General features: G+C 41.2%; 827 protein-coding genes, 43 tRNA genes, 9 rRNA genes, 1 other RNA gene, 2 pseudogenes, 5 riboswitches and 1 other annotated feature (1 of these 888 running past the window's edge). Of the genes and pseudogenes, 690 read left to right on the top strand and 192 right to left on the bottom strand.

Annotation, left to right across the window (positions count from 1 at the left end; genetic code table 11):
- Nucleotides 1-436: 436 nt before the first annotated feature.
- The 19 genes from rpmH to rpsR all read left to right on the top strand — a co-directional run bounded on the left by rpmH (nucleotide 437) and on the right by rpsR (nucleotide 15,678).
- On the top strand, nucleotides 437-574 hold the full coding sequence (gene rpmH, locus MHH58_RS12390; RefSeq protein ID WP_026859410.1) for a 50S ribosomal protein L34: 138 nt from the start codon (nucleotides 437-439) through the stop codon (nucleotides 572-574).
- Nucleotides 575-689: 115 nt separating this feature from the next.
- Nucleotides 690-1,025: a ribonuclease P protein component gene (gene rnpA, locus MHH58_RS12385; protein ID WP_167753384.1), complete on the top strand. Its 336-nt coding sequence runs from the start codon at nucleotides 690-692 to the stop codon at nucleotides 1,023-1,025.
- A 15-nt stretch (nucleotides 1,026-1,040) separates the two neighbouring features.
- A complete protein-coding gene (jag, locus tag MHH58_RS12380) occupies nucleotides 1,041-1,883 on the top strand; it encodes an RNA-binding cell elongation regulator Jag/EloR (RefSeq protein WP_135097318.1) in 843 nt (280 codons plus the stop codon).
- A 14-nt stretch (nucleotides 1,884-1,897) separates the two neighbouring features.
- Nucleotides 1,898-3,274 carry a tRNA uridine-5-carboxymethylaminomethyl(34) synthesis GTPase MnmE gene (gene mnmE / locus MHH58_RS12375; RefSeq protein ID WP_341346072.1) on the top strand — a complete coding sequence of 459 codons (1,377 nt, stop codon included), beginning with the start codon at nucleotides 1,898-1,900 and terminating at the stop codon, nucleotides 3,272-3,274.
- Nucleotides 3,275-3,291: 17 nt separating this feature from the next.
- The gene (gene mnmG, locus MHH58_RS12370) at nucleotides 3,292-5,175 is read left to right on the top strand and encodes a tRNA uridine-5-carboxymethylaminomethyl(34) synthesis enzyme MnmG (protein WP_341346071.1); all 1,884 of its coding nucleotides are present in this window, start codon (nucleotides 3,292-3,294) and stop codon (nucleotides 5,173-5,175) included.
- The gene (gene rsmG, locus MHH58_RS12365) at nucleotides 5,172-5,885 is read left to right on the top strand and encodes a 16S rRNA (guanine(527)-N(7))-methyltransferase RsmG (RefSeq protein ID WP_341346070.1); all 714 of its coding nucleotides are present in this window, start codon (nucleotides 5,172-5,174) and stop codon (nucleotides 5,883-5,885) included. Before mnmG ends, rsmG begins: the two co-directional genes overlap by 4 nt.
- A 16-nt stretch (nucleotides 5,886-5,901) precedes the next feature.
- Nucleotides 5,902-6,714 carry a ParB/RepB/Spo0J family partition protein gene (locus MHH58_RS12360; protein ID WP_115885573.1) on the top strand — a complete coding sequence of 271 codons (813 nt, stop codon included), beginning with the start codon at nucleotides 5,902-5,904 and terminating at the stop codon, nucleotides 6,712-6,714.
- A gap of 101 nt (nucleotides 6,715-6,815) precedes the next feature.
- On the top strand, nucleotides 6,816-7,589 hold the full coding sequence (locus MHH58_RS12355; protein WP_341346069.1) for a ParB/RepB/Spo0J family partition protein: 774 nt from the start codon (nucleotides 6,816-6,818) through the stop codon (nucleotides 7,587-7,589).
- A gap of 18 nt (nucleotides 7,590-7,607) precedes the next feature.
- Entirely contained in the window at nucleotides 7,608-8,531 is a 924-nt protein-coding gene (locus tag MHH58_RS12350) for a mechanosensitive ion channel family protein (RefSeq protein WP_341346068.1), read from the top strand.
- Nucleotides 8,532-8,537: 6 nt separating this feature from the next.
- A complete protein-coding gene (locus MHH58_RS12345; RefSeq protein ID WP_115885576.1) occupies nucleotides 8,538-8,723 on the top strand; it encodes a DUF951 domain-containing protein in 186 nt (61 codons plus the stop codon).
- Between the two features lie 13 nt (nucleotides 8,724-8,736).
- Nucleotides 8,737-9,837: a redox-regulated ATPase YchF gene (gene ychF, locus MHH58_RS12340; RefSeq protein ID WP_341346067.1), complete on the top strand. Its 1,101-nt coding sequence runs from the start codon at nucleotides 8,737-8,739 to the stop codon at nucleotides 9,835-9,837.
- 424 nt (nucleotides 9,838-10,261) lie between these two features.
- Nucleotides 10,262-10,564, top strand: a complete 303-nt coding sequence (gene rpsF, locus MHH58_RS12335; protein WP_115885578.1) for a 30S ribosomal protein S6 — start codon at nucleotides 10,262-10,264, stop codon at nucleotides 10,562-10,564.
- A 26-nt stretch (nucleotides 10,565-10,590) separates the two neighbouring features.
- On the top strand, nucleotides 10,591-11,103 hold the full coding sequence (ssb, locus tag MHH58_RS12330) for a single-stranded DNA-binding protein (RefSeq protein ID WP_341346066.1): 513 nt from the start codon (nucleotides 10,591-10,593) through the stop codon (nucleotides 11,101-11,103).
- Between the two features lie 224 nt (nucleotides 11,104-11,327).
- Nucleotides 11,328-12,206 carry a molybdate ABC transporter substrate-binding protein gene (gene modA, locus MHH58_RS12325; protein ID WP_341346065.1) on the top strand — a complete coding sequence of 293 codons (879 nt, stop codon included), beginning with the start codon at nucleotides 11,328-11,330 and terminating at the stop codon, nucleotides 12,204-12,206.
- A gap of 116 nt (nucleotides 12,207-12,322) precedes the next feature.
- Entirely contained in the window at nucleotides 12,323-13,111 is a 789-nt protein-coding gene (modA, locus tag MHH58_RS12320) for a molybdate ABC transporter substrate-binding protein (RefSeq protein ID WP_341346064.1), read from the top strand.
- On the top strand, nucleotides 13,092-13,781 hold the full coding sequence (modB, locus tag MHH58_RS12315; RefSeq protein ID WP_341346063.1) for a molybdate ABC transporter permease subunit: 690 nt from the start codon (nucleotides 13,092-13,094) through the stop codon (nucleotides 13,779-13,781). The genes modA (MHH58_RS12320) and modB overlap by 20 nt, the downstream gene beginning before the upstream one ends.
- A gap of 405 nt (nucleotides 13,782-14,186) precedes the next feature.
- Complete coding sequence (locus MHH58_RS12310; protein ID WP_341346062.1) at nucleotides 14,187-14,513, top strand: PadR family transcriptional regulator; 327 nt, start codon at nucleotides 14,187-14,189, stop codon at nucleotides 14,511-14,513.
- A gap of 1 nt (nucleotide 14,514) precedes the next feature.
- On the top strand, nucleotides 14,515-15,300 hold the full coding sequence (locus tag MHH58_RS12305; protein WP_341346061.1) for a hypothetical protein: 786 nt from the start codon (nucleotides 14,515-14,517) through the stop codon (nucleotides 15,298-15,300).
- 138 nt (nucleotides 15,301-15,438) lie between these two features.
- Nucleotides 15,439-15,678, top strand: coding sequence for a 30S ribosomal protein S18 (rpsR, locus tag MHH58_RS12300; protein ID WP_035810211.1), 240 nt, complete (start codon nucleotides 15,439-15,441; stop codon nucleotides 15,676-15,678).
- Nucleotides 15,679-15,811: 133 nt separating this feature from the next.
- Here the strand turns inward: rpsR and MHH58_RS12295 are convergent, their stop codons facing one another.
- Both MHH58_RS12295 and MHH58_RS12290 read right to left on the bottom strand, forming a co-directional pair.
- Complete coding sequence (locus tag MHH58_RS12295; protein WP_135097300.1) at nucleotides 15,812-16,546, bottom strand: class I SAM-dependent methyltransferase; 735 nt, start codon at nucleotides 16,544-16,546, stop codon at nucleotides 15,812-15,814.
- A gap of 60 nt (nucleotides 16,547-16,606) precedes the next feature.
- Nucleotides 16,607-17,194 carry a general stress protein gene (locus tag MHH58_RS12290; protein WP_135097298.1) on the bottom strand — a complete coding sequence of 196 codons (588 nt, stop codon included), beginning with the start codon at nucleotides 17,192-17,194 and terminating at the stop codon, nucleotides 16,607-16,609.
- A 125-nt stretch (nucleotides 17,195-17,319) separates the two neighbouring features.
- Here MHH58_RS12290 and MHH58_RS12285 point away from each other — a divergent pair, with 125 nt between their 5' ends.
- The 3 genes from MHH58_RS12285 to MHH58_RS12275 all read left to right on the top strand — a co-directional run bounded on the left by MHH58_RS12285 (nucleotide 17,320) and on the right by MHH58_RS12275 (nucleotide 18,901).
- Entirely contained in the window at nucleotides 17,320-18,063 is a 744-nt protein-coding gene (locus MHH58_RS12285) for a helix-turn-helix transcriptional regulator (protein ID WP_341346060.1), read from the top strand.
- A 145-nt stretch (nucleotides 18,064-18,208) separates the two neighbouring features.
- The gene (locus MHH58_RS12280) at nucleotides 18,209-18,340 is read left to right on the top strand and encodes a hypothetical protein (protein WP_341346059.1); all 132 of its coding nucleotides are present in this window, start codon (nucleotides 18,209-18,211) and stop codon (nucleotides 18,338-18,340) included.
- Complete coding sequence (locus MHH58_RS12275; RefSeq protein ID WP_341346058.1) at nucleotides 18,341-18,901, top strand: YfbU family protein; 561 nt, start codon at nucleotides 18,341-18,343, stop codon at nucleotides 18,899-18,901.
- A 16-nt stretch (nucleotides 18,902-18,917) separates the two neighbouring features.
- Here MHH58_RS12275 and MHH58_RS12270 read toward each other — a convergent pair whose 3' ends face one another.
- Entirely contained in the window at nucleotides 18,918-19,298 is a 381-nt protein-coding gene (locus MHH58_RS12270) for a hypothetical protein (protein ID WP_341346057.1), read from the bottom strand.
- Between the two features lie 260 nt (nucleotides 19,299-19,558).
- Between MHH58_RS12270 and guaB the strand changes: the two genes are divergently transcribed.
- The 3 genes from guaB (at nucleotide 19,559) to MHH58_RS12255 (ending at nucleotide 23,711) form a co-directional block, all read left to right on the top strand.
- Nucleotides 19,559-21,028, top strand: a complete 1,470-nt coding sequence (guaB, locus tag MHH58_RS12265) for an IMP dehydrogenase (RefSeq protein WP_341346056.1) — start codon at nucleotides 19,559-19,561, stop codon at nucleotides 21,026-21,028.
- Between the two features lie 14 nt (nucleotides 21,029-21,042).
- A complete protein-coding gene (guaA, locus tag MHH58_RS12260) occupies nucleotides 21,043-22,587 on the top strand; it encodes a glutamine-hydrolyzing GMP synthase (RefSeq protein WP_135097288.1) in 1,545 nt (514 codons plus the stop codon).
- Nucleotides 22,588-22,715: 128 nt separating this feature from the next.
- Entirely contained in the window at nucleotides 22,716-23,711 is a 996-nt protein-coding gene (locus tag MHH58_RS12255) for a D-cysteine desulfhydrase (RefSeq protein ID WP_341346055.1), read from the top strand.
- 27 nt (nucleotides 23,712-23,738) lie between these two features.
- On the opposite strand, the gene nhaC (MHH58_RS12250) is transcribed toward MHH58_RS12255, so the two are convergent.
- Nucleotides 23,739-25,214: a Na+/H+ antiporter NhaC gene (gene nhaC, locus MHH58_RS12250; RefSeq protein WP_341346054.1), complete on the bottom strand. Its 1,476-nt coding sequence runs from the start codon at nucleotides 25,212-25,214 to the stop codon at nucleotides 23,739-23,741.
- A 161-nt stretch (nucleotides 25,215-25,375) separates the two neighbouring features.
- On the opposite strand from nhaC (MHH58_RS12250), the gene MHH58_RS12245 reads away from it, so the two are divergent.
- The gene (locus MHH58_RS12245; RefSeq protein ID WP_341346053.1) at nucleotides 25,376-26,299 is read left to right on the top strand and encodes a DMT family transporter; all 924 of its coding nucleotides are present in this window, start codon (nucleotides 25,376-25,378) and stop codon (nucleotides 26,297-26,299) included.
- Nucleotides 26,300-26,471: 172 nt separating this feature from the next.
- Complete coding sequence (locus tag MHH58_RS12240) at nucleotides 26,472-27,158, top strand: phosphoribosylaminoimidazolesuccinocarboxamide synthase (RefSeq protein ID WP_341346052.1); 687 nt, start codon at nucleotides 26,472-26,474, stop codon at nucleotides 27,156-27,158.
- A gap of 410 nt (nucleotides 27,159-27,568) precedes the next feature.
- On the opposite strand, the gene MHH58_RS12235 is transcribed toward MHH58_RS12240, so the two are convergent.
- The 6 genes from MHH58_RS12235 to MHH58_RS12210 form a co-directional block, all read right to left on the bottom strand.
- Nucleotides 27,569-28,195 (bottom strand): hypothetical protein, encoded by a 627-nt coding sequence (locus tag MHH58_RS12235; RefSeq protein ID WP_341346051.1) that lies wholly within the window; start codon nucleotides 28,193-28,195, stop codon nucleotides 27,569-27,571.
- A 26-nt stretch (nucleotides 28,196-28,221) separates the two neighbouring features.
- Nucleotides 28,222-30,366 carry a DNA topoisomerase III gene (locus MHH58_RS12230; RefSeq protein ID WP_341346050.1) on the bottom strand — a complete coding sequence of 715 codons (2,145 nt, stop codon included), beginning with the start codon at nucleotides 30,364-30,366 and terminating at the stop codon, nucleotides 28,222-28,224.
- A 108-nt stretch (nucleotides 30,367-30,474) separates the two neighbouring features.
- Entirely contained in the window at nucleotides 30,475-31,215 is a 741-nt protein-coding gene (locus MHH58_RS12225) for a hypothetical protein (protein ID WP_341346049.1), read from the bottom strand.
- Between the two features lie 197 nt (nucleotides 31,216-31,412).
- A complete protein-coding gene (locus MHH58_RS12220) occupies nucleotides 31,413-32,153 on the bottom strand; it encodes a hypothetical protein (RefSeq protein ID WP_341346048.1) in 741 nt (246 codons plus the stop codon).
- 28 nt (nucleotides 32,154-32,181) lie between these two features.
- Nucleotides 32,182-32,853 (bottom strand): hypothetical protein, encoded by a 672-nt coding sequence (locus MHH58_RS12215; protein WP_341346047.1) that lies wholly within the window; start codon nucleotides 32,851-32,853, stop codon nucleotides 32,182-32,184.
- A 96-nt stretch (nucleotides 32,854-32,949) separates the two neighbouring features.
- Nucleotides 32,950-33,669 carry an LCP family protein gene (locus MHH58_RS12210; protein ID WP_341346046.1) on the bottom strand — a complete coding sequence of 240 codons (720 nt, stop codon included), beginning with the start codon at nucleotides 33,667-33,669 and terminating at the stop codon, nucleotides 32,950-32,952.
- Between the two features lie 84 nt (nucleotides 33,670-33,753).
- On the opposite strand from MHH58_RS12210, the gene MHH58_RS12205 reads away from it, so the two are divergent.
- From MHH58_RS12205 to MHH58_RS12165, 9 genes are all read left to right on the top strand, one after another.
- Nucleotides 33,754-34,566, top strand: a complete 813-nt coding sequence (locus tag MHH58_RS12205; protein WP_341346045.1) for a gluconate 2-dehydrogenase subunit 3 family protein — start codon at nucleotides 33,754-33,756, stop codon at nucleotides 34,564-34,566.
- The gene (locus MHH58_RS12200; RefSeq protein WP_341346044.1) at nucleotides 34,566-36,320 is read left to right on the top strand and encodes a GMC family oxidoreductase; all 1,755 of its coding nucleotides are present in this window, start codon (nucleotides 34,566-34,568) and stop codon (nucleotides 36,318-36,320) included. Before MHH58_RS12205 ends, MHH58_RS12200 begins: the two co-directional genes overlap by 1 nt.
- An 83-nt stretch (nucleotides 36,321-36,403) precedes the next feature.
- Nucleotides 36,404-36,706: a cupin domain-containing protein gene (locus MHH58_RS12195; RefSeq protein WP_341346043.1), complete on the top strand. Its 303-nt coding sequence runs from the start codon at nucleotides 36,404-36,406 to the stop codon at nucleotides 36,704-36,706.
- 69 nt (nucleotides 36,707-36,775) lie between these two features.
- Nucleotides 36,776-37,804, top strand: coding sequence for a M42 family metallopeptidase (locus tag MHH58_RS12190; RefSeq protein ID WP_341346042.1), 1,029 nt, complete (start codon nucleotides 36,776-36,778; stop codon nucleotides 37,802-37,804).
- A gap of 302 nt (nucleotides 37,805-38,106) precedes the next feature.
- A complete protein-coding gene (locus tag MHH58_RS12185) occupies nucleotides 38,107-38,343 on the top strand; it encodes a hypothetical protein (protein ID WP_341346041.1) in 237 nt (78 codons plus the stop codon).
- Between the two features lie 58 nt (nucleotides 38,344-38,401).
- On the top strand, nucleotides 38,402-38,785 hold the full coding sequence (locus tag MHH58_RS12180) for a hypothetical protein (protein ID WP_341346040.1): 384 nt from the start codon (nucleotides 38,402-38,404) through the stop codon (nucleotides 38,783-38,785).
- Nucleotides 38,786-39,060: 275 nt separating this feature from the next.
- Entirely contained in the window at nucleotides 39,061-39,729 is a 669-nt protein-coding gene (locus MHH58_RS12175) for a pentapeptide repeat-containing protein (protein ID WP_341346039.1), read from the top strand.
- 32 nt (nucleotides 39,730-39,761) lie between these two features.
- On the top strand, nucleotides 39,762-40,472 hold the full coding sequence (locus MHH58_RS12170) for a DUF998 domain-containing protein (RefSeq protein WP_135097259.1): 711 nt from the start codon (nucleotides 39,762-39,764) through the stop codon (nucleotides 40,470-40,472).
- A gap of 33 nt (nucleotides 40,473-40,505) precedes the next feature.
- On the top strand, nucleotides 40,506-41,513 hold the full coding sequence (locus MHH58_RS12165) for a WD40/YVTN/BNR-like repeat-containing protein (RefSeq protein WP_341346038.1): 1,008 nt from the start codon (nucleotides 40,506-40,508) through the stop codon (nucleotides 41,511-41,513).
- A 55-nt stretch (nucleotides 41,514-41,568) separates the two neighbouring features.
- Here MHH58_RS12165 and MHH58_RS12160 read toward each other — a convergent pair.
- Nucleotides 41,569-41,641: transfer RNA gene (locus MHH58_RS12160), tRNA-Ala, on the bottom strand.
- A 212-nt stretch (nucleotides 41,642-41,853) separates the two neighbouring features.
- On the opposite strand from MHH58_RS12160, the gene MHH58_RS12155 reads away from it, so the two are divergent.
- Together MHH58_RS12155 and MHH58_RS12150 are read left to right on the top strand one after the other, a co-directional pair.
- Entirely contained in the window at nucleotides 41,854-43,464 is a 1,611-nt protein-coding gene (locus MHH58_RS12155) for a M20/M25/M40 family metallo-hydrolase (RefSeq protein ID WP_341346037.1), read from the top strand.
- Between the two features lie 93 nt (nucleotides 43,465-43,557).
- On the top strand, nucleotides 43,558-43,983 hold the full coding sequence (locus MHH58_RS12150; RefSeq protein WP_341346036.1) for an OsmC family protein: 426 nt from the start codon (nucleotides 43,558-43,560) through the stop codon (nucleotides 43,981-43,983).
- Nucleotides 43,984-44,045: 62 nt separating this feature from the next.
- Here MHH58_RS12150 and MHH58_RS12145 read toward each other — a convergent pair whose 3' ends face one another.
- Complete coding sequence (locus tag MHH58_RS12145) at nucleotides 44,046-44,648, bottom strand: class I SAM-dependent methyltransferase (protein WP_341346035.1); 603 nt, start codon at nucleotides 44,646-44,648, stop codon at nucleotides 44,046-44,048.
- Between the two features lie 145 nt (nucleotides 44,649-44,793).
- Between MHH58_RS12145 and MHH58_RS12140 the strand changes: the two genes are divergently transcribed.
- The 4 genes from MHH58_RS12140 (at nucleotide 44,794) to MHH58_RS12125 (ending at nucleotide 48,463) form a co-directional block, all read left to right on the top strand.
- Nucleotides 44,794-45,078: a metal-sensitive transcriptional regulator gene (locus tag MHH58_RS12140; RefSeq protein WP_115885607.1), complete on the top strand. Its 285-nt coding sequence runs from the start codon at nucleotides 44,794-44,796 to the stop codon at nucleotides 45,076-45,078.
- A gap of 109 nt (nucleotides 45,079-45,187) precedes the next feature.
- Nucleotides 45,188-46,291 carry a DsrE/DsrF/DrsH-like family protein gene (locus tag MHH58_RS12135; protein ID WP_341346034.1) on the top strand — a complete coding sequence of 368 codons (1,104 nt, stop codon included), beginning with the start codon at nucleotides 45,188-45,190 and terminating at the stop codon, nucleotides 46,289-46,291.
- A gap of 31 nt (nucleotides 46,292-46,322) precedes the next feature.
- Nucleotides 46,323-47,684: an MBL fold metallo-hydrolase gene (locus tag MHH58_RS12130; RefSeq protein WP_341346033.1), complete on the top strand. Its 1,362-nt coding sequence runs from the start codon at nucleotides 46,323-46,325 to the stop codon at nucleotides 47,682-47,684.
- Entirely contained in the window at nucleotides 47,684-48,463 is a 780-nt protein-coding gene (locus MHH58_RS12125) for a sulfite exporter TauE/SafE family protein (RefSeq protein WP_341346032.1), read from the top strand. Before MHH58_RS12130 ends, MHH58_RS12125 begins: the two co-directional genes overlap by 1 nt.
- Before the next feature lie 146 nt (nucleotides 48,464-48,609).
- On the opposite strand, the gene MHH58_RS12120 is transcribed toward MHH58_RS12125, so the two are convergent.
- The 3 genes from MHH58_RS12120 to MHH58_RS12110 form a co-directional block, all read right to left on the bottom strand.
- Nucleotides 48,610-49,179: a hypothetical protein gene (locus MHH58_RS12120; protein WP_341346031.1), complete on the bottom strand. Its 570-nt coding sequence runs from the start codon at nucleotides 49,177-49,179 to the stop codon at nucleotides 48,610-48,612.
- A gap of 24 nt (nucleotides 49,180-49,203) precedes the next feature.
- The gene (locus MHH58_RS12115; RefSeq protein ID WP_341346030.1) at nucleotides 49,204-50,199 is read right to left on the bottom strand and encodes an acrylyl-CoA reductase family protein; all 996 of its coding nucleotides are present in this window, start codon (nucleotides 50,197-50,199) and stop codon (nucleotides 49,204-49,206) included.
- Between the two features lie 66 nt (nucleotides 50,200-50,265).
- Nucleotides 50,266-51,078 (bottom strand): hypothetical protein, encoded by an 813-nt coding sequence (locus tag MHH58_RS12110; RefSeq protein ID WP_341346029.1) that lies wholly within the window; start codon nucleotides 51,076-51,078, stop codon nucleotides 50,266-50,268.
- Between the two features lie 219 nt (nucleotides 51,079-51,297).
- Here MHH58_RS12110 and MHH58_RS12105 point away from each other — a divergent pair, with 219 nt between their 5' ends.
- On the top strand, nucleotides 51,298-52,440 hold the full coding sequence (locus MHH58_RS12105; protein ID WP_341346028.1) for a glycerate kinase family protein: 1,143 nt from the start codon (nucleotides 51,298-51,300) through the stop codon (nucleotides 52,438-52,440).
- Here the strand turns inward: MHH58_RS12105 and MHH58_RS12100 are convergent.
- Nucleotides 52,437-53,201, bottom strand: a complete 765-nt coding sequence (locus tag MHH58_RS12100; protein ID WP_341346027.1) for a sulfite exporter TauE/SafE family protein — start codon at nucleotides 53,199-53,201, stop codon at nucleotides 52,437-52,439. The genes MHH58_RS12105 and MHH58_RS12100 overlap by 4 nt on opposite strands.
- Before the next feature lie 117 nt (nucleotides 53,202-53,318).
- On the opposite strand from MHH58_RS12100, the gene MHH58_RS12095 reads away from it, so the two are divergent.
- A complete protein-coding gene (locus MHH58_RS12095) occupies nucleotides 53,319-53,867 on the top strand; it encodes a superoxide dismutase family protein (RefSeq protein WP_341346026.1) in 549 nt (182 codons plus the stop codon).
- A gap of 582 nt (nucleotides 53,868-54,449) precedes the next feature.
- On the opposite strand, the gene MHH58_RS12090 is transcribed toward MHH58_RS12095, so the two are convergent.
- From MHH58_RS12090 to MHH58_RS12065, 6 genes are all read right to left on the bottom strand, one after another.
- Nucleotides 54,450-55,097 (bottom strand): DsbA family oxidoreductase, encoded by a 648-nt coding sequence (locus MHH58_RS12090; protein WP_341346025.1) that lies wholly within the window; start codon nucleotides 55,095-55,097, stop codon nucleotides 54,450-54,452.
- The gene (locus tag MHH58_RS12085) at nucleotides 55,097-55,252 is read right to left on the bottom strand and encodes a hypothetical protein (RefSeq protein WP_341346024.1); all 156 of its coding nucleotides are present in this window, start codon (nucleotides 55,250-55,252) and stop codon (nucleotides 55,097-55,099) included. The genes MHH58_RS12090 and MHH58_RS12085 overlap by 1 nt, the downstream gene beginning before the upstream one ends.
- A gap of 85 nt (nucleotides 55,253-55,337) precedes the next feature.
- The gene (locus tag MHH58_RS12080) at nucleotides 55,338-55,574 is read right to left on the bottom strand and encodes a glutaredoxin family protein (RefSeq protein ID WP_341346023.1); all 237 of its coding nucleotides are present in this window, start codon (nucleotides 55,572-55,574) and stop codon (nucleotides 55,338-55,340) included.
- A gap of 104 nt (nucleotides 55,575-55,678) precedes the next feature.
- Nucleotides 55,679-56,941 carry a cytosine deaminase gene (codA, locus tag MHH58_RS12075; RefSeq protein WP_341346022.1) on the bottom strand — a complete coding sequence of 421 codons (1,263 nt, stop codon included), beginning with the start codon at nucleotides 56,939-56,941 and terminating at the stop codon, nucleotides 55,679-55,681.
- Nucleotides 56,931-58,211 (bottom strand): cytosine permease, encoded by a 1,281-nt coding sequence (codB, locus tag MHH58_RS12070; RefSeq protein WP_341346021.1) that lies wholly within the window; start codon nucleotides 58,209-58,211, stop codon nucleotides 56,931-56,933. The genes codA and codB overlap by 11 nt, the downstream gene beginning before the upstream one ends.
- 286 nt (nucleotides 58,212-58,497) lie before the next feature.
- Nucleotides 58,498-60,492 carry a catalase gene (locus tag MHH58_RS12065; protein ID WP_341346020.1) on the bottom strand — a complete coding sequence of 665 codons (1,995 nt, stop codon included), beginning with the start codon at nucleotides 60,490-60,492 and terminating at the stop codon, nucleotides 58,498-58,500.
- 199 nt (nucleotides 60,493-60,691) lie between these two features.
- Between MHH58_RS12065 and MHH58_RS12060 the strand changes: the two genes are divergently transcribed.
- From MHH58_RS12060 to MHH58_RS12030, 7 genes are all read left to right on the top strand, one after another.
- Nucleotides 60,692-62,092 carry a YfcC family protein gene (locus MHH58_RS12060; protein ID WP_135097233.1) on the top strand — a complete coding sequence of 467 codons (1,401 nt, stop codon included), beginning with the start codon at nucleotides 60,692-60,694 and terminating at the stop codon, nucleotides 62,090-62,092.
- A gap of 66 nt (nucleotides 62,093-62,158) precedes the next feature.
- Nucleotides 62,159-62,599 carry an SRPBCC family protein gene (locus tag MHH58_RS12055; RefSeq protein ID WP_135097231.1) on the top strand — a complete coding sequence of 147 codons (441 nt, stop codon included), beginning with the start codon at nucleotides 62,159-62,161 and terminating at the stop codon, nucleotides 62,597-62,599.
- Between the two features lie 158 nt (nucleotides 62,600-62,757).
- Nucleotides 62,758-63,654 (top strand): RluA family pseudouridine synthase, encoded by an 897-nt coding sequence (locus tag MHH58_RS12050; protein WP_341346019.1) that lies wholly within the window; start codon nucleotides 62,758-62,760, stop codon nucleotides 63,652-63,654.
- 15 nt (nucleotides 63,655-63,669) lie between these two features.
- Complete coding sequence (locus MHH58_RS12045; protein WP_341346018.1) at nucleotides 63,670-64,134, top strand: pyrimidine dimer DNA glycosylase/endonuclease V; 465 nt, start codon at nucleotides 63,670-63,672, stop codon at nucleotides 64,132-64,134.
- 459 nt (nucleotides 64,135-64,593) lie between these two features.
- Complete coding sequence (locus tag MHH58_RS12040) at nucleotides 64,594-66,240, top strand: BCCT family transporter (RefSeq protein ID WP_135097225.1); 1,647 nt, start codon at nucleotides 64,594-64,596, stop codon at nucleotides 66,238-66,240.
- Nucleotides 66,241-66,350: 110 nt separating this feature from the next.
- The gene (locus MHH58_RS12035; RefSeq protein WP_341346017.1) at nucleotides 66,351-66,863 is read left to right on the top strand and encodes a cupin domain-containing protein; all 513 of its coding nucleotides are present in this window, start codon (nucleotides 66,351-66,353) and stop codon (nucleotides 66,861-66,863) included.
- Nucleotides 66,864-66,894: 31 nt separating this feature from the next.
- Nucleotides 66,895-67,290, top strand: a complete 396-nt coding sequence (locus MHH58_RS12030) for a hypothetical protein (RefSeq protein WP_341346016.1) — start codon at nucleotides 66,895-66,897, stop codon at nucleotides 67,288-67,290.
- Nucleotides 67,291-67,333: 43 nt separating this feature from the next.
- Here the strand turns inward: MHH58_RS12030 and MHH58_RS12025 are convergent, their stop codons facing one another.
- The 4 genes from MHH58_RS12025 to MHH58_RS12010 form a co-directional block, all read right to left on the bottom strand.
- Nucleotides 67,334-67,789, bottom strand: a complete 456-nt coding sequence (locus MHH58_RS12025) for a hypothetical protein (RefSeq protein WP_135097219.1) — start codon at nucleotides 67,787-67,789, stop codon at nucleotides 67,334-67,336.
- A gap of 4 nt (nucleotides 67,790-67,793) precedes the next feature.
- Nucleotides 67,794-68,591, bottom strand: a complete 798-nt coding sequence (locus tag MHH58_RS12020) for a DUF3100 domain-containing protein (protein WP_341346015.1) — start codon at nucleotides 68,589-68,591, stop codon at nucleotides 67,794-67,796.
- Nucleotides 68,592-68,608: 17 nt separating this feature from the next.
- Entirely contained in the window at nucleotides 68,609-69,787 is a 1,179-nt protein-coding gene (locus MHH58_RS12015) for a M20 family metallopeptidase (protein ID WP_341346014.1), read from the bottom strand.
- Between the two features lie 129 nt (nucleotides 69,788-69,916).
- Nucleotides 69,917-70,819: an SAP domain-containing protein gene (locus MHH58_RS12010; protein WP_341346013.1), complete on the bottom strand. Its 903-nt coding sequence runs from the start codon at nucleotides 70,817-70,819 to the stop codon at nucleotides 69,917-69,919.
- 96 nt (nucleotides 70,820-70,915) lie between these two features.
- Between MHH58_RS12010 and MHH58_RS12005 the strand changes: the two genes are divergently transcribed.
- The 7 genes from MHH58_RS12005 (at nucleotide 70,916) to MHH58_RS11975 (ending at nucleotide 77,424) form a co-directional block, all read left to right on the top strand.
- Nucleotides 70,916-71,263, top strand: a complete 348-nt coding sequence (locus MHH58_RS12005) for a DUF2200 domain-containing protein (protein ID WP_341346012.1) — start codon at nucleotides 70,916-70,918, stop codon at nucleotides 71,261-71,263.
- An 81-nt stretch (nucleotides 71,264-71,344) separates the two neighbouring features.
- Entirely contained in the window at nucleotides 71,345-71,614 is a 270-nt protein-coding gene (gene rpsN, locus MHH58_RS12000) for a 30S ribosomal protein S14 (RefSeq protein ID WP_115885630.1), read from the top strand.
- 94 nt (nucleotides 71,615-71,708) lie between these two features.
- Nucleotides 71,709-72,839, top strand: a complete 1,131-nt coding sequence (locus MHH58_RS11995) for an NAD/NADP octopine/nopaline dehydrogenase family protein (protein ID WP_341346011.1) — start codon at nucleotides 71,709-71,711, stop codon at nucleotides 72,837-72,839.
- Between the two features lie 29 nt (nucleotides 72,840-72,868).
- On the top strand, nucleotides 72,869-74,269 hold the full coding sequence (nhaC, locus tag MHH58_RS11990) for a Na+/H+ antiporter NhaC (RefSeq protein WP_341346010.1): 1,401 nt from the start codon (nucleotides 72,869-72,871) through the stop codon (nucleotides 74,267-74,269).
- Between the two features lie 139 nt (nucleotides 74,270-74,408).
- Nucleotides 74,409-75,896 carry an aldehyde dehydrogenase family protein gene (locus MHH58_RS11985; protein ID WP_341346009.1) on the top strand — a complete coding sequence of 496 codons (1,488 nt, stop codon included), beginning with the start codon at nucleotides 74,409-74,411 and terminating at the stop codon, nucleotides 75,894-75,896.
- Between the two features lie 27 nt (nucleotides 75,897-75,923).
- Complete coding sequence (locus MHH58_RS11980) at nucleotides 75,924-76,454, top strand: helix-turn-helix domain-containing protein (protein WP_341346008.1); 531 nt, start codon at nucleotides 75,924-75,926, stop codon at nucleotides 76,452-76,454.
- Nucleotides 76,455-76,542: 88 nt separating this feature from the next.
- Entirely contained in the window at nucleotides 76,543-77,424 is an 882-nt protein-coding gene (locus MHH58_RS11975) for a dihydrodipicolinate synthase family protein (protein WP_341346007.1), read from the top strand.
- A gap of 46 nt (nucleotides 77,425-77,470) precedes the next feature.
- Here the strand turns inward: MHH58_RS11975 and MHH58_RS11970 are convergent, their stop codons facing one another.
- From MHH58_RS11970 to MHH58_RS11950, 5 genes are all read right to left on the bottom strand, one after another.
- Nucleotides 77,471-78,676 carry an RNA polymerase factor sigma-54 gene (locus MHH58_RS11970; protein ID WP_341346006.1) on the bottom strand — a complete coding sequence of 402 codons (1,206 nt, stop codon included), beginning with the start codon at nucleotides 78,674-78,676 and terminating at the stop codon, nucleotides 77,471-77,473.
- 125 nt (nucleotides 78,677-78,801) lie between these two features.
- Nucleotides 78,802-79,986, bottom strand: a complete 1,185-nt coding sequence (locus MHH58_RS11965) for an NAD(P)/FAD-dependent oxidoreductase (protein ID WP_341346005.1) — start codon at nucleotides 79,984-79,986, stop codon at nucleotides 78,802-78,804.
- Nucleotides 79,979-80,314, bottom strand: coding sequence for a (2Fe-2S)-binding protein (locus MHH58_RS11960; RefSeq protein ID WP_341346004.1), 336 nt, complete (start codon nucleotides 80,312-80,314; stop codon nucleotides 79,979-79,981). The genes MHH58_RS11965 and MHH58_RS11960 overlap by 8 nt, the downstream gene beginning before the upstream one ends.
- Nucleotides 80,304-80,582 carry a (2Fe-2S)-binding protein gene (locus MHH58_RS11955; protein WP_341346003.1) on the bottom strand — a complete coding sequence of 93 codons (279 nt, stop codon included), beginning with the start codon at nucleotides 80,580-80,582 and terminating at the stop codon, nucleotides 80,304-80,306. The genes MHH58_RS11960 and MHH58_RS11955 overlap by 11 nt, the downstream gene beginning before the upstream one ends.
- Before the next feature lie 58 nt (nucleotides 80,583-80,640).
- Nucleotides 80,641-82,005, bottom strand: coding sequence for a sigma-54 interaction domain-containing protein (locus tag MHH58_RS11950; RefSeq protein ID WP_341346002.1), 1,365 nt, complete (start codon nucleotides 82,003-82,005; stop codon nucleotides 80,641-80,643).
- 139 nt (nucleotides 82,006-82,144) lie between these two features.
- On the opposite strand from MHH58_RS11950, the gene MHH58_RS11945 reads away from it, so the two are divergent.
- The 20 genes from MHH58_RS11945 (at nucleotide 82,145) to MHH58_RS11850 (ending at nucleotide 101,707) form a co-directional block, all read left to right on the top strand.
- Nucleotides 82,145-83,323: an NAD(P)/FAD-dependent oxidoreductase gene (locus MHH58_RS11945; protein WP_341346001.1), complete on the top strand. Its 1,179-nt coding sequence runs from the start codon at nucleotides 82,145-82,147 to the stop codon at nucleotides 83,321-83,323.
- The gene (locus MHH58_RS11940) at nucleotides 83,320-84,321 is read left to right on the top strand and encodes a proline racemase family protein (RefSeq protein ID WP_341346000.1); all 1,002 of its coding nucleotides are present in this window, start codon (nucleotides 83,320-83,322) and stop codon (nucleotides 84,319-84,321) included. Before MHH58_RS11945 ends, MHH58_RS11940 begins: the two co-directional genes overlap by 4 nt.
- 13 nt (nucleotides 84,322-84,334) lie before the next feature.
- A complete protein-coding gene (locus MHH58_RS11935) occupies nucleotides 84,335-85,084 on the top strand; it encodes a hypothetical protein (protein ID WP_341345999.1) in 750 nt (249 codons plus the stop codon).
- An 18-nt stretch (nucleotides 85,085-85,102) separates the two neighbouring features.
- Complete coding sequence (gene nhaC, locus MHH58_RS11930) at nucleotides 85,103-86,536, top strand: Na+/H+ antiporter NhaC (protein WP_341346112.1); 1,434 nt, start codon at nucleotides 85,103-85,105, stop codon at nucleotides 86,534-86,536.
- 37 nt (nucleotides 86,537-86,573) lie between these two features.
- Nucleotides 86,574-87,044, top strand: a complete 471-nt coding sequence (locus MHH58_RS11925) for a nucleoside 2-deoxyribosyltransferase (protein WP_115885648.1) — start codon at nucleotides 86,574-86,576, stop codon at nucleotides 87,042-87,044.
- Nucleotides 87,045-87,154: 110 nt separating this feature from the next.
- Nucleotides 87,155-87,709, top strand: coding sequence for a helix-turn-helix domain-containing protein (locus tag MHH58_RS11920; protein WP_341345998.1), 555 nt, complete (start codon nucleotides 87,155-87,157; stop codon nucleotides 87,707-87,709).
- Nucleotides 87,710-87,736: 27 nt separating this feature from the next.
- The gene (locus MHH58_RS11915) at nucleotides 87,737-88,444 is read left to right on the top strand and encodes an AzlC family ABC transporter permease (RefSeq protein WP_135097177.1); all 708 of its coding nucleotides are present in this window, start codon (nucleotides 87,737-87,739) and stop codon (nucleotides 88,442-88,444) included.
- Nucleotides 88,444-88,770: a branched-chain amino acid transporter permease gene (locus MHH58_RS11910; RefSeq protein ID WP_341346111.1), complete on the top strand. Its 327-nt coding sequence runs from the start codon at nucleotides 88,444-88,446 to the stop codon at nucleotides 88,768-88,770. Before MHH58_RS11915 ends, MHH58_RS11910 begins: the two co-directional genes overlap by 1 nt.
- Before the next feature lie 152 nt (nucleotides 88,771-88,922).
- Nucleotides 88,923-89,462, top strand: coding sequence for a helix-turn-helix domain-containing protein (locus MHH58_RS11905; protein ID WP_115885652.1), 540 nt, complete (start codon nucleotides 88,923-88,925; stop codon nucleotides 89,460-89,462).
- 18 nt (nucleotides 89,463-89,480) lie between these two features.
- The gene (locus MHH58_RS11900) at nucleotides 89,481-91,517 is read left to right on the top strand and encodes a hydantoinase/oxoprolinase family protein (RefSeq protein ID WP_341345997.1); all 2,037 of its coding nucleotides are present in this window, start codon (nucleotides 89,481-89,483) and stop codon (nucleotides 91,515-91,517) included.
- A gap of 1 nt (nucleotide 91,518) precedes the next feature.
- On the top strand, nucleotides 91,519-93,198 hold the full coding sequence (locus MHH58_RS11895; RefSeq protein ID WP_341345996.1) for a hydantoinase B/oxoprolinase family protein: 1,680 nt from the start codon (nucleotides 91,519-91,521) through the stop codon (nucleotides 93,196-93,198).
- A 6-nt stretch (nucleotides 93,199-93,204) separates the two neighbouring features.
- A complete protein-coding gene (locus MHH58_RS11890; protein WP_341345995.1) occupies nucleotides 93,205-93,531 on the top strand; it encodes a cupin domain-containing protein in 327 nt (108 codons plus the stop codon).
- 13 nt (nucleotides 93,532-93,544) lie between these two features.
- Entirely contained in the window at nucleotides 93,545-94,861 is a 1,317-nt protein-coding gene (locus MHH58_RS11885; RefSeq protein ID WP_341345994.1) for a purine-cytosine permease family protein, read from the top strand.
- A gap of 479 nt (nucleotides 94,862-95,340) precedes the next feature.
- Nucleotides 95,341-95,937 (top strand): TetR/AcrR family transcriptional regulator, encoded by a 597-nt coding sequence (locus tag MHH58_RS11880; RefSeq protein WP_167753363.1) that lies wholly within the window; start codon nucleotides 95,341-95,343, stop codon nucleotides 95,935-95,937.
- Nucleotide 95,938: 1 nt separating this feature from the next.
- Entirely contained in the window at nucleotides 95,939-97,240 is a 1,302-nt protein-coding gene (locus MHH58_RS11875; protein ID WP_135097173.1) for a purine-cytosine permease family protein, read from the top strand.
- 6 nt (nucleotides 97,241-97,246) lie between these two features.
- Nucleotides 97,247-98,323: a DUF917 domain-containing protein gene (locus tag MHH58_RS11870; protein WP_135097171.1), complete on the top strand. Its 1,077-nt coding sequence runs from the start codon at nucleotides 97,247-97,249 to the stop codon at nucleotides 98,321-98,323.
- A gap of 3 nt (nucleotides 98,324-98,326) precedes the next feature.
- A complete protein-coding gene (locus tag MHH58_RS11865) occupies nucleotides 98,327-99,394 on the top strand; it encodes a DUF917 domain-containing protein (RefSeq protein ID WP_135097170.1) in 1,068 nt (355 codons plus the stop codon).
- Nucleotides 99,395-99,409: 15 nt separating this feature from the next.
- Nucleotides 99,410-100,963, top strand: coding sequence for a hydantoinase/oxoprolinase N-terminal domain-containing protein (locus MHH58_RS11860; protein ID WP_135097168.1), 1,554 nt, complete (start codon nucleotides 99,410-99,412; stop codon nucleotides 100,961-100,963).
- Nucleotides 100,964-101,195: 232 nt separating this feature from the next.
- Entirely contained in the window at nucleotides 101,196-101,390 is a 195-nt protein-coding gene (locus MHH58_RS11855) for a hypothetical protein (RefSeq protein WP_341345993.1), read from the top strand.
- Nucleotides 101,384-101,707, top strand: coding sequence for a hypothetical protein (locus tag MHH58_RS11850; RefSeq protein WP_135097166.1), 324 nt, complete (start codon nucleotides 101,384-101,386; stop codon nucleotides 101,705-101,707). Before MHH58_RS11855 ends, MHH58_RS11850 begins: the two co-directional genes overlap by 7 nt.
- Here MHH58_RS11850 and MHH58_RS11845 read toward each other — a convergent pair.
- Nucleotides 101,702-102,499 (bottom strand): carbon-nitrogen family hydrolase, encoded by a 798-nt coding sequence (locus MHH58_RS11845; RefSeq protein WP_135097163.1) that lies wholly within the window; start codon nucleotides 102,497-102,499, stop codon nucleotides 101,702-101,704. The two genes, MHH58_RS11850 and MHH58_RS11845, sit on opposite strands and share 6 nt — an antisense overlap.
- A 161-nt stretch (nucleotides 102,500-102,660) precedes the next feature.
- On the opposite strand from MHH58_RS11845, the gene MHH58_RS11840 reads away from it, so the two are divergent.
- The 8 genes from MHH58_RS11840 to MHH58_RS11805 all read left to right on the top strand — a co-directional run bounded on the left by MHH58_RS11840 (nucleotide 102,661) and on the right by MHH58_RS11805 (nucleotide 111,022).
- A complete protein-coding gene (locus MHH58_RS11840; RefSeq protein WP_341345992.1) occupies nucleotides 102,661-103,938 on the top strand; it encodes an O-acetylhomoserine aminocarboxypropyltransferase/cysteine synthase family protein in 1,278 nt (425 codons plus the stop codon).
- A 135-nt stretch (nucleotides 103,939-104,073) separates the two neighbouring features.
- The gene (locus MHH58_RS11835) at nucleotides 104,074-104,913 is read left to right on the top strand and encodes an NAD(P)H-hydrate dehydratase (RefSeq protein ID WP_341345991.1); all 840 of its coding nucleotides are present in this window, start codon (nucleotides 104,074-104,076) and stop codon (nucleotides 104,911-104,913) included.
- Nucleotides 104,914-105,001: 88 nt separating this feature from the next.
- Nucleotides 105,002-105,943, top strand: a complete 942-nt coding sequence (locus tag MHH58_RS11830; protein WP_341345990.1) for an agmatinase family protein — start codon at nucleotides 105,002-105,004, stop codon at nucleotides 105,941-105,943.
- A 22-nt stretch (nucleotides 105,944-105,965) separates the two neighbouring features.
- Complete coding sequence (locus MHH58_RS11825; RefSeq protein ID WP_341345989.1) at nucleotides 105,966-107,186, top strand: Nramp family divalent metal transporter; 1,221 nt, start codon at nucleotides 105,966-105,968, stop codon at nucleotides 107,184-107,186.
- Nucleotides 107,187-107,249: 63 nt separating this feature from the next.
- Nucleotides 107,250-108,068, top strand: a complete 819-nt coding sequence (locus MHH58_RS11820; protein WP_341345988.1) for an aspartate dehydrogenase — start codon at nucleotides 107,250-107,252, stop codon at nucleotides 108,066-108,068.
- Between the two features lie 101 nt (nucleotides 108,069-108,169).
- Nucleotides 108,170-109,198 (top strand): fatty acid desaturase, encoded by a 1,029-nt coding sequence (locus MHH58_RS11815; RefSeq protein WP_341345987.1) that lies wholly within the window; start codon nucleotides 108,170-108,172, stop codon nucleotides 109,196-109,198.
- Nucleotides 109,199-109,299: 101 nt separating this feature from the next.
- Entirely contained in the window at nucleotides 109,300-110,421 is a 1,122-nt protein-coding gene (locus MHH58_RS11810) for a sensor histidine kinase (RefSeq protein WP_341345986.1), read from the top strand.
- 1 nt (nucleotide 110,422) lies between these two features.
- Entirely contained in the window at nucleotides 110,423-111,022 is a 600-nt protein-coding gene (locus MHH58_RS11805; protein WP_341345985.1) for a response regulator transcription factor, read from the top strand.
- Nucleotides 111,023-111,037: 15 nt separating this feature from the next.
- On the opposite strand, the gene MHH58_RS11800 is transcribed toward MHH58_RS11805, so the two are convergent.
- Nucleotides 111,038-111,577: a VOC family protein gene (locus MHH58_RS11800; protein ID WP_341345984.1), complete on the bottom strand. Its 540-nt coding sequence runs from the start codon at nucleotides 111,575-111,577 to the stop codon at nucleotides 111,038-111,040.
- Nucleotides 111,578-111,747: 170 nt separating this feature from the next.
- Here MHH58_RS11800 and MHH58_RS11795 point away from each other — a divergent pair, with 170 nt between their 5' ends.
- Genes MHH58_RS11795 through MHH58_RS11785 form a run of 3 tightly spaced genes read left to right on the top strand, consistent with a single transcriptional unit; the run spans nucleotide 111,748 to nucleotide 113,460 of the window.
- Complete coding sequence (locus MHH58_RS11795) at nucleotides 111,748-112,230, top strand: RrF2 family transcriptional regulator (protein WP_341345983.1); 483 nt, start codon at nucleotides 111,748-111,750, stop codon at nucleotides 112,228-112,230.
- 51 nt (nucleotides 112,231-112,281) lie between these two features.
- Nucleotides 112,282-113,217: an LLM class oxidoreductase gene (locus tag MHH58_RS11790; RefSeq protein WP_445922978.1), complete on the top strand. Its 936-nt coding sequence runs from the start codon at nucleotides 112,282-112,284 to the stop codon at nucleotides 113,215-113,217.
- Between the two features lie 18 nt (nucleotides 113,218-113,235).
- Nucleotides 113,236-113,460 carry a DUF896 domain-containing protein gene (locus tag MHH58_RS11785; protein ID WP_341345981.1) on the top strand — a complete coding sequence of 75 codons (225 nt, stop codon included), beginning with the start codon at nucleotides 113,236-113,238 and terminating at the stop codon, nucleotides 113,458-113,460.
- Nucleotides 113,461-113,522: 62 nt separating this feature from the next.
- Here the strand turns inward: MHH58_RS11785 and MHH58_RS11780 are convergent, their stop codons facing one another.
- From MHH58_RS11780 to MHH58_RS11770, 3 genes are all read right to left on the bottom strand, one after another.
- The gene (locus MHH58_RS11780) at nucleotides 113,523-114,728 is read right to left on the bottom strand and encodes a CynX/NimT family MFS transporter (protein ID WP_341345980.1); all 1,206 of its coding nucleotides are present in this window, start codon (nucleotides 114,726-114,728) and stop codon (nucleotides 113,523-113,525) included.
- 21 nt (nucleotides 114,729-114,749) lie between these two features.
- Nucleotides 114,750-115,268, bottom strand: a complete 519-nt coding sequence (locus MHH58_RS11775; protein ID WP_135097141.1) for a GNAT family N-acetyltransferase — start codon at nucleotides 115,266-115,268, stop codon at nucleotides 114,750-114,752.
- Nucleotides 115,269-115,357: 89 nt separating this feature from the next.
- Nucleotides 115,358-115,879 (bottom strand): pyridoxamine 5'-phosphate oxidase family protein, encoded by a 522-nt coding sequence (locus tag MHH58_RS11770; protein WP_341345979.1) that lies wholly within the window; start codon nucleotides 115,877-115,879, stop codon nucleotides 115,358-115,360.
- A gap of 125 nt (nucleotides 115,880-116,004) precedes the next feature.
- On the opposite strand from MHH58_RS11770, the gene MHH58_RS11765 reads away from it, so the two are divergent.
- The 3 genes from MHH58_RS11765 (at nucleotide 116,005) to MHH58_RS11755 (ending at nucleotide 119,578) form a co-directional block, all read left to right on the top strand.
- The gene (locus MHH58_RS11765; RefSeq protein ID WP_341345978.1) at nucleotides 116,005-117,420 is read left to right on the top strand and encodes an FAD/NAD(P)-binding protein; all 1,416 of its coding nucleotides are present in this window, start codon (nucleotides 116,005-116,007) and stop codon (nucleotides 117,418-117,420) included.
- Nucleotides 117,421-117,484: 64 nt separating this feature from the next.
- Nucleotides 117,485-118,681 carry an MFS transporter gene (locus MHH58_RS11760; protein WP_341345977.1) on the top strand — a complete coding sequence of 399 codons (1,197 nt, stop codon included), beginning with the start codon at nucleotides 117,485-117,487 and terminating at the stop codon, nucleotides 118,679-118,681.
- A gap of 105 nt (nucleotides 118,682-118,786) precedes the next feature.
- Nucleotides 118,787-119,578, top strand: a complete 792-nt coding sequence (locus tag MHH58_RS11755; protein WP_341345976.1) for a VLRF1 family aeRF1-type release factor — start codon at nucleotides 118,787-118,789, stop codon at nucleotides 119,576-119,578.
- 48 nt (nucleotides 119,579-119,626) lie between these two features.
- Here MHH58_RS11755 and MHH58_RS11750 read toward each other — a convergent pair whose 3' ends face one another.
- From MHH58_RS11750 to MHH58_RS11740, 3 genes are all read right to left on the bottom strand, one after another.
- On the bottom strand, nucleotides 119,627-120,919 hold the full coding sequence (locus MHH58_RS11750; RefSeq protein ID WP_341345975.1) for a D-serine ammonia-lyase: 1,293 nt from the start codon (nucleotides 120,917-120,919) through the stop codon (nucleotides 119,627-119,629).
- A gap of 54 nt (nucleotides 120,920-120,973) precedes the next feature.
- Nucleotides 120,974-121,390 (bottom strand): hypothetical protein, encoded by a 417-nt coding sequence (locus MHH58_RS11745; RefSeq protein ID WP_341345974.1) that lies wholly within the window; start codon nucleotides 121,388-121,390, stop codon nucleotides 120,974-120,976.
- A gap of 102 nt (nucleotides 121,391-121,492) precedes the next feature.
- Nucleotides 121,493-121,867, bottom strand: coding sequence for a hypothetical protein (locus tag MHH58_RS11740; RefSeq protein ID WP_341345973.1), 375 nt, complete (start codon nucleotides 121,865-121,867; stop codon nucleotides 121,493-121,495).
- 98 nt (nucleotides 121,868-121,965) lie between these two features.
- Between MHH58_RS11740 and MHH58_RS11735 the strand changes: the two genes are divergently transcribed.
- On the top strand, nucleotides 121,966-122,436 hold the full coding sequence (locus MHH58_RS11735; protein ID WP_341345972.1) for a GMC oxidoreductase: 471 nt from the start codon (nucleotides 121,966-121,968) through the stop codon (nucleotides 122,434-122,436).
- 103 nt (nucleotides 122,437-122,539) lie between these two features.
- On the opposite strand, the gene MHH58_RS11730 is transcribed toward MHH58_RS11735, so the two are convergent.
- Nucleotides 122,540-123,475 carry a DUF2382 domain-containing protein gene (locus MHH58_RS11730; protein ID WP_135097123.1) on the bottom strand — a complete coding sequence of 312 codons (936 nt, stop codon included), beginning with the start codon at nucleotides 123,473-123,475 and terminating at the stop codon, nucleotides 122,540-122,542.
- 227 nt (nucleotides 123,476-123,702) lie between these two features.
- On the opposite strand from MHH58_RS11730, the gene MHH58_RS11725 reads away from it, so the two are divergent.
- From MHH58_RS11725 to rsmI, 19 genes are all read left to right on the top strand, one after another.
- Nucleotides 123,703-124,149 (top strand): YehR family lipoprotein, encoded by a 447-nt coding sequence (locus MHH58_RS11725; protein ID WP_341345971.1) that lies wholly within the window; start codon nucleotides 123,703-123,705, stop codon nucleotides 124,147-124,149.
- 121 nt (nucleotides 124,150-124,270) lie between these two features.
- The gene (locus MHH58_RS11720) at nucleotides 124,271-125,071 is read left to right on the top strand and encodes an ABC transporter ATP-binding protein (protein WP_341345970.1); all 801 of its coding nucleotides are present in this window, start codon (nucleotides 124,271-124,273) and stop codon (nucleotides 125,069-125,071) included.
- The gene (locus MHH58_RS11715; protein ID WP_341345969.1) at nucleotides 125,064-126,002 is read left to right on the top strand and encodes a carboxypeptidase-like regulatory domain-containing protein; all 939 of its coding nucleotides are present in this window, start codon (nucleotides 125,064-125,066) and stop codon (nucleotides 126,000-126,002) included. The genes MHH58_RS11720 and MHH58_RS11715 overlap by 8 nt, the downstream gene beginning before the upstream one ends.
- A 45-nt stretch (nucleotides 126,003-126,047) precedes the next feature.
- Nucleotides 126,048-126,314, top strand: an RNA gene (gene ffs / locus MHH58_RS11710) — signal recognition particle sRNA large type.
- Between the two features lie 118 nt (nucleotides 126,315-126,432).
- Entirely contained in the window at nucleotides 126,433-128,073 is a 1,641-nt protein-coding gene (dnaX, locus tag MHH58_RS11705; protein ID WP_341345968.1) for a DNA polymerase III subunit gamma/tau, read from the top strand.
- Nucleotides 128,074-128,142: 69 nt separating this feature from the next.
- The gene (locus MHH58_RS11700) at nucleotides 128,143-128,466 is read left to right on the top strand and encodes a YbaB/EbfC family nucleoid-associated protein (protein WP_135097113.1); all 324 of its coding nucleotides are present in this window, start codon (nucleotides 128,143-128,145) and stop codon (nucleotides 128,464-128,466) included.
- A complete protein-coding gene (recR, locus tag MHH58_RS11695; RefSeq protein WP_341345967.1) occupies nucleotides 128,467-129,063 on the top strand; it encodes a recombination mediator RecR in 597 nt (198 codons plus the stop codon).
- Between the two features lie 380 nt (nucleotides 129,064-129,443).
- Nucleotides 129,444-130,994, top strand: a 16S ribosomal RNA gene (locus tag MHH58_RS11690).
- A 214-nt stretch (nucleotides 130,995-131,208) separates the two neighbouring features.
- A 23S ribosomal RNA gene (locus tag MHH58_RS11685) occupies nucleotides 131,209-134,097 on the top strand.
- A gap of 81 nt (nucleotides 134,098-134,178) precedes the next feature.
- Nucleotides 134,179-134,293: ribosomal RNA gene (gene rrf, locus MHH58_RS11680) — 5S ribosomal RNA — on the top strand.
- Together the 16S, 23S and 5S rRNA genes form the textbook arrangement of a ribosomal RNA operon.
- Nucleotides 134,294-134,411: 118 nt before the next feature.
- The gene (locus MHH58_RS11675) at nucleotides 134,412-135,656 is read left to right on the top strand and encodes a hypothetical protein (RefSeq protein WP_341345966.1); all 1,245 of its coding nucleotides are present in this window, start codon (nucleotides 134,412-134,414) and stop codon (nucleotides 135,654-135,656) included.
- Nucleotides 135,653-136,282 carry a dTMP kinase gene (gene tmk, locus MHH58_RS11670; RefSeq protein ID WP_341345965.1) on the top strand — a complete coding sequence of 210 codons (630 nt, stop codon included), beginning with the start codon at nucleotides 135,653-135,655 and terminating at the stop codon, nucleotides 136,280-136,282. Before MHH58_RS11675 ends, tmk begins: the two co-directional genes overlap by 4 nt.
- The gene (locus MHH58_RS11665) at nucleotides 136,282-136,611 is read left to right on the top strand and encodes a cyclic-di-AMP receptor (RefSeq protein WP_026866209.1); all 330 of its coding nucleotides are present in this window, start codon (nucleotides 136,282-136,284) and stop codon (nucleotides 136,609-136,611) included. The genes tmk and MHH58_RS11665 overlap by 1 nt, the downstream gene beginning before the upstream one ends.
- A 1-nt stretch (nucleotide 136,612) precedes the next feature.
- Nucleotides 136,613-137,518, top strand: a complete 906-nt coding sequence (locus tag MHH58_RS11660; protein WP_341345964.1) for a hypothetical protein — start codon at nucleotides 136,613-136,615, stop codon at nucleotides 137,516-137,518.
- A 9-nt stretch (nucleotides 137,519-137,527) separates the two neighbouring features.
- A complete protein-coding gene (locus MHH58_RS11655) occupies nucleotides 137,528-138,337 on the top strand; it encodes a PSP1 domain-containing protein (RefSeq protein WP_115883831.1) in 810 nt (269 codons plus the stop codon).
- Complete coding sequence (locus MHH58_RS11650; protein WP_115883832.1) at nucleotides 138,337-138,648, top strand: initiation-control protein YabA; 312 nt, start codon at nucleotides 138,337-138,339, stop codon at nucleotides 138,646-138,648. The genes MHH58_RS11655 and MHH58_RS11650 overlap by 1 nt, the downstream gene beginning before the upstream one ends.
- Nucleotides 138,649-138,686: 38 nt before the next feature.
- Nucleotides 138,687-139,427, top strand: coding sequence for a tRNA1(Val) (adenine(37)-N6)-methyltransferase (locus MHH58_RS11645; protein WP_135099174.1), 741 nt, complete (start codon nucleotides 138,687-138,689; stop codon nucleotides 139,425-139,427).
- Nucleotides 139,411-139,668 carry a GIY-YIG nuclease family protein gene (locus MHH58_RS11640; protein ID WP_245954094.1) on the top strand — a complete coding sequence of 86 codons (258 nt, stop codon included), beginning with the start codon at nucleotides 139,411-139,413 and terminating at the stop codon, nucleotides 139,666-139,668. The genes MHH58_RS11645 and MHH58_RS11640 overlap by 17 nt, the downstream gene beginning before the upstream one ends.
- Nucleotides 139,669-139,670: 2 nt before the next feature.
- Nucleotides 139,671-140,483, top strand: a complete 813-nt coding sequence (rsmI, locus tag MHH58_RS11635; RefSeq protein WP_341345963.1) for a 16S rRNA (cytidine(1402)-2'-O)-methyltransferase — start codon at nucleotides 139,671-139,673, stop codon at nucleotides 140,481-140,483.
- Nucleotides 140,484-140,521: 38 nt separating this feature from the next.
- Here the strand turns inward: rsmI and MHH58_RS11630 are convergent, their stop codons facing one another.
- Nucleotides 140,522-140,800: an AbrB/MazE/SpoVT family DNA-binding domain-containing protein gene (locus tag MHH58_RS11630; protein WP_035810393.1), complete on the bottom strand. Its 279-nt coding sequence runs from the start codon at nucleotides 140,798-140,800 to the stop codon at nucleotides 140,522-140,524.
- A gap of 223 nt (nucleotides 140,801-141,023) precedes the next feature.
- Here MHH58_RS11630 and metG point away from each other — a divergent pair, with 223 nt between their 5' ends.
- The 7 genes from metG to MHH58_RS11595 all read left to right on the top strand — a co-directional run bounded on the left by metG (nucleotide 141,024) and on the right by MHH58_RS11595 (nucleotide 147,437).
- The gene (gene metG, locus MHH58_RS11625; RefSeq protein ID WP_341345962.1) at nucleotides 141,024-142,994 is read left to right on the top strand and encodes a methionine--tRNA ligase; all 1,971 of its coding nucleotides are present in this window, start codon (nucleotides 141,024-141,026) and stop codon (nucleotides 142,992-142,994) included.
- 16 nt (nucleotides 142,995-143,010) lie between these two features.
- On the top strand, nucleotides 143,011-143,775 hold the full coding sequence (locus tag MHH58_RS11620) for a TatD family hydrolase (RefSeq protein ID WP_341345961.1): 765 nt from the start codon (nucleotides 143,011-143,013) through the stop codon (nucleotides 143,773-143,775).
- Nucleotides 143,776-143,890: 115 nt separating this feature from the next.
- Nucleotides 143,891-144,445 (top strand): ribonuclease M5, encoded by a 555-nt coding sequence (gene rnmV / locus MHH58_RS11615; RefSeq protein ID WP_135099165.1) that lies wholly within the window; start codon nucleotides 143,891-143,893, stop codon nucleotides 144,443-144,445.
- On the top strand, nucleotides 144,445-145,329 hold the full coding sequence (rsmA, locus tag MHH58_RS11610) for a 16S rRNA (adenine(1518)-N(6)/adenine(1519)-N(6))-dimethyltransferase RsmA (protein WP_135099163.1): 885 nt from the start codon (nucleotides 144,445-144,447) through the stop codon (nucleotides 145,327-145,329). The genes rnmV and rsmA overlap by 1 nt, the downstream gene beginning before the upstream one ends.
- A 75-nt stretch (nucleotides 145,330-145,404) precedes the next feature.
- Nucleotides 145,405-145,671, top strand: coding sequence for a Veg family protein (locus MHH58_RS11605; protein ID WP_026860087.1), 267 nt, complete (start codon nucleotides 145,405-145,407; stop codon nucleotides 145,669-145,671).
- 111 nt (nucleotides 145,672-145,782) lie between these two features.
- Nucleotides 145,783-146,874 carry an LLM class flavin-dependent oxidoreductase gene (locus MHH58_RS11600; RefSeq protein ID WP_341345960.1) on the top strand — a complete coding sequence of 364 codons (1,092 nt, stop codon included), beginning with the start codon at nucleotides 145,783-145,785 and terminating at the stop codon, nucleotides 146,872-146,874.
- On the top strand, nucleotides 146,874-147,437 hold the full coding sequence (locus MHH58_RS11595; RefSeq protein ID WP_135099161.1) for an NADPH-dependent FMN reductase: 564 nt from the start codon (nucleotides 146,874-146,876) through the stop codon (nucleotides 147,435-147,437). The genes MHH58_RS11600 and MHH58_RS11595 overlap by 1 nt, the downstream gene beginning before the upstream one ends.
- Nucleotides 147,438-147,484: 47 nt before the next feature.
- Here MHH58_RS11595 and MHH58_RS11590 read toward each other — a convergent pair whose 3' ends face one another.
- On the bottom strand, nucleotides 147,485-148,048 hold the full coding sequence (locus MHH58_RS11590; RefSeq protein WP_115883841.1) for an NADPH-dependent FMN reductase: 564 nt from the start codon (nucleotides 148,046-148,048) through the stop codon (nucleotides 147,485-147,487).
- A gap of 175 nt (nucleotides 148,049-148,223) precedes the next feature.
- Between MHH58_RS11590 and MHH58_RS11585 the strand changes: the two genes are divergently transcribed.
- The 30 genes and pseudogenes from MHH58_RS11585 to MHH58_RS11440 all read left to right on the top strand — a co-directional run bounded on the left by MHH58_RS11585 (nucleotide 148,224) and on the right by MHH58_RS11440 (nucleotide 175,212).
- Nucleotides 148,224-149,129, top strand: coding sequence for a LytTR family DNA-binding domain-containing protein (locus MHH58_RS11585; RefSeq protein WP_341345959.1), 906 nt, complete (start codon nucleotides 148,224-148,226; stop codon nucleotides 149,127-149,129).
- 12 nt (nucleotides 149,130-149,141) lie between these two features.
- Entirely contained in the window at nucleotides 149,142-149,843 is a 702-nt protein-coding gene (locus MHH58_RS11580; RefSeq protein ID WP_341345958.1) for a hypothetical protein, read from the top strand.
- 172 nt (nucleotides 149,844-150,015) lie between these two features.
- Entirely contained in the window at nucleotides 150,016-150,861 is an 846-nt protein-coding gene (locus MHH58_RS11575) for an ABC transporter ATP-binding protein (protein ID WP_341345957.1), read from the top strand.
- Nucleotides 150,862-151,572 carry an ABC transporter permease gene (locus MHH58_RS11570; RefSeq protein WP_341345956.1) on the top strand — a complete coding sequence of 237 codons (711 nt, stop codon included), beginning with the start codon at nucleotides 150,862-150,864 and terminating at the stop codon, nucleotides 151,570-151,572.
- Nucleotides 151,573-151,784: 212 nt separating this feature from the next.
- Nucleotides 151,785-152,630 carry a 4-(cytidine 5'-diphospho)-2-C-methyl-D-erythritol kinase gene (gene ispE / locus MHH58_RS11565; protein WP_341345955.1) on the top strand — a complete coding sequence of 282 codons (846 nt, stop codon included), beginning with the start codon at nucleotides 151,785-151,787 and terminating at the stop codon, nucleotides 152,628-152,630.
- Nucleotides 152,631-152,692: 62 nt separating this feature from the next.
- Complete coding sequence (gene purR, locus MHH58_RS11560; protein ID WP_135099153.1) at nucleotides 152,693-153,523, top strand: pur operon repressor; 831 nt, start codon at nucleotides 152,693-152,695, stop codon at nucleotides 153,521-153,523.
- A 30-nt stretch (nucleotides 153,524-153,553) separates the two neighbouring features.
- Nucleotides 153,554-153,928, top strand: a complete 375-nt coding sequence (locus MHH58_RS11555) for a RidA family protein (protein ID WP_135099152.1) — start codon at nucleotides 153,554-153,556, stop codon at nucleotides 153,926-153,928.
- A gap of 80 nt (nucleotides 153,929-154,008) precedes the next feature.
- Nucleotides 154,009-154,311: pseudogene (gene spoVG, locus MHH58_RS11550) on the top strand (septation regulator SpoVG); the annotation flags it as partial.
- Nucleotides 154,312-154,559: 248 nt separating this feature from the next.
- Nucleotides 154,560-155,915, top strand: a complete 1,356-nt coding sequence (glmU, locus tag MHH58_RS11545; RefSeq protein WP_341345954.1) for a bifunctional UDP-N-acetylglucosamine diphosphorylase/glucosamine-1-phosphate N-acetyltransferase GlmU — start codon at nucleotides 154,560-154,562, stop codon at nucleotides 155,913-155,915.
- A gap of 16 nt (nucleotides 155,916-155,931) precedes the next feature.
- The gene (locus MHH58_RS11540) at nucleotides 155,932-156,909 is read left to right on the top strand and encodes a ribose-phosphate diphosphokinase (RefSeq protein WP_115883851.1); all 978 of its coding nucleotides are present in this window, start codon (nucleotides 155,932-155,934) and stop codon (nucleotides 156,907-156,909) included.
- A gap of 115 nt (nucleotides 156,910-157,024) precedes the next feature.
- Nucleotides 157,025-157,660 carry a 50S ribosomal protein L25/general stress protein Ctc gene (locus tag MHH58_RS11535; RefSeq protein ID WP_341345953.1) on the top strand — a complete coding sequence of 212 codons (636 nt, stop codon included), beginning with the start codon at nucleotides 157,025-157,027 and terminating at the stop codon, nucleotides 157,658-157,660.
- 66 nt (nucleotides 157,661-157,726) lie between these two features.
- Nucleotides 157,727-158,299 (top strand): aminoacyl-tRNA hydrolase, encoded by a 573-nt coding sequence (gene pth, locus MHH58_RS11530; RefSeq protein ID WP_341345952.1) that lies wholly within the window; start codon nucleotides 157,727-157,729, stop codon nucleotides 158,297-158,299.
- Complete coding sequence (mfd, locus tag MHH58_RS11525; protein WP_341346110.1) at nucleotides 158,292-161,762, top strand: transcription-repair coupling factor; 3,471 nt, start codon at nucleotides 158,292-158,294, stop codon at nucleotides 161,760-161,762. Before pth ends, mfd begins: the two co-directional genes overlap by 8 nt.
- The gene (locus MHH58_RS11520; RefSeq protein ID WP_341345951.1) at nucleotides 161,759-162,937 is read left to right on the top strand and encodes a MazG nucleotide pyrophosphohydrolase domain-containing protein; all 1,179 of its coding nucleotides are present in this window, start codon (nucleotides 161,759-161,761) and stop codon (nucleotides 162,935-162,937) included. Before mfd ends, MHH58_RS11520 begins: the two co-directional genes overlap by 4 nt.
- Entirely contained in the window at nucleotides 162,924-163,196 is a 273-nt protein-coding gene (locus tag MHH58_RS11515; protein ID WP_115883856.1) for an RNA-binding S4 domain-containing protein, read from the top strand. The genes MHH58_RS11520 and MHH58_RS11515 overlap by 14 nt, the downstream gene beginning before the upstream one ends.
- 75 nt (nucleotides 163,197-163,271) lie before the next feature.
- A complete protein-coding gene (locus MHH58_RS11510; protein WP_115883857.1) occupies nucleotides 163,272-163,661 on the top strand; it encodes an FtsB family cell division protein in 390 nt (129 codons plus the stop codon).
- An 81-nt stretch (nucleotides 163,662-163,742) separates the two neighbouring features.
- Nucleotides 163,743-164,123, top strand: a complete 381-nt coding sequence (locus tag MHH58_RS11505; protein ID WP_341345950.1) for a S1 domain-containing RNA-binding protein — start codon at nucleotides 163,743-163,745, stop codon at nucleotides 164,121-164,123.
- A gap of 68 nt (nucleotides 164,124-164,191) precedes the next feature.
- On the top strand, nucleotides 164,192-165,451 hold the full coding sequence (gene tilS / locus MHH58_RS11500) for a tRNA lysidine(34) synthetase TilS (protein ID WP_341345949.1): 1,260 nt from the start codon (nucleotides 164,192-164,194) through the stop codon (nucleotides 165,449-165,451).
- The gene (gene hpt / locus MHH58_RS11495) at nucleotides 165,435-165,977 is read left to right on the top strand and encodes a hypoxanthine phosphoribosyltransferase (RefSeq protein ID WP_228063490.1); all 543 of its coding nucleotides are present in this window, start codon (nucleotides 165,435-165,437) and stop codon (nucleotides 165,975-165,977) included. The genes tilS and hpt overlap by 17 nt, the downstream gene beginning before the upstream one ends.
- A 72-nt stretch (nucleotides 165,978-166,049) precedes the next feature.
- Nucleotides 166,050-168,137 (top strand): ATP-dependent zinc metalloprotease FtsH, encoded by a 2,088-nt coding sequence (gene ftsH, locus MHH58_RS11490; protein WP_341345948.1) that lies wholly within the window; start codon nucleotides 166,050-166,052, stop codon nucleotides 168,135-168,137.
- A gap of 144 nt (nucleotides 168,138-168,281) precedes the next feature.
- Nucleotides 168,282-169,154 carry an Hsp33 family molecular chaperone HslO gene (gene hslO, locus MHH58_RS11485; RefSeq protein WP_135099133.1) on the top strand — a complete coding sequence of 291 codons (873 nt, stop codon included), beginning with the start codon at nucleotides 168,282-168,284 and terminating at the stop codon, nucleotides 169,152-169,154.
- 69 nt (nucleotides 169,155-169,223) lie between these two features.
- Nucleotides 169,224-170,159: a cysteine synthase A gene (cysK, locus tag MHH58_RS11480; RefSeq protein ID WP_135099131.1), complete on the top strand. Its 936-nt coding sequence runs from the start codon at nucleotides 169,224-169,226 to the stop codon at nucleotides 170,157-170,159.
- A gap of 146 nt (nucleotides 170,160-170,305) precedes the next feature.
- A complete protein-coding gene (folP, locus tag MHH58_RS11475; protein ID WP_135099129.1) occupies nucleotides 170,306-171,100 on the top strand; it encodes a dihydropteroate synthase in 795 nt (264 codons plus the stop codon).
- A complete protein-coding gene (gene folB / locus MHH58_RS11470; protein WP_135099127.1) occupies nucleotides 171,093-171,467 on the top strand; it encodes a dihydroneopterin aldolase in 375 nt (124 codons plus the stop codon). The genes folP and folB overlap by 8 nt, the downstream gene beginning before the upstream one ends.
- A complete protein-coding gene (gene folK, locus MHH58_RS11465; RefSeq protein ID WP_115883867.1) occupies nucleotides 171,458-171,934 on the top strand; it encodes a 2-amino-4-hydroxy-6-hydroxymethyldihydropteridine diphosphokinase in 477 nt (158 codons plus the stop codon). The genes folB and folK overlap by 10 nt, the downstream gene beginning before the upstream one ends.
- A gap of 44 nt (nucleotides 171,935-171,978) precedes the next feature.
- The gene (gene lysS / locus MHH58_RS11460) at nucleotides 171,979-173,466 is read left to right on the top strand and encodes a lysine--tRNA ligase (RefSeq protein WP_135099125.1); all 1,488 of its coding nucleotides are present in this window, start codon (nucleotides 171,979-171,981) and stop codon (nucleotides 173,464-173,466) included.
- A gap of 173 nt (nucleotides 173,467-173,639) precedes the next feature.
- Nucleotides 173,640-174,617 carry a nuclease-related domain-containing protein gene (locus MHH58_RS11455; protein WP_341345947.1) on the top strand — a complete coding sequence of 326 codons (978 nt, stop codon included), beginning with the start codon at nucleotides 173,640-173,642 and terminating at the stop codon, nucleotides 174,615-174,617.
- Between the two features lie 322 nt (nucleotides 174,618-174,939).
- Nucleotides 174,940-175,015, top strand: a tRNA-Val gene (locus MHH58_RS11450).
- Nucleotides 175,016-175,044: 29 nt separating this feature from the next.
- Nucleotides 175,045-175,119 (top strand) — tRNA-Gly (locus MHH58_RS11445).
- Between the two features lie 19 nt (nucleotides 175,120-175,138).
- Nucleotides 175,139-175,212, top strand: a tRNA-Ile gene (locus MHH58_RS11440).
- 114 nt (nucleotides 175,213-175,326) lie between these two features.
- Here MHH58_RS11440 and MHH58_RS11435 read toward each other — a convergent pair.
- The gene (locus MHH58_RS11435) at nucleotides 175,327-176,649 is read right to left on the bottom strand and encodes a MurT ligase domain-containing protein (RefSeq protein WP_135099121.1); all 1,323 of its coding nucleotides are present in this window, start codon (nucleotides 176,647-176,649) and stop codon (nucleotides 175,327-175,329) included.
- Nucleotides 176,650-176,769: 120 nt separating this feature from the next.
- On the opposite strand from MHH58_RS11435, the gene MHH58_RS11430 reads away from it, so the two are divergent.
- The 3 genes from MHH58_RS11430 to MHH58_RS11420 all read left to right on the top strand — a co-directional run bounded on the left by MHH58_RS11430 (nucleotide 176,770) and on the right by MHH58_RS11420 (nucleotide 179,063).
- A complete protein-coding gene (locus MHH58_RS11430; protein ID WP_135099119.1) occupies nucleotides 176,770-177,579 on the top strand; it encodes a ZIP family metal transporter in 810 nt (269 codons plus the stop codon).
- Between the two features lie 72 nt (nucleotides 177,580-177,651).
- Nucleotides 177,652-178,185 (top strand): transposase, encoded by a 534-nt coding sequence (locus MHH58_RS11425; protein WP_341344835.1) that lies wholly within the window; start codon nucleotides 177,652-177,654, stop codon nucleotides 178,183-178,185.
- A gap of 8 nt (nucleotides 178,186-178,193) precedes the next feature.
- Nucleotides 178,194-179,063: an IS3 family transposase gene (locus MHH58_RS11420; RefSeq protein WP_341344834.1), complete on the top strand. Its 870-nt coding sequence runs from the start codon at nucleotides 178,194-178,196 to the stop codon at nucleotides 179,061-179,063.
- 70 nt (nucleotides 179,064-179,133) lie between these two features.
- Here MHH58_RS11420 and MHH58_RS11415 read toward each other — a convergent pair whose 3' ends face one another.
- Nucleotides 179,134-180,345 (bottom strand): NupC/NupG family nucleoside CNT transporter, encoded by a 1,212-nt coding sequence (locus tag MHH58_RS11415; RefSeq protein WP_135099117.1) that lies wholly within the window; start codon nucleotides 180,343-180,345, stop codon nucleotides 179,134-179,136.
- 215 nt (nucleotides 180,346-180,560) lie between these two features.
- Between MHH58_RS11415 and MHH58_RS11410 the strand changes: the two genes are divergently transcribed.
- The 4 genes from MHH58_RS11410 to MHH58_RS11395 are packed head-to-tail and all read left to right on the top strand — an operon-like array spanning nucleotide 180,561 to nucleotide 184,998.
- Nucleotides 180,561-181,028: a CtsR family transcriptional regulator gene (locus MHH58_RS11410; protein ID WP_135099115.1), complete on the top strand. Its 468-nt coding sequence runs from the start codon at nucleotides 180,561-180,563 to the stop codon at nucleotides 181,026-181,028.
- A 4-nt stretch (nucleotides 181,029-181,032) separates the two neighbouring features.
- Complete coding sequence (locus MHH58_RS11405; protein ID WP_341345946.1) at nucleotides 181,033-181,545, top strand: UvrB/UvrC motif-containing protein; 513 nt, start codon at nucleotides 181,033-181,035, stop codon at nucleotides 181,543-181,545.
- Nucleotides 181,538-182,548, top strand: coding sequence for a protein arginine kinase (locus tag MHH58_RS11400; RefSeq protein WP_341345945.1), 1,011 nt, complete (start codon nucleotides 181,538-181,540; stop codon nucleotides 182,546-182,548). The genes MHH58_RS11405 and MHH58_RS11400 overlap by 8 nt, the downstream gene beginning before the upstream one ends.
- A gap of 2 nt (nucleotides 182,549-182,550) precedes the next feature.
- A complete protein-coding gene (locus MHH58_RS11395) occupies nucleotides 182,551-184,998 on the top strand; it encodes an ATP-dependent Clp protease ATP-binding subunit (RefSeq protein ID WP_135099108.1) in 2,448 nt (815 codons plus the stop codon).
- A gap of 52 nt (nucleotides 184,999-185,050) precedes the next feature.
- Here MHH58_RS11395 and MHH58_RS11390 read toward each other — a convergent pair whose 3' ends face one another.
- Complete coding sequence (locus tag MHH58_RS11390) at nucleotides 185,051-186,529, bottom strand: anthranilate synthase component I family protein (protein WP_341345944.1); 1,479 nt, start codon at nucleotides 186,527-186,529, stop codon at nucleotides 185,051-185,053.
- 212 nt (nucleotides 186,530-186,741) lie between these two features.
- Here MHH58_RS11390 and radA point away from each other — a divergent pair, with 212 nt between their 5' ends.
- From radA to tuf, 25 genes are all read left to right on the top strand, one after another.
- A complete protein-coding gene (radA, locus tag MHH58_RS11385; protein ID WP_135099104.1) occupies nucleotides 186,742-188,121 on the top strand; it encodes a DNA repair protein RadA in 1,380 nt (459 codons plus the stop codon).
- A gap of 14 nt (nucleotides 188,122-188,135) precedes the next feature.
- The gene (locus MHH58_RS11380; protein ID WP_341345943.1) at nucleotides 188,136-189,194 is read left to right on the top strand and encodes a PIN/TRAM domain-containing protein; all 1,059 of its coding nucleotides are present in this window, start codon (nucleotides 188,136-188,138) and stop codon (nucleotides 189,192-189,194) included.
- A complete protein-coding gene (gene ispD, locus MHH58_RS11375; protein WP_135099100.1) occupies nucleotides 189,191-189,862 on the top strand; it encodes a 2-C-methyl-D-erythritol 4-phosphate cytidylyltransferase in 672 nt (223 codons plus the stop codon). Before MHH58_RS11380 ends, ispD begins: the two co-directional genes overlap by 4 nt.
- A 4-nt stretch (nucleotides 189,863-189,866) precedes the next feature.
- On the top strand, nucleotides 189,867-190,352 hold the full coding sequence (gene ispF / locus MHH58_RS11370; RefSeq protein ID WP_194194260.1) for a 2-C-methyl-D-erythritol 2,4-cyclodiphosphate synthase: 486 nt from the start codon (nucleotides 189,867-189,869) through the stop codon (nucleotides 190,350-190,352).
- Nucleotides 190,349-191,803 (top strand): glutamate--tRNA ligase, encoded by a 1,455-nt coding sequence (gltX, locus tag MHH58_RS11365; protein ID WP_167753411.1) that lies wholly within the window; start codon nucleotides 190,349-190,351, stop codon nucleotides 191,801-191,803. The genes ispF and gltX overlap by 4 nt, the downstream gene beginning before the upstream one ends.
- Before the next feature lie 246 nt (nucleotides 191,804-192,049).
- Nucleotides 192,050-192,706: a serine O-acetyltransferase gene (cysE, locus tag MHH58_RS11360; protein WP_341345942.1), complete on the top strand. Its 657-nt coding sequence runs from the start codon at nucleotides 192,050-192,052 to the stop codon at nucleotides 192,704-192,706.
- Nucleotides 192,690-194,084 carry a cysteine--tRNA ligase gene (gene cysS, locus MHH58_RS11355; protein ID WP_341345941.1) on the top strand — a complete coding sequence of 465 codons (1,395 nt, stop codon included), beginning with the start codon at nucleotides 192,690-192,692 and terminating at the stop codon, nucleotides 194,082-194,084. The genes cysE and cysS overlap by 17 nt, the downstream gene beginning before the upstream one ends.
- Entirely contained in the window at nucleotides 194,077-194,478 is a 402-nt protein-coding gene (locus MHH58_RS11350) for a Mini-ribonuclease 3 (protein WP_135099094.1), read from the top strand. Before cysS ends, MHH58_RS11350 begins: the two co-directional genes overlap by 8 nt.
- A complete protein-coding gene (gene rlmB / locus MHH58_RS11345) occupies nucleotides 194,475-195,218 on the top strand; it encodes a 23S rRNA (guanosine(2251)-2'-O)-methyltransferase RlmB (protein WP_135099092.1) in 744 nt (247 codons plus the stop codon). The genes MHH58_RS11350 and rlmB overlap by 4 nt, the downstream gene beginning before the upstream one ends.
- 2 nt (nucleotides 195,219-195,220) lie before the next feature.
- On the top strand, nucleotides 195,221-195,745 hold the full coding sequence (locus MHH58_RS11340; RefSeq protein ID WP_135099090.1) for an NYN domain-containing protein: 525 nt from the start codon (nucleotides 195,221-195,223) through the stop codon (nucleotides 195,743-195,745).
- A 60-nt stretch (nucleotides 195,746-195,805) separates the two neighbouring features.
- On the top strand, nucleotides 195,806-196,456 hold the full coding sequence (locus MHH58_RS11335; RefSeq protein ID WP_341345940.1) for a sigma-70 family RNA polymerase sigma factor: 651 nt from the start codon (nucleotides 195,806-195,808) through the stop codon (nucleotides 196,454-196,456).
- 10 nt (nucleotides 196,457-196,466) lie between these two features.
- Nucleotides 196,467-196,604, top strand: coding sequence for a 50S ribosomal protein L33 (gene rpmG, locus MHH58_RS11330; protein WP_115885265.1), 138 nt, complete (start codon nucleotides 196,467-196,469; stop codon nucleotides 196,602-196,604).
- A 17-nt stretch (nucleotides 196,605-196,621) separates the two neighbouring features.
- The gene (gene secE, locus MHH58_RS11325) at nucleotides 196,622-196,798 is read left to right on the top strand and encodes a preprotein translocase subunit SecE (protein ID WP_115885264.1); all 177 of its coding nucleotides are present in this window, start codon (nucleotides 196,622-196,624) and stop codon (nucleotides 196,796-196,798) included.
- Nucleotides 196,799-196,816: 18 nt separating this feature from the next.
- Complete coding sequence (gene nusG, locus MHH58_RS11320; protein WP_341345939.1) at nucleotides 196,817-197,356, top strand: transcription termination/antitermination protein NusG; 540 nt, start codon at nucleotides 196,817-196,819, stop codon at nucleotides 197,354-197,356.
- A 149-nt stretch (nucleotides 197,357-197,505) separates the two neighbouring features.
- Complete coding sequence (gene rplK / locus MHH58_RS11315) at nucleotides 197,506-197,931, top strand: 50S ribosomal protein L11 (protein WP_115885262.1); 426 nt, start codon at nucleotides 197,506-197,508, stop codon at nucleotides 197,929-197,931.
- Nucleotides 197,932-197,992: 61 nt separating this feature from the next.
- Entirely contained in the window at nucleotides 197,993-198,691 is a 699-nt protein-coding gene (gene rplA, locus MHH58_RS11310; protein ID WP_341345938.1) for a 50S ribosomal protein L1, read from the top strand.
- 42 nt (nucleotides 198,692-198,733) lie between these two features.
- Nucleotides 198,734-198,883 (top strand) — a sequence feature (ribosomal protein L10 leader region).
- A 26-nt stretch (nucleotides 198,884-198,909) separates the two neighbouring features.
- A complete protein-coding gene (gene rplJ, locus MHH58_RS11305) occupies nucleotides 198,910-199,416 on the top strand; it encodes a 50S ribosomal protein L10 (protein ID WP_135099086.1) in 507 nt (168 codons plus the stop codon).
- 44 nt (nucleotides 199,417-199,460) lie between these two features.
- The gene (gene rplL, locus MHH58_RS11300) at nucleotides 199,461-199,826 is read left to right on the top strand and encodes a 50S ribosomal protein L7/L12 (protein WP_115885259.1); all 366 of its coding nucleotides are present in this window, start codon (nucleotides 199,461-199,463) and stop codon (nucleotides 199,824-199,826) included.
- 88 nt (nucleotides 199,827-199,914) lie between these two features.
- Nucleotides 199,915-200,502 (top strand): class I SAM-dependent methyltransferase, encoded by a 588-nt coding sequence (locus MHH58_RS11295; protein ID WP_341345937.1) that lies wholly within the window; start codon nucleotides 199,915-199,917, stop codon nucleotides 200,500-200,502.
- A 237-nt stretch (nucleotides 200,503-200,739) separates the two neighbouring features.
- The gene (gene rpoB / locus MHH58_RS11290) at nucleotides 200,740-204,282 is read left to right on the top strand and encodes a DNA-directed RNA polymerase subunit beta (protein WP_135099082.1); all 3,543 of its coding nucleotides are present in this window, start codon (nucleotides 200,740-200,742) and stop codon (nucleotides 204,280-204,282) included.
- 39 nt (nucleotides 204,283-204,321) lie between these two features.
- The gene (gene rpoC / locus MHH58_RS11285; RefSeq protein ID WP_341345936.1) at nucleotides 204,322-207,942 is read left to right on the top strand and encodes a DNA-directed RNA polymerase subunit beta'; all 3,621 of its coding nucleotides are present in this window, start codon (nucleotides 204,322-204,324) and stop codon (nucleotides 207,940-207,942) included.
- A 401-nt stretch (nucleotides 207,943-208,343) separates the two neighbouring features.
- Nucleotides 208,344-208,763: a 30S ribosomal protein S12 gene (gene rpsL, locus MHH58_RS11280; protein WP_115885255.1), complete on the top strand. Its 420-nt coding sequence runs from the start codon at nucleotides 208,344-208,346 to the stop codon at nucleotides 208,761-208,763.
- Between the two features lie 69 nt (nucleotides 208,764-208,832).
- A complete protein-coding gene (rpsG, locus tag MHH58_RS11275) occupies nucleotides 208,833-209,303 on the top strand; it encodes a 30S ribosomal protein S7 (protein WP_026860143.1) in 471 nt (156 codons plus the stop codon).
- A gap of 59 nt (nucleotides 209,304-209,362) precedes the next feature.
- Nucleotides 209,363-211,444 (top strand): elongation factor G, encoded by a 2,082-nt coding sequence (gene fusA, locus MHH58_RS11270; RefSeq protein ID WP_135099078.1) that lies wholly within the window; start codon nucleotides 209,363-209,365, stop codon nucleotides 211,442-211,444.
- 126 nt (nucleotides 211,445-211,570) lie between these two features.
- Nucleotides 211,571-212,755, top strand: a complete 1,185-nt coding sequence (tuf, locus tag MHH58_RS11265; protein ID WP_135099076.1) for an elongation factor Tu — start codon at nucleotides 211,571-211,573, stop codon at nucleotides 212,753-212,755.
- Nucleotides 212,756-212,828: 73 nt separating this feature from the next.
- Here tuf and MHH58_RS11260 read toward each other — a convergent pair whose 3' ends face one another.
- Genes MHH58_RS11260 through MHH58_RS11250 form a run of 3 tightly spaced genes read right to left on the bottom strand, consistent with a single transcriptional unit; the run spans nucleotide 212,829 to nucleotide 216,372 of the window.
- Entirely contained in the window at nucleotides 212,829-214,007 is a 1,179-nt protein-coding gene (locus MHH58_RS11260) for a M20 metallopeptidase family protein (protein ID WP_341345935.1), read from the bottom strand.
- Entirely contained in the window at nucleotides 214,007-215,194 is a 1,188-nt protein-coding gene (locus MHH58_RS11255; protein ID WP_341345934.1) for an amidohydrolase, read from the bottom strand. Before MHH58_RS11255 ends, MHH58_RS11260 begins: the two co-directional genes overlap by 1 nt.
- Entirely contained in the window at nucleotides 215,185-216,372 is a 1,188-nt protein-coding gene (locus MHH58_RS11250) for a M20 metallopeptidase family protein (RefSeq protein ID WP_341345933.1), read from the bottom strand. Before MHH58_RS11250 ends, MHH58_RS11255 begins: the two co-directional genes overlap by 10 nt.
- A gap of 163 nt (nucleotides 216,373-216,535) precedes the next feature.
- Here MHH58_RS11250 and MHH58_RS11245 point away from each other — a divergent pair, with 163 nt between their 5' ends.
- From MHH58_RS11245 to tadA, 4 genes are read left to right on the top strand one after another with little or no spacing between them, the layout of a single operon-like run.
- On the top strand, nucleotides 216,536-217,726 hold the full coding sequence (locus MHH58_RS11245) for a glycine C-acetyltransferase (RefSeq protein ID WP_135098740.1): 1,191 nt from the start codon (nucleotides 216,536-216,538) through the stop codon (nucleotides 217,724-217,726).
- Between the two features lie 31 nt (nucleotides 217,727-217,757).
- Complete coding sequence (locus MHH58_RS11240; protein ID WP_341345932.1) at nucleotides 217,758-218,714, top strand: NAD-dependent epimerase/dehydratase family protein; 957 nt, start codon at nucleotides 217,758-217,760, stop codon at nucleotides 218,712-218,714.
- 33 nt (nucleotides 218,715-218,747) lie between these two features.
- Nucleotides 218,748-219,449: an HAD family hydrolase gene (locus tag MHH58_RS11235; protein WP_115885247.1), complete on the top strand. Its 702-nt coding sequence runs from the start codon at nucleotides 218,748-218,750 to the stop codon at nucleotides 219,447-219,449.
- A complete protein-coding gene (gene tadA, locus MHH58_RS11230; RefSeq protein ID WP_135098744.1) occupies nucleotides 219,442-219,909 on the top strand; it encodes a tRNA adenosine(34) deaminase TadA in 468 nt (155 codons plus the stop codon). The genes MHH58_RS11235 and tadA overlap by 8 nt, the downstream gene beginning before the upstream one ends.
- A gap of 118 nt (nucleotides 219,910-220,027) precedes the next feature.
- Here the strand turns inward: tadA and folE2 are convergent, their stop codons facing one another.
- The 4 genes from folE2 to thiD (MHH58_RS11210) form a co-directional block, all read right to left on the bottom strand.
- Complete coding sequence (gene folE2, locus MHH58_RS11225; RefSeq protein ID WP_135098746.1) at nucleotides 220,028-220,906, bottom strand: GTP cyclohydrolase FolE2; 879 nt, start codon at nucleotides 220,904-220,906, stop codon at nucleotides 220,028-220,030.
- Nucleotides 220,907-220,918: 12 nt separating this feature from the next.
- Nucleotides 220,919-221,593 (bottom strand): bacillithiol biosynthesis deacetylase BshB2, encoded by a 675-nt coding sequence (bshB2, locus tag MHH58_RS11220; RefSeq protein WP_135098748.1) that lies wholly within the window; start codon nucleotides 221,591-221,593, stop codon nucleotides 220,919-220,921.
- An 11-nt stretch (nucleotides 221,594-221,604) separates the two neighbouring features.
- Nucleotides 221,605-221,967, bottom strand: a complete 363-nt coding sequence (locus tag MHH58_RS11215; protein ID WP_135098914.1) for a DUF1806 family protein — start codon at nucleotides 221,965-221,967, stop codon at nucleotides 221,605-221,607.
- A gap of 73 nt (nucleotides 221,968-222,040) precedes the next feature.
- On the bottom strand, nucleotides 222,041-222,874 hold the full coding sequence (thiD, locus tag MHH58_RS11210) for a bifunctional hydroxymethylpyrimidine kinase/phosphomethylpyrimidine kinase (protein ID WP_135098750.1): 834 nt from the start codon (nucleotides 222,872-222,874) through the stop codon (nucleotides 222,041-222,043).
- Nucleotides 222,875-222,993: 119 nt separating this feature from the next.
- On the opposite strand from thiD (MHH58_RS11210), the gene MHH58_RS11205 reads away from it, so the two are divergent.
- The 7 genes from MHH58_RS11205 to MHH58_RS11175 all read left to right on the top strand — a co-directional run bounded on the left by MHH58_RS11205 (nucleotide 222,994) and on the right by MHH58_RS11175 (nucleotide 226,748).
- Nucleotides 222,994-223,659 (top strand): uracil-DNA glycosylase, encoded by a 666-nt coding sequence (locus tag MHH58_RS11205; protein ID WP_341345931.1) that lies wholly within the window; start codon nucleotides 222,994-222,996, stop codon nucleotides 223,657-223,659.
- A complete protein-coding gene (locus MHH58_RS11200) occupies nucleotides 223,652-223,894 on the top strand; it encodes a hypothetical protein (RefSeq protein ID WP_341345930.1) in 243 nt (80 codons plus the stop codon). The genes MHH58_RS11205 and MHH58_RS11200 overlap by 8 nt, the downstream gene beginning before the upstream one ends.
- A gap of 18 nt (nucleotides 223,895-223,912) precedes the next feature.
- On the top strand, nucleotides 223,913-224,194 hold the full coding sequence (locus MHH58_RS11195; RefSeq protein WP_135098756.1) for a DUF423 domain-containing protein: 282 nt from the start codon (nucleotides 223,913-223,915) through the stop codon (nucleotides 224,192-224,194).
- Between the two features lie 4 nt (nucleotides 224,195-224,198).
- A complete protein-coding gene (locus tag MHH58_RS11190; protein ID WP_135098758.1) occupies nucleotides 224,199-224,564 on the top strand; it encodes a DUF423 domain-containing protein in 366 nt (121 codons plus the stop codon).
- Nucleotides 224,565-224,825: 261 nt separating this feature from the next.
- A complete protein-coding gene (locus tag MHH58_RS11185) occupies nucleotides 224,826-225,197 on the top strand; it encodes a GntR family transcriptional regulator (protein WP_341345929.1) in 372 nt (123 codons plus the stop codon).
- Nucleotides 225,197-226,075 (top strand): ATP-binding cassette domain-containing protein, encoded by an 879-nt coding sequence (locus MHH58_RS11180; protein WP_135098762.1) that lies wholly within the window; start codon nucleotides 225,197-225,199, stop codon nucleotides 226,073-226,075. Before MHH58_RS11185 ends, MHH58_RS11180 begins: the two co-directional genes overlap by 1 nt.
- Nucleotides 226,076-226,079: 4 nt before the next feature.
- Entirely contained in the window at nucleotides 226,080-226,748 is a 669-nt protein-coding gene (locus MHH58_RS11175; RefSeq protein WP_135098764.1) for a hypothetical protein, read from the top strand.
- Between the two features lie 47 nt (nucleotides 226,749-226,795).
- On the opposite strand, the gene MHH58_RS11170 is transcribed toward MHH58_RS11175, so the two are convergent.
- On the bottom strand, nucleotides 226,796-227,668 hold the full coding sequence (locus tag MHH58_RS11170; protein WP_135098766.1) for a LysR family transcriptional regulator: 873 nt from the start codon (nucleotides 227,666-227,668) through the stop codon (nucleotides 226,796-226,798).
- A 119-nt stretch (nucleotides 227,669-227,787) separates the two neighbouring features.
- Here MHH58_RS11170 and MHH58_RS11165 point away from each other — a divergent pair, with 119 nt between their 5' ends.
- The 3 genes from MHH58_RS11165 to MHH58_RS11155 all read left to right on the top strand — a co-directional run bounded on the left by MHH58_RS11165 (nucleotide 227,788) and on the right by MHH58_RS11155 (nucleotide 229,994).
- Complete coding sequence (locus MHH58_RS11165; RefSeq protein WP_369891472.1) at nucleotides 227,788-228,543, top strand: YczE/YyaS/YitT family protein; 756 nt, start codon at nucleotides 227,788-227,790, stop codon at nucleotides 228,541-228,543.
- A 141-nt stretch (nucleotides 228,544-228,684) separates the two neighbouring features.
- On the top strand, nucleotides 228,685-229,665 hold the full coding sequence (locus MHH58_RS11160; RefSeq protein WP_341345928.1) for an acyltransferase family protein: 981 nt from the start codon (nucleotides 228,685-228,687) through the stop codon (nucleotides 229,663-229,665).
- A gap of 131 nt (nucleotides 229,666-229,796) precedes the next feature.
- Nucleotides 229,797-229,994, top strand: a complete 198-nt coding sequence (locus MHH58_RS11155; RefSeq protein WP_209307411.1) for a PLDc N-terminal domain-containing protein — start codon at nucleotides 229,797-229,799, stop codon at nucleotides 229,992-229,994.
- Between the two features lie 2 nt (nucleotides 229,995-229,996).
- Here the strand turns inward: MHH58_RS11155 and MHH58_RS11150 are convergent, their stop codons facing one another.
- On the bottom strand, nucleotides 229,997-230,719 hold the full coding sequence (locus MHH58_RS11150; protein WP_341345927.1) for an MBL fold metallo-hydrolase: 723 nt from the start codon (nucleotides 230,717-230,719) through the stop codon (nucleotides 229,997-229,999).
- A 442-nt stretch (nucleotides 230,720-231,161) separates the two neighbouring features.
- On the opposite strand from MHH58_RS11150, the gene MHH58_RS11145 reads away from it, so the two are divergent.
- The 3 genes from MHH58_RS11145 (at nucleotide 231,162) to MHH58_RS11135 (ending at nucleotide 233,914) form a co-directional block, all read left to right on the top strand.
- Nucleotides 231,162-232,142: a nuclease-related domain-containing protein gene (locus tag MHH58_RS11145; protein ID WP_341345926.1), complete on the top strand. Its 981-nt coding sequence runs from the start codon at nucleotides 231,162-231,164 to the stop codon at nucleotides 232,140-232,142.
- Nucleotides 232,143-232,553: 411 nt separating this feature from the next.
- The gene (locus MHH58_RS11140) at nucleotides 232,554-232,967 is read left to right on the top strand and encodes an HTH domain-containing protein (protein ID WP_341345270.1); all 414 of its coding nucleotides are present in this window, start codon (nucleotides 232,554-232,556) and stop codon (nucleotides 232,965-232,967) included.
- Nucleotides 232,874-233,914, top strand: coding sequence for an IS3 family transposase (locus MHH58_RS11135; RefSeq protein ID WP_341346092.1), 1,041 nt, complete (start codon nucleotides 232,874-232,876; stop codon nucleotides 233,912-233,914). The genes MHH58_RS11140 and MHH58_RS11135 overlap by 94 nt, the downstream gene beginning before the upstream one ends.
- 158 nt (nucleotides 233,915-234,072) lie before the next feature.
- Here the strand turns inward: MHH58_RS11135 and hemQ are convergent, their stop codons facing one another.
- A complete protein-coding gene (gene hemQ / locus MHH58_RS11130) occupies nucleotides 234,073-234,822 on the bottom strand; it encodes a hydrogen peroxide-dependent heme synthase (protein WP_135098774.1) in 750 nt (249 codons plus the stop codon).
- A 132-nt stretch (nucleotides 234,823-234,954) separates the two neighbouring features.
- Here hemQ and pta point away from each other — a divergent pair, with 132 nt between their 5' ends.
- The 13 genes from pta to aspA all read left to right on the top strand — a co-directional run bounded on the left by pta (nucleotide 234,955) and on the right by aspA (nucleotide 249,829).
- On the top strand, nucleotides 234,955-235,944 hold the full coding sequence (gene pta, locus MHH58_RS11125; protein ID WP_135098776.1) for a phosphate acetyltransferase: 990 nt from the start codon (nucleotides 234,955-234,957) through the stop codon (nucleotides 235,942-235,944).
- Nucleotides 235,934-236,749 carry a lipoate--protein ligase family protein gene (locus tag MHH58_RS11120; RefSeq protein WP_341345925.1) on the top strand — a complete coding sequence of 272 codons (816 nt, stop codon included), beginning with the start codon at nucleotides 235,934-235,936 and terminating at the stop codon, nucleotides 236,747-236,749. Before pta ends, MHH58_RS11120 begins: the two co-directional genes overlap by 11 nt.
- A gap of 51 nt (nucleotides 236,750-236,800) precedes the next feature.
- The gene (locus MHH58_RS11115) at nucleotides 236,801-237,985 is read left to right on the top strand and encodes an MFS transporter (protein ID WP_135098780.1); all 1,185 of its coding nucleotides are present in this window, start codon (nucleotides 236,801-236,803) and stop codon (nucleotides 237,983-237,985) included.
- Between the two features lie 71 nt (nucleotides 237,986-238,056).
- Nucleotides 238,057-239,352: an HD domain-containing protein gene (locus MHH58_RS11110; RefSeq protein WP_445922977.1), complete on the top strand. Its 1,296-nt coding sequence runs from the start codon at nucleotides 238,057-238,059 to the stop codon at nucleotides 239,350-239,352.
- An 11-nt stretch (nucleotides 239,353-239,363) separates the two neighbouring features.
- Nucleotides 239,364-239,885 (top strand): YwhD family protein, encoded by a 522-nt coding sequence (locus MHH58_RS11105; protein WP_341345923.1) that lies wholly within the window; start codon nucleotides 239,364-239,366, stop codon nucleotides 239,883-239,885.
- Nucleotides 239,886-239,946: 61 nt separating this feature from the next.
- Nucleotides 239,947-241,032: a glycerol dehydrogenase gene (locus tag MHH58_RS11100; RefSeq protein ID WP_341345922.1), complete on the top strand. Its 1,086-nt coding sequence runs from the start codon at nucleotides 239,947-239,949 to the stop codon at nucleotides 241,030-241,032.
- A gap of 197 nt (nucleotides 241,033-241,229) precedes the next feature.
- Nucleotides 241,230-241,628 (top strand): DUF1934 domain-containing protein, encoded by a 399-nt coding sequence (locus MHH58_RS11095; RefSeq protein WP_135098788.1) that lies wholly within the window; start codon nucleotides 241,230-241,232, stop codon nucleotides 241,626-241,628.
- A 2-nt stretch (nucleotides 241,629-241,630) separates the two neighbouring features.
- Nucleotides 241,631-243,277: an arginine--tRNA ligase gene (argS, locus tag MHH58_RS11090; protein ID WP_341345921.1), complete on the top strand. Its 1,647-nt coding sequence runs from the start codon at nucleotides 241,631-241,633 to the stop codon at nucleotides 243,275-243,277.
- Nucleotides 243,278-243,414: 137 nt separating this feature from the next.
- Nucleotides 243,415-244,281, top strand: coding sequence for a helical backbone metal receptor (locus MHH58_RS11085; protein ID WP_341345920.1), 867 nt, complete (start codon nucleotides 243,415-243,417; stop codon nucleotides 244,279-244,281).
- A complete protein-coding gene (locus tag MHH58_RS11080) occupies nucleotides 244,274-245,227 on the top strand; it encodes a FecCD family ABC transporter permease (RefSeq protein WP_341345919.1) in 954 nt (317 codons plus the stop codon). Before MHH58_RS11085 ends, MHH58_RS11080 begins: the two co-directional genes overlap by 8 nt.
- 93 nt (nucleotides 245,228-245,320) lie before the next feature.
- The gene (locus tag MHH58_RS11075) at nucleotides 245,321-247,291 is read left to right on the top strand and encodes a S9 family peptidase (protein WP_341345918.1); all 1,971 of its coding nucleotides are present in this window, start codon (nucleotides 245,321-245,323) and stop codon (nucleotides 247,289-247,291) included.
- Between the two features lie 16 nt (nucleotides 247,292-247,307).
- Entirely contained in the window at nucleotides 247,308-248,396 is a 1,089-nt protein-coding gene (locus MHH58_RS11070) for an aminopeptidase P family protein (protein ID WP_341345917.1), read from the top strand.
- A 23-nt stretch (nucleotides 248,397-248,419) separates the two neighbouring features.
- A complete protein-coding gene (gene aspA, locus MHH58_RS11065) occupies nucleotides 248,420-249,829 on the top strand; it encodes an aspartate ammonia-lyase (RefSeq protein WP_341345916.1) in 1,410 nt (469 codons plus the stop codon).
- Between the two features lie 105 nt (nucleotides 249,830-249,934).
- On the opposite strand, the gene MHH58_RS11060 is transcribed toward aspA, so the two are convergent.
- Entirely contained in the window at nucleotides 249,935-250,390 is a 456-nt protein-coding gene (locus MHH58_RS11060) for a hypothetical protein (RefSeq protein WP_341345915.1), read from the bottom strand.
- 470 nt (nucleotides 250,391-250,860) lie between these two features.
- Between MHH58_RS11060 and MHH58_RS11055 the strand changes: the two genes are divergently transcribed.
- The 3 genes from MHH58_RS11055 to MHH58_RS11045 all read left to right on the top strand — a co-directional run bounded on the left by MHH58_RS11055 (nucleotide 250,861) and on the right by MHH58_RS11045 (nucleotide 254,276).
- The gene (locus MHH58_RS11055) at nucleotides 250,861-252,213 is read left to right on the top strand and encodes an IS1096 element passenger TnpR family protein (protein ID WP_341345914.1); all 1,353 of its coding nucleotides are present in this window, start codon (nucleotides 250,861-250,863) and stop codon (nucleotides 252,211-252,213) included.
- A gap of 11 nt (nucleotides 252,214-252,224) precedes the next feature.
- Entirely contained in the window at nucleotides 252,225-253,007 is a 783-nt protein-coding gene (locus tag MHH58_RS11050; protein WP_341345913.1) for a hypothetical protein, read from the top strand.
- A 138-nt stretch (nucleotides 253,008-253,145) separates the two neighbouring features.
- The gene (locus MHH58_RS11045) at nucleotides 253,146-254,276 is read left to right on the top strand and encodes an alcohol dehydrogenase catalytic domain-containing protein (RefSeq protein ID WP_341346109.1); all 1,131 of its coding nucleotides are present in this window, start codon (nucleotides 253,146-253,148) and stop codon (nucleotides 254,274-254,276) included.
- Between the two features lie 220 nt (nucleotides 254,277-254,496).
- Here MHH58_RS11045 and MHH58_RS11040 read toward each other — a convergent pair whose 3' ends face one another.
- The 5 genes from MHH58_RS11040 to MHH58_RS11020 form a co-directional block, all read right to left on the bottom strand.
- Entirely contained in the window at nucleotides 254,497-255,336 is an 840-nt protein-coding gene (locus tag MHH58_RS11040) for a PPK2 family polyphosphate kinase (RefSeq protein ID WP_341345912.1), read from the bottom strand.
- 144 nt (nucleotides 255,337-255,480) lie between these two features.
- Nucleotides 255,481-256,569, bottom strand: a complete 1,089-nt coding sequence (locus tag MHH58_RS11035; RefSeq protein WP_341345911.1) for a tellurite resistance/C4-dicarboxylate transporter family protein — start codon at nucleotides 256,567-256,569, stop codon at nucleotides 255,481-255,483.
- Complete coding sequence (locus tag MHH58_RS11030) at nucleotides 256,550-256,828, bottom strand: hypothetical protein (RefSeq protein ID WP_135098812.1); 279 nt, start codon at nucleotides 256,826-256,828, stop codon at nucleotides 256,550-256,552. Before MHH58_RS11030 ends, MHH58_RS11035 begins: the two co-directional genes overlap by 20 nt.
- 202 nt (nucleotides 256,829-257,030) lie before the next feature.
- Nucleotides 257,031-257,972, bottom strand: a complete 942-nt coding sequence (locus MHH58_RS11025; protein WP_135098814.1) for an ornithine cyclodeaminase family protein — start codon at nucleotides 257,970-257,972, stop codon at nucleotides 257,031-257,033.
- A gap of 20 nt (nucleotides 257,973-257,992) precedes the next feature.
- On the bottom strand, nucleotides 257,993-259,321 hold the full coding sequence (locus MHH58_RS11020; RefSeq protein WP_135098816.1) for an MFS transporter: 1,329 nt from the start codon (nucleotides 259,319-259,321) through the stop codon (nucleotides 257,993-257,995).
- 161 nt (nucleotides 259,322-259,482) lie between these two features.
- On the opposite strand from MHH58_RS11020, the gene MHH58_RS11015 reads away from it, so the two are divergent.
- From MHH58_RS11015 to MHH58_RS10990, 6 genes are all read left to right on the top strand, one after another.
- A tRNA-Val gene (locus MHH58_RS11015) sits at nucleotides 259,483-259,554 on the top strand.
- Between the two features lie 136 nt (nucleotides 259,555-259,690).
- Nucleotides 259,691-260,413: an ABC transporter ATP-binding protein gene (locus MHH58_RS11010; protein ID WP_341345910.1), complete on the top strand. Its 723-nt coding sequence runs from the start codon at nucleotides 259,691-259,693 to the stop codon at nucleotides 260,411-260,413.
- A complete protein-coding gene (locus tag MHH58_RS11005) occupies nucleotides 260,410-261,486 on the top strand; it encodes an ABC transporter permease (RefSeq protein ID WP_135098818.1) in 1,077 nt (358 codons plus the stop codon). The genes MHH58_RS11010 and MHH58_RS11005 overlap by 4 nt, the downstream gene beginning before the upstream one ends.
- 21 nt (nucleotides 261,487-261,507) lie before the next feature.
- A complete protein-coding gene (locus tag MHH58_RS11000) occupies nucleotides 261,508-261,888 on the top strand; it encodes a VOC family protein (protein WP_341345909.1) in 381 nt (126 codons plus the stop codon).
- 40 nt (nucleotides 261,889-261,928) lie between these two features.
- Nucleotides 261,929-262,381: a GNAT family N-acetyltransferase gene (locus MHH58_RS10995; protein ID WP_341345908.1), complete on the top strand. Its 453-nt coding sequence runs from the start codon at nucleotides 261,929-261,931 to the stop codon at nucleotides 262,379-262,381.
- 73 nt (nucleotides 262,382-262,454) lie between these two features.
- The gene (locus MHH58_RS10990) at nucleotides 262,455-262,733 is read left to right on the top strand and encodes an amidohydrolase family protein (protein ID WP_341346108.1); all 279 of its coding nucleotides are present in this window, start codon (nucleotides 262,455-262,457) and stop codon (nucleotides 262,731-262,733) included.
- 415 nt (nucleotides 262,734-263,148) lie between these two features.
- On the opposite strand, the gene MHH58_RS10985 is transcribed toward MHH58_RS10990, so the two are convergent.
- Nucleotides 263,149-263,454, bottom strand: a complete 306-nt coding sequence (locus MHH58_RS10985) for a hypothetical protein (RefSeq protein WP_341345907.1) — start codon at nucleotides 263,452-263,454, stop codon at nucleotides 263,149-263,151.
- A 203-nt stretch (nucleotides 263,455-263,657) separates the two neighbouring features.
- Between MHH58_RS10985 and MHH58_RS10980 the strand changes: the two genes are divergently transcribed.
- The 12 genes from MHH58_RS10980 to MHH58_RS10925 all read left to right on the top strand — a co-directional run bounded on the left by MHH58_RS10980 (nucleotide 263,658) and on the right by MHH58_RS10925 (nucleotide 279,629).
- A complete protein-coding gene (locus tag MHH58_RS10980; RefSeq protein WP_341345906.1) occupies nucleotides 263,658-265,634 on the top strand; it encodes a site-specific DNA-methyltransferase in 1,977 nt (658 codons plus the stop codon).
- 5 nt (nucleotides 265,635-265,639) lie between these two features.
- Complete coding sequence (locus MHH58_RS10975) at nucleotides 265,640-268,171, top strand: DEAD/DEAH box helicase (RefSeq protein WP_341345905.1); 2,532 nt, start codon at nucleotides 265,640-265,642, stop codon at nucleotides 268,169-268,171.
- A gap of 203 nt (nucleotides 268,172-268,374) precedes the next feature.
- On the top strand, nucleotides 268,375-269,358 hold the full coding sequence (locus MHH58_RS10970) for a LacI family DNA-binding transcriptional regulator (protein ID WP_341345904.1): 984 nt from the start codon (nucleotides 268,375-268,377) through the stop codon (nucleotides 269,356-269,358).
- A 53-nt stretch (nucleotides 269,359-269,411) separates the two neighbouring features.
- A complete protein-coding gene (locus tag MHH58_RS10965) occupies nucleotides 269,412-270,848 on the top strand; it encodes an aldehyde dehydrogenase family protein (RefSeq protein WP_341345903.1) in 1,437 nt (478 codons plus the stop codon).
- Nucleotides 270,841-271,266, top strand: a complete 426-nt coding sequence (locus tag MHH58_RS10960) for a hypothetical protein (protein WP_341345902.1) — start codon at nucleotides 270,841-270,843, stop codon at nucleotides 271,264-271,266. Before MHH58_RS10965 ends, MHH58_RS10960 begins: the two co-directional genes overlap by 8 nt.
- Before the next feature lie 113 nt (nucleotides 271,267-271,379).
- Nucleotides 271,380-272,873, top strand: coding sequence for a sodium:solute symporter family protein (locus tag MHH58_RS10955; protein ID WP_341345901.1), 1,494 nt, complete (start codon nucleotides 271,380-271,382; stop codon nucleotides 272,871-272,873).
- A 14-nt stretch (nucleotides 272,874-272,887) separates the two neighbouring features.
- A complete protein-coding gene (locus tag MHH58_RS10950; RefSeq protein WP_341345900.1) occupies nucleotides 272,888-274,045 on the top strand; it encodes an iron-containing alcohol dehydrogenase in 1,158 nt (385 codons plus the stop codon).
- A gap of 20 nt (nucleotides 274,046-274,065) precedes the next feature.
- A complete protein-coding gene (gene hisD / locus MHH58_RS10945) occupies nucleotides 274,066-275,346 on the top strand; it encodes a histidinol dehydrogenase (RefSeq protein ID WP_341346107.1) in 1,281 nt (426 codons plus the stop codon).
- Nucleotides 275,347-275,417: 71 nt separating this feature from the next.
- On the top strand, nucleotides 275,418-276,353 hold the full coding sequence (locus MHH58_RS10940) for a 3-hydroxyacyl-CoA dehydrogenase family protein (RefSeq protein ID WP_341345899.1): 936 nt from the start codon (nucleotides 275,418-275,420) through the stop codon (nucleotides 276,351-276,353).
- Between the two features lie 7 nt (nucleotides 276,354-276,360).
- Complete coding sequence (locus MHH58_RS10935) at nucleotides 276,361-277,122, top strand: SDR family NAD(P)-dependent oxidoreductase (protein WP_341345898.1); 762 nt, start codon at nucleotides 276,361-276,363, stop codon at nucleotides 277,120-277,122.
- Between the two features lie 35 nt (nucleotides 277,123-277,157).
- Nucleotides 277,158-278,333 carry a M20 family metallo-hydrolase gene (locus MHH58_RS10930; RefSeq protein ID WP_341345897.1) on the top strand — a complete coding sequence of 392 codons (1,176 nt, stop codon included), beginning with the start codon at nucleotides 277,158-277,160 and terminating at the stop codon, nucleotides 278,331-278,333.
- A 120-nt stretch (nucleotides 278,334-278,453) separates the two neighbouring features.
- Nucleotides 278,454-279,629 carry a benzoate/H(+) symporter BenE family transporter gene (locus tag MHH58_RS10925; RefSeq protein WP_341345896.1) on the top strand — a complete coding sequence of 392 codons (1,176 nt, stop codon included), beginning with the start codon at nucleotides 278,454-278,456 and terminating at the stop codon, nucleotides 279,627-279,629.
- A 23-nt stretch (nucleotides 279,630-279,652) separates the two neighbouring features.
- Here the strand turns inward: MHH58_RS10925 and MHH58_RS10920 are convergent, their stop codons facing one another.
- Nucleotides 279,653-280,552: a diacylglycerol/lipid kinase family protein gene (locus MHH58_RS10920; protein WP_341345895.1), complete on the bottom strand. Its 900-nt coding sequence runs from the start codon at nucleotides 280,550-280,552 to the stop codon at nucleotides 279,653-279,655.
- Between the two features lie 115 nt (nucleotides 280,553-280,667).
- Between MHH58_RS10920 and MHH58_RS10915 the strand changes: the two genes are divergently transcribed.
- The 3 genes from MHH58_RS10915 (at nucleotide 280,668) to MHH58_RS10905 (ending at nucleotide 281,250) form a co-directional block, all read left to right on the top strand.
- A tRNA-Thr gene (locus MHH58_RS10915) sits at nucleotides 280,668-280,738 on the top strand.
- 23 nt (nucleotides 280,739-280,761) lie between these two features.
- Nucleotides 280,762-281,055 carry a hypothetical protein gene (locus MHH58_RS10910; RefSeq protein ID WP_135098849.1) on the top strand — a complete coding sequence of 98 codons (294 nt, stop codon included), beginning with the start codon at nucleotides 280,762-280,764 and terminating at the stop codon, nucleotides 281,053-281,055.
- A 69-nt stretch (nucleotides 281,056-281,124) separates the two neighbouring features.
- On the top strand, nucleotides 281,125-281,250 hold the full coding sequence (locus MHH58_RS10905; protein ID WP_265588377.1) for a hypothetical protein: 126 nt from the start codon (nucleotides 281,125-281,127) through the stop codon (nucleotides 281,248-281,250).
- Nucleotides 281,251-281,287: 37 nt separating this feature from the next.
- Here the strand turns inward: MHH58_RS10905 and MHH58_RS10900 are convergent, their stop codons facing one another.
- Entirely contained in the window at nucleotides 281,288-282,019 is a 732-nt protein-coding gene (locus MHH58_RS10900) for a YsnF/AvaK domain-containing protein (protein ID WP_341345894.1), read from the bottom strand.
- Nucleotides 282,020-282,136: 117 nt separating this feature from the next.
- Between MHH58_RS10900 and MHH58_RS10895 the strand changes: the two genes are divergently transcribed.
- Both MHH58_RS10895 and MHH58_RS10890 read left to right on the top strand, forming a co-directional pair.
- Nucleotides 282,137-282,910: a serine hydrolase gene (locus MHH58_RS10895; protein ID WP_341345893.1), complete on the top strand. Its 774-nt coding sequence runs from the start codon at nucleotides 282,137-282,139 to the stop codon at nucleotides 282,908-282,910.
- Between the two features lie 24 nt (nucleotides 282,911-282,934).
- Nucleotides 282,935-283,456, top strand: a complete 522-nt coding sequence (locus MHH58_RS10890) for a hypothetical protein (RefSeq protein ID WP_341345892.1) — start codon at nucleotides 282,935-282,937, stop codon at nucleotides 283,454-283,456.
- 238 nt (nucleotides 283,457-283,694) lie between these two features.
- Here the strand turns inward: MHH58_RS10890 and MHH58_RS10885 are convergent, their stop codons facing one another.
- Nucleotides 283,695-284,021, bottom strand: a complete 327-nt coding sequence (locus MHH58_RS10885) for a four-helix bundle copper-binding protein (protein ID WP_341345891.1) — start codon at nucleotides 284,019-284,021, stop codon at nucleotides 283,695-283,697.
- A 90-nt stretch (nucleotides 284,022-284,111) separates the two neighbouring features.
- A riboswitch (TPP riboswitch) is annotated at nucleotides 284,112-284,207 on the top strand.
- Nucleotides 284,208-284,296: 89 nt separating this feature from the next.
- Here MHH58_RS10885 and tenA point away from each other — a divergent pair.
- The 5 genes from tenA (at nucleotide 284,297) to MHH58_RS10860 (ending at nucleotide 287,727) form a co-directional block, all read left to right on the top strand.
- Complete coding sequence (gene tenA / locus MHH58_RS10880) at nucleotides 284,297-284,977, top strand: thiaminase II (protein ID WP_341345890.1); 681 nt, start codon at nucleotides 284,297-284,299, stop codon at nucleotides 284,975-284,977.
- A gap of 143 nt (nucleotides 284,978-285,120) precedes the next feature.
- Complete coding sequence (locus MHH58_RS10875) at nucleotides 285,121-285,303, top strand: hypothetical protein (protein ID WP_135098862.1); 183 nt, start codon at nucleotides 285,121-285,123, stop codon at nucleotides 285,301-285,303.
- Between the two features lie 118 nt (nucleotides 285,304-285,421).
- Nucleotides 285,422-285,604 carry a hypothetical protein gene (locus MHH58_RS10870; protein ID WP_135098864.1) on the top strand — a complete coding sequence of 61 codons (183 nt, stop codon included), beginning with the start codon at nucleotides 285,422-285,424 and terminating at the stop codon, nucleotides 285,602-285,604.
- 169 nt (nucleotides 285,605-285,773) lie between these two features.
- Entirely contained in the window at nucleotides 285,774-286,592 is an 819-nt protein-coding gene (locus tag MHH58_RS10865; RefSeq protein ID WP_135098866.1) for a metallophosphoesterase, read from the top strand.
- A 154-nt stretch (nucleotides 286,593-286,746) separates the two neighbouring features.
- Complete coding sequence (locus MHH58_RS10860) at nucleotides 286,747-287,727, top strand: nuclease-related domain-containing protein (protein ID WP_167753405.1); 981 nt, start codon at nucleotides 286,747-286,749, stop codon at nucleotides 287,725-287,727.
- Nucleotides 287,728-287,980: 253 nt separating this feature from the next.
- Here the strand turns inward: MHH58_RS10860 and MHH58_RS10855 are convergent, their stop codons facing one another.
- Entirely contained in the window at nucleotides 287,981-288,415 is a 435-nt protein-coding gene (locus MHH58_RS10855; protein WP_341345889.1) for an acyl-CoA thioesterase, read from the bottom strand.
- A 132-nt stretch (nucleotides 288,416-288,547) separates the two neighbouring features.
- On the opposite strand from MHH58_RS10855, the gene MHH58_RS10850 reads away from it, so the two are divergent.
- Complete coding sequence (locus MHH58_RS10850; RefSeq protein ID WP_341345888.1) at nucleotides 288,548-289,405, top strand: fumarylacetoacetate hydrolase family protein; 858 nt, start codon at nucleotides 288,548-288,550, stop codon at nucleotides 289,403-289,405.
- A 6-nt stretch (nucleotides 289,406-289,411) separates the two neighbouring features.
- Complete coding sequence (locus MHH58_RS10845; RefSeq protein ID WP_341345887.1) at nucleotides 289,412-290,122, top strand: MOSC domain-containing protein; 711 nt, start codon at nucleotides 289,412-289,414, stop codon at nucleotides 290,120-290,122.
- 89 nt (nucleotides 290,123-290,211) lie between these two features.
- Here MHH58_RS10845 and MHH58_RS10840 read toward each other — a convergent pair whose 3' ends face one another.
- Genes MHH58_RS10840 through MHH58_RS10825 form a run of 4 tightly spaced genes read right to left on the bottom strand, consistent with a single transcriptional unit; the run spans nucleotide 290,212 to nucleotide 293,629 of the window.
- Nucleotides 290,212-290,901, bottom strand: coding sequence for an ABC transporter permease (locus MHH58_RS10840; RefSeq protein ID WP_135098876.1), 690 nt, complete (start codon nucleotides 290,899-290,901; stop codon nucleotides 290,212-290,214).
- A gap of 1 nt (nucleotide 290,902) precedes the next feature.
- Nucleotides 290,903-291,832 carry an osmoprotectant ABC transporter substrate-binding protein gene (locus tag MHH58_RS10835; RefSeq protein ID WP_135098878.1) on the bottom strand — a complete coding sequence of 310 codons (930 nt, stop codon included), beginning with the start codon at nucleotides 291,830-291,832 and terminating at the stop codon, nucleotides 290,903-290,905.
- 10 nt (nucleotides 291,833-291,842) lie between these two features.
- Nucleotides 291,843-292,478, bottom strand: a complete 636-nt coding sequence (locus MHH58_RS10830; RefSeq protein ID WP_135098880.1) for an ABC transporter permease — start codon at nucleotides 292,476-292,478, stop codon at nucleotides 291,843-291,845.
- Entirely contained in the window at nucleotides 292,475-293,629 is a 1,155-nt protein-coding gene (locus MHH58_RS10825) for a betaine/proline/choline family ABC transporter ATP-binding protein (RefSeq protein WP_135098882.1), read from the bottom strand. Before MHH58_RS10825 ends, MHH58_RS10830 begins: the two co-directional genes overlap by 4 nt.
- A gap of 264 nt (nucleotides 293,630-293,893) precedes the next feature.
- Here MHH58_RS10825 and MHH58_RS10820 point away from each other — a divergent pair, with 264 nt between their 5' ends.
- The 11 genes from MHH58_RS10820 (at nucleotide 293,894) to lhgO (ending at nucleotide 306,252) form a co-directional block, all read left to right on the top strand.
- A complete protein-coding gene (locus MHH58_RS10820) occupies nucleotides 293,894-294,814 on the top strand; it encodes an AEC family transporter (protein ID WP_341345886.1) in 921 nt (306 codons plus the stop codon).
- 102 nt (nucleotides 294,815-294,916) lie between these two features.
- Nucleotides 294,917-296,095, top strand: a complete 1,179-nt coding sequence (locus tag MHH58_RS10815) for a M20 metallopeptidase family protein (RefSeq protein WP_341345885.1) — start codon at nucleotides 294,917-294,919, stop codon at nucleotides 296,093-296,095.
- Nucleotides 296,096-296,310: 215 nt separating this feature from the next.
- A complete protein-coding gene (locus MHH58_RS10810) occupies nucleotides 296,311-296,844 on the top strand; it encodes a thioredoxin domain-containing protein (protein WP_341345884.1) in 534 nt (177 codons plus the stop codon).
- Between the two features lie 57 nt (nucleotides 296,845-296,901).
- Nucleotides 296,902-297,174, top strand: a complete 273-nt coding sequence (locus MHH58_RS10805; protein WP_135098888.1) for a YciI family protein — start codon at nucleotides 296,902-296,904, stop codon at nucleotides 297,172-297,174.
- A gap of 18 nt (nucleotides 297,175-297,192) precedes the next feature.
- Nucleotides 297,193-298,530: an anthrax toxin lethal factor-related metalloendopeptidase gene (locus tag MHH58_RS10800; RefSeq protein WP_341345883.1), complete on the top strand. Its 1,338-nt coding sequence runs from the start codon at nucleotides 297,193-297,195 to the stop codon at nucleotides 298,528-298,530.
- Between the two features lie 189 nt (nucleotides 298,531-298,719).
- Nucleotides 298,720-299,739 (top strand): TAXI family TRAP transporter solute-binding subunit, encoded by a 1,020-nt coding sequence (locus MHH58_RS10795; RefSeq protein ID WP_341345882.1) that lies wholly within the window; start codon nucleotides 298,720-298,722, stop codon nucleotides 299,737-299,739.
- Nucleotides 299,732-301,684: a TRAP transporter permease gene (locus MHH58_RS10790; RefSeq protein WP_341345881.1), complete on the top strand. Its 1,953-nt coding sequence runs from the start codon at nucleotides 299,732-299,734 to the stop codon at nucleotides 301,682-301,684. Before MHH58_RS10795 ends, MHH58_RS10790 begins: the two co-directional genes overlap by 8 nt.
- On the top strand, nucleotides 301,638-302,372 hold the full coding sequence (locus MHH58_RS10785; protein ID WP_341345880.1) for a FadR/GntR family transcriptional regulator: 735 nt from the start codon (nucleotides 301,638-301,640) through the stop codon (nucleotides 302,370-302,372). Before MHH58_RS10790 ends, MHH58_RS10785 begins: the two co-directional genes overlap by 47 nt.
- 9 nt (nucleotides 302,373-302,381) lie before the next feature.
- Nucleotides 302,382-303,788 (top strand): FAD-binding oxidoreductase, encoded by a 1,407-nt coding sequence (locus tag MHH58_RS10780; protein ID WP_135098898.1) that lies wholly within the window; start codon nucleotides 302,382-302,384, stop codon nucleotides 303,786-303,788.
- Nucleotides 303,781-305,055: a (Fe-S)-binding protein gene (locus tag MHH58_RS10775; RefSeq protein ID WP_135098900.1), complete on the top strand. Its 1,275-nt coding sequence runs from the start codon at nucleotides 303,781-303,783 to the stop codon at nucleotides 305,053-305,055. The genes MHH58_RS10780 and MHH58_RS10775 overlap by 8 nt, the downstream gene beginning before the upstream one ends.
- Nucleotides 305,056-306,252: an L-2-hydroxyglutarate oxidase gene (lhgO, locus tag MHH58_RS10770; RefSeq protein ID WP_341345879.1), complete on the top strand. Its 1,197-nt coding sequence runs from the start codon at nucleotides 305,056-305,058 to the stop codon at nucleotides 306,250-306,252.
- Nucleotides 306,253-306,478: 226 nt separating this feature from the next.
- On the opposite strand, the gene MHH58_RS10765 is transcribed toward lhgO, so the two are convergent.
- Nucleotides 306,479-307,630, bottom strand: a complete 1,152-nt coding sequence (locus MHH58_RS10765) for an aminotransferase class I/II-fold pyridoxal phosphate-dependent enzyme (protein ID WP_341345878.1) — start codon at nucleotides 307,628-307,630, stop codon at nucleotides 306,479-306,481.
- 138 nt (nucleotides 307,631-307,768) lie between these two features.
- Here MHH58_RS10765 and MHH58_RS10760 point away from each other — a divergent pair, with 138 nt between their 5' ends.
- From MHH58_RS10760 to MHH58_RS10740, 5 genes are read left to right on the top strand one after another with little or no spacing between them, the layout of a single operon-like run.
- Complete coding sequence (locus MHH58_RS10760) at nucleotides 307,769-308,770, top strand: DctP family TRAP transporter solute-binding subunit (protein WP_135098906.1); 1,002 nt, start codon at nucleotides 307,769-307,771, stop codon at nucleotides 308,768-308,770.
- Nucleotides 308,763-309,233, top strand: a complete 471-nt coding sequence (locus MHH58_RS10755; protein ID WP_341345877.1) for a TRAP transporter small permease — start codon at nucleotides 308,763-308,765, stop codon at nucleotides 309,231-309,233. Before MHH58_RS10760 ends, MHH58_RS10755 begins: the two co-directional genes overlap by 8 nt.
- The gene (locus MHH58_RS10750) at nucleotides 309,233-310,516 is read left to right on the top strand and encodes a TRAP transporter large permease (RefSeq protein WP_341345876.1); all 1,284 of its coding nucleotides are present in this window, start codon (nucleotides 309,233-309,235) and stop codon (nucleotides 310,514-310,516) included. Before MHH58_RS10755 ends, MHH58_RS10750 begins: the two co-directional genes overlap by 1 nt.
- A gap of 13 nt (nucleotides 310,517-310,529) precedes the next feature.
- Nucleotides 310,530-310,865 (top strand): cupin domain-containing protein, encoded by a 336-nt coding sequence (locus MHH58_RS10745; RefSeq protein WP_135098910.1) that lies wholly within the window; start codon nucleotides 310,530-310,532, stop codon nucleotides 310,863-310,865.
- A gap of 55 nt (nucleotides 310,866-310,920) precedes the next feature.
- The gene (locus MHH58_RS10740; RefSeq protein WP_135098912.1) at nucleotides 310,921-311,661 is read left to right on the top strand and encodes a 2-keto-4-pentenoate hydratase; all 741 of its coding nucleotides are present in this window, start codon (nucleotides 310,921-310,923) and stop codon (nucleotides 311,659-311,661) included.
- Between the two features lie 42 nt (nucleotides 311,662-311,703).
- On the opposite strand, the gene pdxS is transcribed toward MHH58_RS10740, so the two are convergent.
- Entirely contained in the window at nucleotides 311,704-312,558 is an 855-nt protein-coding gene (pdxS, locus tag MHH58_RS10735; protein ID WP_115885155.1) for a pyridoxal 5'-phosphate synthase lyase subunit PdxS, read from the bottom strand.
- Nucleotides 312,559-312,652: 94 nt separating this feature from the next.
- Between pdxS and pdxR the strand changes: the two genes are divergently transcribed.
- The gene (gene pdxR, locus MHH58_RS10730; RefSeq protein WP_341345875.1) at nucleotides 312,653-313,981 is read left to right on the top strand and encodes a MocR-like pyridoxine biosynthesis transcription factor PdxR; all 1,329 of its coding nucleotides are present in this window, start codon (nucleotides 312,653-312,655) and stop codon (nucleotides 313,979-313,981) included.
- Between the two features lie 359 nt (nucleotides 313,982-314,340).
- Here pdxR and MHH58_RS10725 read toward each other — a convergent pair whose 3' ends face one another.
- Nucleotides 314,341-315,420, bottom strand: a complete 1,080-nt coding sequence (locus MHH58_RS10725) for a branched-chain amino acid aminotransferase (RefSeq protein WP_341345874.1) — start codon at nucleotides 315,418-315,420, stop codon at nucleotides 314,341-314,343.
- Between the two features lie 214 nt (nucleotides 315,421-315,634).
- Between MHH58_RS10725 and MHH58_RS10720 the strand changes: the two genes are divergently transcribed.
- The 9 genes from MHH58_RS10720 (at nucleotide 315,635) to MHH58_RS10680 (ending at nucleotide 325,595) form a co-directional block, all read left to right on the top strand.
- Nucleotides 315,635-316,744, top strand: a complete 1,110-nt coding sequence (locus tag MHH58_RS10720; RefSeq protein WP_341345873.1) for an NADH-dependent flavin oxidoreductase — start codon at nucleotides 315,635-315,637, stop codon at nucleotides 316,742-316,744.
- A gap of 144 nt (nucleotides 316,745-316,888) precedes the next feature.
- On the top strand, nucleotides 316,889-318,415 hold the full coding sequence (locus MHH58_RS10715; RefSeq protein ID WP_135099481.1) for an AbgT family transporter: 1,527 nt from the start codon (nucleotides 316,889-316,891) through the stop codon (nucleotides 318,413-318,415).
- A gap of 87 nt (nucleotides 318,416-318,502) precedes the next feature.
- A complete protein-coding gene (locus MHH58_RS10710) occupies nucleotides 318,503-319,672 on the top strand; it encodes a M20 metallopeptidase family protein (protein ID WP_341345872.1) in 1,170 nt (389 codons plus the stop codon).
- A gap of 107 nt (nucleotides 319,673-319,779) precedes the next feature.
- Complete coding sequence (locus MHH58_RS10705) at nucleotides 319,780-320,076, top strand: metal-sensing transcriptional repressor (protein WP_115885149.1); 297 nt, start codon at nucleotides 319,780-319,782, stop codon at nucleotides 320,074-320,076.
- A gap of 18 nt (nucleotides 320,077-320,094) precedes the next feature.
- Nucleotides 320,095-322,479: a heavy metal translocating P-type ATPase gene (locus MHH58_RS10700; protein WP_341345871.1), complete on the top strand. Its 2,385-nt coding sequence runs from the start codon at nucleotides 320,095-320,097 to the stop codon at nucleotides 322,477-322,479.
- Nucleotides 322,480-322,523: 44 nt separating this feature from the next.
- Complete coding sequence (copZ, locus tag MHH58_RS10695) at nucleotides 322,524-322,730, top strand: copper chaperone CopZ (protein WP_135099475.1); 207 nt, start codon at nucleotides 322,524-322,526, stop codon at nucleotides 322,728-322,730.
- Nucleotides 322,731-322,856: 126 nt separating this feature from the next.
- Nucleotides 322,857-324,095, top strand: coding sequence for a hemolysin family protein (locus MHH58_RS10690; protein WP_341346106.1), 1,239 nt, complete (start codon nucleotides 322,857-322,859; stop codon nucleotides 324,093-324,095).
- Between the two features lie 10 nt (nucleotides 324,096-324,105).
- A complete protein-coding gene (locus tag MHH58_RS10685; protein WP_228063511.1) occupies nucleotides 324,106-324,966 on the top strand; it encodes a metallophosphoesterase in 861 nt (286 codons plus the stop codon).
- On the top strand, nucleotides 324,963-325,595 hold the full coding sequence (locus MHH58_RS10680; protein WP_135099471.1) for a LysE family translocator: 633 nt from the start codon (nucleotides 324,963-324,965) through the stop codon (nucleotides 325,593-325,595). The genes MHH58_RS10685 and MHH58_RS10680 overlap by 4 nt, the downstream gene beginning before the upstream one ends.
- Nucleotides 325,596-325,663: 68 nt before the next feature.
- On the opposite strand, the gene MHH58_RS10675 is transcribed toward MHH58_RS10680, so the two are convergent.
- The 3 genes from MHH58_RS10675 to MHH58_RS10665 all read right to left on the bottom strand — a co-directional run bounded on the left by MHH58_RS10675 (nucleotide 325,664) and on the right by MHH58_RS10665 (nucleotide 329,578).
- Complete coding sequence (locus tag MHH58_RS10675; protein ID WP_341345870.1) at nucleotides 325,664-326,836, bottom strand: ArgE/DapE family deacylase; 1,173 nt, start codon at nucleotides 326,834-326,836, stop codon at nucleotides 325,664-325,666.
- A gap of 158 nt (nucleotides 326,837-326,994) precedes the next feature.
- Nucleotides 326,995-328,134 (bottom strand): o-succinylbenzoate synthase, encoded by a 1,140-nt coding sequence (menC, locus tag MHH58_RS10670; RefSeq protein WP_135099467.1) that lies wholly within the window; start codon nucleotides 328,132-328,134, stop codon nucleotides 326,995-326,997.
- A gap of 19 nt (nucleotides 328,135-328,153) precedes the next feature.
- Entirely contained in the window at nucleotides 328,154-329,578 is a 1,425-nt protein-coding gene (locus MHH58_RS10665; RefSeq protein ID WP_341345869.1) for a YfcC family protein, read from the bottom strand.
- Nucleotides 329,579-329,670: 92 nt separating this feature from the next.
- On the opposite strand from MHH58_RS10665, the gene MHH58_RS10660 reads away from it, so the two are divergent.
- Entirely contained in the window at nucleotides 329,671-330,783 is a 1,113-nt protein-coding gene (locus tag MHH58_RS10660) for an amidohydrolase (protein WP_341345868.1), read from the top strand.
- A 79-nt stretch (nucleotides 330,784-330,862) separates the two neighbouring features.
- Complete coding sequence (locus tag MHH58_RS10655) at nucleotides 330,863-331,747, top strand: SDR family oxidoreductase (RefSeq protein WP_341345867.1); 885 nt, start codon at nucleotides 330,863-330,865, stop codon at nucleotides 331,745-331,747.
- Between the two features lie 277 nt (nucleotides 331,748-332,024).
- Here the strand turns inward: MHH58_RS10655 and MHH58_RS10650 are convergent, their stop codons facing one another.
- From MHH58_RS10650 to MHH58_RS10635, 4 genes are all read right to left on the bottom strand, one after another.
- Nucleotides 332,025-332,615 carry a hypothetical protein gene (locus MHH58_RS10650; protein ID WP_135099459.1) on the bottom strand — a complete coding sequence of 197 codons (591 nt, stop codon included), beginning with the start codon at nucleotides 332,613-332,615 and terminating at the stop codon, nucleotides 332,025-332,027.
- Nucleotides 332,616-332,705: 90 nt separating this feature from the next.
- A complete protein-coding gene (locus MHH58_RS10645) occupies nucleotides 332,706-332,951 on the bottom strand; it encodes a hypothetical protein (protein ID WP_115885140.1) in 246 nt (81 codons plus the stop codon).
- Nucleotides 332,952-333,020: 69 nt separating this feature from the next.
- The gene (locus MHH58_RS10640; RefSeq protein WP_341345866.1) at nucleotides 333,021-335,660 is read right to left on the bottom strand and encodes an MMPL family transporter; all 2,640 of its coding nucleotides are present in this window, start codon (nucleotides 335,658-335,660) and stop codon (nucleotides 333,021-333,023) included.
- Complete coding sequence (locus MHH58_RS10635; protein WP_341345865.1) at nucleotides 335,644-336,114, bottom strand: MarR family winged helix-turn-helix transcriptional regulator; 471 nt, start codon at nucleotides 336,112-336,114, stop codon at nucleotides 335,644-335,646. The genes MHH58_RS10640 and MHH58_RS10635 overlap by 17 nt, the downstream gene beginning before the upstream one ends.
- A 157-nt stretch (nucleotides 336,115-336,271) precedes the next feature.
- On the opposite strand from MHH58_RS10635, the gene MHH58_RS10630 reads away from it, so the two are divergent.
- From MHH58_RS10630 to MHH58_RS10615, 4 genes are all read left to right on the top strand, one after another.
- Nucleotides 336,272-337,264 (top strand): hypothetical protein, encoded by a 993-nt coding sequence (locus tag MHH58_RS10630; RefSeq protein ID WP_341345864.1) that lies wholly within the window; start codon nucleotides 336,272-336,274, stop codon nucleotides 337,262-337,264.
- Nucleotides 337,265-337,386: 122 nt separating this feature from the next.
- Entirely contained in the window at nucleotides 337,387-338,310 is a 924-nt protein-coding gene (rarD, locus tag MHH58_RS10625) for an EamA family transporter RarD (RefSeq protein ID WP_341345863.1), read from the top strand.
- A 69-nt stretch (nucleotides 338,311-338,379) separates the two neighbouring features.
- Nucleotides 338,380-339,153, top strand: coding sequence for a hypothetical protein (locus tag MHH58_RS10620; RefSeq protein ID WP_135099439.1), 774 nt, complete (start codon nucleotides 338,380-338,382; stop codon nucleotides 339,151-339,153).
- Between the two features lie 240 nt (nucleotides 339,154-339,393).
- A complete protein-coding gene (locus MHH58_RS10615; protein ID WP_341345862.1) occupies nucleotides 339,394-341,079 on the top strand; it encodes an IS1182 family transposase in 1,686 nt (561 codons plus the stop codon).
- A gap of 589 nt (nucleotides 341,080-341,668) precedes the next feature.
- Here MHH58_RS10615 and MHH58_RS10610 read toward each other — a convergent pair.
- Nucleotides 341,669-342,595, bottom strand: a complete 927-nt coding sequence (locus MHH58_RS10610) for a VOC family protein (RefSeq protein WP_341345861.1) — start codon at nucleotides 342,593-342,595, stop codon at nucleotides 341,669-341,671.
- A 74-nt stretch (nucleotides 342,596-342,669) separates the two neighbouring features.
- On the opposite strand from MHH58_RS10610, the gene MHH58_RS10605 reads away from it, so the two are divergent.
- Nucleotides 342,670-343,308 (top strand): alpha/beta hydrolase, encoded by a 639-nt coding sequence (locus tag MHH58_RS10605; RefSeq protein WP_135099435.1) that lies wholly within the window; start codon nucleotides 342,670-342,672, stop codon nucleotides 343,306-343,308.
- Here the strand turns inward: MHH58_RS10605 and MHH58_RS10600 are convergent.
- Nucleotides 343,303-344,154 (bottom strand): Cof-type HAD-IIB family hydrolase, encoded by an 852-nt coding sequence (locus MHH58_RS10600; RefSeq protein ID WP_341345860.1) that lies wholly within the window; start codon nucleotides 344,152-344,154, stop codon nucleotides 343,303-343,305. The two genes, MHH58_RS10605 and MHH58_RS10600, sit on opposite strands and share 6 nt — an antisense overlap.
- Before the next feature lie 123 nt (nucleotides 344,155-344,277).
- Here MHH58_RS10600 and MHH58_RS10595 point away from each other — a divergent pair, with 123 nt between their 5' ends.
- The 10 genes from MHH58_RS10595 (at nucleotide 344,278) to MHH58_RS10550 (ending at nucleotide 350,930) form a co-directional block, all read left to right on the top strand.
- Complete coding sequence (locus MHH58_RS10595) at nucleotides 344,278-345,318, top strand: SEC-C metal-binding domain-containing protein (protein ID WP_341345859.1); 1,041 nt, start codon at nucleotides 344,278-344,280, stop codon at nucleotides 345,316-345,318.
- A 57-nt stretch (nucleotides 345,319-345,375) separates the two neighbouring features.
- Nucleotides 345,376-345,924, top strand: coding sequence for a chromate transporter (locus tag MHH58_RS10590; RefSeq protein ID WP_115885131.1), 549 nt, complete (start codon nucleotides 345,376-345,378; stop codon nucleotides 345,922-345,924).
- Nucleotides 345,921-346,451 (top strand): chromate transporter, encoded by a 531-nt coding sequence (locus MHH58_RS10585; protein WP_135099431.1) that lies wholly within the window; start codon nucleotides 345,921-345,923, stop codon nucleotides 346,449-346,451. Before MHH58_RS10590 ends, MHH58_RS10585 begins: the two co-directional genes overlap by 4 nt.
- Before the next feature lie 82 nt (nucleotides 346,452-346,533).
- Complete coding sequence (locus tag MHH58_RS10580; RefSeq protein WP_341345858.1) at nucleotides 346,534-347,040, top strand: GNAT family N-acetyltransferase; 507 nt, start codon at nucleotides 346,534-346,536, stop codon at nucleotides 347,038-347,040.
- Between the two features lie 70 nt (nucleotides 347,041-347,110).
- A complete protein-coding gene (locus tag MHH58_RS10575) occupies nucleotides 347,111-347,323 on the top strand; it encodes a hypothetical protein (RefSeq protein ID WP_341345857.1) in 213 nt (70 codons plus the stop codon).
- A gap of 48 nt (nucleotides 347,324-347,371) precedes the next feature.
- Entirely contained in the window at nucleotides 347,372-347,716 is a 345-nt protein-coding gene (locus tag MHH58_RS10570; protein ID WP_341345856.1) for a carboxymuconolactone decarboxylase family protein, read from the top strand.
- Nucleotides 347,717-347,733: 17 nt separating this feature from the next.
- Entirely contained in the window at nucleotides 347,734-348,582 is an 849-nt protein-coding gene (gene proB / locus MHH58_RS10565) for a glutamate 5-kinase (RefSeq protein ID WP_135099423.1), read from the top strand.
- Nucleotides 348,545-349,795, top strand: coding sequence for a glutamate-5-semialdehyde dehydrogenase (locus MHH58_RS10560; protein ID WP_341345855.1), 1,251 nt, complete (start codon nucleotides 348,545-348,547; stop codon nucleotides 349,793-349,795). Before proB ends, MHH58_RS10560 begins: the two co-directional genes overlap by 38 nt.
- Before the next feature lie 9 nt (nucleotides 349,796-349,804).
- Nucleotides 349,805-350,221 (top strand): OsmC family protein, encoded by a 417-nt coding sequence (locus MHH58_RS10555; RefSeq protein ID WP_341345854.1) that lies wholly within the window; start codon nucleotides 349,805-349,807, stop codon nucleotides 350,219-350,221.
- A 1-nt stretch (nucleotide 350,222) separates the two neighbouring features.
- Entirely contained in the window at nucleotides 350,223-350,930 is a 708-nt protein-coding gene (locus MHH58_RS10550) for an ABC transporter ATP-binding protein (RefSeq protein ID WP_341345853.1), read from the top strand.
- On the opposite strand, the gene coaW is transcribed toward MHH58_RS10550, so the two are convergent.
- Nucleotides 350,923-351,717 carry a type II pantothenate kinase gene (coaW, locus tag MHH58_RS10545; protein ID WP_135099417.1) on the bottom strand — a complete coding sequence of 265 codons (795 nt, stop codon included), beginning with the start codon at nucleotides 351,715-351,717 and terminating at the stop codon, nucleotides 350,923-350,925. The genes MHH58_RS10550 and coaW overlap by 8 nt on opposite strands.
- Before the next feature lie 78 nt (nucleotides 351,718-351,795).
- A complete protein-coding gene (locus MHH58_RS10540; RefSeq protein ID WP_341345852.1) occupies nucleotides 351,796-353,379 on the bottom strand; it encodes a BCCT family transporter in 1,584 nt (527 codons plus the stop codon).
- A 167-nt stretch (nucleotides 353,380-353,546) separates the two neighbouring features.
- Between MHH58_RS10540 and MHH58_RS10535 the strand changes: the two genes are divergently transcribed.
- From MHH58_RS10535 to fabZ, 30 genes are all read left to right on the top strand, one after another.
- The gene (locus tag MHH58_RS10535; protein WP_135099415.1) at nucleotides 353,547-354,377 is read left to right on the top strand and encodes a GNAT family N-acetyltransferase; all 831 of its coding nucleotides are present in this window, start codon (nucleotides 353,547-353,549) and stop codon (nucleotides 354,375-354,377) included.
- A gap of 73 nt (nucleotides 354,378-354,450) precedes the next feature.
- Nucleotides 354,451-354,957, top strand: coding sequence for a DNA-directed RNA polymerase subunit delta (gene rpoE / locus MHH58_RS10530; protein ID WP_135099413.1), 507 nt, complete (start codon nucleotides 354,451-354,453; stop codon nucleotides 354,955-354,957).
- A 129-nt stretch (nucleotides 354,958-355,086) separates the two neighbouring features.
- Nucleotides 355,087-356,703 carry a CTP synthase gene (locus tag MHH58_RS10525; RefSeq protein WP_115885120.1) on the top strand — a complete coding sequence of 539 codons (1,617 nt, stop codon included), beginning with the start codon at nucleotides 355,087-355,089 and terminating at the stop codon, nucleotides 356,701-356,703.
- A gap of 244 nt (nucleotides 356,704-356,947) precedes the next feature.
- Nucleotides 356,948-357,589, top strand: coding sequence for a fructose-6-phosphate aldolase (fsa, locus tag MHH58_RS10520; protein WP_115885119.1), 642 nt, complete (start codon nucleotides 356,948-356,950; stop codon nucleotides 357,587-357,589).
- A 34-nt stretch (nucleotides 357,590-357,623) separates the two neighbouring features.
- Entirely contained in the window at nucleotides 357,624-358,889 is a 1,266-nt protein-coding gene (locus tag MHH58_RS10515) for a UDP-N-acetylglucosamine 1-carboxyvinyltransferase (protein ID WP_135099411.1), read from the top strand.
- Nucleotides 358,890-358,980: 91 nt separating this feature from the next.
- Complete coding sequence (gene glpX, locus MHH58_RS10510; RefSeq protein ID WP_341345851.1) at nucleotides 358,981-359,946, top strand: class II fructose-bisphosphatase; 966 nt, start codon at nucleotides 358,981-358,983, stop codon at nucleotides 359,944-359,946.
- Nucleotides 359,947-360,264: 318 nt separating this feature from the next.
- Nucleotides 360,265-361,557, top strand: a complete 1,293-nt coding sequence (rho, locus tag MHH58_RS10505) for a transcription termination factor Rho (RefSeq protein WP_369891484.1) — start codon at nucleotides 360,265-360,267, stop codon at nucleotides 361,555-361,557.
- A gap of 116 nt (nucleotides 361,558-361,673) precedes the next feature.
- Entirely contained in the window at nucleotides 361,674-361,934 is a 261-nt protein-coding gene (locus MHH58_RS10500; protein ID WP_035810842.1) for a type B 50S ribosomal protein L31, read from the top strand.
- A gap of 99 nt (nucleotides 361,935-362,033) precedes the next feature.
- Nucleotides 362,034-363,113: a peptide chain release factor 1 gene (gene prfA, locus MHH58_RS10495; RefSeq protein ID WP_341345850.1), complete on the top strand. Its 1,080-nt coding sequence runs from the start codon at nucleotides 362,034-362,036 to the stop codon at nucleotides 363,111-363,113.
- On the top strand, nucleotides 363,100-363,954 hold the full coding sequence (gene prmC, locus MHH58_RS10490) for a peptide chain release factor N(5)-glutamine methyltransferase (RefSeq protein WP_135099405.1): 855 nt from the start codon (nucleotides 363,100-363,102) through the stop codon (nucleotides 363,952-363,954). The genes prfA and prmC overlap by 14 nt, the downstream gene beginning before the upstream one ends.
- Entirely contained in the window at nucleotides 363,947-364,996 is a 1,050-nt protein-coding gene (locus tag MHH58_RS10485; protein ID WP_318272369.1) for an L-threonylcarbamoyladenylate synthase, read from the top strand. Before prmC ends, MHH58_RS10485 begins: the two co-directional genes overlap by 8 nt.
- A 1-nt stretch (nucleotide 364,997) precedes the next feature.
- Nucleotides 364,998-365,399, top strand: a complete 402-nt coding sequence (locus MHH58_RS10480; RefSeq protein WP_135099403.1) for an arsenate reductase/protein-tyrosine-phosphatase family protein — start codon at nucleotides 364,998-365,000, stop codon at nucleotides 365,397-365,399.
- A 63-nt stretch (nucleotides 365,400-365,462) separates the two neighbouring features.
- Nucleotides 365,463-365,891 (top strand): ribose 5-phosphate isomerase B, encoded by a 429-nt coding sequence (gene rpiB, locus MHH58_RS10475; protein ID WP_135099401.1) that lies wholly within the window; start codon nucleotides 365,463-365,465, stop codon nucleotides 365,889-365,891.
- Nucleotides 365,860-366,408: a TIGR01440 family protein gene (locus MHH58_RS10470; protein WP_135099399.1), complete on the top strand. Its 549-nt coding sequence runs from the start codon at nucleotides 365,860-365,862 to the stop codon at nucleotides 366,406-366,408. Before rpiB ends, MHH58_RS10470 begins: the two co-directional genes overlap by 32 nt.
- A gap of 14 nt (nucleotides 366,409-366,422) precedes the next feature.
- On the top strand, nucleotides 366,423-367,658 hold the full coding sequence (gene glyA, locus MHH58_RS10465; RefSeq protein ID WP_341345849.1) for a serine hydroxymethyltransferase: 1,236 nt from the start codon (nucleotides 366,423-366,425) through the stop codon (nucleotides 367,656-367,658).
- A gap of 62 nt (nucleotides 367,659-367,720) precedes the next feature.
- Entirely contained in the window at nucleotides 367,721-368,350 is a 630-nt protein-coding gene (upp, locus tag MHH58_RS10460; protein ID WP_115885109.1) for a uracil phosphoribosyltransferase, read from the top strand.
- A gap of 19 nt (nucleotides 368,351-368,369) precedes the next feature.
- Entirely contained in the window at nucleotides 368,370-369,509 is a 1,140-nt protein-coding gene (wecB, locus tag MHH58_RS10455; protein WP_341345848.1) for a non-hydrolyzing UDP-N-acetylglucosamine 2-epimerase, read from the top strand.
- 125 nt (nucleotides 369,510-369,634) lie between these two features.
- On the top strand, nucleotides 369,635-369,997 hold the full coding sequence (locus MHH58_RS10450) for an ATP synthase subunit I (RefSeq protein ID WP_115885107.1): 363 nt from the start codon (nucleotides 369,635-369,637) through the stop codon (nucleotides 369,995-369,997).
- 4 nt (nucleotides 369,998-370,001) lie between these two features.
- Nucleotides 370,002-370,736, top strand: coding sequence for a F0F1 ATP synthase subunit A (gene atpB, locus MHH58_RS10445; protein ID WP_341345847.1), 735 nt, complete (start codon nucleotides 370,002-370,004; stop codon nucleotides 370,734-370,736).
- 47 nt (nucleotides 370,737-370,783) lie between these two features.
- Nucleotides 370,784-370,999, top strand: coding sequence for a F0F1 ATP synthase subunit C (atpE, locus tag MHH58_RS10440; RefSeq protein WP_026859255.1), 216 nt, complete (start codon nucleotides 370,784-370,786; stop codon nucleotides 370,997-370,999).
- A gap of 99 nt (nucleotides 371,000-371,098) precedes the next feature.
- Complete coding sequence (locus MHH58_RS10435) at nucleotides 371,099-371,617, top strand: F0F1 ATP synthase subunit B (RefSeq protein ID WP_115885105.1); 519 nt, start codon at nucleotides 371,099-371,101, stop codon at nucleotides 371,615-371,617.
- The gene (locus tag MHH58_RS10430; RefSeq protein WP_341345846.1) at nucleotides 371,617-372,159 is read left to right on the top strand and encodes a F0F1 ATP synthase subunit delta; all 543 of its coding nucleotides are present in this window, start codon (nucleotides 371,617-371,619) and stop codon (nucleotides 372,157-372,159) included. Before MHH58_RS10435 ends, MHH58_RS10430 begins: the two co-directional genes overlap by 1 nt.
- A gap of 15 nt (nucleotides 372,160-372,174) precedes the next feature.
- Nucleotides 372,175-373,683: a F0F1 ATP synthase subunit alpha gene (atpA, locus tag MHH58_RS10425; RefSeq protein ID WP_341345845.1), complete on the top strand. Its 1,509-nt coding sequence runs from the start codon at nucleotides 372,175-372,177 to the stop codon at nucleotides 373,681-373,683.
- 30 nt (nucleotides 373,684-373,713) lie between these two features.
- Nucleotides 373,714-374,589: an ATP synthase F1 subunit gamma gene (atpG, locus tag MHH58_RS10420; RefSeq protein WP_135099387.1), complete on the top strand. Its 876-nt coding sequence runs from the start codon at nucleotides 373,714-373,716 to the stop codon at nucleotides 374,587-374,589.
- Nucleotides 374,590-374,610: 21 nt separating this feature from the next.
- Nucleotides 374,611-376,026: a F0F1 ATP synthase subunit beta gene (gene atpD, locus MHH58_RS10415; protein ID WP_135099385.1), complete on the top strand. Its 1,416-nt coding sequence runs from the start codon at nucleotides 374,611-374,613 to the stop codon at nucleotides 376,024-376,026.
- A gap of 16 nt (nucleotides 376,027-376,042) precedes the next feature.
- Entirely contained in the window at nucleotides 376,043-376,447 is a 405-nt protein-coding gene (locus tag MHH58_RS10410) for a F0F1 ATP synthase subunit epsilon (protein WP_341345844.1), read from the top strand.
- A gap of 53 nt (nucleotides 376,448-376,500) precedes the next feature.
- Complete coding sequence (locus MHH58_RS10405) at nucleotides 376,501-376,731, top strand: DUF1146 family protein (protein WP_135099381.1); 231 nt, start codon at nucleotides 376,501-376,503, stop codon at nucleotides 376,729-376,731.
- Between the two features lie 70 nt (nucleotides 376,732-376,801).
- A complete protein-coding gene (murA, locus tag MHH58_RS10400) occupies nucleotides 376,802-378,094 on the top strand; it encodes a UDP-N-acetylglucosamine 1-carboxyvinyltransferase (RefSeq protein WP_135099379.1) in 1,293 nt (430 codons plus the stop codon).
- 12 nt (nucleotides 378,095-378,106) lie between these two features.
- Nucleotides 378,107-378,295 carry a DNA-directed RNA polymerase subunit beta gene (locus tag MHH58_RS10395; protein ID WP_026859246.1) on the top strand — a complete coding sequence of 63 codons (189 nt, stop codon included), beginning with the start codon at nucleotides 378,107-378,109 and terminating at the stop codon, nucleotides 378,293-378,295.
- Nucleotides 378,296-378,303: 8 nt separating this feature from the next.
- Nucleotides 378,304-378,747 (top strand): 3-hydroxyacyl-ACP dehydratase FabZ, encoded by a 444-nt coding sequence (fabZ, locus tag MHH58_RS10390; protein WP_341345843.1) that lies wholly within the window; start codon nucleotides 378,304-378,306, stop codon nucleotides 378,745-378,747.
- Nucleotides 378,748-378,793: 46 nt separating this feature from the next.
- On the opposite strand, the gene MHH58_RS10385 is transcribed toward fabZ, so the two are convergent.
- Nucleotides 378,794-379,219, bottom strand: coding sequence for a YwpF family protein (locus MHH58_RS10385; RefSeq protein ID WP_135099375.1), 426 nt, complete (start codon nucleotides 379,217-379,219; stop codon nucleotides 378,794-378,796).
- Between the two features lie 194 nt (nucleotides 379,220-379,413).
- Here MHH58_RS10385 and MHH58_RS10380 point away from each other — a divergent pair, with 194 nt between their 5' ends.
- The 8 genes from MHH58_RS10380 (at nucleotide 379,414) to yidC (ending at nucleotide 387,165) form a co-directional block, all read left to right on the top strand.
- Nucleotides 379,414-379,965, top strand: coding sequence for a single-stranded DNA-binding protein (locus MHH58_RS10380; RefSeq protein ID WP_135099373.1), 552 nt, complete (start codon nucleotides 379,414-379,416; stop codon nucleotides 379,963-379,965).
- Between the two features lie 457 nt (nucleotides 379,966-380,422).
- Nucleotides 380,423-381,265: a transglycosylase family protein gene (locus MHH58_RS10375; RefSeq protein ID WP_341345842.1), complete on the top strand. Its 843-nt coding sequence runs from the start codon at nucleotides 380,423-380,425 to the stop codon at nucleotides 381,263-381,265.
- Nucleotides 381,266-381,378: 113 nt separating this feature from the next.
- Entirely contained in the window at nucleotides 381,379-382,254 is an 876-nt protein-coding gene (locus MHH58_RS10370; RefSeq protein WP_228063504.1) for an ABC transporter ATP-binding protein, read from the top strand.
- Nucleotides 382,251-383,816, top strand: a complete 1,566-nt coding sequence (locus MHH58_RS10365; protein ID WP_341345841.1) for an ABC transporter permease — start codon at nucleotides 382,251-382,253, stop codon at nucleotides 383,814-383,816. The genes MHH58_RS10370 and MHH58_RS10365 overlap by 4 nt, the downstream gene beginning before the upstream one ends.
- A 42-nt stretch (nucleotides 383,817-383,858) precedes the next feature.
- A riboswitch (TPP riboswitch) is annotated at nucleotides 383,859-383,958 on the top strand.
- A gap of 69 nt (nucleotides 383,959-384,027) precedes the next feature.
- Complete coding sequence (gene thiD / locus MHH58_RS10360; protein WP_341345840.1) at nucleotides 384,028-384,819, top strand: bifunctional hydroxymethylpyrimidine kinase/phosphomethylpyrimidine kinase; 792 nt, start codon at nucleotides 384,028-384,030, stop codon at nucleotides 384,817-384,819.
- Nucleotides 384,820-384,824: 5 nt separating this feature from the next.
- Nucleotides 384,825-385,595, top strand: a complete 771-nt coding sequence (thiM, locus tag MHH58_RS10355; RefSeq protein ID WP_341345839.1) for a hydroxyethylthiazole kinase — start codon at nucleotides 384,825-384,827, stop codon at nucleotides 385,593-385,595.
- On the top strand, nucleotides 385,588-386,202 hold the full coding sequence (thiE, locus tag MHH58_RS10350) for a thiamine phosphate synthase (protein WP_135099361.1): 615 nt from the start codon (nucleotides 385,588-385,590) through the stop codon (nucleotides 386,200-386,202). The genes thiM and thiE overlap by 8 nt, the downstream gene beginning before the upstream one ends.
- A 99-nt stretch (nucleotides 386,203-386,301) precedes the next feature.
- Complete coding sequence (gene yidC / locus MHH58_RS10345) at nucleotides 386,302-387,165, top strand: membrane protein insertase YidC (protein WP_135099359.1); 864 nt, start codon at nucleotides 386,302-386,304, stop codon at nucleotides 387,163-387,165.
- Nucleotides 387,166-387,399: 234 nt separating this feature from the next.
- Here the strand turns inward: yidC and cls are convergent, their stop codons facing one another.
- Nucleotides 387,400-388,884, bottom strand: coding sequence for a cardiolipin synthase (gene cls / locus MHH58_RS10340; RefSeq protein WP_341345838.1), 1,485 nt, complete (start codon nucleotides 388,882-388,884; stop codon nucleotides 387,400-387,402).
- A 119-nt stretch (nucleotides 388,885-389,003) separates the two neighbouring features.
- Between cls and MHH58_RS10335 the strand changes: the two genes are divergently transcribed.
- Nucleotides 389,004-389,153: an Lmo0850 family protein gene (locus tag MHH58_RS10335; RefSeq protein WP_167753414.1), complete on the top strand. Its 150-nt coding sequence runs from the start codon at nucleotides 389,004-389,006 to the stop codon at nucleotides 389,151-389,153.
- A gap of 39 nt (nucleotides 389,154-389,192) precedes the next feature.
- Here MHH58_RS10335 and MHH58_RS10330 read toward each other — a convergent pair whose 3' ends face one another.
- Nucleotides 389,193-390,380, bottom strand: a complete 1,188-nt coding sequence (locus MHH58_RS10330; protein ID WP_341345837.1) for an FtsW/RodA/SpoVE family cell cycle protein — start codon at nucleotides 390,378-390,380, stop codon at nucleotides 389,193-389,195.
- Between the two features lie 94 nt (nucleotides 390,381-390,474).
- Here MHH58_RS10330 and MHH58_RS10325 point away from each other — a divergent pair, with 94 nt between their 5' ends.
- From MHH58_RS10325 to MHH58_RS10255, 15 genes are all read left to right on the top strand, one after another.
- The gene (locus MHH58_RS10325) at nucleotides 390,475-391,827 is read left to right on the top strand and encodes a UDP-N-acetylmuramoyl-tripeptide--D-alanyl-D-alanine ligase (RefSeq protein ID WP_341345836.1); all 1,353 of its coding nucleotides are present in this window, start codon (nucleotides 390,475-390,477) and stop codon (nucleotides 391,825-391,827) included.
- Nucleotides 391,814-392,527, top strand: coding sequence for an alpha/beta hydrolase (locus MHH58_RS10320; protein ID WP_228063502.1), 714 nt, complete (start codon nucleotides 391,814-391,816; stop codon nucleotides 392,525-392,527). Before MHH58_RS10325 ends, MHH58_RS10320 begins: the two co-directional genes overlap by 14 nt.
- 66 nt (nucleotides 392,528-392,593) lie before the next feature.
- Complete coding sequence (locus MHH58_RS10315) at nucleotides 392,594-394,105, top strand: DEAD/DEAH box helicase (RefSeq protein WP_115885082.1); 1,512 nt, start codon at nucleotides 392,594-392,596, stop codon at nucleotides 394,103-394,105.
- A 98-nt stretch (nucleotides 394,106-394,203) separates the two neighbouring features.
- Nucleotides 394,204-394,668: a PH domain-containing protein gene (locus MHH58_RS10310; protein ID WP_135099351.1), complete on the top strand. Its 465-nt coding sequence runs from the start codon at nucleotides 394,204-394,206 to the stop codon at nucleotides 394,666-394,668.
- A complete protein-coding gene (locus tag MHH58_RS10305) occupies nucleotides 394,661-396,238 on the top strand; it encodes a PH domain-containing protein (RefSeq protein WP_341345835.1) in 1,578 nt (525 codons plus the stop codon). Before MHH58_RS10310 ends, MHH58_RS10305 begins: the two co-directional genes overlap by 8 nt.
- The gene (locus tag MHH58_RS10300; protein ID WP_341345834.1) at nucleotides 396,183-396,668 is read left to right on the top strand and encodes a PH domain-containing protein; all 486 of its coding nucleotides are present in this window, start codon (nucleotides 396,183-396,185) and stop codon (nucleotides 396,666-396,668) included. Before MHH58_RS10305 ends, MHH58_RS10300 begins: the two co-directional genes overlap by 56 nt.
- Complete coding sequence (gene acpS / locus MHH58_RS10295; RefSeq protein ID WP_135099345.1) at nucleotides 396,665-397,012, top strand: holo-ACP synthase; 348 nt, start codon at nucleotides 396,665-396,667, stop codon at nucleotides 397,010-397,012. Before MHH58_RS10300 ends, acpS begins: the two co-directional genes overlap by 4 nt.
- A gap of 3 nt (nucleotides 397,013-397,015) precedes the next feature.
- Entirely contained in the window at nucleotides 397,016-398,167 is a 1,152-nt protein-coding gene (gene alr, locus MHH58_RS10290; protein WP_135099343.1) for an alanine racemase, read from the top strand.
- An 88-nt stretch (nucleotides 398,168-398,255) separates the two neighbouring features.
- Nucleotides 398,256-398,441, top strand: a complete 186-nt coding sequence (locus MHH58_RS10285; RefSeq protein WP_115885076.1) for a hypothetical protein — start codon at nucleotides 398,256-398,258, stop codon at nucleotides 398,439-398,441.
- Nucleotides 398,442-398,819, top strand: a complete 378-nt coding sequence (locus tag MHH58_RS10280) for a type II toxin-antitoxin system PemK/MazF family toxin (RefSeq protein ID WP_115885075.1) — start codon at nucleotides 398,442-398,444, stop codon at nucleotides 398,817-398,819.
- A 46-nt stretch (nucleotides 398,820-398,865) separates the two neighbouring features.
- Nucleotides 398,866-399,885 (top strand): SpoIIE family protein phosphatase, encoded by a 1,020-nt coding sequence (locus MHH58_RS10275; RefSeq protein ID WP_135099341.1) that lies wholly within the window; start codon nucleotides 398,866-398,868, stop codon nucleotides 399,883-399,885.
- 82 nt (nucleotides 399,886-399,967) lie between these two features.
- Nucleotides 399,968-400,294 carry an STAS domain-containing protein gene (locus MHH58_RS10270; protein WP_115885073.1) on the top strand — a complete coding sequence of 109 codons (327 nt, stop codon included), beginning with the start codon at nucleotides 399,968-399,970 and terminating at the stop codon, nucleotides 400,292-400,294.
- Nucleotides 400,295-400,297: 3 nt separating this feature from the next.
- On the top strand, nucleotides 400,298-400,771 hold the full coding sequence (gene rsbW / locus MHH58_RS10265; RefSeq protein ID WP_135099339.1) for an anti-sigma B factor RsbW: 474 nt from the start codon (nucleotides 400,298-400,300) through the stop codon (nucleotides 400,769-400,771).
- Complete coding sequence (gene sigB / locus MHH58_RS10260) at nucleotides 400,749-401,528, top strand: RNA polymerase sigma factor SigB (protein WP_135099336.1); 780 nt, start codon at nucleotides 400,749-400,751, stop codon at nucleotides 401,526-401,528. The genes rsbW and sigB overlap by 23 nt, the downstream gene beginning before the upstream one ends.
- 61 nt (nucleotides 401,529-401,589) lie before the next feature.
- Nucleotides 401,590-403,731: a Tex family protein gene (locus MHH58_RS10255; protein ID WP_341345833.1), complete on the top strand. Its 2,142-nt coding sequence runs from the start codon at nucleotides 401,590-401,592 to the stop codon at nucleotides 403,729-403,731.
- 52 nt (nucleotides 403,732-403,783) lie between these two features.
- Here MHH58_RS10255 and MHH58_RS10250 read toward each other — a convergent pair whose 3' ends face one another.
- Nucleotides 403,784-405,283 (bottom strand): catalase, encoded by a 1,500-nt coding sequence (locus MHH58_RS10250; RefSeq protein ID WP_115885070.1) that lies wholly within the window; start codon nucleotides 405,281-405,283, stop codon nucleotides 403,784-403,786.
- Nucleotides 405,284-405,598: 315 nt separating this feature from the next.
- Here MHH58_RS10250 and MHH58_RS10245 point away from each other — a divergent pair.
- The 13 genes from MHH58_RS10245 (at nucleotide 405,599) to MHH58_RS10185 (ending at nucleotide 416,975) form a co-directional block, all read left to right on the top strand.
- Nucleotides 405,599-405,673: transfer RNA gene (locus tag MHH58_RS10245), tRNA-Glu, on the top strand.
- Nucleotides 405,674-405,866: 193 nt separating this feature from the next.
- A tRNA-Leu gene (locus tag MHH58_RS10240) sits at nucleotides 405,867-405,955 on the top strand.
- A 27-nt stretch (nucleotides 405,956-405,982) separates the two neighbouring features.
- Nucleotides 405,983-406,056, top strand: a tRNA-Gly gene (locus MHH58_RS10235).
- Between the two features lie 165 nt (nucleotides 406,057-406,221).
- Nucleotides 406,222-407,772 (top strand): 16S ribosomal RNA (locus MHH58_RS10230).
- A 214-nt stretch (nucleotides 407,773-407,986) separates the two neighbouring features.
- Nucleotides 407,987-410,875: ribosomal RNA gene (locus tag MHH58_RS10225) — 23S ribosomal RNA — on the top strand.
- A gap of 81 nt (nucleotides 410,876-410,956) precedes the next feature.
- Nucleotides 410,957-411,071: ribosomal RNA gene (rrf, locus tag MHH58_RS10220) — 5S ribosomal RNA — on the top strand.
- A 111-nt stretch (nucleotides 411,072-411,182) separates the two neighbouring features.
- Nucleotides 411,183-411,644 (top strand): tRNA (adenosine(37)-N6)-threonylcarbamoyltransferase complex ATPase subunit type 1 TsaE, encoded by a 462-nt coding sequence (gene tsaE, locus MHH58_RS10215; RefSeq protein ID WP_135098720.1) that lies wholly within the window; start codon nucleotides 411,183-411,185, stop codon nucleotides 411,642-411,644.
- The gene (gene tsaB / locus MHH58_RS10210; protein ID WP_341345832.1) at nucleotides 411,625-412,266 is read left to right on the top strand and encodes a tRNA (adenosine(37)-N6)-threonylcarbamoyltransferase complex dimerization subunit type 1 TsaB; all 642 of its coding nucleotides are present in this window, start codon (nucleotides 411,625-411,627) and stop codon (nucleotides 412,264-412,266) included. Before tsaE ends, tsaB begins: the two co-directional genes overlap by 20 nt.
- Nucleotides 412,267-412,274: 8 nt before the next feature.
- On the top strand, nucleotides 412,275-412,700 hold the full coding sequence (gene rimI, locus MHH58_RS10205) for a ribosomal protein S18-alanine N-acetyltransferase (protein ID WP_135098732.1): 426 nt from the start codon (nucleotides 412,275-412,277) through the stop codon (nucleotides 412,698-412,700).
- Complete coding sequence (gene tsaD / locus MHH58_RS10200; protein ID WP_341345831.1) at nucleotides 412,693-413,715, top strand: tRNA (adenosine(37)-N6)-threonylcarbamoyltransferase complex transferase subunit TsaD; 1,023 nt, start codon at nucleotides 412,693-412,695, stop codon at nucleotides 413,713-413,715. The genes rimI and tsaD overlap by 8 nt, the downstream gene beginning before the upstream one ends.
- Nucleotides 413,716-413,985: 270 nt before the next feature.
- A complete protein-coding gene (abc-f, locus tag MHH58_RS10195) occupies nucleotides 413,986-415,443 on the top strand; it encodes a ribosomal protection-like ABC-F family protein (protein ID WP_341345830.1) in 1,458 nt (485 codons plus the stop codon).
- A gap of 114 nt (nucleotides 415,444-415,557) precedes the next feature.
- Nucleotides 415,558-415,995 carry a VOC family protein gene (locus MHH58_RS10190; protein WP_341345829.1) on the top strand — a complete coding sequence of 146 codons (438 nt, stop codon included), beginning with the start codon at nucleotides 415,558-415,560 and terminating at the stop codon, nucleotides 415,993-415,995.
- Between the two features lie 134 nt (nucleotides 415,996-416,129).
- A complete protein-coding gene (locus tag MHH58_RS10185) occupies nucleotides 416,130-416,975 on the top strand; it encodes an MBL fold metallo-hydrolase (protein WP_341345828.1) in 846 nt (281 codons plus the stop codon).
- Between the two features lie 322 nt (nucleotides 416,976-417,297).
- Here the strand turns inward: MHH58_RS10185 and MHH58_RS10180 are convergent, their stop codons facing one another.
- Nucleotides 417,298-419,214: an ABC-F family ATP-binding cassette domain-containing protein gene (locus MHH58_RS10180; RefSeq protein ID WP_341345827.1), complete on the bottom strand. Its 1,917-nt coding sequence runs from the start codon at nucleotides 419,212-419,214 to the stop codon at nucleotides 417,298-417,300.
- Between the two features lie 126 nt (nucleotides 419,215-419,340).
- Between MHH58_RS10180 and MHH58_RS10175 the strand changes: the two genes are divergently transcribed.
- The 10 genes from MHH58_RS10175 (at nucleotide 419,341) to MHH58_RS10130 (ending at nucleotide 429,669) form a co-directional block, all read left to right on the top strand.
- Entirely contained in the window at nucleotides 419,341-419,973 is a 633-nt protein-coding gene (locus tag MHH58_RS10175) for a redox-sensing transcriptional repressor Rex (RefSeq protein ID WP_135098706.1), read from the top strand.
- 11 nt (nucleotides 419,974-419,984) lie between these two features.
- Nucleotides 419,985-420,245 (top strand): twin-arginine translocase TatA/TatE family subunit, encoded by a 261-nt coding sequence (locus MHH58_RS10170; RefSeq protein WP_369891798.1) that lies wholly within the window; start codon nucleotides 419,985-419,987, stop codon nucleotides 420,243-420,245.
- Between the two features lie 44 nt (nucleotides 420,246-420,289).
- Nucleotides 420,290-421,042: a twin-arginine translocase subunit TatC gene (gene tatC, locus MHH58_RS10165; RefSeq protein ID WP_135098704.1), complete on the top strand. Its 753-nt coding sequence runs from the start codon at nucleotides 420,290-420,292 to the stop codon at nucleotides 421,040-421,042.
- A gap of 21 nt (nucleotides 421,043-421,063) precedes the next feature.
- Nucleotides 421,064-422,524 carry a glycoside hydrolase family 32 protein gene (locus tag MHH58_RS10160; RefSeq protein WP_341345826.1) on the top strand — a complete coding sequence of 487 codons (1,461 nt, stop codon included), beginning with the start codon at nucleotides 421,064-421,066 and terminating at the stop codon, nucleotides 422,522-422,524.
- A 127-nt stretch (nucleotides 422,525-422,651) separates the two neighbouring features.
- Nucleotides 422,652-423,488 (top strand): MurR/RpiR family transcriptional regulator, encoded by an 837-nt coding sequence (locus MHH58_RS10155; protein WP_341345825.1) that lies wholly within the window; start codon nucleotides 422,652-422,654, stop codon nucleotides 423,486-423,488.
- Nucleotides 423,489-423,640: 152 nt separating this feature from the next.
- A complete protein-coding gene (locus MHH58_RS10150) occupies nucleotides 423,641-424,774 on the top strand; it encodes an LPXTG cell wall anchor domain-containing protein (protein ID WP_341345824.1) in 1,134 nt (377 codons plus the stop codon).
- Nucleotides 424,775-425,025: 251 nt separating this feature from the next.
- On the top strand, nucleotides 425,026-425,619 hold the full coding sequence (locus tag MHH58_RS10145) for a WxL domain-containing protein (RefSeq protein WP_341345823.1): 594 nt from the start codon (nucleotides 425,026-425,028) through the stop codon (nucleotides 425,617-425,619).
- Nucleotides 425,620-425,716: 97 nt separating this feature from the next.
- Nucleotides 425,717-426,736: a DUF916 and DUF3324 domain-containing protein gene (locus tag MHH58_RS10140; RefSeq protein ID WP_341346105.1), complete on the top strand. Its 1,020-nt coding sequence runs from the start codon at nucleotides 425,717-425,719 to the stop codon at nucleotides 426,734-426,736.
- A 14-nt stretch (nucleotides 426,737-426,750) separates the two neighbouring features.
- The gene (locus MHH58_RS10135) at nucleotides 426,751-428,490 is read left to right on the top strand and encodes an Ig-like domain-containing protein (RefSeq protein WP_341345822.1); all 1,740 of its coding nucleotides are present in this window, start codon (nucleotides 426,751-426,753) and stop codon (nucleotides 428,488-428,490) included.
- Between the two features lie 123 nt (nucleotides 428,491-428,613).
- Nucleotides 428,614-429,669, top strand: coding sequence for a tartrate dehydrogenase (locus MHH58_RS10130; RefSeq protein ID WP_341345821.1), 1,056 nt, complete (start codon nucleotides 428,614-428,616; stop codon nucleotides 429,667-429,669).
- Nucleotides 429,670-429,812: 143 nt separating this feature from the next.
- Here the strand turns inward: MHH58_RS10130 and MHH58_RS10125 are convergent, their stop codons facing one another.
- Nucleotides 429,813-431,513 carry a M3 family oligoendopeptidase gene (locus tag MHH58_RS10125; protein ID WP_341345820.1) on the bottom strand — a complete coding sequence of 567 codons (1,701 nt, stop codon included), beginning with the start codon at nucleotides 431,511-431,513 and terminating at the stop codon, nucleotides 429,813-429,815.
- A gap of 165 nt (nucleotides 431,514-431,678) precedes the next feature.
- On the opposite strand from MHH58_RS10125, the gene MHH58_RS10120 reads away from it, so the two are divergent.
- Both MHH58_RS10120 and MHH58_RS10115 read left to right on the top strand, forming a co-directional pair.
- Nucleotides 431,679-432,278: a LemA family protein gene (locus MHH58_RS10120; RefSeq protein ID WP_115885312.1), complete on the top strand. Its 600-nt coding sequence runs from the start codon at nucleotides 431,679-431,681 to the stop codon at nucleotides 432,276-432,278.
- Entirely contained in the window at nucleotides 432,278-433,126 is an 849-nt protein-coding gene (locus tag MHH58_RS10115) for a TPM domain-containing protein (protein WP_135098693.1), read from the top strand. Before MHH58_RS10120 ends, MHH58_RS10115 begins: the two co-directional genes overlap by 1 nt.
- 444 nt (nucleotides 433,127-433,570) lie before the next feature.
- On the opposite strand, the gene MHH58_RS10110 is transcribed toward MHH58_RS10115, so the two are convergent.
- Complete coding sequence (locus MHH58_RS10110) at nucleotides 433,571-434,335, bottom strand: CPBP family intramembrane glutamic endopeptidase (RefSeq protein ID WP_135098691.1); 765 nt, start codon at nucleotides 434,333-434,335, stop codon at nucleotides 433,571-433,573.
- A gap of 189 nt (nucleotides 434,336-434,524) precedes the next feature.
- Here MHH58_RS10110 and groES point away from each other — a divergent pair, with 189 nt between their 5' ends.
- From groES to MHH58_RS10050, 12 genes are all read left to right on the top strand, one after another.
- Nucleotides 434,525-434,809: a co-chaperone GroES gene (gene groES, locus MHH58_RS10105; protein WP_135098689.1), complete on the top strand. Its 285-nt coding sequence runs from the start codon at nucleotides 434,525-434,527 to the stop codon at nucleotides 434,807-434,809.
- A 39-nt stretch (nucleotides 434,810-434,848) separates the two neighbouring features.
- Nucleotides 434,849-436,474 (top strand): chaperonin GroEL, encoded by a 1,626-nt coding sequence (gene groL, locus MHH58_RS10100; protein WP_341345819.1) that lies wholly within the window; start codon nucleotides 434,849-434,851, stop codon nucleotides 436,472-436,474.
- A gap of 157 nt (nucleotides 436,475-436,631) precedes the next feature.
- A complete protein-coding gene (locus MHH58_RS10095) occupies nucleotides 436,632-437,096 on the top strand; it encodes an HK97 family phage prohead protease (protein ID WP_341345818.1) in 465 nt (154 codons plus the stop codon).
- A 271-nt stretch (nucleotides 437,097-437,367) separates the two neighbouring features.
- Nucleotides 437,368-438,276: a DUF6731 family protein gene (locus MHH58_RS10090; RefSeq protein ID WP_341345817.1), complete on the top strand. Its 909-nt coding sequence runs from the start codon at nucleotides 437,368-437,370 to the stop codon at nucleotides 438,274-438,276.
- Nucleotides 438,273-438,725, top strand: a complete 453-nt coding sequence (locus tag MHH58_RS10085; protein ID WP_341345816.1) for a hypothetical protein — start codon at nucleotides 438,273-438,275, stop codon at nucleotides 438,723-438,725. Before MHH58_RS10090 ends, MHH58_RS10085 begins: the two co-directional genes overlap by 4 nt.
- 100 nt (nucleotides 438,726-438,825) lie before the next feature.
- Nucleotides 438,826-439,053: a helix-turn-helix transcriptional regulator gene (locus MHH58_RS10080; protein ID WP_341345815.1), complete on the top strand. Its 228-nt coding sequence runs from the start codon at nucleotides 438,826-438,828 to the stop codon at nucleotides 439,051-439,053.
- Nucleotides 439,054-439,112: 59 nt separating this feature from the next.
- Nucleotides 439,113-439,418: a DUF771 domain-containing protein gene (locus MHH58_RS10075; RefSeq protein ID WP_341345814.1), complete on the top strand. Its 306-nt coding sequence runs from the start codon at nucleotides 439,113-439,115 to the stop codon at nucleotides 439,416-439,418.
- A gap of 285 nt (nucleotides 439,419-439,703) precedes the next feature.
- A complete protein-coding gene (locus MHH58_RS10070) occupies nucleotides 439,704-440,129 on the top strand; it encodes a hypothetical protein (RefSeq protein ID WP_341345813.1) in 426 nt (141 codons plus the stop codon).
- A gap of 316 nt (nucleotides 440,130-440,445) precedes the next feature.
- The gene (locus MHH58_RS10065) at nucleotides 440,446-440,646 is read left to right on the top strand and encodes a helix-turn-helix transcriptional regulator (RefSeq protein ID WP_341345812.1); all 201 of its coding nucleotides are present in this window, start codon (nucleotides 440,446-440,448) and stop codon (nucleotides 440,644-440,646) included.
- A 281-nt stretch (nucleotides 440,647-440,927) separates the two neighbouring features.
- Nucleotides 440,928-441,095: a hypothetical protein gene (locus tag MHH58_RS10060; protein ID WP_341345811.1), complete on the top strand. Its 168-nt coding sequence runs from the start codon at nucleotides 440,928-440,930 to the stop codon at nucleotides 441,093-441,095.
- Nucleotides 441,096-441,740, top strand: a complete 645-nt coding sequence (locus MHH58_RS10055) for a hypothetical protein (protein WP_341345810.1) — start codon at nucleotides 441,096-441,098, stop codon at nucleotides 441,738-441,740.
- A gap of 758 nt (nucleotides 441,741-442,498) precedes the next feature.
- The gene (locus tag MHH58_RS10050) at nucleotides 442,499-443,770 is read left to right on the top strand and encodes a RidA family protein (protein ID WP_341345809.1); all 1,272 of its coding nucleotides are present in this window, start codon (nucleotides 442,499-442,501) and stop codon (nucleotides 443,768-443,770) included.
- A 49-nt stretch (nucleotides 443,771-443,819) separates the two neighbouring features.
- Here the strand turns inward: MHH58_RS10050 and MHH58_RS10045 are convergent, their stop codons facing one another.
- The 3 genes from MHH58_RS10045 to MHH58_RS10035 all read right to left on the bottom strand — a co-directional run bounded on the left by MHH58_RS10045 (nucleotide 443,820) and on the right by MHH58_RS10035 (nucleotide 445,758).
- Complete coding sequence (locus MHH58_RS10045; protein ID WP_341345808.1) at nucleotides 443,820-444,269, bottom strand: QueT transporter family protein; 450 nt, start codon at nucleotides 444,267-444,269, stop codon at nucleotides 443,820-443,822.
- A gap of 8 nt (nucleotides 444,270-444,277) precedes the next feature.
- Nucleotides 444,278-444,321: riboswitch (PreQ1 riboswitch) on the bottom strand.
- Nucleotides 444,321-445,094: an NRDE family protein gene (locus MHH58_RS10040; RefSeq protein WP_341345807.1), complete on the bottom strand. Its 774-nt coding sequence runs from the start codon at nucleotides 445,092-445,094 to the stop codon at nucleotides 444,321-444,323. It overlaps the preceding riboswitch by 1 nt.
- Nucleotides 445,081-445,758, bottom strand: coding sequence for an RluA family pseudouridine synthase (locus MHH58_RS10035; protein WP_341345806.1), 678 nt, complete (start codon nucleotides 445,756-445,758; stop codon nucleotides 445,081-445,083). Before MHH58_RS10035 ends, MHH58_RS10040 begins: the two co-directional genes overlap by 14 nt.
- Before the next feature lie 131 nt (nucleotides 445,759-445,889).
- Between MHH58_RS10035 and MHH58_RS10030 the strand changes: the two genes are divergently transcribed.
- Nucleotides 445,890-447,329 (top strand): phospholipase D family protein, encoded by a 1,440-nt coding sequence (locus MHH58_RS10030; RefSeq protein ID WP_341345805.1) that lies wholly within the window; start codon nucleotides 445,890-445,892, stop codon nucleotides 447,327-447,329.
- A 108-nt stretch (nucleotides 447,330-447,437) separates the two neighbouring features.
- On the opposite strand, the gene MHH58_RS10025 is transcribed toward MHH58_RS10030, so the two are convergent.
- Nucleotides 447,438-447,986, bottom strand: a complete 549-nt coding sequence (locus MHH58_RS10025; protein ID WP_341346104.1) for a cysteine hydrolase family protein — start codon at nucleotides 447,984-447,986, stop codon at nucleotides 447,438-447,440.
- Nucleotides 447,987-448,035: 49 nt separating this feature from the next.
- The gene (locus MHH58_RS10020) at nucleotides 448,036-448,926 is read right to left on the bottom strand and encodes a fructose bisphosphate aldolase (protein ID WP_341345804.1); all 891 of its coding nucleotides are present in this window, start codon (nucleotides 448,924-448,926) and stop codon (nucleotides 448,036-448,038) included.
- Between the two features lie 150 nt (nucleotides 448,927-449,076).
- Here MHH58_RS10020 and MHH58_RS10015 point away from each other — a divergent pair, with 150 nt between their 5' ends.
- Complete coding sequence (locus MHH58_RS10015) at nucleotides 449,077-450,015, top strand: aldo/keto reductase (protein ID WP_341345803.1); 939 nt, start codon at nucleotides 449,077-449,079, stop codon at nucleotides 450,013-450,015.
- A 48-nt stretch (nucleotides 450,016-450,063) separates the two neighbouring features.
- Here the strand turns inward: MHH58_RS10015 and MHH58_RS10010 are convergent, their stop codons facing one another.
- Genes MHH58_RS10010 through MHH58_RS09995 form a run of 4 tightly spaced genes read right to left on the bottom strand, consistent with a single transcriptional unit; the run spans nucleotide 450,064 to nucleotide 453,364 of the window.
- A complete protein-coding gene (locus MHH58_RS10010; RefSeq protein ID WP_162842307.1) occupies nucleotides 450,064-450,216 on the bottom strand; it encodes a hypothetical protein in 153 nt (50 codons plus the stop codon).
- A 49-nt stretch (nucleotides 450,217-450,265) separates the two neighbouring features.
- Nucleotides 450,266-451,396 carry an ABC transporter permease gene (locus tag MHH58_RS10005; protein ID WP_341345802.1) on the bottom strand — a complete coding sequence of 377 codons (1,131 nt, stop codon included), beginning with the start codon at nucleotides 451,394-451,396 and terminating at the stop codon, nucleotides 450,266-450,268.
- On the bottom strand, nucleotides 451,383-452,435 hold the full coding sequence (locus MHH58_RS10000) for an ABC transporter permease (RefSeq protein WP_341345801.1): 1,053 nt from the start codon (nucleotides 452,433-452,435) through the stop codon (nucleotides 451,383-451,385). Before MHH58_RS10000 ends, MHH58_RS10005 begins: the two co-directional genes overlap by 14 nt.
- A complete protein-coding gene (locus tag MHH58_RS09995; protein ID WP_341345800.1) occupies nucleotides 452,435-453,364 on the bottom strand; it encodes an ABC transporter ATP-binding protein in 930 nt (309 codons plus the stop codon). Before MHH58_RS09995 ends, MHH58_RS10000 begins: the two co-directional genes overlap by 1 nt.
- 114 nt (nucleotides 453,365-453,478) lie before the next feature.
- Here MHH58_RS09995 and MHH58_RS09990 point away from each other — a divergent pair, with 114 nt between their 5' ends.
- From MHH58_RS09990 to rbsK, 6 genes are all read left to right on the top strand, one after another.
- A complete protein-coding gene (locus tag MHH58_RS09990; RefSeq protein ID WP_341345799.1) occupies nucleotides 453,479-454,540 on the top strand; it encodes a sensor histidine kinase in 1,062 nt (353 codons plus the stop codon).
- Nucleotides 454,518-455,117 carry a response regulator gene (locus tag MHH58_RS09985; RefSeq protein ID WP_135098664.1) on the top strand — a complete coding sequence of 200 codons (600 nt, stop codon included), beginning with the start codon at nucleotides 454,518-454,520 and terminating at the stop codon, nucleotides 455,115-455,117. Before MHH58_RS09990 ends, MHH58_RS09985 begins: the two co-directional genes overlap by 23 nt.
- Before the next feature lie 15 nt (nucleotides 455,118-455,132).
- On the top strand, nucleotides 455,133-455,627 hold the full coding sequence (locus MHH58_RS09980) for a GNAT family N-acetyltransferase (protein ID WP_341345798.1): 495 nt from the start codon (nucleotides 455,133-455,135) through the stop codon (nucleotides 455,625-455,627).
- A 73-nt stretch (nucleotides 455,628-455,700) separates the two neighbouring features.
- On the top strand, nucleotides 455,701-456,645 hold the full coding sequence (locus MHH58_RS09975; protein ID WP_341345797.1) for a nucleoside hydrolase: 945 nt from the start codon (nucleotides 455,701-455,703) through the stop codon (nucleotides 456,643-456,645).
- On the top strand, nucleotides 456,638-457,573 hold the full coding sequence (locus tag MHH58_RS09970; protein ID WP_341345796.1) for a nucleoside hydrolase: 936 nt from the start codon (nucleotides 456,638-456,640) through the stop codon (nucleotides 457,571-457,573). The genes MHH58_RS09975 and MHH58_RS09970 overlap by 8 nt, the downstream gene beginning before the upstream one ends.
- Nucleotides 457,574-457,594: 21 nt before the next feature.
- On the top strand, nucleotides 457,595-458,479 hold the full coding sequence (gene rbsK, locus MHH58_RS09965) for a ribokinase (protein WP_135098655.1): 885 nt from the start codon (nucleotides 457,595-457,597) through the stop codon (nucleotides 458,477-458,479).
- A 110-nt stretch (nucleotides 458,480-458,589) separates the two neighbouring features.
- Here the strand turns inward: rbsK and MHH58_RS09960 are convergent, their stop codons facing one another.
- From MHH58_RS09960 to MHH58_RS09945, 4 genes are all read right to left on the bottom strand, one after another.
- Nucleotides 458,590-459,114: a hypothetical protein gene (locus MHH58_RS09960; RefSeq protein WP_341345795.1), complete on the bottom strand. Its 525-nt coding sequence runs from the start codon at nucleotides 459,112-459,114 to the stop codon at nucleotides 458,590-458,592.
- Nucleotides 459,115-459,592: 478 nt separating this feature from the next.
- Nucleotides 459,593-460,057 carry an S-ribosylhomocysteine lyase gene (locus MHH58_RS09955; protein WP_135098651.1) on the bottom strand — a complete coding sequence of 155 codons (465 nt, stop codon included), beginning with the start codon at nucleotides 460,055-460,057 and terminating at the stop codon, nucleotides 459,593-459,595.
- 257 nt (nucleotides 460,058-460,314) lie between these two features.
- Nucleotides 460,315-461,601, bottom strand: a complete 1,287-nt coding sequence (locus MHH58_RS09950; RefSeq protein ID WP_341345794.1) for a nucleobase:cation symporter-2 family protein — start codon at nucleotides 461,599-461,601, stop codon at nucleotides 460,315-460,317.
- A complete protein-coding gene (locus tag MHH58_RS09945) occupies nucleotides 461,601-462,182 on the bottom strand; it encodes a xanthine phosphoribosyltransferase (RefSeq protein ID WP_135098647.1) in 582 nt (193 codons plus the stop codon). The genes MHH58_RS09950 and MHH58_RS09945 overlap by 1 nt, the downstream gene beginning before the upstream one ends.
- 204 nt (nucleotides 462,183-462,386) lie before the next feature.
- Between MHH58_RS09945 and MHH58_RS09940 the strand changes: the two genes are divergently transcribed.
- The 13 genes from MHH58_RS09940 to MHH58_RS09880 all read left to right on the top strand — a co-directional run bounded on the left by MHH58_RS09940 (nucleotide 462,387) and on the right by MHH58_RS09880 (nucleotide 473,544).
- Nucleotides 462,387-463,127: a GntR family transcriptional regulator gene (locus MHH58_RS09940; protein ID WP_318272334.1), complete on the top strand. Its 741-nt coding sequence runs from the start codon at nucleotides 462,387-462,389 to the stop codon at nucleotides 463,125-463,127.
- Nucleotides 463,128-463,271: 144 nt separating this feature from the next.
- A complete protein-coding gene (locus MHH58_RS09935) occupies nucleotides 463,272-463,691 on the top strand; it encodes a phosphonate C-P lyase system protein PhnG (protein WP_135098645.1) in 420 nt (139 codons plus the stop codon).
- Between the two features lie 10 nt (nucleotides 463,692-463,701).
- Nucleotides 463,702-464,262, top strand: coding sequence for a phosphonate C-P lyase system protein PhnH (gene phnH, locus MHH58_RS09930; RefSeq protein ID WP_135098643.1), 561 nt, complete (start codon nucleotides 463,702-463,704; stop codon nucleotides 464,260-464,262).
- Nucleotides 464,263-465,342 (top strand): carbon-phosphorus lyase complex subunit PhnI, encoded by a 1,080-nt coding sequence (locus MHH58_RS09925; RefSeq protein WP_341345793.1) that lies wholly within the window; start codon nucleotides 464,263-464,265, stop codon nucleotides 465,340-465,342.
- Entirely contained in the window at nucleotides 465,339-466,190 is an 852-nt protein-coding gene (locus tag MHH58_RS09920) for an alpha-D-ribose 1-methylphosphonate 5-phosphate C-P-lyase PhnJ (protein ID WP_135098639.1), read from the top strand. Before MHH58_RS09925 ends, MHH58_RS09920 begins: the two co-directional genes overlap by 4 nt.
- Complete coding sequence (locus MHH58_RS09915) at nucleotides 466,177-467,019, top strand: ATP-binding cassette domain-containing protein (protein WP_135098637.1); 843 nt, start codon at nucleotides 466,177-466,179, stop codon at nucleotides 467,017-467,019. Before MHH58_RS09920 ends, MHH58_RS09915 begins: the two co-directional genes overlap by 14 nt.
- A 13-nt stretch (nucleotides 467,020-467,032) precedes the next feature.
- Nucleotides 467,033-468,208 carry a phosphonate metabolism protein PhnM gene (gene phnM, locus MHH58_RS09910; protein WP_341345792.1) on the top strand — a complete coding sequence of 392 codons (1,176 nt, stop codon included), beginning with the start codon at nucleotides 467,033-467,035 and terminating at the stop codon, nucleotides 468,206-468,208.
- 4 nt (nucleotides 468,209-468,212) lie between these two features.
- Nucleotides 468,213-468,917 (top strand): phosphonate C-P lyase system protein PhnL, encoded by a 705-nt coding sequence (locus tag MHH58_RS09905; RefSeq protein WP_341346103.1) that lies wholly within the window; start codon nucleotides 468,213-468,215, stop codon nucleotides 468,915-468,917.
- Nucleotides 468,914-469,732, top strand: coding sequence for a PHP domain-containing protein (locus MHH58_RS09900; protein ID WP_135098631.1), 819 nt, complete (start codon nucleotides 468,914-468,916; stop codon nucleotides 469,730-469,732). The genes MHH58_RS09905 and MHH58_RS09900 overlap by 4 nt, the downstream gene beginning before the upstream one ends.
- A gap of 95 nt (nucleotides 469,733-469,827) precedes the next feature.
- Nucleotides 469,828-470,895 (top strand): PhnD/SsuA/transferrin family substrate-binding protein, encoded by a 1,068-nt coding sequence (locus tag MHH58_RS09895; RefSeq protein WP_135098629.1) that lies wholly within the window; start codon nucleotides 469,828-469,830, stop codon nucleotides 470,893-470,895.
- Nucleotides 470,896-471,132: 237 nt separating this feature from the next.
- Nucleotides 471,133-471,900, top strand: a complete 768-nt coding sequence (phnC, locus tag MHH58_RS09890) for a phosphonate ABC transporter ATP-binding protein (protein ID WP_167753403.1) — start codon at nucleotides 471,133-471,135, stop codon at nucleotides 471,898-471,900.
- Nucleotides 471,901-471,910: 10 nt separating this feature from the next.
- Complete coding sequence (locus tag MHH58_RS09885) at nucleotides 471,911-472,723, top strand: PhnE/PtxC family ABC transporter permease (RefSeq protein WP_341346102.1); 813 nt, start codon at nucleotides 471,911-471,913, stop codon at nucleotides 472,721-472,723.
- Nucleotides 472,723-473,544, top strand: coding sequence for a PhnE/PtxC family ABC transporter permease (locus tag MHH58_RS09880; protein ID WP_135098625.1), 822 nt, complete (start codon nucleotides 472,723-472,725; stop codon nucleotides 473,542-473,544). Before MHH58_RS09885 ends, MHH58_RS09880 begins: the two co-directional genes overlap by 1 nt.
- 73 nt (nucleotides 473,545-473,617) lie before the next feature.
- On the opposite strand, the gene MHH58_RS09875 is transcribed toward MHH58_RS09880, so the two are convergent.
- Nucleotides 473,618-473,884 carry a hypothetical protein gene (locus tag MHH58_RS09875; RefSeq protein WP_115885366.1) on the bottom strand — a complete coding sequence of 89 codons (267 nt, stop codon included), beginning with the start codon at nucleotides 473,882-473,884 and terminating at the stop codon, nucleotides 473,618-473,620.
- 112 nt (nucleotides 473,885-473,996) lie between these two features.
- On the opposite strand from MHH58_RS09875, the gene MHH58_RS09870 reads away from it, so the two are divergent.
- The 7 genes from MHH58_RS09870 to MHH58_RS09840 all read left to right on the top strand — a co-directional run bounded on the left by MHH58_RS09870 (nucleotide 473,997) and on the right by MHH58_RS09840 (nucleotide 480,877).
- Nucleotides 473,997-474,836, top strand: coding sequence for an alpha/beta hydrolase (locus MHH58_RS09870; protein WP_135098623.1), 840 nt, complete (start codon nucleotides 473,997-473,999; stop codon nucleotides 474,834-474,836).
- Nucleotides 474,836-475,426 carry a nitroreductase family protein gene (locus MHH58_RS09865; protein WP_135098621.1) on the top strand — a complete coding sequence of 197 codons (591 nt, stop codon included), beginning with the start codon at nucleotides 474,836-474,838 and terminating at the stop codon, nucleotides 475,424-475,426. The genes MHH58_RS09870 and MHH58_RS09865 overlap by 1 nt, the downstream gene beginning before the upstream one ends.
- Complete coding sequence (locus MHH58_RS09860) at nucleotides 475,427-475,591, top strand: hypothetical protein (protein ID WP_162842315.1); 165 nt, start codon at nucleotides 475,427-475,429, stop codon at nucleotides 475,589-475,591. It begins immediately after the preceding gene.
- A 117-nt stretch (nucleotides 475,592-475,708) separates the two neighbouring features.
- A complete protein-coding gene (locus MHH58_RS09855) occupies nucleotides 475,709-477,061 on the top strand; it encodes a polysaccharide deacetylase family protein (protein WP_341345791.1) in 1,353 nt (450 codons plus the stop codon).
- A complete protein-coding gene (locus MHH58_RS09850) occupies nucleotides 477,058-478,353 on the top strand; it encodes a putative glycoside hydrolase (protein WP_341345790.1) in 1,296 nt (431 codons plus the stop codon). Before MHH58_RS09855 ends, MHH58_RS09850 begins: the two co-directional genes overlap by 4 nt.
- 280 nt (nucleotides 478,354-478,633) lie before the next feature.
- A complete protein-coding gene (locus MHH58_RS09845; RefSeq protein ID WP_341345789.1) occupies nucleotides 478,634-480,061 on the top strand; it encodes a purine-cytosine permease family protein in 1,428 nt (475 codons plus the stop codon).
- 111 nt (nucleotides 480,062-480,172) lie between these two features.
- On the top strand, nucleotides 480,173-480,877 hold the full coding sequence (locus MHH58_RS09840) for a DUF421 domain-containing protein (protein WP_341345788.1): 705 nt from the start codon (nucleotides 480,173-480,175) through the stop codon (nucleotides 480,875-480,877).
- Between the two features lie 72 nt (nucleotides 480,878-480,949).
- On the opposite strand, the gene MHH58_RS09835 is transcribed toward MHH58_RS09840, so the two are convergent.
- The 3 genes from MHH58_RS09835 to MHH58_RS09825 form a co-directional block, all read right to left on the bottom strand.
- A complete protein-coding gene (locus tag MHH58_RS09835; RefSeq protein WP_341345787.1) occupies nucleotides 480,950-482,182 on the bottom strand; it encodes a dicarboxylate/amino acid:cation symporter in 1,233 nt (410 codons plus the stop codon).
- Nucleotides 482,160-483,026, bottom strand: coding sequence for a prephenate dehydratase (locus MHH58_RS09830; RefSeq protein WP_341345786.1), 867 nt, complete (start codon nucleotides 483,024-483,026; stop codon nucleotides 482,160-482,162). Before MHH58_RS09830 ends, MHH58_RS09835 begins: the two co-directional genes overlap by 23 nt.
- A 320-nt stretch (nucleotides 483,027-483,346) precedes the next feature.
- Complete coding sequence (locus MHH58_RS09825; RefSeq protein ID WP_341345785.1) at nucleotides 483,347-485,065, bottom strand: ABC transporter ATP-binding protein; 1,719 nt, start codon at nucleotides 485,063-485,065, stop codon at nucleotides 483,347-483,349.
- 160 nt (nucleotides 485,066-485,225) lie between these two features.
- Here MHH58_RS09825 and MHH58_RS09820 point away from each other — a divergent pair, with 160 nt between their 5' ends.
- The 3 genes from MHH58_RS09820 to pepT are packed head-to-tail and all read left to right on the top strand — an operon-like array spanning nucleotide 485,226 to nucleotide 488,046.
- On the top strand, nucleotides 485,226-486,284 hold the full coding sequence (locus tag MHH58_RS09820; RefSeq protein WP_341345784.1) for a D-alanine--D-alanine ligase family protein: 1,059 nt from the start codon (nucleotides 485,226-485,228) through the stop codon (nucleotides 486,282-486,284).
- Between the two features lie 16 nt (nucleotides 486,285-486,300).
- Complete coding sequence (locus tag MHH58_RS09815; protein WP_135098607.1) at nucleotides 486,301-486,807, top strand: GNAT family N-acetyltransferase; 507 nt, start codon at nucleotides 486,301-486,303, stop codon at nucleotides 486,805-486,807.
- Between the two features lie 18 nt (nucleotides 486,808-486,825).
- On the top strand, nucleotides 486,826-488,046 hold the full coding sequence (gene pepT / locus MHH58_RS09810) for a peptidase T (protein ID WP_135098605.1): 1,221 nt from the start codon (nucleotides 486,826-486,828) through the stop codon (nucleotides 488,044-488,046).
- Between the two features lie 23 nt (nucleotides 488,047-488,069).
- On the opposite strand, the gene MHH58_RS09805 is transcribed toward pepT, so the two are convergent.
- Nucleotides 488,070-489,551, bottom strand: a complete 1,482-nt coding sequence (locus tag MHH58_RS09805; RefSeq protein ID WP_135098603.1) for an MDR family MFS transporter — start codon at nucleotides 489,549-489,551, stop codon at nucleotides 488,070-488,072.
- A gap of 72 nt (nucleotides 489,552-489,623) precedes the next feature.
- Nucleotides 489,624-489,800: a hypothetical protein gene (locus MHH58_RS09800; protein WP_162842317.1), complete on the bottom strand. Its 177-nt coding sequence runs from the start codon at nucleotides 489,798-489,800 to the stop codon at nucleotides 489,624-489,626.
- 118 nt (nucleotides 489,801-489,918) lie between these two features.
- On the opposite strand from MHH58_RS09800, the gene MHH58_RS09795 reads away from it, so the two are divergent.
- The gene (locus MHH58_RS09795; protein WP_135098601.1) at nucleotides 489,919-490,710 is read left to right on the top strand and encodes a class I SAM-dependent methyltransferase; all 792 of its coding nucleotides are present in this window, start codon (nucleotides 489,919-489,921) and stop codon (nucleotides 490,708-490,710) included.
- A gap of 331 nt (nucleotides 490,711-491,041) precedes the next feature.
- The gene (locus MHH58_RS09790) at nucleotides 491,042-491,191 is read left to right on the top strand and encodes a hypothetical protein (RefSeq protein ID WP_167753400.1); all 150 of its coding nucleotides are present in this window, start codon (nucleotides 491,042-491,044) and stop codon (nucleotides 491,189-491,191) included.
- Between the two features lie 57 nt (nucleotides 491,192-491,248).
- Here the strand turns inward: MHH58_RS09790 and MHH58_RS09785 are convergent, their stop codons facing one another.
- On the bottom strand, nucleotides 491,249-491,626 hold the full coding sequence (locus MHH58_RS09785) for a VOC family protein (protein ID WP_135098599.1): 378 nt from the start codon (nucleotides 491,624-491,626) through the stop codon (nucleotides 491,249-491,251).
- 141 nt (nucleotides 491,627-491,767) lie between these two features.
- Here MHH58_RS09785 and MHH58_RS09780 point away from each other — a divergent pair, with 141 nt between their 5' ends.
- The 10 genes from MHH58_RS09780 to MHH58_RS09735 all read left to right on the top strand — a co-directional run bounded on the left by MHH58_RS09780 (nucleotide 491,768) and on the right by MHH58_RS09735 (nucleotide 501,792).
- Nucleotides 491,768-492,505, top strand: a complete 738-nt coding sequence (locus MHH58_RS09780) for a methionine ABC transporter ATP-binding protein (RefSeq protein WP_135098597.1) — start codon at nucleotides 491,768-491,770, stop codon at nucleotides 492,503-492,505.
- Entirely contained in the window at nucleotides 492,498-493,184 is a 687-nt protein-coding gene (locus MHH58_RS09775; RefSeq protein ID WP_135098596.1) for a methionine ABC transporter permease, read from the top strand. Before MHH58_RS09780 ends, MHH58_RS09775 begins: the two co-directional genes overlap by 8 nt.
- Before the next feature lie 14 nt (nucleotides 493,185-493,198).
- Nucleotides 493,199-494,026 (top strand): MetQ/NlpA family ABC transporter substrate-binding protein, encoded by an 828-nt coding sequence (locus MHH58_RS09770; RefSeq protein WP_341345783.1) that lies wholly within the window; start codon nucleotides 493,199-493,201, stop codon nucleotides 494,024-494,026.
- Nucleotides 494,023-494,856 carry a MetQ/NlpA family ABC transporter substrate-binding protein gene (locus MHH58_RS09765; protein WP_341345782.1) on the top strand — a complete coding sequence of 278 codons (834 nt, stop codon included), beginning with the start codon at nucleotides 494,023-494,025 and terminating at the stop codon, nucleotides 494,854-494,856. The genes MHH58_RS09770 and MHH58_RS09765 overlap by 4 nt, the downstream gene beginning before the upstream one ends.
- Before the next feature lie 106 nt (nucleotides 494,857-494,962).
- Entirely contained in the window at nucleotides 494,963-495,919 is a 957-nt protein-coding gene (locus tag MHH58_RS09760; RefSeq protein WP_341345781.1) for an AAA family ATPase, read from the top strand.
- Nucleotides 495,909-497,117, top strand: a complete 1,209-nt coding sequence (locus MHH58_RS09755) for a DUF58 domain-containing protein (RefSeq protein ID WP_341345780.1) — start codon at nucleotides 495,909-495,911, stop codon at nucleotides 497,115-497,117. Before MHH58_RS09760 ends, MHH58_RS09755 begins: the two co-directional genes overlap by 11 nt.
- Nucleotides 497,114-498,310, top strand: coding sequence for a DUF4129 domain-containing protein (locus MHH58_RS09750; protein ID WP_135098587.1), 1,197 nt, complete (start codon nucleotides 497,114-497,116; stop codon nucleotides 498,308-498,310). The genes MHH58_RS09755 and MHH58_RS09750 overlap by 4 nt, the downstream gene beginning before the upstream one ends.
- A 93-nt stretch (nucleotides 498,311-498,403) precedes the next feature.
- Entirely contained in the window at nucleotides 498,404-499,555 is a 1,152-nt protein-coding gene (locus MHH58_RS09745) for a hypothetical protein (RefSeq protein WP_341345779.1), read from the top strand.
- An 18-nt stretch (nucleotides 499,556-499,573) separates the two neighbouring features.
- The gene (locus MHH58_RS09740) at nucleotides 499,574-500,797 is read left to right on the top strand and encodes a metal-dependent hydrolase family protein (protein ID WP_135098583.1); all 1,224 of its coding nucleotides are present in this window, start codon (nucleotides 499,574-499,576) and stop codon (nucleotides 500,795-500,797) included.
- A 101-nt stretch (nucleotides 500,798-500,898) separates the two neighbouring features.
- Complete coding sequence (locus MHH58_RS09735; protein WP_135098580.1) at nucleotides 500,899-501,792, top strand: YitT family protein; 894 nt, start codon at nucleotides 500,899-500,901, stop codon at nucleotides 501,790-501,792.
- Between the two features lie 204 nt (nucleotides 501,793-501,996).
- Here MHH58_RS09735 and MHH58_RS09730 read toward each other — a convergent pair whose 3' ends face one another.
- Genes MHH58_RS09730 through MHH58_RS09710 form a run of 5 tightly spaced genes read right to left on the bottom strand, consistent with a single transcriptional unit; the run spans nucleotide 501,997 to nucleotide 505,173 of the window.
- The gene (locus MHH58_RS09730; protein ID WP_341345778.1) at nucleotides 501,997-502,536 is read right to left on the bottom strand and encodes a hypothetical protein; all 540 of its coding nucleotides are present in this window, start codon (nucleotides 502,534-502,536) and stop codon (nucleotides 501,997-501,999) included.
- The gene (locus MHH58_RS09725; protein ID WP_341345777.1) at nucleotides 502,536-503,162 is read right to left on the bottom strand and encodes a lysophospholipid acyltransferase family protein; all 627 of its coding nucleotides are present in this window, start codon (nucleotides 503,160-503,162) and stop codon (nucleotides 502,536-502,538) included. The genes MHH58_RS09730 and MHH58_RS09725 overlap by 1 nt, the downstream gene beginning before the upstream one ends.
- A 9-nt stretch (nucleotides 503,163-503,171) precedes the next feature.
- Nucleotides 503,172-504,110, bottom strand: coding sequence for a phosphatidate cytidylyltransferase (locus MHH58_RS09720; protein WP_341345776.1), 939 nt, complete (start codon nucleotides 504,108-504,110; stop codon nucleotides 503,172-503,174).
- Nucleotides 504,107-504,712, bottom strand: a complete 606-nt coding sequence (locus MHH58_RS09715) for a CDP-alcohol phosphatidyltransferase family protein (protein WP_341345775.1) — start codon at nucleotides 504,710-504,712, stop codon at nucleotides 504,107-504,109. Before MHH58_RS09715 ends, MHH58_RS09720 begins: the two co-directional genes overlap by 4 nt.
- A gap of 32 nt (nucleotides 504,713-504,744) precedes the next feature.
- Complete coding sequence (locus MHH58_RS09710) at nucleotides 504,745-505,173, bottom strand: GNAT family N-acetyltransferase (protein WP_341345774.1); 429 nt, start codon at nucleotides 505,171-505,173, stop codon at nucleotides 504,745-504,747.
- Between the two features lie 143 nt (nucleotides 505,174-505,316).
- On the opposite strand from MHH58_RS09710, the gene MHH58_RS09705 reads away from it, so the two are divergent.
- The 17 genes from MHH58_RS09705 to MHH58_RS09625 all read left to right on the top strand — a co-directional run bounded on the left by MHH58_RS09705 (nucleotide 505,317) and on the right by MHH58_RS09625 (nucleotide 523,436).
- Nucleotides 505,317-505,742: a hypothetical protein gene (locus tag MHH58_RS09705; protein WP_341345773.1), complete on the top strand. Its 426-nt coding sequence runs from the start codon at nucleotides 505,317-505,319 to the stop codon at nucleotides 505,740-505,742.
- 33 nt (nucleotides 505,743-505,775) lie between these two features.
- A complete protein-coding gene (gene pxpB / locus MHH58_RS09700; RefSeq protein ID WP_341345772.1) occupies nucleotides 505,776-506,504 on the top strand; it encodes a 5-oxoprolinase subunit PxpB in 729 nt (242 codons plus the stop codon).
- Nucleotides 506,494-507,483: a 5-oxoprolinase subunit C family protein gene (locus tag MHH58_RS09695; protein WP_135098562.1), complete on the top strand. Its 990-nt coding sequence runs from the start codon at nucleotides 506,494-506,496 to the stop codon at nucleotides 507,481-507,483. The genes pxpB and MHH58_RS09695 overlap by 11 nt, the downstream gene beginning before the upstream one ends.
- Nucleotides 507,484-507,487: 4 nt before the next feature.
- Entirely contained in the window at nucleotides 507,488-507,913 is a 426-nt protein-coding gene (locus MHH58_RS09690; protein WP_135098560.1) for an acetyl-CoA carboxylase biotin carboxyl carrier protein, read from the top strand.
- Between the two features lie 2 nt (nucleotides 507,914-507,915).
- Nucleotides 507,916-509,262 carry an acetyl-CoA carboxylase biotin carboxylase subunit gene (locus MHH58_RS09685; protein ID WP_135098558.1) on the top strand — a complete coding sequence of 449 codons (1,347 nt, stop codon included), beginning with the start codon at nucleotides 507,916-507,918 and terminating at the stop codon, nucleotides 509,260-509,262.
- A 12-nt stretch (nucleotides 509,263-509,274) separates the two neighbouring features.
- Complete coding sequence (locus tag MHH58_RS09680; protein ID WP_135098556.1) at nucleotides 509,275-510,039, top strand: LamB/YcsF family protein; 765 nt, start codon at nucleotides 509,275-509,277, stop codon at nucleotides 510,037-510,039.
- 15 nt (nucleotides 510,040-510,054) lie between these two features.
- Nucleotides 510,055-511,266 carry an NRAMP family divalent metal transporter gene (locus MHH58_RS09675; RefSeq protein ID WP_135098554.1) on the top strand — a complete coding sequence of 404 codons (1,212 nt, stop codon included), beginning with the start codon at nucleotides 510,055-510,057 and terminating at the stop codon, nucleotides 511,264-511,266.
- Nucleotides 511,267-511,274: 8 nt separating this feature from the next.
- Nucleotides 511,275-512,042, top strand: a complete 768-nt coding sequence (locus MHH58_RS09670) for a putative hydro-lyase (RefSeq protein WP_135098552.1) — start codon at nucleotides 511,275-511,277, stop codon at nucleotides 512,040-512,042.
- Nucleotides 512,043-512,193: 151 nt separating this feature from the next.
- Complete coding sequence (purE, locus tag MHH58_RS09665) at nucleotides 512,194-512,676, top strand: 5-(carboxyamino)imidazole ribonucleotide mutase (RefSeq protein ID WP_341345771.1); 483 nt, start codon at nucleotides 512,194-512,196, stop codon at nucleotides 512,674-512,676.
- Entirely contained in the window at nucleotides 512,663-513,790 is a 1,128-nt protein-coding gene (purK, locus tag MHH58_RS09660) for a 5-(carboxyamino)imidazole ribonucleotide synthase (RefSeq protein ID WP_341345770.1), read from the top strand. Before purE ends, purK begins: the two co-directional genes overlap by 14 nt.
- Nucleotides 513,791-513,865: 75 nt before the next feature.
- Entirely contained in the window at nucleotides 513,866-516,034 is a 2,169-nt protein-coding gene (purL, locus tag MHH58_RS09655; protein WP_341345769.1) for a phosphoribosylformylglycinamidine synthase subunit PurL, read from the top strand.
- Nucleotides 516,013-517,431, top strand: a complete 1,419-nt coding sequence (purF, locus tag MHH58_RS09650; protein WP_135098546.1) for an amidophosphoribosyltransferase — start codon at nucleotides 516,013-516,015, stop codon at nucleotides 517,429-517,431. Before purL ends, purF begins: the two co-directional genes overlap by 22 nt.
- Nucleotides 517,432-517,433: 2 nt before the next feature.
- Complete coding sequence (gene purM / locus MHH58_RS09645) at nucleotides 517,434-518,456, top strand: phosphoribosylformylglycinamidine cyclo-ligase (RefSeq protein WP_341345768.1); 1,023 nt, start codon at nucleotides 517,434-517,436, stop codon at nucleotides 518,454-518,456.
- The gene (gene purN / locus MHH58_RS09640; protein ID WP_341345767.1) at nucleotides 518,446-519,015 is read left to right on the top strand and encodes a phosphoribosylglycinamide formyltransferase; all 570 of its coding nucleotides are present in this window, start codon (nucleotides 518,446-518,448) and stop codon (nucleotides 519,013-519,015) included. Before purM ends, purN begins: the two co-directional genes overlap by 11 nt.
- A gap of 2 nt (nucleotides 519,016-519,017) precedes the next feature.
- Nucleotides 519,018-520,493, top strand: coding sequence for a bifunctional phosphoribosylaminoimidazolecarboxamide formyltransferase/IMP cyclohydrolase (purH, locus tag MHH58_RS09635; protein ID WP_135098540.1), 1,476 nt, complete (start codon nucleotides 519,018-519,020; stop codon nucleotides 520,491-520,493).
- Between the two features lie 19 nt (nucleotides 520,494-520,512).
- Nucleotides 520,513-521,763 (top strand): phosphoribosylamine--glycine ligase, encoded by a 1,251-nt coding sequence (gene purD, locus MHH58_RS09630; protein WP_135098538.1) that lies wholly within the window; start codon nucleotides 520,513-520,515, stop codon nucleotides 521,761-521,763.
- A gap of 101 nt (nucleotides 521,764-521,864) precedes the next feature.
- Entirely contained in the window at nucleotides 521,865-523,436 is a 1,572-nt protein-coding gene (locus tag MHH58_RS09625) for a glutathione ABC transporter substrate-binding protein (RefSeq protein WP_341345766.1), read from the top strand.
- 50 nt (nucleotides 523,437-523,486) lie between these two features.
- Here MHH58_RS09625 and MHH58_RS09620 read toward each other — a convergent pair whose 3' ends face one another.
- From MHH58_RS09620 to MHH58_RS09605, 4 genes are all read right to left on the bottom strand, one after another.
- The gene (locus MHH58_RS09620; protein ID WP_341346087.1) at nucleotides 523,487-524,353 is read right to left on the bottom strand and encodes an IS3 family transposase; all 867 of its coding nucleotides are present in this window, start codon (nucleotides 524,351-524,353) and stop codon (nucleotides 523,487-523,489) included.
- Between the two features lie 11 nt (nucleotides 524,354-524,364).
- Nucleotides 524,365-524,898: a transposase gene (locus MHH58_RS09615; RefSeq protein WP_341344697.1), complete on the bottom strand. Its 534-nt coding sequence runs from the start codon at nucleotides 524,896-524,898 to the stop codon at nucleotides 524,365-524,367.
- Between the two features lie 68 nt (nucleotides 524,899-524,966).
- Entirely contained in the window at nucleotides 524,967-526,430 is a 1,464-nt protein-coding gene (locus tag MHH58_RS09610; RefSeq protein ID WP_341345765.1) for a sensor histidine kinase, read from the bottom strand.
- Entirely contained in the window at nucleotides 526,423-527,094 is a 672-nt protein-coding gene (locus MHH58_RS09605) for a response regulator transcription factor (protein WP_341345764.1), read from the bottom strand. The genes MHH58_RS09610 and MHH58_RS09605 overlap by 8 nt, the downstream gene beginning before the upstream one ends.
- A gap of 135 nt (nucleotides 527,095-527,229) precedes the next feature.
- On the opposite strand from MHH58_RS09605, the gene MHH58_RS09600 reads away from it, so the two are divergent.
- The 4 genes from MHH58_RS09600 (at nucleotide 527,230) to MHH58_RS09585 (ending at nucleotide 530,372) form a co-directional block, all read left to right on the top strand.
- The gene (locus MHH58_RS09600; RefSeq protein WP_341345763.1) at nucleotides 527,230-528,435 is read left to right on the top strand and encodes a DUF418 domain-containing protein; all 1,206 of its coding nucleotides are present in this window, start codon (nucleotides 527,230-527,232) and stop codon (nucleotides 528,433-528,435) included.
- 370 nt (nucleotides 528,436-528,805) lie between these two features.
- Complete coding sequence (locus tag MHH58_RS09595; RefSeq protein WP_341345762.1) at nucleotides 528,806-529,411, top strand: pyroglutamyl-peptidase I; 606 nt, start codon at nucleotides 528,806-528,808, stop codon at nucleotides 529,409-529,411.
- Between the two features lie 9 nt (nucleotides 529,412-529,420).
- Nucleotides 529,421-530,140 (top strand): glucosamine-6-phosphate deaminase, encoded by a 720-nt coding sequence (gene nagB / locus MHH58_RS09590; protein ID WP_135098532.1) that lies wholly within the window; start codon nucleotides 529,421-529,423, stop codon nucleotides 530,138-530,140.
- Nucleotides 530,141-530,192: 52 nt separating this feature from the next.
- Entirely contained in the window at nucleotides 530,193-530,372 is a 180-nt protein-coding gene (locus MHH58_RS09585; protein ID WP_135098530.1) for a hypothetical protein, read from the top strand.
- A gap of 67 nt (nucleotides 530,373-530,439) precedes the next feature.
- Here the strand turns inward: MHH58_RS09585 and MHH58_RS09580 are convergent, their stop codons facing one another.
- From MHH58_RS09580 to MHH58_RS09570, 3 genes are all read right to left on the bottom strand, one after another.
- Nucleotides 530,440-530,802 carry a DUF6176 family protein gene (locus tag MHH58_RS09580; protein WP_135098528.1) on the bottom strand — a complete coding sequence of 121 codons (363 nt, stop codon included), beginning with the start codon at nucleotides 530,800-530,802 and terminating at the stop codon, nucleotides 530,440-530,442.
- Between the two features lie 209 nt (nucleotides 530,803-531,011).
- A complete protein-coding gene (locus tag MHH58_RS09575) occupies nucleotides 531,012-532,214 on the bottom strand; it encodes an ABC transporter permease (RefSeq protein WP_341345761.1) in 1,203 nt (400 codons plus the stop codon).
- Nucleotides 532,207-533,106 (bottom strand): ABC transporter ATP-binding protein, encoded by a 900-nt coding sequence (locus MHH58_RS09570; RefSeq protein WP_135098524.1) that lies wholly within the window; start codon nucleotides 533,104-533,106, stop codon nucleotides 532,207-532,209. Before MHH58_RS09570 ends, MHH58_RS09575 begins: the two co-directional genes overlap by 8 nt.
- Before the next feature lie 99 nt (nucleotides 533,107-533,205).
- Between MHH58_RS09570 and MHH58_RS09565 the strand changes: the two genes are divergently transcribed.
- The 5 genes from MHH58_RS09565 to MHH58_RS09545 all read left to right on the top strand — a co-directional run bounded on the left by MHH58_RS09565 (nucleotide 533,206) and on the right by MHH58_RS09545 (nucleotide 538,107).
- Entirely contained in the window at nucleotides 533,206-534,945 is a 1,740-nt protein-coding gene (locus MHH58_RS09565; protein ID WP_341345760.1) for an ABC transporter ATP-binding protein, read from the top strand.
- A gap of 14 nt (nucleotides 534,946-534,959) precedes the next feature.
- Entirely contained in the window at nucleotides 534,960-535,508 is a 549-nt protein-coding gene (locus tag MHH58_RS09560; protein WP_341345759.1) for a VanZ family protein, read from the top strand.
- 32 nt (nucleotides 535,509-535,540) lie between these two features.
- Nucleotides 535,541-535,927, top strand: a complete 387-nt coding sequence (locus tag MHH58_RS09555) for a hypothetical protein (RefSeq protein ID WP_167753399.1) — start codon at nucleotides 535,541-535,543, stop codon at nucleotides 535,925-535,927.
- Nucleotides 535,928-535,996: 69 nt separating this feature from the next.
- Nucleotides 535,997-536,932, top strand: coding sequence for an ABC transporter substrate-binding protein (locus tag MHH58_RS09550; RefSeq protein ID WP_341345758.1), 936 nt, complete (start codon nucleotides 535,997-535,999; stop codon nucleotides 536,930-536,932).
- A gap of 56 nt (nucleotides 536,933-536,988) precedes the next feature.
- Complete coding sequence (locus MHH58_RS09545) at nucleotides 536,989-538,107, top strand: CapA family protein (RefSeq protein ID WP_341345757.1); 1,119 nt, start codon at nucleotides 536,989-536,991, stop codon at nucleotides 538,105-538,107.
- On the opposite strand, the gene MHH58_RS09540 is transcribed toward MHH58_RS09545, so the two are convergent.
- On the bottom strand, nucleotides 538,104-538,283 hold the full coding sequence (locus MHH58_RS09540; RefSeq protein WP_115885431.1) for a hypothetical protein: 180 nt from the start codon (nucleotides 538,281-538,283) through the stop codon (nucleotides 538,104-538,106). The two genes, MHH58_RS09545 and MHH58_RS09540, sit on opposite strands and share 4 nt — an antisense overlap.
- Nucleotides 538,284-538,363: 80 nt before the next feature.
- On the opposite strand from MHH58_RS09540, the gene MHH58_RS09535 reads away from it, so the two are divergent.
- From MHH58_RS09535 to MHH58_RS09505, 7 genes are all read left to right on the top strand, one after another.
- The gene (locus MHH58_RS09535) at nucleotides 538,364-538,669 is read left to right on the top strand and encodes a thiamine-binding protein (protein WP_135099194.1); all 306 of its coding nucleotides are present in this window, start codon (nucleotides 538,364-538,366) and stop codon (nucleotides 538,667-538,669) included.
- A gap of 66 nt (nucleotides 538,670-538,735) precedes the next feature.
- Nucleotides 538,736-539,062, top strand: a complete 327-nt coding sequence (locus tag MHH58_RS09530; protein ID WP_135099196.1) for a TIGR04104 family putative zinc finger protein — start codon at nucleotides 538,736-538,738, stop codon at nucleotides 539,060-539,062.
- 1 nt (nucleotide 539,063) lies between these two features.
- Entirely contained in the window at nucleotides 539,064-540,170 is a 1,107-nt protein-coding gene (locus MHH58_RS09525; protein WP_341345756.1) for an iron-containing alcohol dehydrogenase, read from the top strand.
- A gap of 18 nt (nucleotides 540,171-540,188) precedes the next feature.
- Nucleotides 540,189-540,608 carry a (deoxy)nucleoside triphosphate pyrophosphohydrolase gene (locus MHH58_RS09520; RefSeq protein WP_135099200.1) on the top strand — a complete coding sequence of 140 codons (420 nt, stop codon included), beginning with the start codon at nucleotides 540,189-540,191 and terminating at the stop codon, nucleotides 540,606-540,608.
- A gap of 16 nt (nucleotides 540,609-540,624) precedes the next feature.
- Nucleotides 540,625-540,795, top strand: a complete 171-nt coding sequence (locus MHH58_RS09515) for a hypothetical protein (RefSeq protein WP_162842321.1) — start codon at nucleotides 540,625-540,627, stop codon at nucleotides 540,793-540,795.
- 82 nt (nucleotides 540,796-540,877) lie between these two features.
- On the top strand, nucleotides 540,878-541,411 hold the full coding sequence (locus tag MHH58_RS09510; RefSeq protein ID WP_341344697.1) for a transposase: 534 nt from the start codon (nucleotides 540,878-540,880) through the stop codon (nucleotides 541,409-541,411).
- Entirely contained in the window at nucleotides 541,378-542,289 is a 912-nt protein-coding gene (locus tag MHH58_RS09505; protein WP_341346074.1) for an IS3 family transposase, read from the top strand. The genes MHH58_RS09510 and MHH58_RS09505 overlap by 34 nt, the downstream gene beginning before the upstream one ends.
- A gap of 47 nt (nucleotides 542,290-542,336) precedes the next feature.
- Here the strand turns inward: MHH58_RS09505 and MHH58_RS09500 are convergent, their stop codons facing one another.
- Nucleotides 542,337-543,272: a metal ABC transporter solute-binding protein, Zn/Mn family gene (locus MHH58_RS09500; RefSeq protein WP_135099202.1), complete on the bottom strand. Its 936-nt coding sequence runs from the start codon at nucleotides 543,270-543,272 to the stop codon at nucleotides 542,337-542,339.
- Between the two features lie 242 nt (nucleotides 543,273-543,514).
- Here MHH58_RS09500 and rpmG (MHH58_RS09495) point away from each other — a divergent pair, with 242 nt between their 5' ends.
- A complete protein-coding gene (rpmG, locus tag MHH58_RS09495; protein ID WP_035811226.1) occupies nucleotides 543,515-543,664 on the top strand; it encodes a 50S ribosomal protein L33 in 150 nt (49 codons plus the stop codon).
- Between the two features lie 108 nt (nucleotides 543,665-543,772).
- Nucleotides 543,773-544,645 carry a bifunctional 5,10-methylenetetrahydrofolate dehydrogenase/5,10-methenyltetrahydrofolate cyclohydrolase gene (locus tag MHH58_RS09490; protein WP_135099204.1) on the top strand — a complete coding sequence of 291 codons (873 nt, stop codon included), beginning with the start codon at nucleotides 543,773-543,775 and terminating at the stop codon, nucleotides 544,643-544,645.
- Nucleotides 544,646-544,647: 2 nt separating this feature from the next.
- Here the strand turns inward: MHH58_RS09490 and MHH58_RS09485 are convergent, their stop codons facing one another.
- The gene (locus tag MHH58_RS09485; RefSeq protein WP_135099206.1) at nucleotides 544,648-545,034 is read right to left on the bottom strand and encodes a YolD-like family protein; all 387 of its coding nucleotides are present in this window, start codon (nucleotides 545,032-545,034) and stop codon (nucleotides 544,648-544,650) included.
- Between the two features lie 116 nt (nucleotides 545,035-545,150).
- Here MHH58_RS09485 and MHH58_RS09480 point away from each other — a divergent pair, with 116 nt between their 5' ends.
- Both MHH58_RS09480 and MHH58_RS09475 read left to right on the top strand, forming a co-directional pair.
- Nucleotides 545,151-545,435: an alpha-amylase gene (locus tag MHH58_RS09480; RefSeq protein WP_341345755.1), complete on the top strand. Its 285-nt coding sequence runs from the start codon at nucleotides 545,151-545,153 to the stop codon at nucleotides 545,433-545,435.
- Between the two features lie 236 nt (nucleotides 545,436-545,671).
- Nucleotides 545,672-546,646 (top strand): nuclease-related domain-containing protein, encoded by a 975-nt coding sequence (locus MHH58_RS09475; protein WP_341345754.1) that lies wholly within the window; start codon nucleotides 545,672-545,674, stop codon nucleotides 546,644-546,646.
- A 17-nt stretch (nucleotides 546,647-546,663) separates the two neighbouring features.
- On the opposite strand, the gene MHH58_RS09470 is transcribed toward MHH58_RS09475, so the two are convergent.
- Nucleotides 546,664-546,789 carry a hypothetical protein gene (locus tag MHH58_RS09470; RefSeq protein WP_341345753.1) on the bottom strand — a complete coding sequence of 42 codons (126 nt, stop codon included), beginning with the start codon at nucleotides 546,787-546,789 and terminating at the stop codon, nucleotides 546,664-546,666.
- A 62-nt stretch (nucleotides 546,790-546,851) separates the two neighbouring features.
- Nucleotides 546,852-547,778 (bottom strand): manganese-dependent inorganic pyrophosphatase, encoded by a 927-nt coding sequence (locus MHH58_RS09465; RefSeq protein ID WP_341345752.1) that lies wholly within the window; start codon nucleotides 547,776-547,778, stop codon nucleotides 546,852-546,854.
- A 187-nt stretch (nucleotides 547,779-547,965) separates the two neighbouring features.
- On the opposite strand from MHH58_RS09465, the gene MHH58_RS09460 reads away from it, so the two are divergent.
- From MHH58_RS09460 to gatB, 13 genes are all read left to right on the top strand, one after another.
- Complete coding sequence (locus MHH58_RS09460) at nucleotides 547,966-549,417, top strand: nicotinate phosphoribosyltransferase (protein ID WP_135099214.1); 1,452 nt, start codon at nucleotides 547,966-547,968, stop codon at nucleotides 549,415-549,417.
- A 6-nt stretch (nucleotides 549,418-549,423) separates the two neighbouring features.
- On the top strand, nucleotides 549,424-550,242 hold the full coding sequence (gene nadE, locus MHH58_RS09455) for an ammonia-dependent NAD(+) synthetase (protein ID WP_135099216.1): 819 nt from the start codon (nucleotides 549,424-549,426) through the stop codon (nucleotides 550,240-550,242).
- A 25-nt stretch (nucleotides 550,243-550,267) separates the two neighbouring features.
- Nucleotides 550,268-550,924: a DUF2179 domain-containing protein gene (locus MHH58_RS09450; protein ID WP_115885445.1), complete on the top strand. Its 657-nt coding sequence runs from the start codon at nucleotides 550,268-550,270 to the stop codon at nucleotides 550,922-550,924.
- Nucleotides 550,887-551,099: an NETI motif-containing protein gene (locus MHH58_RS09445; RefSeq protein ID WP_135099218.1), complete on the top strand. Its 213-nt coding sequence runs from the start codon at nucleotides 550,887-550,889 to the stop codon at nucleotides 551,097-551,099. Before MHH58_RS09450 ends, MHH58_RS09445 begins: the two co-directional genes overlap by 38 nt.
- Nucleotides 551,096-552,391 carry an adenylosuccinate lyase gene (gene purB, locus MHH58_RS09440; RefSeq protein ID WP_135099220.1) on the top strand — a complete coding sequence of 432 codons (1,296 nt, stop codon included), beginning with the start codon at nucleotides 551,096-551,098 and terminating at the stop codon, nucleotides 552,389-552,391. Before MHH58_RS09445 ends, purB begins: the two co-directional genes overlap by 4 nt.
- A 1-nt stretch (nucleotide 552,392) precedes the next feature.
- Nucleotides 552,393-553,070, top strand: coding sequence for a M15 family metallopeptidase (locus MHH58_RS09435; RefSeq protein WP_135099221.1), 678 nt, complete (start codon nucleotides 552,393-552,395; stop codon nucleotides 553,068-553,070).
- 173 nt (nucleotides 553,071-553,243) lie between these two features.
- The gene (locus tag MHH58_RS09430) at nucleotides 553,244-553,909 is read left to right on the top strand and encodes a heptaprenylglyceryl phosphate synthase (RefSeq protein WP_135099223.1); all 666 of its coding nucleotides are present in this window, start codon (nucleotides 553,244-553,246) and stop codon (nucleotides 553,907-553,909) included.
- Between the two features lie 18 nt (nucleotides 553,910-553,927).
- The gene (gene pcrA, locus MHH58_RS09425; RefSeq protein WP_341345751.1) at nucleotides 553,928-556,096 is read left to right on the top strand and encodes a DNA helicase PcrA; all 2,169 of its coding nucleotides are present in this window, start codon (nucleotides 553,928-553,930) and stop codon (nucleotides 556,094-556,096) included.
- 5 nt (nucleotides 556,097-556,101) lie between these two features.
- Nucleotides 556,102-558,072 carry an NAD-dependent DNA ligase LigA gene (ligA, locus tag MHH58_RS09420; RefSeq protein ID WP_341345750.1) on the top strand — a complete coding sequence of 657 codons (1,971 nt, stop codon included), beginning with the start codon at nucleotides 556,102-556,104 and terminating at the stop codon, nucleotides 558,070-558,072.
- A gap of 3 nt (nucleotides 558,073-558,075) precedes the next feature.
- Nucleotides 558,076-559,284, top strand: coding sequence for a CamS family sex pheromone protein (locus MHH58_RS09415; protein WP_341345749.1), 1,209 nt, complete (start codon nucleotides 558,076-558,078; stop codon nucleotides 559,282-559,284).
- A gap of 71 nt (nucleotides 559,285-559,355) precedes the next feature.
- Nucleotides 559,356-559,658, top strand: a complete 303-nt coding sequence (gene gatC / locus MHH58_RS09410; RefSeq protein ID WP_341345748.1) for an Asp-tRNA(Asn)/Glu-tRNA(Gln) amidotransferase subunit GatC — start codon at nucleotides 559,356-559,358, stop codon at nucleotides 559,656-559,658.
- Nucleotides 559,659-559,673: 15 nt separating this feature from the next.
- Entirely contained in the window at nucleotides 559,674-561,152 is a 1,479-nt protein-coding gene (gene gatA, locus MHH58_RS09405) for an Asp-tRNA(Asn)/Glu-tRNA(Gln) amidotransferase subunit GatA (protein ID WP_341345747.1), read from the top strand.
- Nucleotide 561,153: 1 nt separating this feature from the next.
- Nucleotides 561,154-562,584, top strand: a complete 1,431-nt coding sequence (gene gatB / locus MHH58_RS09400) for an Asp-tRNA(Asn)/Glu-tRNA(Gln) amidotransferase subunit GatB (protein WP_341345746.1) — start codon at nucleotides 561,154-561,156, stop codon at nucleotides 562,582-562,584.
- Between the two features lie 191 nt (nucleotides 562,585-562,775).
- Here the strand turns inward: gatB and MHH58_RS09395 are convergent, their stop codons facing one another.
- On the bottom strand, nucleotides 562,776-563,528 hold the full coding sequence (locus MHH58_RS09395; RefSeq protein ID WP_135099237.1) for a hypothetical protein: 753 nt from the start codon (nucleotides 563,526-563,528) through the stop codon (nucleotides 562,776-562,778).
- A gap of 121 nt (nucleotides 563,529-563,649) precedes the next feature.
- On the opposite strand from MHH58_RS09395, the gene MHH58_RS09390 reads away from it, so the two are divergent.
- The 6 genes from MHH58_RS09390 (at nucleotide 563,650) to MHH58_RS09365 (ending at nucleotide 570,526) form a co-directional block, all read left to right on the top strand.
- Nucleotides 563,650-564,156, top strand: a complete 507-nt coding sequence (locus tag MHH58_RS09390; RefSeq protein ID WP_135099239.1) for a GrpB family protein — start codon at nucleotides 563,650-563,652, stop codon at nucleotides 564,154-564,156.
- 23 nt (nucleotides 564,157-564,179) lie between these two features.
- Nucleotides 564,180-565,127 carry a diacylglycerol kinase gene (locus MHH58_RS09385; protein WP_341345745.1) on the top strand — a complete coding sequence of 316 codons (948 nt, stop codon included), beginning with the start codon at nucleotides 564,180-564,182 and terminating at the stop codon, nucleotides 565,125-565,127.
- Between the two features lie 26 nt (nucleotides 565,128-565,153).
- Nucleotides 565,154-566,929 carry a 5'-nucleotidase C-terminal domain-containing protein gene (locus MHH58_RS09380; protein WP_341345744.1) on the top strand — a complete coding sequence of 592 codons (1,776 nt, stop codon included), beginning with the start codon at nucleotides 565,154-565,156 and terminating at the stop codon, nucleotides 566,927-566,929.
- Nucleotides 566,930-566,954: 25 nt separating this feature from the next.
- Entirely contained in the window at nucleotides 566,955-568,307 is a 1,353-nt protein-coding gene (gene rlmD, locus MHH58_RS09375; RefSeq protein WP_341345743.1) for a 23S rRNA (uracil(1939)-C(5))-methyltransferase RlmD, read from the top strand.
- 41 nt (nucleotides 568,308-568,348) lie between these two features.
- Nucleotides 568,349-569,176: an exodeoxyribonuclease III gene (locus MHH58_RS09370; RefSeq protein WP_341345742.1), complete on the top strand. Its 828-nt coding sequence runs from the start codon at nucleotides 568,349-568,351 to the stop codon at nucleotides 569,174-569,176.
- A gap of 132 nt (nucleotides 569,177-569,308) precedes the next feature.
- Nucleotides 569,309-570,526 carry a DUF819 family protein gene (locus tag MHH58_RS09365; RefSeq protein WP_341345741.1) on the top strand — a complete coding sequence of 406 codons (1,218 nt, stop codon included), beginning with the start codon at nucleotides 569,309-569,311 and terminating at the stop codon, nucleotides 570,524-570,526.
- A gap of 52 nt (nucleotides 570,527-570,578) precedes the next feature.
- Here MHH58_RS09365 and MHH58_RS09360 read toward each other — a convergent pair whose 3' ends face one another.
- Nucleotides 570,579-571,538: a threonine ammonia-lyase gene (locus MHH58_RS09360; protein WP_341345740.1), complete on the bottom strand. Its 960-nt coding sequence runs from the start codon at nucleotides 571,536-571,538 to the stop codon at nucleotides 570,579-570,581.
- Nucleotides 571,539-571,670: 132 nt separating this feature from the next.
- Here MHH58_RS09360 and MHH58_RS09355 point away from each other — a divergent pair, with 132 nt between their 5' ends.
- Genes MHH58_RS09355 through MHH58_RS09345 form a run of 3 tightly spaced genes read left to right on the top strand, consistent with a single transcriptional unit; the run spans nucleotide 571,671 to nucleotide 573,740 of the window.
- Nucleotides 571,671-572,372, top strand: a complete 702-nt coding sequence (locus MHH58_RS09355) for a GTP pyrophosphokinase (RefSeq protein WP_341345739.1) — start codon at nucleotides 571,671-571,673, stop codon at nucleotides 572,370-572,372.
- A 37-nt stretch (nucleotides 572,373-572,409) separates the two neighbouring features.
- The gene (locus MHH58_RS09350; protein ID WP_341345738.1) at nucleotides 572,410-573,426 is read left to right on the top strand and encodes a DUF4097 family beta strand repeat-containing protein; all 1,017 of its coding nucleotides are present in this window, start codon (nucleotides 572,410-572,412) and stop codon (nucleotides 573,424-573,426) included.
- A gap of 14 nt (nucleotides 573,427-573,440) precedes the next feature.
- On the top strand, nucleotides 573,441-573,740 hold the full coding sequence (locus MHH58_RS09345; RefSeq protein WP_341345737.1) for a TIGR04104 family putative zinc finger protein: 300 nt from the start codon (nucleotides 573,441-573,443) through the stop codon (nucleotides 573,738-573,740).
- A gap of 122 nt (nucleotides 573,741-573,862) precedes the next feature.
- On the opposite strand, the gene MHH58_RS09340 is transcribed toward MHH58_RS09345, so the two are convergent.
- The 4 genes from MHH58_RS09340 to MHH58_RS09325 are packed head-to-tail and all read right to left on the bottom strand — an operon-like array spanning nucleotide 573,863 to nucleotide 576,378.
- Nucleotides 573,863-574,585 carry a hypothetical protein gene (locus tag MHH58_RS09340; protein ID WP_341345736.1) on the bottom strand — a complete coding sequence of 241 codons (723 nt, stop codon included), beginning with the start codon at nucleotides 574,583-574,585 and terminating at the stop codon, nucleotides 573,863-573,865.
- Entirely contained in the window at nucleotides 574,572-575,447 is an 876-nt protein-coding gene (locus MHH58_RS09335; RefSeq protein ID WP_341345735.1) for an ABC transporter ATP-binding protein, read from the bottom strand. Before MHH58_RS09335 ends, MHH58_RS09340 begins: the two co-directional genes overlap by 14 nt.
- 27 nt (nucleotides 575,448-575,474) lie before the next feature.
- The gene (locus tag MHH58_RS09330; RefSeq protein ID WP_341345734.1) at nucleotides 575,475-576,068 is read right to left on the bottom strand and encodes a DUF2812 domain-containing protein; all 594 of its coding nucleotides are present in this window, start codon (nucleotides 576,066-576,068) and stop codon (nucleotides 575,475-575,477) included.
- Nucleotides 576,061-576,378 (bottom strand): PadR family transcriptional regulator, encoded by a 318-nt coding sequence (locus MHH58_RS09325; RefSeq protein ID WP_341345733.1) that lies wholly within the window; start codon nucleotides 576,376-576,378, stop codon nucleotides 576,061-576,063. The genes MHH58_RS09330 and MHH58_RS09325 overlap by 8 nt, the downstream gene beginning before the upstream one ends.
- Before the next feature lie 198 nt (nucleotides 576,379-576,576).
- On the opposite strand from MHH58_RS09325, the gene MHH58_RS09320 reads away from it, so the two are divergent.
- Nucleotides 576,577-577,797: an iron-containing alcohol dehydrogenase gene (locus MHH58_RS09320; RefSeq protein WP_341345732.1), complete on the top strand. Its 1,221-nt coding sequence runs from the start codon at nucleotides 576,577-576,579 to the stop codon at nucleotides 577,795-577,797.
- Between the two features lie 13 nt (nucleotides 577,798-577,810).
- On the opposite strand, the gene MHH58_RS09315 is transcribed toward MHH58_RS09320, so the two are convergent.
- Nucleotides 577,811-578,017, bottom strand: a complete 207-nt coding sequence (locus MHH58_RS09315; protein ID WP_135099267.1) for a hypothetical protein — start codon at nucleotides 578,015-578,017, stop codon at nucleotides 577,811-577,813.
- A 207-nt stretch (nucleotides 578,018-578,224) separates the two neighbouring features.
- Here MHH58_RS09315 and MHH58_RS09310 point away from each other — a divergent pair, with 207 nt between their 5' ends.
- The 4 genes and pseudogenes from MHH58_RS09310 to rlmD (MHH58_RS09300) all read left to right on the top strand — a co-directional run bounded on the left by MHH58_RS09310 (nucleotide 578,225) and on the right by rlmD (MHH58_RS09300) (nucleotide 582,049).
- Nucleotides 578,225-579,175: an ABC transporter substrate-binding protein gene (locus tag MHH58_RS09310; RefSeq protein WP_341345731.1), complete on the top strand. Its 951-nt coding sequence runs from the start codon at nucleotides 578,225-578,227 to the stop codon at nucleotides 579,173-579,175.
- A gap of 14 nt (nucleotides 579,176-579,189) precedes the next feature.
- Entirely contained in the window at nucleotides 579,190-580,218 is a 1,029-nt protein-coding gene (locus MHH58_RS09305) for an NAD(P)/FAD-dependent oxidoreductase (RefSeq protein WP_341345730.1), read from the top strand.
- A 276-nt stretch (nucleotides 580,219-580,494) separates the two neighbouring features.
- Nucleotides 580,495-580,566, top strand: a pseudogene (locus tag MHH58_RS12440) (hypothetical protein); the annotation flags it as partial.
- Nucleotides 580,567-580,654: 88 nt separating this feature from the next.
- Nucleotides 580,655-582,049, top strand: coding sequence for a 23S rRNA (uracil(1939)-C(5))-methyltransferase RlmD (gene rlmD, locus MHH58_RS09300; RefSeq protein ID WP_341346101.1), 1,395 nt, complete (start codon nucleotides 580,655-580,657; stop codon nucleotides 582,047-582,049).
- A gap of 55 nt (nucleotides 582,050-582,104) precedes the next feature.
- On the opposite strand, the gene MHH58_RS09295 is transcribed toward rlmD (MHH58_RS09300), so the two are convergent.
- Nucleotides 582,105-583,112, bottom strand: coding sequence for an NADP-dependent oxidoreductase (locus tag MHH58_RS09295; RefSeq protein WP_341345729.1), 1,008 nt, complete (start codon nucleotides 583,110-583,112; stop codon nucleotides 582,105-582,107).
- A gap of 550 nt (nucleotides 583,113-583,662) precedes the next feature.
- On the opposite strand from MHH58_RS09295, the gene MHH58_RS09290 reads away from it, so the two are divergent.
- Both MHH58_RS09290 and MHH58_RS09285 read left to right on the top strand, forming a co-directional pair.
- Nucleotides 583,663-584,076 (top strand): HTH domain-containing protein, encoded by a 414-nt coding sequence (locus MHH58_RS09290; RefSeq protein WP_341345270.1) that lies wholly within the window; start codon nucleotides 583,663-583,665, stop codon nucleotides 584,074-584,076.
- Complete coding sequence (locus tag MHH58_RS09285) at nucleotides 583,983-585,023, top strand: IS3 family transposase (RefSeq protein ID WP_341346092.1); 1,041 nt, start codon at nucleotides 583,983-583,985, stop codon at nucleotides 585,021-585,023. The genes MHH58_RS09290 and MHH58_RS09285 overlap by 94 nt, the downstream gene beginning before the upstream one ends.
- 154 nt (nucleotides 585,024-585,177) lie before the next feature.
- On the opposite strand, the gene MHH58_RS09280 is transcribed toward MHH58_RS09285, so the two are convergent.
- On the bottom strand, nucleotides 585,178-586,365 hold the full coding sequence (locus MHH58_RS09280) for an NADH-dependent flavin oxidoreductase (protein ID WP_341346100.1): 1,188 nt from the start codon (nucleotides 586,363-586,365) through the stop codon (nucleotides 585,178-585,180).
- A 186-nt stretch (nucleotides 586,366-586,551) separates the two neighbouring features.
- Between MHH58_RS09280 and MHH58_RS09275 the strand changes: the two genes are divergently transcribed.
- From MHH58_RS09275 to MHH58_RS09240, 8 genes are all read left to right on the top strand, one after another.
- Nucleotides 586,552-586,974: a hypothetical protein gene (locus MHH58_RS09275; protein WP_341345728.1), complete on the top strand. Its 423-nt coding sequence runs from the start codon at nucleotides 586,552-586,554 to the stop codon at nucleotides 586,972-586,974.
- Between the two features lie 182 nt (nucleotides 586,975-587,156).
- The gene (locus tag MHH58_RS09270) at nucleotides 587,157-588,203 is read left to right on the top strand and encodes an LLM class flavin-dependent oxidoreductase (protein ID WP_341345727.1); all 1,047 of its coding nucleotides are present in this window, start codon (nucleotides 587,157-587,159) and stop codon (nucleotides 588,201-588,203) included.
- Nucleotides 588,187-588,519: a glycine cleavage system protein H gene (locus MHH58_RS09265; protein ID WP_115885476.1), complete on the top strand. Its 333-nt coding sequence runs from the start codon at nucleotides 588,187-588,189 to the stop codon at nucleotides 588,517-588,519. The genes MHH58_RS09270 and MHH58_RS09265 overlap by 17 nt, the downstream gene beginning before the upstream one ends.
- Nucleotides 588,520-588,608: 89 nt before the next feature.
- The gene (locus tag MHH58_RS09260; RefSeq protein WP_341346099.1) at nucleotides 588,609-589,376 is read left to right on the top strand and encodes a protein-ADP-ribose hydrolase; all 768 of its coding nucleotides are present in this window, start codon (nucleotides 588,609-588,611) and stop codon (nucleotides 589,374-589,376) included.
- Between the two features lie 16 nt (nucleotides 589,377-589,392).
- The gene (locus MHH58_RS09255) at nucleotides 589,393-590,259 is read left to right on the top strand and encodes an SIR2 family NAD-dependent protein deacylase (protein ID WP_341345726.1); all 867 of its coding nucleotides are present in this window, start codon (nucleotides 589,393-589,395) and stop codon (nucleotides 590,257-590,259) included.
- Nucleotides 590,260-590,277: 18 nt separating this feature from the next.
- Entirely contained in the window at nucleotides 590,278-591,300 is a 1,023-nt protein-coding gene (locus MHH58_RS09250; protein WP_341345725.1) for a lipoate--protein ligase, read from the top strand.
- A 112-nt stretch (nucleotides 591,301-591,412) separates the two neighbouring features.
- The gene (locus MHH58_RS09245) at nucleotides 591,413-591,922 is read left to right on the top strand and encodes a hypothetical protein (RefSeq protein WP_135099286.1); all 510 of its coding nucleotides are present in this window, start codon (nucleotides 591,413-591,415) and stop codon (nucleotides 591,920-591,922) included.
- Between the two features lie 56 nt (nucleotides 591,923-591,978).
- Nucleotides 591,979-592,206 carry a hypothetical protein gene (locus MHH58_RS09240; protein WP_341345724.1) on the top strand — a complete coding sequence of 76 codons (228 nt, stop codon included), beginning with the start codon at nucleotides 591,979-591,981 and terminating at the stop codon, nucleotides 592,204-592,206.
- A gap of 26 nt (nucleotides 592,207-592,232) precedes the next feature.
- On the opposite strand, the gene MHH58_RS09235 is transcribed toward MHH58_RS09240, so the two are convergent.
- Nucleotides 592,233-593,279, bottom strand: coding sequence for an NAD(P)/FAD-dependent oxidoreductase (locus MHH58_RS09235; RefSeq protein WP_135099288.1), 1,047 nt, complete (start codon nucleotides 593,277-593,279; stop codon nucleotides 592,233-592,235).
- Between the two features lie 73 nt (nucleotides 593,280-593,352).
- Between MHH58_RS09235 and MHH58_RS09230 the strand changes: the two genes are divergently transcribed.
- From MHH58_RS09230 to map, 3 genes are read left to right on the top strand one after another with little or no spacing between them, the layout of a single operon-like run.
- Nucleotides 593,353-593,919: a DUF3267 domain-containing protein gene (locus tag MHH58_RS09230; protein WP_135099290.1), complete on the top strand. Its 567-nt coding sequence runs from the start codon at nucleotides 593,353-593,355 to the stop codon at nucleotides 593,917-593,919.
- Between the two features lie 47 nt (nucleotides 593,920-593,966).
- A complete protein-coding gene (dinB, locus tag MHH58_RS09225) occupies nucleotides 593,967-595,040 on the top strand; it encodes a DNA polymerase IV (RefSeq protein ID WP_341345723.1) in 1,074 nt (357 codons plus the stop codon).
- A gap of 49 nt (nucleotides 595,041-595,089) precedes the next feature.
- Nucleotides 595,090-595,845, top strand: a complete 756-nt coding sequence (gene map, locus MHH58_RS09220) for a type I methionyl aminopeptidase (RefSeq protein ID WP_135099292.1) — start codon at nucleotides 595,090-595,092, stop codon at nucleotides 595,843-595,845.
- A gap of 589 nt (nucleotides 595,846-596,434) precedes the next feature.
- Here map and MHH58_RS09215 read toward each other — a convergent pair.
- Genes MHH58_RS09215 through MHH58_RS09205 form a run of 3 tightly spaced genes read right to left on the bottom strand, consistent with a single transcriptional unit; the run spans nucleotide 596,435 to nucleotide 598,405 of the window.
- A complete protein-coding gene (locus tag MHH58_RS09215) occupies nucleotides 596,435-597,004 on the bottom strand; it encodes a beta-class carbonic anhydrase (protein WP_341345722.1) in 570 nt (189 codons plus the stop codon).
- A gap of 1 nt (nucleotide 597,005) precedes the next feature.
- The gene (locus tag MHH58_RS09210; protein ID WP_341345721.1) at nucleotides 597,006-598,034 is read right to left on the bottom strand and encodes a YihY/virulence factor BrkB family protein; all 1,029 of its coding nucleotides are present in this window, start codon (nucleotides 598,032-598,034) and stop codon (nucleotides 597,006-597,008) included.
- A gap of 53 nt (nucleotides 598,035-598,087) precedes the next feature.
- Nucleotides 598,088-598,405: a YtxH domain-containing protein gene (locus MHH58_RS09205; RefSeq protein WP_341345720.1), complete on the bottom strand. Its 318-nt coding sequence runs from the start codon at nucleotides 598,403-598,405 to the stop codon at nucleotides 598,088-598,090.
- A 183-nt stretch (nucleotides 598,406-598,588) separates the two neighbouring features.
- Here MHH58_RS09205 and MHH58_RS09200 point away from each other — a divergent pair, with 183 nt between their 5' ends.
- From MHH58_RS09200 to MHH58_RS09165, 8 genes are all read left to right on the top strand, one after another.
- Nucleotides 598,589-598,789, top strand: a complete 201-nt coding sequence (locus MHH58_RS09200) for a DUF1128 family protein (protein ID WP_115885488.1) — start codon at nucleotides 598,589-598,591, stop codon at nucleotides 598,787-598,789.
- A 4-nt stretch (nucleotides 598,790-598,793) separates the two neighbouring features.
- Nucleotides 598,794-600,026 (top strand): aminopeptidase, encoded by a 1,233-nt coding sequence (locus tag MHH58_RS09195; RefSeq protein ID WP_167753413.1) that lies wholly within the window; start codon nucleotides 598,794-598,796, stop codon nucleotides 600,024-600,026.
- A gap of 82 nt (nucleotides 600,027-600,108) precedes the next feature.
- The gene (locus MHH58_RS09190) at nucleotides 600,109-600,264 is read left to right on the top strand and encodes a hypothetical protein (RefSeq protein ID WP_162842324.1); all 156 of its coding nucleotides are present in this window, start codon (nucleotides 600,109-600,111) and stop codon (nucleotides 600,262-600,264) included.
- Nucleotides 600,265-600,324: 60 nt separating this feature from the next.
- Nucleotides 600,325-600,834, top strand: a complete 510-nt coding sequence (locus tag MHH58_RS09185) for an acyl-CoA thioesterase (protein WP_135099300.1) — start codon at nucleotides 600,325-600,327, stop codon at nucleotides 600,832-600,834.
- A gap of 5 nt (nucleotides 600,835-600,839) precedes the next feature.
- Entirely contained in the window at nucleotides 600,840-601,610 is a 771-nt protein-coding gene (locus MHH58_RS09180; RefSeq protein ID WP_135099302.1) for a RecX family transcriptional regulator, read from the top strand.
- A complete protein-coding gene (locus MHH58_RS09175; RefSeq protein ID WP_115885491.1) occupies nucleotides 601,603-601,929 on the top strand; it encodes a DUF1811 family protein in 327 nt (108 codons plus the stop codon). The genes MHH58_RS09180 and MHH58_RS09175 overlap by 8 nt, the downstream gene beginning before the upstream one ends.
- Nucleotides 601,929-603,416, top strand: a complete 1,488-nt coding sequence (locus tag MHH58_RS09170; protein WP_135099304.1) for a hypothetical protein — start codon at nucleotides 601,929-601,931, stop codon at nucleotides 603,414-603,416. Before MHH58_RS09175 ends, MHH58_RS09170 begins: the two co-directional genes overlap by 1 nt.
- Before the next feature lie 10 nt (nucleotides 603,417-603,426).
- The gene (locus tag MHH58_RS09165; protein ID WP_135099306.1) at nucleotides 603,427-604,188 is read left to right on the top strand and encodes an ABC transporter permease; all 762 of its coding nucleotides are present in this window, start codon (nucleotides 603,427-603,429) and stop codon (nucleotides 604,186-604,188) included.
- A 12-nt stretch (nucleotides 604,189-604,200) separates the two neighbouring features.
- Here the strand turns inward: MHH58_RS09165 and MHH58_RS09160 are convergent, their stop codons facing one another.
- Entirely contained in the window at nucleotides 604,201-605,178 is a 978-nt protein-coding gene (locus tag MHH58_RS09160) for a metal-dependent hydrolase (RefSeq protein WP_135099308.1), read from the bottom strand.
- Nucleotides 605,179-605,241: 63 nt separating this feature from the next.
- Between MHH58_RS09160 and mutY the strand changes: the two genes are divergently transcribed.
- From mutY to MHH58_RS09140, 4 genes are all read left to right on the top strand, one after another.
- Nucleotides 605,242-606,279, top strand: coding sequence for an A/G-specific adenine glycosylase (gene mutY, locus MHH58_RS09155; protein ID WP_341345719.1), 1,038 nt, complete (start codon nucleotides 605,242-605,244; stop codon nucleotides 606,277-606,279).
- Nucleotides 606,280-606,343: 64 nt separating this feature from the next.
- Entirely contained in the window at nucleotides 606,344-606,880 is a 537-nt protein-coding gene (gene ntdP, locus MHH58_RS09150) for a nucleoside tri-diphosphate phosphatase (protein WP_135099312.1), read from the top strand.
- A gap of 54 nt (nucleotides 606,881-606,934) precedes the next feature.
- On the top strand, nucleotides 606,935-608,671 hold the full coding sequence (locus MHH58_RS09145) for an ABC transporter ATP-binding protein (RefSeq protein WP_135099314.1): 1,737 nt from the start codon (nucleotides 606,935-606,937) through the stop codon (nucleotides 608,669-608,671).
- Between the two features lie 15 nt (nucleotides 608,672-608,686).
- Nucleotides 608,687-609,295, top strand: coding sequence for a DNA-3-methyladenine glycosylase (locus MHH58_RS09140; protein ID WP_341345718.1), 609 nt, complete (start codon nucleotides 608,687-608,689; stop codon nucleotides 609,293-609,295).
- Nucleotides 609,296-609,326: 31 nt separating this feature from the next.
- Here MHH58_RS09140 and MHH58_RS09135 read toward each other — a convergent pair whose 3' ends face one another.
- Together MHH58_RS09135 and MHH58_RS09130 are read right to left on the bottom strand one after the other, a co-directional pair.
- Nucleotides 609,327-610,436, bottom strand: a complete 1,110-nt coding sequence (locus tag MHH58_RS09135; protein WP_135099316.1) for an FUSC family protein — start codon at nucleotides 610,434-610,436, stop codon at nucleotides 609,327-609,329.
- Nucleotides 610,437-610,447: 11 nt separating this feature from the next.
- Nucleotides 610,448-611,740, bottom strand: coding sequence for a glutamate-1-semialdehyde 2,1-aminomutase (locus MHH58_RS09130; RefSeq protein WP_341345717.1), 1,293 nt, complete (start codon nucleotides 611,738-611,740; stop codon nucleotides 610,448-610,450).
- A 151-nt stretch (nucleotides 611,741-611,891) separates the two neighbouring features.
- On the opposite strand from MHH58_RS09130, the gene bcp reads away from it, so the two are divergent.
- The 3 genes from bcp to perR all read left to right on the top strand — a co-directional run bounded on the left by bcp (nucleotide 611,892) and on the right by perR (nucleotide 613,820).
- Nucleotides 611,892-612,338 (top strand): thioredoxin-dependent thiol peroxidase, encoded by a 447-nt coding sequence (gene bcp, locus MHH58_RS09125; RefSeq protein WP_135099320.1) that lies wholly within the window; start codon nucleotides 611,892-611,894, stop codon nucleotides 612,336-612,338.
- Nucleotides 612,339-612,343: 5 nt separating this feature from the next.
- Nucleotides 612,344-613,276 carry a D-2-hydroxyacid dehydrogenase gene (locus MHH58_RS09120; RefSeq protein WP_341345716.1) on the top strand — a complete coding sequence of 311 codons (933 nt, stop codon included), beginning with the start codon at nucleotides 612,344-612,346 and terminating at the stop codon, nucleotides 613,274-613,276.
- 85 nt (nucleotides 613,277-613,361) lie between these two features.
- Complete coding sequence (perR, locus tag MHH58_RS09115; protein ID WP_369892035.1) at nucleotides 613,362-613,820, top strand: peroxide-responsive transcriptional repressor PerR; 459 nt, start codon at nucleotides 613,362-613,364, stop codon at nucleotides 613,818-613,820.
- A 79-nt stretch (nucleotides 613,821-613,899) separates the two neighbouring features.
- Here the strand turns inward: perR and MHH58_RS09110 are convergent, their stop codons facing one another.
- Nucleotides 613,900-614,295, bottom strand: a complete 396-nt coding sequence (locus MHH58_RS09110; RefSeq protein ID WP_135099324.1) for a DUF2614 family zinc ribbon-containing protein — start codon at nucleotides 614,293-614,295, stop codon at nucleotides 613,900-613,902.
- A 634-nt stretch (nucleotides 614,296-614,929) separates the two neighbouring features.
- Between MHH58_RS09110 and MHH58_RS09105 the strand changes: the two genes are divergently transcribed.
- From MHH58_RS09105 to MHH58_RS08895, 43 genes are all read left to right on the top strand, one after another.
- Nucleotides 614,930-616,480 (top strand): 16S ribosomal RNA (locus tag MHH58_RS09105).
- Nucleotides 616,481-616,608: 128 nt separating this feature from the next.
- A tRNA-Ile gene (locus MHH58_RS09100) sits at nucleotides 616,609-616,685 on the top strand.
- A gap of 15 nt (nucleotides 616,686-616,700) precedes the next feature.
- Nucleotides 616,701-616,776 (top strand) — tRNA-Ala (locus tag MHH58_RS09095).
- A gap of 136 nt (nucleotides 616,777-616,912) precedes the next feature.
- Nucleotides 616,913-619,801 (top strand): 23S ribosomal RNA (locus tag MHH58_RS09090).
- Between the two features lie 81 nt (nucleotides 619,802-619,882).
- Nucleotides 619,883-619,997: ribosomal RNA gene (rrf, locus tag MHH58_RS09085) — 5S ribosomal RNA — on the top strand.
- A gap of 76 nt (nucleotides 619,998-620,073) precedes the next feature.
- Nucleotides 620,074-620,149: transfer RNA gene (locus tag MHH58_RS09080), tRNA-Val, on the top strand.
- A 3-nt stretch (nucleotides 620,150-620,152) separates the two neighbouring features.
- A tRNA-Thr gene (locus MHH58_RS09075) sits at nucleotides 620,153-620,228 on the top strand.
- Between the two features lie 12 nt (nucleotides 620,229-620,240).
- Nucleotides 620,241-620,313, top strand: a tRNA-Lys gene (locus tag MHH58_RS09070).
- An 11-nt stretch (nucleotides 620,314-620,324) separates the two neighbouring features.
- Nucleotides 620,325-620,409, top strand: a tRNA-Leu gene (locus MHH58_RS09065).
- A 32-nt stretch (nucleotides 620,410-620,441) separates the two neighbouring features.
- A tRNA-Gly gene (locus tag MHH58_RS09060) sits at nucleotides 620,442-620,516 on the top strand.
- A 6-nt stretch (nucleotides 620,517-620,522) separates the two neighbouring features.
- A tRNA-Leu gene (locus tag MHH58_RS09055) sits at nucleotides 620,523-620,611 on the top strand.
- Between the two features lie 21 nt (nucleotides 620,612-620,632).
- Nucleotides 620,633-620,706, top strand: a tRNA-Arg gene (locus MHH58_RS09050).
- A gap of 10 nt (nucleotides 620,707-620,716) precedes the next feature.
- Nucleotides 620,717-620,790 (top strand) — tRNA-Pro (locus tag MHH58_RS09045).
- A gap of 27 nt (nucleotides 620,791-620,817) precedes the next feature.
- Nucleotides 620,818-620,893: transfer RNA gene (locus MHH58_RS09040), tRNA-Ala, on the top strand.
- 43 nt (nucleotides 620,894-620,936) lie between these two features.
- A tRNA-Met gene (locus MHH58_RS09035) sits at nucleotides 620,937-621,013 on the top strand.
- A 6-nt stretch (nucleotides 621,014-621,019) separates the two neighbouring features.
- Nucleotides 621,020-621,096: transfer RNA gene (locus MHH58_RS09030), tRNA-Ile, on the top strand.
- Nucleotides 621,097-621,116: 20 nt separating this feature from the next.
- Nucleotides 621,117-621,209: transfer RNA gene (locus MHH58_RS09025), tRNA-Ser, on the top strand.
- A 21-nt stretch (nucleotides 621,210-621,230) separates the two neighbouring features.
- A tRNA-Met gene (locus tag MHH58_RS09020) sits at nucleotides 621,231-621,302 on the top strand.
- Between the two features lie 24 nt (nucleotides 621,303-621,326).
- A tRNA-Asp gene (locus tag MHH58_RS09015) sits at nucleotides 621,327-621,402 on the top strand.
- A 28-nt stretch (nucleotides 621,403-621,430) separates the two neighbouring features.
- Nucleotides 621,431-621,506, top strand: a tRNA-Phe gene (locus tag MHH58_RS09010).
- Nucleotides 621,507-621,511: 5 nt separating this feature from the next.
- Nucleotides 621,512-621,584 (top strand) — tRNA-Thr (locus tag MHH58_RS09005).
- Nucleotides 621,585-621,592: 8 nt separating this feature from the next.
- Nucleotides 621,593-621,673, top strand: a tRNA-Tyr gene (locus tag MHH58_RS09000).
- A gap of 7 nt (nucleotides 621,674-621,680) precedes the next feature.
- Nucleotides 621,681-621,751: transfer RNA gene (locus MHH58_RS08995), tRNA-Trp, on the top strand.
- A gap of 15 nt (nucleotides 621,752-621,766) precedes the next feature.
- Nucleotides 621,767-621,842 (top strand) — tRNA-His (locus tag MHH58_RS08990).
- Between the two features lie 4 nt (nucleotides 621,843-621,846).
- Nucleotides 621,847-621,918 (top strand) — tRNA-Gln (locus tag MHH58_RS08985).
- A 20-nt stretch (nucleotides 621,919-621,938) separates the two neighbouring features.
- Nucleotides 621,939-622,009 (top strand) — tRNA-Cys (locus MHH58_RS08980).
- A 16-nt stretch (nucleotides 622,010-622,025) separates the two neighbouring features.
- A tRNA-OTHER gene (locus MHH58_RS08975) sits at nucleotides 622,026-622,097 on the top strand.
- A 49-nt stretch (nucleotides 622,098-622,146) separates the two neighbouring features.
- Nucleotides 622,147-622,231: transfer RNA gene (locus tag MHH58_RS08970), tRNA-Leu, on the top strand.
- 231 nt (nucleotides 622,232-622,462) lie between these two features.
- Nucleotides 622,463-623,560, top strand: coding sequence for a carbohydrate kinase (locus MHH58_RS08965; RefSeq protein ID WP_341345714.1), 1,098 nt, complete (start codon nucleotides 622,463-622,465; stop codon nucleotides 623,558-623,560).
- Nucleotides 623,557-624,471 carry a pseudouridine-5'-phosphate glycosidase gene (locus MHH58_RS08960; RefSeq protein ID WP_135099071.1) on the top strand — a complete coding sequence of 305 codons (915 nt, stop codon included), beginning with the start codon at nucleotides 623,557-623,559 and terminating at the stop codon, nucleotides 624,469-624,471. Before MHH58_RS08965 ends, MHH58_RS08960 begins: the two co-directional genes overlap by 4 nt.
- An 89-nt stretch (nucleotides 624,472-624,560) precedes the next feature.
- Entirely contained in the window at nucleotides 624,561-626,264 is a 1,704-nt protein-coding gene (locus MHH58_RS08955) for an alpha/beta hydrolase family protein (protein ID WP_341345713.1), read from the top strand.
- Nucleotides 626,265-626,757: 493 nt separating this feature from the next.
- Nucleotides 626,758-627,060, top strand: a complete 303-nt coding sequence (locus MHH58_RS08950) for an urease subunit gamma (protein ID WP_341345712.1) — start codon at nucleotides 626,758-626,760, stop codon at nucleotides 627,058-627,060.
- A gap of 41 nt (nucleotides 627,061-627,101) precedes the next feature.
- The gene (locus MHH58_RS08945; RefSeq protein ID WP_341345711.1) at nucleotides 627,102-627,422 is read left to right on the top strand and encodes an urease subunit beta; all 321 of its coding nucleotides are present in this window, start codon (nucleotides 627,102-627,104) and stop codon (nucleotides 627,420-627,422) included.
- Nucleotides 627,422-629,140, top strand: coding sequence for an urease subunit alpha (gene ureC, locus MHH58_RS08940; protein ID WP_341345710.1), 1,719 nt, complete (start codon nucleotides 627,422-627,424; stop codon nucleotides 629,138-629,140). The genes MHH58_RS08945 and ureC overlap by 1 nt, the downstream gene beginning before the upstream one ends.
- A gap of 10 nt (nucleotides 629,141-629,150) precedes the next feature.
- Entirely contained in the window at nucleotides 629,151-629,606 is a 456-nt protein-coding gene (ureE, locus tag MHH58_RS08935) for an urease accessory protein UreE (protein WP_341345709.1), read from the top strand.
- Nucleotides 629,599-630,285: an urease accessory protein UreF gene (locus tag MHH58_RS08930; RefSeq protein ID WP_341345708.1), complete on the top strand. Its 687-nt coding sequence runs from the start codon at nucleotides 629,599-629,601 to the stop codon at nucleotides 630,283-630,285. Before ureE ends, MHH58_RS08930 begins: the two co-directional genes overlap by 8 nt.
- 51 nt (nucleotides 630,286-630,336) lie before the next feature.
- Nucleotides 630,337-630,957, top strand: coding sequence for an urease accessory protein UreG (gene ureG / locus MHH58_RS08925; RefSeq protein WP_341345707.1), 621 nt, complete (start codon nucleotides 630,337-630,339; stop codon nucleotides 630,955-630,957).
- Nucleotides 630,950-631,774, top strand: coding sequence for an urease accessory protein UreD (locus MHH58_RS08920; protein ID WP_341345706.1), 825 nt, complete (start codon nucleotides 630,950-630,952; stop codon nucleotides 631,772-631,774). The genes ureG and MHH58_RS08920 overlap by 8 nt, the downstream gene beginning before the upstream one ends.
- 64 nt (nucleotides 631,775-631,838) lie before the next feature.
- Nucleotides 631,839-633,431: an ABC transporter substrate-binding protein gene (locus tag MHH58_RS08915; protein WP_341345705.1), complete on the top strand. Its 1,593-nt coding sequence runs from the start codon at nucleotides 631,839-631,841 to the stop codon at nucleotides 633,429-633,431.
- Complete coding sequence (locus MHH58_RS08910; protein WP_341345704.1) at nucleotides 633,410-634,420, top strand: ABC transporter permease; 1,011 nt, start codon at nucleotides 633,410-633,412, stop codon at nucleotides 634,418-634,420. The genes MHH58_RS08915 and MHH58_RS08910 overlap by 22 nt, the downstream gene beginning before the upstream one ends.
- Nucleotides 634,421-634,423: 3 nt before the next feature.
- Complete coding sequence (locus MHH58_RS08905) at nucleotides 634,424-635,281, top strand: ABC transporter permease (protein WP_341345703.1); 858 nt, start codon at nucleotides 634,424-634,426, stop codon at nucleotides 635,279-635,281.
- A gap of 18 nt (nucleotides 635,282-635,299) precedes the next feature.
- On the top strand, nucleotides 635,300-636,781 hold the full coding sequence (locus tag MHH58_RS08900) for an ABC transporter ATP-binding protein (RefSeq protein WP_341345702.1): 1,482 nt from the start codon (nucleotides 635,300-635,302) through the stop codon (nucleotides 636,779-636,781).
- A gap of 112 nt (nucleotides 636,782-636,893) precedes the next feature.
- Nucleotides 636,894-637,331, top strand: a complete 438-nt coding sequence (locus MHH58_RS08895; protein ID WP_341345701.1) for a HicA family toxin-antitoxin system — start codon at nucleotides 636,894-636,896, stop codon at nucleotides 637,329-637,331.
- Nucleotides 637,332-637,527: 196 nt separating this feature from the next.
- Here MHH58_RS08895 and MHH58_RS08890 read toward each other — a convergent pair whose 3' ends face one another.
- Nucleotides 637,528-637,956: a MarR family winged helix-turn-helix transcriptional regulator gene (locus MHH58_RS08890; RefSeq protein ID WP_341345700.1), complete on the bottom strand. Its 429-nt coding sequence runs from the start codon at nucleotides 637,954-637,956 to the stop codon at nucleotides 637,528-637,530.
- Between the two features lie 104 nt (nucleotides 637,957-638,060).
- On the opposite strand from MHH58_RS08890, the gene MHH58_RS08885 reads away from it, so the two are divergent.
- Nucleotides 638,061-639,464 (top strand): DHA2 family efflux MFS transporter permease subunit, encoded by a 1,404-nt coding sequence (locus MHH58_RS08885; protein WP_341345699.1) that lies wholly within the window; start codon nucleotides 638,061-638,063, stop codon nucleotides 639,462-639,464.
- A 41-nt stretch (nucleotides 639,465-639,505) separates the two neighbouring features.
- On the opposite strand, the gene MHH58_RS08880 is transcribed toward MHH58_RS08885, so the two are convergent.
- The gene (locus tag MHH58_RS08880; protein ID WP_341345698.1) at nucleotides 639,506-640,306 is read right to left on the bottom strand and encodes a hypothetical protein; all 801 of its coding nucleotides are present in this window, start codon (nucleotides 640,304-640,306) and stop codon (nucleotides 639,506-639,508) included.
- 63 nt (nucleotides 640,307-640,369) lie between these two features.
- Complete coding sequence (locus tag MHH58_RS08875) at nucleotides 640,370-641,713, bottom strand: MFS transporter (protein WP_341345697.1); 1,344 nt, start codon at nucleotides 641,711-641,713, stop codon at nucleotides 640,370-640,372.
- Between the two features lie 111 nt (nucleotides 641,714-641,824).
- Between MHH58_RS08875 and MHH58_RS08870 the strand changes: the two genes are divergently transcribed.
- Nucleotides 641,825-643,072, top strand: coding sequence for a helix-turn-helix domain-containing protein (locus tag MHH58_RS08870; RefSeq protein WP_341345696.1), 1,248 nt, complete (start codon nucleotides 641,825-641,827; stop codon nucleotides 643,070-643,072).
- Nucleotides 643,073-643,470: 398 nt separating this feature from the next.
- On the opposite strand, the gene MHH58_RS08865 is transcribed toward MHH58_RS08870, so the two are convergent.
- On the bottom strand, nucleotides 643,471-644,775 hold the full coding sequence (locus MHH58_RS08865) for a Na+/H+ antiporter NhaC family protein (RefSeq protein WP_135099057.1): 1,305 nt from the start codon (nucleotides 644,773-644,775) through the stop codon (nucleotides 643,471-643,473).
- Between the two features lie 66 nt (nucleotides 644,776-644,841).
- Nucleotides 644,842-644,940: riboswitch (SAM riboswitch) on the bottom strand.
- Nucleotides 644,941-645,195: 255 nt separating this feature from the next.
- Here MHH58_RS08865 and MHH58_RS08860 point away from each other — a divergent pair.
- The 3 genes from MHH58_RS08860 to MHH58_RS08850 all read left to right on the top strand — a co-directional run bounded on the left by MHH58_RS08860 (nucleotide 645,196) and on the right by MHH58_RS08850 (nucleotide 648,294).
- Nucleotides 645,196-645,729, top strand: coding sequence for a YceI family protein (locus MHH58_RS08860; RefSeq protein ID WP_135099055.1), 534 nt, complete (start codon nucleotides 645,196-645,198; stop codon nucleotides 645,727-645,729).
- A gap of 180 nt (nucleotides 645,730-645,909) precedes the next feature.
- The gene (locus MHH58_RS08855) at nucleotides 645,910-646,902 is read left to right on the top strand and encodes an MsnO8 family LLM class oxidoreductase (RefSeq protein ID WP_341345695.1); all 993 of its coding nucleotides are present in this window, start codon (nucleotides 645,910-645,912) and stop codon (nucleotides 646,900-646,902) included.
- 63 nt (nucleotides 646,903-646,965) lie between these two features.
- A complete protein-coding gene (locus MHH58_RS08850; RefSeq protein WP_341345694.1) occupies nucleotides 646,966-648,294 on the top strand; it encodes an FAD-dependent oxidoreductase in 1,329 nt (442 codons plus the stop codon).
- 126 nt (nucleotides 648,295-648,420) lie between these two features.
- Here the strand turns inward: MHH58_RS08850 and MHH58_RS08845 are convergent, their stop codons facing one another.
- The gene (locus MHH58_RS08845; protein ID WP_341345693.1) at nucleotides 648,421-648,975 is read right to left on the bottom strand and encodes a Maf family protein; all 555 of its coding nucleotides are present in this window, start codon (nucleotides 648,973-648,975) and stop codon (nucleotides 648,421-648,423) included.
- A gap of 192 nt (nucleotides 648,976-649,167) precedes the next feature.
- Here MHH58_RS08845 and MHH58_RS08840 point away from each other — a divergent pair, with 192 nt between their 5' ends.
- The gene (locus MHH58_RS08840; RefSeq protein ID WP_135099039.1) at nucleotides 649,168-649,524 is read left to right on the top strand and encodes a DUF6176 family protein; all 357 of its coding nucleotides are present in this window, start codon (nucleotides 649,168-649,170) and stop codon (nucleotides 649,522-649,524) included.
- Between the two features lie 77 nt (nucleotides 649,525-649,601).
- On the opposite strand, the gene abc-f (MHH58_RS08835) is transcribed toward MHH58_RS08840, so the two are convergent.
- Nucleotides 649,602-651,104: a ribosomal protection-like ABC-F family protein gene (gene abc-f / locus MHH58_RS08835; RefSeq protein ID WP_341345692.1), complete on the bottom strand. Its 1,503-nt coding sequence runs from the start codon at nucleotides 651,102-651,104 to the stop codon at nucleotides 649,602-649,604.
- 295 nt (nucleotides 651,105-651,399) lie between these two features.
- Between abc-f (MHH58_RS08835) and queG the strand changes: the two genes are divergently transcribed.
- From queG to MHH58_RS08815, 4 genes are all read left to right on the top strand, one after another.
- Nucleotides 651,400-652,530 carry a tRNA epoxyqueuosine(34) reductase QueG gene (queG, locus tag MHH58_RS08830; protein WP_341345691.1) on the top strand — a complete coding sequence of 377 codons (1,131 nt, stop codon included), beginning with the start codon at nucleotides 651,400-651,402 and terminating at the stop codon, nucleotides 652,528-652,530.
- A 14-nt stretch (nucleotides 652,531-652,544) separates the two neighbouring features.
- On the top strand, nucleotides 652,545-653,012 hold the full coding sequence (trmL, locus tag MHH58_RS08825; protein WP_341345690.1) for a tRNA (uridine(34)/cytosine(34)/5-carboxymethylaminomethyluridine(34)-2'-O)-methyltransferase TrmL: 468 nt from the start codon (nucleotides 652,545-652,547) through the stop codon (nucleotides 653,010-653,012).
- A gap of 13 nt (nucleotides 653,013-653,025) precedes the next feature.
- Nucleotides 653,026-653,769, top strand: coding sequence for an oxygen-insensitive NADPH nitroreductase (nfsA, locus tag MHH58_RS08820; protein ID WP_135099033.1), 744 nt, complete (start codon nucleotides 653,026-653,028; stop codon nucleotides 653,767-653,769).
- A gap of 136 nt (nucleotides 653,770-653,905) precedes the next feature.
- Entirely contained in the window at nucleotides 653,906-655,582 is a 1,677-nt protein-coding gene (locus tag MHH58_RS08815) for a glutathione ABC transporter substrate-binding protein (protein ID WP_341345689.1), read from the top strand.
- A 69-nt stretch (nucleotides 655,583-655,651) separates the two neighbouring features.
- Here MHH58_RS08815 and MHH58_RS08810 read toward each other — a convergent pair whose 3' ends face one another.
- Nucleotides 655,652-656,356, bottom strand: coding sequence for a dihydropteridine reductase (locus MHH58_RS08810; RefSeq protein WP_341345688.1), 705 nt, complete (start codon nucleotides 656,354-656,356; stop codon nucleotides 655,652-655,654).
- 579 nt (nucleotides 656,357-656,935) lie between these two features.
- Between MHH58_RS08810 and MHH58_RS08805 the strand changes: the two genes are divergently transcribed.
- From MHH58_RS08805 to MHH58_RS08790, 4 genes are all read left to right on the top strand, one after another.
- Nucleotides 656,936-657,514, top strand: coding sequence for a hypothetical protein (locus MHH58_RS08805; protein ID WP_341345687.1), 579 nt, complete (start codon nucleotides 656,936-656,938; stop codon nucleotides 657,512-657,514).
- Between the two features lie 73 nt (nucleotides 657,515-657,587).
- A complete protein-coding gene (gene fumC / locus MHH58_RS08800; RefSeq protein WP_341345686.1) occupies nucleotides 657,588-658,976 on the top strand; it encodes a class II fumarate hydratase in 1,389 nt (462 codons plus the stop codon).
- Between the two features lie 10 nt (nucleotides 658,977-658,986).
- Nucleotides 658,987-660,513, top strand: coding sequence for a Ppx/GppA family phosphatase (locus MHH58_RS08795; protein ID WP_341345685.1), 1,527 nt, complete (start codon nucleotides 658,987-658,989; stop codon nucleotides 660,511-660,513).
- A 39-nt stretch (nucleotides 660,514-660,552) separates the two neighbouring features.
- Nucleotides 660,553-662,676: an RNA degradosome polyphosphate kinase gene (locus tag MHH58_RS08790; RefSeq protein ID WP_341345684.1), complete on the top strand. Its 2,124-nt coding sequence runs from the start codon at nucleotides 660,553-660,555 to the stop codon at nucleotides 662,674-662,676.
- Nucleotides 662,677-663,424: 748 nt separating this feature from the next.
- On the opposite strand, the gene MHH58_RS08785 is transcribed toward MHH58_RS08790, so the two are convergent.
- From MHH58_RS08785 to MHH58_RS08775, 3 genes are read right to left on the bottom strand one after another with little or no spacing between them, the layout of a single operon-like run.
- A complete protein-coding gene (locus tag MHH58_RS08785; protein WP_341345683.1) occupies nucleotides 663,425-664,240 on the bottom strand; it encodes an RluA family pseudouridine synthase in 816 nt (271 codons plus the stop codon).
- A 1-nt stretch (nucleotide 664,241) separates the two neighbouring features.
- The gene (locus tag MHH58_RS08780; protein ID WP_341345682.1) at nucleotides 664,242-664,745 is read right to left on the bottom strand and encodes a thioredoxin family protein; all 504 of its coding nucleotides are present in this window, start codon (nucleotides 664,743-664,745) and stop codon (nucleotides 664,242-664,244) included.
- A gap of 19 nt (nucleotides 664,746-664,764) precedes the next feature.
- Nucleotides 664,765-665,172: a disulfide oxidoreductase gene (locus MHH58_RS08775; protein ID WP_135099016.1), complete on the bottom strand. Its 408-nt coding sequence runs from the start codon at nucleotides 665,170-665,172 to the stop codon at nucleotides 664,765-664,767.
- A 103-nt stretch (nucleotides 665,173-665,275) separates the two neighbouring features.
- Here MHH58_RS08775 and MHH58_RS08770 point away from each other — a divergent pair, with 103 nt between their 5' ends.
- The 9 genes from MHH58_RS08770 to yhaM all read left to right on the top strand — a co-directional run bounded on the left by MHH58_RS08770 (nucleotide 665,276) and on the right by yhaM (nucleotide 675,960).
- Nucleotides 665,276-666,394: a GAF domain-containing sensor histidine kinase gene (locus MHH58_RS08770; protein ID WP_341345681.1), complete on the top strand. Its 1,119-nt coding sequence runs from the start codon at nucleotides 665,276-665,278 to the stop codon at nucleotides 666,392-666,394.
- Nucleotides 666,395-667,027, top strand: coding sequence for a response regulator transcription factor (locus MHH58_RS08765; protein ID WP_115883943.1), 633 nt, complete (start codon nucleotides 666,395-666,397; stop codon nucleotides 667,025-667,027).
- A 157-nt stretch (nucleotides 667,028-667,184) separates the two neighbouring features.
- Nucleotides 667,185-668,507: a dicarboxylate/amino acid:cation symporter gene (locus MHH58_RS08760; RefSeq protein ID WP_135099012.1), complete on the top strand. Its 1,323-nt coding sequence runs from the start codon at nucleotides 667,185-667,187 to the stop codon at nucleotides 668,505-668,507.
- A gap of 224 nt (nucleotides 668,508-668,731) precedes the next feature.
- The gene (gene xdrA / locus MHH58_RS08755) at nucleotides 668,732-669,178 is read left to right on the top strand and encodes an XRE family transcriptional regulator XdrA (protein ID WP_341345680.1); all 447 of its coding nucleotides are present in this window, start codon (nucleotides 668,732-668,734) and stop codon (nucleotides 669,176-669,178) included.
- An 86-nt stretch (nucleotides 669,179-669,264) separates the two neighbouring features.
- Nucleotides 669,265-670,395 (top strand): DUF445 domain-containing protein, encoded by a 1,131-nt coding sequence (locus MHH58_RS08750; RefSeq protein WP_341345679.1) that lies wholly within the window; start codon nucleotides 669,265-669,267, stop codon nucleotides 670,393-670,395.
- A gap of 53 nt (nucleotides 670,396-670,448) precedes the next feature.
- A complete protein-coding gene (locus MHH58_RS08745) occupies nucleotides 670,449-670,799 on the top strand; it encodes a YlbF family regulator (RefSeq protein ID WP_115883947.1) in 351 nt (116 codons plus the stop codon).
- Between the two features lie 90 nt (nucleotides 670,800-670,889).
- Nucleotides 670,890-672,074, top strand: coding sequence for a metallophosphoesterase family protein (locus tag MHH58_RS08740; RefSeq protein ID WP_341345678.1), 1,185 nt, complete (start codon nucleotides 670,890-670,892; stop codon nucleotides 672,072-672,074).
- A 7-nt stretch (nucleotides 672,075-672,081) separates the two neighbouring features.
- Nucleotides 672,082-675,009, top strand: a complete 2,928-nt coding sequence (locus tag MHH58_RS08735) for an AAA family ATPase (RefSeq protein WP_341345677.1) — start codon at nucleotides 672,082-672,084, stop codon at nucleotides 675,007-675,009.
- Between the two features lie 12 nt (nucleotides 675,010-675,021).
- A complete protein-coding gene (gene yhaM / locus MHH58_RS08730) occupies nucleotides 675,022-675,960 on the top strand; it encodes a 3'-5' exoribonuclease YhaM (protein ID WP_135099000.1) in 939 nt (312 codons plus the stop codon).
- A gap of 255 nt (nucleotides 675,961-676,215) precedes the next feature.
- On the opposite strand, the gene MHH58_RS08725 is transcribed toward yhaM, so the two are convergent.
- From MHH58_RS08725 to MHH58_RS08715, 3 genes are all read right to left on the bottom strand, one after another.
- Nucleotides 676,216-677,337, bottom strand: a complete 1,122-nt coding sequence (locus MHH58_RS08725; protein ID WP_341345676.1) for a foldase protein PrsA — start codon at nucleotides 677,335-677,337, stop codon at nucleotides 676,216-676,218.
- A gap of 111 nt (nucleotides 677,338-677,448) precedes the next feature.
- On the bottom strand, nucleotides 677,449-677,832 hold the full coding sequence (locus MHH58_RS08720; protein ID WP_341345675.1) for a YtxH domain-containing protein: 384 nt from the start codon (nucleotides 677,830-677,832) through the stop codon (nucleotides 677,449-677,451).
- Nucleotides 677,833-677,883: 51 nt separating this feature from the next.
- A complete protein-coding gene (locus MHH58_RS08715; protein WP_341345674.1) occupies nucleotides 677,884-678,315 on the bottom strand; it encodes an HIT family protein in 432 nt (143 codons plus the stop codon).
- Nucleotides 678,316-678,404: 89 nt separating this feature from the next.
- On the opposite strand from MHH58_RS08715, the gene MHH58_RS08710 reads away from it, so the two are divergent.
- Both MHH58_RS08710 and MHH58_RS08705 read left to right on the top strand, forming a co-directional pair.
- On the top strand, nucleotides 678,405-679,145 hold the full coding sequence (locus MHH58_RS08710; RefSeq protein WP_341345673.1) for an ABC transporter ATP-binding protein: 741 nt from the start codon (nucleotides 678,405-678,407) through the stop codon (nucleotides 679,143-679,145).
- Nucleotides 679,135-680,337, top strand: coding sequence for an ABC transporter permease (locus MHH58_RS08705; RefSeq protein WP_341345672.1), 1,203 nt, complete (start codon nucleotides 679,135-679,137; stop codon nucleotides 680,335-680,337). The genes MHH58_RS08710 and MHH58_RS08705 overlap by 11 nt, the downstream gene beginning before the upstream one ends.
- On the opposite strand, the gene MHH58_RS08700 is transcribed toward MHH58_RS08705, so the two are convergent.
- Nucleotides 680,334-680,873, bottom strand: coding sequence for a hypothetical protein (locus tag MHH58_RS08700; protein ID WP_135098990.1), 540 nt, complete (start codon nucleotides 680,871-680,873; stop codon nucleotides 680,334-680,336). The two genes, MHH58_RS08705 and MHH58_RS08700, sit on opposite strands and share 4 nt — an antisense overlap.
- A gap of 174 nt (nucleotides 680,874-681,047) precedes the next feature.
- Here MHH58_RS08700 and hemE point away from each other — a divergent pair, with 174 nt between their 5' ends.
- The 9 genes from hemE (at nucleotide 681,048) to MHH58_RS08655 (ending at nucleotide 690,152) form a co-directional block, all read left to right on the top strand.
- A complete protein-coding gene (gene hemE, locus MHH58_RS08695) occupies nucleotides 681,048-682,073 on the top strand; it encodes a uroporphyrinogen decarboxylase (protein WP_115883957.1) in 1,026 nt (341 codons plus the stop codon).
- A gap of 7 nt (nucleotides 682,074-682,080) precedes the next feature.
- Nucleotides 682,081-682,998 (top strand): ferrochelatase, encoded by a 918-nt coding sequence (gene hemH / locus MHH58_RS08690; RefSeq protein WP_135098987.1) that lies wholly within the window; start codon nucleotides 682,081-682,083, stop codon nucleotides 682,996-682,998.
- 17 nt (nucleotides 682,999-683,015) lie between these two features.
- Entirely contained in the window at nucleotides 683,016-684,389 is a 1,374-nt protein-coding gene (gene hemY / locus MHH58_RS08685) for a protoporphyrinogen oxidase (protein WP_341345671.1), read from the top strand.
- A gap of 72 nt (nucleotides 684,390-684,461) precedes the next feature.
- Entirely contained in the window at nucleotides 684,462-685,454 is a 993-nt protein-coding gene (locus tag MHH58_RS08680; protein ID WP_341345670.1) for a lipoate--protein ligase, read from the top strand.
- Between the two features lie 252 nt (nucleotides 685,455-685,706).
- Nucleotides 685,707-686,393 carry a FadR/GntR family transcriptional regulator gene (locus tag MHH58_RS08675; protein WP_341345669.1) on the top strand — a complete coding sequence of 229 codons (687 nt, stop codon included), beginning with the start codon at nucleotides 685,707-685,709 and terminating at the stop codon, nucleotides 686,391-686,393.
- Nucleotides 686,386-687,321: an HpcH/HpaI aldolase/citrate lyase family protein gene (locus MHH58_RS08670; RefSeq protein WP_341345668.1), complete on the top strand. Its 936-nt coding sequence runs from the start codon at nucleotides 686,386-686,388 to the stop codon at nucleotides 687,319-687,321. Before MHH58_RS08675 ends, MHH58_RS08670 begins: the two co-directional genes overlap by 8 nt.
- Nucleotides 687,314-688,516 carry a CaiB/BaiF CoA transferase family protein gene (locus MHH58_RS08665; RefSeq protein WP_341345667.1) on the top strand — a complete coding sequence of 401 codons (1,203 nt, stop codon included), beginning with the start codon at nucleotides 687,314-687,316 and terminating at the stop codon, nucleotides 688,514-688,516. The genes MHH58_RS08670 and MHH58_RS08665 overlap by 8 nt, the downstream gene beginning before the upstream one ends.
- Nucleotides 688,517-688,537: 21 nt before the next feature.
- Complete coding sequence (locus MHH58_RS08660) at nucleotides 688,538-689,896, top strand: TRAP transporter large permease subunit (RefSeq protein ID WP_341345666.1); 1,359 nt, start codon at nucleotides 688,538-688,540, stop codon at nucleotides 689,894-689,896.
- Nucleotides 689,897-689,912: 16 nt separating this feature from the next.
- On the top strand, nucleotides 689,913-690,152 hold the full coding sequence (locus MHH58_RS08655; protein WP_341345665.1) for a hypothetical protein: 240 nt from the start codon (nucleotides 689,913-689,915) through the stop codon (nucleotides 690,150-690,152).
- A 107-nt stretch (nucleotides 690,153-690,259) separates the two neighbouring features.
- Here the strand turns inward: MHH58_RS08655 and MHH58_RS08650 are convergent, their stop codons facing one another.
- The gene (locus MHH58_RS08650; RefSeq protein WP_341345664.1) at nucleotides 690,260-690,457 is read right to left on the bottom strand and encodes an IDEAL domain-containing protein; all 198 of its coding nucleotides are present in this window, start codon (nucleotides 690,455-690,457) and stop codon (nucleotides 690,260-690,262) included.
- Between the two features lie 211 nt (nucleotides 690,458-690,668).
- On the opposite strand from MHH58_RS08650, the gene MHH58_RS08645 reads away from it, so the two are divergent.
- From MHH58_RS08645 to MHH58_RS08635, 3 genes are all read left to right on the top strand, one after another.
- Nucleotides 690,669-691,262: a competence protein ComK gene (locus MHH58_RS08645; protein ID WP_341345663.1), complete on the top strand. Its 594-nt coding sequence runs from the start codon at nucleotides 690,669-690,671 to the stop codon at nucleotides 691,260-691,262.
- A gap of 130 nt (nucleotides 691,263-691,392) precedes the next feature.
- Nucleotides 691,393-691,467: transfer RNA gene (locus MHH58_RS08640), tRNA-Asn, on the top strand.
- Between the two features lie 3 nt (nucleotides 691,468-691,470).
- Nucleotides 691,471-691,559 (top strand) — tRNA-Ser (locus tag MHH58_RS08635).
- Nucleotides 691,560-691,633: 74 nt separating this feature from the next.
- Here MHH58_RS08635 and MHH58_RS08630 read toward each other — a convergent pair.
- The 4 genes from MHH58_RS08630 to MHH58_RS08615 all read right to left on the bottom strand — a co-directional run bounded on the left by MHH58_RS08630 (nucleotide 691,634) and on the right by MHH58_RS08615 (nucleotide 694,087).
- Nucleotides 691,634-692,713, bottom strand: a complete 1,080-nt coding sequence (locus MHH58_RS08630) for a tyrosine-type recombinase/integrase (protein WP_341345662.1) — start codon at nucleotides 692,711-692,713, stop codon at nucleotides 691,634-691,636.
- An 11-nt stretch (nucleotides 692,714-692,724) separates the two neighbouring features.
- On the bottom strand, nucleotides 692,725-693,174 hold the full coding sequence (locus tag MHH58_RS08625; RefSeq protein ID WP_341345661.1) for an ImmA/IrrE family metallo-endopeptidase: 450 nt from the start codon (nucleotides 693,172-693,174) through the stop codon (nucleotides 692,725-692,727).
- Nucleotides 693,175-693,273: 99 nt separating this feature from the next.
- Nucleotides 693,274-693,720 (bottom strand): hypothetical protein, encoded by a 447-nt coding sequence (locus MHH58_RS08620; protein WP_341345660.1) that lies wholly within the window; start codon nucleotides 693,718-693,720, stop codon nucleotides 693,274-693,276.
- Nucleotides 693,721-693,727: 7 nt separating this feature from the next.
- Nucleotides 693,728-694,087: a helix-turn-helix domain-containing protein gene (locus tag MHH58_RS08615; protein ID WP_341345659.1), complete on the bottom strand. Its 360-nt coding sequence runs from the start codon at nucleotides 694,085-694,087 to the stop codon at nucleotides 693,728-693,730.
- A gap of 277 nt (nucleotides 694,088-694,364) precedes the next feature.
- On the opposite strand from MHH58_RS08615, the gene MHH58_RS08610 reads away from it, so the two are divergent.
- From MHH58_RS08610 to MHH58_RS08390, 45 genes are all read left to right on the top strand, one after another.
- Nucleotides 694,365-694,562, top strand: coding sequence for a helix-turn-helix transcriptional regulator (locus MHH58_RS08610; protein WP_341345658.1), 198 nt, complete (start codon nucleotides 694,365-694,367; stop codon nucleotides 694,560-694,562).
- Nucleotides 694,563-694,584: 22 nt separating this feature from the next.
- Complete coding sequence (locus tag MHH58_RS08605) at nucleotides 694,585-695,358, top strand: phage regulatory protein/antirepressor Ant (RefSeq protein ID WP_341345657.1); 774 nt, start codon at nucleotides 694,585-694,587, stop codon at nucleotides 695,356-695,358.
- Complete coding sequence (locus tag MHH58_RS08600) at nucleotides 695,359-695,703, top strand: hypothetical protein (protein ID WP_341345656.1); 345 nt, start codon at nucleotides 695,359-695,361, stop codon at nucleotides 695,701-695,703.
- Nucleotides 695,704-695,824: 121 nt separating this feature from the next.
- On the top strand, nucleotides 695,825-696,328 hold the full coding sequence (locus MHH58_RS08595; RefSeq protein WP_341345655.1) for a helix-turn-helix domain-containing protein: 504 nt from the start codon (nucleotides 695,825-695,827) through the stop codon (nucleotides 696,326-696,328).
- Nucleotides 696,329-696,556 (top strand): helix-turn-helix domain-containing protein, encoded by a 228-nt coding sequence (locus MHH58_RS08590; protein ID WP_341345654.1) that lies wholly within the window; start codon nucleotides 696,329-696,331, stop codon nucleotides 696,554-696,556.
- The gene (locus MHH58_RS08585) at nucleotides 696,557-696,718 is read left to right on the top strand and encodes a hypothetical protein (protein WP_341345653.1); all 162 of its coding nucleotides are present in this window, start codon (nucleotides 696,557-696,559) and stop codon (nucleotides 696,716-696,718) included.
- Nucleotides 696,712-696,906 carry a hypothetical protein gene (locus tag MHH58_RS08580; RefSeq protein WP_341345652.1) on the top strand — a complete coding sequence of 65 codons (195 nt, stop codon included), beginning with the start codon at nucleotides 696,712-696,714 and terminating at the stop codon, nucleotides 696,904-696,906. The genes MHH58_RS08585 and MHH58_RS08580 overlap by 7 nt, the downstream gene beginning before the upstream one ends.
- A 117-nt stretch (nucleotides 696,907-697,023) precedes the next feature.
- Nucleotides 697,024-697,971, top strand: coding sequence for a YqaJ viral recombinase family nuclease (locus MHH58_RS08575; RefSeq protein ID WP_341345651.1), 948 nt, complete (start codon nucleotides 697,024-697,026; stop codon nucleotides 697,969-697,971).
- Nucleotides 697,972-697,973: 2 nt separating this feature from the next.
- The gene (gene recT / locus MHH58_RS08570; RefSeq protein ID WP_341345650.1) at nucleotides 697,974-698,786 is read left to right on the top strand and encodes a recombination protein RecT; all 813 of its coding nucleotides are present in this window, start codon (nucleotides 697,974-697,976) and stop codon (nucleotides 698,784-698,786) included.
- On the top strand, nucleotides 698,776-699,252 hold the full coding sequence (gene ssb, locus MHH58_RS08565) for a single-stranded DNA-binding protein (RefSeq protein ID WP_341345649.1): 477 nt from the start codon (nucleotides 698,776-698,778) through the stop codon (nucleotides 699,250-699,252). The genes recT and ssb (MHH58_RS08565) overlap by 11 nt, the downstream gene beginning before the upstream one ends.
- 34 nt (nucleotides 699,253-699,286) lie before the next feature.
- Nucleotides 699,287-700,189 carry a DnaD domain-containing protein gene (locus tag MHH58_RS08560; protein WP_341345648.1) on the top strand — a complete coding sequence of 301 codons (903 nt, stop codon included), beginning with the start codon at nucleotides 699,287-699,289 and terminating at the stop codon, nucleotides 700,187-700,189.
- A 23-nt stretch (nucleotides 700,190-700,212) separates the two neighbouring features.
- Nucleotides 700,213-700,689, top strand: a complete 477-nt coding sequence (locus MHH58_RS08555) for a hypothetical protein (protein ID WP_341345647.1) — start codon at nucleotides 700,213-700,215, stop codon at nucleotides 700,687-700,689.
- A 2-nt stretch (nucleotides 700,690-700,691) separates the two neighbouring features.
- Nucleotides 700,692-700,931 carry a hypothetical protein gene (locus MHH58_RS08550; RefSeq protein ID WP_341345646.1) on the top strand — a complete coding sequence of 80 codons (240 nt, stop codon included), beginning with the start codon at nucleotides 700,692-700,694 and terminating at the stop codon, nucleotides 700,929-700,931.
- Between the two features lie 11 nt (nucleotides 700,932-700,942).
- A complete protein-coding gene (locus MHH58_RS08545; RefSeq protein ID WP_341345645.1) occupies nucleotides 700,943-701,218 on the top strand; it encodes a hypothetical protein in 276 nt (91 codons plus the stop codon).
- Nucleotides 701,208-701,408 (top strand): hypothetical protein, encoded by a 201-nt coding sequence (locus MHH58_RS08540; RefSeq protein WP_341345644.1) that lies wholly within the window; start codon nucleotides 701,208-701,210, stop codon nucleotides 701,406-701,408. Before MHH58_RS08545 ends, MHH58_RS08540 begins: the two co-directional genes overlap by 11 nt.
- A 14-nt stretch (nucleotides 701,409-701,422) precedes the next feature.
- Complete coding sequence (locus MHH58_RS08535; RefSeq protein ID WP_341345643.1) at nucleotides 701,423-701,848, top strand: hypothetical protein; 426 nt, start codon at nucleotides 701,423-701,425, stop codon at nucleotides 701,846-701,848.
- 140 nt (nucleotides 701,849-701,988) lie between these two features.
- Nucleotides 701,989-702,180 carry a hypothetical protein gene (locus MHH58_RS08530; protein WP_341345642.1) on the top strand — a complete coding sequence of 64 codons (192 nt, stop codon included), beginning with the start codon at nucleotides 701,989-701,991 and terminating at the stop codon, nucleotides 702,178-702,180.
- A gap of 188 nt (nucleotides 702,181-702,368) precedes the next feature.
- Nucleotides 702,369-702,893 carry a dUTP diphosphatase gene (locus MHH58_RS08525; RefSeq protein WP_341345641.1) on the top strand — a complete coding sequence of 175 codons (525 nt, stop codon included), beginning with the start codon at nucleotides 702,369-702,371 and terminating at the stop codon, nucleotides 702,891-702,893.
- 80 nt (nucleotides 702,894-702,973) lie between these two features.
- Nucleotides 702,974-703,396, top strand: a complete 423-nt coding sequence (locus MHH58_RS08520; protein ID WP_341345640.1) for a RusA family crossover junction endodeoxyribonuclease — start codon at nucleotides 702,974-702,976, stop codon at nucleotides 703,394-703,396.
- Between the two features lie 7 nt (nucleotides 703,397-703,403).
- Nucleotides 703,404-703,826 (top strand): hypothetical protein, encoded by a 423-nt coding sequence (locus MHH58_RS08515; RefSeq protein ID WP_341345639.1) that lies wholly within the window; start codon nucleotides 703,404-703,406, stop codon nucleotides 703,824-703,826.
- 204 nt (nucleotides 703,827-704,030) lie between these two features.
- A complete protein-coding gene (locus MHH58_RS08510; protein WP_341345638.1) occupies nucleotides 704,031-704,747 on the top strand; it encodes a hypothetical protein in 717 nt (238 codons plus the stop codon).
- 138 nt (nucleotides 704,748-704,885) lie between these two features.
- Entirely contained in the window at nucleotides 704,886-705,329 is a 444-nt protein-coding gene (locus MHH58_RS08505) for a terminase small subunit (RefSeq protein WP_341345637.1), read from the top strand.
- The gene (locus MHH58_RS08500; RefSeq protein ID WP_341345636.1) at nucleotides 705,326-706,585 is read left to right on the top strand and encodes a PBSX family phage terminase large subunit; all 1,260 of its coding nucleotides are present in this window, start codon (nucleotides 705,326-705,328) and stop codon (nucleotides 706,583-706,585) included. The genes MHH58_RS08505 and MHH58_RS08500 overlap by 4 nt, the downstream gene beginning before the upstream one ends.
- A 12-nt stretch (nucleotides 706,586-706,597) precedes the next feature.
- The gene (locus MHH58_RS08495) at nucleotides 706,598-707,983 is read left to right on the top strand and encodes a phage portal protein (RefSeq protein WP_341345635.1); all 1,386 of its coding nucleotides are present in this window, start codon (nucleotides 706,598-706,600) and stop codon (nucleotides 707,981-707,983) included.
- Nucleotides 707,970-709,160, top strand: coding sequence for a hypothetical protein (locus MHH58_RS08490; RefSeq protein WP_341345634.1), 1,191 nt, complete (start codon nucleotides 707,970-707,972; stop codon nucleotides 709,158-709,160). The genes MHH58_RS08495 and MHH58_RS08490 overlap by 14 nt, the downstream gene beginning before the upstream one ends.
- Before the next feature lie 80 nt (nucleotides 709,161-709,240).
- Nucleotides 709,241-709,483, top strand: coding sequence for a hypothetical protein (locus MHH58_RS08485; RefSeq protein WP_341345633.1), 243 nt, complete (start codon nucleotides 709,241-709,243; stop codon nucleotides 709,481-709,483).
- Between the two features lie 411 nt (nucleotides 709,484-709,894).
- Nucleotides 709,895-710,473, top strand: a complete 579-nt coding sequence (locus MHH58_RS08480) for a phage scaffolding protein (RefSeq protein ID WP_341345632.1) — start codon at nucleotides 709,895-709,897, stop codon at nucleotides 710,471-710,473.
- A gap of 14 nt (nucleotides 710,474-710,487) precedes the next feature.
- On the top strand, nucleotides 710,488-711,459 hold the full coding sequence (locus MHH58_RS08475; RefSeq protein ID WP_341345631.1) for a hypothetical protein: 972 nt from the start codon (nucleotides 710,488-710,490) through the stop codon (nucleotides 711,457-711,459).
- Between the two features lie 13 nt (nucleotides 711,460-711,472).
- Nucleotides 711,473-711,754: a hypothetical protein gene (locus MHH58_RS08470; protein WP_341345630.1), complete on the top strand. Its 282-nt coding sequence runs from the start codon at nucleotides 711,473-711,475 to the stop codon at nucleotides 711,752-711,754.
- A 14-nt stretch (nucleotides 711,755-711,768) separates the two neighbouring features.
- Entirely contained in the window at nucleotides 711,769-712,071 is a 303-nt protein-coding gene (locus tag MHH58_RS08465) for a phage head-tail adapter protein (RefSeq protein WP_341345629.1), read from the top strand.
- Nucleotides 712,071-712,394, top strand: coding sequence for a phage head-tail adapter protein (locus tag MHH58_RS08460; RefSeq protein ID WP_341345628.1), 324 nt, complete (start codon nucleotides 712,071-712,073; stop codon nucleotides 712,392-712,394). Before MHH58_RS08465 ends, MHH58_RS08460 begins: the two co-directional genes overlap by 1 nt.
- Nucleotides 712,395-712,398: 4 nt before the next feature.
- The gene (locus tag MHH58_RS08455; protein ID WP_341345627.1) at nucleotides 712,399-712,794 is read left to right on the top strand and encodes an HK97 gp10 family phage protein; all 396 of its coding nucleotides are present in this window, start codon (nucleotides 712,399-712,401) and stop codon (nucleotides 712,792-712,794) included.
- Nucleotides 712,795-712,799: 5 nt separating this feature from the next.
- Nucleotides 712,800-713,255 carry a tail completion protein gp17 gene (gene gp17, locus MHH58_RS08450; protein ID WP_341345626.1) on the top strand — a complete coding sequence of 152 codons (456 nt, stop codon included), beginning with the start codon at nucleotides 712,800-712,802 and terminating at the stop codon, nucleotides 713,253-713,255.
- A 5-nt stretch (nucleotides 713,256-713,260) separates the two neighbouring features.
- A complete protein-coding gene (locus MHH58_RS08445) occupies nucleotides 713,261-713,794 on the top strand; it encodes a hypothetical protein (RefSeq protein WP_341345625.1) in 534 nt (177 codons plus the stop codon).
- 62 nt (nucleotides 713,795-713,856) lie between these two features.
- Nucleotides 713,857-714,351, top strand: a complete 495-nt coding sequence (locus MHH58_RS08440; protein WP_341345624.1) for a tail assembly chaperone — start codon at nucleotides 713,857-713,859, stop codon at nucleotides 714,349-714,351.
- Between the two features lie 59 nt (nucleotides 714,352-714,410).
- Complete coding sequence (locus MHH58_RS08435) at nucleotides 714,411-714,701, top strand: hypothetical protein (protein ID WP_341345623.1); 291 nt, start codon at nucleotides 714,411-714,413, stop codon at nucleotides 714,699-714,701.
- A gap of 23 nt (nucleotides 714,702-714,724) precedes the next feature.
- The gene (locus tag MHH58_RS08430; protein ID WP_341345622.1) at nucleotides 714,725-717,892 is read left to right on the top strand and encodes a hypothetical protein; all 3,168 of its coding nucleotides are present in this window, start codon (nucleotides 714,725-714,727) and stop codon (nucleotides 717,890-717,892) included.
- Between the two features lie 108 nt (nucleotides 717,893-718,000).
- Nucleotides 718,001-718,822, top strand: coding sequence for a hypothetical protein (locus MHH58_RS08425; protein WP_341345621.1), 822 nt, complete (start codon nucleotides 718,001-718,003; stop codon nucleotides 718,820-718,822).
- Nucleotides 718,823-718,931: 109 nt separating this feature from the next.
- Nucleotides 718,932-720,404, top strand: a complete 1,473-nt coding sequence (locus MHH58_RS08420) for a hypothetical protein (protein WP_341345620.1) — start codon at nucleotides 718,932-718,934, stop codon at nucleotides 720,402-720,404.
- Nucleotides 720,405-720,711: 307 nt separating this feature from the next.
- A complete protein-coding gene (locus MHH58_RS08415) occupies nucleotides 720,712-722,394 on the top strand; it encodes a phage tail protein (RefSeq protein ID WP_341345619.1) in 1,683 nt (560 codons plus the stop codon).
- Between the two features lie 37 nt (nucleotides 722,395-722,431).
- The gene (locus tag MHH58_RS08410) at nucleotides 722,432-722,773 is read left to right on the top strand and encodes a hypothetical protein (RefSeq protein ID WP_341345618.1); all 342 of its coding nucleotides are present in this window, start codon (nucleotides 722,432-722,434) and stop codon (nucleotides 722,771-722,773) included.
- Nucleotides 722,774-723,489: 716 nt separating this feature from the next.
- Nucleotides 723,490-723,747, top strand: a complete 258-nt coding sequence (locus MHH58_RS08405; protein WP_341345617.1) for a hypothetical protein — start codon at nucleotides 723,490-723,492, stop codon at nucleotides 723,745-723,747.
- 2 nt (nucleotides 723,748-723,749) lie between these two features.
- Nucleotides 723,750-724,028 carry a holin gene (locus MHH58_RS08400; protein WP_341345616.1) on the top strand — a complete coding sequence of 93 codons (279 nt, stop codon included), beginning with the start codon at nucleotides 723,750-723,752 and terminating at the stop codon, nucleotides 724,026-724,028.
- A gap of 62 nt (nucleotides 724,029-724,090) precedes the next feature.
- Complete coding sequence (locus tag MHH58_RS08395) at nucleotides 724,091-724,309, top strand: hypothetical protein (RefSeq protein WP_341345615.1); 219 nt, start codon at nucleotides 724,091-724,093, stop codon at nucleotides 724,307-724,309.
- A complete protein-coding gene (locus MHH58_RS08390; RefSeq protein WP_341345614.1) occupies nucleotides 724,302-725,885 on the top strand; it encodes a glucosaminidase domain-containing protein in 1,584 nt (527 codons plus the stop codon). Before MHH58_RS08395 ends, MHH58_RS08390 begins: the two co-directional genes overlap by 8 nt.
- A gap of 126 nt (nucleotides 725,886-726,011) precedes the next feature.
- Here MHH58_RS08390 and MHH58_RS08385 read toward each other — a convergent pair whose 3' ends face one another.
- A complete protein-coding gene (locus MHH58_RS08385; RefSeq protein ID WP_341345613.1) occupies nucleotides 726,012-727,013 on the bottom strand; it encodes an Abi family protein in 1,002 nt (333 codons plus the stop codon).
- Between the two features lie 303 nt (nucleotides 727,014-727,316).
- Between MHH58_RS08385 and MHH58_RS08380 the strand changes: the two genes are divergently transcribed.
- The 3 genes from MHH58_RS08380 (at nucleotide 727,317) to MHH58_RS08370 (ending at nucleotide 730,323) form a co-directional block, all read left to right on the top strand.
- Complete coding sequence (locus MHH58_RS08380) at nucleotides 727,317-727,754, top strand: hypothetical protein (protein ID WP_341345612.1); 438 nt, start codon at nucleotides 727,317-727,319, stop codon at nucleotides 727,752-727,754.
- A 532-nt stretch (nucleotides 727,755-728,286) separates the two neighbouring features.
- On the top strand, nucleotides 728,287-730,167 hold the full coding sequence (locus MHH58_RS08375; RefSeq protein WP_341345611.1) for a glycosyltransferase: 1,881 nt from the start codon (nucleotides 728,287-728,289) through the stop codon (nucleotides 730,165-730,167).
- A gap of 12 nt (nucleotides 730,168-730,179) precedes the next feature.
- Nucleotides 730,180-730,323, top strand: a complete 144-nt coding sequence (locus MHH58_RS08370) for a hypothetical protein (protein ID WP_341345610.1) — start codon at nucleotides 730,180-730,182, stop codon at nucleotides 730,321-730,323.
- 1,353 nt (nucleotides 730,324-731,676) lie between these two features.
- Here the strand turns inward: MHH58_RS08370 and MHH58_RS08365 are convergent.
- Both MHH58_RS08365 and MHH58_RS08360 read right to left on the bottom strand, forming a co-directional pair.
- A complete protein-coding gene (locus MHH58_RS08365) occupies nucleotides 731,677-732,222 on the bottom strand; it encodes a hypothetical protein (protein WP_341345609.1) in 546 nt (181 codons plus the stop codon).
- Nucleotides 732,223-732,431: 209 nt separating this feature from the next.
- The gene (locus tag MHH58_RS08360; protein ID WP_341345608.1) at nucleotides 732,432-733,196 is read right to left on the bottom strand and encodes a hypothetical protein; all 765 of its coding nucleotides are present in this window, start codon (nucleotides 733,194-733,196) and stop codon (nucleotides 732,432-732,434) included.
- 183 nt (nucleotides 733,197-733,379) lie between these two features.
- Between MHH58_RS08360 and MHH58_RS08355 the strand changes: the two genes are divergently transcribed.
- Nucleotides 733,380-733,655 (top strand): hypothetical protein, encoded by a 276-nt coding sequence (locus tag MHH58_RS08355; protein ID WP_341345607.1) that lies wholly within the window; start codon nucleotides 733,380-733,382, stop codon nucleotides 733,653-733,655.
- 103 nt (nucleotides 733,656-733,758) lie between these two features.
- On the opposite strand, the gene MHH58_RS08350 is transcribed toward MHH58_RS08355, so the two are convergent.
- The 4 genes from MHH58_RS08350 to MHH58_RS08335 all read right to left on the bottom strand — a co-directional run bounded on the left by MHH58_RS08350 (nucleotide 733,759) and on the right by MHH58_RS08335 (nucleotide 736,593).
- Complete coding sequence (locus MHH58_RS08350) at nucleotides 733,759-734,238, bottom strand: DUF4352 domain-containing protein (RefSeq protein ID WP_341345606.1); 480 nt, start codon at nucleotides 734,236-734,238, stop codon at nucleotides 733,759-733,761.
- Nucleotides 734,239-734,419: 181 nt separating this feature from the next.
- The gene (locus tag MHH58_RS08345) at nucleotides 734,420-734,668 is read right to left on the bottom strand and encodes a DUF378 domain-containing protein (RefSeq protein ID WP_135098973.1); all 249 of its coding nucleotides are present in this window, start codon (nucleotides 734,666-734,668) and stop codon (nucleotides 734,420-734,422) included.
- Between the two features lie 112 nt (nucleotides 734,669-734,780).
- Entirely contained in the window at nucleotides 734,781-735,500 is a 720-nt protein-coding gene (locus MHH58_RS08340; protein ID WP_341345605.1) for a sulfite exporter TauE/SafE family protein, read from the bottom strand.
- 49 nt (nucleotides 735,501-735,549) lie between these two features.
- A complete protein-coding gene (locus MHH58_RS08335; protein ID WP_341345604.1) occupies nucleotides 735,550-736,593 on the bottom strand; it encodes a C45 family peptidase in 1,044 nt (347 codons plus the stop codon).
- Between the two features lie 206 nt (nucleotides 736,594-736,799).
- Between MHH58_RS08335 and MHH58_RS08330 the strand changes: the two genes are divergently transcribed.
- Both MHH58_RS08330 and MHH58_RS08325 read left to right on the top strand, forming a co-directional pair.
- Nucleotides 736,800-737,516, top strand: coding sequence for a deoxynucleoside kinase (locus MHH58_RS08330; RefSeq protein ID WP_341345603.1), 717 nt, complete (start codon nucleotides 736,800-736,802; stop codon nucleotides 737,514-737,516).
- Between the two features lie 185 nt (nucleotides 737,517-737,701).
- The gene (locus MHH58_RS08325) at nucleotides 737,702-737,902 is read left to right on the top strand and encodes a cold-shock protein (RefSeq protein ID WP_115884025.1); all 201 of its coding nucleotides are present in this window, start codon (nucleotides 737,702-737,704) and stop codon (nucleotides 737,900-737,902) included.
- A gap of 39 nt (nucleotides 737,903-737,941) precedes the next feature.
- On the opposite strand, the gene MHH58_RS08320 is transcribed toward MHH58_RS08325, so the two are convergent.
- Complete coding sequence (locus MHH58_RS08320) at nucleotides 737,942-738,385, bottom strand: PH domain-containing protein (RefSeq protein ID WP_341345602.1); 444 nt, start codon at nucleotides 738,383-738,385, stop codon at nucleotides 737,942-737,944.
- Nucleotides 738,386-738,617: 232 nt separating this feature from the next.
- Nucleotides 738,618-739,481, bottom strand: coding sequence for a VOC family protein (locus tag MHH58_RS08315; protein WP_341345601.1), 864 nt, complete (start codon nucleotides 739,479-739,481; stop codon nucleotides 738,618-738,620).
- A 129-nt stretch (nucleotides 739,482-739,610) separates the two neighbouring features.
- Between MHH58_RS08315 and MHH58_RS08310 the strand changes: the two genes are divergently transcribed.
- Nucleotides 739,611-739,940 carry a winged helix-turn-helix transcriptional regulator gene (locus MHH58_RS08310; protein WP_135098961.1) on the top strand — a complete coding sequence of 110 codons (330 nt, stop codon included), beginning with the start codon at nucleotides 739,611-739,613 and terminating at the stop codon, nucleotides 739,938-739,940.
- 41 nt (nucleotides 739,941-739,981) lie between these two features.
- On the opposite strand, the gene MHH58_RS08305 is transcribed toward MHH58_RS08310, so the two are convergent.
- Nucleotides 739,982-740,542 carry a thermonuclease family protein gene (locus MHH58_RS08305; protein WP_341345600.1) on the bottom strand — a complete coding sequence of 187 codons (561 nt, stop codon included), beginning with the start codon at nucleotides 740,540-740,542 and terminating at the stop codon, nucleotides 739,982-739,984.
- 128 nt (nucleotides 740,543-740,670) lie between these two features.
- Between MHH58_RS08305 and MHH58_RS08300 the strand changes: the two genes are divergently transcribed.
- Entirely contained in the window at nucleotides 740,671-741,402 is a 732-nt protein-coding gene (locus MHH58_RS08300; protein WP_341345599.1) for a MerR family transcriptional regulator, read from the top strand.
- Nucleotides 741,403-741,423: 21 nt separating this feature from the next.
- Here MHH58_RS08300 and MHH58_RS08295 read toward each other — a convergent pair whose 3' ends face one another.
- Nucleotides 741,424-742,950, bottom strand: a complete 1,527-nt coding sequence (locus tag MHH58_RS08295) for an FAD-dependent oxidoreductase (protein ID WP_341345598.1) — start codon at nucleotides 742,948-742,950, stop codon at nucleotides 741,424-741,426.
- Nucleotides 742,951-743,131: 181 nt separating this feature from the next.
- Between MHH58_RS08295 and MHH58_RS08290 the strand changes: the two genes are divergently transcribed.
- The 7 genes from MHH58_RS08290 to MHH58_RS08260 all read left to right on the top strand — a co-directional run bounded on the left by MHH58_RS08290 (nucleotide 743,132) and on the right by MHH58_RS08260 (nucleotide 743,768).
- Nucleotides 743,132-743,203, top strand: a tRNA-Met gene (locus MHH58_RS08290).
- A gap of 22 nt (nucleotides 743,204-743,225) precedes the next feature.
- Nucleotides 743,226-743,301: transfer RNA gene (locus MHH58_RS08285), tRNA-Asp, on the top strand.
- A 20-nt stretch (nucleotides 743,302-743,321) separates the two neighbouring features.
- Nucleotides 743,322-743,394 (top strand) — tRNA-Phe (locus tag MHH58_RS08280).
- Between the two features lie 19 nt (nucleotides 743,395-743,413).
- Nucleotides 743,414-743,487, top strand: a tRNA-Gly gene (locus MHH58_RS08275).
- Nucleotides 743,488-743,496: 9 nt separating this feature from the next.
- Nucleotides 743,497-743,568 (top strand) — tRNA-Asn (locus MHH58_RS08270).
- Nucleotides 743,569-743,571: 3 nt separating this feature from the next.
- A tRNA-Glu gene (locus tag MHH58_RS08265) sits at nucleotides 743,572-743,643 on the top strand.
- A gap of 38 nt (nucleotides 743,644-743,681) precedes the next feature.
- A tRNA-Ser gene (locus tag MHH58_RS08260) sits at nucleotides 743,682-743,768 on the top strand.
- Between the two features lie 322 nt (nucleotides 743,769-744,090).
- Here MHH58_RS08260 and MHH58_RS08255 read toward each other — a convergent pair.
- Nucleotides 744,091-745,680 (bottom strand): DUF4041 domain-containing protein, encoded by a 1,590-nt coding sequence (locus MHH58_RS08255; protein ID WP_341345597.1) that lies wholly within the window; start codon nucleotides 745,678-745,680, stop codon nucleotides 744,091-744,093.
- A 625-nt stretch (nucleotides 745,681-746,305) separates the two neighbouring features.
- Here MHH58_RS08255 and fadX point away from each other — a divergent pair.
- The 7 genes from fadX to MHH58_RS08220 all read left to right on the top strand — a co-directional run bounded on the left by fadX (nucleotide 746,306) and on the right by MHH58_RS08220 (nucleotide 755,525).
- Nucleotides 746,306-747,871, top strand: a complete 1,566-nt coding sequence (gene fadX / locus MHH58_RS08250) for a fatty acid degradation protein FadX (RefSeq protein WP_341345596.1) — start codon at nucleotides 746,306-746,308, stop codon at nucleotides 747,869-747,871.
- A 17-nt stretch (nucleotides 747,872-747,888) separates the two neighbouring features.
- Nucleotides 747,889-749,403 (top strand): long-chain-fatty-acid--CoA ligase FadD, encoded by a 1,515-nt coding sequence (fadD, locus tag MHH58_RS08245; protein WP_341345595.1) that lies wholly within the window; start codon nucleotides 747,889-747,891, stop codon nucleotides 749,401-749,403.
- A 50-nt stretch (nucleotides 749,404-749,453) separates the two neighbouring features.
- Nucleotides 749,454-750,659 carry an acyl-CoA dehydrogenase FadE gene (fadE, locus tag MHH58_RS08240; protein ID WP_341345594.1) on the top strand — a complete coding sequence of 402 codons (1,206 nt, stop codon included), beginning with the start codon at nucleotides 749,454-749,456 and terminating at the stop codon, nucleotides 750,657-750,659.
- Nucleotides 750,660-750,704: 45 nt separating this feature from the next.
- Nucleotides 750,705-752,963, top strand: coding sequence for a 3-hydroxyacyl-CoA dehydrogenase/crotonase FadB (fadB, locus tag MHH58_RS08235; protein ID WP_341345593.1), 2,259 nt, complete (start codon nucleotides 750,705-750,707; stop codon nucleotides 752,961-752,963).
- A gap of 33 nt (nucleotides 752,964-752,996) precedes the next feature.
- A complete protein-coding gene (locus MHH58_RS08230) occupies nucleotides 752,997-754,181 on the top strand; it encodes a thiolase family protein (RefSeq protein ID WP_341345592.1) in 1,185 nt (394 codons plus the stop codon).
- A gap of 189 nt (nucleotides 754,182-754,370) precedes the next feature.
- On the top strand, nucleotides 754,371-754,781 hold the full coding sequence (locus MHH58_RS08225) for a hypothetical protein (protein WP_341345591.1): 411 nt from the start codon (nucleotides 754,371-754,373) through the stop codon (nucleotides 754,779-754,781).
- A gap of 276 nt (nucleotides 754,782-755,057) precedes the next feature.
- Nucleotides 755,058-755,525: a hypothetical protein gene (locus MHH58_RS08220; RefSeq protein ID WP_135098941.1), complete on the top strand. Its 468-nt coding sequence runs from the start codon at nucleotides 755,058-755,060 to the stop codon at nucleotides 755,523-755,525.
- Between the two features lie 105 nt (nucleotides 755,526-755,630).
- On the opposite strand, the gene MHH58_RS08215 is transcribed toward MHH58_RS08220, so the two are convergent.
- A complete protein-coding gene (locus MHH58_RS08215; protein WP_341345590.1) occupies nucleotides 755,631-756,218 on the bottom strand; it encodes a DUF5067 domain-containing protein in 588 nt (195 codons plus the stop codon).
- Nucleotides 756,219-756,293: 75 nt separating this feature from the next.
- Nucleotides 756,294-757,211 carry a 1,4-dihydroxy-2-naphthoate polyprenyltransferase gene (locus MHH58_RS08210; protein WP_135098937.1) on the bottom strand — a complete coding sequence of 306 codons (918 nt, stop codon included), beginning with the start codon at nucleotides 757,209-757,211 and terminating at the stop codon, nucleotides 756,294-756,296.
- A gap of 116 nt (nucleotides 757,212-757,327) precedes the next feature.
- Between MHH58_RS08210 and MHH58_RS08205 the strand changes: the two genes are divergently transcribed.
- The 5 genes from MHH58_RS08205 to menE are packed head-to-tail and all read left to right on the top strand — an operon-like array spanning nucleotide 757,328 to nucleotide 763,376.
- Nucleotides 757,328-758,722 (top strand): isochorismate synthase, encoded by a 1,395-nt coding sequence (locus MHH58_RS08205; RefSeq protein ID WP_341345589.1) that lies wholly within the window; start codon nucleotides 757,328-757,330, stop codon nucleotides 758,720-758,722.
- Nucleotides 758,685-760,352: a 2-succinyl-5-enolpyruvyl-6-hydroxy-3-cyclohexene-1-carboxylic-acid synthase gene (menD, locus tag MHH58_RS08200; protein WP_341345588.1), complete on the top strand. Its 1,668-nt coding sequence runs from the start codon at nucleotides 758,685-758,687 to the stop codon at nucleotides 760,350-760,352. The genes MHH58_RS08205 and menD overlap by 38 nt, the downstream gene beginning before the upstream one ends.
- Nucleotides 760,339-761,133, top strand: coding sequence for a 2-succinyl-6-hydroxy-2,4-cyclohexadiene-1-carboxylate synthase (menH, locus tag MHH58_RS08195; RefSeq protein ID WP_341345587.1), 795 nt, complete (start codon nucleotides 760,339-760,341; stop codon nucleotides 761,131-761,133). The genes menD and menH overlap by 14 nt, the downstream gene beginning before the upstream one ends.
- Entirely contained in the window at nucleotides 761,130-761,948 is an 819-nt protein-coding gene (gene menB, locus MHH58_RS08190) for a 1,4-dihydroxy-2-naphthoyl-CoA synthase (protein ID WP_115884044.1), read from the top strand. Before menH ends, menB begins: the two co-directional genes overlap by 4 nt.
- Before the next feature lie 57 nt (nucleotides 761,949-762,005).
- The gene (menE, locus tag MHH58_RS08185) at nucleotides 762,006-763,376 is read left to right on the top strand and encodes an o-succinylbenzoate--CoA ligase (protein WP_341345586.1); all 1,371 of its coding nucleotides are present in this window, start codon (nucleotides 762,006-762,008) and stop codon (nucleotides 763,374-763,376) included.
- A gap of 28 nt (nucleotides 763,377-763,404) precedes the next feature.
- Here the strand turns inward: menE and yidD are convergent, their stop codons facing one another.
- Nucleotides 763,405-763,638 (bottom strand): membrane protein insertion efficiency factor YidD, encoded by a 234-nt coding sequence (gene yidD, locus MHH58_RS08180; protein WP_341345585.1) that lies wholly within the window; start codon nucleotides 763,636-763,638, stop codon nucleotides 763,405-763,407.
- Nucleotides 763,639-763,713: 75 nt separating this feature from the next.
- On the opposite strand from yidD, the gene ytkD reads away from it, so the two are divergent.
- Entirely contained in the window at nucleotides 763,714-764,172 is a 459-nt protein-coding gene (gene ytkD / locus MHH58_RS08175) for an RNA deprotection pyrophosphohydrolase (protein WP_135098928.1), read from the top strand.
- A 358-nt stretch (nucleotides 764,173-764,530) separates the two neighbouring features.
- Here ytkD and pckA read toward each other — a convergent pair whose 3' ends face one another.
- Nucleotides 764,531-766,105 carry a phosphoenolpyruvate carboxykinase (ATP) gene (gene pckA, locus MHH58_RS08170; protein ID WP_135098926.1) on the bottom strand — a complete coding sequence of 525 codons (1,575 nt, stop codon included), beginning with the start codon at nucleotides 766,103-766,105 and terminating at the stop codon, nucleotides 764,531-764,533.
- 299 nt (nucleotides 766,106-766,404) lie between these two features.
- Nucleotides 766,405-766,508, top strand: a riboswitch (SAM riboswitch).
- Nucleotides 766,509-766,606: 98 nt separating this feature from the next.
- On the opposite strand from pckA, the gene metK reads away from it, so the two are divergent.
- From metK to MHH58_RS08150, 4 genes are all read left to right on the top strand, one after another.
- Nucleotides 766,607-767,791: a methionine adenosyltransferase gene (gene metK, locus MHH58_RS08165; RefSeq protein WP_135098924.1), complete on the top strand. Its 1,185-nt coding sequence runs from the start codon at nucleotides 766,607-766,609 to the stop codon at nucleotides 767,789-767,791.
- A gap of 29 nt (nucleotides 767,792-767,820) precedes the next feature.
- Nucleotides 767,821-768,729, top strand: coding sequence for a nuclease-related domain-containing protein (locus MHH58_RS08160; RefSeq protein ID WP_341345584.1), 909 nt, complete (start codon nucleotides 767,821-767,823; stop codon nucleotides 768,727-768,729).
- A gap of 70 nt (nucleotides 768,730-768,799) precedes the next feature.
- Nucleotides 768,800-770,179, top strand: a complete 1,380-nt coding sequence (locus MHH58_RS08155) for an NAD-dependent succinate-semialdehyde dehydrogenase (RefSeq protein WP_135098919.1) — start codon at nucleotides 768,800-768,802, stop codon at nucleotides 770,177-770,179.
- A 153-nt stretch (nucleotides 770,180-770,332) separates the two neighbouring features.
- Nucleotides 770,333-771,660 (top strand): IS3 family transposase gene (locus MHH58_RS08150; protein WP_341344799.1). Its coding sequence is split into 2 segments (ribosomal slippage): nucleotides 770,333-770,708 and nucleotides 770,708-771,660, totalling 1,329 coding nucleotides; the frame shifts between segments, so codons are not numbered across the junction.
- A gap of 251 nt (nucleotides 771,661-771,911) precedes the next feature.
- On the opposite strand, the gene MHH58_RS08145 is transcribed toward MHH58_RS08150, so the two are convergent.
- Entirely contained in the window at nucleotides 771,912-772,127 is a 216-nt protein-coding gene (locus MHH58_RS08145) for a hypothetical protein (protein ID WP_135098267.1), read from the bottom strand.
- 147 nt (nucleotides 772,128-772,274) lie between these two features.
- Here MHH58_RS08145 and MHH58_RS08140 point away from each other — a divergent pair, with 147 nt between their 5' ends.
- The 7 genes from MHH58_RS08140 (at nucleotide 772,275) to MHH58_RS08110 (ending at nucleotide 779,414) form a co-directional block, all read left to right on the top strand.
- Nucleotides 772,275-773,123 carry a patatin-like phospholipase family protein gene (locus MHH58_RS08140; protein WP_135098265.1) on the top strand — a complete coding sequence of 283 codons (849 nt, stop codon included), beginning with the start codon at nucleotides 772,275-772,277 and terminating at the stop codon, nucleotides 773,121-773,123.
- Between the two features lie 135 nt (nucleotides 773,124-773,258).
- Nucleotides 773,259-773,969 (top strand): threonine/serine exporter family protein, encoded by a 711-nt coding sequence (locus MHH58_RS08135; RefSeq protein ID WP_341346098.1) that lies wholly within the window; start codon nucleotides 773,259-773,261, stop codon nucleotides 773,967-773,969.
- A 12-nt stretch (nucleotides 773,970-773,981) separates the two neighbouring features.
- Nucleotides 773,982-774,440, top strand: a complete 459-nt coding sequence (locus MHH58_RS08130; protein WP_135098263.1) for a threonine/serine exporter family protein — start codon at nucleotides 773,982-773,984, stop codon at nucleotides 774,438-774,440.
- Nucleotides 774,441-774,452: 12 nt separating this feature from the next.
- On the top strand, nucleotides 774,453-775,028 hold the full coding sequence (locus MHH58_RS08125; protein ID WP_135098261.1) for a GNAT family N-acetyltransferase: 576 nt from the start codon (nucleotides 774,453-774,455) through the stop codon (nucleotides 775,026-775,028).
- A gap of 66 nt (nucleotides 775,029-775,094) precedes the next feature.
- Entirely contained in the window at nucleotides 775,095-775,772 is a 678-nt protein-coding gene (locus MHH58_RS08120) for a GOLPH3/VPS74 family protein (RefSeq protein ID WP_167753388.1), read from the top strand.
- Between the two features lie 177 nt (nucleotides 775,773-775,949).
- Nucleotides 775,950-777,767, top strand: coding sequence for a metallophosphoesterase family protein (locus MHH58_RS08115; protein ID WP_341345583.1), 1,818 nt, complete (start codon nucleotides 775,950-775,952; stop codon nucleotides 777,765-777,767).
- Between the two features lie 120 nt (nucleotides 777,768-777,887).
- Complete coding sequence (locus tag MHH58_RS08110) at nucleotides 777,888-779,414, top strand: Na+/H+ antiporter NhaC family protein (RefSeq protein ID WP_341345582.1); 1,527 nt, start codon at nucleotides 777,888-777,890, stop codon at nucleotides 779,412-779,414.
- Between the two features lie 135 nt (nucleotides 779,415-779,549).
- Here MHH58_RS08110 and MHH58_RS08105 read toward each other — a convergent pair whose 3' ends face one another.
- Both MHH58_RS08105 and MHH58_RS08100 read right to left on the bottom strand, forming a co-directional pair.
- Nucleotides 779,550-780,458 (bottom strand): aminoglycoside phosphotransferase family protein, encoded by a 909-nt coding sequence (locus tag MHH58_RS08105; RefSeq protein WP_135098255.1) that lies wholly within the window; start codon nucleotides 780,456-780,458, stop codon nucleotides 779,550-779,552.
- Complete coding sequence (locus tag MHH58_RS08100) at nucleotides 780,448-780,969, bottom strand: isochorismatase family protein (RefSeq protein WP_135098253.1); 522 nt, start codon at nucleotides 780,967-780,969, stop codon at nucleotides 780,448-780,450. The genes MHH58_RS08105 and MHH58_RS08100 overlap by 11 nt, the downstream gene beginning before the upstream one ends.
- Nucleotides 780,970-781,058: 89 nt before the next feature.
- Here MHH58_RS08100 and MHH58_RS08095 point away from each other — a divergent pair, with 89 nt between their 5' ends.
- The 8 genes from MHH58_RS08095 to MHH58_RS08060 all read left to right on the top strand — a co-directional run bounded on the left by MHH58_RS08095 (nucleotide 781,059) and on the right by MHH58_RS08060 (nucleotide 789,154).
- Nucleotides 781,059-781,799, top strand: a complete 741-nt coding sequence (locus MHH58_RS08095; protein WP_135098251.1) for a DUF429 domain-containing protein — start codon at nucleotides 781,059-781,061, stop codon at nucleotides 781,797-781,799.
- Nucleotides 781,800-781,871: 72 nt separating this feature from the next.
- Nucleotides 781,872-782,924, top strand: a complete 1,053-nt coding sequence (locus MHH58_RS08090) for a 2,3-butanediol dehydrogenase (protein ID WP_135098249.1) — start codon at nucleotides 781,872-781,874, stop codon at nucleotides 782,922-782,924.
- 105 nt (nucleotides 782,925-783,029) lie between these two features.
- Nucleotides 783,030-783,947 carry a deacetylase SIR2 gene (locus tag MHH58_RS08085; protein ID WP_135098247.1) on the top strand — a complete coding sequence of 306 codons (918 nt, stop codon included), beginning with the start codon at nucleotides 783,030-783,032 and terminating at the stop codon, nucleotides 783,945-783,947.
- Between the two features lie 3 nt (nucleotides 783,948-783,950).
- On the top strand, nucleotides 783,951-784,976 hold the full coding sequence (locus MHH58_RS08080) for a lipoate--protein ligase (protein ID WP_135098245.1): 1,026 nt from the start codon (nucleotides 783,951-783,953) through the stop codon (nucleotides 784,974-784,976).
- 53 nt (nucleotides 784,977-785,029) lie between these two features.
- Complete coding sequence (locus MHH58_RS08075) at nucleotides 785,030-786,265, top strand: M20 family metallo-hydrolase (RefSeq protein ID WP_341345581.1); 1,236 nt, start codon at nucleotides 785,030-785,032, stop codon at nucleotides 786,263-786,265.
- 57 nt (nucleotides 786,266-786,322) lie between these two features.
- Complete coding sequence (locus tag MHH58_RS08070; RefSeq protein ID WP_341345580.1) at nucleotides 786,323-786,562, top strand: DUF1413 domain-containing protein; 240 nt, start codon at nucleotides 786,323-786,325, stop codon at nucleotides 786,560-786,562.
- Nucleotides 786,563-786,655: 93 nt separating this feature from the next.
- Nucleotides 786,656-787,282, top strand: coding sequence for a chloramphenicol acetyltransferase (locus MHH58_RS08065; protein WP_341345579.1), 627 nt, complete (start codon nucleotides 786,656-786,658; stop codon nucleotides 787,280-787,282).
- Between the two features lie 276 nt (nucleotides 787,283-787,558).
- Nucleotides 787,559-789,154: a solute:sodium symporter family transporter gene (locus MHH58_RS08060; protein ID WP_341345578.1), complete on the top strand. Its 1,596-nt coding sequence runs from the start codon at nucleotides 787,559-787,561 to the stop codon at nucleotides 789,152-789,154.
- Nucleotides 789,155-789,374: 220 nt separating this feature from the next.
- On the opposite strand, the gene MHH58_RS08055 is transcribed toward MHH58_RS08060, so the two are convergent.
- The 7 genes from MHH58_RS08055 to MHH58_RS08025 all read right to left on the bottom strand — a co-directional run bounded on the left by MHH58_RS08055 (nucleotide 789,375) and on the right by MHH58_RS08025 (nucleotide 794,733).
- Entirely contained in the window at nucleotides 789,375-790,262 is an 888-nt protein-coding gene (locus MHH58_RS08055; protein ID WP_341345577.1) for a glycine betaine ABC transporter substrate-binding protein, read from the bottom strand.
- 51 nt (nucleotides 790,263-790,313) lie between these two features.
- Entirely contained in the window at nucleotides 790,314-791,153 is an 840-nt protein-coding gene (locus MHH58_RS08050) for an ABC transporter permease (RefSeq protein WP_341345576.1), read from the bottom strand.
- Complete coding sequence (locus MHH58_RS08045; RefSeq protein WP_341345575.1) at nucleotides 791,146-792,186, bottom strand: glycine betaine/L-proline ABC transporter ATP-binding protein; 1,041 nt, start codon at nucleotides 792,184-792,186, stop codon at nucleotides 791,146-791,148. The genes MHH58_RS08050 and MHH58_RS08045 overlap by 8 nt, the downstream gene beginning before the upstream one ends.
- Before the next feature lie 224 nt (nucleotides 792,187-792,410).
- Nucleotides 792,411-792,773 carry a fluoride efflux transporter FluC gene (locus MHH58_RS08040; RefSeq protein WP_135098229.1) on the bottom strand — a complete coding sequence of 121 codons (363 nt, stop codon included), beginning with the start codon at nucleotides 792,771-792,773 and terminating at the stop codon, nucleotides 792,411-792,413.
- The gene (locus MHH58_RS08035) at nucleotides 792,766-793,131 is read right to left on the bottom strand and encodes a fluoride efflux transporter FluC (RefSeq protein ID WP_135098227.1); all 366 of its coding nucleotides are present in this window, start codon (nucleotides 793,129-793,131) and stop codon (nucleotides 792,766-792,768) included. The genes MHH58_RS08040 and MHH58_RS08035 overlap by 8 nt, the downstream gene beginning before the upstream one ends.
- 18 nt (nucleotides 793,132-793,149) lie before the next feature.
- Nucleotides 793,150-794,136: a proline dehydrogenase family protein gene (locus MHH58_RS08030; RefSeq protein WP_135098225.1), complete on the bottom strand. Its 987-nt coding sequence runs from the start codon at nucleotides 794,134-794,136 to the stop codon at nucleotides 793,150-793,152.
- A 93-nt stretch (nucleotides 794,137-794,229) separates the two neighbouring features.
- Nucleotides 794,230-794,733, bottom strand: coding sequence for a gamma carbonic anhydrase (locus MHH58_RS08025; protein WP_135098223.1), 504 nt, complete (start codon nucleotides 794,731-794,733; stop codon nucleotides 794,230-794,232).
- A 79-nt stretch (nucleotides 794,734-794,812) separates the two neighbouring features.
- On the opposite strand from MHH58_RS08025, the gene MHH58_RS08020 reads away from it, so the two are divergent.
- Nucleotides 794,813-795,619, top strand: coding sequence for an alpha/beta hydrolase (locus MHH58_RS08020; protein WP_341345574.1), 807 nt, complete (start codon nucleotides 794,813-794,815; stop codon nucleotides 795,617-795,619).
- A 19-nt stretch (nucleotides 795,620-795,638) separates the two neighbouring features.
- Here the strand turns inward: MHH58_RS08020 and MHH58_RS08015 are convergent, their stop codons facing one another.
- Nucleotides 795,639-796,187: a class I SAM-dependent methyltransferase gene (locus MHH58_RS08015; protein WP_341346097.1), complete on the bottom strand. Its 549-nt coding sequence runs from the start codon at nucleotides 796,185-796,187 to the stop codon at nucleotides 795,639-795,641.
- A 51-nt stretch (nucleotides 796,188-796,238) separates the two neighbouring features.
- On the opposite strand from MHH58_RS08015, the gene MHH58_RS08010 reads away from it, so the two are divergent.
- From MHH58_RS08010 to leuS, 4 genes are all read left to right on the top strand, one after another.
- Nucleotides 796,239-796,991 (top strand): ABC transporter ATP-binding protein, encoded by a 753-nt coding sequence (locus tag MHH58_RS08010; protein WP_341345573.1) that lies wholly within the window; start codon nucleotides 796,239-796,241, stop codon nucleotides 796,989-796,991.
- Complete coding sequence (locus MHH58_RS08005; protein WP_341345572.1) at nucleotides 796,966-798,528, top strand: putative ABC transporter permease subunit; 1,563 nt, start codon at nucleotides 796,966-796,968, stop codon at nucleotides 798,526-798,528. Before MHH58_RS08010 ends, MHH58_RS08005 begins: the two co-directional genes overlap by 26 nt.
- A gap of 5 nt (nucleotides 798,529-798,533) precedes the next feature.
- Entirely contained in the window at nucleotides 798,534-798,995 is a 462-nt protein-coding gene (locus MHH58_RS08000; RefSeq protein WP_341345571.1) for a methylated-DNA--[protein]-cysteine S-methyltransferase, read from the top strand.
- Nucleotides 798,996-799,234: 239 nt separating this feature from the next.
- Nucleotides 799,235-801,649, top strand: coding sequence for a leucine--tRNA ligase (gene leuS, locus MHH58_RS07995; RefSeq protein WP_341345570.1), 2,415 nt, complete (start codon nucleotides 799,235-799,237; stop codon nucleotides 801,647-801,649).
- A 97-nt stretch (nucleotides 801,650-801,746) separates the two neighbouring features.
- On the opposite strand, the gene MHH58_RS07990 is transcribed toward leuS, so the two are convergent.
- Nucleotides 801,747-802,451 carry the 3' portion of a BaiN/RdsA family NAD(P)/FAD-dependent oxidoreductase gene (locus tag MHH58_RS07990; RefSeq protein ID WP_341345569.1) on the bottom strand. It continues 549 nt past the right edge of the window, so only the last 705 of its 1,254 coding nucleotides appear in the window; its start codon lies beyond the right edge, outside the window; it ends in the stop codon at nucleotides 801,747-801,749.

The following is an 802,451-nucleotide window of genomic DNA, read 5'->3' as shown; positions in this document are numbered from 1 at the left end:
AAAATAATCCTTTCTTATTCACAAATAACAGGCTGTGGATAACTCATATACACAGGTGTAGAAAAGTTATGCACAGCTTATGCACATTCTGTGGATAACTATCCAGAAGAACTTACTTATCCACAGCGATATGGGTAAAATTATAACTGATTTGCTTATGTATATCAATAGTTTTAAGAGTTATGCACATAATCAACAGTTTTCCACAAAATATTACATACAGCCTGTGGATTTGTGGGAGAAACCCTTTTTAAACTGTTGATAACTTTATCCTGCAAAAAAGTTATCCACATTTTATTATGGTTTTCCCGTAATCTCATAGAAGGAATATCAAATAAAAAGTTGAAAAGACAGCACATTTTTGGTATTCTTTAATAGTTGCAATTCTAAGAGAAGATAAAAGACAGAGATATATATTTAAACGGAGGTGTCATTAATGGTAAAACGTACCTATCAACCAAATAAACGTAAACGTGCAAAAGTACACGGTTTCCGTGAGAGAATGAGTACTAAAAACGGCCGCAAAGTTCTTGCACGCCGTAGAAGAAAAGGAAGAAAAGTTCTTTCTGCATAACCATTAGATCATCTGACGAGGATGATCTTTTTTTTTGCGCCAATACCGGATGTTTTATAAAATGAGTGCTTTTTAGTATAATAATTAATCATAGATATGAAAGAGCGTAATAATGATGAAAAAGCGATATAGAATTAAGAAAGAAAAAGATTTTAAACTGATTTTTAAAAGAGGAAAATCATATGCTAACAGGCAGTTTGTCGTTTACTTAAAGGACAACGATGAAATTCCGCATTTGAGACTCGGCATCAGTGTGTCCAAACGTCTCGGCAACGCGGTAAAAAGAAACCAGATAAAAAGGCGCATCCGAGCATTTTATCAGCTTCACAAAACAGAGCTGAAACCGCGTGAATATGTAGTTATCGCCCGAAATCCCGTCAAAGATATGAACTATCACGAGATGGAAAAATCATTATTGCATGTCTTAAAAATCGCGAAATGTATTAAATAATACGGGGGTAGTATTATGTACAGAATTTATACTGAAAAAACAGTAGATGATGCAGTCGCAAAAGGATTAGACGAGCTTGGCGTAACTGAAGACGATATTAAGATTGAAGTAATCGACGGCGGGAGCGGCGGTTTCTTAGGTTTTGGCAGACGCGATGCTGAAGTGAAACTGACAATCATCAATCCGGAATTAAAAACATACGGTTCCATCGATGCGATGCTTGAACAGCGGTCTCGGAAGGTGCAGAGACAGCTTGAAGAAGCTGAAGAACCGGCAAAGCCTGAACCTGCAATAACAGAAAAGATGCCTGAAAGAGCGGAAGCTCCAAACCAGGAAGCTCCGGCAGCTGAGTTTCGTCCTGAAACTGAAGACGGTGCCGAGGATGAAGAAACGCTGTACGAATCCTCGATTAATAGTGCGGCGGATGACACAGCAGCTTATATTTCCAGCGTCGTACGTGAAATGAATATTCCAAACGACATTGAAGTGAGTGTTAAAAACACAACGGTCACAATTGAATTTCATGCAGAGCTTGCAGCTAAAATTATCGGCAAACGCGGGCAGACTTTAAACGCGCTGCAGGAACTCGCGCAAAACTACTTCAATACGATATATAAAAGTTACGGCACAGTCCTTCTGGACGTAGAAAATTACCGTGCAAAACGGCGCGAAACGCTGGAGAGTCTCGCTATTAATATGTCGAAAAAAGCAATGCGCACGGGCGAACCGGTTAAAATGGAACCGATGCCTTCATTCGAACGTAAAATAATGCATCATGTCTTAAGCAGGGTAAAACATATAGATACGTATTCAGAAGGACGGGAACCGAACCGCTACGTCGTGATAACTAAGAAATAAAAGGAGTTTTTAACATGCAATTTGAAACGATCTCAAGCATCTCCACACCGGTTGGTGAAGGGGCGATTGCCATCGTTCGTTTATCAGGTGAAGATGCGATTGAAATTGCAGACCGTCTGTATAAAGGGGCGAAAAAGTTAAGCGATACTGACAGCCACACGATTAATTACGGACATATTATCGATCCGAAAACTGGTGAAACGGTCGAAGAAGTTATGGTGGCTTTAATGCGCGCACCGAAGACTTACACGAGAGAAGACATCGTGGAAATTAATTGCCACGGCGGTATTCATACAGTGAACCGTGTGCTGCAGCTGACGCTGAACAACGGTGCGAGAATGGCGGAACCTGGTGAATTTACGAAGCGCGCCTTTTTAAACGGCCGGGTAGACTTATCGCAGGCTGAAGCGGTCATGGACTTTATCCGCGCGAAAACGAACGAAGCATCTAAAGTTGCGAACCAGCAAGTGCAGGGACGCTTGAAAACGTATATTGAAGAACTCCGCCAGAGCATTTTAAATATTCTTGCCCAGGTCGAAGTGAACATCGATTATCCGGAATACGATGATGTCGAAGAAGCGACGACATCATTTCTGCTGTCTGAAGCGAAAAAAGTTAGTGATAATATCGATAAACTGCTGAAATCGAGTACAGAAGGTCGTATTTTACGCGAAGGTTTAAGCACGGTTATCGTCGGTAAGCCGAATGTCGGAAAAAGTTCTTTATTAAACTATTTAATTCAGGATAATAAAGCAATCGTTACTGATGTTGCGGGCACGACGCGCGATATTTTAGAAGAATATGTTAACGTCAACGGCATTCCGCTGAAACTCGTGGATACCGCAGGTATCCGCGAAACGGATGATATCGTTGAAAAAATCGGTGTGGAACGTTCGCGTGAAGCACTTAAAGACGCGGAACTGATTTTATACGTGATGAACAACAACGATGAGCTGACACCGGAAGACCTCGAACTGCTGGAATCTGCAGATGATAAAAAAGTCATCGGTATCGTAAATAAGCTCGATCTTGAAAATAAACTGGATATTAATTATCTGGAAGAACATTTTAAAATACCGTTAATTAAAACGTCCATTATAAATGGTGAAGGTGTCGACGATTTGGAAAACGAAATCCAGGAGATGTTTTTCGAAGGCAGCCTCTCATCGGCGGATTCGACTTACGTGTCGAATAATCGTCATATTAATTTGCTCGAGCAGGCAAAAACAGCGATTGAAGATGCAATCTCTTCAGCTGAACTGGACGTACCCGTGGATATTATCCAAATTGATCTTATAAAAACATGGGAACTGCTCGGAGAAGTTATCGGAGAAGACGTATCGGAACAATTAATAGATAAACTCTTTAGTCAATTCTGTCTAGGGAAGTAAATACAGGAGGTTAAATAATGACCGGCAATATTAAATATGATGTGATAGTTATCGGCGCAGGTCACGCTGGTGTTGAAGCGGGGCTTGCAGCAAGCCGTAAAGGATTAAAAACACTGATGCTGACGATTAATCTGGATAACATCGCATTTATGCCATGTAACCCTTCAGTCGGAGGTCCGGCAAAAGGAATCGTCGTGCGCGAAGTGGATGCACTCGGCGGCCAGATGGCCAAAGTAATAGACAAAACTCATATCCAAATGAGAATGCTGAATACAGGTAAAGGACCTGCAGTGCGTGCACTGCGCGCTCAGGCAGATAAAGTCCTTTATCAGCAGGAAATGAAATCGGTGCTTGAACAGGAGCCGAACCTCGACATACTGCAGGGGCTGGTTGATGAACTCATTATAGAAGATGACGTTATCCGCGGTGTGAAAACGAATGTCGGCACCGTATACGATGCTGATGCAGTAATTATTACAACAGGGACTTTTCTGCGCGGTGAAATTATTTTAGGTGATCTTAAATATTCAAGCGGACCGAATCATCAGATTCCGTCACTTGCGCTTGCAGATCAGCTGAAAGAGCTCGGTTTTGAAATTATCCGTTTTAAAACGGGAACACCGCCGCGCGTTAACGCGGATTCTATCGATTACTCGAAAACTGAAATTCAGCCGGGGGACGATGTACCGCGCGCTTTCAGCTTTGATACGACAGAATTCATTATGGATCAGCTGCCTTGCTGGTTAACATACACATCACAGGAAACACACGAAATTATTACAGCAAACCTGCACCTGTCTGCTATGTATTCAGGTGTGGTTCAGGGAACAGGTCCGAGATACTGTCCTTCAATTGAAGACAAGATTGTCCGTTTTAACGATAAACCGCGCCACCAGATTTTCCTCGAGCCGGAAGGCCGCAACACGAAGGAAGTTTACGTGCAGGGCTTATCAACGAGCATGCCGGAAAGTGTGCAGCGCGATATGGTAACGAGCATACCGGGACTTGAAAATGCACGCATGATGCGCGCAGGCTACGCAATTGAGTACGATGCATTAGTGCCGACTCAGCTGTGGCCGACACTTGAAACGAAGAAAATTAAAAATCTTTACACGGCAGGGCAAATCAACGGCACGAGCGGTTATGAAGAAGCGGCCGGTCAGGGTCTGATTGCGGGCATTAACGCAGCAAATAATCTGCTCGGCAAAGAAGAGTTAATTTTAAGCCGTACAGATGCATATATCGGCGTACTGATTGATGATCTGGTAACGAAGGGGACCAATGAACCGTACCGCCTCTTAACATCACGTGCAGAACACCGACTGCTGCTCCGTCATGACAATGCGGACATCCGCCTGACTGAAATCGGTTATGATAACGGTCTGATCAGCGAAGAGCGTCTGGCTCGATTCAATAAGAAAAAAGCAAACATCGACGCGGAACTGGAACGCCTGCAGAAAGTGCGCATTAAACCGAATGAGCACACGCAGAATATCGTTTCAGAGCGCGGCGGCACAGCGCTGAAAGACGGCATTCTCGCTGCGGACTTATTAAGACGTCCGGAAATGGATTACGCGTCAATCATGGAAATTTTAAATGAAGAGATTACGTTGAATCAGGAAGAATACGAACAGGTTGAAGTACAGATTAAATACGATGGTTATATTAAAAAATCATTACAGCAAGTCGATAAAATGAAACGTATGGAAGAAAAGGTTATACCTGAAAACATCGATTACGATGCAGTGCACTCAATCGCGACAGAAGCGCGCATGAAACTGAAAGAAGTTAAGCCGCTGAATATCGCCCAGGCATCCCGTATTTCAGGGGTTAATCCTGCAGATATTTCCATTCTGCTTGTCTATATCGAACAAGGTAATGTGAAAAGGGTAGAAGCATGAACGAAACAGAATTCATAAACACTTTAAAAGATAAAGGAATTGAGCTGTCCGCGGTACAGATCGGCCAGTTCAAGACCTATTACAAGATGCTTGTAGAATGGAATGAAAAGATTAACTTAACTGCTGTAACCGGATTCGAAGAAGTCTATTTAAAACACTTCTACGATTCCATTACACCGCTCTTCTACGCGGATATTGAAGAAGGCGCGAGCCTTTGCGATGTAGGCGCAGGCGCCGGTTTTCCGAGCATTCCGATGAAAATTATCCGTCCGGACTTAAAAATTACAATCGTTGATTCTTTGAATAAGCGCATTACGTTTTTAAATGAATTAACTGCTGTGCTCGGGCTCGATAAAATACACCTGGTCCACGACAGAGCGGAAACGTTCGGCCAGCACCAGGCGAGACATATGTTTGATGTGGTAACGGCACGTGCTGTTGCCCAGCTGAATGTCTTATCTGAGCTGTGTCTGCCGCTCGTCCGCACAGGCGGCCAGTTTATCGTGATGAAAGGTAAGAAAGCGCAGGAGGAGCTCGATGAGAGCAAATTTGCGCTGGACCTGCTCGGCGGAGAACTGACAAAGATTCATCAGCTGTCGCTGCCTGAGGAAGAAAGCGACCGTTATATTATGATCATCGACAAAAAGCGTAAAACACCTAAGAAATACCCGCGCAAACCGGGTACGCCTAACAAATCCCCATTAAAATAAAAGGATGGTGGAATGTGTGAAAAAACCATTTTCAAAATTATTTAATCTAATAGATAAAAGCGAAACGCGTTCTGATGATGATTCGCTGGTGACTGTGTCTGTAGAACATATCGTCCCGAACCAGTACCAGCCGCGTACTGTATTTAATCATCAGCGCATTGAGGAACTCGCACATTCCATCAAAGCGCATGGACTGCTGCAGCCGATTACACTGCGCCCTATCGAAGAGGGCATGTATGAAATTATTGCAGGCGAGCGCAGGTTCAGAGCCTTGAAACATCTCGGTTACGAAGACACTCAGGCAATCGTTAAGTATTTAACAGACCAGGAATCAGCAGCAATTGCCCTGATTGAAAATATTCAGCGGGAGAACTTATCGAGCATCGAAGAAGCGAGAGCTTATAAACAGCTGCTCGCAATGGATGATATTACACAGAAAGATCTTGCGGAGAGTATCGGGAAAAGCCAGTCTTTTATCGCGAATAAATTGCGGCTTTTGAAGCTTTCTAACGACGTTATAACGGCGCTCGAAAAAGATGATATCACCGAAAGACACGCGCGGGCACTGCTTATACTCGATAACGATACCCAATGCGACGTTTTAAAAAATATCGTTAAGGATAATTTGACGGTAAAAGAAACAGAGCTCGCTGTGAAGAACCGGAAGAAGGTCCGCATCGAGCAGATTAACTTTAATGACGATGTTGCTTTCATGCTGAATGACTTTGAGCGTGACATTAAGAAGCTGCAGGACAAAGGTATCGATGTAAATATTGAAACGTCTGAAACCGATGAGCTGCATGAAGTCACGATACGTATATACAAATAGTGCTCACACCTGACAGTGTGAGTTCTTTTTTGACTTACAAACAGTAAGGTTGCTGTTATAATTGAACTGTATTTTAACTATATAAAGTCGGTGAGATTACGGTGGAAATTATAGAACTGCCCCTTAAGGATATCCGCAAAAATCCATACCAGCCGAGACAGACTTTTGATGAAGATAAGCTGGAAGATTTAAAAAACAGTATTTTAATTCACGGCGTAATGCAGCCGATTACCGTCAGAAAGTCGGTAAAAGGCTATACGCTGGTTGCAGGAGAGCGGCGGCTCCGGGCCAGTATGAAAGCGGGACTAGAGAAAATTCCTGCGATTATTACCGGCATGTCCGATAAGGAAATGATGGAACTTGCGATTATAGAAAACCTGCAGCGGGAAGACTTAAGTGCGCTTGAAGAGGCGGAAAGCTACAGGGAACTTATGACCAAAGCAGAACTCACTCAGGATGAACTGTCGCAGCGGCTCGGCAAATCGAGATCTTATATCGCGAATATGCTCCGGCTGTTAAATTTGCCGGCTGCGGTAAAGAGGGCTATGAACGAGCAGAAGCTGAGCAGCGCGCACGGCAGAACCCTGCTGTCGCTGAAAGATCCGCTGTTAATGGAACAGGTGGCAGAGGAAGCGATTAAAGAGAATATGAGTGTACGGTCGCTCGAAGCGTATGTAAAAACGTTCGATAAAAAGAAAAAAATAAAAAAGACAGGTAAAAAGCTGAAATTTTTACAAGGTTATGAAAATCAGCTGAAAGAACATTACGGTACGAATGTGGAAATCAAAAAAGTAAAAAATAAAGGAATGATTCAGCTGGAGTTTACGTCTCAGGAAGAGTTTGAGAGAATCCTTGCGATGCTCCAGAAAAAATAAAGAAAGAGGCTTTAATATATGCGTTTTTTAACTTTACTTAATACAGCAGATTCTGAAGATCCGATAGGATTTGTACGGGAAATTATTGAGAATTTTAAGGATCCTGAGATATGGGCTACTATTGGCAAGAATATTTTATTTGCATTAATTTTTATAATTGCCGGATATATTTTAACTAAAGTTATGAACCGGCTGATTGATAATTTCTTTAAATATAAATCAAAATCCCGCCTGAAAGGTTCGGATAAGCGCAATCAGACCTTAATTAACGTGCTGCAGAACGGGGCCACCATTTTTATTTGGTTCTTCGTTATCGTAGGGGTGCTGGAACTGTTCAGCATTCCGGTTGCTACACTCCTTGCCGGTGCCGGGGTCGTTGGTCTGGCCATCGGTTTTGGTGCACAGAGCTTAGTGAAAGATATGATTACCGGATTCTTTATCATTTTGGAAAACCAGTTCGATAAAGGTGATTTCGTCAGGGTAAATACTTCCGGTACTACTGTTGCCGAAGGTGAAGTGTTATCATTAGGACTGCGATCATCCCGTATCCAGGGCTACGAAGGCGAATTGTATATGATTCCGAACGGCACGATTAACGAAGTCATTAACTTTTCACGCTATAATTCTATTTCATATCTCGATATGAACTTTTCTATTCAGGAGGATCTGGATAAGGTCGAAGAGACGATGAATAAGTATTTCGAAAGCCATTGGCGCGAAGAGGAAGTGCTCGTCGAGCAGCCGGCTATATTAGGCGTGCAGGATATTCAGCAGGGTGAGGCTACCATCCGAGTTATGCTGACCACTCAGCCTATGGAACATTTCGGTGCAACGAGACGCATGCGGAGACGCCTGAAACAGTATCTCGAATCACAAGGAGTATTTGTATCTGTACCTACTATGGACATTAACGATTTCGATCAAAATGATGCCGGGGAGTAAGTGATTATGGAGAAAAAATACGATTTAAATAATATTGTAGAGATGAAAAAACCGCATCCCTGCGGCACAAACAGTTTCCAGATTGTGCGGATGGGTGCGGACATAAAAATCAGATGTACGAATTGCGAACGGACGATTATGATGCCGCGCAGAGATTTTGATAAACGACTTAAAAAAGTAATTATAAACTAAAGGAGCAACTATTATGTCTTTAACTGCAGGAATTGTCGGATTGCCGAACGTCGGTAAATCAACACTCTTTAATGCAATAACGAAAGCGGGCGCACTCGCTGCCAACTACCCGTTCGCAACAATTGATCCGAACGTCGGTATCGTTGAAGTGCCGGATGAGCGTCTGAATGTTTTAACACAAATTGTCGAGCCTAAGAAAACTGTGCCGACAGCATTTGAATTTACGGATATTGCCGGAATTGTAAAGGGAGCGTCAAAAGGTGAAGGGCTTGGAAACAAGTTCTTAGCTAACATTCGCGAAGTCGATGCAATTTGTCAGGTCGTCCGCGCTTTCGATGATGACAATGTGACTCACGTCTCAGGTAAAGTCAATCCGCTGGATGATATTGAAGTCATTAACATGGAATTGATCTTTGCCGATCTTGAAAGTGTTGATAAACGTCTGCCGAAGGTGGAAAAAATGGCGAAGCAGAAAGATAAAGATGCGATGGCTGAAGCAAAAATTCTGACGAAAATTAAAGAAGGACTGGAAGAAGGAACACCTGTCCGCGCACTTGATTTTTCCGATGAAGAAATTAAATCAGTGAAGCATTTCCACCTGCTGACTCAAAAACCGACACTGTATGTGGCGAACGTTTCTGAAGATGATTTATCATCACTTGAAGACAACGAACATTTATCAGCAATTAAAAAATATGCTGAAGAAGAAGGTTCGGAAGTTATTGTGATTTCAGCAAAAGTGGAAGAAGAAATCGCAGTTCTTGATGACGATGAAAAAGAAATGTTCTTAGAAGAACTCGGCCTCGAGGAATCAGGACTTGATAAACTCGTCAGAGCTTCTTACGATCTCCTTGGTTTGGCAACATACTTCACTGCAGGAGTGCAGGAAGTCAGAGCCTGGACATTTAAAAAAGGTATGACGGCTCCGGAATGTGCCGGAATTATTCATACCGACTTCCAAAAAGGCTTCATCCGTGCTGAGACCGTTGGTTACGAAGACTTAGTAGAAGCGGGTAACGAAGCAAAAGCGAAAGAAGCAGGTAAAGTCCGCCTTGAAGGTAAAGATTACATTATGAAAGACGGCGACGTCGTTCACTTCAGATTTAACGTTTAATATAATAAGTGCTGCGGAATCTATTTTAGGATTCCGCATTTTTTTGTGGGCTCCGGATACATATGAATCTTTGTCATACCAACCCCATGAGCCCCGAATACATATGAGTTCGTGTCATGGCAACCCTGTGAGCCCCGAATACATATGAGTTCGTGTCATGGCAACCCTGTGAGCTCCGGATACATATGAATCTCTGTCATACCAACCCCATGAGCCCCGGATACATATGAATCCCGCTCATATCAACCCGCAGCAAAAAACACCCGCAAAAACCACATACACCGCAAAAATTTAAGGACAATTACAGCGTAACTATTGTAAAAAGCTTATTTTATTGCTATAATTTCTGATTGTGAGTAATGAAAATTATTCCTTGCTGAAAATGTGTGTTTTCGGCCGCAAAGACCATAAGGAGGTGCAGAAGATGAGATCATATGAAATTTTATATGTAATCCGCCCGGATATTGAAGAAGAAGCTAAAGCAACGTTAGTTAAACGTTTTGATGAGGTTCTTACTAACAATGGCGCGGAAATCGTCGAATCTAAAGAGTGGGGTAAACGCCGTCTGGCTTACGAAATCGAAGATTTCAAAGATGGATACTACCAAATCATTAAGTATAACGGTGACAGTGCCGCTGCTGATGAGTTTGACCGCTTAGCGAAGATCAACAATGACATTATCCGTCATATCGTTGTTCGTGACGAACAAGCTGAAGATAAAAAATAAGTTAAATATTGAGTGGAGTTGATTACATGCTAAACCGTGTAGTTTTAGTTGGTCGCTTAACAAGAGACCCTGAACTTAGAGTCAGTCAAAACAATGTTGCTGTCGCTACTTTCAACTTAGCTGTGAACCGTCCTTTTACCAGTGCGAATGGTGAGAGAGGCGCTGACTTTATCAACTGTGTCGTTTTCCGCAAACAGGCAGAGAATGTTAATCAGTATGTTAAAAAAGGCAGTTTAGTTGGTATCGACGGCAGAATTCAAACTCGTAACTACGAGAATAAAGACGGGCAAAGAGTATATGTAACTGAAGTTGTGTGTGAAAGTGTTCAGTTCTTAGAGCCTAAAGGCAGCGGTAATCAATCTCAAGGCAATAATGATTATAACTCTGCTGACTCTTACCAAAACGCATATGGAGGCAACCAGTCGACTGGCAATCAGTCAACAGGACGCAGCCAGCAGCGTCAGGATAACGCAGAGGAAAATCCATTTGCAAACTCTAAAGGTCCAGTAGACATCAGCGATGATGATCTACCATTCTAAATAAAATATAACAATCCAGACTTTGTTATCGTGTGTTTTATTAATGTGTGTGAAATGTGTGAAAAACCTGAGATACTGTATCTCAGGTTTTTATTTTAATTTTGGAGAAAATCATAATACATAAGCAACTTTTATCGTCTTTATAATTATATATTGGTGTAGTTTTGAGCTCATAGTGTTTATAATGAAATATATACAATTTTTTATGTAGGAGCGAAATCGCAATGATTAGAAAAAATGTCCTCGGATGGGCACTTTTACTATCGCTGTGCGTGATTTTAGCAGCTTGTAGTAATAATGACGAATCCTCTGATAATGACTCGGAAACTGAAGAAAGTACAGAGGAAGAAGCTGAAGATGCAGCAGAAGAGGCAGATCAATCTGTCGAAGAAGAGCCGGTCGCTGAAGAGGATGAAGTTGTACATATTACTGCCGAGCAGAGCCTTGAAGATGTAATGGATGAACTAATCGCCCTCTTTGAAGAAAATAACGAAGGTATTAAAGTTGATGTTCAATATGGTCATACAGAAAAACTGACTGAAGATTTAATTGAAGGCAATGACCGGGATATGGATATTTATTTCTCAAGTGATGATGCAGGGTACGAATCGCTCGTCGAAGCGGGTATTTTAAATCAGCTTGCAACTAAATATCTGCTCATCAATGAACTTGTACTTGTTACAGGAACTGATAATGAAGATATCAACCGATACAACGATATTTTTAATAATGATGATGTCTCACTGACAATTGTCGATCCGGAGCACTCTTTATCCGGCACCTATGCTGAAGAACTCCTTAGTCAGGAAGAGGAAAAAAATCTGAACGCCGAGAGCATCGAGACAGCAGCAGATGCAGAAACCGCTGCTAAAGACATAGCACAAGGTGATACAGATGCAGGATTCCTCCTCAGAACAGATATTTCAGACGATGATGGTCTGCGTATAGTTTCACGTGCGCCGCGTTCAATACTGGAACCGTTTGTTTACGGACTGGGCTTGTCCGACAGCGTTGAAGACGGCAGTGCTGCCCGTGCCTTCTACGATTATTTACAATCGTCAGAAGCTCTGGAAATCTTTACGAATTACGGATATATCGTTTAATATATAATGTTCAAACAGGATCTTTAGTAATAAAGGTCCTGTTTTTTAATGCGTTTACTTTTATAAACTAAAAGTCTAATATTGATTTAAATACAGGTTTTGAGAGGACAATCGACATGAATCATCTTAATAAAATGAGACTGGCTGTGTTTTTTTGTTCATTAGCAGTACTCATCATTTTGTCGGCGTGCGGCAGTGACGAAACAGACAGGCAGGAAGAATCTGTTACATTGACGATTTCAGCAGCAGCAAGTCTGACGAATGCACTCGAAGCAGCAGCAGATGTCTTTCATGAATCGCATCCTGAAATTAAAGCAGATTTTAACTTTGGCGGCTCAGGCGCTCTGCGGCAGCAAATCTCTCAAGGAGCGCCTGCAGACCTGTTCTTTTCTGCATCAGAAAGTGATTTTAATACGCTGATTGATAACGGCAGTATTGCTGAAGAGAACTCTGTCAATCTGCTGAGGAATGATCTTGTGCTGGTGACGCCGGCAGGCAGCGATAATGTCACGTCATTTAACGATATTACAAAAGCTGATCAAATTGCTGTCGGGACACCGGAGTCGGTGCCGGCAGGAAAATACAGTATGCAGACATTTAATTCTCTTGGAATTAAAGAAGATATTGAACCTTTACTCGTATATGCAGAAGATGTTCGTGCGGTGTTAACGTACGTGGAACGCGGTGAAGTTGATGCTGGACTGGTATACAGAACGGATGCACTGACGAGTGACAAAGTTGAGATTGCTGATACGGCAGAGAAAGATTTACATGAACCGATAGTTTATCCTGCAGGCTTAATTACTGAGTCGGAAAACGCTGAAGCGGCAGAAATATTTTACGAATTTCTGCAGTCGGAAGAAGCTTTAACAATATTTGAAGATTATGGTTTTACCCGTGAATAACTACGGCATCACAGCAGAAGAATTTCTGACACCGGTCCTTCTGTCGCTGCGGGTTGCGTTCATTGCGCTGATACTATCATTTATCTTTGGAACACTGATTGCGCATTTTATGACGCGGAAAAAATTTAAAGGAAAAATCATTTTAGAAACAATTATTATGCTGCCGATTGTGCTGCCGCCGACGGTGGTCGGCTTTATTCTTATTGTGATTTTCGGCAATAACAGCATCGCGGGTAATATTGTTGAATGGATCTTCAGTCAGTCGATTATTTTTACCTGGTATGCCGCAGTGCTTGCAAGTACGGTAGTATCATTTCCGCTGATGTATCAGGCGGCGAAAACCGGATTTTTAAGTATCGATAAAAATATAGAAGATGCAGCGAGAGTCGACGGGGCTGGAAACTTTCAGGTCTTCATGAAAATTACACTGCCGCTGGCATCAGTACCGCTGATGACCGGTGCTATATTGAGCTTTGCCCGTGCACTCGGAGAATTCGGAGCGACTTTAATGATTGCAGGAAATATACCCGGACGCACACAGACATTGCCGACTGCTATATACGTGGCGCTTCAGTCAGGCAATATGCAGCTCGCCTGGCTCTGGGTCATTACAATAATTGTGATCTCATTTATAATGCTGCTGTTTGTGAGGACGAAATCAGCAGATTGAATATTGATAGTGGGGAACCCGGCTCGGTGGAGCCGGGTTTTTCTTGTTTTAAGGATTTGGATACCTTCATGGATTTAGTGACGGGTTCCAGGCAGTGTCGGATTCCTTCACGGATTTGATGACGGGTTCCGGGTTATGTCGGATTCCTTCACGGATTTGATGACGAGTTCCGGGTTATGTCGGATTCCTTCACAAATTTAATGACGGACTCCAGGCTCTAGCCGATCCCTTCATGGCTTCCTCGAAGGAATCCAAAGATAAAAAAACAACTATCTTTTTATATAAGATAGTTGACGCAGCAAACAGAATATAGTATCTTTTATTACACGATAGTCAAGCAAGCGGCTGTCTTTTTAAATAACTAACTATCTTTTAATATAACATAGTCAGATGAGGAGGTCAGCGATGTCGGTCAGCGATCAGATAATGAAAGGCCTGTTGGACGGTGCAATACTGGGGCTGATTTCCCAGGGTGAGACGTACGGTTATGAAATTACGAAAAAGCTGGAAGATCATAATTTTCCGGATATCAGTGAAGGGAGCATTTATCCTGTACTGCTCAGGCTGAGTAAAAAAGGTTATGTGAATACAAGGATGGTCAAGTCGGACACCGGCGGGCCTAAAAGAAAATATTATTCCATCAGCGATACAGGAAGAGAAGAATTGAAAATATTTAGGGATAAATGGGAAAAACTAAACTCAGGCATGAATAGTCTGGTAAGAGGTGAGTAGTATGTTAAGTAAAGAAGCAGAAAAATTTTTAACAGAGTTTAGATTAGAAATGATGGCACATGGTAAACAGGATGAAGCGATTGATGATATGGAAGCAGAGTTGGAAGACCACTTGATTCAGGCGGGAAAGGACGGAAAATCAGTCAAAGATGTAACAGGCGGATCAGTTAAAGAGTATATTAAAAATATTTCTGGAGAGATGCCTGTTGTGAATAATATAAAACGGTATATTACTTTGTTTATCGTGTATCTTGCCGGCATATTGACAGTCCCTGGTTTAATCAGTGGTGATTTTGATTGGACGTTAAGTAATATTCTTTATTATGCAGCTATAATTATACTTGGACCCTTACTTATTTATTACGGTTTTAAATATGTACTAGTTAACTTTGCCAGCTTTAAGTCAGAGAAAGTTGAACTGAAAGGCACTATATTAATCTTTGTTTTCAGTTTCTTGTATATGGGACTTTTAGTCGGATCTCTATTGCTTGTACGGAATTATCCGCTCGTGACTTTCTTCGAACCATCAAGCAGATTTAACATTACAATTGGATTTATCCTGCTTGCAGTTCTGGTCATCGGTTCTTTAATTATGAAGCAGTGGTTCTACGCGCTTCTTGCATTCGGTCTGGCAGCACCGGAAATTATCGCACAGACACTTGCTGACGGCGGACCGCAGAGTGAGAGTTATATCATCATTTCCAGTATTGTATTGCTGGTCGTTGCAATAATACTATTCGGTGGAATGTATCTCAGAAACAGGAAGGATGCACAAAAAAACAATTGACTTTTTACCACAAAAGTTGTAATATATATCGTGCACATACACACATTATAAAACACACGTTTAGTAAATAACTAAGTTATGGATTATCAAATTCGATCCACACAGTCGAATACAATAATCTGTAGAGGAGGGCTTACTATGGCAGGTCCAAGAAGAGGCGGTCGTCGTCGTAAAAAAGTTTGTTATTTCACAGCAAATGGCATTACGCACATCGACTACAAAGAAGTAGAACTTCTTAAAAAGTTCATTTCTGAACGTGGGAAAATTCTTCCTAGACGTGTAACAGGTACTTCAGCGAAGTATCAGCGTCAGTTAACTGGTGCTATCAAACGTGCACGTCACATGGCATTATTACCATACGTTAAAGAAGAACAGTAAGAAATTACTGAACTCCTGATATCTCTGATATCAGGAGTTTTTCTTTTATACCGGGCTATGCTGTCAGTTCAAAGCTTTCCGCAATTAAATCTTTAATGCTATTAATACTGTTTACCTCATTTTCTTTAGTCGCTTATTTTACTTTGCGGCATTTTACTAATAAAAACGGCGGAAAAGTCTGGAGTTTCTGCACTCTTTCTTCTGAATAATTGTCAAAGACTTCAGGTGAATCTCCGAGATCTTTAACTGCCTCTATTGTTAAACCGTTCTGGATAAGACTGTTTAAAATTGTATCTATTTTATGATGATATTTTTTAATAACAATCCCGTTACGCCATTCGGAATCCCGAAGGCTTTCCTTAAAATAATGGTCAACACGCGCGTATATCCCATGCTTATCTTTCATGACAAGGTCTTCTTCAGTGGCGGTCTGAATCGGGTGTTCAATCGTAAACAGCAGATGACCGTTATCGTTAAGAAGGCTGTACAGTTTTTTAGCGAGAGCATCAAAATCCTCAATATAATGAAAAACTAGTGAAGAAACAACGACATCATATTTGCGGTTGAATACTGCCGATAAAATATCTCCCTGTATAAAGGTAACGTCCTTCAAATCATTATCTTTCCGGCAATGGGCTGTCATTTTTTCTGAAGCATCAAGACCTGTCATAGTCTTCGGTTCGAACCTTTGTATGTATTTTAATAGATGGCCAAAACCGGAGCCGATATCAAGAACGTGTTTATTGTGAAGAGCCGGCATATGGCGTTTAATTTCCGGAAACTCAACAATTTCATTATAGCTTAAAGGAGAATAGCGTATTTCTTTATACATATTAAAGAAAATTTCTTCATCGTACTGATCGTTCATTCTCATTCCTCCTTAAAAAATCTCCTATAAAATTTATAGGAGATTACGCTGTTGATCTTCTTATTTGCTGTCTTCTGTTTCCGTCAGCTCTTCCTTCAGGTTAACGATCGTAAATGATTTGCCTTCCAGTTCTACGGTGCGTCTGCTGCCGTCTTCATGAATAATCTGTGCAGCATCTGTATAACTGTCATGTTTTTTCTTCGCTTTGTCTTTCGTTTCTTCCGGTATTTTTTCAATTTGAAGCGGCTGTTCTGACTGCAGCCCGTAAGCTTTCATCGCTTCGCTCTGAGTTTCGATGTCGCCAGCCGCTGCTTCTTCCTGCTTCGCTTTCTCTTCTTCTGTACGTACGAGCAGTAATATTTCTCCATTGTCGACAGCGTTTCTGAACTTCGTATGGTCTTCTCCTGTCAAATTCAATTGTTCTGCAACGCGCTCTTTCGAGTTTTCATCTAAAAACTTCGCAGCAACCTTATCCCACATCGTACCGTCTGCTTTTTTAAACGGAACACGTGTGTATCTTAGAAATGCTGCGTCAAAACGATTTTTGGCAACGACCGTCATATTATTATCCTTCACACCTTCTGCACGGAGATTGTAGATTTTATCGCTGAGTTCATTGGTATTTGAATATATTTCAACTGTTGTCATACTCAATCCTCCATCACGTTCTTTTATTTTCTTTATACCCTAATTGAATTATGCAAAACTTTTATTGATATTCATTATTGACATATATTTCAAATTAACTATATTTGTAAATAAGGGGGAAATTTATGCAAATAAACAATTCAGCAATTATATCGCGCCGTATAGAATACGGTATGTCTCAAAAGTCTTTAGCACTAAAAACTAGAGTGCCAAGTTCAACGATTAGCCGGCTCGAAAAAGGGGAGAATGTCGGCTTTATCTACGTTGTAAAAATAATGACGGCACTGGACTTAACCATTGAAGATATAACCATTAAATTGACACCTGCTGTGGATATGAAAATAGTGAAAGAGCTTGATAGGATCAGAGATCAGTCTGCTCTGCATTTAATTGAGGGAGTGCTGAACAAATTAACGGTTCAGGAATGGCGGAGCAATCAGAAACTGTCTATCTATTACGACTGGCATAAAGCGATTTTATTTAAGCAGGAAGAAAAATATGAAGATGCACTTAAGTGTCTCGACAAGGCACTTACTTTGATTGAAAATAAAAGTTCTCTGGAATATTTAAAAGCGGATTTGTACATGGCGAAAGGGAATGTGTTCTACTGTTCTAAAAGAAGTGGACAGGAATATTACGTGAAGGCCGGTCAGGTATACAGCAAGAACATCGATAAAATACATTACAGAACCGGCGTCAAATTGTATACTAACGTCATGTGGGGATATTGTCAGACCAAAGAATACGATAAAATCTTATCCTATGCTTCAAGAGCTAGGTGCCTGCTTAAAAAGAATGAATCGACTTTTCTGCTCGATAAAATTGAAGAAATCGAAATGAAAGCTAAAAATGGCCTGGACAACGACTGAATTGTATAGAGAATCCAAACAATTTACCATATATGGGAACAGCTGTATATTTATATAGTATTCTGACAATTTAATTTAGTATAATTAAGCTACTCTGATACATACAGACGAAAACAGAGAAAAAAATATTAAAGAGGGTAAGGTAATGAAGAGTATTTTTAAAAAGACACTAATGTCACTCGGACTCATCGCACTTTTATTTTTTTCAAATACGGCAGCTGATGCTGAAGCATTTCTTCAGCATAATAAAGATGACTGCTTTATTATGGTATTTTAAATGGGCAGCGTGATGCCTCCTGACAGTCTGGACTTTATCAGTACGGCAGGAAAGATTCAGCTGATCAGTTTATTAGACAGTATGCAGCAAAGAAGTGCTGATAAAGATTATATCGTTTACTGTGAATACTGTCTCGATATCATCAGACAGGGAATAGAAATGAATTATGACGAGGTGCTGGATTTTATCGGGGCGACAGGGGAGCCTGTACCTGCTGACGTTTCGGTTGAAGTCATATTCTTAATGGAAATGTTCGACCATATTTCTCTGTCGATGTCTAGACTTCCTGCTGCAGATGCACATAATGTGTCACTCGAATGCTATACGAAGTTTTGCGGTTTTGAGCCGTCCTTATCCGCTCATTTAGCTTATTACATATTTCTCATCAGAACTAATAAGCACCGTGTGCCTGTTTTTAAAGAAGCACTGCCGTTAACCTTAAGTCATTACCGTGAAATGATGCTGAAGTATGAACGGTATAAAAGAAATATATACTTATCGCAGGAGATGATAATGGATATTTGTATACCTCGCGAGCAGCAGATTAAATTTATATTATAAAAAAATCCGGAGATAATCAGAGATTATCTCCGGGTCCTTTTTCTACGTCCGCCTCAGTACTGTTGCGGTTCATTTCGCGGTTTAGTGATTTATCGTCGAAAGCCAGCAGAAACTGTCCATCCTGGATTATCTTCAGATATGTTTCCACTAAGTCAGCATTGAGTCCCGAAGCATAGAGAAAATCTTCCGCTTTTACATTTTGTGTGAAAAAATCTTTAAAAGACAGATTGTTTGAATGAGGATTGTACGTGCAGCCCATGTAATCGGTCCAGTCCGGTTCAAGGTCTGCCAGACCTAAAATATTAAAGTCTTCTTCATAGTAGTTTTCTTCCTGTTTTAAAAGGTCAATTCTTTCTAAAATCTCGTCCAGTGAATTATACTTTTCAATGTATTGCATTACGTCCACCTCTAAATAAATAGTATGTTAATGATCTATTCCCCGGAGATAATTTCTCAAACTTTTGCTCTGTTATTAAATTCATAAAATTCCGAACATTAAGAGCGTCTTTCATATCTCATGATAGTGTTTTATAATAAGACATATTTATTAAGTTCACTTTATTGTTTGACAGTTCGTATTTTGTTATAATAGGGAAATTAATATTTTATACCAGATGCAGCATACGACAAATTATTATAACCAGGAGGCAGTTTTTTATGTGGGAAGATAAGTTTAAAAAAGAAGGACTTACATTTGATGATGTATTACTTCTGCCGGCTCATTCAGCAGTATTACCTAAAGAGGTTGATCTAAGTGTCGAATTGGCACCGAATCTGAAGTTAAACATTCCTTTAATCAGCGCGGGAATGGATACGGTGACTGAATCTCAAATGGCGATCGCAATTGCGCGCCAGGGCGGTCTTGGAGTTATTCATAAGAACATGTCTATCGAACGTCAGCGCGATGAAGTAGAAAAAGTTAAACGTTCCGAAAACGGCGTTATTAAAGATCCGTTCTTCCTGACGAAAGAAGAACAGGTATTTGCAGCTGAACATCTGATGAGCAAATACAGAATTTCAGGTGTGCCTATTGTTAATAATCCGCAGGAGAAAAAACTGATTGGTATTATTACGAACAGAGATATGCGCTTTATCGAAAACTTTTCGATGACAATCGACGAGGTTATGACCAAAGATAATCTGGTAACTGCGCCTGTCGGTACGAAACTGGAAGATGCAGGTCGCATTTTACAGCAGCACCGCATCGAAAAATTACCTTTAGTGGATGACAATTATGTACTTAAAGGGTTAATTACGATTAAAGATATAGAAAAAGTTATCGAATTCCCGAATGCTGCAAAAGACGATCAGGGAAGACTTCTTGTTGCAGCGGCAATCGGTATTGCAAAAGAAACAGAAAAACGTGCAGAAGAATTAATTGCAGGCGGCGCAGATGCACTTGTTATCGATACTGCACACGGTCACTCGCAAGGTGTGCTGGAGGCAATTAAAGATATCCGCAGCAAGTTCCCGGAAACGACTTTAATCGCAGGAAACGTCGCTACAGCTGAAGGTACACGTGCGCTGATCGAAGCGGGCGTAGATGTTGTCAAAGTTGGTATCGGTCCCGGTTCAATCTGTACGACACGCGTTGTTACAGGTGTCGGCGTACCGCAGGTTACAGCGGTGTACGATGCAGCGACAGAAGCACGCAAACACGGCAAATCGATTATTGCAGACGGCGGTATTAAGCTGTCAGGAGATATCGTGAAAGCCTTGGCTGCAGGCGGACATGCTGTAATGCTCGGCAGTCTGTTAGCAGGTACTGCGGAATCTCCGGGAGAAACTGAAATGTTCCAGGGACGCCGCTACAAAACATACCGCGGTATGGGCTCACTCGGTGCAATGGAGCAGGGTTCTAAAGACCGTTACTTCCAGGAAGACACTGAAGCGAAGAAATTTGTTCCGGAAGGTATTGAAGGACGCACGGAGTACAAAGGACCAGTATCAGAAACAATTTACCAGCTTATCGGCGGTCTTCGTTCAGGTATGGGGTATACTGGAAGTGCAGACCTTAAAGCTTTGAGAGAAGAAGCACAATTCATTAAAATCACAGGCGCAGGTCTGATTGAAAGTCACCCGCATAATGTACAAGTCACTAAAGAAGCACCAAACTACAGCATATAAGGAGTAATTCTTTCATGGAAATGGCTAAAGAGCAGGAACTTATTTTAGTAATTGATTACGGCAGTCAGTATAACCAGCTGATTACGCGCCGTATACGTGAACTTGGCGTGTACAGTGAACTGCACAACCCGAGTATTACAATCGAAGAAATTAAAGAACTTGAACCCAAAGGAATTATTCTGTCTGGCGGACCGCGTTCAGTATATGCAGACGATGCATTTACAGTAGACCCTGAAGTATTTGAACTCGGCATACCGGTCCTCGGTATCTGCTACGGTATGCAGCTGATGATGCAGCTGAACGGCGGAGAAGTCGTGAATTCAGATCAGAAAGAATCCGGCGTGACAGAAATGAACTTAAACAACGAAGTGGATATCTTTAAAGGCTGGGAGAAGATTGAATCAGTTTTAATGAGCCACGGCGACAAAGTTACACGACTCGGTGACGGCTTCTCGGTTATCGCTGAAACAGTATTATGTCCGAATGCTGCAGTTAAACACGATGAAAAACCATTTTATGGTGTTCAGTTCCATCCGGAATCAAAACACACGCAAAACGGCGAGCAGTTCCTGAAGAACTTTATCCGTGATATTTGTGACTGCACAGGAGACTGGACGATGGATAACTTTATCGATATCGAAATCGATAAAATCCGTGAAACAGTCGGAGACAAAAAAGTATTATGTGCGATGAGCGGCGGTGTAGACTCATCAGTAACAGCGGTACTTCTTCATAAAGCAATCGGCGACCAGCTGACATGTATTTTTGTTGACCATGGTCTTCTTCGTAAAGGTGAAGGCGACATGGTTATGGAGCAGTTTGGTGAAGGCTTCAACATGAACATCATCAGAGTAGATGCGAAAGACCGTTTCATGTCGAAACTTAAAGGCGTATCAGATCCGGAACAGAAACGTAAAATTATCGGGAACGAATTTATTTACGTATTCGATGACGAAGCATCTAAACTTACAGATGTGGACTACCTTGCACAAGGCACGCTGTACACTGACATCATAGAGTCGGGTACGGAAACAGCAACGACAATCAAATCGCACCACAACGTGGGCGGACTGCCTGAAGATATGCAGTTCCAGCTGATTGAACCGTTAAACACGCTGTTTAAAGATGAAGTACGTGAACTTGGTATTGAACTCGGAATTCCAGAACACTTAGTATGGAGACAGCCATTCCCGGGTCCAGGACTTGGCATTCGTGTTCTTGGTGAGATTACAGAAGAAAAACTTGAAATCGTCAGAGAAAGTGACTGGATTTTAAGAGATGAAATCGCAAAAGCAGGACTTGAAAGAGATATCTGGCAATACTTCACGGTGCTGCCGAATATCCGTTCAGTCGGTGTGACAGGAGATTACAGAACGTATGACTATACGATTGGAATCAGAGCTGTAACGAGCATTGACGGTATGACAAGTGACTTTGCGAGAATTGACTGGAACGTGCTTGAGAAAATCTCTAAACGTTTAGTTAATGAATCCAAACACATCAACCGCGTGGTTTACGATATTACGAGCAAACCGCCGGCTACGATTGAGTGGGAATAACTAGACGAGAGCCAAAAACCTTGATATAAGGTTTTTGGTTTTTTTATTTCATTTAAGAACTAACAGGGTATCGTACTATTAAATATATAGATGACATTATTTTAATAATAATATTGGAGGTCGTCAGTTTGAATTTAACAAGCATACCCAGAAGAAATTATTCCAACGGACCCACACCCATTGAATACTTAGAAAATCTTTCCAAGCTTTTAAATGGTCCTGATATTTATATAAAAAGAGATGATCAGCTCGGTTTAGACGGCGGAGGGAATAAAACAAGGAAATTGGAATTTTTGGTTGCTGATGCTTTAAAGAATAATGCTGATACTTTGATTACATGCGGTGCTGTGCAATCTAATCATTGCAGGTTAACTTTATCAGCAGCGAAGAAAGAACAATTAGACTGCCATCTTGTACTGGAAGAAAGAGTAGCTGGCAGTTACAATCCACAAGCGACTGGTAACAACCTTCTGTATAACCTGCTGGATGCAGATAGTAAAACTGTAGTGCCGGGCGGTTCGGATATGGTTAAAGAAATGGAGAAGGTTGCCAAGCAAGTAGAAGCAGAAGGTAAAAAACCTTATATCATTCCGATGGGCGGTTCAAACGAAATAGGTGCAACGGGGTACGTGGCCTGTGCAGAAGAAATCAATTCACAGCTGAGTGAGAATTCTTTAGACATTGATTACATTATTACGCCCACTGGCAGCGCCGGGACCCACGCGGGTCTGCTTACAGGAATGGGGGAGAGTAATAATAGCATTCCAATTGTGGGGATTAGTGTGAATAATGAAAAGCATGTGCAAGAAGAAAATGTTTATAAGTTAGTTGGAAAAACGTCTGATTATTTAAAGCTGCGAAACAAAATAGATAAAAGTTCAGTTAAAGTGCTGGGTGATTATATCGGTCCCGGCTACTCTTTGCCTACAGACGGTATGATAGAGGCTGTTAAGTTGTTATCTCAGAGAGAAGGTATTTTATTAGACCCTGTATATACAGGTAAAACGATGGCTGGTTTAATTGATTTGATTCGGCAGGGTTATTTCAAGAAAGAGGAAAAAGTTTTGTTTCTGCATACTGGCGGTTCACCGGCACTATACAACTACACTTCGTTATTTCAGTAAAAAACCTTGGCTCTTTGCCCAAGGTTTTTATGTCGTTGCAGGTTTTTCTTCTTTCGTTTCTTCAGGATAGTTCTCCGCAAGATAGGCATCTCGTTCCTCAGACGATATTTTAGCAATCCCAAATCCTGTCGCAGCCAATATGATTGCTATGACCGGCACTGTAAAGTTCAGAATCGCAAATGGTGCATATTCCCAGGCAGCTACGCCGAGTGTACCGTAAATGAAGACACCGCAAGTGTTCCACGGAATGAATACAGAAGTTAGTGTACCGCCGTCTTCAAGTGAACGGGATAAGTTTTTGGAGTGGAGTTTGTTTTCGATATAAGTTCTTAAAAACATTCGTGACGGCACAACAATTGAGATGTACTGCTCAGAACATGTAGCATTCGTTGCAAAGCATGACACGATAGTTGCTGTGATGATGCCAAATGTTCCTTTTGCGATTTTAAGTATCTGGTTCATAATTGCGCGGAGCATACCGGTATATTCCAGAATACCTGCAAATGTCATTGCGACAATGGTCATGGAAACTGTGTACATCATATCCAACAGACCGCCGCGGTTAAATAATTCGTCCACCATCTCGTTATTTGATTCAAGAACAAAACCATTCATTAAATATGACGCAGAGTCCGCAAGTGTCTCTCCCTGTACGAACAGGGCGCAGATTATACCGAGTAAAACCCCGATCACAAGTGCAGGCACAGCTGTGATTTTTAGGATAATGCACAGAATAACCAGACCTGGTACCAGTAACAGCCAAGGGCTGATGACGAAGTTATCACTCATCGATGTCATCATAATTTGAATGTCTTCGGGTGACGCGGTACTGCTGCCGATTACATTGATTCCGATAATGAAAAATGCTGACAAGGCAATAATCAATCCAGGGATAGTCGTATAAAGCATGTGCTTGATATGTACAAACAAGTCAGTGTTCGTGAGACCGGCTGCAAGGTTAGTTGTATCGGACAAAGGAGACATTTTATCGCCGAAGTAGGAACCTGAAATGACGGCACCAGCAATCATGGCAGGGTTAATTCCCATGCTCATGCCGATTCCCATTCCAGCTACACCGATTGTCGCCATAGTGGACCAGGAGCTGCCGATAGCGAGAGAAACGATTGAACAGATGATACAGATTGTTACGAGAAAATACTGCGGGCTGATAATCATCAATCCGTAATAGATCATCGTTGCCACAACACCGCCGCCGATCCATGAACCGATGATCAAGCCGACCAGCATAATGATGACGACTGCCGGCAAGGCAAGGCGGATTCCCTTGTACATCATTTCTTCCAAATCATTAAATTTGAAACCGCTGAAGACTGCTACAATTGCTGCTGTAATAGTGCCGATAATCAGCGGCAGGTGCGGATCCGTTTCAAGTACGACAATCGCATAAAGCAAAGTGATGACCATAACGGTCAAAGGTATCATTGCAAGAAAAAAATTAAATTCTTTTTTAGAGCTGTGTTCAAACAATTCTTTATTCGCCATAGTGCCCCCTCCTTAGTTGATTTAATTATACATAAAGAAAGCGTTTTCTCAATAGTTTATAATTTTCATCAGCAGCGTACCCCGTATTTATATCTTTCCTTGTCTTATAATTAAAACTATCAGTATGATATGTTTAATGAAATAAAAATGGTGGTGAATGTGTGAAGCAGCAGGGACTCTTGTTAACTTATGGACTTGTTTTTTTAATTACCGCAATTTGGGGTTTGAACGTTGTTTTCTTAAAAGTTCTCGTAGAAAACTTACCGCCGCAGACGATGACAGCTTTTCGTATTATGATAGCCGGTATTACAGCAATAATCATTGTTTATTTCGCTAAATCACTCAGGGGTTTAACGATAAAAGAGTGGATCTTCACACTATTCGGTATGATTTTCGGTGTTATTCTGCATCACCTCACACTGGCTTTGGGACTTGTAACAACAGCAGCTTCAACTGGGTCGCTGATTTTATCGTTAGTCCCTTTGGCAACCGCCATTCTCAGTATGATGTTTTTAGGTGAGCAGCTGACAAAAATGAGAGTTTTAGGTTTCATATTAGCATTGGCAGGCGTCTTTTTTATTCAGGGCGGCTCACTTTCAGGGCTTAAGTTATCGTCAGGTGAGATATTTCTGTTTATTTCGATGTTTTCTCAGGCAATCAGTTTTATTTTTATTAAAAAAGCGACTGCGACGCTGGACTCAAAAGCCGTCACAGCGATTATGAACTTAGCGGGATCAATCGGCCTGCTTCTTATTGCTCTTGTTTTAGAACCTGGAGGCTTATCAGAAATGACGACAGCTTCTGCAGGAGTGTATGTCGTGCTCTTTGCTTCGGGTATCTTTGCGACGGGAATCGGGCACATGGTATTTAACTCGGCAATTCAAAAGATTGGCGCATCAAAAACGGCAATTTTTAATAACTTTGTTCCGTTCTTTGGTGTCCTGTTCTCGGTGATTTTTCTAAACGAAGTGATTGAACCGTCCCAACTGATTGGTTTTGTATTTATCGTGGCGGGTGTGCTATTTGCTACAGGTTATTTGGAAAAAGTGTGGCTTAAAAATCAGCAGAAAAGAGTAAACCGCTGAAATATAAAAATCGTATATTATATGTGGAAATCTAAGTAATTATCATTAAAAACGTATGTAATCCGAACATTTTATAATTTATATAAAATTATATTCGTTATTTAGCTTGATTAACTCAATTTTAACAAGTAAAATATGAAACAAGATAAATTGATTATAGGAGTGTATTCAGTTGGATTTAATTTACCGGGGTAAGACCAAGGACGTTTATAAAGATAATAATGGCGAAACTGTTTTATATTTTAAAGATGATATGACAGGAAAAGACGGTGTATTTGATCCAGGTGAAAACCAGGTAGGACTAAAGGTTGAAGGATCGGGGAAAGCGGGACTTCAGATGACAAGCTTTTTCTTCGAAAAATTAAATGCAGCTGGTATCCCGACACATTATATTGATTCAGATGTAGAGAAACGTGAAATGCGTGTTAAAAAAGTATCTGTTTTCGGAGAAGGGCTGGAAGTAATTTGCCGTTTTAAAGCAGTAGGCAGTTTTATCCGCCGTTACGGAGATTATATTGAAGAGGGTGCTGAACTCCCTGCTTATGTTGAAGTGACTTTAAAGGATGATGAAAGACAGGATCCTTTTATTAATGAAGCAGCACTTGAGGCGCTGAATATTTTAAATACGGATGAGTACAAAGAAATCGCGGACTTAACAGTTAAAATCAGTGAAGTGATTAAAGAAGAGCTTGCTGAAAAAGGACTGGATTTATACGACATCAAACTGGAATTCGGCCGTGACGACGAAACCGGTGAAGTGCTGCTGATTGATGAAATTTCAGGCGGCAACATGCGCGTATATAAAGACGGGGAATATATTGAACCGTTGAAATTGAATGGTTATATGTTTGATAAGTAATATTGAACTTTACAGATTTAAATTTTTGGCTGGGGTTGGTGTGACATCGTTTCATGTGTATCCCAAACCTTTGGGGTTGGCATGACAGCCGTTCATGTGTATCCAAAACCTCTGGGGTTGGTGTGACATCGTTTCATGTGTATCCAAAACCTCTGGGGTTGGTGTGACATCGTTTCATGTGTATCCCAAACCTTTGGGGTTGGCATGACAGAGTTTCATATGTATCCCAAATCTTTAGGGTTGGCATGACAGAGTTTCATGTGTATCCCAAACCTTTGGGGTTGGTATGACACCGTCTCGTGTGCACCGCAATTGCTTCAGATACAATCACTATCTTAAAACTGACGAAAACTAAAATAAATACCCTTCAACTTTCACTGCTAAACGATTGTTGAAGGGTTATTTTTTGTTTATCTATCTTCCAATACCTCAAGATAATCTTCTACAAGATATTTATAACCGTAATTGGCTATATAATAAATTGTTTCTGCTTTTTTATACGGATCTTCTCCATCCTCAGTAGGGAACTTCTCTTCAAATGCCATATCTGCCATTTTCCTCAGCAGAATTTCCGGATTAAAAATTTTAAGGTTCACCCTTATATATTTTCCATCTGACCGGCTCGAATCCAGGACTGATATTTCATTATAAGATGGCCGCCAGTCGGTAATATTCTCATAAAACACTTTATATTCTTTATTATGGGTGTGTAATACAAAATATTCTTTGTTTTCCTGATAGGAAGTGTTATACGCTCTTTTCAGCACCAGAATAATCAGTGAGAAGAACAGCGTCATCACTCCAAATACAAGCATCATTTCTGTTTCCTGAATCAGGATACCCATGATTGTTCCCAGTATGGAAATGATATTAACACAAATAATGACAAACAATATTGCCCGTTCCCATTTACCGGGTTTTTGTACAGCGCCCTCATATTCAGGTTTGTATATTTTCTGTCTAAGCAGCTGAACTGATATAAATACAGCAAGCACAATAATCGGTATAACTGCAAAAGTGAATATCCCGCTGTTCATAACATTCTCTCCAGTATTAGCAGATATTAGTTATCCAGCTTCAGTTTCTTCAGCTGTTCTGCCAGTGCATTATTTATCGGTTCTTCTTTCTGATTCACATATTTATTAACCGTTTTCTTATCTACACGGCCTTTATTTTCTTTTTTCTTCCGCGCTTCAAAGCTCGACATTTTTTCACGGTGACCACAGACACATCTGAAAACCTGTCCATCGCCCGAGCCGCTCAGCGTCATTTTCTTCTTACATTTCGGACATCTAGCGTTCGTTATTTTTTCAACGTTGCGTTTATATCCGCATTCTCTGTCCTGACATACGTGCATCGTGCCTTTTTTGCCTTTGACCTCAAGAAGCGGCTTGCCGCATTCCGGACAGTCTCTGCCCGTCAGATTATCGTGCTTGAATTTCTTCTCGCTCGCCTTGATTTCTCTGACAATCTCTTTCGTATGTTCTTTCATATCTTCGATAAACTTCTGTCTGTTCATTTTACCTTTTTCAATCTGTTCAAGCTGTGTTTCCCATTCAGCTGTAGTGACAGGGGATTTTAAGATCTCAGGTGCCAGATCTAAAAGCTGTTTTCCTTTTGAAGTGAGTTTAATTGCCTGGCCGTTCTTCTCCAGATAGAAAGTATTGAACAGTTTATCGATAATATCTGCCCGTGTTGCGACTGTGCCAAGCCCGCCGGATTCTGCCAGTGTTTTCTTATGTTCTTTGTCCATCTGGAAGTATTTCGCAGGGTTTTCCATAGCTTGAAGCAGTGATGCTTCCGTGAAACGTGCAGGTGGAGTGGTTTCACCTGTTGTTTTCCTGATCTTGTTTACAGTCAGTTTATCACCTTGTTTTACATCAGTTGTAATGTCAGATGATTCTTCTTTATAAACAATTTTGAAGCCCTGATTTAATACTCTGTTGTATTTTGCTTCGAGCTGTTCGCCGTTGATTTCAGCAGTGACAGTTGTCACTTCATACTCATACGGCGGCAGCAGCACACTCATAAATCTCTGGACAACCAATTCATAAATCCGTTTTTCGCGTTCTGTAAAGTCAGCAAGGAAAACCGGACTTTCAGTTGGAATAATAGCATGGTGATCGCTTACCTTGCTGTCGTTGACGAAGGAGCTGTTTGTTTTAAGCGGTGCTCTTAAAATACGTGCGGCAACTTTACTGAACTGGCCGATACCGCTGACTTCGACTCTTTCTTTTAACGTATCCACGATATCTTCCGAAATAAATTTAGAGTCCGTTCTTGGATAGGTTAGTACTTTGTGACGTTCATACAGAGCCTGCATCGTCTGCAGTGTTTCTTTTGCAGACATGCCGAATATCTTATTGGCATCTCTCTGCAGTTCTGTCAGATCATACAGACCAGGAGCGAATTGTTTCTTTTTCTTCTTTTGAACGTCTTTAACAATTAATGAAGCAGCATTCAGCTTTTGGCTGACTTTATCGATTTGATTTTCATCGAAAGTCGAGTAGCCTTTGCCGTCTGTCCATTTAAAGGTCAGTTTATCCGTAACGACATCAAGTCCGTAGAACGTTTTCGGTTTAAAGTTTTTAATTGTCTCATCCCGCGCCTGAATAATTGCGAGTGTTGGTGTCTGTACACGGCCGCAGTTAAGCTGGGCGTTGTGTTTTGTCGTCAGTGCACGGGTCGCGTTTAAACCGACATACCAGTCAGCTTCACTTCTTGCAGCGGCTGCCTGATAAAGATTAATGAATTTGTTTCCAGGCTGAAGATTTTTAAATCCATTCGCAATCGCTTTATCAGTAACTGAAGAAATCCAGAGACGTTTTACCGGCTTATTTACTTTCGCATAATCGAGAATCCAGCGGGCAACGAGTTCACCCTCACGTCCGGCATCTGTTGCGATGATAATCTCATCAACATCCTGACGTTTCAGTTGCGATTGCACAGCTTTGAATTGTTTCGTTGTTTTAGGAATATGAGTCAATTTCAGCGGAGCAGGGAGCATAGGTAAATCGTTGAGTTCCCACTTTTGATATTTTGTATCATATTTTTCAGGGTCCTGGAGCGTGACTAAATGTCCAAGTGCCCAGGTTACAATATATTTACTGCCTTCTAAATAACCATTACCTTTTTTACTGCAGTTCAGCACACGGGCAATATCACGTGCTACTGAAGGTTTTTCAGCAAGTACAATACTTTTTGCCAAAAATATTCATCCTCTCGTTCATTCAATGTATCTGTTAATTATACATTTTATAAACAAAAAAACATACCGGAGAAAGCCCCGGTATGCATACAAACATAAATTTAATTTTTATTTATTATCTTTTTCCAGCGGTGTTTTAGTCCATGTCCAATACTCACCGTCTGATGCGAAGTGATAAACATAATTTTCATCCTGGATTGTGAAGCCATATTCCCCTTCGTACACTGGTTTTTCATTGAGTTTGTCAGGATCCACATTAGCAATATACATTAACTTCTGGTGTGTCAGACCTTCTTTACTGTTATCTTCTTCGATAGTCGTTTCATAAGACTGGCTGTTTAGAGGCGTTTTAGACCAGGTCCAGAACTGACCGTCTGAATAGAAATGATAAGCGTAATTTTCATCTTGTGCTGAAATATCGTAGGCACCTTTTTTGACCGGCTTTTCATCCAGGCTTTCAGGATCTACGTTAGCACGATGCATTAATTTCACATCTTCAATACTGTCGCCGCTGTTTTCTACAATTGTATCTTCATAATTAACATCGTCAGATTTTACCGGTTTTTTAGACCAATCCCAATTTTCACCGTCAGAATAAAAATGATAAATATAATTTTCGTCCTGGTTAGTAAAATCATACTTTCCTTCATAGACCGGTGCTTCATCTAAAGATTCAGGGTCCACATTCGCAAGGTATTGAAGTGCTGTATGATTTAAGCCTTCCCCGCGTTCCTGATAGTCTTCAGCGATAGGTTCAATTTCTTCATGTTCTCCTGCATTGGCAGTCAAACTGGTAAATGTTAATGAACCTGCAATTAATAATGAACTGATTACTGATATTTTTTTCAATCTAAACAATCCTTTCTTGATATAAAGGTTAGAAATGTTTTATGTCAGTAAAAATCACTGTCTAATGATGTCATGTTTTCAACTTAACACTTGGGAGATGCCGTATCAATTCAAATAAACGTAATATTAATGAAAGAAATGATAAAAGTGCATAAAAAAACCGGAGGATTTCCTCCGGTCTGCTTTAAAATACTTTTCTATTTCTCAAGATATTTCCATGTCCAGGTATCACCGTCATAAGTGAAAGTATAGACATACTCTCCATCTTCAAAGCTGAAATCGTACGGTTCCGCTTTTACAGGTCTCTCATCCAGCACTGCCGGATTATTGTGCGCGAGGTAAACGAGCTCCTCTTTCGTTAAAGGATCCATCACGCTGTCGTAGCTCCACGTCCAGTAGTCACCGTCATATGAGAAATGGAATTCATAATCACCGTAAACAAAGTTATAGTTGTAAGGTTCTTCCTGTACCGGTGCAGCATCAAGTGCAGCAGGTGAATACAGTGCCAGTTTAGCCAGATTTTCCTTTGTGACATCTATATCCATAGCATCAACTTTTTGATGAGGCACCATTGCTTGTGAGTTATTATCTGCATTAGCATCATCATTTGCATTTTCATTAGAACCGTCCATCTGACGTGCTTGTTCTATTTGGAAAATCTCTGCGACAGCCTCATTAAACTCTACCTGTGATATTTCTCCATTGTCTTTGGACTCTGCGAGACCATTAATTCTGTTCTGTCCTTCTTGTGACATCCAAGTAGGGTCAAACCCGGTATTTGCCCAGCCGTCACCATCCGGATCAGCGTCTGCAGGCAGCACTTCACCCCAGACAGTTTTGGCACCTTCTTCTTCATCCGCCTGTGCTGTGCCGCTTATTCCCGTGAATGTTAATGTCCCTGCTACTAAGAGTGAACCTAATAAAGTTACTTTTTTCATTGGAAAACACCTTCCTGAAATTTAACTGTTATTTATTCTCGTAAGACCATGTCCATTCTTTACCGTCTGATGCGAAATGATAAACGTATTTGTCATCTGATATTTTAAAGTCATAAGCGCCGTCTTTAACCGGTGCATCGTTTAAGACCTCGGGGTTATTGTGAACGAGATGAATTAACTCTTCATCAGTGTATTCTTTGTCTACTTCGTCATATCCCCATGTCCATGAGTTTCCATCATAAGAAAAATCGAACTCATATCCGTCGTATACAAAGTTATAGTTGTATGGTTCATCTTTTACAGGTGCCGCATCTAATGTTTTCGGTGCGTTAAATGCAACACTGGCCAGATTCTCTTCAGTTGTTTCAATACCGCCGTAGGGTCCGTTAATCAGTGCGTGTTCTTCATCAAAAATGTCTGTGACTATTTCGTTATATTCAACTTGTGTAATCTCACCAGCCTGACGTTGGTCTGTCAGTTCTGAAATTCTTTCTCTCTGGTTATCCGGCAGCCAGTCCAGACTGTATCCGCCGTTTGACCAGCCGTCGCCATTCAGATCGCTTTCTGCATCTACTACTGTTCCCCAAACGGTTCTCGCGCCATCGTATTCAATTTCGTCCGCCTGTGCTGTGTTATTGACTCCTGTAAACGTCAATGCGCCTGCGACTAATAATGAACTGAATAAAGTTACTTTCTTCATGAAAATCCCCTTCCTGAATATCTAACTTTATTTCTTACGGCCAAACTACCACAGGAATCTTACTATTGCAATTATGTTACATATATTTCATACATATTACTGAGCCTGGCCGGATAAAAAGTTTTGCAGTTGCTGCTTATTTTCCTCCAAATCAATATCCAGAACTGCCCCCGCACCGGTATATGCATTCTCGTATGAATAGTCTACTGGAATTCTTAGTGTTTCGATGGCCTGGTCTTTATCAGAAACTATTCCTTTCCCCATTGAAAGAAGCGTTTTACTATCAATATTTGTGTCGATATATGGATCTGCCATTCCCAGCAGTTTAGGCAGTTTGACGAAATTCTGTATGTTTACGGCTTCTTTCGTCAGTTTCGCAATCACTTCTTGCTGGCGTTCAACTCTTCCATAATCGTTATTTTCGTCTTTACGGAAACGGACGTAACCCAGCATCTTTTCACCATCCATCACTTCACGGCCCGGTCCGAGCGTCATACCTATACCTTCCGACATCTGGCGCGGAGTATTCACTTCAATTCCCTCAGGAGCAATTAAATCAGCAATTTTTGAAAATCCTTCAAAATCGACTACAGCATAGTAGTAAAGATCTATATCAAAATTATGTTTAATAGTTTGTCTGAGCAGCTCCGGGCCTCCATAAGAAAAGGCGATGTTAATTTTCTGCATTCCGTAGCCCGGAACTTCCACATATGTATCCCGCATGAGCGAAACAAGCTTCATTTCACTGCTGTCCTGGTTACATTGAGCTATCATAATGGTATCGGAAAGACCGGTACATTTTGCTTCTCTATTCAATTTTGACAACTTTGTGAATGCGTATTAAACTTGCTAAGAGATTACATTATATTTTTAATCAAAGAAAAGAGGGGGATAATTTCCATGGTCAAAGACACATCAGGTAATAATGGACAAAATGAAAAACAATTTTCACGCCGTGACTTCCTGAAGACGACAGGTGTGGCAGCCGGCGGGATTGCCGGAGGTGCACTTTTAGGCGGTTTAACAGGTTTCCAATTCGGTTCTGATCAGCAATCTGAAACAGCGGAAACGGATACTGGTGGAGACACTGCATCGGGCGGCGAAGGCGGCGCTGATGCACCTGAATTCGCAGCACGTACTTTCATCAGCAGGCAGGAAGATTTTGCAGCTCTTGCAGCAGCAACAGAGCGGATTTATCCGGAGGATGATAACGGGCCAGGTGCTATTGAACTCGGTGTTCCTTATTTCATCGACAGACAACTTTATGGTACATGGGGAACGAATGGAACGGATTACCGCATGGGGCCTTTCGAGCCAATGGCATCCGATACACACGGCCGTCAGGAGAAACTAACCCGCGGTGAAATGTTCATACTCGGAATCAGACGTTTAAGAGAATATGCAGTTGAAGAACACGACGAAGAGTTTGTGAAGCTGGATGGAGATACACAGGATGAAGTTCTGAAGGCATTCGAATCAGGAGATGTCGAAATTCCAGGCATGCGTGCGGAAGCATTCTTTTCCCTCCTTAGAAACACAACGATTGAAGGCGTCTATGCCGACCCGGTATACGGCGGCAATAAAAACATGGAAGGCTGGAAGATGATTCAGTATCCCGGGCCGCGTATGGGCTGGATGGATAAGATTACTTCTGAGGAGTTCGTAGAACTGGAGCCTGAAAGTCTGAGAGCATATCAAGGAGGCGGAATGTAATGGCCAAAAAACTCGAAAAAGTTGAAGCTGTTGTGGTCGGCATGGGCTGGGCTGGCGGTATAGTCAGTGCAGAACTTGCCAAAGCAGGTAAAAAAGTAGTAGGCCTTGAAAAAGGTAATCACGCAACGAGAAGTGACTATATCGGTGTAAAAGACGAACTGCGGTTCGATAACCGTTATGAAATCATGCAGCCATTACGAGGTGATACGGTAACATCACGAAATGAAATAGATGAAACTGCCCTGCCGGTCAGAACGATGGCAGATAACCAGCTGGGTGCAGATCTCGGCGGTGCGAGTGTACACTGGGCAGGAGCGTCTTACCGTTACTGGCCATATGAATTTGAAATTCGCAGCCAGACAATCGACCGTTATGGAGAAGATAAGATACCAGAGGATATGAACCTTCAGGACTGGGGAATTACCTATGAAGAACTGGAACCTTATTATGAGAAATGGGAAGATACGGCAGGAATTTCAGGTGAGCAGGATCCGCTGGCACCTGAACGAAATAAACCGTGGCCAAACCCGCCTTTAAATGAAACACCGTCTCTAAAAATTTTCAAAGACGCTGCGACAAATCTTGGTTTGCATCCATTCCAGATTGCAGCAGGGAACATGTCGCAAAACTATGAAAACCCGGACGGGGAAAAGTTAAATGCATGCATGTACTGCTCATTCTGTACGAGAGCAGGGTGTGACTTTGATGCGAAATCAGACCCTCTTGCTACGGTTATTCCAACAGCGATGAGACACGACAACTTTGAACTTCGCACACGTGCAAACGTGCGCCGTGTTCTTTATGACAAAGATACTAAAAAAGCTACAGGCGTCATGTATGTTGATGAAACAACAGGAGAAGAATATGAGCAGCCTGCCGACGTTGTTGCGTTGTGTGCGTTTGCATTTACAAATAACAGACTGTTAATGCTCTCCGATATCGGTGAACAGTACGATCCAAAAACACGCAAAGGGTTGATTGGACGCAACTTTAACGGACAGCACAACTCTGCTTTTCACGGGGTAAGAGGTTTCTTTGAAAATAAGAAGTTCAACCTTTATATGGGAGCAGGGGCATTAGGTGCTGCAGTAAATGACTACGCGGCAGATAACTTTGACCATTCAGATCTCGACTTTATCGGCGGCGGCGCAATTGAGCTTAGACAATACGGTTTCGCTGCGATTTCCAGCAGTAATAACTACACGAGAGAAGTATCGAACTGGGGTGCGGACTATAAGGCGGAATCGCTGAAATATGCCTACAGTGCACTCAGAATCTGGTATACAAGCATTGCGATGTCGTACTGGCACAACTACCTAGATCTCGATCCGACGTATAAGGATGAGTATGGAGATCCATTACTGCGTATCACATACAAGTTCGGTGCGAATGAGCATCCGATTGCACAATTCGGTGTAGACAGATGCCATGAAATCATGGAAGAAATGGGCGCTGACATCATTGAAGATGATGAAATCGCAGAAGAATTTGACCATGTATTTTCAGGCGGACACTATACAGGCGGTGTGGTAATGGGAGACGATCCGGAAACATCAGCGGTAAACAATTACCTGCAGATGTGGGATGTCGATAACTTGTTTGTTGTCGGCGGTTCAGCCTTCCCGCAATTTGGCGGACACCACCCGACACCGACAATCGGTGCGCTCGCTTACAGAGCAGCTGAAGGCGTTGAGCGCTTCCTCGACGAAGGCGGTCAGCTCGCAACAGCGAAAAGCAAAACGATGAAAGCATAAAATTCGAAGACTCCCTGACTGCATAGTCGGGGAGTTTTTTTCTGCTGTAATGTATAATGGCAGCTAAAAGGAGCGGATATTATATGGCAAAGCTGATTCATACTGAAAATGAACTTGCGGGTAAAGAAAAGTCACTGAAAAAAGTATTCGGACATGATAAATCGAATATCGTTAATATTCAGCTGAAAACAGGCGAAGTTATTCCAGAACACGACTCCAAAGACCCGATATTTATTATCGTGCGTAAAGGTGAAGTGAAATTCGATTGTTCCGGAGAAGAGTATATTTTAACATCCAGCGATATTCTTTTTATGGAAGCAAAAGAAAAGCATAGTGTTGAAGTGGTGACTGACACTGATTTTTTAGTCGTTTTTCTAAGAGGTTAAGGAGCAACGAAGCAGCAGAAATTAATGTATAATTGAGGGAAATACTTAAACACAAAGGGGATTTACAATATGTTTAAAAGAGACGGTACAATTTCATTCCTGACAAAGCTTTTATCAATTAACAGTCCGACAGGCTACACGACTAATGCGGTCAGCTTTTTACGGGAAACAATTGAAGACATCGGCTACGAGACACTTACGACACCGAAGGGGAACCTGATTGTTCAGGTAGACGGTGAAAATACTGAAGTCACTAGAGGTTTGAGCGCCCACGTGGATACTTTAGGTCTGATGGTCCGTTCAATTAACTCAGACGGCACTTTGTCACTGACTAAACTTGGCGGCCCTTTAACACCGACACTGGACGGGGAATACTGCGACATTATTACGCGCGATGACAAGGTATATACAGGCACGATTCTGTCTAAATCACCGTCAATTCATGTATTTAAAGACGCGGCTACAAAAGAGCGGGATATCGATAACCTCATTGTAAAATTAGATGAACGTGTTGAAAGCAAAGAAGACGTGCAGAATATCGGCATTCAGAATGGTGATATTATCGCTTATGATCCGAAAGTCGTCGTTACGGATTCAGGCTTTATAAAATCGCGTTTCTTAGACGATAAAGCATCAGTTGCAATTTTAGTCAGTATTTTAAAAATGATGAAGCAGGAAAATGTAACGCCGTCGACAAATCTGAAATTTATCTTCTCGACTTACGAAGAAGTGGGTCACGGTGCTGCATGGATTCCAGAAGATATTACAGAACTGCTGGCAGTGGATATGGGGTGCATCGGACTTGATCTTGAATGTACGGAATATGACGTGTCGATTTGCGCGAAAGACTCGTCAGGCCCATATGATTACGATATGACGACTAAACTGATTAATTATGCAAAAGATAAAGCATTGAGTTATGCCGTGGACATCTATCCGATGTACGGCAGCGACGCATCAGCAGCTATGAGCGGCGGTGCGAACATTAAAGCCGCACTTATCGGACCAGGTGTGGCAAGCAGCCATGGCATGGAACGTACGCATACCGAAGCGCTTGAAAATACTTTTGAATTGATAAGAGAATATATTCAGAATTAACGATATTGAAGGTAACCTCCAAAAGCAGGTGATTAATATATATTGGGAAGAGAAATTGTGGCCATATGGTGACGCTTTATACGATAAATTATGATATTACTTTTTACATTTGGGTATTAAATCATTAAATGATTCATAAGGTGCTGCTGCAGATGTTTAAAAATATATTTTTGTTGGGACCCTTGTACATCTCATATATTATATTAATTGCTACAGACTTCGTTAATGGAATTCCCTGGTACATTCAATTTGGGCCACTGTTTGTATTCGGCTCTCTTACTGCTGTTATTACTATCTGGAATATGGATAGAGAAGAGGACGAAACACTAGATAAAACAGCCGAAAAACCAAAGAATATTAATTTCATTCCGACTCTTATTCTGGTGTCTATTATACTTCTGATTGCGGGAATGAATATTTTTGTCGGAGCACCGAGACACGATATATTTAACATAACTGACTTTAGTTTTTGGATAGTTTTTATTGCTCTACCATTACTCGGCAATGTTTACAATAAAGTTAAAGAAAGAGAAGCTTAAATATTTCTCCCGCCCCAGGGTATTGAACCTTTAAATAAAAAAACAAGGTGTTGTTAGTGTGTCAAAAAGCAATTTTTTACTACTCTTAGTTATTATCTCATTACTGACTCTTATTATTACTGACTTTTTTCCCGGCACTGAATGGTACATTCAATATGGACCATTTATACTGACTGCGATAATTATTTTTATTATGGCTATTTTTGAGAAAAAAGAAGTGGAATCAAAAAAGATAGAATCTGCTGATGAGAAGAGGAAACGAAGAAATCACTTCCTGGTCTTTTTTGCTTTTATATGGTTAATCGTTATGGCAATGAATATCTTTGTTGGAGAGCCAGAAGGTAATATATTTAATATTAAAAATCCAGCATTCTGGATTTTAATGGTTATTCTTCCGTTACTTTCACAGTTTCATTATAAGAAAAGTACAGACGGAACTTAAAAAATCTTTAACCAGTTTTCTCAATATGAGGAAGCTGGTTTTTCTTGACCTGAAGCGCACTTTAGCATTTATCATCTAGATATAGGGTAAAGGATAACATTAATCAGATGTGGATTGGAGTACAACGCCATTTCGCCGTTGTCCTTGAATGGAGTTTGGAGTACAACGCCGTTGTATAAACTGGACAAGTGAGACCCAGCTTTAAAAATAAATAGAATGCTTTCAGAAGGACCATAACGCTTAATGTGTTATGGTTTTTTATAATGAGGGTATAAATGAAAATTATGAAGAGTGAGGAAGACAAAATGAAGTTAAAACCTTTGAAAATAGCAGGCGAATTAGAAATCGTTTCTTATGAAGCAATTGTGAATGATGAGGATCAGATATTTGATGGTATTGAAATTAACGATGCTGAATTTCTTGATACTGACCTTAGAAGATTAATCTCATATAACTCCGTAATTAAGAATAGTAATTTATCGAATAATGAATTTGATAATGCAGATTTAACTGATACAAGATTTGTTAACTGTGACTTTTCAAATACAGTATTTAGCGGTGCTTCTGTCCATAATGTTGAATTTGTTAACTGCAAAATGATTGGCGTCAGTTTCGATGAATCCAGAATTAAAAACGTTAAGTTTTCTGAATCACTGTTAAACTTATCGGGAATAAGCGAATCTAAACTTGAGAATGTGCTGTTTGAAAATGCGAGAATGGTTACAGCAGATTTCTTTAATAATAAATTTAAAAATATCGGTTTCGACAATTGTGATTTGTCAGAAGCCAGATTTGTTGATACGCCGCTTAAAGGTATTGATATCAGTTCATCTCATTTTGAATCATTAAGTATTAAACGCGAAGATTTGGAAGGATGCATCGTTTCGAGTGTGCAGGCGATTCAGATGGCAGCATTGATGGGACTGGTAGTGAAAGATGATTAAATAGAACTTGCAGCAGGTGCAGGGGGGAAGTCATGTCTTATATATTAATGGGCATCTTAACCGTGAGTATGTTCATTGCGGCATTAGCATTAAAAGATAAATGTGAGGTTACAAAAATTATTGGTGCGCTGTCCTGGATTACATTAAGTTTATATTTTATCGTTGAACTTTTGGTCATTAGAGCAAGTACTGTACCGTATAATTTCTTAAAACAGCCGATGAGTGATTTAGGTGTAACTATATGTGGAATAGATACATATGAGCTCGCTGCTTATGAAATTTGTTCACCAGCTCACTTGACGATGAACTGGACGTTTACTTTAACCGGAATAGCAGTTTTTACCGGTGCAATTTTTCTTCATAAATTTTGGTCGGATAACAAGAAAACCAAAACAGCGACTGTGCTGCTCGTTATTTTCGGAGTCAGCTACAGTTTTTCAGGAATATTCCCCGCTGATATAAACTTTTTAGTCCACACATTTGCTTCATTGCCGGGAATGTTTGTTCAAATACCTGCTTTAATTATTATTGGATGGGCAATTAGAAGTACAATGCCGAAATTATCAAAATGGACTTATTTCTGTCTGATGCTTAATTTACTGAGTCTGCTGTTTATATTTTTACAACTTGTGTTTCCTGAGCTGCCGGGAGGCTTAATTCAGAGGGCACTTTATGCTTCAATCTGGCTGTGGATGGTTGTTACAGGAGTTATGCTGCTGAATAAATCAATTAAACGTAAATAGGTTTTATGTGAGATTAATTAAGGAGGAATATTAATGACTTCAATTTATTTTACTTCAGGATCTAAAATTTTCAGGGTTTCAGGCAGAGAGCAGGACTGGTCGATTAAAGAGATAGAAACAGGTTATGATGATGTGCGTGCAGTGGCTGCTGATGAATTGTCGGAGACGATTTACATCGGGACTTTCGATGACGGTTTGTTTCGGAGCCGGGGTAACGGAGAGTCTTTTGAAGCGGTCGGAGAGGATGCATTACCGAAAAGAATCATGTCGCTTCATATTAGTCCTGTGTCTAAAAGACTGTACGTCGGAACCGAACCGAGCGAACTTCATTATTCAGCCGACGATGGTGAAACGTGGGCCGAAATGACTGCACTTCAGGATCTGCCGTCGAAATCCGAATGGAGTTTTCCGCCGCGTCCTGATACACATCACGTTAAAGATATAGCGAGCGGTATTATGGATGAATCATTTGTTCTGGCCGGCATTGAGCTTGGCGGTATTATGCGTTCAATTGATAATGGCGAATCATTTGAAGATCGTAAAGACGGCTCGCAGTTTGATGTGCATAATGTGATTATTCATCCTGATGATGATAATCTGCTGTATGAAGCAGGCGGAGGTGGTTATGCATGGAGTGACGATAAAGGCGAATCGTGGCAGACTGATAATGAAGGTCTCGGTGATTTTACGTATTTAGTGCATGTCGCAGCTGACCCGGGTGATAAAGACACTGTTCTTGTCTCCGGTGCAAGAGGACCGGCATCCGCTTATATGCCGGAAAGGGAAAAGACGGAAATGAAAATTTTCCGTAAACAAAAAGATGAACCGTGGCAGGAAGTCACAGAAGGGCTGCCGGACGGCAAAGGTACGATTGTGACTCACCTTTTAACATCATCTGATGTACCGAGTGTTTTTTACGGCGTTAATAATAAGGGTGTCTATCATTCAGTTGACCGCGGTAAAACCTGGATGAAAGTGCCGGTCGATTTCCCGGCAGAAGTCACAAAGAATAAAATTAACTCAGCCTGTCTGACTAATTAAACTGAACACAAAAACAGCCGTCTCATATTAATATGAGACGGCTGTTTTAAGTAAGTGGAGCCAAGGGGGCTCGAACCCCTGACCTTTGCACTGCCAGCGCAACGCTCTCCCAGCTGAGCTATGGCCCCTTAAAATTGCATTACATACATTGTAGGCTATCTTCAGCTTTTACTCAATATAATTCCTGAATTTTATTTTTCTCCGTCACCTTATCAAAGATTATACTATATATTTTCAATATTAAGACATTTAATATAAAGTAGAAGGAAAGCATGAATAACAAAGTTTCCCGGGAAATTTACCGGCTACGATTTTATTGTAAACAAAGGGAGTTATGTATATGGAACAGCAAGAATGTTTATGGGGGTCACCAGCGCAGCTTGAAACGCTGCTTTATGAGTTAACGGAGTGGAGAAGTTTATCGGGGACAGAGGGAGAGATTGATTTTCCTTATAAGCTGACGGAGAAATTTAAAGAACTGGATTATTTTAAATTCAACCCGGACGACATTAAATTATTTGATGCGAAAAAAGACAGGAATGCATTAACAGCTTTATATAAAACAGATAAAAGCTCGGATACTGTCGTGCTGATCAGTCACTTTGATACAGTTGGTATTAAAGAATACGGTCAGCTGCAGGGACTCGCATTCAGTCCTGAAAAACTGACGCAAGCCTTTTACGATAATCCCGATTTCTTAACACCGGATGCTAGAGAAGATTTATATACAAATCAATATATATTCGGACGCGGCATTATGGATATGAAAATGGGACTCGTGCTGCACATGCACTTACTTGAACAGGCAGCACGTGAGGAATGGCCGGTCAATTTACTGCTTGTAACTGTGCCTGATGAAGAAGTCAGTTCTGCAGGCATGCTCAGTGCAGTGCCCGGTATTCTCGAAATATCCAAAACACGCAAACTAAATATAAAATTGTTCTTAAACGGGGAACCATCATTTACACAAGAGCCGCATGACAAAAATCATTACATATATTCGGGTTCAATCGGTAAAATATTGCCGGCAGCACTGTTTTACGGTGTGCCGACTCATGCAGGTGAACCGATGAGCGGTATCACATCACATTTCATCGGTTCATATTTAACGAAAAAGATGGAATTCACGAATAAGTTTCAAGAAACTTTTGACGGTGAAACAACCCCGCTGCCGGTCTGCCTGCAGGCCAATGATTTAAAAGAGAATTACGATGTGCAGACATCTCATCACAGTTACGCCTTGTATAATGTGTTTACACTGTCTCAGACGGCAAAAGATGTCATGCTGACGTTTAAAGAAATTGCTGAAGATGCTATGCACGAGTGTAAGACGGACTATGAAAGAATATGTGAGGCTAATAATGTAAAAGCACTGAATTGCATCAGGGTGCTGGAGTATCACGAAGTGCTCGATTACTTTATCGATAAATACAGTAAAGATGAAGCGGATCAATTAATCCGGAAAGTGGTCGAAAGTAATGGTGCGGATGAGCGGAAGATTACCCTGCTGATTGCGGACCAGCTGATGGAGTATTGCCAGGAGCTGGCACCGGCAACAGTACTGATGTTTGCTCCGCCATATATGCCGGCAGTAAACTCTTCCGATGATGAATTAGTGAAAAAACTGATTGAAGCGGCTAAAAGTGAAATGCAGAGCAAATACAATTATGATGTAACGAGCAAACATTACTTCAACGGTATCTCAGATCTCAGTTATGTGAACTATAACCCCGAAGATAAGGGCTGGCAGTCATTTAAAAATAATGCGCCGCTATGGGGAGAAACATATTCAATACCTTTTGAAGCTATGCAGCAGCTGAGTGCCCCTGTGATGAATATCGGGCCGTACGGGAAGGACGCGCATAAGATGACCGAACGGCTGCATAAGAAAAATGCATTTGAAATGATGCCGGCAGTGCTCAGAAAAATTATAAATAAAGTTTTTAACTAATATCTTGATAATAAAGAGAGTAAAAAGAGGGTATATAGTCAGCAAGATTATTACGATATAAAATTAAAAACCACCCTAAAGGGGGCAGTATCTATGGCTCATTTAAAAACCGTATGGAATGGCAGTACAAAAGGAACAGGTACAATTACAGCTGACAAGATGGATACGCAGATTGCAATTCCGACAGTGTCAGGAGGAAGCGGAGAAGGTGCTAATCCGACTGAACTGCTGGCTGCTTCTGCTGCATCATGCTATGCAATGACACTGATTGCTTTGACTGCAGCACGAAATTTGCCGGTTAAAAATCTTACGATGGCAACGGATGCTGTTAACTCAAAAGATCAAGGGCTAAAAATTGTGCATTATCCCGAAGTGACCATGCCGGAAAACGCTACTGAAGAAGAGATTAAATTTGTAGAACGTGCATTTAATACAGCTGATATGGGATGTCACGTGGGTAATCTGCTTAAGAGAGCAGACGCTGAGATTAAAATCGAAGGTAAAATTATATTCGAGTAAAGAAAGAAAATCCTGAATGGATAACTCCATTCAGGATTTTTTTGTAAGCAGCGGCTGCCATTTTATAACTTTTTCAGCTGGCCCTGTATAACAGAAGCTTGTCCGTTATGGGCTGTACCTTCATTTCTTTCGGTGACGACTTCTTTCAGACTAATAACCTCCAAAGAAAAGTCTTCCAGGTAACTTTTGATTTCATCCACCTCATAAAGCATGGTTATATCCTTAGGCCCGCCGGTTTTATATTCCAGCTGGTTTACGGAATAGAATTCAAAGATAATTAAGCCGCCCGGTTTTACACATTCTATTAAATTAGCAAACATTTCATATTTACCTGACTCTGGAACATGACCGAAAATGCTTGCGCTGATATCGTAGCTCTCACGAGGCAATACATTTTTAACTGTTATATCCTGCAGGTGAGTATCGACATCAACGTCTTCGGATTCTGCCAGACGTTTTGTTTTTTCAATACCTTCTTTTGAGAAATCATAAGTCGTCACCTTATTTCCAAGTTTCGCGAGATAGACAGCATTCCGGCCTTCGCCTTCTGCAAGCAGAGCGATATCTTTATCTGTCTGTTCATTAAGGACCGACCGCAGCCATTCATTAGGTTCAACACCGTAGACATATTCATCAGTTTTGAATTTTTCATCCCAGTGATTCATACAAACACTCTATTCATATTAAGTTACTATTATCAGTCTAATAGAGACATTATGAAATTTCACGCAAAATACCTTGCGGGGTATTTGACTCTTTCATTTTTTTAATATAAGATATTGCATGAATAAAAGTGAAAAGAGGATGTATATGTCTGCTGAAGAGAAAAGTTATGTATATGATAAAGCGATTATTAATCGCATTAACCGGCTGCAGGGACAAATTAACGGTGCAAAAAAAATGATGGAAGATGGTGAAAACTGCAGAGATGTAGTAACCCAGCTGAGTGCGGCAAAAAATGCGCTCGACCGGACAATGAATGTTATCATCAGTGAAAACCTGGTCGAATGTGTGAAAGAAGCAATGGTACATCCAGATCAGAATACAGATGATTTAATTAAAGAAGCTGTAGAATTATTAAATAAAAGCAGATAAGATTCTGCTTTTAATTTTAAAATCTAATATACCCTGCAGGGTATTTGACAAAAATAACTGCGCTTGTTAATATACCCCTAGAGGTATTTAGAAGAGAGGAAGTTATAAATTGAAACAAACTGTTTATCACATGAATGATACGGATGAGCTGCTGAAGGCGGGAGAGTACCTGCTGGATGTCAGAGAGAACTTTGAATATGACATGGGTCATGTTTCACAGGCTAAACATATTCCGTTACAGGAACTCAGTCATCGTTTGGAAGAATTGCCGGCAGATAAGACTATATTTACTTATTGCAAAAGTGGAAGACGGAGTGAAAATGCAGCAGAGCTGCTGAAAGCAAACGGCTTTAATGCTGTTAGTCTGAATGGCGGATTTTCTGCTTACACAGGACAATTCAACAGTGCAGAAACTGAATCAGATTATTCTGCGTACAATTCCAAAACTGATCAGGAAGATATTAATCTCGACCCTGAAAGGTTAAAAATTGAAGCGTACGGGCTGCAATGTCCGGGGCCGCTGCTTAAAGTAAACGAAGTAATGGAAGATTTGGAAACAGGAAAACAAATGGAAATTAAAGTAACAGATCCCGGTTTTTCAACTGATGTTGAAGCATGGGCGAAAAAGAAAGGTCATGCAGTAGTAAAAAATGAATTAGCAGATGGTCATGTAACGGCAGTACTTCAAAAAAACGATGTACTAACGAAATCTGCTTCTGATGGTTATCAGATGAAAGAGACAAAAGACGGGGCGACAATGGTTGTATTCAGCGGAGACATGGACAAAGCACTTGCCTCATTTATTATCGCAAGTGGTGCCAGAGGTATGGGGAAAGACGTCACAATGTTCTTTACGTTCTGGGGATTAAATGTAGTTAAAAACCCACATGCAGCTAAAAAGAATAAAAAAGGACTGGATAAAATATTCAGTATGATGATGCCGAAGTCGGCATCTAAACTCCCTATTTCTAAAATGAATATGTTTGGTATGGGATCTAAGATGATTCAGCATGTAATGAAGAAGAAAAAAGTTGACGCTTTATCAGAAATGATTACAAAAGCAGATCAGCTGGGCGTTAAGATGGTTGCCTGCACCATGAGCATGGATATTATGGCAGTCGATAAAGATGAGCTATTACCGAATGTGGAACTCGGCGGAGTAGGGACTTATCTCGGAGATGCAGAAAACGGAAATCTTAATCTGTTCATCTAGAAATTTTAAATAAAAGAGGAGAGTATATAAAATGTATTTTAAACAATTTTACGATCAAAAACTTTCACAAACGTCATATATGGTCGCATGTCAGCAGACAAAAGAAGCTATTATCATCGATCCAAAACGTGTGCTTGATGAATATAAGGAAACAGCAGATGCAGAAGGATTTAAAATTACACAAGCGACAGAAACACATATTCATGCTGATTTTGCCTCGGGTCTCCGTGACACTGCCAGAGTTTTCGGCGCTAAACTGTACGTATCCGATGAAGGCGATGAAAATTGGAAGTATCAGAATGTCCCTGAAGAGACTGTATTTCTTAAAGAGGGAGATACTATCAACGTTGGTAAAGTCGAATTAAGTGTCATCCATACGCCGGGACATACCCCGGAGAGTATATCGTTTGTATTGACTGACAGCGGAGGCGGCAGTGAGGAACCAATGGGTATATTTACCGGAGATTTTTTATTTGTCGGAGATATCGGACGTCCTGACTTGCTTGAAGAGGCAGCGAACATGGAAGGAACCACAGAAGAAGGTGCAAATGCCATGTTTGATTCGCTGAAAAAATTGGATAACTATCCTGACTTCCTTCAAGTATGGCCGGGCCACGGGGCAGGCAGTGCATGCGGTAAATCCCTAGGTGCTGTACCACTATCTACGTTAGGCTATGAAAAGAAAAATAACTGGGTCTTCAAATATGAAGATAAAGAGGCATTTATCAACGAATTGACAAGTGACCAGCCGGAACCTCCAAGTTATTTTGCACAAATGAAAAAAGTGAATCAGGAAGGATTGCCTGAATTCAAAATAAGAAAAATAGATGTGGGTATACCGGAAGTATTACCGGGACAGCTGTTCGATTTAAGAAGTAAAGAAGAATTTAAAGAAGGATTCAAAAAAGGTGCAATTAATATTCCCTATAATAGAAAATTTCTTCAGTTTGCAGGATGGTACATCAATTATGATGAACCCATGACTGTTATTGCGGATCCAGACTTAAGTGAAACACTGCAGAAAGACTTTGCAGCCATCGGTTTTGATAATCTTCAGCTGATTGTGCCAAGCGATCAGGTAGAGCAGTACTTTAATGATTCTTATAAAAATATTGCACCGGAAGATTTTACTGAAAATGCAGAAGACAAATCTGTTCTTGATGTTCGTTCAACTGCGGAATACAAAGAAGGAAATCTTAATCAGGCAGAGCATATTCATTTTGGTCATCTGCAGGACAAAGAAATTCCATTTGATAGAGAAGAAGAAATATATGTTCATTGCCAAACGGGAGTCCGCTCAGCGATCGCAATGAGTGTGCTTAAAGCCCGCGGATTCGATAATGTTATAAATATCGAAAAAGGATATACAGGCATTAAAGAAGCGTTGAGATAATGGATATCACATTTATCATTGTCATATTCTTAATTGGTTTTATCGGTTCTTTTATATCGGGTATGGTAGGAATCGGTGGTTCTATTATAAAATATCCGATGCTGCTCTATATACCTGCCATGTTTGGATTCGCTTCATTCACACCCCATGAAGTGGCAGGTATCAGTGCTGTGCAGGTATTTTTTGCTACGATAGGCGGTGTCTGGGCCTATAAAAATAGCGGTTATTTAAATATAAAACTGATACTTTATATGGGCGTTGCAATACTGCTCGGCAGTCTTCTCGGTGCATACGGCTCCGGCTTTCTTACAGAAAGTCAGATTAATATCGTCTATGCGGTACTTGCAACAATTGCGGTTGTGATGATGTTTATGCCTAAAAAGGAAGTACCTTTTTCACCTGGAGACGACCTTCAGTTCAATAGATTTCTAGCTGCAGGACTGGCCTTTATAACCGGAACAGCTTCGGGCATTGTGGGGGCAGCAGGCGCCTTTATATTAGTGCCGATTATGCTCGTCGTTCTTAAAATACCGACAAGGATAACGATTGCAACGAGCCTTGCAGTAACTTTTATTTCTTCTATCGGGACAACAGCAGGAAAAGTATTTACCGATCAGGTCCTGTACGGTCCTGCAGTTATTATGATTGCAGCGAGTCTCCTTGCAGCCCCGCTCGGAGCGAAAGCCGGACAGAAAATTAATGTGACTATTTTACAATGGATTTTGGGATTGCTCATTTTAGGAACAGCCGTAAAAATATGGCTGGAAATATTTGTATAGCTAGAAAATCGAAAAATCTAATGTAACTGGTGAAGGAATATTTTATAGAAACTGCAAAAGACCTCTTAAAGCTTAGCTAAATGAAATGCCCCAAAAAGTTAAACTTTTTGGGGCATTTTATATTCTCGGGCTTCTTTCTTTTCATATCAATCATCAAATCGAAAGGCGTAATAATGTTTGTCGTTTAAGCCGAGATAGAAATATACGGCAATCCAACTGAATCCTATAGTGACAATGCCAAGAACAACCAGCAGAAAAGCCATTAATGGTGAAATGCTCTCACCGGTTTCTTTATTTATAAAACTTCTTAAAATAAAGAAACCGACAGCTGCGTTAACAATTATGCTGGCTGCATTAGTAATAATATCTAGAGCACTGCTGTCGATTGCAAGAACGTTAAACTCCAATAGTAATGAAAAAAGAAAAGCTCCAATAAACAGCAGAATAACATATGCGACTGTTGCTGAAGAGACAAAATTTCTTCTGACATCCTGGTATTTTACTGCTGGCATCGTGCCATTCAGCACTTGATCAGCTTTAAAGTAATCGTATACGAAGCAAAGCTGTTTATATATTGAAAGTATCGGCACAAAAGCCATCCACTTATTTCTGTATCCGGCTTTTCTTATAACAAAATAGAATGACAGACAGGTAATAATATAAAGTGCAGCTGTCACTAGTAAACCTGTGACAATCGTAAAGCTTCCCAACCCCATTTATCTTCACTCCTGTTGTATAAACTAGCTGTTTTTTAAGTTAACAATCGTGCGGCCTCTGACTTTTCCGTTGATAATATCTTGAAGCACCTGCGGCAGTTCCTCGAGACTCACTTCGTTGACGACTTCTTTTGTATGAATGTCCAGTTTTAAATCATTCGCTAATCTGTCCCAGACTTTTTTACGTTTTTCCATAGGATAAAAAACGGAGTCGACTCCGAGCCAGTGAATACCGCGTCCGATGAACGGTAGAACTGTTGTACGGACTTGAATGCCGCCGACAAGACCGAATGTTGCAAGTGCGCCTTCGGGTTTAAGGCTCTTAATAATATATTCTGTCGTCTTGCCGCCGACCGGGTCAACAGCTGCCTGATAGGCAGGTTTTACAACCGGTTTGCTATCCTGGTTAATCACTTCATCACGATGAATGATTTTTGCTGCGCCGATTGATTTTAAATAGTCTGCTTCATCCATACTGCCGGTGCTTGCAATAACATTGTAACCTGCTGAAGACAGCATATTAACGGATAAACTGCCTGTCCCGCCGGAAGCCCCGGCGACCAGAACATCACCGTTATCAGGATGCATGCCGGCTTGTTCGAGCTTTGTAATTGAAATGCCGGCTGTTAAACCAGCTGTACCGAGTTCCATCGACTCTTTTAAAGTTATGCCTTCAGGTAAGGGTACAACCCATTCGGCCGGAACACGTGCGATTTCAGAAAAACCGCCTGAAATTCCCGTGCCAATTTTGTAGCTCGTCGCGATGACAGCATCCCCTTTTTTAAACTTGTCATCCTTTGACTCAATAACCTCACCGGCAAGATCAATGCCCGGGATAATCGGGAAATACTCCGCAATTTCACCTTTTGCCGCCACCATGCCATCTTTATAATTGACGCTGGAATAGTGCACATCAATCAGCACGTCACCTTCGGTTAAATCTTCTATTTCGAGCACCTTGATGCTCATCTCAGTACCTTCGTCAGTTTTATCAGCAACTAAAGCTTTGAAAGAATCCATTGTAAGCCTCCTAAAAATACTTTGGTTAACAGTACCCTTAAATTAAATAAACTAATTACATAAAGCTTATTTGTACCATCTATATTTATAAGCTTTTTTAAGAAGAACAATACCAAGAATTATTGGAATAATAGAAGTTAAAGAAATGATTATACATATTGTTAATAATGACCAAGAAAAACTATTTGTAAATGAACTAAGTTCAATATAACCAAAAAAAATCTCGAAAGTATAAAATAATGAGAATATAATTATTATTTTTATTAACAACATTAATGAAACTCGTAGCCAACGAGGAGATTTACTTTTAATAAAATCTAAATCTTGTAGAATAATATTTTCAGAGGCATGTTGAAATATTAAAGCTTCTTCTTTTATATCAAATGCTTTTTCATATATGGTATCAAGTTTGTTTGGATCTTGATATTTGATTATTACCATGTTTTGTTCATTAATTTTACTAATAATCTTATACTTTCTTTGAGTATATGATTTTTTCAAAATTAAATATATTTCAGTTTTAAAATTTGAAAAGATTAGAAAAGCATATAAAGCTAAAATGATAGAGACAAATGAGTAAAATAGTAAAGCTGTAATATAAATATCATCTTTATTCGGAATACTTTCCCATTCATTATTGTGCGTTTGTATAAATTGAATGGATAAAGTAAAAAGGAAAAGTAAAATAAATAAAAATATAAAGAAAACATTTACAGTAGATTTTAGCAGTTTTTTAAAATTTCTACTCTTCTTGTTTAAGTCCATATCATCTACATGGAAAACTTTAAATATTTTAAAAATAAGTGGTATTAAAAGAGTGATTAATGGTAAATATAAATTTACTAAGTTTAAAGTTGAAAAAATATTATCGATATTCATGTTATTATCTCCTCGCAATTAGCATTGTATATTAATATAGTCATAAATAGTAATTACTTCAAACCACATATTTAATTGAAAAGAATAGGTACGATGTAATTACGTTGACAGAAGTCATGGGATTGATAGTGATTTAATTATGACTCGATATCCTTAGAATGTAATAAATGAAAACAGTATGTTTAAAACCAATTAAAGTTACTCTTGGAGGAAAACCAGATGAAAGTCATCACAGGTATGGATTCATTTAAAGGCAGTTTATCTTCTGTCGGCGCGAATCAGGCGGTTGAAAAAGGTATAAAGCAGGTGTTTCCGGAGTCTGTTGTAAAATCATTTGCTATGGCTGACGGTGGAGAGGGGACTGTGGAGACTCTGGTCGACGGTATGAATGGGAGCCTAATTGAAGTGTCTGTCACAGGTCCGCTTGGCTCGTCGGTTGATGCGTCTTACGGCTTAATTAAAGATGAAAATCTCGCAATTATAGAAGTCGCATCAGCATGCGGGTTAACATTGTTGTCTAAAGATCAGTTGAATCCGCTTATAACTACAACTTACGGTGTCGGTGAATTAATCAATCATGCTTTTAAACAAGGTGCGAGAAGGTTCATTATCGGTCTCGGCGGCAGTGCAACGAACGACGGGGGCGTCGGCATGCTTCAGGCGCTGGGTTACGAGTTCCGTGATAGTGAAGGTAAAGAGATTCACTTTGGCGGCGGGTTTTTATCTCAAATACATCCAATTAAACAGATCGCTGAAAGCCGCAAGTTTAAAGACTGCGAATTCAGAGTAGCTTGTGATGTTTCCAATATTTTATACGGCGAGCAGGGTGCATCATACATCTTTGGACCGCAAAAGGGTGCCAATAGTGAAATGCTGAAAGTGCTGGATGCGGGTTTAGTGCACTACGCTGAGCTGACACAAAAAGAAATGAATATCGATATCGCTAATATTGAAGGCGGCGGTGCTGCAGGCGGACTCGGTGCTGCTTTTCACGGCTATTTAAACGGTCAGCTGGAATCCGGCGTTGAGTTAATTATGGATGTCCTCGGCATTGAAGAGGAGTTAAAAACAGCGGATTTGATTATTACAGGTGAAGGTCAGCTTGATGCTCAGACATCGATGGGAAAAGTGCCTGCAGGTCTCGCCGCTTTAGCGGAGAAGTATACTATTCCGATCATTGCGGTCGGTGGCAGTCTGACCGAAGATGCCTATAACTTAAATCATCATGGAATCGATGCGGTGTTTTCAATACAACGTTCGCCCATTTCTGTTGAAGCCGCTATGGAACATGAACGGACACGTATTAATATTGAAAAAACCGTTGAACAGATTATGAGAGTGCTGAACGTAAAAATATATTAGAAAAACAGCTCTATGAATACTTGTGCAATAAGGATAAGAAATATCAGCGGAAGAATCAGACGGACCCACTTCATATTCAGTTTCGGCAGCAGCAGAATTCCAATATGGGAACCGATAATGGCACCGAGTGTCACTGGGATTGCTATATCCCACCGGACCAGACCTTGAATGTAGAACCAGATAAAACCTCCGAAACAGCTTGCAAAAATTATTACCCGGGAAAACTCAGCAGCTTTCTGATAGCCGTAACTGCGATGGAGATAATAGGTAATACTCATGGTCGCAGATCCCGGACCGAATCCTCCATCATATATACTGATAAAAAAAGGAGCGACTAACTTTGTGCTCTTCGGCTGACGGGAAGGGGTCATTTCATCCATATATTTTCTGCTGATTATAACGATGAAAAAAGCAAAAACAAGCAGCATAGAGGCAATAATATTCATAGTATGTTCCGACAGCTGTGTGGCAAAAAAAGCACCGCATACACCGCCTGCAATACCTGTGGTTATTTGTTTGGCAGTCATTTTTAAATCGAGACTCTTTCTGCGGTAAAAAGTCATGACATTGGTAAAGGCGGACAGGCCCGTAGCAAATTTATTGGCGGCAATACTGAGATGAATCGGGATTCCAACGATAAGCATGGCGGGAATTGTCACTAAACCGGCAGCCCCGAACATGGAGCCGATAATCGAGGACCCGATACCGATAATAAACAACAGCCAAAAATCAAAAGTTAAAACATATAAGATAGTCTCCATGAAAACATCTCCATATATTTGAGTATTTGAAATTTATCATATCACTCTTTGTTTTAGAATGAAGGTTTAAATGAGTTGAACAGGGGAACAGGTTTACAAAAAGCTGGAGGGATTATTATGAAGCGTTTGATGTACTTGCCAATGTTACTCGCGATTCTGGTACTCGCAGCATGCAGCGACGGTGAAGCGCCGACACAGGACCCATCGGAAGAAATTGAAGTCACCATGATAAACGGCGATGAAGAAGAGATAGGCACAGCAACTTTCTCTGAAGCGGATGATGGATTAACAATCGCACTGGAAGCTGAAGGACTTGAACCCGGAATGCACGGCATTCATATTCATAATGCCGGAATGTGTGAAGGACCTGACTTTGAAACGGCCGGAGATCACTATAATCCGACAGATGCAGCTCACGGCTTTGATCATGAAGACGGACCTCATGCAGGAGATTTAGAAAATATTGAAGTTGCAGAAGATGGTACGGTTTCAACGGAGATTAATGCTGAGAATGTTTCTATTTTAGATGAAAATCTGGAGAATACTTTGATGACAGAAGAAGGAACTGCATTAATCATTCACTCAGGTGAAGATGATTACATGACCCAGCCTTCAGGCGATGCGGGTACTCCGGTTGCTTGCGGTGTCATTTCAGAAGCTAAATAATTTTAAATGAAAAAAGGCCGGATAATCCTGAAGATGGATTATCCGGCCTTTCGTTAGGCTGAAGATAGTACTGGGGTTGGTATGATCGAATCTCATGTATATCCCAGGGAGCTGGGGTTGATATGATTGGGTCTCATGTGTATCCCAGGGCTCTGGGGTTGGTATGATTGGGTCTCATGTGTATCCCAGGGTTCTGGGATTGGTATGATTAGATCTCATATGTATCCCAGGGCTCTGGGGTTGGTATGATTGGGTTTCATGTGTACCCCAGGGTTCTGGGATTGGTATGATTGGGTCTCATGTGTACCCCAGGGTTCTGGGGTTGATATGATTGGGTCTCATGTGTATCCGGCGGCACTGGGGTTGGTATGATCGGATCTCATGTATATCCCAGGGTTCTAGGGTTGGCATGATCGGGTCTCATGTGTATCCCAGGGTGCTGGGGTTGATATGATTGGGTCTCATGTGTATCCCAGGGCTCTGGGGTTGGTATGATTGAATCTCATGTGTATCCCAGAGCTCCAGGGTTAGCATGACAGACTCTCATACCAACTCAAAATACCACCCCCAAAAAATCATTCCTTATTCAGCGTCCTGTCCTTCATGGTAAATCTTCTCTAATGCTTCTTCGAATAATTCGACAGGCTGCGCGCCTGAGATAGAATATTTATCGTTTACCAGGAAGAATGGCACGCCCTGTACTCCTAGTTGTGATGCTTGTGAGATGTCGACATTGACGTCCTGTTTATATTGATCGCTGTTGATGATACCGCGCACAGTATCACCGTCTAAACCGACTGATTCTGACAGACGGGCGAGTGTTTCTTCATCATTCAGCACCTCGCCGTTTGTGAAGTGTGCATCGTAGAGTGCTTTAAAGAAGTCAGTTCCTTTACCTTGTTCTTTGGCATACTGGAACACGCGGTGAGCATCGAATGTATTCGTTAATTTAGCGATATCATAGTTAATTTCAACGCCTGCTTTTTCTCCTGTTTCTATTACTTGTGAAAACATGCCTTTAGCGCGTTCTTCAGGAATGCCTTTCATTTTAGCAAAAGTTTCAGCGTACGTTTCACCCGGTGTGTATTCAGCATCCGGCATCAGCTGGAAGCTCTTGTATTCAATTTCAACTTCGTCTTTATGTGCAAATGTTTTAAGTGCGTTATCTAAGTTCGCCTGTCCGATAAAGCAGAATGGACATACAAAATCTGACCAGATTGTAATTTTCATTATTTTTTATCCTCCTTCTCTTCGTTGATTGGACCGCATACACCGGTCTCGAAGTCACATACCATACCTGAAGTGCCAAAATCTAAAGTCTCAATTCCTTTAATTTCTTTTGGCTCTTCTTTTGAGATATTGTTCTCATTTTCTTTTACACTCATGATTAAAGCTCCTTTCATGTAAAACGGATCTTTCACTGTCTTTAATTTTAACAGGGTGCATGAAATTACTCGATAAAACTGCCTGTTAGTCGTGCACCGCTTCAATGACTTTATCAGGATTGAAGCCGGAAATAACTTTGCCATTAATAATCGTCTGAGGTACTGTGAATTTACCTGTTTTCGCAATCAGTCTGACGGTCGAGACCGGATTGATATCGACTTTGATTTCTTTATATTCTATATCCATTGAATTTAAAAGATCTTTCGCCATGCCGCATACTGGACATGTCGCAGATGTGTAGATTACTGCTTTTTCAGTCATAATGTTTCCTCTTTCATTTTCCATTAGTTACTTAATTTTAACAAGATAGCTGTGCAATAACGAAAAAACTGCCTGCTGCAGAGCAACGGCAGTGGATAGTCGTCTTATCTTTCAAAATCAATTTTCTCTTCTGTACCGAGATTAATCATCGTTTCTGCAGGTTTTGTTCCCGCAATCAGTTTCCCGTTTCGGTATGAATGTGTCACAACTGCCTGTTTGCGGATAACGTCGTATTCATTATCGGCATTCAGCACGATAAAGTTTGCAGGTTTGCCTGCTTCTATGCCGTATTCTTCTTCAATGTGGAGAGTTTTTGCACTGTTTTTTGTAACCAGATCAATTGAGTTGATAATTTCTTCGTAACCCATTAATTGTGCTGCATGAATACCCATGTGAAGCACCTGCAGCATGTTTCCTGTGCCGAGCGGGTACCACGGATCAAAGATATCATCGTGGCCGAAACAGATATTCATGCCTGCTGCCTGGATTTCTTTCACTCTCGTGAGTCCGCGGCGTTTCGGGTACGTATCAAAACGGCCCTGAAGGTGAATATTAATCAGCGGATTAGAAACAAAGTTGATATTGGACATCTTAAGCAGACGGAACAGTTTAGCTGTATAAGCATCATTATAGGAACCCATTGCTGTTGTATGGCTCGCGGTCGTTTTATCGCCGTAGCCGCGCTGGTAGGCTTCATTTGCGACAACTTCCACGAAACGCGACTGCTCGTCATCGATTTCATCGCAGTGAATATCGACCAGCTTGTCGTATTTTTCTGCTAAATCGAAGGCGATTTTCATCGATTCCACCCCGTACTCTCTCGTGAATTCGAAGTGGGGGATGCCGCCGACTACATCTGCACCGAGTTTTACGGCTTCTTCCAGCAGTTCTTTGCCGTTCGGATACGATAAAATCCCTTCCTGCGGAAAAGCAACCAGCTGAATGTTTACGAACTCTGCAAGTTCTTCTTTTACTTCAATCATTGCTTTTAAGGCGGTCAGCTCCGGATCAGTAACATCTACATGTGTGCGGATGTGCTGAATACCCTGGGCAATCTGCCATTTAATTGCTTTTTTCGAGCGGGTTTTAACATCTTCGATTGTTAATGATTCCTTGCGTTCGGACCATCTCTGGATACCTTCAAATAAGGTGCCGCTTAAATTCCATTCCGGTTCACCGGCGGTCAGCGTCGTATCCAGATGGATATGCGGTTCAATAAACGGCGGCAGTACAAGTGATCCGTTTACATCTAGAGTATTCTCGGTGTCTTTAACTTTATCTTGTGTAATATTTTTAAATTTTCCATTTTCAATTGTGATGTTCCATAATCCTGTCTTTCCTCTGAGTGAAGCATTTTTAATAATCACGTACAATCTCATCCTTTGTTTTTATTGGAGTTTTAACTGAAACTGTTTCTTTATATGCTGCAAGTTTCATACCTGCAACGTAAATGACACTGCTTCCAAGTAAAGCGTTAAGCGGAGGAATTCCCGGTGCGAAATTTGCTAAAGCAATACCGGCAATCCAGGCGAAGAGAGCAACGCGGTTTAACGATTTAAATTCTACTATACTGTATGCTGCATATTTTCCGCGTCTGACAATAAAGTAATCTGCGAGTATAATTGCACCGATTGACGGCAAGGCAGAACCCAGCAGTGTTAAGAATCCGACAAAGTTATTGTACAGCCACATCGCTGCGATGGTTCCTAATATACCATTGAATACGACGATATATTTTTTAGGGAGCTTGAAAATATTTGCAAAACCCAGACCTGACGCGTAAAGTGCGCTGTCGTTTGTCGTCCAGATATTTAAGCCGAGTACAATAATGGCCGGAATCATTAGCCCTTGAAGCAGCATCACTTCTGAAATATCAGCAATACCAAATGCCATAGCACCGACTGCGCCGAACAGGAACATCAGTGAGTTCCCTAAAAAGAAAGCGACTATGCTTGAGCTGACTGCAGATTTAGCTGATTTTGCAAAACGTGTGAAATCGGGAGTCAGTGTTCCGGCACTGATAAAGGATCCTACACAGATAGTCAGCGCGAGAGCAATACTGATTGACTGTGAAGGTTCATAAGCAAAGAGAGCTTCCATGCCGCCCATTGAATTGACAGCATCGGTCACAGAATAAGAACCAAATATTGCGATAGTCGGCACACTGATAAAACCGAGAAGCGCGAGAGCTTTTAAACCGAAAATTGACGAGATAGTCATCAGCGCACCGAAGACCCCGATTAACACAAATACGTTAATCCCTGTAGCAATCGACACAGGTACAGCAAACATAGCAAGACCGACACCAAACCAGCACACCTGGGTGGATGCGAGCAGAAAAGAAGTAATATAAGAGCCTTGCTTACCGAAAGCATAACGAGCAAGAAGATGAGTCGATAACCCGGTTTTAGCAGCGATATAAGCGAGCGCGCCTGTGTATAAACCGAGTATTAAATTACCGGCAAGAACAATCAGAATAAAGCTCGTAAAAGACAGCCCTTCACCTAATGTTCCGCCTGACCACATACTCGCTGAGAAAAAGCTCAGTGAAAGCATAACGGCTAAAATATTCCAAAAACCTTTGCGACTTGACTGAGGCACTGCCTCAAGTGAGAATTCTTTGTCATGAGATGACATACATAACTCCTCCAGTATCTTTTGAATTTAAGAAACTGGCGCCGAAAAGGGCACTTCTCGTTATGGTTTCAGGCAAAAAGAAAGCTTCCTGCCAGAAACATGACAAGAAGCTTTTTCTATAATAAGGTACGGCAAACTTCCCTCGGCGAGGGCGTGTTTAACCGCACTAATATTACATCGCGCTGTCCTTGTCAGTCTCTCTGGACTGATTTAAAGGCACCAGTATTTAATTAATGACTAGTATTACACATAATATTTTTAATGTCACGCTTTTCAAGTCAAAAAATTATCTTTCCCACACTCTGTGACCTTTAACGTTGTTTAAGAAACCGTCGAAATCCTGTTCTATATCAGTGATTCCCGGATCATTTTGAGAGAATGACAGAGAATCAAATATATTTACTGAATCAGTGCCGAAACCAATTGCTTTTTTGTGTTTATAAGCGATTTCCAGATTTTCAATTGCCGGAGCGGGCAGAGGTTTTTCACCGCTTATGACAATTAGTGAATCGAACAGTACTGAGTGTACGGTATCGAAGGTCGCATCCAGCGTAATATCACCGATGTGGTAGATTTTATCTGAAATAAAGGTCAGCTGAAGTCCCTGTTCCTCAAGTTTCTGCTTAGTTTCTTTCAATGTTGTCTCAGCAACATCAGGCATAATAATGACTCCCACTGTACGTGTATTCAGAGAGAAATTAGTGTTCGTCATGCTGAGTGCTGGTGAACTTTTTTCATAAGTTGATTCATTTACTTCATCAGGGAGTTCAGCACCCACCTTATCGGCGACATATTCTGTCAGGTCGCGGTCAATATGATTTATCAGTTCTGAAATGACTTGGTTTCTAATTTCCATATCACACTTGCCGAGTTCGAAGCTGAAAGCGTCGTACAAGTGCTGTTTCTCGTGTGTTGATAATGAATTTAAGAAAAGTTTTGCCTGGCTGAAGTGGTCTTTAAAACTGTCGCTTCGTGCCTGAACTTTTCTGCCTTCTACTTTTTCATGATAATGCTCGTAACCGCCGTCATCAGCGCTTGCCGGTTCCGGCTGATTATCATTCATCTGGTTAATATGATACGACGTCTGTCCTTTATGAATAGACATCTGTCCATAACCGTCACGCTGGTTATTTGAAAACGGACATAGAGGTCTGTTAATCGGCAGCTGATGGAAATTTGGACCGCCGAGACGGATTAACTGCGTATCTGTATAGGAGAACAATCTGCCCTGCAGAAGGGGATCATTAGTGAAATCAATTCCCGGAACTACACTGCCGGGATGGAATGCTACCTGTTCTGTTTCTGCGAAGACGTTGTCAACATTCTGGTTGAGCGTCATCTTACCAACTATCTGTACAGGTACATCTTCTTCCGGCCATAATTTTGTCGGATCCAGGATATCAAAATCCATTTTGAATTCATCTTCTTCAGGAATAATCTGAAGCCCGAGCTCGAATTCTGCCGGAATTCCTTTTTCAACATTTTCCCACATAGTCTGGCGGTTGAAGTCGATGTTTTTACCGTTGATTATTTGTGCTTCGTCCCAAAGTACTGAATGCATGCCGTCTTTTGGTTTCCAGTGGAATTTAACAAAATGGCTCTTGCCTTCTGCGTTTACTAGTCTGAAGGCATGCACACCAAAACCTTCCATCATATTAAAACTTCTTGGAATTGCACGGTCACTCATCAGCCACATAACCATATGGGCACTTTCAGTGTTCATTGATACATAATCCCAGAAAGTATTGTGGGCCGAAGCTGCTTGAGGCATTTCATTATGAGGTTCAGGTTTTACTGCGTGGACGAAGTCCGGGAACTTAATAGCATCCTGCATGAAGAAAACAGGCATATTGTTACCGACTAAATCATAATTGCCTTCCTCCGTATAAAACTTAGTGGCAAAACCGCGTACATCACGTGGAATATCCATTGAACCGCGGCTTCCGGCAACTGTGGAAAATCTGACAAAGACCGGTGTTTTTTTACCTGGTTCTGTAAGGAATTTTGCTTTTGTATATTTTTCTAAGGATTCGTAAACTTCGAATTCACCATGAAAAGCAAAACCGCGGGCATGTACGACACGTTCCGGGATTCTTTCATGGTCAAAATGAGTCATTTTTTCACGGAAATGAAAATCCTCCATTAAAGTCGGACCGCGTTCACCGGCTTTTAATGAAAATTCGTCTTCGCTCACAGGCAGACCCTGATTCGTCGTAAGCGGCGCCTTCTTAGTGTTATCAATTGTATCTCGCTGATTCAGTTCGTCTTTCTTTTTAGACATTAAAGATCCCCTCCTGAAAATTAAAATACATATTATAAATACCCGTCTTTAATGTAATTAACCAAATTATAAAAGGTAATTGGAGCAGTACTTAATTTAAATGCATAAAAATACAATTTGCATAATTTATATCTATGGTAGTATAGTAATATATTTTTAAATTTATAGAATATTCAGACGTTAAAAGGGGTGTTGTTTTATGGTCAAAGAATCGGATAAAAGAAAGCGGAAGAAGCGGGAGTTTCCAGATACATATGTCATTGTTTTTGCGGTGCTGTTAATGGCAGCAGCAGCAACATATATTGTGCCGGCCGGAGCGTTTGACAGGGAGGAAACAGATGGGGTTACAACTGTAATCTCGGGGACATTTGAGAATGTTGAATCTTCGCCGGCAGGCTTCATGGATATATTTATGTCAGTCCAGACAGGGATGGTTGAAAGTGCCGGATTGATATTTCTGGTATTGTTTGCCGGCGGGATGTTCGAAATTATCAACAAATCCGGTGCGATACATACAGGAATCTATTCAGCAATCGACACGATGAAAGGGAAGGAATTTCTGCTGATTGCAACGATAATAATTTTATTTGCTTTGGGAGGAGCAGTGGGAGCTCTCGCGAACTCGGTAATTCCTTTTGTTGCCATAGGAGTGCTGCTCGTTAAAGCATTGAAACTTGATGCACTCGTTGCAGTCGCAATTACATTTAACGCGGCATTTGTCGGTTTTTCTGCAGGTTTTCTTAATCCCTATACAGTGGGAATAGCCCATAATATATCAGAACTTCCGCTGTTTTCCGGCATGGTATTCAGGCTAATTGCTTTTGTCCTTCTGGTTGGTGTGACAATCTGGTATACGTGGCGTTACTGTAAGAAAATATTAAATGACCCGTCGAGAAGCCTAATCGGTATAGAGCAGGATGGAGAAAGTGAACTGAATTTTGACGAAAATTTTTCCGGCCGGCATAAGCTGATTTTAATTTGGACTGGTGCAGCTTTAATATTTTTCGTCTTTGCGGTAGTTAAATTTCAATGGACAACAGATCATATGGCAGCATTTTTTGTTATTATAGGACTGATAGCAGGCATAATAGCAGGAATGAATTACAATACAATAGCTATTACATTTTTAGAGGGCTGTAAAAACCTTGTATATGGTGCACTGATTATCGGACTGGCCAGAGCTGTGCTCGTAATCATGGAAAACGGTCAAATCCTAGACACACTCGTGAATGCATTATCTGAGCCTCTATCGGCCTTGCCGCCGGTAGCAACAGCAATCGGAATGTTTATCATGAACTCTGTATTTAATTTCTTTGTACCCTCCGGAAGCGGGCAGGCAGCAATTATGATGCCGATTCAAACACCGCTCGCGGACATGATAGGTATTACACGTCAGGTCAGTGTTCTCGCCTTTCAGTTCGGTGATGGTTTTTCAAATGTATTATATCCGACATCAGGTCCGCTCATGGCCAGTCTCGCTGTAGCAGGAGTTTCATGGATTAAATGGGCAAAGTGGTTTTTCCCGCTGTTTTTAATATGGACGGGAATAGCGTTTGTGCTTCTGACAGTCGCCGTGCTGATTAATCTCGGACCATTTTAAATGACAGGGTAAAAAAACGAAAGATAGTCGTAACGAAAAGATAAATACAAAGGCAGGTGACAGCACATGGATATATACAGCTATCGTAATGACAAACTGGAAGCATCACCGGAAGAAGTATTTGCAGTCATAAATGATGACAGGCAATTAAAAAATATATTCAGTATTCTTAAAGATATTCAATATAGTACAAAAGGAAAACGTGCTAAAGGAACTAAATTCAGAATAACGCTCGGCGTTAGAGAGAAGACTTACCGTTTCAGAAATGAGATCATCGAATACGCTGATAACAATAAGATTATAATGAAAACCAGGTTAAAACAGGGCGTTATAACAACGTTATTTAACGTGGAATCCAAAGGTGAATACTCTGAACTTACCGTGAAATCATCTATAGAAAGCAGCGTAGGTGTCAGAATGTTTGTACTGACAGCGAAACCTGTTGTTAAATCAGTGATGAATAAGGAAATGAAGAAATTTGAAGAAGCAGTAATCAGTGAAAATTAAATAAAGTTAATTTATTTGGGAAAGCTTCCTGCCGAATTTAGACAGGAAGCTTTTAAATATGAATATTTTACTGTAATTAAGGAATATACGAAGTACAATAGAAGAACCGCTTAGTACCGTGAAAGCATTTAAATAAGATAAAGCAGAGGAATTTTAAGATGAAGAAAAAATCAAAAAATAAACCAAATACACCGCGTCATGAAGAGTGGACAGTAAAGGAACAGACTGAAGTCCTCGAATTTCTATTCAAAGTCATGCCGTCAAAAAGCCGTAACGCTGTAAAAGGTATTTTAAAGCGCGGCCAGATTGTGGTGAATGATAAACCGACTACTCAGTTTGACGATATCCTGAAGCCGGGAGATCTTGTGCAGATACGCACGCGTGTGGCTTCAGGTGTAAAATTAAAAGGTATGAAAGTACTTCATGAAGATGATGCTGTCATTGTTATCGACAAAGACAGCGGTCTTTTATCGATGGGCTCAAAGAAAGAAAAACAGATGACTGCTTACAGGCAGCTGATGGAATATGTTCAAAGTATTCATCCGAATAATCGTGTATTTATTGTACACAGACTGGACAGGGATACCTCAGGAGTTATGATATTTGCGCGCAGTAAAATGATTCAGCAGCGCCTGCAAAAAGCATGGACTGAAACAGTGCAGGAACGTTCATATATTGCACTTGTTGAAGGAACTGTAAAAAAAGACGGCACCATCACTTCCTGGCTGACAGAAGATAAGACATATATGATGCATTCGAGTCCGAAACCGAATCACGGGCAAAAAGCAATTACACATTATAAAATGTTGAAAACAAACCGCAAATTTTCATTATTAAAAGTAAACCTCGATACAGGCAGAAAGAATCAGATTCGCGTGCATATGCAGGACCTCGGCCATCCGATCGTCGGCGATAAAAAATACGGTTCTGCTATGAATACCATTAGCCGTCTGGGACTGCATGCGAATGCGATTAAATTTAAACATCCGGAGAGCGGCAAGATTATGAGATTTGAATCGGAGGTACCTGCATCGTTTACAAGAGGGTTTAAGTAGAAAGCGGAGGAAACCATGCAAATTTTCAGAGTACATGAAAATCATAAAATCAGTGCACAGTTTCTCGATAACCGGCGTTTATCTAAGCAGGTGCTTGAGATGTATCAGATTATCAGAGTATGTCTTGGTGAAATGAAAATTATTGAAACGAACACCCGCTATCTTTCTCATCCAATTGTAAAGTCAATTTATAATGAAGGTCACCCTTATCTAATTGATGCATATAAGTTTCTTACAATACTTGATGAAGAACATCAGCGGCGGGGCGGAAAGCGGTCGATTGAATTCAAAAAAGATTTGGAAATGCTCGGTGAGACAGTTAAAGAACATAAATCTCAATTTAAGTCTGATAAAATTCCTCCCTTCTTCGTTTATGGAGATGAAAAGTTAGAGGGTGAAGCAGTTTACGAGCATTATAAAAAATTATTATTTGCTAAGTGGCAAAAAGATAAAATCCCCCCTCGCTGCAATATAAAGTGAAATCAGATGGAAACTTTTTAAGTTTCCATCTGATTTCTGTAAAGAAGTGCTGCTGAACAGGTTTATTAGGAAAAAAACAGGGAAATATTTTTGTAAATATACACTGGTTGAAGATATAAAACGCATTCATACTTTTGTACCGTTTTAATTTAAAACTATCCATGTTAGCATTATTAGTTGTCCAATGCATTTAATGCACTGAAGTAATATCCATCCCCTTTGTCGTGCGGATTTATCTTTATTCGCAGAAAGCGCAGGTTTGACGAAAGTTTAAACCCTGTTACAATCATCTTTCAATTTTCTTTTTTTAGTGGAGATGTTCAGACATTTACCATCTTTTTTCTCACAAAAAAGCAGTGTGTTTTACAATTTTCAGTCGTCTGCAATATGGAGTCTGCTCTATATTTGTTTGAGTATGTCTTTGTACAGGACGTCAAAACTAAATCAGGAGGCTATTTCATGAAAAACAGAAGATCATCCGTTACTTCCGTCTTCTATATTTCACTTGTTATCGCATTTATATTTATTTTATGGGGTGCAATATTCCCCTCCAATGTCGAGTCGGTCTTAGGTGCTATTAACGATTTCATTTCTAATAGACTGGGCTGGGTATACATGCTCGCGATGACCGGTTTTGTTATTTTTGCACTTTATCTGGTTATCAGTCCTTACGGGAAAATCCGTTTAGGTAAGCAGGATGAGAAAGCGCAGTACAGTTATTTCACCTGGTTTTCATTCCTGTTCACAGCAGGTATGGGTGTCGGGCTTGTGTTCTACGGTGTCAACGAACCGCTGACACACTTCCATAATCCGCCAATTACAGAAGGCGGTACAGCTGCAGCGCAGCAGGAAGCACTTCAATTTACCTTGTTCCACTGGGGACTTCACCCGTGGGCAGTATACGCAGTAGTGGGGCTGGCTCTTGCGTACTTTAACTTCAGACATAATGCACCGCTCTTAATGAGCTCAGCGCTGTCACCATTAATCGGTGACAGATCAAAAGGCTGGATGGGTACCACAGTTGATGTAATTGCTGTATTCGGAACAATTTTTGGTATTGCAACTTCACTTGGTCTCGGTGCCACGCAGATTACAGCTGGGCTCAGCTACAGCTTCGATGCGATAGAAAATAACTTAATAACACAGATGATTGTCGTTATTATTATTACTATTGCCTTTATTGCATCGGCCGCAACAGGAGTTAACAAAGGTATCCGCTACTTAAGTATGGGGAACGTGGTCATTGCGATTGCCTTAATGGTGTTCGTATTTGTATTTGGTTCTACAGTATTAATGATCGAATCGTTTATGACAAATACAGGTAACTACTTGCAAAACTTAATCAGCATGACCTTTAATATGAACTCATTTGTTGGTGAAAGAGGATTTCTGAATGATTGGACACTGTTCTACTGGGCATGGTGGATCGGCTGGGCTGCTTTCGTCGGCAGCTTCATCGCACGTGTTTCACGAGGCAGAACTATCCGTGAATTCATCATTGGTGTAATGGGTGTTCCGGTATTATTCAGTGCAATCTGGTTCGCAATCTTTGGTGTTGCAGGTATTGAATCCGACAACCTGCTTGGCGGAGGAATATACAGCCTGATAGAAACGCAGGGGAACGAAGTTGCATTATTCGCCTTCCTTGAAAATTACCCGGCAGCACCGCTGATTATGGGTATTGCGATCTTACTGATTGCATCATTCTTCGTCACATCAGCAGACAGCGGTACTTTCGTACTGAGTATGCTGACAACAGGCGGTTCACTAAATCCGCCGCTGAAAGTTAAATTAGTATGGGGCGGTATTCTGGCTGGTACAGCAATGGTGCTGTTACTGTCAGGCGGACTTAGCGCGCTTGAAATGGCCATGCTTATTGCCGCCTTCCCGTTCACCTTTATAGTTATTATGCTTGCAATCTCGCTGTATAAAGCATTACGCAGCGAATACGGCATAATCAAGCTCGAAAAACAGCAGCTTGTTTATGAAGCGGGCTACAGAGAAGAAACTCAAAAAGAACTGGAAGAGAAACGGGAAGCATTTGAAGAAACACTTCCGGATGAACAGCCGCCGGAAATAGAAGCACAGAGCAAAGAAGATAATTAAACTAATTTTAATAAGTGGATGTCCGTTGCTGGACATCCGCTTATTTTTTATGATTACACAACCGGTAAAACGGGCAACTATAAGTATATAAATTTGCAGGAGGTCATATTTTGAGAAAAGCAGCAGATATTGAAATTACGTCTCTAAAATATGCAGACGATGGTATGATACCGAATAATGCAAGCTGTCCGTTGCTGCATTATAAAAATGTGATAGAAGAGCATGACGATACAGAAAAGATATTAAGTGCTAACAACTGGCGGGGTATATGGCAGGGCGGAGTGGCCCCTTACCATCATTATCACGGTATAACTCATGAAGTAATCGTTATAGACAGCGGTACTGCGACACTTCATCTCGGCGGTGAGGAAGGAACAAAAGTTAATGTGCGAGCGGGAGATGCTGTGATTATACCAGCGGGATTTGGTCATAAAAATATCGAGAGCAGCCCGGACTTTTCTGTCTTTGGTGCATACCCTGACGGAAAAGAATACGATTTCTGCTACGGTAAAAAAGAAGAGCGGGAAGAAAAACTGAAGAATATAAGAAAGGTCCCTATGCCTGATAAAGATCCTGTATTTGGCATTGACGGTCCTCTGTTTAAGTATTGGCAAGACGTATAAATTGTTCGGATTTAACAAGGAGTGTAATGACATGGGAATATTTGATTTCTTGAAACAAGATAACGACAAGAATGAAGCTGAACAGCCGCCGCAGGAGCCTTATACTGAATTGTCCACTGGTCTGGATGACTTTCAAAATCCGACATGGCCTCAGGTGGAAAGGGCAGTAAAAGATATAGTGGAAGAAGAAGACAGTTTTGCTACATTATCATTCAACAATTACGACCTTGAAGTAGATGTCATCCAGTGTATTAAAATAGAAGAAGGTTATACTTTCGAAGCACTGCCGGCGAGGGATTCCAAGGAACATGGATTAATTTATCACCTCGATGGACTCAGTTATGAGGACATTTTAAAACGGTTTAAAGAATTTTATGAGACTCAAAAAGTAACGGGATATAAAGAATTTTCTAAAGATAAATTTTAAAAAAGACAAAAGCAGAAATCTGCTTTTGTCTTTTTTGATGAAATTAAACAATACCCTGTATTCTTAAAATGATTTCAGCAATAATCGCTGAGCCTAAGTAAGTTCCTAATAAAACAAGCATACCGATAATAATAGTTTTCCAGCCCATCTTTGCAAAATCAGCCCAGGAGTTGCCGATAGAAATGCCTGCATAGGCAAGAATTGGAGTGGTTAGAGCAAGGAGGTTAACTTCAGCTGTCCACTCTGCTATTTTTTCTGCTCCGGGGACACCGGGAATAGTTAAAATAAAAGCCAGCAAGCCGATATAAGCAATGGCGGGCAGCCTTTTAAAAGGAAGCACTTCATGAATAATCATGCCGATTAGTACAATAACCATCAAACTGATAATACCGGGCAGGGCAGCAAGCGGCATTACTTCATAGCCGATAAAGTTACCGAGCAATGTCATTGCAGCAACAATGGTTAATGTTAGAGTCCAATCTATTAATTTTTCTAACATCATCTCACCCTCTTCTCTTAGATTTTAATTTAGTTACCCAGCTGTAATATTTTTCGGCCAGCGGTAAACCGATGAATATGCTCATATATAAACCGGTTACCGAGGTGAGAAGGTTGCTTGCTCCTGAATAAGCTGTAATCAGTTCGCTTTGTTCAGGATACATTGCGACAAGAGGTCCAAGAGAAGCTGCGGTCATGCTTCCGCTGCCTATTCCTGTTGCCATAGCAAAAGACAAAGGACTGATTGGCAAAATTGATGCAAACAGTCCGGACGTCACACCGAGAAATATTGCCCCAAAAATTGTTCCGAAAATATACATGGATACGACGCCTCGGCCTTCAGGAGAAGAAATACCGTATTTCTCAGATATTAATGCAAGATTTGCCTCTCTCCCGATAGAGTGGGTCATACCTATAGTTTCACGTTTTAAGCCCAGCATTATCGCAATGGGAAGGGCAACTAAAATTGTTGCCAGATTTCCAAACTCCTGAAAGATTAATGCAGGGCCGGCTTTAATTAATTCCGGCAAAGCGGGACCGGCCTGAACTCCAAATTTAGCAATCAGCAATGTGACTGACATGAACACTAAGGACTCAGCTTTTCTGGATTGTACTTTATTAATGAGCGGAGTAAAGAAAGCTGCAAGTCCGATAATCACTGCATAGAGCATAGGAAGCAGCAGGATTGCTCCGGCACCGACAGGTATTTCATGTGTCCCGATCAGTTCTGTAAGAATGACAATGACGAGAACTACCAGGTGCAGCCGCCAGTCTTTCCATAAATGTGTCGAAGTATTATCCATAAGTTTCTCCCTTGTGATTACTTATTTTTTGACATATATTCCATTGTTGATTTTGCCAGTATTTTCGCGGCAATCACCAATGATTTTTCATCAATATCAAACTTAGGATGATGATGAGGATACGGATTTTTTGTACCTTCAGGCTGTGCACCGGTAAAGAAATAAGTCCCTTTTACTTCCTGCAGATAGTAAGAGTAATCCTCGCCTCCCATAATCGGTTCAGTTTCTTTTATCTCCTGAACTTCCGGCACAGTTTCGGCAACTTCCATAACAAATTCAGTTTCTTCTTTATGATTAATTAAAACGGGGTAGCCGCGGTCATATTTAAATTCAAAATCAGCTCCGCTTAAATGACAGGTGCCTTCGATGACACGCTGCATTTCCTGTTCCATGAGTTCTCTCGTTTCTTCATTCAGAGTTCTAACAGTCCCTTTAATCTTAGCGGTATTTGCAATGACATTATACGGACCGATTGCCTCAAATGAACATACTGATAAAACAGCTGACTGAAGCGGGTTCACACGTCGGCTGACAATCTGCTGGAAATTATCGACGAGCTGTGAAGCAATTAAAATGCTGTCTTTTGTATCCTGAGGCATAGCGCCGTGTCCACCTTTGCCGAAAATAGTGACTTCGAAAGAGTCTGAAGATGCCTGCAGCTCGTCCGTTCTGTAATTAATCTCATATAAGGGCATTTGTGCCTGTAAGTGAGTGCCGAAAATAACATCTACACCATGAAGTGCACCATCTTCAATCATCGGTTTCGCACCGCCGGGCGGTAATTCTTCAGCATGCTGATGAATAAATACGACGGTGCCGTGGAGCTCGTCTTTATGTTTATTTAAAGCTTTGGCTACGCCAAGTAAAGTCGCTGTGTGACCATCGTGGCCGCAAGCGTGCATTACACCGTCGTTGACTGATTGAAATTCCAGATTTGTCTCCTCGTGAATCGGCAGAGCATCAAAATCTGCACGGAGTGCAACTGTCGGGCCTTCATGATCTCCTTTTAAATATGCGAGCACACCATTGCCGCCGACCCCTGTTTTAACTTCATGACCTAACTGCTCATGAAATTCAGCGATATACTTTGGTGTTTCGACTTCCTCAAATGACAATTCCGGATGCTTATGTAAATGTCTCCGTATTGAAATGATTTCTTCGTTCAGGTTATCTAATGTTGTAAATAAGTTATCCATTTTCCCATCTCCTTAGATTATTTAAAGCTTGGATAATGCAAAATTATAAGCTTAAATAATTATCAAGTCAAAATAATCTGAAAAAAATGATAAAAAAAAGACGCAGAATTTCTGCGTCTGTCTAAATAATCATTCTCTAGTTGGAGTTTCATCCAGGCCTTCTGTCAGTTTAATTTCAGCCTGTTCACTGCCGATAATATACCGGATGATGAACTGGGCAGCCAGTGTAATATGATTATCAGAATAAGGAAGTGTTTTTGCATGTTCCAGCAGTTTATCGTACAGCTCATTAATCGTAAATTGTTTCATGAGTAACATATTGCGGTACTTTTCAATCGTATAGTTATCAATATTAAAAAAAGAATTCTGTCCTGTACGGTTTTCAAGCTGCTGATATCTCTGGATGGACTGCAGAACAATCAGCATCGTAAACTGATTTAAATGGTACAGGCTCTTTTCAAGATCGTTCAGCTCACTGCTGTAGTAGTCGGCGAGCAAGTGATGACATTTAACCGCCTCATATTTGTTCGGTTTGTTGAGGTTCTCTGCAATTTTTTCTTCATGCAGTGCAATGATGATTTCAGAAGGAGTCATGTCCGGATGGTTCAGGTAGTAACTGTATGCTTCGTCAATGGTGACCGGTCCGTGAAGGTTGATATAATTTATGAACACAGTGTCATGCAGGAAGGTTTCGAAAGAATTATGAACAACATATACAGGGGTTAGCTTGAGTCCGGTTAAATCGATAAACTTCTGATGCTGTTTAACTCGTTCAATCAAATCATTTTTATTTCCTGAGACTTTAATGCCCGACTTTTTGAGTAAATCTTTTATAATGGGAACTGTGAACTTGGTTAAAGTAACGGAGAGATCCTGTGATTGATCAATGGCACCTGAATTAAGCAGAGAAGCAAGAAGCTCTGCCGGTTTTCTGTTATATTCAGTTAACCAGAAATCATGCTGAAGAGCTTCTTCTTCGGTTTTCCCATCTGCATAATGTAAAAACAGTACTTCAACCGCATCTAACTGCATTTGTCACACTCTCCTTGCGAACGTACGTTTGTTTTTAATTATAAATGAATCATTGAGACAAGTCAGTTAATAACTACTCCTAAGAGGTGAAGGATTATGGCAGGACATAAAATTTATAAAATGAGTTTCAGCAATGTATACCCGCATTATCTTGTGAAAGCGGAGCGTAAAAACAGAACAAAAGAAGAAGTGGACGAGATAATCCGATGGCTGACAGGATATTCACAAGAAGAACTTAAAGCGCAGATAGATAAAGAAGTGAATTTCGAAGAATTCTTTGACCAGGCGCCTGCAATGAATCCGGCGAGACGTGAAGTGAAAGGTGTCATTTGCGGTGTGAGAGTAGAGGAAATTGAAGAACCGCTGATGCAGGAAATCCGCTATATGGATAAAATGATTGATGAGCTGGCTAAGGGCAAGAAAATGGAAAAAATATTACGCTGAAACAATTAGTTTGAGGTCATTAAAGTCATATGTTATATTATAAAGCGTAATAATTACGATTTATCTATAAGGAGGGCTGTAATGGCCAAAAAATCAAAAGTTGTCAAAGAATTAAAGCGTCAGGAAATGGTAGAACGATACAAGAATCTTAGAGCGGAAATGAAGGCTAATGGTGATTATGAAGGTTTAAGAAAATTACCGAGAGACTCATCTCCGACGAGATTAACGAATAGATGCCAATTAACCGGACGTCCGAGAGGTGTCATCAGAGATTTTGGACTATCACGTATTAAGTTCAGAGAGCTGGCGCACAAAGGACAGATACCGGGCGTGAAAAAAGCGAGCTGGTAAATAATTTCTGAAATTCACGGACTGGATTAATCCAGTCCGTGAATTTTTTATTATTGATTTACCCCAATTGATAAATCGGCGGAGTGTGATATTCTTGAAATGTAATTTTAAAGAAGGGGATGTATTAACTATGACAGTTTCAAAAATAGCAATACTTGGAGCCGGTAATGGCGGCATTACTGCAGCAGCGGATTTATCTCAAAGGGGATTTGAAGTAGCGCTTTTTGAAAATGAATTATTCGCAAGCAACCTTGAAAAAATTGATGAAAATGGCGGTATTTTTCTTCAGGAAAAAGGAGAAGAGAACTTTATTGAAGTTCACCAGGTAACAACGGATATCAAAGAAGCAGTAAAAGATGCTGATGTGATTATGCTGACTGTACCGGGATTTGCGATAGAAAGTATGGCAGAAATGCTGGCCCCTGCTGTTAAAGAGGAACAGGTCATATTCTTAAATGGGGCCGGAGCGATGGGAGCACTCAGGTTTGTAAATAAAGCAAGGTCGCTCGGCATAGAGAAAAACTTTAAAATTGGGGAAACAAATTCTCTTGCATATGGAACCCGCGCATTTCCTGAAGAAGCTAAAGTGGAGCTCGGTCTCAGGGTGAAAAAATTATTTTTTGCAGCATATCCAGCTGAGGATACAGAAGAACTGCTTGAAATATGCCGTGAGCTTTACCAGTGTCTGGTACCTGCAGAGAATGTGCTGCATTCAACGATGGAAAATGGCAACCCTGAAGTCCATCCCGGACCGTCCTTGCTCAATGCAGGACGCATAGACTATTCGAATGGAGAGTTTTACTTATATAAAGAAGGCATTACGAAACATACAGTCAGATTGCTGCGAGGAATTGAAGCAGAACGAATAGCAATCGGCAAAGCTTTTGGTTTTGAACTGGAAGATGCAATTACGAGCAGATATAACAGAGGGTATTTCGAGACAAGTGAAGGTACACTTCAGGAACTGTTCAACAAGAGCGAAGTCTACGGTGCAATTAAAGGACCGACAGAAGTAGACTCCAGATACTTTACAGAAGATATTTCCGATGGTCTTGTACTCTGGTCTGAGCTTGGTGAAACAGCAGGTATTGCGACACCGAATATCGATGCGGTCATTACCATCGGCGGAACTATTCTGGAACGTGATTTTTACTCAGAAGGATTGACTTTATCCAAGCTGGGGCTAACAGAGGTATCTGTGCAGGAATTACTGAGAAAATTGTAGATCTTGAATAAAACAAAAGGGGAAATTTTATGAAGAGAGCACCGACACTTTTTGAAGCTGCATCTTGTTTCTTATTTTTGGCAGTTATTATTGGGGTGGGTTTCGGCTATTATGATATACCTATTCAGCCTTTGCTTTTATTATCAGCAGCATATGCGGCTTTTATCGCTTACAGGGTAGGCTTAACATGGGAAGATATGGAGAAAGGTATAGCAACCCGTTTAAACACAGCTATGCCGGCAATATTTATTATTTTTGCTGTAGGAGTTATCGTTGGTACATGGATTTACTCTGGCACTGTTCCAATGCTTATCTATTACGGTTTATTAATTATAGATCCGACTTATTTTCTTGTTACAGCCTTTGTAATTACTGCCGTAGTATCAGTTGCCACAGGAACTGCCTGGGGTTCATCAGCTACAGCAGGTGTCGCGCTGATGGGAATTGCAATTGAAATGAACGTTCCTTTAGGAATTGCAGCAGGCGCCATAATTTCCGGTGCTATTTTTGGAGATAAACTGTCACCTCTTTCGGATACGACGAATCTTTCAGCTTTAGTTGCTGAAGTCGATTTATATGACCACATAAAACATATGCTGTGGACGACGATTCCATCCTCGCTCGCGGGTCTGATTGTCTGGTTTATAGTCGGCATGAATCTGGATACAGGTACTGCGAGCTCCGATAATGTAATGGGCTTGACTTCAGAGCTGAGTGCGATATTTAACTGGAATATTTTTATGCTGCTGCCCTTTGTCATTATATTGTGGGGTGCTTTTTCAAGAAAACCTATTGTACCGGTTATGCTGTTATCGTCTGTTGCTGCAGTCTTTATAGGAATGTTCTCCAACGGCTTTTCTTTTGTAGACGGCTTCACAGCGATGGCTAACGGATTCTCAGTAGATATGGTAAATCCAAACAGTGAATTCTCTGAGACAGTATCATCATTATTAAACCGCGGCGGGATATTCTCTATGGTAACCATTGTAGTTACGATATTTTGCGGCTATGCCTTTGCAGGAATTGTAGAAGCAGCAGGATGTCTGGACCGGATCCTTGAATCATTTACAAGGTGGGTTCAATCATCATGGCAGATTGTAGGCTCTACAATTTTAGGCAGTATTCTGATTGTCTTTACAGCGGGTGTCGCTTCCATATCTATTATTATGATGGGAGTCCTGATGAAAGATGTCTATAAGAAGAACGGAATGGACGGATTAAACTTGTCGAGAACCCTGGAAGACTCAGGAACGATGATATTAGGATTTGTTCCATGGGGTGTTTCCGCAATTTACTATCTGGAAGTATTAGGCGTTGGAGTTGGCGACTATTGGATGTGGGCAATTCCATGCTACCTGTGTATTGTATTTGCGATGATCTATGCGGCAACAGGTATCGGCATAAAGAAATTGAAGGAAGCTGAAGGATAAATAAAAGACTGCGCTATTATATTATAGCGCAGTCTTTTTAAGATATTTTTTCACACAGAGTGAAAAAATATTGCATTATTAAATGATTGGTATTAGAATTGTCGTAAGAATCAAACTATTTAAGGGGGATTATTTTCATATGGCAATTGAAACTTTGAAGTCACGTGTGCAGGAATTTTTAGATGGGGATAAAGGGTTGTACATTAACGGAAGTTATGTTCCAGCGGGCAGCGGAAAAACTTTCGATGTATTGAATCCTGCAACAGAGGAAGTAATTGCTCAAGTATCAGAAGCAGATGAAAAAGATATAGACACAGCTGTAAAAGCTGCACGTAAAGCTTTCGATAATGGCGAATGGACGAAAATGGAAGCGGCAGAGCGTGCACATATTATTTACAAATTTGCAGACTTATTGGAAGAGCATCGTGAAGAATTGGCCCAGCTCGAAGCGCTCGATAATGGGAAACCATATATGCAGGCGCTTGAAGATGATGTTGATGGAACAATACAGCATTTCAGATATTATTCAGGGTGGGCAACAAAAATATCAGGACAGACGACAAATGTCTTAAACGGATATTTAACGTACACAGTCCACGAACCGGTTGGCGTGGTCGGACAGATTATTCCATGGAATTATCCGCTGGCGATGGCAGGATGGAAGCTCGGAGCTGCTCTCGCAGCAGGATGCACAATTGTAATTAAACCTGCTTCGGAGACTCCATTATCATTATTATATGCAGCTAAACTGTTTAAGGAAGCAGGATTCCCAGATGGTGTAGTCAATGTTGTACCCGGTTCAGGGAGTGTAGCGGGTAATGCACTTGTCACACATAAACAAGTCGATAAAGTTGCCTTTACAGGATCTACTAAAACAGGCAGTTCTATTATGAAAAATGCTGCAGAAGATATTAAAAGCACTACTCTAGAGCTTGGCGGCAAATCACCGGCAGTTGTTCTTGAAGATGCAGATCTCGATACAGCACTGGATGGAATTTTTGATGGAACGATGTATAACTCAGGTCAAAACTGCAGTGCGACGACGCGTATCTTTGTTCAGCGTAAAATTTACGATAATGTATTAAAAGCACTGAAAGAAAAGGCTGAAAAAGCAGTCGTCGGTCCAGGATTGGATAATGCTACGGAATATGGTCCGCTAGTTTCTGAAAAGCAGTTAAATACTGTGCTGGGACATATCAAAAAAGGTAAAGAAGAAGGAGCGAGACTGCTTGTTGGAGGATCGCGCAAAGGTGACAAAGGATATTTTGTAGAACCGACAATTTTTGCGGATGTAGAAGACGATATGACAATCGCAAGAGAGGAAATTTTTGGCCCGGTAATGTCTGTATTCGTGTTTGATGAAGTCGAAGAAGTAATCAAACGCGCTAATGACAGCGAATATGGTTTAGCAGCAAGTGTCTGGACAGAGAGTATTAAAAAAGGACATCATATTGCGAGTAAACTGCAAGCCGGAACCGTATGGGTCAATGACTTTGGCCTGGAACTGGAAACAATGCCGTTTGGCGGTTATAAAAAATCTGGCATCGGCAGAGAAATGGGTGGAGAATACGGCATTTCCAATTACGTTGAAGTGAAAAGTGTATTTGTAAATCATAAAGTAGATTAGCATATGGCGAGAGGAAAGAATGATGATATGAATGATTCATTTGGCAGCGAACTGAGAAAGGTTAGAAAAAGTAAAAAGATGACACTTCAGGAGTTGAGTGACCGAAGCGGTTTGTCAATCAGCTTTTTATCACAAATTGAAAGAAGTTTGCGAACGCTCACTTTCACTTCTTTAAATAAAATAGCAGATGCACTGGAAGTGGACGTAAACTTTTTCTTCGGCAGCAATAATTCGAATGTGAAAAAACAAGCAGGTCAAAATAGTATCGGTGAAAAAACCTTCTCTTACACGAGTCTCTCTGGTGATATGGCACATCCTGATTTTATACCAGCTGTGATTGAGTTAAAAGCAAGTGAGACGCAGCAAGTTCCATACCGTCATGCGGGCCAGGAATTTGTTTATGTGCTCTCAGGTCAGCTGAAAGTCGAATTGGATGGCAAAAAAGAAACTCTTTGTGCAAACGAATCAATTCATATCGATTCTTCGATAGCGCATCATTGGTATAACGATACTGATGAAGTAACAAAGATTTTGTTAGTATCTTCATCAAAAAATTAACTATATAAGCATTCTTTTAATTAATATTTTAAGAATGCTTATTATATAAATATAAATTTCACACACAGTAAAAAAGGAGATAATAATAATGACTAAAACATTTGAAGGAGCATTTCCAGTTTTAATCACACCGATGAACGAGGATTATTCAGTAAATTTTGAAGGTATGAAAGAAAATGTGCAGTATTATTTAGATCTTAAAGTGCCGGGAATTATTATAGTTGGAAGTACAGGAGAATTTGCATCACTCGATGATGAAGAGAAAGAGCAAATTGTTGAGCTCGTTGGTGAAATGGTAAAAGATTCAGAAACTCAGCTTCTGGTAGGTATCTCAGATGAGAGAACCAGCAAAGTACTGGAGTATGCAAAAGTTGCCGAGGCAAATCATGCAGATGGATTATTATTAATTAACTCATATTATCAAACACCGACAGAAGAAGAAGCATTTGAGCAATTTAAAGATGTTAATGATGCAGTCAGTTTGCCGATCATGATGTACAATAATCCATTCACAGCAAACGTGAATTTGGAAAATGAAACAATTTATAAAATCGATAAAGAGCTGGATAAAGTGCAGTATATTAAAGAGTCCAGCGGGGATATCCGCAAAGTTCGAGCGATTATTAATAATACAAACTTTGTATTTTTCTGCGGTTCAGATGATCTTGCATATGAATCTTTCGTTCTGGGAGCTACAGGCTGGGTATCTGTGGCGGCAAACATAGCACCGAATAGTGCGCAGAAATTATATGAACATGTGAAAACAGGTGAGTATGAAGCGGCGAGAAAGTTAAACAAAGATCTGCTGCCACTTTGTGAGTTTCTTGAAGACTCCGGAAAATACGTTCAGATTGTTAAAAAAGCAATGGATTTAAAAGGATTAAACGGAGGACCTTCACGTAAACCGAGATTAGGGTTAACGGAAGATGAAGTAAATCAACTGAAATCTCTCATGGAGAAACTGGATTAAATTTAAGAAGGTATAAAATCTTTAAGATTTTATACCTTCTTTTTATTTAGAATGAAATTTGTTTGAGTAACTGATTTTTATATTTATTGACGGTACGCCTGGAAATAGAAATTCCCTGCTCTTTTAATATAGTTGAAATTTTATTGTCAGACATTTTCTCGAAACCTGACAAGTTTTTTATAAAATGCATTACATAACTGACTGAAGCATTTTTAGAACATTTTTTTGACAGTAACGATTTTACAGGGAAGATACCTCTTGGAGTTGAGACAAATTTGTTATGCAGCAATCTGCTGATTGTCGCTGGACTGAGCGAAGTATAGTCTGACAGCATGTTTTGATCTAAAGTATTTAGAAAAGAAGTATTTCCAAGCAGATAATCATTCTGGACGTTCACAATAATCGTCAGTATATCCGCTAAGTAAACCTTCCGCGCATTTAATATGGATACGAGTTCTTCATAGTCTTTTTTGTAACTTTCAATTTTGTGCTTAAATTTTTGTCTGCCTGTATCCAGACTAATCGCTTCAAAGGTCACGGAATCTATTAAGCAGTCATTAATCTGGATGCTGAAGGTATTATTTTCATCTAATGTAATTGCTGCATCCGGTGATGTATATGATGAATTTTCTCCGCTAAGTGGAAATAACTCGCAAGAGTCTTTAATCAGTTCTACATAGGATAAAAACTCTGTCTTTTTAACATCAATAGATTTTAGAAATGAGTAATCGTGCTTTTGAATATCTTCTAAATGGGATGTGAAAATCGAAAATAAATTTTCATTATATACTTGTTTTAACTTTAATTGAAAGACTAAAAAACTGGTAATATCCTTACAGCCTATTCCTCTGTTGTCGTAATTTTGGAGCAGAATAATTAATTGTTCAACTATATCTTTTTTTGTCCTCATTAACAGAGCTATCTCATTTGTATCCGCTTCCAAAAAACCGTTGGAATTTAAGGAGTATATTAAATAATTCATAATTAATTGGTTTCTTCCGGAAAGAGTGCAATTAAAGTACTGAAAAAGTTCTGACAAGATATCATCCGGCTGATTTTTCTGTTTATAAGATAATACAGACAGAGGGATAGAATCTTCATCGATATAGATTAATGGATTGTCACGACATTTGTTCATAATATAGTTGTTTAGTTCTTCATTATTATACTTAAATAAGTTAATAGAATTATATAAAAAACTGTTTAAAGTAATATGCAGGTCGTCGGCTATAATGTTTTCAAGTTTAATCATTATATTCATCCTCTAATATTTTGCTTAAAACTATATTAACACAAGCCAAAAATGAAATTATAGTTATAAAGAAATTATTGTATTGTTTACATAGTGTAAAATTAGAGATAAAAAAGTTCACTCCGTTAGGAATGAACTGTGTTTTTATGTTCCTGCCATATAGCTTCCAGTTTCTCGCGGCCGGATAATAAGTCTTTATGAAATTTTACTTTTGCATTCTTTCTTTCATCATCAATGTGCCTTAAAGTGTCTGATAGTCCACCCCTATATCCTAATATATTAAAAGAGGCTGCCCTTCCTTGAAGCATAGCGACTTTAGCATTTTCAATTCCCGTAACATTGCCTGCTACATACAAATTTGGGAGTTCTGTTCGCATCGTTCTACTGTGCAGCGGCACGTAACCTCCGAGAGCTTCTGAGTACACGTGTTTTAAGTTCAGTAAAGAGCCAATTTCACTGAGTGGGGCAAGTCCGTCTGAAATACATACGAAGTCACAATCAATATTGTATGTACTATTTGGAATTGGTCTGCCTTCAGCATCAGTTTTTTGTATTGTAACGGATTCAACATTTTTAGAGCCGTTAATAGACAGGACTTGTTCTTTAATTGAAATAGGCAAACCTAATGCTTTTACGCCGGATGCGGGGAACATTTTTAAAGCAGTTTGATGCAGAGGTTTCGCTTTACCGGCAAGTACCGTACCGGCAGAAATTAATTTCGACGGGGCGGAACTGCCTAAAGAGAGCAGCGTTTCAAAGGCATCTTTAGGTGATTTTGTGTTTATAATATTGCGCTGCGGCATACAAATCTTGGCAACTTCAATATCAGCGTAACCAAACTCCATTGCAATAACCATAGATAAAGGATTAATGCCGATAATGACACCTTTATTGCCGGGTTTTACACGATTGAAGTTCGTGAGTATCTGCGCAGCACCAACTGTCATCACACCGGGCAGATCCCAGCCCGGCAAGGGATTCGACTTTTCTCTGGCACCAGTTGCGATGATTAAATTAACACTGTCGAATACACCTGCAGTTGTATGTACAGTATAATGTTTGTCATGCTCAACATCGTAAACCGAAGTATTGATGAGTATTTCGCTTTTCTTTTCAACTGCAGAAATTAATTCTTTGGCGATCCTCAGCCCGTTCCACCATTTTCCTTTCTCTTCTTCGTACAGCTGACCGAGCAGTCGTCCACCGGCATGGTAATATTCGTCAATTACCAGCACTTTTTGATCATCTTGAAGTATCTGGGCTGCAGATAAGCCTGCAGGGCCGGCGCCGATAATAATGGTATCAAACATAAGGGCTTCCCTCCTTGACAACGTAAGGTACTTCCATCTGCTGTTCTATGGCCATGTCTTTTAATAAAGGTGTCAGACAGGCTCTCTGATTTTTCTTGCCGTTTACAATAACCCGGCACTCTGAGCAGTGCCCGATATTGCAGTACATCCCGCGCGGCTGACTGTCTTTTTCATGTTCACGCAACTTACGGATATCATTTGCCAGAAGAGCAGCAGTAATGCTTTCCCCCTCATTACCGTACAGAACAGTATTGTTCCATGTGAACGGCACTGTGTTTAACTCTAAATCTTCTAAAAGTTTATGTTTAATAATTCTTTCAGTCATCATTATTCCCCCTTGCGAGATCCAGTAATGAAATTGTACGTATCGGTGGCTGTGATTTTAAATGAACGTAGTGGGGTAATTCATTGCTGTTGTCCCCTGTCATCGCTTCGAGAAGGGGTCCGCATGTCCGGGAGTTGCAAAAACCCATGCCTGCACGTGATTTTAATTTAAGTTCTCTGGAATTATTAGCACCGTCTTCCATAATTTCCAGTAAATCTGAGTAATACACGTTTTCACATCTGCATACTACAAAGTCATCCTCTTTTCTCATACTTAAGCACCTCTTTTTACTATATAAAAGTTATAAGAAAAAAACGTGCCATTATCTTTTACAAACCAAATTTCTTAACTTTGGCGTAGAGAGTGGGTCTGCTTATTCCAAGAACTTCACTGGATTGTTCAATATTATTATTATTATCTTCTAGAATATATTTAATATAGTCTGCTTCGACTTTCTCGATATAATCGCGCAGTGCGATTGCTTCATCATTAATTAGGTTTTTCGGGACGGTATTTTTCTCACCGACTTCATTTAAATATTGATAAAAAACCTCATTATTTAATGTTTCTTCATTGGAAAAAATTACAAGGCGTTCTATTACATTCATCAGTTCCCTGACATTGCCCGGCCAGCGGTATGCTTTCAGTTCATTTATCAGCTGTTTATTCGCGTATCTGACGGACATCCCGTATTTTTCACTTATATTGTATAAATAATAGTAAAATAATGCTTCTATATCTTCTGGACGCTCACACAGGGGCGGAATATGGATGTTGACTACATTAACTCTGTACAGCAAATCTGATCTGAACTCCTCAGAAGATAAGAGGTCTGATATTTTTTTGTTCGTTGCTGAAATCAAACGGAAATTAGTATTCATTTCTTTATTTCCGCCAAGTTTAAAATACTGTCTTTCCTGTAAAACTCTTAAAAATTTAACCTGCATATCAATAGGCATTTCGCCGATTTCATCAAGAAATAATGTACCATTTTCAGCCGATTCGATTTTACCCCTATTGCCGGCTCTGTTCGCTCCGGTGAAAGCCCCTTTTTCATACCCAAATAACTCTGATTCAAATAAGTGATGTGGTATTGCTCCGCAGTTAATCGGAACCAAATCGCCTTTTGCTTTGCTCGAACTGTGGACAGCCTGAGCAAACAGCTCCTTTCCGACGCCGGTTTCTCCGGTGATCAAGATGTTAGCATTTGTTTTCGCAGCCATCTCAATCTGGTTTTTCACACGTTCCATAACAGGACTCCTGTAAATGATATTCTTAAATTCGGAATTGTTGAGCTGCTGTACGCTGTCAGACAGAGAACTTACCTTATTTTTCAGCATTTCAATCTGTTCTTCCCGTTTAATCTTTTCTGTTACATCTACCTCTGATACAATCGCACCTTCTACTTTGCCATCTATATAAATAGGTATTGATTTTATATCAACATAAACATTTTCTGTCGCCCTGTGCTGTTGTCTTTGAATCACTTTATTTTCGCGCAGAGATTTAATCATAATCAGTTTATCTTCAGAAAAGATATCAGTAATTTTTTTACCGAGGACATAATCCTTAGGCATACCGAAGATTTTCGCAGCTCTGTCACTCCAGTAAATTACATTCTCTTCTTTATCAATGATTGTGAAAGAATCATTATGAAAATTAATTAAAATATTTATAATTTCTTTTTCCAACATATTTTCATCCCCTTACCTGTTAGATTATTCATAATAATTATATAGTTCTTTACAATTTTAAACAAAATTAATGATATTTCGCATTTTGATAATTGGCATACTTTTTTCTTATATATTAACAATGAGACGAGGTGGACTAATGAATAATAAAATTTACGATGTATTAATTATCGGTGGAGGTATCATCGGTGCAAGTGTCGCGTATTACACAGCTAAAACAGGATTGTCAGTCGCACTGTTGGAAAGTAAAACAGTTGCTTCGGGAACAAGTTCCAAATGCGATGGGAATGTTCTTCTTATTGATAAAGAACCAGGTTTTGACAGCAGGATGGCTATTAAAAGCCAGGACTTGATTAAAGAATTATCTGTTGAACTTGAAATGGAATTTGAATTCAGACACCCCGGCAGTATATTTCTTTGTGCTGATGAAGACGAATTAGAGCAGGGATACGATTGGGTTGATCGTCATAATAAAGAGAACGGGAAGGATAAGTTTTTTAAAAAGCTGACTAAAGAAGACTTGAGAAATGATTCGAAGCATTTCTCAGATCATTTGGTTGGAGGAATAGAATGCACTAACGACTCTACAATCAATCCTTACATGCTCGCATTTTCCTTAATTAATCAAGCGAGAAAGTATAATTTTTCATTATTTGAAATGACTCCGGTAACGGATATTCAATCTGTAAATCATGAAGAGTTTAAAGTGATGTCTAATGAAAAAGTGTTTAAAGCCCATAAAGTAATTAATGCTGCAGGGGTTTACTCTCCTCACGTAGGAAAACTTTTGGATATCGAGGTGCCTGTGTTGCCGAGAAAGGGACATATTTTAGTATCGTCGAGAGCAGAATTAATGGGTTCACGTAAAATACAGGAATTTGGTTATTTAATGACTAAATTCGGTAAGGAAAGACGGGCATCAAAAGAAATGAATGATTACGGTGTCGCACTGGTTCATGAAGCGACTCAGAGCCAGAATTTTTTAATAGGAAGCAGCAGGGAGTTCGCCGGCTACGACACTAATGTTAACCATAAAGTAATCAGACTGATTGCTGAACGGGCCATTGAATATTTTCCGGCGATGAAAGATATGAGTTTTATACGCAGCTACGCAGGGTTAAGGCCATGGACTCCCGATAGTCTTCCCATCATTTCCGAAACAAAAGTTCCAGGATTTTATATTGCAGCCGGTCATGAAGGGGACGGTATTGGTTTATCAGCAATTACCGGCTTGTGGATGTCGCAGATGATGACAGGTAAATTGGCGGATGACATCAGTCCGTTAAGTATTAATCGGTTTAAGGAGGCTAAAGTATGAATTTAAACAGTAAGCAGTTTATAACTATTGATACCCATACTGGCGGGAACCCGACGCGTACAGTTTTAGCGGGGATGCCGCGTCTGAAAGGAGACACTATACAGGAGCAGATGCTTGATATGAAAGATAACTATGATTATATCCGAAAATTTCTCGTTAATCCGCCTCGCGGTCATGATGTTATGAGTGGAACGATATTACTTCCTCCATTGAATAAACGCGCAGACTTCAGCGTTATTTTTGTAGAAACAGGCGGTTATTTGCCGATGTGCGGTCACGACACAATCGGTACATGCACAGCTCTCGTAGAGCTGGGCTATGTTGAGAGAAAAGAGCCGTTTACTGAAGTAGTGCTCGACACCCCTGCAGGTATAGTAGAAGCAAATTGCAAAGTGACTAACGGGAAAGTCACTGAGGTGACATTCAATAGCACCGCATCATTCCATTTAAAAACAGTAGAGGTAAATTATCGTAACCAAGTTATACACTGCGATATTGCATATGGAGGAAATTTTTACGGCATTATTAAAGCTTCTGATTTAGACGTGGCATTAGATGTTTCCCGTTCAGAAGAAATAGTTATGAAAGCAATGGAAGTGAGAGATATTATAAATGCTGAACATGAAGTGATACATCCGGAATACAGCTTTATTAATAAATTGACTCATATGGAATTATATGAGGAAGGAAAGGTCACCAGGAATGCTGTGATTGTGCCTCCAGGCGGCATTGACCGGTCACCTTGCGGTACAGGTACATGTGCAAAAGTGGCAACGCTGTTTAAAAACGGCAGGATGAATATTAATGATACTTTTACCCACGAAAGCATTACAGGTTCTCAGTTTAAAGCCCAGCTGCTCAAAACAGAAGAAAAAGAAGGGATTATTTACAATAAAGTTTCAATCACTGGATCAGCATGGCTGATGGCGAGACATGATTTCTATATGCATGACACTGACTCAATGAGTGAAGGATACTTATTGATTCCTGAAATATAAGGGGGACAGGAATATGATTGTGAAAACCGTTAATACCTATGATATTCAAATTAATGGACAACTATTGAGAATAGCTGACCAAGCAGAACTCAAAGTGGATATACCGCCGTATAAAATCAAAAATTTACTGCTGAATGAACCAAGAGGCAATAAGTACGTGAATCTAATTACTTATAATATAAATTGTGAAGAACAGATTTTAGAAGTTTTTCTGGATACTTCAAATATTATTGATAATAGAGATATTTTGCTTAAATCCTTTATAGCCTCTTTGGTTGACAGGGGACGAATTAATAAGAAGATGATGTATCAAATCCGATTAGACGGGGAGGAGATTTTATACAAACATGATGAATTACAGATATCATCTTTGTTCGAAGCACATAATAGCGGAGAGTTTTACACAATAAATGATAAAAAACTAAAAATAGAAGAAACCGTTCTAAATCTTGAAGTAAATAATCTGACAGAAATTAAATCTTCAATACTAGAAATATATCAGCCGGATCTTGATTATCTTATTTTGTATAACTCAGGAATATTTGCAATTGTAAATAAGAATGGAGACATTATTCCATACCCGGTTATAGAGGTCATTTCACTATTATATAAAAAGTATAAAGGGGAAGAACTGACTGGCTTAACCGGTAATAACATTGAAATTAATAATAACAGTTTTTTGTATAAATATTACTTAATAGCCAACTCACAATTTTATATTGATGATACAGATATTTACAGCGAAGGATTTATTATTAAATAAAAAAGGAGGAATTTTATGGTGAAAAAACCAAGATTACCAAGTGTCGCTATATTACTCTGCATCCTGGCCTTATTTGTAGTGATTATGTTTGGCAGTATTGTAATTCTGGAGTTACCTATTCAATTGGCACTTTTAGCTGTGTGGTTCATGATTATGGGGTTCGGACTGTACCTTGGCAACAGTTATTTAAAAATGGAGAAAGGTCTGCTGAAAGGTATCTATGAAGGTATGGGTGCCATACTTATTTTGATTGCTGTCGGGGCACTCATCGGCTCATGGATAGCGGGAGGTGTTGTGCCGACTATGATCTACTACGGGCTCGGTATAATCAGTCCAGGTATGTTTCTGATGGCAGCAATGATTATTTGCTCGATTACGGCAATCGCAACAGGTACATCATTTGGTGCAGCAGGTACTGCCGGCATTGCAATGATGGGAATTGGAGAGAGTTTTGGACTGCCAGTTTACTTAGTAGCAGGTGCTGTTATTTCGGGTTGTTATGTCGGTGATAAAATGTCACCCTTATCTGATACAACTGTAATGACAGCTTCACTATCCAAAGTGGACTTATTCAGACATATTCATTCTATGGCCTATGTATCGGTTCCTGCATTTATCATTGCAGCCATTGCATATTGGATTACAGGTTCAGTGATTTATGAGGGGACAGGTGATTTAACAATAGCGGAAAATACTATGGCAGGACTTCAGGAAACATTCACAATATCCTGGTACATGCTTGTCCCTGCAGCTGTTGTTATCATAATGCTTATATTTAAGTTGCCGTCAGTACCGGTAATTATATTCGGTGCTTTGCTTGGAAGTTTATGGGCTGCCTTGTTTCAAGGTTACGGATTTATCGAAGCAATTCAGACATTATATTCCGGCAGCAGCTATTCCACAGGCATCGACTTCATTGATATCCTGCTTGATCGCGGTGGTATTACTTTCATGCTTGAAGTTATTCTGTTAATTATTCTGGCTCTTGGAGTAGGCGGGTTGCTGCAGACAATTGGTGCATTTACCGTTATTGGGGATATATTTGCGAAATGGGCGACAAATACCGGTAATTTAACGCTGACTACAATGCTAGCATCATTTTTCGGAGTGTTTTTTGGAGGTGCAGCTTATGTATCTCTTTTAACAGGAACTAAAATTACCGAAGAGAACTATGACCGTAAAAAGATATCGAGAACTCTGTTATCCAGAAATGTGGAGGCTGGAGGAACGGTTACGACACCGATGGTTCCATGGTCCGATGGTGGTGTGTTTATGGCAACAACACTTGGTGTTGCTACTCTCACGTATATTCCATTCTTCTGGTACGGATTCCTGGTTATTATCATTTCTTTGATTTACGGATATTTTGGTTTATTTATACTTGAAAAAGATGATTATGAAAAAGCATTGGATGCAGAAATAGAAAAAGAAACTGATATAAGTAATTACTAATATGATATTCTTTAAATAAAAGAATGGGAGTTATCTAATGAAAATTTATTTGGCAAGTCCGTTTTTTGATGCTGAGCAAGTGGAGAGAGTTAAGAGAGTGGAAGCTGCCTTGGAACAAAACCCAACAGTGACTGAAGTATTTTCACCGCGTCTCCAGCAGGATGAACACCTTGAACACGGTTCGGATGAGTGGCGCGAGTTTGTTTATAACAATGATATCAAACATGTTGAATGGTGCGATGCAGTCGTAGCTGTACATGATTATATCGGAGAGCATGTTGACCCGGGTACAGGTTTTGAAATCGGCTACGGCAAGGCGCTGGGTAAATTTATCGTACTTTATCAGGAAAAAGATCCTGAGACGGAAGCTCCGGTAAATCTGATGCTGACGGATTCACTGGATGTCTACTTACAGGATATTGATGATTTGGCCAAATATGATTTTAATGAGAAGAAAAAAATCAGATTTGAAAATTATTATCATGCTCCGGTAGCTGAAGATAAATAAATTTTTTCACAGCATATTTTCAGAATATGCTGTTTTTTTATTATTTTTGTATGTTATAGCATATAAAAATATGTTATGGTGATTAAAATCTGATTGAGAGGTGAGTAATTATGAAAGAAAATGTAGCCTTTATCGGCAGTAATCTCCAAAAAATCCGCAAAGAACGAAATTTAAGTCTCGATAAAACTTCAGTGCTCACCGGTGTCAGCAAGGCGATGCTTGCGCAGATTGAAAGAGGTGACTCAACTCCGACGGTCACAACATTATGGAAAATAGCAGATGGTCTAAAAATCTCTTTTTCTTCCTTGATTACCCGTCCGCAAAAAGCTATGCAGGTAATCAGAAAAGAGGATACACAGCTTGTAACAGAAAATGATAAACGTTACCGCGTTTATAACGTCGTACCTTTTTCGCCGGAAAAATTGTTCGAAGTTTATAATGTAGAAATTGACCCCGGAAGCGGACACAGTTCAGATCCTCATACTCCAGGGGTGGAGGAGTATATATTTATAAATAAAGGACGGCTGACGATGGATATTAACGGGACTTCAACCTTCCTCAAGGAAGATGAATCAATAATATTTGACGGCAATCAGCCGCATGTTTATAAAAATGACGGAGAAGTTATGGTGAAACTGACGATGGTCATGCACTACAGAAAATAAAAATATAAATAAAAAAGGGTGACAGCAATGTCGTTTGAAAACCATATTGCAACACTGAAATACGCTTTTCCAAAAACTATACCGATTTTAGCAGGCTTTACCTTCCTGGGAATTGCTTACGGGATTTATATGAACTCACTTGGATTTGGCCCTGCCTATGCCATCTTGATGAGTATATTTATCTTCGCGGGATCGATGGAATTCGTTGCCGGCAGTATGCTGCTCGGAGCTTTCAACCCTTTAAGTGCTTTTTTGCTTACTTTAATGATTAATGCAAGACACTTATTTTACGGTATTTCCATGCTGGACAAGTTTAAAGGTATCGGCAAGAAGAAGTATTACTTAATCTACGGCATGTGTGATGAAACATTCGTTATTAACAGTACGGAAAAAGCACCTGCCCATATTAACTCCGGCTGGTTCATGTTTTATGTAACCATCCTGAATCAGCTGTACTGGGTCGGCGGCACAACAATCGGCAGCCTGTTCGGTTCAGCAGTAGCCTTCAATACAGAAGGACTGGAATTTGTTATGACAGCCTTGTTTGTTGTCATCTTTTTAGATCAGTGGATGAAAGAAAGATATCATGTCAGTTCAGTTGTCGGGATTGGTGCATCGATATTGAGTCTCGTTATTTTCGGTCCTGAGAACTTTATCATCCCTGCGATGGTAATTATTTTAATTGCACTGACACTGATTAGGAAAGTAATTGAGAAAAGAGAGGTGATCTCGTGATGACCTTAACCCAGCAGATTATTATCATCGGATGTGTAGTGCTTGGAACGCTAACAACAAGATTCCTGCCATTTATTATATTTAATAACGATAAAGAAACACCGTCTTACATAAAATACTTGGGCTATATGCTGCCGCCGGCTGTATTCGGTCTTCTGGTTGTGTATGCTCTCCGGGAAGTTGAGCTGACAACGGTGTCCGGCTTTGTCCCGGAGATGCTCGCTGTCGGATTGATAATTGTACTGCATTACTGGAAGAAAAATATGCTGCTGTCGATAGCCGGGGGCACTATATTTTATATGATTCTGGTGCAGATGGTTTTTTAAATGAATACTTAATGACAAGATGCTTATTTTTTATAGGCATCTTTTTAATTTATTTAAAACTTCAGAAAACTTATTGTAAACGCTTTTATTTTTCAGAATAGTATGATAAGATTTTTTTAATTACAGTAATACTGGAATTAAAAGGAGGTATTATGGAAAGCATACCCGTATCTATTAAATCTTTGCGTTTAGAAAAAAAACTCACCCTTAAAGAGTTGAGCAGTAAAACAGATTTATCTGTTAGTTTTTTATCACAAATTGAAAGAGGAGAAAGTTCACCTGCTATTACATCATTAAATAAAATTGCAGAAGCTTTAGATGTTGATATTACACACTTTTTTAATCCTCCCAAGTCAGAAGACTTTATGATTTCTTTTGAAACTGCAGAACCTTTTAAAGTAGAGCATTCATCTCAAACGATGTATCGCATGTCTAGTGATTTCGAAAATAGGACATTAGAAAACTACATAATTGAAATTCCCCCAGGAGCAAGAAATGAAAAAATGCGTCATGTCGGAGAAGAACTATACTACTTAATAGAAGGAAAACTTACAGTATACGTGAATGAAAAGATATATGAATTGAATCAAAATGATGTTATTCATTTTCCTTCTAATATCTCTCATTATTATGAGAATAATAGTGAGAATATAGCCAAGATTCTATGCGTAGTTACGCCAACACTATTTTAAATTGAAAGGAAGTTTTTTATGAGAGTTGCTACAGATATAGGTGGAACATTTACAGATTTAGTAGCAGTAGATGATAACGGGAAAATTATAGTCGGAAAGTCTGATACTACACCAAATAAATTTGAAAAAGGTATTTTTAATGTTATTGAACAAGCGAATATAGATTTAAAAGATATACAAATGTTCTTTCATGGAACAACAGTAGTCATAAACACACTAACGGAAAAAACTGGTGTAAAAACTGGCTTAATTACAACAAAAGGATTTAGAGATGTTTTAGAAATAGCAAGGGGAAACAGACCAGATTTATTTAATCTTAAATATAAGAAACCTGAGCCTATAGTAGAGAGACATTTGCGTAAAGAAATTTCTGAAAGATTAGACTATAAAGGTGAAGTGATTTCTCCCTTAAATACTGACGAGCTTAATGAGATACTAACTTACTTTAAAGAATATAACGTAAAAGCCATAGCAGTATCTTTGCTACACAGCTATAAAAATGATGAGCACGAAAAGCAAGTTCTAAATTATATTAGAACAAATTATCCAGAATTCAGTGTGACAATTTCTAGCGAATTAAGTAAAGAATGGCGAGAGTATGAACGTACTTCAACGGCTGCTTTTAATGCTTATGTGAAACCAATTGCCCACGATTATCTGACTAATCTAGAACAGAACTTGATTGATAAAAGCAGCTGCAAAAGAAATTACATCATGCAGTCTAATGGTGGTACGAGTACTTTTGAGATTGCCAAGAAAACACCTATAAATATGATTGAATCTGGACCAGTAGCTGGAATATTCGGGGCTTCCATATTAGGAGAAGTAATAGATGAAAATAATTTAATTGTATTGGATATTGGAGGAACTACTGCAAAATGTTCATTAGTGGAAAATGGAAATGTGAAAATTTCGACGAATTACCATATGGAGAAAACGGAACGCTATGCAGGTTACCCTTTGAAGGTGCCTGTCGTTGACATTATTGAAATTGGGAACGGTGGTGGCTCAATAGCCTGGATTGATGATAGTGGGTCTATAAAAGTAGGACCTAAATCTGCCGGAGCAGATCCTGGACCAATAGCATATGGGCGCGGGGGAAATAAACCTACAACAACTGATGCGAATGTCCTTTTAGGAAGGTTAGCTTTGAGGAACTTTGAGACAAGTACATCGCTTGAAGAGATCAAAAATAAATTTGAAATTAGTTTGGGCAAACAGCTAAATACAAAAACTGATGATTTAGCAATGGGAATTGTAAAAATCGCTAACTCAAATATGTTGAATGCCTTGAAACTAATTTCAGTTAGAAAAGGTTATGACCCAAGGGACTTCACGCTAGTAGCAATTGGCGGAGGAGGTCCGATGCATTCACAAGCATTGGCACGTGAGTTAGGAATTAAAAAAGTAGTTATTCCTTCAACATCATCAGTATTCGCATCGTGGGGAATGTTAATGTCTGATATTCGACATGACTACTCACAGACACTGTTACTACCAGCAAGAGGAATAAGTTATAAAGAAGTTAATTCTGTGTATGATGAAATTATTCGAAAAGCAGAAGAAACCTTGAATACTGAAGGTGTTGAAGCTAGTGATGTAGTTATTACAAAAAGCTTAGATATGAGGTATGAAGGTCAGGAACATACTGTAGAAATTCATGTTCCGTATGAGAATATTGATGAAAATAATATTGAGGAAATCATTAAAAATTTCCACGAGAACCATGATCGTATGTACTCATATACACTGCCAGAAAATGAATTAGAAATAGTAAATATAAAAATACAAGCTTTAGGTAAACTTGAAAAACCTAAAATGATTGAGACTGATACTGAGGAAGGCACAGCACTAAAAGGAGAGAGAGAAGTTTTTTATGAGGAAAGTGGCTGGATACATGTCTCGGTATATGATAAGAACAAACTTAAAGTAGAAGAAAGTGTAACTGGACCAGCTATTATCGAGGAACAGTCAACCTCAATAATATTACATGATGGAGACGTATTACAAAAAGATAAATATGGAAATCTAGTGATTGAGATAGGAGGTCAATAATATGAGATCTTATAAAACAAACCCATTTACTTATGAAGTAATTAAAGATGCACTTATTGCTACCGGAGAAGAAATGTTTATCGCACTAGCAAAAACATCTATGAGTCCAATTGTCTATGAAGTTTTAGATTATGCTTGTGGATTAACTAATCATAAAGGTGAACTCGTTACACAAGGGAATGGTGTAACAGGATTTATTGGTATGTTGTCATTTATGGTTAAAGATACGATTGAGAAACACGGCGATACTATAAAAGAAGGTGACATTTTTATTATCAATGATCCATATAAAGGCGGGGGGTCACATTTAAATGATGTTGGACTTGTGATGCCTATATTTTATAAAGGGCAATTAATTTCCTTTGTCGCCAACAAAGCACATTGGACAGATGTAGGAGGTAAAGATCCTGGCTCTATGTCTACAAACTCAACCGAAATTTATCAAGAAGGTCTGCAATTCGCTTGTTTAAGGTTATTTTCAGAAGGCGAAGTAAATGACCCACTACTTAAATTTATTGAAACGAATGTGAGACATCCTGAAATCTCTATCGGTGATTTATGGGCACAAGTAGCCTCATTACGGACGGGAGAAAAAAGACTTAAAGAATTATGCGAAAAATATGAAAGTGAAGTCATTATCGAAAGTATGGAACGATTCTTGGACCAGGGAGAAAGACTTGCATTAAAAGAAATTGAAAAACTTCCAAAGGGTACTTTTGAGTTGAGTGACTTGATTGATGATGATGGAATAACTGATGATCAGATTAATATTCAAATAAAAATTACAATCACAGAGAATGAATTCATCTGTGATTTCACTGGCACAGATACACAAGTGCAAGGCCCTATTAATAGTTCATATACAGGATTAGTATCATCTGTTAGAACAATTTTTCTTGCTATAACTAACCCCGCACAAGATATTAATGATGGTGCTTTTAGACCATTAACAGTAATTGCGGAAGAAGGTTCTGTAGTAAATACTTCTAGTCCAGCACCGACTTCAATGTATTGGGAATCTATGTTGTATGGCAGTGAACTTATCTGGAAGTCTCTCTCTCCATATCTTCCAGATAAACTAACAGCAGGACATCTTATGTCCGTTTGTACCGTTATCATGGGTGGTAAACATCCTGATAAAGATGGGGATTTTTTAATTGTTGAACCATCGGTTGGTGGTTGGGGAGCAGGAAATAATCAGGATGGAGACACAGGTCAATTTTGCATATTAGATGGTGAAACGTTTAATGTTCCTGTAGAAATTGCAGAGACAACTTATGGTGTCATCATCGATGAGTATTCTATGCGGACAGATGGGGCCGGGGCAGGAAAACATCGTGGAGGACCTGGGGTCATTAGAAGTTATCGTGCATTAACTGATAATCAATTTTTCACAGCGAGTTACGGACATCATAAATTAAATGTATGGGGCTCAGCAGGAGGAATGGACGGTTCTAATAATGAATTCCTTATTGAGAAAGCAGATGGGACTGTTGATGGTCCATTTGGTAAGTACAATCAATACAAATTAAATAAAGGCGATAAAGTAGTGCTAAAAACTGCAACAGGCGGAGGATACGGTGATCCCAAGGAACGAAGTAAAAAAGATGTAGAAAATGATATTCTAAATGGTTATATCACAGTCGAACAAGCGAATAGGTTTTATGGATATAGTAGGTGATTAGATATGAAAATTAGAAAATTAGCAGTAAATGACAATAAAAGTTCGTTGTTTATGCACTCTATGTTTGAAGATGTGTTACAAGAAAAAGGAATAAATGGAACTTTTAATTATGTGGAAATTTCAGGTAACACTAAACTACCAGAAAATGGTTGGACAAGTCATGATTTTGATGAATTTTCACTTGTAATAGAAGGAGAGATAGAATCAATTATTGATGGAAAGGTATATACAGTGGGTCCAGGAGATTACACATTAATAAAAAAAGGGACACCTCATCAGTCGTATAATCGTAATAATGAAACTTGTAGAATCATAAGTTTATTAATTTAGAAGGAGTGTTGAGATGTCTAAAAAAGAAGCCAGTGGTATGGGAAATGATAATCCATTAGAAAGTGTACCCTTAGGACGGAGAGAGAGATGGTTAACTCCAGCTGTAATATTTGGCGGTTTGGAGTTTACAATTCCAGTTTTAATGGTGGGTGCAACGCTTGCAGGAGCATTCGGAATAACTGAAATATTTTGGATAGTTATGATAGCAATGGTGTTAATCCAATGGATTGGAAACACTTTGAATGGATATATAGGGGCTAAAACTGGTAGACCTTCTTCTGTAGTGGCAAAAAATAGTTTTGGAGATTTTCAAGCCAGGATAATTGCCGGGGGCACAATTTTTTTAGCTTCTCTAGGCTGGTGGGCTTTACAAACTGCAGTAACTGCAAATGCTATTGCAGCAATGTTTGGAATTAACTATGAAGAAGAATGGGGGAAGTGGGCTCTTATAACAGTGGTATCCGGATTATTATTTGCAATACCTTCTATTATTGGATATAACTCGATGAAATGGACTGATTACCTGGCAGTACCAGCAGGATTATTATTGGTAGTAGGTGGAATATATTTTGCTTTGAAAAATACAGGATGGACAGAGATTCTATCCTGGAATCCGTCAGGTGAAATGACGATACTAGCAGCTATCAGTCTGATTATCGGAGCGAATGTTTCTCAATGGGTTATTGCAGCGGACTACACCAGATATGCTAAACCGCGCTGGAAAGATAACATTTTAATACCACTTGGAATAATCAGTGTGGGTGTTCCGTTATTCATGGTTGGTGCAGTCATGTCTGTTGGTGTTGGTGAAGCTGATATTGTAACAGTGATGCTCAATCTCGGATTTCCAATTTGGGGATTCTTAATTTTATGGCTAGCTACTTGGACATCTCAATTAGTAAACAACTATAGTATGGGATTAGCATTTTCAAATTTATTAAATGTTAATAGTAATATTGGACGTATGATTTTAACTTTACTGGGAACCTTGATTGCAATTGGTGTAGCACTTATGGGGATTCTTGAGTATTTTGAAGACTTTTTATATTTGACTGCCCTTGTATATCCAGCAATCGCAGGAATACTATTTGCTGATTTCTTTTTCTTAAGATCACAGGGATGGCAAAACATTAAGAAATGGAATTATATTGCAACAGTAGCTGTTATTATTGGTATTGCAGTTGGTTATTATACTCAATATGTGAATCCAGTTGGCCTACCTGCTGTACAATCATTATTCGCCTCTCTAATTTCATATTATTTAATGATGTTTATTAAAGGTAAAATAAAACCAGATGAGTTTACTCCTGAAAAGTGGAAAAATAAATAATAAAAGAATCGTAATCCGAGTGTCTCGGATTACGATTCTTTTATTATTTTAAACTTTTTCCGTTTGTTGTCAGAACCTTGTTTGTACGTTTATTCGATTCAGCAAGAACCAAATCAAAAGTATTAATAATCATTAACCTGTCTGATGTTTTCAAAATCATAACTTGAACTCCAAGTTTCAGGAAATTCGACAAGATTTGTGTGATTTAAATCTACCGAAGTAATTAGCTTATCCACTTTAATTGGAACCTTTCTGTTTCGCTGTCAGTAATTTGCAACTGAAAATATGCTGCTGTCGATAGCCGGGGGTACTATTTTTTATATGATTCTGGTGCATATGGTGTTTTAAATGAATGCTTAATGACAAGATGCTTATTTTTATAAGCATTTTTTTAATTTATTATTTTTAATTATCAGATTATATTTACAAGTCAGAATATTCGTGGTAATCTACCTATTAATCGTTAGGTGGTGAAAGTATTGAATACAAAGCAGCGAATTGTCAACGCGGCAATAAAGAATATCGCTTCATATGGTTATGATGGGGCGACTATGAAAAAGATAGCAGATGACAGTGAGATAAAAACTGCTTCCATATATTATTTTTTTAATAATAAACAAGCACTGATGCTGAGTGTGCTGGACAAAGTTCTGCAAAATCACTTTTCAGCAATGGTGGATGCTTATGAAAGCAGTAATAATCTAAGTCCTTTAGAAATAATGCAGGTGATGCTGGAAAGAATTGCTGAACATCATTTTGAGAACTCATCTGAAAGAAAAGTATATCTGGAGCTTCTGGAGAGCAGCGATGAAACTATAAAGACTGAGGTTGTAAGTTACCTGGAGCGATATAATTCATGGTTATATGAAAACTTAATGAATGAATTAAATACTTTATATGTATCGGAAGATGGAACGGAATTAAAACAAGTTTTAGATTATTTCTTATTAATTGGTAACGGTGTTTTTTGGGCTACAAATTTATACTCATATGAAGAAATGAAAAGTGAAGTAATTAATGCGAAATCACTAATGTACTATGCTTATAACGCTGTTTTGATAAATCGGGAGGAATAATATGGAACAAGTTGATCAAAAGAAATTAATAGAAGATTATGAGATAAAACCTGTACCACAGGAAGAACGTAAAAACTGGTTTTATTTAACGATGGTGTGGATTGCAGGGATTATAGCCTTATCAGCCACAGCTCTTGGCGGGGCTTTAGGTAGTGGAATGAGTTTAAATCAAGCGATATTTACCGCAGGAATAGGCTGTTTTTTATTAGCTGTTTTTAATGCCTTTTGCGGTATTGTCGGTAACAAAACAGGCCTGTCAACTGCAATGATATCGACATTTGCTCTCGGAAGATATGGCTCATTTATTGTCTCAATTGTAATCGCAATATCGCTGTTCGGCTGGTTCGGTGTGCAGCTGGATCTATTCGGGTCTAGTTTATATAACGTCATATACGACGTCTTCGGAATTGAGATAGGAAGAAAATGGCTGATGATTTTAGGCGGCGCTTTGATGACTATCACTTCCATGATTGGCTATAAAGGTCTGGAAAAACTTAGTGTTGTCGCAACACCATTATTAGGAATTTTATTGATTGGGTCAGCCTTTATAGTTCTCAGAGAATTTAATTTTAATGAATTGAACAATGCGGCTTTATCAATGGATCCAATTAGTATAGGTGGAGGAATCTCACTTTTAATCGGCTCTCTTGCCATTGGTGTAATCATTGCCCCGGATTTTTCAAGGTATTCAAAATCAAATAAAGATACAGTAATTGCTTCCTTTCTGAGTTATTTTTTAGGCTACGCCGTTGTACTCGTATTAGCAGTATTATTAGCGAAGGCAACGAGTGAAGTAGATGTCGTAGCAATCATGATTGGTATCGGCTGGGGGAGCGGAGCGATGCTTGTGTTAATTTTAGCGCAGTGGACGACCAATAATACAAACTTATACTCATCTGCTCTTGGGTTCTCTGTAGTTTTTAAAGCAGTGCCTAAATACATTATTACAATTTGTGCAGGAATTATTGGTACTACGTTCGCAGTGCTCGGTATTTATGATAACTTTATAACTTTCCTCAACATACTCAGTATTATGATTCCGCCGGTGGGTGGGATTTATGTTGCGGACTTCTTATTAAGAAGTCACCGCTATGATTTTTCCAGGATGGAATCAATCAGAAGTCTAAACATCATGAGTATTTTAGTTTGGGCTATAGCTATATTTACAGCATTTCTAACTTCTGCACCTCCGCTTGGTCTGGGAATACTGACAATTACTAATGCACCTGCAATCGATGCTTTCTTGGCAGCTTTTATTTTGCAACTGATAATCAGTAAATTCAACTTGGATAAGAGAGGATAGATAGCAATGAAAACAATTACCCAAAATGATATTGAAGATATCGCTCTGGGGGCTGCTCTCTTAGGTACTGGCGGGGGCGGAGACCCTTTTATAGGGAAACTAATGGCCTTATCCGCCATTGAGAAATATGGGGATGTAAAGCTGATCAATATAGATGAGTTGAAAGACAAACAAAAAGCTGCCACATTTTGCATGGTCGGCGCTCCTACTGTAGGCGTTGAAAAGTTACCAAACTTTGAAAGTTTAGAAAAGGCATACGAAGAATATCAAAAATATTACGGCAGTAATATTGAAGCTATTCTGCCAGCGGAAATAGGCGGAGTAAACTCTATGATACCCTTTGTTCTGGCAGCGATGAAAGGCATACCGATTATTGATGCAGATGGCATGGGAAGAGCATTTCCCGAAATGCAGATGGATACATTTTCAATTGCCGGTATACCTAACACGCCTTCTGTATTTGCAGATGAAAAAGGCAATTCGTTCATTATAAAAACCAAAGATAGCGAAGCAACAGAAAAAATCTCAAGAGCATTAGTGGACACGATGGGCGGATCATTAATTAATGGTGTTTACCTTCTCGATAAATCTGATTTAAATAAAAATGCAGTTCCAAATACAATTTCATTAGCGAAAAAAATCGGAAGAATTATCAGGACATCTAAAACAGCTGTCGATGAGCTGGTAAATGATTATGAGATGTTTCAGCTGTTCAATGGCAAAATTACAGATGTTGACCGAAAGACTAGTGGTGGATTTGTAAGAGGGACAGCAAAAATCGAAGGAATTGAATCCGACAAAAATAAAGTTTGTACTATTGAGTTTCAAAATGAGAATTTGATTTGTCTTGTTGATAATCAGGTCATGTGTACAACGCCTGATTTGATTACCTTGATAGATAAAGAGACGGCTAATCCGTTGACAACAGAAGGTTTAAAATATGGAATGAGATGCAGTGTTATTGCGAGTAAAGCAGATAACCGGTGGAGAACCGAGAAAGGTATTCGTACTGTTGGACCGAAATATTTTGGTTATGACTACGAGTATGTACCTGTAGAAAAATTAATTAGAGATAGGGTGTAATTTATGAGATTGATAGGTAAAGAAGAAATAGAAAAAATGGCAATAGGTGCTGCCCTCCTTGGAACAGGCGGCGGCGGAGATCCATATATAGGAAAACTTATGGCTTTACAGGCAATAGAAAAGCATGGTCCTGTAAAACTGATTTCAGCAGCAGAATTAGACGACGATGATTTGGTGGTACCTTCAGCTATGATGGGAGCACCGACAGTAATGGTTGAGAAAGTGCCTAGCGGAGAAGAATCGCTGGCGGCATTCAGTGCTCTGGAAGACTATCTGGGCAAAAAAATTACTGCAACGATGCCGATTGAAGCTGGCGGTGTAAACTCACTTTTGCCTCTGGCTCTTGCTGCCCAAACAGGGTTGCCGGTAGTCGATGCGGACGGAATGGGACGGGCTTTTCCTGAGCTGCAGATGGTGACCTTCTATCTTGATGATATAAACGCATCCCCTATGGTGTTGGCAGATGAAAAGAAAAATTCAATCGTTCTTAATGCTGTAAATGGCATGTGGACGGAAAAAATAGCACGCAGTGCAACTATGACTATGGGAGGCTCCCTTTTAAATGCTATTTATCCTATGACCGGCAAGCAAACAAAAGAGTCCTCAATATTAAACTCACTGACTTTGGAAGAGGAACTTGGAGATATTATCCTTAATTCCAAAAATCCGATTGAAGATCTTAAAACTAAGCTTAAAGGCTATATTTTATTCAATGGAAAAATTACAGATATCGAAAGAAAAACCGATGGAGGGTTTGTAAGAGGAAGTGCAAAATTTAATGGCATTAATCAAGACAAAGACAGTACGGCAAGCCTGGAATTTCAAAATGAGAACTTAATGTGTTTAGTCGATGGTCAGCCTAAGTGCATAACACCAGATTTAATTACAGTGCTAGACGCTGAAACAGGAATGCCTATTACTACCGAAGGACTAAAGTTCGGCATGAGGGTGGTTATTTTAGGAATGCCTGCTGATGAGAAATGGAGAACTGATAGGGGCATTGAAACGGTGGGGCCAAAATACTTTGGTTATGATTATGAATATAAAACAATCGAAGAACTAAATAAATAATAAGGAGATTTTGATATGGCATATAAATTGGGAATTGATGTGGGCGGTACGAATACAGATGGAGCAATACTGGATGAGCAGATGAATGTTATTTCATCTTTTAAATCTCCAACAACTGATGATATTGAATCAGGCATCAAAAATGTAATTGAAATGTTATTGGATGATATAGATTTTGACAAATCAGAAATTACTCATGCCATGCTCGGAACGACGCAGTGCACAAATGCAATAGTCACGCGTAAAGGTTTAAATAGTGTGGGTGTTATACGAACGGGAGCCCCAGCAGGAACTGCGGTTGAACCGCTTTACAGTATGCCTGACGATTTGCTCAGTGTAATTGGGGAGAATACTTTTCAGGTTAGAGGAGGACATGAGTTCAATGGTGAATTAATTGCTGAACTTGATGAAGAAAAAATTCGTGAAATTGCGAAAGAGCTTAAAGGCAAAGTATCCTCGATAGCGATTACGTCTATCTTTTCTCCTGTAAACAACGAACACGAAATAAGAACAAAAGAAATTATCGAGGAAATCTGGGATGAAGAAGTTGCATTCTCATTGTCTTCAGAAATTGGAAGTATTGGATTGCTGGAAAGAGAAAATGCGACAGTACTGAACGCTTCTATTATTGATGTTGCCAGAAAAACAATCATTGGCTTTGAAAAAGCCTTAGAACAAAATGGTATAAATGCTAATGTGTACTTCTGTCAAAATGACGGTACATTGATGTCGAAAGAATATACATTGAAATATCCAATTCTCACAGTAGCCTGCGGTCCAACCAATAGCTTAAGAGGTGCAAGTTTCTTATCCGATTTTAATAATGCAATTATAGTTGACATCGGCGGAACTACTACCGATATCGGCGTGCTGAATAATGGTTTCCCACGAGAATCATCATTGTCTGTAGAACTCGGCGGCGTACAGACAAACTTTAGAATGCCTGATATCTACTCTCTCGGACTCGGCGGCGGAACTATTGTGCAAATAAAAAATAATGATTTCCAAATTGGTCCTGACAGTGTCGGGTACAGACTGCCGGCTGAAGCGAAAATATTCGGGGGTGATGTCCTGACCGTTACAGATATTGCTGTAGCTAAAGGTGTTTTAGACCTTGGAGATAGAACATTGGTAGAAGATCTAAATACCAGGTTGGTAGATGAGATTTATGAAGAAATTTTAAAAATGATAGAGCGTTCTATTGAAAGAATGAAAACAAGCGCAGCAGATGTGCCAGTGATACTCGTTGGCGGCGGTAGTGCTTTAATCCAGGGAGATATTGAAGGTGCAAGCGAAGTAGTTAATCCTGGCAATGGAGGAGTAGCTAACGCCATTGGATCAGCGATTTCGGATATAAGCGGCGAAGTTGAGAAAATCTACAATATAGATCCGGGAGAACGGGAAAATACTTTGGCAGAGATTAAAAAAATAGCAATCAATGAAGCAGTCGAAGCAGGAGCGGATAAAGATAAAACTGAAATCATCAGTTTTGAAGATGTTCCACTAGCATATTTGCCAGGCAATGCGACTAGAATTAAAGTTAAAGCGGCAGGACCTCTTAGAAAATAGGTATAGATTGAATCCTTGGATAATATACGGTTATCCAAGGATTTATATTTTTATAAATTTACGTCTGCTGCCGATAGCCGGGGGTACTATATTTTATATGATTCTGGTGCAGATGGTGTTTTAGAAAAGAAATATAAATAGAGAAAAGGTGTTCAACTTGAAAAAAGCATACATTATACACGGTTATGCAGCAACGCCTGAATCGCACTGGTTCCCATGACTTGCCCGGGAATTGAAAAAATATAATTATGACACCGAAGTCTTTGCTTTACCGGGTTCAAGCGAACCTGAGCTGAAGAAATGGAGAGGTAAAATTGAATTAATTTCACCAGTATTAGACAGCGGCGCAATTTTTATCGGGCATAGTTTAGGTGTGCTTACCATTTTGGATCATTTACCAAAAATAAATACGGATTATTTTTGGTAGCAGGATTTAAAAACAGAACTGCAGCATTGCCGGAACTTGATCAATTTATAGAGGAGGCATATTTTAATAAGAAAAATATCCTGGCAGAACATATTATTTCTGGAGCTGCTAAAAAGGATGACAGGGTAGACAGCAGTCTATCGAAAGAATTATCCGAAGAACTGAATGATAAATTTATTGAAGTTAATCATGAGGGTCACTTTTTAGGTAAAGAAGGATACGACACATTTGAATTGCTGAGAGATGAGATATTTAAGAGAAATAACTTAAAAAGCTTATCTCCTTGTGCTGAAGACAAGGAGACAGCTTTTTTATAAATTCTTATACAGTTCTTTGCGTCTGCTTTTAAAAATCGGAATATCAGCACGCACCTGATCTATATAATTTAAATCCAGTTCTGCTGTCACGACTTCTTCCGTATCTGTATCCGCTTCAGCAAGAATCTCGCCAAAAGGATTAATAATCATTGACCGTCCTGCGAATTCAGCACCGTTGTTCTGTGTGCCGACAGTATTGCTGGCAACGATGTAGCATTGATTTTCAATGGCTCTTGCTTTCAGCAGTGTTACCCAATGTTCTGTACGTTCTATTGGCCATTCTGCAACGACGAAAATTATTTTTGCGCCTGACAGAGATAGGTCTCTGAATAATTCAGGGAATCTTAAATCATAGCAAATTACCAGACCGCACTCTTCTCCGCTGATTTCAAATACCTCTGCCGGTTTGTCTCCGCTGACGAGAAATTCCGGTTCATTTAACATTGGCACCAAATGCATTTTTGAATATTCATATATCAGTTTTCCATTATTATTTACCGTAAAAGCTGTATTATAGACCCCGCTGTCTCCGTAAGTATTTGGAATCGAGCCTGCAACGATAGTCACATTATTATCAGCCGCTAATTTCGAAATGAAGGTTTTCACCGGTTCGAGGTTATTGGCTGCATAATCCCTGATATTCTCAAGATCATAGCCTGATGTCCACATTTCAGGGAGCACGACAACATCGGTATGGTCTAAATCCGTTTCGTTAAACAGCTTGTTTACTTTATTTAAGTTTTTTTCTATGCTGCCATCAGTGATTTGAAACTGGAAGATTTTAATTCTCATAATATCTCTCCTTTAGCAGTTCCGGAATTTAACTCTACAGTATACATAGCCGAACTCTCTGTAAAGAAAAGTATTTCATTATTGCAAAAAACCTAGTGAGATAGTATGATTTTAATTATATTTAATATCAGAAAATTCAACCAATAAAATGGAGGATTAATATGACTAATGACAAGTGGAATTTAGAAACTTTAACGATACATGCAGGACAAACAGTGGATGATTCAAAATCACGCGCGGTGCCGATTACACAGACTACAAGTTATGTGTTCGACGATACTCAGCATGCACAGGATTTATTTTCTTTAGCGAAGCCGGGAAATATTTACACACGCATTATGAACCCGACACAAAACGTTTTTGAAGAGCGTATTGCGGCGCTGGAAGACGGCATTGGTGCATTAGCGACGTCTTCAGGACAGGCGGCTATTCATTTATCACTCTTAAATATCGTAGAAACTGGCTATGAGATTGTTGCATCTGCCAATCTGTACGGCGGTACATATAACCTTTTAAATGTAACGTTTAAGAAGATGGGAATTAAAGTTCATTTCGTCGATCCGTCAGATCCTGAAAACTTTAAAGCAGTGATTAATGATAAAACACGTGCGGTCTTTGCTGAAACGATAGGTAACCCGCGTATTGATGTTTTAGATATCGAAGCGGTAGCGGAAATTGCACACAGTCATGATCTGCCGCTTATTGTCGACAGTACTTTTGCAACGCCTTATTTACTTCGTCCGTTTGAACACGGTGCCGATATTATCGTGCATTCAGCGACTAAATTTATCGGCGGGCACGGCACTTCTATCGGCGGGGTTATCGTCGACGGAGGCAACTTCAATTGGGATAACGGTAAATTCCCGGGACTTGTTGAGCCGGATGAAAGTTATCACGGTGTTTCTTATGTAAATGATATTGGTCCTGCAGCATATATCACAAAAGCACGTGTTCAGCTGCTGCGTGATTTAGGCTCTGCAGTGTCTCCGTTTAATGTTCAGCAGTTCCTCTTAGGACTGGAAACATTACACCTCCGCATGGAACGCCATTCGGAAAACGCACTGAAAGTAGCGGAGTATTTAGAACAGCATCCTAAAGTGAAATGGGTCAATTACCCGGGACTTGAAAGTAATAAATATCATGAACTGGGTAAAAAATACCTGCCTAAAGGACAAGGTGCTATCCTGACATTCGGTATTGACGGTTCGGTGGAAGAAATTGCGAAGTTTGTCGACGGGCTTGGACTGTTCTCCTTAGTTGCGAACGTTGGAGATTCAAAATCATTGGTTATTCACCCGGCAAGCACCACACACCAGCAGCTATCAGAAGAAGAACAAATCGCTTCAGGAGTGCTGCCGGAGCTGGTACGTCTGTCAATCGGAACTGAAAATATTGATGATATTATCAGTGACTTAGAGCAGGGTCTTAAAGAAGTATAAGTGAAAAAATGAAGCCGTGAGAGGATATCTCGCGGTTTTTATTATTTAAAAGGCAAGTAAATATGAAAATAGATAATCTATTTTTAAAAAACAGGGTATAAGGAGGGGTGAATCTATATTTTGGAGGTAAAGTAAATGAATGTGAACAGCTGGTCGGAAAATCTTGTTATCGAACATTGGCCAAAACGAGATCCGAATTCTCATAAAGGTAACCACGGCAAAGTCGGTATTATTGCCGGCAGTCAGCTGATGCCCGGTGCTGCTGCTCTTTGTGCCGGTGCTGCAGTAGAAAGCGGGGCGGGTTTAACAGCAGTCAATACTGTAAGAACAGTAATTCCAATTGTTGCGGGACATGTTCCGGAAGCGACGTTTTATCACAGGGATGATGATTTAAACGGCTTTATGGAAGGAAAGGATGTAATTGCAGCAGGACCGGGTCTTGGACGTTTATCCGATGATATTATTGAAGATTTGATTACTAATTTTGATGGACCGCTGGTGATTGACGCTGACGGATTACATGAGCTGCGGAGCCATGAAGTGATGATTAGAAAACGGACGGCACCGCTTATTATCACACCTCACGCCGGTGAAATGGCCCGCATTATTAATGAAGACATTGAATATGTGACCGGTAATCGTTATAAATCAGCGGAAAAATTGGCTATGGATTACGGCATTTACGTCGTGCTTAAAGGCCCGGAAACGGTTATTGCTGAACCTGACGGCACATTGTGGGTGAATCACACGGGAAATGCAGGTCTCGCAAAAGGCGGTACAGGAGATGTTTTAACCGGGATGATCCTCTCTTTCATCGGCCGTTACGATGATATTCAGCCGGCTGTTTCCAGTGCAGTGTATATGCACGGCTATGCTGCTGATTATTTAATTGAGCATGATGAAGCAATTGAATCGGTGACTGCATCGAAAGTAATAAAGGCATTGAGCTCATCTTTCGAAAGACTGATAAATTAGAATTATCTAAAAATTAAATTGCGCTCTGGCAGCAAAAGAATATATAATGCAGTTGTATCTTGAATAAATAAAAAGGGGTTTTATATTTATGAAGGAAAATATTTATGGGAATGTTCCATGCTTTTTAGGTGCCGAAAATCTTGTGAAAAAGGGCTCTTATGATACAGATGTCATCTTTTACGGTGCACCTTTTGAAGGTGAAAGTACTTGGGGTGACTATACAGGGGTCGAACTCGGACCGAAACAGATCCGTTCTTCTTCAGCACGCTACAGCGGCTACTTACCGGAGCTCGATCACGTCGATGTTACCGAGCATTTATCGTTCGGCGATGCGGGGGACGTGCCTTTTGTCGCACATGATAATGAACAGTCTTATCAAAACATCGAAGATTTTTCAGCCGAGTTATGGAAGACAGGAAAGTTCCTTGTCGGTTTCGGAGGAGAACATGGTGTTACATATCCAATCCTGAAGTCTCTTGCTGACAGCGGTAAGAGAGTGGGCATCATACATTTAGATGCCCATTACGATAACATGCCTGATTATGAAGGAGAGCGGTATGCCCGCAATACTCCGTTCATGCGTTTGTATGAAACAGAAGGTGTGCGCAACGAATCGATTATTCATACGGGGATTCACGGTCCGCGTAACAAACCTGAAACAGGTCGCTACGCAAAAGAAAACGGTGCGGTAACGATTACGATTAACGAGATTAGGGAAGCAAAAGATTTACGTGCCTATGCTAAAGAAATTTACGATATGGCAGCAGAGGATGTGGATGTTGTCTATTTATCTATCTGCAGTGACGTGCTGGATTTTGCCTACAATCCAGGCGGCCCTGTCGACGGCAATGGTTTAACATCTTATGAATTACTTACTTTAATACATGAATTCGGTAAATATGGTCTCGCTGGCATGGATTATGTTGAAGTGTATCCGATGATGGATGCAAATCAGCATTCTGCACATTTTGTCAGCTACGCAGTACTGTATGTGCTTGCCGGACACTTAAAATATTTAGGCAAAATCTGATTGAACAAGGGATGGGATCTTGATGAACAGATTTAAGGAAATACTAAAAGCTCTGGGACCCGGTATGGTCATCACAGCTTCATTCATCGGTCCGGGGACAGTGACAACAATGACACGTGCCGGGGCTGGATTTGGCTACAGTATCTTATGGGCGGTTTTATTCTCCGTCATTGCAACAATCGTTCTGCAGGAAATGATTATCCGTCTGGCTTTAGTAACGAGGCGCGGTCTCGGGGAAGCTATTTATGATTTATTTAATCATACAGTGGGGAAATTTCTTGTCGTCTGGATTTCTATGCTGGCAGTTGCTATAGGCTGTGCGGCATACATGAGCGGAGACTTGCTCGGAACCTCACTCGGTCTTGGATATCTGCTTAATATACCAACGAATATACTTGCCCCGATAGTCGGAATAATAATACTGACAATTGGCTTACTGGGCAGTTACAAAATTATAGAAAAAATTATGCTCGGTCTGATGGTAATCATGGGTGCAACATTCATTACAACGATGTTCCTGGTAAAGCCGGACTGGGGCGAAGTGTTCAGCGGTGCATTTTTACCTTCCATACCCGATGGTTCCATTATTATGGTCATTGCATTAATTGGAACGACAGTTGTACCGTATAATTTTTTCCTGCACGCGACTGCGGTGCATGAAAGATTTAACGGTATGAAAGACTTGAACCTGGCACGCTGGGACACAATTATTTCAATCGCTATCGGCGGTCTTATTTCAGGTGCAATTTTAATTTCTGCCAGTGCTTTAATTTACGGACAGGAAGTAGATAACGTGGTTGCACTTGCAGGCCCTCTTGTACCGATTCTCGGTGAAACATGGGCGCCTGTCTTTATCAGTATAGGTTTGTTCGCAGCAGGATTCTCATCTGCACTGGCATCACCGATGGGGGCTGCTGCAACAGTCAGTTCTTTCTTCAAATGGGAAGGCGGAATGAAAGGCAAGAAATTTAAAATGGTGTTCGGTACCGTTATATTAATCGGTGTCGTCACATCGGCCATCGGTTTTGAGCCGCTTGAAGTGATTCTTATCGCCCAGGCGCTAAACGGTATTATTCTGCCTGTTATTGCAATTTTAATTTACATTATTATTAATAAAAAAGGGCTTATGGGACAGTATAAAAATGGCCCGGTATTAAATGTCATCGGATTTGCAGTGGTGGCAGTAGTGTCATTTTTAGGAATTTACAGCATGATTGATGCAGTGACAGCATTTTTCGGATAAAAAATTAAGAAACGGCTCCTGATACGGAGCTGTTTTTTTATAAAATTGCTTTCATCAGCGATCATGCTTAAGATAAATGGAATGGTAATTTTAACAGGAGGAGAAAGTTATATGAATATCGGTTTGGTCGGTTCCGGAGCAATCGGACAGTATTTGTTAAAAAATATTAACGGAAAAACTCACGAACACTTAAACATTAGAAGCGTCTTTGTAAGAAATTACGATAAGTATAAGCACCTTGAAGAACTGTATAATGTAGAACTCTTTACAGATCTGAAAAAATTTCTTGCTGCAGATACAGATCTTATCGTGGAAGCAGCCAATGTTGAGACGGTTAAAACCCTGCTTCCTGACATCATTAAAGAAAAGGACACAATGCTGATCAGCATCGGTGCCTTGGCGGATGAAGGACTGCTGAAAACAGTAACTGCTGAAAACAGTAAAACCCTGCACCTGCCTTCAGGCGGAATCGGCGGGCTTGATCTCGTTCAAAATGCCAGAGCACTCGGCAATCTGGAAAAAGTTACTTTAACGACCCGGAAACCTGCATCATCGCTTGTTGATGAACCGGTCAGCGCTGAAACCACGGTCTTTAAAGGGAGAGCCCGGGAGGCAATCGATAAATTCCCGAAAAACATGAATATATCGATTATTTTATCGTTAGCGGGCTTAGGTATTGATAAGACTGAAGTTGTTTTGATAGCAGATCCTGAGGCAGATAAAAATACGCATACGATTAATATATCCGGCGGATTTGGTGATGCAGAGCTGACTGTCAGCAACAATCCGCTGCCTGAAAATCCGAAAACAAGTGCGCTGGCAGCGCTTAGCGTGTATGCAACACTGGAAAGAATGGATGAAAATGTAAAAATCGGCTGCTGATATGACAAATGTCATGTGAATGTCCTGACAGTTTAGTCTATACCCTTAAATGACCATCATTCATACTTATATATGAATAGATATGGAAAAGAGGAAAGTATATGACTAAAGAAAAACAGGCAGCTCTTAGAAAAAGTGTTATGCCTTACGCAAAATCACAAACTAAAACAAGTGTCATACAGCTGTTGAATACGATACTGCCATTCTTCTTAGTATGGTTTTTAGCGTATCAGTCACTCAGCGTATCATTTTGGCTGAGCCTGCCGTTCTCAATACTGGCAGCGGGATTCATGATTCGCTCATTTATTATTTTCCACGACTGCACGCACGGTTCGTTCTTTAAAAATAAGAAATTAAATAATTTTTTCGGGAACTTAACCGGAGTTATTACACATTTTGCATATGAAAAATGGAAAAAAGAACATGCAATTCATCACGCGACGAGCGGGAATTTGGATAAACGCGGTGTCGGTGATATCTGGGTAATGACGGTGAAGGAATACGAAGAAGCGAGTAAGTGGGAAAGACTGCAATACCGCCTATACCGCAATCCGATTGTAATGTTCGGTTTCGGTCCATTGTACCTCTTTCTGATTGCCAACCGTGTGAATCGTAAAGCGGCGAAACGCCAGGAACGTATTAATACATATGTCCTTACATTGATTATCGTTGCGATTTACTTAATTATCGGTTTCACTTTAGGCTGGCACGTTTTACTGATGGTGCAGCTGCCGATTATATACGTTGCCGGTATGGCAGGCATCTGGCTGTTCTATGTCCAGCATCAGTTTGAAGATTCATACTTTGAAAATGAATCCGAGTGGGACTTCGTAAAAGCTGCGGTAGACGGCAGTTCTTACTACAAACTTCCTGCATGGCTCGAATGGATGACGGGAAGTATCGGTTACCATCACGTGCATCACCTGGCACCGCGCGTGCCGAACTACCATCTTGAAGAGGCGCATGAAAACACACCGCCGCTTCACAAAGCGACGACAATTACCTTGAAGACAAGTCTGGAATCGATAAAATTCCGTCTGTACGATGAAGAGAATAATACTTTCATCACATTTAAAAATATGAGGGAACGTCTGGCAGGGAAAACCAGCCAGAATCCCACTGCAGAATAAGAATCACCACCATCCTCCTATACAAACAGGAGGATGTTTCGTCTGTGCGGACTGTCGTTTGATATAATGGGCTGAACAGAAAAACGGAGGAGCAGAGAAAAATGAAAGATTGGTATCATATATTCCCGGCGAATACGGGACTGAGTCTTTATATCTGGATTATCTTTTGTGTGCTGCCTTTTTATTTCATTTTTCGTGCCACATCGCTCAGTGAAATAATTACCGGTATTGTAACAACGTTAATATTTTTTGCAGTATATTGGCTGACGTTTAAATCAAAAGGCGCGTTAATTTATATCGGAATCAGTGTCGAGATTATTATTAATATTATAATGACGATATTATTCAGTTATGTATATTTTGCCTTATTTATCGCAATTTATATTGGTAACATTAGAAAAAAAGCAGGTTTTATTACGATGTACGTCGTGTTGCTGGTGACTACGGTACTGGCGATAGTCTATGCTTCGTTCTTTAACTACATGATATTTTTAAATCATCTGCCCTTTTTAATTATGACGATTCTCGGAGTCATTTTAATCCCGCTGAATAAACGCAGCAGGCTCAAGCAGGAGGAACTGGAAGCTCAGCTGGAAGATGCCAATCAGCGCATTGCGGAACTCGCGATAAAAGAAGAACGCCATCGTATTGCCCGTGATCTTCACGATACACTCGGGCAAAGATTGTCGATGATCGGGTTGAAAAGTGATTTATCGAGAAAGTTGATTGACAGCCGGCCAGAAGAGGCAAAGGCCGAGCTTCAGGATATACAGAATACTGCGCGTCATGCTTTAAAAGAAGTCCGTGAAATGATCAGCGATATGAGACATGTCAGCTTTGCAGAAGAATTGAAAAACACAAAAATAATTTTGGATACTGCAGGAGTCAAACACCAGGAAATTTTAGAAACGGATTTTGACAATGTTCCTATACTGATAGAAAATGTGCTGAGCATGTGTTTAAGAGAATCCGTGACCAATATTTTAAAGCACAGCGATGCAACAGAATGCATGATTATTATGACAGAATCAGACAGGGATATATTTTTAAAAGTATCTGATAACGGCACGGGTGCGGACAGTTTTAATTACGGCAATGGCCTGCAGGGCATGAAAGAACGACTGCAGTTTGTTAACGGTGAATCGCATGTTCACAGCTCTATTAGCGGCTTTGAAGTGAATATGACAGTGCCGAAAGTATTGCGGCAAATAGAGGAGGGGTAGAATGATCAGCATTGTATTGGCTGAAGATCAGAATCTGCTGCTGAGTGCGCTCAGTTCGCTGCTGAGCCTGGAAGAAGATATTTCGGTAGTCGGCACGGCAGGGAACGGCAGAGAAGCACTTAAACTTGTTGAAGAAAAGCAGCCTGATATTTGTTTAATGGATATTGAAATGCCCGTCATGACGGGACTGGATGCTGCAGAAAAGCTCGCAGGGACCGCCTGCAAGGTGATTATACTGACTACTTATGCAAGGCCGGGATATTTTGAACGTGCCAAAAAAGCGAAGGTCAGCGGCTATTTGCTGAAAGATACGCCGAGCGAAACCCTCGCAGATTCAATCAGGCAGATTATGAACGGGAAGCGGATTTATTCCCCTGAACTGATCGATATCGCATTTGAAACTGATAACCCTCTGACATCACGGGAAATTGAAATTGTACAGCTGCTCGCAGATGGAAAGACAACGAAATCCATCGCCGAAGAACTGCATTTATCGGACGGAACTATCAGGAATTACGTATCAATTGTGCTTGAGAAGCTCGGCGTAAGTAATAGAATAGAAGCGATTAAAAAGGCTCTTGATAAGGGCTGGCTAAAATAAAAAGCAGCCTTCTGATTAACTTTCAGAAGACTGCTTTTCATCTGGTATAAAGACTTCCGACTCACTGTAAGGCGGATAATAATAACCTTCAGGCAAAGTTTGAAGTTCAATTAAACTGCCCCACGGCGTTTTAAAATAAACTGTACCGTTGCCTTCAGTATCTTCGAACCGGGTATTTGCATGAATATTTGACAGCGGCTGGCCGCCTGCCTCCTTCATCTGCTGATATGATTTTTTAATATCATCTGTATAAAAAGAGAGGTGTGTATAACCGTAATCTTCCAGACTTAACGGTTTTCTGGAGTGTACATTATAAAACTGGAACATTTCTATATTCGGTCCGTTGCCGATAGTCAGCATTCTTTTTTTGACTATATAAGAGTCTTCAGGAATGCCGAGCAGCTTTTCGACTAAAGGACCGCCTCTCGGCCGGTCATCAAGTGTCTGTGAATCATAAGCAATTTTCGCACCGAGGCTGTTTTGAAAAAATTGAGTTGCAATTTCTATATCCGGAACAGTCATTCCAATATGATTTATACCTCGAATCACACTCATCAGATTCACTCCTTCGCAATAAACTGTAGTAGTAGCTCTATTCCCTTATTATGCAGTGTCCTAAACCTCTAAACGGAGACGACATTCTTGATATCTCTTTTTACATGTGTTAATGTACTAACTCGGATAAAGATTATCCACGATATAAAAATAATTAAATGGTGATATAAATGCAGATGAAAACAGGTGTGGAACAAAGTGTGTATGCATTGATTTTGTTAAATATGCTGGAAAAGGGAGAATTGCTTCAGGGAGACTCTCTCAGCGAATGCATCGGAGCATCTCCGACATACTTTCAAAAATTACTGAGGAAACTTGTCGGTGCCGGTATTATATCATCGATGTCCGGCGTCAAAGGTGGCTTTAGGCTGAATAAAAACTCGGAAGAGATTACAGTTTATGATGTTTATCTCGCGGTGGAAGGACGCCAGTCCCTGTATTCTTCGAGTGGAATATTCAATGAAATGTTTCGTCTCGAAAACGCAAAAGAGCCGTGTCTGCTTGATGATTTAATGACTGAAGCGGAACAATCGTGGCAGAGAATACTTCAGAGTGAAACGATTTTATCCTTACATGAAAAAGTAAAACAGGGCCGGTATGCAGTGAAGTGCGAACAGCTGTATACATGGGTGGAAAACAATAAAGTGATTTAAAGGCGGTGATAATACGTGGCGAAATTTCAGGAGCATAAAGGTTTCAAACGTATGTTTAAAGAAGATAAATTGACATTGGGTTTAAGTTTTCCTCTGGAAGCTTATACAGGCAGCTTTCCCGAGATGAACTTGAAGGAACAGATGAAGCTTGCCAAAGAGGCTGAAGATTATGGTTTTGCAGCTTTAACTGTCCGTGATGCGCCGCTGTATGATCCGAATTTCGGAGATGTCGGCGGACTGTACGATCCATTTATGTTTTTAACATATGCAGCGGCTCATACGAAAAGTATTGCCTTAACAACCGGGAGCATTGTAACAACATTGCGTCATCCTTTTCATACGGCAAAATCCGCTGCAACGCTCGACAATATATCGGATCAGCGGTTTATAATGGGAATCGCAACAGGTGACCGGCAAATAGAATTCCCGGCTTTTAAAGTAGACCGGGATAATAAAGGTGAATTATTCAGAGAGTCAATTGATGTGATGAAACAGCTCTGGGCCGAAGAATTTCCGGTTATCCAGACGGAGCGGACAAACTTAACCGAAGGAGATGTCCTACCAAAACCCGACTTCGGAACAATTCCAGTCTTTGGTACAGGCTACAGCAGCCAGACGATAGAGTGGCTTGCTGAACATACAGACGGCTGGATGTTTTATCCGCAGAAATTAGAAGGACAAAAAGCGCTGATAAATAAATGGCGGGGGCTGACTGAAGAATTTAAACCATTTACACAGCCGCTGATGCTTGATTTGTCTGAGCGGGCAAACGAAGCACCGAAAACACTCGACATCGGCTTTAGAGCAGGACGCAATTTTATAGTGGATTACCTGAATGCCTATCAGGAAGCGGGCGTCAATCATATATCAATCGGGCTTAAAGGCAGCCGCCGCCCGGCAGCAGAAGTAATCCAAGAACTCGGAGAATTTGTTGTACCGAAGTTTCCGGTACACAGAGAGCAGAAATTTACATTTTTCAATCAATAAAAGGAAGAAGGGTCAAATATGATCGCAGGATTAGACAGAATAAATGAATTGGCAAAAATACAAAAAACAGTCGGTTTGACTGAAGAACAGAAACAGGAGCAGAAAGTCTTAAGAAAAGATTACCTTCGTCAAATTAGAGGGCAGGTACTTGATTCCTTTTCAGGACTGACAGTCGTCGATCCGCTCGGAAATGACGTAACTCCTGAAAAATTGAAAAGAGAACAGGAAAAAAATAAAATATAGTATTAAAAGAGGCTTTCGGCATATGTAAAATTCATATGCCGAAAGCCTTTTTCATTTATATATTACAGATTGCCTGAAACCTGTTTGTTCTTACCGGAAGCAACGCCCATGATGAGCATTACAATGGCAAAGAGAGCCATCATTGCCAGAGGCAGCGTCCAGCTGCCAGTAATATCCTGCAGGCCGCCGACCAGCACAGGGCCGACTGCAGCAAGCAGATAACCTAATGACTGTGCCATGCCGGACAGTTCAGCAGCTTCATAGCCGTCTTTAGTTCTGAGTGTAAAGAACATCATCGACAGTGAAAATGCGCTGCCGTTCCCGATACCAAGAAATACTACCCAGAGCATTGAAAGCTCTGACAGACCCGCCAAGAGCCCGATGATTCCTGCAAGAATCAGTCCGCTGCAGACAAAGGCAAGCATTACCTGATTTTTCATTCTGTCGGCTATAACGGGAATAATAAATGTAAAAGGAATACTTGCAAACTGGAAGATAAATACACCCCAGCCGGCAAGATGTATATCGTAGCCGTTAGCAGTTAAAATTGTCGGCAGCCATGTAATCAATGTATAAAATATTAAGGACTGGGCCCCCATAAAGACAGTAATTTTCCATGCAAGCGGGGACCGCAGCATGCCGCCGATTTTCTGGTTGTTAATTTTCTTTTTAGCATCGTGTTTTTTCATCAGCTGAGGCAGCCAGATAAGCAGTGTAATCAGCACAAGCCCGCTCCATATAACTAAAGAACCGCGCCAGCCAAAGCTGCCTGATGTAGCAATAGGAATACTTAAACCGGAACCGAGGGCACCGAACACGTTCATTACAATCGCATACAGCCCGGTCATCAAACCGATTTTAAACGGGAAATTCATCTTGATGATACCCGGAATTAAAACATTCCCGACGGCAATGCCAAGCCCGACCAGCAAGGTGCCTGTAAACAATAATTCAATAGCGCCTGCAGATCTGATGAGAATTCCTATAATAAGGAGTGCGAGGGAAATGGCGATCGTCCGCTCCATGCCGATTTTATTTGCAATTTTCGGTGCAAAAGGCGACAGCAGTGCAAATGCAATGAGCGGCAGTGTCGTAATTGCTCCAGCAAGGGCATTACTGATTCCGAAGTCATCGCGTATAAAAGACACCAGTGCGCCTGCAGAAGTCAACGGAACCCTGAGGTTGGCACCGACTAAAATAACACCGATAATTAACAGCCATCTTAAATTTCTGCTGTTCAATAAGGGCTGATCTATTCTATTATTCAATAGCAGTTTCTCCTTCTGTTTTTATGATAAAATTTTCTCGGCTATAATATCCGTCTGTTCATCATCACCCATAAAGAAAGAATGGGAACCTGATTTCTTAAAGCCCTGTTTTTTATAAAAACCGATGGCATTCTCATTTTTTTCCCAGACACCGAGCCAGATTTTGCTTTTATTAAGCTGGCGGGCAATATCGTGGGCATAGCTCAGCAATGCTTTGCCGAGCCCCTGTTTGTGATATTCTTGGAGAACGTAAATTCTTTCCACTTCAAGTGCATCCGGTCCCATGGGTTCGGACTGAGCGAAATTAATATTTACTTTTAAATATCCTGCAAGTGTCTCAGTACTGTAAATAAAATAAAAACGGGAATCCGGATGACTCAGTTCTTTCCGGATTTTTTCGGCCGTAAAGGCAGAATCTGAATAAGCCTTCATGTTTTCAGCTGTATTTTGAGCTTCAAATGCTTCATAGAAAGTACGATAACTTAATCTTAGCAGCGTATCAGTATCATTGACAGTACACTGTACTATATGCGGAATCATTGTGTCACCTCTACATTAATTTATTTCCTACTATACATGAAACAGAGGATTTAATCATGGTCTGCATAGTAAATAAAAAAGTGCGCCGGCTACAGCCAGTCGCACTTCCATGTACCGTTTATTGATTTATAAAGGAGACGGGCATAGCCGCCTTCATTTAACGCCTGATAAAATTCTATTTCCGAAGGCACAATTTTATAAGCATTTAAATCGCGCACAGCAGCGTCTAAATTATCAGCGACATGTGAAATATCCTCTGCTGCTTCAGCTGCCCCTTTAATGCGGATCTGTCTGCCTGCTTCTTTCCAGTAAAAGTTTAATGAAACACTGCTGTGATGTGCCAGCTGCTTTACTTTTTCCCGGGCTTTTCCAGTTTCAAAATAAAAGCCGTTATTATCCATTGCTTTTAACAGTACTACCCGTGAATCAGGGTTATTATCCTCATCAACAGTTCCGAGTACCATACTGCTGGGTTCGGCCGTACCATTTTCTAGTGCGTGAACGTACCAGGCAGCGAACCGGTCGAGTGGATTTTCATGTAATGTTTTATCCAGCTCCGGAAATGGTCCTGTCATAATCGCTGTATCTTTTAAAATTTTGTTAATCTCCATATCTACACCCCGGCGTTTACTTGTTAAATGTATTTTATCATATTACAATTTCAAAGTTGGCGGATTGCTCTCTTTATTTATATACTTAGAGAGAAAGTTAACTTCCAGAGGACAGTGGTGAAACTATGAAGATTAAAAGAATCGCGATTGCAGGTGCCGGAGTTGCCGGTATTTCAATCCTTAAATTTTTTGTAAATGATAAAAGATTCGGCAAACACTTGGAAATCGATATATATGATGCCCCCAACACTATGGGGAGGGGTTATGCTTACCAGCATGATGATGATCATTTAGTGATTAATCTGCCGGCTGAAGAGATGTCCCTGACTGCAGATTCTGATGATTATATAAAGTGGCTGGAGAAGACCGGCCATGAAGTTGAAAGTTTTACGAGCCGCAGAGTTTACGGAGAATACATGCACAGCATTCTAATGTCTTTTAGCGATGCACATGACAATATTAATATTATAAAAAAATATGCGGAAAATATTGTATTTAACGAAGAGAGCGGGACATATATGCTCCGTGCGGATAATGTGAGTTGTGATTACGATGCTGTGTTTTTAATGACAGGCGAATTGTCATACAGTGATCCATACAAACTTAAAGGTGACAGCAATTATTTTTATAATCCTTATCCCATAGAGGATAATTTAAAACATCTTACAGGCAGAATAGGAATTATCGGAAGCGGCCTGTCTGCAATTGACAGCTTCAGATATTTAATCCGGAACGGACATAAAAAAGTGTATGTTTTATCGAGAAGCGGAGAAATGCCTGCTGTGAGAGGTACACATTTTGATATTGAACCGCAGCATTTTACGCTGGAAGCAGCCCTGCAGTATGAAAGAGATGGACTGATACCGCTTGAGAAACTGCTTGGACTGTTCAAGCTGGAAATGGAAGCGCAGCAGGTGGACTCGTCCCTCTTCGAACGTAAGACGGACCGCCCTGAAATCGACTTGAAATATGACCTTGAACATCCGGACAGTGTAGGAAAACTGCAGTATTTAATCACCGATCTGGAAGATACATTTAAAATACTGTTTAAGTATTTATCGCGAAGGGATAAACGGACATTTTTAAAAGAATACCATCCTTATATCAGCGGCAATCACTCACCGATGCCGCCATACGGGGCAGCGGAGATTCTTAAATGGATTGATGAAGGAAAACTTGTCTTCATGCAAGGCATGGAATCCGCGTCGGCGGATAACGGATTTACCGTGACCTTTGACGATGGGAAATCAGAACACTTTGATATATTGATTAATGCTACAGGACCTGTTAAGTCTATTGAAAAGGATGATACGAAGCTGCTGCAAAATATGTATGATGCAATGCTGCTGGAAGAGGATGAATTCGGCGGAGTGCTGATTAATAAAAACCATGAAATCATCAGCCCGAGATTTGGGACCCTGGAAAATTTCTACACAATCGGCGCTCTGTCGGCAGGCTCGGATTATTTAATCAGAGGAGTTGGAATGCTGGCTTCGGAAACTGAAGATCTTGTGAACCACTTTTTTGAGCACGGACTATAGACAAAGCTTTCTGTTTAATGGAAAATAGAGAGATTCAATAAAATACTAAGGAAGTGCAATAACAGTGTCAGAAGTATATAAAGAGAGATTGTGGACGAAAGATTTTATCAATACATCAATTGTTAACTTTGCGCTTATGATGTCGCAGTATTTACTGCTTGTAACAATGGCTATGTACGCGGCTGAGGAATATAATGCCTCGGTCGGTATGGCCGGTCTTGTATCCAGTGCCTTTATTATCGGCTCGCTTATTGGGAGATTGTTCGGAGGCAAGCATATTACAGCGATGGGCGGTAAGAAGATGCTGATGATCGGTTCGGTGCTCATCGTTATACTGACCGCATCTTATTTAATTCCGATGGGTATTTACCCGCTTATTGTCCTTCGAATTCTGCACGGCGCAGCAATGGGTTATGCAATGACTGCAACAGGTACTATAATTGCGCAGATTATTCCGCCGAGCAGAAACGGCGAAGGCATCGGCTATTTCAGTATGTCGGTAGTTCTCGCGACTGCGGTCGGTCCGCTAATTGGTGTGTCTTTAATTGCAGCCTACGGATTTACGAGTATTTTTCTCTTTTCATTTGCCATGGCAATCATCAGTCTGGTAATCGGTCTGACAGTTAAGGCACCTCCGGGTCAGCCTTCCAAGTCGACGGACAGCGGCAAATTTAAAATCATGGATTTTTTCGAAAAACGCGCCATGCCGATTTCAGCAGTTATGTTTGTAATGGCATTCGCATATTCTGGAATTTTATCCTACGTGACCGCTTATGCGGAAAGTATCAGCCTGATTCAGGCCGGAAGCCTGTACTTTACGGTATATGGTATCACGGTGCTTCTGTCGCGGCCGATTACAGGACCGCTCCTTGACCGTAAAGGCGCAAATATTGTAATGTACCCTGCAATTATTATGTTTGCTATCGGACTCGCCGTTATCAGCCAGGCTTCTCTGACTATGGCCTTTCTGATTGCTGCAGCACTGATTGGTTTCGGTTACGGCAACATACAATCGGTTACCCAGGCGCTTGCAATTAAAGTAACACCCCCGGAACGTCTGGGCCTTGCAAATACAACGTATTTTATCGCGCTCGATCTCGGTCTTGGTTTCGGACCGTTTCTGCTCGGGTATATTGTGCCGTCACTCGGTTACAGAGGAATGTATATGACCCTTGCTTTTGTCGTTCTTGCCGGTATTATTGTGTATTATTTCCTGCACGGCAGACGCGATAAAGAAATTACAAAAAACAGCGGAGTTTAATCATATCACCTGCCGTTAATCCAGCAGGTGATATTTTTGTTTTGCAAAAAATTATGAGGGTAAGGTATTGAAACTATGTAATTCTGAAAGGGGAGTAAGGCAATAATGTCATTAGCAAAGATTATCGAGGAAATCAAAGGAAAACGCGATGAAACCGGAATACTGACTATCCACTTAAACACGGATGCGAGTTCAGGTAATCTTTCAAACGGTGAATGGAAGATACATTTAAAAAACGGTTTGAAAGAACTTAAAGAAGAAGTTAAAGAAAAAGATAATCAAACGGAATTGAAAGCGCTGAAAAAACTGCAGGATAAAGTGGAAAAAGAAATTGCGACACATCAGCGCGAGATGCGAAAAGGATTTATCCTGGTCGCATCCGCTGACGGCGAACTGTGGAAAGCAAGAATACTGCAAGTTCCGGTCACAACATCATTTCATTGGGGTAAGACTGCTGAAATGCAGCAGATTGAAGAACTTGAACAGCGGTATCCTGAAACAGCATTAGTTGCAGTACAGCAGGCTGATGTAACCTTTATCGAAACGTCACTTGGAATTATCAGGGACACGAGAAAATACAGCTGGGATGTCGAAAGTGAAAACTGGATAGACTATGAAGAAGCAACTACATCGCGGGCTAGAGGCGGCGGTAAAGATGAGTTCCAGCACCGGTTTGCAGAAAATCAGCATCGCTGGTATAAGAATTTAGCTGCGCAGCTGGATAAAGAAATTAAAGACCGCGGCTTGGAAGGCGCCTACCTTATTGGCAGTAAGGAATCGGTATCTGAAATAGAATCGAATATGAATTCTAAGCATGTTAAAGGTGTAATAACGAAAAATCTGGGTTCAAAACCGGATCATGAAATTTTAAATGAAGTATTCGACACATTAATCTAAATTTCACAAAAAAGAGAAGCTGCGGCTTCTCTTTTTTGTGAACTCGTACTATATCAAATTTTTTCCTTTACGGTAATACTCCTTATAGATATCTTCAGGAACCATATCGCCGCCGGTGCTCCATGCTATATGTGTACCTTCAGACTTTACAGAGAGGGGACCGATAACACCGGCAAGAGCAGATGGTTCCAGCTCAATATTTTCACTGTCATACATCAGAGCCAGCATTTTAAATAGGTTTTCATCGCTGACAGTATAGGCACCGCTTATCAGGTTTTCGAGAAGCTTTCCGACAAAACCGGAAGCTCGGCCGACAGCAAGTCCGTCAGCAGCTGTGATATTATCGATGCCGAAGTCCTGCACTGAAACTTTATCGTGGCAGCCGGTCATCATGCCGAGAGTCATACACGGCGAGTGTACCGGTTCGGCAAAATAGCAATTTACAACATCGCCGAAAATGACTTTGAGACCAAATGCAATACCTCCGGGGCCGCCCCCTACACCGCACGGCAGATATACGTTTAAAGGGTGTTTCTTATCTACTTTAATATTCTGCTCCTGGAGCTGGGCTCTCAGCCGGATAGCGGCAACCGCATATCCCAAAAATAAAGTTTTTGAATTCTCATCATCGATAAAATAACTGCGCGCATCTTTAAGGCTGTCTTTTCTGCCCTGAGCTACAGCTTTCGAGTAATCATCGCTGTGTTCGATAACCGTAACTCCTTTAGCTCTCAGCATATCTTTTTTCCACTGTCTCGCATCATCGGACATATGAATAATTACTTTAAAACCCAGTTCCGCGCCAATAATCCCAATGCTTAGACCGAGATTTCCCGTTGAACCGCAGACGAGAGAATACTCAGAGAAAAGATTTTTAAACTCTGTATCAGCAAATTTTTTATAATTGTCTTTTTCAGTAATAAGACCTTCCTGAAGAGCAAGACTTTCTGCAAAAGCAAGAACTTCATAAATGCCGCCGCGTGCTTTGATGGAACCCGAAATCGGCAGTCTATTATCTTCTTTTAAATAAAAAGCTCCGTCAATCTCCTTGCCGAACAGGTTTTTTAAACCGGTCTGAATATGAGTCAGCCGGGTCAGCGGAGATTCTATGATTCCTGCTCGGACTGCCGTTTCAGGAAAGGCATGAGCAATGAAGGGAGCAAAACGTTTTAAGCGCGCTTCTGCATCTAAGATATCATCTTCGCTGAGTATTAAATCCGGCAGAACAGTTTCTGCAGCTGACTGATTACTGTTCAACCAGAATGTCTCTTTATAATCGATTAAATCTCGAACTCCCGGAAATTCCTTGCACCACTGTTCAATCGTTTTGTTAAGTATCACTGCATTCGCTCCTTAAAAAAATAAGCAGGTCTGTAGAGACCCACTTAATAAATACTATAGTTCTTTACGATTATCATTAACTTGCTCCATATCAACGACTTCAGTATCCCGATCGTACGGCATATCTTTCATTTCGGATTTATATACCCCGTCTAAATCGGGATGGTTGATGTACAGAATGTACTGATGATGTTCGAGCGCGTAATTATAAGCTTCCTGCTGCTCATGTGTCAGCCCGAGGTCAGCCATACGGCGATCTTCCGGTTCACCTGCGGAGAAATAAGTAACAATCTTATCGCCGGCAGTACCGTCGATGGATTTCTTTTCAATATCTTCGTTCAGCTCGACACTTTCAAATGATGTATTCGAAAAAAGAGTCAGCTGATTATTGTTTACATCCATCTCTCTGCGCAGCTGATGAATACGATTCACTAAATCCTCTTCGTTAATATATGTTTCTAATCTGGCCAAATATATCCCCTCCTACAAGAGATTCATATAAAATATTTACCCTATCTTGGCTGAACAAAACAAAAACAGGACAATGTATTTTTATACATTGTCCTGTTTAATTTAATGACTTAAATATTCTTGATTCAGCTTTTTATAAAGCTGGTCTTCAAAATAATTGCGGTTTGCCTGGATATAAGCCTCGACAAGCAGGTAAGCGAAGAATGAATAATAAGCGCCGCCTAAAAGCACCCAGGTATTGCCTGAAGAAAAGTACATAATCATACTGAAGCCGAGCACCGCAAACAACAGACCGATGATAGCGACGAAACGGTACAGGTTGGACTGTCTGAGCTGGTCACGGACCTGATTTGTAATATCATCCATAAACGAATGGTAAGTATTCCTGTCCTGTGAATCTAAAGTGTCTGCACTATCGTCTGCAAGAAACTTTGTTACTTTTATATCCCCGCTGTAACGTTCTTCTCTGTACTTCACATCTACATCGGGATTGTGCCTGAATAAATAATTAAAAAACTCACTGAATGGGATGTTCATTTAAATCATTTACTCAATCATTATCATCACACGCTCAAATGATAACCTTACCGTATAAAAACAATTACTTATCACTGGATCCTACGTATAAAGACGATTATGGACGTCCGCTTTTAAGATTGACTTATGATTTGACCGACCATGACAGAGCAGTGCACGATTTCATCGGTCAGAAAATCGAAGAAATTCTGGTTGAGATGGGTGCGGTGGAAACAGACCGCAGAGAACTCACAGAGCATTTCGATATTTTCCCTGCGCACAATGACCACATTGTCGGAGGTACGATTATAGGTGCTGACCCTGAAACAAGTGTTGTGAACAATTACCTTCAAATGTGGGACGAAGATAACGTCTTTGTTATCGGCGGTTCAAATTTCCCTCATAACGGCGGTTATAATCCGACAGGAACTGTTGGTGCATTTGCTTACCGTGCAGCAGAAGGCATTAAAATGTATTTAGAAGATAACAGACAATTAGCTGAAGCAGGAGAAGTTGCAGGCGTTAATTAATGAAATGAGGACTGTCTCTTTTGGAGACAGTCTTTTTTGTGTTGAAAGCAGAAAGGACATAAAAAAATACCCGGAGGAAACTCCGGGTACATTCATAAATCATTTATTTTCTGAAATCGTTGTCGCGAAGACCGTCTTTTCTTAAGTTATCCTTATTGAAGTCATCTTCCTCAACATCTAATTCCTCACGGCGGACTTCTTCGGAAACATGTTCCACATCTTCGTGTTTTTCTTTTTTAATAGTAACTTCTTCATTCACTACATTTTCTTTATCCACGTTGACTCTTTCTTCGTTCACCGGAATGCGGACTTCGTCTACATCGTTAGTATCATCGAAGCTGCCTTTAGCCGGAACATCGTCAACCGGATTGCGTTCAATTACGACTTCTTCACGTTCTACTGGAATATCAAATTCCTGTCTGTCGGTTTCAACATGTTTATCAACAGTAACTTCACCAGTCTGAACGTTTTCTTTGTCAACATTAACCCGTTCTTCACGCAGCTGAATTCTTTCTTCTTCAGTAAGATCATTATCGCGATCTACTGCACGTGCGTCCAGCTCAGGGTCTCTGTCATATAAATTGTCATTGCTGACTGTATCATTATTGTAGCCGTCATTTACAGCTGCACTGCCTGCAAGGCCTGCACCTGTAGCGTTTGCTTTGTTATCGTAATCGTAAGTGTCGCGTGTTTCACCGTAATTCATAGTGCTGTCTGAATTAACATCAGGTGTATCAACATATACCAGCACTTCACCTGCATTTAATGAATTTCTATACTGGACCTGTTCTGACTGACTTAATCCTAAATCATTTAGCACTTTCTCTTCAGGATCATCCGGTGAGAAGAATGAAACGAACTTATCCCATGCAGAGCCTTCTGAATCTCTGAAGTTTACATCGGTATTGCCAAAAGTATCTTTGTTTACCGGCTGCTGTGATAATACTGTAATGTCACGATCTGCGACACCTTCTGCTATTAATTCTTCAACGCGCGTCAAGGCATCATTTTCTGTAACGTAATTTTCAATTCTACTCATTAATATTCCCCTCCATAGAGATAATTATTTACTTTAGATTTTTAATTTGAATCAGTTTTTCATGTCACAATATATAGTTACCCGGCCTATTTTTTCTAAAACATAAATGAAATATTTTTTCTGTTTATATTTTAAAATCAAGAGATTGTTGATGTATAAATAAGTAGTTTACCGGCTGCATTATAAGGTATGTATAATAGTAAAGAAGAAAAAAGGGGAAGGTTATTATGCGTAAAGCGTGGGCGTTATTTCTATTGACAGCTGTGATGATTATACTGACTGCATGCGGCAGTGAAGAGACAAGGACCTTTGAACTGAATGACCAGGGTGTGGAGAGTACGCTGGTTTATACACATAACGGTGATGAGGTTATCAGCCAGTCGACTGAGAACATTATTAATTATGAAGAACTTGGAATCGATAAAGCACAGGCTGAGGAAATTTTTGCAGGTTACTCAGATCAGTATCAGGATTTAGCAGGAGTAGAGCACAGTTTTGATTTTGGGGATGAAGAAGCGACGGAAAATATCTCTATCGTTTATGATGAAATTGATGCTGAAGAACTTGAAAATGTTGAAGGCATAGATTTTGAAGGAGACCCTTCTGACGGTATCAGCATGGAACGTTCTGCGGAAATGCTGCTGGATCAGGGTTATACTGAAGTTGAAGAGTAAAGTGATTTCCCGAGACAATTTATCGATTCTTATACATCGGTAAATATCCCGGGATTTTTAATGATACAGCCGGCTTTTTCCGGTTATAATGGTAAAGAATATATTATTGGGAGTGACAGCTGTGGAAAAAGTTCTTTCATTAAATAATATTATTTGGCGGCGTAACGGCGAAACGATATTAAACGATGTATCATTTGAAGTGAACAAGGGTGAACAGTGGGCGGTGCTCGGATTAAACGGTGCCGGAAAAACATCTGTACTTGATATCATTATGGGTTATAATTATCCGACGGACGGCAGCGCAAGGGTGGTCGGCACGGAATTCGGCAAGGCAAGCCTGCCCGAGATGAGGAAGAAAATCGGTTTTGTCAGCTCTAGTCTCGATAAATTCTATCAGACTCTAAACCGTGAAACCGGACTCAATATCGTCCTGAGCGGGAAGTTTTCATCCTTCAGACTTTATCAGAGTATCGATACAGCATCGAAGAGAAAAGCGGAAGATATACTGAAAAAACTGAATCTCAGCTACTTGTCAGATAGGACGTATAATACTTTTTCAGAGGGCGAGCGCCGCAGAATACTAATCGGCAGGGCGCTGATGGGTGAACCCGAGCTCTTAATCCTGGATGAACCATGCAGCGGTCTGGATATCCGGGCACGTGAAGATGTACTGAAGATAGTGAACGGGATTCCGCAGGAAAAGCGCCATCTGCTGTATGTCACGCATCACATTGAAGAACTCACGAGTGCGATTACCCATGTCTTGTTAGTTAAAGACGGCGGTATCGTTGCCGCCGGACCGAAAAAAGAAGTGCTGACAGGAAAGCTGCTGAGTGACACTTATAAAACACCGGTCAAAGTTTATTTTGAAAATGAAAGACCATGGCTTGTTATTGATAATGTGGAGGGTGACGATGATTAAGAAATATCTGGTGGCATTGATTGCAGTCTTAATAATATTTACCCCTGCCCATGCATTCGCGGTGGAGCAGGGTACTACTTTTGACGATGGAACCGGCGGAGGCACATATTACGAAGAACCTTGGCAGGAACCAGCGTACGATAATACATATGAAGAACCGGGTTATGAAGAGAACTTCCAAAATGATGGGTATCAGAATGACAGCGCTGAGGGAGAAGGTGCATGGGATAACGGTTATAACGGAGCGGAAGATAATACTTATAATGACGGCTACAGTGAGCAGTATGAAGAGCCGGAAGTGTATGAAGAACCCTATACAGAGCCTTATAGTGAAGTTTATGAAGAAGAGTATACAGAGCCGGAAATTTACACAGAACCGGCTGCTGAACCTGAAACGATTGAAGAACTTGAAGAGCCGGAAGAAACAGAAGAACTGTCAATTAACGCAGTTAAAGGTGAAGGACATACTGTCAGCGGTGTTGTAACAGAAGATGAGGCGCCGGCTGAGAATGTAAAACTTCTTTTATCTGCAGAAGACGATTCAATAGAAGCTGTCTCGAATGATAAAGGCGAGTTTACTTTTACAGATGTTGCGAACGGCACTTATACATTGAAAGCCGTGGACAGCGAAGCTTATGAGGCGGCAGCTGAACCCATCGAAGTCAAGGTGGAGAACCGCAATAAGCTCGGTTATGAAATTGCAGTAATACAGGTCGAAAAAGAACCGGAAACAGAAGAAGTACCTGAAGAAACAGAAGAGGCGGAAGAAGCGGACGAGGAGCTGCCGGCTGAAGCAGCAGAAACAGATCAGCAGGCATCCGAGACGTCAGACGGAATGTCGGCATTTGAACTGATACTTATTTCAGGCGGGACAATATTGCTGCTGGCTGCAATCGGCATTGCTTTATTCAGGAAAATATCCGCAAGATAAAAGAATTCTTGCATCACGATAAGTAATTTGTTATTATAAAACATACCGTGCTAAGCGGGGAGGTAGCGGTGCCCTGTACTTGCAATCCGCTCGAGCAAGGCTGAATTCCACTTTTGAGGGTTTGAAGTGTGAGGACTGCCTCGGGAGTTCCAGTGTTGAGATTGCGGTCCTATGCAATAGAACGTCATGAATCATGTCAGGTCCGGAAGGAAGCAGCATTAAGTGGCCCATTCTATGTGCCGTAGGGTTGCCGTGGTTGAGCTGGTCTCCCGAGTAACGCTTGTGCATCATACTCGACAAAGTGGTGCACGGTTTTTATTTTGACTTCATAATGAATGAGGTCTTTTTTTATGCCTAAAAACAGGAATATAAAGAAGCCTGTGTGTTATAATTATAGCTAGAATTTATGAAGAGTTGAGGTGCCATAATAATGGAGTACCAGGCGTTATACAGAGCTTTTCGGCCTCAAAAGTTCAGCGATGTAGTTGGCCAGCATCACGTCACAAAAACTTTGCAGAATGCCATTACGCGCAACAAGGAATCCCATGCTTATTTATTCAGCGGCCCGCGGGGGACAGGGAAAACGAGTATTGCCAAGATATTTGCCAAAGCATTGAACTGTCAGTTTGAGACGGACGGCGAACCTTGTAATGAATGTGAACTGTGTGTTTCCATTACAGAGGGCAGCGCTAATGATGTAATTGAAATTGATGCTGCAAGTAATAACGGTGTGGACGAAATCCGCAATATAAGAGATAAAGTAAAGTATGCTCCGGCAGAAGCGGAGTTTAAAGTATATATAATAGATGAAGTGCATATGCTGACAACAGGAGCATTCAACGCACTGTTAAAAACATTGGAAGAGCCGCCGGCTCATGCGATATTCATCCTTGCTACAACAGAGCCTCACAAAATACCCGCAACGATTATTTCCAGAACCCAGCGTTTTGATTTCAAATCGCTGGATTTAGAAGAAATTACAGAACGTCTCGAATTTGTAGCGCAGCAGGAAAACACTGCCTATGATAAAGAAGCTTTGTCATATATTGCGCGAATCGCAGAAGGCGGGATGCGCGATGCCTTGTCCATAATGGATCAGGTGATTGCATTCAGCAGTGATGAAATTACTATGCAGGATGCTGTAATGATTACAGGCGGTATCGAAAGAGATGAATTGAATGAATGGATGAAGTTTATCGAACAGAAGGACTCTGAAGCGGCTTTCAAGAAGTTTCATCAGCTGATTGATGAAGGGAAAGACCCGACGCGTCTTGTTCATGAACTTGTCTATTTTATAAGAGATATCATTCTGATGAAACATTCAGGAGAGATTTCAGAAGAGACTGCATTCGTACATGTGGAAGATGAACTTCTGTATAAGATGATCGATGTGCTGAACGATGCGATGGTCAGCATGCGTTTTTCTGTGAGCGTCAGTGTTCATTTGGAAATCGTTATCGTTAAGATGATCCGCGTGCTCGATGCACCGTTGCCGGCAGCAGCTGCAGGCGGTGCCTCATCGGAAGAGATTGCAGAATTAAAAGCGCAGCTCAAGCATCTCGAGCAGAAAATTGCTTCCGGTGCAGCAGCTGTAAAAGAAAAACCGAAAAGATCTTCTTCGGCTAGGAGCAGACAAGGTTTTTCTGTAGAAAAAATAGAACGTGTGCTGAATTCTGCTAACAAGGAAGATCTGGTTAAGCTGAAAGACGGCTGGCCGGGAGTATATCAGTATATAGAAGAAAAGGGACTTCAATCTCTTCGCGCACTGATAAAAGACTCGGTACCGGTCGCGGCAAGTGATACACATGTGCTGATTAAGTTTGATAATGATGTGCACTCTGAGCTTATAAATCAAAATGCAGAGAAGAAAGAAGAACTGGAAAATCTGATTCCTACTATTATAGGTAAAAAAGTGCAGGTTGTCGGTGTGCCGGATTCAAGCTGGCAGCAGGTTCGTCAAAACTATATCGACAGTCACCGCAATGATATCCAGCAAAAACAGCAGCAGGAAGAAAAGTCTTCGGATATCGCCCGGAAGATGTTCGGTGATATCGTAGAAGTTAATGACTGATAGTTTGTAAATCGAAGATAATCATATATAATATGTAAGTGATAAAATAATGTATCGGAGGATGAAAACATGCGCGGTGGTATGAATAACATGCAAGGCATGATGAAACAGATGCAGAAAATGCAAAAGAAGATGGAAGAAGAACAGGCTAAACTGAAAGAAGAGCAAATTGAAGGTACAGCTGGCGGCGGCATGGTCACAGTAGTAGTATCCGGACACAAAGAAGTGCTGGATGTTATTGTCAAAGAAGAAGTTGTAGATCCGGATGATGTCGAAATGCTGCAGGATTTAATCGTTGCTGCAACAAATGAAGCTTTAAACAAAGCGGATGAACTGTCAAGCGAACGTTTAGGCAAGCACACTAAAGGTTTAAATATACCAGGGATGATGTAGATGCATTATCCTGAACCGATATCCAAGCTCATAGACAGCTTCATGAAATTGCCGGGTATTGGGCCGAAAACAGCTCAGCGCCTGGCATTTTATATACTTAATATGAAGGAAGACGACGTAGTCGACTTTTCGAAAAGCTTAATGCAGGTGAAGCGGGAGCTGACTTTCTGCAGTATATGCGGACACATTACAGATGTTGATCCCTGCTATATATGTGAAGATAAAAATAGAGACCGTTCCACCATTTGCGTTGTACAGGATACGAAGGATGTTATCGCTATGGAAAAGATGCGCGAATATAACGGACTCTATCATGTGCTGCAGGGTGCCATCAGTCCGATGGACGGCATCGGCCCTGAAGATATAAATATACCTTCATTATTGGAACGTTTAAAAGATGAGGAAGTAAAAGAACTGATTCTCGCGACTAATCCTAATATAGAAGGAGAAAGTACCGCAATGTATTTAACGCGGCTTATAAAACCAATAGGAATCAAAACGACCAGGCTCGCTCACGGGCTGCCGATAGGCGGCGATCTCGAGTATGCCGATGAAGTGACGCTTTCGAAAGCTATTGAATACAGAACGGAAATATAAGAGCCGCAAGGCTCTTTTTATTTTTTCGAAATAAATTTAAATTAAGGGTTGCGCAAATATAGATTGTCCTGTATAGTTATCTCTTGTCGGGTTCGAAACAAGCACACAACAAAACACAACAAATAAATTAACAAAAAGAAACAAAAAAGTGCTTGCAATTGAAAACCCCACATGATATACTAACTAAGCAGTCAACGAGATTGACGCAAACAACACAAATCTTTACACAAAGAACATTGAAAACTGAATGACAATATGTCAACGTTTAATTCCGAATAAAGAAGTCTTCTATTAACTAGAAGCACACATTGAGGCGACCAATTGAAACGCAAACGAGATACTGTCAGCAGTATCAACAGAGCTTAAGTTTAAGTTCTCCAATCATGGAGAGTTTGATCCTGGCTCAGGATGAACGCTGGCGGCGTGCCTAATACATGCAAGTCGAGCGCGAGATTGAGGAGCTTGCTCCTCATGATCGAGCGGCGGACGGGTGAGTAACACGTAGGCAACCTACCCTTGAGATTGGGATAACTACCGGAAACGGTAGCTAATACCGGATACGACTTTTCTGCATAAGCAGTTAAGTTAAAAGGCGGATTTATCTGCCGCTCATGGATGGGCCTGCGGTGCATTAGCTAGTTGGTGAGATAGTGGCTCACCAAGGCGACGATGCATAGCCGACCTGAGAGGGTGATCGGCCACACTGGGACTGAGACACGGCCCAGACTCCTACGGGAGGCAGCAGTAGGGAATCTTCCGCAATGGACGCAAGTCTGACGGAGCAACGCCGCGTGAGTGATGAAGGGTTTCGGCTCGTAAAACTCTGTTGTTAAGGAAGAACACTTGAGGTAGTAACTGGCCTTGAGATGACGGTACTTAACCAGAAAGCCACGGCTAACTACGTGCCAGCAGCCGCGGTAATACGTAGGTGGCAAGCGTTATCCGGAATTATTGGGCGTAAAGCGCGCGTAGGCGGTAAAATAAGTCTGATGTGAAAGCCCCCGGCTCAACCGGGGAGGGTCATTGGAAACTGTTTTACTTGAGTACAGAAGAGGAGAGTGGAATTCCATGTGTAGCGGTGAAATGCGCAGAGATATGGAGGAACACCAGTGGCGAAGGCGGCTCTCTGGTCTGTAACTGACGCTGAGGTGCGAAAGCGTGGGGATCAAACAGGATTAGATACCCTGGTAGTCCACGCCGTAAACGATGAGTGCTAAGTGTTGGGGGGTTTCCGCCCCTCAGTGCTGCAGCTAACGCATTAAGCACTCCGCCTGGGGAGTACGGCCGCAAGGCTGAAACTCAAAGGAATTGACGGGGACCCGCACAAGCGGTGGAGCATGTGGTTTAATTCGAAGCAACGCGAAGAACCTTACCAAATCTTGACATCCTCTGACAGCCCTAGAGATAGGGTTTCCCTTCGGGGCAGAGTGACAGGTGGTGCATGGTTGTCGTCAGCTCGTGTCGTGAGATGTTGGGTTAAGTCCCGCAACGAGCGCAACCCTTAAGTTTAGTTGCCATCATTAAGTTGGGCACTCTAGACTGACTGCCGGTGACAAACCGGAGGAAGGTGGGGACGACGTCAAATCATCATGCCCCTTATGATTTGGGCTACACACGTGCTACAATGGACAGGTGACAAAGGGCAGCGACGCCGCGAGGCCAAGCGAATCCCATAAAACTGTTCTCAGTTCGGATTGGAGTCTGCAACTCGACTCCATGAAGCTGGAATCGCTAGTAATCGTAGATCAGCATGCTACGGTGAATACGTTCCCGGGTCTTGTACACACCGCCCGTCACACCACGAAAGTCGATAACACCTGAAGCCGGTGGGCCAACCTTTATGGAGGCAGCCGTCAAAGGTGGGATTGATAATTGGGGTGAAGTCGTAACAAGGTAGCCGTATCGGAAGGTGCGGCTGGATCACCTCCTTTCTAAGGATATTACGGACATCTCTTTTGAGATGAATATCGGAGCCGTTGACATATTGTATTCAGTTTTGAATGTTTCTTTATGAGATATTCAGTCATGTACATTGAAAACCGTATAGAAGTAAAGAGAAGAGTAAAACGATTTCAAATCGAGCAAACGAAATGAAAGCGAGAACGCAAACGTATCTATCAGATACACTCACACAAATTTCATTACGATTAAGTAGTGAAGGGCGCACGGCGGATGCCTAGGTACCAAGAGCCGATGAAGGACGGAACAAACACCGATATGCTTCGGGGAGCTGTAAGTAAGCTTTGAACCGGAGATTTCCGAATGGGGAAACCCAATACCGCGAGGTATTACCACAGCGTGAATACATAGCGCTGTTGGAGGACACCTGGAGAACTGAAACATCTTAGTATCCAGAGGAAGAGAAAGAAAATTCGATTCCCTAAGTAGCGGCGAGCGAACGGGGAAGAGCCCAAACCAGCTTCGGCTGGGGTTGTAGGACATTCACAACGGATCTAAAGACTTAGACGAATGGTCTGGGAAGGCCAACCGCAGGGGGTAAGAGTCCCGTAGTTAAAAGGTTGATAGATTTAGAATGTATCCTGAGTACGGCGGAACACGAGGAATTCCGCCGGAATCCGGGAGGACCATCTCCCAAGGCTAAATACTCCTTGGTAACCGATAGTGAACCAGTACCGTGAGGGAAAGGTGAAAAGCACCCCGGGAGGGGAGTGAAATAGAACCTGAAACCGTGCGCTTACAAGTAGTCAGAGCCCGTTAAAGGGTGATGGCGTGCCTTTTGTAGAATGAACCGGCGAGTTACGAATATATGCAAGGTTAAGCAGTAGATGTGGAGCCGCAGCGAAAGCGAGTCTGAACAGGGCGAATGAGTATATGTTTGTAGACGCGAAACCAGGTGATCTACCCATGACCAGGCTGAAGTTCAGGTAACACTGAATGGAGGGCCGAACCGACTTACGTTGAAAAGTGACCGGATGAGTTGTGGGTAGGGGTGAAATTCCAATCGAACCTGGAGATAGCTCGTTCTCTCCGAAATATATTTAGGTATAGCCTCATATTAGCATCGTGGAGGTAGAGCACTGTTTGGATGAGGGGCCCATCCCGGGTTACCGAGTTCAGACAAACTCCGAATGCCACAGATGTGATGTATGGGAGTCAGACAGTGGGTGATAAGGTCCATTGTCGAGAGGGAAACAGCCCAGACCACCAGTTAAGGTCCCCAAATATATGTTAAGTGGAAAAGGATGTGGCGTTGCACAGACAACTAGGATGTTGGCTTAGAAGCAGCCATCATTTAAAGAGTGCGTAATAGCTCACTAGTCAAGTGACGCTGCGCCGAAAATGTACCGGGGCTAAACATATTACCGAAACTGTGGATTAAAATTTATTTTAATGGTAGGAGAGCGTTCTAAGTGCGGCGAAGCATGACCGGGAGGACATGTGGAGCGCTTAGAAGTGAGAATGCCGGTGTGAGTAGCGAAAGACGGGTGAGAATCCCGTCCACCGAACGACTAAGGTTTCCAGAGGTAGGCTCGTCCGCTCTGGGTAAGTCGGGACCTAAGCCGAGGCGAAAAGCGTAGGCGATGGACAACAGGTAGAAATTCCTGTACCAGTTAGATTGCATTTGAGTGATGGAGTGACGCAGTAGGAAAAGATGAGCGCGCGGAAGGAAGAGCGCGTCCAAGGCACAAGGCTGCATGCCAGGCAAATCCGGCATGCGTGACGGCTGAGTGTTGACGGGGAGCCGAAAATAGTAGGCGAAGCATACGGACTCACACTGCCAAGAAAAGCTTCTAGCAAGTAATCAGACTGCCCGTACCGTAAACCGACACAGGTAGTTGGGAAGAGAATTCTAAGGTGAGCGAGCGAACTCTCGTTAAGGAACTCGGCAAAATGACCCCGTAACTTCGGGAGAAGGGGTGCTTATAGAAATATAAGCCGCAGTGAATAGGCCCAAGCGACTGTTTACCAAAAACACAGGTCTCTGCCAAACCGAAAGGTGACGTATAGGGGCTGACGCCTGCCCGGTGCTGGAAGGTTAAGAGGAGTGCTTAGCGCAAGCGAAGGTACGAATTGAAGCCCCAGTAAACGGCGGCCGTAACTATAACGGTCCTAAGGTAGCGAAATTCCTTGTCAGGTAAGTTCTGACCCGCACGAAAGGCGTAACGATTTGGGCACTGTCTCAACGAGAGGCTCGGTGAAATCATAGTACCTGTGAAGATGCAGGTTACCCGCGACAGGACGGAAAGACCCCGTGGAGCTTTACTGTAATTTGATATTGAATCTTGACTCCACCTGTACAGGATAGGTGGGAGCCTAAGAAGCATGGACGTCAGTCTATGTGGAGGCACTGGTGGGATACCACCCTGGTGTGGTTGAGATTCTAACCCGCAGCCGTGATCCGGCTGGGAGACAGTGTCAGATGGACAGTTTGACTGGGGCGGTCGCCTCCTAAAGAGTAACGGAGGCGCTCAAAGGTACCCTCAGAATGGTTGGAAATCATTCACAGAGTGTAAAGGCATAAGGGTGCTTGACTGCGAGACCTACAAGTCGAGCAGGGTCGAAAGACGGACTTAGTGATCCGGTGGTTCCGCATGGAAGGGCCATCGCTCAACGGATAAAAGCTACCCCGGGGATAACAGGCTTATCTCCCCCAAGAGTTCACATCGACGGGGAGGTTTGGCACCTCGATGTCGGCTCATCGCATCCTGGGGCTGTAGTCGGTCCCAAGGGTTGGGCTGTTCGCCCATTAAAGCGGTACGCGAGCTGGGTTCAGAACGTCGTGAGACAGTTCGGTCCCTATCCGTCGTGGGCGTAGGAAATTTGAGAGGCGCTGTCCTTAGTACGAGAGGACCGGGATGGACATACCACTGGTGTACCAGTTGTCGTGCCAACGGCATTGCTGGGTAGCTACGTATGGACGGGATAAATGCTGAAAGCATCTAAGCATGAAGCCCCCCTCAAGATGAGATTTCCCCAATAGATGCCTCAGAGACTATGAGGTTGATAGGTTTGGCGTGTAAGTGTGGCAACACATTCAGCGGACAAATACTAATCCATCGATGACTTATTCAAATAGTAAGACCAGAAATTTAAAGAGTGCGTTCACTCTTCTCGATACTTCTATCCGGTTTTGAATGTACAGACATTCAATAGTCTGGCGGCGATGGCGGAGAGGCCACACCTGTTCCCATGTCGAACACAGCAGTTAAGCTCTCCAGCGCCGATGGTAGTTGGACTGACGTCCCGCAAGAGTAGGACGCTGCCAGGCTGTACATAACATATTCAATATATGGATGCGATGAGCCGCATTGAGACCTTTATAGGTCTCTTTTTTTTGTTCTTTTTTCTATAGTATAATAATGCTATAACAACTATCGGAGGTATATATGTCTCTTATTAATAAGTTAAAAAGCTTTCATATTGAAGGTGCGGTTTCAATGCATGTACCGGGGCATAAAAATAATACAATCGGAAAACTGTCAGATGTCATTAAGCCGGGATATGATTTAACAGAAATACCGGGTCTTGATGATCTTCATGATCCAGCAGAAGTATTAGATCAGCTGAATGCAAAACTTGCGCAAAAAAGTGAAGGCTATCATGCACAAGCGATGGTAAACGGTACGACTAACGGAATCATTTCCAGCATCTATGCTCTGAATGAAAAAGTTTCTAATTTTTATATTATCGGAGAAGCCCATAAATCCGTATATCACGGTATATCATTAGTAAATGCTGCTTATACCGTGATTTCCGCAGAAGAGCTGTATGAGTCAGAACTCGGCAGTAGCTGTGTAATATTTACTTCTCCTGCATATACCGGCAGTTTGGTTAAAAATATCAAGCAGCATATAGAATACATAAGAAATAATAGCGGCTTCAGTATTATAGATGCAGCGCACGGTGCTCATTTATCGATTACTGAGAATTTTAAAGAGTCACTGCTGTTGGCGGAGGCGGATGTTGTCGTTGAGTCGTATCATAAAATGCTTCCTGCTCTGACGATGGCTTCTGTACTGTTTACGAAAGATATCCAGCTGCATCAACGGATAATGCATTATATTAATCATTTTGAAACTTCGAGCCCGTCGTATCTCGTACTGGCTTCTATCGAATACGCACAGCAATTTTATAATGAATATAATGACGAGACTTTTTTTAAGAAAAGAGCAGAACTGATACATTGGCTTAAAGAAGCTGAAATCGAAGTTGCTGAACAGGATGATCCTGCAAAACTTATGCTGACATGGAAAAGAGGAGCATACAACCTGGAGCTGAGTTTCCGAAAGACTGGTATATACTCCGAGATGGTTACCGATGAAGGGGTGCTTTGGTGTCTTCCGCTTTGGCATGAAGGCGACAGTTATCCCTTTAAAGAGCTGCTTCATAAAATTTCCAAATTAACTGCAGCCGTTTCCAGTGAAGGGACAGTTAAGGGTATAGATATACTTGAAGGTAAAATATGCGTAGCAAACATTGTTCCCTATCCTCCGGGAGTACCGCTTGTGTTAAAGGGTACTACAATTACAGAGCGGGATTTGAAAAGGGTAAAGCACTATCAAGTTAATCATGTTAAAATAGAGGGTATACAATATAACATTAACTATTATATGAATGAGGCAGAATTATGAGTTATTTCATCACTTTTGAAGGTCCCGAAGGGTCCGGGAAAACGACGGTTATAGAACATATCAGAGTATTGTTATCAGATTCGCATGAAGTCGTGAAAACACGTGAACCAGGGGGTATACCAATCAGTGAAAAAATTCGCGAAATACTGCTGACAAAAGAGCACGATATGGATGGCAGGACAGAAGCTTTGCTTTTTGCAGCATCCCGCCGGCAGCATCTTGTCGAACGTGTAATACCAGAACTTGAGGCAGGTAAAATCGTACTGTGCGATCGTTTTATCGACAGTTCGCTTGCTTATCAGGGTATCGCCCGCGGCATCGGTTTTGATGATATAATGGCAATAAACAAATTTGCTATCGATACCTATATGCCGGACTTAACAGTTTATTTAAAACTTGATCCGGAAATGGGACTCGAGCGAATACAGGATAATAATCGTGAAAATAACCGCCTGGATGAAGAAACTATAGACTTTCATAAAAAAGTAGTCTCGGGTTATAATGAGTTATCGGTATTATATCCGAACAGAATTAAAGTTGTAGATGCATCCCAGTCAGTTGACAGCGTTGTAAGCGATACATTAAATATTATAAATACTTATATACAATCTAGAGGTGAAGAATAATGAAAATGGTAATTGCTATTGTACAGGACCATGACAGCCAAAGATTAAATGACAAATTAACAAAAAATGATTTCCGAAATACGAAACTTGCTTCTACAGGCGGTTTTCTGCGTGCAGGGAATACTACATTCCTTTGCGGGGTTGAAGATGCTCGTGTGGACGAACTGCTTAAACTTATTGACGACACATGCGGTAACCGTGAGCAGACTGTAGCACCGGTAACCCCTATGGGTGGAAATGCTGATTCTTATATTCCTTACCCGGTTGAAGTTGAGGTTGGCGGCGCCACTGTTTTTGTTTTACCGATAGAACAATTTGAAAGATTTTAAGATGAATAACAGTATTGTACAGAAACAATTATTAAAAATTATCGAGAACAATAAGCTGAGTCATACTTATATGTTCGAAGGTGATGCAATAGAAACGCTGCGTAAATACAGCAAGTTTTTTGCGCTGCATATATTCGGCGAAAATACTCGGAATGAGATGCTGATTGATTCAGGCAACCATCCGGATTTATATTATTTATCGACAGCTGAAACGACGATTAAAAAAGAAGACATCGAACAGCTTGTCCGCCAGATGAACCAGAAACCAATCGAATCAGACTACAAAGTGTATATTATTGAGCAGTTTGAAAAACTCACTCCGCAAGCTGAAAACAGTATACTGAAATTTTTAGAAGAACCGCCTGAAAAAACTATTGCGATTTTATTAACGATAAATAAAAGCGGCATACTGCCGACGATACATTCGAGAAGCCAGCACATCCATATCCAGGGAGAGGACGGCGACCGCGAGGATTCGCTGCCGAATTTAAGTGAAGCTGAAACAGCGACTGTCAATGCTCTTCTGCTGAATGCCCGCCATGTCAACGAAATGGCTGATAAATTCAGTGAAATGCGGACGGAAGCTATCAGCTTTGGCACTCGCTGGATACATAATCATCCGCTTGTTTTAATCGATGCAAAAAAGATAGTCGATATTTGTGATGAACGAAAAGATTATGAACTGATGCTGCAGCTTCTTGCCGGATTTATCCGTCAAACATTGCATAAGACAATCGGTCTGGATAATTTTAGACCGTATGAATCAGCAATGCCGGAAGGTAATGATGTAAATACGGTAAAATTGACGCGGATGCTCGAAGAAATTCAAAAAGCGAACCAGCTGCTTTCATTTAATGTTAATCCAATGCTTGTTTTTGAAGGTATGGTCATAGGTGCGAAAGGTTGATGAATAAATATGCTTAAAATCATCAAGGTCACGCAACTTGATTATTACGATAACTTATACATCACATGCAGTGATGATTCCATAGAACGCGGTGATTATATCGTCGCCGAAACAAAAAGAGGTCTTGAACTGCTGAATGTAGTGAAAGGCACTTATGAAATCCCAAAAGATAATATTGTAGAACCCGACGGTAAATTTCTTCGTCTGGCAACAGAAGAAGATTTAATAAAATTCAAAACTAATGAAGAAAAAGCTGAAGCTGCATTAGAATTTTGTGCAAATGCAATTAAAGATGAAAAGCTTAATATGAATCTCGTGAATGCCAAGTTTACACTTGATATGAAAAAACTTATTTTTAACTTTACTGCAGATGACAGAGTAGATTTCAGATCACTTGTTAGAATACTCGCGACGCGCTTTAAAACACGTATTGAGCTCCGCCAGATTGGTGTCAGAGATGAAGCGAAGTATCTCGGGGGCATCGGTCCCTGCGGACGCGCTCATTGCTGTTCAACTTTTTTAGGAGACTTTGTTCCTGTGAGTATCCAAATGGCGAAGAATCAGGATTTATCGCTTTCTCCAAGTAAAATATCAGGAGCATGCGGACGCCTGATGTGCTGTTTAAATTACGAAGATGAATATTACGAAGATGCGCGTATAAAACTGCCTGATGTCGGTGCCAAAGTGAAAACACCGGCGGGCATCGGTAAAGTTATCGGTATTAACATACTGGACCTGGCCGTCAGGGTAAAGGGTTCCGATGATTATATCGAAGAATATGGCGAAGAAGATATAGATAAGCTAGAGGTTGTGAATTAATGGATCGTGAAAAACTGTTCCTTCATATTCAGCAGCTTGAGCGCAATATAAAAACCATGGATGAAGAAGTGCGTATACTGAAAGAACTTACTGTAAAACTGGTCGAAGAAAATGTCAGTCTGGAACTTGAAAAAGAGAATTATGAACAGCTTTTAAATGATAAAGAAACAGCAGATTCTCCCTTTAAAGAAAACTCACTGAAAAGTTTATACGATGAAGGATTTCATGTATGCAGTATTCATTTCGGCACACACAGGCACGGAGACGACTGCTTGTTCTGCCAGGCATTTTTTAATGAAAGACAAAGTTAAAGCAGCGATGAGCTGCTTTTCTTTTTGGAGTGAAATCAATGTTAAAACCATATGAACGCATAGATGAACTGTTCAGAGAAAATATGCGTATTATTCAAAGCAGTGAAACTTTTTCATTTTCTGTCGATGCACTGCTGCTTGCAAATTTTGTGAAAATAAATAAACGCGACAACAGAATCATGGACTTGTGCAGCGGTAACGGCATTATACCGCTGCTTTTGTCCAGCCGTGCTGCAAAGCCGATAGATGCTGTTGAAATACAGAGCCTGCTCGCAGATATGGCAGAACGCAGTATTGAAATGAATGGGAAATCAGACCAGATTACAATATATAATGCAGATATTAAGTCACTTAAAACTTCGATGAAACATTCCTCATATGATGTCATTACAGTGAACCCGCCTTATTTTACAAGCAACCAGCCTTTAAAGGACAAAGGACCGCAGAGCATTGCGCGGCATGAACTTCACATCGATTTAAAAGGCATCGTCGAAGCCTGCCGTTATTTAATAACGAATAAGGGCAGGCTGTATATGGTGCACCGTGCAGAGCGCAGCGCTGAAGTCTTTACAGAGCTGCATAACCAGGGTTTCAGGGTCAGACGTGCACAGTATGTCTACAATGATACAAACAGCAGGACAGCGATGTTCATAGTCGTAGAAGCGATTTTTAATTCAAATGCATATGCGGATATACTGCCGCCATTTTATATTTATAAGGCGGATCAGGTATATTCAGATGAGATGCTTGAGGTGTATTACGGTGACAACAGAGGATAGACAGTATTACGTTTATATTATTGAATGCAGCGACTGCAGTCTGTATACAGGTTACACAGCTGATATCGATGCGCGTATTACAAAACACAATGCCGGCCTTGGCGCGAAATATACCCGGGGCAGACTGCCTGTGACCTTGCGCTACGTCGAAGTGCTCGATTCAAAAAGCAGCGCCTTGAAACGCGAATACGCGATTAAACAGCTGACAAAGCAGCAGAAATTATCGTTAATAGGAGGATAATAATGTTATACATTACCGGGACACCGATAGGAAATCTGGATGATATGTCTTACAGAGCGATTAAAACGCTTGAAGAAGCAGATGCAATTTTATGTGAAGATACGCGTATTACCCGTAAATTAACCACACATTTTAATATTGACACGCCGCTTAAAAGCTACCATGATTTCAATAAAGAAGAAGCGACCGAATCTATTATAGAAGATATAAAGCATGGCAAAACCTATGCTCTTGTGACCGATGCCGGTATGCCTGTAATATCGGATCCCGGTTTTGAACTTGTCAGCCGCATGCAGGATGAAAAACTGCCGTACGCGGTTATTCCTGCAGCTTCTGCTTTTACGATGGCGCTTGTAGCGAGCGGGATTGCCAGTTATGAATTTACATATTTTGGCTTTTTGCCGAAAAGTGCATCGAAACAGAGAGAGAAATTATCTGAAATAATGCACCATAAGTTTACGTCCGTGCTGTATGAATCGCCGCACAGAATGAAGAGTCTGCTGACGGAGATAAATAAAATTGACAGCAGCAGAATTGTGAGTATATCGAGGGAAATCACGAAGAAATTTGAACAGCATGTCAGAGGCAGAGCGGACGAATTATTATCAAAACTTGATAAGGATATCCCGTTAAAAGGAGAATTTGTCGTTGTTATAGACAGATATGAAGAAGAACAGTCTGAATTTACCGGCACTCCAAAGGAGCACGTAACGGAACTTGTTGAAGAGGGCATGCGGCCGAAAGACGCCATAAAACTCGTCGCAGAGCTGCGCGGTTTGAAGAAGCAGGAAGTATATGATGTGTTTCATAAATAAAAAGCCACGAATGGTTATTCATGGCTTAATGCATTTGCTTATTTATCAATTTTCTTTTGAATTTCTTTAATCAGCTGATCGGCGCCTTCTTTGCTCAGGACTATTTTTCCGTCAGCCAGTGACATGTTGTCATCAGACACATCGCCGGTTACTGCGCAGGTCATGCGGGGCTGATATTTTTTCAAAATAATTTTATCATCATCTGTAAAAATTTCCAGAGCATCTTTAACTTCGATATCGAGTACGCGACGCAGTTCAATTGGAATAACGACGCGTCCAAGTTCATCGACTTTACGCACAATTCCAGTAGATTTCATTAGTAATTCCTCCTACATAGTTAACCAAAATATAATGGATTATATCCAATTTTCGAAATGTCTTGTGCAGAAAATGGAAAAATAAGCTGCGAAACTATTACCCGAAATTGGATATTCATGACTATAGCACAAAAATAATGGGAAAACTATTAAAAACTGTTCCGAATTGAAAAACATACATAAATTAGATATATTAGATAAGTATATTATAGGAGGATGTCCCATGACAAAACCAACATTTTATATCACTACGCCAATTTATTATCCCAGTGGAAAACTCCATATCGGGAATGCATATACTACAATTGCATGTGATGTAATGGCACGTTATAAACGCCTGAGAGGCTACGACGTATACTACTTAACAGGAACCGACGAACACGGTCAGAAAATAGAACAGAAAGCTGATAACATGGGGGTTTCACCTCAGGCCTACGTCGATGATATGGCGGAGAGCATAAAAGATTTATGGAAATCGCTCGATATTACGTACGATCAGTTTATTCGTACGACAAGTGATAAACATAAAGCTGCTGTACAGTACATTTTTGAGCGCCTGCTTGAGCAGGGCGATATTTACCTTGGTGAATACGAAGGCTGGTACTCGGTTCAGGATGAGGAATTCTTTACCGAAACGCAGCTCGATGAAGTATACCGCGATGAAGACGGTAAAATGATCGGCGGCAGAGCACCGAGCGGACATGATGTTGAACTTGTTAAAGAAGAGAGCTACTTCTTCAGAATGAGTAAATATGCAGACCGTCTTGTCCAGTATTACGAAGATAACCCCGACTTTATCCAGCCGGAAGCGCGTAAAAACGAAATGCTGAACAACTTTATAAAACCGGGACTTGAGGACCTCGCTGTATCGAGAACGACATTTAAATGGGGCGTGCCGGTTAAATCAGATCCGAAACACGTCGTTTACGTGTGGATTGATGCCTTGGCAAACTATATTACTGCACTCGGCTATTCTACAGACGATGACGAACTGTTTAAAAAATATTGGCCTGCAGACGTGCATATGATCGGTAAAGAAATTGTACGTTTCCATGCGATTTACTGGCCGATTATGCTGATGGCGCTGGATCTGCCTCTGCCGAAGAAATTACTCGGCCACGGCTGGCTTTTAATGAAAGACGGAAAGATGTCGAAATCCAAAGGGAATGTTATTTATCCTGATCAGATTGTAGAGCGCTACGGTCTTGACTCGCTCCGTTACTACTTAATGCGCGAAGTGCCTTTCGGTTCTGACGGCGTATTTACACCGGAGTCGTTTATCGAGCGCACTAACTTTGATCTGGCAAATGATCTCGGCAACCTGGTTAACCGTACAATCTCAATGATTAATAAATATTTTGACGGATATGTACCGGAGTATACAGGTGCACATACCGATTTCGATAAAAGCCTTGAAACAGCTGTTAAAGACAGCGTTTCAGAATATGAAACTGCCATGGAAAAAATGCAGTTCAGTCATGCTTTAAGAGCAGTATGGACAATTATCGGACGCTCGAATAAATATATTGATGAAACTGCGCCTTGGGTGCTGGCGAAAGATGAGGCAAACAAAGAAGCACTCGGCAACGTGATGGTGCATCTCGCAGAAAACATCCGTATTGCGGCTGTCCTTTTGAGCCCTTACCTGCCTCATGGTCCGAAAGAAATTTTCAAACAGCTGAATATTACTGATGAAAACCAGCAGACGTATGAATCAGTATTAAGCTATGGCATTATAAAACCTGCCGGCCAGCTGGCTAAACCGACACCAATTTATCCAAGATTGGATGTTGAAGAAGAAGTCACATATATTAAAAATCAAATGCGTCCGCCTGAAGCAGAAGAGGAACAGGAAGAAACAGAAGCGGCTGAAAAAATTACAATTGATGACTTTAGTAAAGTGGAAATTAAAGTCGCGACTGTTACTGCAGCAGAAGCAGTGAAGAAAGCGAAAAAGCTGCTGAAAATCCAAGTGGATTTAGGCACTGAAGAGCGCCAGATTGTTTCGGGGATACACGAGCATTATGAACCGGGAGATATTATCGGCAAGAAAGTACTTGTTGTGACGAATCTGCAGCCTGTAACCTTGCGCGGAGAGAAATCAGAAGGTATGATTTTAACTGCAGAAAAGGGCAGCCGTTTAACATTAATTGATGTGCCGGACGGCATAGAAAACGGCAGTATTGTAAAATAAATCAGGGAGTGATTATGTGTTAATCGATACACACGTCCATCTGAATGCGCACCAGTACGACGAAGATCTCGAGGAAGTAATCGCACGCGCGAGAGAGAACGGACTCGAGAAAATGGTTGTTATCGGCTGTGATCGTCCGTCGATTGAACGCACCATGGAACTCATTGAAGAATATGATGATATTTACGGGGTCATCGGATGGCATCCGGTCGATGCTGTCGATTGCACTGATGAAGATCTGAAGTGGATAGAAGAACTGTCCAAACATAAAAAAATTGTCGGCATCGGTGAAACAGGTCTCGATTACCACTGGGACAAATCACCGAAAGACGTCCAAAAAGAACTGTTCAGACGTCAGCTGGCATTAGCGAAACGCGTCGGTCTGCCGATTATTATTCATAACCGTGAATCGACGGAGGATTGTGTGGAAATTCTGAAAGAAGAAAATGCACAGGAAATCGGCGGCATTATGCACGCTTTCAGTGCCGATGAAAAGACAGCCGACGAAATTATCGATATGAATTTCTATGTATCACTTGGCGGTCCAGTGACATTTAAAAATGCGCAGCTGCCTAAAGACATCGCTGTTCATGTTCCGCTCGACCGTCTGCTTGTGGAGACGGATGCACCGTATTTAACACCGCATCCATACCGCGGCAAGCGCAATGAACCGGCACATGTAAAACTGGTAGCAGAAAAAATTGCAGAGCTGCGCGGTATGAGTTATGAAGACCTGGCCGCTGCAACGACTGCGAACGCAAAAAGATTATATAACATCTGAAATGAAAGTGTTTCACTTTGACTTTGGTTGAAGTGAAGCACTTTTTTAGTGCGCTGAAGATAAGAAATCTTAAAATATGGTATGATACTAAACGAAGTATAAGAGGTGGAGATGTATGGAAAAACCTGTAATTAAAGAAATTATTATTGTCGAAGGCAGGGACGACACACGCAGACTTAAAGAAGCGGTTATCTGCGAGACGATTGAAACGAACGGTTCAGCAATCAATGAACGGACACTTGAGGAAATAGAAGTTGCCTTGAATTCACGCGGAGCGATTATTTTCACGGATCCTGACTTTCCGGGTCATAAAATAAGAAATACAATTATTGAACGTTTCCCTGATATTAAAGAAGCGTTTTTACCAAAACATAAAGCACTTGGTCATAATAGTGTAGGCGTGGAACATGCCCGAATCGAAGATATACAAGCAGCGCTCGAAAACTGCCAGACGAGCCGGCAGGTTAAAGAGGAACTGATAACAATTCAGGATATGCAGTATTTCCGTTTATCGGGCAATTCACAAGCGAAAGAACGACGCGAGTATTTAACTGAACAGCTGAATATCGGTTATGCGAACGCAACTCAGCTGCGAAAAAAACTGAACCGCTACAGCATCTCACCTGAAAAAGTTGAAGAAATATTAAAAGGGCTGGAAGTGAATAACTGATGAAACATATTGCTACTATAGGGCGGACTAAAGAAATACTCGACAAGCACCATTTTACTTTTAAGAAAAGTCTTGGACAGAACTTTTTAATCGACTCCAATGTTATTAAAGAAGTCATTCATAAAGCGGATATTAATAAAAATACAGGTGTCATTGAAGTGGGACCGGGGATTGGATCACTGACGGAGCATCTTGCAATCAATGCAGGAAAAGTGCTGGCTTTTGAAATTGACCAGCGTCTGATTCCGGTACTTAATGATACGTTAAGCGATTATGATAACGTGACAGTCATCAATGAAGATATACTGGAAGCCGATGTCCCGGCCCGTATCGAAGAATTCTTAAGCGATTGCGATGATATCGTGGTTGTCGCAAACCTGCCGTATTATATTACGACGCCGATACTGATGAACTTCCTGACTGCACATCTGCCGATTTCACGTTATTACGTCATGATGCAAAAAGAAGTCGGAGAACGTATCAGTGCGTCACCGAACTCAAAAGCATATGGTTCTTTATCGATTGCGATCGATTATTATACAGAGGCTAAAACAGTTCAAAATGTTCCAAAAACCGTATTCATGCCACCGCCGAACGTCGATTCTATTATTGTAGAATTAAAAAACCGCACTCAGAAAAAAGTAGATATTGATGATGAAGAAACTTTTTTCAAGTTAACAAGAGGCGCATTTCTGCATCGCCGTAAAACAATACTGAACAACTATCAGTCATTGTTTGCTGACGGAAAGAAAAGAAAAGATGAAATCAGAACGCTGTTTGAAGAAGCGGGAATTGATCCGGCACGCCGCGGTGAAAGTTTATCGCTTGAAGATTATAAGGAAATTTACGATGCTTTCAAGAAAAGTGACTTGGATTTCGCTTAAAAATGTTGAGAAATTGGCTGATTTTTGACAGAATTATGTAAACTTGCTATAATGGACTTAGTGAGGTGGGGTATAATGCCAAAAACATTAATCGACATCAAAAAGATTCTTGATTGTCAGTTAGGAAATCCATGTGTGCTTCGCGCAAACGGAGGACGCAAGAAGTTGATTGAAAGAAAAGGTATTTTAAGAGAAACATATCCATCGATTTTCGTAGTTGAACTAGATCAAGACGAACATAATTTTGAGCGTGTATCTTATACATACACAGACGTGTTAACATCAAATGTAGAAGTTACTTTTTATAACGACGATTTTACAGAAGAATTTTTAATTCAATAACATATTAAAAACCATCCGAAAGGATGGTTTTTTTGTTTTATGAGCGTATGTTGAGCATGCAGGTATAAAGATATATATTATTAAAAATATATAATATACGGAGTGTGACTTATGAATACAAATAACCCTCATATCATGCCGGAAATCGATAAAAGCCAGGGGCTTGAATTTGGTCTGTATACCCTCGGAGATCATTTGCCGAATCCGCATACAGGACAGAGAATTCCTGCAAGCCAGCGTATTAAAGAAATTATCGAAACGGCTGAGTACGCAGAACAGGCGGGAATTGATACCTTTCAGATCGGTGAGTCCCATCAGGATTATTTCGCGTCTCAGGCTCATCTGATTATTTTATCGGCCATTGCACAAGCGACAAAGCAGATAAAAATTGCTTCAGGCTCAACGATTATCAGTACATCGGACCCGGTGCGTGTATTTGAAGATGCATCGACAATCGATCTTATTTCAGGCGGACGCATGGAAATTATTGCAGGCCGGGCTTCACGTGTCGGGCTCTATGATTTACTCGGCTACAGTCTGAATGATTATGAAGCATTGTTTGAAGAAAAGTTTGATCTTCTGTTAAATATAAATGAAAATGAGTATGTGAACTGGCAGGGAGAATTCCGTGCGCCTTTAAAAAATGCTCATGTCATTCCGCGTCCCGAGAATGATAAGAACGGACTGCCGATTTGGCGGGCGGTCGGAGGCTCAATGGCCTCTGCCCATAAAGCAGGTCTCGCAGGAGTGCCGATGTATCAGGCGCACCTCGGAGGGCCGGCTGAAGCCTTTAAGAGCCGTATTGATTTATACAGACAGACGGCGGAAGAAAGAGGCTACGATGTGTCTAAACTGCCTGTAGCGACTGCTGGATTTTTCTTTGCACATGAAGATAAACTTGAAGCATACAGAAAATACTACCCTCATATTAATGAAGGCATGAAAAAATCGAACGGTCAGGGCTTCCCGAAGCAGGGCTTTGCCGAGGGACAGGATTATCGCAGTGTAATTAACGTTGGCGATCCTGATCTGATTATTGAGAAAATTCTTTATCAGCATGAATTATTTAATCATGACCGTTATATCGCCCAGCTGGATTTCGGCGGTGTGACACTGGATGATATTAAACGTAATATAGACATTATTGGCGAAAAGATACTGCCTGCCATTAAAAAATATACAAAACCACAGGGGGAACAATAATGAAAGCAGTAATCATCAGCGGTTCAGTCGTCGGGAGCAAAACGCGGAAAGCGACGACGGCACTCAGAGAAAAGGTTGAATCATTAAACGTTCACGAAGTTGAATATATCGACTTAAAAGATTACGATATGCCGTTCAGCGATGGCAGAAATTATTTGGACTACGGCGGTGCGACAACTGAAGCACTGACTAAAATAATGGAAGCGGATGTCGTATTTATCGGCACACCGATATTCCAGGCATCCATACCGGGGCCTTTAAAAAACTTATTTGACTTGCTGCCGCCGGATGCTTTTCTGAATAAAACCATCGGCATGATTATTACTGCCGGCTCACTCAGACATTATCTGGTGGCGGAACAGCAGCTGAAACCGATTCTGTCATATATGAAAGCAAATATTGTTCCGGGATATGTATATATTCTGGATCAGGACTTCGGCTCAGAAGGAATCGAGAACGATGATATTCTGTTCAGGCTGGGTGCACTCGTGGATAATACATTTAATAATGCAGAAGCACACCAGGCGGTGCTTGAAAAATTTAACGATTCTTTCGGCTTTTAAATAAAAAACCTTTCAGGACAAAGTTCCTGAAAGGTTTTTTATCTGTCTTATCTGATTGATTTAAGTCCGTTAGCCCAGTTAACTGTAGTAGTGATTACAGCTTCAATAGTCGGATTGTGTATTTCAGCAGGTGCGAATTTAGACATTTCTTCAAAGTCAGTGAACAGGCTGAATGCACCGAAAGGTCCAACAGTTGCCACATTGAAGTTAGAAAGAATTTGACGCAGTGAAAGTGTTGCAGCAACACCTAAAGTTGAGCCGTAGCCAACGATTCCTGCTGATTTATTACCGAATTCAGGTCCGATGTAGTCAAGAAGGTTTTTCAGTGCCGGTGAAACAGCTTTGTTGTATTCAGGTGTAACAAAAATATAACCGTCAAGTGAATCAATTTTAGCTGACCAGTTATTGATTACATCAGAACCGTATTGTTTATTAGCCATTAACGGCGGTAAAGATTCTTTAAACAATGGTGCTTCGTAATCTTTAATATCTACGATTTCGAATTCAGCACCTGTATCTAATTTTTCAGCAAAGTCTTTAAGCCACTCTGCAACTTGTAAGTTAACGCGTGAGTCACGTGTACTTCCTGTAACAATACCAATTTTAGTCATTGTATAATTCCTCCGGAGTGTTCATTTATTATTAAGTTACATTTTGTAACTGATTATTAATATACAGTATTTCGAATTGAAAATAAAGACTTTTGCTTAATCTTTTCAGTGAAATTGTCATGATTACGTTTCCATGGTAAATTTAAAGAGATTTCATACGACAGGAGCAATGACAATGGATATAGAAATTCAAAAAATCACGGGCCGTCCGTCTAATGGAAAAATTAAAATGAAGGCCGGCAAAAGTCTTGCAGTGCAAATACCGTATGAGCTCGCTGAAACTTTTTCCGATACGATGGAGAAGGCAGGTGCCCATGTATTTTCAGGCGGCCTTTTATATTATAAACGGCTGAATTTAAAAGTGCATATTGAATATTTGAGAAAATGGTACAATAGTCCATTGAAAACAGAAGATTTAATCCGGCAGTTTAATATTACAGACTCCGTATCAAGCCTGTCAAAGTTGAACCGGACTGAAATTCAGAAACTGGCTTATATCCATGCTCTGCTCAGCAATAATCAGTATATAGTTTTTATCGATCCATTTTTAAATACAGTTAATGATAACATTCATCTGTTTCATAAAATGAAAGACCAGCTTATTCAGCAGGAGAAATCACTGTTGGTTGCATCGTCGAGACTGGAAGATGCCTTTATAGTTCAGCCGGATGTTATGAAATTAAGCGAACAGGGGCTCGAGACAGTTGAGACAACGGATAATACTGAAGATGACAGCTCTTCTAATGTGAGCAAAATTAAAGTGAAAGCACATGATAAAACGATTTTTGTCACTATAGAAGAGATTGAATATCTGGAAAGTCATGATGGTAAAGTATACATTAATCTCGGCTCGGAGAAATTTATAATGGAATCGACCCTGCAGGGGGCAGAAGAACAGCTCGAAGCTCACGGTTTTTACCGCTGCCACCGTTCTTATCTCGTTAATCTTCATAAAGTAAAAGAAATTATTACATGGTCTAAAAACACTTATTCTGTCATTATCGATAATTCGGAAAAGTCCAGAATCCCGTTATCCCGAACTAAATTCAACGAAATACAGGATAAATTACTAAAATTATAAAAAGGTGACCTTATGAATCTATTTAAAATACGGGCGACGATATATAGAGATATTAGAGAATATTTTACAAACTATGCAGTTCTGACAGTCTTGCTCATGCCTCCGATTATGGCTTTGATGTACAGTACACCGGCACGCAATGTCAAAGAGGATTTGCCGGATGTAATGATATTTATACTCCTCGGGACAGCACTTGCTTCAATAGCAACCAATGTTCCCTTAATGTTATACGCCGAAGAAAATGAACATGGTTTATTGAAGCTTGTCACACATAATGTATCGGATTTAATGAATGGTATAGCAGGCAGAAGTATACTGGTGTTATTTGTTACTGCAGCAGTTACTGTTATCTCGCTCCTTATTGCAGGACAAGTAGATGTGCTCAGCTGGCCTCTTGTATCAGGATTAGGTATTGCAGCTTTAGTATTCCTGAATTTAGGATTAATTGCGGGACTGCTTGCTAAACTGCAGTCGACTTCGACTGTTTACGGTGTGGTCGTCTTGTTTTTATTAGGAATGACACCTATTATAGAAACATTTTTTCTGAATGACAGCCATCTGTTAATGAAACTGGCTGAATGGACTCCTGTATATCAATTAATGGCGATACATAATAACGCTGGTGTAATGCCCTGCGTTATTATGCTGGTATGGTTAGGTTTGACGACCTTCTCAGTCTATTTAGCAGTGCTGAAACGTGCTAAAACATTGTAGTACAGTTCAGAGCTGTGCTGTACACTTCGGAAATTTAACAGCCCGGCGGATAGATATAGTACACAGTTCAATATTTATTTCCTACAACTCACCGTGATTATATCGCGGTGTTTTTATTTTGCGTCTAAACTTTAGTTAAGAGAGCGGAAGCAAAATAATTGGAGGTAATCATATGAGCATGATCCAGGTAAACGAACTTGAAAAGTCATTCGGCAATGAACGCGCCCTGCGCGGTATTACATTTAATGTGGAAGCGGGACAGATTTTCGGGCTGCTTGGCCCGAGCGGTTCGGGGAAGACCACAACTATTAAAATTATGACAGGTGAATTTAAACCGTCGGGCGGAGAGGTGAATGTTAATAGCTACAACTATAAACAGTTCGCGAAAAATGACTATGTCAGCAGCCTTGGGATTTTATCTGATAAAAGTTCTTTGTATGAAAGGCTGACAGTCAAAGATAATCTGGAGCTGTTCAGAAAACTGTACAATGCGCCGAAAGGGTCAGTTGAAAAAGTACTGAAAGATGTAGGACTGGAAAGTGAAATCGATAAAACTGTATCCAAGTTATCCAAAGGAATGAAGCAGAGAATTCTTTTATGTAAAGCGGTCATTCACAGACCGGCGATTTTATTTCTCGATGAGCCGACATCGGCACTCGATCCGACGACCACTGAAAAAATTCACGACATGCTTGAGGAGCTGCGTGATGACGGGACGACTATTTTACTCACGACACACAATATGGATGAGGCAACACGTCTATGTGATAAGGTCGCCTTTTTGTATCAGGGAATTATTCAGGATTCGGGGGCGCCATCTGACTTAAGGCATAAATACAAACGCGAGGAAGTCCATATTACTTATAACGACGGCACGATGAAAACAGTGGAGAAAAAAGAGGAAAACAGACAGCTGCTTAATAATGTACTGTTCAGCGAAGAAGTTGCCGATGTCAGAACAGATTTCCCGACACTTGGAGAAGTGTTTAAAAAAGTAACTGGTAAGGAGCTGGTTTAAATGAATATGACAAGAGCGATGGCAATATTTGAAAAAGACCTGAAAGAATTTATGAAAAATATGATGCTGTTTACATCGGTGCTGATTCCAATACTGATGGCGGTGTTCTTTTCAAGAGTGGGAATCGGCGCAGGGGCAGAAGGCGAAATGCCGCCGGAAATACTTGGGATTCTTGCAGGTGTCGTCTTTTCTGCCGTAATGTTCAGTGCGGTTATGACGATGATTGCTGAAGAAAATGAAAAAGATACGTTAAGAGGACTGCTGCAGTCGCCGGCGACAATTATCGATATTATTCTCGGCAAGAGCATGGTTGTGACGCTGATGACAATAATATCACTCGTTGCTTCAATTATAATTATTGGACCGGAAAACTACTGGACTGTGGAAAATATAATCAGTCTCGTGCTGACAGGACTGTTTTTCCTGAATGTGGGAATAGGGCTTGGCCTCGTTGTAAAATCAGTTGCGACGACATCGGTATATATTATTCCGATTATGTTCATCTTCGGTTTTACACCGTATATTGAAATGCTGGTTACAGATCCGGACAGCACAGCGGTCAAGATTGCAGAGTACTTTCCGATATATCAGCACATGTTTGTGCTTGAAGGCAGCGGCGGAGCAATGGAATTTATCATTCTGGCTGTCTGGGTCGCGGTGAGCTTCCTGCTCGTGCTGTGGGCATTTAATAAACGTAAAAATGATGAATAATATGTAAAAAGCACCGGAATCCTGCGGGTCCGGTGCTTTTTTAATGTATGGACGTCGCAGTTTTCGCAGCGGCGACACCCGGTAAAACCAGAACACCCTCAAGCTCACTCCTCAAGCCAATCTTTAAAAATATCATCAATATTTACCTTTGTTATATGATAAAATAACACACATATATATTTCGAAAAAAATCTGGCAAAGGACTATGAACTATGCATTATGAAATCGCACCAGCAAAAATTAATTTAACTCTGGATACGCTGTATAAACGCGATGATGGTTATCACGAAGTCAGTATGGTAATGACGACCGTTGATTTAAACGATAATTTATCGTTTGAAAAACGGAAAGACAGAAAAATCATCATTGAATCCGATCATCAGTTCGTGCCGACTGACCGGCGCAATCTTGCCTATCAGGCGGCTCAGCTGATGATGCGCCGTTACAAAATTAAAACAGGCGTCACGATTAATATCGATAAACATATTCCAATTGCTGCAGGTCTTGCCGGCGGTTCTGCCGATGCTGCCGCGACGTTCAGGGGAATGAATGCGCTGTACAATCTCGGTGTCGGACTCGATGAGCTCGCGGCCTTATCATCAGAACTCGGTTCCGATATTCCTTTTTGTGTATACGGCGGCACTGCGCTCGCAACCGGACGCGGCGAGATTATCGAACGGCTGCCAAGACCGCCGCATGCATGGGTGGTGCTGGCAAAACCGTCTGTCAGTGTGTCTACAAAGACAATTTACGGCGCACTGAAACCTGGAAAGAATAAGCCGGCATCGGAGTTAATGAAAAAAGCAATTATAGACGAGGATTACGAACAAATACTCGGAACATTGAAAAATGATCTTGAAGAAGTAACGGTGAAAAAATATCCGCAGGTCAGAAAACTGCTCGACAATATGAAAGAATCGGGCGCTGACGGTGCGCTGATGAGCGGCAGCGGGCCGACCGTGTTCGGCATCGTCAGAAAAGAACGCCAGTCTATTCATCTGTACAACGCAATGAAGGGGTGCTGCGCTGAAGTTTATCGAATTAGATTGCTGGGATAAGTATTAAAATCCGAACTTATATGGTAAAATCAATACCTATAATACGGTTTAGGAGTTAGACTATGAAATATAAACGCAGCGAACGGCTGGTCTACATGACCCAGCATTTAATTACGAATCCAAATAAATTGATACCCTTGACGACTTATGTCGATAAATTCAGCCAGGCTAAGTCTTCTATCAGTGAAGATATACGCATTATTAAAGATGTCCTCAATGCTGAGGGTCTAGGTGTGCTTCAAACGACGGCGGGCGCGAACGGCGGCGCGATGTTCATCCCTAAAATAAGTATAGAGCGTGCAGAGAATATTATCTCGGAATTTAAAACGGAACTCGAAGCGCGCGAGCGTCTTCTTCCGGGCGGCTACTTATACATGTCGGATATTATGGGCGATCCGAAGATGATGAATGATATCGGTGATTTGATTGCGACGATGTACGGTGAACTGGAAATTGATTCAGTCGTCACAATTGCGACAAAAGGAATTTCGCTCGCCAATGCTGTGGCGCGCAAACTGAATGTGCCGGTGGCCGTTATCCGTAAAGATAACAAAGTGACGGAAGGTTCTACAGTTTCGATAAACTACGTTTCCGGCTCAACGCGTAAAATTGAGACGATGGTGCTGTCAAAACGCACGCTTAAAGAAGGCTCCAACGTTCTTGTTGTGGATGATTTTCTCCGCGCCGGCGGTTCGATTACCGGTGTGACAAATCTGATGGAAGAATTCAACGCGACAGTGGTCGGTGTCAGCGTGCTGGTTGAAGCAAAAGAAGTTGCGAACCGCAGATTTAACGATTACACATCATTGCTTAAAGTATCAGAAATTGATGAATTTAACGAATCATTTGTAGTTGAAGAAGGAAACTGTTTAGATTACATTACAGGCAAGTAGATTTATTTTAAATTACGGAGGATGATTAAGATGCAGCCAATTAATTCTGACAAAGCACCAGCAGCAGTAGGACCATACAGCCACGGAGTGAGAACGGGGAATTTATTCTATTCTTCAGGCCAGGTGCCGCTGACATTGGAAGGGGAGATTGTTTCAGACGACGTCGCTGAGCAGGCAAGACAGGTTCTCGACAATATTGGAGCTGTACTGGAAGCGGCCGGTCTCGGCTACAGCAATATTGTAAAAACGACTATTTTTATCGCCGATATGAACGACTTTGGAGTGATTAACGAGGTTTACGCTAAGTACTTTACGGGTAAATTACCTGCAAGATCATGTGTAGAAGTTAGTCGTCTCCCATTAGATGCAAAAGTGGAGATCGAGGTCGTTGCATCTTTCGAGTAACTGTTGATTTGAGTGGGGTTCTAAGCTAGATAGGTTTTACACAGAAGATCTAAAACACAAATCTATGGAGGAACAGACACATGAAAATAACAGACGTAAGACTAAGAAAAGTCAACAATCAGGATACAAGAATGAAAGCTCTCGTTTCTGTAACATTTGATGAGTCATTTGTTATTCACGATTTACGTGTAATAGACGGTAATAACGGACTGTTCGTTGCGATGCCGAGTAAGCGTACGCCGGATGGAGAGTTCAGGGATATTGCCCACCCGATTAATTCCGGCATGCGTCAGCATGTACAGGAAGAGGTAATGCGTGTTTACGAGGAAACTGCTGACCCTGCTGAAGAAAAAGAGGAAAAGGCGAGTGAGCCGACTGTGGAATCAGACCCGGCTGATGATGAAGAAACACCGGAACACGTTGATGAAGAGACCGCCGACGATTCAAACACTGCTAAAGAAGAAAAAGTGAAAAATGAAGATTCTCCAAAAGTATCGGAAGATACTGCAGAAAATGATAAATAGACAGAGAAAGTCTAGGCCGGGCCGGTGTGGTCCGGCCTAAGTTTCGTCTTGAAAGATACCATGGACTGAAATATAATTAGAATATCGTATTATAATGGGGGTTAATTATGCAAACGAGAGTGATTATTGTTGCTGCAGGTGTCGGCAAGAGAATGAATTCAAAGAAACCGAAAGTATTGCATGAGGTCTGCGGAATTCCGATGATTACGAGAGTAATTAACACCGTGAAAACGGCGGGAATCAGTGATATCCGCGTCGTGTCAGGTTCAGGGCAGGATGCGGTTGCTGAAATTCTGCCGGAGGACGTTAAAATAACAGTCCAAAAAGAACAGCTCGGCACGGCACATGCTGTTAAGCAGACAGCACCGGAACTCAGCGAAGCTGAAGGCGAGACACTGATTATCTTCGGGGATACGCCGCTGATTTCCCCGGAAACGGTCAGAAATTTAATCGCTGACCATGAAAAAACGGGGCTGAAAGCAACAGTTTTATCAGCCTATGCAGATAATCCGACTAATTACGGCCGCGTGCTCCGTAAAGAAAACGGCACGGTCAAAGAGATACTGGAAGAAACTGAAATCACGCCTGAACAGGAAGAAATTAAAGAAGTCAGCGCAGGCGCTGCTGTTTTTAATAACCGTGAACTGTTTAAAGTGCTCGATAAAATTTCGAATGATAATCCTGAACAGGAGTATTATCTGTCTGATGCCATCGGTCTTTTGAGCAGTAAAGGTGCCCGCGTCGGTGCGTTTGTCACCCCGGATAAGAATGAAATTATTAATGTGGACAACCGTCTGCTTTTAGCACGTGCCTCAGAACTTTTAAGGCAGCGTATCAACGAGCGGCATTTGGAACAAGGTGTGACAATTATCGATCCTTCGAACACATACATCGATGAAAGTGTTAGAATTGGTATGGATACTATTATTTATCCTAACACTGTTATTAAAGGCGATACGGTAATCGGAGAAAATGCGATTATTTCGGCCAATTGTGAAATCAGCAACAGCGTAATCGGCGATAAGGCGGAAATTAAACATTCTGTAGTAACCGATGCAGAAGTCGGCAGCGGCACAACTGTCGGCCCATATGCGCAGCTGCGCCCGGGAGCAAAACTGGGAGAAGCTGTGAAGATTGGAAACTTTGTTGAAGTTAAGAAATCGGAGTTAAAAGACGGCGCGAAAGTATCGCACCTGAGCTATATCGGCGATGCGTTCATCGGCGAACGCGCAAATATCGGCTGCGGCGCGATTACTGTTAATTACGACGGGGTCAATAAGTTTAAAACGACCGTCGGAGCAGATGCTTTTATCGGCTGCAACACCAATCTCGTAGCGCCTGTATCGGTAGGAGAACGTTCTATTACAGCGGCAGGGTCGACGATTACGGACGATGTGCCTGATGACAGTTTGGCGATTGCACGAAATAAGCAGACGACAAAAGAAGGCTATTATAAAAAATAATACTTGGAGGATCAAAATGTTAGCTTCTAGTAATCAAAACAAAAATTCTAAGATGAAATTATTTACGTTGACAGGCAACGAACCATTAGCACGTGAAATTGCGGAACATATCGGTATCCCGCTTGGTAAATGTACTGTAAACCGCTTTTCGGATGAAGAAGTCCAGGTCAACGTTGAAGAAAGTGTGCGCGGCTGCGACGTATTCGTTATTCAGCCGACAAGCCAGCCGGTAAATGAAAACCTGATGGAATTGCTGATTATGCTTGATGCGCTGAAGCGCGCGTCAGCCAACACAATTAATGTTGTTATGCCGTATTACGGCTATGCCCGCCAGGACCGTAAGAGCCGTGCACGCGAACCAATTACAGCGAAGCTCGTTGCAAACATTATTGAAACTGCAGGTGCAGACCGTGTGATTTCACTTGATCTTCACGCCCCTCAAATTCAAGGATTCTTCGATATTCCAATCGATCATCTGATGGGAGTACCGATTTTAAGTGATTACTTCCTTGAACATGAAGGTATTGACCTTGAAGAAGTAGTTATCGTTTCGCCTGACCACGGCGGAGTGACCCGTGCTCGCCGTATGGCAGACCGTTTGAAAGCTCCAATTGCAATCATCGATAAACGCCGTCCGCGTCCGAATGTGTCGGAAGTAATGAACATCGTTGGAGAAATTAACGGGAAAACCGCAATTATTATCGACGATATTATCGATACAGGCGGAACGATTAAAACAGCAGCGCAAGCCCTAGTGGACAAAGGTGCCAAAGACGTTTACGCATGCTGTACGCACCCGGTGCTGTCAGGTCCGGCAATCGAACGCATTCAGGACTCTGTAATTAAAGAGCTTGTCGTAACCAACTCCATCCAGCTGCCGGAAGAAAAGAAAATCGAGAAAATTACGGAATTGTCTGTTGGCGAACTGCTTGCTCAGGCGATCGTGAGAGTTCACGAACAAGAATCAGTGAGCATTTTATTCGACCAAACATGATAATTTAGCAGTTTTTTTACAAACTGCTGTATTTTGTGGTATTATAATGCGTGGCTATGTGTTAGGATAGGCGTTATTATAATAGACTTGTATTAGATGAAAGGTGGAAATAATTATGGCTAAATTAGCCTCAAACAGAAGAGCTGAGAAATCAAAACAGTCAGAACTTAAAGAATTACGTCAAAATGGTAAAGTGCCTGCTGTCGTATACGGTTTTGAAACAGAAAATACATCATTATCAGTAGATGAGAACGAATTTATTAAAGTAATTCGCGAAGTCGGACGTAACGGGGTTATCGACCTTGAAGTTGCTGAAGGAACTACTCAGGTAATGGTTAACGATTATCAGTTCGATGCACTTAAGAACCAAATTACTCACATCGACTTCATTGCAATCAATATGCAGACTGAAGTAACGGTAGAAGTACAAATCGTTCTAGCGGGCGAAGCACCGGGACAAAAAGAAGGCGGCGTTCTTGAACAGCCATTATTCGAAGTGTCTGTAACGGCTAAACCGGCTGATATTCCAGAAACTATCGAAGTGGATATTTCTGAACTTAACATCGGAGATTCAATTCACGTTGAAGACATCCGTTCTAAAGGTAACTTCGTGATTGAAAACGAAGATACTGATGCATTAGTAATCGTAAGTGCGCCAACTGAAGAGCCGGAAGAAGATGAAAACGCTGAAGAAGAAAGCGTGGAAGTTGAAGCAACTGCTCAGAAAAATGATCAGGCGGACGAAGAGTAATAACAAGAAAAATAACAACGGCGGTGGACTTTCCATCGCCTTTTTTAACGTTGATGAGGTGATGGAATGAAATGTTTTATCGGTCTCGGAAATCCGGGTCCAAAATATGAAAAGACACGTCACAATATCGGATTCATGGCGATAGACAGATTGAGCAGTGATACTAACATCGATCTTGATAAAACGAAGTTTAAATGTCATTACGGCACAGGTTTATTAAACGGAGAAAAAGTGATGCTCGTTAAGCCGCAGACTTTTATGAATTTATCAGGTGAAGGTGTGCGTCCGCTCATTGATTACTACAATATTGAACTTGAAGATATCGTCGTTATTTACGATGATCTGGACTTGCCGCTTGGCCGGATCCGTCTGCGTCAAAAAGGAAGCGGCGGCGGGCATAACGGCATCAAGTCACTGACGCAGCATTTCGGAAGTGAAAAATATAATCGTATCCGTCTCGGTATTGAGCGGCCGCCCGCAGGTATGCCGGTAACGAACTATGTGCTCGGTAAATTCTCTGAAGCGGACTCGAAAATACTGGACAAGGTGCTCGATGTATCCAGTGAAGCCTGCCGGAGTTTTGTTACGGCACCGTTTTTAGACGTGATGAACAAGTATAATGGTGATGTCAATGCATAAAAAAATAAGCGCTAGAATACTAAACGATGAACGCGTCAAAGGCATTTTAAATTACAAGAGTGATAAAAATCTGCTCGTCACAGGTGTAAATGATGACTTTAAACCGGTCCTGCTGAAAGAACTGACACAGAATTCAGCGGAACCTCAAGTCGTTTTTGTTGAAAACAACCATCACATGGAGAAGCTCGCCAACAGTATGATGGACGTTATGGACAATGTATATACATTCCCTGTCGGCGATATTATGATTGAAAGTTTATCAAAGCAAAGCCCTGATTTTATGAAAGCAAGAATGACTGCATTATATGCACTTGCTCATGAGAAACCAGGGCTCTTTATCGTACCTGTACACGGGCTTTTAAAACCGCTGATGCCAAAAGACAAGCTGCTGTCTTATGAAAGAACGCTGCAGCTCGGCGGCACGGTAAATTACGATGAGCTGATAGAATTCCTCGTCAGCCTGGGATATAAGCGCATGAATCAGGCTCAGAACTTTGGTGAATTTGCGGTCCGCGGCGATATCTTTGATATTTACATGCATGACTCTTTTCTCCGCCTGGAACTTTTCGATGATGAAATTGATTCGCTCCGTCTGATTGACCCTGAAACACAGCGGTCTCTTCAGAATATCGACAGCATTACGCTGGAACCATATGCAGAGTATATTGTTGAGGCGAGCGAGCGCGAAGAGCTGCTCGGTAAAATTGATGAATTATACGAACAGACCGCTGAGGGGCTTGAAGGTGTAACGAAAGAAGCTCTGGAGGAATATTATGATGTTGTGACGCATCCGGATCAGCTGGTGAACCACCTTGCGCAGTTTGCGCATCTTTTGGAAGATCACGATAAATCGCTGCTTGACTATTTAACGCCCGCTCACCGGGTGTTCGTCGATGACGTCAATGCCGTGAAAACTTCTTATGATGCGGAGTTTGAAGCAGTGCATAACTATTTCGCTTCAGTGATGGAAGCGGGACAGATGTTCACCGGGGCAGCTAATTATCTGGAGGGTCAGTACGAGCGTCTGTTAAATATTAAAGGCGTGACATATTTTAATTTATTTATGAAGAGCATGCCTGTCGCTATCGGTGAAATGATTAAAATCTCTGTTAAACCGACGGAAATCTATTATGGCCAGTATGATATTCTCGCATCGAATTTAAACGGCATGCTGGACAACGATTATTTAGTCAACATTATACTGCGCGATGAAGATGAACTGAATAAGACGAAACAGCTGCTGGAAGACTTAAAGATACCGAGCTTTATTAACGATATCCCTGAAGATTCGGGAATAGTACTGACTACAGGCAGCATGGCGACAGGATTTATTCTGCCGTATATGAGCGCTGCGATTTTAACATCGAAAGAACTGTACAATAAAGTTCAAAAGCGCAAAAAGCGTAAACAGAAAATATCTAATGCTGAAAAGATTAAATCCTACCAGGAATTAAATGTCGGGGACTACATTGTCCACGTGCATCACGGGGTCGGACGGTATCTCGGCATAGAAACGCTGCAGGTCGGCGGTATTCACAGTGATTATATGAAACTGCAGTACAAAGGGACTGATCAGCTTTACGTGCCGGTGGACCAGATGGATCTCGTGCAAAAGTATGTTGCGAGTGACGACGGTTCGCCTAAAATGCATAAACTTGGCGGCGTGGAATGGAAAAAAACGAAAGCCAAAGTTGAAGCGAACGTCAACGATATTGCTGAAGAATTAATCAGGCTGTATCAGGAACGTGCACAGTCGAAAGGTTTCCAGTTCAGTCCGGACACCGAAATGCAGGAAGCGTTTGAAGCGCGCTTCCCGTATGAACCGACGCCGGATCAGCTGGCAAGCGTGCATGAGATTAAGAAGGATATGGAAGATCCGAAACCGATGGACCGCCTCTTATGCGGCGATGTCGGCTACGGTAAAACTGAAGTCGCAATCAGAGCTGCTTTTAAAGCGGTGCAGGATGGCAAACAGGTGGCATTTTTAGTGCCGACGACGATACTTGCCGCCCAGCACTTCGAAAGTCTGATTGAGCGGATTGAAGATTATCCTGTCAATGTTGCGATGATGTCGCGCTTCAGGACGGCAAAGGAAAACCGTGAAACAGCAGAGGGCTTAAAAGAAGGCCGCATTGATATCGTTGTCGGCACGCACAAAATACTCGGCAAATCGATTGAGTATAAAGATCTCGGCCTTTTAATTGTCGATGAAGAACAGCGTTTCGGCGTCAAACACAAAGAAGCAATTAAACAGATGAAAAATAATGTCGATGTGCTGACTTTAACGGCGACGCCGATTCCGAGAACTCTCCATATGAGTCTGACGGGCGTTCGGGATTTATCAGTAATAGAAACGCCGCCTGAAAACAGGTTTCCGGTGCAGACTTATGTTTTGGAATATAACGGGAATTTTGTTAAGGAAGCAATTGAACGGGAACTTGCGAGAGGTGGCCAGGTGTTTTATCTGCACAACAGAGTCGACACAATTTATAACAAGCAGGCGCACGTTGAAATGCTGGTGCCGGATGCATCGGTCGGTGTTATGCATGCCAAGATGACGGAGAAGCAGATCGAAGAAACGATGCTCGATTTCGTCAATGGTGAATTTGATGTTTTAGTCACAACGACGATTATTGAAACCGGTGTGGATGTGCCGAATGCCAATACGCTGATTATTGAAGATGCCGACCGCTTCGGCTTAAGCCAGCTGTACCAGTTGCGCGGCCGGGTCGGCCGTAGCAACAGAATCAGCTATGCATATCTCTTCCATCAGCCGAATAAAGTGCTGACGGAAGTGGCGGAAAAACGTCTCGAAGCCATTAAGGAATATACAGAACTCGGCAGCGGTTTTAAGATTGCTATGCGCGATTTGAATATCCGCGGCGCCGGTAACCTGCTCGGTAAGAACCAGTCAGGATTTATCGATTCGGTTGGTTATGAGATGTACAGCGACATGCTTGAAAGTGCAGTCCAGGAAAAACAGGGGATTGAACAGGAAGAAGAACCGGTCAATATTCCGATTAATATTGAAGCGGATGCCTATATTCCGGCGACTTACATTACCCATGAACAGTCGAAAATAGATATTTACAAGCGTTTAAGAAAAGCGAATTCACTGGCGGATATCCAGGATATTGAAGATGAGCTTATTGACCGTTTCGGTGAATACCCTGAAGAAGTCGTGAATTTAATCGAACTCGTAAAAGTGAAGGTTTACGCGCTTATGTTCGGTATTTACAAAGTGTCGGAAGATGCGCGGCATTATTATCTGAACGTTTCAAAAGCCGCGACGGAAGAAATCAGCGGCGAAAAACTGTTCCAGGATACACAGGATTACAGCAGAATATTGAAAATTTCAGTTAAAGACGGGGAAATCCGTTTAACGATCCGTTCTAAAAATATTAAGGAACTCGTTAATATTATGAGCGCAATACAGGACAGCAGAATGGAGGCAGTCAGATGAACACGATAAGAATTATCGGGCTCGGCACATCGGACACCGATAAGATGCCGCTCGGCGTTTACAAAGAGCTGAAAGCCGCCGGGAAAATATATGTGCGCACGCTGGACCATCCCGCAGTAAAGATGCTGGAGGATGAAGGGTCCGAAGTTATAAGCTTTGATTCTTACTATGAACAAAATGATACTTTCGAAGACACCTACGAACGCATTACAAACACCCTGCTGAAAGCAGCTGAAGCAGAAGATGTACTCTACGCAGTGCCGGGTCATCCGATGGTCTATGAAACAACGACGGAACGTCTTTTGGAGGCCGGTAAAACTGGCATAGTCCATGTGGAGCTTGCAGGCGGACAGAGTTTTATCGATGATGTGATTACAGCGCTTAAAATACCGGTGAATGAAAACTTCCAGCTGCTGGACGGGACGGCGCTCGATGTACAGGACCTTGATTACAGAAAACATACACTCATTACCCAGGTCTACGATCAGCTGTCTGTCAGCGAGGTGAAGGTCACGCTGCTCGAGTATTATAATTATGATGCTCCGGTATTTCTAGTGGACAAGGCCGGCAGTATCGATGAAAAAATTATCGAGAGCACAATTGCAGAGATAGACTTTCATGTGCCGGACTCCAATCTCCTGTGCATGTTTGTGCCGAGAGCGGCCGGGGAACAGTACGATAACAAGTCGCTCGGGCATATGATTAACATTTTTGACAAACTCGTCGGTGAAGACGGCTGTCCGTGGGATAAGGTGCAGACTCATACATCGCTTGAACGGTATTTGCTTGAGGAGTCATATGAAGTTATTGAAGCCATTGAGAAAGAAGACGATGACGGTCTGGTTGAAGAACTTGGAGATATTCTTCTGCAGGTAGCACTTCATGCCGCCATCGGCAAGAAAGACGGCTACTTTGACTTTTATGACATACTTGCTTCGCTGAATAAAAAAGTAGTGCACCGTCACCCGCATGTCTTCAGCGATGAAACAGTTGAAAATATGGATGACTTAAATAAAGTCTGGACGAAAGCTAAAGAAGCGGAAGGCAAGAAGCCGAAAGTGAAGCATGAAAAAGAATATGCTGAGGCGATGCTGAAGTGGATGAAAGAAACAATTCACAAAGATATACCGCTGCATGACATTATTACAGAGGATGATGATTATGAGACTCGATAAATTTCTAAAAGTATCAAGAATCATTAAACGCCGCACGCTTGCAAAGGAAATCAGCAGCGAAGGGCGCATTGAAGTAAACGGGCGGCCCGCCAAAGCAAGTACAGCACTTGCAGTGGGGGATACGCTTAAAATCCGTTTTGGCCGCAGTATTGTGACGTATGAAATACTGGAACTGAACGAGAAAGCGAAAAAAGATGAAACAGACCGGATGTATAAAGTTCTAAATGAAGAGAAAATTGAAAAAGAATCAGATTTTTAATAGATTGTCACGTATTTTTCCTGTATCTTGTATATAATAGATAGTGAATACAAGATAAAGATTGGATGTGACAAGATGAGCAATAAGGTAGTCAGACTCCTGAATAACTATACGAAAAAACGGGATAGCGAAAAGAAGCGGTTAGCGAGTGAATCGCGTGTTTCACGCCGCCGTACTATGTTTTTTGGAAGTATTCTTCTCGGGATTGCCATCGTACTTCTGCTCGTTGCATTCAATCAGAAACAGGCAAATGAAGAACTGTACAGTGAAGTACTGGCAACGACTGAAGTGCTGGAAGATAAAAACAAGCAGCATTCCGATCTCGAACAGCAGATCAGGCAGCTTAATGATGATAATTACATCCTGCGTATCGCACGCAGCGAGTTCTTTTTATCCGAAGAAGGGGAATTGATATTTAACCTGCCGGATCAAGAGGGAGAAGAACAGGAGCAGGCTGAAGAATAATCATTGCTTATATAATGATTATTCTTTTATTTAATGGTAATATAGGAATGTATAATGATTTTGGGAGGATATTAAATAAACATGTCAGTTGAAGCGGGCAGTAAAGTTATCGGCAAAGTTACAGGAATCAAACCATTTGGTGCGTTTGTTCAGTTGCCAGGCGGAAAAACAGGGTTAGTTCACATCAGTGAAGTAGCTGATAAGTACGTAGAGGACATCAACGAACATTTAAAAGTCGGTGACGAAATCGAAGTTAAAGTGCTAATGATAGGTGACGATAAAAAGATAAGCTTATCTATTAAAAAAGCACAGGATAAACCAAAACCGAAACCGCGTGCAAAAACACCGTCTCCGGAAGACTTTGAGAAGAAATTATCAGGTTTCTTAAAAGACAGTGAAGAAAGAATGTCTACAATTAAAAGACAAGCAGAATCGCGCCGCGGCGGAAGAGGACGTAAATAATTATATTAAGAGGCCGGAGCAATTCGCTCTAGCCTTTTTCTTATTTATTGAGAGTGGGGAGACGGTGAATGATGAGCTTGACAATCAATACTGCATGGAACCCGGATGACAATATCGCTCTGGCCTTGTCCGGCGGCATAGATTCCATGGTGCTGTATCATCTTCTGACCCGGGAATATAAACATACATACAAAACGCTCACTGTCCTGCATGTCAATCATAATGTGAGAACGGCATCAAAAGAAGAAGCGGAATATATAGAAAAGATGACACGCGAGGACGGTATCCGTTCAGAAATTGCAGTACTGAACTTTACGGAGGGTTTTTCTCAAGGTGAGGGCAGGATCAAACGATATGAATTTTTCGACGCTGTAATGAAAGAATTAAATATTCAGCACCTGCTGATGGGGCATCACAAAGATGATCAGTATGAAACGGTGCTGCAGCAGCTTTTGACCGGGCGTCATCTTTATGGAAATCTCGGGATTCCGGATATAAAGGATAAAGGGGCTTACACGATTGTCCGCCCCTTTAGAGAGGTAACGAAAGAGCAGATTCAGTCTTACCAGACATTCAATAAGGTGATCTATTTTGAAGATGCGAGCAATGCAGCTGATGACTATACACGAAACTATGTGAGACATCACATTATTCCGGAAATAAAACAAGCAGCTGCACTTGATATAGAACAGCTGTCTTACGTCCGTGAAGATATAAATGAGCTCAGTGATTTCGCTTATGATTATGCGGAACAATTCGTCAGCAGGTACAGCGGCAGGCTGCCGCGGAGCAAATATTTAGAGCACAGCAGCATTATCAGGAGATATATTCTTACTGTACTGCTGAACAGCGTGTCTGTGCGTCTCGGCAGGCCGGCTCTGGAAACGCTCGATAACCTGCTGCAGTCGAAGACGGCGCAAAGTGTATTCGATGCGGGGAGCAGCGCGGTTCATATCGAATATGAATATTTCCGCGCGGCGCCGGTGAAAGAACTGCCGGCGGATTCCTGTTTATCTATTGAGGATAACGGCGAGTTTATTTATAATGATTATCATGTATCTGTGAATCTGCCGGCGTCGGAACTGCCGCTGACGTTACGGATAAAAGCTGACGGCGACAGAGTACATATTAAGAATGTAGGTACAAAAAAAGTCAGCCGGCTGTTTATCGATAAAAAAGTTCCGGCCGGCGAACGGCTGAAAATGCCTGTCGCAGTCAATTCACACGGTATTATTATTGCAGTTGGAACAATTTGTAATATAATTGAACCATCTGAAAACAGACTATTAAAGATTACGAAGGAGTTTAATAATGACAATTCAAAATGATATAAGCGAGATTGTGTTATCGGTTGATGATATAGAAGCAATCAACCAGCGTCTCGGCGAGCGCATTACTAAAGATTACGAAGGCAAGGCTCCTGTGTTTGTAGGTCTCCTGAAAGGTTCTATTATGTTTATGGCAGACTTAATTAAACATATCGATACACATATGGAAATTGATTTTATGGATGTTTCGAGCTATGTCGGCACTAAATCAACAGGTGAAGTTAAAATTCTGAAAGACTTGTCTACATCAGTGGAAGGCAGACATATTATTATCGTCGAAGACATCGTAGAGACAGGCACAACTTTAAACTCTATCATTGAATTTTTAACGTACAGAAAAGCCGCATCGATTGAAATTGTGACGCTGCTCGACAAACCGGTTCCTGAAAGAAAACTGAATGTCGAAGTGAAATACATCGGCACTAAAATTCCGGATGGTTTCGTCGTCGGATACGGACTTGATTTTGAGCAGCAGTACCGCAATCTTCCGTATATCGGATTATTAAAACCTGAATTTTACAGTTAAATCATATGAGTGGAAGTTAAAGGATATTTTTGTTACTATTTTTTGTAATGCATTAGAAATGGAGGATTACGGATGCCGAAAAATACTGGCCGTAACATATTACTTATCGCCATTCTAACAGTTGTTATGTTTGGTATTTTCCAACGCTTTAACGGCGCCGGCCAAGCAGAAGAAGAGCTGCAGTATAACGAGTTCTTAGATGCGCTGGAAGCCGGAGAAGTTGCTGAATTAACGATTCAGCCAGAGAATAATGTTTATTTAATTACAGGTCGGTTAGCCGACCAGAACGAACAGGAGTCATTTACTTCTGTAGTTCCATATAACAGTGTTGATGATCTGGATCAGATTACGGATACAGCCCGCAGTCAGGATGGTCTGTCATTAACAGTAGCGCCGGAAGAAGAACCGAGCCCTTGGACGAGTATGCTGATTACTTTCATTCCATTACTGCTTATTTTCTTCTTCTTCATCTTCCTCATGAGCCAGGCTCAAGGCGGCGGTGGAGGCGGCGGCAAAATGATGAACTTCGGCAAGAGTAAAGCGAAGCTTCATGAAAAAGGCAAAAAATCAGATGTACACTTTGATGATGTCGCCGGTGCCGATGAAGAAAAAGCCGAACTTGTGGAAGTTGTAGACTTCTTAAAAGATCCGCGCAGATTTGACAGAATTGGTGCCCGTATTCCTAAAGGTGTCCTTTTAGTGGGGCCTCCAGGTACAGGTAAAACACTTATCGCACGTGCAGTTGCAGGTGAAGCAGGTGTGCCGTTCTTCTCAATCAGCGGTTCGGACTTCGTCGAGATGTTCGTCGGGGTCGGAGCTTCACGTGTACGTGATTTATTTGAAAACGCTAAGAAAAATGCACCTTGTATTATCTTTATCGATGAGATTGACGCTGTAGGACGTCAGCGCGGTGCAGGTGTCGGCGGCGGCCATGATGAGCGTGAGCAGACACTTAACCAGCTGCTTGTTGAAATGGATGGATTTGCAGAAAACGAAGGCGTTATTATGATTGCAGCGACTAACCGTCCTGACATTCTTGACCCTGCTCTCTTGCGTCCAGGACGTTTTGACAGACAGATTCAGGTTGGCCGTCCAGATGTTAAAGGCCGTGAAGCGGTACTTAAAGTACACGCACGCAATAAGCCTCTGGATGAAACAGTCGACCTCGCGGCACTTGCCCAGCGTACGCCAGGCTTCTCGGGTGCAGACCTTGAGAACCTGTTAAACGAAGCAGCCCTTGTTGCTGCCCGTTCAGGCAAGAAGAAAATTGATATGCGGGATGTAGACGAAGCTTCAGACCGTGTTATTGCAGGGCCGGCTAAGAAGAGCCGTGTCATGAGTAAGAAAGAACGAAATATAGTCGCTTATCACGAAGCGGGCCACACAATTATTGGTATGGTTCTGGATGATGCGGAGACAGTGCACAAAGTTACAATCGTTCCGCGCGGCCAGGCTGGCGGTTATGCGGTAATGCTTCCTAAAGAAGACCGTTACTTCATGACGAAGCCTGAGCTCGAAGATAAAATCGTCGGTCTGCTCGGAGGCCGTGTTTCTGAAGAAATCACCTTCGGTGAAGTTTCTACAGGAGCGCATAATGACTTCCAGAGAACGACAGGCATTGCACGCAGTATGGTTACCGAATACGGCATGAGTGACAGACTCGGACCAATACAGTTCGGTGAATCAAACGGTCAGGTATTCTTAGGTAAAGAAATGTCGAATGATGCAAATTATTCAGACAGCATCGCCTACGAAATTGACCAGGAAATGCAAAATATTGTGAAGACACAATACGAGCGCTGCCGTCAGATACTGACTGAACATCAGGAACAGCTCAACTTAATCGCTGAAACACTCCTTGAAATTGAAACTCTCGACAGAGAACAAATTGAAGGATTATTCTACCACGGTAAATTACCGGAACGCAGTTTCGATAATGAACCGGAAGAAGACGAAACAGTCAGCGATTCACTGGATAACGATAAAGCTGGTGCTTCATATGAAGAAGTTAAAGATAAGATGGACAGTGAAGACACTGCTGAAGAAAACAAGCAGGAAGAACCTGAAGAACGTCCGGATATGGTGGAACCGCCAAAACCGGAGGGAGACACTGAAGATCCTTCAGTGGACAGAAACAATGATGAAAGAAACAACAGATAGAAGACTGAGCTGCCTTTCCGGCAGCTCTTTTTTATGGCGTCAGGCAATGAAATTGACTATCTTTGACGTTTGATTTATTATGCATGATAGTGAACTTGGTTTATCATATAAAATGAAAAGAATTTCCAGTTGGAGGAATATATAATGAGTGATTATTTAATTAGAGGTTTAGGACTGAATGATGAAGTAAGAATATTTGCTGTCGATACGACAGAAACTATAAATGAAGCAGTACGCCGTCATGGTGCACTGCCGACAGCAGCAGCGGCACTTGGCCGTTCAATGACTGCAGGCGTCATCATGGGCGCTATGCTTAAAGGCGATGACAAGGCGACGATTACTATCGAAGGCGGCGGACCGGTTGGCGCTATCGTAGTAGACAGTGATGCACACGGACATGTGAGAGGATATCTCGGCAATCCGGAAGTGCACTTTGACTTAAACGACCAGGGCAAACTTGATGTGAGACGTGCTGTCGGAACTGAAGGATACCTGCGTGTAGCGAAAGATATCGGTCTAAAAGATAACTTTGTCGGTTCTGTAGAATTAATTTCAGGTGAACTCGGCGAAGACTTCTCGTACTACTTCTATGCAAGTGAACAGGTGCCTTCAATCGTTGCACTGGGTGTTTTAGTTAATCCTGATAACACAATTCAGGCTGCGGGCGGCTTTGTGATTCAGGTGCTGCCTTCAGCAAGCGATGAAACAATAGAATGGCTGAATGAGCGTGCGAAAACTATGACGCCGGTCTCTAAACTGCTTGCAAAAGGTTTATCGCCTGAACAGGTCATCGACGAAGCAATTGGTGCAGATAATTGGAGATCGCTTGATAACATGCCGGTCAGCTTTGAATGCAGCTGTTCGAAAGAGCGCTTCATTAATGCAATCAGCGCATTGGATCCGAAAGACATTATGACGATGATTAAAGAAGATGGCGGCGCGGAAGCGGATTGTCATTTCTGCCGCAACAAAGAATGGATTACAAAAGAAGAACTGCAGGAACTTATCACCCGCTAATTGTTTGAAAGCCGGCGGTTTTAATGGTATATTATTCATAGTTATTAACTAGGGATAGGAGTGTTTCTTGTGAACAGCGTATTCAATAACATTTCAGAAGCAATCGGCAATACACCGCTGGTAAAGTTAAACCAGCTGACTGATGAAAACAGTGCAGATGTTTATGTAAAAGTAGAGTTTATGAACCCGGGCAGTTCGGTTAAAGACCGCATTGCCTTAGCGATGATTGAAAAAGCAGAAGCAACAGGTGAATTAACTGCTGACATGACAATCGTTGAACCGACGAGCGGAAATACCGGTATCGGTCTTGCTATGGTAGCGGCATCAAAAGGTTATAAAGCAATTTTAGTGATGCCTGATACGATGAGCAAAGAGCGCCGCAACCTGCTGCGTGCCTATGGTGCAGAACTTGTTCTGACTCCGGGAGCAGACGGTATGAAAGGCGCAATTAAAAAAGCAACGGAACTTGCAGAAAAAGACAGTTACTTTATGCCTCAGCAGTTTGAGAATCCTGCCAACCCTGAAATTCACGCTAAAACAACAGGTAAAGAATTAGTTGAACAGGCGAATTCAGCAGGCTTTGCAATCGATGCGTTTATTTCGGGCATCGGTACGGGCGGAACAATCAGCGGTGCCGGCAAAGTACTGAAAGAAAACTTCGAAAATGTTAAAGTTGTTGCGGTTGAACCGACGGATTCAGCGGTCTTAAGCGGGAAAGAACCAGGACCTCATAAAATCCAGGGTATCGGTGCAGGATTCATTCCTAAGACATTAGATACTGATATCTATGATGAAATTATCGCAATTGAAAATGAAGAATCGATGGATACAGCGAGAGAACTTGCTAAAAAAGAAGGTATCCTCGGCGGTATTTCTTCAGGTGCTGCAGTTAAAGCGGGTCTCAAAGTCGCAAAAGAACTCGGCAAAGGTAAAAACGTGGTTGTTGTGCTGCCGTCAAATGGCGAAAGATATTTATCAACACCATTATTTAACTTCGAAGACTAATTTAAATAGAAAAACTCCGTCTGCTCTGCAGGCGGAGTTTTTTGGTGTGCTGTATATTTTATCCCGGAAATATTTGAAGGAATAATCATCTTTAAACATGTTATAATATGACTATTCAATTTATGTAAAAGCAGAGGTAGATTTTAATGGAAAGACTGAAAGTAATGGGTATTTTAAACACCACACCGGATTCCTTCAGCGACGGCGGCAAGTACAATTCTGTCGAAGCGGCTGTGAAGCGCGCTCTGGAAATGGTTGAAGAAGGCGCTGATATTATTGACGTCGGCGGATATTCAACGCGTCCGGGCTATACTGAAATTACTGCAGAAGAAGAAATTGAACGTACGGCCCCAGTGGTGAAGGCGCTCAGAGAAGCAGGAATAACTGCGGATATTTCAGTCGATACGTTCAGAAGCGATGTGGCACGCGCTGTACTGGAAGCGGGTGCGACGATGATTAATGATCAATGGCGGGGTATTTACGATGAAAAAATACTCGATGTAGTCGCAGAGTTTGATGTGCCGATTTTTCTAATGCATAATAATGACCACAGCACTTATAAAAACGTGACTGAAGATATGATCAGAGAGCTTAAAGAATCCGCTGAACTCGCTTTAAAACACGGTGTTAAAAAAGAAAACATCTGGCTTGACCCGGGCATCGGTTTTGTTAAATCGAGAGAAGAAGAAATAGAAGTGATGCAGAATCTTGACCGGCTTACAGCTGAAGGTTATCCGGTGCTCCTTGCAACAAGCAGAAAGCGTATGGTCAAAGAGCTGATTGGCGGAGAAACAAATGCTGATGATCGTGATGCAGGCACACTTGCGACGACGATTATCGGTATTGACGCGGGTGTCAAGGCAGTCAGAGTTCATAACGTGAAAATGAACCGCCAGGCGGCAGATGTCTATATGAAACTTAAAGGTGATTACAATGGATAAAATTCATATTAATGGAATTAAAATATACGCGTATCACGGTGCCATTCAGGAAGAACGGGTACTCGGACAGTATTTTATTACGGATCTTGTCCTTCACACTGATTTAACAGCAGCATCTAAGACAGATGATTTGTCTGCTACTGTACATTACGGCGAAGTATATAATATAGTGGAAGAGATTGTAAAAGGTGAACCGGTGAGTCTGCTTGAACGCCTCGCTGGTAAAATCAATACGGAATTATTTGACCGGTATGATAAAATAATAGAGATAGAAACAACTATAACTAAACCTAATCCACCAATAGATGGAAATTATGACAGCGTGGCAATCACGCTGCACGGAAAGCGGGAAACATCATGGCAATAGCTTATCTCGGACTCGGAAGCAATATCGGTGACAGAGAAGGAAGTCTGAAAAATGCAATCGCTAAATTATCCGAAGTGCAGGGGATAGAAGTAACGAAAATTTCATCGCAGTATGAAACGAAACCTTACGGCAAAACAGATCAGCCTGACTTTATGAACATGGCAATAGAAGTGGACACGAATTTAACGCCGCTTGATCTTCTGGAAACGGTGCTTGGAGTCGAACATGAGCTCGGCCGAGTCAGAAACGAAGTGTGGGGACCGCGCAGCATCGATATCGATGTACTCCTTTACGAAGATCTCGAACTGCAGCTGACAGACTTAAAAGTGCCCCACCCGGAAATGCACTTGCGTTCGTTCGTCATCGATCCGCTGAACGAGATTGCGCCGAAAAGAGAACATCCGACCTTGCATATGACGGTAGAAAAAATTAAAGATAAATTAGATAAAAGTCAATCAGCCGAGTGACTTTAATATAAATATTATTACAACATATATAGGAGTGGAATATAGTGAGTGAAGAACTGAACGACCAGCTGGCTGTCCGCCGCGAAAAAATGCAGCAATTAAAAAACCAGGGAATGGATCCTTTTGGTAAACGCTTCGAACGTCTAGCATATACAGAAGAACTTATTGCCCACTGGGATGAGTTTTCAAAAGAAGAGCTTGCGGAAAAAGAAAATGAATCAGTCACAGCCATTGCCGGCCGTATTATGACTAAGCGCGGGAAAGGTAAAGCGGGCTTTGCGCACGTCCAGGACATTACCGGACAAATTCAAATCTACGTCAGAAAAGACCAGATTGGAGACGAAGCATTTGAAGTCTGGAATCAGGCAGACCTTGGTGATTTTGTTGGTGTTAAAGGTCCGATGTTTAAAACAAACACTGGTGAATTGTCGATTAAACCGACTGAATTTACGCTGCTTACAAAAGCACTCCGCCCGCTGCCGGACAAATATCACGGTTTGAAAGACGTTGAAGAACGCTATCGTAAACGCTACCTCGACCTGATTACGAGCAAGGATTCGAGAGACACATTTATTAAACGCAGTAAAATTATTCAGGAAATGCGCAACTACCTCGACAGCATCGGTTTCCTGGAAGTTGAAACTCCAATGATGCATTCAATCGCAGGAGGGGCCCAGGCACGTCCGTTTATCACTCACCATAATGCGCTCGACAGAGACTTATTCATGCGCATCGCACTGGAGCTGCACTTAAAACGTCTCGTTATCGGCGGGATTGAAAAAGTGTATGAAATCGGCCGTGTATTCAGAAACGAAGGTGTTTCGACACGCCACAATCCTGAATTTACAATGATGGAATTATATGAGGCATACGCTGACTATAAAGACATTATGAAATTAACTGAAGAAATGATCGCTTACATTGCCGAAAAAGTAAACGGTACGATGAAAGTGACATATGACGGCGAAGAAATCGACTTAACGCCTGAGTGGAAACGCGTGCATATGGTGGATATCGTCAATGAATATACCGGCGTAAACTTCTATGACATCACAACAGTCGAAGAAGCGAGAGCGGCGGCTAAAGAGCATAATGTGGAAATTGATGACAAGATGCTTTACGGCCACATTCTGAATGAATTCTTCGAACAGAAAGTAGAAGAAGAATTAGTGCAGCCGACTTTCGTTTACGGCCACCCGGTTGAGATTTCTCCGCTGGCTAAGAAAAACGATGAAGACCCGCGTTTCACAGACCGTTTCGAGCTGTTTATCGTCCGCCGCGAACACGCGAATGCATTTACGGAGCTCAATGATCCGATCGATCAGAGAGAACGATTTGAATCGCAGGTTGCAGAACGCGACGCAGGAAATGATGAAGCGCATGAAATGGATGAAGACTATCTGGAAGCAATGGAATACGGTCTGCCGCCAACAGGCGGACTCGGTATCGGTATCGACCGCTTAGTTATGCTGTTGACGGATTCAGCATCTATTAGAGATGTTCTGTTATTCCCGTCGATGCGCGACAGATAATATATATTTATGGAAACACCGCTCTCCCTACAGGATTGCGGTGTTTTTTTTGCTTTATTGTGCGGAATATTTAGCAGTTTTACTATGTTTGTATCTCGTTGGATTTTTGAGAGACAACCTTTTATTTTCGCCTATTATATAAGGAGAGAAAACTTATTTTAGGAAGAGATGGAATGTTTTTAAACAAGCGTCTTATGTCACCGGAATTTTTATACTATAAAGCGCTGGAAAAGAGAACGGAATTAGATTTTGAAGAAAGACGTCATTTGTATAACATTCAGAAAGGTTTTGACGGAGAATGCCTGTACGATAAAATATTCGATGAAATTGGACATGAAAGTGTTTATATTTTAAGAAATCTGTATTTAAAAGCAGGAAAGTCGATTACACAGTTTGACAGTATTGTTATCAGCATGGACCGTGTAGCAGTTAATGAAATTAAAAACTATTCCGGAGATTACCATTATGAAAATAACACCTGGTATCGCAATGGTAAACAGCTGAAAGATAATGCGCATATCCAGCTGAGCCGGGCCAAAGGCAAAATTATTCAGCTGAGAGATGAAGCGGGTTTACATTTTAATGTGGAAGGCGCTGTAATATTTACAGGAGACGACTTTAGATTAACTACCGAAAGCGATCATATTTGGAGCGAAACAGTTATTCGGAACCAGTTGAGAAATTACTTCAGGCAATTTAAAGACGACCGTATCAGTGACAAAGCTAAAAGTATCGTGAGACACATTAAAAATGCGATAGCAGAAAATCCTTATTTTGAAGAAAAAGCGGATCTTTCAAGACTGCAGCGCGGTTTATACTGCGGTAAATGCGAAAGCTTTGACTTGAGAAAGGGACGTTTCCAATTCACATGCGCATCGTGCGGAGCTATCGAGAGCAACGAAACACATCTGCTCCGCGCGATGAGCGATCATAAGTTTTTGTTTTACAATCAGCCTATAACTAAACAGTCGATACTCCATTTAATTGACAATCAAATTTCAGAAGATGTTGTTTATCGTTTTCTTAAAAAGCATTGTCATATTAATTTGATGGGTAAAAAGACGACATATACCTTTAAATACTATGATTGGGAGGAGCCGATTGCAGAAATAAAACAGAATCAGCGGTATAAGGATAAAATTGAGTCGTGAAGTACCTGATTTGGCCGCTTGCTCCGCAATGAAATGCTGTCATTCCCGAGAAAGGGCGTTTGCTCCGCAATGAGACCCCGTCATTCCCGAGAAAAGGCGCTTGCTCCGCAATGAGACCCCCTCATTCCCGAGAAAAGGCGCTTGCTCCGCAATGAGACCCCCTCATTCCCGAGAAAGAGCGTTTGCTCCGCAATGAGCCACAATCATTGCGGAGTATATAATAATCTTCCTGACTATACCGCGTTTTATTAACTTTCTGTAAAAATCTATTGACATTTTCATGTAAAATCCATATAATATATATTAGTTTGATTCTGCTTCAGGAGAATTAGCTCAGCTGGGAGAGCATCTGCCTTACAAGCAGAGGGTCGGCGGTTCGAACCCGTCATTCTCCACCATTCAAAACTTAATTTTATACTTATTACATGCGGAAGTAGTTCAGTGATAGAACATCACCTTGCCAAGGTGGGGGTCGCGGGTTTGAATCCCGTCTTCCGCTCCATTTTTTTGTTTATACATAAGGGCCTATAGCTCAGTTGGTTAGAGCGCACGCCTGATAAGCGTGAGGTCGGTGGTTCGAGTCCACCTAGGCCCACTTACAATAGATAATCACTTTCGGCTATAGCAGCCGAAAGTGATTTTTTGTTTTATCCGTAAATTCTCCACAAAAAAGCTGCACCAGGTTTAACTTGTGCAGCTAAGGGCAATTCTATTTTATATGTCCTTTTTCTATAAGAGCTTTACGGATTTCAAGCATTGCAGTATATGTTGCAAGCATATGAATTTGTGTTGTCGGTGCATTTTCAATTGACTTAATTACACTCTCAAGGCTGCCTGCCGCATCGATATTTTCTCTTTCGAAGCCAGCTGTAACAAGACGGTCAGTCATTGTATCAACTGCGATACCTCCGGTAATAATCTTCTCGATATCGAGATCGGCCAGCGATTCAAAGTTTGTATCTTCAAGCCATTTCAGATCGACGCCGTCCGCAGGACGGTTGTTAAGCAGGGCGACAAGCGTAAACGGCTCTTTTTCAAGTTTAACAAGATTCAGCACCTGATTGAGTCCGACAGGGTTTTTCACGACGTTAAGGATAATCTTTTTATCATAGGCGATAATGACTTCCTGACGGCCGAAAACGCGCTCGTTCGTCAGAAATGCATCTTTAATATCCGGCGGTGATACATCGAAGAATCTGCCGGCGCTGTATGCAGCGAGAGCATTGTAGATATTGTAGATTCCTGCATTGTGCAGCGTGTACGTATCATTATCCAGCTGGAATGTTGAATGTGTAACATTCAATTCCTGTACACTTGTGACTTTGTAATCGAGTTCGGGACGTTTGAAACCGCATGACGGGCAGTAGTAGTCACCGAGGTTGGCATACGTGTAATGATGGTACTCTAAAGTGTGGCTGCATTTCGGACATTGCGCATCTTCTTTAGTTTTGTCGCCTGATTCGATATCTGTGTCAAATCCGAAGAACTTCTGCGGATTAGGCAGGGTCTGCGAGTTGAACAGAGGCAGATCACCGTTAGCAATAATAGCTGCATCCGGCACTTCGCGGGCTGCATCGGTCAGCAGGTCATATATTTTACCTGTCGTGCCGTAACGGTCGAGCTGATCGCTGAAGATATTCGTATGTACAAATAATTTAGGCTGAAGTTCTGAAACGACATTTTTTAAAGATCCTTCGTCTACCTCGAGAACCGCAATGGCACCTTTTGTAGAACGGGGCGCATTCAGAAAAGCGCCGACAATGCCCTGCTTCATATTAGAACCTGTACGATTGGTAATTATGTTTTTGTATTTTTTAGACAGCACATTTGTTGTCAGAGTTGTCGTCAAAGTTTTGCCGTTTGTTCCTGTAATCACGATAACATCGTAATTTTTTGCGAGGTTGCGAAGCAGGTTTTTATCGATGGAAAGAGCGATTTTACCGGGCAGACTGCTGCCTCCGTTTGTAAACTTTGTCAGTAAATAACGAGTAATTTTACCTGCGTTCTTAGCTATAGTGGACTTGAGTGACATTCATATACGCTCCTTTAACTTTAGACTTCGGGTATCAATTATAACATTCCGTATTATTAGGTACTATAATTTTTTGAAAAGGGTTATAATAAACAATATTAATCACTGAGGAGAGTAAACATGTTAGATTTCTTTATGAGTCTGGAAGCATGGCAGCAGGCGTTGCTCGCCACTTTATTTACGTGGAGCATGACGGGTCTCGGTGCAGCAATTGTATTCCTGACAAAAGGTGTAAGTGAAAACTTTTTAAATATAACACTCGGCTTTGCCGGGGGTATTATGATAGCGGCGAGCTTCTGGTCACTCCTTGCTCCGGCTATTGAAGCAAGCGCTGATAATCCGATTGGAGAATGGTTCCCGGCCTTGGTCGGCGTTCTCGGCGGAGCGCTGTTTATATACTTATTCGATAAACTGATACCTCACCGTCACCGCGGTGATGACATGGCGGAAGGATTGCCTTATAAAACTTCGAGACGCAGTACGCTGCTTATTACTTCGCTCACACTGCACAACATCCCGGAAGGGCTGTCTATCGGTATTTTGTTCGGTGCAGCAGGTTTAAGTGACGATCCGGTTATGGTGCTGAGCGCATTGACATTGGCAATCGGTATCGGACTGCAGAATATCCCGGAAGGGACTGCGGTGTCCATGCCTCTCAGAGGAGATGGAGCAAGCAGAAGACGGGCGTTTTTCTGGGGCTGGATGTCCGCGATTGTCGAACCGATGGCTGCACTGGTTGGTGTACTTTTAATCGGTTTCATGGAACCTGTGCTGCCTTATGCACTTGCTGCAGGTGCCGGAGCGATGATATTTGTCGTCGTCGAAGAAGTTATCCCGAGTACGCAGAAAAATGGTCATTCCGATGTGGCGGTATTTGCCTTTATGATCGGTTTTGTGATTATGATGGTGCTGGATGTCGCTTTAGGATAGAAAAAAACTCCGGAGGATTTGATGTGCACCCCTAAAGTTGAACTCCAAATTCAACTTTAGGGGTGCTTTGTTATGTCTAAAAGATATTCAATAGAATTAAAGATAAAAATAGTTAATGAGTATTTGACGGGTGACGATGGCTTTAACTTATTAGAGGGTAAATATAATATAGAGCGTAGCTTAATCAGAACGTGGGTCGAGCAGTTTAAAGATAAAGGTGTTCAGGGACTGACGGCTGGGATGACGAAATCTATCTACTCTAAATCGTTTAAGTTAACAGTACTACAACACCGCTTAGACCATCAGTTATCCTACCGAGAAACGGCTAAAATCTTTAATATCCCGAATTTCTCTCTCATTGCACAGTGGCAGAGTAAATATAATCAATATGGTATTCTAGGTTTAGAAAACAAACCGAAAGGCAGGCCCTCTAAATCGATGAAGAAGCAGCCATCTAAACAGAAACGAAATAAATCAGAGACTTTGAATGAAACCGAACGTGAAGAACTGGAACGTTTAAGAGTAGAAAACCGTAAACTTGAGGTGGCCATTGCGCTAGAAAAAAAGTTACAATCCTTAGCTCGAGACAAACGAACAAAGAAATAGTCAGAGCGATGATAGAGTTAAGGGAAACAGGTCTCTATATGCTTAAAGAGTTACTTGAGGCCGCGCAAATCGCTAAAAGTGTATTTAAGTATTGGAATGACCGTTTACCTGAAGAAAATAATAAAGATACTGAGCTCGTCCAAGCCATCAAGGATATTGTGACTGAAAGTCACCGCAGATACGGTTATCGTCGGGTCTGCTTGGCGTTGAAAAAAAGAGGTATCATTGTAAATCACAAGAAAGTACTACGCTTGATGCGGCAGTATCAATTGCTTTGCGTAAAGTTTAAACATAGAAATCGTCAATATAAATCCTATAAAGGAACAGTCGGTAAAATTGCTAAAAACAAACTGTCTCGCCGATTTAAAACCGATCGCCCGTATCAAAAAGTGTTGACCGACGTGACTCAATTCAATATTTCAGCATCAGGAGAAAAACTTTACTTGTCACCGTTTATGGATGTTTTCAGTGGAGAAATACTGTCTTATAGAATCAGTCCGGCACCGACGCTCGATATCGCTGTAAAACCTTTAGAGGAATTGATTGAACAAAGACCAGAATTAGACTATCGAATGACCGTCCATTCGGACCAGGGTTGGCACTACCAGCATAAAAAATGGGTGAGACATCTTAAAAGAAATAAAACATTTCAAAGTATGTCTCGAAAAGGAAACTGCTTAGATAATTCTCCAATGGAGAACTTCTTTGGGCTGCTTAAACAGGAAATGTTTTATGGACAACAGTTCATAACATATACAGAGCTTGAATCTGCGATTCATCAATATATTGATTTCTATAATAATGATAGAATTAAAACAAAATTAAAAGGCATGTCTCCTGTAAATTACAGGAAACATACCTTTAATAAAATCGCTTAATCAAAAAGTTCAACTTTTTGGGTTCACTACAATTTGTCCTCCGGAGTTTTTTTATTAATAATTTAAAATTTTAGTAGAAGAATCCGATCATTACAGAACTCAGGATTGATACAAGAGTTGCACCGTAAACTAGTTTAAGACCGAATTTCGCCACTTTGTCTCCGCTTTCGTTGTGAAGACCTTTTACAGAACCGGCAATAATACCGATACTTCCGAAGTTAGCGAATGATATCAGGAATACTGAAAGCATTGCCTGTGTTTTCTCGGATAATGTTTCTGCCAGCGGAACGAATTCCAGAATAGCTACGAATTCATTTGTAATAAGTTTTGTCGCCATCAGTGAACCGGCAGTCTGAGCTTCCGCCCATGGAATACCCATCATGAATGCTATCGGCATGAAGATATAGCCGAGAATGTCCTGGAATGATAAGTTAGAACCCGGAATTAACAGGAACAGATTGTTTAACAGACCAATCAGGGCGATAAACCCGATAAGCATTGCACCTACGACAAGAACAATTTTTCCGCCGTCGATGATATAGTCTCCAAGAACCTGGAAGAAAGATTTTCCTTTTTCCGGGTTTGTTGAAATTTCAACATCGCCGTCAACGACTTCTTCTTCGTAAGGGTTGATGATATGCACGATGATGTAAACTCCGAACAGATTCAGTACAATAGCAATAATAACGTATTGCGGATCAAGCATTGTAAAGAATGCGCCGACGATTGACAGTGAGATTGAACTCATTGCCTGTGCCGACAGTGTATACAGACGCTGTGTCGTCATTTTAGGTAGCTGGTTTTTAAGAGAAACAAAAACTTCCGACTGGCCAAGCATCATTGATGCTGCACCATTGTACGACTCTATGTAAGGCATACCTGTAATTTTTGTCAAAAGGAAACCGATACCTTTAATAACGAACGGCAGAATTCTCGTAAATGATAAAATACCAATAATCGCAGAAATGAAGATGATAGGCACTAAAACGTTAAATAAGAATACATCTACCGCTTCGCCCTCGCTGTTGGTCATTAAGTCGCCAAAAACAAATAATCCGCCTTCTCTTGCGAAGCCCAGTAATTTATCGAACGCGTTTGCCAGCCACAGAATAAACGTCTGCCCGCCTGTAGTGCTCAAGAATAAGAATGCAGCAAGCAGTTGCAGCACAAGTAATACTAAAATGTTTTTCCAGTGCTTAAACGCAAGTTTGCGGTTGCTACTTGCAATCCAGGCCAGGAAGATGGTGAATAGTATACCGACTATTCCCATTACAATACTCATAATGAAAGCCTCCAAAAAATTGATAGATGAAATTTTACTCTATGTATATGTTTCCATTTTATTATAAAGTAAATGCCGCGTAAACGCGATACCGAATTATTATAATGCAAACGTTTGCAGAAAGAAAGGTATTTCTAAAAATATAAACAAGAGATTTGCCAAAAAAACGCACAGCCTGTATACTTTAGTCAAAGTTGGTCAGAAGGAGTGATGATATGCGTAACATGTCGGATATTATTGAGCAGTATTTAAAAGATATGATTGAACAGTCTGGCAATGAAGCCGTTGAGATTAAACGCGCGCACATCGCTGAAAAATTTGATTGTGTACCGTCACAGTTAAACTATGTCATAAAAACCCGTTTTACAAACGAACACGGATATGTAGTGGAAAGTAAACGCGGCGGGGGCGGCTACATAAGAATCACTAAGGTGGAGGTGCATTCTGAAACCGAGTACCTTGCACATCTTCAGAATTTAATCGGGGAAAACATTTCTCAGTTAAATGCAGAACATCTGGTTCAGTCTATGTATGAAAACGAAGTGATTACTTACAGAGAAGCACAAATTATAGATGCAGTGATGAAACGCGAAATTTTATCGCTTGAGCTGCCTTACAGAGATATTTTAAGAGCGAAAATTTTACGCCGTATAATTACAGCTATACTCTATGCTAAGGAGTGATGATATGAAATGTGAAATATGCAACGAGCGTGAAGCGGCAATTCATATTTCGAAAGGTTCGGGGCTCACTCACCAGGAGCAGTATTTGTGTGAACAATGCGCCAATCAATCGATGGATATAAATTATAACCAGACAGATAATCCGTTTGATATTCAAACGCTGTTAAAAATGCTTGCCGGTAATTCAAAGCGTGATCAGGCAGAAACAGAAGAGTATGCCTGCCCGACCTGTGGTGCGACACTGCAAAGTATTGTGAAGAACGGTTTATTCGGATGCAGCCACTGCTACGAGTATTTCGAACGCTATGTGCCGGAAATCGTTACACGTGTACAACTCAACCAGCAGCGTCATATTGGGAAAATACCGTCGCAGGCGCACGATACTTTAAAGTTGAAACGCGATATCGAAACGCTTGAAAGAACACTGCAGGAAAAAGTGAAAACACAGGCTTTTGAAGAAGCAGCGGTCATCCGCGATCAGATACAGGAACTGAAGGACGGTGGGGCGCATGAATAGACATACAAGTACGTGGATTCGTGATGCGGTAAATACAGAAATAGAAATGTCATCCAGAATCCGTCTCGCCCGCAATATTAAAGGCGTACCGTTCACCCATATGCTGGAAGATGATGAAGATCTCGAAGCGCTCGGAGGCCTGGTGTCAAAAATGCTGCCCGGTTACAGCCTGGCCTCTCTCGACGGTTTGTCTGCGCAAGACAGAGCGCTGCTTGTTGAGAAGCATTTAATCAGCCCCAATTTTGCGAGACGCGGTACTCGTGTATTTATTAACGGTGATGAAGATATTTCGATTATGCTCGGCGAGGAAGATCATATCCGCATACAGGCGCTGGGTACAAATACTACTCTCGAGGCGCTTTATGATAAAGCGGAATCAGTTGATGATACATTGGAAGAAAAGATAGAATATGCATTTGATGAACAGTACGGTTATTTAACAGCGTGTCCGACCAATATCGGAACCGGCATGAGAGCGTCTGTTATGCTGCATCTGCCGGCGCTCGCGGCGACGAACAAAATTCAGCGTTTTCATAATAACCTGACACGTTTCGGATTTACCCTGCGTGGTATATACGGGGAAGGTTCAGAACCGCTGGGTTCCGTCTACCAGCTTTCCAATCAGGTAACACTCGGATTCGAAGAAAGAGTCATTATTAATAATTTGAGTGAGCTGAAGAATCGCTTAATCGAAGAAGAACGTATGGCAAGACAGCATTTAATGACACTTGATACACTGGATGCAGTTAACCGTTCACTCGGCATTCTGCAACATGCTTACAAGCTGTCTTTAAAAGAAGCGTCGATGCATTTAAGCAATGTGAAACTCGGTCTTGATCTATCGTATATTGAACTTGAAAATTTTAATTTTCAAGAATGGTTTCAGCTTATACAGCCGGCCTTTGTGAAAGAACGTGTAAATACAGAAGAAGACGATTCACCTGGTATTGTCGCGGAAAGTGCGCGGGCAGCCTTAATGCGTGAATTACTAGGAGGGAAATAAATATGCTGTTTGGTAAACTAACAGAGCGTGCCCAGAAAGTACTGGCGTATGCACAGGAAGAAGCAATCACCTTAAAAAATTCTAATATCGGTACGGAGCATCTGCTGCTCGGCCTGGTCAAAGAACGAGAAGGCATCGCAGCGAAAGTTCTTGCCTCATTTAATATTGATGAACAGCGGGTTAATGAAGAAGTTCATAATTTGATTAATACGGGGACAGAAAAAGCGTCTTCGATACATTACACGCCTCGTGCTAAAAAGGTTATCGAACTGTCGATGGATGAAGCGCGCAAACTGCATCATAATTTTGTCGGTACAGAACACCTGCTGCTCGGTTTAATTCGTGAGAGCGAGGGTGTTGCAGCACGCGTACTGGCAAATCTGGATTTAAACATTACAAAAGCGCGGGCAGCTGTTATTAAAATGCTCGGCAATCCCGAATCATTCCAGTCGCACAGCAGCGTCGAAAAAGATACGAACACGCCGACGCTCGATTCGCTGGCCCGTGATTTAACGCAGATTGCGAGAGAAGAGCGTCTCGACCCGGTTATCGGCCGTGCGGACGAAATTACGCGTGTAGTGGAAATACTGAGCCGCAGAACGAAAAACAACCCGGTCTTAATCGGTGAGCCCGGCGTAGGTAAAACTGCGATTGCAGAAGGACTGGCTCAGGCTATTATCAACAATGAAATCCCTGAGAACTTAAAAGGCAAACGAGTGATGTCACTTGATATGGGTACAGTTGTTGCGGGAACTAAATACCGCGGTGAATTTGAAGAACGTATGAAAAAAGTAATGGATGAAATTCATAAAGCGGGTAACGTCGTGCTCTTTATTGATGAGTTGCACACACTGATCGGCGCCGGCGGTGCAGAAGGTGCGATTGACGCCTCAAACATTCTGAAACCAGCACTGGCCCGCGGTGAACTGCAGTGTATCGGTGCGACAACTCTCGATGAGTTCCGCAAGCACATTGAAAAAGATGCAGCGCTCGAACGCCGTTTCCAGCCTGTAATGGTTGATGAACCGAATGCTGACGATGCAGTGCTTATTCTGAAAGGATTGCGCGACCGATATGAAGCGCACCACCGTCTGACAATTACAGATGAAGCGCTTGAAGCGGCAGTACGCATGAGTGACCGTTACATTCAGGACCGCTTCCTGCCGGATAAAGCCATCGATTTAATCGATGAAGCTTCTTCCAAAGTCAGATTAAGAAGCTATGCGGCGCCGCCCGACTTAAAGGATCTCGAAACAGAGCTTGAAACTGTGAAAAAAGAAAAAGATGCGGCAGTGCAGAGCCAGGAATTTGAAGCGGCGGCGAATTACCGCGATCAGCAGACGAAAATCGAACGCCAGGTGAAAGAATGCGAGGAAAACTGGAAAAAAGAGCAGGGTGACTCGTCTCAGTCGGTAACACCGGCGGATATTGAACTTGTCGTTGCAGGTATTACAGGTATTCCGCTTGCTAAAATAGCAGAAGATGAATCGGACAGACTGTTAAATCTTGAATCGATTTTACACGAACGTGTCATCGGTCAGAACGATGCAGTCACATCTATTTCAAAAGCAGTCAGACGGGCGCGGGCAGGACTTAAAAATCCTAAACGTCCTATCGGCAGCTTTATCTTCCTCGGACCGACAGGTGTCGGGAAGACAGAACTTGCCAGAGCGCTCAGCGAAACGATGTTCGGCGAGGAAGATGCAATGATCCGGGTAGACATGAGTGAGTATATGGAGAAACACTCAGTCTCCCGGCTTGTCGGTTCACCTCCGGGTTATGTCGGCTATGATGACGGCGGTCAGCTGACGGAGAAAGTGAGAAGAAAGCCATACTCTCTTGTACTGTTTGACGAGATAGAAAAAGCGCACCCTGACGTTTTCAATATGCTGCTTCAGGTACTGGATGACGGCCGCCTGACAGATTCCAACGGCCGAACAGTCGACTTCCGCAACACGATTATCGTAATGACATCAAACGTGGGTGCACGTGAACTTCAGGATCAGAGATTCGTCGGTTTCGGCGGAGCTGCTGCAGAAAGTTACGAAAATGTACGCAGCACAATGATGAAAGAGCTTAAGAATACTTTCAGACCTGAATTTATTAATAGGGTAGACGACATCATCGTGTTCCATAAACTGGAGAAAGAGCATCTTAAAGAAATTGTCAGTCTGATGATTGACCAGCTGCGCGAACGTCTGTCCGATCAGAACATTCACATTGAAGTGACAGAAAAAGCGACTGAACGCATCGCAGAAGAAGGCTACGATCCGGAATACGGAGCGCGCCCGCTTGCGAGAAGTATTCAGAAGAATATTGAGGATACGCTCAGTGAATCGCTGCTTAGCGGTGAAAGCTTTGAAAACAAGCTGGTTACAGTAGATTATAAAAATGATGAATTTACCGTAGAGACTAAAGACAGAGCGGCTGATACAGTCGAACAACCATAAAAGAAACCCCAATCGCTCAAGAAATTGAGGATTGGGGTTTTACTTACATAAATTAAGAATGGAAAACTTCTTCTGCAAGATTAATCGCGTTGAACAGCGCACTCGCCTTGTTGACAGTTTCCTGGTATTCGCCTTCCGGAGTGGAATCGGCAACAACACCGGCGCCGGCCTGGACGCTGACTATATTGTCTTCCAAAATCATTGTCCGTATCGTAATGCATGAATCCATATTGCCGTCGAAACCGTAATACAGAATACATCCGCCGTACAAACCCCGGCTGTCGGGTTCGAGCTCGCGGATGATTTCCATGGCGCGTGTTTTCGGCGCACCGGTCAGCGTGCCTGCCGGAAATGAATTGAAGAAAGCTTCAATCGGTGAGACATCGTTTCGGAGGGTTCCATTAACAACGCTGATAATATGCATCACTTCGGAGAAGCGGCCGATTGTCATATAGCGGCTGACTTCAACGCTGTCCTTCACTGACACTTTACGAAACTCATCCAAAGCTAATTCGACGAGCATTTTATGTTCGGCAATTTCTTTTTCATCAGAGAGCAGTTCCTGTGCGATTGCTTCGTCTTCCTGCGGCGTCGCACCGCGTCTTCTCGTGCCGGCAATCGGATGAATTTCAAGTATCTTGTCTTTAACCTGCAGCTGGCGTTCGGGAGAACTGCCGATCAGCTCTGCGTTAGAGAAATTTAAATAAAACATGTAGGGCGACGGATTGATGTTTCTTAAAATCCGGTACAGCTCAAATCCCGAACATTGCGTCACTGTATCAAAGCGCTGGGAAAGTACGGCCTGATCTATTTCGCCGCGGCAGATATAATTTTTTATCACATCGACATCGCTTTTAAAATCAGCTTCCTGATAATTGCTTGTAAAAGTCAGTTGCGGATTTTCCGCCTGTCTTCTTGAGAGCATTAAATCCTCGAGCTGAATATTATTTTGCAGCTGTTTTTTTAATGAATGGATACGTGTTTTCAAAGTGTTATATGTATCTTTAACACTTTCAAAGCGTTCGGGATTTTCAAAAGAAATGATGGAAGTCTGCTGTTTGCGGTGATCGTAGGCAATCAGCGTCCGTGTGAAAACGAATTGATAATTACCGTGCCGGCCGACACTCCGCGGCTCAATGCCGGCGAGATCCTGCACGGCCTCGTAATTGATGTAGCCGACAGCGCCACCTTTAAACGGCAGGTCAATGCTGTCAGTATATGCATCGACATAATTTCCGGCATAATCAAGTGCTTCCTGCAAAGTGGTGAAGGTAAACGTTTTATCTGTGTCGAGGTCGGTCATAAGAAAACCGTTCTCCGCTTCACTTATATCGATAAAAGGATCCAGGCCGATAAATGAATAATTCGACCATTCTGATGCAGGGTCCTGACTTTCTAAAATATACAGCGCGTCGTCTTTTAAGGCATTGAACATATGAATCGGTGTGAGTACGTCGGTGTAAAAACTTTCAATCAGCGGCAAAGTCTTGTACGACCCGGCGCTTTTGGAAAAATCATTAAATGACTGCATAGAATCTCCTTTTCTTTTTAAGAATATGAACATATCTTAAAGAAGCTGAAAGTGTTTTGCAACTGTACTGATGGAATAGTCTGAAAACATTTTGTGAAGGAACGAACAATATTCTGCAATATCATTAATCTCACAGGCTTCTGTCTTTAAATAAGCTGAAATAAATAATACAATAGTAATACGTAAATATAATTGGGGGAGAATATACACGAATGGCAAAAGCAAAAGTATCATTTGAATGTATGGCCTGCGGCTATGAGACGCCGAAGTGGATGGGTAAATGCCCGAACTGCGGAGCATGGAACCAGCTTGAAGAAAAAATAGTGCATAAAGAATCTGCGCCGGGCCGCGGCACGCTGGGGAAGACACCCTCTGAAGACCGTTCCCGCGCGACTAAATTAACAACGATAAAAAAACAGGATACACCGAGGACGACAACGCGCTCCGGAGAATTCGACCGTGTGCTCGGCGGCGGTATCGTAAACGGCTCCCTCATTTTAATCGGCGGTGACCCCGGGATTGGGAAATCGACAATTTTACTGCAGACGGCATTGATTTTAGCTGAAAATCATAATGTGCTTTATGTTTCAGGAGAGGAATCACTTGAACAGATTAAAATGCGGGCAGACCGTATTACGGAGACATCATCGGATTTGACCGTTTTTTGCGAAACGAACTTATTATATATTCATGAAGAAATTAAAAGGTTAAAACCTGACTTTCTGATTATAGACTCGATTCAGACCGTGTTCCATCCGGATGTAACGAGCGCACCGGGCAGTGTTGCCCAGGTAAGAGAAAGCACGCAGTCGATTATGAACATTGCAAAAGGCAATAACATTGCGACCTTTATCGTTGGACATGTAACAAAAGACGGTCAGATTGCCGGGCCGAGACTGCTTGAGCACATGGTAGATACTGTGCTTTATTTCGAAGGAGATCAGCACCACACATACCGTATACTGCGCGCTGTTAAAAACCGTTTCGGTTCGACGAACGAAATGGGTATATTCGAAATGAAAGCAAAAGGTCTGGAAGAAGTGCTGAATCCATCGGAAATCTTTCTGGAAGAACGTTCCAAAAATGCTCCGGGGTCGGCAATCGTTGCAACGATGGAAGGGACGCGGGCAATGCTTGTTGAAGTGCAGTCTCTGGTCACGCCGACACACTTCCATAATCCGAGACGCATGGCGACCGGTGTAGATACAAACCGGCTGTCGCTCTTAATGGCAGTGCTTGAAAAATCGGAAGGGCTGCTGATGCAGCAGCATGACGCTTATATTAAAGTAGCGGGCGGAGTGAAACTCGATGAGCCTGCAGTAGATTTAAGCGTTATTATCAGTATCGCATCGAGCTTCCAGAATATAGCGGTGCGCGGGGACGACTGTTTCATCGGGGAAGTGGGACTAACCGGCGAAATAAGACGGGTTACCAAGATAGAACAGCGCCTGCAGGAAGCAGCCAAGCTCGGCTTCAAACGCGCGATTGTACCCGCATCTAATTTAAGCGGGGTGAATGTCCCCGAAGGAATTGAAGCAATCGGAGTTAAAACATTAAAACAGGCAATTAAACATGCACAGCACAAAGATTAAAAAGGAGGGATAATATGCTCAAATACTTACTGTATGTTGTTTATATACTGATCGGTATTTCATTAGGTGTATGGCTGTTTCCGGAACTGCAGATGCTTCTGCCGTTCGAAATGCCGAGGATATTTAATAACATACTGATCAGCGGCACGCTCGGTGTTTTTTTATTTTTCTTATTATTTGGCTGGACGCTGTCGCACGCACAAAATTTTTTGAAAAAAAGTGAAGGCTATCTGCTCTCAAGAAGTCTGGTTGAAATCGTTTTTGCCACGCTTGGAATGATGCTGGGACTCGTAATCGCTGTCTTAATCTCTCTTTTAATCAATACACTGGATATTCCATTGATAGGTGAAATCGTACCGATTATTTTTGCAGTAGTACTCGGATATTTAGGATTTATGATCGGGCTCCGAAAATTCAGCGAAGTGCTGGACTTCTTTCCGAAATCTTCGGGCAAGTCAAAAGCTGAAGGCAATCATGCAGCGCTGAAGAAGTTTATCGACACAAGTGTCATTATAGACGGACGGATTATTGATGTTGTGGAAACGGGTTTTCTGGAAGGCGAGATTATCATCCCGCAATTTGTGCTGGATGAGCTGCAGCTGATTGCGGACGCGACAGATCCTGTTAAGCGGGAAAAAGGCCAGCGGGGACTGGATATGCTTAATGCCCTGCAGGAGAAGAGCCGGAATGTCCGCATTGAGCCGGTGTCTTATGATAAACTCGATGTCGATCAGCAGCTGATTGATATTGCGAAAAAAGAAAAAGGTGCAATTTTAACGACGGATTACAACTTAAATAAAATATGCCAGCTGCACGACATCCCTGTTCTTAATGTCAATGAACTGAGCGGCGCAATTAAAACTGTCGTTGTGCAGGGTGATGTTTTCGAACTGTTTGTATCTAAAACCGGAAAAGAAGAAAATCAGGGTGTCGGATATCTTGAAGACGGTACGATGGTCGTTGTGGAACATGGAGAGAATTTAATTAATCAAATGGTATCCGTCATCGTGACGAGTGTGCTGCAGACGAATTCGGGACGAATCGTTTTTGCGAAACTGGAGAAAAATAAATGAAATATACAGTAATTATACCGGCCGCGGGCCTCGGGACCCGTATGGGCCTCGGATTTAATAAAGTACTGCTTGAAATTAACGGAGAGCCGGTAATTAAACATACGGTCAGACATTTTGAAGAAGACCCGGACTGCGAGGCGATTCACCTGGCAGTAAGAAGAGAAGAAACTGCTGTTATGAAGGAACTGTTCTCTGACTCTGATAAAGTGTCAGGTATTCACGCGGGTGGAGCGGAGCGGCAGGACAGCATATACAATGCGCTGGTCAATGTACGGAATGCAGATTACATCTTCGTACACGACGGTGCGAGGCCGTTTCTGACGAATGATGTGCTTTCAAGGCTGAAAAGAAAAGTCAAAGAGACCGGAGCGGCTATCTGCGGTGTGAAAACAAAAGACACGCTGAAACGTGTGGTTGACGGTAAAGTCAAAGAAACGCTCAGGCGGGATGAAGTGATTGCCGTACATACTCCGCAGGCATTTGACTGCAGTCTTCTAAAACAGGCGTATGAGCATGCGAGACAGAATAAGCTTGAAGTGACAGATGACTCGATGATGGTGGAAGCGCTGGGTAAAGAAGTCTATTTAGTCGAATCGACTTATGATAATATTAAAATAACGACAAGCGAAGATTTGCAGCTTGCGCATATGATTCTTAAAGGAAAGTAGTGAGATGATGAGGATCGGTCACGGTTATGATGTGCATGCATTTGATGCATCCCGTCCGCTGATTTTAGGCGGCATGGAAATCCCCCATGATTTTGGTTTAAAAGGGCACTCTGATGCGGATGTGCTGCTGCATACGATTACAGATTCAATACTGGGTGCACTTGCTCTTGGCGATATCGGGAAATTTTTCCCGGACACAGATGAAAAATTTAAAGATGCAGATTCTGGTGTCCTGCTCGGTGAAGTGGTTGCCATGATGTACGAAAAGGGTTATGAAATCGGCAATATCGATGCTGTGGTTATTGCTGAAAGGCCGAAATTAAGAGGATATATTGATGATATACGCGGAAATGTGGCTGCACTTTTGAAGACGGATATATCAAATGTTAATATTAAAGCGACAACATCGGAAAAATTAGGATTTACAGGCAGAGAAGAAGGCATCGCAAGTGAAGCGGTAGTCTTACTTAACAAACAGGAGGCAAAATAATGAGTAAAGTAAGAGTGAGATATGCACCGAGTCCGACTGGATTCCTGCACATAGGAAATGCGCGCGCAGCATTATTTAATTATTTATTCGCACGCCATCACGGCGGAGACTTTGTTATCCGTATAGAAGATACTGACAAATCAAGACACGTGGCCGAAGGTGAAGACTCTCAGCTTAACTACTTGAAGTGGCTCGGTATTGAATGGGATGAAAGTGTGGATGTCGGCGGAGACTACGGCCCTTACCGCCAGTCGGAGCGCGGAGATATTTACGCGCCGTACATTCAGCAGCTGCTGGATAATAACCTTGCCTACCGCTGCTACATGACTTCAGAAGAACTGGAAGCTGAAAGAGAAGAACAGCTGAAAAACGGCCAGACACCAATGTACGGCGGTAAGCATGCGAACTTAACAAGAGAACAGGAAGAGCAGTTCAAAGCTGAAGGCAGAGAACCTGCGATACGTATCCGCGTGCCCAAAGACAAAACTTATACGTTTAACGATATGGTTAAAGGTGATGTATCTTTTGACTCGAACGGTTTCGGCGACTGGGTAATCGTTAAAAAAGACGGAGTGCCGACTTACAATTTTGCGGTTGTTATCGATGACCACGAAATGGAAATCACCCACGTGCTCCGCGGAGACGACCATATTTCAAACACGCCGAAACAAATGATGGTTTACGAACTGCTCGATTTGCCGCTGCCGGAATTCGGCCACACAGCTTTAATTGTTAATGCGGAGAAGAAAAAACTGTCAAAACGCGATGCTTCAATTATTCAGTTTATCGAACAGTACGAAGAATTAGGCTATCTGCCGGATGCAATGTTTAACTTTATTGCGCTCCTCGGCTGGTCGCCTGAAGGTGAAGAGGAAATCTTTACGAAAGAAGAACTGATTGAGAACTTCGATGAAAATAGACTGTCGAAAGCATCTGCATTTTTCGATAATCAGAAATTAATGTGGATTAACAACCAGTATATGAAACAGAAAAACTCTGAAGAAATTTTTGAAATGGCGCTGCCGTTTCTGAAAGAAGCGGACAGAGTATCAGAAAATCCAGACGAAGCGGAACTCGACTGGGCGCGCAAGCTCGTTCAGCTGTATCAGCCGCAGATGAGTTACGCTGCGGAAATTACAAAACTGTCGGAACAATTCTTTAAAGATCATGTGGAATTTGATGAAGAAGCACAGGAAGTACTTGACCAGGAACATATTCCTGAACTCATGACGGCGCTCCACAAACATTTCACAGAACTTCAGGACTTTTCACCTGAAGGAATTAAAGCTGAAATCAAGGCTGTCCAAAAAGAGACAGGCATTAAAGGCAAGAAATTATTTATGCCGATCCGCGTGGCAGTAACAGGTGAAACAAAAGGACCAGAATTGCCGGATTCGATTTCATTAATCGGCAAAGAAGCAGTGCTCGAGCGCATTCAGCGTTTAATCTAAGCCGGACTGTTGAAATAACATCCGGTGTGCCGTATGATATAGGTGTTAAAAGTTAAGTATGCAAACCGCTGGACACAAAGAGATTATCCGTCTGCTGAAAAGGATAACAAAGCGTTTTGCAGAATTGCGCTTTTAATATTGAATGAATTGTATATTAAAAGTGACAAAGCAGAGTGGAACCGTGCGTAAGCGCCTCTGTCCGATTACCGGGCAGAGGCGTATTTTTATGATTTTAGGAGGACGAAGATGTTTCAGAGAGTGAAAGAAGATTTGGACATGGTACTGGCACTCGACCCGGCAGCGAAAAACCGTTTAGAAGTGTTTTTTACATATGCGGGTATTCACGCGGTATGGGCGCATCTGATTGCGCACTGGTTTTATAAAAAGAATTTTAAAGTAATAGCACGTGTGATTTCGCAGCTGAGCCGTTTTGTGACGGGCGCAGAAATTCATCCGGGCGCAAACATCGGCAGACGGCTGTTTATCGACCATGGTATGGGTGTAGTCATCGGCGAGACATGCAATATCGGCAATGATGTAACGATTTACCAAGGGGTAACACTTGGCGGAACGGGTAAAGAAGATCATAAGCGCCATCCGGATATCGACGATAATGTCCTGATTGCAGCAGGCGCGAAAGTGCTCGGGAATATCCGCGTCGGAGAATCATCGAACGTTGGAGCGAACTCTGTAGTTTTAAAAAATGTGCCGCCCCACTCGACAGTTGTCGGCATCCCAGGTCATATTGTAAAGCAGCACGGACAGCGTGTCAGAAAACATAATAATTTTGACCATCGGGATTTACCGGATCCGTTGTTTGAGAAACTGCTGGAACTTGAAAAAGAAATTAATAACTTCAGAAGAGAAGTTGGAAATGAGGTAAAAGATGGTTCGCATATATAATACAATTACAAGAAGGAAAGAAGATTTTAAGCCGCTTGAAGAAGGCAAAGTGAGCATGTATGTCTGCGGTCCCACTGTGTATAACTATATTCATATCGGCAATGCGCGTCCTGCGATTGCTTTTGATACAGTGCGCCGCTATTTGGAATATAAAGGATATGAAGTAAAATACGTATCAAACTTTACAGATGTAGACGATAAACTGATTAAAGCTTCGAAAGAACTGGGAGAAACTGTGCCGGAAATTGCCGAGCGCTTTATCGAAGCGTACTTTGAAGATACAGGCGCGCTCAATGTGAAGAAAGCAGATGTGCACCCGAGGGTAATGGACCATATGCCGGATATAGTTGAATTTATTAAAGTGCTGATCGATAAAGGTCATGCTTATGAATCGGCAGGAGATGTGTATTTTAAGACACGTTCATTTGACGGTTACGGCAAACTGTCCCAGCAGTCAGTGGATGATTTGAAGGTAGGTGCGCGCATCGATGCCGGAGAGAAGAAACAGGACCCTCTGGATTTCGCTTTATGGAAAGAGGCGAAGGATGGAGAAATCAACTGGGAATCTCCGTGGGGGAACGGGCGTCCGGGCTGGCATATCGAGTGCAGCGTAATGGTGCGTGAGCATCTAGGCGACACAATCGACATTCACGCGGGCGGACAGGATTTAACCTTCCCGCATCATGAAAATGAGATTGCCCAGAGTGAGTGCATGACGGACGAAACATTCGCAAACTACTGGATGCACAACGGCTATATCAATATCGATAATACAAAAATGTCGAAATCACTCGGTAATTTTATATTGGTGCACGATATTATTAAAGAAATCGAGCCGAACGTTCTCCGCTACTTTATGATCAGCGTTCACTACCGGAATCCGATTAATTATAACCGCGAGCTTGTGGATGCAGCGCGCAACAGTCTGATGCGCATCCAGGACAGCTATCATCAGGCAGCTGAACGTGCGGAGAAAGCAGTCGGTACGGAAGCCGATGAGAAAGTGCTCCTTGCAATCGATGATAACCTTAAGCAGTTTGAAGCGTTTATGGATGATGATTTCAATACGGCGAATGCTATTACGGCCTGGCACGAACTGACGGGCGAACTGAACAAATATCTGCGCCAGCCGTCGACATCAAAAGAAGTGCTTCAGAAATTTATGAAGGTGTTCGAAACATATTCTGAAATTCTCGGTGTAAGTCTCGACAGAAAAGAACTGCTTTTGGACGAAGAAATTGAAACACTGATTGAAGAGCGGGAAGCAGCCCGGAAAAACAAAGATTTTGCACGGGCAGATGAAATCCGCGACAGTTTAAAAGCTGAAGGCATAGTTTTAGAAGACACGAAAGACGGCGTGAGGTTTAAGCGTGGATAATTTTAAGATCGACGCAGTGCCGTCGCTGTCGCTCGCATTTTTAGGAGATGCAGTTTATGCCGTGCATATCCGCGAGCATTTAATAAGAAATAAACCTTATTTAAAACCCGATGCCCTGCACCGGGAAGCGAATAAGCTTGTCAGTGCGCGTGCGCAGGCAGATGCACTGCACTTTTTGAGACGGACGGGAGTGCTGAGTGAAGAAGAATGGGATATTGCCAGAAAAGCACGCAATAAATCGAGTGCGACACGGGCGAAAAACGCTTCGATTAAAGAATACCGGAACGCTTCAGGGCTGGAAGCACTGATTGGCCATCTCGCACTGGCGGAGAATGAACAGCGGATTACAGAGCTGATGGCTCATATTATTAAAAACGGGAGTGAAGGACAATGAGCAGTTCGGTTATAGCAGGACGTCACGCAGTGAAAGAGCTGCTGCGTTCGGACAGCGATATCAATAAGATTTATATGCAGGATACTGTAAACAAAAGCCAGCTGAAAGAAATTCTGGACCTGGCGAAAGAAAAGCGTGTCGTCGTCTCGGCGGTGCCGAAAAATAAAATAGACGGACTGACGGATGAACGGCACCAGGGTATCGTTGCACTCGTCAGTGCCCATGAGTATATGCCGCTTGAAGAACTGCTGGAAAAAATTGAAGGTAAAAATGCTAATATTATTATTCTTGATGGTCTGGAAGATCCTCATAATCTCGGTTCAATTTTAAGGACTTGCGATGCAGCAGGTTTTGATGGGGTCATTATTCCGAAACGCCGTTCGGTGCAGCTGACGGATACAGTAGCGAAAACATCGACCGGGGCAATAGAGTATGTGCCGGTTGTCAGGGTGACAAACATCAACCAGACAATCGATAAGCTGAAGGAAAACAACTTCTGGGTCATCGGCAGCGACGGCACCGGGAAGCTTGATTACCGCGAGATGAATGCGAAGACCGGCAGCAATGCGCTCGTAGTCGGCAGCGAAGGTGAAGGCATCAGTAAAAAAACTTTGGAAAAATGCGATTTCACAGTTAAGATACCGATGGCCGGAGAAATTACGAGCCTGAATGCTTCGGTTTCTGCGGCTTTGCTGATGTACGAAGTTTACCGTCAGCAGAATCCGCCTGGACGTGATTAATCATGCGCAAAAAACGGCGTCTGCTGGTGGTTGACGGCTATAATTTAATTGGTGCGAACTCCGAGTTATTTGCAGAATCTAAAATTTCTCTCCAGCTGGCAAGAGAAGAAGTATTGAAAGCGCTGAGCGAGTATCAAGCGCTTCAGAATTATGAAATTATCTGTGTTTTTGATGCTTATGAAGTGAAAAATCAGGAAGCGGTTATCGATTACTACGGTATCACGGTGATTTATACGAAAGAGAAGGAAACGGCGGATGAATATATAGAGCGTTTTGTGTACGATAACTATCACCCCCACCTCTGCGATATCAGTGTTGTAACGAGTGATCTGACAGAACAGAATGCCATTTTTGCCTATGGCGCTTACCGGATTCCTTCCAGAGAGATGTGGATGAACCTGGCGGAAGCCGGTAAAAATATCAGTTCCCATATCGAGACAATAAATGAAAAACTGCCGAGAACAAAACTTGATATCAGCGACGAAGTGCTTGCGAAAATGGAAAAACTGCGGCGCGGAGAGAATTGACGGCTTGAAGGGCCGCCCGGAACCTCATATATTAGAAGTAATATAAAAGGAGGCGGGCGGATGTATTTCATAAAGTCATTGTATATTTACATTAAAGAAGAGCAGCCGGCTGTTTACGGCGGAGATAAATTATTAGATGCTTATGCACTGCAGGTAAAAGCTGGCGAATTCCACTTTTTTGATAACATCGACCATCATCTCCGTCCGGTAATCAGACGGATGACTTTCAAGTATGATATGAATGAACACGACCGGGAAGATTTAATTCAGGAAATGGTGTTCAGCGCACTGATTTTATGTTTGAAATACGACTTTGCAAAAGGGCATTACAAGCATTATGTTCTCCGCTCTATCAGGCTGAAGATGTACGATTATATTCACCGGCTCAAGGTCTGGCATCAGGTTGAACTCAATCCTGACGAAATTCTGCTGCTGGAACATCAGCACGCTCTGCCGCATATCATGCTGAAAGAAACTCAGGCAGAGTATGCGGGAGCGGCCGGCAATTTATCGAATTATGAAAAGCGGGCTTTGAAATTATTTCTCGACGGCTGCACAATAGAAGATATCGCAGATATATTTAACAAGGAACCGGAGTCTGTCATCAATACGTTTTACAGGATTAAAATCAAATTCAACTCAGTTGAAGATTTACACACTGTTGTTGACAATGACACCCTGAACCGATATAGTATATTAGAATTGAAATGAGGATTTTAAGATGAAAATTGCTCTTATATGCAGCAGCTGCGGCTCGCGGAACTATTCACTGAACAAGCCGGTTCACAACGAAAGACTCGTCATGAAAAAACACTGTCCAAAATGCAATAAGCATACAACGCATAAAAGTTCTATATAATTCAGGGGGAACGGTTGATGAATAATAATAAAAACTTCTTCCAAAATGTTGTTAGCGAGATGAAGAAAGTCAGCTGGCCGACAGGGCAAGAAGTAGTCCGTTATACAACGACAGTAGTAGTTACTGTAGTATTTTTTCTGGCATTTTTCTACGTGCTGGATATCGGCATCACAGCACTAATTGATCTTATGTAATTTTAAAGGAGCGGTAAAATGTCTCTAGACAAGCATTGGTATGCAGTACATACCTATTCAGGCTATGAAAACAAAGTAAAGGCAAACCTAGAGGCGCGCCTTGAATCGATGAATATGCAGGATTTAATTTTCCGCGTAGTCATCCCTGAAGAAGAGGAAACAACGATTAAAGACGGGAAAAAGAAAACGGCAATGAAAAAAACATTTCCGGGCTATGTACTCGTCGAACTGATTATGACAGATGAATCTTGGTACGTCGTCCGCAATACGCCGGGTGTTACCGGATTTGTCGGCTCGCAGGGTGCGGGCAGCAAACCGAATCCTCTCTTGCCGGATGAAGTTAAATTTATCCTGCGTCAGATGGGTATGTCGGAAAAAATTGTTGATGTTGAAGTCGCTGTCGGCGAATCAATCAATATTATCGCGGGTCCATTTAACAATCAGAGCGGTGTAATCGAATCGATTGATGAGGAGCGTTACAAGCTTACCGTCCTCGTTGAAATGTTTGGACGCGAAACGCCTGTTGAAGTTGAATTCGATCAAATCGAGAAACTTTAAATTTTTAATTGAAATATGTAACTAATATATGCTATACTTTCATGGTCGCAAATTTGCGACCATCTTTATTTATGTATACAGATGAAGAGTGGGAGGATGAAATCTAAACATCCTGTGACCACATCACGATTATGAGGAGGTGCAACATCGTGGCTAAAAAAGTTATTAATGTTGTGAAATTGCAAATTCCTGCAGGTAAGGCGAACCCGGCACCACCGGTAGGTCCGGCCCTAGGTCAGGCAGGCGTAAACATCATGGGATTCTGTAAAGAATTCAACGCGCGTACACAAGAGCAGGCAGGTCTTATTATTCCTGTTGAGATCTCAGTATTTGAAGATCGCTCATTCACATTTATTACAAAAACTCCACCGGCAGCTGTTCTTCTTAAGAAAGCGGCTAACACTGAGAAGGGTTCTGGCGAACCTAACAAAAACAAGGTGGCAACTGTTACAGCGGATCAGGTTCGTGAGATCGCTGAAACGAAAATGGAAGACTTAAACGCAGCATCAGTAGACGCAGCGGTTAAAATGGTTGAAGGTACAGCTCGAAGCATGGGCTTCACTGTCGAAAAATAAATTAAGTATTAATACGGTCGTGGGAGGATTAACCCCGCTATAACCACAAGGAGGAATAGATATGGCTAAGAGAGGTAAAAAGTATCAAGCTGCTCTAGAGAAGTTTGATCAAAACTCTGTCTTCTCAATTGAAGAAGCAATTAAACTTGCTAAAGAAACGCATGTTGCCAACTTTGACGCTTCAGTTGAAGTAGCATTCCGTCTAGGTATTGATACGCGTAAAAATGATCAGCAGATCCGTGGTGCACTAGTGCTGCCGCACGGTACTGGTAAGTCACAGCGTGTATTAGTATTTGCTAAAGGCGATAAAGCTAAAGAAGCAGAAGCAGCTGGCGCAGATTACGTTGGCGAAGCAGAATTGGCACAGAAAATTAATGGTGGATGGTTCGATTTCGATGTTATCGTTGCAACGCCGGACATGATGGGTGAAGTTGGTAAACTGGGCCGCGTACTTGGGCCTAAAGGACTAATGCCGAACCCTAAAACTGGTACAGTAACTATGGACGTAACGAAAGCGGTTCAGGAAATCAAAGCTGGTAAAGTTGAATACCGCGCTGAAAAAGCAGGTATTGTACACGTTGGGATCGGTAAAGTTTCATTTAGCGAAGAACAGCTGGTAGAAAACTTTAAAGCGATTCACGATGCACTGGAAAAAGCTAAACCGGCATCATCTAAAGGTGTTTACTTCAAATCAGTTACAGTATCAAGCACGATGGGCCCTGGAATTACAGTTGATCCAAGCGTAGTAAGAACTGTCTAAAATAATCATTGACAAGTGTAGATATATCAGTTATATTTACACTTGTAAATTTAAAAATTACCTAAGACAGCAGGAGCTGAACATAACAGCTTAATAACTATCCTGCCGAGGCAAATAAAAATGACTTGAATGATATTCATATAAATTCAAGCACTTTTTGCCGCCGGTAAAAGGTGCTTTTTTATTTGCACCAGAAAAAATAATGGAGGTGTAACTACATGTCAAACGTGATTGAACAAAAACAACAGCACGTTGAAGTGATTTCAGAACAGCTGAAAAACTCTGTATCTACTGTATTAGTAGACTACCGCGGTCTAACAGTATCTGAAGTAACTGAACTGCGTAAGCAATTGCGCGATGCTGGGATTGAATTCAAAGTTTACAAAAACACGATGGTTCGCCGTGCTGCGGATTCTGTCGGCTTATCTGAGCTGAACGAATTCTTAGTAGGCCCTAGTGCAATCGCATTTTCTAACGAAGATGTTATCGCGCCAGCTAAAATCATCCACGAATTTGCTAAAAAACACGAAGCTTTAGAAATTAAAGCAGGTGTCATCGAAGGTAGTTTCGTACCGGTCGAAGATGTTAAATCAATTGCATCTCTGCCATCAAGAGACGGATTGCTTTCTATGCTGTTATCAGTATTACAAGCGCCAGTACGCAACTTCGCATATGCAGTTAAAGCTATCGGTGAAGAGAAAGAACAGGAAAACGGCGAAGCTTAATAACGGGCGCGCTGAAAACAATTATAAAATGGAGGAATATTATTATGGCTAACAATGAACAAATCATTGAAAGTATTAAAGAAATGTCAGTTTTAGAATTAAACGACTTAGTAAAAGCAATTGAAGAAGAATTCGGCGTAACAGCTGCTGCTCCTGTAGCTGCTGCAGGTGGCGGAGAAGCTGCTGCTGCTGAAGAACAAACTGAATTTGATGTAGAACTTACAGATGCAGGTTCTTCTAAGATTAAAGTAATCAAAGTAGTTCGCGAAGCTACTGGTCTTGGTCTTAAAGACGCTAAAGAGTTAGTTGACGGCGCTCCTAAAGTCATCAAAGAAGGTCTTTCTAAAGAAGACGCTGAAGCTCTTAAAGCTCAACTTGAAGAAGTTGGCGCTGGCGTAGAAGTTAAGTAAGCTATATAATTTTTGACAGAAAAAGTTCCCGTAAACATAAGTTTATCGGGGACTTTTTTAGTTACTTTCAGCAACTGGGGGAGATTGTGTGTCTCACTATTACACTACGGATGACACGCCGCACGAATTCAGCGAAATAAAATTCAGTTTCAACGATCATATCTACCGTTTTAAAACAGATCGCGGTGTATTTTCTAAAAATCAGATTGATTATGGTACTGAAGTGCTGATTAAAACTGTATTTTCGGATTTTGAAGGCGGCGGTAAGTTTATTGACATGGGCGCAGGCTACGGACCGATCGGTACGGTGCTCGGCAAAGAACTTGGACTGAAACCGGTAATGGTAGAAGTTAACGAGGATGCAATACAATTATCTATTGAAAATACCCGCCGGGAAAAAGTGGATGCCGAGATTCTAAACCGGAGCAGTTATGACGTTTCAGATTTAAATGCATCTCTGTACGTTACGAATCCGCCATTTAGAGCAGGCAAGGATACGGTACTCGAAATTCTGGATGACGGTTATCGGCGCCTGGAAGAAAAAGGCTGCTTTTATATGGTTGTACAGAAAAAACAGGGCATGCCTTCTTATAAAAAGTATTTAAAATCTCTGTTTGGAAATGTTGAAATTGCAACAAAAGATAAAGGTTATTACATCTTAAAAAGCACTAAATAAAAAGAAATTATATATTTGACTTGACAAATTGTATATGTTATTCTTATAGAATGTTAAATTAATATCAATAAGTATGTACTTTTCTGTGCAGCTGTTGAATGGAACATTTTGTATAAGTGTCCAGTTTAATAGGAAATGGGGTTGAATACGATTCCGTTTTCTTTTTGTCTTTTGAACTGTTCGGCTCTTAAATGTCCATTATAGTTTACGCAAATATTATTAGGGGTGAATCTGTCGATGAGTCAATTGATTCAGTATGGAAGACATGCACAACGTAGAAGTTATGCGCGTATCGAAGAGAAGTTAGAATTACCTAACTTAATTGAGATTCAGACGAAATCGTACGAGTGGTTTTTAGAAACCGGTCTAATCGAAATGTTTAAAGATATTTCTCCGGTAGAAGATTTTACTGGGAATATGTCTTTGGAATTTGTAGATTATAAACTCGGCGAACCGAAGTATAACGAGGAAGAAGCGAAAGATCACGATTCTACTTATTCAGCACCGCTGAGAGTGAAAGTTCGCTTAGTCATCAAAGAAACCGGCGAAGTTAAAGAGCAGGATGTATTTATGGGAGATTTCCCATTGATGACGGATACAGGGACTTTTATTATTAATGGTGCCGAGCGTGTAATCGTTTCGCAATTAGTAAGAAGCCCGTCTGTATATTTCTCTGAGAAGTTCGACAAAAATGGTAAATTGAACTTCGGAGCAACAGTCATCCCTAACCGTGGCGCATGGTTGGAATATGAAATCGACGCAAAAGATGTCGTATATGTAAGAATTGACCGCACGCGCAAATTGCCGATTACGGTATTATTACGTGCGTTAGGTTTTGCAACTGACGAAGAAATCATCAATCTTCTCGGCGATAACGAATACCTTCGCAATACGCTCGAGAAAGATGCGACAGAAACAGTCGACCAGGCCCTGTTAGAAATCTATGAAAGATTGCGTCCAGGCGAACCGCCAACAGTAGAAAACGCACGTAATTTATTATATTCGAGATTCTTTGATCCGAAACGTTACGACCTTGCAAATGTCGGACGTTATAAGATGAATAAAAAACTTCATCTGCAAAACCGTCTCTTCAACCAAGTGCTTACAGAACCGGTTGTCGACTCAGAGACAGGTGAAATTATTGCTGAAGCAGGCTCAACTATCGATCGCCGTACACTGGACTCGATTATGGAGCAGCTTGAAACAACTGCAAACCTGAAAACTTATCACCTTGAACAGGGTCTCTTAGACGAGCCTGTTGAAATTCAATCGGTGAAAGTCAAATCACGCAACAATGAAGAGCATTCAACGACAGTAATCGGCAACGCCTTCCCTGATGTGGAAGTTAAATCAATCACGCCTTCAGATATTATTTCTTCAATGAGTTATTTCTTTAATTTATTGGAAGGTGTCGGATTCACAGATGATATTGACCATCTCGGTAACCGTCGTCTGCGTTCAGTCGGTGAATTGCTGCAAAACCAATTCCGTATCGGTGTTTCCCGTATGGAACGTGTTGTACGTGAAAGAATGTCTATTCAAGATACTGAAACGGTAACGCCTCAGCAGCTGATTAACATTCGTCCGGTAATTGCATCTATTAAAGAGTTCTTCGGAAGCTCGCAGTTATCACAATTTATGGACCAGACAAACCCGCTTGCGGAACTGACGCACAAACGCCGTCTGTCTGCCTTAGGACCCGGCGGTCTGACTCGTGAACGCGCCGGCATGGAAGTGCGTGACGTTCACTACTCTCACTACGGACGTATGTGTCCGATTGAAACTCCGGAGGGGCCGAACATCGGTCTAATTAACACGCTGTCAAGTTATGCACGCGTTAATGATTTCGGATTTATCGAAACACCGTACAGAAGAGTTGATCCTGAAACGAATAAAGTAACGAATAAAATCGATTACTTAACAGCTGATGAAGAAGACAGCTATGTCGTTGCGCAGGCGAATGCTGTTCTCGATGAAGACGGCTCATTCCTCGATGAGGAAGTTATCTGCCGTTTCCGCGGAAACAACACGCAGATGCAGCGGGACCGTATGGACTACATGGACGTATCGCCTAAGCAGGTAGTATCTGCCGCGACTGCTTGTATTCCATTCCTTGAGAATGATGACTCTAACCGTGCACTTATGGGTGCGAACATGCAGCGTCAGGCAGTTCCATTATTAAATCCTGAATCGCCGTTTATCGGTACAGGTATGGAACACGTGTCTGCCCGCGACTCAGGTGCTGCTGTAGTTTCACGCTACAGAGGGCGCGTTGAACATGTTGAAGCAAAAGAAATTCACGTCCGCCGTATCGAAGATAAGAACGGTAAAGACGTAGAAACAGAAAAAGATATTTACAGAATGTCTAAATTCGTGCGTTCAAACGCAGGAACATGCTATAACCAGAAACCGATAATTACTGAAGGCGACATCGTTGAAAAAGGTGAAATACTTGCCGATGGACCTTCCATGGACAACGGTGAAATGGCTCTTGGACGCAACCTTGTTGTCGGCTTTATGACGTGGGATGGTTATAACTATGAGGATGCTGTAATTATGAGTGAGCGTCTTGTGAAACAGGATGTATACACTTCAATTCATATTGAAGAATACGAATCTGAATCAAGAGACACAAAACTCGGACCTGAAGAAATTACACGCGACATTCCAAACGTATCGGACAGCGCGCTTAAAAAACTGGACGATCGCGGAATTGTGCACATCGGTGCTGAAGTTATCGACGGTGATATTCTCGTCGGTAAAGTAACGCCTAAAGGTGTGACTGAATTAACTGCAGAAGAACGTTTACTGCATGCAATCTTCGGTGAAAAAGCGCGTGAAGTCAGAGATACTTCACTGCGTGTACCTCACGGTGCAGGCGGAATCGTGCTTGATGTTAAAGTCTTCAACCGTGAAGACGGCGACGAATTATCACCTGGTGTGAACCAGCTCGTTCGTGTTTATATCGTTCAGAAGAGAAAAATTTCTGAAGGAGATAAAATGTGCGGACGTCACGGTAACAAAGGTGTTATTTCGAAAATTTTACCTGAAGAAGATATGCCTTATATGCCTGACGGCACGCCAATTGATATCATGCTTAACCCGCTCGGTGTCCCATCCCGTATGAACATTGGTCAGGTTCTTGAACTGCACCTCGGTATGGCGGCGCGTGCAATGGGCTTAAGAATGGCATCTCCGGTATTTGACGGAGCGAACGAAGATGATGTATGGACTACGATGGAAGAAGCAGGACTTGCACGCGACGGTAAGACGGTACTTTACGACGGACGCACAGGCGAACCGTTTGAAAACCGTATTTCTGTTGGTGTGATGTACATGCTTAAACTTGCGCACATGGTTGACGATAAACTGCATGCAAGAAGTACCGGACCTTACTCATTAGTAACGCAGCAGCCACTGGGCGGTAAAGCGCAGTTCGGCGGACAGCGTTTCGGTGAGATGGAAGTTTGGGCGCTTGAAGCATACGGTGCCGCATACACATTACAGGAAATTCTGACAGTTAAATCCGATGATACAGTCGGACGTGTGAAAACATATGAAGCAATTGTTAAAGGTGAAAACCTGCCGAAACCGGGCGTTCCGGAATCATTCAGAGTATTGATGAAAGAACTTCAGAGTCTGGGTCTCGATGTAAGTATCATGGATGAAAACGACGAAGAAATTGAATTGCGCGATACAGAAGATGACGAGATGGAAAGCCAACCGACTCAATCGGACAAGGTAACTGCTTCAGCTGAAAATGAAAATGTTACTGAGTAATGTGCTGAGCTTCGAGAAAACTTTAGGGAGGAAAGCTCATTGATAGATGTTAATAGATTTAAATATATGAAAATTGGTTTAGCGTCACCGGAAAAGATTCGTTCATGGTCTTTCGGTGAAGTGAAGAAACCGGAAACGATTAACTACAGAACATTAAAACCGGAACGCGATGGTTTATTCTGTGAGAAGATTTTCGGACCGACTAAAGACTGGGAATGCAGCTGCGGTAAGTACAAACGTGTCAGATATAAAGGGATGGTTTGTGACCGCTGCGGAGTCGAAGTTACACGCGCTAAAGTAAGACGTGAAAGAATGGGGCACATCGAGCTTGCAGCTCCTGTAACTCACATCTGGTACTTTAAAGGAATCCCGTCACGCATGGGTCTCCTTTTAGATATGTCACCCCGCTCGCTTGAAGAAATTATCTATTTCGCATCTTACGCTGTAATTAAGCCGGGACCTACGGGTCTCGAGCCTAAGCAGCTCTTAAGCGAACGTGAATACCGCGAGTATTACGATAAATTCGGCAATACATTTACAGCGAAAATGGGTGCTGAAGCGATTAAAGAATTACTTCAGCAGGTGGACTTAAACGAGGAACTTGAAATGCTCAGGAAAGAGCTTGAAACAGCAACAGGACAGCGTCTGACAAGAGCGATCAAACGTCTTGAAGTCGTTGAAGCTTTCCGTCATTCAGGCAATGATCCGTCATGGATGATTCTTGATGTGCTGCCGATTATTCCTCCGGAAATTCGTCCGATGGTACAGCTGGACGGCGGGCGTTTTGCTACGAGTGATATGAACGACCTTTACCGTCGCGTAATTAACCGTAACAACCGTCTGAAACGTCTCCTTGATTTAGGAGCACCGGGAATTATCGTCCAGAATGAGAAACGCATGCTGCAGGAAGCTGTAGATGCGCTTATCGATAATGGCCGCCGTGGCCGTCCTGTTACAGGACCGGGTAACCGCCCGCTTAAGTCACTGTCTCATATGCTTAAAGGTAAACAGGGACGTTTCCGTCAGAACCTTCTTGGTAAACGTGTTGACTATTCAGGACGTTCGGTAATCGTTGTCGGACCGGGTCTGAAAATGTATCAGTGCGGACTGCCGAAGGAAATGGCGCTCGAACTGTTCAAGCCTTTCGTGATGAAAGAACTTGTAGCACGTGACTTGGCGACAAACATCAAGAATGCCAAAGGCAAGATTGAGCGCATGGAAAATGAAGTATGGGATGTTCTGGAAGATGTTATTTCCGAGCACCCGGTACTGCTGAACCGTGCACCGACACTTCACCGTCTCGGTATTCAGGCTTTCGAAGCGAAATTAGTGGAAGGCCGCGCTATCCGTCTTCACCCGTTAGTTACAACAGCATACAATGCTGACTTTGACGGTGACCAGATGGCAGTGCACGTTCCATTATCGAAAGAAGCACAAGCTGAAGCACGCATGCTGATGCTCGCTGCTCAAAATATCCTTAACCCTAAAGACGGCAAGCCGGTAGTTACACCGTCCCAGGATATGGTTCTTGGTAACTACTACTTGACACTTGAACGTGAAAACATGAAAAATGAAGGGCATATCTTCAAGAGTATCGATGAAGTTGTGATGGCTTACCAGAACGGTTACACATCACTTCATACGCGTATCGGCCTTCATACACAAACCTTATCTGAGGAAAAAGTTTCTGCGGAGAACAAAGGTAAACTATTAATGACGACTGTCGGCAAAGTAATCTTCAATCAGATTATGCCGCCTTCATTCCCGTATATTAACGAACCGACACGCGAAAACTTAGAACGCAAAACACCAAACAAATACTTCATTGACGCTAAAGATTTAGGCGAAGAAGGTTTAGTTGAAAAAATTCAGGAAATGCCGCTTGTCGATCCATTTGACAAGAAATATCTTGGACAGGTTATTGCGGAAGTCTTCAACAAGTTCCACATTACAGAAACATCTGTCATGCTGGATCTGATGAAAGACCTCGGATTCAAATACTCCGCTAAAGCCGGTATTACGGTAGGGGTAGCAGATATCGTTGTACTTCCTGAGAAACAGGTCATCATCGACGATACTGAAGAAAAAGTTGAGAAAGTTCAGAAGCAGTTCTCCCGCGGTTTAATTACTGAAGAAGAACGTTATAATGCTGTTATTGAACTTTGGACAAAAGCTAAAGATGTTATTCAGGAAAAACTGATGGCATCATTACACCGCCTGAACCCGATCTTCATGATGAGTGACTCAGGTGCCCGCGGTAACGCATCAAACTTTACACAGCTTGCCGGTATGCGCGGACTGATGGCGAACCCGTCAGGTGAAATCATCGAGCTTCCAATCAAATCAAGTTTCCGTGAGGGACTGACAGTACTCGAGTACTTTATCTCGACTCACGGTGCGCGTAAAGGTCTTGCCGATACAGCACTGAAAACTGCTGACTCGGGTTACCTGACACGCCGTCTGGTTGATGTTGCGCAGGATGTTATCGTACGCGAAGAAGATTGCGGTACTGATAAAGGACTGAGTGTTTCTGCACTGACAGAAGGATCAGAACTTATCGAGCCGCTTATCGACCGTCTGGAAGGCCGTTATGTAAAAGAAACTGTAAGACATCCGGAAACTGACGAGGTCATTCTCGGCAGCAACGAGTTAATCACTCCGGATATCGCTAAAGAAATCGTGAACAGCGGCATTGAAGAAGTATATATCCGTTCAGCATTTACATGTAATACACGTCATGGTGTATGCGAACGCTGCTATGGTAAAAACCTTGCGACTGGTGAAAAAGTTGAGGTCGGCGAAGCAGTTGGTACAATTGCCGCTCAATCAATTGGTGAGCCGGGTACACAGCTTACAATGCGTACATTCCACACAGGCGGGGTAGCAGGTAGCGATATTACACAAGGTTTACCGCGTATTCAGGAACTATTCGAAGCGCGTAACCCGAAAGGGCAGGCACAGATTTCAGAAATACACGGTACAGTAACGGATATTGAAGTTGTTAAGGACCGTCAGCAGGAAGTTAAAGTTAAAGGTGAGCATGAAACCCGCACTTACATGGTGCCAGGGGCAGCACGCCTGCTGGTTGAAGTCGGCGATAAAGTCGGTCCTGGTGAAGTGTTAAATGAAGGTTCAATCGAACCTAAACAGCTGCTTCAGGTAGCCGGTTTAAATACGACACAGGAATATCTGCTTAAAGAAGTACAGAAAGTATACCGCATGCAAGGGGTAGAAATCGGTGATAAGCACGTTGAAGTTATGGTTCGTCAAATGCTGCGAAAAGTGCGCATTATCGATGCCGGAGACACTTCGTTATTACCAGGTGCTTTAGTAGAAATTCATACGTTTACGGACGCCAACAAAGAGATCTTCAAACAGAGAAAACGTCCGGCAACAGCAAAACCGGTACTGCTCGGTATTACGAAAGCTTCACTTGAAACTGAAAGTTTCCTTTCAGCAGCAAGCTTCCAGGAAACAACACGCGTCCTGACAGATGCAGCGATTAAAGGGAAACGCGATGATCTTCTCGGCCTTAAAGAGAACGTTATTATCGGTAAACTGATTCCTGCAGGTACAGGAATGGCCAAGTATAAAGATGTAGAGATAGATGTAGCTGAAAAAGCAGTATCGGAAGAAGAAGTTGTTCTTTTAGAAGATTAACTTTTTCGGAAGGTACTAAAATAAGAGGGAAGCACATGCATTGAAGGGTCAACTGCATGTGCGGTAGCCGCTCCGTAACAGGAGCGGCTTTTTATAAAAATGAAACTGCCCGCGAAAGAAAAAACTTCAACAAAAATCCCCGGTTTATTGTAGCTATAGAAGGAGATTTGTGTTAATCTGTTTATGTCTTAGCGATATGTTTTTTTATATCGGGAAAGCTTGACACTGAAGCTGCCGCAGTGGTATTATAGTTAAGGTTACTTTGTGAGGGGACTTTGTGCCCAGTCATAAAGGAGACAAAGTGTATTTTGTGTAAGATTTACATCTTACAGATTTTTTATACCCTGAAAATGAACCACCTGGATGTGTGGATTAAGAAAACGAGAGGAGGACATTCGATTATGCCAACTATTAATCAGTTGATCAGAAAGTCACGCAGTACTAAATCACAAAAATCTGCATCGCCTGCATTGAACAGAGGGTTTAACAGTCTTAAGAAACGCGTTACTACTGACGCTGCGCCACAAAAACGCGGTGTTTGTACACGTGTAGGTACTATGACTCCTAAAAAACCAAACTCTGCTTTACGTAAATATGCACGTGTCAGATTATCAAATAATATTGAAGTGAACGCGTATATCCCTGGTATCGGTCACAACCTGCAAGAACACAGTGTTGTACTTATCCGCGGAGGACGTGTTAAAGACTTACCGGGGGTACGTTACCACGTAGTTCGCGGTGCTCTTGATACTTCAGGTGTTGAAGGACGCAGACAAAGCCGTTCACATTACGGTGCTAAAAAACCTAAAGGCGACAAGTAATATTCAGTCACTTTAGATGCGTAAGCAAATTAAAAAAATGATAAAATAAAAAATGGAAGGAGGATAATTATGCCACGTAAAGGTCCAGTACCAAAAAGAGATGTATTACCGGATCCGATTCACAACTCTAAGCTTGTGACTAAACTCATCAACAAAATGATGATTGACGGTAAACGAGGAACTTCGCAAAAAATTCTTTATAACGCATTTGATCTAGTACAAGAACGTTCTGGTAAAGATGCTATGGAGGTTTTTGACGAAGCGATTGAAAACATTATGCCACTTCTTGAGGTTAAAGCACGCCGTGTTGGTGGGTCAAACTACCAAGTGCCGGTTGAAGTTCGTCCAGAACGCCGTACTACTCTAAGCTTACGTTGGCTTGTGAACTACGCACGTCTGCGTGGGGAAAAGACAATGGAAGAAAGATTAGCTAACGAAATTCTTGATGCTGCTAACAACACAGGTGGAGCAGTTAAGAAACGCGAAGAAAGTCATAAAATGGCTGAAGCTAACAGAGCATTTGCACACTACCGCTGGTAGGAAGCACTGCCTTTTAGTATTTAAATCTAATCCATTCCTGGAAGGAGCAAAGAATACTCATGGCAAGACCATTTACTCTAGAAAGAACGCGTAATATCGGTATCATGGCACACATCGATGCAGGTAAAACTACGACGACTGAACGTATTCTTTATTACACAGGGCGTATCCACAAACTAGGTGAAACACACGAAGGTGCTTCACAGATGGACTGGATGGAGCAGGAGCAGGAACGTGGAATCACGATCACATCTGCTGCGACAACAGCTGAGTGGGATAACCACCGTGTAAACATTATCGATACACCTGGACACGTAGACTTCACTGTTGAAGTTGAACGTTCATTACGTGTACTCGACAGTGCGGTTACAGTACTTGATGCACAATCAGGTGTTGAGCCACAAACTGAAACAGTATGGCGTCAGGCGACAACATACGGCGTTCCAAGACTTGTATTCGTAAACAAAATGGACAAAGTCGGTGCAGACTTCCAGTATTCAGTAGGCACTATCAGAGACCGTTTACAGGCGAATACACACCCGATCCAAATTCCGATTGGTGCTGAAGATAATTTCACAGGAATCATTGATCTTGTAGAAATGAAAGCATACAGCTACGGTAACGACCTGGGAACTGATATTAACGAAATTGAAATCCCTGCAGATTACGCTGACGAAGCAGCAGAAGCAAGAGAAGCTCTTATCGAAGGTTTAGCCGACGTCAATGAAGACGTTATGGAAAAATACCTCGGCGGAGAAGAACTTTCTGTGGAAGAACTTAAAGCAGCAATTCGCAAAGCGACTTGTGATGTTGAATTCTACCCTGCACTTTGCGGTACTGCATTCAAAAATAAAGGTGTTCAATTACTGCTTAACGCGGTAGTAGATTACCTTCCATCTCCATTAGACGTTAAACCGATTGTCGGTCATAAAGCTGATAATGAAGAAGAAGAGTATATTGCAAAACCGGATGATTCTGAGCCGTTTGCAGCATTGGCATTTAAAGTAATGACGGATCCATTCGTTGGTAAGCTTACTTTCTTCCGCGTGTACTCAGGTACACTTGATGCTGGTTCTTACGTACAGAATACTACTAAAGGCAAACGTGAACGTGTCGGCCGTATCTTACAGATGCACGCTAACTCACGTGAAGAAATCTCGACTGTTTATTCAGGAGATATCGCTGCTGCAGTAGGTCTAAAAGACACTGGTACTGGTGATACTCTTACACAGGAAAAACTTAACGTAATCCTTGAATCTATGGAATTCCCTGAACCGGTTATTCACTTATCGGTTGAGCCGAAGTCTAAGAGTGACCAGGATAAGTTAACGACTGCACTTGTTAAATTGCAGGAAGAAGACCCGACGTTCACAGCCCGTACTGATAAAGAAACCGGACAGGTTATTATCGGCGGTATGGGTGAGCTTCACCTGGACGTACTTGTTGACCGCATGAAACGTGAATTCAAAGTTGAATGTAACGTTGGTGCGCCAATGGTATCTTACCGTGAAACATTTACTGCACCTGCTAAGGTACAAGGTAAATTCGCCCGCCAATCTGGTGGTCGCGGTCAGTTCGGTGACGTTCACATTGAATTTACTCCAAACGAGCAAGGCGGCGGTTTCGAGTTCGAAAACGCGATTGTCGGAGGGGTAGTTCCACGTGAATATATTCCATCTGTAGAAGCTGGACTTAAAGATTCTATGGAAAACGGTGTAATTGCCGGATATCCTTTAGTTGACGTTAAGGCTAAACTTTACGATGGTTCATACCACGATGTCGATTCATCTGAAATGGCGTTTAAAGTCGCTGCATCACTGGCACTGAGAGAAGCTGCGAAAGTATGTAAACCAGTTCTTTTAGAGCCGATGATGAAAGTTGAAATCGTTATGCCTGAAGAATATTTAGGTGATATCATGGGTGACGTTACAAGCCGTCGCGGACGTGTAGAAGGTATGAATGCCCGCGGTAACGCTCAAGTCGTTAACGCATTCGTTCCACTTTCTGAAATGTTCGGATACGCAACATCACTGCGTTCTAACACGCAGGGTCGCGGTACTTACTCAATGGTATTCGACCACTATGAAGAGGTTCCTAAATCAGTATCTGAAGAAATCATCAAGAAAAATACAGGTGCTTAATTCATATACTTGATTTTTTAGAATAAATGCTTTATAAGTGTTGTAAGAAAGACTTCGAGACGGGTTTACCCCGTTCTCGGGTTTTATATAAAAAATAATGTTCTATATAAGGAGAGGTATTTTACAATGGGTAAAGAAAAATTTGACCGTTCGAAAACGCATGCCAACATTGGTACTATTGGTCACGTTGACCACGGTAAAACAACTTTAACAGCTGCTATTGCGACTGTATTATCTAAACACGGTGGCGGAGAAGCACAAAGCTACGACATGGTAGACAACGCACCTGAAGAAAAAGAGCGTGGTATTACAATTAACACGTCTCACATCGAGTACGAAACTGAAAAACGCCACTATGCACACGTTGACTGCCCAGGACACGCTGACTATGTTAAAAACATGATCACTGGTGCTGCACAAATGGACGGCGGTATCTTAGTAGTATCTGCTGCTGACGGCCCAATGCCACAAACTCGTGAGCACATCCTGCTTTCACGTAACGTAGGTGTACCTGCACTTGTTGTATTCTTAAACAAAGTTGACATGGTAGACGACGAAGAATTACTTGAATTAGTTGAAATGGAAGTTCGCGAATTACTTTCTGAATATGACTTCCCTGGCGACGACGTTCCAGTAATCGCTGGTTCAGCTCTTAAAGCTCTTGAAGGCGACGAAGAGTACGAACAAAAAATTCTTGACCTTATGAATGCTGTTGATGAGTACATTCCAACTCCGGAACGCGACTCTGACAAGCCATTCATGATGCCTGTTGAGGACGTATTCTCAATCACTGGCCGTGGTACTGTTGCTACAGGACGTGTTGAGCGTGGACAAGTTAAAGTCGGTGAAGAAATCGAAATCATCGGTATCACTGAGTCTAAGAAAACAACTGTTACAGGTGTAGAAATGTTCCGTAAGCTTCTTGACTACGCTGAAGCTGGTGACAACATCGGTGCTCTTTTACGTGGTGTTGCACGTGAAGACATCCAGCGTGGACAGGTTTTAGCTGCTCCAGGATCAATCACACCACACACAAACTTCAAAGCTGAAGTTTATGTTCTTTCAAAAGATGAAGGTGGACGTCACACTCCTTTCTTCACTAACTACCGCCCGCAGTTCTACTTCCGTACAACTGACGTAACTGGCGTATGTAACTTACCAGAAGGAACTGAAATGGTTATGCCTGGTGACAACGTTGAAATGACAGTAGAACTTATTTCACCAATCGCTATTGAAGACGGTACTCGTTTCTCAATTCGTGAAGGTGGACGTACTGTAGGATCAGGCGTTGTAACTGAAATCCAAAAATAATAATTTTTGAATTGTTATAACTGTAAATAAAAAGAGCTGAGATTTTATCTCAGCTCTTTTTTTGTGCCTTATTTTATTTTGAACGTTTATCGAAGTTCAGTACTGCTTTCAGCAGTGTTTCAACCCCTGTTTTCATTCCTTCTTCATCAATGTCGAACATAGGATTGTGATGAGGGATATCGGCTTTTTTCTCGCTGTTTCTGACACCGGTGTAGAAATAACAGCCGGGTTTTTCCTGGATGAAGTAGGAGAAGTCTTCTCCGCCCATTGCAGGCCCCACTTCTTCAACCCCTGAAACGAACGCTGCATCTTCCCTGACATTACCTGTAACGTAGTCTAAGAGAGCATGATCGTTTTTCATCGACGGATAGCCGTACATAATTTCGAGATCGGCATTAACATTAAAACTTGCGCTGATGCCGAGACAGATCTGTTCCAGTCGTTTAGCTACTGTTTGTCTTACGTCCTCAGTGTAAGTTCTGAAGGTTCCTTTAATTTCTGCCTTGCCGGGAATAACATTGAACACTGAGCCGGCATTATATGCGCCGATTGTCACAACTGCTGAGTCAAGAGGGCTTACAGAACGTGATACAATCGTCTGTATTTGCTGAATCAGCGATGCCGAGGCAACAATTGGATCATGAGTCACCTGAGGTGTCGCACCGTGTCCGCCGAGCCCGTTAACGGTAATTTTAAACGAGTCCGCATTCGCGTACATCGTATCGTAGTTATATTTAATAGTACCGACAGGAAACTTAGTGGAAACATGTGTACCGAATACATAATCGATATCGTCGAGCGCACCATCTTCAATCATAGCCTTGGCTCCGCCCGGCAGCAGCTCTTCGGCATGCTGATGTAAAAATACGACGTTGACCGGCAGCTCATCTTTATGTTCTGACAAAATTTTAGCCATCGTAATCAGCATAGCTGTATGTGCATCGTGTCCGCATGCATGCATTACACCCGGAATTTTTGATTTATACGGCACGTCTTTTTCATCGTTTATCGGCAGCGCATCAAAGTCTGCACGCAGTGCGACCGTTTCAAACTCATCATTTACCTGAAGCCTTGCAACGATCCCGTTTCCTCCGACATCCTGTCTGATATCGAGGCCGAGATCTTTTATCTGGTCGTAAATCCATTTTTTCGTATTCATTTCCTGAAAAGAGATTTCAGGGTGCTGATGCATATATCTGCGAAGTTCCACCATAGATTCAAAGTGGTCATTAATTATTTGTTTTATATCCATTATCGGGACTCCTTTTCTAAATAGGTAAATACAGATTCAAGCATGACGCTTACCGCATTGACCATTCCTTTTTCATCGATATCAAAATGAGCATGGTGATGAGGGAAATCTGCTTTAAAGCTTGAGTTTTTAACGCCGGTATAGAAGAATGTTCCCGGAACGCGCTGCAGATAATAAGAGAAATCTTCGCCGCCGAGATCCGGTTCAAGTCTGATTGTTTCGTTGACAGTGGAAATTTTGTCCGCACTTTCTACTACGATATCTGTCATTCTGTCATCATTGACTACAGGCGGATAGCCCTTCATATAGTCGAGATCGAATGATACACCAGTCGTTCTGACCAGCCCTTCAAGCGTCCTGTTGAGCTCTTTAATCATAGTTTCCTGCATTTCGTGATTAAACGAGCGGATGGTTCCGCCGATAGTTACTTCATCCGGAATGACGTTATGCTGATTGCCGGCATTAAACATCGTAATCGACAAAACGACAGAGTCCATGGCATTTGTGCGTCTTGTTACAGCATATTGAAGCTGATTGCAGAGCGCAATGCCTGCTGCGACCGGATCAATTGTATCGTGCGGACGCGAAGCGTGGCCGCCGCGTCCTTTTAAAGTAATGGTAAAGTCATCGGGGATACCGGTCGCAGTGCCGTATTTATAACCGATTTTTCCAACATCAAGCGATGTAGTCACGTGCTGGCCGAAGATGGCATCGACGCCGTCGAGGCAGCCGTCTGCAATCATTTGAATGGCTCCGCCGGGATCTACTTCTTCCGCGTGCTGATGAATGAATACGATATTGCCTTTCAATGTATCTCTCATGCCGCTCAGAATTTTAGCTGCGGTAAGTACAATCGCCGTATGAGCATCGTGTCCGCATGCGTGCATCACGCCCGGAACTGTAGATTTATACGGTGTGTCTTTTAAGTCCTGAATCGGCAGTGCATCGAAATCCGCTCTTAATGCGACGGTCGGAAGCGATTCATCCACAATCAGTTTGCCGACCACGCCGCGCCCGCCGACACCTTCACGGACATCGATGGAGAGACTGCGCAGATAATCTGCGATATAGGCAGGTGTATGAACTTCTTTAAACGACAACTCCGGATACATATGCAGATGCCTGCGCAGCTGGACCATCCCGTTGTAATTCTCGGCGACTGCAGATTCAATTGATTTTACGTCCATTTAATCACCGATTCTTTTTCTAAAATTTTCATGAACATCATCAATGCTGTTTCCATTGCATCTTCGTCGATATCAAACATATCTGTATGATGGGCAGGTGTTGTTTTCTTTTCTTCATTGCCGGTACCTGTGTAGAAGAAAGCACCCGGCTTATTTAAAATATAATAAGAAAAATCTTCACCGATCATTAAAGGATCGGCTTCTTTGTAAGGAAGTCCGAGCTCTTTTGCCGCATCGGCAATAAGCTGAGCTTCTTCTTCATGGTTAATTACAGCAGGATAGCCGAATTTATATTCCATATCTGCAGAAGCGCCTCGTTTTTTAGTTGTATATTCCACTTCCTGTTTGAAAATTTCATAAATTTTTTCTTTAACTTCCTGTTTAAACGTACGGACAGTACCCGTAATTCTGACAGTATCAGGAATGACATTAAACGCGTCTCCGCCGCGCACGCTGCCTACAGTAACGACTGCATTCTCAATCGGCGAAATCTGGCGTGCTACCGCGGTCTGTAAATTGGTAATCAGTTCTGCGGCGACGACAATCGGATCAACCGTCAGGTCCGGATATGCAGCATGCCCGCCGGAACCCTGGAGCGTTATGTAGAAACCGTCGGGGCTCGCTATCATTGCGCCCGGTTTCGTCTGCACTTCATGTGTATCGAACTGGCTCCAGTAATGCTGGCCGTAGACTTTATCAACACCGGCGAGCGCATCGTCATCGACCATTGCCTTGGCGCCTCCCGGCTGTTCTTCCTCGCCGTATTGGAAGATAAAAGATACAGTGCCGCTTAAATTGTCTTTATTCGCCATTACAGCGTCCACAAGGCCTAAAAGGGTACTCGTATGACCATCATGACCGCAGGCGTGCATAGCCCCCGGATTTTGCGATTTATAAGGCACATCTTTCTGGTCTTCAATCGGAAGTGCATCAAAGTCAGCACGGACGGCAATGTGCGGACTGCCCGAGCCGATTGAGGCAACGATACCGGCACCTTCGTTTTCATCGTTTTTACCGACATTTTCACGAATGTTTAATTCAGGGTACTGTTTAAGCTTACCTAGAATAAACTGGTATGTTTCTTTCTCTTTAAATGATACTTCCGGATGCATATGCATGTGGCGTCTCGCCGTGACCATCCCGGGAAGTTTTGATGATGCGATATCTCTAATACTCATGATTGAACCTCCATAACTGTTTTCTATTCATATTATCAGAGCGAGCCTGAGTTTAAAATATATAAAGCTTAAAAGTGAGAAAATTACAACAATATAAACAATTTGATATCGTTCAAAGAAAGCGCTTAGATATGCTAAAATGTTAGGTAAGGAGGGGACGTATATGTCACAAAAATTAGAACAGTATTTACAAACAAATCTGGAATATTTAAAAGACAACGGTCTGTACAATGAGATAGATGTAGTAGAAGGTGCAAACGGTCCTGAAATTACAGTAGCAGGCAAAAGCCTGATTAACTTATCGTCTAATAACTATTTAGGTCTTGCAACGGATGAAAAATTAAAAGAAGCAGCGATAGAAGCAATTAAATCACACGGTGTAGGCGCTGGAGCGGTACGTACAATTAACGGTACGCTGGATCTTCACGTGGAACTGGAAAACACGCTTGCAGAATTCAAAGGAACTGAAGCAGCAGTTGCTTTCCAATCAGGCTTTAACTGTAATATGGCGGCAATTCAAGCTGTTATGAATAAAGAAGATGCGATTTTATCTGATGAATTAAATCACGCGTCAATTATCGACGGGTGCCGCTTATCTAAAGCTAAAATTATCCGTGTAAACCATTCTGATATGGATGATCTCCGTGCTAAAGCAAAAGAAGCGGTGGAATCAGGACTTTATAAAAAAGTAATGTACATTACAGACGGTGTATTCTCAATGGACGGCGATGTGGCGAAACTGCCTGAAATCGTCGAGATCGCAAAAGAATTCGACTTAATCACATATGTCGATGACGCGCACGGTTCAGGTGTAATGGGCAAAGGTGCCGGTACAGTTAAACATTTCGGTCTTGAAAAAGAAATCGATCTTCAAATGGGTACATTATCGAAAGCAATCGGTGTTGTCGGCGGTTATGTTGCCGGGTCACAGGATTTAATCGATTACCTGAAAGTCGCGGCACGTCCGTTCTTATTCTCGACGTCGTTAACTCCAGGAGATACGAAAGCAATCACTGAAGCGGTTAAAACTTTAATGGCTTCAACTGAGCTGCACGATAAATTATGGGAAAACGGCGACTATCTGAAAGCCGGCCTGAAAGATTTAGGCTTTGAAATCGGCAACTCGGAAACACCGATTACACCTTGTATTATCGGTGACGAGAAAAAAGCTCAGGAATTTTCAAAACGTCTGAAAGAGGAGGGCGTTTATGCAAAATCAATCGTCTTCCCGACAGTGCCGAAGGGTACGGGACGCGTAAGAAACATGCCGACAGCGGCACACACGAAAGAAATGCTCGACCAGGCGCTTGAAATATACGCGAAAGTCGGCCGGGAAATGGGAATTATTAACTAAAACATAAACTTTTCGATAAGGGGAAACAATCATGGAACGAATTATAGTTACAGGGGCGCTCGGACAGATTGGGACAGAGTTAACCGTTAAATTAAGAGAAATTTACGGTGAGGACAATGTTCTGCCGACAGATATTAAAGAACCTGTGGATTCACCGCTCGAAGGCAAAGCTTTCGAAATTCTGGATGTCACGGACCGCGAAGCGATGGAGCGTATTGCCAAAGAATTTAAGGCGGATACGATTATGCATCTGGCCGCACTTTTAAGCGCAACATGTGAAAAGGATCCGATGCTTGCATGGAATATTAATATGGGCGGACTGGTTAATGCACTGGAAACAGCCCGCACACTTAATCTGCAGTTCTTTACACCGAGCTCCATTGGCGCTTTCGGTCCGACGACACCGAGGAAAGATACGCCTCAGATAACCATTCAGCGTCCGACTACGATGTACGGGGTGAACAAAGTATCGGGTGAATTGCTGTGCGATTACTACTTCGATAAATTCGGCGTGGATACGCGCGGGGTGCGTTTCCCGGGTCTGATTTCGCACGTAAGAGAACCGGGCGGCGGTACGACGGATTATGCTGTGGAAATTTATTTTGAAGCGGTGAAAAATGGTAAATATACATCATTTATCGGTAAAGATACCTTTATGGATATGATGTATATGGACGATGCGATTCAGGCCATTATTGACCTGATGGAAGCGGACAGCAGCAAACTGGAAAACCGCAATGCCTTTAACGTAACGAGTATGAGCCTCGAACCGGAAATGGTGGCGGCATCAATCCGCCGTCATTATCCCGGCTTTGAACTCAGCTATGATGTTGATCCTGTCAGACAGGGCATCGCAGAAAGCTGGCCGGATAATATCGATGCAGCGGAAGCGAAACGCCAATGGGATTTCAAGGCATCTTTTGATTTGGATAAAATGACTGATACAATGATAGAAGCGATACAGGAGAAGAATCCGGCGGGAATTTAAGAAATGTCCCGTCCGGTTCGTGGAGGGTGACGAATGGACCGTATCATTTTATACGATAAGGATGGGACACTGTTAAATTTTCATAAACTGTGGACACCGTATGCAAAAAAATGCATAGACGAGTTTGCAAAAGATTTTAATGCACATGATATAAAGTCGGAAGTTGCCGAGGAACTGGGCTACATCGATGAGGAAATTAAAGCGAACTCGACAATTGCCTCAGGCACCGGCAGCGATATTCACAAAGTCTTTGAATCATTCAGACAGGGCGGGGGAGAATGGGCGAAATCTTTTTATGAATCCAATCTTCAGATGCTCGCTGATGATATGGTGCTGATCGACGGTGTTGAAACAGTGCTGGAACACGGTTTAAACAACGGTTATAAAAATGTAATCGTGACGAGTGACAGCAGGGATTCGACGCTTAGATTTATCGAGAAATTCGAGCTGCAGCCGTATATATTTGATGTAATTTGCGGCGACGATAACGATTATCACAAACCGCAATTCGGTTTTATTAAAGACTTTATCGATAAACACCAATATGCAATTGAAGATCTTGTGATGGTGGGGGATAACGCTGCAGATACCATGCTCGGCTACGATGAAGGCTTATACACCATCGGCGTGCTGAGCGGCACTGGTCAGCTTGAACACCTGACTGGAGCGGATAAGATAGTCGACAGTATTATGGATCTGTACGATGCAGACGGGAAGTTCATTCTCGATGCATGAAGTATTTATGAAAGCTGCGATTGAAGAAGCCAAAAAAGCAGCAGCTTTAGGAGAAGTGCCTATTGGGGCAGTTATTGTCAAAAACGATGAAATAATCAGCCGGGCACATAACCTGCGCGAAACCACCCAGAATCCCGTAACTCACGCAGAACTGCTCGCGATTCAGGCAGCATCTGAAGCGGTCGGCTCATTCAGGCTGGAAGACTGCACATTATATGTCACGCTGGAACCATGTGTGATGTGCTCCGGCGCGATAATAATGTCGAGGGTGCCTCTCGTAGTTTACGGCGCGCCGGATCCTAAAGGCGGCACCGTCGACAGCCTGATGAATCTGCTGGACGAACCGCGGTTTAACCATCGTGCAGATGTGGTAAGCGGTGTGCTGCAGGAAGACTGCAGTGAGATGCTGAAGACATTCTTTAGAAACTTACGCATGAAGAAGAAGAAAAACTCCCTTTGAGACCGCTGTCTGCGGACTCGGGGAGTTTTTTGTCTCGTCAGCTTCTGCGGGTTTCAAGCATTCACTCCCTCCCCATAATAAAAGACCGAAACTCAAAGGTTCCGGTCTCACGATCAAACTATTTTTGATATTTTAATCGGCTAAATGCGTCGTGCTGGTGGATGCTTTCTTCGTTGCGGCATTCAAGTTCGAAGCCTTTCACCCAGTCGAGCTCGACTAAGTCATATGCCACCAGACGGATTAAATCTTCGACGAAGCGCGGATTTTCATAAGCGCGTTCTGTGACCATTTTCTCGTCTGTACGTTTTAAAATCGGATAGAGCTGGCTCGATGCGTTAATTTCAAGAATTTCATATAAATCTTCTTTATAAGTCGCAGGGAGCTCCGCGCTGTCATCGATATCGATGAGAACCTTAACATTGCCCCGCTGGTTATGTGCACTGTATTCACTGATTTCTTTCGAACATGGGCACAGTGTAGTGACCTGGGCTGTCATGCCGAATTGCTTGCGAGTAAATGATTCTCCGTCGAATGCTGCAGAATACACAACATCCGCGTTTGCCACCGCATTTAAGCCGGTACCCGGCGAGGGCTTGTTAAAGAACCATTTACCGTCGACAGTCAGTTCTGCTGAATTCTGTTTCATGCGTCCGCGCAATTTCGACAGGAGTTCTTTAATTGTGTCAAAATCGAGTGGTACACCGCCGCTGTTGACAGTTTCCAGAGATTCGATTAAACGGCTCATATTGATGCCTTTTTCATCTTTTTCAAGGCTGGTTGCCAGCTCAAAGTTGCCGACTGACTGGAAATCACCGATGACTACAGGGTAAGATAAATTATTAATGCCGACAGAATCGACTTCAAAAAGGAAGTCTTTACGTGAGTTTTGTAAATCTGCCATATCTTCTTTAACTTTTGGTTTAGTGCCTTCAATAGGGTCAACTGAACCAAAATATTTAAAACGACCTTCTCTTGTCGTCAAGTCAAATTCTTCCATTTATAATGCTCCTTAATCAATTTCGTAACTGTAAAAGTTCTCGTACCTCATCCACCGTTCTCTGGCATCGTCACCCTGCTGGGTATCTGCAGCAAGATCTTCGAGCAGCTTGCCTGTTTGTGAACGATGAGCGGCCATAACATCCAGTTTCCGTTCTGTATAGCCGTCAATATCGATAACGATATCCGGTTCGCCGAGATCGTCGAAAGTCCGGTTATCAAAGGCGACAAGCTGGAGCGCCGGACGTTTATCCGGAGAGATGTCCGTCAGTGCTTCTATTACAGCATCTGCAGTAGCCTCGTGATCCGGATGGACTGAATAGCCCGGATAAAATGTAATAATACGCGTCGGTGCGAGCTCGGCGATTAAATCGGTAATGACACCTTTAAGTTTACCATGTTCTTCGAACTCGAGAGTTTTGTCTCTGAATCCGAGCAGGCGGAGATCATCAACACCCATAATACGCGCTGATTCCTCAACTTCGGCTTTACGGATAGAATGGAGCGATTCGCGCGTTGCAAACGGCGGGTAGCCGAGGTTCCGTCCCATATCGCCGAAAGTCAGGCAGGCGTATGTGACAGGGACTCCCGCTTCTCTGTATTTCATTATTGTTCCGCTGACACCGAATGCTTCATCATCGGGATGCGGGAAAACAACAAGTACGTGATTTTCCTGTGAAAAATCCATGTGATTTCCTCCTACTTAAAGAATGGTTTCGTTGAAATTTCAAGCGCTGAAGCGAGTTTGCCTTCGGCGTTAAAGCCGTGCATGATAAACTCCCCGTTCTCGCCCTCGATATAATGCGTTAAGCCGAGAACGTAAACCCAGCCGCCGTTAGCGAGCTTTAGCCCGACACGGTGCTCTTTTGAGCGGTTGCCGCCGCGGATAGTTGCCTGAATGAATTCAACCTGAATATTGCGCAGGAAGGTTCCCGCATTAAAGATATTGTCATCCAGATGACTCGCGTACATGCCGCTTGTTATTTCAACATGCAAGTAGACCGGTGTATTTTCATATTCTGTTAAGATTTTCTGAACATCCTGTTTTACTATTTTCTTCATTTCCATGAATAGAAAACTCCTATAATTATAATATCAGCTACCATATTAAAAGAGATAGCAAGCTATCTCTTTCTTAGTTCAATACTTTATCTACAACTTCGATCTTTTCTACTGAATTGTAAGCGCCATGTCTGACAACACCGACATGCTCATTCATCTGCCAGCCGTTTTTAATTGCGCTGGTGACGAAAGCTTTTGCCAGCTGTACTGCTTCAAGCGGCTCTTTGCCGTTGGCAAGGTTAGCTGCGATGGATGCTGCAAATGTACATCCCGCGCCGTGGTTAAAAGCAGTATCGAATTTTTTTGATTCGAGCAGGTGAAGTTCCGTGCCGTCGTAGAAGACGTCAATTGCAGAATCACCCTCGATGCCCGTGCCGCCTTTAACGACAACATAATTCGCACCTTTAGCATGAATTGCCTTAGCTGCTTCTTTGATTTCATCAAGTGTGCGCGGAGTTTTAACGCCCGCGAGGTGTCCCGCTTCAACCAGATTCGGTGTGACGACTGTTGCATTCGGAATCAGGTTCTCAATCATTGATTCCACAAGCCCGGGGTTCAGGACTTCATCGTCTCCTTTACAAACCATAACAGGGTCGACAACGAAATGTTTGGCATTTGAATTTAAAAAAGCTTCCTTCGAAAGTTCTACAACTTCTTCTGAAGGCAGCATCCCTGTTTTAATGACATCGGGATTTAAAGAAAGTGCTGTTTCGAGCTGATTTTTAACATCTTCTATTGGTATTGGGCTCACGCGGTGAGACCAAGTTGATGGTTCCATTGAAACTACAGTGGTTAAAACACTGAAGCCGTAGGTTTCATGCTCCTGGAAAGCTTTTAAATCTGCTGCGATTCCAGCGCCGCCGCTGACGTCTGTCCCGGCTATTGTTAACGTTTTTGCAAGTGCCATTATATTTCCCCCTAATTGTACTGATAGATATTGTCATTTTACTATAATTAGCGGTGTAATTCTAGAGCATTGCTTACAACGATGATATAATGAAGTTTTAGTATGGAGGTGCGTTAAAAATGGCAGATTTAAACTGGGAAGAAATCTTTCGCAGCATTACGAATAATCACGATTTCACAACGATGAGACAGACATTAAATGAACGCTACAGAAAGGGCGAAGTTTATCCGCCGGAAGAACAGGTATACACCGCCTTTGAATTAACACCATTTAACAGTATTAAAGTTGTAATTTTGGGACAGGATCCCTATCACGGGAAAGGCCAGTCGCACGGTCTTGCATTTTCAGTGAACGAAGGCGTTAAAATTCCGCCTTCACTCAGAAATATATATAAGGAGCTCGAGAGCGACCTCGGTATCGTCAGAACAACGGGTAACTTATCGGACTGGGCCGAAGAAGGCGTCCTCTTGTTAAACACTGTGCTGACAGTAGATGCGGGAGATGCAAACTCTCACCGCGGACTCGGCTGGGAACAGTTCACGGACGATATTATCCGTACGATTTCAGAGGAACTTGAGCATGTTGTATTTATTCTCTGGGGAAAACCGGCGCAGAAAAAAATTAAGTTAATCGACACTGATAAACACAAAATAATTACTTCAGTTCATCCAAGCCCGCTCTCTGCATTCAGGGGGTTCTTCGGTTCAAAACCGTTCAGCCAGACAAATGCTTATCTCGAATCTGCCGGCCGCGGACCGATTGACTGGAGCGAACAGCATGAATAAGCAGATTGCAGCAGAATTAAAAAGAGAATTAGAGTTTATAGAAGCGGGTATCGAGGTATCCAAGCATGCCTACGCCATGCAGAAGCTACTTGGGCTACTGGCTGATTCAGATGATAAACAGCCGGATCCAAAGCCGAAATTAGAGGATAATATGACAATCCGCCGCACTCCTGTTGCCAAACGGGCGGTGGACGAGGATGATGATGGTAACGGCAGAGATATTTTTGATTTTTAATGGAGGTCGTTTCACCTAATGTTAGTATTCATCATCGTTGGTGCAGTGTTTTTCATTCTTTCGTTTGTGTTCGGCAGGTATAGAAAAAAGCTGCGGAAAGAGCATATAAAAGCGTGGAATAAAGCGTTGAAATATATGAGGTATACTTCACTGGCACTAATTATTGCAGGGCTTTTGTATGTGCCCGAAGTGCAAATCTTAAAATTCGGCGGCTGGCTGTTTATTTTCAGTCTGATACTTTATTCAAGTTCGCTGTATCTTATTTTTATTAAAAACAGAGAAAAAAGCGGGGGAAATTAGTCACATGAAATTATTTATTATATTAGGCGCAGTCAATGCATTTATCGCAGTCGCATGCGGTGCATTTGGTGCGCATTTATTGGAAGGAAAACTCAGTGAACACTACCTTGGTGTGTGGGAAACTGCAGTTAAATACCAGTTCTACCATGCACTTGGACTTATCGCGATTGGAATTTTAATTCAGGTTACAGGCGCGCAATTCCTAGTTGCAGCAGGATGGTTCATGACAGCGGGAATTGTCTTCTTTACCGGATCACTTATGGTGCTGGCATTATCAGGCATTTCAATCCTCGGTGCAGTCACACCGATTGGCGGAGTAATGTTCCTGATCAGCTGGGCACTTGTTATTATTGGAATCGCAAAATTATAGTATTTATTCGTGAAGCCGGGACAAATTGTCCCGGCTTTTTTGTGTTTTCGAGAATCTGTAGCGTCTGGAAGTTCGATGAAGTTGTTTCATAGGAATCCGCGGCGTTTATCGTCTCTAATATCCAATATTCTAAATTAATTTAAACAAAAATGTTTACAAATTACGCTAATGGTTGTATAGTTATATACATAGATATATAACTATATGACTTAATAAGAAAAATATAAAGATGGAACCTAGGAATAGAAGGGAGGCTGCGATGTGTCGAAGCTGCTGAATGAGAAGAAACCGATTTATGAGCAAATCAGGGACTGGCTGGCTGATCAGATTATTGACGAAACACTTGTTGAACACGACAAAGTGCCGTCGACAAATGAGATTGTCACGTATTTTAAAGTGAATCATATAACCGTATCAAAAGGTGTAACAGAACTTGTGGAAGAAGGCGTATTATACAAAAAAAGAGGTGTAGGAATGTTTGTCTCAGAAGATGCACGCGGCAAACTGCTGGAAAAGAGAAGAGAAGGATTTGTAGAAGAATATTTAAAGCCGATGCTTGAAGAAGCGGGGAAACTGGATTTAAGCAAAAGCGATATACAAAAAATGATCGATATGAACAGGAGTGAAAAATAATGACCTTAAAAATAGAGGGCGTAGATTTAGATATTAAAAAAGATACTATTCTGACCAACATTAATCTTGAACTCGCACCCGGGAAAATATACGGCCTGCTCGGGCGGAATGGTGCAGGAAAGACGACCCTGCTGTCGCTGATTGCATCGTACAGAAAAGTGACTGCGGGCAGTATTACCCTGGATGAAAAAACGGTGTACGAGCAGGACGAAGTGATGCAGCACATCAATTTCCTGTATAACCCGAAAGATACTTCGGCAGAAAACGATAAGGTGACGGAATATATTGAATCCGGCTCTATTTTCCGCGATGATTTCGACAAAGAATATGCCTATAGGCTGCTTGAAAAATTCGATATTGATACAGAAAAAGCATACAGCGCCTTATCGCAGGGACAGCAGGCCGCAGTGACAGCAACGCTTGGTCTGGCATCATTATCTAAAGTAACGATTTTTGATGAAGTCACCAACGGTATGGACGCGCCGACCCGGGAATTGTTTTACAGCGAAGTGCTTGAAGCAAAAGGACGCGAGGAACGAATTATTATTCTTTCAACGCACATTATTTCAGAAATGGAGCACTTATTCGATGAAATTATTATGATGCATGAAGGACAGATTATGCTGCAGGAGCCGACATATGAACTCCTTGAGAAAGGATATACTGTCGCAGGTAAAGCGGAAAGAGTCAGAGCGTTTACCAAAAACAAGCATGTAATCAATGTAAAGTTTTTAGGCGCGCTGCAGATTGATACGGTGCTGGGCAAAATAACGCCTGAAGAGATGGAAATCGCAGAGGATGACCATCTGGATATATCGCCATTGAAACTGCAGGAGATGTTTATCAGCCTGACAGATAAAAAGAAAGAGAAGGAGTGATACTATGACTGCTAAATTAAAAGAAACGACGAAAATTTTCACGAGCATTTTTCCGGTATGGTCGCTCTGGTATATCGGTATTCTGCTGATTATCTATATTATCTCGCATATCTTTTCAAGTGAGGGAATGTCAGCATTTTTCGGTTTCGGCATGACTGCCAACCGCACTTATCTGTTCGTCCTGGCAATTATTTCAGTGCTGATGTTTATGGAGTGGGCAGTGAACATGGGAATATCGAGAAAAACATTTTATAAGTCGATGATGATTACGGGATTGGTAACCGCAGTATTTATAACGGCGGTTGTCGGAATTGTCTCATTCGGACTGTCATTTACACCTTTCGCCGGTGATTATCTGTTCGCGGAAAATATTGAACATTTAACAGACTTTGAACATGTGATATTCCACTTCTTAAGCGGACTCTTATTCTGGGCTGCGGGTGTTCTGATTGCAGCTGCGTTTTACAGAGGATTCTGGCCGGGCATGCTCTCTGTTCTAGCCGGAATTGCGGCCATCATGCTGCTGATTTTCAATGAAGATTTGCTGAACTATTTCGGAACAATCGGCAATATGGCCGTGTACCTTGGCTTCGTAATACTGCTCGTGCTGACTGCTCTCTACAGCTGGCTGGCCTACAGAGTCGTTAAAAATATACCGGTAAAATTCGGCTGATAAAAAGCGGAAGTTCATTCTTGAGCTTCCGCTTTTTTCATAAGTGATTACTGAACAATATTCCAGAACTTTTCCGCCGCTTTTGAAACAGGGACATCTCTTAATTTCATGACGACGGGTTCCACGCTGGCTTCGAACTGGGTAAATTCATATATTCTCAAATGTTCGACAAACAGCGATTTATAATTCATCCGGGGAATAATAGAAATACCGAGTCCCCGGTTAACGAGCGCAACGAGTATTGGAATATCCTTGCATTCAATAACGATGTCAGGCTCAATATGATGTGCCTTAAATATTCTGAGAAGGCTGCTGTGAAATGAATAATCTTCCATTTCGCCGAGCATAATAAATGGCAGATGACCAATATCTTTCAGTGCAGGCTCAGCCGGCAGTGATGGTGCCCAGCTGTCCGGAACAATGAGAATACTCTGTTCAGGGTCCAGTGATTTTGTATCGAACTGCTCTGTATTGCCCGGTCTGATCAGCAGTGCAAGATCAATTTCCTGCTGTTTCAGCTTATTTAGTAAAGTTTCGGAATCACCGGAATGTATACTGATTTTAATCTTAGGAAACTGTGCTCTGAACTCTGCAATATAATCGATCAGCATATTGTAGCAGGCCGAAGATACACCGACATTGACAGACCCGGCGGAACCTTCTTCAACTTCGTTAATTCTTTTCTTAACCTCTGCCATCTGTCCGAGAATCTGTACTGCATACCGGTAAAGTAGCTCACCTGACTCAGTGACTTCCCATTTTTGACGATAGCGGCGGATTAACTCGGTATTAAAATCATCTTCCAGTTTTTTTAAAAGCTGGCTTAAAGGCGGCTGTGCAATATGCAGTCTTTCAGCAGCTTTTGAAATACTTCCCTGGTCTACAATTTCTTTATAATACCGCAGCTGGCGAACATCCATAGCAATCCTCCTTCTCATATGTAATTACATATGATTATATTAAATATATATATATTATTAATATAACAGTATAAGGCGTATAATTATATACTGAGACTTTTTAGAAAGGAATGATAACTATAGACCATATAAATACAACTGTTAAACGCTTATTTTTATATTTTATCGGTTTGTTTTTTCTTTCTCTGGGCGTAAGCTTTTCTATTCAGGCAAGTCTGGGTGTGTCACCCGTTTCCTCACTCGCTTATGCATTTACGCTTTCTTCAGGACTATCTATCGGTCTGATGACCATAGCCGCTAACGTATTATTTATTATTATTCAAATTATTTTAAGCAGAAGATTTAATTTCAGAGAATCAATCGTTCAGCTGCTGATTGCATTTCTGTTTGGTTTTATGATGGATTTTACATTATTTCTTGTACAAATACTGCCGGCACCTGAAACATGGATGATGAAAGCAGTATTTTTAGCAATCAGTTTATTTGTTGTATCTATCGGACTGCTCGGGTACTTCAGCGCGAAATTCCCGCTGATGCCGTATGATGAATTAACACACGTTATCAGTGAGAAATTTAAGATGCAATTCAGTAAAGCTAAAATTACCAGTGATTTATTAAACGTTGTCGCAGCAGGCTTAATATGTCTGATCTTTATTCAGTCACTCGGTTCAATCGGTATCGGCACCTTGATTGCTGCCTATTTTATCGGAAAAATTACCGGCTGGATGATGAAGAAATATCAGCATCATTTAATCCGCTGGTCAGGGCAGCGTAAAGAAATTGCAGAAGAAGTCATTGAAACTGCAGAACCGTGGAATGATGCGGAATTCGAAGAAGAACTATCGGATGCGCGTGAAGAACCTGCATCGCCATAATATATGTTAAAGAATCTCATGAATTGAGGTTCTTTTTTTTATATAGCTGTAACGGACAAAAGGATATCACTTTCATTTACCGGAAATTTTTAATAACATATGACGCAATGTTGAAACTAATCAAGCGAAAGGAAGTTAATCATGAACCGCATGCCGTTTTTCGATAATGCGAGAGTAATCTTAATTTTTCTCGTTGTGTTTGGCCATCTGATTCAGCCTTTTGCGGTTGACTCGCAGCTGGTCAATTCAATTTATGCATTTATCTATATCTTCCATATGCCGATGTTTATCATGCTGGCGGGTTTCTTTGCCAAAGGGATTGGCGAACCGAAATACATTTTAAATCTGGCAAAAAAGCTGCTGCTTCCATATTTGATGTTCCAGGGCTTGTATACGCTGCTGTATTTTCTGCTCGGACGCGAAGAGTGGTACAACGGCATACTGCACCCGCAGTGGGCGATGTGGTTTTTAGTCAGTCTGTTCAGCTGGCACATTCTGCTTGTTCTGTTTAAAAAAATTCCGGCGACCTTAAGTATTCTGCTTGCGGTGTTAATCGGTATTGCGATCGGCTATATTGACCTGTCGGGATTAGGACTCAGTCTGTCGCGCACCTTCGTCTTCTTTCCGTTCTTTTTAACGGGTTACTTTATGACGAAGGAACACGTGAAACTGATAAAAACCAGAAGCATAAGTATCGCAGGAATTATTTTTATGCTTGCGCTGTTTACTTTTATTTATCTCTTTATCAACGTGGATGTGACACTCGACACGGACTGGCTGTCCGGGGCGGTAGCTTATCGCCGTCTGGAAGCGGAAATCAGCGGAGGGCTGATGCGCCTCATTATTTATATTCTTGCTGCTCTTTTAATTGTGAGCATGATTGCCTTAATACCTTCCGGCGATTTCGGCTGGCTGACGAAAATCGGCGAGAAAACATTATATGTATATCTGCTGCACGGTTTTATCATTCAGCCGTTCAGGGAGTTTGACATTCTCTGGTATAATCATTGGTATGAGACTTTCTGGCTCGTGTTGCTGTCGGCTTTAATCGTTATAGTGCTGTCGAGCAGACCGGTGGTGACATTAACGCGGCCGCTGGTCGAATTGAAGTGGAAGGAATAAGTTTTAAAAGACGCAGAAATTCCGGTGGAATTCTGCGTCTTTTGTTATTTTATGTATGATAATTTTAATAGCGGGTAATATATAATTATAAGTAATTTTACATAATTAAATAACGGTAATGGGGGATTAACATGATTATAAATGTTAAGGAACTGCTGCCATTTCTAATTCCGTTAATGATACTCCAGCTGCTTTTAATGATTTCCGCTTTAACAATGATTATTCAGCAGCGGCGTTTTAAATATTTAAACAGAGCGGTCTGGATAATTATTGTCATCGTTTTTAATATTGTCGGTCCGGTCCTGTATTTTGTGATGGAACGTAAATAAGCCTATAACTCTGTTTCTTCAATTTCTTTTCTGAGCTCTGAGACTTCCTGACGCGTCATCGGAGCGAGATGCCCGTGAATATAAGTTTCATAAGGCACTTTGTCGACGGTTTTAATGTAAGAGTAAAACTTGTCTGCATCATATCGGCCGTCCAGTTTGTAAAAGTCGCCCGTGTCGGCATCACCGGCGAAGAGCACTTTATCTTCCGGAATAAAAACGACGGCCCCGTCATCGGAATGCGGGTTAGTGACCGGTGTTACTTCGACTGTGACCCTGCCCAAATTCAGTGTTAAATTGCCGCTGAATTCAATGTCCGCTGTCACGACTTTAATGTCATTAACATTATCGTATTCAATTTTCATATGGGTATCGCAGAATTCGCATTCTTCACCGGTCTCCAGACGTTTTGCCATTGCTTCAGGCGTCCACTCCCATTCAGTGATTGTGTTCAGGATTTCGTTAGTTTTGATATGAGTCATTGTCGTGCCGGGAAAAGCGTGCATTCCGAAAGTATGATCCCAGTGCCAGTGGGTAATCAGAGCGATTTCAGGTTTCGGCAGCCCCGCTTCATCTACCGCTTCAAGCATTGCGTTCAAATGTGCTCTGGAATTGCCTGCATCGACGAGGATACTGAACTTTTCGCCGTGTATGTAGCCGAGATTCGGACGGTCACGCTGACTGTCGAACGGCAGTATGTAAACGTGCGGTGATATTTGAGTGAGCATAATCATCATCCTTTATATAGACAGAAAACCACTTAACATGAGTTAGGTGGTTTTTATCTTGTATTATTTTCTTTTCTTCCCTTTTGAAGAAGATTTGTCATCTTTGTTAAGAAACTTCTGTACAACTTTATTTATAATAATTGGTGCGATAAAAATTGCCGCACGTTTAAGTAAACGTCCCATAAGTTTACCTCCTAAATGATAGATACTTATATATAACCATTATCTCATATCGTAAAACTAATCAGTTAGGAAAACGTATTGGACGCGGTTTATTGTGTGAAAACAGCTGTTTGAAAAAACTTCCAAAAGTAAGAAGCTTTGAGTGATTTTGCTCCCAGTTTTACAAAAATCGTATTTACATGAACGAAAAAAAGTGAAAACGCCATTTTCGCCTATATATAGGGTAGGGGGACTTTTATTTTATAAAGGAGGAAATGGAATGTTTTTAAATAATCGTAAAGCACCAAAGGAACTTTTGTATTGGAATGCGCTGGATTTAAGGAGTAATTTATCGTCAAATGAAAGATGCATTTTGAGAACGCTTCAAAAAGGCTACGAAGGTGAATGTCTATACGATAAAATATTCGATGAAATTGGACATGAGAATACTTATATTTTACGGGATATTTATCTGTCTGCGGGAAAAGCTGCTGCACAGTATGACAGTATTATTATTTCCGGGAATCGCGTGGTGGTGAACGAGGTTAAAAATATTTCGGGTGATTACCGGTTTGAGAATAATAACTGGTATAAAAATGGACGCGAACTCTCTGACAATGCGTTTGCCCAATTGAGCAGGGCGAAGGGAAGGCTGAAGAAGCTGAGAAATGAGTGCCGCTTAAATTTTGAAGTGGAAGGGAATCTAATATTTCCTAATGACGATTTCAGGCTCACAACCGAAAATCAGTATGTCTTGAAGGAGACGGTTTTGCGCAATCATATGAGAAAATACTTCAGACAGTTTAAAGACGAAAGACTGAGTGCTAATGCGATGAACATCGCTGAAATCATTCAGGAAAATGCCGTAGAAAATCCATATTTTAATGAATCGGCAGATATCTTTCAAATACGCCGGGGATTGTATTGCGGACAGTGTAAAACATTTGATTTGTATAAAGGGAGATTTCAAATGAGCTGTAATCGCTGCGGCTCTGTCGAGAGTAACGAAACTCACTTGCTGAAAGCAATGGGAGATTTCGAGATTTTGTTTAGCGGAGTGCCGATGACAAGATCGGCTTTGTTGTACTTTATTGATTTTCAGATCAGCAGGACAGCTGTTTATAAGGTTTTGAAAAAACATTGCGACATTACAGGTCAGGGGAGGAATACTGCATATAAATTAAAGTATGCGGAGGTTGCTGAAGTCATCGCCAAAATTAGAGAAACACAACGGTACAAAGACAGGATTACTCAAATTTAAACAACAATGACATAAAACTTAGCTCTGTTTTGCAGCAGATGTTTGTTTTGCGGTCACATGAGCCGAATTCATCGGCCCGCAGATATTTTTGCGGTCACATGAGGCGAATTCATCGGCCTGCAGATATTTTTGCAGTCACATGAGCCGAATTCATCGGCCCGCAGATATTTTTACGGTCACATGAGGCGGCTTCATCGGCCCGCAGATATTTTTACGGTCACATGAGGCGGCTTCATACGACTGCAAATCCCAATAAACTGGACCCCATAAACTGGACACGCGAAGTTCTTGTTTAAAAATATATAGACATCTGTCCCTTTGTCCGTTTTACTTGTAGACATCAGTGCCTTCAGTGTTCTGATATCTGGACAGACAGGCTCAGATGATTAATTTAAAAGACAGGAGCTCATCATGATGCAAGAATTGAATCCATCAGAACTTTCGACATTACGCCAGTCCCCTTACGTGGAACATGTCACGCCAAAGAAAATTATTTATGGTGCAGTGTTTGAACGGGAATACCACCGTTTGATTGAAACAGGATACTCAATAGAGGAGAGCTTTGAATTTCTGGGATTAGACCCAAAGATTCTTGGCAAAGACAGAATGAAGGCGTATCACAGACGGTACAACCACCGTCTGGCCAATGATTTAATGCATATTCCTCAAGCAGCCGGTCAACCTTTGACTGTCTCACAGGAATTGGAAGCCAAGACCCACCGGATTAAGTTATTGGAACAGGAGCTCGAATTTCTAAAAAAAAAGATGCAGCTGACACACCAATACAAACAGCTGAAGGACTCAAACAATACTACTTCAGATTAATATATGAGACTGTCAATGCACCGGGGTCAGCGATCGAAGTCAAGGTATTGACCCAGCTCTGCGGCGTGTCCAGAAGTGGCTACTACAATTGGGTGAAACATACCCGGGTCAACCATGATATCCGAGAAGAAAAGGACCGAAAAGACTTCAATCTCATTTTGGATGTGTACAAATACAAAGGCTATGATAAAGGGTATCGTGTCATTCATATGATGCTTTTAAATCGAGGTGTATTAATGAATCCGAAGAAAATCCTTCGGCTCATGCAGAAATATAATCTTCAAGCTAAGATTCGACGGCCCAAACCGCAGAGCATTCATTTGAAAGCGACCCATAACGCCAAAGTCATGCCGAATCATGTCAGACGGGAATTTAGAGCTTATGGACCGAGAAAGATATTACTGACAGATATTTCCTATTTGCCTTACGCTCAAAAACAGACAGCCTATTTAAGCACCATAAAGGATGCATATACTAATGAAATCTTGGCATATACTGTGTCTGAATCTTTGGCCCTGGATTTTGTCGTAGACTGTGTGAATCAACTCGAGTCTGATCACGGAATTAAACACTCCACAGAAACGGTGATTCATTCCGATCAAGGCTCTCATTACACTAGTATTAAATTTCGAGAATTGGCGAATACGGATCGATATATTCAATCCATGTCCAGACGCGGGAACTGTTGGGATAACGCACCGCAAGAATCATTTTTTGGTCATATGAAAGATCATTTAAATTTATCCGAACTGAATACATTTGAACAAGTTAAAACGGCCATTGCTGGAATCATCCACTATTACAACAATGACCGTCCTCAATGGAAATTAGCTAAGCTAACTCCAGTTCAATTTTATCAATATTTTACTACAGGTGTCTATCCACATGAACATCTTGTGACGCCACCGACATTGCCCGAGATTAGAAAGCTTGAGCTTAAAATATAAGTATATTTTAAGCTCAAAGAACCCAAAAGGGACTTCCCGTGTCCTTGACAAGGGGTTCACTTTACAAAACACCGCATACCCGCCGCCAAACAACTAAATAACCAAACTACCAAAAAAAAGCGGCCCCGCCATCGGGAGCCGCTTCAAAATAATATAATTTATCCGAAATAGTCAGCAACTGCGTCGTTCGGGATGTGTCCGCCGACGTAGAAGTCGCCGAAGACGCCGTAGCGCGCGCTTGTTTCATCGAATCTCATTTCGTAGATAATCTTTTTGAATTCGAGCATATCATCTGATAAGAGTGTTACTGCCCATTCATATTTATCGAGACCTTGTGAGCCTGTGATGTACTGCTTGATTTTGCCTGCGTATTTGCGGCCGATCATGCCATGGTCGCGCATCAGCTGTTTGCGTTCTTCCATCGGCAGCATGTACCAGTTGTCTTGAAGGTCGCGCTTTTTATCCATTGGATAGAAACAGATGTATTTAGATTTTTCCAGTGAAGGGTATAATCTCTGTTGAATGTGCGGGATTTCCATCATTTCCTCAGGCGTCTTATTACCGCCGAGGTAGCTGCTCATTTCAATAATAGATACGTATGAGTAGGTTGGAATTAAGTAGTCCGCAACTCTGAGTTTATTAATTTCAAGTTCAAGCTTGATCAGCTCGTCCGCAGTCGGGCGCAGCAGCCAGAATATAATATCTGCCTTATGACCCATGATGTTGTAAAATGCATAGTCACCTTCGTGTTTTTCATGCACTTCTTCCTGTCTGTTTAAAAATGTCTGAAGTTCTTCTGTCAGCGCATTTCTTTCATCTTTGTCCAGTACACGCAAACCTGCCCAGTCCACGCTGTAAAGCAGGTGTAAGCTGTACCAGCCATCTATAGTACTTACCGGTTCACTCATCTTACTCTCTCCTTAATTAAGTCATTACTTCTATTCTAGACCAATAGAAAACGTTTTAACAAGAGATTCTGTTTAAAAGATGTGACAAAACACGTATAATATATTTAAAGTAAAGTAGCCAAGGAGGATATAATGAGTAAATTCATTACGGATCTTAAAAATAACTTAAATGGTGAAAATATCAAAATTGTATTTCCGGAAGGAACAGATAAAAGAATTCTGACTGCTGCGGCAGAGCATTTAAAAAACAGCTACGTGCATCCGATTGTGATCGGGGATGCTGATGAACTTAAGAAAATTGCGGACGAAGAAAATCTTAATATAGAAGGATTGGAAATATTAAATCCGAAAACATCGGATTTAAGCGATAAACTCGCAGAAGAGTTTTCTGAAGTCAGACAGGGCAAGGTAACGCTTGAACAGGCTGAAGATATTATTGAAAATGTAAACTATTTCGGAACCATGCTGGTACATACGGGCTATGCCGACGGTCTCGTGTCAGGAGCGATGCATTCGACACCGGACACGGTGCGGCCGGCGCTGCAGATTATTAAAACAAAAGAAGGTGTATCGAAAACGAGCGGTATTTTCTTTATGCGCCGCGGCGATGAACTGTATGTAATGGGAGATTGTGCAATAAATCCGACCCTGACTGCCGAAGAGCTTGCGGAAGTTGCAGTTGAAACGGCAAAAACGACGATGAGTTTCGGAATTACACCGCGCGTTGCGCTCTTAAGCTTTTCTTCAAAAGGATCTGCGAAAACAGAAGAAGCGGAAAAAGTTCGTCTCGCGACTGAATACGCACAGGATAAACTTCCGAATACACTGATTGACGGCGAGCTGCAGTTTGACGCAGCTTTTGTTCCGAGTGTGGCAGAGAAAAAATCTCCGAAGTCACCGCTTGAAGGAAAAGCGAATGTATTTATCTTCCCGTCGCTTGAAGCAGGTAATATCGGCTATAAAATTGCTCAGCGTTTAGGCGGTTTTGAAGCTTACGGACCGATTCTGCAAGGTTTGAACAAACCGGTTAACGACCTGTCGCGCGGTACGACGACTGAAGAAGTATACAATCTGGCTTTATTTACAGCAACACAGGTAATGGCGAATCGTCATGACAGCTGAATTGTTTAACGGGACGGTGGAAGTCATCGGCAGGCTGCGGACCCGGCATCCGTTTGAATCATTTGCTTTTGATGACTTTCTGCAGCATCAGATCAGTGAAGACAATGTGCCTAAAATACGCTTTTGGGTACATTCGCCTTATATTATATTAGGCCTGCAGGATGCGAGGTTGCCGAAACTGCCGTACGGCCTGAATTATATCTCTGATGCGGGTTTTGACTATATCGTGCGCAACAGCGGCGGTTTAGGTGTCGTTCTCGATGAGGGCATATTGAATATTTCTTTGGTGTTACCGAAAGCAGATTTTCCATACATAGAAAAAGGCTATGATATAATGACAGAGTTGGTAACAAAAATGTTTCCGGAAGGAAAGATTGAAGCGTACGAAATTTCCGCAAGTTACTGTCCCGGTTCTTATGATTTAAGCATCGGCGGCAAAAAGTTTGCAGGGATTTCACAGCGCCGCATCAAAGACGGTGTCGCAGTGCAGATATACTTATGTGTCACAGGCAGCGGCTCGGAACGGGCCTTAATGATGAAAGAATTTTACCGCCATGCGCATGCAGTTGACAGCACGAAGTTTACATATCCGGTTATTAACCCGGATCATATGGCTTCTTTAAATGAACTGCTGAATGCCGATTTTTCAATTGAAGAAGTTGAAAAACGGGCGTTGAATGCGCTCCGTGACTCAGGGGCCGTCTTGAAGGATTATCCGGTGCTGAATGAGGAGCAGAATGCACAGTACGAACGATTCATCGGAAACATGAAAGAGCGTAATAAAAAATACGTAACTTTTGACTGACCAGTATATTTTTAATACTGGTTTTTTAATTTTTATGAAAGAAGGAATAACATGTCGACAAGTTCTTATGCGCCTAAAATATGGACGAAAGAATTTACAGCAATTTTTGCCTTCCATTTTATTTTAATGGGTGCAATGTATTCAACTCTGGTCACAGTCGGAAACTATGCGATTGAAAAATACGATGTCAATCCGAGTATCGCGGGCTTTGTAGCCAGTATTTTTATCGTCGGCGTACTGGTGGGCCGAGGAGTCACAGGCTATCAGATTAATCATCTCGGCGCCCGTAAAATTATGCTCGGCGGAACAGTACTTTACTTTTTAACTTATATTTTATACTTCTTCGACTTCGGTTTAACATTTTTAATTGTGACACGGCTGTTAAACGGTATCGCAACAGGGATGATCAGTACAGCGCTGAATACGCTGGCAACGATATCCGTGCCTGAAGAACGCCGGGGTGAAGGAATCAGCTATTTCAGTTTAAGCATGGTGGTTGCGAGTGCGGTCGGTCCATTTATGGCGTTCCTGCTGCTCGAGCAGATTTCATTTGAAACGATGTTAATTTATGTCGGTATTTTAATGCTGCTTGTCGTGCTGATGATTCCGCTGATTAAAATAAATAACGTCACAAAAGAAACGGCGGTCAAGCCTGAAAAATTTGTGCTTATAGAAAAAAATTCCCTCCGGATGCTGATGCCGATTTTCTTAATGGGGCTGGCGTATTCAAGTGTGCTGTCATTTTTGAACACTTATGCTATTGAAATCGATGTAGTTACCGCAGCAAGCTTCTTCTTTATCGTCTATGCGGCGGCAGTGCTGTCGACGCGTCCGTTTACAGGACGCATCATCGACCAGAAAGGGCCGAACGTCGTTATTTACCCGACGTTTATCCTGATGGCAATCGGATTCTTCCTGCTCGGGAGCACTTCAGCGGGAACTGTCGTTTTAATTGCCGGCTTTATTATCGGGCTCGGTTTCGGGAATTTCCAGTCGGCTGCGCAAATTATTTGTGTTAACGTGGCGCCGAAGGAGAATGTCGGTCTGGCAACATCGACTTTCTTTATTATTCTGGAAATCGGGCTCGGTTTCGGCCCGGTGTTTTTAGGACTGATCGTGCCCTTTGTCGGCTACAGCGGCATGTACCTGTGGCTGATTGTGCCGATTATTTTAGCAGGTGTTTTTTATATGATGATGGTCGGAAAACGCGGCGCACAATCAAATACTGAGAGTTAAACTAAACGGTCGGCTTCCCCGGCCGTTTTATGATATTATTGGGGTGTTAAGGGAGGCGTAAAAGCGTGACGATGAGTGACTACAGCAAGAAACAATTACAGGAAGAAAAAGTCTTTAAAGATCCGGTCCACCGGTATGTTCATGTCCGCGACCAGGTCATCTGGGACCTGGTGAAAACGAAAGAGTTTCAGCGGCTCCGCAGAATAAAGCAGCTCGGAACTTTATATCTGGCATTTCACAGTGCGGAGCATTCGCGATTTAATCACTCGCTCGGCGTGTATGAAATTGTCAGGCGGATGATTGAGAATTTTGAAGAATATCCCGAATGGGACTCAAACGACCGGCTTTTGGCTTTGTCTGCAGCTTTGCTGCACGATCTTGGTCACGGACCGTTTTCCCATACCTTTGAAGATATATTTCATACGGATCATGAAGAATATACGAAGAAAATTATCTTGGAAGATACTGAAGTCAACGAAGTATTATCGAGAGTGTCTCCTGAGTTTCCGCGCGAAGTTGCGGAAGTTATTAACAAAACGCATCCGAATAAACTTGTCATCAGTATGATTTCAAGTCAGATCGATGCGGACCGTATGGATTATCTGCAGCGGGATTCTTTTTATACCGGAGTCAGCTACGGCAACTTCGATATGGAACGCATATTGCGTGTGATGCGGCCGTCAAAAGATGAAGTGCTGATTAAAGAAAGCGGCATGCACGCGGTGGAAGATTATTTAATGAGCCGTTATCAGATGTACTGGCAGGTTTACTTCCACCCTGTATCGCGGGGCGGAGAAGTGATGCTGAACCTTGTCATGCAGAGAGCGAAGGCATTGTATAAATCGGGCTATAATTTTAAACAGCAGCCGACATACTTCATTCCTTTTTTCAACGAGGACGTCACAGTGCACGATTATCTGAGACTCGATGAAATGGTCGTGAATTTTTATCTGCAGGAATGGGTACGTGAAGAGGATGAGATACTGAGCGACCTTGCCGGACGGTTTGTGAACAGAGACCTGTTTAAATATTTGCCGTTTGACGGTTCTATTATTACAATTACAGAACTTAATGAACTGTACAAAAAAGCAGGCATAGATCCGGATTATTATGTCTTCAGCGACAGTTATTCCGATCTGCCTTACGATTACGACAGACCCGGGCAGAATAGAAACAGAAGACCGATTCACCTGCTGCGGCCGAACGGTGAAATTAGAGAAATCAGTTCGCAGTCGGCAATTATTAATTCTATTACAGGTATCCACCGTCTCGGTTCAAGATTATATTATCCGAAGGAAAAGATCTTAGCGATTAAAGATTTAGAAGTTAAAGCAGAAATTATAAATTTATTGAATGAGCTCGATTAGGAGGTATAAATTTGGCTGAAGAACAACCAAAAAAGAAGCCGGGTTTCCAGTTTAATATTATTAAAAATGACCCGCTTGACGGCCATAGAGGACAGAACTTCGGGGCGATCAGTCTCGAGAATATTGCGCCTGTCTATATTAATATCGAAACGCAGGAAGCAGTGCTCGATATCGGAGGGCTGCACGGCAAAGCAGAAGTCGAAAAACGTGTGAAATGGATTAAAGATAAGGAAGAAGCGGAAGGTCCAGATGCGAAGGAATATTTCCTCGTCTGGGTAGCTGTGGAACGTGCGGAAGAAGGACCGATTTATAACGGTCTGGGTGCCTGCTACCTGATGGTAAACAAGGAAAAACGCCGCGGTTATAAAATGATGCATGAACATGTCAACAGTTTAGACGATGCAATGAAGGGCCGCATTAAGCTGGACCTGCTCGATGAACGTTCTAAAGAAACGCTTAAAGAGTTTCTGATTAATCATAACGAAGAAATGTGGAATATTTCACAAAAAATGCAGGAAGCATTCAATAATTAGCAATATAAAAAGACCATTGTTAAAATGAATTTTAAACATAATATTTTAGGAGGATTTAAACATGGCAAAATTAGTATTTCAATCTCCAAGTCGTTATGTACAGGGTACGGGTGTAATTAGTGAATTAGGTCATGAAACAGCAAAAATTGGTAAAAAAATCTTACTGATTGCAGATGAAGTGGTCTGGGATATTGCTGGGAAATCAGTAGAAGTAAGTTTCGAGAATGTAGATGTTAAATATAATCATATACAGTTTTCAGGTGAGGCGTCGGACAATGAAATCGAGCGTATCACTGGCGAAGGGAAGAATTTCGGCAGCGATGTAGTTATTGGTCTCGGAGGCGGTAAAACACTCGACACAGCCAAGGCAGTTGCAGATAAGCTGGATGTTCCAACTATAATAGTGCCGACTACTGCATCTACGGATGCTCCAACGAGTGCATTATCCGTAATCTATTCAGATGAAGGTGTCTTTGAAGGATATAAATTTTATGATAAAAATCCTGATCTCGTGCTGGTGGATAGTAAAATTGTTATCGGCACACCGCCAAAATTCTTTGCCTCAGGCATTGCAGATGCAATGGCAACCTTAGTCGAAGCAAGTGCAACAGTCAGACGCAATGGGGATACGATGGCTGGCGGGAAACCGACTTTAGCATCACAGGCAATCGCTGAAAAAGCTGAAGAAACATTATTCCTGTACGGTATCGAAGCTTATGAAGCCGCTAAAGACGGCCTTGTTACTCCGGCAGTTGAAAAAGTAATCGAAGCAAATACACTGCTGTCAGGTTTAGGTTTTGAAAATGGCGGGCTTGCAGGAGCGCATGCTATACACAATGGTTTCACTGCATTACACGGTGATATTCACAACTTAACTCATGGTGAGAAAGTAGCATACGGTACGCTTGTACAGTTAGTACTGGAAGGTCGTCCAGGAAATGAAATAGCTGAGTATGTAGATTTTTACGAAGCGCTGGAAATGCCAACGACATTAGCTGCAATGCATTTAACTGACGTTTCCTTTGAAGATTTAGTTGAAGTCGGCAAGCTGGCGACAGGAGACGGTGAAACATTGAAAAACTTAGATCCGGAAATTACACCGGAACAAGTTGCCGAGGCAATATTAGCTGTAGATAAGTATAATTAACAGCTTTAAAATATATGTCTTTTTTGTGTCTTTTAGATTAGACATTGCACATTAGGTCATCTATGGATAAAATAAAGAGTAGTTATAGACATATAACTAGGACATAAAGGCGGGGCAGTTGCCCTGCCTTTTTTATTTTTCTTAAGACCAATAAGGCGCCTGTTATGATATAATTTACGATACTGAAGGTGATAAAAATGACCGAAACTATAACGCATGACTGCAATTTAACCCAGCTGGTATTCATGCACGGAGAAGAAACTAAATACGAACAGAAACTCAAGGTCACAGAAATTAAAAAAGGGGATACTTATCTGCGCTACACAGAAGCGCTCGATGAGCATGAACTGAAAGTGACAGTGAGACTGGGAGATAATTTCGTTAAGCTCCAGCGGCGGGGTCTGATCAATATGAACTTTTATTTCGAAGAAGGTGTGAAGACGGATACGTTTTATGACTCTCCGGCAGGCAGGCATCATTTTGAAATAGTGACACATGAACTTAAAACCGGCGACGGAACACTGACGGTCAAATATGATTTATTTGAAAGCGGCGTATTGCTAGGCAAATATAAATACACGTTGGAGAGGATTTAATTATGAACTTAAAACAGCAGTTAAAAGAAGCGATTGAAGCCGCGATTAAAAAAGCGGAATTAGTAGATGAAGTTCCTGAAATCAAAGTTGAAGTTCCAAAAGATAAGAAAAACGGGGACTTTTCAACGAATGCAGCGATGATGCTGACAAAGCTTGCGCGTAAAAATCCGCGCGACATCGCAGAAGCGATTATTGAAAACATCGACAAGGAAGCGGCAAGCATTAAAGAAGTCAGCATCGCAGGACCGGGTTTTATCAACTTTAAAATGGAGACAGCGGAGCTTGCTAATGTTATTTATACTGTCCTCGATAAGAAAGGAAATTACGGCCGCACAGAGCGTGAAACAGCTGAAAAGGTTTTGATTGAGTTCGTGAGCGCGAACCCTACGGGGGATCTGCATATCGGACATGCGAGAAACGCATCGGTCGGTGCAACGCTTTCGAATATTATGGATTTTGCGGGTTACGATGTAACGCGTGAATACTATATTAACGATGCCGGAAACCAGATTAACAACCTGGCAAAATCGATTGAAGCGCGTTATTTTGAAGCGCTCGGCGATGGGCTGAATATGCCTGAAGACGGCTACAACGGTAAAGATATTAAAGTGATCGGCGAGAAACTGGCGTCGGAGCACCCTGAATATAAAGATCTTGAAGAAGCAGAACGTATTTCCAAATTCCGTGATTTAGGTGTTGAATATGAGATGCGTAAACTGAAAGCAGATCTTGAAGAATTCCGCATTAAATTTGACAGTTGGTTCAGTGAAACAGCGCTTTACGAAAGCGGCGAAATCGATGAAGCGATGACGAAGATGAAAGACAACGGCTACGTTTTCGAAGCAGATGATGCAACATGGCTGCGTACGACAGACTTTAAAGACGATAAAGACCGCGTACTTGTAAAAAGCGACGGCACCCTGACTTACTTAATGCCGGACATCGCATACCACTATGACAAAGTTGAACGGGGCTATGACAAGCTGATCAACTTATTCGGTGCAGACCACCACGGTTACATCAACCGTCTGAAAGCTTCCTTAGGCGCGCTCGGCGAAAATCCTGACAAGCTTGAAATTCAGATTATGCAGCTGGTCCGTTTAATTGAAAACGGCGAAGAAGTGAAGATGAGTAAACGTACAGGCAAAGCAGTTACACTGCGCGATTTGATCGACATGATTGGCGTGGACGCAGCACGTTACTTCATGATTATGCGTTCAACGGACACTCACTTCGACTTTGACTTAGACCTTGCCCGCAGTGAATCAAGCGATAACCCTGTGTATTACGCTCAGTATGCTCATGCAAGAATCTGCAGCATTTTACGCCAGGCGAAAGAGCAGGGCTTTGAAATCGACACGGAAAATCCGGTTGATATTATTGAGCAGGAGCAGGCGCTTGAGCTGCTTAAAAAAGTACTGGAGTTCCCGAATATCGTGAAAGGTGCGGCAGAATCACGCGCAACTCAGCGTATTCCGAACTACATTCACGATCTCGCTGCAAGCTTCCACAAATTCTATAACGCAGAAAAAGTACTCGGTGAAAATGCCGATAAAACACGCGCTTATATATTGATGATTGAAGCAGTACGTCAGACATTGGAAAACGCACTCGGTCTGATTGACGTATCAGCACCTGAAAAGATGTAAAATTAATAAGCTGAAGCCTGAACTGTAAAGTTCGGGCTTTTTGTTTAGGCATTCACTCTGTATAAGAGCGGAGAACTTTAATATAATGAAGGTAATGTATCACGATGGCATCCAAATGACTGAAAGGAGAAACATCAATGAAAAAACTCTGTATATTACTGGCCACGATACTTTTACTCACTGCTTGCGGCAATGAAAACGACGAACAAGTTCAAATGTCAGGCGGCGAAGAAATGCGCATCATCTCACTGATGCCGAGCAATACTGAAATTATCGCCGAGCTTGGGGAAACGGACAGTCTTGTCGGTATTACAACAGTCGACGATTATCCTGAAGACCTCGGCGAAGACCTGACGCGTCTCGATACCTTCGCACTCGATGAAGAGGCGATGACGGCACTCAACCCGACGCATATTATTTCACATGCCTCAGGTCATGACGCAAATGCGGATATAATCACAAGAGCCGCAGAAAGTACCGGCGCAGAGGTCCTCGTTGTTGATGATGCCGAGGAAATCGATGAGATTTACGGCACCATTACCGATATTGGAAGCTTTATCGAGAGAGAAGAAACGGCAGAAGAATTGAATGCATCACTGCAGCAGGAAGTTGAGGAAATTCACAATCAATATGGCGGAGAGGAAACAGAGGATAAAACGCTTATTCTGATTTCTACGGCGCCGGATATATACACTGCAGGAGAGAATACTTTTATCGATGATTTTCTGGATACATTAAATATTGATAATGCTTTCGAAGATGTGACGGGCTATCCGGCGGTGACATCGGAAGATGTGATAGCCCGCGAACCGGAAATTGTACTTTCAACACTCGGTATCAGCAACGAAGAACTCACCCATGCACTTGATGAAATTTCCGGTCTAAAAGGCGCAGCAATAACTGAAAAAGAAAACCAGTGTACACCGGATCCGAATCTGGTCTCGCGTCCGGGACCGAGATTTACTGAAGGACTGACTGCGATCGCAGAGTGCGTGTATGAATAAAACCAACTGTATACTCGTATTTCTGCTGATTATCAGTGTGGTGCTGAGCATATTTACCGGGTCGGTAAATCTCGGAGATATTAATAATATGCAGGCCTTCACTATTATGCTTGATGTACGGCTGCCGAGAGCGCTGATGGCAGTCTTAACAGGAGCGGCGCTTGCCATGAGCGGTGCGGTTTTTCAGATTATCTTAAAAAACCCCATGGCCGACAGTTTTACCCTGGGTATGGCAAATGGTGCGGTGCTCGGTGCGGCGGTTACTGTAGTTACAGTGATTCCCGCAGCTTTTGCGCCGGTTTTAAGTATCGTGCTCGGTCTTGCCAGCCTGCTCGCTGTTCTGTTGATTGCGCGGAAGCTTGATTTAACTTACAGGCCGGAAACACTGATTATTACGGGTATTCTGCTCGGCGCCTTATTATCAGGTGTACTGTATATTATTATTCTGTTATTTCCGGAAGATACTGCGAATATTGCCCGCTACATGTTCGGCTCGCTTGGGGGAGCAGACTTTAGCCGGATATCGGTGCTGCTTATACTGACCTCGGCGGCATTCATTATTCTGGAACGCTGCGGCCGGGTGCTCGACCTGCTTAAACTTGGCGATATAAGAGCGCATGCGCTCGGTGTCAATGTCAGTGTAATACGGCCGGCCCTCTTGATTACGGCATCTGTGCCGCCGCTCGTTGCCATCAGCTACACCGGCATTATTGCCCTTGTCGGCATCATTATTCCGCAGATTATTTTATATGTTAAACCGATGGCTTTCCGGCCTCTCTTGAAACGGTCGGTTTTAATCGGCGGACTGTACGTTCTTATCGTCGATACACTCGGCCGGACGCTCATTGCGCCGCTGCAGATTCCGACAGGAGTCATGGTCATGCTGTCGGCCGTCCCGCTTTTTATATTTCTTCTTTATAAACGTATTCTCGTGAACGCACGTTAGCGGGATGATGATTAAATATTCTGACAGAATATTGCTGATTAATTAGTAAACCCGCGTGAAAGAATGTTATATTTATAAAAAAGGGGAGATTTGATGAATAAAGTTTCAATAGAAGATATTTTCAAAATTAAATCAGTGTCATCGCCGAAAGCTGTTCCAAATACCGGCAAAGTCACTTACCTTGTGACAAAGACAGATGAGGAAAAGGATACTTACTATTCCTATCTTCATAATTTCGACGGCAGGGGTAATATCCAGCTTACATATAAGGATGAGACGGTAACAAATGTCGCTCATTCGCATGACGGAACGATGACTTTATTTACAGCACCGGATGACGATAAAAAATCACAGGTTTTTATACTGAGACACGCCGGCGGTGAACGCGAGCAGCTGACGCACGAAGACGATGGGGTATTCGGCGCTCAATTCTCGCACGACGGCCAGTCGGTGTTTTATCATGTTTCAAGTGAGAAGAATTCTGCAGACAAAAAAGATGAAGATGACAAAGACGATAAAGATAAAAAGCCTGAAGCGGCAGTGATTACCCGCATGAAATATAAAAGTGACGGCGGCCCAGGGCCATATGGCGTACTAACAGAAAAATATACTGCGGTAAAATCAATCGATATTCAATCCGGCGAGACTGAGACTGTGCTTTCCGGTGACGAAAACTTTACACTGTACGATGTGTTTGAAGGCGGTTTTATATATGCGACAGATAAGAGCGAAAATCCGGATTTTAATTTCGCGCAAAAACTGTATCTGCGTACTGGCGGAGAAGATAAATTAATTCGCGATGATGCGAGTTTTATGAAAGCGGAAATTTCCGGAGACCAAAAACATATTTTAATGACGCTCATGACGCGCAAGTTTAAAAACGCAACGCATCCGCATATCGAGGTTTATGATATAAAGACAGAAGAGAGCATCGACGTCACGACGAAACTGGATAAGCCGGTCGGCGGGCTGGTGGCACAGGATACTCAGCAGAATGCCGAAGGCAATACAGCAGAATGGATCTCAAATAATGAATATGTATTTCTCGTTTCAGAATTCGGCAGCGTCAACTTATATAAAGGTGATGTAGAAGGAAATATCCGTCCGCTGCTCCGCGGCGAGCATAATATTTTCGGCATGGATGCGGACAGTGAAGCGGCTTACTTAACGATTTCGACTCACGTCTCACCGAGCGAACTGTATAAGTTTGATTTTAAAACTGAAGAATTATCGCAGCTGACAGAAATTAATTATGATTACGTGACAGATACAGAACTTGTTAAACCGGAACCGGTTGAGTTTTCAAGTTTTGACGACACAACCGTTCACGGCTGGTTTATGAAACCCGCTGGATACGAAGCAGGTAAAAACTATCCGATGGTAACAAATATTCACGGCGGTCCGCATGCGCTGTATGCAAATACGTATTTCCATGAAATGCAGCTGATCGCAGCAAAAGGATATGCAGTATTATTCATTAACCCGAGAGGCTCTCACAGCTACTCCCAGGAGTTTGTTGATGCTGTCCGCGGCGACTACGGCAACGGCGATTACAAAGATATTATGAGTGCTGTAGATTACATTACGGATAAGTATGACTGGATTGATAAAGATAATCTTGGTGTGACCGGCGGCTCTTACGGCGGTTTCATGACGAACTGGATTGTCGGACAAACGAACCGTTTTAAAGCTGCGGTTACACAGCGCTCAATCAGCAACTGGATCAGTTTCAGAGGAGTTTCCGATATCGGTTACTACTTTACGGAATGGCAGATTTTAGCGGGACTCGATAATCTCGACAAACTGTGGCATCATTCGCCGCTGAAATATGCGAAGAATGTCGAAACACCGTTATTGATTCTGCACGGCGAAGAAGATATCCGCTGTCCGATTGAACAGGCGGAGCAACTCTTTATTGAGCTGAAATCTCATGAGAAGGAAACAGAATTTATCCGCTTCCCGGAATCTTCTCATGAACTGTCGCGCTCAGGGAAACCGAGCTTGAAAATGCAGCGGCTGTCTCATATCGTGCGCTGGTTTGATCAGTATTTAACTCAAAATTAATGGGAGGAAGATATGTATGACAAGTAAAATCGAAGCGCTCGCAGAGAGCGTTAAAGCAGATTACTCTCTTATTTCCGATCCGGTAAATATTTTTTATTTTACAGGGGTGCACTTAAACCCGCATGAAAGACTGCTGCTGCTCGTCGTCGATAATAAGACACTCGAGACAGCGATGATTTTCCCGGCACTTGATGGAGAAACTGTCAGAACCAATACCAAACTGACAACCTACCTGCCGCACGACGATAAGGATGATGCTTTTCAGTATGTGTTTGATACAATAGCCGAAAACAAGACAATTGCGGTTGAAGGAGAACATTTAATTTATTCGAGATATTTGCGGCTGATTGAAAAATATGCGCCGGAAAGTATTTCAACACTCGATAATGAAGTGAATTATCTCCGCGGCAAAAAGAATGAACACGATAAAGCGGAAATTCAGCGCGCGGTCGAGATGACAGAAAGAGCGCTGGAAGATTTAAAAACGATTACTGTCGAAGGTAAAACCGAAATGGAAATTTCGGACTTTCTTGTTAAGCAATTTAAATCGTACGGTGCAGCTGGTCCGAGTTTCGGTCCGAGCGTGCTTGCCGGTAAAAAATCCGCCATGCCGCACGGTGATACAGGAACAGATGTTATCAAGCGCGGAGACTTCCTTTTGATTGATTTTGGTGTCGTTTCAGATACAGGCTATGTGTCGGATATGACGCGCACGTTTATTGTCGGAGAGGCAACCGCGGAACAGGAAAAAATTTATAAAACTGTACTGGTATCAAATCTCGAAGGTATTAAAGCATCACAAAAAGGTACGGTGATGGGAGATATCGACCGTGCTTCGCGCGCTGTAATTGAAGAAGCGGGCTACGGTGAATATTTCATGCACCGTATCGGCCACGGCCTCGGACTCGATGTGCATGAAGCGCCGTCAGTGCACGGCGATAACACGGACAAGCTTGAAGCGGGCCATGTGATTACGATCGAACCGGGTATTTATATACCTGAAATCGGCGGTGTACGCATCGAAGATATGCTGTATATTGACGAAGATACAACGTATAATTTTAATAGTTTTCCAAAAGATTTTGAATCGATGATTATTAAATAATTAATTTAGGAGCTGCAGCAAAAATGACAAACAAAACAAGAATTGAAGCTGATTTTCTTGGAGAAAAAGAAATTGATGATAAGGCATACTACGGGGTGCAGAGTCTGCGCGCTTTAGAAAACTTCCCGATCACAGGTTACCGTTTAAATACTGATTTAATCCGCGCCCTGGCAATGGTTAAGAAAGCCGCGGCGCTTGGAAACTTCGCGAACGGTGTGCTGGAAGAGGATAAAAAAGATGCGATTGTGCAGGCGAGTGAAGAAATCATTGCAGGCCAGTGGCACGACGACTTTATCGTCGATCCGATTCAGGGCGGGGCAGGCACTTCGACGAACATGAACGCGAACGAAGTGATTGCCAACCGTGCACTTGAAATTATGGGACGCGAAAAAGGCGACTATGACTTTATCAGCCCGAACAACCATGTGAACATGTCCCAGTCGACAAATGATGCCTTCCCGACTTCCCTGCACGTGGGTCTCTTAATTCATGCAGAATCACTGCTTGAGACGATGAATACAATGCGCCAGGCATTTGAAGCAAAAGCTGTTGAATTTGACCACGTTATTAAAATGGGACGCACGCACCTTCAGGATGCCGTGCCGATCCGTCTCGGCCAGGAATTCAGCGCCTATGCGAAGGTTTTGTCGAGAGACATCCGCCGCGTGTCGAACTCGCTTGAAAATCTTTATGAAATTAATATCGGTGCAACCGCGGTAGGGACAGGCTTAAACGCGGACCAGAAATACATCGATACAGTAGTTGAAGAGCTGAGCAAAATTTCAGGATATAAGCTGAGATCTGCTGAAAATCTGGTAGATGGAACGCAGAATACTGATACATATACGGAAATTTCTTCAGCCTTGAAAATTTGTATGATTAACATGTCGAAAATCGCAAACGACTTCCGTATGATGGCATCAGGACCGAAAGCGGGCTTATATGAAATTAACCTGCCTGCGCGCCAGCCGGGCTCATCAATCATGCCGGGCAAAGTCAATCCGGTTATGGCTGAAGTGGTAAACCAGATTGCTTTCCAGGTGATCGGCAATGACAATACAATCAGTCTGGCGTCAGAAGCCGGACAATTCGAACTGAATGTAATGGAGCCGGTGCTTGCATTTAATCTGATTCAGTCAATCGACATTATGAACAACGGTTTCAAAGTATTCACTGAAAGATGTATCGCGGGCATTACTGCAAACGAAGAACAGATGAAATCTTACGTTGAGAACAGCATCGGTGTAATTACAGCGCTTGTACCTCACATCGGTTACAAAAAAGCATCAGCAATTGCAGTAGAAGCCATCCAGACAGGTGCTCCGGTCCGCCAGCTGTGCTCTAAGCATGAAGTTCTTACAGAAGAACAGCTTGATCACGTGCTGAACGCATTTGAAATGACGAATATCGGCGTATCGAAACTGCCGAAATAATTTTTATATTAAATATGATAAAAATCTCCCGTGCTTTCCCGGGGCATTCCTGAAGTCTTCAGCAGATGCTTTTCCCCGGGGAGTCACGGGAGATTTTAATTTAAATTATTCTTCTAAAAAGAGGTAGTGCTCACCGAGGCCAAAGTTTTTATAAACATTCGTCAGTTGACTTGTCTCGTCACCTTCATTTAATTCACCATCAGATACTGTTCCGCTGTACGAAAAATATTCATCATCACTTTCTTCAAATTCAGTAAAATCAATTGTCATCGAAGCATCCCCATCTTCGACAGTAATTGATAAATTATTTTCTTCTAAAGAATACTCCCCTGGATATGTAGCGCCGTTAAATGTTAATGTGACATCGCCTGCTGATTCAAAATCGAGTACCGGTGTATTGGATGTAAATTTAACTTCCTTATTCTCAGCATCTTCCTCAGAAACAGTCGGATTAGGTAAAGTAAGCCCCAGAGTTTTACCATCGAGTTCAGACTCTTCACCGCCGCATCCCGCCACTGCCAAAAGAACAACACTTAGTACTGTCAGTAAAATTTTGTTCATAAATGCATCCCCTTAAGTTTATTGTAAATATCAATATAACATTAAATGTAAAATCTTTCTTTTTGGAAGAAGGAGGAAAGTATTAAAAATTTTATGAAAGAGAGAGTATTGTGCTCCGGATACATATGATCTCCGTTCATATCAACCCCGCGAGTCTGGGATACATATGAAACTCTGTCATGACAATCCTGCGCGTCTCGGATACATATGATCTCCATTCGCACCAACCCTGCGAGCTTGGGATACATATGAAACTCTGTCATGCCAACCCTGCGCGTCTCGGATACATATGAAACTCTGTCATGCCAACCCCGCGCGTCTGGGATACACATGACACCCGCTCACACCAACCCCAGCGCCGCCACCCTCGAACTCCACGGGCAAATAAGCATCACGGGATGCATTTACTCCCGGTTTACGTGTAAAATAGAAGTAATGATTATAATGAAGAGGGCAGGGAGGCAGACAGCATGGATATACAGACTTTTTATCAAACGTATTTAAGTGAAAATGAGCTTGTACGGGCAAGTTTGTTCAACTCGGGCAATTTTGCGACGAATGATGCACTGATAAAATATAAGGTGGATGAATTGGAGTCACAGTCCGCTTTGCATGAAATGTTCGAGCATCTGTCGATGGCGGAAGCGAAGCTTTTGAGGCGTTTATCGACTGAGACCGCATATGATAATGTGCACAGAGTGTCGTATCTCCCCGGAAAGTATCCGACACTGATCGACTATCAGTATATTCTGGAGGATAACGGCACAGAAGGGGTTATTCATGCGGAAGTAGTCAATGTGCTGAACAGCGCACTGCAGGAAACCGGTATATTTCCCTATACGCCGATGTCGATTCCTGACAGCGAAACGATTGGGCCGCAGGATGTATCAAAACTGGATAAAATATATAACGGGCCGATTTACTGGCTCTACAATAATTTAACATTTAAAGATCTCCGCAATGTGATGTCAAAACTGAACATCAAATCAATCGGACAGTATAAAGATGATTATTTAAATGAAGTCATTGCGCATCTCACGGCGCCGGAATATCTGCCGGTCGCTCTGAATCATCTCGATGAAGTGGCCTATGCTCAAATCAGAGATAACATTAAAAAAGATTACTCGGTCTATGAAAATCATCCGCGCTGGCAAACGGCGCTGGAAACCGGTCTCCTCGTTAAAGTGCATCAGGATTATCTCGTGATGCACCGGGATGTGCTTCGCGCGCTTAAAAAAGTGGATTTCAGCAAAATTGGAAAAGAAGTACAAGCGGAGACGCCTGAGAATTACAATGCCTATCATATTACATGTACGATTAATGGCTGTGAGGAAATTTCCCGGACGATTGCTATTCCAACACGCCTGAATTTCCTTGAGCTTGAAATTATTATTTGCGAAGCATTTGGTTGGAATAATATCGGCAGCGGCCAGTTCATAACAGATAAAAATCTAATCGCGTATGATGAAGCGGGTGCACACAAAAATGCTCTGATGACTGATGTATATTTAATTAATGAATATATTCAGTACCTGTATGATTCTGAGGATGATTACGTCGTGGACATTATACTCGATACCGTGACGAATATAACGAAGCCGATTCCGGAAGTTGTGAGCTACGGGGGAGCAGTGCCAATTGAAAATATCGGCGGTGTTACTAAACTCATCGAAACTTTAAACATTCTAGAAGATAAAAACCATCCGGACTACGTAAATGTCTACGCCCATGCACGCCGGAAGAACTACCGGGAACGCTATCCCGTCAGTGCGGTGAACAAGAAACTCGCACGGCTGTTCAACAGAGGCAATCCAATCACTTAAGGAGGATAACGATGGATTTACAAACCTTCTACAAAACTTATTTAACGTATTTACATCTGGACAAAGTAGGTGAATCCTTATCCCGGCTCGAGAAGCTGATAGAAGAAAAAATAGAGGAAGCAAGTTCAGATGACTATTTGACGCTTCTCGGTGACAGTTTAAGAATGGAAGAAATTGAATTGATTAAGCGATATTCAAATGCACTGACCGGGGATAATATTATTACTATGCCGTTCAATCCGGATGAGAATCCGTTTTTAATCTATAATCATCATCTGCTGTATATCGGTGACGGTATGGCAGTTATGCATGAGGAAGTAATCGACGGTATTTTAAGAAACTTCGGTTCGGTCATTCATCTGGCGCCGCTGCCTGACGGCATCAGTGTATCAAACGTTACTTTAAATAACGCGGAATATACGACGACCGTCAATCTGCTGGATTATCCAATTATCGAGTTTTACGAACTGCTTTTAACTGAAGATCATATGAATCTGGTTGCAGAAAATCTGGATCTAGATTTGGAAGAGTACAGCACGCGGGCCCAGATTATTAATGCGATATCGAAGCGGCTCGTGCACAAATCTTACATTAAAGAAAAACTTAAGATGTTTGAAGACGAAGAAATCGCACGTTTTAAAGATAAAATTCGGCGGGGTGAAGTTTTATTTACCGAAGAAGAGGGCAACTGGGATACCTTCCTTGCTACGGGAATTATCATGCCTTATCTACCGCAGGCAGCGATTCTGCCGCTTGTATTATTTCATTTCTTCAGAGAAGAAATTTTTAATTAATTCTAAATAGGAATAGGCATAAAACCGGCTTTGTAATACAGCGGTCTCTCAGAAGAGGGACCGCTTTTTGCTGTCTGTGTTTATCTTGTTAGAGGTGGGGAATTGATAACAAACAATCATGTAAAGGATGTGTCTAATTTGCAAGCAGTTACTGTACAGGGAAAAAACAAAGTCAAAGTCAAAAAGATGAAGGCGCCGGAAATCCAGCAGGGTACAGATATGATTATAAAAGTGACGTCGACCGCAATCTGCGGATCAGACCTTCACTTATACCGCAAAAACATGCCAATTACGAATGATTATATTATCGGTCACGAACCTATGGGAATTGTTGAGGAAGTCGGTCCCGGAGTGAAGAAAGTTAAAAAAGGAGACCGTGTTGTTATTCCGTTTAACATAAGCTGCGGACACTGCCACTTCTGTGAGAATCAGATGGAAAGCCAGTGTGATAACTCCAATCCGCATCAGGATACAGGCGGTTATTTCGGGTTTTCAGAGCAGTTCGGAAACTACCCGGGCGGTCAGGCAGAATATTTAAGAGTTCCTTACGCTGATTTCACTTCTTTTGTTGTTCCGGAAAGAAGTGAACTGGAAGATGAAAGCGTGCTTTTCTTGTCGGATGTAATGCCGACAGCTTACTGGAGTGTTGAAAGCAGCGGTGTTAAAAGCGGAGATACAGTAATTGTATTAGGCTCCGGACCAATCGGACTGATGACACAGAAGTTTGCTTGGATGAAAGGCGCAAATCGTGTTATCGCTGTCGATAATAATGAGATGAGGCTCGCACACGCTAAGCAGACAAACAATGTAGAGGTATATAACTACAAACAATTTGATAACCTCGGCAAACATCTTCATGAAATTACAAAAGGCGGCGCTGAAGTCGTTATCGACTGTGTCGGCATGGACGGTGAAATTACCGGTAAAGACCGCATCAAGACAATCGGCGGCCAGGTCGGTACGATTGACCCGATTATTATGGCGACAGATATGGTGAAAAAATTCGGCACCATCCAGCTGACAGGTATATACGGTACGCCAGCGACGGGATATCCAATCCACAAGATTTTTACACGCAACGTAACAGTCAAAGCAGGCCAGGCACCGGTGATTCACTATATGCCGGAGCTGTATAATATGGTGGAACAGGGCAAAGTCGATCCGACGGATATTATTACGCATAACGTGCCTTTAAAACAGGCGGAAAAAATGTACAAGATGTTTAACGACCGTGCAGACGGATGTATTAAAGTAGTGATGAAACCGTAAATTTGAGCTCGCGGCGGCACAGAAAGTGTGGGTGCGCGCCACCGAGAAACCACGGCGGCACGGAAAGTATGATTGTGTGCCACCGAGAAACCACGGTGGCACAGAAAGTGTGGGTGCGTGCCACCGAGAAACCACGGTGGCACAGAAAGTGTGGGTGCGTGTCACCGTGCTTCTTTAAATTCAAAAAAATGCTGATTCCGTAATGGAGTCAGCATTTTTCTTATTCATTCTCGAGTTTCTTAATATATTCATCCAGCTTCTTCTTATCTTCTCCGGAGATTTTCGGGAACCGGGGGTTGATATCTTCCAGTGTATGAATCATCGCTTCTGTTATAATCCTGCGCGTATGCCATTCGTCATCTGCCGGAAGAATATACCACGGACTGTGTTCTGTAGAAGTATTGTTCAGCATATCTTCAAAAACTTCCTGATATTCCTCCCATTTTTCGCGGTCATCGATATCCGAAAATGAAAACTCCCAATGCTTATCGGGGTTTTTCATCCGCTTTAAAAAGCGTTCTTTCTGCTCATCTTTCGACATATTAAAGAAAAATTTGACGACTGAAAATCCATTTTCAGATAAATATTGCTCATAATTATTAATCTGGCGGTAGCGTCTCTGAATCTCGGCATCGTCATCATCTTCCAATAAATCATGAATGCGGGTAGCAATCACATCTTCGTAGTGGGACCGGTTTAAAATCGCAATCTGCCCGCGTTCTGGCTCACCGTCGTGAAGCCTCCACAAGTAATCATGCTTCTGCTCGGTTTCACTCGGCTTGCCGTAAGTAGTCACCTTAAGCCCCTGGGCGTTTAAATTTGAAAAAATATAGGAAATTGCTTCATCTTTCCCCGCGGCATCAATCGCCTGAAGGACAACCATAATACCATTTTTTCCTTCGGCATGCAGTTTCAGGTGAAGTTCTTTCAGTTTCTCCACCAACGGAGGAATAATATTTTGTTCTATATAATCGTTCTCTTCCTTTTTTCCGTCGGAACATTGATGATCTTTTAATTTTATATTGGCATTGTGAGGTACTTTATAATCAAATAAATTCATCGGTCACACTCCTCTTTTAGTGTATGACCTGATATACCCGTTTAAAATCGGGGGAAACCTGTTTACTCGGTCAAAGAGCCGAGTTCTTTGTCCTGGCAGAACGTTTACTCGGTCAAAGAAGCGAGTTCATCACCATCACCTAATTCAATTCCGCAGCCTTTTCCCGTGATGACTTATTAAGCCGGCCATAATCAGCAGCCAGACAAGTACCGCTGCAAAAATAGTCACATGCGGAATAATCATTAAAAATTCGAGCTCCAATGCCATCGACAAATTCGTCGTGCCGACTGTATACATCGCAATCGGGAACGCCATGCCCCACAATTCAGGAGTATAGGACAGGGGATAGCGGTTTACTATATGACGCCATACACCAAGTATAATTAACAGAGGAATCCACCAGGTGCCAAGTGCCCAAAAGAACAGTGTAAATCCTTTAATGAAGATTTCCAGTTCCGGAACGATGCCTGAACCGTTAAGAACAAGAACAGAACCGGCGAGCGTTGTAATCGCAAGCGCACCCATACTGATCCAGTAGGGCGGGGTTAACGACATTACTTCGATTTTTAAAAACATCAGGCGATAAAAAATAAATGCGATGATATTTAAATATAAAGCACAGCCTAAAAGAAAGAGGCATAACGAGATAAAAATCATCACTTCAGCGAAATCAGTACTATTTGCCGCCAGGGTGCCAAGCACGGCAAGTGACTGTGTAGATACGACGACGAGGAGCCAGCCGCCGTTTACCGATTCATCAATCAGCGGTTTTACTCTTTTAATAATGATTAAAGTGAAAAATGTATACATCAATATTATCCAGATTATAAAAGCCGCCAGCCAGAATATAAAACCTGTCTCAGTCATATTTTTTATAATGACAAACTGGCTGCCTAAAACGCCTGAAGCGGCGATTAAAGTGAAAAATCCCGGCCCTTTACCGTTATCATTTAGATCTTTCATAAAATCACGGGTATTCAACAGTAATCTTAAACCGTTCAATACGAGCAGCAGCACGAATATAAAAACATTAAAATACATAAGCAGTTCTGCTGCGAATAAAATATCCAAATACCATAAGGATAATGATAAAGCGCCGGTCGCCATTACCATTGCAAAATAGCCGGGGTATAAATGGCGGGACTGGCGCTGTAAAAATTCAATCATGTTTTTCACGCTTTCTTCATAGTAAATAAAATCAATTCCATCGGAATTATTCTTCGGTTTTCCCAAGCTGACGCTCTCGGGTTTCCTGAATCAGCCATGGGCTGTCTTTTTCCGCTTCCAGCCGTCTGTTATCTTCTTTAATCCTATCAAGGACAGTTCTCATCTCTTCATTTTCCAGCAGATAATTCTCCTGTTTCAGCCGCTGGAGTTCAATTTCTTTATCGATATGCTTTAATTTAAGTTTTTCCATATCTTTACGATGGTTAAAATAATTATTAATTACTCCGGCAGAAATACCGGCGAGTATAATAATGAGTAGCCACATAGTTTTTCCTCCTAAAGGAAATTATTTGTTATTGGTTATATGTGTGTAATGAATAAACGTTTTCTCTTAGTTTAAATTATACATCATCTTTTGCAGGAGATACATTACGGAATAAACGGGAAGAGAGGCTGCTGTTTTTTCTATCTCTTAAAACAAAAAACAGGCAAATCCTCTCGGATTCACCTGTCCTATTATAGATTTGTTAAGCAAACATCTTCATAACGCCACCTGCCACTGCTAAATCAAAGTAGCCTGCGCCGACGCATTTATAAATCGTGATGTCTGTATCGTTTTGGCGCAAATAGCCCTGGTCGTATATTTCAGCGAGTGTACCTTTGATGTCATCCCAGCTGATTATTCCGGCTTCCACCGCATCAATCAGTTCTCCGGCTTCGTCTTTCACACCGTCCATGTCATCGACATAAATATGATCGGCACGTTTAATTGCGGTGCGGTCCATTTCTTTCATTTCATGGGTGAATGACCCCACACCGTTAACGTGAGTGCCTTCTTTAAGAAGTTCACCATTATACACCGGAGTCTTGCTCTGCGTGGCACAGTTGATAATATCGCTCTGTTCAACGAGTGCATCCACGTCCGTCATCACTTCGATATCAGCCCAGATACCGAATGTTTCGAGCCGTTCCTTAAACTGCTCAGCTTTTTCCGGTGTACGGTTATAGAGATAAATTCTCTGGATATCGCGGACTTCCACAACACCTAATACCTGTTCGAAGGCCATATTGCCCGTCCCGATTACACCGAGTGTTCTGGCATCTTCACGTGCCAGTTTATCAGTGGCGATGGCTGTCATCGCGCCGGTGCGGAGTCTCGTTAAATACGATGCGTCCATCGTCGCCTTGTGGGCGCCGTCTGTCAGGTCTGTTACTAAAATATTCCCCTGCGTCGTCGGCAGGTTTTTATTGTTAGGAAAAATAGACACTGTCTTAATTATCGATACCTGCTGAGTTAAGCTGATGCACGGCATGTAAAGCATCGAGCTGTCTTCTCCTGCAGGCAATACGGTACGAATGGATTCCACAATATTGTCTTCGTTATAATCTTTTAAAATCGCGTTGACGTCTTTGATTGCATGGCTGATTTTATATTTCTCTTCTATTTCTTTGTCTGTCAATGTAATCAATGTATTCACTCCATCTATTATTATTCGGCGTTCATTAATTTTTCTTCGCTGATTAATCTATCCTCTTTATCCTGCGCCGTTTCTCCCTGCAGTGCAAATACCGCAATCAGCGAAACGACGGCTGTCATAATGATGTAAAGCGATACCGGTATACTTGAGCCGTCAAACTGATTCATCAGAAATTCCGCAATCAGCGGCGCAGATCCTCCAGCCACTGCGGCACCAATCTGATAACCGAGTGTTACACCAGTATAACGTACTTCCTTGCTGAATGACTCGGAGAACATCGTACCGAGAATCGCTGTAATCGGCGGCCAGATTACAACCAGTCCGATAAAGGTTGCTAAAATAACGAGTATCGGTTCATGTGTATTGACGATAAAAAAGTACGGAAACGCATAAAGCAGCATCGCCGCCGCGCCGATCAGAAACATTTTTCTCCGGCCGACTCTGTCCGACAGACTGCCCATTACGGGAATCATAATCGTTGTGAGCACGGATACCGCCATAATCGACAGCATCATAAACTCAAATGATACATCGAGACTTGCGACCCCGTAACCGACAATGAAGGTCGTAAAGATATAGAACGGGCCGGTTTCAACAAATTTCGCCCCGGTCGTAATAAGCACTTCTTTCGGGTGTTTCTTAAATATTTCAATGATAGGCAGTCTTCTGACTTCATTTTTCTCTGCAGCTTCTTTCTGCATGGCCACAAAGGCGGGTGTTTCGTCGAGCCCTTTACGGATTAGCAGTCCGACAATAACGAGCAGCAGACTGAAGATAAATGGAATCCTCCACCCCCATGCGAGGAACATCTCTTCAGGCATAATCCAGGTCAGTAAAAAGAAAAAGCCGTAAGCAAGCACAAGGCCGATAGGAATTCCCATCTGCGGGAAACTGCCGAACAGCCCGCGCTGGTTTTTCGGCGCGTATTCGGTGGCGAGCAGAAGGGCGCCGCCCCATTCGCCGCCGATGCCTAGACCCTGAATCAATCTGAACAGGAGTAAAAGAAGCGGTGCGGCAACACCGATTTGAGCATATGTAGGCAGTAAGCCGATGCCGGCTGTAGCGAGCCCCATGAGGCTGAGTGTAATAATTAATGTTTTCTTCCGTCCCACTCTGTCACCGATATGTGCAAAGATGACTCCCCCTAAAGGACGGATAAAGAATGATAAAGCAAGCCCGAAGTAGGCAAGTATAGTCGACAGAAATGCATCGTCGGTCACAAAGAACTGCGTATTAAAGATGATGCTAGCAACCGCCGCGTACAGGAAAAAGTCGAACCATTCAATTGATGAACCGATTAAACTTGCTGATAATACTTTTCTTCTCAATTTTCTATCCATAGTAAACCTCCCCTTTGTATGGCTATAGATTAGCACAGATTAAAATTCATGCCTATAAAAATTATAATATTCAGGCATTAATAGAAAATGGATCTGATTATCTCAGTATTAAGTTGATTTTTAATACGGGATGACGTAAGCTGTATAAGTAAACAAATTACGATTCCGTAGCTCAGCGGGAGAGCGCTTCGTTGACATCGAAGAGGTCGGTGGTTCAATCCCACTCGGAATCATTAATTGTAAAAATGCTGTATGATGTGCCCGCATCATGCAGTTTTTTTGTATTCAATATTATGAACGATTATGCTTAACTGGATAGAGAAACGGGTGTTTGAGAGCAAAAGTGTATACATAAAGGTCGTGATAATTGTGGCTGAGATAATTGCATCACTGCACGGAGCAGGTAAGAAATTTTTCTTTAATCAGGTGCTGACAAATATTAATTTAAAGGTGCAAAGCGGGGAAATACTGGGGCTGATTGGACCGAGCGGTTCGGGGAAGACAACTTGCATCCGCTGCATGCTCGGCATGGAAGATTTAACTGAAGGTGAAGCGTTGGTGCTGAATGAGGAGATGCCAAAGCGGAAAGTGCTGGACAGAATCGGTTATATGGGTCAGGAAACGGCGCTCTACGAAACATTGACTGCCCATGAAAATATGGTATTTTTCGGCCGGCTGAAAAATTTAAAAGGAGAAGAACTGAAAAAAGAAATCGATAAAAACCTGAAACTCGTTGAATTGGAAAATACAGGCGGTAAAACGGTCTCAAAGTTTTCAGGGGGTATGAAAAGGAGATTGTCACTCGCAATCACCCTGCTTGGCAGTCCCGGTTTTATCGTACTGGATGAGCCGACGGTTGGGATTGATCCAAAGCTCAGACTTTCGGTGTGGCAGCAGCTGCGGGAATTCGCCGGCAGCGGTGCGGGAATTATTGTGACGACACATGTGATGAGCGAAGCGGAAAAGTGCGACAGGGTGGCGCTGCTGGTTGAAGGGAAAATTTTTGCACAGGGCACGCCAAAAGAACTGATGACTGAATTTAAGGCGGCTTCAATCGAGGAAGTATTCATCAATATGGAGGTGGATTCATGACGCGTCTCAGTGCAATCATTGTAAAAATAATCAGGGAGCTGCTCCGGGATATCCGTACTCTAGTGCTGATGATGCTGGCGCCGCTCGTTGTGATTACACTGATGTATTTTATATTCGATGTGAATAATGAAGCGGATATACGTCTCGGTGTGCCGGATACGATTGATCAGACCTTTGTTGAAGGACTGCCGGATGATGTGGAAGTGGTGCCGTATGAACTGGCTCCGACCATGAGTACTCTCTTGGATAATGATCAGCTGGATGCTTTTGTAAATATAACGGATGAAAAGATTGATGTGACCTATAAAAATGAAGATCCGTCGAAAACGGGCGCGGTAAAACAGGTCATCCGTGCAGGTCTCGAGGAAATGAAGGATGAACAGCTGAAAGGGATATTAGGGGCGCTGCCTGAAGAGGCTGAATTGCCGGTTATGAGTATGGAAGAAACTTATTTGTACGGCAGCGAAGACAGTACATTCTTTGATAAGATGTTTCCGATTCTAATTGGTTTTTTTGTATTCTTTTTTGTCTTTCTGATTTCCGGCATTGCTCTGCTTCGTGAAAGGACGATGGGAACGATGGAAAGAATGCTTGCGACATCGGTGAGACGGAGTGAAATTATCATCGGATATTTAAGCGGATTCGGGATTTTCGCGATGCTGCAGACGATTATCATCGTCTTATATTCGATTTACCTGCTGGATATGAATATTGCAGGGAACATCGGCTGGGTGCTTGCTATTAATATACTGCTGGCCTTAAGCGCACTCGCTATCGGTATGTTTATTTCGACATTTGCGAATACGGAGTTCCAGATGATGCAGTTTATTCCTCTGATTATCGTGCCGCAGATATTTTTCTCGGGTATTATTCCGCTCGATAATATCGCGGACTGGATCAGTGTAATCGGCTATGCCTTTCCGCTGAGATACGCAGGAGATGCGCTGACGGAAGTGATGATTAAGGGTAATGGATTTATGTATATATGGGAAGACTTGCTCGCTCTGGCAGTATTCATTGCGGTCTTTGTGCTGCTGGATATACTGGGGCTGAAGAAATACCGCAGAGTTTAAATCTTTAAAAGGACTGATGACATGCTAAAGAAACTGAAAAACGTAATGCTGTATGTGGAAGATATTGATAGTGCGTTGGAATTCTGGACACAAAAGATGGACTTTACAGTGAAAGAAGAATTGAGTCTAATGGAAAACTTTAAAGGATATGAAGTGGCGCCGGATGAAAATTCGGAAACTTCACTGGTAATATTTCCGATTGCTTTTATCGAAAAATACAGCCCCGAAGTGAGTCTGGAAACGCCGTCGCTGATGTTTGAAGTCGAAAATATTGAAGCAGTATACAAAGACCTGAAGGAAAGAGACGTATATGTCGGAGAACTGGTGGAAATACCGGCCATGAAGACGTTTAATTTTTCTGACGGACAGGATAATTATTTTGCGGTGAGTGAAGCGGTCTAAGGATTGAATATAATAAGTAAACAGCAGGGGTATAATTTTTATGATAAAATTTGCGGAAATTAATGAAGATAATTATGAAAAAGTATTGAAGCTGAAGATTACAGATGAACAGGATAAGAGTAAATTCATTGCGCCGAATGTAAGGTCGATTGCCGATGCGTATCTCTACCGGGAAGCGGGGGATGTGTTTCCGTATGCGGTTGAAGACGGTGAAGCAGTTGTAGGCTTTATACTGCTGGATGAAGATGCAGAAGAGAAAGAACTGATGATCTGGCGGATGATGGTGGATAAAAACTATCAGGGTAAAGGATACGGCAGAGCGATTGTTGAAAAAGTGATGGAGATGTTTGAAAGCGATGACAGGTTTGATGTTCTCATTGCAGATTATGTGAAAGGAAACGAAGTGATGGGAACACTGCTCAGGTCGCTGGGATTTGAAGAGCAGGAGTTTGATGAAGAGAATAATGAGCATGTGATGTGGTATCGGAGCTGAAACTTTACTTTCGACAAGAAAAAGAATGCTGATTAAGCTGAGAGATTGGTCCGTCATTGAAGGCTAATCTCTCATATTATTATTCAACCCTGCGAAAGAATACGGTATGTACCCGCAAAAAGGAACAGTACAAACAGGCAGCGATGCGGATATCACTATTGTAGATATGGATCAAAAGTGGAAGATTGATAAACAGAAACTGCATAGTAAGAGTAAGGTAACTGCTTATGATGGAAAAGAAGTTACGGGTAAACCAGCCGCAACTATTGTAAATGGTGTAACTGTAATGGAGAACGGTGAAATTGTAGAAGAATTGCAAGGGAAACCTGTGTTGGTGAAAACGAATAGATAATAAATGAGATGTATCTATTTTTAGTAGATGCATCTTTTTAATAAGTGAAAAATAATGAGGTGACAGACAAATTATTGGTGTCAACGGAGTTTTAATAGAGAAGTTTGTTGAAAAGAATAGCAAACATGTGACTAGTTTAAAAGTAGTGCAAATATAGGAATGTGCTGTCTGTCGTACAACAAAATTTAAAAATCACTAGGGTATGGTTACTATTTTCGTATCAAGAAATATAACTACATTGCTTATCCAGTGTAAGAGCAGATATTATTTGTATCGAAAGAATAAACATGAAGCTTGTCAAACATTGAATATAAAGGAGGGAAAGTCATTAAAGAAAGTTACTGACAGAATAATAAAGATTAATTATCTTTATTTCGTTACGTCAATTAAAAAAGTATAATTAAAGTCATATAATTTAATCACTTATTTTTGTACGTCTTCTTTGTGGACGTGTTTTTTTTAGGTACTCTTTTCTTACCATTGAATGCAGTTGAGTAGTTGGTTTGCTCAAAATAATGGATTTAATATAGAGTGGTGTAATTTTACTGTGATGAATATTTTTTGTTACTGTTAAATGTCTAATTACCTTACTTATACTATTATAGATAGCATATTGTTGAATTATTAAATCTTCTACTGACTTTATAGGATAATTATCTACTAAGGATATGAAAGTAGATAGTTCTTCTAATTTTTTAATTGCTTCTTGATAGCTTAACATCTGTCTGGCCTCCATACTTTGAAATAATCCATTAAATTATATATGATTTTTAAGAAATACGTAAGATATATTTAACTTATATAAAAAAAGTGAGCAAAAATTAGAATAACTTTTTAATTGAGAAATGGAAAATATTGTGTGATATAATTTAAATCAGTTGTTTAAATATATCTTGCTAATTTAAAAGAATAGGTGGATATGAAATGGATATAAAAAGACAAGAAGAATTAATAGATATACTCACTCAATCATTAGAAGATGTTGAGAATGGTATAGAAGTATCAACTGAATTTTCGCGTATATTATTCCCTCCCGAAAGAAAAGAATATGAACTTAATTACAGTGGAAAAGAAAATGAATCTAAAGTTATTAACGAAACATTTGCAGCACCACTACAAGAAAGCAGAAAATTTGGTGAAGCTGGTGCTAATCAATGGCTTAATAAGATAATTTTTGGTGATAATCTGCAAACTCTAAAAACTTTAATAGAATTTAAAAAGAATGGGAAATTAAAGAATAGTGATGGAACTGATGGAGTTCGACTAGTCTACATAGATCCTCCTTTTGCAACAAAACAAGATTTTTCCAATAAAGATACTAAGGCGTATTCTGATAAGTTAAAGGGCAATGAATTTATCGAATGGTTGCGTAAAAGAATTATTTTACTACGAGAAGTTATGTCTGATGATGGCGTCATTTTTGTTCATATGGATTACAGAAAAATGCATTATATCAAAATCATTCTAGATGAAGTATTTGGTGAAGGTTCATTTAGAAATATGATTTCTTGGCGAAGAGGTGTTGTAAGAGGTAGAAAAGGTGAGGCAAAGTATATGCCTTTTAATTCGGACTACATCTTAATATATTCTAAATCAGACGATTCGAAATATAACAAAATAGAAACTACCAAATTGATTACTTTAGAAGAAGCCGCTGAAAAATATAAACGCGATGAACATGGTTATTATCGTCTCTCTGATAGAGGAAGTTATTCCGATGAGAAAATAATAGAGTTTGACAAAGAAAATCGTATTTATGTTTCTTATGGAGGAAAATTAATAGTAGATGAGAACAATAATGTAAGTACGACAAAGGGAAAAATAAATATAAAGTATTACCGAAACCAAATAGGTAATAAGATTGAGGAAATTTATCCAGCAGATAACATTTGGGACGATATAGCAGGATTAGGAGTTATGGCTAGCGAATCAGTTAATTATCCGACTCAGAAACCAATTAAATTATTAAAAAGAATAATCGCTTCAGCTTCCGATGAAGGAGATATTATTTTAGATTGTTTTGGAGGTTCTGGTACAACTGCAGCAGCAGCAGAAGAATTAAAGAGAAAATGGATCACCGTTGATGTTGGGAAATTATCAATTTACACTATCCAAAAGAGAATTTTGAGCATTGAAGATCATAATCCTTTTGCAGTTTATAATTCCGGTTTATATGATAATGACAAATTAAATAAATTCGATGAGGATCAATGGAAAAAGTTTGCTATGGCACTTTATAATGTTCAACCACTGGAACAAAAAATTAAAAACTTTGAATTCAATGGTATGAAAGATGGATCTTTAGTTAAAGTATATTCCCCTAATAATTTAAAAGATGCAAAAATTTCAGAAGATACACTCGAAGATATTTTACTACGAGTAGGGCACGCCTTAAATAATGAAGTTTATATAATCGCGCCTCAAGGAAAATTTACATTTGCAGTAGACGAATATGATAATGATGGAGAATGGGATACAACATTTAATATCCTCAGAGTACCTTACTCAATTTCTCAAAAACTCACGGAAGGATTTAAAGGTGCAATACAAGCTAACGATAGTGAATCTGTAAATGATGCTATCGATACTTATGGCTTTGATTTTATTCGTCCCCCAAAAGTAGAATTCTCAGTCAACGATAATAAATTAACGATAAATGAATTTGAGTCACTATCGAGACTTAAAGGAGTAGATCAAATATCTGGATTTGAGAGTTTTTCCATGCTACTAGTTGATTTAAATTATAATGGAGTATCATTCGATATGGACAAAGTCTATTATAATAAAGATTTTGATAACGAACATTCTATAAAATTTGAAAAAGAATGGTTAACTAAACAAGTGATGTTTATATTTATCGATAAATTCGGTAATGAGTATATAGTTACAAGAGGAGGTTAAAATATATGTCTTATAAAGAAAGTGATTTAGTATTAGAAGTTAGTAAAAATGTTGATCCAGAGCAATGGGACGAAGGATATTTTCAAAACTTTTTTGAGATATTATTCAGGGGTAGAACTTATCAAAAGCAAGCTGCAGAAACTGCACTTCGATTTATGAACGCAGGTGAATATCAGAATATATCTGATTTAGCTAAAGAGAATTTTGATAATAATCCAATCATTTCCGAGAGATGGAATTTTAATTTTAAATCCATGTTAAATGATATTGATTTATCAAGTAAGTTATCAGCTACTATTGATTTAGCAACAGGAACAGGTAAATCCTACGTAATGTTTGGTGTTGCTATGGTAATGTTAGCCACTCGAAAGGTCAAAAGAGTCTTAATTTTAACTCCAAGTATAACTATTGAATCTGAACTCACAAAAAAATTCAAAGAATTACTTGCTAATACTGAATTAATAAAGTCTTTAGGAGAAGACTTTATTCCTCCTGAAATAATTAATGGTGATGATACCATTGTTGAGAATGCTATTGCGATTGAAAATAGAGATGCAATTTATAAAGCACAAGCGTTTAGAAATTCAATTGTAGATAGTCTTATAGGAAATGGTGAAACGACATTAGTTTTAAATGACGAAGTTCATCATGTATACTATGCGGAAAAAAACGAATGGAAATCTTTTATTGAGGACGATGAGAAGCATAATATTAACTTTAGATATGTTATTGGATTCACAGGCACTCCTTTTAAGGGTAGTAAAAACAATGAATATTTTTCTAATGTTATTTATCGTTTTTCTTTAAGAGATGCCATTGACCAAAGTTTTGTAAAAGAAGTTGAATATATTTCAGAAGAAGATATACCGAATGACAAAAATGAGAGATGGCAGGTTATTCTCAATTCACATAATGATATTGCAAGAACAATTCCTAATGAATTAGGAATTAAACCTATAACGATAGTAGTGACATCCAATAAAACCTCGTCAGACTCTAAAGCTAAGCAATTTAAAGAATTTCTAAAAGAAAGTAGAAATTTAACGGATAGAGAAGTAGATAATATTGTACTGTCAGTTCATAGTGGAACAAAAGCTAGATTAGATAGAAAGAAATTAAAAGACGTTGATAATAAAAATAATCCAGTAGAATTTATATTTAGTGTTTCTATGTTAACAGAAGGATGGGATGTTAAAAGAATCTTTCAAATTGTTCCAGATGAAGAAAGAGCTTTTAATTCAAAACTACTGATAGCTCAAGTTCTCGGAAGAGGGTTAAGATGGCCAAATGGTTGGGATGCTCACCGGTTTGGTTCGCCAGTAGTAACAGTTTTCAATCACGAAAAATGGTCTTCAAAAGTTGAGTCACTGGTAAATGAAGTTTTAGAAATTAGAAAACTTATAAAATTACCGGTAGATGAAACGTCAAAATACAACTTTGAATTATATAATGTTGATTATTCACCAGAAAAAACTACTAGAGACTATGAAAAAATGGGTAGTTATAGTTTATGGGAGAATGGCGTTAACCTACCGACGGATGATTCTATAGGAGAAAGTAATATTACATTAAAAAATATAAGGAACAATAGAGATAGGACTTTCAAATCAAAGTATAAGCATGAAACGTATACAGTAGATGAAATGGCTTATATTCTCTATCATAGGTTCGAAGATTTAGAAGATGATAAAGAATATATAAAAGAGTATCAAAATTATTGGCCAGTAGATAGAATTAGAAAAATGGTAATAGAATCCTTAGAGAAAAGCGGAAATAAAGTAATAACTAAAAGCTTAAAAAATAAATTTTTATCTTCTATGAGTGTTATCAGTAGAAGATCATCTAAAGTAGTAACATACACAAGAGTACCTGACGAATTTCTATCAATCAATACTATAAAACTACCTAAATCTTCAAATGAGCTTTCTAACTTTCATAAGAATAAAGTATTATTCTATGATGATGATCTAGAAAACACTTTAAATAATAGTAAAGATATTGCCAGTTTGACTACCTTTAAAGAAATAATCGACTCAGCAAATGGTTATAAACACAAAAAGATAGAGAATACTTATTTATTTAAAACACCTCAAACTGGTATTGTTACAACTGGAGAACCAGAAAGGAGGTTTTTAGAGTATCTAACAGACATAGAAGTGTCCAAATCAATAGATTCATTTGTTAAATCAGAAGACATTAATTTTTACTCAATAGATTATACTTGGAAAAAAGGAACTCATTATAAAAATGGTCAATTCAATCCGGATTGGTTTATCAAACAAGATGACAATATTATAGTTGTAGAGACCAAAGATGATAGTCAATTAAGTGATCCAGATAGTGAGAACATTGGTAAAAATAAGGCAGCCTTAGAGCATTTTAACTTTATAAATAAATATTTAGACGAACAAGGAAGTAACATACAATACAAATTTATTTTTATTACTCCTAAAGACTATAAATTATTTTTCGATAAACTTAAAAATAAAGAAATCATGAATTATATAAGCAATCTTGATGTGAAACTTGCGGAATAAAAAATCTACCTCTCTTCTTAATAGATATAAAATATAACAGAAGAGAGGTTTTATATTTGTAATAAAAAGTTGATTGATGATATTACATAGAACTTGTTAGTATTGAATATTTAAGAAAAAGAATTTAACTTCTGTTGACACAATTATCAGACAGTGTTTTAATACTATTTGTAAGCGTTTTACATAAATTTACGAGGTGGGACATGGTTTCTTCAAAAGACGTTGCGAAAAAGGCTGGGGTTTCCCAGTCGACTGTTTCAAGAGTTAGCAATAATCCTGAGTCTGTTTCTAAAGTGAAAAGAGACAAGGTTGAAAGGGTTATGAAAGATCTGAATTATATTCCGAATTCTGTTGCTAGATCATTAATCAGTAATAAAACAAATCAAATTTCTTTAATTTCCGGCACTTTAAATAATCCGTTTTTTGTAGAGGCTACAAGAACTATAGTGAATGCAGCATATAAAAAAGGGTTTACTGTGAATGTGTTTTTCGAAGAGGATGTCAGCAGAGAAAACTTATACAAAACGGTATTCAGCCAGAAATCAGAGGGAATTATTTTATCGTCAATGTATTATGAGAGTCAGTATTTTGATGAGCTGCTGAAACTGGGTATTCCTTATATAATGTTCAACAGAAAACACAAAAATGGCGGGAATTTTGTAGAAATTGATAACTATCAGGCTGGCTATCTTGGAGCTCAGTATCTAGCTTCGAAGGGCCATACAGATATCCATTTCCTCTCAGGTGAACTTGAAAAATCTACTTTTTTAAACAGGTATAAAGGTTTCTGTGAAGCACTGGATGAATTAAATATTAAATACACTGATTCAAATATATCTATTACAAAACAGAAACCGAAGCTGATTGAGCAGGAGCTCAACAAAGTTCTGTCATTCAAGAATAAACCGACTGCTTTATTCGCAGCGACGGATATGATTGCTTTAACATTAATCGATTGCCTGCAAAAAATGGATTACAGAATACCTGAAGATATAGCAATTATAGGAATTGATAATACGGAAACATTGAGGCACAGTTCTTTAAACCTTACATCTATAGGTCCGGTGGAAGGTGAACACTTAAGCTCAATAGCTGTAGAACAATTATTCAAAATGATTGAAGATGGAGAACAGAACGAGTTTCAAAGAACGATACCTTGTAAGTTATATGAACGCGGCACTGTTTAACTTCATTTTTGAATACGTATTCAAAATGAAGTGCTAAATAAAGGGGTGGGAAAATGGGAATTACAAAGGTTATAGAAAATGAGATTAAGAAAGCTTCAAAATATAATTTGAATACGTACCCATATAAATATATTGGTTCTCTGGAAAATTTAACTATTTATGATTTTGATGAGCCGGCTATAGCTGATGTCGTTAAAACAGCACAGGAAAAATATTTAGAGTATAGAAAAACAACGCTCTACCAAAGAACAGAAATTCTTTTAAATACAACAAAATTGATGGAAGAACATAAAGAAACAATCGCTGAAATTATCAGTTATGAAGCCAAAAAGCCGGTAAAATTTGCTATGCAGGAAATTGAAAGATCGATTCAGACATTAAAGCTTTCCGGCATTGAAGCATCAAAATTAGAAGGGGAATATATTAATTTAGATGTAGCAGCAAATGGCGGGGGAAGAAATGCTTTTACAAAGTATGAATCACTTGGTGTGGTATATGCAATGACTCCGTTTAATTTTCCATTAAATCTCGTCATTCATAAAGTAGGACCAGCATTAGCTGTTGGTAATTCAGTTATAGTAAAACCTTCAGAGAAAACACCTTTTTCTACTTATTTTTTAAAGTATTTACTTGAGCAGTCAGGTCTACCGGAAGGGGTAATGCAGGTTGTTACCGGTGATGGTGAAAAAGTCTCGGATGCTTTACTTTCACATGATGAAATCAAAAAACTATCGTTTACAGGCAGTGTCAGAGTAGGTGAAATTCTTAAAAACAAAATAGGCCTGAGAAAACTAACGTTAGAACTTGGCAGCACTTCACCACTGTATATTTCAAAAAATGTGAAAAAGGAAAATATCAAAGACATTGCAGAGCAAGTAGTTAACGGTGCTTTTGCATATAACGGACAAGCCTGTATAAGCACGCAGAAGGTGTTCATTGACGATGAAGTTTTTGAAAGCGTTATCGAGGAAATCGTGAAGAAAACAAAACAGCTTCAATACGGACCTTTGAACGATCACACAACAGATTACTCAGATTTGATAGATAGTCAGTCCCAGCAAAGAATAATTGAGTGGATTAAAGAAGCAGAACAAGGCGGTGCAGAAATATTGACTGGCGGAGAGAGATATAAAGGTTCAGTAAAACCAACAGTTATTACAGGGACAACTGAAGACATGAAAATATGCAGGCAGGAAATCTTTGGACCGGTTGTGGTCATTGAGAACTTAAAAGGAAGAAATATTACAGAGATATTAAATGACAGTTCTTTTGGACTGAATGCAGGTGTCTTCACTTCAGATTTCGAAGAAGCATTGCAGCTTTCGAATGACCTTGATTACGGGCAGGTACTGATTAATGACGTCCCGACAGTGCGCTTCGATCACATGCCTTATAACGGCAGACGTCATTCAGGTTATGGAACAGAAGGGATAAAATATGCCATTAAAGAAATGTCACAGCTGAAGATGGTGAGTTTGAAATATGTCTGATGCACAATTTAACTTGCCGGTACTGATTTCTGAGTGGCAGGTAAAATATAAACCTCTGCCTCTGATGAGAAAAAAAGGACTAACGCACTTTTTAGCAACAAATCTAATTGAAACATCGACTTCATTCAGCGATGAGAGTTTAAAAGACTTCAAAACTGAAAAATATGACATTACTCTTCCGGTCAGCCTGGATTATGATGTTGATCAATACGGAGAGAAGATGCTGAAGAATTATTATATACATCAAAAGAAGAGTTGGAGCTTTCCGGAGATAAAGAAAATTACAGAATATACTGTTTACCTGCCATATGCGATTGAAGAAGTGGGGAATAAGATATTTTTAGTTGAAGAATCGACAGGAATGAAGAAAAAGATATCCAAAAAGAACAAAATATATGGACTTTTACAAAGGGGATAAATGCATATGACTTTTCTATATATTATTTTGGCAGTTAACGCTGCAACTTGGCTCATTATGTATTTCTTAATATTTAGAACACCGTTACTGGACGTCGATGAGGGGGATAAATAATGGGAAGCGTAGTATTTTGGTCATGGATTTTACTTATCGCATTCGTTGTTATGATGATGACTTTTGGGTTTATGGGGATGAAGAAGACACATAATAATGATGACTTCGCTACAGCACGATCAAGTTATGGACCAATCACAATTGCCCTCGTGATAGCGGCTGGTATTTCAAGTGGTTCGACATTTATGGGGATGCCGGGTCTGGCATTTGATCTTGGTGCGCCGTCACTGTGGTATCCATTACTCTATCCTGTAGCGACAGTATTCGGGATGCTATTCTTTGCAAAAGCAATTAAAGAATATGGTGATACTTTAGGTACAAGAACAATACCTGAATTTATCGGAAATCGTTACGACAGTAACTTTCTTAGAGTAGTACTTGCGATTATCTCAGCACTTCTGATTTTCTATGTCATTTCACAGCTTGTTGCAGCGGCAACGATGTTTCAGATTATGATGGGTGTGGACTATAAAATCGGTATCCTGATTACCATTGTAGTTATTGGTGTATATGTGTTCATGGGCGGTTCTCATTCAGATATTATGACTGATGCTGTACAGGGTATGCTGATGGTACTGATTGCGTTAGTTGTCGTTATTTGTTTTGTGTTTGCTGTCGGAGCTGATGGAGGTTTCAGCGGTATGATTCAAACAATTCAGGAAAGACGCCCTGAAGGACATTTCGGCAAACTGTTTATACCAGGAAATGAAACATACGGTTCTCTATGGCTGGTACTCCTGCTGTTTGTTGCTCACTTGCCATTCGCAATTCAGCCGCATCTCGGGAACAAATTCATGGCAGTGAAATCTGATCGTGATCTTAAAAAATTATTAATGTGGACGACAGTATTTGCAACAATTCTGCCTTTGATGGGTCTTGGAGGAATGCTGGCAATCGCAGTACTTCCTGGAGATATTGATATTCGGCCGGATGCAGTTATTCCGACCTTATTCACGGAATTATTCCCACCATTTATAGCAGCATTTTTAGCAATTGCCGTATTGTCTGCAGTAATGTCGACTTCAGATGGTCTGGTCGTATCATTGACGCAATTATTAGCAAACGATTTATTCCGACTTTCAATTGTGCCGAAGTTAAATATTTCTACAGAAAAAGCAGATCGCATTGAATTAAATATCAGTCGTATTGCAACGCCTATCGTATTAATTATTGCAGCAATTGTTGCGCTGAATCCGCCGCAGTACTTATCAATATTTATGTGGATTGGAATTGGAGGGATTGTATCTTCGACAGCCGGGCCTCTGGTTATCGGATCGCTGTGGAAACGTGCAAATAAAACTTCAGCAATAATTTCATTATTAGTCGGTACAGCAGCCTATTGGATAATTTATCTGCCATTTGGATTTGATGTATCCAATCCATTTGCAGCCGCAGGTCTTGGTGTAATTATTTCTATGGCTACTATGGTTATTGCAGTACTTCTTACTACTAAGAAAAATGAAGATAATTTAACAGAAGTTACAGAGAAATAAGAGGAGATGTTTTAATGAAATTGATTTCACCGAAATTTATATATCATGGAATGGAATCGACGCAGGAAATAGAAAATATACTAAATGATTTAGGAGCTGAAAAAGTTTATCTTCTATGCGATCCGATTTTAGAAGAAATCAATGCAATTGATAAAGTGACTGCTATTCTTGATTCGAAAAGCATCGAATATGTCACTTCCACAAATGTAATGGCAGAGCCGTCAGTCGAAAAGGGAAATGAAATTGTATCAGAAGTGAGAGAAGCCGGTCCTGATGTAATTATTGGACTCGGCGGCGGCAGCACAATTGACCTTGCAAAAGCTGCTTCGTTAGTAGCACCTCAGGAGGGCGGGATTGCAGACTACCTGAATCTGACTGGCGATATGAAACTTGAGAACAAAAAGATACCTAATATACTCATGCCTTCGACTTCAGGAACAGGCGCTGAGGTTACTGATATAGCAGTATTTTCAACAGGAGACAGCAAAGATGCAATCACGGATCCTCTGATGATTGCAGACTACGCAATCGCAGATCCATTCTACACATATTCATTGCCATCTAAAGTGGCCGCAGCTAGCGGTGTAGATGCTTTAACACATGCAATTGAATCATTTACTTCAGTAGAGGCAACACCTTTGACAGATACGCTTGCTGCAGGGGCTATTGAAAAAATTTACCGTAATATCAGAGAAGCAGTGTGGGATAAAACAAACTACGCGGCTAAGGACGAACTTTCTCTTGGAAGTTTAATGGCGGGATTAAGTTTTTATAATGCAGGCTGTGCTGGGGTCCATGCACTGGCTTATCCTTTGGGAGGGAACTTTAAAATACCCCATGGTGAATCAAATGCGGTTCTGCTCCCGTATGTATATGACGAAATCATTAAAGCATGCAGCAATAAATTATCAAAACTGGCCCCAATTTTTGAAATAGATACGCAGGGTAAAAATAATATGGAAATCTCAAGAGATATAACAGATAAATTATTCGACTTAGTCAAAGAAGTAGGACTGCCGGAGAGTCTGCGGCATTATAATATTAAAGAAAAGGATATAAAGCTGCTGACAGAAAACGCATTAAAACAAACACGTCTTTTAGCCCGCAGTCCGCTTGAACTAAGAGAAGCAGAAATCGAAAAAATTTATAAGAATGCACTTAATGGAAGATAAAAATAAAACATAGGGGTGTAATAATGGAAATATTAAAACAAGGCAAGTCATTTGATGATATTAAAACGGCAGACGAAAAAGTATCTGGAATAGTGAGAGATACTCTTAAGAAAATTGAAAATGACGGAGATAAAGCTGTAAGAGAACTTTCTGAGCAGTTTGATAAATGGTCTCCGGAATCATTTAGATTATCTGACGAGCAGATTGAGGATATCGTTAATCAGATACCGGAACAGACTAAAACGGACATTGCTTTTGCTCAAGGCAACATTAAAAAATTTGCTGAAGCTCAAAAAAATTCAATGAAAGACATCGAAATTGAAATGGAACCCGGCATTATTCTTGGGCACAAAAATATACCGGTAAACAGTGTCGGCTGTTATGTTCCAGGCGGCAGATACCCAATGGTAGCAAGCGCACATATGAGCGTCCTTACTGCAAAAGTTGCAGGAGTCAGCCGTGTGATTGCATGTACTCCTCCTATCAATGGTGAAATACCTAAAGAAACTGTATATGCGATGCATAAAGCCGGTGCAGACGAAATATATATTCTCGGAGGCATACAGGCAATGGGAGCAATGGCAATAGGTACTGATTCAATAAATAGTGTAGACATGATCGTTGGACCGGGTAATGCTTTTGTTGCTGAAGCAAAAAGACAATTATTTGGAAAAGTAGGTATTGATTTGCTTGCAGGCCCGACCGAAGTCATGATTATTGCTGATGAAAAAAGTGATCCGGAAATGATTGCGACAGACCTTCTTGGACAGCTGGAACATGGTCCGACATCACCAGGCGTACTGATTACAACTTCCAAAGAAATTGCAGATAAAACTGTTGAGGAACTTGAACGGCAGCTTAAGGTGTTGTCTACTGGGGAAGTTGCAAGTCAATCATGGGAAGAATACGGTCAGATTATATTAGTTAAAGATAATGAAGAAGCATTAAAAGTTGCAGATGATCTTGCATATGAACATGTTGAAATACTTACGGAAGATGAAGACTACTTCCTTGATAACATGACAAACTACGGCGCGTTATTTATCGGTCCGAGAACGAATGTTGCGTTTGGTGACAAAGTGATCGGGACAAATCATACGCTGCCGACAAAAGAAGCAGCTAAGTACACCGGCGGTTTATGGGTAGGCAAGTTTATAAAAAATGTAACTTATCAGCGTATAACTTCCGATGAGAAAAGTGCGAAAATCGGAGAATATGCTGCAAGATTGTGCCAGCTTGAGAATTTCGCAGGTCATGCGGAGCAAGGACTGCTGCGTGTTAGAAAATACGGTAACAAATAAAGGACTAAAAGAGACTGCTGAAGTATTTATTTCAGCAGTCTTATTTGAATTACAGAAATTGAGGTGCGGAAATGGAAAGGGTATCAGTAATCGGCAGCGGCACGATGGGGCATTCCATTGCTATCTCGCTGGCATGGCATCACCACCCTGTAAAAGTATATTGCATAGATGAAGAAGCGGTTAAAAATGCAAAAGAGAATATAAAAGCCAAACTGGGAGTAATGATGAACAATAAAGTGATTAATGACCCCCAGGCAAATAGTATAGAAAGTATGATAGAACTTAAAACAAGTTTTAAAGAAACAATCTCAGAAGCAACTTTTATTATTGAGGCAATTACTGAAAATCTTGAAATTAAAAAAGAGCTGTATAATAAAGTAAGTAAATCTATGAGTAGAAAAGCTGTACTGGCGAGCAATACATCAGGATTTCTCCCTTCTGAATTGTCGGCAGGATTTAAATATCCCGAACAATTTGTCGTCACTCATTTTTGGAATCCTGCACATTTAATTCCTCTGGTTGAGATAGTTCCTTCTGGAGAAACCCGTGAAGAAACGATTAAAAGAACAGAAGAACTTTTGAAAAAGATTAATAAAAAACCGATTGTCATGAAAAAAGAAATAATAGGATTTATCGGCAACAGATTGCAATATGCGATGCTGCGTGAAGCTCAATACCTGCTGGATAACGGCTATGCGGATAAAGAAGACATAGATGTATCAGTCACTCACAGTATTGGCAGAAGATACCCTGTAACCGGTCCTCTAATGACAGCAGATCTCGGAGGGTTAGATGTATTCTCAGCTATATCTAATTACTTATTTAAAGAGCTGAGCAAGGCAGATTCCTCTGGTGAAACGATTATGAATTTAGTAGAACAGGGACAGTATGGAAGTAAGAATGGACGAGGATTTTATGAATGGGGTGAAGAAGCTTCTAGAGAAATAAACAGCAGGAGAGAAAAAATGCTGATTGAATTTCTTAAAATCGATGAAACTGAGGTGTAACGAGATAATGAAGTATTTTACAGAACTTAAAGATAAAGTTGTGATTATAACCGGAGGAAGTAAAGGCATAGGTAAAGAAATTGCTCTTGAATTTTCAAAGCTCGGGGCGAAAGTAGTCATTATTGGTAGAAATGCTGAAGATCTCGAGAGTACTAAAAAAGAATTGGACTGTTACAGTCAAAAGAATATGGCAGTTAAGCTGGATATTAATGACGTTTCAGCTCTGAATATAAATCTTGATAAAATTTATGAAGAATATGGTCAGATTGATGTACTGGTGAATAATGCCGGCATTAATATCGCTAAAGATGCATTTGATGTTACAGAAGATGACTGGGACAAAGTGCTTGATACAAATTTAAAAGCATCGTTTTTTATGTGTCAGGCTGCAGCTAAGAAAATGAAAGAAAATGGAGGCGGCCGAATAATTAATATGGCATCGCAGATGTCTTTTGTAGGATATGTAAAAAGAGCGGCATACGGTTCAAGTAAAGGAGGGGTGCTGCAGCTGACAAAAGCATTGGCAGTTGAATGGGCCAAGTATAATATTAATGTGAATGCAGTGGCTCCAACATTTGTAGAAACGAACCTGACAGCGAAAATGTTTGAGGATGAAGAATTTAAAAAAGATGTTCACAGCAGAATTTTGTTTGATGAACTGCCAAAACCATCTGATATTGTTGGCGGAGTACTGTATCTAGCCTCTAACTTATCAAACTATGTAACAGGAGAGACTATTAAGATAGATGCAGGATGGACAGCGATATAAAAATTACTATAAGTTATTAAGGAGCTGACTTCAGTATGTCGATTAATATAAACCGTATTAAAGAAAATCTTGAATACGTTGGCAATACTTTCAACAGCGGTTCAGAGGGGTATAACCGTCTGGCATTTTCAAAAGAAGAGAAAGATGCGATTAACTGGCTGGAAGGGGAACTGAAGAAAAACGGTATCAGTGTCAGACGGGATTCAATCGGCAATTTATTTGCGCGTATTGGTCCTGAAGATAAACCGGTATATGCTTTTGGTTCCCATCTTGATACTGTTAAGAACGGCGGGCTCTATGACGGTGCCTTAGGTGTAATGGCCGCGCTTGAATGCCTGCTTCAGCTTAAAGGACAAAATTCTCAACACACAGCTTATGAACTCGTCTGTCTTGTCGGCGAGGAAGGTAATCCGTTAGGGGGGACTTTCGGCAGCCGTGTCATTACGGGGCAGGTAAAGAATGATAATCTCGACGATGATATTTTAAAAGCTGCAGATCTGACGAAAGAACAGATTGAAGAGGCTTCTAATACAATTCAGGATTATACCGGTTTTATCGAACTGCACATTGAACAGGGAACTGTTCTTGAGAATAATGGCAACAAAACTGGCATTGTGACCAATATAGCGGGTATTGTCAGAAATCATATTACTGTCCTTGGTGAAGCGGGCCATTCCGGCACCATGCCGATGGAATACCGGAAAGATGCGCTGGTGATGGCGAGTGAGATTGTGCAACGTATCAACAGTGAGGTTCGAAAACTGGATGACGGCACTGTCGCGACTGTCGGACAGCTTGAAGTCAGACCCAATGCCGCGACGATTATTCCCGGCGAGGTGGAAATGACATTTGAGGTACGTTCAGGGAACAAGGAAAGACTGGAATCATTTCCGAAAGGAGTTCTAAGCTGGATTGAAGAAAATTATGACGTGAAAATTAAACCGGGAGTAACGAAACCGACTAATGCCATGTCTGATAAAATTATTGAAACAATCGAGCAGGCGGGTGAAAAACTGGATCTGCCGACTATGCGTATGCTGAGCGGGGCGAATCATGACACGAATACACTGGCGCCGTTTATGGCTGCCGGTATGATTTTTGTGCCGAGTATCGACGGTATCAGTCATAATCCTGCCGAAAAGTCGGATTGGAAATACATCGAAAATGCTGTAAATATCATGCTGGAAACCCTGAAATCATTAGATAAATAAACTATCCCCTGAAGTATTTAAGCGGCTTCAGGGGTTAATTTGTTTGAAACACTTTATTTATATCGTAATAACTCATGGTATCATCAGAGTAGACATATTTAAGCTAATGGAGACAGTCATATGAACAAAATGTATAACAGAGGATTTATAAATGATTTAAATACACAGAATATCTCTGCCGGGATTATAACGGGGACTCTCGGTATTGTCGGCGCTCCGATTATCGTCATTGAAGCGGCGGCAGCGGGCGGGTTTACTCACATCGAGACTATCTCATGGTTTTACGCTGTACAGTTTTTCGGCGCTTTATTCGGTCTGATTATGGCATTATATTACCGGATGCCGATTGTCGGCGCCCATTCTATTACAGGGGTCGCATTTTTAGTCACGGTGACACCGCATTTTACATATCAGGAACTGGTCGGCGGTTTTATCATCACCGGGATTATTATTATGCTGTTTGGTATCTCCGGCATATTTAAAAAAGTGATGAGCTGGATTCCAAGGGAGATTATTTCCGCCATGCTGGCAGGTATTATAACGAGCTACGTTGTCGGATTAATTCCAGCAGCGCAGGAGCTGCCCATCGTTGGAATCAGTGCCATCACCGTCTTTTTTATTTTAACGAAATGGAATTTAAGAATCCCGCCGATGCTCGGCTCGGTGCTGACCAGCATCATCGTCTTCTTTTTGATTTATGACTTTGATATGTCTGCACTTGGGACGGAAGTAGTCCTGCCGATTGTGCATGCCCCGGACTTTTCACTCGCCGGTGCAATCTCGATTTCAATTCCTCTTGCTCTGATGATTTTAAGCAACGATGCCACACCGGCTGTCGGGGCGCTGGAACGGAGCGGTTACAAAGTGCCGACGAATAATATCTTAACTGTGAGCGGTATTTTATCGATATTCACCAGTTTCTTCGGCGGCCAGTCTGCAAACGTTGCGGGAATGATGACGACGATTGCTTCGGATGAGGAATCAGGCGATACAGATAAACGTTACGTCGCTTCTGTGATTTCGAGTGTTATTATGCTGATTTTCGGACTGTTTGCATGGGCACTCGTGCCGCTGATGTTTGAACTGCCTGAAGCGCTGATGGCTATGCTTGCAGGTTTTGTTTTAATCGGTGTATTTGCTTCAACGATGAGAACGAGTTTCTCAAGTTCAAAAAATACGATGGCTGTTGTTTTTACATTTATTATTTCGGTATCGGGAATTTCAATATTCTATGTCAGTGCGCCGGTATGGGCACTGTTAATCGGAACGATACTGGCAAAAGTGGTTAGGAAATAAAAAGCTGCCGGAACTGTGATGTGTTATTCACGTGTTCCGGTATTTTTATTGATGCCGGCAAGTTTCAGCCCGTCTTTGACAACAGATATAACAGTATCTTTGTAGTCATATATATCCCCGTCAATATTCATTTCCTTTAAATCGCGGGCTTGTATTTCAACCTGTTCCGCAGTTAAATAAAGTACTTTCGGGTGCTCCGTGATTCGTCCTTTAAAGGCCATATAAAGCAGCTGTGCAATTTCTTTAGTGTTCACCGGCTCCACATTTAAAATATGCAGCAGCCCGTCATCGGGCTTTGCTTCCGGAATCAGCTTTTCGAGGCTGCCGACAGATGGATTTTTAGAAACCAGTGTCAGCACTGACTCAATCTCCATTTCCAGTTTATTTATTTTTAAACTGATGCGGTACGGCTTCAGCTTCATCAGTGTTTTAAGTCCCGTCCACAGGTAAGCAGCGCGGCCGGTTTTATTTTTAACAGGGGAGCTTACTTTGGCAAAAGAAGACATGAAGTTTCCGAATGCAGCAAGGTACAGCGCATATGTATCATTGACTTTAATAATATCTACCGCTTTTGTTACTGATGTATTCAGTTCTTTTGCTGCTGTCAACGGATTGAGCGGCAGGCCGTTTGATCTGGCAAAATCATTGACTGTACCGGCAGGAATGACAGCGACAGGGGTATCGATATTCTCTCTGCCGAGAATGCTGACGAGTCCGCTGAGCGTTCCGTCACCGCCTGCGGCGATAAAAAGATCAGCGGTTTCCCGTTGTTCAAGAACGATATGTTCAAAATCATCCGCCTCTGTGTATTTGATTACAGCATCAAAATTCTGAGATTCTAAAGTGCGTACCAGTGCTGCTTCAAGTTCCGCTTTCTGCCCCATGCCGGCAGTTCGGTTAATAATGATTAAGGCCTTTTTCATATCGCTCCTCCATTCTGTTATAAACATTATACCGCAGCAGAGCAGAGAAGAAGATGCCGAAAAGACTGGAAATTTTCTATGAATTATACTATAGTAAAATGTATTGGAAACATATGCCGACATAGTTTAATGGCAGAACACAGCCATGGTAAGGCTGCAATGCGAGTTCGATTCTCGCTGTCGGCTTATTTTAAAGGAGAATGCTCAACATGATTGTTATAAGTGCAGTGCTCCTGATCGTTTTAATTTATGCGATTGTGAATGCAGTCCAGTTTTTTAAAAGCACTGATCTCACTAAAGCTGTCAGAGATAAGATGCTGGCGAGAGCTTTTAAAGGAGCTTTTCTTACAGTCACAGGCGGCTGGTTTTTCTTTGAATTATTCATGATTATGAGAATAGAACCTTCATTTGAAGTCTATCGCATAGTAATGTTAATCATTGTAATTATCTCACTCATCGTATTCGGACTGAATTTAAAAGTGCAGAATCAGCGTCCTGAGTAAGCAATCTTTTATGTTAATGTATAATCGTGATAAGGTTAAAAATTTAAATGAAAGATTGAAGGTCAATATATGAAGAACTTAATTATTAGAGTAATTAAGGAAACGATGAAAGATCCTGTTAAAAGAGAAAAAGTATTAAATTATGTTAAGCCGATTATTTCCAACTATACAAATAAGAATAATAAGAAGAAATAGAGAAAAATCCGGTCCTCAAAGAGGTCCGGATTTTTGGTTATTTATCAATATCTATATTCTTTACTTCTCTGACCTTAGCATCTTCATTCTTCACTTCACTCACTCTGATATCATCATGTTTCACTGTACCTGATACATGTTCCATCTTCTCAACGATTTCTTTTGTAATTACAATTTCTTCTGTGACAACGTGTTCCTTAATCACCCTGATCCGTTCTTTCGTCACCGGAATTCTGATGATGCCGAGATCGTCATCGCCGTCTTCTGTATTATTATAGGTCTCAAACAGCGGTTCGCCTTCGACAGGACGGCGTTCTACAGTGACATTATCCATATTCACCGGCACATCAAATTCTTCAACCTTCGAATCCGTATACTTTTCAACAACGACTTCTCCTGTTTGAACTTTTTCTTTACTTACAGCAAGCCTTTCTTCACGAAGCTCCATCGTTTCTTCATCCTGCGGTGTTTCAAGACCGGATTCATCAATATATAAAAGAAGTTCTCCATTATTCAGAGCGTTCGTATAGTTATCGCGTTCTGCATTCGTCATCGTCAGGCGCTGGCTGCCATCCAGCTGCGCCAGCAGTTCTTCGATACTCTCGGCACCGGTCATCCGTTCGTTTACATCTGGATAATCCGTCAGAAAATCTCCATAGCCTCGGGTCGATACGACTGTCAGTTTATGTTCAGATGTTCCCGTCCTTGTATAATGCTTCAATCTTTCATGTAAATGTTCTTCATTCGCAATCAGTTCAATTTGCCCCATAATGCCAGACCTCCATCGTTATTAGTAATTATTCCTTTATTCCCCGTATAGACTAAGTGCAAACCGGCAGTAAGTTGTGATATTCTTTATTTAAACACGGGCAAAGGGGATGACCAGATGTTTAAAGATGAAATCGAGGCGCTGATTGAACGTCAGCCGACAAAAGATATTTCTTATAAGATTGAATTTGATAATCAGATATATGTACATAGGGAACATGCAGTGTACCCTTCAGCCAGCACGATAAAAGTACCGATTGCGCTGATTAATCTGCAGCAGCATTTTCATAATTACGAAGATATTTCGCTTACAGTGGGTAAGAAAGTCGGCGGCTGCGGCGTGCTTCACACGCTCGAGAGCGTTAAGCGCCTGACTTTATGGGATACGATTGTGCTTGCGATTATTATTTCTGATAATACCGCATCAAACATGCTCATCGATAATATCGGCATCGACCGGATTAACGAAGGGTTTACGGCACTCGGTCTCCACGACACGACGCTCGCGCGCAATTACTATGATACGACGGGTATTAATGAAGGAAAGCGCAACGCAACATCAGCCGCTGATATGTTTACGTCCATGAAGTACGTAATTCAGGAAAACGATGTGCTGCCGGAAGACATCAGACAGAACTTCTTTGATGTCATGAAAAAACAGCAGATTAACGACAGAACCGGCGGATTTTTTAATATCGATGAAGACCATGAGGCGGAGTTTATCGCCTCGAAAACAGGGTCGGTGACAGCGCTCGAGCATGAATTCGGCATGATTCAACTGAATGGCAAACAGCTCATATTTTCTATTTTCTCAGACAACTGGCCGACGAATCAGGAAGGCAAATATTTCCTGAATGAAATGGGTAAAATATTTAAGAAGTATATGAATTAAATTTTAGAAACCAGGGAGGCACTTATGACAGAACTCACTTTGCAGGAAGCAATTTTTACAGTCAGCAATCTCCGTAATCAGCTTAATAAGGAATATGCGAAATTCGATACTGAATACCGCGTGCCGGTCGCCGTAAATAACGAAAGTGTTGTAAATGACAGCAAGACAGCGGATGTAAAAGATTCTCTTAAAAAGATTGAACAGCTGAAACACGATATTATTACGCTGAAGGCTGCCGTTCATCATAAAAATACAACAGGAGTGCTTACGATTGATGATGTGGAATACACCGCATCAGAAGTGCTGGAATCACTGAAACTGGAAAGGGATATCGTCAATAATCTGCAGAACAATACGTCTTTCGGCTACCATCGTGAACGTATTAAAACTGTCGCCGGTGTCGGTATTGTTGAAGAGGGTATTATTAATGAAAAAGAAGTAATCGAATATATTGAGGCGCTTGAAGTAAAGGTAAACCGTAAATCCATGCTGATTGATAAGTTCAACAGTACGGAAACAATTGAAGCGGAACTTAAAACGATATAAAAGTTTTCGGCAGAAATCAGGCCCCTTTCTTATATGATAATTTGATGGATTACAATTTACGGTTTATTTATCTGATTACGTTTTAAGAATCCGGATGCTGGACACGAAACACAATCGTGCTGATGACCTGATTTCGACGGGGATTTCCCAAAAACTTCCGGGCGGAAAGTTTTGCCTTTAGGACCGTCTGTACATAAAAAAAGACATGCAGAAATTTCTGCATGTCTTTTTCTTTCTTTTACGCCGCAGCCCTGCATGCTTCCGCACATTCAAAGCAGGCTTTGGCGCATTCCTGACAGTGATCGTGGTCATGCTTTTGACATTCCTTGCCGCATGCTTCACAAATAGTGGCACATACGCCGGCGAGTTCTTTAACGAAAGGTGAGTTTCTTGTGACGGCCTGTTCTAAAAATGAGCACATATCCGCACATTCACGGTCTGTTCTAATGCAGTCCGCCATCATTTTTACATCTTCTTCTTTTAAGCATGCGTCGAAACAGTGATTGCACGCTTCCATGCATTCGTGCAGAGTTTTAAGCAGCTGCTGATTCTGTTCGTGAGCCATATATAATTCCTCCTTAAAAGATTCATACAATCTATTAATTCCCTGAGCAATATTTTTTAAACTGTAGTACAGTGGAATTGTAAAGAAAATATAAACGGCTGGGGGCGCACTTATGTGCTGAGAGATAATATCGACCCTTTGAACCTGTAGGTTAGGACCTGCGCAGGGAAGTCTGTGTCGATATATACGCGGATGTCTGTATATTTTTTGGCCCGGGCCTCTCATAAGGTTCGGGTTTTTATCGTCTTTGGCCGAAATACAAAGGAGATATGGCAATGAAGTTTACAGACAGGTTATGGGACAGCGTGGAGAGTATTTGGAACGGATATCTTGAGCATCCGTTTGTGACCGGTTTAGGGGACGGGACGCTCGAGCACGGGAAATTTCAGCACTGGCTGAAGCAGGACTATGTGTATCTGGTTGAGTATTCCCGGCTGATGGCAATCGGGGCGGAGAAGTCGCCGGACCTAAAAACGATGAATATGTTTTCTGAAATGCTGCACGGCACGCTCTTCGGAGAAATGGAGCTGCACAGAAATTACGCGGCAGAGTTTGGTATTTCAGAAGAGGAGCTTCTTCTGACCGAAGCTTCCGCAGTGAACACTGCTTACACGAGCTATATGCTGAACCACGCTCAGCGGGGTGATGCAGCGGCTGTTGCTGCATGCCTCCTCGCCTGCGCCTGGAGTTACAATTACATCGGAAGATCTCTGTCGGATAAATACCCGGAGCAGGAAAACAATCCGTACAAACAGTGGGTTGAAACATATTCTAGTGAAGATTTCACCAGTTTGAACGGCACGGCGATGACTCTCCTTAATAAGCTCGCTGAAGGAAAACCTGAACGTGAACTGGTCCTGCTGGAAGAAATCGTCGTGAAGACCAGTCTCTATGAGTATATGTTTTGGGATATGTGCGAAAGCCGGGAAGAATGGCCGATTAAAGTGAGTTTATAAACGGTTATAATTATTAATAAGTTTTCAAAATTGTTAAAGGTCGGTAAATAATGTATAAGTCAGTTTTTCTTTGAGGTATTGTAGAATTAACACCATGAATCAGTCTGAATACTATCTTACTTTTAAGGAGCTGGAAATCCATAATGAAGAAACTTTTAACAATCGGATCGTTAGTCGGAGTGCTTGCATTAGCAGCGTGCGGCGGAGACACTGAAGAAGGAACAGAGACAGAAGAAACCGGCACTGAAGGAACAGAAACAGAAAGTACAGAGACTGAAACAGATACAGAAACAGAAGATACCGAATCAGAAGACGATGGAGCTTAAAAAATGCTTGAAATGCCGCCGGTTAAAGCCGGCGGCACTTTTTTATCGTGTACAGTGTTAAATTATCACATCGAGGGTATATAAGTATTAATCTGACTTAAGGAGAGTGACTGGTTACATGAAGAAATTGACAGTGGTGACAACGCTGATTGGTGTGCTTGCACTCGCGGCATGCAGCGACACGGGTGTCGATGAAACGGAAGTAGATGAGAACGAAGTCGAAGAAGATGCACTTGATGATTCGGATGATGACGAAGAAGAAAATGAAGTTGAAGACGCTGGAACTGAAGAAGATCAGTAAAAATTATGAAGTGCTGCCGTTTCAGGCGGCACTATTTTTATGATTTAGCGTATTTTATCGAAAAATTATAAATTCTGTTTTTATAGAGAAGCGGCAGGCGGAATTTTTTATACAGGATAAAAGTTGTGGTAGCATTGAATCAATAAACTGATGCGGGAGCGAAAAAGTAATGAAAATTGGTGTTATTTCAGATTTGCACATTGACCGTTATAATAGTGAAACGCTGAAACAGAAGGATTTTTCTCTTACGCTTGCCAACGAAGTGTCGAGAGAGGCGCTCGATATTCTGCTGATTGCCGGCGATATTTCAAACGATCATGTCCGCTCTTACCGCTTTATGCAGGAGCTCGAACAGATGACCGGTGTGACGATTTACTTCGTGCCGGGTAATCACGATTTCTGGAACTTCAGCGGGGATGCGAAAAGCACCCGGGAAATATATGAATTTTTTAAAGAGACGAAATACTTTAAAGAAGGTTCGCCGATTGATCTTGGCAACGGCTGGGCACTCGTGATGAACCCGGCCTGGTATGATTATACGTATGCAAGCGACCGGTTTTCCCTGGAACGGTTAAGCGAGCGGGAATACTACGGTGGCACGTGGCAGGATAAAGTGAAAATTAACTGGGGAATGACTGATCCGGAAGTGTCCAGAGAGATGGCGGAGCGCGCCGAAGCTGACCTTGAAGCGGTCCGTGATAAAAAAATTATCCTGATGACGCATGTCGCGACTCACAAAGCATTCAGGGTGCCGATGCCGAATCGCCTGTTCGATTATTATAACGCCTTCATCGGCACATCGGACTTTGACCGCTTTTATGAAGAATATGATATCCGCTACAGTATTATGGGGCATATTCATTTTAGGCATCAGGTTGAAGAAAATGGTACGGATTACATCTGTGCCTGTCTCGGTTATAAACGTGAATGGCGGACAAAAGATATTGTGCACGAGATGCGGGACGCTTTGCAGGTTATAGAAATTTGATAAGAGAACCATCAACCACCTTTTCCGGTGGTTTTTGTATTTTTCTGGGAATTCTTTGTATCTATCCAGGAAATTAAAATAACTTGTACGAAATAAAAATAAATCGCTGATTTTCCCTATATATAGTATGAGAGGACTTTTAAGGAGGAAATCAATGATTATATCAGAACGGAAAATCAGTAAAGAACTGGCATTTTACAGAGCACTCAGTTCCCGCTTTTGTCTGGAAGAAAAAGATGCGAAAAAATTGTCGGTGCTGGAGCGCGGTTATAAGGGAGAACGTATTTATGACGAAGTGTTTGATGAAGAGGGCCACAGTTCGGTATTTGTCTTCCGGGATATTTATTTGAGAATCGAGGACAGTACAGCGCAGTACGACGCTCTGATTGTGAGCGATGCGGGAATAACAGTGAATGAGATAAAAAACTACTCGGGTTTTTATCGTGTGGAGAGAGGAAAATGGTATGCCGGAAACTTTGAGGTGCCGGATGATCCCCCGGCGCAGCTGAAACGCGCTATGAATAAGCTGCTCAAACTGCAGTATATTCACCGGTTGAATTTTGATATAGAGGGGAAGGTTGTTTTTCCGCATATAGATTTCCGGCTGAATTTTGATAATCAGGATGTGCGTGAGAGATTGGTGATGAGATCCGAGCTGCGTGATTATTTAAAGAGATTTTCGAACGAGTATGCCGGCCGGTACGCGGAACGAATTGCGGAAGCGGTGTCTTCACACATTATTGATAATCCATTTTTTGATAAGAGCGCGAATTTTGATTCAGTGCGTAAAGGATTGTACTGCGGGAATTGCGGGGGTTTTGAGGTTGAAACATGGGCATATCATTTCTTCTGTACTGCATGCAAATCCAGAGAAACGAAAGAATCTCATGTTATTCGCGCGCTAAGTGATTATACTGCATTATTTACGAACGAAAAATTAACGAGAAAACGCTTATTGGAATTTATCGATTACAAAGTCAGTCCGCGTACGATTGTAAGAATGCTGAGTAAATATTGTACTCGATTTGGCGCGGGGAATGCGACTTATTATGAGTTTAATTATGAAAATTACGAAGATGTGGTAGAAAATCATGAATATATTAGAAGGTATAAGAATCATATGATTAAAATCTAGGATTACCTACTTGTGCGCGCCACCGAAAAACGACGGCGGCACAAGAAGAGGAACTGCGCGCCACCGAGAAACGACGGTGGCACAAGAAGAGGAACTGCGCGCCACCGAAAAACGACGGTGGCACAAGAAGAGAGACTGCGCGCCACCGAAAAACGACGGAGGCACAAGAAGAGGGACTGCGCGCCACCAAGCTCGCACCCCACCCAATCATCAGCAAAAAAACGCGCCGGACCGGCGCGTTCCACAAAAAATATTATTTTTTCACTTTGATTTCTTCGTATTTCGCGTGCCATTCGGGGAAAACGCGTTTAAACATAACAGGACGGAATTCGCCGTCGACTTTTTTAACGACAATCAGGGTGGTCGTGCCGTGCGTGCAGACTTCACCGTCACCGTTAACGATTTCGAACCCGTAAATTGTACGGACACCGGTGTTTTCTTCGACCCAGGTGCGGACGAAGGCGCGGTCACCGTATTTTAATGATTTCGCATAAGTGATGTTGACGTTATGAACGGGGGCGAGGTATCCTTTCCGTTCCATTTTTAAATAATCATAGCCGATATCTTCAATCAGCTGCATGCGTCCGAGTTCCAGCCATTTAATATAGCTGCCGTGATAAATAACGCCCATCATGTCGGTATCTGCATATAATATCTGGATTTCTTTTTCTGCTACATAAACGCTCATGAAATTTCCTCCTAAAAATAACTTAAAGATATTATATCATTCTCTATCTGCAATTTTTCAAAGGAGTTTATCGTTTTTGGTTAAAAGGGTATGATAGAGAAAGAAGGCAATTAGAAATGGGGCAAAATGAACATGAAATTACTGACTTTTGTAGATGAAACAACCGGGAAATATAAGCTTGGTGTACTGACTGAGAAAGGTGTGCTGGATATTTCCGGGGATTTTGAAACGCTGCAGGAGGTCATGGCGAACAAAGACAAGGCAGAGGCGCTAATTGAATTCTATCTGGAAGCGGATTATATTGAACTGAAGAGTGTCGATGAACTGGTACTCGGTCCGGTTGTGCCAAATCCTGAGAAAATTATTTGTGTCGGTGTAAACTATAAAAGGCACGCCGAAGAAATGAAAATAAATATACCGGAAATGCCGGTGATTTTTTCGAAGTTTAATAACACACTGACCGCCCACAACAGTACGATTACAATACCGAAAGACACATATATGATTGACTACGAAGGCGAGCTCGCGATTATTATCGGCAGAGAGGGCCGTAATATTCCGCGTGAAGACGCGATGGATTATGTGTTCGGCTATGCTAATGCGAATGATGTTTCGGAAAGAAGCTCGCAGTTTGCGACGAGCCAATGGCTGGCAGGAAAAACTTATGACGGTTTCTGCCCGGTGGGCCCTTATATTGCAACGCTTGGTGAAATCGGTGAACCGCATAAGCTGCGTATAAAGACATATGTCAACGGCGAGCTGCGCCAGGATTCAAACACGAATGATATGGTATTCAAGAGCAGAGGACTCGTCAGTCACATTTCAAAATATATGACGCTGAAACCGGGAGATATTATTCTGACGGGAACACCGGAAGGTGTCGCTTCAGGTTATAAAAAAGCGGACAAACCGTGGATTAAAGACGGCGATACAGTGACGGTGGAAATAGAAACACTCGGTCGTCTGACAAATCATTTTAAAAAGGAATGATGTTTAATGTCGATATATGGAAAAGTTCATACTCTTTATACTGGAGGAGTAAAAACTGTCGGAAATCCTGATGCAGACAATAAGATGAATCAGCAGTGGAAAACAGGCGCGTTTAAAGAAAAAACGGACAAGCAGGTCTTTTTATCTAAAGAAGGTCTCGCCGGCGATGAATGTGCGGATAAGAAAAATCACGGCGGACCGGAAAAAGCACTGTTTGCGTACAGTCTCGCACATTACGATAACTGGCAGCGTGAACTCGGAAATTCCGACATTGCGGCCGGCGGCAACGGAGAAAATATTTCCGTAATGCATATGGATGAAACAACCGTACATATCGCGGATATATATGAACTCGGCGAAGCGATGATTCAGGTATCTCAGCCGCGGCGCCCATGCTGGAAACCGGCGCGGCGTCACGGCGACATTGATTTCGCGAAAAAGATTGAGGATACGGGCCGCACCGGCTGGTATTTCCGTGTGCTTAAAGAGGGGAATATCCAGGCGGGAGATACATTTAAACTCCTTGAACGTCCATGCCCGGACTGGACCATTGACCGGATGAATGAAGTGCTGTACCACAACCGTGACAATATCGGCCTGCTTGAGAATCTCAGGGATTGTGAATACACACCGCCGAGCTGGAAAACCACACTCGATAAACTGCTCTCCGGCGAAACAGTCGACGATTCGAAACGGCTGTACGGCCCGAATATATAAGAGGAAAATATAACTCAGTGTGAATTTTGATTTTATTTTGCACTAATAAATATAAAAAAGTCCCGCCAAAATGGCAGGACTGCATAAATTTAATCGTTAACTGTTTGAGCTTTCGGTGTTTTATCGTCTGGATTATATGTCGGATCGAGCTTCCGTTCAAGGAAACGAAGCGCGAAGTCGATAATAATCGCAATCAGGGCAATAGGAATTGCGCCGGCTAAAATATACACCGTGCCGTCTGTAGCGTTCGTCCCGCGGATAATTAAATCCGACAAGGTCGGCGCGCCGATGAACGACCCGATTGCAACGATACCAATCGCGACAACGAGTGCAATGCGGAGTCCGCCGATAATAACCGACAGGGCAAGCGGCAGTTCAATCATGCGCAATACCTGATTGCGTGTCATGCCCATACTTTTCCCGGCATCGGTAATATTTTTATCGACACCTGTAATACCTGCGTACGTATTTTTAATAATCGGCAGAAGCGCGTACAGGAAAACCGTCAGAATAACAGTATTTGTACCAAGCCCCATAACGAGCATTAAAATCGACAGCATGGCAAGGGCCGGAATGGTCTGGATAATATTCGCGATGGTAATAATTACACCTGACAGCTTCGCATAGCGCGCGATAAAAATCCCGAGCGGTATGCCGATAATTGCAGCAAAGAGTACACCGTAAACACTCATCAGCAGGTGGTCTGTAAAGAGACTCAGCAGATAGGCGAAGTTGTTGACGAAATAATTATATAAATCCGTTAATAAATTACCTGTCATCTTATTCACCTTCCTCTTCAAAGTAGTTATGTTCTTCTAAAAACTCTTCCGCAACGAGTGCCGGCTCAATACCTTCTTCATCCGCCCGGTAGTTTAAGTTCTGCATTGTTTCGGTTGAGATTGTATCTGTCAGACGGGACAGCGCCTCGTCAATTACCGGATATTCTTCAATAACTGCATGGGTCGCGAACGGTGATGCATCATACGGCGGGAAGAACTGAAGGTCGTCTTCCAGCACGACTAAATCATAAGCCGGAATGCGGCCGTCCGTCGTATAGCCGAGCGCGAGGTCCAGACTGCCTGTGCTGAGAGCTTCATAGACCAGGCTGATCTGCATAGCGCGGATGTTGCCGAAAGAGAAACCGTAAGCTTCCTGGAAGGCAGGATAGCCGTCTCCGGGACGGTTGAACCAGGAAGTATCAACGCCTACTGCGAATTCATCTGTATATTCCGCGAGATCCGATGTTGTTTCGAGGTTATATTCTTCTGCCGTTTCACGGGTTACCATAAAAGCATAGGTGTTATCGAAACCGTAAGAATCGTAAAATTTCATATCGAATTCCTGATCAAATATTTCCTGTGTCTGCTCCATAGCAGTAACCGGATCGCTCTCCGGTTCTTGATTTAATACACCTGTCAAGTCAGTGCCGGTATAGCGGACACCGGATATCTGAGCATCTCCCGAGAGCAGGGCGTTGTGCTGAATTGTCGATGAACCGAGATTATTAATCATTACCGGCTCAATTTCTCCTTCGCTGTAATGTTCAATCATTAAGCGTGACATATGGGAAGCAATCTGTGATTCTGTCGTCGTCATTGATGTGATTGCGATACCGTCGCCGGAACTGCTGCTGAGACCGGGCAGGCTGCACCCGGCTAAGACAGTCAGAGATACCAGTGTGACGGCTAATAATTTTTTTATTTGTCTCATGATACTCCTCCTATCTAGATACTTTTAAGCCTTTAGGCGTTGCCCATTTTTCAGTCAGCGATAAAATATAATCCGCAATCAGCGCAAGCAGGGTTACCATAATTGCCGCACTGATAATCAGTTCGGGCTGGTACGAGTTCAATCCGTTAAAGACGAAGTCTCCGAGACCGCCGGCACCGATGTAGCTCGCAAGTGTTGCCCACGAAATGACATAGACCGACGATAATCTGATACCGCTTAAAATCAGCGGTACCGCGATAGGCAGTTCAACATGCCAGATCAGCTGCATGCGGGTCATGCCCATACTTTTTGCTGCTTCTTTTACGTCGGGATCAATATTTTTAACGCCGATAATAGTATTGTTTAAAATCGGCAGCAGAATGTACGCGCTGAGTGCAATAATTGCCGGTATGCGTCCGACGCCGAACAGCGGAATCATCAGTGCAAGCACCGCAAGTGTCGGCACTGTCTGCAGCACACCGGCGGTTGTCAGGACATAGCCGCTGAGCTTTTTTGTGTTGGCGATAGCCATACCGAGCGGCACGGCAATCAGAATACCGATAAATAATGAAATTATAGACAGGTAAAAGTGTTCCCACGTTTTAATGAAAAGTTCCGTGCCATTCGCATTTAAAAATTCCATCATGCTTCATCAGCTCCTGACGCAAGCTCCCGGGAAGGCTCCTCGCCCCAGATTGTATCGTACACGATATCCACCAGATTCGAGCGTGTAATTAATCCGATTAATGTATTATTGTCATCGACTACAGGAATGTTTCTGACATTCCGTTTTAAGATGGTTCTGACTGAATCCTGAAGTTTTGAATCGATGCCGATTTTGTATATATCCCGGCCCATTAAATCAACAATATCCATGCCTTTGCGGTAGCCTTCATTAATATCTTCGATATCTATAAAACCGAGCAGCTTCTTATGGCTGTCGGTAACGAGAATTGTATCAATACGTTTTTCGCGCATTAAAGCGATGCATTCGTTAATCGATTTGTCGACCGTAATGCTGACCGGAGTAATCATTGCATCAGCAACGGTGCGCATATTCGGCCTGTCCTGAATCAGGCGTCCTTCACCGATAAAGTCGCGGACGAAGTCGTTTGCCGGATTGCGGAGAATTTCATCGGGCGAATCGAACTGGACGATTTCTCCGTGGCTCATAATACAAATTCTGTCCGCGAGTTTTATCGCTTCATCCATATCGTGGGTAACGAAAATAAAAGTCTTGCCGAGTTTCTGCTGGAGTTCTTTGACCAGGTCCTGTAATGTATCGCGCGTAATTGGGTCGAGCGCTCCGAAAGGCTCGTCCATAAGTATAATATCCTGTTCAGCTGCGAGTGCTCTGACAACACCGATACGCTGCTGCTGTCCACCTGAAAGCTCGGATGGATAGCGGTCTAAAAACTCTTCCGGCAGGTCGACGAGCTTAATTAGTTCCCGCGCCTTCTTATCTTTGTCTTCTTCAGACCATTTTAAAAGTTTTGGAACCAGAGTAATATTTTCTTTAATCGTCATGTGAGGAAGCAGGCCAATCTGCTGGATTACATAACCGATACTGCGGCGGAGTTCCACCGGATTTTTCTTTGTGATATCTTCACCGTTTATCGTAATCGTGCCGGAAGTCGGTTCGATCATCCGGTTAATCATCCGGAGTGCAGTCGTTTTTCCGCTGCCGCTCGTACCGATAAATGCGATAAATTCACCTTCCTGAATATCGAGGGAAATGTCGTTGACAGCTTTTTTACTGCCGCCGTAAATCTTAGTTAGGTTTTTAATACTTAGCATAGTTGTCTCCTTTACTTTATAAAGTTGAGCAATTTTATACTATATAACTATATCATAGTAGGAGGAGTATTTCAGGCAGCTTTATTTTTTCACATATAGGGAATGTTCATATGTGCGTATTCTGTAAATCATTGTGAAATAATTAACTGAAATTTAATTATAAAAGTTAAATAAAAATATGAAAGTTAAGGAATTTTAATTTCATTACGTTTTGACAGGGATGATAGAATGAAATAATCATATTATTATAGAAGGGGAATGCCAATGCTGTCATTATTAATGATTGTAGTGCCTGTATTCCTGGTTTTTGTAGCCGGATTTACCGCGCAGAAACTTTTGAAAATGGACATTAAATCAGTTTCGTCTGTCTCGCTTTACATATTGTTTCCCTGTTTGGCTTTTACGACCTTTTACACCAATCCGCTGGACGGAGAATTTTTATATGCCCTGTTTTATTCGCTGGTATTAATGCTGATTTTAACAGTTATCACTATTATAATCGCCCGTTTACTGAAGTACGGCAGAGCGGAAATCGGCGCCATGCTGCTCGGCGTGCTTTTTCCAAACAGCGGCAACTACGGAGCGCCGGTAGTGCTCTTTGCAATTAATGCCGCGGCTTTTGACTATGCCATTATGCTTACAGTCATTCACACCTTCATTATCAGCACCGTAGGAATTTTTATTGCGTCTTACGGCAGCGGCGCGGCGATTACCGTGCGGGAAGGTTTACGCAGCGTCATGCGCGTGCCGGTGATATATGCGGTCTTAACAGCAATTATCTTTCAGCTGATAAACTTTGAAATTCCGGCAGCTTTTATGGAAATTATAGAAATGATCGGTGCGGCATCCATTCCAATCGTTATGCTGATTTTAGGTATGCAGCTTGCCGAAATGAAACTCGGCCACAGCGGAATGACAGAAGTTACGGGTCTGGTTGTTATGCGTATGGCAATATCACCTTTAATTGCGATGGGACTGACGCTTTTCATGCCGGTTGATGATACGTTTAAACTTGTATTTATTATCCTGAATGCGATGCCGGTCGCTGCGAATGCTACGATGATTGCTGCGGCATACAATACGAAGCCTGACACCGTCTCCCTCGGGGCTTTTATCACCACGCTGTTAAGCCTGATAGCTCTGCCGGTCTGGCTCTTCGTTCTCGGAATTGGAATGCAGCCGTAAAATCTCACTCTTCTTTTTGATGGATTATTCAGACTATTGTTTGACATGATTATTCGCCTAAGGTAGGTTTAAGTCAAATTAATATTAAAGGGGATGCAGTATTTGAGTAATCACACTAGTTTATCTCAGGCAGAAGAGTTAAAAGATAAAATCATAGAATGGCGCAGACATTTGCATAAGCACCCGGAACTATCATTTGAAGAATACAAAACAGCGGAATTTGTAAAAGAAAAACTGGAGAAGCTCAATTTTGAAATTGAGTACCCGGTAGCGAAAACAGGACTGGTTGCGACGTTAAAAGGGAAAATTGAAGGGCCGACGGTCGCGCTGCGTGCGGATATGGATGCTCTGCCGATTCAGGAAGAAGGCGAAACGGAATATAAATCAACCGTGGACGGTGTCGGTCATCTCTGCGGTCATGATGCTCACACAGCGATACTGCTCGGAGCTGCTCATATCATCAGTGAAAATCCGCCGGAACGGGGCAACATCAAGCTCTTGTTTCAGCCGGCGGAAGAAGGATACGGCGGAGCTGATGTGATGGTGCAGGAAGGCGCCTTGAAAAATCCCGATGTGGATGCTGTAGCGGGACTGCATGTCCATCCGACGATTAAAACCGGTGAAACTTCAATCACAGAAGGGTTTGCGACAGCATGTACAGATTCTTTCGACATTAAAATCATCGGCAAAGGCGGTCATGCGGCACACCCTCATTTATCGATTGATCCGATAGCAATATCTTCAACGGTCATTGCGTCTCTGCAGCAGATTGTCAGCAGAAATATCGATCCGCTTGAAAATATTGTGCTCACGATAGGAAGAATTGAAGGCGGCTTTGCAAGAAACGTCATTGCGCCTGAAGTTACACTGGAAGGCACAGTCCGCTTGTTAAACCCTGAACTCCGTCCGAAAGTAAAAGAAACAATGCATGAATACTTAAACGGTATCACGAGCGGGATGGGCGCATCATATGAGCTGGAATACACATACGGTTATCCGTCAGTATTTAATGATCCGGCCTTAATTCCTACACTCAGAACAACAGTCGATAAAATACTCGGAGAAGGACAGCTGCTCGATGTTAATCCGAGCATGGGCGGCGAAGATTTCTCTTACTTTGCACGTGAAGTCCCCGGTGTATTCTTCAGACTGGGAACAAATGGCGGTGAAGATACCGCGTATCCGAACCACCACCCGAAATTCAACGTAGATGAAGATGCGCTGCATTACGGAGCGGCGATACTCAGCCAGTTTGCTTATGATTATTTAGATGTAAATTAAAGGGACTGAATTTTCAGAAAAAGTATTGACGTTAATAAAGAATGAATGATATTTTAGAAGATAATTAAATTTGCTTAGCTGTTTTAAAATATATAACCCCTTAACAGGCACTTTCCACCCGGGAAGGTGCCTGTTTTCTTTTTATTAATGAGATTGCGCACTAGGAAATTTGGGTATGTTTAGTACTAAGCGAAATAAAAATTGGGGGAGTTTTTGTGAAAAACAGATACAGTGCGGATATTGAATACTTAACAGTCGGACTTGAGCATGCATCAATTGAAGTGGAAGCTTTTGTGAACCTCGGCTGTCCATACAGTGCCAAGTTTTTTGAAATTGCCTCTGAAGTGATTAAACCTTATACAGACAGCGGACATGTAAAGTTTGTTATTAAGCATGTTGACCGGACTAAAGACCGGCTGCTCCGCGGAACAGTTGCTAATAACTACGTCGATCACGATGATCCGATAGAAGGATTTGAGGCGCTGAAAAAGTTATTTCAGACACAGGAATCCTGGGTGAAGAGCTTCAGGAAAGCACTTGAAATGTGTGAAGATACACTCGGACTGCCTGAAAAAATGGCAGCCTATGAACGCGGTGAAGCAGTGCTTGAAGATTTTAATGAACGCGGGCTGAAAATCGTTCCGACAGTATTTATTAATGGGGAACACCTCACGGAATATAAGCCGGCAGACCAGAGCAAAGAAGAAATCAGCAGAATATTAACTGAAAGAATAGAGTCATTGAAATAGGCTGGAGTTTCCAGTCTGTTTTCATTTAGTGTATATTACTGTTAAGGAGATGAAGCAATGAAGTATTTCGCAGTGTTTTTATCGATGAAAGATGAAGAATTATCGCGTGTACATAGACCGGAGCATCTGGAATTCCTAGCGCGTCAGAGAGAAGCGGGCAGCGTACTGATGAACGGGCGGTTCACCGACGGTGCCGGCGGTCTTATAATTTATCGTGCAGAAGACACGGAGTCAGCGGTCGCACTCGTAAAGCAGGATCCCTACATTTCGCTTGGGGCGAGAGATTATGAAATTTATGAATGGGATATGGAAACAAATTACGAGTTTTAAAAGTTCGGAGTGATAAGGATGAATGCAGCAAAGAGAATTACATTATTAATAGCGGGAATATTATTGTTATGGGCGCCGGGGATTCACGCCGAAGAGGCAATCAATCCGTATTTGCAGAATATGGTCGATGTACGGGCATCATCTGATGAAAGCTGGCAGGAAGCACAGAGAATGATCAGCCGTATGAATCACGTTGAAAACAGTATCTTATATCAGACGAGCAATAATGGTGCAGTATTTATTTTAGCGGATACACCGATTACAGATCAGCCCGAATTCGCCCACTTAAAAGGCGTGGTGCCGAGAGGACATACAAGTTCCTGGGATGAGATTCCGGGAGCCGGCGGCCACGTTTCGATGGCGCGTATCGGCTACAGTGAATACGGCAAAGGACATTCGACAATTAACTTGGAACTCCATGAATACGGCCATGTTGTCGATTCATTTACAGTGGGAGTCCAGGTCAGCGAGACTGAAGAATTCAGAGCCATACATGCAGAAGAGGTGGACCAGCTGTTCGGCGGCAGTTCGCAGCGTGAATATTACAATATGGCCGAAGAGTATTTCGGGGAAGCATTTGCGATGTATTATTATACTGATGACTCACGTTCTGAATTAGCCGGGAAAGCACCGAAAACCTATGCTTTCTTCGAAGATTTTGACCACCGGATTTTATCGACAGGAGAAGTCACAGGCAATACCGCAACGATGTACTGGGATGCTCATGAAGATGCGGCTGAGTATGAAATGTTCCGAAATGGAGAATCCGTTGGAACGACGACAAGCAGCAGCTTCAGAATTGAAGGTTTAAATACAGACACTACTTATGACTTTCATGTTGTCGCCAAAGATGGAAATGGTCAGGAACTGTATACTTCATACACGCGCTCGGCGCTGACAGGCAGTGTTGCGGATGCGGATACGTCAGAACTGGAAGCGACGATTTCGGAAGTCGAAGAAGCGTATCAGGACCGGAATATGGGTGAATCATTGACCCGGGCCCTGGCTAATTCGAAAAGTTATATTTCTGATGTTTACAATTTGAAACAGGATGAAGTCGATAATTTAAACAGCAATCTGGAAGAAGCATGGGAAGCTGATGAAACGGCGCAGCGCGAAGCGGAAGAACAGCGGGAACGAGAAGAACAGGAAGCCCGTGAAGAAGCAGAGCGTAAAGCCGAAGAAGAAAGACTGGAAAGAGAGAAACAGGAGCAGCTTGAAGCGGAAGAACGTGAAAAAGCCGCTGAAGAAGCGAGAAAACAGGAACTGCAGAATACGATTATAAAAGTAGTTGCAGGACTGGCGGTATTAGCGGCAGTAATTATCGCTATTATTGTATATAGGAAGAGAAAATAAAAGAAGATAAGTCTTGAGAATTAACATCATCCCTTTAAGTTGGCTCAAAAACCGACTTAAGGGGATTTTTTAATGAAAGAAAACTTGAGAAATGTCAGAAAATACGTTGAATTCTTAGATAGGTTGTTGTAAGATTGTCATATTGTATTACAAGTGTAAGCGCATACAAAACAAAGGGGGATAGACTTTATGAAGAAGAGTTTATCAATAATTACAATTTTGTTTATAACATTAAGTGTTTTGGCAGGTTGTAATTTTGAAAAGAAAGAAATTTATAATATTGCAACAGCATCAACAGGGGGAACATATTATCCAATAGGAGTTGGCATGGGACAGCTCTGGACAGAATATTATCGTGATCAAAACATTAAATTTAATGGGCAATCATCAGCGGGATCAGTTGAAAATATTGATTTAATGAAAAATGGGGAAGCTGATATGTCCATTTTGCAGAATCTTATCTCGACACAAGCTTATGAAGGCAGCGGTGTTTTTGAAGGAAACGAATATAAAGACTTAAGGGCAATTGGAATGATTTGGCCGAATGTTGAACACTTTGTCATTATGAACAATAAAATCGATTCCGGAAACATTTCTGATATTGAAGGCAATTCTTTTTCTGTTGGTCCGCAAGCAAGCGGTACTGAACAATCCACCTTGACCATGATGGAAGGTATCGAACTAGATAAGAGCAATATAAGGCCGGAGTATCTCGGGTATGATGATACTATTTCTTCTATGCGTGACGGACGCTTAGACGGCGGCTCGTTACCGGCAGGAACTCCGGTTTCCGCAATTACAGACATGTTTGCGAGTAATTTACAGGCAAGTATTTTAGAAGTGACTGACGAACAGCTTGAACAGATAAACTCTGTGGCTAACGCCTGGTATCCATATACGATTGAAGCAGGTACTTATCCAAGGCAGGAAGAAGATATTCAGACTATTGCCCAGCCAAACGTACTTGTTGCAACACCTGAGATGGAAACAGATTTTGTTTATGACTTAACGAAACTTCTTTATGAGAATCAGGAGTTTATGATTGGCGTTCATAACTCAGCGAGAGAAATGAAAGTTGAAACAGCACTTGAAGGATTAAATACTCCACTTCATGCAGGTGCTTACAAGTACTTTGAAGAGCAGGGTCTGGACATTCCGGAAAACCTAAAACCTGCTGAACTAGAAGAGGAGGCTGAGAAAGATGAGTAAAATTCAAGAAGCTGTAACGGAAGAAATATCACCTGAAGAATACAGAGAAAGACGTTTACAAGGATGGCCAGCTAAAGCAGCAGCAATTATCGGAATCATACTTGCGCTATTTGTATTAATAACATCGAGTTATTTAAATATACAAGAGTTTTACAGAAATACAATTTTTCTTATTCTCATCATCGTTCTCGGTTTCTTCATTTATCCTATGAACAAGAAAAAACCGGGACAAAAATTTTCATATTTAGATTTAGGATTAGCTGTACTTGGTATTATATCGATTGGATATATTACGTTAAACTATACAAATTTGCATGTGGAAAGAATGTCGCAAGCAAGCACTTTAGACTACATTTTTGCCGTAGTATGTATTGCAGTACTATTTGAAATCACACGTCGTTCAATCGGATGGTTTATACCAATCCTAAGTGTACTTGCAATGATATACGCAGTTTACGGGGCTTACTTCCCAATAGATTTTGCACATTCCGGTTTCAGTCTGGAACGACTGTTATATAGAATTTACATGACATCAAACGGTATCTTCGGGAGTACTTTATCTATTGCTTCCACTTATATTGTACTCTTTATATTATTTGGAGCGTTCTTAAGCGCCAGTGGAGCAAGTAAATTGTTTAATGACTTAGCACTTGCAATTGCAGGACAGCGACGTGGCGGGCCGGCACAAGTTGCAGTTATCACGAGCGCATTAACAGGAACATTGAACGGAAGTGCTGTTGCTAACGTTGCGACAACAGGAGCATTCACGATCCCTTTAATGAAAAGCATTGGGTTAAAACCTCGTTTTGCCGCAGGTGTTGAAGCAGCAGCTTCAACAGGTGGTATGATTATGCCTCCTATTATGGGAGCAGCTGCTTTCATTATGGCAGGATTTTTAGGTGTGCCTTACACAGTAATAGTAGTGGCAGGTATTATTCCTGCATTGCTGTATTATATTGCACTAATCTTTGCTGTGGATACTGAAGCAAAGAAATTAGGTCTGAAAGGTTTAAGTAAAGATAATATTCCTGCTGTTAAAGCAGTACTGCTTGAGAGAGGAGCTCTGCTGATACCGATTTTAGTTGTATTTGCAGTGCTGCTTACAGGACGTACTGCAATAATGGCAGGATTTGCAGGTATAATTGCTGCAATAATTACTTCGTATTTAACGAGAGATAAATCGAACAGAATTACTATTACCAAGTTTTTTGCAGCACTTAATGATGGTGCGAGAGGATCAGTGCAGGTAGCAATTGCCTGTGCGTCTGTAGGAATCATTATTGCCGTAGTTTCAATGAGCGGTGTTGGTTCAATGCTGGCATATAACGTTATTGATATAGCTGGAGGGAATTTATTCCTTATTCTCCTGATGGTAATGGCAACGTGTATCGTACTTAGTTTTGGTTTGCCATCGACGGCTTTATATATCGTTGTAGCAGTAACAGCAGCACCGGCACTTGTTCAGGCAGGAATTACACCGCTTGCAGCACATTTCTTTGTCTTCTACTTCGGTGCAATGTCAAACGTAACTCCTCCAGTTGCATTAGCAGCATATACAGGGGCGGGTATAGCCAACTCTGATCCGATGAAGACATCGTGGACCGCACTCAGATTAGCTTTACCAGGGTTTATAATACCTTTTATTATTGCGTATGATCCTATTTTATTACTGGATACTACAGAAGGGCCTATTGATTATTTTAGACTGTTAATCGTTATTATTACAGCTCTAATTGGGGTTTATGCACTGGCAGTCGGTTTAGGCAAATTTGTTAAAACACGATTAAATATCGTTGAACAAATAGCAATGATAGCAGTAGCTTTCTTATTGATTACAACTGATACTATGATGGATGTAATAGGTATCATTTTATTCGTTGCAGTTATGATGATTCATTATGCAAGAAGCAGAAAAAAGGTGGAAACGAGCGATGGAGCCTATTAAAAAAGAGAAATTATCTGATTTGATATTCGGCAACCTTGTCGAACAAATAAAAAGGGGGGATTATAAGATTGGCGATAAGCTCCCTTCCGAAAATGAACTGGCTAATTTTTATAAGGTCAGCCGGGTATCAATCAGGGAAGCATTAAGTAAATTAATTTCCATTGGTTATGTAGAATCAAGCCAAGGTAAAGGAACGTATGTGAAAAATACATCTGTTACGGAACAGGTCAAAAAATTTACTTATGGAACTTTCAATAAAAAAGAGCTCTTTGATTTACTCGAAATGAGAACGGTAATAGAAGTCCGCTCAGCATATTTCGCAGCAGAACGCAGAACTGAAGATGATCTTTTAAAAATTGAAGAAGCCTTAAATCATTTTAGGAAAATCACTACTAATCAGCAGATTATAGGTATGGAAGCTGACTATGATTTTCATAAAGCTGTGGTTATTTCGACCCAGAATGATTACCTGATTCAGACATTTAAGAATCTGCAATCAGTACACCGTGATGCACTTGAGTTTTCTCTTAAATTAAATGTCGGAAAACCAAGAAAAAGAGAACAGGTTTATGATGAGCATGCAATTATTTATGATGCTATTAAAAAACAGAATCCGGAACTTTCAGCCAATTTAATGAAAGAACATTTATTTAATATGAGAAGAAAACTCGGTGACGATAGAATTTAGGTGGTTTATATGGAAAAGATAATAATAGATAAATTAAATAAGATTTTTAAAGAAAGATTGCTAAAGGCGGTAGACGAAAGAGTTTCATACAGTTATGACGCTTCTTTTGGCCAGCATATACCGGATTTAGTGGTTCAGGTATTAAGTGCTGAAGAAGTACAAAAAACTGTTGAAATTGCTGATGAATTTGCAATTCCAATTTATCCAAGAGGAGCGAGTACCAGTTTATCCGGCGGGCCTCTGCCAGTTCACGGCGGTATCGTGATGGATTTCTCCCAGTGGACTCAAAAACTTGAGATTTATCCAGATGATTTGATTATAAAGGTTAGCCCGGGTGTGAAAACCGGCGATATTCATAGGTTGGCTGAACATTATAATTTAATGTACGCTCCAGATCCATCATCATCTTCGATTTGTACTATTGGTGGGAATCTGGCTGAAAACGCTGGAGGACCGAGAGGCGTGAAGTATGGTGTGACAAAAGATTATGTTATCGGTCTGGAAGTCGTTACTGCTGCAGGAAAGCTGATTAGAACAGGCGGCAGCACTGTAAAGAACGTGACGGGCTATGATTTGACCAAATTGCTTATCGGTTCTGAAGGAACTCTTGGAATTATTACTGAAGCGACTTTGCGCTTAATACCTAAACCTTTGGATACGATGACTGCTATGGTTATTTTTGATGATTTATATACCGCAGGTAAATCAATTTCTAAAATACTGACTGCAGGTGTAAGACCTTCTAAAATGGAAATTCTAGATCAAAATTCAATAAATAAAGTAGAAGATTATGCAGAGTTGAATCTTCCAAGAGATGCAGCAGCAATTATCCTTGTTGAAGTGGATGGCGATCCTGAAGTTCTGCCGAAAGAACTTGCAGTTATCAAAAAAGCGTTAGAAGAAATTGGAGTTTCTAATGTTCAGGTTGCAGAAAATAAAGAGCAGGAACAAAAACTGTGGCAGGTGCGCAAACTGGTTTCTCCTGCAATTGTGACAAGCGGATATACAAAAATATCTGAAGACGCAACAGTACCGCTAAGTAAAATACCGGATATGTTTAAGAAAATTGATGAAATAAAGAACAAGTACAATCTTAATATTGTTGTTTTCGGACATGCAGGAGATGGTAATTTACATCCTACAATCAACACAAATATGAGAGATGAAGAAGAAGTGAAAAGAGTTGAGTTTGCAGTTGAAGAAATATTTAACTATGCGATTGAGCTTGGCGGTACGCTATCGGGAGAACATGGGATAGGGACGATGAAGAAAGCATTTATGCTAAATGAAGTTGGCGATGATGGTCTAGATTTTCAAAAAGCGATTAAAAAAGCCCTGGATCCAAAAAATATTTTAAATCCAGGCAAAATATTCCCTGAAAAAGGAGAAAAAAGGTTAGTGTTGCGAAATGGCTAATGCATTATTGAATAAACTGGATATTGAAGCTACTTATGACTGTGTGCAATGTGGTTACTGCCTTCCAGTCTGTCCGACATATATAGCGTTCAAAAAAGAGAAACACTCACCGAGAGGCAGAATTAATCTTGTTCAAATGGCTGCGAAAGGTAAAATAACCATTGAAGATATGCAGGAAGGGATTGATCTGTGCTTAGGCTGCAGAGCCTGTGAAACAGTCTGCCCGACTAATGTCAGATATGGAGACATACTGATGTCTGCTGTAGAAGTATTAAAAGAGAATAAAGACATGGGTGTCATAGAGAAGGTTAATCGAACAGCAGCTTTTAAGTTTGCTTTGAAAAACAAAAACGTATTAAGAATTATCAATAAAGGACTGTACGCTTATCAGGTATCGGGTATGCAGAAAGTCGTTAAAAATTATAATCTGCTCAAGCCGGTTAAGAAATTTAACCAAATGAATAAAGCGATGCCGGATGTTATTTTGAGTAAAAGGATTACACGGAATATTAATCCGTTTCGGCGTAATGATTTATCGATTGGCTTTTTTCAGGGATGTATCATGGACTCATTCTTTGCAAACATTAATGAACTTGCCGTTAAGATTATGAAGAAACACTATGTACAGGTAACGAATATACCGAAACAGGGATGCTGCGGTGCACTTCAGCATCATGCAGGAGAGACGGCACAGACAGTGGAACTTGCCATGAAGAATATCGCGGCATACGAAAAATATGACTTTGACTATATTGTTAATACTATCGGCGGGTGCGGAGCAACTTTAAAAGAGTACGATAAGCTTTTTGAGCCGGGAACTGATTGGCATAAACGTGCCGTGGAATTCACGAATAAAGTTAGAGACATCTCGCAGATTATGGCATTAATCGATTTGGATCTAGTCCATGGTATCGATAAAAATGCAGTGTATCAGCCTTCATGTCATCTTGAGAATGTCCAGAAAGTATTCAACGATCCGTTAAAACTAATCAACAAAATTCCGCAGCTTAATTATATAGAAATGCCTCAAAAATCTTTATGCTGCGGGTCTGCAGGGATATATAATATTTTGCATTTCGATGAATCCATGCAGATTTTAGATTTAAAAATGAATAATGTAAAAATATCAAAACCGAATTTAATAATCACTTCGAATCCGGGCTGTCATATTCAGATGCAGCTGGGAGTGGAACGCGAAGGATTGAGTAACGAAATCGCAGTGAAACACATAGTAGAAGTCATTGCAGAAGCTTGCGGGGTGGAATAAGTGAAAGCAGATATTTTAATTGTGGGTGCAGGGATAATTGGTTTGAGTACGGCATATCAATTATCTGAATTGAACCCTGCCAAAAAAATTATTGTATTGGATAAAGAGTCGAGAGCTGCCGAACATCAGACTGGACATAATAGCGGAGTAATACACTCCGGTATTTATTACCGTCCGGGCTCTTATAAAGCGGAATTTGCGAAAAATGGTTCGGCGTCAATGATAGAGTTTTGTCAAACACATAATGTAGAGTATAACCAGTGCGGAAAAGTAATCGTAGCAACTGAGGAAGAAGAACTGGACCGGATGCGAAATTTATATAAGCGTGGTGTAGAAAACGGTCTGGATGTTACACTGCTGGATGGAGAAACGGTACGCAAAATCGAGCCGTATGTTAATACTGTCGGCGGTATTCATGTGAAAAATACTGGTATCGTTAATTTCCGTGAAGTCACTGAGAAATTTGGTGAACTATTTATAAATAACGGCGGGGAAATTCATTACAATAATAAAGTTGAAGCGGTAAAAAATAACGCAGATACGATTGAAGTGAGGACGAACAAAACCGTTTATGAAGCAGATTACCTTGTTAACTGTGCAGGTCTGTACAGTGACAAACTAGCTAAGTTGAGCGGGATTGATACTGACGTTAAGATAATCCCGTTCAGAGGGGAGTACTTTAAACTGAATGAAGATGCGGAGAAATACGTTAAAACATTAATCTATCCGGTACCAAACCCTGAGCTGCCATTCCTTGGAGTGCATTTTACAAATATGGTTGGCGGGGGTGTGGATGTAGGTCCGAACGCTGTGCTTGGATTTAAAAAAGAAGCCTACAAGAAAATTGGTTTTGATAAATCTGAGACATTAGAGATTTTATCATTCCCGGGACTTTATCGAATGGGATTAAAGAACGTTAAAGAAGCAATTGGAGAATACTACAGATCATTTAATAAAAAAGCATTTGTTAAAGCAGCGCAGAAATTAATTCCTCTTATTAAAGCGAGTGAGATAACACCTATGGAAGCAGGAGTCAGAGCCCAGGCAATGAAACCGGATGGCACACTGCTGGATGATTTTTACTTTGAAGAAAATGACCGCAGTATTCATGTGCTGAATGCACCATCACCTGCGGCAACATGCTCAATTGAAATAGGGAAAGAAATTGCTCAGCGTTTTAATTTCAAATTTAGTTAAAAAAATTATTAATTTAAATGTTCGTGCCACTGAAAACTGACGGCGGCACACAATGCGTGATCTTGTGCCACCGAAAACTAACGGCGACGCGCAACACGTAATCCTGTGCCACCGAGAACCCCTCGGCGGCACACAGCACATATTCTCGCGCCGCCGTGAGAAATATAGACTTGTTTAATCGAAAAAAGGTTCGCCGAAAGTTTCCGGTGAACCTTTTTATTATTTATTAAATCAAATTCTCTACAAATGCTTCCAATCTGTTCATGCCCTCTTCAAGCGTTTCAATTGAGCTCGCAAACGAGATGCGGATATGGCCGGCGCCGTGTTCGGAGAAGGCGGAGCCCGGAACGACTGCCATATGTTTTTCTTTCAGCAATGCTGTCGCGAAGTCCCAGTCGTCCATTCCCGTAAACGAGATGTCGGGGAAGATGTAAAAAGCACCACCCGGTTTTTCGACTGTACATCCCATTTTGATGAGTCTGCTGTAAACATAATCACGGCGTTTCAAGAATTCTTTATTCATTACTTTCGGATAATCGCGGGCATTCGTCAGTGCTTCAAGTGCTGCATACTGACTCGGCACCGCTGCACAGATTGAGTTATTTAAATGCACTTTCAATATTTCATCGCTTAAATGTCTTGGTGATAATGTATAGCCGACTCTCCAGCCGGTCATCGAGTGTGATTTCGACACACCGTGAATGAGTATCGTTTTATCGCGTATATTTTCTATGCTGCCGAACGAAATATGCTGATTCTCATAAACATTTTCACTGTAAATTTCATCGCTGATGAGGAAAAGATTTTGGCTGCTGATAAAATCCGCAATATTTTTTACGTCTTTTTCCGATAAAGATGCGCCTGTCGGGTTAGATGGATAGTTTAAGAGCACAGCTTTAGTGTTATTAGTAACTAAAGCCTCCAGCTTTTCAATATCCGGAATGAATTGTGTATCGCTGACATCGAGATATTTAACAACACCGCCATTCAATTTAATCAGCGATTCGTAGGCTGGGTATGCAGGGGCGGTAATAATGACTTCATCGCCTTCGGTTAAAATCGTGCGGAGGACTGAGTCGAGTGCTTCACTCGCGCCGTTTGTAATGACAACTTCATCAGCAGTGTAATGCGCATTATACTTCTCTGCAAAAAAGTCTGCAGCGGCCTCCCGCAGTTCGACGATACCGGCGTTTAAAGAGTAACCGGTTTTATTATTGCTGATGGCTGTAATCGCCGCTTCCTTCACACTTTCAGGTGTAGGAAAATCAGGCTGTCCGATGGTTAAATTGACACCGTCATGAAAAAGCTGAACCTGGTTTGAAAAGACTCTGATTCCCGGGATGGATAAAGCTGTCGCACGCGGATTTAATTCTGGCATGTGTTTCACTCCTATAATGAACTATTCTATCTATTATAGAATTTTCAGTTAATAAAAAGCAAATCGAATTCTTATTTGTATAATATTGCATTTTAATTTATAATTATTAGAAAATAACTAAGGGGAGCTGACAGGGTCATGAGAAAATATACGTTACTGGCAGGTGTTTTATCATTTTTACTGCTCCTTGCGGCATGCGGCAAGGACGACGGCAGTATCACGCTGCAGTTTGGACACGCTTTGCCGCCGGATACGAATCAGGCAATGCAAATCAACGAAATGGCTGAAGCAGTGGAAGAAGAGACGGAGGGCAGGGTGAAATTTGAAATTTATCCGAATTCACAGCTCGGCAGTGAAACGGAAATGCTCCAGCAGGTCGATGTCGGGGCAATGAACGGCCTTGCGGTAATGGTCGGTTCTATGCAGACTATGGATATGAGGCTGGCTATAGAAGATCTGCCGTACATGTGGCCGAGCGAGCAGGAAGCGCGAGATGCTTATGACGGTGAATTTGGAGAGTACATAGCAGATATTGTTGAAGAATATGGTATGCATACGGCGGGATATTTAGAATGGGGCTTCCGCCACGTAACAAACAATGAGGGACCGGTCGTCCAGCCGGAAGATTTAAAGGGAATGAATATCAGAGTGGCGGAAACAGCACTTCGCGTCGATACGTTTGAGCAAGCCGGAGCCCTGCCGACAGTTATGGCTTTCAGTGAAGTATACGGGGCACTGCAGCAGGGCGCGCTTGATGCGCAGGAAAATCCGCTCGCGAATATCGTTGCACCGCGTTTTAATGAAGTACAGGACTACTTATCGCTGACCGGCCATTTTTATAACACGGTCATGATTGTAATCGACGGAGAAACCTGGGAGGAAATCAGTGCCGAAGATCAGGAAATACTCACAGATGAAATCGATAAAATTTCGAAAGGAATTCAAGCAGCGAATGACGAAACAGAGTCGGAGCATATAGAGTTTCTTGCCGAAAATGGGATGGAAGTTAACGATGATGTTGATAAAGAAGCCTTCAGAGAAGCAATGATGCCTGTATATGACAAATGGGAAGAGGAAGTATTCGGCAAGGAAATGATGGATATGTACCGCAGAAATTCCGGATGGGGGGAAGATGAATAATATGACGAAAGCATTGGTGAAAGTTTTATATATTGCATGTGCAGTTGTGATTGCACTGCTTACTTTGATCGTACTGACGCAGGTCGTATCGAGATTTTTTGATTACTCCATGCCGGGAACTGAAGAACTGTCCCGTCTTTTAGTGGTCTGGATGACTTTTCTTGGAATGAGTGTCGCTGTTTATGAACGTGGGCATCTGGCGGTAAATTTCTTTGTAAAACGCGCAGGGGACAGTTTGCGGCCTTACTTATATTTAACAGTTAATATACTGCTCGGCCTGTTCTTTCTGGTGCTGACAGTGTACGGCTTTATATTCTCTTATCAGTCACTCGACTTTACATCATCGACGCTGCAGCTGCCGATGACGGTATTTTATCTGGCGATACCGGTCAGCAGTCTGCTGTCGCTGTACTTTTTAATCTTAAATGCCTGGAAACCTCAGAATGAAAGCGAGGCGGTATAATGCTCGCAGTCAGTATGCTTATTTTGTTCTTTCTGCTGCTGTTTCTCGGAATGCCGATTGCTTTTGTTATCGGTATTGTCGGTCTTGTCATGCTGCTCATCGGCGGAGTGCCGCTTGAAATTATTGTTCAGCGCAGCTTTGCCGGAGTTAATAATTTTTCTTATTTAGCAATTCCGTTGTTTATTCTGGCGGGAGACATTATGGGGAAAGGGGGTCTGACGAAACGTCTGATGGCCTTTGCCAATGCTTTTGTCGGCAAATTATCGGGCGGCACAGCGATTACGACTGTTGTCACCTCAGCTCTGTTCGGAGCTGTCTCCGGGTCTACAGTCGCGACCACCTATGCTGTCGGTTCCGTGCTTGTGCCAAGATTGAAAGAAGAGAAGTACTCGAACTCATTTATAGCGAGTATTATCGGACCGGCCGGTGTACTCGGGCTGATTATTCCGCCGAGTATCACCATGGTTATTCTTGGAATTACCGCAAATATTTCCATCGGCGACCTGTTCTTTGCCGGAATTATACCGGGTGTGCTGCTGGCGCTCGCCTTATGTATTTATGTCTGGTTTATGAGCAGAAAGAAAGGATTCGGCGAAGTCCGGACGGAAAAAATATCCGGCCGGGAATTATGGAAAGTAACCAAAGAAGCGTTCTTCCCGCTCCTGACGCCTATATTTATTCTCGGCAGTATCTTTTCAGGTTATGCAACAGCGACAGAAGCAGCAGTGATCGCGGTCGTTTACGGATTTGTTTTATCGCTGTTTTACAGAGAGCTGAACTGGACTAAGGTTAAGGAGATTATGGCAGGTTCAGCGGTCACATCGGCAACAATTTTAATTATTATATCCATGGCTAATGTCTTTACATATGTATTGACTGTGAATCATATTCCAGATGCAGTATCCGGATTCTTCCTGAATTTTGCGGATTCGCCGCTGGTCTTTCTGCTTCTCGTGTCACTGATTTTATTAATATTGGGCATGCTGACAGAAGTCACATCGCTGATTGTGCTCTTAACACCGATTTTCATGCCGATTGCAATGGAATTCGGTATCGATCCGGTCCATTTCGGCATGGTGATGATTATGAACTTTGCCCTCGCGAATATTACACCTCCGGTCGGGCTCTCATTGATTGCCGGCGCATCTGTAACAGATAAAAAGATGGGAATTGAAGAAACGCTGCCTTATATACTGCATGTACTGTTAATTGTAGGAATTATGGTGGTATTGATTATATTCATCCCTTCAATCTCAACATTCTTACCTAATTTACTTAAATAAAGGAGCGGATTGAATGATTATTAAGCCGGAAGAAACAATAGAATTAAAAAATAGATTTGATGGTAAAGGCAGTATTTTTTCAACATCCTATATAAAGGAAAGAGACTTCGAAGGAATTCGTAAAGTATTGGAAATTGAACTTGAAGCTCATGCATCAATCGGTTACCACCAGCATATCGATGACAGTGAAATTTATCATATAATAGAAGGAAAAGGTGAATTTCAAGATTCGGACGGACAATTTAAACCGGTTGGAAAAGGGGATTGCTGTGTGATTACGAAAGGACAGTCGCATGGTTTGGTAAATACAGAAGATACCCCTTTGAAAATGATGGCAATAATATTTTAGAATTACCTGAATATTATGATATATTTACTGTATTGCAATATTCAGGAGGGGTAGCATGAAAGATGCAGAAAGATTATATGAGGCAAGAAAATACGGGACTGTTTTAAAGCCGGGACAGGATATCAAAACGGATACTGTTGAAGAGGCTTATAATATTCAGACTGAAATTTTAAATATGCAGGATGAAACTGTAAAAGGTTATAAAATCAGTATGACAAGCCCGGAAACACAGGCGCTGTTTGACAGTAATGAACCGGTTTACGGTCCGTTTACTGCGGACCAGGTGATTACTGAAATGAGTTTGGCAGATTATAATAGTCCGCTTGCGGAGCTGGAACTGGTTTTCTATGTAAACGAAAAATTGAGTGTCACAGACGATGCAGAAAGTATTTTATCGAAATGTACTGTGGCGCCGGCGCTTGAACTTCCTGACGGCAGATATAATAACTGGTTCCCGAATATATCGAAATATGAAGTGGTTGCTGACTGTGCGGTGGCTGGAGCGGTGGTGATCGGTGAAGCGAAATCTGCCGATTACGAGGATCTCGATAATATCACGGGCAGGCTTTTGTTTAACGGCGAAGAAATTAAACGGGGACAATCATCAGAAGTAATGGGGCATCCGGTTAATGCTGTAAAATGGCTGATAGAAAAACTCAGCAGTCAGGGAAAAGGGCTTGAAGCGGGACAATTTATTTCGTCAGGTACTTTTATTCTGCCGGTCAAGCTGGAAGCCGGAAAATATGAAGGAGTATTTGAAGGATTTGGCAAGGTTGAAATAGAAGTTAAAAAATAAGCCTCTCAAAACGAGAGGCTTATTTTTCTGAGCTGATGCTGATTACCAGCCGCGTTCCGCCATGCGTTCTTCCAGTGACATACTGTGGACGTCGAGCCCTGTCATCGCACTTCCGAGTTCTTTCGACAGTTCTCCGATTAATTTATAATCAGTGTAGTTCTCGGTCGCTTTGACGATTGCTTTTGCGAATTTTTCCGGGTTCTCGGACTTGAAAATACCGGAGCCTACGAAGACACCGTCTGCACCGAGTTCCATCATTAGTGCGGCATCCTGAGGTGTCGCGACACCACCTGCTGCAAAGTTTGTTACAGGCAGTTTACCTTCAGCTTTAATCTGTTTCAACACATCGTAAGGTGCGCCTAAGTCTTTCGCCGCAGTCATTAATTCATCATCACTCATTACAGAAATCTGTTTGACCTGCTGATTGACTAAACGGATATGACGAACTGCTTCAACAATGTTTCCCGTTCCAGGCTCGCCTTTTGTCCGCAGCATTGATGCGCCTTCACCGATACGTCTTGCTGCTTCTCCGAGATCCTTGCAGCCGCAGACAAAGGGGGCTTTATAATCATCTTTTTTCAGATGGTATTCCTCATCTGCAGGTGTGAGTACTTCCGACTCATCTATGTAATCGATTCCCATCGATTCAAGCACGCGTGCTTCTACAATATGTCCAATACGGCATTTAGCCATGACCGGTATTGATACTGCCTTAATTACCTCTTCGATAATTGTCGGATCACATGCGCGTGCGACTCCCCCTTCTGCACGAATATCCGAAGGTACACGCTCCAATGCCATAACTGCAACCGCACCTGCTGCTTCTGCGATTTTCGCCTGCTCTGCGTTAACAACATCCATTATAACGCCGCCTTTTAACTCTTCTGCCAGTCCCATATTTATCCCTCTTTCTTCTTAATTTAATATAAGTTTAGAATACAATGTGATATTCTATAAGTGTCAGAATACATAAAAAGTTAGGGGTCAGTTTATGTTTATTAATCTCGATAAAGAAAATACTGTACCGTTATATGAACAGCTGTATCAGGATATTAAGAAGAAAATTTTAAATGAACATCTTGCCAGTGATGTGAAATTGCCGAGTAAACGCCAGCTGAGCGAAGATTTATCAGTGAGTATGACTACGGTTGAACGTGCCTATAATCTGCTGGTTGATGAGAATATGATTTATACAAAGAAAAAGAGCGGTCACTATGTGATGCCGACAGAAACTCTTCAAACGCAGGATAAAATACTGTCCGCTATTAAAATGCCGGAGAAATCGGAATCTGTCCTGCCTTTAGGAGAAGTGGATACGTCCATCGTACAGAATGATGTGATTAAACAGCTGAGTGCAGCTGTGTTTGCAGATATATCATTGTTGAACAGCGGGAGTAAAAGCGGTGAAGCAGCTTTAAAAGAAGCTGTACGTGAGTATTTGTATGTAAATCGCGGTGTGCAGTGCAGAACGGAACAGATTTTTATCGGTCCTTCGACAGAACATCTGCTTGAGCAGGTACTTTATCTTTTGGGTTACCCGAAAATCACGCTGGAAGATCCCGGATACCCGACAGTAAAGAATGTACTCGAAAGGCTGAACATACCTTACGACACAGCACCGGTGGAACGGGACGGGATTAATGTTGAGAAGGTTAAAGAGCTGAATAACAAGCTGACGCATATTACTCCGTCACACCAGTTTCCAAGCGGCGCGGTGATGTCTTTAAATAAGCGGATTAAACTGCTGAATGCAGTAAGTGAACGAGACAGTTATTTAATAGAAGATGATTATGACAGTGAATTCCGTTATACAGGACGCCCGCTGTCTTCACTGCAGGGGCTGGATCAAAATGACCGGACGATATATATGAATACATTTTCGAAATCAATATACCCATCTTTAAGAATTGCAGTGATGATACTGCCGCCGGAACTGGCGGAAAAATATTATAAGAGCGGATTGTCATGCAATGTGTCGAGGCAGATGCAGCATATTGTCGCGCGCTTTATCAGCGGAGGATATCTAGTCAGGCACATAAACCGGATCCGTAAATTCTATGGGGAAAAAATGAGAAAGACTGTTTCGGAATTGAAAAAATATTATCCGGAAGTTGAAATCGGCGGGGAGCATACCGGTATGCACTTTGTCCTCAGGGTACCCGGTGCAGATCTTCGGCATGCAGCACAAAAACATAGGATTATCTGCATGTCCGCTTATTCATCAGCTGAAGATTTTAAGGATAGGATACTGGTGGGGATAGGCGGGAAAAGCGCAGAAGAGATTGTTGCGATTCTTGGTGAATTTTTGGGAGAACTTTGAAAATGGGGGAGCTGGGGTACATATGAAACTCTGTCATGTCAACTCTGCGAGTCTGGGGTACACATGAGACCCGGTCATGTCACCCCCGCGAGTCTGGGATACACATGAGACCCGGTCATGCCAACCCTGCGAGTCTGGGGTACATATGAGACCCGGTCATGCCAACCCCACAAGTCTGGGATACATATGAAACTCTGTCATACCAACCCCACAAGTCTGGGATACATATGAAACTCCTTCATACCAACCCCACAAGCCTGGGGTACATATGAAACTCCATCATGCCAACCCTAAAACTCTTGATTTTTTAATAAAAGACAAAAACCCCCGGTCCTCTACCGGGGGTCTGTTCATAAATATTATTTTACCATCGAGGTGACCTGATACACCCAGCCGTGCTTATCTTCCAGCTTGCCTGTCTGGATTCCTGTCAGGTGATCGTAAAGTTTTTGAGTGACTTCACCGATTTCATTGCCGTTAATTCTGTAGTCTGTACCATGGATGTTCATAATACCGACAGGAGCGATTACCGCCGCTGTTCCGGCACCGAATACTTCGGTAATTGAGCCGTCTTTAATTCCGGCTTCAACATCGTCAATATGAAGACGTTCTTCCACTAAGTTAAGACCGAGATCATCAGCCAGTGTGATTAATGATTTCCGCGTAATACCGGGAAGAATTGAACCATTTAATTCAGGGGTAACCAGTTCGCCGTTTCTGACAAAGAATATATTCATGCTGCCGACTTCTTCAACGTATTCCTGATGAACACCGTCGAGCCACAGGACCTGCTCATAGCCGAGGTCGTTTGCTTTTTGCTGGGCTGTCAGACTCGCTGCATAGTTGCCGGCAAACTTAGCTTCTCCGACACCGCCGCGGACTGCACGGACATAGTTATCTTCAACGAAAATACTTGTTGGATTCAGCTGTGCCCCGTAATAGCCTGCTACCGGTGACAACACAATCAGCATTTTATAATTTTTCGCGGGACGGATTCCGAGGTACGGCTCATCCGCAAAGACTATAGGGCGTACATATAAAGCCTGGCCCTCGCCGTCAGGAACCCAGTCGTGTTCCAGTTTTAAAAGTTCAGTTAAGGCACGAAGTGCAAATTCTCCGTCGACTTTAGGCATGGACATGCGTTCCAGTGAACGGTTTAATCGTTTAAAGTTTTCATCCGGACGGAACAAAGTAACTTCTCCGTCGACATTGTATGCTTTCAGTCCTTCAAAGACAGTCTGACCGTAATGAAGCGCCTGCGCACTCGGTGAGATTTCGAACGGCGCGTAAGGCACGATTGACGCATCATGCCAGCCGAGTTCAGCTGAATAGTCCATTGAAAACATATGGTCTGTAAAGTAACTGCCGAAAGGAATACCCGCCACTTCAGGTTTTTCTTTTAAGGTACGTGCTTTAGTTATTTGAAGTTGCTGTGTCATATATTGGGTCCCCCTATATCATCTCTATGGAATTTGAAAATTGTTATCATTGTATCAGCTGGAGATGTAAAAGGCAATATATTATCAGATAATTTTGAATTAATGTTAAATTTATAATTCATACTAAAGTAATATGTAATTTTCGGCAGATAAGATGTAGAATGAGTGTATACATGAAAAATTAATTTATCAGCAGAGGATAGGAGAATTTATTATGACTAAAAATATATTCGATAAAGTTCAATTATCATCCGGACAAATATTTGAAAATCGCCTGGTTATGGCACCGATGACGACTCAATGTTCATTTCATGACGGTTCGGTTACTGATGAATTGATTCAATATTACTCCCGCCGTGCCGGAGGGCCGGCAGCAGTAATCGTGGAAAGCACTTTTATCGACAATTACGGGCGAGCATTCGAAGGGGCGCTCGGCGCTGATTCAGACGATAAAATCCCCGGCTTGAAGAAACTCGCAGAAGGCATTAAAAGCAAAGGATCGAAAGCGATTATTCAGCTGTATCATGCAGGACGCATGGGCACACCGGAATTAAACATGGGACGCCAGCCGATTTCAGCGAGCAGTATCGCAGCGCTGAGAGATAATGCTGTAGAGCCGAGAACACTGGAAATTGAAGAAATCGAAGAGGTTATTCAACTGTTTGCAGATGCTGCACGCCGTGCAATCGAAGCGGGATTCGACGGTGTTGAACTGCACGGGGCAAATACATACCTGCTGCAGCAATTTTACTCGCCGCATTCAAACAGACGCGAGGATGAGTGGGGCGGCACGAGGGAAAACAGACTTCGTTTCCCGAGACGTGTCGTAGAGAAAGTACGTGCTGCAGCGGATGAACTGAATAAACCGGACTTTATTATCGGCTACCGTTTCTCTCCGGAAGAACTGGAAGAACCGGGCATTAACTTTGAAGATACGATGTATCTCCTGAATCACCTGGCAGATTATTCGATTGATTATTTCCACTTCAGTATTAATAACTGGCAGCGGACATCGATTATCGATACGGAAGATGAACAGCTGCTTTTAGAAAAATATCTGGATAAGGCGGGCGACAAACTTAAAGAAATTCCGATAATGGGGGCCGGGGGTATAAAATCTGCTGAAGATGCAGAGGAAGCAATCGGCAGCGGTTTTGATTTAATGAGCGTCGGCAAAGCGCATTTAATCAATCCTGATTTTGTTAATCAGTTAAAAAATAATGAATTGCCGAATACATTTTTAATTGATGGCGATGATGAGAAATTAATGATTCCAGCACCGCTGTGGAATATACTCGGTTTTTTAAAAGAGAATAAAAAATAATATTAAAGAGTAATATTATCTGATTATTTGCAAACCTTTGTATGGAATTTACAAAGGTTTGTTTTTATTTTACCCCGAGTGTAGTAAACTCTTTTTATAAGCCGGCGTGAAAAGGCTTACTTATTAAAAAAAGGGTGTCAGCTTTTGGAAAATGAAAGAAAGAAAAAAGGAATAGGTCAGTCCTTTTTGGATGCTATTGAGAAGCTGGGTAATAAACTCCCGGATCCTATAGTGTTATTCATGATGATTGCCGGTTTAATACTCGTCGCTTCATGGATTGCCGGTATGCTCGGCGTATCGGTTGAGAACCCGGCTGACGGGGAAACGATTGAAGCTGTAAACTTATTATCCGGCGACGGCATAGCAATGATACTTACCGAAGCGATAAACAACTTTGGAGCATTCCCGCCGCTTGCAATGGTGCTGGTCGTTATGATTGGTATCGGTATCGCAGAAAAAACAGGATATTTTGAAGCGTTAATGAAACGCTCTTTAGAAATCACACCGACATTTTTAATTATTCCAATGGTGATTTTCGTAGGGATTATCAGTAATGTTGCAGGTGATGCCGGTCCGGTAATTCTTCCGCCGATTGCGGCGATGATCTTTATCCGTCTCGGATTAAATCCGATCGGCGGTATATTTATGGCATATGCAGCGACAAACGGTGCATTTGCTGCAAACTTCATACTCGGTATGACAGATGCGCTGGCAGTGGCATTCACTGAACCTGCGGCCCAGCTCGTCAATCCGGATTATACAGGAAACATAGCAATGAACTACTATTTCATTGCGGTATCAGCAATATTCCTTATGGTAATCATTTACTTTGTTGCGAAGAAAATTTCGATTCCGCGCCTCGGCAAATACGACGGACCATCTGTGGATGAGGAGCCTCTATCCAAAAAAGAGAAAACATCCTTAATGTGGGCGAATATATCTGCCCTTGTTGTTCTTGTTATTATTGCAGTTGCCACACTGCTGCCTGACGGTATTTTAAGAAATGCTGAAACAGGTTCAATACTCCAGGAATCACCGCTGATGGATTCAGCAGTATTTCTGATTACGATATTGTTCTTTGTGCCGGGTCTCGTATTCGGGATGCTTATGAAAAATATTGACGGCACCAAAGGTTTTGCAAAAATGCTCGGAGATTCTATGGGAACAATGGGACAGTACATAGTACTCGTGTTCTTTGCAGCACAGATGCTCGCCTACTTCGACTGGAGTAATCTCGGGCCGATTCTCGCTGTAGGCGGTTCAGACCTGCTCGAGACGATTAATCTGACAGGTATTCCGCTGTTTATCGGTTTTATTCTTGTCGTAGCCCTAATAAACCTGCTGATTGGTTCAGCGAGTGCCAAATGGGCGATCCTTGCACCGGTTTTCATTCCGATGTTTATGTTCCTGGGATATGATCCGGCATTTACGCAGATGCTTTACAGAATCGGTGACTCGGTAACGAATCCGATTGCACCGATGATGCCGTTCCTGCCGCTGATTATTATGTATGCGCAGCGTTACCAGAAAGATATTAAACTCGGTACTGTAATCGCGAACCTGCTGCCGTATTCAATTGCGCTTTTGATTGCCTGGTCAATCTTCATTATTATCTGGTTCCTGATCGGTCTGCCTGTCGGTCCGAACGGTCCAATCTATTTACCGGAATAAATTAGTGATATACTATATTTAAATTGTTTGAAGACTTCGACAACTAAAGAAGGCTTATGATTATAAAACAGGGAGATGAACAGTTTTATGCTAGATGATGCAATTAAACAAGTTGAACCGAAAGTGATTGAGTGGCGCCGGGCTATGCATCAGCATCCGGAACTCTCATTTGAAGAGTACTGGACGAGCGATTATATCGAAAAAGCTCTACAGGAAATGAATGGTATTGAAATCAGCCGTCCGACTGAAACGAGTGTGCTCGGGATTATTAAAGGAGACCATCCGGGACGTAAGGTTGGACTCAGAGGAGATATCGACGCATTGCCGATTCAGGAAGACCGTGATGATTTGGATTTTGTATCTGAAATAGACGGCAAGATGCATGCGTGCGGACACGATTCTCATGCGGCCATGCTCCTTGGTGCTGCAAAAGTGCTCGCGGATAATAAGGATAAAATTCACGGGGAAATTTATCTTATATTCCAGCATGCAGAAGAATTGCCGCCGGGCGGTGCGCGCGAAATGGTGGCGACAGGTCTTTTTGATGATCTGGATGTAGTGTTTGCGCAGCATATTATGACGTCTAAACCGCTCGGTGAAATTCATATTAAATCTGGTGCTGTAACAGCGAACTCGGATCAGTTTGAACTGACAATCAACGGCCAGGGCGGTCATGCTTCCCAGCCGGAAAGTTCAGTTGACCCGCTTCTTCTCGGTTCGCGTATCGTGACACAGGTACAGGACATTGTATCCCGCATCGCCGGACCGCTTGATAACTTAGTAATATCTGTTACAAACTTTAATGCGGGAACGGGCGCTAAAAACGTTATTCCGCACACTGCTGAAATCAGCGGCAGTGTCCGTTCAGCAAGTGCTGAAATCAGAGAACTTGCACATGAAAAAATTGAAGCGGTTGTGAAAGCGAATTGTGAGATTTACGGTGCGACCTACGATTTAAATTATAAATACGGATACAGTGCAGTAATGAACGATGAAGCTGAAACAGCACGTGTCAGAACAACATTGAATGAAGTATTTGGTAAAGACAGAGTAATCGAACAGGAAATGATGATGGGCGGGGAAGATTTCGGCGCCTTTACCGAGAACCTGCCGGGGGTATATATTCTGCTCGGTACTTATAATGAAGCGAAAGATTATGTTTATCCGCATCACCATCCTAAATTTGCAATTGATGAAGATGCATTTATCGACGGTGTCCGCGCGCATATCAACGTTGCGCTCGGTCTCGGACAGTAAAATATAAAAATTGCCGGTCATCGCGACCGGCAATTTTTATATTTGACATATACCCCCTAAGGGTATATTATAAAGATAATGAAATATTGAAAAGAGAGGTGCAAATGATGGAAGAAGTTAAACATATGTCCCGCCCTCGGCCGGATGATGAGAAACAGAAAATATTAAACCGGCTGAAGCGTGTTGAAGGACAGGTCCGGGGTATTCAGACAATGGTGGAAGAAGACCGTTACTGTGTCGATATTCTTGTGCAGATCAGCGCCATCCAGAGCGCTTTAAAAAATACAGGTCTTACAATAACAGAACGTCATATGAAACATTGTGTCACCGACGCGATAAATTCGGGTGACGGCGATGATTCAATCGAAGAGTTAATGGCTGTACTGAAACAATTTTCAAAATAAGAGAAAGGAGGAAGTGTTATGGCAGAAAAAGAACATATTAATTTAAATATCAGCGGCATGACATGTGCCGCCTGTTCAAACAGAATCGAAAAAGTATTGAATAAAATGGACGGCGTCGATGCAAATGTAAATCTGACAACGGAAAAGGCAAGTGTCGATTACAGCAAAGACAAAACGTCGGTTGAAGATATCACTAAACGCATTGAAGACATTGGCTACGGCGTATTGTATGAAAAAAGCGAGTTGGATATTACAGGCATGACGTGTGCTGCATGTTCGAGCAGAATCGAAAAAGTGCTGAATAAAACAGACGGTGTAAAAGCGGCAACGGTTAATCTGACAACTGAAAATGCGACGGTTGAATATAATCCGGGTGTTACTGATGAACGCGCAATTATCGATCGTATCAGCAAGCTCGGCTACAGTGCGGAACCGAAAAAATCAGCAGAAGATAAAGTTTCGCATAAGGATTCAGAGCTTAAAAAAATGAAGTGGAAAGTGATTGTTGCTGCGATTTTATCACTGCCGTTATTAGTTACCATGCTCGATCACCTGTTTGGTATGAGCTTGCCGGCGATATTTATGAACCCCTGGTTCCAGCTGGCTTTTGCTACTCCCGTCCAGTTTATACTGGGCTGGCAGTTCTATGTCGGGGCTTATAAAAACTTAAAAAACTTTACGGCGAATATGGACGTACTCGTCGTTATGGGGACAACTGCCGCCTTCGGTTTCAGTTTATACCAGACATATTTATGGATGACAGGCGCAGTCGAACATCCACACCTGTACTTTGAAGCCAGCGCCATTATAATTACGCTGATTTTATTCGGTAAATATCTGGAAACAAGAGCGAAATCCCAGACGACCGGCGCGATTTCAAAACTGCTCGATATGCAGGCAAAAGAAGCGCGTGTTGTACGTGATGGAAAAGAACTTATGATTCCTGTGGAAGATGTAAAAGTCGATGAAGTGCTCATCGTTAAACCCGGTGAGAAATTCCCGCTTGACGGTGAACTTATCCGCGGGCGTACATCAGTCGACGAATCGATGCTGACCGGCGAATCTATTCCGGTGGAAAAAGAAACCGGCGATTCGGTTATCGGAGCAACGATGAATCAGAACGGTACAGTGAATATAAAAGTAACGAAAACAGGAAAAGATACAGCTCTTGCGGGTATTATTAAAGTTGTTGAAGAGGCGCAGGGAAATAAGGCGCCGATTCAGCGGATGGCGGATATTATTTCAGGCTATTTCGTGCCGATAGTCATTGTCATTGCTATTGTGACATTTATCGTGTGGTATTTCTTTGCTTCACCGGGCAATGTCGAACCTGCGCTCGTAGCCGCAATATCCGTGCTGGTTATTGCTTGTCCGTGTGCGCTTGGGCTTGCAACACCGACATCAATTATGGTCGGTACAGGTAAAGGTGCCGAAAACGGTATTCTGTACAAAGGCGGCGAACATCTGGAAAAAACACATAAAGTTGATGTCATTGTACTTGATAAAACCGGCACAATTACGAATGGTACACCTGAAGTGACCGATTTTTCAGGTGATAATGATACACTGCACCTTCTTGCGAGCGCAGAAAGAGGGTCGGAACACCCTCTGGCATCGGCAATTACCGCTTATGCAGCTGAGAAAAATATCGAACTGTCAGAAGCTGAAGAATTTTCTGCTATACCCGGTCACGGTATTGAAGCAGTTATTGAAGGCAGAAAAGTTCTTGTCGGTACCCGTAAATTGATGACCGGGGAAAATATTGATATTTCTGCGGCGGAAGAAGACATGCAGCAGTTTGAATACGAAGGCAAGACAGCAATGATGGTTGCTGTCGACGGCAAACTTGCCGGCACTGTTGCAGTGCTCGATACGGTAAAAGCAACAGCGAAACAGGCGGTCAGCGAACTGCACGATCAGGGGCTTGAAGTAATCATGCTGACCGGGGACAATATCAGAACCGCGGAAGCAATTGCACGCGAAGTGAACATCGATCAGGTTATCGCAGAAGTGCTCCCGGAAGAGAAAGCTGATAAAATCCGGGAAATTCAAAAGACGGGCAAAGTTACCGCTATGGTCGGTGACGGTGTAAATGATGCGCCGGCACTTGCCCTCGCAGATATCGGGATCGCAATGGGAACAGGAACAGAAGTTGCGATTGAAGCGGCGGATCTGACAATTTTAGGTGAAGATCTGACGCTGATTCCAAGAGCTATTAATTTGAGCCGCAAAACAATTAAAAATATTAAACAGAACTTATTCTGGGCATTTGCCTATAATACGCTCGGCATCCCGATTGCAGCACTCGGATTTTTAGCACCCTGGGTTGCAGGTGCTGCAATGGCATTCAGTTCTGTCAGTGTGGTAGCCAACGCTTTACGTTTAAAACGTGTTAAAATATAGGTATATAAGAATATAAATTAAATTATAGATGGAGGATGAATATTATGGCTAAAACAGTAATTGAAGTAGAAGGCATGACTTGCGGTCACTGCAAATCATCAGTAGAAGGTGCACTGCACAATCTGGAAGGTGTATCGACGGCGGAGGTCAGTCTGGAAGATAACAATGTCACTGTGGAATACAATGATACGGTGGTCGACCGCGGGAAAATGACGGAAGCGATTGAAGATCAGGGGTACGATGTACAATAATATAAAAGAAGGGGAACCGGCCGAATGTGAAGCGGCCGGTTCTTTGTTTGTGTAAATTTAAATAAGATAATGATAGAATAACTTATAAGATTATTAAGTATAAGGAGGACATCGCACTTGATATTTGTGATTATATTTTTACTGTTTATGTCGCTGTTCTTTTCTGGCAGTGAAACTGCATTAACTGCAGTGAATAAAATAAAATTACAGTCGAAAGCAGCCGGCGGGGATCAGAGAGCCCAAAAGCTGTATAATCTGGTGAGTAAACCGAGCCAGTTTATAACAACCATACTGATTGGTAATAATATCGCTAACTTAATTGCGCCTGTGCTGGTAACAGCAATGGCAATTGATTACGGCTGGAGCGTCACGATTGCGTCAGTTGTGCTCACGGTGTCAATTATTGTATTTGCAGAGGTTATTCCAAAATCGATTGCTGCGGCATTTCCTGAACGTATGTCGTATCTGGTCAGACCGGTAATCGCCTTTTTAAATGTTGTCTTTTATCCATTAACTTTCATCTTAAACGCAATGACCGATTTGATTACACGCTTTCTGTCAAAAGGCTCGCAGCCGTCCTGGACAGTTTCCCGGGAAGAAATTGTTAATCTTGTGCAGATTGCGGATACGGAAGGTGCTATCCAAGGTGTAGAATCGCAGCGGCTCAAAGGTATTTTAGATTTCAGGGATTTGAATGTCAAAGATGTTATGACAACACCGCGTACGGAAATGGTTGCCGTGCATATCAGCGACAGCTATGAATCGGTGCGGGACAGAATTATCGATGAGATGCATACGAGATATCCGGTATACGATGAGGATCTCGATAACATTGTCGGTGTTTTCCATTCGAAATATCTGCTGCAGTGGTCACTTAATCCAGACCAGCCGCTGATGAACTTTTGTGACAGCGAACCGCTGACAGTAAGAGAGTTCCAGAATATCGAGGATGTGTTGCGCCGCATGAGCAAGCAGCGCCGTCATCTAGCTATCGTTCTCGATGAGTACGGCGGTACAGAAGGCGTCTTGACCCACGAAGATATAATTGAAACGATGCTTGGTTTTGAAATTGAAGACGAGACTGATCTTAAAAACGACTCGGTTGTCCGTGCCTTTAGCGAAAACAAAATTCTCTGCGATGGAAAAATTACGCTTCATCGTCTGAATCAACTTTTTGATACGGATATCCCTGAGGAAGAAGATACTTTATCCGGCTTTCTGCTGTCGGTCTTCGAAGAAGTACCGGCGGTTAATGATATTACGCATCTCGGCAATCTTGAATTTAAAATAATAGAGATGGAAGAGCGTATGATCCGGCTCGTAAAAATTACAAAATTAGATGCCGGACTGATGCAGGGAGAATGAGACGTGAAAAATGAAAATATTAAGTAAAATAAAACTGAGTCAGTTAATTTTCGGCTTTATAATTGCCTCGGCCCGTTTTCTATGGACTGAAGATAAACATATTGTCACGACATATTATAAGTACAGTTCAAAAAAAATTCCAAAAAGTTTTGACGGTTATAAGATTGTCCAGGTATCCGACTTTCACAATGCTTATTTTGGGCGGCGTTCGAAACATCTGCTTAAAGCTGTTAAAGAGGCTAATCCCGATATAATCGTTATTACGGGTGATGTTGTAGACCGCCGGACTCCGTACTTAAAACGCGCAGCGGTTTTAATCGAAAAAATTACTCAAATACAAAAGACATTTTATGTAACAGGGAATCATGAAGCCCACTACAGACATTTTAATAAGCTGTATGATGTAATCGGCAAATCCCGAGTTCGTAATATTACGAAGCGCAGCGCAGAACTTGAACGGGATGGTGAGAAAATTAATATTGCCGGCATTAATGATGTCTGGTTTTTTGGGGACGAGACAAACCCGAAAACGTACCGGGATTTTAAAAATGAACTTGCAGCTAAAGCTCGGGAGCTGCCTCACGATTTTACAATACTGCTTGCGCACCGGCCGGAACTGCTGCCGGTGTACAGTGCAAATGATGTTGACCTTGTGTTTTGCGGTCATGCGCACGGCGGTCAGATCCGCCTGCCTGTAGTTAAAGGGCTGTATGCACCGCATCAGGGTGTGAATCCGAAATATACAGAAGGCATGCACGAGCAAAACGGTACAACGATGGTGGTGAGCCGAGGTCTCGGCAACAGCCGTTTCCCATTCAGAGTATTTAACCATCCGGAAGTTGTCGCAGTTGAATTGAGGTCTGAAGCATGAATGAATTAATATCATATATTTTAGTCGTAACAGTGCTGACGGTAATGCCGGGCGCAGATTCAATGATTGTAATGAAAAACACACTGGTATATCAAAAATCGGCAGGGCGTATGACGGTGTTTGGAATATTAGCGGGACACTTTTTGTGGATTGTAGTATCGATTCTCGGGCTTGCCGTTATTATTACGAATTCCCCGCTCTTGTTTAATATTGTTAAGTATATGGGAGCCGCGTATTTAATTTACATCGGTGTGAAAAGCTTTATGGCGAAAACACTTGTATCAGCATCATCACTGGATAATGCTGAAGATGAAGAAACAAAATCGAACGGTCTCCGTTCATCTTATATGAACGGTTTTATAAGCAATATACTGAATCCCAAAGTACTCATATTTTATATTACAATTCTGCCCCAATTCGTTGTGCAGAATTCAGAAGTAACCGAGGTTTTTCAATTAATAATTTTAGCCGGTATTATGCTGGTTATTTCGATGAGCTGGTTTCTGCTCGTCGTTGAAACTGTCAATTATATGAAGCGCTGGCTGCACAAACCGGGCTTTCAGAGTATGCTCGGCAAAGGTGCGGGAATCATCATTATTCTATTTGGAATCCGGACAGCCTTGTCCTAGAGAAACTCGTCCATATCAAAAAAGCACTGCCGTCTAAATTCAGGCGGCAGTGCTTTTTGCATATTAATTTAAGAGTTACAGTCGTTTAAATACCGGGTCAGCAGCTGGGTGTATAAATCGATGAAGGTCAGATAAGTATCCTTATCAACATATTCATCAACCTGGTGGGCCTGGCCGGTTTTTCCGGGTCCGTACATAACAAAGGAGAAATTTTCGTCTTTATCTTTCATTAAATAGGAAGCATCTGTCGTTGCGGTTGAAGATGTTAAAGGTAAATCTCTGTTGAAGTACTGGTCTCCAAGTGACTTAGCGAGTTTGATAAATTCATTGTCGCCGGCAGTATATACCGGGTCACGGTTTACATAAGGATTAACGGTGATATCTCCTTTACTTTCTTTTTCGACTTTATCTTTTACGCTGTTAAACAGCGCTTCGAATTTTTTATTATCGAAAGAAGGAATGGTCCGCATGTTAAATAAGGATTCCGCATATTCTGGAATGGAGTTTACCTGGTCACCGCCGCTGACGACTGTTGAATTCATCGTAGGTGTGCCAAGCAAGTCATCTTTCTCATTAACTTTAGCGTATTCGGCGTTTAAATAATGTATAAAGTCTACCAGCGGATTAATGGCGTTAAATCCTAATTCCGGCATTGAACTGTGCGCAGATTTACCTTTTGAAGCAACCTGTATATCCATAGTGCCTTTATGTGTATAAACGATACCATCCTCGGAAGGTTCAGCGATAAGCAGGGCATCTGCATCGTCCATGCAGCCTCTCTCATGGAGTAAAGCAGCGCCATTACTTGTTACTTCTTCGCCGGCAGTCGCCATAAACCGGATGGTACCCTGTTTGAGAGTCCCGGATGTTTTGATTTCAATTAAACTGATTGCTAAAGCTGCAAGACCGGATTTCATATCAGCAGAGCCGCGGCCGTGCAATCGCCCCTGGTTATCTTCTGTCAGCTTAAATGGATCGTAATTCCAAAGAGCAGTGTTACCGGTTGTGACGACATCCATATGTCCTGAAACTGCGACGACAGGTTTGCCGCTCCCGATTTCTGCAATTAAATTAGCACGGCTGGCTTCACCGTTTAATTTAAGGACTTCCGAGTCTATATCATATTTTTTAAATAACTTTTGAAAGTATTGTGCCACATCAAGCTCTTTCTCATTTACTGATTGTATTTCAATAATGTCAGATAATATTTTTACACGTTCTTCATTTGATAGAACTGCCATAATGAACACTCCCTTTTTAATATAAAAAGAAATACCTTATACTTTACCACTTCATTTAATTTTCAAAACATTGAAGAGATGCCTCCAAAATCAAAAAAACACTTCCACCGCAAATGTATTCGGCGAAAGTGTTTTTTTATTATTTAAAGATGAATACTTTAGTTATGCATAATCATATCGAGTGTATCGTCTTCTGTAATTGTTTCTGTTTTAACTAAGTACTGTTCCATTTTTCCGAAATCAACTTCTGCTCCGATGCCGGGCTTCTCGCTGACTTTAACAACACCATTCTCTGCGACAACTTCCGGTGTAATGATATCTTCAAACCAGTATCTTGAAGAAGAGGCTGTATCGCCCGGCAGAGTGAAATTGCTTAACGTTGTAATTGCCACGTTGTGCAGACGACCCACACCGGCTTCCAGCATGCCGCCGCACCATAATGGAATGTTATGCTTTTCTGCAAGGTCATGAATTTTTATCGACTGGGTAATACCTCCGACACGGCCGACCTTAACATTGATGATTTCACAGCTGCCGAGCTCAATTGCTGCAGCAGCAGATTCATATGAATCGATACTTTCATCGAGACAGACAGGTGTTTTAATTTGTTTCTGAAGTTTCGCGTGATCGATTATATCACCTGCCATTAAAGGCTGTTCAATCATCATCAGATTAAACTCATCCAGAGCTTTCAGAATATCGATATCATCCAGCGTATATGCCGAGTTTGCATCGACCATCAGCGGAATCTCCGGATAAACCTCGCGGATTTTGCGGACCATTTCAACATCGCGGCCGGGTTTGATTTTAACTTTAATGCGTTTATAACCTTCTTCAACTTTTTCGCCGATACGTTCAAGGAGCAGTTCGTCAGTATCTTCGAGACCAAGTGATACCCCGACATCGACTTCTTTTTTAGTCCCGCCCATAGCTTCGGCTAAAGTGATGCCTTTTTTCTTAGCATACAAATCCCAGACAGCACCTTCAATTGAAGCTTTTGCCATATTGTTACGTTTGAACGGTTTATAAATTTCCCATACTTCGTCAGGATGTGAAATTTCTTTATTAATAACGAGCGGACCGAAATACTTCTTCAAAGCGATGAGTGTCGCATCCATGAATTCCTCGGAATAAAGCGGGTCTTCACCGGAAACACATTCGCCAAAACCGCTCAGACCGTCTTCGTCAATTGCTTCCACAATAGTAACAAAGCGCTTCTGCTGTGTACCAAATGATGTTGTGAACGGGTTTTTCATAGTCATTAAGAGCTGGTGCAGTTTAATTTCTTTGATCTTCATTTTATAGCCTCCGTAAATTTTATACCGGTCCCCAGTTAATTGCTACGAGGACGATTAAATATATTATACCTAAAACATACCATATACCTACAAGCGGAAGCGCAAATTTCAGCCATTTTGTAAAAGGAATGCCCGCGATAGCGAGATTAGCCATCAATACACCGGACAGCGGTGTAATAATATTTGTGAATCCGTCACCCATAGAGTAGGCCTGGACAGCAATTTGCCGCGGGAATTCCATCAAGTCAGCAATCGGACCCATAATCGGCATAACAATTGCCGCCTGGCCGCTGCCGGATGACACCAGAAGGTTAAATAATCCGTTGCCGATAAACATAAGAACAGCACCTGTCGTACTCGAAAATGGATCGATTAAAGAAGCCATTCCGTTTACGACAGTATCCAGAATCATACCGTCTTCGAGTACAACTACTATGGAACGTGCCATACCGATAATCAAAGCACCGTATAATACTGAATTAGCACCTTTTATAAATTCCTGAATAGACTGATTGACACCGATTCGCGCAATAATCGTCGTCACAACCATAATAATTATAAAGACAGCGGCCATCTCAGTTAAGCTCCATGCTTCACCAAATGCACCAAACACACCTGCAACATATACAGTTATACCAAGTAATAGAGTGAGAAGAACCAGAATATGTGTCGTTGTCATTTCAGTTTTCCCAAGTTCTGTATCTCCATTGTCCTTTGGAAATGGTTCGCTGCCGAGAATACCGGCGTGCTGGTTCTTTTTAATCCGTCTCGAATACCAGATAACGTATATCATAGTGACAAGCAGTGTAATGATGAACATCACAGTACGTTCGGGTGCACCTGAAAAAAGAGGAACTCCTGCTATCTGCTGGGCAAAGCCGGTTGTCAGAGGATCGAGAATGGACATTGCAAAACCGGTATAAGCGCCTATGTATATAATTGAAACTCCGATAATAGCATCCATCTTCATAGATTTAGCTAGTATAATGCCTAGAGGAATAAAGGCGATTACTGCATTAACGACAATACCAAGGGTGCCGAAAACAGCGAAAATCAGCATAATCACTGCAATAAGAAGCCATTCCTTATTCTTAGTAATACTGATAACTTTCGACATCATCGCATCCATGGCTCCGGTCTTTTCAATTACACCAAAGACTCCGCCTATAATTAAGACGAGAAATATTAAATCCGAGGTGCTGGTTAAACCTGTAACTATAGAAGAGAAGATATCCATAATCCCCGCTGGATTTGAGTCGATAGTTTCATAAGTGCCCGGGACGATCGTATCTGGTCCGCTTTCTGAAGGTTCAGTTTCAAACTGACCCGCAGGAATAAGATAAGTAGCAATTGCTGCGATAATTAAAAAGATAAACATTATCCCGTAAGCATCCGGGAATTGAAATTTCCTTTTCTTTTCCGGTTTATTTTTTTCGTGAGTCATCTAATCCCCCTAGGATTTCAAATATTCATACAATTCAAAGTATGATATATTAAACAGTATAATAAAATCAAAAGTTTTGAAAGAGGGATTTCATGATCGATACAAAAATATCTAAAATATTCAATCACGTGCATACAAATGCGGAACTGAGCAATGAAGAGTATAAAACGACGGATTACATATATGAATTTTTAAAAACTGAAGGGTTTGAGCCTGTTAAATTTAAAAACATCACGGGTCTGTACTGTGATGTCGGAAACTGGAGCGGGGATTATCCGCTGATAGGTATCCGTGCGGATATCGATGCATTGTATCAGGAAGTAAACGGCAAGCTTCAGGCGAATCATTCGTGCGGCCACGATTCGCATATTGCCATGGTTATCGGTGCAATGCTTAGGATAAAAGATCACGAAGCTTTAAAAACACGCGGTGTCCGTTTTGTCTTCCAGCCTGCTGAAGAAGTGGGGACGGGTGCACTTGATGTATTAAAAGAGGGTGTCATTGAACCTCTTGATTATATGTTCGGCATTCATCTGCGTCCGATTGAAGAAGCAGCGGACGGGTATTTATCGCCGAGTATAGAACATGGTTCTGCAGGCTCATTTGAGTTTAAAATTGTCGGCAACGATGCCCATGGTGCCCGCCCGCATTTAAACGACAATGCGATTGAAGTCGGTGCGGATATCGTCAATATGCTGTCAAAAATTCATATTAATCCGATGGTGCCTTCTAGCGCGAAAATGACGAAATTCATGGCAGGGTCGAAATCGCTGAATATTATTCCGGGTTCTGCGGAGTGCGGCATTGATGTCCGGGCACAGACAAACGAAGCGATGAAGGAACTGAAAGCCGGTGTGCGTAATATTTTAAGCAGCATCGAAGAACTCTACGATGTGAAAATCGAAGATCTTGAAGAGTCGAGCATCGTTGCAAGTGAAAGTAATGAAGATGCGATTGCAGTATTCCGCTCGGCGATTATCGATACAGTGGGTGAAGAAAAGCTGCTGGAACCGATTGTTACGAGCGGCGGGGATGATTTCCATAATTACACGGTCCAGTATCCAGAACTGAAAGGTGCTATGCTCGGGCTAGGCTGTGATTTGACTCCGGGACTGCATCATCCGTATATGACCTTCAACCGTGACCGGATGGAAACGGGAGCAGATGTTCTCTTTCAGACAATTTTAAATGTGCCTGCTGAATAAAAATATGTTTAAACTCTTGAGCTAAGTGGAATAATACTGGTGTAAACAATATCGAAATTCTTGAAGGAGGATTTTATATATGTCAGCACCAAAAGATCCGAGAAATGAATTTTACACAGGTAATTATGATAAACAAAAACAGCCGTATCCCGGCGTTCAAAAAGAAATGGAACAAATTCCCGATTGCGGAGAAGAAACCTATAAAGGCACCGGACGTTTATCCGGCAGAAAAGCACTCGTAACAGGCGGCGATTCAGGTATCGGCCGCGGCGCAGCAATTGCGTTCGCCAAAGAAGGCGCGGATGTTGCAATTAACTATATGGAAGACGAACAGGCGGATGCCGAAGAAGTTAAAAAAGTCATCGAGGATGCGGGGCAGAAAGCTTATTTATTCCCGGGTGATTTACGTGATGAAAAATTTGCAAGACAGCTGATTCATGATGCAGCTGAATCGCTCGGCGGTCTGGATACGCTTGTACTGAATGCTTCTATGCAGCAGGCAGTGGAAAAATTTGCAGATTATACAGCAGAACACCTTGAAACGACTTATAAAATTAATGTGGTCGCACCTGTACTGCAAATGCAGGAAGCGGAAAAAGTAATGCCTGAAGGTTCAAGCATTATTATTACGACTTCAATTCAGTCATTCTCGCCGTCAGCTCATATTGCTGATTATGCAATGACTAAAGCGGCACAAACGAACTTGATTAAATCACAGGCCCAGCACTTTATGGATAAAGGCATCCGTTTAAACGGTGTTGCACCAGGTCCAATCTGGACACCGATTCAAATCTCAGGTGGTCAGCTCCAAGAAGCGCTGCCTGAATTCGGACAGGATTCTTACCTTGGACGTGCCGGCCAGCCGGTGGAACTCGCAGCCACTTACGTACACCTTGCAAGTTCGGAATCAAGCTATACGACAGGACAGGTATATGGTGTAACAGGCGGACAGCCGATTAACTAATATAAGAAAAAAACCAAAACCTTAATCAAGGTTTTGGTTTTTTTGTGCTGTACGTATTTTGTGATGTGAGAGCGGGGCTCGTTGGTTAAGTAAACACTTTAGCCGGCCAAAGAAGAAAGCTCACTGACTGAGTAAACGATTTAGTCGGTCAAAGAAGAAAGCTCATTGTTTGAGTAAACAGTTTAGTCGGTCAAAGAAAAGAGCACACGAATCCAGCAAGCATACTCTCTTTAAACAGCAGAACCCCGACCTTATGAAAAGTCCGGGGTTCTATTATTTAAATATCCCTGTTTAAATTCGGGTCGTTTGGATGAGAAGGGCGCGAGTGGTCATTATAATTATGTCCGGTACTTCCTGTTAAATCGTCTTCTCCATAAAGGCCGGTGCCGTCAAATTCATCTTTTAATTTTCGGCTGTAGAGGAAGAGAATAACAATGGCAGCAATCCCTGCAGTTACAACGTTCAAGAGCGCCAGCAGCACGCCGATGACCGGCTGCTTTACATATGCTGTAAAGATTCCGATGAATGCAATGGATTCCATCAGTAAGTACGTAATAACGAGGTCGCCGATTGAGAGCCCCATCATATACAGTACAAGTCCGGCAATCGCAAATGCGAGACCGATATGTTTCGGATCAAATGACCCTTTCTTTAAAATATTGCCGTCATAGCCTTGCCCGCCGATATAAAATGTTCCGAACGGGATGAAGGCGAGCCATGGCAGGTGATATGATTTAATTTCCGCCACTCTGAACAGGAAGTAACCCTGCAGCAGCCATTTCAGCAAGCCGATTATAAATATTACAAACAGTAAAAAAATCCCAAGCGCAGCTGCTCCGAAAAACAGTGCAATAAATTCCCAGCCCATATTCTCACATCCTTTATAAGTTATTTTCAGTATATCATTATCTCATCACAGACAAAATAAATAGGGGCTGGAAGACCAGCCCCTATTTATTTACCTGTGTGAATTGTATATTCTCCGATTCATCCGTTCCGCGTGACGGTAGGCATTAATAACACCGTACAGCCATACAATAGGAAAGGTAATGAATCCGATTAAAAGATACATAAGCAGACCGTTGATTGCCTGTATGATAATGAGCAGTATACCTTTAAATATCTGGCCGTTATATATCTGGCCGAGACCGGTAATGAAAAAGCTGAGAACAGCAGCTATTCCGGAATTTTTAATTCCTGGCATATGGTCAGCCTCTCTTTCTGTTTAATTTCGTATAGAACTTATACCCGTTTTTTCAAGCTTTGAAACGCGTTATCTGTCATCAAGACGGTCTTCGCGGGCCTTGCCGCCCGGCATTCTGAGCGGCCACCAGTTGCCGCGTTTCAATGTGACTATCATCGCCGGCACTAAGAGCGGCAGCACGACAAATGCATAGAACAGAAGCGCAAAAATAATAACGCTCGTTACCTGTACTAGTATCGCGATACCTGACGGATACAAGGCTGCGAATGTGCCTGTTAAAATAATTACCGCTGTAATAACGACAGTACCCATGCGGCGGATTGATGTTTCAATCGCATCGCGGATAGTACGGTATTTCACTTCTTCTCTGAAGCGGTCGATAATGAAAATAGAATAATCAATACCGAGAGCGACAAAAATAATTAAACTGAAGAACGGTACGGCCCAATTTAACTGATCAATACCGAACATTGACAGAATCCACTGGGATATCGTCATCGATGCAAAGTAAGTAATGAAAATCGAACCGATCATCATTACAGGCAGCACGAGTGATCTGAACAATACAGTCAGAATAATGAACAGCGTCACGATAAACAGAATGACAACATTTGTATAATCATCGCTCGTTACTGTATCGAGGTCTCTGTTCATGCTTGTCACACCAGAGAAATAAGCTTCTGTATCCGGACGGTCGAGGCGTGACAGCTCGCCGTGCACTGTTTCTTCAATATCATCTAGCACACCGATTGCTTCGTTGCTGTATGGATCCACTGCAAGAACGACGTTCATTTTAACAGCTTCGCCGTCAGCAAATGAGTATTGGTCGATGGCAGCTTCAAAATCGCTGTTTTCAAGCATTTCAGAAGGTATATTGATACCTGTCGCATCTACTGCTTCATTATTTTCAAACGAAGTCATTAAATCACTGATACCTGTTAAGCCTTCATTGATATCTTCAATACCCGATGACATTTCACCAAGACCCGCTGCGAGTTCTTCCATCTGTGCAGCAGCTTCTGCAGTCATCGTTTCCATTTGAGAATTTGCCTCTGAAACCCCTGCGGAAAGCTGATCCGCTCCCTGTGATAATTGCTGCAGCTGTTCAGCTGCTCCGGCTGTGTCTCCTGTTGCAGCAAGATACTGGCTGACACCGTCAATACCGTCGGAAATCTGATTGACGCCTGCTTCCAGTTCCGATAAATCGCCTCCGGCTGTGTCAGAGTCTGCCAGCTGTTCATTAATCTCGGACAAGCCAGCTGACATTTCAGTCAGTCCGTCCTGAATTTCAGCGAGTCCTGAATTTGCTTCACCAAGCTGGTATGACACGGTCAGTTCGTCCATCTTATCGCCTACCGGTCTCGTCAGCGTCTGCACTTCCGTCACACCGTCGAGATTGGACACGGCTTCGGCCGCTGATTCCAGACGGGATAAACCATCCTCTGTAACCAGATTTTCACCGTTTGTGAAGAGGACCTCCACAGGGAATGTTGAGCCTGCATCAAAACTGTCGCTGATTACATTAACTGCATGAACGGCAGAGTAGGAATCGTCAAGTTCGGATAATGAATCGTATTGAACATTATCATCGTAGAAATAAATTAAGGCAATAAGTACCGCAACGACTGAAAAAATAACGCGTGTAGGGTACTTAAGTGACAGCATGCCGAGCGGCGTCCAGATTTTACTTTCACCTGAACCCAACGTCTGTTTGCTCGGCCAGAAAATATATTTACCAAGCAGGGCCATCAGTGTCGGCAATACTGTAAATAGTGAGAGCAGCAGGGCGAGAATACCGATAGCTACGCCGACTGCCGAACGGTAAATTTCGAAGTTTGCAAAATAAAGAACACCAAACAGGATTGCTCCTGAAATCCCGCTGATAAATACTGTCTTACCGGCTGTTCTGAAAGTATTGATGACAGCTTCATGCTTATCGTGGTGCTCAAGTTCTTCTTTAAATCTGTTTAACAGCAGAATGACGTAATCCGTCCCGATACCGAATAATATTACGATAAGGAAACTCTGTGTCTGCGGGGACACCGGAAAATCAAACCACTGCACGAACCAGCCGACAAACGACTGACCGAGCAGATAGGCAATGCCCACTGCGATAAGCGGAACAAATGGCGTAACGACTGAACGGAACATCACAAGCAGTACGATAATGATAATCGCTACTGTAAATATTTCCGTCGTCCGGACACCTTCCATAGCATCTTCTTCAAGCGTGCGCTGAATCATCTCATTGGATGTTATTGAAATATCAGCGTCCGTGTTATTCAGACTTTCTATTTCATCGGCATTATTCAGAATCTCAGGTGCTTCACCTGTATATTCCAGCGGAATCATTATAACGCCCGAATCTTCATTGATGAAGTTCTCCTGCATATCCTCATTAAAAGTAAAAGGATTGATAACGTTATCCGTATAATCCAGACCTTCGAGTTCTTCTATATATGTTTCTATTTCTTCCTGATGTTCTGACGGCGCATTATCAAATTCAAGTACTGCCGACATCATTTCAATATCCTGATTGTGTTCCTCCAGGAACTGGCGGGCCTGTTCATTCGGCATATTATCAGGCAGCTGAACATCACCTTTCTCAGCAGCAAGCTGCGTTAAATTCGGTGAAATAATAAATGATACGACAGCAGCAATAATCATCAGCGCTGTAATCGGCCATTTAAATTTAAGCACGTGTTTCATCGTATAATCCTCCATCTATATTCATAATATTAACTATTGTGCGCGTTGCTTCCAGCAGCTTTTGTTTGTCTTTCTGGGGTATATCCTTCAGATGATCACCGATAACATGCCGAATATGGCCGATGACTTCACCGAGCAGATTTTTTGCTTTTGGCGTGAGTGAAACCAGTTTCGAACGGTTATCGTTTGTCAGCTGATTTTTTTTCATATTGATTAGTTTTTTCGTGCTGAGTTTTCTGAGCGCATGTGCAATGGAACTTTTATGTACGTTCAGCGCTGTGGAAAGTTCGGTGGGTGTGGCTTCATTATGAAGATAAAGATATTCAATAATGGCCATCTGTTCTTTCGATATATGCATTTTTTTGACCGATTCGGTTACTTCTGAAAATATATGAGCATAACCATAGCCGAAAATGACAGTCAGATTGTCGATTGTCTGGTCTTCTGCCGTCATTAAGAATGCCAGTCCTTTCTTTAATCTTATTTAACAAGCAGAAATAGTTTAACATGCACAACTAATTTCCGCAAAAGATAAAGTGTATTTTTTTATAACAAATGTATGTGTATAATCGAAGACGGATATAAGTTTAAAAAAGGAGTGAAGTAAAGATATGTTTCAGTATGTTTCCTCATACAGAAGAAATGCCTCCGGCAATCATGGAAAAGTTATAGGTTTTACAATTTTACAGTCATTATTGTGTGTTGTGCTGCCATCGATTCTTATCTTCGGTGCAGTGCTGCTGCCGCTGTTGCTGACGATGACAGATGTTAGCGGAGAAGCGGTCGGAGTTGCTACAGGACTGTGGATGCTCGTCATGTTCCTCGTGTATATTCTCGTCATGATTTTCGTGATCTATCCTATTTTTGTAGGGATATTAAGATACTTTGCGAGTGCCTACAAAGGAAAAGAATTCTCTTTTGGCGAAGCCTACAAAGTTTTTAAAAAAGGGAATTATTCCAAACTGATTAAAATTGCACTGCTCGTCTTTGTTTTATATTTTGTATTATCATTAATCATTGGTCTGATTGTTAATATTCTGATGACGGTTGTACTTATTCCGCTGATGCCGCTCGGCATGATGATGGAAGATCCAAATGCGGCGATGACCGGTGCATCAGTTGCCCTGATTATTACAGCGGTTGTGCTGATGTTTATCGTTACGATTATTGCGTACATTCCGTATATCATTCTGTACATTTACTTTGCGACAGTATTCATGGTATATATTGACGAACCTCATATTCCAACCGTGGATAAACTGAAAGTCGCCTGGGATATTGTCTTCCGTTCAGAAGCCAGCATGATCAAATTATTCTTCAGCAACCTGCTGCTGTACATTCTGGTGTTTGCTGTAATGTTTGTCATTATGATCGGACTCGGCTTAATCTCAGCATTTGTGACTAATTCTCCGGCAGTAATTTTAACGCTGTTTATCATCAGCGGTCTGCTGGCATTAATCGTTACCGTATGGATTTCATATCTGATTGTCGGTTCAATTGTGGCTTATTATTTTGCGGGCCGCGAATCTCTTGACCACATGAAAGACATAAGAGCACAGGAAGCTGCACCAGCTTATCAGCATGAAAATACAGATTTTGAGTAAGAATTTAAAGTTAAACCGCCGGATTTTTAAATCCGGCGGTTTTTATAATGGTTTAAATATTTGCATAATTCAATTTCGGAGTTAAGATATAATTTATACATAATAGAATTGTGGGTGAGTGAATGTCAGGGAAACAAAAAGGCATACTGTTTGTATCAGGTGCTTACATAATCTGGGGATTGCTCCCTGTTTACTGGCGTCAGATTGAGACGGTATCTCCTTATGAAATTATCGCACACCGTATATTCTGGTCCTTTATCTTTATGGTGCTGTACATACTTTTTACAGGCAGATGGCAATATTTAAAAACGAATTTAACGTTCATATTCAGCGACAGAAAAAAAGCCCTCAGTTTAGTTGCGGCGTCGATTATTATTTCTATCAACTGGCTGACGTATATCCTCGCTGTTAACCAGGGGCATATACTGGAAGCGGGACTCGGTTATTATATCAATCCGTTTGTCAGCATACTGCTCGCATTTTTTATTCTCAAGGAGCGGTTTTCAAAAGGCGAGTGGCTGGCGATTTTTATCGTGTCGCTCGGTGTTATTTATATGTCCCTTGGTGTGGGGCATATTCCATGGCTTGCTCTGACGCTGGCAGTGACTTTTGGAGTATACGGGCTGATCAAGAAAACAATTAATATCGACGCAACATATGCGCTGGCTGTGGAAACTGCAGTACTGGCTCCAATCGCGCTCCTGTATATACTGTATTTAAATGCTTCAGGTGTGAACACACTTGATTTCGGGCTTAACAGAGATACGATGTTTACGATGGGAACAGGTGTCGTCACAGCAATACCTCTCCTCCTATTCGCTCTTGGTGCTGTTAAGATTCCATTATCACTTACCGGGCTGCTCCAGTATATCGGTCCGACGCTCATGCTCTTTATCGGCATCTTCCTCTACGGGGAATCGTTTACAGCTACACATCAAATTGCCTATGGATTTATCTGGGTAGGGCTGATTCTTTACACGCTGCTGCGCTTTAAAGCATCGCGTCCGCGCCGTCCGAAGGGGAAAGTCAAGCTGACTGATGATTAGCTTATCGTTAGATATAAAGATTACTCCATGTTACTATTTAGAAAGATTTTAGTGTGAGGGGAATGAGTCATGCGATATTTAAAGAACTTTGGCTTATTGTTGGCAGTAACAGGTATTTTGGCAGCATGTCAGAATGCTGTTCCCGGAAGCGGCAGTGAAATTATCACTGAAGAAAAAAATGCCGTATCATCCGAAGAGGAAACCGCAGCTGAAATAGAAAATATAGATGAGCAGGAAATTGACGATGAGCAGTTAGCAGAAATTGTCGATAAAGCAAAAAAAATAGAGAGCTATAAAGCGGAATTGAATATGTCTGCGGCACTCGACGGTATGGAACCGCGCGAACTGAATGCGGAAGTGCTGTTTATAAACAGTGAACCCCCGCAGCTTCTGCTCCGTTCTTACGGCGAAGACCGGACTATTTCAAAAAATGGAAAAACTTATTTTAACAACGATACAGAATGGGTCGATGTCAGCGATTCGGTCGATGTGAATTTACTCTACAGTGTGACGTATGATAATGCCGTGGCATCTTTTGCAGAAATAGCGTCTCATATGGAAACCGAGAAGCATGATGATAAGATTAATTACATTTATCATGGCAGTAACGAGGAAATATATGAAACAATCGAGTCATTAGTGCAGGTTAATTTTGGAGAAATGCATGTCGAGAACGTAAATTCAACAGTGGAAGTCACTGTTGATGAAGAAAGTAAGCGGATCGAAGAAATAAACTTTGAATCAGATGGCACAGATACGCATGGTACATTTGAGCTCGAGGGTGCAGCAACATTCGATGAATTTAATGAAGTGGACGAAATAGAAATTCCGGTAACGGAATAACTGTATATAAGAAGCGGGGGCTGGGACATAAGTCCAGCCTCTAAATCAAAAAGCGCACTTGCTTTCCAGGGGCGTCGCGTGAGCCTGTAGTCTCACGCAGACGCTACTCCCCTAGGAGTCAAGTGCGCTTTTTTATATGGAAATATACGTATATCTCTACAAAAAAATAAGACCCTCAGATACAATGTAAGTAACGACACAAACAATGAAAAGAGGAATCTTATGTATAAAAATTATAACATGAACCAAATCACACTGCCACTCGAAACAGAAATCCTGATTCCAGACAATGATATCTCGAAAGCGGTACATACACTGGTCGAAAGTATGCCGGAAGATGTGTTTGATGAGTTCGGACAATCTCAAGGGGCGTCGTCCTATCATCCCAAAATGATGCTGAAAATCTTACTCTGTGCCTACAGTCAATCCGCATTCTCCGGTCGTAAGATTGAAGCGTTACTGCAGGACAGTATCCGAATGATGTGGCTGGCGCAAAATCAAACCCCCTCGTATCGAACGATTAACCGATTCCGTGCGCATCCGAAGATGGCGGCGCTGCTTCAGTCTGCCTTCATCCAGTTTAGAACTCAGCTGGAATCGAATGGCTTAATTGAGTCGGATGCGATTTTTATAGACGGTACAAAAATTGAAGCGAATGCCAATAAGTATACCTTTGTCTTTAGAAAGAATATCGACCGACACGAGTCGGCGGTGTTGGAAAAATCTAAAGCAAAATACGAAGCGCTGGTCGAATCAGCAGTGATTCCAGAAATGATTCGGGAATCGGAGGGTCCGTTGACGGCATCGGAACTGGCGCATATTCATACGCAACTGACAGACACTGAAACCGAACTCACTGAACAGATTGAACGCACTGAAGATATACCCACCCGCAAAGCGATTCGCACAGAGCGTTCAGAGATTCGCAAATCCAAGAAAGCCATGAAAGATTATTTGGACCGGCGCTTAAACTATCAAACCCAACGTGCGCTGATGAGAGACCGTAACAGTTATTCCAAAACCGATACTGATGCGACATTCATGCGCATGAAAGATGATCACATGCAGAACGGCCAGTTGAAATCCGGCTATAACTTACAGATTGCGACCAATAATCAGTTTGTGTTGGGATATGATATTTATTGGAATCCCACCGATACCCGCACGCTCGATCCCTTTCTCCATACGATGCAGCACACGTTCCAGCACCTGCCGGAATATATTGTCGCCGATGCCGGGTATGGCAGTGAATCCAATTATGAGTGCGTCGTCGACACATATGAACGTCAGGCATTGATTCCTTACAATACGTACTATAAAGAACAAAAGAAACGGTACAAAACAGATGAGATGCACCCGAATCATTGGGAATATAACGCAATCGATGATTACTATGTCTGTCCGAATGACCGCCGTTTACCTTTGAAACGGCATACGACTCGAACGGACAAATATGGTTATCAGCGGGTATTTAAAATATATGAATGCGAGGACTGTCAGGCATGTCCGTTGATGGCATTGTGTAAAACATCTGCACCGGATCAGCCGAAACGAATTCAAAAAAATATGAACCTGGAGTATTTCAAAGCTCAGGTGAACCAGACGCTTTCAAGCCCGGAAGGTCGACGTCGATACGCGCAACGCAAAATCGATGTCGAAACGACTTTTGGAAACTTGAAGGCGAATTTGAGATTCACTCGGATGTCTGTTCGGGGGAATACTCCGGTCCGTAACGAATTGGGCATCGCTTTAATGGCGGTGAACCTGAGAAAACTCGTCCGGCAATCTGTGTTTACTATACTTAAACCACTAAAAAACGGCTGGAACATCTTAAAATCAAGATGTCCCAGCCGTTTCTCTTATTGCTTCAGGGCTTTTGTCCCAGCCCCTTTTTCTATTTGGAGGAAGATTCTGGGGTTTGCATGATCGGGTGTCATATATATCCGCGGACTCTGGGGTTTGTATGACCGGGTATCATGTGTATCCGCGGACTTTGGGGTTTGCATGATCGTGTGTCATATGTGTCCGCGGCCTCTGGGGTTTGCATGATCGTGTGTCATATGTATCCGCGGATTCCGGGGTTTGCATGATCGTGTGTCATATGTATCCGCGGATTCCGGGGTTTGCATGATCGAGTGTCATATGTGTCCGCGGCCATCGGGGTTTGCATGACCGTGTGTCATATGTATCCGCGGACTCCGGGGTTTGGATGATCGGGTTTCATATGTATCCGCGGACTCCGGGGTTTGGATGATCGGGTTTCATATGTATCCGCGGACTCCGGGGTTTGGATGATCGTGTGTCACATGTGTCCGTGGCCACCGGGGTTTGCATGGCCCTGTGTCATGTGTATCCGCGGACTTTGGGGTTTGCATGATCGTGTGTCATATGTGTCCGCGGACTCCGGGGTTTGCATGACCGGGTATCATGTGTATCCGCGGACTCCGGGGTTTGCAGGAAAGAGCTTTTAATAACAAAAAATGCAGCCCTGAACAAGGCTGCAAAGTTTATAAAATTAATTCAGCGGATGAAGCCGCATTTCAATAAAGTCGCGATTTTCTTCAAGGAAAGGCGGTAATGATAAGTGCTCTCCTAAAGTTTCAAGCGGTTCATCAATAGTGAATCCGGGTGAATCCGTTGAAATTTCGACTGTGATATTGCCGACGGCACTAATATACAATGCTTTAAAGTAGTGACGGTCGACAATGCCGGAATTTCGCCATTTTTCTGCCGTGGCCTGCTCCAGAATTTCTGCCAGAGCGGTCTCATCTTTAACGCGAAGCGCAAAGTGGTGAACACTGCCGTAGCCTTGTTTTTCAACATTCGTTGTACGCGATTCAACTACAAATACAGAGTCCTGGCCGAAGCGTACGCGGGCCTGGTCGGCATCATCAATATCCCCGTCATATTCACCGCCGAGCATTTGTAAAAACTGAACCATCGGTTTTAAATACTGGACGGTCAGTTCGACACCAAATATGCCGGTAATTGCATATTCTTCGGGAATATTTCCGCCTCCGGCGTATGGCTCAGAGTCGTGGTAGCCGGGATCGGCGAGAAGCGCAAAACGCTGACCTTCTTCGTCTGAGAACTTCATCATCGTTTCTCCGAAGTAATCGGTGATACCTTCGTGATAAACGCCCTGTTCTTCCATGCGCTCTCTGAAATACTCAATAGCTTCGACTGACGGTACTCTTAAAATTGTACGAGAGATGGAGTTTGTTCCCGGTGTGTATTTTGGCGCCAGGCCGATTTCAAAAAATGTAACGTCTGTTCCAGGTGTCCCTTTGTAGTCGCTGTAAAATAAATGATACATATCAGGACTGTCCTGATTGACCGTTTTTTTAACCAGTCTGTGACCGAGAAACTGTGTAAAGAAATCGTGATTTTCAATAATATCTTTCGTAATTGCCGATACGTGATGAATGCCGTATGCGCTCACAATGCATCCTCCTTTAATCTCTTTGATGTTATTATATAATACAAGTATACGTATCTCTATTAGGAGGACTTGGCATGAAACATTTATATATTAAATCGAGAAAAGAAAACGCGAAAGAAACACTCATATTATTTCACGGCACCGGCGGCCGGGAGACTGATCTTTTGGAAGTCGCGACAACTGTAAACAGTGAAGCGAATATTTTAAGTTTCAGAGGAGATGTTGACGAGAACGGGCAGACACGTTTCTTTAAACGTTTATCTCTAAAACAGTACGACGAACAGAGTTTAAAAGAAGAAGGGGATAAAATTTACGGGGAATTAAAAAAACTGAGCGGCGATTACAATTTCGATCTTGGAAAAGCTGTTATCATCGGCTATTCCAACGGTGCGAACATCGCGGCTTATCTGATGCTGAATTACGATCTCGGTGTCAGGGGCGCAATGCTGATGCACAGCGCGTACCGCAGTGAAACAACCGGGAAAGATATGCTGTTTGATACAGATGTGCTGCTGACAGCCGGAGCGCAGGATATGGTCGCTACAGCCGGCGAATCTTACACACTGAAAAGAAAACTCGAAAACAAAGGAGCAAACGTCACGGTTAAATTAACGGACGGAGCCCATGAAATATCCCCTATGGAATTAATGGAAGGGCACGTCTGGTACATGCCGATTAAAAAATCCATAAGGGATGAAGATAAATTATTATAGATAGTTTTTTCTAAGATAGTGCTCGAGACCGTCTTCATCACAGCTGAATTCGGTAACATCATCCGCAATTGCCTTGACATCTTCTTTGGCATTTTGCATCGCAGTCGATTTTCCGGCAGCTTTAAACATTGGGATGTCATTCATGGAATCGCCGAACGCGTGAACGTCACCGATAGAAATATTCATCGTATCGACGAGGGTCATAAGGCCGGTGCCTTTATCAGTGCCGTAAACCATAATTTCAGAGTTGTGGTTTGATGTACGGTATATCTGATAGCCTGCATCAGATGTGAATTTTTCATTCAGCAGTGTAAACCAGCGTTCCAGTTTTTCCTTATCGTTGCTGAAAAAATAAAACTTTATAATATCGGCCCGGTCGATTCCATCTTCGTCAATCCACTGTTCTGTACTGTTCAGCGTGCGCGCAGTACCGATATTTTCATATTCGAGCACAGTCGCGTCAGGTGTTTGTGTAAGATCATCGACAGAATAATCGTGGTCTTCTTTAAATGTATACGGGCCGCCGTGTCTGCCGGTTGTCATTTCGTAGTAGATTTTGTGCTCGCGTACCTGCGATAATACGAATTCCACCTGGTCTTTTGAAAAAGCAGTATGTGAAAGCAGCGTATCGCCGTGGTGGACCGTCATGCCGCTTGCTGCGACATAGCCGTCAACGGGCACACTGTGCGGCACTTTTTCATGGATCATCTGCAGTGAACGTCCGGTCGCGATAATAATTTTAATACCTTTATCGTGAACTTCCTGTAAAGTATCCGCAAGAGAATCGGGGAATTCACCTGAATTATTTAAAACCGTACCATCCAAATCGAGAGCAATTGCCTTCATATTTTGTAAAAGCTCCTATCTTCAGTTTATATTTTAAGATGCTGATGCTGTTTAAATTTTAGCATATTTCGGCATATATGATAAAATTGCCTTACCAACAGTTCAGTAAAGGAGTCGTTATATATGACAAACACTGCAGCTTATTTGAAAAAGTATGACTTGGAAGATCTGCACCAGCTTGCGGTCAATACCGGAGTAACAAACGAAGAAGCACTGGACAAGGAAGGCTTGATAACAGAGATATCGAAAAACCTGCTGAGTGCGGATGTGCTGGAATATGCATATCTTTACAGTGACGAACCTGCACTTACGAGCTGGCAGCAGGGGTCAAAAAACATAGAGGACGGCAGAAATCTCAGTCTGGCGGATGTCTACGGCTTATATATAATGGGTTTTGCCTACGAGCTGCTGAATGAAGAAGATAACTTTTTTATTATCGATGAAGTACTGGAAAAATTTGAGACAGTCGATACTGAAAAAAACCGCGAAAAACGGACAGCGATACAGCGGCAGCTGAATTTAATACGCTCCGCCCTGCATTTATACGGTGTGGTTGAATTTAAACAGATTGTTCATTTGTTTAAAAAATATTACGGCATGGATATCACGATTGATGAAGTGGTGGATCTGGTCAACCGCTCGCCTTACGTCATTACTGTAAATAATAAAAACCAGGAATTTATTATTGATGATATGACTGATAAGCAGTATGAAATTATCCGGAATGCCCAGCAGAAATATAAGTATTATGAGCCGGAATTCGGGAAATTTATCAAATTCAGCAACCCGGGCTATATTGATGAATCAGCAGCGCACGAAGATTTAAAAAAATGGGTCTCAGAACATCTGAATACGAGTGTTGCATCGGATTATGAATTGTATCTGCATGTGCTCCGCATGGTTATCAGCGGACAAAAACGCGAAGAAATTTCCGGGGAAATAAAAAATCTTGGTTATCAATTTAAATCGAAAGCGGAAGAAGATGAATTCTTTGAGCTGATTCGCGATGTCGTAAGACATACGCGGCACTTCCAGTACCGCGGGAAAAGCGAAGCGGATATCGGACAGAAAACAATCGTTAAAGAAGTGAAGGTCGGACGTAACGATCCATGCCCTTGCGGCAGCGGCAAAAAGTATAAAAAGTGCTGCGGCAAAGCAGTATAGCGATTAAGTGGCTGGTATAACTACCATCCACTTTTTACATAGCGGAAGGTGAGCGTCATGCATTTTAAAATATTTATGGTGTTTTTCAGAGTGGGAATCCTCGGTTTCGGCGGCGGACCGTCATCCATTCCACTCGTAAAAATAGAAGTCGTCGACAAATACGGCTGGATGACTAATGAAGACTTCCAGGATACACTGGCGATTGCGAACGTCCTGCCCGGTCCGATTATTACGAAGCTCGCGGGACATATCGGCTACCAGCTGAAAGGCTGGCCCGGCATTATTAATGCACTTATTGCAATCATCCTGCCGACAGCAGTCTTAATGACAGTATTATTGACGCTGTTTTCCGAATTTAAGGACCTGGCCTGGGTTCAGGGCATGAGCGCCGGTGTAGTGCCCGTCGTCCTCGTTATGCTTGCGGTGCTCACCGCAGAATTTATGAAAACGGCAAAAACATCTTCAACATGGAAATTTTTAATTCCGTTTACGCTCGGCATGCTGATTGTGCTGGAAGTGCTGAATATTCATCCGGCACTCGTCATCGGTATTATTATAGTATTCAGCCTGCTTCAAAAAAGCGGCGGACAAGCAGGTGACTCATGATTTATCTGGAAATATTTTTAGCATTTTTAATTCCCGGCATACTCGGATACGGCGGCGGGCCGTCTTCAATACCGCTCGTTGAGCGTGAAGTTGTCGGTACATATGAATGGATGACCACGGCGGAATTTGCGGAAGTACTCGCGCTCGGCAATGCGCTGCCGGGGCCAATATTGACGAAAATGGGCGCTTATATCGGCTATGAAGCAGGCGGTGTGTTTGGCAGTATCGTTGCGATATCCGCAAGTGTGCTGCCCTCGCTTCTTTTAATGATATTCCTCGCTGCAGTGCTGTATAAACTGAAAGGAACGAATAAGTTCTCGATGCTGACGCTTTTAATCCGTCCGGTCATTGCGATTCTGCTCGGTGTCATTGTTTTTGATTTCCTGTTCAGTTCCTTGGAAGTATCGGGAACTTTCCATACTGTCTTTTTAATCGGACTCTCGTTTGTGCTGCTGCAGATTGTGAAAATTCATCCGGCACTCGTCATCGTTATCGGTTTAATATACGGTGCGGTATTTATCCGGTAAGAGGCACAAAATTTAAAACAGCTTCCTGAATGTACTATACTGGATGCAGTAAACAGTCAATCCAGAAAGGAAGTTAGCACATATGGCATATAATATTCGCAAAATGGAAGTAAAAGATGCGGCAAGTATTATTGAACATAAGAAACAGGTGACAGCAGAAAATCCGGATACGCTGGCAACAGCAATTGAAAACAGGACAATTACAATTGAAGAGGAAGAAGCGACGATAAAATCTCTCGGCCCGAATGATCTCGGTATCGTAGCAGTCGACGGCGAGAAAGTTATCGGTATGCTGAATCTCCGTCAGGATCACCGCAAAAAATTCGAGCATATCGGCCAATTCGGCATCAGTCTGCAGGCTGCCTATACAGGTTCCGGCACAGGTACTGCGATGGTCAAAGAAGCAGTGGAGTTTGCACGGAATAATGATAAGCTTGAAAAATTGATACTAACAGTTTTTGCCAACAATCCGGGTGCGATTAAATTATATAAAAGACTCGGTTTTGAAGAAGAAGCAACTTTAAAAAATCAGGTGAAATTAGCTGACGGTTATACAGATTTAGTCTATATGGCGAACTTTTTAAAATAATGAACAACCTGCCTGCCTAAAGTGATATTATAATGTTAAGAATGAATATACTTTAAAAACAGGTGATTAAGTGAAAATTGTGCATGTATTATTGTACGCGCTGCTCTTAACGTTATTCACAGCAGGAATTATCTTCTCGACGATGGCATCCTATACTGAAACTTCACCGTTGTCCTACACGGTAATCGGTGTATTTATGGCTGTTCTGTTTGCCCTGTATACAGCTGTCTTAATTAAATACCGCAGGAGAAGAGTTCAAAATGACAAAGAGAATCGCGCTTGAGCGGTTCTTTTTGCTTTTTAAAGAAAAAATGGGGGATGGTGTAATTAAATGAAGAATTTTGAAAGTATTAATAAAAGAGCTCAAAAAAACACAGGACGCATCCAGGAAACTCAGCCAGATTTTATGAGAGCATTTAAGAAAATTCAGCAGGAAGGTTACAAAGCGAATGCGCTGGATGAAAAAACAAAAGAATTTATCGCCTTAACTTATGCTGTCGCTGATAAATGTGAAGGTTGTATAGGAAATCATGTAAACAAACTCGTTAAACTCGGAGCAACACGTGAAGAAATCAGTGATATCGTTGCGGTATGTATAGTAATGGGCGGCGGACCGGCAAGCGTATACGGCGGTTATGCACTGGAAGCATACGATGAAGCAGCAGGAGAAAATTAGCAAAGGAATGAAGTCGAATGTTACGGGAAAAAGTACAGAAAGCAAAACGCATTGTTATTAAAATAGGAACGAACTCGATTATGAATGCGCCGACAAAAATAGATTATAAGAAAATCGACAGGCTGGCTTATGCTGTATCAGCTCTGCATCAGGAAGGAAAAGAAGTTGCCATAGTGACGAGCGGTGCTGTAGGACTCGGTGCGAGCACGATGAATTTAAAAGAATATCCTGCTTCCATCGCAGGACAGCAGGCACTCGCAAGTATCGGGCAGGGTGTCCTGATGAATTTGTACAGCAAGTTTTTCTCGCATTACAATCAGCATGTCGGACAGGTATTGATTACCCGTGATGTTATTTCATTCCCGGAATCATATAAAAATGTTTCAGTTGCACTGGATACTTTATTAAGTAAAGGTGTTATTCCAATCATCAACGAGAACGATGCAGTATCGGTGGATGAATTAAACCACAATACTAAATTCGGTGATAATGATACGTTATCCGCGATTGTCAGTGAAGTGATTGATGCAGATCTGCTGGTCATTCTAAGCGATATTGAAGGATTATATACAGCAAATCCCGCGACAGATAAAAATGCGGAACTTATCACCTATGTTAATGAGGTGACACCTGAAATAATTGAAATGGCGGGCGGAGCGGGTTCAAAATTTGCGACCGGCGGCATGGCGACAAAACTGCAGGCGGCAGACCGCATGATTCGCCGTCAGAAAGCGATGGTAATCATGAAATCAGATGAGCCGTCAAAACTTTTTAATTTACTGGCGGGGGAAGAAATCGGAACTTTATTTATGAAGGAGGGAATACATAGTGACAAACAGTATAGCAGTATTGGGAACAGAAGCTAAAAAAGCAGGCAAAGTATTACGGCGATCATCAGAACAACAAAAAAATGAAGCGCTGAGACTGATGGCAAAAGAACTGCTCCATCACAGTAAAGACATACTTGACAGTAACCGGACGGATTTAAAAAATGGCCGGGAGAATGGGCTCTCTGACGCCATGCTGGAAAGGCTTACCTTAAATGAAGCACGTCTTCGGAGTATGGCTGAAGGTATCGATAAAATTATCGGCTTAAAAGATCCTTTAACAGAAGGGCTTGGCGAATGGACGACACCAGAAGGTCTGAGAATTGCCCGCCGCAGTGTACCGCTCGGCGTTATCGGCATTATATATGAATCCCGCCCGAACGTTACAGCCGATGCTTCAGCACTTTGTATAAAAGCAGGGAACGCTGTAATTTTACGCGGCGGCAAAGAAGCGATGGAGAGCAATAAGGCGATTGTTAAAGCGCTTCAGCAGGGATTGTCGAAATCAGACCTGCCGGCAAAAAGCATTCAGCTGATTACAGATCCGTCCCGAACATTCGCCGCTTCATTTATGCAGGCGAATGAATATATTGACTGCCTCATACCGCGCGGCGGCGTAGGTTTAATCAAAGCGGTTCTGACACAGGCGACGGTGCCGGTAATTGAAACAGGAACAGGTAACTGCCATATATACGTACATGAAGATGCGGATCTCGCTATGGCAGAACAAATTTTACTTAACGGGAAAGTCCAGCGGCCATCGGTCTGTAATGCTCTCGAGACGTTGTTAATAGATGAAAATGCCGCGGCTGAATTTCTTCCTGTTCTTGCTGAAAGCCTGGTCAATGAAGGTGTTGAAATTACCGGCGGAGAACGTGAAAGGCAAATCAGCAGTTTGATTACGCCGGGAGAACTGTCGGCATATGACACCGAGTTTTTGGATTTGAAGATTGCAGTAAAAGTTGTGGAGGGTTATGATCAGGCACTCGAGCATATAGAAAAGTATTCCACGGGCCATTCAGAAGTAATTATTACAGATAGTTATCATACTGCGCTGAGCTTCCAGGAAGATATCGACAGCGCCCAGGTATATGTCAACGCATCGACGAGATTTTCTGACGGTGAAATGTTCGGTTTCGGCGGAGAAATCGGCATCAGTACTCAAAAACTGCACGCGCGGGGACCGATGGGCTTAAATGCTTTAACAAGTTATAAATATACGATATTAGGGAACGGACAAATTAGAAAGTAGGTGGCAGAAATGAAAGTAAATTTAAACTGGCAGGGAAAATTGAAATTTGAATCTACGGGAGAGACTACAGGCCACACAGTAACGATGGATGCGAATGAAGCTGCAGGCGGGGATGCTTCTGCACCGTCACCGATGGAAATGGTGCTTCATGGTGCTGCGGGCTGCATGGCTATCGATATCGGTGTTATTTTAAGACACCGGATGGATAAAGTAACGAAACTTGCAATCGAAGCCGATGGAGAACGGGCTGACACGGAACCGAAATACTATAAGCGAATTAAAATGAATATTATTATCGATGGTGATGTACCGGCGAAACAGGCACAGCGTGCAGCTGACCTGTCGAAAGACAAATACTGCTCTGCTGTTCACTCGCTCGTTGCCGATGTCGATGTTCAGGTCATCTTGAACGGCGAAGCATTGTAACATGCTGTCTGTAGATAAACTCAGTATCAATTACGGACAGTTCAGTGTTTATGCTGATAATCTTACATTTGAAAACGGGCTTCACGTGCTGATCGGTGAAAACGGCAGCGGAAAAAGCTCTCTGCTCACGGGAATCATCGGGTATAACACTAAGGATATCAAGGCGCGGAAATTGGCATTTAATCATACTCCAATCGACAGAACCGCAGATTATATCAGTTATCTTCCTCAGCAAAATGTACCATTTCAAATCACGGTGGAAGATTTTATTAAAATGACGGCCCGAAGACGGCCCTCGCAAAAAGAGGCAGATAAAGCTCTTCAGGATTTTAAGCTTGAAGCGCTGAGACATGCATCAGCAGACAGTTTAAGCGGTGGTGAATTCAAACGTGCCTTATGTGCACAGATTCATTTTGAGGATAAGCCCGTGCTGTTGTTTGATGAAATAGAACAGGGCTTAGATATCAATTATCAGCATCTGGTGATGACCTGGCTGAAAAGATTAAGCAGCAGCAGGGGAATTATTATGGCGATGCATGATTTGAATCTCACACTAAATTATGCTGATACAGTAACATGCATGAAAAAAGGCACTTTAACTGAAGTTAAAGTGCCTGCAGCAGAAGTAACTGAAAAAATGCTGTCCGATACTTTTTCACGTGAAATGAAAATTCTTCATTACGAAGGAAAAATTATTGCATTCAGCTGATTGCACCGAGAGCGCCGCTGTATTCGCCGTTTGGGACGACAAAAGCGCGTGCATTTTTTAATTCGCTGTATCTGTATATAATATCGGTCATCACTTCATTATCAAGTAAAGTAGAGCCGATAAAAACCATATTTTTCGTGTCGAAAGCATCGGCTAAATTAATAGCCATTGCAGTAACAGTTTCTGCCACGAGTCCGATAACAGCAATCAGCTGGTCTTCGGCCGAGGCAGTTTTTTGTGCATTGAGAATATGCCCGAAGTTGCTGGCAGTAAGGTCGCCGGGTATCGGTGACGGCCGGCCATTATAAATATGATGAACCTTCAAATCAACATTGTCGCGGACCCCGCCTTTAGCCCGTTCGATAATCGTCTCAAAATCTCCGATGCCGGTCAGCAGATAACTCAGCCCAATCATAGTTCCGCCGCCAACGCCGGAACCTCCGACACGTTTTTGCGAATCACCTGAGGCCTGGTGGAAACTCGTTCCTGTACCGACATTCAGATAAACATAACGGTCGAGATTCATACCGGCTTCTTTCAGAAGCTGGGTCAGCCCGCGGAAGGTTGCATCAAATTCTATGGAAGAAGTTACGTCAAAGTTTAATTTTTCTGAGATATATTCTGCTTTGCCGCCTGTTAAATAAATGTCTTCTCCGGTATAATCACTGTTCAGCATGCTGATAACCCGGTCGATTTCTGACGCGGGGTACTTTTTAAAAGTTCTGCCGTCCTTATCCAAAATCGCCACTTTAATTAAAGTGCCGCCGGCATCGATACCTATTTTCATATACTTACTCCTCATAATTGCGAAATGAAGCAGCGCTCAAGATTTTGAGCGCTGCTTTTTATTAACCTTTAATGCTTTTTAATATTTTTTGCGGCGCTGTCTGCGTTTCATTGCTTCGTTCGGTTCGCGCCGGAGGCCTTTGGACACCGAGGCAATCATCATAATGAGTATGATAGCAAAAGGCAGACCGGCAAGCAGGGATGCTGCCTGCAGACTCGTCAGACCGCCTGCCAGAATTAAGGCAATGGTAAGTAAACCAAGCAGGAGACCCCATAATATCTTCAATCCGGTCGGCGGATTGTCCGTATTTCCAATACTCATTCCAGCAACGATAAATGTCGCCGAGTCAGCTGAAGTGACCAGGAATGTAAAGATTAGAATAATTGCGATAGCTGAAGTCAGCCATGATATCGGCAGTGTATCAAAAAGAGCAAACAATGCCTGTGTCTGGTCATTTAATACAATTTCCCCGATGTTTGTGTTATTAAAGAGATCCGAATAGATCGCTGTGCCTCCGAGTGCGCCTACCCATAAGAAAGACAGCATCGGCGGAACGATTAAAATACCCATGACATATTCACGAATACTTCGTCCGCGGGATACGCGTGCGACGAATGAACCGATAAACGGACTCCAGGCAATTACCCATGCCCAGTAGAATACTGTCCAGTCCTGAACCCATGATTCACCTGAATACGGCTGCATGCGCAGTGAATAGCCGACAAAGTTTGTCAGGTAATCGCCGAGACCTACGATAATGGTTTCCATAATAAATGTAAATGGCCCGACAGCCATAATGAATATTGTCAGTACTAGTGCAAGTATCATATTCAGACTGCTGAGGAACTTCATGCCCCGCTTAAGTCCGGTTATTGTAGAAAAGATAAACAGACCTGTCATTAAGGCAGTCAGTATGATTTGTGTCATCGGACCTGACGGGATTCCGAATGCGATATCGAGACCGCCGTCCATCTGCATAATACCTAAACCGACAGATGTCGACATACCTGTAATCGTTGCAATAATCGCCAGAATATCAATTGCTTTTCTGGCATTCTGATTGTAATCGAGACCAAACAGCGGCTCCAGAGCTGTTGAAACTAAACCATTCCGGTTTTTACGGAATTGGAAATAGCCGATTGCAAGTCCTGCAACACCGAAGATTGACCACTGTGAAATACCCCAGTGGAAATAAGTATAACCCATAGCGAGTCTTGCGGCTTCCGCATCTTCGACAGGTCCGCCGAGAAAGGGAGATGTCATAAAGTGTTCCATCGGTTCGGCAACTCCGAAGAATACCAGTCCGACACCTAAACCGCTTGAAAATAACATTCCGATCCAGGACCAGAATGAGAACTCAGGTTTTGAATTATCGCCGCCGAGTTTAACACGGCCGTATGGTGATAGTGCAAGGAATAATAGGAATACTCCAAAGCCAAAGACAACCAGTAAGAAAAACCAGCTGAAGTTTTGAGATATTACAGCGTAAACATTTTCAGATGCAACTTGGAACTGATCTGGGATAATCATTGCAATTGCAGATACAACAAGAATTATTGCGGTTGCCACCCAGAAAACAGTGCCGAGCTGCTTCACATTAAACTTATCCGGCAAATCCGGATCTGTACTTTTCTTTGACGTAGTATTGTCGTCATTCGTCAAGTGATTTCCTCCTAGAAATGATTCGTATTTATCTTACTGTTACCCTTCAAATACCAACAAATAACGCTGAAATAATGAAAGTTGTAATGTAATGTCTAAATTGTCACTATAGGGGGTATGGCATTTATAATAGCAAACTATATCAATATGTCAAAAAGGGGTAAAACATGAGTATTAATATTAGGAAATTTACAGAGGCGGACAGAGAACATCTGGAAAATTACATATTGAGTGAAAGGCAGCGTGTCTATTCGAGCATGCCGCTTGAAGTGCTTGACGACGCACTTAATGACGTCAACCGCACTGCCAATGTAGTCGTTACTGACGATGGGAAGGTTATAGGTTTTTTTGTGCTGCATAAACATTATCAGCACGAAGGCTACAGTACTCCCCATGAAGTCGTATACGTGCGTTCTCTTTCAATTAACGAAAAATATCAGGGGAACGGGTACGGGACAGCAGTTGCCCAAAATCTGCCGGTATACGTGCAGGAAAATTTTTCATCATTCGACCATTTATATTTAGTTGTTGACGGTGAAAATGCCGGTGCCTGGAATTTATACGAGCGTGCGGGTTTTTTACATCTGGCGACGAAAGAAGAGGGGCCAATCGGCAAAGAACGGCTGTATTATCTCGATTTGAACCGGAATTATGTGCCGAATTTAAAACTGGAGTTTGATGAAGAAACAATCATGCCGGCAGTGAAAATTATACTCAGACGCGACGGCAGCAAAGTCGGGCATATCGATGCGGTACAGGAGAGTGATATGCTGGTTATTAAACATATTTATGTCGACGAGAACCACCGTGAAGAAGGTATTGCAGAAAGCGCGATGCGCCAGTTTGCGACAGCTGTCAGAAAGAAGCTCGTCACGGTGGACACTGCGGCGGTCACGGTATCGGACTCAGCATTTGAAAAGCTGTTTACGAACGCAGGGTTTGTTCCCGGAGGCAATAAGAAACACGCGAACCGTTATGTGAAATTAATAAGATATTAATATAAAGCTTGAAACATCGCATAAATATTTGTATTATATCCTAAGGTATTTACATCTTGAAAGGATGACGTAAATGAGACTGGACAGCTATACAAAAGAAATGATGGACGAGCATTCGTTTATAGATATGTCGCACATATATTTAGAAGATAAAGGCAAAGAAACGAATCTTTACGAAATGATCGATAAGTTTAAAGAAGTCGGCAATTACACTGAAGGTGAGATTGAAAACCGTATTCTGCAATTTTATACGGATTTAAACACCGATGGCCGTTTCCTGAGCACGGATGACGGCGTATGGGGACTCCGCGAATGGTATGCAGTAGATGACATCAGTGATAAAATCGCGCCGACAATTCACAAAATAGAAATCGCAGCTGAAGATGAATACATCGAGGAAGAAGCTGACGCCGATTACCCGGGTGCGAAAGAATTAGGTGAAGATCAGGAAGAAATCGACGACACCCTGCACGGTGAAGACGAAGAGGATATCGACAGTAAAGAAGCTGACGATGCAATCGAGTTTGACGAAAAAGAAAAACTCGAAGATGATTACGACGACGAAGCAGATGCGTACTAATTTTTATTGACTTTTTCTTTTAAAGTGATAGTATTTTATTTGGGCTCCCTTAAACAGGGACTAGTAAACGGCTCCTTTTCACGCTGGTGAAAGGGAGCTATTTTTTATTTTATACAGGAGGATACTTACATGACAAAATATATCTTTGTAACTGGTGGCGTAGTGTCATCATTAGGAAAAGGAATTACAGCTGCATCTCTCGGACGGTTATTGAAAGACAGAGGGTTTAATATTACAATTCAGAAGTTTGATCCGTATTTAAACGTTGACCCGGGTACGATGAGCCCTTATCAGCACGGCGAAGTATTTGTTACTGAAGATGGCGCGGAAACAGACTTGGACTTAGGACACTACGAGCGTTTTATAGATATTAATGTAAGTAAATACTCAAACGTTACTGCAGGAAAAGTATACTCCGAAGTTATCAGAAAAGAACGCCGCGGGGACTACCTCGGCGGTACGGTGCAGGTTATTCCGCACATTACCAATGAGATCAAAACGCGTATTAAAAAAGCCGGCGAATCTTCAAAAGCAGATATCGTAATTACTGAAATCGGCGGTACAGCAGGAGACATTGAATCACTGCCGTTTATCGAGTCTATCCGCCAGTTAAGAAGCGATCTCGGTAAAGATAATGTAATGTTCATTCACTGTACACTGCTGCCGTATATTAAAGCTGCCGGCGAAATGAAAACCAAACCGACTCAACACAGTGTAAAAGAGCTGAGAGGCCTCGGAATTCAGCCGGACATGATTGTCGTGCGCTCTGAATATCCGATGACAGAAGATCTGCGCGATAAAATTGCACTGTTCTGTGATATTGATGAGAAAAGTGTCATTAACGCAAAAGATGAGGAAACAATTTACGAACTTGTGATGTCGCTTCAGGCGCAGGATATGGATGATTTAGTGCTTGAAAACCTGAACCTTGAATCATCAGGCGAAGCACAGCTTGAAGATTGGAAACACCTGCTCGACAATTTAAGCAAAATTGACAAAACAATTAAAATCGGCCTGGTCGGCAAATATGTCGAACTGCAGGATGCATACTTGTCAGTCGCTGAATCACTGCGTCATGCAGGTTATGAAGTACATGCGGATATCGATATTCACTGGATTAATTCCCAGGATGTTACACCGCAGAACTATAAGGAAATTTTAAGCGAAGTTGACGGTATCGTTGTACCCGGAGGATTTGGGGACCGTGGAATCGAAGGTAAAATTTTAACGCTGAACTACGCGCGTGAAAACAAGGTGCCTGTCCTCGGGATTTGTCTCGGCATGCAGCTTGCAACAGTCGAATTCGCACGCAATGTTGCAGGTTTAACAGGTGCTAACTCATCTGAGCTTGATGAGCATACACCGCATGCAATTATCGACCTGATGCCTGATCAGAAAGATGTTGTAGACCTCGGCGGCACGCTGCGTCTCGGAAGTTTCCCTTGTGTGATTAAAGAAGGCACAAAAGCGCGTGAACTGTACCAGGTGAGTGAAGTGGACGAACGCCACCGTCATCGTTTTGAGTTTAATAATGCATACAAGGAGCAGCTCGAAGAAGCGGGGATGATATTCAGCGGAACGTCACCTGACGGCCGCCTTGTGGAAATGGTTGAACTTAAAGATCATCCTTATTACGTGGGTGTACAGTTCCATCCTGAGTTCCAATCCCGTCCGACACGTCCGCATCCGTTATTCAGCGGCTTGATTAAAGCGAGCCTGAATATGGATTTACAGGAAGAAGAATAAGCAGTTTTTGAAATAGAAAAGCACTAAAAATCAGCCGGCTTTGTTCCGGCTGATTTTTTCGTCGGAATTCCGCAGTTTATTTTTTCTACAGCCAGTCTAAAAGAGGTCAACGGCAACGGCTGCAGCGATTATTAAAGAATTTCGGGAAAATTTAAAGCAACTGTTAATGGTAAAGCATTGTCAGTTTGAGAAGCTTTAATTTATAATGATGTTAATATCACATTACTGGAGGACGAAAAACAATATGAAATACTTTATAGATACAGCTAATATGGATGAAATTAAAGAAATACACGAGTGGGGCGTACTGAGCGGTGTGACAACAAACCCTTCTTTAGTAGCAAAAGAAAAAGATATCTCTTTCCACGACAGACTCGTTGAAATCTGCGAGCTGGTAGGCGGGCCGGTCAGCGGTGAAGTTATTGCGCTTGATGCAAAAGGCATGATTGAAGAAGGGCGCGAACTCGCTAAACTTCACGAGCACATTATCGTTAAAATCCCGATGACAGAAGACGGCATGAAGGCAGTTAAAGTACTTTCTGACGAAGGAATTAAAACGAATGTTACGTTAGTCTTCAACACGGTGCAGGCACTGACTGCAGCGCGTGCAGGCGCAACTTATGTATCGCCTTTTATCGGACGTCTTGATGATATAGGACTTGATGGTCTTCAGTTAATTGAAGATATCGCAGCTATTTTTGCGATTCACGATATCGATACTGAAATTATTGCGGCCTCAATCCGCAATGCAGGACATATGCACGGGGCGGCAGTACGCGGTGCGGATATCGCGACAATCCCTTATAAAGTAATTAAAACATTAACGAAGCATCCTTTAACTGATAAAGGAATCGAACAATTCTTAAACGACTGGAATAATAAATAGTCTCCACCCAATTAAATGACAAGGAGCTTTCTATATGGCTGAAGATGTAATTAAAGTCCGCGGCGGCAGTCAGCTGACCGGACAGGTCGACATCAGCGGGGCTAAAAACAGTGCGGTTGCTCTGATTCCGGCTTCGCTTATGGCCTCCTCTGGCAAAGTAACACTGGAAGGGCTGCCTGAAATCAGCGATGTTAAAACGCTGATGAGTCTCTTAAACGATTTGAATATTAAGACGGAATTATCAGGCACAACTCTTGAAGTCAACGCTGAAGAAGCGGTAAACATGCCGCTGCCAAACAATAAAGTACAATCTTTGCGTGCATCGTATTATATGATGGGTGCAATGCTCTCGCGTTTTAAAAAATGTGTTATCGGACTGCCGGGCGGATGTCCGCTCGGACCGAGACCAATCGATCAGCACATCAAAGGATTTGAAGCGCTGGGTGCCAAAGTAACGAATGAACACGGGGCGATGTACCTGACGGCGGAAAAACTGACAGGCGCTAAAATATTCTTCGATGTTGTCTCAGTCGGTGCAACGATTAATATGATGCTTGCAGCAAGCTGTGCCGAAGGGCGAACGACTTTGGAAAACGTAGCGAAAGAACCGGAAATCGTCGATGTAGCAACGCTGCTTAACAACATGGGCGCGAACATCAAAGGTGCGGGCACGGATACGATTCGTATCGAAGGTGTGGAATCACTGCACGGTACGACCCATAATATTATTCCCGACCGGATTGAAGCCGGCACTTATATGATTGTCGGTGCTGTGGCCGGAAAGAATTACAAAGTGAATAATATTATTCCGACGCATATGGAATCACTGTCGGCAAAACTGGAAGAAATGGGTGTTAAACTCGATATTGGTGATGACTATGTCGTAATTAATAAACCAGAAAAATATAATGCAGTATCATTAAAAACACAGGTCTATCCCGGCTTTGCAACAGATTTGCAGCAGCCGATTACACCGCTTATGTTTTTAGCGGACGGAGTAAGCAAGATTACAGAAACTATTTATCCTGCGAGATTCAGACATGTGGATGAACTGTCGCTCATGAATGCTCATATTGAGAAAAAGAGCAGCAGTGCACTGATTTACCCTTCACAGCTGAAAGGTGCAGAAGTATATGCAAGCGATCTTCGTGCCGGTGCATGTCTTTTAATTTCAGGTCTTATTGCAGACGGCGTAACGACAATTCATAATGTAAATCATATCGACAGAGGTTACGCTGATATAGTTAAAAAACTGTCGGCACTCGGTGCTGATATTTGGCGGGATACTCTGGAAGATTGAGCATTCAAAGACCGGTATTCGTAAGAATACCGGTCTTTTCTGTGTTATAATAGTCAAGGAAAAAAGTGCGGATATATAGGGGGAGACAGTTTTGGAAAGAGGATTATCGATGGAACTCGTAAGAGTGACAGAAGCGGCTGCGCTTTCGAGTGCAGCCTGGACAGGCAAAGGCTTAAAAAATGAGGCGGATGATGCGGCAACAGAGGCGATGCGCAAGCTGTTTGATTCGATTCCTATGGCAGGCAAGGTAGTTATCGGCGAAGGCGAAATTGATGAAGCGCCGATGCTGTATATAGGGGAAGAACTCGGAACCGGTTCTGGTCCCGAACTTGATATAGCAGTGGATCCGCTCGAAGGCACAACGACTGTTGCAGAGGGCACTATGGGTGCTATGACTGTTCTGGCAGCAGCCGATAAAGGTAATCTTCTTCATGCACCGGATATGTATATGCAAAAAATTGCTGCAGGTCCTGATTGCCTGGGTGTAATCGATATTGACAAATCTGTTGAAGAGAACATCCGTGCGGTTGCAAAAGCGAAAAATAAAAATATATCAGATATTACAGTAACGATTATTAAGCGTGAGCGGAGTGCAGAAATTATTAATCAGGTCCGCGCGCTTGGCGCACGTATTATAATGTTTGATAACGGTGATGTCGGCGCAGCAATCAATACTTGCTTTGAATGGACAGGTATCGATATTTTAATGGGTGTCGGCGGGGCGCCGGAAGGTGTTATTGCGGCTGCCGGAATCAAAGCGCTGGATGGAGATTTCCAGGGCCGTCTCTTACCGAGAAATGACGAAGAACGTAACCGCTGCATCGAGATGGGTGTTAATCCTGATAAAAAACTCGAACTTAACGATTTAGTCAGCGGCGATGATGCCATTTTTGCAGCAACTGCAGTAACTGACGGTGAATTGATGAAAGGTGTCCAGTTCAAAAGTGGTTTTGCCGAGACATCTTCAGTAGTTATGCGCGCAAAATCAGGAACGGTAAGATTTATTAACAGCCGTCACAGTTTAAAGAAAAAACCGAATATGGTTATGGATAAATAAGAAAACAGTATCAGCTTTCATGTGACCGTAAACAGATTTGCAGTCACATGAGCTGTTTTCATCGGACCGCAAAACAAAACTCCAGTCCGATAAAACCTTATTTATCTTCAGCTTTTCTTTGACATACCACCACCGGCAGATGTAATATATGTATGCCTTTTAAAAAACTTCAGATTCGCAATTACTCCATGGAGAAGAATCCCGCAGCTCCAGTGCAATCTCTAAAATTATTCCAGAAAAAACATGTAAATGAGTAAAAAATAATAAAATCAGTATTGGGAAGTGGAAATATTGTCTGATAAACCAAAGACACAGGATATGAAATATGAAACATTCGATGCTTTATATAAAAATAATACGACTAAAGCCTTAACTGAACGTGCGAAAAACTTACGTCTTTCGAATTACAGCAAACTGAATAAAAAAGAACTGGTTCTTGCAATACTGGAAGCAGAAATGGAAAAAGACGGAAACTATTATATGGAAGGTATTCTCGATGATATCCAGCAGGACGGCTACGGCTTTCTGCGTACAGTTAATTTTTCCAAAGGTGAAAAGGATATTTATATATCCGCATCGCAGATTCGCCGTTTCGAATTGAAAAAGGGCGACAAGGTGACCGGTAAAGTCCGCAAACCTAAAGAAAATGAAAAATATTATGGTCTGCTGCAGGTCGATTTTATTAATGACCATAATGCTGAAGAAGTTAAAAAGCGTCCGCATTTCCAAGCTTTAACACCTTTGTATCCGGATGAACGTATCCGTCTTGAAAATGAACCGTCTGATATGTCAACGCGTATTATGGATCTGGTCACCCCGATAGGTTTTGGCCAGCGCGGAATGATTGTTGCACCGCCTAAAGCCGGGAAAACATCACTCTTAAAAGAAATCGCACAGGCAATTACGACGAATCATCCCAACGTGAAGCTCTTTATCCTGCTGATTGGGGAACGTCCCGAAGAGGTCACAGATCTAGAGCGTTCGGTTGAGCAGGCTGACGTTGTGCATTCGACGTTTGATGAGCCGCCGCAGCACCACGTTAAAGTGGCGGAGCTGCTTTTGGAACGTGCGAAACGACTCGTTGAGATGGGCGAAGATGTAATTATTTTAATGGACTCAATTACGCGTCTGGCACGTGCTTACAATCTGGTAATTCCTGCTTCCGGCCGTACTTTGTCAGGCGGTCTGGATCCTGCCAGCCTGCACCGTCCGAAGCATTTCTTCGGTGCAGCGCGCAATATTGAAGCGGGCGGCAGCCTGACGATTCTATCCACTGCCTTAGTGGATACAGGCAGCCGTATGGATGATGTAATTTACGAAGAGTTTAAAGGAACAGGGAACATGGAACTGCATCTTGATCGTCATTTAAGCGAGCGCCGTATTTACCCGGCAATCGATATCAGACGTTCAAGCACACGTAAGGAAGAACTGCTGCTTGATAAAAAAGAACTGGAAATCTTATGGCAGCTGAGAAACCTGTTTACAGATTCATCTGATTTTACAGAACGTTTCTTAAGAATTTTAAAAACAACGAAAACGAACGAAGAGTTCTTCGATGTGCTGAGAGACCGTATGATCAGTTCTCAGAAAACCGGAAAACCGGTTATATAAATTTCTTCGCAGATATTGCTTTTTACACCGCGAGAATGTATAATGGCAAAGTAATGCGTGGTGATAGCCACAAATAACTCTGTTCCAGATGGTCCAGGGCAAAGGAGATGACAATTATGAAACAAGGAATTCATCCTGAATACAAAAAAGTAATCTTTTTAGATTCAACTACAGATTTTAAATTCTTAAGTGGATCTACACGTACTTCTTCTGAAACTATGGAGTGGGAAGATGGCAACGAATACCCGGTTATTCGTTTAGATATTTCTTCTGATTCACACCCGTTCTACACAGGACGTCAGAAGTTCGCATCAGCAGACGGCCGTGTTGAGAAATTCAACAAAAAATTCGGTCTTAAATCAAGCAACGAACAATAACGAAACTTCAACTGCACTGAGTATTTCAGTGCAGTTTTTTTGTCTTAAAAATATGCTATAATAAAATAACTAAACGAACCAGGAAAAGGACGAATTCTTATGTTTGATCAACTCGAAATAATAGAAAATCGGTATGAACAGCTGACAGAGCTGCTCAGCGATCCTGATGTAGTCAGCGATCCTGAAAAACTCCGCACGTATTCCAAAGAACAAAGCGACATTCACGATACTGTTGAAGTGTTCCGCGTTTACAAAGGACATCTGGAAACTATTGAAGAATCGAAAGAAATGCTGAAAGAAACAGACGACCAGGAAATGATTGACATGCTGAAAGAAGAAATTGCAGAAGCTGAAAGCATGCTGCCGAAACTGGAGGATGACTTAAAAATCCTTATTATTCCGAAAGATCCTAATGACGAGAAAAACGTTATTATGGAAATTCGCGGTGCTGCCGGCGGGGACGAAGCGCAGATTTTCGCAGGAGACCTCTTCAGAATGTATTCGAGATATGCCGAGGATCAGGGCTGGCGTACGGAAATCGTTGAGTCACAAAGCAGTGACCAGGGCGGATTTAAAGAAATCAGCTTTTTAATCCAGGGTAAAGGCGCCTTCTCGAAACTGAAGTTTGAGAATGGAGCACACCGTGTTCAGCGCGTGCCTGAAACTGAATCGGGCGGACGTATTCATACATCTACAGCAACTGTTGCTGTCCTGCCGGAAGTGGAAGATGTGGAAGTGAATATACGCAACGAAGATATTAAAATTGATACGTACCGTTCAAGCGGCGCCGGCGGGCAGCACGTCAACACGACTGATTCCGCAGTTCGTATTACCCACCTGCCAAGCGGCACGGTCGTTACATCACAGGACGAAAAATCTCAGATTAAAAACAGAGAGCGCGCCATGAAAGTGCTTAAAGCGCGCGTTTACGATATGATGCAGCAGGAAGCGCATGCTGAATATGCTGAAAAGAGAAAATCGGCAGTCGGGACAGGGGACCGTTCTGAACGGATCCGCACTTATAACTATCCGCAAAACCGTGTGACGGATCACCGCATCGGTTTAACAATTCAAAAACTTGATCAGATTATTGACGGCAGTCTGGATGAGCTTATCGAGGCGCTGGCTATCGAAGAACAGACTTCAAAACTGGAAGAACTGAACAATGAAACGATATAAAGCAGTACTTAAAGAGGCGGAAGCCTCTTTAAGTGTATCTGGACAGGAAACCCGGGTCGCAGCGATTGTAATGGAAGAACTTTTCGGTTTGAATTTTGCCGGGCTTATGGTGCACGGGGATGAACTGATGCCAAAAGAGGATTACAAAAAATTTGCTTCGGTTATCGAACGTGTCTGTCTGAATGAACCCTACCAATACGTTCTTGGAGAAGCGTATTTTTACGAATCTTATTTTAAAGTTACTCCGGACACGCTGATCCCAAGAAATGAAACGGAAGAGCTCGTGGATTTCGTGCTGAATAACGAACCTGACACAGGTTTAACAGCGGTCGATATCGGCACCGGTACAGGCGCAATCGGTTTAACTTTAGCTAAACACTGGACTTCAAATAAGGTAATAGTGACCGATATTTCACCGGGCGCGCTCAGCACAGCGCGTGAAAACGGCAGACGCCTCGGGGTGAGTGCGGAATATTTAGAAGGCAGTTTATTTGAACCATTGGTGGATAAAGAAATTAAAGCTGATATAATCATTTCTAATCCTCCGTATATCAGCGAGGATGAGAAACACCTTATGACGTCTTCAGTGGTTGAATATGAACCCGCGGCCGCCTTGTTTGCAGACGACGGAGGGCTCGCTCTATACAAAGAGATGATCCGCACTCTTCCCGAGGTGCTGAAGCCGGGCGGGCGGATATACTTCGAAATTGGTTTTAAGCAGGCAGATGCATTGAAATCTTATATTGAAACAGCCTGGCCTGGAACTATAGCGCACGTTATTAAAGACATCAATCAGCAGGACAGAATATTATATTTTACGCGGGGTGAAAAGAGTGACTAAAATTTGGAAAATTACCGAAGCAGACTTAACAGATGACAGTAAAAAAGCAGAAATCGATGAACAGCTGAAAGAAATAAAAATAGCTTTTACATACGGTGAAATTATCGGTATACCGACAGAAACGGTATACGGACTTGCAGCAGATGCACGGAATGCGGAAGCGATCAGTAAGATTTTTTCTGCCAAAGGACGCCCGGGGGACAATCCTTTAATTATACATATCCACGATATTAAGCAGCTGGCAGACTTTACAGCTGTGCTTGATAAACGCGTCATTAAATTAATGGAAGCATTCTGGCCTGGTCCGATTTCTTTTATTCTGCCGTTAAAAGGAGATTATCTATCATCAAATGCAGTGGCGGAGCTTGATTCTGTAGCAGTGCGGATGCCGAGTCATCCGGTAGGAAGAAGGATTCTGCAGTATGCTGATATGCCGCTAGCGGCACCGAGCGCAAATATTAGCGGCAAACCGTCTCCGACAAATGCAAGACACGTTATTGACGACCTCGAAAACAAATTATATGGTGTTGTCGACAGTGAATCAGCAACTTACGGCATCGAAAGCACAGTACTTGACTGCACGCAGTACCCGTACAGAATAGCCCGTCCGGGAGCGGTAACGAAAGAAGAGCTGGAAGAAGTGCTGGAAGCAGATATTGATACAGTGAGCGGAGAGACTGACAAACCGATTTCACCCGGTATGAAATATAAGCATTACGCCCCCGGTCAGCCTTTGATTGTAATCGAAGGCGGTATTAACAATAATACTAAGCTGCCAGTGGAGCGCCATCAGAAAGTCGGAATTATTGCACCTGAAACAAGCAGGGAATTCATCGGTGAAGATATACAGTTCATCAGTCTGTGCAGGGATCGTGACAGTTACAAAGAAGCAGCGCGTAATCTGTATTCTGCCCTCCGTATAATGGATGCTTCGGATGTCGATATTATTTTTATTCACGGTTTTGATAAGGTGCCGGAGTCAGCAGGGCTGATGAACCGCATATATAAAGCGACCGGGAATGAAGTGATTCAGGGTGAATAAAATGATTTTTGTATGTACAGGCAACACCTGCCGCAGTCCGCTGGCGGAAAGTTATGCGCGTATGAAATATCCGCATATGGATATTGCCTCGCGCGGACTTTATGTTACGGAAGGCAGCACGAACAGCCGGTCACTTTCCATAATAGAAGAAAAAGGTCTGCCTCTGCCGGCGAAACCGGCACAGCTCACAGCGGAAGATATTGAAAACAGCACGCTGCTCGTGATGAGCGGAAGACATAAAAAGACAATCCTCGCACAATGGCCAAAAGCGGATGTTTATCTTCTGTCTGAGTATGCAGAAGCCGGCGCGGCAGATATTCCCGATCCGTACGGCGGAACAAAAGACCAGTACGAAGAAGTATTTATGAGTCTAAAAGAATACATCGATAAATTTAAGTGGTAAGACCGGTAATCTTTTGAAACTCTTTATACCGATGGTTATAATATATTCTAAGGAGATGAGTGTATGAAAGTTGTGATTGCATCCGACCACGGCGGAGTTAATTTAAAACGGACCGTGACGGAATACTTAACTGATAAAAAGATTGATTTTACGGATCTCGGGCCGGACAGCACGGATTCTGTCGATTATCCGGATTACGCGAAACCGGTTGCTGAGAAAGTAGCCGCAGGAGAATATGATAAGGGTATTCTAATTTGCGGTACGGGTATCGGTATGAATATTACTGCAAATAAAACAAAAGGCATTCGCTGTGCTTTGGTACACGATACATTTTCAGCAAAGGCAACACGTGCACATAATGATTCCAATGTACTCGCGATGGGTGAAAGAGTTATCGGCCCGGGCCTTGCGCTTGAAGTGGTTGACACATGGCTGAACACTGAATTTGAGGGTGGTAGACATGAAAGACGCGTTTGTAAAATTGAAGAATGATTTGCAGGCATTGACTGACGATTTATATAAAGCTGATTTTTTCACGCCGGAAAAAGTGCTCGTTATCGGATGTTCAACATCGGAAACAATAGGAGAGCACATCGGTAAAAGCAGTTCAGATGAAGCGGCAGACGTAATCTTTAAACACTTTTTTGAAATCGCAAACAAAGAAAATATGCATTTATTATTTCAGGGATGCGAACATATCAACCGCTCTCTGACAACGTCGAGACACACTATGGAAGCATTAAAGCTGGAAGAGGTTACAGTAGTGCCGCACAAAGAAGCGGGCGGAAGCTTAAGTGAACTTGCTTATAAGGAGCTGTCTGACGCCGTTGTTGTTGAATCGGTTACGGCTGACCGCGGCATCGATATTGGCCAGACATTGATTGGTATGCATTTAAAACGTGTTGCCATTCCCGTAAGAACGTCTGTAAAAAAAGTTGGAGAAGCAGTTGTGACGATAGCAACAACCCGTCCGAAACTTGTCGGCGGGCCAAGAGCACATTATAAATAAAGGGGAGAATATAAATGTCAAATATTCAATCACAGGATCCACAGGTACAGGAAGTTATTGATAAAGAGCTGGAAAGACAAAATAACAATATCGAACTTATTGCAAGCGAAAACTTTGTTTCTCCTGCAGTTCTGGAAGCGCAGGGTTCAATCTTAACGAATAAATACGCGGAAGGATATCCGGGTAAACGTTACTACGGCGGATGTGAACATGTGGATGTTGTTGAAAACCTGGCACGCGACCGCGCTAAAGAAATATTCGGAGCAGAGCATGCCAACGTGCAGCCTCATTCAGGTTCTCAGGCAAATATGGCTGTTTACTTCTCAGTACTTGAACCGGGAGACAAAGTGCTCGGTATGGATTTATCTCACGGAGGACATTTAACACATGGCTCCCCTGTTAACTTCAGTGGAAAACTGTTTAACTTCCTGTCTTACGGTGTTGAAAAAGATACTGAGACAATCGACTACGATAAGGTAATGGAAATCGCCAAAAAAGAGCAGCCGAAAATGATAGTTGCTGGCGGCAGCGCGTATGTTAAAATACTGGACTTTAAAAAATTCCGCGAAATTGCTGATGCTGTAGGTGCATACCTGCTGGTTGATATGGCGCATATCGCAGGACTTGTTGCAGCAGGCCTGCATCCGAATCCGGTGCCATATGCAGACTTTGTCACATCGACAACTCACAAAACGTTACGCGGCCCGCGCGGAGGCTTAATTTTAACGACAGCGGACCATGCCAAAGCTGTCGATAAAAATATTTTCCCGGGGATTCAGGGCGGCCCGCTGATGCATGTTATCGGAGCAAAAGCAGTTGCATTCGGCGAAGCGCTGCAGCCGGAATTTAAAGATTATCAGCAGCGTGTTTTAGACAACGCAAAAGCCTTGGCCGAGTCGCTGTCAAAAGGCGGTCTCCGCATCGTTTCGGGCACCACGGATAATCATCTTGTACTCGTCGATGTTAAATCATTCGGCCTGACAGGGAAAGCGGCTGAAGAAGCGCTTGATGAAGTCGGTATTACAGTAAATAAAAACACGATTCCATTCGATGAGGCATCGCCTTTTGTGACAAGCGGCATCCGTCTCGGCACGCCTGCGATGACAACGCGCGGATTTACAGCGGATGACATGACAGAAGTCGGTCATATTATCGTTGAAACACTGACGCGAGTTAAAAATGAAGAGAGTCTGGATGGAATTTCAGAGAAAGTGACTAAATTGACAGGAAAGTATCCACTATATAAATAAACTGCGTTATAATATATACCGGATGGGATCATCCGGTTAATTTTTGGAGTGGAGGAAGATATATGTCGAAAGTACAAGTAATGGATCATCCGTTAATTCAGCATAAAATGAGTTATATCCGTGATGAAAAAACATCGACAAAAGAGTTCAGAGAACTGGTCGATGAAGTGGGTATGCTTATGGCTTATGAGGTAACGAGAGATCTTACACTCGAAGATGTGTCAGTACAGACACCTGTTCAGGAAACTACAGCTAAACGCCTGAGCGGAAAAAAACTGGGTATCGTCCCTATTTTACGTGCGGGGCTTGGTATGCAGGACGGTATCTTAAAACTTATACCATCAGCGCGTGTCGGACACATAGGTTTGTACCGGGATCCTGAAACGCTTGAAGCCGTTGAATATTATGCAAAGTTCCCGGGAGATATTGAAGAACGGGATATATTTGTTATCGACCCGATGCTTGCAACCGGTGCATCAGCAGTGGAAGCAATTACAGCAGTTAAAAAACACGGGGCAACAAAAATCCGTTTTATCTGTCTGATTGCAGCGCCGGAAGGTGTGGACGTATTAAAAGAAGCACATCCGGATGTAGACATTTATATTGCGGCACTTGATGAGAAACTGAATGAGAAAAGTTATATTGTTCCAGGTTTAGGAGATGCCGGCGACAGATTATTCGGTACACGATAAAAAATCATAGGAGATTGTTATGAAAAAAATTATGACGATTTTCGGTACGAGGCCCGAGGCAATTAAAATGGCGCCTCTCGTGCTCGAAATGAAAAAAGATGAAGATATTGACCCGGTTGTAGTAGTTACTGCGCAGCACAGAGAGATGCTCGATCAGGTGCTGACAACTTTCAATATTACACCGGATTACGACTTGAATATTATGAAAGCGGGCCAGACACTGTCAGAAGTTACCGGACGTGTAATCAGCGGTCTCGAATCAGTAATTAAAGAAGTTAAACCGGATATGATTTTAGTGCATGGTGATACAACAACTACTTTCGCAGGCTCGCTTGCTGCATTTTATAATGAAGTGGATATTGGTCATGTTGAAGCGGGTCTCCGCACACACAATAAATATTCACCTTTCCCCGAAGAAGCTAACCGTCAGATGACAGGTGTTTTGGCAGACCTTCATTTTTCACCGACTGAAGACGCGCGTCAGAATTTACTGGATGAGGCTAAAAATCCTGAAACGATTTCAGTTACAGGGAATACAGCTATTGACGCTCTGAAAACTACTGTTGATGAAAACTACCACAGTGATATCATTGAAAAACATAAAGATAATAAAGTTGTGCTGCTGACAGCACACCGCCGTGAAAATATCGGTCAGCCGATGCATAACATATTTGGGGCTGTACGTCAGCTTGTCGATGAGTTTGAAGATGTGACAGTTGTTTATCCGATGCACAAAAACCCTAAAGTCCGTGAAATCGCGGAGCAGTATTTAGGCAATCATGATCGTGTAGAGCTTATCGAGCCTCTTGATGTGCTGGATTTCCATAACTTTGCTGCAAGAAGTCATTTGATTTTGACTGATTCCGGCGGCGTGCAGGAAGAAGCACCGTCACTCGGTAAACCTGTACTCGTGCTGCGCGATACGACAGAACGTCCGGAAGGTGTTAAAGCAGGAACACTTAAACTTGCGGGCATTGAACAAGAGAACATTTACAACATGACTAAAGAACTGCTGACGGATGAAGCGCTTTACAATGAGATGTCTCAGACTCAAAATCCATACGGCGATGGTCAGGCATCACGCAGAATTTGTGATAACATAAAGTATTATTATGGACTCACTAAAGAAAAACCTATCAGTTTTTCCGTAAATGATTAGAAATTGTGAACATGTTGTTAAAATTTCCATATTTTGTTGACACAAAAATTGCGCTCCTATAAAATCAGTAGAGTATGTAATTGTTTTCACAACGTGTTACATTACCTGGGGAGTCGTCAAAGACAGTGAAAATTTTTAAAGGATATTTTAAAAACTTTATGAAATATTTAATAATACTTTTAATACTGAGTATTATTGCTTATATATTTACTTCTTTGCCGTTCTTTGCAGGGTTGTGCCTCGGCATCACCGGTTCTATGCTGTTATCTTATAATTGGTACTGGAATTTAAGAAATGCACAGCTCGGCGATGGCGGGAAAGTTAAGACAGGAACGCTGACGAGAATGCTTATCGTCACAGCGGCCTGTTTAATATGGGTGAGGTTTCCGGAAACTTTTAATATCATCGGTATTTTAATCGGGCTGCTCCTCACTTATGCGCTGATATTCTGGCGCGCAGCATCGGAACTTTTTAAACGGAAGAGGTGAAGAAATGGAACACGGAATTCCAACGTGGTCGTTTGATTTGTTCGGAATACCAATAGTATTCGAACTTGCAACTTCAATGATGATTATCATTACATGCCTGCTTATCTTTTTTACGCTGTTTTTCATGACGAGGAAGCTCGCGGTGCGTCCGACCGGCAAAGGTCAGGTGCTCGTTGAATCTTTAATGAACTTCGTTAAAGGAATAATCAAGAGCAACATGGCATGGAAAGAAGGCGCACAGTTCCACTTTTTAGCGCTGACATTGTTTTTATTCATTTTAATCGGTAACTTGATCGGTATACCGTTGTCGTTTGTCGCACCGGATGCGGATCATACACTGTGGGTGAAATCACCGACAGCTGACCCCGTCGTAACGCTGACACTGGCAGGGCTGATGATTGTATTGACACACTACTACGGCGTGAAAATGCAGGGGATGCGCGGTTATTTGAAACAATATGTTACGCCGATGTGGTGGCTTGCACCGATTAAATTCATCGAAGAATTTACATATAACCTGACGCTTGGTTTACGTCTGTACGGTAACGTTTATGCGGGAGAGATACTGCTTCTCTTGCTTCTGGGATTAGTAACCGGGGGAACGGTGCTCGGAGCATTAGGATTTATTCCTTTAATGGTATGGCAAGGATTTAAAGTATTTATAGGTGCGATTCAGGCATTTATATTCGTAATGTTATCAATGGTTTATCTGTCACATAAAGTGAGCGATGATCATTAATATAATAAAAAAATAATAATATACAATTTTCTAGGAGGAAATATTTTATGAATTTACTAGCAGCTGGTATTGCAGCAGGATTAGCGGCACTTGGCGCATCTTTTGGTATTGGTATGGTTGTTTCTAAAACAGTTGAAGGTGTTGCTCGTCAGCCTGAATCACGCGGTCCGTTACAAACGATTATGTTCATCGGTATTGGTGTAGTTGAAGCCGTTCCAATTATGGCCATCGTTATCGCGTTCCTGCTTATGTTCACGTTCTAAGAGTCGTTATATAAGGCGAAGTCTTATTTAAAGATTTCGCCATCTTATTATGTAAATAACTACGAGAGTTAGAGACTTTTTTGAAAGGAGTGTACATAGGTGGAACTATTAATTTTAGGTGCTGCTGGTGAAACAATGGGTACGGCTGTTGGGACTTCGCTCGTTCTTCTTGCGAGTTTTCTGACACTGCTTGCAGTATTGTCATACTATGTGTGGAAACCAGTTAAGAAAGTTATGGATGACCGTGAACAACTAATCCATGATGATATCGATTTTGCTGAAAACAGAAAATTAGAAGCTGAACGCTTAAAAGAAGAGAACGAAGCACTGCTGAAATCAACGCAGGCTGAAATCTCTGAACTTATGGAAAACGCTAAAAATCAGGCGAAGAAAGAACAAGAGTCGATTATCGATGATGCACAGGCGCGTTCTTCTCAAATGATTCATGAAGCACAGGCGGATATTGAAAGAGAAAAAGAAAAAGCAATCCGTGATATTAATGATCAGGTAGCTGAACTTTCAGTACTGATTGCAGAGAAAATGATACAAAAAGAAATTAACTCTGATGATCAGAAAAACCTTGTAGCGAACTACTTACAGGAAGCAGGCGATAAATAATGGCTAATCTCAGTCAAAAATACGCCCAGGCTTTGTTCGACGTCGCAGAACAGCACGGCAGTCTTGAAGGTGTCAAAGCTGATTTCTATGAAGTGACTGAAGCAGCGGCTTCAGTCGGGAACTTTATTGAATTCATGGACAACCCGAAGATTACACGTGAGAAAAGAACTGCAGCGGTGGAAGCAGCTTTCGGTCAAAGCGACAGACTGCTCTTGAACCTGCTGCGCATCTTGTCGGATAAAAAACATATGTCATTGCTCGAAGAAATATACGGCGAATTCTTATCATTATATGATGAGGCTCACAATCAGGCACGTGTAACAGTGGAGTCGGTTTATAAATTATCTGCAGAAGAGCTGGATCAGCTTGGCCAGGTATTTATCGACAAAACAGGTTATGAAAAGTTACTTATTACCAATGAAATAAATGAAGAGCTTATCGGCGGCGTACGCGTGCTTATAGGTTCAAAAGTTTACGACGGTTCTTTACGGAACCAGCTGGACAATCTCAGAAATAATTTTAAAGAACATACGAATAGCTAAAGGAGTGACATTTTCATGGCAATCAAAGCTGACGAAATAAGTGCTCTCTTAAGAAGCCAGATCGAAAATTATGACAAGGATATGCAGGTTACCGATGTCGGTACTGTTATCCAGGTGGGTGACGGAATTGCACTTGCTCATGGTTTAAACGATGCGATGGCAGGAGAGTTAATTGAGTTCCCGAGTGGTGTACTCGGTCTTGCTCAAAACCTTGAAGAAAATAATGTTGGTATCGTAATACTTGGTCCAAGTGACGATATTAAAGAAGGCGACGAAGTTAAACGCACCGGCCGTATTATGGAAGTTCCCGTTGGTGAAGAACTTATCGGCCGTGTAGTGAACCCGCTCGGTCAGCCGATTGACGGCAAAGGCCCTATAAACACAACTAAAACACGTCCTATCGAAAGTCCTGCGACTGGGGTTATGGATCGTAAAAGTGTTGATGAGCCGCTGCAGACAGGAATTAAAGCTATTGACGCCTTAGTTCCAATCGGCCGCGGACAGCGTGAGCTAATTATCGGTGACCGCCAGACAGGTAAAACGACACTGGCAATCGATACTATTTTAAACCAGAAAGATCAGGACATGATTTGTGTCTACGTAGCGATTGGTCAAAAAGAATCAACGGTACGCCAGACAGTTGAAACGCTTCGTAAAAACGGTGCGCTGGATTACACAATCATCGTTACTGCGGGTGCAGCTGATCCTGCTCCATTACTATACATTTCACCATACGCTGGTGTATCTATGGCCGAAGAATTTATGTTTGACGGCAAACACGTTCTAATCGTCTATGATGACTTAACGAAACAGGCAGCTGCCTACCGTGAGCTGTCATTGCTGCTGCGCCGTCCGCCGGGCCGTGAAGCATTCCCGGGTGACGTATTCTACCTTCACAGCCGTCTTCTTGAACGTGCTGCGAAATTAAACGATGACCTCGGAGGCGGCTCAATTACCGCGCTGCCATTTATCGAAACACAGGCAGGGGACATCAGTGCCTTCGTTCCGACGAACGTTATCTCGATTACCGACGGTCAGATCTTCCTGCAGTCGGACTTGTTCCACTCAGGTGTGCGTCCAGCAATTAACGCCGGACTTTCAGTATCTCGTGTCGGTGGTTCAGCACAGATCAAAGCGATGAAAAAAGTAGCGGGTACGCTGCGTTTAGATCTTGCTGCCTACCGTGAGCTCGAAGCTTTCGCCCAGTTCGGATCAGATCTGGATGAAGCGACTAAAGCTAAATTAGACCGCGGTGCCCGTACAGTAGAAGTGCTTAAGCAGCCTGAAAACGCACCGCTTAAAGTAGAAAAACAAGTCGTTATTCTATTCGCACTTGTTAACGGCTATCTGGATGATGTTCCAGTTGAAGACGTTACGCGCTTCGAAGCAGAATTCCTGAACTGGCTGGAAGCAAACGACGCTGACTTATTAAATGAGATCCGTCAGACTAAGCAGCTTCCTGACAGCGATGCATATGATAAAGCAATTACGAGTTTCAAAAAGCTTTTCAACCCTTCTAACTAAGAAGTAAGTAATTACTAAGGTGGTGAATTCATGGTTTCACTCAGAGAAATTAAAGGCCGTATTGGCTCTACGAAGAAAATGAGTCAATTAACAAGCGCAATGCACATGGTTGCCAACTCTAAACTGTCCAGAGCTGAACAGAATTCAAAAAAATTCCAGCCGTACATGGATAAAATCCAGGAAACAGTGAGAGCAATTGCAGCCGGTGATACCGAAAGCTCACACCCTATGTTAGAAGAGAGACCAATTAAGAGAACGGGCTATATCATAATTTCAAGTGATACAGGTAAAGCTGGTCCTTACAATAACAATGTCGTTAAAGCTATCACTGAAGAAGCTGAAAAACGGCATGATAACAATCCCGATTCATATGATTTATTCGTCCTCGGAAAAATTGGCTATGAAACTTTAACAGGGCGTGGCTTCCATGTTACAAATCATCGTCTTGGATTACCCGACCAGCCGGACTTTGCCAGCGTAAAAGAAATCGCTGTTCAGTCGGTTAACGGATTCATAAATGAAGATATCGATGAGCTTTACATTATTTATAACAAGTTTGTAAATATTTTAGAGCAGCAGGTAACAGTTCGTAAAGTATTACCGCTGACAGAAACTGATATACAGACTGATCATTCTGAATCAGCACTCTCAAATTACGAATTTGAACCGGATAAAGAAACAATTCTTGAAACAATTTTACCTCAGTATGCCGAGAGTTTAATTTACGGCGCACTGCTCGATGCGAAAGCAAGTGAGCATGCAGCACGTATGACAGCTATGAAGGCAGCAACTGATAATGCGACAGAGCTTGTTGGCGATCTTCAGCTGCAGTATAACCGCTTAAGACAAGCGGCGATTACGCAGGAAATTACAGAAATCGTCGGCGGCGCATCTGCACTAGAATAATTGGGATTAGGAGGAAATTAAATGGCTTTAGGTCAAGTAGTCCAAGTAATGGGACCTGTAGTTGACGTGCGTTTTAACGAAGGTGAATTACCTGAAATTAATAACGCGCTGGTAGTTAAAATTGACAATGCTGATTCAGAGCCGATCTCTCTGACACTAGAAGTTGCGTTACATCGCGGCGATAATGTAGTCAGAACGATTGCGATGAGTTCTACTGACGGCTTGCGCCGCGGTGCTGAAGTAGAGAACACAGGTTCTCCGATTACAGTGCCTGTAGGAGAAGTGACGCTTGGTCGTGTATTCAACGTCTTAGGTGAACACATCGACTTAGATGGACCGATTTCAGCTTCTGAACGCCGTGATCCAATTCACCGTTTAGCTCCGAAGTTTGATGAACTGTCAACTTCAACTGAAATTCTTGAAACTGGTATTAAAGTAGTAGACCTTCTTGCACCTTATACTAAAGGTGGTAAGGTCGGTCTCTTCGGCGGTGCCGGCGTAGGTAAAACAGTTCTTATCCAGGAACTTATCAACAACGTTGCACAGGAGCACGGCGGTATTTCGGTATTCGCGGGTGTTGGTGAACGTACACGTGAAGGTAATGACCTTTATTACGAAATGAAAGACTCAGGCGTTATCGCGAAAACTGCAATGGTTTTCGGCCAGATGAACGAACCGCCTGGTGCACGTATGCGTGTAGCACTTTCAGGCTTAACAATGGCAGAATACTTCCGTGACGAACAGGGTCAGGACGTACTTCTGTTTATCGATAATATTTTCCGTTTCACTCAGGCGGGATCTGAAGTATCAGCGCTCTTAGGACGCATGCCTTCAGCGGTAGGTTACCAGCCTACACTTGCAACTGAAATGGGTCAGCTGCAGGAAAGAATCACGTCAACCAACGTTGGTTCAGTAACTTCAATTCAGGCGGTCTTCGTACCTGCCGATGACTATACTGACCCGGCTCCGGCTCAGACGTTCGCTCACTTAGATGCAACGACTAACCTGGAGCGTAAACTTTCAGAGATGGGTATCTACCCGGCGGTGGACCCGTTAGCATCTACTTCACGTGCGCTTTCTCCGGCAATCGTCGGCGAAGAACACTATAAAGTAGCGAGAGATGTTCAGTCTACACTTCAAAAATACCGCGAGCTGCAGGATATCATTGCTATTCTCGGTATGGATGAGCTTTCTGAAGAAGATAAAAGTACTGTATCACGCGCACGCCGCATACAGTTCTTCTTAAGTCAGAACTTCCACGTGGCAGAACAGTTTACGGGCCAGAAAGGTTCTTACGTACCTGTTAAACAAACAGTTCAGGACTTTAAAGCTATCTTGGAAGGCAAGTATGATCATGTACCTGAAGATGCTTTCCGTCTTGTTGGCGGCATTGAGGATGTACTTGAAAAAGCGCGTCAGCAAGGTGTAGAAGTCTAAAACGGGAGGGTAAAACATGGCAACAATTGCACTTGATGTAGTTACTCCTAACGGTTCTGTTTTCCACGAAGAAGACGCGGAAATCGTTATTCTTCAAACTAAACAGGGTGAGCTTGGTGTAATGGCCGGTCATATTCCGACTGTAACACCGCTTAAAATAGGTGTCCTTCGCGTTAAAATAAACGGTAAATTTGAATATCTGGCTGTAACGGAAGGGTTTGCAGAAATCAGACCTGAACAAATCACAGTACTGGTACAAGCGGGCGAGTTTTCGAAAGATATCGATTCGGAACGTGCCGAGGCTGCGAAAGAGAGAGCGGAAAATCTGCTCCGTCAGACGCAGGATGAGCGTGTCGACAGATATCGTGCAGAGCTTGCTTTACAGCGCGCGGTTAACCGTTTAGAAGTATCTAAATATTAATTCCAAAAAGACTGGATCTTCCAGTCTTTTTTTTATCGGAAGGAGGAATTATCTTGGGTTTCTCACAGTTTGCATTAATGCATATTCTGCTGCATCTTTTGTGTATTTCACTAGCATTCTGGGTATTAAAAGGAGTAAGGATTGAAAGTTTATTCAACAAAGGAGAAACCGGCAGAATCAGGCTGGTAATTATTCTGCTCAGTATCCTTTTAGGCACAGCGCTCAGCAACTTTATTATGGACATCTTCAGATATACACAGGAAGCATCGCTCCTGTTCAGCTAAATGCTTTACAAGTGATGCTGAAACACCGTATTATTATAATGAATGGTATAGAGAAATATGGAGTGAGAAGATGGATAGAATTATTGTTAAAGGCGGCCGAAAGCTGTCGGGTTCTGTTGAAATTGAAGGAGCCAAAAATGCAGTATTGCCGATTCTGGCAGCTTCGCTCTTAGCTGGCGAAGGACGTTCAATAATTAAAAATGTACCCGAATTATCAGATGTAAATACATTAACAAAATTAATTACGAGAGTCGGTGCAAAAGCATCAGCTGAAAAAAATAGTGTTGTTATCGATGCGAGCGGGGAATTGAACTGTGTCGCACCTTATGAATTAGTAAGTAAAATGCGTGCAAGCATGCTTGTTATGGGACCGTTATTAAGCCGTTACGGCTACTGCAATATTGCTATGCCCGGCGGCTGCGCAATCGGTTCGCGCCCGATCGAGCAGCACATTAAAGGTCTTGAAAAAATGGGAGTCTCTTTCGAACAGACTGCAGGTTATATAGAAGGTAAAATTGAAGGACGCCTTCAGGGGACTAAAATCCATATGGATTTCCCAAGTGTCGGCGCCACTCAAAACCTGATGATGGCAGCAAGTCTTGCCGAAGGTACTACTCACATTGAAAATGCTGCGATGGAACCTGAAATTGTCGATCTTGCGAATTACATTAATTCAATGGGCGGCCGTGTCATCGGTGCAGGTACCGGACATGTTAAAATTATAGGTGTTGAGAAACTGCACGGCGCAGAACATACCGTCATTCCGGATCGTATTGAGGCAGGTACATTTATGATTGCCGGTGCGATTACCCGCAGTGAAATTCTTTTAAAGAATGTTGTTATCGAGCATTTATCTGCAGTAGTGGCGAAACTTGAAGAAATCGGCATACGGTTTGTCGAGGAAGGCAATGATGTGAGAGTTATTCCGCTGGAAGATTATAAACCGACGGATCTAAAAACTATGCCTCATCCCGGTTTCCCGACAGATATGCAGAGCCAGATGATGGCGCTCTTAACGACAATTGACGGGACGAGTATCGTTACGGAAACAATATTTGAAAACCGTTTTATGCATGTGAGGGAATTTGCAGCAATGAACGCAAATATTTCACTTGAAGATAATCATGCGGTTATCCGCGGCGGCAGTCAGCTGTACGGTGCGACAGTCCGTGCCTCAGATTTAAGAGCAGGAGCGGCTCTCGTACTTGCAGGTCTCGCAGCTGACGGTTACACTACTGTAACTGAACTTCAGCATCTGGACCGCGGTTACGTGCGTTTCCATGAAAAATTGAAAGCACTTGGTGCAGATATTGAACGCGTGAACGACAGTGCGTCTGATAAGCATTTGGTGACATCAGAGTAAAGGGGTAATACTATGGCAGAACAACAGCAGAAAATAGTTCACCGTAGGTTCCCATTGTTGGTTAGAATTCTATTGTTTTTCTACGTTGCAATCGTTCTCGTCTTTTTAGGACTGATGATTGGCTTCGGCATACTGGATAATCCGTTCGGGGTGTTCCGTATTGAAACGTGGGAACATATCATTAACTTAACTAGGGGTTGACGACAGACATGCTGACATATGATCAGATTAAAGCAATAATTCCGCACCGCCCGCCGTTTTTGCTGGTTGACAGAATTACAGAAACAGAACCGGGCAAAAGCTGTAAAGGTATAAAACAGGTATCCGGGAACGAACCGTTTTTTGAAGGTCATTTTCCGGATTATGCTGTGATGCCGGGAGTACTGATAGTAGAATCACTTGCACAGGTAGGTGCTGTAGCACTGCTTCAGCAGGAAGAATTTAAAGGAAAGCTCGCATTTTTTGCAGGCATTGATAAATGCCGTTTCAAAAAACAGGTAACACCGGGCGATACTTTGGAACTGTCAGTAGAAATTACTAAACTCCGCGGACCGATTGGTAAAGGCTCTGCAGTTGCAACTGTCGATGGACAGGTTGCATGCCAGTGCGAAATAACATTTGCAATTTCAGATAATGAAACAGACACAAAATAAAAAGAACAGCTGCACATCATGTAAATTTGATGGACAGCTGTTCTTTTTATTTATCTTCTTTTCTAAAGTTCTCTTTTGACTCCATGCGGGAATTGAATTCATTAATCAGCGCTTTTCCTTCGTAACCTTCTTCAACCAGAAATTCCAGCAGATCTTCTGCATAATTAGGCCCCTGATCAATAATAGAACCTTTAAAAATCACAGATATTTTATCATCCATCTGATTGATATCCATCAGTCTGCCTGAAAATTTAGCCGGAGCATTTGAAGGACGTGTAATAGTAACCATCATTTCCAGTAACTGGTTTTTTAATTTTTCTAAAATCGAAGACAAATCCCCATCGGTTACAATTTCAATAATCCACGGTGCGTCACCATATTCCATATTAATAATTACGCCGTCTTTTACTTCCGGAACGATAAAGTTTTGTTCCTGAATAATCTTCATATCTATTAATTTAAACGATTTCATATTTGCTGTCCCCTTTTAACAAAGTACAAAATTAATTTATTTGCAGCAAAAAATCCCCGGTAATTAAAAAACTGATTCATTTTGCTTATGTATTCATTATTATTGTATTATATATCGCACTGAAATGAAATTATTGTCTTTTGCAGAAAATTACCGCAAGTATTACATTGTAATCAGAAAGGGGGTGATAGTGAATGATGAACAAAGTATTGCTTGTCGGCGAACTTATCAGCAATAATGTTATTGCAAAAAATGCGCAGGGGAGTGTAAATGCATTTATCATTGCAACAGTCCGCGTGCCAAAAGATACCCGGAGAGATAAAGAAGTACATTTCTTATACTGCAAGGCGTTCGGTAAAAGTATCCCGGGTGTGCTTGACGAAGCGAAGACCGGCGACATATTATGTGTCAGCGGCCAGCTCGCGACCACATCTTTTACGAAGAAAGACGGTTCCAGGGAATACCGCATGGAAATATGGGCAGAGAGCATAAAACATGTGCCGGATAAAATCCGGGAACGCACTGATATATCAAATCCATCCCGCTTGATCGAACAGGCAGTACATCATTACAATATTAGTGAATCGCTTGGCGAAAAGTATGTACATACACTCAGCCAGGAAAAAACAGAACAGAAAACTGAAAAAGAAAAGCATATTGAAATAATTTCTAATATTGTAGATGAAAAAGAAAATGACAAAGATGAGACAGCACCTGATGATACTAAGAAAAAAATATTAGCCTGACAGACAGACCCGCCCTTTTGAACTGTGTTCTACACCCATTCATTCTCACACACATGCATACTGATGACCTGCTGCGGTTAATCAGTATGTTTTTTTTGTATAAAGAAACAGATTCTTTACGTTCTTGGCATTTATGTTACAAATAACAGATTAGTCTGTTTACTTTAGCGTTTAGGTTGTTTTTACATAAACTTTACAAAAGGCGGTGCAATAACATTTTCCCGGCAGTTTTTAAATAAGCTGAAGAGACGCGGAAACTGAAAAAGAAGGAGTGTAATAAAGCGGCCAAAAGAGAAATGAGATTGTAACAAGATTGTAAAGTAAGGACGGTCTTTTTATATTGCTGTAACCTATGAAACATAATTATCCTCTATAATGTGAAACAGTGATAAAAACGTTAACGGTGCAAGCAGCCGTAAAATATAATAACAAATTTTTTTTGGAGGATTATACAATTATGAAGAAAGTTTTAGCTTTAGGTGCAGCAGTCGCTGTATCAACAACGATTGCCTACAGTGCAGAAGCAGCATCTCATACAGTAGAATCAGGAGACTCTCTTTGGGCTCTTGCTGAAGAAAATAACGTGACGGTAGAATCAATTAAAAAAGAAAACAAATTAACTTCTGATGTAATCGTCCCAGGTCAGATTATTGAAATCGACAGTGAAAAAGAAGATAAAGAAGAAGTTAAAGAAGACAAAAAAGAAGAAGTTTACATAATCAAAGCAGGCGATACATTATTTGAAATCGCAGTGGAATTCGATGTAACAGTTGCGGAATTAAAAGAATGGAATAACTTATCATCAGACATTATCTTTGAAGGCAAAGAATTAATTGTTTCAGGTGATGCAGCTAAAGCAGCTGCACCAGTTGAAGAAGCACCGGCAGCAGAAGAAACTGAAGCCGCTCCAGCTCAGGAAGAAACATATGAAGAGCCTGCCGAAACAGAAGAGAATAACTACAGCTACCAGTCTGAAGAAGAGACTTATGAAGAGCCTGTACAGGAGCAGCCTGCACCAACCCCGGCTCCAAAGACTCAAAATGTCAGCACAAGCGCTAACACTAACAGCGGTTTAAACTGGGGTGCTTTAGCAGCATGTGAATCAGGCGGTAATGCGAGCGTAGTAAGTTCAAACGGTCTATACCACGGTCTTTACCAGTTTGACGCTCAAACTTGGCAGTCAGTGGGCGGATCTGGTGTAGCTTCGGATGCATCAGCAGCTGAACAGACAGAAAGAGCACAAACTTTATATAACTCAAGAGGTTCATCACCATGGCCTGTATGCGGTGCAAGACTGTAATAACAATATAATTTCTAAAGACCGGGACAATTGTTCCGGTCTTTTTTCATTCTTAAAAACACTGTCCGATTGCGGATATGGTAAAATTAACAGAAAAACAAGGGGGCTTACTGATGCTGGAATTGAAAAATGTATCCAAACATTTTGGGAAAGTGCGTGCTGCGGAAAATCTTTCTTTCAACTTGAAAAAAGGAGAGGTTTTTGGTTTTATCGGACCAAACGGTGCCGGGAAATCGACGACGATACGGATGATTATCGGCGCCTTGAAACCCACTCAGGGAGAAATCCTCTATGCAGGAAAAAATATAAAGAAAAATAAAAAGTATATTGAAAATATCGCTTACGTTCCCGGAGATGTAAACCTGTGGGGAAACCTGACCGGAGAAGAAGTAATCAACTTTATGATGAAGACACGCGGTTATGAGAACAATGAAGAAAAGTGTCGGCTCATCGACAAATTTAAATTGGACGGCAGTAAAAAATCGAAGACTTATTCAAAGGGGAACCGGCAAAAAGTTGCATTGATCAGTGCTTTTTTAAGCGATGCGGAACTTTTAATCTTTGATGAACCGACGACGGGGCTCGATCCGCTGATGGAACGTGTTTTCCACGAGGAAGTAATACAGGCGAAAAATGCGGGGAAAACAATTCTTTTATCGAGCCATATATTATCGGAAGTGGAGAAGCTGGCTGACCGCATCGCCATTATCAGAAATGGTAAGATTATAGAATCCGGCAGTATGGCTGAACTGCGTCATATCACACGGATGGAATATATAATTGATACGGATGATGATATTACAGCCTTAAAACACCGGAGTTTTGTTCATGAATTTTCAGAATCACCCGATGGTTATCATTTATTTATCGACAATGAAAAAATCCCGGAGTTTCTGAAATATTTAAAATTATATAACTTGAAAAGTTTAACCACCGCACCGCCGCGGCTGGAAGACATTTTTATGCGCTATTACGAGGATAGCCAATGACTTATTTCAATATGCTGATGAAGAATCTGAGAGTGAAATCAGCGCTTTGGATAATTGCACTGTGCGGTTTATCACTCGCAGTACCGCCGGTGTTCGAAGGGCTGTACAGTACGTCAGCAGAACGGGAAGGTATGAAAATGACAGTGGACAATCCGGCGATGATTGCGCTGATTGGTCCGGTGCCTGGCGGCGAATATACAACAGCTGTGATGTTCGGTCATCAGATGCTGATGTTCATGGCATTGTTTCACGGTCTTTTCAATCTTATAATCGCAAATGGTCTGGCTCGAAAAGCTGAGGACGCGGGATTAACCGAATATATCCTGAGCGCAGGTGTCGGCAGAAAAACTATAGTTACAGCCCAGCTGATGAACGGTGCGGTTATTAATTTGCTGGTCTTTGTTATATTAGCGGGCGGTTTAAGTTTATATAATATTGATGGCCTGTCCTTATACGGAAACTTTTATTATGCACTCGGTCTTGCCTTATTCGGTTTTTTATTTTTCGTTATAACACTGGTATTCGGAAACTTATTCGACAGCGGCGACCTGACCTTCGGCATGTCCCTTGCGCTGCTCCTGGGGTTCTACTTATACCGTGCAGTAACAGACGCTTTAGATACAACTTACTCGGTAATATCACCATATCACTGGCTGTCGCGCATTGAAGTATACGGGAGTAACTCGGGAATATGGCTGCTGCCGTTTGCTGTGATTTTAATCCTGATTGTCCTGAGCTGCGTATTATTTTTAAAGCGTGACATCGGGGACAGTTATATAAAAATAAATAAAGAAAAGAACATAAGAAAAATATCCAGCTATCCTAAACTTGCTTTTCTAAATATGCGGGTAATGATTTTCAGCTGGCTGGCCGGTCTGTTTGCCGCCGGCTTATCTTACGGCTCCATATTCGGAGATTTGGAGAGTCTGATCGGAGATAATGATATGCTCCGGGAGGCACTCGGCGACAATAATCCGGCAGTCTTCTTTATCGGCATGCTGCTGGTGATATCGGCGCTAATATCGGCTGTGCCCGCCCTGATGATTAACGGACGTATCCTCACCGAGGAGAAAAAGGGACGCCTGGAAGTGATGAATGCCGGTACGCTGAACCGGAAAGTATCGCGCGGTACTATTTTTACAACACATTATCTGTACGGTATCGGGACAGGAGTGTTATCTTTTCTCTTGACGATAGCCGGCATGTACCTTGCCAGTATAAATGTTGCGGATTTGAGTGTTTCTCTTAAAGACTTCGGTCTTGCGGCAGTAAATTACTGTGCGGGTATTATATTTATAGCAGGGATATCCGCATTATTTGCGGGAATCTCCAGAAAGCTGCATACTGCAGCATGGATATATATTGCCTATATCTTTTTTGCAAACTACTTTGGCGTGCTGATAAATATCGATGAAGTGTATTTAATGCTCAGCCCGTTTTACTATTTAAGTGATATGCCTTACGAAAGAATGAATATCAGTGCTGTTTTAATTATCGCGAGCCTCGGAATTCTTTTTGCCGCAATCGGAACGGCGGTGTTCAGACGCCGCAATCTGCTTTGACGGCTAAAAGAAATATGGTACGCTTATGTCAATAAAAAGAATAGAACCCGCTGGGGGCGCCGGTACGGCTGAGATAGCGAATGCTTGTCCCTTTTCACCTGATCCAGGTTATGCTGGCGTAGGGAAGTGCAGATGATTACAGACGAAATCTCTTAATCGATCCAACCCGCTTCCCTGGAAGCGGGTTTTTTATTACAGGAGGATATATTTAATGACTTTACCTATTGGTTTAACTGTTGCAGGAACTGATCCGACAGGCGGAGCGGGAATATTTGCGGATCTTAAAGCAATGCACTCGCGGGGTGTTTACGGTATGGCTGCGGTGACTTCACTGACTGCGCAGAATACACTCGGTGTCCAGGGCGTTTACAATGTGCCGGCGGATTTTATCGACAAAGAACTGAACAGCATATTTTCGGACGAAGTGCCGCATGCAATGAAGACTGGAATGGTGGCAGAGGCGGATATGATGACTGTGATTGCCGAATATATCCGGAAGTATAACATTCCGTACGTCATGGATCCGGTAATGATAGCAACGAGCGGAGACCGTCTGATGACGGACACATCGATGGCGACACTGATTGATACGCTGCTCCCGCTGTCACACATAGTAACACCGAATCTTCATGAAGCAGAAGCGATTGCGAATATGACTATCCGGACAGAAGAAGATATTCACCGGGCTCTGAAAATATTTGTTGATGAAATGGGCGCAGCCAGCGTGATTATTAAGGGCGGCCACCTGTCGGGTGATGCAACTGATTATTTATATGACGGGAAAAAAATTTCAACTTTAACAAGAGCGCGTATTGATACGGATCAGACGCACGGTACGGGCTGCACTTTCTCGGCAGTTTTAACAGCCGAGCTTGCAAAAGGCCGTACGGTCGAAGAAGCGTTCAGAACAGGTAAAGCATATATTACCAGTGCAATACAAAATTCTCCCGGTATCGGTAAAGGCAGCGGACCGGTGAATCATTTCAGCTATCAAGGAGACTGATTCAGATGATAGAAGAGTTAAGAAAAAACACACCGCTTGTAGTATGTATTACGAACGACGTCGTGAAGCCTTTTACTGCGAACAGTCTCTTGGCACTCGGAGCATCTCCGATTATGAGCGGTGAAAAAAGCGAAGCACCAGATATTTTAAAGCATGCGGGAGCACTGCTTTTAAATATTGGCACGTGCACGGAAGAAAAAGTGCCGCTGTATGAAGAAATGGCACGCTGTGCTAACGAGTGTAATATTCCAATCGTGCTGGATCCGGTCGGTTACGGCGCATCAGCGTTTCGCAGAAATCTGACAGATAAACTGCTCAGTGAATACAACATTGCACTTGTGAAAGGGAATGCCGGGGAAATACATGCTCTAAGCGGTAAAGAAGCGGTGTCTAAAGGCGTTGACTCAATCATAGAAGGAAATACACTGGATATCGCAAAAGCGGCCCACAGCATGTTAAACGCCCCTGTGCTCGTTACCGGTGAAATAGATGCGTATGTAAACGAAAAACAGACAGTCATAATGCACAACGGGCATAAGTATCAGGAAGTGATTACAGGATCAGGCTGTGTGCTCGGCGCGATAACAGCAGCGTTTTTAGCGGTGGAAGAAAGTACGGAAAGTATCGTTGCTTCCGTCAGCCTGTATAACATAGCAGCTGAAAAAGCGGCAGGAGCCGCCGGCGGCCCGGGAACTTTTGCCGCTCTCCTGATCGATGAAATTTATAACTTTAAAACAGCAGATTTCAGTGTGAAAAGAGTGGATTATTATGAATAAAGACATATTGAGACTGTATCTGATTGCCTCTTCATCCAGTTTTAAAAATCCGCTGAAGGATCTGGAAACTGCTTTTAAAGCAGGGGTAACATGTTTTCAGCTCCGGGAAAAAGGGGCGGATATTAAGACGGGCCAAGAACTTTTAGACTTTGCTCTGGACGTGAAGGCGCTGTGCAGCCGGTATAATACAGCGTTCATTATTAATGATGATGTGCTCTTAGCAGAAGCAGCTGAGGCAGACGGTATTCATATCGGTCAGGATGATATGAATCCGGATATGCTGCCGGAGTACTTTAACGATAAAATTATCGGTCTGTCCGTCGGCAATTTAACAGAACTTAAATCAAGCAGCCTGTCCCGGATAGCGTATCTCGGTATCGGTCCGGTGTTCAGCACTTTATCGAAAGAAGATGCGGGTGAAGCAATCGGCACAGAAGGGTTACGGAAGTTAGTAAACCATACGAAATTACCGACGGCAGCAATAGGCGGGATCACTGAAGAAAACTATAAAAGGTGCCTCGACAGCGGGGTGGACGGAATCTGTGTCATTTCAGCAATAACAGGAGCGGATAATATTGAACAAACCGTGACAGCTTTGTTGCAGTAACTTTGTGAAATATTGACCGTATGCTATGAAATTGGTTTTTATACACCTTTATTTATGGTACAATCTTTTTTATGTGAGATATTACTTAGAGGTGAAGAAATGATTAAAAAGTGGCTATTACCAGCGTCTATGGTACTGGTACTATTCCTTGCCGGGTGTGACTATTCACAGCCTGAGAATAGAGACGGCTTCTTCTATAACACTCTCGTCCAGCCGATGGATACATTACTGCACTGGCTTGGAGATAATCTGGACAATAACTACGGTCTGGCTATTATCGTCATTACGCTGATTGTGAGACTGGCAATTTTCCCATTCATGATGCGTACATATAAGAATCAGATGATGATGAGAGAAAAAATGAAGATTGTCAAACCAGAAATGGAAGCAATTCAGCAGCGCGTTAAAGTTGCGACTACACAAGAAGAAAAAATGGCGGCTCAGCAGGAAATGATGGGGCTTTACAAAAAGCACGATATCAATCCGCTGAATATGGGCTGTCTGCCGATATTTATTCAAATGCCGGTTGTCATGGCTTTATACTTTGCATTAAAATTCCCTTCAGAGGGCGGACTCAATGCCCATCCGGATTTCCTGTGGATGGACTTAACACAGACAGATTACTTCATGGTTGCAATTGCAGGTATTGTATACGCAGTTCAAGCTTGGGTATCAACGCGCTATGTGGCAGAAGAACAGCGTAAGCAAATGCAGCTGTTCATGTATATTTCTCCAATAATGATTATTTGGATTTCAGCAATTTCACCATCAGCTCTCCCATTATACTGGGCAGTCGGCGGTATCTTCCTGATCTTCCAGACTTGGGCAGGTAACACATTCTACCGCAAGAAAGTTAACGAAGAAATGGCACCGATTATTGCTGCGCATGAACGCGAACAGGCTGAAAAAGAAGCGCGCGTTAAAAATGCTAAAGTTAAACCTAAGAAAAAACGTAAAAAATAAATCATCGATAAAGTATGAGAGCGGAACCCGGAAGAAGGTTCTGCTCTTTTTTGTTTTAAGCAGGAAGGATGATAAACATTTACCAAGAAAAACGTAACTTCAAAAGCCGTACGTTAGACTTCTAGGGGAATAGCATCTGCGTGAGACTACAGGCTCACGCGATGCCCCAGAAAAGCTAACGTACGGCTTATTTATGCTGTAAATATTTATATCTCAACCCGAATCACATAAGTATTACAGAATCGGAGATATTAAATTTGCGAGGCCTTCTTTCATCTTAATCCACAGGCCGCGTTTCTCATACTTTTCAGCGGTGAGTATCTCACAGTGTTTAATATCTTCTTCAAATATTTTACGGTGTTTTACCGCTTCTTCATCATCGTACATAAACGCGTTAACTTCAAAGTTTAATATAAAGCTGCGGTTATCGACGTTGGTCGTTCCAACAGAGACCACTTCGTCATCGATAATAAACACCTTCTGGTGCAGAAAGCCCGGCTGGTACATATAAACTTCCGCGCCCATTTTCATGAGCGATGCAACATTTGAATATGTAGCCCAGTAAACGAAGGGATGGTCCGGAAAGCTTGGAATCATTATTTTGACTTTGACCCCTGATAAAATCGCAATGCGTATCGCTTCCATTATTGACTGGTCGGGAATGAAGTAAGGTGACTGAATATGAATCGTATGCTGTGCTCTGTAAATCATTTTCAGGTATCCGTACTTTATCTGCTGGTAATCCTCGTCGGGTCCGCTTGAAGCTATTTGCATTGTCGTCTCGCCGACAGAATCTATTTCAGGGAAGTAATGATCTTCATGTTTCATATTATTGCGTGTATCGTGCGAGTTCCAGTCAAGCATAAAGCGAAGCTGCAGAGATTTCACAGCATTTCCTTCTATGCGGAGGTGGGTGTCCCGCCATGCTCCCATTTTTGGATCGCGTCCGAGGTATTCGTCACCGACGTTGGCACCGCCGATATATCCGATTTTACCGTCAATCACAACAATTTTCCGGTGATTGCGGTTGTTGATGCGGGGGTTAATCAGCGGCAATTTGCTCGGGAAAAATGCCTCGACTAAACCGCCGGCATCCCGTATATCGCTGAAGTTTCTAAGCGATAAAGACCGAGAGCCGATGTCATCGTATAAAATCCGGACAGAAACGCCTTCTTTTTGCTTCTTTAAGAGCGCTCTGTAAAGCTCTTTGCCGATATTATCCAGTTTAAAAATATAATACTGGAAATGGATATGATCTTCCGCGTTTTCTATATCTTTCAGCATCTGCGCGAATTTATTATTCATATCGGTAAAAGTAGTGACATCGTTATTGCTCGTCACAAATGACTGATTGTTGTAAAGGAGCATATGAATCTGCTTTTTATGTTTTTCTGCAACAGCATTTGAAAAGGTTAAACGGTTATGTTTAATTTCCTCCAGCTGCTCACTGACGAGATGTTCGAGCCCCACTTTATCATCTTCGTCCAATTTGAAAAGATCCTGGCGGTAGATGGTGCGCCCGAAGAGCATGTAAAGTATGAAACCTACAATCGGAAGAAAGAATAGTACTAAAATCCATGCCCAGACACTTTGGGCGCTGCGGCGTTCGAGAAAAACAAGCCCGCCGGCTAAGAGGAAGTTGATTATAAACAGGATGACAGTAACAATTGTAATTACCGTCGCATCTGTGATGTAAATATCCAAAAACGGTATTTGCACGAATGTCCACCTTCTTTAGAAAAAAGTTAATAAGTCTGTAATAATTAATATCTGAAAAGTATAGATAATTATAGCATAAACAAGTACAATTAAGTTAGCTATAAAAAGGGAGTGTCAATATGCGCAAAAACGACAAAAGCAAAGTCAAAGAAGTCGTCCAGCTGCTGCATGAACTCGGTGTTAAAGTGACGGTTTCCAAGTCAAGATTTGAAATTATGAATCGCATAGCAAATAAAGATCAGCTCAGACTGAAAGAAAATAATATTTAAAATAAAAACTGCTGAGAGGGTGTTCCCTCTCAGCAGTTTTTATATATTTTTAGCACTTTTACTGAGGTGATGGAAATACATGCTGAGCATAATGCCGACAGCGAGCATATTTGACCACAGACCGCTCCCGCCGTAACTGATAAAGGGAAGCGGCAGTCCGGTAATCGGCAGCAGCTGAATCGTCATGCCGATATTCTGAATAATATGGAAGACGAGCAGTGCAAGGTAGCCGATAATGAAATAGGATGCAAAACTGTCAGTTGCCATGAAGGCCATGCGGATTAAATGCATCACCAGCATAAACAGGACAATGATAACAATGGTCGAGCCGATAAAGCCGAACTCTTCCCCGATGATAGTAAAGATAAAATCGGTGTGGTTCTCAGGAATGTAAATAATACCATCGGCATAGCCTTTGCCTGTAATCCCGCCTGAACCGATTGCGATAAGCGAGTTCGTCAGTTGAAATCCGCTGTCGGACTGGAATGCTTCCGGCGAGAGCCAGGAATAGATACGCTCAAACTGATACGGATGTATGCCCAAATAGCGTTCCAGTAAATCCGGCCGGTACAGGATACCGAGTATAAGCGCCAGGCCGGTTGCTCCGGCCACAGAAAGTGTCGGTATAATCAGCCACCAGCTGATGCCTGAGACCACTACAAGTCCGAGGAAGATGGCAATCATTACGAGTACCGTACCAAGGTCGTTCTGCAGCAGGATAAAGAGCATCGGCAGAATGGAAATTAAAATCAGCTTAAGAAGCAGTCTCAAATCCATGGATAAGGTATTCGTTAACTTATACTTGTTATGTTGGCTGATTACATAAGCCATTGTTAAGATATATATGATTTTTACGAACTCCGACGGCTGGATGCTGAAAAAACCAAATTGATACCAGCTCTTAGCCCCGTTAATAATCGGAGTTACCGATGATACGGGTGCAATATACAAAATGACCAGACTTAAAACGCCGAGGATATATAAAATCCATGTATAGCTTTTGATGAGTTTAAACGGTATCAGCATTAAACCGAAGGCAAGCAGGAAACCCAAACCGTAAAATGCAATCTGCCGGGTGCTGAAATCAGTACCGTACTGGCCGCTGGTCATAGCCGAGCTGATTGAAATTACACTGATAGAAGCAAGCAGCAGGATTAAAATAACAAGAATCCAGTCGATGCGTGCAAAAAAGTTTGAATTTTGTCGTGTATATTTATTATTACTCAAGAAAGTCACCTAATTCATATAGAAATCATGACATTTAGTATACAACTATTTTATAATTATAAACAGTAAATACAAAAAATTAGGATGAAAAACTATGATAGAAGCTACGATAGAACAAATAGCAATATTTTGCGGGGGAGTTATGAACGACCGTGCAGAAGCAGTGAAAAACACCTTGATTAAAGGCGTGTCAATTGACACAAGGACTCTGGAAAGAGGCAACGTTTTTGTGCCGTTCAAAGGGGAGCATGCCGACGGGCATAAGTTTATTGAGACAGCTTTTTCAAAAGGCGCAGGTGTTACGCTCAGCGAACATGATGCTGACAATATGGACTATCCGGCTATTCACGTGACTGACGGCCTTAGTGCCCTGCAGAATCTTGCACAGGAATACTTGAAGACAGTAAAGCCGGCAGTTATCGCAGTAACAGGTTCAAATGGCAAGACGACGACGAAAGATATGCTCGAATGTGTCCTCAGCATAAAATACAAGGTGCAGAAAACGCCGGGCAACTTCAATAATGAAATCGGCATGCCTCTGACTATTTTACAATTGGATAAAGATACCGAAATATCTATTCTCGAAATGGGTATGGATAAAATGGGGGATATAAATTTTCTAAGCAGAATGGCAGAGCCGGATATTGCTGTAATTACAAGCGTTGGAGAATCTCATATCGAAATGCTGGGGTCAAGAGAAAATATCGCCAAAGCAAAATACGAAATTGTTGATTATTTAAAAGATAACGGAACATTTATCTATTCCAGAGATTATCCGCTTCTCGATGAAATTGTTAAGAAAGACACGGCATATGACATTCAGACTGCGGGACTTCTTGAGGCGAATCAGTACACGATTGGCAGTGTGACAGAAGATGAACAAGGCACGCATTTTATTTTTAAAGATGTGCAGTTTGATATTCCTCAGCTTGGTATTCACAACGCTTTGAACGCCTCACTTGCTGTACTTGCTGGAGAAAAACTTGGAGTATCACTGAAAGAAGCTCAGGGAAATCTTTCCGGACTTAGAGTGACAAGCATGAGAATGGAGCGCATTATGCACGAGAGCGGCACCTTAATAGTCAACGATGCTTACAATGCTTCAAAAGCGAGTATGATCAGCGCTGTCGATACGGTCGGCCGTATGGCTCATAAGACAAAAATTCTTGTCCTGGCCGATATTCTGGAACTTGGGGATTACAAACAGGAGCTGCATGAAGATGTTGCCTACTTTATTAATGAAGGAAAGTATCAGTTTACGAAAATTTACACGTTCGGTGATGGCGCCGGATATATCCATGACGCCTTAACATCGGAAGATAAAGAACATATCTCATCGATTGATGAACTGCGTGACAAAGTACAGGCGCATTTTAATGAAGATACAGTGATTCTGCTGAAAGGATCACGCGGTATGGCAGTGGAAAGGGTGATTGACGATATCTAAAATCGGAGTACTGTTTTTGCACGGCTATACAGGCGGACGCTTCGAGCTCGAGCCCACCTTTCGGTATTTAAAAAAACGCTACGACTTTGAATATGAATTTCCCCAGTATCCCGGTCATGGAACCACGCTGAATTTATCTTACGTAACGGGGGATGACTGGTACCGGGAAGCGGAGGAAGCATATTTAAACTTAGCTGCCCGTGCCGATAAAATATTCGTCATCGGATTTTCAATGGGCGGGGTGTTTGCGAGTTTTATTGCACAGAAGTACCAGGTCGACAAGCTGGTGCTGATTGCTCCGGCCTTCGACCACACTAAGCTGAGCCGGCTGAACAGACTTAAGCTGTCTCCTGTAGAAGTAAGGGACCATATTGAACTGAATCTGGCAGCAAAGGTCAGACCCAGACTGAAAAATATTCCCCTCAGGGCAATGCAGGAATTTATTAAAATTGTCGAGGCGAAAATCGGCGATTTAAAAAACATCCGGTGTGAAACATTGCTTATTCACGGAAAAATTGATTTGCTGGTGCCGTATCAGACGAGCATTGAAGCTAAAGAAAAAATCCTGCATTCAAAACTTGTACTTATGGAACACACACCCCATTTGATTATGTATACAGAAGATAAGCTGCTGAAGCTGAATATACTGACTGAAAGATTTTTATTTCTTGACGTCCAGTTAAAACATCTTGTGGATTAAAGTGTTAAGTGTTACTATAGAGAAGTTGTACATGCGAGAAATGAAATAGTCAAAGGAGACTAAAGTTTGAAGATTTTTAAAGAATTAGGTATTAGTGACGATACAATTCAGTCGCTAACTGATATGGGGTTCACAGAACCTACCCCAATCCAAGTGGAAAGTATTCCCTTAGCATTAGAGAGAAAAGATATCATTGGTCAGGCTCAGACTGGTACTGGTAAAACTGGTGCATTTGGTATCCCTATTATAGAAAATACAACTAAAGGTGCAGGAACCCAAGTTGTTATATTAACGCCGACAAGAGAATTAGCAGTTCAGGTCAGCGAACAAATTAAAGCATTTTCTAAGAGAAAGAAATTAGCTACTGCAGTTATTTTCGGCGGCATGAGCATAGACCGTCAGATTAAAGACCTTAAAAGACAACCCGAAATCATTGTGGGTACACCAGGCCGTATGATCGACCACATCAACCGCCGCACACTTAAATTGCAAGATGTTCACACACTTGTATTAGACGAAGCGGACGAAATGATGAACATGGGCTTCATCGATGACGTTAAGTTCATCATGAGCAAAGTGCCTGAAGACAACCGCCACACACTTCTATTTTCAGCTACAATGCCTCGGGCAATCCAGGATTTAGTAACGCGTTTCATGGACAAACCTCACATCGTTAAAACGATGAACCAAAACAATTCCGATCCGCTAATCGATGAATTCTATACAATTGTAAAAGAGCTGGAAAAACTTTCTGTTTTCACATCATTCCTTGATGTTCACCAGCCTGAACTTGCAATCGTATTCGGCCGTACAAAACGCCGTGTAGACGAATTGACAAGTGCATTGATTGCAAAAGGTTACCGTGCGGAAGGTTTACATGGAGATATTACTCAATCTAAACGTCTTGAAGTACTGAAGAAATTCAAGAACAATTCATTAGATATTTTAGTAGCTACCGACGTAGCTGCAAGGGGCTTAGATATTTCGGGTGTATCACATGTGTACAACTTCGATATTCCGCAGGATACTGAGTCGTATACACACCGTATTGGACGTACCGGCCGTGCCGGTAAAGAAGGAATGGCGTTAACATTCGTCAATCCTGTAGAGATGGACTTCCTGCGTCAGATAGAAAAAGACAAGAAGAAACCAATTCACACACTTCGTCCACCAAGTAAAAAAGAAGTAGAAAAAGCTCGTGAAAACGAAGTCTTTGAAAAAATCGGTGCATGGTTAGCTGATAACAAAAATCAGCATACTTTCGAAGTAGCTGATGGGTTAATGAAAACTCATGAGCCGCGCGAAGTCATTGCAGCGTTAGTAAACGAACTTCTGTACGCCAAAGAAGATGACAACATTCAACTGTCATTTGAAAAACCACTTTCTCGCAAGGGTCACGGCGGACGCAGAGGTAAACCGAACTATAATAAAGGCGGCCAGAGAAGCGGCGGCAACAGACGCGGACGCGACAACGGCAGACCGGGAAGAAACAGCGGCGGCAGACGCCAGGGCGGAAAACCGTCATCAGGCGGACGCACAAGCAAGCAAGGCCGTGTATTTAAAGATCATCAGAAATAATAATGATTCTTACAAAGCATTCACTTTTCAGTGAATGCTTTTTTATGTTTTCCGAGTGTTGTATTATAGAGATAAACTAACAGTTGGAAGGGTTGCTTATGATAGAGTTAAACGCGCGTGTCAGACCGTACATGACAGTCAAAGCATTATTAATATGGGTAACCAGTATACTTATATTTACTATAGCCGGCATTGCAGTATATTTTTTTTCCTGGCCGGTATGGCTGTATTATATTTTTATCGGCCTGCTCCTATTAGAGCTGGCGGGATTTGTTATCTTACGGCCCTGGATATACACGAAAGTGACATCTTACGAGCTTTTCGAAGACAGAATTGTTGTAAGACAGGGCTTCTTTACAGTGAAAACCCAGATGATTCCGATTAAAAGAGCGCAGGGTGTCGAATTTAAAACAGGTCCATTGTCGAGAAAATATGATTTAGCTGCGGTCCGTATTAAAACTGCAGGTATCGGAATCGATATGCCGCCGCTTCAAATTGATGAAGCACGCGGTCTGAAATCGGATATTATTGACATCGTAAAGGAGGAAAGTACAGATGTATAATCCTCAGAAACTTCATCCTGTTGCATATGCAGGAAGTGTCGTTAAAGGAATTAAGACGATGTTTTTCCCGGCAATTATAATTTTCTTTAATATGAGGGAAGAACTGTTTTCGGGCTCGGTTACTCCGTGGATGCTGTTCAGCGGTATTGGAATACTCTTCCTGATTTTTGCAGTATTCACCGGTTTCGATATGATCAATATTTACAGAACGAGATTCTGGCTTGAAAATAATAAGTTTGTTTTTAAAAACGGGATATTTACACGAAATGAAAAGGAATTGGATATTAAACGCATCCAGTCCATCGATTTTAATGAACCATTTTTCCATCGTATTTTCGGCGCGGTTCAGCTCGATATTTTAACGCCCGGAGACGGTATTAAAATCGATACGATTAAAAAATCGCAAGGTAAAGATATTCAGAAAGTGATTTACGAAACACAGGAAGATATTGAAAGTGAAGAAATTGCAGTAAATCCGGGAGATTCAAGTCCATGGCCGAGAGAAGCTGCTCTTGAATCCGGGACAAAAGCAGCAGGACGTGAATTCGTTACACTGAAGAAAATGAATTTCAAAGAACTTATTCTAATGGCGATGACGAGCGGGGGGCTCGGAGTTTTTGCCGCGATATTTTTCGGTGTTCTGAATGTAGTCGGCGGCGAAATTTTGATTGAAAATTATTTTGAGTACTTCAGCGGACTCGTCAGAAGTCTGGTGTTCGGCATCGTTGTCGCCTCTCTTATCTTTGTAATTATCGGCTACGTTATCGGTACTGTAATAATTATGGTGCGTAATTACGATTATACATTAAAGCAGAGCGGGGATGATTTGACAGTCGAATACGGTTTGTTCTCTAAAAAGAATAAGAGTGTCAATATAAACAGAGTGCAGAACGTCATTATTTCCGACAGTATTCTTCGGCGCTTAATCGGCTATTATGCGCTGTCGGTATCGATTACGAGCGACTCTCTTGAATCCGACCAGATCGACGGGAAAGTTCAGCTGCTGCCGTTTATTAAGAAGAAAGAACTGTACAGCATTATCGGAGACATTTTCCCGAATTATCACATGGAACTTCCAAAGCGTATTGTGCCGTTTCGTGCAATACGCCGTTATTTCCAGATTACACTGCTGATTTTCATTATCGGCACCGGAATACTCGCTTATTTCTTCCACGGTGAAACATTTATGACATACGTATATATCGGAGTCGCGGTGATTCTGCTGCTTCTGATTGCAAGCGGTATATACAGCGCGAGAAATGTCGGCTATGCCATTTATAAGGACGAGATTAATATGATGACGGCTTCCTTCTTTACGCGTCGCCACTATGCAATTAAGCGGGATAAAATTATCGACACGACTTACCACCGCAATCCATTTTTACACCGCGCGGATTTAGGACATATCGAGGTATCAACCCCCGGCGGCATTGCGAGCTCGTCGGCAGAAATTAAATTTATTGAAAAACGCGATATAGAAACAATTTGGAATTTTATAGAGAGGGGGCATGACGATGAAACGAATATCGCCGAAAGCGATCAAACTGTGGAGGATAAGGGAATATATTAATGCAGGCGTCTGGCTGATCATCGCAGCTGCAATCGGCATCGCCCAAATATTCTTTGATTGGCTTCCGTGGTGGGTGTTTTTAATCCCTGCTGCCGCAGCGATTTATATAGTCATCGTTCATGCATGGATTATCCCAAAACTCCGCTATAAGTATTTCAGGTATAAAGTGCTTGAGGATGAAATACGGATTCACAGCGGTATCTGGTTTAAGTCTGAAAAAGCGGTGCCGCTGTACAGGGTTCAGAATATAGATACGACCGTCGGACCGATTATGAAGCGGATGAACTTAAAAGGCATCTCGCTGCAGACTTCGGCTGAGAAATTATATATACCTGAATTGGAAACAGATAAGGCGGACCGGCTGCGTCACGATATCCGGAATCTGATTAATAAAAACATGAGCAAACAGCAGAATGAGGGAATGTTATGATTACAGGGCTCGGGACGGATATTATAGAAATTTCACGTATTAATAAAGTAAACAAAGATGACCGTCTGGCAAAGCGGATTCTGACAGCGGATGAACTTCATCATTATAGAAATATGACCAGTGAAGCTCGTAAAATCACTTATCTGGCAGGGCGTTTTGCAGTTAAAGAAGCATACAGCAAAGCGCTCGGCACGGGCATCGGCGGAGCAGTGAGCTTTACTGATATTAACTGCGTGAACGACAAGAACGGCAAACCGTCGCTTACTAATGCTCCAAATGCCCATGTTTCGATATCTCATTCAAGAGATTATGCTGTCGCAACGGTTATTATTGAGGAGGCTTAAGTAATGAGCGATAAATATTACAGGAATACAGTACTCGATGTAAATCTTGCTGCCGTAGAAAAAAACTACAGAGCAATTCAGGGGATTAATCCTGAGAAGACACTCATCGCGGTTGTTAAGGCGAATGCATACGGCCTCGGCGCAAAAGAAATCAGTGAACATCTTGCCAAGGCGGGAGTTTCATTTTTTGCAGTCGCAACATTGGACGAAGCAATCGATCTCCGTATGCACGGCATTAAACAGAAAATATTAGTACTCGGCACAATCAGCCCCGAACATATTAATAAAGCAGTTCAGCACCGCATCGCCGTTACGGCTCCGAATCTTCAGTGGGTGCAAAAAGCGAAGGATGAAGTCAGTGATAAGTACGACAAAGCAGTCTGGATTCATATTAAAGTAAATACGGGAATGAATCGCTACGGCACATCAGACGTTTCTGAAATTATGGAAATGATTACTGAGATAAATTCATTTGACCGTTTTATTTATGAAGGAATTTTCAGCCATTTTACTTCGAGCGATGAAGATAATGACATCACCTCAGTTGAATTTAATCTGTTTAAAGAGATTGTCAGTCAAGTGGAACGTCCGGAATATGTTCATATCTCAAACTCCGGCGGTGCCCTGACTTTAAAAGAAGAGTTTACAACTGCAGTCCGGACGGGTATTGCGCTCTACGGCTATTACCCAAGCAGATACACGGCCTCAGCGACTCCGGTTATGCTCACTCCATCGGTTAAATTATCAACTGAAATTGCAGCTGTTCATCACTTGGAACCTGAAGAAAGTGTCAGCTACGGCCGAAAATATACAGCTGAAACAAGTGAAACTGTCGCGACTTTGCCGATTGGCTACGCAGATGGGTTATTAAGGCGGCATAGTGGGTATAATGTAAAACTAGAAGATGGTACTGAATGTGAAATCATAGGGACCATCTGCATGGATGCACTGATGATCAGAGTTCCGGAGTATACCGATGCCGGACAAAACGTTATTATAATCGAGGATTCTACGAGGTCTGAGCAGTCTATGGAAAGTTACAGTGATTACACGGGAACTATTTCATATGAATCGCTCTGTGCTTTCGGGCGCCGTATTCCCCGTCGTTATGCAGGTAAAGATATTGAGTTAATCTATAACGAAGTAATTAATTAAATGGACAGCCCGACAGCCGATTTATAGCAACGGGCTGTCTCAAATGTTATGATTAAATTAATAACTGATTTTTATGGGGTTGACTGTTTTGTCTAATTCATCTGCAAATAGCGAGTTCGAAAAAGCATTGGTAAATGGCTACATTGAAATGGCGGAGATTAATTTATTAATCGCACGGGAAAGCTTTTATGCTGAAAGTGAAGCTTACCGTATCGGCATTACTGTCACGGAACGGGAATGTGCTGCATGTAACGATAGTAAAGATGGTGAATAGATGAAAAGAGGAGAAGTTTATCTGGCCGATCTTTCACCTGTGCAGGGTTCAGAACAAGGGGGGAAACGCCCTGTTGTTATTATCCAAAATAATGTAGGTAACCGTCACAGTCCGACTGTGATAGTTGCAGCCATTACTGGGAAAATAAATAAAGCGAAGATACCTACACATGTTGAAATATCAAAAGAAGCTTACAAACTGGATATGGACTCGGTAATACTGCTTGAGCAAATTCGAACGGTCGATAAGACCAGATTACAGGAAAAACTTACATATCTGGATGAGGACAAAATGCGCGAAGTTAATGACGCACTGAAAGTCAGTCTGGAATTAGAACCGAAAAAGAAAAGAAAAAAGAATAAGGCAAACAGAAAATAGACTTTTGTTTACAAAAGTCTATTTTAAAGATGGAGGTGTGTTTAATATGACATATATTGATGATTTGGTAGAAGAATACAAAGGCATAATTAATGATTATATAAAATCGGGAAACGAAGATCAGCTTGCGGCGAAAGCTCATGATTTCAGTGAAAAAGCAATCGACTTGGATATTTCACCGGATGAGATGGTTGCTCTTCATATTGAACTGATCAGTGCAATCCCGCTGAAGAGTTATGAAGACATAAAAGCTTCCCTCAACGTGCTGCAGGAAATAATGATCCGCTTTGGTTTTACATATAAGGATTACAAAGCAATGCTCAATAAGATGGAGCGTCACGATCAAGAAATGGATGTCGCTTCAAGCCTTCAGGAAACCATGTTAAAAACTGAGATTCCGGCTATTGAAAACGTTGAGATTGGCGCAATCAGTGTGCCTGCCCGCAAAGTGAGCGGTGACTATTTTAACATTATCGAACACAGTGACGGCAAACTGACTTTCGCGGTTGCTGATGTTATCGGCAAAGGTATCCCTGCTGCTATCGCCATGTCGATGCTGAAGTTCGGGATGGACTTGACGTCGGCATCCAATCCGCCGTCAAAATCTTTAAAACGGTTAAATGAACTCGTGGAAAAAAACGTCAACAAAAATATGTTTGTAACGATGTTTTACGGCTTGTACGATTTTAAAGATCAGTCTTTATGCTTCTCAAGCGCAGGGCACGAACCTGTTTATCTTTACCACTATGAAGATGACGAATTTGAGGAACTGGACGGCAAAGGACTTGTACTCGGGGTCATGAAAGATACTGAATATGAAGAAGTATCTTCCAGACTTGAAGAGAATGACATGCTGTTCATCTATACCGACGGAGTATCCGAACTTAGAAAACACGACGGTACATTTATTAATATGGATGACATTAAAGAGATGATCAGGGAAGCACGCGACCAGCACCCTCAGGATATTGTTCAGTATATATACGAGGCGCTGACACGCATGCGCAACCAGAATTACAAAGATGACTTAACAATGTTTATAATAAAAAATAAATGTTCCGGCTAAAAAGTTTTAAAATGAAGAATACAGGGTAGACAGACTGAGGTATAAAATATAGGGATAACGTGATTGGAGTGCATACATAATTATGAATATAAAAATAGACGCTACGGAAAACGGCGGGGAATATTTAGTCAGTGTGAGCGGTGAACTTGATGTTTATACTGCACCTGAATTAAAACAGGTTTTCGAGCCTGTGGCTGCGGCAGGGGAACATGACTTAATTGTTGATTTAAGCGAACTTGATTACATGGATTCCACAGGACTCGGTATTTTTGTCGGCACGCTTAAAGATCTTAATAAGCATGATAAGGAACTCCATGTACTTGGAGTAAACGATAGAATCTTAAAACTTTTTGAAATTACAGGATTACGCGATTTAATGTATGTTAATAAGAAGTCGGAGGTCGACTGAAGAATGATGCCACAATATGATTTTATAGAAATGAAGTTTCCGTCAAGTGCAGAATATGTAGGACTTATCCGTTTAACACTTTCAGGTGTTTTATCGAGAGCGGGAGCGACATATGATGATATAGAGGATTCTAAAATTGCAGTATCGGAAGCTGTAACAAATGCAGTTAAACATGCTTATAAAGATAGTGAACAGGGTGAAATTTCTGTAGGTTTCGCAATATACAGTGATAAAGTCGAGATTATTGTAGCGGATAACGGACAAAGCTTTGATTATGAAAAAATTAAAGAAGAGCTCGGACCGTACAATGAAGATGACAATATTGATTATCTCAGAGAAGGAGGGCTTGGCCTCTTCCTTATTGAAACATTGATGGACAAAGTTTCCTTCAGAAAAGAACCTGGTGTGACGATAAGTATGACGAAGTATATTAACGAAAGTCAGGTGCACCCGAATGGAGAAACGATCTCGCAATAAGAATTACGGACTGCCGCCTGAAGAAGTTAACGAGCTGATTAAGAGATATCAGGAAAGTGAAGATGATATAGCACAAAGCGAGCTAGTAGAAAATTATACAAAGCTTGTGGAATCACTCGCTTACCGTTACTCCCGCGGCCAGTCGCATCACGAAGATTTGGTCCAGGTTGGAATGCTTGGTCTTTTAGGGGCTATCAGACGCTTTGATACATCTTTTGAACGCAGGTTTGAAGTTTTTTTAGTGCCGACAGTAGTCGGAGAGATTAAACGCTATCTGCGTGATAAAACGTGGAGTGTTCACGTGCCGAGACGCATTAAGGAACTCGGTCCGAGAATAAAAAATACGACAGATGCTCTGACGAATGAACTCGAAAGATCGCCGACAATTCAAGAACTCGCAATGAAGCTTGAAGTGACGGAAGAAGAAGTACTGGAAGCTATGGAAATGGGACAGAGTTATAATGCGCTCAGCGTGGATCATTCAATCGAAGCAGATAAAGATGGTTCGACAGTAACCTTACTCGATGTTATGGGACAGCAGGATGATAATTATGATCTGGCTGAAAAGCGTATGATTTTAGAAAAAGTACTGCCTATCTTAAGTGACAGAGAACAGGAAATTATAAAATCAACATTTATCGAAGGTCTCAGTCAAAAAGAAACCGGTGAAAAAATCGGTTTAAGCCAGATGCATGTGTCCAGACTGCAGCGTTCTGCGATTAAGAAACTGAGAGAAGCAGTGAAGGAAGCTGAATAAATTTATAAATGAGCCCGGTCTATTATAGATTGGGTTCTTATTATTAGGAGAGTACATAGTTATGACACATGAATTAGTAAAAGAAATATCGAATGAAATGAAAATCAATAAAGATTATGTCAAAAAAGTACTGGAGCTGCTCGGAGAGAAAAATACTGTACCGTTTATTGCACGCTATCGTAAAGAACAGACGGGCGGGCTTGATGAAGTTGCAATTAAAGAAATTGAAACTAAATACCTGTACCTTGAAAATCTGAATAAACGTAAAGAGGAAGTTATTCGCCTGATTGATGAGCAGGGTATGCTGACAGATGAATTGCAGAGCGAAATTTTAAAGCAGACGAAACAGAGCCGGGTCGAGGATTTATACCGTCCGTTTAAGCAGAAAAAGAAAACCCGGGCGACTGAAGCAAAACGTCTCGGACTTGAACCGCTGGCGAATCTTATTTTAGCAGGTAAACACCGTGATATAGAAAGTGCGGCCGGAGAGTTTTTAACTGACGAAGTGACTTCTGTGGAAACGGCAGTAAAAGGCGCGAAAGATATTATCGCTGAGATTATATCGGATAATCCGCAATACCGTCTGTACATATTGAAAATTATTAAAGATACATCGAAAATCGTTTCCTCTGTTAAAAAGAATGCTGAGGACGAACAGGGTATTTTTGAAATGTATTATGATTATGCAGAAAGAGTTAAAAATATCGTTCCTCACAGGGTGCTTGCTTTAAACCGCGGCGAGGCATTAAAAGTTTTATCAGTTAAATTAACGCATGATACCGAAAGAATAACGAATTATTTAAAGAAACAGGTTATAGAAGAACATGCCAAAACAAAAGAGCTGCTGACAGAAGCTGTTGAAGATAGTCTGAAACGTTTGATTTTACCTTCGCTTGAAAGGGAAGTGCGTGCTGATTTAGCAGAAAACAGTGAAAAGCATGCTGTCGTTGTTTTTGAAGAAAACTTAAAGAGACTGCTGCTGCAGCCGCCATTAAAAGGCAGAGTTATTCTCGGGCTGGATCCTGCCTACCGTACAGGATGCAAACTTGCTGTAATCAACGACACGGGATCGTATCTAGCGAAAGATGTTATTTATCCTCATAAGCCGGTGAATAAAAAGGAAGCCGCTAAAACAGTTATCTTAAAATTAATAAAGAAATACGGTGTATCATTAATTGCGATAGGCAACGGCACTGCATCAAGAGAATCTGAAGAGTTTATCGGTGCGCTGATTAAAGAAGAAAATCTGGATATTCCTTATATTATCGTCAATGAAGCGGGCGCGAGTGTTTACTCGGCCTCTGAGGTCGCGCGAGAAGAGTTTCCGGATTTTAATGTTGAGGAAAGAAGTGCCGTATCTATCGCGCGGCGTGTACATGATCCGCTCAGTGAATTGGTTAAAATCGATCCGAAATCCATAGGGGTCGGGCAGTATCAGCACGATATCAATCAGAAGTTTTTAACTGAGTCATTAAATTTCGTCGTAGAAACTGCAGTAAACCAGGTTGGCGTTAACTTAAATACGGCATCGCCGACACTGCTGCAGCATGTAGCAGGATTGTCTCCGGTTATCAGTAAAAACATCGTGGCGTTCAGAGAAGAAAATGACGGTTTCAAAAAGAGAAGCGAACTGAAGAAAGTTGCACGCTTAGGCGATAAAACATATGAGCAGTGTGTCGGGTTCTTAAGAATATTTAATGGAAAAGAACCGCTAGATATGACACCGATCCACCCAGAGCAGTATAAAAATACGTATAAGCTTATTGAAACAATCGGTTTAACTATAGATAATCTCGGAGAAAACAGCATGAGTGAAAAACTCGATGCATTAAATATTAAAGAGACTGCTGAAATGCTGAATATTGGTGTGCCTACCTTGGAAGATATTATTTCGAGTTTGAAAGCGCCGATGAGAGATATTCGGGATAAATACGATACACCATTATTGAAATCTGATGTACTCGGCATCGAAGATTTAAAAGCAGGTATGACACTGTCAGGAACCGTCAGAAATGTCACGGATTTTGGCGCCTTTGTGGATGTCGGAGTGAAGCAGGACGGACTGGTTCATGTGTCGCAAATTTCAAACCGGTTTGTAAAGCATCCGCTTGAAGTGGTCAATACCGGAGACATTGTAGAAGTTAAAGTGATGGATGTTGATGTACAGAAGAATAGAATATCGCTGACTATGAAAAATGTATAAAAGAAAAACGGAAACGACTGAGTCGTTTCCGTTTTTTTGATGAAGCGTATGATTACATGTTGTGGAAGTAGTCTGGAGTTTCTAAATCAACGTCGTTGATGTCGATTCCAAGAGCTGCTGCAACACCTTTACCGTAATCCGGATCTGCCTGATAGCAGTTATAGATATGACGGTGTTTAGTACGTGTAGTTGTACCTGTCATTTCATTTGCCGTATTGTAGAATAGACGCTGTTTGTCTTCATCAGACTGCAATCTGAATAATTTACCCGGCTGCTCGAAATAATTATCGTCATCTTCGCGGAAGTTGTGTTCGTAAATTGAGCTGTACTCAAGGTCAAGTGCAGGCTGCTTAGCTTCCGGCTGTGAATTGTGAGCACCGTAGCTGTTCGGATAATAATTGAGAGATGATCCTTCATTACCATCAACTCTCATTGCGCCGTCGCGGCTGAATGGACATACATTTTCAGCACCTTTAGGAGAGTTAACCGGAATCTGGTGGTGGTTAACACCCAAGCGGTATCTTTGAGTATCTCCGTATGAGAATAAACGGCCCTGAAGCATTTTATCTGGTGAGAATCCAATACCCGGAACAATATTAGTCGGAGCAAATGCTGCCTGTTCAACTTCTGCAAAGTAGTTTTCAGGGTTCTTGTTCAGTTCGAATTCACCAACCGGGATTAAAGGATAGTCACCTTTGTACCATACTTTAGTTAAGTCGAAGGGGTTATCAGGGTGGTTTTTCGCCTGTTCTTCAGTCATTACCTGAATATATACTTTCCATTTAGGGAATTCGCCATCTTCGATTGAGTTGAATAAATCTCTTTGTGAAGATTCGCGGTCAACACCAACCAGTTCAGCAGCTTCTTCAGCTGTATAGTTTTCAATGCCCTGCTGAGTGCGGAAGTGGAATTTAACCCAGACACGCTCATCGTTTTCATTGATCATGCTGTAAGTGTGTGAGCCGAAACCATGCATATTTCTGAAACCTTTAGGAATTCCGCGTTCAGTCATAATAATTGTTACCTGGTGAAGTGCTTCAGGCAAGTTAGTCCAGAAGTCCCAGTTGCTTTCTGCGTTATGCATGTTAGTTTTAGGGTCGCGTTTTACAACGTGGTTTAAACTTGGGAATAATTTAGGGTCCCGGAAGAAGAAAACAGGCGTGTTATTACCAACTAAGTCCCAGTTACCTTCTTCTGTATAGAATTTTAAAGCAAATCCGCGAATATCGCGTTCAGCATCAGCTGCACCGCGTTCGCCGGCTACAGTTGAGAAACGTGCGAACATTTCCGTCTGTTTACCTACTTCGCTAAAGATTTTAGCTTTTGTATATTGAGTAATATCATGTGTTACTGTAAATGTACCGAAAGCACCTGAACCTTTAGCGTGCATGCGGCGTTCGGGAATAACTTCGCGGTCGAAATGAGCCATCATGTCGAGGAAGTAAGGGTCTTGCATAACAAGCGGACCGCGGGGGCCAGCTGTCATTGTGTTTTCACGATCGCCTACAGGGTTGCCGAAAAGGGTCGTAAGTCTGTTGTCTTTGTTAGTCATCAATAACTGCCTCCATTAATTAGAATGATTATAAATAAACTATAACAAGCCGAAAGCACAAAAGCAAGTTTCGAAACCGTAATAAGATAATTTATTTAGCGAATTCAAATGAACTGTATAAATCAAATTTTTATCCGCTAAGTGAACAGGGGAGGGCTCTAAATGAGAAATCGAAAAAATACAGGAACAGCTGTTCACGATTCGCCATTATATAGTAGGTTCTAGAAAATTAATAAAAAGTAAAATTAAATTCGATGAAAGTGTTGACTTTGAAATCATTACTCTGTATATTAATAAGCGTTGTATAAAACAGATGGCCCGTTGGTCAAGCGGTTAAGACACCGCCCTTTCACGGCGGTAACACGGGTTCGAGTCCCGTACGGGTCACCATCATTTTTTTGAAAACAAACTATTGACTTCTTGCTTTCACTGAAGTATAATAGAAAATCTAACCGGTTGAGCTTTCAACTAACAGGTTAAAAAATAAATAAACTTTGCAGTTGACAACAACTTGCTAATGAGATATACTAGTTCTTGTCGCTAAAAAGTCAGTAACAAAAGATTAATACATATAATAAGATTTGCGGTTGTGGCGGAATCGGCAGACGCGCTAGGTTGAGGGCCTAGTGGGAGTTAAATCCCGTGGAGGTTCAAGTCCTCTCAGCCGCACCATTGAAAACTTATTATAACATATACCATGCGGGTATAGTTAAATGGTATAACCTCAGCCTTCCAAGCTGATGTTGTCGGTTCGATCCCGTCTACCCGCTCCATTTTAAATAAATTAAAGAACATTGAAAACTGAATGACAATATGTCAACGTTTAATTCCGAATAAAGAAGTCTTCTATTAACTAGGAGCACACATTGAGGCGACCAATTGAAACGCAAACGAGATACTGTCAGCAGTATCAACAGAGCTTAAGTTTAAGTTCTCCAATCATGGAGAGTTTGATCCTGGCTCAGGATGAACGCTGGCGGCGTGCCTAATACATGCAAGTCGAGCGCGAGATTGAGGAGCTTGCTCCTCATGATCGAGCGGCGGACGGGTGAGTAACACGTAGGCAACCTACCCTTGAGATTGGGATAACTACCGGAAACGGTAGCTAATACCGGATACGACTTTCCTGCATAAGCAGTTAAGTTAAAAGGCGGATTTATCTGCCGCTCATGGATGGGCCTGCGGTGCATTAGCTAGTTGGTGAGATAGTGGCTCACCAAGGCGACGATGCATAGCCGACCTGAGAGGGTGATCGGCCACACTGGGACTGAGACACGGCCCAGACTCCTACGGGAGGCAGCAGTAGGGAATCTTCCGCAATGGACGCAAGTCTGACGGAGCAACGCCGCGTGAGTGATGAAGGGTTTCGGCTCGTAAAACTCTGTTGTTAAGGAAGAACACTTGAGGTAGTAACTGGCCTTGAGATGACGGTACTTAACCAGAAAGCCACGGCTAACTACGTGCCAGCAGCCGCGGTAATACGTAGGTGGCAAGCGTTATCCGGAATTATTGGGCGTAAAGCGCGCGTAGGCGGTAAAATAAGTCTGATGTGAAAGCCCCCGGCTCAACCGGGGAGGGTCATTGGAAACTGTTTTACTTGAGTACAGAAGAGGAGAGTGGAATTCCATGTGTAGCGGTGAAATGCGCAGAGATATGGAGGAACACCAGTGGCGAAGGCGGCTCTCTGGTCTGTAACTGACGCTGAGGTGCGAAAGCGTGGGGATCAAACAGGATTAGATACCCTGGTAGTCCACGCCGTAAACGATGAGTGCTAAGTGTTGGGGGGTTTCCGCCCCTCAGTGCTGCAGCTAACGCATTAAGCACTCCGCCTGGGGAGTACGGCCGCAAGGCTGAAACTCAAAGGAATTGACGGGGACCCGCACAAGCGGTGGAGCATGTGGTTTAATTCGAAGCAACGCGAAGAACCTTACCAAATCTTGACATCCTCTGACAGCCCTAGAGATAGGGTTTCCCTTCGGGGCAGAGTGACAGGTGGTGCATGGTTGTCGTCAGCTCGTGTCGTGAGATGTTGGGTTAAGTCCCGCAACGAGCGCAACCCTTAAGTTTAGTTGCCATCATTAAGTTGGGCACTCTAGACTGACTGCCGGTGACAAACCGGAGGAAGGTGGGGACGACGTCAAATCATCATGCCCCTTATGATTTGGGCTACACACGTGCTACAATGGACAGGTGACAAAGGGCAGCGACGCCGCGAGGCCAAGCGAATCCCATAAAACTGTTCTCAGTTCGGATTGGAGTCTGCAACTCGACTCCATGAAGCTGGAATCGCTAGTAATCGTAGATCAGCATGCTACGGTGAATACGTTCCCGGGTCTTGTACACACCGCCCGTCACACCACGAAAGTCGATAACACCTGAAGCCGGTGGGCCAACCTTTATGGAGGCAGCCGTCAAAGGTGGGATTGATAATTGGGGTGAAGTCGTAACAAGGTAGCCGTATCGGAAGGTGCGGCTGGATCACCTCCTTTCTAAGGATATTACGGACATCTCTTTTGAGATGAATATCGGAGCCGTTGACATATTGTATTCAGTTTTGAATGTTTCTTTATGAGATATTCAGTCATGTACATTGAAAACCGTATAGAAGTAAAGAGAAGAGTAAAACGATTTCAAATCGAGCAAACGAAATGAAAGCGAGAACGCAAACGTATCTAAAAGATACACTCACACAAATTTCATTACGATTAAGTAGTGAAGGGCGCACGGCGGATGCCTAGGTACCAAGAGCCGATGAAGGACGGAACAAACACCGATATGCTTCGGGGAGCTGTAAGTAAGCTTTGAACCGGAGATTTCCGAATGGGGAAACCCAATACCGCGAGGTATTACCACAGCGTGAATACATAGCGCTGTTGGAGGACACCTGGAGAACTGAAACATCTTAGTATCCAGAGGAAGAGAAAGAAAATTCGATTCCCTAAGTAGCGGCGAGCGAACGGGGAAGAGCCCAAACCAGCTTCGGCTGGGGTTGTAGGACATTCACAACGGATCTAAAGACTTAGACGAATGGTCTGGGAAGGCCAACCGCAGGGGGTAAGAGTCCCGTAGTTAAAAGGTTGATAGATTTAGAATGTATCCTGAGTACGGCGGAACACGAGGAATTCCGCCGGAATCCGGGAGGACCATCTCCCAAGGCTAAATACTCCTTGGTAACCGATAGTGAACCAGTACCGTGAGGGAAAGGTGAAAAGCACCCCGGGAGGGGAGTGAAATAGAACCTGAAACCGTGCGCTTACAAGTAGTCAGAGCCCGTTAAAGGGTGATGGCGTGCCTTTTGTAGAATGAACCGGCGAGTTACGAATATATGCAAGGTTAAGCAGTAGATGTGGAGCCGCAGCGAAAGCGAGTCTGAACAGGGCGAATGAGTATATGTTTGTAGACGCGAAACCAGGTGATCTACCCATGACCAGGCTGAAGTTCAGGTAACACTGAATGGAGGGCCGAACCGACTTACGTTGAAAAGTGACCGGATGAGTTGTGGGTAGGGGTGAAATTCCAATCGAACCTGGAGATAGCTCGTTCTCTCCGAAATATATTTAGGTATAGCCTCATATTAGCATCGTGGAGGTAGAGCACTGTTTGGATGAGGGGCCCATCCCGGGTTACCGAGTTCAGACAAACTCCGAATGCCACAGATGTGATGTATGGGAGTCAGACAGTGGGTGATAAGGTCCATTGTCGAGAGGGAAACAGCCCAGACCACCAGTTAAGGTCCCCAAATATATGTTAAGTGGAAAAGGATGTGGCGTTGCACAGACAACTAGGATGTTGGCTTAGAAGCAGCCATCATTTAAAGAGTGCGTAATAGCTCACTAGTCAAGTGACGCTGCGCCGAAAATGTACCGGGGCTAAACATATTACCGAAACTGTGGATTAAAATTTATTTTAATGGTAGGAGAGCGTTCTAAGTGCGGCGAAGCATGACCGGGAGGACATGTGGAGCGCTTAGAAGTGAGAATGCCGGTGTGAGTAGCGAAAGACGGGTGAGAATCCCGTCCACCGAACGACTAAGGTTTCCAGAGGTAGGCTCGTCCGCTCTGGGTAAGTCGGGACCTAAGCCGAGGCGAAAAGCGTAGGCGATGGACAACAGGTAGAAATTCCTGTACCAGTTAGATTGCATTTGAGTGATGGAGTGACGCAGTAGGAAAAGATGAGCGCGCGGAAGGAAGAGCGCGTCCAAGGCACAAGGCTGCATGCCAGGCAAATCCGGCATGCGTGACGGCTGAGTGTTGACGGGGAGCCGAAAATAGTAGGCGAAGCATACGGACTCACACTGCCAAGAAAAGCTTCTAGCAAGTAATCAGACTGCCCGTACCGTAAACCGACACAGGTAGTTGGGAAGAGAATTCTAAGGTGAGCGAGCGAACTCTCGTTAAGGAACTCGGCAAAATGACCCCGTAACTTCGGGAGAAGGGGTGCTTATAGAAATATAAGCCGCAGTGAATAGGCCCAAGCGACTGTTTACCAAAAACACAGGTCTCTGCCAAACCGAAAGGTGACGTATAGGGGCTGACGCCTGCCCGGTGCTGGAAGGTTAAGAGGAGTGCTTAGCGTAAGCGAAGGTACGAATTGAAGCCCCAGTAAACGGCGGCCGTAACTATAACGGTCCTAAGGTAGCGAAATTCCTTGTCAGGTAAGTTCTGACCCGCACGAAAGGCGTAACGATTTGGGCACTGTCTCAACGAGAGGCTCGGTGAAATCATAGTACCTGTGAAGATGCAGGTTACCCGCGACAGGACGGAAAGACCCCGTGGAGCTTTACTGTAATTTGATATTGAATCTTGACTCCACCTGTACAGGATAGGTGGGAGCCAATGAAGCATGGACGTCAGTCTATGTGGAGGCACTGGTGGGATACCACCCTGGTGTGGTTGAGATTCTAACCCGCAGCCGTGATCCGGCTGGGAGACAGTGTCAGATGGACAGTTTGACTGGGGCGGTCGCCTCCTAAAGAGTAACGGAGGCGCTCAAAGGTACCCTCAGAATGGTTGGAAATCATTCACAGAGTGTAAAGGCATAAGGGTGCTTGACTGCGAGACCTACAAGTCGAGCAGGGTCGAAAGACGGACTTAGTGATCCGGTGGTTCCGCATGGAAGGGCCATCGCTCAACGGATAAAAGCTACCCCGGGGATAACAGGCTTATCTCCCCCAAGAGTTCACATCGACGGGGAGGTTTGGCACCTCGATGTCGGCTCATCGCATCCTGGGGCTGTAGTCGGTCCCAAGGGTTGGGCTGTTCGCCCATTAAAGCGGTACGCGAGCTGGGTTCAGAACGTCGTGAGACAGTTCGGTCCCTATCCGTCGTGGGCGTAGGAAATTTGAGAGGCGCTGTCCTTAGTACGAGAGGACCGGGATGGACATACCACTGGTGTACCAGTTGTCGTGCCAACGGCATTGCTGGGTAGCTACGTATGGACGGGATAAATGCTGAAAGCATCTAAGCATGAAGCCCCCCTCAAGATGAGATTTCCCCAATAGATGCCTCAGAGACTATGAGGTTGATAGGTTTGGCGTGTAAGTGTGGCAACACATTCAGCGGACAAATACTAATCCATCGATGACTTATTCAAATAGTAAGACCAGAAATTTAAAGAGTGCGTTCACTCTTCTCGATACTTCTATCCGGTTTTGAATGTACAGACATTCAATAGTCTGGCGGCGATGGCGGAGAGGCCACACCTGTTCCCATGTCGAACACAGCAGTTAAGCTCTCCAGCGCCGATGGTAGTTGGACTGACGTCCCGCAAGAGTAGGACGCTGCCAGGCTGTACATAACATATTCAATATATGGATGCGATGAGCCGCATTGAGACCTTTATAGGTCTCTTTTTTTGTATTATAATAGATTAATATATTATTTATTGAAGGAGTACCAGCATGTATACTTTAAAATTAAATTCACTGGCAGATACTGAACGGCTGGCTGAAATATTTGCACGTGAAATTTCCGGCGGTACTGTTATTCTTCTATCAGGGGATCTCGGCAGCGGTAAAACGGCATTTTCTCAGTTTTTAGGTAAATATTTAGGTGTGAAAAGACATATGACATCTCCGACCTTTAATATTATAAAATCATATAATGCGGATGTTAAACTTCATCATATGGATTGTTACCGTTTAGAAGATTCAGAAGAAGATTTAGGATTTGAAGAATATTTTAACGATACAGATATTGCGCTTGTAGAATGGCCGCAGTTCATAGCTGAATTTTTACCTGAAAATACAATAAGTATTAATATTAAGTACGAAAGTGAAAACGGACGCCTGGTTACTATTGAAGCAACAGGAGATAGCAATATTAAAATTGCGGAGGATGTTTATGATAAGTTTACTGCTTGATACAAGCAACCAGGCTTTATCGGTTGCGGTAAACCGCAATGGTAAAATGGCTGCAGAAATCAATACAAATTATAGGAAAACCCACTCTGAAACATTGGTGGATAATATACAAAAAGTGCTTGAAATTGCTGATATTAAAAAGTCCAGTATAAACAGAATAATCGTCGCAAAAGGGCCGGGCTCTTATACCGGAGTACGCATCGGTATTACTGTGGCTAAAATGCTCGGAAAGCAGCTGGACATCCCTGTATACTCAGTATCATCATTATTTGTACTTGCTGTATCGAATCATATCAGAGGTAATGCCGTGCCTCTTATCGATGCGAGAAGAGGATATGTATACGGTGCAATGTATAACATTCAGGAAGATGATTACACTGAAGTGATAGCTCCTCAGTATATTGAATTCAGTACTTTATCTGCTGAAATTGACGAAGCTGTTTATTTATTAAACAGTGAAGAAAAAATCACTATTGATATCGATGAATATACTCATGTGACACCGCGTATATCAGAGACAGAACGATATGAAAAAGCATTAAAACTTGAAGATGCTGATCAGCTGACACCTGATTATCTGCGTATCTCGGAGGCGGAAAGAAATTGGCAGGACAACCAGTAATAAGAGAAATGAAAATTGAAGATTTAAATGCGGTGTACGCAATAGAAATCGAAGCATTTAAAAATTCAACATGGACGATGGAAGCTTATACGAGAGAACTGGTAATGAATAAATTTGCTCATTATTTTGTTATGGAGCTGGATGGTGAAATCATCGGTTATACAGGTATATGGCTTGTAGTGGATCAATGTCAGATTACTACTGTCGCAGTTGCCAAAAAAATGCGCGGTAAAGGCTACAGCCATGTACTTATTCAGCATATTAAAGACTATGTAAAACCTCAGGCTGACATAGTCTCTCTGGAAGTCAGGGTCGATAATACACCGGCAATGAGATTGTATGAAAGGAACGGCTTTAAATACGGCGGCGTACGTAAAAATTATTATGGAGAAGGACTTGATGCACACGTGATGTGGGTGAATCTTAATGAGTAAGGATATTACAATACTGGCAATAGAAACGAGCTGTGATGAGACTGCAGCAAGCGTTATTATGAATGGCAGTAAGATTTTATCAAATGTAGTAGTAAGCCAGATAGAAAGTCATAAGCGATTTGGAGGGGTAGTGCCGGAAGTTGCATCACGTCATCACGTAGAAGCAATTACACAGGTTATAGAACAGGCTTTAAAAGATGCTGAACTCGAGCCTTCGGATTTAACAGCTGTGGCCGTTACAGAAGGTCCTGGTCTGATAGGCGCACTCCTTATCGGCATCAACGCAGCAAAAACATTTGCTTTCGTTCATGACTTACCGCTGATTCCTGTTCATCATATAGCAGGGCATATTTACGCAGCACAGCTGGAAAAACCATTGGAATTTCCGCTCATTTCACTTGTAGTCTCAGGCGGTCATACAGAGCTGATATATATGAAAGATCATATGTCGTTTGAAATTATCGGTGAAACGAGAGATGACGCTGTTGGAGAAGCTTTCGATAAAGTGGCAAGGGTGATTGATCTGCCTTATCCGGGAGGTCCGCATATCGATAAGCTGGCACAGAGCGGAAAAGACACTTTTAATTTCCCGAGAGGGTTAATGAAAGAAGAAACATTTGATTTCAGCTTCTCAGGCTTAAAATCAGCAGTGATTAATAAACTTCATAATTGTAAGCAAAAAGGAATTGAAGTAAATAAAAGTGATGTCGCAGCAAGCTTTCAGGCAAGTGTTACCGATGTACTGACAGCAAAAACATTTGCTGCCTTGGAAAAATATGATGTCAAAAATCTGATTATTGCAGGCGGGGTTGCAGGAAACAGCGAATTGCGCAGCAGATTTACGTCTATGTGCAATGACAAATATATTAATCTTCAAATACCTGAACTGAAGTTCTGTACAGATAATGCTGCTATGATCGGTGCAACGGCCTATCACTTGTATGAAAAAAATCACTTAGCAGATTTAACACTTAATGGACGAAACTTTATCGATATAGAAGAGTATGCTTTTTAACTTAGAGTAAAATGGTATATTTTCACTTTTAATTGTGGTATAATGTTAATAATTAATTTAAGGAGGACATGTCATGATACCGCGTATTTGGAACACACTTTTGAATCTATAATTTAATAAAAAATTCAAAAGTCTTGTTCAAACTATATTTATACACGGGATTAGTATGTCCTTTTTTAAAATAAAAATGTACGTTTGAGACAGCACAGGACTGTCTCTTTTTTTGTGCAGAAATATAGTTTGCAGACTCGAACAGGAGTGCAAATTATAATGAATGAATTAAGTATAAAATTAAATAATATATCAGTTGCTTTCGGCAATAAAGATATTTTTGACATAGCAAATCTGCAAGCTTATATTAATGACCGGATTGCAATTGTCGGCCGCAACGGATCGGGTAAATCGACCTTGCTTAAAATAATTGCCGGAGAATTTACAGAGTATGCGGGAGAAGTTCAAAGAGAAACAGAATTTAATTATTTAAGCCAGATGGGAAGCTCTGACCAGAACATTGGGGGGACCCTCGATTTTGAAATGCTCAGCCGCATGAATGTTCCGGATAATGATAATTTGAGCGGCGGAGAAGAAACAAAATACAGACTGGTGCAGACGCTGTCGGATTATAAGACTGGTTTGCTGCTCGATGAACCGACGACACATCTCGATTATGAAAGCATTGAGTATTTAATAGAAGAACTCAAATACTATTACGGCACCTTAATTTTTGTCAGTCACGATAGACACTTCATTAACAGTCTGGCGACTAAGATATGGGAAGTGTCAGATGGTAATGTAACTGAGTATAACGGTAATTATGATGATTATGAAGAAGCCAAAAATAAAGAAAAACTGACACTTGAACGTGAACACGAAAATATATTAAAAGAAAAAGAACGTCTGAACAAAGCGATCAGCAAACAAAAAGAAAAGGCGGAAAAAATGACAGCAGCCGGTAAAAATAAAAGCGGAGATATAAAGCCGGACCGCCTGTCGAGTTCCAAGCAGAAAGACACAGTGCAGAAACAGGCATTTAAAGCAGCTAAAGCGATGGAGAGCCGGATGGAGCAGCTGCAAGAAACTGAACGTCCGGTTCATGAAGCTTCACTGGAGTTTCCGATGTCAAAAGCGATGGAACTTCATAATAAGTTTCCGATAATGGGGCAGGATGTCACTGTTGAGCGCGGCGGGAATATTCTTTTAGATAAGGTGAGCTTCCAATTTCCGCAGGGAGAAACAATCGCAATCACAGGCAGGAACGGCAGCGGAAAATCGAGCCTACTTACTGATATAATCGAAGGCGGAAATAATTTTGATATTTCACCGAAAGTTGTAATTGAACAGTACAATCAAATGGATTATAAGTTGTTTGGTGGAGAATCAGCCGTGCAGTTTTTAAAGCGTCATTCAGAAATGAACGAAACCCTTATAAGAAGTATGCTGGTCAATTTAGGCTTTTCACCTGACGAAGTCATGAAGCCGGTTAATAAGTTAAGCGGCGGGGAAGCGACGAGAGTATCATTGGCATTAATGTTTGTTAAACCTTCAAATGTAATCATTCTGGATGAACCGACGAACTTTATCGATTTAATGACGATAGAGGCACTTGAAAAATTTATAAAAGCGTATCAGGGGACTATTATTTTAACATCGCATGACCGTCAGTTTGTCAGCCGGACAGCAGACCGGGTTTATAAAATCGAGGATATGAAGTTACATCGGACTAAGTAATATTTATAAATTAGAGAATATGTATTCAGAAATGTATGATATATAATATTATTTATTTATTGAGCTGGGGTGTATAATGTAAATGCACTTAATCTGAAGAATAGAGGTGGAAAGATGATTAAAACTGTACAATACTTTAACTTTTCCAATGCACTTGAGGCCCTCGAATTTTACGAAAAGAATTTTGATGCAGTCATTAACTCAAATTCACTCGCGACCGATCCGATGTTTGCTGATGCTCTGGATGAAATGGGGATGTCGAAAGAAGATGCAGAAACTTTTGTGATGAATGCTGAGTTTGAAGTACTTGGACAAAAATTTATGGCGAGCTCTACGTGGGAACATAAGGAAATTGACAACGCAGGTGCAGCTGCTGCATTTACGTTCGATATTAATAATTCAGATGAACTGGAGCAGGTAAAATCCTTTTACAGTAAAGCAATCGAAGCAGGATGCCGTGCAGATATGGAAGCGGGACCGACAGAGTGGACGGAGTACTTTGCGAGTTTTAAAGATCCGTACGGTGTATCGTGGATGATCAGCGGAGAATAGAAAGATGAAAAGCACTGCGGAATCTTCATTATGAGATTCTGCAGTGTTTTTGTTTAATCTTAGAGATGATTAGCTGAGCCTCATCCGGGTACTTATAAATAAGTACAATAATCAGTTGAAATGAGGTTTTATAAATGGCTGCAAGTATGCATTACGGAGATGATTATAAATATCTGCCGGTAACGTCAAAAGAGAACGGCAAAGGTGTTGAAGTGCTTCCTGACTTATATCAATATACAGTACAGATTGTCAACGTAGTATTTTACGGCAGACCGGATGATGGTGATTTTGTATTAATAGATGCCGGCATGCCGAAATCTTCAGAGAAAATTATCGAAGCGGCTAAGGAACGGTTTGGAGAGAACAGTAAACCGAAAGCGATTATTTTAACGCATGGACATTTTGATCATGTCGGCGCAGTGATAGAGCTTTCTGAACACTGGGATATGCCTGTCTATGCGCACAAAATGGAACTGCCGTATCTTAACGGGATGAAAGATTACCAGGCTCCGGATCCTTCAGTGGACGGGGGAATGGTGGCGAAAATGTCTCCGATGTTCCCGCACACAGGCATCGATATAACAGAACGGCTTCATGAACTGCCGGCAGACGGCAGTGTACCGTATATGCCCGATTTTGAATGGGTTCACACACCCGGACATGCCGAGGGACATGTCTCCTTATACCGGGAAAAAGATAAGGCATTAATTGCAGGAGATGCCTTTATTACCGTGAAACAGGATTCACTGTATAATGTCCTGACCCAGGAGAAGAATATTTACGGTCCGCCGCGATATTTTACAACCGACTGGGAAGCAGCCCAAGCTTCTGTCGAAAAACTTGCATCAGTCAATCCAGAAATTGCGATTACCGGACATGGACAGCCGATGACCAGTAATGAACTTGCTGAGTCACTGGATAAACTTGTAAATAATTTTGACGAAATCGCAAAACCTGACTCCGGAAAATATATAGAATAAAAAACATCGCGCTTGATCTTCCTCTGGTCAAGTGCGATGTTTTTTGCATTTATTAATTCGAACATACATTCAGTTAATATTACGTTTGATGCGATGTCTGTTCTGTCAATACGGAACGTACGTTTTGTCCACAGTTTGTGGATAAAATGTGGGTAACTTATCCAGAACTGTGTATTACTTTGTGGATAAGTGTGTTGATAACTATATATTTTGTGGATAAATGATGTGGAAGACACTTATAACGGCATTTCTTCTGTGTATAACTTTTTATGATGAATTTTATTTTTTCATCGAACATACAGTAAATTTCCGGTAAAATACTTTAAAGTTCAGCCAGTAATTCTTCAGCTTCTGTCCATTCGGTCATCAGCTCTTCGAGTTTTTGATTAATTTCCTGAAGTCTGTCATTTAATTCCTGTGCTTTCTCATAGTCATTAAAAACTTCTGGTGCAACCAGTTTATCTTCAATCATCGTTAATTCAGTTTCCAGTGTCTGTATTTCCTGTTCTAGCTTTTCACTCTGTTTTTTAACCTTTTTCAACTCGTTACGCCGCTGTTTCTGAGCTTCATAGTCAGAAATATTTTCTTTTTTCTCCGTTGCTGTTTCGGCCGGCACTTCCATAAACTCAGCTTCTTTTTTCTTATGCAGGAAATAGCTGTAGTCCCCGTCGACCATCATGATTTTATGCGGCTCAATTTCCATGACCCGCGTCGCAATTTTATCGATAAAGTAGCGGTCGTGAGAGACGACAATAATCGTTCCCGGGAAGTTTTCCAGTGCTGTCTCCAGGACTTCTTTGCTGTCGATATCCAAATGGTTGGTCGGCTCATCGAGAATAAGCAGATTATTTTCTTCAAGCATCAGTTTAGCAAGCTGTATTCTCGCTTTTTCTCCGCCGCTCAAAGAGTTGACTTGTTTTAAGACTTCGTCCTGGGTGAACAGAAAGCGGCCGAGTATTTTTCTGACGTCGCTTTCTTTCATATGTGGATATTCTTTCCACAGTTCTTCAAGAACATTATTCTGAGACATGAATTCAGCCTGTTTCTGATCGTAGTAGCCGATTGTGACATTTGTACCGTATTGAATACTGCCGGACAAGGCAGGAATGATTTTAGCAATTGTTTTAGCAAGTGTGGATTTACCGATACCGTTCGAACCTAAAATAGCGAGACGTTCTCCTTTGTCCACATTAAATGATAAGTTGCTGCGAAGCACTGTATCATCGTAGCCGATGGCGAGTTCTTTCAGTCTGAGGACATCGTTCCCGCTTTCCCGTTTAATTGTAAAATGAAAATCCGCGCTCGAACGGTCTATAAAAGGTTTATCCATGCGGTCCATCATTTCAAGTTTTTTGCGGCGGTCTTTAGCCATGCCGGAAGTCGATGCCCGGGTAATATTTTTTTCGATAAATGTCTCAAGTCTTTTAACTTCGCTCTGCTCGCGTTCATACTGTTTCATTCTGAGACGGTATGTTTTTTCTTTCTCTTTCACGTAATTTGTGTAATTTGTATGATAAAGCGTACCGCGATGTAATTCAATTTCGTAGATTTTATCGACTGTGCGGTCGAGGAAATAACGGTCGTGACTGATAATCACGACTGCACCTTCATAGCTCTTTAAATACTGCTCCAGCCATTCAACAGTCGCCATATCAAGATGGTTGGTCGGCTCATCCAGAAGCAGCAGGTCGGGCTTGGTCAGCAGCATCTTGCCGAGTGCGAGACGTGTTTTCTGTCCGCCGGAAAATTCTTCGACTCTGCGGCCGAGATCAGCTTCTGTAAACTGCAGACCCGTCAGAACACTTTTAATCTGGGCGTCGATTGTATAGCCGTCGTTGTGTTCAAAACTGAGCTGTATATTTTCATAGCGTTTAAGTTTTTCATCATAGTCTCTGTGTGTATGCTCATGTTCAGCCAGCCAGGCAGCAATTTCCGCCATATCGTCATTCATTTTCAGAATATTCGAGAACGGCTTCTGCATTTCATCTCTGACGGTGTCTTCGGATTCGAGAGTCATCTGCTGGGCAAGATAACCGAGCGAAACATTTTTCGGCATGCTGATTGTGCCGCTGTCATATGTGAGTTCATCCGCCATGATTTTCATTAAAGTACTTTTGCCTGCACCGTTTTTACCGACGATGCCGAGCGTTTCTCCCGATTTTACTTCGAGATCCAGATTTCCGAAAATTATATTTGTTCCGTATGCCTTTGAGACATTACCCAATTGTAAAAGTATCATTATTGCCTACCTCATTTCACTCTCCAGTTTACACGAAAAAACGGCATAATTCGACCAGATAAACCGGTGTCAGCCCATATATATTATGTTATAATGGAGCGACTAGAAATATAGAGGTGAAAGGGAATGTCTAACAAGAAAAAAATCCCTAATGCAACTATGAAACGTCTACCGCTTTATTATCGTTACTTCAAACAAGAAGAGAATAATGGTAATGATAGAGTTTCTTCGAAAGAAATTAGTGAAGCATTAGACATTGACTCCGCGACTATCCGCAGGGACTTTTCTTATTTTGGAGAATTAGGCAGAAAAGGCTACGGATATAATGTCGGTAGCCTGCTGAAGTTTTTCCTGGAGCATATCCAGGGCAGCAATGTAAAAAATGTAATTCTTCTCGGTGCAGGTAATCTCGGCAGTGCGTTATTGAACTACAAATTTGCAAACATTCATGATAAAATGAATGTAGTTGGCGCTTTTGACAGCAATGAATCACTAATTGGAAATGCGATTAACGGTATCAATATTTTTCATACAGATGATTTAGAGACAATCATACAGCAGGAAAACGTTGAAGTCGCAATTATGACTGTGCCGATCGAAGCTGGACAAAAGTCAGCCGAACGTTTAGAAAAAGCAGGGATTAAAGGCATTCTTAACTTTACACCTATCCGGCTGAGCACTGGTCCTGATGTGACTGTACACAGTATTGACTTAGGCGTAGAGCTGCAGGCACTATTTTTCCAGATGAAAAATAAATAGGAGGGGTATTCATGATAGAAGTTCTTTTACCAAATACATTAATGGCGGTTACTCCAGTAAGTTTAATCGTTATTGCAGTTGTGGCACTTATCATTTTCGGACCTAAAAAACTTCCGCAATTCGGTAAAGCAGTAGGTTCTACGTTGAAAGAATTTAAAGATGCTACTAAAGGTCTTGCTGACGACGATGACGACGATGATAACAGAACGAACAGAAAATCAGACAGCGAAGCTAAAAAAGAAGAACCTAAAAAAATTGAATCAGAAGCATAATTGAGAGGGTGGCGAAAGCCGCCTTTTTTTAAAGAGGTGATTAAATGGCCGATGAGGAAAAAGAGTTTACCGAACATTTTGAAGAGCTGAGAAAACGGTTATTAACAGTGATGTACTTTTTTGTTGCCGCGCTGTTTGTTGGTTTTTATTTTTCCAAGCCGTTAATCTATCAGCTGCAAAATGCTCCCTGGACAGAAAATGTTCAAATGCATGCTTTCCAGGTAACAGATCCGCTTAAAATTTATTTAATTGTTATTGTAGCTATAGCATTTATTATTATTTTACCGGTAATTTTATACCAGCTGTGGTCATTTATTACGCCGGGACTTTATGAGAAAGAGCGTAAAATTACTTTGCTGTATATACCGGTAGTTATGATCTTAATGCTGATTGGTATAGCATTCGGCTACTTTATAGTTGTACCGTATATTATTAAGTTTACATTTGATTTATCAGTTGAAATGGGAATTGAAGCGACGATTGGAATAAACCAGTATTTCGGCTTCCTGTTCAGAACGATATTGCCGTTCGGATTTATTTTCCAGATGCCGGTACTGACACTGTTCTTAACACAGCTTGGTATTATTACGCCGATGTTCCTGAAGAAAAACAGAAAATACGCATATTTTATAATGTTTGTGCTGGCTGCAATTATTGCGCCGCCGGATATTATGACCCATCTGCTGCTTACAGTACCGATGATTATTTTATATGAAATCAGTATTCATATTTCAAAAATCGGCTACCGTAGATATTTAAAAGCAGAACAGCAGCAGCTGGAAGACGAACTGCAATAAAATGGGAGGTACCGGACAGATATGCCAAAAAAACTTGAAGAAATTTCACGTGCAGAAATAGACGATTTGATACAAGCAGCTGAAGATTCGAAGTGGAAACAGGTATATCATGTTCAGCCGCCCTTTGGATTTTTAGGTGCGCCGACAGGATTTAACTACGTTAACGGTATATACCATTTGTTTTATGAGTGGTCACCGGACAGCAGTTTAACAGAAACGCCCGACAGTAAATACATATATCACGCAACGTCAAAAGATCTTGTAACCTTTCGGAGTGAAGGCGTAAAAGTAAGGCCCGACTCGCTGTATGATTCTGAAAATATATTCGGCGGAAGTCTATCCAAAGTTTTTAATGAAATCAGTTATTTCTATACGGGAGAGCGTCTGAAAAGCGATGAGCTGATAACTGCCCAGCTCGGCGGTTATATGAATACCGACGGAAAAATCCAGAAATATGCATCTCCGCTGGTCAGGAATAATGCGCCCGGCTACACTGAATATTTCCGCAATCCTTACGTTACTGTAATTGACAGGGAAGTAGTGATGTTCATTGGAACAATGAACAGGGAAGAATTTGGACGGGTGCTCATCTATCGCGGTCCATCAGTAGAAAACTTGAAATTCGACGGCGAGCTCGACACGGGCTATAAAGTATTCGGCCACTTGTGGGAGCAGCCGGAATTTTTCGATTTGGATATGGATTCAGTATTTATCTTTAATGTCAGAGGACTCGATAAATTCGATACGCATTTCTGGAATATATATCAGTCAGGCTATATGATCGGAGACTTTGAACGCCGGGGAAATTATTTCATCCACGATGAATTTTATGAATTTGACGGCGGTTTTGATTTTTACCGTCCTGCAACAGCAGTGGATGAAGACGGCAACAGAGTGCTGATCGCGTGGATGGCGGCAGAAGAGAGCGCCTATCCTTGGGCAGCTGAAGGAACACTCAATGCAATGACCATCCCGCGAATATTGAGCATAGACGAAGACAGAATCAGACAGCTGCCTCACCCGAACCTTGAAAAAATGCGCGGAGAAGCAATCACAGCGGAAGGATACTTTAGAGAGTACCCGACAAAACTGACAGCATTTTACGGTGAGGTCTATGAACTGATTATCGATATACTGGAAAACAATGCATCGATTCTGCATATATATATGCGCAAGAATACACGTCATGAAACTAAGCTCGTATACGACAGTGAGCAGCGGATTCTAACTCTGGACAGAACATTCAGCGGTGAAGAAATCCAGAATGTAGACGGTCTAAAGAGACGGATTAAGCTGGAAGAAAATCTTCAGAATCTGAGGATTTATATGGATCGTTCGAGTATAGAAGTATTTATCAACGACGGAAAATACACGATGACGGCAAGAATTTTCCCGAGCGATAAGGCTGAAGGATTGGAAATGGTGACTGAATTTGGCGACTGCAGAGTGCAGCTGACCCAGTATCCGCTTGAAGTTAAATAAAGAGAAAAATTAGATAGTTTTAAAAAACAAAAGAATAAACTGTAACAATATATTGCGAGAAGTGATATAATTACACCATATTATGCATAACAAGTGTCAACACAACAGTAAAAAGAGGTGGTTAATTATGTTTTCTGTACTTAGTCAGATTAATAAACGGCTGGAATATATGACGCCGGTCGAACAGCGTATCGCAAATTTTATGCTGGAGAACCCAAATAAAGTAATCAATATGCCTGTCAAAGAAATTGCCAGACATTCATCGACAAGTGATGCTGCGATTGTGCGGTTTGCTAAAAGAATCGGCCTGCAGGGAATTAAAGAATTAAAAGTGGAACTTGCAAAAGAACTGCACACACTTGAGCAGGAAAAGATTTCACGTGTCATTGAATTGGAAGAAGATACCCATGCGGATATTTTTGATAAGGTATTTAAAAATACGATTCAGGCATTGTATAACACTGAAAAAATTGTCAATAGGAGACGCATGCAGGAAGCGGCCGAGCACATGACGAAAGCGGATAATACATTTATCTTTGGAGTAGGAGACTCGGCAAATGTCGGACATGATATGGAGCAGAAATTACACCGTGTAAATATTAATGCTTTCTTTACTGCTGATAAATATTTATGTATGACACGTTTGACTAATGCGAAACCGGATGATGTTCTGTTTGTAATTACTTTATCGGGTAAAACACAGGAAGTCATAGAAATCGTCAAACTCGCTAAAAAATTAGGTGTCATGACGATTATTTTAACGCAGAACCACTCTTCAATTGCGAAAAGAAACTCGGACATTGCGATTGAAATTACCGAAGAAGAAACGAATATTCAGTATATGAATATGACGAGCCGGATTGCACAGCTGATTATTTGCGACGTGCTGTTTTTCTATGTCTGCAAAGAACTGGGTTCGAGCGCCTATCAGACGATTATTAATACTTACGATATGACGCATTAGTAAAATTACATAATAATACGCGAATATTAAGGTTCTGTAACAACTTTGATATTGTATAGAAAAGCCATCTGGCATCAACTATAATTAATTGTACATTAATGTGAGATACGCTAAAATGTATAATTTATTTCAGGATGCGTGGAGGGGAAAATATGCAAAAATCAAAAATAACTAAAATGAAATTAGCATCTGCATTGCTGCTGACGACTGTACTAATCCCTAACATTGCTTATGCTGACGAAGAGATAGATGAGAGTACGGAAACCGAAACTGTGACAGAATCGGCGGAAGTTCAGGAAGCAGAAGAAACAGAGGCAACAGAAGAAACACAGGAAACATTTAATGAAGAAGCGGCAACGGATATAAATAATAATGATATAGAAACGAATGCGGAGAATGCTGAAGAAGCGGTAGATAACAGCGGCGGCAGTAATGAAGAAACTGAGGCACCTATCCTCCAGCCGGCTGAACCTGATGAACAGACGGATCATACCGAAGGAACGGATGAAGCAGAAAATACACCTGAAAATTCGGGAGAACAAGCTGAGGGGGAAGAAGAGACCCCTGAAGCGGAAATGCCTGAGGTCAATGAAGGCACTGAATCAGAGGATAATATCACTGCAGGACCAGGTAACAGCAATGAATCTGATGAGCAGGATAATCCGGATGAAAACACAGGAGCTTCTGAACTGCCGACAGATCCGATAGAACCTGTTGAACCAGAAGAACCAGCAGAAACTGAAACACCAGAACAGTCTGGTGCTGAAGACAGTGCAGAAGAAGACGGTGAAAGTGAAAGTAATGACGCTGCATCAGAACAGCCGTCAGACGTAACAGAAGAACCTGAAAGCACTGTTGAAACTGAAGGGAATGTTACACCGGAAAGTTCAGAATCCGAAACAGAAACATTTGAAGAAGTAACAGTCTCTGAAGAAAATACTGGTGCTGTGGGAACAGAATCGAAAAAATTATACCGCTATGACTACGGTGATATTTTAGACGGTATTACTTTCAGTGAAGAAAGCCTTCAGGATGATATATCTACATTGGATCAAAGAGTGACACGCGTAATGTCTTCTAAAATTATCGAAGAGAAAAACTTAACTGAAGCGCAGAAGCTTGAACTTGAACAGAAAGTAAAAGCGGAACAGACAAGCTCGTATGAAGGTGAAGAACTGCCGAATACGGGTGAAGCGGAATCGACTAACTATGCAGCTGCAAGGTTATTATCGATATTCGGAGCAGCATTATTATTTATGAGCAAGAAATTAAAAACAGATAATTAATAGATTTTGATATCTATAAATGGGAGAACCTGAGTGTTTAAATACTCAGGTTTTTTTTATAAGTAAAATAGAGTCGTATAAATTTATAAATATCATGATGTAGTATAAATGTGTCTAAAATAAGTATTTAGAAAGGAGGTGATGAATAGTAAGTAGATAACTATAGTTATTTCTGAATCGAATGATGTATAATATACATATAACTTAGAATATTACTGCAATGGTAATATTTATAAAATGGAGGAAGAAAAATGAAAAAACCATTTATTTACTTATTAACAGCTGGCCTTGCCGTTTCGATGATTGCTAACACAGGTTTGGTAAACGCTGAAGAAAAACTTATGAATAAATCAGAAGCGACTGTTGACTTTAAACCAGGTTTTCTCAAACTAACTGAGGTTTCGAGTATAACATTTAATGAGGTTGATATCGTAGCAGAAGATGCAACTGCTAAGTCCACTTCAGATGTTTCAGCAACTGTGTCAGATTTACGCGGAACTCATGCAGGTTGGACATTGACAGCTGGACTTAAAGAGTTTAAGGATGAAACGGGATCTCCATCACTAGCTGCAACAAATATCAAATTTGTAAGTGGGAGTGCTGTATCAAGCGCTAATTCTAATCCAGTTGTCTTGGAGGAAGTGAAATTAGAAGCGGGAGAAGAAGCGAAGAGTCTACTTGTTAAGGCACAAGAGGGTGCTGGTATGGGCGAAACAACAGTTAATTGGGATTCTGAAAATGTTCTGTTAACAGTTCCAGAATCTGTTGTTAAAGTAGGTCAACATACAGCTGCCATTGAATGGCTAATGACGGATAGTCCTCAAGATACAGAAGTTACAGAATAATAATAAGATATTAGAGCGTTTGGTAAAAAATAAGCTAAAAACACCTCGAAGTGTATTCATCGAGGTGTTTTATCTTATAATATAATAGGAGGTTTTTATTATTAAATTTAAATATATAGTTACTGTCTTACTTTTATTTTTACTTTTTCCTTTAACAGTTCAAGCAAATGATGGTGCTGTCCCTTATTCAGTACAGTCAGTTTTACCAGATAATCAAGTTGATTCAAATGCAAGTTATTTTGATATTGAAATGGCACAAGGACAAGAACAAGAGCTCGAAGTTATCGTCAACAATAGTTCTGATGAGGACATTACAGTCGAAGTTTCTAACAATCCGGGTCTTACTAACAGTAATGGTTTAATTGTGTACGATGGTTTAGATGAAGATGAAGAGTTACATGAGTCTATGGCACATCCTTTTAGTGAAATGTCATCTTTAGAATCTCCAACTGTCGACGTTGCAGCTGGTGAACAAGAGTCAGTTTTTCTAACTGTCCAAGCGCCTGACGAAGCATTTGATGGTGTAATTTTAGGCGGTCTATATTTTAGTTTAGAGCCGGCAGAATCTGAAGCTACGGAAGGTGTAACGATTCAGAACAGATATTCATATGCATTAGCTGTTCAAATTACTGAAGAGGGCAACGATAACTTAGTTGAACCAAACATTGAAATACTGCGTGTAGAACCTGGTATTATTAACCATAGAACAGGATTACAAACAGAATTTGTAAATCCCAGACCTATGATTGTTGGTTTAGAAATTGAAGGCAGTGTATATGGAGCGGGAGAAGAAGAGCCACTGTATACACGGACAGAAGAAAGCTTTACAGTTGCCCCAAACACTAAATTTAAATATCCAATAATGTATGATAACGAACGGTTAGAGCCAGGAGATTATATATTCAGAGCAACTGCGAGTCGTGGTGATGAGTCGTGGGAATTCGAAGAAGAATTTGAAATATCAGAAGAAAAAGCTGATGAGGCGAATGAAGAAGCAGTTGAACTTGTAGAGGAAGAAGATAACACCCTTCTAATGTATTTAGTAATTGGATTAGGAGTTCTAGTCGCTGTACTGCTTATAGTAGTAATTTATTTACTTAGAAAACGTAAAAAATAAAAGGAGTGGATAGTGTGAAGAAGAACTTAATGATAGTCGTTGCGTTTGCCTTAATATTTACACACATAATCCCTCCGTACAATATAAGTTTTGCAAATGACGAAGTAAATGATTGTGAAAATATGGATTTCACAGTCCAAACAATTAGAGAAAATGATAAGAAAATTAGTGGTACTGCACAGCCATCTCAAAAACTTAAAATCGATTTTAAAACTAAGAACAAAACAGAAGTTATAAATATTGCTGTTAATGGGAAGTTCGAACTTAAAGTTGAGGAAGGATCTTTAGCCTTAGATGATGTTATTACGATTAGTAATGATTATTTTAAAGTTGAGACTAAGGCAGTTTCAGAAGAAAGTGCAACATCAAAAATCCAATCTAATCAATACGTTGAATGTCCGATAGTGGAAGAAAAGAATATTGAGGAAGTTCTAGAAGAATCACCAAATACCAAAGACCACCAAGAGGAAAAATTACCTGAAGAAGCAGTGAGATCTGCGGAACTTTCAAATCAGGAGTCAATTGAAGAAAAAGATGCAACTACACCCACGCTTGATACGCCGAAAATTAATAGTACTTCAGCAGATGGTTACACAATATCGGGTTCAGATGAAGAATCTGGAGATACTGTGACGCTATCGAATGAAGTTGCCAATGAGCTTGGTTCAACAATTATCGAAGACGATGGAACCTACACATTTGACTTGCCAGCAGATACAGTTGAACAAGGTGAAACCTTATCTCTTTTAAGTGAAGATGATGCAGGCAACTTAAGTAATGAAGTCACAGTTACAGTACCAATTGAAGATACAAAACCGCTGGAACTTGAAGCAGTCGCAATTGATGGTAATTCAACTGACGATTATGAGATTACAGGTTCTTCAGAGCCGAATACGACATTATCAGTTACAAATACTGATGATGATGAAGTAGGAACAGGAACGACAGATGATGAAGGTGATTTTATAGTGGACGTGACATCAGATGATGTTTCACCAGATGAAATATTATCCGTTGTTGCTACAGATGGGCAAGGTAATGAAAGTGATTTTTCCACAGTGACAGTACCTGTAGATCAAGATACGATAGAACCAGTACTTAGTTCAGCAGATATTGAAGGTAATTCAACGGATGGTTATAGGGGAGTAGGCAAGGGTGAAGAACCTGGAGATACTGTAAATTTCATCAATGAGACAGGGGCAGTAGTTGGTACAGGTCCTATTGGTGAAAATGGTGCTTATTCATTTACATTAGCTGGGGACTTTAATCCAGATGAAGTTCTAAAAGTACAAGCAGTGGACGAGGCTGGAAATGAAAGTAATATAGTCCAAGTTACGGTGCCATCTGACATTATTAAAATTGAAAGTTTACCTGATATTATATTTAATTCAACTTCAATAACTGACGAAAAAACTTTGATATTAAGACAGAGTGAAAATAATAGTATTAAAATAACGAATGCAAGCAGTAAAGGGAATTGGACGTTATCAGCTAACGCTAATTCATTAAATGATGATAAAGGTAATATTATTCCAAATGCTTTAATATATAAAAAGAAAAATGATGAAGAAGTCTCTCTTGAAAATGGTTATGTACCAGTTGCAACAAATGAAGATGCAAAATCAGAAGGAACAACAGATACAATAACATGGTCCGAAAACGAAGGTATTCTCTTGAAACTTAATCCAATTCAGGCAAAAGCTGATACCGAATACAGTACTACAATTAATTGGACTTTAACGGAAGGTCCTTAAGAACATATTCCGAGGTTATAACGTATTTTCGTTGTAACCTCTATTTTGTATTCAATGGTATAATATTTTTATCAGTATTATTCAATATTCTGAAATTACATACATAAACATCGGGGTGAAGGAATGAAAACATTAAATATCGCATCTATTCCAGGGGATGGTGTCGGCAAAGAGATTATGCCTGAGGCGATTCGCGTCTTGGAAAAAGTTGCACAGGTTCACGGCGGGCTTCAGTTTAAGTTTGAAGAGTTTCCTTACAGCTGTGATTACTATTTAAAACACGGAGCAATGATGCCGGAGGATGGCATGGACAGACTCAGCCAGTTCGATAGCGTATTTTTAGGTGCTGTCGGCGATGCGTCGAAAGTGCCGGATCACATTTCGCTCTGGGGCCTGCTGCTTAAAATCCGTCAGGAGTTCCAGCAGGAGATAAACATCCGTCCAGCTAAGCTGTTGAAGGGTATTAATTCTAAATTAGCTAATCCTGAAGACTTCGATATCGTCGTTGTCAGAGAGAACAGCGAAGGGGAGTACAGTTCAATCGGCGGCCGTATTTTCCACGACGATAAGGAGATTGCGATTCAAAATAATGTCTTCTCAAAGCGTGCGACGAAGCAGGCAATGAATATCGCCTTTGATCTTGCATCAAAACGGAAGGGTCTTGTGACAAGTGCCACCAAATCCAATGGTATTTTTCATGCCATGCCTTTCTGGGATGAAATTTTTGAAGAAATTTCAGCGAAGCATCCAAATATTAAATCAGAATCCAAACATATCGATGCTTTGGCCGCATATTTTATAACACATCCGCACGAGCTTGATGTAGTTGTCGGCAGTAACTTATTCGGCGATATTTTATCCGACGTTGGTGCTGCCATAATGGGCAGTATCGGTGTTGCACCTTCAGCAAACTTAAACTTGAACGGCAAGTACCCGTCGATGTTCGAACCTGTTCACGGTTCAGCACCGGATATTGTCGGTAAAGGTATCGCCAACCCGATCGGACAAATCTGGACTGCGAAAATGCTGCTGGAATTTAACGGCGAAGCAAATATAGCAGAACATTTATTGAAGGTCATCGAAGCTGTTACTGCTGACGGTTATCAAACACCGGATCTCGGCGGTAAATATAAGATGACTGAAGTGACAGATGAGATTATTAACAGACTAGGTCAATAATTAGTTTTATACCCGCATAAAATGAATAAATTTATGCGGGTATATTTTTTCATTTTAGTCACGTATACATAATTCTTGCTCATATCAATGAAACACCACAAAAAAACAGGATCAGCCCAGCTAATCCTGTTTTTTTATGCTTTTTACAGTTTTTTATCATCAATTGAATTCAAGTATTCATGCACTTCATCGATAACTGTTTCGAGTGAACCTTCCTCAAACGGAGATTTCAGGTTAGCAAGTTCTACCAGCGAGTTGAACGGCAGTGAGCCGCCGACTTTACATAAGGCGAGATAATCAGCCCAGGCGCCGTCAAAGTCTTCTTTCGCCCGTTTCCAGAACTGAAGCGCACACACTTGTGCGAGCGTGTAGTCAATATAGTAGAATGGTGCACCGAATATATGCCCCTGTCTGTGCCAGAAAGATCCGCTTTCCAATGGTTCAATTCCATCATAGTCAGTATGCGGTAAATATTTTTCTTCGATTTTTTTCCATTCCCCGCGTCTCTCTTCAGGTGTCAGTTCAGGGTTTTCGTAAACAACATGCTGGAATTCATCAACTGCTACACCGTAAGGCAGGAAGGAAATCGAATCCGCCATATGAGAGAACTTGAATTTATCCGTATCTTCCTTAAAGAACATTTCCATCCACGGATAGGTAAAGAATTCCATACTCATCGAATGGATTTCTGCCGATTCCAGGGTCGGGAAGGCATATTCCGGCACTGTCAGATGACGTGACATATACGTTTGGAAGGCGTGTCCCGCTTCATGGGTCAGCACTTCCACATCACCCTGAGTTCCATTGAAGTTCGAGAAGATAAACGGCGCTTTATAATCTGCAATCATCGTACAGTAGCCGCCGCCTTCTTTCCCTTTTTTAGCTTCTACATCAAACAGATCGCGTTCGGTCATGAATGTATAAAATTCATCTGTTTCAGGTGACAGTTCCTTATACATCTCAGCGCCATTTTTCATAATATCTTTCGTTTTACCTTTTGGCGCGGCATTACCTGTAATAAATTCAAAGTTGCCATCATAGCTTTTCAGAGAATCGAGACCGATACGTTCAGCCTGCCGTTTTTTCAGTTCGCTTACGATTGGCACTACATACTCTTCAACCTGTTTTCTGAACTTTTCAACCATTTTACGGTCGTAATCGATACGGTTCATACGGATATAACCAAGTTCTACAAAGTCTTTGTAACCAAGCGATGTTGCGATTTCATGTCTCGTTTTTACAAGTTCATCGTAAATATTATCGATTTCTTCAAGGTGTTCTCCCATAAAGCCCTGAACAGCAAGCACCGCATCTTTTCTGACTGAGCGGTCGGGGTTCTGAGTATACGGTGTGAATTCCGACAGGTTCAATTTCTTGCCGTCAAATTCAATTTCAGCTGATGCAAGAAGTTTATCGTACTGGGTGGCCAGTTTATTTTCTTTTTGAAGCAGTGTTTTGACTGAAGGGTCAAAAGTTTTTAAAGCATTATCCGACAGTTTGAAAAGCTGCTCCCCAAAACGCGCTTCCAAATCATCGCGGAATTTACTTGTCGTAATAGCTTTACGGTAGCGGTTGGTAATTTCAGTGAAGGAAGGGTCATTTTCATCGAAATAGTCGCGCTCTGCATCGTAGAACTTATCACGTGTATCAATCGATGAACGGATAGACGCGAGTGTCGCCATCGTATCGAGATGATTAAATTCAGTGTTCAGCTTATCGAGCACAGTGACCTGTGCATCTGCAGAATCTGCAGCATCAAATTCTTGCAGCAGCGAATCTACAGTTTTCTCAAATTGTTCTAAATCCGGACGTTCATATTTAAAATCTTCGAACTTTGTTACCATACTAAAATTCCCCCTTAATGGTCTTAATCAGTATTTTAGCATAAGGAGTAAAAAGTCTGTTATAAATATGGTAGGGTGTATAGTAATAATTTGCTGAAATTGGGGTAATATATAAGAGTAATGTCTTATGCATACATTTAATACTTAACGAAAAGAGGACGAAAGATGAAGAAGTTACTTATACCAATTGGTGTACTTATCGCAGTGATTGTTATTATTGCGATTATGATTGTACCGAGATATAACAGTTTGGTAAATCTCGATGAAGAAGTTAACCAGAAAGAATCGCAAATTGAAACGCAGCTGCAGCGCCGCGGAGATTTAATCCCAAACCTGGTAAGCACAGTACAGGGGTATGCATCTCATGAAGAGGAAATATTTACTGACATTGCGGATGCGCGTTCACGTCTGGCAGGTGCAAGCGGCGACGTTGAAGAGCTTGCTGAAGCCAATAATGAAATGACGAGTGCGCTGTCACGTCTTTTAGCTATTTCTGAGAACTACCCTGATCTGCAGGCAAGTGAACAGTTTACAGGTTTAAGAGATGAACTTGCAGGTGCGGAAAATCGTATCGCAGTAGCGCGTCAGGATTACAACACAGCGGTGCAGGACTATAACCGCAATACGAGAACATTCCCGGGCAACATTATCGCAGGAATATTTAATTTCGATGAGAAACCTTATTTCGAAGCGGATGAATCTGCACAGGATGTACCGGAAGTAGAGTTTAATACTAATCAAGATGATACAGACGGTGGAGAGTAATGCAAAAAGCCTTTGCTTTTACAGTTGTCGTACTGAGTATATTACTTCTCAGTACGCCTGCAGAAGCAAGAGTGGATTTGCCGGCGCTCAATGAAAGTCATTATTTTGTGCAGGATAATGCAGGTGTGCTCAGCGACAGTGCAATTAATGAACTTAACGAAAAGGGTACACATCTGGAAGAAGGAACGGGTGCCGAACTGTTATTAATGACGATGGATTCTACAGGACAGGAACATCGCCAGGATTTTGCTCTCCGTGCACTGAGAGAATACGGTGTCGGTAAAGCCGAAAAAGATAACGGCATTGTTATTCTTTTAAATCTGGACAACGACAATGAATTCAATAACCGGGGCATCGAAGTACAGGTGGGTTACGGTGTTGAAGGATACTTAAACGATGCGAAAATAGGGCGCATTATTGATAATGTGGCTTATGAAGATTTAGTTGCCGGAAATTACGAAGCGGCTCTGACTAATCTGTATACTGCTTTATATGATGAGTCTTTAACCGCTTACGGTTATGAAGATGGTGAATTTACGCGGGATGAACCCGCTGAAGACACCGGAACAGGACAGAATGACAGTATATTTTCAATTCTGATCCGGCTGGCAATATTTATGACGGTACTGTACTTTATTTACAAAATGTTTTCAGGCGGCGGGGGCTCCGGAGGTTCCGGTGGCTCAGGCGGCAGACGAAGAAGAAGCGGCGGTCCCGTAATATTCTTCCCTCCAGGCGGAGGCGGAGGATTTGGCGGCGGCAGCTCAGGAGGCGGATTCGGCGGCGGAGGATTCGGCGGATTTGGCGGCGGCTCCGGCGGAGGCGGCGGTGCAGGCCGCGGATTCTAAACTGTTTGAAAAAAATAAATAGGCTCGAGAATCTTGATATTAAGATTCTCGAGCTTTTTTTGTTATGACATCCTCTCATGCCTATGTATGGTTTGATGCGTATACATGACATCCGCTCATGCCTACGTAAGTTTTGATACGTATACATGACACCCGCTCATGCCTACGCAAGTTTCGATTCGTATATATGATACCCGCTCATGCCTACGCAAGCTTCGATTCGTATACATGACATCCGCTCATGCCTACGCAAGCTTCGATGCGTATACATGATACCCGCTCATGCCTACGCAAGTTTCGATGCGTATACATGATACCCGCTCATGCCTACGCAAGTTTCGATGCGTATACATGACATCCGCTCATACCTATGCAAGTTTCGATGCGTATACATGACAACAAAAAAGCCGAAGTGCCTGAAACAAGCAACCCGGCTCAAAATATTTACATAAACAGTGAAATGATTGCATTCAGCTGATTCTGCATTTGTTCTGCCTCTTCTAAAAAGTCTGCGAAGACGGTTTGAATCAGGACCACGAGCCCGTTCATAATAATGTGCACCATTACTGGTACAAACAAGCGTCCCGTAATGACATATAAAAAACTGAAAACATAAGACATCGATAAATAAATCAGGATATGTGTAAAGTCAGCATGAGCCACCGCGAAGATTAATCCGCTCACAAGTCCCGCAATTAAAAATGCGAGTACTTTCTGTGCTGTACTGTTCATAGGAAACAGTTCGTAAATTTCACCGAAGATTGCTCTTCTGAACACATACTCTTCAATAATCGGTCCGAATAATACAACGACCAGAATCATCCAGGGAGAGTTGAAAATCATATCGACAATTTCTGTCGTATTTTGACTTTCGACCGGATTTCCAAGGACGTAGATATTAATGAGGCCTGCCGCAATTTGTGACATATAGGCTAGGAATACCCCACCGATAATCCAGACTGTTGTCAGCAGGCTGTCTGTCTGTTTGCCAAGTTCTATTCTGTTCTTATTCTTATGCAGGTTCCCGATAATGACTACAATAACTGCTCCAAGTCCGAAAGTAAGGACCTGATACGGCATCAGTTTTTCAACGAGTTCTCCGGGTCCGAGTGAGGGATCCATAGCTGTGAAAACTAAGCCGACAGGAAGCAGTGCGAATTGTACCGCAAGGAATGTTAAAATAATTAATATACTGTATACGCGTCTCAAGTTTAAACCTCCAATAATCAATAATTTTATCTTACATTAAAAAGGGGAAACTCAAAAGTAATACAATCTTATCGCTTGCAATTTTGACCAAGTTTGATTATTATAATTATTGTTAGCACTCAATATTGATGAGTGCCAAACCATGCAGTTAATTTTATTGAATTTAAGATTAATAAGGAGGGCATTTCCGTGTTAAAACCTATTGGAAATCGTGTAGTTGTAGATTTAACAGAAAAAGAAGAAACAACAAAGAGCGGTATCATTCTGACTGATTCCGCAAAGGAAAAACCGCAGGAAGGTACTGTAGTCGCAGTCGGTTCAGGACGTATACTTGAAAATGGTACAAAAGTAGATCTTGAAGTTAAAGAAGGCGACAGAGTTGTCTATGCAAAATTCGCAGGCACAGAAGTCCAGCATGGAGATAATGACTATTTAATTTTATCTGAATCAGAAATTTTAGCAGTAATTGAATAATATAAACATCGCATATAATTCATTTTGGGAGGCAATATAATGGCTAAAGAATTAAAATTTTCAGAAGATGCACGTCAGTCAATGCTGGCTGGTGTGGACAAATTAGCTAATGCTGTAAAAGTAACATTAGGACCAAAAGGACGCAACGTCGTTTTAGATAAATCATTCTCATCGCCGTTAATTACAAACGACGGTGTCACAATCGCTAAAGAAATCGAATTGGAAGACAAATATGAGAACATGGGTGCAAAACTCGTTGCAGAAGTTGCAAACCAGACGAATGAAATTGCCGGTGACGGTACAACAACAGCAACGGTACTTGCTCAGGCAATGATTCAGGAAGGCCTTAAAAACGTAACGAGCGGAGCAAATCCTGTCGGCATTCGTACAGGCATCGGCCGTGCGGTTGAACGCGCGGTAGAAGCACTTCAGGAAGTGTCAAAACCTGTTCAGGATAAAGATGCAATTGCACAAGTTGGTGCGATTTCAGCAGACGATCCTGAGATCGGTGAATATATTTCTGAAGCTATGGAAAAAGTCGGCAATGACGGAGTGATTACGATAGAAGAATCACGCGGCTTTAAAACTGAACTGGAAGTTGTTGAAGGAATGCAGTTCGACCGCGGCTACCTGTCACCGTACATGGTTACCGACTCTGAAAAAATGATTGCTGAGCTTGAAAACCCGTATGTACTGATTACGGACAAAAAGATTTCAAGCATCCAGGACTTAGTGCCGTTATTAGAACAGATTGTGCAGCAGTCACGACCAATCTTAATTATTGCAGATGACGTTGACGGCGATGCAATGACTAATCTGGTGTTAAACAAAATTCGCGGTACGTTTAATGTAATCGCAGTGAAAGCACCAGGCTTCGGTGACCGCCGTAAAGCAATGCTCGAAGATATTGCGACCTTAACCGGCGGACAAGTCATTACCGATGAACTTGGTCTTGAACTTAAAGATGCGACACTCGATTTACTGGGTAATGCAAGCAAGGTTCACGTATCAAAAGACGACACAACTATCGTTGAAGGTGCCGGAGATAAAGAGGTAATCGAAGGCCGTGTAAACCAGATTAAAGCGCAAATTGAAGAAACAACTTCAAGCTTTGACAAAGAAAAATTACAGGAACGTCTGGCTAAATTAGCAGGCGGCGTCGCAGTAATTAAAGTTGGAGCGGCTACTGAAACTGAAATGAAAGAACGTAAACTCCGCATTGAAGATGCGCTGAACTCAACGCGCGCTGCAGTGGAAGAAGGTATTGTAGCAGGCGGGGGAACCGCACTCGTTGAAGTGTACTCGAAAGTTGCAGAACTGGAAGCGGAAGGCGATGTGAAGACAGGAATTAACATCGTACTGAAAGCACTTGAAGCACCGCTGCGCCAGATTGTTGAAAACGCGGGACTTGAAGGCTCTGTTATCGTGCAGCAGCTGAAACAGCAGGAGTCAGGAATCGGCTACAATGCAGCAACTGATGAATGGGTTAACATGATCGATGCAGGTATTGTGGATCCTACAAAAGTAACACGTTCAGCACTGCAGAATGCAGGTTCTGTAGCAGCAATGTTCTTAACGACAGAAGCAGTCGTTGCAGACATTCCGGAAGAAAACAGTGGCCCTGATATGGGCGGCATGGGCGGCGGAATGCCCGGCATGATGTAGTTAGTCTTTAAAAACCAGTTATATAAATGGTTACAAGCTCTTTAGTATATCCATTACATGGTTTATTACATGGTTTATTACATGTTTGTACCTAATAAGATACTGGAGAAGTCTTCATGAGGTTACTAAACCTTGTGGAGGCTTCTTTTTTAGGTTTTTGTCAGATGAACGTAAATATCCATTGTGCCTTGGACGGCCCTGTATCTCTTTGATGGGTACCTTGGACTCAATTTTAAGCGATGTACAAGTTCTTATTAATCATAATAAAAATTTAAATGTCACACGAACGATGTCAAGGATTTTGAAACTATGGGTAGATGATATCGGTTTAAAATTTAAAGCTCAAATTGCAAATACCACATATGGAAGAGACCTTGTTGAAAATATTCGTAATGGTAACATCAGTCAATGCTCATTTGGATTTATATTAGGAAAAAATGGTGATGAATACAGATTTGATACTTCTCATATGATACGTAAAAGAACAATCAAGAATATTAATTCTATTGTAGATATTTCTTTTGTGACTTACCCGGCTTATCGCGACACTGTTGTTACTACATTTATAAGAAATACAAATGACGAAAAAGAAAAACTAAAACTAATATTGGAACTTATGTAAATGAATATAAGGATTCAATTAACCTTCCCCCTAAATTGGAGTCATTGCCGAAAGAGGGGTTTTACATATAAATAATATACGCATATTAATGGGAACGTCAGTTCGCTTTTTATGCCGTTTCGTGGTATAATGTACTTGTGTAGTTAAGCTGCTGGCCTTCCCGCTAGCAGCTATTTTTATTTAGATATTGAAGCACTTAGTAAATATCTGTAAGATTTGGTTAACTACACAAAGAAAGAGGTACTGGGGAATGGGGACAAAAAAGAAGTTCATGAAAATTGAAGCTTTTGAAATGAAAGTGTACAGAAACGAAGAAGTAGGGAGCGGCAATTGGCAATATTTCCGACTAAGTAATCTCGAGGAACGTTATAATATTCTAAAGAAATCAAAAGAACATCAAATAGATTATGGCCTATTTAAACATGAATTAAATTTCCTGAAATTAAAAGGCCAGCAGTATGAACTTATATTCAATAAAATAAGTTCTACAGATTTTCCGATAATTATTGATAATGATGGTACTATTTCGGATATGAAAGACAATATTGCTGAAGATAAAAATATTGGCCATCTTACATGCGCTATTTATGATGAAGTAAATAAAGTGTTACTTTTACAAGTGAATTTTAACGCAATGAATGTTCGGCAAGTAGAAAGTTATTTGAATGAACTTTTCGTTTCGGAGGATTATATTCTTAAATTAGAACCTTTAATTAATGAACGATTTTACGAAAAAATAAAAAGACAAACTAAAACTAAATTTGAGGTTTCAATTCTGGTCAATAGTGGTGTTTCTGGAGCTACTGATAAGAAGGGTATTTTTTTCAAAAATTATGAAGCAGCTAAATCAATAAATGCAGTTAGAACAAGTTTTACGTTGTCAATGGGACAAGTTAAAAGCGAGGCATTAGAAGATGCAGACTCTAATCAGTTAATTGACGATATAATCAATAATCAAGACATCATACCTAAAGCAAAAGTATCATATAAAGAACAAATGGAGTCAAAAGTCGTTTTAGCAGATTTATTGAATATGAAGATGAACAGCGTTGTAGATTTTGATATACCCGAACGAGCTACATTGAGAGAAGATGCTATTATAGAAAAGATACGTTTTAATTATGAAGATGAATTTAAAGAAAGGATAAATAAATTCTTTAATGACTTCGGGAGGAGATGAATTTTATCAGAAAGATTTTTATAGCGATAGTGATTGTTATACTTATTATTTTAAGCATTAGTATATATCATTCAAACACCTTCACTCAAAATCAAATTTTAAGTTATTTTATTACTATTGATGTAACTGTAATAGGTTTTATAATTACTCTAATTGGTATTATTGCTGCAATTCGTAATATAAATATTGTAGATTCATATATAAAAGATCATGGAAATAGTTTTAAGAATGTGTTATTTTTCAACGTATTTTCTGGAATGCTGACAATTATTTTGATACTCGTATTAATAAGTTGGATTGGCGTTTTTGTATATGATTATCTTTTAATCGGAATACTAATATTTCAAGGGCTTTTTTTGATTAGTGCTATGTTTATTGTGATTAACATGTTGGATATGATTTTTAAAGAGTCTGATAATCCAATAGAGGAGAAAGATATTTATAAATGAAATTTAATATTTCTGAAAAAGACCATCTCACTGCAGGTGGTTTTTAATCTTTACATAAAGAACATATGTTCGGTATAATTGCCCTGAGAGGTGATTCCACATGAAAAAATTTTATCAGTTGTATATGGTACGCAATGAAGCAGGAGAATCAACCGCAGATATCGAAAAACTAATCGGGTTAAATAAATCGTCATACTGGAATCGAGAGAATGGAAAAACTCCATTCACATTGCCCGAAGCCTTCCCTTTAGCAGAAAACTATGATAGAAGTATTGAGGAGTTGTTTCCGGAGACTTTGCTAATTAAAAAAATAGTTAAAAGTAATTGATATGATATTAAATAAGTTCAAGCCATTATTCCGTATAATAATCAGCAAGGGATGGTCTTATGAGACAGTTTTTAGAAGTGAAAGTTGAAGTGCCGGAAACTCATGTAGTAATACCCAAGGAATTCTATGAGCAACTGCTTAATCAAGAACTAACCGGTCAATTTTACACAATCAAAGATTTAGTCAATCTTACTGGAAAATCAGAGTCATGGTTGTACGATAACTTGCTAAATAACCCATACCGTAGAAAAGACATCAGAAAGTTTACGCATTACCCGAAAGGTAAGGGCGACCGCTGGTTATTTAAAGCGACGGGTTTAAGAGAGTATTTAGAAAATGAATTCTTAGAAATATTAAAGAGGTAAACAACTAAATCCATTGCGCAATCGGCCTCATATATAAGCTCACAGAGCGACTTTAACGAGATGATTAAGGGGGATAAGTCCCAAAACCTTTTAAATCGCTCTATGGGCTTATTTTTACGTTTAAAGTTACGTCGGTACTATCGACTCCATAAATTATGAGGTCATTAATTAATGATGGCACAAAAAAGATATTTATTACATGATTCCATGAATTGAGATAGTCATAATTTGATGCGTTTATATTGGTATAATTAGAATTGCAAGTAAATTATAGGAGGAATAGGAATGTCTGATATATCTATAGATAATTGGCAGAAGTTATTGAAAGTTTATCATGAGAGTTGTGGCGAAGAATCTTCAAAACAAAAAACTGATCAAAAATTTGATAGTGCTAGTATTTCAGATGATTTACATGTAATCGTGAATGAGAGTTATATCAATAACGAAGATATTAAGAGAATCTATTTAGAGGGCACCAGAGCTATCTTTAAAATGCAAGATGAAAAGTATGTTGAGGTTAAAGAGGGTTCACAAAGGTTAGAGGTTAATTTTTATCACAAAGCTGAGATAACTACAGTAGAGTTTGGTCGCGATGCCTATACAATAATTCCTGAGAAAGCCATTTTTACAGATAAGAAAGGCGAGACATTCACTCTTAATAAGAACGCCAGCGAATATAAATATAATCTTAAGAATTTTATAGAATTGTAATTTGAATGGAGACACCCAATGAGGTGTCTTTTTTATGTCAAAATGTTGACTAATTTTGACATTCTCGCACGTGTTTATGCTTAGAAATGCTAAGATTAAAAACAGTAGTAACAGTGTTTCGGGTGGATCCTAAAACCTTTAAAATCTTTCAGTGGGCTTATTTTAGTGTTCTAATATAGTGATATTTATAAATGCAAAATTTTTAATATATTTGGAGGTCTTTTATAAGAGGTAAAGACTTTGCAGACGAAAGGACACTTTGTGAATTCATGTGTATTGTCGAAACGTTCTTTGATATTTTAAGGAGGTAGTTAATATGATATATCCCATTCTGTATATCACGCGAAAGAAACCAAAAGAATCCGCAACTGAGTTAGCGAAGTATTTACATATAACTCGACAAGCTTATGCAAAGAAAGAAAATGGAGAAACTCAATTCACATTAAAAGAAGCGAAACAACTTGCTGAGCGTTATGACACCTCAATAGATTACTTATTTAAAGAAAGTATGGAATAGAATTTTTAAGAATTTTATAAAAGTAGACTCCATACGCATGCCTACAAGCGTTGTTTAGATATTGATTGGAGTTGTTGACCGTAAAAAGGATTTAAAAGGCTGTGCGGTCTTATACGGGTGCTCTAAATGATGCATATACTTTCGTGTAAAAATACATATATATAAATTGTGACATTTTTAATAATGTGTAGATGTCAAGCTAATTATTGTGTATGATTGGGTTACTTGTATTAGAATATAAGTATGGATGATTAGTATAATAATCATTAGGGGGAATAAAAATGGCTACAGAAAGTTTCACAACAGACTACAAGTTTAATAGTAAGAGTGCTGAGAAAGTAGTTAACGCCATGGATAAAAAACGTAAAGTATACAGAGCTAACGTTAACTCTCAAAGGGTTGATGACGCAAAACAAATAAGAGCAATTTTGAGCAAAGCTAATTCTTAAATGTCTCTAAAAATTATTTCTTTATCAGGTTTACTCAACTCTTATGACGAGTCTATCCCCGGTGACAAAACAAGAGTTGAAGAGGAAACAAAAGCTTTATTAAAAACTTTTAAATCAATAAGTATAAGTGGTAGTGATTTACAACATGACGTTGAAGGTTTTTTGCATAATAAAGCAATTGAATTTGATAAATCTGATTTTTCTAAAACGCATTTGATATTTTCCTCTTATCAAGGCAATGATGTATTAGTAGGTTATTTTTCGATAGCTAATAAACCGTTAATTTTTACCAAAAAGCAAATGCAGAGGTTCACGAAAAGTTTGCAGAAAAGGATTAAGAGAAAATCATCCAACCATTCTGAACTTACCGATAATTATTTAATCAGTGCATACTTGATTGGCCAGATCGGGAAAAACTTTTCGGACGAGGCGCTGAAGACAAAAACTATAAATGGAAAAGTTTTGCTAACTCTTTCATACGACGCTATAAAGGAAGCTCAATCATTGACAGGCGGCTCTTTTATATGGTTGGAATATGAAGACGTTGAGAAACTTCGCGATATGTATTCCCAGTTTGGGTTTAGCGAAGTAGATAATTATACTTCACCAACTGGACTGAAAATGGCATTCATGCCTATAAAATAAATATCTAAGGGTAGTTTTGGGGGACGATTCCTGGAACAACTCACTATAATATTAATTACTAGTAAACCGCCTAGATTATTGGTCTAGGACGGTTTTTTTGTTTAGAACGTATTTTTAAAGTATCGTAGATTTTACGGAGGAAGGTATAAGAATTTCCAGTATTTCTTTCGATTTCTCTTCAGACAAGACGACTTTTGATAAATCAATTGGTTTTCCATGCCTATCGAAGTTTTTTACTTCCATTGAATTTACCTCTAATTATCGATAATTTACTCTTCGCGTAACTCATTATATCATTCTGCATCTAATATAGAATTGAATAATATTCTAATTAATGAGTTCAGACTTTTATTACATGTTTATTACATGTTAGTCCCTTAAAATGGAAATATTGATATAATAAATTTAAACACAAACGCTGTTAAATCAACGTTTTAAAAGTATGTTTTACTGTATTTTATGTGTTACATCATGCCGGGCATGATGTAGTAACAGTCAGTCTATTTCTCATTTAATATATGTTTACGGAAGGTTTTCCATAAGGTTGCTTAACCTTTGGAAGACCTTTTTTTATTCTATAATTGTAGGAAGCAATAAAATGAAAAGGTGAAAATGTGTTATATGACAATTCTATTTATTTGTTCTTGATGTAAGGTGGATAATGAAGTATATATTTTATAATTTATCAGCAGGATAAGTCATCAACTTTGTTGATTATATATTTCAAATAAACCTAACTTTAAAGGAGCATATTATTCATGAGTGACTATAATGCAGTAGCACCAACTAATACGGATAACGCACCGAAGTTTGACGAGTCTTCTCAGTCAGCAGCGTTTTCACATTACAGCAACTTATCAGCACAGTTGCCAATCGATCCTTCAACTGGAAAATTAGTAGAAGGCGGCGTTAAAGCGCAGGCTGAACAAAGTTTTAAAAATATCGAAGCAATTCTTAAAAACTTCGACCACGTAATGAGCGATATCGTAAGAATCACTGTTTTCGTTACAGATATCCAGAATGTAGATGCTGTGAACGAAGTCTTCCACACATTCTTCCCGACATACGTACCAGCGCGTACGAATGTAGCGGTTAATGCTTTACCGATGGATGCTGAAGTTCAAGTTGAAGCACTTGTATCACATGGTGTAGGTACAATTCCTAATGCACCGCAGGCTGGAGATTTAATTAAATTAACAAACCACACTGCGAATGCACCGGCAAATGCTTTATCTTCACAAACTGTAGCATTTTCACACTACAACAATATTACAGCTCAGCTGCCAATCGATCCTGCAACAGGCAGAATCGTTACAGGCGGAGTAAAAGCAGAAACTGCACAAAGCTTAAAAAATATTAAAGCAATCTTAAACAGCATCGACGTACCATTCGATGACATCGTTAAAGTAAACATCTTCGTTAAAGATCTTGCGGATGTTGAAGCGGTTAACGAAGTTTACTCTGCGTTCTTCCCGGATTCTTCTATCGCGAGAACTGTAGGATACGTACCAGCTCGTACTGTTGTTCAGGCAGCAGACTTGGAAATGGGTGCTTCTGTACAAATCGAAGCAGTCGTATCACACGGTGACGGTACGCCGCCGCAGGCTATCGAAGACAGACACGGTATCGTGATTAAAGCAAATAATACTGAAAATGCGCCAGTGGACAGCTTATCTACACAAACTGTAGCATTCTCACACTACAACCATTTGTCAGCTCAGCTGCCAATCGACCCTGCAACTGGTAAATTAGTTGAAGGCGGTATTAAAGAACAGACTAAACAGGCTTTAACTAACATTAAAGCGGTTATCGAAAGCGTTGACCACGTAATGGAAGATATGGTTAAAGTAAATATCTTCGTTAAAGACCTTGCAGATATGGATGCAGTCAACGAAGTTTACGCAGAATTTTTCCCTGAAGGCACGCCAGCAAGAAGAGTTGTCGGCGTTTCAGCACTGCAGGAAGATGCTCTAATTCAGATTGACGCAATTGCGGGCAATGCTGAAGGCACACCACCTGAAACTAAATAATAGCAACCAGATAAAAAATACGCCTCCATTTATATGGGGGCGTAATTTTTTATTCCGGCAAAATTCTATGGCCGATTTTTTTAAATATAAACGTGCCGATAAATGTCGTAATCAGCGTCGACAGTCCAACTGTTGCTGCACTGAACCAGTACGGCAGTCCAAGCACTAAATACAGGGCCAGTGCCACAAATAGTCCTGCAAGAACACTGTACTGCAAGGCGTTTATCCAGACGTTTTTTATAAAGTAACTTAATGTATAGGCAATTACCGATATAGTTACACCGACAACGACGTCGATTAAACCGAGGCTTGAGAAAATATTTGCGATTCCGACACCCAGGACCATGCCCGGTATATATTTTCGGTTGAAAAATGGAATGACACAAAGTATTTCACTGATTCTGAATTGAATCGCTCCGGTGCCAATCGGGTTAATTACAGTAAGTGCGACGTAGATTGCCGCTAAGACAGCATTAATAGCCATGTCTCTGATATTCATAATAATAAATCTCCTTAGTTTTTTTGACAGGGAGTTTGCGAACCTGTTTTTTTATTTATTGACTGATATCGTCCCAGTAACTTCACCGGTTAAGGCACCGTTTTTGAAGGTGCGCTCAATCAATGTAATGTTGTCCTGACGGTCGACAAGAACGACAGTGGAGCATCTGGTGCCGTAATCAAAATCCGGGATATCGATAAACAGCGGTGATAATTTCTTTTCGAGTTCGAACTCGACACCCGTTTTTTGAACGATATCATCTGCTGCCTCGGTGTCGATGCGGAGCAGATTAAATAAAGCATCTATATCTACTTCATCTTCAGATAAAACTTCATCCAGTTTTTCTTTTCCGATAACGACTTTAGGCCAGGGTGTATCCAAATATTCATTGGACAGCCCGTGCGTGCCTTCAGTTACACGTGAGATCTTGTTATCGTAATTGTTCATGTAATAAAGTTCATCAGGAGTACCTGCGAGCAGATTAAAGCCTGCATAGTCATTGCTGTATTCCGAAAGATTTGTTAAATATTCTTTAGGATTTTCTTCTGACAGCAGGTAATTGACAATCAGTTCTCCGCGGGACTTTTCAGCTTTCAAGGTCATTTCTTTTGGTGTTCGGATATTAGTCAATGCTCCTATTTTACCTGATTTTGATACCGCCAGCCAGGTGCCTTTTGCTTTTAAATCACGGCCGCCTAAAATATTCTGATGGTCTTCCCAATAAGACATCGGTGCGGTCGGCCGTGAATAAAATTCATCACGGTTCGCTGCAAACACCATTTTATATTTTTTGTGCGTTCCGATATTAAAATTAATAAGACACATTGAAATCACTCCAAGGGAATGTTTCAGGCGGCTTGCAGTGAACTTCCACGTACTCGTCTTTCGTAGGATGCTTAATACGCAGATAAGTTGAGTAAAGTGCAATCTGCTGACCGACTTTTGAATTCTTATTATATTTTTGGTCGCCGAACAGTGGATGTCCGAAATGCGACAGCTGCACGCGAATTTGATGTGACCGGCCTGTGTGAAGCTTCACTTTTACAAGTGAAAATTGCTTGTTTTCATCAACAGTTTCATAATCCAGCTTGGCCATTTTTGAACCGCGGTGATTTTTATGAACCACCTTGGAAATATTTTTCTTGGCATCTTTAAATAAATGATTCGTTAAAGTACCTTTTTTCTGATCCAGATGATTCTCTACAACAGCATGATACTCGCGGTCGAAATTTTGAAGTCTGACTTCATTCGACAGCCGTGACGCCGCTTTTGAAGTTTTGGCAAAAACGACAGCTCCGCCGACAGGACGGTCTAATCTATGAACCAGCCCCAAATAAACCGCTCCGGGTTTATTGTATTTTTCTTTAATATATTCCTTTAACATAGTTAATAAGTCTTTATCTTCTGAACTGTCTTCCTGGACAGGGATGTTAACCGGCTTATCGACAATGAGTAAATGGTTATCTTCGTACAGTACATTAATATTCACACATTTCACTCCTTAAAATTCGTAAGTTATATTATACCATCTATACGAAAAATATCTTATCACTTTCGCAATCTTTCTTTGTTAGAATAGAGATAAGTGTAAATTAATACTATTAATTACAGGGGTGGATTATGAAAAAGCGATATTTTTTCTTACTTGTTTTTGCTGTATTAATACTTATACCGCTCGTTGTTGCGGGTGTGCGTTATTTTGTACCGGTACCGGCAGGAGTATCGTACGAGTCTGAAGAATATCAAACAGACGATGCGGGATTTTTATACGATCTTACATATACAGAGAATAACGAAATAACAGAAGAGCAGGAAATTTTTGAAGAGATTTATACGATGATTGATGAAGCGGAAGAATTTCTGGTCCTTGATATGTTTTTATTTAACGATGATTATAACCACGACACTCTGGACTTTCCGCCCCTGTCTCAAAATTTAACAGATAAATTGACAGCTAAACAGGAAGAAAATCCAGATATGGATATAATCTTTATCACAGATAGAATTAATACTTTCTACGATACGTATACACCGCCGCATATTGAACAGCTGAAAGAGGCTGGAATAGAAGTCATATTTACCGACCTGTCGAAATTGCGGGACTCTAATCCGTTGTATTCAGGCTTTTACAGAACTTATTTTCAATGGTTTGGAACGTCTGAAGACCAGTGGCTGATGAACGCATTAAGACCGCAGGGTCCGGAAGTAAATATACGTTCTTATTTAACGATGTTGAATTTTAAGGCTAATCACAGAAAATTAATCATTAATGAAAAGAATGGTCTTATTTCGTCGGCAAACCCGCATGATGCAAGTGCGCATCATTCGAATATCGCTGTGAAACTAAGCGGAGATATTCTCTACGATATGCTGGAATCAGAACGCGCAGTAGTGAATTTCAGTGGAGGAAATACGCGTGTTTTCAGCGATTTTGCTGATAAAATGCCTGAAAAAGCTGAAGAGAGTGAAGGGCAGTATACTGTAAAGCTGATTACCGAGAAAAAGATAAAGGATAATATACTGGAAATCGTGAATAGTGCCGGTCCGGATGATATTTTAAATATAGGGCTGTTCTACTTATCTGACAGAGATATTATCGAGGCATTTAAAGAAGCACTCGACCGTGGTGTGGAACTCAATATGATACTTGATATTAACCAGGATGCTTTCGGTAACGAAAAAAATGGCGTGCCGAACAGACCGGTGGCCGATGAGCTGATGAATCATGACACTCAGCCGAATATCCGTTGGTATAAATCGAGCGGGGAACAGTATCACGCGAAGTTTATCATGCTGGAAACTGCGGATGAAGTTATATTTAACGGCGGATCGGCTAACTTTACAAGGCGGAATCTGGATAATTATAATCTGGAAACAAACATGGTGGTGACAGCTCCCAAGGGCAGTGAATTTGCTGGGGAAGTCACTGCATATTACGACCGTCTGTGGATGAATGACGGTGCGGAGTATACGCTTAACTATGAAGAAAAAGCAGAAGAGTCACTATTTAAAACGATGTTGTACAGGATTCAGGAATTTACTGGATTATCGACATTTTAAAATTAGATAAAACCCGTACAGTGGACTCCTTTAAGAGAGGCAGCTGTACGGGTTTTTGCAGTCACATGAGCTGTTATCATCGGACCGCAAATCCAAGTTAACTATATATTATACAATCTTCGCACCCAATGAGTTTTCAAAGTGGGCGAGTGCCACATCGTGTGCATCCAGATTAAAACTGGCCACACCGTCTCTGTGAACAACGATATCAAAGCCTTTATTATAAGCATCAATCGCAGTATGCATAATACAAATATCGGTACAGACGCCGACTAAATGGATTTCAGTAATCCCCCTTGCTCTTAAGCGCTGTTCAACATCGGTCCCAAGAAAGGCGGAGTAGCGGGTTTTATCGGTATAGTATACATTTTTCTGATTTTTATAATTCTGATAAAGGTCTTCCAGCTCACCGTACAGATTCCGTCCCTCTGTCCCAATAATATTATGAGGCGGAAACAGTTTCGTTTCAGGATGATACGGATCATTTTCCTGGTGTGCATCAATAGCGAACACAGTATAATCTCCGTTACTGATAAATTCACGAGTCGTGGTCACGATATAGTTATGAAGTTCCTGTGCGGGTTTACCTGCGGTGAGTTTGCCGTCATCCGCAACAAAGTCGTAAGTATAGTCGATATTCAGCAGTGCTTTCATGATTTTCTCCCCTTATAAAAAGACAATGGCAGGCCATTGTCTTAAAGTTTACTTATTTTTTATTCACTGATGCATCGAAAATAGAATCAATTGCTTCAGATAGTTTGCTGTCAAATTCCTCAGCAGACTGATTTGCATTTAAGTCGCTTGATAATGCGCGTGAGAAGCTCGCGATAATACCTTCGTTTTCTTTCAGCATATTATTTGCTTCAGTTCTCGTGTAACCGCCTGAAAGTGCCACAACGCGAATCACGTTAGGGTGATTTACGAGTTCTTTGTACAGATTAGGTACAGTAGGAAGTGTAAGCTTCAGCATTACAAGCTCATCTTCAGCAAGTCCGTTTAACTCTTCCAAAATCGCATCTCTTAAAATTTCTTCGATTTCTTCTTTGTCTCCGGCATTAATGCTGACTTCTGGCTCGATAATCGGTACTAAGCCTGCAGCGATAATCTGTTTGCCGATTTCAAACTGCTGTTCTACAACGGCAATAATTCCTTCTTTGTCCGCAGAAAGAATGTTGGAGCGCATTTTTGTACCGAAAATGTGACGGTCGTTTGCACGTGCTAATAAATCCTCAAGACCCGGTATAGGTTTCATAAGCTGCACACCGTTTTCTTCATCTGCAAGTCCTTTGTCGACTTTTAAGAATGGCACGATGCCTTTTTCAGCTAAATAGTCACCAGTGTACTGTCCTTCTACTTCACGGTCCATCGTTTGTTCAAACAGAATTGCGCCGAGGACTTTATCAGAAGTAAATGAAGGTGAAGTTACGATGCGTGTACGCATTTCGTGGACGAGATCGAACATCTCATCTTCGTTAGTATACTGATCTTCATCAACACCATATGCTTTTAAAGCTTTTGGCGTACTTCCGCCACTCTGGTCAAGTGCGGCAATAAAACCATGACCTTGTTTTACTTTTTCAAGTTGCTCCTGATTCATTAAAAAACACTCCTTAAATAGTTTTCCACTCCTTTATAGTATGCTAAAAAAACCGCTTTACTGCAAGGTAAATCTGCACCATCCGCTATGTTTGGCGGATTGTTAAAACGGAAAGATACTAAATGTATTTAATTTCAGGAGGTATGCAAAATGACAGAACTAGTTGAGTTAGGAAAATCAGGAATTAAAGTACATCCAATCGCTCTCGGGACAAATTTTGTCGGCGGCTATAATTTATACGGCGATGTGAATGAAGAAGAGGGTAAACAGACTGTCAGAGATGCACTCGATGCAGGAGTGACGATGCTCGATACTGCATTCATATACGGCCCGAGACGTTCTGAAGAACTGATTGGCGAAGTTTTAAAAGAGTATAAAAGAGAAGATATAGTTATAGCAACGAAAGCAGCACAGCGTGAACTCGATAATGGTGATATGGTCATCGACAACTCGCCGGAATTTTTAAAACAGGCAGTGGACGATGCACTGGACAGACTGCAGACTAAATATATTGATTTGTTTTATATTCATAAACCCGATGAAGACACTCGGAAAGATGAAGCGGTCGAGGCACTTTATGAAATGAAAGAGCAGGGTAAAATTAAAGCGATCGGCGTATCGAATTTTACTGTCGAACAGCTGGCGGAAGCGAATAAGAACAATCATGTTGATGTAATACAAAACGAATACAATCTGTTCAGCCGCGAAGCGGAAGACGAGATGCTCGATTACACTTCAGCAAATAAAATTACTTTTATTCCTTTCTTCCCGCTGGCAGCAGGGCTGCTTGCAGGCAAATACGATGAAAATACAGAATTTGAAGATTTACGGAGTAACTTGCCATTTTATCAGGAAGACCAATTTAAAGACAATTTGAAAAAGGTAGAGAAATTAAAAGAACTTGCTAAAAAATACGATGAAGATACCGCGCAGATAGTACTCGCATTTTATTTAACGAGACCATCGCTCGATGTGATTATACCGGGAGCCAAAAAAGGCGGACAGATTAAAGCAAATATGCGTGCCGCTGATATTGAACTGGACCCGGAAGATGTTGAATATATCGATGAAATATTTAAAAGCAAATAATATGTAAAAGTAAAAGATGGTTAAGGGGGCTCCCTTAACCATCTTTATTTATTTATCCCTGTAAAGGATCAGCACTGCAAAGACACTGCCCACGCTGAATTTAATATCGATTACTTCAATGTACTGATTCTCGTAAAAGAATTCTGCAATTTTCTTATCCAGTCCTTTTTCCGTCATAGCGGAAACTGTTTTTGTTTTCATAGACTCCCCCCACCTTTAAGACTGTTTTCTTCCAGTATATATTTAAATATTATAATTGTGTACTTTTCCGCTGATTGCTGAAGATAATACCGATAATCAGAAAGGCGAGTATATACAGTAAGAGAATGCCGATTGACAGTGCTGATTCACTCCAGGTAATATCCGGTGACGCATAAATTTGTGTGTAGTGATACAGAGGAAGGAACTCTGCGATACGCTCTGCACCGTCACCGAACAACTCGATAGGAATGAATATACCGGAGAGAAATGCCAGTCCGAGCGTAATGAGATTGGCAAGACCGTTCACGATAAAACGATTCGTCGTCAGTGCATTAATCGCATACTGCAGAGCGAGTGTGAAGGCCATAATCAGTACGAGCGCAACGAAAATGTGAGCGAGCGGCATACCGTCCAGGTGATTATAATACAGGCCGACAAGTCCGAAGAACATAACGAGTACTGCGAAAAATCCAACCAGCGACTGTGCGCCCAATATTTGTACTGCGCTTGATGTGGATGATACCGGCGCAGCAATGATGCGCTTTTGCAGCTCGGGCTTATTGTATTCAGACATCAGATTGCCGACTGACAGCATAATGAACAGCATTAGCCAGTAGGCAGCGAAATTGGAATAGGCTGCAGCATTTTCAAAATTTTCTCCGTCTGCATTCATTGTATCGTTATTTAACTCTACATTTACAGTATCGGTTAATGCTGTCTGCAGCTTATCTCTGTCGAGTTCTCCTCCTTCGTTAAACTGTGCGTTTGCAAAAATCAGAAATTTCGAAATTTCGCTGTCCAGCTGGACACTGGATGCTGCGCGTTCATCAGTGATGATCTCAACGGCTGGTTCCCCATTTTTAACATGTCTTTCAAAATCCTCAGGGATGATTACTGCCCCGTGAATTTCCATGAGGAAAACCTGTTCTTCCAAATGATTACGCGGTGTTTTGCCGAGTACTTCAACATCATGCGAACTGTTTAAATACTCAATCAGCGCTTTTGAAGACCCGGACTCAGATTCGTCCACCACAGTAACGCCAAGCTTTTCGCTTTCAAACGTATCGGTGCCGCCGAATGAACTGAACATTGCTGCAATCAGGAAAAACACCAGTGCCAGCGGTATAATCATCCATTTAAACTTCCAGAAGTGGAGGAGTATTATTTTAAAGATAGTCATATTGTTTCCTCCTTAATGCAAACAAAGTAATGAAAAAACTGACAACTGTAATACCGGTTAAGAAGGCGATTGTCGACCAGTAGCTGTCGAAGTTATCCATTAAATTTATCCGATAAATTGTATCTGTAATATGTGCGAGCGGATTAAATTCATTAATGAACGGCATCTCGCGGTTAATTACAGTTCTTAAACCAGGACCCATTAAGCCTGCCAGGAAAGCCAGTCCGACGATAAAGACGACGGGAACGATGGATTTCACATTGATGTTCACCCGGGGGGTTAAACCGATTATAAAGCCGAGTCCAAGTCCGGCAATGTTGCCGGCAAGTATAATGCCGAGCGTCGGAAGCAGATGATTGAACAGGGCGGAATCATTAAAAACCATTAAATAACCGATTAAGAGACCGTTTGAAAATAAGCCGAGCGTGAGACCCGCTGCAGAACTTGCGAGTATATATTTTGCTTTGCTGAAGGGGCTTGCGGAGAATCTTGCCCCCATCGTGCTTAAGTTCGGACGCATTGATGAAATGAGCTCCATGCTCGTAAATATGGTGTAGAGAGAAACCATGGCAATAGTTGAATAGTACATAACAACCTGCGGTTCTGTTTCCATGTCTTCAGTCTGAATAAAATCAGCCTCAAAATTAAAGCTTTCAGGAGATATTCCAAGTGCCGCAGTCTGGTGGATCTGGTTCATCACTGACTCAAGTACGGACTGCTGAAAACCGCTGTTTTGCACAATCAGGCTGCCGTCTTCCGTAATATATCCTGTAATATTTTCTTCGGAAAGTTCATCTCTTGCGGTACTGTCTGACATTTCATGGACGTTGATAAAGTCTATCTCCTGAAGCACTGTGCTGTATTCATTATCTTCGGTAACAGCAACGTCTATATCTGACATATCTTCTCCGCCAATATTTGACGTTGTCGCCATAAATATCGTAACTAAAACGAGAGGATAGCCGATTGTCCAAAAGAGAAATCCAAAATCTTTAAAGTTAATTATGAGTAAATAATAAGTGAGACGCAGAAAGTTCATCAGTCCCTCAGCTCCTTGCCTGTCAGTTCTAAAAAGATACTGCTCAGCGACGGCTGTTCACTTGCGATTTCTGTATAAGTCAGAGAGTTATCTTCGATAAAGCGAATCAGATTAGCTAAATTGTTGTAATGCTTATCGAATTGAATGTTGTACTTATCTCCGGTTTTGATGACCTGATTGACGTGAGGAATTTGTTTCAGGAGGCTTGCAAGTGTGTCGTTGCCGGAAATAAATTTAACTGTAATACTTTCTGTGGTTGAAATTGATTTTTGAAGTTCATCGAGTGTACCGTTCGCAACATTGCGGCCGTTATCCATAATAACGAAGGAGTCGCACAAATTTTCAGCTTCTTCCAGGTAGTGGGTGGTGTAAATGACAGTAGTTCCCTGCGCTTTCATTTTTTTAACGCCTTCAAGAATAAAGTTTCTGCTCTGTGCATCGACCGCGACGGTCGGTTCATCGAGAAATAAAATTTCCGGCTTATGCGCGATGCCGCAGGCGATATTCAATCTTCTTTTAAGTCCGCCGCTAAGCTGCTTCGGTAGAAATTTTTTGTATTTTTCGAGTCCGACAAAAGAGATGGCTTCATCTACAAACTGTTTCCGCTCCGCTTTATTTGTCACGTAAAGTCCGCAGTAGAAATCAATATTTTCAACGACGTTCAGCTTATCAAAAATAGCAAGCTCCTGAGGCACAATGCCAATCCGGCGTTTAATTTTATTGTTATTTGGATTAACGGGTTCGCCGAATAATTCAATCGTGCCCTGATCAAACTTCAGTAAGGAAAGCATGCAGTTAATGGCTGTCGTCTTGCCGCAGCCGTTCGGGCCGAGCAGACCGATAATTTCATTTTTTCCTGCCTGAAAAGAGAAGTGATCAAGTGCAATAACATCTTTGTACCTCTTCACTACTTTGTCCATTGCAATCATATTATTGCCTCCTGTACTATATTGGTTAATTTAAGTTTATAATATAAATAAATGCACCGTTAGTGTCCCGAGTCATAAACTGCAGTGACAATTGTCATATTGTGAGGTGAAGCGATGTCAAAAATATATGAAAAGATTATGATCTTTATTACACTTGCGGCATACTATCTGCTGACTTCGGATGAAGCACAAGTCACAGTAATACTGATATCTTTTATCGCAGCATTCAGTATCGATGTAATCAATAGAAAGTACATGCTCTTTATAGTTATTGTGCTTTTTGGCTTTCTTTTGTTGCTGGATATAAATTATCTGTACTTCCTGCCGCTTATTTCTCATATAATATTTGCCGAATACGGCAAGTACGGAATACTTGCACTGATTCCGATTTTAATTTTTCAGCAATGGGGGCTGCTGATTTTAAGCGTCTTAATATTTTATCTGACTGCGCTGTCACTGGAATTGTCAGCAGCAAAAGAACTGAACAGAAAAATGCGCGACCGGCTGACCGAAGATAATATGCGTTTAAAAGCTCAGCACAATGAACTGATGAAGTCCCACGAGAAAGATATTTATATGGCGGAACTGAACGAAAGAAATCGTATTGCCCGTGATATGCACGATGCACTCGGTCATTCATTGTCGAGCAGCATTCTGCTGATTGAGTCACTGCAGTATGTAAAAGATGAGAACAAATTAAGAAAATCTTTAAAACAGCTGCAGGAAAGATTAAAAATGGGTATGGATGATGTTCGAAACAGCATTCATAACCTATATGACACTTCAATCGAGCTTGAAGCAAGAATCGAAAGTTATCTGGCAGAAATGGAAAATTATAAAGGAGAGCTTATCTATGATGTAAAGCTCACGCTGACGCACGAACAGAAAATAGACATGCTGTCCCTCGTAAGAGAAGCGCTGACGAATATTAGAAAGCATTCAGACGCCGGAGCATTTAAAATTGTTATTAAAGAACACCCTAAATTTTTAGCACTGACGGTGAAAGATGACGGGAGTACTGAAGGCTATTTCAAAAAAGGAATGGGTCTTCAGTCGATGACTGAAACAGTGCAGAAATACGGCGGTGTTCTGAATGTGTTTAAAGACGAGGGGTTTATCGTGCACGCAATATTTTACAAGGAGGGGCTGGAAAATGAAAATAGTTATAGTAGATGATGACCCGCTCGTAGTCTCTGCGCTGACGACAATAGTGGAAAATTCCGATTATGAAGTTGCGGCGGAGGGCACAAGCGGTTTTGATGCAGTAAAACTGTACAGCGAACACCGTCCGGATTTGTTAATGACGGATATCAGAATGCGAGAGAAGTCGGGACTTGAAGCGAGCAGAGAAATACTGGCTGCCGATTCCGAAGCGAAAATCCTTCTTATTACAACCTTTAAAGATGATGAATACATTCATGAAGCACTGAACATAGGCTGCAAAGGATATTTATTGAAAGATAATTTGTCAGGTATTATTCCGGCTATTGAAGCGGTACTGTCAGGAAATATGGTCTTCGACAGCAATATTGTAAAAAGTATGTCGGCGCAGTCTGCACATAAGGACTTTACGGACCTGTCGACAAGAGAGCAGGACATTATTGAACTGGTGGCAGAAGGCTTCAATAATAAAGAAATTGCCGAGGCGCTTTATTTGAGTGAAGGAACAGTCAGAAATTATATTTCCCAGATGCTGACGAAGCTGGATTTACGGGACCGGACACAGCTGGCCGTTTATTATTATAAAAATTAATCAGGAGGTGGCGGGATGGCCCTTGTAATCAGAAAACCGGGACCGGAAGATGCTGAACGTATAGCAGATATTTGCAGCACGGGTTGGCGACAGACTGTCGAAGGGAAGATGAGTAGTAAGTTTCAGCAGCAGACAGTGAATTACTGGTACAATCCTGATAAAGTTACAGCAGATATTAAAAAAGGCAGCTATTCCTATGTGGCTGAAAAAGACGGTATTATCAGAGGAGTAATAGGCGGCGGAATGACAGGAGCTAAAACTGCGGAAGTATATGTATTTTATATCGACGATAAATACAGGTATCATGGAATCGGCAAGACTTTATTAGATGAATTGACGCAGCATCAAAAGCGTAAAGGTGCCGATGAACAATGGGTGTCGGTGCAGCAAGATAATGAACTTGGCCTGCCATTCTATAAAGCGCGGGGATTTGTCTGCCAGTCACTGAAAGAAACAAAAAGCGCAGATGGTGAAGTGCAGGTGTCTTTAAGAATGAAGCGGCAAATATAATCAGGGTCTGTCTGTAAAATTCAGGCGGCACATGAGATAATTGTTTTAAGACTACGAATTGGAGTGTTTACTGATGAGAAATGTTATTTTAGACTGTGATCCGGGGCATGATGATGCAATATCGATTATTATCGCGGCGTCAGCTGCCAGTGACTTAAATATTTTAGGAATTACGACTGTAGCAGGCAACGTCGAAGTCGAAAAAAATACAATTAATACATTAAAAATCTGCGAACTGCTGGAACTGGATGTGCCGGTTGTCCAGGGGGCGAGAAGACCCCTCGTAAAGGCGAGTGAAATTGCACCTGAAATTCATGGGGAAACCGGTATGGACGGCCCGGAGCTTCCAGATCCTCAAATAGAGGTCACAGAAGGACATGCTGTTGATTTTATTATAGAACAGGTAATGAATTCATCTGAACAGGTCACGCTCGTTCCGACAGGACCGCTCACGAATATTGCTATGGCTTTGATTAAAGAACCGAGAATCATTGAAAATATTGATGAAATTGTTTTAATGGGCGGCGGTACCTTCGGCAACTGGACACCGGCGGCGGAATTTAATATTTTTGTCGATGCGGAAGCGGCGAAAGTTGTTTACGACAGCAGCGTCCCTGTGACGATGTTCGGTCTCGATGTGACACATCAGGTTATTGCGACTGAAGATATTATAGAGCGTGTCGGTAAAATCGATAATAAGATTGCTGTATTCGTTAAAGAGCTGCTGATCTTTTTCGGCGAAACGTATAAAAATCATTTCGGCTTTAACGGCGGCCCGATTCATGATGCGTGCACGACGATGTATCTTTTAAAACCGGAACTGTTTAAGACAGAATACTTAAATGTGACTGTTGAGACGAAGGGTGAATATTCATACGGTATGACAGTAATCGATACGCTGAGTGTAACAGGCAGAGAGCCGAACACTAATGTTGCCTTCGGGGTGGACACAGAAGCATTTTGGAGACTATTTGAAGAAATTTTGAAATCATTTGACGGAGGACAGACTGATGAGTAAGAAGAATATATGGATTGACTGCGACCCTGGGATTGATGATGCAATAGCACTTGCTGCGGCAGCCGCAAGCAGAGATGCATTAAATATCCACGGGATTTCCACGGTGGCGGGGAACCAGACGATAGAGCGCGTCACGAACAATGCGCTTGCACTGAGCGCTTTTCTCGATTTGGATGTACCTGTCGTTAAAGGAGCGGAAGGACCTCTGACAAGACAAAAAGAAGATGCGGGACACGTCCACGGTGAGACAGGACTCGGCAATACTGTACTGCCGAAAACTTCGAAGCAGGCTGAGCCGGGCAATTCATTGCAGCTTATCAGAGATTATATTATGAATCTTCCTGAAGATGAAAAGATGACGCTGGTTCCTGTCGGTCCGCTGACAAATATTGCGCTGCTTTTAAAAGTATTTCCTGAAACAGCGGAACGCATTGAAGAAATTGTCTTAATGGGCGGCGGTACATTCGGCAACAGAACCCCAACAGCGGAATTCAACATATGGGGAGACCCTGAGGCTGCGAAAATCGTCTTTGATTCGGGCCTGCCGATTGTAATGTGCGGACTTGACGTGACCCATAAGAGCGGGCTCGACCGGGAGCAGGTCGAAGCACTGTTTAACAGCGAAGGAGAAGTGCAGAAAGCATTTGGCGAAATGCTGAAATTTTACTTTGATTCTCCTGCATATATTAACAGTGAACTTGTGCATATTCACGATGCAGTTGCGGTTATTTATCTGACTAATCCTGAAATATTTAAAGGAATGCAGGTCAGTGTTGATGTAGATTGTACAGATGATATCAACCGGGGCATGACTGTATGCGATGTGCGGAAGACTGCACCTGAAGCGGGGCGTAATGTGACACTTGTGAACGATATCGATTTAACAGCATTTCAAAATATACTGCAGGCTAAACTCGGCAGTCTATAGTAATTCTTGGAGGTAGAACAGATGAGCAAGCCTAAGGTAACAATTGTAGGCAGTTTAAATATGGATTTGGTCGTTACGGCAGAACGTCACCCGTCAATCGGCGAAACACTGACTGGTGAAAAGTTCACGACACTGTGCGGCGGCAAAGGTGCGAACCAGGCCGTTGCAGCAGCGAGACTCGGTTGCGATGTGACGTTTATCGGCAGAGTGGGCAACGATGCGTTCGGGATTGAAATGATTGAAAGTCTGAGAAAAGAAGGTGTCAACGTCGGTAATATTGAGATGATTGATGAGGTGGAGAGCGGTATTGCCATGATTACCGTAAACCCGCTGGATAATACAATTATCGTTGTACCGGGCGCGAATGCACATGTTACAACAGATGTAATCGATAAACACCGTCAGGCAATTTTAGAAAGCGATGTCGTCGTCACCCAGCTTGAAATTCCGATGGACACAGTGGATTATGTTGCACAGGTGTGCGGAGAGAATAATATTGATTTAGTTGTTAACCCGGCGCCGGCACAAAAGCTGACGGATAATATTATAAATTACAGTACATATATTACGCCGAATCAGATTGAATTGACACAGCTGGCAGCAGCACATCCTGAAATTTTAAAAGACCACGTCGATAAATTTGTCGTTACGAGCGGCAGCAAAGGCTGTTATTATTCAGTCGATGCCTTCCGCGTCGACGTGCCGACCATGAAAGCGGAAGTTGTCGATACGACAGGTGCAGGAGATTGCTTTAACGGCGCCTTTGTCAGTTATATTGCACAGGGTAAAAGCCTGCAGGAAAGCTGTCATTTCGCCAACACTGCAGCATCAATCAGTGTAGAAAAATTCGGTGCGCAGCACGCGATGCCGACAACTGAGCAGGTGCTCGGAAGAATGCAGAGTTAAAAATAATTATTATGCGCATGAGAGTGTTTGGAGATTTGTCATATATAAAAGATGATTTTCATAATAATAATAAAAGTCACTGACGGATACAGCCGCCAGTGACTTTTTTCTTAAATAATAGATGAGAATAATGATGTTGGGATAATAATAATCCATGGTGCCATTAATAGTGTTGAGATAATACTCGATCTGGTGATTTGTTTATCTTCGAGACCGAATTTAGCATAGATTTTTTGTGTGATTTTAAACTGGATAAAAATTATGATAATGAATACAAGGAGTACAAAAATCATGCTGTAAATACTGTTGAAGGGGTTTGCAATAACGCCTTCGAAAAAAGCGACAATCCAGTCAGGAGTAGCATTGCTGATTTCTTTTACATCGTCGAATGAAGCGGGGTTGCTTCTGAACAGCGGGTCGATAAACAGCGCCGCATACATAATTCCAACAGCAGCAAGATTCAGACCGATATCAGTCAGCCAGATTTTCCAAGAAGCCTTAACAGTAATTTCCTTGCGTTTATATTTTTTATCGAGCGGTAAATAAATCGCAAACCAGTCGATCAGCATTTTTAATGGTATTATCATAAAAACAACAGGCGGAATTAACCACATCAGCCATACCGGCATAATCATTACGGAAAACCTCTTTCTTATTTTATAGATTATCCTGTATATTTTACGCTTGTCACACGCGTAAGTAAATTGAAATGATGAATCACAGTCAGGAAAGGTGATTAAAAAACTTGAATAAATAAAACAGCTTAAATATCTTGAATTAAAGATATCTGAGCTGTTTTATGTTTGAGCGAGACCTAATTTTTTGGTGATCTATATAGAATTTAGACCGGATTTGTTGGGGAGTTGGTATGACTTCCGCTCATGTGTATCCTGGTTGTCTGGGGTTGATATGAGCTCCGTTCATGTGTATCCCAGCTTCTTGGGGTTGATATGAGTTCCGTTCATATGTATCCCAGCTTCTTAGGGTTGATATGAGCTCCGTTTATGTGTATCCCAGCTCTCTGGGGTTGGTATGACAGCCTCTCATATGTATCCCAACTCTCTGGGATTGATATGACGCCGAATCACATGTATCCCGATCATAATCTAAATATTATTCAGCAAATACTGTGCTCCAGCTGTCGCGTCCTTCAAGCATTTTGCGCGCGATTTCTTTCGCACCTTCTAAGCTGTGGCTCGCTGCCCATCCGCACTGTACTTCATTACATGCAGGAACTTCAGTTGCTTCAAGGACATCGTTCAATGTTTTCTCCATAACATTTTCAATGCCTGCTTTATCTTCATCGTTTAATACTGAAAGATAAAATCCTGTCTGACATCCCATAGGACTTAAATCAACAACACGTTCGTGATGGTTGCGAATATTTTCAGCCATTAGATGTTCAATTGAGTGAAGTGCAGGCATATCCATATGCTCTTTGTTAGGCTGGCAGAAACGGATATCGTATTTATAAATTGTATCTCCGTACTGTCCTTCGTTTGTTCCTGCGAGTCTAATATAAGGTGCCGCCACTTTTGTGTGATCCAGGTTAAAACTTTCAACGTTCATTTTCTTCATATATGATACACTCCCTAAATTGTTTACTTAAGTTAATCTTATTACAACTTGAAGCGGAATGGCAACCGGAAGTAACTGACGGTGGCACGAGAACGCTCCTTGCGCGCCACCGAGAACCCACGGCGGCACGAGAACGCTCCTTGCGCGCCATCGAAAAACCACGGTGGCACGAAGACACCCTTTGCGCGCCGCCGAGAACCCACGGTGGCACGCACACCATAAAAAAGCACGCACCGGCAAGTCCGGTGCGTGCTCCTCTATATATTTCGCGGATTAATAATAGATTTAAAGTTAAAGACTGCGTTGAGTATAATGGCTGTCATACTGCCCATCACAATCCCGCTTGAAGTAATGACTGAAAGATTTTCAGGCAGGACAGCGAACAGGTCGGGTACGACGGTGACTGCAAGTCCCATACCGAGAGAGATTGCGACAATCACCATATTTTCCTGTTTGTTTAAATCAACGTGTGACAGCATTTTGATTCCTGCGCTGATTACCATGCCGAACATGGCAAGCATAGCCCCGCCGAGAACAGGTCCCGGTATCGCCAGTGTTGCTGCACCAATCTTTGGAGCAAGTCCTAAAATAATCAGCATGGCACCGGCAATATAAATAATTTTATTTCTGCGGACACCTGATATTTGAATCAGACCGACGTTTTGAGAAAACGTTGTATAAGGGAATGCATTGACGAGTCCGCCTAAAATAATTGCCATTCCTTCTGCGCGGTAGCCGCGCTTTAAATCATCGCCTTTAATTTTCTTCTCAGTAATATCTCCGAGTGCAAAGTACACACCTGTCGATTCAACAAGGCTGACTAAAGCAACCAGTGTCATAGTTAATATCGGCAGCAGATGGAATTCAGGAGTCCCGAAGTAAAACACTTGCGGTAAATGCAGCCATGATGCTTCAAGCACCGGTGTGAAATCAACACGTCCGAAAAAGACACCGATCACTGTTCCGATAATAATTCCTGTTAATATGGCGATTGAACTAAAGAAACCTTTAGCAAATTTTAAAATGATCAAAATAATAATTAAAGTCGAAAAGCCTAAAAATAAATTGACAGCCGAACCGAAGTCTTCAGCACCCTGACCGCCGGCTAGGTCATTTATTGCTACCGGTATAAGTGTCAGTCCGATAGTCGTCACTACACTGCCGGTCACAACCGGCGGGAAAAACCGTATCAGTTTACTGAAAAAAGAAGCAATCAGCACTACGATTAAACCAGATACTAAAATAGCACCGTAAACGGATTGAATGCTGTAGGTATTGGCGATGTTAATAATCGGTCCAACGGCGGTAAACGTACATCCGAGTACGACGGGTAAACCGATGCCGGAGAACTTATTCTTCCAAACCTGAAGAATTGTTGCCACCCCGCACATCATAATATCGATGGAAATCAAGTAGGTCAGCTGGGCAGGTGTTAAACCGATGGCGTTGCCGACAATCAGCGGAACGATAACTGCGCCGGCATACATGGCAAGTACATGCTGCAGACCGAGCGAAAAATCTTTAACGTTGGATTCCTGAGCCATTACTCATTGTCTCCGGCAAATGTTACAGTATGATTCGATAAAGACTCGATGCGCGCGAGAGATTCCACACGGTAATTTTTCTCTTTAAGAATTGCGGCTCCGCTTTGGAATGATTTTTCAATCACGATGCCGATGCCTGAAACATTAGCCTTCGCCTGTTCAACGATATTAATTAAAGCACCGGCTGCTTCGCCGTTGGCTAAAAAGTCATCGATAATTAAAATGTTATCTCCCGGCTGAATGAATTGATTGGATACACTAATCATATTTGTTTCCTGTTTCGTATAAGAAAAGACTTGTGCAGATAATAAATCATCAGTAAAAGTCAGCGATTTTCTTTTTCTTGCGAATACCGCAGGAACATTGAAGTTCAAAGCTGTCATTACTGCAGGCGCGATACCTGAAGATTCCAAGGTAAGTACTTTTGTAATTTCTGTATCTTTAAATCTGCTGTGGAATTCTTTGCCGATTTCCACCATTAGTTCAGGATCAATCTGATGATTTAAAAATTTATCTACCTTTAATACGTTATCCGAAAGTACGACACCTTCTGATAAAATTTTGTTTTTTAACAAGTCCATTCCAAAAGCTCCTTTAAGTATGTAAGTTAATGAATGTATTTATATTAACAGAAATAACGAACTTATCAACAATAAATTTTAATAAAGTTCATATTTAGTTTAATATATTGTGTAAAAATATAATAATATTCGGTTATTGATATTATTAGGATGAATTTAAGCGGCCATGTATAATAAATTTATCGTGTCGTAAGGAGCTGAATTGTGTCTTTGAATAATATGGAAATAACAAAAGAAACCTTAATCAGGACGAGAGTTCAGGAAATGATTTTGCAGGGAGAACTCGGACCCGGTGATAAACTGCCGAGTGAAAATGAGCTGGCTGAAGAATACCGGGCGAAGCGGATCGATGCGCGAAATGCGCTGGTGCAACTGGAGAAAATGGGTATTGTTTATGGCAGACAAGGCGTGGGGCGTTTCGTTAATGAACCTTTGCCGACGATTGAATTTGCTGTTACAGGCACGACGAGCTTTTCTGAAAAAATGAAGGAGCAGAATATCCCGTACGAAAGCCGGATTATTTACGCCGATTATGCCTCTGAAAAAGAACGGGAATATTACAGTAAGTCACTCGGAACAGCGGATCACGTAAAAATATTTAAAGTGGCGCGTCTTAGAATTGTCAATGAAGTTCCCTGTGCGATTCACAGCTCTTACATAAGGGAAGACCTGTTTCCGGATATATACAGCGATAAAGATAGTCTGCAGTCCGTTTACACCTATTTTAAAACTTCAGGACACGAGCAGTTAAGCAGTAAAGATCGCATTATCTCTACTCAATTTCCGACACTGGAAGAGATGAAGATTTTAAACTGCAGTGAACTCGTTCCTTTGCTGGTCTTTGAAACAGATACCTATGATAAGCAGACGGGTGATTGTCTGGAGCGGGTAAAAATATTATACAGAAGCGATTTGTTTAAACATCAGCTGTCAGATGAGAGCTGAGACCGGAACTCAAGAGTTCCGGTCTTTTTTTATGCAGTCATCCTGAATTAACAATTATCAATCCAACGTTTACATTCCTTTACCAATACTTAAAGTCCACCTGCTTGGCAACAAGTTAGGATTAATTCATAAGGAGGTTGTGACATGGACAGAAAATTATGGACACGTATTTTTTCCAAGTACGGCAGAACAGAGGCGATCGATTTCTATAACAATTTTAAAGAAGCATTGGACTTCGAAATCATCAGTGAGCCGAGTGAAGGTCTGGTTATGATGAAGACGAGAGAACATGCGAAAAATTCTTTATTTTATATGGGTGAAGTGCTGATTACTGAAACAAAAATCAGACATGGCTCAACTGTAGGCACGGGTCTCGTGAAAGGTTCGGATAACGAATTGTCGGAGGCTATGGCTTTTATCGATTTAAGTTTTAAACTGGACAAATTTACAGCGGAGTTAAATGACATTTTAAAATCGCTTAAAAATATTGAAGCAAATGATATTGCAGAAAAAACAGAGAAAATTTTGCAAACTAAAGTCAGCTTCGAAATGATGAACGACTAGGAGGATAACGGTGAATACAATTGTACATACAACACAGCAGATCTACCGTCAGCTGATCAATGCGGCAAGCCGGCCGGGGCATGTTGAAATAATAACTGAAGATGTTAAGAATTATACGGGTTTCAGCAATGCGGCACTGCTGACTGCTATGACCTTATTCGATAATGAAATCTCATTTTATTCAGCAGATAAAACGATGCGGCAAGAATTAAAAGTATTAACCGGCGGTCTTCCGAATAAAGATTATTCGTCAGCAGATTTTTTAGTGACTAAAGAAGCAGATTTAAAAGCGGAGTATTTTAAGGAAGTGATGAAGGGTGTGTTAATTTCTCCTGAAAAGTCAGCAACGCTGCTAATCGATATAGAAAGTATCGGCAAAGGGCAGGCTTATCGCCTCAGCGGTCCCGGTATTAAAGAGTCGACAGATATTCAATTATCTTTCCCGAGCAGCTGGTTTGCACTCAGAAATGAAGTCTGCAAAGAGTTTCCGCTCGGCATCGATTTAATACTGACCGATAAAGAAAATAATACGGTGGTCATTCCGAGAACGACAAAAGTGGAGGTGCTTTAAATGGGTTACGTTGCGGTTAAAGGCGGCGCACATGCTATCAATAACTCGGTGATTTTATATAAAAACAGACGGCTTGAAGATGGAGCCGACATCGATGTTGAAAATATTAAAACAAATATGCGCCAGCTGATCAACCAGGTCATGAGCGAAGCGAGTTTTTATGACCGTGATATAGCGGCACTCGCAATCAAGCAGGCGGAAGGAAATATGGAAGAAGCAGTGTTCCTGATGCGTGCGCATCGTTCGACCTTACCGAGATTATATTATTCAACGGTAACGGACACGAGAGAAATGTTCGTTGAACGCCGCGTGTCTGCGAGCTTTAAAGACATACCGGGCGGACAGATCCTCGGTGCCACTTCAGACTTCACCCACCGCCTTTTAGATGATTCATTAAAAGAAGTGACAGACGGACCTCGAGAATCGGTGGATTGCAAAGAGATTCCGTTTAATTATGACCTCGATAAACTGCCGAAAGTCATCGATTATTTAGAGGAAGAAGGGCTCTTCGTTCGTGAACCGGAAAATAATGATGAACCGGACGATATTACGAAAAAGGCGATCGAGTATCCGAGTACGAGAAGTCAGAGACTGCAGGCATTAACCCGCGGCCAGACTGGTGCAGTGACGTCGCTCGGCTATGCTGAAATTCGAGGTTACGGGATTGCTTCCCATCCGAATATAGGAGAATGCCGTGTCGGCCAGCAGCCTGTTCATGTCGATTTAGATGATGATTACGGCGAGTATTTTATTGGTGATTATGAAGTCACTGAAATAGACGGTTTTATGCCGGACTTAGATGAAGATGATTCGGATGCCGGTGAAAAAGATCTGATGATTAAAATCGGCTACGGTCTTGTCTTTGGCCAAAATGAAACGAAAGCCATCGCCATGAGCGTATTGGATTACAGTCTCGAGCATCCGGAACCGGGTGTCGCTACGAGTGATGATGAATTTGTTTTATATCATATTGATTCAGTTGAATCGACAGGTTTTATTTCACACTTAAAACTGCCGCACTACGTTACATTCCAATCAAAACTCGACCGTATGCGTCAGGGCAAGGAGGAAAGACAGTGAGTCAGAACTTCGCATTTTTAGATGAACACTCAAAAAAAGAAATACGCAGAAAAACATTAAAAGCAATCGCAATTCCGGGCTATCAGGTACCATTTGCGTCACGTGAACTGCCGATTGCCAGAGGATGGGGAACAGGCGGCCTGCAGCTGACGCTGTCACTCGTCGGCCGGGAAGATATTTTAAAAGTTATCGACCAGGGCTCGGACGAATCCGTCAACGCTGTTAATATCCGCAATTTAATACAGAGCACAACAGGCGTAAAAGAAACCATTCATACATCGGAAGCCTCACTGATTCAGTCGCGTCACAGAATCCCGGAAGTTCCGCTGAAGCCTTTTCAGATTTTAGTGCTGCAGGTGCCGATGCCGGAACCGTTAAGAACCGTTGAAGTCAGCGAGCGCAAAACAAAAATGCTGCACGGTGATAAAGAATACAGCGGAGCATTTATAAAATTATTTGAGCAGATTATGAAATACGGCCACATTACAGATGATGCCGACTATCCGGTCATGGTAAATGACCGCTATGTTATGGCACCGAGCCCGATTCCGAGATTTGATAATCCGAAGATGAACTACAACGAAGGACTTATTCTCCTCGGTGCCGGGCGTGAGAAGAAAATTCACGCCGTACCGCCGTACACCAAAGTGGAATCACTCGCTTTTGAAGATTATCCATTTGAAGTTGAACAATTTGAAGATAAAGTCTGCCGCAAGTCAGGTTTAACCGGCGTCTACATGGATGAACTTCAGGACGAGAAAACAGGAGAAACGTACTACCTGACCAACGATACGAGCTACATGCTTGAGAAGCTGAACGAGGAGGCTGTGAACAATGCCGGCAAATGATGAAGTTGTATTGTCATTGAGAGATTTATCGAAAAAATTTGGCAGCGGCTGTGACTATTGCAGGGAAACTGATGCCGAACTGCAAAAAAATATGTGTCCTGAATGCCATACAGTGTATGCAGTGAGGAACGCGTCACTCGACTTGTATAAAGGTGAAATTCTCGGCATTGTCGGTGAGAGCGGCAGCGGGAAAAGCACTTTAATGAAGACGCTGTACTTTGATCAGGAAGCGACTGGCGGTGAATATATACTGCCAGGTGACGCGAGCATTGAAGGCAATGCCTTCGACGTCTCCAGCCAGAAAAAGAGACAGATCCGCAACGAGCAGCTCGGTATGGTGTATCAGAACCCGCTTCAGGGTTTAAAGATGGATTTTTCATCGGTGACTAATATCGCAGAAAAACTGATTGCGAGCGGAAACCGCAACGTCGGGCAGATGACAGACCGGGCAGATCACTTCCTTGAGAAAGTTAACATTGCGCTCAGCCGTAAATACGAAGCACCGAAAAATTTCTCCGGCGGTATGCAGCAGCGCGTGCAAATCGCTAAGGCGCTGTCGAATTACCCGCCGATATTATTGCTGGATGAAGTTACAACCGGCCTCGACTTATCAGTGCAAGCAGATGTGCTGGAATTAATTAAAGAAATTCAGCGCGACATGGGTGTCAGCATGATTGTCGTATCTCACGACCTTGCGATTATCCGCATGCTCTGTGACCGGACCATAGTTATGCTTGACGGCCGGGTCATCGAGCACGGAATTACCGATCAGATTCTGGAAGACCCGCAGCATAAATATACTCAGCAGTTAGTTTACTCAATCTTATAAGAGGTGACAAGTTTTGATTATTATAAACAGCAGCGTCATAACAGAGACAGAAATTTTAGAAAATCATGCAGTCGTGGTCGAAGGTGACACAATTAAAACAATTATCCCAATGGCAGAGGCGGATACTGAAGGTCATCAGAGAGTTATCGATGCTAAAGGCGGTTATGTGACTGCAGGATTTATCGATATTCATTCCGATTATATTGAAGGAATTATTGCCCCGCGTCCGACGACGGTGATGGATTTTAATATCGGTATTAAAGAGTCGGAAAGAATTTTAAGTTCGCATGGCATTACAACGATGTTCCATTCTTTATCGATATATAAACAGGATTTATTCGGGCACAAACCTGTCAGACAGCCGGACAATGTGGATAAGCTGATTCATGCAATCCACCGCACACATTCCGAGAAACATTTAATCAGGCACCGCATGCATGCGCGTTTTGAACTCGACTCACTCGGTATGGTAGACACCGTAAAAGATCATATTGAAAACGGGCGCGTTCATCTTCTGAGTTTTATGGACCATACACCCGGTCAGGGACAGTACCGGGATATTGAAAAGTACCGTCACACGATGAAAGGCTACCAGGATCTTTCGGATGAAGAAATTAATAAACAGATTGAAAGCAAAAAAGAAATGGACAGGCTGTCGGTCGAAGAAATGGAAACGATGTCGGAACTGGCGCGTTCAAAAAACATTGCGGTGGCGTCTCACGACGACGACGCAACAGAGAAAATTGATTTTAATGAAACGCTGGCAACGACGATCAGTGAATTTCCAATCACGATGGAAGTTGCAAAATACGCTCACGGCAAGGGCATGTATACGCTCGCCGGAGCGCCTAACATTATGCTCGGCGGTTCGCACTCGGGTAATTTAAACGCAAAAGACGCAATCATGGAAGGGTGCGTATCCATTCTCTGCAGCGACTATTACCCGCCCGCCATGCTTCACTCTGTATTTAAGTTAAACAAAGAAGCAGGCTATCCGCTCGTTGACGGCTTCAAACTAATTACGCTGAATCCAGCCCAAGCAGTGCAGATGGACGATGAAATTGGTTCGGTTGCACCAGGTAAAAAAGCGGATTTAAACGTCATAAGAATTTTCGACGATTATCCGACTATTACAGAATGTATTGTTAACGGAAAAATTGTCAGCCAGTACCACTACCGGGTAGATTAGGAGGATAACTATGATTAAAATAAATGATTTCAGCAAATCATTCACCATTCACCATCTGAACCAGACAAGAGAAGCAGTCAGCGGGGTATCGTTCGATGTAGAAAAAGGTGCGTTTCTCGGTATTGTCGGCGAAAGCGGCAGCGGTAAATCGACTATATTAAAAAGTATTTACGGCACTTATAAACCGACGACAGGTACTGTGAATTACGATTCCGAGAATTTCGGCTCCGTCGATCTGCATAATATATCAGACAGAGCACTGATTAAACTGCGCACGAAAGAAATCGGCTATGTATCTCAATTTTTAAAAGTTATGCCGCGTACAACAACGCTTGAGCTTGTTATTAATTCAATGCTTGAAATGGGCGTCGATAAAGACAGCGCCGCGGTAAAAGCTGAAGAAACACTCAGACACTTCGATATTCCAAAAGCACTGTGGCATAACTATCCAAACACTTTCAGCGGCGGGGAGAAACTGCGTTTAAATATCGCATGTGCAGTCGTTAAAAATCCGCGTCTTCTGCTGCTCGATGAGCCTACAGCATCGCTTGATGAGAAATCGAAACTGAAAGTCAGAGAAACAATCTCAAAACTGATCGATAATGGTACAACTTTGATCGGCATTTTTCACGATCTGGAATTTATGGACGGCTTATGCACAAAAGTATATGACATGAATACGAAAATGCTCGAGGAGCGTGCGGTATGACGGACAAAATAGATCTGCATGTGCACAGCAGCTTTTCCGATGGTAAAGATAGTGTAAATAAAGTACTGGATCTGGCAAAAGAGAGAGATGTTAAAATGTTAAGCTTCGTCGATCACGACACAAATCTGACATACAATGAAGCGTTACCATATGCAAAACGTCTCGGTATCGACTTAATTCCGGGCATAGAAATCTCAGCTTACGATTTTAAACGCAGGAGAAAAGTACACGTTTTAGGATATAACTATGATTTGGATGCAACGAATATTAAAAAATTAACGGAGCCTTTACAAACGAGGCGTCATCAGCATTCTTTGGAACAAATTAAAAAAATCGAAGATTACGGTATTGATGTAGATATGGATGAAGTGAAAAAAAGCGTCGGACCGGCCGGCATCATATATAAGCAGCATATTATGCACGCAATATGTGATGACCATTACACTTGCCCGAAATATACAACCAAGTACCGGACTCTCTTTAAGAACAACGGTCCTGCTGCAGGAGATATCGAGTATATCGACTATATCGAAGCGCTGAAGGCAATTAAACAGGACAAGGGCCTCGCAGTCATTGCTCATCCCGGTCAGCTGCACAGTTATGAACTGATTGAGGATAACTATGAACTAATCGACGGAATAGAAAAATATCATCCGGATCACGGTCCCGCTGATTATGAAAAAATCGATGCTGTGTGTGAGAAATATGACCTGTTCATTACAGGAGGATCAGATTATCACGGAGATTTCGGAGCAACTGCTGAGATTGGTATAGACAGCGGATTATTAAAGGAAACAACCCAATTATTTAGATAGTATAAACATGTGTTAAATAGACGTAAAGTGCATTTACTTGCCTTCTAAAATCATTTTAAATTAATCATGTAAATAAAACTTAAGGGAGTTTGAAAATGAAAAAGTTAATGAATGTTTTTCTTGGTTCAGCTTTTGTCTTAGCGCTTGCAGCATGCGGCGGAGAAGGAGATACACAGACAGAAGACGGTTCTGCAGATGCTGCTTCGGGCAGTGATGAGCCTCTAAGTGTCGTCTGGTATCCAAACGAATCCGGCAATGAACTTGCTGATGCACGCGAAGAAATTGGAGCGATTTTAGAAGAAGCGACAGGCAGAGAAGTAGAACATGAACTGACTACAGACTATGCAATAGCCATCGAGAGCATTGTTAATGATAATGCAGACCTCGCATTTACAGGTGCAGAAGGATACATACAGGCTAAGGAACGCAATGACAATATCGAACCATTGGCGGTGCCGTCAGGACCGTCAGGAACTGAAGAAGATGCTTTATACTACAGCTGGTTCGCTACTAAAGTCGATAACATGGAAAAGTATGAAACAGGCGAAGGCGAATACTCAATTGAAGAATTCCCGGGAAGCAACTTTTCATTTGTCTCAACTTCATCAACATCAGGTTTCAGAGTACCAACGTCAACGATTTTAAATGAATTTACTGAAACTGAAGAATATGCAGACTTAACAGAAGAAGATTTAGCTGAAAGCGGACGTTTCTTTGAGCAGGTAATGTTCGGTAACACTCATCAGGGTTCTGCAGTCAACTTAATTAACGAGAGAGCAGATGTTGCAGCTTTCTGTGACACTTGTGTTGAGAACTACGTAGAACTTGCAGAAGGCGAAGAAAATACAGCAGGTGCGATTTACGAAGTATCTGAAGGTGCAGCAGACCCATTCTCCAATCTTGCTGGAGAGCAATTTGGAATCATCTCGGCAACACCGGTACTGAATGCACCGTTTATTGGTAACGTAAGCACTTTAGGTGAAGAAACATTCAATGAAATTCAGGAAGTTCTTGCTTCTGATGAAGTTGCAAATAACGAAAAGATTTTCGTTCCTGAAGATGCAGAAGAAGGCGGATTATTTACCAAGTCAGCGGACGAGCGTTTTGTAGTTGTTGAAGATGAATGGTTCAACCCGATTAGAGAACTCAACTCAGGAAACTAAATTGAAAATTTAAACCGGCATCCAACGATATAAAATTTATTCATCTGAGAGGGGATTTCCCCTCTTTTTAATTAGGAGGCATCTTCCATGGCGGTGGAACATAAAACAAAAGAAGTAACAAAAAATAGAACAGATTTTAACAAGAAGGAAACAGATGAAGTACTGATCTCTTTTGATGAAGATATAGAAGTTACAGGTAACGAAGTCGAAACCGCATCGAAAAAAGAGCTTAAAGAAATGCCTGTAATCATGTCGATTGAAAATCTGAATAAGGAATACTCAAAAGGCAAGTCGGTGCTTAAAGAAATTAATTTCAATATTAAGCAGGGTGAATTATTGTCGATTATCGGTCCGTCTGGTGCCGGGAAGTCTACGTTACTTCGTTCGATAAACCGCATGATAGAGCCGACGTCGGGTAAGATTACGTTCGATGGCAAAAACATTACCAGTGTTAAAGGAAAAGAATTGAGACATATGAGAACGAATATTGGGATGATCTTCCAGCATTATAATCTGGTCGACCGTTTGTCGGTCTTTGAAAATGTGATGCACGGCACCTTAGGTTATAAAAACAGCCTGCAGGGCATTTTCTCAATGTATACAGAATCAGAGAAAGAGGAAGCCCTGGATATTATTACGGAACTGGGTATTCAGGACCACATTTACAAGCGCTGTGATGAACTGTCTGGCGGTCAGAAGCAGCGTGTCGGTATCGCACGTGCCCTGGTGCAAAAACCTAAAATTATTCTCTGTGACGAGCCGATAGCTTCACTGGATCCGAGTTCTTCAAGAGTAATTATGGATCATCTCAGAAAAATATGCAGTGAAAAAGGCATTACGGTAATCGTTAATCTGCATCAGGTGGATGTTGCTAAAAATTACTCGGACCGTATTATCGGCTTAAACAGCGGTCAGGTAGTCTTTAACGGCCATCCGGCTGAAATTGATAAAGAAGTCATCCAGTCGATTTACGGTACGGATTTTGATGACTTAATTACGGAGTAGGTGATTAATGATGAGCAAAACAAATACGTTAAACGTTAATGAAATAAATATTATTCAGAAGAAGAATCTTTATTTATTGCTGACAGTCGTCGTCATTGTCGGACTGATTATGCTCGCGAGCTACATTACCGAATATAATCATATAGAAGGCGTGCTGTCGATTCCTGCAGCAGCGTCATGGATGGCCAGCAACATATGGTTTTCATCGTCGACACTGGCAAATCTCGGCAGTGTAATGCGTCTTTTATGGGAAACAATTTTAATTTCAATTGTTTCCACAACGACAGCTGCAATATTTGCTGTTGTATTTGCTCTCATGGGCTCAAAATTGACTTATATTAACAAACCGTTAATGCTGGCAGCAAAAATAATTGCTTCAATATCACGTAATATTCCGGTCGTTGCCTGGGCATTAATTTTAGTCATCAGTTTTGGAACGAACTCAATGACCGGATTCCTGGCCTTATTTTTCGGTTCATTCGGATTTTTAGTCAGAGCTTTTGTAGAAACAATCGATGAAGGCAGCAAAGATTCCGTGGAAGCATTGAAAGCAACAGGAGCTACATACTGGCATACGATATTTAAAGCGGTACTGCCGGGTAGCATGCCGCAGATGTTCAGCTGGATTTTATTTATGATTGAAACGAATATACGCAGTGCGACGCTCGTCGGACTTTTAACAGGAACGGGTATCGGCTACTTATTCGATCTGTATTATAAACAGCTGAATTATGAAATGGTATCACTGATTACATTGGCAATCGTCCTCGCGGTCCTTGTGATTGAAGCAATATCAAACATCATCAGAAGGGAGATTTTATAATGACTGCTCTTGTTGAACGTAATAAAAATGGCTGCATTAAGGTCTCTAAACCCAGCAGAGGACAAAGAGTTTTAAAGGGATTATTAATCGGTTCAGCAATATTCACGGTTATCGGATTCTTTATTATGGATTACGCAGGCCTGGATTTAACACAGGCCATTCCGATGACACTCGATAATCTCGGGCAGATGTTTTTATCTCCGAGTTTAAATAACACAACCTGGTCAAATGCGCTGTGGCAAGTGACAATCACTTTATCACTTGCGTTTTTATCGACTATTTTAGGAGCAGTAATTTCACTGTTTTTAGCATTTGGGACAGCTGTTAATCTGTCAAAACCGTGGGTCAGCAACACGATTAAAGCATTTATTACTGTCGTTCGTGCGGTGCCGACTGTGCTCTGGGTCTTAATATTTGCGATTGCAGCGGGCTTAGGCTCTGTGGCAGCGGTAATCGGTATGATTTTCCACTCCATTGCATATCTGGTTAAAGCATACTCGGAAGCTTTTGAAGAAGTAGACGAAGGTAAAATTGAAGCGCTGCGTGCTTCCGGCGCAAGTTATTTTCATATTCTGTTCCAGGTCATCGTGCCGCAGACGAAAAGCTTTTTAATTTCGTGGACATTCCTGCGCTTTGAAATTAATTTCGGAGTAGCAGTTGCTATGGGTGCAGCCGCCGGAGCAGGCGGTATCGGTTACGAATTATTCATGGCGAGCACCTTCTACTATGATATGCAGGAAGTCGGGGCGATTACACTTATTATTCTGGTCGTAGCGATTATTTTAGAATTGTTTGCGAATAAATTAAAAGTAAATGCATAGAAACTCTTTAAGCTTAAAAAATCGCACTTGACTCCTCCGGGAGAACAAGTGCGATTTTTAAATTGGTTAAATTTTATATAAAGAAAACCATATGTATCAGCGTCGGAATAACAAAGCTGCCGATAAAAATCATATAGTAAAGATCCGGACGGTCACCTTCTTTTGCAAATTTATGTGCAAGCATTCTGAACACTACTGATGCGACGAAGGCAAAAATAACGAAAGCAAAAAAACCGGTCGTATAATAAATGAAATTAAAGTAAATTAATGCGACAAACATAATTAGATATAAGAGAAAGCCGCATGTAAATGAGAGTATATATTTTTTCTGACTGGACATAATAGCACCTTTATAATTAGTATTACCATCAATAATATATTAACCTTTTAAGATATGCAATTTCCCGGCGGAAAGGTTATAATTTCAAGTAACAGAGATTGGAGAGATGATTATGTCATTTGTAAAGTACATTGAGTCGAAAGACGGAACGCTGCTTTATGCGAAAGTACAGACGACAGAAGTGCCTGAAACAGCGAAGGCGACAATCATTATTGTCCATGGTCTTGCGGAACATTTGGGAAGATATGATGATATCGCAAGTGTGCTGATGCAAAAAGGATTCAATGTCATCCGCTATGATCAGCGCGGACACGGTCATTCTTCCGGCGAAAATACTTTTTATTCAAAAGTTGATGAGATTACAGATGATCTCGGTGCTATAGTACTCTATACAAGAAAGCTTCTGCCGCAGCAGCAGGTTTTCGTTATCGGCCACAGCATGGGGGGCTATACAGCTGCTCTATACGGCACCAAGTATCCGCGAAAAATTGACGGGTATGTTACATCCGGCGCGCTGACACGCTATAACCACGAATTGTTTGCGGGCATTCCTGTCGGGCTCGACAGCAACGATTATATTAAAAATGAACTGGGCGAAGGACTATGCAGTACAGAAATTGTTCTTAAACATTACGTTGAGGATGCGCTGAATAAAAAGGAGATATCTGTCGGACTGATCCGGACGCTTGAAAAAGGTATCGAGTATTTAAAACTTGAAGCTCGAGATTTTAAAGATCCAGTGCTTATTCTTCACGGAGAGAACGATGGGCTTGTAGCTGTTCAGGATTCAGTGGAATTTCATGATGAAATATCTTCAGAAGATAAACAATTAATCATTTACCCTGAACTCGAGCATGAAATATTTAACGAATTTACTATGAAGACAGAAATTTTCAATACTGTCATCAGCTGGATCGAAGAACGTCTGAAAAGTGCGGAGGAAGAAAAATAATGAATATTACAGATGCGATACAAACGAGGCGGAGTATAAAAATATTTAAGGATATTGAACCGGTTAGTAAAGAGGTTGTTGAACAGCTGCTCCAGGCGGCGATTATGGCTCCTAACCATCATCATACCGAGCCGTGGAAGTTTTTTGTGCTGCAGGGAGACGGACGGCTTCCCCTCTCGCGTGTGCTTGCTGAATGGGCAAAAACGCGGGTGGATGATCCTGCAAGCGAAGCGGGACAGAAACGCATTAAAAAAATCAGCGGGAAGCCGCTTATTGCACCCACGGCAATTGTCGTTGCACTGAGTCCAAAACAGGACAGTAAAAAAGCAATTTACATTGAAGATGTGTCGGCGGTTTCCGCTGCAGTCCAGAACATTCTTCTTGAAGCACACGGTCTTGGCCTCGGTGCAATCTGGAAGAGCGGTCCGGCATATTATGCCGCTCCCGTTAAAAATTACTTTAAACTGACGGATGAGGAAGAAATTTTAGGTGTTATTTTCGTCGGGGAATCGGATATGAAGAAAAACCCGGAACCTAAACGAATTCCTTTTGAAGAGAAGACCGTATGGATTACAGAGGATGAGAAGTAAATGAAAAAAGCAGCCATTCTCTTATTTTTAACAGCGACTCTGCTGATGTTCAGCGTGGGTACTCTTATTCCTGTGGAGTATAACTTTATCGTGTACCTGGCAGTGTTGATATTATTCATTGCGGGGATGTACTGCAGTGTAAGTATTGATCCGGATTCCAAGTGAAATAAGTGTAAAATATGCATTTTTTATATTTAAGAGGGTAACTTCATTATATGGAGCTGCCCTTTTTTATATTGGAGGAATATTTTATTAAGTAAATTTGGAAAGCGGGTGTTATCGATGAGGAAATACATAATAGTTATGCTGTTTACTGCAGCTGCGGTCATACTTGGTGCCTGCGGTAGTCCGGAAAATAAAGTCTTATCAAACATTGAAACTATTGAAGAAAATACTGTGCCGGCACTGACCGACACCATTCAGAACATTATTGACCGTGAAGCGGAAATGTCCGCTTTGTTTAATACTTCGGTGACTGATGAAGAGCTGTCTGACTTTAAAAATGACCAGTCACCGCTCTATGAAAACCTAAACCAGCGCAGTGAACTGGCAGCAGGTCTCACGGAGATTGAAGAGGAACTGAAGAGTATGTCAGAAAATATCGGTTCTGCCGATGTCAGCGAAAGCGAAGAACTGAAAGAAGAACAAGTCCAGCAGTTAGCGGAAACAGTAGAGAAGCTTGGTGAAAGTATTAAGAATGTGCGGGAGGGCTATGAAAATGTCAGCAGTACAGAAACTGCCTTTTTTGAATCTCTTGCAAGCGAGAATGCTGATTATAATACATTGAATGAAGGCATCACGGAAGTTAATGAAGTTCACGGGGAAGTCGCAGCATACTATCAGTCGATTAACGAGCAGCTGCAGGCATTTCAAAACGGCAGTAATGAGATGAAGAACGCACTTGGTGAAAAGACGGCAGGCAGTGAAAAATCAGCACAGGTAGAGACTGGGACAACTGACGTAAAAACAGAAGAGAGCGCATCTCAAAAACTGTATACGGTAGACCCTGAAACGTCTGCGATAGTGCCGTCTTCGGAGGAAGCCGAACCGGCTGCTGTACTGCTTACGATAGACGATGCTCCGGATGAAAATGCAGTAGCTATGGCTCATACATTAAAAGAACTCGGTGCCCCTGCCATATTTTTTGTTAACGGCATGTTTATCGAGTCGGAAGAAGGACGGGAAAAGCTGAAAGAAATTCATGAGCTGGGTTTCGAAATCGGAAATCATACTTATAACCATTTTAATATGCAGGAGATTACTCCTGAAGATACTGCACTTGAAATAATCGATACAAGCGACCTGATTGAAGAAGCGGTCGGGGAGCGGCCGAAATATTTCAGAGCTCCGTTCGGGGTCAACAGTGAAGCATCCATCAGTACAGCAGAAAAAGAAAACATGACAGTTATGAACTGGACATACGGTTTTGACTGGGAGCCTGAGTATCAGGAAGCGGAATCACTCGCGGATATTATGGTAAATACTGAGATGCTCGGCGATGGGGCAAACTTGCTAATGCATGACCGTACATGGACCAGCGAGGCGCTTCGGGATATCGTTAACGGTCTTAGAGACAAAGGCTATACGCTGATTGATCCGAAAACAATCGATACTGAAGGCGGGGTGACTGAATGAGCACGAGAAAATTTTTAATTATGGTCGGAGGAATTCTTGCAGTACTGTTTTTACTGCTTGCGCTGGCAATCAGAGGAGAGACAGGCAGCAGTGAGCCTGAAACTGCAGAAGAGACAGCGGCAGAAAATGCTGCAGAGGAAAGTGAAGGTGAAAGCACGGCACCGGAAGAAACAGAAAAGCCTCTTGCTGAGCTGGATTTAAATGACGGCCCTCTGTATTCGCTTAATGAGAATACAACACCTGTATTTCAGCATCAGTCCGGCGTTGATATTGCTTATCCAAAAGAAGGAGTAAAAGGTATATTTGTAACTGCTTTTTCCGCAGGCGGAGAGAGGATGCAGGAATTGACAGAACTCGTCAATAATACGGAATTAAACTCTATGGTTATCGACGTTAAAGAAGATATCGGTGATATTATGATGCCGCTTGATGTCGATAATGAAGTTGCACAGGCCCACATGTATGATTATGTTAATCCGGAAGTATTGATGGAGACACTTGAAGACAACGAGATTTATCCGATCGCGCGTATTGTTGTCTTTAAAGATTCGAGGCTTGCTGCGGAACGTCCGGATTTATCTTATCAAAACAGCGATGGAACAGTATGGCAGAACGGAAGCGGGGAAAGTTTTGTCAATCCGTTTGTTAAGGAAGTCTGGGATTATAATGTGGACATTGCCATAGAAGCAGCCAAGCTCGGATTTAAAGAAATTCAGTTTGACTATGTGAGGTTCCCGGAAGCATTTGAAACTCTCTCTTCTGAACTTACTTATGATTTTGGAGAGTATGCAGATACTGAAGCTGATGAGGTGCAGCAGAGAGTAAATGCTGTAACGGACTTCGTCGCTTATGCGAATGAACAGTTAAAACCTTATGATGTCGATGTATCAGTAGATGTTTTCGGCTATGCAGCTACCCAGCAGGAAGCGCCGGGGATTGGCCAGAACTTCTCTCAAATTGCCGATAATGTTGATATTATATCATCGATGATATACCCGTCGCACTGGGGCACAGGTGCATTTGGCTTTGATACGCCGGATACAGAACCGTACGAAGTAGTTAACCAGTATATGAAAGTGGAAAATGAAGTGCTTGGGAAACTTGAAGAACCGCCGAAATCGAGACCTTGGATTCAGGACTTTACTGCATCATATCTCGGACCGGGTAATTATATAAATTACGGAGCGACAGAAGTGGAGGCTCAGATTGAAGCATTAAAAGATAATGGTGTGGAGGAATATTTATTATGGAATGCTCAAAATACTTACTCGGAAGGGGCGAAATATAAATAAATTTCATGAAAGAACCTTGCCGGGAAAAGCCAGTTCCGGCAAGGGTTTTTTTGTATATATACTGTATAAGTTTTAGTGCATTATTTCAAATAGATTATGCATTTTGAAATTAAATTTCAATAAGAATATAGTAGTATACTTTCATTTTAATTGTCAATATACATATTATGTCGACTATATAGTGTAAAAATATACATAAGAGCTTGATTTCTTCGCGAAAAGAGTGTATAGTGTAAAAGTCGCCTTAATATAAAGTTTCATAAGATTGGAGAGGATAATTATGAGGTCTGAGGAAACAGCAGATCAGCAGATTGAAACGACCGAGAGTGACCACTCATTATCTAAAGTTCCATATAACGAACGTAAAATGGGATGGCTCAGTATTACCAACATTACTTTTGGTATTGCTACAGCAATATTCTACTTCCAAATAGGGAGTGTTATGGCACTGCAGTTCGGTGCAATTAATGCTCTGATATCAGCAGCATACGCAATTATCGTTGCAGGTATCATGGGTACAGTTATCGTTTACCTGTCAGCACGATCGGGAATGAACGTAAACTTAATGTCGCGGGGCGGAGGCTTCGGCTACATAGGTGCGTCATTAACATCTTTAATATATGCTTCTAACTTTATTATGTACTGTGCACTTGAAGGTATGATTCTCGTGTTTGCAGTACACGAATTCTTCCCTGTAATTCCTGTATGGCTGCTCATAGTCGTATTTGGAACACTCGTTATTCCACTTAACTGGTTCGGAATTAAGCAGCTCGATAAATTACAAAAATGGTCATTGCCAATATTCTTTGTGTTTTTAATTACAGCAATTGTAGTGTCATTCATGACACCGTCAAAATATGACGGCGCATTCTGGACTTATATGCCGGAAGGAATGCAGGTTGGAGGAACGGCACTGTTATTATGTATTGGTATGCAGCACGGAATCATTGGACTGACTGCACTTATAGCATCAGACTACGCACGTTTCTTAAAACCGAGCCATATTAAAGGCGGATCATTTGCAATCGGGTTTATTCCGCAGATTTTCTGTTACGGTGTAATGGGCGGACTTGGTATATGGTTTGGAGTGCGTTTAAATGAACCGAACCCGGGTGTATATATCGTACACTTATTAGGTATCGGCGGTGCATTATTCACAATGCTCACACAGGTCCGTATTAATGTAACTAACATCTACAGCAGTTCTTTATCATTATCAAACTTCTTTGAAAACGTTGTAAACTTTAAACCGGGCCGCAGATTCTGGGTCGTGGTTGCAGGTGTTGCAGCAATGGTATTAATGCTCGGCGGTATTACCGATCATTTAGATGCAGCATTAACATTCCAGGGTGTCTTTCTGATGTCATGGGCAGCGATTTTGGTTACTGATTTCCTCGTAGTAAAACGGATGATGAAAATTGGGCCCGGCTACTATGAAGAACGCCAGGAATATTTATATAAATGGAACCCAGTGGGTGTCTGGTCTCTGATTATTTCAAGTCTGCTGGGAACAATTGCAGCACTTGGCTACATGGGTCCATTCATGCAAAGTACAGCAGCATTCTTTGCGGCACTGCTGGCAGCGGTACTCACAATTGTTATTGCTTATATTACTAAAGGTAAGTATTATCTGAACGATAATGCTGAGAAAATCAATGACATTGATGAAAGAGATATTCTCGTGAAATCAAAAGCGGGAGGAAAATAATAGAATACACAACAAAGGAGGCGGTTTCTCAAAGGAAGCCGTCTCTTTTTGTTTTGAATACATAAGCAGGGGTACTTCTATAAGTACAGAGATATCTTTTAGCATTTAAGAATGAAGCGAGGTAGGAAAATGGAAGATATGCTGATGTATGCAATGAAATTAACCTTAGGTTTAATAGGAGTCATGATTGTTCTTAAATTGATCGGGAAAAAAGAGCTTGCTCAAGTTACTCCTCTTGATTTTGTTTATGCTCTGATACTTGGAGGCATTATAGAAGAATCATTGTATGATGCGACCGTGCCCGTTTATGAGATGCTGTTCTCTATATTTTTCTGGGCGCTGCTTATATTTGTTTTAGAAAAATTTGCTTTAAAAAGCCAGAGATTTAAAAGTATTTCACAAGGAGATCCACAGCTGCTGATAAATGAAGGTCATTTAGACAGAAAGATAATGGATGAAAATAATATGGACGTTGATGAAGTGCGGATGCTGCTGAGAATGAAAGATGTATTTTCTCTAAGTCAGGTGAAATACGGAATACTTGAAGAAAGCGGAGAGCTTTCAGTGATGCAGTATGCACGCGAAGAAGCGCCGACACGAGTTGAAATAATGAAGGAGTACAGTGAGAACGTCCTGCCGGAGCTACTGATAGACGGAGGCAAGGTCGAGCATCAGAGACTCAAAAATATTAATCGGGATGAATCCTGGTTAAGGGAGAACATCAAAAAAGAAACCGGAGCGGATTTGGAAGACGTATTTTTCGCGGAGTGGGATGAAGAGAATGGCTTCTTTATACAAAAGAATGATGATAAATAGACAAAACCGTCCGGAAGAATCGTGTTCCGGACGGTTTTTTGAATATTGGATTCAGTGATTATGCGCAAATATTTAAGCCTTTGCGCTGATACTTCTCTTATTATGACGGCGTTTTTCTGATTCATCAATTAAAATTGCCGCTGCCGCGTCACCGGTTATGTTCATCGTAGTGTAGGCCATATCGAGGATCCTGTATATAGCGGCAATCGGACCCATCAGTTCAATTGGGAGGCCGAGCAGTGTCAGGAATGATGCACCGAGTACAATTCCGCCGCCCGGAATACCCGGTGCCGCCATATTAATTACTGTGGCGATAATAACGAGATAAATAATCTGGCCGACCCCGAGAGGTATATTGTAAAAGTCAGAAACGAATACAGCGAGCAGACTGAAAGATATTGCTCCGCCGGCCATGTTTATTGTTGTTCCAAGAGGAACGACAAAATTTGTAATCGATTCGCTGACTTTAAAATCATTCTTTGTCACTTTGATAGTGGTGGGCATCGTGACAGCAGAGCTTGTTGTGGCAAGTGAGACGAGCCAGACCTTGTAAATGCCTTTAAGAAGCTCAGCAGGAGTGAGGCCCGTGTATATCCATATCGGGATAAGCATTACTATAATAAAGGCTATAATGCATGATGCATACGCCGTGACAATATAGAGTCCGAGAGAAGAGAATATACCTGCTCCGTATTCTGCTACAGCGAATGCCATGAGAGAAATAATCCCGAACGGCGTCAGCTCCATAATGTAATTGAGCACTTTAAATATTACTGACGAGAGGCTGTTGATAAAATTTTTCACAGGCTCCGCTTCTTTTCCTACGGCGACAATAGCAATGGAAAAAATAACAGTGAAAGTAATAGTCGCAAGTATGTCACCTTCAGTCAGAGCCATAAAAAGATTATCGGGAATAATATTCATAAAGAAATCTTCAACAGAAGGAGAAGTAACTTCTCCGTCATAGCCGCTTGTGCCGATATTAATGTGTTTCCCGGGTCTGACAATATATGAAATCAGAAGTCCGATCGCTGCTGTAGCAACGAACATTACTACGAATACAGAAACACTTTTAAATCCGATTCTCCCCAGATCCTTACCGCTGCCGATATTAATAATACCTGTAGAAACCGCAACAAAAATAATAGGAATAATCATTGCCTGAATAATATTTAAATAAATATCGCCGATAAATTTAATTTTTATCGAAAACTCAGGCAGGAAAATACCAAGCAGTATACCGAGACCGAAACCAATTGCGATTCTTGTGAATAAATGATTTTTACCTGTTAGTATGTTCTTCATTCTGAATCACTCCTTCATACTCCGGGATGAGTCCTTTATCATAACTGCCGAGAATATTAATATACGACGTTTCTTTTGTCAGCACAGAGAGCGCGGCATCGAAATTCGGACGGTCTACATCGTTTTCAATATCGATAAAGAAACCGTAGGAGAATGGTTTGTTTTGTATCGGTCTGCTCATTAAATAGAGCAGGTTGATATTATATGTTTTAAAAATATCCAGAATGCCGCTTAAGGAACCGGTGCTGTGATCAGATTCTATGTACAGTGATGTTTTTTCATGCAGAATTTTTTCGCTCAGCTCTTTTGTGAATATTAAAAAGCGCGTCGTATTAAGCGGATTATCACTGATATTTTCACGGACGATATTCATGCCGTACATTTCAGCGGCATGGCTGCCCGCAATACTTGCAATTGTTTCGTCCTCTGATTCTTTAACCATATGTACAGCACCTGCTGTATCGCTGAATTCCTTCACTTCAATATTTGGGTACCGGCTTAAATATGTGTAGCACTGTTCCAATGCTTCCGGATGCGAGTATACTTCAGTTATTTTATCTAGCGTAATTGGATTTTTGGAAATAAGTGCATGGTCTATTTTCACATATACTTCTTTAACTGCTTTTACATCCAGATATTTCATCAGATCTATTGTTCTTGTAATCGGTCCGCTTGTTGAGTTTTCAACAGGCAGCGCAATGTAATCCACTTCGTCGTTTAAAAGTGCTTCAACAAGCAGTTTAAATGTCATATAACCCTCCGCTGTATACTCTTCACTTCCGGCATATGCTGCGCATGCAAGTGTGCTGTAGCTGCCTTCTACGCCCTGATAACCAATTTTCATTTGAAACACTCCTTATTTTTAATATTAAAAAAGACCAGATTGGATTCTGTTAACAGAAGTCCAATTGGCCTGGTAAAAGTAAATATAAAAAACCAGCCAATCAGATTTTTTCTAATGGCTGGTTTTCTGCATCATTAATTCAGCCATCATAGATCAGGTTTCGCCTGCATCCACGATGGAATACAGACGCTATCTAAAATAGCTGAAAAAGTCTTTATTTAATTGTGATATTTTTATTGCGGATAACATAAAAATCACTCTCATTAATTAAAGTTTTAATAATGTTAATTAGTCTAACAATTAAGAATTCTTTTGTCAATTTATATTTGGCTGAACTGAGCCTGATGAAGTCCTTTATATACACCGCTGTCGAGTGACAGGAGCTCTTCATGGGTGCCGCTCTCAGCGATACCGTCTTTTGTTACGACCATAATACGGTCTGCATTTTTAATTGTTGCGAGACGATGGGCGATAACGAGTGTTGTGCGTCCTTCGGCAAGACGATTCAGTGCATCCTGAATATACATTTCCGTCGCTGTATCAAGTGCACTGGTTGCTTCATCAAGAATTAAAATCGGCGGGTTCTTTAAGAACATGCGTGCAATCGCAATACGCTGTTTCTGTCCGCCTGACAGTTTAACACCGCGCTCGCCGACGATTGTTTCAAGTCCGTCCCTGTAACTGTCGACAAGTTCTTTCAGCTGTGCTTTTCGAAGTGCATCGTAGACTTCCTCGTCTGTTGCATCGGGTTTGCCGTAAGCGACGTTTTCTTTCAGTGTGCCTGCAAATAAGAATACATCCTGCTGCACTGTGCCGATATTTTCCCGGAGTGAGGACAGTGTTAAATCTCTAATATCTGTGCCATCAATCTGAATGCTGCCTTCCGACACATCATAGAAACGGGGAAGCAGCGAGCACAAGGTAGTTTTTCCGGCTCCGGAAGGTCCGACAAAAGCAATCGTTTCACCCGGAGAAATATTAAATGATATATCAGTCAGTACATTTTTTTCTTCGTATTTAAAAGTCACGTTGCTGTATTGAATATCACCTTTCACATTCGCCAGTTCAAGCGCATCTTCTTTTTCCTTAACATCGGGCTGTACCGCCATCGTATCGAGAAAATGTTTAAAGCCTGCAATACCGTTTGGATATAATTCAATGACGGCATTAATTTTCTCGAGTGGTTTAAACAGGACATTCGAAATTAAAATAAATGCTGCGAATTCACCGTAAGTCAGCTCTCCGCGCATAACGTAATAGGCACCTGCGATAAGGATGAAAACAGTGACCAGCCGCATCAGCATATAAGTGCTGGAAGTGTTGAAAGACATAATTTTGTACGCTTTTAACTTTGTGGCTCTGAAGCGGTCGTTGATTTTTTTAAATTCTTCAAGTTCCTGATCTTCGTTTGCAAAAGCCTGAACCAGACGGATGCCGCCGATTTTATCGCCGATTAGATGGTTAAATTCAGATACGCGGCCAAAGAGCTCACGGAAGGCGACAGTCATTTTTTTGTTGAAGTAAATTGCGATAACTAAAATTAATGGAACAATAATAAACGCGATAATTGCGAGTTCGGGATGGATATAGTACATAATTCCGAAAGCGCCGAGCAGCGTCATAACCGCAATAAATAAATCCTCGGGTCCGTGGTGCGCCATTTCCCCGATGTTCATCAGGTCATTTGTTAAGCGTGTTAACAGTTTCCCGGTTTTTGTATTATCAAAAAATCTAAACGATAACTTTTGTATATGTCCATACAAATCATTCCGGATATCACGCTCGATATTGGTTCCGAGCATATGTCCCCAGTATGTTACGATAAACTGCATCAATGTGTTAAACAGATAAATAAGCACTAATCCCAGAGCAGCGATTAATATCCACTGCCAGTTGCCGGTAGGCAGCAGTTCGTCTATGAACATGCTGACGATTACAGGAAATGCGAGTTCCAGCAAACCGACGATAACAGCAGATAGAAAATCAACTGTGAATAAGACTTTATAAGGTGCGTAATAAGATAAAAATTTCTTCACCATGCCCCATCCTTTTTTATGTAATATAAACAATTAAATTATACCACTATTAAATTTTTAGAGGTCGCGATAAATAAAAAAACAATGTTATAAAAAATTAACTTCTAAAGCAAATTGGTGTAAAATCAAGTGTACAGAATAAACAGATTTGAGGAGCTTACATATGAAGAAAATAAACGTTGGTATTATATACGGCGGTAAATCGACAGAACACGAAGTATCAGTGCGTTCTGCGAAAAGTGTATTTGAAGCGCTGAATAAAGAAAAATATAATATCAGTCTGATTAATATTACCAAACAGGGTGAATGGCTCCTGGCAGCTGATAATAAAAAAATAAAACCGCTCGATAATGCAAATAGTAAGAAAATATCAGTTATACCGTCCGAGGGATTGACAGCTGACGGCCAACGGATTGAACTCGATGCAGTACTGCCGATTCTGCACGGCACAGCAGGTGAAGACGGCAGCATCCAGGGACTTCTCGAACTTGCTGAGCTTCCGTATGCAGGATGCAGTGTCCGCAGTTCAGCAGTATGTATGGACAAAGATATGACGAAAAGACTCCTTGAACTAAAAGGGATTAAAGTCGCACCGTCAATTGTACTGAACTACTATGAAAAAGACGGACATACATATGAGCAGGCACGTGAGCAGCTCGGTGTGCCGATGTTTGTCAAGCCGGTCAACCAGGGATCATCAGTCGGCGTGTCAAAAGTTTCGGATGAACCGTCATTTTATAAAGCGCTGGATTCGGCGTTCTCATTCGATACGAAAGTAATGATTGAAAGCGGCATCGAAGGACGTGAAATCGAAGTGTCTGTTCTCGGTAATGAAGAACTGTTCGTCTCGGTTCCCGGTGAGATTGTGTCGCAGACAGACTTTTATTCATACAGTTCAAAATATCTGGATGAAAACGGGGCGCTTTTAAATATCCCGGCGCAGCTGGAAGAAGAAGAAATGCAGCGGATTCAGCAGATTGCATACGATACTTTCAAGGTACTTGACTGTGAAGGTATGGCAAGGGTGGATGTGTTTTTAACTCCGGATGGAGAGGTTATCGTTAATGAAGTCAATACACTGCCCGGTTTTACAAGCATCAGCATGTATCCGAAGCTGCTCGAAGCTTCAGGGATTCCCTACAGCGAAACACTGGACAGGCTGATTGAACTGAGTCTTGAAAGATATGAACGCTCTGAAAGATTGAAAACAGATATTTCTTAAATAAGGAGATGAATGTATGATAATTCGTCTGGCAGTGCCGGAAGATGCGGCAGGTATTGCGAAAGTTCAGGTTGAAAGCTGGAATACTACTTATCCGGGTATAGTGCCAAAAAGCTACCTCGACAGTCTCGATGTAAAGAAGAGAGAGAAAATCTGGAAACAGGCTGCCGTAAATCAGCCGCTCTACGTCGCTAAACTGGATGATGAAATTGTCGGTTTTGCAATTGGCGGTGAAAACAGAGACAAGGATACATATCCGGGCTTCGACGGCGAATTATACGCGATCTACTCTTATGAGCACGTACACGGACGAGGGATAGGGCGTGCTTTGTTCGAACACACAGTACAAAATCTCGCAGCACGCGGCTACAAAAAAATGGTTGTTGCAGTCCTGTCGGAAAATCCTGCAGTGAATTTTTACAGGCATATGGGCGGATATTACCTTGGAAAAGAAACGATTACAATAGACGGTATATCCATAGAGGAATCATTTTACGGTTATGATGATATTAATAAAATATAAGAAGAGGGGATGAAGATAGTGAAAGAAGAATTAATCGAACGCTTATCAAGGTACGCAAAAATTGATACACAGTCCGATGCATCAAGCGGTACAGTACCATCAACTGACAAACAGTGGAATCTGCTGAGAGAACTCGAGACAGAACTTAATGCAATCGGCATGAGCGATGTTAATTTAGATGATAAAGGATATCTTTTTGCAACACTGCCTGCAAATGCTGAAAATAAAAAAACAATCGGTTTTTTAGCGCATGTAGACACCGCAACAGATTTTACGGGAACAAATGTTAAACCGCAGCTCGTAAAATATGAAGGCGGCAGTGTTGTTTTAAACGAAGCGCTTAATGTTGTACTGACACCGGAACAATTTCCGAATTTAAATAATTATCAGGGACATACATTGATGACTACAGATGGTACAACTCTGCTCGGTGCCGATAATAAGGCGGGTATCGCAGAAATAATAACAGCTGTGGAATACTTAATCGGTCATCCGGAAATAAAACATGGAACAGTAAAAGTCGGATTTACACCTGATGAAGAAATCGGCAGAGGACCGCATGACTTCGACGTTGAAAAATTCGATGCTGATTTTGCATATACTGTCGACGGCGGCCCGGTCGGTGAGCTGCAGTACGAAAGTTTTAATGCCGCAGGAGCAGCAGTAAAAGTAATTGGAAACAGTGTTCATCCAGGAACGGCGAAAAATAAAATGGTGAATGCTGTCCGTATTGCTGCGGATATAATTAGTTCTTTTGATGCTGCTGATACACCTGAAAAGACTGAAGGCTATGAGGGGTTCAATCACATATTAAACTTCAGCGGTGACGTAGAAACAGCGGAATTCAGTATGATTATCCGGGATTTTGATACATCAACATTTAAAGAACGCAAAGAAACAGTGGAACAGAAAATAGATGAATTCCGGGAAAAGTATCCGGAAGCAAAAATAGAACTGGAACTGAAAGATCAGTATTACAATATGAAAGAAGTTATCGAAGAAGATATGACAATTGTAAGCCTGGCTGAAGAAGCCATGAAATCTTTAGATATTGAACCTGTTATTGAGCCGGTTCGCGGCGGTACAGATGGTTCGCAGCTGTCTTATAAAGGATTGCCGGCACCAAATATTTTTACAGGCGGAGAAAACTTCCACGGCAAATTTGAATTTGCATCTATTGATGATATGGAAAAATCAGCGAAGACAATTATAAGAATTATCGAGCTTAACGCAAAATAAAAAGACAAAAAAATCAGCAGAGATTAATCTCTGCTGATTTTTTTCTTGTCTTCATTTATAGGGCGTGCTCTGGCAATCGATTTGCCGATTGTATCCGCTGAACTTGACTGCTTCAGGAAGAAGGCAGCGACAAGTGCGAGGAATAAGAAGCCTGTGCCGACGAGAAAGGCAAGGTTGATGCCTTCCAGTGTCGCCTGGTTAATCATCGCTTCTGTCGGGCTATCCATCTTGTTTACAGTAATATTTGTGTATGTCTGCATTACTGTTATCAGAAGCGCGATACCAATTGAACCGCTGACCTGGTTCAGCATGCTGTTGAGTGATGAACCGTGCGGAGTCAGATGCGCCGGCAGCGAGTTCATACCGTTGGTCATGACAGGTGTGTTGACCATTGTCATACCAAGTGCACGAATCATATAGATCGTTAATAAATACGTAAATGATGTATCTATTTCGAGACGGCTCAAAAAGAAAGTTGTGACAACAGCCAAAGCAAGGCCGGTAATTGCCATTGTTTTTGGACCGTACATATCAAACAATTTACCTGACACAGGACTCATGAATCCCATAATCAAAGCTCCCGGAAGCATTAAAAGACCGGTGTCGAGCGGACTTAATCCTTGAATATCCTGCATGAAAATAGGAATTAAGATCATTCCGGCAAATAGAGCCATGTTTGCTGCGCCGATAATCAGCGAAGCGATAGTATACATTGGATACTTGTATACTCTGAAGTCCAGCATTGGAAACTCTAATTTAAACTGTCTGATTACATAGAGCGTAATGCCGGCAATACCTAGGAGCAGAGGAATTAAAACGCTCGAACTGGCGAGACCGTTTTCTCCTGCAGAGCTTAACCCGTAAAGCACGCCCCCGAAACCGATAGTTGACAGAATGATAGACATAATATCTATATGGGCTTCGCGTTTCTGCTGAATTTCCGGCAGCTGCCAGAAACCGACGACGAGTACGATAATCAGCACTGGAATCATCATGTAGAACAGAACATGCCATGAGTAATTTTCAACTACGATACCCGATACAGTCGGTCCGATTGCCGGGGCGAAGAACATTACTAAACTGAATAGACCCATCGCAGTACCGCGTTTATCAGGCGGGAAACTGCTGATCATAATATTCATTAAAAGCGGCATGAGCATTGCTGAACCGGAAGCCTGTATCATCCGGCCGAGAATAAGAACGATAAAAGCAGGAGAGAATCCGGCGACGATTGTCCCGAGGAGAAACAGCGACATTGCGGTTAAGAACAATGTTCTGGCGCTGAATTTCTGCATCAGATACGCCGTGGTCGGTATAATAATACCGGAGACCAGCATATAGGATGTAGAAACCCATTGTACAGCTGAAGTTGAAATCCCGAAATCATTTTTGATTGCAGGAAGTGCGACGTTTAAAAAAGTGTTCGATAAGAACGAGATGAAAGCACCGGATAATAAGATGATAATTAATTTGTAATCCGGTTTTTTTTGAGATGTTTCAGACATTTATTTTCCCCTTTACCTTGAAATCAATTTAACTATTATACCCTATATTAAATATAATTTCACTAAAAAGATTTATCCGATACGATTATCAATCTGAATATAAACAAAGAAACCTATTGTTGCACCTAGTAATACGGAAATCGGCAGCGCATACGTATCAGGAATGGATGGTAAGAAAGTTTCAATAATCCAGTGGATTCCCAAAAAGCATAACGCCATAATAACGATAGAAACTAAAACACGCGTCATAATTATCCTCCTTATGAAAATAACTGTATCTTTAAATCTTAACAAACCTTAAGGTGGACATGTGAGTAAAATACCTTGATAATATAAAGTAATCAGTATTAGTGGAGGGAAACTTATTATGAAGACAAAATTTCATAATTATGCCGAGGAGTATTTTAAACACAGAAATGATATTCCGAGTGTATTTTTTGAAGAACTGGCTAAAAGAAATATTGAATTATCGGGAAGCAAAGTTGCAGATATCGGAGCCGGCCCCGGCTTCCTCAGTAAAGCGTTGAGCGGCTACGGAGCGATTGTAGATGCGGTTGAACCATCGGAAGAGTTTATAGAAATCGGCAAGAAATATGTCGGCAAAGATGACAGAATCAATTTTACAAAAGGCACTGCGGAGAAAACAGGTCTCGATGATGATACGTATGACATTGTTTTTGTGATGAGAGCATGGCAGTGGTTTGACAGCGACAAAGCAGCCAAAGAAGTCAGACGCATTTTAAAACCCGACGGCATTTTAATTGTGGCGGATATCGGCTTCAAAGTGGCCAATAAGATGATGAAAGAATCCATGAAAATTATTAAGAAAAGTTCCAAGCACGAAGAACTGAAACCAGCCGGTTCCAAAGAAGACTCAATTCAGATGATTAATGGTTTCCCTGTTGAATGGTTCAGTGACTGGCGTCATGAAAAACTGGATCTTGAAGAATTTTTCAAACACGAATATAAAGTTAAGTTTACAGACCAGGAATGGCTCGGCAGACTTGGTACTTCATCATGGCTTGTCAGCTTTAAACAGAAACGCATGGACAAGGCAATGGAAAAGATAGCAGAACTGCTTGATACAATGGATGATGAGAAAAAACATAAGGTGCCTCACGTGCTGAATGTTGCAATATTAAAAAATAAACATAAGTAATATAAATGAAAAAAGAGCGATTATTTCGCTCTTTTTTGTTTTTTTACACTTTTTCTGAAAGCGATTCAATACATAATTTCTGAATGAAAACGATAACAAGACGGGTTAATATACGAAAAGATGAATAATTTAATAAATGTATAAATACTTAAGAAATTATATTACAAATATTATAAAATATAAATGAATTAACTAAAAATTAATAATACATTTACTTTGATAAAATCATCACATAAACTTTGAGAAACCTTGATATATATGGTATTATTAAGTTACATAAAAGAGGTACAGAGAAATACTCTAATATATAATTTCAAATAGGAGGAAGAAAATGATTATATCTGATAAACTTACAGCAGAAGTTCGTATGCAGGAGTATAAAGAAATTGCGTATAATAATTCGATTTTGACAGAGAAGAAAAGTGACGAAAGAATTAAGCGTCCATTTTTAAGCAAATTAATCAGTGCTTTGTCTCTGTAATAGTTAATATATAAATAAGATGCCATTCCTGAAGAGAGAGGAATGGCTTTTTTGTGTTTAAATTAAATTTAATTGCCACGAAACACCAAACTGGTCCTGAATCCACGCATAGCGCCTGCTCATATTATAATCATCAAGCGGAATATGAATAGCACCATTTTTCTTAAGTTTTCTGTACAGCAGTTCTATTTCATTTAAATCTTCACACTCAATATAAACAGACATACTCGGTGTAAAGGTGAATTCCGATGGAACCTCGGAATCACGGAGCATCAGATGCATATTGCCTATACGTATAATGGCCTGCTGTATTTTATTTGAATCAGGATAATTCACCAGCTGAATGATATCAAACTGATGGAACACCTCTTTATAGTATTCCAGTGCTTCAAAAGCACGTCCTTCAAATGTCAGAAAGGGCATTGCTGCCTTCATTCTATTTTCCCCCTTTACAACTGATATAGTATTGTTTACAATTTTATGAGAACAGACTGATACAGTTTGAAACTGTTACATATGTTATCTGTCTATATTATAACAGTTTACTGCAGTTGTAATTTGTGAAGGAGGCTTTAAATGATTGAGTTAAATGGTGTTGTTAAACAGTATCAGGGCCGTGATGGACCTTTCAATGCCTTGAATGATATATCTGTTCATATAAAAAAAAGTGAAAAATTCGGTATTATCGGTGAAAGCGGATCCGGCAAGTCGACGCTGCTCCGGATGATTAATGCTCTTGAAACACCAGATGAGGGAACAGTGACCGTGGACGGTGATAATGTCGGCAGCCTGTCACCAAAACAGTTAAGAAAATACCGTAAAAAAATCGGCATGATTTTTCAGCAATTCAATTTGCTGAACAATAAAACAGTGCTCGAAAACATTACTCTGCCTTTAAAGCTTCACAAGTTTGAATCGGCTCTTGATATAGAAGAAGTACTTTCTTTCGTCGGTTTAAGCGGCAAAAAAGATAACTACCCGGGACAGCTGTCGGGCGGTCAGAAACAGCGTGTCGGTATAGCCCGGGCTTTAATCACTAATCCGAAAATACTGCTCTGCGATGAACCGACCAGCGCCCTGGATGAAAAAACTACTGACGAAATTGTCAGTGTACTGAGAAGGGCACATGAAGTATACGGCATGACTATCGTCGTCGTGACCCATGAATTAAATGTGATTAAACAATTATGCGACCGGACACTCGTGCTTGAAGAAGGAAATATTATCGATACGATCGATATAAAACAGACCTCTCATGTACTTTCCGATGCCTCGTATTACGACCGTATAGTAGAGGTGTTAAAAAATGAGTGAGATGATTACTGTCTACTTTGAACGTGTTGCTGAATACTGGCCGAATCTCCTGACGAGTTTAAATGAAACAGGGATTATGATGGGTTTTGCGATGGCTGCGGCTATTGTTCTCGGACTGCCGCTCGGAACCCTGCTTTACTTAACCGATGAAGATAAACCGTTACAGAACAAATTTATATACCATACGGCGAACGTTGTGGTAAATATCGTCCGTTCATTTCCTTTTCTGCTGCTTGTTATTGCGATGCAGCCGCTGATAAGGGAAGTATACGGCCGGGCTACCGGAGATCCCGTTGCTGCATCGTTTCCGCTGATGGTTATTGCGATTGCACTGTACGCGCGTTTTGTGCAGCAGTCTCTCTTAGATGTGCCAAAAGGTGTTGTTGAAACAGCTCAGGCACTCGGTGCTTCAATACCGCAGCTGGTTTACCGCTTTCTATTCGTCGAGGCGAGAAGCTCTTTAATTATCGGTTTCTCCACTGCATTCGTAAGTTTTATCTCGTACTCGACTATTATGGGTGTCGTTGGAGGCGGAGGAATCGGTGATTTCGCCATCCGTTACGGCTATCAGCGGTATGAAACAGATATTATGTACACTGCAATTGTCGTTATTATTATTTTTGTGCAGATTGCGCAGTGGTTCGGTTTGTGGCTGGCAAGGAAAATTGATAAAAGATAAAAGGGGATTAAATTATGAACAGAAAATATTGGCTGTTTAGTATTTTAAGTATTTTCGTATTAGTGCTGGCAGCTTGCGGCAGCGAGGAAGAAAATGCCGGGGAAGATAATGAAATTACAGTTGTTGCACAGACGACGCCGATGACGGATGTTGTTGAAATAGCTGCGGAAGCAATTGAAGAACCCTACACGGTTAAACTGGTTGAAGTAGCTGACAATATACAGTACAACGAAGCGGTGTTTAACGATGAAGCTGATGCAAGTTTTGCACAGCATGAACCATTTATGGAACAGTTTAATGCAGAAAGCGATGCGGATTTAGTGACGATGGAGCAAATCTATAACGCAATTGTCGGTTTCTACTCCCCGGTATACGATTCAATCAATGAACTGGAAGACGGTGCTGAAGTTGCAATTCCAAGCGATCCGACAAACGAAGCGCGTGCACTTATGATTCTCGATGATGCAGATATTATTACACTGGCTGATGGTGTTACATACGAAGCTTCCGTAGATGATATTGAAGACAATCCAAAAAATCTTGAATTTACGCATGTCGATCTGCTGAATTTAAGCTCATCTTATGAAGACGGCATTCCACTGGTCTTTAACTATCCGACCTATATCGAGCCGCTCGGGCTGACGCCGAGTGATGCGGTGCTGCTTGAAGATGATGATGAAAACACCTTTGCCCTCCGTGTTGTTGCACGCGAAGGTAATGAAGATTCCGATAAAATCAAAGCTTTAAACAAAGCATTCACATCTGAGGAAGTATATGACTTTCTGGATGAACTTGCAGAGAAAGGACACCTCGAACCAGCATTCGAGCCGGGTGAAAAATGATGAAAAAATTATTTCCTTTATTTCTTGTGATGATGCTGCTTGCAGCCTGCGGCAATGATGAAGAAGAAAGTGCAGCATCTGAAAGTGATACACATATTGTTATCGCTTCTCAATCTGAACCGCTGACCTCTATGGTTGAAGTTGCAGCTGAAGTGATTGAAGAACCTTACACGATGGAACTTCTGCCTGTAAATGATAATATTCAATACAATGAAGCGACATTTAATGATGAAGTCGACGGCAGCTTATCCCAGCACGAACTCTATATGGAAGGTTTTAATGAAGAAGCGGGAGCCGATCTTGTTGCAATTCAGCCTGCTTATATTTCCAATGTCGGCTTTTACTCGCCGGTGTATGATTCAATTGATGAAATAGAAGAGGGCGCGGAAGTCGCAATCCCGAGTGACCCGCCGAACGAAGCCCGGGCACTGTTGATTTTAGACAGTGCAGGACTGATTACACTCGATGAAGATACAGGTATCGATGCTGCAGTATCCGATATTGTTGAGAACCCGAAAGACCTCCAATTCACACCGGTTGATCTGTTTAACTTAACAGCAGCCTATGAAGATGGTGTGGAGCTTGTGTTTGAACATCCGAATTTAATTGCGAATATCGGACTTTATCCGAAAGATGCCATTTTACTTGAAGATGAAGATGAAAAAAGATTTGCCTTCCAGCTGGTAACGCGTGAAGGCAAAGCAGATAGTCCGAAAATGCAGGCGGCAAAACGCGCGCTCGCATCTCAGGAAGTTTACGACCTGTTAATGGAAGAAGCTGAACATGAGATGTTTACACCGGCGTTTGAACCTGGTCAGCCTGCAGAGTAATCTTTAATGAAAGTACCGAGTTTGACCTCCCTTACTCGGTGCTTTTTTATTTTGTTTAAATATTGCTATAATTAAGAAAACGTATACAAAATAAGGGGGATTTTGAATGTCAGCCGCAGATAAACTTAAACAATTTAAAGAGGAAATTGGTAAAGTAATAATCGGGCAGGATAAAGTGCTTGAGCTGGTATTTATCAGCTTGATTCAGGAAGGGCATGTATTGTTCGACAGTGTGCCGGGAACGGGGAAAACGGTATTATCAAAAGCCGTGGCTGCCGCTGTGGACGGGGAATTCTCGCGTATCCAGTTTACACCGGATGTGCTGCCGACGGATATTACCGGCATGAATATGTATAATCCGAAGACCCAGAGTTTTAATTTGAGGATGGGGCCCGTCAAAACAAACATCTTACTTGCTGACGAAATCAACAGGGCGACACCGAGAACGCAGTCGGCGCTCCTTGAGGTGATGGAAGAACGGCAGGTCACAATAGACGGAGAACGCGTAGAGCTCGATAATTTATTTATCGTGCTGGCAACCCAGAATCCGATTGAATCGAGGCAGGGCACATTCGAACTGCCGGAAGCGCAGATGGACAGGTTTTTAATGAAGATTTCACTTAGCTATCCAGGTCGGAGTGAAGAATTGAAAATGCTCGATATGCATAGAAATAAAAATAAGATTGAAATTAATCCGGTGTTTACACAAGAAGAGATTATGACGCTCAGAAAACAGGCGTCTGAAATTCGTATTAATGATACGGTCAAAGAATACATAATAGATCTAGTCGGCAAGACGCGTAATCACAAATTTACAGAACTTGGTGTTTCGCCGAGGGGGAGCCTTGGTTTAATACGCGCAGCGATGGGCGTGGCCCTGATTAATAACCGAGATTATGTCACGCCTGAAGATGTGAAATATATTGCGCCGTATGTGCTGGCTCATAGAATAGTGCTCAATATAGAAGGGATGACACTTACGACAGGAGAGGCGCTTATACAGGATATTTTAAATGAAACAGCTGTGCCTGTTGAATTTGGAGTGAGTCGTGATGAGGTATAAGTATGACTATAGTGAGACACAGATCGCTTCGCTGTTTACAGTAATCGCATCTGTACTGATTATCTTTGATATTTTTTATGCGGCGACCTTAAATATTTACGTCGTTTTTATTCTTGGTGTTCTGCTGTCAGCCATGGGGCTGAACAGATTTTATGAAAGAAATGTTATGAAACATCTTCATGTTGACATTATTAATGATGAAGTCAGGCATTATAAAGGTGAATCCGGTGTGCTGAAGATCCGGATTGCACAAAAGGGTATCATGCCGATTTTAAGTGCCGAGCTCAGAGTTACTGCCGGCAACGATATTAAGTTTTTCAGCGACCAGGCACTGAAAATCCGACAGCAGACAGAAACAACTGCGGTATTTACAGTACTGTCTAAAAGTGAAACAGTTATAGAAATACCGTACACTGCAGCAAAACGCGGCGTGAGCTACATCGTTGACAGCCGTATAAGCATTCCCAGGATATTCGGTTTTGGTCATATGGATTTAAGACAGATAGGTTCTGCGAAACATGAAATCATGATATACCCGGATAAGTTTGCTGTTCATAATGAACCGATTAAATTCAAAATTGCTCAAGGGTTATTTAAAAATAATGAATCTCTGTATAATGATCCGCTGTTAACGCTCGGCAACAGAGAGTACATGGAGATGGATTCATTCAGAGATATCAACTGGAAGCAGTCAGCAAGAATGGGAGAACTGCAATCTAAAATTTATGAAAAGACAACTTATACCGAATGGCTGATACTTGTTAACCTGCGCTCCGAATCAGTATTCGCACCTCCTGAGAATATCGAAAGAATATTTGAGAAGCTGAGTTTTCTAACTGGAGAGATCGCTAAAGAAGAAATTACTTACAGTCTCATTGCAAATATGAAAACTTTTGATAAAGGCAGCTATTTCAGAATCGATGAACTGAATGGGCTCCGGAGTTACAGACCGGTGCTGGAAGCACTCTCGAAAATTAAAACAGTAACATTCACGATAGCTTTCGAAAGATTTTTAAACCACGTGAGACTGTATGAAAAGGTGCCAACCCACATAATTTTTACAGGAGAAACGGATGCACTAATCGACAGAGAACTCGAATACTTTTTACACAGGGGCATTACGATATATCAACTGAATGACAAGGGGCTTGAAAGATACGGGAAAAATACCGGGACGGTTAAGGCGGTGAGCAGATGAATAAAATGAAATACCACTCGATGTTTATCTTTTACTACACCGTGGAAATGTTTGTGCCGCTGTTTATTGGAATATTAATTAATATTCATAATACAGCAGCACATGAATCTCACCTGCTTCCTTTAGTCAGCATACTTTCCCTCCTGCTTGTAATGAGTCATTTTATTGCGGGAAAGTGGCAGTTATCCTATATTTACTTTCTTGTGCCGCTTGGAATTATTCTGTTAATGCTCACAGGTTCTTATTGGCTGACAGCGTTTTTAATTGTCGGTTTTTCAGTGTGGACTCTCGAACAGATGCACGACAATATTAATAATCACTATAACAATCTGATGCTGGTAATTATGCTTTTGCTGCTGCTTGTTATTAATCTGATTCCTTCAGATATTATAACTATGCATTACCAGCTGCTTCATTTCATTGCTGCAGGCATGTTTGTCTTTTATTTTTTAGGGAGAATAATTATGCTGATGGCAGGCAGCAGTTACAGAACGGGGTCCCGCCTCCGGGTATTAGTAATGTCATCTCTCGTACTGCTTGGATCAGCAGCTTTATTTACTGCTGTGTATAACTATATTGTATTGGGTATACAGACACTATTTATTTTTATGCTTAACGGATTTGTAATGATGCTGAGACCGTTCTTCTCGTTTTTAGAGACAGTGGAGTTTAAATTTCCTGAAATGGAACAGGAACAAATGGAAGTTAATGATGAAGGAGATGCGGTGGAGGAGTCTTTTGAAGGGACTGCCGCAATCAGCGATGTGCCGGTAATGACTATATTACTTGTATTGGCAGCTGCTTGTATCGCTGTTTTTCTTTTTATGTACTTTAGAAAACGAAGCCTGCCTGAAAAAGAAAATAGAGCGGTGCAGACCTACAAAACAGCTGTGACAGATAATATACCTGAAGAAAAAAGAACTGAGAGTGTATCTCAGCCGGACAGCAGAGTCAGAAAGCAATATTATGCTTTTGAGAAGTGGCTGGCTAAAAAAGAACTTGGAAGATATCACGGTGAAACTGTCAGTGAATGGGCAGAAAGAATGAATATAAGGAGTGAAAGCAACAAAGAAATGATTGACCTTTATAAGAAATACCGGTACGACAGCCAGGAGTTAACGGCAGAGGAATTTAATGAATTTAAGATAATGATTAAAAATCTTAAGCGGATACTGGATGATAAAAACAATTAATTCGGAAAATTCGGATGATGGAAACGTAATCATATTTAAATAATGTTTGAATTGTCGTATAATTCAAACATTACCTTAAAAGGGGGAAATAATATGATTGAGGAACCATTAGTTGCCACCGTCATGCTGTTTGCTTTGCTGGCACTTGGAGAGGTTATTTCTATTTACTCGAAAGCGCGTATTCCAATGCTGATGACAGCAATGATCGGTTACTTACTATTAACATGGACGGGGGTATTCCCCGAAAATATTTTAGAATTATCTACGCTGCCTGCACTCGGTGCATTATTAATCGGGCCGCTTATTATACATATGGGAACTTTGATGCCTTTAAGTATATTAAAAAAACAATGGCGTGCAGTCGTCATTTCAATCAGCGGCTTAATCGGAGCGCTTGTTTTGGTTTTATTAATTGTTCCTTTAGTTTTCGATTTTGAAACTGCCGCAAGCGGTGTCGGACCGATTTCAGGCGGCGTCGTAGCTTTATTAATTACAACAGAAAAATTGACGGAACTCGGCTTGACAGCTTTAATTGTCGTACCGGTGCTCGTCGCAGCCTTCCAGACACCGATCGGGATGCCGTTAATTTCATTCTTCTTAAAACGCTATGCCGGACATTTTGTCAGTACGACTGAAGCAACGGAAGAAGAAATAGAATCTCAAAAAGAAGAAGAAGTGCCGGTCAGGTTTAATCTGCTCAAGAACAATGTAATTTTATTATTCACAGTATTTGTACTGGCGGCGGCAGCTACTGTCTTAAGCGAATGGACAGGAGTTCACTTTACACTATTCTGTCTCCTCTTCGGTATTTTAATGCTGAATGGCAGACTGTTTCCCGAGGGAGTGCTTGAAAAGTCAAACTCATTCAGCTTTATGATGGTAGCTTTAATTTTTGTTATTATCGGAACGATGGGTGGTATCACACCGCAGGATGTTGTGAATAATGTTCCTGCCGTTCTGCTGATTTTAATATGCGGTGTCGGCGGACTTGCGGCTGGCGGCTTTATCGCGTCGAAAGCAGTAGGCTGGCATCCATTTAAAGGAATGCCGATTGCACTTACTGCACTGGTCGGCTTTCCAGGAGATTATATTATCTGTGAAGAAGTATCACGGAGTACGACTGACAATCAGATCGATCAGACACGTGTATTTAATGAAATTGTGACACCGATGCTGATTGGCGGATTTGTTACCGTTACAGTCGCATCGATAGTGGTTGCATCATTTGTTATGGGAATGTTATAAAAAAGGAGTTTTTATATAATGAGTAAATTAATCGTAGAAAATATTAATCTGATTGACGGCAGCGGTGCTGATGTCAAAAAAAATGTGACGGTTGTTATTGAAGATGGCCGTTTTACCCACGTTGGAAATTCTGTTGAAACAAACGGTGCTGAAGTAATCGACGGACAAGGGAAATACATGCTGCCCGGAATGATAGATACGCATGTACACTTATCTACAGAATTCAAACCGCTCGCCGACAGAATAGCAACACCATTTTCGTATCATTTTTATGAAGCAGCTCAGTATGCTGAAAGAACGATTAATGCAGGTATTACAACGGTAAGAGATGCGCTTGGAAGTTCTTTAGGGTTTAAGCAGGCAATTAATGACGGACTGGTTACCGGACCGCGAATGCAGGTTTCAATTAATGCTTTGTCTATTACGGGCGGTCACGGTGACGGTTATAATTATTCGGGCGTGGACCTTGGTATTGTGCGGCCGTATGAAGGGATGCCGGACGGTATTGCTGACGGTGTTGAAGAAGTGCGCAAGAAGACACGCGAATTACTGCGGGCCGGTGCTGACGTGATTAAAGTTATGGCCACAGGCGGGGTTTCAAGTCCCACCGACCACCCTAAATTTACTCAGTATTCGCTGGATGAATTAAAAGTAATCGTTGAAGAAGCAGAATTTAGAAATGGTGTTAAAGTAATGGCGCATGCGCAAGGCCTTGAAGGTATTAAAAATTGTGTAGAAGCGGGAATTCATTCGATTGAACACGGTATCTATCTGGACGATGAAGTGATTGAACAGATGAAAGAAAAAGGAACGTACCTCGTTCCAACACTGCTTGCACCGGTGTCAGTAATAGAATTTGCCGATGAACTAGGTATTTCTGCAGTGGGTCTTCAAAAGTCCAAAGAAGTAATGGCAGATCATAAAGCAAGCTTTAAGAAAGCATATGATGCAGGTGTTAAAATCGCGATGGGTACAGATGCCGGAGTCTTCAAGCATGGTACAAATCTGCGGGAACTTGAACTGATGGTAGAATCGGGAGCAACGCCGATGGATGCTATCGTTATATCAACGAAAAATGCAGCAGAATGCATGGAAATTGAAGATCTCGGTCTCGTTAAAGAAGGGTACATTGCAGATTTTATTTTAACTGAAAATAATCCGCTTGAAGATATAGGGATTCTGAAAAATAATGATGAAATTAAAGTAGTAGCGAAAGATGGAAAAATATTAAAAAGTATATAAGCAAAATTGAGCCGTCCGCTGTGACGGCTTTTTTCATGCGTTGAAAGATGTGTTAAAGTAATATAACATAGAAAAAGTACAAGTGCCGAAGGGGGATATGCATGAAAATCAGAGAAGCTTTAAAAAATACCCGGTTCGAAAAGATAAGACTAACATTTAACTCAGAGTTTACCGTGCAGACGTTAATCAACGTTCTGGCTATCATCGTAGGATCGTTTCTATTCGCTATCGGTGTGAATGGCTTTATGATTGCAGGAAACCTCGGTGAAGGCGGCTTCATCGGTATCTCCATTATTTTATTTTATGCTTACGGCATACCGACAGCATTGTCAAACTTAATCCTGAATTTCTTAATACTTATCGTCGGCTTTAAATTTTTAGGCAGACGCGCAATGCTGTATACAATATTTACAATACCAATGACTTCTCTTGCCCTCTGGGTAACAGAGTCATGGCAGATTCAGACCGATGAGATTTTAATCAATACAGTATTCGGCGGGCTGTTTATCGGAATGGGTATCGGGTTAATTATCCGCATCGGTTCGACCACAGCGGGGACGACAATTTTAGCCAAGATGGCTAACAAATTTCTCGACGTCAACGTTTCTTATGCGCTCCTGTTCTTCGATTTAATTGTCATTACAATCGGTCTGACAGTAATGTCGCTTGAACAGGTGCTGCTGACAGTCATCGCTCTATACATCGCAACAAAAGTAATGGATTTCATTATCGAAGGTATGAACCCGAAAAAAGCAGTGACGATTATTTCACAGAATCCGGATCTGCTGGCGAACTTAATTAATACGAAAATACATCGCGGTGTCACGATTTTAGATGGGCACGGCTACTATTCAAAAGAAGAAAAAGACATATTATTTGTAGTTATTAATAAATCACAGCTTAACCGTTTGAAACGGCTTATTAAAGCGAATGATGATCAGGCGTTTGTCGTTGTACACGATGTAAACAGTGTACTTGGGAACTATCTGATATAATATATTAAAAGCGGGGCTCGGACATAAGTCCAGTCTTTAAATAAAAAAGCGCACTTGCTTTCCAGGGGCGTCGTGTGAGCCTGTAGTCTCACGCAGACGCTACTCCCCTAAGAGTCAAGTGCGCTTTTTTATATGGAAATATACGATATATCTACAAAAAATAAGACCCTCATATACAAGGTAGTCATCACTTTCTTTAATATTTTAAAACGGGCTGTGAATACTGAAATAAATTACATAGACGATTATCCAGACAGCAGACCAGAGTATAACTTTCATCTGCATAGACAGTGTTTTAAATACATAATGCGACAGTGCATATGCAATTATAGAGACGGTTAAAAAACGCAGCAGCCTTGCCGGGATGGTAAATATAAGAAACAGGACAAGGCCTGTATAGTCATGTGCAGCCGCAGCAAAAAGCTTATACGGAACACCGAACAGGGGGCCGGTAATCAACGCGGTGAAAGTGCTGTCACTCATTGTACGATGCACATGTTCAATCATATATTCATGAACTGCCGGAATACGGAGCATAAATGCTTCGGTCTGCTCTGCATTAAAACTGCTCCACATAAATATTATAATACCGCCTGCCAGTGCCCCCGCAGCTGCGGTAAGATTAGCATATATTACATACTTAAACTTCTTTGTCCTGAGTGCATACAGAGATAAAATGACATCCGGAATGATAAAAAACCACGTTGCCTCACTTAACCCCCACACAAAAATAATGATCATCATTACCATTCGCTAAACTGTCCTTCCTCCTGCAGAATATTCATCCGCTCATTCAGTTCAGTCATAAAATCATGCCGGTTATCCGTATAATAAAATTTTTCGCCGACAAATATATCGATAAAAAACGGTACAAATACAAATGAACCTTTCGGCAGCGCCTTGCCGAGTCCGTGAATAAATAGGGGGACAATCGGTATATCCGGCCTTTCGCGCATCAGGTAGTACACACCGCTTTTGTATCTGCTCAGCTGTTCAGCTTCGCCGCGCGAACCCTCAGGGAATAAGATAATAATACCATCGTCATCCAGTGACTGAAGTACTGGTTTGAACATTCCTCTGAAGTCCCGGGTCATCTTCCGTTCGATTGGAATAATATTCATTACTTTTGTAGAAAAGAAGGCGAGAAATTTATTTTTCATAAAATAATCACCTGCAGCGACAGGACGGACTTTTTTAAAGCTTTTTCCTCTGAATAGGGACATCAGTACAAGTGTATCGAGATGGCTGTTGTGATTTGCAATAATCACACATGGTCCTTTATCCGGCAGCTTATCCTTCCCTCGTATATTTAAGCCGAGAACAAATAAAATCACTGGCCTTACTAAAAGTGCAAACAGCAGATTTTTCATAGTCATCACCTAAAAGTAAAAGTATCTTGTAAAGTGGAAAAACAGCGGTGCTGTATACGTCAGCGAATCGACACGATCGAGAATGCCGCCGTGTCCGGGAATAATGGCTGAAGTATCTTTAATATTTAAGTCGCGCTTCAAGGCAGAAATATTAACGTCTCCAATAAAACCGGTCAGCCCGATATACAAGCCTGCGATAATGCTCGTGAAAAACGAGAAAGGTGTAATCAGCGGTGCTAAAACGACAGCGAGTGCAGTCGTTGTTAACACCCCGCCAATAAAGCCGGCCCATGTTTTATTCGGTGAGACTTTCGGGATAATTTTTTTCCTTCCGAGCATTTTGCCCCATAGAAACTGAGCCACATCGTTAGCCTGGGTCAGCACAACTAAAAACAGTACAAGTCCGGCCCCGGCAAAACTGTTTTCCCGTCCTGGTAAAACGAGAAGAAAGGCGAGATGCGACAAACCGAATACCATCAGCATTACACCCCACTGAACAGTCGCAATGGACCGCAGGAAATTCTTCGTTTCACCGACGATTATAGCCTGAATAGGAATGAGCAGGAACATATACACCGGAATAAATACGATAAACATCCCGTACCAGCCGAGATATATTAACAAAAACTGAATGGGAATTGTCAGGTATGCCCAAAATAATACAAGGCGATGCGCCCGGTTAAATGGAATGAGTGAAAAATATTCTTTCAATGCCAGGAAACACAGCAGTGCCATAAAAATCAGTGAAATTGTCGAATGAATAAGCAGCGCAAACGTAAAAATAATGAACATGACCCACCATGAACGAATACGCATTTCTACTTCTTTTAAACCGCTGCTGTTATTTTTTCGCTTCATTATTTTAGTAATGACTGTAGAAATAACTAAGACACCGACAATACCGATTAAGACGTAAAGTACTTCATCAGTCAGCAGATTTATATTCATGAACTTTCCTCCAGTCCGCCGAGTACGCGTTTATAAATGTTAAATGCAATTAATATAGAAGCAGCCATGAAGATAATATGCAGGTAAGGTTCCAGCGGAATATTAAATAAAAGTATGACAGAGATAACACCGATTAGGAAAGCACGGTCGCTTTTTCCCATCGGTCCATCGTAGCGCCGCTCTCCTGATGTAACTTCCGAAAGGACTCCCGCCATCTCACTAATAATTGAGAGTGCGATGAAAATAATAATACTTGCCGGAAAAGTTTGAGTGACCAGAAAAAAAGGTATGAAGAGTGCGGTGTCGCTGATAACATCTGTCAATTCGTTTAAAAATTTCCCGAGACGGCTGGTTAAGTTAAATTTTTTAGCGAGTACACCGTCAATAGCGTTCATCGCCATCCGTACAAACATAAATAGAGGAATAATGATATATATCCAACGGCTGTCATAATTAAAATAAAAAAGCACACCCGTAATTATCGATAACAGGCATGCTGATATTGTCACCTGGTTCGGGGTGACATGATGTTTGTGAAGATTATTAACGAGCGGCATAAGAAGCTGCTGGAACTTTGGTTTTAATTCATAAATGCTGATCATTTAAAATCACTCCAATGTTCTTTAGCGGAAAGCTAGTATTTAATCCCGCGGTCGAGCATATATACTATGATATCTCCGTTTTCTGCGATGAGTCTAAAACCTTTGTACTGCAGCCATGTTTTCGAAAAAGTAGTCCGGTAATGTTCATGCGACAGGATATAAATTTTACTGACCTCCGCTGCTGCAGTTAAATAGGCATCCAGCAGCTTGGAGCCGATGCCCGGTGTAGGATGGCCGGCGTGCATAACAATCTCTGCAATATACTGGTTAATATTGCCGTCGCCGCTTGAACGGATAATGCCGACAAGCTGTTTGCCGTCCCGCACAGTAATGCAGTAATCCGAGTTTAAAATGCTTTGGTAAAGCTGGTTATAATCGGTATACAATTCAGTATTTCCGGAAGTGTAGAGATCGACGATATCGTCGAATGACATGTTTTTCTCGGTTGTAATGGTAACCATGACTCACCCCGTATTTGATATAAGTAATTAATTATATCAAGAATTTTCTGATATTGAAAGATAGTGCTTATTTGTTTATACTTATGATTGTATACGGTTTCAGTGGAAAGTGGAATAAAATACTTAGAAACAGGGTGGAATAAATGGAGCTGCAATTATATTTTTATCATCGGGAAATCAGTTTGACACCTGAAGAAATTTTCAGCGTGATTAAAAGTGATGAAAAGCTGTTAAATACGATAGAAAAATTAACGGATATCGAATACATAAACAGTACTTCAATGCCGAGAGAAGAAGGAACGAGAGCCATACTTCAATACAGTGCATCGCCTGTTGAAGCTGAAATTACCGGATTCAGACAGGACAGAAGAATAGAACTGGAACTGGAAATTCCGGCTGGAACAGTAAAAGCAATGTTTAATATCGTCCCTGTGGAAGACCGCTCTGAGGTAACTATTTCAGCAAAACTGTTTACTGATTCACCGGTAAGCTTCGTTCTGTATGCCTTAAAAATACCGTCTATTAAAAAACAGTTTGATGAGGCGGCAGAAAGACTCGGCCGCAATTAACAGCTGCGGCTATTACTGAAAAGGAGACCGAAAATGGAAGTGAAACAATACTCAGAAGATTCGCTGACGGTAAATTTAGGCAGCGAGATCGATGAAAAAATCAATAAACAGCTTGTACAGCTGAAATCAGCTGTAACGGAACTTAACTTAGAAGGCATCACTGATATTGTCTTATCCTATACGAGTCTGATTATATATTTTGATGTGCTTAAAGCTGATTCAAAAAAAATAACAGGAGCAGTAAAAGCACTGGAATTAAGAGAATTGAAAGACAGGGAGTACGCATATAAAGTTGTTAAAATACCGGTGTGCTACGGTGGGGAGTTCGGCCCGGACCTCGCTCGTTTTAAAGAAAACGGGCTGACGCCGGAAGATGTAATCAGCATGCACAGCAACAAAGAATATCTTGTTTATATGCTCGGATTTATGCCGGGTTTTCCTTTTTTAGGAGGGCTCAGCGATAAGCTGTTTAAAGCAAGACTAGACTCGCCGAGAACGAAAATTCAAGCAGGCACCGTCGGCATCGGCGGACGGCAGACCGGTATTTATCCTTTTGATTCTCCGGGCGGCTGGAATCTTCTCGGAAGAACCCCGGTTCCGCTGTACGACAGCTCGCGTGACAATGCAATTTTATATGAAGCAGGGGACAGAATTATTTTTACGCCAATTAACGAGCGGGAATATTACCGCATAAAAGAAGCATACGATAAAGGTGAATATACTGTGGAGACAGAATACAGAGGTGAAGCAGATGGCGCTTAAAATTATCAATCCGGGCCTGTTTACGACAGTGCAGGATCTTGGCCGCTACGGATATGAATCATACGGTTTTACCCCTGCAGGGGTCATGGATTATGAAAGTTATTATCTTGCGAATGCACTGCTCGGCAATGATTATAATTGCGGCGTGCTCGAACTCACGCTTTACGGAATTACCTTTGAAGTACTGCACAGCACGAGTATGTCGTCTGCCGGAGCAGAGATGGAACTGACAATTAACGAAGAACCTTTTGATACAGGAACTGCTGTTGATCTCGTTAAGGGTGACATTGTAAAGTTCGGCGGTGTTAAAAAAGGTGCCCGTACATATATTGCTTTCAGCGGCGGGCTCGATCTTCCGAAGGAACTCGGCAGCTACTCAACTCATACGAGAAGCAAGATGGGCGGTTACAAAGGACGCGTCTTAAAGGCGGGGGATATTTTGCTAGTCAAAGGGAAAACAGTGGAACATAATTTTCCGGTAATCACAAAAGTATTGACTGAAGATACTGAGATACGCTTTATCCCGGGTCAGCAGAATGACAGATTTGATTCTGTGAATAAACGGATATTTACAGAAAGTGAATATACCCTTACAAAAGACAGCGACCGGATGGGCTGCCGTCTTGAAGGTCCGGCGGTGGAATCTGCAGATGACGACGATATATTGAGCGAACCGACACAGTTCGGCAGCATACAGGTGCCGAAAAACGGGCAGCCGATCGTTCTGCTTGCCGACCGCCAGACCGCAGGCGGCTATAAGAAAATTGGCACTGTCGCAAAAGTCGATCTGCCAAAAATCGCCCAGAAAAAACCGGGAGAGAAGATTACATTTACCGAAGTAAGTGTAGATGAAGCGTCACAGCTGTATAAAGACAGCCTGAAGGCATTAACTGACGGTTCATATATTAATACATCAGTTAATTTTAAAAATGCGAGACGGCGGGATGCATTAAGTATTACGCAATTAATTGGAGGATAAAATAATGGATTTTAAAGAAATAAAAAAACTGGTTAAATTGTTAAAAGAAGAAGATCTGGCTGTACTCAGCATCTCGGAAAATGATACTCATATTCATATCGAACAGAAAGGCGCGGAAGTTGCAGTACAGCCTGCGGCAGACCGACCTGCACCGGCAGTTTCAGAAGAGGAAGCCTCCAAACTGATTGAAATAACAGCCGGTCAAATCGGAACCTTCTACAATCAGAAAGATGAAAACAGCGATGAGACATTTGTTTCAGAAGGAGATAAAGTTTCTAAAGGGGACCAGGTCGGTTTTATTGAAGCGATGAAAGTATTTAACGATGTGAAAAGCAGCGTCGCGGGTATCGTTGAAGAAATAACTGTGGCCAATGGAGATGCTGTGGAATACGGTGATGTGCTGTTTCGTGTCCGTCCAGAGGAGGCATGACGATGAAAAAGGTTTTAATTGCGAACCGCGGTGAAATCGCGGTAAGAATTATCAGAACTTTAAAGGAAATGAATATTGCGAGCGTTGCAGTCTACTCGAGCGGTGACGCAGATAGTCTTCATGTTGCATTGGCAGATGAAGCTTATTGTATCGGGGGACCGAAAAGCGCTGACAGCTATCTAAACATCGATAATATACTGCAGGCTGCAATTATGAGTAAGGCAGATGCTATTCATCCGGGTTACGGGTTTTTATCGGAAACACCTGAATTTGCAAAACGGACTGAAGAGCTCGGTCTGATATTTATAGGACCTTCACCGGAAACGATGGCAAAAATGGGCGATAAGTCCATGGCAAGAGAGACCATGAAAAAAGCAGGTGTTCCTGTTATTCCGGGCAGTGACGGCATTGTCAAAACAAAAGATGAAGTGAAGAAACTGGCAAAAAAAATTATCTATCCTATCGTAATAAAAGCTGTTTCCGGCGGCGGCGGCAAAGGTATGCGGTTTGCCCACAATGATGAAGATGTGGACAAATTGTACGATGAAGCAAAAAAAGAAGCAAAGAACTCTTTTAACGATGACCGCTTGTACGTTGAGAAATACATTCCAAAAGCACGCCATATTGAAATTCAGGTTATCGGTGACGGCAAGGGCGGAGCAATCCATTTATTTGAGCGGGATTGTTCGATTCAGAGAAATAACCAGAAATTGCTTGAAGAAGCACCGGCAACCATTTTAAGCGGTAAAGAACGTGCTGATATTACAGAAACGACGCGGCAGGCGATTGCAAAACTGAATTACCGCGGGGCAGGGACAATTGAGTACTTATATGTAGCTGAAGAAAAGCGTTTTTATTTTATTGAGATGAATACGCGGGTACAGGTTGAACATACTGTCTCGGAAGAAGTGACCGGAATTGATATTATCAGAGCTCAGATTGATGTTGCATTTAATAATGATATCGGTATTACACAGGGTGAAGTGAAGCTGTCAGGACATGCCATTGAAGCACGGCTGAATGCGGAAGATCCGGAAAATCGTTTTATGCCTTCACCGGGTAAAATTGAGAAACTGCATTTTGGCCTCGGCAGAAATGTACGTGTGGACACGCATATTTATAGCGGTTATTCTATACCGCCGTATTACGATTCGATGATTGCTAAAATTATTGTGAAGGCTGATAACCGGGAAGATGCCTTATTTAAACTGAAACTTGTGCTCGGGGAAACAGTTATTGAACCGGTTAAGACAAATTTAGATTTTCAGTATTATCTGCTGGGACATCCGAAAGTGTTAGCGAATGATTACGATATTAAGTTGCTTCATACAGAAAATATTATTGAGTAAAGGATGGTTTAATTGAGTAAATTAACGATTGATCTAAATGCGGATCTCGGGGAGAGCTATGGAAATTATACAATCGGCAACGATGCGGAAATCATTCCTCTGATTTCTTCAGCGAATGTGGCGTGCGGATTTCATGCCAGTGATCCTGCCGTGATGATTGAGACGGTTAAACGCATCAAAGAATCGGGTTCAACAGGTCTTGGAGCCCATCCGGGATTCCCGGATTTAATGGGCTTCGGCCGCAGGTATATGGAATTGTCAGAAACGGAAGTTCATGCAATTATGCTCTATCAGCTGTCGGCGCTGGACGGTATAGCGCGGACATACGGACTTGATATGAATCATGTGAAGCCCCATGGTGCGCTTTACAATGCGACCTTTAAAAATGAAGATCTCGCTCATGTTATCGCAAAAGCGGTTAAAGATTTTAATCCAAAACTAAAATTAATGGGACTTGCCAATAATAATTTAGTCAAAGCCGGAAAAACTCTGGGGCTTGATGTCATTAATGAAGTATTCGCAGACCGTGCCTACGAAGATGACGGCACGCTGGTGTCACGAAGCAAGGAAGGTGCGATGATTACCGACAGTACTCTCGCTACAGAACGTGTTGTCCGTATGATTACCGAAGGTAAAGTAGAAAGTATCAACGGAAAAGACGTGGATATTCAGGCGGACAGCATCTGCGTCCATGGAGACGGAGAAAAAGCATTGGAATTTGTAAAAGAAATCAGACGTCAGCTAGAAGAAAAAGGAATTTCTATCGAAACGTTATAACTGAGGGGTGCAAATATGGAAAATAAACCGAAAATTACAGCCGCACAGCGCAGACTGCTGTTCGGTGCGGTGTTCCTGATGGCAACATCTTCAATCGGACCTGCATTTTTAACACAGACAACAGTATTCACACAGCAGTTCATGGCGAGTTTTGCCTTTGCCATTTTAGCATCCATCGTTATTGATATCGGTGCGCAGCTTAACATTTGGCGCGTACTGTCCGTCAGCGGAAAGCGGGGGCAGGATGTGGCGAACGAAGTCTTTCCGGGACTCGGAACCTTAGTCGCTGTCTTAATCGTTATCGGCGGTTTTGCATTTAATATCGGAAACGTCGCCGGTGCAGGACTCGGTTTTAATGCAATTTTCGGCTGGGATGTAAGAATAGGCGCTGCAATCACAGGTATCTTCGCAATTATAATATTTTTAATAAAGAACGGCCGTGCTGTTATGGATGTTGTGACACAGGTGCTCGGAGTGCTGATGATTGGTATCGTAGCATATGTCATGATTATTTCAGAGCCGCCGGTCGCTGAAGCGGCTAAGCGGGTAATTTTACCTGAAGATCCAATTGCCATGCTGCTGCCGATTATTACACTGGTCGGCGGGACAGTCGGCGGTTACATTACTTTTGCCGGTGCCCACCGTTTAATAGAAGCGGGTATGACAGGTGAGAAAAACCTGCGCTTTGTCAGCCACGCTGCAAACTGGGGAATTTTAACGACTGGAGTTATGCGCGTTCTCTTATTCCTGGCGGTCCTCGGAGTACTGACTCAGGGAGCAGTTTTATCAGAGGATAATCCGCCGGCATCTGTTTTCCAGTTTGCTCTCGGCGATATCGGAATGAAAGTGTTTGGTGTTGTGCTGCTCGCAGCGGCTCTGTCTTCTGTAATTGGTGCGGCATACACAAGCGCAAGTTTTATGCGCTCGTTCAATCAGGTATTTGACAGGTATAACAATATAGTGATTGTTGTTTTTATCGCGACATCGACTTTAATTTTCCTATTTGTCGGTCGCCCGGTCACTCTGCTTATACTCGCAGGTTCTTTCAACGGACTGATTCTGCCGCTGACACTCGGTGCAATATTACTTGCTTCACGGAAGAAAAGTATCGTTGGTAATTACCATCATCCGACATGGATGATAGTCTTCGGTATAGTCGCAGTTATTGTTACATTAATCGCAGGATTTATGTCGCTTCAGGGTCTTGCAGAATTGTGGAATGGATAGGTGATTAAATGAATGCTGAAAATATAAGAATGAAGATTAGAACAGGTGAACACTCAGGTCCGACGTCCGGTATCTCGGGAGATAAAGTACAGGCGAACTTAGCAATTCTGCCAAAAGAATATGCTTTTGACTTCTTGTTATTTGCTCTTCGCAACAGTAAGCCGGTTCCGATTATTGAAGTGCTTGAAGCGGGCGAGTTTACCAGCAGATATGCACAGAACTCGGATATCCGCACGGATGTTCCGCTGTATAACATTTATAAAAAAGGTAAGCTGACAAATACAGTCAGCGATATTAAAGATGAATGGCAGGATGATTTTGTCACCTTTTTAATCGGCTGCAGTTTTACTTTCGAACAGGCAATTTTAGATGCGGGGATCAATATTAAACATATTGATGAGGGGCGCAATGTCGCAATGTATAAAACGAATATCGAAACGGTGCCTGCCGGCATTTTTTCAGGAGAGACAGTAGTTTCCATGCGTCCATTTAAAAAAGAGCTCGTCGATAAAGTAATTAATATAACAAATGACTTTCCAAACATGCACGGGGGACCGGTGCACGTCGGAAACCCTCAAGAAATCGGAATAGAAAATATTGATAATCCCGATTACGGAGATTCGATTGCTATTGCAGAAGATGAAGTTCCGGTGTTCTGGGCGTGTGGTGTCACACCTCAAAATGCTGTATTAAAAGCAAAGCCTGAAATTTTAATCAGTCATGCGCCGGGACATATGTTTATTACTGATATTAATAATGAAGAATATAAAAATTAGAACCGGGCTGCTGCCCGGTTTTTTGCGTTTTCAAAGGGAAAACACTTTAAAAACGGACGATATTCATTCTTGTTTAACCATTGACATTTAAAATACGCACATTATAATTAATATTATAAATAATGTTCGTCAAAATAGGAGTGCATACAACATGACAGTAGGTATTATTATGGGCAGTTCTTCGGACTGGTCCACTATGAAACACAGTGCTGAAATGCTGGATTATTTCGGAATAAGCTATGAGACAAAAGTAGTCAGTGCTCACCGTACACCGGAGATGATGGTTGAATATGCCAAAAATGCAACGTCAGAAGGCATCGATATTATTATTGCAGGAGCAGGCGGTGCTGCACATCTGCCGGGAATGATTGCATCTTTAACAAATGCACCTGTAATTGGTGTACCTATCGAATCTAAATCTTTAAAAGGCATGGATTCATTATTGTCCATCGTTCAGATGCCGGGAGGAATTCCGGTTGCCACACAGGCTATCGGTATTCCTGGTGCTAAAAATGCCGGACTCCTTGCAGCAAGAATGATTGGAATGTCGGATCAAGCAGTTTTTGAGAAGCTCTCTGAATATACGAAAAGTCTCGAAAAGAAAGTTGAGGATATGCAAAATGACCTTAAGTAAACGTTTATATCCGCCGTCTGTTATCGGTATTATTGGCGGAGGCCAGCTTGGGAAAATGCTTGCACAGAGCGCTCAGAGAATGGGTTACAAAGTTGCAGTGCTGGATCCATCTGAAGACGCGCCGGCACGCAGTACGTGCCATACTTTTATTCAGGCCGACTTCAGCGATGAAGAAGCACTGGTTAAATTAAGTGATATGTCTGATATCGTTACTTATGAATTTGAAAACATAGATGCTCATATTTTAAGAAATCTCGTATCTGACTATTACGTGCCCCAAGGTGCTGAAACTGTATTAACATTACAAAACCGCACGAGTGAGAAAAATGCAATTAGAGATTCGGGTGCGAGTATTGTCCCATTTGAAAATGTTTCATCCAGGGGCGACGTGGAAAGTTTTGCAGATAAATATTCCTATCCCTTAATCGTAAAAACGGCAACGGGAGGCTATGACGGCAAGGGACAGTATTATATCGGTTCAAAAGAAGATTTAACTGCTGAGAATATTCCGTTTGAAGATAGGGAATTTATCGTTGAGAAATATATTGACCTGGAAAGAGAAGTATCACTGACTGCGGCAAGAAGCGCCGGCGGAGAAATAGTTTATTTCCCACTTCAGGAAAACCTGCACCGCGACCAGATTTTATACCGTACGATTGCTCCGGCCAGAGTGGCCTATTTTGAACAGGCGAAAGCCGAAGTGAAAAAAATTATGGATGCGATGCTATTCGTTGGTGTATTTACAGTCGAATTCTTCATAGATAAAGAAGGAGAACTCTACGTCAATGAAATTGCCCCAAGGCCGCATAACTCAGCGCACTACACAATTGAAGCATGCAATATCAGCCAGTTTGATGCACATATTTTAAGCGTGACGAACCAGCCGCTGCCTGAAGTTTATCAGCACCAGGATGCAATTATGATGAACCTGCTAGGTGAAGATCTGGATCGCCTCGGCCTTGAATTATTTGATTATTCTGAATGGAATGTTCATTTATACGGAAAATCAGACCGCAAGCCGGCGAGGAAAATGGGACATGTCACAATATTGACTGATGATATTGACATGGAGCTTATAAAATTGAAAAAGAATTTTGAAAAAGAATCACAGTAATATGTAACCTGTATTTATCCGACGCACTGTTTGAAGCGCATACTAAATTTTACAATAAGCTGGAGGAAATTTAAGATGAAATTCAATGAACCGACAAATCAGGAAATTAGAGAACAAAAACTGTACGCAGAAATGGGTTTAACAGATTCGGAATTCGATAAGATTAACGAAATTTTAGGCAGAGAGCCTAACTATACTGAAACCGGTATTTTTTCTGCGATGTGGAGCGAACATTGTTCTTACAAGCATTCAAAACCATTCTTAAAGCAGTTCCCGACTGAAGGAGAACATGTTTTAATGGGACCCGGAGAAGGTGCGGGTGTTGTGGATATCGGTGATAATCAGGCGATTGTATTTAAAGTGGAATCTCATAATCATCCGTCAGCTGTAGATCCGTATCAGGGTGCAGCAACCGGTATAGGCGGTATCGTTCGTGATATCGTTTCTATTGGTGCGCGTCCAATCGGTTTATTGAATTCACTCAGATTTGGCGAGCTGGATAACAAACAGAACAAGTGGCTGCTTCAGGGTGTCATAGATGGTATGAGAGATTACGGCAATACGATGGAGCTGCCTGCAGTATCAGGCGAAGTGGAATTCGATGCGTCGTATCATGAAAATCCGCTTGTGAATGCAATGGGTGTCGGTTTAATTACACATGATAAGATTCAAAAAGGAACAGCAAAAGGGCTTGGCAACAAAGTGGTCTACGTTGGTCTACCAACGGGGAGAGACGGTATCAATGGTGCAAGTTTTGCATCAGGAGAACTGAGCGATGATAACCGTCCGGAAATTCAAAAAGGCCACCCTGAAGCGGGGAAACTTCTAATGGAAGCAACATTGCAGGCAATCGAGATGAAAGAGCTTGTCGGCATTCAGGATATGGGTGCAGCCGGACTTACCTCTTCAAGCGCCGAAATGGCGGACAAAGGCGGTTCAGGTATGAATCTTTATCTGGATAAAGTACCTGTGACACATTCAGATATGTCACCGTACGAAATGATGCTGTCGGAAACACAGGAACGCATGCTGCTTGTCGTTGAAGACGGATCTGAAGATAAGTTTTTAAATATGTTTACAGAAATGAAGCTCGACTCAGCAGTTATCGGTGAAGTCACTGAAGGCGACCGTCTGACACTTTACTACGAAGATGAAGTATATGCAGACCTGCCGGTGGCTCCGCTGTCTGACGATGCACCTGTTTATGTTTTAGAAGGAACAGAACCAAAAGAGGATGAAGCGCGCACCGATTACAGCAATGAAGATTTAGAAACTGCTTTTGATAAATTAATGACGCACCCGACCATTGCAGATAAATCATATATTTATAACGGCTTTAACAGTACGGCAGGCGGCAACACTGTTCAAGGTTCAGGATTTGGTGCGGGTATCGTTCAGATTGAAGGTACTGACAAAGCTGTAAGTATGGTGCTTGACGGCAAAAGCCGGTATGTCTTTGCCGATCCTTACAACGGCGGGAAAGAAGTCGTTGCACAAACATTCAGAAGCATTATTGCAACAGGTGCCATGCCATTAGGCATGACGGACTGTTTGAACTACGGATCTCCGGAAAAACCTGAAATTTACAATCAGCTGGACAAGTCCACTAAAGGGATGGCCGAAGCGTGTCTTGCTTTATCAACACCTGTAGTTTCAGGGAATGTCAGTCTGTATAACGAACACAGCACAGGGGGGATCCTGCCGACACCGATTATCGGTATGGTCGGTTTAATCGACAATATTAATCAGCTGGCCCATGAAAGTGTAAATGAAGGCGACGCCTTATATTTAGTTGGTGAATTAACACCGTCATTTGCGGGCAGCCAGCTTGAAAAACTTCTTGAAAACACAATCCGTCAGACAACACGGTCAATCGATCTTGAGCTCGAATACAGCCGCGGAATGATGCTGCGTGAAAAACTTGTTAACGGGGAAATCAATAAAATCGCTCCGCTTGGACGCGGCGGTCTGATTGCCAAGCTCGCTCAGCTTGCAAGTTTTAATAATGTCGGTCTTGAAGTAAATGTCGATGTCCGTAAAGACTTACTCTTTGCAGAAGGTGCTTCGAATTATCTTGTTGCAGCACCGTCAGGACTTGATATCGAAGGCGCAGTTGAAATTGGTAAATTAACAGGCAGTAAATTTGTTGTGAAAGCACAGGATTTTGAAATTAACCGTGAATTATCAGATGTCAGAAACGCATGGGAGGGGGCAATCCCGTCATGTATGAACTCAGAGGACTAAATGAAGAATGCGGTCTCTTTGGTATTTGGGGGCACCCCGAAGCCAGCGAATTAACGTATATGGCACTGCACAGCCTGCAGCACCGCGGTCAGGAAGGGGCGGGTATCGTCGCTTCCGGCGGTGACTATCTGTTCGGGGCACGCGGTATGGGTCTTCTGACTGAAGCACTCTCTCAAACCCAGCTTGAATCACTGAGACCATTTTCAAAATCAATCGGTCATGTCCGTTATGCAACAAGTGATTCAAGTGCTTTATCAAACGTTCAGCCGTTTTTATTTAAAAGTCATATCGGTGATCTCGGTCTTGCGCATAACGGCAACATCGTTAACGCGCTCCATATCAGAAGGGCACTTGAAGACCAGGGTGCAATCTTTCAGACGACTTCAGATTCCGAAGTGTTTGCACATCTGTTAAGACGGGCGAAAGGTCCGACGAGAAAAGCGCGAATTAAAACTGTTCTTCAGCAGCTGAAAGGTGCATTTGCCTTTGTTATTTTACATGAAGATGCATTGACAATTGCCCTGGATGACCACGGTGTACGCCCGCTGATGCTTGGTATTCTGGATGGTGCTTATTGTGTGGCGAGCGAAACCTGCGCATTTACAGCAATCGGTGCGGAGTATATCCGTGATATCGAACCGGGAGAGCTCATTACAATCAGCGACGACGGTATTGATTTTGACCGCTACACAGATTTTGAGAATCCTAATATGTGTTCTATGGAATACATTTATTTTGCCCGTGCAGATTCAGAATTCCGAGGTACTTCAACGTACACAATCCGTAAAGCCCTCGGCGAAGAGCTGGCGAAAGAAATGGATGTTAAAGCGGATATTGTAATCGGTGTGCCGGACTCAAGTCTTGCAGCAGCAAAAGGGTTCAGCGATGAATCGGGTATCCCCGGCGAACAAGGTTTATTAAAAAACCGCTACGTCGGCAGGACTTTTATCGCGTCGGGACAGGAAGCGCGTGAACGCGCAGTCCGGATGAAACTGTCACCGGTCAGGGATATAGTAGAAGGCAAAAGCGTAATTGTTATCGATGATTCAATTGTCCGCGGAACGACGAGTAAATTTATCGTGAAAGCATTGAAAAAAGCAGGAGCGAAAGAAGTTCATATGGGCGTCTCATCTCCTCCTCTTAAAAACCCGTGTTATTACGGTATAGATGTATCGACGCATGCGGAAATTATTGCATCGGCGAAATCAACTGAAGAAGTACGGGAAGAAATCGGTGCGGATTCACTGACTTATTTATCTGTTGAAAGAATGCATGAAGTGTATGAAAGATACGGCTCACGCGGTGAGTGTGATGCATGTTTTACAGGGAATTATCCGATTGAAAATACTGACGGTCTCTTACCTCAGGAAAAAGATGCAAAAACGAAAGGAGTATAACGATGTCTGAACAATATAAAAAAGCCGGTGTCGATATTAATGCCGGATATGAAGCGGTCGAACAGATGAAAGGACATGTAAAACGCACTATGCGTCCCGAAGTTATCGGCGGTCTTGGAGGTTTCGGCGCAGCATTTGATTTGTCACAGTTAAATATGATCTCCCCTGTACTTGTGTCGGGTACTGACGGTGTCGGCACGAAACTGAAGCTCGCCATCGATTATAACTGTCACGATACGATCGGCATCGATGCTGTTGCAATGTGTGTAAACGACATTATTACGACCGGCGCAGAACCGTTATATTTCCTTGATTATATTGCTGTTAACAAGGTGGTTCCTGAACATATCGGAGAGATTGTTAAAGGGGTATCGGAAGGCTGTGTGCAGTCTGAATGCGCGCTGATAGGCGGGGAAACTGCCGAGATGGGAGAAATGTACGGCGAAGGTGAATATGATATTGCGGGGTTTGCTGTCGGTGCAGTTGAGAAAGATCAGTATATCGACGGAACATCTGTTCAAGCCGGCGATAAAATTATCGGTCTCGCTTCAAGCGGCATTCATTCAAACGGCTACAGCCTGGTCCGTAAAATTATTGCAGATAATCAAATTGATGTGACTGCAGAGCTGGATGGCGACAAGCTGCTTGATCTGCTCCTTGAACCGACGCGTATTTACGCGCAGGAAGTTAAAGCATTAAAAGGCAAAGTAACGATAAAAGCGATGAGTCACATTACCGGCGGCGGTTTTATTGAAAATATTCCGAGAGCCTTGCCTGAAACACTGGGTGTGAGTCTCGACGTTGCGAATATTGAAGTGCCGAAAGTACTCGCCTGGCTGCTCGAACAAAGCGGGATGAAACAGGAAGAAGCATATAATGTCTTCAACATGGGCATCGGCTTTATTATTGTCGTGCCAAAAGAAGAAGCGGATACGGCACTCGATATATTGAAAGACTTCGATTATACGAGCAGCGTGATTGGTGAAGTCACTGCTGAAGAGGGAATTAAAATAAATGGTCAGTAATGTTGCGGTATTTGCTTCCGGCGGCGGTTCTAATTTTGAAAACCTTGCTTTAAAAAGTGCTGAATCCGGATTTGATATTAAAGTACTGATTGTTGACTCGCCGGATGCATTCGCAGTTAAACGGGCAGAGAAATTAAATATTCCTTCAATTATTATTAATCGGGATGTATATTCCAGCAAACGGGAATTTGAAACTGCCATTAAAGAAGCACTCTCAGATTTTACCGTTGATTATATCGTGCTCGCCGGCTTTATGAGAATATTGTCGGCTGAGTTTATTAATGCATATAAAGACCGGATTATTAATCTGCATCCCTCGCTGCTGCCGTCATTTAAAGGCAGAAATGGTATCGAAGATGCTTACAATTACGGTGTAAAAATAACCGGTGTGACAGTGCATTATGTCGATGCCGGCATTGACACCGGAAAAATTATCGAACAGACTGCAGTTATAATAGAAGAAGATGACACACTTCAATCACTTGAAGATAAAATACATCAGACAGAGTACGAACTATATCCTGAAGCTCTGAAGAAAGTACTGAATGGGAGAGTTTAACTATGAAAGCATTGCTTAGTGTATCGAACAAAACAGGCATAGAAAAATTTGCGGCGGGGCTTATTGAACAGGGCTACGAGCTCTATTCCACGGGCGGCACATTTAAAGCTCTCGAGGACGCTGATATTGCTGTGAAACAGGTCAGTGATTTAACGGACTTCAATGAAATTATGGACGGCCGTGTCAAAACACTTCATCCGGCAGTTCACGGCGGAATTTTAGCAGACCGTGACAATCCGGCTCACATGGAAGATCTTCGTAAAAATAATATAGAAACGATTGATCTTGTTGCTGTGAATTTATACCCGTTTAAAGAAACGGTCAAAAAAGCGGATGTGACTGAAAGTGATGCAGTGGAAAATATCGACATAGGCGGGCCGACAATGCTGCGTGCGGCGGCAAAAAACTACAAACATGTAACGACAGTTGTCGATCCTTTTGATTATGAAGAAGTGCTGGAGCGTATGAAAAATAACGCGCTTGATGAGAATTTCAGAAAGCAGCTTATGATTAAAGTGTTCCGTCATACAAATGACTATGATCAGGCAATTGTAAACTTCTTTGCACAAAGTGAAAAAACGCTCCGTTACGGCGAGAACCCGCATCAAAGTGCAAAATACGTTAAAACGTCAGGCGAGCAAAATACAATTCTCAACGCCAAGGTGCTCCACGGCAAAGAACTGAGCTACAACAATTTAAGGGATGCGGACAGCGCCTTCCAGCTGGCGAAGAAATTCGACCTGCCGGCGGCAGTTGCAGTTAAACATATGAACCCTTGCGGTGTCGGTACCGGAGATACGCTGGAAGATGCGTTTCAAAATGCATTCGATGCTGATAATCAGTCAATTTTCGGCGGTATCGTTGCGCTTAATAAAATAGTGAATGAAGCGGCAGCAGAAAAATTAAGCAAGGTGTTTTTAGAAGTAATTATTGCCCCGCATTTCTCAGAAGAAGCATTGAACATTTTAACGGCGAAGAAAAATATTCGTCTCCTGCAGGTTGATTTTACAGAAGATGCTGTGCAGGACGAATTTGTCAGCGTGTCGGGCGGCTACCTTGTACAATCGCGTGATACAGGGAAACTCGATAAAGATTCTCTTGAATATGTTACAGAACAGAAACCTGATGAAGACCAGCTGAAAGCATTGGCACTTGCCTGGGAAGTATCTAAACATGTGAAGTCGAATGCGATTGTCCTCGCCAACAGTAAACAGACAGTCGGTATCGGCGCCGGTCAGATGAACCGTGTCGGCGCCCTGAAAATTGCAGCGGAACGAGCAATTGAGCTTGGAGACAATATTGTTCTCGCAAGCGACGGGTTCTTCCCGATGCCGGATACAGTGGAAAATGCACACCGGTACGGAATAAAAGCAATAATCCAGCCCGGCGGTTCAAAACGCGATAATGAATCAATCGATTTTTGTAATGAGAATGGTATCGCAATGGTATTTACGGGAATGCGTCATTTCAAACATTAATACTGGGGGACGGAAATCAATGAATGTATTAGTAATTGGCGGCGGCGGACGGGAGCATGCTCTCGTGAAAGCTTTAAGCCGGTCAAAGCATACAGAAAACATACACGCAGTACCCGGCAACAGCAGTATAGAGAAATATGCTGACGTACACAGCGATATTAAAGATTCCGATATTGACCGGATTGTTGAACTGGCGAAAAAGGAGAACATTACATGGGCAGTTATCGGTCCTGAAGCCCCGCTTAATGCAGGTCTCGCTGATGCACTGGAAGCTGCGGGAGTGAAAGTGTTCGGACCGAGAAAGCTGGAAGCACAGCTCGAGTCTTCCAAAGCTTTTGCCAAAAAAATTATGTTTAAATACGACATCCCGACTGCAGCCTACCAGACATTTACGAATTTAATCGAAGCAGCAGAGTACGTTAAACAAGAAGGCGCACCGATAGTCATTAAAAAAGACGGTCTGGCTGCAGGCAAAGGTGTTGCTGTGGCAATGACTGAAACTGAAGCGCTCGATGCATTAAAAGAAATGTTTGCTGAAGGTGAAGATAATCCTGTTGTCATCGAAGAATTCCTTGAAGGTGAGGAGTTCAGCTTAATGGTGCTCGTAAACGGAGAGTACACATTGCCTTTCAATATTGTAGCCCAGGATCATAAACGTGCGTATGACGGAGATACGGGACCGAATACGGGAGGTATGGGTGCCTATGCCCCTGTAACTCATATTGGTGCTGATGTAATCGGCGAAGCTGTCAGTAAAATAGTTAAGCCTATGGCAGATGCAATGGTAAAAGAAGGACTGGACTACTTCGGTGTGATGTATCTCGGAGCTATTATTACGAAGGACGGCGTTAAAACAATTGAATTTAATGCGCGTTTCGGCGATCCGGAAGCCCAGGTGCTGCTGGAGCTTCTTGAATCGGATTTTATCGATGTGCTTGAAGCGGTCAGAAATAAAGAGTCTTACGAACTGCAATTCAGCAGCGACTCTATGCTCGGTGTAATATTGGCGTCGAAAGGTTACCCGAAAGATTACGTTAAGGGCTCTTCAGTTGTCATTCCTGATGAACTGGAGGATAAAATATTCAACAGCGGACTGAGACACGTTAAGGATGAGAGTTATGAAACTGCCGGAGGCAGAGTGATGCTTGTAACGGGACGCGGGAGCACACTCGAAGAAGCTAAACAAGCTGCATATAACAATACTAAACAGATTGAATTTAATAATGATGCGCTATTTTATCGTAATGATATTGGAGAACGCGGCGTATAAACAGGTGATTATTTCACCTGTTTTTTTATTTTAAAATTGTATGGTGTCTGGAATTAATTCATAGTATAATAATATGCATTAAGAAAATTGGAGGAAAAATAATGAAGAAATTATCAATGCTGTTAATGACAGCATTTGTATTAATACTTGCTGCCTGCACCAGTGACAGTGATGTAGAAGAAGAAGTAGCGGAAACAGAAGGGGACGCTGGAAACGGGGAAGCAATTGATTTTAGTATTATGGCCTTGCCGAACTCGCTTGATCCGCATGCGGCAAATGATGGTTATTCTCTTTATGTGATGACTAATATCTACGAAACACTTGTAAAATTAAATCAGGATCTGGAACTGGAGCCAGGGCTTGCTGAAAGCTACGAACAGATTTCAGATACAGCCTGGGAATTTAAACTTCGTGAAGGGATTAAATTCCATGACGGCAGCGACTTTAACGCAGAAGTGGTAAAAGCTAATCTCGACCGCGTGCGCGATGAGGAAGTGGCGTCACCATTGTCCTTCCTCTTTACGGAAATCTCAGACGTGGAAATTATTGACGATTACACGGTTCAGATACATACAGACGAACCATTTGCAGCCTTGCCCGCTCACCTTGCACATCCGGGCGGACATATGATTAGTAAAGAAGTCATCGATGCAGATTACGCTCAAATGGAAGAAGGCGGCAACCCGCTGACTGAAGTTAACCGTACACCGGTAGGGACAGGATTCTTTAAATTTGAAGAGATCAATGAAGGTGAACACATTACATTAACAAGAAACGAAGAATACTGGGGAGAGCCTGCCAAACCTGAATCAATTACATTCAGAGCAGTGCCGGAAGACCAGTCCCGTATTGCTGAATTAACATCAGGCACAGCGGATATAATTTATCCGATGGATCCGAATGATGTTCAGCAGGTTGATGCAAACGAAGGCAGCGAAGTTCAGCAGCGCCCAAGTGCAAACATGACGTATTTAGGTTTTAACACGGAAAAAGAACCGTTTAATGATGAAAATGTCCGCCTGGCAATTGCCTCTGCAATCGATAAAAATTCGATTATCGAAAATATTTTAGTGGGCATTCACGAAGTTGCGGAAACACCGTTAAACCCGACAGTACACGGCTACAGCGAAAATCTGGAGCCAATTGAGTACGACCTTGATCAGGCAAAAGAATATCTTGCAGCAAGTGATTATCCGGAAGGATTTACAGCGGAAGTTGTACTGAATTCGAGAACACACCAGGACGTTGCAACATACATGCAGGAAGTGCTGTCTGAAATAGGTGTGGATTTGGAGATTTCTCTAATGGAAGCGGGCGCCTACCAGGAATATACAGCGAACGGTGACAATGAAATGTTTATGGGCGGCTGGGGCACAGTAACGCTCGATGCGGATTACGGCTTATACCCGATGTTCCATTCAGATAATATAGGCGCACCAGGAAACAGAACTCGATATTCCAACCCGGAAGTTGATGAATTACTGGATAATGCGCGTGTAGAAATGGATGAGGAAACACGTCTTCAGATGTACGAAGACGCACAGCAGATTATTATAGACGAGCAGCCGCTAATCCCGGTCTTCCATACGACATTATTAACGGGAATTAACTCTGACTTGGACGGCTACTACCAGTACCCGAGCAGCTTCCCTTATCTTAAAGACTTGGAATAGCATGAAAAATCCCTCCAGCTGTAGTGAACCCAAAAAGTTGAACTTTTTGATTAAGCTATTTTATTAAAGGTATGTTTCCTGTAATTTACAGGAGACATGCCTTTTAATTTTGTTTTAATTCTATCATTATTATAGAAATCAATATATTGATGAATCGCAGATTCAAGCTCTGCATATGTTATGAACTGTTGTCCATAAAACATTTCCTGTTTAAGCAGCCCAAAGAAGTTCTCCATTGGAGAATTATCTAAGCAGTTTCCTTTTCGAGACATACTTTGAAATGTTTTATTTCTTTTAAGATGTCTCACCCATTTTTTATGCTGGTAGTGCCAACCCTGATCCGAATGGACGGTCATTCGATAGTCTAATTCTGGTCTTTGTTCAATCAATTCCTCTAAAGGTTTTACAGCGATATCGAGCGTCGGTGCCGGACTGATTCTGTAAGACAGTATTTCTCCACTGAAAACATCCATAAACGGTGACAAGTAAAGTTTTTCTCCTGATGCTGAAATATTGAATTGAGTCACGTCGGTCAACACTTTTTGATACGGGCGATCGGTTTTAAATCGGCGAGACAGTTTGTTTTTAGCAATTTTACCGACTGTTCCTTTATAGGATTTATATTGACGATTTCTATGTTTAAACTTTACGCAAAGCAATTGATACTGCCGCATCAAGCGTAGTACTTTCTTGTGATTTACAATGATACCTCTTTTTTTCAACGCCAAGCAGACCCGACGATAACCGTATCTGCGGTGACTTTCAGTCACAATATCCTTGATGGCTTGGACGAGCTCAGTATCTTTATTATTTTCTTCAGGTAAACGGTCATTCCAATACTTAAATACACTTTTAGCGATTTGCGCGGCCTCAAGTAACTCTTTAAGCATATAGAGACCTGTTTCCCTTAACTCTATTATCGCTCTGACTATTTCTTTGTTCGTTTGTCTCGAGCTAAGGATTGTAACTTTTTTTCTAGTGCAATGGCCACCTCAAGTTTACGATTTTCTACTCTTAAACGTTCCAGCTCTTCACGTTCGGTTTCATTCAAAGTCTCTGATTTATTTCGTTTCTGTTTAGATGGCTTCTTCTTCATCGATTTAGAGGGCCTGCCTTTCGGTTTAGTTTCTAGACCCAGAATACCATACTGATTATATTTGCTCTGCCACTGCGCAATGAGGGAAAGATTCGGTATATCAAAAATTTCAGCCGTTTCTCGATAGGATAACTGATGTTCTAAACGGTGTTGTAGTACTGTTAACTTAAACGATTTAGAATAAGCTGATCTCGTCATCCCAGCGGTCAACCCTTGAACACCATTATTTTTAAACTGATAGAGCCATGTCCTGATTAAACTGCGATTGATATTATATTTGGCTTCTAATATTCTGAAGCCATCGTCACCAGTTAAATACTCATTAATTACTTTCATTTTTAATTCTATTGAATATCTTTTAGACATAGAAAAGCACCCCTAAAGTTGAATTTGGAGTTCAACTTTAGGGGTGCACATCAAGCCGGAGGGATTTTTTAATGTAAATAAATTTTGAAATGGACGCCTGATTCTGACGGCACCACAGTAAACGAACCATTATGGAACTCTATCGCATCTTTAATAACAGAAAAACCGATTCCGTGATTTTCACTATTATTTTTAGAAGTTACACCATTCTTCATAAGGTTTTCAGCAGAACTGTGGTCCATGCCTTTACCATTGTCTTTGTAGTGTATACAGATTCCATTGTTTTCATCAGTTAAATATATATCTATATCAGGATTAATTTTATTGTGATCCAGACTGTTTTCTATCAGGTTGATAAACATCCGTTCAATATACAGTTTGTTGCCGTAATAATGTTCATCGTCAAGATCGGCAGAGATATTAATTTTATCGTAACCGATAGTGCTGACTATTTCATTTAAAGCACCTGTCAATGAGAACATATCTTTATCGATTTCCATTTGAGCAGTTTCCAGTTTAAAATTGCTGTTTAAACTGTCGATTAGATTTTCCATATACTTGGCCTTGTCAGAAATTAATAGAGTATACTTTTTCTGATCATCCGGGAAGTGCGGCATCACTTTCGCATAGCCGTAAATAGACGTTAACGGAGATTTAAGATCATGGGAAATTTGACTCAGCCACCGGTTTCGATAGTAGTCAATCTGGTTCTGGTATAACCGGTCACTGAGCAGCTGCGTGTTCAATGATTCAACAGCATCATCAAGCTCCCTGTACATCTTTTGAGCTTTCCAGCGATTATGCAGAGAACTCGGTTTGTATAACAGCCCTTTTGAAAGCTGAGTCAGCCAGTCAGCGTAAAAAAATAAAGGACGGCTGAGTTTACGTGTGAGTATTATGGCCATAATAATTGTCAAAGCAATTACAATCAAGGGAATTAATATAAAAAGAATACCGATTAATTTGAACAGCCTGATATCTCCATCGGTAAATTCATCTGTATATGCATAATCCTGCTGAGTCATACTTTCAAAAAAATGGAGGCTGCCATTTTCGATATGATAATTATAACGGTTATAATTATGTGTATATAAACTGTCTATCAGACGGGATGTATCGATATCTTCTCTATTATTAATTTCAGGAGTATTATTTTCCCCTTCTTTAATCATAATAAGATGTTCGCCCTTTTTGTAAGGCAGTGCAATAACATTTGATAAATTATCTAATATGGTGTCTTTCACATTGTAGTTTATATTTGGATAGAGAGTATCTGCGTCATCATTAACGAGATAAGCACTATATCCGTTTTCCTCCAGGCCTTCTTGAAAACTGTCACTGAAAGAGTAATGCCCGTTAGTTTCCTCGACAGCGTAAATTAAATCACCTGCTTCGAGTTTGTCGACTGAAGAATAGAAAATTGAATTGAAGGCCGTAAAAAAAATTATTAAACCCGCACAAATGACGAGAAAACTTAGAGCAACAAATAGAGATATGTACCTGATGAATATAAAAGCAAATCGTTTATTCATTCTCGTCACCTCTGAAAATATATCCTTTGCCTCTGATTGTGCGGATTAAAGAAGGATTGTTGGGATCAGCCTCAATTTTCTTGCGCAGCATTCGTATATGCACCATTAAAGTGTTGTCATCGACGAAAACGTCATACCCCCAAACCGCGGTGTAAAGCTGATCTTTTGTCAGTATCTGTTTATTATGCGATGCAAAACAAAGAAGGAGATCATATTCTCTCGCAGTTAAACGGACCGGATTACCGTTTTTATACACCTCTGCTGTGGATCTGTTAATTGATAAAGTACCGAACTTCAATACAGGGACGGGATCAATATGAGCTTTTACACGGTAGGCGAGTTCAATCGGATCAAACGGTTTTTTGATATAATCAATGGCTCCTTGTTCAAATCCTTTATATACATCCGATTCTGTATCTTTGGCTGTAACAATTAATACTTTTGTAATTGCTAAGTTCATGTATTTTAAAAGCTGATAGCCATTTTCCGACTTTAGATTTAAATCCAAGAGAACAACTTGAAAGTCATTCTTTAAAAGCAGATTTTTCGCATCATCTATATTATCCGCCGTGTAAATATTGCCGATGGTTTGCGTCGATAAGCTCAGTTCAATCAGTTCCTGAATATCTTTATCGTCTTCTATTACGAGTATTCTTCCGGACATATATACCACCTCATTATAATTGTAGGGGCAACCAGTAAAAATAACTATAGAAATTGTCCAGATTTAAGAAAGATTTAAGCTGCAGTTAAAGTTCAATTAAAGGGAGATGCTTATAATTAGAATGAGGTGAAATTTATGAAAAGAATAGAAAGTGCTGATGCTGTCAGAGGCTTCAGTTTACTGGGGATTTTCATGGCAAACCTGCTGATATTTCAATTTGGTTTGTCTGGTAAAGATCATATGGAATACTATGATTTAAATGGAATAAATGAATTTGTATTTAAAACAGTTAAAGTAATATTTGAAGGAAGTTTCCTGCCGATATTTGCAGTTTTATTTGGTTTTTCAATGGATAAACTATTTCAGTCTATGAAAAATAAAGAAATGAAATGGAAAAGATTTAAACTGCTGAGCCGTGCTGCCGGAATCATTATACTCGGACTTCTTCACAGTTATTTTATATGGGAAGGGGATATTCTTCTTGCGTACGGAATCGCTATGATTATTTTCATACCGTTTATCAGCTTGCCAAAATGGTTCTTTAGAATAGTGACTATACTGCTTGCTGCAGGTCTTATCTTAATAACTGCAGCATCATTTTTCCTGCCGGCGGAACCGGTGGAAAATACCGGCTCTGCTGTCAGTGCGGAAGATGAACAGGAGTACATGTCAGCATTAACTGAAGTATACAGCAGCGGAAACTACGGAGAAATTCTGGATGCGAGACAGAATCTTGAAGATCCGTTTTTCACTGAAGAAATGGAAGCTATAGACGGTGCCGGAGTACTGATTTTATTAATAGGAATGTTAATGCCTGCAATGTTTTACGCAGTAGGTGTATATTTATCGAAAGCAGGATGGTTCAGTAAAAGTGCAAATCATTTCTGGAGCTCGAAAATTTTTATTTACTTAATACCGGTAAGTATCATTTTAAAATCATCAATTTATTGGATGAATAATGAAGAAATCGCCTATTCACTTAATTTCATGTTCGCTCTTATACTCTCATTTGGTCTGATGAGTTTAATAAAATATATTTATCAGTTCCATGAGAACAGCAGCCTCATAACGGGCTTGAAAAGCATGGGGAAATTGTCTCTTACAATATATATTATGCAGAGTTTAATAGGAACAACTATATTCTACGGCTATGGATTTGGAATGTTCGGATCAGATATGTTTGCGTTGAGCGCAGTGATTTTTATCGTCTTTTATATACTGCAAATGATTTTGGCAGTCTGGTATTTAAAACACTTCACATACGGTCCGCTTGAATATTTACTCAGGACAGTGACATATATGAATTTTCGGAAGAAAAAGTGGAACCGGGAGTTAAAATAAGTAGATACAGTAACCTCTGATTGCTTTAAAAGCAATCAGAGGTTAAATTTTTATGCTGGAATAATAACAGGAAACTGCCGTTGCATGCGAAGCAGTGAATTTGGATATAGGAGAGATTTTTATGCCTGTCCTGTCACTGTGGTTTTCACAATGACGGGACAGGACGGTTACCCCGTCATTGTGACTTTCGTTCGACACCGGGCGTCGTCATGAACCGGATACACCGGAAATGGAATGCGCCTGTGCCTAACAGAATATACAAAAAAATCCGTTCCACAACACAGAAATTTCACACTTTTTACGGGTTTTATGCTACTATTTATTTACTTATTACTTTATTTACGAAGTAATATAAAAAGGATGATAATCTATGAAAAAGTTACTGTTAACGGGCTATGAACCATTTCTAAAATTTAAAACAAATCCGACCCAGGCTGCCGTCGAAAGTCTCGAAGGTAAAGTCATCGGAGATTATAAAATTATCGGCAGGGTTTATCCTGTAGCGTTTAAGAAAATTAATTCATTAATCGAACAGGATATCGAGGCTGTCGAGCCTGACGCGGTGCTTTCTTTAGGTCTCGCAAGCGGTATTTCAAGTGTTCATCTTGAACGCATTGCGATTAATACAATTGACGGACGTGAAGATAATACTGGTTTTAAACCGAATGGCGAAAAAATTTATGAAAATGGCGCCGACGGCTTGTTTTCAAAATTGCCGTTAAAGCAGCTTGAAACTGCGTTATTGAACGAAAATATCCCGGTAAATATTTCGAATTCAGCAGGCACGTATTTGTGCAACAATTTAATGTACAGCGAGCTGTATTATTTGCAGCAGAAGAAGCTGGATATTCCGGCAGGTTTTGTGCACGTGCCGCCGAGTCATGAAATTGGTATTGCACAGCGTGTGCCGAGCTGGCCTCAGGAAGATATTACCCGCGCAGTTCATATTATTATTGAAAACCTGCAGTCAAATTAGGAGGACATTATGAAGTTAGTAAAAGTTAGCAATTATGAAGAAATGAGCAAGAAAGCATCTGATATTTTATTTGATGTTATCAAAGAAAATGAAAAACCTGTCATTGGCCTCGCAACGGGTTCAACACCTGAAGGCACTTATATGGAACTGATTAAAAAGTTAAATGGCAGCGACGTTGATCAGAACAATATTACTACTTTTAATCTGGATGAATACGTAGGACTCGATAAAGACCACGAGCAGAGTTATTCATATTATATGCATGAAAATTTCTTTAATCATGTTTCGATTCCAAAAGAAAATATTCATTTATTAAACGGCAAAGCTGAGAATGCTGAAACAGAAGTTGAAGCATATGAACAGGCAATCGATGAAGCGGGTCTTGACGTACAGCTTCTTGGTATCGGACGCAATGGACATATTGCATTTAACGAACCGGGTACATCTTTTGACTCACTGACGCATGTTGTTGATTTAACACCGGAGACTGTTGAGGATAACTCGCGTTTCTTCGATAATCTTGGCGACGTGCCGTCTAAGGCATTTACCATGGGCTTGAATTCAATTATGAAAGCTAAAAAAATTGTTATACTTATTTACGGTGAAAATAAAAAAGAAGCGCTGAATGCATTATTAAGCGGCGAAGTAACTGAAAATAACCCGGCTTCTATTTTAAATAATCATGAGGATGTAACCATCATTGCAGATACTGCTGCGATTGGTGAATAAATTTAAATTGTGAGATAATACTTCTAATACATATGTGTTAGGAGTATTTTTTATGAATGAACATAAACAGAAAATGATATATACAGCTGCCATGCTGGTCATATTTTTAATTATCGCGAATACGATGGTCGAAGTGAACTGGTTTCTGCAGCTTGTGGCAGTAATTTTTGCAGGCTATTACATTCTCTATAGCGTAAAAGCGCTCCGGGCAGAAGAAAAAGAGAAGCAATAAAATAAAGGCACTGAATTCTAAAATTAGATTTCAGTGCCTTTTATACGTTTTCGGCTGTATTCATATATTAAACTTCTTCCGCAGCTTCTTCGATTTGTTTTTTAATTCGCTGAGGAATCATAACAACTTCTGTTCTTAAGTTTTTCGGACGGTATGTTCTGTCGATACATTTATTAAAGAATTCAAGATGTTTTCTATCGATGCATCTTTCAGTTTCCGAGTTAGAGTCACCGTCATCTGCCTGAATAGAATACCAGTAAAGATAATCGTAATCACCCATAGTGTCTCTCATAATTGTTTCCACAAACATTTTCTCGCCGTCAAGTGTAAGAAGGGCATCGTTCATATGCTCGTTTAAAAATTCCATCCATTGATCGACCAGTTCTTCTTTACCTTTTTTCACCCTAAATCTTGTTAATTCTACTTGCATATTCAGGACTCCTTTGTTTTTCGTCTACATCATGATACAACATTAAAATGCTTTGTCAATGAGTATTTGCAACTTTTTTTGGATGTGAAATTTATGCATATTTTAAAAATAAAAAGAAATTTATTTTTAAAGAATATATTGCACAATAATACATGATAAATTAAGACCTCCCTTTCATCTTTTCGATGAAGGGGAGGCCAATGCACTGCTTATTTTTTAATTCTTTTAATGTTTTTGATAATGCCGCTTTCTGTCGACAAGACACTTCTTTTATAGACGAAGCCTGCGAGAGAAAGTGCGATAATTATCGTAATTACCATGATTAGAATACCGATTATCATCGGCATATGTCCTGTATCATTAACGAGCAGGCGGAGCGGCATAACGAACGGTGTAAAGAATGGGAAATAGCTTGTAATTGTTACTGCGATGTTATCTGCAAACGACATGCCCCCGAGCGCGATAAAGTATCCGATCATGCTGAGGAAGGTTACCGGCATCAATCCCTGCTGGAGATCCTCCATCCGGTTAATAAATGAACCGAGCATAGCTGCAACTGACAGGTAAAGAATCAGTCCGAGAATAACAAAAATAATACAGTAAACTACAATTTTTAAAGTCTGATCATTCGTCTCGAGTCCGAACTGGTCGAGAAGGGCGGATGTATCAGAAAAGTAAAATGCAATCAGACCGCCGGCTGTAATCAGGCCGACCTGGATAACACTGACAGAAATCATAGCGAATACTTTTGCCATTAAATGCTGTGTCGGGCGGATGCTCGATACAATCATCTCTATGACACGTGAAGATTTTTCATTCGCTATTTCTGTCGCAATCTGGCTTGCGTAGTTCAGAATGATAATAAACATCAGAATAACCGAGAAGTAGAAAATAATCATATTCAGGATGTTTGTCTCATCTGAATCAGCTGCCTCGAAACTGCCTGAATCATCATCCGCCGCCACTAAAAATTCCACGGGTACTTCTTCGTACATCTGGGAAATTTCCTCTTCCGAGAGCTCGAGAGTCTGAAGTACATAAGCACGGTTTGTTTCATTTAAAGCAAGCTGGATACTTTCTTCCTGTGATGATGAGATTTCTTCATCCATCCGGATCTCAGCTTCCAGCGGGTCGGTATTTACAATGTCGAGCACTGCATCGCCATCTTCGCCGGCGATTTCAATCGTTTCGTCGTAAGACTGGAGTGTCGGTTCGAATACTGACAGGAATGTTTCATCCGCCTCAACTTCGAGTCTTATTTCTTCGTCATCCGAATCAAACAGCCCAATAATTTTATCCAGGTTAAAAGCGATAAACATCCCCGCTATAATAATCAGTGTTGTGATTAAAAACGATTTGGCTTTAAGTTTTGAAAAGAAAGTAAGGTTAAATGTCGTCATAAATTTATTCATAGTCACGGCCTACTTTCGCTATAAAGATATCATTTAAAGAAGGTTCGTTGACCTGGAATCTTTTAAAGAAACCAATATCGGTAATCCGTTTATAAATATCCTCGGCATATTTTTCATCTGCGATTTTTATCACTGATTTATTTCTTATCTGTTCCATCTCAAGCACACCCGGCATGTCTTTGATAAAAGCAATATCATGTTCGCCTTCAATAATGATTTCCTTCTGGCCGAAGTCTTGTTTAATCTGGTCGATATTGCCGCTGACAATCTGTTTTCCACGGTCGAGGATACACAATTCTTCGCACAGTTCTTCAACATGTTCCATGCGGTGAGTACTGAAAATAATAGTAGAACCCTGTGCATTTAAATCTTTTACCGCGTCTTTCAGTATCTCAACATTAATTGGGTCGAGACCGCTGAAGGGTTCATCCAGAATGATTAATTCGGGGTTATGTATTATAGAAGCAATCAGCTGGATTTTCTGCTGGTTCCCTTTGGACAGCTTTTCGATTTTTTTAAACTTATTTTCTGTTACTTTAAAGCGTTCAAGCCAGTAATCCAAAGCTTTGCCTGCATCTTTTTTTGACATGCCTTTTAATTCAGCTAAATACAGTACCTGTTCAGATACTTTTAACTTAGGGTGCAGACCGCGTTCTTCAGGCAGGTAGCCGATTTGATCTGTCATATGATAGCCGATGCTCTTGCCGTTATATAAAATTGAACCGGATGTCGGTGTGAGCAGCTGGAGAATCATGCGGAAGGTTGTCGTTTTTCCAGCACCGTTGCCGCCGAGAAAACCGTACATGCTTCCTGCAGGAACTTTAATGTTAATTGAATCCACAGCTGTCTGTTCTCCGAACACTTTTGTAAGATCGGTAATTTCCAAAGCCATAATACTCCCCCTTTAATTTGTTAAATTAAGTTTACCATAATGCTTAAACAGAAAAAAATCGTTATAATATAAAGGTGCAATTATGAAAGGAGCAGCAACTTGAATAATAATGAAGAAAAAGCATCGTTTAAAAAATTTATTAATTTAATTAAAAGTACTAACGTTAAAAAAGGCTTGTTTTTTACGGGAGTTCTGCTGACGCTGATCGGCACAGCCGGTTCGCTGATTGTCCCGCTGTTAACACAGATGTTTATCGACGGCTTCAATACTGACTTAATTACTATGCCTCTTGTTATATTGATTATCGCTGTGTTTTTAGGCAGTGCAGTCATCGACGGCATTTCTTACTACATGCTTGCAAAAATAGGCCAGACGGTTGTCCGGAGTTTAAGGGAAATGGTCTGGGCCAAGTTTCTTAAGCTGCCGGTCAGCTATTTCGATAAAACAAAAAGCGGCGAGTCTGTCAGCCGGGTTGTTAACGATACGAGTATTATTCAAAATCTGATTACGAGCCATTTTCCTCAGTTAATCAGCGGTGTGCTGAGTGTTGCAGGTTCAGTCATTATTTTATTTTTCCTCGACTGGAAACTGACTTTAATAATGTTCGTGTCGCTGCCGATATCTATTGCAGTTATTATGCCACTCGGCAGCCGCATGCAGAAAGTATCAAAAAAGCTGCAGGATGAAACTGCCGCCTTTACAGGTACCATTCAGGAAACGCTGAGCGAAATCCGCTTAATGAAATCATTTAATGCAGAAAACTATGAACAGCAAAAGGGTAACGGGGGTATCGGGCAGCTCTATAAATACGGCATGAAAGAGGCAGTTATCAATGCTCTTTTGTCGCCGATTATGTATACGATTATGATGTTTGTCATTATACTCGTCATCGGTTACGGCGGACTGAGGGTGGCTGACGGTACGATGACAATCGGTACCCTGGTTGCTTTCTTACTATATTTATTCCAGATTATTATGCCGATGACCATGTTTGCCATGTTCTTTACCGAATACAATAAAGCACTCGGGGCAACCGGAAGAATTATAGGCATTCTGGAAATGGATGATGAAAAATCTGGCAGTCTGGAAGATGTGTCACTGGCTTATAAGACGCTTCAGTTTAATAATGTATCTTTCGGCTATGAGGATACACCAGTGCTTGAAAACATCTCTTTTACCGCAAAAAATAACCAGAAAATCGCCTTTGTCGGTCCAAGCGGCAGCGGGAAATCCACAATATTTTCTCTTATTGAACGCTATTATTCCGTCTGGAGCGGAAGTATTACCATCGATAATATAGATATTGAAAATATTCCTCTCAGTGAATACCGGAGCGGCATCGGCTATGTTGCCCAGGAAAGCGCAATTATCTCCGGCACCATTAAAGAAAATATCACCTACGGCTTGAAAGCTGGTGATTACACTGACGAGGATATAGAACGTGCAGTAAAACAGTCTTATACCAGCGAATTTATCGATGAACTGCCGGACGGTATCCTGACAGAAGTCGGTGAACGCGGTGTGAAACTCTCGGGCGGCCAGCGCCAGCGTATCGGCATCGCACGGGCATTTTTACGCAATCCCCAAATTTTAATGCTGGATGAAGCGACAGCAAGTCTCGATTCGCAGTCTGAAAAATACGTCGGAGAAGCATTGAATGAGCTCATGGCAGGCAGAACGGTTCTCGTAATCGCACATCGTTTGTCGACCATTGTTAATTCAGATAAGATATACTTTATTGACAGCGGACACTTAACAGGCGAAGGCACCCACATAGAACTGATGGCTTCGCACGATATGTACAGAGCATTTACAGAACAGCAATTTGGAGAAGATTAGAGGCATTATATTTTATGGGTATTTTATTTGAAGCATTTCAGCCGGTGATTCCGATATTTATAATGATTTTCATGCTGATTACGGTTATTACACTGATGATCAATATAAAGCACGGATATCACCTGGACTCAATTTCTAAAAAAATTAAATATTTATCGGTCATCGGCCTGACGATGAGTCTGGTCGGCATATTTCTCGTAACGATGATGCCGACTTCAAACGACAGTGATATCGTCGAGCTGACACCATTTGCAAGCATAGAAGAAATGTGGTATTTTGCCACGACAGAAGCATTAATCAACAGCGTGCTGATGAATATTGTCCTGTTTATTCCTGCAGCATTTTTTCTGTATATTATTATCAGAAAAGAGCTGCTGACAACAATTTTATGCACGCTGCTGTCGGTGTTTATCGAAACGATGCAGTATCTTCTTCCAATTGGCAGAATTACGAGTATTGATGACGTTATTTTAAATACTCTCGGCGGAATTACCGGTGTGATACTCGGTGTTATATTTTTAAAATTTAAAGATGTTTATTACGCTCTCTTTGGTGGTAAATAGATAAATAACATCAAATAAAGGGGATGTTGTCTATGTACAACAAATTAAAACACATTGAAGGTGTAAATTTACTGCCGAGAGAAGTAGTAGGTCCGGCTTTAGTAGGATCAGTGGAGTACTTTAAGGGAGAGAAAAGTACATACCACGGATCACTGGTTGCGACAACTCACAGATTATTTATGAACCTGGAAGATCATGATATGGTTTGCGTAGAGGAGATCAGCTTCAAAGATATTACACGGGTAACAGTTGAGGATTTGCTGATGGTGGGACATATCCTTCATCTTTGGCAGAATGATAAGCTGCTCGTCAGCATAAAAAGTATTTCCGAAGGAAAGCTCGATAAGTTTCTCGAATTTTATTATAAATACAGAACACAGCATGCTGAAGCTGCTGAAAGAAATGAAGCACTTGCTTAAAGAAAAAGCCGGGTATCCCCCGGCTTTTTTTATGTGTATAATGACGGTATCAATAGTGAAGGTGACGAGATGAAAATAAAAATTATGATGCTTTTGACAGCAGTGCTGCTGCTGACAGGCTGTTCAAGTTTTAGAGAAATTGATATATCAGAAGATGGAGAAACAAGACGGATTACAACCGAGGATACGAATGAAATTGATATTCCGGCAAACCCTGAAAGCATTGTGCTGTTCCGTACAATTGATCCCGGCAATGCCGCTCTTTTAGGTTTTGATGTAAGCGGTATCAATGAAGGCTTGGAAAATAACGGCACTGTAGAAGATGCCTTCGGCACAGAAGTGACTTATCTTGAAACCGGCGATTTGGAGTCCCTTAAAGAAATTAAACCGGATTTAATTGTTACATACTCGCCGGATGAATACTTTGAGGAATATCAGAAAATCGCTCCATCGATCAGAATTACTTATTCGTCGGGTATTATGAGTCCCTTCAGTCCGCGGGCATATTTGACGCAGCTGTATTATTTAGGGGTTATTTTAAATAAAGAAGACGAAGCGAACAAAATCGGTGATGAGTGGGAAGCTGAGACAACGGTGCTGAAACGTGAATTGAATGAACAGGCCGATGATAAACAGGCACTTGTGGCTGTAGAACACGAAGACGGCTATCTTCTATATAATGAATATATGAGCTACGGTACAGAAGCTGTTTACGATGTACTTGGTTTTCAAATAGATGAGTCAGCGAAAAACGACTTGCAGGAAAATTTATTCGATGTAAAACAGCCGGAAGATTTCAAGGCATTTGAAACGGATTATATATTTGTGAACGTGGAAAATACAACGGATGAAGCACTGCAGCAGCAGTTTTCTGAAGCGCTCGGCATTCCGGCAGCGCACGTTATTTTATTAAACCGTGATGATTATATTACAAATGATTTAATATCTGTCAGAAAGCAGACAGAGTATATTGTCGATAAAGTAAATGAGGCCGATGCGGATTAGTTTTGAAGATTTTTAATTTGACCGAAAACAGGGAAATACTTTACGGAGGGAATAATATGAAAATAATTTTATCGGTATTATTATTTTTGAACATATTTGGAGGTTCTGATGAAGAGCCGCTGGAAGCCCGCACTAAAGAATTTAACAGCATAAATAAAGAAGCGCTTTTTGAGAATCTGAGTCAGTATCTGGACAGTTCTTTTACTTTTGCTGCGACGGGAGATATTTTGATTCACGACTATTTATATGAAGATGTCGAGACACAGGACGGCTACGATTTTACATCCCGTGTTGAGAGCGTTGCGCCTTACCTTCAGCAGCAGGATCTGGTGTTTATGAATCAGGAGACACCTATCGGAGGTGAAGAACTCGGTTTAAGCGGATACCCGACGTTTAACGCGCCGGAAGAAGTTGCGGATCTGCTGAGTTACTTTGATGCGGATATTGTAAACTTTGCTAATAACCATACGCTTGACCGCAGCACCGACGGAGTACTCGCTACAGCTGAAAACTTAACTGAACGCGGCATTGATTATGTCGGTGCAAATATCAGTGAAGAAGATATGAACCGCGACAGGATTTTTAATGTAAACGGTATAGACGTCGGCTTCTTGGCCTATACATATGGAACAAACGGTATTCCTGTACCGGAAGGTCAGGAGTATTTAGTAAATATTATCGATATGCCGAGAATTCTATCGGATATTGAAGCATTAAGAGAGAAGGTGGATGTGCTGATTGTCAGCTACCATCAGGGTGTTGAATACGATGAATTCCCGCGCGAGGAGCATGTGCCTGAATACCGCACGATGGCAGATGCAGGTGCTGATATTATTGTCGGATCGCACCCGCATACGCTGCAGCCTATCGAGCATTATGAAAGAGAAGACGGATCAGAAGCAGTTATTGCATATTCAATGTCGAATTTCTTCAGCGCCCAGCAATCATTAAATACACGGCTCGGCGGAATTTTGGAAGTAAGCGTTGAACAGTCGGGCGGCGAAACTGATGTTGGCGCGGTGCGCTTTATGCCGACCTATGTCGACAGCAATGAGTATGAAGATTTTTATCTTCATCCGCTGGCGGATATGGGGATGGATGATGTGTACGGTGATGTGGAAGAGCATATGACATCATACAGTGACCAGGTCGACATTGTACCGTATCTGGATTAATCATCGGGTTCTTCCTTTTTAATAATGGAAATAATCGATGCGGCACCGAGTACCAGCAGCAGGATAACTAAGGGAATGTTCCATGAAGGACTAAGAAAATCCTGTGCAAAGTAATAAATCATACCGAGTGCTATGACAATTAAAATAATATTTAAACCTTTGCTTATTTTAAACATAACGGTCACCTCTAAATGTTTGTTTTCTATAATGTATAGTATCATAATGGTAACAGAAAAGATTTTGAGGAGAGATTTAAATGAACTATTTGATGAGTATTCAGGTTTTGCCGTATCATCCGGGCGATGCTAAACTGTATTCGCATACGACAAGTGCAATCGAACTGATTGAAAGCAGCGGTTTAACGCATTTTGTTGGGCCGCAGGAAACGACAGTTGAAGGCAGCATCGACGAACTGTTTAACTTAGTTAAAAAGATAAATGCTCATTTATCAAACGAGGGCTGCGACCACGTTACAACTAATATAAAACTCGTGCAGTCTAAAGAAGAAAACAGCATTAAAGATATTTTAAAAGATTACTATGAATTTGAAGATGATGAATAAGAAGAGCGAACGCGCTCTTCTTTTTTGTTATAATTACGCTAAGAAAACATAAAGTAAGGTGATGTCATGGGAGAGTGTCCGTATTGTAAACACCAATGGACATACAAGGAAAAACTGCTCGGCTATGCCCTGAAACCACGGACACGCATTAAATGTCCAAAGTGCAAAGAATATCTTGAGCCGTCTACATTATCAATTATATACGATTATATCGCGATACTCAGTGTGGCGCTGTTTATCTTTATCTTAATTCCGATTATGGGCTGGCCGATTGTGCCGTCTCTGTTAATCAGTTTTATAATGTTTCTGCTCTATTTACTCTTATTCCAGCCGCTGACCGTGCGTTTTAAACGATATGAGTACAATGTAAAAGATAAACCAAGGGGGAAATAAAATGTTTACTTTTAATAATCCTGCAGAGGTGCACTTCGGTGCCGGTGTGCTGCAGACAATAGATACAGTATTAGAGAAATACGGCTACCAGTCGTACGTTGTAGCTGCATCAAACTCGCAGGTGAAAAACGGTATTGCTGAATTGCTCGAATCACTCCTGCCGGGTCAAATTAAAGCGGTCATTTCCGATATCGAAGAAAATCCGACGGTCGGCAACGTAGATGATATTATCAATGCTGCTAACGAACACGGTGCTGAAGCGCTGATTGCAGCAGGCGGAGGTTCAACGATGGACGCCGTGAAAGCAGCAGCTGCAGCAATTGTTAAAAACGTGGATGCAAGAACAATTATCCAGGATAGAAATATCACTGAGGCACTGCCGGTGATTGCACTGCCGTCAACGAGCGGTTCAGCGTCAGAAGTGACACCGTTCAGCGTAATCAGCGATAAAGAAAAAGGTATCAAGACATCTATCAGCGGCAAAGTGCTGTATCCTAAAGTTGCGCTCGTAGACCCGGAGCTTACATATACGTGTCCGCCGTCTGTCACGGCAATTTCAGGTATTGATGTTATCTGCCATGCGCTCGATTCAATCGGTGCGGTAAACAATAATCCGATTTCCGACGGACTCGCAGTTACTGCGCTGAGACTTGCCTTTGATAATCTCGAGACCGCCTGGCGCGAGGGAGCAAATGCCGAAGCACGGTCCAATATGGCGCTTGCGAGCACTACTGCGGGTATTGGTTTCAGCCAGACTGCAACGAGCGGTTCCCATGCGATGAGCTACTATTTAACTTCGGAGTTCGGCATTCCGCATGCTGAAGCGTGCGCTTTCAGCCTCGATCAGTGGATTCTGCACAATGCAAAAGCCGATTCCAGAATTGATAAAATAAGCATTCAGCTGGGCTTTAAAAATACTGAAGAATTATCCGATGAATTAAATGCATTGAAGGAACGCCTGGGTCTTCGCATGACGTTTGAAGAACTTGGTATCGACCGTAAACATATTCCGGAAATTGCCCGCCAGACGATGGCAGCAGGGAACTATAAAAATAATCTGGCTCAATTATCTGAAGATGAAATTATTAAGATGCTCGAAAGAAAGTAAGCATCCGGAGGTTTTATTATGACGAAAAAATATATAAGAGTTGTTGGTGCAGTAATAGAAGATGAAAATAACTCTATCTTATGTGCACAGCGGCCTGAAGGAAAAAACTTAGCTTTTAAATGGGAATTTCCCGGCGGGAAAATCGAGGACGGGGAAACACCGGCAGATGCATTAAAACGCGAACTGGTCGAAGAAATGACACTCGATATCAGTATTGGGGAAAAGATTACGACGACAGTATATGAATACGATTTTGGCATTGTCGAACTGACGACATACTATGCCAAAATACTTGCAGGGAAAATCCGTCTGCTGGAACATGTTCAGATGAAATGGGTAAATCCTTTGGAAATTGAAAAGCTGGACTGGGCGCCTGCAGATATTCCTGCAATTGAGATTATAAAACAAAAAAGTGGGAATAGAGTAGGAAAGTGTTAATTAAGGGGGGATTGCTATGGAACTTATTAAGAGTTTATTAGGCGTGTTATTTAAAGCTTTTGTAATCTTATTTGCGTTAACTGCTGTGGCAGCAGTTGTACTGGCATTTATACTTAAAAAAGATGTAGACGAAATCCGCGAGTTTACAGAGAATATTAAACACGATTTATACCGCGGCAAAGAGTAAATGTTAAAAAAATCTCCTGAGAAGAGTTTTGATGTGCACCCCTAAAGTTGAACTCCAAATTCAACTTTAGGGGTGCTTTTCTATGTCTAAAAGATATTCAATAGAATTAAAAATGAAAGTAATTAATGAGTATTTAACTGGTGACGATGGCTTCAGAATATTAGAAGCCAAATATAATATCAATCGCAGTTTAATCAGGACATGGCTCTATCAGTTTAAAAATAATGGTGTTCAAGGGTTGACCGCTGGGATGACGAGATCAGCTTATTCTAAATCGTTTAAGTTAACAGTACTACAACACCGTTTAGAACATCAGTTATCCTATCGAGAAACGGCTGAAATTTTTGATATACCGAATCTTTCCCTCATTGCGCAGTGGCAGAGCAAATATAATCAGTATGGTATTCTGGGTCTAGAAACTAAACCGAAAGGCAGGCCCTCTAAATCGATGAAGAAGAAGCCATCTAAACAGAAACGAAATAAATCAGAGACTTTGAATGAAACCGAACGTGAAGAGCTGGAACGTTTAAGAGTAGAAAATCGTAAACTTGAGGTGGCCATTGCACTAGAAAAAAAGTTACAATCCTTAGCTCGAGACAAACGAACAAAGAAATAGTCAGAGCGATAATAGAGTTAAGGGAAACAGGTCTCTATATGCTTAAAGAGTTACTTGAGGCCGCGCAAATCGCTAAAAGTGTATTTAAGTATTGGAATGACCGTTTACCTGAAGAAAATAATAAAGATACTGAGCTCGTCCAAGCCATCAAGGATATTGTGACTGAAAGTCACCGCAGATACGGTTATCGTCGGGTCTGCTTGGCGTTGAAAAAAAGAGGTATCATTGTAAATCACAAGAAAGTACTACGCTTGATGCGGCAGTATCAATTGCTTTGCGTAAAGTTTAAACATAGAAATCGTCAATATAAATCCTATAAAGGAACAGTCGGTAAAATTGCTAAAAACAAACTGTCTCGCCGATTTAAAACCGATCGCCCGTATCAAAAAGTGTTGACCGACGTGACTCAATTCAATATTTCAGCATCAGGAGAAAAACTTTACTTGTCACCGTTTATGGATGTTTTCAGTGGAGAAATACTGTCTTACAGAATCAGTCCGGCACCGACGCTCGATATCGCTGTAAAACCTTTAGAGGAATTGATTGAACAAAGACCAGAATTAGACTATCGAATGACCGTCCATTCGGATCAGGGTTGGCACTACCAGCATAAAAAATGGGTGAGACATCTTAAAAGAAATAAAACATTTCAAAGTATGTCTCGAAAAGGAAACTGCTTAGATAATTCTCCAATGGAGAACTTCTTTGGGCTGCTTAAACAGGAAATGTTTTATGGACAACAGTTCATAACATATGCAGAGCTTGAATCTGCGATTCATCAATATATTGATTTCTATAATAATGATAGAATTAAAACAAAATTAAAAGGCATGTCTCCTGTAAATTACAGGAAACATACCTTTAATAAAATAGCTTAATCAAAAAGTTCAACTTTTTGGGTTCACTACATTTCTCAGGAGATTTTTTATTTGCTGTTGAGTGCTTTATCGAGTGTTTCGATATTTTTTTTCATCATCGACTGGTATGTCGCATCGGAAGGGTCTTCAGATGTCAGTGACTCTAAATTGTTAAAATAGAGCGGTTCTGTATTTGTCTCACTGCGGATGACATCTGTGACGCTCGATACCACGTTCGGTTCGTAAAGGATATAGGGGATATTCTCAGCTTTGATGTTCTCAATAATTTCAGCAAGTTCCTGCTGTGACGGCTCTTGATTATTAAGACCACTGATACCGACCTGATGAAAACCGTACTGATGGGCGAGATAGCCGATTGATTCATGCGAAATATAAACGTCTGTATTAACAGGGTTTTCTGTAATTGCTGTCAGTTCCTGATCTATTTCTTCGATATCATTTTTCAGAACTTCAAAGTTCTCCTCATACATATCTGCGGATTCAGGATTATGTTCAGCCAAGGCAATCTTTACAGCTTCCGCCATTTCTGCTGCGAGTTTCGGACTGAGCCAGAGGTGAGGGTCCAGACTGCCATGACTGTGGTCATGCGAGTCTTCTTCATGATCGTGTTCATGCTCATGGTGGCTTTCAAGGAAAGCTTCTGTGTCAATATCAGCTGCTGCCTCAATGATTTCGGTATCGCCGCTGATCGTTTCTGCGATACTCGCTGCGACCGGATCGAGATCATTTGATGTTGTTATAAATAAATCGCCATCGGAATAGGACATCATATCTTTTTGTGTCGGTTCATATGAATGCATATCGGCGCCCGGCGGGTAGATGGATTTTACGTTTACGGTGTCGCCTGCAATCTGCTCGACGAAGCTCGTCAGCGGAAATACTGTTGTATATATAGTTAATTCGCCATCTTCTTCATTCGTCTGGTCATTGCTGCAGGCGGCAAGTATTAATAATAAAAGTAAAGCAGGAAATAATTTCTTCATAGGAAAACCTCTTTTTATCGTAATCATTACGATTTAAAATTATATAGGAATATAAGAAGATATGCAACTGTATATTTTAGAATAAGAAAGACTTGAAATTTTTCCGGTCTGCTAGTAAAATAGATAAGGTGATTTACAAAAGTATATACCAATCATCTATGTGCGTGGATGATCAACTGGCCAGTTGATTCGAGTATATTATCATTTAATATCGATTTAACTTAATGAAGGAGGCGACAGAAATGAGAGTAATCGTTACATTAGCTTGTACAGAATGCGGAGACCGCAACTACAGCACTAAGAAAAACAAAAGAAACAATCCAGAGCGTATCGAAATGATGAAATTCTGCCCTAGATTGAACAAGTACACACTTCACCGTGAAACTAAATAATTTCTTATAGCTATCATCTTTGGATGATAGCTTTTTTTTATATTTGTTTTAAATATGGTACAATTATCGATGGGTAATTAACCAGAAAAAGTAAGGGGAGTGCTTTTAATGACAGTAATTATGGACGGAAAAAAAGTAGCAGCACACTTATCTGAGGAAATTAAACAGGCACTGGAAGTTTCTGAAGAACACGGTATTAAACCTAAAGTTGCATTTGTCAGAATCGGAGACTTATCAGATTCAATTTCCTATGAGAATGCTGCGGTAAAACGTTTTGAGAAACTTGGGATGGAAACAGCCCAGTACCATTTTCCGGAAGATGTTTCGACAAAAGTATTTTTAACTAAATTCAGAGAAATAAATGAAGACTACGCAATTCACGGTATTCTGCTGCTGCAGCCGCTGCCAAAACATATTCCTATGAAACGCGTTGCTGAAATTATGAACTCGTTTAAAGATATCGACGGTATGAAAGCATCAAATCTCGGCAAAGTACTGACAAACGATCCGGATCGCCTGGAACCGTGTACACCAGCAGCAGTTATGAATATGCTCGATTATTATGAAGTTGATTTAAAAGGCAAGAACGTTACAGTTGTTGGTGCAAGCGCAGTGGTCGGAAAACCTTTATCATTATTAATGATGAACAGGGAAGCAACGGTAACAACCTGCAACCTTTACACTGACAATCTTGTTGAAAAATGTAAAAATGCTGATGTGATTGTCAGCGCGGCCGGTGCAATTAACCTGATTGATGAGGAGCACGTTAAAGACGGCGCCATCGTTATCGATGTCGGTATTAACTTTACAGAAGATGGCAAGATGGTCGGAGATGTAAACTATGAAGCTGTAAAAGACAAAGCCTCATTCATTACACCGGTACCGGGGGGAATTGGTGCCATTACAACGACAGTCCTCGCATATCATCTTGTGAAAGCAACAGAACATCAGAAAGAGCCGGTATTATTCTTAGAAAAATAAGATTAGCCCGCGGGTAATATAAATATATCCAATATATCGATAAACGGCACGAAAATGAAGTCTTCAGTATCGTAAATTTGACCAATGAGCATCATGCTCCATTGGTCTATTTTTATAATATGAAGAGAAATACTGAAGCGGCCTCCGTCGTAATAGTAGTCGACTCTTACCGGCAGCCTTTCTTTCACTGCATATTTCAGAATGTGTTCAATCTCATCCAGCCGGTCATCCGACAATACAGGACGTTTGATTTTCGACTGGCTGTCCATCAGTCTGCCGACATTTTCAAACTGTTCGGGCATAGTTGCAAACGGCGCCCACTTAACCATACCGCGCCCCTCGGGTATATCACCTTGTGAATTTTCAGAAGGATAGCTGCGGAACTTCATAACAAATCCCTTCTTTCCTGACTCTTAGTTTTTATTATACGAACATACGTTCGATTTTTCAAGCTGCAGATTTATGGTAAGTTAAAGAGGATATAAAAAGTAAGTGAGGAAATCAGATGAGAAAGAAAATAGTATGGGGGATTATTACAGTAATTGTACTTGCTGTACTGCTGCTCCCGTTAGTAGATAAAACAAGCGGCACAACACGCGTTATTGTCGATCATACGAATAAGGAAATCGTCGCTCCATCGTGTTACGATCAGGCCGATCTGACAAACTGGATAGATGAAATGTCATTCGGCAATGCATTGAACGAACTGGAATATGACATCAGGGATGAATGTTCTAAAAAATATCTGCAGGAAGGCAAAACGAGCGTGCTGATGAGAATATTAGAATAGATTTGTGGGAGACACCGGGACTGGGAAGGTTCCGGTTTTTTTGTTGTCAAAAATGTTTGGGAGACCTCAGTTTAAGGAGAGTTTTTCCGTTAGGATAAAATGTAAAAAGTAGGTATGTTTGTGTAAAAAGTAAACCAGTTTTGCTATTTTTGTGTTTAAGTAACTTTTTTAAAAGAAAAACGGCTTTTTCGCCTATATATAGGGTAGAAGGATCTTTTTTAAAAGGAGGAAATTATATGTATTTAAACAGCAGAAACACACCGCCGGTTCTTTTGCATTATCGGGCATTGAGCAGGAGGATGGTTTTGGGTTCGGAAGATAAGATTAAGATGAAAATGGCTGAACGTGGTTATGAAGGAGAAACTTTATATGATGAAATATTTAATTCAGTCGGACATGAACATGTATACATTTTTAGAGATGTTTATCTGAAAATAGAAAACTCCCTGGCACAGTACGACAGTATTATAGTTAGTGACAGTGGTGCAGTTGTGAATGAAATTAAAAATTATTGCGGTGACTACCGGTATGAGAAGGGACAGTGGTTCAACGGTTCACGTCGATTATCGGATGACGGAATTACGCAGATAACCCGAGCGGTAAATAAACTGTTGAAACTCAGTGAAGGCAGAGGACCGGCATTTGATGTAAGCGGGAAAGTTGTTTTTCCGAATGATGACTTCAGAATGACAACGGATGACGATAAGGTATGGGGGAAAATTGTGGTGCGTTCCAACTTGAAAAAATATTTCCGGAGTTTCCGGTATGGAAATATTGGTGCAAGGGCAGAAGCAATTGTAAAGCTAATCGAGAACAACATCGGTGAAAATATGTATTTTAAAACGCAGACTGATATAGACAGACTACGTAAAGGGCTGTACTGCGGAAAATGTGGAGAATTTAATCTTTTGAAAGCTCGTTACCATCGTCAGTGTGGAAGCTGCGGCGCAAAAGAGTCGAATGAAACCCATATGCTTCGTGTAATGAGTGATTATAAATATTTGTTTTATGGAGAAAGTATGACGAAAAAAAGATTGATGACATTAATTGGTGATGATTTACATCCAGAAGTCGTTAGGAGAGCATTTGCGAAGTATTGCTATAAAAACAGGAAAGGAAAAAGTACAGAGTATACTTTTAAATATCACGATTTTAACGAGGCAATGAAATACCTTGACTATACTTCGAAATATAAGAATTATAGAGAATGATTTTTATATTGTAGTGTCTAAGTGTTGTCGTTTGAAGGGACGACGACGTTTACCCGAGTCTGGATGTTGTCGTTTGAGGAGACGACGACGTTTACCCGAGTCTGGATGTTGTCGTTTGAAGAGACGACGACGTTTACTAGCACCACCCCTCCCCAAATATACAAAAAACCCGCCACCAGGGCGGGTTTCATTCATCCATTTATTATTATAAATCAGATAATGCTTTTGTAATGTTAGGCACGACTTGTTTTTTGCGTGAGACAACGCCTTCCAGGACTGCTGTATTTTGATCCAGTGCAACATCAAATGCGCGTTCGACCGAAGAGAATTCAGGGCCTAAGGCAAGTACTTTTGAGTTGGAGTTCAAAATGTCTGTCACGATGAGCGTGAACAGGTCGTAGCCATCGCGTTCGATTTCTTCGTTAATGGCGATTTCGAGTTCTTCGCGGCGTGAGAATACTTCGTCTACGTCAACGACGTTAACCTGCGCAATTCGCACGCTCTTTTCACCGATGTCGAATGTTTTCGCATCGCCTGTAATTAACTGACGTGCTGTTTTATCGGCAGTTGATGCACCGGCTTTCAGCATTTCAAGGCCGTATTCTTCCAGGTCAACGCCCGCAATGTCTTTAAGTTCAGATGCTGCATCGATGTCTTCTTCTGTCGTTGTCGGTGATTTGAACAGAAGCGTATCCGAAATAATGGCAGACAGCATTAAGCCTGCTGATTCTTTCGAGATTGTTAAGTTATTTTCTTTGTAAACTTTGTTCAGAATTGTCGCTGTACAGCCGACCGGCTCAGCTCGGTAGTAGAGCGGGCCTTCTGTTTCAAAGTTTGCGATTCTGTGATGGTCGTATACTTTTGTCACCGTTGCGTTTTCAATGCCGGGAGCGGATTGTTGTTTTTCATTGTGGTCGACTAAAATAACTTCCTCGCCTGCACCGACTTCATTTAATAAAGCAGGCGCTTCCACACCGAAGTGTTCTAGTGCGTATGCAGTTTCACTGCTTATTTCACCCAAGCGGTACGGTGCTGCGTCGTTGCCGAGCTGAGTTTCAATGTCAGCAGCTACAAGTGCTGATGTGATTGTATCTGTATCAGGATTTTGGTGACCGAATATTTTTTGTGTCATTACTGTCTGTCTCCTTTTTCTTTGTACTAAAAATATATATGATTACATTTTAACATTACTGCTTTTATCTATCCATATCTTAGTTTTTAAAGTCAGTATATAATAGTGCATTCAAAGTGCTCATACAATAAGTTTATATGATAAAATTAAAGCAAATATAATTGTTAAATGCACAGGAGATGGATGTATGTATCAGTATCAGGACGACAGCTTCATGCTGCACACGGATTTATATCAGATCAACATGGCAAAAACGTATTTTGAACAAGGTATACATGAACGTCAGACAATTTTCGACGTGTATTTCCGGAAGATGCCTTTTGAAAACGGCTATGCGGTATTTGCCGGCTTAACACATATTATCGATTATCTGCAGCACCTGCACTTTTCAGACAGCGACATCGAATATTTAAGTACGCTCGGTTACAGTGATGAATTTTTAAATTATTTAAAAACAGTCCGTTTTACGGGGACGCTCCGTTCAATGGCTGAAGGAGAGACTGTATTTAATAATGAACCTCTCGTGCAGGTTGAGGCGACGCTTGTCGAAGCTCAGCTGATTGAAACAGCGCTGCTTAATATCGTTAACTTTCAGACGCTGATTGCAACAAAAGCAAGCCGGATCAGACAGCTTGTACCAGACGACAATTTAATGGAATTCGGCACGCGCCGCGCTCACGAATTCGATGCCGCTTTATGGGGGGCACGCGCCGCTGTTATCGGCGGGTTTGATGGAACGAGTAATGTCCGGGCAGCGAAATTATTCGGCTTGAAACCGAGCGGGACACATGCTCACGCAATGGTGCAGGCATACGGAAATGATTACGATGCCTTTAAAGCATATGCAGAAACACATACTGATTGTGTATTTTTAGTAGACACCTTCGACACGCTGAAATCAGGCATACCGACTGCTATTAAAGTGGCAGATGAGTTCGGCAGCAGAATTAACTTTAAAGGAATCAGAATTGACTCCGGCGATATTGCATATTTAACGAAACAGGCTCGCAAGATGCTCGACGATGCGGGCTATACAGATGTGCAGATCATCGTTTCGAACGACCTCGACGAAGTGACAATTTTATCTTTAATGTCACAGGGTGCCAGAGTCGACGGCTGGGGAATCGGTACGAAACTGATTACGGCTTATGATAATCCGGCGCTCGGCGCGGTCTACAAACTTGCAGCGATTCAGGATGAAGCAGGCGAATGGCAGAACCGGATAAAAATTTCCGGCAATGTCGAAAAAACGACGACACCCGGCAAGAAGAAAGTTTACCGTATCATCAATAAGGAAACAGGAATGTCAGAAGGAGATTATATTGCACTTCACGATGAAGTCCTTAATCCTGAAGAGCCGCTGTTAATGTTCCACCCGGTGCATACGATGAAACGGAAATTGGTTAAATCGTTTGAGCCTGTTGAACTGCTTCAGGATATTTTTATCGACGGCAAGGTTGTTTACACTTCTCCGTCTGTCGATGAAATGCAGGAAAACTGCCGGCAGAGCCTCGATACAATCTGGGAAGAAACGAAACGTTTCTTAAACCCGCAGGAATATCCGGTGGATTTATCGGCTGAATTATGGAATGTCAAAAATAATCTCATAGAAGAACTTTCAAATAATATATTGGAGTGATTTGCTATGGATAAACTGCAGCAGCACATAATAGAGGAACTGCACGTTAAACCGGAGATCGACCCGGCAGCGGAAACCCGCGAAATAATTAATTTTTTAAAAGACTACGTTAAAAAATACAGTTTTATAAAAAGTTTTGTACTCGGCATATCAGGCGGTCAGGATTCTACCCTGCTCGGCAAAATTGCACAGCTGGCGACTGATGAGTTGAACGAAGATGGGCACAGTATTAAATTTTACGGAGTGCGCCTGCCTTACGGTGAACAGCGCGATGAAGATGATGCGCGCGATGCGATGGAATTTATCAGCCCGAGTGTTGAAACAACAGTCAATATTAAAGAAGCTGTTGATGCAGGTGTTAAGGCGCTGGCCGACAGCGGCTACGAATTGAGCGATTTTGTGGAAGGAAACGAGAAGGCCCGTGAGCGCATGAAAGTGCAGTACGCTATCGCAGCCCATACCGGCGGTGTGGTGCTCGGAACTGATCATGCGGCGGAGGCACTGACAGGATTTTACACGAAACACGGCGACGGCGCAGCTGATCTTGCGCCGCTGACCGGCCTCAACAAACGCCAGGGACGCGACATTCTGAAATATCTTGGCGCAGCAGCTCATCTGTACGAAAAAATTCCGACAGCAGATCTCGAAGATGATAAACCGCTCTTAAGCGATGAAGAAGCACTAGGCGTGACCTATGATCATATCGATGATTTCTTAGAAGGAAAAACAGTGCCTGATGAAGCATATGACAGAATTAAAACCTTATATTACCAGTCACAGCACAAACGCGATTTACCTTATAATCGCTATAATTTACCAGTTTAAAAAAGAAAGAAGGATAGATTAAATTATGCTTCAGGCAATTTCAGATAATCCCATGCTGATGATATTAGTTATATTCGTAATTAATATTATCTACGTTACATTTTTAACGATGCGGACCATAATGACCTTGAAAGGTTACCGCTTCGTCGCGGCTGCCTTCAGTATTTTGGAAACATTTGTTTACGTCATCGGCCTCGGGCTGGTGCTCGACAACCTGGATCGTCCTCAGAATATTGTCGCTTACGCGCTCGGATTTGGTGTCGGGATACTGGTCGGCACGAAAATCGAAGAAAAGCTGGCGCTCGGCTACACTGTAGTTAATGTGACTGCGGCGAAAAAAGACATCGATCTGCCGAACGACCTGCGCAATTTAGGCTACGGAGTAACGCACAGTCATCAGTACGGGCGTGACGGCCAGCGTACGGTAATGCAGATTTTAACTCCGAGAAAATATGAACGGAAACTGATCGAAACAATTATAGAGCTCGATGACAGGGCGTTTATCATTTCGCACGAACCGAAAAATATTCACGGCGGCTTCTGGACAAAAGGGCTCAGCAGACGCAAGATGAGCAATTACCAGCCGGAAAATGTTGAAGAAGTACTTGAAGAAGTATATGAAGCACAGGAGCAGGGTGAGGTTCATGACACAGCACAAAAAACCGAAAAAAAAGAAATTTAAAGTAGAAAAAGACGGGTCGCTTACGGATGTGCTGGCGGCGATGAAAGCCGAAGGCTACCAGCCGGTAAGAAGATTCGAACAGCCCGTTTTCAAAGAAGAAAACGGCGAGATTACCGTCTCGCATCAGGAGATTATGTTTGAAGGCAAATTAATGAATGAGGATGAGCCAAAATGATAAGCAGATATTCAAGAGAAGAAATGACGAAGATTTGGACAGAAAAAAACAGATTTGATGCGTGGCTGGAAGTTGAAATTCTTGCATCAGAAGCATGGGCGGAGCTCGGTGTCATTCCAAAGGATGAAGTTAAAAACATCCGTCCCAATGCCCGTATTGATGTGGACCGCATTAAAGAAATCGAAGCGGAAACGCGTCACGATGTTGTGGCGTTTACCCGCCAGATTTCGGAAACTTTAGGAGAAGAAAAGAAATGGGTTCACTACGGTCTGACGTCTACTGACGTTGTCGACACTGCCCAGAGCTACATATTGAAACAGGCAAACGAAATTATTGAGCAGGATTTAAATAACTTTATCGAGATATTAGCTGATAAGGCGCGCGAACATAAACATACACTCATGATGGGACGCACGCACGGCGTGCATGCGGAGCCGACATCTTTCGGTATTAAGATGGCTCTGTGGCATCAGGAAATGGTGCGGAATCTGAAACGTTTTAAAGATGTCCGCGAAGAAATTGAAGTCGGTAAAATGAGCGGCGCGGTCGGCACCTTTGCCAACATTCCGCCGGAAGTTGAAGGATACGTTTGTAAACACCTCGGCCTGACGCCTGCACCGGTATCGACTCAGACGCTGCAGCGCGATCGTCATGCTCACTACATAGCGGTGCTGGCACTGATTGCAACATCAGTTGAGAAGTTTGCTGTAGAAGTGAGACACTTGCAGAAAACAGAAACACGCGAGGTGGAAGAAGCATTTGCGAAAGGCCAAAAAGGGTCAAGTGCCATGCCTCATAAACGCAACCCGATTGGCAGTGAAAATGTGACGGGAATTGCCCGCGTCATCCGCGGCTATATTTCAACTGCCTACGAAAATGTACCTCTGTGGCATGAACGTGATATTTCGCATTCATCTGCAGAAAGAATTATGCTGCCGGACGTAACGATTGCATTGAATTACATGCTGAACCGCTTTGGCAGAATTATGAAAAACCTGACGGTGTTCCCTGAAAATATGAAGGCCAACATCGACAAAACTTTCGGTCTTGTATACTCTCAGCAGATTATGCTGACGTTAATTGACAAGGGACTGTCACGCGAAGAAGCTTACGACTTAGTTCAGCCGAAAGCCATGGAATCATGGGAAACTAAAGTACCTCTGAGAGAGCTTGCTGGAAAAGATGAGCGTATTCAGGAAGTGCTGACGGCAGAAGAGCTGGATGAGTGCTTTAATGAAAACCACCATCTGAGCCGTGTCGATACTATATTTAAACGTGCAGGTTTGGAATAAGATGAAAGTATCAAGATTATTAATCACAGTACTCATGGCATTTTTGCTGACAGCATGCAGCAGCGGCGCACCGGAGGAAATCGAAGCGGCGGGATATACGAAAGCCTATGAACCGCTGACCTTCACCAATCTGGACATTCCGGTTAACATTGAAGTCGTCGACGGTGTGACTTACGCAGACGGCGTGTTAATAGTAAACAAGGAAATACCGCTGCCTGAGGATTACAATCCTGAAATGCAGCCTGAAGTAATTGAGGCTTACACGCAAATGTTTGAAGATGCCGAGGCAGAAGGACTTTATTTTGAACTGGTAAGCGGTTTTAGAAGCTACGACTACCAGGCAGAATTGTATAACAGCTATGTGGCGCGGGACGGCAAAGAAGCAGCAGACCAGTACAGCGCAGAACCGGGACATTCCGAGCACCAGACAGGACTTGCTATCGATGTCGGTTCTTATGACAGTGCGGTGCTGCTCCAGACGTCTTTTGAATATACGCCCGAATTTCAGTGGCTGAAAGATGTGGCACATGAATACGGCTTTATTATCCGTTACATGAAAGGCAAAGAAGATATTACCGGTTATATGTACGAGCCGTGGCACTTAAGGTATGTCGGAGATAAAGCGCCCGCTATATATGAAAGCGGCCTGACACTTGAAGAATACTTCGATCTGGTTTAAATAACATATCAGCCCGTATGCAAGCTTTCCGAGGGAGAGCCGGCGTACGGGTTTCTTTATATTCACTTTAAAATTATCTTTTAAAGCTTATACTTCCATCCTCCTCCTTTAATGTTTTTTGGAGGTTAAAAATGATATAATCATCTTATGAATTTTATAAAGGATATGGTCTTATGACGCGACATGCAAAGCATATATTTAAACTGGATCCGGCTAAAGAAATCAGCGGCAGCACACTCGAAAAAATTGTGAACTCCGGCACGGATCTGCTGCTGGTCAGCGGTACTGATAACGTCACTGAAAAAAATGTTTCAGAGCTGCTCAGGCGCATAAGAAACTATAACGTTCCTGCAGCACTTGAAATCCCTCATCCCGATGCTGCTGTTCCGGGTTTTGATCATTATTTTGTGCCGACGGTAATTAATACGGATGATGTCACTTTTACACACGGCATGCTGGTGCGTGCACTGATGGAGTATCATGACTTTATCGATTACGACAGTATTTCACTCCTGCCTTATATTATAATGAACGAGGACTGCAAAGCGTTTAAACATGCAAACTGCCATACTGTGAATGACGAAGAATTTATCGCGATGATTCATATGCTCGATAAGTTATACAAAATGGATTACATATATATAGAGTACAGCGGCGTCTTCGGCGACCGGGAGCTGGTTAAAGAAGCGTATGAAGCAGCGGAAAACGCAAGCATCGTTTACGGCGGCGGCATCGTCTCAAAAGATACGGCGACAGAGATGGACAGCGTCAGCGATATAATGGTTGTCGGCAATATTATTTACGACGATGCTCGGCAAGCATTAGAAACTATCATTTAATAAACTGGAGTTTTTATAATGGATTTATCTACGATGAATAAAGAACAACTGGAAGCAATTAAAACGACGGAAGGCCCGCTCTTAATTATGGCAGGTGCGGGAAGCGGTAAAACGCGCGTGCTGACTCACCGGGTTTCTTATCTGCTCGATGAAAAGCAGGTGCCTTCCTACAATATACTGGCAATTACATTTACGAACAAAGCCGCTAAAGAAATGCGCGAACGTGTCGATAAATTAATTGAAGAAGATGCATCAAAGATGTGGATTTCTACATTCCACGCAATGTGTGTACGGATATTAAGGCGTGATATCAGCTATCTCGGCTATGACACGAGTTTTTCTATTCTGGATCCGCTCGATCAGCAGTCGGTCGTCAGAGATATTTTAAAAACGCGCAACCTGGATACAAAGCAGCATAATCCGAGAAGCATTCTCTCAGTTATTTCAAACTATAAAAATCAGCTCATCAAACCGGAACAGGCTATTTCAGAAGCAGGCGGTTTTCAGGATGAGCTTTACAGTGAGATTTACAAAGATTATCAGGAAATTCTTTACCGTAACAGTTCTCTCGATTTTGATGATTTAATTATGCTCACAATTGAACTGTTTCACAAGGAGCCGAACGTGCTGAATTATTATCAGACACGTTTTCAGTATGTTCACGTGGACGAGTATCAGGATACAAACCACGCTCAGTATCAGCTTGTCCAGATGCTGGCTGCTAAATACCGGAACATCTGCGTCGTCGGCGACTCGGACCAGTCGATTTATAAATTCCGCGGCGCGGACATCCAGAATATATTAAATTTTGAAGAAGATTATCCGGAAGCAAAAGTTATCAAATTGGAAGAAAACTATCGTTCGACGAAAACGATACTGGATGCGGCGAACGCCGTGATCGATAACAACACAGAGCGCAAACCGAAAAACCTGCGAAGCAATAAAGGTGACGGCGTAAAAATTGATGTGAATGTATCGTTCAGTGAACGTGAGGAAGGGCAGCGGGTCGTCCAGAAAGTGCAAGAGCTTTCTGAAAAGTATTCTTACGGCGAGATGGCTGTACTGTACCGTGCGAATGCCCAGTCGCGTGCGGTTGAGGATGCTTTTGTCAAATCGAGTATTCCGTATAAAATGGTCGGCGGAACGAAGTTCTACAGCAGAATGGAAATTAAAGACCTGATGAGCTACTTAAAAGTCATTCAGAATCCTTTTGACGATATAAGCTTCCAGCGTATTATCAACGTTCCAAAAAGAGGAATCGGCACGAAGACAATCGATAAGCTTCGGGCCCATGCAGAACAATTAAATTCAAGCATATACGATGCCATCCGCGATGCGGACTTCCTGGGTATTCCGGCGAAAACTGTAGGGAAATTGATGTCACTCCTTCAGGTGCTGGATAATTTAAAAGAAAAATCGAAGTATCTGACAATGACGGAACTCGTTGATGAAGTGCTGGCTGATACAGGCTACCATGATATGCTGAGTTCCGATAAAACACTGGAGGCCAGAAGCCGGCTTGAAAACCTCGAGGAATTCAAGACAGTAACAAAAGAATTCGATAATGACAATCCTGTTGCGGATGATAATTTATTTAACTTCCTGAGTGATATGGCCCTTGTATCCGATCAGGACGGCATGGATGATACCGCCGGTGTAACAATGATGACAATGCATGCCTCAAAAGGACTTGAGTTTAAAGTGATCTTTATCGTCGGTCTCGAAGAAGGCATCTTCCCATCGCGCCGCGTGCAGTTCGATGATCAGGAACTGGAAGAGGAAAGACGGCTGATGTACGTGGCCCTGACGCGCGCAATGGAACATTTAATCTTGTCGCGTGCGGAATCACGCATGCTTTACGGTAAAACTGAGAGTAATATGATGAGCCGCTTTCTGAGTGAAATACCGGAGGAACTGCTGGAATCGTCAAGCGCCTTTTCAAACAGTATGCCAGGCGGCAGCGGCTCATCTTTTTCACGCGGACCGAAAAAACGCTCGCGTATTATAAACACAAACACAGGCACTAATTTTAATGTTGGCGATAAGGTTTCCCACAAAGCATTCGGAGAAGGTATTGTTTCCCAGGTTAAAGGAGAAGGGGACAATACGGAACTCGATATTGTCTTTAAAACTGCAGGACCGAAAAGATTGCTTGCCAACTATGCGCCGCTTGAAAAAAAGGACTGATATAAATGAAAGAAAGAATTCGCGAATTACAAAAGCTGCTCACGCGCTATAATTACGAATATCATGTCGAGGACAATCCGTCGATTCCGGATTCGGAGTACGACAAGCTGCTTCATGAACTGATCGAACTGGAAGAAAAGTATCCGGAATACAAAACGGACACATCGCCGACGGTGAGAGTCGGCGGTGAAATACTGAGCGGTTTTGAAAAAGTTGAACACAGCTCGCCGATGCTGAGTCTCGGAAATGCTTTTAATGAAGAAGACTTAAGAGCGTTTGATCAGCGTGTCAAAAATAACGCCGGCGAGGTTACATATATGTGTGAACTTAAAATTGACGGGCTCGCAGTGTCGCTGACTTATGAAGAAGGACGCTTCACCCGCGGCGCCACCCGCGGCGACGGAACGGTCGGAGAAAATATTACAGAAAATCTGCGAACAATTCATGCGATCCCGCTGACTGTGGATTCGGATTTAACTTTTGAAGTGCGCGGCGAGGCCTACATGCCGAAACGCTCATTTATAAATCTGAACGAAAAGAGAGCTGAAGAAGGAAAACAGGAATTCCAGAACCCGCGAAATGCAGCGGCAGGCTCTTTGAGACAGCTGGATCCGAAGCTTGCGGCAGCACGTAATTTATCGGTTTTCTTATATAGTGTTACATCTCCGGAAGCACTCGATGCCGAAAGCCAGAGTGGCGCTCTCGACAAACTCGATGAACTGAGTTTTAAAACAAATAAAGAGCGCAGGCTGATGACAAGTATTGATGAAGTCATTGAGTATGTTGATTACTGGACGACGCACCGCTCGGAACTCGCTTATGAAATAGACGGTATCGTCATTAAAGTAAATGACCTCGCTACTCAGGAAGAGCTCGGCTATACAGTGAAATCACCGCGCTGGGCAATTGCGTATAAATTTCCGGCGGAGGAAGTGGTGACGGAAATACTCGATATTGAACTGACAGTGGGACGTACCGGTGTTATTACGCCGACAGCGATACTGGAGCCGGTAAAAGTAGCAGGTACGACAGTTGGACGTGCATCACTGCATAACCATGAACTGATAGAAGAACGGGATATCCGTATCGGTGACAAGGTTGTTATTCGAAAAGCGGGAGATATTATTCCGGAAGTGGTTAAATCTTTAAAAGAAGAACGCACGGATCAGGCAGTGTACGAAGCACCGACAACTTGCCCGTCATGCGGTCACGACACAGTACATTTAGAAGATGAAGTAGCAATTCGCTGTATTAATCCGGCGTGCCCGGCACAGCTCACAGAAGGTATCATCCACTTCGTTTCCCGCGGAGCCATGAATATTGACGGTCTCGGAGAGAAAGTAGTGCGCCAGCTGTTTGATGCGGAGTTAATTACAGATGTTTCTGATTTGTACAAACTTCAGTATGATGATTTAATCGGACTTGAACGCATGGGAGATAAAAAAGTAACCAATCTGCTGAACGCAATTGAAGCATCGAAAACAGCGCCGTTGAGTAAGCTGCTGTTCGGTCTCGGCATACGTTTTCTCGGCTCAAAAGCTTCAAGACTGATTGCAGAAGAATACGGTTCGATGGAAAAAGTCCTGAATGCAACGAAAGAACAATTGATTGAAATACCGGAAATCGGTGATAAAATCGCGGATTCAATCGTGACATATACACAGAATGAAGATTTTATCGAGCTTGTAAATAAGCTTGAGACAGCGGGACTTAATCTTACAGAGGAAAAAGAAGAGCTGTCCGGAACCGTGTTTGACGGGATGACATTTGTGTTAACCGGCAAGCTGGTTGAAATGACCCGGGGTGAAGCCAAAGGAAGTATTGAATCTTACGGGGGCAAAGTAACGGGCAGTGTGTCTAAAAATACAGATGTAGTTGTGGCGGGGGAAGACGCCGGCAGCAAGCTTGAAAAAGCGAATGAACTTGGTGTTACCGTATGGAATGAAAGAGAATTTATTGAGAAATTGGGGCAATGAGTTATGAAGTTTAAATCGATATTACTCACAGGTGCAGCCTTGCTGCTCCTTGCAGCCTGCGATGGTGCCAATGAAGCAGAAATCACTGAACAGATGGGTGATTCATCGCTCGACAATGAAGTGTCGAACGTGCAGATTGAGGAGCAGGATGACACGCTTACTTCAAGCAGTGAAGAATTTTACCGTTCTGTTGTACCGTATGAACTGTCGCCGGCCCGCGGGCTGTCGAGTGCCAATTTAGTATCTTCATATAATGTTGAAGAATTTGAAAAAGGACTTTTTTCCATTAGCCAGAATGTGTTTCCTACAAATGAATATATATTCCGCGAAGGACAGATTATTTCAGAAGAAATGATCAGAGGCTATTTAAGCCGTCAATACACGAATGAAGAGCTGGAGAATATGGATGATGAAGAATTGCTCAGTACGAATGCCTTCAGCAATCTCGGACTGAATCCTTCGACCAACGGCGAAACAGATCCGGAAGTTATCGCGGAAGAAGCGCCGCTTTATCTGTCCCATATACTCGAACAAAATTACATGACAGAGGATGATGAAGGCAATCTTTCATTTGACGGCATCACTATCGGTCTCGCCATGAACAGTATTCATTATTATCAGACAGAAGAGTACGGACAGACACAGGAACGTGCATTGGATCTTGAGACGGTAGAAGAAAAAGGCGAGGAAATGGCAGCGGAAATTTTAACGCGCATCCGTGCCAATGATCAGTACGCCGATAAAGAAATTGTCTTTGCAATTTTCATTCAGTCGGGTGATACGGATATTGTGCCCGGGAACTTTGTATCAGAGGCTGTTGTAGCACCGGGTGAAAATACGATTGAGTCATTTACAGATATCGATGTACAGAACTTACTGCTGCCGTCGAGCGAAGCTGCGGAAATTTCTGAAGAGGCGAACAGCGAATACCAAAACTTCAACAGGGATTTATCGTCTTATTTTGAGAGCTTTACCACTTCTGTCGGCAGAGGGAAATTCAGAGATGGCACCCTCGATACGCTGACAGTCGAAATACCGATTGAATATAACAGCCGCGGTGAAATGATTGGGATGTCTCAGTTCGTTAGAGACCTCGTGAACGAACATTTCCCAGGTACGGATATCGAAGTGGAAATTAAAGATAAAGCGCAGGTTTACAGTGTGATCACACGTAAAGGCGACAGTGAAGCGAATCTTTATATATTTGAATAAGTAAGCACATGGAAAAGTGCCCCGGTTTTTGGTAAACTTTAAATGTTGTATTTATAGAAGGAGGATCATTCATGGAAGAATTAGATTTAAAGAAAATTCAGCGTGTGGCTGAGTTATCTAAGATAGAAATTAAAGATGAAGAAGAACTTAAAAATTTATCGACAAAAATTAAAAGTATTGTTGCGCACTCGGAGCGCTTGAATGACTTGGATTTATCGGATGTAGAACCGATGACACATGCAATGCAGCTGCAGCAGGAAACTTCAGACTCACTGCGTAAAGATAAGGCGGGGGAACCTGTTTCACAGGAAGAAGCGCTCAGCAACACAGAATTTACAGAAGAAGGACAATTCAAAGTACCTAGAATGATTTAAGGAGGGTTAATAATCGTGAATATAAATGAATTAACAGTAGAAGAACTATACAGTAAAATTCACAGTAAAGAGATCAAACCTTCTGAAGTAGTAGGTGCTCTTTTTGACAGAATCGAAAAATATGACGGCACAATCAAGTCGTTTATTACTTTAACTAAAGAACAGGCATTGGAAACGGCAGCGGAACTCGACCGTCTTCAGGAAGAAGATAAGATGGAGGGTGCGCTGTTTGGTATTCCTGCTGGAATTAAAGATAATATCGTTACCAAAGATATTTTAACCACATGCGCAAGCCGCATGCTGCATAACTTTAAACCGATCTATGATGCTACAGTAATGACTAAGCTTAAAAATGAAAATTCTATCCTGATGGGTAAACTTAATATGGATGAATTTGCAATGGGATCAACGTCGGAGACATCTTACTTCCAGACGACTAGAAATCCTTGGAACTTAGAATGCTCACCAGGCGGTTCATCAGGCGGTTCGGCTGCAGCAGTAGCAGCAGGATTCGTTCCTTATGCGCTCGGTACTGACACGGGCGGTTCAGTAAGACAGCCTGCGTCTTTCTGCGGTATCGTCGGTATGAAACCGACTTACGGAAGAGTATCACGTTTTGGTCTTGTCGCATTCGCATCGTCTCTTGATCAGATTGGACCGATGACACGTACAGTACGTGACAACGCTAAAGTGCTTGAACTGATTTCAGGCGAGGACAGCAGCAATGATATGACAAGTGCCAGAAACCAGGATGCTGATTTCTTAAGCGGTATCGAAAAAGATATCAAAGGCATGAAACTTGCACTGCCTAAAGAATTCCTCGGCGACGATGTTGATGAATCTGTAACTGAAGCAGTATTAAAAGCTAAAGAACGTTTTGAATCTTTAGGAGCGATTGTTGAAGAAGTGGAAATGCCGAATCTTCAATATGTGGTAAGTTCTTATTACTTAATCGCTTCAAGTGAAGCCAGTGCCAACCTTGCGCGCTTCGACGGAATCCGTTTCGGCTACCGTTCAGAAAATGCGAATACACTGGAAGAACTATATAAAAAATCACGCGGAGAAGGATTCGGTGATGAAGTAAAACGCCGTATCTTACTTGGAACATACGTATTAAGTGCAGGTCACTACGATGATTATTACTTAAAAGCGCAAAAACTCCGCCGTTTAGTATCTGACGATGTGCAGAGAATTTTAGCGGATTACGATTTAATTATCGGGCCGACAACGACAACACCTGCACATAAATATGATGAAGTTAAAATCGAAGGTACGAAAGAATATAAAAATGATATTTTAACAATTCCTGCGAATCTTGTAGGAGTGCCTTCTTTAAGCATTCCATGCGGAGTTACAGAAGACAACAGACCTATCGGCATGCAGCTGATCGGCAACCACTTCGAAGAACGTAAAATCTATAATGCAGCGTATCAGTTTGAAACAGTATACAACCTGCATGAAGAACTTAAAAATCTAACGATGGGGGCGGAGTAATATGCATTTTGAAACAGTTATCGGACTTGAAGTTCACGTTGAATTAAAAACAAATTCAAAAATATTTTCTAATGCCCCTCTGCATTACGGACATGAACCGAACACGAATCTTTCTGTAGTGGAACTCGGCTACCCGGGTACACTGCCGGTGCTGAACGAAACCGCAGTAGAATACGGTATGAAAGCTGCGATGGCATTAAACATGCAGATTGCAGAAGATACGAAGTTCGACAGAAAGAACTATTACTATCCGGATAATCCGAAAGCATATCAGATTTCACAATTTGATAAACCGATCGGAGAACACGGTTCACTGGATATCGAAATCGACGGTGAGAAGAAAACAATCGGTATTACACGTCTTCACCTTGAAGAAGATGCCGGTAAATCAACTCATAAAGAAGACTATTCATTAGTCGATTTAAACCGTCAGGGAACAGCTTTAGTGGAAATCGTTTCAGAACCGGATATCAGAACACCTGAAGAGGCGTATAAATATCTTGAGAAAATCAAATCGATTATCCAGTACACAGGCGTGTCCGATGTGAAGATGGAAGAAGGATCACTGAGATGTGATGCTAATATTTCAATCAGACCTGTCGGCCAAAAAGAATTCGGTACAAAAACTGAACTTAAAAACTTAAACTCATTTAACTTTGTCAGAAAAGGTCTTGAGCATGAAGTGAAACGCCAAGAGCAGGTGCTGTTATCAGGCGGTGTAATCGAACAGGAAACACGACGCTACGATGAAAAAACAGGTGAAACAGTGCTGATGCGTGTTAAAGAGGGCGCGGATGATTACCGTTACTTCCCGGAACCTGATTTAATGCATCTGCATATCGACGATGAATGGAAAGAACGCGTACGTGCAAGCATTCCGACATTGCCGGATGAACTTCGCGAGAAGTACATTAATGAATATGATCTGCCTGTATACGACGCTGAAATTCTGACGATGAGAAAAGAAATGTCCGACTTCTTCAGTGACATGGTTGAAACTCATAAAGCAGACCCTAAACTGGCTTCAAACTGGCTAATGGGCAACGTTAATGAGTATCTCAACAAAAATAACACTGAACTCGATGATACAGGATTAACTGCCGAAAACTTAACAGGCATGATTAATATTATCGAAGACGGTACAATTTCAAGCAAGCAGGCGAAGAAAGTATTCTCCGTGCTGATTGAAAAAGGCGGCACAGCGAAACAGGTAGCGAAAGATCTTGGCATGGAACAGATCTCAGACCCTGCAGTGCTGACAGATATGGTAACAGAAGTACTCGATGCCAACGACCAGTCAGTCGAAGACTACAAAAATGGTAAAGACCGTGCAATAGGCTTCTTAGTTGGACAGATTATGAAAAAATCAAAAGGACAGGCTAACCCTAAAATGGTTAACCAGATCCTTCTTGAAGAAATTAATAAGAGATAAAGTATATGTAACTAAAAATCGCACCTGTAATTCCATTTTGGAGGCAGGTGCGATTTTTTTGGATGCCGCCGGGCTACTGTGGATTTGACAATGGCGCGGTGCGGCGTCTAGTGCACCACTGTGACTTCGACAATGACGGGATAAAAGAAAATAAAAAAGGAACCGGGAATTTTTCCGGTTCCTTTTTAAAATTATTGCAGCAGATAATTTGTAATATTGCTGATCATTTCATCTTCCAGTGCAGGATTAATCTGTTCGTTATCGTAATCGTAAGGATTTTCTGTTATCTCATCCTGATTATCGATATAAAAATAATCATTTTCTAAGAAGTACTCAGCATCGTTCTCAAGTTCAGCTTGTAAGTTTTCATGTTCATGGGCATTGGGATTCCCAAGTATAATCACTGTTTTGCCAGTGTTATACAGGTCCATATATGCATCAGTTAAATTTCTTAAGTTTCTTTCCGGCAGGACTTCATCGTTATAATCTGCAATCTGCAGTGCATCGATAATAACGACATCACTGTTTTCATTAACTGTCAGCTCATTCATCGCAGTTGTATTGGCCGGCAAATCGATCTGGTTAAGCTGAACTGTATTTGAACCGAACTGCTGGTTTAAACGTTCCGCAAAGTCTCCGCTGTAGTGTGCCGGAAGCAGTACATCGATAATAAGCTGCTCATTGCTGCTCACGCGTTCGTCATATTTTTCCTGAATAGCTGTTTCGTTGAATACTAAACCATTTGTACTATCAGCCGGTTCTTCTTCGCTGCTGTCTTCCTGTGATGTGCTGTCTGATTCCTGCTGTCCGTTTTCGTCATCTTCTGTATTACCGGCAGTGTCTTCAGTGGATTCATCCGTAGAGATTGACCCGGTATGCATGAAGTTGAAATATATTCCGGCAGCAAACAATAAAAATAGTATAATCACTAAAGCTTTTTTCATGGTATCTCCTCAAATAATAATATCTGAAAGCATTACATATGATATAATGTTGGCAACATAATACTTTTAAATATTATTATACATGAATTGCGGAAGTAAGACATTATTTTAGGATGATTGTATGAGTATAAATAAGTTAAATATAAATATTAAAGATAAATATATAGCACAGGCTTTTGAAATTTTAAACTTTTTCAAATCCATTATTATTGAAGTTCATCATATCGGTTCATCAAAGTTCACTCAAATTCCTCATAACTGCGATATGGATATTCTTTTTATCGTTAAATCATATGATGACGTGCGGAATCTTGCAGATATTTTAATTGCTGAAGGATATGTTCATGTCACTCAATTCTCTAATTACTTCAAAGATGATATGGTGATGAGAAAAGTCGTCGACGGACAGAATATAAATATGATTTTTATGAGCAGTGCAAGCTATAAGAAAAACGATATATTAATATGCACAGAGCATATGCTGATGAAAGGCGAGTACTTCACTCATTATAAAAAATTAAAAAAATCACTTCTTAAAAATGAAGTGACTGAAGCCGAATACGATGAACGTAAATATCGTCTCTTTCAAATGATTAAGGAAGAAAGAGATCATTTGACGAGCGTATAATTTCATATGTAGAGGAGATATTTATGAAAACAGCGAGAATAATTTACAATCCCACTGCCGGCAAAGAAAGTTTTCAAGACAAACTGCCTGCGGTGCTGAAGCGTTTCGAAGAGGCGGGCTATATTACGAGTACTCATGCAACTACAGGACCAAACGATGCAACTTATGCTGCGCGTTTTGCATGTGAACAGGGTTTTGATTTAATCGTCGCTTCCGGAGGGGACGGTACGATTAATGAAGTTATTAATGGTCTCGCAGAATACGATAAACGTCCGGAACTCGGCATAATTCCAATGGGAACAGTCAATGATTTTACCCGGGCTCTAAAAATTTCCAATGATATTGATGAAGCAGTCAGCACTATTTTAAATGGCAGAACAGGCAAAGTGGATCTTGGCAGTATGAACGGCAAATATTTTATGAATATTGCAGGCGGCGGAAAAATTACGGAAGTATCCTATGAAGCACCGAGCAAACTGAAAGCAGTTATCGGTTCTCTGGCGTATTACGTCAAGGGTATTGAACTAATTCCCCAGATGCGCAGTATTAATTTACGTATTGAATATGATGATGAATTGTTCGAAGGCGAAGTGATGATATTTCTGCTCGGTCTGACAAACTCCATCGGTGGCTTTGAGAGACTGGTGCCGAATGCAAAATTAAATGACGGTTATTTTACTCTCCTGATTCTCGAGCATGTCAATCTTGCGGAATTTGGTCATATACTGTCACTCGCAACACGGGGAGAGCATTTAAAACATCCTAAAGTACATTATTATAAAGCCCGGGATGTGAAAATTACTTCATTTGACGAAGTACAGCTGAATCTGGATGGTGAATTTGGCGGTGTGCTTCCTGCTCATTTTAAAAATTTAAAAGAATTTTTAAAAATAAGAGTGCCCGATGAGTTTTACAATGAGCTGTACAGTGAAGATAATGATTATAAGCTTTTGAATCAAGAAAACGAGTAAGTTCTGAGTACATATCAAATTTTGGGGTGAATATTTTGAAGCTGACGGTCTTTGCAACAACGGATGTGCACGGCGCAATTTATCCGTACAATTATTTTGATAATGAACCGAAAGAAAATGCATTATTAAAATTCAAGACTTATATAGATAAATATAAAGCGATGAACGGCAGCGAAGCTGTTATTACGGCCGACAACGGCGATTTGCTTCAGGGGGATGTCTGGAGTGAATACGACAGTGTAAACAGCAGCAGGGCTCTTGTTCCGGGTATTATTAATGAGATGTACGATGTTATCGGATTAGGCAACCATGAATTTAATTTTGGTCTGCCTTTTTTAAATGAATTTTATAATCAAGTTACTGTACCGATAGTGAATTCAAACGTGGATTTTCTGGATGATCCTTTAGAATCAATAATAAGAGCCTGTTATATTAAAGAAATAAAAACCGCTGACGGCCTTCTTAAAGTTGGATTTTTAAGTGTTGTGCCGACCCAAATTTTAAAATGGGATAAATTCCATCTGGAAGGCAGAGTAAAAGCAGAGCCTATGACTGAAGCGGTCAGAGAAACAACAGCGCAATTGAAAGATGGCGGCGCTGATATTATTATATTATTATCTCATACAGGTATGAGTGAGGCAGATGACGATTTAACACCGCTTGGTGAGAACCAGGCCGTCTTAATGGCTATGATGGAAGATATAGATGGTATTGTTTTCGGTCACACTCACGATGTGTTTCCAAGCGGCGATCTGCTGATTTCAGATGACCGTCTTGATATTGATACAGGAACATTCAATAAGATGCCAATGGTTCAGCCGGGCGTATCTGCAAGTCATCTCGGTGTGCTCAATTTCGATTTGGAGTACGACTCGGGTGTCTGGAAGGTCAGGCAGGCAGACAGCAGTTTAATCAGCGCAGAAGACATCGTTTTAAAAGATGATGAATTGGCAGACTACCAAAAAAAACATGAACAGGTGCTGGCTTATTTAAATATACCAATCGGCAAAACAGATTATCCGCTGACTACTTACTTTACAAGAGTAATACCATCACGCGGTGTGCAGTTTGTCTCGGAAGCAACAGTATGGTTTGCAAAAGAGCGGGCGGCGTTGAAAGAAAGCAATATACCGATTATCGGTTTTAACTCCGCAGTAAAAGTAGGGCGTGACGGGCCTCAGGATTATACTGCTATTCCTGCCGGAGAAATGACCATCGCAGACAGTATCGATATTTACAAGCATGCAAATACGCTGCTGATTATTAAAATTACGGGTAAAGTACTGAAAGAGTGGCTCGAATGGGCTGCTTCCTCGTTTAATGATTATGAAGGCGATGAAATACTGCAGCCGAATAACTCACGCTACGGTTTCCCGGGCTACAATTTCGATACATTTTTTGATTTGGATTATACTTTTGATATAACAAAACCGGCACGCTATGTCAGTTCAGCACACCGTCTTAATGATTCGGAACGTGTGATTAAAATGTCGTACAAAGGTAAGCGGATCAAAGATACAGATGAATTTATCGTGCCGGCAAATAATTATAAGGTGGCATATGCGCCATTTTTACGAGATGCTGAGATATTATATGAATCGGATATTTCAGTACGGGATATCGTGACAGAGTATATAAAAAGCGGAGAGACTTTTGAATATCATAATCCGATGACGATTATTCCGCATGGAACATATAAATTTACGACGGCAACAGCGGCGGCGGAGTATACAGACGGGCTGCCGGTAGAACATTTAAAAGACTGCGGCGACGGTTTCAGTATATTCAGCGTAAAGCTTTAAAATTAATGATGTAAGAGGTTTTAACATGAAAGCAATAACTAAAAATAATAAATATGAAGCAGTCGTAGAGGACTATACACATGAAGGCATGGGGATAGTTAAAGTCGACGGCTATCCAGTATTTTTACCGGATGTTTTAAAAGGTGAATCGGTAGAATTTAAAGCAGTCAAGGTAAACAGCAAATATGCTTTCGGCAAAGTTTTAAACATTCTTGAAGCCTCATCGAACCGTCAGACTCCGCCGTGTGAATATTACTTCCAGTGCGGGGGCTGCCAGATACAAGTAATGAACGATGCCGAACAGGCATCATTTAAGCGTCAGGTCGTTGCCCAGAACATTAATCAGCAGGCAAGACTGAACCTTCATATTAACGATACGGTAACGGGAGATCCGTTATACTACCGCAATAAATCACAAATTCCCGTTCAGAAAATTGACGGTCAGGTTATTATGGGCTTCTATAAACCGCGTTCACACGATATCGTTGATATTGAACACTGCTATATTCAAAAGCATATTCATAATGACATTATGCTGTTTATAAAAGATAAACTGATTGAAGAGAATACATCGATTTACGACGAGAAATCACATCAGGGACTGCTGCGTCATATCGTAATCCGTTCAAACAGCGATGATAGCGAAGTGCAGGTAGTCTTTATTACGAACGGCAAGAGAAATGAATTTTTATCGATTGTAAAAGCATTAAAAGAATCATTTCCGAATGTGAAAAGTATCGTGCAGAATATTAACGATGAAAAAACAAACGTGATTTTCGGCCAGCGTTCAATCGTTCTGCTTGGTCATGATTACATTACAGATACGCTGCTTGGAAAATCATTTAAAATACGCGACCGTTCATTTTATCAGGTAAACCATGAACAGACAGAAAAGCTCTATCAGATCGGGCTCGACATGGCCGATCTAAGCGGAGATGAAACAATTATTGATACGTATTCAGGCATCGGTTCAATTGGTCTTACAGCATCGGACCGTGTCAGCAAAATTATCGGAATTGAAGTTGTTGAAAGTGCAGTTGAAGATGCTAAAGAAAATGCGAAACTGAATGGCATCGATAATGCGGACTACTATTTAGGAAAAGCAGAAGAAGTAATGCCGAGACTCGTTAAAGAGGGCGTCAGCGCTGATATTGTCTTCGTCGATCCGCCGAGAAAAGGATGTCATACAGAGTTCCTTGATGCACTGATAGAAGTTGCACCGAAGAAGATTGTATACATCTCATGTAACCCGAGCACACTGCAGAGAGACATGAAGTACCTGGAGAGACACGGTTTTAAAGCATCGGAAGTCACACCGGTTGATCTGTTCCCGCAGACAAAACATATTGAAGCGGTTACTGTGCTTGAAAAACAGTAAGATATATAAGATCGGACGTAATCTATTTAGGAGGAAGTATTTTGAAGTTTATTTCATGGAATATCGATTCATTAAACGCTGCCTTGACCAGTGATTCGGCGAGAGCGTTGTTATCACGTAATGTATTAAGGTCACTTCAGGAACATAATCCTGATGTCATTGCGATTCAGGAAACTAAATTATCAGCAGCGGGACCGACTAAAAAACATGCGGAAATTTTAAAAGAAGTATTTCCGGATTATGAAGTTATTTGGCGGAGCTCGGTAGAACCGGCGCGTAAAGGTTACGCTGGAACGATGTTTTTGTATAAATCAGAGCTGCGTCCGGAAGTATCATATCCTGCAATCGGAGCACCGGAGCCAATGGATGCTGAAGGACGCATGATGACACTGGAATTCGATGATTTTTACATTACTCAGGTATATACTCCGAATGCGGGCAGCGCCTTGAAACGACTTGATGAACGTCAGGTATGGGATCAAAAATATGCAGATTATTTAGAAGAACTGGATAAAAACAAACCGGTATTTGCAACTGGTGATTTCAACGTTGCTCACAGGGAAATTGATTTGGCAAATCCAAAAGGCAACCGCCGTTCTGCAGGTTTTACGGATGAAGAACGTCAGGGATTCACCAATCTTTTAAACAGAGGATTTACAGATACTTTTCGTCATATCCACGGTGATGTGACAGGTATTTACTCATGGTGGGCTCAGCGTGCAAAAACGAGCAAAATCAATAATTCAGGCTGGAGAATTGATTACTGGCTGGTAAGTAACCGTATTGCCGAAAAAGTCATTAAATCAGAAATGATTGATTCCGGCACAAGACAAGATCACACTCCTGTGCTGCTTGAAATAGAAATATAATCGGAAAACTGTACATTTGCTTTGAAAAAAGCTGATGTACAGTTTTTTATCTTAATAATATATCTATAATTATCTGTTAATTGAAATTCACCTGGAGTAGAATAAGAGTAACTTTACATAAGGGGGATTTAAATGGAAGAGGTGACGAGTCTCATACATCCAGAGAATTATTGGGTGCTGTGGGCAATTTTAATAGGCTGGGCTGCTGTTGCGATTGTACTTGAGCAAAAGTACAGCTGGGCGTCGAAATTATCAGGAGCAATCATTGCACTAATCGGGGCGATGCTGTTAAGTAACCTCGGTGTTATACCGCTGGAATCACCGGTTTACGATACAGTATGGTCATACGTTGTACCGCTTGCTATACCGCTTCTGCTGTTTCAATCCAATATCGTGAAAGTGTGGCAGGAAAGTAAGCGTGTGCTTATAATATTTTTAATCAGCACGATAGGAACAGTGGCAGGGACAATTACTGCATTCTTCTTATTTAAAGACATAATACCTCAGGTAAACCATATTGCGGCGATGCTTAGCGGTTCTTACACAGGGGGAGGCGTAAACTTTGCAGCTATGGCGACACGCTTCGATGTCGCAGAGGGGACTGTGTCATCTACTGTTGTGGCGGATAATTTATTGATGGCTTTATATTTTCTGGTGCTTATTTCCATACCTGCAATGAACTTTTTCAAGAATAAATTTTCTACTCCGCATATAGATGAGCTTGAGAAGAATAGCGACAGCGGGAATCAGGCGGCGAGTTACTGGGAACGTAAAGAGATATCTCTAACCGATATCGCGTCTGCTATCGGGACAGCATTTGTAATTGTTGCCGTGTCCTTCAGTTTTGCTGAATTCTTCTCAAATATAATTCCTGAAAACAGCAATATTTTCTTAAGTATTTTACGAGGTATCATCGGTGATGATTATTTAATGCTGACGACTTTAACCTTGTTTCTTGTTGCAATATTTCCAAAATACTTTGAGAAAATCAGCGGTTCACAGGAGTTCGGCACATTTTTAATATATATTTTCTTTGTGGTCATCGGGATTCCTGCATCTATTCCGTTAATACTGCAAAATGCACCGTTAATCCTGGTATTCGCTGCAATTATTGTATTTGTGAATATGCTGGTTTCATTTGGTTTTGGACGTCTGTTTAAGTTCAATCTGGAAGAAATCATTCTCGCATCTAATGCCAACATCGGCGGACCGACAACAGCAGCGGCGATGGCCATTTCACGCGGCTGGACAAAACTCGTCGGACCGATATTAATCATCGGGACACTGGGTTATATTATCGGTAACTATATAGGCACTACACTTGGCTTGTGGTTCACATCATTAATGTAATAATAAAAGCAGAATCTCTCCGGAGCATATTAGAGAGGTTCTGCTTTTATATTTAATACTCAGTATCTTTAATGTAGTCAAGCTGATCAAAACCAAGGTTTCCGCCTGTAATAACAAAGCAGATTTTATCTTCAGGTTTTACTTCAATCTCTTTGTTAAGAACGCCGCCAATCCCGATGGAAGAAGAGATTTCCGCAAGTATTTTTGCTTCCATCAGCAGCAATTTCTGTCCTTTTTTCATAGCTTCTTCACTGACTGTATAGAATGTATCCACGTATTTTTGCACGATAGGGAAGTTCTTCTCACCTGGAATAATACTGACCAGGCCGTCTGCGATTGTGCCTTTATTCTCTACCTGTGTAATCTCATTATTTTCTAAACTTGCAGCGAACTTAGGCAGATTGGCAGGTTCGACGCCGTGTACTTTAACATTATCAGCTGATTCTTTGACAGCTGTTGCGATACCGCCGACTAAACCGCCGCCGCTTGTCGGAACGAATATGTGATTTATATCCGGGAGTTGTTCTAAAATCTCAAGACCGACAGTGCCTTGACCCGCCATTACACGGTAGTCATTAAAAGGAGGAATCAGCGTATAGCCGTGTTCTTCTACCAATTTTTCCTGTAACTTAAAGCGTTCTTCTACAGTTGTCGGAATAATTTCAGCACCATGCTCTTTAATTTTTTCAAGTTTGAATGGCGGGGCAGTATCTGGAACAGCGACTGTTGCTTTAATGCCCAATAATTTTGAAGCGTAAGAAACCGCGTGACCATGATTTCCTGAAGATGAGGTAACTACACCGCGTTCCAGTTCTTCATCTGTCAGCTGAAGTATTGTATTCATTACACCGCGAAGCTTAAAAGCGTTTGTGCGCTGCATATTCTCTAGTTTTACATACACTTCACAGCCGAGGATTTCTTCAAGATTACGAAGTCTGAGAAGCGGAGTTTTAATAACATAAGGCGCAATTCGTTCACGCGCTGCTTTGATATCTGATAATGATAAAGTCATATGTACATCTCCCTTTGTTTGATTATCTTAATAATAACTCTATTAGAAGAAAATATAAATATATGATGTTTGGTAATATTATCTGACTCCACTTATAATGATACTAGTAGATAAAGTTTTAGGAGTGTTTATATGTACGTGGACCGTAAACCATCGATGGATTTAGAAGAGTTAAAAGAAACAATGACTAAGAAATTTCAGACGAATCAAAATTTCAATTCACTTGAATATTTTGATGAAATGCTGAATTTCGTAGAATTAAATCATATATACTCTTCAGCTTTGGAAGAAATATCAACTAAACTTAAAATACTGGATGATGAATTCCAGGTCATTCATAAACATAATCCCATTCATCATATGGAACGGAGAGTTAAAGGAACACGCAGTTTACTGTCCAAACTGGAGCGTAAAAGTCTGCCTGTGACAGTTGAAAGTGCCAAGGATAATATATTCGACATCGCGGGTATGCGCGTAATCTGCAATTACATAGAAGATATTTACGTACTGGAAAAGCTGCTGTTGAAACAGGAAGATATTAAATTATTAAAACGCAAAGATTACATCGAGAAACCGAAAGAAAATGGTTACCGCAGTCTGCATATTGTTATTTCTGTGCCTGTGTTTTTATCGGAAAGTGTAGAACACACACCGGTGGAAATTCAAATCCGGACAATCGGCATGGACATGTGGGCAAGTCTCGAACATAAAATGCGTTATAAAAACACTAAAAAAGATACTGAAGAGTATATGACACTTCTCAAGGAATGTGCATTTGAAATATCAAATGTTGAGAACAAGATGCAGGACATGCATAATGATATTAAAGATTAATAACCGATACGGTAAATTTGAAAAGCAGGGGAATTAAATGTCGCTAAACGAGTTTATAACAAAACTGGAAAAAGAACTTGATGCATTGCCGGATAATCGGCGTGAGGAGCTTGTAAAAGATTTTGAAATGCAGATACAAAAAGCGATAGAGCTCGGAGATACTGAAGAATATCTTTTAAAAATATTAGGAGAACCCCGTAAGGTAGCTGAGAAATTTATCGCAGAAGAAATTGCTGAAGAAGAAGCGGAACCTGAACAGGAGACTCGAAAAACCGGTTTGCAGCCTGTCACAGGAAGTTTTGCCTCAGACTTGAAAAACTTCAGCATCAATCAGCTGGCAATCAGCGGAGAGAGCGCCGATATCAAAATTGAAAAAGGAAAGAAGCTCAGTATTAAATTTTTAAGCTATACCCATAAAGGGAAACTGGAATATGAAACTGACAATAATCAGCTGACAATATATCATACAGGCTCAGCAGGCGAAGTGAAATTTAATACAATTATTGATTTTATGAAAAAAAGAAAACAGCTGAAAAAAGATGAATTAATAATTACCTGGCCGGAAACTCTCGATATGCTGACAGTGAATAATCAGATCGGCAAAGTAACTATTAGTGATATCGAAGCAGAGGAGTTTAAAATAAAAACAAAGGAAGGCGCAGTAGAAGCTGCAGGTCTGACGGGGAACTACGGAGAATTTCAGTCGGAGATGGGCGCCTTGAAAATAGAATCGAGTGACTTCAGCAATCTGTACATGAATACAGAAATGGGTAAATTGACCGTTGCAGGAGTAAAATCGGAAAGGTACGATTTACTTACGGAACTCGGGAAAATAGCATTGAATAATCTGACGCCGGACAGCGATTTGAAAGCGCTCAGCAAGATGGGATCAGTCAGTGTAAATTATCGCAAACAACCGAAATATACAAAAATAGTGGCACGGGCAAATGTCGGTAAAGTAAAAAATGCATTGGCAGATAAAAAAATAGAAAAGCAGCTTTACAGAGCGGAATATATGAGCGAAATGGGATCTGTTAAAATAACATTATCTTAAAAGGGGAGATTAATTTGGCGCGCTGTACGAAATGTCAGACGGAATGGACGTTTAAAGATAAGGCTGGAGTATTTAAAAGCCTGTCGGGTTCTGTAAAGTGTCCTTACTGCGGGGCAGAACAATTTCTTAGTTTAAAAGCGCAAAAACAGACAGGCCTCGTAAACATGATTATTCCTGTAACCATGCTGCTGCCGCTTCTTTTCGGTCTACTTTTGCCGCTTCATATAACACTGATTGTGCTCGGAATAATTACAGTAGTTATATTGAATATCACACTGGTAAAATTAAGCGGAAAAAAGGAATATATAATCTGAAAAGAAGGTATATGTAACGAGCCGTTATAGATATAAGCGGCTGTTATATTTATGAAATTATCAAAAGCAGAACAGATACACGAAAAAGATCCGCGGAATTTACTTCCCCGGATCTTTTTATATTAATAGTCTCTTTTTTGAATTTTTATCAATCCGATTACTGCAATCAGTATAATCCCTGCCGCCGAAGATACGTAGTGTGCGGGCAGCCAATTATGAGAACCGGTGACTTCCGGAAGGAAGTAGAGGGGCAGGTATTCTCTGATAAACGTATTCACCCATTCAGATAAACCATCCCACATCAAGATTCCGTCTAAAAGAGAAGGAAGGAGCATGATGGACAGCAGGGCGACGATAAATAAAGCAAGCACATTATTGTAAAATGTACTGATTGTTAAAAATAAAGTGCCGTAAAATAGAGTATAAAGGATAAAATGCAGAATGATTTGCCACATCAATTCTCCTGGCATTTCAAGTCCGGCATAGGCTGCCAGAAAATAAGTTGATAAGCTGCCGGCAATGCCGAAAATTAATCCGACAATACCAATAGTGATGACTTTGGCAATATAATATTTTATTCGGTTTATTTTTGTATTCATCATAAGAGTGATTGTATTCTGGCTGATATCTTTTGTGAACGGCAGCATAGCGTTAATTACAACCAGCAGGGTACCGAAAAATGCAAAGAAATATGTCAGCTGAATGACTTCAAATGGACCGTTTAAATTTGCGACTGAATAAGCGATTCCAAATGCCGGAAGAATACATAGGACGAGTGAGAAATAAGTAACCCAGCTCGTCATTATATTTTTAAAGTCATAGAAGACAAGTTTACTGATTTTCATGCTGACCGCCGCCTTTCATCTGATTGAAGTAGTAATCCTTAACTGACCCCTGGTGTTTGTTAATATCTGCAGGGTAAATACTTTCGACACTTAAAGCTTTTAACATGTCCTGAAGCAGGTGCACAGAAGTGACGGATATAATATTTTCCGTCTGTTTTGCTGATTCATCAAAATTTTTAATCACATCAAGAGCATACTCAAGGTCATTTTCATCAAAAACAAACGACATGGTCACAGTTGTACTTAGCCTCTCAACATTTTCCTTATTGCTGAGTTTTCCCTGGTCGATAAATACAATGTCGTCGCTGACCGCTTCAATATCTTCAAGTTTGTGACTCGAAATCAGCACTTTCATACCGTAATCCTGAGCCAGTTTCCGGATAATACTGAGCACTTCGATTGAACCGTCGGGATCCATGCCGTTTGTCGGTTCATCGAGAATTAAATATTCCGGTTTTCGTGCAAGCGCAATAACAAGACCGAGTTTCTGCTTCATTCCCATCGAATATGTTTTCATCTTTTTATTTACATATTTTGTCATACCTAACTGTGCGAGCAGTGAATTAATAAATTCTTTATCGTAATTACCCGTGTATATTTTTGTGAAATATTCGATGTTGTATTTACCTGATTTGTTTTTATAGTACTTCGGTTCTTCGATTAAGTAACCAATCTCGGCATTATTGTCTTTAGCAACTGTGCCGGAATAGTTCTGAATAACGCTGCACATAATTTTCATCATCGTCGTTTTACCGGCGCCGTTTTTACCGATTAAACCTGTGACGCTGGAGTCGAGAGTAAAGTTAATATTATCGAGCACAGTATTACTGCGATATTTCTTGGAAATGTTGCTTAACTTCATTTAAACATCCTCCTTGATACGAAATTGTTAATTTTCCTGTTCAAGTTCTTTTTTGGCTTTGTCCATTCTGTAATAAGCAATGAAAAGTATAATCACCGTTACCGGGAAGAGTACTGCCGGCAGAACTCTCATCAGAGCGAAGGGCAGTTCAAACAGAAATGCTCGCCAGAATTTCATGCCTTCCATATCCCATAAACCGGGAGTTAAAAATATCATTCCGGGGCTGTCCGGCAGAAAAAGCATCGAGTAGAATAAAAAGAGAATTGCCAGCCCGCCTGTCATTTTCATATATCTTTTATAATAATTAATTTTTGACTCGCGATCAGAAAACAATTCATCATTGCCGTCCGGTTTTTTTGACCAGACTTGTGTCATCGCGCCGAAGCGGCCGCCTCTAATATGTGCCCAGCCGAATTCTTCATGAATGCTGATATATTCCTCGTATCTGGATTTGTTCATATACTCTTGGTAATCCACCCGTGTTACATAATCATCAGAAGTTTTTTCGAATTTATAAATGAAATCCATTGAAATATCTGTTAAACGATAACCTTTACTTTGCATTTCGTTAATCCACTGTTCTTCCTTCAACGGGTCAAGAAAAAATTTGTACTTATTCATTTGAACCATCTCCATGTTCATAAAGGGAAATAAATTTCTTTAAACGCATATTTTCGATTGCGAGTATTTCTTCTCCTAGTTCTGTAACCTGATAAACTTTCCTGCGTTCTCCAGGATTAGAAATCAGTTCTATATAGTGATGTTTTTTCAGATTATCCAGGGCCCCGTAAAGCGTGCCGGCAGCAATATTAACTTCTCCGTCCGACATTTCGTTTACGAGCTGCATAATCGCATAGCCGTGCAGCGGCTTCCTTAAGGCCAGCATTATCAGATGCATTGTTTCTGACAAAGGTAAAAGCTTCGGTCTCATATTATTCACCTCTAACTATATCGTCTAACTGTATAGTCAAACTATATAGTTTGACTGTATAAAAGTCAACTGTATATTATTTATGAAAATCAGCTGATAATTTAATCTTTTTATCATTTTACTCTCACTTAAATTTAGGAAAAGATATATAGAATATATGCAACGGATTATTTTGAACGTGTGGAAGGAAAGATATCTATGTTATTTAAAATGTACAGCCGGGCATATCAATGGATAATGAAAAATACTGCACCTTTATTGAACTGGCAGCCGCCGGCAGTAATCAACTGCGTAGGGTGTATTGAAAAACTGGCACCTAAATTAACGGAAGAGTCTATAAAAAAAGTACTGATTGTAACTGATGAAGGCATTGTTAAAGCAGGTCTGCTCGATAAAATGCTCGACAGTCTGAGCGAAGAAAATATTATTTATTTTATCTATAAAGGTACAAAAGCGAACCCGACAACGAAAAATATAGAAGAAGCAGTAAAGGTTTTTAACGAGCAGAATTGTGAAGCTGTAATCGGATTTGGAGGTGGTTCGGCAATTGACTGTGCCAAAGGCACCGGTATCGCTGCAGCTAAAAATACGACGGATTTTAAACGATTTAAAAGCGTCTTAAAAGTGAGAAGTAAACTGCCTTACCTCGTTGCGGTTCCGACAACGGCGGGCACCGGCAGCGAAGCAACCATCGCCGCAGTGATTACCGACAGTGAAACCAGGGAGAAATATGCAATTATAGATACAAAACTGATGCCGGATGCGGCGGTATTAGACCCGGAGCTGCTCCTCGGACTGCCGCAGGATATGACGGCATATTCAGGCATGGATGCTTTAGCACATGCTGTCGAAGCTTATCTTAACCGGAGCAATACGAAGCAGACGAAAATGCTGAGCGAGGAAGCAGTTGAGCTAATCTATGACAACTTATACCCGTCGTATAAAAATGGTCAGGATATTCAGCTGCGGACGAATATGCAGCGGGCTTCTTATTTTGCAGGCAAGGCATTTACCCGGGCTTATGTGGGAAATGTTCATGCCATGGCGCATGCCTTAGGTGCTGAATATAATGTCCAGCACGGCCGGACTGTAGCTGTGATTCTCCCGTACATATTAGAAGAGTACGGCGAAGCGGTTCACGGCAAGCTCGCACACCTTGGTGATATTGCAAAAGTGACCGGGACAGAGGACAGTGACGCGGTTAAAGCAGAGAAATTTATATCGAGTATTAAAGATTTAAATGAGAAAATGAATATCGGGACATCTTTCCCAGAATTGAAAACCGAAGATTTAAAGAAATTGTCTGCAGCAGCGTATAAAGAAGCAAATCCTCTCTACCCTGTACCGGTCATGTTCAGTAAAGCTGATTTTAGTCAAATGTATAAAAAATTAATGACTGCAGAATCAAAAGAAGGATAGTCCCTCCAGGGAGCTATCCTTCTTTTTTACGGGGCGGCGTGTGTATCGATGCTTCAATTGCAGCGCCGCCGCTGATGCCGAGTGCGATACCGGCAGCAATCCAAAAAGCAGTGTATCCGAAAATTAAACCTGTAATAATTCCGAGGATAATACCGATTGCGGCGCCTATAGCCATGAACCGGTTAACGGAATTAAAATCGCGATGTCTGTATGCAGTCATACTATCATCCCCTTAACGGCAAAAATTTTCTCTTTTTATTTATATACCACGATAGTGAAAAACGAAACGATAAGTGAATATTACTACAGAATCGTAATGTATATTTTTTATTAAGAACAGTTGACTTTGTGTGTCATAAAGCATAAAATTTTATTGATAATGATTATCAGTGTCAATATCTTATAAAAAATCGAACGGAGAAAATAGATGAAAAAATTAGCGGTTTTAATGCTCGGAATATCAATTTTTGCTGCAAGCTGTTCAAATGATGAAAGTAATACAAGTGAGCAGGCATCTGAAGAGAGTGCAGCTGAAGAGCAGGTACTTACAGACGATGCAGGAAATGAAGTGGCAATTCCTGAAAATCCGGAACGTATTATAGGAACGTATCTTGAAGATGATTTACTTACACTGGAAGAAACACCGGCAGTACAATGGACAATAGGTGAAGACAGCGTTCAGGAATACCTTCAGTCTGAAGGTCTTGATGGATTGCCTTTAATGCCTTTCGATTTACCGTTTGAAACAGTTGTCCAGGAAGAACCAGATTTAATACTGCTCAGTTCAGCGGACCTTGCAGAAGGTGAGAAATACGAAAGCTACTCTAAAATTGCGCCGACATTCATCGTTGAAAGCGGCAATTACGATGATTGGAGAGACCGTCTGACACGTGTTTCTGAAGTGTTCGGCAAAGAAGATTTAGCCGCAGAGAAAGTGGCTGAATACGATACACTCAGTGAGGAAACAGCAGCTGATCTGGAAAGCGAAATCGGCGGTGAAACTGCAGCCGCAATCTGGTGGACTGGTGATTCTTACTTTATCTCAAATAAAGATAAGTCGAGCGGTGAAGTATTATATAACGATTTAGGTTTAAGTGCACCTGCCCTGGTCGAAGAACTTTCAGAGGGTAATGAAACGCCGTGGATTGAAGCCTCGCTTGAAAGCCTGGCTGAAATGGAAGCTGATCATATTTTCTTTATCGGCAATAGTGAAGGAGACAGTGAAACAGCATTTTCAGATGATGTATTTAAAAATATTCCGGCTGTAGAAAACGGAAATGTTTATGAATATACTCGGGAAGACAGCTGGCTGTACAGCGGCTATATTGCAAACAGTTTAATCGTTCAGGACGTCGAGGAAGCATTAGGTTCTAACTAAGGAGTGTATTTTTAATGACGGACAATATATATGATGTCACAGTAATCGGCGGCGGACCTGCTGGCCTGTTCAGTGCATTTTATGCGGGCCTTCGTGAAATGAAGACTAAAATAATTGACGGGCAGGATAAACTCGGCGGCAAGGTGCATCTTTATCCTCAAAAAATGATTTGGGATATCGGCGGAACTGAGCCGCTGGCAGCTAGGAAATTGATAGAGAAATCGATTGCGCAAGGGTTAACGTTTGAACCGGAAGTGGTATTGAATACGATAGTGACTAATATTCACAAAGACAATGATGAGTACTTTACGGTTGAGACGTCTGAAGGAGATAAGCATTACTCCAAAAGTGTGATTATTACAATCGGCGGCGGAGGCATGATTAAGCCTGTCAAACTTAATCTTGAGAATGCCCATCTGTTTGAGAATAAAAATCTTCACTACGCAGTACCCGATATTAAACGGTTTACCGATAAAAAAATACTCATTACCGGCGGCAGCTATTCAGCAGTAGACTGGGCAAATGATCTGTCGCCGATAGCGCGTGAAATTCATATTATCTACCGGGGCGATGATTTGACAGCACATGAGGCGGATGTCAGCCGGCTGCAGAAAAATGGTGTGAAAGTCATGACAAAGTCTGAAGTCACTGGAATCAGCGGCGGAGATTTGATGGAATATGTCGAGATTACTAATAATCACACTGGTGAAACTACCAGCGATGCCTATGATGAGCTGATTGTGAATCACGGCTACGATCAGGAAAATCTCCTGTTCAGAGAAAATAATCTTGGTCTTAATCTTGAAAATGACTTTTTTGTTAAAGCAGAACCGACGGGGCTGACTAATGTCGAGGGAATCTTTGCTGCCGGAGACTGCATCAGATACACGGGCAAAGTAAACTTGATTGCGGGAGCTTATGCAGATGCTGTCAATGCTGTTAACAATGCGAAAACTTACATCGATCCGAAAGCTGATCAGTTTGCGATGGTGTCGTCTCACAACCAGCGTTTTAAAAATAAAAACAAAAAAATAATGTATTAAAGTTTAGACGGCTTGAGAATCTGTATTTTGAGATTTTCAGGCCGTTTTTGCTTCGGGGGTTGGTATGATCGGGTTTCGTGTGTACCCGCGGGTGCTGGGGTTGGTATGATTGGGGCTAGTGTGTACCCGCGAGTGCTGGGGTTGGCATGATCGGGTTTCATGTGTATCCGCGGGTGCTGGGGTTGGCATGATCGGGTTTCATGTGTATCCGCGGGTGCTGGGGTTGGCATGATCGTGACTCATGTGTATCCGCGGACTCTGGGGCTGGTATGATCGGGTTTCATGTGGATCCGCGGGTGCTGGGGTTGGCATGATCGGGGTTCATATGTACCCCAGCCAGCGGTTTAGACTTTTATCAATTTTGCTTGCAACAATTCGTGTCTATAAGTAAAATTATATAAATGAAGAGATGTGTGAGGAGATAAAAGTGGCTAAAATTAACAATGAACATATTGAAACATTTACAATAACTATAGATGATTTGGATAAAAAGGGGTCTGGCCGGGGATATGCCTTGCGTGATCACGGCGGTCATAAACCCCGTAAGCTGAACCTTGCTGTGCCGCAGACACTGAGAGGGGAAACGGTCACAGTTGATGTACCAAATCCGACGCGAAAACGCGCAAATGTACTGCCTAAAGAAATAATCACAGCGCATCCTGACCGGGTGACACCGCCGTGCCCGCATTTTGAATTATGCGGCGGCTGCGTATGGCAGCACTGGAGCTATGAGGCACAGCTGAAAGAGAAAACTGACTTTGTTAAGCGGGAATTAGAGAAGAATAATTTTGACGCTGCTGTGGTGAAAGATGCGATAGGCATGGAAGAACATCCATTTGAATACCGCAATAAAATGGAGTTTACATTCGGTAAAAATGGTGAGCTCGGCATGCATGAACTTGGAAATTTCCGTAAAATTATCGATCTTAATACATGTTTAATTGCCAACAATGAAATGGTTGATGCAATGCTGCTTGTGTCTAAATGGGCGGGAAAACACGAGCTTCCAGGGTATGATAAAGAAAATCACAGCGGTCTGCTCCGACACTTAATGGTCAGACGCTCTCAGGAAACTGAAGAAATGATGTTGGCGGTATTTGCGACTGATAAGCCGGATGGTGAACTAAAACCTTTAATCGATGAACTCGTTGAAGAACTGACGGCGAAATTTGATAATCTTAAAAGTTTAATGTGGATGGTCAATACAGACATTGCCGACCGTGCACAATCTGAAGATACACATTTACTTTTCGGCAGGGATTATATCCATGACGTGATGTACGGATATAAATACCGCACCTGGTTCGATACCTTCTTCCAGACGAATCCGACTCAAGCGGAAAAACTGGTTGAGCTGGCACTTGAAATGGCAGATGCCAAAGATCATGAACGCATGATTGATCTGTTCTGCGGGGTTGGAACGTTCTCGCTGCCGTTTGCTAAAAGAGTAAAAGAACTTGCAGGTATTGAGATTGTTGAATCATCTATTGAATCGGCGAAACGCAATGCTGCAGATAACGGTATTGATAATACTTATTTCCTTGCGAAAGATGCGCGCCGTGGCATGGATGAAATACTCGAAACGTGGGGGATTCCTGATCTTCTGATGCTGGATCCGCCACGTTCAGGTGCAGGCGGCAAAGTAATGCGCCGTATTGCAAGGCTTGGAACAGACAGAGTAGTCTATGTTTCATGCAATCCGGAAACATTTGCAGAAGATATTACATGGCTGAGAGAATTCGGCTATGAATTAAAAACTGTGCAGCCGGTGGATTTATTCCCGCACACGGTGCATGTTGAAGTGGTGAGCCTATTGGTTAAGACCATTTGAAGATAAAGAAGCCGTTTGAAGAATGATAAAAATCTTCAAACGGCTTTTTAATATATTAATCTAATGAATCCGATACTTTAACAATCTGTTTTCCGAGGTTGTCTCCGGTAAAGAGATTTCTGAACGCTTTCGGAATTTTATCGAATCCTTCAGCAATCGATACTTCGGATTTAATTTTACCTTCCTGAACCCACTGGGCAAGCTGCTTACTTGCTTCTTCAGCTTCATCTTCGAATTGAGCGACGAGAAATCCTTGCATCAGGGCTTGAGATTTAATCAGCTGCTGCTGGACGCGGGGACCGTTATCTTCTTTACTGTTGTAAGAAGAAATCGCTCCGCAGACAGGAATTCGTGCAAAACGGTTCAGATGTTTAAACACTTCGTCTGAAACAGTACCGCCGACGTTTTCAAAATATACATCAACACCATCGGTCACTGCAGCTGCAAACTGCTCTTTAAAATCATCTGCTTTATAATCGACACCGGCATCAAAACCTAATTCTTCAGTAAGATAAGTGACCTTTTCCCGGCCCCCGGCGATGCCGACAACTTTTGCACCTTTAATTTTAGCAATCTGGCCGACGACAGAACCGACCGCACCGGAAGCAGCAGAGACAACGACAGTTTCCCCTGCCTGCGGTTTACCGATATTTAATAAGCCGCCGTAAGCAGTGTGGCCGGTCATACCGAGTGTGCTTAAATATAAATGAAGCGGAACTTCCGTTGACGCTACTTTACTTACACTGTCAGCTGATACCGTATTATACTTTTTCCATGACAGATGACCTGTTACGACATCATTTTCCTTGAAACCGTCAGCATTCGACTCTACAACTCTGCCGAGCACGTGACCATTTAGTGGTTCATCTATATCAAAAGGTTTCGCATAGGATTTCGTATCATTCATGCGGCCGCGCATATAAGGATCGACTGAAATATAAACACTTTCAATTAAAAGTTCATTGTCTCCGGGCGTGTTAATATCAATATCTTCGAATCTGAAAATATCGTCACCAGGCATTCCTTCCGGGCGTTTTGCTAAAACTATCTGTTCATTTTTCAAAATAATCCTCCTCAAAATATTGTTTAAGAACATACTTAAATATAATACCCGGAAAAGGATGGGCTAAATTACTGTATAGAGAATTTTATTTAAAAGGATAAAAACCCATGGACTTTGTGGAAGATACAGAGTTCGTGAAACCATCTGCATGTACTTTGTTAAATCAACAACGTTCATAGCCTGATTTGCATGAACTTTGTCAAATCAACAACGTTCATAGCCTGATTTGCATGTACTCTGTCAAATCAACAACGTTCATAGCCTGATTTGCATGTACTCTGTCAAATTAACAACGTCCATAGCCTGATTTGCATGAACTTTATCAAATCAACAACGTTCATAGCCTGATTTGCATGTACTCTGTCAAATTAACAACGTCCATAGCCTGATTTTAAACTGGACCCCATAAACTGGACACGCGAAGTTCTTGTTTAAAAATATATAGACATCTGTCCCTTTGTCCGTTTTACTTGTAGACATCAGTGCCTTCAGTGTTCTGATATCTGGACAGACAGGCTCAGATGATTAATTTAAAAGACAGGAGCTCATCATGATGCAAGAATTGAATCCATCAGAACTTTCGACATTACGCCAGTCCCCTTACGTGGAACATGTCACGCCAAAGAAAATTATTTATGGTGCAGTGTTTGAACGGGAATACCACCGTTTGATTGAAACAGGATACTCAATAGAGGAGAGCTTTGAATTTCTGGGATTAGACCCAAAGATTCTTGGCAAAGACAGAATGAAGGCGTATCACAGACGGTACAACCACCGTCTGGCCAATGATTTAATGCATATTCCTCAAGCAGCCGGTCAACCTTTGACTGTCTCACAGGAATTGGAAGCCAAGACCCACCGGATTAAGTTATTGGAACAGGAGCTCGAATTTCTAAAAAAAAAGATGCAGCTGACACACCAATACAAACAGCTGAAGGACTCAAACAATACTACTTCAGATTAATATATGAGACTGTCAATGCACCGGGGTCAGCGATCGAAGTCAAGGTATTGACCCAGCTCTGCGGCGTGTCCAGAAGTGGCTACTACAATTGGGTGAAACATACCCGGGTCAACCATGATATCCGAGAAGAAAAGGACCGAAAAGACTTCAATCTCATTTTGGATGTGTACAAATACAAAGGCTATGATAAAGGGTATCGTGTCATTCATATGATGCTTTTAAATCGAGGTGTATTAATGAATCCGAAGAAAATCCTTCGGCTCATGCAGAAATATAATCTTCAAGCTAAGATTCGACGGCCCAAACCGCAGAGCATTCATTTGAAAGCGACCCATAACGCCAAAGTCATGCCGAATCATGTCAGACGGGAATTTAGAGCTTATGGACCGAGAAAGATATTACTGACAGATATTTCCTATTTGCCTTACGCTCAAAAACAGACAGCCTATTTAAGCACCATAAAGGATGCATATACTAATGAAATCTTGGCATATACTGTGTCTGAATCTTTGGCCCTGGATTTTGTCGTAGACTGTGTGAATCAACTCGAGTCTGATCACGGAATTAAACACTCCACAGAAACGGTGATTCATTCCGATCAAGGCTCTCATTACACTAGTATTAAATTTCGAGAATTGGCGAATACGGATCGATATATTCAATCCATGTCCAGACGCGGGAACTGTTGGGATAACGCACCGCAAGAATCATTTTTTGGTCATATGAAAGATCATTTAAATTTATCCGAACTGAATACATTTGAACAAGTTAAAACGGCCATTGCTGGAATCATCCACTATTACAACAATGACCGTCCTCAATGGAAATTAGCTAAGCTAACTCCAGTTCAATTTTATCAATATTTTACTACAGGTGTCTATCCACATGAACATCTTGTGACGCCACCGACATTGCCCGAGATTAGAAAGCTTGAGCTTAAAATATAAGTATATTTTAAGCTCAAAGAACCCAAAAGGGACTTCCCGTGTCCTTGACAAGGGGTTCACTTTATTTGCATGAACTTTATCAAATCAACAAAGTACGTAGCCTAGTCTGCATGTACTTTGTTAAATCAACAACGTCTCTCAAGCACAGAATACACTAGTCTTCATCTGCCAGCCTGCGCAGTTCATCCCGCGTTTCTTTTGGCAGTCCTTCACCGTAATCCATCATGCGGACAATATCTTTAAATGCTGCTTTCGGTATTTTCAAATCATCCAAGTCATCAATAGTAAATTGCAGATCTATTTCATCTTCACGGCCGTCGCGCAGTTTCGTGACAAAATCCGGCTCTGTAATGAACGGGCTGGAGGCGCCGACCATGTCTGCATATTCCAATGCTTCCAGTGCTTTGTCCGGTGAATTTACACCGCCTGTTGCCATCATCGGAATTTCTCCTTTTACATATTCGTAAACGACTTTATTAACAGGTTCACCCTGGTGCGGACCGGCTGCACGGACTTCATTCTGATAAATATTGCGTCCCCAGCTTGCGATAGCGAGGTAATGGATATCTGTAATTTCCCGGGCCCAATCGACGAACTGTAAAAATTCATCTACGCTGTAGCCGACGTCATCGCCGCGGGTTTCCTCAGGCGTGCCTCTGAAACCGAAGATAAAATCTGCAGGCGCATGTTCTTTAATTACGTCACTGACTGCTTTAATCACTTCGAGACCGAAACGGGAACGGTTTTCGAGTGAAGCTGCGCCGTACTCGTCCTCACGTTCATTCGAAAATTTCGAGAAAAATGTCTGGATTAACAGACGCTGGGCTGCTGATACTTCCACGCCGTCAAATCCGGCGTCGATTGCTCGTCTTGCAGCATCTGCATACTGCTGAATAACTGTATCGATTTTACGTTTTGTCATCGGCAGCACCTGGTGTTTGACCGGTGTGTTTAATTCCATAAAGCTCGGGCCGTAAACCACTCCAAGATCCAATATGGCCTGGTTAGAAAACCGCCCGGCGTGGGTTAACTGCAGAATTGCTTTAGCGCCGTCTTTTTTCATCGCTGCAGCGAGTTTTTTCAACCCCGGCACTGTCCGGTCATCTGCTACGCTGAAGCCGTATTCAAACAGCTGACCGTAAGGTTCGATATAAGCAGCTCCCGTTACTTGTATCGGTGCTGATGCTGCTCTTCGTGCATGATATAGCTCATCTTCAACGGTAACATAGCCGTCGACAGTCGATGAGTTTGTAATCATCGGCGAGAGAACGAAACGGTTTGACAGTTCAATGCCGTTCGGTAAAAGTAAAGGTTTAAATAAAGGCGAGTATTTTTTATTCATCATGCTGCTCCTTAATATGTACGTTCTTTTCTTATTACTTTCAAAGTAGCAAGGTATAAAATTAATGTCAATCAGCTGGTTTGAAAATCACATCAGTATCATATTGATTATGAGCAGCCGTGATGAGTCCGTTCAGTTACTATGATACAATCATGTCAATATAAAAAATAGTGTGAGGGTATATAAATGAAGCAATTACTGGATGTCTCCGATATTGAAAATATAAAAATTACCGGCGTGTCTTTTGCCGATGATATTGTTGGCCTCGGTGAGAAAAGAATCATAATTGATGTGAAACATTTTAACCGTCTGGAACTAAAAGAAAATGAAGTTGAATTAGTTATTAACCGTAAATCCCTGGCCGATTACCAGGAGGAGCGGAATAAGGCACTTCTTGAACGCGAGAATTATGCAGAATTCGACCATATGAACAGTATGCTTGCTATGCTTGAGCATGATTTTTTCAGCATTGACCGCATCAGATTATTCTATCGGAACGCTGATAACCTTTCCGGAGAATACGTCATCGATACTTCAGATGAAAACCTGGTCGCCATGAAGAGCGAAGTGCATAATGGAGAGCTGCTTCTAACAGTGCACTCTAAATGATGGATAAAAAGGATGAAGCGGCTTTATTAGCTGTTCCATCCTTTTTACTTAGGAAAACGCTGAATACATAATGGTTTAACAGGCACGGATGTTGAGCATTACAATTACATTGACGATAAAATTTAACACCGATATAATAAGTATAATTTGGAATACAAATGTGCCTTAAAGGATTTGTTCAAATGATTAAATTTAGCGTATTGGATTATGCTGTTATAGATGAGGGGCAAATGCCGGAAACTGCACTGAAAGAAACTGTTAAGCTTGCCCAAGCTGCCGAGAGATTGGGTTTTCAACGGTTCTGGATGGCGGAACATCACGATGTGAATGCATTTGCGAGCAGCAGCCCTGAGCTGTTAATGATGCACATACTCGGCCAGACATCGTCTATCCGGCTCGGTTCAGGCGGTGTCATGATTCCGCATTACAGTCCGCTGAAAGTTGCTGAGAATTTCAGGGTAATGGAGAGTTTATATCCGGGCAGAGTAGACCTTGGCGTTGGAAACACGCTTGGGACTCCTGCGGTTAACAAATCGATGAACGAAATGCGTCCGCGGAAGCAGCGTTATGAAGAAAACATCAGTGATATAAAAAAATACGTTACGAATACCGATGATGAGAATCACCGTTTTAATGAGGTTGCTGCAAATCCAAAAGGAGAAACGAACCCGGAAATGTGGGTGCTCAGTACGAGCGTCCGCACGGCGGAACTCGCTGCCCGCCAGGGTATTGGGTATACGTTCGGCCTGTTTCCCCATGCTTCAAAAGATAAAACTGAGGTCGGTAAAGAAGCAGCCCGTGTATACAGAGAACATTTCGTGCCGTCTCCGGTCATGGAGAAGCCGAATGTTATGATCTCACCTTTTGTAGTCATTGCAGAGACAAATGAACAAGCGTCTAGATTCGCAAAGGCTTTAGATCTATGGCTTCTCGGCAAAATGAACTTCAGTGAATTTGAACGTTTTCCATCGGTTGAAACTGCAGAGAAATACACTTATACTGTAGAAGAACTGAAAAAGCTGTCGGCAAACCGCTCGCGTATGGTGGTGGGAGATGGAAAGAGTGTAAAACAGCAGCTGGAGACACTTGCAGAAACATTCGGCGCCGACGAACTTCTGCTGATTCCGCTGATGCCGGGTGCTGAAAACAGACAGCGTGCACTGGAATTAATATCATCAGAATTCAATTTAAAAAATAGAAAGAAGGATAACAATGAAAAAGGTTGCTAACTATTTATGGGTTGAAAAAAACGGCGAGGAGTACACGCTTATCATGACTCCGGAACTCCAGGACGATATCGGTACTGTAGGATTTGTAGAATTTACAAAAGCTGAAGAGGTAGCTAAAAACGATTCGCTGCTTGAGCTTGAAGCATCTAAAACAGTTCTTGACCTGGCATCACCGCTTGCTGGTAAAATTGTTGCAGTTAATGAGAAGGCAACAGACGAGCCTACACTGTTAAACTCGGCTAAAGCAGATGAAAGCTGGGTTGTTAAACTTACCGGTGTTGACGAAGCTGAATTTAATGCGCTTGCTGATGCTTAAATAAAAGCGGAATATATATTTTAAGGCTTGCATTCATATGTGCTTACATAGGGTGTAAGTCTTTTTTTAGAATTGGGTGAAATTATATGATGACTCAGACAGACAGACTCCATTTTTTAATATCTTATATGCAGCAGGAAAAAAATATTGAACAGTCGGTGCCGGACAGTTTTAACGAACGTTTTGAAGTATTCCGGGGACTTGCCAACGAACGTCCCGCAGTTAAAATCAGCAGGGAATTTCTCGATGTGCAGGATGCGTTTTTATCAGAATATAATGCTGGAAATGTGACGGAATTTGAATCGCTGAAACCCGTGAAAAAGCAGCTTTACATATGGCAGGGAGACATTACGGCGCTGAGAATTGAAGCAATCGTCAATGCAGCCAATACTGAAATGCTCGGCTGCCTGATTCCTAATCATAACTGCATCGATAATATTATTCATACGAAAGCAGGAGCGGAATTACGTCTTGAATGTGCGGAACTAATGAAAAAACAGGGCAGAAAAGAAGCGGTAGGCAGGGCGAAAATCACGTCCGCTTATAACCTGCCTGCTGACTATGTTATTCATACAGTAGGGCCGGTAGTTCAGGACGAGAGAGTATCTCAGATGAAACAGGACCTGCTTGCTAAATGCTATAAAAGCTGTCTTGAACTTGCCAGGCAAAAAGAAATCAAAACAATTGCCTTCTGCAGTATATCTACCGGGGTCTTTGGTTACCCGAAAGAAAAAGCTGCAGAAATTGCAGTAAATACTGTACAAGAATATTTAGAGGAGACGGGGTCTGAAATTAAGGTTGTATTTAATGTATTTAGTAAGGACGATTTAAAAATCTATAAGAATCTTTTGACTTGAGAGAGGTTGTATTTGGATGGACGCTTGGATGACGCTGAAAGAGAAAAAATCAGAAAGTGAACTGCTCGCCGGCCTGATCGGTGAAGCTGATGCGGTAGTCGTCGGTATCGGTGCCGGAATGTCAGCAGCTGACGGTTTTACATATATCGGGGAGCGCTTTAAAAATAATTTCCCGGATTTTATCGAAAAATATAACTGGTTTGATATGCTGCAGGCAAGTCTGTATAAGTTTCCGACCTGGGAAGAATACTGGGCGTTTCAAAGCCGTTTTATAGTATTAAATTATTTAGATCAGCCGAGAGGCGAAGCTTATACTGCGCTCAAGAAAATGATTGAGACAAAACCTTATCATGTCATTACGACGAATGCCGATAATGCTTTTTATGCTGCCGGCTATAACATGGATAAAGTACTTTATTATCAGGGTGAATATGCCTTAATGCAATGTTCGCGTTTCTGTCATGATAAAACCTACCGGAATGATGAACTGATACGGAGAATGGCTGAAGAGCAGCAGGATATGAAAATACCGTCAGAACTTGTTCCGCACTGTCCAAAGTGCAGTGCACCGCTTGAGAAGAATAAGCGCACCGCAGAAAAAGGGATGGTGGAAGATGCGAAATTTAATGCAGAGCGCGATACTTATAATGCATTTTTAAAAGATCATCAAAAAGGTAAAGTTATGTATCTTGAAATAGGTGTTGGACATACAACGCCTCAATTTATAAAACATCCATTCTGGCGTCAGACGCGTCAAAATGAAGATGCACTGTTCGTGACAATGAATCAGAAATCTTACAGAATTCCGGAAGCTATTAAAGCACAGACAGTTTTTTTAACAGACGATATTCAAAAGACGATTTTAAATGCCCATAAAAATTAAGAGGTAAGGGTGACTATAATGTATTTAATCGAACCATTCCGCAATGGAGAATATATTACAGACGGTGCTTACGCACTTGCGATGCAGGTTTATGTTCAAAACAATATCTTTTTGGACGAAGGAATTATATTCCCTTACCACTGTGCCCCGAAAGTAGAAATCGGACGCTTCCAGAATGCTGTATCTGAAGTAAATCAGGATTACCTGGAAGAAAATGATATTCTTCTCGTCAGAAGAGATACCGGCGGCGGCGCAATTTTAGTAGATGACGGTGCAGTTAACGTTTGTTTCTTAGTGCCGGAAGACACAGGTGTTTACGGAAATTACAAAAAGATGTATGAACCTGTAATAAAAGCTTTGAATAATCTCGGTGTAAAAAATGTAGAACAGAGCGGCAGAAATGATCTTGTTATAGACGGCAAAAAAGTATCCGGCGGAGCGATGACAATGTCAAACGGCCGGGTGTACGGCGGTTTTTCACTCCTGCTCGACATTAACGTTGAAGCAATGGTTGCTGTACTGAACCCTAACCGCAAGAAAATCGAATCTAAAGGAATTAGATCAGTACAGAGCAGAGTGACAACTCTGCGTGAACATTTAGCACCTGAATACAAAAATGTGACGACTGATGAATTTAAAGATTTAATTATTAAAGAATTCCTGTCAATCGATGATGTCAAGGATGCAAAACGTTATGAACTTACTGCTGAAGACTGGCATCAAATCGATAAACTTGTTGAAGAAAAGTATAAAAACTGGGACTGGAATTATGGTAAATCTCCGCGTTATTCATATAATAGAGACAGCCGTTTATCGGCAGGAACAGTAGACATTTCTCTCGAAATTGAGGGAGGCAGAATTGATCAATGCTCAATTTTCGGCGACTTTTTCGGACAGGGTGACATTGCAGATGTCGAAGAAGCTCTGAAAGGAACAAGGGTGGTCAGAGAAGACCTGAATGAAAAACTGAACTCACTTGATCTAAATCATTATTTCGGCAAATTGGAAGCATCGGAACTGACGGATTTAATTTTAAGTTAAAGTAAGAATAAATTGTACTGATTCAGGGTATCTTCATTTGTGAGGATACTCTTTTCATTATGAATTATGGTAAACTGATAGAAATGGAGTATGTGTGACAGGAGGGTGTTCAGTGCAGCAGTTATATGCCAAAGTTATCGACGAAGAACAACATCAGGGTGTAACGATTTTAGATAGTCATAATAACGTTGTCGGAGATGTGTTTGCTACAACGATATTAGGCTGTGATGAGAAGAATACTTACGGTTTTCAGCATGTCAGCGGTACTGAGATTTTGCTCGGTCTTCAAAGAAGAAGATTTAAAGACTTAAATGTAGCAAAATATACAGTTGAATATATGGGCAAACGATTTACCTTTAAAGAACGTAAACTTCATAACTTTATGAATTTCAGAGCGGACGGCACTGTACTCGAGACACCTTACGTATTTAAAGATGATAAAGAGGTCACATTAACAATGCACCGTGAAGATAACTTAATCGGCTCGATGAACGACCATAAAATATATGTTGATGACATCTCGGACATTGAAGCGGGTCTCTTGATACTGATGTATTTTATGTTTAAATTATATAAACGGGAAGATTATCATATTGCCCGTATTCTGCACCGCAACTGGTAGCAGATAGTTATAAATTTTGTATAATGAAATTAATTATTTAGCTGAGGAGGCAGTATATGTTAAGAATATTTTGTGTGGCAATTCCAGTCCTGGTGTTACTGCTGCCTCTCTTTATGGATGCATCCGTCGTATGGATTTTAAATATACTTCTGACATCACTTGGAACACTATTCGGGTCTGTTAACTACAGGTACAGAAAAGAAAAACTGTGGCTTTTCGTATTAATATTCAACGTGATTTTATTCTTGTATTACATCTATGCAATGATAAATTTCTTCGTATAAAAAAAGACTTCCTTTTGGAAGTCTTTTTAATTTTGCGGTTCGGTATAGCTGTAGTCATTTAAATCCAGTTCAGTCGGCATACCGTTCAGAAGAAGCGCGACTTCCTTGCCGACAAAAGGACTTGCAGTTAAGCCTGTAGAACCCATACCGTTCACGACAAAAGTATTATTATCGACGTAGCCGATGAAAGGCAGAAAATCCCGGGTGTAAGGTTTTAAACCGACCCCCATTTCAGTAATCTCGACGTCTTCCGGTTTAAAATATTTATATAATTCATCGCGTAAATAGTTATAGCTTTCTTCGGAGGGTTCAGTATCGAAAGAATCAGTATCGATATGGGTCGTTCCGATAACGTACTTATCATTTTCCAGATGCACAATATAGGTTGGTCCGAGTGCCATCACGACAGGAGACTGCTGCACTTGCTGCTTTAACAATTTAAAATGCATAATCTCTGCACGCTGATGGGCAATTTCAGGTTTATATTTCTGCTCTTTCCCCCAGGCACCGGTTGTATAAATTTTAAAAGTATCATCATCAATGCTGTTTTCATAAGACTTCTCTTCCCATCTGCCTCCAAGTCCGATAAAAGCTTCTTTAATAGCAGCAAGCAGTTTTTGTCCTCTGACCTGGCCGCCGCCTTCTACTATTAGAGCGGGATACTCAGTCGTGAGCGCCGGATGCAAAGCAGACAGTTCTTCTTTGGTAAGCTGCCTTACTTGCCCGACATCCGGATTATCAACCGCCTTATCGCTGATTCTTTTCGTTGCCTTGTCAAAAATATTTTCTTTGAACAGACATATAGCACCGCTGTTCTTATATCCTGTCGACATACCGGATTCTTTTTCAAGCGTGCTGATAAAATCCGGATAGTAATGAGCGCTTTTTGTCACAAGCCGGTACCATTTTTTATTGCGGCGCTGGCTGATCCAGGGACAGACAATACCTGCTGATGCGAAGGTAGCCTGGCCTTTATCTTTGCGGTCGTATATCTTTACGCTGTTTCCCATTTTGACGAGATGATAGCCGATTGATGCTCCGGCAAGACCTCCGCCGATAATTGTTATATTCATTAAATCACTCCTGTGTTATGGCTGTTAAAATTATGATATGTTATTTACAGATGAATTAGAGAGAGGCATGTACATGGATAAGTTAGAACTGAATATTTTTGAAAATAAATCTGCCTTAAAAAGCATATCATGGATTCAAATTCTGGCAATGATCGGCACCTTTATATTGTTGTATTTACTTGAAGGACTCGTTATTAAACCGACGGGCAGCGCCCTTGTCGGCAGAGAACAATTTGGCATTGCCGGTGCAGTATTTTTTATTATCGCACTATTTTTTATTATTATCATTGTTCACGAAGCAATCCACGGCCTGTTTTTTAAAATTTTTAATCCGTCAGGAAAAGTAAAATTCGGCTTTAAAGCAGGAATGGCTTATGCGACTTCACCGGGTACTGTGTATACAAGAGGGCAGTTTTTTATCATTATCGTTATGCCTTTTGTAATTCTGACGGCGGTTATGATGACGATGATGTTTCTGCTGCCGAACCCGGCGTATAAATACTATATTGCTCTTCATACAGGCGCCTGTGCAGGGGATTTCTACTATCTATATTTAATTTTAAAACATAAGCATCTGTCTTATGCTGTCGATACCGAAGTAGGCATGAGCCTGTACGAAACTGAGAAACAGACAATTTAAGTGGTAGAACGTGTGTTCGTTATTTGCTATAATGAATTTGGGTGAAGATGATGGAAAAACGAATCATTCATATAGATATGGACGCGTTTTATGCCCAAGTGGAACAGCATGACAATCCTGAACTGAGAAGGAAGCCTGTCATAGTCGGCGGGCGTTCGTTTAATAGAGGTGTTGTCGCGACAGCAAGTTATGAGGCGCGAAAATTCGGTGTGCATTCAGCCATGCCGACCAAAACTGCTCATAAATTGTGCCCGGACGGTATATTTGTCCATCCGCGTTTTGAACGGTATAAAGAGATTTCAGCTCAGATCAGGGAAATATTTTTAAGTTACACAGAATTAATAGAGCCGCTGAGTCTGGATGAAGCATATTTAGATATTACAGAACTCGTCAATAGAGAAACATCTTCAAGAGAAATTGCATTATCTATTCAAAGCGATATTTTTGAAAAGACGGGACTGACTTCAAGCAGCGGAATTTCTTATAATAAGTACCTTGCTAAAATTGCTTCCGGCATGAATAAACCGAAGGCAACCACCGTTATAGATTATAATAACGTGCTCGAGATTCTGCATGTACTCCCCATAGGGAAATTTCCCGGCGTTGGCAAAGTGACCGAAGAGAAAATGCTCGGCATGGGAATCAAAACAGGAAAAGATTTATATTATTTATCTAAAAATGACTTAATACTGAAATTTGGGAAACGCGGTGAAAGTTTATATAATAAGGCACGTGGAATCGGCACAAACGAATTGACAGTGCAGCGTGAAAGAAAATCTGTCGGCAAAGAAACAACATTTAATTACGATAGAAACGACGATGCTGAAATATTAGCTGTACTGGAAGAACTGTCTAAAAAAGTGAGTACAAGACTCGACGACAGACAGCTTGCAGGCAGAGTAGTGACGGTAAAAATAAAAACCGGCGGCTTTGAAGCGCACTCAAGACAAATGATGACGATGGATCCTATATTTAAAAGTGAAGATATATATCATTATGCCTATAGCCTGTACCACGAAGTGAAAGAGCAGGATGTTCCGATACGTTTAATCGGAGTGACCGTTTCAGGAATTGAAGAACGGCTGTACAGAAATATGACCATATATGATTTTATAATGTAGCAACTTTGTTATACTGTTAAATAAGACTAAAAGTAAGAAGGTATAAAAAATGATAGTAAAAACACAGGAAGAATTAGAAAAATTAGAAGAAATCGGGCAAATATGCGGCCGTGTCTTAAAAGCGACTGTAGAATATGCTGAAGTCGGCATGTCGACTAAAGAGCTCGATGACTATGCAGGAAAACTGCTTGAAGAATACGGTGCAAAAAGTGCGCCGATCAGCGAGTATGACTTCCCCGGGTACACATGTATCAGTGTCAACGAAGAAGTTGCTCACGGAATTCCCGGCCCGCGAAAAATTAAAGACGGAGACATTGTTAACGTCGACGTATCAGCAGTAAAAGACGGTTATTATTCAGATACAGGAATTTCATTTATCGCTGGAGAAAATGAAGATCCGTTAAAACAGAAAGTCATCGATGTGACTGAAATGGCATTCGAAGAAGCACTGAAGAAAATTAAACCGGGTGCGAAAGTGAGTCAAATTGGCCGTGCAGTATTTAACACAGCACGCCAGAACGGACTGACTGTTATTAAAAATTTAACAGGTCACGGAGTAGGCAAAAGTCTGCACGACCAGCCGCAGCATATTATGAATTATTACGATCCGACGGACAGAACAATCTTAAAAGAAGGAATGGTTATTGCGGTAGAGCCGTTTATTTCTTCAAAAGCAACGATTGTGACAGACGGTAAGAATGACTGGGCCTTTGAAACAAAAGACGGCAGCTACGTTGCACAAAAAGAACACACAATTATGGTAACGAGCGACGGCCCGAAACTGCTGACTAAAATAGAAGACTGATTTTAAATGAAAAACCCTGTGCATCCATTGGATGTACAGGGTTTTTGGTGTGCGTGTGGATTTTTTGTGTGATGCGTAACAATGAGCGACGCTCATTGATTAGGTAAAATTTATCAACTATTAAACATAAAGAAAAACGGTACTGAATGCGAAAACGATTAATGTAAATAAGACGATTGGAATACCTGCTTTTATTGCCTTTTCTTTGGGATCCAAATTTTTATTATTTACAAAAAGTTCAATTGATAAAGTCATAAAGCTGAGTATTAAAGTAAGTGCGAAATGTGTCCCGACATTCTCTTTAAACCCATCCGTCATGGAAATTGAATTGATGAGAAACGTTCCGAGTATTATTATTGTTAAAAGTATTTAGTGATAAAACCATCTTTTGATGTTTTTTTCATAATTATGCCCCTTTAGTTTTATTATCAGTTTAGCAATATAAATTCTAACATTATTCCTGATAAAGAAAATAATCAACATCAGCGGACACCTTCACAAAATCCGCGACGTCGGCCGACAAGAAGGTTCATACTAAAATAACAAAAAACCGGACCCTCAAAAGGGTCCGGCCTCACAACAAGCGAAATTATTCTGCTTTGTCGTATCCGTTTATAACAAGATCAACTTTCCCTGTTTCAGGGTCCATAATCATGCCGTGGACGGGTACTGTTTTAGCCATTAATGGATGATTTTTAACGTTATTGACTGTTTCTCTGACGCTTTCTTCGACGCTGTCGAATCCTTTCAGCCAATCAGATACTTCGATGCCTGAGTATTCCAGTGTTTTAAATGTTTCATCAGAAATACCCCGGCTCTTCATTTCTTTAATAACCGGTTCCGGCTGCAGTGCTCCGAAGCCGCAGTCATGATGTCCCATGATGTAAACTTCGTCCACGCCTAATGCGTAAACTGCAACGAGCAGACTGCGCATCGTACTCCCGTACGGGTGTGATACAACGGCACCGGCATTTTTAATCTGTTTGATATCGCCGTTTTTTAAGCCTAAGGCTTTAGTCGACAGTTCTGATAATCTCGTATCCATACAAGTTAAAAATACTGCTTTTTTGTTCGGTGTTTTATCGGTTTTAAAAGCTTTGAATTCTTCATTTTTAACGAAAGCTTCGTTTGCTGTAAGCAAATCTTCCAATAAAGTCATTTTAAACTGACACTTCCTCTTCATTACTTTGTGTTTGCTGTTCTTCTTTTAAAGTGCGCTTGTAAAAAATAGAGTTAATTTGCGCACCCAGTATTATTATAACACCAGTAATGTACAACCAGAAAATTAAAATGATTACACCGGCAATTGAACCGTAGGTTGCCGAGTAGTTACTAAAGTTGGATACGTAAAAACTGAATCCCCATGATGCAAGAAGGAATGCTGCTGTTGTAAAGATTGTACCCGGCAGAACCGATTTCATTTTCAGTTTAATATTCGGCGCCGTCATGTACATGATAAAAAATACAATGAAGACGAGCAGTATCGGTAAAATGCTTCTGACTAAGTTCCAGACTGTGGAGAACTGGTCGTCAAGACCGATAACACCAAACATTAAGTTGCCGATTTGTTCACCGAAAACGATGAGTACAAAGGTCAGTATTACTGACAGCGATAAAATAATCGTAAAGAAGACGGACAGCAGCTTCGCTACAACAAAATTACGGCTGTCTTCGACATCATAGGCGACATTAAACGCATTCATCAGTGCCGTCATACCATTAGATGCCGACCAAAGTGTCAAAATTAAACCGATTGATAAAATACCGCCGCCGGAGTTGTTTAATACATCTGTGATAATTCCTTCCAGCAGCCCTGAAATTTCTGAAGGTGCATAGTCCTGAATAAAGCTTGTAATCATATCGGGCTCTATTCTAAATAAAGGTACTATCGAAAGCAGGAAAATCAATAACGGGAAAATTGCCAGCAGGAAGTAGTGCGCGAGCTGAGCAGCCATGCCCGTTGTATTGTCATGTGAAAATCTGAATAAAAGACGTTTGAAAAATCCCGCATCTTCTTTTAACTTGGCTGGTTTATTAATTTTAGAAACATACAGATGTTCATCCGGTTTTTTTGCATCTTTTGATTTAAAATTAGTCTTATCGACAAAGACATCGTTATTTTTATTTTCTTTCTCTTTTTCTTCTTTAATCTGATTCAGCAGCTTGGATGATGTTTCATTTTTAGACATAACTTCACCTCACCTAAAACAAAAGGACTATAGTATCATAGTCCTGTTTATTTTTAATTTAGTTTTTTCTCTCTTTTAGCCTGGAAAGTATCCTTAGCATCCATAACCGCACGTTCAAGTTCCGGATTGTTGCGGCGGATTTCTTCTATAGTATCTTTCCAGAATAAAATTTCATCTTTAATCATTTCCACTTTAGATGGTTCACCTGACGATTCGTTGAAACGCTGTTTAAGATCATCAGGATTCGTTGCGTAATGTTTAATACTCTTAGTATTTGAAACTACGGAATCGCGCGTGCCTTTATCGATTAATGCAATTAATCCGCCGACAGCGGCTCCAATTACTATAGCTGGTACTAGTTTGTTTTTCATAACTGATTCTCCTTTAGTTAGCTTTCTATTAAATATAACCTATATTTACTAAGTATAAACTTTTTAGTCTAAGAAATTAAGCAGAATAACAGAGAAAGCATTTTTTCTGTAATCTTGTAAGATAATATATATTTTGCTTATATTTTGTTAAGATAGTTTATAAGGAACGGAAAGGGGATCATCATGGATAAAGAACAGATTTTAAATGATATTGTAGAAAAGTTAAACGTCGTAAATAAAGGTGTTTTTAAATCTGAAGATTACAGCGATGAAAAAATTAGCGAATTAAATGATATTAAAGAAATGCTGGACTCGCGCCGCCAGATTTCAGCAGGCGAACAGTCAGCTATCATTGAAGAATTGTCAAAAATGAGAAAGCAGTGATTATATGATGAATATTGAAGACAAATTATATAAATATGCAGAGCTGCTCGTCGATGTAGGAATTAATATTACTGATGGCAAAAGACTATATATCAGAGCGACGGCCGATGCACTTCCGCTTGTCAGACTTGTTACGAAAATCGCTTATGAAAGAGGCTCAAAAGAAGTTAAGGTTTCTCTTTCAGACGATACCATTGCAAGGCTGAATGCGACTTACCGCACCGAAGAAGAACTCGCGGTTATTCACGATTTCCAAGTTGCGGAGCGCATGTACTACAGTGATGAAAAAGCAGGTTTTCTGAGTATTATATCAAGCTCTCCTGAATTGCTTAAAGACGTATCGCCGAAAAAACTGCAGGCAATGCAGGTAGCAAACGGTCAGGCATTTAAAGAATTTTCGAGCCGCACCCAGAGTGATTTTCATTCGTGGTGTGTTGCGGGGTACCCGTCGGTCGAATGGGCACGCTTGGTTTACCCCGAACTTTCGGATGATGATGCTGTAAATGCGCTGCTCGAGTTAATACTTTACACAGTGCGTGCAGATGTCAGCAATCCGGTTGAAGCATGGATTGAGCATGATAAAACTCTTCACAGCAAAGTGGACTATTTAAATGATAAGCAGTTCACGGCTCTGCGTTATGAAGCGCCGGGAACCGATTTAACAATCGGATTGCCTGAAAATCACTTATGGGCAGGAGCGTCGAGTACGGATTCAAACGGTGATTCGTTTATGGCAAACATGCCGACAGAAGAAGTTTTTACCGCGCCTGACAAAAATCGTGTAAACGGCTATGTATCTAATACTCTGCCGCTAAGCCATGGCGGTAATATTATCGATGACTTTAAACTGACATTTAAAGACGGTGAAGTGGTTGAATACACAGCTGAAAAAGGCTACGAGATTCTGAAAAATATTATCAGCACGGATGCCGGTGCGAAACGTCTTGGGGAAGTGGCGCTTGTGCCATTTGATTCGCCTATTTCAAACAAAGGAATTTTATTTTATAATACATTGTTCGATGAAAATGCATCCTGTCATATCGCTCTCGGCAGTGCGTACGCGTTCTCGCTGCAGGGCGGTAAAGAAATGTCGCGTGAAGAATTGGACAGAGCCGGTTTAAACGATTCTATTACTCATGTAGACTTTATGATTGGTTCTGAAAAACTGAACATTTATGGTGTAGACAAGGATGGAAATGAAACGCCGGTCTTCATCGAAGGCAACTGGGCATTTTAAAAAATAAGGCTACAATTCACGTGGAAATATGATACAATTTAACTAATTGATATTTTGGAAAATCTCTTGAGGAGGATCTTTTATGGGAAGCTGGCTAATGCTTTTAGTCGTATTATCTTTTATGTTTGCAATTCTCGGTTTTTCAGCTGTGCTTTATTACTTCCTGGCACAAGCATTCCACAGTAAAGATGCACTTGTGATTGATACACCGGAAGAAGCGCTTGAGCGCAAAATATAAGAACTTTACTTAGAGGGGATGCAAATCTCCTCTATTTTTATTCACAAAGGGGATATTTAAATGAAAAAATTAATGTCTGAATCATATGCAGTGAAAACTGCCAACGTACTGCCGCCGGACTCCAACTCGCACGGCACTCTTTTTGGCGGCAGGCTGCTGCAGTATGTAGATGATATTGCGGCAATCAGTGCACGTCGCCACTCGAGGGCAGCGGTAGTGACTGCTTCTATTGATTCGATGGATTTTCTGCTGCCGATTAATATTGGAGAAATCGTTATACTTGAAGCTATGGTTACCCATACCGGACGAAGTTCGATGGAAGTCATGGTTAAAATATCAAAAGAAGATTTAACGAGAGAGTCAGGCAGAGAACTCGCTGCTTTTTCGTTTTTAACATTTGTAGCACTTGATGAAAACAACAAAACTATTGAGGTGCCGAAAATCGAGCCCGATAACGAACGTCTGCAATGGCTGAACGATACAGGTAAAGAACGTGCGGAACGCCGTCTGGAAAGAAAAGAGCACAGTAAATCACTGAGCAACTTTTTCGCATCTGATTTATTGGAGTGAGCTTAATGAAAATTAAACGCATTGTAAAACTGAAGCGGGAAATGTACGATGTTTTATTCGATGACGGACAGTCTATAAAAGTGCATGAGGAATCGCTTGTGCGCTATGTACTGATACCGGGAAAAGAGCTGGAAGAAGAAGAATTTAACGAGATTGTTCAAAATATCCAGTACGATCAGGCTTATGTTGCTGCGATTAAATATATCAGTTATAAAATCCGTTCCAACAAAGAAATGACTGATTATCTCAGTGAGGATTATGAAACGGAGATTGTCAGACAGACAATTTATCGTCTGCAGGACGAAGGTTACCTCAACGATGAAAATTATGCACGGTCCTTAAGAAATACGCTCTTAAATACGACTGACAAAGGGCCGGGCCATCTTCTGAGAGAGCTTAAAAAACATCATATTCCAGAAGACATCATCGTGCAGGAAACTGAATCTTTTGATGAAATGGTCGACAGTGAACGCATGAATAAATTAAAGAATAAATTCCTTCGCACTCACAGAGGCTCATATACTCAGTTTAAACAGAAACTGCGGGAAAAATTGACACTCCGCGGTTATAGCGGTCATCATTTTGAATTGATAAATTTTGATGATGATTACGATGAAGATGCTTATTTTGAGAAAGATTTTGAAAAATATTATAATAAGTATCAGAAAAAAGAAAGCGGATTTAAACTTAAGCAGAAAATGATTGCTGCTTTGATGGGCAAAGGGTATTCTTATGATAAAATCAGTGAAAAGTTAGGCGGAATAAACGATGGATGAATCTTTAAGTAAAATGACTCGCAAAGAGTTAAATCATTATATTCAAACTAAACGCGAAGCGATGAGACGTGCAGAAATGATGGGCGTTGAAAACGAATACCGCGTGCTGGAACGCCAAGTAATTATTGCGGAATGCTATCTGATTGATTTGTCTCAAATTGAGAATGGTAAAATTTATAAAGTAATCAGCCAGGAAGATCATTATTTTAAAGTGGAGTATATGAAAGGAATATTTGTCTGGGGCTTTTTCGTGAATGGTGATGAGAAAGAATCAGCTATTCCGGTCAGTATGCTGCAGCTTCCTAAACAGGTCAGATAATGAAAAATAAAATTTTGTTAAAAGGGCTGGATTTGTCTTACAGCAAAGAAGCGAAAGATTTTAAAAAGCGTATGCTTGGCAGAGCCGGACCGATACATCTTAAAAATATTAATATTCATTTATATGAAGGCGAAGTACTCGGCCTCTTAAGCGATACCGAAACTTTGTACTATATTAAAGAAGTGCTGTCCGGCACTTTGACTCCGACTGCAGGAAAAGTTAAAACTCACGGTGGTATTTTAAGTCTCGATGTGATGGATCACATTAATAATCCATTCAGCCTGGATTCTTTTATCGAAGAATTGCTCGTAGAATATAAAAGCGGAAAAGAATTAGGAAAGACTATTGAACTGTTGCATAACAAACCTGTAATCCGTAATAACCTGAGTAAGAAGCTGAAGGAATTAAGCCGGAAGCAGCTGGCGCATATTCTGCTGGAAATATCCGGGCTGATTGATGTTGAAATAATTATTTATACTAACTTTCATGAACATCTTGAGGATGTAGATAAGTTCCGCAGTATTGTGAATATGCATGAACAAAACGGCAGAGGTGTGCTGCTTTTAGAAACTTCGCTGGAACCGATAGAAAAGATGGCAAATTATTTTACCTGGGTCAGCTACGGACAGATTCGTTTTGAGGGCAGCGTGGAAAAAGGTGTAGAAATTTACAACAAGTATCTGCGTGATAAAAGCATGGTCAAAAATATAGAACAGGAATCCTTATTTGATCTTGAATGGAAAAGGCATGTTTATGAAGATGCGAGCTACAGTGAAAACTTTAAACGTCTCGGTAAACAGCAGGTTTCTGTGCTCGACAATATCAACATCCGAAAAATCATTATCACGCTCGTATTGGTCTTCATTATGGTGCTGTCAGCACTCGTGATATTTATGAATATTTCATTTATAGGAGAGTCGCCCACCTTCACAGAAGAACAGCAGAATTTAAATGAAGATGTAACATCAGAAAGATTATCATATGCATTCGTTGACAGAGACGGTCTTGAAATGGACGGGACGATGCTGCCGCAATATACACTCCTTGAAGTGACTGCTGCTGACGAAGAAAATTATACTGTGAAATACAGAGATTCTGAAAAAACAGTGACACGTGATGAAGTGCTGTACTTTAACCCGGCAAGTCTGTATACAGAAGAAGATTTTATGACCCTGCTTGAGTATACAAGTCCGGTAATTCAGAATAATTATCTGTTTTATTCAAATTACTTAAATGGCGAACGGGAATTCCTGGAACAAAATATTACATTTGATGTTCTTGATGAAAATCACGGCAGTGTGGCAGGTATTCCGATTACTTACCATTTCAGCGGAGATACAGTATTCTCCATGGAATTTGAAGGTGCTGAAAATAATACCATTACAGAAGATTTAAATCTGTCAGGCGAAGTTACTATTTTCAGAGTAGATGAAGGATTTATGATTTATGACAGCGTTCAAAATAACTGGAATTATTTGAGAAGGTAGGTGCGCGGATATGAATTACAGAGTCAGATACTTGCTTAGACGCGTATTCAGGCAGGCCGACAGATTTACTTTATTAAACTTGTCGCCTGTGCTTATTTACATTGCGGGCTTGATACTTCTTTTTATCGGCTTTATGACGATGGAAGACAGTACTATGGTCCGGGTTCTCTACGGAACGGTAGGTTTTATGGCTGCAGTGTGGATCTTCAGCATGGTAATTCTGAATAAAAATGAAGCATACGTTAAAGATTCCATTTTAAAAGTAAATTATATACCGCTGTATTTAAGAATATTGCCGACTATGATTTACCAGACGATTATGTTTATGATTTTTATTACTATGTACAGTGCTTTTACAGCGCTTTTTGTTGATAACTGGATGATGAATATATACTCGCTGCTGTATTATATCCTTCTCGGTGTGATTCTGGTCATACCTTTTACAATGCTATTTTTAGGCGTGTCGATGCACATCAATACAAATAAAATAAATCCTGTGCTTTTTGTTATCGTCCTGCTTATCGTGCCGGTATTTTATCTGCCGGAACAGCTGCCTTCCGCGGTTGAAAATATTTTCAGTCTTAATCCATTTTATTATGTGATTAACGGACTCCAGAATAATGCCATTCATCAGGCATGGACTGTTAACCGTCTGCCTTTTGATGTGCTTTACGTCACTCAGATGGCTATCTTATATCTTTGGATGTTCGAAGCATATAACAAAATGAAAATTCAATTATACAATGAAAAAAACAGCATGCCTGAATTCTAGGCATGCTGTCATTTAATTATTGGCTAATTTCTGCTGCAGCTTAGTTTCTGAGTATACCCACCCGGTATAGCTCGACTGCACTTCGTAATCGTCTTTGTCGAGATGCATAATACAAACGAAAGGATAATGTCCGTCTTTTAAATATCTGAGATCGATATATCTGACTTCCACTGTATCATTGCTGATTTCTTTAATTTCATATCTGTATATTGAAGAGAAGAAGGTAAATGATATAAAGTTTTTATCATCTTTAACCGCTTCAAATAATTCCCCTTCAAGCGGACCGATTTTTTCAAAACGGTCATAAAACACCACCTGGCCTTTAAAAGTACGGCCGACATAGTATGCTTTTTCTGCAACGACGACGACGCGCCATTCATTGAAGCGGATAGTCGGCAGACAGAAGACACGGGTAATTTCATCATCCGGCAGCCGTTCTTTAATTTTATTAACTAAATACCTCTGATAGATAAACCGTACAATATAATAAAGAATCATCACAGCGTATAATACAACGAACAGTGTGACAGGGTTAAAACCGGAGAACCACAGTATAAAGTATAGGATATGCATGACTATTATTGGAATATCGATGGTATTTATAAAGCCGAGCTGCAGCCATGTATGATTAAACGGCCGGAGAGCCTGGGTGCCGTAGGCGTTAAAAATATCCGAAAATACATGGAGAGAGACGGCAAACAGCGACCATAAGTACATATTGATAAAGGGAAGACCGAAAAATACGCTGCTTAATACAGCGAGGGTCAGCGGCCAGATAAGCACAGTAAACGGGAGAGAGTGAGTAATCCCCCGGTGATTTTTAATATATACAGCATTATTTTTCATTTTTAGGACAGTGTCGAGGTCGGGAATCAGTGATGCGCCGACAGCGGTCGTAATAAATCCGGCAGACACAGGATCTACTGAAGGATCGATATGGGCCAGACCGACAATCGTACCGCCCATTAAGGTATGTGTTAATGTATCCATAATGTCACTCCGTTTCAATACGGCATTTTATTTATAAATATATTTTAAAAGGTGAGTTTTTAAATGTTTAAAAGACCGGTATTTAATAATACATTACTTAATTGGTATCACGCAAATAAAAGGGAACTGCCGTGGCGCGAGACTTCCGATCCTTTTAAAATCTGGCTGAGCGAAGTTATGCTTCAGCAGACTCAAGTCATTACTGTAATACCCTATTATGAGAAATTTATAACAAAATATGAGAGTCTCGATGCTCTGGCAGAAGCAGACGAGCAGGCTCTTCTGAAGGATTGGGAAGGGCTCGGCTACTACAACAGAATCCGAAACTTTCAGCATGCAGTGCAGGAAGTGCAGGAAAAATATGATTCAAAAGTGCCGGATTGTCCTGAAGAATTTTTTAAATTGAAAGGTGTCGGGCCGTACATCGGCGGAGCAGTGCAAAGCATCGCATTTAACAATGCTCTTGCCGCTGTCGACGGCAACGTGCTCCGTGTTATGTCGAGGCTGAACCGCGATGGACGGGATATGACTAAAGCAAGTGTACAGAAAGATGTTAAACATTTTATAGAAAAAGATATGCCTCTTGAAGCAGGAGATTTTAATCAGGCGCTGATGGAACTCGGAGCGACTATTTGTACGCCGCGTACGCCTAAATGTGTCATCTGCCCGGTAAAGGACCACTGCGAAGCGCTGAAAGCAAACGAAGTCATGCAGTATCCGCTGAAAAAGAAAAAGAAAGCGAAGCAGGAGTATTATTATAATGTCTATTTTATTTTGAATGATAAAGACGAAATTCTTTTAATCAAGCAGGAAGATGATTTATTAAAAGGTATGTATGAACTGCCGAGATTCGATGTGGATACGTCTTTAGAGTCAATTGAAGAGAAATATAATATTCATCTCAGTCAGCCGGGAGCACCGGTGGGCAGTCATAAGCATGTGTTTACACATAAAATCTGGTACATGGAAGGCTACATTGTTTATACAGTGAATGATAATGAAAACTTTATCCCCTTGAAAGATGTGAAAAAACTTCCAATGAGTGTTGCAATGCAGAAAATGGTTAACTTAATTAGTACAGTACCGGATTCCGAACTGTAAATTTTTAAAACGCATGATGCTGTGCTATACTGTTTACGTAAATAATAAAGGTGGTGGCAGTATTATGGTGATGGAATCCATCCCGGCAGAGGGAAGCAAAATGAGGATTCAAAGCTATAAACATGATGGTAAAATCCACCGGGTATGGAGTGAAACGACGATTCTGAAAGGAACGGATCACGTCGTTATTGGTGGAAATAACCGTACACTTGTAACAGAAAGTGACGGGCGTAAATGGGTGACAAGAGAACCCGCTATCGTTTATTTTCACAAAGATTTCTGGTTTAATGTTATCTGCATGTTCAGAGATGACGGTGTCTATTATTACTGCAACTTATCCTCACCATATGCCTGCGATGATGAAGCGATTAAGTATATCGACTACGATTTGGATATAAAAGTATATCCGGACGGCAAATATCATCTGCTTGATGAAGATGAATACAAAGTGCACCGCAGCAAGATGAATTATCCAGAAAGTATCGACGAGATATTAAAACACCAGGTCGATGAACTCCAGCAGTGGATAGAACATAAAAAAGGACCATTCGCTCCAGATTTTATAAAGGTATGGCACCATCGTTTTAATAATGAACATTAACCAATCGGCATATCGTTGATTGGTTTTACTAATTTAATGGAGGCACACTCATAGATGATCAGACGTTATATGCAATTCGTTAAGCCGTATTACGGTATTATCGGTTTAACGATTTTAATCGGTGTACTGAAATTTGGTATCCCGCTCCTTATTCCTTTACTCGTCGCCTATGCAATCGACAGCATTATTCTTGCTGACGGTCTGGCGTACGATGAACGCATTTCGATGCTTATACAGATACTTCTTGTTTTTGCAGTTGTATTTGTAGTTGTAAGACCCCCGGTAGAATTCTTCAGACAATATTTAGCCCAGCGCACGAGCAACAAAATACTTTACGATATCAGAAAAAAATTATACGGGCACCTGCAGATGCTGAGTGCGAAATTTTACTCCAATAATAAAGTCGGGGAAGTTATCTCACGTGTAATTAATGATGTTGAGCAGACAAAAGACTTTATAATGACCGGCCTGATGAACGTCTGGCTGGACCTTGTTACAATTATTATCGCCTTGATTATTATGTTCAACTTAAATGTAGAACTCGCATTTGCATCAATTTTAATTTTCCCGTTTTACATTTTCGGTGTTTGGTTCTTTTTCGGACGCTTAAGAGCGAAGACACGTAACCGTTCGCAGGCACTTGCGGAAGTCCAGGGTTTTCTGCATGAAAGAGTGCAGGGAATTAACGTTGTAAAAAGCTTTGCAATAGAAACTCATGAAGAAGAAAGATTTGATAAAACAAATAATAATTTCCTGACAAAAGCGCTGGATCATTCACGCTGGACAGCCTACAGCTTTATGGTAGTTAATACGATTACCGATATCGGCCCGCTGATTGTTATCGGCTACGGTACTTTGCTTGTGCTGAATGAAAACTTAACAGTCGGTGTACTGGCAGCATTTGTCGCATATTTAGAACGGTTATACGGTCCGCTCCGCAGACTGGTATCATCATCGACATCGCTGACACAGAGTATCGCATCGATGGACCGTGTATTCGGACTCTTTGATGTCCCTTACGACGTAAAAGACAAAGAAGACGCTGAACCGATTAAAGAAGTTAAAGGTCATATAGAAATCGACAATGTATCATTTAAATATGATGAAAATGATAATGATATCCTGAAAAATATTAACCTGGATATTCCTGTAGGTCAGACTGTCGCATTTGTCGGGATGAGCGGGGGAGGAAAATCATCGCTTGTGTCGCTAATCCCAAGATTTTATGATGTCACAGCAGGCAGCATTAAAATCGACGGTCAGGATATAAGAGATGTTACTGTCCGTTCTTTAAGAGACAATCTCGGTATTGTTATGCAGGATAACATATTATTTTCGGACTCTATAAAAGAAAATATCCTCCTTGCCAAACCGGATTCAACAGATGAAGAAGTGCTGCTGGCTGCACAGCGTGCCAATGCGCATGAATTCATTATGAATCTCGAAGACGGCTATGAAACAACGGTCGGCGAGCGCGGTGTTAAATTGTCCGGCGGACAGAAACAGCGTATCGCAATCGCACGGGTATTTCTTAAAAATCCGCCTATTCTCATTCTGGACGAAGCAACAAGTGCACTGGATCTTGAAAGTGAAAGTATCATTCAGGATACTTTAGATCAGCTGTCATCCGACAGAACTACCCTGGTTGTTGCCCACAGACTGTCGACCGTTACTCATGCTGATAAAATTGTAGTCATTGAAAACGGACAGATTTCTGAAATGGGTACACATACTGAATTGATGGCGAAAAACGGCGCATACAGGAACTTATACGATATTCAGGGACTGTAAAGGACTGATTCTTATATGACTTATTTAAATATAGATTTTTTAAGCGACAATACTCTCGAAGCTGCCAAACAGCTGCTCGGGGTTGAAATTGTTACAGAAATAGACGGAGAGATAACGAGCGGCTATATTACTGAAGTTGAAGCTTATCTCGGTTTAAATGATAGAGCAGCACATACTTTCAGCGGCAAAGTTACAAAAAAGAATGCCATGATGTTTGAACCGTACGGACATATATATGTTTATACTATGCATGGTCACAACTGTATGAACTTTGTTACGACAACAGATCGTCCGGAAGGAATACTGATTCGGGGAATTGAACCGCACTGCGGCATCGACGTAATGAAAAAGAGACGCGGCAAAGAGAAGGATTTAACTGCGGGTCCCGGCAAACTGACAAAGGCACTCGGTATTACAAGGGCTGAACATAATGGTGCAAAGATTAACGGAGAGATACTTCACGTGCTTGAAGGCCAAAAACCTGCATCTATAGAAGAAACTAAGCGCATCGGTATTGATAATAAAGAAGAAGCTGTCGATTATTTATACCGGTATATCGTTAAAGGCAATCCAAATGTGAGCAGATTCAAAGGAAAAGCTGATATGAATAATGGATGGCAATAAAAAAACTGCGGAGATAGTCTCCGCAGTTTTTTTATATATCTAAAGTTTCATCCTGTATATCAATTTTGTTTTTATCTGTATGATAGCTGAAGAAACTGTTGGCCAGTCTGTCCACACGATCAATCGCGCGGGAGTATTCATGCATTGAAGTAATAATCTCCAGTATATTCTCATACTGAAGTTTATCATCTTCATCCGTGAGCTGTGAATAGTCGGTGAGGAAATGAGTCATTAAACTCATGTCAAAGTAGTTTGCACCTTCGACGTAAAGCTCGGAAGTTTCAGGTTTAATTTTTTCAGTAAACTTCATGAACACTTGCTCATGATAGGCCATCATTTCATCCATTTCAATACGGATATGATATTTTAAATCATCAGACAGATGATTGTAATCATTTTCGTAGCGATTAATCCGTTTCAGCAGATTGTAGGCCTGTCTCGTTGAAGCAATTAAATGTTTGAACAAAACTTTGCGTCTGTGATCGCTAAATCGCTGTTTCTTAAGAAGATTGCGTTCCTCCTTATACCAGGAATACATCGTTTCCAGTTTGGTTACCCGTTTTTGCAGCTGTTCGAGGTCTTTTTTAACATTCTGTGATTCAGTAACCGAATTAAGTTCAAGACGCATCCATTTGAAAATATCATTAGCGATATTAAAACAATTATGATACATCTTGGTTTCGTAACGCGGCGGTATAAAGACCAGATTTACAAGAAGCGATACGAGAACACCAAGCATTACAAGAGAGAAACGCGTACCTGCTGTAACGAGGAAATCTGTTGTGCCCAGCTCTGCGCCGAAAGGCACATCCATTATTGCAACAACAGTGATGACTGCAAGTGTAGATACACTTTGTAATTTAAAGAATAAAAGCATTGCAAGTACTAAAATTACAGTCAGTCCAATAATCAGTACATTACTGCCGAAAAGCAGCACCATAACAATTGCAGACATTGCCCCGATGGTATTACCTCTGAATTGGTTCCAGGTCGTTTCTAGAGACCTGTATACATTAGGCTGCAGTGCATTGACGGCAGCTATTCCGGCAATAAGCGCCGGTGTTAAGCCAATTTGATTTGTAATTAAAAAAGTTAATACAACGGCTATACCCGTTTTTAATACTCTAGCACCAAAACGCATGGCACCAACTCCTAAAGGTCATTTTTGAACACATCTTCAACTATAGCAAGTGTATCATCAATATCTTTATCCGTGTGTTCCGTTGTTAAGAACCATGCTTCGTATTTAGAAGGCGCGATGTTGATCCCCCGGCTGATGAGTCCTCTGAAGAATTTCGCGAAAATTTCCCCGTCGCTTTCCTCAGCCTGTTTATAGTTTGTAACAATTTCATCAGTAAAGTAAATCGTCAGCGCACCGACTAAACGGTTGATTTTCGCTGTAATATTATATTTATCGATTAAATCATTGAGACCGTCTTCGAGTTTTGCACCCAGTCTGTCAAGTTCGTCATAGACTCCGGGCTGCTCAAGCACTTCAAGACAGGCGATTCCCGCTGCCATTGACAGAGGGTTACCTGCCATTGTCCCGGCCTGGTATGCAGGACCAAGGGGCGCAACATTTTCCATAATATCAAGTCTGCCGCCGTAGGCGCCAATTGGAGTGCCGCCGCCGATAATTTTGCCCATGGCAGTTAGGTCGGGTGTGACTCCGACTATGTCAGAAGCAGAACCGTAACTGAAGCGGAAGGCTGTAATAACCTCATCGTAAATAACGAGAGAACCGTTTTCGTGTGCAATATCATTTACCGCCTGCAGAAATCCTTCTTCAGGTTCAACAATGCCGAAGTTGCCGACAATAGGTTCAACAAGTACCGCTGCAATTTCATCACCGAAGTGGCTGACAGCTGTTTTAAAATCTTCAATATTATTAAAAGGCACGGTAATTACATCCTGTGCAACACTTTTCGGTACGCCGGCAGAATCCGGTGTGCCAAGCTGGGATGGGCCGCTGCCTGCAGCGACAAGTACAAGATCCGAATGACCATGGTAACAGCCTTCAAATTTAATAACTTTATTGCGCCCGGTATAAGCACGTGCAACACGGATAGTCGTCATAACTGCTTCTGTTCCGGAGTTGACGAAGCGGACACGTTCCAGAGAAGGAATCGCTTTTTGGAGTTTACGTGCAAAATCTATCTCGAGCTGAGTAGAGGTTCCGTAAAGAATACCTTTACTTGACTGCTCGGTAATTGCTTCGTGGATTCTCGGGTGAGCATGGCCTGTAATAATCGGGCCGTACGCAGCAAGATAATCGATATATTTGTTGCCGTCGACATCGAAGAAGTAGGGACCTTCAGCTCTTTCCATAACCAGCGGCGCACCGCCTCCTACCGCCTTGTAAGATCTTGATGGTGAGTTGACGCCGCCTAAGATGACTTCTTCAGCGTCGATTTGCAGTTTCTTTGAATTCGTATGATTATACATAATTTCATCCTTACTTTTCGTCAGTTTTATTCATTCAATATAATACCATACATCGGGGAAATATTTAAGGAAGTAGAATAGTTTAAAGTATCCGGAGGAAAGGGTATTATAGAGTTACAGACGAATTAATGATGAAAAGGATGACTTATAAATGGAAAAATTTCCGAAGTTTGAACTAGAAAATCAGAATGGCGAAATCGTATCTAATGATTCATTAAAAGGACGGACAGTAATTTATTTTTACCCAAAAGATAATACACCTGGATGTACTACTCAGGCGTGTGATATGAGAGACAGCATGGCGGACTTGAATGAACTAGGTGTGACTGTATACGGAGTAAGCGGTGACAGCAGGAAGAAACACCAGAATTTTATAGAAAAGCACGGCTTAAATTTTGATCTTCTTGTCGATGAGGATTTTAAATTATCTTCTGAGCTTGGAGTGTACGGACCGAAGAAAGCATTCGGCAAGGAATTTGACGGTATTACCCGTACCACGTTCGTAGTAGACGAAGATTCAAACATTCTGAAACGTTTCGATAAAGTAAAAGCATCCGAACACGCAGAAGAACTGAAGAAATTTCTCAAAGAGGGGTAGACAGCATGAAGATTACTTCAACGGTTAAATTAAAAGAAGAGATGATTGAAAAAATAGGTAAAGAACATAGTTATTTATATGTAGAAAAAGAAAATATGACAGATGAAATAAAAGCTGGAACTGAAGTTTTCGTTACATACGGCGGTGATTTGACTGACGGTGAAGCGGAAAAATTTGAGAATTTGATTTGGGTCCACGTTATGAGTGCGGGAATTGATGAAATTCCAAAAGACATTTTTGATAAAGCGCTCGTCACAAATTCAACGGGTATTCATAAAATACCGATGACGGAATTTGCGGTCGGTATGCTCCTGCAATATTATAAGAAGTTTAACCAGCTGCAGGAAGCTCAAAATAAAAATGAATGGATTAACTATTCACTTTCAGAGGAATTACATGGAAAAGAAGCTCATATTCTCGGAACAGGGAGTATCGGCAGTCATCTTGCGAAAGCACTGCAGATTTTCGGAGTGCGTACAGCTGGATATAATACAAACGGCCGCTCTATAGAAGGCTTTGATCAGACTTATCCAATCAGTGAACTGAATTCACAGATCGGCAGTGCCGATATCATGATTAATATTTTGCCGAGCACACCGAGTACAACGAACTTTCTTCAGACAGAGACATTTAAGGTTATGAAAGATGAAGCGGTATTTTTAAACATCGGCAGAGGAACTGTAATGACAGACGAAGTGCTGCTTGAAGTGCTGGAAGAGAAATACATTGCGCATGTTTTATCAGATGTATTTAATGAAGAACCGCTGCCGGCAGACAGCCCGCTGTATACTTTTAATAATTTGACTATTACTCCGCATTGCTCAGCGAAAACCCGCATGTATAATGTCAGAGCGTTTGAGATATTCAAATATAATCTTGAGCATATAAATGATAAGTCAAAAATGAAGAATGTTATAGATTATTATAAAGGTTATTAATAATAGTTTGACAATGATTTTACATTCAAAGTACAATGTATATATTAGGTATATATAAATAGAAGGAAGGATCAGTCATATGAAGATGATAGATACTCATCATGACCATTTCACAGAGTCTCTTGAGGCGCTTAAAGAAACAGGTGTGAGAATTACACCTCAAAGAAAAGCAGTCCTCAATTATCTTGTTGAAAGTGAAGTGCATCCGACTGCCGATGATATATTTCAAGCTCTGTCCAGCGACTTTCCGAATATGAGCGTCGCGACAGTTTATAATAACTTAAAATTATTTAAACAGACGGGTCTGGTTAAAGAACTGACTTACGGGGATTCATCGAGCAGATTCGATTTTAACTCAGTACCGCACTATCATATCATCTGCAGCGAATGCGGTAAGATTACGGATTTTCAATATCCGGCATTAGAAGAAGTAGAGCATCTTGCAGGTTTAGTTACAGACTACGAAGTCAGTCATCACCGTTTGGAAATATACGGTGTCTGTCCTGAATGCAGCAAAAATGAAGAAAGTGCTTCGTGCAGATAAAACCAGTTTCTTCTATATAAAGGATGTAAAAAGAACATCAATAAAAATTCCCGGTGCGAGACGCACCGGGAATTTTTATTTAATCTTTACCGTTTTCTTTATTGCGTATCTCTTCGATCTTCTTCTCTCTGCGGTGTTTAACATTATAATCAGTAGTGAACGCTTCGCCTTCAAGTTCCTGATCTAATGTTAAAGGCTCTTTACAATGCTGACAGTAATCAACTCTGCCGAGAATCTTCGTATGACGTTCGCAGTTCGGACATTGGACAGTAACTGTGCGTGTACTGATCATACCGACCCAGAAGTAGATAACGAAACTGAGCATAATAGGCAGTGTTCCCAAGACAAGGAAAATCATCATTGCCCATGGAGTTTCACGAAAGAATATACCCAGGTACATTACAGCCATACCTATGAATATCATAGCAAGAGCCCAGCCGCGTATACGCATTATTTTATTGCCGGGTTTTCTCATTTATGTCACCTCTAAAATTATTCTATACTTTCTCAAGCTTATATGATAGTATATATCAAGTATTCATTTTGCGTATTTAACACTTCGTTACGAAGTTGTAACATTTCTAAACAATATGTTAAATTAATTTAGAAAATAGTGTTGACGAAACAAAAGATACTTGATATGATATAAAAGTCGTCAAAACACGACGCATACAAAAATATCTTTACAAAACAACTTTGAAAAAAGCTGTTGCGTCTGTAACCGAGACGTGGTATGATATGAAAGTCGTCAAAACACGGCTCAACAAAAACTTAACAAACGCTTTAAATTAGTTATTGCATTCAAAACTTGAATGTGTTAAGATAGAAAAGTCGTTTCAAACACGACGTAACAAAAACTTAACAAAAACTTAAAAAAGCTGTTGCATCTGAAAAACAGACATGTTAAGATAATTGAGCAGTCAACGAGATTGACGCAAACAACACAAAGCTTTACACAAAGAACATTGAAAACTGAATGACAATATGTCAACGTTTAATTCCGAATAAACAAGTCTTCTATTAACTAGGAGCACACATTGAGGCGACCAATTGAAACGCAAACGAGATACTGTCAGCAGTATCAACAGAGCTTAAGTTTAAGTTCTCCAATCATGGAGAGTTTGATCCTGGCTCAGGATGAACGCTGGCGGCGTGCCTAATACATGCAAGTCGAGCGCGAGATTGAGGAGCTTGCTCCTCATGATCGAGCGGCGGACGGGTGAGTAACACGTAGGCAACCTACCCTTGAGATTGGGATAACTACCGGAAACGGTAGCTAATACCGGATACGACTTTCCTGCATAAGCAGTTAAGTTAAAAGGCGGATTTATCTGCCGCTCATGGATGGGCCTGCGGTGCATTAGCTAGTTGGTGAGATAGTGGCTCACCAAGGCGACGATGCATAGCCGACCTGAGAGGGTGATCGGCCACACTGGGACTGAGACACGGCCCAGACTCCTACGGGAGGCAGCAGTAGGGAATCTTCCGCAATGGACGCAAGTCTGACGGAGCAACGCCGCGTGAGTGATGAAGGGTTTCGGCTCGTAAAACTCTGTTGTTAAGGAAGAACACTTGAGGTAGTAACTGGCCTTGAGATGACGGTACTTAACCAGAAAGCCACGGCTAACTACGTGCCAGCAGCCGCGGTAATACGTAGGTGGCAAGCGTTATCCGGAATTATTGGGCGTAAAGCGCGCGTAGGCGGTAAAATAAGTCTGATGTGAAAGCCCCCGGCTCAACCGGGGAGGGTCATTGGAAACTGTTTTACTTGAGTACAGAAGAGGAGAGTGGAATTCCATGTGTAGCGGTGAAATGCGCAGAGATATGGAGGAACACCAGTGGCGAAGGCGGCTCTCTGGTCTGTAACTGACGCTGAGGTGCGAAAGCGTGGGGATCAAACAGGATTAGATACCCTGGTAGTCCACGCCGTAAACGATGAGTGCTAAGTGTTGGGGGGTTTCCGCCCCTCAGTGCTGCAGCTAACGCATTAAGCACTCCGCCTGGGGAGTACGGCCGCAAGGCTGAAACTCAAAGGAATTGACGGGGACCCGCACAAGCGGTGGAGCATGTGGTTTAATTCGAAGCAACGCGAAGAACCTTACCAAATCTTGACATCCTCTGACAGCCCTAGAGATAGGGTTTCCCTTCGGGGCAGAGTGACAGGTGGTGCATGGTTGTCGTCAGCTCGTGTCGTGAGATGTTGGGTTAAGTCCCGCAACGAGCGCAACCCTTAAGTTTAGTTGCCATCATTAAGTTGGGCACTCTAGACTGACTGCCGGTGACAAACCGGAGGAAGGTGGGGACGACGTCAAATCATCATGCCCCTTATGATTTGGGCTACACACGTGCTACAATGGACAGGTTACAAAGGGCAGCGACGCCGCGAGGCCAAGCGAATCCCATAAAACTGTTCTCAGTTCGGATTGGAGTCTGCAACTCGACTCCATGAAGCTGGAATCGCTAGTAATCGTAGATCAGCATGCTACGGTGAATACGTTCCCGGGTCTTGTACACACCGCCCGTCACACCACGAAAGTCGATAACACCTGAAGCCGGTGGGCCAACCTTTATGGAGGCAGCCGTCAAAGGTGGGATTGATAATTGGGGTGAAGTCGTAACAAGGTAGCCGTATCGGAAGGTGCGGCTGGATCACCTCCTTTCTAAGGATATTACGGACATCTCTTTGAGATGAAATTCGGAAGCGTTAGACATATTGTATTCAGTTTTGAATGTTTCTTTATAGAGATATTCTCGTATTTATAATATAATAACTCATTCATTATTTAATGGGCCTATAGCTCAGTTGGTTAGAGCGCACGCCTGATAAGCGTGAGGTCGGTGGTTCGAGTCCACCTAGGCCCACCATTAAATATACAATATGGGGGCTTAGCTCAGCTGGGAGAGCGCCTGCCTTGCACGCAGGAGGTCAGCGGTTCGATCCCGCTAGTCTCCACCATTTATATTATGAATTTATGTACATTGAAAACCGTATAGAAGTAAAGAGAAGAGTAAAACGATTTCAAATCGAGCAAACGAAATGAAAGCGAGAACGCAAACGTATCTATCAGATACACTCACACAAATTTCATTACGATTAAGTAGTGAAGGGCGCACGGCGGATGCCTAGGTACCAAGAGCCGATGAAGGACGGAACAAACACCGATATGCTTCGGGGAGCTGTAAGTAAGCTATGAACCGGAGATTTCCGAATGGGGAAACCCAATACCGCGAGGTATTACCACAGCGTGAATACATAGCGCTGTTGGAGGACACCTGGAGAACTGAAACATCTTAGTATCCAGAGGAAGAGAAAGAAACATCGATTCCCTAAGTAGCGGCGAGCGAACGGGGAAGAGCCCAAACCAGCTTCGGCTGGGGTTGTAGGACATTCACAACGGATCTAAAGACTTAGACGAATGGTCTGGGAAGGCCAACCGCAGGGGGTAAGAGTCCCGTAGTTAAAAGGTTGATAGATTTAGAATGTATCCTGAGTACGGCGGAACACGAGGAATTCCGCCGGAATCCGGGAGGACCATCTCCCAAGGCTAAATACTCCTTGGTAACCGATAGTGAACCAGTACCGTGAGGGAAAGGTGAAAAGCACCCCGGGAGGGGAGTGAAATAGAACCTGAAACCGTGCGCTTACAAGTAGTCAGAGCCCGTTAAAGGGTGATGGCGTGCCTTTTGTAGAATGAACCGGCGAGTTACGAATATATGCAAGGTTAAGCAGTAGATGTGGAGCCGCAGCGAAAGCGAGTCTGAACAGGGCGAATGAGTATATGTTTGTAGACGCGAAACCAGGTGATCTACCCATGACCAGGCTGAAGTTCAGGTAACACTGAATGGAGGGCCGAACCGACTTACGTTGAAAAGTGACCGGATGAGTTGTGGGTAGGGGTGAAATTCCAATCGAACCTGGAGATAGCTCGTTCTCTCCGAAATATATTTAGGTATAGCCTCATATTAGCATCGTGGAGGTAGAGCACTGTTTGGATGAGGGGCCCATCCCGGGTTACCGAGTTCAGACAAACTCCGAATGCCACAGATGTGATGTATGGGAGTCAGACAGTGGGTGATAAGGTCCATTGTCGAGAGGGAAACAGCCCAGACCACCAGTTAAGGTCCCCAAATATATGTTAAGTGGAAAAGGATGTGGCGTTGCACAGACAACTAGGATGTTGGCTTAGAAGCAGCCATCATTTAAAGAGTGCGTAATAGCTCACTAGTCAAGTGACGCTGCGCCGAAAATGTACCGGGGCTAAACATATTACCGAAACTGTGGATTAAAATTTATTTTAATGGTAGGAGAGCGTTCTAAGTGCGGCGAAGCATGACCGGGAGGACATGTGGAGCGCTTAGAAGTGAGAATGCCGGTGTGAGTAGCGAAAGACGGGTGAGAATCCCGTCCACCGAACGACTAAGGTTTCCAGAGGTAGGCTCGTCCGCTCTGGGTAAGTCGGGACCTAAGCCGAGGCGAAAAGCGTAGGCGATGGACAACAGGTAGAAATTCCTGTACCAGTTAGATTGCATTTGAGTGATGGAGTGACGCAGTAGGAAAAGATGAGCGCGCGGAAGGAAGAGCGCGTCCAAGGCACAAGGCTGCATGCCAGGCAAATCCGGCATGCGTGACGGCTGAGTGTTGACGGGGAGCCGAAAATAGTAGGCGAAGCATACGGACTCACACTGCCAAGAAAAGCTTCTAGCAAGTAATCAGACTGCCCGTACCGTAAACCGACACAGGTAGTTGGGAAGAGAATTCTAAGGTGAGCGAGCGAACTCTCGTTAAGGAACTCGGCAAAATGACCCCGTAACTTCGGGAGAAGGGGTGCTTATAGAAATATAAGCCGCAGTGAATAGGCCCAAGCGACTGTTTACCAAAAACACAGGTCTCTGCCAAACCGAAAGGTGACGTATAGGGGCTGACGCCTGCCCGGTGCTGGAAGGTTAAGAGGAGTGCTTAGCGTAAGCGAAGGTACGAATTGAAGCCCCAGTAAACGGCGGCCGTAACTATAACGGTCCTAAGGTAGCGAAATTCCTTGTCAGGTAAGTTCTGACCCGCACGAAAGGCGTAACGATTTGGGCACTGTCTCAACGAGAGGCTCGGTGAAATCATAGTACCTGTGAAGATGCAGGTTACCCGCGACAGGACGGAAAGACCCCGTGGAGCTTTACTGTAATTTGATATTGAATCTTGACTCCACCTGTACAGGATAGGTGGGAGCCAATGAAGCATGGACGTCAGTCTATGTGGAGGCACTGGTGGGATACCACCCTGGTGTGGTTGAGATTCTAACCCGCAGCCGTGATCCGGCTGGGAGACAGTGTCAGATGGACAGTTTGACTGGGGCGGTCGCCTCCTAAAGAGTAACGGAGGCGCTCAAAGGTACCCTCAGAATGGTTGGAAATCATTCACAGAGTGTAAAGGCATAAGGGTGCTTGACTGCGAGACCTACAAGTCGAGCAGGGTCGAAAGACGGACTTAGTGATCCGGTGGTTCCGCATGGAAGGGCCATCGCTCAACGGATAAAAGCTACCCCGGGGATAACAGGCTTATCTCCCCCAAGAGTTCACATCGACGGGGAGGTTTGGCACCTCGATGTCGGCTCATCGCATCCTGGGGCTGTAGTCGGTCCCAAGGGTTGGGCTGTTCGCCCATTAAAGCGGTACGCGAGCTGGGTTCAGAACGTCGTGAGACAGTTCGGTCCCTATCCGTCGTGGGCGTAGGAAATTTGAGAGGCGCTGTCCTTAGTACGAGAGGACCGGGATGGACATACCACTGGTGTACCAGTTGTCGTGCCAACGGCATTGCTGGGTAGCTACGTATGGACGGGATAAATGCTGAAAGCATCTAAGCATGAAGCCCCCCTCAAGATGAGATTTCCCCAATAGATGCCTCAGAGACTATGAGGTTGATAGGTTTGGCGTGTAAGTGTGGCAACACATTCAGCGGACAAATACTAATCCATCGATGACTTATTCAAATAGTAAGACCAGAAATTTAAAGAGTGCGTTCACTCTTCTCGATACTTCTATCCGGTTTTGAATGTACAGACATTCAATAGTCTGGCGGCGATGGCGGAGAGGCCACACCTGTTCCCATGTCGAACACAGCAGTTAAGCTCTCCAGCGCCGATGGTAGTTGGACTGACGTCCCGCAAGAGTAGGACGCTGCCAGGCTGTACATATTTTTTAGAAATAAAATTAAATAATGATTGATTTATTAATAGAAATATAAGATAATAGTATCTTACATGGAGAATTAGCTCAGCTGGGAGAGCATCTGCCTTACAAGCAGAGGGTCGGCGGTTCGAACCCGTCATTCTCCACCATGTGCCGGCCTAGCTCAATTGGTAGAGCAACTGACTTGTAATCAGTAGGTTGGGGGTTCAAGTCCTCTGGCCGGCACCATCTCTTAACTAAGAGCCATTAGCTCAGTTGGTAGAGCATCTGACTTTTAATCAGAGGGTCGCAGGTTCGAATCCTGCATGGCTCACATTCAAATATGCGGGTATGGCGGAACTGGCAGACGCACTAGACTTAGGATCTAGCGCTTCACGGCGTGGGGGTTCGACTCCCTTTACCCGCACCATTTTAAAACAGTATTTATTAATAGTATAGTCAGCGGAAGTAGTTCAGTGGTAGAACATCACCTTGCCAAGGTGGGGGTCGCGGGTTCGAATCCCGTCTTCCGCTCCAGTTTAAGCCGGGGTGGCGGAACTGGCAGACGCACAGGACTTAAAATCCTGCGATAAGTGATTATCGTACCGGTTCGATTCCGGTCCTCGGCACCATATTGAATTAAATAATGCAATGCGCCCATAGCTCAATTGGATAGAGCGTCTGACTACGGATCAGAAGGTTAGGGGTTCGACTCCTCTTGGGCGCGCTTATAGAAACGGGAAGTAGCTCAGCTTGGTAGAGCACTTGGTTTGGGACCAAGGGGTCGCAGGTTCGAATCCTGTCTTCCCGACTCTTTTAAAAAAATAAATGTTATAATGGGGGCTTAGCTCAGCTGGGAGAGCGCCTGCCTTGCACGCAGGAGGTCAGCGGTTCGATCCCGCTAGTCTCCACCATTATTTTAAAAAGTCAAAGTTATAGTGATAATCAATTTAACTCGGCGGCGTAGCTCAGCTGGCTAGAGCGTACGGTTCATACCCGTGAGGTCGGGGGTTCGATCCCCTCTGCCGCCACCATTTGATGGACCTTTAGCTCAGTTGGTCAGAGCAAACGGCTCATAACCGTTGGGTCGCAGGTTCGAGTCCTGCAAGGTCCACCATAGCTTAAACTTAATATCGCGGAGGAATACCCAAGTTCGGCTGAAGGGATCGGTCTTGAAAACCGACAGGGGCTTAACGGCTCGCGGGGGTTCGAATCCCTCTTCCTCCGCCATTTTTAATTTAATAATATTATCGCGGGATGGAGCAGTGGTAGCTCGTCGGGCTCATAACCCGGAGGTCGGAGGTTCGAATCCTTCTCCCGCAATTATTTTTATGCAAGTTTATATTAGGTCCCGTGGTGTAGCGGTTAACATGCCTGCCTGTCACGCAGGAGATCGCGGGTTCGATTCCCGTCGGGACCGCCATTTTTTATCTGACAATTTTATACATAGTGGTTTAGTAGCTCAGTTGGTAGAGCATGTGATTGAAGCTCACAGTGTCGGCGGTTCGATTCCGTCCTGAACCACCATTTAAGCCGGCCTAGCTCAATTGGTAGAGCAACTGACTTGTAATCAGTAGGTTGGGGGTTCAAGTCCTCTGGCCGGCATTCTTTACGGAAGGGTAGCGAAGTGGCTAAACGCGGCGGACTGTAAATCCGCTCCTTCGGGTTCGGCAGTTCGAATCTGCCCCCTTCCATTAGTATAGGGGTATCGTATAATGGTAATATAGAGGTCTCCAAAACCTTTGATGTGGGTTCGATTCCTACTACCCCTGCATTTTATTAAAATGGCGGTTGTGGTGAAGTGGTTAACACACCGGATTGTGGTTCCGGCATGCGTGGGTTCGATCCCCATCAGCCGCCCCATTTTTGGGCTGTAGCCAAGCGGTAAGGCAACGGGTTTTGGTCTCGTGACGCGAAGGTTCGAATCCTTCCAGCCCAGTTTTTTTATAGATTTCCTTTGGCGCCATAGCCAAGTGGTAAGGCAGAGGACTGCAAATCCTCTATCACCGGTTCAAATCCGGTTGGCGCCTTAAACTATACTTTCATGCGGAAGTAGTTTAGTGTTTAGAACATGCTTCTTCCTGAAGCAAGACATAGGTTCAAATCCTATCTTCCGCTTTATATTTTTCAACTAATTAGATGACTAATTAGTATTTTTTTTTAATGAGCCACCGTGGCGGAATTGGCAGACGCGTTGGACTCAAAATCCAATTCTCGTTAAGAGAGTGTCGGTTCGATCCCGACCGGTGGTATACTTTAGCACTGTGCTGTTGGCACAGTGCTTTTTTTGTTTTTTGTAATGAAGAGTCATGCAGGATATAATTAAAATGGCTTTTAAATAAGATTTAGTGAAAATATTCTCATAAAATTCACAAATGATGTGACTTATTAACAAAAACTGTTCTATTTTGTGTTAAAATAAGTTTTTATTGCTTAAATCATATATAATTTAAAGCAGTAAAAAGTGAGTTAGGAGGATAGCAATGCATCCTAAAGAAAATGACGTTTTAAAACATATAAAAGATAACCCTTTCATATCACAAACTGAACTGGCTAAAAAAGTAGGTCTGACTAATTCTTCTGTGGCTGCGATTGTATCCGAGCTTGTGAAGAAAGAATTTATTCAGGGACAGGCATATGTACTGAATGCAGAGTATCCAATTGTCTGTATAGGCGCTGCTAACCTGGATCGCAAATTCTTCGTTCATGATCAGCTGATACACGGTACTTCGAATCCTATTCAGTCTGCACATTCAGTCGGAGGTGTTGCGCGCAATATCGGTGAGAACCTTGGACGACTCGGAGAGAGCGTTGCTCTGATTACGACACGGGGCGATGATGGTGAATGGAAAACAATTCACGATTTAACTGCACCGTTTATCAATCTCGATTTTGCTGAGCATATTGCAGGACAGAGTACAGGCTGCTATACTGCATTAATCAGTCATGAAGGTGAGATGGAATACGGTTTTGCCGATATGAACATCTACGATTATCTGACACCGGAAGTGCTGATTAAACAGACATACATATTAAAGCGTGCGAAATGTATTATTGCAGATCTAAACACACCGAAAGTGTCTCTTGACTTCTTGTGTGCTTATGCAGAGAAGCACGATCTTAATCTTGTGCTGATACCTGTGTCGGGACCGAAAATGAACCGTATGCCGGATAATTTAAATGCAGTCGACTGGCTGATTGTTAACAGAGACGAAACAGAAGCACACTTTAACATTAAAATTCACAGCGATGAAGATCTGCTTAAAGCAGCAGGAATGTGGAATGAAGCAGGTGTTAGTCACGTTATTGTTACAAATGGCGTCAAATCGATAGCTTACAGCGGTAAGAGCGACGGCGGTAAGATATACAGCATAATTCCATCGGACAAGGTTGTCGACGTCACAGGGGCTGGAGATTCATTTTCCAGCGCTATCGTGTTCGGCTGGCTGAAGGGCTATCCAATCGATGACGTCGTGAAGATGGCGATGATGAACAGCAGTAAGACAATAGAGACAGAATATACCGTACGTCAGGATTTAACAGAAAAACAACTTATTAAAGACATGGAGGAAGCAAAATGAATCATTTAATCGAACTACACCCGGATGTTAAAGAAGCGCTGGAAAGCAATAAACCGGTAATTGCACTTGAATCAACTATTATTTCTCACGGTATGCCTTACCCACAAAACGTTGAAATGGCTAAAAAAGTAGAAGATATTGTTCGCGAAGGCGGCGCAGTTCCTGCAACAATTGCTATTATGGACGGCAAGATTAAAGTTGGTCTCGATGAAGCTTCACTTGAAAAACTTGGGAACTCTGAAGGTGTAGCGAAAGTTTCACGCCGCGACCTGGCAGAAATTATTGCGACTAAACGCATCGGTGCAACGACAGTGGCATCGACGATGATTTGTGCAGAAATGGCAGGCATTAAATTCTTCGTTACAGGCGGAATCGGCGGTGTTCACCGCGGTGTGGAAGAAACTATGGATATCTCAGCGGACCTTGACGAGTTAGGGAAAACTGATGTCGCTGTTATCTGTGCTGGAGCTAAATCAATTTTAGACCTTGATAAGACGATGGAATATCTTGAAACTAAAGGTGTACCGGTAATCGGCTATCAAACGGAAGTACTGCCGGCATTCTTCACACGCACAAGTGATATTAAATTAAACACTGTGTCTGAAACAACTGAAGACATCGCTGCAATTATTAAAGCGAAGCACGATCTTAAACTTGAAGGCGGTACAGTAATTGCGAACCCTATTTTAGAAAGCGATGAACTGCCAAAAGAGTATATCGACGGTATCGTTATGGAAGCTGTTAAAGAAGCTGAAGAAAACGGCATCGGCGGTAAAGATTCAACACCGTTCCTGCTAGGTAAAATTGTCGAAAAAACAGAAGGCAAATCTCTGGAAGCCAACATTAAATTAGTGTACAACAACGCTAAAGTCGGTACGCAGATTGCTGTAGATTACTTTAATATGCAATAATTATTAATTTAAGCCCTAATCCTTACAATTCTTTAAGGATTAGGGTATTTTTATATATAAGGATTACATAATTAAAAGAGGGTGCCGAAGTGACGGAGTTTACTAAATATCTATCATTGAAATTGGACAAAAGCGAAGAGAATTTATATGTCATCTCAGATGAGACGGGGAAACGTGAACTGCACAGCTACAATTTAAAAAATAAGAGTTATGTCAAAGTGACAAACGAGCAGGAGAACGTTAAAAACTATTGGTTTACAGACGGGGGACTGTTAACGGCAACAGATTTAAAAGGCAATGAACGCGAGCAGCTGATTTACACTAACAAAGAAGAAAAGGTGCAGCTTACGGCGGATGACGATTATTATCACCATTACGGTGTACATATGGATGGAAATTTTATCTTTTTGAGAAACCATAAAGAAGGTAAAATATTTGAGCTGATAAACTATTCGGACGGACAGCAAAAAGTCCTGAATTCATTTGAAGAACCGTCTTCGATTATTGGGGAATTCGATGATAATCATATACTGATAAGCCAGGCTGTAAATAATTTAGATAAAAAAATCTTTCTCTTTAATATAAAAACAGGAGAATTAACAGATACAGAACTGCCGGCAGGACGGTTTGGCAATTACCGCTCACTGAATGATGCGGAAGCTCTATTTACGAGCGATTATTTGGAAGGCCATTTAAATTTATATAAATTAAACAAAGAAACTTTTGAATTTAAAAAACTGACTTATTTTAAATGGGACATTCAGAAAGTAATTGTGCTTGAAGATAAAAATAATATTGTTTTCGAAGTGAATAAAAAAGGCTTTTCTAAACTCTTTAAATATGATGTTCAGAATGATCTCCTCGAAACACTTGATTTCTCAAGCTGCGGAGTAGTGCACTCACTGGCTAATTCTAATGACAAGCTGTACGTCCTGTATTCGGATATGGCAACACCGCATGCAGTGTATGAATTTAATATAACAGACAGCAGTACAGAAAAATTATTCGGCAATGAGGAAATCGATACTCAAATCAATACAACATACTCGACATATCCGTCGTTTGACGGACTCGATGTACCGTATTATTTATATCAGCAGAACGAGAAGGCACCAACCGCAATTCACGTGCACGGCGGACCGGAATCGCAGGCGCGCCCAGAATTTAATGAATTGTATTATAAGCTCTATAAAGAAGGTTATCAGATTGCGGTGCCGAATATCAGAGGATCGACGGGATATTCTAAATTTTATATCGGTCTTGATAACCAGGAGAAACGCATGGATGCTGCAAAAGATGTTGTTGAACTGCGGCAGCATTTAATTAACAAACATCAGGCTGATAAAGACAATATTTTTATTATGGGAAGAAGCTACGGCGGTTTTATGACACTGCTGCTGATTACCCAGTTCCCGAAATTGTGGAAAGGCGCTGTCGATATTGTCGGCATTTCGCACTTTACAACCCTGTTGTCTAACACACCGGCCTGGCGCCGGGAGCAGCGCTCTTATGAGTACGGTTTTATCGGCGAGCACGATGAGTTCATGCAGTGCATTGCACCGCTGAACAATACTCAGAGAATACGCTGCCCGCTTAAAATATTTCACTCGCATAACGACGTCAGAGTACCGTATTCGGAATCGGTCCAGATGTTTGAAAGAATGAAAGAAGAAAATAAAGATGTAGAGCTCACTGCATATGAAAATGAAGGACATCAGTACTTATACACTGAAAATCAGGATGATATGAATACTAAAATAATTAAATTCTTTAATGAATTAAACGTAAAATGATTAACCAAGACCCCGCCAAAACGAAAATTTTGACGGGTCTTTATTGTATAAAGCTTTAAAATCTCTCAAGTTATATAAAATGGATTAATAATTAATAGTGTTACGCTTGCTTTAGCCGGGGATAATTATATAATAGGTTTGTAGTAAGAATCGCTTTAAACCAACGTTAGATTACTATTTACTCTTTTGATATCTACGATTTTGTTATATTTCACTTTTAAATATATTTCATTTTAAAATTATTCTGGAGATCCGCTATCTCCTTCATAGACTGTATGAAAACGAATAATGAACACTTATAATTTTATCTTTATAAATTTCTAAAAAACAGAAGTATACGTTAATGGATACTATAGTTGCACTTTGTGACGTGGTTTATTTATTAATGAAAAATTTAAGCAGAATCAGTTATATCAAAAGAATTCTAAATAGTTTTAAAAATCTTAAATTGGTTATAGGTAGAGTGCGATATTATATTCTAGGAGGATGACTTATGCAGTTAACACCACGCGAGAAAGAAAAGCTGATGATAGTAGTGGCTGCCGACCTTGCACGAAGACGCAGAGAACGGGGGCTGAAGCTGAACCATCCGGAAGCTATGGCATTAATTACTTATGAAATAATAGAAGGCGCCAGAGATGGTAAAACCGTCGCTGAACTGATGGAATATGGAGCGACAATACTTAAACGTGAGGACGTTATGACAGGGATACCCGAAATGATTGATGACATCCAGGTGGAGGCTACTTTTCGGGATGGTACAAAACTGGTTACGGTGCATGACCCAATCCGTTAATCTGAAAAAAGTTATTTAATAAAGAAAGGAATTGATTGCTGATGATTCCGGGAGAATATATTTTAAAATCTGAAGAAATTGTTTGTAATGAAGGTGTAAATAATACAAGTATAACTGTCATTAACAAAGGAGATAGACCAATTCAAATCGGTTCACATTATCATTTTTATGAAGTGAATAATGCTCTGAGCTTTGACAGAGAACAGGCATATGGCAAAAGACTGGATGTTCCGGCCGGGGCAGCTGTAAGGTTTGAACCGGGTGATGAAAAAGAAGTCCACCTGATTGATTATGCCGGTAAACGAGAAGTTTACGGTTTTCACAATAAAGTAGATGGGCCATTGAAAGGCGGGAATGAATAATGAGCTTCAAAATGTCTAGGAATCAATATTCTCAAATGTACGGTCCGACTACCGGTGACTCTATTCGTTTAGGAGATACGAATATATTTATTCAAATTGAAAAAGACTATACAAAATACGGAGAAGAAGTTGTTTTTGGCGGAGGCAAGGTAATACGTGACGGCATGGGACAGCACCCGCTGATTACACGGGAGGAAGATGAACGCGTTCCGGATACCGTCATCACGAATGCAGTTATTTTGGACTATACCGGTATTTATAAAGCGGATATTGCTCTTCGTGATGGTAAGATTTCCGGTATCGGCAAGGCTGGTAATCCTTTGGTGCAGGATAAGGTGGATATTATCATCGGTGCTTCCACCGAGGTCATTTCAGGAGAAGGAAAGATCATTACAGCGGGAGCCGTTGATACTCACGTGCATTTCATTAATCCGGATCAGATAGAAGTTGCTTTGACTGGTGGTATTACTACAATTATAGGAGGAGGCGCCGGACCGGGAGCAGGCTCCAGGGCGACAACTGCCACTCCTGGTAAATGGCACATTGAACGTATGCTCGGAGCACTAGAAGGACTGCCGATTAATGTGGGTCTTACAGGTAAAGGACACGCAACGTCGAGAGAGCCACTGGCAGAACAAATACTTGCCGGAGCGATTGGCCTGAAGATACATGAAGACTGGGGAGCTACCCCGTCGGCGATTAGCCATGCTTTGGAAGTAGCTGATGAATTCGATGTACAAATTGCCCTGCATGCCGATACTTTGAACGAAGGCGGCTTTTTTGAAGATACAATGGCAGCAATAAAAGACCGTGTAATTCATATGTATCATACTGAAGGTGCAGGTGGAGGGCATGCCCCTGACTTGATTAAATCAGCAGGCTATATGAATGTACTTCCTGCTTCGACGAATCCGACGCTTCCATATACAGTTAATACAATAGATGAACATCTCGATATGGTCATGGTTGCTCATAACTTGAATCCTTCGGTACCGGAAGATATCGCATTTGCGGATTCCCGAATTCGCAGTGAATCCATCGCAGCGGAAGATATACTTCAGGATATGGGCGTCTTCAGTATGATGAGTTCGGATGCACAGGCGATGGGCCGGATTGGCGAAGTAGTATTAAGAACATGGCAGACTGCGGATAAAATGAAAATGCAGCGCGGTATTATGGAAGGCGACAGCGAGCATTCAGACAATAATCGCGCTAAACGTTACATTGCGAAATATACCATCAATCCATCGATTACACATGGGATATCGGATTATGTCGGTTCGGTAGAAGTAGGGAAAATTGCAGATCTGGTTATTTGGGATCCGAAGTTTTTCGGAGCCAAGCCCGAGATGATATTGAAAAACGGCATGGCTGTGTCGAGCCTTATGGGGGATCCCAATGCAACGATTCCAACGCCGCAACCGATGAACTACAGACCGATGTTTGCCTCCTACGGCAAAGGACTGTCAAATAGTTCGATTACATTTGTATCCCAGGCGGCTTATGACAACAATATTAAAGAGAAGCTTGGGCTCCAAAAAATGGTGCTTCCGGTCCATGGAATTCGTGAATTGACAAAGAAAGATATGAAATTAAATTCGGAAACACCGGATATCGATGTGGATCCGCAAACTTATGAAGTAAAAATTAATGGAGAAGTCCTGACATGCGAACCGGTTGATATCGTACCGCTTGGTCAGCGTTATTTCCTATTTTGAGGTGACAGTATTGATAGTAGAAGAAATAGTAACAAATATAAGAGAATTGAATGCAGATGAACTGGAAAAACGTCATCTGGAAAAAGTATATATGGAAAGTTCACATTTAATGAAACGTATACAGCGTGTCGAAACAGACCATGGCCGTGATGTCGGTATACGTCTGAAGAACCCCCGCGATCTGGAAGCGGGAGATGTGCTTTATATGGATGATGATAATATGATTGTTGTCGATGTATTATCGGATGATTTAATTATTATCAGTCCCCGCAGTATGAATGAGATGGGAACAATTGCCCATCAGCTCGGGAACCGTCATTTGCCGGCACAATTTGAAGGTGACAATATGCTTGTTCAGTACGACTATCTTGTAGAGGAATTACTCTTAGAGATGGAGATACCTTTTAAACGTGAGGAACGTAAAGTTAAACAAGCATTCCGTCACATCGGACACAGCCATGACTAATAATGCTTTGTCGTTGTTGCAATTATGTGATTCAAACTTTCCAAACGGTGCCTTCAGTCATTCATTCGGACTGGAGACCTATATCCAAAACGATATTGTCTTTGATGCAGAGACTTTTTCCGACTGGTTAAAAGTTTATCTGCATGAGCAGCTGGCATACGCAGATGGTCTGGCTTCAAGAATTGTATATGAAGCTCTTGAAAATGATGATTTAGAAAGAATTTGGGAAATCGATCGTATCTTAACAGTTCAAAATCTGTCAAAGGAATCACGTGATGGAACCCAGCGTATGGGAGACAGGATGCTGGACATTGCGGAATCAATATATAATATCCCTATTTTATCAACTTACCGTAAACGCCTGAAGGAAAAAAAATCCTTTGGACATTCGGCAATCGTATTTACGATGGTTGGTCATTACCTAGATGTAGAAAAAGAAACTACCATTGTATATTATCTGTATTCGACGATTGTTTCGCTTGTACAAAATGCAGTGCGTGCGATTCCGCTTGGACAGACTGCAGGCCAGAAAGTAATTTATGCTTTTCAGGAAGAATTGAAAACAGCAGCGGAAAAAATTATGAAATTGGATGAACTTGAATTCGGAGTTGTTTCACCGGGACTTGAAGTCTCACAGATGCAGCACGAACGCGTAGGGATACGTATATTCAGTTCATAGCAATATATTGAAAATTTAGCAGAATAATTAATTTATGAGGACGTGTTAATTATGGAACCAATAAGAATTGGTGTCGGAGGACCTGTTGGTGCAGGGAAAACAATGTTAGTGGAAAAGATTACCCGTGAACTGGCTAACGAAGTGAGTATGGCGGTAATTACTAATGATATTTATACGAAAGAAGATGCTAAGTTTTTAGTTAAGAACGGCATTCTGGATGAAGATAGAATTGTCGGTGTTGAAACGGGTGGATGCCCTCACACTGCGATTCGGGAAGATGCATCAATGAACTTTGCGGCAATCGATGAACTTAAGGAAAAACATTCCGATGTTGAATTAATTTTTGTAGAAAGCGGCGGTGATAATTTAGCAGCCACTTTCAGTCCGGAACTGGTAGACTTTTCTATTTATATTATCGATGTGGCGCAGGGAGAAAAAATTCCGCGTAAAGGCGGTCAAGGCATGATTAAATCGGATTTATTCATCATCAATAAAACAGATTTGGCACCGTACGTAGGTGCGAGCCTCGACGTGATGGAATCCGATACGAAAGTCTTCCGCGGAAATAAACCGTTTGTGTTCACCAATTTAAAAACTAATGACGGTCTGGATCAGGTAATCGAATGGCTTGAAAAACATGCATTATTAAGAGGATTGGGACAAGATGTCTAAATGGACTGGTATTCTGGAGATGGATATGGAGAACCGGCAGGGCAGGACGGTAGCCGACAATGTTTATTTTCAGGGTGCATTTAAAGTAATGCGTCCTGTATACCTGAACAATTACAACTATCCCTGTTATTATCTTTTGAACCCGGGCGGCGGCTATCTCGATGGAGATACGTACCGGATGAAAATAACACTGCAGGAAGAAGCTCAGCTGACTCTGACTACTCAGTCATCGACAAAAGTTTACAAAACACCTAAATCATATGCATATCAGGAAACGGAATTTCATTTAAAAAAGGATAGTTATTTAGAGTATCTTCCAGATGCACTCATTGCATATAAGGATGCAAAATACGTACAAAAAAATGTCGTTTATATGGAGCAGGGCGCGACTCTGCTGTATTCCGATATCGTAACGCCCGGATGGTCACCGGAAGGCAGTAAATTCAGTTACGACAGCTTGCAGCTTAAAAGTGAAATTTATATGGATAATGAGCTAGTTGTTTTTGATCACGTTAAACTGCAGCCTGAAATGCAGAATATGGCTGGGCTGGGTTTTATGGAAGGATATACACATTTAGGTTCATTTATCGTTATTGGAGAGAAAACGGATGATGCATTACTGGATCGGCTGTACGAAACGATACAGGAAGAAACAGGAGATTTTGAATTTGGGATATCAAAACTTACGCTGCCGGGCTTTACTCTAAGGATTATGGCTAACAAAACGCAGGTTATCGAACGGATTATAACTTCCTGCCATGCTGTAATCAGCGATGAATGGAATCAGATGGAACCAAGTTTTCTAAGAAAATATTAATGTATGGCCCGACATATTAAAACAGTGTCGGGCATTATTTTTAAATATAAAGGAGAAGCGGCAAATGAAGAAGATAAATATTCTAGTCTTATTTTTACTCGCAATTATAATGACTGCGTGCTCGAATGAAAATAATGAGCAGACAGAAAATAAAATGAACAGCGATGAACTCGTGCTGGCCGTTGGAGGAGTGACGGATGAAGGGTTTGACCCGACTACGGGATGGGGGATGTACGGTTCTCCATTATTTCAGAGTACATTATTGAAATATGATAAAGATTTTAATATTGAAAATGATTTGGCAACCGATTATAAAGTCAGTGATGACGGTTTGACTTATATAGTGGAAATACGTGATGATGTAATGTTTTCAGATCAGCAGCAGCTGACGGCTGAAGATGTTGTGTTTACTTTCGAAACCGCACAGGACAGTGGTTCTATTATCGATTTGAGTAATCTGGAGCAGGTGGAAGCTGTAAATGATTATACAGTTGTATTTACATTGAAAGAACCTGAATCTACTTTTATTTCGCATCTTGTAACACTCGGAATTGTGCCGGAGCATGTTTACGACAGTACATATAATGAAAATCCTGTTGGTTCGGGACCATATCAGCTGGTGCAATGGAACAAAGACCAGCAGTTAATTGTGGAAGAAAACCCTTATTATTACGGAGAAATTTCCGGATTTGAAAAATTAACATTTTTATTCCTGGAAGAAGATACAGCATTTGCTGCTGCTAAATCCGGTGAAGTAGACATTGCAGCCATCACCCCGAGTTTTGCTGAACAGGACGTTCCGGGTATGGATTTAGTGACATTAGATACAGTGGATAACAGGGGAATCGTCTTTCCTTATGTGAAATCCGGTCAGCAAAGAGAAGATGGCACACCGGTTGGAAATGACGTCACGGCAGATGAAACTATTAGAAAATCAATTGATATTGCTGTGAACCGGGAAGCAATGGTGGACGGTGTGCTGAACGGGTACGGCAGACCAGCTTATTCAGTAGCAGATAATTTACCATGGTGGAATCCTGAAACAAAGTTCGATGATAATAAAGTTGAAGAAGCCAAATCAATGCTGGATGAAGCTGGCTGGAAAGAAAATGACCAGGGCGTACGTGAAAAAAACGGACTGGAAGCGGCTTTCACAATCTTTTATCCTGCAGGTGATGAAATCCGTCAGTCTCTTTCAATGGCAGCGGCAGACCAGATTAAAGAGCTTGGAATCAAAGTAGATATAGAAGGGCAGAGTTGGAATGAACTCGAGAAATTAATGTATTCCAACCCTGTCATGATGGGCTGGGGCAGTCATGACCCGTTGGAAATGTATAATATATACAGCAGTGAAACAAGAGGGCAAGGTTACTATAACACGAATTATTATTCCAACCCTGTTGTGGATGAATATATGGAAAAAGCAATGCGCGCAACAACACCGGAAGAAGCCAATGAATACTGGCAGAAAGCACAATGGGACGGTGACACAGGCTTTTCATCCCGCGGTGATACTCCATGGGTGTGGCTGATTAATACCCAACATCTTTATCTGGTGAATGAAAATCTCGATATCGGTGAACAGAAATTACAGCCGCACGGACACGGCTGGCCGGTGACAGACTTTATTGAACAATGGCACTGGAAAGAGGGATAATAGTGCACAGCAAAAAAATAATGAAATATATTTCATTAAAGCTTTTGAAACTGATATCTATGCTGGTTGCCATAAGCATTTTATCCTTTGTACTTCTCAGGCTCTCACCGATAGATCCGGTCCAATCGTATATTGGAGCGGATATGACTCGTGTGAGTCCCGAACAGCGGGAAAACATAGAAGAACACTGGGGACTGAACGAAACGGCTATTCATCAATACATTTCCTGGGGAAAAGCTGTTCTTAGAGGTGATCTCGGAACATCTCTGCTGTACCGGTCCGATGTAGCAAGTGTAATTGGAGAGCGTTTTGCAGCTTCTCTCGCATTGATGGCGGTGGCATGGATAATTTCAGGAGTTATTGGTTTTGTATTGGGAATAACAGCGGCCTTGAAACAAGGAAGCTGGATAGATAAAGTCATAAAATTTTATTGTTTTACTCTCGCATCAACCCCGGCTTTCTGGCTGGCGCTGCTCTTGCTGATTATATTTTCTGTCTGGCTTGGCTGGTTTCCTGTCGGCCTTGGTTCCCCTGCAGGAATTTTAGAGGAGAATGTTTCATTGGCAGAACGTCTGAAGCATTTATTTCTTCCGGCGCTAACATTAAGTGTTGTCGGTGTTGCTAATATTACACTGCATACGAGACAGAAATTGATAGAGGTATTGGAAAGTGAATACGTCCGTTTTGCTTTGTCCAAAGGCGAAAAAGGATTTGATTTGCTCTGGCGTCATGGTTTAAGAAATATTTCTCTGCCTGCTGTTTCTCTGCATTTTGCTTCTTTCGGAGAACTCTTTGGAGGTGCTGTTTTAGCAGAGCAGGTATTTTCTTATCCCGGCCTTGGACAGGCGGTGGTCGATGCAGGACTTGGCAGTGATGTGCCGCTCCTGCTGGGTATCGTTCTGTTTACCACTCTGTTTGTATTCACAGGGAATTTACTGGCGGATTTACTGTATAAAATTATCGATCCCCGTATGAGAAGGATGATGTAACTAATGGAAGAGAAAGTTTTGAAGAACCAAAGTGACAAATTCCGGCTTAACCTCAGACAGCGCACAATAGGGAAGATTACAGGCGCATCATGCATCCTTGCTTTATTGGTCATCAGCGGTTATATGATAGATGGGGAAAATATAAATATTAATTTGGAAGCTAAAAATCAGGCGCCGGATCTTGAACATCTTTTTGGAACAGATTGGCTTGGCAGGGATATGCTGCTCAGGACATTGAAAGGTTTGGTTTTAAGTCTGGGAGTGGGTATAATAGCTGCTTTTTTCAGTACAGTGATTGCTTTAGTACTTAGTCTGCTGTCTTCATGGAATAAAACAGCGGATAACATAGTAACCTGGTTGATTGATTTATTTTTAAGCGTCCCGCATATCGTTACTTTAATATTGATTTCATTTGCTGCGGGCGGAGGTTTTAGAGGAATCGTTATTGGTCTCGCCCTGACACACTGGCCAAGCCTGGCAAGGCTGTTAAGAGCAGAAGTTCTGCAGCTGAAAACAGCAAAATATGTCTGGGTATCCAAGCAGATGGGCAAATCCAGATTATGGATTGCCGGACATCATTTTTTACCGCACTTAGTGCCTCATCTTTTTGTTGGTTTTATCCTGCTGTTCCCCCACGCGATTTTACATGAAGCAGCAATCACCTTTCTCGGATTTGGTTTATCCACAGAAACACCGGCGATAGGCATTATTTTATCGGAGTCGATGAAGTACCTGTCTACAGGTCTGTGGTGGCTGGCATTGTTTCCGGGCTTGTCATTATTACTGATGGTTATACTTTTTGATATGCTCGGCAGAAATATAAGAAAGCTGATTGATCCTTTTCAGGGACAAAAGATATAGAGGAGATGGAGATGTGTAATGGCTAATAGTAAAATTGTTGAACAGCCGGAGAAAGTACCATTATTGGAAGTGAAAAATTTCTCATTAAGTTTCCGGCATTATGAAACAGGCTTGCGTGAAACAGAGTTGGAAATTGTCCGTAATTTCAACTTAACCATTCATGAGGGAGAAACTGTTGCTGTGCTGGGAGCGAGCGGATCTGGAAAAAGTTTGCTTGCAAACGCAATATTAGGCATTCTTCCATCCAATGCTAAAGTTTCCGGAACGTTGAAATATAAAGGAAAATCACTGACAAAAAAAAGGCAGTCTTTACTGAGAGGCAGAGAGATTTCACTTATCCCGCAATCAGTTAATGCACTAGACCCGTTGATGAAGACAGGCAAACAAATCCGTCCGGTGACTAAAAAGAAAGCGGACAAAGACATCGAGAAGGATATCTTTGAAAAACTTGGACTGCCTGCTTCTGTCGGACAGCGGTATCCATTTGAATTGTCGGGAGGAATGGCCAGAAGGATACTTGTTTCTTCTGCCATTGTGAGCAGTGCAGATTTAATAATTGCAGACGAGCCGACACCGGGGCTCGATCCAGCTGTTCTTGAGGAAACTGTCAGACAGATGAAACAGTTTGCCGAGGGTATTAAAGGGATGATGTTTATTACCCATGATATTGAAGCTGCCTTAAAAGTGGCGGATAAAATTGCTGTATTTTATAAAGGTGAAACAATAGAGATTGCCCGTTCGGAAGATTTTTCCGGTAAAGGAGAAAAGCTCAGACATCCTTACACAAAAGCATTATGGAACGCCTTGCCGAAAAATGATTTTATCTCATTAAAGGACCGGCTGTCTTCAGAGCAAGATGAAAATACAGATATGATCCCAGAAAAACAGAAAAATAATAAGCTTGAATTAAGCGGAATAAGCTATCGCTATCCTAAGGGAGAATGGTTATTCAGAAATTTGGATCTGACGGTAATGCCGGGTGAAATTTTAGGTATATATGGAAAAAGCGGCAGCGGTAAATCGACACTGGCTCAAATTATCTCGGGCTATAAAAAGCCATCCGAAGGTTCAATCCGGCTCGGGGGCGAAGCAATTGCTGAAAATGGCAGAAATCCTGTACAAATGGTTTGGCAGGATTCAGAAAAAACAATCAATCCGAGATGGAAAATTAAAAAAACACTGCAAGAAGGCGGTCCTGAAAATCAGGAGCTTTTTAAAGCTATGGGGATTAAAAAAGAATGGATGACCCGTTGGCCGAGTGAACTGTCAGGCGGCGAACTGCAAAGGTTCTGCTTAACGCGTGTACTCATGGGTAAGGTGGATTATCTTATTGCAGATGAAATAACAACAATGCTGGATACTGTCACTCAGGCACAAATTTGGAGTTCCTTAATCGAACTATCGAAAGAAAAAGAAATAGGTATTATTGCAATCAGTCATGATCACCAATTACTGGAAAGGATTTGTGACCGGGTTATACAGTTTGAAGACTTGAAATGATTTTTATATTTAACTGAAAGATGTTAGACTAAAATATAAATTCCTGAAAAAAGCATTTTTTGTATTAAAACGGGAATGTAATAATAACTATTTTTTCAGGAGGTGTTGTTAAATGGTAGATAATTTTGAAGTAGAGCCGGTATTTCAATCTCGACAGCATGAAAGACATCAATTTAAACTTGTCATTGACGGACGTAATTATAAAGGCGATTATACAAACGGAGAAATTCAATGGCTAAACCCGCATCCGAAACAAAATGTGGATGAAGCTCAATTGGCTTCTGTGGAAGCGGAAATATATGCCTTACTGGATGAACATGGTATCAAAGATGATTCGGACGAAATTGAGATAGAAAAAATATCAAATAGCCAGGCACGCGACCTCCATAAATTCAAACTGAAGATACAGGGTGAATATTTCAAAGGAGTTTTCTTCAAAGATGGGGAGATAGAATGGTTTCATCCTAAACCAAGACGCAAATTAAAAGATGAGCGAATTGATAAAATAGAGGAAAAAGTACAAGAGAAAATGAAAAAAGAACTTGAGTAATTTATACGAAGATTGGGTTGGCGCAATAGCTCTCAGAAAATAATATACTTAATGGAGTATATATAATCCGTGCGTTAGACTTTTTAGGGAAAAACATCATCATAAGGCTGCAGGCTTATGTGAAGTCCCCTGAAAAGCTGACGTACGGATTATTTTTGATGAAGATATTTATACTCTAACCCCGGAAATTAAAGTTTTAATTCATTAAATTATTAAATTTTTGAAGCAGACGGGCAAATTCATCGATATCTTCATCTTCCCATTTATCTATCATTTTTGAAAAACGCTGCTTGCGGCTTTTTCGTGTATGTGTGATAACATCCCATCCCTTGCTGTTTATATCATATATATATGAACGGCGGTCTGTCCGGGATTGCTTTTTTTCGAGCAGTTCTTCTGTCAATAAACCCCCAGCTTGTCTGCTGACGGTGGAAATATCGAGATGAAGCTTTTCGGCAATACTTTTGACACCCATCGGTCCGTTTCTTGAGATGAGCAGCAGGATTAAATAGCTGGCACGATTCAGTTCCTGGGATTCATCCAAATCAACAGTGCGGCTTCGTAAAGCACGGACCATCATAGCAATTTCCAACTCCAGAATTTCTAAAGATTCTTCGTTTACCATTTATAAATTCAGCCTCCAAATTTTTCAGCTTATATAGTTGACTTAAGATATAGTTGTATTATACAATCATTAATTGTGTTATGTCTATGAAAGAAGGAAAATGAATGTCTTTAGAAAATGAAAATAATAATCAGCTCACAGGCAAAAGCAGAACAATATTAATGGCTGTGCTGTTATCGGGAGCATTTGCAGCGATCTTAAATCAGACGCTCCTCGCTACTGCGATTCCTCATATAATGACGGATTTAAATCTGGATGCGGATGTTGCCCAGTGGCTGCAGTCAGTCTTTATGCTTGTTAACGGTATTATGATACCTATTACAGCTTTTTTAATTAATAAGTTCTCAACGAGAACTTTATTCTTCACTGCGATGTCACTGTTTGGCATCGGCACGCTGATTTGCGGTATTTCTCCGTCGTTTCCAGTACTTTTAACGGGACGAATTCTGCAGGCGGCGGGCGCAGGTATTGTCATGCCTCTGATGCAGACGATTCTCTTCCTGGTTTATCCGCGTGACCAACGGGGGAAAGCGATGGGAATGTTCGGTCTTGTTATCAGTTTCGCACCGGCCATCGGACCGACTCTGTCAGGATGGTTTATCGACATCTATCCTTGGCGCGGTTTGTTCTACATGATTCTGCCAATTGTAGCCATCGATCTTATCGTGGCATATTTTATATTGAGAAATGTGACAGAGAAAACGAACCCGAAACTGGATATGACATCTATTATTCTGTCGACGCTCGGTTTTGGCGGACTGCTTTACGGATTCAGTGCTGCGGGCAACAGCGGCTGGTTGAGCCTTGCGGTGATACTGCCGATAATTATTGGTGCAATCGCCCTTGTACTGTTCATTAAGCGCCAGAATAGATTGGAAGAACCAATTTTAGAGTTTGGTGTATTTAAAGATAGAATATTTACCTTATCTACATCATTGGGAATGATTGTCTTCATGTCTATGATCGGCGGAGCAGTGATACTGCCCATCTTCATGCAGACGATGCTCGGTTTCAGCGCAATGGAATCCGGCATGATGCTGCTCCCAGGTGCTTTGATGATGGGAATTATGAGTCCTGTGACAGGCAGACTGTTCGATAAATACGGAGCAAAATGGCTGGCAATTATCGGACTCGGCATGCTTACAGTAACCACGCTGATGTTTGCTACTTTGAATACCGAAACTACATTTACTTACCTTGCCGTCGTTAATACGTTCCGTATGCTCGGTGTCGCAATGGTGATGATGCCTGTAACAACAGCTGGATTAAACAGATTGACAAACAGGCTTGTGCCGCATGGTACTGCGATGAACAATACGATGCGACAGGTCGCCGGTGCAGTAGGGACAGCTCTTCTGGTCTCTATTATGACGAATATGGCAAGACCGGAACAAGGAGTTGAAGGCATGATTCACGGAGTGAATATGTCCTTCCTGTTTGCAGGAATTCTTGCATTTATCGGTTTTATTCTCGCTTTCAGATTGAGAAAAAATGAAGATATGGATTAAATTAAAGCAGCATTCCGTGAAAGCGGAACGCTGCTTTTTTATTATGTTTCTGTATTAGATTGTTTAGATCTGACATACTGTCCGGTAATGATAATAACCAGTCCGATGAACATAAAATACTGAACGATAAACTGGGACAAGCCGTTCAGAAAATCAAAAGGATAAATCATGCGCCCCGTACTGTATATCAGCAGAACGATGAAAATTAATCTGCTCGTCCATGAACTAGAAGTGAAGATAAAGTAAAGTGAAGCGGCTGCCACGATAACAAAGACTGTATAAAGCAGTGTGTCGATTAATGAAGCATCGTAAGATGCAATTTTTAACGGACTGAGCGTTTTTGAATTCATGAACAGTATCAATAAATTAGCGCTGACAAATAGAATTAAAAATAAGATACTTGATACCATCTGTTTGTTGCCGTGGCTGGACGACTGATGTTTGATGCCGTGATTCATGAATGGCACCATAGCGAGTATTAAAACAATCACGGCGGGCAGTACAAGCGAAATAACAATTTCCCCAAAGAAAAATATTGTTGCCGAGAACAGTACGGCAAAATACACACCGAGAATTGCAGCATCTGACCAGTAATTATTCCGGTGTTTAGGCAGATTTTTAGAAGCCACGCGGGCAACATCTTTCGTTTTGGCGTTATAGTATTCAACGTAATCTTTACCAGAATCGGTCATTGCAGCTGCCATTATGTACAGCTTTTCAAACTTTGCATCTTCGGTAACAAAGTTTTTATCAAACTCCTTGTTCAGCGATTGAAAAGCCAGCTGATTATCATCTGAGAGTGTGGTAAATATTTTTTGGTATTCTTTTTTATAATTCTTCATAAAAACATCCCCGTGCAATATATGTTACTCATTATTATAGCAGACAATACAGAGCATATAATATTAAATGCCGGTGCTTTCATTAACTGTTTTTGAAAGCTCCAGTTCTTCAGCAACTTTCGATACATCCGCTTTGGACTCGTCAATCACACGGCTGTTCAGAAAGGTAAAGATAATAATAATTAAAGCAGTAAAACTTATACTGTGGATAAGCCAGAAAGGAAGATAATCATATGCAAAACCGTACAGCAGAGTACCTATAGGAGCAATCGAGGAAGCGAACAGTCCGATTGCGGAAAACACTCTGCCTTTGATGTGCTGCGGTACAGTCAGCTGTACAAAAGTGAAAAGCGGTACATTAATCACCTGCAGCATAACCGCTATAGTAAAGCCCATTGCTGCAAAAAATGCAATTGAATATGTGTCAGCCATGCTTGTATACAATGGGAGTAAATACAGCGGTATGGTGAATGTCCAGAGTATCAGCGATATTTTCATCAGTCCTACAGGGTTTTTAAATTGTTTTACCGAGCCTATTACAATTCCTGCAATAAGAACTCCGAATCCGTCAAAAGCATTAATTATGCCAACAGTTTCCGGTGAGAACTTCAGTTCTGTAATCATCGCTTTTTCCGGATAAATCCCCATAAGAGAAGCAAAGAAATTAATAAAAGCAGCCATTATAAATACCCGGAGGAAGACGTATGAATTTTTAATGTATTCTATTCCCTGCCAGACATCATGTTTAAATTTTCCAAAGACTGAAGTGGTCTCGGGTTGACTTGAGTTCTCTAAGACATAATTCTCAGGATTGTAATACAAATCAAATTTGATAAAGAAATCTAGCAGGGTGGAAATAGCGTAAGTAATCGTAAATATTAAAATCATGATATAAAAATCAAATAAACCGAATAGCACACCGCCTATTGCCGGACCGATAATAATTGCAGAGGACATAATAGCAGAAACATAGCCCATTACTTTTTGAATGCGCTCCTTATAAAACATCTCGGTCATCGAAGTCTGAAATGTATTTGAAACAAAAGGATTAACGAGGGCGGTTAAGAAAGAGGTAATATATATCGCAAAAATATTAAACCCGTTAAAGTAGGTGAATACCAGAAGACCCGCCATAATCAATGTCAGAATGACTTCTCCTGATATGATGATTTTCCTTTTATTACCAAGATCACTCATAACTCCGGATAAGGGTAGCATCAGGGTCATAACTACGGAAGTGATTGCTAAATTAATCGCGAAGTAAAGAGCAGATCCTGTGAAATATAAAATGGAGTAGGAAACTGCGAACGTATAAATCAGGCTGCCTAAGTTTAAAGTCAGTCTGCTGAAAATATAAATTATAAAATTTAACTTCTCCCGAGATGGGACCTCCTTAGTAAATAACATAAACAACATCCCCTTTGTTTAATCTGATTAAACTTATCATATAATTATTTAAGATTGTAAGTCAAGAAATAGTTTAATATAATTAAACTAATGTAAATTGGAGTGAGTGATATGGCTTTAGGCGAACGTATAAAAGAATTGAGGAAAGAACAGGGGTTAACGCTTGTTGAACTAGCTGGAGAGAAGATTACCAAGGGCATGCTGTCTTTAATAGAGAATAATAAATCCAACCCGTCAATGGATACTCTTGAGTATTTAGCAGAGACACTCGGGGTCAGCATCAGTTATTTAACACAAGAAGGTGACAGCGAGTGGACAAAGAAAATGCTTGAGCGCAGTGAATTGTATAATTCTTTTGATTTTCCGACAGAGTTAATAAAAGAAGAAATACTTCCTAATATTGATAAAATTGCGCAGTCGAGCGACGGCATGTTAATTTATCATCTAATACGTGTCTACTACAGGTACACCGGCCAGAGGGAGAAAGCTGAAGAAATTACTGATTTGATTGAGCAGTTCTATAAAAGTATCGGACTCGAGAATCTGGCAGTTACTGATAAAATGAACAATGCGGTATCTATGCTGTACGAAAGAGATTATAAAAATGCTTACGAAACGACAAAGCAGCTGGAAGAAGACGTTGAGAAATACAAGGAATACGACAGTAATATCTATATAAATTATTTATTTTGGAGAAGCTCGTTTGCTGCAGATTTTAATGAAAAAGATTTTCTGGAATACGGAGAACTGCACTTGCAGGAATGCTATAAAAAAGAGAACTTCAAATATTTTTATTTGCAGAATTTAATACTTGGTTTGTATTATTCACATCAAGGCGATATGGAACAGGCTGAAGTTTATCAGGAAAATTTGAGGAAGTACTTATCGTTTAACCAGTCGGACAAGTATAAATTTGAAGTAGTGGATAAAAACCGTCCGATTAATGTATTTTATCTGCTGAATCAACCTGACAATATTATTGAACTTGTTGAGAACTATCTGGCAGAAATGGAAGCAGTGATTAAAAAAGAAAACGATAATCCAATGGTCAGCAGAGATTATATCAAACAGTATCTGCCGATATTTGAGCTGGAACTGGCTTATTATAGGCAGGATTATGAGTATGTTTTAGAAAACTTTGCTTATCAAATGTATGAACGTCCGCAAGCCCAGCATCCGCTGGACCGGATTTTGTTCGCTGTCAGAAGTCTGGTGTACCCGCTCAGTCTGTTTGAAACAGGGAAAGTCGAAAAGGCGAGAGAATCTTATTCAATCATTGAAGAAACTGTCGAGGATATAAAACATTCAATATATGCTAAAGAAATGCATATGATTAAGGAAATTATATTTGAACAATAAAGAGAGTGGAATGTGCATGGGCATATTCCGCTTTTTTATATTGAAAGAGATGTCGAGTACGACGGAGCTTTGGTGTCGTACTTGAACTTTCTCCCGGATACGACGGTGCTTCGGTGTCGTACTTGAACTCGCTCCCAGATACGACGGTGTTCCCGTGTCGTACTTGAACTTGTTCCCAGATACGACGGCGCTTTCGTGTCGTACTTGAACTGGTTCCCGAGTACGACGGTGCTTTGGTGTCGTACTTGAACTTTCTCCCGGATACGACGGTGCTTCGGTGTCGTACTTGAACTTGTTCCCGAGTACGACGCCATTTCTATGTCGTACTTAAACATCGCCACGGAAACTTTTAAATAAAAAATCGAATCCAGCATCTGCTGAATCCGATTGATTTTTCTCTAATTAACTTTGACTTTTGAATACTTTCTTGGGAATCCAATTAATATCGCAATAATTCCGCTGATAATCAGCAGCATTGGATAAATGGAATACGGCATAATTTCCACAGGCGAGATACCGGCGGCGAGTCCTGAAGCTGCAAGCATTTGTCCGCCGTAAGGAATGAGACCCTGGAATCCTGCAGCGAATGTATCGAGTATACTTGCAGATTTTCTCGGGTCCACTTCATATTCTTCAGCTATGTTTTTCGCGAGAGGTCCCGTCATCATTATTGAAATTGTATTATTGGCAGTGGATACGTCAGTAACGCTGACTAAACTTGCGATACCGAGTTCGGCGCCTTTTTTCGTTTTAATTCTGCCCATAATAGTATTGAGCAGGTAGGTGATACCTCCGTAATGACTGACTAGACCAATCATACCGGCTATTAGTATTGTGATAATTGAAATTTCCTGCATACCTGCAATACCTTCACCAGCCGCTGAAAACAGCGTAAATATATCGAAAGCTCCTGTCAACAAGCCGAGAAGACTTGAAATTGCTGCTCCGCTCAGCAACACGATTATGACATCGACCCCGAGGAGTGCGATAATCAGCACAGAAAGATATGGAATGACTTCAATAAAATTAAAGTCATAATTTCCTGTCTGACTAAGTGAGATGTCGGCAGTCATTAAATATAAAGTAATTATGGTCAGAATAGCGCCCGGCAGCACAATCCAAAAGTTCACTTTGAATTTATCAATCATTTTGACACCCTGAGTACGTGTAGCGACAATGGTTGTATCAGAAATAAACGATAAGTTATCACCAAACATAGCCCCGCCAATAACAGTGGCTAAAGCGAGTGCGAGTCCGATTTCAGTCTGGTCTGCGATACCAATGGCGATCGGTGCAATTGCTACAACAGTGCCTGTGCTGGTTCCCATAGCGAGTGATACAAAACAGCAGATAATAAAAATTCCGCTTAAAAGCAGACTAGGGGGAAGAAATGTTAATCCCATATTTACTGTTGAATCCACAGCTCCCATAGCTCCTGCAATGCCGGAAAAAGCACCGGAAAGCAAGAAAATAACAACTATAAGTATGACGTTTTCCTGTGCTGCGCCTTGAAAGTAAGCAGCTAATTTATCTTTAAACGGTTCTTTAAAATATAAAAAGAAACCTGCAACTGACGCAAGAATCGCTGCTAGCGGAATCGGCATAGCACTGAAATCTCCTGCCAGAAGTCCGGTACCAATGAATAAGGCTACAAATATAACTAGGGGCAGCAAGGATACCGGGCCGCCTTTTTTATTAGACATAATATTATCCTCCTATTAAAAAATCCCCATCTTTTATTTGTAAAGATAAGAGATGGGGAAGTCCTCAGCTTATCTTTGAGCGTCTGCTCCTGGAATTAGCACAGTACCAAATAGTCTGTTGCTGAGGCTTCAACGGGCCAGTCCCTTCACCTCTCTGGATAAGAATTTATTTAATTAATGAGATTAAGGATACACGCCTAACCGATAAAGGTCAATATATTAATACAGAGTGTCAAAAAGGTTTAATTTTCAGATAATGGGAAACTACTTCAATATAGACTTAAATATACAAATATATCAAATTTAATTTATTTTAAGTTTGTTACTTGCTTTTTGTAACTAAGTATATTATCATAATTAATGTGATAGTTCGAAAGCGAAGTATTAACGAAAAACAAAACTATGGAGGATGATTTAATTATGGCTAAATTTACAGCGGACACAGCGCACTCAGAATTAGAATTTCAAGTAAAACATATGATGGTAACTAAAGTTAAAGGAACTTTCGGGGAATGGTCGATTGATGTCGAAGCTGACAATATTGAAGACTTCACAACAGCAAAAATAAAAGGTAAAGCAAATGCAGCAACTATCGACACTAAAGTTGCAGACCGTGACGCTCACTTAACTTCTGCTGATTTCTTTGATGTGGAAAACCACCCAGAAATCACATTTGAATCAACTAAAATCGAAGGATCAGGCACAAAATTTGATGTGACAGGCAACTTAACTATTAAAGACGTCACTAACGAAGTGACTATTCCTGTGGAATACAACGGCCAGGGCGTAAGTCCTTTCGGACCGACAGTTTACGGTTTCGAATCTAAATTCTCAATCAACCGTGAAGAATTTGGCTTAACTTGGAACCAGACATTAGAAACAGGCGGAGTGCTTGTATCTAAAGACGTTAAAGTCAGCCTTGAGCTGCAACTTAACCCGGCGGACGCAGAATAATTAGATTATACAGCTAAAAATGATATATATATAAATGGGTCAATACTCCCTAATATTCTTAAATGAATATTAGGGAGTATTTTTTATGACTAAGCACTTAGTTTTTATAACAGGCCGTTAATTGATATTCTTTAAAGAAAAAAGATTACCGATAAATATAATTTAAAGGATGTATTAACTATGAAACTGAGTATACTGGATCAAGCTCCCATTACTAAAGGCAACACACCAGCAGATGCTTTAAAAAAAGCGGAAGAGCTGGCAGTGCTAGGCGATCAGCTCGGCTACGAACGAATGTGGATGGCAGAACATCACGGCACGTCTGCTTACGCAAGTTCAGCTCCTGAAATAACAGCCGCACATTTGGCAGCTAAAACAAAAAACATACGAATCGGTACCGGAGGTGTCATGATGATGCATTATTCTCCGTTAAAGCTTGCCGAAGTTTTTAAAACACTCAGCGCATTCGCTCCCGGACGTATTGATTTTGGCATGGGAAGAGCGCCCGGCGGAGATCAGTTTTCCATTTACGCATTGTCCGAGGGACGTACACCGATGGTGCATAATATGTATGAGAAATTTGATACTGCGCTCCAGCTGATTAATGATGAAGTGCCTTCATCTGATTTATATAACAGAACAATTGCGACACCGTCGAATATCACTCTGCCTGAATCGTGGCTGTTCGGTTCGAGCGGCAACAGTGCGGTAGAAGCTGGCCGGAGAGGCGCGGGTTATTCATTCGCCCAGTTCTTTAACGGACAGCTGTCAAAAGAAATACTCGATGCTTATAAAAATAATTTTGAAGCATCTCCTTTTATGGAAAAACCTGAAATTAATGTATCTTGTATGGTTACAGCAGCAGAAACTGCTGAAGAAGCGGAATTTGAAGCTAAACCTCAGGATATATGGCGTCTGCAGTTTATGAAAGGACGAAGCGGACAAGTTTTGACACCTGAAGAGGCACAGGACTTTCCGCTGACAGAAATGGACCGCATGAAAATTCAAGAAGGCCGTAAACTGCATTTAGTCGGTTCTGCCAAAGAAATCGCTAAACGTCTGCAGGAAGAGCAGATTCAGTATGGATTTGACGAAGCGATGATCTGCAGCATTCCTCACTCTCAAAAAGCGCGTCTCAATGTCTATAAGCTGCTGGCAGAAGAACTGTTTTAAAAACGATTCTGGAGGGTAAATATAGATTGATTAATTTTTGAAAATATTAAGGAGATGCTGCGGTTGACACATTTTGATGCAATAATAATCGGTTTCGGCAAAGCCGGTAAAACTTTGGCAGGGGACCTCGCCGGCCGTGACTGGAATGTGGCGCTAATCGAAAAAGATAAAACAATGTACGGGGGAACTTGTATTAATATCGCCTGTATTCCGACGAAGCTGTTAATGCATGACGCATTGAACGGCAGTGAATACAGAGCTGCCGTAGAACGCAAAAACGGAGTCATTGAGAGACTGCGTGATAAAAACTATCACAGTGTTGCAGACTTAAACAAGGCGACAGTTTACGATGGCACTGCTGTTTTTATCAGCGACAAGGAAATTGAAGTAGAAACAGGAAACGGCAAAAAAGAAGTACTGAGTGCAGATAAAATTTTCGTTAATACTGGAGCAGAGACCAGCATACCGCCGCTCGAGGGTGATATAGACTCTGATAAAGTTTATACGAGCACAACGCTGATAGACGAAGAAATACTGCCGGATAAGCTGACGATTGTCGGCGGCGGATACATTGGTCTTGAATTCGCAACGATGTATAATGCTTTTGGTTCAGAAGTCAGTGTTATCGTGCCTGCCGATGAGATTCTAAACGACGAAGATGAAGATATCAGAAATGAAATTACAAAGGATATGAAAGAGAGCGGCATTAATTTTATCTTCGGTGAGCGGGCAGAAAAAGTGAAAGAAGAAAGCAGCAGTAACATTACCGTTACTTTATCAGACGGGAGAGAGCTGACATCAAATGCGATTTTATTTGCTACAGGCCGAAAACCCAATACTAAAGGACTCGGGCTGGATAACACTTCAGTTCAGCTGACTGAAAACGGCGGAATCAAAGTTGATAATCACCTTCAGACAACTGCTGATAATATTTACGCGATGGGCGATGTAAAAGACGGCTTCCAGTTTACTTACACATCTCTGGATGATTACCGTATTGTAAAAAGTCATTTATTTGATGATGGTGAGTATTCATACGATTCGCGGACAAACGTGCATTACACCATGTTTACAGATCCGCCATATTCCCGCGTGGGGCTGACCTTGCAGGAAGCAAAAGAAGAGGGCTATGAAGCGGATGAAAACAGTATGCCGATGTCGGGTCACCCGAGATCTCACATCAATAATGAACTGCGCGGTTTATTTAAAGCAGTGGTGGATACAGAAAGCGGAAAAATTCTTGGAGTGCATTTATATGGCGTGAACTCAGAAGAACTGATTAACCTGGCTAAACTCGCTATGGACCACGATATACCTTATACAGTACTTCGTGATCAGATGTACAATCACCCTGTAATGAGTGAAGCATTTAATACTTTATTTGATATATAAATAGAATTGGAGCTTGGAATAAGCGTGACAGTCTGTCATGCCAGCCCTGATGTAAAAGACGGCTTGAAATCAAAATTTTCAAGCCGTCTTTTTGTTTACTCCAAAATTTTATTTAAGCCGCAAATTTTAAAAACCGTATTTCTTTAAGGCTCTGTAGACTTTAGCAAGCGGCAGGCCGACGACCGTATTATAATCGCTTTTTATCTCTTTAACAAAAACTGCTCCAAAAGATTGAATTCCGTATCCGCCAGCCTTGTCATACGGTTCATCTGTCTGAATATATTCTTCGATTTCCTCTTCTGACAGGTCATAAAAAGTAACTTCTGTACTGTCGGAAATAATTTCTTCAAAGTCTCTTGACTTTAATATCACAGCGGAGTACACTTCATGAGTGCTTCCGGATAAAGCCCTTATCATTTGACGCGCGTCTTCAATTGTGGCCGGTTTTTCATAAATTATTTGATTATGGCTGACTACTGTATCACAGGTTAACAGTATTGAATTATCATCTGCCGTCAAAACAGATGCTTTTAATCTTGCAGTTTCGATGACTTTAGTTTCGGGGTCGCTGTCTGTAATCTGTTTTTCATCAGCATCCGGTATAAGGATTTCGTACTCCAGACCAATCTGTGAGAGTAATTCACGGCGTCTTTTAGACTGTGAGCCAAGTATAAGTTTCATAAATGATACCTCCGGTGCGTAAGTTGGGTTAAGATGTCTGATATCCATTGTTTTTAGATTAAAAAACGTTATAATAGCGTTAATACAAGTAATCAAAAAAGATACATATAATATATTAAACTAATTAATTTTAATAATAAATAGGTTAAACCTAAATACTAAATAGATAGCCGTTTTAAGAGAGGAGCAATCATGAGAGTAGAATTGACGAAATACAGAGTTAAAGAAGGTAAAAATGAACTGGTAGATGAGTGGATTGAATATATGCATAATCATATGGATGACGTTCTCATGAATCTCGAAGGCGAGAAAATGTTCGTTGAAACTATCTTCCGTGAAGCTTTTAATGATGTGGAATACTTATACTGGTACAGTGTTCAGGATGACAATCAATCTGAAGATAACATTTCCAAAGCGGACCTTGATGAAAAACATTTAGAATACTGGGAACGCTGTATTGATAAAACTTTCAGACCTGAAGATATGAAGGCTGAAATTGTTATGATACCTGAACGTATCAGACGGGCTATGAGATATAATAACGATTAAAGGCACCCCTTCTGGGATGCCTTTTTTGTATGGACTTTACTTTTAGCTGAAAAACAACAGGGTTCACCGTTGTCAATCTAATGACTTTTCAGGTCGTTTTTCTTTTGAAGCAAACGCTCAAACTCAGCTTCAAGTTCCGGAGTGGAACCTTCCGACAGTTCACTGAGTACACGGGTAATCTGAGTTTCCAGCACAAGCAGTTCGTCTTTGGAAGAATTTCTCGGCGGGGGAGTATCAGGATTCACCAGTTTGCAGTCCTCTATATTGTAGGAAGTTTCTGCAATGCTGTTCCGGAAACGTTTATCGTGAGAGACTAAAATGATTAACCCCGGATAACTTTTCAGCATATCCTCGAGCGCTTCAATCGAATGGACATCCAGAAAGTTCGTTGGTTCATCGAGTATCAGAACCTGACTGTTCGACATCAGCAATTTAACGAGCTGAACCTTTACCCGCTCTCCGCCGCTGATCACGGAAACTGTTTTATGAACTTCATCTCCTTTAATGTTCAAGCGGGCGAGTGCGGTTCTGACAGTGGTTTCATCGTAATTGCTGCTGTTCTGGATGTTTTTGAGAATACTCGAATTTAAATCCAGAGACTCAAGCTGCTGATAAAAGTAGCCGATATCCAGATTCGAGAACTGATACTTCTCGTAGATATAATTAAGCAGAGTCGTTTTACCTGAACCGTTTTTACCGGTAATACTTACTTTATCGGTTGCTTTTAAATAAAGTGAAACATCTTTTAGAAGCTCTTTCTCCTGTCTTTTTACAGTTTCACGCTCGAGCCGGATTACAGTTTTACCGCCGAGTTTTTCAATGTCCTGAGTATAGAAAATCACCTGTTTTTCTTCTTCGGGTTTTTCTTTTTCTTCCAGCTGATTCAGTCGTGATTCCATACTCGTTCGTACTTTATCCAGTTTCTTTTGCATTTTATTAAAGTAGGGTGTTTCTTTAGTAACGTAACGGTTTGTTTCTTTGTCATACACTCTATTCGACAAAGCAGCCTGTCTGGATTTGTTCTCAACTGCTTTTTCCAGATGCTGTTTTTCCCGAATGTATTTATCATATTCGAGTTTTGCACGCTGTTTATTATGTGCTTCAATTTCTTTGTAATGCGAGTAGTTTCCCGGATACACAGCGATTTTGGTATCTTCTATCGACCATATCTCGTCTGCAATTTTATCCAGAAAATCCCGGTCGTGGGACGCGACTATTTTAAGGGCTTTCTTTTGCTTCAATTCATCAAACAGCCATGCAGCATTTGTTTCGTCCAAATGCGTTGTCGGTTCATCCAGTAAAATGACGCCTGCTGAATTTTTCAGGCCTTCCTGCAGATAAACTTTAGTCGTTTCTCCGCCGCTTTTTTTAAAATCGGCGTTTTTAAGCTGGCGAATATAAATTATATTCTCATTCGTAAGCTGCTCTGCATTATTGGCAATATAATTCAGCAGAGTCGTTTTTCCACTGCCGTTACGGCCAATCAGACCGATTGTTTTGTGTTCCTGTACAGTGATGTTATCAATCGCAAGTATTGTTTCACCGTTAATCTCTAAAGTAATTTTATTAAGATTCATCATAAAAAAGAGCCTCATTTCGTTGTCGAAATAAGGCTCCACACAGTATAATACAATATATAATTATATCTCCTCTTATTATAAACAGAGAAGAGTGTAATTATATGAGGTTATATATTATAAATGAGCTGCAGAGATTACCCTATTTCGACATAATTTTCGCATAATAAATAAACTTAAATATGTCATAAGAAAAAGGATAATCTACTTCATTGTCCTGCAGTTCACCTCGCACGTGTATTTGTTACTAATAATATAAAACAGATTAGAAAATATTGCAAATAAAGGATGGGGAATTATGGACCGTCATGAGTTTAAAAAACGTGTAATTGAATATGCACATACGATTGGTATCGATGATATCGGATTTACCACGGCAGAACCGTTCACAGAGTTTAAAGCTAAGCTTATTGATTATTATAAGAATGGTTATGAGTCGGGATTTGAGACGGGTACGATTGAGGAGCGGACCAATCCGAAAGCGAGTCTCGCCAATGCGGAAAGTATAGTGTCTATTGCGGTCGGTTATCCAAATAAACTGCGCAATGCCCCGAAATCGAAACAGGGTGAACGCCGCGGTATCTTTGCGAGAGCTTCGTGGGGAATGGATTACCATACCTTGCTTCGAACGAGACTGGAGAAACTGGAAGCCTTTATTAGAGAACTTGATCCGTCTATTGATTGTAAATCAATGGTGGATACAGGTGTGCTGAGCGACAGGGAAGTGGCACGCCGGAGCGGTCTTGGATTTTCAGGAAAGAATGGTTTTATCATCAACCCGAAACTCGGAACATATTCCTACCTCGGAGAAATGATTGTAAGTTATCCATTTCCTGCGGATGAAGAGCTGCTGGATTCCTGCGGAGATTGTAATATCTGTGTAGACCGCTGTCCGACAGGGGCACTCGTCGGAAACGGGCAGGTGGATTCTAAAAAATGCATTTCATTTCTTACTCAGACGAAAGGTTTCATGCCGGTGGAGTACCGTTCTAAAATAGGGAACCGGCTTTACGGCTGCGATACGTGCCAGCAGGTCTGCCCGCGTAACAGGGGCATCAATACAGAACACCATGAAGATATTGTTCTTGAACCGGAGATTTTAAAACCTGAACTTACCAGCCTGCTGCAAATGTCAAATCGTGAATTTAATGAAACGTATGGCCACCTTGCAGGTGTCTGGCGCGGCAAGAAGCCGATTCAGCGGAATGCAATCATTGCACTTGCGCACTTTAAAGAAACTGCGGCAATTGATATACTGAAACAAGTTGCTGAAACGGATGTGCGTCCGGTAATTAAAGGCACTGCCTACTGGGCAATCGGCCAGATCTCAGGAGATGAAGCTCTTGATTATATTTATGAAAGATACGGCATCGAAACCGATGACGATGTAAAAAAAGAAATGCTTATGGGCATACAAGAAGCGAGTTAGGAAGAAGGAAAAAAATGAACCACGTTGTGCTATACCAGCCGGAAATACCTCAAAATACAGGGAATATTGCAAGGACATGCGTTGCAACAGGCACGCCGCTCCACCTGATTAAACCGTACGGTTTCAGTCTGGAAGACAAATACGTGAAACGTGCGGGTCTCGATTACTGGAAAGACCTTGAACTTTATGAGTATGAAACGATTGAAGAATTTTTTGAACAGAACAAAGGAAAGTATTATATGATTTCAAAATTCGGTAAAAAGAATTTTACCGATATGGATTACAGCAGTACAGACGAGAGGCATTATTTTGTTTTCGGCCGTGAGACAAAAGGACTGCCTGACTGGCTGAAGGAAAAGTATCAGGAATCACTGATGAGAATCCCGATGACCGATAAGGTACGTTCTCTGAATTTATCGAATACCGTCGGTATACTGGTATATGAAGCATTAAGACAGCAGGAGTATCCTGGACTGAAATAGGAGGATTTTTTAAATGAATGACGTTATTAAATTATTGAATAATCACCGTTCTTTAAGAAAGTTTACAGATGAAAAATTATCTGAAGAGACAATCAGAACACTGGTCGGCGCTGCCCAGAGTGCAAGTACATCAAGCTACGTACAGGCGTATTCTATTATGGGGGTCACTGACCCTGAGAAGAAAAAAGCCCTGCGTGAAATCAGTACGCAGAGCTATGTAGAACATAACGGTCACCTGTTTGTTTTCGTGGTGGATTTTTATCGTCATAAAGAACTTGCAAAACAGGCAGGTAAAGAAATTTCATACGATAAAACAGAAAATCTGATTGTCGGTGTCGTAGATGCCAGCCTGGCTGCACAAAATCTAGCGACGGCAGCAGAAAGTATGGGACTTGGTATTTGCTATATCGGTTCACTGCGTAATGATATTAAGAAAGCGGGAGAAATTTTAGGTCTGCCGGAAGGTGCCTTTGTACTCTTCGGCATGGTGGCTGGTTACCCTGAACAGGGAGAAGACGGTTCGAAAAAAGAACGTTTGCCATTTGAAGCGGTGTATCATGAAAATACGTACCAGAAAATCGACGAAGTTCAAAATGATATCGATGCCTACGACCAGCGCATCAGCGATTATTACAGCAGCAGAACAAACGGCAAACGCGATGATAAGTGGAGCGAACAGGTGACAGAGATGCTCAGTAAAAAACAGCGTCTCGATGTAGATACAGTCTTAAAAGAAAAAGGATTCTTAGGTCAATAAAAATATTTGAGTACACATATGAGTGGTCATATGTGTACTTTTTTAATATCAATTATTAAATTATTCAGAAATTATGTAGACGAACAAAAAGCCTAGTGATATAGTATGATTTAAATACATAGCAAAGAGGTATAATATGAAAACATTTAAAACATACTTATTCACGGTACTGTTTATTTTTGCAGTGGCAGGCTGTTCGGATGACAGCGAAGTTTCATCGGAAATATCAAATGATATTGGTGAAACTGCAGAGAAACTTTCACTTACCCAGTCATTACCTGCAGATGCAGTATCACTGGATCCGCATGGAAGTAACGATTCACCTTCTGAAAAGGTAAGGTCTCATATTTATGAAGGGCTAGTCAGCCAGGACGAGAATCTGGATATCGTGCCGGAACTGGCATCAGAGTGGGAACAAATAGATGATGTAACATGGCAGTTCACTTTACGGGAAGATGTCGAATTTCATGACGGCAGTGAATTTAATGCCGAGGCAGTGAAGGCAAATTTCGACCGCCTGCTTGATCCGAGCCGCGGCTCAACAAGAGCATTCGTTCTTGAGATGATTGAAGAAGTGAATGCAGTCGATGAATATACAGTAGAGATTATTACGGAATACCCATTTTCACCTTTACTCGGTCATCTGACACATGGCGCGGGTGATATGCTATCCAAAGAACTAATCGATGAAGATTATCAGCATGCGCTTGATGAAGCTGGACTTGATATCACACTGGATGAATATTACGAAATACGTGAAGCGGGCGGCAGCGGCCATAAAGAAATTGCAGAACAAATAACTGAACATACAAGTACGGTAGTGGAACAAAATCCTGCGGGAACGGGATATTTGAAATATGACAGCAGAACACCTGGTGAACAAACAGTTCTGACAGGAAATGATAATTACTGGAATGGCGACGTCAATGTTGCTGATTTAACATTAAAAGTAGTAAGCGAAGCATCCTCAAGGATTGCGGAAGCTGAGACAGGGCAGTCGGATGTTGTAGCAGATGTACCGCCAAGTGACAAAGATAGAATAACGTCTAATGATGACCTGGTTTTAAATGAAACTCAGTCCGTGGCTCTTGAGTACATAGGTTTAAACACAAGAAATGAGTATTTACAGGATAAACGCGTGCGCCAGGCACTGACACATGCCTTTAATAAGCAGGCTGTAATAGACGGTATATATAACGGAGCCGGTACTGAAGCGGTGTCTCCGCTCGCGCCTGATGTTTTCGGCTTTGCTGAGTCAGTTGAACCTTTGGAATATGATATGGAAGAAGCAAAAAGGCTGCTTGAAGAAGCAGGTTATGAAGATGGATTTACATTGACGATGATGGTGAACAGCGATAATGCACAACGTGTGGATACCGCGATCTGGCTGCAGCAGTCTCTTGAAGAATTAAATATTACACTGGAAATAGAACAGCTGGAGTGGGGCACGTTCCTTGAAGCAACAGGAGACGGAGAACATGACTTATATATTATGAGCTGGGGGAACTCAACGGGAGATCCAGACAATGCGATGACACCGCTGGTTCATTCATCAAGAATTGGCAGTCCGGGAAATCGTGCTTTCTTCGAAAATGATGAGGTAGACAGACTGCTTGAAGAAGGCAGCAGAGAGTCAGATGATGCAGTAAGAGAAGAAATATACAGCGAAATCCAGACTATCTTAGTTGAAGAAGCACCGCTGATCTTTATCCTGCACCCACAAAAATATAATGTTTACAGTTCAGCTTTAGACGGTGTAGAAATTAGTCCTTATGAAGAATTCAATTTTCAAAATGTGAAAAACAAGCAGTAAATTATAATGAAAAATCTGGGGTATCTTTGAAGATATCCCGGATTTTCATATTTATATAATAAAGTGAAATTAATTAGCGAAGAACTGTTCTTTTTGGCTTTCGTGTTTATCGAGCATAATCTGATGATTTGGAATGCCTTGTTTTAGCAGCAGATCGACATTCTGTTTCAGGAACTCATCGCTGCCGACCACATAAAATAGGGCGTCCTTATCTTCTGTCAGTTTTTCTGCCTCTTCATAGTACTCATCGCGTGTACTGACGAAGTGCGCAGTCAGATTTTTATCTGCTGAAGATTGGAATATATCAGGAAATAAGTAATTTTTAGATGAATCAATATTTAACGAGTGGATTTTAGCGACATTGTCATTATCATTCAGATAATCCAGAACCAGCGGTCTAAAAGTCGCAAGGCCGACGCCTGAAGAAAGCATATAAATATTTTTACCTTCACGCTTTAAAGGTACATTTGTATGTGTTTTAAATATTGCTGCTTTATCTCCAATGGGCATTTCATTTAAAATCTGTTTAAACTTCGATGCATCTTTTCTGATGCGGGTAGTAATCCCAATCGTGTTTTCGTCTTTCAAGGTAGAAATCGACATATGTCTGATTAAGCTTCTATCCGGCTTTTCTCCAGTGTTAAAACCTTCAAAAGCAAGGTGTATGCGCGACCCTTCTTCCCAGGTATAATCTTCAGGACATTCGAAAACAAAAGTTTTCACTTCGGGTGATTCATTAACAACATCTATCAGTTTACTCCAGTAAATTTGCATAAATATATTCTCCTTAAGGCTGTTATTTATGTATATCATGTATCTGTATTATATATTAACTGATAATTATTCTCAATTAAAAGGATTTTGATGAAAGCTGAAGGGGAAGTGGATGGACAAGTACGACGGTAAATTGGTGTCGTACTCGGGATTGACTTCAAGTACGACGGCGAAACGACACCGTACCTGCAAATAAAAAAACAAAAAAACTGGACGGCACGAAGCTGTCCAGTTTAAAAAATTTATTGAATAAGACTATTCTCTAATTTTTGTCTCCCCGTCATCTTTATATCCCCAGTCAGTTTCGCGTCCTGCTGTAAGGATTGAAGTCAGAAAGGCTATACAAACCATTAAAATAAGAAATGCTTTCATTATTGATTTGCCCCCAGTACTTATATTAATTACATTTATTATAAACCATTCTGCAAAGATTAAAAAGGTTTTGTTGTAAAAAAGGTATTTTCTCTTTATTATTTTCTGTTTCTTTTTATGATTACGTTATTTTAATTGCTGTTTGGGGTAAGATAAATATAATATAAGATTAAATTACAAGGTGACGATTATTGGAGGATAAAAATTATGGCAATGAATTTTAAAATATTTGAAACGAAAGAACTTGCGGACATTTTTGCTGCGGATTTGTTGCGTAAGCAGATTCACAACAATCCGGAAAGCATTTTAGCGCTGGATGTTAATGAAGATTTATCACAAGTGTATGAAAAATTTGTCGGTGAAGTGAAAAACCATCCTGCAGACTTATCTGAAATTCAGCTGTATTCAGTAGGCAGAGGCGGTCTGGGTATTTTTAAAAACCTTGATATTCCTTCATCACAACTAAATGAAGGCGGAACAGCCGATGATCTTGATGACAAAGGCAAGAAGAAAGTGAATGTCGCACTTCTCAATTTAAATTCAAATAAAAAAGTCGGCTTTAACAATGACAATGATGAATTATTTAAAGCAAAAGAGCTCTTTATCTATGCAACAAAAGGAGATAAGGAGGAGGTTGTCAGAAGTCTTTACGATGCCAATCTCGAAGGGAGCAGCACGCTCAGCAATATTAAAAACCATCGCATGGTGACTGTCGTAATCGACAAAGATGCGGCAGGCAGATTAGACCATGACATAGTAGAATATTACTCTTATAAGTTTGCATAGTTTTTTCTTAATGAATCCTTTCGCAATATAGTATAGACTAGTAATGAATACTATATTTCGGGGGGATTTTTGTATGTCATTTAGAATTGAACACGATACGATTGGTGAAATTAAGGTGCCTGCGGATAAGTACTGGGCAGCGCAAACAGAAAGAAGCCGTCAGAACTTTCCTGTAGGTAAAGAAAAAATGCCGATTGAAGTTATCGTAGCATTTGCTCACTTAAAGAAAGCGACTGCGATTGTAAACAGTGATTTAGGGAAGCTTTCTCCTGTGAAAAAAGATGCGATTGTATTTGCATGTGAAAAAATAATTAAACGCGAACTGGATGATCATTTCCCGCTTGTTGTCTGGCAGACGGGGAGCGGAACTCAAAGTAATATGAACGTTAACGAAGTAGTCAGCTATGTTGCGAACGAGTATCTTAAAGACCAGGGCAGTGATGAAATTGTTCATCCGAACGACGATGTCAACAAATCACAAAGCTCTAATGATACATATCCTACTGCGATGTATGTGGCACTGAGCCAGGCAGTTGAACATCAGCTTCTGCCTGCACTTGAAAAACTGCATGGTACTTTTGAAGAAAAACAGAAACAATTTAAGGATATTATTAAGATTGGCCGTACGCATCTTCAGGATGCAACACCGCTTACCTTAGGGCAGGAAATCAGCGGCTGGTCATATATGTTGGAAAAATCAAAAGAAATAATTAACCAGTCTAAAAAACAGCTCAGCAACCTTGCAATTGGGGGAACTGCTGTTGGTACAGGGATTAATGCTCACCCTGAATTCGGGAACAGAGTTGCCGACCAGCTTGCAGAACAAACGGGACTGCCGTTTATCTCATCACCTAATAAATTCCATGCATTGACGTCTTACGATGAGGTAGTATATGTGCACGGTTCATTAAAAGCACTCGCTGCAGATCTGATGAAGATCGCAAACGACGTGAGATGGCTGGCTTCAGGCCCGCGTGCGGGACTTGCAGAAATTGAAATTCCGGCAAATGAACCGGGCTCATCAATTATGCCGGGGAAAGTAAATCCGACTCAGTCTGAAATGCTGACTATGGTTGTAGCTCAAGTATTTGGGAACGATACTGCTGTAGGGTTTGGAGCTTCACAGGGTAACTTCGAACTCAACGTGTTCAAGCCGGTTATTTTATATAATACGCTGCAGTCTATTTACCTGCTGGCTGACGGAATGAGCAGCTTTAATGATAACTGTGCTGCTGGAATTGAACCGATTCAGGAAAACATTGATAAGTATTTAAATAACTCTCTAATGCTTGTAACAGCATTAAACCCTCATATCGGTTATGAAAATGCTGCTAAAATTGCTAAAAACGCACATGCCAAAGGAATCACTTTAAAAGAGTCTGCGCTTGATTCAGGATTGCTGACAGAAGAACAGTATGATAAATGGATTAAACCGGAAGACATGATTCACTCTAAAGAGTAGGAGTTTTTCGATGAACAAAATAAGCTTAATAGATATCGGATCCAACACGATTCGACTTGTACTTTTTGAATACACTAAGACACACGGCTTAAAAGAAATTAGAAACATTAAAACACCTGCACGTTTAGCTCAGTATATTGATGAAGATGGCTACATGGCAGAAGAAGGGATTGCAGCTTTATTAAAAATCCTGAACAGTTTTAAACAAATTTCGGAAAAATATCATATAACTAAGATTTTCCCGGTGGCCACAGCAGCCATCAGACAATCTAAAAACCGCGAGGATATTATCGGGCGCATTAAATCAGAACTTGATTTGGATGCGGTCATTATCAGCGGCGAAGAGGAAGCAACGCTTGGATTTGAAGCGGCTGTCCACACAATCAGTTATTACGATGCCGTGACAATCGATATCGGTGGGGGAAGTACAGAGCTTACTTTTTACGAGGATAAAGAAATCATCTATCGTACGAGTTTATCGTTTGGGGTTGTTACGCTCAGTAAAATGTTTTTTGAAGGTAAAAAACATAATGACAAAGCGGCGATTAAACAGACTAAGCAATTTGTGGAAACTGAGCTGAAAAAAGTGAACTGGCTGCGTGACCGCCGTGTGCCGATTTTGGCAATCGGCGGAAGTGCGCGTAACATAGCGCGTATTCATCAGTCGATGATCAGTTATCCGATAGCTGGTGTTCACGGCTATACTATGGTGCGCAATGATTTACAGGATGTATATAAGCTGTTGAAAAATACGGACACTGAAAACCTGGATGATATCGACGGCCTGAGTAAAGACCGCGCTGATATTATTCTGCCGAGTATCATTGTTTTCAGAACACTGCTTAATATTGTAGATGCCAAGGAATTCAAGTTCAGCCGCAAGGGGCTGCGCGAAGGTATGGCTATGCGCATTTTCAGTAAGGAATATCCTGTTGCTTTTAATAAGTACAGAGTATTTGAAGATTCGATAGAACAGCTGGCCAATGACTTTAATTTGGATCCGACTGATACAGATAAAAGAACAGAAATTGTTGACCGTCTTTACCATGAACTTGAGCGCCTGAATATTTTATCGCTGTCGCGTACAAATAAAATGATTATGAAACATGCTGCTGGGATATATTATTTAGGTGACTTTATCGACCGGGATGCATCGAGTCAGCATACCTACTATTTAATTTCCAACAGCAATATTAACGGCATCGGACATCGTGACCGCGTCAGACTTGCGCTGATAGCCAGTTATAAAAATAAAACACTGCTTGACTTTTATGCGAAGGAAACCGGCTGGTTTAATGATGAAGAACTGGATGAAATTCAGGCACTCGGTTCGCTCGTTAAATTTGCGAATGCCCTGAACATTTCCAATACGGAAATTGTCGAGAATTTACAATTATCGAAATCCGGAGATGCCTTCATATTGAACATTCAGTACAATGGAGACCCGATCGCAGAAGAATATCATGCAGTCCGTCAGAAAAAGCATATTCAAAAAATTCTCGGCGGAGATTTGTGGATAGAATTTACAGAATCTTAATATTTACACGCTATAATTATGAGAGCAGGAGGATTATAAATGGCTTATAAATTAAACGATAAATCTTATTACAATAACCGCGAACTAAGCTGGTTGCGATTTAATTACAGAGTATTAGCAGAAGCAGGCGACACGCGTAATCCTCTTCTCGAACGATTGAAATTTATAGCGATAACGAGCTCTAATCTGGATGAGTTTTTTATGGTTAGGGTAGCTGGTTTAAAAGACCAGGTTAAGATGAATTATGCCGAGCCTGATACTAAGACTGGTATGACTCCGGAAGAACAGCTGTCCGGAATCGGTGAGCTGAACCGTGAAAACTGCCGTATTCAATACGAAATGTATCACGAACTGATGGAGGAACTGGAAAAGCTGAATGTGTTCCTAAAAAGACCGCATCAGCTTCACCAGTCATTGCAGGATAAACTGGAAAAACTGTTTGATGAAGAAATATTACCGGCTTTAACACCGCTTGGAATCGATGCATATCGTCCGTTTCCTAAGCTGATGAACAAAAAAATTAACTTATTCGTAGACTTATCGAATGAACTGGGCAAACAGACTGCGATTGTGCAGCTGCCGACAGTGATAAAAAGATTTTATGAATTATCACACGAAGGCAAGACCTATTTTGTTCTGGCGGAAGATATTATTGAAGAATATGTGTATAAACTTTTTAACGGTTATCAGATTGACAGAACATTCCCGTTCAGAATTACAAGAAATGCCGACTTAACGATACATGAAGAAGGCGCTGCCGATTTATTAATCGAAATCGAGCGTTTCTTAAAAGAACGTACTAAAGGTGCCGCGGTTCGTCTTGAAATCGACCGGAGCCGTGACATTACCATTAACGGATCTTTCCTCGAGGAGCAGCTTTCACTGCATCCTGAAGATGTTTATCGTTTTGACGGACCTTTGGATTTAACGTTTCTGTTCGAAATGACGGATAAATTAAAGTACAGATTTCCAAAGCTTTTATTTAAACCGTTTTTCCCGCAGCAACCGAAATTTTTGGGAAACCGTAATGTGTATGAAGCAGCGCTGAAAGAAGATATATTCTTTCACCATCCCTACGAATCTTTCCAGCCGATTATTGAATTTGTGCAGCAGGCAGCAACAGATAAAAACGTCTTGGCGATTAAACAGACCCTTTACCGGGTATCCAGTGATTCGCCGATTATCGAATCATTAAAATTGGCGGCTGAAAACGGCAAACAGGTTACAGTGCTTGTTGAACTGAAAGCGCGATTTGATGAAGAAAATAATGTGCACTGGGCCAAAGAACTGGAAGACGCCGGCTGTCATGTTATATACGGCATGAACTACCTGAAAACGCACAGTAAAATTACATTGGTTGTGAAGAAGGTCAATAAAAAAATTGTTAAGTTTGTTCATCTGGGAACGGGAAACTATAACGATTCCACAGCCAAACTTTATACCGATATGGGAATTATTACGACAGATCCGCGTATCGGAGATGATGCTGTAAACTTCTTTAACTATTTAAGCGGTTATTCGCTTAAACCGGAATACAAGGAACTGCATGTCGCGCCATTTGAAATCAGGGATATGTTTGCTGAACGCATTGACCTTGAAATTGAAAGTCATAAAAAATACGGCAACGGTTATATTTTTGCGAAGATGAACTCTTTAACGGATAAGAGAATAATCGATAAACTGCTGCAGGCCTCTCAGGAAGGCATAAAAGTGGATCTTGTGATTCGCGGAATATGCTGTATGAAGCCGGGGATTAAAGATGTCAGCGACAACATACGCGTTATTAGCGTTGTCGGCAGATTTTTAGAACACTCGAGAATTTATTACTTTTATCATAACGGTGATAAGAAAATGTTCTTATCGTCAGCAGATATGATGACGAGAAATATGATCAAACGTGTGGAAATTTTATTCCCCATCAACGATCCGAGAATTGTAGAAGAACTGATCGAAGTGAATGAATTATTCTTAAGAGATAACGTGAAAGCACGTGTTCAGCTGCCGGACGGCACATATGAATATGTTAAAAATGATCTGCCGCCTTTGAGTGTTCAGGATGAACTCATGAAACGCGCTGTTGAAAACAGTGAGCAGAAGAAAACTGAATTACTGCAGGAACACAGCAACATACTGGAACGAATTAAAAGCCGGTTCAGGAAATAAGTTGTTTGATTTGCGGATTGTGAATTAGTACAGCACCCATTTTGGATGCTGTTTTTTTGTTTGAGTGTTGATGGTGGGAAATTGTTGATTTGACAACGTTCATGGAGTTGTTTGTAAGTACGCTGTTGATTTGACAACGTTCATGGAGCGGTTTTCTGTATGACTTTGAACAATAAAGTTCAAACAATTGTAAACCTCTCGTCATTGATATGGGAAAGCAAACGTATTTGACTGCCCATGTAATTTTGACATGGTAAACTAAACGGCTTTGACTGCCCATGTAATTTTGACATGGTAAACCAAGCGGCTTTGACTGCCCATGTAATTTTGACATGGTAAACCAAGCGGCTTTGACTGCCCATGTGATTTCGATATGGTAAACCAAGCGGCTTTGACTGCCCATGTAATTTTGATATGGTAAACTAAGCGGTTTTGACTGCCCATGTAATTTTGACATGGTAAACCAAGCAGATTTGATTATCCATGTAATTTCGACATGGTAAACCAAGCAGATTTGAATGCCCATGTAATTTTGACATGGTAAACCAAGCAGATTTGATTATCCATGTAATTTCGACATGGTAAACCAAGCAGATTTGAATGCCCATGCAGTTTCAACATGGTAAACTAACAGCCGTTAAATCCCCATGTCACTCCAACATGGGCAGTAAAAGCGCAAAACCACCCAAATATTCACTAACACAAAAAAGCTGTCTCACCAATTTTTTGATGAGACAGTTTTAAAATATTATACATCCAGCGTTACACTGATTTCTTCGTCTGTAATCGGATGGTTAAATGAAACTTTGTAGCCGTACAGGTGAAGATAGGGTGACGGCGGGCCGCCGTACAGTTTGTCCCCGACAAGCGGGGCGTTTAAGTGTTTCATATGCGCACGGATTTGGTGTGTTCGGCCCGTTTCCAGTTCGATTGTCAGTTCTTCATATTTGTCTGTTACTTTCTTGCTAATAATATGCGTCACAGCGTCTTTGCCTGTTCTCGTGACATGGAAAATATTCGTGTGCGGCTTTTTACCAAGCGGCGCGTTAATTTTCTGTGCAGTAATTTTACTGTTTTTCTTCACGTGCCCCATGTAAATCCGTTTAATTTTATTTTCACTAAGCATATAGTCGAGCATTTTCTTCATATATGCATTTTTTGACATCAGTACAAGTCCTGTTGTATCCACATCCAAACGGTGAACTGGTTCAATATATTCGCTCGCAACTGTATTAATCACGTCGTTTACGAGTGTGTTGTGTTCACCGGGTTCATTCGGATGAACTTTCTGGCCAGGCGGTTTTGATGCGACAAGCAGGTTCTCATCCTCGAAAAGAATAACTGCCTGCTTAGAGCTCTTCTTATAACTGCTCGCTTCACTGAAATCAGGCAGTGTGACTGTATCTCCTGTTTTAAGTTCAGTTTTTACCGGCTGAACTTCACCGTTAATAACGATATCTTTCGACATGCGCAGCCAGTGCATTTCCTTTTTAGGAATATGAAGTGCAATCAGAGCTTCTTCCAGAGTAAATCCATTGAATTTCTCAGGTACGGTAAATTTCATATTATTCTCCCGCAGCTGCTGTCATAAATTCTTCGAAGCCTTCAGCTGATCCCGGATTTCCTTCTAAGCGTTCAACTTCCTGGCCGTCTTCAAAGTAAATAAGTGTCGGTGTAGAGTTAATGTTCCACGTTGCCCACGCGTCTTCATATTCAAGCACGTTAAGCTGTGTCACTTCGCCGTCCACATTATCCAGCGCGTCGGTAAGAAGAGGTGTTGCTTCCTGGCAATGAACACATGTCGGACTCCAGAAGTAAACGAACTCTCCTTCACCTGAATTCACAATTTCTTCAACTTCTGCAGGCGTCTTATTTGCCTGGTAATCTTCGTTATCCAAAAGATCGATTGTCGGACCTGTCAGCTCATCAGGTTCTTTATCAGTGTACGGATAGTATCCTGAGTCACTTAGACTTTCCGGATCCGAGGTCTGATTGTTCATGAAAATGAAAACTCCAATAAATACAACGACGATTAAACCAATAATGCCGTAAAAAATCTTGTTGCCCATAATTAATAGCTCCTATTCTTTAATCTTTTTTAATGAAAAATGATAAAATGAAAATAATGATAAATGCAGTCAGTGCAAGCAGGGGAATGGTAATAAATCCAGCCCAATTTATATATTGTACTGTACAGGATACACCCATACAAGCATTGGCACTCTCGCCGAGGGCCGGAATTTTCTGCAGTGCGTAATGATAGGTGGAAACCAGTATCCCAATACCGCTCATTGCACGGACGTATATTCTTACGTTAGCATCGTTTTTAATAAGGCCGATAAACGACAGCAGTACAAGCGGGTACATTAAAATACGCTGGTACCAGCACATCTCGCACGGTTCATACAATCTGATTTCACTGAAGTATAAAGAGCCCAGCATAGCAATTAATGACACGATAAAAATCATTTGCATGTACAGTTTGTTACTTTTCATATCAGCGCTTGTCCTTTCGTTTTAGTTTTGTAACTTACTTTTATATTATAAGTGTTAACAGCTGTATTAAGTGTAACAAATTTCTTACAATTTATTAAAAGGGATGATAACAGTGAAAAGTAAGTTACAGCTTTTAAAAGATATTGCTGAGTTCTTAAATACGGAAACCCACCGCCAGTCGATGATTGACGGGGCATTGAAAATGCTCATCGACCATTCAAATTTTAAAACCGGCTGGATATTTTTTATTAATGAAGACGGCAGGCATGAACTGAGCGCACATTATCAGCTACCGCCTACTTTGCAGTATAACGGTCATACATACCTGTGCAATGACAAATGCTGGTGCGTCAATAAATTTAATAAAGGAGAATTGTCGAATGCGACGAATATCGTAGCCTGTTCGAGGCTCGAAAAGGCTGCGCGGGAAATGCCTGATGAAAATAATAATATTACACATCACGCTACAGTGCCGCTGATTTCCGGTGTGGAATCTTTCGGTTTATTAAATGTGGCGACACCTTACAGTACTGAGTTTCAAAAGGATGAGCTGGATCTTCTGGAGTCGGTGGCCTTTCAGCTCGGTTCTACACTGAAACGGCTGGATTTAACGACGCGGGAAAAAGAAAATATGATTATCAAAGAACGTCAGCGGCTCGCACGCGAACTTCACGATTCGGTTAACCAGATGCTGTTTTCTATCGGTATTACATCTCATGCGGCGAAAGCTTTAAAGGACAGCGAGCAGAGCAGTCTCGCCTTTGAAAGAATAGAAAATACATCGAAATATGCAATGAAAGAGATGAAGGCGCTGATTTGGCAATTAAAACCAATCGGTCTCGAGAACGGTATAATCGAAGCGGTCAATCATTACGCTAAAATTCTCGATTTGAATATAGAAATTACAGTGAATGGTTTTTATAATATACCGGACGAGACAGAAATTGAATTGTACCGTATCGTTCAAGAGGGACTTAATAATATCAGGAAACACGCGGGGACAAAAAATGCAGAAGTACTGCTGGAATTTACTGATGAAGAGCTGAAGCTTGTAATCAGTGACAAGGGCAGGGGTTTTATTCCGGCAGAAAAAACAGGTGTCAGCCATGGGCTGACAAACATGCATGAACGCGTACATAAAATGGGCGGTTCCTTTGAAATTCAGTCCGGCCAAGGGCTCGGAACTGTGTTAATTACACGTATAAAACTTGGAGGCAATTAAATGTATAATATAATTCTTACTGACGACCATCAGGTTGTAAGAGAAGGCATGAAATTTTTATTATCAACAACATCCGACATTAATGTAGTTGAAGATTTTGACAGCGGCCGGGAGACGCTTGAATATCTGGAAGATAATCATGACAAGATTAATCTCGTGCTAATCGATCTCGTCATGCCTGAAATGGACGGGATTGAGCTGACTGCTTTATTGAAAGAAAAGTATAAACACATTAAGGTGCTGGTTCTTTCAAGCTATACGAGCGAGGAATACATTCGTCCTGTCTTCCGTGCCGGAGCGGACGGTTATATTATTAAGGAGATGGATGTGGAAGAACTGATTCAGTCGATAAAAAACGTTATAGAAGGTGACAGGGTTGTACATCCTGACATTTTAAAAGTTATCGATAAAACAGGCAATCTGCCGCATGAACGGAATATACTGTCGAGAAGAGAGACTGAAGTGCTGAAGGAAATTGTTAAAGGCCAGTCTAACAAGGAAATCAGCGAGGCGCTATTTGTCAGCGAGAAAACTGTTAAAACCCATGTGAGTCATATCTTAAATAAACTGGAAGTGTCAGACCGGACTCAGGCTGTCATTTATGCAATAAAATTCAACATTATTGATTTTTAGTGTAAAATAATAAAAATTATTCATCCTGTGAAAACGCTTAACCATGCGTTTTAGAGCGGTTCATCCATAATCTTTACTTTAATTTTATAGACAAATCTCCATTTAGCAAAGTATACTTGAATACATATTCAGAAATTATTAGCTAAGGGGGATATACATGAAAGTAGGAAATAAACTCACACTCTATATTGTAATCGCTTTAATTGCGGGGATTGCAGTAGGGTCAATATTTAATACAATGGCGGACGCTGCATGGGTCCAATGGATTGATCAGTACATATTTAATGTGCTCGGGCAAATATTCTTAAATCTTATCTTTATGGTAGTTGTACCGGTCGTATTCATTTCGATTGTACTCGGAGTTGTAAGTGTCGGGGATCCGAAAACACTCGGACTTATCGGTATTAAAACAATGGTTTTCTACCTGATAACAACTGCAATTGCAATTTCACTGGCTATTGGAGTTGCATTGATACTTGAGCCTGGTGAGGGACAGGCAGACTTATTGAATACCGAGGAAGTGTCGGAATACCGATCGACAGAACTTGAAGGCGGCGACACACAGCTTGCGATGGAAACAACATTTGATCAGACATTGATTAATATTATTCCTGATAATTTATTTGTTGCACTGGCTGATCAGAACATGCTTCAAATTATTGCTTTTGCAATTTTTATCGGCGTCGGGTTAATTGCCGTCAAAGAGAAAGCAGGCGGAATCATTACATTATTCGAACAAGCTAACGAAGTAATAATGTGGATTGTTCTGGCAATTATGAAATACTTTGCTGCATTCGGTGCATTTGGCCTTGTAGCAACTGCATTTACACAGGCTGGCTTCGGCGCTATTCAGCAGCTCGGAATGTACTTTATCTGTGTGCTGCTGGCATTATTCATACATTTTGCCTTAGTATATGGTTCGGTAGTTCAGTTCCTCGGCAAGAAGAGCTTTGTCTGGTTTATTAAGAACTTTGCACCTGCAATGTCGGTAGCATTCAGTACATCATCTTCAAGTGCTGTGTTGCCTGTATCACTTGAAACTGCGCAGAACAAACTTGGTATCCGCAAAAGTATCTCAAGTTTCGTACAGCCGCTTGGTGCAACTGTGAATATGGACGGTACCGCAATTATGCAGGGTGTTGCGACAGTATTTATCGCTCAGCTGTCAGGTATCGATTTAACAATTGGACAAATGGCGACTGTCGTCATTATTGCGACAATTGCAAGTATCGGAACAGCAGGAGTACCGGGTGTCGGTCTCGTAATGCTCGCGATGGTATTAACTGCAGTAGGACTTGATCCGGCAGCAATTGGTATTATTCTCGGTATCGACAGACTTCTGGATATGACGCGTACGGTAGTTAATATTACTGGTGATGCAACGATTGCGCTTGTTATCGATCATCAGCAGAATGTTAAGGAAGGCAAGTTCATTAAAGGCAAGAGTAAATATGTTGATGGTGAAATCGTCAATAAGTAATTAAAAACAAGGAAGTATGAAGGCAGTGTTGCACTGTTTCTCATACTTCCTTTTATTTATTTAAAGTAGAATGAAAAAATTTGTTCAATAGTGAATAATTAGTGAATTTTTTCATAATCTCTTTAATTTGTAATCATTATCATTTACAATGTATATCAGGTTAAATTGATATACAAGCATGATTGATTAACTTTTAATCGCGGTGCTGTGAAGGGACGATTTTAATGGATAAGCAGGAATTTACAGAGATTCTACAGTCGAAGTTCAAGATAGTTCGAACGGAGGCTGGATACACCCAGGATGCTATGAGCCACACCATTGGATTATCCAAAAAAACGCTGGTACAAATAGAAAAAGAGCGAATATTACCCAACTGGACAACATGTATCTCGCTTTGTGCACTGTTTAGAGATAGTGAAGTACTGACGAATATTTTTGGCGGAGATCCACTGGAACTTACGCAGGTCTTATCAAGAGGCTCAGCAATATACCCAAATTATGAAAAAGAAAATATATATTGGGAAACGCTTGAATCAAATAATGGCTACAAGTTGGAATTCAACAAAACGAATTCAATTTACAGAGTGTTAAATGCAGATAACCAGCCGGTTCATGCATCATATATTGAAAGAGAAATAAGAACTTACTTCGAACGTAAAAGCAATCGATAAATTTCAGCACCCGCGAGGGTGCTTTTTCTTTTATTTCTATAAAAAGTAATATATAGTTATTAAGTTGAATAAGGGGTGAAATAATAATGAATCCAATCATTCAGGTTATGATGATGGCGCTGATTGGTGCGCTGATCGGCGGTCTGACAAATACGATTGCAATTAAAATGCTTTTCAGGCCGTATGAAGCAAAATACCTGTTCGGCAAACGGCTGCCGTTCACACCGGGAGTAATCCCTCTCCGGCGGGATGAGGCCTCGACGAAACTTGGTGAAATTATAACAGGGCATCTGTTAACACCGGAAGTTTTCGAAGAGAAATTAAAAAGTACGGAAACTGATAAATTAATAATGCATTTTATAGACAGGCAGATAGAAACGATAGAAACCGAACGGCTGACTCCGGGTTATTTCCTGGAACGTCTGTCGCCGGGTCTGACAGAAAAAATCGTTACTTCATTTAATGAAGAAATACGTGCAAAAGTCTTTGAAGAAGGACAGAAATTGTACGTCAGAACGATAAATGATATCATGCCCGAAGATGCGCTCCATGCGATTGATAATAAAGTATCTCATCTTGCTTATGATATTAACGATAAACTCGTACAGTATATTTCTTCTGACAAAGGATTTCACGACATTTATACAATGGTTGATGAGTTTACTGAAAACAGAGGCCGTCTTGCCCGCAGTTTAAAATACGTGATGACAAAAGAATCGATGACCGAGCGCGTTCAGACTGAACTGCTGAAACTGATTCAGCAGGAAAAAATGATCAATATCGAAACACGGGTCATAGAAGATGAGTATAATAAACTGAAGCAGAGCGGATTATCTGAACTAGTGACAAGCTCAGACCTCGATAATATCTTAAACAGTATTATAGAAGTAATGCAGCAGAAAATTGATATTAGAAAAATATTAAATACACCGATTACAGACTTCAACAAAGACCTTTTTATCCGTTTTAAAGAAAAAGGCAAATACAAACTGAAGGATAACTTTATCGAGTACTTCGGCAAGAACATGAGTAAGATAATGAATAAACTGCAGCTTGCGGAAGTTATTAAAAAACAGATTGACAGTTTTGAGCTGGCGAAGCTGGAATCTCTCGTCATGGATGTTGCAAATAAAGAATTCAAAATGATTATGCTGCTCGGCTACGTACTCGGGGGAATTGTCGGGATTGCCCAGGGCATATTAGTATTGTTTTTCTAAATAGTAAATTTGTGTTAATGTAACACTATCAAACTAAAAGGAGTTTTATATTAATGGTTAATGTATACGATCAGGCGAATGCACTTGAAAGTGCACTGCGCGAATCAGAAGAATTTCAGCAAATGAAGGAACTTTACAGCAAGGTTAACGAAGATGCTGAATCAAAAAAATTGTTTGATGATTTCAGAGATATTCAAATGACATTACAGCAAAAACAAATGCAGGGCGAAGAACTTTTAGAAGAAGAAATTCAAAAAGCTCAAAACTCGGCGCAGGAAATTGAAAATGATGAAAATATTAAAGGTTTAATGGAAGCTGAACAGAAAATGAGCCAGCTGATCCAGGACTTAAACCGTGTTATCATGAAGCCTATCGAAGAGCTTTATGAAATTAACAATCAATAAACAGAAAAATTAGTTGAGAGGCCGTGCCGGCCTCTCTTTTTTGTTATAATGTTGAAGAATAGAGTTTTTTCTGAAGGAATGGTGAATCTAATGGTTAAATTTATCCATGCGGCAGATTTGCACCTGGACAGTCCGTTTAAATCCCGGTCCAAGATGCCGAACAATATACTGGAAATTTTAATGACAAGTACATATAAAAGTGTCACCCGGATGATTGATTTTGCAATTAAAGAGAGTGTGGATTTCCTTCTTATCTCAGGAGATGTATTCGATCAGTCGAACCGTTCTTTGAAATCTGAAATATTCCTTAAAAAAGAATTTAACAGATTAAAAGAAAAAGGCATCTTCGTTTATATGATCCACGGAAACCACGATCCGATTTCCTCCGGTTTTAAAACGACGTGGCCGAATAATGTGTCGGTCTTTAAAGAGAATGTTGAAACTTATGAAATGCTGAGCTCGAAGGGTGAACGGGTTTATCTGCACGGTTTCAGCTACCTGCTGGACGAATCCTATGAAAACAAACTGGATGAGTATCCGACAAATACAGATAACCGGGGTATTCATATCGGTATGCTGCACGGAACGTATGCAAAAACAAAGTACGATGCTAAGCGCTATACAGAATTTAATCTGGAAGCACTGAACAGCAAGCTGTACCATTACTGGGCGCTCGGTCATATTCATGTCCGGTCGCAGCTGGCGGATTTACCGCAGGTTCATTATTCAGGCAACATCCAGGGGCGTCATAAAAATGAAACCGGCGAAAAGGGTTTTCTCCTTGTCGAAGGGGACGACGTTTCTTTATCGGCAAACTTTGTTCCGGTACAGGAAGTGGTTTTTGAAAATCTTGAACTGGATACAAATTCACTGAGGAAAGAAGAGCTGTATCAGCAGATTGTTGAATTCAAACAGAGTCTGAGAGAGAAGAGCAAGTACATTGTTAATCTTCAGCTGAACTATGACGGAGAAGATGAAATTTCTCAAAGCGACTATAATGAACTGATCGAACTGCTCCAGGAAGATGAAGTGAATATTTCTGAATTCGTCTGGATTGATAATATTAATGTCTCATATAATAATGAAGAGCAGATAGCATTGCTGAAAGATATTAAAACGAGTTACTCAGATAATGAAGAGTTATTCAGAAGTGCGGTTAATACGATGTATATGGATCCGAACATTAACCGTTATCTGCCGCCAATCAGTGAAGTATCGCCGGGCGAACTTCTCAAGATGGGTGAAGATCGTCTAAAAATGTTGATGAGGAAGTAGTGAAATTATGAAAATCTTATCAGTAAATATATACGGCTACGGTAAAATTATTAAACAGGAATTTAATACAAATCAGGATTTCATTCAGATATTCGGTGAAAATGAAGCCGGCAAGTCGACTATGATGTCCTTTATTCATTCTGTGCTGTTCGGTTTTCCAACGAAAAAGGAACAGGAGCCGCGCCGTGAACCTCGTATGCATAACCTTTACGGCGGCAGGCTGACAGTAAAATTTAAAGATGAACCGGAACCCGTGGAAATAGAGAGACTAAAAGGAAAAGTCCAGGGCGATGTGAAGGTGTACTTTAAAGATGGTACAACTAAAGGTGAGGAATGGCTCACTAAAAAAATGAATTATATAGACAAACGTACATACCGTTCTATATTTTCGTTCGATGTGCTCGGACTTCAGGATATTCACAAAAATATGACTGAAGACAAGCTGCAGGAATATCTGCTCCGTGCAGGAGCGCTCGGCTCCCACGAATACGATGAGATGCTGAATGCCATCGACAAAGAACTTAAAATGCTGTACAAGAGAAACGGCATTAACCCGGTTATTAATACAGAGCTTCAGGATTTGAATGATTTAAGCGAAAAAATCCGCGGGCTTGAAAAACATGAAGAAGAATATAAAACGTTTATTAATGAGCAGGTTAAAACGCTCGAAAGCTTAAATTCCAAAAAACATGCACTGAATCAGATGGAAATGATCCGCAAGCAGAAAATGAAAGAAGTCATGTATCATAAAGATATTAAAGACTGGAAGGCGCTTGAGAGCAAGCTTAATATCGAACCGGTCAACTTCCCGGAGCGCGGAATCGAACGTTACGAATCACTGCGTAACCATGTTAAACAGACGGCCAAAGATATCGGTCTCCGTCAGGAGAAACTTAAAACACTGATTGCTGAAATACAGCATGTGAAGCTCCCTGATAAAAATATGATCAGCTATCTTGAAGCACTGCAAAAAGAAGAACCCGAAATTAAGCAGCAGAACATGGAAGCTGTACGTTTATCAAACTCGGCAGCAAATCTTGAAAATGAGATTTTAAATCTGCAGAAAGACATCGGCTGGCAGGAAGAGCACCCGGATGTCGACGATTCGAATATCGTTCGTGAGTCCGTGCAGTCACTGCTGTCGAAGTACGATGAAATTATGCTGGAAGAACAGTATTTAATTCGTGAGATTGATCATTTGAGAGCAGATATTAAACAGCTTGATGCCGAAATTGAAGAGTCGGAACGCAATCAGATTGACGATGGCAGAATGAAAAAGAAACGCGAAGTGCTGGATCGTGAATTCGAACTGGTTGAAAAGAAACGCATGTATCAGCTGATTGAAAAAGATTACGAACGCGAAAAACGCGAACGTGACAGAGTAAAGAACTGGCAGGCAGCGCTGATTATTACAATCAGTATTATCGCAATAGCGATCGGTGTTATGTTTATTATCAACAACAGCTACTTATACGGCGGCCTGTCGCTTGCTGTAGGTGCTGCGGCACTGTTTATACTGGTTATTACGAATAACCGGGAGCAGGATACGCTGAAGACCGACTATCAGCAGGAAGTTGATACGCTGCAGGATGAAATTAATGCACTTAAAAGCGAGTACGATATCAATTTTGATATCGACGATGCAAAAGACCTGCGACAGCAATTGAAAAACCTGCGTGCGAAACGCAATTCATTTTCGGTTAAATTGGATGATCTGAAAGAAACGCTGTCAGTGAATGAAGCAAATCAGGATCATTTGAATACACAGCTTGCTGAAGTGAAACAAAATTTAAAAGTGAATCCTGAACTTGACGATAAATATATCGTCGATGCAATATACACAATACGCCAGATTAAACAGAAGCGTCATCAGATCAGCCGCGAACAGCAGGAACTTGATAACATTACGCAGAAGCTGAATGATTTTGATACACGTGTCAGCGAAGAAGTGAGCGCGTTCGGTATTCATTATAAGCAATCTTCCATCTTCCATGAAGCGGGGCAGCTGTCGTCGAAACTCCAAAAAGATGAGGCGATGTATTACAACCTCAGAGAACAGGCGGACCTTCTGGAAAATGAAATTACAGTACTGGAAGAGCGGAATGCAGCATCGCAGCGTGAGCTGAATCAGCTTCTGGATTATGTGGAGGCGGACGACGAGGAAGAATATTACTATTACGCGAGAAAACACAGCGAGTATATAAACAATGTCAACCGCTTTAAAGAACTAAGCGACAAACTGGATGAAGAACACTTCGACTATGACCTCAGAAACGAGCTGTCGGGCCGTCTCTTAGCAGATTTGAAAGCGGATGAAGATAATATCGGTGCCCAGCTTGATAATCTGAATGAGCAGATTCAGCTGGAACAAGAGGCACTGGTTAAAATCAACAATGAAATCAAGCTTCTGGAAAGTGACGGCAAGCTGAGTGAACTGAACCACCTCTACGGTATGCGTAAAGGCGTTGTGCAGAGTCTGGCTGAAGAATATATGTCCCTGACATACATTCGTATCTTAATTGAGACGCATATTAAAGCCATCAAAGATGAGCGTCTGCCGATAGTAATAGAAGAGGCGAGGGAAACATTTGAATTTGTAACGAAAGGCCGTTATATTAATGTCATCTACAGTGACGAAGGCATTTTCGTGAAACATAAAAATGGACAGGTCTTCCATCCGCTTGAACTGTCACAGTCGACCAAGGAAATGCTGTACATCAGCTTGCGTCTAAGCCTTATCAGAGCACTAAAAGGCTACTATCAGCTGCCGATTATTATCGACGATGCATTCGTCCATTTCGACAGCGAGCGTACGAAAACGATACTTGATTACTTTAGAAGTAAGTCAGACGACCAGGTACTGTACTTTACATGTAATTTAAATACGAGTATTCCATCTGCTCAAACAATCAAACTAAAAGAAAAAACGAAGTAGGAGGGTTCAGTAATGAATAATATTTCATCATTACAGCCTGGAGATTCAGTGGATACATTCTTCTTAATTAAACGCAGCCAGCAGGGTGTCACAACTCAGGGCAAACCGTACATGACAATCGTGCTGCAGGATAAAACAGGAGAAGTCGAAGCGAAACACTGGAATGTTACGCAGAAAGATATCGATGTACTGTTGCCGGAAACACTTATTAAAGTTAAAGGTGATATTATCGATTACCGCGGCAAAAAGCAGATGAAAATTGCAAACTTCCGTCTTGCGACACCTGAGGACGGGCTGGAAGCGAAAGATTTCGTAGAAAAAGCACCGATTGACGGCGATGAACTGTACGATAAAATTTTAGACTACTGCCTGAAAATCGAAAACGGCAGTCTGCAGCGCATTACGCGCCAGCTGCTGACTAAATACCGCAAAGAATTCTCGTACTATCCGGCAGCGATGACAAACCACCACGACTTTGTGTCAGGACTCGCATACCATGTATATTATATGCTCCGTGTAGCTGATTCTTTATGCGACATTTATCCGACGCTTAACAGAAGTCTGTTATTCAGCGGAATTATTCTGCATGATATCGGCAAGGTTAAAGAATTGAGCGGCCCGATTGGTACGACATATACTAATGAAGGAAACCTGATTGGCCACATCGTGATTGCAACAGAGGAAATTACGAAAGTCGCAGATCAACTGAACATTGAAGGCGAAGAAGTAATGATACTGAAACACTTAATTCTGAGCCATCACGGAAAACTTGAATATGGTTCGCCGAAAGTTCCGATGATTAAAGAAGCGGAAATTCTGCACTTTATCGATAACATTGATGCACGTATTATGATGATGGACAAACATATTGATAAGGCGGATAAGGGTAAATTCACGGAAAGAATCTTCCCGCTTGAATCACGCAACTTTTATCGCCCGGAAAGCTTTTAATATAGTTACTATTGGTAGATCCTCGCAGAAATGCGGGGATTTTTTGTTTGATGGAATTGTAAAACGGGGGTGTCGGATTCACAACAGGAAAACGCCGTTGTAAACCGGAAGCGCTGGATTCACAACAGGAAAACGCCGTTGTAAACCTGAGGTTTCGCCTTTGAATCTTTGATGGAACTCGACGGTGAAACAGTGTGGTACTTCAGCAACAAAAAGACGCAAAGCCACAGGCTTTGCGTCAAGTAATATTCAGTATTATTCAGAGTCTTCTTCAGTATCTGCTGATTCTTCACTTTCCGATTCTTCTTCAGCATTTTCTTCAGTTGGAGCGCCTTCTGATTCTTCTTCAGCTGCAGCGTCTTCCTGCTGTGCGTTTTCCAGTGCTTCATCAGCGTTCAGGAATGTTTCTTCAATGTAAGATTGTATTTCTTCGTTTTCAAACGACACGTTGTATTCCTCTAAAAGATCACGGTAGCCCTGCAGTGCCTGGCTTGGGTCTTCCTTGATTTTCTGGTTTACAAGCTGTGTTTTAATAGTGTTTAATTCTTCTTCAGGTGTGTCTTCAAGAGACACATCTTCATTAAGAATGATGTGGTAGCCGAATTGTGATTCGACAGGTTCTGAAATCTCGCCAGGCTCAAGTTCAAATAGTGCTGTTTCAAATTCTTCAACCATCTGTCCTTCGCTTACATAACCGAGATCACCATTTTGCTGCGCACTGCCTGTATCGTCTGAGTTCTCAGACGCGAGTTCACCGAAGTCAGCGCCGTCATCAAGCTGTTTTTTTAAGTCATCAGCTTTTGTTTTTGCTTCTTCTTTAGTCATTGCCGCTTCGTCTTCTTCTCCATCAGATTCTTCAGCCTTATCTTCTTCGCCTTCTTCAGCAAAGGATACGAGGATGTGAGATGATTTTCTCACGCTGTCGAATGCTTCTTCATCAGTGATTTCAAAGTAATCAGCAAAATATAAGTCGTTTAATGCATTAGATACGCGCTGCTGCTTGTATGTATCGACAGTCATTCCCGGCTGTGATTGCTGGAGCATCATTGCGAAGTTTTCCTCGCCGCCGTACTGTTCAATTTCAGCATCGATCTGTTCATTAAGTTCATCCATATTTAGTTCTTCACTGTATTTATCAGTTAAAACTTTATCCAATACTAATTGGAAGGTCTGGTTTGCGACCTGATTTGTTCCAATCTGGTTCAGAACGTCATCAGCTGTAACATCTCCTGCGTCACTCGTAGCGAGAACGCTGCCGAATTCTACATCGCCTTCTTCTGTTGAAGCCGAATCTGTATTTTCTTCGCCATCATTGCTGCACGCAGCGAGACTTACTAAACCTAAACCTAATATAATTGGTGCTAATTTCTTCTTCATTCTCAAACTTCTCCTCCCGGTTGCATATACAAGGCATAATATATCATATAAAAAGGACGGTGCACAAACTTAAACACACCGTCCTGTAAAAATATTCTGTTTTTTTACCAGCTAGTTATTGTCGCTGTCTTCTTTTTTGTCTTCGCCTTTAGCTTCTGACATCGCAGTTTCAGCTTTATTGGAAATATTTTCTATATTGCCCTGCAGCCTTTCGATGTTCGGATTGATGTCTGCCTGGAAGTTTGAAATCATCGATTTTACCTCGTCACCAAGAGTGGAGAAGACTTCGCTTGATTCATGTTTCGTTTTAAGGAAAGAGTTTTTAATTTCTTCTCCTTCGATTTTAAGCTGGTCCATCTGCATTTTTAAATCACCGGAACCTCTTTTTAATGACTGCTGCAGTTCTTTTCCTGATTTAGGTGCATTTAAAAAGGATATGAGCATGCCGCCTGTAATTCCGACTGCGAATCCTACACCGATATTTTTAAGTTTCATATTCATTCACATCCTTTATCTCAAATATAATATACCCTGCTTTAATCTTAATTATTCATTTAATTTATTTTTAATTGCCGCTTCAAGATCGGAACGGATTTCAGGTGTGTTGTTCTCATCTTCAACACTGACCCATTTATATCCGAAGCCGTCGTGTTCTTCTTTGTAGCGCGGAATAATATGGAAGTGAAGGTGAAATACTGACTGCGAAGCATACGCGCCGTTATTCTGTACAACGTTTAAACCGTCAGGCTGAAACGCATCTCTGACTGCGGTTGAAACTTTAGTAATTACACTCATGAGTTTCGCGCCTGTTTCCTCATCAAGGTCAAAGATATTTTCAATCGGCTGTTTAGGTACGACTAATGTATGGCCTTTAACGATTGGGAAGGCATCCATAAATGCAATAACATCGGCATCTTCATATACAATGTTAGCCGGTATTTCTCTGTCGATAATTTTTTCAAAAATTGTCTTATTCATCTCAATATCCTCCATTAAAAACTTATGATATAGTTTTACTTAAGTATCAGTATACAAATAATTAGAATTATTTAAAAGGAAGTCAGACGATGGTATTAGAAATTAATCAGCTTACAGGCGGGTATTCAAAAGAGCCCGTCATTCACGATATCTCTTTTAATATAAAGTCCGGTGAAATTATCGGACTGATCGGTTTAAACGGCGCAGGCAAAAGTACGACGATTAAACACATTCTCGGCCTGCTCAGGCCGCACAGCGGCAGTATTAAGGTAATGAATACTGCGATTGAGACGGATGTTGAAGCCTACAGAAGACATATGGGCTACATTCCGGAATCTCCGATTCTCTATGAGGAACTGACGCTCCGGGAACATATCAATATGACGGCGATGGCTTACGGCTTGACTCCGGAAGAAGTGGAGTCGAGAAAAGGGCCGCTCCTGAAACGTTTTCGCCTCGAGGATAAGGAAGATACTTTTCCGAGCCACTTTTCAAAAGGGATGAAGCAGAAAGTCATGCTGATTTGTGCATTTATCGTAGAACCGGATCTCTATATTATCGATGAGCCGTTCTTAGGTCTCGATCCGCTCGGTATTGAATCATTGATTGAACTGATGATTTCAGAACGCGATAAAAACCGGTCCATTTTAATGAGCACACATATTCTAGCGACAGCAGAACGCTACTGTGACCGGTACATCATTATTGACCAGGGGCGTAAAATCGCAGACGGCACGCTGAATGAGCTGCGCGAGCTCACAGGGCTCCGTGAAGGGACGCTGGATGATGTGTACATCAGATTGACGGGCGGGAAGCATCATGAGCAGTAAACTGTTTAACACACGTATGGAGGAAGACGTAAAAATAAGAAGCTATTACGGTAAATTTATTTTTAACAGCCATTTTCTCGTCTTCCTGATGATTGCGGGCGGAGTGCTTCTTTATACGCTGCTTGGTTTAAGGGAAACGCTCAGTCCGAGTCTGTATATCGACACACTGTGTGCGCTCTTAATGGCAGCGGTCTTGCTGCCGAAGTACCGTACATTGCTGAAGGAGGCGGATATGCTGTTTCTGCCGCCGTATGAAAAAAGAATGACGGCCTATTTTAAGCGTGCGGATATTTACAGCCTGTCACTCGGTCTTGCCTTGCCGGCAGTTACATCAGTAGCAGTGCTGATTCTCCTTTCAATCGGTCACAATTTAACATCGATTGTCCTGTTTTTTTTAATGGCTGTTTTGTTATATTTCAGTGCCTTTAATATCAGACGTCTCTCAGTTAATACGGACTGGAAAAAGTGGGCTGTCACAGCAGCACTAATTATTATTAATTTTGTCTCGCTGATGCTGGTGCTGATTCAGCCTTACCTTATTACTTTAGGGCTTCTGTTCATCATTATATTCACCGTCATAATGAAGAAGAGTTCTTTTAAAACATTGTCTTGGCTGAATTATGTGCAATACGAAAAAGAAGCACTCCAGCAGTATTACCAGACAGTCAGTATGTTTACAAATGTTAAACGCATCGATAAGGCGTTTAAGAGAAGGCGTTTTCTCGATATACTGCTGTGGGAGCCGAAGGCGGAGAAATTCAATAAGAAATATATGTACGAATATTTATTTTACCGTTCTTTTATACGCGACCATGATCTGCCGATGATTGTGCTACGCATCATTATATTATTCTTTATTATCATGTTCTGGATTGGCAATCTGTACGTATCGTTAATCTTCAGCTTGTTCGGTATTTATTTAATCGTGCTTCAGATGTCGCAAATATATACAGCGCAGGCTTATCTCCTGTGGCCGAAAGTATGGCCGGTATCGAGAACTTATATCCAGGACAGCTATATCAGATATTCACACAAAGTCGTATTTGTAATTACACTGCTGTTTGCTGTTATGTTTACAATCACGCATCCTGACAAATTCTACTATGTGCTGGCTTTCCCGGTTTGGGGCTATATTCTTAACCGTGTCTTATCGAAAGCCATCTATAAAAAAGAAAGAGAACTCAGCGATTAATCGCTGAGTTCTTCTTTTTCTTCTTCAGTATATTCATTGTCATCAATATTGTAGTAAGTTTTCGATGATAAAAAGTCGCCGAACAGTGATTCTTCATTGCGGAATTTCTTTAAGGCATCGGATGTTAAGTATTTTTTATAAACATCAGTATGTTTAAAGTCATTGTAGATACTCATGTCTGCCCATTTAATCAGCACGATATAATTCTCATCACTAATATTCAGACCGGTTCTGAATGAAACCACACCGTTCGCTGCTTTTAATTCTTCAGAAAGATCGCTTAGGTGACCTCTCAGGGAATAAGTACCGTCTCCTGCAGCAGGTATATAAAACATTGATAATGGGAGCTCTTCATCAAGAGAACCCTGTTCATTCAATATTTTATAAGTCATATTCGTCGAGAAAATCGATTTTTCATTACTATCTTCATAATACAAAATTGCTTCCGGACCTCTTGCACTGATAGATACATGAGGATTATTTTTCTGCAGGGAAGAAAGATAATCAAGCGTTCCCGTAGTTGCGTGTAAATACACTGTGCTTCACCTCTTGTTTTGATATGTTAATCAGTATATACCTGAAATAACAGAATGTTAAACAAATCTCAAATAGAACGATTTTTTGACAACTTGACCGTAATTAATAATTGTTCTAAAGAATATGATAAAATGTATAAATGTATGAACATATAAATATTAGGGGGTACCACTGTGTTTAATGATACACTCATTCGAGCAGCACGCGGAGAAAAGACAGAACATACACCAGTTTGGTTTATGAGACAGGTCGGGCGTTCGCAGCCGGAATATAACAAAGTTAAAGAAAAGTATTCTTTAATCGAAATTACAAAACAGCCTGAACTCACTGCTTATCTCACGGCTACACCTGTAGACAACTATAATGTCGATGCGGCAGTACTTTATAAAGATATAATTACACCGCTCGCACCAATCGGTATTGATGTAGAAATCAAGGCCGGAGTAGGACCGGTAATACATAACCCTGTCCGTACTGAAAAAGACGTTGAAAATCTTGGAGAACTGGATCCGTTTAAGGATTTAGACTATGTATACAAAGCAATTCAGATTTTAACGCAGGAAAAATTGAATGTTCCGCTTATCGGCTTCTGCGGTGCACCATTTACTGTCGCGAGCTATATGATTGAGGGCGGTCCTTCTAAAAACTACCACCGTACGAAAACAATGATGTATTCGAACCCGGACTTATGGTTCAAATTAATGGATAAGCTTGTTGAAACGAGCATTACCTACCTGACTGCGCAAATTAAAGCAGGTGCAAGCGTGATTCAGATTTTTGATTCATGGGGCGGTGCGCTTAATAAAGCGGACTATAACTATTACCTTGCACCGGGCATGAAGAGAATTATCAGTGCAGTTAAAGCGCAAAATGTACCGGTTATTATTTTCGGTGTCGGAGCGAGCCACCTGGCAACAGAGTGGGATAAGCTCGGCAGTGACGTGCTCGGACTCGACTGGAGAATGTCGATTACTGAAGCGCGTGACTTAGGGATTACGAAAGCGCTGCAGGGTAACCTTGACCCGGCACTCCTGCTTTCGGACTGGTCAATTATAGAAGAACGCGCGAAGAAAATCGTTGAAGAAGGAAACAGAACAGGTCACATCTTTAACCTTGGTCACGGCGTCTTCCCTGAAGTCAGCCCGGACGTTTTAAAACGATTGACAGAATTAGTACACACACACAGTAAAGGATTGTGATTTTTAAATGGCAGAGAAAAAAGCACTATTAGTAATGGCATACGGTACGCCGTATAAAGAATCGGATATCGAGCCGTACTATACGCATATCAGACACGGCAGAAAGCCGAGTGAAGAAGCACTTCAGGATTTAAAAGACCGCTATGAAGCAATCGGCGGTATTTCTCCTCTGGCGGATACGACAGAACGCCAGGCGAAAGCTTTAGTTGACGCTTTAAACGAACAGAGCGATGATGAATTTGAACTGTTTATAGGTTTAAAACATATTCATCCTTTTATCGAAGACTCTGTGAAAGCAATCAGTGAAGCGGGTATTAAAGAAATATACAGCGTGGTGCTTGCACCGCATTATTCAAACTTCTCTGTCGGTTCATATAATAAACGTGCGGAAGAAGAAGCGGAAAAATACGGCCTTACAGTTAAATCTGTAGAATCATTTTATGAGCAGAAGCCGTTTATCGATTTCTGGGTTGATGCATTGGAAACAACTTTCGACCAGGAAATCCCTGCCGACGAAGCGGATAAAACTGCGATTGTAGTCAGCGCGCACAGCTTGCCGGAGAAAATTAAGGAACATAACGATCCTTACCCGGATCAGCTTGTGGAAACTAAAGATTTAATTAAAGCACGCTTTGACAAAGGCCATTATTTTGTCGGCTGGCAGTCGGAAGGCAACACACCAGATCCATGGCTTGGCCCGGATGTTCAGGACTTAACACGCGAACTGTACAACGAACATGGTTTCAAGCACTTTGTATACATTCCGCTCGGTTTTGTGTGTGAGCATCTGGAAGTGTTATACGATAACGACTACGAATGTAAAGTGGTAACGGATGAAATCGGTGCGGTATATCACAGACCGGCAATGCCGAATACAGATTCACGTTTCATTCAGGCTATGGTGAACGAATTAATTAAATTGTAATAAGAGAGGCGTTAAGAGTGAAAAGAGTAGCGATAGTAGGTGCAGGAATTACAGGGTTGTCTGCCATGCATTATCTGCTGAAAGAAGGCAGCGGCATGACAGTTGATTTATACGAAGCGTCGGACCGCGCTGGCGGCAAAGTCAATACTCATATCCGGGACGGCTATACGATAGAGCTCGGACCTGAGTCTTATTTAGCGCGTAAAGAAGTCATGACGGAACTCGCTTATGAAGTGGGGCTTGGTGACACTCTGGTCCGCAACCAGACGGGGCAGGCGTATATCTATGCAAAAAATAAACTGTCACCGGTGCCAAAAGGCACGATGCTCGGTGTACCTATGGAGTTGTCTCCGCTCTTAACGACAGATTTAGTATCCTGGACAGGGAAACTGCGGGCAGGACTCGATTTTCTAAAACCCGCCCTGCCGTTATATAAAGATATTTCAGTAGGAGAATTTTTCCGTGCGCGTTTCGGGGATGATCTTCTGGAACATATGATCGAACCGCTGCTGGCTGGGGTTTACGGTACAGATATCGACAAACTCAGCTTAATGTCGACGTATCCTAACTTCAAAGAGACCGAAGAAGAATACGGCAGCCTGATGAAAGGCCTGATGGCTGAGAAAAAAGATAAGGCCGCAGCTCCGAAGAAGAAAACCGGTGCTTTTCTGCAGTTTAAAGACGGATTGCAGTCGTTTATCGACCGGCTGGTCAGCGAAAACGAAAAACGCGGCGGCCAGATTCACTTTAATTTCGATGTCACTGCGATTGAAAAAACTGAAGACGGCTACGACCTTACAGCTGACGGCGGCACGCATCATTACGATGAAGTCATCGTCACGACACCGCACTTCCAGTACAAGCGCTGGTTTAAAGATAAAGAATTTGAGTACTTCAAGCATATGGAAGCAACGAGTGTTGCAACAGTTGTGATGGCCTTTGATGCCGAGCAGGTGAAAAATACGATTGAAGGTACTGGATTCGTAATCAGCCGCAATATGGATACATCGATTACTGCGTGTACATGGACGAATAAGAAGTGGGAACACTCGACACCTGAAGGCAAGGCACTGCTCCGCGCTTATGTAGGGCGTCCCGGTGACTTTATCGTCCATGAGAAGTCGGATGAAGACATCGTCCGTCTGGCACGGGAGGACCTCGATAAAATTATGGACCTCGACGGTGAACCAGAATTCACAATTGTAACGCGGATGATGAATGCGATGCCGAATTATTTTGTCGGACATAAGTATATTATTGATGATATTCAAAAATACACAGCAGAAAACTATCCGGGACTGCACTTAATCGGTGCCTCACATTATGCAGTCGGACTGCCGGATTGTGTGCAGACCGCAAAAGACACTGCAGAAAAAATATTGCATAAGTAAAAATATGATTTTAAGACCTGCTTCTATTATAATGGAGGCAGGTCTTTTATTATGTACCAGGGGGAAAATACAATGAAGTTTATTTCAAACAACGACATCAAAGATCCGATGATTAATCTGGCGATGGAAGAATATATACTAAGAGAAATTCCAACGGATGACTCTTACTTTCTGTTCTATGTAAACCAGCCATCGATTATTATCGGAAAAAATCAGAATACAATTGAAGAAATTAACGAACCGTACATTAGAGAACACGGCATTAAAGTGGTAAGACGCGTGTCGGGCGGGGGAGCAGTATATCACGACGAAGGCAACCTGAATTTCAGTTTTATTACAGAAGACGACGGTGACAGCTTCCACAACTTTAAAAAATTCACACAGCCGATTGTTGAAGCCTTAAAAGAAATGGGTGTGGACGCTGAACTGTCGGGGCGGAACGATATTGAGATTGAAGGCGGCAAAAAAGTCTCGGGGAACGCGATGTTTACACAAAAAGGGCGTATGTTCTCGCACGGGACTTTAATGCTTGAGAGTGATATTTCAGAAGTACAGAATGCCTTGAAAGTAAATCCGAAAAAAATCCAATCCAAAGGAATAAAATCGGTTAGTGCACGTGTTGGAAATATTAATGACTACTTAGATGAAAAAATAGATATAGAAGAATTTAAAGAAAGAATCCTTGCCAATATATTCGGCGGGCTGGAAAACGTTGAAGAATATAAACTGACAGACGACGACTGGGCGAAGATTAACCAGCTGTCTGAAGAAAAATATCAGACATGGGCATGGAACTACGGCAAAAACCCTAAATATAACTACGACAATTCCCACAAATACGATGCAGGATTGCTTGACGTGAGATTGGAAGTTAAAGGCGGCCGCATCGAACATGCGAAAATCTTCGGCGACTTCTTTGGCGTAGGAGAGGTAGTGGATATAGAAAATCTGCTGATCGGTGTGGAACACAACCGGGAGCATATTGAAGAAGCGATCAAAGATGTGGATATCAGCCACTATTTAGGACGGATTACGAGAGAAGAATTTTTAGATTTGATTTCATAATAATGAGATTTGGAGAGGCCGGCGCTGAGAAGCGCCGGTTTTTTTATCAGATAGATAATCTGTTTGGATTTTCATAGCATATTGACAAACTAAATATAGCAGATAATACAAATGTAAAAACAAAAAGGGAAGTCTAGATTTATTAATCAGATAATAAAGAAAATTTCAAATAATTATTGACAGAGTAAAAAAAGTGAGATAAATTACTGGTAGATTGGTTGGACCAGTTAGCTGGAAATATGGAGGGGAAAAATGAATAGAATTCTTAAAAGCGACCACTTATATGAGAAAGTCTTAGAGGTATTAATTGAATATTATGAGGAAGAGAAAATTCGAATCAATGAAAAGCTTCCCACAGAAAGAGAATTATCTGACACTTTATCAGTAAGTAGAAACACGATTCGTGATGCTTATAGATATTTAGAAATTAAAAATTATTTAATTACTAAATCTGGGGGAGGAAGAATATTAGTAAAAGCTCTGGATAAAAATATTTATAAAGCTGATGTTTTAACAGCATTAAGAGAAAATGAAATTAGAAACTTGTTAGAAATAAGAGAAATTCTTGAAGTTGGCTTGATAGATTATATATTATTACGTTCAACGAAAGAAGAACTTCTAAAACTCAAAAAAGAAATAGAAAAAAGTGGTTCAATTTATGATAGTGATTTTGACTTTCATATAGAGTTAGCCAAATTAAGTAAAAACGATGCTGCGGTAGAGTACTATAGACTCAATAAAGAAATGATAGAGTATATCAAAATTAAAAACTATGATGAGAATACTTATAATTATTATACTGTTCACGATGAACATTATAACATTCTTGAAGCTTTAATTAGTAATGACAGGGTTAAAGCTAGAGCTTTAATAAAACAACACTTGAGTAATATTTATAAACGTTTTTCTAATGATAATCAGGAGGATAAAAATGAATAACTTTGAAGTTATGAGATCTAGACTTATAATGCCAGCGAATAATCTTAAGTTCATCAGTAAAGCTAAATTTAGAAACGCGGATGCAATTGTATTGGATTTAGAAGACAGTGTTCCAATTGAAGAAAAATTAAATGCGAGAAAAAATATAAAAGAAAGCATTAAAGATGTAGGTTCAACGGGAAGCAAAGTATATGTTCGAGTTAATAATGACGAAAAATATTTAATGAATGAAATAGAGGCAGTTACTTGCAAAGATTTATACGGTATATATTTACCTGCTGTTCAAAATGAACAAACTATAAAAAGTATTGATGAAAAACTTACTATTATTGAAGAAAAGAAAGATCTTGAGAGAGGGTCTTTTAAAATTAGTATTGCAGTTGAGGATGCAGTGGGAGTTTTAAATATTGATAGTATTCTTTCATCATCACGTAGAATTGATTCAATAACATTAGGCAGTGAAGACTTTTCAGCTGATAGCGGGATTAAAATAGGTGACTCTACAAAGTCTGCATATATTAGTATATTTACTAATATTATATTGCATGCAAGGAAACATGAGGTTAAGCCAATGGGTTTAATTGGAAGTATTGCGAATTACAAAGATGAAGAAAACATGAAACGTATAGCTAAAATATCTTATGAACATGGGTTTGAAGGTGCAAGTTGTATACATCCGACAATGGTTGAAATTCTTAATGAACAATTTTCACCTGGGTTTGATGATATAAAGGAAGCAAAAAATATTGTTGATAATTTTGAAAGCGCTTTAAAAGAAGGTAAGGCAGCAACGACATATAACAATAGAATGATTGATTATCCTCATTATTATCAATCCAAAAAGTTATTGAATAAATATAACTCAATTAATAATCTTGAAGTGTTAAAAGATAACTTAAGAAATAAAAAGGAGAATTTTGATGCTTAATAACGAAGCTTTAAAAAATATTACTATACTTGACGTTTCTACAATGATTGCGGCCCCTTGGGCTAGTACACATTTAGCAGATTTTGGCGCAAGAGTAATTAAGGCTGAGCACCCTATACATGGTGATTCGTCAAGAAATTATGGTAAGAAAAAAGATGGTAAAGGAATATTTTGGAAAACTTTAAACAGAAACAAAGAATATATCACGTTAAATTTAAGTAAGAATGAAGGACAAAATATCTTCAAAAAATTATTACCTGAAGTAGATGTTGTAATTGAAAATTTTAGACCAGGTACCTTAGAAAGATGGAATTTGGGATGGGATGAAATAAAAAAAATAAATCCATCTATAGTTTTATTAAGAACTACTGGATTTGGTCAAGAAGGTCCGTATGCTAAGAGAGCTGGGTTTGGGACTGTAGCGGAAGGAATGAGCGGTTTTTCTTCAGTAAATGGATATGCAGATACGCCGCCCACATTACCAGGATTCGCACTAGCTGATGGTGTTGCCGGTATTTATGGTGCATTGTCTATAATGATTGCGCTAAATGAAAGAAATTTAAATGATGAAAATAAAGGACAAGTTATCGATATCTCTTTATATGAGCCTTTAATGAGATTGCTAGAGCCTCACATAGTAGCATATGATCAGCTGGGAGAAGTTGCATCAAGAGTTGGAAATGGAAGTATTTCAGTAGCACCGAGAAATGCATACAAAACTAAAGATAAGAAATGGGTTGCACTTTCAGGAGCAACACAAACTATTGCTGAAAATGTATTTAAAATAATTGATAGACCAGAATTAATAGAAGATGAAAAATTTTCTACTAATGAGTCAAGAGTTAGAAATGTAAAAGAGCTAGACGAGATTATCGGTTCGTGGATTAGTAAAAGAGATATGGATGTAGTTGTAGCTGAATTTGATAAAGCGGGAGCTGTTATAGGACCGATGTATGATGTAGAACAGTTATTTGATGATAGACATTATAAATTCAGAGAATCTTTTGTGGAGATAGAAGATGATGATTTTGAACAAATGCGAGTAGCAAATGTGAGTGCCAAATTTTCAAAGACACCTGGAAATGTAAAACATCTAGCTAAATCAAAAGGTTATGATAATACAAAAATTTATAAAGATTTGCTCGGTTACTCAGAAGAAGAGCTATTAGAACTTGAAAAATTAAATATCATATAATTTACTGAATAGGGGAGCGATATGATGGGAGCAGCAGTTTGGGCACTACTACTATACATATTACTAATTATTTTATGGGTAGTTGTGATAAAACGTAATATTGGTGAAGCAATGATATTGGGATTATTCTTTGTTGCATTATTTGGCGGGCGTGAGTTCTTCACATTAGTATGGGAAGGAATAAAATTTGGAGCAACACATGAAGTTTTATATGCAGCTATGTCCTTTGTTTTTATGGCACACCTTGTCGATAGAACAGGTCTTATTGAACGCATAATTAATATTTTAAACTCTCTGTTGGGTAGAATACCAGGAGGAGCAGGTTATGTTGATACAGTCGCATCTGCTATGTTTGGAGCAATTTCAGGTTCTGGTTCTGGTAATACAGCAGCGGTTGGAGCAATTACTATTCCATGGATGAAAAACTCTAATTGGAAAAGTCACCAAGCTGCTACAATTGCAGCAGGAAATGCAGGTATGGGGATAAGTATACCACCTAGTGGATCAATGTTTATTCTATTAGGGATGAGCGCCATTGGGGCTTTAGTAACAGAGGGGCAGTTATTTATTGCATTACTAATCGGTGGATTATATACATTAATCTATAGATTAATTTTTGTATTCTTTTACGTTAGATATCATAAAATCGGAAAAATAAGTTCTGAGGAAATGACTCCAATAAGAAAAGCGTTTAGAAGTGGATGGACTTCGTTATTAGTATTTTTAGGAATAGTAATTCCAGTAGTATTAACAATAGGACCTGTATCCGAGATGCTGATGAGTATTCCATCAATTGGGGAAGATGGGTTATCAGATATCTCCATTATATTATGGGTGCCAGTACTGATTATAATAATTAGTATATTAACGAGTTGGAAAGAGATACCCAAGAAACCCAAAGAAATTTATAAATTAGTAGAAGATTCTATCCCAGCTTTTGCTGTACTAGGAGTTATATTACTTTTTGCGTTTGCAGCAAGTTATGTACTTAATAATATTGGGTTAGGTGAACAGTTAGCGATGTTAATGGAAAATCTGAACTTACCACTGACGATTGTTATATTAATTGTTGGTTTATTGATTGTCCTAGTAGCAACACCATTAACCGCAACAGCGACAGTGACAGCTATAGGCTTAGTATCATTTGAAACATTGGTGGCAGCTGGTGTTGAACCAGTAGTTGCGCTCGTAGGAATTTTAATATTTGCATCAACAGAAGGGGCTACTGCTCCTGGAGCAGCTCCAATATTTATAGCTTCAGGAATAGCTAAAGCAGATCCGGTGAAAACTTTTATGCCATTATTAATTTTTTATGTTATTCCAATAGCAATTATTGGTTGGCTTGTTTTAATGGGAATACTACCGATACCAATAATATAAAAAGGAGGAAGTTCATTTGATTAATAAAATATTTAAATTTATCTTTGTAATTTCAACAATATTATATCTTAGTCTAGGCGCGGTGTTAGTTGCTTTACAAACAATTGGTTTATTAATTACAGACGGTGTGTTTATAACAGAAGTATATGAAATGATTACGCCATTTGCCTTTACATTATGTGCATTTGCAGCTGTAGTAGGATTTTTATTGAACTACATTGAGGGCAATGAAGTGAGTAGAGAAAATATGGAATAATTATTTATTAAATACTCAAACAAGATATTTTTAAATAAAATTAAAAAATAGGTCAGAAACACATTTATAAAGAAAATGTATTTCTGACCTTATACTATGTACATCATCTACAGTTCTTTTAGTAAATTAGTGTACTTTATGAATTTCTTTTCGTCTTTCTCGATGAGTGATTCTTCTATTTTTGCTCTATATAATTGTACATTAAAATGATACATGGATTCTTGCAAAACAAGATCTGCTGATAAGTCATTAATTGTGTTGATGAAGCCTCTTAATTGATTTGCAGGATAAACTGGTCTGCCCATATTGAATTACCCCTCTCGAAACTATCTTTAACCAGATTATATACCACATTCTCATTTAGGTCAATGATAATGAGAATCGTAAAATTGTTTTTTCTGATAATTAACTTTTAACATCTTATATTAAACAATAGACAACATTTTATATTAATAGTTAACATTTTAATTATTCTGTGTTATATTGATTGTAATGAAGAATACAGGGAGGGAAAGTATGAGCCGGCAGCATTATATTATTAATGATGAAACGATGTATATTGTAGCTAAGTCGCTCGGTCGCTATACAGAAAGTCTGATAGGGGAACTTTACGGAGAACCTATTGAATGTCTTTCTATACCTAATAAAGTTTTGGAGCACAACTGTAAATATCATTTTCAAACTTACGCATCACGTAAAGATTTAACGAGAAGTTTATCTGGTATACGTTCTAAGCATCCAATTATTTTAGACTTATTCGGTTCATATATATATTTCTGCACACATTCAGACCGAGTTAATGAAAACTGCTGGTTTAATCTACGATACATCGACAGTTATTATGATTATAATGGTAATACAAAAATTAAATTTGAAAATAATGAAGAAATGGAAATAGACATTTCCTACAGTTCTTTTAATAATCAGTATCTAAATGCTGTTAAATTACATTATAAATTTAATCTGGCTAAAGAAAAAACTTACCGCAAAGATGAAGCTTCGAAATTTTCTTATGAACAACAGCATCAGGAAATGCAGTATATTAACGAAGCTGCGAGAGAAACCTATATAAAATACATGCGAGGTATTGATCAAATCAATAAAATCTGACTATGATAATAGAAAAGGGATAGTTATTTATCAATGTTGTAAATTTAACTTAATAAATATTAAAATACTGTTGATTTAGTTAATATTCGTTGCTATAATGAATAATGTTCGATTGAAACATACATACTATTCCACAGTAGCTCAGTGGTAGAGCTATCGGCTGTTAACCGATCGGTCGTAGGTTCGAGTCCTACCTGTGGAGCCATATGGAGATGTACTCAAGTGGCTGAAGAGGTGCCCCTGCTAAGGGCATAGGTCGCATTGCGCGGCGCGAGAGTTCAAATCTCTCCATCTCCGCTAAACAAGGCTTAACCCCCGTGGTTAAGCCTTTTCTTTTTGTTGTGACCACGGAATGACCACGGATTGACACGCTATAGGTTCAAAATGGCTGATTTTTCTGTGCTAGGGTAAAGGTGACCATAGTATTTTTCAATCGTTGCTGTGGAACTATGACCCAGTCTTTTTCTTAAGGTGTCTCTATCCATATTCAATCTGTTAATACAATCACTTGCGTGTGAGTGTCTAAACTCATGTATCTTAATTGCCTTTAACTCATCAGTATTATCTAATATTTTGTGATATCTCACATCGACTTGTTTTTCTCCGATGGATTGATAAAATTTACCAAACACAACGTAATCATCTTTAAATACATTATTATTTTTGTACCAGTCTTTGTATTCCATTAATACCTGCATGACATGATCCGGAAGAAATACTTTACGACGTGACGACTTAGTCTTAGGTGTTCCAACCTTTCCGTTGTAGTTGTTTTTATTGATGTCTACATATCCTTCTATAAAGTTTACATCTTTCCATGTTAATGCACGCTGTTCTCCCTTTCTTAATCCGCTATAAAATAATAATTTAAAAAATGCCTTGTCATATATATCTTCAATTAAATTATAAAAGTAGTTGAATTCATTCAAGGTATAATAATCCCATTCAGTATATTCGTCATTTTCAATATTTCCAGCAAGAGAAGCTACATTCACTTTAACTTCATAGAATTTCATTCCGTGCTTAAGTACGCTACTTAAACATGTATGAACATCTTGTATATAACCTTTTCTGTACTTTTTTCCATTATGTTCTTTATTTAACATATGATCGTGAAATTCAGTAATGCTATGAGCATCCATTTCGTGGACATCTATATTTTGAAAAAAGGGAGTAATGTGGTTAACAAGGTAGTTCTTAATTGTTTTTATACTTGAAGGTTTTCTCCTATTCGAATACCACTTAAAATAATCATCAGCTAAGAAAGAAAAGGGTAATCCTGTAATAGGCTCGCCACTTTCTATATTTTTGAAAAATTGCTCCTTATGTTTTAGGGCATCTCCATATTTCTTAAAGCCACGCTTAGTATGATATTTTCTTTTACCGAATTTGTCTGTATATGAAACATTTACATAATAGGTTTCTCTATTTTCATCCTTATATATCGGCATCTATATCCCTCCTAAAATTGTAACTGTAAAACTTCTGCACGGTTTCTTAACATCTCTAATCTTTTTATTGAAATGTCCTCAGATACGCTAAAATGCGTCATTAAATCAATTGGTTCATACCATCCATTTTTAACAATTAGTTTTTCGGGTAGCTGCAAGAGTAGGGCAAACTTCTCAGCTTCTGCCTCTTGTAATTGGTTAAATGTACGTGGCATTTCCTTTTGATTGGTGGCATGCAGAAACATATGGCCAGCTTCGTGGCAGAATGCTTTAAACATCTCATGTCGCTTATCAAACTTTAAACCGATAATATCGACACCGGCTTTCTGAACATAAAAGTTAGATTGATGATTATATAAAATATGGACATCGAACATATAAGAGAGATGTTCTACTGATAAATCCATTACATCTAATATTGATAATTCAACGATTTCATTTACTCTATCTTCAATTCTCATGTGAAAACCCCTTAATTTAGAACATATGTTCGGTTTGAAGTTTAAAAAAGTACTGACCACCTTGAATGTGTTCATTCTTACCAGTGGTCAGCTGGTGTATTACTTATTAGCTATTTGTCTTAGCAACTTAATAATGTCTTCATTCTGGTCAATGATGACATCATTCTGCTTAATTAATTCATCATTCTGAGAAGCTAAAAGCATATTATGTTGCAACTGATTATTGTAGTAATTAAAAGAAGCTTGCTTTATTGGATCTAAAGTGGTGAAAAACCCCATAGTGTTTACAAATTTGTCAGAGCTGGAAGCAATTCTTAATTTCTCATAGGCATCTTGGGACACTTTGGAAGGGTTACTAAACCCTTGTTTTTCCATCGTCTTTTGAACTTTATTTGGGACATCCAATTCTTTGTCCTGCTGTCTTTTATTGCGTTCATAGTCATTAACTTCACGGAATGACACTTTCTTTTCATCTAATGAATCAAGTGAACTGAGTTCTTCTTTTGTATTTGTCGTTTCCCCTTTAGCAAACTTCTTCCAGTCCATAGGTCACCTACTTATCTTTATTCTTCTGTTTGTATGCAAGAAATTCGATTCTGTCATTAATCTCTTTTATCAATTCTTGCTTCACATCATCAGGTAGAGCATCAAATGCTTCTTTATCGTCAAACATGAACGCATCAAAATCATCTGATGGATCTTTAGGTTTTGGAGTCCTGCCCAGTAATTCTTCTATTGATATATCAAACATATCTGCGATAAGAGCTAAGTTGTCAGCACTCGGTTCATTCTTCTTATCATCAGTTCTTTCGTAGCGAGCATACGCTTGTGGTGATATATGAAGTTTGTCAGCAACTTGTTTCTGAGTCATGCCTGCACGTTTACGATAACGTTTCAAGTTTTGGGATAGCATGACAATACCTCTTTTCTAATTTTAATTATAGTTCAATTGTAAACTTTTAGTTGATTTTATTAAATATACGAAAAGTTGAATTTTATAGTTGAACTCAACTTTTAGTTGTGATATATTATATTTAAATTCAACTAAAGGTTGAATGAAGTTAGTTGTCGATATGAGGGATATTGAGCGAAAGCGGGCGATGATATGAGCTGCGCCATCAATACATAGAATGGTCATTGCGAGGAGATATCCTTGATATCGACAACTAACAGAAAGGAGGAGCATTGGTATGAGTGCATCACTCAAAGAAAAACGTAATGCTAAAGGTTTAACGCAAAGCGATATGGCTAAACTAATTGGTTGTAGCGAACAGTACTATAATATGATTGAAAATGAAAAACGTACACCTAGCGTCAAGACAGCAAAAGAAATCGGAAGAATACTCAACGTAGAGTGGGTAAATTTTTTTAAAGATAAAATCAACTAAAAGTTGAATTAGGAGGGATGGCATGAATCAATTAGCAGAAATACAAATCGAAAACAATGAAGATTTCGGACTTGTCGTAAGCAGCAGAGTAGTAGCGGAAGAAGTAGGTAAACGTCATTCGGATGTTTTGGCTCAAATTGAAAAGCTTTTAGAAAACGAAAATGTTCGTTCTCTGATTTTACCTAATCAATATAAAGTTGAGGGGCAAAATAGGAACTACAAAGAGTATTTACTCACAAAAGATGGCTTCACTCTATACATGTTCAACATTCAAGGGCATCAAGATTTCAAAGTGAATTACATCAACAAATTCAATGAAATGAAAGATGAAATAGAAAACAAAGTTAAAGCACCTGCGTTAATGAGTAGGAAAGAATTGTTGCAAATGGCGCTTGAACAAGAAGAAGAAAACGAAAAGTTAAGACTTGAAACTGAAATCAGCAGGCAACGCATTAGTGAAATGAAGCCTAAAGCAAGCTACTACGACAACATTTTACAAAACAAGAGCTTAGTTACAATCGGGCAAATTGCAAAAGATTATGGAATGTCAGCGCAGGCGCTCAACAAGTTACTGCACGATCTAAAAGTTCAATACAAACAATCTGGTCAATGGTTACTTTACTCAAAACACCACAGTAAAGGTTTAACACATTCAGACACGACAGAGATTGAACATAAAGATGGAAGCACATCCGTAAGAATGCACACCAAGTGGACGCAGAATGGAAGACTGTTTCTGTATGAATTACTCAAGCAAAACAATATCTTACCAATGATTGAACAGGAGGTTTCATAAATGTATTACGAAAATATTCCTTCTAAAGCGTTCGAGTTCGGAGTGATTACAGGAAAGTTGAAGTTTTTCGAGTATATGCGGCATAACATCGCGGACATTATTGATGAAGAAGGCGAAGAAGTCACTCTTGAAAAATATCTTCTCTCACTCGATGTAAAACTGGATATGGAGTTTGACTACTTAATAAGAGAAGTAGATAGAATACCTTTTTCTTTAATAGAAGATAACGACGAAATCGGTTTATCAAAAGATGAACTTTACACATTAAAAGAATTTGCAAATCCTAATCTGCGAGAAACCCAAAAGAGGAAAGGGTTCACAGTAATAAAAGGCGGTAAGGACTAGCGACCAACTAGCCTTACCAGATGAGTTATCAGTTATGCGACTAACTTAATTAACTCTATACACAGTATAGCGACCAATCGAATCAATTTTCAATATATAAAAAGTGACCGGAGGACAACAGATGTCAACAATTATTGCCAACTACAGACACAGAAATAACTTAACACAGCAACAAGTAGCCAACGAATTACACGTTGATAAATCATATATCAGCAGAGTCGAGAGCGGACAGAAACCTCTCACACAGATGATGTACAGCGCTGCACTGACTAACACGACAGATGCCAATTTGCTGAATGACGTGGCCTATGAAATGACGGGCGGACACACAATGCCAACACCATCAGATCATGTCTATGACGGACATCGGATGTCGTATGTATTCCGCATACAAAAGGAAATTAGCGAATTCATGGATGTGCTGCATCGCAACAGGCTAGATAAGCAGCCTGAACACTTAACGGCAGATGAACGTGAGGAGCTGCATCATATGATTTCTGAGTTGCAAGATGTGTTATTTGAAGGCACAGGATTTGTAAATCGTTTAATGCAGGACTATCAGCTTAAACCACAGCAGCTTAATCAAAACAGAGATGCCAAGTTAAAAATGGAAAGGAGAATATAAATGAAAAAGTTTTATCAACTGTACATTGCTCGGAACGAAGCAGGGGAATCTACTGCAGATGTTGGAAAGCTAATCGGACTCAGTAAAGCATCGTACTGGAATCGAGAAAATGCAATAACCAATTTTGATTTAGCAGAAGCATTTATTCTGGCACAGCACTATGGCAAAACAATAGAAGAATTGTTTCCGGAAATGGTGCATATGCTACAGGAAAAAGAGGTGTCATGAATGCTGACGGTTAGAGAATTGAAAGTATTACTCATCGCAGCAGCAGTGCTTATTGCAGTATATCTACCAATTTTGCTTTATCTAACAAGCGAAGCTTATTTGGAACAAGATCCAATGTATATCGAAATTTATGGGTTAAGTGAGGAGGGTGACGAATGGTGAAAAGTTTAGAAAGTCTAATAGATTCAGTAGAAGATATCGAGCTGCAGGAAGTAAAGCGAGATTTTGAAGAAAGTCAACGTGCCGTTATTAAAGCAATGAAGAAAATAGACCGTATTTATAACGAAGGCGGTTTATCCGTCGACGATTATCACTCCATTCAAGAGGAGTTGCAACATGCAGAAATCTAAAGTGACTATTGAAGAACTCTCAAAGCATGTGCCACAGATAATGAAAAAACGACCAGTTGGCAGACTGGCCGTAAAGAAAAATTACTATAATCCAATTTTAACACAGGAGGTCAAATCATGGCAGAGCTAGTCAATATTAAGGATTTATCGCATGAAGAATGGTTGCAGGAACGTAATACAGGACTTGGTGGCAGTGATGCAGGTACTGTGCTTGGTGTGAACAAATGGAAGTCAAAAGCACAGTTGTTTCTGGAGAAAACAAACCCTGAACTGAGACAAAACATTGATAACGAGTATATTCACTTCGGAAATATCTTAGAAGATGTTGTAGCGAAGGAATTTGAACGCCGCACTGGCAAAAAGGTCAGGCGGGATAACCGTATGCTGAGACATCCAAAACACGAATTTATGTTTGCGAACTTAGACAGAGTGGTCGTTGGAGAAAAAGCTTTGCTCGAATGTAAAACAACGTCTCACTTCAATAAAGAGCTGTGGGAAGACGATGATGTACCCGCTCAATATTTGTGCCAGGTCCAACACTACTTAGCTGTCACAGGTTATGAGAAAGCGTATATAGCAGTACTTATTGGTGGTAACAATTTTGTCTGGAAAGAAATCAAACGGGACGATGAATTAATCCAAATTATTATCGATGCGGAATACGATTTTTGGCATAACCATATTCAAGCCAATAAGCTTCCTGAAATCGACGGTAGTCCGGCAATGACGGAATTCATTAATTATATGTACAAAGATATTGATGAAGAAGAAATTGAACTGCCAGAAGATGTCGACACACTGATTAAAGCAATTGAATCATGTAAGTCTTCAGTTAAAGAGACAACAGAACTGCAGAAAAAATATGAGAATCAACTCAAAGATAAGCTCGGCAACAATGTCAGCGGGAAATCTAACAACTTCTTAGTCACTTGGAAACAGCAAGTTAAACGAGTAATTGATAAGAAAAAACTTGAAGAGAAATACGGTAAAGAGACACTCGATCAGTATCACAAGGAATCCAAATATAGAGTATTGAGAATTAAACAAATCAAGGAGGAACAATAATTATGGCAACGAATGAAACTTTAAAGCAACAGGTGACAACTCAAAAGCAGAATGAAGTAGCGAAAGAAACACCGAAAACCATTGGAGACTACATCGAACAGATGGCTCCGGCGATGGCACAAGCACTACCAAAGCATATGGACATTGACCGTCTCACTAGAATGGCACTTACAACGATAAGAACGACACCGCAGCTTAAAGAGGCGGATGTGCCAAGCTTGCTCGGTGCAGTCATGCAATCCGCGCAATTAGGCCTAGAACCTGGACCACTTGGACAGTGTTATTTACTGCCATTCAGAAACAACAAAAAAGGTATCGTAGAAGTTCAATTTATCATCGGCTACAAAGGCATGATTGACCTTGCTAGACGTTCCGGCCACATCAGTACTATTTATGCTCACGCAGTACACGAAAACGATAAATTTGAGTATGAATTAGGTTTGCATGCGGACCTTAAACATGTGCCTGCAGAAGAAGATAAAGGTGCATTCAAAGGTGCTTATGCAGTTGCCCACTTTAAAGATGGTGGCTATCAATTTGAATACATGCCAAAAGCTGAAATTGAAAAGCGTAAAGGTAGAAGTAAAGCAGCGAACAGTAAGTATTCTCCATGGGCAACAGATTATGAAGAAATGGCTAAGAAAACAGTCGTCCGCCATATGTGGAAGTACTTGCCGATTAGTGTTGAGATGCAAAATGTAGTGACGCAAGACGAAGGTACAGGTAAGAATATCAAGGATATTACACCAGACGAAGACTCATTTGTAGTCGTTGATTACCCACAAATTGAGGATGGTGCAGAAGATGATCAATAGAGTAGTTTTGGTTGGCAGATTGACTAGAGACCCTGAATTAAGGGTCAGTCAATCCAATGTCGCAGTCGCAAATTTTAATCTTGCAGTAAATAGACCATTCACAGGTAAAGACGGTGAACGTGGAGCTGATTTCATTAACATTATCTGCTTCAGAAAAATTGCAGAGAACGTGAATCAGTACGTTAAAAAAGGTAGTTTGGTTGGAATTGATGGCCGAATTCAAACGCGTAATTATGAGAATAAGGAAGGCCAACGTGTATATGTCACAGAAGTCATTGCGGAGTCCGTTCAGTTCCTGGAGCCCAAAGGTAGCGGCAACAATCAGCAAGATAAGAATGCTTATGGGCATTCACGCATGCAGCAACAACCGAATCAAACGACCGGACAGGCGAAAGTGTATGAAGAAAATCCGTTTAAGGATAACAGTGGTCCAGTAAATGTGAATGACGATGATCTGCCGTTCTAAAAAGTTCTAGTCAGTTCCTGGAGGAGGTGTTTATATGACTGGCTGGATTAGTTTGCATCGAAGTATTGAGGACCATTGGATGTTTAAAGAGAAGAGAACCTTTTCTAAGTTTGAAGCCTGGATTGATTTATTAATGATGGTGAATCATAAAGACAATAAAGTGTTACTTGGAAATGAACTAATAACCGTGAAAAGAGGCCAAAAAATAACCAGTATAAGACAGTTATGTGATAGATGGTCTTGGTCTAATAATAAGGTTAAAAATTTTTTGAACTTACTTGAAGATGACGAAATGTTAATCGTAAAAAGCGACACCAAAAAAACGGTCATAACCATTGCCAACTATGACTTATACCAGAATGAAGATTTGCAAAAGCGACACCAAAGCGACACCAAAGCATCGCATTTGCATCATGATAGCGACACGAATGCATCACGAACGCACACAAACAATAATGACAATAATGCTAATAACGAATTAATAATGAATAACAATGACAATAACGACAACAAAACCAACCGGTCAGTCGGTGTCGTCTTCGATAAATTTCAGGAGTTAGGTTTTGGAACGATTAATGGATTTACTGCAGAACAAATAAATGAGCATCTTAAAACCTTTGAACCTGAAGTTGTCATAAAAGCATTGGAAGTCGCAAGTAATAATAATAAACGAAATATGAGCTATGCGAATGGAATTTTACGAAACTGGCAACAACGAAAAATTATCACCTTAGAAGATGTGAAAGCAACTGAACAACAAAGAGAAGTAGAGCAAGCAAGTGGATATAACAAATTCACGATGAATAGAGCTGCTGAAACTCGACCGAAGTGGCTGGATGAAGATAAAGAGAAAAAGCGTGCAAATGTTCAGGAATTAAAATCTGTGACAGAAGATAAAGAACTGTCTGATCTTATTAGCAAATTCAGAGAAAATTAAACAGAGTAATGGAGGCATGGAAAATGGCGAATAAACTGGAACAACTGCTGACTGAAAAGCAGATGAAACGTCTGATTGAGAATGGCATAAAGAAAGCGACTGTTTACCATCGCATCATGTATAGCAAATGGGATATCGATAAAGCAATCTGTACACCTACTGACGAACGTTTTACTCGAAAACGCGGTCGCAGAATCATACATGGAAACAGACTGACGGACGAACAGGTTGAAATTGCAAAAGACAAAGGTATTTCAACCACCACATTAACCTATCGTTTAAAAACAGGAATGAGCGTTGAGGAAGCGATAACAAAGAAAGTTGGCAGGAAGAATAAAGGTGCGAAACGACCAGGGAAACTGACGGATAAAGAGAGAGTAGCGATATTCGCTGAGCCGGTTAAGAAGCCTGTGAAGTATGTTAAAGCTAAACCAGCGGAGTGGAAACCCGACCCCTATACTTTCGATTTGTATTATCACATGTTCAGAAAGTGGTCGTAGGGATGAAAAAACTTTGTGAAGAATGTAATCAGTTTAAAGACGAGTTACCGTTCCTTTACGATTACAATGATGAAAATATGAACGTGATTGAAGAACGTAAAACCTGCGAAGATTGTTGGCGTGCATTGAGATTTAAAGTCAGAGTGATTAGTCACGGTCCAATGATTAAACGGAATGGAGCCCAATATAAAGGTGTAACAGTTGTCGGTAAACCGATTAGCGGTCAACTTGAATTATTTTAGGAGGTTAATACATGCAGCAACTAGATATTTTTTCAGTCGAGCAGCCAGTTACCAATGAGCATACAACAGGTTTCAAATATCGTCGCAGATTGTATAACGAGAAAGATCAGTACCTGTACACCGTCATACCTACAGCAGGCGGCTACACGTTAAACAGGGTGCAGTCTTTGGCAGAGAATATCGGAATCTTACATGCGAATCACGAGGAGTATCAGAAATTCAAATCAGAACGTGGATTGGTCGAGAAAATACCGAAAGATGTAAAGGAGAGGTTATATGAGTTATGAATTTGCAACTGATGCGCAAATAGAAGAATACACGCAAACAGTTAAAGTCAACAATTTAAGTGATTATGTGGTTAGCGAGAGTGTGTTGAGAGCTTGGACAACGACAAGGATAGAGATTGAGATTGAATACCTAGAGGAAGTCGCACTGCAAAAAGAAGCTCTTGCAGCAGCTTATTTCAATGAATTTTAAGGAGCGTGAAAGTGATGAGTTATGAAAGCGATGAATGCAAATTATTAATTGATGAAGCAATACATGACTATTTACACGATGATACGGAAACTGAAATGGCGGTTAAGGATTGGTTTTATGACTTGCGTAAACAAGCCGCCAAAGCCAACGAGTACGAAGCTAAAAATAAAGAACTATTAGAAGAATTGCAATATCTAAAGAAAGTTAATGGCGACCTAGTTTGGCAAAGAGATACAGATGAAGAACACGAAGCTAAGGCGAAGGCGTTTGACCGCATCCGAAAAATTCTCGATGAACTTACGAGCGATGAAAAAACACTGAAAGTTGCTCAATCCAATAATTATGTTGCAGGAAAGGTAAACGCTTATGAAAATGTAGAGATTCTTATGGATGATTACAAATATATTTATAAGAAATACGAAAACGGTGAATCGGAATGATAATTGGAATCGCGCCCATACTTTTATGCGCTTGGGTAATTATGTCGCTACCCTTTTACAAAATGGGGTACGAAGGGAGCTTTAGTAGCCACCTTGACGAGACTAGGACAAAAACGAACTGGAATGCGATTGCATTGTTCGTGAATATCAGAAATGGCGAATTGAAGTTACCGGAAATACCTAAACGTAAAACAGACATCGATAAAGAAATCGCAGAAGAAGAAAAGGAAATCGCTGAACTGGAACGGCAGAAAGAGAAGATTAATCAGTTGCACAGGCTAAAACGTCGTAAAGCAGAATTGTTCGAGCAAATAGAGAGGTCTTCGGAATGAACGCCCTCGCATGGACGATACTGTTACTAGAAGCAGCACCGTATGTGATAGGTGTAGGGTGTGTGGTGTTGGTGGTTATGATAATAAAATTGTGGAGGATGGATTGATATGGCACTAGCAATACAAATCGTTGTTGCTGCACTAGCTTATTATGTTACAGCAGTAATCATTATGAGGAGGAAGAAGAAATGAATACACTACTAAACAAATCGGATCTAATCTATTTACTGACACAACAAAACAAACTGGATGCAGCGATGCGTGAAGAATTAGGCATCAGTGAATCAGATTGGATGTCAACAATGGCAATGGAGCACAGTATCGCATTGAATGTGGAACTACATGAATTTATAAACGCTTGCTTCAAGTCATGGAAGTATTGGAAGCGCAAAGATATGAATATGGATGATGTACTGGATGAAGCGATTGATGTCATTCACTTCTGTATGCTGCGAATGAACAAATCAACAGCAAAGACTGAATTTATCGCAAGTAATGTAGAAAGTGAGCTTCAAGACAAACGACAACTTCAAGATCGCGCAGCTGTAAAAAGAGTGATATATCACTTATCGAATGGCGCTATGTCAGCTGAAAGCATATTAGGTTATGTATTATCAATACTCGATTACTACGGATTTACAGCGCAGGATATTATCAATCAGTACAACAAGAAGAATGAAGTCAACTTTCAGAGACTTGCGAGCGGATATTAATCATGACGGCAACTACAGATGGTTCGGAAGAACAGACTATCGTAGATAAAGTGAAGGAGATACTTGGGAGGTAATTATATTTGATTGACTTTAAAGTAGATGGACGTCCAGTACCGCAACCCCGTCCAAGAGTGTATCGAACAGCTACCGGTAAATCGAAAGCAGTCAATTCAAGACAAAGTATAAACTATAAACGTATCGTAAAGTATGCAGCACTCAGCGAGATGAACAAGCAACAATTGACCATGACTGACCGACCATTAGCCATGCGCCTGACGTTTGTTTTCGCTCCGCCTAAGTCTTACACCAAAAAGAAAATAGAAGCCGTGAAGAGTGGTGAATTGAGATATACGAAGAAGCCCGACTTAGATAATTTGGCTAAAGCGATACTTGATGCATGCAACAACACAGTGTACAAAGATGATTCACAAATAATCACACTAAGCATTAATAAAGAATACGGACACACTGACCATGTGTTAATCAATATTACAGAGGTGTAAATGAGATATGAGTTATGCGACTAACGAAAAATATTCAACAGAAAAGATTATGGATTTAATCAATAATTATCCTTATTACATCTCGAGACTCAAGGAACTAAATTCGCAATATCAATCTGAAATCGGGGGTGGAATGACAGCGCAGTATGGTATTGAATCAGCAATGCCAAAAGCGCAGGGTATGAATAGTAATCCTGTAGAGAATGATGTCATGCGAAGAAAGAAAATGGATAAAGAAATCACACGTTTGGAAAACAAAGCGAGATACATCCAAAATAGATGGGATCGGATTACTGATGAACGGATGGCTTTAGTGTTTAATCTCCGATTGAATGGTATGACATATAGAACTATCGCTTTTGATTTAGGGATTTCTAAATCACGTGTTCATCAAGTAATGGATGAAATATGTGAGTTGTTACAAGACTGAACATATTGGACAAACTGGACATGTTGGAATAATTATGAAGATATACTATCGAGGCTGTAAAATGGCAGGTAGGACGGTGTGGCATATGCACATCATCCAAGTGACTCCGGCATGAGTCCTCCTCCTAACATATATTGAACGTGAAACCGTCCTTATTGGGCGGTTTTTTGGTATATTTGTAAGACAATATATAGGAGGTATTTAATGGAGATCTTTAAAGAATTATTTGGAGTGTCAGGTATTGCTGGTGCTCTTGGTGCAACTATTTTATATATTTTGAAGACGATAATTTCTTACTTTGTGAAGAAAAAAGAAAAACAAACAGAAAATAATATAGAATTTAAGTCTCATAAACAAAAAGCACTTTTCGATATAAGGTTCAATACTTATTCTGAAATATATTCAAAGATAAAAGAATTAGAAGGTACAATCAAGACTTTTGAAAATGTATATTGGATAGCTGGAACCAGGATGGAATCTGCATTTTATTCGAAAGTGAATATGCAGTATTTTGAAGGATTGAGCACTGAAGAACTTAATGAAATTAAAATGATATATGATGTTAATCCGGATGGCAGATGTATTATAAACTTTAATCATTTTCTAGAGTTAATGTCCGAGAGGAAATTAGATTTGAATAATTATGTTGCAAAAGAAGAAAGAATATTGAAGGAAGAAGAATCACTATTGTTTAAAGAATTATTCGAGAAAGCTGATGAGTTAATTGAAAAAATAGGACAGTCATTTAATAAGGCCTATAATGAAGTTGATGCTAATGAGCAAGAACCAATAAATAAGTGCAACAGTTTAGTCTTAAAACTTGATAGTTATTTAAAGGAATACTTTACGAATGACTTAAGTAATCTCAACGATATAATACGAGATATAGATAATAAATTTAGAGAAGACATACACGGATGACACCCAATGAGGTGTCTTTTTTGTTGCCTGAATACTGACGAGCAGACTTTCACTCTCCCTTTGTATAGAAGTTGCCGTCAGTATTGAGTTAATAAATAAAGTCAAAATGAGGCGCATAGCCGTGAGAGTTGGTGGTACATGGTGAAATTAACTATGAAACAACAGAAGTTTGCAGATGAATATATTATTAGTGGGAATGCAACACAAGCCTATATGATTGCGTATCCTAATGTTAAGAAAGAAAGTACGGCAAGAGCAGCTGCTAGTAGAATGTTAGCAAATGTTAACGTTAAAGCCTATATTGATGCGCGTTTGGAAGAATTGAAGAAAGAATCGATTGCTGAACAGGATGAGGTGCTGCAGTACTTAACAGCAGTTATGCGTGGCGAGATGAAGGATGAAGCATTGATAGTCGTTCCAATAGGCGACTTCGAGAGTGAAGTTCAACGACATGATCAGCGGGCAGATACATCTCAACGTACTAAAGCAGCTGAGCTCCTAGGTAAGCGTTATGGTCTATTCAGAGATATACAGGAAGTCGAGCACTCAGGTGCAGTGCAGTTTGTAGATGATATAGAATGACAACTGCAATTAAAATATCAGAACTATTGCCAAAAGCGTTCCATCCGGTATGGAAGGCATCATTTGACCCGTCAAAGTTAAACGTTGTATGTAAAGGCGGACGCGGTTCAGGGAAGTCGTCAGACATTGCTCATATCATCGTGCAGATGTTGATGCGTTATCCTGTTAATGCGGTTGGTATCCGTAAGATTGACAACACAATTGAGCTATCCATATTTGAACAGATTAAGTGGGCGATTTCAGAACAGAAGGTATCACATTTGTTCAAGATAAATAAATCCCCAATGAGAGTCACCTATTTACCCCGTGGCAACTACATGGTGTTCAGAGGTGCTAAAGAGCCTGAACGCATTAAGTCACTAAAGAGTGCAGAGTTCCCGTTTGCTATTGCATGGCTCGAAGAATTAGCGGAATTCCTAACTGAAGATGAAGTCACGACCATTACGAACTCTCTCTTACGCGGAGAGTTGCCGGATGGTCTTTTTTATAAGTTCTTTTCGTCTTATAACCCGCCGAAGCGCAAACAGAGTTGGGTTAATAAAAAATATGAATCAGCTTTCATCGCAGATAATACGTTTGTGCATCATTCAACATACTTAGATAATCCATTCATCAGTAAGCAATTTATTGAAGAAGCAGAAGCGACTAAAGCGCGTAATGAGCGTAAATACCGACATGAGTACATGGGTGAAGCGATTGGCTCCGGCGTTGTACCGTTCGATAACTTGGAGTTCAGACGTATCACCGATGAAGAAGTGGCTATGTTCGATAATATCCGTCAAGGAATCGACTGGGGATATGCAATTGATCCGTTCAGCTTTGGCAGGTGGCATTATGATAAAACACGTAGAACATTATATGCGATAGATGAAATACATGAAGTTAAGCTGAGTAACCGTGAAGCAGCGGAATTAATTAAGAAAAAAGGGTACGACGACGAACCAATAACAGCTGATGGCGCAGAGCCTAAGTCAGTGGCTGAACTTAAGTCATATGGGCTTAGGATTAAAGGTGCTAAAAAAGGGCCAGGCTCCATAGAGTTTGGAGAGAAATGGTTAGATGACCTAGATGCAATAGTTATCGACCCCAAAAGAACTCCTAAAACAGCTAAAGAGTTTGAGAACATAGACTACGAGACTGACAAGGACGGAAACGTAAAAGCAAGGCTACAAGACGTGGATAATCACAGTATCGACCAGTTACGCTATGCGGTCGAACGGGACATGAAGCAAACAACGATGAGCATACTGAAATAAGGAGGTACTCGAATGGATCCATTCACTAAGCCGCACGGCGAAGTATTAACAGACAACATTAAAGCTGAAGATGAGACGCAAGAAGAAATGATACTGAGATTGATTACTGAACATGATAGAAATATAGCGATTTATCAAACAGGACAGCGTTATTATGACGGCTACCCAGATATTAAAGACGAAGACCCGCCTAAAGACACAAACGGGCAAACGGATGAGTTGAAACCCGATTGGCGATTTGATCACAATCCGCATGCTAACCTGGTCGACCAGAAAGTCGGCTATATTGTTGGGGAGTCACCTAACTACCAACACAAAGAAGAGAAAGTAACAGAAGTTATCGAAAAACACCTAGGCTATGACTTTGACGATGATTTAAACGATATACTCACTGCTGCTTCAAATAAAGGTGTGGAGTGGTTACATCCATATGTGGATGAAGAAGGTAACTTTAATACACTCGAGATTCCAGCAGAACAAATTATCCCCATTTGGAAAGACCGTAAACAACGTGTACTGCATGCAGTGATCAGACACTATACAGTCGGTGATGAGTTGCGTGTTGAGTACTGGACAGCTGAACAAGTATGGTACTACATCTCAAAAGACGGGGAACTGCAGCTGGGTTGGTATCATGGAATTGGTGAAAACAATCCTACAACACATCTAGACGGCGAAAGTTGGAATAAGGTACCGTTTATACCATTCAAGAATAACTCGCAGTCAGTGAGTGACATCTGGCGGTACAAGACGTTTATTGATGCAATGAATAGACGTTCATCGGATACGCAGAACATGTTCGATGAATCAACGGAGCTTATCTATATCTTGAAAGGATATGAGGGTGAGAATCTCGGAGAGTTCATGAGGAATCTTAAATTCTACAAAGCGATTAACGTTTCTGAAGATGGCGGTGTCGATACTATTCGTGTAGAAGTGCCTGTTACATCATCCAATGAATGGCTTGAAAAGCTTAGAGAATATGTTTATGAGTACGGTCGAGGTGTTGACTTTAACAAGAACGAACTCGGCAATAGTCCATCAGGCATTGCACTCAGGTTCTTATATACCGGCCTGGATTTAAAGACAAAACAACTGGCCAGAAAAACGATACCGGCAATTAAGCAGCTGCTATGGTTCGTGTTTGAATATGAGGATATGGAAGGCAATATCGCTGATGAAGTCGACGTGACATTCAACTATAACCGCATGGTGAATGAGTTAGAACAATCTCAAATTGCGAGTATGTCACAGACGATAATCAGTGATGATACAGTGATGGCGAACCATCCATGGGTAGATGATCTGGAAAAAGAAAAAGAACGATTAGCGGCAGAGGATAGCCGCATCGATTCTGAACTTCCAATAAAGGGAGTTGAGGGCGATGAACTGGAATGATTTAGGGCGGCAAATTGATGCTTTAATTGGCATGGCTGAAAACAGTGTACATCAGCGGTTTCAAACACGTATTAATGCGATCATCAGTATGTATGACTCATTAGTGAGTAACTATGCTGATGAGGATAGCTTAGTGGCCTTAAACAAATACAATCGTTTAAACAAAGCGATTAAGCAGCTTGAACAAGACATTACAGCTGACTATTCAGCATTGTATAAAACAATCGCATATGCACAAGTACTGGCATTTATCCATTCAACAGTGGGTAGTGCTTTTTTATTGTCTGGATTAACAGGATTGGCACCGGTGCTTGCATTCCCAAAACTACTAGAATTACGCAAATTTTTGAAACAGGACACCGAAGAATACGATTTGCTGAACACATTATCGCATCATCGAAACGATATGCTGCGGGAGCTGAAAGGTACGCTGAATTCAAGCGTAAATGACAATATCAATCCTGCAGCGACTAAGAAGCGTTTAAAGCGGATTGCAGAGAAGTACACAACTAGGGTTCAGCGTGTATCAACGTATGAAATTGGACGTGCTGAATCACTGGCAGAAGTTGAAATAGGTCAACGCTATGATGATGTAATCGAGCTGATTAAGGAACAAACGGATAAAGCGCCGAAAGGCTTTAAATTCGATGATGAAGAACGTGGTAAACGCTTTGTTGACGAAGGTAGCCGTTTAAAGCGTATATGGGTGTCTCAACGTGATTTAAGAGTCCGTACGACACACATTGTTTTAGATGGTCAAGCAGCTGACCATGAAGGCTTATTCTACTCGAAAGCGACAGCATCTTATGGTAAAGGTCCTCGTTTGATGATTGGTATCAATGCTATGCAGGAAAATATAGGGTGCCGGTGTTCTGTCGGTTATCGTGTGAATGGAATTGAACTGGACCAGTTAGACGAGGAAACTATGAGTGCAGATCATCGTGAAGTATATGAAAAAACATCATTCGACCACTATCAAGATTGGCTACAGTTTCATGAAGATGATATTGCGCCGGATTATTACAATCAATTATCTAAGCAGATGATGTGGTATAAGAATCCGACTCCGACAACGGAAGAACGCACGGAGCATAGCTTAATGACTGATGCTAAAAGATTCCGGAAGATGGTTGAGCGAGGATTTCATAAGAAAAAAGATGGGAGCTGGGGATATTGAGTGAATACACAATTAGACTTGCGCATAACTTAGATGAGTATAGCGAAAAGGTCGAAAACGCTAAGCGAGCACTACAGGAAATGAACGACTTCGAGGTTAAATTATGGCAAGAAAAGACAGTACAGAATCCCACTGACAACGAAGGTGTGGATATGGGATATACATTCAGTTTGCCTGACGGTAAATCTACAGTAGATGAAGTTTTTGAAATAGCTCAAAATGCAGTAAGGAAAGAACCGTCATTAGATAGATTAACTAAGAGACAAGTCCAATTGATTATTAAAGCTTATGAAGACGTAACAGGAATGTACGATGAAACTTAACGAAGTATCCATATTCTTCGGCTCTATAGCTCTAGCGTACGTCTTAATAGCAATCCATATGTTAAGCGCTGGTAGACCAGTCATGGCTCTCCTGTGCTTATTTGTGTTGGTTTTATGCGTAATGATTATAAAAATTTCGGGGGAATAACCACGCTGAAAGGAGTGATGCACTCTTGGATTTTCTATTTGAAAACGAAGACCGAAGATAGAAAGGAGCGTGAGGTCATGCGAGACATGACTGTATCTACATGGTTATAAGTAACTAGTGTTGTTGGTCTTCCACACTTTAAAGACGAAGACACCACCTGAATATGTGGCTAAACTGTTCTATTTTCATGCCCGCACAAGCGATATTGTGCAACCTTGGCGGATGTTACCGCCGTAAAACCAAACGAAAAGGATTGATTATAAATGAAACGTGAATTTTTAAGAGGTTTAGGAATCGATGAGGAGCATATCCCGAAAATTTTAGACGAGCATCACGACAGTTTAAAAGAATACAAAGATTCAGCGAGCAAAGTCACTGATTTAGAAGCTCAACTCAATACTGCAAACGAAGAGTTATCTAATCGTGATAAGCAAATCGAAGAACTAAAATCTTCTACAACTGACAATGAAGCGTTACAAAAACAGCTAGACGACTACAAAGCCAATAACGATAAGTATGAAGAAACGTTAAGTAAGGTGAAACTCGAAAGCGCGATTAAGTTAGCGGTGGCTAAGGACGCGAATGATGCCAACGATGTGCTGGCTTTACTCGATAAAGAAGGTCTGGAACTCGACGGCGACACAGTGAAGGGTCTTGACGACAAACTCACTACACTGCGAGAGAGTAAACCTTATTTATTCGAGCAGACGAAAGGCAAGACGGGCAGAACACCTATTGACGGTGATCCACCACAATCATTATCAAGAGACCAAATCATGGGCATCAAAGACCCACAGGAACGTCAGAAAGCTATTCGAGAGAATATGAATCTATTCAACTAAAAGGAGAATGAATTATGAAAAACAAAACACCTAAGTATGATTTAAAGTTCAAATTAAACATCCAGCATTTCGCTGCACAGGACTTCCCGGAAAACAACTTACAGACGATGGCGAACTTAGACAACTTCCGCGAGAAGTCGATTGACTACGTTTACCGTTTCGAGGAGTCACTGAAAAGCTTCCAAGATGCAATCGGTATCTCACGTTTAATGCCTGTTCAGTCAGGAATGAAGATTGAGCTACTTGGTAAGCCGACAGTAGACCTTGCGAGCGGTGATGTTGCTGAAGGAGACATCATTCCACTGTCTAAAGTGACACCTGCAGTAGTATCTGAAAAGAAAATCACGCTTAAAAAATACCGTAAAGCAACATCGGGTGAGGCGATTCAAACGTATGGTGCAGATCAGGCCGTTTCTTACACGGATGATGCACTGATTAAAGAAGTTCAAAAAGGGATTCGTACAGACCTGTTCGACCTTGTACAGTCTGGCGAAGCACAAACAAACCTGAATGCTGCAAATGGTTTACAAGGCGCATTGGCGACATCGTGGGGCGCTTTACAGACAATCTTTGAAGATGACACGATTAAAGTCGTTGTGTTTGCGCATCCAATGGATGTAGCGCAAGCAATTGCCGATAAGCAACTCACACTTGAAAATGCATTCGGTCTGAACTACTACACTGACGTAACAGGTACGGTGGTATTCACTTCTACGCAAGTAGCTCAAGGTTCAGTTTATGCGACTGCTGCTGAAAACTTAGTGCTTGCTTACATTCCTGCAGGTACATCTGATTTAGGTCGTCAGTTCGGTCTAACCGCGGATAACACTGGATTCATCGGCATGAAGCACTTCCTGCACAATGAATCACTGACTCAACAGACGTTAGTTGTGTCTGGTGTGCTGATGTTCCCAGAGCGCCTTGATGGTGTGGTACAAGTCCCTTTAGAAGCACCTGAAGCACCGGCTGAAGATCCAGTAGTATAAAGGAGGAATTTAAATGGCTGAATTATATCCAGTAATTAAGAATTTTGCAGACAAAGAGGATAACAAGCGCTCATATCAAGAGGATACTTGGTATCCTCGTTTCGGTTTTGAAGCATCAGAAGAACGCGTGGAAGAGCTTCAAGATATGGGTTACATCGGTGTTAATGAAGAACCTGAAGATATCGATGAAGGATTCCCTCGTCATACTGGTGGCGGACATTATGAGTTATCTAATGGAGAAAAAGTCAAAGGTAGAGAAGAAGCTGAAAAGGCTGAAGAAGCACTCCAAAAGTAAAGGTGGTGCAGTAAATGGACGTAAACAAAGTCAAAATCATAAACAAGTGGAAGCTTGATGACAAATCTAAAGATGAAAGCATCGAGCTACTCATTCCACATTATGCAGGGGTGGCTTCTGAATACTGTAACCAAGTGTTTATTGAGCCTTATCCACTCACTGTGCAAGAATTTATCGCTAAGATGATTGAATATCACAATCCGGGCTTATCAAGCCGTAATATGGGTAGCGTAAGTTATTCGTGGGATAACGACTATGAGGAAAAGATATACAAACTTATCAAACCTTATCGCAAGGTATCGTGGGGTGGTAAGTAATGTTCTTAGAAGAATACCCTCACAGTCTGAAAGTCGTACGTTCTGAGACAGTTGTCGATAAGACGGTTTACCCGTGGAAAGAAGTCGTAACCGAGTCGGAACACTCGATTCAAGGCTTTATGGATACCCCGACATCTTCACAGCAAATAAATTATCACAACTTAAATATCACATTAGATCGTGTACTTTATATCCCGTTTGGAACGGATATTACTCGTTCTAATGTGTTTTTTTATGATGATGTTAAGTACAAGTTTAAAGGTGACTTACAGAATCAGGGTGGCCAGAACGAAGTGTTAAGCGCGCCTGTCGAAAGGGCGTGATTATTTGGCTCGAACGAACAGAATCGTTGTTGATTTAGAGAAATGGTCTGAAGAAGTCATGGATTGGTCGGAACGCGGTATCGAAACGACCACAGAAGTCGCATATAACGAATCTAGGCGACGAATTGCGGTTGATACAGGCGACACTCGGGATTCTATTGAATCGACCTACCGTGGCTTTAAAGGGACTGTTTTAGTCGGTTCCCCGATTGCAATTTACCTTGAATATGGGACAGGTATCCATGCTACTGGACCTGGTGGCTCTCGTGCTAAGAAAATTCCGTGGACATACTACAAAGACGGTCGGTTTTTCACGACTTATGGTATGGTCGCTCAGCCGTTTTGGAGACCAACAATGGATATTACTGAACAATACTTTAAAAACTACTTTAAGGGGTGATGCATGTGCAACGATATAAATCAGCTGAACAAGATTTAGTGCGGTCAGTCATGAATAATTTGTTGCAGTCTCCGATGATGGAGAAAGTGGACGGCAATATTTATGACAGGCAACAGGACGGTATCGGTTATGACGAAAACATGAACAAGATTACACCGTTCACATATGTCATTGTCGGTGAGTCGAGTATATCAAGAGCGTATTCTAGTGCATCTCACACGGAAGAAGTATCGCTCACACTGCATCTGTATCATCGTTCCGGTAGGTATACAACATCGGATGAAACACGTAGCTTGCTGACCGATTTAGAGCATTATGCATCAGCTGACCCCTTAATGAAATATTATCAAGTTGAAAGAATTCGACTGATTAATAAACAGACGATTCCAGATATAGATTTAGAGACATCACACGGCATATTGCAATTGCGATATGTCGTTAAACATTTAACAAGGAGATGAAGTAAATGGCAGTAGAAAAATGGACATTACTTGGCATTCCAACAAATGTACCTACAGCGGAAGCGACAGCTGAAAATTATGTCATGACAGGTACAAGTGAATTCTCTCATGAGATTGAAAACGAATTAAGAGAAATTCTCAAAGGTAATCGTAAGGATTGGAGTGGCGGTGTTGTTGAAGAAACAATCTCGGTCACTTTCCCTTACGACCCAACATTTACAGCTGACAAAGATTTTAAAAATGCTTGTAAATACGGCAGGCAGATGCGTTTCTGGATTATCGACAATACTTTAATTGGAACAGGAGAAACTGCAAAACATAACTCAACTTTCGCGTATGTAATTCCTGAATCACGCTCACTATCTGTGGACGACGAATCAGACACAATCGAAGTATCGCTTAAAGTAAAACTTAACTCGGCAGATGGCGAAGAACCGAAACTGCCAGACGAAATTTTAGATCCGTCACTTGCAGGACAAGTCGCATACGAAGAAATCGGAGCTGCAACTGGCACGATGGAAGAGGCACAAAATCTTTAATTACATGGGGGCATCTGCTCCCTTTTTTTATTTATCTATTTTGAATTGGAAGGAAGATTTTTATGACTGAAGCAATTAAGGAATTAAAAATTAACGATAAAACTTATACAGCAAAAGGGACTTATTTATTTGGTAAGACAGCTAAACAGTATGCTGAAAACGAAGTGAATGAAGAAACAGGTAAACAGCAAAAAGGCGATGGTGTGACATCTATTTTTATGGGTTTGATGCAGCAAGATGCCGATAAATTAATTGAGTTTTGGCACTGTGCGACATCTCACTATGTCAAAGAAGCCCCTCAATTCGAGGATATCGCAAATACAATTTCAGAAATTGCTGATACAGAAGATTTAAAACCCTACTTTGTGGGAGCTTTGCGTTTACTAAATGAAGATGGCTACTACAAGGGAAAGCTACAGACACTATGGTTCATGATGAAACGTTCTTACTCGAAATTGAAAGGCGAGGAGAAAGAGAAACAGAAGGGCTCAATCGAAATGTTCCACGAACTGTACGAGGAAATCACAGGCAATCCACCGTACGAAAGCAAGGCTTAAACTTTGATTATGTAATTGAAAAAACAATCCAGTTAATCGGCTATATTCCTGTTCCAGAGTTGGAATTACTGACTCCGCATGAATGGGAGCAAATGATTAAAGGTGCCAGGCACCGCCGATTAGACGGGTTGGAAGATATGCGTACACAATCCATTATGTTCGCTCAATTAAACAATGGTAAAAACGTTAAAGCCATCAGTAAAAAGCTTGATGAAGAACGTGCGCTGATCAATCAAACAAAATCATCTTATGAATTCGATAAAGAACAAAAGCGTAAGCATGAACGTGCAAAACGTATTGTGAGACAACGAGCCTTACAAGGATGGTTAGATAATAAAAATTCAAAATAGATAAGTAAGAAAGGGGTGGAGCAATGGATAATGTCAGTCGATTTATAGCAGAAATTCAAGCGAATATCCGTAACTTTGAGCGTAATGTAAAAAAAGCAGCAGCGATGGCTACAGCATTACCAAACGAGATCGAAACTGAAGTTGATGCCGATATTAGTAAATTCCGCCGTGGGTTATTACAAGCGGAAGCTATGGCTAAACGTTTTCAATCGAGCACAATAAAAAAGAGAATCCTCGGTGATGCTTCTAGCTTTACTGAAGCAATATTCGGAGCGAAAAAGTCCGTTATAGATTTCGATAAACATTATCAAGATGCTAAAGGTAGATGGCACGATATTGATACTGGCGCTTTTGTTAAAGAGTTTAAAGAAATAGATAGTATTTTTACCCGCGTAAAGCGTAAATTCGCAAGACCGATTGTCGCGAAATTCGAAGTAAAGAGAGATAACTTCAATAAATTCGTAAATGAAGTAGACCGGATGAACGACAATTTCCAAAACGAGCTCATGCGACTTGCGAAAATGATTTCTGCGGTAGGTACGGTAATTGGGAATGTTATCCGTGGCGGACTAATCGCTTCATTCAGTGCTCTAATTCCGATTATCGCAAGCTTAACTTCCGTCGTTATGATGTTAGGTAACGCCTTAGGTGTGACAGTTGGTAATCTTCTTGCGCTTGTTGGTGCATTCGGTATAGCTGGACTTGGTGCTGCTGCATATGGTGGTCTAGTAGCTTCTGTACTGGCACGCTACAACGATGAAGCCTTTGAAGCGACACAAGCATCAGAAGCATTCACACGTGCACTAGATAGCATTAAGTCGGTGTGGAGTGGCATTGTCGACCAAAACATAGATAAAGTATTCATGACAATGGGGCAAGCGATTTATGCTGCTCAATTCGCACTAGAAGGTATTACACCATTTATTAATCAAGTGGTCGATTCAGTACGTTCCATGACGAATGAATTTAAAACATTTACACAAGAAAGCCCGACGATGTTGAGGTTCTTCGATAACTTAAATAATAAAGGTGTCGCTGTCTTTGAAAACATCGCTCGGGGTGCCGGTCAATTCGGTAAGGGCTTAATAGATATGCTTAACGCGGCAATGCCGCTAATTGAGTGGGTAGCACAAGGCTTCGAGAATTTAGGCACTTCTTTTGCTAACTGGGCAGACAGAATGGCTGAAACAAACGGCTTCCACGATTTTACTAACTACGTAATGGAGAATATGCCGAAAATCAGTTCAATATTCAGCGATGCCTTTCACGGTATTATTGATTTATTCGCTGCTTTTGGAGAGAACAGCTCACACGTTTTAGATGGATTAGTCGATATGATGGAGCGATTTAGAGAATGGTCCGCCACTATTAAAGAATCCGACGGATTCCAGAAATTCATTGATTACATTCAAACGAATGGACCAACAGTCGTCAGTCTAATTGGAAATATCGTCATGATGGTTGTGAACTTTGCAGTTGCGATGGCTCCAATCGCACAAGTTGTGCTTGAAGTTGTTAATGCGATTATTGCATGGACGGCAGAGCTGTTTAAGACGAATCCAATAGTTGCGCAGGTCATCGGTATCATAACGACATTGGCAGGCATATTCATGATGCTTGTGCCAACAATTCTAGTTGTGACTAAAGTGTTAGTGCCGTTTATCGGTATGTTGGTTAGAATATTTACTCAATCCGCACTGGTTAAAGGTGCAATCGCATTACTCGGCAGTGCATTTTCACTACTTTCTGGACCAGTAGGCATAGTAATTGGAGCTATAGGTATGCTTGTAATTGCTTTAGTTGCTGCTTACAACGAAATAGAATGGTTCCGAAACATAGTAAACACGGCCTGGACGTTTATCTCAACATTTATTCAAGAACGCGTCCAGTTAATCATCGATACTTTCAACGGTTTCCGTGAAGAAGGCCAAGGGATTTTTGAAGCGTTGTGGAATACGATTGTTACAATTATTTCCGAAGGACTGGCTCAAACGTGGGAGAAAATTACGACATGGATTTCTGAAATACTCGCCGCATTCCTTGAATGGGGCGCCGGATTAATTGAAAGTATACGTACAACGCTTGCTGAATTTGCGCTAACCATTCTCACGAAGTTACTTGAAGCAAAAGCTAAGTTTTCTGAATGGATAACTGGTGTTATTGAATCCATTATTGAATTCGGAGTCAATTTAGTTGAGACAATAAGAACTGCTTTAACGGAATTCGCATTGACTATTATGACGAAACTCATTGAAGCCAAAGAACGATTCAATACGTGGATTTCTGAAACAATCGCTGCAATCATACAGTTTGGTGCTGATTTGGTGTCGAACATCGTATCGTCATTAAGTGAATTCGCATCAAATATTGCATCAAAATTAAGTGAAGCCTATAGCAATTTCACATCTTGGGTGTCTGATACGATTTCAAGCATCGTCAGTTTTGGTGCAGATTTAGTAAGCAACATTATATCCAGTATGTCAGAGTTTGTTTCAGGTATCGCAAGTGGTACAGCAGATGCAATCAGTGAATTTGTAAGTTTTGCCGCTGAAGCTGTATCCGAGATAATCAGTTTTGGTGCAGATATGGTCAGCGAAATTATTTCTGCGATGGCTGATTTTGTATCTGAAATCATTTCAGGTGGTGCGAATGCTGTGAGTGAAGTGGCAACGATGGGTAGCAATATCGTTTCAGAAATCGGTGGTTTCGTTGGCGACATGGTGAGTGCTGGGGCAGACTTAGTATCAGGATTGATTGAAGGTATTAAAGGAATGGCTGAAGATGCAGTTTCTGCAGTTACTGGTGTTGTAGATAGCGCGATTGGAGCTGCTAAAAGATTACTCGGCATTAACTCTCCTTCACGAGTATTCCGCTCATTCGGTGAGTACACTATGCAAGGACTGGAAATTGGTATTAATCGTATGGCTAGTCGGGCGATTGGTGCAGTAACGGATGTCGCTAAAGATATGACGGATTCATTCGCTCCTGATTTAACGACGACTGCTGATATAGATGGACAAATCGATAATTTCAATCGTGAGTTGCGTAATACAGTGGACGCAGACATCACATCAGGCATCGAAACGCAACGTCCACAAGTGAACATCACAGTCCGCAACGAAGGTGATGTGGAAATGATCCGCAGTTATATTCAGGAAGAAGATGCAATAGACGACAGTTTAGCATTCTAGGAGGTGCTTTAAATTAAGACAGTCGATGCAGAATTAATTAAAAATGGCACATCGTATTTAGTGTCAGATAATGATATCACAGGCACCTCACTAGAGGTGCTTTCTTTTATGGCTTCAGGCATTAAAAAGCGTTCCGGCAGTGACTATTCAGATGGACGACCCGGAAGGATTAATTACCATTCAGAAGATGAATACAGAACGATTACGCTGACTGTACAAGCGACAGCTTATGACATGCATGACATTGCACATTTAAGAGATTCTATAAATGAACTATTTGACGACGAGTTACTATTGCGTGAAATGCGTATAAAAGACGTAACTGTTGAATATGAATCTCCCGGACAAAGGACAGGAGAACTTCAACTAGAAGAGCCCGAATACGTCAATGGTAAGCAGATTAAGGTCGCTATGGTGAACAACTCTGAAATCGATGATACAACGCTTGCAAGTACTTTTACGATCGAATTTGAGACGACAGATTTACCTTATTTCGAATCGATTTATACAACCTTAGAATTGAACGACAGCGGTTATTCCGCAACGGCTGAAAAATATGGCTTAGTCGATAACATTGACGATGAGAAAGCGAAGTATCGATTTACTGAAAGTAATTTCACAGTATATAACGCAGGTAATGTGACGGTGGAACCTGAAAGTATGGAGCTAGTAGTTCAAATAAGTAAGACATCCACACCAGGCACGTTGTCTTTAAGAAACCTCACAACTGGCGAAGAGTTTCGACTGACAAAAAACTTATCGGAGCGACATATTAGTTTACGAGGGATGAATATACTAGACGGCACTGTTAATGCATTCAGAGATTCAAACAGAAGACTTGTTAGTTTGGTTCCGGGTGATAATCAATTCGAAATCACAGGCGCTACATTCAGTGAAGTGTGGTTCAGCTTTAAATATTATTATAAATAAATTTTAGAAGTCGGCATTTATGTCGGCTTCATTTTAATGAGGTGAGAAAGTGGCAAGGACTATATTGGGAAGTATCCTAAATAGAATGTTCCGGAACGAATTAAATAGAATGTTGGAAGAACTATACGACGGTAAGGTAAGTTCGGAGAGAATTCTATCTGATAAAGGAATATCAACAAACCTTCTTGCAGATGGAGCAGTTAATTACAGAGTGCTTGCAGATGATGCAGTTCGGCCGGAACACATTGTTCAAAATGGCGTAGGAGAATTACAATTAGCCGGTAATTCTGTCAGTACGGTTAAAGTGCAAGAAGGTGCGATTACATCACCGAAAATTATGGATAGTTCTATAACGGAAAGGACTTTGAATACTTTTATCAATAACAGAATCTACAATACCAATTATAAATTAGGAGTAAACATCGGTAACGCTTATGACAACGGAAACTTCTTAGATCTTTATATTAATGACTTAAGGATATTTATTAGCAGCGGTACAACGTTATTTTCAATTACTAATCAGGAGTTTAGATTAGAACGTAATACTACGCTCTATATAGATATGTCGGAAACAACTCCAAAAATCGTAAAATCTACAGCACCTCCACAATCAGGTGCAGAATTTGGAACTGGCGGATTCTTTGATGATAGAAAAATACTGCTGCTTTCAAATGCTTACGGAACTTTAATGGGCGCTTTAGCTGATTCATTTAAAAATGCAGTGGCAAAAACGCTTAACGAAAAAGTGTTAGCGAAAAAAGAGGGAGATAATTATTTAGTTTATGTTCAATCAAAAGCTAACCCCAAACGTTTCACACAATACCTTATTGAACATAAAGAGCTAGATTATATCGATGGAGATAAATATTCGAATGTTAAAGTCAATACTTTAAATGGTGCCAAGGCAGTCACACGGAACATGGATAATACTTTCACAAGTGGTACAGAGATAGTGCATGGCGGTGCCTGGGATTGCGCGATAAGAGAAGTGAACACTAGTGACGGAATCGGTGGTATTGCACATGGAGATGAAATTCAAAACTTCTTTAAAGTTAAAATTGATGGAGGTATTTCAGACATCCCCAGTACTCTTACTCATTATGAATCAGTAGAGTTTGTGGCGGGGAGTAATCTTTATAGAGATTCCCAAACATTTCCTGACAATCAGAAGCTAGCTACTCATTTCAAATCATTTAAGTTTACTGGCGATGGACTGACTATGGAAAGTAGTGTGAAATTTTTAAGGGATGCAACTTTAAACTATATATATTTAGGAATGTGTCCTATTAATAAACAATTTACAGATAAAGCTTATAGCGATGTCGATGTCATAGAAAATGACTTAACTAAAACTGCTCCAATTCATCAAGAAAAGAGTAGTGTTAATGTCATAAATGTTTATGGTTCTACCGCAAGTGTTAATGTCGAAGTACTCGAGAGAGTGACTGATTTAAGCGAAAACACGCGAATTGAGGAAGTTTCGTACAACAAAATTTATTTCGATTTGGCAGACAATAACGAAGTAGCTAAAGAAGGCAATGTCTATCGTCTGAGGACCAAATTTGAAATAACTTTGTTATAAATTTCTATTAAGATTAAAAGACATCATAAGCAGGTGTCTTTTAATGTCAGAAATGGGGTGAAAGACTATATTAACCGCTAGAGATTACCAAAATAATGAATATCCTATATTAGCGAAGAAAACTGTCACATCTGAATTAAATGGCAACGAAGATCTAGAGTTACGTATTCCGCAACAGAAGAATAACAATCTTGATTTATTATCTATAGATAAACTGTGGGAGTTTGATTACAACAACATCATATATAAAGCCGTCAACATCAAACGGCAGACGAGAGGTCAAAGCTTTAACTTAAACGTTAGAGCGATGCCTCTTTTTTATTGGGGATTTTCGAAATCGATTATTCATGAGAATCACGACGGCTCCCACACTGCGAACAGTGCATTTAGAACAGTGTTCGAGGGTACAGGATTTAACTTTGTATTAGTCGACTTTAGTCCTGCAGTGACGATTGAAGGATTTGGCAAGGGCAGTAACCGTCTAGAGCTATTTAAACGCTTGCTTGACCGTTACAACTATGAGTTTGAGATTCAAGGTAGAACAGTCTACATGAAGCACTTAATTGGCAATGATACGAATTATATGTACAAGTACAGACTGAACGCTAGTAATGTATCAGAAAATATTGATGCAAGTGGAATGTTCACGTATATCCGTGGTTTTGGTGATTTTGAAGAAGGCGAAGAAGATTACTTTAACAATGCGGGGCTACAAGACGATTATCTTTCTCCACTCGCAGAAATAGTCACCAAGCCAGGTCAATTGCCGGATGAAGGACCTCCAATTGTGGATGGTCGTATATCGCAAATCGACACACTTCAAGAAGCTATGAAGAAAGCGGTCGAAGAGTCCCTCGCAATCACGATTGAGGGGACGCTGCACGATGTTAGACAAATGGGGTACGACATCGCTGTGCCGGTCAAAGGTGACCGAGTTTGGTTGCATGATGAACGTATTAGTTTAGAAAAAGAGATACGTTTGAATAAGATTGTGACCACATACGATGAAAAAGATAATATTATCGCTTGTGATGTAACTTTCGGCAGTCAGTCTATTGGCGAAAGGCACAAAGCGAATATTAATAGCTTATCCAAACGTTTTGCAGACTTACTCACAGGTAAGTTGAAACTGCCTGTTATCAGCTTAGAACAGGTTGGCATGGACATGATAAACGCGATTCATGCGGCATCTTCTGAAATCATCTTCGGAGACTTCGGTATGATGGCGATTAGTAAACCGAATCCGAATAACGTATTCGGTTTGAACAGTGAAGGTTGGTATATCTCGCAGGACGGTGGCCGGACACCGAAAGTCATTGCCACAGCAAAAGGCATACTCGCTGATGCACTGTATGCAGGCACACTATGGCTGACGAATGAAATGAATATTGAATCTGCAGACGGTTATCTAAATGTTACAGGTAGCCGTTTTGTGATGCGGAGTAAAAATAACTCGGACGCTTATGTTGAAATTAGTCCTGATGGAATTATCGTAAGCGAGGGATTTATGACTATCTATGGCAAAGACGGAAGAATTGTCATGGAAGATGGTTATATGCGTGGTTCCCGAGTAGCTAATATAATAGATTTTTATACTGGAAGTATTGTATCTTTCCAAGGAAGAAATTTAATGTGGGATAGTTATGATAATCAAAGAGTTAAATATATTGACGACCAATATAAAGGGCGATTTTTAGATCTTGTAATTGCAACTGGATTATCAGAAAGGAGTCAAAGTACTTCTGCGCATGCAATAGTGACGGTTAGAGATTTTCCAGGAACCGTTGTTGCGAGCGAACGATTTCTTATTAGGCGCCAGAATGATGATGCAGAAATGGATTTCCGTCGTATACGATGTGATTTACAAGCTTTATTTAATATTGTTCCTGATTATCGAACTGTCAGTCTTTATGTTGAAGTTCAATTAGACAGCGCATATTCAGGGAATGAAATTTTATTTAGAATTAATAAGGGGGAATTCCATGCTTAATATCTACGATTCTTTACTTGATAACCAAAGGGAGTCGATGCCATCTAGAACTAAATTATTCATTACCTCCACGGATGACGATGGAAAGATAGATTTGTATATGCATGGTATAGCTTTTACGCCAGAACGCAATGGAACCATGTTCATCGTCGATGAATGGCTTATCCCACAAATCGATAAAGTCCAATTTAAAGATGGGGAGCTTTCAGTTAAAGACGGCGCGGAACTTATACCACCGGTTAAATCAGAGAAAGAATTAAAGCGTGAAGCACTGTTAAAACAAATTGCAGAACTTGATGCTGCAGAAGAAGAACCGGCAGACACCGAAGAACAGACAGATGCACCATTATTAGATTACACAGATGAGCCTGCAGAGTAATTAAGATTAATCTTTGGTATCCTTTAAATATCAAACACTAGGAGGCTGTAACATTTGTGAGCTACTACAATCATATTAATGACTCAAAAGGGAACAGAAAAACGTGTGGAAAGTGCAATAAAGAATTTAAATGGTCACAACACGGTCCATATTATCCAGGTGGTATAGACACAGAATTTATTGAGTGTCCGTACTGCGGAGAAAAGAATGGGTCAGTACGGACGAGCGGATTTGTTTCTTCAAGTAAATTAGATTAAAAACATTTATTTAGACACCTCATTGTAGGTGTCTTTTTTATTACAACGAAAGGGGTGGGTTCAATGTGAGTGAAAGAAATAAGCAAGTCGTTAACAAAGTGATTCGAAATGAAAAAGTAAAAGTGCTGTTGTACCCAGTTGCATTTTTTGCACTGATATATGGTGTGTGGATATCCGTCCAGCCGTCGATTTTAAGAAGTTACGATGTGTACAATTTAATCAGTAATATCCTGGAGCCGTATCAAATCGGTGGGTTCTTTATCGGTTTAGCCACAGTTATATTGATGAGCCATTGGTTAAATCAACGGAAATTACTATTCATCGCATCAATGCTATTACTAACATTATGGAGCGTATTTACCGTGTCTTTTATCATCTCCCCGCCGCCAAACACCGTGTGGCTATTATCAGCCTCATGGACATATTTTAGCTTCGAATTAGTTAGGCGGGTGTAGTTTTATGATTACGGAATACGTTGCATTGATTATAGTGGCAGTGATTACCGCGGTAGGCGGATTGATTGGTAACTATATCAGTAATAAGCCAAAAAGAGACGACAGTCATATGAACAGAATCAACTTGATTATCACACAATACGAATCATGGAATGATGATTTAAAAGAGCGGAACATTAAATTAAAAAAAGAAAATCATGTGTTGCGCGAAAAAATCACTTGCCTTGAAAAGCGTATTAAAGAACTTGAAGGAGGTGAGTAGCATTGGAAGCTATTTTAATTTTCGCAGGTATCATTACTGCAGTTACTGCTGGTGTGGTTCAAGTCATTAAAAAGACAACAGCCATTCCCGCGAAGTTGATGCCATTAATCAGTATGGTTATTGGTACAGTCGTTGGGGCAGCAACTTTGTTTGTGCCGGAACTGAACACAAACTTATCAACCGGCGGTCAAATTCTTGGCGGTCTGATCAGTGGATTAGCTGCATCGGGATTATATGATGTCGCAAGCAAAACAACAGATGGAATCAAAGAGAGTGTATAAGCATCTTACTGAAAAGTGAGGTGCTATTTTTATGCCTAAATTTAATGAAGGAGTGAACTTAAATGACTGATAAAAAAACTCAAGCAGAAAAAGAAGCGCAAGACGTATGGACACGGAACCAAGAGTACGGCGGTGTCGGCGAAGCGCACGACCCTGAGAATGTAGTCGTTGAAGAGGGCGCAGAAGATTGTTTTTGCGGCTTTGCGGCCGACGAAGAAGTTGATGTTGAAAAGCAGCTAGATGATGAATTTGACGAAATGGAACGTGGAGGCAATGAGTAGTTTTCTGAACTCAATAAAAGTTCATGTGATTGCAGCTTATGGAGATTCTAAAATCTTACCTTCAGTCACAGTGGCTCAAGCTATCTTAGAGTCTGCGCGAGGAACATCAGAATTAGCGCGTAATGCGAATAATTTATTCGGTATTAAAGGTAACTATAACGGCAGCTCTTACAGTATAAATACCAAGGAATATTTAAACGGCCAGTGGACAACTGTGAAAGCAGAATTTAAAAAATATCCAAGCTATCGTGAATCGATTTTAGATCACGGTAGCTTTTTTACGTCCACACCATGGCGAACACAAAATTATAAAAATGTGCTCAACGCTACTGATTATAAATCACAAGCAAGAGCGTTGCAGTCATCCGGATATGCAACAGACCCGCAGTATGCCAATAAGCTCATTAATCTGATTGAATCAGAGGGCTTGGCTACTTGGGATAACGATACGAAAGGGAATGTTAATATGAGTTACAAAATAATTAATATGTGGACACCCTCATCCATGTTCAACGTTAAAGCGCCTTATGCGATGAATCCTAAATACCTTACAATCCATAATACAGGTAATACTGCATCAGCACGTAATGAAATTTCCTACATGAACAGTAACTGGAATCAAACATCTTATCATGTAGCAATTGATGAAAATGAAGTTGTACAAGCAATTCCGTTCAACCGAAATGCCTGGCATGCAGGCGACGGACAGGGGCAGGGTAACCGTGCATCTATTGGCGTTGAGATTGCACGTTCGATGGATAATGGATACTCTGGTTCAATGTCCGAACGATATTTACAAGGACAGGAGAACGCTACATTATACAGTGCGCACGTTCTTCTTCAATACGGTTGGGGCACGGATAGATTACGTCAGCACTGGCACTGGAGCCGTAAAGATTGTCCGCACAAAATGCGTGCTCACGGTTATTGGGATTGGTTCGTTAGACGTGTGCAACAGCATATGGATGCGATTAAAGGCGGTGCATCGTCTGGCGTATCTAAACCGACAACGACTGCCCCGAAAGCCAATGCGCAAAAAGCATCAAACGGTAAGTATACAGTTAAGAAAGGCGATACACTTTGGGGTATTGCAACAGCGAATAAAACAACCGTCGATGCGCTTAAATCACTGAATAACCTTAAATCAGCAACAATTCAACCAGGGCAGACACTGACAGTTAAGAAGGTGTCCACATCACGCGATCGCTCAACTTGGGGCTGGCACTGGTCAGGGACATTTACTGTAACCGCAAATGAAGGCGTTGCAGTATACGCAGCAGGACCTGGAATCAAGGCTAAAAACTTAGTCGATAAAGCAAGCTTCCTTGCTAAAGGCACATTCGTTAACTTCGATCATCTATTTATGATTGATGGTTACTGGTGGATTCGATTCAAGTATGCAGCGAAAGGCAGCAGCACGGCTTATTTCTTCGCGCCTATCGGCCGTAAATTGACTGGTGTAGGATTCGCTACAGCGAACAAAAGAAAACAGCTGTGGGGCACTGTAACGAAATTAAACGCTAAAGAAAATAAATCAGGTGTTACGAACTGGCACGTGAAAGAAGCAGTTAAATAACACGTCACTAGTCTCTCGCGAAAATTACAGATGCATTATATGGCTTGAACAACCATAATAAAAATTAAATAATTCAACTATAAACATACCCCTCAATCGGAGTCATTGCCGAAAGAGGGGTTATTTTTATTTATACCATAGGCAGTAGCTTAATATATCATTATAATCTGAAGGGAAGTCTAACTCATCAATAACTTTTTTATGTAAATCAGGATTATCTTTCTTTAGATTATTAAATAGATTTTCAATTTCAGAAATAAAATTGCTTCGTACGGTATTTCTTTTACTCGACATTATAATAACGCTAAAAAGTACTGAAGATAATCCTTTTTTTCCGAATCCACTTAGATAGAGTTGCTCATTATAGAATGTAGTATCTAAATAGTTTAATACTGCATGCTTATCGATTTCTATTCTGCAGTTATGGTTATAGACTCTGTAGCCGTGAGCTACTTTATTTCTATAATGTGTAATAATTTTAAAACAGTTTGAGAACAGTTGTCTTTCTTTCTCCCCTATAGTCAAGTCATTTCTGAAGAAATTCTCGATGATGTTATCTTTAATTTTTACATTTGATAATTTATACATCATGAGTAAATTCCCTAAAGATAAGTGCTTAACTAAAATCCATGGAGGAACATTATTATGTTTGTTTTTATAATGTACAATTGGGGTCTCATCGCTTTGTATAGCTGATTTCATTATTTTCACTAATTTTACATTATCATATTCGTATTTTTTAACGCCATTATTATAATAATACTTTCGGTCTCCCTTTTTAAATATACTTTCTTTTATATATTCTTTTTCTAGGGACCCGTGATGATTAGATATCTGATAAGCTATAGTATTTTTAAGAGTTTCCTCTATTCTTGACAGATAAATAAATAAAATCCCACTTAGTCTCTTGTCAAAATCGTAAAGTTGAAGCATGTCTTCAAAGTAGTTACCTTGAAAATCATCTTCTCCATTATCGCCTTCGATACAAAAAACTCTTTTATACCCATTTATCAGGCTATAGTACGCAATATTGCTAAGCATATATTTAGCACTTTCCTCATCATGGAATTTCATATTTCTACTTTTTAGAATATCAATTTGTTGATCAATAGTTTTAAATGGTTTCATATTATACCTCAATATATAGCAAAACCCCCAGCGTGTGCCAGGGGTGCCACGGATAGCCCGCGAGTAATTTATGTACTAAGTATATACCCACAGTTGCAACAAAGTAAAGGTACAAGGTTTGACAAAAAGCGTATCTAATACAAAAATAACAACTTATTACACTAAGGGGAGGTGATTTTTCACTTTACACATAGACATACATCTGCACATTAACTTTCTAAATTAGACGTTTTTCACTTATATAGTTTGTTTTGTTGTTATTTGGTATGTTTAAGAGGAAGAATAACAAATAGGAGTGAATAAATGACAACATTTAACATAATCATTTCATTACTAACAATAGGAATCGCAATTTGGTCGCTGATACTATCATTTAAAGTTAGGAATGAAAGTAATAAATTAAAGAGTATAGATCTACAACCAGATTTTATACTTAAAACTATTGCCAATAAAGGCGGCACTTTTAATATCAAGATAGAAAAATCATTTGATAAAAAGTATAAAATAAAAAAAATAAGTTTAGTTAATGAAGAAGAGGAAATTCTCGGTCAAGAAGTTTCTAATAAGAATAATATATCTGAGATTTCTTTTAGCGACGTAAAGAAAACAAATTGCTATATAAAAATAATTTACTCAGATTTTTCTGGATTAAAAAAAGAGTTATATAGTGTAAAACTTGAATTGGATGACTATAAACGATATACACGTTTCACTAATACGGTTTTTAGTTTTCATAATTAATTATAACCACCTCACAGCAGGTGGTTTCTTCATACAACTTGATTAAATACAGGAGTTTAAGTATAGTAGTCGATGTAATGATTCAGTCATCAAATCATTACACCATTGGACTAAGAGATGTAAATGCATTTGCCACCTTAATCGGTGGCATTTTATGTTGTCTTATTTACATATTAAATATATAGTGTATATAGTATTTAAAATACTACCTTACCATTCCCCCAGAGGCACCTAATCAGGTTTCTGGGGTTTTTTATCCCTCATTTGGAGTGCTTTCATTTTAAGTTATGCTATAATATATTCAGTTCTCGCTAATGGATCGAGAATTAAATGCGATGTTTTCATGGCATTTTAAGAACGGTGTGGAAAGCCGTTCTTACACTATAATTATGTAGTTATTTAGGCTGCACCTAATTGTTGTGTACCCTGCACTTACTGGTGCAGGGTACTTTTGGTTTTGTAATCAAGTATAGTTCTCATCTTATTTTATGATAAAATTGTCGTAATATGATTTTTGATACAGGGGGATATTATGAAAAGAATAACTAGTATTTCTTATGATGATTTAAATATTGATGTTTTAAAAGAAGCATCACCAGATGTATTGAAAGTAGTGAAAGATAACATAGATTTTTATTTCATGATTAAGCTCAAAGATAATAATAATGCAGTTATATTTTCAAATGGTGCATATGACCCACAGAAAAGTGATCCTCCAATATTTATGAGAAGTCGTTTTGCAGACTCATATAATGCTAACTGCATCTTTATTGATGATGTGACAATACATAATACCGGTTTAAGAATTGGCTGGGGTATCGGTACACCCGATAAACATTATTTAGTAGAATATAGCAAGATTGTAAAAGCAATTCTAAATCTACTAAATGTAGATGATGAAAATACAGTATACTTTGGTTCATCAGCAGGTGGGTTCATGTCCATGGGCTTAAGTATTTTACATAAAGGTTCTAAAGCAGTAGTAAATAATCCGCAATTTTATGCTACTACTTATGCAAGAGGATTATCTCTTAAAAAGTTATTTATAGAGCTATTCCCAGATATGGAGCGTAAAGAAATTTTAGAAACGTATTCAGATCGATTCTCTATAACGAATATGATGCGCAAACATAATCATATTCCTCAGATTTTAGTAATTCAAAATAGAATGCATGAACCTGATATTAAAGAACAGTATGAGCCATTTATCAAAACCTGTGAAAAATACAGATTGAAGATGGATAATGTAGAATTTCTTTTCTATCATGCTAATAACGGTCACGATCCTATACCTAATGAAAAAGCAGCCGATTTAGTTAATGCTAATTTTAAAGTGAAAAAGAAGGGTATTCTATTTATTTTAAATTCAAAATCAGAGCGGAATGGATTGCAGGACAATGTATATCAGACAGCATTAGAAGCAAGAGATAGAGGATATAAAGTATATATCGCTCATAGACCCGGAGAATTTTTGACTAAGGTTTATAGAGATGGCTTCAATGTAGTAAATGTTGATTTTAAAAACACTAGAGAAACGGTAGATAAAATCAAACGTACAGTAAATGATGATTTAAATATTATTCATATGCATCCTGGCGATAGTCGTAAGGTAGGTCTGTTCCTAAAAAGAGAATTAAACCTCCCTTTAGTTATGACATTACATGGTAAGTGGACTGATAGTGTCGGACAGTATAGCGAAAGCTTAGATGCTATATTTGGAGTGTCTGAAGGTGTTAAGCATAAATTGCTCGATGAGTGTGAGGGTGCAGAAGAAAAAGTACATGTTATCCCAAATTATAGTAAGTTTAAAAGTGAACAAATTACTTCAGTAACTAAGAGTGAAACATTAACTGTTTCTGTTATAACCAGATTAGATAAAGATAAAGAATTAATAATAGATAAGATAAAAGAAATTGTACCTGTACTTAACGAGTATAATAAGAAATTAACTTTAAATATAGTTGGCGACGGTGAGTTGAGAAATGACATAGAACAATACTTCCAAAAAAACATTAATAATGAAAATATTAATGTAATTTTTAAAGGTTGGGTGTATGAAGATTCAGAATTACTTAATGAATATCAAAAAAGTGATTTAATCATTGGACCAGGTAGAGTAGTTATAGATGGGTATACTCTGCATAAGCCAGCACTAGTAATAGGAAGTAAGTCATATGAAGGTGTCATGGATAAAAGTAATTGGCAAAAGTTTGTTGCAAGTAACTTTGGGGGGTATCGACATAATATAGACTTCTCTAATAAAGATATTTCTGTAGACTTTGAATCCATGATTAATGATGCTGCACTAAGGAAATCAAACGCGAAACTAGGACACATGGTGGTTTCTCAATTCTTCAATGAAGAAATAACTAACAATAAACTGTTTAACATATATAATATAATTGAGAAATAGGGAGATATGAATATGAAAAGAAAAGATAATAAAAATAACATCGAAGAGACAGTACAGTTTTTAGAGGAGAATGTAGTGCTTCTTGAGCAAGAGGTTATAGACAAAGACAAATTTAATAATAATATAAATGAATACTTTGAAGAAAACAATAAATAATGAACATTTCAGTAAGTAAAAAATCCGCCTTTCTACTATATAGTAGTGGGCGGTTCTAAAATAGATGTTTGAAGTGAGTGAATGTCTGTTTGCACTTCTCACACTGTAAATCTTTTATTAAATCTCGCTGATGCATTTTGATGGTATACTGGTGATTACACTCAGTGCATTTGACATGTTCATTAATCATTGGATCAAATCGATAATCTTCTAAAAGGTGTATGATTTTCATGTTAATCCCTTCGCGATAATTTTGATTTGATTATAGCATTTTTGACCACATATCTTATAATTTTTTTATAAATTACGTTTATTACAGATGAACAAGATGATGTAACCCTTGATTTAACTAGATAATATTTATATAGAAATTAGTATAAAACGGTATTTGAGATTCTCTCCATCTCCGCTAAACAAGGCTTAACCCCCGTGGTTAAGCCTTTTCTTTTTGTCTTGATCCCTCTTTGACCCCTTCAGCGCCCCTTAAAGGTCTGAAATTGCATCTTTTTCAGTACTTGGATAGAGGTGTCCATATATTTTTTCGATAGTTAAAGATGAAACATGTCATAATCTTTTTCCTAAAGTATCACGATCCATTTTTAAACGATTAATACAATCAGAAGCATATGAATATCGAAACTCATGTGTTTTAATTCTCTTTAAATTAATTTCTTTCATTAATGTATCATATCTTCTCCATGCGACATCAATAAATTATTTATCGGAAATATATTGATATTGCTGTGCCAAGTAGCGTTAATGCTGCAAGTATGGTTGGGATGACTACGGTATATGAAAATTTCCATAATGCGTCTTTACCAGCGTCAGTAATGAAGTGCTTACCGCTATATACAGTGAAAATCACATCCGAACATTCTTTGAAATCCGATATTTCTGAAGTTATTAATTTTCTGTTACGCATTGTAGATAAATTCCTATACTTTTCATCAATATGAACAGAGTCAGTGAAATAAGCGATTAATAAATAATAAAACATCCGAGGACTCAACAAAATAGAAACTCCTTAAATATTATTTTTAATAATTATACCAAGAAAGGAAGATACAAATGAATCATTTAACAGAAATTCAAATTGAAAAAAAGAATATTTCGGACTTATCGTAAGTAGACTAGTAGTAGCGGAAAAAGTAGGTAAGTACCATGCAAATGTTTTAGCTCAAATAGAGAGATTTTGAGATAACGAAAATGGTTATTGAACTTTTAGTGCTTGAATGTATTTGAAGTAAGGTTTTATAGAAAAACATCTTAAAGTATAGAAAAACCCGAGTAATAGACGCTCTTCATAAGCCTTCTATTATTCGGGTTATAGTTCCTAGTAGGTTATAAACTGTTTTATTCGGGAGTAACAGTATAAATAGATTTTTCACCGCTAAACGACATCATTGGTGCGAATTCTAATTCAATTTCAGAAGGTTCACCCACTAAGGCATAAGCGATTGAACCCGATGAGCTTCTTCCATCAGAGACAACATCAAGAACAACATCACCTACAGGATACTCTTCCGCTTTAGATCCATCAGCGTACACACTCATATCAAATGTTGGAGAATAATCTTGACCTGTATTGTTTGTGAATGAAATATCTAAAATTACAACGCTGTCTGCTTCTACTTCAGCAAATTCGTTTCTTTCATCAGTATAGTAAGCACCGTCTAAGGTAAATTCAACACCATCCATTTCAACAGTGTCACCAGTAGTCAAGTTTTCGTCTACTGTTTCAGTTTCTTCTTCAACAACTTCCTCAGTATCTTCTACTTCAGTTGTTTCAGTTTCTTCTTCTGTCGTGCTTGTGTCAGTCTCTGTATCCTCAGTTTCACCGCCACACGCGGCGAGTAATAAAGCTGTTGATAATGCTGTGCCTAATAATAAACGTTTCATTATGTATATGCCTCCTAGATATTTTTAATTCTAATTAATTTTATCAGAAATGGTAAATATAGACAATGAAAATTTGAACGTTTCTATCATTCTCAGTTTGTAAATTCTTCAATAATCAAATCCAATTAGTTTCTTTTAAGAAGCAAATAAACACTAATAGTTCACTAGGAAGATCTGTGTACCTGTTTTTTAGAATAGAGTTTTTGAGGTTATTGAGGAGAAATATCAAATATTGCTTTTTCACCACTTCGTAGTAGTCTCGGTGAAAATTCTAATTCTATATTACTGGGATCTCCAACAATCGCATATGCGAGAGATCCTGATGAACTTCTCCCATCCGATACCATATCTAAAGAAATATCACCTACAGGATAGGTGTCAGCTTTACTACCATCTACGTAAACATCTAGACTAAAAGTAGGTGAATAGTCACGACCAGTATTATTTGTAAAGCTCATATCAATCATCAGAACTTGATCAGCTAGAGTATCAGAAAATCCATTTCTTTCATCTGTATAATAAGAATCTTCCACGGTGAAAACTACACCTTCAATATCAACTGTATCTCCAAAAGTTAATTTAGTTCTTTCTTTTCTGTCAGCTTTTTCTTCTTTTAAACCTGAACTCTCAATTTCAGAAGGTTTATCAGTTTCTTTATGGTCACTTGATTTGCGAGTCGGTATCTCAGTTTTATTTTGAGTATTATTAGATGAAGTAGAATTAACAGTATTGGAAGGTGTTTCATTTTCAGCAACGATATTAGTATTACTTTCTCCAGCTGTTGCAACTATTCCAACAATCAGAAGTACGACAACTAAAAATATCGCACTAGAAAATGACAGACCAGTTATAATACTAGGTACTTTTAATTTCTTCTTAGATATAGCCATTATAACTAAAGCGATTAATGAAATAATACCAACGAAAAGCATAAAAATAATAAGCACTATCAAAATTGCGCCTAGAGACTCCATAAAAACACCTCCTCTACATTTAATTAGATTTCTAATTAAATGTAGCAAAAGTGGGGAATATATACAACTTAAATTTTAGATGAAAAACTTACATCAACTTAAAAACTTGGTTGATATTTTATTATAAATCTTTTAAATATCTTAAATTTAAAATACATAGTATAATATTTTAAGGAGAATGGAGTGATTGAGATAAAGAAGCTGATAGAGACAGTTAAGTCAGAGCATTGGGATATTGTAGTATCGACTGAAACAACATTAACTTTCACAACAGGACGCATTGAGTATACTATTACCAAGCGGCCGTTAAAAGGTTATAAGTTTACAGAACTGTCGACTCACAGCGATAATGAAACTGTACACATTTTTGAAAGTCCTGAAGACTTAATTATTTATATTAATGAAAATAAAGCTGCCTGGGAAGAGAAGGTAATTCCTTTCGACCTCGGAGATGCTTAATTTTTAAGTAAGATAGAATAATGCACTTAATTTATAAATTGATAAATATTTATTTCATAAAAACCGCTCTCTGTTTTATAAAACAGAGAGCGGTTTTTTCTATCTATTCAGGTTCCATTGTATATCTTACTTTTTCGCTTTTTAATCTCTTAGAAGGTGAAAATTCCAGCTCAAACTCCGACGGTTCTCCCTTTATTTCAAAAGCTCGCTGACCGCTCGCGGTTTCGCCGTCTGCTACCCGGCTCATTAACTTCTCAACCGGGTATGTATTAGTTTTAACACCATCCACGTACAAGTCGATATCGACCCCGAGGGAGTAGTCTTTACCGGAGTTGTTTTCAACCGTCAGATCGACGATTAATATAGCATCCGGGTTGGTGTTTGCCGAACGGTTTATTTTATCAGCGTAATATGCATCGTCCACAGTAAGAGAGATGCCGTCGATTGTTGATGTTTCTCCAATATTGAGATTTTCTTCAACTGCTTCAGCTTCAACTTCTCCTGATTCGCCGCGGTCGAATGCTCCGCATGCGGTAAGGAAGAGTAGAGCGATAAGACTTCCAAACAAAATGTTTTTCTTCAATAATTACACCTGCCTGTCTTTAATAGCTTCCCATACTTTTATCATGCTGTATAAGAGCTCAATCATCAACATCTCATCTTAGCTTTTTAATACTTTTATGTTTTTCTACACTATTAAAAATTGAAGTTTTGCACTTCGCATATGTAAAAATAAAAAACCGCCTGAAAGAGGCGGCTGTATATTATACATTTCTTCTGTCTGTTCTATCTGTTCTGTCTACTCGGTCTACTCTGGGTGCGTTGATTAAACCTAAGAACTTAAGGCTGTACAAGGCTGAAAGTCCTACCAGTACATACACGATTTTAGACAGCAATTCATCTTGTCCGCCAAAAATCGTTGCTACTAAATCAAACTCGAAAAGTCCAACCAGCAGCCAGTTCAATCCGCCAACGATTAAAAGGATCAGAGCAATATTATCTAATGCTTTCATAGTATCCTCCCGTATTGAGACATACTAAATAATTCCCTCAGGAAAATACTTCAAACCAAAAAATAGAAATTATTTCATAAAAATGTGAAAAGTTAATTTTAGATTCGTTAATTCAAATACTCGTTATTACTAAATATATTCCTGTGAATATCAAAATTACATAAGTAATATTTAAAAATACCTTCTGGGTAATTTTTTTAAATACCAGCCGGCCGAGGGCTACACCTAAGAAAAGGGCCGGCAGGGCAAGAGCAGATGATATCCATATTTCCGAATTTGTTTCGCCGAATGTTATCTGCATAATCAAACTGATGGTATAGACAAATAAATAGAATGCGAGCGTTGTGCTGCGCAGCACAGTTTTGTCTATCCGCGCACCAGAAAAGTACAGGAGCAGCGGAGGTCCCGGCACACCGATGCTTGTAGTCAGGAGGCCTGATAGACCGCCTGTTGCCGTATCTTTGAATCCTGTTCTCTTTACAGTGAGATTGCTGATTAAAAGCATAGTTAATATCAGTACGATAATTCCAACGCCAAGTTTAATCAGTGCTGTGTTCATAAAAAGGTAGATAAAGATACCGGCAAGGAGACCTGCTGGACTGCCGTAAATAAGTCTCTTAAGCAGTGTGAAATCAATTTCATTTCTTATGCTGTAAATCATTACAGACGATAAACAGATCGAAAGTATGATGTTAATCTGAATAGCTTCGTGAAATGGAAACACGAGCAGCAGAAAGGGTGTGCCGACGATTGAAAATCCGTATCCGGTACTCGTCTGCAGAGATGAAGCAACAAGCACGATTAAAAATAAAATCAGCAGTTCTTCAGACAAAGGGAATCACCAGCCCGTTTTAAATTAGTTAATTAACTGAAATTCCAGCTCATTCCATATTAACAAAAGGTTTGCCGAAGTCGAGCACACCTTTAATTTTTGTAATATTAATATCTTTTCCATGCAGCCATTGCTTAAAATCAAAAATCACCGGCTTTCTGTCCAATCCGATAACAAACAGCGCTTTTAACTCTTTCGGCAGATAGACAGACGTATGAATCGTTCCAGCGGAAGCATCGTACTTAGTTGAGGCAATGCCTTCATTAAGACTGTTCATGATTTTAAAAGCTTCATATGCGCTGTTTGTCTTTTCCTGCTTGTCTATAATATTTCTCTCACGCTGGAGGGATTCTTCCTGTCTGTAGCGGTTTTCTTCATGCAGCATATGGAAGTGGTTCGTGCAGACATTAGATTGCCTGACAGCGACATTTCTCGGTGATGCTTCTATTACGTAAGGAATGTTTCTTTTATCCTGTACAACGTAGCTGAAGGAATGGCGGTGGGGGATTTCTTTCAAGAGAGCGGCTGCCTCACTAGTATCAGCACAAGTCTCTAAAATCAGTCTAGCAATCATGCTGCACATAAAGCCGTCCCCGGATTTTTTAGTATGGGTGAAGTTATAACCGATAACGAGACCTTTTTCATTCATGCCGTCAATCCGTCCGGTTATTTGCATAGTCGGTCCCATAAAAGCATAGCCTCTGTCTGTAGGCTGATAAAAAATATATCTGCCTTCATATCCACGGGGATGGCTGTCGTAATTTCGCACGAAAAAATCATTGCCTGCAAAAATCGAACAGCCGCTCCGTGTCAGTTCCAAATAATAGCCGCCGAACTTTTTTAATGCTTCTTTTATATCGAGGGACAGGGCATCAGCGAGTCCGCGAATTTCATCCAGTATTTGGGGTGCAAACTCTTTTAAAAACTTTATAGACGTTTCAGTATTAACGATAAAGTGGCGTTTCTCTCTCGGGCGCCATTGACGTTCCCGATTTGGTAAAATAGGAGAATCTCTCAGCTGTTCTCCCTGGAAGTATCCGAAATCGTAATGACTGCCTCTGAATTGGAATACATCGCTGTAATAGGGTTTCATATAACTCTGACCCCTTTCTTCATAGTAAGATAAGTGTATTATGAAAGCTTATCCAGCTGAAAGTTTAATGCCTGAACATAATTTCTGAAATCCGTCACTACTTTTATATTAGTTTTCTGTTAAAATAATGAAGGCTTAAATTTAATTCTGTATAGAAAATATTATTTACATAAGTTTAAGAAAAAAATATAAATTTGGTGAAAAAAATGAACCATGGAAAAGGTGAAGGTAAATTGATTACATTAGCAGGAACAATTGGCGCAGGGAAGACAGAGTGGGGGAAAGTTATAGCGAGACATTTTGAAGTCGAACTGCTGGAAGAAAAAGTAGACGGCAATCCCTTTCTGGCGAAATACTACGAAGACCCGGAAAGATACAGCTTCCATCTGCAGGTATTCTTCCTGAATCACAGATTCAAAGCAATTAAGAAAGCAATGGCTCACCCCAATTCTGTTTTAGACCGTTCCATTTATGAAGATGCGATGATCTTTGCGAGACTGCAGTATGAAAACGGCTCGATGGATGAAGAGGAATATGAAACCTACCTCGATTTACACGAGAATATGATGGAAGAACTTAATGATTTATATAAACAGCAGGTGCTGTTCAAAAAATCACCGGATTTGATGGTCATGGTCCACGGTTCATTTGATGAAGTGATGAAAAGAATTAAAAGACGGGGCAGAGACTTCGAGCAGATTGAAGGCAATCCCGGTTTATATAAATATTATCAGGATCTTTACAATCTGTATGAAAATGAATTTATCACTGAATACAAAAACAAGGAAATATCTCCTGTCTATGTAATTGATATCGATAAGATGGATTTATTTAAGCCGGAAGATGTGGAAGCGGTTGTTAAAGGCATCGAAGAAACTTTGAAAAGAGACAGAGGATTCATTCATCCGGAAGAGCTGGAGTAAGTTTTAAGGATAAATAAAAAAGATTCTTATAAATAGTTGACATTTACACAAAAGCACTGTAGTATATAAAAGGTAGTTCTTAATCAACAAATATTTTAATTGTTTCATTCGTTTGAAAAACTCTTAAAATTTTTACATTAACAATTGCAAATATTTAAGTGCAAAAGCACTAGGAGGTTTTTTCTATGAACGAAGGAACAGTAAAATGGTTTAACTCAGAAAAAGGATTTGGATTCATCGAACAGGAAGCTGGAGACGACGTATTCGTACACTTCTCAGCAATCCAAGCTGATGGTTACAAAACTTTAGAAGAAGGACAAAAAGTTAACTTTGAAATCGAAGAAGGACAACGTGGCCCACAAGCTACTAACGTCACTGCGATATAATATAAAACTTTCAAGAGACAGCCGAGGCTGTCTCTTTTTTTATTTACTTTGATAATCAGCGTGAGGTGCACGTTTCTTCAACTCTTCTATAAATAAATCTTTGTTTTCAGGTGATATTTTCACGCTGCCGAAACCGATACTTCTCGAATGTATCTCAATACCGTCTTTAGAAGTCATAATTCGGTAGCCGGAAATAAAATTCCCAGTCGGATGTACTTTATAAATATCTCTGTAAGGAATTTTACTGCCGAAGAATACCGACTTTGCCTGCAGATAATCATCATAAAAAATATATCTGGTATTAAAAGTTATCAGTATAAGCAGAAGAATTGTAGGGATAATAACTATAAGAAGCAGGATGATGGTTGAAAAGGACAAAATTTCACCTAAAAGGAACGGTAAAACCCCGGCTAATGCTATAACAGCAATTGATAAAAAAATCATTATACTGAAAGGCAGGTCAATTTTCGATTTAAAAGTCATACAAATGCCTCTTTTCTCAGTTGGTAAACATAATTGTAGCAAATAATAAAGAAAAGCCATACCCTGGGTCTGGGTATGGCTTTTATAAATGTGTAAACATAGATTAAAGTAGCTGAAAATGATTTTTTATTAATAAGAGGGGGCCTATTAATTTATAACTGATAATCATTTTCAATTACTAATATACAATCTTAATGAGAATGAGTCAATCCTAATTGAGAATCTCTTTCAATTATTTGTGACTATTCTGTGTCTGCATTCTGATGTGGTTGCCGGAAGGGTCCACTGTCAGTGTATAACCATCTTCTTTTTCAGCAGTAAAACCGAGAGCTTTAAGTCTTGATACTGCTTCATTCAGAGCTTCATCGGAAGGGTAGACTACAGTATAATAATCGAGACCGATACTTCCTTTTTCGGGAGCAGGAGCGCCGAGTCCATTCCAGATGTTAGCTGCGATATGGTGGTGGTATTTCTCACTGCCCATAAATAGTGCCTGTCCGCCAAAGTTCAGGATGACTTCAAATCCAAGTCCTTCTGTATAAAACTCATCAGTTTTTTGAAGTTCACTGACGTGAAGATGAACGTGCCCAATTATAGTATCTTTTGGCAATCCTTTAAAGTCCTCGGGGTCCGGTCTGTTTTTAAGAAGATCTTGTGCGTTCAGCGGCTCAGTCACCATATGCACCTGGTTATCATTCCAAATCCAGTGTTCTGGCTCTCTGTCTATATATATTTCGATTCCGTTGCCGTCCGGATCATCCAGATAAAGTGCTTCACTTACATGATGATCTGCTGAGCCTAAAGGTATTTGCTTTGCCGCAAGATGCATTGTCATTAAGGCGAGGTCTTCTCTTTCAGGGAGAAGGAGGGCGAAGTGGTACAAGCCTGCGGAACGGGGATGTGTGCGTTCTTTGTCTGTCTGGTTTAAAATAAGAAGTACATTTTCACCGTCGGCAGTTAATTCGGCGATTGTTTCGTTCTGGTTAAGCACTTGAAAGCCGATTGTTTCAGTATAGAATTTTAATGAACGTTCTAAATCCTTTATATTTAATGATACTTTTTCTACGTAAGTTGCATTTCCATTATGGAAGGTCATATTGTATTCTCCTTTTTGGTAACTTTATGTAACTAAGTATATATTATTCATCAAGTAATAGCAAGTAATAGATTTTACTTTTATTAGATGCTTTTTTGTGATATTATATTTTAACAAGGAGTGATATAAATGTCTCAAAATGAAATGTGCCCCCGCTTTGAAAAAGCGGTGAATATATTAAGTCAAAGATGGACTGCGCTGCTTATTTACCAGATGCTGGACGGTAATTCGAGATTCGGTGAAATTCAGGCGGCAACGGGCGTCAGCGGTAAAGTGCTGTCGGATCGTTTGAAAAGCATGGAACAGGAAGGTCTTATCAATCGCGAAGTCATTCCGGAAACACCTGTAGTTATCAAGTATTCTTTAACGGAAAAAGGTTTGTCACTTGAACCTGTGTTAAGGGATATTGAAAAATGGTCTCAAAACTGGATTGAAACAGAAGGCAAAGTAGAAGCTTAAAAAATTAAAACTGGGAATCCGATTCAGGATTCCCAGTTTTTTTATTCTGACCAGATTCCGAGTCCTTCACTTTTAGCTTCATCTTCGGCCTCTTTCAGCAAATCTTCATATTTGTCATTAGGCGGATGTACATACTCCGCGGTGGCGAGACCTTCCCTCACAAGAATTTCATTGACCATTTCGCCATCAGCATATACATACGCTAAATAACGGTCATAGTGATCCTGTTTTTCTTCATCAAATTCTACAGTTATTGTATCAGCATTATCCAGCAGTTCCTGTGTTCTTTCGAAAGCTTCTTCAGCATAAGGTTCATCCTGTTCACTGTTTCTTCCGATTTCCGGCGTATTGATAATTAAGTATCTGAAGCTTTCGGAACTTCCGTTGTAATTAAAACGCGTCGTATCACCGTCGATATGCTGGTCGACTGTTACCTCGTTATCTGCAGAAACTTCTTCATTATCTTCACCGGCAAAATTATCATTGTATACTGTGACCCCGATAAATAGTAAAAGTATTACAATCATTCCCGGGAGACCCAGTCTTTTCAAATGTCTCGGCCGGATAAATTTATTGTTCTTCCTGTTGTTTTCTGATGCCATTATCGCTCATCCTTTTATAGTAAATACTACTTCTATATTATAGTTTTTACCCTGTTAAAACAATTATAAAATTAGCGTTGACCTTGACGTTGTGTCATAGTTTATACTCAAATTTAAGAGGTGAGGAAATGAAAATTAAAGAACTGGCTGAGCTTTCAGGCGTGAGTGTCAGAACGCTGCATCACTACGATGCGATTGGATTGCTGACACCAGAAACTGATGCTGTGAACGGCTACCGCAACTACTCGGATGAAGATATATCAAGACTGCAGCAGATTCTATTTTTCAGGCAGCTGAATTTTAAGCTGAGGCAGATCAAAGATATACTGGACAGCCCGCACTATATTAAAAGAGAAGCGCTTCAAATGCAAAAGGATATAATCTTAAAAGAACAGGCAAGGTTAGAAAGTATTGTAAAACTGATAGACAAGACAATCAAAGAGGAAAGAGGAGAAATAACTATGACAAATGAAGAGAAATTTGAAGGTGTGGATTTTTCACAAAATCTGTATGAAGATGAGGCAAGAGAAAAGTGGGGGAGTCAATCTGTTGATGAGTCAAAAAAGAATCTCAAAAAGATGGGTACAAAAGACGCTGAACAGAAGTTTAACAGCATCTATACTGAACTATCAAAAGTGAGACATATGAAAGCTGATTCAAAAGAAGCGCAGGCACTTATTCACGAATGGTATGAATTCTTAAATGAAATAGGGGAGTATACTCCTGAGATGTTTAAAGGGCTTGGAGATATGTATACAAAAGATGAAAGGTTTAAACAAAACATCGATAAATTTGGAGAAGGACTGGCTGATTTCATGCAGCAGGCAATGACTGTATATTATGAAAATCATAAAAAATAATCCCTGAGGAGGGATTATTTTTTATTTGTATGGTCTGATATCAGTATCCAGATTATCCGTTGCCGGTCCTTCAATCACTTTGCCTGTGTAATTAAACCTTGAGCCGTGGCAGGGACAATCCCATGTTTTATCATCATTGTTCCAGTTTAAACTGCAGCCCATGTGGGTGCATCGGTTAGATACGACATAATAAATATCGCCGTCGCGGTAGACACCTTTTTTCGCCGGGCCGTCTTTTGCAACAGTCCCTTCACCCTGATCGAGCTCGAGCGTATCGAAATCCGGATGTGATTCTGCCAAATTTTTTATTTCTGACTCCGCAACATGCACCGGATTTGTTAAGTGCTGCTTTAACTGCTGTAAAGTTCCTTTTTTACGTCCGGGGTCGAGCATTTCTTTATACATATTATTTTTACCCTCTGCCAAGTCGCTGATTATCATCGAAGACAGAACACCATTTGCCATACCGTATTTGTTAAATCCTGATGCGACAAAATAGTTTTCATTCTTTTTGTTAAAATAACCGATAAAAGGCAGGGAATCCGCGGTCATTAAATCTTGTGCTCTGTAAGCATATAAGGTTTTTTCATTTACAGTTTTCTGTCCTGCGTAATGCTCCAGTTCGTCGAGCTGCTTGGCCATATCTTTTTGCTCGTAAGAACCGTGGCTGAGACCGCCGAACAGGAGGAGAGGCAAGGCATTGTTCTTATCCACGATATTCCTGATTGACAATCCGGCGCCGTCGTAACCGCTGAGCGAGATGTTTTCCGGTATCGGAGTCGATGTTTCCGCGACGAGGCCGTAGCCGTAACTGATTTTAAAACTGTTAAAGTAGAAGTTTTCAAGATCGAGAAATGGAAAGTGAGTTGCAATAATCAGGTAATCAAAAGTTATTTTGTAATTATCAACTGTTGAAAGGGTATTGCCGTCAGCACTTTTAGCACGTGTATGTTCATATATAGTTACGTTAAGGCCCTGCAGCACTTCGATGATTCCTTTTAGAAACTTAAGAGGGTGGAATTCAGCCTGGTTTTTCATAACGAGTCTTCCCGCTGTTTCAAATGGAAGATTATTTTGGTCTTTTGATAAGTAGCCATCAATAGAAAGTTCTTTATATACTTTTTCTTCCTTTTCAAGGTCTTTCACTGATTTTTCATGTTCAGCATAAATTACGCTGTCTGTCCGTTTGAAGTCGCAATCTATGTTGTATTTCGTTACAATACGCTCAATTTCTTCGATCGCACTCATTTGTGATTCATAATATAATTGAGCAGTATCGGCGCCTTTCTGGCTTTTCAGCTGACTGTAAAGTAAACCCTGCTGTGCTGTTATTCTTGCAGTGGTATTTTTTGTAGTGCCGCTGACTAATTCATTACCTTCAATTAAAGTTACGTCATATCCTTTTACAGCGAACTGGTAAGCATTCATTAAACCGCTTATACCGCCGCCTGCAACCAGCACATTTGAATCTGTGTTCTCTTTAAGTTCGGGAAACTTCGGCAGTTCAACCGAAGCAGACCAGTACGACTGATTAACATCCTTATTCATGAGACCCCTCCTGTTAAATATTTATAATACTCTTACCCTAAAAATGGCAATTCAACTTTATGATTTCAAAAATTAAGAAAGTGTAAATTTGTTATATGAAAATGATTAAAAAGACTTGAAATATCCGGCGGAAACCTATAGTATATATAACAGACATTAAATATATGTTAAATAATATTAGCGCGGGATGGAGCAGTGGTAGCTCGTCGGGCTCATAACCCGGAGGTCGGAGGTTCGAATCCTTCTCCCGCAATTTTATATTTTTACATAAGAGTGGTCCCGTGGTGTAGCGGTTAACATGCCTGCCTGTCACGCAGGAGATCGCGGGTTCGATTCCCGTCGGGACCGCCATTCAAAATTTTATATAACACGGTTCAGTAGCTCAGTTGGTAGAGCATGTGATTGAAGCTCACAGTGTCGGCGGTTCGATTCCGTCCTGAACCATATTTACTTTATTACCTTCGCGGGTATAGTTAAATGGTATAACCTCAGCCTTCCAAGCTGATGTTGTCGGTTCGATCCCGTCTACCCGCTCCATCTTATTATTCCACAGTAGCTCAGTGGTAGAGCTATCGGCTGTTAACCGATCGGTCGTAGGTTCGAGTCCTACCTGTGGAGTCTGGCCCGTTGGTCAAGCGGTTAAGACACCGCCCTTTCACGGCGGTAACACGGGTTCGAGTCCCGTACGGGTCATACTCAGAAGTGTAATCGCACTTCTGTTTTTTTATTCTGGATGATTGGCCGAGCGGCTGAAGGCGCACGCTTGGAAAGCGTGTAAACGTTAACTCGTTTCAAGGGTTCGAATCCCTTATCATCCGTTAGTAGTTTTTTTGAACTCCACTTTAATTAATGAGAAACCCCCTTAAGTTGAATTTTAAAAACCAACTTAAGGGGGAGTTTTTATATACATAATAAATATTTAATAAGTTTTGAACTTAATAACAACTTTTTCAAAGAGCAGAAGACTAGGTTGAACTTTTTGAGTATAGATTCTTTGCACTGAAAATGTTGATGATTCCACGATTTTATTGTCTTTATTTTTTAATTCATGCATCAAGAATTAATTTAAATAAAATTGTAATTATAAAAATGCTGACTACCTAAAAATGTTCTTTTAGGTGGTCAGCTTATTAAATTATTTTATACTTGCTGAGATGTTGATTCAATCAATTTAAGAGTTTCCCGATATTGGTGGGCTTCAGCCTCCATCTCAAATCTTACAGTATCGTTATGTTCTTGTAGCACGACATTTTTAATTTCTTCTAAATTAACTTTAAAGAATTCTTTTCTTGGATTTATTTTATTGAGCTCATGTTCTTTGAAGTATTTATGCAATGTATTCTCAAGTTTAGGCGCATCGTCGCTGAAAATAATCGCATGTATATCAAACTCAAACGGTACTGATGCACTGCTTAACTCTTTAATTCTATCTCTTGGTTCTAACCTACGAGTAACTCCAATTTTATATATATTTTCTCCGAATGACCCTACATTACTAATGATATAGACGTATCCTGCACGCGTATTTTCAAGTCTCTTATTAATATTAATTTTATTGTCTTGTAAAGATCTAAGTTGTTCTTGCAATTGTTTAATTTTTTCTGCATAAACTTCTTTTTCTGCATCATTAGACGTGTTTTGCATATACTTTGTAAGTTTATCTGTTTCATTTTTAAATTGATTTTCTTCTTTTTGAAGCTTAGTTAAAGCATTATTTAATTCTTTTTCCGCTTTCTGTTCTTCAGCGATTCGTTCTCTTTCTTCTTTGCGGATTTGTTTCTCTTGTTCTAATGCAATATTATATTGAGCTATTAAACTAAGTTGATCTAATTTGTTAATCAAAACTTCTTTATTGATTTTCACATTGTCTACTTCAAACAGTTTATTTAATTGTTCATATGTCTTAACCAACTTATTATGACTATTCTCAACATTTTTATGAGTCATTTTACTGAAAATAAAATCGCATTCAACGTTAAACATCCTCAGTATTTGTCTCTGTTGTGATTTATGTTCGCGTTTATTTATGATATCACTATCTTTTAACAATGACTTTACATCATCTATTTCTTTTTCTTTTAACTTTAATAAAGTGAGTTGAGTTTTTAAATCGTGTGAAGAAGGGATTTGTTCATAATTGTCAAAAGGTAAAATTAAATCTTTATTATATTCTTTAATTATAGGAGCGGAATTTTTCTTTGATGAATTTAAAATATCTGTATAATAATTAATTTTTTCTTTTAATGAAGTGACTAGTTCTCTGTGATTCTTAATTTCAAATTCTAATTCATTTTTTTGATTTTTAAGTTTTTCTAATTCAATGATATATGAGGTTTTTGCAGTGTTATATTTATCTGTTTCTTTTTTGGCGTAGTAATCATCAATATCTTTTGTTACATTTAATAAATCGTTTGGTCCAGTTAAAGTAGAACTAATGAATGAATGGCTTCTCTCATCGTGTAAAGACATAGTTACAATACTATTTTCGTTTATAACTTTCATATCTGTAATTTCATCATAATTATAAATTTCTTCAAAATGGCCAAGTATTTTAGGGAAAAATAGAATAATACGTTTATTAGTTGTACAGATTAACCCGTCTTTATTTCTCAACTGATTTCGATCTGAACTCACCGTTCCTTTTATCTTTGAATAATAAAATATTTTTTCGTCCGGACGTAAAACTTTTTTCTCTATTAATGATAATTCAATAGGTATTTTCTTAGACATTCAAAATTCTCCTTTAATTCTAATATATGTAACTTTAACTTATAAATAATAGGGCATAGCCCTTATTGGTTAATTTTTAAAATATAAAGTGCTTTATATATTTATTTATCATATGTCTACTTTCTTTCTTTACTTTTTAAAAGATTGTCGAATTCTTTTTATAAAAAACTTAAATGTTTTGAATTCTAAATAATTTTAACAGTGAAAGTAACTATAGGCAACAATGGTTTTGTGAGGTTTCGACAAATTTGTGCAGAAAATTATTAAATTGATTTAGAAGCATGAAGTGGACGGACCAATTTATGGTACTCGGCCATTTTTTTACATTAAAGTCAAGTCATAATTATTTCATATTGAAGTTATAAATGTTTTCTGAATATTTTTTGTAGAAAGACATTAAAAAACGTTGAATTATCAATGCTATCAGTAGTTATAGACTAATTAATATAAGCTGGTACTAATAGTTAGTATGAAATTATATAATGGAGAATTTTTAAAAATAATGAAATGAAACCGTTTACAAAAATTGAGCATGGTGGTACATTTGAAAAAGTGAAGGGGATAAATAAAAAAGGATCATATGCTGAAATTTTAAATGAATATAACAAGGTCGGGAGAATAGAGTATGGAGATTATTTCATATGATGATTTAAGGAATATCGTAAAAAGCGGTGATGTCATTTCCATTGCCGCTCTGTCTACAGGAAACTTGCCGATGGAAGTATTAAAGCATTTGGCAGAACAGCATGATGAGCATGGGAATCTCGATAATTTAACCTTTGTCGTCGCGAATGATATCAGCGATTTTGATGATGGTTTTGATCTCGATTCTTTTGTCTCGCGCGGCATGGTTAAAAGAATTATCACCAGTCTTATGGTCGCTTCTCCCGTTACTGTTGAAGCGGTTAAAAACAACGAGATTGAAGCTTATTTTCTGCCGCAGGGTATCATCGCGATTTCTTACCGCAATCAGGCTTTTTCTTCACCGGGGACCATTACTAAAATCGGATTAAATACGGTTGTGGATCCCAGACTTTCCGGCGGGAAAGTGAATGATGCAAGTCGTGATGACTTAGTATCCTTAATGAAGATTAATAATGAAGAGTATCTGCATTACGATTTTCCGAAGATTGACATTGTTCTTTTGAGAGGGACATATGCTGACGAGGATGGCAACATTTTCATGACTCATGAATCGCATCTCGGTGAAGGTTTCAGTGCAGCTTCAGCTGCAAAGAAAAATAACGGCAAAGTAATCGTCCAGGTGAAAGAGATAATTGCAAAGGGGAGTTTCAATCCGCGGGATGTGTTTGTTCCTTCGGAGCTTGTCGATTATGTCGTTATAAACAAAAATCCAAAATATCATAAGCAGGTGATACAGACATATTATGATCCCGCTTTATCCGGCCATCACAGAATTTCGCACAGTAAAGAGAAGTTTTTGGAGTTCGGCGCGAGAAAAATTATTTTACGGCGTTCGGCACAGTTTTTAAAACGCGGGCATGCGGTCAGCATCGGTTACGGAATTAACAATGAGCTGTCTAATGTGCTGCGTGAAGAGCAAGCTGATCATCTTGTCAAATTGAATATTGATACCGGTATATTCGGGGGGATTATCGGAAGCAGAAATCATTTTGGCATGAACTATAATCTGGATGCAAGAATGCGTCACGATATGACTTGGGATTTTATTTTTAACGGGGGCCTCGATATTGCATTTCTAAGCTTTGCTGAAATAGATAAAGCCGGTAACGTGAACGTTTCTAAGTTTGGGGAGAGAATGAACGGCAGCGGCGGTTTTATCGATATCAGTCAGACAGTTAAAACTTTGATTTTTTCAGGAACGATGGTCGTCGGCAGTGAATCGCACTGTAAAGATAATGAACTGGTAATTGATTCAGAAGGGCATTCCAAAAAATTTGTCGATACTGTTCAGAGTCTGGATTTCAATGCGGATTATTCAAGAGAACTTGGCCAGGATGTCTATTATGTTACTGAGCGCGCTGTCTTTCAGCTGACTGATGAGGGGATGGAATTGATTGAAATTGCTCCGGGCCTCAGTCTAGAAAAAGATGTTCTTTCGCAAATGGATTTTAAACCGAAAATATCGAAGGATTTAAAAGTAATCAAAAGCGAACTGTTTCAGGAAACCTGGGGGAAATTAGCAGAGACAATTGAAAATAATCATTAACAAAGGGGAAGATGTCAATGAATTATGATTGGATTAAAACAAGATCGGATTACGATGAAGTCAAAGCAGCAGTAATAGACCCGCAAAAAGGGACGGAATGGTCATTTCAAGATTTAAATGCACGGGCGGAAAACCTGGCAAATTATTTAACAGACCAGGGTATTAAAAAAGGAGACGTTGTCGGTATTTTTGCACCGAACGATGTATCGATATTCGACTTATTATTTGCCTGCTTTAAAACAGGAGCGGTTTATATGCCGATGAACTGGCGTTTAAAACCAAAGGAAATTCAAAGTGTCATCTCAGATTCAGGTGTGAAAATGATTTTTTATTCACTTAGACACAAAGAAAGTTTAACCGGCACGCCGGAAGGACTGCTGCATATGGATATCGATTCACCGGAATACGATAAAATCTGTGACCCGGAAAATCATAAACCGTTTAAAACGGCAGATGTAAAAAGCGATGAACTGGCTGCATTAATGTATACGAGCGGAACGACAGGACTGCCTAAAGGTGTAATGTTCACCTATGATTCCTTTGTCACGAACTTAATTAATACAGCCTTAACATACAGAACGCATTCCAAACAAACGACAATTCTGTCGACACCGATGTTCCACGTGTACGGTTTAAACGACACCGCCTTACCGTTATTAATGGCAGGTGGAACGCTTGTGCTGCACCGCTACTTCGACGGTGCTGAACTCAACGATCTGATGGCGAAATACGAACCGGATTATTTATCGCTGATTCCGACGATGTATTACGCTATGCTCGTTGCGGATAACTTTAACCTTGAAAGCTTTAAAAATATCGAATATCTCATTCAGGGAGGATCAGCACCGCTGCCGGCCGTTCAGAAAAAATTTGAAAGTATGGGACACACGCTGATTAACGGTTACGGTTTAACGGAAGCGCCGCTCGCTATGGTAAATACGTCGGATAATGCCAAAGTTAAACCGATGAGTATCGGTAAACCGGTATTGTTTACAGATATAAAATTACTCGATGAAGATAAAAACGAAGTAGCACCGGGTGAAATCGGAGAACTTGCGGTCGGCGGCAAACAGGTGACGCCGGGTTACTGGAATAAACCGGATGTAACGAAAGAGTCGTTCTACGGCGATTATTTCCTGACTGGAGATCTTGCGAAGATTGACGAAGACGGAGATATATTTATCGTCAACCGTAAAAAAGAACTGATTATTACCGGCGGGGAAAATGTGCTGCCTTCAGAAGTTGAAGCGGCACTGTCAGAGCACCCGATAGTCAGAACAGCAATTGTTGTCGGCTATGAGAGCCCGGAATATGGGGAGTCGGTTTCTGCATTGATAGTGCTGGCAGAGGAAACTGAGAATTTTGAAGAAATACTGGACAAGCATATCAGAGAACGCATTGCAGGCTACAAGATTCCAAGACTTTATCTCGAGATGAAAGAAATTCCATTGAACTCAACAGCTAAACCGGACCGGCTCGAAATCCAGCGTTTAATGAACGACAAAGCTCAGGAAAACGGCATAGCCCAATAAAATTTTAACTTTATTTGAAAGCGTTATCTTATAAAGCGGAGGGAAATATTATGACAGAAAAAGAGCAGATGCTTAAAGAATTGTATCCGGAAGATTTAATGAATGTATCGAAAGAATTGACTGAGGGAGAAGTTAAATTTTTAAAACAGCTGGACGAGCTGCTGGAATCGAAATACCGCGATTCAATCAACGATCACTGGGTGAATGCTACAGTACCCGAAGACTTTTTTGAAGAGATGGGTAAATTGAATTATTTCAGGAATCCTCTATTATTTGAAGGCCGAGAAGGAGCGCAAACACCGAGCCAGCTGTTCCAGTTCTTTATGTCCTACACAGTGGCGCGTTTCGATGTATCGCTGGTAACAGTGCTTGGTGTACATCAAGGGCTCGGCCATAACGCCTTTTTATTCGGCGGCTCAAAAGAACAGGTTGCACATTATATTCCTAAACTGCAGTCTCATGAAATGAGAACATGTTTTGCCTTGACTGAACCGGATCACGGTTCGGATGTTGCAGGAGGTCTTGAAACAACCGCTAAGCGTGAAGGTGATGAATGGGTGATTAATGGTGCAAAAAAATGGATCGGGGGCGCCAATGTTTCGGATGTCATTCCACTCTTTGCTGTAGATGTAGAAACTGGAAAGCCAAAAGGATTTATTATCAGGCCGGAACAGGAAGGCGTAGACATCGATATTATCGAGAACAAAATTGCCCTAAGAATTATTCCGAATACAAATATTCGTTTAAATAATGTAGTCGTTAAAGAAGAGGACAGATTGCAAAACATAAACAGTTTTAAAGATATTGCCAAAATACTTTATTCTACACGTGCAGGCGTATCTTACATGGCTACAGGGGCCATGGCCGGTGCACTCCGCGCAACGCTTGACTACGTCACAGAACGCAAGCAGTTCGGCAAAGAAATCAGCAAATATCAGCTGATTCAGGAAAAACTTGCGATGATGCAGGGTAACTTGTCTCATGCGATGGCCTTGTCAGCTCAGCTTGCGCGGATGCAGGAGAACGGCGAGTACGATGAGGTGGCAACATCCACTGCGAAAATGATGAATGCCTTAAGACTGCGCGAGTCGGTGTCAATGGGGCGCGGAATTACAGGCGGAAACGGCATTCTGGCAGAGTACGATATAGCGAGATTCTTCTCCGATGCTGAAGCTGTTTACACGTATGAAGGCACACACGAAATCAATGCCCTTGTAATCGGCAGAGCCTTAACCGGTGACTCCGCATTCATTTAAGGAGTGTCCGATAAGTTAAAGATAAAATAATTTGGAGGGTTTTTCATGACGATAAGAAAAGCTACAGTGCTTGGCGGAGGGGTAATGGGCAGTCAGATTGCTGCCCTGCTCGTTAATGCAGGCTTAAAAGTAAAATTACTCGATATAGCAATAGATGAAAAAGATCCTAATAAAATTTCCAAGAAAGCTTACGAGATAATCACGGATAAAAAACGGCCGCAGCTGTTTGACTTAAATTTCGCATCGAATTTAACATACGGCAACTTCGATGACGATCTACAAGGTGAAGATGACGCTGATATTTATATCGAAGCGGTTAAAGAAGAACTGGAAATTAAACACAGTGTCTGGAAGAAAGTAAAAGAAGTTGCAAAAGATAATGCCTTATTTGCAACAAACACATCGGGTATTCCGATTGAATATATCGCTAAAGTATTCAATGATGATGAGCGGAAAAGATTTTTCGGCATGCACTTCTTCAATCCGCCGCGTATTATGAAGCTGGTTGAAATTATTCCGCTTCAGGATACTGCAGAAGAATCGGTAAAACGAGCTCAGCTCTTTGCAGAAGACAAACTCGGCAAAGGTGTCGTGGTAGCAAACGACGTGCCCGGTTTTGTAGCAAACCGCGTCGGTACACAGACGATGAATGATATTATGCACCGGGCAGAAGAAGAAGGCATATCGATTTCCGATACGGATGCACTCACCGGGAGAAGTATTGGACGTCCAAGTACGGGCACCTACGGCTTGAGTGACCTCGTCGGTATTGATATTGCAGTGACAGTAACAAAAGGACTGCAGCAGGTGCCGGGTGAGGAGAAGTTCTTTAACGATACAAAAATAGCCGAGAAACTTGTTGAACAGAGTGCGCTTGGAAGAAAAACAAAAAAAGGGTTTTATAAAAAAGAGAAGAATAAGATAATCGTATTTGATCCGGAAAAGAATGACTACGTTGAACAGTCAAAACCTGAATTTCCGATTCTCGGTAAATTCAGTAAAGATTTAAAAGAAAATATGGATGTTATTTTTAATGCTGATGATAAAGCCGGCTTATTTTTATGGAAAACCTTGAGAAATAACTTTTACTATTCAGCCTTAAATGTGCCAAAAGCAGCTTCGGATTACAGAGATATCGACCGGGCGCTTGTCTGGGGATTCAACTGGAAAAAAGGACCGTTCCAGCTGTGGGACCTGATGGGCTTCAGCCGAGTTAAGGATCGTATGAAAGAAGAACTTGGAGAGCTGCCTGAATGGATTGAAAAACGCACTGAGTCTTTTTATAAAGATGGAGAGACCATTGAGCGGGTAACACCGGTAAGTGATTTTATCGAGAGTGAAATCTGGAATCGGGAGGATTCCAAGCTCTCGGTAGTTAATACAGACCAGCTCTTGTTAAAACTGCAGAGCGGCAATAACATTATTTCTAACGGTTTTGCCAAAGATTTAATAGAAGCGGTCGATCTTTTAGAGAGCGAAGATTTTTCAAGTATGGTTTTATACGCTGACGGCAGAAACTTCAGTGTTGGAGCCAACCTGTATATGATGAAAAAAGCACATGAAATGAAGAAGGTTGAAGAATTAGTCGGACCAGCTATAGATACACTTCATAAAAGCTTCAACCGCATGAAGTATTCACTGAAGCCGATAGTAACGGCTGTACAGGGCAAAGCACTCGGCGGAGGCTGTGAGTTAGTGCTGCATTCTCCATTTGTTGTTGCAGCAAGTGAAACATATATCGGCATGGTTGAAGCGGGTGTCGGGCTCTTGCCGAGCGGCGGCGGACTTGCTGAAATGTCGGACCGTATATTAAGTACAAATCATAAGCACGATGACAAACAGCAGTCTATGAGTGAGGTGCTGACGAATATCGGTATGGCAAAGGTTTCAACGAATGCGTATGAAGCGAAGAGATACGGTTATTTAAGAGATACCGATTCAGTTATTCTTAATGTGGAGAAACGCGTGGAAGCAGCTTTAAATAAAGCGCGTCTGGAATCAGAAATGAATTACATTCCTAAAGCTGAAAGAAAGTATATTGCTCTCGGACGTGACTTTAAAGCGCTGGCAGAAGGAATGCTTGATGCACAGCGTCTCGGTAACTTTATTAGTGATCACGATTACGAAATTACCTTGAAGATTGCAGAAGTATTATCAGGCGGAGATATACCGCGCAACACTTATGTAAATCAGCGCTATCTGCAGAAACTGGAAAAAGAGAGATTTTTAAATCTCCTGCAGAATGAGAAAACTTACGCTCGCATCAGTCACATGCTGGAGACAGGGAAACCGCTCCGTAATTAGTAATATGTACGTACAGAGAGAGGATGAAGTTGAATGCAGGATGCATATATAGTAGCTTACGGACGATCGGCTGCCGGAAGGGCAAAAGGCGGCGCGATGTTCCACGATAGACCGGATGAAATTGCAGCACAGGTTCTTAAAGGTGTGCTTGGACGTGTCGACGGTAAATTCAGTCCGGATATGGTAGAAGATGTGATTGTCGGAAACTCATTCCCGGAAGGATTGCAGGGGCAGAATATTGCACGGTCAATCGCCCTGCTTGCAGGAATGCCGGACGAAGTGCCCGGCCAGACGGTAAACCGTTACTGTTCATCGGGCCTGCAGACGATAGCAATCGCAGCCAATCAGATCATGGCAGAACAGGCTGATGTACTGGTTGCCGGCGGTGTAGAATTAATGAGTGCCGTACCGATGGGCGGCAATGAGCCGACAAACAGTCCGATATTGCAGGATAAAGATTCAGGAGTGTCATATCCGATGGGGCTGACTGCTGAAATGGTGGCTGAAGAATTCAAAGTTTCGAGAGAAGACCAGGATGCTTATGCAGTACAAAGCCATCAGCGGGCACAGGCTGCACTCGAGGCCGGGAGATTCGAAGACGAAATTATTCCGGTCGAAGTAAATAAAGTATCATATGACGACAATGGACCTGTCGTCACGAAAGATGAATTTAAAACAGATGAACATATACGTCCGGATACGAATATGGAAGGACTCGCCAAACTCAGAACAGTATTTAAAGCAGACGGTACCGTTACAGCAGGAACGTCAGCACCGCTGACAGACGGTGCAGGATTTGTTGTAGTGATGTCAGGCGATAAGGTGAAAGAACTCGGAGTCACTCCAATTGCCCGCTTTGTCGGATTTAAAGCAGTAGGTGTAGATCCTAAGATTATGGGAATTGGCCCTGCATATGCGATTCCAGAAGTACTGGAGCAGGCGGGTTTATCGATAAAAGATATGGATTTAATCGAGCTGAATGAAGCATTTGCTTCCCAGACAGTCGCTTCAATCAGAAAAGCGGGACTGGATATGGAGAAAACGAATGTCAACGGCGGTGCAATTTCACTCGGTCATCCGCTGGGTGCATCAGGTGCTATGCTGACTGCGAGGCTGCTTGCTGAAATGAAACGCAGACCTGACTCGAAATACGGCATGGTTACAATGTGTATTGGTGTCGGTATGGGCGCAGCAGGAATATTTGAATATGTAAGATAACAAATAACCTCTCCGGATTAAGTTTTGGAGAGGTTATTTTAGTTCAGCAGTAACAACGTCTGGGGTATCGTAATAAAATGTTCATTATTTTGAAGCGGTATAGACTCAGAATCTTCAAAACTGTGCGGGATTCCAAAACTGTGCTGGTGATAAAATAAACCTATACTTAAGTTTTGGGGGATTATTTATATGAAGAAATTATTGTTACTTTCTGGCCTTGCTCTGGCACTTGCAGCTTGCGGCAACAGTACGGAGGAAGCCGAGGGCGAAGAGACTCATGAACCGCATGATGAAACTGCAGAGCACCATCACGACCAGGTGCTGGATATTAATTTAACTGTGGATAATGAAGCTGATCCATCAGTCGTCAGTGTTGAACTTCTGAAAGAAGATGAAGCTTATGAAGCGGATCGTGTCCGTTTTGAAGTAGAAGATACTGAGACTGAAGAAATTACATGGCTGAATGCTGAAAGTGAAGGTGAGGGCATCTATACTGCAGAAACTGCAGAAGTTGAACCTGGAGAATACAGTATTACAGCACACATTAACGGTCCTGAAGACCTGCACGAACATACAGATGATATTTTTGAAATAGAATAACTGAAAAAAACAGGATAAAATTTTATAAAGCGTACACGGCATCAGTCGTGTACGTTTTTTATATCAGCATATTAAAATTTTTTTCAGCGTGATACGGCGAGTAGAATAGCAATGCCCGCAATGATGAAAAGAATGAAGGCAAGACCGATACCGCTTAAGATTTCAATCATAATACCGACTCCTTAACAAGTTACTCTCAATGTAACATAATTGTTTTTACCATACATGTAATGATAAAATTATATAAATGAAATTATTAAGAGAGTTGGAAAATATATGGATCCTTTATCAGTCTGGTTAGAAGTAGTTGTACTGCTGGCTTTATTTATTGCCTCAGTTGCCGGTCTCGGTATTTACTTTTCAAGAAAACGTGCAGAAGTCATGACGACACAGCCGCTCTTGATGATAGATGAAGTCGGCTGGAGAAAAGACGACCGCGGAAAATATATGATGTTCCGTGTCGAAAATAAAAATGATAATCCATTTCAAATTGAGAAAGTTTATATTAAAGGTTATGACTTTACGACAAAATACCATTACATTAAAGAGAAAGAAGAAAATGATGTAGTGATTCTGAAATTTTATATGCAGCCCGATCAGACAATGAACTTCCGCATCCGCATTTTATACAGAGACTTCAATAATAAAGGCCATATTATGATGTCTGTGCGTATGGATATGGAAGGCGGAGAGCTGACATACGAAGCAGAGGGTACGAAGTTTATCCTCACAAAAACAAGATAAGTATTTAAGGACGCCTTACGATGAAGTAAGGTGTTTTTTGTTTCATCAAATTCCAAATCATTTTAAACAAAAAAACAACGCCGTGTCAGGGCGCTGTTTTTAGACTTATTCTTCGTTCTCAGCAGGTGCTAAATCAAGCTCGATTTCATGGTCTAGTGATTCAGTTTCTTCAAGCGGGCTTTCCCGGGCCTGCAGGTGTGTTGCGAGTTCCGGATCAAGCGGACCGTAGGCAACGACTGCCGTTGCACTTTCTCCCGGTTCCACTAATTCATTGGCAGCGGCTTTTCCGTCTGCAAATTCACCATCGTCTTCAAGGTCCATCGTGTAGTTTTCTGTCGGTGCTTCGCCTTCATCGCTCACCTGGCGGACTGCCAAGTCCAGACTGAATGCTTCAGACGGGCTTGCTGCGCGTTCAGAAGTGTTTGAGAACTCAAACTCAACTGCTACAGCCTGAACCGTTGTGTCGTTGCCTTCAGCGTCAACAGCCGGTACTTCAACCGGTGTAAAGTTTGTGAAAGTGTAATCTCCATTAACGCCGGAGTATGATAATTCTTCCTCTGCCGCTTCACCTGTAGTTTCTTCTGCCGGTGTTTCTTCCTCTGTGCCTGCCTCATCTGTACTGTCCCCATTACACGCGGCAAGCAGAAGCATACTTGCAAATCCCCCCGCGAATAACATACGTTTTAACTGCATGATAAATCCCCCTATATTGTTTGTTTCATCTATATTATATTCTTCACAGAGCTGAAACACAATTTTCAGAAAAATTTATATACCGGTCATCCCGTAAATAATCAAACCGATAGTCAGAAGCAGTCCCATAATTGTATTCAGTTTGCCCATGGATGCCATGGCTGGAATCAGTTCAACCGGTGTATTGCCTTTACGCATCAGCATAATTGTTTTCAGCGCAAGAGGAATAGACAAGAGCGGGATGAGCAGAAATACCGAGCCCATCGGCGTAAAGAAGGCTATGTATATTAAAAATACATAACTGAACAGGAGCAGGGCTGCAGCAGTCATTACCGCAAAGGGTTTACCGACAAGAATGACATAAGTTTTACGGCCGCTCGTCTTATCTTTTTTACGGTCGCGTATGTTATTTGCCATATTGAGTAAACCTATCGTAATTGCCGGCGGTATGGACATTAATAAAGGAAATACATGCAGTGTGCCTGTGTGAATGAAAAATGTAATCATAATAATTACAGTGCCCATAAAGAAACCTGCAAATATTTCACCAAACGGTGTCCATGATATCGGCACGGGACCGCCTGTGTAAAGATAACCGACTGCCATTGATACAGCACCAACGATAAGTATCCACCACGATGAATTTATCGTAATAATAATGCCGATTACAGCGGCGATGCCGTAAAATATAAGAGCGATTGTCAGAACGAGGCGGGGGCTCATGCCATTTCTTACAATAGCACCTGCGATACCGACGGATTCATGTGAATCCAGACCGCGTTTAAAATCGTAATATTCGTTAAACATATTGGTAGCCGACTGTATTAATACTGTAGCGATCAGCATAAGGAAAAACATTCCCCAGCGGATGTCAGCAAATAACAATACGCTTGCCGTCCCGACAAAAACAGGTACAAAACTCGCTGTCAGTGTGTGTGGACGCGTCAGCATTAAATATTTTTTAAATCCTGTATGTACTTGTGCTTCCTGCATGACTTTCTCCTTTAAAACATGATGGCTATAATTTTATCATATTTAAGTGTTGTCCATACACACGGTAGGTAAAAAATGATAAAATAAAGCTAATTATGATGAAAGTAGTGTGACTCATGAAATTACAATCGTCTCGAATATTTATAGAGAGTATCAGTCTGGATTCCGACAGGCAATATCTTACACTGCATATTCCTATGGATGAGTATAATATTGACGAAGAAAAAATATTTACATACTTTGATGAATCGAAGGGTTCACGCTATTGGTTCAAGTCAAAAGATAACACGTATAATGTTGTCGGAATCAATTACATCGAAAGTATGTGGCGTGATAAGTTTCAGCCGGAATCGGCAGCGGACAGTAAGAAAACACTGTTTGCTAAACTGCAGCAGGAGAAGCTCGGTGATAATCTGAAATCGAAATTGAGCCTGTTCGGCGGAACATTATTCGATGATAAGGATACGACTGACGAGTGGAATGACTTTAAAATGATTGAATTTCATTTGCCGGAATGGCAATTTGATCTGAACAATCACGAAGTGTTTTTAACCCGCGAAAAAACAGAATTAAATATGGATGATGTGCTCGATGAAGTTGACGGAGTGCTGTCGGCGATAGAAAATACTGTAATAACCGAGAAAGAAAAACCGGTTGTTAAAAGCAAACGCGATATTTTCCCAAATGAATGGAAAATGCTCGTCGAAGAAGCAGTAAATAATTTAAACGACGAGTTTAAAAAAGTAGTGCTTGCCCGTCAGAAACTCATTACTTTTGAATCGAGAGCAAAACGGCTTTATTTAATCAGACGATTAAAAGACGAAGCGGATACGTACACGATTTATTATGAAAAAGGCAAATCGACTTTCGTTTCGAAAACACCTGAAAAATTATTTTCAATCCGAGGAGAGGAACTGGTTACGAATGCGATTGCCGGTTCAATTCAGCGCGTCGAAGACAGCCGGGAGAATGATTTGCAGAAAGACTTTTTACTGAACGATGAAAAAAATCTTTTTGAACACCGCGTTGTCAGAGAATCAATCGTCAGCGATATCGTGCCGTTTTCAGAAGGGCTGAACTACAAAAAAAATCCGCTGCTGCTCGAAAATAAATATATATATCATTTGTTCACGCCGATTCAGGCTATGCTGAAGAAGGATGCGGATGAGTTTAAAATATTAAAACGAATTCACCCGACTCCGGCAGTAGGCGGCCTGCCGAAAAAGCTGGCGAAAGATTATATTAAAGATCATGAATACGGCACAAGAGGACTGTACGCAGCGCCGCTTGGCATTATTCATGAAGACAAAGAATGTGAGTTTGCCGTCTGTCTCCGTTCCATGCTGATTTCTGCACGCAGCGCGACACTTTTTGCCGGCTGCGGCATTGTGAAAGGCTCGGATCCGGAAGCTGAATTTTTGGAAACAGAAGTTAAATTCACACCGATGCTGAACGTCTTGGAGGCGACTACTAATGAGCTATACGGAAGCACTAACGACACAAACATTTAGTATTATAGATGCATTATACGAATACGGGATGAATGAACTGGTTATCAGTCCGGGTTCACGCTCAACGCCGCTTGCTATCGCGGCGGAGCTGCATGAAGGGATTAAGACGTACATTCATCCCGACGAACGGGGTGCAGGGTATTTCGCCGTCGGGCTGACTAAAAAAAGACGTCAGCCGATCGGTATATTATGTACATCCGGCACAGCAGCAGCGAATTATACACCCGCTGTCAGCGAAGCGGGACTCAGTCATCTGCCGCTCATAGTGCTGACCTCGGACCGTCCGCACGAGCTTAAAAATGTCGGTGCGCCGCAGGCGATTGAGCAGCATAATATGTACAGCAATTTCGTACGCTATCAGACGGAACTGCCGATTGCTGACAGTCATGACAGTGCAGAATCATTAATTAACGATAAAGTGCTGCAGGCCAGCCAGTATTTCAACGGCGTTAATATGGGGCCAGTGCATTTTAATATTCCGGTCCGCGAACCGATTATGCCGAATGTTCGCCGTCTGGACTTATTTAAGCGGGTACAGAAATCCATGACACCGGCAATAACAGTGCCGGGAGATATTGAAAAACTAAAAGGCACAGGTCTTGTTTTTATCGGTGAAACAGCAGAAGATTTAACACCGCTTGTATCTGTTTTGGAACAGGGCAATCTTATTGCTGTCTGCGATCCGCGGCAGAATCTGCGAACATTTGTTAAAGATGCCATTGTTAATCACGATATGATGTTTTCAAATTTCAGCGAAAACCATCGCCAGTATATCGAAGACAATATTGATTTTATTATCCGTATCGGTGAGCCTGTAACTTCAAAACAGACCAATGCATTCTTAAAACAAACGGCGGTGCCGCAATATTTAATCAGTGAATTTCAGGACATCAAACCCTTCCCGGTCACACCGGATGAAACATATGTCGGCACAATCAATGAAATTTTCCCAAGACTGATTGCTGATAATTTTATGAGCGATGCTAAAGAGCGCTTCACAGACTTATCAAAATTACTTCATAAGTATATAGATGAGCATATTTCCGACTTTGACGATGAAGGCAGATATGTCTACGACATTATTAAAGAGACCGATGCGTCCCGCACATTTTTCCTATCCAGCAGTATGCCGATCAGAGACTTTGAGCGTTACGATACACGTGTTGTCCATGATGTATTCGCGAACCGCGGCGCCAACGGTATTGACGGTGTGATTTCCAGCGCCCTCGGCCTCGGCACCAAAGAGCCGGTTACCATGCTGATTGGAGACGTATCGATGAATCATGATATTAACAGTCTGCTGCTTGCAAAACTTGAAAATATCGACTTTACGATTATCGTCTTTAACAATAACGGCGGCAATATTTTCAGCTATCTGCCGCAGTATGCACATAAACCGCACTTCGAAAGATTGTTCGGCACACCGCTTGATCTCAATTTTGAGCATGCCGCGAAGTTTTACGATTACGAATATGTTCATATTGAAAATTCGAATGAATTAACAAAAGAAATGCTGAATAAAACCGGGCGTCAGATGATAGAGATTAAAACAGACAGAGAACATAATCTCGAGAGTCATAACGAGCTGAAAGCCCGGCTTAAAGAGCTGGTGGACAATGCTGAATTTTAATTATGAGCTGCTCGATAACAAGCAGGACAAAACGATTATGCTGCTGCACGGGTTTTTATCGTCTAAAGAAAGTATGAGAAGAATCGCAGAGGATTTAAGCAGTGTACGCAATGTAATTCTTGCAGATTTACCCGGTTTCGGCGGTACATTAAGCACGCCGCATGATTACCGTATGGAAGATGTTACAGGAGGGCTTGTAAATATTGCAGACAGAGAAGGTATTAACACTTTCGATGTGCTCGGCTACTCGATGGGTGGCCGGGTCTCTCTGGCCTTAGCAGCTCACTTTCCAAAAAGAATTGATAAATGCATATTGGAAAGCGCCTCGCCCGGTATCGCTGATGAAGAAAAGCGCGCGGAACGGCTTCGAATTGACCGTGAGCGCAGCAGTTTTATAATTAGCGATTATAATGAATTTCTTCAGTTCTGGCAGGATATGCCGCTGTTTTTGAGTCAGCGTAATGCAGCCCGGTCAGTGCTGAAGGCCCAGCACGAAGAGCGACTGCAGCAGACACCGGCGGAAGCTGCAGACAGCCTGTTAAAATACGGCACGGGTGTACAGCCCTCGTACTGGGATAATTTAAGCGGGCTTGAGAGCAGTTTTTATTTACTGGCAGGCAGTGAGGACAAGAAATTTGTGGCAACAGCTGAAACGATGTCAGAACGTTTGAAAAGTGCTAAACTGAATATAGTTGAACATTGCGGTCACAATATTCATCTTGAAAATTACAAAACGTACATAAGGTTAGTACGAGAGTACCTAGAGGAGGATAACTCATGACAAGAGTTTGGGAAACAGTTAAAGAATACAGTGAAATTAAATATGAATTTTATAATGGTATTGCTAAAGTAACGATCAACCGTCCGGAAGTGCGCAATGCATTCACGCCGGATACTGTTGCAGAGATGATCGATGCATTCACGCGCGCACGGGACGATCAGCGTGTTTCGGTAATAATTTTAACTGGTGAAGGCGACCTTGCCTTCTGTTCAGGCGGAGACCAGAAAAAACGCGGACACGGCGGCTACGTAGGGACAGATGAAGTACCACGTTTGAACGTTCTTGATTTACAGCGTTTAATCCGTGTTATTCCTAAACCTGTTATCGCTATGGTTGCAGGTTATGCAATCGGCGGCGGCCACGTGCTGCACGTTGTATGTGATTTAACAATTGCTGCTGAAAACGCACGTTTCGGCCAGACTGGTCCTAGGGTCGGTTCATTTGATGCCGGTTACGGTTCAGGTTACTTAGCGCGTATCGTCGGCCACAAAAAAGCGCGTGAAATCTGGTACTTATGCCGCCAGTACGACGCACAGGAAGCACTGGACATGGGCTTAGTCAACACAGTTGTACCTTTAGAGCGTCTGGAAGACGAAACTGTCGAGTGGTGTGAAGATATTATGAAACACTCACCGACTGCACTCCGTTTCCTAAAAGCTTCGATGAATGCTGATACAGACGGCTTAGCCGGGTTACAGCAGCTTGCAGGAGATGCAACACTGCTTTATTACACTACAGACGAAGCGAAAGAAGGCCGTGACGCGTTTAAAGAAAAACGTGAACCGAACTTCGATCAATTCCCTAAATTCCCGTAAATTGCATATTTTAAAATATAACACCCGTCTATGATGGGTGTTTTTGAGGTGAAATTAATGTCATACAAATGGCTGGAAACAGCAAGTTTTACTTATCCTGACAACCTTGCTGTGAAATACAAAGATGAATCTCTGACGTATCAGATGCTGTATATGCATGCACATTCACTCGGTACACATCTGCAAGCTCTTAAATTAAAACGAGTCGGTTTGTATATTGATAATTCATTGGACTCTGTCAAACTGATTCACGGTCTGATGATGCTCGGTGTGGAAATGGTAATGCTGAATACGCGGTTAACTCCGGGTGAACTTAAGAACCAGCTGGAGGATGTGTCAGTCACAACGGTCATTGCGACCTTGCCGGCTGAGATTTCCGGAGTGGAAGTAATTCAGTACGATGATTTGTTTCAGCTTGAAACGCAGACTTTTATCGTCAACGATCCTCAGCCGGATGATATTTTATCGATTATGTTTACGTCTGGAACAACGGGGCGCGCTAAAGCAGTGCCGCAAACATATAAAAATCATGAAGCATCTCACTTAAATTGCCGTCAGCATTTTAATTATGACAGTGACAGCACCTGGCTGATGGTTAACCCGATTTTTCATATTTCAGGACTGTCAATCCTGTTCAGAGCTGTAATAACAGGCTGCACGTTAATCGTCGAAAATAAATTCGATGAGGCGCGCATATGGAATATTTTAAACCGGGATAAAGTGACTCATACGAGTATGGTGCCTGTTATGCTGAAGCGCCTGATGAAAATAGAAGGCACACATCATCTCGAAGGACTGCTGCTCGGCGGCGCGAGTACAACACCGTCGCTGCTGGAAAAAGCAATGAACAAAAATCTGCCGGTGTATAACTCGTTCGGCATGACTGAAACATGCTCCCAAATTGTTCAAATTTCTTATAAAGATGAAAAGATTTTAAGCGGGACCGTCGGGAATATTCAGGATTATGATATTAAAGTCGACGAAAATACAGGAGAACTGCTGATTAAAGGAGACAGTGTTGCGAACGGTTATTTAAATGCAGATATGAAGAAAGAAGACGGATACTTTAATACAGGAGATCTCGCGGAAATTGACAGCGAGGGTTATCTGTATATTTTAGACAGACGGACTGATTTGATTATCAGCGGCGGCGAGAACATTTATCCGAAAGAAATAGAGGATGCGGTATACTCGCTCAGCGGCGTCGATCGCTGTGTTGTCATTAAAAAAGACGATGAAGAGTGGGGCAGTGTGCCGGTGCTGCTGCTGGAAGAAGAAGTGGACGAGGCATTGCTGGTCAATCACTTAAGTAAGCATTTGGCAAAGTACAAGCTGCCAAAGGAAATTCACTATGTCGATAAAATTATTATGACATCGACCGGGAAGATTTCACGCAGTCAGAATCAAAAAATGTTTCTCGGCCGTTAAATACAGGTATGGAGCATTAAAGAGATAATTACTGATGTTTTTTCTTTTCGTTTACAGGCACTGGATCAAAGCCGCCTGCATGAAACGGATGGCATTTTGAAATGCGCTTAGCAGCCATGAAACTGCCCTTCATTGCGCCGTGTTCAGCGAGTGCTTCCAAAGCATAATTTGAACAGGTCGGGTAAAAGCGGCAGGTCGGCGGCGACATTGGAGAAATATATTTCTGGTAAAAATGAACGGAGCCGATTAATACTTTTTTCATTACAGCATCACCTTTTAAAATTAATACAACTATTGTAAGCTGATATATGCAAGAGTGCAACTGGGAGGATTCTATATGAAAACATTTACTGATTTTAAAGGCAGACGTGTTACATTGGAAAACAGTTACGTTGAAAATACGAAACATGTACTTATAATCCCTAAATTTAACGGCCAGTTTTTACTGACAAACCATAGAGAGAGAGGACTGGAATTCCCCGGAGGAAAAGTGGAAAATGGAGAAGCACTTGTCGAAGGTGCTCAGCGCGAACTCTATGAAGAAACGGGCGGTCTCGTGGGCGACATGCATTTTGTAGGTACATATACCGTTCACGATGGCGATGAGACATTCAGTAAAGCAGCATTTTGCTGTAATATTGAACGGCTGGATCAGCTGAAACACTATCATGAAACAAACGGTCCGATGCTGGTGGACCATATAGACGATATTCCTGAAGAAGATAAAAGTTTGCTTTTGAAAGACGATTGTATCGTTTATTTATATAATGAAGTCAGAGAAAACGGCTGTCAGTAGCGGCTGTTTAAATAAGAGAGCCCGGAACAGTGAAATTGTTCCGGGCTTTCGTCATTTTGAGAGGCTGTGTGTACGTTGTGAAATTGACAAAGTTCATAGAAGATGCTGTAAGTACGTTGTGAAATTGACAACGTACATGGAAGATGCTGCAAGTACGTTATGAAATCGACAAAGTACATGGAAGATGCTGCAAGTACGTTGTGAAATCGACAAAGTACATAGAACGTGCTACAAGTACCTTGTCAAATCAACAAAGTTCATAGTAAGTGTCCCTGTAGAAAATATGCAGCGAGCCTGCCGATTCCCAACAAAAAATCCCAGGATAATCAATATCCCGGGATTCTGCAATCAAATATATTTAAAATCCGCCTTTTTCAGCAATCGCAGCTGATTCTTCACCGAATTTTTTAAAGTTTTCTATGAACTTATCTTTAAGTCCTTGTGCTTTTTCATTGTATGCATCTTTGGATTCCCAAGTGTTGATTGGTGCAAGAATTTCTTCCGGCACACCAGTCACTGCTGTTGGAATTGATAAGCCGAACATTTCATCTTCAACGAATTCACCTAATTCGAGTTCACCGCTGATAGCACGGCGTACCATTGAACGGGTGTGTGCAAGGTTCATACGCTTGCCGACGCCGTATTCGCCGCCTGTCCAGCCTGTGTTTACAAGATAAACGTTAACTTCATGCTTGTCGATTAAATCTCCGAGCATGTTCGCATATACTGTCGCATGCAGCGGCAGGAATGGTGAACCGAAGCATGTTGAGAATACCGGCTGCGGTGTAGTAACGCCGCGTTCAGTTCCTGCAAGTTTAGATGTAAATCCGCTTAAGAAATGGTACATTGCCTGATCTTTGTTTAACTTGGCGATTGGAGGAAGTACTCCAAATGCATCTGCTGTTAAGAAGATGATTGTTTTTGGATGTCCTGCAACTGAAGGAATGCGCGCATTATCGATATGGTCAATCGGATAAGCTGCACGTGTATTCTCAGTCAGTGAACCGTCATCGTAATCAGGATTGCCGTCTTCATCGATAACTACGTTCTCAAGTACCGAACCAAATTTAATCGCTTCAAAGATTTCAGGTTCTTTTTCTTTTGATAAATTAATAGTTTTAGCGTAACAGCCGCCTTCGATGTTAAATACACCATCGTCATTCCAGCCGTGCTCATCGTCACCGATAAGATCGCGTTCCGGGTCTGCAGAAAGCGTCGTTTTACCTGTACCTGATAAACCGAAGAATAATGCAACATCTTTGTTTTCGCCGACGTTGGCACTGCAGTGCATGCTGAGCACGCCTTCTTCAGGAAGCAGGTAGTTCATAATTGAGAAGATTGATTTCTTCATTTCTCCGCCGTATTCAGTACCGCCGATAAGAATGATTTTCTTTTCTAATGATACAAGGACGAATACTTCAGAACCCGTACCATCGACTTCAGGGTCTGCTTTAAAAGTAGGTGCAGATACAATCGTAAATTCAGGATCGATTGCAAGTGCTTCTTCTTTTGTTTCAGGACGGATAAACATTGTTTTCGCAAACATGTTGTGCCAGCTGAACTCATTGACAACCTGAAGTTTCAGTTGTGTATGCGGGTCTGCGCCGGCATAGCCGTTAAAGACAAATAATTCTTCTTTGTCATTTAAATATGTAGTAACTTTATCGAATAAGTTATCGAAAATTTCCTGTGAAATAGGCTGGTTGACCTCGCCCCAGTCAATCTTGCTGTCGGATACGCTGTCTCTGACGATAAAACGGTCTTTCGGGCTGCGGCCTGTGTATTCTCCAGTCTGCGCGCGAAGTGCTCCTGTATTTGTAAGTACAGCCTCTTTGCGTCGTAAAGATGCTTCGACAAGTTCAGCGTTTGATAATTGTTTGTGAGTAGAAGGTTTATTAACAAGACCTTCGATTAAACTTTTATGGTTAACCATGATTCGCCTCCAAGTATTTTCATTAACGAAGTATTTAGAAATTAGTATAACACATTCGTTTTTATGTTTACACAATAACAGGATAAGGTTTTTGAATATTGAATTGTTTTTTGCAATGCTGATCCATAAGATAAATTTATATATCATTATAAAAGTTATAAGTATATGTTTATAAAATTAAGGATTTTTCACAGCTTGCTTTTGGGTTTTATAATTTAATTATCTAAAAAGCTGCTGCAAATAAAACTTGTTAATCTTGATTTGCCCATTCCAATAATGTAAGATGAATAATAAGTTATCTCTTATCAAGAGGTGGTGGAGGGATTCAAACCCTGTGAAGCCAGAGCAACCTCCTTTTCAAGAAAGGTGCTAAAGAATGCAGAGTAATTCTGACCGATAAGAGAAAAGGGCGAGCCTTTTTCTCTGTTTATTATGGAGAAAAAGGCTTTATTTTTTGCTTTGAAGAGATGGCTAAATGAGCTTTAAGAGGAGATTTTATAAATGTCAGAACGTAAATTATTTACTTCAGAGTCAGTCACAGAAGGTCACCCGGATAAAATTGCAGACCAGATTTCAGATGCGATTCTCGATGCAATCTTAGAAGGCGACCCGTATGCGCGTGTTGCCTGTGAAACAGTAGTCAACACAGGTCTTGCGATGATTGTCGGGGAAATCAGCACAGAAACTTACGTCGATATTCCAAGAACAGTGAGAGAAACCGTTAAGGAAATCGGCTATGTCGATGCGAAGTACGGTTATGATTATAAAACAATGTCTGTCTTAACGGGAATTGATGAGCAGTCAGAGGACATCGCTGTCGGTGTAAACAACGCTTTTGAAACCCGCGAATCACAAGGAGTTTCAACAGGTGCAGGCGACCAGGGCTTAATGTTCGGTTACGCGACGAACGAAACGAAAGAGTTTATGCCGCTGCCGATTTCATTAGCGCACAAAATTTCACGCCGTTTAACAGAAGTGCGTAAAGATAATACAATTTCCTATCTGCGTCCGGACGGCAAATCACAGGTAACGGTTGAATACGATGAAAACGGCAAACCGTCAAGAGTCGATACGATTGTTATCTCTACCCAGCATCATGAAAATATTCCGGCGACACAAATCTACGATGATTTATTAGAATACGTGATTCAGGAAGTAGTTCCTGAAAATCTCATAGATGAAGAAACTAAATATTTCATCAACCCGACAGGCAGATTTGTAATTGGCGGACCGCAAGGGGATGCGGGTCTGACAGGACGTAAAATTATCGTCGATACTTACGGAGGCTACGCTCGTCACGGCGGCGGCGCCTTCAGCGGCAAAGACCCGACAAAAGTTGACCGTTCCGCAGCTTATGCAGCACGTTATATTGCAAAAAATATCGTAGCGAGCGGTGCGGCGGAAAAATGTGAAATTCAGCTGGCTTATGCCATCGGCGTATCCCAGCCGGTATCTATTGCGGTCGATACTTTTAATACAGGAAAATACGACGAAGAAAAAATTACAAAAGTCATCAGAGAACTGTTTAATTTATCACCAGATGGTATTATAGATATGCTAAACTTGAGAAGACCAATTTATAAACAGACTGCGAGTTATGGACATTTTGGTCGTACGGACATCGACTTGCCTTGGGAGAGACTGGATAAGGTCGATGCACTGAAAGATCTTCTTAGAAATAGCTAATTTAAGCAGTTGCGAAAGAGAGGAATAATATGAATACTAATATTTTTACAGATCCGATATTTATCGCGGTCGCAGCAGTGCTTCTCATCATTGCAATCTGGTTTTTAGTATATTACTTTAAACACCGCAATGAAGTGAAAACTGTGGAACAAACTTATTCGAAAGAAAAAGATTCACTCGTTGAGAAATACGAAAGTGAACATGAGGAAGAACGTTTAGAGCACAAGAAAGAAATGTCCGCTTTAAATGAAAAATATCATAATGATACGACACTTCTCGATAACAAACTTTCGAGCCTGCATCAGTTTACTGTAGATAAAGGCGAGTATTTGACAGACCTTTCTTTAATTCAGTTAAAAGACAAACTTGTTAAAGATGAAAAAATCCGTGAGACGGATATGATTATTCTGTCGAACATTTATTTACCATCAAGAAATTACACAAATACACGTAAAATCGATCATTTAGTTTTAACACGCACGGGTATTTATCTGATAGATTCTAAATACTGGAGCGGTCATATTTTACACGGTGTGAATGAAAGCCAGTTTGAAGAAGTACCGTATATTGAATCATTCTTCGATTTACTGGAACTCGATAAGCAAAAAGAACAGACTTTAATTTTTGAAAAGGCAGATGCGTCGAATGTATCGGTTAACCACTACAACGGCATTATCGATGAAACGAAAGTAACTGCTGAAAAACTTAAAAACAAATTTAAATTACAATACGACATCGTTCCGATTATTTACTTCAATCCGAAAGATAACGGCAATTATTCAATTACCAACTATTCGGAAGATCCATCGATCAGAGTAATCGTCGGTCAGGAAGACTTGGAAGCATTCTTCCTGAAGTATGTATTCCACGGCAGATTCCAGTACACAGTTAAAGATCTGGATGAGATTGCGAATGCCTTACTCGATCAAAGTCTGTAACTTTGTAAATTGAAACTAATCGTCCTATAATTATTTATAGGACGATTTTTATATTTTGGAGGGAAATTAAATGGCAGAAGAAATTATCGTAATCAATCCTGCAACTCAAAAAGAAGCGGGACGCGTAAAAAAAGACAGCAAAGACGAAATTGAGAAGAAAATTAATACTGCACATGAAAAATTTCAAAACTTTAGAAAAATGAATGCCGGGGACCGTTCGGATTTACTTTTCAAATGGTCGGAAAAAATCGATGAGAACAGACAGGAAATCGCAGAACTCGTCACGCTGGAAGGCGGCAAGCCGCTTGCTGAAGCACTCGGTGAAGTCGACTATGCCAACAGTTATATTAAATACTATGCTGAAGAAGCGAAAAGAATATACGGCCGGACAGTACCGGCGAATAATGATGACACGAGAATTGTTGTAACGAGGCATCCGATAGGGGTAGTCGCAGCGATTACGCCTTGGAACTTCCCGGTAGCAATGATGGCACGTAAAGCAGCACCGGCTGTTGCAGCAGGCAATACATTTATCGTTAAGCCGGCAAGCGCAACTCCGATGTCAGCGGTGAAATTTATCGACCTTGCAGTAGAGGCGGGCTTCGATGAAGGCGTCATTCAATATGTTAATGCCTCCGGCCGCGATGCAGGTGAAATATTTACCCAGTCTGATAAAATTATGAAACTGACATTTACCGGCTCGACCGAAGTCGGCAAGCAGCTGATGAGCGATGCCACAGTGACGGTTAAAAATGTGACGATGGAACTCGGCGGACATGCACCGCTGATTGTTAACAAGGATGCTGATATCGATAAGGCAGTTGAAGGCGCAATCGCATCGAAGTTCAGAAACTCGGGACAAACTTGCGTATGTGCCAACAGATTTTACGTGCACGAAGATGTGCTGGATGAATTCACAGAAAAATTTACTGCGAAAGTAAAAGAGCTGAAAGTCGGCAACGGTATGGATGAAGGTGTTAAAATCGGACCGTTAATCGATGAAGACGGTTATGATAAAGTGATGAAACACATTGAAGATGCCATTGAAAAAGGCGGTAAAGTTACAACCGGCGGCAAAGGAGATAAATCAGGCGGCTACTTTGTAGAACCGACTGTTATTACGGATGTAACCGACGATATGATCTGTATGAGCGAAGAAACATTCGGACCGCTGGCGCCAATTCAGAGCTTTTCTAATCTCGATGAAGCGATTAATAAAGCAAACGGAACAGAATACGGTCTTGCAGCATATTACTTTACTGAAAATTATACGACGGGAATCAGACTGACAGAAGAACTCGACTTCGGGGTGCTCGGCTGGAATAATGGTGCACCAAGTGCTGCGAACATTCCATTCGGCGGCTTAAAAGAAAGCGGCGTCGGCCGTGAAGGTGCGCCAGAAGGACTGGAACCTTATACGGAAACAAAAGTCACATCGATAAAAATATAGAACAGAACTGATTTAAAAAGGAAGCAGATTGTCATAATGAACTGTAACCCGAATAATAGACAGCTTATAAAAAGCGTCTCTTATTCGGGTTTTTCTATGCCCTAAAGATTATCTTGTTTATACTTAAATAAACTATCTGTACGGAGGGCTATCATGGCTAGACATTTTACGTCTTTTGAAATTAAAGAACTGGAACAAAACCCAAATGTATTGAGGGTATCTGATCGATCTATTACGTATCATCCAGAATTTAAAATACGCGCGGTAGACGCACATGAACAAGGCTTTAGTCCCACACAAATCTTCCTCGATCATGGATTTGATTTGTCTGTCGTGGGTAAAGAACAACCAAGCCGATGCTTGTCACGATGGCGTCAAACATATGCGCAATACGGACAAAGCGGTTTGGAACGTGACCAGCGTGGAAAAGGCGCTTCAGGTCGTCCGACGAATAAAGCACTGAACAGTGATGAGAAATTAAAGAAAGCTGAAGCACGGATTAAATATTTGGAAGCTGAAAATGATTTTCTAAAAAAGCTCGAGATGAAAGAAAGGCAGGCGAAACAAAACCGTCGCAGTTAAAACCACGTGAGACTTATGAATTAATAGAGATGGTTTGCCGGAACCATCAACTCAAAAATATGATTACTTACCTGTGTATGCTGGGAGAGGTGTCGAGAAGTGGCTATTATGCTTGGAAAAATAATGAAGCAAACAGATCCGTTAGACAAATCAATGACGAAGCAGACATTGTTCTCATTAAGAAAATCTATAATGCTGAGAAAGGTAAAGTCGGTGCCTTACAAATTAAAATAATCTTAGACAATGATTATCATATTATTATGAATCACAAAAAGATTAGACGACTGATGAAAAAATATAATCTAGTGGCACGCATTCGTAGAGTGAATCCTTATAAATTAATGATGAAAGCAACGCAGGAACATAAAACGTGTAAAAACTTGTTGAAACGTGAGTTTGACCAAGGAGAGCCAGGTAAGGTCCTGTTAACTGATATCACTTACTTGTATTACGGTAAAGGTCAGAAAGCATATTTATCCTGCGTGAAAGATGGTGCGACTCGAGAGATTGTGGCGCATGTGGTCACCACATCATTGAAAATGAACATCGTGTACCGGACTTTAAAACAACTCTCCAATACCGTGGATGAGTTTCATCCAGAAGCACTCATTCATTCCGACCAAGGCTTCCACTATACCCATCCGGAGTTCCAGTCTAAAGTGAAACAAATGGGATTGGTACAATCCATGTCGCGTCGGGGGAACTGCTGGGACAATGCTTCAATGGAATCATTCTTCGGGACTTTCAAAGATTGGGTCGATTATAAATCTTGTGAATCCTTAGACGAACTCAAACATCAAACAAATGAATATATTAATAAGTATAATAATGAGCGCTATCAATGGGGACTAAATAAGATGACCCCGGCACAATACCGGGGTCATCTACTCACAGCGTAACGCTTTTATTAAATTGTCTATTTTATAGGTTATAGTTCATAATCTGCTTCCTTTTTTATTTTTGTTGCGGCCGGGATAACAACGGGGACTGGGTGTTGTGATTCGGCAGCACTGGAATAACAACGGGGACCCGGTATTGTGAACCGAGAGCTTTGGAATAACAACGGGAAACCGGTGTTGTAAACCGAGAGCCCTGGGATAACAACGGGGACTGGGTGTTGTAAACCGGCAGCCATCCAATAATCAAATGTTTAATCTTTACTGCGATTCCTGCTTTCCCGCGCTGCAATTTCCTCATCTTTTTTAACATTGCTTCTGACGGCGAGTGATAAAAACGCAACGACTGCCGGCATAAATAAGGAGTTCAGTATACTGACTTCGTCCAGAAATACAAACTGCACAGCAATGATTATGACGAAGACAAGTATGTACATAAATATAAAGCGGCTGATTTTCTCTTTGCTCATAAGCGCTCCTTTGAAAGCGTATTCTTATTTTCCAGTTTCTCAATAAAGTGAAATAATATCAATGTGTAGATTATACAAATATCAGGAATCTGTGATATTTTATATAATATCATCATTTTTATAAAGAGATACAGGGAGCAGGATATAATGAATGACACAGGACTTGTTTTGGAAGGCGGCGGTATGCGGGGTTTGTATACAGCGGGCGTTCTGGAATATTTTGCACAGCACGAAATACATTTTCCTTATATTATCGGTGTATCGGCGGGAGCTTGCATGGCGGCTTCCTACCTGTCGGAGCAGCAGGGCAGAAACAGGACTATCAATATTGATTTCGTAAACGACAAACGGTATTTATCATTTACTAATTTTATACTTAAAGGCGAATTGTTCGGGATGGATTTTATTTTCGATGAAATACCTAATAAAATAGTACCGCTGGATGTTGATAAAATTATATCGGGTCCTGATGAGTTCGTTATCGTTACGACGGATTGTGAAACCGGCGAGCCGATGTACTTTTATAAAGAAGACTACGATGAGAAAACGCTCGGGAAATTGCTGCGGGCTTCCAGTTCTATTCCATTTTTTGCTGATGCAGTTGAATATGGAGGACGCTATATGCTGGACGGGGGCATTGTCGATCCGCTGCCGATTATAAAAGCGGAGAGTGACGGTTTTTTAAAAAACGTCGTTGTCCTTACGAAACCGAGAGGCTATTATAAAAAGCAGAGTAAAATTTCTTCGGTCATTAATTATAAAAAATATCCGAAAGTCGATGAACGGATGAAAGTAAGATATAAACATTATAATGAAAGATTGAACTATATTTTTGACCAGGAAAAAGAAGGCAAGATTGTTGTGCTCGCGCCGAGTGAAGATACTGGTGTCGGCAGAACGACGAGAAACAAAGAGAAACTGGAACAACTTTATGAGCTCGGATACAATGATGCGAAAGAAAAGTTTGAAGCGGTTAAATCATTAGCAAATATGTAATCAAAATAAGCTTTGGCAGGTGCCGAAGCTTATTTTTTATATTATTATAGATATAGATTATTTTTGGAGGTGCTGTGGGTGAAAGTTGAAGCATTTCATATCGACGATCATGAAGAACAAGTGAAAGATGTTATTATGCTCGCAGCGCGTATACTGCTGGAAGCGGGGGCTGAAGGGACGCGGACGGAAGAAACGATGAGTTATATAGCGTCTCACTACGGCTTTACCGAAAATAACAGTTTCGTGACAAACACTGTTATAAATTTTATGCTGCACAATGAGTCATATCCGAGGATTTACCGGATTAAGGAAAGAAATACGAACTTAATTAAAATTTCCAAGGTGAACAGCGTTTCCCGGAAACTGGTTCGGGATGAGCTGACGCTGAAAGAGGCTTTCAACCTGCTTGAACAAATATATATTAAGACGAAAGATCATCCGATATGGTTTAAAACAATAGCGGGAGCGCTTATTGCGCTCAGTTTTTTGTATTTGCAGGACGGTTTAAAGATAGATATATTCACGGCCTTCCTCGCAGGTGCTCTCGGAATTTGTGTGACGGAGATAATTAAAAAAAGGATGGCGAAGCAGTTCATACCGGAATTTTTTGGCGGTTTGACAATCGCCTTAATCGTCGTTACGGGCCACACTTATATTCCGGGAGGCGACTTGTCAACATTGCTGATATCATCGGTGATGCCGATTGTTCCGGGAGTGCTGATTACGAATGCAATCCAGGATCTCTTCGGCGGTCATATGATGATGTTTACGACGAAAGCATCAGAAGCGCTGGTTACTTCATTTGCAATCGGAGCCGGCGTTTCGTCTGTTCTAATATTCGTTTAAGGAGGAATAATGATGGAATGGATATTAAACTTAGTGTTTAGTTTTGCTGCATCCTACTTTTTTGCTGTTGTTTTTGATGCGCCGAAAAAATTATTTCTCCCTGCGGGTATCGTCGGTGCATCGGGGTGGATGATGGGACAGACAATCGGAAATATATTTGACCTGCCGCTTGTGATGGTTATTTTTATCGGTTCATTTACTCTTGGAATAATGAGTCATATAATGGCAAGGGTGTACAAAGAGCCGTCGACGATATTTCTGACTCCCGGAATCATACCGTTCGTTCCGGGCGGGCTTGCCTACGACGCCACGAGCAGCATTATTTTATCGGAATATTCCAGTGCGGTTAATATAATTATGGAAGTGATTATCAGCGCAGGCTCGATAGCCGTTGGAATATTGTTTGCTGAACAATTTGCACTGTTATTTATAAAAAACAGAAGATTGTTTTTTATGAAGAAAAACAATTAAAAGGAGCTTACTATGGAAATTAGAAATTATAAACCGGCAGATGAAAAAGGATGGGTCAGATGCCGCGTGCTGTCCTTTTTAGACACGGCGTACTATGATGATGTTCACAGAGAAAAAGAAACATTTGAAAATCCAAGTATAGAACTGGTGGCAATTGAAGATGAGCAGGTGGTTGGTCTTATTGATATTGAATACGATACAAAAGATGAAAAAGTCTGTTCCGAAGAAGGGACAGGCGGCATGATTTGGCATCTTGCTGTACACCCGGACTTTCAAGGACGGGGCATCGGTACAGCGCTGATGGAACGTGCTGTGGAAGAAGCAATTAAACTGGAGCTCGAATTTCTTGAAGCATGGACACGTGATGCCGGACATTCAGCAGACTGGTTTGAAAAAAATGCTTACAGAAAAGTTGATGAATATTATCATCTTTACTTGTCAGATGAAGACATGGCGCACAGTGTGCAGCCGGGAGATGATAATCTTCAGCCGCTGTACATGTTCGCGCAGTATACCGGAGATGATATCGAGCAGTTCGATTCAATCGAAAGAAAATATAAGTGCATGTGCTATATCAGAAATCTGTAAGTAAATGGATTGTTTAAACTTCGGCTGGAGATGGTATTAAATATAAAGACTCCAGGAGGTGTCCGAATGTTTACAATAGCAGAAGCACTCATTCTGCTCGGTACGGATGACGAAAAAGGCACGGCGGTTTCCTCGGCATCATCATCGCTGAATTACGGACTGACCGGTTCGATCTTATCCGAGCTTGCAATGATGGGGCGTATAGAATTAAAAGACGGTAAAGTTATACTTGCCGATGATACATTAACCGAAATTTCATACTTTAATACGGTCATTGATGAAATTAAAGAAGACCATAAAGAGCGGACGGTTGAACACTGGATTAATCACTTTTCAGGTAATACTAAAGCTATTAATGATCCGGTGTACTTATCTCTCGTTGATAAAGGGATATTGAAAGAAGAAGACAAAACATATTTTCTCTTTTTTAACACCAATGTCTATCCGACAGTGGATGCGCGGCCGGAACAGGAAATCCGGAAGCATGTTAATGATGTTGTATTTAATAATAGAGAAGCAGATTCCGAAATTGCGATGTTGCTGAGCCTAATTAAAACATGTGATTTAACAGCGGAAGTTTTCGGCAGAGAAAGAAAAGAAGAAGCCGATAAAAAACTCGCTGAAATTATCGAAAATAATGAATATGGAAAAGCTGTCAGCAAAACTGTACAGGATATGGAAGCAGCCATCTTAATGGCAACGACAACAGTGGTGACAACGACTGTTATTATGAATAATAATTAAATGAGTATAAGCCGGGGCGAAATTATGCTGCGGCTTATTTTCATTTTGTTCCAGCTTATGATATCAGTTCCCAGTATTAAGTAATCTTTACATTACATTAAATGAATATAAATATTCGTCTTGTACTATTTGTAATGGAGCAACATAGTCAGTCAATTTTACAGGAGGGTTATATTTATGAAAGACGATTTACATAACAGGAAACCGCTGGTTGTAAAACTGTCAGCTGGTTTATTAGCAGCAGCACTGGGAGCATCTGCAGTACTCAGTCCGGTTGAAGCTGCGGGCGGCGGAAGTTCGAATGCTGCAGGTACAGCACCGGCAGAAGAGGCAGTTGAACAGGAGGAATTCTCGCCGGTACTCTCGAGCGAGAAACCGGTGGTTGCGGATGTGCCTGTAAATAATACACCAAATCGTATTATCACAACAATTAATGGTGATACTTCAACGGAAATGGCGTTCAACTGGTATACTAGCGACTTGTTTGAAGATGCTAAAGTATGGGTGTCTAAATCAGGGAACTTTGATGATACTTTGGAATTCGATGCAGAAGCGGCGGAAGTCACTTCAAGTTACGCTGAACGTGATGCAAACGGAAATTACATATTTGCCGAAGTGAAAGAAGATGAACCGGTGGAAGACAGCAGCGGCGAACCGGTAATCAATGGTTATTATACAGATGAACAGGCTCACGGAGATGAATGGATGTCCGGAGATTACGGTCATATTGAACTGACTGATGTAACGGAGTATTCATATAAAGCACAGGCGGAAGGTCTCGAACCGAACTCGACTTATTATTATCAGGTCGGCAGCGAAGCGGGCGGAATCAGTGAAACAGGCACCTTCAAAACGTCAGGTGAAAAAGGAGACCCGTTCAAATTTGTTCATTATACAGATACTCAAAACGCATTCTGGAATGAAAACGTGCGTAATGAAGCGTCATACGGCGCCAATACTTTAATGAACGCACTTGAAACTGCAGGCGATGCTGATTTCGTTCTGCATACAGGTGACGTAGTCGAAACTGCCGAAGTGGAAGATGAATGGGTGGATTTATTTGAACAATCACGTCCTTACTTCATGCAGGCTGCCATGGCAGTGGCTTCAGGAAACCACGATGAATATGCTTTAAACTACGGTGACGAGCCGCTGACTGAAAAATTCAATGAACACGTTAACGTCCCTGTAGCAAACGATAAAATTGACGGCGGTTCTTACTATTCATTCGATTATAACGGTGTGCATTTTGTGACCTTAAATACGAATGACAATAAAGAATCTGATGATAACCCTGAAGGCAAGGCTATTGGTGAAGAACAGATGCAGTGGATTACTGAAGACGTTGAAGAGGCACGCGCCAACGGTGCAGAGTGGATCGTGCTGAACTACCACAAACCGCTGTATTCTAAATCGTATCACTCACTGCAGGATGAAGATGTGCAGAAAGTAAGAGAAGAACTGACGGCATTAATCGACGAACTGGATATCGACCTTGCGCTGCAGGGACACGACCATGTTATTTCAAGAACTCATTCATTAACACATGTACCGACAGAAGAAAACTTCTCGAACGCTGAAGTTGAAGATGTCGAAACATTCGTCGGCGATAACGGTGTAGAGTACATGGAAGACCCCGACGGTACGGTTTATGTGCTGCCTAACACAGGGGGTACAAAAGAGTATGATGATGTATATTCTAAAGGACTTGACCACTTGCACGAAGTAAGACCGGACCTTAACTGGATGACCGAGGAGGATATGGATTACTACAACAGTTTATTCGGTTTCGGCGGCCAGCCGCAGGAAACTGATGCATTTTCTGATTCACATTCAAATAACCGGGACTCATCTTCACAGAACTTCGCCATTTACGAAGTAGAAGATGATGAAATGATTGTCAGCATGTATCAGCTGGAAGGAGATTTCATGCTCGGTGAGGAAAGAACGGTGGAACTTGTAGACCAGTTCGGTATTCAAAACGGTGATGAGTAAAATTTAAATCATTAAGCAAAGAGCGGGACACAGGTCCTGCTCTTTTTACTGTTTTCATTAATCCCTCACTGCTGTATTATTAAAAGATATTGATAAAAAAATACGAAAGGTGTTTAGGATATGGAATATGGATTGTTATCTCTTTTACCTCCACTCCTCGCAATAGTCATTGCCATTATTACTAAGCAGACTGTTGTCGCCTTGTTTTTAGGCGTCTGGTTTGGCGCAACAGTAATGAATGAATGGAATCCGGTTTCAGGTTTTACATATACAGTTAACGAAATTATGGTGCCGTCAATCGCGGATCCGTGGAAGGCATCGTTAATACTGCTGGTCGTCTTTACCGGAGGGTTTATCAACGTACTCCGTACAACGGGAGCGGGGCAAGCATTTGCAGAATTTGCGACGAAAAAAGTGGATACCCGTCAAAAAGGGCAGAATTTCGTCTGGGGGAGCGCCTTTTTGTTCTCATATACAGAACCGGTATTAATACTCGGTACTGTCACAAGGCCGATTACTGATAAATTAAAAATATCGCGTGTAAAACTTGCCTATATCGTCGATTCAATGGGCAGTCCTGTGGCGTCAATGTCGCCAATCAGTGTATATGCCCCCTTTATTACAGGTTTGATTGCAACCCAGCTTGCAGCGCTCAGTTTATCAGATAATCCCTGGACGCTATTCATTCAGATGATTCCTTTTCATTTATATGGAATTTTTGCGATTGTCGGCGTGCTACTTGTAATTAACATGAAAATTGATATTGGACCGATGTATAAAGCGGAACAGCGGGCAATTCAGACTGGTAAATTATACGGAGAGCACGATAAACTGATGATCAATGAGACAGGGCAGGAAGAAGCGGATGAGGCGGATATCTTCAGTTTCCTTATACCGCTGGCACTGCTGTTTATTGGGATCTTTGGAGTTATTTTCTGGACAGGCGATATCGCAACAAATGGTCTCACGGGCGCCTTTTTAAATGCAGATATTATATTTGCCATTACGACAGGCTTTTTTCTCGGTTCAGTCGGCGGCATGCTGTATGCTAAACTGCGTTACAAAATGCCGCTTGAGGACCTGTTAAACGGCTATGTCGACGGAATTATGCAGATTATGATTGTACCGGTTATTTTAGTTATGGCCTGGTCGATTGGAACTGTAGCAACAGAGATGGGACTCGGCGAAGTGATTGCACATTATGCAGGAAGCTATCTGCCGGCCTTCTTAGTACCGGTAATTATTTTTATTCTCGGCGGTCTGATTGCCTTTGCCTCCGGAAGTTCATGGGGAGTATTCTCAATTATGATACCAATTGCGATTCCGATGGGGATTGCACTTGATTTAGAACTTCCGCTTGTCATCGGCGCCGCAATCAGCGGAGGCGTATTCGGCGACCATTGTTCTCCGATTTCCGATACGAGTATTATGTCATCTACCGGCTCTGCTGCAGACCATATGGAACATATACGAACGCAGCTGCCGTACGCTGTTATTATCGGCTTGTCGGCAAGTGCGGGCTTCCTCATGACCGGACTCACACAAAGTTCGATTGCAGGAATTATAACGACTGCAGCTGTATTGACTGGAATATTGCTGTTTGTAAATAAAAGAACAAAAAATAAAAATCAGGCTGCGGCCGAATAAAATGAATGCGCTGGAATCATATTTTGTGATTTCAGTGCATTTTTTGTGTTCGGATGAGGATGACAATTTCTCAAACTCAACCGGGAATCTTTGGTTGAAGATGAAGAATTCTCATCCTCATTCAAACGGATCAGACTAGTATATTTTGTACCAATTTGGTACAACTCGTATAAAATCATCATACCAATCCAAAATTTCTGCATACGATTTTCTCATAGTAGTAATCTCTTTATCGCCAAAGGGAATAGCCCAAGGGAGGGAAGACAGCATGTTGGATGAAATATAAAGGAGCAGCAGCTCCCAAAATTCATCGGGTACATCGTTATTAAAGTATCCATCAATTCTGCCGCTGGCAAAAGCGGGACTTAGAGAAGCACACCAGGTAATTCTGTTGAATTCTTCATAAGGCTCCCCGGTATCATGCCTGTCAAAATCAATGATATGAAGTTTGTCATTTTCGTCAATCAGCATATTGCCAATATGAAAATCACCGTGATGCTGGACAACTTTTTTATTTTCAAGCAGGTGTCTGTATTTACTGACAACATCTTGCAGCAGATGACCGTTCTCGTATTTCAGTTCACAGTTTTCATACATCTCAATTTTACGGTCAATTTTCCGGTTAAACCTCTTAGCCCAGGATTCAGAACTGGCAGAAACAAGCTTAAAATTATGAATCACTTTAAGAATTTTACCTGCTTCAAGGCCGAGATTATACTGCTCAGCTTGAGAAAAACTAGTAATAACATCCTCTGCGTCATCTCCCGCGAGCCAGCCCAAAAGAAGAAAATAATGTGTATCAGCGAGTAGAGTTCCATGGGCAATAAGCCTATGAGTAGGAAGACCATTCTCCGCAGCCTGTTCAAGCAGGCGGGCATGCTGGATGTATCTATTCTTATTGTTAATATCACCGACTCTCAGCAGATATTTATTATCAACCGTTACAACGATAAACTTCCGGTCATCAGACCAGCCTTTATTAAACGGCGTAATTGTTTGAATGTTTTGAAGCGGTAAGTGAGATTTTAGTGAGTCAATCATCATATTCCGTCTCTTCCAAATATTTATTAGTCACTAGTTCCGACCAGTCCATAACTGTGCCAATAAAATCTGTAATATTTAAATTATTCATTTCATATGTGCTGCCATCATTTTCACTGCCGCACAAGTCTTCGATCACAGTAACATCGTAGCCTCTGTCTGCAGCTGCTATCGAAGTAAAAAGAATACAGAATTCCATATTAAACCCTGTAATGAAAAGTTCCTTAATTCCTTGTTCATCTAAGTAACTCTGCAAAATAGTTTCTTTAAAAGATATAGGGTATTTTTTGGGGATTGTAATATCAGCTTTGTCAGTTAAAATTGTCGGAATCTCAGCACCTGATGTACCGAATTCAATGGGGCTGCCTTTCATATCATCAATGTGCTGAACAGCGATGACTGTGTCATTATTATCTTTAAACTTTTGAGCAACTTTTGCAATTCTGTCGGGCAGTTCTTTATAACTCTTTAAAAACCCCTGCTGCACATCAATAATTAAGAGTGCTTTTGACATTTAAACCATCTCCCGCGTGAATTATTTACTTCGATTATAATATACTTGAAGCAGTATCAATAATGATATAAAGAGAATGAGTGATATAAATGAAATTTATCGGTATAGATTTGGCGTGGACATATAAAAATGAAAGCGGCATTTGTGTCATGGATGAAAGCGGAGAAGTGCTTATTCTCGAATCTGCTGTGTTCAGCGATGAAGAGATTATTAATATTATTAAATCATACGGTGATGAAAAACTGTATATCGCAATCGATGCGCCGCTGGTTGTAAATAATGAAACAGGATCGCGTCAGGCTGAACGCGATTTGCTTAAAGGCAGAATTAACGGTCACCGGGTGTATGCTTTTAATTCCAACAGGACTTTTCTGACAAAAACATTTAAAAGTATCCGGGGAGAAGTGCTGAGCAATTTAATAATCGAACATCTCCCAAATATCAGCATTGGCATTGATGAAGAAGGTTCAAGTATTATTGAGACATTTCCAACGGGAATTGTGAGCGGTTTGTTCCCGGATATTTACCCGGTTAAATATAAACGTAAAAAAGGAGTAACATTTGAAGAAAATGTTGAACAGATGAAGCTGCTGACAGAACGTATTGGCCTGCTTGAACAGCGGGGTATTATATCCGGATTCAAAGAAAAACTGATGGTGGATGAAGCAGCGATTAACCGGAAACATCATAAGCACCTGGAAGATAAGCTGGATGCCTTCCTGTGTGCTCTAGGACTGTATATGATTTATAAAGAGATGGCTGCTGCGAGAAAATTCGGCACAGATGAAGATGGTTTTATACTTCTGCCGGAAGTTCTTGAAGAAGTATAGTTTATACTTGTGATTTTCTTCACAATAAGTTATAATATAAGTAAGAAAAACATTCAAGGAGTGAAGTGGTTTATGAAAGCAGTAGTATACTATGACACAAAAGATGTTCGAATCGAAGAAGTGGCTGAACCTAAAGTTTATGCTGAGGGTGTTAAAGTAAAAGTTGCCTGGACAGGTATATGCGGTACTGATCTGCATGAGTATCTCGGGGGTCCAATTTTTATTCCGGGAGATGCGCCGAATGGTGTGACAGGTAAAGAGAGACCTGTAATTATGGGACATGAATTCAGCGGTGTAATAGAAGAAGTCGGAGAAGAAGTTGAGGGACTGGCTGCCGGAGACAAGGTTGTTATCAATCCTGTTCTTACAAACAAGCAGCATGACAATCCTTTATACGATTTCTATAAAGAAGGAACGTTTATCGGACTCGGAGATGACGGCGGTTTTGCTGATTTTGTCGTCGTACCTGCAGAAAACATTGTTAAACTGAAAGACAGTACTTCCTTGAAAATCGGTGCCTTGGTAGAGCCGACAGCAGTTGCGCTGCAGGCAATCCGTGAATCGGAACTTAAGTTCTCCGAAACGGTTGCGGTTTACGGAGCAGGTCCTATCGGTCTTGTGACTATATTAGCTGCACGTGCAGCCGGAGCGAAAGATATCTTTGCCTTTGATTTATCGGATGAGCGCCTCGAGAAAGCTAAAGAATTTGGTGCTACACATACTGTAAACAGCGGTAAAGAAAATCCTGTAGAGTATATTAAGTCGATTTACCCGGACGGTGTCGACCGGACATTTGAAGTCGCGGGCGTGAAACAGACACTTGAACAGTCTATTCAGTCGACTAGACCGAGAGGTATGGTCTGCATTGTTTCCATCTTTGAAAAAGAAATCGATTTTAATCCGATGATGCTGACAACATCTGGTGTAAGAATATCGAGCTCTCTCGGTTATGAACCGGATATCTTTGAAGCGACTGTAAAAATGATTGAAAGTGGCCAGATTGATCCGTCACTGATGATTACTGAAGAAATAGAACTCGATGAAGTTATAGAAAAAGGCTTCAATAAATTAATTGAAGATAAGTCTCAGGCTAAAATTCTCGTTAAACTGAGCGGCGAAGAATAATTAAATATATGCTTTATAAAACACGGTGATTTAATCATCGTGCTTTTTTAATCTGTTATAGTAGTTTTAAAGAAGTTTTTAAGAATTCATTAAAGGATTGAGAATATGGGTAAAACATCATGGCATGTACTGTCAAATGGCGAATATTTAACTGCTTCAAGCAAATTGTCCATGGCGCTTGATGAAGCGGATGCTGTATTAATCGGTGTTGGCGCAGGCATGGCGGCGGCAGATGGTTTTACATATGCAGGACCGAGATTTACACAAAATTTTCCTGATTTCATTGAAAAGTACCGCTGGCTGGATATGTTTCAGGCAAGCGTATTTGAATTTGAAAATTTAAATGAAGAATGGGCATTTTTCAGCCGTTTTGTCGATTTAAATTATATGAGTCAGCCGCTCGGGGAATCTTATATACGTCTGAAAGAATTACTGGAAGGCAGAAATTATCATATTATTACATCCAACGCAGACAATGCTTTTGAAAAAGCCGGTTTTGATAAAAATAAAGTATTCGACGTGCAGGGGAAATATAACTTACTGCAGTGTTCAAAAGGATGTACTCCAAAACGTTATAATAATGAAGAGTTAATGAAAGACATGATCGACCGCCAGCGGGGTATGAAGGTGCCTGACGATTTGATTCCATATTGTAAGGAATGCGGTGCGCCTATGGAGCTGAACCGGCGTAATCACACCGATTGGATGGTGGAAGATGAACAGTTTTTCAGTGATCAGAAACTGTTCCATAATTTCTTGGATTCTTATACAGATAAAAAGTTATTAATACTGGAACTCGGCTGCGGCTATATGGCACCGCAGGTTATTAAACACCCATTTCAGCAGCTGGCTGAAAACAGGCAGAATGCATTGTACATGACTGTGAACTTAAAAGATTACAGAATACCGCCTGCTGTAAGAAAACGTTCAATCTGGCTGCAGGAAGATATCAGAACACTGCTTGAAAATGTTCAAAAAGAACAGCAGATTATTAAAATGAAAACATACGAAACGGAGCAATAATCAATGTATCTTATAGAAGTTAAACGCAACGGGAAATATATCTACGACGGAGCAGTTGCTCTTGCTGTTCAGGTTTATGCGCAGAAGAATTTATTTTTAGGCGAAGATATGGTCTTTCCATACTTAACAGAACCGCTTGTTCAGGTCGGACGCTATCAGAACGCCCGTGAAGAAGCGAATTTAGAATATATGAAAGAGAACGGCATTAATCTGGTCAGAAGGGATACCGGCGGCGGAACTATTTATCTCGATATGGGCGGCGTGAATTTCTGTTTCGTCAGTGATAATACAAGCGCGAGTGCAGATATTAATTTTGATCAGATGTATGCTCCTGCCATAGAAATATTAAAAGAACTCGGCTTAAAAAATGTGGAGAAAAGCGGACGCAATGATTTGCATGTAGATGGAAAGAAAGTTTCTGGCGGTGCAATGAATGTTGTTAACGGACGGACCTACAGCGGCTACAGTCTGCTCTTAGATATCGACGAAGAGAAAATGGAGAAATCACTTAAACCGAATAAAAAGAAGATGGAATCGAAGGGAATTAAATCAGTCCGCAGCAGAGTCAGCGCTTTAAGAAATCATTTAGATGAAGAATATAAAAATCTTTCAAGCATTGAATTCGCTGAACTGATGATTCTTAAAATATTTGGTGCAGCTGACAGAAGCGAAGTTAAAACATATGAACTGACCGATGAAGATTGGACCGGAATTGATCAGCTGATGGCTGAAAAATATAGCAACTGGGAATGGACTTTCGGGAAGTCTCCAAGATTTAAGTATTCAAGAGACGGCAGATTCTCTATAGGTACACTTGATATTACGCTCGATGTTGACGGCGGTATAATTCAGCATGCAAAAATTTACGGCGATTTTTTCGGTAATCAGGAAATCAGGACAGTGGAAGAAGTGCTTGAAGGTGTACGTCTCAAAGAAGAAGATTTACTATCTGCTCTCTCTTCTATAGACCTGAGTCATTATTTAGGCAGTATTACGAAAGAAGAGATTGTGAAACTAATTTTAGAATAAATTCAATGCTGCAGGGTATAGAACAAAGTTATTGAAAAAGGAGTGCATTCACAATGAACCATTTAAAAATCAATGAAGAAAGATTATTAAATAGAATTACTGAACTGGGTCAGGTAGGACGAAATGACCAGGGACAGTTAATCAGACTGGCTTTGACAGACGAAGATAAACAGGGCAGGGATTTACTGGTCAGCTGGTTTCAGGAACTTAACTTAAAAGTTGAAATTGATCGTTTCGGCAATATATTTGCAACCTGGGAGGAAGAACACAATAAGGGAGAAAAACCTTTAATGCTGGGCTCTCATATCGACTCGGTCATCGATGCCGGAATATATGACGGCAGCTACGGTGTACTGTCAGGACTTGAAACAATCCAGTCATTAAAAGAAAATAATATTAAGACAAAAAGGCCGGTCACTGTGGCAGCATTTACTAATGAAGAAGGTGTGAGATTCCCGCCGAGCATGCTTGGATCTTTAGTGTATTCAGGAGATTTAAGTCTCGAAAAAGCACTCGATACTATGAGTATCGACGGGCTGAGATTAGGTGACGAACTTGAACGCATCGGTTATGCGGGGAATAATGAACCCGGTTTTATTCAGCCGGAAGCCTATATTGAACTGCATATTGAACAGGGACCGGTACTCGACAAGGAAGATTTCGAAATTGGTGCAGTTCACAACCTTCAAGGGAACTCAAGACGGGAAATTACTTTTAGAGGAGAAGCGAACCATGCAGGATCAACACCGAACTATCTGCGTAAAGACCCAATGCAGGCAGTGACATACTTTATGTCAACACTGTATAACTATATTAATAAAAATGAACTCGACACAGTTGCAACGCTCGGATCAATTCAGCTTGAACCGAATGCCGCAACAATTATACCGTCAAAAGCAACATTTACACTCGATATGAGAAGTCCGACAGAAAAAGGTTTCCATGAAGCGCAGAAGTTAGTCCGCGATACACTGGAAGAAATTAAAGCAGAAGGAAAAATAGGTGTAGAGGCGACGGAATTTGCGATTTTCGAGCCGGTAATATTTGATAAATCCATTGTTGAAAATATTGTCGCAGCGGCAGGAGAGTTAACCTTGAGTTCGAAATTAATGACATCAGGCGCAGGTCACGATGCCCAGATGATTAACCGGATTGCACCGTCAGCGATGATCTTCGTTCCAAGTAAAGACGGTGTCAGCCACAACCCATTGGAATATACATCACCGGAACAGCTGGTGAATGGCGCGAATGTTCTGCTGCGGACAGCCGGCAGATTATTACAATCTTAAGTGTTATAATCATTGCAAAATCGGGTATTATTAATTTACTTAGAATACGAGGTGTTAATGATGGCTAAAAATGAGAAGGAGATTATTAAAAAAGCGTGGCAAGAAACGAAGAATTTAAAAGAGGGTGAAGTTTTTCTGCTGAAAGATCTCTTCAAAGGCTATAAGTGGAATAGGATTAAAACGGAAAAAAGAAGCAGTCTCGGACGGTTGTTTTTAGAAAAGGTTCAGAAGAAAAAATCAGTTGAAGCGATTGAAAAAACTTCTTCCCATCAGCAGCAGTACAGAAAACTGGGATAATTTTACCGTTTCTCTACAATATTAATACTTACTTTACATCATGAAACATGGCACCAAGTTAAAATGTAAGTATTAACATGGTGGAGGAAGGAAATGAATATTTCGAATAAGCAACTGGACAAAGAAGTAATGATTCATGATAATGCGAGTATTATAAACTGTGAATTTGGCCTATATACAGAAGTGGGTATGTCTAATTTTCTTGAGAACAGTACACTCGGAGATTATTCTTATACCGGCCAGTTCTGTTTTATACAAAATACGATTGTAGGCAGGTTTTCAAATATTGCTGCGATGGTAAGAATAGGACCGACGGATCATCCATATGACAGACCTTCACTGCATCACTTTACTTACAGAAAGAAAATGTACGGTTTCAGTGATGACGATGACAGTGAATTTTTTAATCACAGAGAGAACAGGATAACATCAATCGGTCACGATACGTGGATTGGCCATGGTGCAATTATTTCACCTGAGGTGACGGTAGGTCACGGAGCTGTCATCGGTGCAGGAGCAGTTGTTACTAAAGATGTAGAGCCCTATGCAATTGTAGTCGGAGTACCGGCGAAAGAAATTAAGAAAAGATTCAGCGATGAAGTAATTGAAGCACTGCTGGATATAAAGTGGTGGGACTGGTCTCATGAAAAGATTAAAGAATGCATAGAGGACTTTCATCTGCCAATTGAGGAATTTGTCCGTAAGCATTATCAAAACTAGGGGAAACTCTGGTTTTTTTGTTATAAAACTATATTACATATAAATATAGTTGAAAATATTCATTTAATGTTAAAAGTTAGCATTTATAAATTGAATACTATACAATTATTAGTATTCAATTGGAATTGTATTTCATTAAAGAGGTGGAAATTTAAGATATGGACCCCAGGGTTTTTACGGTGTTTGATATCATAGCTAAATTTACTTATTCTTTATTTAAATAGCTGAATGAACTGCTTATTAATTAACATCATTTAATTAAGGAGAGATTTAGCTATGAATGTTTTGTCTATTATTTTATTTTTAATTGTAATTATTGGCGTAGCACTGTATGCATTCTTCAGGTCAAGAAGAGTAAATAAAAACAGTGCATCGGGATATTTTATGGGCGGCCACAGCCTGACCGGTTTTGCTGTAGCTTCTACAATAATCATGACAAACTTATCAACCGAACAGCTCGTCGGACAGAATGGCCAGAGCTTTGTTGCAGGTATGGAAGTTATGGCATGGGAAGTAACGGCGGCAGTCGCAGTAGTGCTGCTGTGCTGGGTGTTTTTGCCTAAGTATTTAAAATACGGAATCAGCACGATTTCGGAATTTATTGAAATGCGCTACGATGTATTTACTAAAAGACTCGTATCGCTTTTATTTATATTCACGTATATAGTATCGTTCCTGCCGGTTGTTTTATATTCGGGATCACTGGTGTTTAATCAGTTATTTAATGTCAGTGAATTTCTGAATGTAGGTGATAATACTGCAGTTATTATAATTGCAGCAGTCATCGGGGCTGTCGGTATACTGTATTTATTTATCGGCGGACTGTCGCTCAGTGCCTACAGTGATACACTGTACGGTATCGGCTTGATATTCGGTGGATTAATCGTCACCATACTTGCTCTTAAATACTTGGGAGATGGAAGTTACCTTCAGGGCTTCGATCATATCGTTAAAGACACTCCGGAGAAATTAAATGCCTGGGGTGCAGTAGATTCACCGATTGTACCGTGGCCGACCTTGATGTTCGGGATGTTCTTTAATAACTTGTTTTTCTGGTGTACCAACCAGATGATTGTGCAAAAAGCACTGGCTGCGAAAAGCTTAAAAGAAGCGCAGAAAGGCGCAATATACTTAAGCATATTTAAAATATTCGGTGCACTTTTCTTAGTACTGCCGGGTATTATTGCATTTAACATATTCAATGGAGATGTAGGGAGTACAGCTGATAATGCATATCCGATGCTAATTAATACAATCTTACCGGAATGGGCATTTGGTATCTTCGGGGCGATTATTTTCGGTGCCATATTGAGCTCATTTGTCGGTGCACTCAACAGTACGGTGACCTTGTTCTCACTCGACTTTTACAAATCATTTATCAATAAAAAAGCTTCAGACAGAAGATTAACAGTAGTGGGAAGAATTACAACTATAATTGCAGGTGTAATAGTAGTGATACTTGCACCGGTTATTTCGCTGTTCCCGTCAGGACTGTATGCGGTAGTGCAACAGTTTAACGGTATATACAGTCTGCCTGTTCTGATCCTTGTTGTAGTCGGATTCTTTGCGAAGAAGACATCAAAACTTGGGGCGAAAGTAACCTTTATTACACATATAGTCTTGTATACATCGGCAAACCTGTTGTTAAGCGATGTACATTATTTATATATACTGAGTATACTGTTCTTTATAGACCTTGCAGTACTGCTGATATTTAACAAACTGTATCCATCGAATGAATTTGATTTAAGCAAAGACTTCTCAAAAGTGGATATGACACCTTGGAAATACAGATATGTCGCAGGAATTGCAGTCCTTGCAGTTGTTGTCGTCAGTTATATAATCTTCTCACCGCTCGGAGTAGCGGCGTAGAAATGAAAGAACGGATGAAAATCCGTTCTTTTTTATTTTTGTCATTTTTACGTAAGATTTAAATGCATAGTGATTTGTACTGCTCTCTGTCAAGTAGACAGGGAGCAGTTCACTGCCTCCGGGCCGCTTTTTTAATATTTTAAGATAAATACTCAATATATATTAGCTTCAGCAACAAAAAAACAGCAGAGCGAATTTTCGCCCTGCTGTTAAATTTAATTTACTGTAACCATTCGTCAACTTTATCTTGGTTTTCTTCAATCCAAGTCGCAGCTGCTTCTGTAGGATCTGCACCTTCTTGGATATCAAGCATGATTGCTTCCATATCTTCTGGTTCCCAGTAGAAGTTATTTAAGATTTCATATGCACGAGGTGCATCCTCTTCCAATCCTTCACGTGCTAAAGTATTAATTGTTTCAGCATCACCAAAAGTACCTTCCGGATCTTCTAGATATTTAAGGTCATAGCTTTGGAATTTCCAGTGTGGTGTCCATCCTGTAACAACAATTTCTTCACCTGCATCAATTGCTGATCCAAGTTCAGTTGCCATCGCACCTGATGATGACGGCTGGACTTCCCAGTCGCTTAAGTTCTCGTAATCTTCCAATGCTCGTTCTGCTGCCTGTACAACACCTGCACCTGGTTCAATTGCAGTGATTGTCTGTCCTGCTTCATCTGTTAAGTCGGCAATTGAATCAACAGGGAAATCTTCAGGTACTGTTAAACCAATTTTAGCACCTTCAAGATTTGGCCCTAAATCTTCAAGACTATCCTGATGTTGTTCAAATAAGTCACCATGTGTTAATGGAATCCATGCACTTACCATTGCATCTGTTTCACCTGATGCAACTGATTCCCACATGATTGCGTTATCTAAAGGCGTAATTTCAACGTTGTAGCCTTCGCTTTCCAGAACTTGTTGAATAACGTGTGTTGATGCTACTTCAGAATCCCATTCCACATAAGGGATTTCGATTGATTCTTGGCCAAGATCGCCATTGTCACCTGACTCTGCTTCTTCTGAAGAAGTATCTTCCTCACCATTTCCGCAAGCTGCAAGAACGATTGATACTATTGCCGCCATAAGCAGCGTATACCATTTCTTCATAACTCATCCTCCTAAATAGATTTTTATATTATAATAAAATGGTTACCAAATTTAAGCAGACTTTTTAGTCTGTGTGAATCTGTCTATAATAATCGCAAGTATTACAATACCTAACCCGGCAACAAATCCTGTTCCAACATCTGCACGTTGCAGTGAACTTAAAACGTCACGGCCAAGACCTGGTGCTCCAATCATTGATGCGATAACTACCATTGAAAGGGCTAGCATAATCGTCTGGTTGACTCCGGCCATTATTGAAGGTCTCGCAAGCGGTAACTGAACTTTAAGCAGTTTCTGCATAGAAGTTGTACCGAATGCGTCGCTGGCTTCAATCAATTCATTATCGATTTGCCGAATACCGAGATTTGTCAGACGTATTGTCGGCGGTGCTGAGAAGATAAATGAAGCGAAAACCCCTGGCACCATACCGATACCGAAAAATGCAACTGCCGGTATCAGATACACGAACGCCGGCATAGTCTGCATAAAATCGAGTATCGGTTTCATGATTGCCTCGAACATTTTACTTCTGGACATCAATATTCCAAGAGGAATACCGATAATGACTGAGATGAAAGCACTGACCAGTACTAAAGTCAATGTACTAATCATATTATCCCACAAGCCCTGGTCTAGAATGAAAAGCATTCCGACTCCTGCCAGAATTGCTGCGGTAATTTTTTTATTCATAAACAGCGCAGCAAGAATCATTACAATAGCTATAAAGATAACTGGCGGAATAAATTCCAGCACATCAATAATGATATTCATAATTGAGCTGAGTATTGACTCAAGCGGGCTAAAGATAAAATCAAAGGTCGAGGTGAGCCATGATACGAAATCACTGACCCATTTAGTGAAAGGTAAGTTTGGCAGAAAGTTCTCAAGCATCTGTTTCCACCTCCTCATTACCTTTTGTCAGTGTATTAAAGACATCGGTAGAGTGAAGGGTTCCGATAATAGAACTGCCATCGCTGACCGGTATTTTAGTATCTCCTCCACTGAAGTATGTATAAGATTCAGTGAGCAATTTATCAGCAGCGATACTGTTTGAGATATCCTCTCTGTCATCAGCTGATACAGGTTTCATGATATCTTTAACTCGCAGTACTTTTGCATGATTGATATCTTTTACGAATGAGCGTACATAATTGTTTGCAGGATTAGTTATGATATCATATGCAGTTCCTATTTGAACGACTTCTCCGTCTTTCATTAAAGCGATTCTATCTCCGATATTCAGAGCTTCGTCTAAATCGTGAGTAATGAAAACGATTGTCTTTTTCATACTTTTTTGAATTTGCAGCAACTCCTGCTGCATGTCTTTTCTAATTAATGGATCCAGTGCTGAAAATGCTTCGTCCATCAGCAAAATATCGGTATCGTTAGCCAAGGCGCGTGCTAAGCCTACGCGCTGCTGCATACCACCAGATAATTGGTTGGGATATTGGTTTTCGTATCCTTTTAAACCGACAAGAGCAAGAGCTTCTTTTGATTTTTCTAAACGTTCTTTTTTGGGAATGTCTTTGACTTCTAAACCGAATGCAGTGTTTTCTAATATGGTTTTAAAAGGGAAAAGTGCAAAGTTTTGAAATACCATACTGAGGTTTTCACGTCTGAAATTTCTGAGTTCATCAGAACTCATCTGTGAAACATTTTTGCCTTTAATATTTATTGCGCCATCTGAAGGGTCAATAAGACGATTTATTAATCTAATCAATGTTGATTTTCCGCTTCCGGACAATCCCATAATAACAAATATTTCGCTCTCATCAACAGTAAAATTGGCTGCTTTAACAGCAACAGTTGAAGATGTTTGATGAAGTATTTCAGCTTTAGATTGATTTTCATCAAGCAGTTTTTTAACTTTATCATTATAATTACCAAATACTTTAGTGACGTTGTTTATTTCAATGACGCTCATAAACATCAATCCTCCTTATCGAATTTTGGAAATACTTCTAAATTTCTCCAAGTATAGAAATGAATAAGCTTTTATTGGAACAACGTTAATAACGTTAACACTATAAAATTATTGAGTCAAATCGCTCTCTGAAAATTATCAGTTTTATCACATCATTAGGAAAAACCCCCACAGAGCGGATTAGAGCTCTGTGGGGGTATTCATATCCTTTTTGTATTATAGGTTTAAACAAACATGCTCCCGGCAATTAATCCGAAAGCGACTGCCACTAAAGTAAAGAATATAGTACTTAAGGAGTATTTAAAGAACAATTTTGTTTTCTTTTCCCGGAGGAGGTTAAACTGATCTAATGCAAATTGTGAATATGTCGTAAAGCCGCCTAAAAATCCGGTAACGATAATTAAGTAATACTGCGTATTTTCTACAACGAGCATTACTGTAAAACCCATCAGAAAGGAACCCAGTATATTGATCGCCATCGTATTATAAGGAATATCGTTATCTTTAAAAACGGGGAGCTGGTGTATATACGCGCGCAGGCTCGCGCCAAGTCCTGCTGCAACCATCATTGTTAAAATATTAATCATTTACTTTTTTGCCTCCGAGCGTAAATCCAAGGAAGACAGCGATGACTCCGAGGATAAGATTGCTGCCGAGATAGGCAAGAAACATGACATAATCTCCGTAGGAAAGCAGCAGATAATGTTCATAACTCAGCATCGAAAATGTCGTAAAACTGCCGAGGAATCCCGTAATTAAAAAACTGTACATCGACGGTTTTAATTCTTTTGCGATAAAGAAACCGATTAACAAAGCGCCGGCCATATTCACTATTAAAGTACCGCTGAAAAACGGCAGCTGCAGCGTCAGCGCGCCTATGGATAGTAAAAAGCGCAAAAGTGCACCGAGTGCTGCACCTGCGCCTATACTTAAATATTTATTCATAAAAATTCCAATCTAATCTTAGTTTTTAATTGCTTTACGTACAAGTGCAAGTCCTGCTACCGCAGCAACCGCTGCAGCACCGGCTTGTACTTTTTTGCTTGAAGTCAGAGACTTAACGACCAGGTTAAGGTTTTGAGGTCTCTCTGCCAGTCTTCTCATGAAGTAGGCGTACCAGTCTGTTCCGTACGGTACATAGACACACATGTTATAGCCGCGGGCGACCAGATCCTGCTGATAGTCTTTACGGAAACCGTACAGCATCTGGAATTCAAATTTGTCTTTTGAAATACCTTGCGTTTCGATAAAGCGAATCGTTTTTTCAATAATGTTGTGGTCATGTGTTGCAATTGAAGTAAAGCCGCTGCCTTCTACTAAGTGCGTTTTAATAATTTCAAAATACGACTGATCGATATCTGATTTATTCTGATAAGCCAGTGTTGCTGGTTCTTTGTAAGCACCTTTAACTAAACGGATGCGGTTATCTTTATATTTTCTGACGTCTTTTTTAGCATCGTAAAAGTAAGCTTGAATAACTGTACCCACGTTGTCGTATTCTTTCAGAAGTTTGTCTAAAATGTTCAGCGACGGTCCTTTGGACACGTAGTTTTCCATATCCAGATTGACGAACAAGTTTGTTTCTTTTGCTGTATTTAAAATTTCTTTTATATTCTCATAACAAAAAGCTTCATCGATGTGTAAACCGATTTGAGACAGTTTAACTGACGCATGAGCATCGATGCCTTCTTTTTGTATTGCTTTAATCATTTTAATAATATTATTTTTCTCTTTCAGAGCTTCGCCGCGATCGGATATGAATTCTCCGAGATTGTCGAAAGTTACACTCATACCCTGATTATTTATGTCGGAAAGGCAACTGAGAGTGTCATTTACACCCGTTCCTCCGACTACTTTTTGTGCACCAAACCTGAGCCCCATTTGTTTTGATGCATCATTTAAAATTTTGTTCTCCGATAAACCGATGAAAATATCCCTAACTACTCCCATTGCTAATCCTCCTGTAAATAAAGCGTTTTCTTTTTATGCTTAATTCATTATATCGTCTTTTTACTAAGAAAGGGTGTAAAAAATATTATTTATTTATTTTTTATAGTTGGGAATGTGACCAACATATGTCTCGTTGATACGTTTCATTTCCTCAAGGTCTTCTGAGGTCAACTCTCTGACCACTTTTGCAGGACGTCCGAATGCAAGCGTATTCGGAGGGATAACTGTTCCTCCCGTAACGAGCGAGCCCGCACCGACAAAGGCATTTTCTCCGATAACTGCCTCATCGAGCACAATTGAATCCATGCCGACCAGTGCACCCTGTTTTACAGTGCAGCTGTGCAGTGTCACCTTATGGCCAATTGTTACATTGTCTTCCAGTGTCAGCGGCAGACCCGGTGTCTGGTGCAGAACAGATAAGTCCTGAACGTTCGTATTATTGCCGATACGGACAGGAGCAATATCACCCCGGACGACCGAACCGAAAAATACTGATGAATTTTCTCCGATTTCAACATCTCCAATTATTGTCGCATTTGGTGCGATAAAGGCAGAGTCACTAATTTTTGGTGTATGATTTTTATAATCTATTATCATTTTAAATTTCCTTTCCCATCTCAAATGTTATAATAAATTCATCATATCAAATTTGCATTTATTTGTAAGGAGAAAGCTTATGTGGAAGTGGGAGACAGAAAACGAACCAAAGGGTGTCGTGGTCATTGTTCACGATTTGCTGGAACACCATGAGTACTACGATGAGCTGACGGTAAAACTACGCCGTGACGGCTATCATGTCATTATCGGAGACCTGCCGGGACACGGTCAGACAACGCGTGTAAACAAAGGTCATATCAACAGCTTTGAACAGTATGTGGAAAGAGTGGCGGAGTGGCATTCACTCGCGGTGCAGTACGATCTGCCGACCTTTATAATCGGGCAGGGGCTCGGTGCTCTAATTGCACTGGAAGCGCACAGACAGAACAGAATTCAATCCGACGGCATCGTCGCCTTAAACCCGCTCTTGTCATTTAAACAGTCATTTATGAACCGCAAAAATACAATATTGACGAGCGTGCGCGTAACCAATGATGAAGCGAGATTTAATCTCGGGATTAAAATGAATTACTTTACACAGGATAAGCGGTTCTTAGAGCGTTATAAAAGAGATGAACTGATTGTCGACAGGGTGAGCTACCAGTGGTACAAGACTATTATCAATCAGATGAAACTGACATCGGAGAATATGGAGGAAGTCAGCGACGTGCCCATATTAACAGTAATGAGCAATGACGATCAGATCATCAATCCTTATTTATCTGCGAAGTATATAAAGCGGGCATTGTCGGATGATTTCCGTTTTACAATGCTGAATTCAGAGGAACACAGCATATTCCAAAGAGAAAATATAGAATATCCGTATTATTTAATGACGCAGTTCTTTAATGCGCAGCTGTTTTCAATAGGTATAATAACGGATTAATTGAAGTAAGAATATATTCTTACTTCAATTTTTCTATTACCAGCAGAAACGGCGCGCTGTTTTTCTGGTTAATATACTGATACTTGAGCACCTGCGCCTTATCCTGCGGCCAGGCCGACAAGTTTTCAAGCAGTGCATCCCGTTCGATTTTCCCGCTGTCGTGGCCGTGGTAGACAACGATTATTATCCGGCCGCCGGGGGTCAGTAAATTAAACAAGGCATCGACTGCTGTAATCGTAGTATCGTAAACAGTCGTAATTGATTTATCGCCGCCGGGAAGATAGCCGAGGTTAAAAATACCTGCTTTTACAGGTGTGCTGATATACTTGGATATATTTTCATGGCCATCATGCACGAATGAAATATTGTCGGCCTGGTATTTTTCACGGGCGCTGTCTATTGCTTCAGCCTGTACATCAAAGCTGTATATATGGCCGTCCGGTGCAAGGCGGCTGAGAAAAGCTGTATCGTGGCCGTTGCCGCAGGTGGCATCGACTAATATATCTTCTGCGCTAACAATTTCTTTAATGAAATCCTTTCCGGCAGGGAGTATTCTTTGCAGCATAATATCAATCCTTTCAATTTCTATTAATTTTATCATAAGAAGGTTGGGTCTTTAATGATTACTGCCAGTAATTTAACTAAAAAATACGGCGAGAAGACAGCCGTTAAAAACATAAATCTTTCAGTTAAAAAAGGGGAGCTGTTTGCTTATCTCGGGCCGAACGGTTCCGGTAAATCCACGACGATAAAAATGCTGATGGGACTCCTTGAACCATCGGACGGTTCCGTTGAAATACTGGGCGAACCTATGCATTTAAACAATACGGAGCTGAAAAGAAAAATCAGTTTCGTTCCCGACTCCCCCGATATTATCGGCAAACTGACCGGCAACGAATATTTAAACTTCGTTGCGAGCATTTACAAGATGGATAAAGAGACGTATAAAAATAAACGCGAAGAACTCGTTAACATGTTCGAACTCGGTAATGATCTCGGTGTGCTGGTCGAAGAATATTCCCACGGCATGCGTCAGAAACTTGCCGTGATTGGTGCGCTGATGCATTCTCCGGAAGTTATTTTTCTCGATGAACCGAATGTCGGCCTCGACCCGAAAAGTAACCGCGAACTTAAAAATTATTTGACGGACTACGTGCAGCAGGGGAATACGGTCTTTCTGACCACGCATACGTTAAGTCTGGCAGAAGAAATCGCGGACAGAATATGTATCATTTATCAAGGTGAGATTAAGGCGCTTGGAACGCTTGCCGAACTGCGCGAACAGGCGGGGATGGGCAGGACGCTCGAGGATATATTCCTGGCACTCACAGACGGGGAGGACGTGCATGTTCAAGAGCATACTGAAAGTTGAAGCACAGTCCAGACTGAATTATTTTAAAGCACTCGGTACGGGGAAGATAATATTATATTTATTCCTCGCGTTTATCCTGCTCGTTATGCTTGTTCCGGCGGTATGGATGATTTTAAATATATTTCTTTTTAATGCAGAAGAAGTGCTGATCGGTAAAGCGATTCTGCTGCTGTCGCTGTTTCTTGTTCCGGTATTGTCGCTGTTTTTAGTGAACGGCATTATTAAAGAAATGTTTATGGATAAAAATATCGATTCATATTTAGTGCTGCCTGTTACGCCGAGAGCAGTATTTTCGGTAAAATTATTTTATCAGTTTACCTTTAAAGTACTGCCGGTTGTACTTTTTATCAGTTTAGCTGCAGGACTGACGCTTGCTGCAAGGTATGAAGCGCCGCTGCTCGCAGTAAGCAGTATCGTTTATTTTCTGTTTATTGGAGCACTCAGTACAGCGGCTGCCTATATTGTCGTATTTCTTGTGACTAAAGTGTCGTCAGCGAGACGTGTCGGTGAGGTCTTAACGCTCTTCGGCGGCGTCGCAAGTGTACTGCCTTACTTCATTATAATGGCAGGCGGGCAGTATTTAAGACCGGTAATCAACATGATGCCGAATGTTGACTTTATCTTTTCAGGCTTTCTATATAATCCGGAAATGCTGAGATACATTTTGCTCCTGCTTGTTTTTGCAGCTGCATCCCCAGCTTTAATTGCACTCGTCCTGAATTACGTTACTGCCGCTTTTGTTAAAGGAACGGCGACTGCAGGAAATTTAGAGCACAAAAAAACCGCAGCAGCGGAAACAGGTTCACCGGTCCGTGCTCTTTTGAAAAAAGATATGACCATGACGAAACGTGATTTTAAAGAATGGTCGGCAGTGCTGCCGCAGTATTTGTTCCCGTTTGTCTTTTTATTTTTGCTGACTTCAAATCCGCTGATTTACGGCGGTGAATCATCATCGGATGATCAAGTAATGATTTCAATTGCCTTTGCAGGTTCGATTATGATTTCACTGTTTGTCGCTGCGATGAATACCGCAAGAGACGTTCGTACGTATGACTTTTTAAAAATGATGCCGGTCAGCGGCCTCGATATTGCCAAAGCAAAATATTTATATAATTTTATAACGATTACACCGATGTATATTATAATTACAATTATTATTTACTTTATACTGGATGTGCCGGTGACGACTTTAATTTATGCAGTGGGGATCTCGGTGCTGCTCGTGCTGACAATTGCGCCGCTCGGCATGCTGCTCGGCGCAATGAACCCTGTTGTATCCAAAAAGAATCCGGCGCAGCGTCTCGATACAGCTGCGAATATTATTATTTCAGTGACTATTTTTGTCCTGATATTTTTAATGGGATATATGACACAGTTTACCGTCGGCTTTAACGGAGAAGAATATGTGCTGAAGCACGGGACTATGCTGATAGTTATCGGGGTGCTGATTATTTTAAGTATTTTATCCTATGTGTTTCTCTTAAGAAAAACGGGTGCGAAGTATGATGAAGGCTATAATATTACCTATAAGGACTGATGATCATGACAAGTACTGTATATTATCATAAATTTGATATCGGCTGGCTCAGAATTGAATCTCTGGATGATGCGATTATAAGAATCGACTATGCTGACACTCCCGAAGTATCTGATAATCCGGATAAAGTAATTAAGCAGTGCATCAGCGAACTGAACGAATATTTCAGCGGAGAACGCGAAACTTTTGAGGTGAAAATTAAGCCGGAAACTCACGGTACTCCGTTTCAGCAGTCAGTTTGGGAAGAGCTCCGGCAGATTCCTTACGGAGAAACAATCAGCTACAAGGTGCTTGCTGAACGCATCAGCGGCAGCAATTATTCGCGTGCTGTTGCCAATGCCAATGGTAAAAACCCGATTTCGATTATTATTCCATGCCACAGAGTCATCGCGAGCAACAATACGCTCGGCGGATATACCGGCGGCCTGGATAAGAAAAAACTGCTCTTATCTGTTGAAGGCAGATAGCCTTGCTATATTAATGAAATTCAGCTATATTATTAGTATCAGAAGCAGTAGCAGAAACGTTTCTTTAAGAGAGCCGGTGGCTGGTGGGAACCGGTATTAACGTCAAGTGAACTTGTCTGTGTTAATTTCATATCTTTTAAAGTTGCACATAATGTGAATGCGGGTGGTACCGCGGTCGTATAGATCGTCCCATATCTTTTTTAGATATGGGATTTTTTTATTTAATAGGAGGAAAACCAATGACGTTTAAACACAGAGACATCGAAAAAAAATGGCAGCAGTACTGGGAAAACAACAAAACATTTAAAACCGAAGACGAAATCGGCAAAGAGAAATTTTACGCCCTCGATATGTTCCCGTACCCGTCAGGTGCCGGACTTCACGTCGGTCATCCGGAAGGCTACACAGCGACAGATATCGTCAGCCGCATGAAACGCATGCAGGGCTACAATGTGCTCCACCCTATGGGCTGGGACGCTTTTGGTCTGCCTGCAGAACAGTATGCAATTGACACCGGCAATGATATTCATGCTTTTAACGAAAAGAATATCGATAACTTCCGCCGTCAGATCAAAGAACTTGGTTTCAGCTACGACTGGGACAGAGAAATTAACACGACAGATCCTGAATACTATAAATGGACACAGTGGATTTTTATCCAGCTGTATAAAAAAGGACTTGCCTACGTAGATGAAGTACCTGTGAACTGGTGTGAAGCACTCGGCACAGTGCTCGCCAATGAAGAAGTTATTGACGGCAAGAGTGAACGCGGCGGCCATCCGGTAGTAAGGAAACCGATGAGACAATGGATTCTCCGTATTACTGAATACGCTGACCGTTTATTGGAAGACCTTGATGATCTCGATTGGCCTGAATCATTAAAAGATATGCAGCGCAACTGGATCGGCAAATCAGAAGGGGCAAACGTCACTTTTGAAATCGATGGTTTCGATGAGTCATTCTCTGCGTTTACAACACGTCCGGATACGATATACGGAGCAACGTATGCAGTTCTTTCTCCAGAACATAAATTAATTGATAAAATTACTTCTGATGAAGAAAGTGAAGCGGTTAAAGCTTATCAGGAAAAAGCGGCGCATAAGAGCGAGCTCGAACGTACTGATCTTGCGAAAGAAAAAACCGGTGTGTTTACAGGTGCTTATGCAATTAATCCATTAAGCGGAGAAAAACTGCCGATTTGGATTGCAGACTACGTTTTAGCGTCTTACGGTACTGGTGCAATTATGGCTGTTCCGGCGCATGATGAACGCGACTATGAATTTGCTAAGCAGTTTGATCTTAAGATACTTCCGGTGCTTAAAGGCGGAAACATAGAAGAGGAAGCATTTACCGGCGAAGGTGTGCACATTAACTCAGGAGAGCTTAATGGACTTGGCCTCGAGGATGGTATTAAGAAAGCAATTGAGCTTCTCGAAGAGAAAAATGCCGGCGAAGCAAAAATTACTTACAGATTAAGAGACTGGCTGTTCAGCCGTCAGCGCTACTGGGGAGAGCCGATTCCTGTAATTCACTGGGAAGACGGCACGATGACGACAGTTCCTGAAGAAGAATTACCGCTCGAACTGCCGGTAATGACTGAAATCAAACCGTCAGGTACAGGCGAATCACCGCTTGCAAACCATACTGAGTGGATTAATGTTGTCAGAGAAGACGGCGTTAAAGGCCGCCGCGAGACAAATACAATGCCGCAGTGGGCCGGCAGCAGCTGGTACTTCCTGCGCTTTATCGACCCGCACAATACGGAACAGCTGGCTGACCCTGAAAAACTGAAACACTGGCTGCCTGTAGATTTATATATCGGCGGTGCAGAGCATGCGGTACTGCACTTACTTTACGCAAGATTCTGGCACAAGTTCCTGTACGACCTTGGCGTTGTTCCGACGAAAGAGCCGTTCCAAAAATTATATAACCAAGGAATGATTCTCGGTGAAGGCAACGAGAAGATGAGTAAATCAAAAGGCAACGTAGTAAACCCGGATGATATTATTTATTCTCACGGGGCAGATACGCTGAGACTGTATGAAATGTTCATGGGGCCGCTCGATGCATCAATCGCATGGAGTGAAAATGGTCTGGACGGGGCGAGAAGATTCTTAGACCGTGTATGGAGACTCATAGTTAATGAAGAAACAGGTGAACCTGCAGCGAAAATCGTCGACAAAGAAACACCTGATCTCGATAAAGTTTATAATGAAACTGTGAAGAAAGTAACGGAAGACTTTGCATCGCTGCTGTTTAACACGGGTATTTCACAGCTGATGGTATTCGTAAATGAAGCCTACAAAGCTGAAGAAGTCAGCAAGTCTTATATCGAAAACTTTGTTAAACTGCTGTCTCCTGTAGCGCCGCACATCGCGGAAGAATTGTGGAGTATTTTAGGCAACGAAGAAACACTTGCCTATGCAGAATGGCCTGCCTACGATGAATCAAAACTTGTAGAAGATACAGTGGAGATCGTTGTACAGGTTAACGGCAAAGTTAAGAATAAACTGGAAATCGAAAGAGACCTCACAAAAGAAGCAACAGAAGAACTTGCACTGGCTGATGAAAAAATTAAAGAAGCTGTAGAAGGAAAAACGGTGCGTAAAGTAATCGTTGTACCTCAGAAATTAGTGAATATTGTAGCTAATTAATATAGAACACCGCTCCGGGCCTGATTGCAGACCGGGGAGCGGTGCTTTTTTTGTGCAGTGTATGGTAATCATCCAAATAAAAGAGATTAGATGAGATCTACCTGTTTGAACAGTGATATCCTGCCACATAGCCGGTAACCAGTGCGCTTGTAATATTGTATCCGCCGGTGTAGCCGTGAATATCCAGCACTTCTCCTGCAAAGTGGAGTCCCTCGATTAACTTGCTCGACATGGTAGACGGGTTAATTTCTTTTAAGTTAACGCCGCCGCCTGTAACAAAGGCTTTTTCAATTGACTGAGTGCCGTTTACGTTGAACGTAAAGCGTTTGAAAAATTCAACAAGTGCCTGTTTCTGCTGATTCGATACGTGGTGGCCGCTGGTGCTGCCGTCGATTTTTAAATACTCAAGCACGAAATTAATCAGCCGTTCCTGGTGTATATTTTTTAAAATATTTTTCAAACTTTTATCGACATTGTCTTTAATAGTTTTATTAATGTATTCCTGCATTTCACCCATCGTATACTGCGGGAAAAAGTCGAGCTGCATTTTAATGTTTTCTTTCTTCTGAGACAATTGCTCTTTATAGACGAACTGGCTGCAGCGGAGGGCAGCAGGGCCGCTCACGCCAAAATGAGTAAAAATCATATCCATCTGATGAGTAACACGGGGTTTGCCGTTTTTCTTTAAGACAGATAAAGCAACGTCGTCAAGACTGATGCCTTTTAAGGAACCGTCAGTGAAAAAACGCTGGTTGGATGTAATCGGCACCTCAGTCGGAAACAGGTCGGTGACTGTATGCCC

The sequence above is a fragment of the Jeotgalicoccus sp. FSL K6-3177 genome (assembly GCF_038050175.1).
Taxonomy (GTDB): domain Bacteria; phylum Bacillota; class Bacilli; order Staphylococcales; family Salinicoccaceae; genus Jeotgalicoccus; species Jeotgalicoccus nanhaiensis.
The sequence above is the reverse complement of the archived record's forward strand: the minus strand, read 5'-3'. Positions and strand labels throughout refer to the sequence as shown.

Bases quoted from the DNA above. Each gene is read 5' to 3' on its own strand.
- rpmH (WP_026859410.1), top strand. From the start codon at position 437: ATGGTAAAACGTACCTATCAACCAAATAAACGTAAACGTGCAAAAGTA.
- rnpA (WP_167753384.1), top strand. From the start codon at position 690: ATGAAAAAGCGATATAGAATTAAGAAAGAAAAAGATTTTAAACTGATT.
- jag (WP_135097318.1), top strand. From the start codon at position 1,041: ATGTACAGAATTTATACTGAAAAAACAGTAGATGATGCAGTCGCAAAA.
- mnmE (WP_341346072.1), top strand. From the start codon at position 1,898: ATGCAATTTGAAACGATCTCAAGCATCTCCACACCGGTTGGTGAAGGG.
- mnmG (WP_341346071.1), top strand. From the start codon at position 3,292: ATGACCGGCAATATTAAATATGATGTGATAGTTATCGGCGCAGGTCAC.
- rsmG (WP_341346070.1), top strand. From the start codon at position 5,172: ATGAACGAAACAGAATTCATAAACACTTTAAAAGATAAAGGAATTGAG.
- MHH58_RS12350 (WP_341346068.1), top strand. From the start codon at position 7,608: ATGCGTTTTTTAACTTTACTTAATACAGCAGATTCTGAAGATCCGATA.
- MHH58_RS12345 (WP_115885576.1), top strand. From the start codon at position 8,538: ATGGAGAAAAAATACGATTTAAATAATATTGTAGAGATGAAAAAACCG.
- ychF (WP_341346067.1), top strand. From the start codon at position 8,737: ATGTCTTTAACTGCAGGAATTGTCGGATTGCCGAACGTCGGTAAATCA.
- rpsF (WP_115885578.1), top strand. From the start codon at position 10,262: ATGAGATCATATGAAATTTTATATGTAATCCGCCCGGATATTGAAGAA.
- ssb (WP_341346066.1), top strand. From the start codon at position 10,591: ATGCTAAACCGTGTAGTTTTAGTTGGTCGCTTAACAAGAGACCCTGAA.
- modA (WP_341346065.1), top strand. From the start codon at position 11,328: ATGATTAGAAAAAATGTCCTCGGATGGGCACTTTTACTATCGCTGTGC.
- modA (WP_341346064.1), top strand. From the start codon at position 12,323: ATGAATCATCTTAATAAAATGAGACTGGCTGTGTTTTTTTGTTCATTA.
- modB (WP_341346063.1), top strand. From the start codon at position 13,092: ATGGTTTTACCCGTGAATAACTACGGCATCACAGCAGAAGAATTTCTG.
- MHH58_RS12310 (WP_341346062.1), top strand. From the start codon at position 14,187: ATGTCGGTCAGCGATCAGATAATGAAAGGCCTGTTGGACGGTGCAATA.
- MHH58_RS12305 (WP_341346061.1), top strand. From the start codon at position 14,515: ATGTTAAGTAAAGAAGCAGAAAAATTTTTAACAGAGTTTAGATTAGAA.
- rpsR (WP_035810211.1), top strand. From the start codon at position 15,439: ATGGCAGGTCCAAGAAGAGGCGGTCGTCGTCGTAAAAAAGTTTGTTAT.
- MHH58_RS12295 (WP_135097300.1), bottom strand. From the start codon at position 16,546: ATGAACGATCAGTACGATGAAGAAATTTTCTTTAATATGTATAAAGAA.
- MHH58_RS12290 (WP_135097298.1), bottom strand. From the start codon at position 17,194: ATGACAACAGTTGAAATATATTCAAATACCAATGAACTCAGCGATAAA.
- MHH58_RS12285 (WP_341346060.1), top strand. From the start codon at position 17,320: ATGCAAATAAACAATTCAGCAATTATATCGCGCCGTATAGAATACGGT.
- MHH58_RS12280 (WP_341346059.1), top strand. From the start codon at position 18,209: ATGAAGAGTATTTTTAAAAAGACACTAATGTCACTCGGACTCATCGCA.
- MHH58_RS12275 (WP_341346058.1), top strand. From the start codon at position 18,341: ATGGGCAGCGTGATGCCTCCTGACAGTCTGGACTTTATCAGTACGGCA.
- MHH58_RS12270 (WP_341346057.1), bottom strand. From the start codon at position 19,298: ATGCAATACATTGAAAAGTATAATTCACTGGACGAGATTTTAGAAAGA.
- guaB (WP_341346056.1), top strand. From the start codon at position 19,559: ATGTGGGAAGATAAGTTTAAAAAAGAAGGACTTACATTTGATGATGTA.
- guaA (WP_135097288.1), top strand. From the start codon at position 21,043: ATGGAAATGGCTAAAGAGCAGGAACTTATTTTAGTAATTGATTACGGC.
- nhaC (WP_341346054.1), bottom strand. From the start codon at position 25,214: ATGGCGAATAAAGAATTGTTTGAACACAGCTCTAAAAAAGAATTTAAT.
- MHH58_RS12235 (WP_341346051.1), bottom strand. From the start codon at position 28,195: ATGAACAGCGGGATATTCACTTTTGCAGTTATACCGATTATTGTGCTT.
- MHH58_RS12220 (WP_341346048.1), bottom strand. From the start codon at position 32,153: ATGAAAAAAGTAACTTTATTAGGTTCACTCTTAGTAGCAGGGACATTA.
- MHH58_RS12215 (WP_341346047.1), bottom strand. From the start codon at position 32,853: ATGAAGAAAGTAACTTTATTCAGTTCATTATTAGTCGCAGGCGCATTG.
- MHH58_RS12205 (WP_341346045.1), top strand. From the start codon at position 33,754: ATGGTCAAAGACACATCAGGTAATAATGGACAAAATGAAAAACAATTT.
- MHH58_RS12200 (WP_341346044.1), top strand. From the start codon at position 34,566: ATGGCCAAAAAACTCGAAAAAGTTGAAGCTGTTGTGGTCGGCATGGGC.
- MHH58_RS12195 (WP_341346043.1), top strand. From the start codon at position 36,404: ATGGCAAAGCTGATTCATACTGAAAATGAACTTGCGGGTAAAGAAAAG.
- MHH58_RS12190 (WP_341346042.1), top strand. From the start codon at position 36,776: ATGTTTAAAAGAGACGGTACAATTTCATTCCTGACAAAGCTTTTATCA.
- MHH58_RS12185 (WP_341346041.1), top strand. From the start codon at position 38,107: ATGGATAGAGAAGAGGACGAAACACTAGATAAAACAGCCGAAAAACCA.
- MHH58_RS12175 (WP_341346039.1), top strand. From the start codon at position 39,061: ATGAAAATTATGAAGAGTGAGGAAGACAAAATGAAGTTAAAACCTTTG.
- MHH58_RS12170 (WP_135097259.1), top strand. From the start codon at position 39,762: ATGTCTTATATATTAATGGGCATCTTAACCGTGAGTATGTTCATTGCG.
- MHH58_RS12165 (WP_341346038.1), top strand. From the start codon at position 40,506: ATGACTTCAATTTATTTTACTTCAGGATCTAAAATTTTCAGGGTTTCA.
- MHH58_RS12155 (WP_341346037.1), top strand. From the start codon at position 41,854: ATGGAACAGCAAGAATGTTTATGGGGGTCACCAGCGCAGCTTGAAACG.
- MHH58_RS12150 (WP_341346036.1), top strand. From the start codon at position 43,558: ATGGCTCATTTAAAAACCGTATGGAATGGCAGTACAAAAGGAACAGGT.
- MHH58_RS12145 (WP_341346035.1), bottom strand. From the start codon at position 44,648: ATGAATCACTGGGATGAAAAATTCAAAACTGATGAATATGTCTACGGT.
- MHH58_RS12140 (WP_115885607.1), top strand. From the start codon at position 44,794: ATGTCTGCTGAAGAGAAAAGTTATGTATATGATAAAGCGATTATTAAT.
- MHH58_RS12130 (WP_341346033.1), top strand. From the start codon at position 46,323: ATGTATTTTAAACAATTTTACGATCAAAAACTTTCACAAACGTCATAT.
- MHH58_RS12125 (WP_341346032.1), top strand. From the start codon at position 47,684: ATGGATATCACATTTATCATTGTCATATTCTTAATTGGTTTTATCGGT.
- MHH58_RS12120 (WP_341346031.1), bottom strand. From the start codon at position 49,179: ATGGGGTTGGGAAGCTTTACGATTGTCACAGGTTTACTAGTGACAGCT.
- MHH58_RS12115 (WP_341346030.1), bottom strand. From the start codon at position 50,199: ATGGATTCTTTCAAAGCTTTAGTTGCTGATAAAACTGACGAAGGTACT.
- MHH58_RS12110 (WP_341346029.1), bottom strand. From the start codon at position 51,078: ATGAATATCGATAATATTTTTTCAACTTTAAACTTAGTAAATTTATAT.
- MHH58_RS12105 (WP_341346028.1), top strand. From the start codon at position 51,298: ATGAAAGTCATCACAGGTATGGATTCATTTAAAGGCAGTTTATCTTCT.
- MHH58_RS12100 (WP_341346027.1), bottom strand. From the start codon at position 53,201: ATGGAGACTATCTTATATGTTTTAACTTTTGATTTTTGGCTGTTGTTT.
- MHH58_RS12095 (WP_341346026.1), top strand. From the start codon at position 53,319: ATGAAGCGTTTGATGTACTTGCCAATGTTACTCGCGATTCTGGTACTC.
- MHH58_RS12090 (WP_341346025.1), bottom strand. From the start codon at position 55,097: ATGAAAATTACAATCTGGTCAGATTTTGTATGTCCATTCTGCTTTATC.
- MHH58_RS12085 (WP_341346024.1), bottom strand. From the start codon at position 55,252: ATGAGTGTAAAAGAAAATGAGAACAATATCTCAAAAGAAGAGCCAAAA.
- MHH58_RS12080 (WP_341346023.1), bottom strand. From the start codon at position 55,574: ATGACTGAAAAAGCAGTAATCTACACATCTGCGACATGTCCAGTATGC.
- codB (WP_341346021.1), bottom strand. From the start codon at position 58,211: ATGTCATCTCATGACAAAGAATTCTCACTTGAGGCAGTGCCTCAGTCA.
- MHH58_RS12065 (WP_341346020.1), bottom strand. From the start codon at position 60,492: ATGTCTAAAAAGAAAGACGAACTGAATCAGCGAGATACAATTGATAAC.
- MHH58_RS12060 (WP_135097233.1), top strand. From the start codon at position 60,692: ATGGTCAAAGAATCGGATAAAAGAAAGCGGAAGAAGCGGGAGTTTCCA.
- MHH58_RS12055 (WP_135097231.1), top strand. From the start codon at position 62,159: ATGGATATATACAGCTATCGTAATGACAAACTGGAAGCATCACCGGAA.
- MHH58_RS12050 (WP_341346019.1), top strand. From the start codon at position 62,758: ATGAAGAAAAAATCAAAAAATAAACCAAATACACCGCGTCATGAAGAG.
- MHH58_RS12045 (WP_341346018.1), top strand. From the start codon at position 63,670: ATGCAAATTTTCAGAGTACATGAAAATCATAAAATCAGTGCACAGTTT.
- MHH58_RS12040 (WP_135097225.1), top strand. From the start codon at position 64,594: ATGAAAAACAGAAGATCATCCGTTACTTCCGTCTTCTATATTTCACTT.
- MHH58_RS12030 (WP_341346016.1), top strand. From the start codon at position 66,895: ATGGGAATATTTGATTTCTTGAAACAAGATAACGACAAGAATGAAGCT.
- MHH58_RS12025 (WP_135097219.1), bottom strand. From the start codon at position 67,789: ATGTTAGAAAAATTAATAGATTGGACTCTAACATTAACCATTGTTGCT.
- MHH58_RS12020 (WP_341346015.1), bottom strand. From the start codon at position 68,591: ATGGATAATACTTCGACACATTTATGGAAAGACTGGCGGCTGCACCTG.
- MHH58_RS12015 (WP_341346014.1), bottom strand. From the start codon at position 69,787: ATGGATAACTTATTTACAACATTAGATAACCTGAACGAAGAAATCATT.
- MHH58_RS12010 (WP_341346013.1), bottom strand. From the start codon at position 70,819: ATGCAGTTAGATGCGGTTGAAGTACTGTTTTTACATTATGCAGATGGG.
- MHH58_RS12005 (WP_341346012.1), top strand. From the start codon at position 70,916: ATGGCAGGACATAAAATTTATAAAATGAGTTTCAGCAATGTATACCCG.
- rpsN (WP_115885630.1), top strand. From the start codon at position 71,345: ATGGCCAAAAAATCAAAAGTTGTCAAAGAATTAAAGCGTCAGGAAATG.
- nhaC (WP_341346010.1), top strand. From the start codon at position 72,869: ATGAAGAGAGCACCGACACTTTTTGAAGCTGCATCTTGTTTCTTATTT.
- MHH58_RS11985 (WP_341346009.1), top strand. From the start codon at position 74,409: ATGGCAATTGAAACTTTGAAGTCACGTGTGCAGGAATTTTTAGATGGG.
- MHH58_RS11980 (WP_341346008.1), top strand. From the start codon at position 75,924: ATGAATGATTCATTTGGCAGCGAACTGAGAAAGGTTAGAAAAAGTAAA.
- MHH58_RS11975 (WP_341346007.1), top strand. From the start codon at position 76,543: ATGACTAAAACATTTGAAGGAGCATTTCCAGTTTTAATCACACCGATG.
- MHH58_RS11970 (WP_341346006.1), bottom strand. From the start codon at position 78,676: ATGATTAAACTTGAAAACATTATAGCCGACGACCTGCATATTACTTTA.
- MHH58_RS11965 (WP_341346005.1), bottom strand. From the start codon at position 79,986: ATGTTTGATACCATTATTATCGGCGCCGGCCCTGCAGGCTTATCTGCA.
- MHH58_RS11960 (WP_341346004.1), bottom strand. From the start codon at position 80,314: ATGATGACTGAAAGAATTATTAAACATAAACTTTTAGAAGATTTAGAG.
- MHH58_RS11955 (WP_341346003.1), bottom strand. From the start codon at position 80,582: ATGAGAAAAGAGGATGACTTTGTAGTATGCAGATGTGAAAACGTGTAT.
- MHH58_RS11950 (WP_341346002.1), bottom strand. From the start codon at position 82,005: ATGTTGGAAAAAGAAATTATAAATATTTTAATTAATTTTCATAATGAT.
- MHH58_RS11945 (WP_341346001.1), top strand. From the start codon at position 82,145: ATGAATAATAAAATTTACGATGTATTAATTATCGGTGGAGGTATCATC.
- MHH58_RS11940 (WP_341346000.1), top strand. From the start codon at position 83,320: ATGAATTTAAACAGTAAGCAGTTTATAACTATTGATACCCATACTGGC.
- MHH58_RS11935 (WP_341345999.1), top strand. From the start codon at position 84,335: ATGATTGTGAAAACCGTTAATACCTATGATATTCAAATTAATGGACAA.
- MHH58_RS11925 (WP_115885648.1), top strand. From the start codon at position 86,574: ATGAAAATTTATTTGGCAAGTCCGTTTTTTGATGCTGAGCAAGTGGAG.
- MHH58_RS11920 (WP_341345998.1), top strand. From the start codon at position 87,155: ATGAAAGAAAATGTAGCCTTTATCGGCAGTAATCTCCAAAAAATCCGC.
- MHH58_RS11915 (WP_135097177.1), top strand. From the start codon at position 87,737: ATGTCGTTTGAAAACCATATTGCAACACTGAAATACGCTTTTCCAAAA.
- MHH58_RS11910 (WP_341346111.1), top strand. From the start codon at position 88,444: ATGACCTTAACCCAGCAGATTATTATCATCGGATGTGTAGTGCTTGGA.
- MHH58_RS11905 (WP_115885652.1), top strand. From the start codon at position 88,923: ATGGAAAGCATACCCGTATCTATTAAATCTTTGCGTTTAGAAAAAAAA.
- MHH58_RS11900 (WP_341345997.1), top strand. From the start codon at position 89,481: ATGAGAGTTGCTACAGATATAGGTGGAACATTTACAGATTTAGTAGCA.
- MHH58_RS11895 (WP_341345996.1), top strand. From the start codon at position 91,519: ATGAGATCTTATAAAACAAACCCATTTACTTATGAAGTAATTAAAGAT.
- MHH58_RS11890 (WP_341345995.1), top strand. From the start codon at position 93,205: ATGAAAATTAGAAAATTAGCAGTAAATGACAATAAAAGTTCGTTGTTT.
- MHH58_RS11885 (WP_341345994.1), top strand. From the start codon at position 93,545: ATGTCTAAAAAAGAAGCCAGTGGTATGGGAAATGATAATCCATTAGAA.
- MHH58_RS11875 (WP_135097173.1), top strand. From the start codon at position 95,939: ATGGAACAAGTTGATCAAAAGAAATTAATAGAAGATTATGAGATAAAA.
- MHH58_RS11870 (WP_135097171.1), top strand. From the start codon at position 97,247: ATGAAAACAATTACCCAAAATGATATTGAAGATATCGCTCTGGGGGCT.
- MHH58_RS11865 (WP_135097170.1), top strand. From the start codon at position 98,327: ATGAGATTGATAGGTAAAGAAGAAATAGAAAAAATGGCAATAGGTGCT.
- MHH58_RS11860 (WP_135097168.1), top strand. From the start codon at position 99,410: ATGGCATATAAATTGGGAATTGATGTGGGCGGTACGAATACAGATGGA.
- MHH58_RS11845 (WP_135097163.1), bottom strand. From the start codon at position 102,499: ATGAGAATTAAAATCTTCCAGTTTCAAATCACTGATGGCAGCATAGAA.
- MHH58_RS11840 (WP_341345992.1), top strand. From the start codon at position 102,661: ATGACTAATGACAAGTGGAATTTAGAAACTTTAACGATACATGCAGGA.
- MHH58_RS11835 (WP_341345991.1), top strand. From the start codon at position 104,074: ATGAATGTGAACAGCTGGTCGGAAAATCTTGTTATCGAACATTGGCCA.
- MHH58_RS11830 (WP_341345990.1), top strand. From the start codon at position 105,002: ATGAAGGAAAATATTTATGGGAATGTTCCATGCTTTTTAGGTGCCGAA.
- MHH58_RS11825 (WP_341345989.1), top strand. From the start codon at position 105,966: ATGAACAGATTTAAGGAAATACTAAAAGCTCTGGGACCCGGTATGGTC.
- MHH58_RS11820 (WP_341345988.1), top strand. From the start codon at position 107,250: ATGCTTAAGATAAATGGAATGGTAATTTTAACAGGAGGAGAAAGTTAT.
- MHH58_RS11815 (WP_341345987.1), top strand. From the start codon at position 108,170: ATGACTAAAGAAAAACAGGCAGCTCTTAGAAAAAGTGTTATGCCTTAC.
- MHH58_RS11810 (WP_341345986.1), top strand. From the start codon at position 109,300: ATGAAAGATTGGTATCATATATTCCCGGCGAATACGGGACTGAGTCTT.
- MHH58_RS11805 (WP_341345985.1), top strand. From the start codon at position 110,423: ATGATCAGCATTGTATTGGCTGAAGATCAGAATCTGCTGCTGAGTGCG.
- MHH58_RS11800 (WP_341345984.1), bottom strand. From the start codon at position 111,577: ATGAGTGTGATTCGAGGTATAAATCATATTGGAATGACTGTTCCGGAT.
- MHH58_RS11795 (WP_341345983.1), top strand. From the start codon at position 111,748: ATGCAGATGAAAACAGGTGTGGAACAAAGTGTGTATGCATTGATTTTG.
- MHH58_RS11790 (WP_445922978.1), top strand. From the start codon at position 112,282: ATGTTTAAAGAAGATAAATTGACATTGGGTTTAAGTTTTCCTCTGGAA.
- MHH58_RS11785 (WP_341345981.1), top strand. From the start codon at position 113,236: ATGATCGCAGGATTAGACAGAATAAATGAATTGGCAAAAATACAAAAA.
- MHH58_RS11775 (WP_135097141.1), bottom strand. From the start codon at position 115,268: ATGATTCCGCATATAGTACAGTGTACTGTCAATGATACTGATACGCTG.
- MHH58_RS11770 (WP_341345979.1), bottom strand. From the start codon at position 115,879: ATGGAGATTAACAAAATTTTAAAAGATACAGCGATTATGACAGGACCA.
- MHH58_RS11765 (WP_341345978.1), top strand. From the start codon at position 116,005: ATGAAGATTAAAAGAATCGCGATTGCAGGTGCCGGAGTTGCCGGTATT.
- MHH58_RS11755 (WP_341345976.1), top strand. From the start codon at position 118,787: ATGTCATTAGCAAAGATTATCGAGGAAATCAAAGGAAAACGCGATGAA.
- MHH58_RS11735 (WP_341345972.1), top strand. From the start codon at position 121,966: ATGATAACCTTACCGTATAAAAACAATTACTTATCACTGGATCCTACG.
- MHH58_RS11730 (WP_135097123.1), bottom strand. From the start codon at position 123,475: ATGAGTAGAATTGAAAATTACGTTACAGAAAATGATGCCTTGACGCGC.
- MHH58_RS11725 (WP_341345971.1), top strand. From the start codon at position 123,703: ATGCGTAAAGCGTGGGCGTTATTTCTATTGACAGCTGTGATGATTATA.
- MHH58_RS11715 (WP_341345969.1), top strand. From the start codon at position 125,064: ATGATTAAGAAATATCTGGTGGCATTGATTGCAGTCTTAATAATATTT.
- dnaX (WP_341345968.1), top strand. From the start codon at position 126,433: ATGGAGTACCAGGCGTTATACAGAGCTTTTCGGCCTCAAAAGTTCAGC.
- MHH58_RS11700 (WP_135097113.1), top strand. From the start codon at position 128,143: ATGCGCGGTGGTATGAATAACATGCAAGGCATGATGAAACAGATGCAG.
- recR (WP_341345967.1), top strand. From the start codon at position 128,467: ATGCATTATCCTGAACCGATATCCAAGCTCATAGACAGCTTCATGAAA.
- MHH58_RS11675 (WP_341345966.1), top strand. From the start codon at position 134,412: ATGTCTCTTATTAATAAGTTAAAAAGCTTTCATATTGAAGGTGCGGTT.
- tmk (WP_341345965.1), top strand. From the start codon at position 135,653: ATGAGTTATTTCATCACTTTTGAAGGTCCCGAAGGGTCCGGGAAAACG.
- MHH58_RS11665 (WP_026866209.1), top strand. From the start codon at position 136,282: ATGAAAATGGTAATTGCTATTGTACAGGACCATGACAGCCAAAGATTA.
- MHH58_RS11660 (WP_341345964.1), top strand. From the start codon at position 136,613: ATGAATAACAGTATTGTACAGAAACAATTATTAAAAATTATCGAGAAC.
- MHH58_RS11655 (WP_115883831.1), top strand. From the start codon at position 137,528: ATGCTTAAAATCATCAAGGTCACGCAACTTGATTATTACGATAACTTA.
- MHH58_RS11650 (WP_115883832.1), top strand. From the start codon at position 138,337: ATGGATCGTGAAAAACTGTTCCTTCATATTCAGCAGCTTGAGCGCAAT.
- MHH58_RS11645 (WP_135099174.1), top strand. From the start codon at position 138,687: ATGTTAAAACCATATGAACGCATAGATGAACTGTTCAGAGAAAATATG.
- rsmI (WP_341345963.1), top strand. From the start codon at position 139,671: ATGTTATACATTACCGGGACACCGATAGGAAATCTGGATGATATGTCT.
- MHH58_RS11630 (WP_035810393.1), bottom strand. From the start codon at position 140,800: ATGAAATCTACTGGAATTGTGCGTAAAGTCGATGAACTTGGACGCGTC.
- metG (WP_341345962.1), top strand. From the start codon at position 141,024: ATGACAAAACCAACATTTTATATCACTACGCCAATTTATTATCCCAGT.
- rnmV (WP_135099165.1), top strand. From the start codon at position 143,891: ATGGAAAAACCTGTAATTAAAGAAATTATTATTGTCGAAGGCAGGGAC.
- rsmA (WP_135099163.1), top strand. From the start codon at position 144,445: ATGAAACATATTGCTACTATAGGGCGGACTAAAGAAATACTCGACAAG.
- MHH58_RS11605 (WP_026860087.1), top strand. From the start codon at position 145,405: ATGCCAAAAACATTAATCGACATCAAAAAGATTCTTGATTGTCAGTTA.
- MHH58_RS11600 (WP_341345960.1), top strand. From the start codon at position 145,783: ATGAATACAAATAACCCTCATATCATGCCGGAAATCGATAAAAGCCAG.
- MHH58_RS11595 (WP_135099161.1), top strand. From the start codon at position 146,874: ATGAAAGCAGTAATCATCAGCGGTTCAGTCGTCGGGAGCAAAACGCGG.
- MHH58_RS11590 (WP_115883841.1), bottom strand. From the start codon at position 148,048: ATGACTAAAATTGGTATTGTTACAGGAAGTACACGTGACTCACGCGTT.
- MHH58_RS11585 (WP_341345959.1), top strand. From the start codon at position 148,224: ATGGATATAGAAATTCAAAAAATCACGGGCCGTCCGTCTAATGGAAAA.
- MHH58_RS11580 (WP_341345958.1), top strand. From the start codon at position 149,142: ATGAATCTATTTAAAATACGGGCGACGATATATAGAGATATTAGAGAA.
- MHH58_RS11575 (WP_341345957.1), top strand. From the start codon at position 150,016: ATGAGCATGATCCAGGTAAACGAACTTGAAAAGTCATTCGGCAATGAA.
- MHH58_RS11570 (WP_341345956.1), top strand. From the start codon at position 150,862: ATGAATATGACAAGAGCGATGGCAATATTTGAAAAAGACCTGAAAGAA.
- ispE (WP_341345955.1), top strand. From the start codon at position 151,785: ATGCATTATGAAATCGCACCAGCAAAAATTAATTTAACTCTGGATACG.
- purR (WP_135099153.1), top strand. From the start codon at position 152,693: ATGAAATATAAACGCAGCGAACGGCTGGTCTACATGACCCAGCATTTA.
- MHH58_RS11555 (WP_135099152.1), top strand. From the start codon at position 153,554: ATGCAGCCAATTAATTCTGACAAAGCACCAGCAGCAGTAGGACCATAC.
- glmU (WP_341345954.1), top strand. From the start codon at position 154,560: ATGCAAACGAGAGTGATTATTGTTGCTGCAGGTGTCGGCAAGAGAATG.
- MHH58_RS11540 (WP_115883851.1), top strand. From the start codon at position 155,932: ATGTTAGCTTCTAGTAATCAAAACAAAAATTCTAAGATGAAATTATTT.
- MHH58_RS11535 (WP_341345953.1), top strand. From the start codon at position 157,025: ATGGCTAAATTAGCCTCAAACAGAAGAGCTGAGAAATCAAAACAGTCA.
- pth (WP_341345952.1), top strand. From the start codon at position 157,727: ATGAAATGTTTTATCGGTCTCGGAAATCCGGGTCCAAAATATGAAAAG.
- mfd (WP_341346110.1), top strand. From the start codon at position 158,292: ATGCATAAAAAAATAAGCGCTAGAATACTAAACGATGAACGCGTCAAA.
- MHH58_RS11520 (WP_341345951.1), top strand. From the start codon at position 161,759: ATGAACACGATAAGAATTATCGGGCTCGGCACATCGGACACCGATAAG.
- MHH58_RS11515 (WP_115883856.1), top strand. From the start codon at position 162,924: ATGAGACTCGATAAATTTCTAAAAGTATCAAGAATCATTAAACGCCGC.
- MHH58_RS11510 (WP_115883857.1), top strand. From the start codon at position 163,272: ATGAGCAATAAGGTAGTCAGACTCCTGAATAACTATACGAAAAAACGG.
- MHH58_RS11505 (WP_341345950.1), top strand. From the start codon at position 163,743: ATGTCAGTTGAAGCGGGCAGTAAAGTTATCGGCAAAGTTACAGGAATC.
- tilS (WP_341345949.1), top strand. From the start codon at position 164,192: ATGATGAGCTTGACAATCAATACTGCATGGAACCCGGATGACAATATC.
- hpt (WP_228063490.1), top strand. From the start codon at position 165,435: ATGACAATTCAAAATGATATAAGCGAGATTGTGTTATCGGTTGATGAT.
- ftsH (WP_341345948.1), top strand. From the start codon at position 166,050: ATGCCGAAAAATACTGGCCGTAACATATTACTTATCGCCATTCTAACA.
- hslO (WP_135099133.1), top strand. From the start codon at position 168,282: ATGAGTGATTATTTAATTAGAGGTTTAGGACTGAATGATGAAGTAAGA.
- folP (WP_135099129.1), top strand. From the start codon at position 170,306: ATGGAAAGACTGAAAGTAATGGGTATTTTAAACACCACACCGGATTCC.
- folB (WP_135099127.1), top strand. From the start codon at position 171,093: ATGGATAAAATTCATATTAATGGAATTAAAATATACGCGTATCACGGT.
- folK (WP_115883867.1), top strand. From the start codon at position 171,458: ATGGCAATAGCTTATCTCGGACTCGGAAGCAATATCGGTGACAGAGAA.
- MHH58_RS11455 (WP_341345947.1), top strand. From the start codon at position 173,640: ATGTTTTTAAACAAGCGTCTTATGTCACCGGAATTTTTATACTATAAA.
- MHH58_RS11435 (WP_135099121.1), bottom strand. From the start codon at position 176,649: ATGTCACTCAAGTCCACTATAGCTAAGAACGCAGGTAAAATTACTCGT.
- MHH58_RS11430 (WP_135099119.1), top strand. From the start codon at position 176,770: ATGTTAGATTTCTTTATGAGTCTGGAAGCATGGCAGCAGGCGTTGCTC.
- MHH58_RS11425 (WP_341344835.1), top strand. From the start codon at position 177,652: ATGTCTAAAAGATATTCAATAGAATTAAAGATAAAAATAGTTAATGAG.
- MHH58_RS11420 (WP_341344834.1), top strand. From the start codon at position 178,194: ATGATAGAGTTAAGGGAAACAGGTCTCTATATGCTTAAAGAGTTACTT.
- MHH58_RS11415 (WP_135099117.1), bottom strand. From the start codon at position 180,345: ATGAGTATTGTAATGGGAATAGTCGGTATACTATTCACCATCTTCCTG.
- MHH58_RS11410 (WP_135099115.1), top strand. From the start codon at position 180,561: ATGCGTAACATGTCGGATATTATTGAGCAGTATTTAAAAGATATGATT.
- MHH58_RS11405 (WP_341345946.1), top strand. From the start codon at position 181,033: ATGAAATGTGAAATATGCAACGAGCGTGAAGCGGCAATTCATATTTCG.
- MHH58_RS11400 (WP_341345945.1), top strand. From the start codon at position 181,538: ATGAATAGACATACAAGTACGTGGATTCGTGATGCGGTAAATACAGAA.
- MHH58_RS11395 (WP_135099108.1), top strand. From the start codon at position 182,551: ATGCTGTTTGGTAAACTAACAGAGCGTGCCCAGAAAGTACTGGCGTAT.
- MHH58_RS11390 (WP_341345944.1), bottom strand. From the start codon at position 186,529: ATGCAGTCATTTAATGATTTTTCCAAAAGCGCCGGGTCGTACAAGACT.
- radA (WP_135099104.1), top strand. From the start codon at position 186,742: ATGGCAAAAGCAAAAGTATCATTTGAATGTATGGCCTGCGGCTATGAG.
- MHH58_RS11380 (WP_341345943.1), top strand. From the start codon at position 188,136: ATGCTCAAATACTTACTGTATGTTGTTTATATACTGATCGGTATTTCA.
- ispD (WP_135099100.1), top strand. From the start codon at position 189,191: ATGAAATATACAGTAATTATACCGGCCGCGGGCCTCGGGACCCGTATG.
- ispF (WP_194194260.1), top strand. From the start codon at position 189,867: ATGATGAGGATCGGTCACGGTTATGATGTGCATGCATTTGATGCATCC.
- cysE (WP_341345942.1), top strand. From the start codon at position 192,050: ATGTTTCAGAGAGTGAAAGAAGATTTGGACATGGTACTGGCACTCGAC.
- cysS (WP_341345941.1), top strand. From the start codon at position 192,690: ATGGTTCGCATATATAATACAATTACAAGAAGGAAAGAAGATTTTAAG.
- rlmB (WP_135099092.1), top strand. From the start codon at position 194,475: ATGAGCAGTTCGGTTATAGCAGGACGTCACGCAGTGAAAGAGCTGCTG.
- MHH58_RS11340 (WP_135099090.1), top strand. From the start codon at position 195,221: ATGCGCAAAAAACGGCGTCTGCTGGTGGTTGACGGCTATAATTTAATT.
- MHH58_RS11335 (WP_341345940.1), top strand. From the start codon at position 195,806: ATGTATTTCATAAAGTCATTGTATATTTACATTAAAGAAGAGCAGCCG.
- rpmG (WP_115885265.1), top strand. From the start codon at position 196,467: ATGAAAATTGCTCTTATATGCAGCAGCTGCGGCTCGCGGAACTATTCA.
- secE (WP_115885264.1), top strand. From the start codon at position 196,622: ATGAATAATAATAAAAACTTCTTCCAAAATGTTGTTAGCGAGATGAAG.
- nusG (WP_341345939.1), top strand. From the start codon at position 196,817: ATGTCTCTAGACAAGCATTGGTATGCAGTACATACCTATTCAGGCTAT.
- rplA (WP_341345938.1), top strand. From the start codon at position 197,993: ATGGCTAAGAGAGGTAAAAAGTATCAAGCTGCTCTAGAGAAGTTTGAT.
- rplJ (WP_135099086.1), top strand. From the start codon at position 198,910: ATGTCAAACGTGATTGAACAAAAACAACAGCACGTTGAAGTGATTTCA.
- rplL (WP_115885259.1), top strand. From the start codon at position 199,461: ATGGCTAACAATGAACAAATCATTGAAAGTATTAAAGAAATGTCAGTT.
- rpoB (WP_135099082.1), top strand. From the start codon at position 200,740: ATGAGTCAATTGATTCAGTATGGAAGACATGCACAACGTAGAAGTTAT.
- rpsL (WP_115885255.1), top strand. From the start codon at position 208,344: ATGCCAACTATTAATCAGTTGATCAGAAAGTCACGCAGTACTAAATCA.
- rpsG (WP_026860143.1), top strand. From the start codon at position 208,833: ATGCCACGTAAAGGTCCAGTACCAAAAAGAGATGTATTACCGGATCCG.
- fusA (WP_135099078.1), top strand. From the start codon at position 209,363: ATGGCAAGACCATTTACTCTAGAAAGAACGCGTAATATCGGTATCATG.
- tuf (WP_135099076.1), top strand. From the start codon at position 211,571: ATGGGTAAAGAAAAATTTGACCGTTCGAAAACGCATGCCAACATTGGT.
- MHH58_RS11260 (WP_341345935.1), bottom strand. From the start codon at position 214,007: ATGGATATAAAACAAATAATTAATGACCACTTTGAATCTATGGTGGAA.
- MHH58_RS11255 (WP_341345934.1), bottom strand. From the start codon at position 215,194: ATGGACGTAAAATCAATTGAATCTGCAGTCGCCGAGAATTACAACGGG.
- MHH58_RS11250 (WP_341345933.1), bottom strand. From the start codon at position 216,372: ATGAGTATTAGAGATATCGCATCATCAAAACTTCCCGGGATGGTCACG.
- MHH58_RS11245 (WP_135098740.1), top strand. From the start codon at position 216,536: ATGTCACAAAAATTAGAACAGTATTTACAAACAAATCTGGAATATTTA.
- MHH58_RS11240 (WP_341345932.1), top strand. From the start codon at position 217,758: ATGGAACGAATTATAGTTACAGGGGCGCTCGGACAGATTGGGACAGAG.
- MHH58_RS11235 (WP_115885247.1), top strand. From the start codon at position 218,748: ATGGACCGTATCATTTTATACGATAAGGATGGGACACTGTTAAATTTT.
- tadA (WP_135098744.1), top strand. From the start codon at position 219,442: ATGCATGAAGTATTTATGAAAGCTGCGATTGAAGAAGCCAAAAAAGCA.
- folE2 (WP_135098746.1), bottom strand. From the start codon at position 220,906: ATGGAAGAATTTGACTTGACGACAAGAGAAGGTCGTTTTAAATATTTT.
- bshB2 (WP_135098748.1), bottom strand. From the start codon at position 221,593: ATGGATTTTTCACAGGAAAATCACGTACTTGTTGTTTTCCCGCATCCC.
- MHH58_RS11215 (WP_135098914.1), bottom strand. From the start codon at position 221,967: ATGAAGAAAATAGTAAAACAGGATGTTCAGAAAATCTTAACAGAATAT.
- thiD (WP_135098750.1), bottom strand. From the start codon at position 222,874: ATGGCACTTGCAAAAACGTTAACAATAGCCGGGACAGACGTCAGCGGC.
- MHH58_RS11205 (WP_341345931.1), top strand. From the start codon at position 222,994: ATGGCAGATTTAAACTGGGAAGAAATCTTTCGCAGCATTACGAATAAT.
- MHH58_RS11200 (WP_341345930.1), top strand. From the start codon at position 223,652: ATGAATAAGCAGATTGCAGCAGAATTAAAAAGAGAATTAGAGTTTATA.
- MHH58_RS11195 (WP_135098756.1), top strand. From the start codon at position 223,913: ATGTTAGTATTCATCATCGTTGGTGCAGTGTTTTTCATTCTTTCGTTT.
- MHH58_RS11190 (WP_135098758.1), top strand. From the start codon at position 224,199: ATGAAATTATTTATTATATTAGGCGCAGTCAATGCATTTATCGCAGTC.
- MHH58_RS11180 (WP_135098762.1), top strand. From the start codon at position 225,197: ATGACCTTAAAAATAGAGGGCGTAGATTTAGATATTAAAAAAGATACT.
- MHH58_RS11175 (WP_135098764.1), top strand. From the start codon at position 226,080: ATGACTGCTAAATTAAAAGAAACGACGAAAATTTTCACGAGCATTTTT.
- MHH58_RS11170 (WP_135098766.1), bottom strand. From the start codon at position 227,668: ATGGATGTTCGCCAGCTGCGGTATTATAAAGAAATTGTAGACCAGGGA.
- MHH58_RS11160 (WP_341345928.1), top strand. From the start codon at position 228,685: ATGAACCGCATGCCGTTTTTCGATAATGCGAGAGTAATCTTAATTTTT.
- MHH58_RS11155 (WP_209307411.1), top strand. From the start codon at position 229,797: ATGATTATAAATGTTAAGGAACTGCTGCCATTTCTAATTCCGTTAATG.
- MHH58_RS11150 (WP_341345927.1), bottom strand. From the start codon at position 230,719: ATGCTCACTCAAATATCACCGCACGTTTACATACTGCCGTTCGACAGT.
- MHH58_RS11145 (WP_341345926.1), top strand. From the start codon at position 231,162: ATGTTTTTAAATAATCGTAAAGCACCAAAGGAACTTTTGTATTGGAAT.
- MHH58_RS11140 (WP_341345270.1), top strand. From the start codon at position 232,554: ATGATGCAAGAATTGAATCCATCAGAACTTTCGACATTACGCCAGTCC.
- hemQ (WP_135098774.1), bottom strand. From the start codon at position 234,822: ATGAGTGAACCGGTAAGTACTATAGATGGCTGGTACAGCTTACACCTG.
- pta (WP_135098776.1), top strand. From the start codon at position 234,955: ATGAGTAAATTCATTACGGATCTTAAAAATAACTTAAATGGTGAAAAT.
- MHH58_RS11120 (WP_341345925.1), top strand. From the start codon at position 235,934: ATGACAGCTGAATTGTTTAACGGGACGGTGGAAGTCATCGGCAGGCTG.
- MHH58_RS11115 (WP_135098780.1), top strand. From the start codon at position 236,801: ATGTCGACAAGTTCTTATGCGCCTAAAATATGGACGAAAGAATTTACA.
- MHH58_RS11110 (WP_445922977.1), top strand. From the start codon at position 238,057: ATGAGTGACTACAGCAAGAAACAATTACAGGAAGAAAAAGTCTTTAAA.
- MHH58_RS11100 (WP_341345922.1), top strand. From the start codon at position 239,947: ATGGCAAAATTAGTATTTCAATCTCCAAGTCGTTATGTACAGGGTACG.
- MHH58_RS11095 (WP_135098788.1), top strand. From the start codon at position 241,230: ATGACCGAAACTATAACGCATGACTGCAATTTAACCCAGCTGGTATTC.
- argS (WP_341345921.1), top strand. From the start codon at position 241,631: ATGAACTTAAAACAGCAGTTAAAAGAAGCGATTGAAGCCGCGATTAAA.
- MHH58_RS11085 (WP_341345920.1), top strand. From the start codon at position 243,415: ATGAAAAAACTCTGTATATTACTGGCCACGATACTTTTACTCACTGCT.
- MHH58_RS11080 (WP_341345919.1), top strand. From the start codon at position 244,274: ATGAATAAAACCAACTGTATACTCGTATTTCTGCTGATTATCAGTGTG.
- MHH58_RS11075 (WP_341345918.1), top strand. From the start codon at position 245,321: ATGAATAAAGTTTCAATAGAAGATATTTTCAAAATTAAATCAGTGTCA.
- MHH58_RS11070 (WP_341345917.1), top strand. From the start codon at position 247,308: ATGACAAGTAAAATCGAAGCGCTCGCAGAGAGCGTTAAAGCAGATTAC.
- aspA (WP_341345916.1), top strand. From the start codon at position 248,420: ATGACAAACAAAACAAGAATTGAAGCTGATTTTCTTGGAGAAAAAGAA.
- MHH58_RS11060 (WP_341345915.1), bottom strand. From the start codon at position 250,390: ATGAACAAAATTTTACTGACAGTACTAAGTGTTGTTCTTTTGGCAGTG.
- MHH58_RS11055 (WP_341345914.1), top strand. From the start codon at position 250,861: ATGGATATACAGACTTTTTATCAAACGTATTTAAGTGAAAATGAGCTT.
- MHH58_RS11050 (WP_341345913.1), top strand. From the start codon at position 252,225: ATGGATTTACAAACCTTCTACAAAACTTATTTAACGTATTTACATCTG.
- MHH58_RS11040 (WP_341345912.1), bottom strand. From the start codon at position 255,336: ATGAATTTATTTGATTATAAAGTACCTCACAATGCCAATATAAAATTA.
- MHH58_RS11030 (WP_135098812.1), bottom strand. From the start codon at position 256,828: ATGTGGCTACTCATTATTATACTCGCCGGTATTTCTGCCGGAGTAATT.
- MHH58_RS11020 (WP_135098816.1), bottom strand. From the start codon at position 259,321: ATGGATAGAAAATTGAGAAGAAAAGTATTATCAGCAAGTTTAATCGGT.
- MHH58_RS11005 (WP_135098818.1), top strand. From the start codon at position 260,410: ATGACGCGTCTCAGTGCAATCATTGTAAAAATAATCAGGGAGCTGCTC.
- MHH58_RS11000 (WP_341345909.1), top strand. From the start codon at position 261,508: ATGCTAAAGAAACTGAAAAACGTAATGCTGTATGTGGAAGATATTGAT.
- MHH58_RS10995 (WP_341345908.1), top strand. From the start codon at position 261,929: ATGATAAAATTTGCGGAAATTAATGAAGATAATTATGAAAAAGTATTG.
- MHH58_RS10985 (WP_341345907.1), bottom strand. From the start codon at position 263,454: ATGTTAAGCTATCAAGAAGCAATTAAAAAATTAGAAGAACTATCTACT.
- MHH58_RS10980 (WP_341345906.1), top strand. From the start codon at position 263,658: ATGGATATAAAAAGACAAGAAGAATTAATAGATATACTCACTCAATCA.
- MHH58_RS10975 (WP_341345905.1), top strand. From the start codon at position 265,640: ATGTCTTATAAAGAAAGTGATTTAGTATTAGAAGTTAGTAAAAATGTT.
- MHH58_RS10970 (WP_341345904.1), top strand. From the start codon at position 268,375: ATGGTTTCTTCAAAAGACGTTGCGAAAAAGGCTGGGGTTTCCCAGTCG.
- MHH58_RS10965 (WP_341345903.1), top strand. From the start codon at position 269,412: ATGGGAATTACAAAGGTTATAGAAAATGAGATTAAGAAAGCTTCAAAA.
- MHH58_RS10960 (WP_341345902.1), top strand. From the start codon at position 270,841: ATGTCTGATGCACAATTTAACTTGCCGGTACTGATTTCTGAGTGGCAG.
- MHH58_RS10955 (WP_341345901.1), top strand. From the start codon at position 271,380: ATGGGAAGCGTAGTATTTTGGTCATGGATTTTACTTATCGCATTCGTT.
- MHH58_RS10950 (WP_341345900.1), top strand. From the start codon at position 272,888: ATGAAATTGATTTCACCGAAATTTATATATCATGGAATGGAATCGACG.
- MHH58_RS10940 (WP_341345899.1), top strand. From the start codon at position 275,418: ATGGAAAGGGTATCAGTAATCGGCAGCGGCACGATGGGGCATTCCATT.
- MHH58_RS10935 (WP_341345898.1), top strand. From the start codon at position 276,361: ATGAAGTATTTTACAGAACTTAAAGATAAAGTTGTGATTATAACCGGA.
- MHH58_RS10930 (WP_341345897.1), top strand. From the start codon at position 277,158: ATGTCGATTAATATAAACCGTATTAAAGAAAATCTTGAATACGTTGGC.
- MHH58_RS10925 (WP_341345896.1), top strand. From the start codon at position 278,454: ATGAACAAAATGTATAACAGAGGATTTATAAATGATTTAAATACACAG.
- MHH58_RS10920 (WP_341345895.1), bottom strand. From the start codon at position 280,552: ATGAAAAAGGCCTTAATCATTATTAACCGAACTGCCGGCATGGGGCAG.
- MHH58_RS10910 (WP_135098849.1), top strand. From the start codon at position 280,762: ATGATTGTTATAAGTGCAGTGCTCCTGATCGTTTTAATTTATGCGATT.
- MHH58_RS10905 (WP_265588377.1), top strand. From the start codon at position 281,125: ATGAAGAACTTAATTATTAGAGTAATTAAGGAAACGATGAAAGATCCT.
- MHH58_RS10900 (WP_341345894.1), bottom strand. From the start codon at position 282,019: ATGGGGCAAATTGAACTGATTGCGAATGAAGAACATTTACATGAAAGA.
- MHH58_RS10895 (WP_341345893.1), top strand. From the start codon at position 282,137: ATGTTTAAAGATGAAATCGAGGCGCTGATTGAACGTCAGCCGACAAAA.
- MHH58_RS10890 (WP_341345892.1), top strand. From the start codon at position 282,935: ATGACAGAACTCACTTTGCAGGAAGCAATTTTTACAGTCAGCAATCTC.
- MHH58_RS10885 (WP_341345891.1), bottom strand. From the start codon at position 284,021: ATGGCTCACGAACAGAATCAGCAGCTGCTTAAAACTCTGCACGAATGC.
- tenA (WP_341345890.1), top strand. From the start codon at position 284,297: ATGAAGTTTACAGACAGGTTATGGGACAGCGTGGAGAGTATTTGGAAC.
- MHH58_RS10875 (WP_135098862.1), top strand. From the start codon at position 285,121: ATGAAGAAACTTTTAACAATCGGATCGTTAGTCGGAGTGCTTGCATTA.
- MHH58_RS10870 (WP_135098864.1), top strand. From the start codon at position 285,422: ATGAAGAAATTGACAGTGGTGACAACGCTGATTGGTGTGCTTGCACTC.
- MHH58_RS10865 (WP_135098866.1), top strand. From the start codon at position 285,774: ATGAAAATTGGTGTTATTTCAGATTTGCACATTGACCGTTATAATAGT.
- MHH58_RS10860 (WP_167753405.1), top strand. From the start codon at position 286,747: ATGATTATATCAGAACGGAAAATCAGTAAAGAACTGGCATTTTACAGA.
- MHH58_RS10855 (WP_341345889.1), bottom strand. From the start codon at position 288,415: ATGAGCGTTTATGTAGCAGAAAAAGAAATCCAGATATTATATGCAGAT.
- MHH58_RS10850 (WP_341345888.1), top strand. From the start codon at position 288,548: ATGAAATTACTGACTTTTGTAGATGAAACAACCGGGAAATATAAGCTT.
- MHH58_RS10845 (WP_341345887.1), top strand. From the start codon at position 289,412: ATGTCGATATATGGAAAAGTTCATACTCTTTATACTGGAGGAGTAAAA.
- MHH58_RS10840 (WP_135098876.1), bottom strand. From the start codon at position 290,901: ATGACAGGTAATTTATTAACGGATTTATATAATTATTTCGTCAACAAC.
- MHH58_RS10835 (WP_135098878.1), bottom strand. From the start codon at position 291,832: ATGAGACAAATAAAAAAATTATTAGCCGTCACACTGGTATCTCTGACT.
- MHH58_RS10830 (WP_135098880.1), bottom strand. From the start codon at position 292,478: ATGATGGAATTTTTAAATGCGAATGGCACGGAACTTTTCATTAAAACG.
- MHH58_RS10825 (WP_135098882.1), bottom strand. From the start codon at position 293,629: ATGCTAAGTATTAAAAACCTAACTAAGATTTACGGCGGCAGTAAAAAA.
- MHH58_RS10820 (WP_341345886.1), top strand. From the start codon at position 293,894: ATGCTGTCATTATTAATGATTGTAGTGCCTGTATTCCTGGTTTTTGTA.
- MHH58_RS10805 (WP_135098888.1), top strand. From the start codon at position 296,902: ATGAAGTATTTCGCAGTGTTTTTATCGATGAAAGATGAAGAATTATCG.
- MHH58_RS10800 (WP_341345883.1), top strand. From the start codon at position 297,193: ATGAATGCAGCAAAGAGAATTACATTATTAATAGCGGGAATATTATTG.
- MHH58_RS10795 (WP_341345882.1), top strand. From the start codon at position 298,720: ATGAAGAAGAGTTTATCAATAATTACAATTTTGTTTATAACATTAAGT.
- MHH58_RS10790 (WP_341345881.1), top strand. From the start codon at position 299,732: ATGAGTAAAATTCAAGAAGCTGTAACGGAAGAAATATCACCTGAAGAA.
- MHH58_RS10785 (WP_341345880.1), top strand. From the start codon at position 301,638: ATGCAAGAAGCAGAAAAAAGGTGGAAACGAGCGATGGAGCCTATTAAA.
- MHH58_RS10780 (WP_135098898.1), top strand. From the start codon at position 302,382: ATGGAAAAGATAATAATAGATAAATTAAATAAGATTTTTAAAGAAAGA.
- MHH58_RS10775 (WP_135098900.1), top strand. From the start codon at position 303,781: ATGGCTAATGCATTATTGAATAAACTGGATATTGAAGCTACTTATGAC.
- MHH58_RS10765 (WP_341345878.1), bottom strand. From the start codon at position 307,630: ATGCCAGAATTAAATCCGCGTGCGACAGCTTTATCCATCCCGGGAATC.
- MHH58_RS10760 (WP_135098906.1), top strand. From the start codon at position 307,769: ATGAGAAAATATACGTTACTGGCAGGTGTTTTATCATTTTTACTGCTC.
- MHH58_RS10755 (WP_341345877.1), top strand. From the start codon at position 308,763: ATGAATAATATGACGAAAGCATTGGTGAAAGTTTTATATATTGCATGT.
- MHH58_RS10750 (WP_341345876.1), top strand. From the start codon at position 309,233: ATGCTCGCAGTCAGTATGCTTATTTTGTTCTTTCTGCTGCTGTTTCTC.
- MHH58_RS10745 (WP_135098910.1), top strand. From the start codon at position 310,530: ATGATTATTAAGCCGGAAGAAACAATAGAATTAAAAAATAGATTTGAT.
- MHH58_RS10740 (WP_135098912.1), top strand. From the start codon at position 310,921: ATGAAAGATGCAGAAAGATTATATGAGGCAAGAAAATACGGGACTGTT.
- pdxS (WP_115885155.1), bottom strand. From the start codon at position 312,558: ATGGGACTGGCAGAAGAGTTAAAAGGCGGCGTTATAATGGATGTTGTT.
- pdxR (WP_341345875.1), top strand. From the start codon at position 312,653: ATGTTTATTAATCTCGATAAAGAAAATACTGTACCGTTATATGAACAG.
- MHH58_RS10725 (WP_341345874.1), bottom strand. From the start codon at position 315,420: ATGACACAGCAACTTCAAATAACTAAAGCACGTACCTTAAAAGAAAAA.
- MHH58_RS10720 (WP_341345873.1), top strand. From the start codon at position 315,635: ATGACTAAAAATATATTCGATAAAGTTCAATTATCATCCGGACAAATA.
- MHH58_RS10710 (WP_341345872.1), top strand. From the start codon at position 318,503: ATGCTAGATGATGCAATTAAACAAGTTGAACCGAAAGTGATTGAGTGG.
- MHH58_RS10705 (WP_115885149.1), top strand. From the start codon at position 319,780: ATGGAAGAAGTTAAACATATGTCCCGCCCTCGGCCGGATGATGAGAAA.
- MHH58_RS10700 (WP_341345871.1), top strand. From the start codon at position 320,095: ATGGCAGAAAAAGAACATATTAATTTAAATATCAGCGGCATGACATGT.
- copZ (WP_135099475.1), top strand. From the start codon at position 322,524: ATGGCTAAAACAGTAATTGAAGTAGAAGGCATGACTTGCGGTCACTGC.
- MHH58_RS10685 (WP_228063511.1), top strand. From the start codon at position 324,106: ATGAAAATATTAAGTAAAATAAAACTGAGTCAGTTAATTTTCGGCTTT.
- MHH58_RS10680 (WP_135099471.1), top strand. From the start codon at position 324,963: ATGAATGAATTAATATCATATATTTTAGTCGTAACAGTGCTGACGGTA.
- MHH58_RS10675 (WP_341345870.1), bottom strand. From the start codon at position 326,836: ATGGCAGTTCTATCAAATGAAGAACGTGTAAAAATATTATCTGACATT.
- menC (WP_135099467.1), bottom strand. From the start codon at position 328,134: ATGAAGATCAAAGAAATTAAACTGCACCAGCTCTTAATGACTATGAAA.
- MHH58_RS10665 (WP_341345869.1), bottom strand. From the start codon at position 329,578: ATGACTCACGAAAAAAATAAACCGGAAAAGAAAAGGAAATTTCAATTC.
- MHH58_RS10660 (WP_341345868.1), top strand. From the start codon at position 329,671: ATGATCGATACAAAAATATCTAAAATATTCAATCACGTGCATACAAAT.
- MHH58_RS10655 (WP_341345867.1), top strand. From the start codon at position 330,863: ATGTCAGCACCAAAAGATCCGAGAAATGAATTTTACACAGGTAATTAT.
- MHH58_RS10650 (WP_135099459.1), bottom strand. From the start codon at position 332,615: ATGGGCTGGGAATTTATTGCACTGTTTTTCGGAGCAGCTGCGCTTGGG.
- MHH58_RS10645 (WP_115885140.1), bottom strand. From the start codon at position 332,951: ATGCCAGGAATTAAAAATTCCGGAATAGCTGCTGTTCTCAGCTTTTTC.
- MHH58_RS10640 (WP_341345866.1), bottom strand. From the start codon at position 335,660: ATGAAACACGTGCTTAAATTTAAATGGCCGATTACAGCGCTGATGATT.
- MHH58_RS10635 (WP_341345865.1), bottom strand. From the start codon at position 336,114: ATGACGGCAGAAGACCAGACAATCGACAATCTGACTGTCATTTTCGGC.
- MHH58_RS10630 (WP_341345864.1), top strand. From the start codon at position 336,272: ATGTTTCAGTATGTTTCCTCATACAGAAGAAATGCCTCCGGCAATCAT.
- rarD (WP_341345863.1), top strand. From the start codon at position 337,387: ATGTCAGGGAAACAAAAAGGCATACTGTTTGTATCAGGTGCTTACATA.
- MHH58_RS10620 (WP_135099439.1), top strand. From the start codon at position 338,380: ATGCGATATTTAAAGAACTTTGGCTTATTGTTGGCAGTAACAGGTATT.
- MHH58_RS10615 (WP_341345862.1), top strand. From the start codon at position 339,394: ATGAACCAAATCACACTGCCACTCGAAACAGAAATCCTGATTCCAGAC.
- MHH58_RS10605 (WP_135099435.1), top strand. From the start codon at position 342,670: ATGAAACATTTATATATTAAATCGAGAAAAGAAAACGCGAAAGAAACA.
- MHH58_RS10600 (WP_341345860.1), bottom strand. From the start codon at position 344,154: ATGAAGGCAATTGCTCTCGATTTGGATGGTACGGTTTTAAATAATTCA.
- MHH58_RS10595 (WP_341345859.1), top strand. From the start codon at position 344,278: ATGACAAACACTGCAGCTTATTTGAAAAAGTATGACTTGGAAGATCTG.
- MHH58_RS10590 (WP_115885131.1), top strand. From the start codon at position 345,376: ATGCATTTTAAAATATTTATGGTGTTTTTCAGAGTGGGAATCCTCGGT.
- MHH58_RS10585 (WP_135099431.1), top strand. From the start codon at position 345,921: ATGATTTATCTGGAAATATTTTTAGCATTTTTAATTCCCGGCATACTC.
- MHH58_RS10580 (WP_341345858.1), top strand. From the start codon at position 346,534: ATGGCATATAATATTCGCAAAATGGAAGTAAAAGATGCGGCAAGTATT.
- MHH58_RS10570 (WP_341345856.1), top strand. From the start codon at position 347,372: ATGAAGAATTTTGAAAGTATTAATAAAAGAGCTCAAAAAAACACAGGA.
- proB (WP_135099423.1), top strand. From the start codon at position 347,734: ATGTTACGGGAAAAAGTACAGAAAGCAAAACGCATTGTTATTAAAATA.
- MHH58_RS10555 (WP_341345854.1), top strand. From the start codon at position 349,805: ATGAAAGTAAATTTAAACTGGCAGGGAAAATTGAAATTTGAATCTACG.
- MHH58_RS10550 (WP_341345853.1), top strand. From the start codon at position 350,223: ATGCTGTCTGTAGATAAACTCAGTATCAATTACGGACAGTTCAGTGTT.
- coaW (WP_135099417.1), bottom strand. From the start codon at position 351,717: ATGAAAATAGGTATCGATGCCGGCGGCACTTTAATTAAAGTGGCGATT.
- MHH58_RS10535 (WP_135099415.1), top strand. From the start codon at position 353,547: ATGAGTATTAATATTAGGAAATTTACAGAGGCGGACAGAGAACATCTG.
- rpoE (WP_135099413.1), top strand. From the start codon at position 354,451: ATGAGACTGGACAGCTATACAAAAGAAATGATGGACGAGCATTCGTTT.
- MHH58_RS10525 (WP_115885120.1), top strand. From the start codon at position 355,087: ATGACAAAATATATCTTTGTAACTGGTGGCGTAGTGTCATCATTAGGA.
- fsa (WP_115885119.1), top strand. From the start codon at position 356,948: ATGAAATACTTTATAGATACAGCTAATATGGATGAAATTAAAGAAATA.
- MHH58_RS10515 (WP_135099411.1), top strand. From the start codon at position 357,624: ATGGCTGAAGATGTAATTAAAGTCCGCGGCGGCAGTCAGCTGACCGGA.
- rho (WP_369891484.1), top strand. From the start codon at position 360,265: ATGAAATATGAAACATTCGATGCTTTATATAAAAATAATACGACTAAA.
- MHH58_RS10500 (WP_035810842.1), top strand. From the start codon at position 361,674: ATGAAACAAGGAATTCATCCTGAATACAAAAAAGTAATCTTTTTAGAT.
- prfA (WP_341345850.1), top strand. From the start codon at position 362,034: ATGTTTGATCAACTCGAAATAATAGAAAATCGGTATGAACAGCTGACA.
- prmC (WP_135099405.1), top strand. From the start codon at position 363,100: ATGAAACGATATAAAGCAGTACTTAAAGAGGCGGAAGCCTCTTTAAGT.
- MHH58_RS10480 (WP_135099403.1), top strand. From the start codon at position 364,998: ATGATTTTTGTATGTACAGGCAACACCTGCCGCAGTCCGCTGGCGGAA.
- rpiB (WP_135099401.1), top strand. From the start codon at position 365,463: ATGAAAGTTGTGATTGCATCCGACCACGGCGGAGTTAATTTAAAACGG.
- MHH58_RS10470 (WP_135099399.1), top strand. From the start codon at position 365,860: ATGAAAGACGCGTTTGTAAAATTGAAGAATGATTTGCAGGCATTGACT.
- glyA (WP_341345849.1), top strand. From the start codon at position 366,423: ATGTCAAATATTCAATCACAGGATCCACAGGTACAGGAAGTTATTGAT.
- upp (WP_115885109.1), top strand. From the start codon at position 367,721: ATGTCGAAAGTACAAGTAATGGATCATCCGTTAATTCAGCATAAAATG.
- wecB (WP_341345848.1), top strand. From the start codon at position 368,370: ATGAAAAAAATTATGACGATTTTCGGTACGAGGCCCGAGGCAATTAAA.
- atpB (WP_341345847.1), top strand. From the start codon at position 370,002: ATGGAACACGGAATTCCAACGTGGTCGTTTGATTTGTTCGGAATACCA.
- atpE (WP_026859255.1), top strand. From the start codon at position 370,784: ATGAATTTACTAGCAGCTGGTATTGCAGCAGGATTAGCGGCACTTGGC.
- MHH58_RS10430 (WP_341345846.1), top strand. From the start codon at position 371,617: ATGGCTAATCTCAGTCAAAAATACGCCCAGGCTTTGTTCGACGTCGCA.
- atpA (WP_341345845.1), top strand. From the start codon at position 372,175: ATGGCAATCAAAGCTGACGAAATAAGTGCTCTCTTAAGAAGCCAGATC.
- atpG (WP_135099387.1), top strand. From the start codon at position 373,714: ATGGTTTCACTCAGAGAAATTAAAGGCCGTATTGGCTCTACGAAGAAA.
- atpD (WP_135099385.1), top strand. From the start codon at position 374,611: ATGGCTTTAGGTCAAGTAGTCCAAGTAATGGGACCTGTAGTTGACGTG.
- MHH58_RS10410 (WP_341345844.1), top strand. From the start codon at position 376,043: ATGGCAACAATTGCACTTGATGTAGTTACTCCTAACGGTTCTGTTTTC.
- murA (WP_135099379.1), top strand. From the start codon at position 376,802: ATGGATAGAATTATTGTTAAAGGCGGCCGAAAGCTGTCGGGTTCTGTT.
- MHH58_RS10395 (WP_026859246.1), top strand. From the start codon at position 378,107: ATGGCAGAACAACAGCAGAAAATAGTTCACCGTAGGTTCCCATTGTTG.
- fabZ (WP_341345843.1), top strand. From the start codon at position 378,304: ATGCTGACATATGATCAGATTAAAGCAATAATTCCGCACCGCCCGCCG.
- MHH58_RS10385 (WP_135099375.1), bottom strand. From the start codon at position 379,219: ATGAAATCGTTTAAATTAATAGATATGAAGATTATTCAGGAACAAAAC.
- MHH58_RS10380 (WP_135099373.1), top strand. From the start codon at position 379,414: ATGATGAACAAAGTATTGCTTGTCGGCGAACTTATCAGCAATAATGTT.
- MHH58_RS10375 (WP_341345842.1), top strand. From the start codon at position 380,423: ATGAAGAAAGTTTTAGCTTTAGGTGCAGCAGTCGCTGTATCAACAACG.
- MHH58_RS10370 (WP_228063504.1), top strand. From the start codon at position 381,379: ATGCTGGAATTGAAAAATGTATCCAAACATTTTGGGAAAGTGCGTGCT.
- MHH58_RS10365 (WP_341345841.1), top strand. From the start codon at position 382,251: ATGACTTATTTCAATATGCTGATGAAGAATCTGAGAGTGAAATCAGCG.
- thiD (WP_341345840.1), top strand. From the start codon at position 384,028: ATGACTTTACCTATTGGTTTAACTGTTGCAGGAACTGATCCGACAGGC.
- thiM (WP_341345839.1), top strand. From the start codon at position 384,825: ATGATAGAAGAGTTAAGAAAAAACACACCGCTTGTAGTATGTATTACG.
- thiE (WP_135099361.1), top strand. From the start codon at position 385,588: ATGAATAAAGACATATTGAGACTGTATCTGATTGCCTCTTCATCCAGT.
- yidC (WP_135099359.1), top strand. From the start codon at position 386,302: ATGATTAAAAAGTGGCTATTACCAGCGTCTATGGTACTGGTACTATTC.
- MHH58_RS10335 (WP_167753414.1), top strand. From the start codon at position 389,004: ATGCGCAAAAACGACAAAAGCAAAGTCAAAGAAGTCGTCCAGCTGCTG.
- MHH58_RS10325 (WP_341345836.1), top strand. From the start codon at position 390,475: ATGATAGAAGCTACGATAGAACAAATAGCAATATTTTGCGGGGGAGTT.
- MHH58_RS10310 (WP_135099351.1), top strand. From the start codon at position 394,204: ATGATAGAGTTAAACGCGCGTGTCAGACCGTACATGACAGTCAAAGCA.
- MHH58_RS10305 (WP_341345835.1), top strand. From the start codon at position 394,661: ATGTATAATCCTCAGAAACTTCATCCTGTTGCATATGCAGGAAGTGTC.
- MHH58_RS10300 (WP_341345834.1), top strand. From the start codon at position 396,183: ATGAAACGAATATCGCCGAAAGCGATCAAACTGTGGAGGATAAGGGAA.
- acpS (WP_135099345.1), top strand. From the start codon at position 396,665: ATGATTACAGGGCTCGGGACGGATATTATAGAAATTTCACGTATTAAT.
- alr (WP_135099343.1), top strand. From the start codon at position 397,016: ATGAGCGATAAATATTACAGGAATACAGTACTCGATGTAAATCTTGCT.
- MHH58_RS10280 (WP_115885075.1), top strand. From the start codon at position 398,442: ATGAAAAGAGGAGAAGTTTATCTGGCCGATCTTTCACCTGTGCAGGGT.
- MHH58_RS10275 (WP_135099341.1), top strand. From the start codon at position 398,866: ATGACATATATTGATGATTTGGTAGAAGAATACAAAGGCATAATTAAT.
- MHH58_RS10270 (WP_115885073.1), top strand. From the start codon at position 399,968: ATGAATATAAAAATAGACGCTACGGAAAACGGCGGGGAATATTTAGTC.
- rsbW (WP_135099339.1), top strand. From the start codon at position 400,298: ATGATGCCACAATATGATTTTATAGAAATGAAGTTTCCGTCAAGTGCA.
- sigB (WP_135099336.1), top strand. From the start codon at position 400,749: ATGGAGAAACGATCTCGCAATAAGAATTACGGACTGCCGCCTGAAGAA.
- MHH58_RS10255 (WP_341345833.1), top strand. From the start codon at position 401,590: ATGACACATGAATTAGTAAAAGAAATATCGAATGAAATGAAAATCAAT.
- MHH58_RS10250 (WP_115885070.1), bottom strand. From the start codon at position 405,283: ATGACTAACAAAGACAACAGACTTACGACCCTTTTCGGCAACCCTGTA.
- tsaE (WP_135098720.1), top strand. From the start codon at position 411,183: ATGTATACTTTAAAATTAAATTCACTGGCAGATACTGAACGGCTGGCT.
- tsaB (WP_341345832.1), top strand. From the start codon at position 411,625: ATGATAAGTTTACTGCTTGATACAAGCAACCAGGCTTTATCGGTTGCG.
- rimI (WP_135098732.1), top strand. From the start codon at position 412,275: ATGAAAATTGAAGATTTAAATGCGGTGTACGCAATAGAAATCGAAGCA.
- tsaD (WP_341345831.1), top strand. From the start codon at position 412,693: ATGAGTAAGGATATTACAATACTGGCAATAGAAACGAGCTGTGATGAG.
- abc-f (WP_341345830.1), top strand. From the start codon at position 413,986: ATGAATGAATTAAGTATAAAATTAAATAATATATCAGTTGCTTTCGGC.
- MHH58_RS10190 (WP_341345829.1), top strand. From the start codon at position 415,558: ATGATTAAAACTGTACAATACTTTAACTTTTCCAATGCACTTGAGGCC.
- MHH58_RS10185 (WP_341345828.1), top strand. From the start codon at position 416,130: ATGGCTGCAAGTATGCATTACGGAGATGATTATAAATATCTGCCGGTA.
- MHH58_RS10180 (WP_341345827.1), bottom strand. From the start codon at position 419,214: ATGATACTTTTACAATTGGGTAATGTCTCAAAGGCATACGGAACAAAT.
- MHH58_RS10175 (WP_135098706.1), top strand. From the start codon at position 419,341: ATGTCTAACAAGAAAAAAATCCCTAATGCAACTATGAAACGTCTACCG.
- MHH58_RS10170 (WP_369891798.1), top strand. From the start codon at position 419,985: ATGATAGAAGTTCTTTTACCAAATACATTAATGGCGGTTACTCCAGTA.
- tatC (WP_135098704.1), top strand. From the start codon at position 420,290: ATGGCCGATGAGGAAAAAGAGTTTACCGAACATTTTGAAGAGCTGAGA.
- MHH58_RS10160 (WP_341345826.1), top strand. From the start codon at position 421,064: ATGCCAAAAAAACTTGAAGAAATTTCACGTGCAGAAATAGACGATTTG.
- MHH58_RS10155 (WP_341345825.1), top strand. From the start codon at position 422,652: ATGTTTTCTGTACTTAGTCAGATTAATAAACGGCTGGAATATATGACG.
- MHH58_RS10150 (WP_341345824.1), top strand. From the start codon at position 423,641: ATGCAAAAATCAAAAATAACTAAAATGAAATTAGCATCTGCATTGCTG.
- MHH58_RS10145 (WP_341345823.1), top strand. From the start codon at position 425,026: ATGAAAAAACCATTTATTTACTTATTAACAGCTGGCCTTGCCGTTTCG.
- MHH58_RS10130 (WP_341345821.1), top strand. From the start codon at position 428,614: ATGAAAACATTAAATATCGCATCTATTCCAGGGGATGGTGTCGGCAAA.
- MHH58_RS10125 (WP_341345820.1), bottom strand. From the start codon at position 431,513: ATGGTAACAAAGTTCGAAGATTTTAAATATGAACGTCCGGATTTAGAA.
- MHH58_RS10120 (WP_115885312.1), top strand. From the start codon at position 431,679: ATGAAGAAGTTACTTATACCAATTGGTGTACTTATCGCAGTGATTGTT.
- MHH58_RS10115 (WP_135098693.1), top strand. From the start codon at position 432,278: ATGCAAAAAGCCTTTGCTTTTACAGTTGTCGTACTGAGTATATTACTT.
- groL (WP_341345819.1), top strand. From the start codon at position 434,849: ATGGCTAAAGAATTAAAATTTTCAGAAGATGCACGTCAGTCAATGCTG.
- MHH58_RS10090 (WP_341345817.1), top strand. From the start codon at position 437,368: ATGAAAATTGAAGCTTTTGAAATGAAAGTGTACAGAAACGAAGAAGTA.
- MHH58_RS10085 (WP_341345816.1), top strand. From the start codon at position 438,273: ATGAATTTTATCAGAAAGATTTTTATAGCGATAGTGATTGTTATACTT.
- MHH58_RS10080 (WP_341345815.1), top strand. From the start codon at position 438,826: ATGAAAAAATTTTATCAGTTGTATATGGTACGCAATGAAGCAGGAGAA.
- MHH58_RS10075 (WP_341345814.1), top strand. From the start codon at position 439,113: ATGAGACAGTTTTTAGAAGTGAAAGTTGAAGTGCCGGAAACTCATGTA.
- MHH58_RS10070 (WP_341345813.1), top strand. From the start codon at position 439,704: ATGTCTGATATATCTATAGATAATTGGCAGAAGTTATTGAAAGTTTAT.
- MHH58_RS10065 (WP_341345812.1), top strand. From the start codon at position 440,446: ATGATATATCCCATTCTGTATATCACGCGAAAGAAACCAAAAGAATCC.
- MHH58_RS10060 (WP_341345811.1), top strand. From the start codon at position 440,928: ATGGCTACAGAAAGTTTCACAACAGACTACAAGTTTAATAGTAAGAGT.
- MHH58_RS10055 (WP_341345810.1), top strand. From the start codon at position 441,096: ATGTCTCTAAAAATTATTTCTTTATCAGGTTTACTCAACTCTTATGAC.
- MHH58_RS10050 (WP_341345809.1), top strand. From the start codon at position 442,499: ATGAGTGACTATAATGCAGTAGCACCAACTAATACGGATAACGCACCG.
- MHH58_RS10045 (WP_341345808.1), bottom strand. From the start codon at position 444,269: ATGAATATCAGAGACATGGCTATTAATGCTGTCTTAGCGGCAATCTAC.
- MHH58_RS10040 (WP_341345807.1), bottom strand. From the start codon at position 445,094: ATGTGTCTTATTAATTTTAATATCGGAACGCACAAAAAATATAAAATG.
- MHH58_RS10030 (WP_341345805.1), top strand. From the start codon at position 445,890: ATGAAAAAGCGATATTTTTTCTTACTTGTTTTTGCTGTATTAATACTT.
- MHH58_RS10020 (WP_341345804.1), bottom strand. From the start codon at position 448,926: ATGAATCAGGAGCAACTTGAAAAAGTAAAACAAGGTCATGGTTTTATT.
- MHH58_RS10015 (WP_341345803.1), top strand. From the start codon at position 449,077: ATGACAGAACTAGTTGAGTTAGGAAAATCAGGAATTAAAGTACATCCA.
- MHH58_RS10010 (WP_162842307.1), bottom strand. From the start codon at position 450,216: ATGAAAACAAAAACAGTTTCCGCTATGACGGAAAAAGGACTGGATAAG.
- MHH58_RS10005 (WP_341345802.1), bottom strand. From the start codon at position 451,396: ATGACTATCTTTAAAATAATACTCCTCCACTTCTGGAAGTTTAAATGG.
- MHH58_RS10000 (WP_341345801.1), bottom strand. From the start codon at position 452,435: ATGAACTTTCTGCGTCTCACTTATTATTTACTCATAATTAACTTTAAA.
- MHH58_RS09995 (WP_341345800.1), bottom strand. From the start codon at position 453,364: ATGATTGCAATGGACAAAGTAGTGAAGAGGTACAAAGATGTTATTGCA.
- MHH58_RS09990 (WP_341345799.1), top strand. From the start codon at position 453,479: ATGTCAAAAATATATGAAAAGATTATGATCTTTATTACACTTGCGGCA.
- MHH58_RS09985 (WP_135098664.1), top strand. From the start codon at position 454,518: ATGAAAATAGTTATAGTAGATGATGACCCGCTCGTAGTCTCTGCGCTG.
- MHH58_RS09980 (WP_341345798.1), top strand. From the start codon at position 455,133: ATGGCCCTTGTAATCAGAAAACCGGGACCGGAAGATGCTGAACGTATA.
- MHH58_RS09975 (WP_341345797.1), top strand. From the start codon at position 455,701: ATGAGAAATGTTATTTTAGACTGTGATCCGGGGCATGATGATGCAATA.
- MHH58_RS09970 (WP_341345796.1), top strand. From the start codon at position 456,638: ATGAGTAAGAAGAATATATGGATTGACTGCGACCCTGGGATTGATGAT.
- rbsK (WP_135098655.1), top strand. From the start codon at position 457,595: ATGAGCAAGCCTAAGGTAACAATTGTAGGCAGTTTAAATATGGATTTG.
- MHH58_RS09960 (WP_341345795.1), bottom strand. From the start codon at position 459,114: ATGATTATGCCGGTATGGCTGATGTGGTTAATTCCGCCTGTTGTTTTT.
- MHH58_RS09955 (WP_135098651.1), bottom strand. From the start codon at position 460,057: ATGAAGAAAATGAACGTTGAAAGTTTTAACCTGGATCACACAAAAGTG.
- MHH58_RS09950 (WP_341345794.1), bottom strand. From the start codon at position 461,601: ATGGCTCAGGAATCCAACGTTAAAGATTTTTCGCTCGGTCTGCAGCAT.
- MHH58_RS09945 (WP_135098647.1), bottom strand. From the start codon at position 462,182: ATGGACTTGTTAAAAAACAAAATTTTATCAGAAGGTGTCGTACTTTCG.
- MHH58_RS09935 (WP_135098645.1), top strand. From the start codon at position 463,272: ATGGACAGAAAATTATGGACACGTATTTTTTCCAAGTACGGCAGAACA.
- MHH58_RS09925 (WP_341345793.1), top strand. From the start codon at position 464,263: ATGGGTTACGTTGCGGTTAAAGGCGGCGCACATGCTATCAATAACTCG.
- MHH58_RS09915 (WP_135098637.1), top strand. From the start codon at position 466,177: ATGCCGGCAAATGATGAAGTTGTATTGTCATTGAGAGATTTATCGAAA.
- MHH58_RS09900 (WP_135098631.1), top strand. From the start codon at position 468,914: ATGACGGACAAAATAGATCTGCATGTGCACAGCAGCTTTTCCGATGGT.
- MHH58_RS09895 (WP_135098629.1), top strand. From the start codon at position 469,828: ATGAAAAAGTTAATGAATGTTTTTCTTGGTTCAGCTTTTGTCTTAGCG.
- phnC (WP_167753403.1), top strand. From the start codon at position 471,133: ATGCCTGTAATCATGTCGATTGAAAATCTGAATAAGGAATACTCAAAA.
- MHH58_RS09885 (WP_341346102.1), top strand. From the start codon at position 471,911: ATGAGCAAAACAAATACGTTAAACGTTAATGAAATAAATATTATTCAG.
- MHH58_RS09880 (WP_135098625.1), top strand. From the start codon at position 472,723: ATGACTGCTCTTGTTGAACGTAATAAAAATGGCTGCATTAAGGTCTCT.
- MHH58_RS09875 (WP_115885366.1), bottom strand. From the start codon at position 473,884: ATGTCCAGTCAGAAAAAATATATACTCTCATTTACATGCGGCTTTCTC.
- MHH58_RS09870 (WP_135098623.1), top strand. From the start codon at position 473,997: ATGTCATTTGTAAAGTACATTGAGTCGAAAGACGGAACGCTGCTTTAT.
- MHH58_RS09865 (WP_135098621.1), top strand. From the start codon at position 474,836: ATGAATATTACAGATGCGATACAAACGAGGCGGAGTATAAAAATATTT.
- MHH58_RS09860 (WP_162842315.1), top strand. From the start codon at position 475,427: ATGAAAAAAGCAGCCATTCTCTTATTTTTAACAGCGACTCTGCTGATG.
- MHH58_RS09855 (WP_341345791.1), top strand. From the start codon at position 475,709: ATGAGGAAATACATAATAGTTATGCTGTTTACTGCAGCTGCGGTCATA.
- MHH58_RS09850 (WP_341345790.1), top strand. From the start codon at position 477,058: ATGAGCACGAGAAAATTTTTAATTATGGTCGGAGGAATTCTTGCAGTA.
- MHH58_RS09845 (WP_341345789.1), top strand. From the start codon at position 478,634: ATGAGGTCTGAGGAAACAGCAGATCAGCAGATTGAAACGACCGAGAGT.
- MHH58_RS09840 (WP_341345788.1), top strand. From the start codon at position 480,173: ATGAAGCGAGGTAGGAAAATGGAAGATATGCTGATGTATGCAATGAAA.
- MHH58_RS09835 (WP_341345787.1), bottom strand. From the start codon at position 482,182: ATGAAGAACATACTAACAGGTAAAAATCATTTATTCACAAGAATCGCA.
- MHH58_RS09830 (WP_341345786.1), bottom strand. From the start codon at position 483,026: ATGAAAATTGGTTATCAGGGCGTAGAAGGCAGCTACAGCACACTTGCA.
- MHH58_RS09825 (WP_341345785.1), bottom strand. From the start codon at position 485,065: ATGGTGAAGAAATTTTTATCTTATTACGCACCTTATAAAGTCTTATTC.
- MHH58_RS09820 (WP_341345784.1), top strand. From the start codon at position 485,226: ATGAAGAAAATAAACGTTGGTATTATATACGGCGGTAAATCGACAGAA.
- MHH58_RS09815 (WP_135098607.1), top strand. From the start codon at position 486,301: ATGATAATTCGTCTGGCAGTGCCGGAAGATGCGGCAGGTATTGCGAAA.
- MHH58_RS09805 (WP_135098603.1), bottom strand. From the start codon at position 489,551: ATGTCTGAAACATCTCAAAAAAAACCGGATTACAAATTAATTATCATC.
- MHH58_RS09800 (WP_162842317.1), bottom strand. From the start codon at position 489,800: ATGACGCGTGTTTTAGTTTCTATCGTTATTATGGCGTTATGCTTTTTG.
- MHH58_RS09795 (WP_135098601.1), top strand. From the start codon at position 489,919: ATGAAGACAAAATTTCATAATTATGCCGAGGAGTATTTTAAACACAGA.
- MHH58_RS09790 (WP_167753400.1), top strand. From the start codon at position 491,042: ATGATTATATCTGATAAACTTACAGCAGAAGTTCGTATGCAGGAGTAT.
- MHH58_RS09785 (WP_135098599.1), bottom strand. From the start codon at position 491,626: ATGAAGGCAGCAATGCCCTTTCTGACATTTGAAGGACGTGCTTTTGAA.
- MHH58_RS09780 (WP_135098597.1), top strand. From the start codon at position 491,768: ATGATTGAGTTAAATGGTGTTGTTAAACAGTATCAGGGCCGTGATGGA.
- MHH58_RS09775 (WP_135098596.1), top strand. From the start codon at position 492,498: ATGAGTGAGATGATTACTGTCTACTTTGAACGTGTTGCTGAATACTGG.
- MHH58_RS09770 (WP_341345783.1), top strand. From the start codon at position 493,199: ATGAACAGAAAATATTGGCTGTTTAGTATTTTAAGTATTTTCGTATTA.
- MHH58_RS09765 (WP_341345782.1), top strand. From the start codon at position 494,023: ATGATGAAAAAATTATTTCCTTTATTTCTTGTGATGATGCTGCTTGCA.
- MHH58_RS09760 (WP_341345781.1), top strand. From the start codon at position 494,963: ATGTCAGCCGCAGATAAACTTAAACAATTTAAAGAGGAAATTGGTAAA.
- MHH58_RS09755 (WP_341345780.1), top strand. From the start codon at position 495,909: ATGAGGTATAAGTATGACTATAGTGAGACACAGATCGCTTCGCTGTTT.
- MHH58_RS09750 (WP_135098587.1), top strand. From the start codon at position 497,114: ATGAATAAAATGAAATACCACTCGATGTTTATCTTTTACTACACCGTG.
- MHH58_RS09745 (WP_341345779.1), top strand. From the start codon at position 498,404: ATGATTGAGGAACCATTAGTTGCCACCGTCATGCTGTTTGCTTTGCTG.
- MHH58_RS09740 (WP_135098583.1), top strand. From the start codon at position 499,574: ATGAGTAAATTAATCGTAGAAAATATTAATCTGATTGACGGCAGCGGT.
- MHH58_RS09735 (WP_135098580.1), top strand. From the start codon at position 500,899: ATGAAAATCAGAGAAGCTTTAAAAAATACCCGGTTCGAAAAGATAAGA.
- MHH58_RS09730 (WP_341345778.1), bottom strand. From the start codon at position 502,536: ATGATGATCATTATTTTTGTGTGGGGGTTAAGTGAGGCAACGTGGTTT.
- MHH58_RS09725 (WP_341345777.1), bottom strand. From the start codon at position 503,162: ATGAAAAATCTGCTGTTTGCACTTTTAGTAAGGCCAGTGATTTTATTT.
- MHH58_RS09720 (WP_341345776.1), bottom strand. From the start codon at position 504,110: ATGAATATAAATCTGCTGACTGATGAAGTACTTTACGTCTTAATCGGT.
- MHH58_RS09715 (WP_341345775.1), bottom strand. From the start codon at position 504,712: ATGATCAGCATTTATGAATTAAAACCAAAGTTCCAGCAGCTTCTTATG.
- MHH58_RS09710 (WP_341345774.1), bottom strand. From the start codon at position 505,173: ATGGTTACCATTACAACCGAGAAAAACATGTCATTCGACGATATCGTC.
- MHH58_RS09705 (WP_341345773.1), top strand. From the start codon at position 505,317: ATGGAGCTGCAATTATATTTTTATCATCGGGAAATCAGTTTGACACCT.
- pxpB (WP_341345772.1), top strand. From the start codon at position 505,776: ATGGAAGTGAAACAATACTCAGAAGATTCGCTGACGGTAAATTTAGGC.
- MHH58_RS09695 (WP_135098562.1), top strand. From the start codon at position 506,494: ATGGCGCTTAAAATTATCAATCCGGGCCTGTTTACGACAGTGCAGGAT.
- MHH58_RS09690 (WP_135098560.1), top strand. From the start codon at position 507,488: ATGGATTTTAAAGAAATAAAAAAACTGGTTAAATTGTTAAAAGAAGAA.
- MHH58_RS09685 (WP_135098558.1), top strand. From the start codon at position 507,916: ATGAAAAAGGTTTTAATTGCGAACCGCGGTGAAATCGCGGTAAGAATT.
- MHH58_RS09675 (WP_135098554.1), top strand. From the start codon at position 510,055: ATGGAAAATAAACCGAAAATTACAGCCGCACAGCGCAGACTGCTGTTC.
- MHH58_RS09670 (WP_135098552.1), top strand. From the start codon at position 511,275: ATGAATGCTGAAAATATAAGAATGAAGATTAGAACAGGTGAACACTCA.
- purE (WP_341345771.1), top strand. From the start codon at position 512,194: ATGACAGTAGGTATTATTATGGGCAGTTCTTCGGACTGGTCCACTATG.
- purK (WP_341345770.1), top strand. From the start codon at position 512,663: ATGACCTTAAGTAAACGTTTATATCCGCCGTCTGTTATCGGTATTATT.
- purL (WP_341345769.1), top strand. From the start codon at position 513,866: ATGAAATTCAATGAACCGACAAATCAGGAAATTAGAGAACAAAAACTG.
- purF (WP_135098546.1), top strand. From the start codon at position 516,013: ATGTATGAACTCAGAGGACTAAATGAAGAATGCGGTCTCTTTGGTATT.
- purM (WP_341345768.1), top strand. From the start codon at position 517,434: ATGTCTGAACAATATAAAAAAGCCGGTGTCGATATTAATGCCGGATAT.
- purN (WP_341345767.1), top strand. From the start codon at position 518,446: ATGGTCAGTAATGTTGCGGTATTTGCTTCCGGCGGCGGTTCTAATTTT.
- purH (WP_135098540.1), top strand. From the start codon at position 519,018: ATGAAAGCATTGCTTAGTGTATCGAACAAAACAGGCATAGAAAAATTT.
- purD (WP_135098538.1), top strand. From the start codon at position 520,513: ATGAATGTATTAGTAATTGGCGGCGGCGGACGGGAGCATGCTCTCGTG.
- MHH58_RS09625 (WP_341345766.1), top strand. From the start codon at position 521,865: ATGAAGAAATTATCAATGCTGTTAATGACAGCATTTGTATTAATACTT.
- MHH58_RS09615 (WP_341344697.1), bottom strand. From the start codon at position 524,898: ATGTCTAAAAGATATTCAATAGAATTAAAAATGAAAGTAATTAATGAG.
- MHH58_RS09610 (WP_341345765.1), bottom strand. From the start codon at position 526,430: ATGAATAAACGATTTGCTTTTATATTCATCAGGTACATATCTCTATTT.
- MHH58_RS09605 (WP_341345764.1), bottom strand. From the start codon at position 527,094: ATGTCCGGAAGAATACTCGTAATAGAAGACGATAAAGATATTCAGGAA.
- MHH58_RS09600 (WP_341345763.1), top strand. From the start codon at position 527,230: ATGAAAAGAATAGAAAGTGCTGATGCTGTCAGAGGCTTCAGTTTACTG.
- MHH58_RS09595 (WP_341345762.1), top strand. From the start codon at position 528,806: ATGAAAAAGTTACTGTTAACGGGCTATGAACCATTTCTAAAATTTAAA.
- nagB (WP_135098532.1), top strand. From the start codon at position 529,421: ATGAAGTTAGTAAAAGTTAGCAATTATGAAGAAATGAGCAAGAAAGCA.
- MHH58_RS09585 (WP_135098530.1), top strand. From the start codon at position 530,193: ATGAATGAACATAAACAGAAAATGATATATACAGCTGCCATGCTGGTC.
- MHH58_RS09580 (WP_135098528.1), bottom strand. From the start codon at position 530,802: ATGCAAGTAGAATTAACAAGATTTAGGGTGAAAAAAGGTAAAGAAGAA.
- MHH58_RS09575 (WP_341345761.1), bottom strand. From the start codon at position 532,214: ATGAATAAATTTATGACGACATTTAACCTTACTTTCTTTTCAAAACTT.
- MHH58_RS09570 (WP_135098524.1), bottom strand. From the start codon at position 533,106: ATGGCTTTGGAAATTACCGATCTTACAAAAGTGTTCGGAGAACAGACA.
- MHH58_RS09560 (WP_341345759.1), top strand. From the start codon at position 534,960: ATGGGTATTTTATTTGAAGCATTTCAGCCGGTGATTCCGATATTTATA.
- MHH58_RS09555 (WP_167753399.1), top strand. From the start codon at position 535,541: ATGTACAACAAATTAAAACACATTGAAGGTGTAAATTTACTGCCGAGA.
- MHH58_RS09550 (WP_341345758.1), top strand. From the start codon at position 535,997: ATGAAAATAAAAATTATGATGCTTTTGACAGCAGTGCTGCTGCTGACA.
- MHH58_RS09545 (WP_341345757.1), top strand. From the start codon at position 536,989: ATGAAAATAATTTTATCGGTATTATTATTTTTGAACATATTTGGAGGT.
- MHH58_RS09540 (WP_115885431.1), bottom strand. From the start codon at position 538,283: ATGTTTAAAATAAGCAAAGGTTTAAATATTATTTTAATTGTCATAGCA.
- MHH58_RS09535 (WP_135099194.1), top strand. From the start codon at position 538,364: ATGAACTATTTGATGAGTATTCAGGTTTTGCCGTATCATCCGGGCGAT.
- MHH58_RS09530 (WP_135099196.1), top strand. From the start codon at position 538,736: ATGGGAGAGTGTCCGTATTGTAAACACCAATGGACATACAAGGAAAAA.
- MHH58_RS09525 (WP_341345756.1), top strand. From the start codon at position 539,064: ATGTTTACTTTTAATAATCCTGCAGAGGTGCACTTCGGTGCCGGTGTG.
- MHH58_RS09520 (WP_135099200.1), top strand. From the start codon at position 540,189: ATGACGAAAAAATATATAAGAGTTGTTGGTGCAGTAATAGAAGATGAA.
- MHH58_RS09515 (WP_162842321.1), top strand. From the start codon at position 540,625: ATGGAACTTATTAAGAGTTTATTAGGCGTGTTATTTAAAGCTTTTGTA.
- MHH58_RS09510 (WP_341344697.1), top strand. From the start codon at position 540,878: ATGTCTAAAAGATATTCAATAGAATTAAAAATGAAAGTAATTAATGAG.
- MHH58_RS09500 (WP_135099202.1), bottom strand. From the start codon at position 543,272: ATGAAGAAATTATTTCCTGCTTTACTTTTATTATTAATACTTGCCGCC.
- rpmG (WP_035811226.1), top strand. From the start codon at position 543,515: ATGAGAGTAATCGTTACATTAGCTTGTACAGAATGCGGAGACCGCAAC.
- MHH58_RS09490 (WP_135099204.1), top strand. From the start codon at position 543,773: ATGACAGTAATTATGGACGGAAAAAAAGTAGCAGCACACTTATCTGAG.
- MHH58_RS09485 (WP_135099206.1), bottom strand. From the start codon at position 545,034: ATGAAGTTCCGCAGCTATCCTTCTGAAAATTCACAAGGTGATATACCC.
- MHH58_RS09480 (WP_341345755.1), top strand. From the start codon at position 545,151: ATGAGAAAGAAAATAGTATGGGGGATTATTACAGTAATTGTACTTGCT.
- MHH58_RS09475 (WP_341345754.1), top strand. From the start codon at position 545,672: ATGTATTTAAACAGCAGAAACACACCGCCGGTTCTTTTGCATTATCGG.
- MHH58_RS09465 (WP_341345752.1), bottom strand. From the start codon at position 547,778: ATGACACAAAAAATATTCGGTCACCAAAATCCTGATACAGATACAATC.
- MHH58_RS09460 (WP_135099214.1), top strand. From the start codon at position 547,966: ATGTATCAGTATCAGGACGACAGCTTCATGCTGCACACGGATTTATAT.
- nadE (WP_135099216.1), top strand. From the start codon at position 549,424: ATGGATAAACTGCAGCAGCACATAATAGAGGAACTGCACGTTAAACCG.
- MHH58_RS09450 (WP_115885445.1), top strand. From the start codon at position 550,268: ATGCTTCAGGCAATTTCAGATAATCCCATGCTGATGATATTAGTTATA.
- MHH58_RS09445 (WP_135099218.1), top strand. From the start codon at position 550,887: ATGACACAGCACAAAAAACCGAAAAAAAAGAAATTTAAAGTAGAAAAA.
- purB (WP_135099220.1), top strand. From the start codon at position 551,096: ATGATAAGCAGATATTCAAGAGAAGAAATGACGAAGATTTGGACAGAA.
- MHH58_RS09435 (WP_135099221.1), top strand. From the start codon at position 552,393: ATGAAAGTATCAAGATTATTAATCACAGTACTCATGGCATTTTTGCTG.
- MHH58_RS09430 (WP_135099223.1), top strand. From the start codon at position 553,244: ATGACGCGACATGCAAAGCATATATTTAAACTGGATCCGGCTAAAGAA.
- pcrA (WP_341345751.1), top strand. From the start codon at position 553,928: ATGGATTTATCTACGATGAATAAAGAACAACTGGAAGCAATTAAAACG.
- ligA (WP_341345750.1), top strand. From the start codon at position 556,102: ATGAAAGAAAGAATTCGCGAATTACAAAAGCTGCTCACGCGCTATAAT.
- MHH58_RS09415 (WP_341345749.1), top strand. From the start codon at position 558,076: ATGAAGTTTAAATCGATATTACTCACAGGTGCAGCCTTGCTGCTCCTT.
- gatC (WP_341345748.1), top strand. From the start codon at position 559,356: ATGGAAGAATTAGATTTAAAGAAAATTCAGCGTGTGGCTGAGTTATCT.
- gatB (WP_341345746.1), top strand. From the start codon at position 561,154: ATGCATTTTGAAACAGTTATCGGACTTGAAGTTCACGTTGAATTAAAA.
- MHH58_RS09395 (WP_135099237.1), bottom strand. From the start codon at position 563,528: ATGAAAAAAGCTTTAGTGATTATACTATTTTTATTGTTTGCTGCCGGA.
- MHH58_RS09390 (WP_135099239.1), top strand. From the start codon at position 563,650: ATGAGTATAAATAAGTTAAATATAAATATTAAAGATAAATATATAGCA.
- MHH58_RS09385 (WP_341345745.1), top strand. From the start codon at position 564,180: ATGAAAACAGCGAGAATAATTTACAATCCCACTGCCGGCAAAGAAAGT.
- rlmD (WP_341345743.1), top strand. From the start codon at position 566,955: ATGAAAGCAATAACTAAAAATAATAAATATGAAGCAGTCGTAGAGGAC.
- MHH58_RS09365 (WP_341345741.1), top strand. From the start codon at position 569,309: ATGGAAGAGGTGACGAGTCTCATACATCCAGAGAATTATTGGGTGCTG.
- MHH58_RS09360 (WP_341345740.1), bottom strand. From the start codon at position 571,538: ATGACTTTATCATTATCAGATATCAAAGCAGCGCGTGAACGAATTGCG.
- MHH58_RS09355 (WP_341345739.1), top strand. From the start codon at position 571,671: ATGTACGTGGACCGTAAACCATCGATGGATTTAGAAGAGTTAAAAGAA.
- MHH58_RS09350 (WP_341345738.1), top strand. From the start codon at position 572,410: ATGTCGCTAAACGAGTTTATAACAAAACTGGAAAAAGAACTTGATGCA.
- MHH58_RS09340 (WP_341345736.1), bottom strand. From the start codon at position 574,585: ATGAAAATCAGTAAACTTGTCTTCTATGACTTTAAAAATATAATGACG.
- MHH58_RS09335 (WP_341345735.1), bottom strand. From the start codon at position 575,447: ATGAAGTTAAGCAACATTTCCAAGAAATATCGCAGTAATACTGTGCTC.
- MHH58_RS09330 (WP_341345734.1), bottom strand. From the start codon at position 576,068: ATGAATAAGTACAAATTTTTTCTTGACCCGTTGAAGGAAGAACAGTGG.
- MHH58_RS09325 (WP_341345733.1), bottom strand. From the start codon at position 576,378: ATGAGACCGAAGCTTTTACCTTTGTCAGAAACAATGCATCTGATAATG.
- MHH58_RS09320 (WP_341345732.1), top strand. From the start codon at position 576,577: ATGTTATTTAAAATGTACAGCCGGGCATATCAATGGATAATGAAAAAT.
- MHH58_RS09315 (WP_135099267.1), bottom strand. From the start codon at position 578,017: ATGACTGCATACAGACATCGCGATTTTAATTCCGTTAACCGGTTCATG.
- MHH58_RS09310 (WP_341345731.1), top strand. From the start codon at position 578,225: ATGAAAAAATTAGCGGTTTTAATGCTCGGAATATCAATTTTTGCTGCA.
- MHH58_RS09305 (WP_341345730.1), top strand. From the start codon at position 579,190: ATGACGGACAATATATATGATGTCACAGTAATCGGCGGCGGACCTGCT.
- MHH58_RS09290 (WP_341345270.1), top strand. From the start codon at position 583,663: ATGATGCAAGAATTGAATCCATCAGAACTTTCGACATTACGCCAGTCC.
- MHH58_RS09280 (WP_341346100.1), bottom strand. From the start codon at position 586,365: ATGAATAAAAAATACTCGCCTTTATTTAAACCTTTACTTTTACCGAAC.
- MHH58_RS09275 (WP_341345728.1), top strand. From the start codon at position 586,552: ATGAAGCAATTACTGGATGTCTCCGATATTGAAAATATAAAAATTACC.
- MHH58_RS09270 (WP_341345727.1), top strand. From the start codon at position 587,157: ATGATTAAATTTAGCGTATTGGATTATGCTGTTATAGATGAGGGGCAA.
- MHH58_RS09265 (WP_115885476.1), top strand. From the start codon at position 588,187: ATGAAAAAGGTTGCTAACTATTTATGGGTTGAAAAAAACGGCGAGGAG.
- MHH58_RS09260 (WP_341346099.1), top strand. From the start codon at position 588,609: ATGACTCAGACAGACAGACTCCATTTTTTAATATCTTATATGCAGCAG.
- MHH58_RS09255 (WP_341345726.1), top strand. From the start codon at position 589,393: ATGGACGCTTGGATGACGCTGAAAGAGAAAAAATCAGAAAGTGAACTG.
- MHH58_RS09250 (WP_341345725.1), top strand. From the start codon at position 590,278: ATGTATTTAATCGAACCATTCCGCAATGGAGAATATATTACAGACGGT.
- MHH58_RS09240 (WP_341345724.1), top strand. From the start codon at position 591,979: ATGTTAAGAATATTTTGTGTGGCAATTCCAGTCCTGGTGTTACTGCTG.
- MHH58_RS09235 (WP_135099288.1), bottom strand. From the start codon at position 593,279: ATGAATATAACAATTATCGGCGGAGGTCTTGCCGGAGCATCAATCGGC.
- MHH58_RS09230 (WP_135099290.1), top strand. From the start codon at position 593,353: ATGGATAAGTTAGAACTGAATATTTTTGAAAATAAATCTGCCTTAAAA.
- dinB (WP_341345723.1), top strand. From the start codon at position 593,967: ATGATGGAAAAACGAATCATTCATATAGATATGGACGCGTTTTATGCC.
- map (WP_135099292.1), top strand. From the start codon at position 595,090: ATGATAGTAAAAACACAGGAAGAATTAGAAAAATTAGAAGAAATCGGG.
- MHH58_RS09215 (WP_341345722.1), bottom strand. From the start codon at position 597,004: ATGACTTTATTGGAAGATTTGCTTACAGCAAACGAAGCTTTCGTTAAA.
- MHH58_RS09210 (WP_341345721.1), bottom strand. From the start codon at position 598,034: ATGTCTAAAAATGAAACATCATCCAAGCTGCTGAATCAGATTAAAGAA.
- MHH58_RS09205 (WP_341345720.1), bottom strand. From the start codon at position 598,405: ATGAAAAACAAACTAGTACCAGCTATAGTAATTGGAGCCGCTGTCGGC.
- MHH58_RS09200 (WP_115885488.1), top strand. From the start codon at position 598,589: ATGGATAAAGAACAGATTTTAAATGATATTGTAGAAAAGTTAAACGTC.
- MHH58_RS09195 (WP_167753413.1), top strand. From the start codon at position 598,794: ATGATGAATATTGAAGACAAATTATATAAATATGCAGAGCTGCTCGTC.
- MHH58_RS09190 (WP_162842324.1), top strand. From the start codon at position 600,109: ATGGGAAGCTGGCTAATGCTTTTAGTCGTATTATCTTTTATGTTTGCA.
- MHH58_RS09185 (WP_135099300.1), top strand. From the start codon at position 600,325: ATGAAAAAATTAATGTCTGAATCATATGCAGTGAAAACTGCCAACGTA.
- MHH58_RS09180 (WP_135099302.1), top strand. From the start codon at position 600,840: ATGAAAATTAAACGCATTGTAAAACTGAAGCGGGAAATGTACGATGTT.
- MHH58_RS09175 (WP_115885491.1), top strand. From the start codon at position 601,603: ATGGATGAATCTTTAAGTAAAATGACTCGCAAAGAGTTAAATCATTAT.
- MHH58_RS09170 (WP_135099304.1), top strand. From the start codon at position 601,929: ATGAAAAATAAAATTTTGTTAAAAGGGCTGGATTTGTCTTACAGCAAA.
- MHH58_RS09165 (WP_135099306.1), top strand. From the start codon at position 603,427: ATGAATTACAGAGTCAGATACTTGCTTAGACGCGTATTCAGGCAGGCC.
- MHH58_RS09160 (WP_135099308.1), bottom strand. From the start codon at position 605,178: ATGGATACATTAACACATACCTTAATGGGCGGTACGATTGTCGGTCTG.
- mutY (WP_341345719.1), top strand. From the start codon at position 605,242: ATGTTTAAAAGACCGGTATTTAATAATACATTACTTAATTGGTATCAC.
- ntdP (WP_135099312.1), top strand. From the start codon at position 606,344: ATGGTGATGGAATCCATCCCGGCAGAGGGAAGCAAAATGAGGATTCAA.
- MHH58_RS09145 (WP_135099314.1), top strand. From the start codon at position 606,935: ATGATCAGACGTTATATGCAATTCGTTAAGCCGTATTACGGTATTATC.
- MHH58_RS09140 (WP_341345718.1), top strand. From the start codon at position 608,687: ATGACTTATTTAAATATAGATTTTTTAAGCGACAATACTCTCGAAGCT.
- MHH58_RS09135 (WP_135099316.1), bottom strand. From the start codon at position 610,436: ATGCGTTTTGGTGCTAGAGTATTAAAAACGGGTATAGCCGTTGTATTA.
- MHH58_RS09130 (WP_341345717.1), bottom strand. From the start codon at position 611,740: ATGTATAATCATACGAATTCAAAGAAACTGCAAATCGACGCTGAAGAA.
- bcp (WP_135099320.1), top strand. From the start codon at position 611,892: ATGGAAAAATTTCCGAAGTTTGAACTAGAAAATCAGAATGGCGAAATC.
- MHH58_RS09120 (WP_341345716.1), top strand. From the start codon at position 612,344: ATGAAGATTACTTCAACGGTTAAATTAAAAGAAGAGATGATTGAAAAA.
- perR (WP_369892035.1), top strand. From the start codon at position 613,362: ATGATAGATACTCATCATGACCATTTCACAGAGTCTCTTGAGGCGCTT.
- MHH58_RS09110 (WP_135099324.1), bottom strand. From the start codon at position 614,295: ATGAGAAAACCCGGCAATAAAATAATGCGTATACGCGGCTGGGCTCTT.
- MHH58_RS08965 (WP_341345714.1), top strand. From the start codon at position 622,463: ATGCATCCTAAAGAAAATGACGTTTTAAAACATATAAAAGATAACCCT.
- MHH58_RS08960 (WP_135099071.1), top strand. From the start codon at position 623,557: ATGAATCATTTAATCGAACTACACCCGGATGTTAAAGAAGCGCTGGAA.
- MHH58_RS08950 (WP_341345712.1), top strand. From the start codon at position 626,758: ATGCAGTTAACACCACGCGAGAAAGAAAAGCTGATGATAGTAGTGGCT.
- MHH58_RS08945 (WP_341345711.1), top strand. From the start codon at position 627,102: ATGATTCCGGGAGAATATATTTTAAAATCTGAAGAAATTGTTTGTAAT.
- ureC (WP_341345710.1), top strand. From the start codon at position 627,422: ATGAGCTTCAAAATGTCTAGGAATCAATATTCTCAAATGTACGGTCCG.
- MHH58_RS08930 (WP_341345708.1), top strand. From the start codon at position 629,599: ATGACTAATAATGCTTTGTCGTTGTTGCAATTATGTGATTCAAACTTT.
- ureG (WP_341345707.1), top strand. From the start codon at position 630,337: ATGGAACCAATAAGAATTGGTGTCGGAGGACCTGTTGGTGCAGGGAAA.
- MHH58_RS08920 (WP_341345706.1), top strand. From the start codon at position 630,950: ATGTCTAAATGGACTGGTATTCTGGAGATGGATATGGAGAACCGGCAG.
- MHH58_RS08915 (WP_341345705.1), top strand. From the start codon at position 631,839: ATGAAGAAGATAAATATTCTAGTCTTATTTTTACTCGCAATTATAATG.
- MHH58_RS08910 (WP_341345704.1), top strand. From the start codon at position 633,410: ATGGCACTGGAAAGAGGGATAATAGTGCACAGCAAAAAAATAATGAAA.
- MHH58_RS08905 (WP_341345703.1), top strand. From the start codon at position 634,424: ATGGAAGAGAAAGTTTTGAAGAACCAAAGTGACAAATTCCGGCTTAAC.
- MHH58_RS08900 (WP_341345702.1), top strand. From the start codon at position 635,300: ATGGCTAATAGTAAAATTGTTGAACAGCCGGAGAAAGTACCATTATTG.
- MHH58_RS08895 (WP_341345701.1), top strand. From the start codon at position 636,894: ATGGTAGATAATTTTGAAGTAGAGCCGGTATTTCAATCTCGACAGCAT.
- MHH58_RS08890 (WP_341345700.1), bottom strand. From the start codon at position 637,956: ATGGTAAACGAAGAATCTTTAGAAATTCTGGAGTTGGAAATTGCTATG.
- MHH58_RS08885 (WP_341345699.1), top strand. From the start codon at position 638,061: ATGTCTTTAGAAAATGAAAATAATAATCAGCTCACAGGCAAAAGCAGA.
- MHH58_RS08880 (WP_341345698.1), bottom strand. From the start codon at position 640,306: ATGAAGAATTATAAAAAAGAATACCAAAAAATATTTACCACACTCTCA.
- MHH58_RS08875 (WP_341345697.1), bottom strand. From the start codon at position 641,713: ATGTTATTTACTAAGGAGGTCCCATCTCGGGAGAAGTTAAATTTTATA.
- MHH58_RS08870 (WP_341345696.1), top strand. From the start codon at position 641,825: ATGGCTTTAGGCGAACGTATAAAAGAATTGAGGAAAGAACAGGGGTTA.
- MHH58_RS08865 (WP_135099057.1), bottom strand. From the start codon at position 644,775: ATGTCTAATAAAAAAGGCGGCCCGGTATCCTTGCTGCCCCTAGTTATA.
- MHH58_RS08860 (WP_135099055.1), top strand. From the start codon at position 645,196: ATGGCTAAATTTACAGCGGACACAGCGCACTCAGAATTAGAATTTCAA.
- MHH58_RS08855 (WP_341345695.1), top strand. From the start codon at position 645,910: ATGAAACTGAGTATACTGGATCAAGCTCCCATTACTAAAGGCAACACA.
- MHH58_RS08845 (WP_341345693.1), bottom strand. From the start codon at position 648,975: ATGAAACTTATACTTGGCTCACAGTCTAAAAGACGCCGTGAATTACTC.
- MHH58_RS08840 (WP_135099039.1), top strand. From the start codon at position 649,168: ATGAGAGTAGAATTGACGAAATACAGAGTTAAAGAAGGTAAAAATGAA.
- abc-f (WP_341345692.1), bottom strand. From the start codon at position 651,104: ATGATGAATCTTAATAAAATTACTTTAGAGATTAACGGTGAAACAATA.
- queG (WP_341345691.1), top strand. From the start codon at position 651,400: ATGGACCGTCATGAGTTTAAAAAACGTGTAATTGAATATGCACATACG.
- trmL (WP_341345690.1), top strand. From the start codon at position 652,545: ATGAACCACGTTGTGCTATACCAGCCGGAAATACCTCAAAATACAGGG.
- nfsA (WP_135099033.1), top strand. From the start codon at position 653,026: ATGAATGACGTTATTAAATTATTGAATAATCACCGTTCTTTAAGAAAG.
- MHH58_RS08815 (WP_341345689.1), top strand. From the start codon at position 653,906: ATGAAAACATTTAAAACATACTTATTCACGGTACTGTTTATTTTTGCA.
- MHH58_RS08810 (WP_341345688.1), bottom strand. From the start codon at position 656,356: ATGCAAATTTACTGGAGTAAACTGATAGATGTTGTTAATGAATCACCC.
- MHH58_RS08805 (WP_341345687.1), top strand. From the start codon at position 656,936: ATGGCAATGAATTTTAAAATATTTGAAACGAAAGAACTTGCGGACATT.
- fumC (WP_341345686.1), top strand. From the start codon at position 657,588: ATGTCATTTAGAATTGAACACGATACGATTGGTGAAATTAAGGTGCCT.
- MHH58_RS08795 (WP_341345685.1), top strand. From the start codon at position 658,987: ATGAACAAAATAAGCTTAATAGATATCGGATCCAACACGATTCGACTT.
- MHH58_RS08790 (WP_341345684.1), top strand. From the start codon at position 660,553: ATGGCTTATAAATTAAACGATAAATCTTATTACAATAACCGCGAACTA.
- MHH58_RS08785 (WP_341345683.1), bottom strand. From the start codon at position 664,240: ATGAAATTTACCGTACCTGAGAAATTCAATGGATTTACTCTGGAAGAA.
- MHH58_RS08780 (WP_341345682.1), bottom strand. From the start codon at position 664,745: ATGGGCAACAAGATTTTTTACGGCATTATTGGTTTAATCGTCGTTGTA.
- MHH58_RS08775 (WP_135099016.1), bottom strand. From the start codon at position 665,172: ATGAAAAGTAACAAACTGTACATGCAAATGATTTTTATCGTGTCATTA.
- MHH58_RS08770 (WP_341345681.1), top strand. From the start codon at position 665,276: ATGATAACAGTGAAAAGTAAGTTACAGCTTTTAAAAGATATTGCTGAG.
- MHH58_RS08765 (WP_115883943.1), top strand. From the start codon at position 666,395: ATGTATAATATAATTCTTACTGACGACCATCAGGTTGTAAGAGAAGGC.
- MHH58_RS08760 (WP_135099012.1), top strand. From the start codon at position 667,185: ATGAAAGTAGGAAATAAACTCACACTCTATATTGTAATCGCTTTAATT.
- xdrA (WP_341345680.1), top strand. From the start codon at position 668,732: ATGGATAAGCAGGAATTTACAGAGATTCTACAGTCGAAGTTCAAGATA.
- MHH58_RS08750 (WP_341345679.1), top strand. From the start codon at position 669,265: ATGAATCCAATCATTCAGGTTATGATGATGGCGCTGATTGGTGCGCTG.
- MHH58_RS08745 (WP_115883947.1), top strand. From the start codon at position 670,449: ATGGTTAATGTATACGATCAGGCGAATGCACTTGAAAGTGCACTGCGC.
- MHH58_RS08740 (WP_341345678.1), top strand. From the start codon at position 670,890: ATGGTTAAATTTATCCATGCGGCAGATTTGCACCTGGACAGTCCGTTT.
- MHH58_RS08735 (WP_341345677.1), top strand. From the start codon at position 672,082: ATGAAAATCTTATCAGTAAATATATACGGCTACGGTAAAATTATTAAA.
- yhaM (WP_135099000.1), top strand. From the start codon at position 675,022: ATGAATAATATTTCATCATTACAGCCTGGAGATTCAGTGGATACATTC.
- MHH58_RS08725 (WP_341345676.1), bottom strand. From the start codon at position 677,337: ATGAAGAAGAAATTAGCACCAATTATATTAGGTTTAGGTTTAGTAAGT.
- MHH58_RS08720 (WP_341345675.1), bottom strand. From the start codon at position 677,832: ATGAAACTTAAAAATATCGGTGTAGGATTCGCAGTCGGAATTACAGGC.
- MHH58_RS08715 (WP_341345674.1), bottom strand. From the start codon at position 678,315: ATGAATAAGACAATTTTTGAAAAAATTATCGACAGAGAAATACCGGCT.
- MHH58_RS08710 (WP_341345673.1), top strand. From the start codon at position 678,405: ATGGTATTAGAAATTAATCAGCTTACAGGCGGGTATTCAAAAGAGCCC.
- MHH58_RS08705 (WP_341345672.1), top strand. From the start codon at position 679,135: ATGAGCAGTAAACTGTTTAACACACGTATGGAGGAAGACGTAAAAATA.
- hemH (WP_135098987.1), top strand. From the start codon at position 682,081: ATGGCAGAGAAAAAAGCACTATTAGTAATGGCATACGGTACGCCGTAT.
- MHH58_RS08680 (WP_341345670.1), top strand. From the start codon at position 684,462: ATGAAGTTTATTTCAAACAACGACATCAAAGATCCGATGATTAATCTG.
- MHH58_RS08675 (WP_341345669.1), top strand. From the start codon at position 685,707: ATGAATAGAATTCTTAAAAGCGACCACTTATATGAGAAAGTCTTAGAG.
- MHH58_RS08670 (WP_341345668.1), top strand. From the start codon at position 686,386: ATGAATAACTTTGAAGTTATGAGATCTAGACTTATAATGCCAGCGAAT.
- MHH58_RS08665 (WP_341345667.1), top strand. From the start codon at position 687,314: ATGCTTAATAACGAAGCTTTAAAAAATATTACTATACTTGACGTTTCT.
- MHH58_RS08660 (WP_341345666.1), top strand. From the start codon at position 688,538: ATGATGGGAGCAGCAGTTTGGGCACTACTACTATACATATTACTAATT.
- MHH58_RS08650 (WP_341345664.1), bottom strand. From the start codon at position 690,457: ATGGGCAGACCAGTTTATCCTGCAAATCAATTAAGAGGCTTCATCAAC.
- MHH58_RS08645 (WP_341345663.1), top strand. From the start codon at position 690,669: ATGAGCCGGCAGCATTATATTATTAATGATGAAACGATGTATATTGTA.
- MHH58_RS08630 (WP_341345662.1), bottom strand. From the start codon at position 692,713: ATGCCGATATATAAGGATGAAAATAGAGAAACCTATTATGTAAATGTT.
- MHH58_RS08625 (WP_341345661.1), bottom strand. From the start codon at position 693,174: ATGAGAATTGAAGATAGAGTAAATGAAATCGTTGAATTATCAATATTA.
- MHH58_RS08620 (WP_341345660.1), bottom strand. From the start codon at position 693,720: ATGGACTGGAAGAAGTTTGCTAAAGGGGAAACGACAAATACAAAAGAA.
- MHH58_RS08615 (WP_341345659.1), bottom strand. From the start codon at position 694,087: ATGCTATCCCAAAACTTGAAACGTTATCGTAAACGTGCAGGCATGACT.
- MHH58_RS08610 (WP_341345658.1), top strand. From the start codon at position 694,365: ATGAGTGCATCACTCAAAGAAAAACGTAATGCTAAAGGTTTAACGCAA.
- MHH58_RS08605 (WP_341345657.1), top strand. From the start codon at position 694,585: ATGAATCAATTAGCAGAAATACAAATCGAAAACAATGAAGATTTCGGA.
- MHH58_RS08600 (WP_341345656.1), top strand. From the start codon at position 695,359: ATGTATTACGAAAATATTCCTTCTAAAGCGTTCGAGTTCGGAGTGATT.
- MHH58_RS08595 (WP_341345655.1), top strand. From the start codon at position 695,825: ATGTCAACAATTATTGCCAACTACAGACACAGAAATAACTTAACACAG.
- MHH58_RS08590 (WP_341345654.1), top strand. From the start codon at position 696,329: ATGAAAAAGTTTTATCAACTGTACATTGCTCGGAACGAAGCAGGGGAA.
- MHH58_RS08585 (WP_341345653.1), top strand. From the start codon at position 696,557: ATGCTGACGGTTAGAGAATTGAAAGTATTACTCATCGCAGCAGCAGTG.
- MHH58_RS08580 (WP_341345652.1), top strand. From the start codon at position 696,712: ATGGTGAAAAGTTTAGAAAGTCTAATAGATTCAGTAGAAGATATCGAG.
- MHH58_RS08575 (WP_341345651.1), top strand. From the start codon at position 697,024: ATGGCAGAGCTAGTCAATATTAAGGATTTATCGCATGAAGAATGGTTG.
- recT (WP_341345650.1), top strand. From the start codon at position 697,974: ATGGCAACGAATGAAACTTTAAAGCAACAGGTGACAACTCAAAAGCAG.
- ssb (WP_341345649.1), top strand. From the start codon at position 698,776: ATGATCAATAGAGTAGTTTTGGTTGGCAGATTGACTAGAGACCCTGAA.
- MHH58_RS08560 (WP_341345648.1), top strand. From the start codon at position 699,287: ATGACTGGCTGGATTAGTTTGCATCGAAGTATTGAGGACCATTGGATG.
- MHH58_RS08555 (WP_341345647.1), top strand. From the start codon at position 700,213: ATGGCGAATAAACTGGAACAACTGCTGACTGAAAAGCAGATGAAACGT.
- MHH58_RS08550 (WP_341345646.1), top strand. From the start codon at position 700,692: ATGAAAAAACTTTGTGAAGAATGTAATCAGTTTAAAGACGAGTTACCG.
- MHH58_RS08545 (WP_341345645.1), top strand. From the start codon at position 700,943: ATGCAGCAACTAGATATTTTTTCAGTCGAGCAGCCAGTTACCAATGAG.
- MHH58_RS08540 (WP_341345644.1), top strand. From the start codon at position 701,208: ATGAGTTATGAATTTGCAACTGATGCGCAAATAGAAGAATACACGCAA.
- MHH58_RS08535 (WP_341345643.1), top strand. From the start codon at position 701,423: ATGAGTTATGAAAGCGATGAATGCAAATTATTAATTGATGAAGCAATA.
- MHH58_RS08525 (WP_341345641.1), top strand. From the start codon at position 702,369: ATGAATACACTACTAAACAAATCGGATCTAATCTATTTACTGACACAA.
- MHH58_RS08515 (WP_341345639.1), top strand. From the start codon at position 703,404: ATGAGTTATGCGACTAACGAAAAATATTCAACAGAAAAGATTATGGAT.
- MHH58_RS08510 (WP_341345638.1), top strand. From the start codon at position 704,031: ATGGAGATCTTTAAAGAATTATTTGGAGTGTCAGGTATTGCTGGTGCT.
- MHH58_RS08505 (WP_341345637.1), top strand. From the start codon at position 704,886: ATGGTGAAATTAACTATGAAACAACAGAAGTTTGCAGATGAATATATT.
- MHH58_RS08500 (WP_341345636.1), top strand. From the start codon at position 705,326: ATGACAACTGCAATTAAAATATCAGAACTATTGCCAAAAGCGTTCCAT.
- MHH58_RS08495 (WP_341345635.1), top strand. From the start codon at position 706,598: ATGGATCCATTCACTAAGCCGCACGGCGAAGTATTAACAGACAACATT.
- MHH58_RS08490 (WP_341345634.1), top strand. From the start codon at position 707,970: ATGAACTGGAATGATTTAGGGCGGCAAATTGATGCTTTAATTGGCATG.
- MHH58_RS08485 (WP_341345633.1), top strand. From the start codon at position 709,241: ATGAACGACTTCGAGGTTAAATTATGGCAAGAAAAGACAGTACAGAAT.
- MHH58_RS08480 (WP_341345632.1), top strand. From the start codon at position 709,895: ATGAAACGTGAATTTTTAAGAGGTTTAGGAATCGATGAGGAGCATATC.
- MHH58_RS08475 (WP_341345631.1), top strand. From the start codon at position 710,488: ATGAAAAACAAAACACCTAAGTATGATTTAAAGTTCAAATTAAACATC.
- MHH58_RS08470 (WP_341345630.1), top strand. From the start codon at position 711,473: ATGGCTGAATTATATCCAGTAATTAAGAATTTTGCAGACAAAGAGGAT.
- MHH58_RS08465 (WP_341345629.1), top strand. From the start codon at position 711,769: ATGGACGTAAACAAAGTCAAAATCATAAACAAGTGGAAGCTTGATGAC.
- MHH58_RS08460 (WP_341345628.1), top strand. From the start codon at position 712,071: ATGTTCTTAGAAGAATACCCTCACAGTCTGAAAGTCGTACGTTCTGAG.
- MHH58_RS08445 (WP_341345625.1), top strand. From the start codon at position 713,261: ATGGCAGTAGAAAAATGGACATTACTTGGCATTCCAACAAATGTACCT.
- MHH58_RS08440 (WP_341345624.1), top strand. From the start codon at position 713,857: ATGACTGAAGCAATTAAGGAATTAAAAATTAACGATAAAACTTATACA.
- MHH58_RS08430 (WP_341345622.1), top strand. From the start codon at position 714,725: ATGGATAATGTCAGTCGATTTATAGCAGAAATTCAAGCGAATATCCGT.
- MHH58_RS08425 (WP_341345621.1), top strand. From the start codon at position 718,001: ATGGCTTCAGGCATTAAAAAGCGTTCCGGCAGTGACTATTCAGATGGA.
- MHH58_RS08420 (WP_341345620.1), top strand. From the start codon at position 718,932: ATGTTGGAAGAACTATACGACGGTAAGGTAAGTTCGGAGAGAATTCTA.
- MHH58_RS08415 (WP_341345619.1), top strand. From the start codon at position 720,712: ATGCCTCTTTTTTATTGGGGATTTTCGAAATCGATTATTCATGAGAAT.
- MHH58_RS08410 (WP_341345618.1), top strand. From the start codon at position 722,432: ATGCCATCTAGAACTAAATTATTCATTACCTCCACGGATGACGATGGA.
- MHH58_RS08405 (WP_341345617.1), top strand. From the start codon at position 723,490: ATGATTACGGAATACGTTGCATTGATTATAGTGGCAGTGATTACCGCG.
- MHH58_RS08395 (WP_341345615.1), top strand. From the start codon at position 724,091: ATGACTGATAAAAAAACTCAAGCAGAAAAAGAAGCGCAAGACGTATGG.
- MHH58_RS08390 (WP_341345614.1), top strand. From the start codon at position 724,302: ATGAGTAGTTTTCTGAACTCAATAAAAGTTCATGTGATTGCAGCTTAT.
- MHH58_RS08385 (WP_341345613.1), bottom strand. From the start codon at position 727,013: ATGAAACCATTTAAAACTATTGATCAACAAATTGATATTCTAAAAAGT.
- MHH58_RS08380 (WP_341345612.1), top strand. From the start codon at position 727,317: ATGACAACATTTAACATAATCATTTCATTACTAACAATAGGAATCGCA.
- MHH58_RS08375 (WP_341345611.1), top strand. From the start codon at position 728,287: ATGAAAAGAATAACTAGTATTTCTTATGATGATTTAAATATTGATGTT.
- MHH58_RS08370 (WP_341345610.1), top strand. From the start codon at position 730,180: ATGAAAAGAAAAGATAATAAAAATAACATCGAAGAGACAGTACAGTTT.
- MHH58_RS08365 (WP_341345609.1), bottom strand. From the start codon at position 732,222: ATGAAACGTTTATTATTAGGCACAGCATTATCAACAGCTTTATTACTC.
- MHH58_RS08360 (WP_341345608.1), bottom strand. From the start codon at position 733,196: ATGGAGTCTCTAGGCGCAATTTTGATAGTGCTTATTATTTTTATGCTT.
- MHH58_RS08345 (WP_135098973.1), bottom strand. From the start codon at position 734,668: ATGAAAGCATTAGATAATATTGCTCTGATCCTTTTAATCGTTGGCGGA.
- MHH58_RS08335 (WP_341345604.1), bottom strand. From the start codon at position 736,593: ATGAAACCCTATTACAGCGATGTATTCCAATTCAGAGGCAGTCATTAC.
- MHH58_RS08330 (WP_341345603.1), top strand. From the start codon at position 736,800: ATGAACCATGGAAAAGGTGAAGGTAAATTGATTACATTAGCAGGAACA.
- MHH58_RS08325 (WP_115884025.1), top strand. From the start codon at position 737,702: ATGAACGAAGGAACAGTAAAATGGTTTAACTCAGAAAAAGGATTTGGA.
- MHH58_RS08320 (WP_341345602.1), bottom strand. From the start codon at position 738,385: ATGACTTTTAAATCGAAAATTGACCTGCCTTTCAGTATAATGATTTTT.
- MHH58_RS08315 (WP_341345601.1), bottom strand. From the start codon at position 739,481: ATGACCTTCCATAATGGAAATGCAACTTACGTAGAAAAAGTATCATTA.
- MHH58_RS08310 (WP_135098961.1), top strand. From the start codon at position 739,611: ATGTCTCAAAATGAAATGTGCCCCCGCTTTGAAAAAGCGGTGAATATA.
- MHH58_RS08305 (WP_341345600.1), bottom strand. From the start codon at position 740,542: ATGGCATCAGAAAACAACAGGAAGAACAATAAATTTATCCGGCCGAGA.
- MHH58_RS08300 (WP_341345599.1), top strand. From the start codon at position 740,671: ATGAAAATTAAAGAACTGGCTGAGCTTTCAGGCGTGAGTGTCAGAACG.
- MHH58_RS08295 (WP_341345598.1), bottom strand. From the start codon at position 742,950: ATGAATAAGGATGTTAATCAGTCGTACTGGTCTGCTTCGGTTGAACTG.
- MHH58_RS08255 (WP_341345597.1), bottom strand. From the start codon at position 745,680: ATGTCTAAGAAAATACCTATTGAATTATCATTAATAGAGAAAAAAGTT.
- fadX (WP_341345596.1), top strand. From the start codon at position 746,306: ATGGAGATTATTTCATATGATGATTTAAGGAATATCGTAAAAAGCGGT.
- fadD (WP_341345595.1), top strand. From the start codon at position 747,889: ATGAATTATGATTGGATTAAAACAAGATCGGATTACGATGAAGTCAAA.
- fadE (WP_341345594.1), top strand. From the start codon at position 749,454: ATGACAGAAAAAGAGCAGATGCTTAAAGAATTGTATCCGGAAGATTTA.
- fadB (WP_341345593.1), top strand. From the start codon at position 750,705: ATGACGATAAGAAAAGCTACAGTGCTTGGCGGAGGGGTAATGGGCAGT.
- MHH58_RS08230 (WP_341345592.1), top strand. From the start codon at position 752,997: ATGCAGGATGCATATATAGTAGCTTACGGACGATCGGCTGCCGGAAGG.
- MHH58_RS08225 (WP_341345591.1), top strand. From the start codon at position 754,371: ATGAAGAAATTATTGTTACTTTCTGGCCTTGCTCTGGCACTTGCAGCT.
- MHH58_RS08220 (WP_135098941.1), top strand. From the start codon at position 755,058: ATGGATCCTTTATCAGTCTGGTTAGAAGTAGTTGTACTGCTGGCTTTA.
- MHH58_RS08215 (WP_341345590.1), bottom strand. From the start codon at position 756,218: ATGCAGTTAAAACGTATGTTATTCGCGGGGGGATTTGCAAGTATGCTT.
- MHH58_RS08210 (WP_135098937.1), bottom strand. From the start codon at position 757,211: ATGCAGGAAGCACAAGTACATACAGGATTTAAAAAATATTTAATGCTG.
- MHH58_RS08205 (WP_341345589.1), top strand. From the start codon at position 757,328: ATGAAATTACAATCGTCTCGAATATTTATAGAGAGTATCAGTCTGGAT.
- menD (WP_341345588.1), top strand. From the start codon at position 758,685: ATGAGCTATACGGAAGCACTAACGACACAAACATTTAGTATTATAGAT.
- menH (WP_341345587.1), top strand. From the start codon at position 760,339: ATGCTGAATTTTAATTATGAGCTGCTCGATAACAAGCAGGACAAAACG.
- menB (WP_115884044.1), top strand. From the start codon at position 761,130: ATGACAAGAGTTTGGGAAACAGTTAAAGAATACAGTGAAATTAAATAT.
- menE (WP_341345586.1), top strand. From the start codon at position 762,006: ATGTCATACAAATGGCTGGAAACAGCAAGTTTTACTTATCCTGACAAC.
- yidD (WP_341345585.1), bottom strand. From the start codon at position 763,638: ATGAAAAAAGTATTAATCGGCTCCGTTCATTTTTACCAGAAATATATT.
- ytkD (WP_135098928.1), top strand. From the start codon at position 763,714: ATGAAAACATTTACTGATTTTAAAGGCAGACGTGTTACATTGGAAAAC.
- pckA (WP_135098926.1), bottom strand. From the start codon at position 766,105: ATGGTTAACCATAAAAGTTTAATCGAAGGTCTTGTTAATAAACCTTCT.
- metK (WP_135098924.1), top strand. From the start codon at position 766,607: ATGTCAGAACGTAAATTATTTACTTCAGAGTCAGTCACAGAAGGTCAC.
- MHH58_RS08160 (WP_341345584.1), top strand. From the start codon at position 767,821: ATGAATACTAATATTTTTACAGATCCGATATTTATCGCGGTCGCAGCA.
- MHH58_RS08155 (WP_135098919.1), top strand. From the start codon at position 768,800: ATGGCAGAAGAAATTATCGTAATCAATCCTGCAACTCAAAAAGAAGCG.
- MHH58_RS08145 (WP_135098267.1), bottom strand. From the start codon at position 772,127: ATGAGCAAAGAGAAAATCAGCCGCTTTATATTTATGTACATACTTGTC.
- MHH58_RS08140 (WP_135098265.1), top strand. From the start codon at position 772,275: ATGAATGACACAGGACTTGTTTTGGAAGGCGGCGGTATGCGGGGTTTG.
- MHH58_RS08135 (WP_341346098.1), top strand. From the start codon at position 773,259: ATGCTCGCAGCGCGTATACTGCTGGAAGCGGGGGCTGAAGGGACGCGG.
- MHH58_RS08130 (WP_135098263.1), top strand. From the start codon at position 773,982: ATGGAATGGATATTAAACTTAGTGTTTAGTTTTGCTGCATCCTACTTT.
- MHH58_RS08125 (WP_135098261.1), top strand. From the start codon at position 774,453: ATGGAAATTAGAAATTATAAACCGGCAGATGAAAAAGGATGGGTCAGA.
- MHH58_RS08120 (WP_167753388.1), top strand. From the start codon at position 775,095: ATGTTTACAATAGCAGAAGCACTCATTCTGCTCGGTACGGATGACGAA.
- MHH58_RS08115 (WP_341345583.1), top strand. From the start codon at position 775,950: ATGAAAGACGATTTACATAACAGGAAACCGCTGGTTGTAAAACTGTCA.
- MHH58_RS08110 (WP_341345582.1), top strand. From the start codon at position 777,888: ATGGAATATGGATTGTTATCTCTTTTACCTCCACTCCTCGCAATAGTC.
- MHH58_RS08105 (WP_135098255.1), bottom strand. From the start codon at position 780,458: ATGATGATTGACTCACTAAAATCTCACTTACCGCTTCAAAACATTCAA.
- MHH58_RS08100 (WP_135098253.1), bottom strand. From the start codon at position 780,969: ATGTCAAAAGCACTCTTAATTATTGATGTGCAGCAGGGGTTTTTAAAG.
- MHH58_RS08095 (WP_135098251.1), top strand. From the start codon at position 781,059: ATGAAATTTATCGGTATAGATTTGGCGTGGACATATAAAAATGAAAGC.
- MHH58_RS08090 (WP_135098249.1), top strand. From the start codon at position 781,872: ATGAAAGCAGTAGTATACTATGACACAAAAGATGTTCGAATCGAAGAA.
- MHH58_RS08085 (WP_135098247.1), top strand. From the start codon at position 783,030: ATGGGTAAAACATCATGGCATGTACTGTCAAATGGCGAATATTTAACT.
- MHH58_RS08080 (WP_135098245.1), top strand. From the start codon at position 783,951: ATGTATCTTATAGAAGTTAAACGCAACGGGAAATATATCTACGACGGA.
- MHH58_RS08075 (WP_341345581.1), top strand. From the start codon at position 785,030: ATGAACCATTTAAAAATCAATGAAGAAAGATTATTAAATAGAATTACT.
- MHH58_RS08070 (WP_341345580.1), top strand. From the start codon at position 786,323: ATGATGGCTAAAAATGAGAAGGAGATTATTAAAAAAGCGTGGCAAGAA.
- MHH58_RS08065 (WP_341345579.1), top strand. From the start codon at position 786,656: ATGAATATTTCGAATAAGCAACTGGACAAAGAAGTAATGATTCATGAT.
- MHH58_RS08060 (WP_341345578.1), top strand. From the start codon at position 787,559: ATGAATGTTTTGTCTATTATTTTATTTTTAATTGTAATTATTGGCGTA.
- MHH58_RS08055 (WP_341345577.1), bottom strand. From the start codon at position 790,262: ATGAAGAAATGGTATACGCTGCTTATGGCGGCAATAGTATCAATCGTT.
- MHH58_RS08050 (WP_341345576.1), bottom strand. From the start codon at position 791,153: ATGCTTGAGAACTTTCTGCCAAACTTACCTTTCACTAAATGGGTCAGT.
- MHH58_RS08045 (WP_341345575.1), bottom strand. From the start codon at position 792,186: ATGAGCGTCATTGAAATAAACAACGTCACTAAAGTATTTGGTAATTAT.
- MHH58_RS08040 (WP_135098229.1), bottom strand. From the start codon at position 792,773: ATGATTAATATTTTAACAATGATGGTTGCAGCAGGACTTGGCGCGAGC.
- MHH58_RS08035 (WP_135098227.1), bottom strand. From the start codon at position 793,131: ATGAATAAATATTTAAGTATAGGCGCAGGTGCAGCACTCGGTGCACTT.
- MHH58_RS08030 (WP_135098225.1), bottom strand. From the start codon at position 794,136: ATGGGAGTAGTTAGGGATATTTTCATCGGTTTATCGGAGAACAAAATT.
- MHH58_RS08025 (WP_135098223.1), bottom strand. From the start codon at position 794,733: ATGATAATAGATTATAAAAATCATACACCAAAAATTAGTGACTCTGCC.
- MHH58_RS08020 (WP_341345574.1), top strand. From the start codon at position 794,813: ATGTGGAAGTGGGAGACAGAAAACGAACCAAAGGGTGTCGTGGTCATT.
- MHH58_RS08010 (WP_341345573.1), top strand. From the start codon at position 796,239: ATGATTACTGCCAGTAATTTAACTAAAAAATACGGCGAGAAGACAGCC.
- MHH58_RS08005 (WP_341345572.1), top strand. From the start codon at position 796,966: ATGTTCAAGAGCATACTGAAAGTTGAAGCACAGTCCAGACTGAATTAT.
- MHH58_RS08000 (WP_341345571.1), top strand. From the start codon at position 798,534: ATGACAAGTACTGTATATTATCATAAATTTGATATCGGCTGGCTCAGA.
- leuS (WP_341345570.1), top strand. From the start codon at position 799,235: ATGACGTTTAAACACAGAGACATCGAAAAAAAATGGCAGCAGTACTGG.